The organism is Thalassospira sp. A3_1 (genome assembly GCF_017744215.1).
Lineage (GTDB): Bacteria > Pseudomonadota > Alphaproteobacteria > Rhodospirillales > Thalassospiraceae > Thalassospira > Thalassospira lucentensis_A.
Window position 1 is genome coordinate 57304 of sequence record NZ_JAGHQQ010000003.1, and the last position, 660519, is coordinate 717822.

606 protein-coding genes, 9 tRNA genes, 4 pseudogenes and 1 riboswitch (1 of these 620 only partly in view) are annotated in these 660519 nt (G+C 54.0%); of the genes and pseudogenes, 329 read left to right on the forward strand and 290 right to left on the reverse strand.

What is annotated here, in order from left to right:
• On the forward strand, nucleotides 1–434 hold the end of the coding sequence (locus J7395_RS13720; protein WP_085643553.1) for a LysR family transcriptional regulator. Its footprint begins 484 nt before the window's first position; only the last 434 of its 918 coding nucleotides appear in the window; the start codon falls outside the window, past its left edge; the stop codon is at nucleotides 432–434.
• Nucleotides 435–442: 8 nt separating this feature from the next.
• Here J7395_RS13720 and J7395_RS13725 read toward each other — a convergent pair whose 3' ends face one another.
• From J7395_RS13725 to J7395_RS13735, 3 genes are read right to left on the reverse strand one after another with little or no spacing between them, the layout of a single operon-like run.
• The gene (locus J7395_RS13725) at nucleotides 443–1222 is read right to left on the reverse strand and encodes a siderophore-interacting protein (protein WP_062953058.1); all 780 of its coding nucleotides are present in this window, start codon (nucleotides 1220–1222) and stop codon (nucleotides 443–445) included.
• Nucleotides 1223–1240: 18 nt separating this feature from the next.
• Nucleotides 1241–1711 (reverse strand): MarR family winged helix-turn-helix transcriptional regulator, encoded by a 471-nt coding sequence (locus J7395_RS13730; protein ID WP_062953059.1) that lies wholly within the window; start codon nucleotides 1709–1711, stop codon nucleotides 1241–1243.
• 45 nt (nucleotides 1712–1756) lie between these two features.
• Entirely contained in the window at nucleotides 1757–3178 is a 1422-nt protein-coding gene (locus J7395_RS13735; RefSeq protein ID WP_209221886.1) for an MFS transporter, read from the reverse strand.
• A gap of 251 nt (nucleotides 3179–3429) precedes the next feature.
• On the opposite strand from J7395_RS13735, the gene J7395_RS13740 reads away from it, so the two are divergent.
• Both J7395_RS13740 and J7395_RS13745 read left to right on the forward strand, forming a co-directional pair.
• The gene (locus J7395_RS13740; RefSeq protein ID WP_209221887.1) at nucleotides 3430–3621 is read left to right on the forward strand and encodes a hypothetical protein; all 192 of its coding nucleotides are present in this window, start codon (nucleotides 3430–3432) and stop codon (nucleotides 3619–3621) included.
• A gap of 230 nt (nucleotides 3622–3851) precedes the next feature.
• Nucleotides 3852–5567 (forward strand): reverse transcriptase family protein, encoded by a 1716-nt coding sequence (locus J7395_RS13745; protein ID WP_062953062.1) that lies wholly within the window; start codon nucleotides 3852–3854, stop codon nucleotides 5565–5567.
• 6 nt (nucleotides 5568–5573) lie between these two features.
• On the opposite strand, the gene J7395_RS13750 is transcribed toward J7395_RS13745, so the two are convergent.
• Entirely contained in the window at nucleotides 5574–6788 is a 1215-nt protein-coding gene (locus tag J7395_RS13750; protein ID WP_209221888.1) for a TIGR03862 family flavoprotein, read from the reverse strand.
• Between the two features lie 560 nt (nucleotides 6789–7348).
• On the opposite strand from J7395_RS13750, the gene J7395_RS13755 reads away from it, so the two are divergent.
• The 4 genes from J7395_RS13755 (at nucleotide 7349) to J7395_RS13770 (ending at nucleotide 10678) form a co-directional block, all read left to right on the forward strand.
• The gene (locus J7395_RS13755) at nucleotides 7349–8410 is read left to right on the forward strand and encodes an ABC transporter substrate-binding protein (RefSeq protein WP_247742183.1); all 1062 of its coding nucleotides are present in this window, start codon (nucleotides 7349–7351) and stop codon (nucleotides 8408–8410) included.
• Nucleotides 8411–8484: 74 nt separating this feature from the next.
• Nucleotides 8485–9258, forward strand: coding sequence for an ABC transporter ATP-binding protein (locus tag J7395_RS13760; protein WP_062953066.1), 774 nt, complete (start codon nucleotides 8485–8487; stop codon nucleotides 9256–9258).
• A complete protein-coding gene (locus tag J7395_RS13765) occupies nucleotides 9248–10081 on the forward strand; it encodes an ABC transporter permease (RefSeq protein ID WP_209221889.1) in 834 nt (277 codons plus the stop codon). Before J7395_RS13760 ends, J7395_RS13765 begins: the two co-directional genes overlap by 11 nt.
• A gap of 141 nt (nucleotides 10082–10222) precedes the next feature.
• On the forward strand, nucleotides 10223–10678 hold the full coding sequence (locus J7395_RS13770; RefSeq protein ID WP_062953068.1) for a host attachment protein: 456 nt from the start codon (nucleotides 10223–10225) through the stop codon (nucleotides 10676–10678).
• 35 nt (nucleotides 10679–10713) lie between these two features.
• Here the strand turns inward: J7395_RS13770 and J7395_RS13775 are convergent, their stop codons facing one another.
• From J7395_RS13775 to pcaQ, 5 genes are all read right to left on the reverse strand, one after another.
• Entirely contained in the window at nucleotides 10714–11634 is a 921-nt protein-coding gene (locus J7395_RS13775) for a helix-turn-helix domain-containing protein (RefSeq protein WP_062961400.1), read from the reverse strand.
• 102 nt (nucleotides 11635–11736) lie between these two features.
• Nucleotides 11737–13128, reverse strand: a complete 1392-nt coding sequence (locus tag J7395_RS13780; protein WP_062953070.1) for a TRAP transporter large permease — start codon at nucleotides 13126–13128, stop codon at nucleotides 11737–11739.
• Nucleotides 13121–13624, reverse strand: a complete 504-nt coding sequence (locus tag J7395_RS13785) for a TRAP transporter small permease (protein ID WP_062953071.1) — start codon at nucleotides 13622–13624, stop codon at nucleotides 13121–13123. Before J7395_RS13785 ends, J7395_RS13780 begins: the two co-directional genes overlap by 8 nt.
• 83 nt (nucleotides 13625–13707) lie before the next feature.
• Complete coding sequence (locus J7395_RS13790; RefSeq protein WP_062953072.1) at nucleotides 13708–14742, reverse strand: TRAP transporter substrate-binding protein; 1035 nt, start codon at nucleotides 14740–14742, stop codon at nucleotides 13708–13710.
• Between the two features lie 233 nt (nucleotides 14743–14975).
• Nucleotides 14976–15917, reverse strand: a complete 942-nt coding sequence (gene pcaQ, locus J7395_RS13795; RefSeq protein ID WP_062953073.1) for a pca operon transcription factor PcaQ — start codon at nucleotides 15915–15917, stop codon at nucleotides 14976–14978.
• Between the two features lie 130 nt (nucleotides 15918–16047).
• Here pcaQ and pcaD point away from each other — a divergent pair, with 130 nt between their 5' ends.
• The 8 genes from pcaD (at nucleotide 16048) to J7395_RS13835 (ending at nucleotide 23003) form a co-directional block, all read left to right on the forward strand.
• Complete coding sequence (gene pcaD, locus J7395_RS13800) at nucleotides 16048–16848, forward strand: 3-oxoadipate enol-lactonase (protein ID WP_209221890.1); 801 nt, start codon at nucleotides 16048–16050, stop codon at nucleotides 16846–16848.
• On the forward strand, nucleotides 16841–17233 hold the full coding sequence (gene pcaC, locus J7395_RS13805; RefSeq protein WP_037991466.1) for a 4-carboxymuconolactone decarboxylase: 393 nt from the start codon (nucleotides 16841–16843) through the stop codon (nucleotides 17231–17233). The genes pcaD and pcaC overlap by 8 nt, the downstream gene beginning before the upstream one ends.
• A 5-nt stretch (nucleotides 17234–17238) precedes the next feature.
• Nucleotides 17239–17940, forward strand: a complete 702-nt coding sequence (pcaH, locus tag J7395_RS13810) for a protocatechuate 3,4-dioxygenase subunit beta (protein WP_062961402.1) — start codon at nucleotides 17239–17241, stop codon at nucleotides 17938–17940.
• Between the two features lie 3 nt (nucleotides 17941–17943).
• Nucleotides 17944–18531, forward strand: a complete 588-nt coding sequence (gene pcaG / locus J7395_RS13815; protein WP_209221891.1) for a protocatechuate 3,4-dioxygenase subunit alpha — start codon at nucleotides 17944–17946, stop codon at nucleotides 18529–18531.
• 131 nt (nucleotides 18532–18662) lie between these two features.
• On the forward strand, nucleotides 18663–19517 hold the full coding sequence (locus J7395_RS13820) for a CoA transferase subunit A (protein WP_209221892.1): 855 nt from the start codon (nucleotides 18663–18665) through the stop codon (nucleotides 19515–19517).
• 14 nt (nucleotides 19518–19531) lie between these two features.
• Nucleotides 19532–20305 carry a CoA-transferase subunit beta gene (locus tag J7395_RS13825; RefSeq protein WP_062953078.1) on the forward strand — a complete coding sequence of 258 codons (774 nt, stop codon included), beginning with the start codon at nucleotides 19532–19534 and terminating at the stop codon, nucleotides 20303–20305.
• Between the two features lie 11 nt (nucleotides 20306–20316).
• Entirely contained in the window at nucleotides 20317–21522 is a 1206-nt protein-coding gene (pcaF, locus tag J7395_RS13830; RefSeq protein ID WP_209221893.1) for a 3-oxoadipyl-CoA thiolase, read from the forward strand.
• Between the two features lie 140 nt (nucleotides 21523–21662).
• Entirely contained in the window at nucleotides 21663–23003 is a 1341-nt protein-coding gene (locus J7395_RS13835) for a 3-carboxy-cis,cis-muconate cycloisomerase (RefSeq protein ID WP_209221894.1), read from the forward strand.
• Between the two features lie 47 nt (nucleotides 23004–23050).
• On the opposite strand, the gene J7395_RS13840 is transcribed toward J7395_RS13835, so the two are convergent.
• Together J7395_RS13840 and J7395_RS13845 are read right to left on the reverse strand one after the other, a co-directional pair.
• Nucleotides 23051–23548 (reverse strand): GNAT family N-acetyltransferase, encoded by a 498-nt coding sequence (locus J7395_RS13840; protein WP_209221895.1) that lies wholly within the window; start codon nucleotides 23546–23548, stop codon nucleotides 23051–23053.
• A complete protein-coding gene (locus J7395_RS13845; protein ID WP_209221896.1) occupies nucleotides 23530–24252 on the reverse strand; it encodes a TenA family protein in 723 nt (240 codons plus the stop codon). Before J7395_RS13845 ends, J7395_RS13840 begins: the two co-directional genes overlap by 19 nt.
• 195 nt (nucleotides 24253–24447) lie before the next feature.
• Here J7395_RS13845 and J7395_RS13850 point away from each other — a divergent pair, with 195 nt between their 5' ends.
• The 3 genes from J7395_RS13850 to J7395_RS13860 all read left to right on the forward strand — a co-directional run bounded on the left by J7395_RS13850 (nucleotide 24448) and on the right by J7395_RS13860 (nucleotide 26440).
• Nucleotides 24448–24687 (forward strand): DUF2892 domain-containing protein, encoded by a 240-nt coding sequence (locus tag J7395_RS13850; RefSeq protein ID WP_062953082.1) that lies wholly within the window; start codon nucleotides 24448–24450, stop codon nucleotides 24685–24687.
• A gap of 126 nt (nucleotides 24688–24813) precedes the next feature.
• On the forward strand, nucleotides 24814–25227 hold the full coding sequence (locus J7395_RS13855; RefSeq protein ID WP_209221897.1) for a TIGR01244 family sulfur transferase: 414 nt from the start codon (nucleotides 24814–24816) through the stop codon (nucleotides 25225–25227).
• 100 nt (nucleotides 25228–25327) lie between these two features.
• Nucleotides 25328–26440 (forward strand): GNAT family N-acetyltransferase/peptidase C39 family protein, encoded by a 1113-nt coding sequence (locus J7395_RS13860; protein WP_209221898.1) that lies wholly within the window; start codon nucleotides 25328–25330, stop codon nucleotides 26438–26440.
• Nucleotides 26441–26471: 31 nt separating this feature from the next.
• Here the strand turns inward: J7395_RS13860 and J7395_RS13865 are convergent, their stop codons facing one another.
• Nucleotides 26472–28445 carry a GNAT family N-acetyltransferase gene (locus J7395_RS13865; RefSeq protein WP_247742184.1) on the reverse strand — a complete coding sequence of 658 codons (1974 nt, stop codon included), beginning with the start codon at nucleotides 28443–28445 and terminating at the stop codon, nucleotides 26472–26474.
• A 278-nt stretch (nucleotides 28446–28723) separates the two neighbouring features.
• On the opposite strand from J7395_RS13865, the gene J7395_RS13870 reads away from it, so the two are divergent.
• Together J7395_RS13870 and J7395_RS13875 are read left to right on the forward strand one after the other, a co-directional pair.
• Complete coding sequence (locus J7395_RS13870; RefSeq protein ID WP_209221899.1) at nucleotides 28724–30718, forward strand: autotransporter assembly complex family protein; 1995 nt, start codon at nucleotides 28724–28726, stop codon at nucleotides 30716–30718.
• Nucleotides 30715–35133, forward strand: coding sequence for a translocation/assembly module TamB domain-containing protein (locus J7395_RS13875; RefSeq protein WP_209221900.1), 4419 nt, complete (start codon nucleotides 30715–30717; stop codon nucleotides 35131–35133). The genes J7395_RS13870 and J7395_RS13875 overlap by 4 nt, the downstream gene beginning before the upstream one ends.
• On the opposite strand, the gene J7395_RS13880 is transcribed toward J7395_RS13875, so the two are convergent.
• Nucleotides 35127–36077: a sugar kinase gene (locus tag J7395_RS13880; RefSeq protein ID WP_209221901.1), complete on the reverse strand. Its 951-nt coding sequence runs from the start codon at nucleotides 36075–36077 to the stop codon at nucleotides 35127–35129. The genes J7395_RS13875 and J7395_RS13880 overlap by 7 nt on opposite strands.
• Nucleotides 36078–36105: 28 nt before the next feature.
• The gene (locus tag J7395_RS13885; protein WP_209221902.1) at nucleotides 36106–36990 is read right to left on the reverse strand and encodes a MurR/RpiR family transcriptional regulator; all 885 of its coding nucleotides are present in this window, start codon (nucleotides 36988–36990) and stop codon (nucleotides 36106–36108) included.
• Nucleotides 36991–37365: 375 nt separating this feature from the next.
• On the opposite strand from J7395_RS13885, the gene J7395_RS13890 reads away from it, so the two are divergent.
• From J7395_RS13890 to J7395_RS13910, 5 genes are all read left to right on the forward strand, one after another.
• The gene (locus J7395_RS13890; protein ID WP_062953090.1) at nucleotides 37366–37887 is read left to right on the forward strand and encodes a TRAP transporter small permease; all 522 of its coding nucleotides are present in this window, start codon (nucleotides 37366–37368) and stop codon (nucleotides 37885–37887) included.
• Complete coding sequence (locus tag J7395_RS13895; protein ID WP_209221903.1) at nucleotides 37884–39164, forward strand: TRAP transporter large permease; 1281 nt, start codon at nucleotides 37884–37886, stop codon at nucleotides 39162–39164. Before J7395_RS13890 ends, J7395_RS13895 begins: the two co-directional genes overlap by 4 nt.
• Before the next feature lie 95 nt (nucleotides 39165–39259).
• Nucleotides 39260–40315: a DctP family TRAP transporter solute-binding subunit gene (locus J7395_RS13900; protein WP_170954019.1), complete on the forward strand. Its 1056-nt coding sequence runs from the start codon at nucleotides 39260–39262 to the stop codon at nucleotides 40313–40315.
• A gap of 90 nt (nucleotides 40316–40405) precedes the next feature.
• Nucleotides 40406–41875: a M81 family metallopeptidase gene (locus tag J7395_RS13905; RefSeq protein WP_209221904.1), complete on the forward strand. Its 1470-nt coding sequence runs from the start codon at nucleotides 40406–40408 to the stop codon at nucleotides 41873–41875.
• A gap of 38 nt (nucleotides 41876–41913) precedes the next feature.
• Nucleotides 41914–42984: a D-TA family PLP-dependent enzyme gene (locus tag J7395_RS13910; RefSeq protein WP_209221905.1), complete on the forward strand. Its 1071-nt coding sequence runs from the start codon at nucleotides 41914–41916 to the stop codon at nucleotides 42982–42984.
• Nucleotides 42985–42993: 9 nt separating this feature from the next.
• Here J7395_RS13910 and J7395_RS13915 read toward each other — a convergent pair whose 3' ends face one another.
• The gene (locus J7395_RS13915) at nucleotides 42994–43488 is read right to left on the reverse strand and encodes a hypothetical protein (protein WP_209221906.1); all 495 of its coding nucleotides are present in this window, start codon (nucleotides 43486–43488) and stop codon (nucleotides 42994–42996) included.
• Between the two features lie 215 nt (nucleotides 43489–43703).
• Between J7395_RS13915 and J7395_RS13920 the strand changes: the two genes are divergently transcribed.
• The 3 genes from J7395_RS13920 to J7395_RS13930 all read left to right on the forward strand — a co-directional run bounded on the left by J7395_RS13920 (nucleotide 43704) and on the right by J7395_RS13930 (nucleotide 46151).
• On the forward strand, nucleotides 43704–44555 hold the full coding sequence (locus J7395_RS13920; RefSeq protein ID WP_062953094.1) for an alpha/beta hydrolase: 852 nt from the start codon (nucleotides 43704–43706) through the stop codon (nucleotides 44553–44555).
• Nucleotides 44556–44703: 148 nt separating this feature from the next.
• Nucleotides 44704–45654: an ornithine cyclodeaminase family protein gene (locus tag J7395_RS13925; protein WP_097050132.1), complete on the forward strand. Its 951-nt coding sequence runs from the start codon at nucleotides 44704–44706 to the stop codon at nucleotides 45652–45654.
• Entirely contained in the window at nucleotides 45651–46151 is a 501-nt protein-coding gene (locus J7395_RS13930) for a thioesterase family protein (protein WP_209221907.1), read from the forward strand. The genes J7395_RS13925 and J7395_RS13930 overlap by 4 nt, the downstream gene beginning before the upstream one ends.
• 55 nt (nucleotides 46152–46206) lie before the next feature.
• On the opposite strand, the gene J7395_RS13935 is transcribed toward J7395_RS13930, so the two are convergent.
• Nucleotides 46207–46716: a GNAT family N-acetyltransferase gene (locus J7395_RS13935; RefSeq protein WP_209221908.1), complete on the reverse strand. Its 510-nt coding sequence runs from the start codon at nucleotides 46714–46716 to the stop codon at nucleotides 46207–46209.
• A 101-nt stretch (nucleotides 46717–46817) separates the two neighbouring features.
• On the opposite strand from J7395_RS13935, the gene J7395_RS13940 reads away from it, so the two are divergent.
• On the forward strand, nucleotides 46818–48056 hold the full coding sequence (locus tag J7395_RS13940; protein ID WP_209221909.1) for a bifunctional alpha/beta hydrolase/OsmC family protein: 1239 nt from the start codon (nucleotides 46818–46820) through the stop codon (nucleotides 48054–48056).
• Between the two features lie 86 nt (nucleotides 48057–48142).
• Here the strand turns inward: J7395_RS13940 and J7395_RS13945 are convergent, their stop codons facing one another.
• The 10 genes from J7395_RS13945 to J7395_RS13990 form a co-directional block, all read right to left on the reverse strand.
• Nucleotides 48143–48490, reverse strand: coding sequence for a RidA family protein (locus J7395_RS13945; RefSeq protein WP_062953099.1), 348 nt, complete (start codon nucleotides 48488–48490; stop codon nucleotides 48143–48145).
• Between the two features lie 41 nt (nucleotides 48491–48531).
• On the reverse strand, nucleotides 48532–49827 hold the full coding sequence (locus tag J7395_RS13950; protein ID WP_209221910.1) for an ArgE/DapE family deacylase: 1296 nt from the start codon (nucleotides 49825–49827) through the stop codon (nucleotides 48532–48534).
• Between the two features lie 22 nt (nucleotides 49828–49849).
• Nucleotides 49850–50992: an FAD-binding oxidoreductase gene (locus J7395_RS13955; RefSeq protein ID WP_209221911.1), complete on the reverse strand. Its 1143-nt coding sequence runs from the start codon at nucleotides 50990–50992 to the stop codon at nucleotides 49850–49852.
• Nucleotides 50989–52032, reverse strand: coding sequence for a histone deacetylase family protein (locus J7395_RS13960; RefSeq protein ID WP_114116149.1), 1044 nt, complete (start codon nucleotides 52030–52032; stop codon nucleotides 50989–50991). Before J7395_RS13960 ends, J7395_RS13955 begins: the two co-directional genes overlap by 4 nt.
• Before the next feature lie 55 nt (nucleotides 52033–52087).
• Nucleotides 52088–53017 (reverse strand): 3-keto-5-aminohexanoate cleavage protein, encoded by a 930-nt coding sequence (locus tag J7395_RS13965; protein ID WP_209221912.1) that lies wholly within the window; start codon nucleotides 53015–53017, stop codon nucleotides 52088–52090.
• Complete coding sequence (locus J7395_RS13970) at nucleotides 53014–54390, reverse strand: aspartate aminotransferase family protein (RefSeq protein WP_209221913.1); 1377 nt, start codon at nucleotides 54388–54390, stop codon at nucleotides 53014–53016. Before J7395_RS13970 ends, J7395_RS13965 begins: the two co-directional genes overlap by 4 nt.
• A gap of 23 nt (nucleotides 54391–54413) precedes the next feature.
• Nucleotides 54414–55511 (reverse strand): ABC transporter ATP-binding protein, encoded by a 1098-nt coding sequence (locus J7395_RS13975; RefSeq protein WP_209221914.1) that lies wholly within the window; start codon nucleotides 55509–55511, stop codon nucleotides 54414–54416.
• Between the two features lie 91 nt (nucleotides 55512–55602).
• On the reverse strand, nucleotides 55603–56757 hold the full coding sequence (locus tag J7395_RS13980; protein WP_062953104.1) for an extracellular solute-binding protein: 1155 nt from the start codon (nucleotides 56755–56757) through the stop codon (nucleotides 55603–55605).
• 107 nt (nucleotides 56758–56864) lie between these two features.
• Nucleotides 56865–57674, reverse strand: a complete 810-nt coding sequence (locus J7395_RS13985) for an ABC transporter permease (RefSeq protein WP_062961424.1) — start codon at nucleotides 57672–57674, stop codon at nucleotides 56865–56867.
• A 10-nt stretch (nucleotides 57675–57684) separates the two neighbouring features.
• Entirely contained in the window at nucleotides 57685–58557 is an 873-nt protein-coding gene (locus J7395_RS13990; protein ID WP_209221915.1) for an ABC transporter permease, read from the reverse strand.
• Between the two features lie 152 nt (nucleotides 58558–58709).
• Between J7395_RS13990 and J7395_RS13995 the strand changes: the two genes are divergently transcribed.
• Together J7395_RS13995 and J7395_RS14000 are read left to right on the forward strand one after the other, a co-directional pair.
• Nucleotides 58710–59654, forward strand: coding sequence for a LysR family transcriptional regulator (locus tag J7395_RS13995; protein ID WP_247742185.1), 945 nt, complete (start codon nucleotides 58710–58712; stop codon nucleotides 59652–59654).
• Nucleotides 59655–59857: 203 nt separating this feature from the next.
• Entirely contained in the window at nucleotides 59858–60544 is a 687-nt protein-coding gene (locus J7395_RS14000; RefSeq protein WP_209221917.1) for an FCD domain-containing protein, read from the forward strand.
• Here J7395_RS14000 and aroQ read toward each other — a convergent pair.
• From aroQ to J7395_RS14020, 4 genes are all read right to left on the reverse strand, one after another.
• On the reverse strand, nucleotides 60541–60993 hold the full coding sequence (aroQ, locus tag J7395_RS14005) for a type II 3-dehydroquinate dehydratase (RefSeq protein WP_209221918.1): 453 nt from the start codon (nucleotides 60991–60993) through the stop codon (nucleotides 60541–60543). The two genes, J7395_RS14000 and aroQ, sit on opposite strands and share 4 nt — an antisense overlap.
• Nucleotides 60994–61003: 10 nt before the next feature.
• On the reverse strand, nucleotides 61004–62305 hold the full coding sequence (locus J7395_RS14010; protein ID WP_209221919.1) for a TRAP transporter large permease: 1302 nt from the start codon (nucleotides 62303–62305) through the stop codon (nucleotides 61004–61006).
• Nucleotides 62302–62850, reverse strand: a complete 549-nt coding sequence (locus J7395_RS14015; protein ID WP_209221920.1) for a TRAP transporter small permease subunit — start codon at nucleotides 62848–62850, stop codon at nucleotides 62302–62304. Before J7395_RS14015 ends, J7395_RS14010 begins: the two co-directional genes overlap by 4 nt.
• 80 nt (nucleotides 62851–62930) lie before the next feature.
• Nucleotides 62931–63932, reverse strand: coding sequence for a sialic acid TRAP transporter substrate-binding protein SiaP (locus J7395_RS14020; RefSeq protein ID WP_209221921.1), 1002 nt, complete (start codon nucleotides 63930–63932; stop codon nucleotides 62931–62933).
• 272 nt (nucleotides 63933–64204) lie between these two features.
• On the opposite strand from J7395_RS14020, the gene moaD reads away from it, so the two are divergent.
• Nucleotides 64205–64456: a molybdopterin converting factor subunit 1 gene (gene moaD, locus J7395_RS14025; RefSeq protein WP_209221922.1), complete on the forward strand. Its 252-nt coding sequence runs from the start codon at nucleotides 64205–64207 to the stop codon at nucleotides 64454–64456.
• Nucleotides 64457–64518: 62 nt separating this feature from the next.
• On the opposite strand, the gene choV is transcribed toward moaD, so the two are convergent.
• The 3 genes from choV to J7395_RS14040 form a co-directional block, all read right to left on the reverse strand.
• Nucleotides 64519–65715 (reverse strand): choline ABC transporter ATP-binding protein, encoded by a 1197-nt coding sequence (choV, locus tag J7395_RS14030; RefSeq protein WP_114110080.1) that lies wholly within the window; start codon nucleotides 65713–65715, stop codon nucleotides 64519–64521.
• 2 nt (nucleotides 65716–65717) lie between these two features.
• Nucleotides 65718–66566: a choline ABC transporter permease subunit gene (choW, locus tag J7395_RS14035; protein ID WP_062953115.1), complete on the reverse strand. Its 849-nt coding sequence runs from the start codon at nucleotides 66564–66566 to the stop codon at nucleotides 65718–65720.
• A gap of 92 nt (nucleotides 66567–66658) precedes the next feature.
• The gene (locus tag J7395_RS14040; protein WP_062953116.1) at nucleotides 66659–67618 is read right to left on the reverse strand and encodes a choline ABC transporter substrate-binding protein; all 960 of its coding nucleotides are present in this window, start codon (nucleotides 67616–67618) and stop codon (nucleotides 66659–66661) included.
• A 378-nt stretch (nucleotides 67619–67996) separates the two neighbouring features.
• On the opposite strand from J7395_RS14040, the gene betI reads away from it, so the two are divergent.
• The 5 genes from betI (at nucleotide 67997) to J7395_RS14065 (ending at nucleotide 75051) form a co-directional block, all read left to right on the forward strand.
• Nucleotides 67997–68587 (forward strand): transcriptional regulator BetI, encoded by a 591-nt coding sequence (gene betI, locus J7395_RS14045; protein ID WP_062953117.1) that lies wholly within the window; start codon nucleotides 67997–67999, stop codon nucleotides 68585–68587.
• Between the two features lie 62 nt (nucleotides 68588–68649).
• On the forward strand, nucleotides 68650–70107 hold the full coding sequence (gene betB / locus J7395_RS14050; RefSeq protein ID WP_209221923.1) for a betaine-aldehyde dehydrogenase: 1458 nt from the start codon (nucleotides 68650–68652) through the stop codon (nucleotides 70105–70107).
• Between the two features lie 56 nt (nucleotides 70108–70163).
• Nucleotides 70164–71849, forward strand: coding sequence for a choline dehydrogenase (gene betA / locus J7395_RS14055; protein WP_209221924.1), 1686 nt, complete (start codon nucleotides 70164–70166; stop codon nucleotides 71847–71849).
• A 121-nt stretch (nucleotides 71850–71970) separates the two neighbouring features.
• The gene (locus J7395_RS14060; RefSeq protein WP_209221925.1) at nucleotides 71971–73560 is read left to right on the forward strand and encodes an L-serine ammonia-lyase, iron-sulfur-dependent, subunit alpha; all 1590 of its coding nucleotides are present in this window, start codon (nucleotides 71971–71973) and stop codon (nucleotides 73558–73560) included.
• Between the two features lie 177 nt (nucleotides 73561–73737).
• The gene (locus J7395_RS14065) at nucleotides 73738–75051 is read left to right on the forward strand and encodes an FAD-binding oxidoreductase (RefSeq protein WP_209221926.1); all 1314 of its coding nucleotides are present in this window, start codon (nucleotides 73738–73740) and stop codon (nucleotides 75049–75051) included.
• A gap of 5 nt (nucleotides 75052–75056) precedes the next feature.
• Here J7395_RS14065 and J7395_RS14070 read toward each other — a convergent pair whose 3' ends face one another.
• The 4 genes from J7395_RS14070 to J7395_RS14085 form a co-directional block, all read right to left on the reverse strand.
• Nucleotides 75057–75728 (reverse strand): cysteine hydrolase, encoded by a 672-nt coding sequence (locus J7395_RS14070; protein WP_209221927.1) that lies wholly within the window; start codon nucleotides 75726–75728, stop codon nucleotides 75057–75059.
• Between the two features lie 236 nt (nucleotides 75729–75964).
• On the reverse strand, nucleotides 75965–76447 hold the full coding sequence (locus tag J7395_RS14075; protein WP_209221928.1) for a group III truncated hemoglobin: 483 nt from the start codon (nucleotides 76445–76447) through the stop codon (nucleotides 75965–75967).
• An 83-nt stretch (nucleotides 76448–76530) separates the two neighbouring features.
• A complete protein-coding gene (locus J7395_RS14080) occupies nucleotides 76531–77880 on the reverse strand; it encodes an FAD-dependent oxidoreductase (protein WP_209221929.1) in 1350 nt (449 codons plus the stop codon).
• Between the two features lie 116 nt (nucleotides 77881–77996).
• Nucleotides 77997–79367, reverse strand: a complete 1371-nt coding sequence (locus J7395_RS14085) for an aspartate aminotransferase family protein (protein ID WP_209221930.1) — start codon at nucleotides 79365–79367, stop codon at nucleotides 77997–77999.
• A gap of 302 nt (nucleotides 79368–79669) precedes the next feature.
• Between J7395_RS14085 and J7395_RS14090 the strand changes: the two genes are divergently transcribed.
• The 7 genes from J7395_RS14090 to pgi all read left to right on the forward strand — a co-directional run bounded on the left by J7395_RS14090 (nucleotide 79670) and on the right by pgi (nucleotide 87839).
• Complete coding sequence (locus tag J7395_RS14090) at nucleotides 79670–81052, forward strand: glutamine synthetase family protein (RefSeq protein WP_114110090.1); 1383 nt, start codon at nucleotides 79670–79672, stop codon at nucleotides 81050–81052.
• 54 nt (nucleotides 81053–81106) lie between these two features.
• A complete protein-coding gene (locus J7395_RS14095) occupies nucleotides 81107–81655 on the forward strand; it encodes a cupin domain-containing protein (RefSeq protein ID WP_062953127.1) in 549 nt (182 codons plus the stop codon).
• Nucleotides 81656–81724: 69 nt separating this feature from the next.
• Complete coding sequence (locus J7395_RS14100) at nucleotides 81725–83230, forward strand: aldehyde dehydrogenase (protein ID WP_209221931.1); 1506 nt, start codon at nucleotides 81725–81727, stop codon at nucleotides 83228–83230.
• A 27-nt stretch (nucleotides 83231–83257) separates the two neighbouring features.
• Nucleotides 83258–84229 carry an agmatinase gene (gene speB / locus J7395_RS14105; RefSeq protein ID WP_209221932.1) on the forward strand — a complete coding sequence of 324 codons (972 nt, stop codon included), beginning with the start codon at nucleotides 83258–83260 and terminating at the stop codon, nucleotides 84227–84229.
• A gap of 113 nt (nucleotides 84230–84342) precedes the next feature.
• Nucleotides 84343–84927, forward strand: a complete 585-nt coding sequence (locus J7395_RS14110; RefSeq protein ID WP_114110093.1) for a dual specificity protein phosphatase family protein — start codon at nucleotides 84343–84345, stop codon at nucleotides 84925–84927.
• Nucleotides 84928–85079: 152 nt separating this feature from the next.
• Nucleotides 85080–86039 (forward strand): PfkB family carbohydrate kinase, encoded by a 960-nt coding sequence (locus J7395_RS14115; RefSeq protein ID WP_209221933.1) that lies wholly within the window; start codon nucleotides 85080–85082, stop codon nucleotides 86037–86039.
• A gap of 153 nt (nucleotides 86040–86192) precedes the next feature.
• Nucleotides 86193–87839 (forward strand): glucose-6-phosphate isomerase, encoded by a 1647-nt coding sequence (pgi, locus tag J7395_RS14120; protein WP_209221934.1) that lies wholly within the window; start codon nucleotides 86193–86195, stop codon nucleotides 87837–87839.
• Here the strand turns inward: pgi and J7395_RS14125 are convergent.
• Nucleotides 87819–88043: a DUF2256 domain-containing protein gene (locus J7395_RS14125; RefSeq protein ID WP_209221935.1), complete on the reverse strand. Its 225-nt coding sequence runs from the start codon at nucleotides 88041–88043 to the stop codon at nucleotides 87819–87821. The two genes, pgi and J7395_RS14125, sit on opposite strands and share 21 nt — an antisense overlap.
• 4 nt (nucleotides 88044–88047) lie before the next feature.
• On the reverse strand, nucleotides 88048–89073 hold the full coding sequence (locus J7395_RS14130; RefSeq protein ID WP_209221936.1) for an FAD-dependent oxidoreductase: 1026 nt from the start codon (nucleotides 89071–89073) through the stop codon (nucleotides 88048–88050).
• 173 nt (nucleotides 89074–89246) lie between these two features.
• Between J7395_RS14130 and J7395_RS14135 the strand changes: the two genes are divergently transcribed.
• The 3 genes from J7395_RS14135 to J7395_RS14145 all read left to right on the forward strand — a co-directional run bounded on the left by J7395_RS14135 (nucleotide 89247) and on the right by J7395_RS14145 (nucleotide 93272).
• Nucleotides 89247–90845 (forward strand): choice-of-anchor I family protein, encoded by a 1599-nt coding sequence (locus J7395_RS14135; RefSeq protein WP_231858348.1) that lies wholly within the window; start codon nucleotides 89247–89249, stop codon nucleotides 90843–90845.
• Between the two features lie 199 nt (nucleotides 90846–91044).
• A complete protein-coding gene (locus tag J7395_RS14140; RefSeq protein WP_309471120.1) occupies nucleotides 91045–91752 on the forward strand; it encodes a response regulator in 708 nt (235 codons plus the stop codon).
• Nucleotides 91753–91763: 11 nt separating this feature from the next.
• Nucleotides 91764–93272, forward strand: coding sequence for an ATP-binding protein (locus tag J7395_RS14145; RefSeq protein ID WP_209221937.1), 1509 nt, complete (start codon nucleotides 91764–91766; stop codon nucleotides 93270–93272).
• A 113-nt stretch (nucleotides 93273–93385) separates the two neighbouring features.
• Here the strand turns inward: J7395_RS14145 and ugpC (J7395_RS14150) are convergent, their stop codons facing one another.
• The 4 genes from ugpC (J7395_RS14150) to J7395_RS14165 all read right to left on the reverse strand — a co-directional run bounded on the left by ugpC (J7395_RS14150) (nucleotide 93386) and on the right by J7395_RS14165 (nucleotide 97653).
• Nucleotides 93386–94498, reverse strand: coding sequence for a sn-glycerol-3-phosphate ABC transporter ATP-binding protein UgpC (gene ugpC, locus J7395_RS14150; RefSeq protein WP_209221938.1), 1113 nt, complete (start codon nucleotides 94496–94498; stop codon nucleotides 93386–93388).
• A 4-nt stretch (nucleotides 94499–94502) separates the two neighbouring features.
• Entirely contained in the window at nucleotides 94503–95390 is an 888-nt protein-coding gene (locus J7395_RS14155; protein WP_062961448.1) for a carbohydrate ABC transporter permease, read from the reverse strand.
• Nucleotides 95383–96291 (reverse strand): sugar ABC transporter permease, encoded by a 909-nt coding sequence (locus J7395_RS14160; RefSeq protein WP_007089386.1) that lies wholly within the window; start codon nucleotides 96289–96291, stop codon nucleotides 95383–95385. Before J7395_RS14160 ends, J7395_RS14155 begins: the two co-directional genes overlap by 8 nt.
• Nucleotides 96292–96390: 99 nt before the next feature.
• The gene (locus tag J7395_RS14165) at nucleotides 96391–97653 is read right to left on the reverse strand and encodes an ABC transporter substrate-binding protein (protein WP_062961449.1); all 1263 of its coding nucleotides are present in this window, start codon (nucleotides 97651–97653) and stop codon (nucleotides 96391–96393) included.
• Nucleotides 97654–98197: 544 nt separating this feature from the next.
• Here J7395_RS14165 and J7395_RS14170 point away from each other — a divergent pair.
• On the forward strand, nucleotides 98198–98995 hold the full coding sequence (locus J7395_RS14170) for a prephenate dehydrogenase (RefSeq protein WP_209221939.1): 798 nt from the start codon (nucleotides 98198–98200) through the stop codon (nucleotides 98993–98995).
• 278 nt (nucleotides 98996–99273) lie between these two features.
• Nucleotides 99274–99438, forward strand: a complete 165-nt coding sequence (locus J7395_RS14175; protein WP_007089389.1) for a DUF1127 domain-containing protein — start codon at nucleotides 99274–99276, stop codon at nucleotides 99436–99438.
• 121 nt (nucleotides 99439–99559) lie between these two features.
• On the opposite strand, the gene J7395_RS21090 is transcribed toward J7395_RS14175, so the two are convergent.
• Both J7395_RS21090 and J7395_RS21095 read right to left on the reverse strand, forming a co-directional pair.
• The gene (locus J7395_RS21090) at nucleotides 99560–100360 is read right to left on the reverse strand and encodes a hypothetical protein (RefSeq protein WP_348541230.1); all 801 of its coding nucleotides are present in this window, start codon (nucleotides 100358–100360) and stop codon (nucleotides 99560–99562) included.
• Between the two features lie 59 nt (nucleotides 100361–100419).
• Nucleotides 100420–101109: pseudogene (locus J7395_RS21095) on the reverse strand (cryptochrome/photolyase family protein).
• Nucleotides 101110–101389: 280 nt separating this feature from the next.
• Here J7395_RS21095 and bfr (J7395_RS14185) point away from each other — a divergent pair.
• The 5 genes from bfr (J7395_RS14185) (at nucleotide 101390) to J7395_RS14205 (ending at nucleotide 105930) form a co-directional block, all read left to right on the forward strand.
• Nucleotides 101390–101866 (forward strand): bacterioferritin, encoded by a 477-nt coding sequence (bfr, locus tag J7395_RS14185; RefSeq protein WP_062948534.1) that lies wholly within the window; start codon nucleotides 101390–101392, stop codon nucleotides 101864–101866.
• A 20-nt stretch (nucleotides 101867–101886) separates the two neighbouring features.
• On the forward strand, nucleotides 101887–102378 hold the full coding sequence (gene bfr, locus J7395_RS14190) for a bacterioferritin (protein ID WP_062948536.1): 492 nt from the start codon (nucleotides 101887–101889) through the stop codon (nucleotides 102376–102378).
• A gap of 177 nt (nucleotides 102379–102555) precedes the next feature.
• The gene (locus J7395_RS14195; RefSeq protein ID WP_209221940.1) at nucleotides 102556–105036 is read left to right on the forward strand and encodes a heavy metal translocating P-type ATPase; all 2481 of its coding nucleotides are present in this window, start codon (nucleotides 102556–102558) and stop codon (nucleotides 105034–105036) included.
• Nucleotides 105037–105038: 2 nt separating this feature from the next.
• On the forward strand, nucleotides 105039–105422 hold the full coding sequence (gene cueR, locus J7395_RS14200) for a Cu(I)-responsive transcriptional regulator (RefSeq protein ID WP_062948538.1): 384 nt from the start codon (nucleotides 105039–105041) through the stop codon (nucleotides 105420–105422).
• A 31-nt stretch (nucleotides 105423–105453) separates the two neighbouring features.
• Nucleotides 105454–105930, forward strand: coding sequence for a cytochrome c (locus tag J7395_RS14205; protein ID WP_209221941.1), 477 nt, complete (start codon nucleotides 105454–105456; stop codon nucleotides 105928–105930).
• A 61-nt stretch (nucleotides 105931–105991) separates the two neighbouring features.
• Here the strand turns inward: J7395_RS14205 and J7395_RS14210 are convergent, their stop codons facing one another.
• Both J7395_RS14210 and J7395_RS14215 read right to left on the reverse strand, forming a co-directional pair.
• Nucleotides 105992–107104, reverse strand: a complete 1113-nt coding sequence (locus tag J7395_RS14210) for a PAS domain-containing sensor histidine kinase (protein ID WP_097050165.1) — start codon at nucleotides 107102–107104, stop codon at nucleotides 105992–105994.
• A gap of 39 nt (nucleotides 107105–107143) precedes the next feature.
• Nucleotides 107144–108394 (reverse strand): D-amino acid dehydrogenase, encoded by a 1251-nt coding sequence (locus tag J7395_RS14215; RefSeq protein ID WP_209221942.1) that lies wholly within the window; start codon nucleotides 108392–108394, stop codon nucleotides 107144–107146.
• Nucleotides 108395–108553: 159 nt separating this feature from the next.
• On the opposite strand from J7395_RS14215, the gene J7395_RS14220 reads away from it, so the two are divergent.
• The 10 genes from J7395_RS14220 to J7395_RS14265 all read left to right on the forward strand — a co-directional run bounded on the left by J7395_RS14220 (nucleotide 108554) and on the right by J7395_RS14265 (nucleotide 119842).
• On the forward strand, nucleotides 108554–110011 hold the full coding sequence (locus tag J7395_RS14220; protein WP_209222544.1) for an NAD(P)H-hydrate dehydratase: 1458 nt from the start codon (nucleotides 108554–108556) through the stop codon (nucleotides 110009–110011).
• Nucleotides 110012–110219: 208 nt separating this feature from the next.
• Nucleotides 110220–111650, forward strand: a complete 1431-nt coding sequence (locus tag J7395_RS14225) for a malonyl-CoA decarboxylase (protein ID WP_209221943.1) — start codon at nucleotides 110220–110222, stop codon at nucleotides 111648–111650.
• Between the two features lie 168 nt (nucleotides 111651–111818).
• A tRNA-Leu gene (locus tag J7395_RS14230) sits at nucleotides 111819–111903 on the forward strand.
• Nucleotides 111904–112017: 114 nt separating this feature from the next.
• Nucleotides 112018–113475: a trigger factor gene (gene tig / locus J7395_RS14235; protein ID WP_062948546.1), complete on the forward strand. Its 1458-nt coding sequence runs from the start codon at nucleotides 112018–112020 to the stop codon at nucleotides 113473–113475.
• 46 nt (nucleotides 113476–113521) lie between these two features.
• Nucleotides 113522–114151 (forward strand): ATP-dependent Clp endopeptidase proteolytic subunit ClpP, encoded by a 630-nt coding sequence (clpP, locus tag J7395_RS14240; RefSeq protein ID WP_062948548.1) that lies wholly within the window; start codon nucleotides 113522–113524, stop codon nucleotides 114149–114151.
• Between the two features lie 303 nt (nucleotides 114152–114454).
• On the forward strand, nucleotides 114455–115720 hold the full coding sequence (gene clpX / locus J7395_RS14245; RefSeq protein ID WP_062948550.1) for an ATP-dependent Clp protease ATP-binding subunit ClpX: 1266 nt from the start codon (nucleotides 114455–114457) through the stop codon (nucleotides 115718–115720).
• A 130-nt stretch (nucleotides 115721–115850) separates the two neighbouring features.
• The gene (lon, locus tag J7395_RS14250; RefSeq protein WP_062948552.1) at nucleotides 115851–118262 is read left to right on the forward strand and encodes an endopeptidase La; all 2412 of its coding nucleotides are present in this window, start codon (nucleotides 115851–115853) and stop codon (nucleotides 118260–118262) included.
• Between the two features lie 262 nt (nucleotides 118263–118524).
• On the forward strand, nucleotides 118525–118797 hold the full coding sequence (locus tag J7395_RS14255; RefSeq protein ID WP_007089403.1) for an HU family DNA-binding protein: 273 nt from the start codon (nucleotides 118525–118527) through the stop codon (nucleotides 118795–118797).
• Between the two features lie 110 nt (nucleotides 118798–118907).
• Nucleotides 118908–118984: transfer RNA gene (locus J7395_RS14260), tRNA-Val, on the forward strand.
• Nucleotides 118985–119269: 285 nt separating this feature from the next.
• Nucleotides 119270–119842: a hypothetical protein gene (locus J7395_RS14265; protein WP_348541231.1), complete on the forward strand. Its 573-nt coding sequence runs from the start codon at nucleotides 119270–119272 to the stop codon at nucleotides 119840–119842.
• A 1326-nt stretch (nucleotides 119843–121168) separates the two neighbouring features.
• Here the strand turns inward: J7395_RS14265 and fliG are convergent.
• Entirely contained in the window at nucleotides 121169–122188 is a 1020-nt protein-coding gene (gene fliG, locus J7395_RS14270) for a flagellar motor switch protein FliG (RefSeq protein WP_062948556.1), read from the reverse strand.
• A gap of 314 nt (nucleotides 122189–122502) precedes the next feature.
• Here fliG and J7395_RS14275 point away from each other — a divergent pair.
• From J7395_RS14275 to J7395_RS14475, 41 genes are all read left to right on the forward strand, one after another.
• Nucleotides 122503–122579, forward strand: a tRNA-Asp gene (locus J7395_RS14275).
• 287 nt (nucleotides 122580–122866) lie between these two features.
• Nucleotides 122867–123232, forward strand: coding sequence for an NADH-quinone oxidoreductase subunit A (locus tag J7395_RS14280; protein ID WP_007089406.1), 366 nt, complete (start codon nucleotides 122867–122869; stop codon nucleotides 123230–123232).
• Entirely contained in the window at nucleotides 123223–123765 is a 543-nt protein-coding gene (locus J7395_RS14285) for an NADH-quinone oxidoreductase subunit B (RefSeq protein WP_007089407.1), read from the forward strand. The genes J7395_RS14280 and J7395_RS14285 overlap by 10 nt, the downstream gene beginning before the upstream one ends.
• A gap of 19 nt (nucleotides 123766–123784) precedes the next feature.
• Entirely contained in the window at nucleotides 123785–124414 is a 630-nt protein-coding gene (locus J7395_RS14290) for an NADH-quinone oxidoreductase subunit C (RefSeq protein ID WP_062948558.1), read from the forward strand.
• Complete coding sequence (locus J7395_RS14295) at nucleotides 124414–125592, forward strand: NADH-quinone oxidoreductase subunit D (protein WP_062948560.1); 1179 nt, start codon at nucleotides 124414–124416, stop codon at nucleotides 125590–125592. Before J7395_RS14290 ends, J7395_RS14295 begins: the two co-directional genes overlap by 1 nt.
• Nucleotides 125589–126251, forward strand: coding sequence for an NADH-quinone oxidoreductase subunit NuoE (gene nuoE, locus J7395_RS14300; protein ID WP_062948562.1), 663 nt, complete (start codon nucleotides 125589–125591; stop codon nucleotides 126249–126251). Before J7395_RS14295 ends, nuoE begins: the two co-directional genes overlap by 4 nt.
• A gap of 1 nt (nucleotide 126252) precedes the next feature.
• Entirely contained in the window at nucleotides 126253–127533 is a 1281-nt protein-coding gene (nuoF, locus tag J7395_RS14305) for an NADH-quinone oxidoreductase subunit NuoF (RefSeq protein ID WP_062948564.1), read from the forward strand.
• A gap of 27 nt (nucleotides 127534–127560) precedes the next feature.
• Nucleotides 127561–129621: an NADH-quinone oxidoreductase subunit NuoG gene (nuoG, locus tag J7395_RS14310; RefSeq protein ID WP_097050171.1), complete on the forward strand. Its 2061-nt coding sequence runs from the start codon at nucleotides 127561–127563 to the stop codon at nucleotides 129619–129621.
• An 87-nt stretch (nucleotides 129622–129708) separates the two neighbouring features.
• Nucleotides 129709–130722 carry an NADH-quinone oxidoreductase subunit NuoH gene (gene nuoH / locus J7395_RS14315; RefSeq protein ID WP_062948568.1) on the forward strand — a complete coding sequence of 338 codons (1014 nt, stop codon included), beginning with the start codon at nucleotides 129709–129711 and terminating at the stop codon, nucleotides 130720–130722.
• A 31-nt stretch (nucleotides 130723–130753) separates the two neighbouring features.
• Complete coding sequence (gene nuoI, locus J7395_RS14320; RefSeq protein WP_062948570.1) at nucleotides 130754–131242, forward strand: NADH-quinone oxidoreductase subunit NuoI; 489 nt, start codon at nucleotides 130754–130756, stop codon at nucleotides 131240–131242.
• A gap of 82 nt (nucleotides 131243–131324) precedes the next feature.
• Complete coding sequence (locus J7395_RS14325) at nucleotides 131325–131933, forward strand: NADH-quinone oxidoreductase subunit J (protein ID WP_062948572.1); 609 nt, start codon at nucleotides 131325–131327, stop codon at nucleotides 131931–131933.
• Entirely contained in the window at nucleotides 131933–132241 is a 309-nt protein-coding gene (nuoK, locus tag J7395_RS14330) for an NADH-quinone oxidoreductase subunit NuoK (protein ID WP_007089416.1), read from the forward strand. Before J7395_RS14325 ends, nuoK begins: the two co-directional genes overlap by 1 nt.
• A 7-nt stretch (nucleotides 132242–132248) precedes the next feature.
• The gene (nuoL, locus tag J7395_RS14335) at nucleotides 132249–134258 is read left to right on the forward strand and encodes an NADH-quinone oxidoreductase subunit L (RefSeq protein ID WP_062948574.1); all 2010 of its coding nucleotides are present in this window, start codon (nucleotides 132249–132251) and stop codon (nucleotides 134256–134258) included.
• 6 nt (nucleotides 134259–134264) lie between these two features.
• The gene (locus tag J7395_RS14340; RefSeq protein WP_062948576.1) at nucleotides 134265–135782 is read left to right on the forward strand and encodes an NADH-quinone oxidoreductase subunit M; all 1518 of its coding nucleotides are present in this window, start codon (nucleotides 134265–134267) and stop codon (nucleotides 135780–135782) included.
• An 11-nt stretch (nucleotides 135783–135793) separates the two neighbouring features.
• Nucleotides 135794–137233 carry an NADH-quinone oxidoreductase subunit NuoN gene (gene nuoN, locus J7395_RS14345; RefSeq protein WP_247742188.1) on the forward strand — a complete coding sequence of 480 codons (1440 nt, stop codon included), beginning with the start codon at nucleotides 135794–135796 and terminating at the stop codon, nucleotides 137231–137233.
• A gap of 2 nt (nucleotides 137234–137235) precedes the next feature.
• Nucleotides 137236–137994 carry a biotin--[acetyl-CoA-carboxylase] ligase gene (locus J7395_RS14350; RefSeq protein WP_209221945.1) on the forward strand — a complete coding sequence of 253 codons (759 nt, stop codon included), beginning with the start codon at nucleotides 137236–137238 and terminating at the stop codon, nucleotides 137992–137994.
• 35 nt (nucleotides 137995–138029) lie between these two features.
• Complete coding sequence (locus J7395_RS14355; RefSeq protein ID WP_097050174.1) at nucleotides 138030–138812, forward strand: type III pantothenate kinase; 783 nt, start codon at nucleotides 138030–138032, stop codon at nucleotides 138810–138812.
• Nucleotides 138813–138897: 85 nt separating this feature from the next.
• On the forward strand, nucleotides 138898–140574 hold the full coding sequence (locus tag J7395_RS14360) for a ribonuclease J (protein WP_170954023.1): 1677 nt from the start codon (nucleotides 138898–138900) through the stop codon (nucleotides 140572–140574).
• Between the two features lie 102 nt (nucleotides 140575–140676).
• Nucleotides 140677–141081, forward strand: a complete 405-nt coding sequence (gene mce / locus J7395_RS14365; protein ID WP_062948584.1) for a methylmalonyl-CoA epimerase — start codon at nucleotides 140677–140679, stop codon at nucleotides 141079–141081.
• A 54-nt stretch (nucleotides 141082–141135) separates the two neighbouring features.
• Nucleotides 141136–141375 carry a DUF1467 family protein gene (locus J7395_RS14370; RefSeq protein ID WP_062948587.1) on the forward strand — a complete coding sequence of 80 codons (240 nt, stop codon included), beginning with the start codon at nucleotides 141136–141138 and terminating at the stop codon, nucleotides 141373–141375.
• A 425-nt stretch (nucleotides 141376–141800) separates the two neighbouring features.
• Nucleotides 141801–142352 carry a hypothetical protein gene (locus J7395_RS14375; protein ID WP_247742189.1) on the forward strand — a complete coding sequence of 184 codons (552 nt, stop codon included), beginning with the start codon at nucleotides 141801–141803 and terminating at the stop codon, nucleotides 142350–142352.
• 175 nt (nucleotides 142353–142527) lie between these two features.
• Nucleotides 142528–143847 carry a proline--tRNA ligase gene (gene proS / locus J7395_RS14380; protein ID WP_062949337.1) on the forward strand — a complete coding sequence of 440 codons (1320 nt, stop codon included), beginning with the start codon at nucleotides 142528–142530 and terminating at the stop codon, nucleotides 143845–143847.
• 88 nt (nucleotides 143848–143935) lie between these two features.
• A complete protein-coding gene (locus J7395_RS14385; RefSeq protein ID WP_209221946.1) occupies nucleotides 143936–145186 on the forward strand; it encodes a lipoprotein-releasing ABC transporter permease subunit in 1251 nt (416 codons plus the stop codon).
• Nucleotides 145179–145913, forward strand: coding sequence for an ABC transporter ATP-binding protein (locus J7395_RS14390; RefSeq protein WP_062948593.1), 735 nt, complete (start codon nucleotides 145179–145181; stop codon nucleotides 145911–145913). The genes J7395_RS14385 and J7395_RS14390 overlap by 8 nt, the downstream gene beginning before the upstream one ends.
• Nucleotides 145914–146012: 99 nt before the next feature.
• Nucleotides 146013–149498: a DNA polymerase III subunit alpha gene (dnaE, locus tag J7395_RS14395; RefSeq protein WP_209221947.1), complete on the forward strand. Its 3486-nt coding sequence runs from the start codon at nucleotides 146013–146015 to the stop codon at nucleotides 149496–149498.
• Between the two features lie 235 nt (nucleotides 149499–149733).
• A complete protein-coding gene (gene rpsB, locus J7395_RS14400) occupies nucleotides 149734–150516 on the forward strand; it encodes a 30S ribosomal protein S2 (protein WP_062948597.1) in 783 nt (260 codons plus the stop codon).
• An 85-nt stretch (nucleotides 150517–150601) separates the two neighbouring features.
• A complete protein-coding gene (gene tsf / locus J7395_RS14405) occupies nucleotides 150602–151525 on the forward strand; it encodes a translation elongation factor Ts (protein ID WP_062948598.1) in 924 nt (307 codons plus the stop codon).
• 166 nt (nucleotides 151526–151691) lie between these two features.
• Nucleotides 151692–152423: a UMP kinase gene (gene pyrH, locus J7395_RS14410; RefSeq protein ID WP_062948600.1), complete on the forward strand. Its 732-nt coding sequence runs from the start codon at nucleotides 151692–151694 to the stop codon at nucleotides 152421–152423.
• A 2-nt stretch (nucleotides 152424–152425) separates the two neighbouring features.
• Entirely contained in the window at nucleotides 152426–152989 is a 564-nt protein-coding gene (gene frr / locus J7395_RS14415) for a ribosome recycling factor (protein ID WP_062948601.1), read from the forward strand.
• Nucleotides 152990–152991: 2 nt separating this feature from the next.
• A complete protein-coding gene (locus J7395_RS14420; RefSeq protein ID WP_062961466.1) occupies nucleotides 152992–153732 on the forward strand; it encodes an isoprenyl transferase in 741 nt (246 codons plus the stop codon).
• Nucleotides 153719–154537, forward strand: a complete 819-nt coding sequence (locus J7395_RS14425; protein WP_348541232.1) for a phosphatidate cytidylyltransferase — start codon at nucleotides 153719–153721, stop codon at nucleotides 154535–154537. Before J7395_RS14420 ends, J7395_RS14425 begins: the two co-directional genes overlap by 14 nt.
• A 42-nt stretch (nucleotides 154538–154579) precedes the next feature.
• The gene (locus J7395_RS14430) at nucleotides 154580–155743 is read left to right on the forward strand and encodes a 1-deoxy-D-xylulose-5-phosphate reductoisomerase (RefSeq protein WP_209221949.1); all 1164 of its coding nucleotides are present in this window, start codon (nucleotides 154580–154582) and stop codon (nucleotides 155741–155743) included.
• A 43-nt stretch (nucleotides 155744–155786) separates the two neighbouring features.
• Complete coding sequence (gene rseP / locus J7395_RS14435) at nucleotides 155787–156890, forward strand: RIP metalloprotease RseP (protein ID WP_209221950.1); 1104 nt, start codon at nucleotides 155787–155789, stop codon at nucleotides 156888–156890.
• A 26-nt stretch (nucleotides 156891–156916) separates the two neighbouring features.
• Nucleotides 156917–159211, forward strand: coding sequence for an outer membrane protein assembly factor BamA (gene bamA, locus J7395_RS14440; RefSeq protein WP_231858132.1), 2295 nt, complete (start codon nucleotides 156917–156919; stop codon nucleotides 159209–159211).
• On the forward strand, nucleotides 159211–159795 hold the full coding sequence (locus J7395_RS14445) for an OmpH family outer membrane protein (protein WP_062948613.1): 585 nt from the start codon (nucleotides 159211–159213) through the stop codon (nucleotides 159793–159795). Before bamA ends, J7395_RS14445 begins: the two co-directional genes overlap by 1 nt.
• The gene (lpxD, locus tag J7395_RS14450; protein ID WP_209221951.1) at nucleotides 159795–160814 is read left to right on the forward strand and encodes a UDP-3-O-(3-hydroxymyristoyl)glucosamine N-acyltransferase; all 1020 of its coding nucleotides are present in this window, start codon (nucleotides 159795–159797) and stop codon (nucleotides 160812–160814) included. Before J7395_RS14445 ends, lpxD begins: the two co-directional genes overlap by 1 nt.
• 11 nt (nucleotides 160815–160825) lie before the next feature.
• A complete protein-coding gene (gene fabZ / locus J7395_RS14455) occupies nucleotides 160826–161275 on the forward strand; it encodes a 3-hydroxyacyl-ACP dehydratase FabZ (RefSeq protein ID WP_007089442.1) in 450 nt (149 codons plus the stop codon).
• 2 nt (nucleotides 161276–161277) lie between these two features.
• On the forward strand, nucleotides 161278–162081 hold the full coding sequence (gene lpxA / locus J7395_RS14460) for an acyl-ACP--UDP-N-acetylglucosamine O-acyltransferase (RefSeq protein ID WP_062948617.1): 804 nt from the start codon (nucleotides 161278–161280) through the stop codon (nucleotides 162079–162081).
• Nucleotides 162062–162919, forward strand: a complete 858-nt coding sequence (lpxI, locus tag J7395_RS14465) for a UDP-2,3-diacylglucosamine diphosphatase LpxI (protein WP_209221952.1) — start codon at nucleotides 162062–162064, stop codon at nucleotides 162917–162919. The genes lpxA and lpxI overlap by 20 nt, the downstream gene beginning before the upstream one ends.
• Nucleotides 162912–164108, forward strand: coding sequence for a lipid-A-disaccharide synthase (lpxB, locus tag J7395_RS14470; protein WP_209221953.1), 1197 nt, complete (start codon nucleotides 162912–162914; stop codon nucleotides 164106–164108). Before lpxI ends, lpxB begins: the two co-directional genes overlap by 8 nt.
• A gap of 47 nt (nucleotides 164109–164155) precedes the next feature.
• Nucleotides 164156–164596 (forward strand): VOC family protein, encoded by a 441-nt coding sequence (locus J7395_RS14475; RefSeq protein WP_062948623.1) that lies wholly within the window; start codon nucleotides 164156–164158, stop codon nucleotides 164594–164596.
• A 75-nt stretch (nucleotides 164597–164671) separates the two neighbouring features.
• Here the strand turns inward: J7395_RS14475 and J7395_RS14480 are convergent, their stop codons facing one another.
• A complete protein-coding gene (locus J7395_RS14480) occupies nucleotides 164672–165979 on the reverse strand; it encodes a citrate synthase (protein WP_062948625.1) in 1308 nt (435 codons plus the stop codon).
• Nucleotides 165980–166089: 110 nt separating this feature from the next.
• Nucleotides 166090–167499 (reverse strand): glutamate--tRNA ligase, encoded by a 1410-nt coding sequence (gene gltX, locus J7395_RS14485; protein ID WP_062948626.1) that lies wholly within the window; start codon nucleotides 167497–167499, stop codon nucleotides 166090–166092.
• Nucleotides 167500–167757: 258 nt separating this feature from the next.
• On the opposite strand from gltX, the gene J7395_RS14490 reads away from it, so the two are divergent.
• Nucleotides 167758–169758: a ComEC/Rec2 family competence protein gene (locus J7395_RS14490; protein WP_247742229.1), complete on the forward strand. Its 2001-nt coding sequence runs from the start codon at nucleotides 167758–167760 to the stop codon at nucleotides 169756–169758.
• Between the two features lie 56 nt (nucleotides 169759–169814).
• Here the strand turns inward: J7395_RS14490 and lexA are convergent, their stop codons facing one another.
• Nucleotides 169815–170522, reverse strand: a complete 708-nt coding sequence (gene lexA / locus J7395_RS14495; protein WP_209221955.1) for a transcriptional repressor LexA — start codon at nucleotides 170520–170522, stop codon at nucleotides 169815–169817.
• 147 nt (nucleotides 170523–170669) lie between these two features.
• Nucleotides 170670–171149 carry a cyclic pyranopterin monophosphate synthase MoaC gene (moaC, locus tag J7395_RS14500; RefSeq protein WP_209221957.1) on the reverse strand — a complete coding sequence of 160 codons (480 nt, stop codon included), beginning with the start codon at nucleotides 171147–171149 and terminating at the stop codon, nucleotides 170670–170672.
• Nucleotides 171150–171231: 82 nt separating this feature from the next.
• Here moaC and J7395_RS14505 point away from each other — a divergent pair, with 82 nt between their 5' ends.
• Complete coding sequence (locus J7395_RS14505) at nucleotides 171232–171777, forward strand: hypothetical protein (RefSeq protein ID WP_209221959.1); 546 nt, start codon at nucleotides 171232–171234, stop codon at nucleotides 171775–171777.
• Nucleotides 171778–171807: 30 nt separating this feature from the next.
• Here the strand turns inward: J7395_RS14505 and trpC are convergent, their stop codons facing one another.
• The 3 genes from trpC to J7395_RS14520 are packed head-to-tail and all read right to left on the reverse strand — an operon-like array spanning nucleotide 171808 to nucleotide 174242.
• Nucleotides 171808–172605, reverse strand: a complete 798-nt coding sequence (gene trpC / locus J7395_RS14510; RefSeq protein WP_209221961.1) for an indole-3-glycerol phosphate synthase TrpC — start codon at nucleotides 172603–172605, stop codon at nucleotides 171808–171810.
• Nucleotides 172602–173636, reverse strand: a complete 1035-nt coding sequence (gene trpD, locus J7395_RS14515) for an anthranilate phosphoribosyltransferase (RefSeq protein WP_097050189.1) — start codon at nucleotides 173634–173636, stop codon at nucleotides 172602–172604. Before trpD ends, trpC begins: the two co-directional genes overlap by 4 nt.
• 33 nt (nucleotides 173637–173669) lie before the next feature.
• Nucleotides 173670–174242 carry an aminodeoxychorismate/anthranilate synthase component II gene (locus J7395_RS14520; RefSeq protein ID WP_209221983.1) on the reverse strand — a complete coding sequence of 191 codons (573 nt, stop codon included), beginning with the start codon at nucleotides 174240–174242 and terminating at the stop codon, nucleotides 173670–173672.
• A 229-nt stretch (nucleotides 174243–174471) separates the two neighbouring features.
• Between J7395_RS14520 and J7395_RS14525 the strand changes: the two genes are divergently transcribed.
• The gene (locus J7395_RS14525) at nucleotides 174472–175647 is read left to right on the forward strand and encodes a divergent polysaccharide deacetylase family protein (RefSeq protein WP_209221985.1); all 1176 of its coding nucleotides are present in this window, start codon (nucleotides 174472–174474) and stop codon (nucleotides 175645–175647) included.
• Nucleotides 175648–175720: 73 nt separating this feature from the next.
• Here J7395_RS14525 and trpE read toward each other — a convergent pair whose 3' ends face one another.
• Together trpE and J7395_RS14535 are read right to left on the reverse strand one after the other, a co-directional pair.
• On the reverse strand, nucleotides 175721–177217 hold the full coding sequence (gene trpE / locus J7395_RS14530) for an anthranilate synthase component I (protein ID WP_062948645.1): 1497 nt from the start codon (nucleotides 177215–177217) through the stop codon (nucleotides 175721–175723).
• A gap of 102 nt (nucleotides 177218–177319) precedes the next feature.
• Complete coding sequence (locus J7395_RS14535; RefSeq protein ID WP_209221987.1) at nucleotides 177320–179212, reverse strand: SurA N-terminal domain-containing protein; 1893 nt, start codon at nucleotides 179210–179212, stop codon at nucleotides 177320–177322.
• Nucleotides 179213–179537: 325 nt separating this feature from the next.
• Between J7395_RS14535 and tpiA the strand changes: the two genes are divergently transcribed.
• From tpiA to J7395_RS14595, 12 genes are all read left to right on the forward strand, one after another.
• A complete protein-coding gene (tpiA, locus tag J7395_RS14540) occupies nucleotides 179538–180293 on the forward strand; it encodes a triose-phosphate isomerase (RefSeq protein ID WP_209221989.1) in 756 nt (251 codons plus the stop codon).
• Between the two features lie 97 nt (nucleotides 180294–180390).
• Nucleotides 180391–180723: a preprotein translocase subunit SecG gene (secG, locus tag J7395_RS14545; RefSeq protein WP_062948651.1), complete on the forward strand. Its 333-nt coding sequence runs from the start codon at nucleotides 180391–180393 to the stop codon at nucleotides 180721–180723.
• Nucleotides 180724–180847: 124 nt separating this feature from the next.
• On the forward strand, nucleotides 180848–182476 hold the full coding sequence (locus J7395_RS14550) for a CTP synthase (protein ID WP_062948653.1): 1629 nt from the start codon (nucleotides 180848–180850) through the stop codon (nucleotides 182474–182476).
• Nucleotides 182477–182504: 28 nt separating this feature from the next.
• Nucleotides 182505–183362 (forward strand): 3-deoxy-8-phosphooctulonate synthase, encoded by an 858-nt coding sequence (gene kdsA / locus J7395_RS14555; RefSeq protein WP_062949341.1) that lies wholly within the window; start codon nucleotides 182505–182507, stop codon nucleotides 183360–183362.
• A gap of 104 nt (nucleotides 183363–183466) precedes the next feature.
• Nucleotides 183467–184738 (forward strand): phosphopyruvate hydratase, encoded by a 1272-nt coding sequence (gene eno / locus J7395_RS14560; protein ID WP_062948655.1) that lies wholly within the window; start codon nucleotides 183467–183469, stop codon nucleotides 184736–184738.
• Nucleotides 184739–185026: 288 nt separating this feature from the next.
• The gene (locus J7395_RS14565) at nucleotides 185027–185377 is read left to right on the forward strand and encodes a septum formation initiator family protein (protein ID WP_231858133.1); all 351 of its coding nucleotides are present in this window, start codon (nucleotides 185027–185029) and stop codon (nucleotides 185375–185377) included.
• 543 nt (nucleotides 185378–185920) lie between these two features.
• Nucleotides 185921–186934 (forward strand): pyruvate dehydrogenase (acetyl-transferring) E1 component subunit alpha, encoded by a 1014-nt coding sequence (gene pdhA / locus J7395_RS14570; protein WP_062948658.1) that lies wholly within the window; start codon nucleotides 185921–185923, stop codon nucleotides 186932–186934.
• A 53-nt stretch (nucleotides 186935–186987) separates the two neighbouring features.
• The gene (locus tag J7395_RS14575) at nucleotides 186988–188421 is read left to right on the forward strand and encodes a pyruvate dehydrogenase complex E1 component subunit beta (protein ID WP_114110123.1); all 1434 of its coding nucleotides are present in this window, start codon (nucleotides 186988–186990) and stop codon (nucleotides 188419–188421) included.
• Nucleotides 188422–188484: 63 nt separating this feature from the next.
• Nucleotides 188485–189801 carry a pyruvate dehydrogenase complex dihydrolipoamide acetyltransferase gene (locus J7395_RS14580; protein WP_209221991.1) on the forward strand — a complete coding sequence of 439 codons (1317 nt, stop codon included), beginning with the start codon at nucleotides 188485–188487 and terminating at the stop codon, nucleotides 189799–189801.
• A 95-nt stretch (nucleotides 189802–189896) separates the two neighbouring features.
• Nucleotides 189897–191294 (forward strand): dihydrolipoyl dehydrogenase, encoded by a 1398-nt coding sequence (lpdA, locus tag J7395_RS14585; RefSeq protein WP_062948664.1) that lies wholly within the window; start codon nucleotides 189897–189899, stop codon nucleotides 191292–191294.
• A 118-nt stretch (nucleotides 191295–191412) separates the two neighbouring features.
• Entirely contained in the window at nucleotides 191413–192408 is a 996-nt protein-coding gene (lipA, locus tag J7395_RS14590) for a lipoyl synthase (protein ID WP_062948666.1), read from the forward strand.
• A gap of 46 nt (nucleotides 192409–192454) precedes the next feature.
• Nucleotides 192455–192916: a type II toxin-antitoxin system RatA family toxin gene (locus J7395_RS14595; protein WP_062948668.1), complete on the forward strand. Its 462-nt coding sequence runs from the start codon at nucleotides 192455–192457 to the stop codon at nucleotides 192914–192916.
• Nucleotides 192917–192924: 8 nt separating this feature from the next.
• Here J7395_RS14595 and J7395_RS14600 read toward each other — a convergent pair whose 3' ends face one another.
• Nucleotides 192925–193461, reverse strand: coding sequence for a CinA family protein (locus J7395_RS14600; protein WP_209221993.1), 537 nt, complete (start codon nucleotides 193459–193461; stop codon nucleotides 192925–192927).
• A 5-nt stretch (nucleotides 193462–193466) separates the two neighbouring features.
• Nucleotides 193467–193949, reverse strand: coding sequence for a phosphatidylglycerophosphatase A (locus J7395_RS14605; RefSeq protein ID WP_062961487.1), 483 nt, complete (start codon nucleotides 193947–193949; stop codon nucleotides 193467–193469).
• 226 nt (nucleotides 193950–194175) lie between these two features.
• Here J7395_RS14605 and J7395_RS14610 point away from each other — a divergent pair, with 226 nt between their 5' ends.
• Together J7395_RS14610 and J7395_RS14615 are read left to right on the forward strand one after the other, a co-directional pair.
• A complete protein-coding gene (locus J7395_RS14610; protein ID WP_209221995.1) occupies nucleotides 194176–195522 on the forward strand; it encodes a M23 family metallopeptidase in 1347 nt (448 codons plus the stop codon).
• Nucleotides 195482–195940, forward strand: a complete 459-nt coding sequence (locus J7395_RS14615; protein ID WP_062948676.1) for a polymer-forming cytoskeletal protein — start codon at nucleotides 195482–195484, stop codon at nucleotides 195938–195940. The genes J7395_RS14610 and J7395_RS14615 overlap by 41 nt, the downstream gene beginning before the upstream one ends.
• A gap of 108 nt (nucleotides 195941–196048) precedes the next feature.
• On the opposite strand, the gene J7395_RS14620 is transcribed toward J7395_RS14615, so the two are convergent.
• Nucleotides 196049–196747 carry a haloacid dehalogenase type II gene (locus tag J7395_RS14620; protein ID WP_062961490.1) on the reverse strand — a complete coding sequence of 233 codons (699 nt, stop codon included), beginning with the start codon at nucleotides 196745–196747 and terminating at the stop codon, nucleotides 196049–196051.
• A 106-nt stretch (nucleotides 196748–196853) separates the two neighbouring features.
• A complete protein-coding gene (locus J7395_RS14625; RefSeq protein ID WP_209221997.1) occupies nucleotides 196854–198896 on the reverse strand; it encodes a lytic transglycosylase domain-containing protein in 2043 nt (680 codons plus the stop codon).
• A 209-nt stretch (nucleotides 198897–199105) separates the two neighbouring features.
• Here J7395_RS14625 and dapA point away from each other — a divergent pair, with 209 nt between their 5' ends.
• From dapA to J7395_RS14645, 4 genes are all read left to right on the forward strand, one after another.
• Nucleotides 199106–199984 (forward strand): 4-hydroxy-tetrahydrodipicolinate synthase, encoded by an 879-nt coding sequence (gene dapA / locus J7395_RS14630; protein WP_062948682.1) that lies wholly within the window; start codon nucleotides 199106–199108, stop codon nucleotides 199982–199984.
• A 30-nt stretch (nucleotides 199985–200014) separates the two neighbouring features.
• Nucleotides 200015–200491 carry an SsrA-binding protein SmpB gene (gene smpB, locus J7395_RS14635; protein WP_007089481.1) on the forward strand — a complete coding sequence of 159 codons (477 nt, stop codon included), beginning with the start codon at nucleotides 200015–200017 and terminating at the stop codon, nucleotides 200489–200491.
• Nucleotides 200492–200610: 119 nt separating this feature from the next.
• Nucleotides 200611–201270: a sulfite oxidase-like oxidoreductase gene (locus J7395_RS14640; protein ID WP_209221999.1), complete on the forward strand. Its 660-nt coding sequence runs from the start codon at nucleotides 200611–200613 to the stop codon at nucleotides 201268–201270.
• An 88-nt stretch (nucleotides 201271–201358) separates the two neighbouring features.
• Nucleotides 201359–201859, forward strand: coding sequence for a glutathione peroxidase (locus J7395_RS14645; RefSeq protein WP_247742191.1), 501 nt, complete (start codon nucleotides 201359–201361; stop codon nucleotides 201857–201859).
• 12 nt (nucleotides 201860–201871) lie between these two features.
• Here J7395_RS14645 and recQ read toward each other — a convergent pair whose 3' ends face one another.
• The 3 genes from recQ to J7395_RS14660 all read right to left on the reverse strand — a co-directional run bounded on the left by recQ (nucleotide 201872) and on the right by J7395_RS14660 (nucleotide 205042).
• Nucleotides 201872–203680 carry a DNA helicase RecQ gene (gene recQ, locus J7395_RS14650; protein ID WP_209222550.1) on the reverse strand — a complete coding sequence of 603 codons (1809 nt, stop codon included), beginning with the start codon at nucleotides 203678–203680 and terminating at the stop codon, nucleotides 201872–201874.
• Nucleotides 203681–203723: 43 nt separating this feature from the next.
• Complete coding sequence (locus J7395_RS14655; RefSeq protein ID WP_097050202.1) at nucleotides 203724–204365, reverse strand: uracil-DNA glycosylase; 642 nt, start codon at nucleotides 204363–204365, stop codon at nucleotides 203724–203726.
• Nucleotides 204366–204433: 68 nt separating this feature from the next.
• Nucleotides 204434–205042, reverse strand: coding sequence for an NYN domain-containing protein (locus tag J7395_RS14660; RefSeq protein ID WP_062948692.1), 609 nt, complete (start codon nucleotides 205040–205042; stop codon nucleotides 204434–204436).
• Between the two features lie 192 nt (nucleotides 205043–205234).
• Between J7395_RS14660 and folK the strand changes: the two genes are divergently transcribed.
• The 15 genes from folK to J7395_RS14735 all read left to right on the forward strand — a co-directional run bounded on the left by folK (nucleotide 205235) and on the right by J7395_RS14735 (nucleotide 218644).
• Nucleotides 205235–205762 (forward strand): 2-amino-4-hydroxy-6-hydroxymethyldihydropteridine diphosphokinase, encoded by a 528-nt coding sequence (gene folK / locus J7395_RS14665; RefSeq protein WP_209222003.1) that lies wholly within the window; start codon nucleotides 205235–205237, stop codon nucleotides 205760–205762.
• A gap of 117 nt (nucleotides 205763–205879) precedes the next feature.
• A complete protein-coding gene (gene rpoZ / locus J7395_RS14670; RefSeq protein ID WP_062948696.1) occupies nucleotides 205880–206218 on the forward strand; it encodes a DNA-directed RNA polymerase subunit omega in 339 nt (112 codons plus the stop codon).
• Nucleotides 206219–206360: 142 nt separating this feature from the next.
• Entirely contained in the window at nucleotides 206361–208502 is a 2142-nt protein-coding gene (locus J7395_RS14675) for a bifunctional (p)ppGpp synthetase/guanosine-3',5'-bis(diphosphate) 3'-pyrophosphohydrolase (RefSeq protein ID WP_062948698.1), read from the forward strand.
• A gap of 131 nt (nucleotides 208503–208633) precedes the next feature.
• Complete coding sequence (locus tag J7395_RS14680; protein WP_062948700.1) at nucleotides 208634–209344, forward strand: DUF2062 domain-containing protein; 711 nt, start codon at nucleotides 208634–208636, stop codon at nucleotides 209342–209344.
• The gene (locus J7395_RS14685) at nucleotides 209341–210090 is read left to right on the forward strand and encodes a pyridoxine 5'-phosphate synthase (protein WP_209222005.1); all 750 of its coding nucleotides are present in this window, start codon (nucleotides 209341–209343) and stop codon (nucleotides 210088–210090) included. Before J7395_RS14680 ends, J7395_RS14685 begins: the two co-directional genes overlap by 4 nt.
• Nucleotides 210087–210482 carry a holo-ACP synthase gene (acpS, locus tag J7395_RS14690; RefSeq protein WP_209222007.1) on the forward strand — a complete coding sequence of 132 codons (396 nt, stop codon included), beginning with the start codon at nucleotides 210087–210089 and terminating at the stop codon, nucleotides 210480–210482. Before J7395_RS14685 ends, acpS begins: the two co-directional genes overlap by 4 nt.
• 30 nt (nucleotides 210483–210512) lie before the next feature.
• Entirely contained in the window at nucleotides 210513–211259 is a 747-nt protein-coding gene (gene lepB / locus J7395_RS14695) for a signal peptidase I (RefSeq protein ID WP_062948706.1), read from the forward strand.
• The gene (gene rnc / locus J7395_RS14700; RefSeq protein WP_062948708.1) at nucleotides 211259–211942 is read left to right on the forward strand and encodes a ribonuclease III; all 684 of its coding nucleotides are present in this window, start codon (nucleotides 211259–211261) and stop codon (nucleotides 211940–211942) included. The genes lepB and rnc overlap by 1 nt, the downstream gene beginning before the upstream one ends.
• Nucleotides 211935–212873: a GTPase Era gene (era, locus tag J7395_RS14705; protein ID WP_062961496.1), complete on the forward strand. Its 939-nt coding sequence runs from the start codon at nucleotides 211935–211937 to the stop codon at nucleotides 212871–212873. Before rnc ends, era begins: the two co-directional genes overlap by 8 nt.
• A gap of 50 nt (nucleotides 212874–212923) precedes the next feature.
• Nucleotides 212924–213154 carry a hypothetical protein gene (locus J7395_RS14710; protein WP_247742192.1) on the forward strand — a complete coding sequence of 77 codons (231 nt, stop codon included), beginning with the start codon at nucleotides 212924–212926 and terminating at the stop codon, nucleotides 213152–213154.
• Nucleotides 213154–213321: a hypothetical protein gene (locus J7395_RS14715; protein WP_209222009.1), complete on the forward strand. Its 168-nt coding sequence runs from the start codon at nucleotides 213154–213156 to the stop codon at nucleotides 213319–213321. Before J7395_RS14710 ends, J7395_RS14715 begins: the two co-directional genes overlap by 1 nt.
• A 9-nt stretch (nucleotides 213322–213330) precedes the next feature.
• Entirely contained in the window at nucleotides 213331–214080 is a 750-nt protein-coding gene (gene recO, locus J7395_RS14720; RefSeq protein ID WP_209222011.1) for a DNA repair protein RecO, read from the forward strand.
• Between the two features lie 145 nt (nucleotides 214081–214225).
• Nucleotides 214226–216469, forward strand: coding sequence for a DNA topoisomerase IV subunit A (gene parC, locus J7395_RS14725; protein ID WP_209222013.1), 2244 nt, complete (start codon nucleotides 214226–214228; stop codon nucleotides 216467–216469).
• Between the two features lie 253 nt (nucleotides 216470–216722).
• The gene (locus tag J7395_RS14730) at nucleotides 216723–217268 is read left to right on the forward strand and encodes a TRAP transporter small permease subunit (protein ID WP_062948718.1); all 546 of its coding nucleotides are present in this window, start codon (nucleotides 216723–216725) and stop codon (nucleotides 217266–217268) included.
• Nucleotides 217268–218644, forward strand: a complete 1377-nt coding sequence (locus J7395_RS14735; RefSeq protein ID WP_209222015.1) for a TRAP transporter large permease subunit — start codon at nucleotides 217268–217270, stop codon at nucleotides 218642–218644. The genes J7395_RS14730 and J7395_RS14735 overlap by 1 nt, the downstream gene beginning before the upstream one ends.
• A 128-nt stretch (nucleotides 218645–218772) precedes the next feature.
• Here J7395_RS14735 and J7395_RS14740 read toward each other — a convergent pair whose 3' ends face one another.
• From J7395_RS14740 to motA, 4 genes are all read right to left on the reverse strand, one after another.
• The gene (locus J7395_RS14740) at nucleotides 218773–219867 is read right to left on the reverse strand and encodes a TRAP transporter substrate-binding protein (protein ID WP_062948722.1); all 1095 of its coding nucleotides are present in this window, start codon (nucleotides 219865–219867) and stop codon (nucleotides 218773–218775) included.
• A gap of 167 nt (nucleotides 219868–220034) precedes the next feature.
• Nucleotides 220035–220775 carry an arginyltransferase gene (locus J7395_RS14745; protein WP_209222017.1) on the reverse strand — a complete coding sequence of 247 codons (741 nt, stop codon included), beginning with the start codon at nucleotides 220773–220775 and terminating at the stop codon, nucleotides 220035–220037.
• 110 nt (nucleotides 220776–220885) lie between these two features.
• On the reverse strand, nucleotides 220886–221860 hold the full coding sequence (locus J7395_RS14750) for a flagellar motor protein MotB (protein ID WP_209222019.1): 975 nt from the start codon (nucleotides 221858–221860) through the stop codon (nucleotides 220886–220888).
• 50 nt (nucleotides 221861–221910) lie between these two features.
• Entirely contained in the window at nucleotides 221911–222765 is an 855-nt protein-coding gene (motA, locus tag J7395_RS14755; RefSeq protein ID WP_062948727.1) for a flagellar motor stator protein MotA, read from the reverse strand.
• Between the two features lie 251 nt (nucleotides 222766–223016).
• Between motA and J7395_RS14760 the strand changes: the two genes are divergently transcribed.
• Nucleotides 223017–223499: a flavin reductase family protein gene (locus J7395_RS14760; protein WP_085643263.1), complete on the forward strand. Its 483-nt coding sequence runs from the start codon at nucleotides 223017–223019 to the stop codon at nucleotides 223497–223499.
• Between the two features lie 38 nt (nucleotides 223500–223537).
• On the opposite strand, the gene J7395_RS14765 is transcribed toward J7395_RS14760, so the two are convergent.
• Both J7395_RS14765 and J7395_RS14770 read right to left on the reverse strand, forming a co-directional pair.
• Complete coding sequence (locus tag J7395_RS14765; protein ID WP_197467430.1) at nucleotides 223538–224758, reverse strand: threonine ammonia-lyase; 1221 nt, start codon at nucleotides 224756–224758, stop codon at nucleotides 223538–223540.
• 341 nt (nucleotides 224759–225099) lie between these two features.
• The gene (locus J7395_RS14770) at nucleotides 225100–226587 is read right to left on the reverse strand and encodes an aldehyde dehydrogenase family protein (protein ID WP_209222020.1); all 1488 of its coding nucleotides are present in this window, start codon (nucleotides 226585–226587) and stop codon (nucleotides 225100–225102) included.
• A 232-nt stretch (nucleotides 226588–226819) separates the two neighbouring features.
• On the opposite strand from J7395_RS14770, the gene J7395_RS14775 reads away from it, so the two are divergent.
• Both J7395_RS14775 and J7395_RS14780 read left to right on the forward strand, forming a co-directional pair.
• Complete coding sequence (locus J7395_RS14775) at nucleotides 226820–227986, forward strand: type III PLP-dependent enzyme (RefSeq protein ID WP_209222023.1); 1167 nt, start codon at nucleotides 226820–226822, stop codon at nucleotides 227984–227986.
• A gap of 126 nt (nucleotides 227987–228112) precedes the next feature.
• Nucleotides 228113–229627: a malonyl-CoA synthase gene (locus tag J7395_RS14780; RefSeq protein ID WP_209222025.1), complete on the forward strand. Its 1515-nt coding sequence runs from the start codon at nucleotides 228113–228115 to the stop codon at nucleotides 229625–229627.
• Nucleotides 229628–229743: 116 nt separating this feature from the next.
• On the opposite strand, the gene J7395_RS14785 is transcribed toward J7395_RS14780, so the two are convergent.
• Nucleotides 229744–229902 (reverse strand): DUF1127 domain-containing protein, encoded by a 159-nt coding sequence (locus J7395_RS14785; RefSeq protein ID WP_082242478.1) that lies wholly within the window; start codon nucleotides 229900–229902, stop codon nucleotides 229744–229746.
• 485 nt (nucleotides 229903–230387) lie between these two features.
• On the opposite strand from J7395_RS14785, the gene J7395_RS14790 reads away from it, so the two are divergent.
• On the forward strand, nucleotides 230388–231365 hold the full coding sequence (locus tag J7395_RS14790) for an HAD hydrolase-like protein (RefSeq protein ID WP_209222027.1): 978 nt from the start codon (nucleotides 230388–230390) through the stop codon (nucleotides 231363–231365).
• Between the two features lie 979 nt (nucleotides 231366–232344).
• Here J7395_RS14790 and hemB read toward each other — a convergent pair.
• The 4 genes from hemB to J7395_RS14810 form a co-directional block, all read right to left on the reverse strand.
• A complete protein-coding gene (hemB, locus tag J7395_RS14795; RefSeq protein WP_209222029.1) occupies nucleotides 232345–233346 on the reverse strand; it encodes a porphobilinogen synthase in 1002 nt (333 codons plus the stop codon).
• 79 nt (nucleotides 233347–233425) lie between these two features.
• Nucleotides 233426–234604, reverse strand: a complete 1179-nt coding sequence (locus J7395_RS14800) for an MFS transporter (protein ID WP_209222031.1) — start codon at nucleotides 234602–234604, stop codon at nucleotides 233426–233428.
• 17 nt (nucleotides 234605–234621) lie between these two features.
• Nucleotides 234622–235383: a DeoR/GlpR family DNA-binding transcription regulator gene (locus J7395_RS14805; RefSeq protein ID WP_114120934.1), complete on the reverse strand. Its 762-nt coding sequence runs from the start codon at nucleotides 235381–235383 to the stop codon at nucleotides 234622–234624.
• 121 nt (nucleotides 235384–235504) lie between these two features.
• On the reverse strand, nucleotides 235505–236794 hold the full coding sequence (locus J7395_RS14810) for a PLP-dependent transferase (RefSeq protein WP_209222033.1): 1290 nt from the start codon (nucleotides 236792–236794) through the stop codon (nucleotides 235505–235507).
• A 223-nt stretch (nucleotides 236795–237017) separates the two neighbouring features.
• On the opposite strand from J7395_RS14810, the gene J7395_RS14815 reads away from it, so the two are divergent.
• From J7395_RS14815 to J7395_RS14855, 9 genes are all read left to right on the forward strand, one after another.
• A complete protein-coding gene (locus J7395_RS14815; RefSeq protein WP_209222035.1) occupies nucleotides 237018–238157 on the forward strand; it encodes an isobutyryl-CoA dehydrogenase in 1140 nt (379 codons plus the stop codon).
• Between the two features lie 3 nt (nucleotides 238158–238160).
• Nucleotides 238161–239261 (forward strand): enoyl-CoA hydratase/isomerase family protein, encoded by a 1101-nt coding sequence (locus J7395_RS14820; RefSeq protein ID WP_209222037.1) that lies wholly within the window; start codon nucleotides 238161–238163, stop codon nucleotides 239259–239261.
• 66 nt (nucleotides 239262–239327) lie between these two features.
• Entirely contained in the window at nucleotides 239328–240218 is an 891-nt protein-coding gene (gene mmsB, locus J7395_RS14825) for a 3-hydroxyisobutyrate dehydrogenase (protein ID WP_209222046.1), read from the forward strand.
• Between the two features lie 685 nt (nucleotides 240219–240903).
• Complete coding sequence (locus J7395_RS14830; RefSeq protein ID WP_062948757.1) at nucleotides 240904–241827, forward strand: branched-chain amino acid ABC transporter permease; 924 nt, start codon at nucleotides 240904–240906, stop codon at nucleotides 241825–241827.
• Entirely contained in the window at nucleotides 241827–243347 is a 1521-nt protein-coding gene (livM, locus tag J7395_RS14835) for a high-affinity branched-chain amino acid ABC transporter permease LivM (RefSeq protein WP_062958494.1), read from the forward strand. Before J7395_RS14830 ends, livM begins: the two co-directional genes overlap by 1 nt.
• Nucleotides 243344–244195 (forward strand): ABC transporter ATP-binding protein, encoded by an 852-nt coding sequence (locus tag J7395_RS14840; protein WP_062948761.1) that lies wholly within the window; start codon nucleotides 243344–243346, stop codon nucleotides 244193–244195. Before livM ends, J7395_RS14840 begins: the two co-directional genes overlap by 4 nt.
• 23 nt (nucleotides 244196–244218) lie before the next feature.
• On the forward strand, nucleotides 244219–244929 hold the full coding sequence (locus J7395_RS14845) for an ABC transporter ATP-binding protein (protein ID WP_007089524.1): 711 nt from the start codon (nucleotides 244219–244221) through the stop codon (nucleotides 244927–244929).
• A gap of 10 nt (nucleotides 244930–244939) precedes the next feature.
• Complete coding sequence (locus tag J7395_RS14850) at nucleotides 244940–245293, forward strand: DUF6867 family protein (RefSeq protein WP_062948763.1); 354 nt, start codon at nucleotides 244940–244942, stop codon at nucleotides 245291–245293.
• Nucleotides 245294–245502: 209 nt separating this feature from the next.
• Nucleotides 245503–246609: a branched-chain amino acid ABC transporter substrate-binding protein gene (locus tag J7395_RS14855; RefSeq protein ID WP_062948765.1), complete on the forward strand. Its 1107-nt coding sequence runs from the start codon at nucleotides 245503–245505 to the stop codon at nucleotides 246607–246609.
• Between the two features lie 126 nt (nucleotides 246610–246735).
• Here J7395_RS14855 and J7395_RS14860 read toward each other — a convergent pair whose 3' ends face one another.
• Nucleotides 246736–247155, reverse strand: coding sequence for a MucR family transcriptional regulator (locus tag J7395_RS14860; RefSeq protein WP_062948767.1), 420 nt, complete (start codon nucleotides 247153–247155; stop codon nucleotides 246736–246738).
• 463 nt (nucleotides 247156–247618) lie between these two features.
• On the opposite strand from J7395_RS14860, the gene rpiB reads away from it, so the two are divergent.
• From rpiB to thiL, 9 genes are all read left to right on the forward strand, one after another.
• Nucleotides 247619–248065: a ribose 5-phosphate isomerase B gene (gene rpiB / locus J7395_RS14865; protein ID WP_062948769.1), complete on the forward strand. Its 447-nt coding sequence runs from the start codon at nucleotides 247619–247621 to the stop codon at nucleotides 248063–248065.
• Between the two features lie 86 nt (nucleotides 248066–248151).
• On the forward strand, nucleotides 248152–249426 hold the full coding sequence (glyA, locus tag J7395_RS14870) for a serine hydroxymethyltransferase (protein WP_062958496.1): 1275 nt from the start codon (nucleotides 248152–248154) through the stop codon (nucleotides 249424–249426).
• A gap of 24 nt (nucleotides 249427–249450) precedes the next feature.
• Nucleotides 249451–249924 (forward strand): transcriptional regulator NrdR, encoded by a 474-nt coding sequence (gene nrdR, locus J7395_RS14875; RefSeq protein WP_062948773.1) that lies wholly within the window; start codon nucleotides 249451–249453, stop codon nucleotides 249922–249924.
• On the forward strand, nucleotides 249924–251045 hold the full coding sequence (ribD, locus tag J7395_RS14880) for a bifunctional diaminohydroxyphosphoribosylaminopyrimidine deaminase/5-amino-6-(5-phosphoribosylamino)uracil reductase RibD (RefSeq protein WP_209222048.1): 1122 nt from the start codon (nucleotides 249924–249926) through the stop codon (nucleotides 251043–251045). The genes nrdR and ribD overlap by 1 nt, the downstream gene beginning before the upstream one ends.
• Nucleotides 251046–251049: 4 nt before the next feature.
• Nucleotides 251050–251637, forward strand: coding sequence for a riboflavin synthase (locus tag J7395_RS14885; protein WP_209222050.1), 588 nt, complete (start codon nucleotides 251050–251052; stop codon nucleotides 251635–251637).
• A gap of 6 nt (nucleotides 251638–251643) precedes the next feature.
• Nucleotides 251644–252798, forward strand: coding sequence for a 3,4-dihydroxy-2-butanone-4-phosphate synthase (gene ribB / locus J7395_RS14890; protein ID WP_062958499.1), 1155 nt, complete (start codon nucleotides 251644–251646; stop codon nucleotides 252796–252798).
• Nucleotides 252799–252801: 3 nt separating this feature from the next.
• Nucleotides 252802–253266, forward strand: a complete 465-nt coding sequence (gene ribH / locus J7395_RS14895) for a 6,7-dimethyl-8-ribityllumazine synthase (protein WP_062948783.1) — start codon at nucleotides 252802–252804, stop codon at nucleotides 253264–253266.
• A complete protein-coding gene (nusB, locus tag J7395_RS14900; protein WP_209222052.1) occupies nucleotides 253266–253763 on the forward strand; it encodes a transcription antitermination factor NusB in 498 nt (165 codons plus the stop codon). The genes ribH and nusB overlap by 1 nt, the downstream gene beginning before the upstream one ends.
• Nucleotides 253705–254742 carry a thiamine-phosphate kinase gene (gene thiL / locus J7395_RS14905; RefSeq protein ID WP_247742193.1) on the forward strand — a complete coding sequence of 346 codons (1038 nt, stop codon included), beginning with the start codon at nucleotides 253705–253707 and terminating at the stop codon, nucleotides 254740–254742. The genes nusB and thiL overlap by 59 nt, the downstream gene beginning before the upstream one ends.
• A gap of 6 nt (nucleotides 254743–254748) precedes the next feature.
• Here thiL and bamE read toward each other — a convergent pair whose 3' ends face one another.
• On the reverse strand, nucleotides 254749–255198 hold the full coding sequence (gene bamE / locus J7395_RS14910) for an outer membrane protein assembly factor BamE (protein ID WP_062948789.1): 450 nt from the start codon (nucleotides 255196–255198) through the stop codon (nucleotides 254749–254751).
• A 163-nt stretch (nucleotides 255199–255361) separates the two neighbouring features.
• Here bamE and J7395_RS14915 point away from each other — a divergent pair, with 163 nt between their 5' ends.
• The 9 genes from J7395_RS14915 (at nucleotide 255362) to J7395_RS14955 (ending at nucleotide 261499) form a co-directional block, all read left to right on the forward strand.
• A complete protein-coding gene (locus J7395_RS14915; protein ID WP_209222054.1) occupies nucleotides 255362–255913 on the forward strand; it encodes a ubiquinol-cytochrome C chaperone family protein in 552 nt (183 codons plus the stop codon).
• A gap of 12 nt (nucleotides 255914–255925) precedes the next feature.
• On the forward strand, nucleotides 255926–256501 hold the full coding sequence (locus J7395_RS14920; RefSeq protein WP_209222056.1) for a YceD family protein: 576 nt from the start codon (nucleotides 255926–255928) through the stop codon (nucleotides 256499–256501).
• A gap of 262 nt (nucleotides 256502–256763) precedes the next feature.
• Complete coding sequence (gene plsX, locus J7395_RS14925) at nucleotides 256764–257840, forward strand: phosphate acyltransferase PlsX (protein WP_062948797.1); 1077 nt, start codon at nucleotides 256764–256766, stop codon at nucleotides 257838–257840.
• 43 nt (nucleotides 257841–257883) lie between these two features.
• The gene (locus J7395_RS14930) at nucleotides 257884–258855 is read left to right on the forward strand and encodes a beta-ketoacyl-ACP synthase III (RefSeq protein WP_114121953.1); all 972 of its coding nucleotides are present in this window, start codon (nucleotides 257884–257886) and stop codon (nucleotides 258853–258855) included.
• Nucleotides 258856–259010: 155 nt separating this feature from the next.
• Nucleotides 259011–259301, forward strand: a complete 291-nt coding sequence (locus J7395_RS14935) for an integration host factor subunit alpha (protein ID WP_007089542.1) — start codon at nucleotides 259011–259013, stop codon at nucleotides 259299–259301.
• A gap of 11 nt (nucleotides 259302–259312) precedes the next feature.
• On the forward strand, nucleotides 259313–259792 hold the full coding sequence (locus J7395_RS14940) for a MerR family transcriptional regulator (RefSeq protein ID WP_114121954.1): 480 nt from the start codon (nucleotides 259313–259315) through the stop codon (nucleotides 259790–259792).
• Between the two features lie 66 nt (nucleotides 259793–259858).
• Nucleotides 259859–259935, forward strand: a tRNA-Pro gene (locus tag J7395_RS14945).
• Nucleotides 259936–260515: 580 nt separating this feature from the next.
• The gene (cutA, locus tag J7395_RS14950; RefSeq protein WP_231858137.1) at nucleotides 260516–260875 is read left to right on the forward strand and encodes a divalent-cation tolerance protein CutA; all 360 of its coding nucleotides are present in this window, start codon (nucleotides 260516–260518) and stop codon (nucleotides 260873–260875) included.
• A 60-nt stretch (nucleotides 260876–260935) separates the two neighbouring features.
• Nucleotides 260936–261499, forward strand: a complete 564-nt coding sequence (locus J7395_RS14955) for a septation protein A (protein WP_062948808.1) — start codon at nucleotides 260936–260938, stop codon at nucleotides 261497–261499.
• 71 nt (nucleotides 261500–261570) lie between these two features.
• Here the strand turns inward: J7395_RS14955 and J7395_RS14960 are convergent, their stop codons facing one another.
• Nucleotides 261571–262767, reverse strand: coding sequence for a bifunctional 2-C-methyl-D-erythritol 4-phosphate cytidylyltransferase/2-C-methyl-D-erythritol 2,4-cyclodiphosphate synthase (locus J7395_RS14960; protein ID WP_209222058.1), 1197 nt, complete (start codon nucleotides 262765–262767; stop codon nucleotides 261571–261573).
• 117 nt (nucleotides 262768–262884) lie between these two features.
• Here J7395_RS14960 and ccsA point away from each other — a divergent pair, with 117 nt between their 5' ends.
• The 11 genes from ccsA (at nucleotide 262885) to J7395_RS15015 (ending at nucleotide 275880) form a co-directional block, all read left to right on the forward strand.
• Entirely contained in the window at nucleotides 262885–263691 is an 807-nt protein-coding gene (ccsA, locus tag J7395_RS14965) for a cytochrome c biogenesis protein CcsA (protein ID WP_209222069.1), read from the forward strand.
• A gap of 95 nt (nucleotides 263692–263786) precedes the next feature.
• Nucleotides 263787–264791, forward strand: coding sequence for a tRNA dihydrouridine synthase DusB (dusB, locus tag J7395_RS14970; protein WP_209222071.1), 1005 nt, complete (start codon nucleotides 263787–263789; stop codon nucleotides 264789–264791).
• Between the two features lie 43 nt (nucleotides 264792–264834).
• A complete protein-coding gene (locus J7395_RS14975; protein WP_062948816.1) occupies nucleotides 264835–265980 on the forward strand; it encodes an ATP-binding protein in 1146 nt (381 codons plus the stop codon).
• A complete protein-coding gene (gene ntrC / locus J7395_RS14980; RefSeq protein WP_062958509.1) occupies nucleotides 265977–267425 on the forward strand; it encodes a nitrogen regulation protein NR(I) in 1449 nt (482 codons plus the stop codon). The genes J7395_RS14975 and ntrC overlap by 4 nt, the downstream gene beginning before the upstream one ends.
• Nucleotides 267422–269695 (forward strand): PAS domain-containing sensor histidine kinase, encoded by a 2274-nt coding sequence (locus J7395_RS14985; protein WP_209222073.1) that lies wholly within the window; start codon nucleotides 267422–267424, stop codon nucleotides 269693–269695. The genes ntrC and J7395_RS14985 overlap by 4 nt, the downstream gene beginning before the upstream one ends.
• Nucleotides 269696–269746: 51 nt before the next feature.
• On the forward strand, nucleotides 269747–271129 hold the full coding sequence (locus J7395_RS14990; protein ID WP_062948820.1) for a sigma-54 dependent transcriptional regulator: 1383 nt from the start codon (nucleotides 269747–269749) through the stop codon (nucleotides 271127–271129).
• A gap of 42 nt (nucleotides 271130–271171) precedes the next feature.
• A complete protein-coding gene (gene trkA / locus J7395_RS14995; protein ID WP_062948822.1) occupies nucleotides 271172–272551 on the forward strand; it encodes a Trk system potassium transporter TrkA in 1380 nt (459 codons plus the stop codon).
• A 65-nt stretch (nucleotides 272552–272616) separates the two neighbouring features.
• A complete protein-coding gene (locus tag J7395_RS15000) occupies nucleotides 272617–273303 on the forward strand; it encodes an HAD family hydrolase (protein WP_209222075.1) in 687 nt (228 codons plus the stop codon).
• Between the two features lie 120 nt (nucleotides 273304–273423).
• Nucleotides 273424–273678, forward strand: a complete 255-nt coding sequence (gene hfq / locus J7395_RS15005) for an RNA chaperone Hfq (protein ID WP_062948826.1) — start codon at nucleotides 273424–273426, stop codon at nucleotides 273676–273678.
• 7 nt (nucleotides 273679–273685) lie between these two features.
• Nucleotides 273686–275017: a GTPase HflX gene (gene hflX, locus J7395_RS15010; protein ID WP_247742194.1), complete on the forward strand. Its 1332-nt coding sequence runs from the start codon at nucleotides 273686–273688 to the stop codon at nucleotides 275015–275017.
• 56 nt (nucleotides 275018–275073) lie between these two features.
• On the forward strand, nucleotides 275074–275880 hold the full coding sequence (locus J7395_RS15015; RefSeq protein WP_209222080.1) for an inositol monophosphatase: 807 nt from the start codon (nucleotides 275074–275076) through the stop codon (nucleotides 275878–275880).
• Nucleotides 275881–275897: 17 nt separating this feature from the next.
• Here J7395_RS15015 and mazG read toward each other — a convergent pair whose 3' ends face one another.
• The 5 genes from mazG to ectA form a co-directional block, all read right to left on the reverse strand.
• On the reverse strand, nucleotides 275898–276722 hold the full coding sequence (mazG, locus tag J7395_RS15020; protein WP_209222081.1) for a nucleoside triphosphate pyrophosphohydrolase: 825 nt from the start codon (nucleotides 276720–276722) through the stop codon (nucleotides 275898–275900).
• Nucleotides 276723–276870: 148 nt separating this feature from the next.
• A complete protein-coding gene (locus J7395_RS15025) occupies nucleotides 276871–278370 on the reverse strand; it encodes an aspartate kinase (protein WP_097050239.1) in 1500 nt (499 codons plus the stop codon).
• A gap of 85 nt (nucleotides 278371–278455) precedes the next feature.
• The gene (locus J7395_RS15030; RefSeq protein ID WP_062948834.1) at nucleotides 278456–278857 is read right to left on the reverse strand and encodes an ectoine synthase; all 402 of its coding nucleotides are present in this window, start codon (nucleotides 278855–278857) and stop codon (nucleotides 278456–278458) included.
• Nucleotides 278858–278923: 66 nt separating this feature from the next.
• Entirely contained in the window at nucleotides 278924–280207 is a 1284-nt protein-coding gene (gene ectB / locus J7395_RS15035; protein WP_062948836.1) for a diaminobutyrate--2-oxoglutarate transaminase, read from the reverse strand.
• 114 nt (nucleotides 280208–280321) lie between these two features.
• On the reverse strand, nucleotides 280322–280870 hold the full coding sequence (gene ectA, locus J7395_RS15040) for a diaminobutyrate acetyltransferase (RefSeq protein WP_062948838.1): 549 nt from the start codon (nucleotides 280868–280870) through the stop codon (nucleotides 280322–280324).
• A 319-nt stretch (nucleotides 280871–281189) separates the two neighbouring features.
• On the opposite strand from ectA, the gene J7395_RS15045 reads away from it, so the two are divergent.
• Nucleotides 281190–281684 (forward strand): MarR family transcriptional regulator, encoded by a 495-nt coding sequence (locus J7395_RS15045; protein ID WP_209222083.1) that lies wholly within the window; start codon nucleotides 281190–281192, stop codon nucleotides 281682–281684.
• A 454-nt stretch (nucleotides 281685–282138) separates the two neighbouring features.
• Here the strand turns inward: J7395_RS15045 and J7395_RS15050 are convergent, their stop codons facing one another.
• The 3 genes from J7395_RS15050 to J7395_RS15060 all read right to left on the reverse strand — a co-directional run bounded on the left by J7395_RS15050 (nucleotide 282139) and on the right by J7395_RS15060 (nucleotide 284235).
• The gene (locus J7395_RS15050; RefSeq protein ID WP_209222085.1) at nucleotides 282139–283014 is read right to left on the reverse strand and encodes a hypothetical protein; all 876 of its coding nucleotides are present in this window, start codon (nucleotides 283012–283014) and stop codon (nucleotides 282139–282141) included.
• A gap of 112 nt (nucleotides 283015–283126) precedes the next feature.
• Complete coding sequence (locus tag J7395_RS15055; RefSeq protein WP_209222087.1) at nucleotides 283127–283558, reverse strand: type II toxin-antitoxin system HicB family antitoxin; 432 nt, start codon at nucleotides 283556–283558, stop codon at nucleotides 283127–283129.
• A gap of 158 nt (nucleotides 283559–283716) precedes the next feature.
• A complete protein-coding gene (locus J7395_RS15060; RefSeq protein WP_209222095.1) occupies nucleotides 283717–284235 on the reverse strand; it encodes a hypothetical protein in 519 nt (172 codons plus the stop codon).
• Nucleotides 284236–284370: 135 nt separating this feature from the next.
• Between J7395_RS15060 and qatA the strand changes: the two genes are divergently transcribed.
• Entirely contained in the window at nucleotides 284371–286323 is a 1953-nt protein-coding gene (gene qatA / locus J7395_RS15065; RefSeq protein ID WP_209222097.1) for a Qat anti-phage system ATPase QatA, read from the forward strand.
• 172 nt (nucleotides 286324–286495) lie between these two features.
• Here qatA and J7395_RS15070 read toward each other — a convergent pair whose 3' ends face one another.
• The 9 genes and pseudogenes from J7395_RS15070 to sul1 form a co-directional block, all read right to left on the reverse strand.
• Nucleotides 286496–287470: an AAA family ATPase gene (locus J7395_RS15070; RefSeq protein ID WP_114099726.1), complete on the reverse strand. Its 975-nt coding sequence runs from the start codon at nucleotides 287468–287470 to the stop codon at nucleotides 286496–286498.
• 12 nt (nucleotides 287471–287482) lie between these two features.
• Entirely contained in the window at nucleotides 287483–289099 is a 1617-nt protein-coding gene (locus J7395_RS15075) for a DDE-type integrase/transposase/recombinase (protein WP_114099735.1), read from the reverse strand.
• Nucleotides 289100–289109: 10 nt separating this feature from the next.
• Nucleotides 289110–289697 carry a recombinase family protein gene (locus tag J7395_RS15080; protein WP_114099727.1) on the reverse strand — a complete coding sequence of 196 codons (588 nt, stop codon included), beginning with the start codon at nucleotides 289695–289697 and terminating at the stop codon, nucleotides 289110–289112.
• A gap of 234 nt (nucleotides 289698–289931) precedes the next feature.
• Nucleotides 289932–291224: a chromate efflux transporter gene (chrA, locus tag J7395_RS15085; protein WP_114099728.1), complete on the reverse strand. Its 1293-nt coding sequence runs from the start codon at nucleotides 291222–291224 to the stop codon at nucleotides 289932–289934.
• A 3-nt stretch (nucleotides 291225–291227) separates the two neighbouring features.
• The gene (locus J7395_RS15090; protein ID WP_114099729.1) at nucleotides 291228–292046 is read right to left on the reverse strand and encodes a sulfurtransferase/chromate resistance protein; all 819 of its coding nucleotides are present in this window, start codon (nucleotides 292044–292046) and stop codon (nucleotides 291228–291230) included.
• Between the two features lie 285 nt (nucleotides 292047–292331).
• Nucleotides 292332–292643, reverse strand: a pseudogene (locus tag J7395_RS15095) (MerR family DNA-binding protein); the annotation flags it as partial.
• Nucleotides 292644–292681: 38 nt separating this feature from the next.
• Nucleotides 292682–293446 carry an IS6-like element IS6100 family transposase gene (locus tag J7395_RS15100; protein WP_001389365.1) on the reverse strand — a complete coding sequence of 255 codons (765 nt, stop codon included), beginning with the start codon at nucleotides 293444–293446 and terminating at the stop codon, nucleotides 292682–292684.
• A 506-nt stretch (nucleotides 293447–293952) separates the two neighbouring features.
• On the reverse strand, nucleotides 293953–294453 hold the full coding sequence (locus tag J7395_RS15105; protein WP_000376623.1) for a GNAT family N-acetyltransferase: 501 nt from the start codon (nucleotides 294451–294453) through the stop codon (nucleotides 293953–293955).
• A gap of 127 nt (nucleotides 294454–294580) precedes the next feature.
• Nucleotides 294581–295432 (reverse strand): sulfonamide-resistant dihydropteroate synthase Sul1, encoded by an 852-nt coding sequence (gene sul1 / locus J7395_RS15110; protein ID WP_000946487.1) that lies wholly within the window; start codon nucleotides 295430–295432, stop codon nucleotides 294581–294583.
• A 101-nt stretch (nucleotides 295433–295533) separates the two neighbouring features.
• Here sul1 and intI1 point away from each other — a divergent pair.
• From intI1 to qatD, 6 genes and pseudogenes are all read left to right on the forward strand, one after another.
• Nucleotides 295534–296292 (forward strand): annotated as a pseudogene (intI1, locus tag J7395_RS15115) (class 1 integron integrase IntI1); the annotation flags it as partial.
• 124 nt (nucleotides 296293–296416) lie between these two features.
• A complete protein-coding gene (locus tag J7395_RS15120) occupies nucleotides 296417–296977 on the forward strand; it encodes a recombinase family protein (RefSeq protein ID WP_003055107.1) in 561 nt (186 codons plus the stop codon).
• A gap of 2 nt (nucleotides 296978–296979) precedes the next feature.
• Nucleotides 296980–299949 (forward strand): Tn3 family transposase, encoded by a 2970-nt coding sequence (locus J7395_RS15125; protein ID WP_026383935.1) that lies wholly within the window; start codon nucleotides 296980–296982, stop codon nucleotides 299947–299949.
• 497 nt (nucleotides 299950–300446) lie between these two features.
• Nucleotides 300447–301136: a Qat anti-phage system associated protein QatB gene (qatB, locus tag J7395_RS15130; RefSeq protein ID WP_348541239.1), complete on the forward strand. Its 690-nt coding sequence runs from the start codon at nucleotides 300447–300449 to the stop codon at nucleotides 301134–301136.
• Nucleotides 301133–302503, forward strand: a complete 1371-nt coding sequence (gene qatC / locus J7395_RS15135; protein WP_209222102.1) for a Qat anti-phage system QueC-like protein QatC — start codon at nucleotides 301133–301135, stop codon at nucleotides 302501–302503. Before qatB ends, qatC begins: the two co-directional genes overlap by 4 nt.
• 1 nt (nucleotide 302504) lies before the next feature.
• A complete protein-coding gene (gene qatD / locus J7395_RS15140; RefSeq protein ID WP_209222104.1) occupies nucleotides 302505–303263 on the forward strand; it encodes a Qat anti-phage system TatD family nuclease QatD in 759 nt (252 codons plus the stop codon).
• A gap of 495 nt (nucleotides 303264–303758) precedes the next feature.
• Here the strand turns inward: qatD and J7395_RS15145 are convergent, their stop codons facing one another.
• From J7395_RS15145 to J7395_RS15195, 11 genes are all read right to left on the reverse strand, one after another.
• Entirely contained in the window at nucleotides 303759–306134 is a 2376-nt protein-coding gene (locus tag J7395_RS15145; RefSeq protein WP_209222106.1) for a hypothetical protein, read from the reverse strand.
• Nucleotides 306103–307608 carry a site-specific integrase gene (locus J7395_RS15150; protein WP_209222108.1) on the reverse strand — a complete coding sequence of 502 codons (1506 nt, stop codon included), beginning with the start codon at nucleotides 307606–307608 and terminating at the stop codon, nucleotides 306103–306105. The genes J7395_RS15145 and J7395_RS15150 overlap by 32 nt, the downstream gene beginning before the upstream one ends.
• Nucleotides 307595–308785 carry a tyrosine-type recombinase/integrase gene (locus J7395_RS15155; RefSeq protein WP_209222110.1) on the reverse strand — a complete coding sequence of 397 codons (1191 nt, stop codon included), beginning with the start codon at nucleotides 308783–308785 and terminating at the stop codon, nucleotides 307595–307597. The genes J7395_RS15150 and J7395_RS15155 overlap by 14 nt, the downstream gene beginning before the upstream one ends.
• A gap of 302 nt (nucleotides 308786–309087) precedes the next feature.
• Nucleotides 309088–309861: an MBL fold metallo-hydrolase gene (locus tag J7395_RS15160; RefSeq protein ID WP_209222112.1), complete on the reverse strand. Its 774-nt coding sequence runs from the start codon at nucleotides 309859–309861 to the stop codon at nucleotides 309088–309090.
• A complete protein-coding gene (locus tag J7395_RS15165; protein WP_209222114.1) occupies nucleotides 309861–310676 on the reverse strand; it encodes a TatD family hydrolase in 816 nt (271 codons plus the stop codon). Before J7395_RS15165 ends, J7395_RS15160 begins: the two co-directional genes overlap by 1 nt.
• On the reverse strand, nucleotides 310673–312238 hold the full coding sequence (gene metG / locus J7395_RS15170; RefSeq protein WP_209222116.1) for a methionine--tRNA ligase: 1566 nt from the start codon (nucleotides 312236–312238) through the stop codon (nucleotides 310673–310675). The genes J7395_RS15165 and metG overlap by 4 nt, the downstream gene beginning before the upstream one ends.
• An 86-nt stretch (nucleotides 312239–312324) precedes the next feature.
• The gene (locus tag J7395_RS15175) at nucleotides 312325–313428 is read right to left on the reverse strand and encodes a DNA polymerase III subunit delta' (protein ID WP_209222118.1); all 1104 of its coding nucleotides are present in this window, start codon (nucleotides 313426–313428) and stop codon (nucleotides 312325–312327) included.
• 3 nt (nucleotides 313429–313431) lie between these two features.
• Nucleotides 313432–314088, reverse strand: coding sequence for a dTMP kinase (tmk, locus tag J7395_RS15180; protein WP_209222120.1), 657 nt, complete (start codon nucleotides 314086–314088; stop codon nucleotides 313432–313434).
• Entirely contained in the window at nucleotides 314085–315257 is a 1173-nt protein-coding gene (locus J7395_RS15185) for a D-alanyl-D-alanine carboxypeptidase family protein (protein WP_209222122.1), read from the reverse strand. The genes tmk and J7395_RS15185 overlap by 4 nt, the downstream gene beginning before the upstream one ends.
• A 147-nt stretch (nucleotides 315258–315404) precedes the next feature.
• Entirely contained in the window at nucleotides 315405–316472 is a 1068-nt protein-coding gene (locus tag J7395_RS15190) for a septal ring lytic transglycosylase RlpA family protein (RefSeq protein WP_209222124.1), read from the reverse strand.
• Nucleotides 316473–316521: 49 nt separating this feature from the next.
• Nucleotides 316522–317802, reverse strand: coding sequence for a lytic murein transglycosylase (locus J7395_RS15195; protein ID WP_348541234.1), 1281 nt, complete (start codon nucleotides 317800–317802; stop codon nucleotides 316522–316524).
• Here J7395_RS15195 and J7395_RS15200 point away from each other — a divergent pair.
• The 10 genes from J7395_RS15200 to J7395_RS15245 all read left to right on the forward strand — a co-directional run bounded on the left by J7395_RS15200 (nucleotide 317775) and on the right by J7395_RS15245 (nucleotide 327802).
• Nucleotides 317775–317864: transfer RNA gene (locus J7395_RS15200), tRNA-Ser, on the forward strand. The genes J7395_RS15195 and J7395_RS15200 overlap by 28 nt on opposite strands.
• Before the next feature lie 218 nt (nucleotides 317865–318082).
• Nucleotides 318083–320026 carry a methyl-accepting chemotaxis protein gene (locus tag J7395_RS15205; RefSeq protein ID WP_209222126.1) on the forward strand — a complete coding sequence of 648 codons (1944 nt, stop codon included), beginning with the start codon at nucleotides 318083–318085 and terminating at the stop codon, nucleotides 320024–320026.
• A 429-nt stretch (nucleotides 320027–320455) separates the two neighbouring features.
• Nucleotides 320456–321217 (forward strand): ATP-binding cassette domain-containing protein, encoded by a 762-nt coding sequence (locus J7395_RS15210; RefSeq protein ID WP_348541240.1) that lies wholly within the window; start codon nucleotides 320456–320458, stop codon nucleotides 321215–321217.
• Nucleotides 321218–321301: 84 nt separating this feature from the next.
• Nucleotides 321302–322099, forward strand: coding sequence for a lysine/arginine/ornithine ABC transporter substrate-binding protein (locus J7395_RS15215; RefSeq protein ID WP_062948861.1), 798 nt, complete (start codon nucleotides 321302–321304; stop codon nucleotides 322097–322099).
• Nucleotides 322100–322186: 87 nt separating this feature from the next.
• A complete protein-coding gene (locus J7395_RS15220; protein WP_062948862.1) occupies nucleotides 322187–322879 on the forward strand; it encodes an ABC transporter permease in 693 nt (230 codons plus the stop codon).
• Nucleotides 322880–322882: 3 nt separating this feature from the next.
• Nucleotides 322883–323629 (forward strand): ABC transporter permease subunit, encoded by a 747-nt coding sequence (locus tag J7395_RS15225; protein ID WP_181850080.1) that lies wholly within the window; start codon nucleotides 322883–322885, stop codon nucleotides 323627–323629.
• 140 nt (nucleotides 323630–323769) lie between these two features.
• On the forward strand, nucleotides 323770–324909 hold the full coding sequence (locus tag J7395_RS15230) for a succinylglutamate desuccinylase/aspartoacylase family protein (RefSeq protein WP_209222128.1): 1140 nt from the start codon (nucleotides 323770–323772) through the stop codon (nucleotides 324907–324909).
• A gap of 88 nt (nucleotides 324910–324997) precedes the next feature.
• Nucleotides 324998–325831 (forward strand): deoxyribose-phosphate aldolase, encoded by an 834-nt coding sequence (gene deoC, locus J7395_RS15235; RefSeq protein ID WP_209222130.1) that lies wholly within the window; start codon nucleotides 324998–325000, stop codon nucleotides 325829–325831.
• Between the two features lie 57 nt (nucleotides 325832–325888).
• Nucleotides 325889–327112, forward strand: a complete 1224-nt coding sequence (locus tag J7395_RS15240; protein WP_209222132.1) for a phosphopentomutase — start codon at nucleotides 325889–325891, stop codon at nucleotides 327110–327112.
• 3 nt (nucleotides 327113–327115) lie between these two features.
• Nucleotides 327116–327802, forward strand: coding sequence for a DsbA family oxidoreductase (locus J7395_RS15245; protein WP_209222133.1), 687 nt, complete (start codon nucleotides 327116–327118; stop codon nucleotides 327800–327802).
• Nucleotides 327803–327858: 56 nt separating this feature from the next.
• Here the strand turns inward: J7395_RS15245 and mfd are convergent, their stop codons facing one another.
• Both mfd and J7395_RS15255 read right to left on the reverse strand, forming a co-directional pair.
• Complete coding sequence (mfd, locus tag J7395_RS15250) at nucleotides 327859–331356, reverse strand: transcription-repair coupling factor (RefSeq protein ID WP_209222135.1); 3498 nt, start codon at nucleotides 331354–331356, stop codon at nucleotides 327859–327861.
• A 4-nt stretch (nucleotides 331357–331360) separates the two neighbouring features.
• The gene (locus J7395_RS15255) at nucleotides 331361–331636 is read right to left on the reverse strand and encodes a succinate dehydrogenase assembly factor 2 (protein ID WP_209222137.1); all 276 of its coding nucleotides are present in this window, start codon (nucleotides 331634–331636) and stop codon (nucleotides 331361–331363) included.
• Between the two features lie 233 nt (nucleotides 331637–331869).
• Here J7395_RS15255 and recG point away from each other — a divergent pair, with 233 nt between their 5' ends.
• Nucleotides 331870–333957: an ATP-dependent DNA helicase RecG gene (gene recG, locus J7395_RS15260; protein ID WP_209222139.1), complete on the forward strand. Its 2088-nt coding sequence runs from the start codon at nucleotides 331870–331872 to the stop codon at nucleotides 333955–333957.
• 58 nt (nucleotides 333958–334015) lie between these two features.
• Here the strand turns inward: recG and J7395_RS15265 are convergent, their stop codons facing one another.
• The gene (locus tag J7395_RS15265; protein WP_097050255.1) at nucleotides 334016–334864 is read right to left on the reverse strand and encodes a DUF502 domain-containing protein; all 849 of its coding nucleotides are present in this window, start codon (nucleotides 334862–334864) and stop codon (nucleotides 334016–334018) included.
• 202 nt (nucleotides 334865–335066) lie between these two features.
• On the opposite strand from J7395_RS15265, the gene J7395_RS15270 reads away from it, so the two are divergent.
• Entirely contained in the window at nucleotides 335067–335333 is a 267-nt protein-coding gene (locus tag J7395_RS15270) for a hypothetical protein (RefSeq protein ID WP_209222141.1), read from the forward strand.
• On the forward strand, nucleotides 335323–335766 hold the full coding sequence (locus J7395_RS15275) for an NUDIX hydrolase (RefSeq protein WP_209222143.1): 444 nt from the start codon (nucleotides 335323–335325) through the stop codon (nucleotides 335764–335766). Before J7395_RS15270 ends, J7395_RS15275 begins: the two co-directional genes overlap by 11 nt.
• 96 nt (nucleotides 335767–335862) lie before the next feature.
• Here the strand turns inward: J7395_RS15275 and rpoH (J7395_RS15280) are convergent, their stop codons facing one another.
• Nucleotides 335863–336732, reverse strand: a complete 870-nt coding sequence (rpoH, locus tag J7395_RS15280) for an RNA polymerase sigma factor RpoH (RefSeq protein ID WP_037992565.1) — start codon at nucleotides 336730–336732, stop codon at nucleotides 335863–335865.
• A 624-nt stretch (nucleotides 336733–337356) separates the two neighbouring features.
• On the opposite strand from rpoH (J7395_RS15280), the gene J7395_RS15285 reads away from it, so the two are divergent.
• Entirely contained in the window at nucleotides 337357–337866 is a 510-nt protein-coding gene (locus J7395_RS15285) for a YchJ family protein (RefSeq protein ID WP_247742195.1), read from the forward strand.
• Here J7395_RS15285 and J7395_RS15290 read toward each other — a convergent pair.
• The 17 genes from J7395_RS15290 to J7395_RS15370 form a co-directional block, all read right to left on the reverse strand.
• Nucleotides 337863–338282 (reverse strand): NUDIX domain-containing protein, encoded by a 420-nt coding sequence (locus tag J7395_RS15290; RefSeq protein WP_231858141.1) that lies wholly within the window; start codon nucleotides 338280–338282, stop codon nucleotides 337863–337865. The two genes, J7395_RS15285 and J7395_RS15290, sit on opposite strands and share 4 nt — an antisense overlap.
• Nucleotides 338283–338385: 103 nt before the next feature.
• Complete coding sequence (locus tag J7395_RS15295; protein ID WP_209222145.1) at nucleotides 338386–339258, reverse strand: hypothetical protein; 873 nt, start codon at nucleotides 339256–339258, stop codon at nucleotides 338386–338388.
• A gap of 144 nt (nucleotides 339259–339402) precedes the next feature.
• Nucleotides 339403–339927, reverse strand: a complete 525-nt coding sequence (gene ssb, locus J7395_RS15300; protein ID WP_209222154.1) for a single-stranded DNA-binding protein — start codon at nucleotides 339925–339927, stop codon at nucleotides 339403–339405.
• Between the two features lie 59 nt (nucleotides 339928–339986).
• The gene (locus J7395_RS15305) at nucleotides 339987–340460 is read right to left on the reverse strand and encodes a GAF domain-containing protein (protein ID WP_062948890.1); all 474 of its coding nucleotides are present in this window, start codon (nucleotides 340458–340460) and stop codon (nucleotides 339987–339989) included.
• A 168-nt stretch (nucleotides 340461–340628) separates the two neighbouring features.
• Nucleotides 340629–341699: a sn-glycerol-3-phosphate import ATP-binding protein UgpC gene (locus J7395_RS15310; protein WP_097050259.1), complete on the reverse strand. Its 1071-nt coding sequence runs from the start codon at nucleotides 341697–341699 to the stop codon at nucleotides 340629–340631.
• 63 nt (nucleotides 341700–341762) lie between these two features.
• On the reverse strand, nucleotides 341763–342617 hold the full coding sequence (ugpE, locus tag J7395_RS15315; RefSeq protein ID WP_062948894.1) for a sn-glycerol-3-phosphate ABC transporter permease UgpE: 855 nt from the start codon (nucleotides 342615–342617) through the stop codon (nucleotides 341763–341765).
• An 11-nt stretch (nucleotides 342618–342628) separates the two neighbouring features.
• Nucleotides 342629–343507, reverse strand: coding sequence for an ABC transporter permease subunit (locus tag J7395_RS15320; protein WP_062948896.1), 879 nt, complete (start codon nucleotides 343505–343507; stop codon nucleotides 342629–342631).
• 80 nt (nucleotides 343508–343587) lie between these two features.
• Nucleotides 343588–344886, reverse strand: a complete 1299-nt coding sequence (locus J7395_RS15325) for an extracellular solute-binding protein (protein WP_062959931.1) — start codon at nucleotides 344884–344886, stop codon at nucleotides 343588–343590.
• Between the two features lie 445 nt (nucleotides 344887–345331).
• Nucleotides 345332–346192: an ABC transporter permease gene (locus tag J7395_RS15330; protein WP_062948900.1), complete on the reverse strand. Its 861-nt coding sequence runs from the start codon at nucleotides 346190–346192 to the stop codon at nucleotides 345332–345334.
• Between the two features lie 12 nt (nucleotides 346193–346204).
• A complete protein-coding gene (locus J7395_RS15335) occupies nucleotides 346205–347086 on the reverse strand; it encodes an ABC transporter permease (protein ID WP_209222156.1) in 882 nt (293 codons plus the stop codon).
• Nucleotides 347083–348195: an ABC transporter ATP-binding protein gene (locus J7395_RS15340; RefSeq protein ID WP_209222157.1), complete on the reverse strand. Its 1113-nt coding sequence runs from the start codon at nucleotides 348193–348195 to the stop codon at nucleotides 347083–347085. The genes J7395_RS15335 and J7395_RS15340 overlap by 4 nt, the downstream gene beginning before the upstream one ends.
• Nucleotides 348196–348329: 134 nt before the next feature.
• Nucleotides 348330–349418 (reverse strand): extracellular solute-binding protein, encoded by a 1089-nt coding sequence (locus tag J7395_RS15345; RefSeq protein ID WP_114110188.1) that lies wholly within the window; start codon nucleotides 349416–349418, stop codon nucleotides 348330–348332.
• A 306-nt stretch (nucleotides 349419–349724) separates the two neighbouring features.
• Nucleotides 349725–350843, reverse strand: a complete 1119-nt coding sequence (gene ugpC / locus J7395_RS15350; RefSeq protein WP_209222159.1) for a sn-glycerol-3-phosphate ABC transporter ATP-binding protein UgpC — start codon at nucleotides 350841–350843, stop codon at nucleotides 349725–349727.
• Between the two features lie 27 nt (nucleotides 350844–350870).
• A complete protein-coding gene (locus J7395_RS15355) occupies nucleotides 350871–351719 on the reverse strand; it encodes a carbohydrate ABC transporter permease (RefSeq protein WP_247742196.1) in 849 nt (282 codons plus the stop codon).
• 15 nt (nucleotides 351720–351734) lie between these two features.
• Nucleotides 351735–352673 (reverse strand): sugar ABC transporter permease, encoded by a 939-nt coding sequence (locus tag J7395_RS15360; RefSeq protein WP_097050265.1) that lies wholly within the window; start codon nucleotides 352671–352673, stop codon nucleotides 351735–351737.
• 188 nt (nucleotides 352674–352861) lie between these two features.
• Nucleotides 352862–354124, reverse strand: coding sequence for an ABC transporter substrate-binding protein (locus J7395_RS15365; protein ID WP_209222161.1), 1263 nt, complete (start codon nucleotides 354122–354124; stop codon nucleotides 352862–352864).
• Nucleotides 354125–354171: 47 nt separating this feature from the next.
• Complete coding sequence (locus J7395_RS15370; protein ID WP_209222162.1) at nucleotides 354172–355059, reverse strand: N-acetylmuramic acid 6-phosphate etherase; 888 nt, start codon at nucleotides 355057–355059, stop codon at nucleotides 354172–354174.
• 265 nt (nucleotides 355060–355324) lie between these two features.
• Here J7395_RS15370 and J7395_RS15375 point away from each other — a divergent pair, with 265 nt between their 5' ends.
• The 7 genes from J7395_RS15375 (at nucleotide 355325) to uvrA (ending at nucleotide 364434) form a co-directional block, all read left to right on the forward strand.
• Complete coding sequence (locus J7395_RS15375) at nucleotides 355325–356215, forward strand: BadF/BadG/BcrA/BcrD ATPase family protein (protein WP_209222164.1); 891 nt, start codon at nucleotides 355325–355327, stop codon at nucleotides 356213–356215.
• Nucleotides 356212–356973 (forward strand): GntR family transcriptional regulator, encoded by a 762-nt coding sequence (locus tag J7395_RS15380; RefSeq protein ID WP_062948914.1) that lies wholly within the window; start codon nucleotides 356212–356214, stop codon nucleotides 356971–356973. The genes J7395_RS15375 and J7395_RS15380 overlap by 4 nt, the downstream gene beginning before the upstream one ends.
• A gap of 50 nt (nucleotides 356974–357023) precedes the next feature.
• Nucleotides 357024–358067, forward strand: a complete 1044-nt coding sequence (locus tag J7395_RS15385) for an SIS domain-containing protein (protein WP_209222165.1) — start codon at nucleotides 357024–357026, stop codon at nucleotides 358065–358067.
• Nucleotides 358067–359203, forward strand: a complete 1137-nt coding sequence (gene nagA, locus J7395_RS15390; protein ID WP_209222167.1) for an N-acetylglucosamine-6-phosphate deacetylase — start codon at nucleotides 358067–358069, stop codon at nucleotides 359201–359203. Before J7395_RS15385 ends, nagA begins: the two co-directional genes overlap by 1 nt.
• A gap of 43 nt (nucleotides 359204–359246) precedes the next feature.
• Nucleotides 359247–360314 carry a Gfo/Idh/MocA family oxidoreductase gene (locus J7395_RS15395; protein WP_209222169.1) on the forward strand — a complete coding sequence of 356 codons (1068 nt, stop codon included), beginning with the start codon at nucleotides 359247–359249 and terminating at the stop codon, nucleotides 360312–360314.
• A gap of 20 nt (nucleotides 360315–360334) precedes the next feature.
• Nucleotides 360335–361414: a class II fructose-bisphosphate aldolase gene (gene fbaA, locus J7395_RS15400; protein WP_209222171.1), complete on the forward strand. Its 1080-nt coding sequence runs from the start codon at nucleotides 360335–360337 to the stop codon at nucleotides 361412–361414.
• A 191-nt stretch (nucleotides 361415–361605) separates the two neighbouring features.
• A complete protein-coding gene (gene uvrA, locus J7395_RS15405; protein ID WP_209222173.1) occupies nucleotides 361606–364434 on the forward strand; it encodes an excinuclease ABC subunit UvrA in 2829 nt (942 codons plus the stop codon).
• A 23-nt stretch (nucleotides 364435–364457) separates the two neighbouring features.
• Here uvrA and J7395_RS15410 read toward each other — a convergent pair whose 3' ends face one another.
• Nucleotides 364458–365432: a hypothetical protein gene (locus J7395_RS15410; RefSeq protein ID WP_247742197.1), complete on the reverse strand. Its 975-nt coding sequence runs from the start codon at nucleotides 365430–365432 to the stop codon at nucleotides 364458–364460.
• Between the two features lie 185 nt (nucleotides 365433–365617).
• Between J7395_RS15410 and trmFO the strand changes: the two genes are divergently transcribed.
• On the forward strand, nucleotides 365618–366964 hold the full coding sequence (trmFO, locus tag J7395_RS15415; protein ID WP_209222177.1) for a methylenetetrahydrofolate--tRNA-(uracil(54)-C(5))-methyltransferase (FADH(2)-oxidizing) TrmFO: 1347 nt from the start codon (nucleotides 365618–365620) through the stop codon (nucleotides 366962–366964).
• A gap of 39 nt (nucleotides 366965–367003) precedes the next feature.
• On the opposite strand, the gene J7395_RS15420 is transcribed toward trmFO, so the two are convergent.
• From J7395_RS15420 to J7395_RS15430, 3 genes are all read right to left on the reverse strand, one after another.
• Nucleotides 367004–367570 carry a hypothetical protein gene (locus tag J7395_RS15420; protein ID WP_062960031.1) on the reverse strand — a complete coding sequence of 189 codons (567 nt, stop codon included), beginning with the start codon at nucleotides 367568–367570 and terminating at the stop codon, nucleotides 367004–367006.
• Nucleotides 367571–367714: 144 nt separating this feature from the next.
• The gene (locus J7395_RS15425; protein ID WP_209222179.1) at nucleotides 367715–368560 is read right to left on the reverse strand and encodes a phytoene/squalene synthase family protein; all 846 of its coding nucleotides are present in this window, start codon (nucleotides 368558–368560) and stop codon (nucleotides 367715–367717) included.
• A gap of 6 nt (nucleotides 368561–368566) precedes the next feature.
• Nucleotides 368567–369757 carry a mechanosensitive ion channel family protein gene (locus J7395_RS15430; protein WP_209222181.1) on the reverse strand — a complete coding sequence of 397 codons (1191 nt, stop codon included), beginning with the start codon at nucleotides 369755–369757 and terminating at the stop codon, nucleotides 368567–368569.
• A gap of 111 nt (nucleotides 369758–369868) precedes the next feature.
• Between J7395_RS15430 and J7395_RS15435 the strand changes: the two genes are divergently transcribed.
• The gene (locus tag J7395_RS15435; protein ID WP_209222183.1) at nucleotides 369869–371227 is read left to right on the forward strand and encodes an NAD(P)-binding protein; all 1359 of its coding nucleotides are present in this window, start codon (nucleotides 369869–369871) and stop codon (nucleotides 371225–371227) included.
• A 15-nt stretch (nucleotides 371228–371242) separates the two neighbouring features.
• Here J7395_RS15435 and J7395_RS15440 read toward each other — a convergent pair whose 3' ends face one another.
• The 5 genes from J7395_RS15440 to yajC form a co-directional block, all read right to left on the reverse strand.
• Nucleotides 371243–371623, reverse strand: a complete 381-nt coding sequence (locus tag J7395_RS15440; RefSeq protein WP_209222185.1) for an Mth938-like domain-containing protein — start codon at nucleotides 371621–371623, stop codon at nucleotides 371243–371245.
• A 47-nt stretch (nucleotides 371624–371670) separates the two neighbouring features.
• The gene (locus tag J7395_RS15445) at nucleotides 371671–372573 is read right to left on the reverse strand and encodes a DMT family transporter (protein ID WP_348541235.1); all 903 of its coding nucleotides are present in this window, start codon (nucleotides 372571–372573) and stop codon (nucleotides 371671–371673) included.
• Nucleotides 372574–372708: 135 nt separating this feature from the next.
• Nucleotides 372709–373638, reverse strand: a complete 930-nt coding sequence (secF, locus tag J7395_RS15450; protein WP_062959951.1) for a protein translocase subunit SecF — start codon at nucleotides 373636–373638, stop codon at nucleotides 372709–372711.
• 19 nt (nucleotides 373639–373657) lie between these two features.
• The gene (gene secD / locus J7395_RS15455; protein ID WP_062959952.1) at nucleotides 373658–375232 is read right to left on the reverse strand and encodes a protein translocase subunit SecD; all 1575 of its coding nucleotides are present in this window, start codon (nucleotides 375230–375232) and stop codon (nucleotides 373658–373660) included.
• Nucleotides 375233–375367: 135 nt separating this feature from the next.
• A complete protein-coding gene (gene yajC / locus J7395_RS15460) occupies nucleotides 375368–375748 on the reverse strand; it encodes a preprotein translocase subunit YajC (RefSeq protein WP_062948940.1) in 381 nt (126 codons plus the stop codon).
• A 236-nt stretch (nucleotides 375749–375984) separates the two neighbouring features.
• Here yajC and J7395_RS15465 point away from each other — a divergent pair, with 236 nt between their 5' ends.
• The gene (locus tag J7395_RS15465; RefSeq protein ID WP_114110203.1) at nucleotides 375985–376848 is read left to right on the forward strand and encodes an ATP-binding protein; all 864 of its coding nucleotides are present in this window, start codon (nucleotides 375985–375987) and stop codon (nucleotides 376846–376848) included.
• A 68-nt stretch (nucleotides 376849–376916) separates the two neighbouring features.
• On the opposite strand, the gene J7395_RS15470 is transcribed toward J7395_RS15465, so the two are convergent.
• From J7395_RS15470 to argS, 14 genes are all read right to left on the reverse strand, one after another.
• The gene (locus J7395_RS15470) at nucleotides 376917–377915 is read right to left on the reverse strand and encodes a peptidoglycan DD-metalloendopeptidase family protein (protein WP_247742199.1); all 999 of its coding nucleotides are present in this window, start codon (nucleotides 377913–377915) and stop codon (nucleotides 376917–376919) included.
• A 144-nt stretch (nucleotides 377916–378059) separates the two neighbouring features.
• Entirely contained in the window at nucleotides 378060–378713 is a 654-nt protein-coding gene (locus J7395_RS15475) for a protein-L-isoaspartate(D-aspartate) O-methyltransferase (protein WP_062948946.1), read from the reverse strand.
• Entirely contained in the window at nucleotides 378710–379477 is a 768-nt protein-coding gene (gene surE / locus J7395_RS15480) for a 5'/3'-nucleotidase SurE (RefSeq protein ID WP_114110204.1), read from the reverse strand. The genes J7395_RS15475 and surE overlap by 4 nt, the downstream gene beginning before the upstream one ends.
• A 9-nt stretch (nucleotides 379478–379486) precedes the next feature.
• Entirely contained in the window at nucleotides 379487–380764 is a 1278-nt protein-coding gene (gene serS / locus J7395_RS15485) for a serine--tRNA ligase (RefSeq protein WP_209222187.1), read from the reverse strand.
• Between the two features lie 112 nt (nucleotides 380765–380876).
• Nucleotides 380877–381869 carry a twin-arginine translocase subunit TatC gene (gene tatC / locus J7395_RS15490; RefSeq protein ID WP_348541241.1) on the reverse strand — a complete coding sequence of 331 codons (993 nt, stop codon included), beginning with the start codon at nucleotides 381867–381869 and terminating at the stop codon, nucleotides 380877–380879.
• Between the two features lie 2 nt (nucleotides 381870–381871).
• Nucleotides 381872–382273 carry a Sec-independent protein translocase protein TatB gene (tatB, locus tag J7395_RS15495; RefSeq protein WP_209222190.1) on the reverse strand — a complete coding sequence of 134 codons (402 nt, stop codon included), beginning with the start codon at nucleotides 382271–382273 and terminating at the stop codon, nucleotides 381872–381874.
• A 35-nt stretch (nucleotides 382274–382308) separates the two neighbouring features.
• Nucleotides 382309–382539 carry a twin-arginine translocase TatA/TatE family subunit gene (gene tatA / locus J7395_RS15500; RefSeq protein WP_007089633.1) on the reverse strand — a complete coding sequence of 77 codons (231 nt, stop codon included), beginning with the start codon at nucleotides 382537–382539 and terminating at the stop codon, nucleotides 382309–382311.
• A gap of 166 nt (nucleotides 382540–382705) precedes the next feature.
• The gene (locus J7395_RS15505; protein WP_247742200.1) at nucleotides 382706–383731 is read right to left on the reverse strand and encodes an ABC transporter ATP-binding protein; all 1026 of its coding nucleotides are present in this window, start codon (nucleotides 383729–383731) and stop codon (nucleotides 382706–382708) included.
• 153 nt (nucleotides 383732–383884) lie between these two features.
• The gene (scpB, locus tag J7395_RS15510; protein WP_062948958.1) at nucleotides 383885–384655 is read right to left on the reverse strand and encodes an SMC-Scp complex subunit ScpB; all 771 of its coding nucleotides are present in this window, start codon (nucleotides 384653–384655) and stop codon (nucleotides 383885–383887) included.
• The gene (locus tag J7395_RS15515) at nucleotides 384645–385553 is read right to left on the reverse strand and encodes a ScpA family protein (protein ID WP_062948960.1); all 909 of its coding nucleotides are present in this window, start codon (nucleotides 385551–385553) and stop codon (nucleotides 384645–384647) included. Before J7395_RS15515 ends, scpB begins: the two co-directional genes overlap by 11 nt.
• 26 nt (nucleotides 385554–385579) lie before the next feature.
• Complete coding sequence (locus J7395_RS15520; RefSeq protein WP_209222194.1) at nucleotides 385580–386263, reverse strand: site-2 protease family protein; 684 nt, start codon at nucleotides 386261–386263, stop codon at nucleotides 385580–385582.
• Between the two features lie 20 nt (nucleotides 386264–386283).
• Nucleotides 386284–387345: a beta-N-acetylhexosaminidase gene (gene nagZ / locus J7395_RS15525; RefSeq protein ID WP_209222197.1), complete on the reverse strand. Its 1062-nt coding sequence runs from the start codon at nucleotides 387343–387345 to the stop codon at nucleotides 386284–386286.
• Nucleotides 387332–388177 carry an SPOR domain-containing protein gene (locus tag J7395_RS15530; RefSeq protein WP_209222198.1) on the reverse strand — a complete coding sequence of 282 codons (846 nt, stop codon included), beginning with the start codon at nucleotides 388175–388177 and terminating at the stop codon, nucleotides 387332–387334. Before J7395_RS15530 ends, nagZ begins: the two co-directional genes overlap by 14 nt.
• Nucleotides 388178–388182: 5 nt before the next feature.
• Nucleotides 388183–389934, reverse strand: coding sequence for an arginine--tRNA ligase (gene argS, locus J7395_RS15535; protein WP_209222200.1), 1752 nt, complete (start codon nucleotides 389932–389934; stop codon nucleotides 388183–388185).
• Nucleotides 389935–390203: 269 nt separating this feature from the next.
• Here argS and erpA point away from each other — a divergent pair, with 269 nt between their 5' ends.
• Together erpA and xth are read left to right on the forward strand one after the other, a co-directional pair.
• The gene (gene erpA / locus J7395_RS15540; RefSeq protein ID WP_062948968.1) at nucleotides 390204–390545 is read left to right on the forward strand and encodes an iron-sulfur cluster insertion protein ErpA; all 342 of its coding nucleotides are present in this window, start codon (nucleotides 390204–390206) and stop codon (nucleotides 390543–390545) included.
• A 103-nt stretch (nucleotides 390546–390648) separates the two neighbouring features.
• A complete protein-coding gene (gene xth / locus J7395_RS15545; protein ID WP_209222202.1) occupies nucleotides 390649–391428 on the forward strand; it encodes an exodeoxyribonuclease III in 780 nt (259 codons plus the stop codon).
• Nucleotides 391429–391591: 163 nt separating this feature from the next.
• Here xth and ribB (J7395_RS15550) read toward each other — a convergent pair whose 3' ends face one another.
• The 11 genes from ribB (J7395_RS15550) to J7395_RS15600 form a co-directional block, all read right to left on the reverse strand.
• Nucleotides 391592–392260 carry a 3,4-dihydroxy-2-butanone-4-phosphate synthase gene (ribB, locus tag J7395_RS15550; RefSeq protein WP_209222204.1) on the reverse strand — a complete coding sequence of 223 codons (669 nt, stop codon included), beginning with the start codon at nucleotides 392258–392260 and terminating at the stop codon, nucleotides 391592–391594.
• 119 nt (nucleotides 392261–392379) lie between these two features.
• Nucleotides 392380–392530: riboswitch (FMN riboswitch) on the reverse strand.
• 132 nt (nucleotides 392531–392662) lie between these two features.
• The gene (locus tag J7395_RS15555; protein ID WP_209222206.1) at nucleotides 392663–393940 is read right to left on the reverse strand and encodes an EAL domain-containing protein; all 1278 of its coding nucleotides are present in this window, start codon (nucleotides 393938–393940) and stop codon (nucleotides 392663–392665) included.
• 57 nt (nucleotides 393941–393997) lie between these two features.
• On the reverse strand, nucleotides 393998–394861 hold the full coding sequence (locus tag J7395_RS15560) for an aminotransferase class IV (protein ID WP_247742201.1): 864 nt from the start codon (nucleotides 394859–394861) through the stop codon (nucleotides 393998–394000).
• Nucleotides 394861–395454, reverse strand: a complete 594-nt coding sequence (locus tag J7395_RS15565; RefSeq protein WP_209222215.1) for an aminodeoxychorismate/anthranilate synthase component II — start codon at nucleotides 395452–395454, stop codon at nucleotides 394861–394863. The genes J7395_RS15560 and J7395_RS15565 overlap by 1 nt, the downstream gene beginning before the upstream one ends.
• A gap of 104 nt (nucleotides 395455–395558) precedes the next feature.
• The gene (locus J7395_RS15570) at nucleotides 395559–395882 is read right to left on the reverse strand and encodes a putative quinol monooxygenase (protein ID WP_209222224.1); all 324 of its coding nucleotides are present in this window, start codon (nucleotides 395880–395882) and stop codon (nucleotides 395559–395561) included.
• A gap of 256 nt (nucleotides 395883–396138) precedes the next feature.
• On the reverse strand, nucleotides 396139–397545 hold the full coding sequence (pabB, locus tag J7395_RS15575; RefSeq protein ID WP_209222226.1) for an aminodeoxychorismate synthase component I: 1407 nt from the start codon (nucleotides 397543–397545) through the stop codon (nucleotides 396139–396141).
• A gap of 190 nt (nucleotides 397546–397735) precedes the next feature.
• Nucleotides 397736–400402: a valine--tRNA ligase gene (locus J7395_RS15580; protein WP_209222234.1), complete on the reverse strand. Its 2667-nt coding sequence runs from the start codon at nucleotides 400400–400402 to the stop codon at nucleotides 397736–397738.
• An 89-nt stretch (nucleotides 400403–400491) separates the two neighbouring features.
• Nucleotides 400492–401100 carry a DUF2497 domain-containing protein gene (locus J7395_RS15585; RefSeq protein WP_062948979.1) on the reverse strand — a complete coding sequence of 203 codons (609 nt, stop codon included), beginning with the start codon at nucleotides 401098–401100 and terminating at the stop codon, nucleotides 400492–400494.
• Between the two features lie 113 nt (nucleotides 401101–401213).
• The gene (locus tag J7395_RS15590) at nucleotides 401214–402566 is read right to left on the reverse strand and encodes a TolC family outer membrane protein (RefSeq protein ID WP_209222236.1); all 1353 of its coding nucleotides are present in this window, start codon (nucleotides 402564–402566) and stop codon (nucleotides 401214–401216) included.
• A gap of 143 nt (nucleotides 402567–402709) precedes the next feature.
• Nucleotides 402710–403033 carry a rhodanese-like domain-containing protein gene (locus J7395_RS15595; RefSeq protein ID WP_209222238.1) on the reverse strand — a complete coding sequence of 108 codons (324 nt, stop codon included), beginning with the start codon at nucleotides 403031–403033 and terminating at the stop codon, nucleotides 402710–402712.
• 86 nt (nucleotides 403034–403119) lie between these two features.
• Nucleotides 403120–403773, reverse strand: a complete 654-nt coding sequence (locus J7395_RS15600; RefSeq protein WP_209222240.1) for a protein-L-isoaspartate O-methyltransferase — start codon at nucleotides 403771–403773, stop codon at nucleotides 403120–403122.
• 295 nt (nucleotides 403774–404068) lie between these two features.
• Here J7395_RS15600 and J7395_RS15605 point away from each other — a divergent pair.
• The 5 genes from J7395_RS15605 to J7395_RS15625 all read left to right on the forward strand — a co-directional run bounded on the left by J7395_RS15605 (nucleotide 404069) and on the right by J7395_RS15625 (nucleotide 405898).
• Nucleotides 404069–404142: transfer RNA gene (locus J7395_RS15605), tRNA-Cys, on the forward strand.
• A gap of 4 nt (nucleotides 404143–404146) precedes the next feature.
• A tRNA-Asn gene (locus J7395_RS15610) sits at nucleotides 404147–404222 on the forward strand.
• Nucleotides 404223–404328: 106 nt separating this feature from the next.
• Nucleotides 404329–405252 carry an aldo/keto reductase gene (locus J7395_RS15615; RefSeq protein WP_209222242.1) on the forward strand — a complete coding sequence of 308 codons (924 nt, stop codon included), beginning with the start codon at nucleotides 404329–404331 and terminating at the stop codon, nucleotides 405250–405252.
• A 169-nt stretch (nucleotides 405253–405421) separates the two neighbouring features.
• Nucleotides 405422–405497 (forward strand) — tRNA-Asn (locus tag J7395_RS15620).
• A gap of 83 nt (nucleotides 405498–405580) precedes the next feature.
• The gene (locus J7395_RS15625; protein ID WP_062948989.1) at nucleotides 405581–405898 is read left to right on the forward strand and encodes a hypothetical protein; all 318 of its coding nucleotides are present in this window, start codon (nucleotides 405581–405583) and stop codon (nucleotides 405896–405898) included.
• A 3-nt stretch (nucleotides 405899–405901) separates the two neighbouring features.
• On the opposite strand, the gene J7395_RS15630 is transcribed toward J7395_RS15625, so the two are convergent.
• Nucleotides 405902–406537: a PQQ-binding-like beta-propeller repeat protein gene (locus J7395_RS15630; protein ID WP_209222244.1), complete on the reverse strand. Its 636-nt coding sequence runs from the start codon at nucleotides 406535–406537 to the stop codon at nucleotides 405902–405904.
• Nucleotides 406538–406583: 46 nt separating this feature from the next.
• Nucleotides 406584–407822: a helix-turn-helix domain-containing protein gene (locus tag J7395_RS15635; protein WP_247742202.1), complete on the reverse strand. Its 1239-nt coding sequence runs from the start codon at nucleotides 407820–407822 to the stop codon at nucleotides 406584–406586.
• 97 nt (nucleotides 407823–407919) lie between these two features.
• Here J7395_RS15635 and J7395_RS15640 point away from each other — a divergent pair, with 97 nt between their 5' ends.
• Together J7395_RS15640 and J7395_RS15645 are read left to right on the forward strand one after the other, a co-directional pair.
• Nucleotides 407920–408735, forward strand: a complete 816-nt coding sequence (locus J7395_RS15640) for a DUF899 domain-containing protein (protein ID WP_247742203.1) — start codon at nucleotides 407920–407922, stop codon at nucleotides 408733–408735.
• A 541-nt stretch (nucleotides 408736–409276) separates the two neighbouring features.
• Nucleotides 409277–411967 (forward strand): bifunctional acetate--CoA ligase family protein/GNAT family N-acetyltransferase, encoded by a 2691-nt coding sequence (locus tag J7395_RS15645; protein ID WP_209222246.1) that lies wholly within the window; start codon nucleotides 409277–409279, stop codon nucleotides 411965–411967.
• 74 nt (nucleotides 411968–412041) lie between these two features.
• Here J7395_RS15645 and J7395_RS15650 read toward each other — a convergent pair whose 3' ends face one another.
• The gene (locus J7395_RS15650; protein ID WP_209222248.1) at nucleotides 412042–412479 is read right to left on the reverse strand and encodes a MerR family DNA-binding transcriptional regulator; all 438 of its coding nucleotides are present in this window, start codon (nucleotides 412477–412479) and stop codon (nucleotides 412042–412044) included.
• A 142-nt stretch (nucleotides 412480–412621) separates the two neighbouring features.
• Nucleotides 412622–414103 (reverse strand): right-handed parallel beta-helix repeat-containing protein, encoded by a 1482-nt coding sequence (locus J7395_RS15655; protein WP_209222250.1) that lies wholly within the window; start codon nucleotides 414101–414103, stop codon nucleotides 412622–412624.
• A gap of 112 nt (nucleotides 414104–414215) precedes the next feature.
• Here J7395_RS15655 and J7395_RS15660 point away from each other — a divergent pair, with 112 nt between their 5' ends.
• From J7395_RS15660 to J7395_RS15695, 8 genes are all read left to right on the forward strand, one after another.
• On the forward strand, nucleotides 414216–414659 hold the full coding sequence (locus tag J7395_RS15660) for a hypothetical protein (protein WP_209222252.1): 444 nt from the start codon (nucleotides 414216–414218) through the stop codon (nucleotides 414657–414659).
• A gap of 115 nt (nucleotides 414660–414774) precedes the next feature.
• Nucleotides 414775–417342 (forward strand): protein translocase subunit SecD, encoded by a 2568-nt coding sequence (secD, locus tag J7395_RS15665; protein ID WP_209222268.1) that lies wholly within the window; start codon nucleotides 414775–414777, stop codon nucleotides 417340–417342.
• A gap of 166 nt (nucleotides 417343–417508) precedes the next feature.
• Nucleotides 417509–418294, forward strand: a complete 786-nt coding sequence (locus J7395_RS15670; protein WP_209222270.1) for a DUF4198 domain-containing protein — start codon at nucleotides 417509–417511, stop codon at nucleotides 418292–418294.
• A 208-nt stretch (nucleotides 418295–418502) separates the two neighbouring features.
• Nucleotides 418503–419126: a cobalt transporter CbiM gene (cbiM, locus tag J7395_RS15675; RefSeq protein WP_209222272.1), complete on the forward strand. Its 624-nt coding sequence runs from the start codon at nucleotides 418503–418505 to the stop codon at nucleotides 419124–419126.
• 3 nt (nucleotides 419127–419129) lie between these two features.
• Nucleotides 419130–419798, forward strand: coding sequence for a hypothetical protein (locus J7395_RS15680; protein WP_209222274.1), 669 nt, complete (start codon nucleotides 419130–419132; stop codon nucleotides 419796–419798).
• Entirely contained in the window at nucleotides 419795–420571 is a 777-nt protein-coding gene (cbiQ, locus tag J7395_RS15685) for a cobalt ECF transporter T component CbiQ (RefSeq protein WP_097050311.1), read from the forward strand. Before J7395_RS15680 ends, cbiQ begins: the two co-directional genes overlap by 4 nt.
• Nucleotides 420553–421212 carry an ABC transporter ATP-binding protein gene (locus J7395_RS15690; RefSeq protein ID WP_209222276.1) on the forward strand — a complete coding sequence of 220 codons (660 nt, stop codon included), beginning with the start codon at nucleotides 420553–420555 and terminating at the stop codon, nucleotides 421210–421212. Before cbiQ ends, J7395_RS15690 begins: the two co-directional genes overlap by 19 nt.
• A gap of 59 nt (nucleotides 421213–421271) precedes the next feature.
• Nucleotides 421272–421814 carry a DUF924 family protein gene (locus tag J7395_RS15695; RefSeq protein ID WP_209222278.1) on the forward strand — a complete coding sequence of 181 codons (543 nt, stop codon included), beginning with the start codon at nucleotides 421272–421274 and terminating at the stop codon, nucleotides 421812–421814.
• A 68-nt stretch (nucleotides 421815–421882) separates the two neighbouring features.
• Here J7395_RS15695 and J7395_RS15700 read toward each other — a convergent pair whose 3' ends face one another.
• A complete protein-coding gene (locus J7395_RS15700) occupies nucleotides 421883–422947 on the reverse strand; it encodes a glycosyl transferase family protein (RefSeq protein WP_062949015.1) in 1065 nt (354 codons plus the stop codon).
• Nucleotides 422948–422968: 21 nt separating this feature from the next.
• Complete coding sequence (gene yaaA, locus J7395_RS15705) at nucleotides 422969–423742, reverse strand: peroxide stress protein YaaA (protein WP_085644805.1); 774 nt, start codon at nucleotides 423740–423742, stop codon at nucleotides 422969–422971.
• A 197-nt stretch (nucleotides 423743–423939) separates the two neighbouring features.
• On the opposite strand from yaaA, the gene J7395_RS15710 reads away from it, so the two are divergent.
• A complete protein-coding gene (locus tag J7395_RS15710; RefSeq protein WP_062949019.1) occupies nucleotides 423940–424260 on the forward strand; it encodes a peptidylprolyl isomerase in 321 nt (106 codons plus the stop codon).
• A gap of 79 nt (nucleotides 424261–424339) precedes the next feature.
• Here the strand turns inward: J7395_RS15710 and J7395_RS15715 are convergent, their stop codons facing one another.
• The 3 genes from J7395_RS15715 to J7395_RS15725 form a co-directional block, all read right to left on the reverse strand.
• Entirely contained in the window at nucleotides 424340–424690 is a 351-nt protein-coding gene (locus J7395_RS15715) for a DUF1491 family protein (protein ID WP_062959991.1), read from the reverse strand.
• The gene (locus J7395_RS15720) at nucleotides 424690–425484 is read right to left on the reverse strand and encodes a peptidoglycan DD-metalloendopeptidase family protein (RefSeq protein ID WP_209222280.1); all 795 of its coding nucleotides are present in this window, start codon (nucleotides 425482–425484) and stop codon (nucleotides 424690–424692) included. The genes J7395_RS15715 and J7395_RS15720 overlap by 1 nt, the downstream gene beginning before the upstream one ends.
• An 88-nt stretch (nucleotides 425485–425572) precedes the next feature.
• Nucleotides 425573–426058 (reverse strand): hypothetical protein, encoded by a 486-nt coding sequence (locus J7395_RS15725; RefSeq protein ID WP_062949025.1) that lies wholly within the window; start codon nucleotides 426056–426058, stop codon nucleotides 425573–425575.
• Nucleotides 426059–426274: 216 nt separating this feature from the next.
• On the opposite strand from J7395_RS15725, the gene J7395_RS15730 reads away from it, so the two are divergent.
• On the forward strand, nucleotides 426275–426952 hold the full coding sequence (locus tag J7395_RS15730; RefSeq protein WP_062949376.1) for a DUF599 domain-containing protein: 678 nt from the start codon (nucleotides 426275–426277) through the stop codon (nucleotides 426950–426952).
• A 50-nt stretch (nucleotides 426953–427002) separates the two neighbouring features.
• Here the strand turns inward: J7395_RS15730 and J7395_RS15735 are convergent, their stop codons facing one another.
• Nucleotides 427003–428190, reverse strand: a complete 1188-nt coding sequence (locus J7395_RS15735; protein ID WP_209222282.1) for an MFS transporter — start codon at nucleotides 428188–428190, stop codon at nucleotides 427003–427005.
• A 385-nt stretch (nucleotides 428191–428575) separates the two neighbouring features.
• Here J7395_RS15735 and thrS point away from each other — a divergent pair, with 385 nt between their 5' ends.
• The 7 genes from thrS to J7395_RS15770 all read left to right on the forward strand — a co-directional run bounded on the left by thrS (nucleotide 428576) and on the right by J7395_RS15770 (nucleotide 436011).
• Nucleotides 428576–430513: a threonine--tRNA ligase gene (gene thrS / locus J7395_RS15740; protein WP_209222284.1), complete on the forward strand. Its 1938-nt coding sequence runs from the start codon at nucleotides 428576–428578 to the stop codon at nucleotides 430511–430513.
• A 237-nt stretch (nucleotides 430514–430750) separates the two neighbouring features.
• Complete coding sequence (locus J7395_RS15745) at nucleotides 430751–431212, forward strand: tetratricopeptide repeat protein (protein ID WP_209222286.1); 462 nt, start codon at nucleotides 430751–430753, stop codon at nucleotides 431210–431212.
• A 112-nt stretch (nucleotides 431213–431324) separates the two neighbouring features.
• A complete protein-coding gene (locus J7395_RS15750; RefSeq protein WP_247742204.1) occupies nucleotides 431325–431711 on the forward strand; it encodes a hypothetical protein in 387 nt (128 codons plus the stop codon).
• A gap of 169 nt (nucleotides 431712–431880) precedes the next feature.
• The gene (locus J7395_RS15755; RefSeq protein WP_209222288.1) at nucleotides 431881–433212 is read left to right on the forward strand and encodes an SPOR domain-containing protein; all 1332 of its coding nucleotides are present in this window, start codon (nucleotides 431881–431883) and stop codon (nucleotides 433210–433212) included.
• 213 nt (nucleotides 433213–433425) lie between these two features.
• Complete coding sequence (locus J7395_RS15760) at nucleotides 433426–433650, forward strand: hypothetical protein (protein ID WP_209222290.1); 225 nt, start codon at nucleotides 433426–433428, stop codon at nucleotides 433648–433650.
• A gap of 109 nt (nucleotides 433651–433759) precedes the next feature.
• Complete coding sequence (gene msrA, locus J7395_RS15765; protein WP_209222292.1) at nucleotides 433760–434404, forward strand: peptide-methionine (S)-S-oxide reductase MsrA; 645 nt, start codon at nucleotides 433760–433762, stop codon at nucleotides 434402–434404.
• 119 nt (nucleotides 434405–434523) lie between these two features.
• On the forward strand, nucleotides 434524–436011 hold the full coding sequence (locus J7395_RS15770) for a sensor domain-containing diguanylate cyclase (protein WP_209222294.1): 1488 nt from the start codon (nucleotides 434524–434526) through the stop codon (nucleotides 436009–436011).
• A gap of 5 nt (nucleotides 436012–436016) precedes the next feature.
• Here J7395_RS15770 and J7395_RS15775 read toward each other — a convergent pair whose 3' ends face one another.
• The 5 genes from J7395_RS15775 to moaB form a co-directional block, all read right to left on the reverse strand.
• Nucleotides 436017–436778, reverse strand: coding sequence for an IclR family transcriptional regulator C-terminal domain-containing protein (locus tag J7395_RS15775; protein WP_062949041.1), 762 nt, complete (start codon nucleotides 436776–436778; stop codon nucleotides 436017–436019).
• A gap of 71 nt (nucleotides 436779–436849) precedes the next feature.
• Nucleotides 436850–437656: a hypothetical protein gene (locus tag J7395_RS15780; protein ID WP_209222296.1), complete on the reverse strand. Its 807-nt coding sequence runs from the start codon at nucleotides 437654–437656 to the stop codon at nucleotides 436850–436852.
• 204 nt (nucleotides 437657–437860) lie between these two features.
• A complete protein-coding gene (locus tag J7395_RS21015) occupies nucleotides 437861–438922 on the reverse strand; it encodes a methyl-accepting chemotaxis protein (RefSeq protein ID WP_209222298.1) in 1062 nt (353 codons plus the stop codon).
• A gap of 233 nt (nucleotides 438923–439155) precedes the next feature.
• Complete coding sequence (locus tag J7395_RS15790; RefSeq protein WP_209222299.1) at nucleotides 439156–439926, reverse strand: sulfite exporter TauE/SafE family protein; 771 nt, start codon at nucleotides 439924–439926, stop codon at nucleotides 439156–439158.
• Between the two features lie 52 nt (nucleotides 439927–439978).
• Nucleotides 439979–440509, reverse strand: coding sequence for a molybdenum cofactor biosynthesis protein B (gene moaB, locus J7395_RS15795; protein ID WP_209222302.1), 531 nt, complete (start codon nucleotides 440507–440509; stop codon nucleotides 439979–439981).
• A gap of 416 nt (nucleotides 440510–440925) precedes the next feature.
• On the opposite strand from moaB, the gene J7395_RS15800 reads away from it, so the two are divergent.
• The 6 genes from J7395_RS15800 to J7395_RS15825 all read left to right on the forward strand — a co-directional run bounded on the left by J7395_RS15800 (nucleotide 440926) and on the right by J7395_RS15825 (nucleotide 448625).
• Nucleotides 440926–442878 (forward strand): acetoacetate--CoA ligase, encoded by a 1953-nt coding sequence (locus J7395_RS15800; protein ID WP_209222304.1) that lies wholly within the window; start codon nucleotides 440926–440928, stop codon nucleotides 442876–442878.
• A 534-nt stretch (nucleotides 442879–443412) separates the two neighbouring features.
• Complete coding sequence (locus tag J7395_RS15805; RefSeq protein WP_082824660.1) at nucleotides 443413–444432, forward strand: amino acid ABC transporter substrate-binding protein; 1020 nt, start codon at nucleotides 443413–443415, stop codon at nucleotides 444430–444432.
• Nucleotides 444433–444548: 116 nt separating this feature from the next.
• On the forward strand, nucleotides 444549–445745 hold the full coding sequence (locus J7395_RS15810) for an amino acid ABC transporter permease (protein ID WP_062949050.1): 1197 nt from the start codon (nucleotides 444549–444551) through the stop codon (nucleotides 445743–445745).
• Between the two features lies 1 nt (nucleotide 445746).
• The gene (locus J7395_RS15815) at nucleotides 445747–446850 is read left to right on the forward strand and encodes an amino acid ABC transporter permease (protein ID WP_062949052.1); all 1104 of its coding nucleotides are present in this window, start codon (nucleotides 445747–445749) and stop codon (nucleotides 446848–446850) included.
• A 17-nt stretch (nucleotides 446851–446867) separates the two neighbouring features.
• A complete protein-coding gene (locus tag J7395_RS15820; protein WP_062949054.1) occupies nucleotides 446868–447656 on the forward strand; it encodes an amino acid ABC transporter ATP-binding protein in 789 nt (262 codons plus the stop codon).
• 144 nt (nucleotides 447657–447800) lie between these two features.
• Nucleotides 447801–448625: an ATP-binding cassette domain-containing protein gene (locus J7395_RS15825; RefSeq protein WP_209222306.1), complete on the forward strand. Its 825-nt coding sequence runs from the start codon at nucleotides 447801–447803 to the stop codon at nucleotides 448623–448625.
• 13 nt (nucleotides 448626–448638) lie between these two features.
• On the opposite strand, the gene J7395_RS15830 is transcribed toward J7395_RS15825, so the two are convergent.
• Both J7395_RS15830 and J7395_RS15835 read right to left on the reverse strand, forming a co-directional pair.
• Nucleotides 448639–449403, reverse strand: a complete 765-nt coding sequence (locus tag J7395_RS15830; RefSeq protein WP_062949058.1) for a DeoR/GlpR family DNA-binding transcription regulator — start codon at nucleotides 449401–449403, stop codon at nucleotides 448639–448641.
• Nucleotides 449404–449536: 133 nt separating this feature from the next.
• A complete protein-coding gene (locus J7395_RS15835; RefSeq protein ID WP_209222309.1) occupies nucleotides 449537–450451 on the reverse strand; it encodes a LysR family transcriptional regulator in 915 nt (304 codons plus the stop codon).
• Nucleotides 450452–450747: 296 nt separating this feature from the next.
• Between J7395_RS15835 and J7395_RS15840 the strand changes: the two genes are divergently transcribed.
• From J7395_RS15840 to J7395_RS15865, 6 genes are read left to right on the forward strand one after another with little or no spacing between them, the layout of a single operon-like run.
• The gene (locus J7395_RS15840; protein WP_097050330.1) at nucleotides 450748–451956 is read left to right on the forward strand and encodes an ABC transporter substrate-binding protein; all 1209 of its coding nucleotides are present in this window, start codon (nucleotides 450748–450750) and stop codon (nucleotides 451954–451956) included.
• A 4-nt stretch (nucleotides 451957–451960) separates the two neighbouring features.
• Complete coding sequence (locus J7395_RS15845) at nucleotides 451961–452764, forward strand: ABC transporter ATP-binding protein (protein WP_209222311.1); 804 nt, start codon at nucleotides 451961–451963, stop codon at nucleotides 452762–452764.
• Nucleotides 452757–453467, forward strand: a complete 711-nt coding sequence (locus J7395_RS15850) for an ABC transporter ATP-binding protein (RefSeq protein WP_209222313.1) — start codon at nucleotides 452757–452759, stop codon at nucleotides 453465–453467. Before J7395_RS15845 ends, J7395_RS15850 begins: the two co-directional genes overlap by 8 nt.
• A gap of 4 nt (nucleotides 453468–453471) precedes the next feature.
• Nucleotides 453472–454359 (forward strand): branched-chain amino acid ABC transporter permease, encoded by an 888-nt coding sequence (locus J7395_RS15855; protein ID WP_114110287.1) that lies wholly within the window; start codon nucleotides 453472–453474, stop codon nucleotides 454357–454359.
• 1 nt (nucleotide 454360) lies between these two features.
• Nucleotides 454361–455344, forward strand: coding sequence for a branched-chain amino acid ABC transporter permease (locus J7395_RS15860; protein ID WP_247742205.1), 984 nt, complete (start codon nucleotides 454361–454363; stop codon nucleotides 455342–455344).
• A gap of 9 nt (nucleotides 455345–455353) precedes the next feature.
• Entirely contained in the window at nucleotides 455354–456958 is a 1605-nt protein-coding gene (locus J7395_RS15865) for a GMC family oxidoreductase N-terminal domain-containing protein (protein ID WP_209222317.1), read from the forward strand.
• 67 nt (nucleotides 456959–457025) lie between these two features.
• Here J7395_RS15865 and deoA read toward each other — a convergent pair whose 3' ends face one another.
• From deoA to J7395_RS15905, 8 genes are read right to left on the reverse strand one after another with little or no spacing between them, the layout of a single operon-like run.
• The gene (deoA, locus tag J7395_RS15870) at nucleotides 457026–458366 is read right to left on the reverse strand and encodes a thymidine phosphorylase (protein WP_209222318.1); all 1341 of its coding nucleotides are present in this window, start codon (nucleotides 458364–458366) and stop codon (nucleotides 457026–457028) included.
• A 58-nt stretch (nucleotides 458367–458424) separates the two neighbouring features.
• Nucleotides 458425–459231, reverse strand: coding sequence for a purine-nucleoside phosphorylase (locus J7395_RS15875; RefSeq protein WP_209222320.1), 807 nt, complete (start codon nucleotides 459229–459231; stop codon nucleotides 458425–458427).
• Nucleotides 459228–459647: a cytidine deaminase gene (cdd, locus tag J7395_RS15880; protein WP_062960015.1), complete on the reverse strand. Its 420-nt coding sequence runs from the start codon at nucleotides 459645–459647 to the stop codon at nucleotides 459228–459230. Before cdd ends, J7395_RS15875 begins: the two co-directional genes overlap by 4 nt.
• A gap of 27 nt (nucleotides 459648–459674) precedes the next feature.
• Complete coding sequence (locus tag J7395_RS15885; RefSeq protein WP_209222322.1) at nucleotides 459675–460685, reverse strand: BMP family ABC transporter substrate-binding protein; 1011 nt, start codon at nucleotides 460683–460685, stop codon at nucleotides 459675–459677.
• 51 nt (nucleotides 460686–460736) lie between these two features.
• Nucleotides 460737–461708 carry an ABC transporter permease gene (locus tag J7395_RS15890; RefSeq protein WP_062949078.1) on the reverse strand — a complete coding sequence of 324 codons (972 nt, stop codon included), beginning with the start codon at nucleotides 461706–461708 and terminating at the stop codon, nucleotides 460737–460739.
• Entirely contained in the window at nucleotides 461708–462826 is a 1119-nt protein-coding gene (locus J7395_RS15895; RefSeq protein WP_209222324.1) for an ABC transporter permease, read from the reverse strand. The genes J7395_RS15890 and J7395_RS15895 overlap by 1 nt, the downstream gene beginning before the upstream one ends.
• Nucleotides 462823–464397, reverse strand: coding sequence for an ABC transporter ATP-binding protein (locus J7395_RS15900; protein WP_209222326.1), 1575 nt, complete (start codon nucleotides 464395–464397; stop codon nucleotides 462823–462825). Before J7395_RS15900 ends, J7395_RS15895 begins: the two co-directional genes overlap by 4 nt.
• Nucleotides 464398–464446: 49 nt before the next feature.
• Nucleotides 464447–465442: a BMP family ABC transporter substrate-binding protein gene (locus tag J7395_RS15905; RefSeq protein ID WP_097050339.1), complete on the reverse strand. Its 996-nt coding sequence runs from the start codon at nucleotides 465440–465442 to the stop codon at nucleotides 464447–464449.
• Between the two features lie 599 nt (nucleotides 465443–466041).
• Between J7395_RS15905 and J7395_RS15910 the strand changes: the two genes are divergently transcribed.
• Nucleotides 466042–467634 (forward strand): bifunctional metallophosphatase/5'-nucleotidase, encoded by a 1593-nt coding sequence (locus J7395_RS15910; RefSeq protein ID WP_209222328.1) that lies wholly within the window; start codon nucleotides 466042–466044, stop codon nucleotides 467632–467634.
• Between the two features lie 146 nt (nucleotides 467635–467780).
• A complete protein-coding gene (locus J7395_RS15915) occupies nucleotides 467781–468731 on the forward strand; it encodes a carbohydrate kinase family protein (protein ID WP_209222330.1) in 951 nt (316 codons plus the stop codon).
• Here the strand turns inward: J7395_RS15915 and J7395_RS15920 are convergent.
• The 7 genes from J7395_RS15920 to J7395_RS15950 form a co-directional block, all read right to left on the reverse strand.
• Nucleotides 468728–469585 carry a type 1 glutamine amidotransferase gene (locus J7395_RS15920; RefSeq protein WP_209222332.1) on the reverse strand — a complete coding sequence of 286 codons (858 nt, stop codon included), beginning with the start codon at nucleotides 469583–469585 and terminating at the stop codon, nucleotides 468728–468730. The two genes, J7395_RS15915 and J7395_RS15920, sit on opposite strands and share 4 nt — an antisense overlap.
• A gap of 46 nt (nucleotides 469586–469631) precedes the next feature.
• A complete protein-coding gene (locus J7395_RS15925) occupies nucleotides 469632–470801 on the reverse strand; it encodes an iron-containing alcohol dehydrogenase (protein ID WP_209222334.1) in 1170 nt (389 codons plus the stop codon).
• Between the two features lie 29 nt (nucleotides 470802–470830).
• The gene (locus J7395_RS15930) at nucleotides 470831–472222 is read right to left on the reverse strand and encodes an aldehyde dehydrogenase family protein (protein WP_209222336.1); all 1392 of its coding nucleotides are present in this window, start codon (nucleotides 472220–472222) and stop codon (nucleotides 470831–470833) included.
• Nucleotides 472223–472306: 84 nt separating this feature from the next.
• Complete coding sequence (locus tag J7395_RS15935) at nucleotides 472307–473674, reverse strand: glutamine synthetase family protein (RefSeq protein ID WP_209222338.1); 1368 nt, start codon at nucleotides 473672–473674, stop codon at nucleotides 472307–472309.
• A 261-nt stretch (nucleotides 473675–473935) separates the two neighbouring features.
• Nucleotides 473936–474988, reverse strand: a complete 1053-nt coding sequence (locus J7395_RS15940) for a twin-arginine translocation signal domain-containing protein (protein ID WP_114110301.1) — start codon at nucleotides 474986–474988, stop codon at nucleotides 473936–473938.
• Between the two features lie 169 nt (nucleotides 474989–475157).
• Nucleotides 475158–476483 (reverse strand): TRAP transporter large permease subunit, encoded by a 1326-nt coding sequence (locus J7395_RS15945; RefSeq protein WP_062960024.1) that lies wholly within the window; start codon nucleotides 476481–476483, stop codon nucleotides 475158–475160.
• Entirely contained in the window at nucleotides 476480–476989 is a 510-nt protein-coding gene (locus J7395_RS15950) for a TRAP transporter small permease subunit (protein ID WP_062960025.1), read from the reverse strand. The genes J7395_RS15945 and J7395_RS15950 overlap by 4 nt, the downstream gene beginning before the upstream one ends.
• Nucleotides 476990–477491: 502 nt before the next feature.
• On the opposite strand from J7395_RS15950, the gene J7395_RS15955 reads away from it, so the two are divergent.
• Together J7395_RS15955 and J7395_RS15960 are read left to right on the forward strand one after the other, a co-directional pair.
• A complete protein-coding gene (locus J7395_RS15955; protein WP_209222340.1) occupies nucleotides 477492–478376 on the forward strand; it encodes a MurR/RpiR family transcriptional regulator in 885 nt (294 codons plus the stop codon).
• A 93-nt stretch (nucleotides 478377–478469) separates the two neighbouring features.
• Nucleotides 478470–478712: an Lrp/AsnC ligand binding domain-containing protein gene (locus J7395_RS15960; RefSeq protein WP_007089884.1), complete on the forward strand. Its 243-nt coding sequence runs from the start codon at nucleotides 478470–478472 to the stop codon at nucleotides 478710–478712.
• Between the two features lie 77 nt (nucleotides 478713–478789).
• On the opposite strand, the gene J7395_RS15965 is transcribed toward J7395_RS15960, so the two are convergent.
• The 3 genes from J7395_RS15965 to J7395_RS15975 all read right to left on the reverse strand — a co-directional run bounded on the left by J7395_RS15965 (nucleotide 478790) and on the right by J7395_RS15975 (nucleotide 479654).
• Nucleotides 478790–479269 carry a hypothetical protein gene (locus J7395_RS15965; RefSeq protein ID WP_209222342.1) on the reverse strand — a complete coding sequence of 160 codons (480 nt, stop codon included), beginning with the start codon at nucleotides 479267–479269 and terminating at the stop codon, nucleotides 478790–478792.
• A gap of 148 nt (nucleotides 479270–479417) precedes the next feature.
• Nucleotides 479418–479510 (reverse strand) — tRNA-Ser (locus J7395_RS15970).
• Nucleotides 479511–479654 (reverse strand): hypothetical protein, encoded by a 144-nt coding sequence (locus J7395_RS15975; RefSeq protein WP_156484562.1) that lies wholly within the window; start codon nucleotides 479652–479654, stop codon nucleotides 479511–479513. It abuts the tRNA gene before it with no gap.
• Between the two features lie 143 nt (nucleotides 479655–479797).
• Between J7395_RS15975 and J7395_RS15980 the strand changes: the two genes are divergently transcribed.
• Nucleotides 479798–480019, forward strand: coding sequence for a hypothetical protein (locus J7395_RS15980; protein WP_062949104.1), 222 nt, complete (start codon nucleotides 479798–479800; stop codon nucleotides 480017–480019).
• Between the two features lie 143 nt (nucleotides 480020–480162).
• On the opposite strand, the gene J7395_RS15985 is transcribed toward J7395_RS15980, so the two are convergent.
• From J7395_RS15985 to J7395_RS16015, 7 genes are all read right to left on the reverse strand, one after another.
• A complete protein-coding gene (locus J7395_RS15985) occupies nucleotides 480163–481338 on the reverse strand; it encodes an MFS transporter (RefSeq protein ID WP_209222345.1) in 1176 nt (391 codons plus the stop codon).
• Nucleotides 481339–481390: 52 nt separating this feature from the next.
• Complete coding sequence (locus tag J7395_RS15990) at nucleotides 481391–482422, reverse strand: GlxA family transcriptional regulator (protein WP_209222347.1); 1032 nt, start codon at nucleotides 482420–482422, stop codon at nucleotides 481391–481393.
• A 163-nt stretch (nucleotides 482423–482585) separates the two neighbouring features.
• Entirely contained in the window at nucleotides 482586–484274 is a 1689-nt protein-coding gene (locus J7395_RS15995; RefSeq protein WP_209222349.1) for a hypothetical protein, read from the reverse strand.
• Between the two features lie 279 nt (nucleotides 484275–484553).
• Entirely contained in the window at nucleotides 484554–485156 is a 603-nt protein-coding gene (locus J7395_RS16000) for a PqiC family protein (RefSeq protein ID WP_170954030.1), read from the reverse strand.
• A 14-nt stretch (nucleotides 485157–485170) separates the two neighbouring features.
• Nucleotides 485171–486856, reverse strand: a complete 1686-nt coding sequence (locus J7395_RS16005) for an MlaD family protein (RefSeq protein ID WP_097050352.1) — start codon at nucleotides 486854–486856, stop codon at nucleotides 485171–485173.
• A complete protein-coding gene (locus J7395_RS16010) occupies nucleotides 486853–488139 on the reverse strand; it encodes a paraquat-inducible protein A (protein ID WP_209222351.1) in 1287 nt (428 codons plus the stop codon). The genes J7395_RS16005 and J7395_RS16010 overlap by 4 nt, the downstream gene beginning before the upstream one ends.
• A 150-nt stretch (nucleotides 488140–488289) precedes the next feature.
• Entirely contained in the window at nucleotides 488290–489189 is a 900-nt protein-coding gene (locus J7395_RS16015) for a LysR family transcriptional regulator ArgP (protein ID WP_097050354.1), read from the reverse strand.
• 320 nt (nucleotides 489190–489509) lie between these two features.
• Between J7395_RS16015 and J7395_RS16020 the strand changes: the two genes are divergently transcribed.
• On the forward strand, nucleotides 489510–490136 hold the full coding sequence (locus J7395_RS16020; RefSeq protein ID WP_209222352.1) for a LysE/ArgO family amino acid transporter: 627 nt from the start codon (nucleotides 489510–489512) through the stop codon (nucleotides 490134–490136).
• Nucleotides 490137–490196: 60 nt separating this feature from the next.
• On the opposite strand, the gene J7395_RS16025 is transcribed toward J7395_RS16020, so the two are convergent.
• Both J7395_RS16025 and J7395_RS16030 read right to left on the reverse strand, forming a co-directional pair.
• Complete coding sequence (locus J7395_RS16025; RefSeq protein ID WP_007089895.1) at nucleotides 490197–490775, reverse strand: thymidine kinase; 579 nt, start codon at nucleotides 490773–490775, stop codon at nucleotides 490197–490199.
• A 78-nt stretch (nucleotides 490776–490853) separates the two neighbouring features.
• The gene (locus tag J7395_RS16030; RefSeq protein ID WP_209222354.1) at nucleotides 490854–491765 is read right to left on the reverse strand and encodes a LysR family transcriptional regulator; all 912 of its coding nucleotides are present in this window, start codon (nucleotides 491763–491765) and stop codon (nucleotides 490854–490856) included.
• Between the two features lie 110 nt (nucleotides 491766–491875).
• Between J7395_RS16030 and J7395_RS16035 the strand changes: the two genes are divergently transcribed.
• Together J7395_RS16035 and J7395_RS16040 are read left to right on the forward strand one after the other, a co-directional pair.
• Nucleotides 491876–492556 (forward strand): type 1 glutamine amidotransferase domain-containing protein, encoded by a 681-nt coding sequence (locus tag J7395_RS16035; RefSeq protein WP_209222356.1) that lies wholly within the window; start codon nucleotides 491876–491878, stop codon nucleotides 492554–492556.
• A 70-nt stretch (nucleotides 492557–492626) separates the two neighbouring features.
• The gene (locus tag J7395_RS16040; RefSeq protein WP_209222358.1) at nucleotides 492627–492827 is read left to right on the forward strand and encodes a heavy metal-associated domain-containing protein; all 201 of its coding nucleotides are present in this window, start codon (nucleotides 492627–492629) and stop codon (nucleotides 492825–492827) included.
• A gap of 64 nt (nucleotides 492828–492891) precedes the next feature.
• Here J7395_RS16040 and J7395_RS16045 read toward each other — a convergent pair whose 3' ends face one another.
• A complete protein-coding gene (locus tag J7395_RS16045; RefSeq protein ID WP_209222360.1) occupies nucleotides 492892–494097 on the reverse strand; it encodes an MFS transporter in 1206 nt (401 codons plus the stop codon).
• A 135-nt stretch (nucleotides 494098–494232) separates the two neighbouring features.
• Here J7395_RS16045 and J7395_RS16050 point away from each other — a divergent pair, with 135 nt between their 5' ends.
• Nucleotides 494233–494991 carry a helix-turn-helix transcriptional regulator gene (locus J7395_RS16050; RefSeq protein ID WP_209222362.1) on the forward strand — a complete coding sequence of 253 codons (759 nt, stop codon included), beginning with the start codon at nucleotides 494233–494235 and terminating at the stop codon, nucleotides 494989–494991.
• Nucleotides 494992–495062: 71 nt separating this feature from the next.
• Here the strand turns inward: J7395_RS16050 and gatB are convergent, their stop codons facing one another.
• The 3 genes from gatB to gatC are packed head-to-tail and all read right to left on the reverse strand — an operon-like array spanning nucleotide 495063 to nucleotide 498289.
• Nucleotides 495063–496517 carry an Asp-tRNA(Asn)/Glu-tRNA(Gln) amidotransferase subunit GatB gene (gatB, locus tag J7395_RS16055; protein WP_209222364.1) on the reverse strand — a complete coding sequence of 485 codons (1455 nt, stop codon included), beginning with the start codon at nucleotides 496515–496517 and terminating at the stop codon, nucleotides 495063–495065.
• A gap of 3 nt (nucleotides 496518–496520) precedes the next feature.
• Complete coding sequence (gene gatA / locus J7395_RS16060) at nucleotides 496521–497999, reverse strand: Asp-tRNA(Asn)/Glu-tRNA(Gln) amidotransferase subunit GatA (RefSeq protein WP_209222366.1); 1479 nt, start codon at nucleotides 497997–497999, stop codon at nucleotides 496521–496523.
• Entirely contained in the window at nucleotides 497999–498289 is a 291-nt protein-coding gene (gatC, locus tag J7395_RS16065; protein ID WP_007089905.1) for an Asp-tRNA(Asn)/Glu-tRNA(Gln) amidotransferase subunit GatC, read from the reverse strand. The genes gatA and gatC overlap by 1 nt, the downstream gene beginning before the upstream one ends.
• A gap of 282 nt (nucleotides 498290–498571) precedes the next feature.
• Between gatC and ruvX the strand changes: the two genes are divergently transcribed.
• On the forward strand, nucleotides 498572–499099 hold the full coding sequence (gene ruvX / locus J7395_RS16070) for a Holliday junction resolvase RuvX (protein ID WP_062949140.1): 528 nt from the start codon (nucleotides 498572–498574) through the stop codon (nucleotides 499097–499099).
• 57 nt (nucleotides 499100–499156) lie between these two features.
• Here ruvX and J7395_RS16075 read toward each other — a convergent pair whose 3' ends face one another.
• The gene (locus tag J7395_RS16075) at nucleotides 499157–499984 is read right to left on the reverse strand and encodes a VOC family protein (RefSeq protein WP_209222368.1); all 828 of its coding nucleotides are present in this window, start codon (nucleotides 499982–499984) and stop codon (nucleotides 499157–499159) included.
• Between the two features lie 251 nt (nucleotides 499985–500235).
• Between J7395_RS16075 and J7395_RS16080 the strand changes: the two genes are divergently transcribed.
• The 7 genes from J7395_RS16080 to rnr all read left to right on the forward strand — a co-directional run bounded on the left by J7395_RS16080 (nucleotide 500236) and on the right by rnr (nucleotide 510870).
• Complete coding sequence (locus J7395_RS16080; protein WP_209222370.1) at nucleotides 500236–501159, forward strand: AEC family transporter; 924 nt, start codon at nucleotides 500236–500238, stop codon at nucleotides 501157–501159.
• Nucleotides 501160–501299: 140 nt separating this feature from the next.
• On the forward strand, nucleotides 501300–502259 hold the full coding sequence (locus J7395_RS16085; protein ID WP_209222571.1) for an aspartate carbamoyltransferase catalytic subunit: 960 nt from the start codon (nucleotides 501300–501302) through the stop codon (nucleotides 502257–502259).
• Nucleotides 502256–503593: a dihydroorotase gene (gene pyrC / locus J7395_RS16090; RefSeq protein ID WP_209222372.1), complete on the forward strand. Its 1338-nt coding sequence runs from the start codon at nucleotides 502256–502258 to the stop codon at nucleotides 503591–503593. Before J7395_RS16085 ends, pyrC begins: the two co-directional genes overlap by 4 nt.
• Before the next feature lie 2 nt (nucleotides 503594–503595).
• Nucleotides 503596–504243: a glycerol-3-phosphate 1-O-acyltransferase PlsY gene (plsY, locus tag J7395_RS16095; RefSeq protein ID WP_170954087.1), complete on the forward strand. Its 648-nt coding sequence runs from the start codon at nucleotides 503596–503598 to the stop codon at nucleotides 504241–504243.
• A gap of 17 nt (nucleotides 504244–504260) precedes the next feature.
• Nucleotides 504261–505574, forward strand: coding sequence for a DNA-processing protein DprA (gene dprA, locus J7395_RS16100; protein ID WP_247742206.1), 1314 nt, complete (start codon nucleotides 504261–504263; stop codon nucleotides 505572–505574).
• Between the two features lie 166 nt (nucleotides 505575–505740).
• Complete coding sequence (gene topA / locus J7395_RS16105; RefSeq protein WP_209222374.1) at nucleotides 505741–508392, forward strand: type I DNA topoisomerase; 2652 nt, start codon at nucleotides 505741–505743, stop codon at nucleotides 508390–508392.
• A gap of 48 nt (nucleotides 508393–508440) precedes the next feature.
• The gene (gene rnr, locus J7395_RS16110) at nucleotides 508441–510870 is read left to right on the forward strand and encodes a ribonuclease R (protein ID WP_209222376.1); all 2430 of its coding nucleotides are present in this window, start codon (nucleotides 508441–508443) and stop codon (nucleotides 510868–510870) included.
• A gap of 53 nt (nucleotides 510871–510923) precedes the next feature.
• On the opposite strand, the gene J7395_RS16115 is transcribed toward rnr, so the two are convergent.
• On the reverse strand, nucleotides 510924–511706 hold the full coding sequence (locus J7395_RS16115) for an Hpt domain-containing protein (RefSeq protein WP_097050370.1): 783 nt from the start codon (nucleotides 511704–511706) through the stop codon (nucleotides 510924–510926).
• A 137-nt stretch (nucleotides 511707–511843) separates the two neighbouring features.
• Here J7395_RS16115 and J7395_RS16120 point away from each other — a divergent pair, with 137 nt between their 5' ends.
• From J7395_RS16120 to rpmG, 3 genes are all read left to right on the forward strand, one after another.
• Nucleotides 511844–512281, forward strand: coding sequence for a DUF983 domain-containing protein (locus J7395_RS16120; protein WP_062959734.1), 438 nt, complete (start codon nucleotides 511844–511846; stop codon nucleotides 512279–512281).
• A gap of 74 nt (nucleotides 512282–512355) precedes the next feature.
• Nucleotides 512356–513972, forward strand: a complete 1617-nt coding sequence (locus tag J7395_RS16125; RefSeq protein ID WP_247742207.1) for a S41 family peptidase — start codon at nucleotides 512356–512358, stop codon at nucleotides 513970–513972.
• 94 nt (nucleotides 513973–514066) lie between these two features.
• Entirely contained in the window at nucleotides 514067–514234 is a 168-nt protein-coding gene (gene rpmG, locus J7395_RS16130) for a 50S ribosomal protein L33 (RefSeq protein WP_007089918.1), read from the forward strand.
• 97 nt (nucleotides 514235–514331) lie between these two features.
• On the opposite strand, the gene J7395_RS16135 is transcribed toward rpmG, so the two are convergent.
• Together J7395_RS16135 and J7395_RS16140 are read right to left on the reverse strand one after the other, a co-directional pair.
• The gene (locus tag J7395_RS16135) at nucleotides 514332–514709 is read right to left on the reverse strand and encodes a DUF423 domain-containing protein (protein ID WP_209222378.1); all 378 of its coding nucleotides are present in this window, start codon (nucleotides 514707–514709) and stop codon (nucleotides 514332–514334) included.
• Between the two features lie 268 nt (nucleotides 514710–514977).
• On the reverse strand, nucleotides 514978–515658 hold the full coding sequence (locus tag J7395_RS16140; protein WP_062949157.1) for a Crp/Fnr family transcriptional regulator: 681 nt from the start codon (nucleotides 515656–515658) through the stop codon (nucleotides 514978–514980).
• A 267-nt stretch (nucleotides 515659–515925) separates the two neighbouring features.
• On the opposite strand from J7395_RS16140, the gene J7395_RS16145 reads away from it, so the two are divergent.
• Together J7395_RS16145 and ggt are read left to right on the forward strand one after the other, a co-directional pair.
• The gene (locus J7395_RS16145) at nucleotides 515926–516762 is read left to right on the forward strand and encodes an alpha/beta hydrolase (RefSeq protein WP_209222380.1); all 837 of its coding nucleotides are present in this window, start codon (nucleotides 515926–515928) and stop codon (nucleotides 516760–516762) included.
• 149 nt (nucleotides 516763–516911) lie between these two features.
• Nucleotides 516912–518687 carry a gamma-glutamyltransferase gene (gene ggt / locus J7395_RS16150; RefSeq protein ID WP_247742208.1) on the forward strand — a complete coding sequence of 592 codons (1776 nt, stop codon included), beginning with the start codon at nucleotides 516912–516914 and terminating at the stop codon, nucleotides 518685–518687.
• 90 nt (nucleotides 518688–518777) lie between these two features.
• Here ggt and J7395_RS16155 read toward each other — a convergent pair whose 3' ends face one another.
• Together J7395_RS16155 and J7395_RS16160 are read right to left on the reverse strand one after the other, a co-directional pair.
• Nucleotides 518778–519446, reverse strand: a complete 669-nt coding sequence (locus J7395_RS16155) for an HAD family phosphatase (protein WP_247742209.1) — start codon at nucleotides 519444–519446, stop codon at nucleotides 518778–518780.
• Between the two features lie 23 nt (nucleotides 519447–519469).
• A complete protein-coding gene (locus J7395_RS16160) occupies nucleotides 519470–519823 on the reverse strand; it encodes an ArsC/Spx/MgsR family protein (RefSeq protein WP_062959772.1) in 354 nt (117 codons plus the stop codon).
• A gap of 142 nt (nucleotides 519824–519965) precedes the next feature.
• Between J7395_RS16160 and dusA the strand changes: the two genes are divergently transcribed.
• From dusA to J7395_RS16185, 5 genes are all read left to right on the forward strand, one after another.
• The gene (gene dusA / locus J7395_RS16165) at nucleotides 519966–520961 is read left to right on the forward strand and encodes a tRNA dihydrouridine(20/20a) synthase DusA (RefSeq protein WP_209222384.1); all 996 of its coding nucleotides are present in this window, start codon (nucleotides 519966–519968) and stop codon (nucleotides 520959–520961) included.
• A complete protein-coding gene (gene mnmC / locus J7395_RS16170) occupies nucleotides 520958–522991 on the forward strand; it encodes a bifunctional tRNA (5-methylaminomethyl-2-thiouridine)(34)-methyltransferase MnmD/FAD-dependent 5-carboxymethylaminomethyl-2-thiouridine(34) oxidoreductase MnmC (protein ID WP_209222386.1) in 2034 nt (677 codons plus the stop codon). Before dusA ends, mnmC begins: the two co-directional genes overlap by 4 nt.
• On the forward strand, nucleotides 522988–524184 hold the full coding sequence (locus J7395_RS16175; RefSeq protein ID WP_209222388.1) for an MFS transporter: 1197 nt from the start codon (nucleotides 522988–522990) through the stop codon (nucleotides 524182–524184). Before mnmC ends, J7395_RS16175 begins: the two co-directional genes overlap by 4 nt.
• Nucleotides 524185–524209: 25 nt before the next feature.
• Nucleotides 524210–525067 (forward strand): class I SAM-dependent methyltransferase, encoded by an 858-nt coding sequence (locus J7395_RS16180; protein WP_209222390.1) that lies wholly within the window; start codon nucleotides 524210–524212, stop codon nucleotides 525065–525067.
• Nucleotides 525068–525186: 119 nt separating this feature from the next.
• Complete coding sequence (locus J7395_RS16185; protein ID WP_209222392.1) at nucleotides 525187–526368, forward strand: MFS transporter; 1182 nt, start codon at nucleotides 525187–525189, stop codon at nucleotides 526366–526368.
• 51 nt (nucleotides 526369–526419) lie between these two features.
• On the opposite strand, the gene J7395_RS16190 is transcribed toward J7395_RS16185, so the two are convergent.
• From J7395_RS16190 to J7395_RS16270, 17 genes are all read right to left on the reverse strand, one after another.
• Nucleotides 526420–527589, reverse strand: a complete 1170-nt coding sequence (locus J7395_RS16190; protein WP_097050379.1) for an ABC transporter permease — start codon at nucleotides 527587–527589, stop codon at nucleotides 526420–526422.
• Nucleotides 527586–528584 (reverse strand): ABC transporter permease, encoded by a 999-nt coding sequence (locus J7395_RS16195; RefSeq protein ID WP_062949171.1) that lies wholly within the window; start codon nucleotides 528582–528584, stop codon nucleotides 527586–527588. Before J7395_RS16195 ends, J7395_RS16190 begins: the two co-directional genes overlap by 4 nt.
• Before the next feature lie 76 nt (nucleotides 528585–528660).
• Nucleotides 528661–530610, reverse strand: coding sequence for an ABC transporter substrate-binding protein (locus J7395_RS16200; protein WP_209222394.1), 1950 nt, complete (start codon nucleotides 530608–530610; stop codon nucleotides 528661–528663).
• Nucleotides 530607–532532 (reverse strand): ABC transporter ATP-binding protein, encoded by a 1926-nt coding sequence (locus J7395_RS16205; protein ID WP_062949175.1) that lies wholly within the window; start codon nucleotides 532530–532532, stop codon nucleotides 530607–530609. The genes J7395_RS16200 and J7395_RS16205 overlap by 4 nt, the downstream gene beginning before the upstream one ends.
• Complete coding sequence (locus J7395_RS16210) at nucleotides 532529–533143, reverse strand: hypothetical protein (RefSeq protein WP_062959724.1); 615 nt, start codon at nucleotides 533141–533143, stop codon at nucleotides 532529–532531. Before J7395_RS16210 ends, J7395_RS16205 begins: the two co-directional genes overlap by 4 nt.
• Nucleotides 533134–533892, reverse strand: a complete 759-nt coding sequence (locus tag J7395_RS16215; RefSeq protein WP_062949179.1) for a polysaccharide deacetylase family protein — start codon at nucleotides 533890–533892, stop codon at nucleotides 533134–533136. The genes J7395_RS16210 and J7395_RS16215 overlap by 10 nt, the downstream gene beginning before the upstream one ends.
• Complete coding sequence (locus J7395_RS16220) at nucleotides 533889–535016, reverse strand: glycosyltransferase (protein ID WP_209222396.1); 1128 nt, start codon at nucleotides 535014–535016, stop codon at nucleotides 533889–533891. The genes J7395_RS16215 and J7395_RS16220 overlap by 4 nt, the downstream gene beginning before the upstream one ends.
• Nucleotides 535013–535618: a histidine phosphatase family protein gene (locus tag J7395_RS16225; protein ID WP_209222398.1), complete on the reverse strand. Its 606-nt coding sequence runs from the start codon at nucleotides 535616–535618 to the stop codon at nucleotides 535013–535015. Before J7395_RS16225 ends, J7395_RS16220 begins: the two co-directional genes overlap by 4 nt.
• Nucleotides 535615–536763 (reverse strand): glycosyltransferase family 4 protein, encoded by a 1149-nt coding sequence (locus J7395_RS21100; protein ID WP_114121371.1) that lies wholly within the window; start codon nucleotides 536761–536763, stop codon nucleotides 535615–535617. The genes J7395_RS16225 and J7395_RS21100 overlap by 4 nt, the downstream gene beginning before the upstream one ends.
• A 12-nt stretch (nucleotides 536764–536775) precedes the next feature.
• On the reverse strand, nucleotides 536776–538044 hold the full coding sequence (locus tag J7395_RS16235) for a glycosyltransferase family 4 protein (RefSeq protein WP_209222400.1): 1269 nt from the start codon (nucleotides 538042–538044) through the stop codon (nucleotides 536776–536778).
• Nucleotides 538045–538065: 21 nt separating this feature from the next.
• Nucleotides 538066–539268, reverse strand: coding sequence for a glycosyltransferase (locus tag J7395_RS16240; protein WP_062959718.1), 1203 nt, complete (start codon nucleotides 539266–539268; stop codon nucleotides 538066–538068).
• A gap of 126 nt (nucleotides 539269–539394) precedes the next feature.
• A complete protein-coding gene (locus J7395_RS16245) occupies nucleotides 539395–540975 on the reverse strand; it encodes an MBL fold metallo-hydrolase (protein WP_114110341.1) in 1581 nt (526 codons plus the stop codon).
• A gap of 77 nt (nucleotides 540976–541052) precedes the next feature.
• Nucleotides 541053–542357 carry a gephyrin-like molybdotransferase Glp gene (gene glp / locus J7395_RS16250; RefSeq protein WP_209222402.1) on the reverse strand — a complete coding sequence of 435 codons (1305 nt, stop codon included), beginning with the start codon at nucleotides 542355–542357 and terminating at the stop codon, nucleotides 541053–541055.
• A 63-nt stretch (nucleotides 542358–542420) separates the two neighbouring features.
• Nucleotides 542421–544190 (reverse strand): iron ABC transporter permease, encoded by a 1770-nt coding sequence (locus tag J7395_RS16255; protein WP_209222404.1) that lies wholly within the window; start codon nucleotides 544188–544190, stop codon nucleotides 542421–542423.
• 12 nt (nucleotides 544191–544202) lie between these two features.
• Complete coding sequence (locus J7395_RS16260) at nucleotides 544203–545228, reverse strand: Fe(3+) ABC transporter substrate-binding protein (RefSeq protein ID WP_348541237.1); 1026 nt, start codon at nucleotides 545226–545228, stop codon at nucleotides 544203–544205.
• 224 nt (nucleotides 545229–545452) lie between these two features.
• The gene (locus J7395_RS16265; RefSeq protein WP_209222406.1) at nucleotides 545453–546469 is read right to left on the reverse strand and encodes a Fe(3+) ABC transporter substrate-binding protein; all 1017 of its coding nucleotides are present in this window, start codon (nucleotides 546467–546469) and stop codon (nucleotides 545453–545455) included.
• Between the two features lie 193 nt (nucleotides 546470–546662).
• Entirely contained in the window at nucleotides 546663–547496 is an 834-nt protein-coding gene (locus J7395_RS16270; RefSeq protein ID WP_209222411.1) for a 3'-5' exonuclease, read from the reverse strand.
• 355 nt (nucleotides 547497–547851) lie between these two features.
• Here J7395_RS16270 and J7395_RS16275 point away from each other — a divergent pair, with 355 nt between their 5' ends.
• Entirely contained in the window at nucleotides 547852–548883 is a 1032-nt protein-coding gene (locus J7395_RS16275; protein WP_209222414.1) for an ABC transporter substrate-binding protein, read from the forward strand.
• A 118-nt stretch (nucleotides 548884–549001) separates the two neighbouring features.
• On the opposite strand, the gene J7395_RS16280 is transcribed toward J7395_RS16275, so the two are convergent.
• Nucleotides 549002–549496 carry a MarR family transcriptional regulator gene (locus J7395_RS16280; protein ID WP_062959713.1) on the reverse strand — a complete coding sequence of 165 codons (495 nt, stop codon included), beginning with the start codon at nucleotides 549494–549496 and terminating at the stop codon, nucleotides 549002–549004.
• 239 nt (nucleotides 549497–549735) lie between these two features.
• Here J7395_RS16280 and proV point away from each other — a divergent pair, with 239 nt between their 5' ends.
• The 6 genes from proV to J7395_RS16310 all read left to right on the forward strand — a co-directional run bounded on the left by proV (nucleotide 549736) and on the right by J7395_RS16310 (nucleotide 556432).
• Nucleotides 549736–550941 carry a glycine betaine/L-proline ABC transporter ATP-binding protein ProV gene (gene proV / locus J7395_RS16285; protein ID WP_114110349.1) on the forward strand — a complete coding sequence of 402 codons (1206 nt, stop codon included), beginning with the start codon at nucleotides 549736–549738 and terminating at the stop codon, nucleotides 550939–550941.
• Nucleotides 550934–552037, forward strand: a complete 1104-nt coding sequence (proW, locus tag J7395_RS16290) for a glycine betaine/L-proline ABC transporter permease ProW (RefSeq protein ID WP_062949204.1) — start codon at nucleotides 550934–550936, stop codon at nucleotides 552035–552037. The genes proV and proW overlap by 8 nt, the downstream gene beginning before the upstream one ends.
• Nucleotides 552038–552100: 63 nt before the next feature.
• On the forward strand, nucleotides 552101–553117 hold the full coding sequence (gene proX / locus J7395_RS16295; protein WP_114110351.1) for a glycine betaine/L-proline ABC transporter substrate-binding protein ProX: 1017 nt from the start codon (nucleotides 552101–552103) through the stop codon (nucleotides 553115–553117).
• Nucleotides 553118–553321: 204 nt separating this feature from the next.
• On the forward strand, nucleotides 553322–554188 hold the full coding sequence (locus J7395_RS16300) for a proline/glycine betaine ABC transporter permease (protein ID WP_062959712.1): 867 nt from the start codon (nucleotides 553322–553324) through the stop codon (nucleotides 554186–554188).
• Nucleotides 554185–555204 (forward strand): glycine betaine/L-proline ABC transporter ATP-binding protein, encoded by a 1020-nt coding sequence (locus J7395_RS16305; protein WP_209222416.1) that lies wholly within the window; start codon nucleotides 554185–554187, stop codon nucleotides 555202–555204. The genes J7395_RS16300 and J7395_RS16305 overlap by 4 nt, the downstream gene beginning before the upstream one ends.
• A gap of 157 nt (nucleotides 555205–555361) precedes the next feature.
• Nucleotides 555362–556432 (forward strand): HD domain-containing phosphohydrolase, encoded by a 1071-nt coding sequence (locus J7395_RS16310; RefSeq protein WP_209222418.1) that lies wholly within the window; start codon nucleotides 555362–555364, stop codon nucleotides 556430–556432.
• On the opposite strand, the gene rfbC is transcribed toward J7395_RS16310, so the two are convergent.
• From rfbC to J7395_RS16390, 16 genes are all read right to left on the reverse strand, one after another.
• Complete coding sequence (rfbC, locus tag J7395_RS16315) at nucleotides 556408–557031, reverse strand: dTDP-4-dehydrorhamnose 3,5-epimerase (RefSeq protein ID WP_114121457.1); 624 nt, start codon at nucleotides 557029–557031, stop codon at nucleotides 556408–556410. The two genes, J7395_RS16310 and rfbC, sit on opposite strands and share 25 nt — an antisense overlap.
• An 11-nt stretch (nucleotides 557032–557042) precedes the next feature.
• Nucleotides 557043–558233 carry a hypothetical protein gene (locus J7395_RS16320; protein WP_209222421.1) on the reverse strand — a complete coding sequence of 397 codons (1191 nt, stop codon included), beginning with the start codon at nucleotides 558231–558233 and terminating at the stop codon, nucleotides 557043–557045.
• 82 nt (nucleotides 558234–558315) lie between these two features.
• Nucleotides 558316–559521 carry a polysaccharide pyruvyl transferase family protein gene (locus J7395_RS16325; protein WP_247742210.1) on the reverse strand — a complete coding sequence of 402 codons (1206 nt, stop codon included), beginning with the start codon at nucleotides 559519–559521 and terminating at the stop codon, nucleotides 558316–558318.
• A gap of 95 nt (nucleotides 559522–559616) precedes the next feature.
• A complete protein-coding gene (gene galE, locus J7395_RS16330) occupies nucleotides 559617–560615 on the reverse strand; it encodes a UDP-glucose 4-epimerase GalE (protein WP_062959708.1) in 999 nt (332 codons plus the stop codon).
• Nucleotides 560616–560714: 99 nt separating this feature from the next.
• On the reverse strand, nucleotides 560715–561905 hold the full coding sequence (locus tag J7395_RS16335) for a polysaccharide pyruvyl transferase family protein (protein WP_114110357.1): 1191 nt from the start codon (nucleotides 561903–561905) through the stop codon (nucleotides 560715–560717).
• 36 nt (nucleotides 561906–561941) lie between these two features.
• Nucleotides 561942–563264: a glycosyltransferase family 4 protein gene (locus J7395_RS16340; protein ID WP_209222423.1), complete on the reverse strand. Its 1323-nt coding sequence runs from the start codon at nucleotides 563262–563264 to the stop codon at nucleotides 561942–561944.
• Nucleotides 563251–565443 carry a hypothetical protein gene (locus tag J7395_RS16345; protein ID WP_209222425.1) on the reverse strand — a complete coding sequence of 731 codons (2193 nt, stop codon included), beginning with the start codon at nucleotides 565441–565443 and terminating at the stop codon, nucleotides 563251–563253. Before J7395_RS16345 ends, J7395_RS16340 begins: the two co-directional genes overlap by 14 nt.
• Nucleotides 565436–566407 carry a glucose-1-phosphate thymidylyltransferase RfbA gene (gene rfbA / locus J7395_RS16350; RefSeq protein ID WP_209222427.1) on the reverse strand — a complete coding sequence of 324 codons (972 nt, stop codon included), beginning with the start codon at nucleotides 566405–566407 and terminating at the stop codon, nucleotides 565436–565438. Before rfbA ends, J7395_RS16345 begins: the two co-directional genes overlap by 8 nt.
• Nucleotides 566404–567333 (reverse strand): dTDP-4-dehydrorhamnose reductase, encoded by a 930-nt coding sequence (gene rfbD, locus J7395_RS16355; protein ID WP_209222429.1) that lies wholly within the window; start codon nucleotides 567331–567333, stop codon nucleotides 566404–566406. The genes rfbA and rfbD overlap by 4 nt, the downstream gene beginning before the upstream one ends.
• A gap of 11 nt (nucleotides 567334–567344) precedes the next feature.
• On the reverse strand, nucleotides 567345–568130 hold the full coding sequence (locus J7395_RS16360) for a hypothetical protein (RefSeq protein ID WP_114110359.1): 786 nt from the start codon (nucleotides 568128–568130) through the stop codon (nucleotides 567345–567347).
• Between the two features lie 21 nt (nucleotides 568131–568151).
• Nucleotides 568152–569414: a glycosyltransferase family 4 protein gene (locus J7395_RS16365; protein ID WP_209222431.1), complete on the reverse strand. Its 1263-nt coding sequence runs from the start codon at nucleotides 569412–569414 to the stop codon at nucleotides 568152–568154.
• Complete coding sequence (locus J7395_RS16370) at nucleotides 569411–570256, reverse strand: class I SAM-dependent methyltransferase (RefSeq protein WP_209222433.1); 846 nt, start codon at nucleotides 570254–570256, stop codon at nucleotides 569411–569413. The genes J7395_RS16365 and J7395_RS16370 overlap by 4 nt, the downstream gene beginning before the upstream one ends.
• Nucleotides 570253–572505: a glycosyltransferase gene (locus J7395_RS16375; protein ID WP_209222435.1), complete on the reverse strand. Its 2253-nt coding sequence runs from the start codon at nucleotides 572503–572505 to the stop codon at nucleotides 570253–570255. Before J7395_RS16375 ends, J7395_RS16370 begins: the two co-directional genes overlap by 4 nt.
• Before the next feature lie 69 nt (nucleotides 572506–572574).
• Nucleotides 572575–573369 carry a calcium-binding protein gene (locus tag J7395_RS16380; protein WP_062959699.1) on the reverse strand — a complete coding sequence of 265 codons (795 nt, stop codon included), beginning with the start codon at nucleotides 573367–573369 and terminating at the stop codon, nucleotides 572575–572577.
• Between the two features lie 331 nt (nucleotides 573370–573700).
• Nucleotides 573701–575083, reverse strand: coding sequence for an HlyD family type I secretion periplasmic adaptor subunit (locus J7395_RS16385; RefSeq protein ID WP_062949233.1), 1383 nt, complete (start codon nucleotides 575081–575083; stop codon nucleotides 573701–573703).
• Nucleotides 575080–576870 (reverse strand): type I secretion system permease/ATPase, encoded by a 1791-nt coding sequence (locus J7395_RS16390; protein ID WP_209222437.1) that lies wholly within the window; start codon nucleotides 576868–576870, stop codon nucleotides 575080–575082. Before J7395_RS16390 ends, J7395_RS16385 begins: the two co-directional genes overlap by 4 nt.
• 326 nt (nucleotides 576871–577196) lie before the next feature.
• Between J7395_RS16390 and J7395_RS16395 the strand changes: the two genes are divergently transcribed.
• Both J7395_RS16395 and J7395_RS16400 read left to right on the forward strand, forming a co-directional pair.
• Nucleotides 577197–577697, forward strand: coding sequence for a winged helix DNA-binding protein (locus J7395_RS16395; RefSeq protein ID WP_062949235.1), 501 nt, complete (start codon nucleotides 577197–577199; stop codon nucleotides 577695–577697).
• Nucleotides 577694–578887 carry a glycosyltransferase gene (locus J7395_RS16400; RefSeq protein WP_209222439.1) on the forward strand — a complete coding sequence of 398 codons (1194 nt, stop codon included), beginning with the start codon at nucleotides 577694–577696 and terminating at the stop codon, nucleotides 578885–578887. The genes J7395_RS16395 and J7395_RS16400 overlap by 4 nt, the downstream gene beginning before the upstream one ends.
• Here the strand turns inward: J7395_RS16400 and J7395_RS16405 are convergent, their stop codons facing one another.
• Nucleotides 578888–579340 (reverse strand): M67 family metallopeptidase, encoded by a 453-nt coding sequence (locus J7395_RS16405; protein ID WP_209222441.1) that lies wholly within the window; start codon nucleotides 579338–579340, stop codon nucleotides 578888–578890.
• Nucleotides 579341–579363: 23 nt separating this feature from the next.
• Complete coding sequence (locus J7395_RS16410; RefSeq protein ID WP_209222443.1) at nucleotides 579364–579729, reverse strand: hypothetical protein; 366 nt, start codon at nucleotides 579727–579729, stop codon at nucleotides 579364–579366.
• A gap of 212 nt (nucleotides 579730–579941) precedes the next feature.
• On the opposite strand from J7395_RS16410, the gene J7395_RS16415 reads away from it, so the two are divergent.
• Nucleotides 579942–580937 (forward strand): RluA family pseudouridine synthase, encoded by a 996-nt coding sequence (locus J7395_RS16415; protein WP_247742212.1) that lies wholly within the window; start codon nucleotides 579942–579944, stop codon nucleotides 580935–580937.
• Nucleotides 580938–581048: 111 nt separating this feature from the next.
• On the forward strand, nucleotides 581049–581915 hold the full coding sequence (gene rpoH / locus J7395_RS16420) for an RNA polymerase sigma factor RpoH (RefSeq protein ID WP_062949245.1): 867 nt from the start codon (nucleotides 581049–581051) through the stop codon (nucleotides 581913–581915).
• A 92-nt stretch (nucleotides 581916–582007) separates the two neighbouring features.
• On the opposite strand, the gene J7395_RS16425 is transcribed toward rpoH (J7395_RS16420), so the two are convergent.
• The 10 genes from J7395_RS16425 to J7395_RS16470 form a co-directional block, all read right to left on the reverse strand.
• Nucleotides 582008–582481 carry a hypothetical protein gene (locus tag J7395_RS16425; RefSeq protein WP_062949247.1) on the reverse strand — a complete coding sequence of 158 codons (474 nt, stop codon included), beginning with the start codon at nucleotides 582479–582481 and terminating at the stop codon, nucleotides 582008–582010.
• Nucleotides 582482–582490: 9 nt separating this feature from the next.
• Nucleotides 582491–584599 carry a protein kinase family protein gene (locus J7395_RS16430; RefSeq protein WP_247742213.1) on the reverse strand — a complete coding sequence of 703 codons (2109 nt, stop codon included), beginning with the start codon at nucleotides 584597–584599 and terminating at the stop codon, nucleotides 582491–582493.
• 241 nt (nucleotides 584600–584840) lie between these two features.
• Nucleotides 584841–586136, reverse strand: a complete 1296-nt coding sequence (locus J7395_RS16435) for an adenylosuccinate synthase (protein WP_062959693.1) — start codon at nucleotides 586134–586136, stop codon at nucleotides 584841–584843.
• A gap of 36 nt (nucleotides 586137–586172) precedes the next feature.
• Nucleotides 586173–587339 (reverse strand): ATP phosphoribosyltransferase regulatory subunit, encoded by a 1167-nt coding sequence (locus J7395_RS16440; protein WP_209222447.1) that lies wholly within the window; start codon nucleotides 587337–587339, stop codon nucleotides 586173–586175.
• Nucleotides 587340–587482: 143 nt separating this feature from the next.
• Nucleotides 587483–588688, reverse strand: a complete 1206-nt coding sequence (locus J7395_RS16445) for a phosphoserine transaminase (RefSeq protein WP_209222449.1) — start codon at nucleotides 588686–588688, stop codon at nucleotides 587483–587485.
• 161 nt (nucleotides 588689–588849) lie between these two features.
• Nucleotides 588850–590721: an SLC13 family permease gene (locus tag J7395_RS16450; RefSeq protein WP_062949257.1), complete on the reverse strand. Its 1872-nt coding sequence runs from the start codon at nucleotides 590719–590721 to the stop codon at nucleotides 588850–588852.
• Between the two features lie 279 nt (nucleotides 590722–591000).
• The gene (locus tag J7395_RS16455) at nucleotides 591001–591828 is read right to left on the reverse strand and encodes a PhzF family phenazine biosynthesis protein (RefSeq protein ID WP_114110368.1); all 828 of its coding nucleotides are present in this window, start codon (nucleotides 591826–591828) and stop codon (nucleotides 591001–591003) included.
• A gap of 48 nt (nucleotides 591829–591876) precedes the next feature.
• Nucleotides 591877–593310, reverse strand: a complete 1434-nt coding sequence (locus J7395_RS16460; RefSeq protein ID WP_209222450.1) for a pyridoxal-dependent decarboxylase — start codon at nucleotides 593308–593310, stop codon at nucleotides 591877–591879.
• Nucleotides 593307–594275, reverse strand: a complete 969-nt coding sequence (locus tag J7395_RS16465; RefSeq protein ID WP_209222452.1) for a threonine dehydratase — start codon at nucleotides 594273–594275, stop codon at nucleotides 593307–593309. The genes J7395_RS16460 and J7395_RS16465 overlap by 4 nt, the downstream gene beginning before the upstream one ends.
• Before the next feature lie 116 nt (nucleotides 594276–594391).
• The gene (locus J7395_RS16470) at nucleotides 594392–594616 is read right to left on the reverse strand and encodes a DUF1127 domain-containing protein (protein WP_231858158.1); all 225 of its coding nucleotides are present in this window, start codon (nucleotides 594614–594616) and stop codon (nucleotides 594392–594394) included.
• Between the two features lie 139 nt (nucleotides 594617–594755).
• Between J7395_RS16470 and J7395_RS16475 the strand changes: the two genes are divergently transcribed.
• A complete protein-coding gene (locus tag J7395_RS16475) occupies nucleotides 594756–596198 on the forward strand; it encodes a PLP-dependent aminotransferase family protein (protein WP_209222454.1) in 1443 nt (480 codons plus the stop codon).
• Nucleotides 596199–596212: 14 nt separating this feature from the next.
• On the opposite strand, the gene J7395_RS16480 is transcribed toward J7395_RS16475, so the two are convergent.
• The gene (locus J7395_RS16480; protein WP_209222456.1) at nucleotides 596213–597097 is read right to left on the reverse strand and encodes a hypothetical protein; all 885 of its coding nucleotides are present in this window, start codon (nucleotides 597095–597097) and stop codon (nucleotides 596213–596215) included.
• A gap of 229 nt (nucleotides 597098–597326) precedes the next feature.
• Between J7395_RS16480 and J7395_RS16485 the strand changes: the two genes are divergently transcribed.
• Both J7395_RS16485 and J7395_RS16490 read left to right on the forward strand, forming a co-directional pair.
• Nucleotides 597327–599711: an AAA family ATPase gene (locus tag J7395_RS16485; protein WP_082832742.1), complete on the forward strand. Its 2385-nt coding sequence runs from the start codon at nucleotides 597327–597329 to the stop codon at nucleotides 599709–599711.
• Nucleotides 599712–600512: an SPOR domain-containing protein gene (locus J7395_RS16490; RefSeq protein WP_209222458.1), complete on the forward strand. Its 801-nt coding sequence runs from the start codon at nucleotides 599712–599714 to the stop codon at nucleotides 600510–600512.
• Nucleotides 600513–600527: 15 nt separating this feature from the next.
• On the opposite strand, the gene J7395_RS16495 is transcribed toward J7395_RS16490, so the two are convergent.
• A complete protein-coding gene (locus J7395_RS16495) occupies nucleotides 600528–600839 on the reverse strand; it encodes a DUF5818 domain-containing protein (protein WP_062949273.1) in 312 nt (103 codons plus the stop codon).
• Nucleotides 600840–600987: 148 nt separating this feature from the next.
• Between J7395_RS16495 and J7395_RS16500 the strand changes: the two genes are divergently transcribed.
• The 4 genes from J7395_RS16500 (at nucleotide 600988) to J7395_RS16515 (ending at nucleotide 606797) form a co-directional block, all read left to right on the forward strand.
• Nucleotides 600988–601674, forward strand: coding sequence for a GGDEF domain-containing protein (locus tag J7395_RS16500; protein WP_062949275.1), 687 nt, complete (start codon nucleotides 600988–600990; stop codon nucleotides 601672–601674).
• Between the two features lie 184 nt (nucleotides 601675–601858).
• Nucleotides 601859–603694 carry an EAL domain-containing protein gene (locus J7395_RS16505; protein ID WP_247742214.1) on the forward strand — a complete coding sequence of 612 codons (1836 nt, stop codon included), beginning with the start codon at nucleotides 601859–601861 and terminating at the stop codon, nucleotides 603692–603694.
• Complete coding sequence (locus tag J7395_RS16510; RefSeq protein WP_097050425.1) at nucleotides 603691–605430, forward strand: sensor domain-containing diguanylate cyclase; 1740 nt, start codon at nucleotides 603691–603693, stop codon at nucleotides 605428–605430. The genes J7395_RS16505 and J7395_RS16510 overlap by 4 nt, the downstream gene beginning before the upstream one ends.
• Nucleotides 605427–606797 carry a DUF2336 domain-containing protein gene (locus J7395_RS16515; protein WP_209222460.1) on the forward strand — a complete coding sequence of 457 codons (1371 nt, stop codon included), beginning with the start codon at nucleotides 605427–605429 and terminating at the stop codon, nucleotides 606795–606797. Before J7395_RS16510 ends, J7395_RS16515 begins: the two co-directional genes overlap by 4 nt.
• Here the strand turns inward: J7395_RS16515 and J7395_RS16520 are convergent, their stop codons facing one another.
• Nucleotides 606798–607304: a GNAT family N-acetyltransferase gene (locus J7395_RS16520; protein WP_247742215.1), complete on the reverse strand. Its 507-nt coding sequence runs from the start codon at nucleotides 607302–607304 to the stop codon at nucleotides 606798–606800. It abuts the gene before it with no gap.
• A gap of 45 nt (nucleotides 607305–607349) precedes the next feature.
• Nucleotides 607350–607604, reverse strand: a complete 255-nt coding sequence (locus J7395_RS16525; RefSeq protein WP_062949283.1) for a sulfurtransferase TusA family protein — start codon at nucleotides 607602–607604, stop codon at nucleotides 607350–607352.
• A 118-nt stretch (nucleotides 607605–607722) separates the two neighbouring features.
• On the opposite strand from J7395_RS16525, the gene J7395_RS16530 reads away from it, so the two are divergent.
• From J7395_RS16530 to J7395_RS16540, 3 genes are all read left to right on the forward strand, one after another.
• Nucleotides 607723–608646, forward strand: a complete 924-nt coding sequence (locus tag J7395_RS16530; RefSeq protein WP_062949285.1) for a sulfite exporter TauE/SafE family protein — start codon at nucleotides 607723–607725, stop codon at nucleotides 608644–608646.
• Nucleotides 608646–609404, forward strand: coding sequence for a TIGR02186 family protein (locus J7395_RS16535; RefSeq protein ID WP_209222464.1), 759 nt, complete (start codon nucleotides 608646–608648; stop codon nucleotides 609402–609404). The genes J7395_RS16530 and J7395_RS16535 overlap by 1 nt, the downstream gene beginning before the upstream one ends.
• 239 nt (nucleotides 609405–609643) lie before the next feature.
• Complete coding sequence (locus J7395_RS16540; protein WP_062949289.1) at nucleotides 609644–610150, forward strand: universal stress protein; 507 nt, start codon at nucleotides 609644–609646, stop codon at nucleotides 610148–610150.
• Between the two features lie 79 nt (nucleotides 610151–610229).
• Here J7395_RS16540 and J7395_RS16545 read toward each other — a convergent pair whose 3' ends face one another.
• Entirely contained in the window at nucleotides 610230–612641 is a 2412-nt protein-coding gene (locus J7395_RS16545; protein ID WP_062959677.1) for a tetratricopeptide repeat protein, read from the reverse strand.
• Between the two features lie 187 nt (nucleotides 612642–612828).
• Nucleotides 612829–613911 (reverse strand): saccharopine dehydrogenase C-terminal domain-containing protein, encoded by a 1083-nt coding sequence (locus tag J7395_RS16550; protein ID WP_209222466.1) that lies wholly within the window; start codon nucleotides 613909–613911, stop codon nucleotides 612829–612831.
• Between the two features lie 177 nt (nucleotides 613912–614088).
• Between J7395_RS16550 and J7395_RS16555 the strand changes: the two genes are divergently transcribed.
• From J7395_RS16555 to J7395_RS16565, 3 genes are all read left to right on the forward strand, one after another.
• Nucleotides 614089–614526, forward strand: a complete 438-nt coding sequence (locus J7395_RS16555; RefSeq protein ID WP_062959675.1) for an Lrp/AsnC family transcriptional regulator — start codon at nucleotides 614089–614091, stop codon at nucleotides 614524–614526.
• 45 nt (nucleotides 614527–614571) lie between these two features.
• Nucleotides 614572–616416, forward strand: a complete 1845-nt coding sequence (locus tag J7395_RS16560; RefSeq protein ID WP_209222468.1) for an adenylate/guanylate cyclase domain-containing protein — start codon at nucleotides 614572–614574, stop codon at nucleotides 616414–616416.
• Between the two features lie 97 nt (nucleotides 616417–616513).
• On the forward strand, nucleotides 616514–618352 hold the full coding sequence (locus J7395_RS16565; protein WP_209222470.1) for an adenylate/guanylate cyclase domain-containing protein: 1839 nt from the start codon (nucleotides 616514–616516) through the stop codon (nucleotides 618350–618352).
• Nucleotides 618353–618444: 92 nt separating this feature from the next.
• On the opposite strand, the gene ykgO is transcribed toward J7395_RS16565, so the two are convergent.
• The gene (gene ykgO, locus J7395_RS16570; protein WP_007090004.1) at nucleotides 618445–618570 is read right to left on the reverse strand and encodes a type B 50S ribosomal protein L36; all 126 of its coding nucleotides are present in this window, start codon (nucleotides 618568–618570) and stop codon (nucleotides 618445–618447) included.
• A gap of 150 nt (nucleotides 618571–618720) precedes the next feature.
• Entirely contained in the window at nucleotides 618721–619767 is a 1047-nt protein-coding gene (locus tag J7395_RS16575) for a methyltransferase domain-containing protein (protein ID WP_209222472.1), read from the reverse strand.
• 185 nt (nucleotides 619768–619952) lie between these two features.
• Here J7395_RS16575 and J7395_RS16580 point away from each other — a divergent pair, with 185 nt between their 5' ends.
• Nucleotides 619953–621311 carry a DnaJ domain-containing protein gene (locus tag J7395_RS16580; protein ID WP_209222474.1) on the forward strand — a complete coding sequence of 453 codons (1359 nt, stop codon included), beginning with the start codon at nucleotides 619953–619955 and terminating at the stop codon, nucleotides 621309–621311.
• A 55-nt stretch (nucleotides 621312–621366) separates the two neighbouring features.
• On the opposite strand, the gene J7395_RS16585 is transcribed toward J7395_RS16580, so the two are convergent.
• The 3 genes from J7395_RS16585 to J7395_RS16595 form a co-directional block, all read right to left on the reverse strand.
• Nucleotides 621367–622827 carry an aminoacyl-histidine dipeptidase gene (locus tag J7395_RS16585; protein WP_209222476.1) on the reverse strand — a complete coding sequence of 487 codons (1461 nt, stop codon included), beginning with the start codon at nucleotides 622825–622827 and terminating at the stop codon, nucleotides 621367–621369.
• A gap of 146 nt (nucleotides 622828–622973) precedes the next feature.
• Nucleotides 622974–623483, reverse strand: a complete 510-nt coding sequence (locus J7395_RS16590) for a GNAT family N-acetyltransferase (protein WP_209222478.1) — start codon at nucleotides 623481–623483, stop codon at nucleotides 622974–622976.
• A gap of 47 nt (nucleotides 623484–623530) precedes the next feature.
• The gene (locus tag J7395_RS16595; RefSeq protein WP_062949313.1) at nucleotides 623531–625165 is read right to left on the reverse strand and encodes a diguanylate cyclase; all 1635 of its coding nucleotides are present in this window, start codon (nucleotides 625163–625165) and stop codon (nucleotides 623531–623533) included.
• Nucleotides 625166–625472: 307 nt separating this feature from the next.
• On the opposite strand from J7395_RS16595, the gene J7395_RS16600 reads away from it, so the two are divergent.
• On the forward strand, nucleotides 625473–626105 hold the full coding sequence (locus J7395_RS16600) for an NUDIX domain-containing protein (protein WP_209222480.1): 633 nt from the start codon (nucleotides 625473–625475) through the stop codon (nucleotides 626103–626105).
• Nucleotides 626106–626235: 130 nt separating this feature from the next.
• Complete coding sequence (locus J7395_RS16605) at nucleotides 626236–627234, forward strand: cysteine synthase A (protein WP_114110381.1); 999 nt, start codon at nucleotides 626236–626238, stop codon at nucleotides 627232–627234.
• Between the two features lie 63 nt (nucleotides 627235–627297).
• On the opposite strand, the gene J7395_RS16610 is transcribed toward J7395_RS16605, so the two are convergent.
• Nucleotides 627298–628578: an MFS transporter gene (locus J7395_RS16610; protein ID WP_209222482.1), complete on the reverse strand. Its 1281-nt coding sequence runs from the start codon at nucleotides 628576–628578 to the stop codon at nucleotides 627298–627300.
• Nucleotides 628579–628687: 109 nt separating this feature from the next.
• On the opposite strand from J7395_RS16610, the gene J7395_RS16615 reads away from it, so the two are divergent.
• On the forward strand, nucleotides 628688–629605 hold the full coding sequence (locus J7395_RS16615) for a LysR family transcriptional regulator (RefSeq protein WP_209222484.1): 918 nt from the start codon (nucleotides 628688–628690) through the stop codon (nucleotides 629603–629605).
• A 3-nt stretch (nucleotides 629606–629608) separates the two neighbouring features.
• Here J7395_RS16615 and J7395_RS16620 read toward each other — a convergent pair whose 3' ends face one another.
• The gene (locus tag J7395_RS16620; RefSeq protein WP_209222486.1) at nucleotides 629609–630118 is read right to left on the reverse strand and encodes an AAA family ATPase; all 510 of its coding nucleotides are present in this window, start codon (nucleotides 630116–630118) and stop codon (nucleotides 629609–629611) included.
• A gap of 135 nt (nucleotides 630119–630253) precedes the next feature.
• Here J7395_RS16620 and J7395_RS16625 point away from each other — a divergent pair, with 135 nt between their 5' ends.
• The 3 genes from J7395_RS16625 (at nucleotide 630254) to J7395_RS16635 (ending at nucleotide 633229) form a co-directional block, all read left to right on the forward strand.
• On the forward strand, nucleotides 630254–631270 hold the full coding sequence (locus tag J7395_RS16625; RefSeq protein WP_062949321.1) for an LLM class flavin-dependent oxidoreductase: 1017 nt from the start codon (nucleotides 630254–630256) through the stop codon (nucleotides 631268–631270).
• 200 nt (nucleotides 631271–631470) lie between these two features.
• Entirely contained in the window at nucleotides 631471–633039 is a 1569-nt protein-coding gene (locus J7395_RS16630) for an L-lactate permease (RefSeq protein WP_209222488.1), read from the forward strand.
• A gap of 4 nt (nucleotides 633040–633043) precedes the next feature.
• Nucleotides 633044–633229 carry a hypothetical protein gene (locus J7395_RS16635; protein ID WP_062949325.1) on the forward strand — a complete coding sequence of 62 codons (186 nt, stop codon included), beginning with the start codon at nucleotides 633044–633046 and terminating at the stop codon, nucleotides 633227–633229.
• 3 nt (nucleotides 633230–633232) lie between these two features.
• Here J7395_RS16635 and J7395_RS16640 read toward each other — a convergent pair whose 3' ends face one another.
• From J7395_RS16640 to J7395_RS16650, 3 genes are all read right to left on the reverse strand, one after another.
• Entirely contained in the window at nucleotides 633233–634426 is a 1194-nt protein-coding gene (locus J7395_RS16640; RefSeq protein ID WP_209222490.1) for an MFS transporter, read from the reverse strand.
• Nucleotides 634423–634950, reverse strand: a complete 528-nt coding sequence (locus J7395_RS16645; RefSeq protein WP_209222492.1) for a TetR/AcrR family transcriptional regulator — start codon at nucleotides 634948–634950, stop codon at nucleotides 634423–634425. Before J7395_RS16645 ends, J7395_RS16640 begins: the two co-directional genes overlap by 4 nt.
• Before the next feature lie 114 nt (nucleotides 634951–635064).
• The gene (locus tag J7395_RS16650) at nucleotides 635065–635697 is read right to left on the reverse strand and encodes a LysE family translocator (RefSeq protein ID WP_062959661.1); all 633 of its coding nucleotides are present in this window, start codon (nucleotides 635695–635697) and stop codon (nucleotides 635065–635067) included.
• A 290-nt stretch (nucleotides 635698–635987) separates the two neighbouring features.
• Here J7395_RS16650 and J7395_RS16655 point away from each other — a divergent pair, with 290 nt between their 5' ends.
• Nucleotides 635988–636422, forward strand: a complete 435-nt coding sequence (locus tag J7395_RS16655; protein WP_209222495.1) for a hypothetical protein — start codon at nucleotides 635988–635990, stop codon at nucleotides 636420–636422.
• 523 nt (nucleotides 636423–636945) lie between these two features.
• Here J7395_RS16655 and rfbB read toward each other — a convergent pair.
• A complete protein-coding gene (gene rfbB / locus J7395_RS16665; protein WP_209222583.1) occupies nucleotides 636946–638001 on the reverse strand; it encodes a dTDP-glucose 4,6-dehydratase in 1056 nt (351 codons plus the stop codon).
• A 363-nt stretch (nucleotides 638002–638364) separates the two neighbouring features.
• Between rfbB and J7395_RS21020 the strand changes: the two genes are divergently transcribed.
• The 3 genes from J7395_RS21020 to J7395_RS16675 all read left to right on the forward strand — a co-directional run bounded on the left by J7395_RS21020 (nucleotide 638365) and on the right by J7395_RS16675 (nucleotide 641285).
• Nucleotides 638365–638712 (forward strand): inverse autotransporter beta domain-containing protein, encoded by a 348-nt coding sequence (locus tag J7395_RS21020; RefSeq protein ID WP_280634660.1) that lies wholly within the window; start codon nucleotides 638365–638367, stop codon nucleotides 638710–638712.
• Nucleotides 638709–639989, forward strand: a complete 1281-nt coding sequence (locus tag J7395_RS16670; RefSeq protein ID WP_348541238.1) for a right-handed parallel beta-helix repeat-containing protein — start codon at nucleotides 638709–638711, stop codon at nucleotides 639987–639989. The genes J7395_RS21020 and J7395_RS16670 overlap by 4 nt, the downstream gene beginning before the upstream one ends.
• Before the next feature lie 132 nt (nucleotides 639990–640121).
• Complete coding sequence (locus tag J7395_RS16675; protein ID WP_247742217.1) at nucleotides 640122–641285, forward strand: PA0069 family radical SAM protein; 1164 nt, start codon at nucleotides 640122–640124, stop codon at nucleotides 641283–641285.
• An 80-nt stretch (nucleotides 641286–641365) separates the two neighbouring features.
• Here the strand turns inward: J7395_RS16675 and J7395_RS16680 are convergent, their stop codons facing one another.
• Both J7395_RS16680 and J7395_RS16685 read right to left on the reverse strand, forming a co-directional pair.
• The gene (locus J7395_RS16680; RefSeq protein WP_209222499.1) at nucleotides 641366–641644 is read right to left on the reverse strand and encodes a tyrosyl-tRNA synthetase; all 279 of its coding nucleotides are present in this window, start codon (nucleotides 641642–641644) and stop codon (nucleotides 641366–641368) included.
• A gap of 297 nt (nucleotides 641645–641941) precedes the next feature.
• Nucleotides 641942–642796: a helix-turn-helix transcriptional regulator gene (locus tag J7395_RS16685; protein WP_209222501.1), complete on the reverse strand. Its 855-nt coding sequence runs from the start codon at nucleotides 642794–642796 to the stop codon at nucleotides 641942–641944.
• Nucleotides 642797–642898: 102 nt separating this feature from the next.
• On the opposite strand from J7395_RS16685, the gene J7395_RS16690 reads away from it, so the two are divergent.
• Nucleotides 642899–643300, forward strand: coding sequence for a nuclear transport factor 2 family protein (locus J7395_RS16690; protein WP_209222503.1), 402 nt, complete (start codon nucleotides 642899–642901; stop codon nucleotides 643298–643300).
• A 103-nt stretch (nucleotides 643301–643403) separates the two neighbouring features.
• Here the strand turns inward: J7395_RS16690 and J7395_RS16695 are convergent, their stop codons facing one another.
• Both J7395_RS16695 and J7395_RS16700 read right to left on the reverse strand, forming a co-directional pair.
• Complete coding sequence (locus J7395_RS16695) at nucleotides 643404–643922, reverse strand: hypothetical protein (protein WP_062951870.1); 519 nt, start codon at nucleotides 643920–643922, stop codon at nucleotides 643404–643406.
• An 82-nt stretch (nucleotides 643923–644004) separates the two neighbouring features.
• Complete coding sequence (locus J7395_RS16700) at nucleotides 644005–644784, reverse strand: hypothetical protein (RefSeq protein ID WP_209222505.1); 780 nt, start codon at nucleotides 644782–644784, stop codon at nucleotides 644005–644007.
• A gap of 282 nt (nucleotides 644785–645066) precedes the next feature.
• On the opposite strand from J7395_RS16700, the gene J7395_RS16705 reads away from it, so the two are divergent.
• From J7395_RS16705 to rpmF, 5 genes are all read left to right on the forward strand, one after another.
• Nucleotides 645067–645777, forward strand: a complete 711-nt coding sequence (locus J7395_RS16705; protein WP_209222507.1) for an alanyl-tRNA editing protein — start codon at nucleotides 645067–645069, stop codon at nucleotides 645775–645777.
• 169 nt (nucleotides 645778–645946) lie between these two features.
• Entirely contained in the window at nucleotides 645947–646804 is an 858-nt protein-coding gene (locus J7395_RS16710; protein ID WP_209222509.1) for a sulfurtransferase, read from the forward strand.
• A 24-nt stretch (nucleotides 646805–646828) separates the two neighbouring features.
• Nucleotides 646829–647380 (forward strand): GNAT family N-acetyltransferase, encoded by a 552-nt coding sequence (locus J7395_RS16715; protein WP_209222511.1) that lies wholly within the window; start codon nucleotides 646829–646831, stop codon nucleotides 647378–647380.
• Entirely contained in the window at nucleotides 647377–648051 is a 675-nt protein-coding gene (locus J7395_RS16720; RefSeq protein ID WP_209222513.1) for a GNAT family N-acetyltransferase, read from the forward strand. The genes J7395_RS16715 and J7395_RS16720 overlap by 4 nt, the downstream gene beginning before the upstream one ends.
• 41 nt (nucleotides 648052–648092) lie before the next feature.
• Nucleotides 648093–648272 carry a 50S ribosomal protein L32 gene (gene rpmF / locus J7395_RS16725; protein ID WP_062951864.1) on the forward strand — a complete coding sequence of 60 codons (180 nt, stop codon included), beginning with the start codon at nucleotides 648093–648095 and terminating at the stop codon, nucleotides 648270–648272.
• 127 nt (nucleotides 648273–648399) lie between these two features.
• Here rpmF and J7395_RS16730 read toward each other — a convergent pair whose 3' ends face one another.
• On the reverse strand, nucleotides 648400–649356 hold the full coding sequence (locus J7395_RS16730) for a threonine/serine dehydratase (RefSeq protein WP_062951863.1): 957 nt from the start codon (nucleotides 649354–649356) through the stop codon (nucleotides 648400–648402).
• A gap of 235 nt (nucleotides 649357–649591) precedes the next feature.
• On the opposite strand from J7395_RS16730, the gene metC reads away from it, so the two are divergent.
• Nucleotides 649592–650776, forward strand: coding sequence for a cystathionine beta-lyase (metC, locus tag J7395_RS16735; protein WP_209222515.1), 1185 nt, complete (start codon nucleotides 649592–649594; stop codon nucleotides 650774–650776).
• 23 nt (nucleotides 650777–650799) lie between these two features.
• Here the strand turns inward: metC and J7395_RS16740 are convergent, their stop codons facing one another.
• The 6 genes from J7395_RS16740 to J7395_RS16765 all read right to left on the reverse strand — a co-directional run bounded on the left by J7395_RS16740 (nucleotide 650800) and on the right by J7395_RS16765 (nucleotide 654621).
• Nucleotides 650800–651150, reverse strand: a complete 351-nt coding sequence (locus J7395_RS16740) for a type II toxin-antitoxin system HicB family antitoxin (RefSeq protein ID WP_114123869.1) — start codon at nucleotides 651148–651150, stop codon at nucleotides 650800–650802.
• A complete protein-coding gene (locus tag J7395_RS16745; RefSeq protein ID WP_244205018.1) occupies nucleotides 651147–651377 on the reverse strand; it encodes a type II toxin-antitoxin system HicA family toxin in 231 nt (76 codons plus the stop codon). The genes J7395_RS16740 and J7395_RS16745 overlap by 4 nt, the downstream gene beginning before the upstream one ends.
• A 78-nt stretch (nucleotides 651378–651455) precedes the next feature.
• Complete coding sequence (locus tag J7395_RS16750) at nucleotides 651456–652457, reverse strand: homoserine dehydrogenase (RefSeq protein ID WP_209222517.1); 1002 nt, start codon at nucleotides 652455–652457, stop codon at nucleotides 651456–651458.
• A gap of 58 nt (nucleotides 652458–652515) precedes the next feature.
• Nucleotides 652516–653319 carry a metal ABC transporter permease gene (locus J7395_RS16755; RefSeq protein WP_231886955.1) on the reverse strand — a complete coding sequence of 268 codons (804 nt, stop codon included), beginning with the start codon at nucleotides 653317–653319 and terminating at the stop codon, nucleotides 652516–652518.
• Nucleotides 653316–654164 carry a zinc ABC transporter ATP-binding protein ZnuC gene (znuC, locus tag J7395_RS16760; RefSeq protein ID WP_209222519.1) on the reverse strand — a complete coding sequence of 283 codons (849 nt, stop codon included), beginning with the start codon at nucleotides 654162–654164 and terminating at the stop codon, nucleotides 653316–653318. Before znuC ends, J7395_RS16755 begins: the two co-directional genes overlap by 4 nt.
• On the reverse strand, nucleotides 654145–654621 hold the full coding sequence (locus J7395_RS16765; RefSeq protein ID WP_062959647.1) for a Fur family transcriptional regulator: 477 nt from the start codon (nucleotides 654619–654621) through the stop codon (nucleotides 654145–654147). The genes znuC and J7395_RS16765 overlap by 20 nt, the downstream gene beginning before the upstream one ends.
• A 134-nt stretch (nucleotides 654622–654755) precedes the next feature.
• Between J7395_RS16765 and hisI the strand changes: the two genes are divergently transcribed.
• The 7 genes from hisI (at nucleotide 654756) to J7395_RS16800 (ending at nucleotide 660255) form a co-directional block, all read left to right on the forward strand.
• Nucleotides 654756–655166 carry a phosphoribosyl-AMP cyclohydrolase gene (gene hisI / locus J7395_RS16770; protein ID WP_209222521.1) on the forward strand — a complete coding sequence of 137 codons (411 nt, stop codon included), beginning with the start codon at nucleotides 654756–654758 and terminating at the stop codon, nucleotides 655164–655166.
• A 9-nt stretch (nucleotides 655167–655175) separates the two neighbouring features.
• Entirely contained in the window at nucleotides 655176–656300 is a 1125-nt protein-coding gene (locus J7395_RS16775; RefSeq protein WP_209222523.1) for a GTP-binding protein, read from the forward strand.
• Between the two features lie 570 nt (nucleotides 656301–656870).
• Nucleotides 656871–657701 (forward strand): aldo/keto reductase, encoded by an 831-nt coding sequence (locus tag J7395_RS16780; protein WP_062959644.1) that lies wholly within the window; start codon nucleotides 656871–656873, stop codon nucleotides 657699–657701.
• A gap of 254 nt (nucleotides 657702–657955) precedes the next feature.
• Entirely contained in the window at nucleotides 657956–658594 is a 639-nt protein-coding gene (locus J7395_RS16785; protein WP_209222525.1) for a YitT family protein, read from the forward strand.
• A gap of 155 nt (nucleotides 658595–658749) precedes the next feature.
• Nucleotides 658750–659508 (forward strand): hypothetical protein, encoded by a 759-nt coding sequence (locus J7395_RS16790; RefSeq protein ID WP_209222527.1) that lies wholly within the window; start codon nucleotides 658750–658752, stop codon nucleotides 659506–659508.
• Nucleotides 659509–659613: 105 nt separating this feature from the next.
• Nucleotides 659614–659802: a type II toxin-antitoxin system HicA family toxin gene (locus J7395_RS16795; protein ID WP_209222529.1), complete on the forward strand. Its 189-nt coding sequence runs from the start codon at nucleotides 659614–659616 to the stop codon at nucleotides 659800–659802.
• A gap of 84 nt (nucleotides 659803–659886) precedes the next feature.
• The gene (locus tag J7395_RS16800; RefSeq protein WP_209222531.1) at nucleotides 659887–660255 is read left to right on the forward strand and encodes a type II toxin-antitoxin system HicB family antitoxin; all 369 of its coding nucleotides are present in this window, start codon (nucleotides 659887–659889) and stop codon (nucleotides 660253–660255) included.
• Nucleotides 660256–660392: 137 nt separating this feature from the next.
• On the opposite strand, the pseudogene J7395_RS16805 reads toward J7395_RS16800, so the two are convergent.
• Nucleotides 660393–660519, reverse strand: a pseudogene (locus tag J7395_RS16805) (IS481 family transposase); the annotation flags it as partial.

Here is a 660519-nt window from a genome sequence, read left to right on the forward strand (position 1 = left end):
CGGATATCCATCAACTTGCCGTGGCGTCGCCCGATTATCTGGCGCGATATGGGGTGCCGCAAACACCAGCCGATTTGCACGGGCATAAATGCATCAACTGGCGCAAACCGGGGCGCAGGAAGCTTTATAACTGGGAATTTTGCGTTGACGGGCGATGGATCAGCGTTGCGGTTGATGGGCCACTGATCGTGTCGCATCGCGATACGGCGTTAAAGGCAGCGGCACAGGGGGTGGGGATTGCGTTTGCCTATTGGTCGTCGCGCTGGATGCAGCCGATGATCGATGACGGGTCGCTTGTGCCGGTTCTGGAAGAATTTTCACCGCCCTTTCCGGGCTGGTATCTTTATTATCCGAAGCAGCGGGCGACACCGCCCGCTGTTCGTGCCTTGATCGATTTTCTGCGTCACTGCCATCAGGAAGGCCGCGACGCATAGCCCGCATGTCAGGCGGCCTGCGCGTCCTCGGCCTTGATGACCTTGTGGTTGTCTTCGTTCAGGCCAAGTTTCCAGTAGCTTGAGATATAAAGATCATCCTTGCCAAGCCCCCGATCATTGCGGAAATGATCGCGCAGCATTTTCATCGCGGTAAATTCACATGCGGCCCAGACCGACGGGCGGCCATCGGCCCAGGGCAGTTTTTTCACGACATCGGGCAGGGCATTGGCATTTTCGCCCGGATGCGGGTTGATCACCCATTCGATGGTGACGTTTTCGGGCTTTTGCAAATCCTGCATGTCGGCCTCGGACGCGATTTCGATCACGGCGTAACCGCGCGCATCGGATGACAGCGTTTCCAGATTGACCGAAATGGCGGGCAGGGCCGTCATATCGCCGACAATCAGGAACCAGTCGGCGGTCGGATCAACCAGCTTTTTCGGGCCGGGGCCCCCGATGGTGATCAGATCGCCGGGTTTGCAATTGACCGCCCAGTTCGAGGCCGGGCCGCCGTGATCGTTATCATCGGAACCATCGCCATGCATGACGAAATCGATATCGATCTCGCGGCCCTGATCGGTGATGCGGTCATGGCGCACGGTATAGGTCCGGCGCAGAACGCGGTCCTTTTCATCGCCGTCAATCGGGAAGATCAGTTTGACATAGGCGCTTTCCTGATCGTCGGGGAAGGATGCGATGCCGTCACCGCCCAGGGTCACGCGCAGCATGTTGGGCGTGACATAGGTTTTGCGGATCACGGTCAGATCGCGGGGTGCTGGTCTGTTCATTCCAAGCTCCTGTAGGGATTATCTGTTTTCAGATTCCAGATTGTCGGCCATCAGGCTGGCAATTTCGTTGAAATCCGTGATTTGTTTCTGGCTTAAACCGGTGGCCATGCGCGTGCGGATTTTGGCTTCTACGGCACGATATTCTTCCATCAGCGCATCGCCCTTTGGCGTCAAATGCAGGGTCTGGCTTCGCCCGTCTTCGGGATGGGGGCGGCGTTCGATCAATCCGTTTTCTTCGAGTTCCTTGATAAGCCGCGTGATGCGGCCCTTGTCCTGCCCGGTGCGGGTGGCGATTTGCTGTGCCGTGACGCCGGGGCTTTTGATGATCCATTTCAGCGTGCGCATCTGCGAGATTGGCAAGGGCATATCGGCATCCTGCAAACCTTCACGCATCGCACGCTTGAAGGCATGGACCAGCCGGTGAAGGGTTTCGCCGGGGACATGCGCATTTGCGGGGTTGGTTTCTGGCGTTTCCATTGGCTTACTCATCGATATGTTTCTGTCTTGCCGGTGCGCAAGGTGTTGCGGGGTTTGTCATGACTGCTTGGCGACGGCATCCGCACCATGCGGGGCGATGATGCCGGTGCGGATGGCATATTTGCGGCCCTCGCAAATGGCGGCCGAGATCAGGGCAAAGCCCGCCGCAACCCCCATGATCGCGGTCAGATCAAACGCGCCACCCGTGCCGATCAGGATGGCGGCAAGGGCGGCCCCAACCGATTGCCCGGTCAGACGGGCGGTGGCCAGCATGCCGCCGGCACCGCCGCTTCGATCCCGTGGGACGCTTGTCATCATCAGGCGGTTGTTGGGTGACTGGAACAGGCCAAAGCCAACGCCGCAGATCATCAGACAGGCAATGATCGCAAGGGCGGTATGGGGACTTCCGGCCGGGATCAGGGTGACGGCAAACAGGCCGATGGCAAAAATCCCCATGCCGATGCCGGTCAGATGGATCGGTGAATATCGATCAGCCAGCCGCCCGGCGATGGGGGCGATGATGGCGGTGGCGACGGGCCATGGCGTCATCAGAAGGCCGGTATCAACCGCGCTATAATGCAGCACGTCATGGAAATAGAACGGGAGTGCGACAAAGGCGATGAATTGCGCGCAAAAGCCGGCAATCGATGACCCGATGGAGCAGGCAAAGACCGGACGGGCCAGCAGATCAAGCGGCAGCATCGGCCGTTCGCGCGAAAATTGCCGACGCACAAGGAAGAAACCGGCGGTGATTGCTATCACGAACTGGCCGGCGATCAGCGTCGGGTGGCTTTGGGTGCCGACATTGCCAAGGGCCGAAATCAGCCCGCCGAATGCCAGCACGTTCAGAAACGCGCTTATATAGTCAAACCGGGTGCGGGTCGGTTTGGTATAGGGCAGGGCGAATGTGCCGAGGCCGATTGCCACGATTGATATCGGGATATTGATCAGAAACAGCCAGTGCCATGTCGTCACCGCCAGAATGGCCGAGGCGATGGTCGGCCCGGCGGCAGCCGAGATTGACACAACCATGGCAATCAGCCCGATGGCGCGGCCAAGCTTTGCCTGCGGGACGCTGTGGCGCATGAGGGCTGCGTTGATGCTCATCAGCGCCGCACCACCCAATCCCTGCAACACGCGGGCGAATGTCAGGAATTCGATATTGGGGGAATAGGCGCAAAGCGCGGACGCAATGCCGAAAATCACCATCCCGGCCAGATAGACCTTGCGAAAGCCAATCGCCTCGCCAAGGGCGGACAGGGGCAGCAGGGCGACGACAACCGCCAATTGATAGGCGGTGATGACCCAGATGGCGTGCGCCGGGCTGACATTCTGATCCTGCGCGATGGCGGGCAGGGCGACATTCATGATCGACCCGTCAAGCACGGCCATCATGACGGTCAATAACACGGCGATCATGGCGAAGGACCGCTGGGGCTGCGGCAATCCGTCGGCGTGGATGGTTTTGGATATCTTCATGTGGGGCAACATTCCGAAAACAAAGCGTGCGCTGGCAAGAGGCGGCGCGAGGAGCGGGCAAGCAGGGCAAAATGCCACCCGATATCGCGGTTGCGGGCACGGCTATATGGTTGACTTTATCAACCAATATAAAATGTGGTTGATTTTGTCAACTTGTTTTCGGGGCTGTCCTTCTAGTGCTGTCCTTAGGGGTAGTGTTCGAAGGTATATTAGGGGTGTATCATTCGGGATGATTAAGGGAGGGCAGATTGATGAAAATGATGATGGTTCTGGGGATCAGTGCGCTGTTTGCGATGGGGGCCGCGCCGGTGCCGACATATGCCGCACAGGGTTCAATCGCGTTTGATCCGGCGGTTGAACATGGCGGCGGCTGCCGCAAAAGCTCCCCGCCGGGGCAGTGTTGCCATATGGATAACAGGGTGGGGTCGGTGCATTGTCATTGAGTGTTGCTTTAAAGTAGGGCCAAAATTACACCATTTTTCTTGAATTGATAAATTGATAATCTCTGTTAAAAAGTAATCGGGACAGTATTTTTGAACAAGGTTTAAGGTGCGAGTCGCATCTGCTGTTAAAGTACCACTTTCTTAGGTGTTCGGTACTGTCCCAACCGCTCAATTTCCATGGGGATACTGATATTAAATACGATTTAACGTCGGTTTCTCAAAGAAATCAGTTGGAGAGGTTTATTGGTGTTAAGTCTGATTTGTTAGACTTAGTGCTGGATTTTGATTCTGAAAGTAGCAATTCATTTTCTGAGCAGAACAGCCGAATTTATATGCTGTCCATGCCGCTATTTATTTGCCACAAAATACCTAAGAAGAATCCAAATCGAGGAGAAAGGGTCGTCTGGGAAGCCTTGATGGATTTAAGGGACGTTTACAAAAGCTTTTCGCGAAAGCTTGATATTTTTTTCCAGAAACAGATTGAAACTTATCCACATTCTTGTTCTTACGGGTATTTGGGAGGCCGAAATACACGTGGAAATGCCGAGAAACATGTTGGGAAAAAGTACTTATTGAATGCCGATCTGTGCAATTTTTTTGATAGTATCAGTGCGGATAAAGTAAGACTTTTATTTGTTTCTTGTGGGGTTGACGAAAAAATTTCTCAAATTCTCTCTCGATTTCTCACTATTTCATCTCGTTTACCAATGGGGTTGTCTACCAGTCCTGTCATAGCCAACGTGCTTGCGCACAAAATGGATTGTGAATTGTCGGATCTGGCGGAAAAGTTCAATTGTCAGTATTCAAGATATGTTGATGATTTAACATTCTCTAGTGATGAGATTTTGCCGGAGATAAGTCATATCGAAGAAATAGTTGCTAGGCATAATTTTAGTTTGGCACACGAGAAGATAAAGTTCTCCAAATCTGGTCAAGCTCATTACGTAACTGGGTTAAGTGTTTCAGATACGGAGGCCCCGCATGTTCCAAGAAAGATAAAGAAAGACCTTCGAAAATCACTATACTACATGGATAAATTTGGAATTTATGATCATTTTGGTCGTTTAGGAATTCATGAGCACGAGAATGTTCAAAGAGAAGTAAACCGAATTGATGGGCTTGTGCATTATGTGAGCTATCATGAGCCTAGAAAATCTTTCGAAATTAATGCTATATGGCAAAAAATTCTCCGAGATAGTGGTTTTCGACCATATTTTTCAGCGCATAAGCAAGAATACGAAGTGTTCAACATTATCATTGATGAAGCTGAATTTTCACACAATGGAACTAATTACTTAGCGCTTGCCGCATCGGTGACGAATAAACAACGTGAAATTGACAATTCAATTTTCGAGATTTTAGATAATTTTCTATCAAATCCATGGTCTGATGGTAAAGTTGACTTAATTAAAGAGCGTGGTCTTCATTATGTCGATTGCACCGAGGACTTAAAGAAGGAATTTATTCAGTGCCTTCAGATACTTCCTTTTAATGGGTATATATCTATTAACGCAGTTGGCGAGAGTAATTATCGAGATAGATATATTGAAAATTTTAAGAATATTATCATGAGAAATTATTATAAAATAGATAGGTCAATTGTTTTTGTATCAATAGAGAGAAATAGCAAAATAAGTAATGACGATATTTATGGTGTTGTTGATTATGTTAATAGTTATCATTTAAATGATAAACGAGTTATTCTTCCTAAGGGAAATGTTTCGTTTGTTGGGAAAGAGTGCTTGGGGGTTTCTGTTCCAGATTTTTTGCTTGGATGTTTTGCTGGATATATAAAGGATAACCAGACTGTGAGCGGAGGTGCTAAATCACGTAAATTCCTCCAATTCGAAATGTTGCGTGACAAAATTAAGGTTGTATCCGATTTGACGACCAACCAGCATTTCACTCGAAGGAACCCATTCTCCAAATCTAAGCTAAAAATTTAATTTAGCTTAGAATACGAAACACCCACTCAACAAATACCCCCCCGTCGGTGCTTCCCAATCGACCATCTCGCCCAGGCAATAGGTGCCGGGGCGTTTTTTGAGTTGGAAGGTGTCGTCGAGTTCTTCCCATGCGACACCGCCCGCCGTGCTGATGGCTTCGTCAATCGGGCGGGGTTTGGTGATTTTAAGCGGTAGGGCCTTGATCGCGGTGGCGAGTTTGGCGGGGTCGTTCAGGGTTTCCCGCGGGGTGACTTCGAAAACGAGGGCGGTTTTGGTGGCGTCCAGACCGAGTGTTTTGCGCAGGTGATTGCCAAGCGAGTTTTTGCCGCGGGGTTTGTTTAAGCGCGTGGTGACGTCGGCCAGGTCGCGGTCGGGCGTCAGGTCGAGTGTCACGGTGGCATCGCCGGTTTCAAGCCATTGATCGCGAAGCGGGGCCGAGATGGCATAGACCGCACTGCCTTCTATCCCGGTTCTGGAAATCACGAATTCGCCGCGCACGGTTTGCGGACCGGATTTGGTTTCGACCGTCAGGGTCACGGCCTTGACCGGCGAGCCCGCGCATTTTTCGATCAGATGGTCGGTCCAGGCGACGTCAAAGCCGCAATTGGCCGGTTTGAACGGATTGCATCTGATCCCGGCATTTGTAAGGATTTCCATCCATTTGCCATCTGATCCCAGCCGTTTCCAGCTTCCGCCGCCCAATGCCAGAACGGTGATATCGGCCTTGGCGGTCACTTCGCCGTCCGGGGTTTTGAAAACGGCATTCTGGTTTTCATCCCAGCCGGTCCAGTAATGGCGGTAATGGATTTTGCAGCCCAAACCATCCAGACGACGCAGCCATGCGCGCAAAAGCGGGCTTGCCTTCATCGCGGTCGGAAAGACGCGGCCAGATGACCCGACAAAGGTTTCGATACCAAGCCCTGCACACCAGTCGCGGATTTCGCTGGGGCCGAATTTGCGCAAGTGCGGTTCAAGTCGCGCCCGCGAGGTGCCATAGCGCGACAAAAACGTTTCGAAGTCTTCGGCATGGGTGATGTTCAGCCCGGATTTCCCCGCCATCAGGAATTTGCGCCCGGCACTTGGCATGCCTTCATAGATCGTGACGGCATGACCGGACCCGGCGAGGCGTTCGGCCGCCATCAGTCCCGCCGGACCGGCACCAATGATCATCGCGGTTTTACCGTTTGGTTTTGGGGCTGGGGTATCCGGGTTTGATGACATGCGGGGCCTTTGAGTGCGGGGGTTGTGTCTGGCGGTTTTAGCCGGTTTGGCGGGGGATGGCAATTTGCGGGATTACTGGCGGCGGCGTGGGAGCGGGTGGCACGATGGACTCCCGCGTTCGCGGGAGTGACGGTAGAGGGGCGAGGCGACGGTAAAGGGGCGGGGCGACGGTAAAGGGGGCGAGGCGGGGTAGGCTCCGTGGGCGTGCCGATAGAGGGAACGTTACCATCCCCGTCATGCCCGCGAAGGCGGGCATCCAGTCAGCGGTTCCGGGTTTCTCCGATTTCGGTGATGGAGGTTGCGGGCCGATGGGTTCCCGCTTTCGCGGGAACGACGGTAGAGGGGTGCTAGAAAGATGGGAGAGCGTGGTACGGCAATGTCGGGAGACCCGCGCAAATTCGACCTTGGCGGAAATAGGGTTCGCTGTGACTTGCGCATTAAGGGTGAAATCGACCCTTTTGGCGGAAAAATGCGGCAAAGATTGGCAATTTGTCGATAAATCGGCTAACAAAATTCCGAAGGTTATAATGCATTCAAAAAAATGATCCTGTGGAGGAAACATGCTTTCGATTAGGGGAATGGCGGGCGCGGCACGGCTGGCGCGTGGATCGGTTGCGGCACTGGCAATGGGGGCAACTGCCCTTGTGGCGTTTGGCGCACAGGCTAATGAGAAGGTCGATATTGCGGCACTGGCGTTTGTTTCAAGCGCGCCGTTATTTATTGCCAAGGAAAAGGGATACCTTGCCGACGAGGGCCTTGATGCCGAGATTTCGATCTTTCAGGCGGCCCAGCCGGTGGCGGTTGCGATTGCATCGGGCGATGCCGATTTTGGCGTGACGGCCTTTACGGGCGGGTTCTTTAACCTTGCGGCCAAGGGCGCGCTTAAGGTTATTGGCGCGCAGTTGCATGAAGATCCGGGTTATGACGGATCGGCCATTCTGGCATCCAATGCGGCGTTTGAGGCCGGTCTGACATCGGTTGATAAATTGCCCGGTCATAGCTTTGCGCTGTCGCAGGTCGGATCAAGTTTCCATTACATGATCGGCAATGTCGCCGAGAAGGCCGGGTTTGACCCGGAAAGCGTGTCGCTTAAACCGTTGCAGTCGGTTCCCAACATGATTGGCGCGCTTAAAAGCGGGCAGGTCGATAGCATGATCATCGTGCCGCATATCGCAAAGCCGCTGGCCAATGCGGGGGCAGCACACATTATCGGCTGGGTGAAGGATTACGTGCCTTATCAGGTGGGTGGTCTGTTTACATCGACCGAGAATGTCGAGGAAAACCGCGAGATGGTCGAGAAGTTCGTACGCGCCTATCAGAAGGGTGTGGCGGATTACCGCGCAGCCCTTCTGGCGACCGATGCGGATGGCAAGCTTGTGGAAAGCGATACCACGCAGGAAATCCTCGGGATCGTGCATAAATATGTCTATGCCAACGATCCGGCGGACAAGGCCTATCCGAAAATCCGCAATGGCGCGATGTTCATCACCGAGGAAGCCAGACTTGACGTTGCCGATGTGAAGGCGCAGGTGAAATGGTATCAGGATCGCGGCTTTGTTTCCGCCGATGCCGATCCGGCGAAATTCATCGATACCAGCTTCATCCCGGCCTTGACCGAGTAAGGCGATATTTTCCGACCGGGCCATCTTCTGGCCCGGTCGTTTCATTTGTAGATTTCAGATAAACGGATTGTGCCATGCGGCTGCAAATCAAGGGCATTTGCCATTCATATGATCAGGTCGAGGCGCTCCGCGATATCGATTTCGGGATCGAACCGGGCGAGGTCGTCGCCCTGATCGGGCCGTCGGGCTGCGGCAAATCGACATTATTGTCGATTATTGGCGGGTTGTTGGCCCCGACACGCGGCGAGATTCTGATTTGTGATAAGGCGACGCCCGAAGGATGCCTTAACCCGCTGACCTATGTGTTTCAGGATTTCGCGCTTTTGCCGTGGCGGACGGTGGCGGGCAATATCAGCCTTGTGCTTGAAGATCACGGATTATCCAAGGCGGACCGCGATGCGCGGGTGGCAGAGGTTCTGGAGCAGACCAATCTTTGGGATTTCCGTGATGCGTACCCGAAGCAGCTTTCGGGCGGGATGAAGCAGCGTGTGGGGATTGCGCGTGCATTGGCCGTACGCCCGGCGGTTTTGCTGATGGACGAGCCGTTATCGGCGCTTGATGCGCAGACGCGGATTTTGTTGCTGGATGAATTTGCCGCGTTATTTGCGCGGACCGGCATGACGGCGGTTTATGTGACGCATAACCTGAACGAAGCCGTGCGACTGGCCAACCGGGTGGTGGCATTGCGCCGTCGCCCCGGCACGATCAAGGAAATCCATACAATCGATATTCCGATAGCAGAGCGGCGCGAAGGCATGCCGGAGCTGATCGCGCATGAGAGCGCGCTTTGGAACCTGATCCGGGATGAGGCGATTGCGGCCGATAAGGAGCTTGAAAATGTCGCATGATATCAGCGAAGTCCGGGCAGAACCCCAAGGTGCGGCGTCACCGGCAAGCCATGTGCGGTTTCGCGCCACGGGCTTTAACCCGAAGGCCAATCCGGTTGCGGCGTGGGGATTTTTTGTGGCCGTGATTGCGCTTTGGCAATTGGGATCAAGTACCGGTGTGATCAGCGAGCTTGCGATGCCAAGCCCGGTTGCGGTGGCCAAGGCGCTTTGGCAATTGATCGTCACGGGTGATCTTTGGCTGCATCTTGGCGCGTCGTTGCAGCGGCTTGTCGGTGGCTGGATCATGGGGACGGTGGCCGGGCTTTTTGTCGGTTTTCTGGTGGGGATGTTCAGCTGGGCGCGCTCGCCCGGCGTGGCGTTTGTATCGGCCCTTTTCCCGATCCCGAAAATTGCGCTTCTGCCGCTTTTCATCATCTGGTTTGGCATTGGTGAACCATCGAAATTTGCCACCATTGCCTTTGGCGTGTTTTTCCCGACCGTGATCAATACATTCGGTGGGGTGGACAATGTGCAGCGCAACCTGATCCGCATGGGGCAAAGCTTTGATCTGCCGATGTGGTCGGTGATCCGCAAGATCATCCTGCCCGGGGCGTTGCCGACCATCCTGTCGGGGTTCCGTATTTCATCGTCGATCGCGATCATCCTTTTGATTGCCGCCGAAATGATCGGGGCGCAATACGGCATCGGGGCGTTGATCCTGGCAGCCGGGAACCTGTATCAGACCGATCAGCTGATTGCCGGTGTGGTGGTTTTATCGCTTCTGGGCTTGTGTGTTTCATGGCTTCTGGGAAGGCTGGATCGCTGGTTGCTGGGCTGGCGATAAGCCATCCCTGATATCAAAGGCCGGTTCGGACATGCGGACCGGCCTTTTTGTTCTGTGGCCTGATGTTGAAAACGACTTTTATGGAACCTTGATCGGGTGGGGGACGTTCCGGGGACAGTCGCAACAGAAAGGCAGGTTAATATGCATAAAAACCAATGGATACTTGTTGCCGACGGCGGTCGCGCCCATGTGGTGGCCGTCACGTTTGATGCCGAAGGGCGGCATCTGGAAACGGTCACGGAAATGCAGGCCGATAACAGGTCCAGCCGGGAAATCGCCAGTGACAAACCGGGACGCGGTTTTAACAATCCCGGCGGCAATCAGCAGCGCCACGCCATGCCACCATCGACCGACCCGCATGAACATGCGCAGATGGAATTTGTTGATGATGTCGTCAATTACCTGACCGACAAGCGCAAGCATGGCAAGTTCGACAATCTGATCGTGATTGCCCCGCCCAAGGTGATGGGCGAGGTGCGTAATAAAATGCCCAAACCCTTGGCCGAGGCGCTTGATGGGGAAATCGTCAAGGACCTGACCAAGATACCGCTTGATGACTTGCCCAAGCATCTGAGCGGGACGGGTGGCTGGCTTTAACCCGTAATCCTTAAACGCCATATCAAGGCCGGGTGTTATCGATGGTCCTGTCGGAATTGCATCGGTGACATCGCGGCCTTTTTGGCGAAAAAGCGCGAAAAATATCCGGCATCGCGAAAACCCAGTTCATCGGCGATCTGCTGAACCGCGATGTCGGTATAGATCAGGGTGCGTTTGGCCTCCAGGATCAGGCGGTGATGGACGACTTCGATGGCGGTCATGCCATAGATGTCCTTGGCAATGCGGTTGAGCTGTGTCGTGGTGATGCCGATTTCGCGTGCGTAGAATTCCAGCGGTTTGTGCTGCTTGTAGAAGGTTTCGATCAGCGACTGGAATTTGCGGAACTTGGCAGTTTTCTGTTCCTTGCGGCTTAGGCGCGCCGGATCGCCGGACGGGGCATCACGCCCGATCCCCAGCAAAAGCAGACCCAATATGTTGCGCAGCGCATATAACCGCCCGGTATTATGTCCGTAATATTCCGCGACCAGTTGGCGGATCAGGAAATCGGTGGGGCCTGGCTGATCGGCGGTTCCCGATCCATCGACACAAAGTGGCCGGTCGAGGCGCGCAAGCAGTTTGGGCGCGGGGGAAAGGATTTCCTGCAAATGGTAATCGGTCAGTGAAATAACCCAGCCATCGATATCGGGACTGAAGCGAAAGCCGTGAACGGTGCCGGGCGGCATGGTGAGGATCTGCCCGACCTGCATGGTGAATTGCCGGTCGTCAAATTCGATCCCGGCATGGCCGCGTGTGATGTAAAGCAGCTGAAACAGATTGGCGTGACGGTGCGGCTGAATGTGCAGGTCATGCAGTTTCGATCGCGACGGGATGCTCTCGAGATGGAAGAATTCCGGTTCGGAAATGGCAATCTGTTCGGCAGTTCCGGGCGCGGTTTCGCCGGTTTCACCGTAAAGCTTGTAGACCGGAATGCTGTTGCGGGTTGCGACCATGATCATGTGCTGCTGTTTGCTTTGGTACAGTCTAGCGGTTTTCGGGTTTGACCAAAAGAAAAGCCCGCCAGATCGGGCGGGCTTTTCGGAAGCTTATGATGCGCGTTGCTAACCGCCGAGCAATGTCGGGACAAACAGTGTCAGCACCGGCACAAAGATCAGCAGCAGAATGCGCAGGATTTCCGCGGCAAAGAAAGGCATGACACCGCGGAAGGTCTGGCTCATGGGGACGCCATCGGCAAGGGCGTTGATGATGAACACATTCAATCCCACCGGTGGCGTTATCAATCCAAGCTCCACGACAATCAGGGCCAGAATACCGAACCAGATTTTCAGGTCCTCGGCCCCCATGCCGTATGCTGCGGATGCCGCCGTTGCCCAGTCCCCGCCATTGATATCGACCAAGGCCGGCCAGAAGAACGGGATGACCACCACGATCATCGACAGGCTTTCCATGAAGCAGCCCAGAACGATCAGGGCGAGCAGCATCAGAACCATGATCAGCCAGGGATCAAGGCCGCTGGTGGCGGCGGCTTCGGCCATATAGGCCGGAAGGTTGGCACGGCTGAAGAAACCCTTGAGGATTTCGGCACCCAGAAGGATGAAGAAGATCATCGAGGTGGTGACAGCCGTATCGCGCAGCGACTGTTTCAGACCGGAAAATGTCAGGCCACCCTTGCCGCGCAGGCGCATATAGGCGCCGTAAACCAGAATGGCAAAGACACCCACACCGGCCGCCGGGGTCGGCGTGAACAGACCGGCCCCAAGACCGAGAATGATCGAGCCGAAAATCACCATGACCGGGATCAGGCGCAGCAATGCCTCGCGGCGTTCGGCCGGTTCCATCGGTTCGGGGATGGGGGCGAGGCTTGGGTTCAGGCGGACCTGAATGGCAATCACCCCCATAAAGAACGCAACCGCGATCAGGCCGGGAATGATGGCCGCCTGGAACATCTGGATGATCGATGCCTCGACCGTGACGGCATAGATCACAAGTGCAACCGATGGCGGGATCAGAATGCCAAGCGTGCCGCCCGCGGCAAGGGTGCCGGTGGCAAGGCGCGGCGAATAATTAAGACGGCGCAATTCGGGCAGGGCGACCTTGCCCATGGTGGATGCGGTCGCAAGCGATGATCCGCAAACCGCCCCAAACCCGGCGCAGGCGCCGATGGCAGCCATGGCAACACCACCCCGGAAACGACCAAGAATGGCGTTTACGCCCTGAAACAGATCGCGTGACAGATTGGCCTGACTGGCGAGATAGCCCATCAGGACGAAAAGCGGCACGACTGACAGCTCATAGTTCGAGACAATCCCGTAAAACAGGGATTTGAACTGTTGCAGATAGGGTTCAAAGCGCAGGAACGGGAAGAACAGGCTGAGCACATAGTTGCCGCCAATTCCGACACCGATCATGGCAAGGCCGACAGGAACACGCAGTGCGAGAATAAAGAACAGCACGACGAGACCGCCAAGGCCGATTAATTCGCGTTCAGACATTGGCCGGGGCCTCGCTTTCGAAAATCTGGCTTGCGGCAATCAGCGCCCACAGGAACATCGATACGATGCCCGGCACATAGAACGGCCAGATCGGCCAACCCAGAATTGCCGACAGGGTATTGTCGCTGCGCACTTCGATCAGGCCGTGGATCATCATATAGCCAAGGAACAGGGCCAGAAGCGTCATCAGGACGCCCGAGATGATATCCACGCCGCGCGCGAACCATTGGGGAAACATTTTGATAAAGACATCGACGGCGACATGGCCGTAGCGGGTCTGGCAATAGGGGAAGAACATCAGGGCTGCCGAGCTGACAATCATACTGACGAAGTCTTCATAGCCGATAATTGCCGGGAAATTGGCACCAAACAGGCGCGCAATCTTGTCCAGGCCGAATGCGGTAACGTTCACGATCGTGACCACGGCAATCAGCAGGGCCAAAAAACCGCCAGCCACGGCAAACCAGGATGCGGCCTTATTCAGCACGTGTTTCATGTGTCATACAATCTTGCGGGAATGAGGGGTCACGTAAATATATGATACGTGACCCCGTCAGATTTGCCAGTAACTTGAAAAGATTACTGTTTGGTATTGGCGAGAACGGCGGCTTTGGCCTTTTCGACCAGTGCGGCACCGTCGATGCCGTTCGATTTTGCTTCTTCGATCCAGCGATCAACAACCGATGCGGATGCATCGTCGAAGGTTGCTTTTTCTTCGGGCGTCAGTTCAACAACCTGACCTTTGCCATCGTTGATCATTTTCTTGCCGACTTCTTCGACATTGTTGAAAACGTCACCGATCTGGGCGGCAAAATCGCGACCGGAGTTACGGTCGATGATTTCTTTCAGATCGTCCGGCAGGCTGTCGTAACGATCCTTGTTCATGGCGAACAGGAAGACCGAGGTGCCGAAGCGGGAATTAACGCCCTGGCCTTCGACCGAGTAGGAAACCAGTTCAGCCAGTTTGAGCGGCGGGACGACTTCGAACGGTACAAGGCCGCCGTCAACCACGCCAAGCGACATTGCCTGCGGCAGGGCCGGGACCGGCATGCCAACCGGTTCTGCGCCCCAGGATTCAATCACCCAGGAACCGGTACGGGTCGGTGTACGCAGTTTGAGGCCTTTGACATCGGCAACGGTGCGGACTTCTTTTTCGGTCAGGTGGATGGCCTGACCGGCATGGACGTGAACGGCCAGCGGATGAATGTCTTTAAGGTCCGGTGCCATGTCTTCCATCATGTCCCAGATCGCGAGGTTGGTCGCGCGTGCATCCCCCAGATGGACACCCGGAAGTTCGAAAACTTCGGTGTGCGGGAAGACGCCCGGGGTGTAACCCGGCAGGGTCCAGACAATGTCGGCCACACCGTCACGGACCTGACGATACAGTTCCGGCGGGTTGCCGCCCAGCGACATGGACGGGAAGATTTCAAATTTGATACGGCCGTTTGATTCTTCTTCGATCTTTTTCGCCCACGGTTCCATCATCTGGGCCTGGGCCGGTGCTTTCGGGCCCAGGAAGTGATGGATCGTCAGGGTTACTTCCTGTGCATGTGCGCCGAACGACACCATGGTCGCGACGGCGGCACCTGCCAGCAATTTTGTAATGTGTTTCATTCTTCCTCCTTTTAACGTCCCCTGGCGTAGCCAAACGCCATCAAACGTCTCAGCCATGATGCGTTTTTTTTATCTGCGAAGTTTTCCAGAAGTTTTTTCTTGTTGTTTTTATTGTTCTTTTTGTTTGGATGGTTGCCGTTTATGCACAGCTGCCATGCCAATTTGTAATCAATCTAATCGTCCCCGCATGGTTATGTATAATGATATTGGCGCACATTTTCATAACCAAATGATTATGTATCGTGTCGGGAATGGGTCGAATGATGCCGGGTGGCTTCTTCGCGGACGGCATTGATCAGCATTTCGACCGGCGGGGATACCGGACTGTCGATGCGGGTGGTCAGACCCACCGGGCCAAAGGTATCGCTGGTATCAATCGGCAGTTCGACAAGATGGCCTTCGGCAATGTCGGATGCCACAGCCCCGTTCGAGATGATCCAGATCGCATCGGTTTCGCGGGTAAAGGCACGGCCAAAGGATGTTGAAACGGTTTCGATCCGGTCGGGCAGGGCACCGATGCCATGTGCGATCAGCATTTTATCGACGGTCGGGTGAATGATCGCCTGTTTGGGTGGCACCAGAACGGTAAATTCGCGGATGCGGGTGATGTCGGGGTTTTTATCGGCCAGCAACGGATGACCGGGGCGTGCGACCAGCGAGATATGTTCCGAATATAAATGTATGAAGGACAGACCCGACATCTGATCGGGTTCGGCCAGACGACCAACCACCAGATCAAGTTCGCCGACGCGCAATTGCCCCATCAGCATCACGTTTGGCCCGGCGACGACCTTGACCGTTGTATCGGGGCTTAGCGCCTTGAACCGGCGGATGGCGTTTGGCATGACGCTGGCGGCGACGGTTGGCAATACACCAAGATTGATCGAAAGTCCGCCCTGCATGCGGACCTGGCTGATGCTGTCGACACCCTGACGCAGGGCGGTGACACTGGCACCGGCATAACGCAGGAACACCTTGCCGAAATCGGTCAGTGTGACGCCGCGTTTGGAGCGGTCGAACAGACGGGCATCAAGATGTTCTTCGAGCTCGCGAATGGTTTTGGAAACGGCCGGCTGGGTGATGGATAATGTGTCGGCGGCCTTGACGACGCTGCGCTGGCGCGCGACCTCCAGAAAGCAGGTCAGATGGCGGAATTTAATGCGTTGATCAAGCATGCGTACCATTCCAGAAATCAAATCTTGCAAGTTTATATAATTGTATAGTTATGCAATTAACGCAAATCCTCATTTTACATAACCAAAACTGCCTGCCAGATTATGGGTAACAAGTCAGGGTGGAAATAACATGAGTTTACAAGTCGCCCCGATCAACGGGACACATATCCATTATTGCCAGACCGGCCCGAAAGACGGCCCGGCTTTGATGTTTTCAAATTCGCTGGGTACGGATCTTCGTATCTGGAACGATGTTGTTACGGCCTTTGCCGACCGGTTCAACGTCATAACCTATGACAAGCGCGGACATGGTTTATCGGGCATTGGCGGGGCGGATTATAATATCGACCTGCACGCCAATGATCTGATCGGGCTTCTGGATTATCTGGGCGTCAATGACGTCATTATTTGCGGTTTGTCGGTCGGTGGACTGATTGCGCAGAAGGTCACGGAACTGGTGCCCGCCCGCGTTCGCGGCCTGATCCTGTGTGATACCGCGCCGAAACTTGGCGATGCTGATGGCTGGAACATGCGCATCAATGCCATCAGGGAAGGTGGCATCGAGGTTCTTGGCGATGCCATCATCGAACGCTGGTTATCGCCGACATATCGCCGTGAACGGCCGGTTGAAACCGCGATGTATCGCGACATGCTGGTGCGCACCACGGTCGAGGGTTATGTCGGAACGTGCGTTGCCCTTCGGGATGGTGACCTGCGCGATGCGGCGACCCGGATTTCGGTGCCGGTCCTTTGTGTTTGTGGATCGGACGATCTGGCGACACCGCCCGATGTGGTGCGCGACATGGCCGGGATGATCCCCGGTGCCCAATTCGAACTTATAAACGGGGTCGGGCATTTGCCGTGCCTTGAAACCCCTGAATTGCTTTCCCGGTTGATCGACCGATTTATCAAGGAGAAGAACCTTGTCTGAGAACCGGTATGAAGTCGGTATGAAAACCCGCCGTTCCGTTCTGGGCGATGCCCATGTGGATCGTGCATCGGCGAATGTCACGGAAATCGATGCCGGTTTTCAGCGTTACATCACCGAGAATGTCTGGAATGGTGTCTGGACCAGCGATGCGTTCACCAAACGCGAACGCAGCATTGTGACTATCGCGCTTCTGGCCGGGCTTGGCCATGAAGAAGAACTGGCGATGCATATCCGTGCGACGCTGAATACCGGTGCCACACGGGAAGATATCCGTGAAGTTCTGATGCATGTTGCGGTCTATGCCGGTGTTCCCACCGCCAATACGGCATTTCGCATTGCCAAACAAACCTATGCCGAGATCGATGCGGCCGCCAAGGGAGAGTAAACGCCATGTCCACCTTTAAACCGCGCGACTGGGGTTCCCACGCCCCCTTTATCGCACCCGGTTACAAGTCCACCATCCTGCGCGGCCCGACGCAGGCACCGCTTGCGATCAAATCAGGATTGAGCGAGGGCACCGGCCCGCGTTTTGCCCCGGCATCGGTGCGCAAGCTTGACTTCGATCTGACCAAGAACGGCATCACCAATGGTGAACCGCTGGGCGAACGTATTGTGGTGCATGGCAAGGTCATGGATACCGATGGCCGCCCGCAGCCCGACATTCTTGTTGAAGTCTGGCAGGCCAATGCGGCGGGGCGTTATGTGCACAAGGTGGATCAGCATGACGCGCCGCTTGACCCGAATTTCCGTGGGTCGGGCCGGTGCATGACGGATGCCAATGGCAATTATGTTTTCTATACGATCAAGCCGGGGGCCTATCCGTGGGGCAACCATTTCAATGCATGGCGTCCGAACCATATCCATCTGTCGCTGTTCGGGCCGGGCTTTGCCACGCGCCTTGTGACCCAGATGTATTTCCCGGGTGATCCGTTGCTGGAGCTTGATCCGATTTTCCTTGAAACCCAGGATGCAAGCGCCCGTGAACGCCTGATTTCCAAATTTTCAATCGAGAAAACCGAGGAAGGCTTCGCCCTTGGTTATCAGTTTGACATCGTCCTTCGCGGACGTAATGCCACCCCGATGGAGGACTAAGTCATGTCTTATGGTGAAACTCCTTCGCAGACGGTTGGCCCTTATTTCGCCTATGGCCTGACGGCCGGGCAGTATGGTTATGATTTTACCGATATCGCAGACACAACCATCGCCGGACCGGACGCGGATGGCGAACATATCCGCATCACCGGCCGTGTTCTTGATGGCAATGGCGATGTCGTCAATGACGCGATGATCGAAATCTGGCAGGCCGATGCCAACGGCGCCTATACCGAAAATCCGGTTGATGTTGCATCATCGGGTTTCCGGGGCCTTGGCCGTTGCGGTACCGGCACGGACGCGCAGAACCGCTTTTATTTTGACACCGTCAAACCGGGTGTCGTTGCCGATGGCACGGCCCCGTTTGTCAATGTCATCGTGTTCATGCGCGGCATGCTGGTTCATGCCTTTACCCGTTTCTATTTCGATGACGAGGCGGCACTTAACGCCAAGGACGATATCCTGCAATCGGTTCCCGCCGATCGCCGTGACACGCTGATTGCCAAGCGTGTCGAAACCCGTACCGGGGTTGAATACCGGATCGACATTCATATGCAGGGGGACGCGGAAACCGTGTTCTTCGACGTGTAAGTCGCTTCGGTCTGGATGGCTGTGTTCGCTGCTTTGGGGAAAGCCGGTGGTCACAGCCATCCAAATCATTCCAACGCATCCGGCTGAGATATGCCGCGTTTTATTGTTCTGGTTACCACAGGAGTTTTACCGTGGTTGCACGTTTCATGTCGCTTAAAGAGGCTGTCGCATCCTGCATCAAGGATGGCGATACCGTCTCGATGGAAGGTTTCACACATCTGATCCCGCATGCCGCCGGGCACGAGGTCATTCGTCAGGGGATCAGGGATCTGACCCTGATCCGGATGACGCCCGATATGATCTATGATCAGCTGATCGGGGCCGGTTGTGCAAAGAAACTGGTGTTTTCGTGGGGCGGGAACCCCGGTGTCGGGTCGCTGCACCGATTGCGCGATGCGGTTCAGGAAGGCTGGCCGCACAAGCTTGAGATCGAGGAACACAGCCACGCGGCAATGGCCAATGCCTATGACGCGGGGGCGGCGGGTCTGCCCTGTGCGGTGTTCAAGGGATATCGCGGGGCGGAATTGCCGCGCGTGAACAAGAACATCAAATTCATCGAATGCCCGTTCACTGGTGAACGTCTGGCAGCCGTTCCGGCCATTCGCCCGGATGTTGCGGTGGTTCATGCCCAGAAAGCCAACAAGAAGGGCGATGTCCTGTTTGAAGGTATTGTCGGGGTTCAGAAAGAAGCCGTTCTGGCCGCGAAAAAGTCGATCATCACGGTCGAGGAGATCGTCGATAACTTTGATGATGTTCCCTACAATGCCGTGATGCTGCCGAACTGGGCGGTGACCGCGATTGTCGAGGTGCCGGGGGGTGCACATCCGTCTTATGCCCAGGGTTATTACAAGCGTGACAACGCGTTTTACAAGGCGTGGGACAAGATCGCCAATGATCGCGACAGTTTCACCGCGTGGATCGATGAGCATGTCATGAAGGGCGGCCCCGAAGATTTCGCCGCCAAGCGCGCAGCGAACAAAGGGTAAGCGGAGGAAAGATTATGGTTGACTATACCCCTACCGAAATGATGACGGTTTCTGCCTCGCGCGCACTCAAGAATGACGATGTGTGCTTTGTCGGCATCGGCATGCCGTCGGCAGCGTGCAACCTTGCACGTTTGACCCATGCGCCGGAACTGACCCTTATTTATGAAAGCGGCACGATTGGTACGAAGCCAGACGTATTGCCGTTGTCCATCGGGGATGGCGAACTTTGCGAAACGGCCGTCAATACCGTGCCGGTGCCGGAAATGTTCCGTTACTGGTTGCAGGGCGGCAAGATTTCCGTCGGCTTCCTTGGTGCGGCACAGCTTGATAAATATGGCAACATCAACACCACCGTGATCGGCGATTATGACGATCCCAAAGTCCGCCTGCCGGGCGGTGGCGGGGCGCCGGAAATCGCGACGAGCTGTGGCGAGGTGTTTCTGGTGATGAAACAAAGCAAGCGCGGCTTTGTTGAGAAGATTGATTTCGTGACCTCGCTTGGTCATGGCAAGGGCGGTGATGACCGTGCATCTTATGGTGTGGATACCAAAGGCCCGTCGCGCTTGATTACCGATCTTTGCATCATGGAACCGCATCCGGTTGGCAAGCATTTCATCGTGACATCGATCCATCCGGGCGTGACGCGCGAAGATATTATCGAAAACACCGGCTGGGCTGTTGAATTTGCGGATGAAGTCGCCGAAACTCCGGTGCCCGACGCGCACGAGCTTCAGGTCCTGCGTGACCTGCATGCCCGCACCGCCAAGGCCCATGAAGGCCAGCAGTAAGGACTTTGAATATGGCTGATGCTTATATCTGCGATTTTATCCGCACCCCGATTGGCCGTTTTGGCGGCAGTCTTTCGTCGGTTCGTGCGGACGACCTTGGTGCCATTCCGCTGAAGGCGTTAATCGAACGCAATCCGAATATCGATTTTGGCGATGTCGATGACGTGATTTTCGGATGTGCCAACCAGGCCGGTGAAGACAATCGCAACGTGGCGCGCATGTCGTCGCTTCTGGCCGGGGTGCCGGAAAATGTTACCGGCACGACGGTCAACCGTCTGTGCGGATCGGGTATGGACGCGATCATCATGGCCGCACGCGCGATCAAATCAGGCGAAGCCGATCTGATGATTGCGGGCGGTGTCGAAAGCATGTCGCGTGCGCCGTTTGTGATGCCAAAGGCGGAAACCGCCTTTTCGCGCAATGCGGAAATCTATGACACCACGATTGGCTGGCGTTTCATCAATCCGGTGATGAAAAAGCAGTACGGCGTTGATTCCATGCCGGAAACCGGTGAAAACGTCGCCGAGGATTTCAAGATCAGCCGTGCTGATCAGGATGCCTTTGCCGCCCGGTCGCAGGATAAGGCGGTGGCCGCACAGGAAAACGGCAATCTGGCCGCGGAAATCACGCCGGTCACCATTCCGCAGCGTAAGGCCAACCCGATCATCGTTGACAAGGACGAACATCCGCGTCCGGGCACGACAGCCGAAAAGCTTGGCAAACTGCCGACCCCGTTCCGCGAAGGCGGTTCGGTGACGGCGGGCAATGCATCGGGCGTGAATGACGGTGCGGCAGCATTGATCATTGCATCGGAGGCAGCGGTCAAGAAATACGGCCTGAAACCGATTGCCAGGGTGCTTGGCGGTGCGACGGCGGGGGTCCCGCCACGCATCATGGGCTTTGGCCCGGCACCGGCCAGCAAGAAGCTTCTGGCGCGTCTTGGTCTTACCGCCGATCAGCTTGACGTGATCGAATTGAACGAGGCCTTTGCCTCGCAGGGGCTGGCGACATTGCGCGATCTTGGCATTGCCGATGATGATGCGCGTGTGAACCCGAATGGCGGGGCGATTGCCCTTGGTCATCCGCTTGGCATGTCGGGCGCACGTATCACCGGGACGGCTGCGATGCAGCTGAAACGTACTGGCGGTAAATATGCGCTGGCGACGATGTGCATTGGCGTCGGGCAGGGTATTGCCATTGTGCTTGAAGCGGTCTGATTGATCGTTTGATTTCAAAAGGGCCCCCTGTGCCGTTGAAGAACGGGCAGGGGCTTCTTTTTGTGTTGTTGACCGAACGCAGTCGCGGCGCGACACTAACGACCTGAAATAACACCTGTTTAAACGGTGGACCAAACCAGATGACAATTTCGCCCTTTGATTCTGCGATGCTTGGCAATCTGTTTGCCGATGCGGAAATTGCCGCGCTTTTTACCGATGATGCGCAGATCGCATCGATGGTGCTGTTTGAGGCGGCATTGGCATCGGCCGAAGCACGCGCAGGCGTGATCCCGGAAGCAAGTGCGAACCGTATTGCCGATGTCTGCCGCGAATTTCGCCCCGATCCCGCGACATTCGCGGTGGGAACGGCAAGTGCCGGTGTGCCGGTGCCGGCATTGGTCAAGGCGCTTAAGGTCGAGATCGGCGGGGATGATGCGCGTTATGTCCATTTTGGCGCGACCAGTCAGGATGTGTTTGATACGGGGCTGGTGTTACGGCTTCGTGATGCGGTGGCGATTATCCGCCGCCGGACGCGCAAGCTGATCAAGGCATTGATTGCGCAGGCCGAAGCCCACCGGGCGACGGTCATGATCGGACGGACCCGTTCACAGCAGGCCGTGCCGACCACATTCGGACTTAAAGCCGCCGGATGGCTGGTGCCACTCGTGCGGATTGATCAGCGGATTGATACGTTATGTTCCGATCTGTTCCGGTTAAGCTTTGGCGGGGCAGCGGGGACGCTGGCATCCATCGGGGATAAGGCGATCGAGGTTGAACGCAATCTGGCCGATGAACTTGAACTGCCCCCAACCGATATGCCGTGGCACAGCCAGCGCGATGTTCTGGTCGATTTTGCCGCACAGCTAACCGCGCTGAGCGGTGCGCTTGGCAAGATGGGGCAGGATTTGGTGTTGCTGGCGCAATCCGAAATTGCCGAAGTCCAGCCGGGCAAGGGCGGCGGATCATCGACCATGCCGCATAAATCCAATCCGGTGCAGGCCGAAATGCTGATCACATTGGCGCGGTTCAATGCCGGGCAGCTTGGCACATTTGCGCAAAGCCAGATCCATGAACATGAACGATCCGGGGCAAGCTGGTTGCTGGAATGGCTGACTTTGCCGCAGATGATCATGGCGACGGCGGCGGGATTGGCGCAGGCGGTTGATATGGTGCCGACCCTTAAGATCAATGCTGATCGGATGGCGGCCAATCTTGAACTGTCACGCGGTGCGATGCTGGCGGAGGCCGCGACCTTTGCGCTTGCCGAGCATCTTGGGCGTGACGGAGCAGACAAGCTGGTGAAAGACGCGTTATCGCGATCTGCCGCCAATCAAAGCAATCTGTTTGATGAATTGCCAAAACTTACCGATGTCGGGATCGACTGGGCCAAGCTGCGCGATCCGGGGCATTATATCGGGCAGGCCGATGCCTTTGTCGAGCGGGTGGTGACAACCGCCCGTCGGGCGATCAAGGACAGTTGATATGAAAAGGCGGTCGGGAAATGACCGCCTTTTGATTTTGCCCGCGATCAGGTCACAGGACGCAGGCGTTTTTCAACGGCATAGTTATGGATCGGAACCCCGGCGACTTCAAAATCGCGGCGTTCAACCACGTGAAAGCCCTGTTTTAACAGGAAGCCCTTGGCGAGTTCGCTGGCTTCGGAATAGAGCTTTGCGATGTTGCGGTCACGTGCCGCTTTTTCGAGGGCGTCATAAAGTATCCTGACCGCACCGGTACCGGCAAGTTCGGGCAGGGCATACAGAAAATGGAGATGCCCGTCGGCTTCGAGATCGCAAAAGGCGACGGCCCGGTCGTTTGCATCCACCGCAATCAGGCGCAGGCGACCATCATCCATCAGTTCGGCAAACCGTTCTGCGGTTGGGGCGAGAGACGCCCAGATGCCGACCTGATCAGGGTTATAGGCACGTGATCCCAATTCCGTGACGGAACGGGTGTAAATTTCGGTCAGCACCGTTGCATCGGTTGCGCGATACGGGCGGATGGTGATCAATTCTGTGAACCCCATGCCGCGTCAAAGAACCGGACTTCAAGTTCGGTTGCCTTGCGGAAACAGGAAAGACAGTTTGCGCGGGCCGTGTCATCGAGTGTCGGTCCGGTTTTATCGAGCTGATCATTCAGAAAGGCGACGACGCTTTCGAAATAGGTCCCGATATGCAGATCAAGCCATTCGGCGTACCAGAATTCTTTGGGGTGGCTTTCGATTTCATTGTGAACCCGATCCGCCCAGCCAAGATAGGTGCCTTCGGCCACGGCGAGGACCGCCAGCATGCTGGCGTAGTCGTTGCTTTCCATGGCGGTGCGCATCAGGTCCTTGAAGTCACGCGTGGCGTCCCAGTCGGGCATTTCGCAGCGTTCCTGTTCGGTGACGCCAAGCGCATCAAGTGAGCGTTCGAAATAGGTGTTTTCCGGTCCGGTCAGAAGGGCGAGAAACTGGCAGGCCGGAATCCGGTCCGGCAGCGTTGGCGCACGTGATACGGCACCGGCCAGAAGGGCAACAAACCGGTCGATAAAACGGTGGTCCTGAATCAGATAGTTTTTGAGATTGCGGTCGGGAACCGCGGCCTTGCCCCAGGCATCGGTAAAGGGATGGTGGGTGACCTTGTGCCAATCATCGGCAACACACGCCTTTAGCCATTGGGAAAAAGTGCCGCCCGGATTTTGATCGTGCCAGATCGGCCAATCGGCAACGGATGCGAATTTATCGGTCATGACGGGGCCCTTTTCCTGCAAATCAAACAAGGGCGTAGCACGCGTTTTCACGGCCTGCAACCGGATCATGTGCCGCATTCCTTGCGATAGATCAGTTTTAACACAAATAAATGATAAAATTACATTTGTTAATTATAATATTATATATTATCAGGGTGATATTGATCCCGTGGTTTTCAGAAACAGGAGTTCCCGATGAAATCCAATGTCGGAAAAATTGATCGCGCCTTGCGTGTTATTCTTGGCGTGGTTCTGATTGCGCTGCCGTTTGTTGTTGCGACGGAGACCGGTCCGTTTGCAGCACTTGGCGGATTTGGCTGGGTGGCGATGATTGCCGGTGCAATCATGATCCTGACTGGTGGGATGCGGTTTTGCCCGCTGTATCGCATTCTGGGTATCCGGACATGCCCGATTGATACAAAATCCGCCAGATAATCGACTTTTATGACGTCGGGGAGTTGTCAGCCGACGGATATAGTGGCATCCGTAATCCTGGTATTCCGCTTTTACGTTCCAAGCGCATAAGCGGTCCTTGTGACCCAGGAAAACGGACCCGCAACGATGAAACGCCTGAATGATGAACTGACCGTCTCGCCGCAGATGCCCCTTGATGCTGTTAATGATATCGCCGGGGCCGGTTTCAAGACCATTGTCTGTAATCGCCCGGACAACGAGGACCCCGGTCAGCCATCATTCGCAGAAGTCGAGGCAAAGGCAAAAAGCCTTGGTCTTGCCGCCGTGTTTCTTCCGGTTGCAAGCGGCAATGTTTCGGATACCGATGCCGATGCCTTTGCCAAGGTTCTGAGCGAAGCTGAAAAACCGGTATTCGCGTATTGCCGTAGTGGCACGCGCTGCACGATCCTTTGGTCGCTTGCCAGTGCTGGCAATTTGCCGGTTGAAGACATTGTCAAAACGGCTGCGGGGGCGGGATATGATATGTCGCCTCTGGCACCCCGGATTGCCGCGCGCAGCTAACCTGCCGAAAATGCACTTCCGGTTTCATCCGTTTCATGGCGAAATGGGTGAAACCGCCTTGATCCATGGGATCGGCAAGTATTGATGCTTCGGGTGCCTTTTGACCAAACTTGACCTTCGTATCGCAACAGATGGGGACCTTGATGCCCTGTGCGAGATCGAAAACAGTTCATTTGATATTGACCGTTTGTCACGCCGCGCTTTCAAGCGTTTCCTTGGCAGCGAGACGGCGCGCCTTTGTGTTGCCGAACGCGATGGCGCGGTTGTGGGCTATGCCCTGGTGATTTTCCGATCCAACGTTGCGATGGCACGGCTTTATTCCATGGCGGTTCTGGAGAGGCATCGCGGGCAGGGGATCGGCCGGGCACTTCTGACCCGGGCCGAGGAACTCAGCCTTGATTTCGGGGCCCCGATCCTGCGGCTTGAGGTCAATCCGGATAACGAAACGGCGATTGGATTGTTCAAGGCGGCGGGATATCGCGAATTTGCCCTTTATCCTGATTATTATCCCGATCATTCCGACGCGCTGCGTATGGAACGTGTTCTGGTGCCGCAATCCCTGCGTCGGCCATCGCCGATCCATTTTTATCACCAGACCATGCCATTTACCTGTGGCCCGGCGGCATTGATGATGGCGATGAATGCGCTTGATCCCAATGTCGAAATGGATCGCAATCAGGAAATTGCGCTTTGGCGTGAGGCAACGACCGTTTTCATGACATCGGGGCATGGCGGGTGCGGGCCGCTTGGCCTTGGACTGGCGGCGCATAAACGCGGTTTTGATGTCGAGGTTTTAAGCAGCCGCGACGGGCCGCTTTTTGTTGATACGGTGCGTAAACCCAAAAACCGCGAAGTCGTGGAACTGGTGCATTATGATTTCGCCCGGCAGGCGCGCGAGGCCGGTATTCCGGTAACCACCGGGCCGTTCAGCATTGCCGAGATCGAAGAACGGTCAAAACAGGGCAAGATCGCGCTTGTCCTGATCAGCCAGTATCGGATTTACGGCGATAAAATCCCGCACTGGGTTGTGGTTTCGGGATTTGATGACCGGTATGTCTATGTCACCGATCCGGATATTGGCGAAGACCACGAACCGTTCAGCGGCAGCGATTGCGTATCGACACCGATCCTGCGCAACGAGTTTGACCTTATGGTGCGTTATGGCCGCGACAAGCTTCAGGCGGCAGTCTTCATTGAAAAAAGGGCCGGATAAACCGGCCCTTTGTCATTTTGAATGGAATGCGTCACGGACGCGCGATCTTGCCCAGAAGGTGGGCGATGATCCGGCGATACAGGTCCATGCCGAGCACGACATCCTCGACCCCGCCATCGATGTTGGGGTTGTCGTTGACTTCGATCACCATCGGGCTGTGCGGGGTTTCTTTCATATCCACACCATAAAGACCATCGCCCATCAGGCGGGCCGCAGCCAAGGCTGTGGAAACGATATCAGCCGGGGCATCTTCGACGGCGACGGTTTCAAAGCCGCCTTCCTCGAACGATTTGCCGTCATCTTCGTGTTTGACGATCTGCCAGTGGCCCGGCGCCATGAAATAGCGGCTGGCAAAGAGTGGCTCGCCCCCCAGAACGCCAATGCGCCAGTCAAAGGTGGTTTCGACATATTCCTGAATGACGAGAAGTTCGGAATTCTTGAACATCTCGGTCGCGACTTCGGCCAGATGTTCGGGTGATTTCACCTTGCGCACCCCGCGCGAGAAGCAGCCATCGGGTACCTTAAGCACCGATGGGAAGCTGAATTGCTGGCCGATTTCGGCAATGCGGCGTTTATCGAAAATCATGCTGCGCGGGGCCGGAATACGGTGCGTACGCAGCAATTCGGCAAGGTAAACCTTGTTCGTGCAGCGCAGGATCGAGTCCGGATCGTCAATCACCGGAATGCCTTCCTTGCGCGCCCGTTTGGCAAAGCGATAGGTGTGATGATCAAGGGCGGTGGTTTCGCGGATCAGCAGCGCATCAAATTCCGACAGGTGATGGAAATCCTTGGCCGTGATCAGTTCGGCCTTGGCGCCAAGGTCGGATGCGGCCTGAATGAACAGGGCCAGTGCATCGCTATCGGATGGCGGCAGGACCGCATCGGGATCATGCAGGATCGCTACCAGTGCGCTTGGCGGGTTGCCACCAGCCGCCGGTTTGCGCACGCGACCGCGCAGATAAGCACGGATGGCGCTTTCAAAAGCGGGCAGGTCTTCAGCACCCAGTTGGCTTAGTGCCGGGGCTTCGATTTCGCGCAGGATTTTCTTGTCCGACGGGTTCAGATGCAGACGCAGGATCGGACAGCGGAACTGATCAAAGGCGCGCTGGGCGATATCACGGAAGCGTTTATCGACGGTGCGGCCAAAGAATACGTCGATCTTGGTCGGGTGATCGCCCGGTTTTGCCAATGCTTCGACGATTTGCGGGCTCATTTCCGCACGCGCGGTTTTTTGCAGCCGTTTCCAGTTCAGATCGAGAAGGACGTCGGCTTCGGGGATTACGCGTTCGCTGCGTGCGGCGGCAAGCAAGCTGCAATAATAACCCCGCGACAGATATTCATAGGACTGGCACAGGTTGATGACACGCCGGTTTCGCACCCCGTGATCAAGCGCAAGATATTCACGCACCCGCATGATGCGCGCACCGGGCACCTGAAACGGCAGGTCTTTCAAACGGTCGACAAGGATCAGCGGCGCACCGGTTGCGACCGCTGGCGACCGTTCAGTCGGGATGTCATACAGATCATGTTGCAGGCGAATGCCATCGGCACCGTCTTCGTAATAGCCGGGCAGGTCGGCAATCTGCTGATAGCCGTGGCGGTCATAAAGATTGCGGGCATTGCTGTTTTCAACGCGCACTTCAAGGCGGATACGGACACATCCGGCATCCATCGCAAGGTTTTCAAGACCGGCCAGAAGTTGCGTGCCCAGACCCTTGCCGCGCCAGTTATCGGAAATCGCCAGCGAATAAATGCGCGCGGTCGTCGTGTTGGCGCGCAGCAAAAGCAGACCGTAGCCGACAATGTCGGGTTTGCCGCTTTCGCCAGCATCGGCGACTAGAAGACGGGCGGATGCCTGGCGCAGGAAGCGCGAAAAGCCGGACCGCGAAATCGCGTCGCTTGTAAAGCTGCCGCTTTCAAGGGCGCAAAGACCATCCAGATCAGAACGGGTGGCGTTGCGGATGATGACGGGCAGGGGCGGGGTTGAAGTCACGTTTGGAGTCAATGGGTGGCCTCCGGCTTTTGGGTGGCAACAGCAAACAGATTGCTTTCAACTTCGAGTAAGCGGAACAGTTTTTTCTGACAAGTGCGATTACCGATCACAGCCATGCCATTTTTTCATGCTGTTTGATCGTTGGTGCATTCGACCTGCGTATAGAATGAAAATATGGTAGACGCTTGGCAAGTGCCTTAAAACAATAAACGGATCGGCCTGTGCGATGAATGCGGCCGGACGTTACATAAGTCTATCGGGACCGAGTGAAGATATTGGGGACGTCGTTGGTGAATACGGATAAACGCTACAACCGCAAATCCAGTTTGCGCGGCATTGGTGTTGTGTCTGTTTTGCTGATGGGAACGGCGCTTTCGGCCTGTTCGGGAGATAATGTTTTATCCGAATTTGGTTTCGGACAGGACAGCGACAGTGCCGCACAGGACGCCTTGGGTGTGAAAATCCCCTATGAAGTCCAGATCGAAGGTATCGACCCGCAGGAAGAAAAACTGTTAGCTGCGTTGCGCGATGTCAGCACGTCGATCCGGCTGCAATCCCGCCCGACGCCATCGCTTGCCGGGCTTGAGCGCCGTGCCGAGGATGATGTGGAACGGTTTGAAACCGTTTTGCGGTCATTCGGGTTCTATGACGGACAGGTATCGTTCAATATCCGCAAAACCGAACCCGATGATCAGAATACACCGGACGGTGAAAATGGCGGGGAGGGCGATGACATTGTCAGTGCGGCAAGCGAACCGGCAGCCGGCGCGCCGGACAGTGCGGAACAACCCGATCCGGTTGATCTGGTTTATCAGATTGATGTCAATCAGCCCTATCTTCTGTCGGAAGTGAAACTGGTTATTGTCCGCCCGGATCATACGACGCGCCGCGAAGCCACGGATGAGGAACTGGAACGTACCAATCTGCATCTTGGGCAGCGTGCCGCTGCCGACCCGATCATACTGGCCGAGCAATATGCGGTTGATTTCATGCGAGATCGCGGTTTCCCGCTGGTGGAAGCGGGCAAGCGCAAGGTCATTGCCAATACGGCGGAAAAAACCATTTCCGTGACGTACGAGCTGGTCACCGGGCCGGAAGCCAATTTTGGCAAGGTCAGTGTCAAAGGAGCCGAGACCGTTGATGAGGATTTCATCGCCGGTTATCGTAGCTGGAAACCGGGGCAGAAATATTCCCCAGAAGAAGTCCGGACAACGCGCCGTGATCTGGCGCAATCGAACCTGTTTGACAGCGTGATTGTCAAGCCGGTCGGACCGGTCGCCGAAAATGGTGAAATCCCCGTCGAGATCGAAGTGCGCGAACGCAAGCATCGTACAATCGGTGGCGGGGTTGATTTTTCAACCGCCGACGGACCGGGAGCGAATGCGTTCTGGGAAAACCGCAACCTGTTCGGGGCGGGGGAACGGCTCAGACTTGGTATCGAAGGATCGGGACAAAGCCAAGGGCTTGAGGCAACATTCCGCAAGCCGCAATTCCTTAAGCGTCGTCAGGCGCTTGTGGCGGATGGATCGGCCAAGAATTACAGCACGGATGCCTATGACGGCGAACTTGTCGAAACCTTTGTCGGGGTTGAACGCAAGATTGGTGATTACTGGTCTGTCACGCTGGGCCCGACGGCGGAATATTCCGATCTGACCGGGGCTGATTCGCCCAACGAGCAATTCTATCTGGGTGGTTTGCGGGGTATTTTGCGGCGTGACAGCACGGATAACCCGCTTGATCCGACCGAAGGCAACCGGCTTGAATTCAACGTGTCGCCCTATACCAGTCTGAGCGGCCCGAGCGCACAATTCACATCCGTTTCATTGAATGGATCGCAATATTTCGCCTTTGACGAAGAAGGCGATTATGTCCTTGCAGGGCGGGGGCGTGCCGGGATGATCATTGGTGAAGACAGATCGGATCTTCCGGCCAACAAACGGTTCTATTCCGGTGGCGGTGGATCGGTTCGCGGTTACGAATATCAGAAAGTCGGGCCACTTGACGAAGATGGCGATCCGCTTGGCGGGCGTTCGGTTCTTGAGGCCGGGCTGGAATTCCGGGCACGGGTTACGGAAAGCTTTGGCATCGTGCCATTTGTCGAAGGCGGTAATGTTTTTGAGGCAAGCGACCCCGAAGACCTTGATCTGCTTTGGGCGGCGGGGCTTGGTTTCCGGTATTACACGGCTGTCGGCCCCTTGCGCTTTGACTTCGCCGTGCCGCTTGATAAGCGTGACAATGTTGACGACGATTTCCAGATTTATCTTAGCCTTGGACAAGCATTTTGACGTTGCCTGACGATCCCAAACCATCCGGAACCACCAAACGCGGAAAGGTTGCCAAATGGGCGCGACGTGGCGCGATTGCGTTTGCGTGCCTATTGCTGCTGATGATTGCGGTTATCGGCATTGCGGGAACCGGGCCTGTATTGCGTGCGGTAACGCCGTGGCTGAATACTACGGTGGCAGAGGCGATAGAGGGCGATTTCGAGCTGGGCCGGATCGAGGGCAGCCTTTGGACGGGACTTTCGCTTGACCGGTTGTCGATGTCGATGCCGTCAAATGGCTTGGCTGTGGAGGTCAGCCAGTTCGGGTTTGACTGGTCGCCGCGGGCACTTTTGGGCGGGACGCTTCGGATTGATCGGGTTGAAAGTGCCGCGATTGACGTCGTTTTGCCCGATATGTCCGGAACCGAAGATGCCGCCGAGGAAGAAGAAACCGCGTCGGGCGGCTTTGCGCCACCACTTGCCATTGAACTTGGCAAGCTGGCGCTTGGCAATGTGCGTATTTCCGACCCGGCCAGCGGCAAAAGTTTTGAATATGGTCTAAGCGCCAGTGCGGCAATTCGCGAAAACCTTGAAGCGGCCTTGTCGCTTGATCTGCAACCGCTTGATGACAGCATCGACCATTTGAAGGCCGATATTGATTTTGACGGCGATGAACAGCGGTTGAAAGCCGACATTGACGGCAAGCTTGATCGTGCAGGGCTGGTCATGACCCTTGCCGGGCTGGCACCCGAAGATGCGCCAAATGTCACGATCAGCCTTAAGGGCGATGGCCCGGCGACAGGCTGGAAAGGGCGGATCGAACTTGCGGCAAGTGATCTGATGACGCTTGGTGGTGATTTGGGGCTTCGGCTGGATCAGAGCCGGATCGGGTTTGACCTTGATGGTGTTCTGGCAACGCAGGGCGACCTTGCCGGACAGCTTCCCGAACCGTTGCGGGGCGATGTCGATTTGGGGATTGGCGGGCAGTTTGATGCGGATGCCAGTATTCTGTCGATCACGCGCGGCGATATCGCGAAATCCGGATTTGCGACGATTGCAGCCACGACGGAAATCAATTTTGATGACAGCACGGTTCTGGCCGATTTGAGCGGTGATATCGATCCGGCGGTATCGGGCCTGATCGAGGATAGCGTGACATGGGGCGGGCTTGATTTGACCGCGCATGCCGAAGGGCCGCTTGAATTGCCCGATGTGACCGTGATGCTGCGTGGGGATCAGGTCGCAACACCGGTATCAACCATCGGAACATTGGCCCTTGATGCCGATCTGCGCGGTGATGAAGACGGGTTTTCTGTTCAAAGCCGGATCGATGTTTCGGGCAATAAATGGCAGGATGCCGATCTTGGCGCGATGCTGGGCAAGACGCAGCAGGTTGCCCTTGATGCGGAAATCGCACCGGATTTCAGCAAGTTTGCCCTTGGCAAAATCAATATCACGACGCCGGGTATTTCGGTTAACGGCAAGACCGATATCAATGACGTGATGGCGGTGACGGATGGCGAATTGATTGCCGATATCCGTGACCTTGCGATTTTTGCACCGATTTCCGGTCTTGATCTGAGCGGGACGGGGCAGGTCGCGGTCCGCGATATTGAATGGTCGATGGAGCAGGGCGGTAAAGCCGATATTGCGATCAAGACAGACCAAACCGGGTTTGGCATTGCCGATCTTGACCGCATTGTCGGTCTGAGTCCCACCATTGATGGCAAGCTTGCAGTCAGTGATGCATTTGATCTGTCGATCACACTTGATCAGATTGCCACCGCGATGGTTTCTGGTCCGGCGCAAATCGATATTTCAAATGAATTCAGATATTTGTCAGTAAAATCTGATGTTTTGGTTCAATCTGGTGTGGTGCCGCCCGATATTGGTGTTTCCATCGCCCCGGCGACGCTTGCGATCAATCTTGACGGGGATATCGCGGCACCGGCGGGAACGATCAAGCTTGCGACACCATCGGTTTTGGCTGGTGGGCAGAAGTTTGAAAAGCTTGATCTTGAGACGGTAATGCGCTGGTCCGATCAGGCGGTATTGTCGCTGATCAACAAGGCCGGGTTTGGTTTGATGGGGCGCAATTACGATCTGGCGGCAGATGTGGTTTTGCCCGCCGATGGTTTGCGGGTGGATAATATTGCCCTGACGGGTGAACGGCTTGAACTGGTCGGTAGCTTGATGTTGCCAGATTATGCCGTGCCGATGCGTGGCAAGCTTTCGGTGCGTAAACTCGATGCCGTGATGCTGGCTGATTTCGGGGCGCCGGTGACGAATGGTGCGTTAACGGCGGATGTGGCGTTTGTACCGAAATCGGGTCAGCAACAGATTGATGTGAATGCCAACCTGAAAGGCATTCGGCTTGCCGCCGAAGAAGGTGCGGAGCAACCTGCGATCGAGGATGTCGTTCTGGCGGGATCGATCCTGAACGCGTTTGAAAAGCCCGGCTTTGATTTGGCCCTGAACGGGCGTGATATTCGCTTTGTGCCGCTTGCCATTGATCAGTTGCAGACCGAGGTTAGCGGCGACCTTTCGGCCATCGGGATTGCGATGAATGCAAACGGGCAGCTTCGCGATACCATTCCGGTCAAGCTTGATAGCAATATGGAACTTGGTCTTTCAGACGGGATCAATGTTCGTGCCGATCAGCTTGATATCAGTATCGGTAGCCAGAACATCGCCCTTCGCGAGCCGCTGTTATTTACCCAGACCGAAAACGGACAGCAGAAACTTGACGCGGCATTGAATGTCGGTGCCGGGCAGGTAACCGCAAAACTTGATCATCGGCCAAAGCGCAATTTTGCCGCCAATGCGCGAATTGCGGACCTCGTTCTGGGGCCGTGGGGGGAGATGTTCGGGTTAAGCGGGCTGGATGGTACAATGAATGTGACCGCCGATATATCCGAAGCGTCCGGGCAAATGCCGATTGCGACCGTCAAGGGCGGAATTGAAAACATCACGACGGCGGCTGTAAAGGATATGGCGCCGTTTGGGATGGTGCTTGATCTGGCGTTGCAGGACGGTCAGTTTGACGGCAATGCCACCCTTGGCAATGAAGAGGCACAGATTGTCGAGGCGCGTGGTACCGTGCCTTTGGGTGTTTCCATCCTCAAACAGGATTTCACACTGGACCCCGATGCGCCGATTGATGCACAGGTCAAGGTGGACGGCGAAATTGCACAATTCTGGCCTTATGTCCCGGCACCTGATCATGTGATGTCCGGGCATCTCAAACTGGATGTGGTTGCCAAGGGAACGCTTGGTGCGCTTGACTGGAATGGCGATATCGCCCTGTCTGATGGGGCATATGAGCATCTGGAATATGGCACGCTGTTGAAGCAGATTACGGTCAATGGTGACTTTGATCAGAACGGTTTGCGGGTGCCGGAAATTACGGCAACGGATGGCGGGAATGGCCGGATCAGTGGCTCGGCCGAGGTGACACTGGATGACGATCCGGTGGTCAGTTACAAGGCGGAGCTTAAGATTGATAACGCAGCCCTGTCGCGCAAGGATGAGCTGCAATTCTGGGCGGATGTGAACACATCTGTCACCGGGACTGAAAAAACCGCCGATATCAAAAGCAATGTAACGCTTCGCCGTGGTGAAGTGGACCTGACACTTGCGCTGCCGGCGTCGGTTTCGACCCTTGATGTCGAGAATATCGAGGACGCCAAGCAGCGCGAGGAAGAAGAGGAAAAGAAAAAAGCGGCATCGGGTTTTGTTGGTAATCTTGACGTGACGGTTGATATTCCGGGGCGTTTGTTTGTGCGCGGGCGGGGGCTTGATTCCGAATGGGGTGGCAAGCTTGATATCAGCGGGACAACCGCAGAGCCGATCATTGTCGGGCAGTTGCAGGCGTTGCGCGGGCAGCTGGATATCATTGGCAAGACATTCGTGATCAAGGATTCCAAAATCACGTTTTCAGGTGCAACACCGCCCGATCCATTGTTGGACATTGAAGGCGTCTATACCACCGATGACCTGACGGTGACGGCCGGTTTCCAGGGACCGGCAAGCGATCCGGAACTGGTTCTGACATCCAACCCGTCCCTGCCGGAGGACGAAATCCTGTCGCAGGTGCTGTTTGGCAAATCGCAGGGAAGCCTGAGTGCGATTGAGGCTGTCCAGCTTGCCAGTGCGGTGAACGAGCTTTCGGGCGGGGGCGGCGGACTTGATATCGTCGGTTCGGTACGTCGCTTTATCGGGGCGGATGTTTTGCAGGTGGGCGGCGGTGAAGATGGCCCGAACGTCAAGGTGGGTAAATACCTGACGGACGGGGTCTATGTCGGCACCAAGACCGGCACGACCCCGGGGTCAAGCGGGGTCGAGGTCGAGATTGAATTGACGCCAAATATCAGCGTGACCAGCGAAACCACCGAAATCGACAGCAAAGCCGGTGTTCAGTTCCGGCTGGATTACTGATCAAGTTTGATATCGCTGATATCAACAAGCGCGCCGCGCCGTGAAATCACGCGACCAGCGACCTTTTGCGCAACGGCAATGGCGGCAGGCACATTGCGCCCGGCATTGCGGGCGGCAAGGTATGATCCGTTAAAGGAATCCCCGGCCGACGTCGTATCGATGATATCGGTGACCTTGGGCGGCGTTACGGTGCCGCTTTCGCCGTCCCTGATCGAATAAAAGGTCGGTTCACCACCGCATTTGACGACAACCTCGTCCGCGCCCAGCGAATGCCAGCGTTTGGCGGTGGCAGAGGGCGTTGCGTCGCCAAACAGCGCGCTGTCGTCGTCAAATGTCGGCAGGACGGTGTGGCAATGGGGGGCAATCGCCAGATAGGTTGCCATTGCATCGTCCTGATCGGCCCAAAGGCGCGGACGATGATTGGTGTCAAAGCAGACTTTGCCACCCTGTTTGGCAAAATCCCTGGCAATGCTGATCAGGGTCTGGCGGTCTTTATCAGACAGGATTGCCAGTGTGATCCCCGAAAGATACAGGCAATCGAACCCGCCAAGCGCATCGCGTAACACGGTATCGTGACCGCCCTGAAGCATCTGTTTGGCGGCGGCATTATTGCGCCAGTAGGAAAAGCTGCGTTCCCCGGTTTCATCGGTCTGGATGGCATAAAGACCGGGAAGGGCGCCATCAATCCGTCGAACCAGTGTCGTGTCGATATTGTCGTTCTGCCAGGCGGCAATCATCGCGTCGCTATAGGGATCCGTACCCAGTGCCGTGATGTAGGAAACATCTGTATCAGGCGTTGCAAGCAGGCGGCTGGTGCGTGCCATATAGGTCGCACCATTAAGCGTATCACCGGCAAAGCCGAGATTGGCTGCGCCAAAAATGCTGCCAGGGGATGTTCCGGCAAGCTCGATCATGCATTCGCCGATAAAGGCAGTACGGGTCATTGGGGCCTCGATGGGGATGGTGGCGTGATTAGTCGCCGATAGGCTGGCGGCCGGTCGGCGGATTGAGAGTCAGCAAAGATGACCTGATCCGGCGAAGTTTTTCAAGTGTTCGGTCCGGCGTGCGCCGGGCAACCGCGGTGGCAATGATATCGATGGTTGCCAGAAAAACATGCCGGGTGGCCGTTGGCTTATAAATATCAGGGTTTTCAGGCATATCAATGCCAATCACAAGGTCGCTTTCGGCGGCAAGCGGACTTTGCGGGTGGGTCATGGAGATGACCTTTGCGCCATATTGGCGGGCAATGGCGGCACTGTGGATCAGTTCGGTCGGTCGGCCGCTGGTGGAGATGGCAAAAAGAACATCTTCCTCGCCAAAGGTCGATGCCAGCATGCGCTGAAGGTAGCCATCACTTTGGGCCTGTGCGGGAATGCCAAGGCGGAAAAAACGGTTGGCGGCATCAAAGGCAACCGTCGTGGAGCCGCCGCCGACCCCCATGAAGGCGATCTGGCGGGCATTGGCCAGAATATCGGCGGCCTTGTCGATTTCGGTGCTTGAAAGCTGTTCGCGCAGCAAGCGTAGATTATCGACGATCACGCCCAGCACGTGATTGGAAAGCACGTCGGCGGCGGTTGTATCGTCGGCAAGGTCCTCAGGCGCCAGATATTGCATGCTGACCGCAAGGTTCTGTGCCAGCCGTATTTTGAAATCGCGAAATCCGTCACAGCCAAGGGTCCGGCAAAACCGGATCACGGTCGGTTCGCTGACGCCAACGTTTTGCGCAAGATCGGAAAGGGCGATGGTGGTGACGTCCTGCAGGTGATCCTGAACGTAGTCGGCAACCCGCTGTTCACGTGCGGGAAAGGTACCGGCCTTTCGACGCAGGAGGCTGATGATATCGACAGTAGGTTGCATGCGAGCGTTCCGATCATTCTCGAATATGAGGTGCTGTTGTCGGCACCCCGCTGATAAATATCACTTTTTGGTTTGCTGGCGATAGCTTCGATCTTGGTCCCGAGATTATCCATCCTGCCGGATTTAACCGTAAAGCGGGTAGGGCGTTGATTGCCGAATTGTTTGATCGCTGTTGTTGTCTTCCGGTGGTTTGGGATGGGTAGCCCAAACAATATAGGTAAAAATGTAGTTTAACTACCTATAATGTCGTTGTTCGCGGATCATTCGTGGTGATATTTGCAATTATGACTCAAAAATACGTAGACAAGCTACAAAAATATCCTCAGGATGTAGAAAAATTACATAAAACATTCATCAGCGGAGAGATTAAGTAAGATGGCGCTGCGCCGTGTTGAAACCACAGCCGCAATGATCAGCCGGTCGCTAAACTGGGTGGTCGAACGTGTGATTGCCGTCCTGATGCTGGCCCTTGTGCTGGATGTCTGGCTGGGCGTAATTGATCGTTACATTTTCCACTGGCAACTGCCCTGGCCCGAAGAACTTGCGCGCTACCTGATGATCTGGGCGGCACTTTTGGCGGTGTCGGCCGGGATTGCCCGGCGCGAACATATCGGCATAGGGATGTTTATCCTTAACACGCCGATGCCCGTGCAGCGCACGGTTCTGTTCTGTGTCGATCTGATTGCGCTATGTGCATTTCTGTATCTGGCGATTTACGGCTTTGATTTTGCCGCGGGCGGTATGCGCCGTCAGGCGATGATCTTTGGCATGACGCTGGCACTGCCTTATGCCGCGGTGCCGGTTGCATCCCTTCTTGCTGCCATTCAGTTATTGCTGGTCGCGCTTCGCGATCAGGGCCGCTTCGTTCCCATTGATCTGGCGGAGGGCGCAGAATGATCGTCGGTATTACTTTTGTCGTTCTGATGGTTCTGGGCATGCCGATCGGCTTTGCGCTGGGCGTTGCCGGGGTTATTGGCCTTTATGACATGGGCGGGGGCATGTTCCTTGTTCAGGGGCCCAGCAAGGTCTTTAACGGTCTGAACGTATTCCCGTTTCTTGCCATGCCGTTCTTTATTCTGGCTGGCGAGATCATGAACCATATCGGGATTACCAGCCGCCTTGTGCTGTTTGCGCAGGCGCTGGTTGGGCATTTTCGTGGTGGGTTGGCGCACACCAATATGCTGGCATCGGTTTTCTTTGCCGGACTGACCGGGGCGGCGACCGCCGATGCGGCGGCCTTTGGCAAGACACTTGTGCCGGCCATGGTCGAACGGGGGTATCGCCGGGATTATGCCTGTGCGGTGACCGCAGCCGGGTCAATCATCGGCCCGACCATTCCACCGTCGGGATTGATGGTTGTTTATGGATCGTTGATGGGGGTTTCCATTGGCGGGCTGTTTGCCGCCGGTATCCTGCCGGGCTTGATGATCTGTCTGATCTGCATGACGGTGATTGCGGTAACGGCACGGTCCAAGAACCTGCCGAAAAATGAACGCCGTGCATCGCTTCTGGAAATCTGGAAGATTTTCAAATCATCGATCACGGCCCTGATCATGCCATTGATCATTCTGGGCGGTATTCTGGGCGGGATTGTTACCCCGACCGAGGCGGCATCGGTCGCCGTGGCCTATGCGCTGTTTATCGGTATTTTTATTTACCGTGCGCTGACCTTTGCCGATTTCTTCAAGATGCTGATCCGTACAGCCCGGGTGACGGGGGTGATTTTCATCATCATTGCCTTTGCGTCGATCCTTGGCTGGTGGCTGAGCTTCAACCGCATTCCGCAGGAAGTCGCGAGCCTTGTTCTGGGGCTGTCGTCTGATCCCTATATGGTCATTTTCATGATCGTCGCCCTGTTGCTGATGATCGGGATGGTCATGGATATCAATGCAATCCTGATCATTCTGGCCCCGGTTCTGGTACCGCTGACTGTCCAGATCGGAATGGACCCGATCCATGCCGGGATCATCTTTGTTCTTGCGCTTAACATTTCCCTGATGACGCCGCCCGTGGGTGCGTGCCTGTTCGTGCTGTCGTCAGTCACAGGTGAAAAGCTTGAAAAAATTGCCGCCCAGCTTTGGCCGTTCCTTTTGGCGGAACTGGGTGTGCTGTTCCTGTTTGCCTTCTGGTCCGATCTTGCACTCGCGATCCCGCGATTGCTTGGTTTCAGGTAACCGGCGGCAATGAAACGCCCCGGTCAGGTCCGGACCGGGGCACCGAAAGGTGACAAGCGGACAGAAATAAAAGGCCTTAATCAAGGAGAGGTAGAATGAAAACGATGAAACGTTTGGGGGCTTTTGCCCTTGCGACGGCCATGCTGGCTAGCACGACGTCTTTGGCCTATGCAGAGCCCAAGGTTCTGAAATTTGCCCATGACAACAAAATGGACCCGTTTGAAAACCCGGCGCATGCCTGCACCGCTGTTTTCGCCAACATTGTCGAAGCCGACACCAATGGCGAGATCAAGGTTGAGGTTTATCCGTCCAACCAGCTTGGTTCGGCCGCAGAACATGTGCAGATGGTCCGCGATGGTCTTATTCAGGCGACCCTGACCTCGACCGGGGCGATTGCATCCTATTATCCGCGTATCGATGTTCTGAACCTCGCATTCGCGTTCGACAGCAACGCATCGACCTATGACGTGTTTGATGGTCCGTTCGGTCAGAAACTGGCAAGCGACATCGAAAACACCCTTGGCGATGTCAAGGTTCTTGGTTTCCCGGATACCGGCGGGTTCTTTGCCGTGACCAACTCCAAGCATCCGATTGCGACGCTGGACGATTTCAAGGGCATTCGTGTTCGCACCATGTCGCTGCCGTCGCATCAGAAAATCATGCAGGCACTGGGTGCCGAAGCCTATCCGATGGCGTGGGGCGAAGTTTATGCCGGTCTTCAGACCGGTGTGATCGATGGTCAGATGAACCCGGTTCCGACCGTGACCTTTGCCAAGTTTAACGAAGTGCAGGGGTATCTGACCCTGACCAATCACCTGTTCTCGCCTTACACCTTCATGCTGTCGAAAGCATTCTGGGATGATCTGACTGCCGATCAGCAGAAAATCATCCGTTATGCCGCGCAGTCCTGCGTTGTTGCCAGCCGTGGTGTATCGCGCGTGATCGAGGCATCTGATCGTGGTCTTGCCGGTTTGACCGACAAAATGGAAATCACGGCACTGAGCGCAGAAGAGCGTCAGAAGCTTAAAGACGTGACCCAACCGGTCGTGGTCAAACACGTTCAGGAATCCCTGGGCACGGAAGGCGTTGAACTTCTCGAACTGTTCCAGACGGAAGTCGATAAAGCCAACGCCCACCGCTACATGGAATAATCCATGCGCGTGCGGGTGGTGCTTCACCCGCACGCTTTTTTCTTTTGCACATAAAATATGATGATTACAAAGAACAAAAAGGATGGGGTCATGAGGATTTTTTGCGCCTCTATTGCGACCGAAACCAACACATTCTCGCCGTTGCGCACCGATTTTTCCGATTTCAAGGAAAGCTTCTATGCACCGCCCGGACAGCATCCGGTGACCCCGACACTGTGCAGTGCCGTCTTTACCGAGGCGCGTGTGCGGGCCGCAAAGGAAGGCTGGGACCTGATCGAGGGGACTGCCACCTGGGCCGAGCCGGGAGGATTGGTCAATCGGGAAACCTATGAACAGTTGCGTGACGAGGTTCTGGGCCAGTTGCGTGCAGCGATGCCGGTTGATGCGGTTATTCTGGGCCTGCATGGGGCGATGGTGGCGCAAGGATATCTGGATTGCGAAGGTGATCTGATTTCGCGTATCCGCGCAATCGTTGGCCCCGACGTAATTATCGGTACCAGTTTTGATCCGCACAGTCATCTGACGGAGCTGCGTGTTTCCAACGCCGATATCATCGTCGCGTTCAAGGAATTTCCTCATACCGATTTTGTTGAAACCGGTCGTGCGGTTGTTGATCTTGTATTGCGCACATTGCGCGGCGAGATCAAGCCGATCAAGGCGGTATTTGACTGCCACATGATCGAAGTTCTGCCGACATCGCGGGAGCCGATGCGATCCTTTATTGATCGCGCCAAAGCCCTTGAAGGAACGGATGGAGTCCTGTCGGTATCTTTCATTCACGGCTTTATGGCAGGTGATGTTCCTGATCTTGGTGCAAAGGTGATTGTGACCACCGACAATGATCCCACCAAGGCACATGGTATTGCCCAGCTTTTGGGGCAGGAGCTTTTCGGGTTCCGCGGGGTGACCAGACCCAGTTTCCTGACGCCTGATGCTGCTCTTGATCAGGCATTGGCAAGCGAAGCCAAACCCATCGTTTTGACCGATGTCTGGGATAATCCGGGTGGCGGTGTTCCGGGTGACAGCACGATTTTGTTGCGTGCGGCGATGGAACGCGGGCTTCGTGATTTTGCGGTTGGCACCATCTGGGACCCGATGGCGGTCCGGATTTGCATATCGGCCGGCGAGGGCGCAACATTGCCGTTACGCTTTGGCGGAAAAACCGGTGCGCATGCCGGGGCACCGATTGATGCCGAAGTACGCGTCAAAAAGATCCGCCGTGAGTCATGGCAGTATTTTGGTGACAGCATCGTACCGTTGGGCGATTGCGCGGTGATCGAGCTTCCGGGTGGGGGCGAGGTGATCCTGAATTCCAACAGATCGCAAAGCTTCGACCCCAGCCTGTTTTCGAATATGGGAATTGATCCGTCTTCGAAAAAATATCTGTTTATCAAATCGACCAATCACTTCTACGATGCGTTCGCCAAGATCGCGGGCGAGATCATTTATGTCGATGTCCACGGACCTTATCCGTCCGATCCGAAAACCAACGGATATCGCCATTTGACCCGTCCGCTTTGGCCGATTGTTGATGACCCGTTTGCGGCCATCGCAAGCTGATTGCTGCCACCACCAGATTTGATAAGGACGCTGCCCCGATGACCGGAATGCCCCAATATCCCGAACTTGATACGCCCTGCGCGGTTGTTGATCTTGATACTGTCGACCGGAATATCGAAAGTTATCAGGCTTATTGCGACAAACAGGGGATCGGGCTGCGCCCGCATATCAAAACCCACAAAATCCCGGCCTTCGCCGCCCAGCAGATGAAGGCCGGTGCACTCGGGATCACCTGCCAGAAAATCGGCGAGGCCGAAGTGATGGCAGATGCCGGTCTGGATGATATTCTTCTGACCTATAACGTATTGGGTGAACGCAAACTGGCCCGTCTGCGGGCCTTGTTTGACCGTATCAAAAGCCTGCGCGTGGTGGCCGATAATGCGGTTGTGGTTGAGGGATTGTCCAAGGCCTTTGCCGATAGTGCTAATCCGCTTGAAATCCTGATCGAGTGCGATACCGGCGGCGGGCGATGCGGGGTGCAAAATCCGGCTGAAGCCGTTGAATTGGCAAAGAAAATCAAATCATTGCCGGGGATCAGTTTTGCCGGGCTCATGACCTATCCGGCGACCGGCGGTGGTGCCAGGGTTGAGGCATTTTTTACCACGGCCATGAAGGAACTGGATGCGATTGGTATTGAATGCCCGGTGCGCAGTTCCGGCGGGACACCCGATATGTGGCTGGCCCACGAAGTACCGTCCGTGACCGAACATCGCATCGGAACTTACATCTATAATGACCGGTCCCTGATGGCGCGTGGTGTTTGCAAGGAAGATGATTGCGCGCTTCGGGTGTTGACCGAAATCGTATCCTTGCCAACCCCGGGCCGGGCGATCATTGATGCCGGGTCAAAGGTCCTGACGTCTGATCTTCTGGGCCTTGAAGGATATGGCTATGTCGTCGGGTACCCCGATGTCGCGGTCAAATCGCTTTCGGAAGAGCATGGCATTCTGCATTTTGATCCGGCGACACAGCCGTTCGAGATTGGCCAGCGGATTGAAATCATCCCGAACCATGTCTGCGTTGTCAGTAACATGCTTGATCAGGTGCATCTGGTGCGCGATGGCGACATTGAAACGGTTGATGTTGCTGCGCGTGGTTGCGTGCTTTAAGGCCGGTTCCTATGCCGGATCGTGGTTGGGCAGATAGCCGGTGAAACCGGTAATCAGCCATTTTCCGTCAGACTGTTTTTCGCAGTAATAATGGGTTTTCCAAAGCAGACGGTCGGTTGATCCGTCTGCTTTTTTTATCGTGCCGTTGAAATGTTTGCGCACCAGTGCACGATTGCCGGTGATATCGATTTTCGAAAGGTCGGTGGCCCGGAAAACCGCGTCAAACAGGTCTTCGGCATAGTTGATTTCCTGTGCTGCTATCGCCTGACGCAGCCATTCGTCACGATAGGCTACCAGATCGGGAAACATCATTTTCCAGTCATCCGGATCGTCGGATTTGCAGGCATCGATGGCGTAAAAGCCGTCTGCCTTGAAGTCGTCTTCGACCATGGACCAGTCGGCCGCGACAAAGGCCGCGATGTCGCGTGGCACCAGCATTTCCCAAATCTGGTTGCGATCCGCATCATCGGCGGGGAACGGGCTTTGGAATGTGCGGTTGCTCATGGTCTATCCGACTGATTTTAAAATTGATTTTCGATATTCTGCCATTGACGTGCCCGCAGTGCAATTACGACACAGTGTTTGGCGGCGGAAATTATGCCCTTGTGTTATGTCCTTGCGTGAAGCATTTGCAAAAACCGGAAAAATAAAGAAAGATTATCGGACAGGCTTGATCTACCGATAATAATTCCGGTCCGGGCAGAGCAAACGAGGTTCAGATGAGTTGGGGTGGTTTTACCCTTGCCGAACTTGAATGGCAGTATAATCCGCGCGAAACCGTGCCGGAATATATGACCTGTTTTGATCGTTTTGTGCGTCTGTCCGATGACACGCGTGCCAGTGTCCGCCACATTACCGATATCCGCTATGGTGGCGGGCCAAAGGAAACCATGGACGTTTACCCGGCGGCCGAGCCAGACGCACCGGTGCATGTGTTTTTCCACGGTGGTTATTGGCGAAGCCAGGACAAAAAAGATTATGCGTTTGTTGCCCGCGATCTGAATGCCGCGGGCTTTACTGTCATTTGCCCGAATTACGATCTTTGTCCGGACGTCACGGTTGCCGAAATTACCCTGCAGGCGGTCCGTTGCATGACTTTCATTTATCAGAATGTCGGCGATTTTAACGGGGACCGCGACCGTATCAGCATTTCCGGTCATTCGGCAGGCGGGCAGATTGTCGCACGCCTTGCGGCGCATCATTGGGAAGATACCCTTGATGATGCCAATCCGTTTTGTGCGATTGTTCCGGTTTCGGGGGTTTTTGATCTGGAACCGATCCGTTTTACCAGCATCAATGACGATGTGCGGCTTAATGCTGCGACGGCGGCTGATAATTCACCGATGCTTGATGCTATCCCGCATGACGTCAAAATGATGGTTGTGGTCGGGAGTAACGAAAGCCCGGAGTTTGTTCGCCAAAGTGATGCCTATGCTGCCTATTGCGGGCGCGAGGGGTTGAAGGTCCCGGTCTATAAGGCATGGGGTGCGAACCATTTTACGGTGCTTGAAGAGCTTTACCTTGGGACCGGTTCGCTGTTTGGGCATCTGAAACGCTTTTTGCAGCGTTAATAGGCCAACAGGCCAGATGTGGCGGGCAGATTATTCACCAGAAACAAAGTGAAAAACAGCGTGCGATCCTGTGACGCATGTCCTTTGACGTGGTATAAGATATCCACGCTACCACGCTGAAATCGAAAATAAATTTACAGGAAGGCCCATGCGTTTCATCTCTGCTGAAGAAATCGATAAATTCGTCTCGCCCCGCGATCTGGTTGAGGCGCTCCGCAAAGGATTTTCCGAGGGCTGTGAAGCTCCGTTGCGAAGCCACTTCAACATGGAACGCAGCAATGAGGATGACGCGACGTTTCTGATCATGCCTGCCTGGCAAAAGGATGGCGCGGCCGGGGTCAAGGTTGCGGCCGTGGTGCCGGGCAATTCGGCGCGTAACCTGCCTGCGGTTTCGGGGACTTATATCCTGCTTGATGCCGTGACCGGTCAGCCATCGGCCGTGATTGACGGCACGAAATTGACCACACGCCGCACGGCGGCGGCATCGGCATTGGCGGCAGATTACCTTGCACGCAAGGACGCCTGCGAAATGGTCATGGTCGGGTCCGGGGCAATGGCACCCAATCTGATTAATGCGCATGCCTCGGTTCGTCCGATCAAAAAGGTCACGATCTGGAACCGCAATGGCGACAAGGCCCGCGCATTAGCCGCCGAAACCGCCACCCTTGGGTTTGAGGCGGTGGGCACGGATGATTTGGAAACGGCCTGCAAGAGTGCCGATCTGATTTCATGCGCGACACTTTCGACCGAGCCGCTGGTGCGCGGTGAATGGCTTCGTGAGGGGACGCATGTCGATCTGGTGGGGGCGTTCAAGCCGACCATGCGCGAAACCGATGATGCCCTGATGCAGAAATGTCGGATTTATGTTGATAGTTTTGAAGGAGCAGCGGCTGAAGGCGGCGACGTGGTGCAGCCGCTAAATGCCGGATCGATTTCAAAATCCGATATTCTGGGCGATCTGTTTGGCCTGACGCGTGGTGAGGTCAAGGGACGCCAAACCGATGCAGAATGCACCGTTTTCAAATCCGTTGGCCATTCGCTGGAAGATTTCGTTGCGGCGGTTGCGGTTGTCGATGCCGTCGGGAAGGCTGGCAAATGATCAGTACCGATCTTTTCGCCCCGGAGATGTTGGAATGCTATCGCGGGACGGTGCCGCAGTACTGGATCGATTTTAACGGGCATGTGAATGTCGGTTATTACGTGGTTGGTTTTGATCTGGGATCAGTGGCGTTTCTGGACGCGGTCGGGATGGGGCGGACATATCCCGAGCGGCGCGGATTTTCGACCTTTGCGCTTGAAATGCACATTACCTATGACCGGGAAATTCATCTGAATGATCCGTTCGTGATCCATACGCAAATCCTTGATTGCGATCACAAACGCATTCACATGTATCATGAATTGCGCCACGGGACCGAAGGGTGGCTTTCGGCGACCAATGAAATCATCACGATGCATATCGATATGAAAACACGGCGGTCGGCACCATTTCCCGATGATGTTCAAAAGATGCTTGATCTGATCCGTGATGCGCATCGCGATTTGCCGGTGCCAGGCGGGGTCGGGCGCAAGATCGGTATTCGTCGTGCAGGATGATGATAGTCGTCCCTGAAACGATCAAACCCGCATCCGGTGATGCGGGTTTTTGCATTCAGGCGACCTTTACAAACAGCTTGCAGATTTCGCCGCTGTTATTGACGTCCTGATCGCGTTCATAGGTCAGGCCAAGTTTGGTCAGAAGTTTTAGCGATACGGTATTGTCCGGCAGGGTATAGCCAAAGATCCGCTCAAACCCGAGGGTGTCGTAACCATAGTCGATCAGGGCGTTGCTGACTTCAAACGCATAGCCCATGCCCTGACGGCTCTCGGTAATGGCATAGCCGATATCGGGCGCATCAAGCGTATCGCGTTTGACAAAGCCGCATAGACCGATCGCCATATGCGTTGCCTTTTCGATCACAATGTAAGAACCGAAACCGTGTTTCAGATAACTGCTGAGAAGCCGTTCATCGATATAGTCACGTGCGGCATCAAGATCCCGAATATTGCGATCCCCGATAAACCGGATCCAGCCCGGTTCGTTCAGCAGTTGCAGGATAAAGGGGGCATCATCATGGGTCGCATGACGGACAAGCATTCTTTTGGTTTCCAGTATTGTCATACTGTATTACCCTTGGTTTCGTGGTGGCGGATACGCATGCTAACGCAGAACGTGTGTAAACAAATAACGAATTCGCGAAACACCGACGGCGGAGGTCCGATATGGCTGTAAGGCCAATTAAGCTTAGCTTTGAAGGTGCACTTGGTGCGCAGCTTTCGGCACGGTTGGATTTGCCAACGGGGCCGGTTCGGGCCTATGCGCTGTTTGCGCATTGCTTTACATGCAGCAAGGACCTGACGGCGGCGCGCAAGATCGCGCAATCGCTGACCATGCAGGGGATTGGGGTTTTGCGGTTCGATTTTACCGGGCTTGGCGGATCGGGCGGTGATTTTGCATCAACCAATTTCACATCCAATCTGGATGACCTGAAACGCGCGGCTGATTTCCTGCGGCATGAATTTGCCGCCCCCCGCTTGCTGATCGGGCATTCGTTGGGCGGCGCGGCGGTTTTGGCCGTTGCCGATAGCGTGCCCGAGGCAACCGCGGTTGCAACGATTGGTGCACCCGCAGATGTCGAGCATGTGACCCATAATTTCGCCGGTTACCTTGAAGATATCGAACGCGACGGGCAGGCCGAAGTTTCATTAAGCGGTCGACCCTTTGTGATCAAGAAGCATTTCATTGATGATCTGCGCGCCCATGATATCGGAAAATCGGTCGGCAAACTGCACAAGGCGTTGCTGGTGCTGCATGCGCCGATGGATCAGACGGTGGGCATTGAAAATGCGGCGCGGATTTTTGATGCCGCCAAGCATCCGAAAAGCTTTGTGTCGCTTGATAGTGCCGACCATTTGTTGCGTGATCCCGACGATGCGACCTATGCCGCGGAAGTGATCAGTGCATGGGCGCGGCGGTATATCACCGACGAAGAACCGGCCAATGAAGAGGTGCCCGATGGGGCGGTGGTTGTCCGTGAAACCGGGCTTGGCAAGTTTCAGGCGATGGTTCTGGCCGGGCATCACAGAATGCTGGCCGATGAACCCGAAGGTGTTGGCGGGTTTGACAGTGGACCGTCACCTTATGATTTTCTGGCGGCCGCCCTTGGGTCATGTACGGTGATGACCATGCGTATGTATGCCGATCAGAAACAGATTCCGGTCGATGGCATTCGGGTTGAAGTCCGGCATGATAAAATCCATGCGACGGATTGCATGGAATGCGGGGCGGAATTCGAACAGAAGGGCGGCAAGATCGACCGTTTCGAACGGATCATTACCCTGCATGGCGATTTTACCGAGGAAATCCGCGAAAAACTGATCGCGATTGCCAATAAATGCCCGGTGCATCGCACATTGGAAGCCAAGTCGCTGATCGTGACCCGTGATGAGCGGGATCGTTAAAGCCGGTCTTCCTTGACGCAAAGTGCAAACAAAAACGCCCGGCGCAATCGGCCGGGCGTTTTGTATTCGGGGCGGAAGTGACCGGATTACGGTTTTGCCGCGACCACGATGAATTCAACCAGATAGTCCGGGGTGGCAAGTTTGGCTTCGCCGCATGCACGTGCCGGGGTGTGACCCTGCGGGACCCATGCGTCCCAGATTTCATTCATTTTGGCGAAGTCAGCCATATCGGCCAGCCAGATGGTGGTCGACAGGATGTTTTCCTTTGACGCGCCGCATTCGGCCAGAAGCGCATCAACCTTGGCAAGGCATTCCTTGGTCTGGTTGGTAACGTCGCTGCCCGGTTCGCCAACCTGACCGGCAAGATAGATGGTGTCGCCATGGACAACGGCCTGGCTCATGCGCGGGCCGGTGTGAAAACGCTGAATGCTCATCAAAGTCTCCTGATATCAAATATGTTCGGGTTTTGGTTGGTTTATGCGGCGTGATTATCACGTTTGGTAACGCCGCACCAGTCGGCAATGAACAGGGCAAGGACCTCGGTGACTTCCATCATGCTGGAAATCGAGACCCGTTCGTCAATGCCATGAATTCGTTCGGCTTTCGGGCCATAGCAGGTGGCCGGGATATTGCCGTAAATCTGGAAGAACCGCGCATCCGTTGTCGCGGTGGAGGCATAATTTTTGATCGCATTGCCGGTGACTTCGTGGTGAATGTTACCGATCATCGTCATCATCGGATGGCTTTCGTCCATCACGCATCCCTCGGCCTGAAAACCGCGATAGGTTATCTTGAATTCTGCCCCCTTGCAGGCCGGGTGATTTTCCATCGCACTTTGTGCAACCGCCTCGATGGTTTCGCGGACCTTGGATAATTCCATACCGGGATAGAACCCGACACGGATATCGGCCGAACAGACCGGCGGTACGGTCGATGCCCATTCACCACCTTCGATCTTGCCCAGATTGAAATTCACCGGATGGGTATGCGCGTCATAGGCCGCATGACGGTGGGTGGGGTGGTTCCAGATGTCTTCGACTTCTTTCAGGGTTTCGAAAAAGCCAAAGGCCGCCTCGATCGCGTTGCTTCCGGCCGAGGTATCAAGAACATGCGCCGGACTTCCGGTGACATGAAGCTGAAACCACATCACGCCAAGCTGGGCGGTCATCAGCGTCTGATTGAACGGTTCGGGAATGATTGCACAATCGGCGCGATACCCGGCATGCAAGCAGGCCAGGGCCCCGTTGCCGGTGCATTCTTCTTCGACAACCGATTGCAGGATCACCGGGGCAGCGGGCTCAAGGCCCAGATCATGAAGGGCTGCCACGGCATGGCAATAGGCAATGATGCCGGCCTTCATATCGCCAGCCCCGCGGCCATAAAGCCAGTCGCGTTCGACATAGGGATCAAACGGTCCACGTCGCCATTGCGCCACCGGCCCGGTCGGTACGACATCGATATGCCCGTTCAAAATCAGGCTGCGTCCGGTGTGATGTTTTGGTTTATGAATGCCGACGATATTTTCCCGTCCGCCATATTCTGTCGTAACTGGCGGGGAAAATCCCGGTAAGTCCCGTAATTCGTCAATATTGATCTCAACCCGTTCGACCATAAGCCCCATATCGGCAAAACGATCCGCAACCCATTTCTGGGCCGATGTTTCATTGCCCAGAAGGCTGTCATGGCGAACCAGTGCGCACAGATCATCAATCGCACGATCACGGCGATTGGCAACGCTACGTCGCAGTTCATTGCGATCAAAATGGGTCATGGCACGATTTCCGTATTCTTCCTTACGCGGTTCGGGCAAGGCCGGGGCGGGTGGCGGCAAGGGCACCTTCGGTCACGCCAAGTTTCACCATCCGGTCCGGAACGCCATCGCCACAAATCAGGCTGGCGGCATATTCGCCCATGGCCGGGGCGGTTTGAATGCCATAGCCGCCCTGACCGGCAAGCCAGTAAAAGCCATCCGCATTCGGGTCGAATGCCGATACCGGATCGCCATCGGCAAAGAAGCTGCGCAGGCCAGCCCATGCTTCGCCGGGGCGATTAACCTTAAGCGTGGTTGCCGTCATCAGGCGATCAATTGTGATGGCGATATCGAGTTCTTCGGGCTGGACATCATGGGGAACCGTCGGTGTCGCATCGGATGGCGATACCAGAAGGCGCCCGGCGTCTTCCTTGAAATACAGGCCTTCGCCCACGTCTGACACCATGTGCCAGCCATGCGCATTGACATCAGATGGCAGATCAACCATCACCGCCGTGCGGCGTTTGGGGGTGATGCCCAGCGGTGTTACATCCGCCAGTTTTGCGATTTCATCGGCCCATGCACCGGATGCGTTAACGAGGATTTGTGCCTCATAGGTTTCGCCGCCCGCCGTGACCTGCCAACCAGCTGTGGGTTTTGCAATTGCGGTGACATCGGCCTTGACCACCAGATCACCACCAAGCTTTTTGAAATGGCGGATGAAGCCCCAATGCAGCGCATGAACATCAATATCCATGGCATCAGTTTCAAGGGCACCGCACGCGATGAGATCGGTATTAAGGATCGGGATCAGTTTTTTGATGTCATCTGCTGTCAGAGGGACAACATTCGCGCCATTTGCGCAGCCTTCGGTCAGAAGTTCGTCAATCGCGCCTTCATTGCCGTGGGCGGCGGTCAGGATCACACCACGCGGGGTCAGGATCGGATTTTCGGTGAAACCTTCGGGCGGGTTCAGGAAAAATTCCCGGCTGGCCGTCGACATTTTGCGGATGATCTGCGGGCCATAGGTTTCGCTGTATAGTGCGGCTGACCGGCCGGTGCTGTGATAGCCGGGCTGATCTTCGCGTTCGAGAACTGTGACGGACCTGCCGCGTTTGGCCAAAAAATAGGCTGCTGACATGCCGGCAATACCGCCGCCAATGATCAGGATATCGGATGTTTTCATTTGGGGCTCCCAGCGGTGGTGGCGTCAAAGGCGCTGATAAACTGAAAAAGGTTTTCAGCCAGTGTGTTACTGACATAACCACCTTCCTGCACTAGCACGGTTGGCAGTTTGAGGCTGCCAATTTTTTCACCGATTTTGGCAAATCCGCCGGGTGTCACGGCAAGTCCGCCAAACGGATCATCCGATGATGCATCCAGACCCAGTGCAATGACAACTGCATCGGCGCTGAAATGATCGATCATGGCAAGCGCGCGATCAAGGGCTGCCAGAAACGCATCATCACCGCTGCCAAGGGGCAGGGGATAATTATGGTTGAAACCAAGCCCTGCATCCTGTCCGCGTTCTTCGGCATGGCCCCAGAAAAACGGATAGAAATCGCGTGGATCGGCATGGATCGACAGCGTCATGACATCATCACGGGCATAGAAAATATGCTGCGTGCCGTTACCATGATGCAGATCGACATCAAGGATCGCAACCCGGTCATATTTGGCGCGCAGTTCCTGTGCGGCAATCGCACTGTTGTTCAGGTAACAGAAACCACCAGCAATATCGCGGCTGGCATGGTGGCCGGGCGGGCGGCACAGGGCATAGGCCGATTGGGCATTTTCATCTCGGACACGGCGGGTGGCGGCAATCGCAGTTTGCGCACTGGCATAGGCCGATTGCCAGGTGGTTGCCGATATCGGGCAGGATGTATCGCCCATATGAAAACCGGCCTTGCCCGCCGGGGATCTTGGATAGGGGCCAAGCCGGTCAAACGGATGAATGCCGGGTACCACCAGATCAGAACCACCAACAGCCTTCCATTCGGCATGGATGGTTTGCAGGAATTTCAGATATTCGGGCGCATGAATGGCGGCAATCGGACCCATGCCGAAATCATCAGGGGTGCGCAAATCAAGGCCAAGCCGTTTGACGGCCGTGGTCAGGATTTCCGCCCGTTCGGGGACTTCGGGGATTGGCCGTGCTTCGCCTGCGACCATGAAGGTCTGGCCGTGATGGCGAAGCTGATCGGCTGAGAAATAGGCATGCATCATGGGCGCCGCCTTTCGTTGGCTTTGCGTCGTGGTGTTGGTGGCAGTCTGTTATTTCCTAAAAGGCGACCTGATCGTCACCTTTCAGGCCCAGCATGGTGCGGGCTTCGTCCGGAGTTGCGATTTCAAGGGATAACCCGTCGAGAACTTCACGGATTTTGCGAACTTGTGATGCGTTGTCCGGAGCCAGTTCGCCCTTGCGCAGATACAGGTTATCTTCAAGCCCGACCCGGACATGACCGCCCATGGTGGCCGACATCGTGGCAAGCGGCATCTGATGACGACCGGCACCCAGAACCGAAAACTGGTACTGATCGCCAAAAAGTTTGTCGGCGGTGCGTTTCAGATGGGCAAGGTTATCGGGATCAGCACCAATGCCCCCCAGAACGCCCAGAACGAACTGAATGAAAATCGGACCCTTGATCAGGCCGCGATCAACAAAATGGGCCAGCGTATAAAGATGCCCGACGTCATAGCATTCAAATTCAAACCTTGTGCCATTGGCATCACCCAGATCGGCCAGAATGGTTTCGATATCGGCAAAGGTGTTTTTGAATACGAAATCACGACTGTCTTCGAGAAATTTCGGTTCCCAGTCGTGTTTCCAGTCGCTGCGTCCGGCAAGGGCCGGGAACAGGCCAAAATTCATCGTACCCATATTCAGCGACGCCATTTCGGGCGCGGCCTGCTTTGCCGCACGAATACGGTCCTTGACCGTCATGGTCATGCCGCCGCCGGTCGAAATGTTGATCACCGCATCGGTAGCTGATTTGATGCGTGGCAGGAATTGGTCGAAAACAGCCGGTTCCGGGCTTGGAAAGCCGGTTTCGGGATCGCGGGCATGCAGATGCAGGATGGCTGCCCCGGCATTTGCCGCCGCAATTGCCTGATCGGCAATCTGGACGGGGGTGATTGGCAGATTCGGGCTCATGGACGGGGTGTGAACCGATCCGGTGATTGCGCAGGTGATGATGACTTTCCGGCTCATGCGAAGGCTCCGGCACGGGTGAGTTCGTCCTGAAGGTCGCCAAGGGCGGCGCGCAACGGAATGAGGATGTCGTCAAACTGATCTGGCTTGATCGTCATGGGCGGGCAGACCATCACATGATCACCGCGATAACCGCCGCGGGTGCGGCGCCAGTAAATGATCAGGCCCTTGTCATAGGCAATGTCGACCAGTCGGGCAGCCGCAAGATGTTTGGGATCAATCGGTTCCATGGTTTCGCGGTCTTTGACCAGTTCGACCGCAAGAAGCAACCCAAGCCCGCGCAAATCGCCGATGATCGGAAATTCATCGGCAAGTTTACCAAGTTCGGCCTTTAATGCCGCCCCGCTTTGGGTCGCATTTTCCAGAAGGTTATCTTCGTCGATAACATCAAGAACCGCGTTGCCCGCCGCACAGGCCATCGGATTGCCGGCATAGGTGTAACCGTGAATGAAACCACCATGATCAAGAACCGGTCCGACAATACGATCTGGTGCGATCATCGCCCCCAGCGGGGCATAACCGGCAGCCAATCCCTTTGATACGGCCAGAATATCAGGCGTGATGCCCCAATGTTCGGCAGCGAAATATTTGCCGGTGCGTCCGGCACCCGTCATGACCTCGTCATAGATCAGAAGAATGCCGTATTGATCGCAGATTTCGCGAATGCGGGCATAGTAACTGTCGGGAGCGACCAATGCGCCGGTCGCAGCCCCGCCAACCGGTTCCATAATAAAGCCAAGAACGGTTTCCGGACCCTGTTTGAGTATTTCGGCCTCTAGCATGTTGGCGTATTTCAGGCCGCGTTCATGATCACTCAGATCATCGCGATCCAGATAGCAGGTCGGAGCCGGGATTTTGGGTTGATCGACCATCATCGGGGCAAAGGGTGCATGCATTGGCGTATAGCCGGTGATGGCAAGCGCACCAAGGGTTGAACCGTGATAGCTGGGGAAACGCGAAATGATCTTGGTCCGCTGAGCTTGCCCCTTCGCCAGAGCATATTGCCGGGCAAGCTTGATGCAGCTTTCGACGGCTTCGGACCCGCCGGAGACAAAGAATACCCGTTCAAGATCGCCCGGTGCGCGTTCGGCCAGGCGGAATGCCAGATTTTCGGCCGCGTCATTTTCAAAATGCAGACGATAGGCGAAACTGGCTTTTTCAAGCTGCGCATTCATTGCGGCAATCACGCGCGGGTCGCTATGGCCGATATTGCTGACCATCGCACCGCTGGAGGCGTCGATATAGCGTTTGCCATCGACATCCCACATATAGACGCCCTTGGCATGGTCGATCAGCGGCCGACGCGAACGGCTTTGATAAAACAGGCGGGATTCCCGGTTGTGGCCGGTTTTGTTGGGGGTATCATGCGTCACTTCGGGTGGCACTCCAGATCCGGTCAGTCGTGATGACCGGGCAACAACACACAATTTCGGGCGGCAATGTGCATGAACACATCGGCACCTTCGTGATGGGGGCGGGCATCAATCGGGTTGATCACCTGCCAGTCACGACCATTGGCCGTGACGAAATAGCGGGCCTGCTGCCCCAGATAGTCGACCGTTTTGATCCTGCCGGGGATGGCGATCACACCGTCCGTGGCACCGTTCTGATCCGACAGGCCGATTTTTTCAGCGCGGATAACGGCGCGAACGTCTTTTGAACCATTCGCTTTGGCAGTCTGTTCGGATGTCGTCAGCAATGTTTCCCCGCTTTGCAGGGCGACATTGGTGAAGGCCGCATCCGGTGCGCCAAGGGCGGCAGGAATGATATTGGAATGCCCAAGGAAGTCGGCAACAAAGGCCGATGCGGGATTGTTATAGACGTCTTCTGGCGCGCCTTCCTGTTCGACGACACCGTTATTCATCACCACCAGCTTGTCGGACATGGCAAGGGCTTCGGACTGATCGTGGGTCACGAAAACGGTGGCGATGCCCAGTTCGCGCTGGATGCGTTTCAGTTCGACCCGCATTTCTTCGCGCAGGTTGGCGTCAAGGGCGGATAGGGGTTCGTCCAGCAACAGCACATCGGGTTCGATCACGATGGCGCGCGCAAGTGCAATACGCTGCTGCTGTCCGCCGGAAAGCTGATTGGGATACCTGTCGGCGACATGAGGCAGTTGCACGAGATCAAGGGCACGATTGACCTTGTCGCGGATGTCGTATTTGGACACTTTGCGGTATTTCAGGCCAAAGGCGATATTGTCGTAAATCGATTTATGCGGGAACAGGGCGTAGTTCTGAAACACCAGTCCCAGATTGCGTTTGTGGATCGGCAGGGCATTAACCCGTTTGCCACGGATCAGCAAATCACCCTCGGTAATGTCGGTCAGTCCGGCAATCATGCGAAGTGTCGTGGTCTTGCCGCAACCCGACGGACCCAGAAAGGTCACGAAACTGTTGTCAGGCACGGTCAGATCCATGCGCTGCACGGCGGTAAATTCGCCGTAACGCTTGACGACATTTTGCAGTTCGACCGCATTTTCGATGTCAGCCATCACAAATAACCCTGTCAGAAAAAGGCGGTGGTGCCCCGGTCGCCAGTTTGAAACCAGCGACCGGGGATCCGGTTTATGCGATCAGTCCGGCCTAGTAGCCGCGCTGAACCCGCGAGAAGGTTTTCGACCAGTCGGCTTCGTTTTCGTTCCAGTAGGCCGGATCAAAGAAGCTGAGTTCCTTGAGCGTGCCGGATGGATCAAACGCGGGCAGGGTCGGGATGACTTTACCGAGTTCGACTTTCTGCGGATCAAGAGCAGGCGGATAGCTTTGGCCTTCGGCAACCGCAATCGCGACTTCGGGTTCGAGCATGAAGTTCAGAAGTTCTTCACAGGCGGCCATCGGGCTTCCGCGCAGAACGAACAGGCATTCCTGCCAGCCAAGACCGCCTTTCGGGTCGTGATAGCCGATATCGTGGCCCTGATCCTGCAATGCCTTGATGCGGCCGGACCAGCCTTCGGTGACATAGATTTCTTCTTCGGCCAGAAGGCTCATCAGTTCGGCCCCTGAGCTCCAGTATTTCAGGGCGAGATCACGATGGGCACGGATCATATCCCAGACGGCGTCGATATCCTTGATCGCATTCGGGTCCTGATCGGATTGCAGGGCACCGTACCAGACGCGGGTTTTCCATTCGCCCCAGCCGCCGATCTTGCCTTTGTAAGCTTCATCGACCATCAGCTTGGCACCTTTGGCCTTGGCTTCATCGTCGCTGATATATTTGCGGTTATAGGCAATGCCGGTGGTGCCGTAATCATACGGGACTGCCGAAATGGTGCCGCCGGTGATTTTGCGCAGCGGTTCGATCAGGCCGGGAATGACGTTTTTGAGGTTCGGAATATTGGCTTCGTTCAGTTCGGACGTCAGTTCCAGACCATGATAGCGGGCATAGTCAAACACACCCGACAGGTGGGCAAGGTTGAACTCGCCCGGTTGGCCTGCCTTGACGCGGGCGATATATTCATCCGCCCCGCCAAAGGTGCCTGATACGACCTTGATACCGGTTTTCTCGGTATAGGGGGCGAATGCATATTTTTCGAATGCCTCGGATACCACGCCACCCCAGCCGTCAAAGCGGACCTGTTCTGGTGTTGCGGCAAGGGCGTTGCGGGCCAGCATGCCCATCGGGCCACCGGTAATCCCGGCGGTGACACCCGCAGCCCCCAGAACGGTCAGGAAAGTGCGACGGTTGATGTCGCCGTCTTTAAGGCGGGTGAGCAGGCGTTCATAGCGTTTCGTCTCGTCCATTTAGGCCTCCTGATAAAGGTTTTTATCCGTTTTCTTGTCGGTCTTGTGGTCTTCTTTTTGGGTCTTGTTGTTGGTTTTGGCGGTTTCCCGCGGTATCTGGTTGTGCGTTATGCGGTTGTTTTCTGTGCCCGTATTTTTTGCGCCGATGCAACACGCGCGATTGCGGTCGCAATCAGCGGCAAGGCAATGGTGAAAATCACCATCACTGCCCCCAGTGCATTGATTTCCGGGCTGATGGAATTGCGCAGCATGGCAAAAATCTGGGTCGGAACGGTTTCAACCCCGCCCGGTTTCCAGAACAGGGTGCCGGTGATGTCGTCAAACGAGATGGTGAAGGAAAATAGCATCCCGGCCATGACAGCCGGCATCATCAGCGGCAGGGTGATTTCAAAAAAAGTCTGGATCGGAGTTGCGCCAAGGCTCATGGCGGCTTCTTCGACGTCGCGCCGGATTGATACAAGGCGCGCCTGAACCACCAGAACCACGAAGGGCAGGGTAAATACGACATGTCCCATCAAAAGCAGGCCAAAGCTTTTGGGCATGGAGAGGAATTGCAGAAACAGCAAAAGAGCCACAGCCAGGACGACTTCGGGTATCAGGATTGGGGCAACCAGAAGCGTCGAGATTGAGCGCTTCCCCGGAAAATCGTACCTGACCATGGCAAGGGCTGCGAGCGTGCCCAGTGTCGTTGAAATGGCACTGGTCAGCGCGCCGAGTATCAGGGACGTTTTGAATGCCCGTACAATCGCATCATTGTTCCACAATGCTTCGAACCAGCGCATGGAAAAGCCTTCGATCGGGAAGGCGCCGAACTGGTTGGCATTGAAGGCCAGCAGAATGACAACCGCGACCGGCGCAAAAAGAAACAGATAAACAAGGATGGTTGCGATACGGATCAGGGACCAGCCGGACATCATTACATTCCCCCTATTTGAAGCTTTTGGCGATCTGATCGACGCCAAGATAACGGGTGTAAATGACAACCAGCGCACCCAGAAGCGCCAGCAGGACAAGCGAAAGGGCGGACCCCAGCGGCCAGTTAAGCTGGGTCACGATGGCCTCGAACACGAGATTGGCAAACATTGCGTCGCGCGGCCCGCCCAGAACGATCGGGGTGATATAGGTGCCTGCGGCCAGCACGAAACATAACAGGGATCCGGCAGCAAGACCGGGGAAGGACAGCGGCAGGGTGACTTCGCGGAAGGCCTGCCAGCCGGTGCAGCCAAGGCTTTGAGCGGCCTCGGTAAGGTTTTTGTCGATACCATCCAGACTGACATAGACATTCAGGATCATGAAGGGCAGCAGATAATGCACAAGGCCCAGAACAACCGTGGTCTGGTTATAAAGCATCTGTATCGGTTCATCGATGATGCCAAGCGACAGCATCAATGTATTGAGCGCGCCCGACGTGCCAAGGATGTTGATCCACGACATGGTGCGGATGATGTAGCTGATCCAGAAGGGCAGCATCAGCATCAAAAGCAGGAAAGTCTTTGATTTCATCGGGGTGTTGGCAACGAAATAGGCCGGGATATAGCCAATCAGTGCGCAGATCACCGTGGTGTAAAAGGCAATGGCAAAGGTCTGAAACAGAATGTCGCGGTAAAACCGGTCGCCAAGCACTTCGACCCAGTTATCGAGATAAAACCCAACCTGATCGGCACCGGTTGCGGTGCGCAGCCAGAATGAATAAACCACGATGAACATCATCGGGATGATCAATAACAGCGATATCGTCGCCAGTGACGGCGATAGCAGGACCCAGGGCGTTCTGCGTGCCCCGGCTACATCTGCGGCCATTTTTGCCTCCCGTTATTGTGCTCTGGCAATTGCCTGCCATGCGCGGTTATCTGGCCGTGAATGAATATGTCTGACCATTTCACCCCAGACTTGCACATAGCACAAATAGATAAGTAGAATGGATCGCATAGCCAATTGCTATGGGTGGAGAAATGAGCGACCTTTTAAAGCGGCAATTCGACTGGAACCTGTTGCATACCTTTACGGTGATTGTCGAAGAAAGGTCGATCACCGGGGCGGCCAACCGGCTGCTTTTGCGCCAGCCCAGTGTCAGCAATGCGCTTAAACGGCTTGAAGATCAGATCGGTGCGCGCCTGATTGATCGTGATCGTGGACGGTTTGAGGTCACAGAACAGGGATTGGCGCTTTATCATGAATGCCGCGAGATTTGCGGGGCGATTGGCCGACTTTCCGATGTGATGTCGGACAGTGGCAATCAGCTAAGCGGGCATTTGCATTTGTGGCTGGCAAGCCATGTGGTGTTTCCGCCGCTTGACGATGCGCTGTTTGAGTTCAACCGCGAACATCCTGAAGTGACCTATGAAATCAATGTTGCGACTTCGGCGCATGTCACAAGCCAGGTTTTATCCCAACAGGCAAGTTTCGGCATCTGTCTTGTGAATGAACAGCATCCCAGACTGGAATATCGCAAACTGTATCGCGAACATTTCGGGTTCTTTTGCGGACCGACACATCATTTATTTGGCCGGGAAAACCTGACGCTTGCCGATCTGCGTAGCGAAGCATTCGTGTCGTTTTCCACCGATCAGCTTTCCGATGCGCTGGCCCCGGTTGCGGTGTTGCGTGCGCGCGAAGGCATGAAAGGCAAGGTGATCGCCACCAGCCCGCATCTGGAAGAAGTGCGCCGCCTGATCAATGCCGGGCTCGGCATTGGTCCGTTACCGATCCACGTCGTGCAAAACGCGATGGAACGCGGACAGTTATGGCGCCTGCCACCCTATGATGCGCCACCCGCAATTGATATCTATCTGGTGACCAATCCGCGCATGTCGCTTGGCCGGGCGGAGCGGTTCTTCATTGATAACCTGACCGGGCGGCTGGGCAGTGCGCCGGATGGTTATTTTGTTTATCCGTAAGGATTTCAACAATATGACCAAACGGGATTTATGTCAGGCTTTATGCTGAAAAATGCCTCTTGATACTTTCAGGCTCATTTCCTGAAATACTACGAATTTTGCCAAATGATCTTTATTTCCCTATTTTATCTGGTATTTTAAAAAATATCAGTCCCAAAGCCTGTTGTGACCAGATTGCCACCCTTTCAGAGATCAAGCCAAAGATGAAACACAAGTCCTTATTCCTGCCTTCTGATAACGAAACCGTTGGTGACATTGCCTTTCGCAATATCCGGTCAGATATCATCCGAGGGCGGTTGAAGCCGGGGCAGAAGTTGCGTCTTGATCAACTAAAATCGCATTATGGTGTTGCTGTTTCGACCTTGCGCGAAATCCTCAGCCGGCTGGCGGCAGAGAACTTTGTTGTTGCAGAAGGGCAGCGGGGGTTTGAAGTCACCGGTATTTCCGAAGCTGGTCTTCGCGATATCGCAGCCTTGCGTCTGCTGCTGGAAACGCATGCCTTGCGGCAATCAATCGCAACGGGGGATCTGCAGTGGGAGGCACGAGTTGTTTCATCCCACTACATGCTCAAAGTGGTGGAAACCAAGCTGATTGAGGGTGACATGAACCAGGTTGAGCAATGGGTGCAGCAGGATTGGGAATTTCATCATGCGACCATTTCTGCCTGTGCGTCGCCCGCGATGATGGCGGCACATTCAACCGCTTTCGACCGTTTCCTGCGTTATCACATGCTGGTTCTTGATTTTCGTGGGAAACCGGCGGCCGAAGAACATGCCCGCCTGCGCGATCTGGTGATCGCGCGCGATGCCGAGGGTGCGGTTGCCTTGCTTACCAGCCATGTGGAAAGCGGGCTGAACCACGTGCTCGGCACCGGCAAAATCCCGGCCTAGCCCGCGACAGTCTGCGTTTCGCTGATCATTTCTTTCAAGACTTGTACCGCAGTTGGATAACCGCGTGCGCCCAAACCGGCGATGACCGACGTAACAACACCGGATATCAGTGAATGGTGATACATCGGTTCACGCCGGTGAATGTTGGAAATGTGCAGTTCAATGGCCGGGGCGGAAAACATTTTCAACGCGTCCATGATTGCCATTGAAGTAAAGGTATATGCGGCCGGATTGATGATCAGCCCTGCCGCATTATCCGTGGCTTCGTGAACCCATTCGATCAACTGCGTTTCTGAATTGCTTTGCCGGAATTCCACCGCGGTATCGCCAGCCGCAGAACGGCACATTGCCTCGATATCTGCCAGTGTGGTGCGGCCATAAATTTCGGGTTCGCGCCTGCCCAGACGGTTCAGGTTTGGTCCGTTAAGAATATAGATGGGTTTTGACATGGGGGATCTCTTAACCTTTGTAGCCAAAAAGTCTGGGCAGCCAGAGTGCGATATCGGGCACCAGTGTGAATAACAGCAACGCAAAAAGCATTGCGATAAGGAAGGGCAGTATTTCGCGTACGATTTCGCGCAATGGGCGTTCGGAAATGGCGGTCATGACGAATAACAGCAGGCCATAGGGCGGTGTGATCAGGCCCAGCATGATATTGATGACGCACACGACGCCGAAATGAACCAGATCAATACCCAGCGCATTCGCGGTGGGAATGAATACAGGCACAATCACCAGAAGGATTGTCGTGCCTTCCAGCAGGCATCCCAGTACCAGCAGGATCAGGTTGACCATCAACAGGAAGGTCAATGGCGACAGATCGAACCCGCCCAGCCAGACATTAAGCGCAGAGGGGATGTTTTCGACAGTCACGACATAGTTGAATACCAGTGCCCCTGCGATCAGCATACCGATCGAGGTGGTGGTGCGTGCGCTTGACAGCAGTGAAGAATAAAGATCACTCAGGCTGAGGCTGCGATACAGGAAAGCCGAAATCAGCAGGGCATAAAGGGCGGCGATTGCGGCCGCCTCGGTCGGGGTGGTCACGCCACCATAAATACCCCCCAGAAGGACAACCGGCATCATCAGTGCCGGAAATGCATTCAGGGTAACCTTTGGCAGTTCACGTAAAGGCACAGGGGTTTCGACCGGAAAGTTCCGGCGATATGCGGATGAAAAAATATATCCGGCCTGAAACAGGCCCATAATAAGGCCCGGCACCACACCCGCCAGAAACAGATAACCGATTGATGCATCAGAAACGAGCGAATAGACAACCATCGGGATTGAAGGCGGGATGATCGGGCCAATCACGGACGAAGCAGCGGTAAGTGCCGCGGCAAATGCTGGTGGGTATTTGCCATCCTTGGTCATCATGCGTTGCATCAGCTTGCCCGTGCCGGCGGCATCGGCAAGTGCGGAGCCCGACATACCTGCAAAAATGATGCTTTGGACGACATTCACCAGCGCAAGACCGCCGGGAAAGCGACCGACAACAGCGTTGCAGAAACTCAGCAGCCTTAACGTCATGGAGCCGGAATTCATCAACTCGGCGGCAAGGATGAACAGCGGAACGGCGAGAAGGATGTAGCTTGAAAACATTCCGTTCAGGAGCTGCTCGGATGCGGTGCCCATATCCAGACCGGAAAGCAGCAAATACAGAATGGATGATGCAATCATTGCATGTCCAATCGGCAAGCCCAGCAGGCTGAGAAATATGATTGAGATGATGCAAATAGTGAAGGGATCAGCAAGGCTCATGGGCGGGTATCCGTTTCGGAATGTTCTATGGTTTCATGAGCTTCTTCGGGAAGGGTTTCATGTTGTCCGCCTTTGCCCCGAATTGCAGCAATTAGTATCCACAGGTAACGCACGATCACGGCCACCGCGAAGATCACATAAATCGAAAAAAGCCAGTCAAACCGGATGTCGAGATACGATGACTTCTGAATTTTCATGAAAGTCACGAAATCCCAGGTTGCGGGCAGGGATATGCCATAAAGAAACAGGAGTGCGAGGGCCGTAACAATGATCATCCCGCGGCGAACTTTCGGACCTACTGTGCTGTAAAGAATGTCAAAACGGATTTCATCGCGTTCGCGCACAACAAAGGCCGCCCCCCACAGAACGATCCAGAGCCACATGATAATGGTTAGTTCGGATGCGCCGCCGATGGGAAAGTTCAGCAGATAGCGGAATGCCACCTGCACGATGAAGGCACCGAACATCACCGCCAGCATCAGTGCTGCGATATTTTCGGCCCGACGGTGCAGCCATAGGCCGACCTGTCTGATCCTGTCCGTCATGTATCGTAATTTCCGGTCCGGGGCGTGCGGGAATTAGATCCCGCACGCTTTGGTTTCGTTCAAATCACAGGCTGGCGATATTAAAGCGCGTTGATGCGCTCAAGCATTCCTTCCGGCCAGTCTTTCGAAAGTTCGGATTCAAGATACATCTTTTGGGCATGGGCACGGAATGCATCAACGTCAGGGGTATAAATCTCAAGCCCCTGTTCCTTGAAGAAATCAGACAGTTCCTTTTCCTTCTTCAGGTGTTGTTCCTGGCTCCAGTTGATTGCCTCATCGGCGGCTTTCTGGAAGGCTTCCTGTTCCTCGGCACTCATGCCGTCCCAAATCTTGGCCGAGACGACCAGAAGATCGTACCCGACAAGATGGGACGTCATCGCGATCTGGCTCATGACTTCATAAAATTTCATGTTCTGAACGTTCGGCAGGGGGTTGTCCTGACCGTCGATCGCCCCGGTTTGCAAGCCGGTATAAACTTCTGCATAAGCCATCGGTGTCGGGTTGGCGCCAAGGGCCGTTCCCAAGAACTGCCATGCATCACCACCTGGCATGCGAAGTTTGACGCCTGCCATATCTTCGGGGGTGTTGATTTTCTTGTCGATGCGCAGACCGACCTGACGGGTGCCGAAATAGGTCGGGCCCAGAATGTGGATGCCAAGCTGTTCTTCGGCCATCGTTTTCATCTCGGTCCCGGCGTCACTTGCGAAAAATTTCCGCAGGTGATCGGCGTCACGGAACAGATAGGCGGAACTGAGGATCGAGAAGGCGGGAATCTGGGTGGCAATATCCTGCGGTGCGACGTTGCCCATTTCAAGGTTTCCGCGCTGGATAGCAAGGATTTCGGTGGTCTGTTTAAACAGGTTGCCACCGTAATAAAGTTCGAACTCGTACTTGTCGCCCAGCGCCCCGGCGAGTTGCTTCATCATGTCGGCACGGATGTCTTGTTCCGAAAAGACAGCGGAGAAACGCAGTTTGGTCGCCTCGGCAGCCAACGCCACATTTCCCAATCCGATCATAGCAACAGTACCGAGTGCAGCAAGCCCCGTAGCAATAGCTTTTCTGCGGGTGATGGTCCGTGTCATGTGTAGTCTCCCTAGATACGTGAATTGTAAGTTACTATTATTTTTGTATGGTGATTTTAATTATATACGTTAAAAATTGACTTTCTGCAAGTTTGATAGGCCCGCCGATCAGGGATGTGATTGACATGCCATGCGACCGAGATTGGCAAAGGCTATGCTTGTGGCGCAGGATTGCTTTAGAATCTCTGGGGAAATAGGATCTGCGCTTGCGCTATATCCTTGTTTGCGCAAGCATGCGGCCAAACATGGATTTCAAGCAAACGGGATAGAAGATGAAGCTGGTTTATTTTTCCTGGGTCAAAGACCGTATCGGCATGGCCGAGGAAGATATTGAACTGCCGGAAAATGTGAAAACCGTTGCCGACCTTCTGGCGTGGATGCCGGGCAGGGGGGCGAATTACGCAGATGCGCTGGCCGATCCGGCGATTATCCGGGTGGCAGTTGATCAGGAATATGCGCAAGGCGATCGCGATGTACGCGGTGCGACTGAAATCGCGCTGTTTCCGCCGGTAACCGGCGGATAAAACGATAAGTTCAATAGTATTATTAAAAAAGGCGCCCGGTTTGTGGGGCGCCTTTTTGATGATCAGTCTGCGACGGTCGCTGTCTGCGTCAGGCTTTCAAAGAATTCCTTGCGACCCAGTGTGCCGGAAATGCGTCCCTCGCGGGTTAGCAGAACCGGGTTTTGGGTGATGCTTCGCATTTCGATCAGATCCTTGAGAAGCACGGTGTCATCGGCAACGAAGATGACCGAATTGTCGGTCGCATCAAGATCAGTCGGCAATTCACCGGTATAGTTGATCAGTCGCAGCTCGCCCCGTTTGCCATTGTGGGCGGCCTTGATGATCCCGTCCTGAAGCGTGATGCGGATATCTTCGTCCTCTACAGGAAGTTCGCCGGAATCGTTACGCTGGTCCCTGTCAACACGATGCATGATAGCGCGACCGCGCAGGATATTGACCGGGTTCATATGGGCAACAAAATCGGCGACATATCCGTTGGCCGGACGCAGGGCGATGTCTTCGGGCGTGCCATGCTGCACGACATAGCCGCCTTCCATGATGGCAATCGAATTGCCCAGTTTCATGGCCTCGTCCAGATCATGACTGACAAACAGGATGGTTTTATTAAGCTTTTCCTGAAGATCAAGAAGCTCGTCCTGCAGGCGGTTACGGATCAGCGGATCAAGGGCCGAAAACGGTTCGTCCATCAGAAGGATCGGTGCATCGGTGGCAAAGGCGCGCGCAAGGCCGACACGCTGCTGCATGCCGCCTGAAAGTTCGTGGGCATATTTACCCGCCCACTGATCCAGCCCGACAAGGGCCAGCTTTTCACGCACGATTTCACGGCGCTCCTTCGGTCCCATGCCGTCAAGCTCAAGGCCAAAGCCGACATTGTCTTCGACGGTGCGCCACGGGAACAGACCGAATTGCTGGAACACCATCGCAACGCATTTGCGCCTGAGGTCGCGTAGCGTATTGGCATCACAGCTGGTGACATCGACCATCCAGTCACCATCGTGCACCCGAAGCGATCCGCGTGAAACGCGGTTAAGCCCGTTGACACAGCGCAGCAACGAGGATTTACCCGAACCCGAAAGCCCCATCAGGACGCAGATTTCACCCTGCGGGACATCAAAGCTGACATTGGCAACACCAAGGATATTGCCGGTTTCCTTGGCTATTTCGTCACGGTTTTTACCGGCGTCAAGGAGGGCGAGCGATTCAGCCTGCTTGTCCCCGAAAATGACGTCGATATTATCAAATTCAACAGCATTGCTCATGATTACTGCCCCGTATTTTCAGATTTGTCGCGGCGGCAGATGCGGTCCAGCACAATGGCAAGGATCACAATTGCAAGGCCTGCCTCGAACCCTTGGGCGATGTTGACCGTGTTAAGGGCACGAACAACCGGCTTTCCAAGGCCATCGGCCCCGACAAGGGCGGCAATCACCACCATTGAAAGTGAGAGCATGATGCATTGGGTCAGGCCTGCCATGATCGATGGCATGGCAGATGGCAGTTCGACCTTGAACAGCAATTGCCGTGGCGTGCAGCCAAAGCTTTTGCCCGCTTCGATCAGTGCCTTGGGCGTGCTGGCGATACCAAGATGCGTCAACCGCACTGGGGCGGCGATGGCAAAGATCACGGTCGAAATCAGACCGGGAACCACGCCAAGACCAAACAGGATCAGGGTCGGGATCAGATAGACAAAGGTCGGGATCGTTTGCATCAGGTCAAGAACCGGACGCAAGGCCTGATAAAGCCAGGGACGATGCGCGGATGCCACGCCAAGCGGAACCCCGATCACCATGCAGAACAGCGTCGCATAGATCACGAGTGCGAGCGTTTCCATGGTGGCTTCCCAATAGCCAAGATTGACGATCAGAAGCAGGGAAAGGACGGTAAAGGCCGTCAGTTTCCATGATCTGTGTAACCATGCAGCCAGTACACCAAACAGCGCGATAATCAGAAACGGTGGTAACCAGACCAGCAATTCGACTGTGTTTTCGATAATGAATTCAAGAACGTCCGAGATGGTGTAAAACACGAAGTCGGCATGCTCGTTAAGCGCATCCATCAGGGATGCAATCCACCGTCCCAGCGGAATTTTAGTTTCCGTGAGCCATTCCATTGGATTTTTCCATTATTTGAACAAAGAAAATGTGCCGATACGCTGCCCTTGATGGGGGCAACGTACCGGCATTATGAATTCGAAGCTGGACCCTAGAGACCGAGTTCATCTTTGAGCGCTGCCTTGGCATCGCCACCGTCAAAGGTGGTGACGCCATCAAGCCAGGCCATCGCGGCATCCGGATTGGCTTTGAGCCATGCGGTTGCCGCTTTTTCCGGATCGGTGCCCTCGTTCAGGATGGCATCCATGATCTGGTTTTCCATATCGAGGCTGAATTTCAGGTTGGTGACGAATTTACCGGCATTCGGGCATTCGTCAGTGTAACCGGCGCGCACGTTGGTATGAACCGTGGCCCCGCCGAAATTCGGGCCAAATACGTCATCGCCACCATCAAGATAGGCCATGTCATATTTGGCATTCATCGGGTGTGGTTCCCAGCCAAGGAAAACAATGAATTTGTCACGTGCCGATTTGCGTTTGACTTCGGCCAGCATGCCCTGTTCGGAAGACTCAACAAGTTCAAAGCCTTTGAGGCCGAACTGATCATTGTCGATCATGTCCTGGATCAGGCGGTTGCCATCATTGCCCGGTTCGATACCGTAGATTTCGCCATCAAGATCGTCCTTGAATTTGGCGATGTCGGCGAAATCCTTGAGGCCTGCGTCATAGGCATTTTTCGAAACGGCGAGGGTATATTTCGCACCTTCTAGGTTGGCACCGGTACTGACGACGGTCTTCTTTTCCAGATAGGGCGCAATGTCTGCTGCCATGGTCGGCATCCAGTTGCCAAGGAAGACATCAACATCCCCGTTGGCAAGGCTGGTGTAAGTGACAGGAACGGAAAGAAGTTCGGTTTCAGCGTCATAGCCAATGGCTTCAAGGATAACCGATGCGGTTGCCGTGGTCGCGGTGATGTCGGTCCAGCCAACATCCGAGAAAGTTACGGTCTTGCAGGCATCGCTATCAGCCGCCTGTGCACCGGCCGCCCCCAGAAGGGTGGTGGCAATGACAGTGGTGCCAAGAAGACGGCCGATGGTGGAACGTGTGGTCATGTTTATGGTTCTCCCTTGTGTGGACCTAGCGGTTACTGATGGTGGCAATAACGCCGCCATCAGACTTTCGGTTCCGGAGGCCAGACGCATGTGAAGCGATGCGCATTTGACACCGCGAACATTCGTCCAAAACCATGTGATCGGGTCCCCTGAACCCGGTCACATAGACCGGAATAATCATAAAAACAGCCGTAAAGCCGCGCAACCAAGGCACTTTCCCTGAGAGCGTCGCGCCGCAAAAGACGGCGTTTTTTATTGATTGATTGTTCAATTAAAATACAGCATATTCCCCCAAGGTCAATTGCGAAGGGCGAAAAAGTCGCATTTGCGTCACCAGACAGGCCTAAGTCCTTCGGATCGCTTAGAATTGGATTAGTAATGCCCAAGGTTGGAATGCAGCCTGTACGCCGCAGGCAACTGATCGATGCCACGATCGAGACCATTCACCGCTTTGGTTTTGCCGATGCCACGATCAGTCGGATTGCCGGGGCGGCGGGGATGTCGTCGGGGATTATTTCGCACTATTTCGGCGGTAAGAATGCGCTTCTGGAAGCAACGATGCGGTTTTTGATGCAGGAATTGCGCAGCGATTTCCTGGACCGTGTCGCCAAGGCAAAAACACCCCACGAACGCCTTGAAGCGATTGTTGATACCAACTTCAACGAAGAACAATTCACGCCGCAGGTGATTGGTGCGTGGTTGTCTTTCTGGTCGCAGGTGCCGTTTTCCGATCCGCTGCGCCGATTGAATGCGGTCTATTTCAAGCGACTGGCATCTAACTTACGCCATGAGTTGCGCCGCCTGACAACCGATCAGCGGGCCGAAGAAATTGCTGCGGTGACTGCTGCCATGATCGATGGCATCTGGGTGCGATCCGGTTTGACGCCGGGACGAGCCAATGTCGCCGTGGCGCGCAAGATGGTGCTGGATACCATGCACCTGCATCTGGCGAGTTCGCCCGCGCGCTAGTCAAGAAACATACACCTACAAAAGGGCTGCCCGATTCCGGTGTGGCCTGCAGGAGTTTCGACATGAGCCTTTATCAGATCCAGAACTTTATCAATGGGAAGAAAGTTGCCGGTTCAGGGGCGGAAATGGTCACGCTGAACCCCGCAACCAACGCGGTACTCGCCAAAGGTAAGGAAAGCACCGCGGCCGATGTCGATGCCGCAGTGAAGGCCGCGCGTGCCGGGTTTGAAATATGGAAAAACACGCCTGCGGCCGAACGGGCGCGGGTTCTGTTCAAGGCGGCCCAAATCCTGCGTGATCGTAATGATGAACTGGCACTGGTCGAAACCCGTGATACGGGCCGTGCCATTCAGGAAACCGAAATCGTGGATGTGATTTCCGGTGTCGAGTGTCTTGAATATTTTGCCGGTGTGGCCGGAAGCCTATCGGGCGAGCATATCGATCTTGGCGGCAATTTTGCCTATACGCGGCGTGAGGCGGTTGGTGTTTGCGGAGCAATTGGCGCGTGGAATTATCCGATCCAGATTGCCTGCTGGAAAGCCGCACCGGCATTGGCGTGCGGGAATGCGGTTGTTTACAAACCGTCCGAAGTCACGCCGCTTTCAGCGATTGCGGTGGCTGAGGCGTTGCAGGAGGCGGGGCTTCCCGATGGGGTTTACAACGTCGTCCAAGGCGCGCGTACCTGTGGTGCTGCGCTGGTTGAACATCCGGGCGTCGATAAGGTTTCCCTGACCGGTTCGGCTGAAACCGGTGCCAAGGTTGCCGCGGTTGCCGCGGGCGGCATGAAGGCCGTCACCATGGAGCTTGGTGGCAAATCGCCGATGATCGTGTTCGAGGATGCCGATCTGGATAACGCAGTATCGGGCGCGCAGATGGCGAATTTCTATTCATCCGGGCAGATTTGTTCGAACGGCACGCGCGTTTTCGTCCATGAAAGCGTTGCCGATGCCTTCATCGAAAAGCTGATTGCACGGAGCAAGCACCTTGTTCTTGGTGATCCGGAAAAACCGGAAACCCAGGTTGGTCCGATTGTGACCAAGGCGCAGTTTGAAAAGATCATGTCCTATATCGAGGCAGGCAAGGGCGAGGGCGCGAAATGCGTTCTTGGCGGTTATGCGGTGACCGAAAACATGCCCGAAGGTGGGCTGTTTGTTGCTCCGACCATTTTTACCAACTGTACCGATGACATGGCCATCGTGCGTGAGGAAATCTTTGGGCCGGTGATGTCGGTCCTGACCTTCAGGGATGAAGACGAAGTCATCAAACGTGCCAATGATACCCAGTATGGGTTGGCCGCTGGCGTGTTTACCCGCGATCTTTCGCGCGGGCACCGGGTTGTTGCCCGGCTTGATGCGGGAACCTGCTGGATCAATACCTATAATATCACGCCGATTGAAATGCCGTTTGGCGGGGTCAAGAAATCCGGGGTGGGCCGCGAAAATGGCCGGGCCGCGATTGAGCATTATACCCGGATCAAATCCGTCTATGTCGAAACCGGTGACGTCGAGGCGCCTTATTGATCACGGTTCCGAACTGTGAATGGCTGCCTGCAACCTGTTGAAGATAAGGAAAAAGCATGAATACGCCGACCACCAAGGAAAAGTACGATTACGTTATTGTCGGTTCCGGTTCCGCCGGTGCCGTTCTGGCCAGCCGTCTGACCGAGGACCCGGAAGTCAAGGTTCTGGTGGTAGAGGCAGGACCGGTAGATCATTGGTGGGATTGGCGTATTCATATGCCAACGGCATTGTCTTATCCGATGCAGTCGGAAACCTATAACTGGGCATACTGGACGACGCCGCAGGCGAACCTGAACAACCGCCGGATGGAAACGCCGCGCGGGCGTGTTTTCGGCGGTTCCAGTTCGATCAACGGCATGGCCTATGTCCGTGGTCACGCGCTTGATTACAATCGCTGGGCGGAACAGGATGCGGCGTTAAAAGAATGGGATTATGCGCGGTGCCTGCCGTATTTCCGCAAGGCCGATACGCGCAACGAAGACACCAATGGTGACGAATATCATGGCGGGGACGGCCCGCTGCATGTGACCACGGGGGCTTGCAAAAACCCGCTGCACAAGGCGTGGATCAAGGCCGGGCAGGAAGCGGGTTATGAGTTTACCCCCGATCAGAATGGCTATCGCCAGGAAGGTCTGGGGACGATGGATATGACGGTTTACAAGGGGCGTCGCTGGTCAACCGCGCGGGCCTATTTGCATCCGGCAATGAAACGTCCGAACCTGACTGTTTATGACAAGGCATTGGCGCAGCGCGTTGTTTTTGATGGCAAACGTGCCGTCGGACTTGATTTCACTCATCGTGGCGAACTCAAACGCGCGACGGTCGAGCGCGAGGTGATTATTTCGGCAGGATCGATCAATTCGCCAAAGCTTTTGATGTTGTCTGGAGTTGGTCCGGCAGCACATCTGCGCGAACACGGGATTGATGTGGTTGCCGATATCCCCGGTGTTGGTGAAAACCTTCAGGACCATCTGGAACTTTATGTCCAGATGGAATGCACCCAGCCGATCAGTCTGAACAGCAAGCTTGATCCTTGGAACAAATTCAAGATCGGGTTGGAATGGTATCTTTTCAAAACCGGGCTTGGTGCGACCAACCATTTCGAGGCCGGTGGGTTTATCCGGTCAAAAGCGGGTGTTCAGCATCCTGACCTTCAATATCATTTCATGCCGGCTGCGATTAACTATAACGGGTCGAAAGCCGCGGAAAAGGATGGTTTCCAAGCGCATGTCGGTCCGATGCGGTCCAAGTCACGCGGGACAGTCCGGTTGGCATCAAGCGATCCGGCAAAGCGCCCGATTGTTGATCCCAACTATATGAGCCATCCGGAAGATTGGGAAGAAATGCGCGCATCCGTGCGTCTGACCCGTGAGATTTTCGCACAGGATGCCTTCAAGGACCTGCGCGGTATTGAAATTTCGCCGGGCAGGGACATCCAGACCGATGATGAAATCAATGCATGGGTCGCCGATCACGCCGAAAGTGCCTATCACCCGTCCTGTTCGTGCAAGATGGGCAGTGACGACATGGCTGTGGTGGATGAAAAAACGCGCGTGCATGGTATCGAAGGCCTGCGGGTCGTAGACAGTTCGATCATGCCGACAATCGCATCGGGCAATTTGAATGCCCCGACCATCATGATCGGGGAAAAGGCCGCAGATATCATTCGCGGACGCGATCCGTTGCCTCCATCAAATGCGCCATATTTCGTCCATCCTGAATGGGAAACCAAACAGCGTTGATTTCGATTATCCCCGGTCTTTGATCTTTCAGGACCGGGGATTTTTGTTTCGGCATTGCTTTCGTCCATCTGGCGGGTGATCATCGGGAAAATCATATGCAATTTTCCCGGATTGCCCCACCATGCAAGAAATCAGCCTGCTTAATTCCGTGATCGGCCCCGTCATGCGCGGTCCGTCCAGTTCCCATTGCGCAGCGCCTTATATGATGGCGAAGGTCGCACGCGAGTTGTCATGCAGCAATGGCGAGGTCTTGAAACAGGTCATTGTCCGGTTTGATCCACGCGGGTCATTCGCGCCGGTATATCAGGCCCAAAGCTCGGACGAGAATTTTGCTGCCGGTTTTGCGGGCGCGGCACTGACGGATGCAGATTATCGCGACATTTTGCCGCGTGTGATGCGCGGCGAGGGATTTCTGTTTAGCGTTGAAATCATTGAACTTGAAAACAACAACCATCCCAACCGTGTTGATCTTGAATTAACCGTAACCGACCGGAATGGCACGGAACGCATCGATCTTTATGCCGGTGCATCGGTTGGCGGCGGGATGTATTACATCGATGGGATGAATGGTGAACCGGTCTTTCTGACCGGCAAAACCGCAAGCGTGTTTGTCTGGGGCTCAGATATCGGCGCGCGGTCGGATGATATTGCCGCCGGGCTTGTTGAGAATGGCAACAGGTTGCTCGGCATATCGGTCGACCCGGATCATGACCGCTGCGAAATTGCGTTGCAGGCCTTGCCCGATACAAAGCTGATAGCCTCTTTGCGTGATCAAGACGGTATCAAAGACGTTCGTTTCGCTGCGGCCTCGCAATATCCGGTGTGTGCGACTGACGATCTGTTTTCGACCAGCGATGCGGTGATTTCCGTGGCCGAACAGCAGGGCGGATCGCTTGCCGAGGCGGGACTTGTTCTGGAATCCAGGCGTCTTGGACTGTCACGTGATGCAACGCGCGAACTTTTCCGCGAACGGTGTGAACTGATGTTGCGCGTGGTGGCCGAAGGGTTCGATGCCAAGCCCGAAGACAATGTGATGCGGTTTTTAACCCTTCGCGCACGCAAGGTTCGCGATGCCAATCTGCCCGCCGGGCTTGGCGGGGCGGTTTTGCAGGATGCGATTGCAGGCGCGCTTTCGGCGATGGAACGGGATTCCAATCGTGGACTGGTTTGTGCCGCACCAACCGCGGGCAGTGCAGGTGTGGTTCCGGGGACGCTGTATGGGTTGATCCGACATGGCATTGATCTGGAAGGGGCGACCGATGCGTTGCAGGTGATGGCGCTGGTGGGGGCCGTGTTTGCGGCGCGCGGAACCTTTGCCGCAGAATGCGGCGGCTGTTCGGTGGAAACGGGCGCATCGGCGGCGATGGCAGCGGCTGGCGTCGCGCAGGCATTTGGCGGAACACCTGTGCAATGTTTTGACGCGGCAAGCATGTGTTTGATGAATACGCTGGGCCTTGTGTGTGACCCGGTGGGCGGGGATGTTGAAATTCCGTGCCATGCGCGTAATGTCGCCGGGGTGTCGCACGCCTTTTCATCGGCAATGGCGGTTCTGGCCGGGTTTGATGCCGTGTTGGGATATGACGAACTGGTTGATCAGACGGTTAAAATCGGGGCGATGATGCATCCGGATTTACGTTGCACGGCACGTGGTGGATGTGCAGCCACCAAAACCGCCCTTAGGATGGTTGAGGCGGTAACGCAGGCGCGCTGAATGACCCATATAAACCGGTTTTTGCGCAATCCTTTGTTCTGCATGTTGCCTGTTTTTGCATAATCGGTGAAAAGCATGCGCAAAGGCCGATTTTAGCCAGTTTTCCCTTGATGGTCCGGCCAATTCCGGCACCATTAGGGGATAATAAATCACAAGACAAAAATTCCGAGGCGCCGTGTGTTTACCCCGAACTTCCTGACCGCAAATGACAAATCTGGCGCATATCCGCCATCCTACTACGCGGCGACGGCGAACAAGATCGCACCCTTTGCCGAATTGGACGGGGATAAGGCTTGTGATGTCGTTGTTGTGGGCGGCGGGTTTACCGGTTTGTCATCGGCACTTCATCTGGCAGAACGCGGATACAGTGTTGTGTTACTTGAAGCGCACCGGGTTGGTTGGGGCGCATCAGGACGCAATGGCGGGCAGGTCGGTTCGGGGCAGCGCCGCGAGCAGGACGACCTTGAAAAAATGGTCGGCCGCGAAGACGCCAGAAAGCTTTGGGACATTGCCGAACAATCCAAGGACATTGTCAAAAGCCTGATCACCAAGCATGACATCAAATGTGACTGGAAACCGGGCATTCTGCATGCTGATCATCGCGAACGATTTGTTGCAGGCACGCACGAATATGCCGAAAAGCTCCGAACCGAATACGGTTATGAAGCCATTCGTGCCGTTGACCGGGATGAAATCCGCAACATGCTGGGGTCGGAATTTTATCATGGCGGGTCGCTTGATATGGAGGCAGGGCACCTTCATCCGCTGAACTTCGCGCTTGGACTTGCGGATGCGGCACGTGCTGCCGGGGCAAATATCTACGAGAACGCGACTGTCACCAGCTATGACAATGGTGAAAAGGTCGTTGTCACAACAGCGGGCGGGCACCGTGTGACAGCCGACATGATGGTGCTGGGCTGCAACGGGTATCTTGACGGGCTCGAAGACCGGGTTGCCAGACGGGTGATGCCGATCAACAACTTCGTTATCGCGACCGAGCCATTGGGCGATGATCTGGCGCGGGAATTGATCCGCGATGATGTTGCCGTTGCGGATTCAAAATTCGTGATCAATTATTATCGTCTGTCGGCCGATAAACGCATGCTGTTTGGCGGCGGGGAGACATATAGCTATCACTTCCCCAAGGATATCAAATCCTTTGTCGCGCCCCATATGCTGGAAGTTTATCCGCAGCTTAAAGACGTTAAAATCGATTATGGCTGGGGCGGGACGCTTGCGATTACGATGAACCGTATGCCGTTCTTCCGCAAGGTCGAGGACCGGGTATTCACCGCGACCGGGTATTCAGGGCACGGGGTTGCGATGGCGACACTGGCCGGGCAGATCATGGCCGATGCGGTATCGGGCACGATGGAACGGTTTGATGTGATGTCGAATATCAGCATTCCAAGCTTCCCGGGCGGGAAGGCATTGCGCTATCCATTCCTGGTGCTTGCCATGACCTGGTATTCAATCCGCGACAGGCTGTAAAGTTTTCAGGATGCTTCGGCTGATGCTTGTGCGCTGCCGCTCGTCACGCCACTGGCGGCAAGGCGGGCCTTGGTCTTCTGCCAGATGGCTGGATTGACAGTCAAAATACCTGCGTCGGTAAATGATACGTCATATCCGCGATTAATGGCTGCCTGCATCGTTGCTTTGACGCAGTAATTGCCATCCAGACCGACGATTTGAAGTCTGCCGACTTTCTGGCGTTCCAGAACGCGTTCGAGTTCCGGTGCGGTAAAGGCATCGGCACGCGCCTTGGTGATATCGTGGTCGATATCACCGTTCAGGCGGGAATCAAGATCAAGGCCAGCTGATTTCGGGCTGCCGCGCCCCTTGTTCAACAGCTTTACCAGAAGATTGATGTACCAGCCCTTGAATATCTGACGAACCGAGATCACCGGCTGGCCGGTTTCGTTGGCAATTTGAACAAGTTCGTTGATCGCGGAAATCGTTTTTTCGACCAGGGCCGGGTCATAGGCATTTTTGCCCGTGGCCAGCGTAAAATCTTCTTGCAGATCAATGATGACAAGGGCGCTGTTGGGGCGTTGCGAAAAGTCTATTTTCTTGCCCTTTGTCGGGCTCAGGTGACGCTTGTGGCCATAAATCGTATAGGTGGTCAGGGCTAGAATGATGACTGCTCCGATGCCAATCCAAAGCCACATATCGTCTTTCTCCGCTCTCGTCCGTCGTACTTTGCAATCGGTCTGGCACATAGCAATCTTGCAGGGCTGCCAATATAAGCCCTTTGATTTGCCAGTTCAGTGCGCGTGAAGATTGCCCCCGTCTAATAATAACACGCAACAATATTTTGTTCGGAGCAGGACAATGTTGTCAACATGTCGGTCTTAAGAAAGCTGACAAAAAGTTTTGCAATGTGCTGATTGCTATGAATTCTGGCCTATTTCGGGGACCATGCCGAAACCGGATCGTAACGTTCGCCTTTACCCAGAATGATGCCGTTATGCGCGGCTATCCCGATTTCGAAACTTGATGCAATCCGAAGGGCGCGTTCCATGAAATGGCGCGCGGCGGCTGTTTCACAGTATTCTGAAAGTGTTTCGGCAAACAATTCCAGCCAGCGATCAAAATGGTTCCGGTCGATCCTGAGCGTCAGGTGCTTTTGCATTGGGCGGCCGTCATAGGCACCACTGGCAAGTGCCACAGATGCCCAGAACATGCACATCCGTTCCAGATGGTGATCCCAATCCGTAATTTTCTCCGCAAATACCGGACCCAGCATCGCGTCATCGCGCACCTTTGCGTAAAAGCCATGCACGATATTTTTGATCATGTTGTGATCGATGCCGGTTTCCTCGCGGATTTTACGGGTCGCGATTTCGCGGCGTTCTTTGATTTCGGCAAGGGTCGGTTGATCTGACATGGTCGTCTCGTGCTCGATAAGGATTGATCCGGGCAATAGCGCAAAGGCCGGGGCCGCGACATGACATAGGTCAGTTTGCCCGATTACGCAAACTCGTCACGCAAACCATAATATCGATAGGCGAGGCTGCGGCCAATCCGGCGGAACCGCGCCAGCGGGAAACGATCGGGCGGTGTACCCATGATCGCGCCGATGTCATCCGGGCCCTTGATACCAAGCATTTGCTGACCCAGCATTTTCCCGGCCAGACTTCCAAGTGCGACGCCATTGCCATGCCATGCAAGCCCCGTCCAGACATCCCGATGCCCCGGAACCCGTCCCACATAGGGGCGGAACGACTGCGACAGACAGGCAAGCCCGTTCCAGTGATGGGTGATTTCAACATCCTGCCATGCCGGGAACATCCGGTGGAAATGCGACAATAGGTGCCGTTTTGCGGCATCAAAGGCCGTCGGGGTTGCCGTGATGCCGCCACGACCACCAAACATGAAGCGATTGTCGGGAAGTTTGCGGAAATAGTGCAGCAGAATGCGGCTATCAAATGCCATCAGGTCGCTGGTCCAGCCTTGGGCGGCCAGTTCATTATCGGACATCGGACGAGTGACAAGGATACCGGAAAACACCGGCATCAATCGCCCGCCGATCCAGTCGGGCAGGTTTTCGGCACTGTAGCCGTTGGTGGCGACGACGACCTTGTTCGCCGAAATTCGCACATTTTTGCAGGTCAGGATGTAACCGTCTCCTGTGTCTTGAAGGTCTTCAATGGTCGCCTGTTCGAATATCCGAACACCTTTGGTCGCGCACATGCGGTGCAACCCGGCAAGATATTTTAATGGATGTAGTCCAAAGCCCTGTTTGACATGCAATCCGGCATGGGTTTCCCGTGCATGAAGGCCGCGTTCACGAAGCTGATCCTTCGTCAGGAATTCGGTTTCGATACCGGTAAAATGGGCATTTTCGGCGGCCTCTTCGCGCAATTCTTTCACGCGGTTGGCCTTGTGTGCGAGTATGACTTCGCCGTCCGAATGACGATCCGCATCAACATCCCACTCTTCAAGCCGTGATGCGACAAGGTCGACTGCAGTACGTTGAAGCTTGGCAAAATGGCGGGTTTGTTCATCACCAAACTGTTTGGCAAGCTGGGCATAGCTTTTGCCGCTTCCGCCCATGCAGCAAAACCCGCCATTGCGCCCCGATGCGCCCCAACCAGAACGCCCGGCATCAAACACGGCAACATCAACACCATTTTCGGCCAGTTCCAACGCAGCCGACAGCCCGGTATAGCCGCCACCGATGATCGCGACATCGGCCGTGATCGTGCCATCCTCGGGGAGGTGATCGCAGTCGGGCAGGGGGCCGGCACTGGCAGCCCAGAAGCTTTGGGGCATGCTATTGGTTTGATAGGCCGCAGGTTGATAAAGGCGTTTAAGCATGGCGGACTCATTTAGAGGTGGCGCGTCTAAGCGGTGTTCTGGGGGGAAATGATAAACACCCGGCGGATGATATATCGCGCCGGGTGTTTGTGTAATGTCTTGAGTTAAATCAGAACTTACATTTTTCCGATTTTTTTGGCTGTCGCATCAAAGGCCGCACGGGCTCGTTTGACCAGTTCATCAACTTCGCCGTGCGTGATGCAAAGCGGAGGCGATGCCACCATGCGATCACCGCAGGCCCGCATGATAACGCCATTTTCCACACAGGCATCACGGCAGATGGTGCCGACCGTGCCCGGTTTATCGAACGGTTTGCGCGTTGCCTTGTTTTCTACCAGCGGAATACCGGCAATCAGGCCGACGGTTTCAACCGCACCGACCAGCGGATGATCGGCTAGGGTTTTGAGCTTTTCGGCAAAATACGGACCGATATCATCGCGAACGCGTTCAACCAGTTTTTCATCACGAATGATGCGGATGTTTTCCAATGCCACGGCTGCTGCTGCCGGGTGTCCGGAATAGGTAAATCCGTGGGTGAACTCGCCGCACTCATTGATCAGGACATCAGCAACTCGTTCGCCCACCATGACAGCCGAAATCGGAAGGTAACCTGACGACATGCCCTTTGCCATCGGCATCAGGTCCGGCTTGATATCGAACGTGTCCGACCCAAACCAGTTACCAGTGCGGCCAAAGCCGCAAATGACCTCGTCAGCAATCAAGAGGATATCGTATTTTTTGCAGATGCGTTGAATTTCCGGCCAGTAGGTTGACGGCGGAATGATCACGCCACCGGCCCCCTGGATGGGTTCACCAATGAAGGCACCGACGCGATCAGCACCGAGTTGTTCGATTTTTTCTTCAAGCTTGCTCGCCGCAATCAACCCGAATTCTTCGGGGGTATGATCGCCGCCTTCACCGTACCAGTATGGCTGATCGATATGGGCGACATCGGGCAAAAGCGGCCCGCCCTGAGAATGCATGCCCGCCATGCCGCCAAGCGACGCCCCGGCAATGGTCGAGCCGTGATAGGCGTTTTTGCGGCTGATGATAAAGGTGCGTTCCGGCTGACCTTTAAGCTTCCAGTACTGGCGGACCATGCGAACGACCGTGTCGTTCGCTTCCGAGCCGGAATTGGCATAAAAGACATGGTTTAACCCGTCCGGCGTGATTTCGGCGAGAACCTTTGAAAGCTCGATCGCAGGCGTGTTCGCGCACTGGAAGAAGTTGTTGTAGTAGGGCAGTTCAAGCATCTGATTATAGGCGGCGTCGGCAAGTTCCTTGCGGCCATAGCCGACATTGACGCACCAAAGGCCTGCCATGCCATCCAGATATTGTTTGCCGTGCGAATCTTCGATGAAAACGCCTTTGGCGCGTGTAATCACGCGTGTGCCGCGGCTGTTTAGATCCGCTGTATCGGTAAACGGATGAATATGGTGCTGCTGATCGATATCCTGCCAATAGGCGGTTTTGTCGAAATTATTCATAACGTCTCCTGACAGCGATACTTGCCTGTTTTGTGCGATATGTTGAACATCTCGGATAAGTGTTCGTTTTTTTGAACACCTTTGCAAGGGGAAATTTTATGAAACAAATTTGTCGTCCTGGAGCCAAATTTGATATGGGCTGGTTGTTTCAAACCATTCTTAATATCCATGGCAACCGCGTCAGGGATTTATTTTGCACTGCATTATTTGCACGATATATCGAACGAGGGGCTTGACCGCAATCATTGGGCGGGGCACGATGAAAAAGTGAAATAAATAGGCTTTTCTGGGAGTATTAGACGATGAACAAGTCGTTCGTCGAAGACAGTAGGGCGGAAGCTCAACGATTCTTTGAAGCAAATCCGGATATCGAACTTGTCGAATTACTTATTCCTGACGTGAATGGGGTGTTCCGGGGCAAGCGAATCAGCAAGCAGAAGTTTCTCAAAAGCTTCCATGAAGGCATCAATATGCCGGGTTCCGTGTGCTTGGTGGATATCACCGGCGACAACCCCGAAGGTACCGGCCTGCTTTGGTCCAGTGGTGATCAGGACAATATTGCCAAGCCAATCCCGGGAACCCTGCATGCGGTTCCGTATGGTGAACTGCCGTTGGCCCAGGTCATGATGAGCCTGTATAATCTGGACGGTACAAAATTCTTTGCCGATCCGCGCAACGTTCTGCAGGCGGTTGTTGACCGTCTGGCAGCGGATGGTTTCTATCCAACCGTGGCGCTGGAACTTGAATTCTATCTTGCCGATCAGAATGAACAAACCGCTGCGCCGTTGCCGCCTGCACCGCTTGGCGGCGGGATCGCATCGGACGGTGTTCAGGTCTATGGCCTTCAGCAGATCGAGGATTTCGAAAAAGTCCTTCATGACGCGGTTGCCGAGCTGAACCGGCAGGGCATTCCGGCCGATACAATTGTTGCCGAAGCAGGCCCCGGCCAGTTCGAGATCAATCTGGGGCATGTGAATGACCCGATGCAGGCGGCTGATCACGCCATGCAGCTTAAGCGCGTTGTCAAAGGCATTGCCTGGGATCACGGCGTGACCGCAACATTCATGGCCAAGCCGTATTCCGATCAGGCGGGCAACGGATTGCACGTCCATGTGTCGTTGCGTGACAAGGAAGGCAAGAACGTCCTTTCGCCCAAGGGGGACGAGGATGTTTCCGACCTGCTGTTGCACGCGATTGGCGGTTTGCAGGCGTCAATGTTTGAAAGCATGGCGATTTTTGCGCCCAACCCGAATTCCTATCGCCGGTTCCAGAACAAGGCCTATGCGCCGATGTCTCCGAACTGGGGGCTCAATAACCGTACCGTGGCACTTCGCATTCCGGCAGGCGGCCCGGAAGCGGCCCGCATCGAACATCGTGTGTCGGGCGCGGATGCCAACCCGTATCTGGTTTTGGCCTGTGTTTTGGCAGGCATGCATTACGGCATGAAGAACAAGCTTGATCCGGGTGATCCGATTGTCGGCAACGGCTATGAGCAGCATGGCGGGCGGATCGTGCCGCGCAGCATGATTTCGGCACTCGACCGTTTTGTCGAAGGTGACATCGTCAAGGAGTATCTGGGCGAGCGGTTTGTCGAGGTTTTCGATATCTGCCGACGTTCCGAATATGACGAATTCTTTTCCGAGGTCACGCCGCTTGAATACCGTTGGTATCTTGACGCGGTATAACGCCACTTTTGCAAAATGGTCGCCGACAAGAGCGACCGACAGGGAAGAGACCGGATGTCACAAAAGGTTGGGGATCGCCTGAAAGCTGTGCGTACCATGTACGGGTTGTCCCAGCGTGAACTGGCGCGTCGCGCCGGTGTCACCAACAGCACGATCTCGACGATTGAACAGAACCGGGTCAGCCCGTCGGTTGACAGTTTGGCCAAGGTTCTGGCGGGTATCCCCATGAGCCTGATCAACTTCTTTACGATTGATCTGGAAAACGGCGAGGAGATTTTCTTTCGCAAGGAAGATCTTGTCGAACTTTCCGATGGCACCATGTCGATGCGTCTTGTCGGCGCGACCCGCAAGGACCGCAATTTGCGCGTCCTTCATGAAATTTATCCGCCCGGCGGTGACACCGGCGACAATCTGATCGTCCAGAAGGGCGAGGAAGCCGGTGTTGTTGTCCGTGGCAAGCTTGAAGTTACAGTGGGCGAACGTGTTCGTGTTCTGGGACCCGGGGATGCATATTATTTCAATGCCGAAATCCCGCACCGGTTCCGAAATGCTGGTGACACGGAATGCGAAGTCGTCAGTGCCGCAACACCGCCGTCATACTGATTGCACAATCGTCATGTTTGAATATCGCGCGGAACAAACAGAACGCGCGACCCGTCAGGAGGATATCCGATGACAAACCAGTTGAATTTCGAACAGCTGAGCGCACAGGCAGCCAGCCTGACGATCCGTAACAAGGCCTTTATCAATGGGGCTTATGTCGATGCGGCATCGGGCAAAACGTTTGATTGCATCAGCCCGCGCGACGGCAGGGTTTTGACCAAGGTGGCCGAATGCGATGTTGAAGACGTCAATCGCGCGGTGCAGTCCGCGCGTGCGGTCTTTGAAAAAGGTAGCTGGTCGGAAGCATCGCCGGGCAAGCGCAAGGCCGTGATGATGAAGTTTGCCGATCTGATGGAAAAGCATGCTGCCGAACTGGCGCTGCTTGAAAGTCTTGATATGGGCAAACCGATCAGCCTTGCGGCGGGTGATGACATCCCATTGTCCTATAAATGCATCCGCTGGTACGCCGAGGCGATTGATAAGATTTATGACGAAATTTCACCGGGCGAGGCACGCGCAATTGGCATGATCACGCGTGAACCGCTGGGCGTGGTTGCCGCGGTGGTGCCATGGAACTTCCCGTTGATGATGGCGGTCTGGAAGCTTGGCCCGGCATTGGCGATGGGCAATTCGATCATTCTTAAACCTGCCGAACAGTCGCCACTGACCGCGATCCGTGTTGGGGAGCTGGCGGTCGAGGCGGGCATTCCGGCTGGTGTTCTGAACGTTCTGCCGGGCTTTGGCCCGACGGCGGGCAAGGCACTTGGCCTGCATCCGGATGTCGATTGCGTGACTTTTACCGGTTCGGGCGAGGTCGGGAAACTGTTCCTGCAATATTCCGGTCAGTCGAACATGAAACGCGTCTGGCTGGAATGCGGTGGCAAAAGCCCCAATATCGTTCTGGCCGATTGCCCCGATATGGACGCGGCAGCAGAAGCCGCAGCAGGCGGCATTTTCTATAACCAGGGCGAAGTTTGCACAGCCGGTTCGCGCCTGATTGTCGAAGAAAGCATCAAGGATGAGTTCATCGAGAAAGTGGTAGCAGCAGGCCGCAAAATGCAGCCGGGTGACCCCCTGGACCCAAACAGTCAGATGGGCGCGATTGTCGATGAAAATCAGATGAACCGCGTTCTGGGCTATATCGAGAAGGGGGCGGCAGAGGGTGCAAAACTTTGCACAGGTGGCAAACGCGCACGTACCGAGTCCGGTGGATATTATGTCGAGCCGACCGTTTTTGACGCGGTCAAAAACGACATGACAATCGCCAAGGAAGAAATCTTTGGCCCGGTTTTGTCGGTGATTTCGGTCAAGGATTGGAAAGAGGCTGTTCAGACGGCGAATGATACGCCATATGGACTTGCTGCGGCAGTTTGGACGCGCGATATCAACAAGGCCCATCTGGCGGCTAAAAAGCTGCGTGCGGGTCTTGTCTGGGTCAATTGCTGGGACGGTGGATCCATCACCATGCCGTTTGGCGGTTACAAGCAATCGGGCACCGGTCGTGACCGTTCGCTGCATGCGATGGACAAATATTGTGAAATCAAGTCGACCTGGATTGCACTAGGCGACGCCTGAGGTTCGGAAAGGACAAGGGGACGAATTATGAGCAGTACCGGGGTTATTGATACCAAAGGCGGCGACAACGCTTTTACTGCGAAATCCGTGCATCAGAATACCAGTGAGCCGATGTATTCCGGTGCGCTGTCATTCATGCGCCGCAAATATACCCGTGATCTTACGGGCATTGATGTTGCGGTTACGGGCATCCCCTATGATCTTGCAACGTCAAGCCGCCCCGGTACGCGCCTTGGCCCGCAGGGGGTGCGCCGTGCGTCGGTAAATCTTGCATGGGCACCGCATTTCCCGTCCGGGCGCGATATCTTTGGCGAACTGGCCGTGATTGATTACGGCGATATGGTGATTGATCCCGGTTATCCGCATAAGATCCCGGAAATGATCGAGGATCATGCACGCGATATCGTCAGTTCGGGTGCTAAAATGCTGACGATCGGTGGTGATCATTTCATCAGCTATCCGATCCTGAAAGCCCATGCCGAGAAATACGGCAAGGGAATTTCGCTGATCCAGTTCGATGCCCATTCCGATACATGGGAAGATGACGGTGATCGTATCGATCACGGCACCATGTTCTGGCATGCGGCAAAGAACGGTATTGTTGATCCATCCAAATCGATCCAGGTCGGCATCCGCACGCATAATGAATCGACCCACGGATACAACATCCTTTACGGGCCGGATGTGCAGGCGATGTCGATTGATCAGATCGTTGCCAAAATCAAGGATGTGGTCGGCGACAATCACGCCTATATCACCTTTGATATCGACGGGCTTGATCCGTGCTATGCCCCTGGCACCGGCACACCGGTTTTGGGCGGCTTGACCAGCCATCAGGCGGTTTCGATCCTGCGCGGTCTTGCGGGCGGTATCAACCTGATAGGGTCGGATGTGGTCGAAGTTTCCCCGCCTTATGACGTTTCAGATATTACATCGCTTGCCGGTGCGACGATTGCGTGGGAAATGCTGAACATCCATGCTGTAAACCGAAAGCCATAATTGCGCGCGCAGAAAGAATTCAAAAAGGGCCGGTTATTTTAACAATACCGGCCCTTTGCTTTTTGGGGCTGCTGTGATGTTATTGCGCTTAATCAGTGTATTGGAGGAAAGATATGAAACCGGTTTCAATTTCGCTTTTGACGATTTGTGGCATTGATGAACTGCCAACCCATCAGACCCGATCGGTTTCGCATGTGCTTTCCGTTCTTGATCCGGAACGTCCGGACCCGGACGCCTTTGCGGCATATGCGCCGCATGAACGTACCATTCTGCGCTTCCACGATATTATCGAGGAACTCCCGGGCCAGATGGCGCCGACATCAGCCCATGTTGAAGAGGTTCTTGCCTTTGGCGAGGGGCTTAAAAACACGGTAGATGCCCGTAAGGACGGTCACTTGCTGGTGCATTGCCATATGGGCGTGTCGCGCTCAACAGCCGCTATGCTTACCCTGATGGCGCAGACCCAGCCCGACGTGGCCGAAGACGAACTGTTTGCCGCTCTTCGTGCCATTCGTCCGATTGCATGGCCAAATTCGCGCATGATCGCCTTTGCCGATGATCTGCTTGGGCGGGATGGCAGGCTGGTATCCGCCCTTAACCGGCATTATCGCTATCAGCTTGAACATGACGATCATTTCGATGAATGGATGACATCGCTTGGTCGAGCGCGTGAAGTGGCACTTGGAAAAGCGGCCTGAAGTTGCAGTGTTACGCCCGGAAATCAGCCACTTTGTGATCAAAGTGGCTTTTCCTTTGCCTGTCGAATTGAATCGATTTAAAAACGTCGCGTCCCACAGCAAATGATAATGCCCGCAATCCCGTTGCCGGGTGACATAAACGGAGAAACGCTATGAGCGCAAAAGCAGTTTGCCTTGGGGAATTGCTGATCGATTTTGTTCCGACCGTAACCGGTACCGGCCTTGCCGATGCACCGGCATTTGCCAAGGCCGCAGGTGGTGCGCCGGGCAATGTGGCTGTGGGATTGCAGCGGCTTGGCATTGAAACGGGTTTTATCGGCAAGCTTGGCGATGATGCCTTCGGCCATTTTCTGGTCGATACGCTCAAAGCTGACAATGTCGATACATCGGGCATCGTCCTGACCAAGGAAGCCCTGACAGGGCTTGCCTTTGTTTCGCTGCGGGCTGATGGCGAACGTGAATTTTCCTTCTATCGCAGTCCGTCTGCCGACATGCTGCTGTCCCCGTCGGATCTGGATGAGGATATGCTTAAAGGATGCGCGTTGTTTCACTATGGCACGCTTTGCATGATCGATGACGATCCGCGTGCGGCGACGCTTGCGGCGATTGACATTGCGCGCAAAAACGGTGCGATCATTTCATGTGACCCCAACCTTCGCCTGCCGCTTTGGCCCAGTGCGGATGCCGCGCGTGATATGCTGCGTCTTGCGATCACCAAGGCGGATGTTGTGAAAATTTCCGACGACGAAGTCGCCTTTATCACCGGCAAGGACGATCTTGAGGATGGCGTGCGTGAATTATGGTGCGATCACTGGAAATTGATGATCGTGACGTCGGGCCCGAAAGGCAGCCGGTTCTTTACCCCTGATTTCGAAGGTTCAGCCAAGCCGTTCAAGGTCACGGCGGTTGACGCGACCGGGGCAGGGGACGGGTTTACCGCAGGCTTCCTGTCACGTTTGCTCAAAGATCCGGAATTGCTGAAATCTGCGGCAAAGGTCGAAGCCGCCTGTCGCTTTGCCAATGCGGTTGGGGCCCTTACCGCAACCAAACGCGGTGCGATTGCAGCCCTTCCGACCGAGGCACAGGTTTCGGAATTCCTTTCCGCGAACTGATTGGCCGGATAATATTCATGCGATGGCAATCCTGTTCCCGCCGGATTGCCATCAAAATGTCCCACAAACTGTCCCACAAATGGTCGTATCGGCGTGTTAGTGTTTTGACATGACGCCGATATTGTTTGCTATCTGTTTGAAGCCGAGGGTGGAATGTCCACAGAAAATCTGACGACCTGCTGGGAAAAGCTTGATCGACTGGGCGCAGAAGTTTCCAAGAACCTGAATTTGCGCAAAGCCTTTGCCGATGATCCGGCACGGTTCGACCGTTTCCACGTTACACAGGATGATCTGTTTATCGATTATTCGAAAAACCTGATCACCGATGATGTGATGGCTGCGCTGTGCGAATTGGCGGAAACAGCCAATGTCGAAAGCTGGCGAGAACGGATGTTTGCCGGTGACCGGATCAATGTCACCGAAAATCGCGCTGTTCTTCATACAGCCCTTCGCAATCTGGATGGCAATCCGGTGATGGTTGACGGCAAGGACGTTATGCCCGACATCAAGGAAGTCCTTGTACGTATGAAACGCTTTGCCGCGCGCGTGCATACCGGCGACTGGAAAGGCCATACCGGCAAGGCGATCACCGATGTCGTCAATATCGGGATTGGCGGTTCCGATCTTGGGCCGGTCATGGTGAACGAGGCACTTCGTCCGTATCATATCGACGGTATTCGCTGCCATTTCGTTTCCAACGTCGATGGTGCGCATATCGTTGATACACTGAAAAACCTTGATGCGGAAACGACGCTTTTCATCATTGCATCCAAAACCTTCACCACCGACGAAACCCTGACAAATGCCTATTCGGCCCGTGACTGGCTGGTTGGTTTGCTGAAAGATGAAGGTGCAGTTGCCAAGCATTTTGTCGCGGTGTCAACTGCCTTGGACAAGGTTGCAGAATTCGGCATTGATACTGACAACGCGTTTGGTTTCTGGGACTGGGTCGGTGGGCGATACAGCCTTTGGTCGGCTATCGGATTGCCGATCATTCTTGCGGTCGGGTACGGGAAATTCGAAGAATTGCTGCGTGGCGCACAGGTGATGGATAACCATTTCCGTTCAGCTCCGCTTGACCGGAATATTCCGGTAACGCTGGCGTTGATCGGGGTCTGGTATCGCAATGTTCTGGGGGCTTCCAGTCAGGCGATCCTGCCTTATGACCAGCATCTTTCGCGCCTGCCGGCTTATTTGCAGCAGGCCGATATGGAAAGTAACGGCAAATCCGTTACCCGCGATGGCAAGCCGATCTATTATGAAACCGGTCCGATCATCTGGGGCGAACCCGGCACCAATGGCCAGCACGCCTTTTATCAGTTGATCCATCAGGGTACAGAACTGATCCCGGTTGATTTCATCGTTGCGGCGAATGCCTTGCACCCGTTATCGAACCACCATGACAAACTGGTCGCAAACTGCTTTGCGCAGGCCGAAGCCCTGATGCGCGGCAAGACAGAGGCGGAAGTCCGCGATGAACTTGCCGGTGGCAATCTGTCCCCGGCCGAGATTGATGTTCTGGCCCCGCAAAAGGTCTTTGCCGGGAACAAGCCCAGCACCATGATCCTCTATAAGCAGCTTGATCCCTTTACGCTGGGGCGTCTGGTCGCAATGTATGAACATAAAATCTTTGTTCAGGGCATCATCTGGAACGTCAATTCCTATGACCAGTGGGGGGTTGAACTTGGCAAGCAGCTTGCCAAGGAATTGCTGCCGATGGTGCAGGGGAATGAAACAGCCGATGCGCGTGATGCTTCAACGGCGGGGCTGATCAATCAGTTACACGCACTTCGCGGTTAAGTCGATCCGAAGGGTGGTGTCAGTCTGTCTGATGCCGCCCTTGTTATGTACGCGATGATCCCGGCAGCGGGCAGAACAATATTTGACATCATCCCAACAATCGCGCCATTTACGTCGCCATGCGAAGGGCCGGTTACAGGTCATGCAAACCTTGTTCGGCAGGTTCGCCTTTTCAGGTCGTTTACCGTTGGCATTTCGGGCCATCCGATCACCCGATTAGAGCTTCGATCATGGCGTGTGCGGCGCATTTTCCGCTGCGCCATGCCGCTTCTACCCTTGCCCCCAGGCACCAGTCACCCGCGGCAATTATGCGTCCGTTTATTCCGGCCAAATGGCTTCGACCAAGTGGCGTTATAGTCCGGGCATATCGCCAGCGATGGGCGTCTATTGAAATCACATCGGGAAGTCTGGCACCACTTGCCGCGCGCAGTTTATCGAGCAATCGGGACGCGATGCGTTCCTTGTCCTCTTCAAGGTTGTCGCGGGACCATTTAGGACTGGCATGCAAAACCCAAAGGTCGGGGGATGGCTTGTGGATCAGATGACGGTGATCGCCACTGCGCGCCGCCCAGCTTATCGCCGGATCAGGATGGATCATCGCGTCAAATGCCGTTGGCAACGGTTTGGCAAAAGCGATCATCACAGCCCAGCATGGGGCCATTTCAACATCGGCAATCGGATCAAATCGTGCGGCAAGCGGTTGCAGCAATTCTGCCGATTGCGGCGCTGGCGCGGTAACGATCACACCGTCAAACGGGCCGAATTCACCATCCAAATCGTCATGCAGGACAAAATTGCGCGGTCCGGCGGTTTCGATACGGGTAATGCGGTGTTGCTTGCAGATTTCAAACGGTGCCAGAAGCGGGGTGATCAGTTTGTTCATCTGCGGTGCGCCCTGATACCAGATATCTTTGGCGGCATTGCCGTCTGTGATTGATTGCGACGGCATATCCAGGTGCGCCAAAGCTCCGCGATGCAGGTTCGGGTTCCAGTTATGGGCCGCTTTCCGGTTTTCTGCCTGATGAAGGAATGCCCTGAAATCAGGATGAAGGGCAGTGACATATTGGGCGCCGTGATTGAAATTGCCAAATTCGGTGCGCCGTGTCGCCAGACGTCCGCCCGTGCCGCGGCTTTTTTCAAAGACCGTTACATTAGCGCCGACCTGGTGAAGCGTGGCTGCTGCCTTTAAACCGGCCATTCCTGCACCGATAATGGCGATCTTGATTGCGGCCATTTTGCTGTTTCTGCCTTAAAATTTTCAACCTTTGATGTCTTACGCTGGCCGATGGCGTTTGGAGCATCTTGCAGTGCCCGATATTTATGAAACTGTCACCTTGTCGTCATCAAACTGTTACGCGTTATCAGCAGGTTATCTGCCACGATTAAACCGAACATCAGGGGGAATTTATGCGTTATTCTTTAATGGCGACTGTAGCGATGTCTGTGCTTCTCGGGGCTTGTGGTACGGCGTCTCATTCGAGCAACATGGCCATGACGGTCGATACGGCCTCGCCGGCGGCCAAACCGCTTTCGATTGTGCCGATGGGTGAATATCGCACCGGTCTTTTTGACGAAGGTGCGGCTGAAATCCCGGCTTATGATCCGGCAAGCAAGCGCATTTTCGTCGTGAATGGCGGTGAAAAGGCAATCGATATTCTTGATATGTCGAACCCGGACAAACTTGCCAAACTTGGCTCGATCAAACTTGCAACCTGGGGTAAGGCAGCAAACAGCGTTGCCATCCATGGCAACATCGTTGCCGCCGCGGTCGAGAATGACGACAAACAGGCACCGGGCAAGGCCGTCTTCTTCGACACCAATGGTGATTTCATTGCTGCGGTAACTGTCGGCGCGTTGCCAGACATGATCAAGTTTACCCCGGATGGAAAATACGTTTTGGTTGCGAACGAAGGGGAGCCGAACGACGCATTCGACAATGATCCCGAAGGCAGCATTTCGATTATTCCGGTGTCCGGAAATCTTGCCGATCTGTCGGATGCCGATGTGCGGAATATTTCCTTCGCATTCCTGAACGGGACGGACCTGCCATATGGCATGCGCACGTCAAACCCGGGCACTTCGAGCGTGGCACAGGATATCGAACCGGAATATATCGCCGTCTCGAAAGATAGCAAAACGGCCTATGTTTCGCTTCAGGAAAACAACGCGGTGGCGATCATCGACATTGAGACCGCAAATGTTATCCGGGTTGCCGGACTTGGCTTCAAGGATCATTCGGTCAACGCGTTTGATGCCAGCGACAAGGACGGCGAAATCAACATTCGCACTTGGCCGGTCATGGGCATGTATATGCCAGATACGATTGATACGATCGAAATCGGCGGCAAAACCTGGGTCCTGACGGCAAATGAAGGGGATTCTCGCGATTACGACGGTTACAGCGAAGAAACCCGCGTTGGCAAACTGACCCTTGATCCGGTCGCATTCCCGAATGCTAGCTCCTTGCAGAAGGACGAAAACCTTGGACGTCTGAAAACGACTACGGCGCAGGGGGATACTGATGGTGATGGTGATTTCGACGTGATCTATAGCTATGGCGCGCGTTCGTTCTCTGTCCTTGATGCCGATGGTAATATGGTCTTTGACAGTGGTGACAAGTTTGAACAGTACATGGCCGCGAATTACGGCAATGTGTTCAATGCATCTGACACCGAGAACTACAGCCGTGATGATCGTTCTGATGATAAGGGACCGGAACCCGAAGGTCTGGCAACCGGTTACGTCAATGGTACGCCTTATGCTTTCATCGGTCTGGAACGCCAGGGCGGGTTTATGGTCTATGACCTGACAAATCCGACCAATCCGCAATTCGTGACCTATCATTCAGATCGCCGTTTTTCCGGTAATCCGGAAGCAGGTACCGCGGGTGAACTTGCACCGGAAGGCATGCTGTTTGTTGATCCAAAAGATAGCCCGACGGGCAACGCCATGCTGATCGTAGCAAGTGAAGTATCGGGCAGCACGAAAGTTTATGACCTGAAATAGGTTGTATAAGTCTCTGCGTGCAAAGGATTTGTAGATCAAAAGCCGGGGATTCTCTCCCCGGCTTTTTCATTTATCCCGTCCGTTTGGTAAAATGGTTCAATACTGCAACGATATGAACTAAACTCCGCGCCACGGTCCGGTTACGGACCTGTCGACCGAAGGGAGGCGGAGACTGAGTACGCGACGTGAACCCCATATTCTGGTTGTCGATGACGATCAGGAAATCCAGAAGCTCCTGAAAAAATTCCTGCTCCAGCACGGGTTTCGTATCACCACCGTTTCCGACGGGGCGGAGATGCATCGTGCGCTTCGCGACTGGAATATTGATCTGGTGATCCTTGATATCATGTTACCCGGCGAGGATGGTTTTGCGCTGTGCCGGGATGTGCGCCGCAATTCCAAGGTACCGATTGTCATGCTGACCGCGGTGGGCGAGGATACGGACCGTATTCTTGGTCTGGAACTGGGTGCTGATGATTATCTGACCAAGCCGTTCAATCCGCGCGAATTGCTGGCACGTATTCGTGCCGTGTTCCGCCGTTTTGAAACCGGCACCGTGACACAGGTCCATCACGAAGAAACCAAGACCCAGAAAATCCTGTTTGCCGACTGGACGCTCGACATTGGATCACGCGAATTGCGTGATCTGGATGATGTTGCGGTGCATTTGTCGACCGGGGAATTTTCGCTTTTACTGGCACTGGTAAAGCATAACAAGCGTGCGCTTTCGCGCGAACAGCTTGTCGATATCGTACGCGGTCAAAGCTCGATCCCCTTTGATCGCAGTATCGATATCCAGATCAGCCGCCTGCGCCGGAAAATTGAAAAAGATGCCAAAAATCCCAAACTGATCAAAACAGTGCGCGGGATCGGCTATCAGTTCTGCGCCGATACGAGGACCGTCTAGGAATTCGATCCATGACAGATCAGATTGGTGCGTTTTCCGAATATATGCGGCGGTTCAAGCCCCGCACGCTGGGCGGACGCATCTTTATGATCATGATGGTCGGTGGTGTCATCATTGCCGGGATCAGTTCAATCGCATCGAAATACATTATCGAACGAAGCGAACGGATCAGCCGTGCCTATACGCTGGGCTTTACCATTCGCGAACTGATCCTGATCGCCGAAAGCCCGGAATTACAGGGAAATATCGTTGATATAGCAGCGCGTGACGGGCTTTCTGTCCGTGTTCTACCACCTGACGACATCGGTACAATTCTTCTGTTTTCGCGCCCGGCACAGCATATCGCAATGCCTGCGCGTCTGGCCGATACAGGCTGGCCAACATCGGTAAAGGTCCATTTTCGTCGTGGTCGCCTTGGTTCCGAACAGCGTGACCTGATTGAAGCGGCTGAAAATCCCAGCCTGTTTTTTGCCGGTCTATCGCGCGAAATAGCACGTCAGGGGTTAGAAGCCCGTATCGAGATCATGTTGCCATCAGGTATGCGGATGCTGCTTAGCCATTCGGTGCTGTGGTCGGATTATGCATCGCCATCCATGGTTTTTCTGATTTTTCTGGTCGGGGTTATCGCGGTGTTGGCGGTATTCGCTGCCTTGGCCGACCTTCTGGCCGGGCCTTTCAAAAATCTGACCGAGGCGATCATTCGTCAGGGCGACGAAGTCGAAGGCCCCCCGGTCGAGGAACGCGGCCCGACCGAGGCAAGATCAATGGCCGCGGCCTATAACGGATTACGCGAACGGATTTCACGCATGCTGGGGGATAGAACCCGCATGCTGGCCGCGATTTCACACGATTTGCGCACGCCTAGTACGCGCCTGCGGCTGCGTGCGGAATTTATCGATAATGATGAACTGCGCGAAACCGTATTGCGTGACCTTGATGAAATGGACGGGCTTTTGAATGATGCGCTCGATTTCCTTGGTGACTGGATTCACAAGGAAGAAGAGCGGACGGTTGATTTCACATCGGTTCTCGAAGCGATTTGCGACGATTACGCTGATCTTGGTCGACCTGTCAGTTTTGAGGGGCCTCAGCCGCTTCGGTTCAGTTCGGTGCATACGGTTTTTGGGGGCGGGGATGAAGCGCATTCATTTGGCGACAAGCGCAGCATTCGTCTGACCTGTCGGCCGGGAACCTTGAAACGTGCCTTCACCAATCTGATCGAAAATGCCCTGAAATATGGTTATCGCGCCTATGTCAGTCTTGATGCAACAGCCGATACGGTGCTGATTTCCGTTCGGGACGAAGGGCCGGGCATTGCCGAGGAACATCAGGAAAATGTTTTTTTGCCATTCTTCCGTGTCGAGGGCTCGCGCGCGCGTACCACCGGCGGCAGCGGCCTTGGCCTGTCGATTGTGAAAACGGTTATAGATGCCCATGACGGTACGGTACGGCTACGCAATTTGCCCAGACGCGGGCTTGAGGTCACGATTGCATTGCCACGGCGCGTTGCCAAAACCTGATACCAAAAAGGCCCGGAAACATCCGGGCCTTTTTGGTATCAGGGAGATCAAGGTGATACGATACCCCAAAGAGAAGAACGGCGGGTGGCCCCCAGAACCACCCGCCGATCAGATCAGATCCGAAGTTCCGTTACCGGATCAAACAGACTGATCTGAGACATGTCGGCCGAGAATGTCATGATCTCGCCCGGTTGCGGTGCCCGGTCTGGCCGGACGCGCGCAACGATTTCCTTTCCGCCGATTTCGACAACCGTCATGGTGTCGGCACCGGTCGGCTCAATGACTTCGACCTTACAGTCGAAATTGACATATTGGCTGCCCGGTTGGTCGGAGCCGGTACGCTTGTGCGTAAGGCCTTCCGGACGGATGCCAAAAACGACATCTTTGCCGACATAGCTCTGATAGCTCTCCGGTGCATCTTTCAGCGGCAGAATGATCGGGTCGTTATCGCGTTTGATCGATACGGCCAGATTGCCATTGTCATTGATCAGGGTTGCATTGATGAAGTTCATCGAAGGCGAACCGATGAAGCCGGCAACAAAAATGTTGTTCGGGCGTTCGTAGATATTCTGCGGCGTATCGAACTGCTGCAGGATGCCATCTTTCATGACCGCAATGCGCGAGGCAAGGGTCATGGCTTCGATCTGGTCGTGGGTCACGTAAACGATGGTGGCACCCAGACGCTGATGCAGTTTTTTGATCTCGGTACGCATATCGACGCGCAGCTTGGCATCAAGGTTCGAGAGCGGTTCGTCGAACAGGAAGATGTCCGGATCACGAACCAGCGCACGGCCCATTGCAACGCGCTGGCGCTGACCACCCGAAAGCTGGGATGGCTTGCGGTCCAGCAGGGCTTCGATCTGCAGCAGTTTGGCAACATCGGCAACGGCCTTGTCACGTTCTGCCGCCGAAACACCACGGATCTCAAGACCGAAGGTGATGTTCTTGCGAACGGTCATATTTGGGTAAAGCGCGTAGGACTGGAACACCATCGCGATGTTGCGGTCCTTGGGATGCACGTCGTTGATCACGCGATCACCGATGCGGATTTCCCCGTCGCTGGAACCTTCAAGACCTGCAATCAGGTTCAGAAGGGTGGATTTGCCGCAACCCGACGGGCCGACCAGAACCAGGAACTCGCCGTCTTCAATAGCAATATTGATTTCTTTGAGAACCTCGACAGGACCGAAGGCCTTGCGAACTTTATCAAGGGTGAGTGATGCCATTTGCTTATCCCTTCACCGAACCGGCGGTCAGGCCGCGGACGAAGTATTTTCCGGCCAGAACATAAACAAGCAGGGTCGGCAGGCCGGTCAGCAGGGCTGTGGCCATATCGACATTGTACTGTTTCACGCCGGTCGTGGTGTTGACGATATTGTTGAGTGCGACAGTCATCGGTGCATTGTCGCCCGAGGCGAAGGACGCACCGAAAAGGAAGTCATTCCAGATTTGGGTGAACTGCCAGATAACCGACACCACGATGATCGGGGTCGAGATCGGCAGAATGATACGCCAGAAAATGGTGAAGAATCCTGCGCCATCGATGGTTGCGGCTTTCACCAGTTCATCCGGGATCGAAACATAATAGTTCCGGAAGAACAGTGTGGTGAAGCACAGACCGTATACGACATGCACGAGAACAAGGCCCGTGGTCGAACTTGCAAGACCAAGCGATCCCAGAACCTGTGACATCGGCAGCAGAACGACCTGGAACGGAATGAAGCAGCCAAACAGCAGCAGGGCAAAGACGATATTCGCACCTTTGAAGCGCCATTTGGTCAGCGCATAGCCGTTGATCGCACCAAGGAAGGTCGAGATCAGGACCGCAGGAACCGCCATTTTGACAGAGTTCCAGAAGTAAATTTTGATCCCCGAACATTCAACGCCCACACAGGCCTCGTTCCACGCATAGGTCCATGCATCGAAGGTCACGACACGCGGCAGCGAAATGAGCGAGCCTTCCCGGATTTCGCTAAGCGATTTCAACGAGGTCGAAATCATCACGAAAAGCGGGAACAGATAGTAGGCGGCGAACAGGATCAGAACGAGATAAAGCAAGCCGCGCAGTATGGTATGTTTCCAGCCTGCGTCGTGGCTGTAATGCTGAATATCAGCCATTTTTCTTGCCTCCGCGCAGTTCGGAATAAAGATATGGCACAATGATTGCCATTACGGTCGCCAGCATCATCATGGCACTTGCGGCACCCACGCCCAGCTGGTTGCGCTGGAAGGCCATCGTGTACATGAAGGTGGCCGGAAGATCGGATGAATAGCCGGGGCCGCCGCCGGTAAGTGCAATGACAAGGTCGAAGCTTTTAACGGCCAGATGGGCCAGAACGACAATGGCACTCAGGAAAACGGGGCGGATCGACGGAATGATAATGCCGAAATAGATGCGGGGCAGGCTGGCACCATCCATATAGGCTGCGCGAATTATGTCCTGATCGACGCCGCGCAATGCCGCAAGGAACATTGCCATAACAAAGCCCGATGCCTGCCAGACGGCTGCGATCACGACGGTATAGATCGCCATGTCCGAATTGACCAGCCAGTCGAATTTGAAGCTGGTCCAGCCAAGGTCATGCATCATGCTTTCCAGACCAAGGCCCGGATTGAGAAGCCATTTCCAGACGGTGCCGGTCACGATAAATGACAGGGCCATCGGATAAAGGAAAATCGTGCGAAGTACGCCTTCGGCGCGAATGCGCTGATCCAGAAGGACTGCAAGCAGGCAGCCAAGAAACAGGCAGATAACGATAAAGAGACCGCCGAAAATCAGCAGATTCTCGATGGCAACATGCCAGCGTTCCATTTGCCAGAGGCGTTCGTATTGCCGCAGACCAGCCCAATCCCAGACCGGAAGCATGCGCGATTTCGAAAACGCCATATAGCCTGTCCACAGGATGAACCCGTAGACAAAAAACAGGGACGCAGCAAAGGACGGTGCAACAACGATCTTCGAAAGATGGCGTTGGATGCTGGCCGTCAGGTTGCTTTCGGTGCTTGAAGAAGCCCCCATACCCTTTGCCTCAAACAATTAAAGTAGCGGGAATCCGGCCCCGGAAATTTCCGGGGCCGGCGCGTTGTCAGTCAATGTGACTGCACAGGTCAGATGAGATTAGTCTTTGGCCAGTTCAACTGCTTCGACAAGACGCTCGACGGCTTCGTCGGACGACATATCGGAGTTGAAGTGGGCGGTCACGACGTCAACGATCGCACCCGAAAGGTGACCGCGAAGCGCCATACCGTGTGCCATGGACGGCAGGAAGCCACCAGCATCCTGTGCTGCCAGAAGGTCAGCTTCGGATTTCTTTGCGCAATCGTCGAATTTGTCGAGTGCTACGCCAAGACGTGCCGGAATCGAACCCTTGAGAAGGTTGAAGGTTTCCTGGAATTTTTCACCAACGATCAGTTCTGCAAGCAGTTTCTGACCTTCGACCTTGTCATCGCCGGAAACATTGAACATCGCGAAGCTGTCAACGTTGAACAGGTAACCGTGTTCAGACGGGGTTGCCGAGCAGATGAAGTCTTTGCCCGGGACTTTACCCGCTGCAAGGAATTCGCCTTTTGCCCAGTCACCCATGATCTGCATGGCGGCATCGCCATTCATGACCATTGCAGTTGCAAGGTTCCAGTCACGGCCCGGGAAGTCGGCATCGACATAACCGCGGATTTTGCGCATCTGGTCGAACACGGCTTTCATCGTGTCGGATTTCAGCGCGTCCTCGTCGAGATCAACCAGAGCCTGCTGGTAGAATTCCGGACCGCCAAGACCAAGAACGACGGTTTCAAAGACGGTTGCGTCCTGCCATGGCTGGCCACCATGGGCGACTGGCGTGATGCCAGCAGCTTTCAGCTTGTCAGCAAGGGCGTTGAATTCGTCCCAGGTTTTCGGTGCTTCGGTGGCGCCAACTTTGGCCAGCAATTCCGGGTTTGCCCAGATCCAGTCAACACGGTGAATGTTTACCGGAACGGCAACATAGTCGCCTTCATACTTCATGACGCTCTGAATTGCCGGCGGGATCACCTTGTCCCAGCCTTCAGCTTCGGCAACGTCATTGAGATCAGCGAGTGCACCCTGTTCGGCCCAATCCTGGATCGCCGGGCCTTTAAGCTGAACGGCAGCCGGGGCATCGCCGGACAGAACGCGCGAACGCAGCACGGTCATGGCTGCGTCACCGCCGCCACCGGCAACCGGGCTATCAACCCATTTGCCACCATGTGCTTCGAAATCTTCTTTAAGGGCAGCGACGGCTTTGGCCTCACCGCCTGAAGTCCACCAATGAAGGACTTCGGCAGTCGGTTCGGCATGTGCAAAGCTTGCAGTCGCGAGAGCAGAGAACGCCACACCGGTGGCGAGAATGGTTTTGCGCAGATTCATTTAAGGTTTCCTCCCTGGCTTTAAACCAATTGCAGCGACAACATGCTGCCAAGGGGGACCCTTTGCACTCACAAAACTGTAACAGGGCGTTTCCAGAATGCGAACTGAAACAAACTGTTACAAAAATAGCATTATATCTTTGGATTATATTGCACAGCAGCAAAGATGATTAGCGTATTTCGCCGCAAGACAGTTATTCCAGTGATGCACAATTCGATCAAATGTGCTCGAATTTGTAACAGTCATAGATGAAAACGGGCAGGTTTAAATTAATACGGGACCTTTAGGCTGGCCGTCATATACGGGGCAGGAAGAGCCTGGCATCAAATGGATGCCGCTTGAATTGCTGCCATCAAGATGCCTTGACATCAAATGGTTTGGCACTATTAATCGCAATCATGAAAAACGTTATTTGCCTGTTTGCTGATTTCTATTACGGCCCTGCCACATAAGGCGGGAGCGTTTTTCTATGTTCAACCGCTGCGTCGTCGGCGGTTGATTTTAAAAGGCAGGCACCGGCATCGCGGCTCTTTGGAGACAGACGATGCCTTTTTTATTTCCAGCTCATCCGACGATAGGGATTTTGGGGTTCGGCGCCTTTGGGCGTTTGACGGCGCTTCATCTGGCGGATCATTTTCCGATTTTGGTGCATGATGTTAATCCTGATGCGGTCTCGGCATGTGCGTCGGTAGCAACGCCCGGAAACATTCGGGCGGCTGACATTATAAACGTGGCGAAGTGCGATATCGTCATTTTGGCTGTCCCGGTTACAGAAATGAGGGCGGTGATCGCACAGATTTCATCGCATTTGCGTGCGGGGGCGATTGTTCTGGATGTAGGGTCCGTGAAAATGGAACCGGTGCGGGCAATGCTTGAAGGGCTTCCCGATCATGTGGATATTATCGGAACCCATCCCCTGTTCGGTCCGCAAAGTGCCCGGGACGGTATTGCCGGGCTCAAGATCGCGATATGTCCTGTTAGGGGGCGCAGATTCCGCCGAATTGCGGCGTTCCTGCGTCACGTTCTTCGGCTTAAGGTGTTTGTAGTTACACCCGATGAGCATGACCGCGAGGCCGCTATCGTGCAGGGGGTGACACACCTGATTGCCAAGGTTCTGGTCCGGATGGATCCATTGCCCGCGCGCATGACAACGGCAAGCTTTGATTTGCTCGTAAAGGCGACCGAAATGGTGCGCTACGATGCGCCCGGCGTTTTCTGGGCGATTGAAAATGCGAACCCTTATGCCGGTGCCGTGCGGGAGCAGTTCTTTGAATTGGCGATGGGCGTGCGTGACCAACTTGCCGGTGGTAAATGTGCTGTTGTCGCGGTAACGGCGGAATGAGCGGTACGAACATGATTGACTATGTTGCGTCGCCGTATGCCCGATGCACGCTGAAATATATGATTTATTTCAATTTTTCTTTTGATCGGGGCTATAGTGTCACAATTGAACCCATTCAATTGTGACATTTTGGAATAGATGATATGCAATCTTTGGCGGTTGAGACATATGTCACTTGGGAGCATATTGCATTGCAGAAAGTGAAGTGATGAACGCGCCAACCAAAAGCGGAAGACCCGCAGGCAAGCGTTCTTGTTCTTAACCCAAGGAGGTTCAACATGTTCCTGTCCAGTATTCTCGTTGCTGTTCGCCGTTGGGCCTATGCACGCTCTGTCGCGAACGAACTCTACAATCTCGACAAACGTGATCTGGATGATGTCGGGATTTCCCACTGGCAGATCAAAGACGTAGCGCGCAAAGCTGCTCGTGACGCGATCGCTTAAGCCAGACTGAATTTCGACAGCGCCAGTTTGTAGGCAACTGTGTAAGCAGAAGCCGGACAATTCGTCCGGCTTTTTGTTTGTCTGGCTTTTGATCTGGCCGCTGTTTTGTCGGCAAGCTGGTTTACCACAGGCTCCCCTGACGTGATGGCTTTGGGGTTTTTCCGCAATCCATCTGTTTCAGGAAACTTTCGGCCTGTTGTATCAATGCTGTTTTACTGTTCCCATTCATGCGTGACCAGTTGCGATAAGGCATACCAAGGCGCGGATTATTGCCAAGTTTTTCGGCGTTACGATCCAGAAAGTGCCAGTAAAGCGCGTTAAAGGGACATGCATCGGGGCCTGTGTTCTTATTGGGGTTGTACTGGCAATCCGAACAGTAATCGGACATCCGGTTGATGTATTTCCCACTGGCGGCGTAGGGCTTGGACGCCATTTTCCCGCCGTCAGCATAAAGTGCCATGCCATAGGTGTTGGGAAGTTCGACCCATTCAAATGCGTCGATATAAACGGCCAGATACCATTCACAGACTTCCTTCGGATCAAGTCCGGATAAAAGCGCAAAGTTGCCAATCACCATCAGTCGCTGAATGTGATGAGCATAGGCATTATCAAGTGTTTCGGCGATGGCGTGATGCAGGCAGTTCATCGCAATGTCAGCATTCCAGAAAAAGGCGGGCAGAGGGCGCCTAGCATCGAAATAGCTGCTTTTTCCATAGTCCCGCCCCATGTGCCAGTAAAGCCCACGCACATATTCACGCCAGCCGAGTATCTGACGAATAAAGCCTTCGGTGGCGTTGATCGGCACTTTACCGTTGCGATAGGCATCTTCGGCGGCACGGCATACTTCATCGGGAAGCAAAAGGCCCACATTGATATAGCCGCTTAGAAGAGCGTGATAAACAGTGCTGCTTTTTACCGTCATCGCATCCTGATAGTCACCAAATAGCGGCAATCGATGTTCGATAAAGTGATCTAGGGCTTTTAGTGCATCCTGTCGGGTGACCGCCCAGCCGAAACGTTCATGCTTCCCACAGGCGTTCGGGAAATCTTGTGCAACGTGCTCCAGTAATGTCTGTGTGATCGCGTCTGGTTTGAAAGTGAGGGGGCTTGGTGGTCTTTTATCGTCGGGAAGACGTTTGCGATTATCGTGATCAAAATTCCACTGATCGCCGGCCGGTTTTCCGTCCTGTTCCATCAATATGCCGGTCGTACGTCGCAGTTGCCGATAGAAATACTCCATACGGAGTTCCTTGCGGTTCTCGGCAAATTCGACAAATGCCGAAAGCGGGGCAAAGAAACGATCATCAGCACGAACATCAAGCGTGATATCAAATGTACGGGTCCATTTTGCGACCTCGCCAAATATTCGCCATTCACCTGGCTCCGTAATGATCACCTGTTTCACCGGGTGATGTTTCAACGCCAGTTTCAGGGCATCGGTAAAGCTGCATAACAAACCTCGAAACCCTTTTCGCGCAAATCTTGGGCGAAATGGCGCATGGCAGACAGAATGAAAACGATCTTTTGCCGATGATGCGGAACATAGGTCGCCTCATCACGAGGTTCTGCCATCACAATCACATCCTGCGCCGGATTGGCATCCCGCAGGCTTGAAAGAGTGGTGGAAAGCTGGTCGCCAAGAACAAAGCGAATGGTTTTACAGGCAAGCATTTCCAAGGTGGCTCCGACGGCATGAAGCTGGATCACGACTCGTACGAAGGATTTCGCCCCGAAGATCGGAAAAAAGATCAAAATCAGACGGCAAAGCGCTAACCGATTTTCATTCGCAGGACTAAACACGCGAATGATTTTTACTTGTATGCCGTGAATTGAGAATTAGCGTAAAAATCGGCTAAATTATTGATAATGGTAATCAAAGGCGTGGTTTTCCCTTGAAAAGGGGGATGGTCGATCCCACTATTTGAACAGCCCAATCATCAGGAGTGCCACCATGAAGGGTGATCCCAAGATCATCGGTTATCTTAATCGCGTGCTGACCAATCAGTTGACGGCGATTAACCAGTATTTCCTGCATGCCCGTATGCTTCGCGACTGGGGCGTGGAAGAAATGGGCGAGTACGAATACAAGCTTTCGATCAAGGAAATGAAACGTGCCGATGACACCATCGAGCGCATTCTGTTCCTTGAAGGACTGCCCAACCTCCAGAATTTGAACAAGCTTATGATCGGCGAGAATGTCGAGGAAATCGTTTCCTGCGATATGAAGTTCGAACTGGCAAGCCTTCCGCTTCTGCGCGAGGCGATCACCGCCTGCGAAAAAGCCGAAGATTTCGTAACCCGCGATCTGCTGGTCAAATTCCTTGAAGATCAGGAAGAACATGTCGACTGGCTGGAAACAGAGCAGTGGCAGATCGAAAATGTCGGTATGCAGAATTACATTCAAAGCCGTTCTGGCGACGGCGACTAATACAGCAGGAGCTTAACGCCATGAAGGGTAACAAGAAGGTTATCGACGCGCTGAACAAACAGCTTACGGCTGAATTGTCTGCTGCAGACCAGTACAACACCCACGCCGAGATGTATCTCGATTGGGGCTTGCATGCGCTTTATACCCGGATGCACCATGAAAAGGATGAGGAACTCGAACATGCAAAACGCCTGATCGAGCGTATCCTATTCCTTGAAGGCGTGCCCGATACCGCGTCGCGCAGCCCGATCAAGATCGGCAAAACCGTGCCCGAGATGATGAAAAATGATCTTGAGCACGAATATCATGTGATCGATCTTCTGAAAAAGGCGATCAAACTTGCCGAGAAGGAAGAGGATTACCAGACGCGCAATATGCTGACCACGCTGCTTGATGACAGCGAAGAGGATCACGCATATTGGCTGGAACAGCAAATCCGCCTGATCGATATGATGGGCCTGCCGAACTATATCCAGTTCCGCGCTGTGGGCGAGCCAAACCCGCACGCCTAAGGTCGATACTTGCCATCAAAAGAACCCCGGCATTGTCCGGGGTTTTTCTTTTTTATCCGATGTTTGGTGATGAATTGATAATGCAAAATCAATTCGCCAGTTTCCGCTTGACCTTCCAGTTGCTGGAATCTCTATGGTCGCCCATATCAAGTTATTGACCATGGAATGGTGACCAGAATGGACAGGCGATCAGAAGCCGATATTTCCGAAAACGATGGCAACGGTGCGCCCGGTGCGGTGAAAGCCCTACGTGAGGGATTGAAAGACGAAGTTACCCTGCGGATCGGTGGTATGAACTGCGCATCCTGTGCCGGGCGGATTGAGAAGGCACTTGGTAAGTTGCCCGGTGTGTCGTCCGAGGTGAACCTTGCGCTGAATTCTGCACATATCGCCTTTGATCGTGATCAGACATCTGTGGGGAAACTGGCCGACACCATTCGTTCCGCAGGATATTCCGTGGCGGATGAAAGCCGGTCCTTTGATATTGATGGCATGACCTGTGCCAACTGCGCGCTTCGTGTGGAAAAGGCATTGGGCAAATTGCCCGGCGTTACCGAAGCCAGCGTCAATTTCGCGCTGGAACGTGCCGATATCCGTGCCTTACCCGGGCAGGTGGGTGATGAGGATGTCATTGCCGCGGTTGAAAAGGCTGGCTATCACGCGGTTTCACGCAACAAGTCCAACCCAATTGACGGGCAGCAGGATTCGGATAAAACCGGTTTCGATAAATCGCTTCTGTGGTTGGGCGCATCAATCGTCCTGACAGCGCCACTGGTTGCCCAGATGATCTGGATGTATCTGGGTGTCGATTTTCATTTGAACCCGTGGGTCGAACTGGCCCTTGCGACGCCCGTGCAGTTCCTGATCGGGTGGCGGTTCTATCGCGGTGCATGGATGGCGTTGCGCAATGGCAGCGCCAATATGGACGTGCTGGTCGCCCTTGGTACATCGGCTGCCTATTTCCTTAGCCTGTATAACATGCTGGTGGCCGGTCATGGCGGGCAGACGCATCTTTATTTCGAAGCATCGGCTGCGATCATCACCCTGATCCTTGCGGGCAAGATTATGGAAGAGCGCGCCAAACGTGGTGCGTCGGCCGCCATTCGAGAACTGATGGCATTGCGTCCTCGTCGGGCCCGCAAACTTGATCATGCCAAGGGTGAAATTGAAATCGATATCGCCGAGCTTGTTATCGGGGATATCGTCCGGGTGTTGCCTGGCGAACGGGTCCCCGTCGATGGCAAGGTTTCAGCCGGTGAAAGTGAGCTGGATGAAAGCCTTATCACGGGTGAAACGCGCCCCGTGGCGCGTGTGCCCGGCGATACGGTTGTCGGTGGTGCGGTCAATGGCACCGGACGGTTGGATATTGAAGTGACGGCAATCGGCGAAGATACAACTCTGTCGCGGATCATTCGGCTGGTTGAACAGGCGCAAACCGGAAAGGCACCGGTTCAGAAACTGGTCGACAAGGTTTCCGGGATTTTTGTGCCGGTGGTTATTGTGATTGCCCTGGTTACCTTTGGCGGGTGGCTGTTTTTCGGTGCAGGTATTGAGGCATCGATTGTTGCCGCGGTTTCGGTTCTGGTCATTGCGTGCCCCTGCGCATTGGGGCTTGCAACGCCAACCGCACTGGTGGCCGGGACGGGGGCAGCTGCCAAAAGCGGTATTCTGATCCGCAACTTTGATGCATTGGAACAGGCGCATAACGTCGATACCGTTATTTTTGATAAAACCGGCACCCTGACCGAAGGTACACCGACGGTACGCGATATCATTCCCGCAGAAGGAACAGATAAAACCGAACTGCTGCGTATGGTCGCATCTGTTCAGGCCGCGAGTGAACATCCGCTGGCACGTGCCGTTGTCGATACGGCACGGAAACAGGGCGTCAAAGTTCCCGATATCACCGACTTTAGCAGCAAAACGGGTGCCGGTGTTCAGGCAATGGTCGAGGGCCACAAAGTCGTGATCGGGAGCGAGGCAATGCTTGCCGATCTTGATATTGCTTTGCCGGAGGGCGGACTTGCCCGGCAAATTACCGATCACGAAGGTCGGGGCCAGACTGTTATTCTGGCGGCGATTGATGGCCGTTTTGCCGGGTTCATCACACTCGAAGACCGTATCCGTGCCTCTGCAAAGCAGGCGATTTCCCATCTGAAAGCGCGCGGGATCACCAGCATTATGCTGTCTGGCGATAGCGAAGATGTCGCTGCCTATGTCGCGGGTCAGCTTGGACTGGAACAAGGGCGCGGTCGCATTCGCCCGCAGGACAAGGCGCGCGAGGTCGAAAAACTTCGCAAAAACGGTCGCCATGTCGCGATGGTTGGTGACGGCATCAATGATGCACCTGCATTGGCAGCGGCCGATGTCGGCATTGCCATGGGTGGTGGGACAGATGTTGCCATGGAAACGGCGGGTATCACCCTGATGCGATCCGATCCGGTACTGGTCGCCGGTGCGATTGATGTATCGATCTCGACCCGGCGCAAGATCGCACAAAACCTGTTCTGGGCTTTTGCCTATAACGTAATCGGCGTTCCTTTGGCGGCGTTCGGTATCCTTAGCCCGGCGATTGCAGGGGCTGCGATGGCGCTAAGCTCGGTCTCGGTTGTCAGCAACTCGTTGTTGCTGCGCCGATGGAAAGTACGCGGAGAATAATCATGAACATTTCCGATGCATCACGCGATAGCGGTCTTCCGGCAAAAACCATCCGTTATTACGAGGATATAGGCCTGATAAAACCGGGCCGTCTGGAAAACGGATATCGCGATTACAGCGACGAGGACCTGCACAAACTGCGTTTTCTGCAGCGCGCCCGTGGCCTAGGTTTTTCGGTCGAGGATTGTCGGGTTTTACTCTCGCTTTACGAGGATCGGAATCGGGCCTCGGCGGATGTGAAACAGATTGCCAAAACGCATCTGATCGAGATTGAACGCAAGATCGCGGAACTGCAAAGCCTGCAAAAGACATTGGCGCATCTGGTTGACGCATGCCAAGGCGATCACCGGCCACATTGCCCCATCATCAATGATCTGGCTGGATAGCCTGTTCAGCATGAAAGAAGGAAGAAGTTCGGTGAAAAAGAAGTCGATTTTCGCCATCGGCGGAGCTCTATCTGCAATCTTCGTGATTGGTTTGGTCGTTTATGGCAACAGCCAGACAGAAGATGCTAAACAGGTACGTTTGCTGCCTGATGATTTGCAATTGGTGGCAATGGGCAAGAAAATCTACGACGTCAATTGTGCGTCCTGCCACGGACGCGATTTCAAAGGCGAGGCAAACTGGCGTGAACGGCGCGATGACGGGTTGTTGCCGGCACCACCCCATGACGAAACCGGTCATACGTGGCATCATCCGGATGACTTGCTGTTTGCATTGACCAAGTATGGTCCGGCAAAGATGATCGGCGATGGCTATCAATCGGCAATGCCGGGGTTCGAAAATGTTTTGACCGACGAGGAAATCATTGCGTCGCTGTCTTATATCAAAAGCCGCTGGCCTGAAGAAATCCGGTTGCGTCATGATCAGATCAACCAGTCGGCCACGCAGTAATGCCAACAAAACAAAAGGCCCGGCGATAACAGCCGAGCCCTTCTGATTTCTACCGGTAAATTCAAACGCGGGGCAGGGTGATCCGCACCGTCGTGCCCTTGCCAAGGTCGCTTTCGATGCTCAGCCGACCGCCATGCAATTCGACCAGAAGTTTAGCCAGCGGCAGGCCAAGACCCGTACCGGCACTTTCCTTGACCCCCGAAGGATGCAATTGCGAAAAACGGGCCAGTGCGCGGGGAATGTCATTCGGGCTCATACCGACACCATTGTCCTGCACCGCAAAGCAGATTTCGTCATCCAGTACCGTCAATGTCAGCGAAATCTGGCCCTTGTCGGGGGTGAACTTGGCCGCATTACTCAGGATATTGATCAGGATTTGTTTCAGTTTCAGCCGGTCGCATGGCATCACCAGCGGTTTTTCTGGCAAATTCAGGGTCAGTTTATGATGCCGTTTCTTGATATCGTCGCGAACAAGCTTTGCTGCTTCCTGCGTCACGGAACCGATGTCATCCTCGGCCAGTTGCAGCGCCATCGAACCGTTTGACAGTTTGGAAACATCAAGAACATTGTTCACGAGTTCCAGAAGGTGGGTTCCGGCCTCGTGAACGTCTCGTCCGCAATCGCGATAGCTTTCGGAAAGCTCGCCCAGAACACCCTGCGCGATCAGTTCGGAGTTCCCGATGATAGCGTTAAGCGGGGTGCGCAATTCATGCCCCATATTCGCTATGAAGTCCGATTTCGACGCATTGGCATCTGACCGGTCGCGATTCTGTTCCATCAAGGTGCGTTCTGCCTGTTGTTGCCGGTCATTTTCCAGAAGCGTCATCAGGACCGCTGTGCAGGTTTCGCTTTCACGGAAATATTCCAACGGAGCAATGGAGAGATCGCACATATGGCTTTCGTTGCTGGCATTGACCAGCACGATATCCCCGCGCCACGTACGGCCTGATGCGAACACGTCGTCGATGTCATTGAGAAGTCCGGCAGACAGGAAGCCCGCCTTGCGCCCGATCATGCGGTCGCGGGCAACGCCGATCAGATTTGCCATGGCGTCGTTGCATTGCAGAACCTTGCCACTACGTTCGCAAATTACTGCGGCATAGGGCAGTGCATTCAAAACAACCTGATCTGCCAATGGCGCGGTTTCAGCGTCAATCGGGGAGTCTGTGGTCATGTCGGCCCCTGGTCCCATCGTTATCCAGTAATCAATCGTTTAAAAACGGTCGATGCCCAGTCCGAGAAGCGAGATGTCAGGTGTGCGACCGTCGATCAGATCGGCAACCGCCTTTCCAGAACCACAACTCATGGTCCACCCCAATGTCCCGTGCCCCGTATTAAGATACAGATTATCATATTTGGTATCACTAATAACAGGGGCAGAATCCGGGGTTACGGGACGAAGTCCCGACCAGAACTCGATTGTCGACCGATCCCCGGAATTTGGAAACAATTCGAAAGCCTTATCGGCAATCATCTTTTGGCGTCGTTCCGACATTCTGAGGTTGTAGCCGTCCAGTTCCGCTGTCCCCGCAGCCCGAAGCCGGTTTCCAAGCCGCGAATAGACCATCTTTACACTGTCGTCGATCAGGGCCACCTGCGGGGCGCCGTTATATCCCGTGGTATCAATGCTGATCGAATATCCCTTGCATGGGTAAACCGGCAAATGGATGCCAAGGGGCTTTAAAAGAAGCGGACTGTAACTGCCAAGACATATAAGATAGCGATCACCGGAAATATCGCCCTGATCCGTGACGACGGCGGTAATGCGGCCCTGTTCCTGTTTCAGTCCGGTGATAATGGTGTCGAGTTTGAATACTGCACCCCGTTGACGGCACCGGTCCGCCAGAAGTTCGGTAAATTTGCGTGCATCGCCGCTTTCATCGTCGGGCGTAAAACTGCCACCGATGATTTTGGCATTGCTGTCGCGCAATGCCGGTTCGATTTCAAGGCATTCCTCGGCACTGACCATATGGCGGTTCAGGCCGAATTCCTGCATCTGGCGTGTTGCCTTTTCAACCGTTGCCAGCTCGTTCTCGTTGCGGCAAACGTGAAGGATACCCTGTTCAAGGTGATCATATTCAAGGCCAAGAGTACTGCGCAGGTCTTTCAGGCAGGCGCGGCTGTATGTCGCGACGCGCAATGCCTTTTCAAGGTTCTCGCGGGCCCGTTTGTCAGTGCAATTGCGCAGGAAACGCAGGCCCCATGAAAACAATTGCGGGTCCCAACGCATCCGGAACAGAAGCGGCGCTTCTTCGCGGCCAAGCCATTTCAGAATTTGTGCAGGAGTATGTTCATTTGCCCAGGGGGTAGCGTGGCAGGCGGAAATCTGCCCGCCATTGGCAAAGCTTGTTTCCTGTCCGGCGGCGTGCTGTCGATCAATGACCGTAACCTGATGGCCGTTTTCCAAAAGATACCAGGCCGCCGTCGTCCCGATGACTCCAGCGCCCATCACGACAACATGCATGCCGGAAAAGCCTCGTTGCAGATCGTTAAGTACGCGTTAGTCTCTGACTCGCGATTGCGTTTGCAATATACTGATCAGGAAAACAAATAGCTACCGGTGTCTGTTCGATTTTCGGATGATCGGGCAACTACCCCAAAGTACCGAATGTGACAGGTGAAAATGTTCGAAATCCTGACCACCGAACAGATGTATGAAGCCGACCGCAAAACCATCGACGCCGGAACGGCTGGCGATGTTCTGATGGAAAATGCCGGTGCGGCCGTTGTTGCAGAAATCGTATCGCGCTGGACGCCGCGTTCCGTAACGGTGCTATGTGGTCCGGGCAATAACGGTGGCGACGGATTTGTTGTTGCCCGTCTGCTGCGTCATGCCGGTTGGTCGGTGCGGTTAGGATTACTGTGTGAAGCTGAAAAGCTTACCGGCGATGCCGCATTGAATGCCGGGCGTTGGGACGGTGCGGTCGAGAGGCTTTCGCCCGCATTGCTGGTCGGGGCTGACCTGATTGTTGATTGCCTGTTTGGCGCCGGGCTCGCCCGATCAATCGAAGGTGAACTTGCCGAACTGGTTTGTGCCGTAAATGCCTGTGGCGTGCCGGTTATCGCCGTTGATGTGCCAAGTGGTGTTGATGGTAACTGCGGTGAAGTGCGCGGTGTATCGATCAAGGCGGATGTGACCGTGACATTCTGTCGTCCAAAACCGGGGCATTATTTATTGCCCGGTCGCGTTTTGTGCGGGCAGGTAATTGTGCGTGATATCGGTATAACCGATCAGACCATCCGCGATATACGCCCGTCTTTGATGCGGAACGAGCCCGGTATCTGGCGGGCGGGAATACATTGGCCAGGTGTTGACGGGCACAAATATCATCGTGGTCATCTGCTGGTGGTGGGGGGGGCATCCATGACCGGGGCAGGGCGACTGGTAGCACGTGCGGCGCGGCGCGCCGGGGCAGGGTTGCTTACGGTTGTTGCTGATCCTTCGGCGCTTCCGGTCTATGCGGCTGACAGCCCGGGCATCATGACGGCCCCGATTGCCAGTCTGGACGACCTTTTAAAGGATTGCCGCCACAATGCGCTGATCATCGGGCCGGGATTTGGTGTCGGCGATGAAACATGCAGTCGTATCATTCCGCTGCTGCATTATTGTCGGTGCACGGTTCTGGACGCCGATGCGCTGACAAGCTTTGCCGAACAACCAAGTACGTTGTTTTTCGCCATTCAGGGGCCCACGGTCCTGACGCCGCACGAAGGTGAATTTGCTCGTCTGTTTCCTGATATCGAAGGCGATAAGCTAAGTCGTGCGCGTGCCGCAGCCAAGCGAAGCGGGGCAACTGTCCTGATCAAAGGGGCGGATACGGTAATTGCCGCACCCGATGGCCGGGCAGCAATCAATGCGATTGATGCGCCGTGGCTGGCAACGGCCGGATCGGGTGATGTGCTTGCGGGGATTATTGGCGGACTGATGGCACAGGGCATGGAAATGTTCGATGCCGCCTGCATGGGGGCGTGGCTTCATGCCCGCGCCGGGGTCGATCTTGGCCCGGGGCTGATTGCCGAAGATATCCCGGAACATCTGCCGGTTTTGCTGGGCGAACTTTGGCACGCATTGCCTAAATGATTTAACAGATCGAACACAAATGGTCTGTGTTCCTGTCATTAAGATGGGATTGGATCGACTGCTGGCGGAATGTCGCCGCGATCACAATATCAATGGCAGTGGATATCGCCCGAAACGGGCTGGAAACAAAATAATGTGAAACGCCAAGGCTGTTGCAAATGCGCGGTGGTTCTGCAGGGAGCCGACACAACAGGTTTTGGAGAATGGGATGTCGCAGACCTTTCTGGATCGAACGCTTGATAACCTGCGTTCTGCATGGCGCGAATTGCGCGACAGCACGGTCGCACGCGGGCTTGGCTTTGACGAAAACGAGAACCGCAAGGAAAGATGGCGCAACCAGATAGAGGCCTGTCTGGCACGGCGCGGTGGCGCGGTTTCGGCACGTGCGCGGGCGGCGACTTTGGGGCATGACTTTTTGCGCCTTGATGAAGCCGGAAAAAAGGAATTCCTGCACCTTCTGATCACCGAATTTGATGTCGATCGGGATCGGGTTGCCGATGTTGTTTCCGATTGGACGGCGGCGGACGATGTTGCCGAGCGTGCCTTGCTGGAAGCAGAATTGCGTACAGCATTGGTACCGCCATTCCGGTCATTGCTGAAAGAATTCAATTCATTACCCCAAGGTGTTAAATTTCTGGTCGATCTTCGCGCGGATCTTTTGCGATGGCGCCGCGAGGCGCCAGGGCTTGGCATTTTGGAGCGCGATCTGAAAACATTGCTGGCGGGATGGTTTGACATCGGATTCCTTGAGCTGTCGCGAATCACCTGGAATTCGCCCGCCGCACTGCTTGAAAAACTGATTGCTTATGAAGCGGTTCACGCGATCAAAAGCTGGGATGACCTGAAGGGGCGTCTGGCATCGGATCGTCGTTGCTTTGCGTTTTTCCATCCCGGTATGCCAGATGAACCGCTGATTTTTGTCGAGGTTGCATTGGTCAACGGGATTGCAGGCAGTGTCGACGATCTGATCAACCGGGACGAAGATGCGGCCGATCCCCGGCATGCCGATACGGCAATATTTTATTCGATCTCGAACGCGCAGGCCGGTCTGGCCGGTATCAGTTTTGGCGATTTCCTGATCAAGCGGGTGGTTGCAGAATTGCAGCGTGACCTGCCGAACCTTAAACAGTTCAGTACCCTGTCTCCGATTCCGGGATTCCGGTCCTGGGTGCAAAAACAGGTCGACGCACGCCATCGTGGCGAAGTGACCGGTTTGCCCGCAATTGCGGGGCCCAGTGTAACAGCCAAGTCGAATAGGGGACTTCCTGTCCATATCGAAGCGGTAATTACCGACTGCGAAGATCTGTTTGAACCGCAACCATCTGCGGAGCGGCCTGAGCAGGTAAGCCCGGAAACGCGCGAGGCACTGGAGCAGTTGTGTTGCTGGTATCTTCTGAATGCCCGGCGTCCTGATAGCGGGACGGCCTTTGATCCTGTTGCGCATTTTCATCTGACCAACGGCGCGCGCGTGGAGAGGTTGAACTGGCTTGGCAATGGAAACGAAGCTGGTTGGCAGCAGTCTTTTGGCATGATGGTCAACTATCTTTACGATCTTGCCGATATCGAAAAGAACCATGAAAGCTATGTCGGGCAGGGTAGAATAGCCGCATCGGGGGCTGTAAAGCGCCTTGCGCGATAGTTTTTTGTACCTTCAAAAAGCGTTGTGAAACGCAGAAATCCTGCCTGTCGGACATTAAATACAGGCCTGAATGCATCTGGCTAAAAGGCGATGCTTGCATGAGGTGATCGAAGTTTGTATTAAGGCGCACCCACACCGGTACTTCCGGTGTGTTTGGTATGCTTGTGTGCGGGCGTGGCGGAACTGGTAGACGCGCTGGATTTAGGTTCCAGTGGAGCAATCCGTGGGGGTTCGAGTCCCTTCGCCCGTACCATAAGCTGACCATAAATTAAGACCAGGATGCATATTCGTTTAGTCATATTGACTTTCTGACGTCCGGACTGCGTCGCGTAACGGACATTATTCGAACCAAGCAAAAGAGTTATCTATGCAGGTTACTGAAACCAAAAACGAAGGCCTGGCGCGCGAGTTCAAAGTCGTTGTGCCCGCCGCTCAGATCGAAGAAAAAGTCGTCGCCAAACTCGACGAGATCAAAGACCAGGTTCGCCTTCCGGGCTTCCGTCCGGGCAAAGTACCGGCGAAACTGCTGCGCCAGCGCTATGGCCAGGCCGTCATGGGTGAAGTTCTCGAAGCCGCTGTAAATGAAAACACCGGCAAGGTTCTTAACGATAATGACCTGCGCCCGGCCGTTCAGCCGAAAATCGAAGTGACCTCGTTTGACGAAGGCAAGGATCTTGAGTTCGCCATTGCTGTCGAAGTCATCCCGGCCATCGAACCGATGGACTTCAAAAAGCTGAAGCTGACCCGCGAAGTCGTTGAACTTGACGATGCGAAAGTCAACGAAACGCTTGACCGTATTGCAGCAGCGCAGGGCACCACCGAGCCGCTCGCACGCAAGCGCAAGTCGAAAGCCGGTGACGTTGTCGTCATCGACTTCCTTGGCAAAATCGGTGGCGAAGCTTTCGAAGGCGGTAAAGCCGAAGATTACGAACTCGAACTTGGTTCGGGCTCGTTCATCGAAGGTTTCGAAGACCAGCTGACCGGTGTTAATGCTGGTGACGAAGTTGTCGTCAAGGTGAAATTCCCGGAAGCCTACGGTGCGGCTGAACTTGCAGGCAAAGATGCCGAGTTCGACGTAACCGTCAAGGAAATCAAGGAAAAGAAACCGGCTGCTCTTGATGATGAACTCGCCAAGAAACTCGGCCAGGAAAGCTTTGACGCACTTAAAGACGCAATTCGCAAGGATTACGGTCGCGAGTACGAATCGGTTGCCCGTCAGAAACTGAAACGCCAGTTGCTTGACGCACTTGCTGAAAACCACAGCTTCGAACTGCCGACCAGCCTGGTCGAGAACGAGCTGGAAGGCATCATCGGCCAGATCAAACAGGCGCGTGAAGCCGGTCAGGAAGATGACGAAACCAAAGGCAAGTCCGAAGAAGAACTGACCGCCGAGTTCCGCGAGATCGCAGAACGCCGCGTTCTTCTTGGTCTTCTGCTGGCAGAAGTTGGCCGTAAAAACGAAATCCAGGTTACCCAGGAAGACGTAAACAAGGTCCTCGTTGCCGAAGCCCAGAAATATCCGGGCCAGGAACAGCAGGTTATTGAATTCTATAAAAATAACCCGCAGGCCTTGCAGGCGCTTCAGGGCCCTGTATATGAAGACAAGGTCGTGGATTTCATCGTCGAACTCGCCAAGGTAGAAGACAAGACCGTTTCGGTCGAAGACCTTCTGAAACCGGAAGAGGAAGACGAAGCTCCGAAGAAGAAATCGGCTGCCAAGAAGGCACCGGCTAAAAAAGCTGCAGACAAAGAGGCTCCGGCCAAGAAAGCTGCTGCCAAGAAGCCGGCCGCCAAGAAAAAGGCCGATAAATCGGAAGAGAAGTAATCCGTCCGACATATCGGTTTAGGATGCAGCAAGGAGATTGCAGTCGATGATTGAAGCACAGATGAACTCGCTCGTGCCGATGGTGGTTGAACAGACCAGCCGTGGTGAACGGGCCTATGACATCTTTTCCCGTCTTCTCAAGGAGCGGATCGTCTTCATCAACGGCCAGGTACATGACGGCATGTCGTCACTGATCTGCGCGCAGTTGCTGCATCTCGAATCGGAAAACCCGGACAAGGATATCTCGCTTTACATCAACTCCCCGGGCGGGGTTGTGACGTCGGGTCTGGCGATCTATGACACCATGCAATACATCCGTTGCGATGTTTCCACGGTGTGCATGGGGCAGGCGGCTTCCATGGGGTCGCTGTTGCTGATGGCCGGTGCAAAGGGCAAGCGTTACTGCCTGCCGAACGCGCGCGTCATGATTCACCAGCCGTCCGGCGGGTTCCAGGGGCAGGCATCGGATATCGAAATCCATGCCCGCGAAATTCTGGCGTTGCGTCAGCGTCTTAACGAGATCTATGTCGAGCATACCGGCCGTGATCTCAAGACGATTGAAGACGCGATGGAGCGTGATAACTTCCTGACCCCGGATCAGGCCAAGGAATTCGGCCTGATTGACGAGGTGGTTACGTCGCGTCCGAAACCGGATTCTGATGCGAAAAAAGATTGATCGTTCCATAACGATCCGATGAAAACGCCCCGGTGTTTTGCCGGGGCGTTTTTTTTATGGCTTGCGCACATTCATCCTCTGGTCATAGACAGGAGGTATAAGTAGGTTCTGTGACATTGTTTGGAACATGCGAAATTCCATAACGTTCAGGTGATAATGGACAGGGGTTTCGCATCCTTGGGTGCGGTCCCATATCAAACATGTGGCCATATGGCCGATAAGCGCAGATTAAACGTTGAGATCGGTATCGTTTACCGGCTAACATGGCGATAAAAGATAACGTCAAACGTAATTGGGGTTTGTATGAGCAAATCGAATAGCGGGGACTCCAAGAACACTCTGTATTGTTCTTTCTGTGGAAAGAGCCAGCACGAGGTTCGCAAGCTCATCGCCGGTCCAACCGTGTTCATCTGTGATGAATGCGTAGAGCTTTGCATGGACATCATCCGCGAAGAGCACAAAACCCATCTCGTCAAATCGGCTGACGGGGTGCCTTCTCCGCAAGAGATTTGCAAGGTTCTTGACGATTATGTGATCGGTCAGGGCCATGCGAAGAAAGTTCTCTCTGTCGCGGTTCACAACCACTACAAACGCCTGCATCACGCCAGCAAGAACGAGGATATCGAACTTGCCAAGTCGAACATCATGCTGGTTGGTCCGACCGGCTGTGGTAAGACGCTTCTGGCGCAGACGCTTGCGCGCATCCTTGATGTGCCGTTCACCATGGCAGACGCCACGACCCTTACCGAGGCAGGTTATGTCGGCGAGGATGTCGAAAACATCATCCTTAAGCTGCTTCAGGCGGCTGATTACAATGTCGAACGTGCGCAGCGCGGCATCGTCTATATCGACGAAGTCGACAAGATTTCGCGCAAGTCCGACAACCCGTCGATCACGCGTGACGTGTCGGGCGAAGGTGTGCAGCAGGCCCTTCTGAAGATTATGGAAGGGACGGTTGCATCGGTTCCGCCGCAGGGCGGTCGTAAACACCCGCAGCAGGAATTCCTGCAGGTCGACACTACCAACATCCTGTTCATCGTTGGCGGTGCCTTCGCTGGCCTGGACAAGGTGATTTCGCAGCGTGGCAAGGGCAGTGCGATCGGTTTCGGCGCGGATGTCCGTAGCCCCGAAGACCGTCGTACCGGCGAAGTCCTGCGTGAAGTCGAACCCGAAGACCTTCTGAAATTCGGTCTTATTCCGGAATTCATCGGTCGTCTGCCGGTTCTGGCAACGCTTGAAGACCTCGACGAGGATGCGCTGGTCAAGATTCTGACCGAGCCGAAAAATGCGCTTATCAAGCAGTATCAGCGTCTGTTCGATATGGAAGACGTGAAACTGACCTTCCAGCCTGATGCGCTGGTGGCGATCGCCAAAAAAGCGATCGAGCGTAAAACCGGTGCGCGTGGACTGCGTTCGATCATGGAGGGCATCCTGCTTGATACCATGTTCGATCTGCCGACCCTTGAAAGCGTCGAGGAAATCGTGATCAACCGTGACGTCGTCGAAGGAAAGGCAAAACCGTTGCTGATCCATGCCGAACGACGTGAAGGTGTCGAGCACAGTGCCTGACTTCTGATCCCGCACCGGCATCCTATTGCGGTGCGGGAATTTCAGATTATCTTTTGAATGTTCGCGTTACTGGCGGGGCCTATGGCAGGACCCCAGCAACGTTTTGGCTCAGAATAGGGAATAGAACATAATGGTTGAATTGGCGCGTGGCGAAATTTACCCGGTACTGCCGTTGCGCGACATCGTAGTGTTTCCGCATATGATTGTTCCGCTGTTTGTCGGACGCGAAAAATCAGTGCGCGCACTTGAAGATGTGATGCGCGAAGACAAGCAGATTCTGCTTGTTACTCAAAAAGATGCGGGTCTTGATGACCCGTCTGTCGACGATCTGTATGAAATCGGGACTGTCGCGACTGTCTTGCAGCTTCTGAAGCTGCCGGACGGGACGGTCAAGGTGCTTGTCGAAGGTGGCAAGCGTGCGGAGATTTCTGGTTTCGTCGACAATCCCGAATTTTTCCAGGCTTATGCCGCTGTTCGCGAGGAAGCGGACGAGGATGACAGCGAGCTTGAAGCGCTTGCGCGTTCCGTCGTGACCCAGTTCGAACAGTATATCAAGCTTAACAAGAAGATACCGCCGGAAGTTCTGGTATCGGTTAATCAGATCGAAGAGCCCGCGAAGCTTGCCGATACGGTGGCGTCGCATCTGTCGCTCAAGATTTCCGAGAAACAGGAACTTCTGGAAACGACCCTTGTCGGGGACCGTCTGGAACGCATTTTCGGTTTCATGGAATCGGAAATCGGCGTCCTGCAGGTCGAGAAAAAGATCCGCAACCGCGTCAAGCGCCAGATGGAGAAAACCCAGCGCGAGTACTATCTGAACGAGCAGCTTAAAGCCATTCAGAAAGAACTGGGCGAGGGCGAAGACGGCAAGGATGAAGCTTCTGAAATCGAAGAGAAGCTGAACAAGGCCAAGATGCCGAAGGAAGCCAAGGAAAAGGCCCAGGCCGAGCTTAAGAAGCTGCGCAATATGAGCCCGATGTCCGCCGAGGCCACCGTGGTGCGCAACTATCTTGACTGGATGGTATCGATTCCGTGGAACAAGCGTTCGCGTGTTTCGCTTGATCTGAAAAAGGCCAAGAAGGTGCTCGACAAGGAGCATTACGGTCTTGAGCAGGTCAAGGAACGCATCCTTGAATATCTTGCGGTTCAGGCGCGTATCAAAAAAGTCAAAGGCCCGATTCTGTGCCTTGTCGGTCCTCCGGGTGTTGGAAAAACCTCGCTTGGGAAATCGATGGCCAATGCGACCGGTCGCACATTCGTGCGCATGTCGCTTGGCGGGGTGCGTGACGAGTCCGAAATTCGCGGTCATCGCCGGACCTATATCGGTTCCATGCCGGGTAAAATCATCCAGGGCATGAAAAAGGCGAAATATTCCAACCCGCTTTTCCTTCTCGACGAGATTGAGAAAATGGGTTCGGATTTCCGCGGCGATCCGGCTTCGGCATTGCTTGAAGTTCTTGATCCGGAACAGAATTCGACCTTTAACGACCACTATCTAGAAGTCGATTACGATCTTTCGGATGTGATGTTCGTTACGACCGCCAACAGCCTGCGCATGCAGCAGCCGTTGCTCGATCGTATGGAGATCATCCGGATTTCGGGCTACACCGAGGATGAAAAGGTTGAAATCGCCAAGCGCCACCTGATCCCGAAACAGGTCAAGGAGAGCGGCCTGCGTAAGGGCGAGTGGAGCATTTCGGACGACGCGCTTCGCGATCTGATCCGTTACTACACCCGTGAAGCCGGTGTGCGTAGCCTTGAGCGTGAGCTGGCGAAGCTTGCGCGAAAGGCAACCAAGCGCATCATGCTTGAGAACCTGAAAACGGTTCGCGTGACCCCGCGGACGCTTGGCAAATATGCCGGCATTCGCAAGTTCCGTTATGGCGAAACCGAAGGTGAAGATCAGGTCGGTGTTGTTACCGGTTTGGCTTATACCGAATTCGGCGGCGATCTGTTGCAGATTGAATCGGTTACCGTACCGGGCAAGGGCAACATGAAAACCACCGGTAAACTCGGTGAAGTCATGACAGAATCGATCCAGGCGGCCACGTCGTTTGTGCGTTCGCGCGCCACCCAGTTCGGCATCAAGCCGACCCTGTTCCAGAAACGTGACATTCACGTTCACGTTCCGGAAGGGGCGACGCCAAAAGACGGTCCGTCGGCCGGTGTCGGCATGGTGACGTCGGTGGTTTCGGTTCTGACTGGCAATCCAGTTCGCAAGGATGTCGCGATGACAGGCGAAATCACGCTTCGCGGCCGTGTGCTTGCGATTGGTGGTTTGAAAGAAAAGCTTCTTGCGGCATTGCGCGGCGGTGTCAAAACCGTCCTGATCCCGCAGGAAAATGAAAAGGATCTGGAAGACATTCCGGACAACGTCAAACGCGGCATGGAAATCATTCCGGTTTCCCATGTTGACGAGGTTCTCAGCCACGCGCTGGTCAATCCGCTGGTTCCCATCGAGTGGGAAGAAGAGGTGGATGACGTCGCTGTCAAATCCAAGGACGGCGAAGAATCGGAAGTCGGTGGTGTTACCACTCACTGATAAGCGGAAAAAACGTTCGAAAACCGGGGGGATGGCAGCGCCATCCCCCCTTTTCTGTGGATAACTTTGGCCAAGAATCGGCATTGATCCACAGCGTCAGGGCTGTAAAGACGAAAAAAATCAAAAAAACGTTCGAAACCGCAGAAAACTGCGTCTCTCGCATTGACGGGAACTTGGCGACCTGCTTACACTGCCCATGCAACAGGTTTGGGGCAAACCAAATTTCCTCATAACTCCGAACGTCCAATAAGGGGGCCAGGAAGTGAATAAAAACGATCTCGTTGGAAGTGTAGCTGCTAAAGCCGATCTGTCCAAAGCGGACGCTGCTAAAGCCGTTGACGCTGTTTTCGATTCCATTACCGAATCTCTCAAAGGCGGTGACGAAGTTCGTCTCGTCGGTTTCGGTACCTTCGCTGTCGCTGCTCGCGCTGCTTCAAAAGGTCGCAACCCGCGCACCGGTGAAGAAATCGACATTCCGGCATCGAAACAGCCGAAATTCAAGGCTGGCAAAGGTCTTAAGGACGCCGTCAACTAAGTTTGACGAAGTTCTGAAAAAAAATGCCGGTGACGAGCGTCACCGGCATTGCTTTTTCAAAAAAGCATGTTATGTTCCGCCCGCTTCCGCAAAACGGGGCATCAAAATACGGGTGATTAGCTCAGCTGGTTAGAGCATCTCGTTTACACCGAGAGGGTCGGGAGTTCGAATCTCTCATCACCCACCATTCTTGCAAAAGTCGGCCTCGCGCCGGCTTTTTGCATTTCCGGGCCATGCCATTTTCTTTTTGCGAATCAGCGCATTATCGCAGTGCACCGCGAATCGTCGATCAGAATCGAAACGCCATGCAACGGTTGACGCCATAGCGCCCGACAGGCAAGCTTGATCAAGCAACACCAGTCAGGATGACGCCGCGATGACCATAATCTTCGAAATCCCGTTTTCCGCGCTAGTGGCGTCGTTGCGAAGAGTTGCTGTCCATCGGGGTCAATTGATCGCGCGGGGGGCTCTGGTGGCGATTATAGCGCCCCTGATGCTGGTTGGCTGTTATCTGCCCGACGACTTCACCATTGATCTTAATGTCGAGCAGAATGGCGATTACCGGTTCAGCTATCGCGGGTTGCTGGTGCAGCCGACCATTACCGAGGCCCTTCTGAACGAAGAAATTGATGCCGATGAAGAAAAAGTGCGCGTCGACAAGGTGCTTGCCGATCTGAAACGCGATTCCGGTGTCAAGCAACTGACCTATCAGGGCAAGGGCATATTCAACATTGTTTATGAGCGACGCAGCAACATCATGCGCGACAAAAGCTTTGTGTTTGTCCGGCGCAATTCGCGAATCCTTGAAATGTTTTTCCGCGCGGAATCGAACACCGTTGAAATACGCGGCGGCTTCGTGCCCGACCAGTATGAAGAACGCCTGACCGCACTTGGCTATCAGATGACCGGCAAGATCGAGTTGCGCACCACGGCAGGCATCCGCAGCCATAACGCCGCCGAATTTGTCAAAACCGCCGGTCAGAACAGGCTGCGCTGGGAAATCAAATCGATCACCGATCCGGTGCCGAATGTGATCATCGGATAGGGAGCCGGGCCGGGAAAGCTGGCAGGCTGATCTGGCTTAAAAGATCGGGAATTTTCATTGATCAGGATGCGGCAGGCTACATTTCCCGATGGTGCTGTTATCCTGGATAATTTTGATGAACGCATATGCACACTACAGGGGCTTTGAATTCTGTCTTTGTCGATGGCATTCAATTTTGTTCTTGATTTGTTCTTTGTTTGGTGGTAAGGATATCTCGTCAACTTGATAATTGCGCCCGCATCGCGGGCAAAAGGGGCCGGGATCTTTGGATTTCCGGCCCTTTTTGCGTTTCGCAAAGCCCCGGAGCAATGCCGTCACAGGATGTTTGCCATGCAAACGGAACGGATGGCGCATGTGTTGTTGGCAAAGGAAAGAGGGCCATGATTGTGAATGTCGATGATTTCGATGATGAGGGGCCGTGAGGCCGTGCGGGCGCAGGTTGAGGCGCCACACGAGCGGGGCAGGCGGGAATGCCTGTCAGATCCCGCATAACGACCCCGGTGGCATGAAGGTTTCATGCGGCGGGGTATCCGGACTGTCATGTGAGCGGAGGACGATTAATTCACGGCGCGGTGCCAGCCGTCTTGTCAGGCATCCATAACAGGGGCGATCCGCCTGAAACGGCCAAAAGTCATTACGGGAGAGGTGCGTCAATCGCACAAAAAAGGGGGCGATAATCCGCCGTCCCGATTTGTGGCGCGATTGGCCGGGACCCAGACCGGATGGCGAGACCGCGAGCCATCAAACGAGGACCGCGAACCCGAGACGACCAAAAGTCATTACGGAAGTGGTTTGTCCGTCTCGCAAAAAGAGTGGGGCGACAAGCTGCCATTCCGGTTTGGGGCATGGTGGGTTGACGGTCGGACTGGATGTCGAGGGCATCGGGAGGTGCTTGGGGCAGCATTGGATCTGCGGGCCACTGGTCCTTGATCCATCCTCGGAAAGGGGGCAGACGCTTTGTGGCATGGATCGACAGTCATCATTCGGAATTCCCCGGAAATCAATGAACGAACGGGGCGACGGAAACTGGCGCGACAAGCTGCTGGGGGCAACAAGGGTAGTAGGCTGCCGACCATCCACTTAGAGGATGATCTGGACCTATGCGGCAGGCTCCTTGGCGGGCAGGGCGGTCATCATTCGGGGTTTCCGACCTCCGACAGGTGTTTGGGGCTGCGGGGTGTTTGGGGCATCGCGGGAAGGGGCAGTCAGTCTGAGGTGGCTAAAGGGCGTTGCCGGACTGGGGGGCTGGGGGGGCTGTGTGCGCAAAAAGAAAGGGACGGCGATGTGCCGTCCCGTTTTCGTTGGGGATCGGAAGCGGATGCGGGGTCAGTAGACCATTTCGTCTTCGCCGCCGCCTTCGGAGATGACGATCTGGCCTTGGGCGGCGAGTTCCTTGGCGAGCTGGACGATCATCATCTGGGATTCCTCGACATCCGACAGGCGGACAGGGCCCAGTGCGTCCATGTCTTCGCGCATCATCTTGCCGGCACGTTCGGACATGTTCTTGAAGAACAGATCGCGCATCGCATCGGTCGAGCCTTTGAGGGCCAGTGCGAGTTTGTCCTTTTCGACCTGACGCAGCAGGGTCTGAACGCCGTTGTTGTCGAGACGGGCAAGGTCTTCGAAGGTGAACATGAGGGCCTTGATCTTTTCCGCAGAGTCGCGGTTGCGTTCCTCGAGTGCGGTGAGGAAGCGGTCCTGGCTCTGGCGATCCAGACTGTTGAAGATATCGGCCATCAGTTCGTGGTTGTCGCCGCGCGAGCCGCGCGCAAGGTTCGACATGAATTCGGTGCGGAGTGTCTTCTCGATATTGTCGAGGACCTCTTTCTGCACGGCCTCCATGCGCAGCATACGCATGATGACCTCCATCGAGAAGTTTTCCGGCAATAGCGACAATACAGCGGCCGAGTGGGATGATTTCAGTTTCGAGAGCACCACGCCAACGGTCTGCGGGTATTCGTTTTTGAGGTAGTTGGCGAGAACCGCCTCGTTCACGTTGTTCAGCTTGTCCCACATGGTGCGGCCGGCGGGGCCGCGAATCTCTTCCATGATGCCGTTGACACGATCTTCGGGGAGGACCTTGGACAGCAGGCGTTCGGTCGTATCGAACGAACCGACCAGCGAGCCGGTCGACGAAAGCTGGTCTGCAAATTCCACAAACAGACGTTCGACGATATTGGAGCTGATGGTGCCAAGGCCCGACATGGTCTGGGAAATCTCTTTGATTTCCTCGTCATCCATCATGCTGAACATTTTGGTGGCGTGTTCTTCACCAAGTGCCAGCATCAGAATCGCGGCTTTTTCCGGGCCTGCAAGCGACCTGTATTCTTCTTTTACGCGCCCCACTGGTGGTCTTCTCCGTCACTGCGTTCATTCGCCGGGTTTGTTCACCCGGGCGAACATGCCTGTTTCTAGCGGCAAAGAATATAATCTATTTATCAACAATTCTATAAAAGCTAAGCGCAGGATGCAAAGGTAACTGACGAAACCGTCCGTGGAAGTGATTGGAAAAGCGTTATTTGTCCAAAAGCCGGGGCCTGTGATGTGTTTCACAGGGTGATGATCTCCGGCGCAATTGACGAGATGGTTGAAAACGCTGGTATCAGCTTGACTTGGCATAGGTGCTGGTCTAACAAAGGCGCGCCAATAGCTGGTCATTTGGGGGCGTAGCTCAGTTGGTTAGAGCGCCGGCCTGTCACGCCGGAGGCCGCGGGTTCAAGTCCCGTCGCTCCCGCCATGATCACGCATCTGTTGTCTTTGTTCGGACGTTTCGTCCTTTCCGCGATCGCCTTTTCACGTGCAGCGCATGTTGCTTCGCAAGAAACGGACTTGATCATGACGTTACGCGACCCGATATCGGAGAGCAGAGAATGGCAAAAAGATTAGGAAGTTTCCGGCCTTAGGTGGTGTTAAAACCGCTTACGGGGCTGGAACTTGTGCGGTGCATACGTTATGGTGCGCCGGTATAGGCCAGGTGGGGACCTGGTCGGGTCAAAAGAGGCCTGTTCTTGAGAGGTCAGAGAGATGCAAGAGCTTCTTTCGGAATATCTTCCGATCCTGATTTTCATCGGGATCGCCGTCGGTCTCTCGGCGGTTATCGTCATCGCGTCGCTGGTTCTGGCCAAGCAGGCTCCTGATGTTGAAAAACTGTCCGCATATGAATGCGGGTTTGCGCCGTTTGAAGACGCGCGCATCAAGTTTGATGTCCGGTTCTATCTGGTCGCCATCTTGTTCATCATTTTCGATCTCGAAGTTGCGTTCCTGTTCCCGTGGGCTGTGACCCTTGGCGACATCGGCACCTTCGGTTTCTTTTCTATGGTGATCTTCCTGGCTGTGCTGACGGTCGGATTTGTCTATGAATGGAAGAAGGGAGCATTGGAATGGGAGTGAGCACCAATACAGGCGCCCCCCTGGCACCCGGTCAGGATCAGGATACCCTGCTTAAAGGCGTGTTCGACGAGATGAATGACAAGGGCTTTGTCCTTGCCAATCTCGACAAGCTGGCAAGCTGGGCAAGCACCGGTTCGCTGTGGCCGATGACATTCGGTCTGGCCTGCTGTGCCGTGGAAATGATGCATGCCGCCGCGTCGCGTTACGACCTTGACCGTTACGGTCTTGTGTTCCGTCCGAGCCCGCGTCAGTCCGACGTGATGATCGTTGCCGGCACGCTTACCAACAAGATGGCTCCGGCACTGCGCAAGGTTTACGACCAGATGGCCGAACCGCGCTGGGTGATCTCGATGGGATCATGTGCGAATGGTGGCGGATATTATCACTATTCCTATTCGGTGGTGCGCGGTTGTGATCGCGTTGTTCCGGTGGACGTATATGTTCCCGGGTGCCCGCCGACAGCCGAAGCGCTGATTTACGGCGTGATGCAGTTGCAAAAGAAAATCCGCCGTACCGGTGTCCTGACACGCTGATCCTTAATAGGGGGCTTGCATGAGCGAAGTGCTCAGCGATAACAGCGCCGCGCTGAAAGATCTTAAAGATCTAGTGGTGTCCCAGTTTGCCGACAAGGTTCTGGAAACCCAGTACCGTTATGGCGAGCTGTCCATCGTGGTCAAACGCGATGCTATTCTTAAAGTTCTGACATTCCTTCGCGATGATGCGGGCTGCCTGTTCAAGCAGCTTGTCGACATTTGCGGGGTTGATTATCCCGAACGCGCCGAGCGTTTCGACGTCGTGTATCACCTGCTGTCGCTCAAGCATAACCTGCGTGTGCGTGTGAAGGTCCGTACCGACGAAGATACCCCGGTGCCCAGTGCCGTTCCCGTTTACAGCGCCGCCAACTGGTTCGAGCGCGAGACATGGGATCTGTTCGGCATCTTCTTTGACAATCACCCGGACCCGCGCCGTATCCTGACGGATTATGGCTTTGAGGGTCATCCGCTTCGCAAGGATTTCCCGCTGACCGGTTATGTCGAGGTTCGCTATGACGACGAGCAGAAGCGCGTTGTCTACGAGCCGGTGAAACTGGTTCAGGATTTCCGTAACTTCGATTTCGAAAGCCCGTGGGAAGGCATCCAGCATGTTCTTCCCGGCGATGAAAAGGCGGAGGGCAAGGCCTGATGTCGGAACAAAAAATCAAAAACATGACCATGAACTTCGGCCCGCAGCACCCTGCGGCGCACGGCGTTCTGCGTCTGGTTCTTGAAATGGATGGCGAGGTTATCGAACGCGCCGATCCGCATATCGGCCTTCTGCACCGCGGTACGGAAAAGCTGATCGAATATAAGACCTATATTCAGGCGACCCCGTATTTCGACCGTCTCGACTATGTCGCGCCGATGAACCAGGAACATGCCTATTGCCTGGCGATTGAGAAGCTGATGGGTGTCGAGGTGCCGAAACGCGCCCAGTATATCCGCGTTCTTTATGCGGAAATGGGTCGTATCCTGAACCATCTTCTGAACCTGACGGCCTTTGCGCTTGACGTTGGTGCGATGACCCCGCTGCTGTGGGGCTTCGAGGAACGTGAAAAGCTCATGGAATTCTATGAGCGCGCCTGCGGTGCACGTCTTCATGCCAACTATTTCCGTCCGGGCGGCGTTGCAGCCGATCTTCCGGCCGGGTTGCTGGCCGATATTGATGCCTGGTGTGATCAGTTCCCGAAATTCGTCAACGATTTCGACCGCATCCTGACCGGCAACCGTATCTTCAAACAGCGTACTGTTGATATCGGGATTGTTTCGCCCGAGGAGGCCCTTGATTGGGGCTTTACCGGGCCGAACATCCGCGCATCGGGCATGGCGTGGGATCTGCGTAAATCGCAGCCCTATGACTCGTACGAAGATTTCGATTTCGACATTCCGATCGGCAAGACCGGCGACTGCTATGATCGCTTCCTGGTGCGTTTCGAAGAAATGAACCAGTCGCTCAAGATCATGAAGCAGGCCATCAAGGAAATGCCGGATGGTGCTGTTATCGTTGAAAATAACAAGGTGGCGCCGCCGTCGCGTTCAGAAATGAAACGCTCGATGGAAGCCCTGATCCATCACTTCAAACTCTTTACCGAAGGGTTCCACGTTCCGGCTGGCGAATGCTATGCCGCGGTCGAGGCACCGAAGGGCGAGTTTGGCGTGTATCTCATTTCGGATGGCTCGAACCGTCCGTATCGCTGCAAAATTCGCGCACCCGGGTTCCCGCACCTTCAGGGCATCGACTTCATGTCCAAGGGCCACATGCTGGCCGATGTCGTTGCCAATATCGGGTCGCTTGATATCGTGTTCGGTGAGATTGACCGATGAGCCATTTGAGAAGACCAGCTCCGAGAGAGCTTCAGCCTGTCAGCTTTGCGTTTTCCCCGGAAAACATGGAGCGGGCAAACAAGATTATCGCCAAGTATCCGGAAGGCCGCCAGCAGAGCGCGGTCATGCCGCTGCTTGATCTGGCACAGCGTCAGACCGAAGGTAACTGGGTTCCGACTGTCGCAATGGATTACATTGCCGACATGCTCGATATGCCGGCCATTCGTGTCTACGAGGTGGCGACCTTCTATACGATGTATAACCTTGCCCCGGTCGGCAAGAACTTCATCCAGGTCTGCACCACGACGCCTTGCTGGTTGCGCGGTTCGGCGGATGTCGTTGATACCTGCAAGAAGGAACTGGGCATCGGAATCGGTGAAACCACCGAAGACGGTCAGTTTACCCTGATCGAGGTTGAATGCCTTGGCGCGTGCGTTAATGCACCGATGATGCAGATTAACGACGATTATTACGAAGACCTGACTGCCGATAGCACCAAGTCGATCCTTGATGCCCTGAAAAAGGGTGAAAAGCCGAAAGCCGGTCCGCAGATCGGTCGTCGCGGCTGCGAGCCGATCGATGGTCCCAAGGTTCTGAAGGCATTCTGTGGCTGTGGCGCTGCCGATCAGTCTGCTGATGCAAGCGAAGGGGAGGCCTGAGATGCTGCAGGATAAGGATCGTATATTTACCAACCTGTACGGTTTTCAGGACTTCGGTCTTAAAGCGGCACAGGCGCGTGGCAACTGGGACGGCACCAAGGCCCTGATTGAAAAAGGGCGCGACTGGATCATCAACGAGATGAAGGCATCCGGTCTGCGTGGTCGTGGGGGCGCTGGCTTCCCGACCGGCCTGAAATGGTCGTTCATGCCCAAGGAATCCGATGGTCGTCCGAGCTATCTTGTGGTGAATGCCGACGAGGGCGAGCCGGGCACCTGTAAAGACCGCGAGATCATGCGCAATGATCCGCATACCCTGATTGAAGGCTGCCTTCTGGCCAGCTTCGCGATGAATGCCCATGCCGGATATATCTATATCCGCGGCGAGTTCTATCACGAGGCATCAAACCTTCAGCGTGCGATTGACGAAGCCTATGAAGCCGGTCTGCTTGGCAAGAATGCCTGCGGTTCGGGCTGGGATTACGACCTTTATCTGCATCTTGGTGCAGGGGCGTATATCTGTGGCGAGGAAACCGCGCTGATCGAAAGCCTTGAGGGCAAGAAAGGCCAGCCGCGTCTGAAGCCGCCATTCCCGGCCAATGCCGGTCTGTATGGCTGCCCGACCACGGTGAACAACGTCGAATCGATTGCTGTGGTGCCGGAAATCCTGCGCCGTGGCGGTGCATGGTTCACCGGTTTTGGTCGTGAAAACAACCACGGTACCAAGCTGTTTGCGATTTCCGGCCATGTCGAGAAGCCCTGCACGGTCGAGGAAGCCATGAGCATCCCGCTGCGCGAGCTGATCGACAAGCATTGCGGCGGTGTTCGTGGCGGCTGGGACAATCTTCTGGCGGTTATTCCGGGCGGTTCGTCCGTTCCGCTGATGACCAAAGACATTTGCGACAATGTGCTGATGGATTTCGATGCCCTGCGTGAAGTGGGATCGGGTCTTGGTACGGCGGCGGTGATCGTGATGGATAAGTCCACCGACATCGTTTACGCCATCGCGCGTCTGTCGGAATTCTACCAGCATGAAAGCTGTGGCCAGTGCACACCGTGCCGTGAAGGCACGGGCTGGATGGCGCGCATCATGGCGCGCATGGTCCGGGGACAGGCCACGCTTGATGAAATTGACCTGCTGTGGGATGTGACCAAACAGGTCGAAGGCCACACCATTTGTGCGCTTGGCGATGCAGCCGCATGGCCAATCCAGGGTCTGATCCGTCACTTCCGTCCCGAAATGGAACGGCGGATCAAGGAATATCGCGCACGGATCGCGGCCTGAGAGGGGCCTGTTGAGAGGGATTGAGACATGCCGAAACTGACAGTTGACGGTATTGAAGTTGAAGTAGAAGCCGGGGCGACAGTCCTTCAGGCCTGTGAAGAGGCCGGGAAGGAGATTCCGCGTTTCTGCTATCACGAACGCCTGTCAATCGCCGGCAACTGCCGTATGTGTCTGGTCGAGATGGAACGTGCACCGAAGCCGGTCGCGTCCTGCGCCATGCCTGCGGCAGATGGAATGGTGATCAAGACGGATTCCGATCTGGTCAAGAAAGCACGCAATGGCGTGATGGAATTCCTGCTGATCAACCATCCGCTGGATTGCCCGATCTGTGACCAGGGCGGTGAATGTGACCTTCAGGACCAGGCAATGGCCTATGGTTTTGATGCGTCGCGCTATGCCGAGAAAAAGCGTGCGGTGAAGGACAAGGAACTGGGCCCGATCGTCAAAACGATCATGACCCGTTGCATTCACTGCACCCGTTGCGTCCGTTTTTCCGAGGAAGTCGCAGGTGTCGGCACCATGGGTGCTGTTTACCGTGGCGAGGATACCGAGGTCGGACCGTATATCGAAGCATCGATCAATTCCGAACTTTCGGGGAACCTGGTCGATCTTTGCCCGGTTGGTGCGCTGACGTCCAAGCCCTATGCGTTTACCGCGCGTCCGTGGGAATTGAAAAAGACAGACAGCATCGACGTTATGGATGCGGTTGGATCAAACATCCGTATCGATTCCCGCAGTGCCGAAGTCATGCGCGTTCTGCCGCGTACCAATGACGACGTGAACGAGGAATGGATTTCGGACAAAACCCGTTATGCGATTGACGGCCTGAAACGCCAGCGTCTGGATCGTCCGTATGTGCGTGTCGATGGCAAGCTGAAAGCAGCAAGCTGGGAAGAGGCCTTTGCCGCGATCAAGGCAAAGGTTTCCGGGCTTGATGGCAAGAAGATTGCAGCGATTGCCGGTGATACGGTCGATTGTGAATCGATGACGGCCCTTAAGGATCTGATGGGGACCCTTGGGTCGCCGAACCTTGATTGCCGTCAGGACGGTTCGAAAATCGGCGGCCCGCGTGCCTCTTATATCTTTAACACCACGATTGCCGGGATCGACGAAGCCGATGCCTGCCTGATCGTTGGGGCGAATGTCCGCGCAGAAGCACCGATCATCAATTCCCGCCTGCGCAAGCGCTGGCGTGCGACGGCCGGTGACTTCAAGGTTGGCATCATCGGCGAAAGCTGGGACCCGACCTATAAGCACGACTATCTTGGTGCCGGTGCGGAAACGCTTTCCGCGGTTCTCGATGGCAAGAACGATTTCGCCAAGGTTCTGAAAGCTGCCGAAAAGCCGATGATCATCGTTGGCATGGGCGCGCTTAACCGTGACGACAGCGATGCGGTTCTGGCGACCGTCCGGGCGATTGCCGACAAATACGGCATGGTTTCGGGCGAATGGAACGGTTTTAACGTCCTGCACACCGCCGCATCGCGCGTTGGTGGCCTTGATCTGGGCTTTGTTCCGGGCGAGGGCGGTCTTGCGACTAACGACATCCTTGATGCCGCGGCAAAAGGCGATGTCGAGGTTGTTTACCTTCTGGGTGCCGATGAAATCGACATGTCGAAACTTGAGAAGGCCTTTGTGGTCTATCAGGGGGCGATGGGCGATGCCGGTGCACAGGCAGCAGACGTGATCCTTCCGGGTGCTGCCTATACCGAAAAGAATGGTACCTACGTCAATACCGAAGGCCGCGCCCAGCAGGGCTGGCGCGCTGTTTTCCCGGTTGGCGACGCCAAGGAAGACTGGGCGATTGTTCGTGCGCTTTCGGGTGCACTTGGCCAGGCGCTTCCGTATGACAGCATTGAAGCCGTGCGTTCGCGCATGGTTGAACTCAGCCCGACTTTCACCTCGCTGAATGCTGTTACCAAGGCAGAGTGGGCCGATTTCGGCAAGAAAGGCGATATGAAGCCAGACAGCTTTACCTCGCCGGTTCGCAATTTCTATATGACCGACCCGATCAGCCGTGCATCGGTGACGATGGCCAAATGTACAGAGGCCTTTGTCAAGGATGCGGCTGCCGAGAAGGTTGCCTGAGTTTGGGGGGCGGCGATGACATCGTCGCCCGTCCCGCAAGGGGGTGTCCCAATTCAGGGACGAAACGCAAAAGATACGGTTTGACCGATGGAACTTCTTTGGGACGGATATATTGAACCGCTGGTCTGGATCGTCGCCAAGATTTTGGCGATTGTTGTCCCGCTGCTGGTTGCTGTCGCCTATCTGACCTATGCCGAGCGCAAGGTCATCGGTGCGATGCAGTTGCGCAAGGGCCCGAACGTTGTGGGGCCGTTTGGTCTTCTGCAGCCGCTGGCCGATGGTCTGAAACTGTTTCTGAAAGAAACAATCGTTCCGACCAGTGCCAACAAGGGCGTGTTTATCATCGCCCCGATGCTGACTTTCATTCTGGCGATCATTGCCTGGGCGGTTATTCCGTTCGACGAGGGCATGGTACTGGCGGATCTGAATGTCGGCATTCTGTACCTGTTCGCGATTTCATCGCTGGGTGTTTACGGCATCGTGATGGCCGGTTGGGCATCGAACTCCAAATACGCCTTCCTTGGTGCGCTGCGTTCCGGCGCTCAGATGGTTTCGTATGAGATTTCGATTGGCCTGATCATCATTTCCGTTCTGCTGACCACCGGGTCCCTGAACCTGAGCGACATCGTTCGCGGCCAGGGCGGCGGTATCTGGGAATGGAACTTCATCTATCACCTGCCGATGTTTGTGGTCTTCATCGTGTCGATCCTGGCCGAAACGAACCGCGCGCCGTTTGACCTTCCGGAAGCGGAAGCCGAGCTGGTGTCGGGTTATAACGTCGATTATTCGGCAATGACCTTTGCGCTGTTCTTCCTGGGTGAATACGCGAACATGATCCTGATGAGCGGTCTTTGCGCCGTTCTGTTCCTGGGGGGCTGGACCGCGCCGCTGCCGGTTCTTGATTTCATCCCGGGGCCGATCTGGTTCATCCTGAAGATCTGCTTCGTTCTGTTCATATTCCTCTGGGTGCGTGCGACATTCCCGCGTTACCGCTATGACCAGCTTATGCGTCTGGGTTGGAAAGTCTTCCTGCCGCTGTCATTTGCCTGGGTCATGCTGGTCGCCACGTTCCTGGTTGCTTTTGACAAGGTCCCGGCCTGATCGCCGCGCATCGGAAAGAGAGAGGTAAACGATGTCATTTATTGATCGGACGGCCCGGAGCTTCCTGCTGGTGGAACTCGTTTCCGGCATGGCGCTCACCCTGAAATACATGTTCAAGCCGAAGGTGACGCTGAACTATCCGTATGAAAAGGGTCCGCTGAGCCCGCGTTTCCGTGGCGAACATGCGCTGCGTCGCTATCCCAACGGGGAAGAGCGTTGCATCGCGTGCAAACTTTGCGAGGCGATCTGTCCCGCGCAGGCCATCACCATCGAGGTTGAGCCGCGCACCGACGGTTCGCGTCGTACGACGCGCTACGATATCGATATGACGAAATGCATCTATTGTGGTTTCTGCGAGGAAGCCTGCCCGGTGGATGCCATCGTCGAAGGTCCGAACTTCGAGTTCGCAACCGAAAACCGCGAGGAGCTTCTCTATGACAAGGACAAGCTTCTTGAAAATGGCGAGCGTTGGGAAGCCGAGCTTGCTGCACGATTGGAGGCAGACGCACCTTATCGGTAAGTGTCGCGTCTGATCGTTAAAGAGAGAGTTCATGGGCCGCTGTCTGCCATTGGGGCGGGGCGGCTCGCCAAGGGGGTACCTTATGGTCGTACAGGCTTTGGCTTTTTACCTGTTTGCTACTGTCGCGGTTCTGTCCGCGACTGCGGTTGTGACCGTTCGCAACCCGGTGCATTCGGTACTGCTGCTGATTTTGACATTTTTTAACGCAGCCGGGCTTTTCGTCCTGCTGGGTGCTGAGTTTCTCGCCATGCTGCTCGTCGTCGTCTATGTCGGCGCGGTCGCGGTTCTGTTCCTGTTCGTCGTCATGATGCTCGACATCAACTTTGTCGAGATGCGTCAGGGTTTCCTCAACTATCTGCCGATCGGGGTTCTGATCGCGCTGGTGCTGTTTGTGGAACTGGCCTTTGTCGGCGCGGGCTGGGCACTGTCTGATGACAAGGTTGCGGTTCTGGCGCATCCGACGCCCGCCGGACTGACCAATGTCGAGGCGCTTGGCCAACTGATCTACACCGATTACGCATACATCTTCCAGGCTGCCGGTCTGGTGCTGCTTGTTGCGATGATTGGCGCAATTGTCCTGACGCTGCGTACCCGTGAAGGTGTCCGCCGTCAGAAAATCTCCGAGCAGGTCAAACGCGATCGCGCTGACACGCTTGAAGTCAAAAAAGTTCCGGTCGGTAGGGGGATCTGATGGAAATCGGTCTTGCACATTATTTGACCGTCGCGGCGATCCTTTTCACACTCGGGATCTTTGGCATCTTCATGAACCGCAAGAACGTCATCATCATCATGATGTCGATCGAGCTGATGCTGCTGGCAGTCAATATCAACCTTGTCGCGTTCTCGTCGTTCCTTGGCGATCTCGTCGGACAGGTCTTCACCATCTTCGTCCTGACCGTTGCCGCCGCCGAGGCAGCGATCGGTCTTGCGATCCTGGTGGTCTATTTCCGTAACCGCGGCACGATTGCGGTTGAAGACATCAACATGATGAAGGGGTAAGGCAGATATGTATCCTCTGATTGTATTCCTGCCCCTGATCGCTGCCACGATCGCAGGCATCATCACGCTGGCCGGCGCCATGTCGTCCACGTCCGATGCCGGTCACGGTCATGACAGCCACGGCCATCATCATCACGGTGTTTCGACGTCTGACCGCATCTCCCAGCTGATTACGGTTGGCGGTGTGGTGACGGCCTTCATCATTTCGATTTTCGCCTTTGTCGATGTTGCCCTTGGCGGCAACCCGATCACGGTTCAGCTGTTTACCTGGATTTCTTCGGGGAACTTCACAGCCGAATGGGCGCTTCGTTTTGATACGCTGACCTGTGTCATGCTGATCGTTGTGACCGGTGTGTCGTCGATGGTTCATATCTATTCCATCGGTTACATGTCGCACGATCCCGACAAGCCGCGTTTCATGGCGTATCTGTCGCTGTTTACCTTTGCCATGCTGATGCTGGTGACCGCAGACAACCTGATCCAGCTGTTCTTTGGCTGGGAAGGGGTGGGGCTTGCGTCCTATCTTCTGATCGGTTTCTGGTATTCCAAGCCGTCGGCATCGGCGGCTGCGATCAAGGCGTTCATCGTCAACCGTGTTGGTGACTTTGGTTTTGCGCTTGGTATCTTTGCGGTTTACGTCCTGTTCGACAGCGTTCAGTTCGACGTGATCTTTGGCAATGCCGAAGAAGTTGCCGGAACGACCCTTCTGTTCCTTGGTCATGAGTTTTCGGCGCTTGAGATCACCTGTTTCCTGCTGTTCATCGGTGCGATGGGCAAATCGGCACAGCTTGGCCTGCATACGTGGTTGCCTGATGCGATGGAGGGCCCGACGCCGGTTTCCGCACTTATCCACGCGGCAACCATGGTGACGGCCGGTGTGTTCATGGTCGCGCGCCTGTCGCCGATCTTTGAATATGCCGAAACCACCCTTGCCATCGTCACGGTTGTCGGCGCATCGACCGCGTTCTTTGCCGCGACGATTGGTTGCGTTCAGAACGACATCAAGCGCGTGATCGCCTATTCGACCTGTTCGCAGCTTGGCTATATGTTCTTTGCCTGCGGCGTGTCGGCCTATTCGGCGGGCGTGTTCCACCTGATGACGCATGGTTTCTTCAAGGCGCTTCTGTTCCTTGGTGCCGGTTCGGTGATCCATGCGATGTCGGACGAGCAGGACATGCGCAAGATGGGCGGCATCTACAAGATGGTTCCGCTGACCTTTGCGGTGATGATGGTTGGTACGCTTGCGATTACCGGTTTCCCGGGGCTTGCGGGCTTCTATTCCAAGGACCTTGTCATCGAAAGCGCGTTTGCGGCACATACCGCAGTCGGGACCTATGCCTTCTGGGCCGGTATCCTGGCGGCACTGATGACGTCGTTCTATAGCTGGCGCCTGATCTTCATGACCTTCTTTGGCACCCCGCGTGCGGACGAGCGGACCATGGCCCATGTCCATGAAAGCCCGGCTGTCATGACGCTGCCGCTTCTGTTCCTGACCATCGGCGCGATCTTTGCCGGCTGGTTCGCCAAGGACTGGTTCGGTGGTGGTGACTATGAAGAAATGCTGGCGTTCTGGAATGGCGCGATCTTCATGGCCGAAGGTCATCAGGCCCTTGAACATGCACACCATGTTCCGGGCTGGGTCAAGCTGGCACCGTTTGTTGCCATGGTATCGGGCTTTGTCATCGCCCTTGTGATGTACAAGCTGGTGCCGTCGCTGCCGCGTCAGTTGGCCAATACCTTCAACGGTCTGTACCGCTTCGCACTGAACAAATGGTACTTCGACGAGCTTTACGACAAGATTTTCGTCAAGCCAGCCTTCTATCTTGGCTATGGCTTCTGGAAATCGGGCGATGGTGCGCTGATCGACGGTGTCGGTCCGGATGGTGTCGCCGCAGCATGCCGTAACATTGCACGTCGTGTCAGCGCCCTTCAGAGCGGTTTCGTCTATCACTATGCGTTTGCGATGCTGATCGGTATTGCCGCCTTGGTGTCTTACACAATTTGGAAGATGGGTTAACGGGCGATGAGCGATTATCCAATTCTTTCGATCGTCACCTTTTTGCCGCTGATCGGCGCACTGTTTGTGCTGCTGATCCGCGGGGAAGAGGCGAATGTCGCCCGCAACTCCCGTTGGGTTGCCCTTTGGACGTCGGGCTTTACCTTTGCCGCATCGTTGATGCTGTGGGTGAATTTCGATAGCACCACGGCCGATTTCCAGTTCGTTGAAAAAGCCGACTGGATGCCGGGCCTGAATATTTCCTATCACATGGGCGTGGATGGCATTTCGATGCTGTTCGTGCTTCTGGCGACCTTCCTGACGCCGATCTGCATTCTGTCGGCATGGGAAGCAATCCAGAAACGCGTGAAGGAATACATGATCGCGTTCCTGATCCTGGAAACGATGATGGTCGGTATGTTCAGCGCGCTTGACGGTCTGCTGTTCTATCTGTTCTTCGAAGGCGTTCTGATCCCGATGTTCATCATCATCGGTGTCTGGGGCGGTCAGCGTCGTGTTTATGCAGCCTTCAAGCTGTTTCTTTACACGCTGCTGGGGTCCGTTCTGATGCTGGTCGCGCTGCTTGCGATGTATTTCGATGCAGGCACGACCGACATCCCGACACTGATGGCGCATGGTTTCAGCTATAACATGCAGCTTTGGCTGTGGCTGGCGTTCTTTGCATCCTTTGCCGTCAAGGTACCGATGTGGCCGGTTCACACCTGGTTGCCCGATGCCCACGTTGAGGCACCGACTGCCGGTTCGGTGATCCTGGCGGGTGTTCTTCTGAAAATGGGGGGGTACGGTTTCCTTCGGTTCTCGTTGCCGATGATGCCGCTGGCGTCTGAAACCTTTGCCCCGCTGGTGTTCACGCTGTCGATTGTGGCGATCATCTATACGTCGCTGGTCGCGCTTGCACAGCAGGACATGAAAAAGCTGATTGCCTATTCGTCGGTTGCCCATATGGGTATCGTCACCATCGGTGCCTTCACCTTTAACCAGCATGGCATCGAAGGTTCGATCTTCCAGATGCTGAGCCACGGTGTGGTTTCCGGTGCATTGTTCCTGTGTGTTGGTGTGGTTTATGACCGCATGCATACCCGCGAGATCGATGCCTATGGTGGCCTTGTGCACCGTATGCCGGGTTATGCCGTTATCTTCATGTTCTTTACGATGGCGTCTGTCGGTCTTCCGGGGACGGGTGGTTTCGTTGGCGAAATCCTGGCATTGCTGGGCGCGTTCGAAGCCAATACCTGGGTGGCATTCTTTGCCGCGACCGGTCTGATCCTTGGTGCGGCTTATGCGCTGTATCTTTATCGCCGCATCGTGTTCGGGGCCCTTACCAAGGAAAATCTTAAATCGATCCTTGATATGAGCCCGCGTGAATGGCTGATCTTCGCACCGCTGGTGATCATCGTTCTGTGGATGGGGGTCTATCCGGTCTCCTTCCTCGACATCATGCATGTTTCGGTTGAAAACCTCGTCAACCAGGTCGAAACGGCGCAGGCTGCCGCAGCTCAGGCTGCGCAGCTAGCGGCGAATTGAGGGGAATGAACATGGGAGTTTCTATGCTCAACCTCGGGGCGGCATTGCCCGAAATCTTTATGGCCGTTTCGGCCCTTGCCCTTCTGATGCTTGGCGTGTTTGCCGGTAAGGACAAGGCTTTCCGCACCGTTTCATGGCTTGCGGTTGCAGCCCAGATCATCGCCCTTGTGCTGGTGGTTCTGGGTGACGGCGGGGTGGCGTTCTATGGCCAGTTCACGGCAGATGCCTTTGCCAAATTCACCAAGGTGATGATCCTGATCGGTTCGTCGATTGGTATCGTGATGGCGATGAATTACGCCGAACGCGAAAACATGTCGCGGTTCGAATTCCCGATCCTGATCCTGCTTGCCACACTTGGCATGATGGCGATGGTATCGGCGACCGACATGCTGTCGCTGTATCTTGGCCTTGAGCTTCAGTCGCTCGCACTTTACGTGATTGCGGCGATCCGCCGCGACACCGTTCGCGCCACGGAATCGGGCCTGAAATACTTCGTTCTGGGGTCGATTGCGTCGGGTATGCTGCTGTATGGCATGTCGATGGTTTATGGCTTTACCGGTTCGACCAACTTTGCCGTTCTTGGCGATGTGATCAGTGCTGGCGGCCTTTCGGTCGGGACACTGGTTGGTCTGGCCTTCATGTTTGCCGGTCTGTGCTTCAAGGTTTCCGCGGTTCCGTTCCATATGTGGACCCCGGACGTCTATGAGGGCGCACCGACCCCGGTGACGGCGTTCTTTGCCGTCGCGCCGAAGATTGCCGGTCTGGCACTGTTCGTTCGCGTTGCGGTTGGCCCGTTTGCGGGGGTTGTCGAAGACTGGCAGCAGATCATCGTTCTGGTGTCGATCCTGTCGATGGCATGGGGGTCGTTCGCGGCGCTCCGTCAGGACAATATCAAACGTCTGATGGCCTATTCATCCATCGGTCACGTCGGTTTCGCACTTGTCGGTCTTGCGGCCGGGACGTCCGAAGGTGTTGCGGGTATTCTGGTTTATCTGGGTATTTACCTTGTCATGAACCTTGGCACCTTTGCCGTGATCCTTTCGATGCGTCGCAATGACCGCATGGTCGAGGAAATCACCGATCTTGCCGGTCTGGCCAAGACCAAGCCGCTGATGGCTGCCGTTACCGCGATCCTGATGTTCTCGATGGCTGGTATTCCGCCGCTTGCAGGGTTCTTTGGCAAGTTTTACGTGTTCAAGGCAGCGGTTGACGCCGGTCTTGTGACACTGGCGGTGATCGGTCTGGTGACCTCGGTCGTCAGTGCCTATTACTATCTGCGGATCATCAAGGTGATGTATTTCGACGAGCCGGTCGAAGCGTTCGACAAGAACGGCACCGAGATGAATGTGATCATGGCGGTTGCGACGGTCATTCTTCTGGCTTTCGTTTTCTTCCCGAACCCGTTGATGGATAGTGCCGGCGTTGCCGCGACGGCCTTGCTCGGGCAGTAAGGATGACCAAGCCGACGATCCGGCTTCCGGAAGGTTTTTACCTTCATGAACTGGAAGTGATCGACAGCACCAATGAAGAGGCGAAACGCCTTGCTGATAAGGGCGCCCATAGTGGCGCCCTTATTTGGGCCCGCCAACAGACATCGGGCAGGGGACGGCGCGGCCGCGCATGGTCATCCCCGGTTGGCAATCTTTATTCTTCCCTTTTGCTGCGTCCTGATTGTCCGCTTTTTGAAGCGGCCAAACTGACATTCCTGATTGCGGTCGCAATGGCCGAGGCGATTGAGCTGGTCAGTGGCAACCGGGTCAGACCGGATTGCAAATGGCCCAATGACCTGATGGTCAATGGCCGCAAGATTTCGGGTATTCTGCTGGAAAGTGCATCGAACAACGGTTCGGAAACCGATTATCTGGTGATCGGGGCCGGGGTGAATGTTGCATTTTATCCCGATGATGCCGAACGTCCGGCGACGTCGCTTTCAGCCCTTGGCGCGCCGGTATCGGTGGGGGAACTTCTTTCGGCCTATGTCGCGCGGGTGGCAAGCTGGCTGCCGGTTTGGGAAGCGCAGGGGTTTGCCCCGGTGCGCGAGGCGTGGCTGACACGCGCATACGGTATCGGCGAGCCGGTGATTGCGCGCCTGACCGAAAGAACGCTTGAGGGCACGTTTGTCGGGCTTGATGATGATGGATCGCTTGTTCTAAGAGAAGCAGGCGGAACCGAGCATCGCGTCGGGGCTGGCGAAGTGTTCTTTAAAGCATAAATAAACACAGGACGATAACGGGGAGACGAAACATCATGTTGCTGGCGATTGATGCCGGGAATACCAACATCGTTTTCGCGGTGTTTGACGGCGATACGATCAAGGGGCAGTGGCGCTGTTCAACGACGGTTGAGCGCACGGCGGATGAACTTGGCGTATGGCTGCATCATCTGTTTACCCTGTCGGATGTGCCAAAAGACGCGATTACGGGCGCGATCATCGCGACCGTGGTTCCGGCGGCCGAATTCAGCCTTAAAACCCTGTGCCGGCGTTATTTCAATGTCGAGCCGATGGTGGTCGGCGATCCGGCGGTTGATCTGGATATGAAGATCATCATGGACCGCCCGAGCGAAGTTGGTGCCGACCGGCTGGTCAATGCGGTTGCAGCCCACAAGCTTTTTGGCGGGCCGCTTGTGGTGCTTGATTTCGGGACGGCAACCACGTTTGACGTGATTGATGAAGAAGGCAATTACCTTGGCGGTGTGATTGCACCGGGGGTGAACCTTTCGATCAAGGCGCTGCATATGGCGGCGGCCCAGTTGCCGATGGTGGCGATCGAGGCACCGCGCAACGTGATTGGCAAGAATACGGTAGAGGCGATGCAGTCCGGGGTTTACTGGGGCTATGTCGCGATGATTGAGGGACTTCTGGCGCGCATTCGCAAGCAGCAGGGCATCGATCATATGAAGGTTGTCGCGACAGGCGGGCTGGCACCGCTGTTTACCAAGGCGGTTGACGAGATCGAACATCTGCATGGCGATCTGACGATGCTGGGGCTTTTGATGATTTATCGCCGCAACAGCGCAAAATCGAACTAGACTGTTAACCGACATTGACTGTGAAGTGACGCGGGTACGCCCCGTGATCGTATTTCTCACCGCTGAAAGACAAGGGTGATCATCCGTGGATTTGTATTTGCCGAAAGACGAATTGCTGTTTGTGCCGCTGGGGGGATCTGGCGAAATTGGCATGAACCTCAATTTGTACGGATATGACGATCAGTGGCTGATGGTCGATATGGGCGTTTCCTTTGGCGAGGAAGGATTGCCCGGTGTCGATGTTGTCATGCCCGATCCGTCCTTTATCGAGGAACGCAAAGACAAACTTCTTGGCCTTGTTCTGACGCATGCGCATGAGGATCACCTTGGCGCGGTGCCGTATCTTTGGCCGCGGCTGAAATGCCCGATCTATGCCACCCCGTTTGCCGCCGAATTCCTGAAAGCCAAACTGGCGGAAACCGATTTTGCCGATCAGGTGCCGATCCATGTGATCGAGCTTGGCGGGCGGTTCAAAAAAGGGCCGTTTGACATCGAATTCGTCACCATGACCCATTCGATCCTGGAACCCAACGCGCTTGCGATCCGCACCCCCAAGGGCCTTGTGGTGCATACCGGCGACTGGAAATTTGACCCCGATCCCCAGATTGGCGAGGCATCCGACGTCAAGAAGCTTGAGGCGCTTGGCGATGAAGGGGTCATGGCGCTGATTTGTGATTCAACCAATGTCTTTTCCGAAGGCCAGACCGGATCGGAAGGCGAGGTTGCCAAGAACCTGTCAAAACTTTTTGCCGAAACGCCACAGGGCCGGATTGCGGTTGCGTGTTTTGCCACCAATGTCGCGCGGTTGCAGTCAATTGTTGAAGCAGCACATGAAAACAACCGCTGTGTCGGGCTTGCCGGACGGTCATTGAACCGTGTGACCGAGGCCGCACGCGCGGTTGGCTATCTGACGTCGTATCCGAACCTTTTGACCGATGAAGACGCGATGGAGGTCCCCAAGGATCAGGTCTTGCTGATCTGTACCGGGTCGCAGGGCGAACCGCGTGCGGCGATGTCGCGCATTGCCAAGGGGGATCATCCGACCGTGCAGCTTGATCCTGGCGATACGGTTGTGTTTTCCGCACGCGAAATTCCGGGCAATGAAAAATCCATCGGTTATATCCAGAACCTTCTGATCCGGCGCGGCATCCGCGTGATTACCGCGCGCGATGAACCGATCCATGTATCGGGCCATCCGGGCAGGCAGGATCTGGCGCGGATGTATCAGCTTACACGTCCGAAAATCCTTGTGCCGGTACACGGAGAAACCCGCCATCTGTGCGAACAGGCAGCGCTTGGCGCGGAATGCCAGATCCCTGAACAGGTGATCCCGCATGACGGGACGGTCATTCGCCTGTCGCCGGGCAGTGCGCATGTGATTGGTGTTGCCGAAAGCGGCGTGCTTTGCCTTGATGGCGGGCGGTTGCTGAAACGGGATTCCGATACCATCCGCAACCGCAATCGCATCGTCTGGAACGGTGTGATGTTTGTGACCGTGGTGCTGAACCAGTTTGGCGAGATGGTCGGTGAACCGATGATCACGGCACCCAGCCTGTTTGACGAGGACGGCGATGATGTCCGCCTTGATCATTTTGCCGCCGAGATTGGCAACCGGGTCGATCAGCTTGACGATGACGAGGTGCTTGACGATGCGGCGGTGATCCTTGCGATCCGGCAGGCATTGCGCCGCCCGGTGCGACAGCGGCTGGGCAAGCGGCCATTGATCGAGGTGCATCTGGTTCGCGTCAACGAGAAGAACTAGGCAGTCTGGGGCGTGGCATACGACCAAAAGGGCAGTTGTCTTTGTCGTGATGCGCGTCCTAGATTGGCGGTGATCGGGCAGATCACATTGCAGGAGTAGAACATGATTGGACGGCTGAACCATGTGGCGATTGCGGTGCCGGACCTTGAGGAAGGTATCCGGCTTTATCGTGATGTCCTGGGCGCGAAGGTTTCCGAACCGCAGGACGAGCCTGATCATGGGGTGACTGTGGTTTTTGTCGAACTGCCCAACACCAAGATCGAATTGCTTTACCCGCTGGGCGAGGGATCGCCCATTCAGGGGTTCCTTGATAAAAACACATCGGGCGGCATTCATCATGTCTGCTATGAGGTCGAGGATATTCTGGCGGCGCGCGATCAGCTTTTGAAAAATGGTGCGCGCGTGCTGGGCACCGGGGAGCCCAAAACCGGTGCGCATGGTAAGCCGGTTCTGTTCCTGCATCCCAAGGATTTCAACGGGACGCTTGTTGAGCTTGAACAGGTTTAAGTTTCTTTCCCGCCGTATCGGCCCTTATTCCCGCAACCACGAAAAGAGTGCAGCATGAACTGGTTTTCCGCGATCCTTGTTTACATCGTGATCTGGTGGCTGGTGCTGTTCATGGTGTTGCCGGTCGGCGTGAAGCGCGAGGAAAATGTCCAGCCCGGCCACGATAGCGGCGCACCGCAAAAGCCGCATATGTGGAAGAAGGTTTTGGCGACCAGCCTGATTTCGGCAATTTTGTGGGTGGTGGCGTATTTCGTGATCACCAGTGGCATGATCGAAGTTCGTCCGCCGCAATGAGTTTTGGCGCAGGCCGGTAAAAACAAACCCCGCACATTTGCTGCGGGGTTTTTGTTTGCAGGGCTGCACAAAAATCACGGGAAAGGGAAGGCGGGCCGGGATGCGGACAAAAAAAAGCAAGATCACAAGGATCTTGCCAAGATGCTATTTTTATAGCTGTTTTCCCGTAATCTTTTTTTGCTTCCTCCTAAGACCTGGGCACTTGGCACAGGTTTTATTTCGACGTCGCGCCTGCTTCTTGTATGCTCATTGGCAACAAAGCCTCCCGCAATTTTATGAGCGGCTGCGATACGTCTTCCGCAACGATCTTGCGCCGTTAGCGGAGGATCAAAAAGCCACATATTTCACTTTTGTGCAAGATGTTTTGACCAATATTCACAGATGATTCGATGCTGCACCGCACATAAATAGGATGGACCGGCGATATGAAGAATTTTGTAACGACCCGCTCTATGAAAATCGGGATTTATCCTGTGAATTTCATGGTTTCGATGTTTGTTGCTGGCGTGATCATGACCGGTGCGGGTGGCGTTCTGGCGCAAAGCGACTCCCCCTTGCCGGGACCAGCGGCAGGTGAAAATGCCGTACCGGACGCAGCAGGTGCTGCGAGTGCCGAGAAGGCGAAGCCAACCATCACGGTCACGCGGTCGGCCTGCCGGGAACTGGTCAGCCATGTGCCGGATGACGATGTGGCCTATAAGCCCGGTGTCGATGTTTATGGCCGCAAGGTCGCCCCGGCCGATCTGGATGGCGGCAGCCAGATACTGAATTCGCTGCCCAAGGAAATCGAATTTCCGGTGACGATTGATTTCTTTGAATATGCGGGGATTTCCGTGCCGGACGGGATCAGTGGCGAGTCCAATATCGGCAAGATTACCTATCGCAACGGGCGGGTTTATTTCAATGACACGCCGCTTGGCAACGAGGCGGGGCAGGATGAACTGGCGGCTGCGTGCCGGGCGGCGGGCTTCCGGTAAGGTTGTACCTGAAAAAGCCTGTGTGTTTTCGCAAACCTGCCACGATTGGGCGCTAGATCACGTCTTGCCGATATAAAGCAAGTTCCGGCTTGCGTTTCGGGCTGTGCTGTCGCATTTTCCGGGCAAGGTCTTTTGTATACCTGATATTTTCAGCTTTGATCATCACGAGGCATTGATGCGTCTTTCCCAGTTCTTTCTGCCGACTCTCAAGGAAACGCCGGCAGAAGCACAGATCGCTTCCCATCGACTGATGCTGCGTGCCGGTATGGTGCGCCAGCTTTCGGCGGGGATTTATTCCTGGCTGCCGCTTGGCTATCGCGTGCTTAAAAAGATCGAGCAGATCGTGCGCGAAGAGCAGGACGCGATTGGCTGCAACGAATTGCTGATGCCGACCATCCAGCCGGCCGAACTTTGGCAGGAAAGCGGACGGTACGAGGATTACGGCCTTGAAATGCTGCGCATCACCGACCGTCATGACCGCAAAATGCTGTTTGGTCCGACCAACGAGGAAGTGATCACCGATATCTTCCGCAAGGATGTCCGGTCCTATAAGCAGCTTCCGCAGATGCTGTATCACATTCAGTGGAAATTCCGCGACGAGATCCGCCCGCGCTTTGGCGTGATGCGTGGTCGCGAATTCCTGATGAAGGATGCGTATTCGTTCGATGTCGATTACGAAAGTTCGCGGCACGCCTATAACAAGATGTTTCTGGCCTATTGCCGGACCTTTACGCGCCTTGGCGTGAAGGCGATCCCGATGGTGGCCGATACTGGCCCGATTGGCGGCGATCTTAGCCATGAATTCATCATTCTGGCCGAAACCGGCGAAAGCGAAGTGTTCTGCGACAAGAAGTGGCTGGACAAGGATCTGACGGGCAAGGGTGTTGATCTGAATGATCGCACCGGGCTTGAAAACTGGGTCCAGACGACGCTTGAAGATTACGCTGCGACCGAAGACAAGCATGATCCGGCCAATAGCCCGATTTCCGGTGACGACATGATCGCGACGCGCGGGATCGAAGTCGGCCATATCTTCCATTTCGGTGCGAAATATTCCGAACCGATGGGGGCCACCATCCTTGGCCCGGACGGCAAGGAAGTGCCGGTCCAGATGGGATCATACGGCATTGGCGTTTCGCGCCTTGTCGGCGCATTGATCGAGGCATCGCACGACGAGAACGGCATCATCTGGCCGGAATCGGTTGCGCCCTACAAGGTTGGCCTGATCAACCTGCGCACTGGTGATGATGAATGTGACGCGGCCTGCGAAGACGTTTATGCCAAGCTGCATAACGCCGGGATCGAAGTGCTTTATGATGACCGCGACATCCGCGCGGGTGGCAAATTTGCCGATATGGACCTGATCGGTCTGCCTTGGCAGATCGTGATTGGCCCGAAAGGCCTTAAAGCCGGTGTGGTCGAGCTTAAAAACCGCAAATCCGGCGAGCGGACAGAAGTCACGCTTGAAGCCGCACTTAACCAGATCGGCGCCTGATAACGATTTTGCAAACGGGGCAGCCTTGGCTGCCCCGTCCTGATTTCCGGAATTCTTTCCGATACGCTTCCACGAGGATCATTTGCGCATGTTCAGTCCGTTCGAACGTCTGGTGGCTTTCCGCTACCTGCGTCCCCGTCGGCAAGAAGGCTTTGTTTCCGTCATCGCCATCTTTTCGCTGCTTGGCATCATGCTGGGCGTTGCGACCCTGATTATCGTCATGTCGGTCATGAACGGGTTCCGGGCCGAATTGCTCGGACGTATTCTGGGACTGAACGGGCATATATCGGTTTATGCGCAAAGTCCGGATGGTCTGCCCAATTATGATGCGATTGAAAAGAAGATCGCGGAAACCGGCAATGTCACGCTTGTGACCCCGGTGGTCGAGGGGCAGGTGATGGCATCGAACAATGGCCGCGCATCCGGTGCCATCGTGCGCGGTGTGCGGGCGTCTGACCTTGCCAAACGTCCGACGATTGCGGACAATATCGTTTTTGGATCGCTGGACGATTTCAAGGGCGAGGATACCGTGATCATGGGCGCACGCCTTGCCATGAAGCTTGGTGTCGGGGTGGGTGACAATGTCAATCTGATCTCGCCCAAGGGCAATGTGACGGCGTTCGGTTCCGTACCGCGTGTGCGGGCCTATAAGGTTGTCGGGCTGTTTGATATCGGCATGTATGAATATGACAGCGGCTTTATCTTCATGCCGCTGGATGCCGCCCAGATTTATTTCCGCCTGCCGGAAAAGATCAGCCATTTTGAAGTGATGCTTGAAGACCCGTCGCGTCTGTCGTCCAGCATGAATGATCTGCTGTCGAACCTGTCGGGGGAACATCTGCGGCTGGTGAATTGGCAGCAATCAAATTCCAGCTTCTTCAATGCGTTACAGGTTGAACGTAATGTAATGTTCCTGATCCTGACGCTGATTATTCTGGTGGCGGCATTCAATATCATTTCGGGCATGGTGATGCTGGTGAAGGACAAGGGGCGCGATATCGCGATCCTGCGCACGATGGGGGCGACCCGGTCATCGGTGATGCGCATCTTCTTCCTGGCCGGGGCATCCATCGGGGTTGTCGGTACGTTAAGCGGCCTGATCCTTGGCGTTCTGTTCTGCCTGAATATCGAAAATATCCGCCAGTTCATCCAGAGCCTGACCGGGGCGGACCTGTTTAATGCGGAAATCTATTTCCTGTCGCAGCTTCCGGCTGACATGGATGTCAGCGAAGTGGTTCTGGTCTGTGTGATGTCCCTGACCCTGTCGTTCCTGGCGACGGTTTATCCGGCATGGCGTGCATCGCGCCTCGATCCGGTGGAGGCGCTGCGTTATGAGTGATATGGTCAAGAAAACCGCGCAGGAACGTGCACAGAAAGTCGTCTTGCGGCTTGAAAAGATTGATCGCGTCTTCAATCAGGGCCCCGATCAGCTTGAAATCCTGAAATCCGTTGATCTTGAAATCCATCAGGGAGAGATCGTCGCCCTTGTCGGGCCGTCGGGGGCGGGTAAATCGACCCTGCTTCAGATTGCCGGCCTGCTTGAAAAGCCTGATCGTGGCATGGTTTCGATTGGTGGGAAACGCAGCACGGACCTTTCCGATCTGGCGCGCACCGAAATGCGCCGCAAGCATATCGGGTTCGTTTATCAGTATCATCATCTGCTGCCGGAATTTTCAGCGATTGAAAACGTCGTGATTCCGCAGATGATCAATGGCCTGAAACGGCCGGATGCGACTGAACGCGGGCTTGAACTGCTGCGCTGTCTTGGACTTGAAAAACGGGCCGAACATCGCCCGGCGCGGCTTTCGGGCGGGGAACAGCAGCGGGTGGCAATTGCGCGTGCGCTTGCCAATGTGCCCGATGTGCTGTTTGCCGACGAGCCGACCGGCAACCTTGACCCGCATACTGCCGAAACCGTGTTCGGGATGTTGATGACGCTGGTGCGTGAAACCGGTCTGGCGTCGCTGATTGCGACCCATAACCCGGAACTGGCGCGCCAGATGGACCGGGTTGTGACCCTGCGTGACGGGCATCTGGTCGAACTTGATCCCGATACCCTTTCGTAATTCGTCGAAGTTCTTTAAGTTAGCAGAGCACCGCGCCCCGGAGTGATTCGGGGTGGCGGTTTTCCTGCCTTTGCCATTCTTGTTCCGGGGTTTTCTGAAATGGAAAACGGTTTCGTCCATCTTCGTGTTCACACCAACTACTCGCTTGCCGAAGGTGCCATCACGACGAAGGAACTGGCAAAGATGTGCGAGGCGGATGGTCAGCCCGCGGTTGCGATGACCGATAGCGATAATATGTTCGGCGCGCTTGATTTTTCCGGTGTGATGAGCGGGGCGGGCGTGCAGCCGATCCTTGGCGTACAGATCGGTGTTGAACGGTTTGGCGACCAGCCGGTTGTTGGCAGGATTTCGCGTGAACCCAACCCGGACAAGCTGGTTCTGATCGCAAAGAATGAGCGGGGGTATTTCAACCTTCTGAAAATCGTTTCGCGGGCACACATGACCAGCGAAGCAGGCAGCGAGCCCAAGGCGCTTTATGATCATATCGAACAATACAGTTCCGACATCATCTGCCTGACTGGCGGGCCGACCGGGCCGCTGGCACGGTTGATTGCCGAGGGGCAGCTTGAGGCGGCTACCGAATGCCTGAACAAGCTTTCGGGGATATTTGGCAACCGGCTTTATATCGAACTGCAGCGCCACGGCGAGCCGGTCGAGGAAAAGGTTGAGCCGGGTCTGATCAAGCTGGCCTATGATCACAATATCCCGCTGGTCGCGACCAATGACTGCTTTTTCCCCAAGGCGGAAATGTATGAAGCCCACGATGTGTTTATCTGCATCGGGCAGGGTGCGGTTGTCGGGCAGGAAGACCGTTGGCGCCTGACACCGGAGCACCGGTTCAAGACTGCCGCCGAGATGCGCGAGCTTTTTGCCGACATTCCCGAGGCCTGTGACAACACGTTGACGATTGCCAAGCGGTGTTCATGGCATGTCGAGAAAATTGATCCGATCCTGCCGCCGTTTGATTGCGGCGAAGGCCGTACCGAGGTCGACGAACTGCGTCATATGTCCGAGGAGGGCCTTAAGGGCCGCCTTGCGAAATATGTCTTTACCGAAGATATGACGGATGCGCAGAAGGAAGAAATCGCCAAACCCTATTGGGAGCGCCTTGAATACGAGCTTGGCATCATCAATCAGATGGGATTCCCGGGTTACTTCCTGATCGTTGCGGACTTTATCCAGTGGGCCAAGGATCATGAAATCCCGGTTGGACCGGGCCGTGGTTCGGGTGCGGGGTCGCTTGTTGCCTATGCCCTGCTGATTACCGATCTTGATCCGCTGCATTTTTCGTTGCTGTTTGAACGCTTCCTGAACCCGGAACGCGTATCCATGCCTGACTTCGATGTCGATTTCTGTCAGGACCGGCGCGGCGAGGTGATTGAATATGTGCAGCAGAAATACGGCCATGACCGTGTGGCGCAGATCATCACATTCGGTAAATTACAGGCCAAGGCTGCGGTGCGTGACGTTGGCCGTGTTCTGAGCATCCCGTATGGCTATGTCGACAAAATCTGCAAGATGATTCCGGGGGACCCGGCCAAGCCGATCCCGCTTAAGGAAGCCATCGACATGGAGCCGGATCTGCGCCGGATTGCGCGCGAAGACCCGGATATTGACCGGCTGCTGTCCATCGCAATGCAGATCGAGGGGCTTTATCGCAACTCGTCGACACACGCCGCAGGGGTGGTGATCGGCGACCGTGACCTTGATGAGCTTGTGCCGCTTTATCGTGATCCGCGATCCGATATGCCAGTGACCCAGTTCAACATGAAATATGTTGAAAATGCCGGTCTGGTGAAGTTCGACTTCCTCGGTTTGAAAACCCTGACGGTGATTATCGAGGCTGTCAATCTGATGCGGCTTCGCAAAGACGTCCCACAAGACTTTGATATCAGTGCCATTCCCCTTGATGATCGGGTGGCGTTCAAGCTGCTTTCGGCGGCCGAGACGGTCGGTGTGTTCCAGCTTGAATCGCAGGGCATGCAGGACGTTCTGCGCGGCCTGAAGCCCGATACGATCGAAGATATTATCGCTGTGGTGGCGCTGTATCGTCCGGGCCCGATGGACAATATCCCGCACTACATCGCGCGTAAGCATGGTCAGGAAGAACCTGATTACATGCACCCGATGTTGCAGCCGATCCTCGAAGAAACCTATGGCATCATGATCTATCAGGAACAGGTCATGCAGCTTGCCCAGACGATGTCGGGCTATTCGCTTGGCGGTGCGGACCTGTTGCGGCGTGCGATGGGTAAAAAGATCGCCGAGGAAATGGAAAAGCAGCGGTCGCTGTTTGTTGACGGGGCGGAAAAGAACGGGGTGCCGCGCGGGCAGGCATCCGACATCTTTGATCAGGTTGCCAAGTTCGCATCCTATGGCTTTAACAAATCGCACGCGGCGGCCTATGCGCTGGTGGCGTATCAGACGGCGTATCTTAAGGCGAATTATCCGGTCGAGTTCATGGCCGCGTTGATGACGCTTGATATGCACAACACCGAAAAGCTGGCGATTTTCAAACAGGAAGCCGAACGGCTTGGCATCGAAATCCTGCCGCCCTGCATCAATAATTCGCAAGTGGCGTTTTCGGTCGAAAATTATGATGGGGTTCGCAAAATCCGTTATGCACTGGCAGCGGTGCGTAACGTTGGTGATGCCGCGATGGAAAGCCTTGTTGCGGAGCGCGAGGCCAATGGTCCGTTCAAGGACCTGACCGATTTCGCATCGCGCATCGATAGCCGGGCGGTAAACAAGCGGTTGCTTGAAAACCTTGTGCGGGCAGGGGCACTTGATTGCCTGACGACGAACCGCAAGGTGATGTTCGAGCATGTCGACCGCGTGATGGCGGTTTCCCAGCGCGAAATGCAGGCGCGCAACAATGACCAGATTTCGATGTTTGGCGAGGATACCGGCTTTGGCAAGGATGCCATCCGGTTGCCCGATGAACGCGACTGGGTGCCGATGGAAAAACTGACCGAGGAATTTTCGGCCATCGGTTTTTATCTTTCGGCCCATCCGCTGGATACCTTTGGCAAAAGTCTACAGCGGATCGGCATTGCGCCGATCAAGGAACTTCCGGCCCGCATGCGGGCCCAGAACAAGGGATCGATCAAGCTTGCCGGGACGCTGATCAATGCGCGTGAAATGATTTCCAAGAAAAACGGATCGAAATTCGCGTTTGTGATGTTTTCCGATCCCACCGGCAGTTTCGAGGTCGCGTTCTGGGCCGAGGCATGGGCGGCTTACAAGGAAATCATCAATGCCGGACGACCGGTATTGCTGGTGGTGGCAGCCGAAATGCGCGAGGGGCAGCTTCGCATCCAGGGGCAGAAGGTCGAAGACCTTGAACATGCGGTTTCAGGGGCTGCCGAGGGTATCCGCATTCGACTGAACCGGCCTGATCCGGTGGCGGAAATCCGCGAACTGCTTGAAAAATCGGGGAAAGGGCGCGGTCTGGTCAGTCTTTCGACGGTGTGTGCCGATGGCCGTATTGCCGAGGTCGAGCTTGAAGATACCTATAAGGTCGGGCCGTCCCTTATCGGGGCGGTCGGGGCCATTCCGGGTGTCGAACTGGCCGAGGAAATCTGATTGGTGCGGGCAGGCGGAAATTGTGATCGGGCTTCGGGTTCACTTTCCGGCGGTTTGAGCGTACTTTAAGGCTTGCATTCTTTGCAGGAGGGGGCTAAAACCCGCCCCGAACATCGCACGCGGGAGCGTGGCGAATAATGCTTTATGCAGAAATTCGTCCATCCGGTGTTTCACGCAAGCTGGCGTGAAATTCCCTTCCGCGGAGGTATTAACCGGAAAAAGGTAGGAATTTATCATGGCTTTGCCAACCTTTACCATGCGTCAGCTGATGGAAGCTGGCGTCCACTTTGGTCACCACACCCGCCGCTGGAACCCGAAGATGAAGCAGTTCATCTTTGGTGCACGCAATGACATTCACATCCTGAATCTTCAGGAAACCGTTCCGATGCTGCATCGTGCGATGCAGGCCGTTCGTGACGTCACCGCAGGTGGTGGTCGCGTTCTGTTCGTCGGTACCAAGCGTCAGGCATCCCCGGTCATCGCGGAAGCTGCAAAGCGTTGCGGTCAGTACTATGTGAACCATCGTTGGCTCGGCGGTATGCTGACCAACTGGAACACCGTTTCCAACTCGATCAAACGCCTGAAAGAACAGGACGAGATCCTGTCTGCCGGTGCAGAAGGTCTGACCAAAAAAGAAATCCTGAACCTGACCCGTTCGCGCGACAAGCTTGAGCGCGCGCTTGGCGGTATCAAGGACATGGGTGGTCTTCCCGACATCATCGTCGTGGTCGACACCAACAAGGAAGCACTTGCTGTTCACGAAGCCAAGAACCTGAACATTCCGGTTGTTGCAATTCTGGACTCCAACTCGGATCCGGCAAACGTTGCTTACCCGATCCCGGGCAACGACGATGCGATCCGTGCGATCCAGCTTTATTGCGACCTGTTCGTTGGCGCGGTTCTGGACGGTATCCAGCAGGAAATGACTGCTTCTGGCGCGGATCTCGGTGAATCCGAAGAAGTTCCGGCTGAAGCCGCTGCTGTTGAAGAAGCCGCTCAGGAAGCAGCTTCCGCATAAGTTTCATTTTGTACCTGATGAAACGGCGGCTAGCATGCCGCCGTTTCTTTAGGTGTTCACTGATCGCGTAATAGGGGCTTTAAAAATGGCTATTACCGCTGCTCTGGTTAAAGAGCTTCGCGAAACCACCGGCGCTGGCATGATGGATTGCAAAAAGGCGCTGTCCGAAACCGAAGGTAACCTTGAAGCTGCCGTTGACTGGCTTCGTACCAAAGGTCTTGCTGCTGCTGCCAAGAAAGCCGGTCGTGTTGCCGCCGAAGGTCTGGTGGGTGTTGCTGTTAACGGTACTTCCGGTGCCGTTGTCGAACTCAACTCCGAAACCGACTTCGTTTCGCGTAACGAAGACTTCCAGAAATTCGTCGCAGAAATCGCAAACCAGGCCGTTTCGGCCAATGGCGATATCGATGCGCTGAAAGCAACCCCGTTCCCGGGTACTTCGCGTAACGTCGAAGAACAGGTTACCCACATGATCGCCACCATCGGCGAAAACATGAACCTGCGTCGTTCGGCTGGTATCTCGGTCGAGAAGGGTGCTGTTGCGTCCTACATCCATTCCGCGATTGCGCCGAACCTCGGCAAGATCGGCGTTCTGGTTGCACTCGAATCCGAAGCTGATGCGAGCGTTCTTGAAGGCCTTGGCAAACAGATCGCAATGCACATTGCAGCAACCAACCCGGCTTCGGCCACGGTTGACGATCTGGATCCGGAACTGGTCGAGCGCGAGAAAGCCGTTCTGACCGAACAGGCTAAAGAATCGGGCCGTCCGGCTGAAATCATCGAAAAGATGATTGATGGCCGTATCCGTAAATATTACGAGCAGGTCGTTCTGGTCGAGCAGACCTTCGTGATTGACGGCGAAAGCAAAGTCAAAGACGTGATCGCAAATGCCGCAAAAGACGCTGGCAAACCGATCACCCTTAAAGGATTTGTCCGCTTCGAACTCGGTGAAGGCATCGAGAAAGAAGAAAAAGACTTTGCTGCAGAAGTTGCTGAGCAGCTGAAGAAATAAACATCTGATCGAAATGGTGCGTCGTGTGTCATTTCGTGTATGATCCCAGACCGGCGAGGTCGGCAGCGCATAATCGCCCTGTTACTCGCCGGTCTTTTTATATCTGAATTTTGCTGAACCGGGTTTCGGGACAGTTTGAAATATCGGCAGTAAGAGGCAATCCAACATGGCAGAAAACGGCCAACTGAAATTTCGTCGCGTCCTTCTGAAACTTTCGGGCGAGGGGCTTCTGGGAAAACAGCAATACGGGATTGATCCCGAGACGGTTGACCGGATCGCAAGCGAAATCAAAGCCGTTCATGACATGGGTGCCGAGGTTTGCATGGTGATTGGCGGGGGGAACATCTTCCGCGGGGTCAAGGGCGCATCCCAGGGCATGGAGCGTGCCACGGCTGATTATATGGGCATGCTGGCCACCATCATGAATGCCCTTGCGGTTCAGAACGCGCTTGAGCGCCACGGGGTCCAGACCCGCGTGCAGTCCGCCATTCCGATGTCATCGGTTTGTGAGCCCTATATCCGCCGTCGCGCGGTACGCCATATGGAAAAGGGCCGGGTGGTGATTTTTGCCGCCGGTACGGGCAACCCGTTCTTTACAACCGATACGGCAGCGGCACTTCGCGCGGTTGAAATGGGCTGCGACGCGTTGCTTAAGGGGACGCAGGTTGACGGGGTTTACACCGCCGATCCGAAAGTTGACCCGACGGCGGAACGCTATGATTCGCTGACCTATATGGAAGTTCTTGCCAAAGATTTGCGTGTTATGGATGCATCGGCTATTTCATTGGCACGCGAAAATGATATTCCGGTTATTGTATTTTCTTTGCATAATCCGGGCGCATTTGCCGACGTGGTTTGTGCAAATGGTACGTTTACGATTATTTCGAATGGAGACTGAAGGTGTCTGACGTTGCTGGCCTGAAAAAAGACCTTGCCCGCCGTATGGAAGGGGCTGTCGAAGTTTTGCACAAGGAATTCACCGGGCTTCGGACCGGGCGGGCCAGTGCAAACCTTCTTGAACCGGTCATGGTTGAAGCCTACGGCGTACCGACCCCGCTTAACCAGGTTGCGTCCGTCAGTGTTCCGGAATCGCGTATGCTTTCGGTTCAGGTCTGGGACAAATCGATGGTTAAATCGGTCGAAAAAGCGATCCGTGATTCAGGTCTTGGCCTGAACCCGGCGGCTGATGGTACGCTTGTTCGCGTGCCGATCCCGGCATTGAACGAGGAACGCCGTGCGGAACTGTCCAAGGTTGCCGGCAAATATGCCGAGCAGGCCCGTATTTCTGTTCGTAACGTCCGTCGTGACGGCATCGACCAGATCAAGAAATGGGAAAAGGACAGCGTGATCTCGAAAGATGACCTCCATAACGAGGAAAAAGAGATCCAGAAGCTGACCGACAAGGTCATTGGCGAGATCGACGAAGCGCTCGCCCATAAAGAACAGGAAATCATGCAAGTCTAATCATGACGGTGCTGGCATCTCAACCCAACCCTTCAGATTTGCAGGTTGTGCCGCGTCATGTTGCCATCATCATGGATGGCAACGGGCGCTGGGCGAAGCTGCGTGGCAAGCCCCGTACGATGGGACATCGTTCGGGGGTAGACGCCGTGCGTCGCACGGTTGAAGCCGCGGCAGAAATCGGTATCGAGTATCTGACCCTTTACGGATTTTCGACCGAAAACTGGAAGCGTCCGGAAAGTGAAGTCAGCGACCTGATGGGCTTGTTGCGGCTGTTCATCAAACGCGAACTGGCAACCCTGCACAAAAACGGTGTCCGTATCCGGATCATCGGGGACCGCACACGTTTTGATGACGATATTCGTGTTCTTCTGGCCAATGCCGAGGAACGCACGCAGGGCAATACCCGTTTGAACCTGACCATTGCGCTGAGTTATGGTGCACGGGCGGAAATCACCGATGCGGTACGGCTGATTGCGCAGAAGGTTGCGGCCGGGGAAATCCGGCCTGATGCCATCGACGAAAACATGGTCGAGGCGCATCTGACGACGGTTGGAATGCCCGATCCGGATCTGCTGATCCGGACCAGCGGCGAACAGCGCATCAGCAATTTCCTGCTTTGGCAGTCGGCCTATACGGAGTTCGTGTTCGATCAGGTTCTTTGGCCCGATTTCGGACGTGAACATCTTGAAAAAGCGATAGAAAACTTTGCCGGACGGGAGCGGCGTTTTGGTGCAGTCATCTGAAGCCCGACGCCAGGAAGATACAAATTCAGGATTGAAGCCACGGGTTATTTCCGCATTGGTCATGACCCCGATCGCCGTTGCGGCAGTGTGGTTCGGTTCCCCGTATTTCGAGTTTCTCGTATTGCTGTTTTCGATTGGCATGATGTGGGAATGGACGCGGATGTGCGTTCCCGGTCATGTCAATTCGATTTCGATTGTTGCGGGTGTGGCGCTTGCGGTTGCCATGCTTTTGCTGACAACCGGGGAATATCCGTTTGTTCTGCTGTCGATATTCGTCAGTGCGGCAACAGCGGCACTGCGCCCGGGCAAAGACCGGTTTCTGGCGGCGTTTGGCATCGTTTATATATCGTGTGCGGCACTGGCGGCACAGTGGCTGCGCAGCATGCATGGTGATGGCCTGTTGCTGATCATGTGGCTGTTCTTTCTGGTGTGGGCGACGGATACTGGGGCCTATGCCTTTGGCAAGGCGATTGGTGGTCCGAAACTGGCCCCGCGTTTCAGCCCCAAGAAAACCTGGGCTGGCCTGATTGGTGGCATGCTGTGTGCGATGGTGATCGGGGGGCTGATCACCTATTTCAGCAGCAATCAAATCCCGGTGTCCATTGTTCTGGCAAGTGCGGTTCTGGCGATTGTTGCGCAGGTAGGCGACCTTGGAGAATCAGCGCTTAAACGTCATTTCAAGGTCAAGGACAGCAGCCACCTTATTCCGGGGCATGGCGGGTTGCTTGACCGTGCCGACGGGATGTTGTCGGTTTTTCCTGTCGCGTTTGTTATTGTGTATTTCATTGGATTGTCGTTGCGCTAGGGCCTGGACCCTGGAGGCAGAAATCCGCGAAGCTGGTGTTTGATGACAATTAAGAAATCAGTCTGCGTGCTTGGCGTGACCGGATCGGTTGGCAGCAGCACGGTAGATATCCTGAAAGCACATGCAGACAAATATGCCGTGGACGCCATTACCGCCCATCGAAATGTGCCGGCGCTGGCAAAGGCCGCCATCGAACTTGGGGCAGCCATGGCGGTTATTGCCGATGAAAGCCTTTATGAAGATCTGAAATCGGCGTTGTCGGGCACCAATATTCTGGTGGCGGCCGGTGATGACGCGTTGGTTGAGGCCGCATCGCGCCCGTCCGATATCGTTATTGCCGCGATTATCGGTGCGGCGGGGCTCAGGGCGACGCTGGCGGCCATTCGCCGCGGGGCAAGGGTTGGACTTGCCAACAAGGAAACGCTGGTTTGTGCCGGTGATCTGATGATGGCGGAAGTCGCGAAATACAATGCGACTCTGATCCCTGTCGATTCCGAACACAGTGCTATTTTCCAGGTGCTGGAGCAAAAGTCGGTCGACAAGGTTGACCGTATTCTTCTGACAGCATCAGGGGGGCCGTTCCGGGAATGGTCGCTTGAGGAAATGAAATCGGTTTCGCCCAAGCAGGCGCTGGCCCACCCCAACTGGGACATGGGGGCGAAGATTTCGATTGATTCGGCAACCATGATGAACAAGGGCCTTGAACTGATCGAGGCATGCCGTCTGTTCCCCGTGCCTGAAGAACGCATCGAGGTGGTGGTGCATCCGCAATCCGTCGTGCACAGCATGGTGGAATATTCTGACGGATCTGTGCTTGCCCAGCTTGGCTCGCCCGATATGCGAACCCCGATTGCCTATGCGCTTTCATGGCCCGAAAGAATACGGGTTGATGTAGCGCGTCTTGATTTTGCCACGATCGGGCAGTTGAACTTTACCTCGCCGGATCTGAAACGGTTTCCAGCCCTGCGTCTGGCGCGTGAAGCGTTGCGGGCGGGGGGCACGGTGCCGACTGTTCTGAATGCTGCAAACGAGATTGCCGTTGGTGCATTTCTGGGCGGAAAGCTTACCTTCCTGCAAATTGCCGAAACGGTCGAGCGCATGATGAACAGGATTGCCGCATCGCCGTTACGCGATCTCGACCAGATGTTTGATCTTGATGATATGATTCGTCGTGAAACGCTGGTCATGATCAAAACCGGTCTTTGAGTGCCAAAAATGCGGGGTTCGCCCCGAAAAAGGAACGTCTTCTATGGAAACCCTTCTTGCCTTTCTATTTGTTCTTTCGGTTTTGGTGTTTGTCCATGAATACGGGCATTACTGGGTCGCGATCCGGAATGGCGTGAAGGTTGAAGCGTTTTCAATCGGATTCGGGCCAGAGCTTTTTGGCTGGTACGATAAAAAGGGTACGCGCTGGAAAGTCAGCCTGCTGCCGCTTGGCGGGTATGTCAAAATGTTTGGCGACATGAACCCGGCAAGTGCCGGGCAGCGTGACGACCTTGACGACGAAGAACGCAAACATGCGTTTCATCACAAGGGACTGGCAGCGCGTGCGGCGATAGTTTTTGCCGGTCCGCTGGCCAATTTTCTGTTCGCCATCATTGTTTTTACCGTTCTTTTTGCCGCAGTCGGTCAGCAGCGCGCCCTGCCGGTGGTGGGCGAGGTTGTTGACGGCAGCCCGGCGGCGATTGCGGAATTGCAATCCCAGGACCGGATCAGCGCGATCAACGGGCAGCCTATTGACTGGTTCAGCGAACTTTCGGATGTGATCCGGGCCAATGCCGGTACGCCGGTTTCGCTTTCGGTTCTGCGTGACGGGCAGGAAATCGAGGTTCAGGTAACACCCGAGGCCGTGACATCGGGCGAAGGTGATGATGTTGAGAGTTTCGGCCGACTTGGTGTGACCGCCGGTGCCTTTGAGACCCAGCGCGAGGGGATTATCGACGCGACCGGCAAGGCGTTTTCATCGACATGGAACCTGATCGCGCAGACGATGTCGGCATTGGGTGAAATGATTTCGGGCGAACGTGACAGTTCCGAGCTTGGCGGCCCGATCCGGATCGCACAGATGTCGGGCGAGGTTGCCGAGGGTGGCATTGGCCCGCTTCTGTTCTTTATGGCGTATCTTTCGATCAGCCTTGGGTTGATTAACCTGATGCCTGTTCCGGTTCTTGATGGTGGTCATCTGGTGTTTTATGCCATCGAGGCGGTTCGCGGTAAGCCCTTGGGCGCAAAAGCACAAGAATATGGTTTCCGTCTCGGGGCAGGTTTGGTATTCAGCTTAATCATCTTTGCAACTTGGAACGACCTGACGCAATTGGGCGTCTGGAATTTCTTCAAAGGCCTGGCAGGCTGATGATATACGGCATCAGGGGGTTGAATTTGCTGCGTAATGTGAAAGCGGCTGCTTTGGCGGCAGTCTTGCTTGGTGGAACCGCGCCAACCATAATTCCGATGGTGGCCTATGCCCAGGGAAGCAGCGTTATCCGCGAAATCCGGGTGGACGGCAACAACCGTATCGAAGCCGCGACGGTTAACGCGTATCTGTCGGTAAAAGAAGGCGATCCCTATGATCCGCAAAGAATCAACGAATCGCTGAAGTCGTTGTTTTCGACCGGACTTTTTGCCGATGTTTCCATCGGTTTCGAGCAGGGGGTGCTGAAGGTCAATGTCGTTGAAAACCCGATCATCAACCGGATTGCCTTTGAAGGTAACGAGCGCCTGAAGGATGATGCGCTTGGGGCGGAGCTTCAGCTGCGTCCGCGCGTTGTTTACACCCGCACCAAGGTGCAGGCTGATGTTCAGCGTATTCTTGATCTGTATCGCCGTTCCGGCCGGTTTGCCGCGACGGTCGAGCCCAAAGTCATCCAGCTTGAACAGAACCGTGTCGATCTTGTCTTTGAAATTGACGAGGGCGAAGCGACCGGTGTTCGCAAGATCAACTTTGTCGGCAACAAGGCGTTTGATGATGGTGAATTGTCCGAAGTTGTCCGGACAACCGAGAGTGCCTGGTGGAAAATCCTGACGGCGGATGACAATTACGATCCGGATCGCGTCACGTTTGACCGTGAATTGCTGCGCCGTTTCTATCTTTCAGCCGGTTATGCCGATTTCCAGGTTCTGTCGTCGGTTGCCGAACTGACCCCGGATCGTTCGGACTTCTTCATCACCTATACCGTCAGTGAAGGCCAGCGTTACCGGTTTGGCGATATCAATGTTGTATCGCAGATCGACAAGATCGATCCGGCGACATTGATGCCGCTGATCGAGATTGAAAAAGGCGACTGGTATAATGCCGACCTTGTCGATGACGCCATTGATGCGCTGACCACCAGCATCGGTGACCAGGGTTATGCGTTTATCGATATTCGCCCGAATGTCGAACGCGATCGCGAGACCGGTGTCATCAACATCACCTTTACGATTGCCGAAGGGCCGAAGGTTTATGTCGAGCGCATCGATGTGGTCGGCAACGTCCGTACCCTTGATGAGGTTGTCCGTCGCGAATTCCGCCTTGTCGAAGGCGACGCATTCAGCAGTTCGAAACTGAAACGTTCTCGCCAGCGTGTTGAAAACCTGAACTTCTTCAAGACGGTTGATGTGAAAACGCTTCCGGGCAGTGCACCGGATCAGACGGTTCTTGAGGTCGATGTTGAAGAAAAGTCGACCGGCGAGTTTTCCATCGGTGCCGGTTACGGTACGGATGACGGGGCGTTTGGTCAGGCCGGTATACGTGAACGCAACCTGCTGGGTAAAGGGCAGGACTTGCGTCTTGGCTTTACTCTTGGCTCCTCAAGCCAGCAGATCGATCTGTCCTTTACCGAGCCTTACTTCCTTGATCGCGATGTGAGTGCCGGTTTCGACATCTATCGCCGTGAAGAAGACAACCAGGACGAAAGTTCGTATGACGAGAAGCAAACCGGTATCGGTCTGCGTTCCGGTTTCCGTTATTCTGAAGCATTGTCCCAGTCGGTGCGTTACGGGTTCGAAGTTAACGAATATTCGGACATTGATAGCGATGCATCGCGTCTGCTGCGAGAAGAAGATCCTGAATTTTCCGAGTCAACGATTGGCCAGACACTGACATACGATCAGCGTGATAGCACAATTTCACCGAAGGAAGGCTACTTCATGCAGCTTTCCAACGATTTCGCCGGTCTTGGTGGATCGGAAACCTATCTTCGTACGCGTGTGAATGGCGGGTATTACTATCCGCTGGATCGTGAAAAAGAATGGGTGCTGTCGACCAAGGGATCTACCGGTTATATCTTTGGTATTGGCGATGACACGCGCATTTCGCAGCGCTTCTTTACTGGTGGTTCGAACCTTCGCGGTTTTGAATCTGCCGGTGTGGGCCCGCGCGATATTGCAACAACCGATGCGGTCGGTGGCAAATTCTTCTATACTGGTACGGTGCAGATGGACTTCCCGTTAGGATTGCCATCCGAATTTGCCCTGACTGGTCGTGTGTTCAGTGATTTCGGTTCTTCTGAAGGGGTTGATGGGGCAAGGCCCGGCGAGATTTATGATGAGGGGTCGCTTAGGGCATCTGTTGGTATTGGGGTAGGCTGGGAATCGCCGTTTGGCCCGATTGGTGTTGACCTTTCGCAGGCTGTTCTCAAAGAAGATTACGACAAAGAGGAAGTGTTCCGATTGAACTTCGGGACCAGATTCTGATGAAAATGATGAAATCTATCCAGACTGCCATTGCCGCAATTGCCATGACATTTGCGGTCGGTGCCATGACTGTCGCCTCGGCCCAGGAAAATACCGGGGCGGAGGACACGACTGCTGTTGTGATGATCGTCGATTTTGAAGGCATTATGCGCGAAGCATCTGCCATGCAGGACATGACCAAGCAGATCAAAACGCGTCAGGAAGCTTATCAGCAGGAAATCGAAAAGCGTCAGCAGGCCCTGCGCAAGGAAGAACAGGAAATCGCCCAACAGAGAACCCTTCTGTCTGCTGATGTCATTCAGCAGAAACAGAAAGAATTTCAGCAGAAAGTGGCTGATTTCCAGAAGTTTGCCCAGGGACGCAACCGCATCCTTGACGAGGCGCTTAATTCATCGCGGGTGAAGTTCCAGAAAACGCTGATCGAAGTGATTGCCGATGTTGCCGAGCAGCGCAAGGCAACACTGGTTTTGCATAAAAGCCAGGTCATTTTGCATGCCAATGCCATGGATGCTTCCAAGGAGGTGTTTGACCGCGTGAACAAGGCAATGCCGACCCTTAGCGTCGAGTTCAAGGAAGCGTCCTGATGGCGGATGCCCGGTTTTTTAAACGCAAGGGACCTTTCAGCGTTCAGGAAATTGCCGATCTGACCGGTGCGGAACTGGTGAATGCACCCGATCCGTCGCGCCGTTTTGACGATGTATCGCCGCTTCAGAATGCCGATGCGTCGATCCTGAGCTTTTTCGACAATCGCAAATATCTTGATGCCTTTGTCAGCAGTTCAGCAGGCGGGTGTTTTGTCCGGCCGGAATTTGTTGATCGTGCGCCGGCTGATATGGTGCTGTTTACGACGAGCGATCCGTACCGGGCATATGCCAAGGCCGCAACGGCCTATTATCCGTTTGACGAGGCGAATGGCGTTGTTTCACCGCATGCCGTTGTTGCCGATACCGCTAGGATTGGAAAAGGTGTCCAGATCGACGCCGGTGCTGTGATCGGCGAAAATTGCGAGATCGGTGATGGCTGTATCATCGCCAGCAATGCGGTGATCGGTGAAGGTGTCGTGATTGGGGCCGGAAGCAAGATCGGTGCCGGGGCGACGATCAGCCATTGTCTGATCGGCAATCTGTGTCTGATTTATCCTGGTGTTCGCATTGGACAGGACGGTTTCGGCTTTGCCATGGGGCCGCAGGGGCATCTTAAAGTGCCGCAGCTTGGCCGTGTCGTGATTGGCAATGATGTCGAGATCGGGGCCAATTCGACAATCGACCGGGGGGCCGGGCCCGACACGGTGATTGGCAATGGTTGCCGTATCGACAACCTTGTCCAGATCGGCCATAACGTCGAACTTGGCATGGGATGTGTCATCGTGTCCCAGGTCGGGATTTCGGGATCGACCAAGCTTGGCAACTTTGTTGTTGCTGCGGGTCAGGCCGGGATTACAGGCCATCTTGAGATTGGTGACGGCGCAAAGATTGCAGCGCAGTCTGGTGTCATGAAAAATATCGGTGCGGGCGAGACCGTTGGCGGAAGCCCCGCTGTGCCGGTAATGGAATATCATAAACAGACCGTGGCCCTGTCACGGTTAATACGGAAAAAGAAATAAGGGCAATACCTATGACCGAACTGGTAAGTGTTGATATTCAGCGCATTCTGGAAATGATTCCGCATCGTTATCCATTCCTGCTTATTGACAAGGTTGTTGATATTGCCGTCGACGATTCAGCCGTTGGCATCAAGAATGTAACGATGAACGAGCCGCAATTTACCGGCCATTTCCCGGAACAGCCGATCATGCCCGGTGTTTTGATCATCGAAAGCATGGCACAGACGGCGGCCATCCTTGTTGTCCAGACCCTTGGCGAGGATGCCGAAGGCAAACTGGTTTATTTCATGAGCATCGACAATGCACGGTTCCGCAAGCCGGTCGTACCGGGTGACGTCATGCATATTCATGTGAAGAAAAAACAGAGCCGTGGTCCGGTCTGGAAATTCGAAAGTGAAGTTCGCGTCAACGATCAGGTCGTTGCAGAGGCTACCATCGCCGCGATGATCCGGGGCAACTGATAATGTCAAAAGTGCATCCAACCGCCATTGTCGAAGACGGCGCCCAGATTGGCCAGGATGTAGAAATCGGGCCATACTGTGTTGTCGGTCCGCAGGCGGTTCTGGGTGATCGCGTCAAGCTGCACAGCCATGTCGTGATCGCCGGAATTACGTCAATCGGCGAAGACAGTATGGTCTTTCCGTTTGCGTCGGTTGGTCATGCGCCGCAGGATTTGAAATTCAAAAACGAACCGTCGCGTTTGATCATCGGCAAACGCAACAAGATCCGCGAAGGGGCGACCCTTAATCCCGGCACCGAAGGCGGCGGGATGGAAACGACGATCGGCGATGACTGCCTGTTTATGGCGGGCGCGCATGTCGGCCATGATTGCCATATCGGCAATCATTGCATTCTGGTCAATAATGGGACGCTTGCTGGCCATGTTGTGGTCGAGGATTTTGCGATTGTCGGCGGCCTTTCGGCAGTGCACCAGTTTGTCCGTATTGGCAGACATGCCATGATTGGCGGCATGACCGGGGTTGAAAGCGACATAATTCCTTATGGTTCCGTGATCGGCAACCGTGCCTATCTTTCGGGGCTTAACCTTGTCGGGTTGAAGCGCCGCGGGTTTGATCGCGAAACCATCCATGCACTTCGCAAGGCGTATCGTCTTTTGTTCGCACAGGAAGGCACGCTTGCCGAGCGGGTCGAAGAAGTCGCCAAGGATTTCGAGAATGTCGGCCCGGTCATGGAAATCATCAGCTTCCTGAAAGCGGAAAGCATGCGATCCGTATGTACGCCGAAATATGACAGCTCCGCAGGATAACCCCGCAGCAAAGCTTGGTATCATTGCCGGTGGTGGTGCGCTTCCCGCCCGTTTGGCTGCTGCCGCGACAGCAGCCGGGCGGGATGTTTTTATCGTGAAGCTTGATGCCCATGCCGATGATCCTGCACTTGACGACTATCCCCATACGTCGCTTCGCATCGGGGCAGCGGCCAAAATCCTAGATCGTCTGAAATCCGAAGAATGCCGTGATGTCGTGCTTGCCGGAAAGGTGGCGCGCCCGTCATTTGCATCGATCCGGCCCGATTGGCGGGCCGCGAAATTGCTGATGAAAGTCGGCATGAAGTCGCTTGGCGATGACGGGTTGCTGCGTCTGGTTGCCGGGGAACTTGAACGGGACGGGTTCCGTCTGGTCGGCGCGCACGAGATTTTGGGTGATCTGGCCGTCGAGGACGGCATTCTTGGCAAGGTAAAGCCCGATGATCAGGCCGTTTCGGATGCGCAGCACGGCTTGAATGTCGCCCGGATTCTGGGGGCGGCTGATGTCGGGCAGGGCTGTGTGGTGCAGCAAGGGCTTGTTCTGGCACTTGAAGCCATCGAAGGCACGGATGAGATGATCCGCCGGTCTGCCGATTACCGTCGCGAGGGTGTCGGCGGTGTTCTGGTGAAGTCGGCAAAACCGCAGCAGGACAGGCGCCTTGATCTGCCAGCGATTGGTGTTTCGACCGTGGAAAACGCACACAATGCCGGATTACGCGGCATTGCGTTGCTCGCCGGTGGTACGATGATTATTGACCGCAAAAAAACCGTGAAACGTGCCGACGAACTTGGATTATTCATTATCGGGCTTTCAGTGCAGGAACCGGCACAGAATGACTAGGTCGGAAATCCTACAGAGCCCGAAAATCATGCTGGTTGCGGGCGAGGCATCCGGGGATCAGCTTGGTGGCCGGTTGATGGCCGCGATCAGGGCGCGCCTTCCCGAAACCCGTTTCATTGGTGTAGGCGGACCGCGCATGACGGGCGAGGGGCTGGATAGCCTGTTTCCGATGGACGAGATGTCGGTCATGGGCCTTGCCGAGGTCCTGCCGCATATCCCGCATTTGCTGAAACGTATCCGCCAGACGGCGGAATATGCCATTGAGCAGCAGCCTGATGTGGTCATCACTATCGATGCCCCGGATTTCAGTTTTCGCGTTGGCAAGAAGCTGAAAGGAAAGGGCATTTCGATGGTGCACTATGTGGCGCCATCGGTCTGGGCATGGCGACCGGGACGGGCGAAGAAAATTGCGGGTTTCCTTGATCACCTGTTGGCGTTGCTGCCGTTCGAGCCACCCTATTTCGAGCGGGTCGGGCTCCCGACCACCTTTATCGGCCATTCCGCGGTCGAGGAACGCCATGGCAGCGATGCCGCGCGGTTCCGGGATCAGCACAGCATCGCGCCAGACTGCAAGATACTGACGGTTCTTCCGGGCAGTCGCAATTCGGAAGTCACCCGCCTATTGCCGGTTTTCCGTGAAGTATGCGAACGGCTGGCCGGGGATTTTCCCGATACCCGTATCGTTGTGCCAACGGTGAGCAAGGTCGCGCAGATCGTAGGTGATGCCGTTTCTGACTGGCCGTTGCAACCGATTGTTGTTACCGGGGATCAGGACAGGCGCGATGCGTTTGCCGCGTCCCATGCGGCGCTGGCGGCATCAGGGACGGTGTCGCTTGAACTGGCGATCACCGGTGTGCCGCATGTGATCGGCTATAAGTTAAGTCCGATTACGGCATGGATTGCGCGGCGACTGTTGCGGATTGATACAGTGACCATCGTCAATTTGGTACTGGGAAGGAAGCTTGTGCCAGAATTCCTGCAACAGGATTGCACGCCGGACCGAATTATCCCGGTTCTGAAATCGCTGATGGCAGAGGGTGCAGGCCGGACCACGCAACTGGACGGGTTTGATGCGGCCACAACCATGCTTGGCTTTGGTGATCGGCCACCAAGCGAGAAGGCCGCGGATGTCATCATTGAAATCATAGAGAAAAATTCATCGGCCAAGGCTGGCATTAGCGGGCAATAACGCATAGTTTGGCTTCATTGACCCAATGAATGACGGAGCCATTTCCAATGCGTTATTTGCACACCATGGTGCGTGTCGAGGATGTTGATGCATCCATGCGTTTCTATTGCGATCTGCTTGGCATGAAGGAAACCCGGCGCATTGAAAGCGAGAAGGGGCGTTTCACCCTGATTTATCTTGCGCCGCCTGCCGACGAAGCCAGTGCGAAGGCCAACAAGGCCCCGGAACTTGAACTGACCTATAACTGGGACCCGGAAAGCTATTCCGGCGGGCGCAATTTCGGCCATCTTGCCTATGAGGTCGATGACATTTATGCGCTTTGCCAGAAGCTGATGGATGCCGGTGTCACCATCAACCGCCCGCCGCGCGATGGTCATATGGCGTTTGTCCGTTCGCCGGACGGGATTTCGATTGAATTCCTGCAAAAGGGCGAAAGCCTTGCTCCGGCGGAGCCTTGGGCCAGCATGGAAAATACCGGTTCCTGGTAATGCTGTAACCGGTTGATCAAAAAGCAAAAAGGCCCGGAAAATTCCGGGCCTTTTCTATGTCGGTATTGGCGCAGATTAGCGCTTGTTGACCGGAACGAACGGACGTTCGGAAACACCGGTGAACAGCTGGCGCGGACGGCCGATTTTCTGCGACGGATCTTCGATCATTTCTTTCCACTGGGCAATCCAGCCGACGGTACGGGCAACGGCGAACAGCACGGTGAACATGCTGACCGGAATCCCCATCGCCTTGAAGATGATGCCCGAATAGAAATCGACGTTCGGATAGAGTTTCTTCTCGATGAAGTACTCGTCTTCACGTGCGATGCGTTCGAGTTCCTGTGCAACGTCAAGCAGCGGATCCTGTACGTTGAGTTCTTTGAGAACTTCGTGGCAGGTTTCCTGCATGACCTTGGCGCGCGGATCGTAGTTTTTGTAAACGCGGTGACCAAAGCCCATCAGACGGAACGGATCGTTCTTGTCTTTTGCCTTGTTGACGAATTCCGGAATGTTTTTCACATCGCCGATTTCGTTCAGCATTTTAAGAACGGCTTCGTTCGCACCGCCATGTGCCGGACCCCAGAGGGAGGCAATACCGGCAGCGATACATGCAAACGGATTTGCACCCGAAGAACCGGCCAGACGAACGGTCGAGGTCGATGCGTTCTGTTCGTGGTCGGCATGAAGGATCAGGATACGATCCATTGCGCGTGCAAGGACCGGATTGACTTCATATTCTTCGCACGGGTTGCCGAACATCATCTGCAGGAAGTTTTCTGCATAGCCGAGTTTGTTGTTCGGGTAACGGAACGGCTGACCGATCGAGTATTTGTAGGCCATCGCAGCGATGGTCGGCATTTTCGCGATCAGGCGATAGGCCGAGATTAGACGCTGGTTCGGATCGTTGATGTCGGTGCTGTCATGATAGAAAGCAGACATCGCGCCAACCACACCGCACATGATGGCCATCGGGTGGGCGTCGCGGCGGAAACCGTTATAGAAGTTGCGCATCTGTTCATGCACCATGGTGTGCATGGTGATGTCATTTTCAAATTGCGCCTTGTCTTTTGCGTTCGGCAGATCGCCGTAAATCAGCAAATAGCAAACTTCGAGGAAATCGGATTGTTCGGCAAGTTCGTCAATGGCATAGCCGCGGTGACGCAGAATGCCGACGTCGCCGTCAATATAGGTCAGCTCGGACTGGCAGGAGCCGGTCGAGGTGAAACCCGGGTCATAGGTGAAATATCCGGTATCGGCGTAGAGTTTCCGAATGTCGATTACAGACGGACCAACGCTACCCTCGATCACCGGCAATTCGATCGACTTGCCGGTGGCATTGTCGGTCAGTGTCACGGTGTGGGAAGTCTTGGAATTCTGAGCCATGACTATTTTTCCTTCCCTGTTTGAACGAACACGGTTTTCAAGTTGTGTGCAGCATAGTGCTGCGGCGCACAAAGCGCAAATTCAGTGTTTAAGTTTTTTATTCTACGCCGTTATTTAGCATCGAATTTGCGGATGCGTTTCAGCGTTTGGGATTTGCCAAGCACAATCATTACTTCGAAGATGCCAGGCGATGAGTTGGAACCGGTGAGCACGGCCCGCAAGGGCTGCGCGACTTTGCCGAGCTTCTGATCGAGTTTTTCGGCAATGTTGCGAACGCTTGCGTCAACGTTCTCTTCGGTCCAGTTTTCAAGCGCGTCGAGTTCCTTTGCCAGTTCGGCAAACAGGCCTTCGGGGGCGCTATCAATCAGGGACTGAGCTTTCTCGTTAAACGACGTGACGCCGTCTGTAACATAGAAGGCCGAAGAGTCGGCGAGCTCGATGAGTGTCTTGGCTCTTTCTTTAAGCCCTGACATGCCTTTGATCAAGATTTCTTTTTGCGCTGCGTCAATTGCATCGACGCCAATCTGTTTTGCGATCAGCGGTGCAATGTCGTTTGCAAGGCGGGTATCATCTGCCTGACGCAGATAAACGCCATTCAGGTTGGTAAGCTTGGCGAAGTCGAAACGGGCCGCACCCTTGCCAACATCTTTGATGTCAAACCATTCGATGGCCTGATCCTGGGAAATGATTTCCTCGTCACCGTGACCCCAGCCAAGACGCAGCAGGTAGTTGTTTACGGCTTCGGGCAGGAAGCCCATTTCATCGCGATAGGCGTCAACACCGAGCGCACCATGACGTTTGGACAGCTTGGCGCCATCCGGCCCGTGGATCAACGGAATATGGGCGAATGTCGGGACATCCCAACCCATGGCGTCATAAAGTGCTTTCTGGCGGAATGCGTTGGTCAGGTGGTCATCACCGCGGATCACATGGGTAATACCCATGTCGTGGTCATCCACCACGACCGACAGCATATAGGTCGGTGTGCCATCGCCACGCAGAATGACGTAATCGTCAAGCTGATCATTGGCAACGCGAACATCACCCTGCACCTGATCGGAAATTACGGCATCGCCTTCCTGCGGTGCCTTGAGGCGCACGACGGGCTTGACGCCAGCCGGGGCTTCGGAGGCATCGCGGTCGCGCCAGGTACCGTCATATTTCATCGGGCGGCCTTCGGCGCGCGCCTTTTCGCGCATTTCCTGAAGTTCTTCCTGCGAGCAATAGCAATAATAGGCTTTGCCGGCCTTGATCAGTTCATGGGCGACTTCGGCATGGCGGTCGCGACGGGCGAACTGGAAGGTCGGTTCTTCGTCTGCGGTCAGGCCAAGCCAGTTCAGCCCGTCAAAAATGGCTTCGACGGCTTCGGGGGTTGAACGTTCCCGGTCAGTGTCTTCGATACGCAGCAGGAATTTGCCGCCGGTGTGTTTGGCGTAAAGCCAGTTATAAAGGGCGGTGCGTGCGCCGCCGATATGCAGAAACCCGGTCGGAGACGGGGCAAAACGGGTAACAACCGTCATTCACTCTATCCGTTGGCTGGATGTTGTTGCTTGTCGTAATGACTTTTGGCGTGCACGCTATAACACATATGCGGCGGTGTTGCACCACAGCCGATGATAGATAGAAACTGTGTGCCGGGCAGGCTATTGTACATTCGTCGAATAAGTCGCAATGGAATTAATAAAAATCAATATGTTGCGGGATTAATTTCGCAAACTGGATTGTTGTTGGCCGCGCGCAGAAATTCCTGGATCCTGTGTGCGGTTATATTCTTCGGGTTGGGATGCGGGACGTATTTTTCACTTCCAGCGCGTTTGACAGTCGAGCAAACCGGGCTTGCAGTGATTCTTTTGCTGTCGGGATTGTGGATTTCGCGGCGCTGGATTTTGCCATTCTTCGGCATTTGGCTAATGACCGGCTTTTGCAGCGGGCTGCTGATCGCGTCCATCCATCTTGAAATGGCACCATCCGGGCTTCTGACCAAGACGCTTTACATGACAGAGATCGAGGGCGACATCACGCTTCTGGAGCCGCGCGGCGGGCGGATGCGCATGACCGTGGCGCCGATCCGGATCGCGGGGCTTGAGGACAGGGCATTTGACTGGAAGGTGCGATTGAGCCTGCCGGGTGGGGACGGGCTTGCAGTCGGGGACCGGATTGCTGCCAAGGCGCGTTTGTTTCCGTTGCGTGCGGCGTCCGTGCCGGGGGATCCGGATTTTTCACGCGGTTTGTATCTGGACGGGATCGGGGCAACCGGTTTTGTTTTTGGCCATCAATACCGTGTGGTGACGGCGGCGGATGCGGGTTTTCTGCAACCGTTATCGGAACGGATCGAATATTTGCGTCTTGCGATCATGGAGGAAATCGATCGCGTTCTTGGGTGGCCTGAATCCGGAATTGCCAAGGCGCTGATCGTTGGCGAACGCGGTGATGTCGGCGAAGAGACGGCGGATGATCTGCGCAAATCGGGGCTTGCACATCTGTTGGCGATTTCCGGTCTGCATATGGGGCTTTTAAGCGGGACGGTGTTCTTTTTCCTGCGGTTTGGCCTGGCGGCAATTCCCGCCATTGCTTTACGGTTTCCAATCAAGAAATGGGCGGCCATCGGGGCGATGGTGTCCGCCGTGATTTATCTTGGCCTGTCAGGGGCCAGTGTGCCGACACAGCGGGCCTTTATCACCCTGACGATTGTCTGGGCGGCGTTGTTGCTGGACCGGCGGGCGATATCGCTTCGACTGGTGGCGATTGCGGCGCTTGTTGTTTTGATATTGCGACCCGATGCGGTGCTGGGGCCAAGCTTTCAGCTTTCCTTTGCCGCGGTATCGGTGCTGGTGGCATTTTACGATGGGCCGGGCAGGCGATGGTTTGAGGCGTCCGGCGACCGGTCATGGGCCTTCCGGCTTTGGCTGTTTTTTGCCGGGTTGGTGGTGACCGGGTTGCTGGTAACCGCAGTGACCGCCCCGATCATCGGGTTTCATTTCGGGCGGATTTCGATGATCGGGATCGTGTCTAACCTGATTGCCATTCCGGTTATGGCGTTTTGGGTGATGCCTTTGATTGTGGCGACGCTTGTTCTGATGCCGTTCGGGGCCGGGGCATTGCCCTTGTGGTTGATGAAACCCGGTTTGACCCTGCTGATTGAAACGGCCTCTCTTGCTGCCGATCAGGCGTGGGGGCTTTGGCATGTCGAGCAGTTCAGTGCCATATTTGCCATCGGTATCATGATGGCGATTGCCTGGTGGCTGGTCTGGCGGGGGAACGCGATTGCCCGGTTGGCTGTCATTCCGCTATGCTTGGCGATGATGGCGCAAATCCTGTATCGCCCGGCGGATATTCTGGTTTCCGGGGATCAGGAAAGCTGGGCCATCCGGGACCGGGAGCAAAACAGGCTTATCCTGCCCGAAGGCATATCGGATTTTCAGCAATCGGTCTGGATGGCGCGGTTTGGCATTGCTGATCATGATGCCGATCAGATTATCGAGAAATGCGATGCCACGGTTTGTTCTGCGAGTGTCGGGGGACAGCGGGTGATTGTTGCCAATGATTTTGCCAATCCGTTCTATGCGTGCCGCCATGCCGATATGATCATCAGCCTGAAACGCGATATGCCGCGTGATATCTGCGCGCATGATGTGACGGTCATTGATGATGACATGCTGTGGTGGAAGGGCGGTGTATCGGTTTCCCTGCGACCGGGGGCTGCCTCGGTGATTGAAACCGTACGGGAAACGTCCGGCACCTGGCCGTGGATTATTATCGGGGGCAGAGTGGTCAAATAAAAACGCCGCCAGGCAAGGCCGACGGCGTTTTAGGTATCTCGGTATTTTTCTGCTGATCAGTATTGGCGCAGCAGACCTATCAGGCGTCCCTGAATACGGACACGTTCCGGCGACAGCGCACGCGTTTCATAACGCGCATTGGCCGGTTCCAGCAGAACTTCGCCGCGACCGCGTTTTAGACGTTTCAGGGTGGCTTCAGCGTCGTCAACCAATGCGACAACAATGGTGCCGTCATTGGCCTGCTCACACCGCTGGATCAGAACCGTATCGCCATCAAGAATGCCGGCGTCAATCATCGAATCACCGGAAACCTCAAGCGCATAGTGATCGCCGGTCCCCAAAAGGGCGGCAGGAACCTGCACCATTGTGGTCTGATCGCGAAGGGCTTCGATCGGGGTACCGGCCGCGATCCGGCCAAACAGCGGCAGGGAGACGGATTCACCAGAGTCCGAGAAGGCTGATGGCACGGTTGCCGGCCGGTGGGCGGCCTTTCGCGCGGTTGCGATGGATGTCACATTGGCGGGTGTTTCAGCCGCGTCATCATCGTTATTATCGGGAAGACGCAGGACTTCAAGTGCACGGGCCCGATGAGCGAGGCGGCGGATAAAGCCGCGTTCCTCAAGCCCGGTAATCAGGCGATGAATGCCGGATTTGGATTTCAGGTTCAGGGCTTCTTTCATCTCGTCAAAGGAGGGCGAGATGCCATGATCGCGAAGGTAATTATCGATATAGACCAGCAATTCGTATTGCTTGCGCGTCAGCATGATTTTTCCCGAACCAGTAATAAGAACAAACCGAATACATGAATGTTCTACTTTGGTTCTTGCCGTTCGTCAAGCACCACAAGCCAAAAAATCGCTGTTTAAGGGCATTCTTTCGGTCAAGAAACGATATTCCGGTACTTTCGGGGGTCAGTCGGCGGTGAAAAGACCCGATTTTCCGCCTTCCTTATGGACGACGCGGATATCGGTAATCCGCATGGTCTTGTCGACGGCCTTGCACATGTCAAATACGGTCAGTGCAGTAATGGAAACGGCGGCCAGGGCTTCCATTTCGACGCCGGTTTTGCCTGTGGTCTTGCAGGTTGCAACGATATCGACCGCATCGGTATCGGTTGCCAGTTCCAAGGTGACTTCGACCGAGGTCAGGGGTAGGGGATGGCATAGCGGTATCAGGTCGGGGGTTTTCTTGGCCCCCATGATCCCGGCAAGCTGGGCGATGCCAAGAACGTCGCCCTTTTTATGGCCGCGTTCGGCAATCAGCCGGGCCGTTTCCGCCGACATCAGGACACGGCCCTTTGCGATGGCGATGCGCGCGGTATCGGTCTTGGCCGAAATATCGACCATGACGGCATTACCAGCGGCGTCGATATGCGAAAGTTTGTCTGCCATGATGCTACCTTGTTGATCTTAAAGTTGTATGTTAGTCCGAAAATACACTTAAATATTTTATATTCATAAGATGGTCAGGCCGATGAACAAATACATGAAATTGCTTTTTGGGGGAACTTTTGTCCTGCTTCAGGCCTGTGGAATTCAGCATACGCCCGAGAGGATTCTTGAGGAAGATGACGTCGCACGTATCCGTGAGATTGGTATAAATTACCTTGAGAAGGAAGCCCAGGATCCAACATACCTGCCACCAGGCTATGCGAAACTTGGTCGCGAGGAAGTCGAGGCTGCGCTCGTTGATAAAGCCTTCACGTTTGTAAATCCGTTTAGCGGGTGGCAATTCCGGGCGGAACTAACCTCTGAAAACAAAGTACTGATCCGTGGATGGGGGGCTAAGTCGTGGTCAGGTGAGGCTTATTGGGAGCCGTTTAGTGCAGGTGACTATCAGGACCGAGATAAGTTATGCCTGACGTCGACTTTCTGTTTTGTCTTTTCGCGATTTGACGACCTTGAAGGCAACGACATGCTGGGCGCACGCGTGCACCCAAAGGGGCAAGGCATGTTGGCAATAAACCATCGTTATTGGGTGTTTACGCATATTGATCCGATAAATGGCCCGGCCAAGTGAAAGATCAATCAGCCGGACCGGTTACCGTTTCTAAGCCGCGAGGCCAAGGATATTACGGGTGGCGGCGGTGACGTCGTCCTGACGCATCAAGCTTTCGCCGATCAGGAAGCATTGCGCGCCGACCTTTGCCATGCGGTCGAGGTCATCACGTGTGAACAGGCCGCTTTCGGCGACCAGAATCCGGCTGTCATCAACCATGCCAGCGAGTTCTTCGGTCGTGGTCAGGGAGACTTCCAGCGTTTTCAGGTTGCGGTTGTTAACGCCAAGCAGCTTTGATTTCAGTTTCAGGGCACGTTCGAGTTCCGGTGCGTTGTGCACCTCGATCAGGACATCCATGCCAAGGCTATGTGCGGCGTCTTCAAGCTCGGCCGCCTGGGCATCTTCAAGGGCTGCCATGATCAGAAGGATGCAATCGGCACCCAACGCCCGGGCTTCGGTCACCTGATAGGGATCAAGCATGAAATCCTTGCGCAGGACCGGCAGATCAACCGCGCTACGCGCCGCGATCAGATAGCTGTCATCGCCCTGGAAGTAGGGGATGTCGGTCAGAACCGACAGGCAGCTTGCGCCGCCAGCCTTATAGGCCTGTGCCAGAACGGGCGGATTGAAATCCGGTCGGATCAGGCCTTTGGACGGGGAGGCCTTTTTAATTTCGGCAATCAGGCCGTAACGACCGTCCGCAACCGATGTTTCAAGCGCCTTAATGAAGCCGCGCGGGGCGGATTGCGATTTGGCGGCTGCTTCGAGGTCGGCAAGCGATTTGCGCGCCTTGCAGGCAGCGATATGATCACGTTTGTCGTTACAGATGCGTTCAAGTACGTCGCTCACGCTGCGGTCCCCTGATTGGAAATGCTGACAAGCGCCTGCAGGGTTTCTGCGGCCTTGCCGGAATCGATGGCAACCCGTGCCTTTGCGATGCCATCGGCAAGATCGGTTGCGATGTCGGTAACCACAAGTGCGGCTGCGGCATTCAGCAGAACGATATCGCGATAGGCACTTTTTTTACCGGCAAGAAGATCAAGAATAGCCTGCGCATTGGTTTGAGCATCGCCCCCTTTAAGCGCATCAAGGGTGACGATTTCAAGACCGTAATCTTCGGGATTGATTTCGAAGGTCGTGACCTTGCCGTTTTTGACTTCGGCGACAAAAGTCGGGCCGGTCGTCGAAATTTCGTCAAGGCCACTATGACCATAGACAACCCACGCATGTTCCGAACCCAGACGATTCAGCACATTGGCAATCGGTTCGACCCATTCACGGGCGAAAACGCCCATGACCTGACGTTTGGTTTTGGCCGGGTTGGCCAGCGGACCGAGCAGGTTAAAGATCGTGCGCGTGCCCATTTCAACGCGGGTCGGCATCACGTGACGCACCGCCGAGTGATGGCGCGTTGCCATCATGAAGCACAGATTGATTTCCTTTAGCGCCTTTTCGAGAAGCGCCATATCGGCATCAAGATTGACGCCAAGCGCCAGCAGGACATCGGCCGATCCGGATTTTGATGATGCCGCGCGGTTGCCGTGCTTGGCAACGATGGCACCGCAGGCCGCCGCAACGATTGCCGCCCCCGTGGAGATATTGAAGGTGCCGCTGCCATCGCCACCGGTGCCGCAGGTATCAACCGCATTGGGCGGGGCGACAATGCCGGTCGCCTTGGATCGCATAACGCGCGCCGCCCCGGTGATTTCATCGACCGTTTCGCCGCGCAGCCGCAGTGCCATAAGGAAAGCCCCCATCTGAGACGGCGTTGCCTGACCGGACATCAGAACGTCGAAGGCCTGTTCGGCCTGTTCCTCGTTCAGTTTTTCGCCATTTGCGACTTTGGCCAGGATCGGCTTCAGGTCATATTCAGTCGACATACGGGTTTCCTCGGTTAGCGGTCCGGTGCGGTTTCATGCGCCGGGGAAGTCTATAAAATTCTTCAAAAGGGCATGGCCGTGTTCGGATGCGATGCTTTCGGGGTGGAACTGGACCCCGTGGATCTGATGCTGTTTGTGACGCAGCCCCATGATCAGACCATCCCTGTTTTCCGCCGTGATTTCAAGGCAATCAGGCAACGTATCGCGATCCACAACCAATGAATGGTAACGTGTGGCTTCAAACGGACTTGGCAGGCCGTTGAAAACGCTTTTGCCTTCGTGTGCCATTGCATCGGTCTTGCCATGCATGCATTCCGGCGCACGAACGACATTGCCGCCGAAGGCCTGACCGATGGCCTGATGACCAAGACAAACGCCAAGCAGTTTGACCTTGCCTGCCGATGCCGTGATCAGGTCAAGACAGATACCCGCACGATCCGGATCACATGGACCGGGCGAGATCACGATGCCTTCGGGCTTTAAAGCCAGCGCATCATCGACGGAAATTTCGTCATTGCGGCGTACTTCGACCTCGGGGCCGAGTTCGCGCAGATAGTGCCACAAATTGAATGTGAAGCTGTCGTAATTATCGATGAGGAGATACATCGTGGCGCCGGGCTGTAAATATCAGATCGCGCAGAGAATAAACGGCATTACCGCTACGTCAAGCGATTGCAAAAACCATTTTTCCAGCCTTTGTTGGGGCCTTTGGTTGTGGCTTTAACAGGGTGCTAACCGGATCGGGTATAAAAGCTTCCGAACACAAGCCGACATAATCGGTATATAATCACCATATGGGTAACACGACCCAGCAAACGAGACTGGAGACCAGAGCGTGGCACGCCGGGCACAACCCGCCAAAAAGAAAAAAGCGGCACCGCGAAAAAGAGGCCGTGGCAAGGCTGCACCGAAGAAGAAATCGGGCGGCATCGGCCGTCTGATGCTGGGCGGTGCAATTGTTGCGGGGACCATTTCTGCGTTTATTGCCGCAGGCAGCATGCTTGAGCTTGATCGCGCGTCGCGTGATCTTGGTGAACGCGTGACGAAAGCCGAACCCGAATATACGCCCGAACCGGCCCCTGTGCCGGAAAGCCGCAATTATGATTTCAGCGAAAGCAACGGTAATCGCGACCGGACCGGATATATGGTCGGTGAACGGACACCGGGCGAAAACCCCGCACCGGTGACCGAACCGGAAAAGACACCGGAAACGCGATCACCTGATCCTGTCGTGCCGCCGAATACAGGTAGCATCGGGGGCTCTGAATATAATGACGGGCCGCCGCCATGGCAGAAATTTGCAGCCCTTAGCCCTGAAACGGGAACCGCCCCGGTTATTGCGATTGTAATCGATGATGCGGGTCTTGATCAGCCGCGTACTGCACGCACCACCGAATTGCCGGGGCCGGTGACGATTTCCTATTTGCCGTATGCGCGTGACCTTCAGCGTCAGGTGCGGGATGCGCGGGCACGTGGTCATGAAGTCATGCTTCATATGCCGATGGAGCCGTCTTCTGCGTCTGTTGATCCGGGGCCACATGCCTTGCTGGCCAGCTATGACCGGGAAAAGATCCTTCACGAGATGACATGGATGCTTGACCAGTTTGACGGTTATGTCGGGGTGAACAACCATATGGGCAGCAAGTTCACATCCGACCCGGAACGCATGCAGGTGGTGATGGAGGTGATGAAAGCACGCGGGCTTTTGTTCCTGGATTCCAAAACCAGTGCGAAGTCGGTCGGATTTTCGATGGCGCGCCAGTATGATGTTCCGGCGCTTGAACGGGACGTGTTCATTGACGACGCCGATGATGCCACAAAGATCGCTGAAATGCTGGCACGGATCGAAAAGGTTGCTGCCAATCAGGGATTTGCGATTGCGATTGGCCATCCGCGCGACCTGACGCTGGAAGCCCTGCACAAATGGATTCCCGCCATTCAGGCGAAGGGATTTGTTCTGGTGCCGGTGACTGACATCCTGCGGCGAACAAGCCCGAGTGCGACAGGTTGATCACCGCCTGCCTGATCATCGAAAAGGCCCGCAATAATGCGGGCCTTTTTTGTTGGGTCGGGCATGCGCGACATCAGGCGAAGCGATGGGCTTCGCGGGCGGCGGCCATGAGCGCGCCTGCCTTGTTCTGGCATTCCTTGTGTTCAAGTTCCGGTTTGCTGTCGACGACGATCCCGGCGCCTGCCTGAATGTGGATCTGTTCGTCCTTGATAACGGCAGTACGAAGCGCGATGCAGGTATCCATCGATCCATCGGCCGAGATATAGCCGATACAGCCGGCATAAATGCCGCGCCGGACCGATTCCAGTTCATCAATGATTTCCATGGCGCGGACTTTGGGTGCGCCCGAAACCGTCCCGGCAGGGAAACCGGCCTTGAGCGCGTCCATCGCGTCATATTTTTCGTCGATCTGACCGACGACGTTGGAGACGATATGCATGACATGGGAATAATATTCGATGGTTTCGCGGTCGGTGACGCGCACGGTACCGGGCTTCGACACACGACCAACATCGTTACGCCCGAGGTCAAGCAGCATCAGATGTTCCGAACGTTCCTTGGGATCATCAAGCAGGTCCTGGGCCATGACCTTGTCGTCTTCGGGCGTGTGACCGCGCCGACGCGTTCCAGCAATCGGGCGAATGGTGACTTCGCCGTCGCGCAGACGCACAAGGATTTCCGGGCTGGCACCGACAACCTGAAACCCGCCGATATCCAGATAGAACATGAAGGGCGACGGATTGATCCGGCGAAGGGCACGGTAAAACGCGAAAGGCGGCAGATGATAGGGCAGCGTGTAACGCTGTGACAGGACGACCTGAAAGATATCGCCCGCACGGATATATTCCTTGGCCTGATCGACCATTTTATGGAAACCGGCTTCGTCGACGCTGACCTTTGGATCGGGCAGGGTAGCGGGAACCGATTTGGACCGGCGATCCAGAAACAGGTTGCGCTGGAACTGCTGTACGACATCGTTCAGGCGCGCGCAGGCAAGATCATAGGCCGCATCGGCATCAATCCCGTTTTCGGGGCGGACCGGTGTTACCACGGTGACGGTATCAGCGATGGTATCGAAGCTTGCCGTCACCGTCGGGCGGATAAAGATGCCGTCGGGGACGCCCAGTTCATCCGGATTGCTGTCGGGCAGCTTTTCCATCAGACGGACCGTGTCATAGCCCATATAGCCGACAAGACCGGCACTCATGGGGGGCAGGTTGTCGGGCAGGGCGATGTGGCTTTCGGCGATCAGCTTTTTCAGGCTTTCAAGCGGAGCATCGGGTTCGGCTTCGAACGCGTCGGCATCGGCAAGGGCGCGACGGTTCAGTTCGGCCTTCTGGCCAAAGCACCGCCAGATCAGGTCGGGGCGCAGGCCAAGGAATGAATAGCGTCCACGAACGGCACCACCTTCGACAGATTCAAGCAGATAGGTATTGGGCATGCCTTCGGCGATCTTGAGAAACGCCGAGACCGGTGTATCAAGATCCGCCGTAAGTGAGGTCCAAAGAACCTGTGAAATGCCATTATTGTAGTTCTGCTTGAAACTGTTGAAATCCGGTTTGATTTCCATGGTCTGTCCAATTTGGGTCGATTTGGGTGGGCGATGTCGGATAGGGCGGAGTTTAACGAAAAAGGGCGGCCCGATGAAAGGCCGCCCCATTCCGGATCGGGATCAGTTTGCCGCGGTTTGCGGATAAAGACCATTGATCACGCTGTTATTGACGCTGACCGAAATCTCGTCCTGCAGATAATCGAGATACTGCGCAAGAATGTCTTCGTTCAGGGCCTGTTTCAGTTCGGTCACCACCGGGTCTGCATCGCCTTCGGCAATGGTGGCGGCCTTGATCTCGTCAAGTTTCAGAACCAGAACATTTTCACCGGACTGAATTGCCTTTGCCTTGCCTTCGTCAAGGGTGAAGAGGGCAGCTGCAACAGCCGGGCTGACACCGTCTTCAAGGCCCTGGCCGGTACGTTTGGTCAGACCGCTTTCTGTGATTTCGGCATTCTCGCTGGTTGCGAGTGATGCGATATCGGCATTCTGGTCATTGATCGATGCGGCAAGCTGATCAGCTTTTTCAAGCATCAGGCGATTGCGTTCATCGGTTTTCCATGCGGTGACAACGTCGTCACGAACTTCTTCGAACGGACGCAGCGCGGCAGGGGTTACTTCGTCAACGCGCGCGACGTAACGAACGCCGGTCGAGGTTTCTTCAAGGAAGCTGTCCTCGCCCTTGTCGAGTTCGAAAATCATGGCGTTGATTTCAGCGCTGTCGGCGATGTCGGCATCAAGGCCTTCGCCACGAACAACATCGTTCAGCTTATAGGTCTTTGCGCCAACCGCGTTTGCGGCTTCTTCAAGCGGGGTACCAGCCCCCAGTTCATCGTCCAGTCTGGCAGCAAGGTCATAGATTGCGTCTTCTGCCTTGAATTGCTTGACGCCTTCTTCGACATCGTCGCGAACCTGATCAAGGGTTTCGGTCCGTTCCGGCGTAATGGCGGTTACGCGAATGATGTGCCAGCCAAGGGCGGTTTCGACCGGTTCGGAAAACGCGCCTTCTTCAAGACCAAAGGTCGCATCGCGCAGATCGGGCAGGATATTGTCGGCGGTGAATTCGCCAAGCTTCACAATCGACGGGTCCATGCCGGCATCCTCGGTGGCGACCGTCATGAAATCGGCACCGTTCTGAAGGGCCTTGTAGGCCTCCTGTGCGCTTTCCTTTTCATTTGGAGCAAACAGGATCTGTTCGACCACGCGTTTTTCCGGTGTCTGGAATTCCGGCAGGCGATGGTTGTATGCCTCGTTGATTTCGTCGTCGGTGACATCCATGTTCGCCGCGAGATCGGCCGCCGAAAGGGTGACCAGAGTCACATTGCGGCGTTCGGGAGCGGTGAATTGCGGAGCATTTTCTTCGTGATATTTACGAAGGGCTGCGTCGTCGGGCGTTTCGATATTGTCGAACTGCGATGCATTCAGGGCAAAGAAGCTGCCGCTGCGCTGTTCGTTGCGATAGGCGGCAATCTGCTGCGCCATGATGTCTGGTGCATTGACGGCACCGGCAAGGCTTCCGACAACCTGCTGGCCCATCATGTCACCACGCACGCCTTCGATGAATTCCGGTTCGGTATATCCGCTGGAATACAGCGCCTGAAGGAAACGTTCGCGGTCAAACTGGCCGGTGGTTTCGTTCTGGAAGCCGGGAGACGCAAAAATCGTATCGCGGACTTTTTCGTTGCTGATGCCAATTCCCATTTCCTTGGCGTTTTCACGCAGGATTTTCTGGGAGACCAGATTTTGAACCGTATTGTTCAAAAGGCCCATCTGGATGGCTTGCTGACGGTCGAAATTGGGACCGAAAACGCTGCGCATATTCTGGATGCTGCGCTGGAAGGCGCGATCCAGTTCGGCGGGACTGATGTTTTGGCTGCCGATTTCAGCAACCTGGCGTGAGGTACCAAGGTTGAGCATCGACGCATTCAGGCCCCATCCGACGAAGCTGATTGCGATCACACCAAGAATGATCTTGGCGAAGATTGATTTCGAAAAAGAGCGAATGCCAGCAAGCATATGATAAGCCTAACAATTCGTGGTTTGGTGCCAATGACAATGCAGGTGACATTGCATCGGCAGCGTTTCTTTTGTGTGCCAGGATATTATAAAATCCCGTCGCAATTGCCGCGCATCTTAATGGCGAGAGGTAAGGGCGGCAACATCCGATTGCATTGACCATGCCCGAAGTTCGGTTGACAGTGTTTTCCGGGGCTTGGCCGGGCCAAAGTCGCGTGTTAAAACCCGCGTCGAGCCGTGTTTGTAACAATACGTGTCGGATCGGTTCCCACATGGTAAAGCCATACCGATCCACAACCCGTCGCAGCAAGAGGTAGATAAACATATGTCACAGCGCCGTCCCCTGATCGCCGGAAACTGGAAAATGAACTGCCTGCGTACCGACGGGCTTGCACTTGCGCGGGGACTGTCTGATCGCGCGAAAGCCAAGGGTGATCTGGCATGTGATATTCTGGTCTGTCCGCCGGCAACCCTGATTTCGGATGTTGCCGGTGTGACGAATGGCAGCGCGGTCAGGGTTGGCGGACAGGATTGCCATGTTGCCGTTTCGGGCGCACATACCGGCGATATCGCCGCACCTATGCTGGCCGATATCGGCGCAAGTTATGTTCTTGTCGGGCATTCGGAACGTCGCGCGGATCACGGCGAAAGTTCGACCGTGATCCGTCAGAAAACAATGGCGGCCCATGATGCCGGCCTGATTGCGGTTGTCTGTGTCGGCGAAACCGAGCAGGAGCGCGACCTTGGAGCGACACTTGCGGTGGTCAATGGCCAGATTGCGGTTTCGGTTCCCGATGATGCGACGCCGGAAAATACCGTGATTGCCTATGAGCCTGTCTGGGCAATTGGCACCGGTCGCACGGCAAGCGTTGATGAAGTTGCCGAAGTTCATGCTGCAATTCGTGCAGAGCTGACGGCACGATTTGACGATGGCGACAAGTTCAGAATTCTGTATGGTGGGTCGGTAAAGCCGTCCAATGCGGCTGAATTGCTGGCTGTACCTGATGTTGATGGTGCATTGGTTGGCGGGGCGAGCCTCAAGGTTGACGATTTTTGGCAAATTATTGAAAGTTGCGCCTAGCCAACCGTCATAAAACACGTTAAATACGCATCAAATTTTTGCCCGATCCGGCCATAATCATGTTCGGATCGGAAGTTAGGACAAGAGTTTCGAGACCATGCAAACTGTCATTCTGGTAATTCACCTTCTTCTTGCGCTTGGCATGATTGCCGTCATTCTCGTACAGCGCAGCGAGGGCGGTGGGCTTGGTATCGGCGGAAGCGGCGGTGGCGGCGGCGGTAACTTCGGCGTCATGAGCTCGCGCAGCGCAGCAAACCTTCTTACACGTACCACCGCGATTCTTGCCGGGGCATTCATGATCACAAGCCTCGCCCTGGCATTGTTGTCCAACACTCATACCCGGCCGACATCCATATTGGACCAGGCACCGGCCCCGGCAGCTGAACAACAGCCCGCCGAGGATACCGGACCGGCGGCTCCGACCCGCTAAAAAATTAACCGACGACCAGAGGCGGCAAACTTGCCGCCTCAATTTTTGATTGTTGTATTCCCCGGTTCGTGATGCACTGAGCGGCATCGAACTGCGGCGTTTTGCTTTGAGATGAGGCAAAGACATGACCCGTTATATCTTTATCACCGGTGGCGTTGTTTCCTCGCTGGGCAAGGGCCTGGCGTCTGCTGCTTTGGGTGCCTCGCTTCAGGCACGTGGTTTCACTGTTCGCCTGCGCAAGCTTGATCCGTATATCAACGTCGATCCGGGCACCATGAGCCCGTATCAGCATGGCGAATGCTATGTGACCGAGGACGGGGCCGAGACCGACCTTGATCTTGGTCACTATGAACGTTTTACCGGCGTTTCATCGCGTCGTTCCGACAACGTGACCACCGGTCGCATCTATTCCAGCGTGATCGCACGTGAACGTCGCGGGGATTATCTGGGCGGGACCGTTCAGGTGATTCCGCACATCACGGATGCCATCAAGGAATTCGTCCAGTCCGATGCGACCGAGGATTTTGTCCTTGTCGAGATCGGCGGTACGGTTGGCGATATCGAAAGCCTGCCTTTCCTAGAGGCGATCCGCCAGATGGGCAACGAGCTTGGCGATGGCCGCACGCTGTTCATGCATCTGACGCTCGTGCCGTATATTTCATCGGCGGGCGAGCTTAAGACCAAACCGACCCAGCATTCCGTCAAGGAACTGCAAAGTGTCGGTATCCAGCCTGATATCCTGTTGTGCCGTTGTGACCGTGAAATCCCGGTCAATGAGCGCCGCAAGATCGCGCGTTTCTGTAACGTCCGCGAAGCGGCCGTTATTCCGGCCTATGACGTTGACAACATCTATCAGGTGCCGATCAGCTACCACCAGTATGGTCTTGATAACGAAGTGCTTCATCACTTCGGCCTGCAGGCACAGGACCCGGATCTGCGTCCGTGGGAAGAAATCTGCAACATCATCCGTAACCCGGAAGGTGAGGTCACCATCGGGATCGTTGGCAAATACATTCAGCTGCCCGATGCCTATAAGTCGCTTACCGAAGCACTGACCCATGGCGGTATCGCCAACAAGGTCCGTGTCAAACTGGAATGGATTGCGTCTGACGCGCTTGAAAAAGAAGGCGATGTTAGCGAAATCCTGTCCAAACTGGATGCGATCCTGGTGCCGGGCGGATTTGGCGAGCGTGGCACGGAAGGCAAGATTGCCGCTGCGCGCTATGCACGGGAAAACAAGGTACCGTATTTCGGCATCTGCTTTGGCATGCAGATGGCGGTTCTTGAGGCTGCACGCAATCTTGCGGGTCTCAAGGATGCATCGTCATCGGAATTCGGTCCGACGAAAACCCCGCTTGTCGGTCTGATGACCGAATGGGCCAAAGACGGCGGTTCTGTCGAGCGTCGTTCGGATGAGGATGATCTTGGCGGCACCATGCGCCTTGGCAATTACGAGTGCAAACTGGTTGACGGTTCGCGTGCACGCGACATCTATGGCAGTGAGACCGTTCTTGAGCGCCATCGTCATCGTTATGAAGTTAACGTAAACTTCATGGGGCAGCTTGAGGAAAAAGGTCTTAAATTCTCGGGCCTGTCGCCGGATGGTCGTTTGCCGGAAATCGTCGAATACCCGAATCACCCGTGGTTCATCGGGGTTCAGTTCCACCCGGAACTGCGTTCGCGTCCGCTTGATCCGCATCCGCTGTTTGTGTCCTATATCAAGGCCGCCAAAGAGCGCAGCCGTCTGGTTTGATCAAACAGCCTGAATGAAAGACTGCAAAATGACGGAAATCAAAACTGTCAAAGTCGGCAAAATCGAATTCGCCAATGACAAGCCTTTTGCCTTGCTGGCAGGGCCGTGCGCGATCGAAAGCCGTCAGCATGCACTGGAAATGTCCGCAGCCCTGAAGGAATTGTCCGAAGGGATGGGGATCGGGCTTGTTTACAAAAGCTCGTTTGACAAGGCGAACCGCACCAGCAGCACATCTAGGCGTGGGGTTGGTCTGGTCGAAGGGCTCGACATTCTGGCCGAGGTCAAGGAAAAGACCGGCCTTCCGATTGTTACCGACGTTCACCTGCCAGATCAGTGTGCCGCGGTTGCCGAGGTTGCCGACATCCTTCAGATTCCGGCATTCCTGTGCCGTCAGGCCGATCTTTTGCAGGCAGCGGGTAAAACCGGACGTGCCGTCAATGTCAAAAAGGGCCAGTTCCTGGCACCCTGGGACATGGCCAATGTTGCCAACAACATAGCATCGACCGGCAATGAAAACATCATGCTTTGTGATCGTGGGACCAGCTTTGGCTATAACACGCTGGTAACCGATTTCCGCGGACTTCCCACCATGGCCCGTCAGGGCTATCCGGTCGTATTTGATGCGACCCATTCTGTTCAGCAACCGGGTGGGCAGGGGACAACGTCGGGCGGTCAGCGCGAATTTGCGCCGGTATTGGCGCGTGCGGCTGTATCCGTCGGTGTTGCAGCCCTGTTTATCGAAACCCACGATAACCCGGATGCGGCCATCAGCGATGGCCCGAACCAGATTCCGTTAAACAAGCTTCCCGAAGTTCTGTCGGTTTTGATGGAGCTGGACAAAGTGGCAAAAGCCAATCCGGTTCGTCTGGACATGTTTAACGATTGATATGCAAATGCCGCCATCAGAGATGATGGCGGCATTTCTTTTATGCTGTAACCAAAGTACCCCGCAGGGGTGCAGATAATCTCAGTGAGGAGAATGTTTCCGTCATGACCGCTATTATTGATATCCGCGGCCGCGAAATCCTCGATAGCCGTGGCAACCCGACTGTCGAAGTTGATGTAACCCTGGAAAGTGGCGCCTTTGGTCGTGCAGCCGTTCCGTCGGGTGCATCCACCGGTGCGCATGAAGCCGTCGAGCTGCGTGACAAGGAAGATCGTTATCTTGGCAAGGGCGTGACCAAAGCGGTTGCCGCCGTCAATGGCGAGATTTTCGAAGCCCTGGCCGGTATGGACGCCGAAGACCAGGTCGAAGTCGACAGTGTCATGATCGATCTTGATGGGACGCCGAACAAGGGCCGCCTTGGCGCGAATGCTATTCTTGGTGTGTCGCTGGCGGTTGCAAAGGCGGCTGCAGAAGAAGCGGGCCTTCCGCTTTATCGTTATGTTGGTGGTGCTTTTGCCCGCACCCTGCCGGTGCCGATGATGAACATCATCAATGGCGGCGAGCATGCCGACAACGCGATTGACGTTCAGGAATTCATGGTGATGCCGGTTTCGGCAGAAACCGGTTCGGATGCGATCCGCATGGGTGCGGAAATCTTCCATAACCTGAAAAAGGCCCTGTCGGCCGATGGTCTGAGCACGTCGGTTGGTGATGAAGGTGGTTTTGCCCCGAATATCGGGTCGAGCGAAGAAGCCATCAGCTACATCATGAAATCGATCGAAGCAGCCGGTTATCGCCCGGAAGAAGACGTTGTTCTTGCCCTTGATGCGGCATCGACCGAATTCTACAAAGGCGGCAAATACGTTCTGGCCGGCGAAAACAAGACCCTTGATGCCGACGGCATGGTCAAATACTGGGCCGATCTGGTCAGCAAGTATCCGATTTTCTCGATCGAAGACGGCATGTCTGAAGATGACTGGGACGGCTGGGCAGCCTTGACGTCGGAAATCGGCAACAAGGTCCAGCTGGTTGGCGACGATCTGTTCGTGACCAATCCGAAACGTCTTGCCGATGGCATCAAGAAGGGCGTTGGCAACTCCATCCTTGTGAAGGTTAACCAGATCGGTTCGCTGACCGAAACGCTTGAAGCCGTCGAAATGGCGCACCGTGCCGGCTATACTGCCGTCATGTCGCACCGTTCGGGCGAGACCGAAGATTCAACCATTGCCGATCTGGCGGTTGCAACCAATTGCGGCCAGATCAAAACCGGTTCGCTGTCGCGTTCTGATCGTCTGGCGAAATACAACCAGCTGATCCGCATCGAAGAGATGCTGGGAACCGGCGCCTATTATCCGGGCCGCTCCATCCTGAAATAAGGGTTGAAAACTGGGTTGATACTGAAAGCCGTCCTGCAATGGCAGGGCGGCTTTTTGTTGTTCAGGATCAGCTAATTGAGCGTAGTGACAGCATAATAGCGCCGCTGTTTTAAGCTTATTTTTACTCTGTTGTGATTAGCTTTAAGCGTAATTTTGCGGGGATTTTTATTGCGGCGATATTTATGCCTTTGTGATCAAAGGGAAATAACGCACGCAGTTTTTCCATTCCGGGTTCGGAATGGTAGGTTTCCTGTTGATTCTTTTCTCGCACGCACGGGGCAGGGGTAAATGTCGTCAACATCACCGGTTATTCGCCGACTTGGTCAGGCAATTGCACCGGTTATTGCATTTACCATCATGGTTTATTTCATCTTCCACAGTGTGGAAGGGAACCGTGGATTGCTGGCTTACTGGTCGATGCAGGACCGCGTTGCCGAGATTGCCAAAGTACGCGATGAAATCACGGAAAAACGAAAGCATCTGGAACAGCGCGTTATCGCGATGCGCCCCAAGCATCTTGATCCGGATCTTCTGGATGAGCGGGCACGTGCGATGCTGAATGCGGCGCATCCGGATGATCTGATTATCTTCCATCACAATGGTTATCCTGCGGACGATACCATCGCTGCCAGCCAGTAAGCGGCAACAGGGCAGGCGGTTTAGAATCCGGTTTCATTTTTGCAGACAAAGCAGTCGGCGCTAAATGTCATGGCGTCGGCTTTTGGCTTTGTCATTGCCCGTATTCGCGTCGAAATTGTTTCTGGCAAAATTTTCTGTTCCCGTTATGACGTTGTTTCAACTGCCTTTTGGTTCAGTATTGTCTTTTGGTAGCTTGAGATAAAACAGATACAACCCCCTGTGTCTTCTGGCGGTTGCGAAATAAACGTGTCGGATCTGTGATATTCTTTTCAGGAAAGCATAGCATTTGTGACCTGCTGGAATGAACGGGGATGAAGCCGGTTCCTCAAGTCACTGGAAATGCTGAAATTATGTATACCTGCCAAAAATCATGAATTAACCAATATCAGGTTTATTTGTGATTGTGCGTTGCAAAACAACAGTTTAATGGTGGTTAGATTGCTTGCCTCTGCACGTGGTTTTAGGTAGTCATTTCGGTGGTCCAGTACCGAATTAAGCACTCATACATGATGCTTAAGCGATAGCCATCCACCGGGAGGAAACATGGCGACCACACCAAAACGCAAACGCGGCACGACGCGCGCCGACAATCAGGCGAGCAGTGACGATCTCCTCAAATATTACCGTGAAATGCTGCTGATCCGTCGCTTTGAAGAAAAAGCCGGTCAGCTTTATGGCATGGGTCTTATCGGTGGCTTCTGCCATCTTTATATCGGGCAGGAAGCTGTCGTTGTCGGCATGCAGGCTGCTGTAACCGGTGATGATGGTGTTATCACCAGTTATCGTGACCACGGCCACATGCTGGCATGTGGCATGGACCCGGCGGGTGTCATGGCAGAGCTGACCGGCCGGGAAGGCGGTTATTCCCGCGGCAAGGGCGGCTCGATGCACATGTTCTCCAAGGAAAAGAATTTCTATGGCGGCCACGGCATCGTTGGTGGTCAGGTGCCGCTTGGTACCGGTATTGCCTTTAACTACAAATATCGCGGCCAGGATCGCGTTTGCCTGACCTATCTTGGTGACGGTGCCGTCAACCAGGGGCAGGTCTATGAGTCATTCAACATGGCGGCACTCTGGAAGCTTCCGGTGGTCTATTGCATCGAGAACAATCAGTACGCCATGGGCACCTCGGCACAGCGTCACTCGGCGAGCCCCGATCTGTACCAGCGCGGTGCGGCTTATGGCATTCCGGGTGAACAGGTTGACGGGATGGATGTTCTTGCGGTCAAGGAAGCCGGCGAACGCGCCGTGGCGCATTGCCGCGAAGGCAAGGGTCCGTACATCCTTGAGCTCAAGACATATCGCTATCGCGGTCATTCCATGTCTGACCCGGCGAAATATCGTACCAAGGACGAGCTCGACAAAATGCGCAAAGAGCACGATCCGATCGATATGGTCAAAAAGCTGCTGATCGATGGCAATATCATCGACGAGGCAGGTCTTAAGGACATCGATAAGGACGTGAAAGCGGAAGTCGCCAAAGCGGCTGAGTTCGCGCAAAACAGCCCGGAACCGGATGTTTCCGAGCTGTTCACAGATATTCTGATCGACGCGTGATCGCGAAATCCGCGAACCGCTTTTGACCGATATTTCCCGGGAGAGAGGGAACAATGCCGATTGAAGTTTTGATGCCGGCCCTGTCGCCGACCATGACAGAAGGCACTCTTGCCAAATGGACCGTCAAGGAAGGCGATACTGTCGCGTCCGGTGACGTGATTGCAGAAATTGAAACCGACAAGGCCACGATGGAAGTCGAGGCCGTTGACGAGGGAACCATTGGCAAGATCGTGATCGCCGAAGGGACCGAGAACGTCGCGGTGAATGCTGTCATCGCCTATATCCTCGAAGAAGACGAGGATGCTTCTGCCCTTGATAATGTTTCGGCATCTTCTGCGCCGAAAGCCGAAGCCGCACCGGCCGAAGCCAAGGAAGAAGAAAAGGCACCGGCCAGCAGCGCAAATGCGGCACCGGTTGCTGCCAGCGGTGCTATTGAGCGGGCCGAACAGGACCCGCGCGCCATGAGCGTTATGAACGCGACGCAGGACGAGAAAACTTATACCTCGTTCAAGACGCAGACCGTTCGTGAAGCCCTGCGTGATGCGATGGCCGAAGAAATGCGCACGGATGAAAACGTCTATGTCATGGGCGAAGAAGTCGCGCAGTATCAGGGGGCTTATAAAGTCACCCAGGGTCTGCTTGACGAATTCGGTGACAGACGCGTCGTCGATACCCCGATCACCGAATACGGTTTCACGGGGATGGCAACGGGTGCGGCCTTCATGGGTCTGAAGCCGGTTGTCGAATTCATGACTTTCAACTTCGCCATGCAGGCGATTGACCACATCATCAACTCGGCGGCCAAGACGCTTTACATGTCTGGCGGCCAGCTTGGTTGCCCGATCGTCTTCCGTGGCCCGAACGGTGCGGCAGCACGCGTTGGTGCGCAGCACTCGCAGTGCTATGCATCCTGGTATGCACATTGCCCGGGTCTTAAAGTGATCGCACCGTGGTCGGCTGCCGATGCGAAGGGTCTGCTTAAGGCCGCCATCCGCGACCCGAACCCGGTTGTCTTCCTTGAAAACGAAATTCTTTACGGGCAGAGCTTCGAAGTGCCTGATGATGATGATTTCGTTCTGCCGATTGGCCAGGCAAAGATCGAACGCGAAGGTACCGATGTGACCATCGTTGCCTTCTCGATCATGGTCGGCAAGGCACTGAAAGCGGCCGAGCAACTGGCAGAACAGGGCATTTCGGCCGAGGTGATCAACCTGCGAACCATTCGTCCGCTGGATGTGAACACCATCGTTCGTTCGGTCATGAAAACCAATCGTATCGTCACCTGTGAAGAAGGCTGGCACTTTGCCGGTATCGGTGCCGAGATCGCATCGGTCATCATGGAACATGCGTTCGATTATCTGGATGCGCCGGTTGCGCGCGTTACCGGTGAAGATGTTCCGATGCCATATGCTGCCAACCTCGAAGTACTTGCACTTCCGCAGGAGCAACACATCGTCGATGCGGCCAAGGCCGTTTGCTATCGCTAAGTAAAACGGACAGGGGCAGGGCGCGGCAAACCCGCGCCGCCCCGTTACCGGGAGATTGCGTTCATGCCTGTTAAAATATTGATGCCGGCGCTGTCGCCGACCATGACCGAAGGCACCTTGGCGAAATGGCTTGTCAAGGAAGGCGACACCGTTGAATCGGGTGACGTCATTGCTGAAATCGAAACCGATAAAGCCACGATGGAAGTTGAAGCCGTCGACGAAGGCAAAATCGGCAAAATCCTTGTTTCCGAAGGCAGCGAGGGCGTTGCCGTGAACGAGGTCATCGCCCTTCTTCTTGAAGAAGGCGAAGATGCAAGTGCGCTTGATGGTGCGGATACGTCTGCGGCCTCTACTGGCGGTGCGGCACCGGCCGCGGAAGCGCCGAAACAGGAAGAAAAGTCGAAATCTGATGCCGCCCCGGCCAAAGGTCAGGCACCTGCCGCACCGGTTTCCGGTGGGGATCGTGTCAAGGCAAGCCCGCTTGCGCGTCGTATTGCGGCGAACGAAGGCGTTGATCTTGGCAAGGTAGAGGGCTCCGGCCCGCGCGGTCGCGTTGTCAAACGCGATGTCGAGGCTGTGATGTCGTCCAAACCGGCAGATAAAGCTGCTGCTTCGGCGCCCGCTGCCGATAAACCGGCGGCAGCCCCGCAGGCACCGGCGGCGTCTGGCTGGAACCCGGATCTGACCGGCCTTCCGGAATACGAAGAAATCCCGAACAGCTCGATGCGCAAGGTTATTGCCCGTCGCCTGACCCAGTCCAAACAGCAGGTGCCGCATTTCTACCTTACGGTCGATTGCGAACTCGACAATCTGCTCGCGACCCGCAAGCAGCTTAACGAGAAAGCCGGCGAGGGCGTTAAGGTATCGGTCAACGATTTCGTCATTCGTGCCGCATCCATTGCGCTGAAACGCGTACCGGCGGCCAATGCGGTCTGGACCGACGCAGCCATCCTGCAGTGCAAGCAGCAGGACATTTCGGTTGCTGTTGCCATCGATGGCGGCCTGATCACCCCGGTTATCCGCAATGCGGGTGGCAAGGGGCTTGCCGAAATCTCGACCGAGATGAAGGCACTGGCTGGCAAGGCACGCGAAGGCAAGCTGAAACCGGAAGAATTCCAGGGCGGGACATTCTCTGTCTCCAACCTTGGCATGTTCGGTATCAAAGAATTCTCCGCCATCATCAACCCGCCGCAGGGCTGCATTCTGGCCGTCGGTGCCGGTGAACAGCGCGCGGTCGTCAAGGACGGCGCACTGGCAATCGCCACCGTCATGAGCTGCACGCTTTCGGTCGACCACCGTGTGGTCGATGGTGCGGTCGGTGCTGAATTCATGGCTGAATTCAAAAAGCTGATCGAAGATCCGCTGAGCATGTTGCTCTGAGGTTCGGAAATTGCGCGGGGACTTTAAACAGTCCCCGCAAGCATTTGAATTTCAAGACCTGTAACCGGTAACGGGCAGGCGAAGGAGATCTTACGATGGCGGATAACAATTTTGACGTAATCGTTATTGGCGCGGGTCCCGGTGGCTATGTCACGGCCATTCGTGCTGCACAGCTCGGCCTGAAAACCGCGGTTGTAGAACGCGAACATCTCGGCGGTATCTGTCTGAACTGGGGGTGCATCCCGACCAAGGCCCTGCTGCGTTCGGCAGAAGTCTATCGCAACATGCAGCATGCCAAGTCATTCGGTCTGTCGTGCGAGAAGCCGTCTTTTGATATTGATGCGGTCATTCAGCGTTCGCGTGGTGTTTCAAAGCAGCTTTCGGGTGGTGTCGGCCATCTTCTGAAGAAGAACAAGGTCACCGTGATCAACGGCGAAGCCAAATTCGACGGTCCGAAAAAGATCAATGTCGAAGGCAAGGATGCCGGTACCTATACCGCAAAGAATTATATCATTGCGACCGGTGCGCGGGCGCGGTCCCTGCCGGGCCTTGAGGCCGATGGCAAGGTGGTCTGGGACTACAAAAAGGCGATGACGCCCGACAAGATGCCCAAAAGCCTTGTGGTTGTCGGTTCAGGCGCGATCGGTATCGAATTTGCCAGCTTCTATCACACCATGGGTGCGGATGTGACGGTGGTCGAGATCATGTCGCAGATCATGCCGGTCGAAGACAAGGAAGTCGCCGCCCTTGCGCAGAAGATGATGACCAAGGACGGGATGAAAATCCTGACCGAGGCCAAGGTCGCGAACCTTAAACGCAATGCGGACAATGTTGTCGTCACGATTGAAACCAAAGACGGCAAGAAACAGGAACTGACTGTTGATCGGGTGATTTCCGCGGTTGGTGTGATCGGCAATACCGAAAATCTTGGCCTTGAAACCACCAAGGTGAAGGTTGATCGCAATGTGATCGGCACGGATGAATATTCCGCAACCGCAGAGCCGGGCATCTATGCCATTGGCGACGTTGCTGGCCCGCCGATGCTGGCACACAAGGCAGAACATGAAGGTGTGATCTGCGTTGAAAAGATTGCCGGTGTCAAAGGCGTTCATCCGCTTGATCCGCGCAAGATCCCGGGTTGCACCTATTGCCATCCGCAGGTGGCAAGTGTCGGCCTGACCGAAGCCAAGGCCAAGGAAGCCGGTTACGACGTCAAGGTCGGTAAATTCCCGTTCATCGGAAATGGCAAGGCGGTTGCACTGGGCGAGGCCGAAGGTCTGGTCAAAACCGTTTTTGATGCCAAGACCGGTGAATTGCTTGGCGCGCACATGGTTGGTGCGGAAGTGACCGAGCTTATTCAGGGCTTTGTCGTGGCCATGGGTCTTGAAACGACGGAAGAAGATCTGATGCATACGGTGTTCCCGCATCCGACCCTGTCGGAAATGATGCATGAGTCGGTCCTTGACGCCTATGGGCGTGCGATCCACTTCTAGAATATTGCGTCGTACCGGGTGAACATGCCCGGTATGACCGTTTTGGACGATTGTCGGTTTGACAAATGCGTGACGTGGCGGCACATTGCCGCCCGTCCAATCCTTCGGAGGTAACTCTATGTCGACGGCGCGCAACGAAGCCCAAGCACTTCGTCACCCGGAAAAGCAGAAACGCCCGGATCGTCCATCCGGACGCAAGCCGGAATGGATTCGCGTCAAGGCGCCAACCTCGAAAGGGTATCAGGAAACGCGCGAACTTGCGCGTGGCCTTAATCTGCATACCGTCTGCGAAGAAGCAGCCTGCCCGAATATCGGCGAATGCTGGCAGAAGAAACATGCATCCTTCATGATCATGGGGGATACCTGCACGCGTGCCTGTTCGTTCTGCAACGTCAAGACCGGGATGCCCGGTGCTCTTGACCCGTTCGAGCCGGAAAACCTTGCGATGGCGGTTGCCGACATGGCGCTTAAGCATGTCGTGATCACCTCGGTTGACCGTGACGATCTTGCCGATGGCGGGGCAGCGCATTTTGCCCGCGTGATCGAAGCGATCCGTCATAAATCGCCGGAAACGACCATTGAAATTCTGACGCCGGACTTCCGCGATAAACCCGGTGCGGTTGAAATTGTGGCCCGTGCACGGCCGGACGTTTTCAACCATAACCTTGAAACCGTTCCCAGGCTTTATACCTCGATCCGTCCGGGCGCGCGTTATTACCAGTCGCTGCGTATTCTCGATCGCGTCAAACAGATTGATCCGACGATCTTTACGAAATCCGGCCTGATGGTTGGTTTTGGTGAGGAACGCCATGAACTGGCTCAGGTCATGGATGATCTGCGCGTTGCCGATGTCGATTTCCTGACGATTGGCCAGTATTTGCAGCCAACCCTGAAGCACGAGCCGGTCAACCGCTTTGTGACCCCGGACGAGTTCAAGGATTATGCATCCATGGCACGCGGCAAAGGGTTCCTGATGGTGTCGGCAACCCCGTTGACACGTTCCAGCTATCACGCGGACCGCGACTTTGAAGAGTTGCGTAAGGCACGCGAAAGAAAGCTTGCTGCGGCGGATGAAGCCAAAGCCAGAATGCAGGCAAACGCTGCGGCACAATAAGTGCGCCACATTTCAGACGATACACGCGACGACAAAGGAGATCAGGGTGCCGACGCATGCGGAGCGCAGGAAACTGCCCTATACGCCGGAACAGCTGTTTGACCTCGTCGCGGATATCGATTCCTATTCGGAATTCCTGCCATGGTGTGTGGCATCGCGTGTGCGCAAGCGTAACGGGGATGTTTTGCATGCCGATCTGGTGATCGGTTTCAAAATGTTTCGCGAGAAATACACATCAAAAGTCACCCTGCAGCGCCCGGATCGGGTCGACGTCGAATATCTGCAGGGACCGTTCAAATACCTTAACAATCACTGGGTGTTTGAACCGGCAGAAGATGGTGGCACGTGGCTCGACTTCTTTGTCGATTTCGAATTCCGTTCTGCCCTGTTGCAGAAGATGATCGGGGTTGTGTTCAACGAGGCCGTCAAACTGATGGTCGGTGCATTTGAAACCCGCGCCCATCAGGTTTATGGCGAGCCGAACAGCTCGACACCGTCCGGTTCGTAATTTCATGGTCACGTGTCGGGAATTGACTTTCCGGTACGGACCTGTTTCGATTTGCCAGCCATTTCGAAAAGCATGTCATAGGCTTCGAGGATCGTTGCCTTGCGCACCGCATGCCGGTCACCATCATAAATCCGGCGACGATGCAGGGCAGGGCGATCGTTCCCCGCACAGGCAAGATGGACAAGTCCGACCGGTTTTTCTTCCGATCCACCGCCCGGCCCGGCGATGCCGGTAACAGCAATCGCCATGGTCGCCAATGGTGCGCGGGCCAGAGCACCTTCGGCCATTGCGATGGCGACCGGTTCCGATACCGCGCCATGCTTGTCCAGAAGTTCCTGCGCAACGCCAATCAGACCGTGCTTGGCTTCGTTCGAATAGGTCACAAAGCCGCAATCAACCACCGACGAACTTCCATCAACCGCGGTTAAACCACCGGCAATCAAACCACCGGTGCAGGATTCTGCGGTTGCGATCATTTCGCCTTTTGCCCTGCAAAGGGTAATCAGCTTTGCCGCCTCAGAAAGTATGTCCGGTTCGATTTGCATGAGGGTCAAACTCCCGCGAAGTAGCGAATGCCGATCAGTATGATCATGCCAAAAACACCGGCAAGGATGTCATCAAGCATGATACCAAAACCGCCACTGATCCGGCGGTCAATCCAGCGGATCGGCCAGGGTTTCAGAATGTCGAAAATCCTGAACATGACAAAAGCCGCGGCAAGCCAGGCAAGATCGGCAAACCCGTTACCCAGGGGTACAACAAGAATGCAAAGCCATTGCCCCGCAACCTCGTCGATAACAATTTCGCCAGGATCGTGAACACCGATCATTTCGCTGTATTTATGCGCAATCGGAATCCCGGCGACAAAGACGATGACAATCCCGGCCAAAAGGGCAGGATATCCCAAAAGGACGGCAATGGCCCAGCCAACGGGAACCGCGGCGAGTGATCCCATCGTGCCGGGGGCCTTGGTGGTTCGTCCGCTGTAAAACCATGTCGCGGCACAGGTCAGCATGAATTGGGATAAACGCATGTTTTGAACGCTGGTGATTGTATCGGAAGACCATTGAGTAACATATTGATGTGCAAAGCAGATGAATTTTTTGCCTTTAAGGATGTGTTAACGTGCTTGCCTGTCTTCGCGCTAACAGGTAGCGTAAAGAAAATAGATATTCAGCCGGGGTCTGAAAAAAAACTGGTTGTGCGTCGATTTCATATCGAACGGGCAATTTTGGGCAAATAGGGGTTAGACACTGAATATGTCGGCGTTGGAACGCGCGCGTCGCCTGTTGGAAAAATGGTTTCCGGATCGGCAGATACTTATCCGATCCAATGATTCCGTTTCCCAGCTACGTCTCGGTAAATACGCTCAGCTAATGCTGGCATCAATCGGGGTGATTGCGATCACATGGTCGGTCGGGGTATCGGGTTATTCCTGGTATCTTGACCAGCGGCTTGCCGCGCGCGAAGAACAGCTGTTTCGCAGTGAGCTTTCCTACAACCAACTGATCGCTCGGGTGACGGAGAGTCAGCGCCGTTTTGGCGAGATCACGTCACAAATGGAAGATACCCATCGCAATCTTCTGTCGATGGCTGAAAAGAATTTGATGCTGCAGGCGCGGGTTCAGGATTACACCTCGAAGCTGGCTGTCAGTGAAAAGGAAAAGGTCCGGATTTCCGCGTTGCGGACATCAATGGATAACCAGATGAACGCGCTGCAGACCCAGATTGACGGTATTACCAACCGCAATCTTGCCCTGCGCGATGAACTGGAAACGGTTGAAACGGTTATGTCACGTGTGATGCGTGAACGTGATCAGGCCATGCAGCGTTCGAAAAAACTGCAATCGGAACTTGGTGAAGCACGTCAGCGTATTGCCGATCTGCACACCATCCAGAAGCAGGCGATGCAGCGCGTGGCGGAAACCGCAGACAGCACCATTCTGGAACTGGAATCTGTTCTTGAGATGACCGGTCTTACGGTTGACGAGGTCATAACACCGCCGATGAAGCCGCAGGCGCCGGGAAGTGCCGAAGTTGTCGGTGGTGTTGGCGGACCGTTCGTGGCGTTCGAGCCCGAGCATCCCGAGGACGAACAGTTTGTAAATGCCGCACTTGCCGTCGGGGATCGTATGGATCAGCTGGTAAGTCTGCATGACCGAATTAAAAGAACCCCGTTGGGGGAGCCTGCGGATTCCTATTACCTTTCCAGTCCTTTTGGGAAGCGCAAGGACCCGATCAACGGCAAATGGGCTTTTCATTCCGGTGTTGATCTTGCCGGGCCCATGAAGACACCAATCCACGCGACGGCCCCCGGAAAGGTGGTGTTCGCCGGATGGAGCGGAAAATACGGGAAGATGGTTGAAATTGACCATGGTGACGGCCTTCGAACCCGTTTCGGACATCTATACAAGGTCCTCGTCAAGAAGGGCGACGAAGTGAATTTAAAGGGCAAAATCGCATTGATGGGAAGTACTGGCCGCAGTACCGGAAGCCACGTGCACTATGAAGTTCTGGTTCACGACAAGCCGGTAGACCCCATCAAGTTCATTGAGGCGGGACATTATGTTTTCAAAAACGAGCAAGACACAGCAGGGAACGAATAGTTCCCATAATTCGGCTTCCGAGAAAAAAGGCGGCCTGTCGATTATCAATTCCGACCTTCGGGTTACTGGCGACCTGATTTCTGAATCTGACGTTCAGGTCGACGGGTTTGTGAATGGCGACATTCGCACGCGCAATCTTACTATCGGCCAGCATGGCGAAGTGCGCGGCGAGATCGTTGCCGAAAAAGTCCGCATATGCGGTTCCGTCACCGGCCAGGTTCGCGCCCGTGATGTTTCATTGGCAGAAACAGCCCGTATGCTGGGTGATATTCTTCATGAAAGCCTGTCGATTGAGCCGGGCGCCCATATTGAAGGCCATTGCCGTCGTATTGAAGGTGCCGTTGAAGAGGGCGGTCTTACCGTCATTCAGGCAGGCCAGATCGTTGCGGCGAACGTGAAAAAAGAACACAAACAATAAACATCGCTGCTGGTGATCTTTCACCGATGCCAGCAAAAAGAAAAACCCGGAAAAGCGATATGCCGCTTTTCCGGGTTTTCTTTATCCGACCTGATTATGTCCGGGGGCTTATGCTTTCTCCGGTTGTGCGACCAGTGGCAACAATTCGTCCAACCCTTTTAGAACCACGTCTGCGCTATGCGACAGGCGTTCCATCGGTTGCTGTGTGCGGTTGATCCATGCCGTCCGGAAGCCGAAATGCCCGGCACCGGCAATATCCCAGCCGTTCGATGACTGGAACGATATTTCAGCTGGGGAAAGTTCCAGCTGATCGACGGCAAGCTGATAAACATCGGGGTGCGGTTTGTAGGTTTTAAGGTCGTCGACACAAATGATCTGATCAAACAGTGCCAGAATACCGGACGATTTGGCCGCCGATATCAGCATATGTTTGGCTCCATTTGACAGAATCGCCAGTTTATGACCCTGCGATTTAAGCGTCTTCAGTGTTTCGACGACTTCGGGGAATGTATCAAGCGACAGATAGGTTTCCATCAGCTTTGCCCGAAGGGCAGGGTCTTTTTTACCGATTGCCGCCATGGCGTAATCAAGGGCGTCGCCCGTGACGCTCCAGAAATCGGTGAAGTCACCCATCAGACTGCGCAACCACGTATATTCAAGCTGCTTTTGGCGCCAGATGCTTGATAGCCGGTCTGCTTCATCGCCAATCGTTCCCTTGAACCGGTTCACTGCCGATCCAACGTCGAAAAGGGTACCATAGGCATCGAAAACGAATGCGCGGCAGGACGTAAGTGCATTTTCTGACATTTTCTCTGGCCTCATCTGTCGGACAGGGTTCGATCAAATATGGTGTTATCTTTACCAAACCGCAAACGTCAAGTTAACGCCGTTCTATGCGGCCGGCTCCACAAGATCATTGGGAATCTGATGGTGCTTCTTCCTGTTGACCCATGGCGATTTCATCACGTGCGAAGCGGCGGCGATAGACATAGGTGCCTTCCATAACCCGCTGAACGTAATTGCGTGTTTCGCTATAGGGAATCATTTCAATCCAGTCGACGGGATCAACATCTGCATCCCGCGGATCACCATATTCGGCAATCCACTGACGAACGCGGCTTGGACCAGCATTATAGCTGGCGATGGTCAGGATTTCCTCGCCATCCCAACGGTCCAGCAGGCGTGTCAGATATTCCCGCCCGAGCGAGATGTTAAATCCCGGGTCACTTGTCAGGCGTGATGTTTCGTAATCCAGTTTAAGATCCTTGGCCATGCGTTCTGCGGTTGCCGGCATCAACTGCATCAGGCCCCGTGCTCCGGCAGACGATACGGCTTCGGGGTTAAACAGGCTTTCCTGACGCATGATTGCATGAACCAGTGCCGGGTCGGGATTATGACCAAGGGGCACCTGTTCATGAACGGGGTAGGCAGCGTCAAGATAGCCGCTGCCAGTGCGGATGCTGCGCTTGGCGGCGATAATCGCAAGGTCGGCACGCCCGTATTCGCGCGCAAGATCGGTTGCCATTGCAAGATACTCGGGTTCGTCATGCGCATAGACAAGTGCCATGACAAACGGGCGAATGATATTGCCAAGCCCCATCTCGCCGAGCTTGCGGGTTACCTGTGTCAGTTCCTGTGATTCGAAATCGGCACGTTGCTGTTCTGTCGGGATCGGTTGTTCGACAGAGTAGCTTGGTTTGACGCCCAATGCGTCAATTGCCAGCTGACCATAGAAAGTATGGGCATGGTCGGCGGCAAGTTTGTACCATTCGCGCGCCTTGTCCTTGTCACCAATCGCATCATTGGCGCGACCCGCCCAATAGGCACCGCGCGCCTGGCTGATCGGGTATTGCACCACGTCATACAGGTTCTGGAAATGGGTCAGGGCAATGCGCGCATCGCCCAGGAATTCCAGCGCGATCCAGCCGGCAAACCATTCGGCTTCGGCAATATCACCGGCATCGCTTTGGCCATGGTTGGCAACCAGACGATAGGCATCGGTAATGTGGCCTTTCTGAAGCGCACGACGGGCCAGAATGGCCTTTTCGATCCACCAGTATTGCGGGCGGATCGATATATAGGCGAGGTCATTGGCCTGCGAGAGCAGCAAATCACGTGCTTCCTGATCGCGGTCCTTGATCCGGCGCCAGCGAACGCGTTCATAGATGAGGCCCGGATCGTTCTGATATTTCTTTGGGACACGGTTGATTGCGCCGTCAACACCGGGGTCGAGCGACCGCAGGGCTGCACGTGCCTTGGCCAGCAAAAGATAATCCTTGCTGACATATTTTTCAGTGCGGCTCGCCGGTCCAAGACGGCCTTCCCATAGAAGACGGTCAAGACGCTGCTGATGGGTTTCCTGATCAATATATTTGCCGTAACGATCCAGAAAACGTTTTTCCTGACCGGTTCCGAAATTCTCGTGTACCCAACTGTTGCGGATCAAAGTGGTCGCAGCGTCGGTTTCGCCAGACGCGAGAAGGGCCTTTATCTGCCGGGTGGCACCATCTGCCGTAACCGGCGCAGACCGCTTGAACCATGCCAGCACCACATCGTTGGGTACGGCATCTGTCATGGCTTCTTCGGCGCGCTGACGCAGAAGAGACTGACTGGGCCATTTCGGGTTGGCATCAATGAAATTTGTGATTTCTTCGAAGCTGCGACCGGAATTCGGGCTGATCAGCCACATCCATTCACTGGCTTTTTGCAGCAGCGGGTCATCAAAGTTCGGAAGAAGTTTTTCGAATGTTTTTGTGCGGCCGTCTTCCAGCGCATCAAGAAACACATTAAGCCGCGCACGGCTGACAGATGAGAATGCCGGTGACGGCGGCAGTTCTGTCAGAATGTTTTCATCCTGACCTGCTGCATATGCCTTATCGCCAATCGGCGCCAGAAAAGTGATTACACCGAGTGCCAATGCGCAGATCGAAACACCACGGAAAGACGCATGCGCCATTTAAATTTCCCCTTTTGCCTTGCGGCAGGTAATGCGCTCCAGACACCCTTATTATGGCAGTGAAACAGCCAATTGCCAATCGGTCGTGAGAGGAAAGAGTAACCTTGATCAAACAAGGCGCGCTTTAATGTATACAGACGCTTGCGGGATGCCTTAACAGCCGCTATTTTCGCGTCGCTTTCAATCCACGATAAGATTTGGAGATATCGATGTTTAAGGGTTCGATTACCGCTTTGATTACACCGTTCACACAGGATGGTGCAATCGATGAGAAAGCGTTCCAGTCGTTTGTGGATTGGCAGCTTAAACAGGGCACGACCGGTGTTGTGCCGGTCGGAACCACAGGTGAATCGCCGACTTTGAGCCATGCGGAACACCACCGCGTTGTTGAACTGGCACTTGAAGTTGCCAAGGGCCGCGGCCCGGTTATTGCCGGAACCGGTTCAAATTCGACCGCCGAAGCGATTTCGCTGACCCGCCATGCCCAGAATGCCGGGGCGGATGCGGCACTTGTGGTGACGCCTTATTATAACAAGCCCGGTCAGCGCGGTCTTTATGCGCATTACAAGGCGATCCATGACGCGACCGACATTCCGATCGTGATCTACAACATTCCGGGCCGCTCGGTCGTGGACATGTCTGTTGATACGATGGCGCAGCTTTCGAAGCTGCCGCGTATCGTCGGGGTAAAAGACGCGACCAGCGATCTGGAACGTCCGGCATTGACGCGTTTGGCGGCAGGGGCGGATTTCTGCCAGCTATCGGGCGAAGATGGCACCATCGTTCCGTTCCTGGCACAGGGTGGTCATGGCTGTATTTCGGTCACGTCCAACATCGCACCGAAGCTTTGCGCGGAATTGCATACCGCATGGGCGGCCGGGAACATCGCCAAGGTTCAGGAGTTGAATTATCGACTTCTGCCGGTTCACAAGGCGATGTTCTGCGAAACCAGCCCGGGGCCGGTCAAATACGCAGCCGAGCTTCTTGGCCTTTGCGGCAGCCACATGCGTTTGCCGATGGTCGAGATTACCGAAGAATCCAAGCAGCGTGTCGAAACCGCGCTGCGCAATGCCGGAATTTTGTCCTAAGGGATTAATTTCGGCCTACAAGTTGTTGTAATGGCACCGAAAAAAGAAGACAGCAATAACAAGGTCGTCGCGCAAAACAGGCGGGCCCGTTTCGATTTTTTCCTGACGGAAACTTTTGAAGCCGGGGTCGCCCTGCGCGGGACCGAGGTCAAATCGCTTCGTGACGGCAAGGGGAACATTCAGGAATCCTATGCCGAAGAAAAGAACGGCGAGATCTGGCTGATTAATGCCTATATCCCGGAATATCAAAGCAAGATGCCGTTCGGCCATGAAGAACGCCGACCGCGCAAACTGCTTTTGCATAAACGTGAAATCACGAAAATGAGCGACGCCCTGAACAAAAAGGGGTTCACCCTTGTTCCGGTAAAGCTTTATTTCAATGACCGCGGCATCGCCAAGCTTGAACTGGCGATTGCAGAAGGCAAGAAAAAGGCTGACAAGCGCGAAGCGGTCAAGGAACGTGACTGGCAGCGTGACAAGGCCCGGATCATGCGGGATTTCGGATAATAGTCCTGCCTCGCAAGCATGTGTATTGCTTGCCAATGGCGATAGAATGCATAAATGGCGCAGACATGGTGAACATGACTGCGCCATTTTTCGTATGATGTGGTCAGGGAGGATGATGAATGGCTGATGGTTTCAGTGGCAAGATCAAGGAAAAGCTGATCGAAGCGAAACAGAAATGGGCGGAAAACGGCCGTCTTTTGACGGGGCAGGCCGATCATGCCCATGAAAATCGCCTGCCACCCGGCCAGCGCGAGGTCAAAGACTGGCCGGTGCTTGATCTTGGCATCACGCCGCATGTCGGAACGGATGACTTTCGCCTAACGATTGACGGCGAGGTTGAAAACCCGGTTACGCTTGATTTCGGCCAGTTACTTGATCTGCCGCCCTTTATCGCCAAGAACGATATTCATTGTGTTACCAGTTGGTCGCGTTACGACAATCACTGGCAGGGTGTGTCTGCCTTGTCGCTTGCCGATCTGGTAAAACCGACATCAGATGCCCGTCATGTACTTTTCACCGCCCACGACGGTTATACGACCAATGTGCGGATTGATCAGTTTCTCGATGATGATGTTTTACTTGCCCATCATTGGGAAGATGCGCCACTGACCGAGGAACATGGCGGCCCGGTTCGCGTGATCATCCCCAAGCTGTATTTCTGGAAAAGTGCCAAATGGGTGAAGCAGATAACATTTTCCAAAACCGACAAACCTGGATTTTGGGAAGTACGTGGCTATCACAATAATGCCGATCCATGGACGGAAGAGCGATATGGCTAGGAAAACCGGAACTTTAGGAAACCAAATGCGGATTTTGTTGAAGACCGGTTTGTACGGCTTCATTTGCCTGATGATTGGAAACTCTGCCATGGCCAGCGATAAAGCGATGAATGCTCACGATTTTTCATTCCCATCAATTGACGGGGGCGAAATCAATCTTGCGGATTATCGCGGCAAGGCGGTTCTGGTCGTCAATACGGCGTCGATGTGTGGTTACACCCCGCAATATACCGGGCTTCAGGCGCTATGGTCGGACTATCGGGCGGATGGATTGGTTGTTCTGGGTGTTCCATCGGGTGATTTTGGCGGGCAGGAATATGCCGATGACAGTGAAATCAAGGATTTCTGCACCGTCAATTTTGATGTCGATTTCCCGATGACCACCAAACAGTCGGTTCGTGGAGACGATGCGCATCCGTTCTTTAAATGGGCGGAGGCGGAACTTGGCAGCGATCAGGCCCCGAAATGGAACTTCCACAAATATCTGGTCGATCCGAACGGCAATCTGGTTGCCAGTTTTGCCACCCGGATCAAGCCGGAAGATGATGCGGTTGTGAGCGCAATCAAGGAAGCACTGGCTGGGGCTTGATGCCGGTCCGGATCAGCGCCGTCCATCCATGACATCAAGGAAAACAAGACCATACTGGTCCAGTTTCTTGACGCCGACACCATTGATCGATGCCATATCCTGCAATGTGCGCGGTTTGAACCGCACCATTTCCCAAAGCGTTCTGTCACTGAAAATGACATAGGGCGGGACATTCTGGCTGCTGGCAAGTTCGCGGCGCAGGTTGCGCAGGCGTTCCCACAGATCGCGGTCTTCCTCGCTCTCGAACTCGGTATCGAAATCACGCAGCCGCTTGGTCATGGCACGTTTGCTTTCGCCCGGATCCTTGCGCATTTCAACGATTTTCTCGCCGCGCAGGACAGGACGGGATTCCTCGGTCAGGTAAACACCACCATGGCCTTCGACATCAACCTGAAGATAGCCCATCGCAAGCAATTGGCGGAAAACAGATCGCCATTGCGGCTGGGAAACATCCTTGCCGATACCATAGACGGAAAGATCGTCATGATTGTTCTGACGTATTTTCTCGGTTTTACGTCCCATCAGGACTTCGATGATGTGGGCCGGACCGAACCGCTGTCCGGTACGATAGACCGCTGAGAGTGCCTTGCGGGATGCATCGGTTGCGTCCCAGGTATCAACCGGCTCAAGACAGGTATCGCAATTGCCGCAGGGTTTTGCGTCTTCCTCACCGAAATAGGACAAAATGACCTGGCGACGGCATTTTGTGGTTTCGGCAAGGCCGACCAAGGCGTCAAGCTTGCGGCTTTCAATGCGCTTCTGACTGTCAGGTGCATCAGATGATGCCAGCATGGAGCGGATGGAAACGATATCGGACAGATCGTAATTCATCCATGCATTGGCCGGAAGGCCATCTCGGCCCGCACGGCCGGTTTCCTGATAATAGGCTTCCATGCTTTTGGGCAGGTTCAGATGGGCGACAAAGCGGACATTCGGCTTGTCGATCCCCATGCCAAAGGCAACTGTTGCGCAAATGATCAGGCCGTCTTCGCGCAGGAACCTGTCCTGATGAAGCTGTCTTGTTTCCTGTGTCAGTCCGGCGTGATAGGGCAAGGCGGGGCGCCCGTTATCGGTCAGCCATTGGGCAACGTCTTCTGTCTTGCGGCGAGACAGGCAATAGACGATGCCGGCATCTTCGGGATGTTCCCGGTTCAGGAACGACAGAAGGCGCTGTTTTGAATTGCCCTTTGTTTCGATCCGGTAGGTGATATTGGGTCGGTCAAAACCGGTCAGAAAACATTGCGCATTCGTCAGATGCAGGTTTTCGGCAATGTCCTTGCGGGTCGGGGTATCTGCCGTTGCGGTCAGGGCAACACGCGGCACATGCGGGAAACGCGTTGGCAGCAGATCAAGCCTGCGATATTCCGGCCGGAAATCATGCCCCCACTGCGAAACGCAATGGGCTTCGTCAATCGCGAACAGTGATATGCTGATCCGGTCAAGAAGGTTGAGAAAACGATCCGTCGCAAACCGTTCAGGTGCCACGTAAAGCAGATCAATATCGCCATCAACCGCACGGGTTTCTATTTCGCGTGCAGCTTCGGGCGTAAGTGTTGAATTTATAAAGGCCGCCTTGACGCCAAGCTGGCTTAGCGCGTCGACCTGATCCTTCATCAGCGCAATCAGTGGTGACACAACAACGGCGGTTCCGGGCCGACACAGGGCGGGAATCTGATAACACAGGGATTTGCCACCACCCGTTGGCATCAGAACCAGTGCATCGTTGCCGGCAATCACATGGTCGATGATTTCGGCCTGCTGGCCACGGAAACTGTCATAGCCGAATACTTCGCGCAGAACGTCAATCGGCAGACGTTGCATGGGTCGGTCGAGCAGGTCGGGTAGTGGTGCTGTATCAGGCAATTTAACGGTCCAGATGTGCGCGGATATCGGCAAAGACGTTTTCAAACATCTCCGGCGTCAGGCGATAGGTCTGGGTGTTGTAGCGCGAACAGTGATAGCTATCAAACAGTGTGATGCCATTTTCCATTTGATGGGATGCACCATGACCGAATTTCAGGGATGAAAGCTTCAGGCCAAAGGTGCGCAACATGGCCTGATGGGCAACCTGTCCAAGGCACAGAATGGCCGAAAGGTTTTTCATCGCGCCAAATTCGCTGATCAGGAAGGGACGGCAGGTATTGGCTTCGGGGCCTGTCGGCTTGTTTTCCGGCGGCACGCATTTGACGGCATTGGTGATCCGGCAATCAATCAGTTCAAGTCCGTCATCCGGACGTTTTGCATAGGTGCCCTTGGCAAAACCGAATTTCCTGAGTGTGTCATAAAGAAGATCACCGGCGTAATCGCCGGTAAACGGGCGACCGGTTGCATTCGCCCCCTTTAAGCCCGGGGCAAGTCCAACGACGAGCAGGCGGGCATCAATGGGCCCGAACGGGCGGACCGGACCGTTATAGAAATCGGGAAATTTTGCCTGATTGGCACGACGAAAATCAACAAGGCGCGGGCAAAGTTGGCAGTCCCTGTCGGGTTGAAGGTAGGTGGTCATGGCGTGTCCGACAGTTTGCCGGGCGCAATTTGCTCTGCGCCCGGTCATTTGATCAACAAAAGAGGAGATTAATCGAAATCAATTTCATCAAGATCGGGATGTTGCGGGTGATCGTCAAAATCCGGATGGTCATCTTCGCGACGTTGCTGAACCTTGCGGGCGATTGTGCCTTCCAGTTCGGTCAGCTCGATAAAGTTGTCGGCCTGACGACGCAGTTCGTCGGCAACCATCGGGGGATTCGATTTGACGGTCGATACAACGGTAACGCGAACACCTTTGCGCTGAACCGCGTCGACAAGACGGCGGAAATCGCCATCGCCCGAGAAAATGACAACATGATCAAGATGCTGGGCCATTTCCATGACATCGATCGCAAGCTCGATATCCATGTTGCCCTTGATTTTCCGGCGACCGGCGGCATCGGTGAATTCCTTGGTCGGTTTGGTGACCATGGTGTAGCCATTATAGTCAAGCCAGTCGACCAGCGGACGGATGGGGGAGTATTCCTGATCTTCGATCAGCGCGGTGTAGTAGAAGGCACGGATCAGTTGACCCTTTTGTGCAAAAAGATCCAGCAAGCGTTTGTAATCTATGTCGAAACCAAGTGCTCTGGCCGCGGCATAAAGGTTCGAGCCGTCAATGAACAGCCCGATGCGTTCCTGCGGGTAAAAAATCATCTGAAAATTCCTCAAACATAGCTTTTTAATAATGCCGTTTCCGAAATTCGGGAAACGCCGACTTTTTTTACCGTGCAACTGCACACAAAGAAAGGGCGAAAATATCGTGGACACAACGGGATCGCTTCCGTAGTTATGCGCCAGCATCCCCGCAAATGATGTGCAACAGCCCGTTTCGTGAGCAAGCCGACCATGAACAACGATACTGCCCGTAATGACAAGGTGATCCTGATCGCCTTTGGCGCCAATCTTCCTACCGAGGAATATGGGGCGCCTGCCGATACATTGAAAGCGGCCCTTAAACGATTGGCGGAGGATGGCGACATTTCTGTGGCAAATGTATCCCCGTTCTACGAGACCGCCCCGGTTCCCGTGTCGGATCAGCCCTGGTATGTCAATGGTGTCGCCCGGCTTGAAACCGGTTTGAGCGCGCATGATCTTCTGGCGCGTTTACACAAGGTTGAGGCCGAGTTTGGCCGCGTTCGGCGCGAAAGAAACGAGGCGCGTGCCATCGATCTTGATCTGATTGCCTATGGTGATGATCTGGTGATCGAGCAGGGGGGTATTCAGGTGCCCCATCCACGCATGCATCAACGGGCGTTCGTTCTGCTGCCGCTTCGCGATATCGTTCCGAACTGGCAGCATCCGCAGCTTTGTCAGTCGATAGATGATTTGATCGGGGCACTTCCGGCGGATCAGGAAATTCGCAAACAATCCTGATATGCGTAAAGAACCGCTAAAAACCTTCCCATCCGGACGGCTTCGCTGTTGCAACAATCCAAATGCGACGCTATAAAGTCCGGTCTGGACACCCCAAAAGTATTTCTGGAGACATTTATGGCGCGCGTTACCGTCGAAGATTGCGTTGAAAAGATTCCGAACCGCTTCGAGCTCGTGATGCTGGCAGCTCAGCGTGCACGCAACATCTCGGCCGGTGCCGAACTGACCATTGATCGTGACAACGACAAGAACCCGGTTGTTGCCCTGCGCGAAATTGCAGAACAGACCGTTGATTATGACGATCTGCGCAATGGCATGGTTTCCGGCTTGCAGCGGCATGTGGAATCCGATGAGCCTGAAGAAGCCGAAGACGATTTTGGTCCGAAGCTGATGGCAGAGGCAATTGAAGATGCTTCGGTTGGCGTGACCATCCCGTCCGCTGACGAAGACGAATAAGGTCAAGTAACCTTGTTCTGAGACAGCTTTCAAAAGAAAAGCCACGGTGATTATCTTCCGTGGCTTTTTTTTATCCAAATCGTACTATCTTATGAAGGGGTATGGATTTAGCCCCGTCAGACGAATACGGAGAAGCCACTGAATGATGCGCCAATACGAACTTGTGGAACGGGTTAAGGCCTATGATCCGGATGCATGCGAAACGTCGCTGAACCGGGCATATGTCTATGCTACCCAAAAACACGGTTCACAGAAGCGCGCCAATGGGGACCCGTATTTTTCCCATCCGATCGAAGTCGCCGGTATTCTGACGAACTACAAACTTGATTGCGACACGATCATCACGGCACTGTTGCACGACACCATCGAAGACACCGACGCAACACCGCAGGAAATTACCAAGCTGTTTGGCAGCAACATCATGAAGCTGGTCGATGGTGTGACCAAGCTGACCCAGATCGAGCTTAAATCTGCCGACTCAAAGCAGGCAGAGAATTTCCGCAAACTGTTGCTGGCAATGTCCGAGGACATCCGGGTTCTGCTGGTAAAGCTTGCCGACCGTTTGCATAACATGCGCACGCTGCATTACATCCCGAAACCGGAGAAGCGGGTGCGGATTGCCGCCGAAACGCTCGAGATTTATGCGCCGCTTGCCGAACGCATCGGTATGCATGACATCAAGGAAGAACTTGAAGACCTTGCCTTCCAGCATATCAATCAGGAAGCACGTGATTCGATCCGTGCCCGCCTGGAGTTCCTGCGCGAGAAGGACGACAATGTCGTCAACCGCATTGTCAGCGAGCTGAAAGAAGTCATCAGCCGTCAGGGGCTGTCGGTCGATATTTACGGGCGTGAAAAGCGTCCTTATTCGATCTGGCAGAAGATGCAGCGCAAGAACATCACCTTTGGTGAACTGTCCGATATCATGGCGTTCCGTGTTCTGGTCGAGGACATGCCGCAATGCTACGAGGTTCTTGGCTATCTGCATGCCAACTACAAGGTCGTGCCGGGCCGGTTCAAGGATTACATATCGACCCCCAAGCCGAACGGCTACCGATCCATTCATACCACCGTACTTGGCCCGGAAAATCATCGCATCGAGGTGCAGATACGCACCCGGCAGATGCACGAGGTCAACGAAAACGGTGTGGCTGCACACTGGGCCTATAAACAGGGCAGCGGGGATGAAAACAAGGAAGGCGTTCAGTATCGCTGGCTGCGCGATCTGCTTGATATCCTTGAACATGCCTCAGAACCCGAAGAATTCCTTGAACATACCAAGCTTGCGATGTTCCAGGATCAGGTGTTCTGTTTCAGCCCGAAAGGCGATGTGATTGCATTGCCGGCTGGTGCCACGCCTGTCGACTTTGCCTATATGATCCATACCCATATTGGCGACACCTGTGTCGGGGCAAAAGTGAACGGCGCGATGGTACCGTTGCGCACGACCCTGAATAATGGTGATCAGGTCGAAATCGTAACCTCGAAGGCGCAGACACCGAATCCCACATGGGAACGGTTTGTAGCGACCGGCAAGGCGCGCGCGCGTATCCGCCGTTTCATCCGCCAGCAGCAGGAAGACCAGTACAAGGATCTGGGAAAGGCCATTCTGCAAAAGGCCTTCCGGCAGGAAGGTTACGATTATTCCGACAAGGCAATCGATGGTGTCCTGAAGATCTTCAAACTGCCAAGTGTCGATACGCTTCTGGCGTCAGTCGGGGCAGGGCACCATACGGGCCGCGAGATTGTTCATGCGGTTTTCCCGGGCACGAAAGATGTCGAAACCGCGCGCAAGGTCGTGCCGCTGGAACGTGCGCGCAACCGCAAACATGACCACGCCATTCCGCTTAAGGGGCTGATCCCGGGCATGGCTGTTCACTATGCCGGGTGCTGCCATCCGCTTCCGGGGGACCGGATTGTCGGCATCGTTACGACCGGCAAGGGTGTCACGATCCATACAATTGATTGCGATACGCTTGAAACCTTTACCGAGCAGCCGGAACGCTGGCTTGACGTTGGCTGGGACAATGATGGCGAGCCGGAACATTTCATCGGGCGCCTTGGTCTGACTGTCGGGCATGAGCAGGGGGCGCTGAGTTCAATTACCAGCGTGATTGCCAAGAACCACGGCAACATCACCAACCTTCGCTTTACCAACCGCACGCAGGATTTCTTTGAAATGCTGATCGATATTGACGTGGTTGACGTCAAACATCTGACCAACATCATCGCGGCATTGCGCGCGACACCTGTGGTCAACACCGTTGAGCGTGCACGCGGATGAAACAGGATTGTGAAGGAGTTCGCCTTTTGGGCAAATCGGGCGCAAAATCCTTGCCAAGCGGGCGCCTAACACTTACGCATATGCCACACCTGTTTTACGCCTGTCCCGTTTGGCCTATGAATTGATCCTGCATGTTCCGGCGCCGTATCAAACCGACATCCTTTGAACGCATAAGAAATGTGCTCTGGCCGCGCGGAGGCTGGCGCAGATCGTCGCGATATTTCGCCCATCGGGTGGCACGACTGCCGGGAACGCCCTACAGCATCGCTTCGGGGTTTGCCATCGGGGCCGCGGTATCCTTTACCCCTTTCATCGGCTTTCACTTTGTTCTGTCGGCGCTGTTCAGCATACTGACACGAAGCAATCTGGTTGCGTCTTTACTTGGAACCATCGTCGGCAATCCCTGGACATTTCCGTTCATCTGGTTGTGGCTTTATACGTGCGGCAACTGGATTCTTGGAACGAACCTTGCGACCGATACTGTCCATTTCAATATGGCGGTGCTCTGGGACTTTGTGGTCATGGGGCTGAACTATATCGGTGGGGGACTGATTTTCGGTCACTGGGATACGGCCGATCAGGCTGCCCTGGCGCGGCTTTGGGAAAGTATCGTCGACATCATCTGGCCGATGATGGTCGGTTGCGTTCCCACTTCACTTGTCGTCTGGATGCTGTTTTACTTCCCTGTACGCCGGGCCGTCGTCATCTATCGTCACAACCGCATCCTGCGCCGGATGAAAACATCCGAACGTCATGGGCTTGGCCCGATGCTTGAAAGTGCGAAAAAGAAAATCGGAACGGCTGCGGCCCACGCCACCAAAAAGCAGGACGAAAAGCAATGAGCGCGAAATTAAGGCTGGGTGTGAATATCGACCATGTTGCCACGATCCGCAATGCGCGTGGCGGTGTGCATCCCGACCCGGTAAGGGCGGCAATCTTGGCCGCAAAAGCCGGTGCTGATGGTATTACCGCCCATCTGCGTGAAGATCGTCGCCATATTTCAGATAATGATATCAAACGCTTGCGCGCCGAAATTGATCTTCCGCTGAATTTCGAAATGGCCGCGACGGATGAAATGCTGGCGATTGCTGTTGCGGCAAAACCGCATGCCGCCTGCATCGTTCCGGAAAAACGCGAAGAACGCACGACCGAAGGCGGTCTGGATGCTGCAGGCGGACATAATCACCTGCATAAATATGTTTCGGAACTTGGGGCCGCAGGGATTCGTGTTTCGCTGTTTATCGAGGCATCAAAGGCGCAGCTTGATGCGGCCAAACATCTTGGCGCGCCCGTTGTTGAAATCCACACCGGTGCCTATTGCGATAAAACGGGCGAGGCACGGGCGCACGAGCTGGAACGTATTCGGGATGCCGTTCGTTATGGTGCCAGTATCGGGCTTGAAGTTCATGCCGGACATGGTCTTAGCTTTGATACGGTTTCACCTGTCGCGGCGATGCCGGAAATTGTCGAGCTTAATATCGGCCATTTCCTGATTGGCGAGGCGGTGTTTACCGGCCTTGAACACAGCATTGCAGAAATGCGTCGATTGATGGATCTGGCACGCCAGGAAAGTGACAACGCACAATGATTATTGGCATTGGCACCGATCTGTGTGATATCCGGCGGATTGAAACAGCGCTGGATCGTCATGGCGAACGTTTCATGAAGCGCGTTTTCACCGATATCGAGATCGCACGTGCCGTGCGCCGCCCGCACAGGACGGCATCATCACTGGCGATGGCATTTGCGGCAAAGGAAGCATGTTCCAAGGCATTGGGAACAGGTTTTCGTCGTGGTGTGTATCACAGCACCATGGGGGTTGTGCATCAGCCCAGTGGCAAGCCTGACATGGTGTTGATTGACGGCGCGCTGAAAAGACTTGAAGAATTGACGCCAACAGGAAAAGTTGCATCAGTTTATGTAACGCTGACAGACGAATACCCATTGGCGAATGCGGTCGTGGTAATTTCGGCCGATTGATTGGTAAAAAATGATTGGTTTAGATACTGAATGGAAAAGCTAGTGCAAAAGAAGAAAACGGGTGGACTTCTGGACACCTTGAAAACCGTTTTCTGGGCCATTGTGATCGCGCTTCTGGTTCGGACATTCGCCTTCGAACCGTTTAATATTCCATCTGGTTCGATGATCCCGACCTTGCTGGTTGGCGACTATCTGTTCGTGTCGAAATTTTCCTATGGATATTCAAAGCACAGCCTGCCATTTAGCGTGCCGCTGATTCCCGGGCGTATCATGTCGTCCGAACCGGAACGCGGCGATGTTGTTGTTTTCAAACTGCCTGCCGATCCGTCGCAGGATTACATCAAACGTGTTATCGGTCTGCCGGGTGATACGGTTCAGGTCACCAATGGTCGTTTGCTGATTAACGGCAAAACCGTCGAACGTGACCGGATCGAGGATTACATCCTGACCGATGGCAGCGGGCAGGCGATTGCCGTTCCGCAATATATCGAAACACTTCCGAACGGTAAGGTTCACCGCATCCTTGAAATCTTTGGCGATCAGGGGCCGAGTGATAACACCGAACCCTTTACCGTCCCCGAAGGGCATTTCTTCATGATGGGTGACAACCGCGACAATTCGGCAGACAGCCGGGCCTTCCCGTCGCGGTTCCGGTTCGTTCCGATCGAAAACCTCGTGGGACGTGCGGAATTCCTGTTCTATTCCAAAGACAGTTCGCAGCCGATTTATGACTTGGGCAGCATCCGGTTTGACCGGTTGTTCCAGGGAGTTAACTAATGGCCGAAACTGCGCCATTGATTGCTGAAATTGATCACGAATTTGCGCAACCCGATCTGCTTCGGGTTGCGTTGACGCATCGCAGTGCCGCCAAAGGCAAGGATGCGTTAAGTGGTGGCAATGAACGGCTGGAATTTCTTGGCGACCGTGTCCTTGGGCTTGTTGTTGCCGAAATGCTATACACGCGGTTTGGTCGCGAACGCGAGGGCGCGATGGCCAAGCGTTTTGTTGCGCTTGTCCGTCGTGAAACGCTTGCCAGGCTGGCGCAGCAGATCGGCCTTGGCAATCACATTCAAATGGCAAAAGGGGAACGTGCCGCTGGTGCAGACACCAATCCCGCCATTTTATCTGATTGCATGGAAGCAGTGATTGCCGCACTCTATCTTGACGGCGGGCTGGAGCCTGCGAGAGTGTTTATTGAACGGCTTTGGCTGCCGCTTCTCGATGAAGCGCCCAAGCCGCCGCAGGATGCGAAAACCCGTTTGCAGGAACTGTTGCAGGGACGCGGAAAACCATTGCCGAAATATGAAATGGTCGGTCGTCAGGGCCCAGCACATGCACCTGTCTTTACCATCGAACTAAGCACCGGAGACGGTGAAAGCGTAAAGGCCGAGGGCAAATCGAAACGCGAGGCGGAACAACTGGCCGCTCAATTGATGTTGGATACACTGAACCATGAATGAGGTTCCCACGCCTGTGAACGAAGACAGATTACCTTATCAGCAGCGGTGCGGATTTGTCGCACTGGTCGGTGCGCCAAACGCCGGTAAATCAACCCTTCTGAACCAGCTTGTCGGTACGAAGGTATCGATTGTGTCCCCCAAGGTGCAGACGACACGGACGCGCGTGCGCGGAATCGTCATGACCGAGGACGCACAGCTTGTTTTCATTGATACGCCGGGTATCTTTGCACCGAAACGCCGTCTGGACCGGGCGATGGTCAAAGCCGCGTGGAACGGCGCGGACGATGCCGATCTGGTTGTGCTTGTCATTGATGCCGGGGCAGGTATCACCGAAGAAGTCCGCGCGATCATCGACCAGCTAAAGACACAGAACCGCAAGGCCATTCTTGCGATGAACAAGGTCGATAAGGTCGCCGACAAGGAAAAGCTTCTGCGCCTGTCGCAGGAATTCTTCGCCGAGGAAGTTTTCACCGATGTCTTCATGATTTCGGCAAAGAAAGGTTCCGGCACACAGGATCTGGTGAATTTCCTGGCTGCGAAAATGCCTGATGGGCCCTGGATGTTCCCGGAAGACGACGTTTCGGATATGCCGTTGCGTTTGCTGGCGGCCGAGATCACGCGCGAAAAGCTTTATTATCAGCTACAGCAGGAATTGCCGTATTCGGCAACTGTCGAAACCGAGCTGTGGGAAGAGCGCAAGGACGGATCGGTCAAGCTGGAGCAGACGATTTTCGTGGAACGCGAGGGCCAGAAAGCCATCATCCTCGGCAAAGGTGGCAAGCGCATCAAGGCACTTGGCAGTGATGCCCGCAAGGAGCTGGAAGCCATTTTTGAACGTCGCGTTCATCTGTTCCTGTTCGTCAAGGTCCGGGAAAACTGGGGCGATGACCCCAACCGCTTTGCAATGTGGGGACTTGATCCCAACGCTTGAGGCATGTCCGGCAAGCGAGACGCGATTGTAGCCAGCCAACGGGTTTGGATATGGAAAACGGATCTATCTGGGGAATAGTGTTGATTGTCGTTGGCGCCGTTGCCGCGATGATCGTTGCGCGTGTTGCCCGCCGGCCATTCCGTTATCGGCACGACGGCAAACATATCGAGCGCGAGAAATCATTCCTTTCGCGCCCGGTTAATCTTCTGGCTTTGCTGGCGGCTGTTGCGACATTCGTTCTTGGATTGCTTTGGCGTTTGAATGGAAATGGACCGTCGTAATGACCAGGCACCACAATGATCCGATTGATGATGCAATTGATGAAGTTGAAAACAGAAACACATTGAAACGTATTGTTTTTGTTGTTGCGTTGATCTGCCTTGCATCCAGTCTTGCCGGTCTTTTCTTTCTTGTTACCCGTCTGATCCTGCCACGCGGCTTTTTCTAGAGGTGCAGGATGGATTGGCGTGATGATGCAATCGTCCTGTCCACACGCAAGCTCGGCGAAAATTCGGTACGTCTTTCGGTTCTGACGCGCGACTACGGCCGATATGCCGGTATGGTACGCGGGGCGACCAGCAAATCCATGCGCGGCACGCTTGAGCCGGGGAACGAGGTCCGGGTGGGATGGTCGGCCAGACTGGCTGAACATCTGGGGCAGTTTCGCTGTGAATTGACGGGCGCGCATGTTGCCGATCTTCTGCTCTCTCCCGGGCCGTTGATGGCGTTGAGTTCGGCCTGTGCCATGCTTGAAGTCACTTTGCCTGAACGCGAAGCACATGCCGCATTATATCACGGCACGGTCGCATTGCTTGCGGCCCTTAAGACAGAGCAATGGCTGGCATCCTATATCCGGTGGGAAGTTGGTTTGCTTGACGAGCTTGGATATGGGTTAAGCCTTGATCGTTGTGCGGCAACCGATGTCACGGATGATCTGTGTTTTGTTTCCCCCAAAAGTGGCCGCGCCGTTTCCGAGGCCGCAGGCACGGCCTATCGTGACCGTCTGTTGCCATTACCAGCGTTTCTGGCCGGTGGGCGGGCGTCTCAAAGCAGCCGGGAACAAGGGTTGAATGAACAATTCCGACAGGGGATCAAACTGACCGGATTTTTCATTCATCGCGATATTTTCGAGGCAAAAGGTGTAAAGCCCGTTGCAGCCCGCGACAGATTGGTAAGCCATATCTGGCGATCAGCAGACACGGATTAAAAATAAATACCGTACTTTGATGCGGACTTGTGTTGACCAGAACCATACCCACCGTAGTATGTTGCCAAAATGGTGATTGAGCGCCGGATAACGGACTGAATTGCCGAATTGATTGCAACCTGCCAAACAACAAGAAAAATCGTTCATGAGCACCAAGACTTCCGATCCGGCCAATGCCGGCCAAATCAGGGAAACGCGCCTTGCGGACGCGTTGAGCGAACGTTATCTCGCTTATGCCATGTCGACGATCATGTCGCGCTCTCTTCCCGATGTGCGCGATGGTCTGAAACCCGTGCATCGGCGTCTGCTCTATGCCATGCGCCAGCTAAAGCTTGATCCGGCGCAGGGTTTCAAGAAATGCGCCCGTGTTGTCGGTGACGTGATCGGTAAATATCACCCGCATGGTGATCAGTCGGTCTATGACGCGCTTGTCCGTTTGGCGCAGGATTTTGCCGTTCGCTATCCGCTGGTCGACGGGCAGGGGAACTTTGGCAACATTGACGGCGATAACGCAGCGGCAATGCGTTATACCGAGGCCCGCATGACCGCGGTTGCCGCGGCGCTGATGAACGGCCTTGATGAAGATGCGGTTGACTTCCGGCCGACATATGACGGCGAAGATCACGAGCCGATTGTCATGCCGGCAGCGTTTCCGAACCTGCTTGCCAATGGTGCCGCCGGGATCGCGGTTGGTATGGCAACCAACATTCCGCCGCACAATGTTGGCGATCTTTGCGCAGGTCTGATCAAGCTGATCGATAATCCCGATACGTCGATTGCGGAACTGGTGCGGTGCGTGCCGGGGCCGGATTTCCCGACGGGTGGTGTTCTGGTCGAGCCGCGCGAAAACATTCTTGAGGCCTATGCCACCGGGCGCGGTTCATTCCGTCTGCGCGCCAAATGGGAAGTCGAGAAACTCAGTCACGGACTGTTCCAGGTCGTTGTGACGGAAATTCCCTATCAGGTTCAGAAAGCCAAACTGGTCGAGCGTATTGCAGACCTTATGGTCCTGAAAAAGCTTCCGCTTCTGGCTGATGTGCGCGATGAGTCGACCGACCTGATCCGTCTGGTGTTTGAGCCGCGGACCCGTGCGGTCGAGCCGGAACATCTGATGGAGATGCTGTTCAAGAATACCGAACTGGAAATCCGGTTTGGTCTGAACATGAACGTTTTGGACGGGGACAATACGCCGCGCGTGATGAACCTGCGCGAAGTGCTGCGTGCGTTTCTGGCGCATCGGCAGGATGTTCTTATCCGTCGTTCCAACCACCGACTGGCCAAGATCAATCATCGCCTTGAAGTTCTTGATGGTTATCTTGTTGCCTATCTGAACCTGGACGAGGTGATCCGGATCATTCGGTTCGAGGATGAGCCGAAGGTTTCCTTGATGACGACCTTCAATCTCACCGAAGTTCAGGCGGATGCAATTCTTAATATGCGTCTGCGGTCGTTGCGCAAGCTCGAAGAGATGGAAATCAAAAACGAGCATGCCAAACTGACCGAAGAGAAAGAAGGCCTCGAAGCGCTTCTTGCCAGCGAAACGCTGCGTTGGGAAAAAATCCGCGACGAAGTCGAGGAAATGCGCGAGAAATTCGGCAAGAAGACGGCCCTTGGCAAGCGTCGTACCGAAATCGGTGATGCGCCGGAAGAAATCGAAGTCCCCCTTGAAGCCTTGATCGAACGTGAGCCGATCATGGTGATCTGTTCGAAAATGGGATGGATCAGAGCCCTTAAAGGGCATACCGCCGATACCAGTGATCTGAAGTTCAAGGATGGTGACGAGGGCCGCTTTGCCCTTAAAGCCTTCACCACTGACAAGCTTCTGATCATGAGCACCGAAGGCCGTTGTTACACGATGTCATGTGACAAGCTTCCGGGCGGGCGTGGCCATGGTGAGCCGATCCGGCTGACAATTGATCTGCCGCAGGAACATGACATTGTCGCAATGGTCATCCATAAGCCTGGCCGGAACCTGCTTGTTGCAAGCTCGGCCGGTCGTGGTTTCCAGGTGGCAGAGGCCGACGTGGTTGCCCAGACCAAGAACGGCAAGCAGATTTTGAACCTTGGCAAGGATGAAGAGGCTAAAATCTGCCTGCCGGTCGATCAGGATCATGTCGCTGTATTGGGCGAAAACCGCAAGCTTCTGATCTATCCGGTGGCCGAGGTGCCAGAAATGACCCGCGGGCGCGGGGTCATCCTGCAGAAATATCGTCAGGGTGGCTTGGCAGACCTTATTCTGTTCAATCTTGAAGAAGGTCTGAGCTGGACAATGGGTGGCAGTGAAGGCCGCACACGTACGGTTACCGAACTTGACGAATGGATTGGCAAGCGTGCCGGTGCCGGTCGTATGCCGCCGACCGGTTTCCCGCGATCAAACAAGTTCGAGTAACACATTCGCTTGATCTGATAGCCGAGAGAATAAAGGGATAAGGGCAGGGATGGCCTTATCCCTTTCTCGTTTTCGGGCACATGTTTGGCTATGTTCTCAGAAAAAGTGGCTTGTTTTTATTCCATATTCCGGAATGGCGCTCAAACAGGCAAAATATATAGCGTTTTGGGGCGTAAATATGTAACTTCGCAACCTGATTGGCAGGGAGCCCGCAAAATCCCTGTGATTTCCAAAAGGGCGTGGGAGTGAAAACGTGAATTTTCTAGGGAGTTTCGTCCGTTTTATCGACGGTCTGAATGACTGGATCGGACGTGGCGTGGCCTGGCTGATAATCCCGATGGTGGTGATCACATTTCTGGTCGCGACACTGCGTTACGGGTTTTCCATTGGCTGGGTTTCGATGCAGGAAAGCTATATGTGGCTGCACGGCATCGTCTTCATGGTGGGAGCCGGTTATACATTGCTGCATGGTGGCCACGTCCGGGTTGATGTGTTCTATCGGCCGGCTTCGGCACGCTATAAGGCCTGGGTTGACCTTTTCGGTTCCCTGCTGCTGCTGCTGCCGGTGATCATCATGGTGTATATCTATAGTTACCCCTATGTGATGACCAGCTGGCATCGCCTTGAAGGATCGCACGAAACCGGCGGCCTGCCAGGGCTGTTCCTTTATAAATCGGTTATTCTCGTTTTCTGCGTCCTGATTGCTTTGCAGGGATTATCCCTTGCTGCGCGCAGCATTCTCGTGCTGGCCGGACATAAAGAATTTGAAATCAAAGAAGAAGAGCACGAGGGCGTTTGATGTCGGGGGAAATTCTTAGCCTTGTAATGTTCGCAGTAGCCTGCGGCGTTCTTCTTCTCGGTTTTCCGGTCGCATTTTCCCTGGCGGGGACGGGGCTTGTCTTTGCGCTGATCGGCAACTCGATGGGCGTGTTTGACATGCCGCTTCTGGGCTCTTTGCCGTCGCGCTATTTCGGTGTGATGACCAACGAGCTTTATGTTGCGATCCCGCTTTTCGTTTTCATGGGCGTCATGCTTGAACGTGCCCGAATTGCAGAAAAGCTGCTGACGACCATGGGGCTTCTGTTTGGCACCATGCGGGCGGGGCTTGGCATTTCGGTCGTGCTGGTGGGGATGCTGCTGGCGGCGTCAACCGGGATTGTCGGTGCAACCGTTGTAACGATGGGGCTTCTCAGCCTTCCGGCGATGCAAAAGGCCGGATACAGTCCGCGTCTTTCGACCGGGGTAATCTGTGCATCCGGTACATTGGGGCAGATCATACCGCCGTCGATCGTGCTGGTTTTGCTCGGTGATATCCTGCAGGGCGCTTACGCAGAAGCACAACGTTCGCTGGGCAATTGGGCGCCGGAACCGGTTTCGGTTATCGACCTGTTTGCCGGTGCATTCATTCCCGGCATGCTTCTGGTCGGGCTTTATATCTGCTGGATCATCATTCAGGCGTTTATTGATCCGAAATCGGCGCCTCCGCTGGTCACCGACAAACGTCCGGAAGGTCTTTGGGGCGAAGTTCTTCGTGCGCTGATACCCCCGGGATTGCTGATTGTCGCCGTGCTTGGCTCGATCCTTACCGGTATTGCAACCCCGACGGAATCTGCGGCCTTTGGTGGCGTTGGTGCCGTCATTCTTGCGGCTTTCTACAAACGCCTGTCATGGGATGTTCTGCGCCACGTGACGCGCCAGACCGTCCAGATCAGCGCGATGGTGTTCGTAATCCTGCTGGGTGCTTCGGTATTCTCGCTGGTCTTCCGTGGCCTTGGCGGGGATCACCTTGTCGAAGAACTGCTGCATAACCTTCCGGGTGGTGTTTTCAGCGCCATGCTGGTTGTCATGCTGCTGATGTTTGTCATGGGATTCTTCCTCGATTTCATTGAAATCGTGTTTGTGGTTGTGCCAATCGTTGGCCCGATCCTGCTCAAGATGGATATCGATCCGGTCTGGCTTGGCGTGATGATTGCCATCAACCTGCAGACCAGCTTCCTGACACCGCCATTCGGGTTTGCCCTGTTCTATCTGCGTGGGGTGGCTCCGGCTGCGATCAAGACCTGGGACATCTATCGCGGGATTGTCCCGTTCGTTCTGATCCAGGTTCTTGGACTTGGCCTTGTGGCCGCATTTCCGGCCCTGGCAACCTGGTTGCCGGACGTGTTGTTCAAGTAGCAACCGTTTAAGTCACAAGGTAAAAGGCGCCCATTACGGGTGCCTTTTCTTTGCTGTTTTTTCCGTTATACGGATAAAAAAAAGGGTCGGCATTTGCCGACCCCTTTGTGCTTTCAATCGCTGAAAACCTAGTATTTGAATGGCAGAATACGTGCCTGGGCGAAAGCCGATTCCGAGAATTTCGACCAGCCAATCGATTGGGTACGGAACGCGATCAGGCTTTCAAAGACTTCCTGCGACAGCGGGTTTGAAGCAACGAGGTCACGCAGAACCGTGCCCGACAATGCGCCAAGGTTTGTCAGAATGTCGTCCGAGAACGGGCGAACATCGACATTATGCTTGTCGCGCAGGGTCTGGAGTGCCTGATTGTTGCGTGCGGTGAATTCCGACAGAACCATCTGGTTCACGGCACGGTTGGCCTGCTCGACAATTGCCTTCAGGTCATCCGGAAGGCTGTTCCAAGCGTCCAGGTTGATGAAGTTGTCAAGAACGGTTGCTGGTTCATGCCAGCCCGGATAGTAGTAGAACTTGGCTGATTTATAGAGACCAAATGCCAGGTCGTTATACGGGCCGACCCATTCGGTCGCGTCAATCGCACCGGACTGAAGTGCCGGGGGAATTTCGCCACCCGGAAGGTTCACAACGTTACCACCAGCAGCTTTGACAACTTCGCCACCAAGGCCCGGAATACGCATTTTCAGACCTTTATAGTCATCAATCGTATTCATTTCCTTGTTGAACCAGCCGCCCATCTGGGTGCCGGTATTCCCCGACGGGAAGAATTTGCAGTTCAGTTCGGAATAGACTTTATCAGCAAGTTCCTGACCGCCACCCCACTGGAACCAGGCATTCTGTTCCTGGGCGTTCAGTCCAAACGGCATGGCTGCAATATACTGGGTGGCGTCAACTTTACCTTTCCAGTAGTAGGGCGCGCCATGGCCCATTTCGACAGTGCCGTTACCAACGGCATCAATGGCCTCAAAAGCGGGAACAATCTCGCCCGCGCCAAAAACGGTCACATTCATGCGGCCGTTTGATGCCTTGTTGATGTATTCAGCCAGAAGGTTAGCCCCGGTCCCCAGACCCGGGAAGTTTTTTGGCCAGGTGGTGACCATACGCCATTCACGGACTTCCTGTGCGATAGCCGGTTTGGCAAAGGTAGACGCGACCGCTGCGGTCGCACCGGCTACTGCGGCGCCGGAGAGAAATTGGCGACGTTTCATAGATTACAGCCTCCCAAAGATGCAAGCTCATGATTTATTTTACTCAAAGCCGTCATGCGACTTTGGGCAAAGCTTATATGCGTCTGGAGAATGTGGCAACCGGGGATCGAGTAGGTAGGCACTACTTTAGTCTAAGTGTTTCGGGTCGGGTATTTTACCGGCAGATGTCAGTCATCTGAAACGTTCGACGAAGGGATTTTCACCCATTTCCCGCCGCGAAAACCTTCAAGAGGCTGAAAGCGCATCTTGTAGGACATTTTGCGGCATTCCCCGATCCAGTATCCCAGATAAACATGTGGCAATTCAAGAATCTGGCACTCGTTTATGAGATCAAGGATGATAAAGGTTCCAAGCCCGCGGCGCTGTTCGCGCGGATCAAAAAAGCTGTAAACAGCCGATAACCCATCAGAAAGATTGTCAACCAGGGCAACGGCAATCAGGCTGCGGTCGGGGCGTCTGTATTCGAAAATTGACGTATCAACGGTGCTGTCTTCGATCATTGCCCGGTAGTCGCGGGCATCCATTCTTGCCATGTCGCCATTGCCATGGCGGGCATCCTGATATTCGCTGAAAAGCTGAAACTGTTCCTGTGTTGCGGCTGGCGGCAAAATCGTGCGGGTCAGGTCGCTATTTTTTGCGACAATCCGGCGGAATGATTTTGTCTTGCAAAAGTCGGCCGAACGTACGCGCACCGGAACGCACGCATCACATTCGCTGCAGGCCGGTAAATAGGCGATGGAATGACTGCGACGGAACCCCGACCGTGAAAGCAGATCATGAATGTTGTTCGCTTCCGGCCCCCGTAATTCTGTGACCAGCTTGCGCTCGAACCGGCCAGCCAGATACGGGCAGGGCATCGGAGCCGTCATGAAGTAATGTTGGGTCAGTCGTCTTTGATTGACGGTCATTTATCGCGTTTGCCCGGGTTCAAGAGGGTCTTCTGATAATATGAGATTAGGTATAAATCATGACGGTTTAAAGGGCGAACCCGGTGATTGTTCGAATTCGCCAGAAAGTTTTAACGGTTTGTCGGCACCGAGAAGCTCGGACGGCGATTTGTCGGCGAACCATTCCCGGACGGAGGTGTCGGACTTTCCGCATCCGATCCGGTTTCCGGGGACGGGGAGCCTGATGTGCCCGAAGCAGGCGTCTGATCGTCAAGCGCCGGGCGTTCACCGGTTCCGCGAAGAAGTGTAATGCTGATACGGCGGTTGCGTTCGTTTTCCGGTGTTTCCGGGATCAGCGGGTCGGTATCGGCAAGGCCCGCAACCTTGGCAAAGCGCCCCGTTGCAAGGCCCTGTGTTTCGAGTTCTCGACGGGTCGCCAATGCACGATCCGAAGACAGTTCCCAGTTGCTGTAGCCGGTGACTGTCGTGAAGGGCACAGCATCCGTGTGGCCTTCGATCGAAATATCCTGCGGCATGCCTTTGATTGCTTCGACAACCTTTGAAAGCAAAAGCTTGGTATGTTCGGCCATGACAGCACTGCCGCTTGGGAACATTGCAGTACCGTCTTCGTCCAAAATCTGGATGCGAAGTCCTTCGTCGGTTTCTTCGATCCGGATATTTTTTGCCAGTTCCTGCAAATCGGGCGAGCTTTCAATTGCCTTGCGCAATTGTTCTTCGGCTTCCTTGAATTCCTTGTCTTCCTGTTCGGCAAGGCGTTGTTCGGCGATTTCTTCCGGGGTTTTTACCGGCGGGATATCCATGCTTACTGTTGGCGCGCCCATTTCAGAGCGCAAAGATCCCTGTTCGGCAAGGCTTTGTCCGCCAAGAATCCCGCCGGAACCGGACTCGCTTTGTGAAATGGTTTCCGGGGTGAAGTAGTTCGAGATACCCTGAAGCTGTTCCTCGGTTGCGCTGCTAAGCAGCCAAAGCAATAAAAAGAACGCCATCATTGCCGTCACAAAATCGGCATAGGCAACTTTCCACGAGCCGCCATGATGGCCGCCGTGTCCGCCTTTTTTGACTTTCTTTATGACGATATCAGGCATTCTTTGCGCGGATCCCGGTTATCAATAACGCTTGAAGATTGTTTTTCTTATTAGGCCGTTGGCGCATTCTGCAAGGCATCGTCCAGCTCTTTGAAGCTGGGACGAATGTCATGAGGAAGCGTTTTTCGGGCAAACTCGACCGAAACCTGCGGGGCATATCCCTGCATATGACCAATCAGGGCAGCTTTCATGCAACTGTAGAATTTTGCATCCTGATCAAGTGTCTTTTTGATGATGGCAGATGTCGGGCCAACGAAACCATATGATGCCAAAATACCAAGGAAGGTCCCGACAAGTGCCGCACCGATCAGGCCACCCAGAACTTCCGGGGGCTCGGTGACCGAGCCCATGGTCACGATCACACCAAGAACGGCTGCAACAATCCCGAGACCGGGAAGGGCATCACCTACCGTCTGGATGGCATCAGGAACCATGTGCTCTTCTTCATGATGAACTTCGAGTTCCTGATCAATAACGGCTTCCAGCTCGTAGGCGTTGGTTGTTCCCAGCGTTAACAGGCGCAAATAATCGCACAGGAATTCCACGGCATGGTGGTCATGCATGACGCCCGGAAAGTTGCCAAACAGGCTTGAACTTTCGGGATTCTCGACATGGCTTTCAAGGGCAAGGTCGCCCTTCGATTTGGCAAGCCGGAATACGGCATAAAGGCAAATCAGCAATTCAAGATAAGCCGCTTTTTTCTTCGGCCCTTTTAGTGCCCGGATCGTATAAGCGATGGATTTTTTAAGGATGCTTAGCGGGTTGGCAATCAGAAACGTACCGAAAGCCGCGCCGAAAATGATCAGAACCTCAAGCGGCTGAACAAGTACGCCAAACTCACCATGCGGAAGATAACCACCCAGGACGGCACCGATTACGATAACGTAACCAATAATCAGAAACATTATGTATTCCCCGCTACCCCATAAATTTTCACAAGTAACTCATCCTGAAACGGCTCGGCGAAATTCGCATTGGCTGATTTTGGGATACGATACCTGCAACTATATGATCCATATTAACTTTTAATCTTATTAATATAGCGTTTAAAACGCTGTCGCGTGGGGTTTGACAGCACAAGTTTTTCCCGCCATTTTCCCTGATCCTGTACGCAGGTCATGTCTAATAGGTTTTATCAGCAAGAGCATTCTTCAATATGTCATTTTCATCGCGCGATTTTCGGGACTGTCTGGGGCAATTTGCAACCGGTGTTGCTGTTGTTACGGCACGGGCGAACAATGGCGCAAAAGCAGGCATTACGATCAATTCGTTTGCGTCGGTGTCACTTGATCCGGCGCTGGTCCTGTTTTCGGTAGATCAGCGCGCAGCCACACATTCATTGTTTGCAGGTGAATGTGACCGTTTTTGCATCAATATCCTTAATCGGGATCAACGCGACCTGTCTGATCTGTTTTCATCACCGGTTCAGGACCGCTGGGAAGACCTTGTTTTTGAAGATGATTGTCATGGTGTGCCAAAGCTGATCGGTAATCTTGCGACATTTTCCTGCAAGCGACATGCAATTCACGATGGCGGGGATCACAGCATAATTGTCGGGCATGTGCAGGATATTTCGATGGGGAATACCGGCGATCCGCTTCTTTATTATGGTGGCCGCTACCACTCCCTCGGGGAATGATCAAAGGGCCAACGACGCTGTCGCTGGCCCCGATGTTTTCAATCAAGTGATGTGTTGCCCAGAAGGCGACTGCCAAATCCGGCACCCGTCAGTTTTTCGATGACCTGTTCCGCGTGGGTGGTGTCTCTGACTTCGAGCACCATGTCGACATCGGTTTGCTTTGCCGGCACATCATAGAAGTGACGCTGATGGTACACTTCAATGATGTTGGCTTCGGCGTCACCGATCAGCGCGCTGATGGTTGCAAGTGCGCCCGGCACATCCGGGATTTCGATACGCACACGGACAAGGCGACCTTCGCGCGCCATGCCGCGCATCAGAACCTGCGCCAGAAGGCGTGTATCGATGTTGCCGCCACTGACAATCATGCAGACCTTCTTGCCCTTGAAACGGTCATGATGGTCAAGCAGGGCCGCAAGAGGGGCCGCACCGGCACCTTCGACAACGGTCTTCTCGATCTCGATCAGCATCTGAATGGCGCGCTCGATCGAGCTTTCCTCGACCAGCAGCACATCATCAAGCTTTTCCTTGCAGATTTCGAGGGTAAGGCCGCCGGGCTGCTTGACGGCAATGCCTTCGGCAATCGTCACACCACCCCCGGAAAGCGGCAGGCCTTTGATGCCTTCATACATGGAAGGATAAAGCTTGGTCTCGACACCGATCACCTCGATATCAGGACGTCGGGCCTTGATGGCCGTGACAATACCGGCCGCAAGGCCGCCGCCGCCGATTGGCACGATAATGGTGTCGATGTCCGCACCATCATTGAGGATTTCAAGTCCAACAGTGCCTTGACCGGCAATGATATGCGGATCATCAAACGGATGAACAAAGGTCAGGCCGCGTTCTTCCTGAATTTTCGATGCGGCTTCAAGGCTTTCGGCAAAAACACTGCCTTTAAGGACAACTTCCGCCCCGTGTGAACGGGTGTGATGCACCTTGGTAAAGGGTGTATTTTTCGGCATGACAATGGTTGCCGGGATGCCAAGGCGTTTGGCGTTATAGGCGACCCCCTGTGCATGGTTGCCTGCCGATACGGCAATCACACCTTTCGCGCGTTCTTCAGGCGTCAGGCTGGCAAGTTTGACATAGGCGCCGCGTTCCTTGAAGGAAGCGGTGTATTGCAGGTTTTCAAGTTTCAGATGAACTTCTGCCTCGCAAATTCTTGAAAGTGTTTGCGATTTCACCAATGGCGTTTTGCTGACGATGCCTTCGAGCAAGCCGGATGCGCGTACGATGTCGTGATAGGAAACGGTCATTTCCATACTCCTGCGGCCAGCCGCACTTTACGTGATGTGCTGGCATTTTATCATGTGTGGGCAAAATTCGGATGTTTAACCAAGCCTGTCATCCGCGGATGACAGGGATCACATTCGCAGGGCGGAAATCCCGATAATCATGGCCATCGCACCGGCACGAAGCGTCGGACGGGGATGCGATGCGAGGATGTCAAGGCAAGCAGACATAGCCATGTTCTTTCGGGTTATGGATCGTTAATCGTGACGCAGCTTTGCGGATTAGGCGCGCAAGGTCAAGTTTGCAAACAAAAAAGCCGGGTTGCAAATGTTGCAACCCGGCCGGTTTGGGAACGCAGGCAGGGTTATTCCATGTTCATGATGATGGTTTTCTTGTGCGTGAAATGTTCAAGCATGCTTTCAAGCGATGCTTCCTTGCCAAGACCTGAAAGCTTGACGCCGCCATATGACAGGTTTGGCTGCACGACAAGGTTCTGGTTGACCTGAACAAAGCCCGCTTCAAGCCGCTTGGTTGCCGTCAGTGCGGTTTTAAGGTCCTTGGTCCAGACAGTTGCGGCAAGGCCAAAGTCGCTGTCATTGGCAAGCTCGATCGCCTCGTCAAAGGTTTTGAACCTGAACACGCAGGCAACAGGGCCAAAGATTTCCTCGCGGGCAATCCGGGCATCGGGTTTGACATTGGTAAAGACGACCGGACGGACGAACATGCCATCGGCAAGTGCCGGATCGGTCGGAAGGGCGCTGAGTTCATTTTTGGTGGCACCTTCTTCCTCGCCGATCTCGATATAACCGCACACCTTGTCGCGCTGTTTGCGATTGATGATGGTGCCGATATCGGTTTCCTCGTCCAGCGGATCACCCATTTTAAGGGTGTTGACCTTGGCCAGAAGGCGGCTGACAAACTCGTCATGCAGGCTTTCATGAACCAGAATGCGCGACGACGCCGTGCAGCTCTGGCCCTGACGGGTAAAGCGCATGCCGCCAATGGCCCCTGCGATGGCCTTGTCCAGATCGGCGTCACCCATCACGATCATCGGGGATTTGCCGCCCAGTTCCAGTGTAACCGGGATCAGTTTTTCGGCCGCCGCGCGGTAGACCGTGCGACCGGTTTCGACCGATCCGGTGAAGGAAACCTTTTTGACATCCTTGTGCGCAACTAGCGGGCCGCCGCATCCGGGACCAAAGCCGGAAAGGATATTCAAAACGCCCTTTGGCAGAATCTGCTGCATGATCTGGCAGACACGAAGCACGGTAAAGGGTGTGTCTTCAGCCGATTTAACGACAACGGTATTGCCCGCTACCAAGGCCGGGGCAACCTTGATCGCCATCAGGAGCAGCGGCACGTTCCAGGGAATGATCGCACCGACAACGCCAACCGGTTCACGTGTTGTCAGGGTCATCATGTTCGGGTTGAACGGTATGGTTTCGCCCTTCAGTTCCGAAGCAAGGCCGCCGAAGAACGTGAACATGTCAGCAAGAACCGATGCCTCGACGCGGCTCTCGGTACGCAAGGCCTTGCCTGATTCAAGGGCGACCAGACGGCCGAGTTCTTCAACATGCTGGGTCAGGATACGTCCGCATTCGGCCACCAATTTGCCGCGTTCGCGGGCAGGGCGGTTGGCCCAATCCTTCTGGGCCTTCTTTGCCACCGAAACCGCGAAATCGACGTCATCGGCATCACCTTCGGCAGCCTGCGCAATGACCTTGCCGGTTGCCGGGTTCAGGACGTCGAAATTTCTGCCATTTTTGGCAGGCACAAGTTCCCCGTCGATCAGGTGACGACGATCAAGTTCCTTGACCAGTTTATGGGGATCAAGCACGGGTTCGATAGACATTTCAGGCTCCCTGTCATATAGCTGCGCGCCCGTTTTCTGACTGTGCAGCGAAATAAGTGGTTATTCGGTATTGTTTTACCAATTTATCGATCCGATACCGGAAAGGCAAGGTCATTTCACCATCTTAGGCATGACAGTCAGGGGCAGGGTTGATAGGGTTATTTAAAAGCGGGTCGCATGCCGGTTTCGAAATGCACCACAGCTACAATTCTGTAAGGACAAGGGGATACCCATGCCGCGCCATTTTGACACGACGTTTGATGTTGTCCGTGAACTCAAGCCATCTTATCCGGTTTATTGCCTGCGCCCCGACATCCTGCGTGAATCGGCCAAACGGTTTGTCGATATGTTTCCCGGCAATGTCCTTTATGCGGTCAAGTGCAATCCGCATCCGGAAATCATGCGCTACCTGCATGAAGGCGGTGTTCGCCATTTCGATACCGCATCGCCCGAGGAAATTGCCCTTGTCCGTCGCCAGTTTCCGGGAATGAACGTCTATTTCATGCACCCTGTCAAAAGCCGGGATGCCATTCGCAGTGCGCACCGTGTTTTCGGCGTGAAGCATTACGTGATCGATACCGAGGATGAACTTGAAAAAGTCCGCGCCGAAACCGACGGCGAGACCGATCTGGTCATTCATGTTCGCCTGGCAACCCCGCCGGCAGGGGCGGCCTATAACCTTTCGGCAAAATTCGGTGCGCGTCCGATGACGGCATCGGAACTTTTGAAAAAGGTCGATGGATACGGCTATAGTGCCGGGCTTTGTTTCCATGTCGGTTCGCAATGCACGACGCCGAACGGGTATCGCATTGCTGTTGAACTGATCCGGCAGGTTGTCGACTTTTCCGGGGTCAAAGTTCGTTATATCGATGTTGGCGGCGGGTTCCCCGGCCAATATATGAACCAGCGCGCACCGGGGCTTGAGGTCTTCATGGAGGAAATCAAGGACTGCATCCGCTGGCTTGGCCTGCCCGATACCACCTTCATGTGCGAACCGGGCCGGGCACTGGTGTCGAGTGGCGTGTCGCTGATCACGCAGGTACATCTGCGCAAGGAAGACCAGCTATTCATCAATGACGGTGTGTATGGCAGCCTTTCCGAAGCTGTTACCGGGCAGTTGCGTTTCCCGGTGCGACCGATGCGAATTGGCGGCGACTTCAACGAAACCGACACCCTCGATTTCACGATCTATGGCCCGACCTGCGACAATATGGATGTGCTTCCGGCAACGGTAACCCTGCCTGCCGACATCCGCGAAGGGGACTGGATCGAATTTGGGCATATCGGTGCTTACAGCAACGCACTCGCCACCCATTTCAACGGTTTTTACCCGGAATTGCTGGTAACGGTTGGCGAAACATTCCCGTTTATTGATGGTGAATTTCCGCAGGTTGGCTAACCAAAACCGACCATAGCGGTAAAACAGTACTTGTTTGCGGATATTCTTGTGTGCACTATGCTGCCCGTTATAACACCGGGCAGCATGAATGCCCGGCACAAGATCCGAAAACAGGGAAGATACGCCGTGACCAACAGCCTTTTCATGCGCATACAAAGCCGATTTCCATCCGATCTGTCCAAGGTCCTGATCGAAACGGCAGAGGGCACAACATACAGTTACGGTGATGCCGATGCGGCGTCCGCACGTATTGCCGGGCTTTTGACCGCACTTGGTGCCAAAAAAGGTGATCGCGTCGCGGTTCAGGTCGATAAGTCCCCCGAAGCCCTGTTCCTTTATCTGGGCTGTATCCGCGCAGGTCTGGTCTATCTGCCGCTGAATACCGCGTATCAGGCTGGCGAACTTGCCTATTTCATGGGGAACGCAGCACCGGTCATTTTTGTCTGCCAGCCGCATCGCGAAGATGAGGTAACGGCAATTGCCAACGCACAGCGCGTTGAAAAGGTTTTGACACTTGGCACATCGGGCGAGGGGACGCTGATCAGTCAGGCAGCGGATTTTCCCGCCGAATTTGATCCGGTTGCCTGTGCTGATGATGAACTTGCCGCCATTCTTTATACCTCTGGCACGACGGGCAAGCCAAAGGGCGCAATGATGACCCAGACCAATTTGTGGTCAAATGCCGCGACCCTGGAAAAGCTTTGGGGCTTTGGCCCGGACGACGTTCTTCTGCACGCGCTTCCGATTTTCCATACGCATGGGCTTTTCATTGCGTGTCATTGCGTGATGCTGTCGGGATCGAAAATGTTCTTCCTGCCGAAGTTTGATCGCGATCAGGTCATGGCGCTGCTTCCGCGAAGTACTGTCATGATGGGCGTGCCGACATTTTATGTCCGGCTGTTATCTGGTGACGATTTCAATTCCGATGTGACATCGGGTATGCGGCTGTTCATTTCAGGATCGGCACCCCTGTTGCCCGAAACATTTGTCGCCTTCAGGGAGCGGACCGGCAAGGCGCTGCTGGAACGTTACGGCATGACTGAAATGGGAATGGCAACGTCCAACCCGTTAAATGGCGAGCGGATCGTGCATACGGTCGGTCCGGCCCTGCCGGATGTGGAAGTCCGGGTCTGTGATGAAAAGGGTAACGTGCTTGGAACCGACGAGATCGGCGTTCTGGAAGCACGCGGGCCGAACGTTTTTGCCGGATACTGGCAAATGCCGGAAAAGACGGCCGAGGAATTCCGCGAAGACGGGTTCTTCATTACCGGTGACATCGCGAAAATCGATGCCAAGGGATATGTCCATATCGTTGGTCGCGCCAAGGATCTTGTGATTTCCGGCGGGTTTAATGTTTACCCCAAAGAAATCGAAACGGTCATCGACAAGATGGATGGTGTTGTCGAAAGTGCCGTGATCGGTGTCGCGCATCCGGATTTCGGCGAAGCGGTTGTCGCCGTCATTGTGCGGGGCAGCGATAAACTGTCCGAAGACGATGTGGTGAATGCGATCAAGGGACAGCTTGCCAATTTCAAAGTGCCCAAGCGCGTTTTCTTCGCGTCCGAACTTCCGCGTAATGCGATGGGAAAAGTACAGAAGAATATCCTGCGAGAGGATTATAGCGCGGTATTTGCCAACTAGAACGGGGCGCTACAACGGGGCGAGAGACAGCTTGCCCCGTCAGCACATTATCCCGAAAACAGGAAAAGCCCCGGCAATCAATGCCGGGGCTTTTCTTTGGACGGCTACGGTCTGGCTTAGCGACCGAAAGCAACGCGATGTGCGACATCGTCAATCATGTCACGGTTCAGGCCGATATCTGCCAGCTCACGTGCATCAAGTTTACGGAGCGCAGTCTGGGTCTGGTACTGAACACGAAGGGCGCGCAGGAAAGCAAAAATCTTGGTTACGATCATTTCATCACCTATTTCAAACCGGCCAATTTCAAATTGGCGCTGTCATTCAGATAACCGGCATGTGCTCACCGAAGATATTCCATCAAGGAATAGTTAACTGGTTTGACGTGTCGGTCTGCTTAATATGTACCGAATGATCATCTGCATTTTTTCGCATCAACCAGTCGATACATCGTTTTTATTTCGTGAATGCAAACTACGCCCGGTTGATTGTGAAATCCAATGCGTTTTTTGCATGGCTGGCGACTGGAAAGCGCAGAAAGTCATGTTTTTGCAACGAAAACGCTTAAATAACGTCATAATACAGATTTGCTTCGTTGTTTATTGCTATGTTTTCAGCGCATAGCTAATTAAATTACCAATCGCTTTCCAATTGAGGGCGGAACCGCTACAACAGCAATCGCGATTTTCATATGAACATATCCGGATTGACGTTTTCAGACCAATCCATGGATGGCTTTCTATCGGACAGGAGACACGGACAGATGAGTATCAACCGCCCGAAGCTCAGCTTTGAGCAGGCAATTGCAGCTTATCTGCAATATGCTCCGCGTTTGCCGCAGGTTGATCCGGCATCTGTTCCCGCGAAAACGCAGTATGTCGGGAACCTTCTGGAAATCGCGGATCAATTTGATCTGATCGTGTTTGATGCTTTCGGTGTGCTCAATAGCGGGCCGCAAGCCATTCCCGGCGCGGTCGAAACCGTGGCAACCCTTCAGAAATCGGGAAAGAAACTTGCCGTTGTCACCAATGATGCATCGAGTTCAGCCGAGGCAATCCTCGCACGGCATCGTGGGCGCGGGTTTGATTTCAACACGACAAACCTGATCAGCAGCCAGCAATTCGTCGCCCCGATGATGGAAACCTACAGGGATCTGTCCCATTGGGGAGCCATGGCACCGGTTCACTGGCCATTTGATATCCTGCCGGGCAGGGTGGAACCGCTTGGTGCGGATCGCGCGCTTTATGATGCGGTTGACGGTTTTGTTCTTATTGATTCTGAAAACTGGTCCGATATCCAGCAGAATCATCTGGAAGAAAGCCTTGCGGCCAATCCGCGCCCCATTCTGGTCGGCAATCCCGATATCTGCGCACCGATGGGGGCATTTCTGTCAGTTGAGTCCGGATATTTCGCCCATAAGGCAGCGGATCGTTGCAACGTAATACCGGATTGCGTTGGCAAACCCTATGGCCACGTGTTTGATGAAGTCCTGCGTCGTCACCCGGATATCAGTCGGGACCGTGTTCTGATGGTGGGTGATACGATCCATACCGATGTGCTGGGTGGACTGGCGGCAGGCATCAAGACACTTCTGGTGCATCAGGGTGGGTTCCTTGACGGCCAGGACGATATCGAAAGCCTGTTTGAAAAGTCGGGTCTGCGTCCGCATTTCTGTGCGCGCGCGATTGGTCATGGCATTGACGTGTCAGGCGCCAAAAGCGAAGCCTGCTGCGCCCGATAATGGATAAAACGCCCCGGTAAAAAAAGGCCCGCTGACAGGGCACTTCCGACCTGATCGTCATTCCCGCAACGGCGGGAATCCAGCCTCTTTCAACAGGGCATGGATTCCGGGTCTGCCCTTCGCTTCGCCCGGAATGACGATTTTGATCAACCGACAAACCAATCCAGTCAATCCCACAAGCCGCCATCGATGACCGACCTTTCGGTACGTCCGAACGAACCATCGGCCCCGCCACCAATCCAATCCAGCCCGTGAACCCTGCTGCCCTCTGCATCGCCAAACGCCACCGACCGGGTAGGCCGGACGGGGCTGGGCTGGACAGAACTGGATTGCACCAGACCGACCACGCCCCAGTCCCTGCTGCCCCGAACAAACGCCGCGGGCTCTCGATGGACACTGCAAGCGCACCTCGCCCCAAGGACGAAGGCGTTGTCGCAGGGCAGACACAAATCCCGCCATTGATGACCAGCCTTTCGGCATCTCCGAATGATCCATCGGCCCCATCGTCAAGCCAACCAATTCAGCCAGCCGATCCAGTGCAGACGCAATTCGGGCCTGCTGATCCTCGGCATTGCCAGACTTCACCGACCGGTTGGGGCGCGGCGGGATGGGCTGACCTCAGCCCGGCTCTCGCTGCCCCGAACAAACACCCTTGCCCCAAGGGCACATCTCTCCCGTCATGATAAACCATAGTTTTCGTAAATTTCCTGCTGCCTCACGGCCCGGACGCACCGCCGCCGTAATGACTTTTCCTGCCCCTGTGGCGATACCGCCACCGTCCTTTCAGACGATCAGATCGCTGCTCCATCATCATCCCATTCCTGTCTTTGCCGCCCGAAACGCAAAAAACCCGCAAAAGCGAATCACGCTTTGCGGGTTTTGTCTCCGGACCCATTTGTCCTGTTGACTTTATCTTTATGACACAACAAAAAGAACAAATCAAGAACTTTTTGCGGAAAAGCGGAAAAAAGTTCCCTTGTTAAATGGCCTCGGCAACGTCAATTGCACTGTATGTCAGAATTCCTGACGCGCCGGCACGCTTGAAACAGGACAGCGTTTCAATGGCGCAGCCAAGGTAATCAAGCCAGCCATTCTGGGCCGCAGCACGCAGCATGGCGTATTCACCCGATACCTGATAGGCGAAAACAGGGACGCCAAATTCTTCACGCACCCGATACAGAACATCAAGATATGGCAGGCCCGGTTTCACGATGACGGAGTCTGCGCCTTCTTCCAGATCATAGGCCACTTCGCGCATCGCTTCGCTGCTATTGGCGGGGTCAAGCTGGTATGTTTTCTTGTCCGCCCTGCCTAGGGCCGAAGCCGATCCGATTGCATCGCGGAACGGGCCATAGAAGGACGATGCGTACTTTGCCGCATAGGCCATGATCTGGACCTTTTTAAGCCCTTCGGATTCCAGAACATCACGAATGGCACCGATACGGCCATCCATCATGTCGGACGGGGCGACGACATCGCATCCGGCCTGTGCCTGAACCAGTGCCTGGCGCACAAGGGCCTCGGTCGTTTCGTCATTAAGGATTTCACCGTTAATCACGATCCCGTCCTGACCATCCGCATTGAACGGATCAAGGGCAACGTCGGTGATGACACCAAGATTGGGGCAGGCGTCTTTGATCGCCTTTGTCGCGCGGCAAACCACGTTGTCGGGATTATATGCTTCGCGCGCGTCCTTGGTTTTGAGGCTGGCATCAATATACGGGAAAAGCGCAAGGGCAGGGATGCCAAGCTTTTCGGCATGTTTTGCCGTTTCAACAAGCACGTCAACGCTTTGTCGTTCGACACCGGGCATCGACGGGATCGGTGTCCGTTCATTTTTGCCGTCAATCACAAATACCGGCAGGATCAGATCATGTGCGGTCAATCGGGTTTCCGCCACCATGCGACGCGACCAGTCGCTCATGCGGGTACGGCGAAGGCGGGTGCGCGGGAAAGTGCCATAGGTGACTGTTTTGGCCATGATCTGTTCTCTTGTCAGTGGGGCGGCATTCTGAATTCAGAAATGAGGTGACAATTTATGGGACAGAATTGACGGCGGATCAACTATTGCTGGCGCGATAAAGGCGTTTACGCATGGTCAGCATATAAACCGGTATGATCAAGGCCAGAAAACTTGCTGTCAGGACAAAAGCCGTAACCAGTCCAAGCTGTTGACCAATCGCCCCAATAACCGGTGGCCCGGCCATCAGGGCGGTGTAACCGGTTGCCGCAATGGTTGAAACGACGGCACCGCCGCTTCTGCCACTTGCCTCCGCCGCCGCAGAAATCAGAAGCGGCAGGATGACAGCCAACCCAATCCCGGCGATGGCACACCCGACCCAGGCAACGACGTAATGTGGCGCAAGTGCCAGAACAAACAGGCCAAAAGACGCACATGCCGAACTGGACAGCAGGATTTGCGGGCGGCCAAATTTCGTAACCAGCCAGTCCCCCGAAAGGCGCGTGATGGCCATGGTCGCCGAATAGCAGGCAAAACCCACGGCGGCCATCGTCGGACCGGAATTGAGTTCCGTATTCATCAGAACCGTCGCCCAGTCGGTAATCACGCCTTCGCCAAACTGGCCGATGAAGGCACAGGCCCCAAATGGCAGCAGGGTCAGAAACATCGCGCGCTGTTTGGCAGATGATCCTTCATGCGTTGGGGCGGGATGGGGAACGGCTGCATCAGGCAGCAATTGACGCTGAAGGATCAGATGCAAAATCAGAAATAGGGTCAGCATGACGGGAAGGTGCCATTCAACCGGCAAGGGCAGGGCAAACCAGGCCGCAGTCGTTCCGGCACCGGCAAAGCCTCCAAGGCTCCAGAAACCGTGCAGGCCGGACATGACGCTGCGTTTTTTGGCCCGCTCAACATTCAGGCCATTGGCATTCATCGATATATCAAGGAACGCGCCAAAAAAGCCAAGTGCGAACATGGCAATCGCAATCGACATGAAGCTTGGCATGAAGACGGGAATGCCCACGGCAATGAAATAAGCCACCCCGGAATAGCGTGCGACGCGTTCGCTGCCAAATTTGTCCGAAAGCCGACCGGCAACTGGCATGACGGCAAGCACACCAACCGCGGCAGCCAGCAAGATGGCGCCAAGGTCATCATGACCAAAGCCAAGGCGTTCCTGCACCAGCGGAATATGCGGGACCCAGCTTGAAAAGGCGGCACCATGCAAAAAGAAAATGGCACGGATCCGGTTGTGGGCAATCTGGTTGGAGATAGGCATTTGGGGCTCGGCCTCCGTCAGGCGAGGATCACATTGATCCCGCGTTCGGTATAGTTGTTCAGATATCCGCTCGACAGCTTCCTGCCCGTGACCAGATGCGAAATCGCATCAAGGTCACAGACCCTGAATGGCAAGCTGGTTTCGAGTTTGTCTGCAGTCGTGACAGCAATCGCTTCGGCAGATTGTGCCAGCATGGCCGCCTTGGTGGCGCGTTCTTCGGCTGTGCTGGTGGTCAAACCCAGTTCAGGGTGAAGGGCGCAGGTGCCCAGCAGTACAAGATCGGCATTATAGTTGCGTATTTCATCAATGGCCGTCGGTCCGCAGATCGCCAGATCACGTTTCAGAACCATCCCGCCAATCATGATGATATTCGCATTCGGATGATTGGCCAGTTCAACGGCAATCAGGGGATTGACCGTGATCACGGTGCCGGAAAATGTCGGTTTCAGGTTCCTAGCGACTTCATAGATGGTTGTACCACTATCAAAAAAGACCACGCCATGATCCGGAACAAGGTCATGGGCGACCTTGCGCGCGATTTCGGAGCGTTCCGGCTTTAAATCCTGTGCCCGGTCATGAAACCCTTCGCGGGCAGTACTTGGTAACGTAGCGCCCCCGTGAATACGTCTGAGACTTCCGGCATCTTCCATCTGGCGCAGGTCGCGTCGAATGGTGTCCAATGATGCATGAAAAAGAGCAGACAGGTCATGAATATGAACTGTGCCCTGGCTGTGAAGCAGTTTTTCGATTTCACGCTGGCGCGAATTGACACTCGACATCGATTTGCCTGTTTTGCCTGTTTTGCCGATAATGCGCGTTTACCTTTGATCGGAAAAATGGTCAATAAAAAAACCGGCCCCGTGTAAACAGGACCGGTTTCAAATTCAACGATGTGATGGCTCAGGCTTTATCGAGTGCCTGTTTCAGATCGGCAAGAATGTCATCGATATGTTCGATGCCAATCGACAGGCGGACATAACCGTCCGTCACGCCAGATGAAATACGATCCTGTTCGGAAAGCTGGCTGTGCGTGGTTGTCGCCGGATGAATGGCAAGCGATCTGGTGTCGCCGATATTGGCGACATGATAAAACAGGCCAAGGCTGTTGATGAATTTCTCGCCAGCTTCCTTGCCGCCCGCAAGCTCAAACCCCATCAGCGATCCATATCCGCCCTTAAGATAGGTATCGGCACGGCGGCGGCTTTCACCATCCTGTTTGCCGGGATAGATCACCTTGGTGACCTTTGGATGTGCGGACAGGAAATCGGCGACCTTGGCGCTGTTTTCGCAATGGCGTTCCATACGCAGCGGCAATGTTTCCATGCCCTGAATGGTCTGGAACGAGTTGAATGGCGAGGCGGCCGCACCAACATCACGCAGCAATGTGCAACGCAGCTTGATCGCATAGGCTACCGGGCCAATCGGTTTGACGGCCTGCGTCCAGACCGCACCGTGATAGCTGGGGTCCGGTTCGTTCAGCAACGGGAAGCGTTTTGCATGTTTTTCCCAGTCAAACTTGCCTGAATCGACGACAATCCCGCCGACAGACGTACCGTGGCCAGCGACAAATTTGGTGGTCGAATACATGACAATAGTTGCACCATGATCGATAGGGCGGCACAGCACCGGCGCGGCAGTATTGTCCATAATCAACGGAACACCCAGCTCGTCACCAATATCGGCCACCTCGCGGATGGGGAAAACATGGAGCTTGGGATTCGGCAGGGTTTCGGCGTAATAGGCGCGCGTTTTGTCATCTGTCAGGCGTCGGAAGTTTTCCGGGTCGGATGGATCGGCAAAGCGTACTTCGATTCCCATCTGTTTGAACGTATTGGCAAACAGGTTCCATGTACCGCCATACAAATCCGTCGAACTGACGATATTGTCGCCAGCCTGGGCGATGTTAAGCACGGAAAAAGTTGATGCCGCCTGACCGGAGCCGACGGCAACCGCCGCGGCACCGCCCTCAAGGGCTGTAATGCGCTGTTCCAGCACATCATTGGTCGGGTTCATCAGGCGGGTGTAAATATTGCCAAGCTCCTTGAGGGCAAAGAGATCGGCTGCGTGTTGTGTATCGCGGAACTGGTAGCTGGTCGTTTGATATAACGGTACCGCAACCGAGCCGGTGGCCGGGTCAGCACGATATCCTGCATGTAAAACGATGGTTTCCGGTTTGGATGATCCTGTCATGTCGTTTCCCCTGATTATAGGTTGTATTGATTTCGCGGAAGTAACGCATATTCACACCATGGCGACAAGAAGATGGATGAAAAATCCGCAAATGACGGAATAAGAAAGCCCGATCAGAATACATTCACATAATTCGGTACTGTTATACCGAATGAATTGACAAAGAACCGAATTCACGTTTACGTAAAGGGAAAATACCAAAACATTCAGAGGCGGCGATCCAATGGAATTCAACCTGTCTGAAGACCAGCAGGCATTTGCACAGGCAGCCCGCGATTTCGCGCAAAACGAAATGGCACCCTATGCGGGCGAGTGGGATGCAAAACACATTTTCCCCGAAGAAACCCTTCGCAAGGCGGCTGAACTTGGCTTTGCCGCCATATATACGCGCGAAGATGTCGGGGGGTCGGGCCTTGGCCGCCTGGATGCCGCGGTGATTTTCGAAGAACTGGCAAGCGCATGTCCGTCAACGGCAGCCTATATCTCGATCCACAACATGGCGTGCTGGATGATTGACCGTTTCGGGAATGAAGATCAGCGCCAGAAATATCTTCCGACACTTGTCACCATGGAACATTTCGCCAGTTATTGCCTGACAGAGCCGGGGGCAGGATCGGATGCAGGGGCACTTCGCACCCGTGCTGTTCGCGAAGGAGATCACTATATCCTGAATGGCGAAAAGGCATTTATTTCGGGCGGATCGCGCAGTGATGTTTATATCGTCATGGCGCGAACCGGTGATGACAGTCCGAAGGGCATTTCGACCTTTATCATCCCGAAGGATGCCGAAGGCCTGTCATTTGGCAAGCTGGAAGAAAAAATGGGCTGGAACAGCCAGCCGACATCCGCCGTCATTTTCAGCAACTGCAAAGTTCCGGTCGAAAACCGGTTGGGCGACGAAGGCGAGGGCTTCAAATTCGCCATGATGGGGCTTGATGGCGGACGGCTTAATATCTCGGCCTGTTCTATTGGCGGCGCACGTGCCGCGATGGATCATGCGCGCGATCACATGAGGGTCCGCAAGCAGTTTGGCAAGACACTCGATCAGTTTCAGGCATTGCAGTTCAAATATGCTGACATGGTGACCGAGCTTGAGGCGGCCCGGTTGATGTTGCACAAAGCAGCCTGGAAACTGGACAACAAGGCACCGGATGCAACACAGTTTTGCGCAATGGCGAAACGTTTCGGAACGGATATCGGGTTCAGGGTCTGTAATGAAGCGCTGCAGCTTCACGGTGGATATGGCTATATCCGCGAATATCCGATTGAGAGACTTCTGCGCGATCTTCGGGTTCACCAGATTCTGGAAGGCACCAACGAAATCATGCGCCTGATCATCTCACGTGCCGCGTTAAAGGATTGATTTATGAGCAGCGAAAACGCGACAAGTCCATCGCATGGCAATGAGGCATCCGTTGTTTTCTCGAAAGACGGGGCCATCGGTCATATCCTGTTAAACCGGCCCAAGGCATTGAATGCGCTTGATCTGCCGATGGTTGATGCGATCACAGCCAAACTTCGTGAATGGGAAAACGATGCGACGGTTGTTGCAATCGTGATCGAAGGGGCAGGTGAAAAGGCCTTTTGTGCCGGTGGCGACATTCGCGGACTTTATGACGCGCGAAAACGTGATGACGATGCGCTGCTTGATGCTTTCTATCGGCGGGAATACTACCTGAATAATTACATTGCCACATATCCCAAGCCTTATATTGCCTTGATGAATGGCATTACGATGGGCGGGGGCGTCGGGGTTTCGGTGCATGGGCATTTCCGGGTGGTGACGGAACGCACATTGTTCGCAATGCCGGAAACCGGGATCGGGTTTTTCCCCGATGTCGGGGGCGGATATTTTCTGTCCCGCTGCCCGGGGCAGATCGGCCTCTATCTTGGTTTGACGGGGGCCCGGATAAAGGCCGCAGATTGCCTTTATGCCGACTTGGCAACCCATAATGTAAATAGCGAAAATATTACCGCGCTGAAGTCGGATCTGTCGGCCATAGAAGGCGGGAATGATCCGTTTGTTGCGGTGAAGAAAGTTCTGGATGATCATCATGTAAAAGGTGAAGAGGGGCTTCTGAATACCCTACGCACCGAGATCGACAAGCTGTTTGGTGCCGATACGGTGGCAGATATTTTTGCCGCACTTGATGCGTCTTCGACTGATTTTGCCAAAGAAACGGCCAAAATACTGCGAAGCAAATCGCCAATTGCTGTTTGCGTGACGTTCGAACAGATCCGTCAGGGACGCGACATGACGCTGGAGCAGGATCTGGCGATGGAATTCCGTTTGTCACAGCGCACCGTTCGTATGCCCGATCTGTTCGAAGGGGTTCGTGCGGTGATTGTTGACAAGGATCACAGTCCGAAATGGCAACACGCCGATATTGGTCAGGTCGATCCGCGCGATGTGGCGGCATATTTTGACCTTTTACCTGAAGATAAAGAGTTGAAGTTGCAGTTCTGACTGGTTCTGTAACTGATAGAAATCAAAATAGAATCTCGATCATCGAGAAATCAGAGGAGACTCCAAATGGCGAAAATCGGTTTCATCGGTCTGGGAAATATGGGTGGGCCGATGGCGGCCAACCTGATCAAGGCCGGACACGCGCTGAAGGTTTTTGATTTGTCCGAAGCCGCGGTAAGCAAGGCGGTTACAGAAGGTGCAACCAAGGCATCAACGGTTGCCGACGCTGCAAAGGATGTCGAATTCGTTGTCACGGTTCTTCCTGCTGGCAAACACGTGCTATCGGTTTATGACGGGCCAGATGGCGTGATTGCCAATGCCAAGGCGGGCACTCTTTTGATTGATAGCTCCACCATCGAAGTTGATGCTGCGCGCAAAGCGGCCGAGCTGGCGAAGGCCAAAGGTCTTGGTGCCGTTGACGCGCCGATCTCTGGTGGGGTTGCAGGGGCGACCGCCGGAACTCTGACATTCATGGTCGGCGGCGATGATGGTGATTTTGATCGCGCGAAGCCGGTTCTTGAAGGAATGGGCAGCAATATCATTCACGCAGGCACCAGCGGGGCCGGGCAGGCGGCAAAGATTTGTAACAACATGGTGCTTGGCGTTAGCATGATTGCGGTATCCGAAGCCTTCATGCTTGCCAAGCGTCTGGGACTGGATGCGCAGAAGCTGTTTGATATTTCGTCAAAAGCATCCGGTCAGTGCTGGTCCCTGACGAGTTACTGCCCCGTGCCGGGGCCGGTTCCTACGTCGCCGGCAAATCGCGATTATCAGCCGGGATTTGCTGTGGACATGATGCTCAAAGACCTGAAGCTTGCACAGCAGGCTGCGGCATCGTCTGGTGCGACAACACCAATGGGGGCGTTGGCCGAAAGCCTGTATGCGCTTTATTCAAATAGCGGGAATGGCGGGATGGATTTCTCGGCGATTGTTAAAATGCTGGATGGCGACAAGTAACGTTACGGCATTATGAGGTATGGTATGCAGGCCCGGTATTTGCCGGGCCTGTTTTTTTATGAATACCGTGGCCCGCATTAGTGGTAGATTTGTGCTGGCTAGCGGTCAAGGCACCGATACAGAAATTCCCGGATTGACGAATGACAACAAGAAACAATGCCCCGCGTGAAATCTATTTCGAATTGAGACAGGTTGGAAACTATCTGCGGTGTACGGCAATTGACGGAAAAACGGGAATCGAGGTGACAGTTGCCGGTCCGGTTTCGAGGAATCCGGAGCAACTCAAGCGCGTCGCAGTACAAAAACTTGAATACGTCCTCAATAAGGGATAAAGTATACAATATAAAGAGCGATGCATTCGGTGGCGTTGGTGTTTTATTCTAAGAATGAAATACGATTTGGTGTTTTTGACCAATTTATCAAAGCCGCTTGCAGCCTTCGACCTCATGTGTCTAAGGTTTGCACTCTAATCGCGCTTTTGGATAATGAACCACAATAAGAATGGTCGTGTCCAAAAGCTAGAACCGGGGAAAACCCGATAACAAAAAGACGGAGGCTTCGGAGGTTTGCTAGGGGGCAATGGGGAGACTTGGTCTCATCCAATCAATACAGCTGTATCTTGTTTTGCACCTTCAGCCAGTCGGTCGAAGACCTCGTTTGTCTGTGCCAAATCTAAGGTTGTGCAATGGATTGGGCTTATTTCTTACAACAATTGATCAACGGTCTGACGCTGGGAGCCATCTACGGTTTGATCGCCATCGGCTATACGATGGTTTACGGCATCATCGGTATGATCAACTTCGCGCACGGCGAAATCTATATGCTGGGCGCGTTTCATTCCCTGATCACGTTCCTGATCTGTCAGGCAGCAGGGATTAGCGGTATACTTCCGCTTACACTTCTTTTGATGCTGTTTGTGTCAATGGTACTCACCTCTATCTACGGGTGGGGCGTTGAACGGATTGCATACAGGCCGCTGCGCGGATCATTCCGTCTTGCAGCGCTGATTTCGGCCATCGGCATGTCGATCTTCCTGCAGAACTTCGTTCAGATTTCGCAGGGGGCCCGCGTGAAGCCGATGCAGCCACTGATCGAGGGTGGCATCACCCTGATGGAAAGCCCGAATTTCAACGTTCAGCTCAGCTATATGCAGATCGTCATCATTGTTCTGACCTTCGTGCTAATGGTTGTATTCTCGACGCTGATTGCGAAAACCTCGCTCGGTCGCGCCCAGCGCGCCTGTGAGCAGGATCGCACGATGGCAGGCCTTCTTGGTGTCAACGTTGATCGTACGATCTCCACGACCTTCGTCATGGGTGCAGCCCTTGCAGCGGTCGCTGGCATGATGGTGACCCTGTATTACGGCGTGATCGACTTCTATATCGGCTTCCTTGCCGGTGTTAAGGCCTTCACTGCAGCCGTTCTGGGCGGGATCGGCTCACTTCCGGGCGCGATGCTTGGCGGTTTGCTGATTGGTTTGATCGAAGCGTTCTGGTCGGGCTATCTCACAATCGAATACAAGGACGTTGCAACGTTCGGTATTCTGGTTCTTGTGCTGATTTTCCGTCCGTGGGGTCTGCTTGGTAAGCCGGAGGTCGAGAAAGTCTGATGTCCGCTCTTATCACTTCTTCACGGATTTCCGGTGCAGAGATTGTTAAGGAACTTGCGTTCTTTGCTGTCATTGCACTGCTGATGTCGGTCATGATCCTGGGTGTTGAGACAGTTGACCGTCCAACCGGACTTGAACTGGCCGTTCGCTGGGATCTTGTGATCACCGCGATCATATCGACCATCATTGGCCGACTGGCGTTGATCATTCGCCGCGAAAATATTTCGCGTGTCGGACAGGCTGTCCTGATTACTGTGGCAGCTGTCGCAGTCTTCGAAATGTTTGTCCGCTTCCGCGATATGGATGACCGCTGGGCTTCTCCTGTTTTCATTGATATGGCGTTTAGCAGTGTAACCAGTATCGTTCTGGCCATTGCGTTTATCGCCATCGTCTTTGCAATCGCCTATTTCAGCATGAAAAAGGCAACTGCCGAAGAGGAAGAAAGCGGATCAAAGCTGTCCGCCAAAATCCAGTTGGCTTACCGGACCAACACCAAAAAGATCGGGGCGCTGGGGATTGTATTCTTCATCATCTTCCCGTTCCTGTTTGGTGAAAACCGTTCCGCGATCGATCTTGCAACCCTTGTCATGATCTACATCATGCTGGGTTGGGGCTTGAACATCGTGGTTGGTCTGGCGGGGCTGCTTGACCTTGGCTACGTTGCGTTCTATGCGGTTGGTGCCTATTCCTACGCACTTCTGTCGCAGCATTTTGATCTCAGCTTCTGGCTTTGCCTGCCATTGGCCGGCATTTTCGCCGCAAGCTTCGGGATCATCCTGGGCTTCCCTGTGCTGCGACTGCGCGGGGACTATCTTGCGATTGTTACCCTTGGCTTTGGCGAGATCATCCGTGTTGTCCTGATCAACTGGTATGATCTCACCGGGGGGCCAGACGGCATTTCTTCGATCGAACGGCCGAGTTTCTTTGGGTTCGCCGAGTTTGATCGACGCCTGCCGGAAGGGGTGATGGGCTTCAACGAATTGTTCGGTCTGGACTATTCGACGATGCATCGCCTGATTTTCCTGTATTATCTGATCCTTGTGCTGGCACTGGTGACTGCGTTTGTCACCGTACGACTGCGCAAACTGCCGATCGGTCGTGCATGGGAGGCGTTGCGTGAGGATGAAATCGCCTGCCGTTCGCTGGGTATCAACCCGACAAACACCAAGCTGTCAGCATTTGCCATCGGCGCAATGTTTGGCGGTTTTGCCGGTGCGTTCTTTGCCACCCGTCAAGGCTTCATCAGCCCGGAAAGCTTTACCTTCCTCGAATCTGCCGTGATCCTTGCCATCGTTGTTCTGGGTGGTATGGGCAGTCAGATCGGGGTGGTTCTTGCCGCGATTGTGATGATTGGTTTCCCGGAAATGTTCCGTGAACTGGCCGAATATCGCATGCTGATTTTCGGGGCTGGTATGGTTGCCATCATGTTGTGGCGTCCACGCGGTCTTCTGTCTTTCCGTGACCCGACCATTCTGCTGAATATGAGCAAGAAAGAAAAAGTTGCCGGAGAAGTCAAATGACCGACAACGTACAGCTTGAAGTCGAACATCTCACCATGCGCTTTGGCGGTCTGGTCGCCATTGATGATCTTTCGTTCACCGCAAGAAAGCGCGAGATTACGGCAATTATCGGCCCGAACGGAGCAGGGAAAACCACAGTTTTCAACTGTCTTACCGGGTTCTATGTTCCGACCGAGGGACGTCTGACGCTTTACGCCAATGACGGACCGCGCTTGTTGGAGCGTATGGAAGGTTTCCGTATTCCGCGCAACAACGGCGTTGCACGTACTTTCCAGAATATTCGTCTGTTTACGGGCATGACCGTTCTGGAAAACCTGATTGTCGCGCAGCATAACCAGCTTATGGAGGCATCCGCCTTTTCGCTGGCGGGGCTTTTCAATCTCGGTCGCTATACCAGTGCCGAGAAAGAAGCACTTGAGACAGCCAAGTTCTGGCTTAACAAGGTTGGCCTGTACGAGCAGGCTGACTGGAATGCCGGTAACCTGCCTTATGGTTCCCAGCGTCGTCTCGAGATTGCGCGTGCGATGTGCGTCAATCCTTCCTTGCTGTGTCTCGACGAGCCGGCAGCGGGTCTGAACCCTCGTGAGTCCGCGGAGCTCAACGTTCTGTTGCAAAGCATCCGTGACGATCAGGGGATCGGCCTTTTGCTGATCGAACATGACATGAGCGTCGTCATGAAGATTTCCGATCATGTGATCGTGCTTGATTACGGTAAAAAGATTGCTGACGGCAATCCTGACGAAGTCAAAAACGATCCGGCTGTTATTCGTGCTTACCTCGGCGAGGAAGAAGACGATGAACTGCCGCCGGAAGTCGCTGCCGACCTTCATCTTGATCCGAATGCGTAGCGAGGGAGCAGGTCGATATGTCCATGCTGAAGATTGAAGGTGTTCACACCTTCTATGGCAATATCGAAGCCCTCAAGGGCATTGATATGGAAGTCAACGAAGGCGAGATCGTCACATTGATCGGTGCCAATGGTGCCGGCAAGACAACCTTGCTTATGACATGCTGCGGATCACCGCAGGCGTCCAAGGGGCGTATTCTGTTCGAAGGTCAGGATATCAGTCGCATGCCAACGCATGAGATTTGCCGTCTTGGCATTCAGCAGTCACCCGAAGGGCGCCGGATTTTCCCGCGCATGTCTGTTTATGAAAACCTGCAGATGGGGGCAAGCACCCAGGATCCGAAATATTTCGAAGAGGATCTGGAAATGGTGTTTGATCTGTTCCCGCGTCTGAAGGAACGCATTAACCAGCGTGCTGGCACGATGTCCGGCGGCGAACAGCAGATGCTGGCAATTGGCCGTGCCCTTATGGGACGTCCTCGTCTGCTTTTACTGGACGAACCGTCACTCGGGATTGCGCCGCTTGTCGTGAAACAGATTTTCGAGACGATCAAGAAGATCAATCGCGAGAAGAAAGTAACGGTTTTCCTGGTCGAGCAGAATGCGTTTCACGCACTCAAACTTGCCCATCGCGGTTACGTGATGGTCAACGGCAACATCACTCTCTCGGGTACTGGTGCAGAACTTCTGGCAAATCCGGAAGTTCGGGCAGCTTATCTCGAGGGTGGTCACTAGGAGGACGGATATGGAAGCGATTACAGGTACCAGCATTGGTGTCACGATCGGAATGACCGTCATCCTGATGGGGTTCTGCGCGTTCATGACAGGGCAGGCGATTGCCAACACGTGGCGACCGTTTTACCAGCTTTACCCCTACGCGTTATTGCTGGGGGCAACTGACCGCTTCATGACCTTTGCTCTCTTCGAAGGCGAGTTGCTTTCGTTTTCAGGGTATATCTTCGATACGGTTATCCTGTTTGTGATCATGGCGGCTGCCTTCCGTGTTACACGGGTCAACAAGATGCTGTCACAGTATCCGTGGCTTTACGAGCGTATGGGACCGTTCGGTTTCCGTGCACGCGAAGGAGCAGACGTCTGAACTTTTCGATGGTGACGGCGAACCGTCACCATCGCATTGCTAAATTATTGGCAATGCAGTGTTTAGTACTATTGCACACCAATTCTGGGGTGTTAAAGTACAGGGAGCCGAAACCGGTAATCGACAAAAAAACGAGCCGGTTTAGGGTCCGAAAAAGATGGTTCTGTCATGGTGACGGGACCAACCTTTGGAACAGGGAGACTTCTCTTATGTCGAAAACCAAGCTCGGCCTTCTGGCAACTGCTTCCGCGCTTGTCCTCTCGATGGGTGCAGCAAAAGCAGACATCGTTATCGCGACCGTTGGTCCGATGACCGGCCCGTACGCCGCCTTTGGCGAACAGATGACTCAGGGTGCCCAGAAAGCGGTTGCAGACCTCAATGCTGCCGGTGGCGTTAACGGCGAAAAAGTCGTTCTCGAAATCGGCGATGACGCTTGCGATCCGAAACAGGCTGTTGCTGTTGCAAACCAGCTCGTCAGCAAGGGTGTTGCCCTTGTCGCTGGTCACTTCTGCTCGGGCTCATCGATCCCGGCTTCTGAAGTTTACTTCGAAGAAGGCATCGTGCAGATTTCCCCGGCTTCGACCAACCCGCAGCTGACCGAACGTGACATGGACAACGTTTTCCGTGTTTGCGGTCGTGATGATCAGCAGGGCGAAGTTGCAGGCAAATACCTTGCTGAAAACTATGGCGACAAGAAAATCGCCATCGTTCATGACAAACAGGCTTATTCCAAAGGTCTTGCTGACGAGACCAAGAAAAACCTGAACGCTGCTGGCGTTGAAGAAGTCATGTACGAAGCCATCACCCCGGGCGAGAAAGATTACTCGGCTCTGGTGACCAAGCTGAAATCCGAAGGCGTTGATGTCCTTTACTACGGCGGTTATCACACCGAACTTGGTCTGATCGTTCGTCAGATGCGCAGCCAGGGTCTTGAGACTGTTGCGATTTCGGGTGATGCTCTTAACTCGCTCGAATATTGGTCGATCACTGGCGATGCCGGTGCGGGCACGCTTTTCACCGCCGGTCCGGCGCTTGAAAAAGACCCGCGCAACGCTGAACTCGTAAAATACTTCGAAGGTCAGGGTTACAAGCCGGAAGGTTACACCCTTTACACCTATGGTGCGGTTCAGGCTTGGGCACAGGCAGTTGAAAAAGCCGGTACCACCGACTCTGAAGCTGTTATCGAAGCTCTGCACAGCGGCGATGCATTCGACACCGTTCTTGGTTCAATTTCCTTCGATGCCAAGGGCGATGTTGCTGCACCGGGTTACGTCTTCTATGAATGGAAAGACGGTGGTTACGATTACGCCAACTAATCAGATATTCTGATCGGCAGAAAGCCCGGCATTATGCCGGGCTTTTTTGTTGCTTGCCGGATAGAAGAAAAGCGTCTTCAGATAATCCCGAAGACGCTTTTTCTTTAAGATCAAAAGGGCAGGCGTTTACTTTGCCTTGCGACCCAGACCGATTTTCTTGGCAAACTGCGAACGCTGTTTGGCATAGTTCGGCGCAACCATCGGATAATCTGACGGCAGGCCCCATTTCGCCCGGTATTCTTCCGGGGTCAAGTTATAGGTTGTCCGAAGATGGCGCTTGAGCATTTTGAGCTTTTTGCCGTCTTCAAGGCAAATGATGTAATCATCGCCAATCGATTTGCGGATTGGAACAGCCGGTTTCAACGGCTCTTCTTCTTCAACGGTTTCGACTTCACGCAAATCGTCAAGCGAATTGAAAATCGTCGAAATCAATTCGGGAATCTGTGCAGATGCAATTGCATTGTTGCTGACATAAGCAGAAACGATATCAACAGTCATCTGTAGCAGTTCGTCGCGGTCCAGAACGCTGTTTTCAGCATCGGTCATCTTGAAATAATTCCTTCGTCATTACGAATAGACAATGCTTTTTGCATTATTTCGAAGATATAGTCAAACAAGACTGTTATTCAATATGTCAATTCTACTTAAATTTTATAAACAGGATAAAACTAGGATGGGTGGCAAAGAAGTCGCATCTGAGATCAAAAAAATAGACAATTCGGTTTGATTTGAACGAAGGATGCATGTTTTGTTACATCGATTTTGATCTGGAGTGTGTAGGGCTCTATATATCAAGGTATATATATCATTATTTTTCTTTAATTGACCTGTTTCTAACGTAACTGGTGTGAACATCTTTCCTTAAGTGTAGTAACCTTGTCGGGTTAACACTCAAAAGTTGTCCATCTAAAACTTTAAGCACAAAGGCCGCTGTCCGTTGGCAGTTACGAAGCTATGTGCTAAAAGGCGCTCCAAATTACTGTTTGACGTATTCACCAAGGGCTCGCATATGACAGCCAAGACCATTGCCATCGCTGCCGATCACGGTGGTGTTGAACTCAAATCCCAAATCATCAAATCGCTTGCCGATAATGGCTGGGAAGTGATTGATCTCGGTACTGACGGATCGGCATCGGTCGATTATCCGGATTATGCGCAGGCAGTTGCAAAATCGATTATCAATGGCGATGCGGCGAGCGGCATCCTTGTTTGCGGCTCCGGGATTGGCATGAGCATTGCTGCCAACCGTTATCCGCAAATCCGCGCCGCTTTGGTGCATGACCGACTGTCAGCCGAACTGTGCCGTCAACACAACAACGCCAATGTTCTGTGCCTTGGCGCGCGCCTGCTTGGCGATGCGACGGCACTCGATTGCGTCAACGCATTCGTAACGACTGAATTTGAAGGCGGTCGACACGGACGTCGTGTCGAAAAACTGTCGTCACTTCCTGATTGATTTCTTTCGCCACCTGGCAATAACCCGGTACGGGTTTCGAACTTTGCTGCGTTCGGTCCCGCCACATTGTATCGAGAGGCCCCATAATGTCGTTTAAAGGCTTTTTCTCTACCAGCTTGTCAGAAGCAGATCCGGCCCTGTTCAAATCAGTAACTGACGAACTGGATCGTCAGCAGAACCAGATCGAAATGATCGCCTCCGAGAATATTGTCTCCAAGGCCGTGATCGAGGCACAGGGAACGGTTCTGACCAACAAATATGCCGAAGGTTACCCTTCACGCCGTTACTATGGTGGCTGCGAGTTTGTTGACGTTGCCGAAGAACTTGCAATCAATCGTGCCAAAGAACTGTTCGGTTGCGAATTCGTCAACGTTCAGCCGCATTCGGGCGCACAGGCAAACGGTGCTGTCATGCTGGCGCTTTGCAAACCGGGTGATACCATTCTCGGCATGTCACTTGATGCAGGTGGCCATCTGACCCATGGCGCACGTCCTGCGCTTTCGGGGAAATGGTTCAATGCCATTCAGTATGGCGTACGTGAAGACGACCTGACCCTTGATTATGATCAGGTTGAAGCCCTTGCAGTCGAACATAAACCGACCCTGATCATCGCTGGTGGCTCGGCTATTCCGCGCCAGATTGATTTCAAGCGTTTCCGCGAAATTGCGGACAAGGTTGGTGCGCTGCTGATGGTTGATATGGCGCATTTTGCTGGCCTGGTTGCCGGTGGTGTTCATCCGAGCCCGCTTCCTTATGCAGACGTTGTCACCACCACCACGCATAAAACCCTTCGCGGTCCGCGCGGCGGCATGATCCTGTCGAACAATGTTGAAATTGGCAAAAAGATCAATTCGGCGGTCTTCCCCGGCCTGCAGGGTGGCCCGTTGATGCATGTCATCGCGGCCAAGGCAGTTGCTTTTGGCGAAGCATTGCGTCCGGAATTCAAGGAATACGCCCAGCAGGTTGTCGACAATGCCAAGGCCTTGGCCGAAGTTCTGGTAAAGCGCGGTTTCGATATCGTAACCGGCGGCACCGATACGCACCTGATGCTGGTCGACCTGCGTCCCAAGGGGCTTAAGGGCAATAACGCGGAAGTCGCACTTGAGCGCGCAGGGATCACCTGCAACAAGAACGGCATCCCGTTTGACACCGAAAAGCCTACCATTACCTCGGGCGTTCGTTTGGGTACGCCAGCAGGTACCACGCGCGGCTTTGGTGTTGAGGAATTCAAGCAGATCGGTGAATTGATCGGTGATGTGCTTGACGCCCTTGTCGATAATCCTGATGGCAATGCCCAGGTCGAGAATGCTGTTCGCACCAAGGTCGAAGACCTTTGCAAACGCTTCCCGATCTATGCCTGATCCTTTCAGGAGCGAGTAAAAACAATGCGTTGCCCGTTCTGTGGCCATACAGACACCCAGGTCAAGGACTCCCGTCCGACCGAGGAACATCACGCCATTCGCCGGCGCCGGTTTTGCCCAGCCTGTGGATCGCGTTTCACGACGTTTGAACGTGTTCAGCTCCGTGAATTGATGGTGGTGAAAAAGGACGGGCAACGCGAATTGTTTGATCGTGACAAGCTTGCGCGATCAATCTTTCTTGCCTGCCGCAAACGTCCGATTGAGGACGAGCGTGTCGAAAAGGCGCTGAACGGTATTCAGCGTCGTCTCGAAAGCAGTGGTGAAAGCGACATTTCAACCGACACGATCGGTGAAATGGTGATGGGGGCGTTGATCGCACTCGATCAGGTTGCTTATGTCCGGTATGCTTCGGTGTATAAAAACTTCCGTGAAGCCCGAGACTTCGAACAGTTCGTGGAAAACATGCATGATGGGGAAGAAGGGGCGGACGCAGAGTAATGACAACTCCCGCGTTTTCGGATGATGACCGGCATTTCATGCGGGTCGCTCTAAGCCTGTCAAAACGCGGTCTGGGAAATGTCTGGCCCAACCCGTCCGTCGGGTGTGTCCTGGTTTCACGCCAGGGAACGATTGTCGGGCGCGGCTTCACCAAGCCGGGTGGAAGGCCCCATGCGGAACGTGTTGCTCTGGATGAGGCTGCAGAAAAGGCCCGCAACGCGACGGCCTATGTCACCCTTGAACCCTGCAGCCATTTCGGCGTATCGCCCCCCTGTGCCGCAGGCCTGATTGAGGCCGGTGTTAAACGCGTTGTCAGTGCGCTTGAAGACCCGGATAATCGTGTATCCGGGCGAGGCCACGATATGTTGCGTGATGCGGGCATTATTGTTGATGTCGGACTTTATGGTGACGAAGCGCGTCGTATTAATTCCGGTTTTCTGTCGCGCATTCTGTCCGGGCGTCCGACGGTGACGCTAAAACTTGCATCGACCATGGATGGTCGATCAGCTACAAAATCAGGCGAAAGCAAATGGATAACCGGTAGTGCGGCGCGCGAGCTGGGGCATCTTTTGCGTGCCAATCATGACGCGATCCTTGTCGGTGCGAATACCGTATTGACGGATAACCCGACCCTGACATGCCGTATCGCCGGGCGCTACGAACAATCACCTCTTCGCATCATTCTGGATCGCAAAGGCGAGGTGCCACTGTCGGCTGACATGGTGACAAGTGCCCATAATGTTCCTACCTGGGTCGTGACAACGGATGCACTTTTGCGCGAAGTTTCTGAAAAATTTACAGAAACCGGTGTGAAAGTACTTTCTGCCAGATGCGAAAATGATCATTTCGACCTAAATGACGTGATGAAACGTTTGGGCGAACTGGGGTTGACCCGTGTGCTGGTCGAAAGTGGCGGCATTCTTGCGGCCAGTCTGGTGCAGGATAATCTCGTTGATCGGATTGTCCACTTCAGCGCACCATCCATTATAGGGGCGGATGGGAAGGCAATGATCGCGAATCTTGGTTTTGATCGCCTGTCAGATATATCGATGTTCCAGCGCGTTTCTATTCGCGCAGCAGGCAAGGATATCGTGACAAACTATGAGAAAATAACGGATTAATTGAATGTTCACAGGCATCATCACGGATATAGGTACCGTTCGCAAAATTGAAAAGCGCGGCGATACACGTTTTGAGTTCACGACAGGTTTTGATACTTCCAAAATCGTTCTGGGTGCATCAATTTCCTGCAATGGCGCCTGTATGACCGTGATTGAAACCGGGGCGGACTGGTTTGCCATCGAAGCATCTGCCGAAAGTCTGAGCAAAACGACGATGGGCGACCTTGGCGTCGGATCACGGGTCAATCTGGAACAGGCAACCCGGGTTGGGGACGAGTTGGGCGGCCACATTGTTTCGGGGCATGTCGACGGCGTTGCAATCCTTACGAAACGCCTTTCGGAAGGTGATTCCCTGCGTCTGACATTCGAGGTTCCCGAGGTTTTTGCGAAATATATTGCGTCAAAGGGCTCTGTAACGCTTGAAGGTGTTTCTTTGACGGTCAATGAGGTTGACGAAAACACTTTTGGTATCAATCTGATACCCCATACCCAGACACATACGACGCTGGGATCGAAGCAGCCGGGTGACCGGATCAATTTCGAGATAGACATGCTGGCGCGTTATGTCGCGCGCATGCTGGGGAAGGATTGAATAGCCATGCCACATCGCCACCTTTCGCCGATTGAAGATGTTATTGAAGAAGCCCGTAACGGCCGGATGTTCATCCTTGTCGACGACGAGGATCGCGAGAACGAGGGAGATCTGGTTATTCCCGCGCAAATGGCGACACCCGATGCCGTGAACTTCATGGCAACTCATGGCCGTGGGCTTATTTGTCTGACGCTTGAATCCGAACGGTGCGATCATCTTGGCCTGCCTTTGATGAGCGCGCGAAACGGTACACGACATGAAACGGCATTCACCGTTTCGATAGAGGCGGCAACCGGCGTCACAACAGGGATATCCGCCCCGGACAGAGCCAGAACAATTTCTGTAGCGATCGATCCAAAATCAACGGCGGATGATATCGTAACCCCAGGGCACATCTTTCCGCTTCGTGCGCGTCCGGGTGGGGTTCTGGTCCGTGCCGGCCATACCGAGGCATCGGTTGATATTTCCCGGCTGGCGGGGCTCAATCCGTCTGGTGTCATCTGCGAGATCATGAGCGAAAGCGGCGAAATGGCGCGTTTGCCAGAACTCGTTGAATTTGCCCAAAAGCATAATTTGAAAATTGCGCAGATTGCCGATTTGATCCGCTATCGACGGAAGCACGAAAAGGTCGTTCAGCGCAAGGCGACAACCAAAATCAATTCGCTGCATGGTGGCGAGTTTGAGCTTAATCTTTATGTAAACAATATCACCTATGCGGAACATATCGCGCTTGTTAAAGGCGATATTTCTGATGGTGCACCAGTCCTTACACGCGTCCATGCCCTGAATGTTCTTGAAGATGTACTTGGCGACCGGCAGGGAAGCCACGGTGGTGAATTGCAGGCCGCAATGCGCCAGATCGGTGAGGAGGGACGCGGTGTGATCGTTCTGATCCGTGAACCGCGACCCAATACGCTTTCATCATCGATTGCAAAACTGATCGAACGGCACGGTGGCGATGGCGAGGCACTTCGTCAGGAAATCGCGAAAACCGCTGGCGACTCTGATTTGCGCGATTATGGTGTGGGGGCGCAAATCTTGCTGGATTTGGGTATTCACGACATGATTTTGCTTTCAAACACCAAAAGACACATCGTAGGACTTGACGGGTTCGGTCTAAATCTGGTTGATCAGCGTCCGCTTGTCGTCTCGGAGGAATAAAACATGAGTAACGGTCCGCACATCCTGATCGTTGATGCGCCTTATTACACCCACATCGTCGAAGATCTGGTCAAAGGGGCTGCGTCGACTCTGGAAGCTGGTGGTGCGACTTGGGACCGGCTTTCTGTTTCCGGTGCCTTCGAAGTTCCGATAGCAATTCGCTATGCCGTACAGTCGATGGCTGACCTTGCAACGGGCCCTCGGTATGATGGCTATCTTGCTCTCGGGTGTGTTATCCGCGGTGAAACCACGCATTACGATCACATCTGCGAAGAAGCCAACCGTGCCTTGATGCAGCTTTGCCTTGATTATCGTCTGGCGATCGGCAATGGCATCCTGACTGTTGAAAATGAAGCCCAGGCACTTGCACGTGCCAAGGCCGATCAGAAGAATAAAGGGGGCGAGGCCGCCCGCGCCGTTCTTCGTATGATCGAAGTTCAAAACCACTTTGGAATACATCACAAGTAATGACCGATAAACCCAAGGCTTCAGCCGCCCAACGACGCAGTGCCGCGCGTTTTGCTGCCATTCAGGCGCTTTATCAGGCCGAGCTTTCACAGCTTTCGGCCGGTGACGTCGTGCGTGAATACTCCGACTTCCGCCTTGATGGCGAAGGTGTTCGCGACCTTGACGAGCCGAATGACAACCTTATTGACCCGGATCGCGTTTTTTTTGCCGATCTGGTTCAGGGGGTCACCGCACGTACCGTCGACATTGACGGATTGATCGATTCAGCTTTGGAAAAAGGCTGGACCACCAAGCGTCTTGAAACCGTTTTGCGCAGTATCCTAAGGGCGGGAACCTACGAGTTGATGATGCGTGAAGACGTTCCGATGCGTGTCGTCATCACCGAATACGTGGATGCGGCCCATTCGTTCTTTGACGAAACCGAGCCGAAGCTGGTGAATGCTGTTCTTGACCGGATCGGCAAAACGCTTCGTGCAGGTGAAACCGGACAGCAATAATATGGCAGGGCGGTCAGGAGAGTTTGATCTGATCGCGCGTCATTTTGCGCCAATCGCGCAAAAGTCAAAAGCCGCATTGTCTCTTATGGACGATGCGGCTGTTTTGTCCGTGCCCGATGGGCAGGAACTGGTGATAACGGTTGATGCTCTTGTTGCCGATGTCCATTTCCGAAGCCAGGACGACCCGGCCGATATTGCGCGCAAGGTAATGCGTGTTAACCTGTCTGATATTGCCGCAATGGGGGCATCCCCATTGGGCGTCGTATTGACAGCAGGATATAACCGGGATTTGTCCGAAGATTGGATCGCGGAATTTGCGAACGGTTTGGGACAAGATTGCGATGCCTTCAACGCACCACTTCTGGGCGGCGATACCGTTGGCACACCTGGTCCTACATTCTTTAGCCTGACAGCATTTGGTGCGGTACCGATAGGTAGGGCGCTCCGCCGTAATGCGGCCAAACCTGGTGATCTGATTGCGGTCACGGGTACCTTGGGGGATGGCGCACTTGGCTTGAAGGTTCTGCAGGGCGATTTAAGCAGCCTTGATCACGAAGATGCCGCGTTTCTGACATCGCGATACTGGGTGCCTCAGCCACGTTTGGAAATCGGTCGAAAATGCGTAGCTGCCAACCGACGGTATGCCGCTATGGATATTTCAGACGGACTGGCGGGGGACTGCCGAAAAATTTGCGCCGCATCCAATGTCGGTATGACCTTTGATCAAGAACGGATTCCACTTTCAAAGGCCGCCCGAAATGCGGTGCAGAATGATCCCGCACTTTGGAATGCGGTATTTTGTGGCGGTGATGATTACGAACTTCTGATTTGTGCAGATCCCAATGAAATCAAAAGACTGGGTGATGATGTTGCAATTGTTGGTGAAGTCACAAATCGAAGCGGGCAGGTTGATCTGATTGGTATGGATAAAAAAATGGCCGAACTCGCAAAGGGCGGGTTCGACCATTTTGGATACTAAGCGGACTTATTTCGTTTCGCTGAAGCGACCAAGGTTGCCAAACAACTGCTGCAGGATTGTGATTTCCTTGCCTGCAGTTGGCGTGATCCGGTCGGTAGGAATGACCGGCTTTCCGTCTTCAAGGTCATATTCGCTAAGAATATCAACCCGGTTTGCGGCATCAAAACTGATCAGAACGACTTTCTGTTCGACAACATCCGGTTCGAGAAAGGCAATTGTTTCTGTCCTGCGCGAAATATAAAGCCAAACATTTTCATCGAATGCCGCAACGCTGGATGGTGATCCCAAAAGGTCGGTGACATCACCCTTGGTCGATTCCCCGATCACGATCTGTTCGAGTGCTTCCGGTTCGGGGGCATTGCCGCGCGTCGCAATACGCGGGCTGCAGGCAGAAACGACTGCCATTGCCAGTCCGGCCAGCATCAGAAGGGAAATGCGTGTTGTTCTTTTATGCATGGAACTCACCAGAGCGATCCGCTAGTTGAAATCAATAAGGAATTGCCTTGAGTTTCAGCGCTGGGCGCATGATATTGCCGGGCAATGGTGGGGCAGTATCGCCCCGGGAAATTTACGGCATTCTGCGTGCCATGGCTGGAATGTCAACGAAGGAGTGTTGCTGTTGTTCGGCTGGTTGAAGAAAAAAGACCGCAAACAAAGTGCAGCCTTTGCGCTTTACACCAGGATGGTCGAGCAGGCGCGAAACCCTGTATTCTATACACGTCTTGGCGTTGCTGACACGATGGAAGGCCGGTTTGACCTGATTCTGGTGCATGCGTTCGTTCTGTTTCGACGTCTGAAAAAAGACAATGAAAGCCGGGAACTGGCACAGGAAATATTTGACGTGATGTTTTCCGACCTCGATCAGAATATGCGTGAGATGGGAATTGGTGACGTCGGAATCCTTAAACGCATCCGGAAAATGTCGGAGTCCTATCACGGTCGCATCGTCGCCTACGAGGAAGGCGTGCAAACTGGCGCCATAGAACTTGCAGCCGCCCTTAACCGCAATCTGTACGCAGATAATGACGCAAGCGACGCACAATTGATGGCCATGGTTGGCTATATCAATGATGCCCTTGCAAATCTTGATCGTCAGAAAACCGAAGAATTACACAACGGCGTCATTCATTTTCCGGCCGTGCCGGAGATCGCTGTTGCACAAACCGAATAGAAAGAGGCCCAAATGCCTGAGCAAATCGCACCTGAGTTTTCCCGTATCGTCAACACTGACGAACAGGTCGGGAAAAAGAACAAAATCGAGATTGAAGCGAACGAAAAAGAGTGTGCTGCACTTGCTGAACGCTTCGAACTGATTGCGATCAACAGTTTGAAGGCGACCCTGACAATCACGACGGCAGGCAACGGCGAAGTCACCCTGCGTGGTCCAATGCATGCCGATATTATTCAGCGTTGTGTCGCAACCCTGGAACCGGTTCCCGAGATTGTCGAAGACGAGGTGGAAGTTCTGTTTTCGCCGCATATTTCCGAAGATGATCTTCCGTCGAATCCCGATGATCTGGATGATCTTTCCGAAGAGGAACTTATGGCTCTTCTTGATCAGCCAGAGCCATTGGTTGATGGCAAAATTGATGTTGGCGAAGTCGTTTCGCAGTTTCTTGCCGTGGCTATGGGCCCTTACCCCCGCAAGGATGGTGCAAAAGTCGCCGACGTGGTCAAATCCGAGGATGACGAAGAAGAGCGTCCGAACCCGTTTGCCAAACTTGCGGGCCTTAAGGAACAGCTCGAGAAGAAAAACTAAATTACCATTCTGGTTGCGTGTTTCGTCATGTAAGATATCGCTGAAATGCCGGTCGTTACCGGCATTTCACGCTTTTGAGCGAAAATACGGACCGAAAGCAGAACGGGACTGGCTTTGGGCTGCATATCGGCTTTACCTTGTATCTGGCTGAGAATTCCGGTAATTACGGGCGTTCCGGCATGCCGAAGACAAGTTTCGCCGATTGGCAAGCCTGCCGGTAGATTCCGGTTCAGATGTTTTAGAACAACCATAAGAGAATACATTGCCTGAACAGGTCTGCATATCACTTGACGCGATGGGAGGAGACCACGCGCCCGAGATGGTCGTGGCGGGTGCAGAAATTGCCCTGAAGCGGTTGCCTCATCTTAAATTTTTGATGTTTGGGGATGAAGCGCGGATCAAACCGCTGCTCGCCAAATATCCGGGTCTTGAGGCCGTCACTGAAGTTCGTCACGCCTCGCAAGAGGTGACAATGGATGACAAGCCGTCAGTTGCCTTGCGGCAGCGGCGGGATTCCAGTATGCGGCTGGCCATCAATGCCGTCAAAGAGGGCGATGCACAGGGTGTCGTATCTGCTGGCAATACCGGCGCACTGATGGCAATGGCAAAATTTGTCCTTAAAACGGTTCGTGGCATCGATCGCCCGGCCATCGCGACCTATATGCCAACCCAACGTGGCGAAACCGTCATGCTCGATCTTGGTGCCAACATCGAATGCGATGAAAACAACCTGGTGCAGTTCGCGCTGATGGGCGAGGTTTTCGCACGCATCCTGTTTGGCATTGAAAAGCCGTCTGTCGGTCTGCTCAATGTCGGGATTGAAGAACTCAAAGGTAATGAGTCTGTCAAAAAAGCCGCGGCCATACTTCGCGAAATCGATCTTCCGATCCGTTTCGAAGGGTTTGTCGAAGGTGATGATCTGGCCAAAGGTACGGTGGATGTGATCGTTACTGATGGTTTCACCGGTAACGTTGCACTTAAAACCGCCGAAGGAACTGCACGTTTGCTGGTGCATTTTCTGCGCGAAACTTTCAAAAGCTCATTCTGGGCGAAGGTTGGCTATCTGTTGGCTCGTCGCTCATTGCAGCGTTTCCGTGAACGGATGGATCCGCGCCGTTACAATGGTGCGATGCTGCTTGGCCTGAACGGGATTGCGGTGAAGAGCCACGGTGGCACCGATGCGCTGGGATTCTCGAATGCCATTGGCGTTTGCCATGACCTCATCGCCAACCGGCTAAATGAAACAATCAAGGGCGAACTTGCTGCCTTCGAAGAAGCAATATCCAAAGCGCCTATCGATGAGGAAACCATCGCCCTCGCAGCTGGCCAGGCCGACTGATACTGTCCCAACTATTCCCACTAAAACTGGCGGTTCTTAAATCATGACTGTTCGTTCTCGCATTATTGGTTGCGGATCATATCTTCCTTCGAATGTTGTAACCAATGATGAGCTGGCAAAGCGCGTCGATACGTCTGATGAGTGGATCGTTGCCAGGACTGGAATACGCCAGCGCCACGTAGCTGCGGAGGGTGAAACTACCAGTGATCTGGCGGTTGCGGCTGCCACGCGCGCTATGGAGCATGCGGGTGTAACTGCAGCCGATATCGACATGATCATTGTTGCGACGGCAACACCCGATAATACTTTCCCGGCCACGGCCACAAAGGTTCAGCATCGTCTTGGTGTTGTCGGTTTTGCGTTTGATGTTCAGGCGGTCTGCTCGGGCTTTGTCTATGCACTGACCACCGCCGATATGTATATTCGCAACGGTCAGGCAAAAACTGTTCTTGTGATCGGGGCCGAGACATTTTCTCGCATTCTTGATTGGGAAGACCGCCGTACATGCGTTTTGTTCGGTGATGGGGCTGGCGCAGTTGTTCTTCAGGCTGTCGAAGGGCAGGGAACGATCAAGGATCAGGGTATTCTTGCAAGTCGGCTGCATTCGGATGGCAGCAAATACGAACTTCTTTATGTTAATGGCGGCCCGTCTTCAACGCAGACCGTGGGGTATCTTCAGATGGAAGGCAAAGAAGTCTTCCGTCATGCTGTGACCAATCTTGCTGGTGTTATTCGTGAAGTTCTTGCTGATACAGGGCTGGAAGCATCGGATATTGACTGGCTGGTCCCGCATCAGGCGAACCGTCGCATTCTGGATAGCACCGCCAAAAAGTTCGGTATTTCCGAAGATAAAGTGGTGATCACAGTTGATCGTCACGCAAACACATCAGCAGCGTCGATTCCCCTGGCACTGGCAGAAGCGGTTCATGATGGACGTATTCAGCGCGGTGACATTGTTATTCTGGAAGCAATGGGCGGCGGCTTTACCTGGGGTGCAGCACTCGTGCGATGGTAAAGCAGAAATTTCCCTGCAATATCCCTTAAAAACAAAGCATTTGCTTAAAAAGCACAACATTCTGCCTTAAAGCAATGTATCCTGTTGATATTGACTGATTTCGCTACCAGATATAGCCTTGTGTATAAAGTCCCGTTTTAAGGAGGCGGACAGTTATGTCGGAAGCTACGATTACCCGCGCGGATCTCGCCGAAGCCGTTTATCAGGAAGTCGGTTTGTCGCGTAACGAGTCCGCCCAGTTGCTGGAAACGGTACTCGATGAAATTTCTTCTGCACTGATCAAAGACGAAGTCGTCAAGATTTCCTCCTTTGGCAGTTTCTCTGTCCGTCAGAAAGGGCAGCGCATCGGTCGTAACCCCAAAACGGGCGAAGAAGTACCGATCCTGCCACGCAAGGTACTTGTGTTCCGGCCGTCGCAGGTGCTGAAAGCACGCATTAACGCTTAAGAACCGAACTCATGAAAAATCACTTGGGGGCTGTGGCGGATAACCGCCGCACAGCAAAGTCTGACTCTGCGTTTCGTACAATTAGCGAAGCAGCAAAAGAACTGGGCCTGCAGCAGCATGTCCTGCGTTTTTGGGAATCCAAGTTTCCCCAGATCAAGCCGATGAAACGTGCGGGCGGGCGTCGTTACTACCGCCCGGAAGACTTGGTGTTACTGGCAGATATCCGTTCTTTGCTCCATGATCAGGGATATACGATCAAGGGCGTGCAAAAGCTGCTGGATCAGCACAAAGGAAAGTTGCCTTCCGAAATTGCAGTTGCTTCTTTGACGGAAACCGCTGATCTCGCTTCGGATCAAATACAACCTCCTGTCGCAGTGTCTGGCAACGTAACCGCATCCGATAAAATTGCTCTGACGAACCTTTTGGGTGAATTGGAAGACCTGCAGGGCATCCTTAAGTCGGCCTTGGGGCAGGCGGAAAAAAATACGTAAAAACCATTTGCGTCTTTGGGCTTGCGCGGCTATTTATCGAGCCGCGCCAAACGGCGCATTTACGGTCGGAGCGTGGCGCAGCCTGGTAGCGCACCTGCATGGGGTGCAGGGGGTCGGAGGTTCGAATCCTCTCGCTCCGACCAATTTAATCTCTCTCAAAATTTGATTTGAACCCTGTTGTCCTGTCGAGGCTACAGCGTAAATCGCGCAAGCATGTCCAAGACGTCATTATCACCAAATCGGAACAGAATTATTTCGCCTGAGCTTGGATAAACACCGGTCAATGCGGTAATGTTCACCTGATGGGTGATCAACAGGGCATTGCTGTGTTTGGGAAGTGCGCGAAGTCGGTCAATGATTTGATCTATTATGCCCTGTTATCTGTAACGGAGGTAGCAACCCGACGGCCTTCATCCGTCAGTTTGCAGATCAGCCAATCCGGTTTTATCGGGTTATCGAACCATGGTGCAGCCCATCCGTGATCGATGCAGCTTTTGACCGTTTTTTCACTAATCTGTTTGCCGTTGGTATCAAAAAGCGGCAGCTTTCCGCCAGGCTGGCTTAGGCCGCGGCGCAACCAATCGAGTTGTACCTGTGTCGGTTTCACCTGCTTTTTCCCCGTCATAGCGCCTTTGGACAGGATGTCGTGCCCGGTTGGCGTAATGTAATGACCAAGCTATATATTGCAGTTAAGTGTGACGGATAATCAACCGGGGAGCAATCATGATGACGAACGATCCCTTCGAGCAGAGCGATATGGTGTTTCTTTACGTGACGGTGCCAGATATGGAAGTCGCACGCGTGATCGCAGGTGGTGCCGTCCGAGAGCGATTTGCGGCCTGTGCAAACATTTTACCGCAAATGGTCGCGGTCTATGAATGGGACGACGACATTGAGGAAGAAAATGAAATGATCGTCATTTTGAAAACGAGGTCTTCGGTGGCGAAGGACCTTGCCGGCTGGATCGCCGATCACCATCCATACGAGGTTCCTTGTATCCTTGAGATTCCCCTTGGCAGAGGAAACGCCCCGTATGTGAATTGGTTGCGAAATCAGGTTAATAAAGCAAAAGCCCCGAAGTGATTGCATAGGGAACACTTGGCCCCTAGGATGGCCGAAATTTTACATATTACGAAGTGACCAATGAACCAGCTTGCAAAATTGGCCCTTGAAATGGGGCCGCTCATTCTCTTTTTCGCTGTAAATGCAACAACCAATCTAATGACTGCTACCGCAGTTTTTGTGGCTGCTACTGTTGTATCGCTGATCACTTCGTTCCTGGTTGCCAGAACGATTCCCGTAATGCCGTTGATTGGCGGGGTTTTTGTGATCGTGTTTGGCGGATTGACCCTTTATCTGGACAACGATCTGTTCATCAAAATCAAACCGACCATCGTTAATTTGCTTTTTGCGGCAATTCTGTTTGGTGGTTTGATGGCAGGAAAATTGTTTTTGAAGCTGGTTCTGGAAAGCGCGTTCAAGGCGACCGACGAAGGTTGGCGCATCCTGACCTGGCGTTGGAGCATATTCTTTATTGTCCTCGCCGTGATCAATGAAATCGTCTGGCGTAATTTCTCGACCGATACCTGGGTCGCCTTCAAAGTCTGGGGCATCATGCCTTTGACGATGGTATTCGGCATGGCACAGGTCCCGATATTGATGAAACATCAGTTGCCGGAAGAAGAGGGCGGCTCACCCGCAGCGTAATCAGCTCAAGCTTAACGAACAAATATAAGGCCGTGACACAAGTCCCGGCCTTTCACTTCATTTGTATTCGACTATTCGACTGGCAAGGCGATACTTACGACTGCCTGAGCCGCTATACCTTCCTCGCGACCAGTGAAACCGAGACGCTCTGTCGTGGTCGCTTTGACATTGACCCGATCAACATCAATCCCCAGTATTTCCGAAACCTTTTCCCGCATGACCTTGGTATGAGGTCCGATCTTTGGGCGTTCGCAAATCAGCGTGATATCCGCGTTGATGATGCGGCCACCTCGTTCGCGGATAAGTTTGACCGCATGATAAACAAACTGGTCGGATGCCGCACCTTTCCATTTCATGTCGGATGGTGGGAAATGCTGACCGATATCACCGGCACCAATCGCTCCAAGCAATGCATCTGTAAGGGTGTGCAATCCGACATCTGCATCGGAATGACCATCAAGACGTGCGGTGTGAGGCACAGATACCCCACACAAAATACAATGATCGCCCGGCGCAAAGCGATGAACATCAAAACCTGTGCCAACCCGAAACTCTTCGCGGATCATTTTCTTATTTTCTTTCTTTAAATTAGAACCAGTGTACAACCGGCCATGCGCAAGATCCATATCGTCAGGGCGCGTAATTTTATCGTTTGCAATATCACCCTCGACACAGATTACATCAAGGCCAAGCTGCTCGAGAAGGGCCGCATCGTCGGTGAACTCCAATCCCTCAAATTGCTTGTGCGCTTTAAGAATTGTTGCAAAATGGAAGCCCTGTGGTGTTTGGGCGCGATGAAGTTGTGCGCGCGGAATTGTCTTTTCAATAAAGCCGGAATGACCTGTTTGTTTTATGGTATCCAGAACGGGCAGGGTCGGAATTGCACCGGAATGTTCTGACAGCGCATTAACGACACGCAAGATAACGTCGTCGGAAATCCCGGGTCTTGCCGCATCATGTATGAGAACATAGTCCGGGTTTTCATCTTCCAGCGATCGCAATCCGTTCAGAACGGACTGTTGTCTTGTCAGGCCTCCGGTGATCGGTTCCGGCAGTGATAAACCGTTCATGGCGTCATCATAGCGATCCCGATGGTCCGGATTATAAATCACCCGGATCATTTCAAGCGGCACAAGCTTTGCAAAACTCTCGATACAGTGCCGCAACAATGGCTTTCCACCAAGCAAATGATATTGTTTTGGTATCGGGTCGCCAAATCTGCTACCGCTGCCTGCAGCAACGATGACAACTGCGATTTTTTTGGTCATAAACGTTCATGCCGTGACTTGTCTGAATTGCGCCGCAGGCTATCTTTCTGCGACGCCTTTGCCAAGTCGCCATTTGTCCGACCTTATGACGTAAACAGCTTCAGTCCGGATCCGAACATGCTCGCTGCCGTTCTTCACATTTTGTGCCTGTTGCCGTTGACCACGCAAATCATGCGGCGTGATCCTCAACGTGATGTCTGGCTGTTTACCTCGATTTGCATAGCGGCTTTGGGCACCGTTGTGGTTCTTGGATTAACCGGCGAAGAAGTGCAATCGCGCGGCTTTACAGCGGCTTTGCATTGGTCCGAGCTCTCGGTAATCCTGATTTTTGGCGGGCTTGTTATTTGCAAAGGGCCGAAACAGATATGGCGCCTTGCCGGTTATATCGGGGGATATCTTTTACTGTTTGGTGGAATTGCCGGGTTTTTCAATGTGTTCGAGCCGGTTTTCGATCCATCAGTATCAGAGCCGGTTCTTTATTCCGGTTGGCTATGGGTGCATATCGGAACGTCTCTGGTGACCTATGCACTCGTTACTTTGGCGGCAATAGCGGCAATGGCATATATCGTTCAGGAAAATGCCCTGAAGAACAGGCGGCCCAATCGCTGGAGCCGCCGCCTGCCGCCTTTGCGTGACAGTGAATATACGCTGGTTGGTTTTCTTAAATGGTCTGCTTGGGTTCTTGTTGTTGGCATTTTCACCGGTTTTGCACTACGTCAGGTCGAAGATCAGTCGCTTTTCTATCTTGATCACAAAATGCTTTTGACCCTGCTTGGCTTCGCTGTGATTTGCGCTCTGATCTTCATTCATGAAAAATCCACCTTGCGGGGCCGAATGGCAGTGCGATTTGTTCTTGGGGCGTGGCTTCTGCTTACGCTGGCATTCCCTGGAGTGCGATTTGTCAGTGGATATCTGATCGGTTGATCCGGGCCTATATATTCGACAATTCGCTTAGAGTTGTTGCAACGCGGCGCCAGTTTCATTAATCTGCCCAAGTTTTAGGCAATCGGATTTTCTTCATGTCTTTGCAGATCGGTTCTGTAACCGTGCCAGAGAATGTCATTCTGGCACCGATGTCAGGTGTGACTGACCTTCCTTTCCGGCAACAGGTGCGCCAGTTTGGCGGCCACCTTGTTGTGTCGGAAATGATTGCATCTGATGCCATGACACGCATTCAGCGCCATCAGAAAGAAGTGCGCAAGATGCACGGTGATTGTGCAGCCGAGAGCCCGCTTTCCGTTCAGCTTGCCGGGACCGAACCCGATGAAATGGCTTTGGCCGCAAAGATGAATGAAGATCGCGGTGCGATGATCATCGATATTAATATGGGCTGTCCGGCAAAAAAAGTCACAAAGGGTTATGCCGGTTCGGCCCTGATGCGCGATGAAAAGCTTGCTGCGGATATCATAAAGGCAACCGTTGACGCTGTTTCCGTGCCTGTGACGCTCAAGATGCGTTTGGGGTGGGATGACGATAATCGTAATGCGCCGCGGCTGGCGAAAATTGCCGAGGAACTTGGCATTGCGATGTTGACCATTCATGGGCGCACGCGTTGTCAGTTTTACAAGGGTGATGCTGATTGGGGTGCAATTGGGCTGGTCAAACAGGCCGTATCGATCCCGGTCATTGGCAATGGCGATGTCAACAGAGAAGAAGACGCAGCAGAACTTCTGAAACGTTCTGGTGCTGACGGTGTCATGGTAGGACGCGGCGCACAAGGTCGACCGTGGTTTTTGGCGCAGGTTTCACATTACCTGAAAACAGGCACCAAACTGGCTGCACCGTCGCTTGATGTGCAGATGGAAACCATTCTGCGTCACTATGATGCGATGATTGATCATCACGGGCAGCAAGGCGTGCGGATCGCCAGAAAGCATCTGGCTTGGTATTGCAACAGCTTGCGTAATGCGACGGAATTTCGCCGTGTTATTAACCAGTTAAGTGATCCATCTGAAGTCAGGAGTCAAATCAGGGCTTTCTATGAGCCACTGATTGAGAATACCGAAAACCAGGCTGCTGCCTGAGAATAACAAGAACTAAATAGCTATTTTATCGGGGAAACTTTGAATGAGACTTGGATTTGGCAAAGGGAACGGGGTAGATCCGACTGGCGTGCTTAATGCAATTGCCAGTGCGGTTATCGTTTCTGATCGGGATGGCAAAATCCGCTTCGTCAATCAGGCGACGGAACAGCTGTTCAATACCAGCGCCGCCGTCCTCTGCCGCAGCAATCTCAAGGATTTCATTCCAGGTGACAGCCCGGTTTTTTCTCTTATCACTCAGGCAATTGACGAAGCGACCCTGGTGGCTGATCATAATCTTCTGATCGAAAGCCCGAAAATTGGCAAACACACAGTAAACCTGACCGTGGGTTCGATGCCAGATGAACCCGACTGCGCCGTTTTGACGTTCGAGCCGCGCTCTATCGCGCAAAAGATTGATAATCAGCTGTTGAGCCGGAACTCAGCCCGCTCGGTAAGTGCAATGGCGGCAATCCTTGCGCACGAGATCAAAAACCCGCTTTCAGGTATCCGTGGTGCGGCGCAATTGCTTGAGCAGACCTCAAACGAGGACGACAGGGTCCTGACGCGTCTAATCTGTGACGAGGCAGACCGTATTGTCGACCTTGTTGATCGTATGGAAATCTTTTCTGATAAACCGATGGAACGCGGTGCAGTCAATATCCATACTGTGCTTGAACATGTCCGCAGGCTTGCAGAAAACGGCTTTGGCAAACATCTGGCATTCGAAGAAATCTATGATCCGTCGCTGCCACCGGTTTTCGGGAATAGGGACCAGCTTATTCAGGTATTTTTGAACCTTTTGAAGAATGCGGGCGAAGCGGTTGATCATGATAGCGGTCATATTGTGATATCGACCCGCTATCAGCACGGTGTCCGCCTTGCTGTTGCGGGCGGTGATGCGCGTGTGCATTTGCCGTTGGTCGTGTCTGTACGTGACAACGGACCAGGTATTGCACCCGACATGCGCGAAAGCCTGTTTGACCCGTTCGTAACAACAAAACCAACCGGCTCAGGATTGGGGTTGGCCTTGGTGGCCAAGATTATCAATGACCACGGTGGTGTGATTGAGGTTAAAGATGCACCGGGGGGCGGTGCCGAATTCCAGATCATGCTGCCAATCTATAACCGCACGCTGGCTGAAGATGTCGGTGCGGGCAATATAATCAAGAACAAGGAAGAAACCGTATGAGCCCGAGCCCGGCCAGAATTCTTGTTGCTGATGACGACCGTGCAATCCGTACTGTTCTGACACAGGCATTGTCGCGTCAGGGCCATGAGGTGCGAAGCACCGGTCACGGACGGACCTTGTGGGACTGGATCGCTGACGGGGATGGCGATCTGGTAATCACAGACGTGATGATGCCGGACGAAAACGGGCTCGACATGGTTCCGCGTATCCGCAAACTGCGTCCGGACTTGCGTGTGATCGTCATGAGCGCGCAAAACACTCTGATGACAGCGGTAAAAGCAGCCCAGAGAGGGGCTTTTGAGTATCTTCCAAAACCGTTTGATTTGAATGAGTTGATAAGCATCGTTGATCGGGCACTCGAAACGCCACAGGCTGATGAGAATGCCAAATCCTCTGATGATGAAGGGGATGATCGTCTGCCTCTGATCGGTCGATCATCGGCGATGCAGGAAATTTATCGTGCTCTCGCCCGTCTGATGAACACCGACCTTACCGTCATGGTGACAGGAGAAAGTGGCACCGGTAAAGAGTTGGTAGCCCGTGCGCTGCACGAATATGGCGGACGTCGCCACGGCCCGTTCGTTGCCATCAACATGGCGGCAATTCCGCGCGAGCTTATCGAAAGTGAGCTTTTCGGCCATGAAAAAGGGGCCTTTACCGGAGCTAACGAGCGCAAGGTAGGCCGGTTTGAGCAGGCTGAGGGTGGAACGCTATTTCTTGATGAAATAGGTGACATGCCGCTTGAGGCACAGACCCGATTACTGCGTGTTTTGCAGGAAGGCGAATATACCCGTGTTGGCGGGCGCACACCGATCCGTGTGAATGTCCGCATCGTCGCTGCAACCCACAGGGATCTGCGCAAGCTGATCCGCGAAGGCACCTTCCGCGAAGATTTGTTCTATCGTCTTAATGTCGTTCCAATCCGGCTACCGTCATTGCGTGAACGGCTGGAAGACATTCCCGAGTTGGTCAATCACTTCCTCATGCAGGCCAGTGAAGAGGGGTTGCCGCGCAAGACACTTTCAGCCGAGGCCATGGCACGCTTAAAAGCCCATCGATGGCCTGGAAATATACGCGAACTGGAAAATATGGTTCGCCGTTTGACTGCGCTCTATTCGCATGACGTGATTGGCGTCGATGTTATCGAAACGGAGTTTTCGGAAAACAGCATCAGTGAAGCCGCACCGGTCGGGGAACCGCAGTCTCTAGCGGAATCGATCGAACGTCATGTTCGTGAATACTATGACGCCCATGACGAAGACCTTCCTTCAAGCGGCCTGTATGATCGTATATTGCGCGAAATGGAACGTCCGTTGCTGACTGTTACACTGGAAGCTACCCGTGGTAATCAGGTGAAGGCGGCTGAGGTTCTGGGACTTAACCGGAATACATTGCGCAAGAAAATCCGCGATCTGGGACTGGAAGTCGTCAGGGGCGCAAAATGACCGAAACCGGACGACCCGTCACCAGTCGTCTGATGCGTTCAGGGTTTGTCAGATTTCTGGGTCGATTAAGCCAGTCGCGCAAGTTTGCGATTGGTCTGGTCTGTGCCGGGCTTATATCGGTTCTGGCGACCTATCTTGCCATGACTGGTACTGCTCCGCTGCGGCCGGAACCACGTCTGATCATCCTGCTGTTAAACATTGATCTTATTCTTGTTTTGGCGCTTGCCACACTGGTTGCGCGCAAGCTCGTTCAGATTTGGGCGGAACGACGGCGTGGTACGGCCGGTGCCAAGCTTCACACAAGAATGGTTCTACTGTTCTCGTTGGTGGCGGTGACCCCGGCCATTATCGTTGCTATTTTTTCCGCATTGTTTCTGCATTTCGGTATTCAGGGATGGTTCAGTGATCGTATCAGAACTGCCGTCGAAGAAAGCATGGTCATTGCAGAGGCATACCTGAAAGAACATCAGGAGCTTATCCGGGCCGATGTTCTGGCAACGGCCAATGACCTTCAACGTCTTGGCGTCAATTTTGCGACAGACAGAGAGCGCATCAACCGGATACTGACGGCTCAGGCCGATGCCCGTGGATTGCCGGAAGCCGTGATAATTGACGGAAGCGGCGCCGTACTTGCGCAATCCGACTACAGTTTTTCCTATGATCCGGTCCTGTCACCAATTCCACAGGAAGTCTATGATCGGGCGCGAAACAACGATGTTGTTCTGCTTTTGGGGAATACGGACAACCGTATTCGCGCCATGGCGCATCTCGACAGTTTTATTGACGGGTATCTTCTGGTCGGCCGGTTTGTTGATCCCAATGTTCTTGAACGTATCGACAAGGCAAGAAAGGCAGTAACTGCCTACGAAAACCTTGAAGGTGAACGGTCCGGGATTGTCATCACCTTCGTGATGATTTTCGTGCTGATTGCCGTTGTCTTGCTTCTGGCCGCAGTGACTTTGGGTCTTATGGTTGCAACACGCTTGGTCGAACCGATTTCCCAATTGATTGTGGGGGCAGAAAAGGTCCGTGACGGCGATTTGACCTTCCGTGTTCCGCTTGCAGGCCAGGAAGACGAACTTGAAGCACTAACCCGTGCTTTCAACCGCATGACATCCCAGCTTGATACGCAGCGTACCGAACTGGTCGCGGCCAATCGACTGAATGACGAGCGCCGTCGGTTTACCGAGGCAATTCTGGGTGGTGTGACTGCCGGGGTGATCGGGCTTGACGCAGAATGCCACATCAATCTGCCAAACCGCAGTGCTTCCGACCTTATGGGGATTGATCTTGACGGGGCTATCGGGCAGTCCATCTGCGAGGTAATCCCGGAATTCTCCGAACTTTTCGACGATCTGCACAAGGAAGGTGATCGAAGCAAATCGCGGCAGATTGAAATCCGACGGGATGGTTTGGCCCTGATGCTTTTGGCGCGGGTAACGGTCGAGCGCGCGGAGGACCGGTCTATTTTCGGTTATGTTGTGACTTTTGACGATGTAACGGAACTTCAGACCGCGCAGCGTATGGCTGCCTGGGCCGACGTTGCGCGTCGCATCGCGCACGAAATCAAAAACCCGCTGACACCGATACAATTATCGGCAGAGCGTTTAAAGCGTCGATATCTCAAGGAAATTGAAAGCGATACCGAAGTGTTTAAAACCTGTACCGACACGATTATTCGTCAAGTCGGAGACATCGGACGTATGGTCGACGAATTCTCAAGTTTTGCGAGAATGCCATCACCGAAGATGAAATCTGAAAAGATTGTTGATCTGGTCAAAAGTGCGGTATTCCTTCAAAAGCAGGCCTACAATAAAATAACGTATGATTTCGATCCGAAAGCAGGCCGTGATATTGAAGTTTCATGCGATGCTCGACAGGTCAATCAGTGCCTAACCAATACCCTTAAAAATGCCGCTGAGGCGATTGACGGACGTGAAGGGGGCGAAAGCGAATTGCCGCCGGGCCGTATTGAAATTTCTGTGACACGCTCTGATGAACATCAACGCATCTACGTTACGGTCTCGGATAATGGCAAAGGTTTGCCGGTTGAAAATCGTGAAAGACTAACCGAACCCTACGTAACAACGCGGTCAAAAGGTACAGGTCTGGGGCTTGCAATCGTCAAGAAAATCATGGAAGACCATGGCGGAGAGCTTATACTTGCTGACGGTGTTGAAAGCGGAGCAACGGTTACACTGGCCTTTCCAGTCGCAGGTAAGCATATAACTGCAGAAGAAACTGCAAATAGCACCTCTTTGAACAACTGATCCTGTTGTTTCATCAGCAATAATTTTAGATACGGGCATATTGGTCACGACATGGCGCACGATATTCTGATCGTCGATGATGAAGAAGATATCCGGGCACTGATCGCCGGAATCCTCGAAGACGAAGGGCACAAAACCCGCCAGGCAGGTTCAAGCCAGGAAGCGTTGTCAGAGGTTGCCGCACGGCGGCCGAGTCTGGTGATTCTTGATATCTGGATGGACGAAAGCGATCACGATGGTATCGAGACTCTGAAACTGATCAAGCGTGAACATAGTGAAGTGCCTGTCGTCATGATTTCGGGACATGGCAACATCGAAACGGCACTGGAAGCGTCACGTAACGGTGCATATGATTTCATTGAGAAGCCATTCAATACGGATCGACTGTTGCTGGTCGTCGAACGCGCAATCGACGATGCCCGCCTGCGCCGGGAGAACCGCGAACTGACCATGCGGGCAGGGGGAGACACCGAACTGGTTGGTTGTTCTTCTGTCATTAATGGATTGCGCCAGGCGATTGACCGTGTGGCCCGCACCGGAAGCCGAATTTTGATTTCGGGCCCGGCGGGTTCGGGAAAGGAAGTCGTTGCGCGTCTGATCCACAAAAATTCTGCCCGTGCCGAAGCACCTTTTGTTGTTTTGAATTGCGCGAATATTTCGCCCGATACAATGGAAGAATCACTGTTTGGTGCCGTCGCTGCGGCCAATCGGGAAGCACGTACAGGTGTGCTGGAACTCGCACATGGTGGAACCTTGCTGCTTGATGAAGTGGCAGATATGCCATTGGAAACGCAGGGTAAAATCGTTCGCGTTCTGCAGGAGCAGACATTCGAGCGTGTCGGTGGTTCTGTCCCCGTTAGCGTGGATGTACGCGTTATTGCAACAACTGCGCGAGATCTGGAAGAAAGGATTGCGGAGCAGCGGTTTCGCCAGGACTTGTACTATCGTCTGAATGTCGTGCCGTTGCAGGTTCCGTCCCTGCAGCAGCGTCGTGACGATATCCCTGACCTCGCAGAATGGTTTCTTGTACGCTATGCAGAGGCAACCGGGCTCCCAAAACGCAAGCTTTCCGCCGAAGCACTCGCCGCATTGCATTCATACGACTGGCCTGGGAATGTTCGTCAATTGCGCAACGTAATCGAACGCCTGATGATTATGGCACCAGATGACAGTACGGATGTCATCAGTGGCAAAATGCTGCCATCGGAGTTGTTTGAAGATGTTCCGGTATCTTTGAATTTTGATAAAACCAGTGAAATCATGGCATTGCCTCTACGCGAAGCCCGCGAGATGTTCGAAAAGGAATATCTTCAAACGCAGGTGGAACGTTTTGGCGGGAATATTTCCAAAACTGCAAGCTTTGTCGGTATGGAACGCTCTGCCTTGCATCGAAAACTCAAAAGTCTGGGCGTGAATGGGGAGCGTGCGGAATAATCCGCCATCGCGATCCGGAGCTTTTGAACGGGAGACGAAACAATGAAGGTCATCATTTGCGGCGCCGGGCAGGTGGGCTTCCACATTGCCAAATATCTTGCTGCAGAAAACAATGATGTGACAGTTATCGATCAGTCGGAAGAACTTGTTCGCAAGATTTCCGATACGTTGGAAGTCAAAGGCATCATTGGCTTTGGATCGCATCCTGACGTTTTACAGCAAGCTGGCGCCGATGAAGCTGACATGCTGATCGCTGTGACCTTTGCCGATGAAGTCAACATGACGGCTTGTCAGGTTGCCCATTCCTTGTTCAATGTACCGACAAAAATTGCCCGAATTCGCAGTCAGACCTATCTGCAACCGGAATGGGCCAGCTTGTTCGGCCGTGAAAAGCTGCCGATTGATGTGGTCATTTCGCCGGAAATGGAAGTGGCCCGTGCTGTCGCACGTCGTTTGCGCGCGCCGGGCGCCTTTGACATGATCCCGTTTGCGGATGACAAGGTCAAAATTCTTGGGCTGAGGTGTAATGAAGATTGCCCGGTGATCAATACGCCGCTTCGGCAATTACACCAGCTTTTCCCTGATTTGAATATTTCGATCCTTGGGATGATCCGCAATGACAAGCCGGTTTATCCCAAGGGAGATGATCAGATGCTGGCCGGCGACCTAGTTTATCTGGCGGTTTCCAGTGATCAGGTGGACCGTGCGATGTCGGCCTTTGGTCACGAGGACCCTGAAGCACGACGCATCGTTATTTTCGGGGGCGGGAACATTGCCCTGTTCCTTGCAGAAGAAATCAATCAAAATTTCCCGGGGGTGACCACCCGCCTGATTGAGGCCGACCCGGAGCGAGCCCGTTTCGTTGCGCAGAAATTACCGAAGAAAAGCGTGGTTCTGCGCGGTGATGTGCTTGATCCGGAACTGCTGGAAGAAGCAAATGTCGGAAACGCAGAAGCCGTTGTGGCACTGACCAACGATGATGAAACCAATATTCTGTCGTCACTTCTGGCGAAGCGATACGGCTGCCCGCGTGCACTGACCCTGATCAACAAAAGCACTTATACGTCGCTGGTGTCGGAACTTGGCGTTGACGTTGTTATCAGCCCGCGGATGACAACAGTTTCGACCATTTTGCATCATGTACGACGTGGTCGAATTCGTGCTGTACACAGTCTTTCCGAGGGATTTGGCGAGGTTCTGGAAGCCGAAGCACTCGAGACGGCGCCAATTGTAGGCAAGGCCATCAAGGATATCGCCATGCCCGCAGGCGTGGTTTTTGGGGCCATCCTCCGAGATGATGAAGTGGTTATGCCACGTGCAAACACTGTAATTGAGGCCAATGACCGGATTGTCGTCTTTGCTGGTTCGGAACAGATCAAAAAAGTCGAGAAAATGTTCGCTGTTCGACTTGAATATTTCTAAAAAAACAGCGGTGAGGAAAACATTCCTTGCACGAATGAAACCGACTTTGATGCGCGGATATTTCTATGTCAGATAAAATGCTTCTTCCGCCTAAGGCGGTTATTTTTGATTGGGACAACACGCTTGTTGATAGCTGGGAAACCATTCAGGCAGCGCTTAATCTGACATTTGATGATTTTGGCAAAGAACGTTGGAATTTGGTAGAGACCAAAACGCGTGTAGCACGCTCGTTGCGCGACAGCTTTCCAACCTTGTTTGGAGATGATCGCTGGGAGGAAGCCAAAGACAGGTTCTATGCCCATTTCAAGGCAATTCATCTTGAAACCCTGACCCCGCTGACGGGGGCCTATGATCTGTTAATGACACTTCGTGAACAGGGGGCTTATCTCGGGGTGGTTAGCAACAAGAACGGAAATTTCCTGCGTTCCGAAGTTGCCCATCTTGAGTGGGGCCATTTTTTTGGTGGCGTTGTCGGTGCGACAGATGCCCAAAATGACAAACCGGCGGCTGATCCAGTACATCTGGCCATGGGCGACTCTGCTGCGGCGCAATATGAGAATCTGTGGTTTGTTGGTGATAGTGTGGTCGATATTCAGTGTGCGCGGAATGTCGGTGCGACGGCGATATTGATCGGAGACGAAATTACCGGTCACGGGGATGCCACGAATTCCGCGACTCTTAGCCCAGATTGGCATTTCCCCGATTGCGAAGCGCTTGTAAGGCTTGTAAAAAGCTTTGCGAAAGTCTTATAGTTCAGTCAGGTCATAAAAATGGGGCCGGAGCCGTAACAGACAGAAAAGTCATCGGTTCTGCATTTTCCTTGACCACCCGAAACGATAAAAACGCTCATAAAAGAAGGCTAGGTCTAACCAATGGCGGAAAAATCACAAAATGTTCAGGACGTATTCCTGAATTATTGCCGTAAAAACAAAACGCCGGTTACCGTGTTTCTGGTCAACGGAGTCAAATTGCAGGGCATCATTACCTGGTTTGACAATTTCTCGGTTTTGCTGCGGCGCGATGCTCACACCCAGCTCGTTTACAAACATGCGATTTCGACAGTAATGCCGACGACGCCGATTAAACTGTTTGATCCGAGCCAGCCTGCGGACGAAGAAAATAGCTGACGAATCTTTGACTGCGGGGGCTAAAGGCGAAAATGACAGCCCCCGGGTCCTCGTTTTCCATCCGGAACTTAAACGTGCGGATCAGGCTGGATCCTGGCGCGACGCGTCGTCGCGACTGGAAGAAGCCGTCAGCCTGACCGGCGCACTGGATTTTGATGTAGTGGGCGCAGATGTTGTGCCCATTGCGAAAACACGACCGGCAACCCTGTTCGGGACTGGTGTGGTCGAGCGTCTGGGCAATCAGATCAAAGCCGAAGAAGCCGACATTGTTATGATCAATGGTCAGCTTTCCCCGATCCAGCAGCGTAATCTGGAGCGTGAATGGAAATGCAAGGTCATCGACCGGACGGGCCTTATCCTCGAAATCTTTGCCGACCGTGCGCGCACCCGCGAGGGGCGATTGCAGGTTCAACTGGCGTTGCTAAGCTATCAGAAGTCTCGTCTGGTTCGGACATGGACACACCTTGAACGTCAGCGCGGCGGTCGTGGCTTCCTTGCCGGTCCGGGGGAACGGCAGATCGAAATCGACCGTCGATTGATTGGAGACAAGCTCGCAAAGCTCCGCCGCGAACTGGAAGAAGTCAAACGGACGCGTGAACTTCACCGCGAAGCGCGCCGTCGGGTCCCTTATCCGATTGTGGCGCTTGTCGGGTACACCAACGCAGGAAAATCAACACTGTTCAATCAGTTAACGGTGTCTGATGTTTTTGCCGAAGACATGTTGTTTGCAACGCTTGATCCGACCATGCGTGGGTTGGAGTTACCAAGCGGTCGAAAGGTCATTCTATCTGATACCGTGGGGTTCGTTTCGGACCTGCCTCATGATCTTGTGGCCGCATTCCGCGCGACGCTTGAAGAAGTTCTTGAAGCCGATCTGATCGTGCATGTTCGCGACGCGTCCTCGCACGAAGCGGAGGCCCAAAAGCTTGATGTTCTTGAAGTTCTTAAAGCATTGGGACTGCAAAAAGCGATTGATGGCGAAGAACTGGTAGAAGCGCTGAATAAATGCGATCAGCTTGAAGGCGAAGACCTGACAGCGGTACAGGAATATTCATCGAGAAACGCCAACACAATCGCGATTTCCGCGATCAAAGGCACGAACTGCGATGCCTTGCTGGCATTGATCGAGGATCGTCTAACCGAGGATATGCCGATTTTCGAAGTGCTTGTTCCTTATTCGGACGGAAAGGCACTGGCACGGCTGTATGAGCAAGGAGAAGTCCTGAAGCGTCTGGATGGCGAGGATGGTATTTCGGTGCAGGTTCGCATTGATGATAGTCGCGTCGGGCGTTTTGAAGACTGGTGTGCAAAATCCGGGTTCGATCCTCACCTCGTATAGGTAGGATCGGATCCCAATTTAAAACTGGAAAGGAACAAAGCGTGCGAAGCGTCGATATGGATAAGATTACCGAAATTATCCGCGAAGTATCGGCCGAGGAAATAGTACCACGCTTTGGCCAGTTGGAAGAAAGCGATATCGATACCAAGAGTCATGCCATGGACCTGGTGACAATCGCCGATACGGAGGCAGAACGGGTTCTGACAAGACGTTTTTGCGACCTTTTGCCTGGCAGTGTTGCGCTGGGTGAAGAGGCGGCCCACGCCGATCCAAAATTACCAGAACGTGTATTTTCAAATGATGCACCGGTCTGGATCATCGACCCTGTCGACGGGACCAAGAATTTTGCACATCATCGTCAGCCGTTTCGGTGCATGGTTGCCCTTTATCATGGCGATGAAACCGTCGCTGCCTGGATCATTGATCCAATTGAAGGATCGGCAACAGTCGCGGAGAAAGGGGCAGGGACGCTCCATAACGGCACCCCTGTGCATGTTCGCTCAAACATTCAAGTGGCAAAAGATGCCAAGGGTTTCCTGATCTCGTTTGCCCGTGACCGTATCCGCAGGCATTACGGACATCTCGATTTCTTTGACGAGGTTGCCCACTATTCTTGCTGTGGGGCCGAATATCAGGAAATTGCCCAAGGGCTTTTTGACTTCTGTGCCTATCGCAACCTGAAACCGTGGGATCATGCCCCCGGAACCTTGCTGGTGCGTGAGGCGGGTGGTGTTGCCAAATATATCACCGCAGCAGGATCAGATGAATATCACGCCAATGGCAATGCACCTGGGTTACTATGTGCATCATCGCCGGAACTTTGGGCAGAAATGAACGAGATTCTGCTACCTTTGTTCGGATAACATCGCCTTTTTATCCTTCAGCCGTTATTGTGCTCTGCCTTTTTAGCCTCATTCCATAGCGCATCCATTTCTTCCAGATCGGATTGACTTGCACTTCGCCCATCACGGGCCAATTCGTTTTCGATGAAATGAAAACGGCGTGTGAATTTGTGGTTTGCGCGACGCAACGCGACTTCCGGGTCAACGCCCAGCTTGCGTGCCAGATTTGCCATAACAAACAGCATATCGCCAAGTTCGTCTTCAATTCGGTCGTGATTGGGGTTTTCGGTCAGTTCCGCCTGCAGCTCGCCGATTTCTTCGTGCAGCTTGTCAAAAACCTCGTCTGGAGAGGGCCAGTCAAATCCGACGCGCGCGGCCCGTTTTGTAAGCTTCTCGGCTCGCATCAGTGCGGGCAGGGCGCTTGCTACACCATCAAGAGCACTATGGCGTTCATACCCTCTCGTCTCGGCCTTTTCTGCGCGCTCTGCGGCCTTGATCTTTTCCCAAGTCTGATTGACGCCATCGGTGGTTTTGGCGTCACCATCACCAAACACATGCGGATGACGGACAATCATCTTTGATACAATGCTGTTTGCAACATCTTCGAAAGTGAAATGGCCTTCTTCAGATGCCATTTGCGAATGAAAGACGACTTGCAGCAGCAGGTCGCCGAGTTCTTCGCGTAATTCGTTCATATCATTCTGGGCTATCGCATCAGCGACTTCATAGGCTTCCTCAATAGTGTAAGGGGCAATGGTCGCAAAGTTTTGCTCCAGATCCCAGGGACAACCTCCATCCGGGTCACGCAACCTTGCCATGACATCCAGTAATGCATTGATTGCCTTGCTATTATGATCGGTCATATTTCTTTTGTCCCGGTGTCATTGGCATGTGATTGGTGTTCTGTCCTAACGTGCCTGATCCTGTCTGGCAAGCTGCCCGATATAGCAAAACAAAACCCGCCAGCAGATACGCTGGCGGGTTTTGCTATTTGATAGAGAATGAACGTAATCAGGCAGCAGCAAGCTCTTCGGCTTTGTCGGAGCTTTTATCGTCAGATTTGCTTTTCTTGCCTTCGATAAGGCCGCGATGCAGTGCCTTGATTGCCTTGTTGAAGTCGCCTTCGGCAACCACGAACTGCAGGTCGACCCTGCGGCTGGGATAATGGCTTGCCACAAGTTCGATACCGTCTGCATCCAGAATGCTAACCGCACGGGCAAACAGGCCGGGTTGATCAATGTTCGCACCAATTACGGAAACAATCGCCACCTTACGTGTCTTTACACTGGCTTCGGGTTGTTTCGCCTCGATCTCGTCGACACAGCGACGGATTTGTTTGAGCGGGGCTGACACATAATGCGTAATCGTATTTGCATTAAGGTTTTTGGTGACAGTTGGAACCCTGAAGCGCTTCAGAACGCTTAGAATGGTCTCTTCACCACCAGCAACACCAACCATGTCCTGATTGAAAACCTCAATCTCGAATGCCGTTGGCACACCGGTCACGATTTCCACACGGCTGTCATCCGGATCCCAATGATCGTCAATAACGGTCCCCGGATGCTCCGGTTCAAACGTATTGGCGATCCGCAGCGGAATGTCATTCTGACGCAGTCCCTTGGCTGCACGCGGATGAATGGCCTCCATCCCCATATTTGACAGTTGATCGGCGACGTCATAACTGGTGCGACCAATCGGACGCACGGCATCCTCGCCGACGATACGTGGATCCGCACTCGACAGGTGGAATTCCTTGTGAATGATTGCTTCGCGCGCCTGCGTCAGGCATGCGATACGCGAGAATGTCACTTCACTATAGCCACGGCCATAAATGCTCATCAGACCTTCGCTGCACTGGGCATATCCTGTAGCAATCGGAAGCTGCTTGGAAATATCGATATCGGAAAATACCTTTTCGATACGACCGTCAAGCGTTGATGCTTCCGGCTCACGCCAGCCGGAAAGGTCGGCAAAGACCGCGTTCACCCCCTTGGCACGGAGCAGCAGCATTGTATTGTGCGCGCTATGTGATTCACCGATCGCGCTCAGCATCTCACGTACCGTCAGCAAGTGCTTTTCAAGCTTGAAATGCCCAAAACTGCAAAGGCGATGCAAATCCATCAGGCAACTGCGTGTGCCCTCGATACGTTCCTGAACAAAGGCGTTGGCCAATTTGAGTTCAGGCGCATCACCAAAGATTTCTTCGTTAATCGCACACATCTTCTCAGAAACCTTGGTCAGGGCATCACCCCATGCCCAATCGGTTTCAGAGCCCGCATAAAGTTGATAAACGCCAGCTTCGCCGGTTTTCTTGTTTTCCAGCAGCATGTCAGTAAAACCGCCATAAGCCGAAACCACAAAAACGCGGTTATAAAGTTCGCTGTCGCTGCGATTGCCGACAAGGATATTGTCCATCACGGCACTGACCTGCGACATCGACGTTCCGCCGATCTTGTGAACGCTATGCCCAGCGTCCGTTTTTGCGGCAGTCTTTTTCTGGGCTGAAAGCATGGTGCCTCCTTTGGGGGCGTTTCCTTGAAAATCTACGTCGTCAGAGCTTGGGGCGAACCGTGATGGCCGCCCCAAGTTCAAAGCCCTAGCTGGCAAGTGCGTCACCATCAAGCGGATAGACGCCGTTCTCATCATGCGTCTCACGCCCGTTAAGTGGTGGATTGAATGCGCAGGCTACAACCATATCCTCAGTACCGCCGCGCAAGTAATGACGGTCGTGTTTATCAAGAATGTAAACAGTGCCCGGTACAATCTTGTATTTCTTGCCATCTGCTATGGTTTCAACTTCACCATTGCCCGAAATGCAATAGACCGTCTCGAAATGATTCGCATAGCAAATCTCGGTTTCTGTGCCGGCATAAATCGTGGTGATATGGAACGAGAAACCCATCCCATCATCGGCAAGTGAGAGGCGGGTACTCTCCCAGTTTTCGGCAACAACCCGGCGCCCTGATGCTTCACATTCTTTCAGTGTACGAACAATCATATTTAACTCTTTGATTTAATTTCAGTTACGGGGCAGGGCAACGCCAATGCGTTGCCCTAGCCAAAATCATTCGGCAGCAGCTTTTGCCGAAGAAATTTCCTTGCCCATTGCTTTGGCTGTCGCCATTTCAAGAATGTCCAGACCATGGGCCAGATCGTCCTTCGAAATAATCAGCGGCACAAGGCATTTGACAACCTCGTCTTCCGGGCCACTGGTTTCAATGACCAGATTGTGCGCGAAACATTCTTTAGTAACTTTGGATGCGAGTTCACCGCTTTCAAAGCAGATGCCCTGCATCAATCCACGACCTTTGCGATAGATTTTGCCATCACCATAACGGTCGGCAATCTGTTCAAGACGCTTGCCAAGGAAATCAGCCTTGTCGCGAACATCATTAGCGAACTTGTCGTCCGACCAAAAATGATCAAGAGCCGCGGCCGCCGTTACGAAGGCATGGTTATTACCTCGGAACGTGCCGTTATGTTCACCCGGATGCCAGACATCGTATTCTGGCTTGATCAGAACGACAGCCAGCGGCAAGCCATAAGCCGAGAGAGATTTCGACAACGTCACCATGTCCGGCTTGATCCCGGCTGGCTCAAAGCTGAAGAAAGTCCCGGTGCGACCGCAACCAGCCTGAATGTCATCAACGATCAGCAGGATGTCGTGCTTCCGGCAAACCTGTTCCAGTTTCTGTAGCCAACCGAAATCTGCTGCATTCAAACCGCCTTCACCCTGAACGGTTTCAACGATGATGGCAGCGGGCAGGGCGATGCCACTGGAATTGTCACCAAGTACGCGGTCCAGATACTCGGTCGTGTCGGCACCGTCGCCCATATAGCCATCGAATGGTACGGCAACCGCATTGTCAAGTGACACACCGGCGGCACCACGGTGGTGTTCATTGCCGGTAATGGCTAATGCACCGAGTGTCACGCCGTGGAAACCATTGGTGAACGAAATTACGGTTTCACGTCCTTTCACGCGGCGGGCAAGCTTAAGAGCCGCTTCAACTGCATTCGTACCAGTGGGCCCCGTAAACTGGATTTTGTAATCCATGTTTCTCGGCTTCAGCACTTTGCTTTCCATTGCTTCGAGAAAAGCTGCCTTGGCCTTGGTATGCATATCCAATCCGTGGGTAATGCCGTTCGACTTGATATAGTCGATCAGTTTTTCCTGCAGCACAGGATGATTGTGACCATAATTCAGACTACCGGCACCAGCCAGAAAATCGAGATAACGCTTGCCGTCAGTATCGGTCAGCCAAGCACCTTCAGCCTTTTCAAAGGTTACGGGGAAGGAGCGCGCATAGCTCTGAACTTCCGATTCAAGACGATCAAATACAGTCATAATTCCCTCTTTTTGATTGGGAAAATAAAAAATGGTTCTGTCATGCCAAACGTCCGGTCAAGCCGGTTGTTCCAATTAAATGGCATCAGAATTCAGAAAAGTACGGGCGGATAATCAGGCCGCGACGCGTGCAACATCTGCGCGTTCGAACGGGCCGATCTGCCACAGTATTTCACTGGCGGCAGCACCGTCGAAATGTGTTTCACGTTCGAACAGAACCTTGCGCTTGACCTCGGTTTCGAGTTCACGTGCAACAGAACGGAAAACACCCTGTGACGGCGCATTGGACGACGTGATTGTCGTCTGCAGCTCGGTCACATTATGACAGATCGGGCGGTCCAGAATTTCGAGGATCATGGATTTCGCCAGTTTTAAACCGCGCGCCTTGGGCGATACGGCAACCTGCCAAATAAACAGGCGTTCAGGATTTTCCGGTACAATGTAGCCGGAAACGAAACCCGCAGGTTGACCGTCAAGTTCGGCGATCACGCAGGTGTCGGCAAAGTGCGAACACTGCAGGAGGTTGCAATAAACTGAATTTTCATCCAGTGGCTTGCATTCCGCGATCAGCTCATTGACTGCGGCACCGTCTACGGCCTTGGGTTTCCGGATCGTGAGATTGGCTTTGTGGCCGCGATTGCCGCTTGTGGTGGCAATTTTCATCGGTCTATCTGCCTCATTATTTCGATATGCGATCTTTCATGTCGCGAGAAATATATAGAATATCGATGGAAAAACGTCAACATGTCAACGGTGACGAAACCATGAAAAATTATAATACATTGATTTTATTGCAGAAAAATTTTATTTTCACGCACAGCATTTAATCCATAAACCAAAACATGGTCAGCTTTTAATTTAGCGAAATCCGATTAAATTATACTTAGAACATCTATGGAAATAGAGCGGAAAACGTTGCAGGCCACCGGTTTGACCGCTATTACTTCAGTGAAATCAAAACAACAAATATCGGAACTGCAGCATGGATAAGTTGCACGAAGCGCTCATTTCAATTCGTCGGATTCTGCGTGCCAGCGACATTCACGCAAAAAAGCTGGGCAAGGTCACGGGGCTCAAGACATCGCAACTGATTGTTCTGCAATCCCTGGAAGAATTCGGTGAGATGACTGTTGGGGAAATCGCCGGCAAGGTCAATCTTGCCCAAGCATCGGCTACGGCATTGGTTGACAAGCTTCAGGCCATGAATTTGGTGAGGCGCGCGCGAGGGGACACGGACAAGCGCAAGGTATTTGTTCAACTGACTGACCATGGTCGCAATGTCCTTGATCGCGCGCCTATGGCACTGCATGACCGGTTTTCTGATAAATTCAAGGCGCTGGAGGAATGGGAGCAAAGCTTTCTAATCGCAGCACTCCAGCGTGTTTCCGGGATGATGGATGCCAGCGGTTATGATGCCGCACCATTGCTGGATCATGAGGTAATTGTAGAGAAGGTGGCTGAGCCCCCAAGAACCTAAAAATTATGATCAAAAACTTGATGATTATGCCACAAGGCCATGAAATAACGAAAAATTCCTGCATTATGAAAGTGTTTCCAAAGGGCCCAGATGCCAACAGTGTATTAATGGCGTGCGGTATGCTTGCTGCCATTTCCTCCGGAGATTTATCATGGCGGGTCGCCGCCAGTGCAACCGAGAAGCCAAGGCTTGCTTCGTGCTCCCGTGAATCCGGACATACTGTCGTGCGCTGATCAATATAAGTTTCGATACGCGTCACTATGACCGAAGCTGGAATTCGAATAACATACTGGAATTAAATAACAAATAATTTGTCAAAGTGGCTCACCCAATTCTCTGTTGCATTTTTTAAGACTGATTATTTACCGAGAATCAAATAGCTACCGGATTGATTTTATATAATTGCAACTTTAGAAAAATTGCTACAGATAAAGATGCTAGTTGCGTTTTGGCACTAAGGCCAATCAGCCAATTCAAGGTCACAAAGGATAATTCCCAAGCACTGAACTGCTAGTTCCGAATCTTGCTGTCGAACTGGGCGTACATCTCTCTTCTGACGCTCAACAGGCTTCGCTCTAGCGTGGAGGCGAGCCACTATTTTTGCAGCAGAGGCGGCAATAATGTATCCGTCACTTTCAAGCTTGCTAGTGAGCTTTCCTAGATCCTGAGCTGACTCTTTTGTTGCCTTGTAGTAGGCAAGCAATACTTGCGCGATGGCCTCTCGCGTCCGATCCACGATTGACACCGGTGATGATTTGTATACGTCGTCAGCTAATTGATTAAGCGTTTCATTTACCGCTTTGATGTGATTAGAACTAATCTGATCAGGCTGTAAAACGGGTAAAATATTGAAGCGAGAACTGGCCTTGAGGGTGACTAAATCTTCTCCTGTATGAATTGCTTCAATATCAACAACATTCCACATTGTGAAACGATCATCTTTTCCTAGAATGATCTGGGGACGGCGAGATATTTCAGAAAAATATCGGTTCCAGATTGGATATCCATAGTAGGTATCAAGCTCCTTATTAATTCGTCCGTCTCTTGTTCTTCTCAGCTCGCCTGTAGCAGTGGGATGTGGCTGTACAAACCATTGCTCTGGTTGTTTTGTTCCAGCGAAGTAAAAGCGACCACGCCTTATACGAGAGACGGGATCGAAGGTGTCTTCGCGGAAGTAACATTCTGCGCGCTGTGTATTCTCAAACGTCAATTCATCGCCAGGATATATGAAGATAGCGTGCGAGAGAGGCGGCGTAGGCCAAGCCCCGTATCCGTTAAGAGCTTTCCCCTCATAGATGAGTCCGGAGTTTCTATCGATCCCGATGTTCAACTTTTCCCTCCAGAGCTTACTGGGATAAAATCAATGCAATACTTTGATAAAAATTTGGTTGGAATTTTCCATCGTGCAGCGAGTAACGTTTATAATGATCTATCATATAACTTTATTCTTGTTTCCAAGGGATAAGGTCTTCAGGATCAACATTAAGTGCGAAAGATATTCTTGTATATTGCTCCTCTGTCATCTTAGCCACGCCAGATTCAATGTTGATAATTAAGTTCTCCGAAATACCTGTGGCTTCAGATAATTTGGGAACTGTAAAATTGTGAAAGTCTCTGTAAACAGAAACAGGGTTTTCTCCGCTCATCAAACGTTCAACAGTCTCAATCGGATACCGAGTACCGTCATCATTTTCCATGGCTTCTTTCAAAGCCAGATAATCATCCACACTTTCACGGAATTCTTTCTCAATTTCAACCTCCGAAACTCCGGAGAAGTGAACGACATCTTTTGCAAGTCCTTTCACCTCTCCGTGATACATTCCGTCATCTTCATAGAATTTGTATGTTCCTATGTATCCGCGATATTCGAACATTTTCAGTCTCCTATAATTTAAATTATATTGATTTTATTAAAATTGAACAAAAACAAGCAAGAAAATAGGTATCAAAGACAAACTTGAGATTTATAAAATAGCGAATAATTACAATACATTCGAAGGATGATCAGTCCAAATACCAATCTTAATTTGACTTAGTCCATACTCTTGGGAGTATTTCCTGCTTTGCCTGCCCAAGTTAGTACTTTTCTTAATATGGAGTTGGCAACTTGGAAATTTCCCAACTGGCCTGCCAGTCGATACTCCCACTTTATGCCGTGGAACAGATTGTTGCGAAAACGAAGAACGACAATAAGCAATGTCAAAATTTGATCTTGGCAGGGCCGATTTTGCCCAGAAAGAACAAGCTCGACTAAATCAGGATAATCATTCTTACGAAGGCGAAGATGAGCAAAGTGGTGAGTGGGTTCGCCATCCAGAAAGTATCTATTTTTCATGTAGTCTAGTTCCGTCAAAAACCAATTATCGTGCGGAATAGTTTCGACGGTTAGCCGTTTGATCAAGTCATCAATAGCCGATGCGGAACCTCTACAATTTAATAGTTGCGCCTCAAAATATCCCCATAGCAGCACAAACTCTGAAATTGTTTCAATTTCTTCTATAGTTAGATCCGAGAACCCTGGCACATGATCTGCCAACCACGCATTTCGCATTTTTAGCTACCCTTACGAGTAAGTATGAGCAAAGAGTGATCTTGAGTATAAAATATGAAGCCCTAATACACTTAAAGCAATATAGTCAGATTCATTGCTCTAAACTAAAAAAAACTCCTCAGGAGATCCTTAACCATGATTGTCGCAGACAACGAGACATCTGTAGATCTTCTTTATTATGAAGTTTATGCCCAGACAGTTGCACGGCTCATCAAAGAAAACGATGGCAAAGCATTAACAGTTGGGATCCATGGCGATTGGGGAGCGGGAAAGTCTAGTGTCTTAATGATGGTCGACAAGTGCTTCTCTGGTGATGATGATGTATTATGTGTACGTTTCAACGGCTGGCTATTTCAAGGTTACGAAGATGCAAAAGCAGTACTGATCGAAACCATTGTTGAAGAGCTTCTCAAAAATCGGTCATCCCTCGATAAAGTAGTTGATAAAGCCAAAGATGTCTTAAGGCGCGTTAACTGGATGAAACTGGCTCGTCAAACTGGGCAACTGGGATTTACATTGGCGACAGGAATTCCACATCCAGATACAATAAGTGGATTATTAGACTCTGCTTCGAGCTTAATTGGAAAAAAGGTTGATAGCCTAAAACAGAACGACTTGGATGCTATTGCTGGCCAAGCACAAGAGCTAATTAAAGCCCCCCAAGGGAAAACGGCCCCAGAGCAGATGCACGCCTTCCGAGAAGAGTTCGAGGCATTGCTAGACTGCGCAAAAATCAAAAAACTAATAGTTCTAGTAGATGACTTAGATAGGTGCCTACCAGCTACAGCGATTGAAACACTTGAGGCTATTCGTCTCTTTTTGTTCGTACCAAACTCAATCTTCGTTATAGCCGCAGATGAAGGGATGATTGAGTACGCAGTACGGCAGCATTTTCCCGATCTTCCTGCTACGTCCGGACCAACAACCTATGCCCGAAACTATCTTGAAAAGCTGATACAGGTACCGTTCCGGTTACCCGCTCTCGGATATTCCGAAACCAGAATCTACATTACATTGCTAATCGTAATGGTGAGATGTGGAGAGCAGTCGGAATTGTTTGCGGATGTCTCGCGAATTGCGAAGGCTGCACTGCAAAAACCATGGCAGGCGTCCGGTTTAGAACGAAAAACTATTATAGACGAGATAGGAAAAGTTCCCGAACCACTCGAGATAGCGCTGGAACTGGCACAAACGATTACACCAATCCTTACAGATGGATCTCGCGGCAACCCGCGTCAAGTGAAACGTTTCATCAATACAATGATGTTGCGCCTCGCGATTGCAGAGGAAAGAGGGTTTGGAGATAATTTGAAATCTGCGGTGCTGGCAAAAATAATGCTCGCAGAGCGTTTTTCTCCGGAGATCTATGACCGCATAGCTCAAGGTGTCGCTCACGATGGAACCTTTGCTGAACTTGTGCAGCTAGAGGATGCGGTCCGAACCACACATTCTGTGAAGCCTGCCAAAGCCAAGAAGGATGGAAAAAGCTCTACAGGTAATAACGCAGAAGATGCTCCAGTCTTTCCAGAATGGCCAAATATTGAATGGGCGAAGAAGTGGGCGAAAATTGATCCCGCTATAGGAGAATACGATTTGCGGCCATACGTGTTCGTCACAAAAGACCGCCGTAGTGGATTTGGGGCCATCAACACACTTGGTCACTTGGATACGTTGAAGTCTCGACTATTAGGGACTGATCTCGTGGTCAGGCAAGCTGCCAATGAGATTTCTTTGCTTGATGCAGCTGAGGCCGAACAACTGTTTGATATCGTTAGAGGGGAAATTTCTGCAGCAGAGGATCTCAATGCAAAACCACGTGGAGCTTCTGGATTGGCCGCTCTTTGCCAGTCCCATAAGTTTCTTCAACCCACATTGGTCAACTTTCTAAAAAACTTACCAGTTTCGAAATTAGGACCATGGGTGGTTTCCGGTTGGAATAGTTCGATTACGGATGAGGAAGCTCGAAGTAACTTCAGGTTACTGGTAGATTCTTGGGCAATACAAGAAGACAACAAAGCTCTTAAAGCTGCAGCAACCTCGATGAAGACGCTTCAGGCGAACAGCAAGCCGCGCAAGGGAATCAGCTAATTGTAGAGACTTGCACTTATAATTCTCCCAACTCGCACTTATCGGGCTTTTTCGGATCAGATTAAGTGATTTTATCACGGGTGCCAAAATCAAATTAACTGAGAATGAGATCAGATTACCTGCCATCAGATCGCAATCATCGCTGTGAAATCACATTATGTGCCACTGAAGGTCATATTGGCAATCCGGCCTGTCGCATCATCTGCCCCAGTTCCTGGGTTCGTTCGGAATCCAGATGTCCTTTCAGGAATTTGCGCATTTCCGGAAGCCGGGTATCGAATTGCTCCGCAAGTGTCTTGGCGTTGTATCCAAGCCGTGCCAGTCGGGCATCCAGATCGTCATATCCGATCGCAATTGTTTCTTCGACAATCTCCCGCGTGACAGGCTTGGCGCCAAGCTTGTAGGCTTCGGTGAAAGCGCGTGTCAGATGTTCGGTAAACTGAAGCGGTGTTGACAGGCGTTCCACCATCAGATCCAGCGCATCGTCCGCAATAATGTCTCCCTGCCTGGTGTTTTTGGTCCGGCACTGCTTCAGCAGCCAGTCGAGATATTTGCGACTGTCATCCCCCAGTCCCTGAAACATGATCTTGGTGGTTCTGTGACCGATCTCTTCCATTGTCGCCTTGTTCAGATCATTCCGCAAGCGGGGATGGCCAACCAGAACGACAGACAGAACCCCGTCACCTGCCTGGACAATTTCCATCAGGCGCTTGAGGCCTGTCAGCGTGTTTCCATGCAAGTCATGAGCTTCATCGATGAACAGAACGACGGTTTTTCTCATTTTCCTGATGAGGTCCTGAAGCTTGCGCTCCCGCTTTTCGGGCTGTGTCGGCACTTTGACATCTGCATCGCCCGAGACATCGAGAAAGATGGCGGTCAGAAGGGCTGGCAAAACAACACGCGGTTTGTCGATCGACAGGCTGCGCGCCACCAGAATATCCTTGCTTGCGGCCAATTCAGCCTGAAGCCGGTTTAACATCATGGTTTTTCCGACACCGACAGATCCTGTAATGGCAACCAGCCTCCCGGCCAGAATGGCCGCCCGCAGGTCGGCCATCATCTGGCGGTGCCATTCCGTTTCGAAAAAACCGGCCAGCGCCCAGTCCTTCTCGATGCCATAAAATGCCCTGACATCCGCTGTTAGCATGACAGCCTCCTATTATGTTTTGGGGTTCTTACCGAACCGTGTTTTGATTGCCGTAGCAATTTCACGTTTGTTTATCGTGGTGGTGACAAGCTCCTCGATGAATTCAAGATCTTCGGCACTCAACCGCGCCAGCGGTTTCTCCAACAAATCCGCAATGCCGCGACGCGCATCGAGGGTGCTGGCATAACTGAACTGGTGCCACGGGTCTGGATCTTCAAACTTTGCTTCAACGAGGGGGATAATCTCCGCGCTGGCAAATGCCTGTTCCGGCCCGGCCAGGGCCGAACGCGGTACCGATATTCTGGCAGCCAAGTCTGCTACCTTGTCGGCACGCTTCTCGCGGGGCGATTTGGCCTGTTTGCGATACCGATGCAATGGGATTGGTCCGCCGACAGGGCGATATGGGCCATAGCGTTTGCTGCCGAACTCGACAAATAGTTCCTGATCGAACAATCCCCACCACAATAAAACTTCTTCACCCGCCAGATCCGGGTCCACCTCGTAATAGGCGCCCTTCAGATGAATGCGGGCATCCGCTGCAACCGTTCGGCGTTCCGGTTCCCGGGCAAAGGCGCAATACCGTTCCCAGGAACACATTTCGCGCAGGCCTTGCTCGGGCAAGTTTGAACACCAGTCTTCCGCCCGGCTATGGGCTTCATGGCGATGCGGTTTGTCATTGTAGCGGTTGATAAAGTTCAACAACCAGCTATTGGCTTCGGCCTCTGTTTTGGGACGATGAAAGTGATACAGGGTTTCATGAGCTTCCTTGACGGTCAGGAACGGACGTTCAACCTTGCCCTTGGATCGCGCCGTAACCCGTCGACCGTCAGAGCCACGAGGCATGTGAGTACGCCAATCAACGCCAAGATGTCCCATGACGGTCTGGAACACGATGCTTTTGGCAACCGGTCCATTGTCGAGATACAGCCCTGCCGGTCTGCCCTGAAGTGTGGTGCCTTCTTTGGGTGCCATGGCGTTGAACAGGAACCGCAAGGCAGATTCCGCATCCTCACCATACACACAGCGATATTCCTGATAGGCAACACCACTACGATCATCCACCACGCTATAAAGCATCAGGGTTGGTGCGCCCCGTCCGGGTTCGATCCATTCCGGCTGGTCGAGTTGCTTCAGATCGGACGGGCTCATGTCGAAATGCCAGAGTTCGTTGGAATATCTGGCCTGAAACCGGACGGCGGCCGGGCCGCGTATAATCCGGGGATGATCATATCCCCAGTTCCGAAGCCACCGGTTCAGGGTAGATGCCGCCAGCGTTCCTTTAGGGGCTTGCACATAACCTTCGGGCGTCTCAACACCGTGATCCTCAAGCAACCGGATGGCTTCATTCGTCGACAACTTGTGACCTTTGCCATTCTCTGTTCTGATTTTCAGGGCGGCTACGATCTCGCAATAGCGTTCCATCTCTGCCTGCGATATTGCGCGGGGCACACCGCGATCAGAACGTTGCAAGCCTTTCGGGCGTTGCAAGTCTCGTAACTGGCGATAGACCGACGATATACTGAGGCCATATAACCCGGCAGTCCGTGCAACAGCGCTGGCCCGACCGGGGTCTCGCACGGGCAGAGAAGACAATCTGGTCCGAAGCGCCAGAAGTGCCTCGGCCGGTATGCGTGCGGCCCTACCTTTCATTGTCGGCCTCGCCATCAATGCTATCTGCAAATTCCGCGACATAGGTATAGACGGTTGCCCGCGACACACCCATCAGATCGCAGATCTCTTTAATACTGTGCTGTCTTGATCGATACAGGTTTGCGACGTGACGGCGCTTGTCTTTCGTCAGTGCTTTTCGACGGCCGCCTTTACGGCCGCGCGATCTTGCGGCTTCCAGGCCGGCCTTCGTTCGCTCCCGGATCAGGTTCCGCTCGAATTCGGCAAGGGCGGCAAAAATATGAAAGACCAGCTTGCCGCCGCTGGTGGTCGTATCAATCGCTTCGGTAATTGATCGCAGACCGATTTGTCGCTCTGCCAACATCTCGGCATGCGCAATCAATTCCTTCAGGGACCGTCCAAGGCGATCCAGACGCCAGACAACCAGCACATCGCCCTGACGTAATTCTTCGAAGGTGCGATCAAGCCCGGGACGATCAGTTTTGGCGCCGCTCACCTTGTCCCGAAAAATGCGCTCACAACCAGCTTCCCGCAAAGCGTCATTTTGCAGGTCAAGATTTTGATCGTCGGTCGAAACCCGTGCATAGCCGATACGCATGGCGCACCGTCCGGAAAGCCGTTTTTGAGGCGCAGAATATTACGTTGATTTCAAGACGGGGTATACAGACAAATTAACAGTTTTCAATCGGAGATCGGCGTTCGGGCTTTCACCTGTCTGGAAAACGTTCCCTTTCTGGATGCAGCGTACAAGGTATGCTGTCCTGCCCGGACCGCACTACGGGAATGGCACGTTACAAAGGCGATCCGAGTTTTCATGTTCTTCGGGCAGGTCTCAGAGGAACAGCTTCAAACCAGCTCCAAGAAACGACGCAACCAACAGAATCCTGATGATACCCCAGTGCAACCGGAAGGCCAGGAAGCTGCTGAGGAGGAACAGGGTTACGGCGAGCCATTCGATGGTTGCAAGGTCCGGCCGCCAAAGCGTTATGGGTCCCAGCTTCTGCCGGTTCACGCCAGAGAACAGGACATGCAGTGCAAACCAGATCGAAAGATTTAGGATGACACCCACGACGGCGGCGGTGATTGCCTTAAGGGCACCTTTCAGTCGTGGTTGGTTCGATATCCATTCGATGTAAGGTGCACCAACGAGTATCCAGAGAAAGCACGGGGCGAAGGTCACCCAAAGCGCCACTACGGCAGCACTCAGGCCAAGCAGAAGTCCACCGTCCTTGAAGCCGGCGAGAAACCCGACGAATTGCGTGACCAGGATTAGCGGGCCAGGTGTCGTTTCCGCCAACCCAAGGGCGTCGACCATTTCACCTGCGGTTAGCCAGCCGAATTGGACAACGACATCTTGTGCCATGTAGGCGAGAACAGCATAAGCACCGCCGAAGGTCACGACAGCGAGCATGGAAAAAAAGCTGCCGACCTCGACCAGGATGCCGGGCGCACCCGACCATCCGAGGGCAAGCAGTGGCAGTAGCCAGATCGCCAACCATGTTGCGATCGTAAGGCTCGTCTTACCCACCGACACGTGCGCCATGTCCACAGCCTTCCGATCCATGTCCACGGTTCTCATGAACCAGCCGCACAGGCCCGCCATTAGGACGATCAGCGGATAGGGGATCGACAAGAAGAATATCCCGACAAACGCCAACGCCGCAATCAGCCAATGCACACGCTGTGAAAGTGCCTTTTTCGCGACCCGCAACAATGCCTCGACCACGATCACCAGAACGGCAGCCTTGATTCCGTAAAACAGTGCCTCCACAAGCGGTACATCGCCAAAGATGCTGTAGATCGTCGCCAGCAACATGATCACGGCGGCACCAGGCAAGACGAACAGCAGCCCGGCGATCAAGCCGCCGAACGTGCCATGCAGCCGCCACCCGGCATAGGTAGCCAACTGCATCGCCTCGGGGCCGGGTAAGAGCATGCAAACGCTCAGCGCATTCAGGAATTGCTGCTCAGAGAGCCAACTGCGGTCTTCAACGACCTCCTTATGCATGAGCGAGATCTGGGCGGCGGGACCGCCAAACGATAGGATGCCGATCTTCCACCAAACCCGTGTTGCTTCCGCAAGCGTCGGGGTTTCGTCCCTCAGGACGTTACTGGAACCACTCATGACCTACGCCTTCTTCAACGCGGCGGGCCAGTCATGCCCTTCATCCGTGGCATCGCGTGCCCACCGATAGAATGCGTCGTAGAGCATCATGCCAGCTTCGAGCTGTTCCAGGTCGTCGCGATACATTCGAGATAGGCCTAGTGAGGCAGCAAGAAGTCCCGCTGCTTCAGGTGCCAGATCATGCCTGTTGGTGTCGGCACCACGCACGATCACGGCCAATCCCTCAAGCGCACTATGGCTGATGCCGAACTCTTCAATCATCGTGTCGAACGTGCATTTTTCGCCGCGATGGCTCCAGAATACGTTTTCAACGTCGAAGGGCGTCGCATTGAAACGTTCTGCGACGTTGAGGACCTGCGATGCGGCGACAAACAGTATTTGGGCATTCGGATCGACAAACCGGCGAATAAGCCAGGGACAAGCAATCCTGTCGATCTTTGGCCTGTGACGCGTTACCCAGACCGAGCATCCGCTGGCATCAGACGGTGGAAGTTTTTCCGCAAGAACCATCGGAAGCCCGGCATCTTTCCAGGCGAATTGCCCACCTTCGAGGATTTCCGCCTTCGCGCCGACTGATCGCAACAATGCGGCGGCACCTTGGCTAATCTTCAGGCCTTTCTGGCAGTAGACGACGACCGAACGGCCCGCGAGATCATCGGCAAGGTCACGCACATCGAGAAATGGTTGACGCATCGCGCTAGGGATCAGGTGCGGGTCCGCATCGAAGTCTTCGTCAATGCGTACATCAAGCAGTACGGGACAATCGGGTGTCCCCACCAAGCGGGCCAAGGTCGATACGGGTATTTCATTGTATGACGCCATAAAGCATCCTCCATGAACAGGTTGGATGGATGCAAGATTGGGCTGGCGCCTCACGGGGTTCTTGCGGACCCCCGGAACCGCTTTTTTAAACCCGGTTTTCCGCGCCGTCAAGCTCCAGAGCAGACATTAGCCGCATCGCAGAACAAATGGAAAAAGGGCTCCTTCAAGACCCACGCTACGCAAGTCACGAATGGCCGCTGTTTCTCACGACAGTCTTATGCAGATGTAGCTGGGGTCGTCTCAGAAAACGGAAAATAAAGCACGCTAAGGCGTAACTACCCTCGGCTACACCGCGTCGGCACCACGCGGCTCTTTCTCCCCTTGCAGCGAAGCAATCAGCGGGCAAGAAACGTTCCCTTGCCGCGCATGGCAGGCGAACACAAGTTCGGATAGCACGGTTTCCATGCGCGCCAGGTCGGTCATTTTTTCGCGCACGTCCTGAAGCTTGTGCTCGGCCAGGCTGCTGGCTTCCTCGCAGTGGGTGCCGTCATCCAGCCTCAGCAGCTCTGCGATCTCGTCGAGGCTGAATCCGAGCCGCTGGGCTGATTTCACGAAGCGCACCCGCGTCACATCCGCCTCGCGGCTCTGTTGCAAAGATTGGCGGCAGTCAGAGGTAGGCTGTCGCTCTGCGCCGATCAGGCGGCTGCTGCGAAATGGTGGTTGAGCATGCCCATGGCCTCCGTCAGCGCCGAGGGCCCAATGCCAAAAGCTCTCTCCACAAGGCGCACCTCGCCCCTGATGCCGGGCTGCAGGCACCAGGGGCGAGCCTGTCCTTTGCGCAGGGCTCGCATGACTTCGAATCCCTTGATCGTGGCATAGGCCGTGGGGATCGATTTGAAACCGCGCACCGGCTTGATCAGTATCTTGAGCTTTCCGTGATCGGCCTCGATCACGTTATTGAGATACTTCACCTGCCGGTGGGCCGTCTCCCGGTCCAGCTTTCCTTCGCGCTTCAATTCGGTGATCGCTGCACCATAGCTCGGCGCTTTGTCGGTATTGAGCGTGGCAGGCTTTTCCCAGTGCTTCAGGCCTCGCAGGGCCTTGCCCAGGAACCGCTTCGCTGCCTTGGCGCTGCGGGTCGGCGACAGGTAGAAATCGATCGTGTCGCCCCGCTTGTCGACTGCCCGGTACAGGTAGGTCCACTTGCCCCGCACCTTGACGTAGGTTTCATCCAGGCGCCAGCTCGGATCAAAGCCACGCCGCCAGAACCAGCGCAGCCGCTTCTCCATCTCCGGGGCGTAGCACTGGACCCAGCGATAGATCGTCGTATGGTCGACCGAAATGCCGCGTTCCGCCAGCATTTCCTCAAGGTCGCGATAGCTGATCGGATAGCGACAATACCAGCGCACCGCCCACAGGATCACATCACCCTGGAAATGGCGCCACTTGAAATCCGTCATCGTTCCGTCCGTCCAATCTCCGCCAAGCATGCTCAAGCTTCACGATTTTTGCAACAGAGCCCACACGAGTATTGAGCATAGTCGAGATTGGTGCAGATCACTTCTGATATTGAACTGTCAGGAGCTGGCTGCACAACAGCCATTACGCCCAATCAACTGGTGCAGTCGTCTTCTGAAAATGACATTTGGTATCTCTCATAAACGGATGTTTTTGAGAGAACTATCTTCGGCCTTCACACGCACGAAAGGCGGCGAAGCTCCGCCGTTAATCCGTCCGCCGGAGATCTCGCCCAGGCAGGCTGAAGGCCGAGCAAGCCTGACAGGCCCGAAAAGCCCGGCACGGGCGTCGGCGGCGATGACGGCGGCGGCATTATCCAGGGTTGATGATGGAAGTGGAGGATATCGACAACCTCTCGCGCAACCAAGACATCGCGGTCGGACTGCAAGTGATCTTGAAGCCACGGGCCCGTCCCACCCCGACATGGACCTCGATGCCCGAACGGACGTTAGATTTCGAGTTCTAGGCGTTCTGCGATGAAGGTTGGATCCCAGCCGGGATTGAAAGTGTCGACGTGGGTGAATCCGAGCCGCTCGTATAGGCCACGCAGGTTCGGGTGGCAGTCGAGCCGCAGCTTGGCGCACCCCTGCGTTCGCGCGGCATGGCGGCAAGCCTCGATCAGCGCGGAGCTGACACCCCGGCCCGCATGTGTCCGTCGCACCGCGAGCTTGTGCAGATATGCGGCCTCCCCCTTGAGGGCGTCGGGCCAGAACTCGGGATCCTCGGCCGACAAGGTGCAACAGCCGACGATGCCGTCGCTGCAACTCGCGACTAGGAGCTCGGATCTCAGGACGAAGGTCTCCGCGAATGTCCGGTCGATCCGCGCGACGTCCCAGGCGGGCGTTCCCTTGGCGGACATCCACGCCGCAGCGTCGTGCATCAGCCGCACAACCTCGTCGATATCACCCGAGCAGGCGACCCGAACGTTCGGAGGCTCCTCGCTGTCCATTCGCTCCCCTGGCGCGGTATGAACCGCCGCCTCATAGTGCAGTTTGATCCTGACGAGCCCAGCATGTCTGCGCCCACCTTCGCGGAACCTGACCAGGGTCCGCTAGCGGGCGGCCGGAAGGTGAATGCTAGGCATGATCTAACCCTCGGTCTCTGGCGTCGCGACTGCGAAATTTCGCGAGGGTTTCCGAGAAGGTGATTGCGCTTCGCAGATCTCCAGGCGCGTGGGTGCGGACGTAGTCAGCGCCATTGCCGATCGCGTGAAGTTCCGCCGCAAGGCTCGCTGGACCCAGATCCTTTACAGGAAGGCCAACGGTGGCGCCCAAGAAGGATTTCCGCGACACCGAGACCAATAGCGGAAGCCCCAACGCCGACTTCAGCTTTTGAAGGTTCGACAGCACGTGCAGCGATGTTTCCGGTGCGGGGCTCAAGAAAAATCCCATCCCCGGATCGAGGATGAGCCGGTCGGCAGCGACCCCGCTCCGTCGCAAGGCGGAAACCCGCGCCTCGAAGAACCGCACAATCTCGTCGAGCGCGTCTTCGGGTCGAAGGTGACCGGTGCGGGTGGCGATGCCATCCCGCTGCGCTGAGTGCATAACCACCAGCCTGCAGTCCGCCTCAGCAATATCGGGATAGAGCGCAGGGTCAGGAAATCCTTGGATATCGTTCAGGTAGCCCACGCCGCGCTTGAGCGCATAGCGCTGGGTTTCCGGTTGGAAGCTGTCGATTGAAACACGGTGCATCTGATCGGACAGGGCGTCTAAGAGCGGCGCAATACGTCTGATCTCATCGGCCGGCGATACAGGCCTCGCGTCCGGATGGCTGGCGGCCGGTCCGACATCCACGACGTCTGATCCGACTCGCAGCATTTCGATCGCCGCGGTGACAGCGCCGGCGGGGTCTAGCCGCCGGCTCTCATCGAAGAAGGAGTCCTCGGTGAGATTCAGAATGCCGAACACCGTCACCCTGCTGCGTAACATCGTTGCTGCTCCATAACATCAAACATCGACCCACGGCGTAACGCGCTTGCTGCTTGGATGCCCGAGGCATAGACTGTACAAAAAAACAGTCATAACAAGCCATGAAAACCGCCACTGCGCCGTTACCACCGCTGCGTTCGGTCAAGGTTCTGGACCAGTTGCGTGAGCGCATACGCTACTTGCATTACAGTTTACGAACCGAACAGGCTTATGTCCACTGGGTTCGTGCCTTCATCCGTTTCCACGGTGTGCGTCACCCGGCAACCTTGGGCAGCAGCGAAGTCGAGGCATTTCTGTCCTGGCTGGCGAACGAGCGCAAGGTTTCGGTCTCCACGCATCGTCAGGCATTGGCGGCCTTGCTGTTCTTCTACGGCAAGGTGCTGTGCACGGATCTGCCCTGGCTTCAGGAGATCGGAAGACCTCGGCCGTCGCGGCGCTTGCCGGTGGTGCTGACCCCGGATGAAGTGGTTCGCATCCTCGGTTTTCTGGAAGGCGAGCATCGTTTGTTCGCCCAGCTTCTGTATGGAACGGGCATGCGGATCAGTGAGGGTTTGCAACTGCGGGTCAAGGATCTGGATTTCGATCACGGCACGATCATCGTGCGGGAGGGCAAGGGCTCCAAGGATCGGGCCTTGATGTTACCCGAGAGCTTGGCACCCAGCCTGCGCGAGCAGCTGTCGCGTGCACGGGCATGGTGGCTGAAGGACCAGGCCGAGGGCCGCAGCGGCGTTGCGCTTCCCGACGCCCTTGAGCGGAAGTATCCGCGCGCCGGGCATTCCTGGCCGTGGTTCTGGGTTTTTGCGCAGCACACGCATTCGACCGATCCACGGAGCGGTGTCGTGCGTCGCCATCACATGTATACCCTATCCTGATGTCAGGAGAAGCCACCCAGCAACGTCAGAATAGAGTTAACTTTTGTGTTTCTTGACACCTGCGGCGAAAGGTCATAGATTTCTTCCTGACACTTTCGTATTTGGAGGTATCTTGCAGGGTCAACGCATCGGCTACGTCCGGGTCAGCAGCTTCGACCAGAACCCGGAGCGGCAACTGGAGCATGTCGAAGTCGGCAGGGTGTTCACCGACAAGGCGTCGGGCAAGGACACCCAGCGGCCCGAGCTTGATTCGCTGCTGGCCTTCGTGCGCGAAGGCGACACCGTGGTGGTTCACAGCATGGATCGCTTGGCGCGCAACCTCGATGACTTGCGCCGCCTCGTACAAAAGCTGACCAAGCGCGGCGTGCGCATCGAGTTCGTCAAGGAAAGCCTGACCTTCACCGGCGAGGATTCACCGATGGCGAACCTGATGCTGTCGGTCATGGGGGCATTCGCCGAATTCGAGCGGGCCTTGATCCGTGAGCGGCAGCGCGAAGGCATCGCGCTCGCTAAGCAACGCGGAGCCTACCGAGGCCGAAAGAAGTCTCTGAGCGGTGAACAGATTGCTGAACTGAAACGGCGCGTCACGGCGGGCGAGCAAAAAGCGAAGCTGGCCCGTGAATTTGGTGTCAGCCGGGAGACCCTGTATCAATACTTGAAATTGGATCAATAAATATGCCTCGTCGTTCCATACTGTCCGCCGCCGAGCGGGAAAGCCTGTTGGCGTTGCCGGACACCAAGGACGACCTAATTCGACATTACACGTTCAGCGATACCGATCTCTCCATCATCCGCCAGCGGCGCGGGCCTGCGAATCGCTTGGGCTTTGCCGTGCAGCTCTGCTACCTGCGCTTTCCCGGAATCTTCCTTGGTGTCGATCAGGCGCCGTCTTTGCCCCTACTGAAACTGGTCGCCGACCAGCTCAAGGTCGGCGTCGAAAGCTGGGACGACTACGGGCAGCGGGAGCAGACCCGGCGCGAGCACCTGGTCGAGCTGCAAACGGTGTTTGGCTTCCAGCCGTTCACCATGAGCCACTACCGGCAGGCCGTGCACACGCTGACCGACCTGGCCATGCAAACCGACAAAGGCATCGTGCTGGCTAGCACCTTGGTTGAGCATCTGCGGCGACAGTCGATCATCCTGCCCGCGCTCAACGCCATCGAGCGCGCTAGCGCCGAGGCCATCACTCGCGCCAACCGGCGCATCTATGACGCCTTGGCCGAACCACTGTCGGACACGCATCGCCGCCGCCTCGACGATCTGCTCAGGCGCCGGGACAACGGCAAGACGACCTGGCTGGCCTGGCTGCGCCAGTCGCCGGTTAAACCGAACTCGCGGCACATGCTGGAACACATCGAACGCCTCAAGGCGTGGCAGGCGCTCGATCTGCCTTCCGGTATCGAGCGGTCGGTGCACCAGAACCGCCTGCTCAAGATCGCCCGTGAGGGTGGCCAGATGACGCCCGCCGACTTAGCCAAGTTCGAGCCGCAACGGCGCTACGCCACCCTCGTGGCGCTGGCCATCGAGGGCATGGCCACGGTCACCGACGAAATCATCGACTTGCACGACCGCATCCTGGGCAAGCTGTTCAACGCCGCCAAAAACAAGCATCAGCAGCAGTTTCAGGCATCCGGCAAGGCGATCAACGCCAAGGTGCGGCTGTTCGGGCGCATCGGCCAGGCGCTGATCGAGGCCAAGCAAGCTGGCCGCGATCCGTTCGCCGCCATCGAGGCCGTCATGTCCTGGGATGCCTTCGCCGAAAGCGTCACCGAGGCGCAGAAGCTCGCTCAGCCCGATGACTTCGATTTCCTGCACCGCATCGGCGAAAGTTACGCCACCTTGCGCCGCTACGCGCCGGAATTCCTTGCCGTGCTCAAGCTGCGGGCCGCACCCGCCGCCAAGAACGTGCTCGATGCCATCGAGGTACTGCGTGGCATGAACACCGACAACGCCCGCAAAGTGCCTGCCGATGCCCCGACCGACTTCATCAAGCCGCGCTGGCAGAAGCTGGTGATGACTGACGCGGGTATCGACCGGCGCTACTACGAGCTGTGCGCGCTGTCCGAGCTGAAGAACTCGCTGCGCTCGGGCGACATCTGGGTGCAGGGATCGCGCCAGTTCAAGGACTTCGAGGACTACCTGGTGCCGCCCGCGAAGTTCGCCAGCCTCAAGCAGTCCAGCGCATTGCCGCTGGCCGTGGCCACCGACTGCGACCAGTACCTGCACGACCGCCTGACGCTGCTTGAAGCGCAGCTTGCCACGGTCAACCGCATGGCAGCGGCCAACGACCTGCCGAATGCGATCATCACCGAGTCGGGCCTGAAGATCACGCCGCTGGATGCGGCGGTACCCGACACCGCGCAGGCGCTGATCGACCAGACAGCCATGATCCTGCCACACGTCAAGATCACCGAACTGCTGCTCGAAGTCGATGAGTGGACGGGCTTCACCCGCCACTTCACGCACCTGAAATCGGGCGATCTGGCCAAGGACAAAAATCTGCTGTTGACCACCATCCTGGCCGACGCGATCAACCTGGGCCTGACCAAGATGGCCGAGTCCTGCCCCGGCACGACCTACGCCAAGCTCGCCTGGCTACAAGCCTGGCATACCCGCGACGAAACCTATTCGACAGCGCTGGCCGAGTTGGTGAACGCCCAATTCCGGCATCCCTTCGCCGAACACTGGGGCGACGGCACCACGTCATCGTCGGACGGCCAGAACTTCCGAACCGGGAGCAAGGCCGAGAGTACCGGTCACATCAACCCGAAATATGGCAGCAGCCCTGGGCGAACCTTCTACACCCATATATCCGACCAGTACGCGCCGTTCCACACCAAGGTGGTCAATGTCGGCGTGCGCGACTCGACCTATGTACTTGACGGCCTGCTGTACCACGAGTCCGACCTGCGCATCGAGGAACACTACACCGACACGGCAGGCTTCACCGATCACGTCTTTGCCCTGATGCATCTCCTGGGCTTCCGCTTTGCGCCGCGCATCCGTGACCTGGGCGACACCAAGCTGTTCATCCCCAAGGGGGATACCGCCTATGACGCGCTCAAACCGATGATTAGCAGCGACAGGCTGAACATCAAGGCTATTCGTGCCCACTGGGATGAAATTCTGCGGCTGGCGACCTCGATCAAGCAGGGCACGGTGACAGCCTCGCTGATGCTTCGGAAACTCGGCAGCTATCCGCGCCAGAACGGCTTAGCCATCGCCCTGCGCGAGCTGGGGCGCATCGAACGCACGCTGTTCATCCTGGACTGGTTGCAAAGCGTGGAGCTGCGCCGCCGCGTCCACGCTGGACTGAACAAGGGCGAAGCGCGCAACGCGCTGGCCCGCGCCGTATTCTTCAACCGTCTGGGCGAAATCCGCGACCGCAGCTTCGAGCAGCAGCGCTACCGGGCCAGCGGCCTCAACCTGGTGACGGCGGCCGTCGTGTTGTGGAACACGGTCTATCTGGAGCGCGCAGCACATGCGTTGCGTGGCAACGGGCATGCTGTCGATGACGCGCTATTGCAATACCTGTCGCCGCTCGGCTGGGAACACATCAACCTGACCGGCGATTACCTCTGGCGCAGCAGCGCCAAGATCGGCGCGGGCAAGTTCAGGCCGCTACGACCGTTGCAACCGGCTTAGCGTGCTTTATTTTCCGTTTTCTGAGGCGACCCCTAGCTTGCCGAAAGCCTATCAAAACATGTGCTTTCAGATGTCAGCGCGGCATAATCCGGAACTCGGCATTATTTCTAATTTTATGTGTCAATTCAAATTGGTAATGTGAGCGTTAGTGGCAGATAATGTGATTTCACGGTGATGATTGCGGTCTGGTGGCAAATAATCTGATCACATTCGCAGTTAATGTGAGTTTGGCTCTGGCGATAAAATCACTTAATCTGAGCCGGAAAAGCGCGATAAGTGCAAGTTTGACGGATTATAAGTGCAATCCTCTATAGCTAATGGGAACATCAGGAAGTTTTAGTGGATCTAAACAGGGTTTAATACCTTCGTGGGTAGATGACATTGACGATGTTAACGATCCGACGTCTCCTGAATCTCCAGACAATGTACCTGGAGATCCCCTAAGTCCTTCGCTAGATGGGGTGCCAGATGGCACGATCAACCGACCATATCCTGCGATGCCTGTTCCAAAGATTGGTGCTGAACTAGGCCCTGCTAGAGGAAATATAACGCGAGGGACAAGAGGTCGTGACGCAGAATCCCTGAGGCGAGGGGCGGGACGCTATGTTACAGCCAGCGGAGGGGCTGCTGGGGCCGCTCGGAGAATGTCTACATCCAGGCGAGTTGCCGCGGGTATTGTGCAAGTCGCACAGGCATTCAATGCCGGCGGAGCAGCCAACGTTTTGCAAACCTTCAATTTGCAAGGGCTCGCAGGCGCGACGATAACCGAAGTTTTTGTGGCTTTGACTGACGTACTATGCCCCGCTGGGGGAACTATTGACGAAGCAATCGCTCGAGACGCTATGTTAGAGACAGTTGTCGATCTACTAGAGAGTGGCGTTACAGACTTTGACGATCTTACTCCAGAGCAACTGCAAGAATTCTTCATCGGAGTGGTGGGAAGATCTATCGAAGATAAAATTTGGAATGAGCTTGGCACAAATAGCTTCGGGCGCGCTGAGGATATTGAGACGATTGAGAGAGCTGAAGCCAACCTGCACGATTTTGTTGATGGTTGTGTTCGTGACCAATTTGATAATGGTAACACATCGCTCTCGGATATTGGGGCTGATGAGATTGATGGCTTCGTTTCAGGGCTTTACACAGCTGCATTCGAAATGATGAGAATACTCGGAGAGAGCGAATGAAAAGGCTAAGTCTGATAGGCCGCTTAGGTCAAAACGATAACGACACTGTTGATGTTGTGCAGACGGACTCTGTTAAATTCGAGCTCAATCTTATGGAAGGCAATGCCTTCCTAGGCTTCGGAGTAGGTCGTGCTATCAAACATCTTGAGAGTATTGCCGTAATCCCCTCGGAAATTGCAATAGATTTAGTCATTTTAGCCTGCCACGTGACTGCCGCCGATACGAGATTTTCCAGAGTGGAGTGTTCTCAAGATGGTTGGACTAGAGAAATAGACCTGTATATCCCTGTCTTCGATGCTCACAAGTGGGATCCTGTTAGGAAGCCTTTGGCGGAAATACTGAGGTTTTTGACCGGAGATCGGTGGCGACTGTTTTTCAGAAGTCGATATGATGCAAAGTTGAAGTTTGCCCCTGTAAACGATGATCTGTTGGAGCCAGCATACAATCAGGTTTCTCTCTTTTCAGGTGGTCTCGATAGCTTGATTGGAGCTGTCGATATGCTTGCCGAAGGTGCAAAGACACTATTTGTCAGCCACTACTGGGATGGTGAAACTGCATCGGCACAGTCTACTCTGTTGTCGGCGCTGCAAGAAAAATATGAAAACGTAGATTTTGCCTCTCTTCGAGTGCATCTGGGTTTTGACAAAAATCATCTCCAAACAGGTATGTCGGAGTCAACCCAGCGGGGGCGGTCATTTCTGTTTTATTCGCTGGCCGCGTTGGCGGCATCTGGTCTCGGTTCCAAAACGGACGTTTTCATACCGGAGAACGGTTTGATTGCTCTTAACGTACCTTTAACTCCGCTGCGATTTGGTGCTCTTAGTACAAGAACGGCGCACCCACATTTTATCTATGGCCTCAATTGTGTTCTCAACGAGTTGTCTCTCGGTGTCAAACTAAGCAATCCGTACGAGTTTCGAACCAAGGGAGAGATGGTGCGGAATTGCAAAGATCTAAATTTTCTAAAGCAAGTGATTGGTCAGTCTATGTCTTGCTCATCACCGGCGAAAGCACGTTACAAAAGGTTGTCGCCACGACATTGTGGCGGTTGCGTTCCTTGCCTAATTCGAAGAGCAGCGATTGAATCGGGGTTGGGAGTAGGGGCCGATGATACTGAATACACGCTTGACCAATTACATGGTGCTACCGTGTCATCTGACAGAGCGGATGGCGAACATGTCCGGGCTTTCCAGTTGATGACTCAACGACTGTCCAAATCACCCAAAAGTGCGAGTATTCTCATTCACAAGCCAGGGCCCTTACATACTTCGGCAGAATGTTTGAAAAAATACACAGGGGTCTTTACAAGGGGAATTGCTGAGGTCAACGCTTTGCTCAGTGACGTGGAAAGTAAACCGAGACCTTAAAATGCAACCGGAATATGTCGATTTTCATTGTCATTTAGACCTGTATCCAAACTTCGAGGCAGCAATTAAGCAATGTGATCGTACGAGAACTGCCACTCTTGCTGTGACCACAACCCCCAAGGCTTTCTCTAGGAACAAGCGCTTGGCGGACAAAAGTAAATTCGTGCGTGCGGCACTAGGCCTGCATCCGCAGCTTGTGGCCACTAGATCGAATGAATTAATGCTGTTTAGTCAGCTTCTTGATCAAACTCGTTACGTCGGCGAAATTGGTCTGGATGCCAGTAAACAACACTACGGATCTTTCAACATTCAAAAAGAGATATTCAAAGAAATCCTACTTTTATGCGCACAGGCTGGCGGAAAAATTCTATCGATCCACAGTGTACGGAGCTCTACGCATGTTCTGAAGGCACTCGCGGATTATTTTCCCAAAGATAGAGGAACTGCTGTACTGCATTGGTTTACTGGTTCTAAGAAGGAAGTTGAACGAGCAGTTGAATTGGGCTGTTATTTTTCAGTGAACCAAGCCATGTTGGCTACACCAACCGGGAAGCGAGCTGTTAGCTCTATTCCTCTTAATCGACTTCTGACTGAGACGGATGGCCCGTTTGTTATGGATGGAATGGATGTTGTCCGTCCTGGTCATGTGCAGCCTGCTTTGATGACTTTGGCAGAGTTACTAAACTTACAAGAAGATGACCTCCGTTTCAAAGTGATCCAAAACTTGAAAACTATGCTAACGCATCCAATGGTTGGATGAGTGCATTTTACTGAGGATCCTTATGTTTTTGTGAATAGGTTATTTTGACTTGTTGCCGCACAACATGTAGCGCTTGGTCATATCTTTTGAAGCACTCTTGCCAAGCCTTTATCCCACCGTATTCCCCGACTACGAGCAACATCGCACGATGTGAAGCCGTGAGAATTTCGTTGTGCTCAGCTAATGTGTTTATAGTCTGTTTTGCGACTTTAAGCTCGTTTTCTAACTCTCTAATTTTCACTCGATCACTATTTTTTTTCCGCTTTTCCTCCTGTTGGCGAGAGTATTTTAGGAGTAAGTTCCTCCTAGCCGGTATCCGAGTGATATCGGATGCATTCATTACCAGCCTTTCTCTGACGCAAGAACGCGCGCTGAGGTCAATGTCTTCTGACAGCATCCTCTGAAGTCCGTTTTCAAATACCCGGATTTTGTCCTCAGATAGTACCATTGTGGTCTCTACATGGGGTTAAGGTTGGATTGAAGGCGCAAGCTAACTCAATCAAGAATAGACTTTTTAGTGTTGGACAAGTTTTGATAGCGATCTTTACCTTCCGGAAAAACTTTACCGTCCGGCTTGGTCTCTAAAGCGGCTTGCACAGCCCCTAGTCGCTGAGAAGCATGCGAAAGTTGATTTTGCCAGCCAAAAGGCCGCTTGCTATCAGGCTGTTCCTGTAATTTTTTAATCCAACCAGCAAGATGATCGCGGAGGTCTAGAAGCCTCTTTTGTTCTGATGGGTTGTTAGTACGTGCCAGGTGACGACAGTGGTTAAAGCATTCTAGGTGGTTGGGGCAAGTGTCTACGGTGAATGCGTTTAAACACACGCCGTAGGGCGTTACATGAAAGCCATCCGCTTCACTTTGAAGATATTGGATAGCTGCGCCAATTCCTTCGGTTGCTTCCACCTGCCGGAATTCGTCAACAATTGGACCTGCCACTGTCCCTGTTTTTACCAACTGATAGATCGTTTGTCCTCGTTCGCTAAGTTGGGATAAAATCTCATCTTCAACAGCAATGTTATTGAGGTCTTCGGCCAGGCTTCTGTGATCATAAGCTGCTGCATGGCGGACATCTTTTCTGAACCTTTTTGAGATAACTGTATCTGCAACATTCAAGCGCAGAAGTTCCGTGCTTTGCAGATGACGAAACGAATGGGTTCTAAGAAACAACTGCTTTGCAATCTGTGGTCGATACCTTGCGAAGATACTTTCGTTTGCTGTTCCATCTAACATCCGCATTATGTCGTGTGTCGACGCCTTACCCACTGAGTAGTACCGGTTTAGGTCGGCGATGCCCCCTTGTCGACTTTCAGACTGGGCATATACAGGAAGTAGAAACAGGTTTTGATAAGGGAAGTGTAACTTGCCGTTTTGCAATTTAGCGTGGAGCGTATCCGGTTTCTTTTTTAGCCGAAATTCGTTCAAAAACGCTTCAATTTGAGACACCTTAAAATATACGTCTTTCCAACGTATCTTTCCCTCAATTTTTCTTCCCTCACAATCGAATGCGTCTACGTACTTCTTCCACTGATGATGGAAAGATCGTATTTGAGGAGATAAAGCACACTTGTTATCTTCAATATCTCGAACTTGAGTTTGATAAACTTTATCCAAAACAATGGGTGAGTATTCTTTTCTGTATTCTTCTAAAAAATTCGATGCTAATCGGCGTCTAGTTATTGCGATATTACCAGTCACTCGAGCGTACGCTTCATAGCTTGGTATATACTTCACTCCTGCGAGTTCCGGAAAAAGAACCCTCTGGTTAGTTTGCTGTTTTAGCCTAACTCGCATCGGTAATGTCACGCGCAACGTGCTCGCAATAATTTCCTCAACGATCTCCGAAAACATTGGAGGGACGTGTTGAGTGTTTTCCGTCAGAACTAGCGAGGATTTTCTGTGCTGTGCGACGTTTTTCTCAGAGAAATACCTTAGCGTTAAAGAAGTAGATATTCCGTGCTCTGTTGCTGCTGGGTTGCCATCTTTCGTAGCGTAAGACCGCTTACGGAGACAATCTGCCGGCAACATTACTACTTCCCCAATCCGGAGACCGGTTATGATACAAAGTTGTATTATGCGAAACCGAATGAAGTCAGAGATCGTTTTCGGTTGCTCTGTGAATACAATGTCAACTAGCTCCCAGAACGCTTGTTTATCAGGTAGACGGTCGGGGGACTTACGATCGCTCAGTTTTGTTCTGACTAATTCGGTGCGTCGGAAGGTTCTTTCTGACGAGCGTCTCGCATCAACATTCCTCTGTTGTGATTGGTATGTACTAAAAGGTCGGCAATACTGAGATAGAGGCATTGAAACAGGTAAGTGCATTCCATCAAAGAACAGTCTTACGACCATTTCCATATTGAGGGCAGTTTTTCCGGACTTCCCGATTAATAGAGATACATTGTACGCTTTTCGGATGTCTTCTGGTGAGACCTCCCAAGGTGCGTTCGGGAAACAACACACTCCCAATATACGAACGATCTTTAGTATATTTACGTTGACGTGAGGGAGCTTATTTTTCCGTACAAGAAGTGTATGCAGTGCAATAGCTTTGTATAGGTCCCACCATTCTTCAGTAAGAAAAAGCCTTGAGGGAAGTGTATGAGTAAGATTCGCGGCACAAATTTTCCTAAGTGCTTGCTCGGCGCTAGGAGGAATCCGAGCGGTAGATAACCAAAAAATTGGCGGTTCAGGTGCAGAAATGATCCTTGATAGGTTCCATCTCAGTGCTTTCGGCACCTTTCCGTCTTCATTAAGGGGGAGGTTCCAAGACAACTGATTATCTTTGGCAAAGGTACGCCCTTGTTCTATTAGCGAGTTGTATTCCGCTTTTCCCATTAGCTTATTCTCGTGCTTTGACGCTTGAAAGTTCATTCAGGGTTCTCTGAATTGCGTCGAGCGTTTCTTGTAGTTGAAGAAATGCGGGTGATGCGTTTCTCAGTCTGTCTGCATCATAAAAGCTGCGAGCAACTTGCCGAAGATCGTTGAGAGCGTTGCGGTGTATTTGCTGTTCGTCTATGGCGATAAAGTGCCTGCAATTGTAGCAAGAGAAGATTGGGTTGAACTTGCAGTTAGGTTGCCCCACTGAACATTTTCCGATCCCGGTTATTGGTATGCCATGAGGCATTCCGCTTATTATTTTTTCCTCAGATGTTCGCTCTAGTACTTGTCGAGAGAGAGTTCTGGTAAGTGCAACTTGATGAACAGTGGAATATATCGGCGAGATTGAAAGCGCCCGATTAATGAGCTCTGCTTGATTGGCGGACGTATCGTAATACACAGAGCCTGCGTTCAATGTGGAGTGGCCTAAAAATTCTGCGACAGAAACAGCAGAAGCCCCAGAATCTACCAAGCGTTGGCTAGCTGTATGTCGAAAATCGCCAGGCGCATAGACATTGCCACACAGCGCACGCGTCATCGTTCGCACAATTTCTGTAACTTCTCTTGGTGTTAAGCCGAAAAACTTTGCAGGGGTAGGTGGCGCATGTTTTCGATATGCAACAAATAAATCGCACCACTCCCGCTTTATACGTCGGACTATCTTGGAACTTACTTTCCTTTGTTTTGTTAGCGGGAAAGCGACATGCAGTGCCCCTGTTTCGAAAACACGTATATCGCTTGCTGATATTCTTGCAATTTGCCCTGGGCGCAATCCGTACTGGAAGCATAGGCTAAGAATACAATAGTCTCTGATGACGTTGATCGAGAGCTTGTTCGTGTTTGGTTTGTTGCGCAATAGTTGCGAGGCGGAATCAAGTCTATTAGCAAATACACGTTGATCGAGTACCGGGATAAAGCATTCACCTGATCTAATTCGTTTGTATAGGTCTCGGTGCGGCGTCGGTAGTGCAGATATGATTTGAGCATATGAGGGATGCCATTCTGCGAAGCGTCGTCGGCAAAGAAAACGTAAGAAGCTTTTAATCGCGGTTGAGTCCGATTTTCCTAGAAGGGTTGGTAGGACTTTAGATGCCCAAAAACGGGGAAGTTGGTCGGGATTAATCTTCACCAACTGGTCGAATATATTAGTGTCAGTACCGAGGCACCATGACCTGAGCTCTCCCACATACGTTTTCATTGCGTTGCAGCGACGACCAGTTAAAAGCCCGTCCACAACCCAGTGCTTTAGAGCATTATTCGTTCCGGCCACAGCCCATGAAAAATCAATATACTCATCTTGACCATCAATACGAACATGCCAGTAATCACTCGACTTTAAGTCATTAATAGATCTGTATTGTTCATGGAAATCGTCAAAATATCTAATAAGTGATGGAAGAGGGGGCCACTGGACGGTATCAAGGTTGAACCCATCCCGTGAGTTTTCCTTTGGTTCAGCAGACGTCATAGTCGTGCTCTCCCGTGCTTGCTGTGAGTCCTTGAATGAAATTGTCGAAATTCTCTGTCCAGATTTGCTGATGTGAGCTTTCAAAATATGCTCGCGCATACAAACGCGGCATTTGAGAGTTTGGAGCCCAGCCAAAGAACACTCGCAACTTTTCAACGGCATTATCGAGAGAAAAGCCTTGCTCTACATATGTTCGAATTCGATACACGGCTGCGGTGTGGCGCAATGAGTGGGGTGAAAGAGTAACAGAATGATGTTTATACAGAGTTGCCTGAGCAGCATTTGAGAGAGACCGTCTTGCACAGGAAAACACGCTGTTAACTCTTGCCGATGATAACGGACGTCCGTTTCTGGATATCAGTAATTGCGGGTATTTAGATGACGGCCGAAAGTTACGGGTATAGGTGTCGAATATGGTTAGGAGTTCGCGACTAACAGGAATGTCTCGCTGTGAAAATGCCGTTTTTAATGCAGGTTTAGAATGTCTTGGGTCGTTATCTTGTGATTGACGGTTAAACGTTGTTAGCCACGCGATCTCTTGTACACCAGTGCTCGTACGTACTTTCTCGTGTTTGATGCAATCTGCATCCAATAGGAGCGCTTCTCCTCGACGTAATCCGAGAGAAAGATAAAGGTGAAAGAGCAACCAGTTTCGCCATTGCTGGTCTGCTGATTTGAAAGGGTTTTCATTGGAGCGAGGTGCAAAGATTGCCGCTAGTTCGCACAAGACCGTTGCAGGTATGACCCGAATAACTACAGGCGGATGAAATTGCGCCGTTACAGTGAGTTGGTCATAAAGTTGCAATCGATGCTGAAGCCGGAGGAGTAGGGTTGTTAAAGATGGCGCTGAAGTATTTGGAGTGAGATATTCGAGTAACGTGAAGAGAAACTCTTTACATACGCGCCAAATATCCGCAGGTCCGGCAGGAGATCGCCCGATCGCGTAATGCTGACGACGTAACCTCTGCAGAAACCCGCTCAGAATCCGTTCGATTTGGTCAAATTCTAGGTTGGTTATAGCTCTATCTAAGGAACCCGTTCCGTACAGCTCGTCAGAATATTCGTAAAGTCGACCTAGATTTTTACAGTAACGTTGTCGCGTGCTGTGTGCTAACCGCGTCTTGAAGGTGTCAAGCCAGACGGTGCTCCAAAAACGCGGAACACCATGGTCGTCCAATACTATTGAGGTCCGCAGATTGGCAGGTAAGAGTTGAGTCGTGCGCATTTAACTCAAGCCCGATAATTGTTTCGGCAGATATCAAAGCAACGTTAACCGAAGAACCCCATATGTGAGTCTAGCTTCGCTACGCTGCGCAAGCCTCACATATGGGGTTCTTCCAGCGATTGTCGACCAAAACGCAACACATTTGAATAAGTCACTTTTGTCATAATATATATTATAGAACTTAACGGTATGCGAAATACCGCCCTCTGTGGGATCAGATTGCCCGTTATTGTCCGTTTCAGATTTCCTAGCCTTCAGTCCACATTTATAATGAGACCATCATATGCAGGCTCGACATGATCGGGCGTATCGCGCATTGCCTCATCATAATCAAACAGAATGCTCATGTGGGTGAAGTAAGTCTGTTTGGGTTTGAATTCCGCAACCCATTCCAACACCTTCTCTAGATGAGCATGCGTGGCATGTGGTTTATGACGCAGGCAATCAACGACCCAGACATCTAGCCCGTAAAGATTTTCTAGTGATTCTTCCGGGAAATCGACCACATCCGTTGAATAGGCAAAATTACCAACCTTGAAACCCAGCGTCTCGCCATAACCGTGATCCTGACGGAAAACGGTTATTGGGACCCCTGCGGCTTCGAATGCCCCGGATATGACATGCGGGACCAAGACTGGCTTATAGTAGAAGTCAATGCCATCGGCCAAAGGTTCAAACACATAGGCAAAACGATGGTCAATGTCCGAAATGGTTTCGGCTGCCGCATAGATATCCAGTGGACGATGCATAGCGACATTGATCCAGCGAAGTTCGTCTATGCCATGCACGTGGTCGGCATGTGCATGGGTGAACAGCACTGCATCGATATGGTTGATATCATGGCGCAATGCCTGTTCGCGAAAATCCGGCGTAACGTCGACAAGTATATTTTTGCCCGCCTGCTCAATCAGGATCGAGCTTCTCAGACGCCGGTTCCTCGGATTTTCCGGATTGCACTTTCCCCAACCCAAGCCAACGGATGGGACACCGTTTGATGATCCGCAGCCCAGAATGGTGATTTTCGTCACTATACGCCTGCCTCCGGCGACAGAAGATGCTTCCGGTCCGCCTTGGTAAACAGAGCAAAGAAATTATCCGTGGTCGCACGGGCTATTTCATCCGGGCTGACACACTTGATTTGGGCCAGTTTTGCGGCTGTATGGGCAACATAACTTGGTTCGTTTGGTTTGCCGCGCTTGGGAACCGGAGCGAGATACGGTGCATCAGTTTCCACCAGCAAACGATCAAGTGGTATGTCTACGATCGCTGCCTGAATTTCCCGGGCCGAATTGAAGGTTATAATACCCGAGCAGGAAATATAAAAACCGATCTTAAGCGCTCGTTGCGCCAGTGCTGCCGAGCTCGAGAAACAGTGAATGACGCCGGTAAACGGCCCCTTTTCATATTCGTCCTCGAGAATATCCATGGTGTCGTCATCTGCATCACGCGTATGAACGATCAGTGGCAGACCGGTTTCGCGGCAGGCAGCGATATGTGCTCGAAAGCTTTCACGCTGCGCGTCCCGCGGGGCGTTGTCATAGTAATAGTCCAGACCGCTTTCACCGATACCGATGATTTTCGGGTCAGATGCCATTTCGATCAGGCGATCAGGCGATGAGAGCCCCTCCTCGCCGGCTTCATGCGGATGAACGCCGATCGTGCAATAAATATGGTCTGCTTTGGAGGCAACCGCGCGAACATTTTCAAATGTCGACAGCTTTACGCCGATACTGACCATCATGCCAACGCCAGCCTTTCGGGCACGCGCGATCATGCCCGAAAGGTCTTCGGAAAACTGGGGATAGTCCAGATGGCAGTGGCTGTCGACGAGCGCGACATTCATGCCTTCTCTCCTTCGTCCTCGGTTTCGACATAGCGCGGGAATACGCCTTCCGGCTTTGGCAAACCGGTCCCTGCGACCAAGGCGTGGTCTGCGCCAAGCTGTTCAAATCCGCGCTGATCGATCGGCAGAACAAGCTGATCAAGGATTTTTGCAGCAGATGCCGGCATCAGCGGCTGTACCAGGATACCGACATGGCGAATGACTTCGGCCAGGACATACAGAACCGTTTCCATTCGTGCCGGATCTGTTTTTTTCAGGCCCCAGGGGGCCATTTCATCAACATACCGGTTCGCATCGCCAACCAGTTCCCAGATCGCTTCGATGCCTTTGTGGAATGCCTGTGCGTCAAATAGCGGACGCACGGTATCAAGCATGCCATATGCCTTGCCCAGAATGGCCTGATCGGCATCGGTGAACGTGCCGGCGGTCGGCACCGAAGCGTTGCAGTTTTTGTGGATCATCGAAAGAACGCGCTGGCACATATTGCCAAGATCATTGGCCAGTTCGCTGTTCATGCGGTTTACCATCGACCGATGAGAGAAATCACCATCGTTGCCAAACGGGACTTCGCGCAGCAGGAAATAACGTGTCTGATCCAGCCCGTAGCGATCCGTCAGATCATAGGGATCAATGACGTTCCCCAGTGATTTCGATATTTTCTGCCCCTCATTGGTCCACCAGCCGTGCGCAAAAACACGTTTGGGCGGTGCAATGTCGGCCGCCAAAAGGAATGCAGGCCAGTAAACCGCATGGAAACGCAGGATATCCTTGCCAACCATGTGCAGATCGGCAGGCCAGAACTTTTCAAGCTTGGCCGGGTCCACATCCGGATAACCGATAGCAGTCAGATAGTTGGTCAATGCATCAAGCCAGACATACATGACATGGTCTTCATCACCTGGTACCGGCACCCCCCATTTGAAGCTGGTCCGCGATACTGACAGATCATGCATGCCACCTTTCACGAAGCTGATCACTTCATTGCGACGTGACTGCGGGGCGATAAAATCGGGATTGTCGTCATAGAATTTCAGCAGACGATCACCCCAGGCAGACAGCTTGAAGAAATAGCTCGGCTCGGAAACCCACTCTACGGGGGCACCGGTCGGCGCAACTTTCTCGCCGTCTTTTTCAATCAGCTCTTTTTCACCGTAAAACGCCTCATCGCGAACGGAATACCAGCCGTCGTAAGAGCCAAGATAAATCTCGCCCTTTTCAAGTAATGTATTCCAAAGCGCCTGACAGGCTTTTTTGTGGCGTTCTTCGGTCGTGCGAATGAAATCATCATTCGAGTAATTCATATGCACGGCAAGATCGCGGAAATTCTGCGAAACCTGATCGGTAAAGGTTTGCGGATCAATGCCCTTGGCCGCGGCCGATTTATCAACCTTCTGACCATGTTCATCAGTGCCGGTCAGGAACATCACGTCATAACCGTCCAGGCGCTTGAAGCGGGCCAGCACGTCGCATGCCAGCGTAGTATAGGCATGACCTATATGCGGCTTGTCATTGACGTAATAGATCGGTGTTGTGATGTAATAGGGCTGTTTGTGCCCGGTCATGATCGCAAATCCTTCGCGCAAGTCGTGAAACAAAACGGCCCGAAATGGGCCGTTATGGTCATAATTTCGGTTGATTGGTGCTCGTTTCAGTTCCGCATGGTTTCTTCAAGCATGAAGAATGCATTCAGCAAAGCCTGTTTGCGATCAAGATGCAATCCACGCGTGGCACTCATCAATTCGCTGATCTTTTCCCACACCTCAATCCATTGATCAAGCGGTTGCGCAGCAGCCATGCGTTGCATGGCGGGCAATTCACCTTCAATGACTTCGCGCGGTGCCTGCCCCGTTGCGGCAAATCGGATCAGACGCCCCAACCACCAGTGCAGAAGATCGGTTACCGTGGCAAAGGCAGCATCACGATCAGCCGGAGAAAACCGCTCGGCGAATTTATGTTGTGCCAGCACGTCTGCATCTGGCAATGCGGCCAAAAGACGAACCATTTCGGTATAAAGTTCAAGCCCGCCAACATCATGCAGTTGCAGAGCCCGTCCGATGCTGCCCTCAGCCAAACCGGCCAAGGCATCACGATCCCCCAGATCAATATCCGGACAATAACTGCCCAGCAATTCAACGACCTGATGATCCTCAAGCACGCCAAGGTTCATACGGCGGCACCGCGACCGGATGGTCGGCAACAGCCTGCCGGGTTGATGGGCGATCAGGATCATCATTGCATTGGCAGGCGGTTCTTCCAGAACTTTCAGAATTGCGTTGGCAGCATTACGGTTCAGCTCGTCGGCTGCATCAACAATCACGATACGCCAACCACCCTCTGCGGCGGTTTTTGACATGAAACTCCCGACCGTCCGGACGCTATCGACTGTAATTTCACCCTGAAGGCGTTTTTTCTTTTCGTCATATTGGCGCTCAATAACTTTGAGATCACCGTGCCCGCCGCCTGCAATACGACGAAAAACCGGATTTTCCGGATCGATATGCAGACCTCTCGGGCCATCGCCAAACAGCCCGCCCCCCTGATCGCCACCACCAGAAAGAACAAAACGCGCCATACGGTAGGCCAAAGTTGCCTTCCCGACACCGCGCGGCCCGCACAGCAGCCACGCATGGTGCATGCGTTTGCTATTCCAGGCATCCAGGACCGTTTGTTCCGCGTCGATATGGCCAACAAAATGGGCATTGCGCCGAGGTACCGGAAACGCCCCCTCTTCTTCTTGTTCTTCAACGGCCATCGATCAAATCCCCCGTCCGGATAATCTGGCTGAAACAACCGAAATCATCCGTTCGCAAACCAGATCAATGTCACCGTTTGCATCGACAATTTCGCACCGTTCCGGGTTTTTCCGGGCAATTTCGATGAAACCGTTTCGAAGCCGTTGATGGAATTCCGTTCCCATACGCTCGAAACGGTCTTCTGCTGCACTGATATTGGCAAACCGCGCCCCTGCCCGTTCCAAACCAACCTCTACCGGAAGATCGAAAATCAGGGTCAGATCAGGTTTGAAACCGTCAATCGCGATTTGCCAAAGATTGCGGATATACTCTGCGCCAAGACCATGCCCAAATCCCTGATATGCAACCGAAGAATCAGCAAAGCGGTCACACAAAACAACCTTACCCTCTGCAAGAGCCGGGCGGATGGTCCGTTCCACGTGATCTCGGCGCGACGCAAACATCAACAGGGCTTCGGTCACTGCGTCCCAGCGTCCGGGGTCACCGGTCAATAACAGGTTTCTGATTTCTTCCGCACCGGGGGAGCCGCCAGGTTCGCGCGTGACGACAACCTCGCGTCCGCGCTGACGAAACCAGCTTTCAAGTCGGCGTATCTGGGTTGTCTTGCCGCTACCTTCACCACCTTCAAAGCTGATGAACAAACCTGGCACCGAACTCAACCGTTCGCTCCCCACAGCAGATATTTGATTGCCGCACCGATGCGTCCGATAAAACCAAGACGATCAACCTCGGTTGCGGCGTAAAGCGGGAATTCATGTGGTTCGTTACCGGGAAGTTCAACCTTCAGCGTTGCGACTTGCTGCCCTGCGGTAATCGGTGCCGGGATCGGGCCTTCATAAACGACCGAAACTTTCATATCGTCACGGTTCGTGCGGGGCAGCGTCAACAGGATATCCTGATCAGTGACCAGATCGACTTTGGTTTCTGACCCCAGCCAGACATTCGCGCTGCTGACGACTTCGCCTGCATCAAACAGGTCATAATTGTCAAACTCGCGGAATCCCCAATCCAGCAGTTTTTGTGACTCTGTTCTGCGTTCGCGCACAGAACCAAGACCGTTAACGACAAGAATAAGACGACGCCCATCGCGTTCCGCAGTTGCCGTCAATCCATAGCCTGCTGTTTCTGTATGACCGGTTTTCATACCATCAACGCCGGCACTGGTACCCAGCAAAGGGTTTCTGTTCGGTTGGCGGATCCCGTTATAGGTGAATTCCTTCACCGCATAGAGTTTATAAAGTTCGGGAAAGTTCTTAATGGTATCATGGGCCAGGATTGCCAGATCATGCACCGTAACAAGATGCCCTTCGTCCGGCCAGCCAGTCGCATTTTTGAAAACAGACTTCGTCATACCGATCTTGCGCGCTTCAGCGGTCATTTCCTCGGCAAATGCCTCTTCGGTACCAGCAAGCCCTTCTGCAACAACGATAGCAGAATCATTCCCAGACTGAACAATAATACCATGCAGCAGGTCATTGACCGAAACGTCGGAATTCACTTCGACGAACATTTTCGATCCACCTTTGCGCCATGCTTTTTCACTGACGTGGAATGTATCGTCAAGCGATACGCTGCCGCTTTTGATCCGCTCGAACAACAAGTGAACCGTCATCATTTTGGTCATCGACGCAGGTTCAGTTAAAACATCCCCATTCTTGTCGAGCAGAACAGTGCCGGTGTCATAATCCATCAAATAAGCTTCGCGCGCGGTCGTCTCAAGCGCGTGCACGCTGGTCAGGGACATCGCCATGGCAGAACCAAATATCGCGGCCCCGGCCACTACCCGGTTCAGTTTCGTTTTGAACGGAATTGGCGGCATCAAACTCATAACGTCCTAACCTTGTTCTTTAAATTAACTGTCATACCGCCCTGTTTTTCGGCGGGATAAGATCGGTCTCTATGTCGCAAATCCGGCAAAATTGTGCAACCGCTTCAACTTTTCTGCAAAATCCGAACTATCGTGACCAGATAAACCCTAGCAACCGGAAACACTGTTTTGCAAAGCGCCGTCAGCACATTCCACAACGACTTTTGCGCCATTCTGTCCTGTGGCGATTACCCGTTCGAGCAGAATGTCCGCTTCGGGAACGGTGTTTAATGGTCCAAGTCGAACGCGATAAAAGGTTGTCCCCTTGACATCGACCGGCTCTATCTTGCTTGGGGCCATGTCATATAACCGGTTCCGGAGGTTAAGTGCATTGTCGTAAACCGAAAATGCGCCTGCCTGCACATAGATCGAAGACGGCGAAACCGGCTCCACACGAACAACCGCACTTTCTTCCACCGTGCCATCAAGAGGCGTTTGCGAAACAGCCTGTGATGCCCCACCTTCTGTCGGCGGGGTTAGTTTGATGGTCGATTTAGTGGGTTCTCCGCTGTCGGTAATTGGCCCGTCATTATCCAGACTAACGGTTTCGACCGTATCACGCGGTGCCGCGGAAACCGTTTGCTGCTCGGCAACAGTCACAGCCGGGGCAGCTTTTCCTTGGGCTATGGCCGCGATCTGGCGGCTTTCATCTTCGATGACTTCAACCAGGACTTTGGCTGTGCCTTTCTGCTCGAAACCAAGCAACTGAGCGGCACGACGGGACATATCAATGATTCGACTGTGCGCAAACGGACCCCGATCATTGATGCGCACCTTAAGCGAACGTCCGTTTTCAAGGTTGGTCACACGCACCACACTTGGCATTGGAAGTGTACGGTGGGCTGCAGATACCTCGTACTGATCAAAGATTTCGCCATTCGCGGTCTTCTTGCCATGGAATTTCGGGCCGTACCAAGAAGCAATACCGGTTTCCTTGTATTCATAGTCAGCAGCGGGATAATACCACTGCCCGGCAATCTCGTAAGGATTACCGACCTTATAGGTACCAACCTGTACCGGCTGCTGCTGTTGTGCACCGCCAATACGTTTAACTCCATGGACAGCAAGCTGCGTTTCGGCGCAACCGGCCAATAAAACGGTAATGGCAAGTGCACCAGCAGCCCAACGCCCTTTGTTCCAGCCCTGCATAAACGCCTTGCGCACGTTTTTCGGCATTCAGTTGTTCCCGTCCAGATAGTGAACCGCGTATGATCGGCTAAAGCAATTAACGACCGGCGATCGCATCAGCAAGTGTACCAACTGCAATTGCAAAATAGGTCGACCGGTTCCAATGCATTATGGTGTGAAAATTGTTATAAACCATATAAGCAGGTCCGGCACCGTCATTTACGATGACAATTGACGCATCCATGTCGGCAGCAGGAAGACTGGACCCATCCGGCATACGAACACCAAGTTTCTGCCATTCACTGATCGGTTTGCGAATTTCGCGTCCAGTAACTGATTTATCAAGGTCAGAAGGAATACTGACTTTGCGGCCCCACCGTTCGTCGGCTTTCCAGCCAACCGTTGATAGATAGTTCGCGGCAGATGCGAAAACATCTTCTTTAGCTCCCCAAAGGTCAATCTTTCCGTCTTCGTTTCCGTCACGGGCATAGTTCAGGAAAGTGGAAGGCATAAATTGCGCCTGTCCCATGGCCCCGGCCCAAGAGCCTTCCATTTTTTCAGGCGCGATATGGCCTGCGTCAATAATCTTGAGCGCATTGATCAATTCCGTGCGGAAATACTCTGCCCGACGGCCTTCAAAGGCAAGGGTTGCAAGCGAATCAACGACAGAATATCCGCCAGTATGACGCCCAAAACCGGTTTCAATGCCCCAAAATGCGGCCAGGTAATGTCCCGGAACACCGTATTTTTTGGCAGCGGCATCAATAATTGCACGGTTTTCGGCATATTTACGCCGACCTTCATCTATACGTGACTGCGGCACAACCCGTTGCAGATACTGCTCGAATGTCAGTTTGAACTCTGGTTGGCTGCGATCATACTCAATCACTTTCGGAATTGGTTGCGTATTGGCAAAGGCAACATCCAGTGTCGACTGGGAAATGCCCTTTGATGCCGCATCTTTTTTGAAATCAGCCAGCCATGCATCAAAGCCTTCTGTCGTAAAGGCTGGCAACTCGTCCGTATTGGTCTGGGCGAAAGCTGGTGAAACCGTCACGAGCATGCCGATAATTGAAGCCACAGTACCGATGGTCCGATAATTCATTTTGCTCGCCTCGTGCCGGTTTGGTTTGACGTTCCCGGTTAATGCTTGACCAGGCTGATATACTCGTTTTGAGTTCAGTATATTGCTGATACCGCCCCACACGTTAAGACTTGTTAAATGTCTGGCACGAACCTTCGCGTAATTTGGGTACGCAAGAAACTTTGCAAAGCAGAAACTGACATATTGACAGGTGCAGCCCGGCAATTTATTGAGGGCGCGCAGGACGATAAACGCCACCACAATGCGGAGAGATGGCAGAGTGGTTGAATGCACCGGTCTTGAAAACCGGCGTGCCTTTACGGGTACCCAGGGTTCGAATCCCTGTCTCTCCGCCACCTCCCTGATCAGTTGTCGAATGTTGAACCACGCCAAGACAAGTGTTTGTCATGGTGCTTACTTGCACGTCTAAACCGGTTCAGCTCAATCACACAATTCAGCCAGATAAATTTACACACCTTTTATCAATATTTCGGGCACTTAAGTGCTCTTGTAACCGGATTACATGATGCCAACCTGATACAAACAGGGCGAGCGTATCACCGGAGAAAACCTGATGTCACTGAACATTGGCAGCCGTATTCTTTTGGCTGCGGCATTGATTGTTGTGACCACATTTGTGGCATTCATTCTGTATTTCGACCTTCAACAAAAATCTGCGATTCAGGCGTCACTTCAATCCAAACTGGTTGAAACGGGTTCTCTGGCAACAACCGGGATCGCAAATTGGATTGATGGCCGGAAGTTGCTTGTAGAAAGCCTAGGGCAAAATATTGCGCAGAAAAATGACAGTGACAGTGTGAAGTATCTGGTCAGTCGCCCTTCCCTCGCTGATACATTCATGTTCTCGTATTTTGGTAGCGCATCGGGCGAGATGCTGATGTTTCCCCCGGATGAATTGCCTGCCGATTACGATCCGCGCAAACGACCATGGTATGCGGACGCGGTTGCCGCTGGTGGCAGCACGCTAACAGAGCCATACACCGATGCATCAACCGGAAAACTGATTGTTACAGCAACCACACCGGTTTCTTCTGATGGGAAAATTCTCGGTGTCGTTGGTGGTGATCTTGACATCACCACCCTGGGAGAGCTGGTGCGCAGCGTTGATCTGGGCGGGATCGGATATGGGTTTCTGGTCAATGATCAGGGAACCATCCTGATCCATCCGGATGCCAATTTCACGCTTAAGCCGATGGCGGAAGCCTTTCCGCAGAGCACCCCGACTGTTCGAGAAGGTATGGATGACGTCCTGAATGGCACTGGTGATCAAATTTTCACTTTCTTCAAGGTCGAAGGCCTGCCCGCTGTAAGCTGGTATCTTGGTTTTGCCATCGATCGCGACCTTGCTTATGTATCACTTACAAATTTCCGACAGACATCGATTATCACCGCTATTGTTGCGGTTCTTGCGATAATGGGACTTATGGGCGTTCTGGTACGCCAATGGGTGTCCAGGCCAGTTCTGAGCATGACAGATGCCATGACGCGCCTTGCAAATGGGGATCGCAGTGTTGAAGTCCCCGGAACTGAACTTAAGGATGAAATCGGTTCAATGGCTGCTGCCGTCGTTGTGTTCAAGGATAATGCAATCGAGATGGAGCGCCTCGCCAAAGAGAATGAGGAATCGACAAAGAGGTTGGCCGAGGAACGCAGGCGTGCACTCAATCAAATGGCGGACAGCTTTGAAAAAAATGTCCTTTCTATTGTTGAAACTGTCGCACATGCGTCTGAGCAAACCCAGCACGTTGCCAAACAGCTGACGGCGAGCGCAGAAGAATCCAATGCGCGGGCATCCGCTGTTTCCGAGGCCGCAGCCCAGACGACCGAAAGCGTTCAAACGGTTGCAGCCGCGACCGAAGAGCTATCAGCCGCGATCAGAGAAATAGGTGCGCAAGTTACGCAGTCCATCCAGGTTGCAAGCATGGCGGTTGAAGGCGTGAATAACACCAGCCAGACCGTCACGGAGCTTGCCGATGCAGCAGAACGGATTGGAAAGGTTGTCGGTTTAATTCAGGATATTGCTGGGCAGACAAACCTCTTGGCTCTGAACGCCACCATCGAAGCTGCGCGTGCCGGAGATGCCGGCAAAGGATTTGCCGTGGTAGCAGGCGAAGTGAAATCCCTTGCCAATCAGACAGACAAGGCAACCGGCGACATTCAGACTCAGGTCGATGGCATTCAATCTTCGTCTACCCGCTCCGTAACGGAAATCAGCGATATCACCACAACAATCGAACGGATTAACGAGTTCTGCAATGCGATAGCAGCCGCTGTCGAGCAACAGGGAGCTGCAACGCAGGAAATTGCGGATAGTGTGCAACGCGCCGCTTCGGGAACGCAGGATGTGTCCCGGAATGTATCAGCCGTTTCCGATGCTTCAACCATGGTCAGCGACGAAGCCCGCGCTCTTTTGCAGTCGTCAAATGAAATGCAGGCTTTGGCCGGAAAGCTTCGCCAGGAAGTGATTGGCTTCCTCAAAACAGTTCGCGATAATTGAGCCGGAGCAACAATCAAAGCCCGCTTCGTATATTGATCACGGTGCGGGCCTTTTGCTTACTCTCCGATTGCTGCAAAAATGGTCGAAAACTAAAATGCCACGTTCAGGTGCAAAAATTTGCGCCAAGACCAAGTGTGATTCGGCACTCTCGGAAATGTTGGGAATTTTTATTGCGTAAAAACACTTAGGACAGCAGTATATTTGCTAAGGTTTCCCAACCCCGGCCAAATATAATGCGGAGAGGGCTGTTTTCTTCATATAACTGCAAAAAATCAGTAGAATTACAGTGCCCGGAAAGGCAATTATTCAGGGGAAGAATGTGATTCGGATTGTCCAAAGGGGTGAAGCATCGATTTGGTGCGGATCGGGCAGGCCCGAAACAACAAGAACTTTCAACAGGGGACTCTTTATCTCGATATGAGCACAAACATACCCGCCCTAAAGGTCGAAGGGATGTTCAAAAGCTTTGGGGAGCATGAAGTCCTCAAAGGTATTGATCTGACCGCGAATACCGGTGACGTTATTTCGATCATCGGTTCATCCGGTTCTGGCAAAAGTACCTTTTTGCGCTGCATCAACCTTCTTGAAACACCGAATTCAGGCACCGTGCATGTTCATGGCGAACTGATCAAGATGCGCGGCCTGAAAGATGGAAGTCAGGAACCGGCCGACAAAAAACAGCTTCAACGCATTCGCACCAAACTGGCCATGGTATTTCAAAGCTTCAATCTTTGGAGCCACCTGACCATTCTGGAAAATGTGATCGAAGCGCCGGTGCATGTTCTTGGCATTCCGAAAAAAGAAGCCATCGAACGTGCCGATGCTCTGCTTCACAAAGTGGGCATGTATGAACGCCGCGACTATTATCCCGGCCACATTTCCGGCGGGCAGCAGCAACGCGCCGCAATTGCCCGCGCTTTGGCAATCGAGCCTGAAGTTCTGCTGTTTGACGAGCCGACGTCCGCGCTTGATCCTGAACTTGTAGGGGAAGTTCTTCGGGTCATGACCGACCTTGCCGAAGAAGGCCGTACGATGCTGGTCGTTACGCACGAGATGGGGTTTGCCAAAGGGGTATCGAGCCACGTCATGTTCCTCCATCAGGGACTGGTGGAAGAGTTTGGAGAGCCGAAAGAGGTATTCGAAAATCCAAAATCAGAACGTATGAAGCAATTCCTTCAGCGTGATTTCTGATCTGGAAGGGCTGGTTCCGCGAAAGAACCGACCGACAAGGACAGTGTCGATACGGCCTGTTCTCAACAACAAGGGAGACTATGAATGAAAAACTGGATCAAGGTTGCGACCGCAGCAGCCGTAGGTGTAGCACTGAGTGCATCGGCAGCAAGTGCAGCCTGGGAAAAGGTCGTTATTGCGACCGAAGGTGCATATCCTCCGTTCAACTATGTCGACAAGGATGGCAAACTGCAGGGGTTTGACGTCGATTTCGCGGTAAAACTTTGTGAGACGGCTGGCATCGAATGTGAAATCGTAGCCCAGGACTGGGACGGGATCATTCCGGGTCTGCTGGCAAAAAAATATGATGCGATTATCGCCCAGATGTCGATCACCGAAGAGCGTAAACGCTCCATCGACTTCACCAATTACTACAGCACCACGCCGGCGGTATTCGTTGGTAAGGAAGGAATGTCTGTGGAGGCATGGAAAGATGGCGCGGTTGTTGAAGACGCGCTTGACGGTCTCGTGATCGGCGTTCAGCGCTCGACCACTCACTCTGCTTTCCTCGAAGACAATTTCCCGAACGCCGAAATTCGTATGTATGACACGCAGGACAACGCTCTGCTTGATCTTACCGCTGGCCGCATTGATGCAACACTGGCCGATTCCGGTGTTCTCGTTGAATGGGTCAAGTCCGATGAGGGCAAAGGCTATGCTTTCGTGTCGGAAACATTTGCACCTAAAGAATTCTTTGGCGAAGGGGCCGGGATCGGCATTCGCAAAGAAGATCAGGACCTGAAAGAAATCCTGAACAAGGCACTGGCCGAAATGCTTGCCAATGGTTCGTATCAGGAAATCAACAAAAAATATTTCGAAGAAATCAACCTGCACCCGAATTGATCGGAAGGCAGTTTAGGGCGGCACCAGTGTGCCGCCCTTCCCTTATTGCCCGACGTTGATGTGGCATGAAGGTTTGCAGGAGATACCATGTTTGATTTATACGGCCGCGGTTGGCAGATGCTTGAAGGTGGACTTGTGACAGTCCAGCTTTGCCTGACCGTGCTGCCATTCATGATTATTCTCGGTTTGCTGGGCGCTTCGGCAAAATTGTCGCGTTACCGGAGCTTGCGGATAATCGGGGAAAGCTACACCGTTATTATCCGCGGTATTCCCGAACTTTTGGTTATTTTATTGATCTATTTTGGCGGCACGATTGCCGTGCAGAACCTTGCCGAACTTATTGGCGGTGAAGCTGTTCGTGTTGATATCCCGGCATTCTGGTCGGGCGTGGCGGCACTTGCTCTTGTTCAGGGTGCATTCGCCTCCGAAGTGTTTCGCGCAGCCATGCAATCCATTCCGGTTGGCCAGATTGAAGCAGCAACCGCTTGCGGCATGACACCAGCGCAAATATTCCTTCGTATCAAGTTACCACAACTCTGGCGGTTCGCCCTGCCCGGGCTTAATAACCTGTTTCAGGTTCTGATCAAGGATACGGCCCTGATTTCAGTCGTCGGTGTCGAGGAAATCCTGCGTAAAGCAGCGGTTGGTGCAGGAACAGAAAAAGCGCCCTTTACATTTTATCTGGTTGCAATGGCGATGTTCCTGGCTTTTACCACTGTATCGCTGTTCGTCTTCAACCGACTGGAAAAGCGGGCTTCCCGCGGCATTGCGAGGGCGTAATCGATGTTTGAAGATCTGATATACGTCCTGACCAAATATGATAGCTGGCTGTGGCAGGGTTTCCTTCTGACACTGCAATTGTTGGCGGTTTCTGTTGTATTTGGCACACTGATTGCTATCCCGCTTGCCGTCGCCCGTGTTTCAAAGCTTATTTGGGTTCAGGCCCTGCCCTTTGCGTTTATCTATGTGTTTCGCGGTACGCCGCTAATCGCACAGCTGTTCATGATGTATTACGGTTGTGGGCAACTTATCGCCAGCATTGAAGGCATACAGGATCATTGGTCGTGGACCTATCTGCGTGATCCCTACTGGTACTGCCTGCTAACATTCGTCCTGAATACGGCGGCCTACATGGCCGAGATCATGCGTGGTGGTATCCAGAATGTTCCGAATGGCGAGATTGAAGCTGCACGCGCGTGTGGCATGCGGCCTGCCACCATTTATCGCCGGATCATCTTCCCGCGTATGTGGCAGATCATCTGGCCTGCCTATACCAACGATGTGATTTTTACGCTTAAGGCAACGTCACTGGCATCGACGGTCACCATGATGGAATTGACCGGTGCCGCCCGCAAAATTGTTGCGCGTACCGCATTGCCATATGAAGCCTTCATTTCGGCAGGCGTGATCTATCTGATTATCGTTTATGTCCTGACCTTTGGCTTCAAGGGTGTTGAAAAATACCTGCGCCGGAACGAAAACCGGAAAGAAAACAAATCCACCATTGCGAAAGCCGGTGGACATATCTGATTTCCAGTCAAGTCCCGGGCTGTTCGATGTCGAGAAACCATAGACATTGATCGTTCGGGACATGAGTATTTCTGGCAACTGCCTCACCTGTTGTTGCCAGAGTCGCTTCTAACGCCGCCACCAACTCCCACAGGAATATCATGCAACAGGAACGCATTGAACTGCTTCGCCCGCAAATGGGTACTGCCCGCGCGCTTACCGTCCGTCGCTACGGCACCCCCGGCAAAGGACCGAAAGCTTATCTTCAGGCAGCACTACATGCCGATGAACTGCCCGGAGTTATCGCCCTGCACCATTTGGAAACTCTTCTGAAAACGGCCGAAGAAAACAACCAGATCAAGGGGGAAATCGTTGTTGTACCATTCGCCAACCCGATCGGTTTCACCCAATATGTTGACATGAAGCCGCTTGGTCGCTTTGAAATGCGCACCGGCCAGAACTTCAACCGGCACTATCCTGACCTGTGCAAGGAACTTGTTGCTGCAGTTGATGGGAAACTTGGTCAGGATCCCGATGCCAACGTCGAATGTGTGCGTGCCGCACTTCGCCGACTGATCAAAGAGCATCGCGTTAATGCCGGGCCCTTGACCGACCTTGAGGATTTGCGTCTGACGCTGGCGGAACTCGCAATTGATGCAGACTATGTTCTTGACCTGCATTGCGACTGGGAAGCTGCAATGCACCTTTACACGAGCGATTCCAGTTGGCCGGACGCAGCAGACCTTTCTGCCCAAATCGGTGCGGAAGCATGTCTGATTGCCGAAGAAAGCGGTGCGAACCCGTTCGACGAAGCTTTCAGCCGCCCGTGGGTCGAACTGCGTCGTGTCTATGGTGACATGTTCCCTATCCCGATGGCAACGCTCTCAACAACAATTGAATTGCGCGGCGAACAGGATGTTTATGATCATCTTGCCAGTCAGGATGCCAAGAACCTGTTTGCCTTTCTGCAACGTCGCGGTGTTATCGGGGGCGATCCCGGTCCCCTGCCCGAGGCAAAATGCACAGCAACGCCACTTGCCGGCGTTGATCGCGTAACGGCAACCCATGGCGGGATGATCGTTTTTTCCGTTGATGCCGGCGTGCATGTCAAGGCAGGTCAGGAACTGGGTTATGTTCTTGATTGCGAAACCGGTGACAAAACACCGTTTTCCAGCCGCACGGATGGTTTCATGTATGCCCGCGTTGGTGGGCGCCTTGTGGTGCCGGGTGGTTTGCTGTGCTCGGTGGCCGGGGCAGACGTTCTGCCAGGGCGTGAAGGACTTCTGCTGACCGCCCGTTGACCTTCTTTAGAGGACGCGATAGCAAGAGTTCGGTATAATTCATGCCGATCTCAACACTTCGCGTCCTGCGCGTTTTAAGGATACCGACATGTTCGACCCGAATTCTGTTTCAGAAGTCATTACAGCTGCCAAAGCTGCCGCAAAAAGCGATGCGGATACCGCGCGTCTGGCCATTTCTGTTCTTGATCTGACCAGTCTGAATGACGATGACACGGTCGAAAAGATCGAAGCACTGTGTGATCGCGCACAAAGCCCAGCAGGCAATACTGCCGCTGTTTGCGTTTACGCCCCTTTCGTCGAAACCGCATGGCGGGCACTGGGACAAAGCGGCGTTAAAACCGCAACCGTAGTCAATTTCCCAGCTGGTGGTACCAATGCGCAGCGTGTCGGCGACGAAACCGCTGACGCAGTTGCCAAGGGTGCGGACGAGGTTGATCTGGTTCTGCCTTACAAAGCTTTTCTTGCCGGGGATATTCAGACCGTCATTGATGTGATTGAGGCAACCCGCATGGCTTGCGGCCCGATGACGACGATGAAGGTTATCCTTGAAAGTGGCGAGTTTGACGATCTTTCAAAGGTTTATGACGCAGCCCGCCTTGCGATCAAGCATGGTGCGAATTTCGTCAAAACATCGACCGGGAAGGCGCCGGTTGGCGCAACGCCCGAGGCCGCGGTGGCAATGATCACAGCCATCCGCGACGCCCGCGAGGAAGATGGCCTTGCCTGCGGTTTCAAGGCATCTGGCGGTGTCAAAACGACCGATGACGCAGCACTCTTTCTTGCCATTGCGGACGAGATCATGGGTGAAGGCTGGGCAGAGCCTGCAACGTTTCGCTTTGGTGCAAGCGGCGTCCTGACAGCCTTGTTAGAAACTTGCGGTATTGATCAGGCATCGGTACCCAGGACGACTGGCAACTACTGAGAATAATGACTATCTGCCAATCAGCACGAATGGCAGATATAGCTGAAGGATTACGGAATGGCGCGCGCCATCATCATTGTTGCAGACAGTTTCGGTATCGGTGCAGCCCCGGATGCGGCCAAGTTCGGTGATCAGGGATCGGACACCTTGGGTCATATTGCAGAAAACTGCGCCAAGGGGCTGGCAGACAATGATATTCGTAAAGGTTCCCTGAACATTCCAAACATGACGGCACTGGGCCTTGGCGAAGCTTCCAGGGATGCAACCGGGCGTGTTCCGCCGGGGCTTGAGCATGGGGGTGCGATCATCGGGGCCTATGGCCACGCCAAAGAACTGTCCCGCGGCAAGGATACGCCAAGCGGACATTGGGAAATCGCCGGTGTTCCTGTTGATTTTGACTGGGGCTATTTTCCGCTTGAAGTCCCGACCTTCCCCAAGGAATTAACCGATGCCCTGATCGAACAGGCAAAACTGCCCGGCATTCTGGGCAATTGTCATGCGTCTGGCACGACGATCATTGCCGAGCTTGGTGAAGAACACATCAAAACCGGCATGCCGATTTGCTATACTTCGGCCGATAGCGTGTTTCAGATTGCCGCCCACGAAGAGCATTTCGGCCTGGATCGATTGTACGAGGTTTGCGAGATCGCCTTTAAACTGGTTGCGCCTTACAATATTGGCCGTGTTATCGCACGCCCGTTTGTGGGTAGCAGCCCTGCTGATTTCAAACGAACGGCGAACCGCCGCGACATTGCCATTCCGCCGCATAAACCAACCCTGCTGGATAAATTTAGCGAGGCTGGCGGGACGGTCATATCGGTGGGTAAAATTGCAGATATCTATGCGCAGCGCGGTATTTCAAAAAAGGTCAAGGCATCGGGCAATATGGCCCTTTTTGACGCCATGATGACCGAAATTGATCTGGCCCCTGATAACAGCATCGTTTTCACCAATCTGGTCGATTTTGATATGGAATTTGGCCATCGTCGTGATGTACCCGGCTATGCCAACGCACTTGAAGAATTCGATGCGCGTATTCCCGAACTGCGTGCGGCACTGAAACCCGGTGATCTGGTCATCGTTACTGCCGATCACGGCTGTGACCCGACATGGCGCGGCAATGACCACACACGTGAGTTCGTGCCGATTATGGCGTTTGGTCCTGCCATTCAACCCGGTCCGATTGGCATGCGCGACAGTTTCGCCGATATCGGGCAAACCATTGCAGACCATCTTGGTATTGCGCCACTTGCGGCGGGTACTTCTTTCCTGAATGGATAAAACATGAATTGGCAACTTGGACATAGCGAAGCATCGATGGCGGCGATCCGGATTGAGGCGATCATCGATACGGTATGTCCCTGGTGCTATATAGGCAAAAAGCGGCTGGAAAAGGCGCTCGCGCGCGAGCAGTTGGACCACATGCCGATTACCTGGCGTCCATTCCTGTTAAACCCCGATATGCCAACTGGTGGCATTGACCGGAAATTGTATCTTTCAGCCAAATTCGGTGGCACTGAAAGTGCAACCCGTGTCTACAAGGCGATCGAAGCTGCAGGGGCAGCCGTTGGGATCGACTTCAATTTTGATGCCATTCGCCTGACACCGGACTCAACAGATTCCCATCGTCTGATTTATAAGGTTTGTGCCGAACGTCCCGCCGTCGGCAACGATCTTGTTGAAGACCTGTTCACCGCTTACTTCCTTGATGGACGCGATATTGGCGATCATGACATTCTGTCCGAAATTGCCGTCTCCCATGGCGAGGACAGAAACGAAATCCTTGATTATCTTGGTGGTGATATGGATCGTGAATTCGTATCGCAGGAAAACCGTGTCGCCCATCAAATGGGGGTAACCGGTGTGCCCTGCTTCCTGTTTAATAGCCGCCATGCTCTGTCCGGGGCACAGGAACCCGATATCCTGCAACGTATGATCCGTCTGGCGCGCCAGGAAGAAACACCCGTCTGATATGCGCCTCATTCGGAAAGAAAAAGGCAGGTACCGTTTCCGGACCCGCCTTTTATTTATGCCTTTGCCGCAATATCGGCCAGACGACGCATCAGACGCTTCAAACCCTCCAGACGGTCTGTCGGACCATCCCAACCAGCGGCATAGACGATCTTGTGATCCGGACGCAAACGTGCCACGCCAACCTGTTGCTGGATAAAACCAATCAGACCGGCCGGGTTCGGAAATTCGTTATTGCGTAGCGTGATCAACGCGCCTTTCGGACCGGCATCAAGTTTTTCGATATTCGACGTCCGGCACCACTGCTTGATCGTAACCACATCCAAAAGGTTTTCGACCTCTTTTGGCAGCTTGCCAAAGCGGTCAATCATCTCGGCGGCGAACTGATCGACTTCCTCGCGTGAACGCAATTCCGAGATGCGACGATACAGACCAAGTCGCACGCCAAGATCAGGCACATAGCGATCCGGTATCAGGACCGGCATCCCGACATTGATCTGCGGGACGAAGGATGTCGCATCATCGGCTTCGATCTCGCCCTTGGCTTCTGCCACGGCTTCTTCGATCATTTGCTGATAAAGTTCGATCCCTACTTCCTTGATATGGCCGGATTGTTCCTCGCCAAGCAAGTTCCCTGCCCCACGAATGTCAAGGTCATGGCTGGCAAGATTGAAACCGGCACCAAGACTGTCAAGCGTCTGCATGACCTCAAGTCGTTTCAGCGCCGTTGCGGTGAGTTTCTTGCCATTCGGCAACGTCAGATAGGCATATGCACGCTGTTTTGATCGACCGATACGCCCGCGCAACTGATAAAGCTGTGCCAGCCCGAACATGTCAGCACGATGGATGATCATGGTATTGGCGTTCGGAACATCGATGCCGGACTCAATGATGTTGGTCGCAAGCAACAAATCAAATTTGCGATCGGTGAAATCGGTCATCACCTGTTCAAGGTCACGAGGCCCCATTTGGCCATGTGCAACGTCAAACTTGATTTCAGGCACAAGTGTTTCAAGTTCCTTGGCAATCCGTCCAAGTTCATTGACCCGCGGACACACATAGAAGATTTGTCCCCCACGGTGACGTTCACGCAGGATCGCTTCGCGCACGACTACCGGGTCATAAGGCGTGATATAGGTCCGAACAGCTAGGCGATCGACCGGCGGTGTTGCAATAATCGAAAGTTCTTTAACTCCGGTCAGCGCAAGCTGCAATGTGCGCGGGATCGGCGTCGCCGTTAGCGTCAGAACGTGAACATCGGTTTTAAGCTCTTTCAGGCGTTCCTTGTGCTTTACGCCAAAATGCTGCTCTTCATCGATAATCAGAAGCCCAAGGTCCTTGAACTTTACACCGTTACCCAAAAGTGCGTGCGTACCGCATACGATATCGACATGTCCGCTTTCAAGGTTGTCCTTGACCAGTTTGGCGTTCTTGCCGGTTACCAGACGCGACAGTTGTTCAACCCGTACCGGAAGCCCGTCAAAGCGCTGCCTGAAGGTCAGGTAATGCTGCCTGCACAACAAAGTGGTCGGGGCTACAATCGCAACCTGCTTGCCGGACATCACTGCGGCAAAGGCAGCACGCAGGGCAACCTCTGTCTTACCAAAACCGACATCACCACATACAAGACGATCCATAGGTTTGCCCGCCGCGAGATCGTCCAGCGTATCACGAATGGCACGCGCCTGATCCTCGGTCTCGGCAAACGGGAAACTTGCGCAGAACTCGTCATAACTACCTTCGGGGGCGGTCAAGGCCGCCCCTTTGCGCAGGTGGCGTTCGGCGGCAACCTTGATCAGCTTACCAGCCATATCACGGATACGTTCGCGCAGCTTGGCTTTGCGGGCTTGCCATGCAACACCGCCAAGCTTGTCAAGAATCGACGATCCCTCGTCCGAGCCATATCGCGACAGAACTTCGATATTCTCGACCGGAACAAAAAGCTTGTCCCCGCCGTCATACTCCAGTTCCAGACAATCGTGTGGCGCACCGCCCGCCGTAACGGTCCGAAGACCGAGATAGCGGCCGATCCCGTGATCAAGATGAACGACGAGGTCACCCTCTGAAATCTCGGATGCTTCACGTAGGAAGTTTTCGGCCTTGCGACGGCGTCCGCCCGGGCGGCTCATGCGGTCGCCCAGAATATCCTGTTCCGATAGTATCCAAAGGCCTTCGCGGCGGAAACCATGCTCTAGGTCAAGAATAACAATGGCGAGCTGTTCCGGTGTCAGATCATCGGTGATGTCTTCCCAGCATTCCGCGGTTACAACCTTGGCAACACCATGTTCGCGCAAGACGGAAACCATACGGTCACGTGATCCGTCAGAATAAGCCGCAATAACAACCTGCTGATTTTTCCCACGCTGGACAGAAATGAAATCGCGTAACTCGTCATAAAGGTTGGTATCGGCGCGTGCCCGCACATCACCAAAATCACGTCCCGGTCGTGCGCCCATATCAAAAACGGCACGCTCAGGACTTTCTTCCTCGTAATAGGGTGAAAGCTCAAGAACCGTGCGATCATTCAGCATCCGGTCAAATTCGGCCTGATCCAGATAAAGCCGTTCGGGTGGAACAGGTTTGTAAACATTGTCCCCCGAAAGCCCGCCGCCCTTTATGTTCAGGCGCGCCTGATAATAATCGTCAATCATCTCAAGGCGGTTTTCGATAACCTCGCCATATTGATGATCAAAACTGACCATTACATCCGGCAGATAGGCAAAAACAGTGTCCATACCGTCGTGGAATAGCGGCAGCCAATGTTCCATGCCACCATATTTCAAGCCGTTACTGATCGACTCATAAAGTGGATCAGCTTGCGATACGACACCAAAAAGTTCGCGATATCCACTGCGGAACCGGGAAATGCTGTCCTGATCGAGGAACACTTCGCCAACGGGCAAAAGGGCGATTTCATTGATCCGTCCGACAGTACGCTGCGTTTCAACGTCAAATCGGCGAATACTTTCGATTTCGTCCCCAAAGAAATCAAGCCGCACGGGCTCTTTCATGCCGGGTGCAAAAATATCAACAATATCACCGCGAACCGCGTAATCACCTGGCTCCATAACCTGTTCGGCACGGTTATAGCCCATCCGGTCGAAATATCCGGTCAGATCGGCGCGCGAATGTTCCTGTCCTGACTTAAAGGTCAGTTTGCCATCGCGCATGACGTCGACCCGCGGAACCCGCTGCATGATCGCGGCCGCCGTTGCCAACACAATACGCCCCTGCCCGCTGGCCGGTTCGATATCCTCGGCCAATGTCGTCAATGTTTCAACACGGCGTGCCGTTACCTCGGCAATCGGCGAAACCCGGTCATAGGGCAAGCAATCCCATGCAGGCAGAGTCAAGACTTCGACCTCGCCTGCAAAGAAAGCAAGTGCCTCCGCAAGCTGGGCCATGCGTTTATCATCGCGCACGACATGCAGGATTGTTGAGTTGTTTACCGATGCATCCAGCAATTCGCGCAGCAACAAAGCGTCGGCACCCTCTGGCACGCCACACAGCCGTTTGCGACCTTTAGTCGAAATAATTTCTTTTAATTTGCTCAATGTTTTAACGTGCGTTGCTCAGTTCCTGAATCATGTGCAGCACGTCGGTATCGTATTCTTCCGGTGCCGGTTCTTTACCCGTTGCCCATTTAAAGAAATCGGCATCGGGAACGTCATTCATCAGTGTTTCAAAACGTTCGAGTTGCGCCTCTGACAGGGTCGTGAGGTGTACATCCATGAACCGACCGATCAGGATATCGTTCTCCTTGGTGCCGCGATGGCCGCCGCGAAACAGCAACTTCTTGCGTCGTACTTCAAGTTCTTTGCTGTCAATACTCACGTTCGATCTCCTGTCTTTTCTGGTCCCATGCCTTGGCACAAAACCAAAGGCACAGATTGTCTTTTGTGGCATGGTTTGTACGGTAAATTCACCGATTGGTCCATGCTGTCATCCATCCAATTTGCATTGGCTCGTGACTTGTCGGTTGTCGCACGATAATTTTGTTGTATACCCAGCACGTAAACCGATTTGTTCTATTAACGTTCTCATCTGAAAACTCAACGAAAACTGTCATGCGTCCGGAAATTTTATTCCCGCTTTTTGCTGAAATCGACAGCCTGCCCGGTATTGGTCCGCGCCTGAAGCCTTTGCTCGCGCGGTTGATTGGTGGTGAGCATGTTGTCGATTTGCTCTGGCATCTGCCATCCGGGCTGATTGACCGGCGTTTTTCACCGCCGCTAACAGAAACAATTGACGGGTCGATTGTTACGCTTGATGTCTGGGTCGAACGCCATGACGCTCCGCCGAACCGCCGCCGTCCATATCGGGTAATTTGCAAAACCCAGAGTGGCCCGGTGGTTTTGGCATTTTTCAATGCGCGCGCCAAATACCTGAATGAAGTTTTACCAACAGGTGAAAAACGAATTGTATCGGGCAAAATTGATCACTATCGGGGCGAATATCAGATCACCCATCCTGACCGGATCGGGACCGAGGCCGAGCGCGAGGAAATTCAGACGGTCGAGCCTGTTTATCCGATGTCTGCCGGTGTTACAGGTAAAACACTAACCAAATCGACCCGGGCAGCCCTTACAATGGTGCCAGAACTGCCGGAATGGCATGATCCCGCTTTACAGGCACGCCACAAATGGCCGAACCTGAAATCCGCCCTATATCAGGTTCATAATCCTGAAAATGAGCGTGATCTGTCACCTGACCACCCTGCCCGCAAGCGACTTGCCTATGATGAGTTGCTGGCAAATCAGCTTGCCCTTGCGCTTATCCGGGCCAAAATGCGAAAGCTGGGCGGAATGTCGACAAAGGGTGATGGGCGTTTGCGCAAGGCCCTTGAAGCAGAACTGCCCTTTGCCATGACGGGTGCGCAGCAACGCGCCCTGCAAGACATTTACGAAGATATGGGCAGTAACGGACGCATGTTGCGCCTGCTTCAGGGGGATGTTGGTTCGGGGAAAACGGTTGTCGCGCTGATGGCCATGCTGAACGCAATCGAAACCGGTCGTCAGGCCGCATTAATGGCGCCGACAGAAATACTTGCCCGTCAGCATTTTGAAACCATTGCCCCGCTTCTGGAAAAAATCGGTGTAAACTGCACAATCCTGACCGGGCGCGATAAGGGCAAAAGTCGCAAGACAGCACTCGAGGGCTTTGCCAATGGAACTTTTCAGGTTGCTGTTGGTACGCATGCGCTGTTCCAGGAAGACGTGCAGTTCCAAGACCTAGCCTTTGCCGTTGTCGATGAACAGCATCGATTTGGCGTACATCAACGCCTTATGCTGGCTGGCAAGGGACAGGCAGTCGATGTTCTGGTCATGACCGCAACACCGATCCCCAGAACTCTGACCCTGACAGCGTTCGGGGATATGGAAGTATCGCGGCTGGATGAAAAACCGCCGGGACGAAAGCCGGTTGATACTCGTGTTCTACCTGCGGACAAGGTTGACGATGTCATATCAGGCATCGGTCGCGCCATGCGCACCGGGACCAAAATCTACTGGGTTTGCCCCTTGGTCGAGGATTCCGAAGTCCTCGATTTGCAGGCTGCAGAAGAACGGTATCGCATTCTGGTCGACCTGTTTGGCGAAAGCCGTGTCGGACTTGTCCACGGTAAAATGAAAGCCAAGGACAAGGATGCCGTGATGGAGCGCTTCGCCCACGGTGATCTGTCTATTCTTGTCGCGACAACGGTGATTGAAGTTGGAGTGAACGTGCCCGACGCAACAATCATGGTCATCGAACACGCCGAACGGTTTGGTCTGGCACAACTTCATCAGTTGCGTGGGCGGATCGGGCGCGGAGACGCGGCATCAACCTGCCTGCTGCTGTATGGTTCACCTTTAGGCGAGATTTCCAAAGCCCGTCTCAAGATCATGCGCGAGACAGAAGACGGTTTTATCATTGCCGAGGAAGATCTTCGCTTGCGTGGTGCGGGCGAAGTTCTGGGCACCCGGCAAAGCGGATTGCAAGCCTATCGCCTTGCCAGTCTGGAAATGCACGGTGATCTTCTGGCAATCGCCCGCGATGACGCCCGCCTGATTGTCGAACTTGATCCTGACCTGCAAAAGCCACGCGGAAAAGCATTACGGTTGTTGTTGTATCTTTTCGAACGCGACGAAGCCGTTCGTTATTTCCGATCAGGATAAAAACAAAGGGCGCTTGCAAATTGCAGCGCCCTTTTCATTCTATAGATTTCAAGCCGCTTCAAGCGTCTTCGCGGCTCTTGTCATCTGCATTTTCGTTTCCCGGTTCCGGGTGCTTGGAAACCAGAACCGGTGTATTTTCTTTTTCGCGTAGAACATCAAGGTCTTCGTATGTTTTGGCTGACACGACCGGTTTGGCTTGTGCCTCTGCCGAGCGGCGATCCGGTGGTGTTACAATCCCGCCGGACATAACCATTTTAATCGCTTCCTCGACCGTCATATCCAAGATTACGATATCCTTGCGCGGCACGAACAGAAGGAAACCTGATGTCGGGTTCGGTGTCGTCGGAAGAAAGATATTAATCACAGTATCTTCCGTCAGGTTTTGCACTTCACCTTTGGTTTGGCCTGTAATGAAGCCGATTGCCCACATGCCACGACGTGGGTATTCAAGCAAAACCGCTTGTCTGAATGCATTGGACTGATTGGCAAGAACCGTTTCAAGGATTTGCTTTACCGCTCCATAGATACTGCGAACCGCAGGGATGCGCGCCAGAATGCGTTCATAAAGCTTGATCAGGGCACGACCGGCAAAGTTGGTGGTGAACCAGCCGACGACCGTGATGAAAATCAAGATCACCAAAAGGCCAAATCCCGGGATACCATATTCCTGATAGCCTTCGGGCAGGTAATAGACCGGGTTATAATGTCCCGGGATCAGCGGCATGACCTTGCTGTCAACGAATTCGATAAACCACCATGCCAGTCCGAATGTAATGACAAGCGGAGCGCTAACGAGAACACCGGTCAGAAAATAGGCACGCACACGGGCGAAAAGCCCCGGGCTTGGCAGTGCATGACCGGAACTTTCATTGTCCGTTTCATGCTGGTCGTCACGATTGGCGGTCATTGATCACCTGTGAAGATGGGTCGCATTACATGGCACTGCCTGTAATACATGTTTGCATTCACCATTTGTCAGTAGGAATATGGCAATGCTGCGACTATTGATCAGGGGTAACTCCCCTTCCCTGAAGTGATAGCAGCATTCAAGTTTGCGGCGCAACCAAACAAACCGGGTGACACCAAACCGCCATCGTATAGGAGTTGTTTTGCAGGTCTGGATTGTTGAATACATATATGATGACAATGGCTCTGTTGGCATACGAACCGCCAAAGTTACGGCTCCTGATTATGAGACTGCCCGGCATTTTGCTCTGGGGGATGCACCAAGCGTCGATTTTGTCATGTCGCTACGTCCGGAGTCCGATGATCAGTTTCTCGGGCGACCGGCTATCCGGGCCCGTGAAATGACAGGCCAGGTCGTCCATGATGTTGTCGATCCTGACGAAGACATCGAAGAAGACAATGACATCTGATACCGACAAACGCGACTATCTGACACGGCCCATCATTGGCATTGGTGCTGTTGTATGGCACGGCGATAATGTTCTTTTGATCCAGCGCGGCAAGGCGCCAAACAAAGGCAGTTGGAGCATTCCGGGCGGTGCGCAGGAACTTGGGGAAACATTGCGTGAAGCGGTTCATCGCGAAGTTTTTGAAGAAACTGGAATCACGATTTCCGAACCGATCCTGATTGATACCGTCGATCTGATAACACCCGATAAAAACGGTCAGGTGCAATATCACTACACCCTGATCGACTTTGTCGCAGAAGCATTGGAAGCAGATTTAAAAGCCGGTGGTGACGCCGCGAATGCCCGGTGGGTATCACCGACAGAACTTGGCAATTATCAGCTTTGGGATAAAACCCGCGATATGATCAATCGATCCCGCACTTTGCGCTCATGACTCGACCATGATCCCATCGTGAAACAGATCACATTGCCATAAAGAAAAAGGCGACATCCTGTGATGCCGCCTTCTCTGTTTGTGTTCGGAGTCTGGTTATGCCGCAGCATGCTGCGTCAGAACAGATTCCTGAATTTTCTTGAACGCGCGTGCCTCAAGCTGACGCACACGTTCACGACTTACACCGAACCGTTCGCCGAGCTTTTCAAGCGTGATCGGATCGTCGCTCAGAAAACGGGCTTCGATAATTTCACGCTCGCGCTCCGGCAATTCACCCATTGCGCTTTTCAGCATGTCGTTATGCAGAACACGTTCCTCGGCGTCGGCCACAATGCTTTCCGGGCTGGGTGCATCGGATGACAGGGTATCAAGATACTCCATGCCTTCGTCTTTTGGCATCGGCGTATTCAGCGAGAAATCACGCGCCGCGAGGCGACGATTCATTTCCAACGCTTCCTTGCCGGTTACACCAAGCTTTTCTGCAACCGCATCGGCCTGCTCGGGGGACAGTTCACCATTATCATAAATGTTGAGCTGCTTTTTGGCTTTACGCAGGCTGAAGAACAGCTTTTTCTGTGCGGCCATCGTGCCGAGTTTCACCATAGACCAGCTGTGCAGGATATATTCGGTCACAGCCGCTTTGATCCACCACATTGCATAGGTCGAAAGACGGAAACCGCGCTCCGGGTCAAACTTCTGAACAGCACGCATCAGGCCGGTATTACCCTCTGCCACCAGATCAGCCATCGGCAAGCCATAGCCGCGATATCCAAAGGCAATTTTCGCAACAAGACGCAGGTGACTTGTGACCAGCTTGTGAGCTGCATCGGTGTCATCATGCTCATGATAGCGGCGTGCAAGCATATATTCTTCGTCTACGCTGAGCATCGGGAACTTCCAGACCTGTCTCAGGTAACCAGAGAATCCGTCATCCTGCGGTACAGCAGGTAATTTAATCGTGCTCATATCATGTCCTCCAGAGAGGTTTACGCATCACGCCTGACAATTCTTCCTACGAATTCAAACAGACTCTAGATGACGTGCAAACACTGTCAGTTGTGAACTTAATCACTCGGACGACCGGCAGTCATTTTGGGAAATGGTTCCGTCCGGTCGCAATTTCATCCCATAGGCCCTATGGGAGAGGACAGCAGACGCAAAGATAACTCATATTCATCGTGTCTCTTCCTTCCTCGAAGCAAATCGACAATTTACATGTCCGCCATTAGGCCGGAACACTATCCGGCGGTGCCATTGGGCCCCCACCCGCAAAAGTTAATATATCTAAACCCGAGTAAATTCGTCAAGATAAACCTGACCGGATTTCAGTTATATTTAACTTTCAATATCAGCATTTTACATAATTTACCCGATAAATCCAGTCGGATATTATCAATGCTGACAATCTCACGCTAGGATCGATATGCGGCAAAAAAAAGGCACGCTGTATTGTTTTTCACAGAGTTTTTGCGCTTTAGATAAAGTCTCGCTTATTCGCGTGTCCTGCGCGAAACCTGTTGCCATTCCCCCTGCATCAACCCTAGACCATTTTGACCGGCAACAGCATACATGACCAAAGGACAGCTATAGATGAACATGGCGAAAACAGACGCAATATCCCCCTGTCCATGTGGTGCCCCCAAAATCTTTGGCAAATGCTGCGATGAACTCCTGTCTGGAAAGCGCAAAGCTGCAACAGCAGAGCAATTGATGCGGTCTCGGTATAGTGCTTTTGTCACTCGCGATGCCGATCACCTGCTGGCGACCCTTGCTCCGGAAAAGGCATCCGGATTTGATCCTGAGCAGATCAAGGCAGATAACAATGAATGGCTAGGCCTGGAAATTATTGCCACACACAAAGGTGGCATCCTCGATCAGCACGGGATGGTCGAATTTATTGCCCGATTTCATGACAACGGGCGGGATCACGCGCTACATGAAATATCCCGGTTCGAACGGCGTAATGGTAACTGGTTGTATATCGATGGTGAATTTCCCGAAACATCGCCCGGCAATATCACGGCCAGCCCAACAAATACCGGTCGAAATGATCCCTGCCCGTGTGGCTCTGGGAAGAAATACAAAAAATGCTGCGGCTAGGATGACGCTTGTTCGCCCATAACACCGATCTCAAGGGCCCAGCGATGAAACGGACGGATTAGTTGTTGATAGGCTTCGTCATAGGTCAACCAGATTAATTCATGATCTGGTTCAACCGGAGGCCCCAAACGTTCGGTAAATTTGCACAGGAAAAACACACCGCGTTTTAGTCGAAATCGACCCTTGGCAAAGTTATTGACGTATTGTGACGCAATACCAAGGCGATTATGGATATCGATCTTGTAACCGGATTCTTCATAGGCTTCGCGATGCAATGCATCGCGTTCACTTTCTCCGCGCTCCACCCCACCACCAATAAGCACCAGCCCCTTTGGGGTACGCGCAACGGCAACTTCGCCCGCATCGTTCAGGATGACGGCATAGACACAGTCTTGCACGATATAATTTCTACCCATGTCAGGGTTGCCAAAGATCGGTCCAACCAAATTGATGTTCCTGGATTGCGGCCTTGCAAATATGTTCAAATGAACACTTCAGATGTTTGAAGTTACGACAATTTCAAATTGTCCGTGCCTGATCAAGCAGCAATTGACACCGAACTGCATCCAGACGCAATTCTGTGCGGCGAGCATCCGAGAAGTACTTTTTAAGGTCATCATTTGATACCGGTATTTCAAGACCACCGAACTCGGACGACAGACGTTTGACATGGTGTTCAGGCAATATCCGATCACGAAACCTGCCCTTGTTCAGGAACTTCTCGGCCAATGCAAAATCAAGCTGCATATTCCGATACAGGATGGTCTGGTAATTTGCGTGTATCTGCAAGTTTCCCTCGGCCGAAACGAACAGGATCGGGAACATGACGGCAAGCTCCGGTAAGTGCCGGTTCGGATATACCTGACCGTTCCAGTACTTTTCCGCCAAGCTGCCGTAAATATCGTAATCAGAAATCGAATGGAATCTGGCTTTGCCAAGTGGAAGAATTTCCACCTTTGGCTTGGTGATCGTTACAGTATCGTTGGAAACATCGACATAAAGATCTCCGAACTGGAATGCGTTCTGAAAATATTCGTGGCGCAGATTGCCCCAGACCCTTTTGGCAATCCCCCCCTGCAGACAGAAATCGCGCAACGCCGCAAGTCCTGCTGTCTTTGGTGATCGGAGTTCATGTTCCAGCAGGTCTTTGACCCCCTTGGTTATCTCGTAACAATAACCTTTCGGATAAATCCCCTTTTGTGGATGGTTCGCCGGGTCGAATTCCTGATCGAACTGCAGTCTCAGACGCAGCATGTCGTCATAAAGTTCCTTTAAACGGGGCAGCAGGTACTTTTTCGTCAGTTTGACCTGTTTGAAGTTCGTCGGCAGGATTTGTTCCTCGTCTGCCTGACGCTTAATGAATTCAAGACTTAGCTTGCCGCTGGATATCATTTTATATGCAACTTCTCGCCAATCACGATCCGGAACACTAACACAGACCTAAAAAACCTAGTGTTGCTTAGCGTTTAAACAAAGATGCCCCCGGACAAAAGCATGTTCGGAGGCATCAATGAAATCTTGTAATCAAATATTTTCTTAGAATGGAATCTCGTCATCAAGATCCGGTGCACCAGCCGGTGCCGAACCGCTACCCGAGGAGGATCCGCTGTTACCCCAGCCAGCATCGGAACCGCCGCCGTATCCACCACCGTTATCTGCACCGTATCCGCCGTCCGATCCGGAACCACCACCCATTCCGCCGCCTTCGCCGCGGTTATCCAGCATGGTCAGGTTCGAGTTAAAGCCTTCAAGAACGATCTCGGTGGTGTAGTTGTCCTTGCCATCCTGTCCCTGCCATTTGCGGGTGCGGAGCTGGCCTTCGATGTAAAGCTTGCTGCCTTTTTTCACAAAGCGCTCGACAACGTCGGCAAGGCCTTCGTTGAAGACGACAATACGATGCCATTCGGTGCGCTCGCGGCGCTCGCCCGACTGACGGTCACGCCATTGTTCCGACGTCGCAATGCTGAAATTGGCAATCTTTTTGCCCGCCTGGGTGAAACGGATTTCAGGGTCGCGGCCGAGGTTCCCGACGAGAATGACTTTATTGACACTGCCAGCCATGGGTTATCTTCCAAAGTTTGTGTTGTCCGCCGTTTCGTATGTACGAAACTGGTGAGTTATCATTGCGCAAAAATGCGCTGCATTAAAGTTTCAAGTGCGACGCGATCAGTCTCGTCGAACGAGCCGATGTCGACACTATCGACGTCAAGCACCGCAATCAACTGTCCTTGCGTATTCAGAACCGGCACCACGATTTCTGAGTTCGACCGGCTGTCACAGGCAATATGCCCGGGAAAGGCATGAACATCTTCAACAAGCTGGGTTTCAAGCGTCGCAGCAGCCATACCGCAGACACCACGGCCAAACGGAATGCGCAGGCAGCCCAAAGTTCCCTGATACGGCCCAACGACCAGTTCATTTTCTTTTTCCGGATCAACGATATAGAAGCCTGTCCAGAAATAATAGTCGAACTTTTGCGCCAGAATGCAGCTAACCGTTGCCATCAGGGCTGTGACGTTTTTTTCGCCCTCGGTGATGCTGATCAGTTCTTTTTCGGCCTCCAGATAAAGAGCCTGTTTCTGTTCGGCGTTCACGTGATGCTCCTGCGTTTATAAGCGCCTAGGAACTACCTGTTTGCCCGTATGGAGACAAGAACAAAATCACCCTTTCCAAACAAGTGTGATCTTATAAAAGAGCCCCGGCGCAATAAATGCACCGGGGCCGCTGCAGACCGTCTTGCGACGGACCAGGGAACCCGAAAATCAAAGGCGTTTACCACTGTCCTTGTCGAACAGGTGAACCAGATTTGCACTGGTTGCCAGCGACAATTCCTGTCCTTTCTCAAACTGATGTGTGCCTTGCATACGCAAAGTCACATTTTCATTCTTCTTGCCGAACTCAAGATATATCAAGGTTTCCGCCCCCAGTGACTCGATCATGCGAACCCGGGCTTTCAATGCACCGCTACCATCGGCCTTAAGCGTGAAATGTTCCGGGCGCACACCAACGACAAGATCGCGGCCTGCGTCAATTACGTGGTCGAGATCAATCTTACTGCCATCGCCCAGAACAACATGGCTTTTGTCATCCGCAACCTTACCATCAAGGAAGTTCATTGATGGTGATCCGATGAAGCTTGCAACGAACAGGCTGGCAGGCTTTTCATAGATTTCAATCGGCGTACCGATCTGTTCGGCGATACCGGCATTCATGACAATCAGGCGATCTGCCAATGTCATGGCTTCAACCTGATCATGAGTCACATAAACAGATGTAATACCAAGGCGTTGCTGAAGGTTCTTGATTTCAAGTCGCATATCAACACGCAATTTGGCATCAAGGTTGGACAACGGTTCGTCAAACAAAAAGACTTTGGGTTCACGCACGATCGCGCGGCCCATCGCAACGCGCTGGCGCTGTCCACCTGAAAGCTGCTGTGGTTTACGTTCCAGATAATCGTCAAGTTGCAAAATCTTCGCGGCATCACGAACGCGGGTGTCAATCTCGACTTTGCTGTATCCGCGGTTCTTGAGCCCATAAGCCATGTTAGCGTAATTGGTCATATGCGGATAAAGCGCATAGTTTTGAAACACCATGGCGATATCACGATCAGCAGGTGCGACATTGTTCACCACCCGGTCGTCAATCTTGATCTCGCCGCTTGAAATGCCTTCAAGCCCGGCTATCATGCGCAAAAGTGTCGATTTTCCGCAGCCGGACGGGCCCACCAGAACGGTGAATTCCCCGTCACCAATTTCTAGATCAATACCATGCAGGGCCTTAAAGCCGTTGGCGTAGGTTTTTTCAGCCCGATTAAGGGTAACAGTTGCCATTTTTGTATCCTGTATGCGGATCTGTGTATTTTAAATCACTGACATCAAATAGATTGATCGAGCCTATTTTTCGGTTTCGACCAGACCTTTGACGAACATGCGCTGGAAAATTACCACCACCAGTACTGGCGGAATGGTCGCCATGATTGTCAGTGCGAATGCCTTGGGGAATTGCGGTATCTGCCCGCCTTCATAGAGCGAGTTGTAAACCTGCTTGATCCCGATCACGATGGTATAAAGCTGATCATCGGTCGTCATCAGCAACGGCCAGAGATACTGGTTCCAGCCAACAACGAACATGATGATGAAAATCGCTGCGATCATGGTGACCGAAAGTGGTACCAGAATATCGATGAAAAACCGTAACGGCCCTGCCCCATCCAAACGTGCGGCTTCGAGCAATTCATCGGGCACCGACCGATAAAACTGCCGGAAGAAGAATGTGCCGGTTGCCGAAGCAATCAAAGGCAGAATCAAGCCCGTATAGGTATTAAGCAAACCAAGATTAGCGACGACTTCGTAAGACGGTACGATACGGACCTCAAGCGGCAGTAAAAGCGTCGCGAAAATGACCCAAAATAGTGGCACCGCCAGTCTGAACCGGAAATAGACAATCGCATAGGCCGCCATCATTGAAATGATAACCTTGCCAATTGCAAAACCAAGCCCGAGAACCATGCTGTTAAACAACATTTCAAGTGCGGTTACCCGCCCCTTGGTTGCGGCGCTGTCAAACAGGATTGCCCCGTAATTCTCAATGAAATGCCCACCAAACCAGAACTGCAAACCATGCTGGAAAAGATATTCGCGAGTATGAGTTGAAGACACCAATGCAATCCAGACAGGCAGGATCATAAACAACGATCCAATGATCAGGATCAGGTGATTGGTGATTGTACGCCACTTTGACTGATACACGACGCGTCCCCCTAATAGTGCACTTTGCGTTCGATAAAGCGGAACTGGAACACGGTAAGCACACTTACCATAATCATCAGCAATACCGATTGCGCCGAACTGCCGCCCATATCCGCACCAAGGAACCCGTCAACATATACCTTGTAAACAAGGGTCGCGGTTGAACCGCCGGGCGATCCTTTGGTCGAAACGTCAATGATCCCGAATGTCTCGAAGAACGCGTAAGTCAGATTAATGACCATAAGGAAGAAAGTCGTCGGCGCCAGAAGCGGAAATGTAATTGTCCAGAAACGGCGTTCGGCACTTTTACAATCCAGTGTAGCCGCTTCGGTTACCGATTTCGGAATCCCTTGCAAGCCCGAAAGGAAGAAGATGAAATTTACACTGACCTGTTTCCAGACCGCAATCAGCGTCACAACAAAGGCGGCATCGCCGGCATTCTGGATGTGGTTGAATTCGAAACCGAAACTGTTGAACAGCTTGTAAAGGTCGCCCATCAGCGGATTGAACAACATATTGCCCAGCAAGCCGGCCACAGGCGGCGCAACGGCGTACCCCCACATCAAAAGCGTCTTGTATGACTTGGCTCCGCGAATAACTTCATCGGCGCGAACCGCTAGAAACAGTGAAATCGCAATGGAAATAAAGGCCACAAGGAAGGAAAAGACTGCGGTGAATATCGCAGACTGAAGCCAAGCCCCACTGGCAAGTACATCTTCGAAATTTCGGAACCATACAAACTGGGAAGACAGGCCGAATGCGTCTTCAAGCAGAAAAGACTGATAAACGGCCTGGGCCGCGGGCCACAGGAAAAATATCGCAATAATCAGAATTTGTGGTGCGATAAAAAAATAAGGAACCGGGCTATGCCCGAATTGTACGCGTTTCATTGATGACGCAACCCCAAGACTGGTCCAGGAATCGAAAAACAGGGCGGCTGTTTAAAGCCGCCCTGTCAGCGAGATGCTGATTAGTTCGAATAGGTGTCGTTGAAGCGTTTCAGCAACGCATTGCCTTCTTCCTCAATCGCGGCAAAGGCCTGATCAATGGTTGCTTCACCATTCATCATCTTGTCGACTTCGCGATAGATAACCTCACGGATCTGGACATAGAAACCAAGACGGTAACCCTTGGTCCACTCGCCACCTTCTTCAGACAGCTGCTGGATGCCTACTTCAGCGTCCGGGCTTTCCTTGTAATAGCCATCTTTCTTGGCCAGCTCGTAAGCAGCGGTCGTGATAGGAACGTAGCCAGTTTCCTTGTGCCAGTAATACTGGGTTTCCGGCTTTGTCAGGAATTCGAAGAACTTGGCAACGCCTTTATATTCTTCATCCGAGTGACCGGAAAAAGCGAACAGCGACCCACCACCGATAAAGGTGGATTTTGGCGCATCACCAACGCCTTCCCAATATGGGAGGGTCGAGGTACCGAATTCAAACTGTGCAGATTTTTTCAAACCACCGAACGAGCCGGACGAACCGATCCACATTGCGGCTTTCTGCTGCAGGAAGGCATCCTGGTTTGCACCCCATGCACGGCCATAATAGCCAAAGTAACCGGCATCTTTCCACTCTTTGACGTGCTGCCAGTGATCTTTCAGCGCATCGTTGTTATAGAGCAGCTTCACATCGGTGCTGTCGTAACCGTTATTAGCAGTTGCCATCTGCAGGTTATGACGGGACATGAAGTTCTCGAAGAAAATCCAAGGGCTGTGCGATTCAGCAAGACCTTCATAGCCTGCTTCTTTCAACTTTGGCGCTACCTCTTCAAATTCCTGCCAGGTTTTCGGAACTTCGACACCGGCTTTGGCAAGTGCATCCTTGTTGAAATACAAAAGCGGGGTCGAACTGTTGAACGGCATGCCGATCATCTTGTCGTTCGAGTCAGCATAGAAATAGCGGACACCCGGGATATAATCATTGATGTCGAAGCCAACACCATATTTCTGCAGCAAATCGGCAACCGGATAGGTCGCACCCTTTGCGTTAATGATGGTTGCAGCACCGGCATCAAAAATCTGGATGATATGCGGCTGGTTTTTCGCGCGGAACGCCGCGATACCGGCAGTCATCGTATCTTCGTAGCCACCTTTATTGATGGCAACAACCTTGTATTCGTCCTGGCTGGCATTGAAGTCGGCTGCAATCTGGTCAACAACACCCCCAAGTGCGCCATCCATTGCGTGCCACCATGTGATTTCGGTTGCGGCATTGGCGGTGCTGCCAAGGGCAAACACTGCTGCTGCAGCCATCAGGGTTTTGCGAAACATGATCTTCTATCTCCCAAATAAAAACTTGTCCGCACCAAAGCCGCCTGTTGTCCGGCTTGATACAACGCATTTGTTTTCATTCGAGGGGGACGTTTCCTCAAGTGACAGTTTTCGGAAATTTACTTTTGATGCGCGAAATGACCGATAAAACTGCCGTTTTTTAGTTTTTAGTGTGCATTCGACCCCTTCAAATGTTCATATGAACATCGCATAAATCGAACACCTTGCAAAGGTTTTCAATTATTGAAACCGACCTTGATTCTCGCTGATTCCATTCATTCGATGCTTTTCAAGCATTTCAGCCGTTTTCATAATTATTTCGATGTCGTGCATCTGTAATATTCTGGTGCAGAGATTTGGCTTTGATGAGCAAAACGGGCAGCCTTTCGACTGCCCGTTCAATGTTCATTCGCGAACACGGCTTCATGCTGTCGCCTTGCCCGGCTTACGAGGTATTCTTGTCTCGCTGAACAAAGACTGAAAGCAATGCCAAACCGCCGGAAACAATCATCAGCAACAGCGAAAGCGCATTCAGTACCGGCGTTGATCCCTGTTTGAGCCGGTCAAACATGGCAATGGTCAAAGGTGCATCCGAGCCGACAAGCATCAATGTTGTATTGAAATTTTCAAACGACATCAGGAATGCAACGATCCCTGCCCCGACCAAAGCCGGTTTCAGGAATGGAATGGTAATCGTCCAAAGCGCAGCCTGCCGTGTTGCCCCCAGATTGAGGGCGGCTTCTTCCAGGCTGATATCAAATTTCCGAAGACGTGCGGATATCACCAGTGTGGTTATCGTGGTGATGAAAGCAAATTGGCCAATAATCACCAAAAACAATCCCGGGCGCAGGAAATCAAGATCCCACCCAATCGTTTCTTCAACACCATTTGCAATGGCATTGGAAAAAACGAGGATGGATATGCCCAGAATGACCCCCGGAATAACCAGCGGCGACAATGCAACGACATAAAGAAGGTTTTTACCGGGAAACTGAGCACGCTCAAACAGGAACGCATTACAGGTTCCGACCGTAACCGAAAGCAATGTCACACAAAGTGCGACAAACGCGGAAACCCCGACGCTTTCAAGCAATTTGCTATCATTGAAAATGCCTATATATGGCCCCTCGCTGCCAAAGAACCATTTTAGCGTGGCACCTTCCCACGGCATGGATGGAAACAGGCTGTCGTTAAAGGCAAACACGCCGACAACAATCAGCGGCGCACTGAGATAGATGAAAAACAGTGCGATATACCCGGTATAGATGCCCTTATAGAAACGCGGCTGGGGAATACTTGGAATCATGATAACGCCTCCTCAGCTCACGGTTTCTGAAAGCGTCTGGCGACTAAGTTTCAGGCCGATCCAGACAATCAGGGATGAGAGAACCAGCAACAGGAACCCGAATGCCGATCCGGATTCCCAGTTAAACCGGGTGATGAACTGGGTATAAATCTGTTCCGTGAACCAAAGGCTATCTTTGCCGCCCAAAAGGTTGGGCGTCAGGTAGTTACCAAGTGTCAGCATGAAAACAACTATGCAACCGGACGCAATACCGGGCATGGCATGCGGAATGACAATATCGCGGGTTACGGTAAAGGCATTGCCGCCAAGGTCGTATCCAGCTTCGATCAGGCTGTCGTCAAGGCTATCAAGTACCGACACCAGCGGCACAACCATGAACAGCATTGATGTATAAACAAGCCCCACCATGATGGTCGCATCATTGTAAAGCATCTCGACCGGGCCATCCGCGATCCCGGTCCATTGCAGGAAATTGCTGATCACGCCGCTTTCGCGTAGGAGGATCATCCAACCAAAGGTACGCACCAGCTCCGATACCCAGAACGGGATCAGGCATAGAAGGAACAAAACGTTCCTGCCTTTGCCCCGCATGACCTTGGCAATGTAATAAGAAACCGGAAAACCGATGATCAGGGTCAGTGCTGTCGCCATAAGCGACATCACCGCGGTACGGACATAGGTATTCCAGTAAAGCGGTTCGACGAAAAACTCGATATAGTTGATCAGGCTAAATTCGTACTTGCCGTATGAAATCCGTTCACGCAACGACACTAGAAGCAGATCCACATGCGGCAGGATCACAAGCAGGAACAGCCAAAGCAACAAGGGCATGGCAAGCAGCAAAGTACCAAATCGCATCGCCCCTGCCTTGCCGGTTGACGCGGAGGTAGTCATGCTGCGGTCCCCAGTTTTTCAGGCGCGGCAAAACAGCGTGTTTGTTCCGCAGCCCACGTCAGATTGACAGTATCGCCCACTTTCAGATTGGCGAATGCGCCGGTTTGTGGCAAGGCCACCGTCATTTCGTGCCCGGTTGCGCTATCGCGAACCTGCACACTGCTGGCGGCACCGTTAAACAGAACATTCTCAACCTTTGCTCCGATGGCATTATCGGTTTTGCCTTGCCCGTCAATTGCAATGGCCTCGGGACGAACAAATACATCAACCGTTTGGCCCTCGCTCAATTCAGGATGAACCGTACAGGATGCGACAACAGAACCACCGGTCGGCAGATTGATCATAATCTGATCGTCTTGTGTCGTGCCGACCGTTCCTTTCCAACGATTGCTTTCGCCAACAAAGCCGGCGACAAAAGCCGTCTGCGGATTGTAATAAAGGTCCTGCGGTGCGCCGACCTGCTCAAATCGGCCGGCATTCATGACCGCCACCTGATCGGACATCACCAATGCTTCGGACTGATCATGCGTGATGTAAACGAATGTCGTGCCGATCTCATGCTGCAATTGCTTGAGTTCGACCTTCATATGCTCTCGCAATTTAAGGTCCAGAGCACCGAGTGGCTCGTCAAGAAGCAGCACCGCCGGTTCCAGAACAAGACAGCGTGCGATCGCAATACGCTGTTTCTGGCCGCCTGAAAGTTGACTGATCTGTTTGGGACCTGAGTCCGGCAGTCCGACACGTGCCAGCGTATCATTGACCTTCTTCTCGATTGTCGATCGGTCAACACCGCGACGTTTCAAGCCATATGCCACGTTTTCCGCAACATTCATCATCGGAAAAAGTGCCAGATGCTGGAAAACCATATTCACAGGCCGACGGTTTGGCGAGACACCCAGCACCGATGAACCATTAATCAGAATGTCACCGGATGTAGGTGCCTGAAAACCGGCCAGCATGCGCAATAGCGTTGTTTTACCGCAACCGCTGGGACCCAGAATGGAAAAGAAAGACCCTTTGGGGATCGCGAGTGAAATGGAATCTACCGCGGTAAAAGCATCAAATTTTTTGACCACGTCGCGACATTCAAGGTCGAATTGATCTACCATGGGAGCCTGCATGAAATGAATTGCCGATGTCCGCCTGAAACCGGTCATCGCAGAAAGGAAAAAAATGCAATGTCCCCGGCATCTTCTGCCGGGGACAATATCATCCGATCCAAACAGGATCAGAACATCTTGGCTTAGGACTGTGCTGCTTTCACACGGTCAAGCGTTTTGCCTTCAAGGGTTTCCAAACCTGCAGGAACTGTCGGATACCATTTAATATTATCAAGGGCTTCGGCCGGGAAGCTGCTCTGGAACTGTGCCTTCAGCTTGTCATCGGCAAACTCGTCTGCACCTTTCGATGCGGTAAAGTTACCGGCACTTGCCGTAATTTTCGCAGCAATTTCAGGTTGCATAACGAAATTGATCCACTTGTAAGCGGCATCTTCGTTTTCGGATTTGCGCGGCAGCACGAAGGTATCGATCCAGCCCAGCGCACCAGATGCCGGGGCAACAAACGTGATATCGGCGTTGTCGTTATTGAGCTTCCAGCCACCGGTATCCCATGCCATTGCAGCAACCACTTCGCCCGAACGCACAAGGTTCAGAAGCGCATCGCCCCCTTCCCAGTAGGTTTTGACGTTCGGTTTGCATTCGACCAGTTTCTTTTCAACAGCATCAAGAATTTCCTGATACTTCGCTTCGTCGCCATAAGCCGCGAACGGGTCCATCCCCATTGCAAAGGCAAATCCGATCAGTGTCGGACGTTTCAGGCGATAGGAAACCTTGCCAGAAATGTCGGCATTGCAAAGATCGGTATAATCCTTGACGTCACCAGCCTTGGAAGTGTCAACGATCAGGCCGCTGGTGCCCCAGACATGCGGAACACCATAAACCTCGCCCTCAAGCGTGGTGTTTTTCTTGGTTGCTTCAAGCATCGACGGAATGAATTTGGCGGCATCAATCTTGGAAAGGTCGATCGGCTTATAAATGCCGTATTCAAGCTGTGCACCTGAAATGCGGTCCTGTGACGGCTGGGCGAGATCAAAACCGCCACCACCCGTTGCACGCAACTTGGAAATCATGTCTTCGTTGTTCGAAAGCGTGACTTCAACGTCGATGCCCGTCTCTTTTTCAAACATCTCGACGACGTCATCAGGTGCATACCCACCCCAGGTCAGCAACCGAAGTTCTTCGGCCTGTGCGGTTTGGCCAAGCATCACCATTCCGGCAAGGGCGGTAAGCCCAAGCAGAGAACCGCGCAGTGCGCCATGCTTTTTCGACATTATTTTACCTCTCTGTTGACGTGACGGCACTTCCCCTGTCCGGCGTCAATGTATTCTGTGACATTGCAAACGTTCCGGGACCGCACCAGTATCGCAAGAAACTTTGTTGAAACGAAAGCAAAATCGATCATTTTGCATTCTTTTGAACAATTCATTTCAATTCTCGCTGTGAAACCAGACTTTCCGCAAGTTAAACTTCTGCAACAATTTTTCCGGGTTTCAGCACTGAAAGGTATCTGTTTGCGAATAAAAAAGGGGCCGCCAAACCGGCAGCCCCTTCATATCTAAACATCTGGAAGCTAAGCCCTATTCATCGGCACTATATTCCGCTGGGCATTGAAGCTTGTCATAGGCCTTTCCGTTGGCATCAAACAGATGAGAAGCCCCGGCTTCGGCTGCTGCACTGATAATTTCGCCAATTTTAATACGGCTGTGGCCAGGCGCGCGAACTGTGAAGCGATCCCCGTTCGCCAGCTTAAGGTACAGATAGGTAGAGTCGCCGAGCTTCTCGACAACATCGACCTCGCCGGAAATCGACAAATCCCCCTGCTCACCCGGTGAAAGATGCTCCGGCCGGACCCCCAGTTCGACATCCTTGCCGACATCACCTGCAGGCACGTCAAACGGCAGAACAGCCTTGGCGCCTCCCGGCACGGTAACGGTTACCTTGCCCTGTTCGACGGCATCAATATGAACCGTTGTGAAATTCATTGCAGGCGATCCGATAAAACCGGCAACAAAGCGTGTTTGCGGATGATGATAAAGTTGCATCGGCGATCCGACCTGCTCGACATTGCCGGCATTCATCACAACGATCTTGTCGGCCAGCGTCATCGCTTCGACCTGATCATGCGTGACATAGACAATCGTCGACTTCAGTTCCTGATGCAGCTTGGCAATCTCGATGCGGGTCTGCACACGCAATGCAGCATCAAGGTTCGATAGCGGTTCGTCAAACAGGAATACTTTCGGTTGGCGAACAATCGCGCGGCCGATCGCCACGCGCTGGCGCTGTCCACCCGACAATTCAGACGGACGGCGATCCAGAAGCTGGTCCAGTTGCAGAATGCGGGCGGCCTCGCGCACGCGCTGATCAATTGCGGCCTTGTCGTGATTGGCCAGTTTCAGGCCAAACGCCATGTTCTTGTAAACCGTCATATGCGGATAAAGCGCATAGGACTGGAACACCATGGCAATCCCGCGGTCGCGCGGGCTTTTGGTATTCACGACGTCCCCACCGATCATCAGATCACCACCGGTGATGTCTTCCAGACCGGCGATAATGCGAAGCAACGTCGATTTTCCGCAACCCGACGGTCCCACAAAGACGACAAACTCGCCGTCCTTAACATCCAGATCGATGCCATGCAGCACATCAACAGCGCCATAGCTTTTGCGTATCTGGTCAAGTTTCAAATCAGCCATTTAAGTAAGCTCCTGTCACACCAATACTCATTTCACCGCGCCAGATGTCAGGCCGCGAATGAGTTGTCGGGAGAAAATCAGATAAAGGATCAGGATCGGAATGATCGCGAGGCTCAACGATGCCAGAACCGCGTTCCAGTCGGTCACATACTGTCCAATGAATTGCTGGATCCCCAGCGTGATGGTTTGCTTGCCATCACCCGGCGCCAGGATCAGCGGGAACCAAAGGTCATTCCAGATCGGGATCATGGTAAATACCGCGACCGTTGCCACGGCCGGCCGGATCAGCGGCAGGATAACCGCAAAGAAAATCTTGAATTCACCAACCCCGTCGCAACGGGCGGCTTCTTTCAAATCCTTGGGTATCTGATGCATGAATTCGGTCAGGATAAAGATCGCCAACGGCAATCCCTGCGCGACATAGACAAGGATAAGTGCTGTCAGCGTATTGATCAGGCCCAATTCAACAATCAGGTTCAGGATCGAAACCGAGCCCAACCGGATCGGCACCATGATGCCAACCGCCAGATAAAGCGCAAGCCAGGTATTGCCGGGAAACTTGTATTCCGAAAGCGCCCAGGCCGCCATGGAAGCAAGCAGCAGAACAATAACGATGGTAACGACCGTGACGGTGAAGCTGTTAAAGAAAAACAGCTCGAAATTTGATCTCGCCAGAACCTTGGTGAAGCCTTCAAGGCTGAAGGTTTCAGCGTTCGGCAGGCTCATCGGGGCGCTAAAAATCCCCTTGCGGGATTTGAAGGCGTTGATGATCACGAGAAAGATCGGATACAGCGCCACCAGCGTGTAGGTCAGCAGGATCGCATGCACGATCACGGCACGCGACATGTCTTCACGACGGATATTTTTAGTCACCATGATCTTGCCGCCTCCTTACAGCTGGTAGCGCGCCAGACGGCGCTGCACGGCGAACAGATAGAAAAGAACACCGGCAAGAATGATCAGAAACATCAGCGAGGCAACAGTGGCACCAAGGCTTGGATCGCCAAGCTGCAACTGGTAGCCAAAGAATGTGCGATAGAACAGCGTACCCATGATGTCGGTCGAGAAATTCGGTCCCGCCAACGCACCCTTTACAGCATAAATCAGATCGAACGCATTGAAATTACCAACAAATGTCAGGATCGATACCATCGCAACCGTCGGCAGAACCAGCGGCAGCTTAATATGCAGGAACACCTCGAAATGGGTTGCGCCGTCGACAATTGCCGCGTCGACAAGATCGTCGGGGATCGCCAGAAGTGCCGCATAAATCAGCATCAGCGGAATACCGACCCACTGCCAGACCGAGATAAAGGAAAGCGTTATCAGGGCCGAACCTTCCTTGCCAAGCCACGGACCAAACAGCGATTTCAGGCCGAAAATATCAAGGATATCGACGCCAACACCCCATACAGGGCTCAGGATCAGTTGCCAGATGAAACCGACAATCACCACCGACAGCATGGTCGGCATGATCATCATCGTGCGATAGGTGTTGCGGAACCTCAGTTGCGGCAGGCTCAAAATGCCTGCAAGCGCGATCCCGATCGGGTTCTGAACCAGCATGTGAACCGCAAAGAATTTCATATTGTTCCAGAAACTGTTCCAAAACGTCGCAGACCAGTCCGGATCGCCCAGAATGGTTCGATAGTTATCGAAACCGACAAAGGCCATTTCCCCGCCGTTTGGCGTGGCATAAAAACTGAGGCGAATGGAATCGATCAGCGGATAGATCATGAACAATGTGTAGATGATCGTCGCTGGTGCCAGAAAGGCAAACACAGGCAGTTTTGCCTTGCGCCAATCGGTCATGGGCCCGGAATGCGCCATACCTTATCCTGTCTTTCTGAGATTAAGCGTACGGGGAACGCGTCCCCGGTCGAAAGCGTTCATCTGAGCGCCTGATTGCAGTCCTGTCCGCCCCGTTTGTCAATCGGCGTGATGTTCGAAACTGCAAGATACCCGGTAGATACAAGGATGGCAGGCGCAAGAAGTCACCTGCCATCTGTAGTCAGGTCTTACTGATGCGGCGCATACCACTTCGCAAGCCCGGCTTCGGCGGATTTGCCGGCTTCTTCCGGAGTAACAGTTCCGTTGATAACCTGTGCGGAAATATTCCACAGTTCGTTTTCAAGGTTCGGCGTGCCACGCGACAAAATCTGATACGAGTTACGAATGGTTGATTCGCATTTCTGACGCCAGCTCACGAACTCGTTGGCAACCGGATCGGTGATTTCGACCTTGTGGTTCGACAACGAGAAGAAGCCCGGAAGCGCGTTGGAGTAAAGCGACGCAAATTCCGAACCGGTCATCCATTCGAGGAAGACTTTTGCTTCGGCGGCATTCGGCGATTTAGCATTCAAGCCCAGCGCGATATCGGTGTGGTCGCTGATATAGCAGGTGTCCGAACCTTCTGCCGGAGGCGGCGGAAATGCGCCGAACTCAAATTCGGCCTGGCTGTTAAACAGCGAAATATCCCAGGAACCGGCCGGATAGACAGCCGCACGGCCAAGCGAGAACAGGTTCTGCGCATCCGGATAGGAAATGGCCTCATAGCCGTCCGGGAGGTAGTTTGCCCAGCTTGCCAGTTCGGTAAAGGTGTCAACATACGGCTTATCGGTGAATTTCTGGCTGCCGTCGATCAGGGCTTTGCGGCCCTCTTCGCCCTTCCAGTAATTCGGACCAATGTTCTGGAAGCCCATGGTGGCGGCTTCCCACTGATCGGCAGTCCCCATTGCCATCGGGATATAGCTACCTTCTTCCTTGATTTTATCAAGGGCAGCATAGAATTCTTCGCGAGTCTTCGGCACTTCTACACCGGCTGCCTCAAAGGCTTCCTTGTTATAGATGAAGCCGTGAATAACCGATGCCATCGGCAGGCAGAAAGTGACAGAACCGTCATCCGTCTGCCATGCGGATTTCGCAACATCAGAGAAATTGTCCATGCCTGCGATATCGTCAAGCGGTGCAAGATTGCCCTGCTTGTAAAGCTCAAGCGACGCATCGAACGGACGGCACGTGATCAGATCGCCAGCCGTGCCGCCAGCGAATTTCGCATTGATCAGCGCGTTGTAATCGGTCGGCGGGGTCGGCGAGAAAGTCACCTTAATTTCCGGATGTTCCTTGTTAAAGGCCGGAATAATCTGATCATTCCAGATATCGATATCGTCGTTACGCCAGCTCTCGATCACGAGTTCGCCAGCAGATGCCATCAACGGAACCAGGGCGACACTTGCCGCCAGAGCCGCTGCCAGGCCTTTTGCAAACACTTTATTCGACATTTATGCCTCCTCTGATCAATGTCGGTGGACTACTATCTCTGCAGATGTCAGTCCTTATACTCAAGCGCTGCCCGGAGATTTCCGTTAAACATCGCAAGAATTTCTTTGGCTTTCGCGGCCTCGTGCCCTTTGGCAATCAGGACCGCGATGCGGATATCAAACTGTGCTTTTTCAAGGGCGCTTTCGGCCTTCTGCCCATCACAACCGGCAATATGGCTGGTAATGCGGATCGCGCGACCATGTAACTTGATGTTTTCGGCACGCATGCCGACCATCAGGTTGTCGAAAAGACGCCCAAGCTTGTTCATGACAAGCGATGAAAGGATATTGATGGCGGCCTTCTGCGCGGTCCCTGCCCCCATGCGGGTTGAACCAGCAATAACTTCGGGCGCACTATCAAGAAAGATACCGCACGCTGCCGCGGTCAAAAGTTTGCCATCGGGGTTGTTGCAAAGACCAACTGTATAAGCACCGCGCTTGCGCGCCAGTTCAACCGCGTACAATGTATAAGGCGTCGAGCCGCTGGCGGCGACGGCAATAACCGCGTCACCTTCACTTATGCAATGTCGGGTAATCTCGTCTTCGGCCGCTTTGGTATCGTCTTCGGCGGAATTGAATACGCCCGGCTCGCTTTGCAAGCCACCGGCCAACATGACGATGGTCATGTCTTCAGGCCAGCCAAACGTTCCACCAAGTTCCTTGGCATCCTGCCATGCCACCGTGCCGGAAGTTCCGGCACCAACATAAACGAGACGCCCGCCGCCCCCCAGGCGACCTGCTATCCCGTTTGCGGCTGTCGCCAGATCCGTCAGGACCGGCCCTAGCGATGCGACCGCGCGCATCTGGCCTTCCCACAAAGCCATAAGGAAATCGGCGTCGGACCACTGATCCAACCCGGCAAAGCGCATATCAAATTCTTCGGTGCGTGATGCCATTTTCCAATCTCCCTCCACCAATTAAATACCATTATGATACCAGCAAGGCAAGGCACTTCCTGCACACACCCCGAAATTTACATAGCTTCACCTCATATTTTACTTATTTTCAAATAGATGAAAGGCATTTTCAATTTATTACTGTGGCATCGGCTTCATCAGCATAATGCCAAAATGGGACCAGAAACAACATTAGTGGATTTATATTGGTATTGCTTTTTAAGATACCACTCTGCTATGATCCCATCAGTTAGGGATGGTCGGAATGCAAAACGCACAAAAAGAAAAGCTTTACCTTGGCATTGATGGTGGCGGCACGCGCTGCCGCGCACGCATTGTAAATGATGCAGGCGCCATACTTGGTGAAGCCGTGCGAGGTGGTGCGAATACCCGCCTTGGAATCGATCATGTCTTTGGCGAAATCATTGCTGCAGCAACCATGGCACTCGAACAAGCCGGGCTTTCGGATCGTCGCCTTTCGGATTTGCATGCCGGCCTTGGACTGGCCGGATTACCGTTAGAGCGCGAACGCAAACTTGCCGAATCCTATGCTCACCCGTTTGCCAGTGTTTGTTTTGCGACCGATGCCTATACCGCGTGTCTTGGCGCACATGATGGCGCAGACGGTGCTATTCTGATAGTCGGAACCGGCACCTGTGGCCAAGCGATTGTTGCCGGTCGCGAACTGGCGCTTGCCGGTTGGGGGTTTGAAATTTCCGATATCGGAAGCGGTGCCCGTATTGGGAGAACAGCCATCGAAACCGCCCTGCTCGCCCACGAGGATTTAGCTCCGTCATCCGAACTGACACGCACCATCATGTTGCATTTCCATAACAGTCCCGAAGAAATCGTTGCCTTCGCCGAGAAGGCCCGACCAGCGGATTATGGCGCATTTTGCCCGATGGTTTTCGATGCCGACAGCCATGGTGACACCATTGCTGCCGGCATTATCAATGTCGCCGTAACCGCCAATCGCAACATCCTGCACAAGCTTCAGGAATTTGGGGCAAAACGGCTGAGTTTGATGGGGGGGCTTGCCGAACAAATGGCAAAACGCATGCCCGATGATATCCGGTTCGATCTGGTTCCGGCGCAAAACGATGCCCTGCATGGGGCAATCCTGATGGCCAGGAAACATCAAAAGGTGCACGCATGATCAGTACAGCCGACGTCATTGCAAGCCTGCGTGCCCGAGACATCGAAAATATCGGTCATGGCCCGCTTTATCGCCGCCTGCAGACGGCCATCAAGGCCGTTATTGATGATGGTATCCTGAAAGTAGACGATGCGCTGCCAAGTGAACGCGACCTAGCCAATGAACTTGGCATTTCACGCGTTACCGTTCGCAATTCGATGCGGGCCCTTGTCGAGGAAGGCGTCCTTGTCCAGCGTCATGGCGCAGGAACCTTTGTTGCCCCACGTGTTGAACAGGCATTGTCACGCCTGACCTCCTTCACCGAGGACATGATCACACGCGGCATGAACCCGGGGGCAGTCTGGATTGAAAAGACCCTTGGTCATGCGTCGCCCGAAGAAGCTATGGCGTTAAACCTGTCGCCCGGCACCGAAGTAACCCGGCTACGGCGCCTGCGTACAGCCAATGAAAAACCAATGGCACTTGAATATGCGGTCGTGCCAAGGGCTTTTCTGCCAAGCCCCGATGAAGTCGAAAAGTCGCTTTATGATGCGCTGGCAAAATACGGCAAAAAGCCGGAACGCGCGCTTCAGCGTCTACGAGCCGAATTGTTTGACGGGGAAACCGCCAAAATCCTTGGCGTGCCCGATGGCAGTGCCGCCCTTTATATCGAACGGCGTTCCTTCCTTGCCAACGGCACACCGGTCGAATTCACCCGTTCCTATTATCGCGGCGACAGTTACGACTTTATTGCCGAAATGCAGGTCGACGCACGCTGACAATTATCTCGTCTTGCGCCACCTCAAAAAGCTTTAAGGAAACCACGGATATGAGCACACGCTGGACTCCAAAAACCCAGATGGGCCGCGAACTGGCCGAAGCCCCGGCCGTCGTTGCCAAGCAGCTTGATCACAACAAGGCTGCAATTGATGCTCTGGTTTCTGATCTGCGCGCCAATCCGCCGAAATTCGTCGTGACCTGCGGACGCGGCAGTTCCGACCACGCAACGCTTTATGCAAAATACCTGATCGAAAGCCAGCTTGGCATTCCCGTGGTATCAGCGGCCCCGTCTATTGTTTCGATTTATAACCGGTCGATTGCCAGCAAGGACGCCCTGTTCATTGCCGTATCCCAATCGGGCAAAAGTCCTGATCTGGTTAAAAATGCCGTGGCCGCCCGTGATGCCGGTGCCCGCACGGTTGCATTGGTCAATGTGACCGATTCCCCGTTGGCCGATACGGTCGATCACGTCATTCCGCTGATAGCAGGCCCTGAAACCAGTGTTGCCGCGACCAAATCCTATATCGCAACATTGTCTGCCATCGCACAGATCGTTGGCGGATGGACGCAGGATCCGGCATTCAACAAGGCACTTGTCACCTTGCCCGCATCACTTGAAAAGGCGCTTGGCAAGGATTGGCTTGATGCTGCCGATGCGATTGCAAAATCAGACGGTCTTTATGTGATCGGTCGCGGCCCTGCTTTTGCCATTGCACAGGAAGCTGCCCTTAAATTCAAGGAAACCAGCGGCCTGCACGCCGAAGCTTTTAGCGCGGCCGAGGTCAAACACGGCCCGATGGCACTGGTGACCAAGGATTTTCCGTTGCTTGTCTTTTCCCAACAGGATGCGTCGCGCGAAAGTGTCGAGGGTTTCCTCGAAGAAATGCGGGCGAAAACCGATAACCTGTTTGCGGCCGAAACCGGCCATGCCGATGTCAAAGGTCATCTTCCGGTGGTCGAGGATATCCACCCGCTTCTGGCCCCCATCGCGATGATCCAGACATTCTATACGCTGGCAGAACATGTTGCTCTGGAACGTGGTTGCAATCCTGATGCGCCGCCACACCTGTCCAAAGTCACGGAGACGCACTGATGACCGATTTTGCCATTACCAATGCACGTATCTTTGACGGTACAGATTTCCATCACCGCAAAGCTGTCATTATTCGGAACGGTAAGGTCAATGCGATTGTCGAAAGCCGTGATATCCCTGAAAACATCAACGTGATTGATGCGAAAGATCAGACACTTGCACCAGGCCTTATCGATGTTCAGGTCAATGGCGGCGGCGGTGTATTGCTGAATGACGAACCGAATGTCGACGGCATTCGCGCGATCATGGCAGGTCATCGCAAATATGGCACAACGGCCATGCTACCGACCCTGATCACCGATCACCGCGACAAAATGGAATCCGCGATTAAGGCCGTCACCGATGCAATCAATCAGAACATTCCAGGTATTGTCGGCATTCATCTTGAAGGTCCGTATCTGAATGCCGAGCGCAAAGGTGTGCATGACGCCAGTATCATCCGCCCGATGGAAGATGACGCGATTGACCTTCTGACCCGCCTGCCCAATGGCCGCGTTCTGGTGACCATGGCTCCGGAAAAGGCCGCCAAAGGCACAATTAAAAAGCTGGCCGATCGTGGCGTTCTGGTTTGCGCCGGTCATACTGCGGGCACTTATAGCCACATGCAGGCTGCCATTGCCGAAGGCATGCGGGGCTTCACGCATTTGTTTAATGCCATGAGCCCGATGACCCACCGTGAACCCGGTGTTGCCGGTGCAGCGATGGCCGATGACAACACTTGGTGCGGCCTGATTGCTGATGGCTATCACGTGCATCCAGCAGTACTGAAAGTTGCCATTCACGCCAAGGCAAAAGGCAAGATCATGCTGGTAACCGATGCCATGCCAACCGTTGGGGCAGATGAAAAATGCTTTATTCTGGGCGGCGAGGAAATCATTGCCACCGATGGTCGCTGCGCATTGGCTGACGGTACATTGGCTGGATCAGACCTCGATATGATCGCCGCGGTTAAAAACTGCGTTGAAATGGTCGGCATTGATCTTGGTGAAGCCCTTCGCATGGCATCCCTGTATCCGGCCGCATTCCTGAAACTTGATGACGTCATGGGGCGCATCGCACCGGGCTATCAGGCCGATATGATCCTGTTTGATGATGACTACAACGTCACGCGCAGTTGGATCAAGGGCGCAGAATAATCTCAGCATAACAAAGCATTAAAAACTTATCAGGAGGCACAGCATGAAGCCGGTTCGTATCCTTGTCGTCGGTCTTGGCAATATGGGATTATCGCATGCAAAGGCCTATCATGCGCTTGACGGCTACGAAATTGTCGGACTTTGTGCACGCTCCGAAATCCCGGCAGAAAACCTTCCGGATGGCTTTGCTGCCTACCCGCAATTTACCGATTTTCACACTGTGCTGGCACAAACAAAACCTGATGCGGTTTCGATCAATACCTATACCGAAACCCATGCTGATTTTGCCATCGCCGCATTCGAGGCCGGGGCGCATGTCTTCATTGAAAAGCCATTGGCAGCGACCGCCGAAGATGCCAAACGTGTAGTAAATGCCGCCAAAAAGTATGATCGGAAGCTGGTGATTGGCTATATCCTTCGCCATCATCCGTCTTGGGCAAAATTCGTTGAAGTTGCAAAGACACTTGGCAAGCCGCTGGTCATGCGCATGAACCTGAACCAGCAAAGCAGCGGCGCCTTTTGGGAAACCCACAAACGGTTGCTTAACAGTGTTTCCCCGATTGTTGATTGCGGCGTGCATTATCTGGATATGATGTGCCTGATGACCGGCGCGAAACCGGTATCGGTCAGTGCCATCGGCGTACGTCTGTCTGACGAAGTTGCACCAGAAATGTATAACTATGGCCAATTGCAGGTGCGCTTTGATGACGGATCGGTTGGCTGGTACGAGGCCGGTTGGGGCCCGATGATCAGCGAAACCGCCTTTTTCGTCAAAGATGTGATCGGACCCAAGGGTTGCGTTTCCATCACCGACGTTGAAGAGAAAGGTGCCGGTTCGGCTGATATCGACACTCATACAAAGACGAATGCCTTAAAGCTTCACCATGCTGCCACAGATGCTGCCGGAAAATTTACACAATCTGACGAAATCATCCGCACAGACAACGAGCCCGATCATGACGGCCTGTGTCTGCGTGAACAGCAATTTTTCCTAAAGTCTATAACGGAAAACCTTGACCTTACGCAGCATATGGAAGATGCATTGGGCTCCTTACGGATCGCCCTCGCTGCGGATCAGTCGGTACGCACGGGGGAAACAATAATACTCTGACCCCCAGGAGGAGTACCCACATGCCTTCCGTTAAACCCGGTGTTGTTACCGGTTCTGCCTACCGTGATCTTGTCGCTGCCTGCAAGCAGGACGGTTACGCCCTTCCCGCCGTCAATATCACATCGTCCAGCACGATGAATGCAGCCCTTGAAGCCGCTGCAAATGCCGGTTCTGACATCATCATTCAGCTTTCGAATGGCGGTGCACAGTTCTTTGCCGGCAAGGGCATCAAGGACGCTGCAGCAGCCCGTGTCGTGGGCGCTGTATCGGCAGCACGTCATGCCCAGCTGATGGCTGAGTATTATGGTGTTGCTGTCGTCATGCATACCGATCACGCAAACCGGAAATTCGTTCCGTGGGTCGATGAAATGCTGAAATGGAGCGAAAAGGCCTATGCCGAAACCGGCAAGGCGCTTTACAGCTCCCACATGCTGGACCTGTCCGAGGAATCGCTCGAAGACAACCTGTCGACTTGCGAAGAATTCCTCAAACGCATGGCCAAAATCGAAATGAGCCTGGAAATTGAACTTGGCGTGACCGGCGGTGAAGAAGACGGCATCGGCCATGATCTTGACACCAGTGTCGAGGAAATCGATCCGCGTCTTTATACCCGTCCCGAAGAAGTCGAAGAAGCATATCGCCGTCTTGCTCCGCTTGGCCATTTCTCGGTCGCGGCGGCATTCGGCAACGTTCATGGCGTTTACAAACCGGGTAACGTAAAACTTCGTCCGGAAATCCTTCTGGAATCCCAGAAATACGTTTCGGAAAAGCATAATCTTGGCGACCGTCCGCTGGACTTCGTGTTCCATGGCGGTTCGGGTTCGGAAAAAGAAAAAATCGAAGAAGCAGTCGGCTATGGCGTCTTTAAGATGAATATCGATACCGATACCCAGTTCGCCTATTCGCGCCCGGTTGGTGAATATGTCGAAGCCAACGCACGTGCGTTCAAGTATCAGGTCGATCCGGATACCGATCAGCCCTACAAAAAACAGTACGATCCGCGCGTCTGGGTCCGCGAAGCCGAACTTTCGATGGCAGCCCGCCTCGAAGAAGCTTTCAAGGATCTTGGGGCAACCGGTCGTTCGGTTACTAAAGGCTGATCGTTCAGGATTGCAAAAGCCAGATTAACCCGCCGGTTTGTCCGGCGGGTTTTTTCTTGCATTGTCTTGCGCTACGACAAAAACAAACTACTCCTGACAGATACTGACAGGAACTGTCAGGGGTGCGCTTGCGTATCAGGTTTGGCTCCTCTATACCTTTTCCCGAACATTACAGGAACAAAAGGCCCGACATGCTGACGAAAATTTCGGTTCGCGGTGCGAAAGAACATAACCTGCAAAATATCGATGTTGAACTGCCCCGCGATTCTCTGGTGGTGATCACCGGTCTGTCTGGGTCGGGTAAAAGTTCGCTGGCGTTCGATACGATTTATGCCGAAGGACAGCGTCGTTATGTCGAAAGCCTGTCAGCATATGCGCGCCAGTTCCTTGAACTGATGCAGAAGCCCGATGTTGAATATATCGACGGCTTGTCTCCTGCCATTTCCATCGAACAGAAAACCACATCGCGCAACCCGCGTTCGACCGTGGGAACGGTTACCGAGATTTATGATTATATGCGTCTTCTTTGGGCGCGCGTCGGCATTCCCTATTCCCCGGCAACCGGTCTTCCGATTGTCAGTCAGACCGTATCACAGATGGTTGACCGCGTTATGGAAATGCCCGAAGGCACGCGACTTTATCTGTTGGCACCGTTTGTCCGTGGCCGCAAAGGGGAATACAAAAAGGAACTACGCGATTTGCGCACGCGTGGTTTCCAGCGCGTCAAGATCGATGGCGAAATGTATGACATCGACGAAGCGCCGGAGCTGAACAAAAAACTCAAACACGACATTTCGGTGGTCGTGGACCGCCTGATCGTCAAGGACGGGATTGCAACCCGACTTGCAGACAGCTTTGAAACTGCCCTTGAACTGACAGATGGTATCGTCCTGACCGAAGATGCCAAAACCGGCGAAACAACCGTGTTCTCGGCAAAATTCGCCTGCCCGGTTTCCGGGTTCACGATTGAGGAAATCGAACCGCGCCTGTTCTCGTTCAACAATCCGTTTGGCGCCTGCCCGGCCTGTGATGGTCTTGGCACCCAGATGGAATTCGACCCGGAACTGGTCGTTCCCGACGAAGGCAAAAGCCTTGATGATGGCGCTGTTGCGCCTTGGGCCAGCACCACGTCGAAATATTATTTGCAAACGTTGCGCGCAGTTGCCAAGCATTTCGGCTTCAAAACCAATGTCGCATGGGAAAAGCTTACGAAAACAGCACAGGACATCATCCTGTATGGTTCGGGTGATGAAGACGTCACGGTGACCTATGATGACGGTTCGCGCAGCTACAAGGTATCGCGCCCGTTCGAAGGTGTCATTCCCAACATGTCGCGCCGCTGGCGCGAAACCGATAGCCAGTGGGCACGCGACGAACTGTCGAAATACCAGACGGTTTCAAGCTGTCCGACCTGCGAAGGTCATCGCCTGAAACCCGAAGCGCTGGCCGTAAAGATCGATAAATGCACGATTTCGGAAATTACCGACCTTTCGATTGGCAAGGCTGCCGACTGGTTCCAGGCGCTTGAAGGCAAACTGAATGAAAAAGAAACCGAAATCGCGCGACGTATCCTGCGTGAAATCAATGATCGCCTGCGATTCCTGCGCGATGTCGGGCTGGATTATCTGTCGATGTCACGCACATCTGGCACCCTCTCGGGCGGCGAAAGCCAGCGTATCAGACTGGCGTCGCAGATCGGGTCGGGCCTGACCGGTGTCCTTTATGTTCTGGATGAACCATCCATCGGCCTGCATCAGCGCGACAATGATCGGTTGCTTGATACCCTGAAACGTCTTCGCGATCTGGGTAATACCGTCTTGGTTGTCGAACATGACGAAGACGCCATTCGTGCCGCCGATTATGTCGTCGATATGGGTCCGGGTGCCGGGATCCATGGCGGACGGATTGTTGCCGAAGGAACCCCTGAACAGATCCAGCAAAACCCAAATAGCCTGACCGGCAAGTATCTTGTCGGGGTCGAACAGATCGCCGTTCCCAAGGAACGTCGCAAAGGCAATGGTAAGTCGATTGCGATCAAGGGGGCACGCGCCAACAACCTGCAAAATGTTGACGCCGAGTTCCCGCTTGGCAAATTTATCTGCGTTACCGGTGTTTCAGGCGGCGGCAAGTCCAGCCTTGTTATTGAGACGCTGTATAAGGCGCTAGCCAAACGGATGCACAATGCGCGCAATCATCCCGGTGCGCATGACACCATTACCGGCATCGAACATATCGATAAAATCATCGATATCGATCAAAGCCCGATTGGCAGAACCCCGCGTTCCAACCCCGTGACCTATACCGGGGCCTTTACACCGATCCGTGACTGGTTTGCGCAATTACCCGAAGCCAAAACGCGCGGTTACAAGCCCGGGCGTTTCTCGTTCAACGTCAAGGGCGGACGGTGTGAAGCCTGTCAGGGCGATGGTGTGATCAAGATCGAAATGCACTTCCTACCCGACGTTTACGTCACCTGTGATCAGTGCAAGGGCAAACGATATAACCGTGAAACGCTGGAAATATCTTTTAAAGGCAAATCGATATCTGACATTCTTGACATGACAGTTGAAGAAGGTGCCGATTTCTTCAAGGCAGTTCCGTCCATTCGCGACAAGATGGAAACTCTGAAACAGGTGGGGTTGAGCTACATCCATCTAGGTCAGCAGGCAACAACACTTTCAGGCGGCGAGGCACAGCGCGTAAAGCTGGCCAAGGAGCTGTCAAAACGCGCAACAGGCCGCACACTTTATATCCTTGACGAACCAACCACGGGCCTTCACTTCCACGACATTCGCAAGCTTTTGGAAGTGCTGCACACTATTGTCGATCAGGGTAACACTGTGGTTGTGATCGAACATAACCTTGATGTCATCAAAACCGCTGACTGGATTATTGATATCGGTCCCGAAGGTGGCGATGGTGGCGGAAAGCTGGTTGGTTCCGGCACGCCCGAGGCTATTATGGCTAACGAGGAAAGCTATACCGGCAAATACCTTAAACGTCATCTTGGCCTGAAATAGTGCAGTAAAACGAAGCGGGCACCCTAACCCGCTTCGACCCGATCCTCGACCCGTTTGACCAGTGCCGAACTCAACCGTTCGCTAAAACCTGACAGGAAGGCCAGCACCAGCACGATGGAAATCTGCTGTCCGGCACCGGGGATCGTTCCGATCTGGTCCATGTCGGAAATATTGTGCAACTGATCCAGCGGGATCGGCAGAATACCGGCACGCAGTGCCAGTAATACGATCAGCGCAAAACAAAAACCAAGGCAGGGTCGAAACAGGAAATTGAAGAAAACCGACGCCGGTTCCATTTCCGCCCAGTCGACATCCTTACCCAACCGCATCATCATGCTGACCAGCGCCCCTATCGCGCCGAAACTGCCGACAAAAAACAAAAGGTCATAGCTGAACCCGAACAGCTTACCATTCCCGGTACTAACAACCTGGTCTGCCTGCAAAAACAGCATCACCGAAACGACAAGCAATATCGGTGACAGGGCAAGTGCGATTGCGGCCACACGCATTGATCGGAAAAATGCTCGCTGTGTGCTGTCCAGATGATCGCGCCCGCCAGAAAGGTCGGAAAGGTAGCCATGGACAAACCCGTCACGTCCCTGATTGAGCGCCAGCAACATGACAATGGCATCTGATGTTTTGCGCATCTGCGCATCGTCATCAAGCCCCTCATCCCTGCGCCACCAGCGTAGAAAAGACCGCATGACAAGCGAGGCCCGCCATCCCTGCCTTGTGGCGACAACGTAATCAATCATGTTCTCGACATCAGCGCTGCCAAACTTGTTGGCGCCGATATCGCCAAACGGAAAGGCGATCCGTCCGATTGCCGCAGCAGAACTGTTTCGGTTCGCACCATCTTTGTTTGGCGCACTATTCCCGCCATCGGCATCAGGAATGCAGTCAGTCGTCATCGTCTGTCGGGATCGCCGGATCGGAACAAGTCCCATCACGGGGCAATGGGCCGGATCGTAACCATAGGGTCGATGCGGATAGCTCATGATGCCGTCCTTGTGATGGATGTGTATGGGATCAAGGACGCAGTAGCGGACAATTTGTGAATAATTTGTCGCCGCATGGGTGATATGAGACAGCGAAGTGGTGCAATTCACTTGAAATCAAACCATCAGCACCGCTATGTGTGTGCCAGAAAGTTTACCCCCGTTTTACTGAGGAGTTCGCAACCGTGAGCACGGTCAAACCCGTTCATATCATCGGCGCCGGTCTTGCCGGGAGCGAAGCCGCCTGGCAGTTGGCCGAGGCCGGTATTCCGGTCATCTTGCATGAAATGCGGCCGACCCGCCCAACCGACGCCCATCACACCGACAAATGTGCCGAACTGGTTTGTTCCAACTCGTTTCGGTCTGACGACAGGGAATATAACGCGGTCGGCCTGATCCATGATGAAATGCGCCGTGCCGGATCGCTGATCATTCGCTGTGCCGATGCGCACAAGGTCCCCGCTGGTGCAGCCCTTGCGGTTGACCGCGAAGGTTTCTCGCAGGCAGTTACTGATGCACTGATGAACCATCCGTTGGTCACCATGGAACGCGGCGAAGTTGATGGCCTGCCGCCGGTCGAATGGGAAAGCACGATCATTGCAACCGGCCCGCTGACCTCAAGCGCAATGGCCGAAGACATTCGCAAGGTAACCGGCGAGGAAAGCCTTGCCTTCTTCGATGCGATTGCCCCGATCGTCTATAAGGAAAGCATCGATTTTTCCAAGGCATGGTTCCAGTCGCGTTATGACAAGGGCGATGGCAAGGACTATATCAATTGCCCGATGAATGAAGAGCAATACAACGCCTTCATCGATGCCCTGATCGATGGCGATAAAACCGAATTCAAAGAATGGGAGAAAGACACCCCCTATTTTGATGGTTGTCTACCGATTGAAGTTATGGCCGAGCGCGGTCGTGAAACACTTCGCCATGGCCCGATGAAGCCTGTCGGCCTGACAAACCCGCATGATCCTACCCGCAAACCACGCGCTATCGTACAACTGCGCCAGGACAATGCGTTGGGCACGCTCTACAACATGGTCGGTTTCCAGACGAAACTGAAATATGGCGCACAGGCCGATGTGTTCCGCATGATCCCGGGGCTTGAAAATGCGGAATTCGCCCGTCTTGGCGGCATTCATCGCAACACCTTCCTGAACTCGCCTCGCCTGTTGGACGGTACGCTCCGCCTGAAGGCGCGTAACGACATCCGTTTTGCCGGGCAAATTACCGGTTGCGAGGGTTATGTGGAAAGTGCCGCTGTCGGTTTGATGGTTGGCCGTTTTGCTACGGCAGAAAAGCAAGGAAAATCCATCCCAACCCCACCCTTGGCAACCGCGATGGGTGCGCTTTTGAACCATATCACCGGCGGTGCAGATGAAAGCACCTTCCAGCCGATGAATGTCAATTTCGGGCTTTTCCCGGAACTTGAACTGACCAAACGGGTAAAGGGCCGTGATCGCAAAAAACTTTATAGCGACCGCGCCATTCCGCTGTTTGACGAATGGCTTGCCGATATCAACGCTGCATAAAAAAACAAGGCCGCATCATCCGATGCGGCCTTTATCGATTTAGTACTTGCTCTGGCGTTTGAGCTTGCCGGTAACATCGCGGATCGGTTCCCCATCTCGGAACCGTTTGAACACCAAATCCATGTCGCCATTTTCATCAAGACTGCGTTCATAGACCTGCATTTCGTAACCACCGTCATCGGTAATGTAAAGCGCATGCACGGTCAGGGTTTTGTCAACGATACGCGCCCAGACAAACGGTTCACCCTGCAAAGGATCATTGGGTACACGTTTGCCAAACAGGCCTGATCGCATTGCGCTGCCGTAAATGTCCGGGCGATCGGTGGCATAAAACTCGATGCTAAGCGATACGTTTTTTTCACGACCATCTGCCTTGTGGATCACAGTTGACCAATCGATGGTAAATCCGCGGCCGGTTTCCGTAATCTTAACATCGAGATCGCGCGCTTTAAGCTCTTCCTCGGCATTATAGATCGACGTTCCGTGATAATCGCCGACAAACGGCCCAATACTTCCGGCATGGCACGGGGCTGGAACGACAAGCCACACGATCAAAAGCACACCAAACAGCCCCAAAGCTTTCATCGGTGCATGCAAATTCATCATGTTCGACCTCGTTATGTTCATGTCCGTAGCCCCGTTTGAGGCCAATAGGCCACAGGCTCAAGCAACGCTACCACAGACCTTACGAAAATATTGTATCCATTACATCTATTTAGATGAGATTTTGCCAATATCTAGGGCACGAAATCAGTATCGATGCAGCATGGCCTTCACGGTCAGCCGGAAACTTGCCGGACGGGCAAGACCAAACTCGGCACAGAAGGGATCAAAACCGGCCTTTACGAGCTTGCGCAAATAACCATCCGCCAGAACCACCGGCAATGCCGCGGCTAACGCATTTGACGGCAGTTTTTTTCGAAACTTCCGGGCTTCGGCAATCCGGTATTGCGCCAAATCGGCGATTTCACGTATCAATGATTTGACAGCGTCGGTTTTGCGAAACTCAAAAATATCCCCCTGCCCGACACCATATTGTTCCATTCGGTCCTGCGGAAGATAAATCCGTTTCGCCCGCCCATGGAAAACCATTGCACGCAAAATCCCGACCAAACCATAAGCATTCCCGGAAAGTCGCGCCGCATGCCTTGCATCGTGATCAGTTACACCAAGCAGCTCGGCGGCCATAACGGCAAGATGCCCGGAAGTCTGGTCAATATAGTGATCCAGCTCCGCCTGATTTGCCGGTGCCTTGTCGGCAAGGTCAAATTCACGTGCCGCAATCAGTATCTCCAGATCGCGTGGTTCAATCTGTCCGGACTGGATCAGAACCGACAGCGGCTCGACAACCTCGTGTTTACGAATTTTGCCCTGCTCGATCTCCGCCAGTGTATCACGCCACCATTGTAGCCGAATGTGTCCCAACATGGTTTCGCTAACCATTTCACGGGTTTTGGACACTTCCTGATTAAAAGCGTAAAGCGTAAAAAGACCTTCACGTTTTTCCGGGGCAGCAAATAGCGAGCATAAAAAACGGTCTTTGTCATTCCGGCGAACATAATCGGCGCAATAGGAAAGCTTTGGCGTATCAGTCATCGCGCATCATCCGATTTGTCGCGTTGTTTTGGCACGGTCATTATTGGCTTTGTTTGCCATGTCTTCAGGCATTTTTTCCGGCAGGGTTTCGACATAAAGCGACTGCGACGGGAAGGCAAACGCGGCGTCGTTATCCTCGACAATACGCTTGAATGCAATGATATGGCGATTGCGAATATCACGCCATTTCACCCAGTCAGTGGTGGTTGTAAAGTAATACAGATCGATATTGATCGAACTTGCCCCGAAATCGGATAAATGCACCATCTGCGCAACATTGGTTTGTGCGACGTCATCATCATTTTTCAGAAATGAACGGATATCCTCGACAATCTTTTCGATCTGATCGGCCGTGGTACGGTATTCGACACCGATCACCATTTTGATCCGGCGATGGGTCATTCGTGACCAATTGATCACCGGGGAATCGACAATCTGCGCATTCGGCATGGTCACCAACGCCTTGGCAAAAGTACGCACCTTGGTCGCGCGAAGACCGACAACCTCAACGGTCCCTTCGAAATGAGGCGTTTCGATCCAGTCTCCGCGTTTGTAAAGATTATCGGCAAGAATGGTTAGCCCGCCGAAAATATTGGCGACCGAATCCTTGGCAGCCAGCGCCACAGCCATCCCGGCAAGACCAAGACCGCCCAGAAACGCCGAAACATCAATGCCCCAGTTTTCCAGCAGGACAACAACACCGATCACAACGATCAACGTTTTGACCGCCCGGATAAAGAACTGGCGCAAATCGTCGCCAAGACCGCCACCAAAACGACCTGCCAGATTGTTGAACGACATGGCAAGCGGCTCTATCGATCTGAACAACGCCCAGAAAATCGAAAAAGTCGCAAATATACCGTTCAATTCAAACAGAACGGCATCAACATTTTTCGGCAGGTCAAGGATTTCGACGGCAAAATACACACCGCCCAGAATAACCAGAAGCTGAACCGGGGCTTCGAAAGCATCCAGAACATGGGCAGCGGTGCTGTGTTTGCGCTGATGAGCCAGCTTCCGCAGCCCACCAATTACTCCGTGAGCCAGAACACGTTTCAGAACCAGTACGAATAGCAGGACAACACCAGCAACAACATATCTGCCGATTTCGCCGCCGCCCAGCATATCGACCCAATTGGTCATATGGTCAATGACTTCGCTGTTCAGGCTGTCAATCTCGGTTGTAATTTCATCCATGACTTCACGTGTAATCTGCTGTTAAGGTTTCCGTTCAAACAATGACTTAACGGTTACCGCTACGGATTGTTTCTTGCGGCCCCTGTATAACAACTAAAACAGGACAGGCATATGGCATCCTTTGCTGCACCAAGACTTCATGTCATTGGAGCCGGACTGGCCGGGTCAGCACTTGCAACTCAGATGGCGCAGGATGGTGTATCCGTAACGCTTTACGATTCCGGCGAACCATTTGCCAGTCGCTGGACACGCGGGATGAAAACCGCCCCCGAGGACCATAAGGTTGCCGAACCCGAAATTTTCTATGATCCAGAAGATCTGGTTCGGCATTTTTTCACCCAGTGGCCGGAAATACCGCGAAAACTGATAAGACCGGCGCATGCGGTTATCGGTCTTAAACATCCCAGACGCAGCCCGACCATCATTGACCTTGATCATGGTATTGCTGCAGCTTTGATAGCACGCAGACCAACAATCTTTGCCCGGTTGTTCACGGCCTGGAATTTATGGTTTTCACGCTATGCCAGCGAAGACCGGCGTGTCCGTCAACATGTCAGAATTGCCGCAGATACCATCGAGAACCAACAGACACCAAGAGCGACCTATCATCAGGATGCACTTGCGACGTTGGCCGAAGTCCTGTTTTCGATGCCAGCACATAATTGCTCGGCCTCGTTGCTGGGGCGTGTCTTGCTGCCAACTTTGCGGGAAATGCAGCGCCATAATGCGAGTCATGCCTTCGCGGCTATTGATCCGATCATTCTGAATGATATTGCGCTGCCTGCCCTGCGTGATCATTTTATCGCTGCCGGTGGCGACATCATCAGTGGCATGGAACTTGGTGATATCGACAGTACGGCGGATTTCGCGACCGACCTGTTTTTCGGTGATGAACAGATTGAAGTTCGTCCACAGGATGCTGTGGTACTTGCCCTTCATCCACGACCGCTTTGCGATGCAGTGCCGGATATCGGCATGCCACCTGCCCCGGCTCATCGGCGAACATTTGTCTTTCAGGCCAGTAAAAGCTTTGCCGAACCATGTTGCGTTCTAGCTGACGATGATCTGGTGCGCGCGATCTATTGCAATCGGCGTCACATACAGGTCAGCATGAACAGCAGTCTGATCCTGCCAAGTGACGGAACAGCGGATCAGTTGGCAGCAACCATCTGGCAACGCGTCACGGAATTATGTGACCAGCACTTAAATCTTGATCTGTCCCAGCGCACAAAAATCGAAAGCAACGGCGAGTGCCCGGCATTCAGTTATGTCGATTGTGAAGCACCGTTTCCGGAACTCAGCCCCGGCGTCGCAGCCCTTCGCCACCGGTTGGCTCCCCCTTGGCGAAACCTGTTCTTATGTGGTGATGCCTTTCCGCCTGACTATCCGCCCGGACCGGCTGCTGTTATTGCCAGTGTAAGGACGGTACGCGCACAGTTGCACGAATATATGAAACTGCGCGACTTGTAGCAGGATTGGTGAGGATCAAACTGCAATTAGCGCCGCAGCAACGCGGCGGGCTTCCGATACCAGCACGTTATAGGTTCGGCACGCAGCCCCCGTATCCATAGGCTCAATTACGATACCATACTTGCGCAATGCAATACGCCATTCAGTCGGCAGCGGTTTCATGCCACTTCCCATGCCCAACAGCAAAATATCGATCTCGTCTGATGCATCAATGACACGCTTGAAGGCATCGACATCAAGCTGATCAATACTTGCATAAGGCCAGGAATAGACATTCTTGGGAAACAGCAAAACCGACCCGGTGACAGTTTCCTCACCAAACCGAAACAGGCCATCACCATAGCTGGTAACGATTTTTCGGCCCTCGGCGACCAGCGGACTTACTTCCAAAGACATATTATTCCCTTTTGACGTAACCTAGAATTTTCTTCGGGTTAGCTGTGTTACAGCGCAGTCGCATCTGCATTTACTTTTTTAAAAATAAACAACCCGGAAAGAACAACGATGCTACACCCGATCAACATCGGTATGTCGAGTTCCTCGCCGAACAGGAATACTCCCAAGGCAAGACCGAACAAAAGCCTTGTATATCTGAACGGTGTAACCGATGAAACATCGCCGCTGCGCATTGCCTTCATCAGGGCGGCATAGGCAAAAATTCCCATCATGACCGCCCCCGCGAAATAGAAAAGGCTTTGACCATCCGGTGTCGTGAAAGCTTTTCCATCCCAAACAGAAAATACGATACCAGCTATGATGACGGCGATAAAACCGTAGAGTCCAAGAATGGCTGTTCCAATTGATATCGGCGCTGCACGACTGGCAAGATCACGCCCGGCAAATCCGATTGTCCCGATTACAGCAAACATCGACAACGCAGAAAAACCATCCGCGCTTGGACGAAGAATGATAAGGACACCGATCAAGCCGATAAAGATCGCCAGCCATCTTCGCCACCCAACCTTTTCCCCGAATATGACCGCCGCACCAAGAACCACGATAAGCGGTGTCGCCTGCAAAATGGCCGTGGTCGAAGAAAGAGGGGTAAGTGCAAGGGCAAGCACATAAAACAGACGCCCGACAACCTCAAACACGATACGTATGCACATCGGGCGCGAAAGAACGGCAGGGTCCAGCAAACGCTTGTTCTGCACCTTGGCGATAATTGCAAACAGAACGGCACCGCCAATACCAAACAGGATCAATACCTGACCGACAGGATGCGATCCAGAAACAGCCTTTACAAATGCATCTTCGACGGCGAAAGCCGCCATTGCCGTCATCATCCAGAGGCTACCAAGCACATTTGCACGATTACCATTAGTCGCGTCGACGTTTTGCGCCACAGGCTGGAACCAGTTTTCAAAAGGGTTATTCAGCCTGCAAAGGTCTCGCTTGCCTTATTGGGCCAAAAGAAAAGGCCGGGTTGTTTTTGCACAAACCCAGCCTTTTTGTAAATGTCTCTCAGCAGATCGGAGCGATCAGGCACCCGCTTCCTGAGTTTCTTCGCCTTCCGGGATCTTGCGGCGCAGACGCAGCACCATCAGCAATGGCGATGCTACGCAGATTGACGAATAAGTCCCGATCACAATACCGAAAATCAACGCCATCGTGAAACCGCGAATCGCTTCACCACCGAACACAAACAACGCGATCAGCGCCAGCAAAGTGGTAAACGAGGTCATAGTGGTACGCGACAGGGTCGAATTGATCGAAAGATCCAGCAGATCGGGAATGTCCATCTTGCGAAACTTGCGGAGATATTCACGAATACGGTCAAACACAACGACCGTATCGTTGATCGAATAACCCGCAACAGTCAGAACCGCCGCCAAGGTTGCCAGATCAAACTGAACCCCGGTGATGACAAAGAACCCGATCGTGATCAGAACGTCATGCAGAAGCGCCACAACCGACGCTACGGCAAACTGCCATTCGAATCGGAACCAGATATAAATCATGATCAGCAGCAGCGATATGGCAACCGAATAGACCCCGGCTTCCTTGAGCTCGTCACCGACTTTCGGCCCAACCAGTTCACTGCGACGAATGGTAACATCATCACCAAGCGCCTTGGTTACTGTGGCAAGCGCAGCCATCTGGGCCTGTTCATCACCGTCCTGACGCTGCAACTGGATAAGAACATCATCGGGCTCACCGAATTCCTGGATAGAAACATCGCCAAGACCAAGCGAACCAAGATTGTCACGTAGCGCGCCAATATCGGCCGGACCGTCGGTTTTGATCTCAACCAGAATGCCACCCCGGAAATCAATCCCGAAATTCAGCCCCTTGGTCAAAAACAAACCAACAGATACCAGCACCATGGCCAGCGAAACGATATAGAAAATTTTCCGGAACTTGAGGAACGGGACGTTCACGTCGTCCGGAACAAGATGCAATGGTTTCATATTCTTCCTGCTCCCTTCCTCAAATTACCAGTTCCGTCGGGCGACGGCGTTTAACCCAGACCGCAATCAACAGTCGGGTCACCCAGATTGCCGAGAACATCGACGTGACAATGCCAATCGCAAGTGTCACGGCAAATCCCTTGATAGGACCGGAACCAAAGCTGAACAGCACAAGCGCTGCAATCAGCGTGGTCAGGTTGGCATCAAGAATTGTCGACATCGCACTCCGATAACCGGCATCAATCGCATTGATAATGGTGCGGCCATTGTTACGTTCCTCGCGGATACGTTCAAAAATCAGCACGTTCGCGTCAACCGCCATACCAACCGTCAGAACAATACCGGCAATACCCGGCAGGGTCAGGGTCGCCTGCAAGACCGACATCACCGCCAGCACAAGGATCAGGTTGATCAAGAGCGCGATATCCGCATAGACCCCGAACCGGCCATAACTGATCACCATAAAGGCAACGACGAAGACCAGACCAAGGATCGCTGCAATTTCACCGGCTTCGACCGAATCCTGCCCAAGGCCCGGACCAACAGAACGTTCTTCAAGTATCTGCATCGGTGCCGGCAATGCACCAGCACGCAGCAGCAGCGAAAGATCGTTGGCTTCCTGGACACTGAACTGGCCGGTAATGATACCGTTGCCACCAAGGATCGGCTCGTTGATCCGCGGTGCCGAAATCACCTCGCCGTCAAGAATAATGGCCAGTCGACGACCGGCATTTTTTGACGTCATATCGCCAAAACGTGCCCCACCGGCGGCATCAAAGCGGAACGAAACAACCGGTCGGCCTTCGTTGAAGGTCGGCTGCGAATCAACGAGGTTGTCCCCCGAGACAACGACACGGCGATCAATAAGATATTCGTTGATACCGGCAGCCCGGTCACCCGCATCGGCCGATGGCAGGATCATCGTTCCCGGCGGCAGGCCCGTGGCACGCGCCTCGGACGCGGTCTTTTCCTCGTTCACAAGGTGGAAGTTCATCTTTGCGGTGCGGCCAAGGATCGCACGCAAACGCGACGGATCGTCAAGACCAGGAACCTGAACCACAATGCGGTCTTCACCCTGACGCTGGATCGACGGTTCGGTCGTGCCCAGTTCGTCCACACGACGGCGAACAACTTCAAGCGATTGGCTGATTGCGCGATCAACAAGCTCTTTACGGGCTTGATCGGTATAAGAAACGATAATGTTGTTCCCCTCGCCGCTCATTACGGTATCGGGTTCGACATTACGGATCAGATCGCGGGCTTTTTCAACCTCGTCGGCGTTGACCACGGTGACCTCTGCCCCGTTCAGGCCAGCATCCCGCGGACGGTAACGAATGCGTTCCTCGCGCAGGGTTGACCGGATCGTATCGCCAAGTGCCTCATAGCGCTCGCGAATGACGCTGTTGATATCAACTTCAAGCAGCATGTGCGAGCCACCACGCAAATCCAGACCAAGATTGATCTGTTTACCCGGCAGATAGCTTGCATCCGTCGCGAATGTGCCCTTTGGCAGGAAATTCGGTGCGGCGTATATAACGCCCAAAGCACACACCAGAAGAACCAGTGCTGCTTTCCATTTCGTAAAATAAAGCATGTGTCCTTTAACCAGATTTGTCTGGAAAACCTAGGTCTGGTTCTATCGAACATCGGGTGCTGTTCGCCCCGCAGGCCACCGGCTGGAAACAAGAAGGCGGAGCATTTTGCCCCGCCTTGCAAGTCATCAAAGAGATCAGTCTTTTTTGGTCTCTTCAGCTTCTTTTGCGTCGTCTTCGTCTTTGTCGTCGCCTTTGGCTGGCTCGGTTTTCGACAGAACGGTCGAAACCATGCCGCGTGCAACCTTGACCTTAACGCCTTCGGCGATCTCGACCGAAAGCTCGTCATCGCCAATAACCTTGGCAACGGTACCGATCAGACCACCCGCAGTGACAATCTTGTCACCACGACGAACAGCAGCGAGCATCGCTTTATGCTCTTTCTGTTTTTTCTGCTGCGGACGAATAAGCAGGAAATAAAAAACGACAAAAATCAGGATCAGCGGCAGGAAGCTGGTAAGCATATCTGCACCACCTGCGCCACCAGCGGCCTGCGCATAAGCCGGCGAAATCAACATTAGGAACTCCTAATCCCATACAACAAAACAAATCAACTGCCGGAATATAACGGCGTGCTACGTCAACGCAAGGAAGAACAGGATTTTTATCGGTTTAATCCCGTATTCTGTGGTTCTGTTCACGTCAATGAAAGCAAGCTACATCATATGGCACTGTTATTGCCAGTTCGCCTTGTGATAGCGTTTTGCATGCATATGCCGCCACCACGACAAAAAGAAATATTCAAGAGGCTTTGATGACCAACGATTTCGATAATCTTTTGCCTGCCCTGGAACGCATTGCCGATGCACTGGAACGCATGGCCCCACCCGCGCGCAAATCCAACGATCTGTCGGCTGCCGATGCTTTTGTCTGGCAGGCAGAAATCGGTTATTTGCAACCGGTCCGAAATGTGAACCGCATTGAAATCGGTCTTTTGCAGGGAATCGAACAGCAAAAGGCGATTCTTTATAACAATACCAAACGGTTCGCCGATGGCCTTCCGGCCAACAATGCCCTGCTTTGGGGCGCGCGTGGCACAGGTAAAAGTTCGATCGTCAAAGCAATGCATGCCAGGATCAATGCCGAACGGGCCGGTGCACTGGCGCTGGTCGAAATCCATCGTGAAGACATCCCGACCCTACCCCATCTTTTGCATATTCTGGAGGAAAGCGGGCGCAAGACAGTTCTGTTTTGCGACGATCTTTCATTCGATATGCAGGATGAATCCTACAAATCCCTGAAAGCAGTTCTTGAAGGTGGAATTGAGGGTCGCCCCAACAATGTGATTTTCTATGCGACCTCGAACCGCCGCCATCTGATGGCACGCGATATGATCGAAAATGAACGCTCAACCGCGATCAATCCCTCTGAGGCCGTCGAGGAAAAAGTATCTCTTTCGGACCGTTTCGGCCTGTGGCTTGGGTTCCACAACATCTCGCAAGATGTCTATTTCGAGATTATCGAAGGTTACGCCAAGGAGTTCGGACTGGATATGCCGGTTGAAGAATTGCGTGCACGCGCCAAGGAATGGACGGTTACACGTGGCAGCCGTTCGGGTCGCGTGGCATGGCAGTTCATTCAGGAAATTGCTGGTGAAATGGGCAAAAGGCTTGGCTGAGTATATTGTCTGACCTAAGCGCACCTAGGAAAAGAAACGTCCGGACTGCATGGTTCCGGGCGTTTCTTTTACCGTGATACCATTATCTGTGGCAGATATTTCATCGGGTCGGCGGATTTGCGTCCGCGCCGGATTTCAAAATGCAGTTGCGGCTGATTGACTGCCCCCGTACTGCCGACACTTGAAATCTTTTGACCGCGTTCAACCATATCCCCGCGCGCCACCATCGGGTTTTCTGTGTGCGCATAGGCCGTCACATAATCATCGGCGTGCTTGATAAGGATCAAATTGCCAAATCCGCGCAGTTCGTTGCCGACATAGGTGACAACACCATTATCTGCTGCAAGTATCGGTGTACCGCGATCCGCCTTGATATTGATCCCGTCATTGTAAAGTCCGCCCGCGCTGGCACCGTATTTCAGCACGATATCCCCGTGCACCGGCCAGACAAATCCTTTGCGGTTTTCAGGTTCGGCAATAACCACATTCTTACGAACCGCACTGCCCTGTCCAGCGACCGGCGTTGTTGTTGGCATTTCACGTGTATCGGTTTTCCACGTATTAACCGATGCATAACGCTGTTCGGCGCGTGCGGCAAAGTCCTGTGGCTTAAGTCCTGGTGTCGGAATGCTGCCACCATTGTTCGGGCTCACGCGGGCCATCTGCACCGTTGTCGAGCGTTCCGGTGCAACGGTTGGTTCTGGCGTCCCTATTGGCACGCTGACAACTTCGCGCTTTCCGCCAATCGTAACCGCCTTGCTCGGCGCCGAACTTGCCGTCCCTGACGATGAACGGCTGGCAACTACGGTCTGGCTGTTGCTGTCATAGGATGGATCCCAAGGCGGCAGGACAAGACGCTGCCCCGGATATATCACATAGGGCTGTTCAAGCTTGTTGCGCGCGGTAAACCGACCAAAATCGGTACGGTAACGGCTGGCAAGTGCAGAAACAGTATCGCCCGGCTCGACGGTAATGACCCGTTCGCCGTTATTGAGTTTCGGCATACTGTACGGACTGTATGTCGCACCGTCGCCGTAAACCACCGGCACAGGGACGGAATTCAGCAAACAGCCCCCGAGCACCGTCGTTGTCCCACAGACAAACGCCAGCGTCCGTATTCTTCGAACTGCCTGTTTGACACTATTTTCCATCATGCAAAGGATTGTCTGCGATCAGCCGTTAACAATCCGTAAGCAGATGCAATAATCGGCTCAGAATTCTTCGGTGCCCGGCAACATCGGCACAAACCGTACTGGCATTAGTTCGGTCACATCAATCCCTGTAGGGGTGCGCAGAACACGTAGCAACAACTGGGTGTGGGATACCTCACCGACCGGCACGACCATGATCCCGCCAATCGCCAACTGATCGACCAAAACCGGTGGTACGTCCTGGGCTGCGGCCGTAACGATAATACGATCAAACGGCGCCTGTGCCTTCCAGCCAAGCCCGCCATCGCCATGCAGCGTCGAAATCGTATGCAGGCCAAGCTCGCGGAATTTGTCTTCGGCCTCACGCAGGAGCGGCTTGTGACGTTCAAGTGTATAAACCCGGCGCGCCAGCTTGGCGAGGATCGCCGCCTGATATCCCGACCCTGTTCCGACCTCAAGCACCTTCATGCGATCGTTAAGCTCAAGCGCCTGCGTCATCAGGGCAACGATATAGGGCTGAGAAATCGTCTGCCCCTTGCTGATCGGAAGGGCGACATTTTCCCATGCACGGCTGACAAACGGCTCGGCCACAAAAATTTCGCGCGGAATACTGGCCAAAGCACGTAAAACGCTTTCGTCATGGATCCCGTCATTGCGCAGGATCGCAAGCAGATTTTCGATTTCGGCTTCTCGGGCAATGACAGGCTCGTTCACGGAAATGCCTTTGTCAGTTTTGCATGCGTCTCGTAATGGGTAAAATCGAGACTGATCGGAGTTACCGAAATATCGCCCCTCTCGATGACCCGCAAGTCCGCATTTTCATCCTTGGGCAATTCCGACTTGATCGCTCCGATCCAATAATAAGGCTCGCCACGCGGATCAAGGCGCTCGGCAATATGATCGCCAATCTTGCGCTGCCCCTGTCTGGAAACCTCGATCCGGGCTCCGCCTTTGCGTTCGGTTTCCGGGAAATTCACATTAATCAAGACCCCCTTGGGCCAGGTCGTGTGAATAAGGGTTTCAGCCACTGACAAAAGGTGCTTTTCAGCCACCGACCAGTCGATCAGATTGCCCGAGAAATATTGCGAAAACGCAATCGCCGGCACATTCAGCAAGGTTGCTTCCATCGCAGCAGCGACGGTCCCGGAATAGGTCACATCCTCGCCAAGGTTACCGCCTCGGTTGATTCCCGATAAAACAATATCAGGCGGACTGTCGCGCATGATCTGCTGCAGAGCAAGCAGAACGCAATCAGTCGGTGTCCCGTCGACTGAAAAATGCCGCTCGTCACGTTTTCGGATCCGTAACGGATGACGCAGGGTAAGCGAATGTCCTGCCCCACTTTGCTCGGTTGTTGGTGCAACAACCCAGACATCGTCGGAAAGCGAACAGGCAAGCTTTTCCAGCAGCCTGATCCCCGGCGCATCAATCCCGTCATCATTGCTGATCAGGATGCGGGCATTTTTCAGATCGACCATATCGGTCCCCTATCCGCGCGGAGAAATAACCTCGACACCGCCCATATAAGGCCTCAATGCGTCAGGAACGCGGATCGAGCCATCAGCCTGCTGATAGTTTTCCATCACCGCAATCAGGCAACGGCCAACAGCAAGTCCCGACCCGTTCAGGGTGTGAACAAAGCTGGTTTTCTTGTCACCTGCTGCACGATAACGTGCATTCATGCGGCGTGCCTGGAAATCACCTGTGTTCGAGCAGGACGAAATCTCGCGATATTTGCCCTGACCCGGAAGCCAGACCTCGATATCAAAGGTCTTGCGCGAGGCAAAACCGATATCCCCCGAACACAGAACCACCGTCCGGTATGGAAGCCCAAGACGTTCCAGAACCGTTTCCGCACAGCGGGTTTTACGGTCAAGTTCCTCGTTAGATTTCTCGGCGGCCACAACCGACACCATTTCAACCTTTGAAAACTGGTGCTGGCGGATCATGCCGCGCGTATCACGCCCCGCCGAACCGGCTTCCGACCGAAAACACTGGGTCAGTGCGGTATAACGCAGCGGCAATGCAGCTTCGTCGATAATCTCGCCCGCCACCTGATTGGTAAGCGTTACTTCGGATGTCGGGATCAGCCACATATCATTGGTGGTTCTAAACGAATCCTCGGCAAATTTCGGTAGCTGACCGGTGCCAAACATCGCATCGTCACGCACCAGCATCGGCGTGATGGTTTCTTCATAGCCATGTTCGTTCACATGAAGGTCCAACATGAACTGGCCAAGTGCACGTTCAAGTTTGGCAAGACCACCACGCAGAATAACGAAACGCGATCCCGAGAGTTTGGCTGCGGTTTCAAAATCCATCATGCCAAGCTTTTCGCCAATATCGAAATGCTCAAGCGGCTGAAAGTCAAAACTGTCGGGCGTTCCCCATTTGCGCACTTCAACATTGTCATCTTCGTTTTCGCCTGCGGGTACGTCGGCATCCATAACGTTTGGCAGCGACGACAGCAAAAGATCAAGCTGCTCGTTAAGGCCCGCCTGCCCGTCCTCGGCATCCCTGATCCGGTCTTTGAGCGTGCCCATCTCGGCCATCAGATCGTCGGCATTGCCGCCACTTTGGCGCAGTTTGCCGATTTCACCGGAAATGGATTTGCGGCGCGCCAGCATTTCCTGATGTTCGGTCATCAGACGACGACGGTCTGCATCGATATCGATCAGACGCTGGGCGGTCATTTCGACCTTGCGCGCAGTCATCGCCGCGTCAAAGGCCTCGGGATTGTCACGAATCCATTTAATGTCGTGCATGAAACGGCACCTTATTCTTCAACTATTCGGGCAATTATTCGGGCTTTTATACGACGGGGTGGACGCTTGGTCCACCCCGTCAGATCGGTCTTTCGAGAACCGCATAATTCAATCAGCGCGCACTGTTGAAATCATCCTCGTCATCGTCGCCTTTCACAGAGCCCGAGGATCGGGATGACGAAGGCGTACCAGACTTTGACGCAGAACCGGAAAGAGCCTTGAAGTCGCTCTTGTCGTCCGGTTTTCCGTCGCCATAATCTGCGGCCGCAGCAGCCGAACCCTGGGAATCGACGTCGTCTTTGCTGCTTTCAGTATCTTCTTCGTCACCGTCAAGCTCGGCGTCTTCTTCCTTTTCGCGCTTTGCTCGTTTACGTTCCGATATCCGTGCCATCACGATGGAAATTTCGTACAGGATGATAATCGGAATAGCCAAACCAACCTGAGAAATCAGATCCGGTGGCGTCAGGACCGCAGCAAAAACGAACGCGATCACAACCGCATATTTCCGCCGCTTGGCAAGTGATTCTGCGGTCACGATCCCGGCACGCGCCATCAGGGTCAGCAACACCGGCAACTGGAAACACAGGCCAAAAGCGAAAATCAGCTTCATAACAAGCGAAAGATATTCGCCAACCTTTGCTTCAAGCTGAATGGCAAGCCCCGCTGCCCCGCCCGCACTTTCAAAGCTGAGGAAGAATTTCCAGGCCAGCGGCATGATCAGGTAATAAACCAGCGCCCCGCCAGCCAAGAACAGTATCGGCGTTGCAAACAGGAACGGCATGAATGCCGAACGTTCATTCTTGTAAAGTCCCGGTGCGACAAATGCCCATAACTGCCCAAGAAATACTGGTGCCGAAACAAAGCAGGCCGCAAAAAACGAGACCTTCACATAAGTGAAGAATACCTCGGTTAACGCGGTATAGATCATGCGCCGGTCCGGCCCCATAACGTCGGCCAAAGGCCGGACAAGGAAGCCGTAAATATCCTCGACGAAGTAATAGCAAATACCGAAAGTGATAAAGAGAGCCAGAACCGCCCAGGTCAGACGATTCCGAAGCTCGATCAGGTGCTCCATAATGGGCATCTGCTTGTCATGCGACTGCATGTTCACGCCTGGCTCTCCGGATGATCAGTCTTCTTATCCGCAGCAGCAGGTTTCGTCGATGCAGCGGCATCGGGCTTCGGCGCTGTGGTATTGGTTTCCGTTTTGCTATCGGTCTTGCCTGCCGGTTTATCCGCCGGTTTGGGGGCGGCTTTCGGTTCGGCAATCTTGTTTTCAATGAAGTCCGATGTGCTCGAACGCGCATCCGTGACCTGCTTGCGCAGATCATCAAGTTCGGCTTCACGAATCAGATTATCAATGCCGCCCTGAAATTCGCGCGCCATACCGCGTACTTTCTTCCAGTACCCGGCAAGCTTGTACAGCACATGGGGCAAATCCTTGGGGCCGACGACGAACAACGCGACGACGGCCACAAGTGCCATTTCGGTCCAGCCGATATCAAACATGGAACACGCCTATCTGAAGGAAATCCGACAGACGATCAGGATTTCACGGAATCCTTGTCTTTGCTTTCGGCAGAAACCGAAGCAGACGTGTTGTTTTCGATGGTTTTGGCCGAAGCAGCGCTGTCTTCGTCTTTTTCGTTGATGCCTGCTTTGAAGCTCTTGATCCCTTTACCCATGTCACCCATGACTTTCGGCAGCTTGCCGGCACCAAAGATGATTAGGACAATCGCCAGAATCAGAACGATTTGCCAAACGCCGATACCCATAACTTCTATCTCCAAAGATCCTATCTGCCATACGGCGATAATGCCCGGATAATGGCAGAAAGCCCCCCACTGTGCAATGCAACGATTGTGAATATACCGCGCACTGCTACGAATCTGTAAGTTTGTTTCTTAGTCTCATCATGCCGATTTCACGTTTGAAACCAGCCTAATTCATAGGAAACACAAAGGTCATGTCAGGATCAAGCGTAATAGCGACTGAACCCTGATTTACTAACGAAAGTCTACGAGGCACACGGGCATGAACATGGCCGCCTTCATGCAAAGATAAATGCATCAGGCTTATTTCGCCAAGCGAACGCACCGCATCGACACGGGCCAAAACGTCATGCCCATTCATCGCCTCGCCAACATGCAACCCTTCAGGCCGGACAAGCACTTCGACCTTGGTGCCATCGGCAAATGCATCATGGGACACTTTGCCAAGCGGCGTTGCAATAACACCGCTTTGCACTGTTCCGGAAAAACGGTTCACCTCGCCAAAGAAGGACGCAACAAAACGGTTCTGCGGACTGAAATAAAGGTTTTCGGGTGTGCCATCCTGCATCACCTGCCCTTCATTCATCACGATGATTCGATCCGCCATATACATCGCTTCTTCGGGATCATGGGTCACCATGATCGTCGCGATCCCGGCATTTTTCAAAACATGCAATGTGGTATCGCGCAGTTCTGCACGGCGCGCAACGTCGAGCCCCGAAAACGGTTCATCCAGAAGCATCACACGCGGGGTCGGCGCCAGTGCCCGGGCAAGGGCAATGCGCTGCTGCTGCCCACCAGACAATTCATGCGGATAGGCATTGTAATAGTCGGCCATGCCAACCTGCCGAAGCGCGCGTTCGACCGCCTCTTTGCGTTCCACATCATTTTGGGATCGCAGGCCGAACCCGATATTCTTTGCAACGCTTAAATGCGGAAACAGGGCGTAATCCTGAAACACCATGCCAACACCGCGCTTCTCCGGCTCAAGATATTCACCCGGTCGCGCGACCAGCTGGTCATTGATGGAAACGCTACCCTGCTGAAGCTTTTCCAGTCCGGCCGCAATGCGCAAAGCCGTTGTCTTGCCGCAGCCCGACGGCCCCAGAAGGCAAACGAGTTCACCTGGAGCAACATCAAAATTGATATCTTTGAGAACCTGGGTGCTGCCAAAATCATGGCTTACATTTGACATTCTCAAGCCGTCTGGCATCAGATCTCTCTTTATTCTCTTGCCGGGAAACCCTGCAAATAAGTTGCAAAATCTTTCCCAGATTTAATCCTACCGAACAGTGCATGCAAGAAGCCGGATCAAAGAAGCTTGATAAAAGATGGCCAAAGAGCCTCTTTAACGGTTCTCTGCGTCGTATTCTTCTTCCAGATTGGGATTGTCGCTATAGATGGTTTCATCGAGATCGGCCAGATTGCGGGTCGTAAGGGCTTCCTCGACAACAGCATCCGTGACCTCGCCATCGTCAACCAGATCGGGCAATGCTTCCTCGTCGGAACTGGCCCCATACCGCCCCATACCCGGACGGCTATCAAGCAATCCTGCGGCCTTCAAATCAGCAAGCCCCGGCAGATCGTCGCGATGTTCAAGCCCGAAGTGATCAAGAAAATCATCCGTCGTTGCCCAAAGAACCGGACGTCCCGGCACGCGTTTACGCCCGCGTGGCCGTATCCATTTCGCTTCCAGCAGGATATCAAGCGTCCCCTTGGACAGGGCAACACCCCGGATTTCTTCAATCTCGGAACGCGTGACCGGTTCGTGATAGGCAATGATCGCCAGCGTTTCCAGCGTCGCACGCGTCATCTTCTTGGCTTTTTCGACCTCGATATGCAGATCACCCGCAAGGTCGGCCGCTGTGCGAAACGCCCATTTCTCGCCAACGCGGTTCAAATTTATTCCGCGTTCTGAATAATTTGCCTGTAATTCTTTGAGCAAAACGGAAACATCCGAACCTTCGGGCAAACGCGCGGCAAGAACCCGTTCACTGACCGGTTCGGCAGATGCAAACAGCACAGCTTCAACAATTCGAAGATGCTGAAAATCGATTTGCGGACCATGTTCGATACCGTCGATTTCAAACTGCGGGTCGGTTACTGTCTCAGTCGCCATTATTATCCATCCCTGCCCCGGATTTGACTCCGAGCTTGTCCATATCGCTGTAATCGCCGGATGTGATGTCCAATTCGGGATCGCGTCTTTTTTGCGGTGATCTCAACATGATCGGGCCAAATACCTGCTCCTGCGAGATTTCCAACTCGCCATCGCGGCACATTTCAAGGCTGGCGACAAAATGCGCTGCCAATGCTGACCGTGCCTTTAACGGCGTACCAAGTCCGTGGGGCATAAATTCCAAAAGCTTGGTCCAGGTTGGCACCACGCGACGCCCGAACAAATCACGCAACCGCCGAATCGCATCATCCATGGCATAAAGATCAAATGCCTCGATCTCCAATGTCTTGGATTCAGATGTCAGCATAATCTGCGCATAGGCTTTCAACAGGTCATAAAGCGACGCATCGTAAACCGACGCCGTCGTGACCCGGACTTCTTCCGGATCACCGCGACCAAAGAAATCCCGACCCAGATTGGGCCGCTCCAGCAGTTTTTCACCGGCCGCTTTCATCGCTTCCAGACGTTTCAGCTGAAACGCCAGAAGTTCGGCCATTTCCTCGGCACTAAGTTCTTCCTCGTCGCTGTCCTGTTTTGGTAGCAGCAGTCGCGATTTCAGATATGCCAACCAAGCGGCCATCACCAGATAGTCCGCAGCCAGTTCCAGCCGCAATTCACGCGCGGTATTGATGAAATTCAGATACTGTTCGGCCAGTTCAAGGATCGAAATCCGGATGATATCGACCTTCTGATCACGTGCCAGCTCCAGCAAAAGGTCAAGCGGCCCCTCAAACCCGTCCAGATCCAGCATAAGGCGTTCGGCAAGGCTTGGCCCATCATCAACGGGCGCCTGGTCAAATATCTCATCCGGAATATCGAGCTCGAACTGTTTGGCCATAATCCCCCCGGACCGTCTGCCTGTTATCAGGCAAAAATACCGGCCAGAAAATCAACAAGTGCCGATGCCGGTTCAATCACCAGCCAATGGAAAATCGGCAGATCGACGCCAAGAAGCCCCGTGACATAAGGCAGTAGGAAAATCAGCGCGATCAAAAGGATCATGCCGGTTTTTTCCATACGCGCCAAGACCCGCGCGATGGGTATCGGCGATATCGCCGTCAAAACGCGCCCACCATCCAGCGGCGGGATTGGCAGCATGTTAAACACCGCAAGGATGCAGTTCAGCCAGATCGACTGCTGCAATGTTGTTGCCAGCCAGTCATTAACCGCCGGTGAAAAGGACGGCAGCCCGACCAGCAATAGGATCGATACAATCGCCAGCAAAACATTGGTTGCCGGTCCTGCAATCGCAACTCCGATCACGCCAAGACGCTGTGGATGCAGACGATGGAACGCAACCGGCACCGGCTTGGCATAGCCAAACAGGAACGGTGCACCGGTCAATAACAGCAAACCGGGGATCAGAACCGTCCCCACCGGATCAATGTGGCGGATCGGGTTCAGGCTAAGCCGACCGGCGCGCTGTGCCGTATCGTCACCAAACAGCTTGGCGGCAAAGCCGTGTGCCGCCTCGTGCAGCGTCACTGCCAGTAATACGGGCAAAACCCACGTGGACGCGGAAATGATAATCTCGATAATGTCGTTCACGTATTGAGCTTCCTCTGCGCTTAAACCTCGGCCGACCAGACCGGTGACAACAACTCATCCAGTCGGGCCTGCCAGTCGGCAATCTGCGCCGAAGATGGCTGCGCAACGTTAAAACCGGCAATCTGATTGCTCAGCAATTGCGAACGTGTCAGCGCCTCGCCGGCAAGTTTCGGAGCCATCGAGACGACTTCTTCCATTTCCGTGCGTTTGCCATTGCAATGAAGCGCGATATCACAGCCTGCGGCAAGGCATTCATGGGTCCGGCTGGCAATCGAACCACCAAGGGCTTCCATCGACAGATCATCACTGATCAGAAGATTTTCAAACCCGATATCACCGCGGACAATTTCGGAAATGACCTTGGCCGATACGGTGCCCGGACGCTGATCATCTATCGCGGTAAACAGCAAATGCGCAGACATCGCCGCGACCACATCCTTCATCTGACGGAAGGGTTCGAAATCAAGGCAGCTCAGTTCTTCGCGGGATGCCGTCACGATCGGCAAATCCTTATGGCTGTCAACCGACGCGCGGCCATGGCCAGGAATATGCTTGATGACCGGCGCGATGCCGCCGTCAAACAATCCGGCTGCAACCGCGCTTGCCAGCGGTACAATCTGTTCGACCCTCGCCCCATAGGAACGATCGCCAACCACGTCACTCATGCCAGGAAAACGGATATCAAGCACCGGTGCACAGGTGATATTAAACCCGGCATCACGCAGGTCGACGGCCATCAGGCGCGCATTGATATAGGCGGCTTCACGTGCATCTTCAGGTGCGGTTTCAAATAATTGGCCAAACACACCGGCCGCCGGAATTTTGCGCCAGTGCGGCGGTTTCAGACGCATGACGCGTCCGCCTTCCTGATCAACGAAAATCGGCACATTGATATTGCCGACAACCTCGCGCAGTTGATTGTTCAGTGCCCTGACCTGCTTCTGATCCTTGATATTACGAGCAAACAGGATAAAGCCATAAGGATCGGCTTCGCGAAAAAAGCCCTTCTCCCAATTGCTTAACTCTGTACCTTCAACACCAAGAATACAGGCGCGCGGTTTTCTTACCTCAAGGCCGGACAATCAGGCACCCCACATTGCGTTGTTTTAATTTACCACAAAGCGTTTCAGCCGCAGCAGCATCTGACAGCGGACCGGCCTGCAGCCGATAAAACACGCCCTTGTCACCAAGGTCTGCACGTTTCAGATACATCTGAAGACTACCAATCAAGTCCTTGTTTTTCGACGATAATCTTTTCCATTCCGCTTCGGCACCTGATGTATCGCGAACCGACGCTAATTGAATGCGGAAATCCTGTTCCGATACGCTGCCTGTACTGGAGACATCCGGTTGGGCGTCCTGCTCTCTGGCTTTGGCGGCGGCAATCGCCTTTTCTGCGTCACTTGGGGCAGCTGTCGTCATCCCGGCCGGTGCTGTCGCAGCCGCATTATCATCCCCATTCGAACCATTTGACACGGCACCGGCAACAATTTCTGCCTCTGGCGTCTGTTCGATCACGGCGGGGGCTTCAGCACTATCAAGGGATGGCATGACATCGGGGGCCTTCGGCATATCCGGCAATTCCTGAAGAACGACCTGATCCTCGGGCTGGCTACTGTCTAGCTGCTCGTAAATTGTCGTATCCCGGTGCGGAACTTCCATTCCGCCGGGATCATCAGGCCGCAACTTGATCGGTAGCGGATCGGGCAAAAGGATCGGCAACTTGCCTTCTTCCTGTGCCGGTTGCCCCTGATTATAGAACCAGTAACCCGCACCACCCAAACCACCAACAACAATCACAAGACCAAGAACGATGGTTCCAACCCCTTTTGCCAAGCCCCCACCAGGGGCTTTTCTGCCTGCCTCCTGGTGACGTTGCTCCGCACGAAGGCCGAAACCCTGTTCTTCGTTCATCGTGATTACATCTCCTCGACCGGGGCAACGCCCAGTACATCAAGCCCCGACGCAATCACCAGTGCGGCGGCACGGATCATAGCAAGGCGCGCCTGCGTCACCGCAAGATCATCGGCAACGATAAAGCGCAGTGCCGTGTTATCGCGCCCCTTGTTCCATAATGCATGGAATTCGGCAGCAATTTCGCTCAGGAAGAATGCGATACGGTGCGGTTCGTGAGCGACGGCAGCCTGTTCAACGATACGCGGCCATTCCGCCATTCGACGCACCAGCATCTTTTCGTCTTCCGACGCCAAGGCCGACAGATCAGCCCCGACCAGCGCCGGATCCGAGAAATCCTGATTTGGGAACGCTTCACGCGCCTGACGGAACACCGAATTGACACGTGCATGGGCATATTGAACGTAAAAGACCGGGTTGTCCTTGGACTGTTCGGTGACCTTGGCGAAATCGAAATCAAGTGTCGCGTCGTTTTTACGTGTCAGCATGATGAAACGCACTACATCCTTGCCGACGCGCTCGACAACATCACGCAGGGTCACAAATGTCCCGGCACGTTTTGACATTTTGACCGGCTCACCATTGTCAAACAGGCTGACCAATTGGCACAGCTTGACATCAAGGTCGCCCTCGCCGCCCGTAATCGCCTTGGTCGCTGCCTTCATGCGTTTGACGTAACCGCCATGATCGGCACCGAAAATATCGATCATGTGGTTAAAACCACGTTCGTATTTATCGAAGTGATAGGCAATGTCAGACGCGAAATAGGTCCAACTGCCATCCGACTTTTTCAGCGGGCGATCAACATCATCGCCAAATTCGGTCGCCCGGAACAGGGTCTGCGGGCGCGGCTCCCAATCATCGGGGGTTTTGCCTTTTGGCGGTTCCAGAACGCCGACATAAATGTCGCCCTTCTTCTCAAGATGTTCGAACGCGGCCTGTACCTTGCCTGCGGCAACCAGTCCTGCTTCGGACGTAAAGACATCATGATCAACGCCCAGAAGACGCAAGTCTTCCTTGATCAGTGCCATCATCTCGACAATGGCAAAACCGCGGAATTCTTCCAACCAGTCTGCTTCAGGGGCATCGACCCATTTATCACCATCACGGGCCGCAAGCTTTTTGCCCGGCGCGACCAGATAATCACCCGGATAAAGACCTGCCGGGATTTCATCGATGGTTTCGCCAAGCGCTTCGCGGTAACGCAGATGCAGGGAACGCGCCAGAACATCAACCTGTGCACCCGCATCGTTGATGTAATATTCCTTAGTCACATCATAACCGGCCTTGGCCAGAAGATTTGCCAGAACATCACCGACAACCGCCCCACGACAATGGCCGACATGCATCGGACCGGTCGGGTTGGCCGACACATATTCGACATTCATCTTGGTGTTTGCACCAAGATTGCTGTTGCCATAGGTATTGCCGTTTTCAAGCACTTCAATGATCTGAGACAGCCAGAAATCATCGGCCATGCGCAGATTGATGAAACCGGGTCCGGCGATCTCGACCTGTTCGATATGGTCAAGCGAGCCGAGCTTTTCAGCAAGCTTTTCGGCCAAATCACGCGGCTTCATTCCCGCAGCCTTGGAAAGCAGCATCGCGGCATTGGTCGCGGCATCGCCATGTGCGGCATCACGCGGCGGCTCGACCGTGATACGTGCTGTATCGCTGCCAGCAGGCAGAACGCCGTCTTTTTCAAGGGCGAGAATCTGGTTCTCGATGTCGCTTTTCAACAGGCTGAAAACATTCATCACTTTTGGTCTTTGCAAATTTCGTTCATGGTCCATCACGACCATTTTGATGTGGCTGTTTTGGGACATTTCGCATCAAAACGCAAGCAACCGCTTGGTTGCCCTGATCACAGGTTTTGACATTTCTGCCATGCACGCTAAATAGAGCCTTAAGGAACACGATCAGGCTGTGCTAAAGTTGGCACCATGATCGTCAATATACCCGTTGGGTTGCCCGTGGATGGTCCGCTAAATGGAATATCGCGGGATAGCACATCAAGGAGTGTCGAATGACGGAAACTGCCCGGCAGGTCCAGATGACAGAAAGTGCGGCAAAACGCATCCAGGAACTGATTGCCAGCGACGGCAAGTCGGACATGATGTTGCGCCTTCAGGTCTCGGGCGGCGGATGCAGCGGTTTTCAGTATGAATTCTCGCTCGATTCCGACAAGACCGAAGAAGACCACATTTTCGAAAACCACGGTGCGAAAATGGTGATTGATGACGTGTCGCTCGACCTGCTCGGCGGCGCGGAAATCGACTTTGTTCGCGAACTGGTCGGTGCGGCCTTTCGTGTGAATAATCCGAACGCAACGTCATCATGCGGTTGCGGATCCAGTTTCTCGATTTGATCCGCATCGGAAAAACGATTTATAAAACGGGGTTCGTGTTTTACGAACCCCGTTTTTGCTTGCGCATAAAGCCGCAAAATTCATCCCGAACACCGAGGCCCTTATGAAAATCGCCACCTGGAACGTCAACTCGATCAAGGCCCGTCTGCCCAACATCCTTGAATGGCTTGGTGACGCAAAGCCCGATGTTGTCCTGCTTCAGGAAACAAAAACCGTCGATGAAGGTTTCCCGGCCATGGAAATCGAGGATCTCGGCTATAACATCGCCCTTCATGGCCAGAAAACCTATAACGGGGTCGCGATCCTATCAAAGTTCCCCATTGAGGATATTGAACGTGGCCTTCCGGGCAATGATGGTGACGAACAGGCCCGCTATATCGAAGCCGTTATAGCCGCTCATCGCCCGATTCGCGTGGCTTCGATTTATGTCCCGATGGGAAGCGAGGTCGGATCGGAGAAATTCGAATACAAACTGAATTTCCTGGACCGCCTGATCAAACGCTTTGAGAAAATCCGCGAAAGTGGTGATGCGGCGGTCATGGGCGGCGATTACAATATCGCGCCCGATGATTCTGATGTTTACGATCCGATCAAACTGCATGAAACCGTTCTCTGCTCAACCGTAGAGCGTAATAAGCTGCGGACCATGATGAATATGGGCTACACCGATGCCTTCCGGACCTTCAATCCGCAGGGGCATCAATATAGCTGGTGGGATTATCGCGCCGGGGCATGGAACAAGGATAACGGCCTTCGAATTGATCACCTGCTGCTGACCCCGGCGGCGGCCGACCGTCTTAGCGCATCGGATATTGATCGCGACCCACGCGCCAAGGAAAAGGCATCGGATCATACCCCGGTCTGGTGCATGATCGACGAATGATTCGAAAATCCGAATCAACCGGGATTTGATAGCGAATATGAAATGTAAAGGGCAGCAGGACTATCTGCTGCCCTCTTTGATTTATAATCGGATTGGCTACTTTGAACGCAAATGGCCGAAAATCCGGTCGCCTCTGCGTTTACAAAGCCACGACCGCTTTTCCCTATTCTGCGGCCTGCTGCAGAACACCGCGATAGGCAACGATATCCTCAATGCTGATCACGACGATGTCGTGCTGTTGCGCATAGGCAATCAGTTCTGGCAAACGTGCCATCGTGCCATCCGGATTGGTCACCTCACAAAGCACGCCAGCCGGTTTGAAACCCGCCAGACGCATCAGATCAACCGTACCCTCGGTATGACCACGACGTTCCAGGACGCCACCTGCACGCGCACGCAACGGGAAAACATGTCCCGGACGAGCCAAATCATCCGGTTTTGCCCCATCGGCAATCGCAGTTTTGACCGTGGTCACGCGATCAGCAGCCGAAACACCGGTGGTAACACCGACCTTGGCCTCAATCGAAACGGTAAAGCCGGTTCCCATGCTCGATGTGTTGTTGGCAACCATCGGCGACAGATCAAGTGCCGTTGCCATTTCATCTGTCAGGCATAGGCAGACGATCCCGCTGCAATCGCGGATCAGCATCGCCATCTGTTCATTGGTCAGATTTTCTGCGGAAAAAATAAGATCGCCTTCGTTTTCGCGATCTTCATCATCGACGACCAGAACCCCCTTGCCATTGCGCAAATCCGAAAGCGCACGTTCCATACGCGTAATCGGGTTGCCAAAGATCGAAAGTTCCGGTTCCTGATGAACACTCTGATTCATAACGGTTCTCCGTTTAAGGAGCTTACGAATCAAGGCATCAAAAGAAAGGCCTGAACGTACGTCAACGCCGCACGTCAGTCATAGGCAGACGACAACGGGTTCCCCCGTTATCCGTCACGCTTTATCCTCTCCCATCCGGACTGTTACCGTCGGCTCCGGAGTTACACCGGATCTGCTGACCCCGCCAAATTGCTTTGGCAGGCGCTCGCGGGCTTTCCTGAAATCAGAATTACCGCCGGTCAGGAATTTCACCCTGCCCTGAGAATAAGCGCCGTGTTTCAACGACATGCCTGATCATCTTTGATCAGGCATCCGCACTTTAGAAAATGAAAAGATAGTTGTCAAACCTGTTAACGCAACATTCCAGGAAACACTTTGTTGCCGGCAAAAGATTTGCGCACGTCAAATCTCTGCCAGGATTTTTCCGGCCTTGAAATGAAAATCACACCCGTTTTTGCGTAATTCGCGCGGCGCCCATTGGCAAACCGCACATTTGCGGTCTGACGTTGTACCCCGCGATTTGCATTCCTTGTTAAGATACTTGCCCAGAAGCGCATCAATGTAACTGCCCTGGAAGGCATCCACACCAAGGCTTCGGCCCATACGCAATGCCGTACGGCTGTCGCACCTGGTCAGGATCAGATTGCGATCTGCAAAAATGGACGCAAACTCGCGCAGACGGTCTGTTGCCTCCGCCCGTTTCGATCCTATGATGTTTTGATCCCATATGACTTTGATAAAATCGACATTGATCTTGCGCGGGGAAAGGAATTCGAGTGATGGCAGGGTAATGCGATCAAGTCCGACCCGGACCCCCGCAGAATGCAACAATTTGCAGGCATCTTCAAATTCCCACCAATCAGCAATCGCGTTTTCAAGTGATATCTCGATCGACAGGTTTTCGGCGAACCGGCTGTCCTCCGACCCAAGAAACTCGGCAAAGCGATCGCTGAATATCGTCTGCACCATCATATTCAGATGCAAGGTATCTGGTAGCATCTGCGGCGCCAGACCTTTGGTGATATCCATCACCTTTTCGTCAAGAACCCGCGATAGAATTTCGACTTCACCAGGGCCCTCAAGCAGAAAACTGGCCAGATGATGCTGGCGCAGATAATCCAGCGAACAATATAGCTCATGACCAAGAATTTCGCGGCGACTGTCATGGAACTCGAGGATCGCCTGACGACGACAGGAGTCAAAAACCGCTTCCTCCGTGACCGCCCCGCGCAGCATTTCAGCCATGTCAAAACGTTGCAGGTTTTCGTTTGCGAAATGGTTTTCTTCGGGCAGATCAAGCAGATTGTAAAGGGTATTACGATCCTCTGGCCAGCGCAATTCATGCCAAAGTTTAACGGGCAAATCACCCAGCCCCTGACGACTGATAACATCCTTTAGCGTTTCGTTAACACTGGTGATGAATGTATCAACATCGCCGAACGCTTTGACCAACCTGATAAAAACGACCATCCCGTTTTCAAGGCGGTATTCCTGTGTCTTTTCTGGAAGATGATGGAATGCGTCGCGTGAAATATCCTGATAGTCCTGCGGCTCAAGGCGTAAGGATACCGGAATATCAAGAAGACCAACAATCGGCCTTTTACCGTTCGCCGCATATTTGCGAAGGCTTTCGACAAACCTTGCGAGGCTGAGTTCAGATTTTGTTGAAGACGCGGTCATATGCATTCCCGTCCAAAGGCGTGGGGGATGAACATGCCTTATTGAAGTTAATTTTAGCTAAACATCTATACCAAGGCATAGGGATTTTTCGATATCCCCTGCCAATTGCATAAGAATATCTGTTTTGATCAGATCAGACTTGATCGCAACGTCATCAATCGACCGAACAAATCGTATTCCTTGCAAGGCATTACAGACAAAAACTGATTCCATGGATGACAGTTCATTTGGAAGAATAGATGTCTCATGCAGAACAACGCCAAGACCGTTACACCAATCAATGACGAATTGCCGGGCCAGTCCGGGAAGAATACCACTATCGGCAGGTGGCGTGTAAAATGCACCATCGCGAACACCGAACAGATTGGCAATTGTCGTTTCCGCAACAGAACCGTCGACCGAAAGGACAATTGCCTCTTCCGCACCGCAAGCAGCAGCTTCACGACGTGCGGCAATATTATCCATATAATTCAGGCTTTTGATCCGGTTTGCAACGGACCACGGATTGCGCCGCACCTGTTTTGATGTCGCTAGGACCAAACCGTTATCGTGTGCCGGCCTAGAAAATGGGGCCGCCGTCATCAAAACTGTTGGATGGCATTCCACGGGCGGCAACAAGCCGCGCGGACCGCTACCTCGCGTAACGGTCAGGCGAATAACGGCACCTTCCCCGTCAATTTCAGCACAAAGTAGACGAACAGCATCCGCGATCTCGGAAATATTTGGCAGCAGATCCGGGGCAAGCCCGATTAATTCCGCGTGGCTTTCAAGGCGTTCATGATGTCGGTCAAGCCATGCGACCCCGCCCCTGTGTGACCGCATGGTCTCAAAAAAACCATCCCCCAACAGCAACCCGCGATCCGTAACCGCAATATGCGCATCCGCCTGATCAATGATATTGCCGTTAAGCCAGACTTTCATCACGACGCAACCTTTCGCTGAACGGCTGCCCCGGCAATAGTTAGAAAGTTCGCTAGCAGATCATGCCCCTGCTCGGTAAGGACGGCTTCCGGATGGAACTGAACGCCAAAGATCGGCAAGTCCCGATGGGCAAAGGCCATTATTTCGCCGTTTGGACCTGTGGCGGTCTGCACCAAAGAGCCATCCACCGGCAGATCAACAATCAGCGAATGGTACCGCGTCACCGTCAACGGGGATTTGATGCCGTTGAAAAGTGCCGATCCATCATGTGTAATCGCCGATGTCATCCCGTGAACCGGACGGTTAGCACGCTTGACGGTGCCGCCAAACACTTGCGCGATGGATTGATGCCCCAAACAGACGCCCAGCATCGGATACTCGCCCGCCAACGCAGTAATCAGATCAATACTGTTTCCCGCCTGATCCGGGCCGCAGGGACCGGGGGAAAAGACAACAGCATCCGGGTTCAACCGGCGAACTTCCTCAACGTCAATCCGGTCATTGCGCACGACTTCAACCTGCTGGCCAAGTTCCACGAAATAGCGCGCCAGATTGAAAACAAAGGAATCGTAGTTGTCAATCAACAGGATCATTTCGATCCAATCCACCTATAATGATGTTCAAAGCATTGTTTAAGCGTGGTAATCTTACATCTCATCGGGATTAATTCTATATATCCCGCAGCGGGTTATCTGCGTTAGGCAAAAGGAACGAATGGGATCCGCTGACGATGGGCAGCCAGAGCAACCAGTTCATTAACAACGTCCAGGAAGTGAGGTGCATTGTTATGCGCTTCCCATCCGGCCTCGTCGACATAGAGCTCATAAACAAAGAATGACAAGGGATCAGTTGGAGAACGATATGGCACAAAGAATTTCACACCTTCTTCCGCCATTGTCGGTTCAATCAGCCCCCGTAGAATCTCGGCTATGGCATCACCCTTACCTTCTTTGGCCACGATATTGATGGCAACAGCAAACCCATGATTGAGGTTTGAGGCAGCGGAATTAGTGTACGGCATATTATCTTCCCCCTGATTGCTAGAATATAAAGGCCTGTAAACACGAAAACGTTCCGAGAATACGCTGGCTAATACAGCACTTTTTACCGTGCAGACGAACCATCGCCGGAGTTGGAAACCGGTATAAGTATTCTCGTCCGGCCTGATTTGTTCTCATTATGTTCTTAATTATGTCTAGCAGCAACCTCATTGTGACCGCGGCCGCAATCCTCCTGACAGAGGAGTAAAAATGGCGAAAACCTAGCTTAGGTTTGGTTCAGTGAGATTTTAATCCATCGGGATTAATCCCCAGCGCTTCGAAAATCTTGGCAGCCTTGACCAGCGTTTCATCATATTCCCCAGCCGGGATACTATCGGCAACGATACCGCCACCGACATTGAATGCCATTCGCACTTGGTTCACGCAAATACTGCGGATCGCAATGTTGGTATCCATACTGCCATCAAAGCCAATGAAGCCGATTGCCCCGCAATAGGCGCCGCGTGTTGATCCTTCAAGTTCGGTGATGATTTCCATCGCACGGATTTTCGGTGCCCCCGTGATAGATCCACCCGGGAAGCATGCGGCCAGCAAATCCACGGCAGTCTTGCCATCCTGCAATTCACCGGTGACGGTCGAAACCAGATGATGGACGTTGGCATAGCTTTCAAGCATGCAAATCTGTGGCGTTTCAACTGTGTGCGGCCTGCAGACTTTTGATAAGTCATTACGCAAAAGATCAACAATCATAATGTTTTCTGCACGATCCTTTGCAGATAACATTAATTCCTGTGCCAGTTCAGCATCTTCGACAGGCATGTTGCCACGTGGTCGGGTACCCTTGATCGGTCTGGTTTCAACATGGCCGTTGGTGACCTTCAGAAACCGTTCTGGCGAGTTTGACAAAACCGCGACCTCGCCAAAATTCAGGAAAGCCCCGAAAGGTGCCGGGCTGGCAAGACTTAGACGACGATAAAGGTCAAACCGTTTCGGGACAGCATCATGGGCATATTCGGCCCGGAAGCTTTGCGACAGATTGGCCTGAAAAATATCTCCGGCATGAATGTAGTCGACAACGGTCTGAACTGCCTTTTCGTAGCCGGTGCAGTCAAAGTTTGATTGCCACGGCATTATATCGGGCACATGCGGTGCATCGGGAATCTCGCCCATGGGGCGTGCCAAACGCAGGTATTTGCGAATCAATTCCATGCGATCCGCAGCGCGATTTTCCCGTGCCTGCGCGGATGTTTCGGGAATTCCTGTCGAAATAAGCCACATGCGGCGATCAAGCTGATCAAATGCGATGACCAGATCATAAATACCAACCGCCATATCGGGCATATTGAGCCAGTCTTGCGGGGCTTCGGGAAGCGATTCGAGCTGTTGCGCAAGCTCATATCCGAAATAACCGACAGCCCCGCCTTGAAACGGCGGCAAATCCGGAGCTGCTTCCATACGATACCGCGCCATCAGATCGGCAAAAACCGCGAAGGGATCACCGGGAACAGGAAAACCGTCAAGCACCACCTGCCCGTTCTTGGCCGTCAGTTTATGGAGCGGAGATGCAACGACATAAGCAAAGCGGTCCCGGTCACCAGAATCAAGAAAATGACTGTCTGCGAACCCGGCAAAAGCGCCATAAGCGTCAAGCGGTTCGATATAGGGGCATTCTTCAATCAGCATTTTACGGTTTCGACCTGTGGTCCGGACAATTTCGCATCGGATCGTGGAGTGACGGGGTGGTCGCCAATTTATGCGATTCTGGCATTCTGGCGAGGATGAATTTCAAAAATCGGTCAAAGATATTGATCCGGGCAATGCAAAAGGGCCAATCCGATGGACTGGCCCTTTGACGTAATGACATCAACCGGAATTACATTGCCGCGATGCGGGCGTGTGCTTCCTGCAGTTTGGTAAGGGTATCGCGGGCATCTTCAAGCTTGGCTTTTTCGGTCGCGACAATATGTTCAGGTGCGCGGCTCACAAAACTTTCGTTGGAAAGCTTGCCTTCCTGCCCCTTGATATATTTGGTTTTGCCGTCGATTTCCTTTTCAAGGCGGGATTTTTCAGCCGCAACATCAATGAAATCGGCAACCGAAACAAATACGGTCACACCATCAACAACGGTCTGGATTGCCCCTTTGGCTATGGTTTCGACATCGCCCTGCCCCTTGAATTCAACCGCGGCCAAACGTGCCAGACGTTTAACCTGAGCTTCCTGTGCAGTCACCGCAGCCTTCATGGCATCAGACGCATCGACCAGATAGATCGGTACTTCGGCCGCAGGCGGTACGTTCATTTCAGAACGAACACCACGGATGTTACCGATCAGCCGGATGGCAAGATCGATTTCATCTTCGGCGACCCGGTCGATCAGCGCATCGTCGAATTTCGGATAAGCCTGCGACATCAGAAGTGTTGCACGATTGTCGGCAGACTTTTCCCAAAGTTCTTCTGTGATGTAAGGCATGACCGGATGCAGGATCAGAAGAATCTGATCCAGAACCCATGCAGTCACCGCGCGAATTTCGGCCTTTGCTTCTTCGTCCTGGCCCATCAGAACCGGCTTTGCCAGTTCCAGATACCAGTCGCAGAAAGTCCCCCAAACGAACTGATACGCACCGTTTGCGGCATCATTGAAACGATAGCTTTCGATACCCAAAGCAACGGTTTTGGCAGCCTCGGCAGTTTTGCCAACAATCCAGCGTGCCAGTGTCGAATTGACATTGGCAGGAGTGAAACCGTCAACCGGTTTGCATTCGTTCATTTCCGCAAAGCGGGCCGCATTCCAAAGCTTGGTCGCAAAGTTCCGGTACCCTTCGACGCGGGACGCGGCAAGTTTGATATCGCGCCCCTGTGCAGCCAGTGCCGTCAGGGTCAGACGCAGAGCATCACAGCCATATTCGTCAATGAGCTCCAGTGGATCAATCACGTTACCCTTGGATTTCGACATCTTCTGACCGTGTTCATCACGGACCAGTGCATGGATATAGACATCCTTGAACGGAACTTTACCGTCCATGAAATGCATGCCCATCATGATCATGCGGGCAACCCAGAAGAAGATGATGTCAAAACCGGTAACCAGCACATCGCCCGGATAGTATTTGTTCAGCTCCGGGGTTTTATCCGGCCAGCCAAGGGTCGAGAACGGCCACAATGCCGACGAGAACCATGTATCAAGAACGTCGGTTTCCTGGGTCAGTTCAACATCCTTGCCGAAATGCGCCTTGGCAGCAGCCAGAGCTTCTTCTTCGGTTTCCTCGACAAAGATTTCACCGTCCGGACCGAACCATGCCGGAATGCGATGGCCCCACCACAGCTGGCGCGAAATGCACCAAGGCTGAATGTTGCGCATCCATTCAAAATAAGTGTTCTCCCAGCTCTTGGGCACAAACTTGATACGGCCGTCTTCAACTGCCTCGGTCGCCGGTTTGGCAAGAACTTCAGCATTCACGAACCACTGATCGGTCAGGTAAGGCTCGATCACGACGTTTGAACGGTCGCCATACGGAACCATGTGAACGGTATCCTCGATCTTCTCCAGAAGACCGAGCTCTTCCATTTTGGCAACGATCAGTTCGCGTGCCTTGAAACGATCAAGACCACGATATTCATTTGGCGCTTCATCATTGATGCGCGCATGGTCATCCATGATGTTGATCTTTTCGAGATCATTGCGCTTGCCAACTTCAAAGTCGTTGAAATCATGTGCCGGGGTGATTTTAACCGCACCCGACCCTTTTTCAGGATCGGCATATTCATCGGCAACGATTCTGATGCGGCGACCGACGATCGGCAGAATGCAATATTGCCCGATCAGGTCCTTGTAACGTTCATCATCCGGATGAACCGCAACACCGGTATCGCCCAGCATGGTTTCCGGGCGGGTGGTGGCAACAGTGATGAACTGGCCTTCTTTGCCCTCGATCGGATATTTAAAGTGCCAATAGTGGCCTTTGACTTCTTTCTGAACGACTTCAAGATCGGAAATCGCGGTCAGAAGTTTTGGATCCCAGTTGACCAGACGCTTGTCGCGATAGATCAGGCCCTGTTTGTGCAGGGTCACGAACACCTTGCGCACGGCAGCCGAGAGGCCATCATCCATGGTGAAACGTTCACGCGGCCAATCCGGCGATGCGCCCAAACGACGAAGCTGGTTGGTGATGGTCCCACCTGACTTTTCTTTCCATTCCCAGACTTTTTCGACGAACTTTTCGCGGCCAAGGTCATGGCGCGTGACGTTCTGTTCGCCCAGCTGGCGCTCAACAACCATCTGCGTTGCGATACCCGCGTGGTCAGTACCGGGCTGCCACAGGGTGTCTTTGCCCGACATCCGGTTATAGCGCACCAGGATATCCTGCAGCGTAAAGGTCAGCGCATGCCCCATATGGAGGCTGCCGGTCACGTTGGGCGGCGGCATCATAATGACATAGGGATTGGCATTCGATGCCGGATCGGCAGCAAACGCCCCCGATTTTTCCCATTTATCGTAAAGTCTGCCTTCAACGTCGGCCGGGCTGTATGTCTTCTCCAACATGGTCTTTTGATCCGCTGCGGGTTTTATCACTGTACAAAGAAAAAGCGGCGCACCGTTGGCGCGCCGCTGTAAATCATATTTCGGCTCGCCTACAGGTCTTCGGCGCGGTTCACGATCCGCTCGATTTCCTTTTTCACAAGGCGTTCGATCATATAGGGAAGGTTTTCGTCAAGCCATTCCTTAAGTAACGGGCGCAACATATCACGCACCAGATCTTCAAGCGTGATATGGCCCGCATTAAGGCCGAGAGCAACAGCGCGTTTCTTTGCAACGGCTTGCGCCAAATCCGAGATGGTTCCGGTTGCCGTGTTTTCGGTAACACGCGAAATCAGCGGCTCGTCATCTTCGTCGTCCTCATAAACCGCTGGCATTGCCGGTTCGGGTTCATCGAAGTCATCAATCGGGTCTGGTTCGGGCTCTTCGAATTCGTCTTCTTCCGGGGTTTCGTCGAAATCGAGCATATCGTCGAGTTCGAGCTCTTCCTCGGGTTCGTCAAGTTCGAGTTCTTCGGGTTCTTCGTCGAATTCAAGTTCTTCGGGCTCTTCGTCAAGTTCGAGCTCGTCGATCTCTTCTTCTATTTCCGGTTCGGGCTCTGGTTCAGGTTCCGGCATCGGTTCTGGTTCAGGAGCGGCCTGTTTCTTGTCGTCATCCCCTTCATCAGCAAGAATCTTGCGGATGGACTGGAGGATGTCCTCCATTGAAGGTTCTTGTTGCCCGTCACTCATTTTTTAACTTCCGCACTAGATTTCATTACCGAACCGCCCTTCTCCCCAAGGTCTAACAGGGCCCGAGGGCCCTGCCAGTATTCAGGTCAGTCCGTTCCCCACCACTGATCCTTGACTTTATTGTAGTTGGATTCAGTGTCATAAATTTCGACCGGAAGGCCGAGAACCTGCGCATTCAAGGCGCCCATCGCTGCCTTGACCTGGAATTCGGCAACCGCGGCATCACGGCGCGAACCAACAAGGTTAACGCGTGCCTGCAGCAATTCCTGTTCCTGGTCAAGAACATCAAGAACGGTACGCGAACCGACAGATGCTTCGCGCTGAACACCATCAAGGGCGACTTCGGCTGAAGCGACCTGTGCCTGCTGGGACTCGATGCTGGCACGTGCTGTCACAAGGGTTTCCCAAGAGCTGGTGGCGTTCTCAATCACCGCACGACGTGCTTCGTCGACCTGAACACGGGCCTGACCAGCAGTCTGTTTCGCGGCACGAACCGATGAATAAACCGCGCCCTGCTGATAAAGAGGCACAGTGACCTGAGCGAGGACTTCGGCGCTATCAGCAGTCAAATCCTCCTGCGAGGATTCGTAAGCACGCTGAACACCGGCGGTCAAATTGACTTCCGGATACAGCGAGCCTTCGCTCAGGCGAATGTCGGATTTTGCCGCGTCTTCGGTATATTGGGCCTGAACCACGTCCGGATGCTGTTCCTGGGCAATAGCCAGAACATCCGTAACACTGGTCGGCAAACCAGACAGCGGGTTCGGAATTTCAAGATTATCGGGCTTGTTCCCGACCAGTCGCTCGTACTGCGCGCGGGTATTTGCAAGGTTTCCCTGAGCCGAAATCAGATCGGCCTTGGAACCGGCAAGACGGGCTTCGGCCTGTGAAACGTCGGTACGGGTCACTTCACCAACCGAAAAACGGTCACGCGTTGCTTCAAGCTGACGTTCCAGAACGCGAACGTTGTTCTGGTTCAATTCGACAACTGCTGTGTCACGCAGAACGTTGAAATAAGCAGTCGCCACCTGCAGCAACACATCCTGTTCAGAAGAACGAAGGGCTGCACGTGCCGCACGGATACGCGATTCCGCTCGATCAGTTTCAGCAACGGTACGACCACCACGATACAGTGGCTGAACAACTTCTGCGCCAACAGTATAAGGCGTCAGACTGTTGTCGGTTTCAGTACCATTTTGATCAGTATCCAAGTCCCGGAAGCCAGCTTCGCCCGAAAGCGAAACGTTCGGGCGCCAGTTTGACAGCGCCTGCGAGACTTCTTCATCCGTTGCACGGAGCGCCGCACGGCCGGATTCCAGCGTCGGGTTGCTCTGATATGCCTTGATCAAAGCTTCTTCAAGGCTCTCTGCAGAAGCCCCATTGGCAGTGATGCCACCGGTGGCCAGAATACTGCAGGTCAGCAAGAACCGTTTTAACATTTATCTACCCTTGTAAGATCCTACACCAAGTCCCGACCCCGGCGCAGTTTCGCATATGGTAACGACGGAACGAAAATTTTCCAAGAAAAGAGGCAGTTGTTTGAGAAAAAATAAAATTGCCGCCTTTTCCCACCGTCAAATCATCAATCGTAACGTGTCATATCCGGGTCAATTTCCAACGCCCAGACATCTATACCGCCCGCAACATTAAAAACATCTTTAAATCCGCGATCCTCAAGCAACATCGCGGCATGGCGACTGCGAACACCATGATGGCAAAGAAGTGCTACCGGCTTTTCCGGGTCAAGTTCCCCTGCCCGGCCAGCCAGTTTGCCAAGAGGAATATGGATCGCGCCCGTAATTGCGCAAATCTCTAATTCCCAATCTTCGCGGACATCGACCAGTAATAGCGGATTGGTTCCGTCAAGGCTCGCTGCCAGCTCACTGCATCGGATATCGCACACCATTTGCCTGCCTTGGTTTCCTGATAGGTTGTTCGGCTGGTTTAGATAAAATTTTGCCCGGAGATATCCCCGGGCAAAACAAAGTCATATCAGAATACGAAGCTTTCCGCCGGCTCGAACCCTGGAAGATAGGGGATGTTCGCATCGAACAGATCACGATGCCCGATAACACCGTTTTCGCGTTCATAAAGACGTGCGACGCCAACCTTGCCCGGTGCACGGACCACAACCAGCAAACGACCACCTTCGGACAACTGACCAAGAATATTGGCCGGAACCTCGGCAACCGCACCGTCAAAGACAATAACGTTATAAGGTGACTGCTTGGCATAGCCGTCGGCCAGCTGTCCTTCGACGACGATGACATTGTCATAGCTGTGAGCCTGGAAGGTCTTTTCGGAAATCGATGCCATTTCCTTGTCGCTTTCGACCGCAACCACGGTTTCGGCAACACGTGACAGAACCGCCCCCGTATAGCCATATCCCGCACCGATCACCAGGGCGACGTCGCTCCGTAAGATTTCGGCAGACTGCATCAGGCGTGCAATTACCATCGGCTCCATCGCATACCGGCCATTTCCGACAGGAATATCTTCATCGACATAGGCAATGCCACGTTTGCCTTCCGGCAGGAACAGTTCGCGTGGAACCTCCTCCATCGCAGCGATGACCAAGGGATCGGTGACCTTGTTGGTCCGAACCTGATTTTCCACCATGTTACGGCGCGCGATTTGGTAATCCATGTTTATCTGACCTGAAAATTCTCGCGAGAAAAAGCCTGCAACCGGTCTTTGTCCCCAAAACCACGTCACAGATGTTGCCCTGTTTATAGTCAGCACATGGGCAACTGACAACAACGGATCAAGAAGATCGGAGCAATTATTCGCTAAAACATGTTGAAAACATATCCAGAATGGATTTACCCGGGCGCAAATTGTTTGTTGGCGATCCCCCGGTCTGCATTCTGTTCAAAAATGTAAAATTGGGTGCTTGACGGCCTGTGTTCGATAGGGCTATACACCGGCCAGCCAACGCTAAGGCGCGATGGCGGAGTGGTTACGCAGAGGACTGCAAATCCTTGCACGCCGGTTCGATTCCGGCTCGCGCCTCCACTAATCCGGCATAGCTCAGTTGGTAGAGCAAATGACTGTTAATCATTGGGTCGCAGGTTCGAGTCCTGCTGCCGGAGCCACAAACCCCTGGAACTCTGTTCCGGGGGTTTTTGCTTTTGTGCCCTGCCCCGCAAATTGCTACCAATGACGCAACCAGTCGCAATGAATTTCCGGAAGGACCGATAGATGTCATCTCCTGTCTCGCGCCGCCAAATGGCCAAGGATCTGAGTTTCTCGCAACTGGCGTGGGGGGCATGGCGTCTGCGCAACAGCGCGGATATCAGGAATACCGGAGATATTCTGGAACTGGTCCACGCCTGCCTTGATGCTGGAATTACGACATTTGACCATGCCGATGTTTATGGTGGTTACGGATGCGAGGTCTATTTCGGCGAGGCATTGGCAAAAGCGCCGGAATTGCGCCGCAAAATGGAAATCATCACCAAATGTGGAGTGGCACTGGTCAAGGATACGCGGCCAGATCACCGGATCAATCACTACAACACGACCAAGGCCCATATCCTGCAATCGGTTGAAAATTCACTGCGCAATCTGGCAACCAATCATATCGACATGCTTTTGATCCACCGCCCCGATCCCCTGATGATCGCAGACGAGATTGCCGAAGCCTTCAACGAACTTCGCAGGGCGGGAAAAGTACGCCATTTCGGTGTTTCAAACTTCACTCCGTCACAATTCAATCTTTTGCAAAGCCGCCTTGATGTGCCGCTTGCCACGAATCAGGTCGAATGTTCGGTGCTAGAACTTGCTGCGATCTTTGATGGCACATTCGATCAGATGCAACAAAACCGCATTCACCCGATGATCTGGTCGCCACTGGGCGGCGCACGCCTGTTTAACACCGAAAACGACGTGGCAGCCAAACGTCTGCGCCCCGTTCTTGAAAGAATGCGCGACAAATACGCCCTGCCCGGCATTGCCGAAGTAGCGATAGCCTGGTTGCTTCACCTGCCCTGTCAGCCGGTGCCAGTACTTGGCACCATGAAAGCCCATCGCATTGCAGACGCGACACTGTCTTGCAGCACTCAGTTTGACCGTCAGGACTGGTTTGAAATTCTGGTCGCCGCACAAGGTCATCCGGTCCCGTAAGCATTTAAAGGTACAGGAAACCTGTATTCAATAAACCGGAAAGCGACGGATATCCCGGTACAGTTAAAAAAGACAAATTTCGGGTCATTTTTTCACAAAAAGGTCTTGCGGGAACAAAGCCGTTTTATTATACCCCTGCCACGCGCTTCGAACGGAGCGTCAACCCTGATCCGGCATAGCTCAGTTGGTAGAGCAAATGACTGTTAATCATTGGGTCGCAGGTTCGAGTCCTGCTGCCGGAGCCAATTAAAAAGGGACCGAACAACTTGTTCGGTCCCTTTTTCTTTTGATATTGTTACACCTGCCCCAGAAATCGGACTGATCAACCATGAAAACAGCCAAAATCGAATTGAAGCAAGTGAAGCTTGGCACGCTTGCCGGTGCAACGGATGGCTGGATGATCATCGGTGAAGATGACGTCATCCATGGCCTTGTGCACCGGATCGATGGTGATCTGTATACGATTTCATCTACGACAGATGAACGTATTCAGGCATTTGGCTGGTGCCCGATGTTTGACAGTCTCGCCCATGTTCAAAACGACCTTGAAATTGCGCTGGCGATGCAAAGTGCCCACGAGGTCGAGGAATGGATAGAACAGTCCGATCGTTTTGATGACGAAGGCAACCACGGGCATCTTCACTGACGATTATGGCCGTGCCGGACGCCCGACGACCCGAACCTTGCCGCTGGGACCACCACCACAGAAGAAACGCGCGATACCGTCGCTTTCCAAACCGGATACACCAACACCGGCTGGCATTGTCAACCGATCCAGAACCATGCCGGTTTGCGGGTTAATCCGGCGAACGTCGCTTTCATCACCTTCCCATGTTCCGTGCCACAGCTCGTTATCGATCCAGGTAACACCGGTGACAAAACGATCTGATTCAATCGTGCGTAGGACTTCGCCCGTTTGCGGATCGACCTGATGGATTTTCCGGTTGCGATGCTGCCCTACCCAAAGACTGCCTTCTGCCCAGGCCATGCCGGAATTGCCACCTTCGGGTGCCGGAATGGAATCCAGAACATGGCCGCTTTCCGGATCGATTTTGTAAATGCGATCCTCGGCGATCTGGAAAATGTGACTACCGTTAAAGGCCGTACCAGCATCGGCAGCGGCTTCAATCATGCGTATCGGGGTTCCGTTGTCGGGATCAATTGCATGGATCGTTTCACCAGCAGCAATCCACACATGGCGTCCATCATATGTTACCCCATGCACCTTATCGATACCCGGGAAAGGCCCATATTCGGCAAGAATCTCAGCTTTTCGATCAGTCATTTTCAAGCCCTTTCTATGATTGTGTTTCGCTTACACAAGACACAGCCTAGTCAACGGGAAGTCGGCCAGGGAGTAACAATGTTGTCGTGAAACCGGGCGGTGGAGGTGACGTCCATCGCCGTGCGCGTCCGCGGCCAATTGCACGAACTTTGCCAGCACGCGCCAATTCTTCAAGCGCCCTTTGCACGGTCCGTGCACTGGTATCAAGCACGATCGCCAATGCCGAACTCGACCATGCTTCGCCATCAGCCAAAAGCGCAAGAATGTTCGCGTTATTATCCTCCATCGGAGGAAGCAGAACCATTACCGACTGATCTTTTCCGACAGATTTAGGCTTCAGGATGAAGCCGGAATCGGTTGCCGTAATATTTGCGAAAACCTGGATCAGTTTGCGCAACCGACCGATTTCGACCCGCAATCGGGCACGATGCGTTTCATCGACATAACGGGCACCAAATACCCCGGATAAAAGAGAATCTCTGGGGACATCTTTGGGCCAGCTTTCGCCAAGAATACGTAGAAGGTTGAAAAGCACCGGCCGGGTTGAAAGCGAAATTGCTACCTGCCCCTGGCGAACGCCATACCGGCACGCATCAATAACAAGCATGTCCGATGCCATCAGGTCTTCGACTTCCTGCAGGATGACAAGCCGCTCCTCGCCCTTTGCGATCAGCCGCGCTGCCGGTGCATTCAAAGTTACATATGCTTTTTCGATTTCCGCGATCAGGACCGGCAGTTTTGCCGTCTGCGCCAAATGATTTGCCCGTTCAAGGGCCGCGCGGGCCACCCCCGCCTGAAGACGCCGCACAGCAATCCCAAAAAGGATCATTTCATGAGAAATCTGCAAAATCGGCGGCAAAATGTCCGGATTGATTTCGCTGAGCATTTGTTCGGCCTGTTCAAACTGTCCTGTCAGTAAAACATGCCTGATTTCAAGCTGCCTTGCATGCGCGGCATTCACATGATCACCACGCTGTTCAAGTATCCGGCGGGCGCTATCAAGGGCCTTTTCGGCCCATCCCAGATCACGAGACACCAGTGCAATTTCAGCTTCGGCAACAACGCAACGCGCACGTACCAAAGGTTCCGATGCACCAAAACCGCGTGCGGCCCGTTTCAGAAGTGCCCTGGCACGATCGAAATCCTCCAACTGGGCCAAGGCAATACCGCGCAGTGCCAGTGCCGGCGGATCATCCCGCAGACCGACGCATTTTAACGCGCCAAGCGGATCACCGGCTGACAAGGCTCGTGCGGCAGCTGTGATCAGGGAATCCATTATGACCATTCAGGCATCCCAAATTGCGTCACGTTTGTTACTCCCCGGTTGAACGGCCCTTCGCCTAACCTTTGCCTATCGTCAACCGAAAGATAGGAAAACAGCAATGACGAATGCCAAAATGATTTCCAAACCTAACACGGAAAACCTGCGTATCGTCAGCCGCAATGAATGGCTTTCCGAACGCAAGGCACTTCTCGTTCGCGAGAAGGAACTAACCCGTCTTGGCGACGAGATCGCTGAAGCACGCCGCGAACTGCCATATGTCCGTATCGATAAAAACTACGTGTTCGATACGATTGATGGAAAACGTTCTCTTGCTGATCTGTTTGACGGTCGCAGCCAGCTACTTGTCCAGCATTTCATGTTCGGACCCGATTGGGAGCAAGGCTGCCCGAGCTGTTCGTTCATGGCAGATCATATGGACGGTATAACGGTCCATATGGCGCAGCGCGATGTCACTTTCACCGCCGTTTCACGTGCGCCGCTTGCAAATATTGAACGGTTTCGCGCACGCATGGGCTGGAAATTCAGCTGGGTTTCCTCGCATGAAAGTGAATTCAACTATAATTTCCATGTCAGCTTCACCTCGGAAGAAACAGCCAAAGGTGAAATTCACTACAACTACGGCAAATGGCCACATGCCTTCGAAGAATGGCCGGGGCTGAGTGCCTTCATCAAAAACGACTGCGGCGAGGTTTTTCATACCTATTCGACCTATGGCCGCGGGGTCGACGCCATGATGGGCACATACAGACTGCTTGATCTTATGCCCAAGGGGCGGGACGAAAAAGATGTCCCGAACAAAATGGAATGGGTGCGGCACCATGACCTGTATGAAATGGCAGCAATGAAAACCGAAACTGAAACCGGTTCGGTCGAAGGCCTGTTTGACAGCGTCAAGAAAACCGCATGCCACTAGGCCCATCAGGCAAGAGATACAAAATGGGCAAAGAGCATCGCCAAGGGAGATATATTGGCGGCATGGCTTCGAAGGATGGTGGATATACCGCCATCCTCCGGATAGCTCGGCTGCTTCCATTTGCCGCATCCCCGGCCTTTGCGCTCATGGCGCTTGTCACCGGCATACCTAATGCCAGCAGGACGGATATAATTTGCCTGACGACGGACGATACATCGTACTTTAACGACATGGTTGTGATGTATTTGCTCATGAGCTTTTTTCACCTGCCACCGTGGCTGAAGGCCCTATCCGGTGGCACGCAGCATCGGTCGGGAAACACAAGATCGTTTCGATAGGAACAGGATGTGACACTCCTGTAAAATCTTCGGGTCATCAGTGCTTTATTGACTCATAACAAATCAATATACTTGTCACCGTAATACGATCTCGCACGTGCACACATGCCATCCGCCGGGTGGTTTGATGCCAAACCAATTTTATCCGGGCCGCGGTCCTGTCAACAGGACGCGCAGCCAAAAGGCAAAGCGGGAATTCGGTGATGAGTACCATTAATCTCGACCATCTTTTCAAACCCAAGTCCGTCGCAGTCATTGGCGCGTCCAACCGGCCCCATTCCGTGGGTCAGGTGATCATGCGCAATCTGCTCGCAGGCGGGTTTGACGGCCCGATCATGCCGGTTAATCCGCGCAGCCAGTCGATTGGCGGTGTTCTGGCCTACCCAGATGTTGAAAGCCTGCCGGTCGTTCCCGAACTTGCCGTGATCTGCGTCCCACCCAAGGCCGTTATTCCGACCATGGAATGCCTTTCTGCCAAGGGATGCATGGCAGCCATTGTCCTGACGGCTGGCCTTGGCGCCGAGAAGCATGACGAAACCCGCAGCATCAAACAGGCAATGCTTGAGATTGCCGCGCGCAACAAGATGCGCCTGCTTGGTCCGAACTGCCTTGGCCTGATGGTGCCGGGTATCGGGGTTAACGCCAGTTTCAGCCATCAAAGCATCGGCAGTGGCAAAATCGCGTTTGTGTCGCAGTCCGGGGCACTTTGTACCGCAGTTCTCGACTGGGCGGCGGCACGCGGCATCGGTTTTTCACACTTTATATCGCTTGGTGAATGCGACGATGTCGATTTCGGTGATGTGATCGATTATCTGGGTTCCGATCCCAACACGCGCGCTATCATGCTGTACATCGAATCCATTCAGGAACGTCGCGGCTTTATTTCCGCCGCCCGCGCCGCATCGCGCAACAAACCGATCCTGTGTATCAAGTCGGGCCGCTTTGCCGAAGGTGCCGCCGCTGCTGCTTCACATACCGGCGCGCTGGCGGGTGCCGATGACGTGTTTGATGCAGCTATCAAACGTGCCGGTGTTCTGCGCGTTTACACGGTCACGGAAATGTTTTCGGCCGCCGAGACACTTTCTCGCATGCGTCCGTTCCGGGGCGATAAGCTTGGCATTATTACCAATGGGGGTGGCATTGGCGTTCTGGCGGTTGATGCCCTGATTGAACGGCACGGCCAACTGGCCAAACTCGAAGACAGCACCATTGATGCGCTTAGCAGTGTTTTGCCCTCAACCTGGTCACATGCGAACCCCGTCGATATTATCGGGGATGCCCCGGGCGAAAGATATGCAAAGTCGATTGATGCGGTTCTGAAAGATCCTAATATCGACAGCCTTCTGGTCATGCATGCGCCGACCGCCATCACAGACCCGGTTGAAGTTGCCCAAGGCGTAATTAATGCCATCAAGGACAGCCGCAAGAACATCCTGACAAACTGGGTTGGCGAGGCAACGGTCGCCAAGGCCCGTAACCTGTTTTATGCCGCCGGGATTCCGACCTATCGTACACCAGAAAACGCGGTCGCGGCCTTCCAGCATATGGTGAATTACCGCAAATTGCAGGAAGTCCTGATGGAAACACCACCATCAGTTCCGCAGGACTTTACGCCGGAAACGGTCAAGGCACGCCAGATCATCCATACTGCCATCCATTCGGGGCGCGATATGCTGACCGAGCCGGAAGCAAAGGCGGTTCTGGAATGCTATGGCATCAATACAGTCAAAACCGTAGCCGCAGAATCAGTTGATGACGCCGTCGAGACGGCGGATGCCATCGGCTATCCGGTCGCGCTTAAAATCCTCTCGGATGATATCAGCCACAAATCCGATGTTGGCGGTGTTGTTCTGAATATCGACAGTGACGAGGAACTGCGCGCTGCTGGCAACAAAATGCTGCGCACCGTCAAACAGAAATTCCCGAATGCCCGGGTGCGTGGCTTTACCGTTCAGGAAATGATCAAGCGTGCAGGTGCGCGTGAATTGATCGTTGGCATGACCACCGATCCGATTTTTGGCCCGGTGATCCTGTTTGGTCATGGCGGGGTCGAGGTCGAAGTGGTCCGAGACCGGGCCATGGCCCTGCCGCCATTGAACATGAAGCTGGCACGCGAACTTGTTGAAGGTACGCGCATCTATAATCTGCTGCGCGGCTATCGCGATGTACCGCCGGTCAACCTCGAACAGCTTTACGTCACGCTGGTGCGGTTGTCGCAGTTGGTCGTGCATCTTGGCGAAGTCCTTGAACTCGACATGAACCCGCTTCTGATTGATCAGACCGGCGTGATTGCGCTGGATGCCCGCATCAAGGTAACACCGAAAGTGGTTAGCGATGACCAGCGTCTGGCGATCCATCCCTATCCGCGTCATCTGAAACAGGAACTGATCCTGGATGACGGAACGAAATATCTGCTGCGCCCAATCAAACCCGAGGACGAACCGAAGCACTATGAATTCATGTCGAAACTGACACCCGAAGATATCCATTTCCGGTTCTTTGGATCCGTTCGTGAATTGCCGCATTCGGAAATGGCCCGCCAGACACAGCTTGATTACGACCGAGACATGGCCTTCCTTGCCATCGTGCCAAATGGTCCAGAAGAAGGAGAAATCCACGGTATTGTTCAGGTCGTGATCGATCCCAATAATGAACATGCCGAATATGCGATTATGGTGCGCTCGGACATCAAGGGTCGTGGCCTTGGCCGTGTGCTGATGGAAAAGATGATCGAATATTGCCGCCAGAAAGGAACAGGGACCTTTATCGGGCAGGTTTTACCAGATAACCGCCGGATGCTGACGCTTTGTGAAAAACTGGGATTCTCGCGCAAATATCTTGCCGACGAGGAAGTATTCGAGGTCACCTTGCCATTGCAACGCGACGTTGCCTAATATCGGCTTGATCCATCATGAAAAAGCCCGGTCATATTGGCCGGGCTTTTGTCTAATTCGATAGTGTCAGCAAGTCACACGGTTTCAGGCATCAGTTTGGCTTTGATATATGCCAATGCCTTTTCCGGGTCGATCCCCTTTTCGCGCAACGCATCGGCAGCTTCGCTTTCAATTTTACGAAGTTCGCCCAAGGTTGTCTGAACGTCTTCAAGCTGCTGTTCCAGTTCGGAAATGCGACGACGCCCAACCAGCATCAGATGCGCCAGCTGATCGGCCCCCGACCGTTCGGCGTCGTATAGATCAATATATTCCTTGATGTCTTCAAGCGAGAAACCAAGGCGCTTGCCACGCAGCACCAGCATAAGGCGCGCACGATCCCGGTAATTGTATACGCGCGTGGCACCCGCCCGCTGTGGCGACAGCAGGCTTTTGGTTTCATAAAACCGGATGGCACGTGGCGTGATGTCGAACTCTTCGGCAAGCTCGGTAATGCTGTACAGCTTATCGTTCATGTTTTTTCTTATTGAATGAATGCAATAACGCAGCATCGCAACAACGGGACTTACAAGTCAATATATTTACGCTTACGTCACCTCGCGGCAAGCCATACCCAATATTACGACAACGTCGCCAGATCACCTAATCCCCTGCGTTTTAATTGTTTTCGTCGATCCTGGCTCGGACATATGCCAAATCAACCGGCACGTAGTCCGGCCCGGCAACCAACCTTTTGCCAGTTAATGCCCCTGGCCAGCTTTTGGGATCGGATTTCCAGACAGTGCCGTCTGGCATTGGAACTTCAAGTGCATCGTCATATCCTTCGGCATGGTCTGGAACCAGTTCCAGATCACCGCAAATGCCCGCCTTGAATATCGGCCCCAAAGCCGGACGCGGATTACAAAGCACGCCGGACCAAGCATCGAATATCGCCGGATAGGTCGCATGATTGCATAAATCACCGGAAAACATCACGCTGCGATCTTCTCCAAGATCAAGTTCATCGGTCGGACCAAACAATGTCTGATCTACTGACATCAGATTGACCGGCAATGTCGCCGGATCGGCATAACCTATGGCATTGCGACGGTTCTGCCACATTCTGGTCGCGCCCTTTTTAACGTATTTCTGGCGTAGGAAGAAGCTGTTGTGGAAGCATTCAAATGGCAGGTTTGGCTGCGCATGGCTTGCCTTGCCTAATTTGAAAACGGCACCACCATTATTTTCGTCACCTTCCGGCCCCGGGCGGCTGTCGAACCAGCCGCGGTTGCCGAAATAATACCAATACCCGCCGGCCAGATTATCCTGCGAAAACAGTTTGTGGCAGTTATAGAACTGGTTATAGGCCACCCACCAGCCAACAGCGGTTGCTTCGGGTTCGACCGGGTTATCGCGCACAAAACTGAACCGGTTATTGATTATCCGGACATTGCGATTAAAACTGCCGATAGGCTTTTGCATATTAGCCGCGGATACATCCATTCGAATGGCGTTATAGCAATGTCGAATATCATTCCCACGGATCAGAATATCGCCCGCAATGTCATCCGCACCAAAGAATGCACCGTTAAGATATCGATATGGGGCTTCCTTGCCCGGCGTGATTTCACCATCATGGATCATCGCCCAGTCAAGGTAACGCCAGATCACGTCATCCTGAATCCAGTCGCAATTTTCGATGGTGATGCGTGATGCATTCTCGCCCGTTGCATAAAAGGCATATGTTCCACCACGGATTTGCATGTTTTTGAATGTCAGATCGTTGCTGTCGCGGATATAAACGGCACTGGGCCATGCGCGTTCGATACGGATATTATCAAGGCGGATATGGCGCTTTCCGATGATGCGAAACGCCGCATATCTGGCACATCCAGGATCGGTTGCCGAGACTTCCGGATCGGGCGGACGACGACCGTCCAGTATCGCACCATATTCACCGCGAATGATGATTGGCTGATCTTCAAGCCCGCTGATCGGAATATCGACTGGCTCGGGCAGGAAATAGTTTCCCGGCATCAAACGGATCAGATCACCAGGCGCACAATTGGCAACCGCATTATGAAGTGTCGCGGTTTCCCGCCAGGCAGAATCCACCCAATGACGCCCGCCATCCGGCGTGACATAAACCATCCTGAGCATTCCGTATTCCTCTTGTTTACCTCGGACTCTCCGACAAGATTTTTATTTTCGGGCTTGTTTTTTTTGGTCGTCACGCCATATCTGGCGCTGTTTCATCGCGTGCCGGACCATCATGCCGCAACCAGTCAGCCAAGCCGCAGAGGCAACAGATCATTCCGAGCGCAACCAGTCCCTGCCGGGTCTGTTGCGCCATGTTGCATTTTGCCTGATCGCTTGCGCGCTTGTTCTGTTTGGTGGTGGAACCTCAATCACCGCCAAGCCGCTTTCCGATGGGGTGACTTTCCCCTATCCGTTTAACACCGTCAATCACGATAGCGGTCCGTCGCAAGCAGTCCTTCCGGTGGCGCCAGATCGTGCCATCGCAGGCAATCGCCAGACCCCGGACGATGTACCGTCCCATCAGCCAACCCTCCCCGATGATGCCGCAGTTGTGCCGTCGGTCACACCGCATGCCGCCGCGCAATGGGCGATCCTAATCTTTGTGGCGGGTACGATCACGACACATAGCGCAGAAACTCTTCCGGTTTCTCCGCGTGCTCCGCCCTTTCGGGCCTGATTTCCGTTAATTAAAACTGCGGCCAGATCAGCGCCGTGTTTCCAGAAATATCAGGTGACAGCACCGCCGGGCATCAAACTGGCCCGGCTCGAATGCTGTGCGGAGTTAATTTTTCATGCGTACATCAAGATGGCGTGTGGTTGTCTATGCCCTTGTCCTTCTGACAGGATTCCTGACAGCCCTGCCTAACCTTTTCAATCCGGCCCAGCTTGCCAACTGGCCAGCCTTTTTACCCACCCGACAGGTTGCCCTTGGGCTTGACCTCAAAGGCGGATCGCACCTTGTTCTGGAAATCGATACCGCAGCAATGATTGCCGAACGGCTTGAAATCGCGCGTGACGATGTGACAACGGCCCTCCGCAAGGCCCATATTGCGACTGATAACATTCAGATCAGCAAAGATCAGGTGATTGTAACCCTGCCTGACGCCAAGGATCACGACGCTGCCCTTGATGCCCTAAAAGACCTTACCAATGCGCAAGTTGATACACCGCGACACGGATCGACAGCGGAATTTGTCATTACAACACCGCGCGATAACAGCATTTATATAGCACTTAGCGAACAAGGCATTCGCAATCGGGTTGACGCCAGCGCCCAGCAAAGCCTAGAGATCATTCGAAGCCGGATCGATCAGATCGGTGTGTCCGAACCCACTATCCAACGGATTGGCAGTGATCGTGTCCTGGTGCAGTTACCGGGCATTCAGGACCCGTCTCAGGTCAGAAAACTTCTGGGAAGCACGGCAAAGCTTGGCTTCTATATGTTGGCCGACCGTAACGGCACAGACAGGCGCGACAGTAGTATCCTTACATTGAAAGACAAGGACGGCCAAAGCTATTACCTGCATCGTACTCCGGCCCTTTCGGGCGATCATCTTACAGATGCACATGCCGGTTTTGATCCGCAAAGCCATCAGCCGGTTGTCAATTTCCGGTTTGATACGGCCGGTGCGGCAAAGTTCGCCGATATCACACGTGCCAATGTCGGAAAACCCTTTGCCATTGTTCTTGATAACGAAGTCCTGAGTGCGCCGGTTATCCGGGAGGCAATAACCGGTGGCTCAGGCCAGATCAGCGGCAGCTTTACGGTCGGCGAAACGACGACACTGTCAGCCCTATTGCGTGCGGGCTCCCTTCCCGCCCCAATGACCGTAATCGAAGAACGAACTGTGGGCCCTGACCTTGGAGCCGATGCAATCGAAATGGGCCTTTATACCGGATTGATCGGGTTGGCTCTGGTAACCGGATTGATGTTTTTCCTTTATGGCCGCTGGGGTCTTATTGCCAATCTGGCATTGGGTCTGAACGTCATGCTGACATTCGGTGCCCTTGGTCTTATGGGTGCGACACTTACCCTTCCCGGTATTGCCGGGATTGTTCTGGGGATCGGGCTAGCCGTGGATGCCAACGTTCTGATCAACGAACGTATCCGTGAGGAGACCAAACGAGGGCTTTCGGCCTTCATGGCGCTCGATTCCGGGTTTAAGCGTGCCTATGCCACGATTGTGGATTCAAACATCACAACCCTTATGGCCACTGCTCTTTTGTTTGAGTTCGGATCAGGCCCGGTGCGCGGCTTTGCCATTACGATGGGTCTTGGCATTCTGATTTCCATGTTTACCGCGGTTGCCGTTGTTCGGGTCATCATGACCGAAATCGTCTGGCGCACACGGATGAAAAAGCTCGTTATTGAACCGCTTTGGCGTTTCATGCCCGAAAAAACCAGCATTTCCTTCATGCGGGCACGTTTTTTTGGCATCGGTATGTCGCTTTTGCTGTCAGCCATTTCAATCGGGTTGTTCTTCAAACCCGGTCTTGATTACGGCGTTGATTTCAAGGGCGGTATTCAGATCGAAGTTGCAGGAGGCAATCTGGATGACGGCAGCAGTCCCCTTGACCTTGGAACCTTGCGACAGGGACTTTCAACATTGGGGCTTGGCGATGTCAGCCTTCAGGATATCGGCAAGGATGGCCATATCCTGATCCGGGTTGAACGTCAGCCGGGCGGCGAACAGGCACAAACCGCAGTTGTCGAAACCGTCAAGAAAGCAGTTCAATCCATTGATCCGGCAGCGGATTTTAAACGCACCGAAGTCGTTGGCCCCAAAGTCAGCGGTGAACTCGCTCAGTCCGGTGTCAGTGCCGTCATCTTCGCAAGCCTCGCAATGCTGGGCTATATCTGGTGGCGGTTCGAATGGCCGTTTGCCGTTGGCGCGATTGTTACATTGGTCCTTGATGTGACCAAAACAATCGGCTTTTTCGCGGTTATGGGACTCGACTTCAATCTGACCGCCATTGCCGCCCTGCTGACCCTGATCGGCTATTCGGTCAATGACAAGGTGGTGGTTTATGACCGGATGCGCGAAAATCTACGGCTTTATCGAAAGATGCCGATGCGTGAAATCATCGATATGTCGATCAATCAGTCGCTTGCCCGTTGCCTTTTCACGTCTCTTACAACCCTGTTTGCGATGGTGCCAATGGCAATCTGGGGCGGGTCTGCTGTTGAAAGCTTTGCCGTTCCGATGGTGTTCGGTGTTGTGATCGCCACGACATCATCGATCTATATCGCGGCACCAATCCTGCTGTTCCTTGACACATGGCGACAGAAACAACGCCAGAAGCATGTTGGACTGGCATCAGCAACCGATGACAAACCACTGATTGAGGCATCCAACTAACAATGTCATCTGACCATATCGAAACCGGCCCTCCTCGCCGGTTTCGATACACTTTAGGAAATCATACGTTTTAAAATATTTTATGAAATATTTCATTTCAATGGATTGACCCGGCAAATCGGTCGCCATAGGCTACGGCATCATTTCAGCATCACAGGACAGAAAGATGTCGTTTCCTTTTCGGTTTATCACGACCATGGGTTTTTCATTTGGGTTGCTGATCAGTGCACAACATGATGCGCAGGCCCACTTCCAGAAGATGATCCCGTCAACCAATGTGGTGACACAGGAAACCGGGCGCGATGTTGACGTCGATCTGACCTTTACCCATCCAATGACAAACGGCCCGGCAATGGAAATGGCCCGCCCGGTTCAATTTGGCATTCAAACCAACGGCAAGAAAACAGACCTTGGCGACAGTCTGGTGGCAAAGACGGTCGATGACAAAGCGGCCTTTGACGCAACAATCAGCATTGATCGCCCCGGCGGATATGCCCTTTATGTCGAACCGGTTCCTTATTTCGAACCGTCCGAGGGCAAATACATCATCCAATACACCAAAACGATCATTGATGCGTTTGGTGCAGGCGAAGAATGGAATCAGATGGTCGGCTTCCCGGTCGAAATAGAGCCCCTGACGCGCCCCTATGGCATCTGGACCGGCAATGTCTTTAGTGGGATCGTTCGACACAATGGTGAACCGGTACCGTTTGCCGAGGTCGAGATTGAATATGCTAATGATGGCAGTATCACGCTGCCGAACGACAGTTTTTCAACACAGGTCATCAAGGCCGATGGCAATGGTGTTTTCACCTATGCCATGCCACGTGACGGTTGGTGGGCGTTTGCCGCCCTGATCGAAGATGGCACGATGGCCGCCCCCGGATCGAACGATCAGGTTCCGGTCGAACGCGGCGGTGTCATCTGGGTCAAAACCAACGCGATGGACTGATGCTACCGACCAGACGCACAGCATCGTCATACTTATTTATAAAAAATATGAAACCTGCTTGACTTCGCGACAGCGAAATCGCTACGCTTTTCAGGCAGGTTTCATCGCCTGTCTGCCCCACCGGAATAAAATCAATGCGCCGTTCCATCCGTTTGCACGCCCGCCTGCAAGCCGATGGGTTGCAAATACGCTTTACAGGGATTTGACCATGCACATCGTCGACGGAGCCCTATCGAGTGAAGTCGTTGTCACTGGTGCGGTTTTGGCTGTTGCCGGCATCGGCTACGGGCTTCGCAAAATCGATATTGATGCGATGCCCCGCGTGGCGATGATGAGTGCCGTCTTCTTCGTTGCCTCCCTGATCCATGTTCCCGTCGGGCCAAGCAGTGCGCATCTGATTGTCAATGGTTTGGCTGGCTTGATGCTGGGCTGGTCCGTTTTCCCGGCGATATTCATCGGACTGTTGTTGCAGGCAGTTTTCTTTGGTTTCGGCGGCATTACGGTTCTGGGTGTCAATACAGTCAATATAGCCCTGCCCGCCGTTTTGATGTGGTGGCTGGTTTCACCGTTTCTGGCACGTGCCGAAGGCAAATTGGTCCTGCTGGCGGGTTTTGTTGCCGGGTCCGGTGCTATTGCCCTTTCAAGCATGATGGTCGGCCTGTCACTTGCCGCCAGCGGACAGGAATTTGTTCCGACGGCAAAGCTTGTCGTCATGAGCCACATCCCGGTTATGGTGGTTGAAGGTATCCTCACCGCAGCAGCCGTTCATCTCGTCAAGAAAGTCCGTCCGGTCATGCTGGCCCCCGCCGGTTCGCTTCGAAGCGTTGCCTGATAGATGCCCCGATTTCCCGCTTTATATGCAATTGCAGTTCTGATCGGCACGCTGTTCACATCCGTCAATGCACAGGCACACAGCCTGCACGTTTTTGCGATGGGAAACGGTGACGTCATCGACGGCTATGCCTATTTCGGGGGGGGCGCCCGGCCGCAAGATGCAGAAATCCAACTTCTCGATGATACAGGCCGCGTTGTCTTTGCCGGAAAGACAGATGATCAGGGCGAATTCAAACTTCGCGTCAGTCACCGGCAGGATTATGTCATCGAAGCCAATTCCGGTGATGGCCATATCGCCAGCTTCAAAATCAATGGTGATGAGCTTTCCGATCAATTGCCGTCAGGTAATGAAGACATTAATATCGATGTCAGCCAGATTGACACGGCCTCGTCCGTCCAAAGCAAAAAAACACGCCCGTCATCGACAACCATTGCCAGGGCCACTTCTGACGCGATAGTCACCCTTTCACGGGACGAGTTGGACAGCCTGATTGACGCTGCTGTATCCCGCCATGTCCGGCCCCTGCGCGAGCAGTTGGTTGCCTATGAGGACAAGGTCCGATTTTCCGACCTTCTGGGTGGCATCGGTGTCATCGTCGGAATATTCGGGGCCTTTGCTTGGTTTCAGGCCGTAAAATCACGCCCCCGTCAGCAGAATAAAAAACCATGATCGGGGCGACAAATGTCCTTGTACCGTCACGATCCAGTTCGATTCTGTCGCGAATTGATCCACGATTTCGTTTACTTGCTGCTCTCGCGCTCATCATAACTGCGGTCAGTTTTTCAAGCTGGCAACCATTGGCAATGCTGGTTCTGATCGCTGCCATCATTACCGGCTTTGCCAAACCCGACTGGCCCAGAACGCTTAAAATGGTTTTGGCCATGGATGGCTTTATCCTTGTGATGCTGATCATGTTGCCCTTTACCGTTCCCGGTCAGGTGATGTTCACCTTTTGGGATTTTGACGCCAGTTATCAGGGGTTGTTTCAGGCCATCCTGATCGCGCTTAAGGCAAATGCGGCGATCCTTGTTCTGATTGCACTGGTGGGCGGAATGGATGCAATCCTTCTGGGGCGGGGTTTGCAGGGAATTTACATTCCGGCAAAGCTGGTGACGCTTTTCATGTTCACCGTTCGCTATATCGATCTTTTGCGGCGGGAATATCTGCGCCTGCGTCTTGCCATGCGGGCACGCGCCTTTGTCGCGCGCAACAATCGCCATAGCTGGCGCAGTTTTGGGTATTTACTGGGGATGCTGCTGGTACGCGGCCATGATCGTTCGGAACGCATTCTTTGGGCGATGAAATGTCGTGCGTATCACGGTCATATGCATTTCGGCTCCTTGCCCCGGTTAAGCCCGCAGGATTATCTGTTTGCGGCGGCGACCATTCTTCTCATCGGTACTTTGATCGGGCTGGAGGTCGCATGTCCGGCGCTGAGCTGATCACTGTCAAAAACCTGCATTTCACCTTTTCCTCCGGGCGCAAGGTATTGAATGGTGTCAACCTGTCCCTGCACACTGGTGAAAGACTGGCACTGCTGGGCGCTAATGGTGCTGGCAAAAGCAGCCTGCTGCATTGTCTGATGGGTTTGGTCCCGGTGGAGAACGGCGAGATCGCCATTCTTGGGTCAAGATGCGAAACAGAAGCCGAATTCCGCGCCGTCCGCGGCAGGATCGGATTGCTGTTTCAGGATTCCGATGATCAGCTTTTCTGCCCGACAGTTCTTGAAGACGTGATGTTTGGCCCGCTCAACCTTGGTCAATCACGTGAAGATGCTCGAAAAATTGCTCTGCAAACGCTATCAGATCTGGGGCTGGACGGATTTGAAAACCGGATCACCTATCAGCTTTCCGGTGGTGAAAAGCGACTGGTGGCGCTTGCGACCGTGCTAGCGATGTCGCCCGAAATTCTGCTGCTTGACGAACCAACCAACGGGCTTGATGCCGATGTCGAAAAACGTCTGATCGAAATTCTGCGGTCCCTGCCGCAGGCAATGCTGATCATTTCACATGATCGGCTGTTTCTTGATCAGGTCGCGACGCGTTCAGTCCGCCTTCAGGACGGCGTCATATCCCAAGCCTGACTTGCTGGCGCCTACATGCTCGCCTATGCTGCGCCAACATCAAAAAACGGGAAGCCCTCATGAAACCTGAATCCATCCTCGTTTTCTGGCTCAAGGAACTAGAACCCAAACAATGGTTTGAAAAAGATATCACGCTTGATCGTCATATCACTGAACGCTTTGCCGATTTTCATGCTGCCGCGGCAGCCGGGGAGCTATATGGCTGGCGAAAAACCGCACATGGCCGACTGGCAGAAATCATCATTCTGGATCAGTTTTCACGCAATATCTATCGCGACAAACCCGGTGCGTTTGCCTGCGATACGATGGCACTTGTTCTGGCCCAGGAAGCCGTTGCCCAGGGGTTTGACATGAAATTAACCAAACCCGCCGAAAAATGCTTTCTCTATATGCCTTATATGCATTCGGAATCAGAAGCGATCCACGAAGTTGCACTAAAGCTGTTTGACCAGCCGGGTCTGGAAAACAATCACGACTATGAAATCAGGCACAAACAGATCATTGATCGTTTTGGGCGTTACCCCCATCGCAATGCAATCCTTGGCCGGGAATCCACTCTCGAAGAAACAGCGTTCCTGAAGGAACCGAATTCTTCGTTCTGAACATCAAAAAGGGGATGGCGTTGACCATCCCCTTTTGTGTTTTGATTTTCACCTGCAGGCCGTCACGGTTACCCGATCTTGCGATCACGCTTCTCCCACCAGCCTTCGACCAATGCCTCAGCCTCGTCCATGTAGTCGGCTTTACCGGCTAGGAACGCACCCATTGCTGCACTGCCTTTGATGCGCGCGATGGCAGCACTGTCTTCGACCTCGCCACGCCAGACGGCCAGAAAATGCTGCAAGGTCACCGGGCTGTTATCTTCGTCGTCCTTTTCGGTCCGCGACAGAAGAGCGGGCCAGCGAACATCACTAAGCTCGCCATTATCAAGCATACGCAGATCAACATGCTTGAACGGTGTACGTTCCGCCTCGCCGCCACCGCCCTTGATTACACCAATACGCGGCAATTCCAGAAGCTTGCCGGTTTCCCGGTGGACATCAAGAAACGCCGGATGGAATACACCGAGAAACGCCGCACGCGCCTGCAACGGGTTAAGCAGACGCAGCAAGGTGTTGACCGGGCTGCGCAGGCCGAGCAACGGCCGCAAACCAATCAATTCCTGAAGTTTCGGGTGAATATGGCGCAACGGCAAATAGGCAAAGCCCTTGGATGCGATATCGGAACGTGCTTCATCTGCAGACATTGCCAGCGGCAGCTTCAGGGCCTTGACTGCGGCCTCAGTACCGACGCCGTTGGTCAGATGCGAGTTATAACCATGCATCAGAACCGGTATGCCATTGCGCGACAGCAACATCGCCGACAGCACGAACCACGGCAAGCCACGCGAACGCCCTGCTGCATAGGATGGCCAATCCAGCATAGGATGACATTTTTCCGGCACCAGGCTTTCGTCATCAAGTTCAAGACGGGCAGCCTTGCGCACGGCTTCGATCATGCCAGCCAGTTCATCGGGCGTTTCCGCCCGATAACGCAGCATCAAAAGAAACGCGCCCAACTGGATCGGCTCAACCTCGTCACGCAGGATCATTGAAAAGGCGTCAAATGCCTCTTCACGCGTCAGGCTGCGTGAACGCCCCGGCCCACGGAAAAAGGTCCGCAGATATCCGGAAAACGGATGAGATTCCGGCAGATGATTGTCATCTTCAAGCTGCTCGAGATGATCGTCGGTCATACGATCGCACCTGTTCTGTTATCAGTCATGTTCGCGTGTAAAGACCCACTCGTTATCATTCGACTGGTCTTTTTGATAGCGATAACCCTCCACATCGAACGATTTAAGGTCTTCGGGCTTTTCCAGACGATTGTCGATCATGTAGCGCGCCATTGTGCCACGTGCACGTTTGGCCGAGAAGCCAATGACCTTGCCAACACCGGCTTTGACTTCCTTGAAGACCGGCGTGATCACCGGACCGTCAAGTACATCCTTTTTCACCGACTTGAAATATTCATGCGACGCCAGATTGATCAGGCTGCGGTTCTTGTGATCAGCGGTGATCGCATTGAGCTGTTTGGCAATCTTGTCCCCCCAGAAGGCATAAAGATCCTTGCCGCGCGGGTTCGAAAGCCGCGTTCCCATTTCAAGACGGTAGGGCTGCATCAAATCACGCGGCTTTAAAAGCCCGTAAAGGCCCGAAAGCATCCGAAAATGGTTTTCAGCCCAATCGATATCCTTTTGGCCCATCGTGTCAGCATCAAGTCCGACATAGGTATCACCACGGAACGCGTAAATTGCCGGTTTGGCGTTTGTGCGATCAAAAGGACGTGAAAAATGGGCAAACCGCTGATAGTTCAGATCAGCTAGATTTTCGCTGATGCCCATCAGCTTCATCAGGTCGCTGCGACTTTTTTTACGCGCAACTTCAACAAGTTCTTCGGTGTCGTCGAGAAATTGCGGTTCTGAAACGACCATTTCAGGTGCATCGGTTTCGAAATCAAGTTTCTTTGCCGGAGAAACAACAGCAAGCATTAAAACGCCTCTTCTCTTTCATCTCTGATCATTTTGTCGTAACAAGCCACAAGGCATGGAGAAAGTCTAGGGCCCAAGCCCATGTACACGTGAATATACGCCTGCACATCGGTTTGGACCCTTTGCCTTCTCCATAAACTTCTAATCTTGCAGAAAATCCGCGGTGTGCAAGCCGCCCGCGGAAGAAAGGACGAGTTATGAGTGAACAAGTTCGCGCATCGCACATTCTTCTGATGTATGCCGGTTCGGCACGCTCCAGTGCAACCCGCACCAAGGAAGAAGCGCTTACCGAAATCAACGCACTCAAAGACCAGATTGCCAATGGTGCCGACTTCGCTGAAGTCGCCAAAACAAACTCTGACTGCCCGTCTGGTCAGCAGGGTGGCGATCTTGGCTTCTTTGGCCGCGGCATGATGGTTCCGGAATTTGATGCGGCTGCCTTCAACATGGAAGTCGGCACCACGTCCGACGTGGTTGAAACCGATTTCGGTTACCACCTGCTGCAGCGTACCGCCTGATTAGCGTTCGCTGGAAAAATAAAGGGCCTGCAATTATTTGCGGGCCCTTTTTGATTTTGTACTTACGAATTTTGATCCATCAGAAATCAACCAGCGGCGCATCCAGTTCGTATTCGCCCTTGTGATCCTCCACCTCAAGCACCCAGACATCGCGATCAAATTTCACCTGCTTGCGCCAGTATTCGTCACAGGTAAATTCCGTTTCGCGCCCGCCATCCGGTCCCCCTGCCACCTGCATCCAGCCCATATCGCCATCAAGTGTCGTGACACGCGAATAGACATAGCATCCGGCCGCAAAACGATTGAGCTTCAGCAGAACCGCACCGGCATCTTCATTGCCCTTGTGCGCGACCATTGCCGTAATCAGCTTTGACTGACAGATGGCAATCTGCCCGCGCACCCAGATACCAGCCTTAAGTCGCGGCTGCATTACTGGCCACTCCGGTTTGCGGTCACATTTTCCGGCATTTGCAGGATCAGGTTGGCATTGGGACAGATACTTTCCCAGATACCCCATTCCGATGGCTTGGCCGCCCCGAAATAATCGCCCTTTTTGTCCAGCATATCGAAAATGATCTGGAAATGCAGATGCGGGATCCAGTCACCATTGATCGGGAAATCACCAAAGGTGCACAGCAGATGGTCTTTTTCGACCGGCTGGCCGACATACAATCCGTCAAGCGACTCACGGCTGAGGTGACCATACAACGTGTAAAAAGTCACACCCGGTTCCGGATTGTGTTCAAGGATGATGGTCGGTCCGTAATCAAGGTGAAGATTGTTGTCATTAAAGCTGTGCACGACGCCATCAAGCGGGACATAGACAGGCGTTCCCGCCGGGGCGAACAGATCAATCCCCAGATGCTGGCTTCGGGCCTCGCCATCATTTTTGAACTGTTCCGATTGATAGCATATCCGGTCTTCGCGATAACGCCCGATACCGACCGGCGCATTGGCATCGGCCATCTGCCGCCACATGATTTCGGTCTGCCGGGCCGGATCGCTGGTGCCGCCAATCACGACATCCCCGTTACGTGAAAAGTCATAGACGATTTTCGGACAGCTTTTCAGATCGCAATCCATGATCGCGGCAAAATCGGCCTGATGGTCAATGATCCACTGCCGAAGACGCGGCGCATCTTCCATCGGTTCCTGCCCGTTTGCGTGGCGATCGATATAGGATTGAAACCGCGCAGATGCGCTGTCTACGGTGGTTATGGTCACAGCGGTGGCTCCGACAAAGAAAAAGGCAGGATGAAAACATCCTGCCTTTGCCTACATGATATTTCGCCACAAGAGCAAGCACCAAGACTTACCAGTTGGTGACTTCGTACTCGCACGCGACATCGTCATCATCGGTATCGGTCAGTGCCACCGTCAGGCGACGCATCTGCGGATTAAAGCGTTTAACGAAGTTCAAAAGCACCAGCGCTTCTTCCGAAAGTTCGCCGGCATCTTCATCGTCTTCGTCAAGTTCGCAAAGCTCGACCAGTTCAAGGAACAGGGCCGCCAGCGCACGTTTGACATCTTCGCCGCCTTTAAGGCCGCCGGTCAGTTCGCCAAGCGGGCCCAGATCCACATCAAGCTTGCGAAGCGTCTTGCTCATCTGGTCGATGGCATCTTCGTCCAGAACCATCTCGGCCGCGATCATATGCGTGCCGACTTCGTTGATGTTCAGGAAGCCGATAAATTCGAACAAATCGTCCTTGTTACGGCCTTCGGCCAGAAGCTGTTCGGTATGCGCTTCGAATTCTTCGAAGTCTATGTCTTCGCCAAGATCGTTTTCGAGGTCGCTCATGTCGCTCTCCAGTGAAAATTTGCGCCGCTCATACTCTGTATCGGTGAAAAACACAACCCGCACCGGGTCATCAGAGATCAGACATGCATGGATCACAGATCGGAATGGATACAGGAAACATTAAAGCCGATTGCGAACAAACATGTATCCTCAGTAGGATGGCATCACCAATCAATGTGTTTTATGGCCGAAACGATTTCAAAGACGGATCACATTATGCCCGAATTTACGTTACTCGACATCGCCGCTGTCAGTTGGGCATTCATCTGGTGGGTGGGCTATACCATATTCGCCGATGCAAGTTCGCGACGACGCAATTCGATTTCGGCCCATATGGCGCGCAATCGCCATCGCTGGATGGAACAGATGCTTCAACGCAATCTGCGTATGGTCGATACCTCCATCGCGGGCAACCTGATCACTGGTATCAGCTTTTTTTCCTCGACCACCATTCTGGTGCTGATTGGTCTGATCGCACTTCTTGGCTACACCGAAAAGGCAATCCAAACGGTATCCGCCCTGCCCTTTGCCGTTGAAACCACGGCGGCAGTCTGGGAATGCAAGGTCGTTCTGCTGGTTCTGATCTTTATCTACGCCTTCTTCAAATTCACATGGGCGTTTCGCCTGTCGAACTATTGTTCGATCCTGATTGGTGCAGCCCCGGACCCGAGCGCACCGGATGCGGCAAAGGCCGCCGCCCGGGCATCGCGCATGAGCATGATGTCGGCCCATAACTTCAATCGTGGCATTCGTGCATATTTCTTTGCGCTATCAGCGCTTGCCTGGTTCTATCACCCGGTCGCCTTTATCATCGGGGCCGCATGGGTTACGCTGGTTCTTTACAATCGCGAATTCCGATCCCATGCACTTGATATTCTCGCAGGGCATCACTGAAACGAAAAAGGCCGCATCAAGCGGCCTTTTTGTTTACAGTCCTCTTATCATCAGGCGTGCTGGCGACGGTGACGCAATGCATAACCGGCAAGAACCAGCATCACCAATCCAACCGGCAGTGCAGCAGAATACAGCAAGGTTGCCCAACCGGCCCCAGCATAGATCGAACCGGCGGACAATGACGCAACAGCAACCGTCCCGAACACGACAAATTCGTTGATCGCCTGCACGCGGGCCTGCTCGGCCGGACGATAGTTTTCCGTAAGGAACGTGGTGGCACCGACAAACATAAAGTTCCATCCGACCCCAAGCAGCACAAGAGATGGCCAGAAGTTGCCGATCAGGTCCTCGCCCGCCAGACCGAATGCCAGACAGATCAGATTGAGCACGGCACCGACCTGAATGATGGTAAGCGCGCCAAAACGGCGGATCAGGTTGCCGGTAAAGAAGCCGGGCGCATACATGCCCACCACATGCCACTGAATGATGAACGCGGCATCGCCAAATTCGTAATTGCAATCAAGGATCGCAAGCGGTGTTGCGGTCATAACAAAGCTCATGACCGCATAACCAAGCGCCCCCGCAATCATTGCGATGATCACTGCAGGTTGTCCTATCACCATTTTAAGCGGGCGCGCAGGTTCATCATGCTTAGTGCCGCGCATATCCGGCAAGCGCAACTGGCCAATTGCAAGAACCAGCAGAAATTGCAATCCGATCAGAGCCATGAAAGTCCCCAGGAACGGAACCGTTTCGAACCAGTTGCGTGCAAAACTTGCCAGATTTGGTCCGACAAAAGCGGCAGCAAGCCCGCCCAGCATGGTCAGTGAAATTGCCCGCGAACGGAACTCTGGCGGGGCGGCCTCTGCGGCAGCGAAACGATATTGCATGGCGATGGCATTGGCAGACCCGATACAGGCACAAGCCACACACAAAAGCCAGAAACTGCCAAAATAAACCGTCCCCATGCCGGAAACAGCACCCAGCATCCCGATCACCGATCCGATCCAAAACCCAACCCGCCGACCGAACTTGTTCATCATCAACGCGGACGGGGCGGTCGTTGCCATCATCGCGATCATGGTGAAGGCAACAGGCAATGTTGACAGTGACTTGTCCGGCGCCAGCGAATAACCGATCACGGCGGCAACGGTAAACAGCAGCGACATCGCACTTGCTGACAACGCAACGCATAAACTTAAAAACAGAATGTTTCGACGCACTTCGGGGCTGGACATGCGGGGCTTACCTTATGAGGCTTTGGCGTGGTGGCGCCGTTTCAATCTGGTATTTTGGCAAAGTACAAGAACAAGGAACTGCTGTAAAATCTTAACCGGGTTACGGCTTGCCCTGCTCTTTTTTGATGCTATATTGGCTTCTCAATTAACGGGATAGCATCAATGCACGGCATGGCCGACAAGAAATTGATGGAATGCACAATCACTGCACGTCTTTTTGGCGTCGCGGTTTTTTGCGCTGCTTCCCCAGTCGCTTTTTTCAAAGAGCGAACTTGACCTCATCCTGAAATTCCTTTTCTTGTGCCTAAAGCCCGCGTAAACATGCGGGTTTGAAAAATGCGCACATGACATTTATGCCCGCAGATAAAGCAGAGTTGAGCCAGACATGATTGCCCTCACCCTTCCGGACGGCGCCGTACGCGAATTTGACGGTCCTGTATCGGGTTTCGATGTTGCCAAAAGCATCAGTCCCTCGCTGGCAAAGAAATCCTTTGCCATCATCGTTAACGGCGAATTGCGCGACCTGTCGCGCGAAATCGACACTGATGCCGCCATCGAAATCGTGACCAAGGGGCACAAGGAAGTTCTGCCGCTGATCCGGCATGACTGCGCCCATGTCATGGCCGAAGCGGTTCAGGAATTGTACCCGGACACGCAGGTCACAATTGGCCCATCCATCGAAAACGGTTTCTATTACGACTTCGCCCGCAAGACGCCCTTTACGCCAGACGATCTGATCAAGATCGAAAAGCAGATGCACAAGATCATCGAACGTAACGAGAAAATCGAACGCGAAGTATGGGATCGTAACGAGGCTATCAAGTTCTTCCTCGAAAAGGGTGAAGACTACAAAGCCGAGATCATCCGAGATCTGCCAGAAACCGAAACGATCACCTGCTATCGCCAGGGCAATTTCATTGACCTGTGCCGTGGCCCGCATGCCCCGTCGACCGGCAAGATTGGCAAGGCCTTCAAACTGATGAAGGTTGCAGGTGCTTATTGGCGTGGCAACTCGGATAACGAGATGCTGCAGCGTATCTATGGCACCTGCTGGGAAACGCAGGAAGACCTTGATGCCTACCTACACATGCTTGAAGAAGCCGAAAAGCGTGACCATCGTCGCCTTGGTCGCGAAATGGACCTCTTCCACATGCAGGAAGAAGCCCAAGGTTCGGTTTTCTGGCACGACAAAGGCCTGAAACTGTATCGCAAGGTCGAAACCTATATCCGTGAACGTCTTGATGCCGAAGGCTATCAGGAAGTCCGCACGCCGCAGCTTGTCGACCGTATCCTTTGGGAAAAATCCGGCCACTGGGAAAAGTTCCGCGAGAACATGTTCACCACGACCCCGGATGAAGACGATCCCGAAAAAGTTCTGGCTCTCAAGCCGATGAACTGCCCGTGCCACGTGCAGATTTTCCGTATGGGCAGTAAATCCTATCGTGACCTGCCGCTGCGTATGGCGGAGTTCGGCTGTTGCCATCGTAACGAGCCATCCGGCGGGCTGCATGGTATTATGCGAGTGCGCCAGTTCATTCAGGATGACGCGCATATCTTCTGTACCGAAGACCAGATTGTCTCGGAAACCAAGATTTTCTGTGATCTTCTGAAATCGGTTTACAAGGATTTCGGGTTTACCGACATCCTCGTCAAATTCTCGGACCGCCCGGAAGTCCGTGCCGGTTCCGATGAAATCTGGGACAAGGCCGAAACAGCCCTTCGCGAAGCTGCTGAAGAAGCCGGTCTGACGCTTGAAATCAACCCGGGTGAAGGCGCGTTTTACGGGCCGAAGCTTGAGTTCGTTCTGCGTGATGCGATTGGCCGTGACTGGCAGTGTGGAACTCTTCAGGCCGACTTCGTCCTGCCGGAACGTCTTGATGCGTCCTATATGGGTGAAGACGGTGAAAAGCATCGTCCGGTCATGCTGCACCGTGCGATCCTTGGCTCGCTTGAACGCTTCATCGGCATTCTGATCGAAAACTATGCCGGTCGCCTGCCGCTTTGGCTGTCGCCTGTTCATGCGGTGATCTGCTCGATCACCAACGAAGCAGATAGCTACGCGGAAGAAGTGAAAAAAACACTTCAAGCCAAAGGCTTGAACGTTGAACTTGACCTTCGCAACGAAAAGATCAGCTACAAGGTTCGCGAACACAGCCATGCGAAAATCCCACTGATCCTCGCCCTTGGCAAACGCGAGGCAGAGGAAAAAACAGCATCGGTCCGTCGCCTTGGTTTCCAGCATCAGAAAACCATGGGGATCGACGAACTGGCTGAAGCCATGGCAACCGAAATCCGTGATCGCGTGATTGAGGCCGACTTCTGATTGACTGATCGACGCTAAAACAGCAAAGGCCCGCAATGTTTACTGCGGGCCTTTTTTGTTTCCCGAAACCACAGATTTCACCGACACTCCCCGGGTCTTCATATATTTCAGTATTTTCCGATTTAACGCTTTCACCAACTCGTGACTGCACTTAATGCAAAGTTGTGCTAAATCCGAAACTGAAACCGCGTCCCCAACGTATCTGATGCATGTGTTTTCTTGAAAAAGGTAGCGACAATGAATTCCAAAGGTAAAATCCGTCATTTTGTTGCATCGCTGGCGATGACGCTTGCATTGGGCACCGTATCCTCCGCGGCCTTGGCAATGGGTAGCGGCAGCAGTTGGGGCAGTGACACTCCCGATTTGTCGGAAGTCGTTAAAATGATTGATTCGGGCAAATACGACACAGCAATTGCAAGCCTTGAAGGCATGCTCGAAGATGATCCGAAAAATGCCGATCTTCTGAATTACCTTGCTTATAGCCAGCGCAAGTCAGGCGACTATGATAGCGCAGCCCAAAACTACGAACGTGCCCTGATGATCAACCCGGAACACAAGGGTGCATTGGAATATCAGGGAGAACTTTTCCTCCAGACCGGAAAACCGGATATGGCGCGCGAAAACCTTGCCCGACTGGAAAAAGTTTGTGGCATGGATTGCGATGAATACAAAGAACTCGCCACCAAAATCTCGCAATAAGTTTATCCGGCAAAAAACCTTAAAAAACTATTCGTTCGGATAGCTTTGCAATAAGCGCATTTGTCGCCATGTATTACCCCTGTTTGGGTAATACATGGAACTGGGCTTGGTCATGTCTGACGCTGTCATGCGTAAAAGTTATACTGTAGTTGTTGTACGCAGCACCGGACAGCAAATGGATTTGGAAACGCTTTCGGATTATCAAAGCGCAATCAATTCCGCAAAAAATGCATTAACCAACAACAACAATACCGAAGTCCGTGTCGTCGAAAGCAAATATGACGACGCTACAAAGCGCGATAAGAAGCAGGTCGTGAAAATCCTTACCCGTCAGGAAAGTGGTGCAGGTAATGGCGGAACGGCAAAATCACGTTCAAAGAACTCCGGCGTCAGCCACGACGTTGCCAACCAGTTTAGTAAGGGCATCGTCAATATCGTCCTTGCAATTACGGTTCTGGTTCTCCTTGCCGGGATTATCGTTCCATTAATGAACCGCTGATATCCTGATTACACAGCTAATCCTGTCTAAAAAAAGATACCCCGCCAAAACGCGGGGCTAAATCGATCATCTGTTTTCGCTGACTGCTTGACAGTATGCCGCCCGATTGCAAAATTGGTGACGTCCATGCATTGGACCTCCGGGGGCTCAAAGGGAAATCAGGTGCCAATTGATCAATAAAAGCGCCAAGTCTGTCATCTCGTCACGCTGGAAATATGGCTGCCTGACGATGGCCCTGTATACTCCCCTGCTTTCCGGATGCTCGTCAGACGATATGATGTCGTTATTTGGTGATGATGACGCATCAAACCAGATCAAGATAAGCGATACCAACCGTCCGTCAGAAACCGCAATGACAGCCGGGATTGACAGTGCAGCCTGCGGCCTGTTCTTTGACGGCTCTTCAAAAGACACTGCATCCCTCCTGCCTCAGGTTGACAGCACAGAAGATCCGATAGCACTTCAGGGCAAACCGGCAGATGATCTCCGCCATGCAATGGCACTTGACCTGGAAGGGAAGCACGCGAAGGCACGTCGTCTTTATCTCTGGCTGACGGCGGCTGACCCGTATGCCTCGATCGCGATCAATTGCGGTAACGGCATCATGCTGAGCGGCACGATCACAAGTCTTGCACAAAAGCGCATCAAGGCAATGGACGCCGCCAATCCGGCTCTTGCCCGATCACGCGAGATTGACACGGTCGTCGCCTCGGCCATTGTTGCGCCCGGGCCAGAACTTCCCGACCCACCGACAGTGCAAAGAAATCGTGACTTCTACAAAAATACCATTGCCGTCAATGTACAGCCTGAAGATTCGACAACAGCTCCCCCCGCGATGCGAATGGATGTGAGTAGTAATACCGCACGCCTCACATCTGTTGATCGCTCTGCCAAACAAATAGCTGCCCCATCTGCTTCAATGGCGGCCTCCAGGGGGACAACCACAACCGTCACAACGGCTTCAGCAACGACACCGGGCATCATCAAGGGGGATGCAGTTACCCCAAGCGCGTCAAACAAGGCGCTGCTGTCGACAACGCGCCCGGTTGAAAGTGGCTCGCTGGAACTCGCCGACGAAGCAGCTGCCACCAATAACAATCTGATCGAAGTTCCGATGGTGGATGCGACGTCAACAGCCGCAACCAGTAGTACACCAGCGACAATGCAACCAGAACCCGACACAAAATCAGTCCCGCCATCCTCTGCCCCCAAAGCGGAACCAATGCAACCTGCCCCGGTACTGAATTCTTACTATACAGTGCAATTGGCAGCGTATCGGTCCCGCGAAATGGCAGAATCACGCTGGCTGAAATTTGAAACCATGGGCGACGGTATTCTTCAGGGGGCAAGCCACGAGGTGCAAAGCATTGCGATTGAAGGTCAAGGGCTGTTTTTCCGTCTGATGACCGGTCAATATGCCAGCCAGTCCGAGGCACAGTCTGCCTGCAACGGCCTGAAACGGGCGGGGATTGATTGCCTTATCAGGCACATAACGCCCTGATCCCAGCCTGAACTGTTTGCTTACGACCCGGACTTGTTTCCGGGAGATGTCCCGATACCTGACGACTTATCCGACCATTGACCGAATGAACGATGCCGGTGAAGAGCTTCGGGTCGCGTCTTACGACCTTGTCGACGAAGAAAACCCGGCAGTCGTGCGATAATCGCCTCGATTTTGCTGTTGTGTCGGTAATATCGCCATCGCAGGTATTGAATGAAACGTCTGGTACGCTTTGATCCGGCAGCCAGCATCGGTATGCCGATTGCAATGAAAACCATTCCAAAAAATGGCGGGGGCAATGGCAGAAACACACATCCGATGAACAGGCTGATCCCGCCGCCGATCATTAACATGGTCGATTTCAAATGTCGCGAGCGTCTCAAATCGGCGGTATCCGGGGCTGATGGCTTTGGCAAACACAATTATCGCGCCCGTTAAAGCTGCCGCCAAAAGAATGTTCAAAGACAATTTACCGTGAAGGCGATTGCCAAAGTGATGATCTGGGTTAAATTGCAGGTCAGCCCATCAACACAAGTCAGGTTTTGACATGTTCTCTTCGACCTCCCCTGAAAAAATCACGATCCCGTCTGCCGAAACGGCCCTGCCCGGCCGCGCCGAGAAATTGCAGGTAGCTGACCGTCATGTGGTTACAGGTAATCCGATGACCGGTCCGTTTCCCGATAATCTTGAAACGGCTGTATTTGGTATGGGCTGCTTCTGGGGGGCCGAACGCCTTTTCTGGAAACAGGACGGCGTCTATACCACAGCCGCAGGTTATGCTGGCGGTTACACTGAAAACCCGACCTATCGCGAGGTTTGCAGCGGCATGACCGGTCATGCGGAAGTTGTTCTGGTGGTCTATGATCCGGCTGTTATCTCGTATCAGACACTACTGCGTCTGTTCTGGGAGAACCACGACCCGACCCAGGGCATGCGTCAGGGTAATGACATCGGCACCCAGTACCGGTCCGTAATTTACAACCTGAATGACAAGCAGAAGATGGCTGCCGAAGAATCTCGCACTCAATATCTGAATGCTCTTAGAGCTGCAGGGCGCGATGTAATCACAACCGAAATTCAGACTGCGCCGACCTTCTACTACGCCGAAGATTTTCATCAGCAATATCTGCACAAAAACCCGGACGGCTATTGTGGCCTGGGTGGAACTGGCGTGTCCTGCCCTGGAATGTGAACCCGCAAACATTATATCAGCCTGTGCAAAAACCGTCACAGAATGATGAAAAGCCTGACGAATTCTGACAAAACGTGTGTCTTGTTGAGTTCTTTTCTTGAAGGTATAAGCTTTCCCTGATGTCAGGGGGGAAAGCTATACTCGGGAAGATCAAACATATTCGGCCCCATAGCCGCTATCTGGTCGCTCTGCTTCTGTTCTGGGTTGCACTCGGACTTTGGCTGGGAGTCTTTGCTCCTTATTTTCTCGAACTGGAACCCGGTTACAATGCTTCACTGACCTTGCTGGGTGAGATCATCCTGATGGGTGGCGGCATATTTATCATTGTCGCAATCACCTGGCTTTGGTCCCGTTACCGGACAATGCGCGACAATCTGTACGCCCACCTGCCCGGCCTGGTATTTGGCATTACCCCGCAAGGCAAGATCGAATTTGCATCAGATCTTGGACTGAAATGGCTGGGCATTGACGAAAGAGCTGGAAGTTCACACCACCGTATTCAGGATGTTCTATCTGCCAACGACGACTTGGCTGATCTGCGTGAACGCGCACTACTTACAGACGGGCAAATTGTCGAAGCCGAAATTGCGGTATTTACCGTTGCCGAACAGAGACGCTGGCTTCGCATTCAGTGCCGGACCATGCCACCTCATACACCCGACAGCATGATCGAATGCATTGCCTGGGACATTACCGAACTGGTTCGGGAACGCACGCTACGGACCGAAAGCGAGCAACGCCTTGAACAGATGGCCAATCTGTCGAGTGAAGGTTTGTTTTTGCATGATGCCGGCAAGTGCGTTGATGCCAATATTGCGGCCGAACGGATGTTTGGCCACTCGCGTGACGAGTTACTGCTGATGAGCGCAGTGGACATTATCGCCGAAAGCAGCCTGCAAATGGTTATCGACAACATTCAATCCGGGTACGATAAACCTTACGAGGCGACAGCCAAGCGTAAAGACGGAACGCTTTTTCCCTGCGAAATCAACGGGCGCAATGTTGTGATTGATGGCGTCAAACTGCGCCTGACCAGTTTTCGCGATATATCCGAACGCAAGATTGCCGAAGACCTTGTGCGCTATCAGGCCACACACGATGCCCTGACCGACCTTCCAAACCGGTATCTGTTTGTCGACCGGCTTGAATATGCCATCAAGCTCGCGAAACGCCGCAAGGAGCGTTTCGCGCTAATGTATGTAGATCTGGATGGTTTCAAACAGCTAAACGATATGCACGGTCACGTCATCGGGGACAAGGTTCTGGTGGAGGTGGCACAAAGGCTTCGTCACAGCTTACGCGAAGTCGATACCGTCGCCCGGATTGGTGGCGACGAATTCACGGTTATTCTTCCCGGTACGGAAACACTCGATGATGCTGAAATCGTTGCACGCAAAGTTTTGCAATCACTGACAAGCTCACCGATCAACATTTCAAGCCAGAAACAGACATACGAAGCATCGGCATCAATCGGAATTGCCCTTTACCCCGAACATGCCGACAATTTCGATGACATGATTTCTGTTGCCGACAAGGCAATGTATCAAGCGAAAAAAAGCGGCAAAGACCAGTTCAGATTTGCCGCACCAGTCACATCACAGACCTGATCGTATCATACCGGCTTGCCGCCATATTCGCGGCTGAGATCGGCACAAACCCGACGCACTTTCAGGCCGAACTGCTCTATCCGGTCATTAGGGATGCGCGCGGCGGGTCCTGAAAGGGAGAGCGCTGCAATTGGCAATCCGGTTTCATCGCGCACGACACCGGCAACACACCGCAAACCGACGGCATGCTCTTCATCATCAAGCGCGTATCCACGCTGCCTTGATCTATCCAGATCGGTTTTCAAGGTATCTTCGCTGATCAGGGTACGCTCGGTGATTTTAGGCAAGCCGTGCTGCGTAATGACAGCAGTTACTTCCTCTTCCGGCAGGAACGCCAGCAACGCCTTGCCAACTCCCGAACAATGCATAAGTGCGCGCCGTCCCGGCGTGACCAATGCACGCATCATCTTGCGACACTCGACCTGCGACAGGAAAATGACTTCCCCGCCATCGGCGACGGCAAGATTAACCGTTTCTCCGCTGTCTTCCATCAACGCCCGCATATAGGGACGCGCAATCTGGCTGAGATTGCGGTTTTTGGTAAATGCATTGCCAACGCTGAATGCCTGTACCCCGATTGACCAGAGTGTTCGTTCACCGTCAAAAGTCACATAACGTTCGTGCTGCATCGTTGTCAGCAAGCGATGGACGGTTGAAGGCGGCAAATGCACCTGATGAGCGATTTCGGTCAAAGTCATTCCATACTCACTGTCTGCAAGTGTGTTCAGAATGCTGATCGCCCTTACCAATGACTGAACCTGCTGCATGCAGATCATCCTTCCGGTCGAAGGCTTTGATGCCTTGGGAACTGATATATCGTAATGTTATGGGATTGGCGTCATGCACGCACGGACTTTTCACGCATCCAGACCAAAGTGGAATATGCGATTAGATAGATCGTCGCAACGGCGAAAGACAGGAGCGTCCCGATATTGATCCCCCAAAGCGGATAGGTCACCGTCACCGCCAGAATATAAATCCAAAGCGCCCCCATTCCCCTTGGAAAGTTGCGGATTACGGTATGAAGGGGACCGGTGCCATAAGACACATGCAGGATCAGCATCATCGGATAAAGTGTTACAGGGAAACCGGAAAACAGCCCAGCCCATTTGGGACCGATCCAGGCGGCTATGCCACTGATACCAAGAACAATCAGCGATGCCAGAATAGCACGGAATAAAACCACACGCCTTGTCAGCCGCACCCGGTTAAGGATCCGGACATTCTCTATGCCGCGAAACAGTATCAAGGCCAGCACCATCGCAACCAGCAAGGTAACCGCGCCGGAAAGACGGGTAAACGCAATCTGCTGACAAATCCAGGATACAAACATGAATGCGCCAAAGGCTGCAAACGAGCTTATCGGCAACTGAATAATCAGCCTCCGGTCGACCAGTAACCGAGAGGTCATATAATACGCGTAAAGGAAGGCGAGTGTCGCAATCAATCCAGGCAGGGCATAAACCGCACTTTCCGAGGCAAAGGCCATTCCCTGTTCCAGCCCGATGAAATACAGCAAGATCGCCGTTCCAAGCGGATAACCTGAGAGGACGCCTGCGGCACGCGGGCCTGCCCGTTCCGCAAGGATTGATAATCCCAGCACAACAGAAATGGATACTGCAAGCTTGGCAAACAGTAACGTCACAAGAACCTCCCAAATCTTATTTTAACAATTCATCGATGAATTGTCGTAATATTATATTTACCGCTATCTCCTTTTTCGTGACGGTGCAAGCCTGAACCAATTTCAGGGGCCCAAACAGTCAAGCTAATCGGCAACGAAAAAGCGGGCCCCGAAGGTGCCCGCTTTTGTTCTGTTTTTGCCGACCGGCACGATATCAATAATCTGCTAGGAAGCCACAGCAAGTTTCGGTGCCGGTTTATCTGCGGCCTTTGACCCATTCCGTGATTGCTGGACAATCACCCCGCGCCAACCGAGCCCCTGATAGGTTTCATAACCCGGCGTCAACGCATAGGCAACAAGCGTCCCATCCGCCAAAAGATAAGAGCCGCGCTTTGGGTTTTTGACCTCCAGCTTCATCTGTTCAGACAAGACACCCTGACCATCCGAAGCTGCAATGATGCGATTTTTTGAATCAATAAGCATCACACGCGTGCGTGCGCGCTCTTCATCATTGAAATTCAATGCTCCGACAACCATCGGAGCCTGATTTTCCCAATCGAAGAACACACCCATAACACCGATAACCTCGCCTTTGGCTTGGCCGCCTCGTCTTACGGCGGTGGCATAGGTCGCCGTAGCAGCGTTATCCAGCAATTCATTACGTGCGATATCTGCAACCGCATATTCACCGCCGTCCCGGCACCGCATGGCATCGCGAAACCAAGGCATTTGACTTATATCCGTCCCGACAAGGCGATATTTATCAGGACGACCATTGGCGATAATGCGGCCATTACAATCGGCAACCCACAAATCAAGATAAACAGTATAAGAATCTAGGATTATTTCCAGACGCTGTGATGTCTGCGCACTGACATCCGCATTTCCGGAATTCTCGCAGACATCGACAACGGCAGCGTCGGTTGCCCACCAACGAACATCGCAGGATCGCTCGAACAAATTACGATCCATAAGCTCGACAATATATCGCGACAGATCCGAGAACCGATCACCGCGTGCTGTCTGAGCAGTACGCTCAAGATCAAGTGCCAGCCTGTCGAACATCTGCTCAAGCTCTTCGGTGATTACGGTAACCCGCTGCGAAATTTCTTTTACCTCGTTGGCCACAACGCCAAATCCACGCCCGACTTCCCCCGCACGGGCAGCTTCGATCAGCGCATTCAGCGCCAGCGTTCGTGTCGCCCGGGTTACTCCTTTGATTTCCGTAATCTTCTCGTTGGCAAGCTGCGACATGTCTGTTGCCACCTGCAAAATTCGTTCGGGCATTCCTGCAAGCTCCACTTGTGAAATTCGGTTTCACCCTGTGCTGATGCTTTTTTTTTACGCATCATTCTTATGCGTGCAATTTATATGCAATTCATGCGCAATTGGTTAATGAAAAAATGCTTACATAAAAGGATTACTATCATTTTTCGGTCAGACCAAGCCAAACGAAAAAGGACGGGATAATTCCCGCCCCTAAAATCAACTTTTGATAAAATCACGCCCGGAACAACAGATCAAACACTCACGAAATGCAATACGGCATCAAACAACAGCTTCAGACCGGTCACAAACAGTAATGTATAACACACCCGGTAAAACAGCTTTGCATTCACCTTATCGTGCGCCCAAAGCCCAAGCCAGGTTCCGAACAGCGCCACAGGTACAAGAACCAGCGCGGTGCCAAGATTGGCACCGCCAAATTGCCCGAGATACCAGTACGGGATCAGCTTCACGTAATTGACAACGATAAAGAACATGACAGTCGTGCCGACAAAAACCGTCTTGTCCATTCGCTGAGGTAACAGGAAAACAGAAACCGGCGGGCCACCAGCATGCGCGACAAAGCTTGTAAAACCGGCAATGGCCCCCCAGAACGATCCCTTTCCCCAATTGGCAGGTCCGGATTCATCACCACGTTTCTTTCCGCGAAACCAGTGATCAAGCGTAAATCCGATGGCAATCAGGGCAATGATCAACTTCACGGCATATTCATTCAGATAACTGAACGATAATGTGCCGATCAGAATACCGAGGAGTGCGGCCGGAATCAGGATCATCATGTTGCGGCGATCCCAGTTCTTCCGGTAGGCCCAGACATTCGCAACATCCATCAGACACAGTATCGGCAGCATGATTGCCGCCGCAGCCTGTGGCGACAGTGCCAATGCCATCAGGGGCACCGCCATCACACCAAGCCCGCCACCAAACCCGCTTTTTGACACACCGGCAATCAAAACCGCCGGAATCCCGACAAGATAGAAGAAGGGATCGGTGATAATTTCCATGAAATCGTCCTAAGGGAAGCTGATCGTCTCTGATACCGGTCAGACCAACGAATTACTTTTCGGTCAAACGCGGCATCAGTTCGACGAAATTGCACGGGCGGTGACGAATATCGAGCTGATAAAACAAAATATCATCCCAGGCATCCTTGCAGGCCCCATTTGATCCCGGCAGCGCGAACATATAGGTCCCGCCTGAAACTCCGGCAGTAGCCCGCGACTGAACCGTTGATGTGCCGATCTTGGCATAAGAAAGCCAGCGAAACAGTTCGCCAAATCCCGGTATTTCCTTGTCATAAACCTTCTGATGCGCCTCTGTCGTTACATCGCGCCCGGTAACGCCGGTGCCGCCTGTGCTGATGATTACGTCAATTTCCGGATCATCACACCATTGCCTGAACTGCGCGACGATCACATCAAAGTCGTCCTTCACAATAGCACGCGCAGCAACCTTGTGGCCTTTGACCTCTATCCGGTCGACAAGGATTTGGCCGGATGTATCGTTTTCCAGCGTTCTGGTATCGCTCACCGTCAGAACGGCAATATTTACAGGCACAAAAGTGCGGCTTTCGTCGATTCTGGACATGGCAATAACTCCGGATGGTGGCATCATTGGCGACAGAGTAATCTGCATATCGACAAGCGCAAGCCGTTTCAGGATACCGCATCGCACAACGCCATCCGATCGCATCACAATCGAACAAAATTTCGAAATTATCGGTTATTTAATTACCATATTTCATGAAATCTGACGGCGCATGCACCTTCTTGAAAACAAGAAACAATCAAAAAATAACCATTATTTTCAATAAACTATATGGCCATATCGGCACACAAGAGCAGGATAGACTGCAAGATTATTCATGCTTCGCGTCACCTGCCCCATGACTTTTCTTGCCGTGCAACATAATTCCCCGTAAAAAAGTGGTAGGGAGATACCGATTTCACACTGAAAAATAGTCGGTAGTTGCAATAAAACAGGCAGGAAACAAAGGATCCATCATGAGCGATTTGCTTTGGCAGCCCAGTCCGACCCGCGTTGAAAATGCCAACGTTACCCGTTTTCGCAACTGGGTGAACGAAAAGCACAGCTTGAAACTGGATAGCTTCCACGCGCTCTATGACTGGTCTGTTACCCGCAAGGAAGATTTTTGGCCTGCAATTATCGATTATGCAGGCCTGAAAGCCGAAAGCTGGGGCGACACGGTACTTGTCGATGGCGACAAAATGCCCGGCGCCAAGTTCTTCCCCGATGCACGTCTGAACTTTGCCGAAAACCTGCTGGTGCGCGATGACCATACCGACGCGCTTGTGTTCTGGGGCGAAGACAAGGTCAAAACCCGGATTTCGTGGTGCGATCTGAATATTGCGGTATCGAAATTCTCGCAGGCACTGCGCGCCGAAGGAATTACCAAAGGCGACCGCGTCTGCGGATACATGCCCAATATGATCGAAACCGTTATCGCCATGCTCGGTACGGCGGCAATCGGTGCGACATGGTCCTCTGCCTCCCCCGACTTCGGTGTTCAGGGCGTCGTTGACAGGTTTGGCCAGATCGAACCCAAACTCATGATTACGGTCGATGGCTACCACTATAACGGCAAAAGCCACGACATTCGCGAAAAGGTCCGCGATGTAATTGACCGAATCCCTTCGATCCAGAAGGTTGTGATTGTCAAATATGCCTTTGACGGCACCAACACGACCGGCATTCGCGGCGGCATTTCCTGTGATGATTTCCTAGCCCCTTTCAGCGCGGAAAAAATCGCATTTGAACAGGTCGAATTCAATCATCCTCTTTATGTGATGTTTTCTTCCGGTACGACCGGCAAGCCGAAATGCATCGTGCATGGCGCAGGCGGCACCCTCCTTAAACAGGTGTCGGAACATGTCTTGCACTGCGATGTGGCTCCGGGTGATCGGGTATTCTATTTCACCACATGCGGCTGGATGATGTGGAACTGGTTGATGGGCGGCCTCGCAGCCGGTGCAACATTGCTGCTTTATGATGGATCGCCCTTCTACCCCAGTGGCAATATCCTGTTTGACTATGCGGACGCCGAAGGCATGACCCTTTTCGGGACATCGGCCAAATATATAGATGCATTGGCCAAGGCCGAGCTCAAACCGCGCGAAACCCATAATCTGTCGACCGTGCGTGCCATGACATCAACCGGGTCGCCATTGGCACCTGAAAGCTTCGATTATGTCTATCGCGACATAAAGCCGGACATCCATCTGGCATCGATCTCGGGGGGCACAGATATTCTCGGATGTTTCGTCCTTGCCTGTCCGGTCTTACCGGTGAAGCGCGGCATCATCCAGACCCGCGCCCTGGGCCTTGCCGTTGATGTTTTTGACGATGACGGCAAATCAATCCGGAACGAAAAGGGCGAACTGGTCTGTACTGCCCCCTTCCCGTCCATGCCGATCGGATTTTGGAACGATCCTGATGGTTCGCGTTACAAAGATGCCTACTTCAACCGCTTCGATAACATCTGGTGTCACGGCGATTATGTCGAACTTGATGACGATGGCGGTATGGTTATCTATGGCAGATCCGATGCAACGCTGAACCCTGGTGGTGTTCGTATCGGCACGGCCGAAATTTATCGTCAGGTCGAAAAGCTGCCCGAAATCCAAGAATCCATCGTCATCGGCCAGGAATGGGATAACGATGTCCGGGTCGTTCTTTTCGTTGTGCTGCGCGAAAAATATCAGCTCGACGAACTTCTGATCGACCGTATACGCAAACAGATCAGGAACAACTGCACCCCGCGGCATGTCCCGGCAAAGATCATTGCAGTGGCAGACATCCCGCGCACCAAGTCGGGAAAAATCACCGAACTGGCCGTGCGCGATGTTGTTCATGGCCGTCCAGTAAAGAACCAGGAAGCGCTTGCAAACCCCACTGCACTTGAACTTTTCTCCAATTTGCCGGAACTGCGCAGCTAGCAGAAACCTGCGGAATGACACAGCAAAACCCCGTCGTGCACACGACGGGGTTTTCATTTTTGCGAAAGATTAATCAGAACTGCAACGTGTCATGATCAGGGCCAGGCCGACATCAGAAGTCGATTCCGCGTCGCAACAGAGTTTATTTTTTGAGCAACAGTTAACTTTGTTCAAAAATTGCTCATTTAATTGCTGACAACAAAAAAATTTTGAGATTTGTTTGTTTTTGGAACCTGACCATTCGAACAGGTTTTTAACCTTTTGAAATATGGCGACTTTTGGGAGCCGACGAAGGGTGTAGTCGCTCAAACAATGTTTACCAGCGCAGTACCAAAGCATGGAAATCACGCGAATCTGATGAACAAGCCCCCAGCGTGAAATTTTTCAGACTTGACACATAGCAGCCGAAAATTTCTTAATTTGGAGGTCCGATAAAAAAACAGGACAGTAGGATATGCTGCTCTGGCATATCCAGGGTGGCATAAAAGTTACCAAAGCCATAAAGAATGCTTTGCTAATGAGGGAGCTCATCTAATGAAAATCAAGACGATCCTGGCCGCTGGCGCAATGTCTGTTGCCGCCATCGCCGCGAACAATGCCCAGGCGGGCGCTGTACTTGACGGCATCAAGGCTAAAGGTTTCGTTCAGTGTGGCGTGAACACCGGTCTTCCGGGTTTCTCCGCTGCCAATGCCGAAGGTAAATGGGAAGGTATCGACGTTGACGTTTGCCGTGGCATTGCTGCTGCACTTCTGGGCGACGCCAACAAGGTTCAGTACACCCCGTTGACCGCTGCACAGCGTTTCACCGCGCTTCAGTCCGGCGAAATCGACATCCTTTCGCGTAACACCACGGCGACCCTGACGCGCGACGTCAAGCTTGGTCTGACCTTCCTTGGTATCAACTACTATGATGGTCAGGGCTTCCTGATTCCGAAAGCTCTGGGCGTATCCAGCGCGACGGAACTCGACGGCGCAACCGTTTGCGTCGAACCGGGCACCACCACCGAACTCAACCTGGCCGATTACTTCCGCGCCAAAGGCATGAGCTTCGAGCCGGTCGTTATCGAAAACATCAACGAAGCAACTGCTGCCTTCTTCTCTGGTCGTTGCGACGTTTACACCACTGACGCATCGGGCCTTGCCTCGATCCGTACCACCATGGCACCGAACCCGGACGACTATGTGATTCTTCCGGAAATCATTTCCAAAGAACCGCTTGGTCCGGCTGTTGCACAGGGTGACGAACAGTGGGCAGACATCGGTCGCTGGGCTCTTGCAGCCATGATTGAAGCCGAAGAATACGGCGTCACCAGCGCGAATGTCGACGAAATGAAGAGCAGCACCAATCCGGGTATCCAGCGTCTTCTGGGTGTCTCCCCGGGCATGGGCGAAGCTCTTGGTCTTGACGAAGAGTGGGCATACCGCATCATCAAGCAGGTCGGTAACTATGGCGAAAGCTACGAGAAAAACGTTACCGCGAAACTGGGTGTCGAGCGCGGCCTGAACGCTCTCTGGACCGATGGTGGTCTGCAATATGCTTGGCCGGTTCGCTAATATTTAGCGTAGGCTGAAAAGCACCTAACGAAGCTCCGCCCCACTGCCTGAACGCATGGGCGGAGCTTTTCGTTAAGGCACATATATATTGGATACAATCTACACCTGAGGGTCAGATGAGTAAGACTCAAAATGCCCCGGGGGGTGTTCGTTCCAAGACCGTCGTCGATTACCTGAATGACGAGAACGTTCGCGCAATACTATACCAAATCATTGCGATCGGACTTGTCTGTTTGGCGGGCTGGTATCTGGTTTCCAATACGCTGGTAAACCTGGAACGACAAAACATCTCAACCGGTTATGGCTTCCTTGATCTCGAAGCTTCGTTCGAAATCAGTGAAAGCATGGTCCAGTACAGTGCACAAAGCAGTTATGCAACGGCACTGTTGGTTGGCCTTCTGAACACCGTAAAGGTGTCTTTGCTCGGAATTATTCTGTGTACCATTATCGGTACAATTTTCGGGATCGCACGCCTGTCATCGAACTGGATCGTTCGAAAACTGGCAACTGTTTACGTGGAAACTTTCCGTAACATCCCGGTCCTGTTGCAGCTTTTCTTCTGGTATGCAGTTATTCCGAACGCGTTCCCGCATCCGCGCGACGCCTTCGAACCACTGCCCGGTGTCCTTTTGACATCGCGCGGCATGTATATGCCGGTTCCGGTTGCCGACAACGCCTATACCCTGATGGGGATTGCTGCGATCATCGCTGTCGTTGCGATCTTCTTCATCAAGAAATGGGCAAAAAAGCGCCAGGATGAAACTGGCCAGCCATTCCCGATATTCCTTGTTGGAACGGGTATTTTTGTCGGCCTGGTCTTTATCGCCTATCTGATCGGTGGTGCACCGACGGATATGGATATGCCTGAACTCAAAGGCTTCAACATTCGTGGCGGTTATAATATCTCGCCGGAATTCCTTGCGGTTCTGATTGGCCTCACGGTTTACACATCAACCTATGTTGCCGAAGTCGTACGTTCCGGTATTCAGGCCGTCCCGCATGGCCAGTGGGAAGCAGCCGACAGCCTTGGCATTAAACGTTCGGTTGCCCTTCGCAAGGTGATCCTGCCGCAATCCATGCGCGTCGCCATTCCGCCACTGACTAACCAGTATCTGAACCTGACCAAAAACAGCTCGCTTGCCGTCGCTGTCGGTTATCCGGATCTGGTGTCGGTATCAAACACGACCATGAACCAGACCGGTCAGGCGATCGAAGCAATTTCGATCTTTATGTCGATCTATCTTGGTCTGTCCTTGTTGACCTCGCTCTTTATGAACTGGTTCAACAAGAAAATGGCACTGGTGGAGAGGTAAGATGGCAGATAACGCAAAATTACCTCCGCTTCCCACAGGTACTTTTTCTGCCCGTGCCGTTGCATGGTCAAAAAAGAACCTGTTTGACGGCTGGTTCAACACCCTCCTGACACTGGGCTCGATTGCCTTTCTGGTTTGGCTTATTCCGCCACTCGTGAACTGGGCAATCGTCAATGCCACGCTCGAACCGACGATTGAAGGCTGTGCCGAAGTCACCGGTGCGTGTTGGGGCTTCGTTAACGCCAACTTGCGCCTCATTCTGTTCGGAACCTACCCGTACGATGAACAATGGCGCCCCCTTCTTGCGATGATCGTCCTGATGGGCATCATCTGCTTTAGCCTTGGCGGGGTTAAATATCCGTCCCTCCGCAAGGCGATCATCCCGATGTGGGTGATCGGGGTTCCGATCATTGCCATCCTGATGTGGGGTGGCGTGCTTGGTCTGACCTATGTCCAGAACAGCTATTGGGGTGGTCTTCCGCTGACCCTGATACTGTCGGCGATCGGCATCATTTTTGCCTTCCCTCTGGGTTTGCTTCTGGCGTTGGGCCGTCAGTCAACAATGCCGGCGATCAAGACGATCTCGGTTGTCTATATCGAGGTGATCCGTGGCGTACCGCTGATTACGGTTCTGTTCATGGCATCAGTGATGTTTCCCCTGTTCCTTCCGGACGGTGTGACCATCGACAAGCTGTTGCGTGCGCAGATCGGTATCATCCTGTTCACTGCGGCCTATCTTGCCGAAGTGTTCCGTGGCGGTCTGCAGGCTGTTCCGCGTGGCCAGTTTGAAGCCGGCGACAGCCTTGGCCTGTCCTATTGGCAGTCCATGCGTCTGATCATCCTGCCGCAGGCTTTGCGTCTGGTGATCCCGCCAACCGTCAACAGCTTCATTTCGATGCTTAAGGATACAACGCTGGTGGTCATCATCGGTCTGTTCGACTTCCTTGGCACCGTCAAGCTGGCACTGCGCAGCGACCCGGCATGGACGAAATACTACGTCGAGGGTTATGCCTTCGCCTCGGCAATTTTCTTCCTGATCTGTTTCTCTATGGCCAAATATTCAGCCTATCTTGAAAAAGAGCTCCGCAAGGGCGAGCAGCGGTAAGGAGAGAGGAAAAAACAATGACAGCTACAGAAGCACAAACCACCAATGGCGTTGTCCCTCCTCCGTCGAACGAGGAAGTGATTACCGTCAGCAAAGCCAACAAATGGTACGGCAACTTCCATGTTCTCAAGGATATCGATCTGCATGTCCGCAAGGGCGAGCGTATCGTTATCTGTGGTCCGTCCGGCTCAGGCAAATCGACCCTGATCCGTACGCTCAACCGTCTTGAGACCTATCAGAGCGGTGAAATCACCGTCGATGGTATTCTGCTTGGCGACGATGTTAAAAACATTGAAGCCGTTCGCCGCGAAGTCTGCATGGTGTTCCAGCACTTTAACCTTTTCCCGCACATGACCGTGCTGGAAAACCTGACGCTGGCACCAATCTGGGTTCGCAAGATGCCCAAGAAAGAAGCTATCGATCTGGCGATGCATTATCTGCAGCGCGTTCGGATTGCCGAACAAGCCCACAAATTCCCGGGCCAGCTTTCCGGTGGTCAGCAGCAGCGTGTGGCAATTGCCCGCTCGCTCTGCATGCAACCGAAAATCATGCTGTTCGATGAACCGACCTCGGCACTCGACCCGGAAATGGTCAAGGAAGTGCTCGACGTTATGGTCGAACTCGCCAAAGAAGGCATGACCATGCTTTGCGTCACCCATGAAATGGGCTTCGCCAAAGAGGTCGCCGACCGCGTCGTGTTCATGGATGCTGGTGAAATCGTTGAAATGGCAGGTCCACAGGAATTCTTTGCGAACCCCAAAAGCGAACGGACCAAGCTGTTCCTCAGCCAGATCCTGTCGCATTAATCAAAACGCATTGCGGATTTCCGCTTATGACGTACCGGAAACGGCCCCAAACGGGGCCGTTTTCTTTTTAGTAAATTTCGGACTTGCCCCCTGCCCGTCAAATGCCGAAGATCGGCGGGCAAACAGCAATGGATAAACATCTTCATGACCACGCCTTCCGCACCTGCATCCACTGACACGACATTGAGTTTCATCACGGTCCAGTCCCTGACCAAAAAGTTCGGCCCCAACACCGCACTTGATGATGTCAGCCTGTCGCTTGGCAAAGGGGAAACCATGGCGGTCATCGGACCGTCGGCTGCGGGCAAAAGCGTGTTGATGAAATGCATCGTCGGCCTTCACGGCGCGGATGGCGGCAAAATCATGCTGGGTGGCGATGATGTCAGCCAGACCAACTCCCCGGCCCGCAAACAATGGGCAGAACGGATCGGTATGCTGTTTCAGCAGAACGCCCTGTTTGACAGCATGAAGGTTTGGGAAAATATCTGTTTCCGTCAGATCGAGCGCGGGACACTGACACGCAAGGCCGCGAAAGACCATGCCATCGAATTGCTCGGCCATGTCGGCCTGTCCGAAGACAGTGCCTTTCTGTCGCCTGGTGATCTGTCTGGCGGCATGCAGAAACGTGTTGGCATTGCACGCGCCATTTCAACCGACCCGGAAATCCTGCTGCTTGACAACCCTACCGCAGGCCTTGATCCGGTTCTGTCAAACCATATCGAACTCATGATCAGCAAGATCGCAACCCAGCGCGGCACTACTGTCATAACCATCACCAATGACATGCATATTGCACGCACGCGGTACGCAAACCTCGTGATGATGCATGGCGGCAAAGTTTACTGGTCTGGTCCAACCACTGAGATTGACGCTGCTCATAATGAGCACCTGACCCAGATGCTCAATGGGTCGTCACAGGGTCCGATTACCATGCGGATGGGCAAGCGTGGCGAACATATGGTCGCCTGATCGCAGATACCAGTCAGTTCGCGGTATAAACCGACACATCTGCTTCGCGGATCACATCGGCCCAGACCGGGCCGGGATGACGGTCGGTGAACAGGGCATCAATTTCCGAAAGATGTCCCAGACGGACCATTGCGCGGCGTCCGAATTTGGACGCGTCCGTACACAAAAACGTCTGGCGCGCATTGGAAATGATCGCGCGTGCGACCCGGACTTCACGATAATCGAAATCCATCAGGCTGCCGTCTTCGTCAACGCCCGAAATCCCGACAATCGCGTAATCCACCTTGAACTGATTGATAAAGTCGATGGTCGCCTCGCCGATCACGCCAAAATCGCGCTGGCGAACAACACCACCTGCGATGATCACCTCAAACCCCGGATTGGCGGCGCAAATCTGCGCAACATGCAGGTTGTTGGTGATGATTTTCAGGCTCTTGTGGGACGACAATGCGCGCGCAACCTCTTCGTTAGTCGTCCCGATATTGATGAAGATCGATGCCCCTTCGGGAATATGCTGTGCCACCAGCTTGGCGATTTCGCGCTTGCTGCCAAGGTTAAGAACCTGACGGTCTGTATAGGCTGTGTTTTCTGTGGTCGAAAGGCTGGCCGCCCCGCCATGATAACGCGCAACAAGCCCCTCCTCGGCCATCTCGTTGATATCGCGTCGAATGGTTTGGGGGGTAACGGCAAAATGATCGGCCAATGTATCAATCGTCATGAAACTGTTCGCCGCGACCAGTTCAAGGATCTCGCGACGCCGCCGATCAAGCTTGCCCATATTATTTCCTTCCGCCCTGAATTTTCGTCTTTGATTGTTAATTTTCGTTATCGATCAAAATGACGTTATTGGCAACAAGATGCAAGCCTTGTCATGCAACATCGTCTGACCGCATTTCCTGTCAATCCAGTGCTTAAACAAATTGCTTTGGAAACCCGTTAAACCAGTCTCTGGCAGCGGAGGTTTCCCGACGAATAAATTCTATCAACGGTCGGATACGTGTCGCGTCTATCATGTCATTATGACAAACAAGCCAGTAATCGCGGTGAATTGGAACAATCCTGGGCATCACGGCGACCAGATCATCAAACATTGCCCCCATATAATAAGGCAGCACACATAACCCGTAACCGGCACGGCAGGCTTTGAGCTGCGCAAAAACACTGGATGTCTGATAAGACGGCCTCAATCCCGGAATAATTTCACCTAGATAGTTGAGTTCCGGGGTAAAAATCATGTCTTCGATATAACCGATAAATGGATGCCCCGAGAGGTCCACGCGCTGTTTGATAGCCCGGTTGCGGGCAAGATAGTCACGCGATGCATAGACATAAAGGATGTAACTGGAAATTTTTTCGAAGTGATAGGAACCGGCCTTTGGCGTACTGAGCGAAACCGAGACATCCGCCTCGCGCCGCGATAACGAAACGATCTGCTGTATATTGACCATCTCGATGGTCAGGTTCGGATATTGACTGGCAAAATGAGGCAGCTTTTCTGCGATGAAAAAATTGCCATAACCTTCAGGAACACTTAGCCGGATCACCCCGCTGAGCGGTAATGCACCATCCCCGACCACACTAAGCATTTTGTCCGCTTCAAGCGCCATTGCCTGGGCTGGCTCCATCAGCCTTTGCCCCATCGGCGTCAATGTATAACCTGTCGGACTGCGCTGAAACAATTTTGCCCCGATCCCCTGTTCAAGCCTCTCAATCCGTCGTGCAACCGTCACATGGCTGGTTCTCAATCGCCGTGCCGCAGAGGAAAGCTTGCCTTCCTGAGCGACGGCAAGGAAATACTGTAAATCATCCCAAGGGAACTGGCGCATCCAACTTCCTGTTCATTTTTGTACAAGCATTGTCCAAAATTATATATTTGACCGGGTTTTGGTCAATGTTAGCGTAAGTCATGGTCCTGAATACAAGAATAGAATCAGAAATGAATCGTTCTTTTTCAGATACTTAGTCGGAAAAATCACAAAGCCGATTAAAATAACAAAAATGTGCAATCAAGGCACACTTCAATCATCCGGTCTGTAACAACGGTTAATAAGCGGCCCGGAAGCGTCGTCTGGTTTGCCCGCAGGCACACCGGAAAACATAGTTCCATCAGGGAGGAACCTAGATGAAGAAGATTGCAATTGCATCTGTTGCGATAATGGCTGCCGCTGCAGCATTGCCCGCACATGCCGAAATCTCCGATGACGTTGTCAAAATTGGTATCCTGAACGATCAATCCGGTGTCTATGCCGATTTTGGTGGCACCTGGTCCTTTGAAGCCGCCAAAATGGCCGTCGAGGATTTTGGCGGCACCGTTCTTGACAAGAAGATCGAAGTCATTACCGCCGACCATCAGAACAAACCCGATGTTGCCGCCAACATTGCGCGTCAGTGGTATGATCAGGATCAAGTCGATACGATCATGGAACTGACAACCTCATCGGTCGCTCTGGCGGTACAGGGCATTTCCAAGGAAAAGAAAAAAATCGATATCGTAACCGGTGCGGCCACCACGGCCCTGACCGGTGAACAATGTTCACCCTATGGCTTCCACTGGGCGTATGATACCCATGCACTGGCAGTCGGCACCGGCGGTGCATTGGTGAATAATGGCGGCGATAGCTGGTTTTTCCTGACGGCTGACTATGCTTTCGGTTATTCGCTGGAAGAGCAAACCGGCAACTTCGTCAAGGAAAACGGTGGCTCGGTAGTCGGTGCGGTTAGACATCCTTTGGCAACGACTGACTATTCCTCGTTCCTGCTGCAGGCGCAGGCATCCGGCGCAAAAGTCATTGGCCTTGCCAACGCCGGTCTCGATACCGCCAATGCCATCAAACAGGCTTCGGAATTCGGCATCGTTCAGAGTGGCCAGCGTCTTGCGGCACTGCTCTTTACCCTTGCTGAAGTACATGGTTTGGGCGCAGAGGCCGCACAGGGGCTGTCACTGACCGAAGGGTTCTATTGGGATCGCAACGATGAAACCCGCGAATTCGGTAAACGTTTCTTTGATCGCACCGGGCGTATGCCCAACATGATCCAGGCTGGCACCTACTCCGCAGTCCTGCAGTACCTCAAAGCGGTAAAGGAAACCGGGACGGACGAAACCGAAGCCGTCGCGAAAGCCCTGCATGAAATGCCGGTTAATGACGTTTTTGCCAAAAACGGCAAAGTCGGTGCAAATGGCCGCATGATCTATGACATGTACCTGATGGAAGTCAAAGCTCCTGACCAGATGACCGGTGACTGGGATTACTACAACGTTCTTGATACCGTCCCCGGCGACAAAGCTTTCATCGATCCGGCGAAAAGCGGCTGCTCATTGGCGTCGAACTAAGAACATGACGGCGACCGGAACTCACGCAAATCCGGGTAACCATCAAAACGAGACAAAGGCACGGGTGGTTCTTACCGCCCGTGACCTTCGTCGCGATTTTGGCGGGTTCACCGCGGTCAATAACGTCAATCTTGACGTTCATCACGCCAAAGTGCATGCGCTGATCGGCCCGAATGGCGCAGGCAAAACCACCGTTTTCAATCTTCTGACCAAATTCCTGCAACCGACCAGCGGGAAGATCACCCTGCTGGATCATGATATTACCAAAACAGCACCTGCCCGCGTGGCACGTATGGGTCTGGTACGATCATTCCAGATTTCCGCAATTTTTCCGCACCTGACGGTTCTGGAAAATATTCGCGTCGCGTTGCAACGTCCGGGCAATCTGGCGATCCAGTTCTGGCAACCGCTTGGCAAACTTGACGTTCTGAATGATCGCGCAATGGAACTTCTGGAATCTGTCGGCCTTCAGAATGAATATGACAGTCAGGCTGCTGATCTTTCCTATGGCCGCAAACGTGTGCTGGAAATCGCGACAACACTGGCACTCGACCCCAAAGTTCTGTTGCTGGACGAACCAATGGCGGGCATGGGGGGCGAAGATGTCGGTATGGTTGCTGAACTCATTCGCGAAGTTGCCAAAACCCGCGCGGTCCTGATGGTTGAACATAACCTCAATGTTGTCGCCGATCTGTGCGATCACATCACCGTTCTGCAACGCGGCGAAATTCTGGCGGAAGGCAATTACGCCACCGTCAGCAACGATGAACGCGTCAAGGTCGCCTATATGGGAACGGATCATGACTGACAGAAAACCACTTCTTTCAGTACAGGGCCTGAATGCCTGGTACGATGAAAGCCATATCCTGCATGGTGTGAACCTTAAGGTTTGCGAAGGTGAAACGGTTACCATCCTTGGCCGTAACGGCATGGGTAAGACCACGACCTTGCGCTCAATCATGGGCATTTTGCGCAAACGCTCCGGCACAATCGAATTTGACGGCAAGGACCTTATGAACCGGCCGCTGCATCATACTGCACGTGCCGGGATCGGGTTTGTTCCCGAAGAACGCGGGATTTTCGCAACCCTCAGCGTCGAGGAAAACCTCACGCTACCGCCTGTCGTTTCACCGAACGGCATGTCCGTTGCTGAAATTTATGATCTGTTTCCCAACCTTTTGGAACGACGCAACAGTCAGGGAACCAAATTGTCCGGAGGCGAGCAGCAGATGCTTGCCATGGCTCGCATGCTGCGTACCGGGGTCAAGATGTTATTGCTAGACGAACCGACCGAAGGCCTTGCTCCGGTCATCGTCCAGCGTATCGGCGAGGTTCTGCAGACCCTGAAACAGCGAGGCATGACCATTCTTCTTGTTGAACAGAATTTCCGGTTTGCCAGCAAAATTGCCGACAGGTTCTACATCATGGATCACGGCGTGGTGACAGAAGGTTTCGACGTGGCGGAACTGCCCGCCAGAATGGACACCTTGCACGAAGTTCTGGGGGTATAGCGCCGTGACTATGATATTTGGAATTCCGATCCAGGCGTTTCTCGGCCAACTTCTGATCGGTCTGATCAACGGATCCTTCTACGCAATGCTTAGCCTAGGTCTGGCGATCATTTTCGGCCTTCTTCGCGTGATCAACTTCGCACATGGCGCCCAATACATGATGGGAGCCTTTGTCGGCTTCCTGCTTCTGTCATGGATTGGAGTAAATTACTGGCTGGCATTGCTGGTAGCACCGGTCATTGTCGGCATTACCGGCGTTGTAATCGAACGCTTTGCCTTGCGTCGCCTTTATAACCTGGATCATCTGTACGGGCTTCTGTTCACCTTTGGCCTTGCCCTGGTGATCGAAGGCGGCTTCCGGTATTTTTACGGTACTTCCGGTCAACCCTATGCCACCCCCGCCCTGCTTTCCGGCGGGGTTAATCTTGGCTTTATGTATTTGCCGATTTATCGCGGCTGGGTGGTAGTGGCATCGCTGATTGTCTGTATCGGCACATGGCTTCTTATCGAAAAGACCAAACTCGGCGCCTATTTGCGGGCAGCAACCGAAAATCCAACGCTTGTCCAGTCGTTTGGCATCAATGTGCCGTTCCTGCTGACTCTGACATATGGGCTTGGTGCCGGTCTGGCTGCACTGGCCGGGATCATGGCCGCACCGATTTATCAGGTCAGCCCGTTGATGGGATCGAACCTGATCATTGTGGTGTTCGCCATCGTGGTTGTCGGCGGGATGGGATCGATTATGGGGGCGATTGTCACGGGCTATATGCTTGGCATCCTAGAAGGGTTGACCAAGGTCTTTTACCCCGAAGCGTCAAATATCGTGATTTTCGTAATCATGGCTATCGTTCTTTTGGTCCGGCCTGCGGGTCTGTTTGGTCGGGATGCGTGATATGACAGAAATAACAATGACATCGGAAACCCGCCAATCGGCGCATCGGATACAGCTTGCCCTGCTCGCTGTATTGATCATCGGCCTTGTGATTGCACCCTTCGTCCTTTATCCGGTTTTCCTGATGAAGGTCCTATGTTTTGCCCTGTTCGCCAGTGCCTTCAATCTGCTTTTGGGCTTCACGGGCCTGCTGTCGTTCGGCCACGCAGCCTTTTTCGGCGGGGCGGCCTATTTCACTGCTCACGCAGTTAAAGAATGGGGATTCTCCCCCGAAGCCGGTATCCTTCTTGGCGTTTTGGGTGCCGCCTTCATGGGGCTGATCATCGGATTTTTCGCCATCCGGCGCCAGGGCATCTATTTTGCGATGATTACACTCGCCCTGTCACAGATGTTCTTTTTCTTCTGCCTGCAATCGGAATTCACCAAAGGTGAAGATGGCTTGCAAGGTGTACCGCGCGGATATCTGCTTGGCTTTATCGACCTGAACCAGCCATTAAATATGTATTTCTTTGTTCTGGCAGTCTTTGTGATTGGGGTGTTCATGGTCTGGAGGATTGTGCACTCCCCGTTTGGCATGATCCTGCGATCCATTCGGGAAAATGAAAACCGGGCAATTTCACTGGGCTACTCGGTCAATCTGTACAAGCTTGCCGCCTTTGTCATGTCGGCGGCTTTGGCCGGTCTTGCAGGCGGGCTCAAGGCGCTGGTGTTCCAGTTTGCCACCCTTACCGATGTGGCATGGCAAATGTCAGGCGAAGTCATCCTGATGACCCTGCTTGGCGGGATCGGAACGATCTTCGGCCCGATCTTCGGTGCGGCTTTTGTCGTGACCGTGCAGAACTATCTGTCAACCACCGGCTTCCCGGTAACGGTGCTGACCGGCCTCATCTTCATTGTCTGTGTGCTGGTGTTCCGCCGTGGCATTGTCGGCGAGTTCAACGCGTCACGCCTCGCTGCCAAGCTGGGCCTTCGGTCCAGAAACTAGGGAAGCAGCATGACCACGCAACAATTCGACTATATCATCGTCGGCGCAGGATCGGCTGGCTGCACCCTTGCAAACCGCCTTTCCGAAATTGAAAATGCCACCGTCCTTCTGTTGGAGGCCGGTGGCAAAGATACCAATCCATGGATCCATATTCCGGTCGGCTATCTTTATTGCATCGGCAATCCAAATGTCGATTGGTGCTTTAAAACCGAGGCCGAAGAAGGTCTGAATGGCCGGTCATTGGGGTATCCCCGTGGCAAGGTCCTGGGGGGATGTTCGTCGATCAACGGCATGATTTATATGCGTGGTCAGGCCGCCGACTATGACCAATGGCGTCAATCGGGATGTGACGGTTGGGGCTGGGACGACGTGCTGCCGCATTTCAAAAAATCCGAAGATTACTATCTTGGCTCCGATGACATGCACGGATCAGGTGGTGAGTGGCGGGTTGAACAGGCACGCGTGCGCTGGGAAATCCTTGATGCGTTTCAGGACGCCGCCGAACAGGCTGGCATCCCGAAGGTCGCGGACTTCAACCGCGGCAATAACGAGGGGTCCAGCTATTTTGCGGTTAACCAGAAACGCGGCATTCGCTGGAACACTTCAAAGGCATTTCTGAAGCCTGCCCTGTCGCGAAAAAACCTGGAACTGCGGACTCATGCGCAGGTTCGGCGTCTGATCATTGAAAACGGTCGCGTCACCAGTGTTGAATATGACCGCAATGGCGTGATTAAAACCGTCTCGGCACGTCGTGAAATCATTCTGTCGGCCGGTGCCATCGGCTCGCCCCATATTCTGGAACTATCCGGCATCGGTCGGGGCGATGTCCTGCAAAAACATGGCATCCAGACTATCTATGAAAGCACGCAGGTCGGTGAAAACCTGCAAGATCACCTTCAATTGCGCTGCGCATTCAAGGTCAGCGGAATCCGCACCCTGAACGAACAGGCCAGCAGCCTTGTCGGAAAGGCCGGGATCGCCCTAGAATACCTGTTCAATCAATCAGGGCCGATGTCGATGGCCCCCAGCCAGCTTGGCATCTTCACCAAATCGGATGCATCATTCGAAACGGCGAACCTGCAGTATCATGTGCAGCCGCTGTCACTTGAAAAGTTCGGTGACCCTGTCCATCCCTTCCCGGCCTTTACGGCAAGCGTCTGTAACCTGCGGCCGCAAAGTCGCGGTAGCATCCATCTGAAATCACCCGATTTCCGCAACCAACCGGCCATTGCGCCCAATTATCTGAGCGCGGATGCCGATAAAAAGGTTGCTGCCGACTCAATCCGGCTGACCCGCAAAATTGCCAATCAGCCCGCCCTTGCCCCGTATCGGCCCGAAGAATTCAAACCCGGCCCGTCATACGAGACAGAGGAGGATCTGGTCAAAGCCGCAGGCAATATCGGTACGACGATTTTCCACCCTGTGGGCACATGTCGCATGGGCGCGGACCCGGCATCGGTGGTTGATCCACAATTACGGCTGCGTGGGCTTGACGGGCTTCGGATTGCGGATGCCTCGATCATGCCCACCATCACATCGGGCAATACCAATTCACCAACCATCATGATTGCAGAAAAGGCCGCCGCCATGATTATGGCAAGCGTACGCTACTAGCCACAAAAACCAGACAAAAAGGCCGGGAAGTCACCCTACCCGGCCTTTTGCATTCTCAGTTGTGTGATCACCCTTTGGTGCGAGCAACGATCCGTTCGCGTACCGCCGCGGCGGAACCGGTTCTGGCGACTTCGCCATCGCCAATTACGATTGCCTCGCGCAACAGCGCCGTCGCCTCGCCAAGCTGTGCCTGATCACGGATATGAGCGATACAAAGCGGCGTTTCGGCCGAAACGGCCTGCCCGACCTTGATGAAATCGGTAAAGCCGACAGCAAAGTCGATCTTCTGATCGGCACGCGTCCGGCCACCTTTCAACGCAACCAGCGCCAGACCAACCTTGCGCGCATCCATCGATACAACGCGCCCGGTCTTCGCCGCGCTGACGGGCTCGATCATCGGAGCTACTTCAAGATGGGCCGATGTGTTTTCGATAAAATCGGCTGGACCGCCAAGGGCCGATACCATTTTGCCAAATACTTCGGCTGCCTTGCCCGACGTCAGGGCGTCACTGGCTTTTTGCAAACCATCGGCAACATCACTGGCAACACCGGTCAGCGACAGCATTTCGGCTGCCAACGCCATCGTGACATCATAAACACGCTGTTCCTGATGCTTGCCGGTCAGGAAATCAACCGCTTCATGCATTTCAAGCGCGTTGCCGACCGTATCGCCCAGAACCTGTTCCATATCGGTCAAAAGGGCCGTTGTCGGCACACCATTGCGGGTTGCGACTTCGGTGATGCTTTCGGCCAGTTCGCGCGCACGATCATATTCATTCATGAAGGCACCCGATCCGAATTTGACATCCATCACCAGCGCATCCAGACCTGCCGCCAGCTTTTTCGACAGGATCGATGCCGTGATCAACGGAATGCTTTCAACCGTCGCGGTGACGTCGCGAATACCATAAAAACGCTTGTCCGCAGGGGCAAGATCGGCGGTCTGTCCGATGATGGCGCAGCCGACTTCGCGCGTGACCTTGGCAAATTCATCCAGGGTCGGTGCGGTCCGATAGCCCGGAATGGAATCAAATTTGTCCAGCGTCCCGCCTGTATGACCAAGGCCACGTCCCGAAATCATCGGAACAAAAGCACCGCACGCACCAACAATCGGCCCCAGCATCAGGCTGACCTTGTCGCCAACCCCACCAGTCGAATGCTTGTCGACAATCGGCCCGTCAAGACCAAGCGCCTTCCAATCAAGTACGGTCCCGGAATCACGCATATTGCGCGTCAGCGCCGCGCGCTCATCCATGGTCATGCCGTTAAAGAAAACCGCCATGGCAAGGGCTGCAACCTGCCCCTCGCTGATGCTTTCATCGGCAATGCCCTTTACGAAAAAGGCGATTTCGGCGTCTGTCAGAACTTCGCCTTCACGTTTACGGCGAATGATTTCCTGCGGCAGCATATGCTGTCTCCTGCGCGCTTATTATTAAATTACGTTTTCAAACTCGTTTGAAACAGGCTCATGCATCACTTGAAAAATAACGCAGCAGGATCTTGATTAAATTGGCAGATCCTTCTTTTGCCATTTCCAGAGTCTGTTCATGACTAAGGGCGGTCGGGCTCATACCCGCGGCCAGATTGGTGATATTTGAAACTGCTGCCACCCGGAATCCCAGACGGCGGGCAAGAATGTTTTCCGGTACGGTCGACATGCCCACCGCATCCACCCCCAGAACCTTAAGCGCACGAATTTCGGCCGGTGTTTCAAAACTTGGCCCGGTGCACCAGCAATAAGTGCCTTCAAACAGGTTAATGCCAAGCTCTGCCGCAGTATTTTTCAAACCCGATCCGATTTCCGGATCATACGGCACATCCATACCGACAAACCGGTCATCACCATGATATCCAATTAACGGATTGGGCCCGAACAGGCTGATATGATCCGTAATCAGCATCAGGTTCCCCGGTGATGCCTCGGGGATTAGCGAGCCCGCCGCATTGGTCAGGATAAGTCGGTCTGCACCCAATTCACGCAATGTCTCAAGCGGCTCGCTCATCAAATCCGAACGGCCATGTTCATAATAATGCGCCCGGCCCTGCATGACGGCAACGGAAACGTCCCCGATACGGCCCAGAACCAGTTGTCCGCCATGGCCCACTACCGTCGGCTTGGGAAAGCCCGGCAGTTCTGCATAGGAAATCCTGATCGCATCACTGACCGCGTCAATAACGCCCCCCAGCCCACTGCCAAGAACAAGGGCTACCTCGGCCTTAAAACCCGGTGCCTTGGCGGCAATGATTTCCAATGCGGCTTTGACGTTGCTCATTTCAAATTCTCCGGCCCGAAGGAATGGGGAATAAGTTCTTCCCGTGTCAGGGTCAAAAGCGTTTTGCCAGCATCATTGATGATATAAATCGTCGCATCCGATCCGGTGAATTCCCGGATTTTCTGGCGACACCCACCACAAGGCGTACAGGCAACATCCCCCAGCCCAACAACGACGATTTCGTCAAACTTGGTTTCACCCGACAGAACCATTGCCGAAATTGCCCCGGCTTCGGCACACACACCTTCGGGATAGGCCGCATTTTCAACATTGCATCCAGCAATGATCTGTCCGCGTCCCGTCCGAAGGGCTGCTCCAACGTGGAATTTCGAATATGGCGCATATGCCCTGTCACGCGCGGCAAGTGCCGCATCAATCAAATCGCGCGGGGCGTCGGTTATAGTTTGCGATGTCATGTGTCTTGATCCTGTTTTTCCTGCCGCTTATCGCGGGCAGGTTCCATCTTGCATATAGTCGTGAACCGCGATCCTGCCGTTGATGATGTCATTGCGCGCCGCATCTGCCGCATCCTTCATCGCAGACGTGATCAGGTCCCTGTTAAAATCGTCAAGCGCCCAGTCGATCCCACCTTCGGCAAGGCCAAGACTGCGAATACCGGGCTTCCAGTCATCCTTGCGCGCCGCCTCGAATGCCTCGAACACCGCAACATCGACATGTTTGACCATCGATGTCAGAACCGATCCCGGATGCAACCCGTTCTGGTTTGCATCCGATCCAATCCCAAGCTTTCCGGCATCCGCAGTCGCCTGCAAAACACCAATTCCCGTGCCACCGGCCAGTTGCAAGACAACATCTGCGCCAAGACCGATCTGTGTGGTCGCCAGTTCGGCACCACGGACCGGATCATTCCACGCAGCACCGGTCGTTCCCGTCATGCTTTCCAGCACCTTGATGCCCGAAACCGCCTGCAACGCACCCAGGGCATAGCCACAGGTCATTCGGCGAATCAACGGAATATCCATGCCGCCAACAACACCAATCGTTCCCGACTTCGATGCCATGGCCGCAAGCATCCCGACAAGATACGTGCCTTCATGTTCACGAAACACAACCGACTGCACATTAGGTTGATCAACAACCATATCGACAATGGTAAAACGGGTATCGGGAAATTCCGGCGCAACTTTGGCAAGCGACGTCGCCTGCTGAAACCCGATCACAACAATCGGGTCACGTCCCTCGCGGGCAAAATTCCGGATAGCCTGTTCGCTTTGCGTGTCATTACGCAATTCGAACTCGCGATAATCAATGCCGATTTCCTGTTTGAAACGCTCCGCCCCTTCAAAAGCCGACTGATTAAACGAACCGTCAAACTTGCCACCGGTTGAATAAACAACTGCTGGCGTAATTTCGGCGGCCTCCGCGGCAAAAACCGTGGCAGGCAGCGAAACAGCCAGAACGGCAATGATGGAAAAGACCTGTTTGCAATTCATCACAGCCTCGTTTGCCAGATATGCCGGATCGGGAAGTTGACCGCAATGCGATCAGCGTTCCTTCACATACGGACGACCAAGCGATTTGGGCGGAATGGCGCGGCCAATAAAGCCCGCCAACAGGATCACCGTCAAAACATAGGGTAGTGCCTGCACCAGTTGCACCGGCACCTCGCCGATGCCCGGCAGGATAACACCCTGCATACGGGTTGCTGCAGCATCAAGGAAACCAAACAGCAAACAGGCAAACAATGCCGGGAAAGGTCGCCATTTGCCAAACACCATGGCTGCGAGCGCGATATAGCCCTTTCCTGCTGTCATATCCTGAAGGAAGGACGCACCCTGCGCGGTCGAAAGATACGCGCCCGACATGCCGACAAGAATACCACTGCACATCACCGCACGATAACGCATGGCGACAACGCCTATACCTGCGGTATCAACCGCCCCCGGATTTTCACCAACCGCACGCAGACGCAAACCGAAACGGGTGCGATACATCACCCACCACGCTGCCGGAACTGCAAGGAACGCGACATAAACAAGAATGTTATGACCGCTCAGCAATTCCGAATAAATTGATCCGAGAACCGGAACATCGGCAACGGCATCCGCACCGGGCAAGGTAATCGGTTGGAACCGCGATTCATGATCAAGCGACGGCGTCTTGCCGCCTTGCGCAAACAGCGCAATCCCGACAAGTGCCGTCAGACCGGACATCAGGATATTGATCGCCATGCCTGATACAACCTGATTGCCTTTATGCGTGATGCAGGCAAAACCATGCAGCAGCGAAAGGCAGATCGTGGTTCCGATTGCCGCCAGCAACCCGACCCACGGATTTCCGACATAGTAAGCCACGGCAGCAGCCGAAAACGCCCCGCCCAGCATCATGCCTTCAAGTGCCAGGTTGATCGTGCCGGATCGCTCCGAAAACATCCCGGCCAGTGCGGCAAGAATAAGCGGGGTCGATGTCCGAAGCGTCGCATCCAGAAGCAGGATAACCAGTTCAAAATTATCCATTATGCGGCCTCCTGCGCACGGCGGCGCAAATGCCACGCTGTATAAATCCGGGTCACACGCGGACGGAACATATGTTCCATCGCACCGGTAAACAGGATCACAAGCCCCTGAATAACCACGACCATATCGTTCGAAATCGTCGGGATTTCAAAACTTAGCTCCGCCCCGCCCTGATAGAGCATTCCAAACAGCAATGCCGCCAGGAAAATACCAAACGGGTGATTGCGCCCCATCAGGGCAACCGCGATCCCGACAAAGCCGTAACCGGCCGTAAAATCAATCAGCAGCCGGTGCTGAACCCCCATCACTTCGTTAAGCGCCATGAAGGCCGAAAGCGCGCCTGAAATCATCATCGCCATGATGATGTAACGCCCCGGCTCGATCCCGGCATAGGTCGCGGCAACCGCATTGGCACCCACGGTGCGGATCGCATAACCCCATCTTGTATGCCAGATGAACAGCCACACCAGAACACTGCAGACAAGCGCGTAAACGAATGAGAGGTTCAGCGGACTGCTTGCCATTTCCAGACCAAGGCCTGCGGCGATGTCATGAATGAACGGCAAACGCAGATGTTCGGCAATCTGTTCGCTTTCCGGGGTCATGGACCCTTGCGGGCGCAGAACATTGACCAGCAGATAAACCATCAGCGAAGACGCAATGAAGTTGAACATGATCGTGGTGATCACGACATGCGACCCGCGACGTGCCTGTAAATAGGCCGGGATATAGGCCCAGGCCGCACCGAAAATTGCCGCCGCCAGAATGGCAACAATCAGCATTATCGGGAATGGCAGGAAAACAAGGTAAAGGGCGGCCAGAATAACGCCAAGACCACCAACATAGGCCTGCCCCTCGGCACCGATATTGAACAGCCCGCAATGGAATGCAACGGCAAAGGCCAGACCGGTAAAGATGAAGTTGGTGGTGTAATAAAGCGTATAACCCCACGCCTCTTCATAACCGAACGCACCATAAAGCAGAATTTCAACAACTTGTGTTGGGCTTTCACCAATCGCCAGAACCACAAGCCCCGAAACGACCAGTGCCAGCAGAAGGTTGAGCAGCGGCAACGCACCAACATCAATCCAGCGCGGCAGTTGAACAGTATCACTCATGCGTGGCCCTCCGCGGCTTTGGCTTCATGTGGGTCAACCCCGGCCATCATCAGGCCAAGAACCCGTTCATTTGCTTCGGCAGCAGAAACTTCACCGATGATGGAACCATCACACATCACCAGTATGCGGTCGGCAAGAGACATGATTTCGTCCAGTTCGACGGATACCAGCAAGACTGCTTTGCCGGCATCGCGCATCGCAACAATACGTTTGTGAATGAATTCGATGGCGCCGATATCGACACCACGCGTCGGCTGACCAACCAGAAGAAGTTCCGGATCGCGCATAATTTCACGCGCCAGAACCAGCTTCTGCTGGTTGCCGCCGGAAAAATTGGCCGCTTTCAAATCAGGATCATTTGGCCGCACGTCGAATTCCGACATCATATGTTCGGTCGCATCGGAAATCGCATGCCAGTTCAGGAACATGCCTTTCTGATAGGCTGCATCATCTTCATAACCGAGAATAGCGGCTTCCTTGGCCGAAAATGACGTCACCATCGCCATGCGATGGCGATCCTCAGGCACATGGGCCACACCGCGTTTACGCAGTTCGGCGGCATCAACACCGCGACCGGGTGTCACATCCTGCCCGTTCAACAGGACCTGTCCCTCGCTTACAGCACGTATCCCGCCAAGCGCTTCAAGAAGTTCGCTCTGCCCGTTGCCGGAAACCCCGGCAATGCCGACGATTTCACCAGCACGAACCGTAAAGCTGGCATTCTTGACCTTGCGCACACCCTGCGATGTTTCAACGCACAGATTATCGACCTCAAGAACCGTCGCCGCCGGTGCGGCCTCACTCTTTTCAAGGCGCAAAAGCACCTTGCGGCCGACCATCAGTTCGGAAAGTTCTTCGGGGCTGGTTTCAGCCGTTTTGCGATGGGCCACCATTTCACCCTGGCGCATCACGGAAACATTATCCGTTGCCGCCATGATTTCACGCAGTTTATGCGTGATCAGAACAACCGTCTTGCCCTGCTGCTTCAGGGTTTCCAGAATGCGGAACAGATGATCCGCTTCCTGCGGGGTCAAAACGCCCGTCGGTTCATCCAAAATAAGAATTTCGGCCCCGCGATAAAGGGCCTTCAGAATTTCAACGCGCTGCTGCAAACCAACAGACAGGTCGCCAACAATGGCATCTGGATTAACGTCGAGCGAATATTCACGCTCCAGACGTTTAAGCTCCTCGCGGGCCTTGTCTACGCCCTCGCGCAGGATTGCTCCCCCCTCGACACCCAGAATAACGTTTTCTAGCACCGTGAACGGTTCAACCAGCATGAAATGCTGATGGACCATGCCGATCCCGACCGCAATGGCATCTTCGGATCCCTTGATATCGCAAAGTTTGCCATCGACATGGATGGTGCCCCCGTCGGCCTGATAAAAGCCGTACAGGATACTCATCAGGGTCGATTTGCCCGCACCGTTTTCCCCGACGATGCCGTGAATCGTACCCTTTTCAACTTTCAGATCGATTGATTTATTCGCGTGTACCGCACCGAACCGCTTGTCTATACCGCGCAGTTCAATAGCGGGTTGCACGGCACCGGTCTCCCCGGCGCCGTGCATTTGATGCATCGTATCCGACACTACAAATCCCCGGTTTGTTCGTCCTGCCTTACATCGGGCAGGCGCTGTCGCTCATGTAATCATGGACTTCAAGGTTGCCGGAAATGATTTCTTCCTTGGCCTTGGCAACAGCCGCTTTCATGTCGTCGGTGATGAGTTTCTCGTTGTTCTCGTCAAGCGCCCAGTCAACGCCGCCTTCTGCAAGGCCAAGAACCGTTACGCCCGGTTCCCATGTGTCGTTGGCAGCAGCGTCGAACGCTTCGTAAACAGCAACGTCAACACGCTTGAGCATCGAGGTCAGAACCGAACCCGGATGCAGGGCATTCTGGTTGGAGTCAACACCGATACCAAGCTTTCCGGCATCCGCTGCCGCCTGCAGAACACCGACGCCGGTGCCGCCAGCCGCGTGATAGACAACGTCCGCCCCACGGTCGAATTGCGATTTTGCAAGTTCGCCACCTTTAACCGGGTCATTCCATGCCGCACCGGTGGTGCCGGTCATATTCTGGAATACTTCGGCATCGGCATTGGCGTGTTTAACGCCCTGCGCATAACCACAGGCAAATTTGCGGATCAGCGGAATATCCATGCCACCGATGAAGCCAACCTTGCCGGTTTTTGATGCCATCGCTGCCAAAACACCAACCAGGAACGAACCTTCATGTTCCTTGAATACCACCGACTGAACGTTCGGCAGGTCAACAACCATGTCAACGATTGTGAACTTGATATCAGGGAATTCGGTTGCAACTTTCTCAAGGGCTGATGCCTGCGAGAAGCCGATTGCAACAATCGGGTTCATGCCGCGGCGTGCGAAGTTGCGCATGGCCTGTTCGCGCTGCGAATCGTTCTGGATTTCGAAATCGCGATACTCGGTCCCGGTGTCGGCCTTGTATTTCTCGGCACCGTTATATGCGCCCTGGTTAAACGAACGGTCAAAACGGCCGCCCAGATCGTAAACGACTGCCGGTTTGATTTCTGCTGCGCTCGCTACACCTGCATAGCATGCAACAGCCGCGACCATGGAGGTCAGAAGCTTTTTCATTCCGATGCCCTTCTATTGCTTGATTCTCTTTTATATCCCGCCAGTGCCCTTAACCGGCAGGACTCCCTCATCGAAAAAGTGTTTCATGCAGCAGCGCCGCTTTTTGCCCCGGATGCCGGTATGCTTTTGTGCGTCTCTGCTGCAGAACGCCTATGGTAACTACAAAATACAGTGCTCTGTAAATAGCAGAGCACTGACCATTGACACAAAACCTGTCCATTCGGTCAGAATTCATTCTACCCCAGCTTGCCTTTTTACCGTCTATCTGCGGGGTTTCCCTTAGTTTTTCACGCATTAGAAAACGCTGACATTTCAATCGCTGCCGATACTATTTCTCGAAGAATTTCATAATACCGCCGCGCGCCATTTCTGTACTCCTGCCTGTTGCGCCGAAAACAAAGGCGTCCGATTCTGCATTGCAATGAAAATTCGCCTTATCCGTCTCCCTGATGCGGATCGACAATTTAACCGCCACGTCATCAACCGGGCGTACCCCCACCAGAATTTTAATGCTAGGATCGCGTGCGTTCAGGGATTTGACTTTTCATGCCATCCCGGGTCGAGGGATCCCGGTGGAATGGCCTGTTCGGAGATAACAAATGAAACGTAAAATTGCCGGGCTGCTTTCGGCCTGTACGATGCTGACTTTCGGTGCCGGTTCGGCCCTTGCGGATTACGATTTGCGCATCCTGCATACCAACGACGTTCATGACCGCGTTGAATCGGTTACCAAATACAACAACAGCTGCAGTGTCGAAGACGAAACCGAAGGCAAATGCTTTGGCGGTTATGCCCGTCTTGCAACCGCCATTCGCGATAATCGCGCCATGGGCGGCAATGTTATTGTCGTGGATGCGGGCGACCAGTTTCAGGGATCGCTGTATTATTCGACCTACAAGGGTGAACTTCTGGCAGAGTTGATGAATCTGGTCGATTATGATGCCATGGCAGTTGGCAACCACGAATTCGATGACGGCCCTGAAGTCCTTGCCGATTTCATCAAGGCAAGCACCACCCCGATCCTCTCAGCAAACATTGAAACCTCTGTTGCCGGACTGAACGAACTAATCAAACCCGAAACCATCATGACGGTGGGAGGTGAACGGATCGGTATCATCGGCCTTACCACACCCGAAACGGCCGAAATTTCAAGTTCTGGCCCTGATGTCGTCTTCAACGACCTTGCAAGCTCTTTACAGACTTCGGTGGATCGCCTGCGAGCGCAGGGTATCAACAAGATCGTTGCATTGAATCATTCCGGTTCCTACGCAGATTTCGACATCGTTGGCAAAGTCAGCGGTGTTGACGTCATCGTTGGCGGCCACGATCATTTGCTGTTTTCAAACATTGTTGAGAACGCTTCACATCCCTATCCGGTGGTGATGAACGGTGGGGATGGTGATCCTGTTCTGATCGTTCAGGCCTATGCATACACCCGTTATCTTGGCGATCTGACTGTTACCTTTGATGACAATGGCAAAGCCATCGCCTGGAGCGGCGAGCCGATTTCGCTTGATGCATCCTTTACCCCCGCCGAAGACATCACGGCCGTCATTGACACCAAACGAGATGCCGTTGATGCCGTCCGCACTATCGAAGTCGGCAGCTTCACGACCGCCGCCGATGGATCGCGCGAAACCTGTCGGGCGATGGAATGCGCCATGGGCTCGCTTGTTGCCGATGCGATGTTGTGGAAAGCTGGCGAAGGCCATCAGATCGCCATCCAGAATGGCGGCGGTATCCGTGCCAGCATTGACGAAGGCACCGTGACAATGGGCGAAGTCCTGACGGTTCTGCCGTTCCAGAACGCCCTGGCAACCTTCAAACTGACCGGTGCCGATATCGTGGCGTCCCTTGAACATGGCGTTTCTCTGGTGTCCGAGGGCAAAGGTCAGTTCCCGCAGGTTTCCGGCCTGAAATTCGATCTGGACCTTAACGCACCGGTCGGGTCACGCATATCCAACGTCATGGTCAATGAAGGCGGTACTTTCGTCCCGATTGATCCGGCCAAAACATATGGCGTTGTATCGAACGACTTCATGCGCAATGGCGGGGATGGCTATGCCCTGTTCCGCGACAACGCAACTGATGTCTATGATTTCGGTCCGAACCTTGAACAGGCTGTTGCGGAATATATCGGCATGAATTCACCGATGACCCCGGCAACCAGTGACCGTATCATGATTAAATAAGCCTGAACCAAAGGGTTTGACTAAAGGGCGATGCACGACGAGTTGGTGCATCGCCCTTCTTGTTTTGCTTGCGTTGCGTTGGCCCTGCGGCTTATGACTTCGCACCTGTCGCCAACGACCCATTCAATAAGAAACAGAGCATCATCTTGATCAACCCGGCCAGCAATATCCTTTGCCTTGGTGCAGCCCATTTTGACCGAACACTGCAATGCACGGAAACATTCGTGCCTGCGGCGTCAAACCCTGTGCGGACCCTGCATCGCAAACCGGGTGGTGTCAGTCGCAATATCGCGGTTCACCTGCGGTTGCTGGGATGTAATGTCGGCATGCTGGGTGCGGTCGGCGACGATGGCGACGGCGATCAGATCATCCGCTCCTTATCGGAAATCGGTATCGATACACGGCAAATCCGCAAAATCCCCGGCGGCCATACCGCGGGTTACACTGCCATTCTTGACGAAACCGGTGAACTGGCCCTTGGCCTGATGGATGCCGAAGTCTATGACCGCCTGACATGCGACCTTCTGGCTGATCAACTGGCAAATATTCAAAACTGGCCCTGGTGGCTGGTCGATGCCAATCTGCCGACCGAAACGCTGACCTGGCTGGCCAACCAGAAAGGTACATCGCGTTTTTGTGCCGCGACCGTATCCCCGTCAAAATCGGCCCGTTTCAAGCCGCTTCTGGACAAACTTGATGTCCTGATTGCCAACCGCGCTGAAGCAAAAGTCCTGTCAGGTATTGAAATCAACGACAACGATGACGCGGTAAACGCGATCAAATCCCTGCGTGATCATGGTATTCCCCATATTGTCGTCACACTGGGTGCCAAGGGTGTCATATCCGCCGATGACCGTGAAATTGCGTTCTGGCGTCCCTTGCCCACCAAGGTTGTTGACGTCAATGGTGCCGGTGATGCGTTTTATTCAGGCTTTCTGTCGGCTTTCAGCAAACCGGAAACCAGCTTTGACGCCGCGATTGGCACCGGCCTTGCCATGGCAAGTCTGACGGCGGAAACCCACGGCACAACTGTCTGGAACCTTGATAGCAAAACGGTTCAGGAACGTGCGTTAAACGCCTACAAAGAAACGATCTAGCTGCGAATTTTACCGACTGAATATCTCAGCCAGTTGCCCAGTTCGATCAATCGGCGTTCATAGCGCAACGCATCATTATCAATGCCATATTGCCATGCCAGATCGCGTCGGCCCGGGTCGTGATGCAACGTCATCCAGTTTGCCGCCATTGTCTCAAGCACGCCCTGATCGGCAAACAATCCAGCATCAATCAACCGTTGCCCATACCGCCGGAAAATCGCGGCAAGTTCAGCCAGCGTATATTCGGGATGGTATTGCACGCCCCAGAATTTCAGACCGTCATATTCCATCACCAATGCCTGAATATGGCTGTGTTCGTTCCCCGCAAGGATTACCGCCCCCTTTGGCGGAACCGATACTTCGTCCATATGCACGGTCAGTGCCGAAAAACAAATCGATTTCCCGCGATACATCGGATGCGCAACCCCTGCCCGATTCAGGCGGATCATGCGGCCCACGCCGATCTCGCGTCCATTGGGCGATGCACGCACTTCGCCGCCAAACGCACGGGCAACAATCTGCATGCCCCAGCAACTGCCAAATACCGGCACACCGGATTCAACCGTCGCCCTGGCCAATGGTAATTGGTTTAAAACGGCATCTTCATCGATATAGGCATTAAGCGCCGAACCGGTCCAAGCGATGCCGTCAAAATCGCCAAGCTTCACACCGTCGGGAAGACAGTCCGGCCCATCATCTGCAGGCCGGACAATCGTAACATCAAGTTCAGGATCAAGGCGTCGCAGGGCCGTTTCATATCCCTCGCCCGATGGCGATCCCCCCAGTGAACGGTTCAATTCATTCACTTCGTGGCGATTGCCATCGACAATCAGGATTTTTCTGACGTTTTCCATGATAACACCCTGATCCCGTTATTGTTCTGGTTATCGTTTCTTGAACTTAGCCAAGTTCGCCGACACAGGCCCGACGGAAGATTTCGGCATAATCAGCCACCGAGAGTTCAATCGGGTTGCCTCCATCGGACGGATCACCCTTGGCTTTGGCCGCGACTTCGTCGGCACGGTTCACGTCGACACCGATTTCCGCCAGCGTATTGACGATGCCAAGACGGATACGGAACGCCAGAACCCATTCAAACAGGGTATCAAAGCCCGGTGCAGCAAGGCCCAGCAAACGACAAATCGTTTCACAATTGCCTTCAATCGCGCGGCGGTTGGCACGCATGACATACGGCAGAAGGATTGCGTTGGTCAGGCCATGGTGGGTATCAAAAATCGCCCCGATCGGATGAGCCAGTGCATGAACACCGCCAAGTCCCTTCTGGAAGGCTGTTGCCCCCATCGACGCTGCCGAAAGCATATCAGCGCGCGCCTCAATATCCTTGCCATCGTCATAGGCACGCGGCAGGGCATCAGCAATCAAACGCATACCTTCAAGGGCCACACCATCCGCCATCGGATGATAACCCGGCGCACAATGGGCTTCGAAACAATGCACAAACGCATCGACACCGGTCGCGGCCGTCACATGCGGCGGCAGGCCAATGGTCAGTTCCGGATCGGAAATCACGATGGCTGGTAACATCTTCGGATGGAAGATGATTTTCTTTTCGTGCGTATCTTCCTTGCTGATCACGCTGGCACGACCGACTTCGGAACCAGTCCCCGATGTAGTCGGAACGGCAACAATCGGCGCGATACCGGCCGGATCGGCACGGGTCCACCAGTCACCGATATCTTCGAAATCCCACATCGGACGGGTCTGCCCCGCCATCAAGGCAACTGCCTTGGCCGCATCAAGGCCCGAACCGCCACCAAAGGCAATCACACCGTCATGACCGCCTGCACGGTAGACCGCCAGACCGTCTTCAACGTTTTTGCCTGTCGGATTGCCTTTCACACCAGCAAACAGCCCTGTCGGAAGTCCTGCGGCTTCGTTTGCGGCAATCGCATCGCGCACCATCGGCAGGTCTTTGAGCCCCTCGTCGGTGATCAACAACGGCTTCTTCATGCCGGTTGCCTTGCAGGCATCTGCCAGTTCTGAAATACGGCCCGGACCAAAACGCACGGAGGTCGGGAAGTTCCAGTTTCCAACAATCTTCTTGGTCATCTCTGTATCCTTTGCGCGCAAACGCGACGTTAAATCTTGGTCCGCAGGTGGAAGCTTTTCGGCCGGGTCAGTGATTCGTAACCCAGTTTCGAAAGCGTGCATCCACGTCCCGAATTTTTCACCCCCGTCCAGGCCAGTGCCGGATCAAGGTAATCTGCACGGTTCATGAAAACCGTTCCGGTCTGAAGCCGATCACCAATCGAAAGGGCGGCATCCTCATCCGCCGTCCAGACCGATGCCGTCAGGCCGAATTCACTGTCATTCATCAGGGCAATGGCTTCCTCGTCGGACGTCACCTTCATGACGCCGACCACCGGGCCAAAGCTTTCCTCGCTCATGACGCGCATCGAATGATCGACATTGATCAAAACCTGCGGCGCCAGATACGGGGTGCCTTCCTTGTTGGCAGCAAATTTCGACGGATCGATCAATGCCTTTGCCCCGTCGCGGATGGCATCGGCAATCTGGCCACGCACAAAGGCCGCCGATGACGCCCGCACCATAGGGCCAAGGTTAGTTTCCGTATCAACCGGACTGCCAAGGCGGTATTGCGACACAAGGTCGGCTGCCTTTTCGACAAAAGCATCAAATACGCTTTCATGGGCGTAAATACGTTCAATCCCGCAGCACGACTGCCCGCTGTTAAAGAACGCACCATCAATGACGTTTTCCACCGCATGATCGATATTGACGTCCGAGCGCAGATAGGCCGGGTCCTTGCCGCCAAGCTCCATACCTGTCGCGATGAACTTACCACCCACCGCTTTCTGGACCGCGTGACCGCCTGGAACCGAACCGGTGAAATTGACGAAATCAACACGGATATCGCCCATCAGTTTTTCCGCATCCGCATGGCTCAGATGAAGATACTGGAACAATCCCTTGGGCAGACCGGCGACTTCAAAGGCCTCGGCAAAGCGTTCCGCGCAAAGTGGGGTCTGGTGCGAATGTTTCAGCACCACCGCATTCCCTGCCATAAGGGCCGGAACAACGCCATTCACGGCCGTCAGATACGGGAAGTTCCACGGTGCGATGATCGCAACAACGCCCAATGGTTCACGGCGGATGAAACGGTTAAAACCGGCCTTCTCGCCCGGATTGTAATCGCCAATCGCCTCTGGGGCGATATCGATCATGTAATCCGCGCGTTCCTTGAAACCGTTGATCTCGCCACCAGCCTGCGAAATCGGGCGGCCCATCTGCCAACTGATTTCAGCCGCGATTTCATCCTTTTTCGCGACAAAGGCGGCAACCGCCTTGCGCAGGATTTCCTGACGGGTTGCGACCGGCACAGTTCGCCATTCGGCCTGTGCGGCGCGGGCAACATCAAGTGCCTTGTTGATCTCGGCAGCACTGGCAAGCGGACGCTCGACATAAACGGATCCATCAACGGGCGAGATGGTGCGTAAACTCTCAGACATAATGCCTCACAATTGGAGAATGAGTTAGGGCGCTAGGGTGTGTGATCGGGCGCGAAGCGACGATGCGTCGCCGCGTGCAACAGATCAAATGATTTCGAAGTAACGCTGCATTTCCCAGTCGGTAATCGCCTTGCGGAATTCGCGTTCTTCCCATTCCCGCGATTGGGCGTAATGGGTCACGAATTCTTCACCAAACAGCGATTTTGCCGCCTCGGATTTGCGCAAACGTCCGGCTGCCTCGTAAAGCGTTGCGGGCAGGCTCGTATCTTCGGGGAATTCCTGCGCATAGGCGTTGCCGACGACCATTTCGCCCGGCTCCACCTTGTTTTCAATGCCCCAAAGTCCCGAACCGATGGCAGCCGAAAGCGCGATATAGGGGTTAATGTCCGCCGCAGCAATGCGATATTCAATGCGTTGCGACTTCGCACTCCCCGGAATGACGCGAAGCGCCGTGGTCCGGTTTTCAACACCCCATGTTGCCGTCGTCGGTGCCCAGAAACCCGGGATCAGTCGCGAATAACTGTTTACCGTACAGGCCACCATCGACAGAAGTTCCGGCATAAGTTTCTGCTGCCCGCCAAGGAACCAGCGCATTTCATCGGACATGTTGTGCGGTTTATTGGCGTCATAAAATGCCGCCCGGCCATCCTTGCCCTTGATCGAAACATGCATATGCCCCGACTGCCCCGGCCAATCGGGCGACCATTTCGCCATAAAGGTCGCCATCCATCCGGCACGCTGGGCCAGAACCTTGGTAAAGGTCTTGAACAATGCGGCTTTATCCGCTGCCCTTAATGCATCGTCATGACCGATGGCGGCTTCAAGCACACCTGGGCCAGTTTCGGTATGAAGTCCCTCGATCGGGAAATCCATGCTTTCGCCCAGTTCAAGCAGGTCATGATAGAATTCCGAATGCACGGAATTACGCAGCATCGAATAACCGTAAAAACCCGGCGTGATGTTCTTAAGATTGCGATAATTCTTCTCGCGCACAGAATGCGGATCTTCCTCGAACAGGAAAAACTCGAACTCGCAAGCAGCCGACACGTCATATCCCATGGCATCGGCTTTTTCGAGAACACGGCGCAATGTCCCACGCGGACAAACAGTTTCCGCTCGTCCCTCGAACTCGCCAAGGAACAGGACGGTATCGTCTTCCATCGGCAATTCGCGGCAACTTTCCGGGATCACGCGCACCGGTGCATCCGGATATGCCGTGTGCCAGCCAGTAAACTCGGACTTGTCATAAAGCTGGTCATTTGAATCCCAGCCCAGAACCACATCACAAAAGGCAAAACCGGAATCGAGTGCCGACAGGAATTTGTCGCGATGCATGTATTTGCCGCGCATGATTCCGTCGACGTCGAAAATACCGATTTTGACGAATTTGATGTCTCGTTCCTTAATCAGTTTTCGTGCGTCATCGGCGGTTTTGACATCCTTCGCCTGCATCGGCGGCCTCCTGTGATTTGGGCTTTGTTATTGTGTCGGATTGACCGGTTCCTGCCCGTTTATATTTCGTGTCTTGTGACGTCTTGGTCTGTAATGTAAATTACAACATTGAACATTTAAACAAATATTTTGCCATTTTGTATTATTCGTTACATGGACAAAACTCGCATAAATACAAAAGAATACCGGTTTACAGGGCAGCAGGTACCCAATGAAACATCTGCTGCCCTGCCCAATCAAAATTGACCGTTCCCGACGGGCTTAGCTGTAACGATACGGCTTGCCGGCTTTTTCCATCACCGCAGCATACTGCTTGAAGATATCCACGACTCTGGCGCAACGCGGGCTAGTCTGTGCAATCTCGTCCCAGAATTTATGTGCTTCGGCTTCAACCGTCGCCCATTCCGCATCCGGGATCGAGGTCAGCTTCATCTTCGTGCCTTGGGTACGAAGTTTGGCTTCACCACCCCAGTACCAATGCTGGCGATAATAGTGCGAGCTGTCCATGCACAGCTTGAACAGAACTTTCAGATGTTCCGGAAGTTCGTTCCAGCGTTCTTCATTGGCGAAGAACGAACCACACCATGCACCGGAAATGTTGTTGGTTAGGAAATAGTTGGTCACATCGGCCCAACCGACCGTGTAATCCTCGGTGATGCCCGACCATGCTATTCCGTCAAGCTCGCCGGTCTGAACGGCAACCTCGATGTCTTCCCACGGCAGGGTGACCGGAACAACGCCAAAGCGCGACAGGAATTTACCCGCCGTCGGGAAGGTAAAGACACGCTTGCCTTTAAGGTCTTCCAGACTGTTGATTGGATCAACCGTTGCAAAATGGCACGGGTCCCACGAACCGGCCGAAAGCCATTTGACACCTTCGACTTCGCTATATGCTTCGTCCCAGATTTCGTTCAGGCCGTATTCTTCAAACAGGACCGGAACGTCAAGGCTGTAACGGGTCGCGAACGGAAAATAGCCGCCAAAGACCGAAATATCCACCGGAGCCGCAATCGAGTCATCATCGGACTGAACCGCGTCAATGGTGCCGCGCTGCATGGCACGGAACAGCTCGCCGGTCGGAACCAGCTGATCGGCATAGTAAAGTTCGATTTCCATTTCGCCATTGGCGACCTTGTTAAAGGCATCAATCGCCGGCTTGATCACATGCTCGCCCAGTGCCGGACCGGCATAGGTCTGCAAACGCCAGGTGATCTTGGCATTCTGCGCCTTGACATAAGGTGCGGCAAACGCCGTGGTACCGGCTACTGCGGTTGCAACACCGGCTTTTTTCATAAAGTCGCGTCTCGTCGTCATTGTATCATCTCCCTGATCGATGAAGTTCGTTAACGCATTAATTAACTGCCCTGCCCGCCTTACGGGTCTGGCAGCGCCTCCTCTTGTTGGAAATTTAAACCTCCCCTGAATTAATTTTGTTTTGAACGGCGGGGCCTTCTGCGACCCCGCCGGTATCGGGTTCATTTGCTTACCGCGCGTAATGCCATTCCGGCAGCCACAGCGCGATCTGCGGGAACGCCATCACGATGCCAAGCGCCATCGCCATGATGATCACAAACGGTGTGATGGATTTATAGATGTCCTTTAATGTCACCTCTGGCGGGGCCATGGCACGCATCAGGAACAGATTGTAACCAAACGGCGGTGTCATATAAGCGATCTGACAGGTGATGGTATAAAGCACGCCATACCAGACCAGATCAAAACCAAGTGCACCAACCAGCGGCACATAAAGCGGTGCGACGATCACCAGCATCGCGGTGTCGTCAAGGAACATGCCCATCAGGATGAAGGAAATCTGCATCATGATCAGGATCTGCCACGGGCCAAGCCCCATCTGATCGACAAAGAAGCTTTCAATCGCCCGGACCGCACCCAGGCCGTCAAAAACGGCACCAAAGGCAAGGGCCGCCAGAATGATCCACATGAACATGCAGCTGATCGAGAGCGTCTTGCGCAGGGTTTCTTCCATGACAACGCGGGTCAGGCGGCGCTTGAACAAGGCGGCAAGGGTCGCGGCAAGCGCTCCCACGGCTGAACTTTCAACAAGCGACGTAATCCCCATCAGGAACAGACCGGTCATCGAGAAGAAGATGAACAGCGGAACGATCCCGGCTTTCAGCAAGCCGACCTTCTCGCCCCATGTGATTTCCGCGCGTTCTTCCTTGCTTAATGCCGGGCCCATACTGGGCTGCAGCCAGCAGCGAATGGCAATATAGATGATGAACATGCCCGCCATCAGCAGCCCGGGGAACACCCCCGCCAGCCAAAGCTGCCCGACCGGCTGACGCGCGATCATGCCATACAGCACCAGAACCACACTTGGCGGCACCAGAATGCCAAGCGAACTGCCCGCCTGGATCACGCCGGTCACCATGACCTTGTCATAGCCGCGCCGCAAAAGTTCCGGCAACGCAATGCTGGCCCCGATCGCCATGCCCGCAACACTCAGCCCGTTCATGGCCGAAACCGCCACCATCAAAACAATCGTCCCGATGGCAAGACCACCGCGCACCGGCCCCATCCAGACATGAAACATCCGGTAAAGATCATCGGCCAGACCGGATTCCGAAAGCATATAGCCCATATAGACAAACAGCGGCAGCGTCAGAAGCGGATACCACTTCATCAGCTTCATCGCGGCACTGAACGCCATTTCAGAACCGCCATCCCCCCACATGCCAAGGGCGAAAACAACGGCAACAAAACCAATGGCACCAAAAACCCGTTTCCCGGTCAGAAGCATCAGCATCATCGTGGAAAACATCAGAAGAGCGATCATTTCATAACTCATGAAAGGCTCTCCCCGCGGGCGGCTGCCACATCTTTAAAAAAGGTCGCAATGGCCTGCAGCAACATCATGAATACGCCAAAGGTCATGATCGCCTTGATCGGCGACATCGGCGGCGACCAGGCTGAATAACTGGTTTCGCCATACTCGAACGCATAGGAAGTGGATGAAACGCCGCCATACAACAGAAACGCCAGATAGAAGATCAGAAACAGGATCGTGATCGCATCAAGCCCGGCCTGTTTGCGCGGCGACAAGGCGCCATACAGCAAATCCATCCGAACGTGCGAGTCCAGCTGCATGGAATATCCCCCGCCCAGCAGGAAATACGACACCATCAGGAACTGCGCTGTTTCCAGCGTCCAAAGGGCCGGAAATTCCATCAGCTTGGTCGCAGCGGAATACAAAAGCACCGCAAGCATCGCAAAGATCAGATACATCGCAAACCGGCCGATGATGCGGTTCACACAATCGACCCATCTGACGTAGGTCTTGATAAATTCAGGCATCTAACGCCACCCCAACATCTCCCTGTTTTATCGGTCGCAACAGCGGTTGGTCTGCCATCTGCAAATATGATCCCCTCCGTTCGCATCCGAAGGACACGAACGGTGATCTGAAATGCCTTACCGCCAGAAAAAACCCGGCAGGTTCGACATCGTCACCAAATCTGGATGGAAGTATCCGCAGCCCTGACAACCCATATTGCATCCCCTTGTCTGCACCACCTTTTACAAGGCCGTACCGTGTGATGAACCGCCTCCCGGGCGACCGACTTTTGCCAAGCCGTTGAATTGTTGCACCGCTTTTCGCGGCACGGGTTTTATCCCTTCTGTAACGAACGTTACATGATTTCAATTTTGATAACAAGAATATCAAATATTGTAAAATTCGTTACAATCATTGTATTTGTAGGTCAGACAAGGTAAACCGCGCCCGAACAATGCATAAGCGCAATTTGCGGATGTTTGGCCATTCCGTGCGAATGGCATAACCGGGGAAATATCGCCTTTGGATGCGAAGCAGCAGGCAACGAAACCGACAGTCGCCGAACAGATCACGCAAAAAGCCGATACACTGACCGCATCGGAACGCAAGCTGGCGCAGGCCCTGCTTGGCAACTATCCAATGGCCGGGCTTGAAACCGTGGCGACCTTTGCCGAACGGTGTGGCGTTTCCGCCCCGACGGTGCTGCGCTTTGCCAGCAAGATCGGCTTTGACAGCTATCCCGATATGCAGGCGCGCCTGCGCGGTGAACTCGAAGCCCGCCTGCAATCGCCCCTAACCCGAAGCAGCCTGCCCCGTTCGCGCAATCATTCCGGCCATCCAATGGGCGAATTGCTTCATGAAATGACTGAGGCCACCATCAGCAACATCCGCACAAGCCTTGCCAATATCAATCCGGCCGAACTGCAAAGCTCCATCGAACTGATCGGTGATTGCAAAGGATCGGTTTATCTGCTGGGCGGGCGGTTTACATCCGCCCTTGCGGTTTATGCCTATGAACATCTGCGCACCATGCGAAGCCATGTTCGGCGCGTCTCGGGCCAAAGTGCCAAATGGGCCGAAGACCTTCTGGATATCGGCAAACGTGATGTTCTGCTGGTTTTTGATGTCCGACGTTATCAGGCCGATGTCATTGCCTTTGCCGAAGCCGCGGCGAAACAGGACGCCAAAATCATTCTTTTCACGGACCAGTGGCTCAGCCCGATTGCGCAATTCGCCCGGCATGTCTTTCCGGTCCGCATCGAAACCGGAACGACTTGGGATAGCTCGGCTGCCAGCATGGTGATGCTTGAAACCCTGCTTGAAGGGGTTGGTCAACATAACCCCGAACAGGTGCGTGCCCGCATCAAGCATCTGGAAATACTGCGCCGTCCGCCGCAATCGTCATGAAGGCGCACTTTCGGCTCAGTAATGATTGAAACCACCGCCGCACCGCGATAGCTTGGGGCATAATTTTTATCCCCAAATACCGGAGCCGCACCGATGCACCCCTTTTTCATTTTCGTGAAATGCGATCTGGGCAAAGCCTATGACGTTGCCACAGCACTGGTCGAGGAAATCGAAGGTGTATCGGAAGTCTATTCGATCTCGGGCCCGTTCGAACTGCTGGTGAAGGTCTATATCGAAGACGGTCAGGATATCGGGCGCTATGTGAACGAAAAAATCCATCTGCTGCCCCATATCAAGGATACGCAAACGATCATCACCTTCAACGCCTTCACCTGATCATAAGACCGCAGGCGCAAACAAAAAACGCGGAGAGATTTTCACCGCGTTTTTCTTTATCCATAGCGCATCCGATACTAGTTGCGCACAACGTCGCGGATCACATCAAGGATGATGTCGGTCCCCTTTTCAATAAGGACCACATCACTGCCGACAATCTGGCGAATGGCATCCGAACGATAAGGCAGGCGTGACCGCAAATCGGCCGGAAGGTCGCGCTTGGCAATCCCCGGGGGCAAGGTACCGCCGCGCTCAAGCTTCATGGCAATACCCGGAGGCAACCCGTTTTTACCCTTGCCGTTGTCCTTGTTCTTGCCGCCCTTACCGCGATCATCACCAGCAATATTCTGATCTACCGCATCCAGAACATCAAGAATGATGCGCCGTTCCTGTTCGCTGAACCCGTTCGATTGCGCAATTTCGGCCCGCGGTGCTACCTGCATCGGGGTTGGCTTGGCAGCTGCCGCCGTAACGCTCAGAACCGTCACCGCCAGCATAGTAGAACCAACAATCAGCAGCGGTTTGGCAATGGATTTAAACTCACCAACATATGTCATCGCAACCTCTTCGGGTTATTGAGCTGATCCATGATAGATGAGGCCTAGGATCACCTTTGGCGATCCCGCCTGTTACGATAACGTTTGAAATGATTGTTTTATTCCCGACCAAAAAGAAAAAAGCACCCTTTTGGGGTGCCTTGATCAATGGCGGACAAGGAGGGATTCGAACCCTCGATGGGGCTTTTGACCCCATACTCCCTTAGCAGGGGAGCGCCTTCAGCCACTCGGCCACTTGCCCTTATCTCTTTGGTGTTCCGTGCGGAACGACGCCTTTCTTAAACATCGCATCAGCCCATGTCAATGCTGGAAACAGGCGTCCTGCCCGTTTTCTTTTATCAAAACCGTTGAATGAAACCACCAGCTTTTTGAAGGGCTTTGCCATTGCCTTTTCCGGTTGAGGACCAAAAGAGTCTCCAAACCATCATATTGCTTTCATCTCAGCGAAAAACTTGGCTGTCATAAGAGCAATGTAAGCTTCTTTTTCCCGTTTGAGCCCGTTCGAGACAGAAAGCAGGTTAAAGCATCATGCGTACCGTTTATCAGAGCACGGATGACCTTGGTCATACCCTTCGCGCCCTGAAACTCAGCAAGGAAGGCCACAACAATCCGGTCTATCTTGGCCTTGTAATTCACGATCGCGAAGTCCTGTTTCGCACCCGTGAAAATTCATCACGCGAATTTGTTCTGCAGAAGATCAAGGAATTCGTCGCGGCCAACAGCCCGACATTAAACGCCCAACCGGCCTGATGGCCGGTTTTTTATTGCCCGGATCGCGGCCGGTTCATCCCGCCCGCCATACCACGCGAAACGAGATCGCGCCGGGGCGAAACTCCCCGTTCGCCCTGCAACTCGAACCGCCGGTCCATGGACCGGCGGTTTCTTTATCTGGCTTATGCCCGCTGCGTCACCGCCTGCCGCCCGCCAAGCCACATCAGGATCATCGCCATCACCAGTACAGGCAAAACACCGAAATTAATGATGTTCCAACCCGCCCCGGCTATCAGCGCACCTGCCACAAGCGATGCCACCGTCCCGGTAATGCTGTTGCCAAGTTCCATCAGGCTTTGCGCATGGCCGCGTTCCGATGCGTCATGCCCCTCGCCCAAAAGCGTCGTCCCCGCCAGCAGCATCAGATTCCAGCCAATCCCAAGCAGGAACGAACTGATCAGGAATGCCGAAAAACTGATCCCCGATACAGCAAAGGCGACACTGAACACGAGTGCGATCGCGCCAACCAGCGCCATCAAACGCGCGCCAAACCGGTCAATCATCGGTCCGGCGACAAAGGCCGGTAAAAACATGCCGATAATGTGCCAACGAATGACATTCGCCGCCGTATCAACATCAAACCCGCAAAACTTCATCGCAAGCGGTGTTGCCGTCATAACAAGGATCATGATGCCATGCCCTGCGGCACTGACTGCAATCGCCCCGCGCAGCCTTGGCCGTTTCAGAAGTTCCAGCATAACCGCCCCGCCCGTCTTGGTTTTTGCCGGAACCCCGCCATCCCGCAACATCAACATGATCAACGCCGCCAATGCCGCCAGCCCGGCGAGTGCCAGATACGATCCGGTAAAGGGGATCGCGACCATATTGCGGGTATGACTGGCAATTTCCGGCGCAATCAGGGCCGCAAGAACGCCGCCGCCCACCACAAGCGCAGCCGCCCGGCCCTTCTGATCATCACGCACCGCTTCTAGTGCAGCATAACGGTAATACATCGCCGATGCCTGATAGCCACCAATCAGCAATGTACCGAGACACACCAGACTGAACTCTGCCTGATAAACACCACCCGCCACCACGGCACCGCCAAGCACACCGCTGACCGCGCCCAGAAACAATCCGGTCCGCCTGCCATAACGCTGCATGATCATCGCCAGCGGATGCACACAGGCAAGGTTGCCCAGCAACAATAACGCCAGCGGCAGGGTCGCCAGCTCCGGCACAGGGGCCAGATCAATCCCGATCAGGGATGTAAGGGTGATCCCGATCAGCGAGCAGGACCAATAAAGCGCCTGGGCAATAAACAGCAGACGCACCGATCCATTGGTCAGTAACAACATGTTGCCAACTCCAATAAAAACAGATGATTACGAAAATATCTTCGCCGTTCGCCTAAACCGGAACGGCCATCGGCCTTCGTCCGAAACGGTCGGCATATTCCTGCGGACTGACCGACAGATGGCGTTGAAAGGCCCGGCGCAGGGTTTCAGGATGCCCAAAGCCGCACAGCCGCGCTGCGCGCGTCACGGTCATCGCATCATCCTGCAAAAGGGCACGTGCGGCTTCAATCCGGACCCGTTCAACATAACGTGCCGGTGTCATGCCAAGATCGCGGGTGAAAACACGTGAAAATGTCCGGGCCGACATCCCCGCACGATTTGCCAGAACCTCCAGCGACAAATCACCGTCCAAGTGGCCCGGTATCCATTCCAGCAGCCCGGCAAGCTGCGCGGTCGCCCCAATGGCAGGCGTCAGATAGGCCGAAAACTGCGCCTGCCCGCCCGGTCGTTTTAAAAACATCACCAGCCGTCGCGCCACGGCAAGGGCAATCGCCCGGCCGTGGTCCGCCTCGACCAATGCCAGCGCCAGATCAATGCCCGCCGTTACTCCGGCGGATGTAAAGATATGCGGATCACCGTCCATACCGGTCGCGTCATAGCTATGCAGTCGATCCTCGATCACATTGACCTTCGGGAAATGCGCGCGCATCTCGTCGCAGCGTGACCAATGCGTGGTGGCCATCCTGTTGTCCAGAAGCCCCGCCTCGGCCAGGATCAGCGCACCGGAACAAACCGAGCCAAGTCGCTCGACGTGGCATTCTGCCCGCGCCAGCCATTCCAGAATATCCTGGCGCTGGCGCAACCGGTTCACACCATCGCCACCAGCAATCAGGACAGTATCGGTTTCATCCAGATCAAGGTCCCGCCAATCCAGATCGGCATAAAGCCTGAACCCGCCTGATGTCAGCACCGGCCCGGCCGCATCGGCAATCACCAGCAACTCATAGGCCCGTTCGCGCCCCTGCCGTTCCAGTTCGGCATTGGCTGAGGCAAAAACCTGCAACGGCCCGACAACGTCAAGGCTCATGACATCGTCAAAGGCAAGGCAGGCGACGGTTTTCGTGCTGGTTGTGCTGTCTGGCATGGCAATCCCCGTTCATTAGGAATACAGCATGCCTCAGGTTATTGTTGGCAACAATGACAAACACCCCACGAATCTTGCCACAACATCTGTTGCCACAATCTTCGCGGGGTGTGCCTCTTCGCAGTTTTACTGCGTCTCCCCACCAAACTCTGGATCGGCCGCCCTAAAAACCGCTTCGCTGCAAAAGGGCATAGAAATCACGTATCGTGCCTTCCTTGGCCGTCATATCCTTGATGTCATCAACAAGCTTGTCGGTAAAATTCGGCTGTTTCAGATAGCCGACGACCCTTTTTCGGGCCATGGATGCCGATTTCCCCTCAATCAGAACACCACTCGAACAGAATTGCACCAGCATATAGGCACGCTTGCGCAGATGAAGCGACGGATTGTCGATCCGCTCGATCACCTTTTCACGCACCAGATAATCCGCCAGCCCCTCGTCAAGCTTGTCGCCAATGCGCTGTTTCTGTTCGTCGGAAAGTTTCGATGCCTGAAGCGCATCATTCATCACGGTGACCGTCGCCATCTTGTCACGTGGTTTGGCATCACTGTCGCAAAATGCGCGCAATGCCCGCATATCCTTGACCGTATCCATCAGCATATCGAAAACTTCGTCCCCGAAATCTTCGACAATCCCGGAATTCATAACTGCCAGCAGCCAGGCCATCTTGCGGCAATTCGGCCCCATGCGACCGTTGATTTCCGCCACCCCGTCAATCATGGCACGCGGACCACCAACATTGCGAAGACGCGCGCCGCGCTCGGCCAGGGCCGATACCATCGGCGCCCCGTAAACAACGCCCTTCTCACTCACCAACCGGTCCAGAATACCGACCAGCGGATCAGGATCGCTTTCATGACGGGTCAGACTGTTCGCACTGCGCAACTCGCGAACGATATAATCAAACAGGACTTCCTGCGACGTTGCCAGCAAGCCCGAACCAAACAGCGGGTTCAGCAATTCAAGAATATCATCGGCTGAACCGCGATTGCCACGCGCCCGCCCCAACGCCAGATCGATATGCAGGATTACGGCATCGCCAAAGCTGCGCGAACTGCCAAGCAATTCTTTCAACGCCACTGGCGATCCCAGAATGTCGGCAATAACATCGTCAAGCAGCTTGCGCGCGGCCTCATCTTTCTCGTCACCCTTGACCTTCAACGCCAGGTCAAGCTTGCCAACCCAGTTGCGGCTTGACGACAACACCCGCGTCAACGCGACCATGGTCAGAAAGTCGGTATCCTCCGCAAGGTTCAGACGGCGAATTTCATCACGGACTTCGGAAATGGTGGCATCTTCAAATGCCGGAAGGTCGACCTTTTCGACCTCGCGCGCACGCGCGGCCAACTGCTCGATCGCACCATGCAGCTTGTTCATGGCCTCGATATGGTCGCCATCGGTCGCCTTGGCATGAATGCCGGCCACCTTGTCGACCGCAGTCGGCATCAATGTATCATGAAACATCAACTTGCGCAGATTCTGGTAATTATACATTACCTCGCAAGGGGTCAGGATTTCCTGTTCGAAATATTTGCGTAGCAAACGATTGATCGTTGCACGGCTTTCCGACTGCAAAAGGTCGTTATCGGAATCACAAAGCGGTGCGTCCTCAATCGCCGAGACACGCACATCCTTGTCGTCGTCTTCGCCTGCACCCTGCTTTTCCAGAAGAACTTTTTCGATATGTCGACCGTCGGCGCGTTCCCAATCACGAACAACCCTAACGGCGGAGACCTTGGTCTTTAAAAGCTTTTCAGCCTCGTTAACCGCCTCTTTTTCGACATCAAAGGTCGAATGAATGATCCAGCGTTCCCCACGCTGAACCCTTACTTCAAAGGTCGTATCCGACATAACGCGCACTGGCTCCCTAACTTCCTGTATGGGGGCGGCATTTGCATGCCCTTACTCAGTCAGGCGCGTGTCCCATCATTTTTATATTTATACTTCTTTATAAGGCAATTCTGTTTCTGAAAACAATAGGGCGAATTCGAACTTTTCAAATGTTATCGGAAATCGTGGTATTCCAGTAAAACAGCTACCATTCTGGATGCATCAAAAAACAATCATACAACCGAAAATACACATACCTTGGTATGACCGGCTATACCAAACCTATCCTTGCGGCAAATTTCAGCGATAAGACCGGGCAATGGAATCGCTCAGTCGCGCCAAAAGATCACTCATGGCAGCAACGGTTGCCTCGGTGGTTGTGTCTTTCGGAACCACGGTGTCAGTAAACCGTTCGGATACGGCAACTTCGCCGGAATTGAAATTGACGATTTTCCAGCGTGCCGCCATCTGCACGGAACCGTCCGGTTGGCGTTCAAACTGCCCAAGATCCACCACGATCTGCCAGACAACCCCGTCCCGTGAATTCCACGGGAATGTCTCGATCCGCTGCGGGCTCAGTCGATGATCCAGATTTTCTACCAGGACACGCTGAATGTTTTCATCCAGTGGCTCGGCCCAGCGATCAAACTGATTGATCACCAACCGGTTATCGCTGCTGCGTGTTACGATCTGGCTGCGATCCAGATGACTTGGGATAGTGATAGGGCCAACGCCGACCACCGCCGTTCTGGCCGCCCCCGACGGCGCAGAAACATCATCCGGGGACAACAGGAAATAACGTTCCTGAACCGGTGTGCTGCATGCCGCCAGAACTCCCAGCGATGCTACAAACATTCCCGCCATCACACGATTGCGAATTTTTGCCATTGCTTTCGGTTTCATCTGCAATTCCTGCATCATTCTTCCTCCCGGCGGCCCGGTTTGCCCAGGATCAGGGCATTCGGATTTTGTTCAAGGAATTCGGCAAGATCACGCAACGACCGAGCTGCTGCCGACAATTCCTTCATGGTTTCCTCGAAATTATAGCGGACCGGCGAACTGGGCGAGGTCACATCACGCACCCCGCCAAGCGCAACCTGCGCGGTTTCCAGTGCTTTCTGGGTTGCCGGCAATACGCTGGTATCAAGGTTCGTCACAAGCTGGTTCACCCCGGCAGCAGCCTGTTTCAGGCTATCCATTCCTTCGATGATTGCCGGTGATGTAACGATATTCTCCATTCCCTCGACAGTTCCCAGCAGGCGAATACCGATTTCCTCAATCGGGAATGTCTCGACCTTTTCAAGCAGCGAGGACAACGAATTGCTGATCTCGTCTATTTTCTGCGGTAATGTCGGCAGTTCGGGAATTCTCGCCTGCCCGTCACCCAGATACCGGGCAGGTGTCACCGGATACATGCCAAGATCGACAAACAGTTGACCGGTGATAAAGCTTCCGGTTTTCAGACGCGCCCGCAAGCCGCGCTCGACCAGAATATCCATGATCTGTGCATAGTCGGTATTTTCGGGATTCTGCCCACCAACCATCTGTACCCGTTCCGGTTCCAGCGTGACTTCGACCGGCACCCGGAATGACTGGTTCGGCACAACATATTCCAGATTGACGCTGTTGACCGTACCCACACGGATGCCATTGAATTCCACCGGTGCCCCCGGCGTCAGCCCGCGAACGGATGAATCGAAATACAGCATGTATTTCTGGGTGATGCCATGTGCCAGAATTTCCGCCTGTTTGCGATTATCATTAAGCCGGAAAACCGTATCGGATTTCGCTGTTTCGGAATTAAGGCTTTCTTCCGGCGTATAGAAATTGATCCCGCCAGCCAACACTGAGCGCACCGATTGTGCACGCACCGAAAAACCTTCCGCATTCAGATCAAGGCTGATGCCGCTTGAATTCCAGAACCGCGTATCGCGCTTGACCAATGCATCAAACGGCTTGCGAATATAGATTGGGATAGACACCTTTTCGGCGGCGGAATCCAAGTTGGTATCAAGGACCTCGCCAACCTCGACCCCGCGCAGCAGAACCGGGGTTCCCGACGCGACTGAACCGAGCTCCTCCGCCATCAGGATAAAGCGTGTGCCATCCGTACCATCGGGCACATATTCCGGTTCTTCCGATCCGGTAAATTCGCGCGCTTCCTTGCCCGATTTATCGGGTACAACTTCGATATAGGCGCCTGAAACAATGGTTTGCAGGCCGGAAATACCCTGTGCAGAAACACGCGGGCGCACCACCCAGAATTTGGTGTTCTCAGTCAGATAGGGCTCGAAATCCGATGTCATGCGCAGGGTCAGCACGACATGGTCAAAATCCTTGCTCAGATTGATTTCGGTCACCTGCCCGACATCGACATCACGATACCGCACCGCGGTTTTGCCCGCAGTCAGTCCTTCGGCCGATTCAAATGTTACGGTGATTTCCGGGCCCTTGGCCGACGCTTCGCGCCATAACAGCCAGCCGCCAATGATCAACGCGACAATCGGCACGATCCAGATAACCGGCAGGTTCTGAAATGCCTTTTTCACCTCGGGCCTGCCCGGCTGCCCCTGATCGGCATTCCGGCTGGTGTCGTCCGTCATGATGACATCCCCTGTTCCTTTTGCATTCCCGCCCGATCCCAGATCAGCCGTGGATCAAACGCCATCGCCGACAGCATGGTCAAAATAACCACGGCACAGAAGGCCACGGCACCAAATCCCGGTGCAACGGTTGCAATGTTACCCAATTTCACAAGTGCTGCCAGTATCGAAACCATGAACACATCAACCATCGACCATCGGCCGATCAGTTCCGTGATCCGGTAGACCAGCGTCCGCTGCCGAAGCGGCCCGCTCAATCCCAACCCTGTTGCAACATAAACCCACCCCAACAGCACGATTTTCAGGATCGGCACCACGATGCTGGCCGTAAAAACAACAATCGCAATCGGCCATTCACCCGATTGCATCAAAACCGCCACCCCCGACAGGATGGTATCGGATTCTGCACGTCCCAGATATGTGATCGTCATGATCGGGAAAATATTGGCCGGGATATAAAGCACCATCGCCGCCACCAGAAGCGCCCACGCCCGCGACAGGCCTCCTGCCTTGCGATGATGCAGATGCGTCCCGCATCGTGGACATTTCCCGCCGGTTTCCCGTACAGCACTATCGGTTACGACAAACGTGCATGTTTCGCAGGTCATCCAGCCAGTTGCCTTTGTCTGCCCGGCATTGGCACGCAGCTCTTCCAGATCCTCAAGCGTCGCATAACGCAAATTTTCCGGCGCCAGTCGCCGCCAGATGGTCCTTGGATCCAGCGTCGTACTCATCAGCAATGTCGCCGGGATCAGCAGACAAACCGCATAAAAGGCAGGCCCGGCAATGACATCTGCAAAATCCGTCAGCTTGGTCAGCGCGACCAGAAGTCCGATCAGGAACACATCCAGCATCGACCAGGGCCGGATCACCGCCAGAACCCGCCAGACTGCCCGCAGGCCCGGCACGACAAAGCCGAAATAAAGCGGTGCAAGAACATAGATATACGCCCCGATCAGCATCAGCGGGGCCGCAATTGATGTTAACGCGACCATAAAGGCCAGAAACGGAAAACCTTCCTGCCAGAAGGTTGCAACCCCGCTCAGCAGCGTGTTGCTTTCGGTGCGCCCTTCCATGGCAAAGGTCAGGATCGGAAATGAATTGGCAATCAGAAACAGGACAAGTGCGGTAATGGCGAAGGCCAGCGGCCGTTCCACAGTGCCCTTCTGCGCCTGATACAAGGGCGACCCGCAGCGCACGCACCGCGCCACAAAGCCCGGCGGGATGTCGTCTTCAACATGCAGGTAATCGCAATGTTCACAGGCAACAAGGCGATGCGACATTCAATCTTCCTGTTTCCATAAGGCGTTAGCGCACAGTCTGGAAGTCATGTGAGTAAGCGGCAGAATTCATCCCCTGTCAAATCTGATTGGCAAATCGGATCGGCCTTATGCCATATGGCGAAAACCGAAAATAAACGCGATCCCAACCCTTTAGTTCCCGATTTGGGGCAAATAATGGCGCGCTTCACCCAGAACGATCTCATTGACCTGCGACAGCAATCCGCTTTGCATATTCCAGTGATGCCAATAAAGCGGCCGTTCGATTACATGCGGGCATGGCTGCACCAACCGTCCGCTCTGTAAACCTTCCGCCGCCTGATGCTCCTCAACCACGGCATAGGCGATACCCTGCTCGGCCACGGTAACGAAACCTTGTGAACTTGGCACCGTGTGGGCCGGAAATTCCCCTGGCACCAATCCGAAATACCTGTTTAAGAACTGGTTTTGCAATTCGTCATGGCGCGAAAAATTCACCGCCGGACAGGATCGCAACGCATCCGCCGTCACCCCATTGGCAAAATACCGGTCCCGGAATTCCGGTGCCACCACCATGATATAGCGCATCGCCCCCAATGGCCGCACCCGGCATCCCTGTATCGGATCAGGCCGTAAACTGACCGCGCCCAGCACGGTGCCAGCCTGAAGTGCCTCGTGATTAAGGGCCTCGTCATCGACCGTCAGATGCACCAGCAGGTCAAGCTCGTGAAATAACCTTTTGGGAACTTTGACAAACCAGGTAGCCAGACTGTCGGCATTGACCGCAATCGCGATCTGGCCGAAACGGCTGACCGAATGCAGCTTTGGCAGTTCATCATATAATTCCTGCTCAAGCAGGCTAACCCGCTGATAATGCTGCAACAGCCGCTTGCCCGCATCGGTCGCGGCAATCGGTTTGGACCGGATGATCAATGGCTGCCCCAACCGGTCTTCCAGCAACTTGACCCGCTGGGATATCGCCGACTGCGTCAGGCCAAGATCACGCGCCGCCTTCTCAAAACTGCCATGCCGGATCACCTCGGCACTGGCCTGCAACAGCTTGTAATCGATCATTTTATTATCCCAACTTCATCCACCAGCCACACACATATTCATCAATGGATCACCTGCCACCAATAATGCATCACGGATACGAAGCAGACTCGCCTGCCACCAAGGATGGACCGCCCCATCAGAACTGCCACCTGTCGTCACAACTAACTACTGTGATGCCTAAAAAAGCTTCCGAACCGCACGATACCGGGGCTGGCCATACGTTGCCGCGCGCATTCCATTCATAAAATTTTCTAATACTACATCATTATAATTCTATTTTCTTATTTCTCAAAACTGCTATCCCTGCCGCATCGACAGCGATTTTGCGGGATGAAAAAATGCTTCTGATCTTTGCGACCGGATTTGGCCTTGGCGGCGGATTGATCATTGCGATTGGGGCGCAGAATGCCTTTGTGTTGGGGCAAGGATTGCGCCGAAACCATCCGGCAATGGTCGCGTTCATCTGTGCGCTGTGTGATGCCGTCCTGATTGCGGCCGGGGTTGCGGGGCTGGGGACACTGGTTGCCACCTACCCGATCCTGACCAAAGCTGCGGCATGGGGCGGTGCAACCTTTCTGATCTGGTACGGGTTTGGCGCGCTAAGACGCGTATTTGAAACCGAAACCCTGTCAGAAAGCGATGTCAGGCAGGCGGGCTGGAAGGCGGTTCTATCGACCACACTGGCCGTAACCCTTTTGAACCCGCATGTCTATCTTGATACCGTTGTCATGCTGGGCGGGATTGGCGGGCAGTTCCCCGCCGAGGAACGGCTGACCTTTGCGCTTGGCGCGATGAGTGCGAGCTTTGTCTGGTTCTTTGCCATCGCCCTTGGCGCGGCGTGGCTGGCGCCCTATGTCGCACGGCCAATTACCTGGAAAATCATTGATGGTGCGACTTGTGCAGTGATGTGGCTGGTGGCTTACAAGCTGATCGCACCGGAAATCGCGTCCCTGATTTATTCCTGATTAAAAATGAATAATCGATGTGATTAAACATTTTTTGTGAAGAATAGAGATTCGGGCGGCTTATTTGCCCATCGCTTCCTTGAAATGCTGACGGCAGACCGAGACATATCGATCATTGCCGCCGATTTCGACCTGGGCCCCCTCGCGCACGGTATTGCCGTTTTCATCAACGCGCAGAACCATCCCGGCCTTGCGTCCGCAATGGCAGATTGTCTTAAGCTCGCTTAGTTTGTCGGCCCAGGCCAGAAGCCATTTCGAGCCTTCGAAAAGCTGCCCCTGAAAATCGGTACGGATGCCGTAACACAGCACCGGAACGCCAAGCTTGTCGGCGACATCGGAAAGCTGCCAGACCTGATCCTTGGTCAGAAACTGCGCCTCGTCCACCAGCACGCAATCAATCCGGCCTTCATCAAGCTTTTCCCCTATCAGGGCGCACAGGTCGGTATTGCCGTCAAACAAGACGGCCGGGGCTTCAAGGCCAATGCGCGATGCGATCTTGCCAACACCAAAACGATCATCAAACGCCACGGTTAGCAGAAGCGTCTGCATGCCGCGTTCCTGATAGTTGAAGCTTGATTGCAGAAGTGTCGTCGACTTGCCCGCATTCATCGACGAATAATAAAAGAACAGCTTGGCCATGGTTCCCCCTGAAGAGCGTTATTGGGGAATAGCCGATCAATCAGGATTGATCAATATGACAACAGCAGCCAAAACCGGTTATCCGCCATTGCGGCCCATATCGATGTCGCGCAATTCGCGACGCATGAAATCAAGCAGCGACTGGATTTTCGCACTGCGCGTCACACCAGCCGGAAACACGGCGAAAACTTCAAGATCGGGCAGTTTGCAGTTCGGCAATACATGCACCAGATCATCGCGCGCGATTTCATCGGCAATATCGCAAAACGGCACAACCGCAAGCCCGTGCCCGCCGCGCAGGAATTGCAGGCGGGCGGTTGCATTATCAACCCGAACACTGCCCGAGACCCGAATGGATTTTTCCTGATCATCGCAGGTCAGACGCAGGGTTTCGGGAACTCGGCTATACATCACCCAGTCATGATCAGCGAGCTGTTCGGGGGTTTCGGGCAGCCCTGCACGCGCAACATACACCGCCGACGCCGCAATGATCCGGTGGGTCTGATAGAGCTTGAAACTTTTAAGGTCTGAGCTTTTGAGGGGCCCGGACCGGATTCCGATATCAATCCCGCGCCCGATCAGATCGACAACCTCGTCAGACAGATGAACATCAATCGCCACCCCCGGATAGGTCTGGCGAAACCGGTCAAGGATCGGCACGATCCGAAGTGTGCCCAGATGGACCGATGAGGTGATCGATATCTTGCCGACCGGCTCGTCACGCATGACTTCGACCCGCTTGCGGGCGGCCTCGGCCTCCAGCGCAATCGTCCGGCAACTGTCGTAATAACGCGTTCCGGCATCGGTCAGGCTGAAATTACGCGTGCTGCGCCGAAGCAGCGGCACGCCAAGTTTGGCTTCAAGCTGCCGGATCTGATGGGATACCGCAGCACGGCTCAGCCCCATCTTGCGCGCCGCGGCAGAAAACCCGCCATCCTCGACCACACGGGCGAAAATCATCATTGCCCGAACTTCATCCAGTGCCGACATTTCATACGCTCATTTAATTTGACAATCTGTCCAATTCTTCGACCTTTCGCAAATTAGATCAGCATCCTATCCTTGGTGCAAATCCTATTCACATATCGAGGACCAAAACGATGCGTATTCTGATGATTGTGACGTCCCACGACAAAATGGGCGATACCGGCCACAAAACCGGTATCTGGCTGGAAGAACTTGCCGCGCCCTATTTCCGGTTCCGCGATGCCGGTGCCGATATCACGCTGGCATCCCCCAAGGGCGGTCAGCCGCCGCTTGATCCCAATAGCCAGGTTCCCGATGCCCTGACCGAAGCGACCAAACGGTTTGAAGGTGATGCCGATGCCCAGAAGGCATTCGCCAACACCGTGAAACTTGATGGTCTGAAAGCCGATGATTACGAGGCGCTGTTTTATCCTGGCGGTCACGGGCCGCTTTGGGATCTGGCGATTGATGCCAAATCCATCGCCCTGATCGAGGCATTTGTCGCACAGGACAAACCGGTTGCCGCCGTCTGCCACGGCCCGGCTGCGTTCGTTAATGCCAAAACCAAAGACGGCAAGCCGCTGGTGTCGGGCAAAAAAGTCACCGGTTTCACCAATGACGAAGAAAAGGCAGTCGGCCTTGAAAAAGTCGTGCCGCTTCTGATCGAGGATGAATTCACCAAACAGGGCGGTCTTTATGAACGCGGTGAGATGTGGGCATCCCATGCGGTTGTCGATGGCAAACTGGTGACCGGCCAGAACCCGGCATCAAGCGATGCGGCCGCCGACGCGGTCGTCAGATTGCTGGGTAAATAATCGCTTGACCTTCCAGCGACTGGAAGCCCCATAGACGGATCATCCAATCCAAACTGACGGAGCCACCGGAATGCTGAAACTGAAAGTCGATGAAATGAGCTGCGGCCATTGCGCTGCCACTGTTACCAAAGCCGTCGAAGGCGTTTCGGGCGTTGAAAAAGCCGATATAGACCTTGCCAAGGGCGAAGTAACCGTGACCGGCAATCCCGATGTCGCAGCCCTGATTGCCGCCATTGACGATGCCGGTTACCCGGCCCGTGAAGTGGCGTGATCCATCAACATATCCATGACAAAGGCCGCCCGATGGGCGGCCTTTGTCATTTCGATTTGCCGTATCACGCAGTATGGCCATGTTCGATATCTGGCAGGAAAATCGCAAGGAAGCCGATGGCTGGCAACCATGCACAAAGCTGATAGACCAGCCCCAGCCCGAAATGATCGGCCATGACACCAAGAATGGCCGCACCAATCCCGCCAAGCCCGAAGGCAAGACCAAAGAACAAGCCGGAAATCATACCAATGCGCCCCGGCACAAGTTCCTGCGCATAGACCACAATCGCCGAAAATGCCGATGACAGGATCAGACCGATGGCAATCGAGAGCATCACGGTCGCCCCCAATCCAACATAAGGCAGGATCAGTGCAAAGGGCAGTGCCCCAAGGATCGATCCCCAGATGACCTTTTTGCGGCCAACCCGGTCGCCGACCGATCCGCCGATCAGAGTCCCCGCCGCGACCGAAGCCAGGAAGATGAACAGATAAATCTGGGCGTCGCCTTCTGACAGCGGGAATTTTTCCATGAGGTAAAACACGTAATAACTGGTGAAGCTGGCAAGATAGAACCATTTTGACAGCATCAGACAGAACAGAACCGCCAAGCCGCCAATTACCTGGCGTCGGGCCGGAAGATTTGCCGACAGATGAACAAGACGTGGTCGACGCACGGCATGGCCGTTACGTTTATACCAACGCCCGAGCAGCGTCAGAATCACAACACCGGCCAATGCGGCAAAGGCAAACCATGCCAAACTGGCCTGCCCGTGCGGCAAAACGACTGCCACCACCAGCAACGGCCCGATGGCCGAACCGACATTGCCCCCCACCTGAAACAGCGACTGCGCAAAGCCATGCGCCCCGCCCGATGCCAACCGCGCCAGACGCGAGGATTCCGGGTGAAAGATCGACGATCCCACGCCCAGCATCGCACTGCCCATAAGCAGCATCGCAAAACTGGTTGCCGAGGACAGCACCAGAAGCCCCGCCATCGACATCCCCATACCGAACGGCAAGGAATAAGGTTGCGGCCGACGGTCGGTGAAATGGCCGATAAAGGGCTGTAACAGCGATGCCGTCACCTGATAGGTCAGGGTCAATAGACCAAGCTGCGCAAAGGATAGGTCAAAGCCGCCCCTGAACACCGGATAAGCCGCAACAAAAAGCGACTGGATCATATCGTTCAGCAAATGACAGAAACTGGCCGCGCCCAGAACCGGCAAAATGGTTCGGGTCACCTGCGGACGGTTAAGAACGGCTTCGTTCATCGGGGACCTCCTTGAAATGACATTAAACGAAAACCTTGGTGCGTTGATCGTCATTATAAAAATTGCAAAACGGCCCACCACCCCGTTAGGGTCAATTTATTACGAGAGTGGGCCAATCAGCGCAGGCAGGCATTGATGTCATCTTTTCGCGAAGTTCCAAGACCGATCATCGCATTGGGGACGGATTATCCCGATGGTCATGTGATTGCCGCCCACCGCCATGATCGCGATCAGTTGCTGTATGGCATGACCGGAGCTTTGATGGCATCAACCCCGCAAGGCGCATGGATGATGCCGCCACAGCGCGGCATGCTGATCCCGGCCGGGGTGATCCACGAAGTCCGCCTGTTTGGCGATGTCAAAATGCGGTCGCTGTATCTGCGCCCGGACCGGCTTGGTGCGACGGACAATCAGTGCAAGGTGGTCGGAATTTCATCGCTGATGCGTCATTTGCTGATCGAAGCCATTGCCGTCCCGCCAGAATATGACATGGCAGGTCGTGATGGTGCATTGATGGCGCTGATTGAACATGAAATCAAACGGTTGCCGGTCCTGCCTCTGTCGCTTCCGTTGCCGGAACAGGCGACATTGCGGGATAAATGCCGGGCGTTTCTGGCATCTCCGACCCCGCATGAAACCATTGATGACTGGTGCGATCACCTAGGCATGAGCCGCCGAAGTTTTACCCGGCAGTTTCGCAAGGAGACCGGGTCAAGCTTTGTCGAATGGCGTCAACAGGCCTGCATCCTTGCCGCCCTGCCAAGGCTGGCGGCAGGCGAAGCGGTTACGACGATTGCGATGGACCTTGGCTATGACAATCCCGCCGCGTTCAGCAATATGTTCAAACGCATCCTTGGCGCATCACCGAGAGATTACCAGACAAAGGATGTTTAAGCCCCGATAATGAAAAGCCGCCCGTTTCAGATCGAAACGGGCGGCTTTTGGACATCTTCTGATGATTGAAATCAGCCGAGGATTTTGTCGCGGAGCATCTGGTTGACCATGCCCGGGTTGGCTTTGCCGCCCGTGGATTTCATGACCTGGCCAACGAACCAGCCCAGCATGCGATCCTTGCCGTCGCGGATTTCCTGAACCTTGTCCGGGTTGGCCGCAATGACTTCGTCAATCGCGGTTTCAATCGCACCGGTATCGGTGATCTGCTTCAGACCTTTTTCTTCGACGATCTTTTCCGGGTCATTTCCGGTTTCGATCATGATTTCAAAGACGTCCTTGGCAATACGGCCCGAAATGGTGTCGTCCGAAATCAGGTCCAGAAGCTTGCCGAGATTTTCGGCCGTAACCGGGCTTTCGGTGACAGGAACTTCCAGCTTGTTGAGCGCACCAAACAGGTTGGTGATCACCCAGTTCGCGGCAAGTTTGCCATCACGGCCCTTGGCAACGACTTCGTAATAGGCGGCCTTTTCCTGATCGGCAACGAGAACACCGGCATCATAAGCCGACAGTCCGTTTTCGCGCATGAAGCGGGCTTTTTTCTCGTCCGGGAGTTCTGGCAGGGTCTTTTCGATTTCGGAAACGAATGCCAGATCGAATACCAGCGGCAGCAAATCCGGATCCGGGAAATAGCGGTAATCATGTGCCATTTCCTTGGACCGCATCGAACGGGTTTCACCCAGACGCGGATCATAAAGACGGGTTTCTTGAACGATTTCGCCACCGGCTTCGATGACTTCGACCTGACGTTTTGCTTCGATCTCGATCGCCTGCATCACATAACGGATGGAGTTGACGTTCTTGATTTCGCAACGCGTGCCGAATTCAGCGCCCGGACGACGGACCGAAACGTTGGCATCGCAACGCATCGAGCCTTCGTTCATGTTACCATCGCACGTGCCAAGGTAACGTACGATCGCGCGCAGCTTGGTCAGGTATGCACCGGCTTCTTCCGGGGTGCGTATATCAGGCTTGGATACGATTTCCATAAGGGCAACGCCCGAACGGTTCAAATCGATATGGGAATATTTCGGGTCCTGATCGTGCATCGATTTACCAGCATCCTGTTCAAGATGCAGGCGTTCAATGCCAACCGACTTGGTCGAGCCATCAGGCATATCGAGGATGATGGTCCCCTCGCCGACGATCGGTTTGTCGAACTGCGAAATCTGATAGCCCTGCGGCAGATCGGCATAGAAGTAGTTCTTGCGTGCAAAGACGCTTTCAAGATTGATCTTGGCTTTAAGGCCAAGCCCGGTCTTGACGGCCTGCCGCACGCATTCCTCGTTGATGACCGGCAACATGCCAGGCATGGCCGCGTCAACGAGGCTGACATTGGTGTTCGGTTCGTTACCGAATGTGGTCGATGCACCGGAAAACAGCTTGGATTTGGAAACCACCTGACAGTGGACTTCCAGACCGACAACGATTTCCCAAGGGCCGGTTGAACCTTCGATGATATAGGTCATGGATCAGCCCTCCTGCCCGGCCGGTTTCGCGGTAAAGTTGGCGGCAGTTTCAAGCACGCCACCGACACGCAGAACGGTTTCTTCGTCAAACGGTTTACCAATCAGCTGCAGACCAAGCGGCAGACCTTCGGAAGACAGGCCCGTCGGCAGCGACAGGCCCGGAAGACCCGCAAGGCTTGCCGGAACGGTAAAGACGTCGTTCAGATACATTTTGACCGGATCGTCTTCGTTTTCGCCAATCGCAAAGGCCGCCGACGGTGCGGTCGGTGCCAGAATGGCATCAACGGTGCCGAATGCGGTCGCGAAATCCTCGTAAATGCGACGACGGACCTTGAGCGCCTTGTTGTAATAGGCGTCATAGTAACCAGCCGACAGCACATAGGTGCCGATCATGATGCGGCGCTGGACTTCCTTGCCGAAACCGGCAGCACGGGACTTCATATACATGTCGTCCAAGCTGTCGCCTTCGTCCATGACGCGCTGGCCGTAACGCAGGCCGTCATAGCGCGCAAGGTTCGAGGATGCCTCGGCCGGGGCGACGATATAATAGGTGCCAAGCGCGTATTTGGTGTGCGGCAGGGTCACATCGACCACTTCGGCACCCGCATCGCGCAGCATCGCAATACCGTTATCCCACAGCTTGTTGATTTCTTCGGGCATGTTATCGACGCGGTATTCTTTCGGAATACCGATTTTCATGCCGCGAATATCCCCCGTCAGGGCGGCTTCGAAATCAGGAACCGCAACCGGGGCGGATGTGCTGTCCTTGGCATCGTGTCCGGCCATTGCACCAAGCATGATCGCAGCGTCACGAACGGTTTTGGTCATCGGACCAGCCTGATCAAGCGAGCTTGCAAAGGCGACAATGCCCCAGCGCGAGCAACGGCCATAGGTCGGCTTCAGGCCGACAATACCGCAATAGGAAGCCGGTTGACGGATCGAGCCACCGGTATCAGTACCGGTTGCCGCCAGCGCCATGCCCGCGGCAACGGCAGCAGCCGAACCACCAGACGAGCCCCCCGGAACCAGATCCTTGCCATCCTTGCCCTTCCACGGGTTGATGACATTGCCATAATAGGACGACGTATTGGACGACCCCATGGCAAATTCATCAAGGTTGGCCTTGCCCAGCATCACCGCGCCGTTATTGAACAGATTGGTGGTGACGGTGGATTCATATTCCGGTTTGAAACCTTCGAGGATGTGCGATGCTGCGGTCGTCTGGACACCTTCGGTGCAGAACAGATCCTTGATCGCAATCGGCAGGCCTTCCATTTTACCCGCATCGCCCTTGGCGCGCTTGGCATCCGAAGCCTTGGCCATGTCGATGGCCTTGTCCGGGGTTTCGGTGATGTAAGCATTCAGATTACGGTGCGCTTCCATCGATTTGATGTGGGCTTCGGTCAATTCGACCGACGTGTAATCGCCCTTTGCCAGCCCGTCGCGGGCCTCGGCAAGCGTCAGATTTGTCAGATCAGTCATTATTCAACCACCTTCGGCACAACAAAACAGCCAGCATCGGTCATCGGTGCGTTTGACAGCACTTTTTGCTGGATATTGCCATCGGTGACTTCGTCCTTGCGCATCGGCAGGGTCAGATCGGCAACCGACGTCAGGGGATCACAACCCTCGACATCCACTTCTTGCAGTTCCTCGACGAAATCGAGGATACGGGTCAAATCTCCCGCCAGTTCGCCAAGCCCTTCTTCGGACACGTTGATACGCGACAGAAAGGCGATCCTGCGAACTGTTTCCTTATCCAAAGACGACATGGATGAAAGTCTCTCTTAAGGAATGACAAAACACCCGGCAAGCAGCCAGCCTGCCGGAACTTGAAATTACAGCGCGGAAACTAGCACCCCGCTGCCCCCGCCGCAAGGGCCGGAGACAGCCAATTTCGGCAACTTTTCCAACAGCTGGGAAAGTTGCCACCTGATCATGGCGGACATCGGGGGCAAAGCCATGCTTTCACCGACGTTTCAGGCATGTCAGTATTGCGTTTCGCCGGTTGAAATGCGCTGGCGTTTTTCGGGCAACGCACCTATAAGGGCGCCATGATTTGCAATGACACACAGGAATTGCTGCGGTTTTTGACACCGGCAGCACGCGTTTTGGGGCTGGATCTCGGCACCAAGACCATTGGCGTGGCCCTTTCGGATGTCGGGCTACAGATCGCGTCCCCCTATTCGCTGATTTCGCGCAAGAAATTCACGCGGGATATTGCCGAACTTTCGGCGATCATCACCAAACAGAATGTCGGTGGTATCATCATCGGTTTTCCGCGTGAGCTTGACGGCACGATCGGCAAGGCCTGCCACCGGGTTTATGCCTTTGTCGACGAAATGCAGAATTATATCGATCTGCCGATCCTGCTTTGGGATGAACGTCTTTCGACCAACGCGGTTGAACGCATCCTGATCGAGGATGTCGACATGACCCGCAAACGCCGTGCGGAAGTTGTCGATAAAACGGCTGCGGCCTATATCCTCCAGGGTGCGCTTGATAACCTTAATCTTCACACCGATCCGTATGAAAATCCGGACGATGACGATGAGGACGAAATCGGCGACGAAGACGCCTGATTTTTCGCCCGATCAAACCGGGCCATTTCAAGATTTCCGATAAGGCCGTCTGATATGTCAGGCGGCTTTTTCTTTGGCCTTGAAGACAATCAGGGTCCCGAAGAATTTGGATGGCGGCAGGATCAGCCGCCCCTTCTTATGAATTGCCCCCATGGATTGGGCGGCCTCGGCGATGGCATCAATCCGGTCAACGATGATTTCGTACCCGGCAAATCCGTCGGTCGGGAAAAGCGGATCATCAATGCCAAAACGGGTGACCATTTCATCGCTGTGAAGGGCTTCGACAATCTTGTTGGTGCCTATTTCGGCGACAAAATCCGATACCGCGTCGGCCGCCCAATGCATCAGGAACACCTTGCCAACCGCATAGGCCCCGTTGGCATGCGTCTGATATTCCGGATAATAGAAATTCTGCGGCGGGTGGCGATGCTGGCAAACGAATGTTACGGCGTGACGCAGCAACGGGTGATTGGCAAAGGCAAGCGAGAATGCCACATCGGTCAGAGAACCATCCGGGCGGGTGGCTTCGCGTTCGAACTTGAAGACACGCGGAACGGCGGCACCGGCGGCAATGAAAGCCTCCCGGTCTTTTTCCGCATCGCGTGATTGCAGCGCCAGCATCGACATGCCTTCACGCTGACGCAGATAATCGCGATTATAAATCGGGAAGGAAAACGGTGCTGCGAGATCGGTTTCGGCGATTTTTTCCGGCTCGATCACGGTAAGCAATTCGATATACATGCCATCAAGCTGGATCAGGGCGTTGCCGGTGCCAAACGGATGATTGGCGCGCGGGGTGACGGTAAAGCCCAGCTTGCGATAGGCATCACAGGCCGCATCAAGATCATTGACACATAAAACCAGATGATCGATTGAGCGGCTCATGGGCATTCCCCTGATTGCATTCCTGTTTGCAGTGCTAACAGCGCAGGAATTTCTTTCAATTGATAAATCAGTGCGTTGCACGCATTATCTGACCCATGCTCATTATCACAGGATGGACATGCAATGAAACAAACAGTCTTGTCGATACAATGTCAGACAGGACCGTCGCAATGCAAACCATCACATCAAATCACATAACAACCGATTAATAACCGGCCCATCGTGCCGCAAGATATTTTCGAAAGCGCCCCATGTTAGCCATCCTGTCCGCCCTGATCCCGACCTTTGCCCTGATCGTGCTTGGTTTCATCCTACGGCAACGCAAATTCCTGCCTGATGCGTTCTGGCCTGGGGCGGAAAAGCTGACCTATTATGTGACATTCCCGGCATTGCTGTTTTCCAATACTGCGCAGGCCGATCTGGGGAGTCTGCCGCTGGCGGGGATTGCGACTGCGATGCTGGGCACGGTTTTCATCTGCACCGTTCTTATCCTGATCACCAAACCGGTTCTGAAAGTCAGCAACCCGGCCTTTTCATCGCTGTTTCAGGGAGCGATCCGACCCAATACCTATATCGGGCTTGCGGTTGCCGCCGCCCTTCTGGGCGAAGCCGGATTGACGGTGACCGCCCTTTGCGTTGCCTTGGTCGTGCCGACGGTCAATGTGCTGTCGGTTCTGGCCTGCGCGCATTGGGGGGATAATGAACGCACACCCGGTGCGGTGTCGCTTTTGCGCGATGTTCTGCGCAATCCGTTGCTGATGGCGTGTGTTTTGGGCATCGCGATCAATATGACGGGATTTGGCCTGCCGCCAGTGATCGGGCCGTTTCTGGAAGTTCTGGGGCGTGCGGCATTGCCAATCGGGCTTCTGGCGGTTGGTGCGGGGCTTGATCTTTCGGCGGCACGACGTGCCGGGGGGCCGGTCGGGTTTTCGACACTGGGCAAACTCGTCATCAGCCCGGCGATTGCAGCGGGGCTGTGTCTTTTGCTCGGCCTGCCGCCGGTGGAACTGGCGGCAGTTGTGCTTTATGCAGGGCTCCCCTGTTCGGCCAGTGCGTTTGTACTGGCCCGCCTGATGGGCGGTGACGCACCGATGATGGCCAGCATCATTACGGTTCACACGCTTGTCGCGATTATCACCATACCGATCCTTGCGGTTTTGCTGCATGTAGTCTGATGTAAACCAGGTGAAATACTGACCATCCGGTCAGCTTTTTGGGGCAATATTTTAACTTTCCGTGACAGGGGCAATTGGGTATGCTCCGCGCGAAATTCTGCCCATACCATTTAAGGAATATGTGCAACGCCATGAGTGTCATGGGACCAGCGGCGGATCACTATCCGCACCCTCACCTCCTCGGTATCGAAGGTCTTACCCCGGGGGAAATCACCCTTATTCTTGATCGTGCCCAGCATTATGCGGAAAAGAACCGCACCGCAGACAAGACCAGCAACATTCTTGCCGGGGCCACGGTCGTCAATCTGTTCTATGAAAACTCGACCCGAACGCTGACATCGTTCGAACTGGCTGCCAAGCGGCTCGGCGCGATGGTGATCAACATGACGGTCGGCACCAGTTCGGTCAAAAAGGGTGAAACCCTGATTGATACCGCGATGACGCTCAATGCGATGAACCCGGATGCACTTGTGGTCCGCCATGGCGACAGCGGTGCGGTCAAGCTTCTGAGCGAGAAGGTCAATTGCGCGGTACTCAATGCCGGGGATGGCCGCCACGAGCACCCGACACAGGCATTGCTTGATGCGCTGACCATTCGCCGTCACAAGGGCCGCCTGCATCGGCTTAACGTTGCGATCTGCGGCGATATCGCGCATTCGCGCGTCGCCCGATCCAACATCCTGCTGCTCAATACCATGGGATCGCGCGTGCGCCTTGTCGCCCCCCCGACCCTGATCCCGTCAAAGATCGACCGGATGGGGGTCGAGATTTTCCATGACATGGAAAAAGGCCTCAAGGATTGCGACATCGTCATGATGCTGCGCCTTCAGCTGGAACGCATGGAAGGAAGCTTTATCCCGTCCGTCCGCGAATATTTCCATTTCCACGGCCTTGATCGCGCCAAGCTTGCCAATGCCAAGCCCGATGCACTGATCATGCATCCTGGCCCGATGAACCGCGGCGTCGAAATCGACAGTGAAGTCGCCGACGACGTTGAACGATCCGTCATCCGCGAACAGGTTGAAATGGGGGTTGCGGTGCGCATGGCCGCCCTTGAATTGCTGGTCCAGAACCACAGACAGCTTGGAGGCCAGGCATGACCCCCGCCATTCGCGTAAAGGGCACGGGCCGCAAGGCCATCATCAATGCACGCCTGCTTGACCCGGCCGCACAAACCGACAGCACGGGCGGCATCCTGATTGAAAACAGCAAGATCATTGATTGCGGCGCAAAGGTCACGCGCGACAATCTTCCCAAGGATTGCGAGATTGTTGATGCTGCGGGTGCGTGCTTGGCGCCCGGACTTGTTGATATGCGCGCACAATTGCGCGATCCGGGTTTCGAACATCAGGAAACCATTGAAACCGCCGGTCGTTCGGCGGCGGCTGGCGGGATCACCACGATCATCGCCCTGCCCAACACCGATCCGGTGATTGACGATGTTGCAGGGGTTGAATTTATCGCACGTCGCGCCCGCAAGGTTGGCCTGGCCAAGGTTTTTGCCTATGGCGCAGTATCAAAGGGCATCGAAGGTGGCGAAATTACCGAGATGGGCCTTTTGCATCAGGCCGGTGCCGTAGCGTTTTGCGATGGCGTAAAAACCATCGCCAGTGCGCGGTTGCTGCGGCAGGCATTGTCCTATTCGACCTTCTTTGACGGCATGATCGTCCAGCATCCCGAGGAGCCGGAACTTTCCAAGGGTGCGGCAATGAATAGCGGCGAACTTGCCACCCGTCTTGGCCTTAGCGGTGTATCGCCACTTGCCGAAGTCATGCAGATCGAACGCGATTTGCGGCTGGTTGAAATGACGGGCGGACGTTTGCATTTTGCCCATATCTCGACAGGAGAATCGGTCGAGATAATCCGCAAGGCCAAGAAACGCGGCCTTAAGGTCACGTGCGATACCGCACCTTTCTATTTCGCACTTAATGAAAATGCGGTTTCGGATTACCGAACCTTTGCCAAGCTATCGCCGCCGCTTCGGTCCGAAGATGACCGACAAGCGATTGTGGCGGGCCTTGCCGATGGCACGATTGACGCCATCGCATCGGACCATAATCCGCAGGATGTTGACTCCAAACGCTTGCCTTTTGCACAGGCCGCCGCCGGTGGCGTTGGCTTTGAAACGCTTCTGCCGATCACGCTTGAGCTTTATCACAACGGGCATATGTCGATGCTGGATGTGATTACCAAGCTGACAACCGCCCCTGCGGGACTGGTGCGCATCAAGGGTGCCGGCACGCTTGAAATCGGGACGGCTGCCGATCTGGTGCTGTTTGATCCGGATCGCCCGTGGAAGATCGATCCCTATCAGTTCGAGTCAAAATCGAAAAACTCGCCATTTGACGGCCGCCTGACCCAAGGCCGTGTCCTTCGCACCATCATTGATGGTCGCGAGGTCTTTGCCGATCCCTCTGTCGCGGAAGGCGCGTGAATATGGAACTTGATGCCACTTACAAGGCAACCCTGATGTCGCTCCAGATTGCAACTGTTTGCGGATATCTGCTGGGCTCGATCCCGTTTGGCCTTGTTCTGACGCGGATGGCCGGACTTGGCGATATCCGCAAGATCGGATCAGGCAATATCGGTGCGACCAACGTGCTGCGTACCGGGAACAAGTTTCTGGCGTTCCTGACCCTTGTCGGTGATGTCGGTAAAGGTGCAGCGGCAGCCCTGCTTTTTACCCACTTCGTCAGTGCCGAAGCCGGTATTTTTGCCGGTGGCGCCGCGGTTATCGGGCATATGTTCCCCGTCTGGCTGCGTTTCAAGGGCGGTAAAGGTGTTGCCACCACCCTTGGCACCCTTGTCGCGGTAAACTGGATCATGGGGCTTGTCGCGGCAGCGACGTGGCTTGTCATGGCGCTGATTTTCCGCATTTCGTCGCTTTCGGCGCTTATCGCGATGATCGCCGCCCCGATTGCGGCCTTCCTGATCGCCAATGATCCCGGTGCCGGATGGCTTGCGATCTTCCTTGCCGTGATTGTCTGGGGTGCTCATCACAGCAATATCCGCCGCCTGATCAAAGGCGAGGAACCCAAAATCGGCCAGAAGAAAAAAGAAGCCGCGGCTGCCAGCGAAGAATAGGCCGCAATTCGAATAGCTTGACGAAACAACGCCCGGATGATCACAATCCGGGCGTTATGGTTTCAGACACACAACAACCCATACGATTAGCGCAATCCGAACGCCTCGCACGCATGCGACTGGCGCGCAGTGCCAATGTCGGACCGGTCACGTTCCGCAAGCTGATCGAGCGGTTCGGATCAGCACGCAACGCAATTGACGCCCTGCCCGATATTATCGCACGCACCGGGGGCAAGCGGCAGATTGTTCTGGCGACGCGTGAAGACACGATTGCCGAAATTGATCAGGCGCGGGCCTGCGATGCCAAGCCGGTGATTATCGGCGATCCTGAATATCCGGCGATGCTGGCCGCGATCGAGGATGCCCCACCCTATTTTTATGCACTCGGACGCGTTGAACTTTTAACCAGACCAACCATCGGGATCGTCGGAGCCCGTAATGCATCGGCCAATGGATGCGGGTTTGCCCGGCGTTTATCAGCCGCCCTGTGCGAGGCAGGATATGTCGTGGCATCGGGTATGGCGCGCGGGATTGATGGCGCAGTTCACGATGCCTGCCTGCAGGTCGCAAATACAGTTGGTGGCACCGTTGCGGTTCTGGGCGGCGGTGTTGATGTGGTTTATCCGCGGGAACATGCCGATCTCTATCGCAAGCTTTGTGAAAATGGCTGTGTGATTTCGGAAATGCCGCCGGGATTAAATCCGCAGGCACGGCATTTTCCACGGCGCAACCGGATCATTTCCGGACTTTCGCATGGCATCGTCGTGGTCGAGGCCGGGCGCAATTCGGGATCGCTGATCACCGCGCGTTTTGCCGGTGAACAGGGTCGCGATGTTTTTGCCGTTCCGGGCAGTCCGACCGATCCCCGCGCAGCAGGTCCCAACAGCCTGATCCGGGATGGTGCAATTCTGTGCGACTCCGTTGACGTGATTTTGGATGCCTTGCGTGTTTCGCTGCAAAACAACCATCTGCGTGAAGGAATTCATCATTTTGCCATCGACAGCCGTGCGACAATCGTAAACGGCCAGTCAGATGATTTCATCGACATCACCAAATCCATCGAACGCGATGCCAGAACCGGCACCATTGATGACAGCTCTGAAAGCGTTGATAACCAAGAAGAAACCGGGGTAAATGACCGATCACGAAATGAGGGGCGCGGAACAGAAGATGTTCTCGAGCTATTGTCGACCAGCCCGCTACTGATTGATCAGCTTATCCGGGCATCGGGCATGCCTGCCGATGTGATTTCGACCATGCTGATTGAGCTTGAGCTTGCAGGAAGGGTTGAACGTCACCCCGGAAATAGGGTATCGCGTATCGCCGAATGAGTGTCGCAGACTTCCGTGCTGCGACAATATTGTTGTGATTTGCCGCAATTTGCGCAATCTGATCTGAAAGACGGTCACACTATATATAAGTGTCGGACATTCGGATCATTCGCAGCACGACATACATTATCGCCCCAGGGCGCAAGAACCGGACACGAAAAACGTAATGAATCTTGTCATCGTCGAATCCCCGGCCAAAGCCAAGACGATCAATAAATATCTCGGTGACGATTACAAGGTGCTGGCCTCTTTTGGTCACATCCGCGATCTTCCGTCAAAAGATGGATCGGTTGATCCCGACAACGATTTTTCGATGGTCTGGGAAACCGACGGCCGTTCGGAAAAACAGATCCGCGAGATCGCATCGGCTGCACGCGATGCCGACACCATCTATCTCGCGACTGACCCGGATCGCGAAGGGGAAGCGATTTCGTGGCATATTCTGGAAGTTCTGGAACAGAAAAAGCTTTTGCGCGGTCGCGACGTTCATCGTGTCGTGTTTCACGAGATCACCAAAAAGGCCGTAACGGACGCGATTGCCAATCCACGCGAGCTTAATCAGGAACTGGTCGATGCCTATCTGGCGCGCCGTGCCCTTGATTATCTGGTGGGCTTTAATCTGTCGCCTGTCCTGTGGCGCAAATTACCCGGTTCGCGGTCTGCAGGTCGCGTGCAGTCCGTCGCCCTTCGTCTGATCTGCGAACGCGAGATCGAGATCGAAGCATTCCGCCCCGACGAATACTGGTCACTCGAAGCCGGTTTCAAGGTACCTGAGGGCAACTTTACCGCGCGCCTGACCCATCTGAACGGTGAGAAGCTGGACAAGCTGGCACTGGGCAACGAGGGTGCGGCAACGATTGCCAAGGAAAAGGTCGAAAGCCGCAGCTATACGGTTTCAAAGGTCGAACGCAAGGACGTCAAACGCCGTCCGCAGCCGCCTTTCACCACATCGACCCTGCAGCAGGAAGCATCGCGCAAGCTTGGTTTTGGTGCAAAACGCACCATGCAACTTGCGCAGCGCCTTTATGAAGGGGTTGATATCGGTGGCGAGACGGTTGGTCTGATCACCTATATGCGTACCGACGCCGTGGTTCTTTCTGGCGAGGCACTGGCCGCAGCACGCCGCCTGATTTCCAAGGATTACGGCGAAAGTTACCTGCCGCCAAGCGCACGCAGCTTTGCCAACAAGGCCAAGAACGCACAGGAAGCCCACGAGGCCATCCGCCCGACCGACCTGTTCCGTCGTCCCGATCAGGTTGCCCGTCATCTTGATAAGGATCAGTTGAACCTTTATACCCTGATCTGGAAACGTACCGTCGCCTGCCAGATGGAAGACGCCAAATTCGATCAGGTTGCGGTTGATCTGTCATCGAATGACAATCACGTGGTTCTGCGTGCCAATGGTTCGGTCGTCAAGTTCGACGGTTTCCTGAAACTATATCAGGAAGGCAAGGATGACGAGACCGAGGACGAAAATGATCGCCGTCTGCCGCCGTTAAAAGAAGGCCAGAAGCCTGATCTTGGCAAAGTCAGTATCGACCAGCATTTCACCCAGCCCCCGCCCCGCTATACCGAGGCAAGCCTGGTCAAGAAGATGGAAGAGCTGGGCATTGGCCGTCCGTCGACCTATGCGTCGATCATTTCGGTGTTGCAGGATCGCGATTATGTGACGCTGGACAAGCGCCGCTTTGTCGCACAGGATCGCGGCCGTCTGGTCACGGCGTTCCTGTCGAAATTCTTTGAACGTTATGTGCAGTACAACTTTACGGCCGATCTGGAAAACCAGCTTGATGACGTTTCAAACGGCAGCCTTGCCTGGCGCGATGTCCTGAACCAGTTCTGGGCCGCATTCAAGGGCAATGTCGACGAAGCCAAGGAACTGAAAATCACCGATGTGCTTGATGCGCTTCAGGTGATGCTTGAAAATTACCTGTTCCCGGCACGCGAAGATGGTACAGACCCGCATAAATGCCCGAAATGTGCCGATGGCACGCTGAGCCTCAAGCTCGGCAAATTCGGTGCGTTCCTCGGCTGTTCGAATTATCCGGAATGCAACTTTACCCGTCCGCTGGTTGCCAATGAAAATGGCGGTGATTCCGAACTTGATGCCGGGCCCAAGGTGCTTGGCATCGATAAGGAAACCGGCAAGGAAATCACCCTGCGCAAAGGCCCGTATGGCGTTTATGTGCAACTGGGTGAAGAAGAGGAAGTCGAAGGCAAGAACGGCAAACCCAAAAAGGTCAAGCCGAAGCGGACATCCCTTCCAAAAGGGCTGGAGCCATCGGTTGTCGATCTGACCAAGGCGGAAGAATTGCTGACATTGCCACGTCTGGTCGGCGTATTCCCCGACACCGGCGAGGAAATCAAGGCCAATGTTGGTCGGTTTGGCCCCTATGTTCAGGCAGGCAGCATCTTTGCGTCGCTTAAGGCCGAGGATGACGTTCTGACGGTTGGTGAAAACCGTGCGATTGCGCTGATTGCAGACAAACGCGAAAAGGCCGGCAAAGAAATCGGCAAACATCCGGATGACGGCGAGCCGATATTCCTGGCTGATGGCCGTTGGGGGCCGTTTGTCAAACACAAGAAAACCAATGCTAACCTGCCGCGTGACACAAACAAGGAAGATGTCACGCTGGAAATGGCCATTGCGGCGCTGAAGGAAAAGGAAGCCAAATCGGGCAAACCGGCCAAGGCAACCAAAGCCGCCGCAAAGAAGACAACAACAAAAAAGGTGGCAGCGAAGAAACCGGCGGCCAAAAAGACCGCTGCAAAGAAACCCGCAGCCAAGAAAACAACGAAGAAAGAGGCGGCGAACTAATCGCCGCCTTCCTTTTCTTGACGATACAATTGAAAGGACGCCGCGAAGTTGGCGAACGACACAGAAAATAAAACCCCGTTCCCGACACGGGAACAGATCATGGAATTCATCGATATGAGCCCCACCCCGGTGGGCAAGCGCGAAATTGCACGCGCCTTTAACATCAAGGGTGCTGCGAAGATCGAGCTTAAAAAGATCCTGAAGGATCTGAAAATCGGTGGTGACGTGGTCAAGGGCCGCAGACGATTTGACAAACCCGACCGCCTGCCGCCTGTCGAGGTACTGGAAATCACCGGCATTGATGACGAAGGCGAAGTGATTGCCCGTCCTAATGTCTGGAAGGAAGATTATGAACCGCCGGTAATTTACGTGAAAATGATCCGGCGCGGCGGACCAAGCGCACCGGGCATTGGCGACAAGATCCTTGCCAAGCTGCGCTATACCGGCAAGCAGACCTATGAAGCCAGCATAATGCGGGTTCTGGGCAGTGGCCCGCAACGTGTTCTGGGCATTTTCCGCCCGAATGAACGCGAAGGCCGGGTTGTCCCCACCGACCGCAAGGATGCGGGCGAGATTGCCGTGCCGCTGGATGATCATCCCGATCTTGAAGGCGGGGCGCTGGTTCTGACGGAAATTCTGCCGGGCAAGCATTTCGGCCTGCGCAAGGGCCGGATTACCGAGGTCCTTGGCAATATCAACGAACCGAAATCGATCAGTCTGGTATCGATCCATGCGCGCGGTATTCCGTTTGAATTCCCGCCGGAAGTCGAATTGCAGGCGCGTGAGTCCAAGGCGACGCCAATGGGCAAGCGCACCGATCTGCGCGATATTCCGCTGGTGACGATTGACGGGGCCGATGCGCGCGACTTTGACGATGCCGTCTGGGCCGAACCTGATCCTGATCCGGAGAATGAAGGTGGCTGGCACATCATGGTCGCGATTGCCGATGTGTCCTGGTACGTGCGCCCGCATGACGCGCTCGACCGTGAAGCGGTAAAGCGCGGCAACAGTTGCTATTTCCCGGACCGGGTTGTGCCAATGTTGCCGTTTGAACTGTCCAACGGCTGGTGTTCGCTGGTTCCGCACGAAGACCGCGGCTGTATGGCCGTCGAGATGTGGCTGAACAAGCATGGGACCAAACTGCGGCACAAATTCTGTCGCGGGATGATGCGATCAGCAGCGCGCCTGACCTATGATCAGGTTCAGCGCGCGATGGATGGTTATCCTGACGACACCACCGGCCCGTTGCTTGACACCATTATCAAGCCGCTTTACGGCGCGTATGAAGCATTTCTTGAAGCGCGCAAAGGACGTGGTGTTCTGGAACTTGACCTTCCGGAACGCAAGATCGAGCTGAATGACAAGGGCCAGATTATTGCCATTGCCCCGCGGGCACGTTTTGACAGCCACAAGCTGATCGAGGAATTCATGGTCGCAGCCAATGTCTGTGCGGCCGAGGAACTTGAACGGATCAAGCAGCCCTGCATGTATCGTATTCACGATGCCCCGAGCGAGGAAAAGCTTGAGGCGCTTCATGAATTCCTTGAGGGTGCTGGTTACAAGCTGAACAAGGGGGCGGTCCTGCGCCCGCGTGATTTCAACCGCATCCTTGAACAGGCCAAGGACACCCCCGAGGCCGAGCTAATCAATACGGTTGTGCTGCGCAGCCAGTCGCAGGCGATGTATAGCCCGGACAATATCGGGCACTTTGGTCTCGCGCTTAAGAAATACGCCCATTTTACTTCCCCGATCCGGCGTTATGCCGATCTTCTGGTGCATCGTGCCCTGATCGCGGGCCTGAAACTTGGCGAAGGCGGATTGCCGCCCGAAGATGGCGAACGGTTTGAACAGATCGGCGAAGACATTTCCGGCACCGAACGCCGGGCAGCAATGGCCGAACGCGATGCGGTTGATCGTTATGTTGCGGCCTATATGGCCGACAAGGTCGGTGCGGAATTCCCCGGTCGTGTTTCGGGAGTCACGCATTTTGGCCTGTTCGTGTCGCTCAACGAGACCGGCGCGGATGGTTTGATCCCGATATCCACACTGCCTGATGATTATTATGTGCATGATGCCATCGGTCATGCGCTGGTCGGGCAAAATCGCGGCAAGACATTCCGTCTGGGTGATGATGTCGTTGTCCGCATTGCCGAGGCAGACGCGGCAACAGGGTCGCTTGCGCTTCGTCTTGCGGGACATGCCGATATTACCGACCGTGATCTGATCGAGCGGCCACGCGGGCGCGGAAAACGCCGCGGCAGCCCGGGTGACCGCAACCATCGCCATGGGACAAAACCGGGATTTCGTGCCAATCCAAAGGATAAAAGCGGCGCATCTGGTGGTGGCCCTCGCAGTGGAAAACCGGGTGGCAAGCCTGGTACCAAGGCCGCAAGCAAAAAGAAAACCACACCGAAAAAACAGCGCAAGCTGGTGGCATCAAGCCGGGTCGCACGAAACACGACCAAACGCGATAGTTAAACAAAAAGGGCGACCACGATGGTCGCCCTTTTCATTGATATCGGATTTATCAATCAGCCCAGCGTTTCGATGAACTTCGCCAGATGTTCCGCCGTTTGCTTGCCCCGGTTGGAAATGATCGCGACATTTGACGGCAGCCCTTCGAGATCAGGGTGGGATGCATCGAAGCTGGTCAAAAGGCCAAGTGCCTTGCCTTTCAATGTTTTCATAGCGGCAAGAGCACGGATCAGTTCGATACCGCTCAAACCATCAAGGACCGCGGCAGTGATGATTGCATCCGGGCGCGATTGAACGACAGTTTGAAACGCCTCGACTGCGGTGCGTGCGGTAATGGTCCGGAAGCCTTTTTCACGCAATTCACGTTGCAGGAAATGGGCCTGCACCGTGGTTGCGGTAACGATCAGGACTTCCTTATCGTGCGCTGCCGGTGTGTCTGCGGCCGCGCCTTCGTCATCCTTTTTGGCACTTCGCGTCGGAAGTGACCGGAGGATGCGGGTTTCTTCCTCCGCCGGGGGATTGGTACCGCTTTCGATGATTTCGCGGATCCATGTCGTGAAATCGACAAGAGACGCGGCTTCGAGATCGTCGATCTCGGTCAGTTCGGCGATATAGTCTTCCATGCGATGTGCAATCGCACCTACCAGCGGGAAACCGAATGAACCGGCAAGTCCTTTGACAGTGTGCGCCTCACGCCTTAGTTCGGCAATGCCAACATCCGCTTTGTCCATGCCACCGGCGACACGATCAATGGTTGTTTCAATACGATCGGTGCGTTCAAGGGTGTCTTCAATGAAATCCTGTTTCAGTCGGGCGACGATATCGTCTGCATTCCCCATCTGGGCGCTCCTGTACCGGGTCGAAGACATCAGTATCAAAGGATCGTCATTATAACGGTTTTCAGCACAGTTTTCAGCCATGCCGGAAAAGCACTTGCCCGATCACTTCAACTTCATGATGATAGCGAACCGTTTCAATGCCCCTTTTTTCCGGCCTGATCAAGGGGCTGGATCAAGAAACAGGAACGAATGCCACCATGCAGCCAGAATATAGCGAACAAAGCAGCGGATCGCGCCTGCTGACCGGTCTTAGCCGCGGATTTCGGCGCAAATGCCCCAATTGCGGGCATGGCTTTGCCTTTGGCGGGTACCTGAAACTGCGCGATGAATGTGATTGCTGCGCACATCCGATCGGCGAATATCGCTGTGATGACGCCCCGCCCTATTTCACGATTTTCATTGTCGGTCATATCGTTGTTGGTGGTGCGCTTTCGATGGAGCAATCCATGCAGCCGTCAATCGCACTGCAATTGTCTGTCTGGCTTCCAACAACCGTCTTGCTCTGCCTTGCCTTCCTGCCCTTCATCAAGGGGGCGGTGCTTGGCACCCAATGGGCGATGAAGATCAAGGGATAGTCATTGTCGACTGCGCGCCATTCGCAGTAGAATGACTTTTACGTTGAGCTATCTCCTTTCGGATTGAGCACATTTTGGCATTAGCCACACGAGATATCGGTCCTGTCCTCTACCGCCCGGCGTCGCGCCCGATCATGCGCGTTGCGGGAAGGGTTGGTATTTGCCTTTTGCTGGCGGGCTGTGCCACCCAGCGTGGTGACGCGATCATTTCAAATGATGATCAGCAAACCCGCGATGTAATGTCGCAGGCGATCGAACTGGTGGCGACACGCTATATTGATCCTGTGGGACGCGAACAGATTGTTGTCAATGCGCTGGACGGACTCTCGGCAATTGATCCGAATATCCGTATCGGCATGACGCCGGACGAGATTATCCTTGGCTATAATGGCAAAACTGTTCGCAACCTTGCCCTGCCCGACGCCGACAGCGAAGAACAGGACACGCTTTTATGGACCGAACTGACCCTTAAGGGTGTTGGTATTTACCGGGTTTATTCGCCCGATTTGCGGCATGCGGATGCGCTTTCGGTACAATCGGCACTGGTCAGCGGATCGATCAAGAACCTTGACCGTTACAGCCGTTATGAGGGACCCAATCAGGCCGAAACGGCACGGACACGTCGCGATGGCTATATCGGGGTCGGTGTGCGGCTGATTGGCGGCGATGGCTATCCGGTGATCAAAAAGGTGCACGAAGACAGCCCGGCGGCCAAGGCAGGACTGGATATTGGTGACCAGCTGATTTCTGTGAACGGGGTCAACCTTTATAACCGCACGGCGACCTATGCCAGCGACCTTCTGCATGGCGAGGAAGGCACGCGCGTTACAATCGAAATCAATGGTGCCGACAGTCAGGTCATCACCCCCATTGAAATCATGCGCGAACGGGTGATCAGCCGGACCGTATTTACCGAAATTCGCGATAATGTCCTGATTGCCCGGATTGCCAGCTTTAACAGCGCGACCGCACAGTCCCTTGGCGATGAAATCCTCAAGGCTGACCTTTTCCCCGGTGGCTTGCGCGGCGTAATCCTTGACCTTCGCGGTAATCGCGGCGGGCTTTTACAGCAGGGGGTCGAGGTTGCCGATCTGTTTATCGCAGGGGGCCCGATCGCCAATACGCGGTCACGCGTGATGGCTGCACGGCATATCTTCAAGGCAAATCCCGAAGACCTGACCCGCGGGGCGCCGCTGGTTGTGCTGATTGATGGCAGGACGGCGTCCTCGGCCGAACTGGTGGCGGCGGCCCTTCAGGATCGCAACAGGGCGGTCCTGATCGGTTCGACAAGCTTTGGCAAGGGGTCGGTTCAGGCGATCAATGATCTGTCGAATAAAGGCACGCTGACCTTTACCTGGTCGCAGATGACAGCTCCGTCGGGTTATACGTTCGATCGCATTGGACTTTTCCCGGCGATCTGCACGACAGCCAGCGGAATTGCCCCGAATGTCCAGATCAGATCCGCCCTTGCCCATCGCGATGATATGGTTGCCATCATGACCAAATGGCGCAAGCTTGATTATCAGAATGAAAAAGCGCGACAGGACCTTCGAAATGTATGTCCGGCCCGTCAGGGCATTGATGAAAACGACATTGATATCGCTCTTGAATTGATCAAAAACCTTCCGGGTTACAAGGATCTGGCTCAATTACCGATCAATGAAATTGCCGATACCTTTGCCTCGCAATAAAAATGGCATTCTTTTTGCCAAAATGGCTTGACACCCGGCGCATAACCTTTATGTTCCGCGGCCTGAGATACACCTGAACACAGGAAGCTGAGATATGGCGAAGCCCGCTTCGATCCTCGTAAAGTTGGTAAGCACCGCTGATACCGGTTACTTCTATGTCGTTAAGAAGAATCCGCGGAATACCACCGAGAAATTCTCGTTTCGCAAGTACGACCCGGTCGTGCGCAAGCACGTCGAGTTCAAAGAAGCGAAAATGAAGTAATCTTTCAGCTAACGCTGACTGGATTATCGGAATTAAAAAAAGACGTGACCTTCGGGTCGCGTCTTTTTTATTGCCTGATCGGATCGAATGAATCGCGTCAGGCAGAAAACCGTTTCCACCCTGCCCCGGCCAGCATCAGCCAACCGGTTATGAATGACAGCCCGCCAATCGGGGCGATCATGCCAAAGGTGCTGATCCCGGCAAAGGCGATGACGTAAAGCGCCCCGCAAAAGAACAGAATGCCCGCCAGCATTGCATAAGCAGCCCAGCGCAGAAGCCGTTCATCGGGCACCTGATGGGCAAGAGCCGCGATGGCAGTCAAACCCACGGCATGCACCAGTTGATAATGCGCACCGGTTTCGACAAGCTCGCGCGCACGGTTCATTTCCTCGCCCGCCATGCCGTGGGATGCAAATGCACCCAGCCCAACCGCGATTGCCCCGTTCAACCCCGCCATAACAACAGATAACCGCATGAAGTTGTTTTCCGATTTCATGATGCTTTGCACTGGCGACACTTTATCGCCCCGCAGACAACCACGCCATGATCAAACACAAAAAAAATGGCCGTACAAAAATGTACGGCCAGTAAACTCTCTTGGGGGAGATGTGCCGGACCAATTAAATGCCCGTCACCCTGTTTTTCTATCCTGAATAATCAATCGGCTCTGTGACATTCGTCACAATTTGTGAAACATTTTCAATTTTCTGCCGATAATTCATAACTTTGCCCTCAATTTTGATCTAATGGATCGATTCACTGAGGAATTCTTCAAGACGCTGTACATTGGGCACATACAGACCCAACTCGACTTTGGCGATCAAACCATTTCGGGCAAGCGTTCCCATGACACGGGCAACGGTCTCGCGAGATGTGCTGACCCTGCTGGCAATTTCTGAATGGACGGGCACAGGACTTAACATCGCGGATCCGTCTTCTGCGATCTCGATCTGCGAGCAACGCAGGATTTCCGCAACAACCCGTTCATTTGCACCAAGTGTGCTGACGTCGACAATGCGTCGGGTCGATGTTCTGACGATCCTTGCCAGTTCCCTGATGACACTCCAGGCAACAGAAGGATGGTTTTTGACGATTTTTTCGAAATTGGCGGGGCTTACAATCGCGACATCCGTATTTGTAACAGCCAGGACACAGGCTGAACGCGGCTCGCCGTCTATTGCCGAAAGTTGCCCGACACAACCGCCTGCCCCGATTTCTTCCAGCGTGATCTCGCGACCGGATAAAGAATAATTCACAATTCGGACCTTACCCGACAAAATCAGATAAACATCCGAACTGTCGGATTCGGGTTCAATAATCTGCGCCCCAGCCGAAAATGTTTTCCGGTTGATGTGCCGCTCGACATCTGCGAGTGCGACCTGATCAAGCCCCGCAAGAATACCGACCACCGATAATTCTACCATCTACCCCAGCTTTTCTATGCTTTCGCTATCATTTTCGCGTCAATGCTATGGTCAGACTTAACGCCATGCACTGCTTTTGAATGCTGTCCCGTAAAGATCATATGCAAAGCAGACAACACTGACAATCATCCGCGACCAAGTCCCAAGGCAATTTACAATACAATTGTATGACTATACAGCATCCAAAAGAATGCTGCGGATGCGAAGTCCGGATTTTCATGTTACGTTATAGTGATCCCCACACAGTTCGCATGCAGGAGGCCTGCCATGAGTCCCGAATTGGAGATTTTTCGCCGCAGCCCAAGCGACAAACCCAAATGCAAAACGCCGATCGTTTTCGTCCATGGTGCATTTACAGGCGCATGGTGCTGGAACGAACATTTTCTAACCTGGTTTGCCGATCAGGGGTTTGAAACCATTTCATTTTCGCTGCGTGGCCATGGTGGCAGCGGCGGGCGCGAGCTGCGCAGCCTGGCATCGATTGACGATTATGTGGAAGACCTCGAAACGGTTGTCGATACGCTAGGCCAGAAGCCGATCCTGATCGGTCATTCGATGGGCGGCTACATCATTCAGAAATATCTTGAAAAGCATAAGGCAACCGCCGCTGTCCTGATGGCATCTGTCCCGCCCGAGGGACTTCTTGCCAGTAACACCATGATGGCAATGGCACAGCCCGATCTTTATCTTCAGATGTTCTGGCTTCAGGCCATCGGCCCCCACACCCTGCTGCGTGATCGGCTGGGACGCGCCATGCTGTCACCCGATATTGCCGAAGACGAAGGCATGATCTATTTCGGCCGGCTTGAAACCGAAAGCCACCGGGCACTTATGGACATGATGGGGGGCAATCCGGTGTTTCTGTCGCAAACCGATCTGCCGCCGATGCTGGCAATTGGGGCACGCAATGATGAAATCATTCAAAGCGAGCTGGTCAATCACACCGCCCGACGTCTTGGGGCGGATTGCGTGCTGCTTGATAATATCGCACACGCGATGATGCTGGATGCGAATTGGGAAAAGGCCGCAAGCAGCATTGTCGAATGGCTTGAAAAGCACGTGATCGAAAAACAGGGCAATACGACAAAGAAGTCTGCGGCCTGATTGATCGTAAAAACGAAATACAGGTTTAGAGGCAGGATGTTAGCGCATCCTGCCTTTTGTTTTTTGAGCACCGCGGAACTGTTTGCTTTCCAAGCTCCGCAATTTCTGGAAGCATGACATTACAAAACCACAACAAAAAGGTTGGTGACATGGTACGTATGACAGGATGCTTCCGGCTCAAAACATCAATCGTCACATTCGGGATCACGGCCCTTCTTGCCCTGCCAGCAACGGCGCAGCAGGCAACAGATGCCGTCGCCCCGGAAAGTTCGACGATGCGGATCGGATTGCGCAGTTCGATACAATCAGAAAACTGGATGGTCAGTGCAGCCAACCCGCTGGCGGTCGAGGCCGGTGCCAATGTTTTACGACGCGGCGGCAATGCAATCGACGCCATGGTCGCCGTCCAAACCATGCTGGGACTGGTCGAACCGCAATCATCGGGTCTGGGTGGCGGTGCGTTTCTGGTTTATTACGATGCGCGCAGTGGCAAGCTGACAACGATTGACGGTCGTGAAACCGCGCCGATGGCAGCAACCCCGACCCTGTTTCAGGATGCAAACGGCCAACCGATGGAATTCTATGATGCCGTTGTCGGCGGCCGTTCCGTTGGGACACCGGGGACTCCTGCATTGCTGAAAACCGTCCATGAGAAATGGGGACAGCTTGAGTGGCCGACATTGCTTTCCCCAGCCATTGAACGTGCTGAAATCGGCTTTAACGTTTCGCAACGTCTTGCCGCACTGATTGCCGAAGATCGTGAAAAGCTTTCGCGTGATGATACGGCGAAGGGATATTTCTTTGATGCCAGTGGGGAGCCCCTTGAAGAAGGTGCCCTTCTGAAAAACCCGGAATATGCCAATACTCTTAAGAGTTTGGCGCAAAATGGTACGGACGGGTTTTATTTTGGCCCCATCGCCAATGACATCGTGACCAAGGTTCAGGGTACAAGCTGGAACCCTGGCGTTCTATCGTTGAAAGACCTTGCCAACTATACGGTCAAGGAACGCGATCCGGTTTGCAGCGATTATCGCGGGTACGAAATCTGTGGCATGGGACCACCGTCATCCGGGGCTTTGACCGTCGGGCAGATTCTGGGCCTGCTCGAGCCGTTTGATATTGGGGGCCTTGGCGCGGAATCGCCGGAAAGCTGGCGCCTGATCGGCGATGCATCACGACTGGCATTTGCCGACCGTGGGCGTTACATGGCCGACATCGATTTTGTGCCGATGCCGTTGACCGGATTGCTGGACAAAGAATATCTGGCGCAAAGATCGAAACTTCTGGAAAGCAACCAGGCGCTGGAAAGGGTCGAACCGGGTATGCCCGCATTCAGCCATGCCATGCGGCTTGCCGATGATGAATCAATCGAATTCCCCAGCACCAGCCATTTTTCCATTGTCGATGCGATGGGGAATGCGGTGTCGATGACAACCACGATTGAAAACGGCTTTGGGTCACGCCTGATGGTTCGGGGCTTCATGTTAAATAACGAACTGACTGATTTCTCGTTTGCCACCCACAGCGACGGCGTTCCGATTGCCAACCGGCTGGAACCCGGCAAGCGGCCAAGATCTTCAATGGCACCGACGATTGTGATGCAGGACGGCAAACCGGTGATCGTTACCGGATCGCCTGGTGGATCACGGATTATCGGTTATGTCGCGCAATCGTTGATCGCGCTTATCGACTGGAAAAAAAGCCCGCAGGGTGCAGTCAGCATGCCTCATCTGGTCAACCGTTTCGGGACTTATGACATTGAAGCCGGGACAACAGCCGAAAGGCTTGCCCCTGCCCTTGAAGCCCTTGGCTATGAGACCAGCATCAAGGATCTGAATTCCGGACTGCATATTATTCAGATCACCGATCAGGGATTAATCGGCGGCGCTGACCCACGGCGCGAAGGGATTGTAATCGGAGAGTAAGAGAAACCTTACCAACCGCATATTGTAAGAATTTTTCTGACCGGACAATAGACGGGCGGTCCTGATCACAGTGCCGCCCGATACCTCCAATTAGCGTAACCAGCTTGCCAGCATATCGCGCAGATCCAGATGGTTTTCAGCGGTGTAATGCGCCCCAGCATCGCGAAGCGCGTCACCCGGAGTCAGGTCAACCAGACCAATTGTTGTCGCCCCCGAAGCCACACCGGCGCGAACGCCACTGATGCTGTCATCGATCACAACGCATTGGGTAATATCGACACCGATTTTTTCGGCTGCCAGCAGATAAACATCCGGTGCGGGTTTGGCATGTGCAACGTCATGGGCGGAGCAGATCCGCCCGCGAAAACGATTCAGCAATCCGACCTTGCCAAGTGACACATCCATCTTGTCATGCGGACCGTTGCTACCAACTGCCATCGGGATGGCATTGCGGTCCAGAAGGTCAAGAACCGCACCAAGATCGGCGTATGGCTTCAGGTCTTTTTCAAATGATTTGAAGGTTCTGGCATAACATTCCTTAATCCAGCCGTCAGGAAGCGTAACACCAAAAGATTCTGCCATTTTGGGGGCAACGGCCGCCAGCGTACCACCGATAAAGAATTCGTGACTTTGCGCCGGGGTCATGTCACAGCCATATTCGCACAGCAGATCGGTCAGGACCCTGTTGGCAAGATTTTCGGTATCGACCAGCACACCATCGCAATCAAAGATCACGCCGCGCACAACCGGTTTCGTCATGATAGCATCCATCATTTCCCTGCTCATGCTCCTGCCAGTTCGGACCAGCGCCCTTCGTCATAGGCCACGGTTCGGGTTGTACCGAAATCGACAACCGGACGTTTGATCACGGTCGGATTGGCAGCAAGGATTTCGGCCGCAGCCGCATCGTCATTTTCAAGCACTGCCTTGTCGTCATCAGAAAGATTGCGATAGCTTGGACCGCGTTTATTGATCAGGGTCTTGCCGCCGACTTCGGCAAGCCAGCCTTCGATGGTTCTGGCATCAATTCCGTCAACGCGGAAATCATGGAACTTGTGTTCAAATCCCTTGGCGTCGAACCATTTCAGGGATTTTTTAACTGTGTCGCAGTTTTTGATGCCATAGACGGTGATCATGAATTCTTCCTGTATTTCGCAATGCGCGATGCAGCCATGCATCGCCGAATGAGTTTTGACCCTAAATCCCGGAACATATATAAAGACCGCGCCCGGAAAACGGCAACCCCAATCAGATATGCAGGATCAGGAACAACTCGGTATGACTGTCAATCGGCGTATTTCCGTCGCCCCGATGATGGATTGGACGGATAGGCATGATCGCTATTTCTTGCGACAGATCAGTCGGCATACGTTGCTTTATACCGAAATGGTCACCACGGGGGCGATCATTCATGGCGGCGCAGACCGGCATTTGCGTTATGACGCGGTCGAACATCCCGTTGCCCTGCAGCTTGGCGGCAGCAACCCCGATGATCTGGCGCGCGCCTGCGAGATTGCCAATGATTATGCCTATGACGAGATCAACCTGAATTGCGGGTGCCCGTCGGACCGCGTGCAGAACGGTGCCTTTGGTGCCTGTCTGATGGCGACACCCAATGTGGTGGCAAATTGCGTCAAGGCGATGATTGGCGCCAGCGACGCGCCGGTAACGGTCAAAAACCGTATCGGCATCGATGATCAGGAAGATTACCCGTCACTGAAACGATTTGTCGAAACCGTGGCCGATGCCGGGTGCAAGACATTCATCGTGCACGCCCGCAAGGCGTGGCTGAACGGGCTCAGCCCCAAGCAAAACCGCGAAGTTCCACCACTTAAATATGAACTGGTTTACCAGTTGAAACAGGAATTGCCGGAACTTGAAATCCTGATCAATGGCGGCATCAGGACGCTGGACGAAACCGAAGAGCACCTTAAACAGGTTGATGGTGTGATGATCGGGCGGGAAGCCTATCAGAACCCCTATGTTCTTTCGGATGTCGACCGTCGTTTTTATGGCGATGACACCCCGACCCCAAGCCGCCATCAGGTGGTCGAGGCAATGCTGCCCTATATTGACGAACATCTGAAATCGGACAATGGGACACTTGGCCATGTGACGCGGCATATGCTGGGACTGTTTCAGCATATGCGCGGTGCCAAACAATGGCGCCGGTATCTAAGCGAGAATGCCCATCGCAAGGGTGCGGGTGTTGATACCGTGCGCGAGGCACTGGCACTTGTATCCGAAGAAGATGCCGAGGCACTGTCTGCATGAGCGCAGATGAACCATCCGGCGATAACGCCGAAATAGCCGACGGCATTATCTGGCGCGACGGGAACGTCCCCTATTCCCCGCAATTTGGTGATATTTATTACAATCCGAAAAACGGATTGGCCGAAACGCAATATGTGTTTGTTGCGGGCAATAAACTGCCCGAGGCTTGGCAAAACCGCGAGAATTTCACGATTGGCGAAACCGGCTTTGGCACAGGCCTGAATTTTCTTGCCGCGTGGGATTGCTGGCAAAAGGACCCGGCGCGGTCCAGACGGCTTCATTTCGTATCAGTCGAGAAATTCCCGCTGACGCGTGATGCGATGGCACGCGCACATCAGAACTGGCCGGAATTGGCCGATATTTCAAGGCAACTGGTCGCGCAATGGCCGACCGGAACTATGTTGCCCGGTGTACATCGTTTTGGATCGGATGATGGTTCGGTCACGCTGACACTTCTGATCGGGGATGCGATTGACTGTTACCGTGATTATCACGGAACAATCGATTGCTGGTTCCTTGATGGTTTTGCGCCGTCGCGCAATCCCGATATGTGGCGGCCGGAATTGTTCAATGCTCTTGCCGCGGCATCAAGTCATGATGGAGCGACCCTTGCGACATTCAGTGCGGCACGCATCGTGCGCGACGGGCTGGAACAGGCCGGGTTCGAGATCAGCAAGCGCAAGGGATATGCCTATAAGCGCGATATGATCACGGCCAGACTTGCGCCGAAGGATGCACCTGATCAGGACACCAGCGGCAAAGGGATTGATGAGAATCCCTGGTTTGTTTTGCCAAAGACAACCGGCAAAAAACATATCGCCGTCATTGGCGGCGGCATGGCAGGTGCAGCCTGTGCGCACGCCCTGCACAATCGCGGATGTGCGGTGACGCTTTTTGAAAAATCGGATCATTTGGCCGACGCTGCATCCGGCAACCCGATCGGGATGCTTGAACCCTACCTTACCGTCGATGACGCAATCACCGGGCGGTTTTACGAAGCGGGTTTTCGCTATAGCCAGCGATTGGTAAGGGCACTTGCAGAATCCGGACATATCGAAGCCGGTTTCTGTGGCGTGCTTGATCTGATATCGGGCCCGCGTGATGAAGAACGTCAGGAAGGACTGATCAATAGACTGGGGCAAAGTCCAGATCTGGTCCGTTTGCTTGATCGCGAAGCAGCCAGTGCCATCTTTGGCCTGCCGCTGCCGCATGGCGGGTTGTTTTATCCGGATGCGGGCTGGGTCAATCCGCCGTCACTGGTGTCGTACCTTGCGCGCGGGATTGAATGCCATACGCGGGCCAATATCGTCGGCATTTTTGACGATGGCGACGGCAAAGTCGTGAAATCCGCCGATGATCGTGAATTTGGCCCGTTTGATGCCATCATCATCGCAGGTGCCACCGAAACCGGCGCATTTGACCAAACCGGCTGGCTTGCGGATTACCTTCGTCCGGTACGTGGGCAGATCAGTTATTTTGACGAAGGCGTGCTTCAGGACTGTTACGGGGATCATCCGATCCGTTGTGTGTTAAGTCACAAGGGATACCTGACCCCGGCGCGAAATGGCACTCATGTGTTTGGCGCGACATTCGGGCGTGACGATAGCCAGACGGATTTACGCGAAGACGATCATGCCTTCAATGTCGGGCAACTGGGCAAGGTATTGCCAAAGCTTGCCGATGTGCTTGATCCGGCGGCACTGGCTGGCCGGGCGGCAGTCCGGACCACAACCCCGGATCATTTGCCCGTAGTTGGTCCTGCACCGGACTATGGTGCCTATCTTCTGGCTTATGCCGATATAGACAAAGGGAAAAAGGCGGCACGATATGTCGATGCGACTTACCACAAAGACGTGTATATCTGTACCGGATTTGGCGCACGCGGGCTGATTGCGGCTCCGCTCGCCGCCGAAATAATTGCCAGCGAGATATGCAATATGCCCTTGCCCCTTGAAAAGTCCCTGATGGATGCGCTCCATCCTGCGCGGTTCATCGTGCGTGGTCTTAAACGGCGGCAGATCACGGCATGATCAACAAGCCCATCCTTCCGTCATTTGACGACCCGCGCATGAAAACCGCAACGATCCTTGCGCTGTTTTTCGTGGGGCTTTTCCTTATTCAGGGTGTGTTTCTGCCCTATTGGCCGGTCTGGCTCAAAAGCCAGGGATTATCGGCAGGCGAAATCGGCATTCTGCTGTCCCTGCCCAACTGGGTTCGGGTTTTTGCCGACCCATTGATTGCACAACGCGCGGACCGTACGGGCAACCGTAAAACGCCGATGCTCTGGCTGGCGGGGATTTATGTCGTTACGGTTCTTGCCTTCCCGGTATCAAGCAATTTCTGGTGGCTGGCAGGATTGTCAGTGATCATCGGCTTTACCTTTGCGCCTTTATTGCCGCTGGGTACGACGATTACAGTGCATGAATGCAAGGCCAAGGAACTTGATTACGGGCGGGTGCGGCTTTGGGGGTCGCTTGCGTTTATCGGGGCCTCTTATGGCGCGGGATGGGTGCTGGACGGGACATCGACCGCCTGGATTGTCTGGCTGCTGTTCATTGCCGGGATTATCAATTTTGCCATCGTCACCCGTATGCCCGATCCGCAAACCGACCGACCGTTGCGGTCCGGATCATCAATTATCTATCTGCTGCGCAAACCGGTATTCCTGATTTATCTGGGCTGCATCGGTTTTGCGCAAGGATCGCACGGCACCTATTACAGCTTTGCCTCTGTCCATTGGGAAAATGTCGGGTATACCCACGATGTGATCGGGGCGTTCTGGTCCATTGGGGTGATTGCCGAAATCGCTCTTTTTGCCTTTGCCGGGAAATATGTCCGGGGGCGGCATCCGGGAATCCTGTTTGCCATTGGGGCGACATCCGGCGCTTTGCGCTGGACAGTTCTGGGCATGACCGACAATTTCTGGCTGATTGTTCTGGTGCAGCCATTGCACGCCATGACATTTGGTATTACCCATCTGGCGGCTGTCAGCTTTATTGCCCGTGCGGTGCCATCGCAATTGGCGACGTCGGCGCAAAGTCTGATGGCGACATTGTCGATGGGTGTTTTTCTTGGCAGTGCGATCTGGGCGTCCGGTCCGCTTTATGATCATTTCGGGTCTCATGCCTATTACGCCATGAGCGGACTTTCGATTGTTGCGTTCTTCTTTGCGCTTTGGCTGATCCGGCGCTGGCGCGGCGAAGACAACACGTTTTGTGACTGACCGGGGTGCCCCGGGGGGAAATCTGATGAGCAATCTTCCGCTTTCACGGAAATGGCGCCGTTTGAAACTGGGGCTTAAGACGCTTCTGACAGCGTCGCCTGCCGGTTATTTCATTCCGTATCGCTATGCCGCAGAAACGGCCAATGCCGTTGGTCGACCGCATTACCCGGCCATCGATGCGATGATGGATCAGGCCGCACCGACCATGAAGGCATGGCTTACAAAGGCCGCCAAATATCAGGATGCGTTTGCCAGTTTCGGCAATGCCACCCCGCCCGACCCGCGCTGGCAACAAAGCTGGTTCCCGCGGCTGGACGGGATGATGGCTTATGTGCTGACGCGTGAATTTCGCCCGGAACGGATTATTGAAATCGGATCGGGTCATTCGACGCGATTTTATTATCGCGCCATTCTGGATGGTGAACTTGAAACCCTCTTTCACGCGATAGATCCGGCACCACGTGCCGATATCGCAGCCCTTCCGATCACGGTTGAACGGACCATCGTGCAAAAAGCCGATCCGACCGTGTTCAGGTCATTGTCGGGTGCGGATATTCTTTCGATTGATTCAAGCCATATCCTGATGCCCGGAACGGATGTTGATCTGCTGTTTTCAACGGTCATACCGTCATTGCCTAGCGGGACGATCATTCATATTCATGACATCACCCTGCCCGATGATTACCCGGAAATCTGGCAATGGCGCGGATATAACGAACAGCAGGGCGTCGCGGCGTTGCTTGCCGGGAACGGGTTTGAAATCCTGTGGTCCAGTGCCTATGCCACCACACGCCTGAAGGATCTTGTGAGCAAGTCGATTGCCAATGGCATTCACCTTCCGGAAGGTGCGCATGAGACCAGTTTATGGTTGCGCAAAAAGTAATTCCGACCAGATAAGATCAAGCCAAGCCGTAATTTACAGAAAAAACGGGGCGCCAAGCCCCGCCTGCCCACCGAGAAAACGTCCTTCCACCCGACCCGAGGTTAATCAGGATTAAGTCGATGTCGCGAACAGATGCTCCGGGTCTTGGCCGGGGACTGACCTTTGTCATGGCGATCGCTGCCGGTCTTGCCGTTGCCAATATCTATTATAATCAGCCGATGCTTGGCATCATCATGGCGGAATTCGGCCAAAGCGGCACAGCGGCCCTAATCCCGACGGCAACGCAGTTGGGATACGCCATCGGCCTGTTTTTGCTGGTGCCACTTGGCGATTTGTTTGACCGGCGCAAACTGATCGTCCTGCAGTTTCTTCTACTGGCCCTTGTGCTTGTGATCGAGGGGTCCGCACCGACAGATTACATACTGTTTGCCTCGTCGGTCCTGCTGGGTGCCTGCTCGACTGTGGCCCAGCAGATCATCCCCTATGCGACCGCCCTGACTCCGCCCGAAAGCCGCGGCAAAACCATCGGAACGGTTATGGCAGGCCTGCTTTGCGGTATTCTTTTAAGCCGCACGCTGGCGGGGTTTGTCTCAACACATCTTGGCTGGCGCGAAATGTTCTGGCTTGCTGCCCCGGTGGCGGTTCTTGCTGCGATCCTGATGGCGGTGATGTTGCCAAAGGACAAGGCACGCACATCCATCGGCTATGGCGAAGCCCTTTTATCCGTGCTGTTCCTGTGCAAGCAACAGCCGGCCCTTCGCCGTGCGACATTGACGCAGGCTGCCCTGTTCGGATCATTTTCGGCCTTCTGGACCATATTAGCACTGCATCTTCAGGAACCCGATTATCAGCTGGGGGCAGATATCGCCGGGCTGTTTGGTGTTCTTGGGGCGATTGGCGTTCTGGCAGCGCCCCTTTCGGGTCGGCTGGCGGATCGATATGGCCCGTCACGCGTCATTGCCGCAGGTGTCATCATTTGTGTGATTTCGTGGCTGGCATTCGGGCTTTGGACGGCGCTGGCCGGGCTAATCCTTGGCGTGATCATTCTGGATTTCGGCGTGCAAAGCGCAATGATTTCCAACCAGCATGTGATTTTCGGTCTGGTCCCCGAGGCGCGTAGCCGGATCAATACCGTTTATATGACCGGCATGTTCCTTGGCGGATCATTCGGCTCGGCCGGAGCCACTTACGCCTGGGGGCTGGGTGGCTGGCCCGCTGTTTGCGGCTTTGGGCTGGCACTTTCGCTGATTGCGATGGTGCCTTCCATGGCCCAACTGCGATCAAAACAGGTTCCGCGTTAAAACAAAACAGCCCGCCACACACTGGCGGGCTGTTTGCATTTCGCAGAAAGATCAATTCTTGTAGGGATCAGCCGCATCACGCAGGCCATCACCAAGGAAGTTGAACGCCAGAACGACGATCACGACCGGTACGACTGGCAACATCAGCCAAGGATAAACCGCAACGGCGTTGATGTTCTGCGCCTCGTTCAATAGCACGCCCCAACTGGTGACAGGTGCGCGAAGACCTAGGCCAAGGAAACTGAGTGCTGTTTCGCCAAGGATCATGTTAGGGATCGAAAGGGTTACCGATGCGATCAGGTGGCTGGCAAAGTTCGGCAGCAGATGGCGGGCGATGATGCGTTTGGGTTTTGCCCCCATCAGGCGTGCGGCAAGGGCATAGTCTTCTTCGCGCAGTGCCAGAAGTTTTGATCGCACCGCACGGGCCAGTCCTGTCCAGTCGATCAGGCCCAGAATGATCGTGATCCCGAAATAGATCAGAATGGGGCTCCATGTTACCGGCAAGGCCGCCGATAGCGCCATCCATAACGGGATTTCGGGCATGGAACGGATGACTTCGATCAGACGCTGCGCGGTTGCATCGACCCAGCCGCCGTAATACCCCGCCGCCCCGCCAATCAGAATACCGAGAATGAAACTGACCGCGATACCAACCAGACCGATGGTCAGCGACACGCGTGCGCCGTAAATCATCCGTGACAGCATATCGCGCCCCAGCCGATCCGTGCCCAACAGGAACAGGGTTCCGTCCTCGGCCGGGCACATCACATGAAAATCGGCTTCAAACAGGCCCCAGAATTCATAGGGATCACCAGAGCAGAAGAAGCGGATTTTTTCGACGCGGCTGTCGCTTGGCGTATAGATCGGTTTCAGCGTTTCCATATCAATCGAAAAATCGGTGCCGTAGGTAAAGGGTCCGACAAATTTCCCGTCATGAAACAGATGAATCGCCTGTGGCTGGTGATGGATATATTCCGAGTTCCGCGTTTCCTGCGCATAGGGCGCGAGTATTTCAACGATGAAAACGGACGCATACATGATCGCCAGAATGATCAGCGAAACATAAGCCAGCCGATGACGTTTAAGCCTCCACCAGATCAGCTGCCACTGTGACGCAAGATAGTATTTTTCCTGCGCGGGTGTCAGTTCCTCGCGATCCCAGGGATCAAAAGGCGCGGTATCAATGAAATGCTCGTTACGTTTATCGTCGCTGCGGCTCATTGTGATACCCCTCCCTGCAGGCGAATTCGGGGATCAAGCCAGGCAAGAAGCAGATCAGATACAAACATGCCGACCACAGTCAGAAGCGCCAGAAACATCAGGAATGATCCTGCCAGATACATGTCCTGACTTTGCAGGGCGGCAAGCAACATCGGCCCGGTGGTCGGCAGCGACATCACAACAGATACCAGCACAGAGCCCGAGACAACCTGCGGCAGGATATTGCCAATGTCGGCGATGAACGGGTTCAGGGCCATGCGCAGCGGATACTTGAACAGAACCCGCGCTGGCGACAGGCCCTTGGCGTGGGCGGTAACGACATATTGCTTGCCCAGTTCATCAAGCAAGTTGGCACGCAGACGCCGGATCATCGACGCCGTTCCCGACGTACCAATCACCAGAACCGGTGCCCAAAGATGTTCGGCGACCGACATGACCTTGGCAAAGGACCAGCCCTGATTGATGAATTCCGGGTCCATCAACCCACCGATAGAGGTTCCGAAAACCACGTTGGCGTAATAAAGCAGAATCAGCGCAAACAGGAAGTTCGGCATGGCAAGACCAAGAAAGCCGAGCAAGGTAAAGCCATAATCGCCCCAGCTATATTGACGGGTGGCCGAATAGATTCCGATCGGGAAGCTGACGATATAGATGAACAGAACCGTGCTGAAATTCAGAACGACCGAAAGCCAAAGGCGATCCCCGACCACCTCGGTGACCGGAAGATTATATTCGAAGGAAAAACCAAGATCGCCATGCAGTAATCCCCAGGCCCAATCGAAATATTGCTGCCAGATCGGCTGATCAAGGCCGTATTGCTGTTTGAGGAAAGCAATCTTGGCCGGATCGACCGCCTCGCCCTGCGCCTGCAATTCATTCAGATAGGTGGACAGGAAGTCGCCCGGCGGCAATTGAATGATGATGAACACCAGCACGCTGATAAAAAACAGCGTGGGCATCATGACAAAAAGCCGTCTTGCCAAGAAAGTCAGCATCGGCGGTTAAGCTCCCCCTGACGCATCGCCCGGTTTCCCTGCCCGGAATGATGCGTTCGATTTCAGACCACTGCGATCAACGGTCCCACCAGAATGTATCGGGACGGTAAATTCCAAAGAAGGCGCCCGGTTCCCAACTGTGAATGCCTTTCTCTGGCACATTCCGCAAATCATTGCGGACCACAACCGGCTGCGGCACATTACCAATCAGACCAATCGAAAACATGTTTTCCGCATTAATATCAAGAATGCCTTGCCAAGCCTCCTTGCGGGCAGCGTCATTGCCCTTCACCCATTTGCCGTAAAGTTCCATGAGTTCCTTTGCAGCAGGTAAATCCGGTGCCTCGCCTGCCTCGCCATTAGTCTGGAAATACTGCCCCCATTTCGGCCATTGCAGGCTATCCTGCTGGATCGGAACGAACTCGGCCGGAACGGTTGCAGGCGTAGCAAGGCCGCTATCGACACCATTGAAAATCGACATGACGGTCTCACCGCTATACGCACGATTACGGAGAACTTCGCGCTGCAATCCCTTGACGAACAGTTTCACACCAATCTGTTTCCAGCTGTCACTGATCAGTTCCAGCATGTCATCATGTTCAGGATTTTCCCCCATGGTTTCGACGATGATTTCAAGCGGACGGCCATCGGGCATCAAACGGATACCGTCATCATTGCGCTTGGTCAGGCCAACTTCATCAAGCAGCGCATTGGCTTTCTTCACATCAAACTTAATGTAGCTTTCGCGATATTCCGGCTTGAAAAGCGGGCTTTTGGGAAGGACCGTATTGTTGGTTGGTGTCGCCAGACCAAAGAACATCACCCGGTTGATCTCGGTTCTGTTAATGGCAAGCGACAGTGCCCGACGAAAACGCACATCACGCAGCAATTTCCTCCAGACCGGGTCGGAGCAGGTCAGGTTCGGGTAAAGTGCGGCATAGGCACCGTAACCAACATCCCAAAGATTAACCTTGAAGTTTTGCTGAGGCTCGGACTGTTTGAGGAAGGTATAATCCTGCAGCGACAGAATGCGGCTTTGCAGGTCGACCTCGCCCGCACCAACCTTGGCCGGAACCAACTTGGCGTTGGAGATGTTGAAGATCATCCGATCGATATAGGGCAACTGATTGCCGTCGGGATCAACGCGATGGTAATACGGATTACGTTCAAAGATGAAGCGGTCAGACGGTTCTTCGGTCCGGATCAGCCATGGCTCCAGCGATGGACGTTCAATATTTTCAAGCCTGTAGGGGCGGTCCTTGTCAGTATGTAGCACCGCCCAGCTGCGCAAACCACGTTCTTTGACAATCGCATCAAGTTCGGCTGCATCACGGTAATTTTCGTGAAACTGTTTGAGGTAATGCGCCGGACGATAAATGAAAGGCGGACGCGTTGCCGCCAGCTCCGTCAGGAAGAACGGATTGGGCTGGGACCAACTGTAACGAACGGTATATTCGTCCAGAACCTCGAATGTTGCCGGTTCATCGCCTACGAACAGGAAGCGGGGCGGACCAACGGGAAACAGTTCATCATTATTGACGATATCTTCCCAGAAATAGCGGAAGTCCTCGGCCGTGAAGGGCTCACCGTCAGACCATTTGTGGCCTTTGCGAATATGCAGGGTAAATTCATTGCCCGCATCGTTAACATCCAGACTTTCAAGAATGTCAGGCTTCAGATTGAGATCTTCGTCATAGCCGATCAGGCGGGTATACGCATATACCACCGCCATGCGAATATCGCGTGAACGCCCCATGATGGTAACCAGATCACCACCATATTTACCGATTTCCTTGTTTTCGGCGGTAAAGTCGATGACTTTGGGATGTTCGGGCAGGCGTTCCGCCATCGGTGGCAGTTCACCTTTTGATACGGCATCCTTGAAATACGGGATTTCAGCCTGTGCCGGGCTGCCAAGCGATATTATTCCAGCCAGCATCATCGCCCCAAGGCCAGTGCGTGCAAGTTTATTGCGTGACCTGTTGAACCAGCCCGCAGAGAACGCAGGAACATTAATCGGGTTCATATGGCGATCTCCTGATAATCGGCACGTGCGGCACGGACAAAATGATCTTCGGCAAACTGGACCATACGGGGATCCGACTGCGCATCAATGGTAAAGGGTGCCGGCCAGCGGCGCGGATCTGAAGCCTTGCCATCGACGATCTTGGTGAAATCCAGAAGATGATCAAGATCGGCAAATGGCACGGCATTAAGCAATGCCTGGGTATAGGGATGAACGGGGTTTCTGAACAACTGTTCGCGCGGTGCCGACTCAACAATCCGCCCAGCGCACATCACCGCAATCCGGTCCGCGATATAATCAACCACTGCCAGGTTGTGCGAAATAAACATGTATGTCAGTTTAAGTTCACGCTGCAAATCCTTTAGAAGGTTCAGGATTTGCGCCTGAACAGACACATCAAGTGCAGATGTCGGTTCATCAAAAATCAAAAGGTCCGGCTTAAGTGAAAGGGCGCGCGCGATGCCAATGCGCTGCCGCTGCCCACCGGAAAAACTGTGCGGATAGCGGTTCAGGAACCGTGGATCAAGCCCCACCAGTTCCATCAGTTCCAGCACCATTTTCTTGCGATAGGATGTGTCACCGATACCATGAATGATCATCGGTTCCGTGATGATATCCTGCACGGTCATGCGCGGATTAAGCGAGCCGAACGGGTCCTGAAACACAAACTGGATACGCTTTCGATACGGATTGAGCTGATCTTCGTTCAAACCGGTCAATTCGGTCATCTGACCGCTTTCACCGCGAAACAGGATTGAACCGCTATCAGGTGCCATCGCCCGCATGATCAATTTGGAAAGAGTGGTTTTACCGCAGCCGCTTTCCCCAACCAGACCAACACATTCGCCGCGATTGATCGTCAGCGATACATCAGCAACAGCGGCAATTTCCTGTTCCTCGGCCTTGAACCAGTTGCCCTTGCGGACGGCAAAGCTTTTATAAAGGTGACGGACGGCCAAAACCGGTTCGCTCGCCATTGCCGGATGCAATGCCAGAGACGGTGGAACATCCCCCTCGCCCGAAGAATCCTTGTCCCCGCAGAAAGTCAGCAGACTATCGACTTTGGGCTTGATTTCGCGCAACGGGCGCAGGCGTTCATCGGGCCCCATATCGAAATGCGGGACGGCAGAGAGTAGCGACTGGGTATAGAGGTGTCCCGGATTGACAAAAACATCATGCGTCAAACCGCTTTCCACAACCCGACCGTCATAAACCACCACCATTCGGTCTGCCATATTGGCGACCACACCAAGATCATGGGTAATCAGCAGAACAGACATTTGCAGTTCCGACTGCATATCCTTGATCAGGCGAAGTGTCTGGGCCTGTATCGTCACGTCAAGTGCAGTTGTCGGTTCATCCGCAACCAGCAGGGCCGGACGACATACCATCGCCATGGCAATCATCGCACGCTGGCGTAAACCACCAGACAGTTCGAACGGATATGTCTTTAACGACCTTTTCGGATTGGGAAACCCGACAAGTTCCAGCATTTCGCGGGCAAGCTCCTTGGCCTCGCCCGTCCCGACCTTGCGATGAAGGCGGACTGCCTCGCAAATCTGATCACCAATGGTATGAAGCGGCGAAAGGGAACTCATCGGTTCCTGAAAAATCATCGAAATACGGCCACCACGAATGGAGCGCATTTCAGCACCCGAGCGATCCAGCATTGCGATGTCGACCCGTGTACCGGGCTTTTTCGGATCCGCGAACACAATTGATCCGTTGGTAATCTGTGCCGATTTGGGTAGCAATCCCATAATTGCCTGGGAAATGGTGGTTTTTCCCGATCCGGACTCCCCGACAAGAGCCACGGTTTCCTGCGCACCAATGCGAAAGCTTACATTTTCGACCGCCTTGACCCGCATATGGGGCAAAACGAATTCGACTTTCAAGTCACGGATACGCAGTATATCGGTCATCTTCCCTCGCCAATGCCGCCTGCCCGACTTGATGCGGCTGCCTGGACCATTGTTTCGGCCTCATCCATGCGCATCAGATTGGTTCTTGTTATGTCGTCGACCAGTAACTGGTTATCTTTGGCCCAATCCCGGGCAATTTCAAGCAGATCATCAAAACCGTCCAATGTTGATTCTGTGACGATTTTTGCATCCCCTGCCTGCAGGGTAAGTTCAAACCATCCCTTTTTGCCATCGCGACGGGTAGAGAAATAACGCAACCGGAATTTGGAAAGTTCCGACCAGGCGAACGCCGTACCGCCACGCAAGTTGCTGATTCGGATACCATATTCCGAGACATAAATCTTTGATTGAAACCTTAGTAAGGTGCGGACGAAATAGACAACAAACAGCAATGCAAGCCCCGCGGCAGTCCACTGAATGATCGGCAACATTTCAGGGATCAGTGCGATAACACCGCAAATCAGCAAGCCAGCCACCGATTTTGCCATATCCGGTGCCATGAGTCTTGGCGGATACCCCATGATCTGTACATCACGATCACGCACGCCAGCTGGTTTGACCGGATCGGCTGTTTCAACACCGCCAGTCTCTTCAATCGGACTTATTGCCATGGGAAAACTCCGGGAATTCGCAACCATTTGAGCGCCGCATGCTCAAACGAAAACAGGTTTTCAAGAAATCTTGTCGTTGCATCGTCATGAACCAGATGATGGGTCAGAAGCCCCGTGGCTTCCGCGTCATCCACCACACCATTCCGACGTGCTGACAAATGGGAAATCATCGCATTGATGCATTGATCTTCGCCCGCAAAACCGCGCGTTCCGCGCCAGTCAATCACGTCGACATGCGTATTGACCATCAGAAGCCCCGGAACGGGATAGGCATCTGATCGCGCGTTAAACGTGCTGATACCGCGCAGGCCAAGTGATGGCAAAGCCCTCATAACGTCATCGGCGATGCGGTTCCATGGCGGCACCATGACGGGCAGGAAACGGTTGCCAAACTGTGATGACAGGACGTCAAACCCACCGCGAATATCGGTGACAACCGCACCGATATCACGAACATCGTCCAGTTCCTGCTTTTTGCGACCTGCAGGCATATGGTTGGTATGCGACCAGCCGTGTTGCAACACCCGGGTATCAAGTGTTTCTGCCAGACGCAGAACAAGATCGTGTTCAAGATCAGCCGGGATCACGGCAAGAGCCAAAGGAACCCCATGATCCTGTTCGAAGGCAAGAAGGGTTTCGAGGGCTGGCGTAACTGCAACCGCGTCGTCGTCGCGCCACCACATCGTGGCAATCCGTTCTTCGGACTGCCACAGATCCAGCTCTGCGCGAAGTTGATCCCAGGTGCTCATGCCTTCCCTCTTATTCTTTCTGCGAGTTTAGCCGCAGTTATCCCTGCCCCGTCCAGAGATATATCTAATTTAACAGGATTCTTCGCCCGATCTATTTGATTTGCCAATGATTGTGGATTCAAATCGTCGGGATCAAGCAACGACAGTACGTTCTTTCCCGCCAAAATAGCAGCACGTTCAGCCTGTTCGCTTTCACCGCCATCGGCGAATGGAACCATGACCGATGCGGTTTCCGTCGCCAGAACATCCATCAAGGTATTATAGCCTGCCTGCGAGACGGAAACACAGGCATGTGCCATGCGTTCACGGAAATCCGGCAAAAAACGATGCAAGTTTATCCCTGTCGGCAGGTTTTCCTCAAGGCGCTGGAATGCTTCACGCGGGAAATGCGGCCCGGCCACGATATCCCAAGGCTGATCGGTAAAGCGGCTGGATAGTGAACGCGCGGCAATTGCAGCCTCAATCAATGCAGTTCCGACCGCGCCACCACCGGCAGAAACAAGAACACCCTTTCTTTTGCCTGCCGCAAAATCGGCTTTGGGTGCGACATAGCCGGTATACTCGATCAAATCGGCGATATCATTGGCAAACGGGAAGCTGCGACCGAAATCAAAAAGCGCCGGATCGCCATGAACCAGCACACGGTCAAAATGGCTGCGCGCGATATCGCGCATCCAAGCTTCTTTCGAACGATCGGATTTGCGCACCAGAAGATCACGAACGGAACAGATACGGGGAATCCCCGCCTGCCCGACCTTGTCGAGTAACGGCAACAATTCAAACCGGAAGGCCCGACGGCCAAACGGGAACATTTCGACCATTAAAAGCTTGGGCGCAACGACATTGAACGCATCAAACAGAGCCTGCTTTCGCTGTTGCTTCCATGCCTCATCAACCGGGTTGCCGACTTCATCGATCAATCCGGAAAAACCGCTATCTGCGGTTCGGCAAGGGGGAAGCTGGATCACATTATCGCTGCCAAAATCCAATGAGGCATCCGGGATACCTCCGGTGACAACAGTTGTTGTCATGCCAAGCCTGCCAAGTTCCGCATTGATCAGGGCAACGCGTCGGACATGGCCGATGCCAAGCAGATGCTGAACATAGATCAGAATGTCGCTCATGTGGTTGTTCCGTCCCGTTCAAGCAGCGGACAATTCAGATCAACGATGCCAAGCCCGTCATCGGAAGACCAGGAAAAGACATGAACGGCTTTCCAATCGAGTTTGTCCGGGCTTTTTCCCATCATATTCCAACCGCATGCCGCAGCATAAACTGCACGAATGATGCCCTTATGTGTCACGACACCAAAATTACCGTCACGATTGCTAGCCAATGCGGCCTCAACTCGGGAAAGGACATCGCGCGGGCTTTCCCCTCCATCCGGACGAAAGTCCCAGCCGCGATCTTCATTTTCCTGTATTTGCGCACCAAGATCACGGCGCAGATCAGATAGCTTTTTCCCTTCCCAATCACCCCAGTTCATCTCGATCCAATGCTCATCGGGTGAAACACCGTCAATCGCCAGTGCGTCTGCTGTTTGGATTGTCCGGATCAACGGACTGACCCGCCATGGAACAGCACACCATTTTTGGGGCAACTGAAGGCTGCGATATTCGTCAACAGTTTCGGGAAGCAGAGGAATATCGCTTTGGCCCTGAATACGTCTTTCTGCATTCCACGCGGTAACGCCATGCCGTAACAGGGCAAAATGAAAGCTGCTCATCCCTGTTTCCGTTTCCCGTGACTTTCCACCACATCATGCAGGACATTACCAAGCTCTTTGGCCGCAGCGGTTATTGTATGCATCTGTTCTGCTTTCTGCGAGGCGAATTGCCCCATATCGCGCAAGGCACTGTATCGGTCTGATGCCAGGCACTCGGCAAGTTTGCCTGCGAACGCATCAATATCGCCAACCGGTACCAACCATCCAGTTTTGCCATCCGCAACAATACCCGAAACACCACCACAGTCGCCCGCCAGAACAGGCAATGCTGCCGCCTGTGCCTCGAGGAGCGCCATACCATAGGCCTCGTTGATCGCTGGCCAGACGAACATGTCAGATCGCGCAAGAATGATACGCGTGTGATCGGTATCGCAAAGACCGGCGAAATCAAGCTGATCGGGGCTGATTGCGTGCCGTTCAAAAGCCGCTTCAACGTCGACGCGGGCCGGACCGTCGCCGATTACGGTCAGATGCCAGTTTATCACATTGTGCGCATTGAGCCTGCCAAGTGCGGCTGCCAGCAACTCGTAAGATTTCAGCTTATCGCCCGGCCGCATCATTGCGGTTGTCACCAACTGAACCGGTTTATCGGGATCGATTTCACCGCGATCGGCAGCATGCCAGTTTTCGGTATGAGTAAAGGGTGCGAGATAATGCAACCGGTCCTGAGCACATATCGGCGCCAGACATTCCATATCCGCCTGATTTAGGGAGAATACCGAACTGGCACATCGCAGGGCATGTTCAACGGCTGCGTGGCTTTGCGCCCAGGGGCCGTTTGCACGTTTAGGGGCGAAGGATGCCTCGGCTACGACATAAGGGATATCCAGCGCTTTCGCGATCACCGGGCCAATCCAGTCCGGGGCCTTGTAATAAAGATGGTAGGTAAACCAGATGTCGGGGCGTTTGCGTTTGCCGTTCTGATATTGCCGCAATAGCCGCGCGACCAGCTTTGATGCCAGTTCGGCGATTTGCGCCTGACGCAGGATATTGCCATCGCCAACCCGGCTGCGCAGGCGCGATGCGATATCAACTTTATGTCCGGCTTGCGCTAGCGCTTCACACAGAAGGCGCGCCATCAGGCGATCCCCGGATGGTATCGGATGATCAATCGGCTTTAACGGTGCATAAAAGGCGATCTGCACGTTTGCCGTCCCCTACTCCGCTGCCGGTTGTTGCGCGGCAGTTCTGGCTACCGGTGCATCAACACCAAAGCGATATGCCAGTTCCTTCATGCCGGTATAGAATGAGAAATCCCGTCGAACGATTTCGTTGCCCTTGCGCCCCATCTGATCGCGCAACGCCGGATTGGCAATCAATTCAGCCATTGCCAAGGACAATGATTTGGGATCACGTTCGGGAACAAGTTTGCCGTTAAGGCCATCGGTAATCAGTTCCGGAATGGCTGAAATTGCCGTTGAAACCGCCGCCAGACCGCAAAGCTGTGCTTCCATCAGGACATTGGGCAATCCGTCACGATCACCATCCTGTTCCACCCGGCTTGCCAGAACGAACAGATCGGCGGACTGACAGCCCGCAATCACTTCTTTCTGGTCACGCGGCCCCTGCCAGTCACAATGATCTGAAATTCCAAGATCGGTCGCGAGCGATTTGTATTTATCGCCATTGCCACCACCAATATGAACAAACCGCCAATGCAGATCCTTGGGTAAATCGGCAAGTGCACGCAGAAGATCGTCATAACCCTTTTTCCCTACCAGCCGACCAACCGACAGAATCGTTACCGGATGTTCGGAATCCCGGCCGTCACGGGGCATCCGGTCCGGCAAATCTTCCGGGAAACGGGAAAAATCAAGGCCGTGATAAAGCAAATTCACCTTGGCCGGATCATCGGCCAGCTTTTGCAGATGGTCGACATTGGCCTTCGTGCAGGTCACCAGCCAATCCATATCGGCCAGCTTTTCACGCATGTCCCAATCTTCGCTGGTGTAGATATCCTTGGCATGTGCAGAACAACACCACGGAAGACCGCGCATCATCGCTGTATATCGCGCAACCGATGCCGGGGTATGCAGGAAATGGGCATAGATGCGCGTGATATCGTCCGGCAGCTCCGCCGCCATTACCAATGCTTGCGCAAAACGACGGGCGCGGTTCGGTGTGCGATCCCGGCGATAGTCCTGCCACCAGATATTTCTTGCCCGACGATATCCCGGCATTTTGCGGGCCTTTAGCCAGCCGCGAAACACGCGCATCGGTTCCTGATAGACATATTCCGGCAGGTAATCAATTTCAGCCGTGATCCTTTCGTGGACCGGGTGGCGTTTTTTATCGGTCGGATGACGCAGTGATACAATACGATAAGGAATACCTGCTTGCTGAATACCGAGGATTTCCTGGGCAATAAAGGTTTCCGACAATCGTGGATATCCTTTCACCACGATTGCAAGCTTGTCGCATGTCATCTGTTGTTATCCCGGAAAATCTTACTCGGCAGCAAGCTGCGGCGGCAGCCAGCGTTCAACCTGATCGCCAACACTATCAAGGCCACCCATCAGGTTTGGTACGGTTACATGTGACGGCTTTGGCTGATCAATCAGACCACGAAGGGCTTCGGCCATCTGCATCGGCGGACGCCCGCCATCTTCGGTCAGCATTTTGACCAGACCAAGTTTTTCGGCAGCCGACGCGCGAACATATTGTTCAAGCCGCGGCACGGTTCGCGGCACAATGATTGCCGGTTTGTCAAAGGACAGGATTTCACAAAACGTGTTGTATCCACCCATTGCGATCACACCTGCGGACCGATCCATCAGCATTTCAACATTGGCATCGAAGGTAATGACCGAAAGCTTGTCGATCTTTTCCGCGCGTTCCATGAACGCCTGCTGGTCATTTGGTGCCATGAACGGCCCCAGCACGACAAGCGAAGGAACAGGAATATCAGGATCGGCCTCATAGGCACTGATCACCCAATCAACCAGATTAACCCCGTCCCCGCCACCACCGGTCGTGACGAGATAATAGGGTTCCTCAAGACCAAGCGCGCCATGTTCCGGGGTCGGTTTGCGCGTCGCGGTACGCGGTAAATATCCGGTATAGGTCATTTTTTCTTCGACACCCGGCGGCAGATCAATGCCTTCAAGCGGATTGCAAATGTCTTTGAGGCCATAGACCCAGATTTCGTCGTAAAGGTCGGCCAGAGCCGGAACGCATTTTTTGCGATCCCATTCTTCACGCAGATTGACCGGGTCATCCATCACGTCGCGCAAGCCCATGACAAGGCGCGTGCGACGGTGGCGCAACATCTGAAGTGTCGATTCAACTTCACCGCGCAAGCCAAGCGGTTCCTTGTCGACGATGAACAGATCGGGATTAAACACATCGGCGGTATGCTGAATAATGGATTCACGCATCGCCAGAGTCTGATCGACGTCGATATTCAGATTAAGCGATGTGTATTCACCATTCGAGAGCTTGATCACGCCCGGAATACGCACAAAATCGACTCGTGAACGGAATTCGAAACTGCCGATGATCGGCGATCCGGAAAGGATCAGCACAGACACATCGTCCCGACGTGAAACAAGCGCATGCGCAATGGTCCGGCAGCGGCGCAAATGGCCCAAACCGAATGTATCGTGGCTATAGATCAGAACACGATAGCCGGTATTCCCCACGATCGACATATATCCGCCCGCTCTCGTAGTGTCCCTCGATACCTTCTCAACCCGATATAGGGTGACACGATATCGCCCGTTGGCAAGCATTTCCGTATTTTACGGTATTTCCAACCTGCCATCGGGCTATTGCTCTCATGCCGATGCGATATCTTGCAAGACTTTTTCGAGCAGGGCTTCGCGTTTTTCGTTGCTGTCGAGTGCGCGAAGTTTTTCAGAAAGTTCTGTAACACTATGGGCATAGCGGTTGTGCCAGTCATCACGGGACATCTCGCCAACAGGCAGGCGCGGTTTGAATTCGGCCTGTTTTGCCTGCCCGCGTTTGAGCGTCACGGTGTCATCAAGCATCGGGAGTGCGATTTTGCTTTCTTCGATCCCGTTATTGATCATGGCCTGTTGCAAAGCGGCGCGCGCCCCGTCTTCGCCGTGGGTCAGGAAAATGCGCCGCGATATCGGCATCCTTTCCTTTGTCCAGCGCAGCAGCATGTCCTGATCGGCGTGTCCGGAATAGATATCAAGCGTCCTGATCCGGGCGTGCACATCGACTTCATCACCATGAATGCGGACATGCTTTGCCCCGCCCTGCAGCACACGGCCCAACGACCCGGCAGCCTGAAAACCGACCATCAGCACCGTGCATTCCGGCCGCCACAGGTTGTTTTTCAAATGATAGCGAATGCGCCCGGCATCGCACATGCCACTTGCCGACAAAATGATCGCGCCGCTTCTTACCCGTGCCAACTGCATGCTTGCCTCAACATCGGGCACCATATGAAAATTGGGATGGGCAAGGGCACGTGCATCATCATGGGAGAGATGTTTGGCAAAAACCTCGGTCGCGCGCTGGGCCAGCGGGCTATCGACAAAAACATCCGCCTTGGGAAGTTTTCCACGATTAAACAGGGTCGCCAGATCGACAAGCAGTTCCTGTGTACGAGCCACCGCGAAACTCGGGATTACAAGATTACCGCCGGCCTGAATGGCTTGGCGAACCTCGACAGCCAGCATTTCGCGGCGCTCTGCGTCGCTGACTTCGGGGCGATTGCGATCCCCATAGGTGGATTCAACAAACAGATAATCGATGTTTTTCGGCCCCTCGGGAGCATCGTTAAACACCGCCTCACCCGTACCGATATCGCCGGAAAACAGCAGTCGCAGGGTACGTGGCTCACCGTCTGGGGCCTCATCATCCACTTCGATTTCTATCGAAGCGGATCCCAAAAGATGCCCGGCATCCCAGTAGCGCGCCCGTAAGCCCGGCAGAACTTCACGCCATTCATGATAGTCGACGGGTTGCAACCGTTTGAGAGTCTTTTCCGCATCTTCACGGGTATAGATCGGGGTGACTTCCGGTCGGCCGCGCCGAACATTGCGGCGGTTAAGGCGTTCGACCTCGGTTTCCTGAATGTAACCGGAATCAGGCAGCATATAGGTCAGTAGGTCGCAGGTCGGTTCCGTCGCATAAATCGGCCCGTTAAAACCTGCCTTTACCAGTTTGGGAAGTAAGCCGGAATGATCGATATGCGCATGGGTCAAAAGCACGCCACGAATGTCAGCAGCCTTGAACGGGAAAGCCCCATAGTTCAGTTCGCGAACTGTCTTGCTGCCCTGAAACATGCCGCAATCGACAACGATGTCGCCACTGTCGGTGCGTAGTAGATAACATGAACCGGTGACACCACCCGCAGCCCCGCAAAAAGTCACTGATACAGTCATCCGCTTTCCACCCCTGTTCCGTTGTTTTGTTAAACATCACCGGAAAAGGATGCAAATTCCATGATCTGGATCAGTTTTTAAAATGCCTGCAAACCACCGAATGGCAGATAGAGTACCTGATCACCCTTTCTGACCTGCCCGCAATCCTCGGCGATTTCGATCAGGCCTTCGGCCCACACCATCGAGGATAACATGCCGGAACTCGCCGAATGGTAAGGCATGGCAACCCATTGCCCATCGTCATCCTGCACCAGACGGGCGCGCAGCCATTCGCGGCGCCCCGTACCACGGTTGAAGTCAAACCCTGCAATGGCCGGCAATCGCAGGGGCGCACAAACGTCGTCCGATGCCCCCATCATATGAGAAAGAAGCGGCATGGCATAAAGCAGCCCGGAAACCATCACCGAAACCGGATTTCCCGGCAAGCCGATAACAACACAATCCCCAATACGACCGCGCATCAAAGGTTTGCCAGGTTTGATTGCCAGCTTCCATGCCTGAATTTCACCAAGACTATCGACAACAGGCTTCAACAAATCCGCCTTACCAACAGATACCCCACCCGATGTCATGATGACATCATGTGTTTGGGCAGCCCCCTTTAAGGCGGTTTTCAACACATCAAAATCATCAGCCAGAAGGCCAAGATCAGTAACCATGCACCCGCAAGCGCGCAGCATGCCGATCATGGCAAACCGGTTAGAATCGTAAACGCCGCCGGGCGGCAGCGGATCTCCGGGCTTTGCCAGTTCATCCCCGGTCGAGAAAACGGCAACCGACAAGGGCTTAGACACCAGCACTGACTGATACCCCTGCCCGGCGGCAACCGCGATATCCTGCGGGCGCAAGCGTTTACCGGCTGGCAGGATAACCGCACCAGTCTCAACATCTTCGCCGCGACGACGGATATGTTGATGCTGGCGGGTCTGTGCGACCACATCCTGCGAAACGGTCAAAAGCGTTTCATCGGCATTCGCCGTGACATTTTCCTGAATGATGATGCAATCTGCGCCCTCAGGAATGGCAGCCCCCGTCGCGATGCGGATTGCCTGCCCGCGCGGGATTTTCCCCGTAAACGGCTGCCCCGCCAGCGACACACCGCCGACAGTGATTTGCACATCCACTTTACCGACAAGTTCCTGCAGGTCGGCATGATAGAATGCATATCCATCCATTGCCGAGTTATCCGCAGACGGGACGTCGACCCTGGCAACGATATCCTTGCGCAGGATCGCCCCATAACAATCAGTAATAGGAGCCTCAATTACCGGTGCACGAACAGCGACTTCGTCAAATGCAATACGCAGCGCATCTTCAAGCCGCGTCAGTCCCGGTTGGTGGCAAATATCTGAATTGGCAGGATTATTTTGTGACGTGGTCATCAGCAGCCTGTCGAACTTAACGGGATCATATAGCGGCGATAGTGATCCGGCGGAACGGGAACGTCAATGGCGCGACGACGCGCCATCATGCCCCGGGCGGGATCGCGAAATCGCCCGACTTAACATAATCACCGGAACGACACCGACAATGACGATGGTCAATGCACCAAGAGCTGCCTGTTCGATCATTTCATCCTTGGCGAACTGATAGACATGCGTCGCCAGTGTTTCGAAATTGAACGGCCGAAGGATCAGCGTCGCCGGGAGTTCCTTCATCGCGTCCACAAAGACGAGAACCGCCGCTGCCAGAATCCCGCCGCGCACCATCGGAAAATGAATGCGCTTCAATGTTCCCCAAGGGCTTTCGCCCAATGTGCGGGCCGCGTCATCCATGCTTGGTCGGACCTTGCCAAGCGCAGCCTCAATAGAGCCATAGGAAACCGCCATAAAACGCACAGCATAGGCAAAAACAATGGCAAAGACCGTCCCGCTCAGAAGCAGGCCGGTAGATATGCCAAACGTTTCGCGCATCATGGCATCAACCGCATTATCAAACCGCGCAAACGGGATCAGAACCCCGATCGCCAGAACCGCCCCGGGCACGGCATAACCAACCGATGCCATGCGAATGCAGAACCGCAGAAGAGGTTGCGGGAAAAGACGCAAAGCATAGCCAAGGAACACAGCACAACCAACCGCAACAAAGGTTGCAAGACCCGATACCAACAAACTATTGCCAGCAAATTCAAAGAAATCGGCGGTCCAGCTTTGATCAAAATAGCCAACGGAATAATAGACCAACACCAATGATGGGATCACAAAACCCAGGACAATCGGCAGGATGCAGACAGACAGCGCAAAAAATTTGGCGACCGGACCAAGCTCATAACCCGGTAATTCCTGAAAGCGGTTGGTCGTATCGTGGAAACGCTGGCGACGGCGCGAATAACGTTCAGCGACGATCAGGACAATCACTACCGCCAGCATGGTCAGCGCGATCTGGGCAGCTCCGCCGGCATTTCCCATACCGAGCCAGACATTAAAAATACCGGCCGTCAGGGTATGGACAGCAAAGAAATCGATGGTCCCGAAATCATTCAAGGTTTCCATCAGCGCAATGACGACACCAACCACGATAGCCGGACGCGCCAAAGGCAAGGCAACCGTTACGAACGAGTTCCAGGCCGAACGCCCGAGAACACGTGCAGCTTCGAGAACACAGACCGACTGTGCCAAAAAGGCCGCCCGGGCCAGCATGTAAACATAGGGATACAGCGTCAGGCTAAGCACCAGTATCGCACCACCCTTGGTCCGGATATCAGGAAACCAGTAATCACGCGCGGTTTGCCAGCCGAAAATCTCGCGCAGAAGGCGCTGCAACGGACCGGCATATTCCAGAAGATCGGTGTAGACATAGGCAACAATGTAGGCCGGAACTGCCATCGGAAGCAGCATCGCCCATTCAAAGAACCGTTTGCCCGGCAGGCGACACATGGTTACGACCCATGCCGCCGAAACACCGATCAACGTCACGCCAATACCAACCCCCAGCATCAGGATACCGGTATTTTTAAGGTATCGTGGCAACATGGTCGAAGCCAGATGCGGCCAGATGTTCTCCGTCGGGAACAACGCCAGATAAACAACCGCAATCAACGGTGTTGCGACAAGAAGTGCGATAATAAACGCCCCGGCCAGCCAAAGACCTGATTGGCCGCGCGGCAGCCAGCGCATGGAGGTTCCAAGCGAACGTTCGCGCAACGGATCAAGCGTCTCGGTTACGGCAGAAGGCCGGATATCGCGATCGTCTTCGGTCTGGCAGGAATTGTTCACGCGAGTTGCGCCCTATTCGTTAAAGCCGACTTCGTCGATCAGACGAATGGCCGCACCACGGTTATTGGCAACTTCGTTAAGCGGCAGGGTATCGGATTTGAAGGTGCCCCAGGAACGAACCATTTCCGACCAAGCCACCCCCGGCTTGACCGGATATTCAAAGTTCACGTCTGCATACATGTGCTGCGCCTCGTCCCCGGACAGGAATTCGACCAGCTTGATCGCATTTTCCTTGTTCGGCGCATTCTTGATCAGGGCCACACCCGAAATATTCACATGCGTGCCGCGGTCTCCCTGATTGGGGAAAACAATCCGGACATCCTTGGCAGCATCGGCTTTGTTTGGATCATCAAGCATCTTGCCGTAATAATAGGAATTGCCGATTGCCAGATCGCAAACGCCTTGGGATACTGCCTCGATCTGATCGATATCCGCCCCTTGCGGTTTGCGCGCAAGGTTGTCCTTCAGTCCCTGAAGCCAGGTTTTTGTATATTCCTCGCCATGATGGGCAATCATAGAGGCAACCAGTGCGATATTGTAGACATGCATCCCGGAACGCACGCAAATACGTCCCTTCCATTCCGGATCGGCAAGTTCTTCGTATGTCGCAATGGCGTCGGGCTTCACACGGTCAAGCGACGTATAAAGGACACGCGCACGGGTGGTCAGGCCGACCCACAGGTGATCCTGATCACGAAACTGTTCGGGGATATTGGCATCAATCATATCGCTTTGAAGCGGTGTCGCGATATCGGCATCAACGGCGTCCTGAATACGACCAATATCAACAGTAAGCAAAAGGTCGGCCGGACTGTTACGGCCTTCATGCTTAATGCGTTCAACCAGACCGCTTTGGGAAAACAGTGTGTTGACCCGAATGCCGGTTTCCTTGGTGAATTGTTCGAACATTGGTTCGATCAGGAAAGGCTGTCGCAGCGAATAGACATTAACTTCCTCGGCAGCATTCGCATGAAATGCCGTCAATCCGACCACCGCGCCCATCATGCCAAAGACCTTGTTGCGCAGTGAAGTCATCATGAATCTCCTGAAATGGTCGCAAAGGGTGAAGGCAAGTAAGAATGATTTGTACTCGCTGCCCGGGAAATTAAAGGGCAGCCGCCCTGTTTTGCAAGAGCGAATAGAACATAACCGCCTTGTCGGCCTCCTGCCTCTGCACGGAGCCGGACCCGTTTTGCCAACAAAAAAAGGGACGGTAATGGTTACCGCCCCTTTCCGGAATTATTCGAAAAACGAAAATTCAGTTATTCGTCGTAGCCGACCTGATCAACCATGCGAACCGCATCGGCACGCAGACGGGCGATTTCGGCCAGCGGAAGCTCGTCAGCCTTGAAGGTGCCCCACGACTTTACATAGTCGGACCATTCAACACCCGGCTTGACCGGATATTCATAGTTCACTTCGGCGTAGATTTTCTGCGCTTCGTCATCCGAAAGGAATTCCATCAGCTTGACAGCGTTTTCCTTGTTCGGTGCACCCTTGATCAGGGTCATGCCGGAAATGTTCATCGACATGCCGCGACCATCCTGATTCGGGAAAACGATGTTTACCGATTCAGCCCATGCACGCTGTTCCGGATCATCAAGCATCTTGCCATAGTAATAGGTATTGGCGATGGCAACATCGCATTCGCCTTCCTTGATCGCCTTGACCTGACCGCGATCATTGCCCTGTGGCTTACGTGCAAGGTTTGCTTTCAGGCCCTCGAGCCACGTTTTGGCTTCTTCGGCACCATGATGGGCAATCATCGAGGAAATCAGGGCAACGTTATAGTCATGCGAGCCTGGACGAGTGCAAACGCGACCCTTCCATTTCGGATCAGCAAGATCTTCGTAGGTGGTGATTTCACCTTCAGCGACACGATCCTTGGAGGCATAAAGCGCACGACCACGCTGGGTCAGGGCAAACCACTGATCGTTTTCATCGCGCAGATGGGCCGGAATGTTGGTTTCGAGGACATCACTGTCGACGGCCTCTGTAACACCCGCATCAACGGCTTCCTGAATTCGGCTGATATCGACCGTCATCAGAACATCGGCCGGGCTATTGGCCCCTTCCTGCTTGATGCGTTCAACAAGACCTTTTTCGGCGAAGATCACATTGACCTTAACGCCAGTTTCCTTGGTGAAGCTTTCAAACAGCGGTTCTACAAGAAAAGGCTGACGCAAGGAATAAACGTTAACTTCCTGTGCCGACGCAGCCGTAGCAGCAACGGTGGCGGCTCCCAACACCGTACCGCAAATAATCTTTCTGATGTCCATGTGAACGTTCCCCGTTGAAATCCATGAAATCCGCATGCATCTGCAAATCAGTTGCAAACGCAAAGATGCAATTAAGCGCCCTGCGCCACGATTTCAACTGAGATCGTCCTAATTCAACCCAGCGATGTGATGCATTTCACATATAGAAATATCGGCCCATTCCCAAAGATTGTAGCAATCCGGAAAATGCAACCTAAAGCAAGTTGAACGAACCCTTACTTGCGCCTTTCCAAGCATCAAGGAATTCCTGATAGGCTAGAATATCGCCTGCGCGTTCTTCAAGCCATGCAACGGTCAGATTGATAGCATGATTATAGCCGTCATGGTCGCTTAGACCAGTGTGAAGCACATAGCGCAGATAAAGAAGATAGGTGTTCAGGACATCGGTTTCGCAATAACGACGAATGCCTTCGATTTCGCCATTGTCATACATGTCCGAGACCTTGCTGCCATCAACGCCGGTCTTGCCGGGAAGATCAAGGGCGGCACAGACCTCGTTCATTTTGGTTCTTGCAGATGCCCCATAGTCGGAAAGAACTTCGGCAAGATCACAATGCCAGTTCGGCGCATAGCGCGATGTATAATTTTCCCATTTATTCGCCGACTGATGTAGCCAGCGCGCAGACACACCATGCTTCATCGCGCGATACTTCAAAACCGGCAGATCGAACCCGCGTCCATTGAAGCTGACCAGCCTGGGATACAGCTTGCCGCAATAGGCAAAGAAGCCGTTCACGAGATCCTTTTCCTCGCTGGTCAGATCGCCACCGGAACGCAGTTCTTCAATCTCGTAGGTTTCCAGATTGCCATCGCGTTGTATCGTCGCACGCAGGAAGCTGATGGCAACGACCTTGTGAAACGGCTGGCGCGGGAAGCCGTTCCGGCCATCGGTGATATCAAGGTGATATTTTTCAAGCATTTCACGCCCAGTCACTGGATCAGGTGCGGTTTCACCGGTCAGTTGCGGCAAGACATCGATATCGGGAACGGTTTCGATATCAAAAACAAACAGACTGTCATGTGTCATGGTGCCCCCCGGCAGAAATGCGTTTCGCGCAGCATAAACATGCTTGGCAGAAGTTTCACGAACTTCCGGGCAAAATTCATCCTCGCAATCACATCCGCACTGACATCTCCTGACACGGCTGTCAGGAGATGCAGTTTAGACTTCAAATCATTATGGCACATCACAAGTCCGGCAAATGTCGGCAAGCAGGGTTGCGTCACCTTTGACCCCAAGGTTAAACTTCACCCCACCTGTATCAGGGGCAAAGTCCAGTCAGGGGATCGAGCACACAACCACTGGTGACATGGCGGCTCAACCGCCGGACATTGCATTTGATGCGCTTCCGGACCGTAGAAGATAGTCAAAGGGAAAAGTGATGAACATCCTGCCTACCGGAGCCGCAATGCTTATGGCCGCTGGCCTCGCATTCTCTACCTACACAAGCGCACAGGCACAGGATGCCAGTTGCGAGATCGACCGCCCGGTGATGTTCGCCGGACTGAATTATGACAGCGCGCTTTTCCATAACGCGGTTGCGCGCTTCATCATTGAAAAGGGCTACGGATGCAAAACCGACGCCCTGCCCGGTGACGTCATTCCGCTTTTGACCGGTGCGGGCAAAGGCGACATCGATGTCGTCATGGAAATCTGGCGCGACAACGTCGCTGACGCATGGAAAAAGGCCGAAGCCGCCGGAAATGTAACTCAGATAGGTGTGAATTTCGATGACGCCGTCGAAGGCTGGTTCGTGCCGCGTTACGTTATCGAAGGTGACAAGGAACGCGGGATCGAGCCGATGGCACCGGATCTGAAATCCGTCGATGACCTGCCGAAATATGCCGATCTGTTCGAAGATTCCGAAGAACCGGGTAAGGGCCGTTTTTATAACTGCCCGGCAGGCTGGGTGTGCGAAAAGGTCAATTCGGGGAAACTCGCGGCCTATGGCCTGAATGACAGTTTCACCAACTTCCGACCGGGCACCGGTGCCGCACTTTCCGCGGCAATCGCGTCCGCACACAAGCGCGGTGAACCGGCACTTTATTATTACTGGGGACCGACTTGGGTGATGGGTCTTTATGACAGCTATCGCCTTGAAGAACCTGCATATGATCAGGCGATTTTCGACAAGCTGAAAACGGATGAAAATCCGACAAAGGCCACAGCCTATCCGGAAAGCACGGTCACAGTCGGGGTGAATACGGAATTCATGAAATCAGCCCCCAAACTGATCGAATTCCTGACACATTATGAAACCAGCAACGCCATGGTTTCGGAAATGCTGGCCTATATGCAGGAAAACGGTGAAAAACCCGAAGATGCGGCCCTTTATTTCCTGAAAGAAAAGCCGGGCGTGTGGAAAGCATGGGTGCCGGAGAAAGTCGCAGAACGGGTTGAAGCTGCGCTTTAACGACACGGGTAGCAACACCTGATCGCTGTGCGATCTTTTAGATATCGATCACAGGGCAGATTTCGATCTGCCCTTTTTACTGCCTGTTTGCTACCGGTTCCGGGGGCCGTCTTGTCACCTAGTTCACGGAAAACCGATCCAATCCGGTCGGCGGTCTGGGGTCGACTTCTTCGGTATCCATCAGGCGGGCCACGTGCTGCAGTGATGCGAGAATACGGCTGCGTTCGTTCTGATCGAGTCTTTCATAACGCTGCATGAATTCACCATCCATCAGCGGTGGCGTATCACTTAGAACCGCAAGTCCTTTGTCAGTCAAACGGCTGTTGACCACCCGTTTATCATCGGCATTTCGGGCACGCTCGATAAAACCGCGTCCTTCCAGCCGGTTCAGGATCGTCGTTACGGTCGCCTGACTCAGCGATACATGACGGGAGATCTCCTTGACGGTCACTGCACCAAGTTCCTCGATCGCCAGAAGCACGACGAGTTGCGGAACCGTAAGACCACAAACCTTCATCACATGTTTTGAGTGCAGATCGGTTGCACGAATGATCTGCCGCAGAGCAACCAAAACATCAAGAAACTCGCGTCTTTTCTGCTGATCCGAGATCATGTGCGCAATCCTCTCTGTCATATTATCCGCCCAACTTAGCGCCATTATAATTTGACATCAAATGTTTTGATCTGTAACTATCAGGTTACAGAATGTGACGAAATTGGGGGAGCAGGCGCGATCCGGCGCAACGATCACACCTGTCTCGACATGACATTTTCAATGGATGGCATCGCGCGGTTTCCGGAACCCGGGATACACGCCGCCTGTTGTCCGATAACAACAAATGACAAGGGCCAATGACCGATAAAATCGTTGTAAAGGACCTTTATAAAGTCTTTGGCGACCGTCCCGATCAAGCCATGCAGATGATCAATGACGGGATCGACAAAGCCGAAATTTTTGACAAAACCGGACAAACCGTTGGCGTTTGTGGTGCCAGCTTCACTGTTCGGGAAGGCGAGATTTTTGTTGTCATGGGGCTTTCGGGCTCCGGTAAATCGACGCTGGTTCGACTGTTAAACCGCCTGATTGAGCCGACGTCTGGCCAGGTGCTTTATGACGGCGCAGATATAGCAGCCATGAGCGACGAGGAACTGCGTGAACTGCGCCGCAGGGATATGTCCATGGTATTCCAGTCCTTTGCCCTGATGCCCCATATGAGCGTCGTCGACAACGCGGCCTTTGGTCTTGAGCTGGCCGGAGTTGCCGAGGAAGAACGCCATCAGCGCGCCCTGAACGCGCTTGATCAGGTGGGACTGAAAGCACAGGCGAATTCATACCCCGACGAGCTTTCAGGCGGCATGCAGCAGCGCGTTGGCCTTGCCCGCGCTCTTGCCAATGATCCGTCCGTCATGTTGATGGATGAAGCGTTTTCCGCCCTTGATCCACTGATCCGAACCGAAATGCAGGACGAGCTTCTGACCCTGCAACGCGAACACAAGCGCACCATCATCTTTATCTCGCACGATCTGGATGAAGCGATGCGCATCGGTGACCGGATCGCAATCATGGAAGGCGGCATTGTCGTACAGGTCGGAACGCCAGAGGAAATCCTCAACAATCCGGCCAATGACTATGTCAAATCCTTCTTCCGTGGTGTTGACGTATCAACAATTCTGACGGCCAAGGATATCGTCGTCAAACGGCAGGTTACCGTTATCGAACGCGAAGGCGTTGGTCTTAAAACAGCCCTGAACCGCCTGCGCAACGAAGATCGCGAATATGGTTACATTGTCGGCGACAAGCTTGATTTCCACGGGATTATTTCCGTCGACAGCGTCGATAAAGCAATCAAATCAGGGGCTGACAAACTTTCCGCAGCGTTCCTGCCGGATATCAACGCGGTTGCCCATGACACACAGCTTTCCGATCTGATCGGAACCGTAGCCCATACACCTTGTGGCGTACCGGTCATTAATGAAAACGGCAAATATCTGGGCGTAATCAACAGGGCCAATCTTTTGGCGACTCTCGACCGCGAAGGAGATGGCGCAAATGGCTGACAACAGCAATCCATGGGGTGCCGCCACCGATAACGGCGCTGCAGACGCAGCAAAAGACGCAACCACATCGGGGGCTGCCGATGCTGCCCAGAGTGGTGCCTCCAACCCGTGGGGTAGCGGTGCCTCTGATACGGCAGGCGACTGGCTTTCCAATGCCGCCCCTGCCCCGGAACAGCATTTCGACATCCTGCATCCGTTTCAGGATGCGGTGATCCCGCTTGATATCTGGGTCAATCAGGGATTGGAATGGATTGTCGATAATTTCCGTAGCGTCTTTCAGGCGATCCGCTGGCCGATTGATGCGGTTTTGTCCGGTGTCGAGGCCGGTTTACAGGCAACGCCGGCAATTATCGTCATTGTCATCCTGTCGCTGATTGCGTGGCAGGTTGCGGGCCGTCGCCTTGCCATCGGAACGCTGATTTCGATGATTGCCGTCGGCCTGATCGGCGCATGGTCGGAAGCCATGGTGACCCTGTCGCTTGTGATCACGTCGGTTCTGTTCTGCGTGGTGATCGGCCTGCCGACCGGTATCTGGCTTGCCCGCAACGAGCGGGCATCAAATACCGCTCGCCCGATCCTTGATGCGATGCAGACGACACCGGCATTCGTTTACCTTGTCCCGATCGTGATGCTGTTTGGTATCGGCAATGTGCCGGGCGTGGTCGTGACGATCATCTTTGCCCTGCCGCCTCTGATCCGCCTGACCATCCTTGGTATCCGTCAGGTGCCCGGCGATCTGGTGGAAGCTGCACGTTCCTTTGGCGCCAGCCCGAAACAGCTTCTGTTCCGTGTCCAGCTTCCGCTCGCCATGCCGACAATCATGGCCGGCGTGAACCAGACCCTGATGCTGGCCCTTTCGATGGTGGTGATCGCATCGATGATCGCGGTTGGTGGCCTTGGCCAGATGGTTTTGCGCGGCATTGGTCGCCTTGACATGGGCCTCGCCACGGTTGGCGGTGTCGGGATCGTGCTTCTGGCGATCGTGCTGGACCGCATGACGCAGGCCCTTGGTCAGGATAGCCGCAGCAAGGGCACCCGTCACTGGTACGAGAGCGGCCCGGCCGCACTTATCCGTTCCCTTATGGGCAAGAAATAGCCGGCACGCCGGTTTGAAAACAAGGGCAGAAAACTGCCCCAATCAACCAACAAGGAGAAGCTAATGACGATCCTGAAGAAACTTTCCACCGGTGCCGCGATTGCGGTGACCAGCTCGTTTCTGATCAGCGGTGCTGCATTCGCCGACGATATGAAACCGGGTGAAGGCGTTGAAGTCCAGCCGCTTAAAAGCTCGATTGCCGAAGAAACATTCCAGACCGTTCTGGTGATGAAGGCACTTGAAGAGCTTGGCTACGACGTCAAGGACATCCAGGAAATCGAATATGCGGCTGGTCACGTTGCCATTGGCAATGGCGATGCAACCTTTTTGGCCGATCACTGGAACCCGCTGCATGCCGATTTCTACAAGGCAGCCGGCGGTGACGAAAAAATCTATCGCGAAGGTGTTTATTCACCGGGTGCGTTGCAGGGTTACCTGATCGACAAGAAAACCGCTGATGAACACAACATCACCAATATCAGCCAGCTGTCTGATCCGGAAATTGCCAAGATTTTCGACAATAACGGTGACGGCAAAGCCGATCTTGCCGGCTGCAACCCGGGTTGGGGCTGTGAAGGTGTGATCGAACATCACCTTGATGCCTATGACCTGCGTGACACGGTAGCCCACAATCAGGGTTCCTATTCGGCCATCATCGCCGATACCATTACCCGTTACAAAGCTGGCGAGCCGATCCTGTATTACACCTGGACCCCGTATTGGGTTTCGGGCGTTCTGGTCCCGGGCAAGGACGTGACCTGGCTGCAGGTTCCGTTCTCATCCCTTCCGGGTGAAAACAAGGATGCCGACACCGCCCTTCCGGACGGTTCGAACTATGGCTTCCAGGTGAACAACCAGCAGATCATCGCCAACAAGGCATGGGCCGAAGAAAACCCGGCCGCGGCGAAGCTGTTTGCCATTATGGAACTGTCGGCCAACGATATCTCGGCCCAGAACCTTCGTATGCGCGATGGTGAAAAGTCGGCCGAAGACATCAACCGTCATGCCGATGCCTGGATCAAGGCAAATCAGGCAAAATTCGATGGCTGGCTTGAAGAAGCGCGCAAAGCTGCGATGTGATCGTCTCGAAGATCACGAAATGTGCATTCGATGACGAATGGAACACCCCGCACCCTCGGTGCGGGGTGTTTTCTTTTCGGTACCATTACACAAAACTGTCAGGAGATGTCAGGCACCCAAGCATTTAATCGTGCGTTGGCGGGATCATATTGCTAGGCTCCTACGTTCATTGGTTTTCTGAACACAACCGGCCGGACGCGCACGATGTTTCCAGAACAATTGAATGTGCCCTTGGGCAAATGGGTCAATCGCTTTGTCGACTGGCTGGTGGTGAATTATGGCGACGCGTTCGAAGCGTTTGCCGACAGCCTGCTGACAGTACTGGTCTGGCTGGAACAGATCCTGCGCGGCACTCCCTGGTGGATCGTTGTGATTGCCATCGCCGTGATCGGGTTTCATGCCAGTCGCAACTGGAAAATTGCCGCAGGGCTTGCGATTGCGATGGTCGCCATCGGGTCACTGGGGCTTTGGGATAAGGCGATGCAGACCCTTGCCCTGATGATCGTTGCCACGGCCCTTTCCGTTATCATCGGTGTTCCGGTCGGAATTGCCATGGCAATGTCAAACCGCCTGCGCGCTGTGATGCTGCCGATCCTTGATACCATGCAGACGATGCCGAGTTTTGTGTATCTCATCCCTGCCCTGATGCTGTTTGGGCTGGGAAAGGTTCCGGCAATCCTTGCCACCTTGATTTACGCAGCCCCGCCGGTCATTCGACTAACCGATCTTGGCATCAGACTTGTTGATCCCGAGGTACTTGAAGCATCCCGGTCATTCGGGGCCAATCGCAGGCAAATTCTGTGGAAAGTACAGCTTCCCCTTGCGCTGCCCAATATCATGGCCGGGATCAATCAGACGACGATGATGGCGATTTCGATGGTGGTGATTGCATCCATGATCGGCGCGCGTGGACTTGGCGAGCAGGTACTGATGGGCATCCAGCGCCTTGATGTCGGTGCGGGCACGGAAGCAGGCATAGCGATAGTGCTTTTGGCGGTTGTGTTTGACCGGATCGGTCAGGCCTATGGCAAGCGATCACATCGCAGCCACAAGGCGGAGGGAAAATCATGAGCTATATCGAAATCCGCAATATTTTCAAAATCTTCGGCCCCGATCCAGAAAAGTCGCTAAAGCTTGCACGAGACGGTGCAGACAAGGATGAAATACTTGCCCAAACCGGCCATACGGTCGGGCTGCATGATGTGTCTCTTTCTATAGAACGCGGTGAAACATTTGTGGTTATGGGACTTTCGGGGTCTGGAAAGTCAACTCTGATCCGCCATCTTAACCGGCTGATTGACCCGACATCCGGCGAAGTACTTTTTGACGGCACCGATATCCTTGCCATGAGCATCAATGAGCTGAATGCGTTCCGGCGAAAGCGGCTTGGTATGGTGTTTCAACGCTTTGGCCTTCTGCCACATCGCAGTGTGATGGATAATGTCGGCTATGGCCTTGAAATTCAGGATGTGGACCGCAACACGCGCGAGAATGCGGCACGCAACTGGATCGAACGGGTCGGTCTGGCCGGATACGAGGACAAGTTTCCCGATCAGTTATCAGGCGGGATGCAGCAGCGCGTCGGCCTTGCCCGCGCACTGACCACGGACCCCGAAGTTCTTTTGATGGACGAGGCATTTTCCGCTCTTGATCCCCTTATCCGCAATGACATGCAGGATGAACTGATGAAGCTTCAGGGAGAGCTTCACAAAACCATCGTGTTTATTACCCATGATCTGGACGAGGCACTTAAACTGGGCGACCGGATTGCGATCCTGAAAGATGGCAAACTGATCCAGATCGGTCGACCGGAAGAAATCATCATGCGTCCCGCTGATGATTATGTCCGCGCCTTTACCCGTGATGTGAACAGATCGCGTGTGTTGCGCGCCAAAACATTGATGCAACCGTTGGTCAATGGCGGTGAAGTTAATGCAAGCTGGCCCGAGATTACCGGTGATATGCGCCTTGAAGATATTCTGCCTGTGGCGCTGGCAACAGGCGGATCAATGGCGGTGATCAATGGCAAAAAGGAACCAATCGGGATATTAAGCAAGGAACAGGTGATAGCTGCGCTGGCAGCATAATTTTGTAATTAGTGGCTTATAATTGCTTGATAAAATTCTTATATTCAAACGAATATCAAAGATAAAATCAGGCGGAAACCACTGTTATGGCCACAAATTGAACACCGGCACCCCCAACATACTGCATGTCGTTTGCGAAAGAGATCGCACTGATTTGATGCCGGCATCCCTGCTTGGCTTCGACATCCGCACATCATCGATGGCAGATAAAATTCCACTGGATGCCGATACCATCTTACTTGATGTCGACCTTGGCAACGGTGAAAACATCGCCAAGCTTGCGGCATTCCGCAAGGCTGCCCCTGCCCGGTGCAAACAGATTTTCGCGATTACAAAAGGCAACCTACAGGAAGAATTGCAGGCAACTACCCTTGGCGCACGCAAGACAATCCACAGACCGGTAGGCGATGCCGGACTGGCAAAGATCATCGAAGACATTCGTGAAACGGCGGGGATACTCACCCCGACAGCCAGCAAGGCCGTCAACGGGGCCGCAAAAACACTTGAAAATACCTTCGCCCGGTTTACCACCAACAAACCGGTTGATCTTGGCGAGGTTGCGGCAACCGGCGAAGAAATCGCCAAGACCATTAGCAATATTGGCGTTAATGAATGGCTATCCACTGTACGGGCCTATCACCATACGACATTTCAGCACATTCTGATCGTAACCGGATTGGCCTGCGCATTTGCGACCAATATGGGGATGCGCAAGGCAGATATTGAAAAACTGACGACCGCAGGACTGCTGCATGATATCGGGAAGGTGGATATACCTGCGTCAATCCTTGATAAACCGGGCAAGCTGACAGCAGAAGAGTTTGATGTCATCCGCACCCATCCGGGGGCAGGATATAAATTTCTGGCCCGGCAGGACGGCATTGCCGAAGATGTTCTGGATGCCATCCTGCATCATCACGAATTTCTGAATGGCAGCGGGTATCCTGACGGTCTGGCAGGTGACCAAATTCGCGATCTGACGCGTATTCTGACCATCTGTGACATTATGGGCGCTCTGCTGGAACGTCGCACCTACAAGGAACCCTTTACCGTCGCGGAATCACTGGCAATTCTTTTACAAATGGCCAATGACGGCAAACTGGAAATGGTTCTGGTCCATGCCTTGGGCAGGACACTGGAAAAGAATGTCAATTCCATTCAGCAAACGCCGGATGAAAGCCTGATTGCCCTGGCACCGCTTTATCAGTCGCCCGTCGAAGCCCGATAACGCCCTATATCATGCACCATCGCCCGGTGCGCCTCCGCAGCCCGAGCAACATCTATCGAAAACAGCTCGACCAGTGCTGGTTGATCTTTGTCCTTTTCCGATAATACCGGCTGTTGCCCGTACAGTTCCCAGTCAATGTGAAGATCAGGGTCATTCCAGGCGATCCCGCGATCATGCTCGGGACTGTAATAATCCGATACCTTGTAAATCACGGTCGTATTGGGACGCATCGTGCGAAAACCATGCGCAAATCCTGGCGGAATCCATAGCTGATACCAGTTTTCTTCGGACAGTTCGATCTTGATATGCTGACCGAATGTCTGTGAATGCGGGCGCAGATCAACAGCGATATCCATGATCGCCCCGGTGGTCACGCGCACCAGTTTCCCTTGCGCGCGCGGTTCGGATTGATAATGCAAGCCCCGAATGGTGTTGATCGGTTTGCTGATCGACTGGTTTTCCTGCACCAATGTCACATCGCCAATTGCCGCACGAAATTCATCCTCGCGAAAGGTCTCGGCAAATGTCCCGCGCGGATCACGATGACGGTTCGGCACAAATAGCACCGGCCCGTCAATATCAAAGCGATCAAATTCCATGGCCTTGTCCTTTACTTCGTAATGGAAACGGGGAACCGCACCAATTGCCGTGGCACCCGCCACTTTCCGTTATGGGGCTTTGGGATCAGACGGACGAAAACGAGGCTGGCCTCGTCATCGATGGTGCTGAAAAGCCGATCCTGGCTGTCTTCGTCAATCATGGTGGCATAGGCGGCAAACGGGTCCCCCGGCCCGGCATCGGGATCAAGATCCTCATCAAGCAGAAACTTCGGCTCCGACCAGTTTTTCATATCCGGCGATGTCGAATAAAACATGCCGTGCCGATCCGTGCCGTCCTTGTTGCGCTGACGGTGCTGATAGATCGCGATGAAGGTATTTGTACCTTCATGCCTTACAAACCCGCGGATCGACGTAATTCCCTTGGGGCCGACGCGCGCGCAATCGGTTTGCTGTACCTGCCATCCCTGATCGGTCAGGTTTGCGGCCTCAACAAAGTCATTACCGTCCCATACCTGCCAGCTTGACGGATCATTGGCAGGTGCTCGCACCAGACAATTGCGCGAGTTTTTCCATTCCTCCTCGCGACGCCAGACAATCGCATACAGATAATTCTGCCAATTGATGATGTTGGTGACCGTCACATAGCTTGGTGCACGCTTCCGATCATCCCGATACGGTTCCGGCGGCGGGAAAGGTGCATGATGGGGCGGCTGACCAAGATAATCGAACGTTTTCCCACCATCGGTCGATTTCAGCGTCACCAATCCATTGATCCAGCAATCGATCCGCTTTGTCCGTCCCTTGCAGGGCATTTCGTGACGATACGGCATGAAACTGGCACTGCCGAGTGCGTAAACATTTCTTCCATCTTTGGTGTAAATTGCATGGATCCAGGTGCGATCATCCAAAAGATCGGGCTGCGCTTTCCCGGCGGCCATGAACCGGCTGTCACAATCGGGTTTCAGACTGTCAAAGCCATAACCAACAAAAGCACGGTTTTGGAAATTTGGCGCAAACAGGATCATGCGCCCCCTGTCATCACGAAATGCGCGCGCGGGCGCATCAGGCAAATGATGCGAATCACATCCCGCAACATCGCTATCAAAAATGGTCTTTTCCGGCCCGGTGACTTTAATTTCCAGCGCCGCAGAATTCGGTGATGAAAATGCAAGGATGCCGCCGCCTGACAGCACTGTTGCAATCAGGATCGTCGCGTAGCGGATATGCGATCTGTTTAACACTTATCCATCCATAGCCGTTCAAAATGAAAAGAAAACCGGGCATGACCGGAACTAGGAAACCGGCCATGCCCGAGCAGCATGGTTACGCCGCCTCAACCACGTAAGGGGTCGGGGTAGTGCCGAGGCGATGTGCCATGCCGTTTTCTTCGAGGAAGATTTTCAGTTCGCCAAACCGCATCTGGTAGGTTTCCTCGAAATGGCCGAAATCTGCCTGATCCCATGCTTCTTCGAAGGAAAATTTGTCGATATAGCGACCGTCGACATGCGGAATACCAAGCGTTTTGACAAACTCACGGGTCCGCGTGTCATAGGTGATGTAAAGGGCTGGCACTTCATTGGCGAGCGCCAGAAGATTGCCGTGCAAACGGAACCCGGTCACAGCATCAAGATGCCGCTCGGCTTCCTCGAAATCGGCCACCGTCTCGAATACTGCGAGTGACGATTTATAAATTTGCAATAACGGATCCGTTTCACCGTATAACCAGCCTTCTGTAATGAGCTGATTGACGGCCTTTGACATCACTTCATCCGCATTGGCAATCTGGTTGCAGCGCGCATAGAAGATCGCCTTTTCTTCCAGCTCGCCGGCACAAAGAAGTTCGGTTTGATATCGTTCGGCGAGTGTCCGAATCAGATATCGTTGAAACATGACGCATCTGGGTGTTTTGCGCCGCAGGGTAAAGCCAAGTTTTTTGATATCGGTCGACTTGAGACGCGGCAGCGTCAGTTTCGGTTTGCAGTGTCGAAATGCCGTCGGGCATCCAAAAATACGGACATTTTTGATCCCGATCGAATTCAACGCTTTTTTTGAAAGATGACCGCGCACGCCAAGAGTGGTTGAACGATGCGAAACGACCTGCAAAAAGCGCTTGGTCGATTCATTGACATATTCTTCCGAATTATCAGGGGTCTGCACACCAATCCCGAATGCGATAACCGGAACATTGGTCTGTTCCAGGACACGTGTGATCGGATCCCATTGACCGTTGGTATGAATATAGTTCGATCCGCGCAAAAAGATGTAGTCGAGCTGATTGATATTCTCGACCTGAGCCGGTGTCAGGTCGCCGCTAGCCGGGGCATAAATGGGTTGCAGTTCAGCATAATCGAGAATTCGCAGGGACGAATCATAGACAAAGCAATCACCGATATTGCTGAAATGCCGCGTTGACTTTTCGGGGGAACCGAAATTATGCGTTACCACTCCTACATTCTCGACAACTCTGCCTGCCGGCATGAGAACGCCGATACGAGGTTTCTGGCCAGTTGAGGGGATATTCTGGCTCATGTCTGGTACTCCTGCTGTGGCGGTTCGGGCCGTTTTCGATCCTTCTGAACCGCTTGCTCGTAATGAACGTTTCCTCCCTTTCTGGCGCGTGGGTGTTATGCGGCGTCAACCACCTGACGGGTTTTAAGGCTCTCTTCCCAATCAAGGGCGTGGCGCACAATCATCTCAAGATCATCATGTTTCGGCTCCCAGCCGAGCTTCTCGCGAACACGATCCGCACCCGCAATCAAGGCAGCCGGATCACCCGGGCGACGTTCAGCCAGTTTGACGGGGAAATCGACACCCGATACTTCCTTGACCGCTGAAATCACTTCCTTGACTGAAAAACCACGACCATAGCCGCAATTCATCACGTCGCTTTCACCGCCATTTTCCAGATATTCCAATGCAAGCACATGCGCATTGGCAAGATCTGAAACATGGATGTAATCGCGGATGCAGGTGCCATCCGGGGTCTCGTAATCTTCGCCATAGATTTCCAGATGCGAACGGACACCTGTTGCCGCCTGGCTGGCGATTTTGATCAGGTGGGTTGCCTTGCGTGATGTCTGCCCTGCCCGTCCTTTGGGATCGGCACCGGCAACATTGAAATAGCGCAACGCGACATAGTTCATGTCATGGGCAACAGATGCATCGGCCAGCATCTTTTCCGTCATCATTTTCGACGTGCCATAAGGCGAAATCGGTTTTGACGGGAAATCTTCAAGGATTGGGGTTTTGGCGGGTTCACCGTAAACACCCGCAGTCGAGGAGAAGATGAAATGCCGGATGCCTGCATCAACGGCGACCTGTGCCAGAGCTCGGGAATTCACCGTGTTGTTATAGTAATAATCAAGCGGATAAACCACCGATTCCGGCACGATGATCGATCCCGCAAAATGCATGATTGCCGTGACGTCGTGATCCGCAACAAGCTTGCGAACCAGTTCATAATCACCGCAGTCACCTTCGACAAAGGCAGCCCCGGCCGGAACGGCCCAACGATGCCCCTGACTGAGATTATCGAGGACGACGACCTTTCGCCCGGCATCCAGAAGTGCAAGCGCTGCGTGGCTACCGATATAACCTGCGCCACCCGTTACAAGTACAGTCATTGCCGCGTCTCCTTGTTATCGCTGTCCTTTTTCGGACATGCTTGTGGTGGCACAGTCATCCCGCCCGATACCGGTGCGGGATGACTGCACCGGGTTTGATCAGGCGACCTTGCGCTCGGGCTGAGCGTCTCGGGTCATTACATCGACCATTTTGTGGTCGATATTGTTTTCCGTCAGGAACGTTGCCATCTCGCGATAGGTCTGGAACCAGGCGCGATTGAATTTATCGAACAAATCCTGATTCCAGTAATCCTCGAGCACGAACTCCTTCTTCGAGAACACGTCATAGGACGGGATCTGATAGGTTTCGGCAAATTCGACTGTACGGCTGTCATAAGTGAAATAGATTGACGGAACACCGTTCGACAGCGCCATCAGATTGCCGTGCAGGCGATAACCCAGAACACAGTCTTTCTGACGTACAAGGTTTTCGTAATCAGCAACCACGTCGGAATAGAACATCTTGGAGCGATACAGGCGTTCCATCTCGTCATCCATGTACCACTTGCCGACATTCGGATTGCCACGCAGCTCGGCAATGGCCTGTTCTTTCTGTTCGTCGGTGCCAAAGACCAGTTTCTTTTCTTCAGGTTCGCCCTGTGCCATCAGTGTGACATTATCGAACCGGTGCGCGAGGTCCTTGACCAGATCACGGTGGAAGGTCAGATAACGTTCGATATTCTGTGCATAGGACGACGAAACTTCGCGGCGAAGCGTGATACCGACATTCTTGACCGTGTCGAGTTCCGGCAGCTTGATACGCATATTCGGATTGTTCGAACGGAAAGCAGTCGGGCAACCGACAATACGCACATTCCGAATGCCGATATCCCACAGAACCTGCGCGGTATAGGCACCACGCACACCGATGGATGTCGTCGAATCAGCCATCATATGCAGAACGGTTTTTGTCTGTTCGGACAGATTGATCTTGCCTTTGACCGGGGCCTGAGCGCCCAAGCCGAAACCGAGCACCGGCAGGCGTAAACGTTCAAGTACCTCAATGGTGTTGCGCCAGTCCATCTGGGAATGGATGTAATTCGACCCGCGCAGGAAGACATAGTCATATTCCTCGCGCAGTTTGTCGATCTGGGCCATATCCGGGTTGGCAATCTCGACAACGCCAAGCTTTTCAAAATTCATCAGTTTCAGCGACGAATCATATACGAACGCATCGCCAATATTGTGATAGTGATCGATATAGCGTTGAATCTGCTGATAATTGTACCAACGGACGCTGTCGTGGTCGTAGACTTCGCCCGATGGAATCATTACGAGAACGCGCGCCATAGTGTTTCTCCTTGGCTAGGTGACTTCTGATTATCGTTATGCCGTGCTGGCGACGGAGTGCTGCGACACAGGAGTCACAGACATCGGGCGGGTCTCGAGAACCTCCCGGTACTGCGCGAGATGTTGCTCGGCGCAATCGATATAGGTCGGCGGGCGTGGAATTCCCTCGCGCATCCGATCCCAGATTTTGTTGTCGGTAAGAGCATCGACAAGACGGTCAGCAAGGTCTTCGGCACTGCCAACACGGAAATGCAGACCATTAACACCGTCGGTGATTTTTTCAGCCATGCCACCGATATTCGAACAGATCATCGGCCGCCCGTGGAAGAAGGCTTCCTGGATGACGATCGGGGAATTTTCCCACCAGATCGACGGAATGATCGTCCAGTCGGCAAGCTCCATCAGTTTGGGCATTTCGCTGTTCTGATAGGCGCCATAGAACCGGACACGTTCACCGGCCTTCTCGATCAGGTCGTGAACTTTTTCCTGATATTCAACGGGTTGCCGCTCAAGGTTACCACCAAAGATCATCATACGGGCATCATCACCCCAGATGTCGTCAGGTACGCGACCCACCGCATCAAGCAGGATGTCCGCCCCCTTGAACATGGTCAGTTGTCCGAAAAATGCGAACCGTGACCTGCGCGGCTGCGCCTTGGATAATGGGCGTGTATTTGCCGCTTCCTTCACGTCCAAGCCGTTTTCAATCACCGACATCTTGTCACGATCCAGCCCCCAGTCGACAAACCGGTCGGCGAGAAAATCACTGGGCGAAACGTAATGGTCGGCCAGATTAAGCATCGCCTTGATGAACCGTTCCCGACGCAGGAAGGACGCCGGCGAGATATTCTGGAAACAGCCGTTGCATTCAATCGGGCTGGCCCGGTTGCAAAGCTTCGTGCCACCGCTTTTGACCATCTGCCCATGGTTGTGGCAGATCGTCAGGAATTCGTGGAAGGTAAAGAAGATCGCCGCATCGGGCATGGCTTCTCGGATCGCATAGATCGTTTCAAGACCAAGGCCAAGATAGTGATGGAAATGCACCACATCGGGCTCGTAATCACGTACGAACCGCAGCAAATCGCGGTCTATTTCATCGGTATTCCCGTTCGACAGCAGAAAATGATCGTAATTTTCAGCGTGATACAGGATTTCGTTATCTTTCTGGCGCAGGCTCATCAGTGCTGACGCACCATGGCGCGGCACCGGATGACCGACACGGGCCAGATAGAAACTTTCCACCCCGTCCAGTTCGTTCAAACCTTTATGCAGGTTGTAGGAGGCCACTTCGGCCCCGCCCAGCGACATGCTGGGATGTCCGTGCGAAATAATGAGGACACGCAGGTCAGTCGACGGCATGATTGTGGCTCCGCAAATTTGAGACGACCAATGACCAGCGGCGATCGAACGCCCAGCGGTCAAGACGATGCGAAAGTTCCTCCCAGGCGGGTGCGCTTGTTATTGATTGTTCGCTCCCCAGGACTTCGATTTCAGGAATCCACCATGAGGCAGTTCCGCCCATGCGCAGCTTCAGAGCGAGATCGAGCCCCTTCTCCGACGGACCGATATAGCCACGGGTAAAGCCGTTGATGTCTTCAAAAGCCTTGCGTGGCATGATGCAGCATTCCGGAGTTCCGGCGCTGACTTCCGTCGGTTCGGCATCAGACAGAACCGCACGCGGATAGCCGACATACCGATCCGACAGATACTGCCCGTCGACATCGCCTTCGATCCATGTACCTGCCCAACGGACAGAGTCATCTTCAAACAGGATCGTCGGGCAGACGACGCATTTACTGCCCCGCTTGCGATAAGCCGCAAGTAAAGGTTCGAACCATCCCGTGTCGTGCGGCAGAATATGGGCGGAAACAAGAGCAATCGTCTCGGAATTGGTTGAAGCAACCCCGACTTCAAGCGCGTCGCAGAAATCTTCGACACCCTCGGCAAATACGATGCGGACATTAAGCTTGTAAAAGGCTGCCAGTCGCATCATGTCGCTTCCGACCTGATCAAAGCTTTCAGCAGGTCCGGCAATCACAATCGGCAGATGACGCGTGACTTCATCAAGCCCCAGCAAGGCAATTGTCACACCGATATCGCTAATCGTATCGTCAACACCAACTATCAGGGTAACCGGCGCATCTTCATCGAAATTGCCGATATCATGAGTATCAATGGCGAACGGGCTTTGCGCCGTCATATTCTGCAACATCGGGCCAAACTGACGTTCGATACTGTTTGAAGCAGTAACCGAACGCGGGTCAAGGGACGGCAAAACACGCGACAAAGCCTGTCGTGCCGATGCGCGGGTCGGATTTAGCGGACAATAGGCGGGAAACGCATCAGATATGGCCAGTTCCAGATAAACCGGCTGATCGGATGCCGGGGTATCTTCCAGCGGACAGAACACCAGAAAACCATGACTGTTACGTGCCGGGTTAAGCCCCGAGAACATCGGATCATTGACAAAGGCATTGGTGACGTCAGGACGTGATTGGCGGGTCCATCGATCATCAATGCGAACCGCTTCACCACCAACGCGCAACATGACGGTTTCAACCGCGCGGTCAGGATCCAGCATCCAGCCGGAAACCAGAATGCCACTGCCTTCGATTACCAGCGAAAAATCAATCCCGATACGTACAGGCCGATCCAGTTCAGAAACAGTATCGCGTCCGTCAAATCGATGGGCTGCCATACGGATCTGTTCAAGAATATTATCGGGTGCCTTTACCCGATCCAGAACAGAACGAATATGTGCAGGTACGTCTGGCAATGCGACCAATACGCGTTGCTGATAAACCTCGATCGAAAACCAGCCATCACGACCACGGAAATAAACGCGTTGCAGCTTGTTTGGATTGATTCGGGTATCGCCGACCATAAGCCCTGTAACGCCCGTGGCATGTTCGCCAAGATCATCACGCACGAACTCGGCACTCGTTAGCTCGGCCAGAACCGGGCCTTCGTCAATTGCAATAACGCGGGTACGCCCGGTAGGGAAGTTGCTGGACCAGCCCTGTATGTAAATGTCGCCCTCTTCCAAACCGCCAAGAACTTCGATAAAACCGTTACTGCGTGCAGCAATTCGAACAAGAGCCGCCACAGTGCGCAGACGTTTCTTGTTAGGATTGCCCGCCAGAAGGGCTTCAATAACGCCATCGATCACGGTGGCAAATGCCGCCCCGGATTGTTCGGCCACGGCAGACAGAATGGATTCAAGTCCCTGCGACCGGCTTTCAATCCGGTACTCTCCGGGTTGTCCCGGTGCCTTGAACAGGGCCGTTTTCAAGCGGCGCTGCGAGACATTCTGCATCGGCAGAAGTGCAACAAACCCATAAGCAGCTTCAGGCGGGCCATCGGCACGGCGCCAGCTGATGATCGATGCCTGAACCTTGGCATCGGATTGACCGTTCAGGAATACATCGATTGTCGCCGGCATCGCAGCACCGACACCAGCCATAAGCGCAAGCCCGTCATCGACCAAAGCAGCCACAACGGTCCTGCCGTCCAGCGGCATTCCAGACGGTTCAGTCATGCCCTGCCCTCCTTGTTATTTCTTGTGGTTGTGAATTGAAAAACAGCTCGGCCCGATCCGACGACAACACCATTCCAAATGATGGTGGCGAAACATCCGGACTATTGGCCATATCGTTGAGATAGCGGCCATAATCGCTTGCAGCACTGAAACCGGCACTGCGGGTCAAGGCATCACGGTCAATCCAGCCCAAACGCCACGCTGTCTCTTCCGGGCTTCCGATTTTAAGCCCCTGACGTTCTTCAACCGAATAAACGAACTGTGCCGCCTGAAGCAGGCTTGCAGGTGTCCCCGTATCAAGCCAGGCGCAGCCGCGACCAAGCATTTCAACGGTCAGTTCACGGTCTTCGAGATAGCTGCGGTTAAGGTCGGTAATTTCGAGCTCGCCACGTGCGGATGGCACAAGATCTGCAACACGGTCAGGCGCAGTCGCGTCAAAGAAATAAAGCCCCGTCACCGCCAGATTGGATGGCGGGTTCGACGGCTTTTCGATGATATCAAGTGGCTGACCATCCGGATCAAATGCCATCACGCCATAGCGTTCCGGATCACGAACGGCATGAACAAACACCGTTGCACCGGTGTGACGTTTGGCTGCGCCACGCAGTCGCTCACCCAGGCCGTCACCGTGGAACAGATTATCACCAAGGATCAACGCACAGGGTTCACCATTGAGGAATTCTCGTCCGATCAACAGGGCTTCGGCAATACCGTTTGGTGCGTCCTGTTCGGCGTAGGTCAGATTGATACCAAACTGTTTACCATCCCCGAGCAATCCCGCGAACGCATCGGTTTGGCCCTTGGCTGTTATGATCAGTATGTCCCTTATGCCCGCCAGCATAAGGGTGCTGAGCGGATAAAAAACCATCGGCTTATCCCAAACCGGCAACAACTGTTTGCTGGTTGCATGGGTAATCGGCCACAAGCGCGAACCGATCCCGCCAGCAAGAATGATGCCCTTCATGCAACCCTCCTGCCGTGAATACCGGCATGTTGAATGGTGTGGGAAATGCCGTCCTGCCAATGCTGGCAAGGCAGACCCAGGATTTCTTCGATTTTCTGGCAATCAAGAACCGCGTAAACAGGGCGCGGCGCAATATCGGCCAGTTCTGAGGCGCTGCTTGCGGCGATGAGGCTCACATCGGCTTCAAGTTCATCGGCAATGACATGCGCAATCTCGAACGGGCTTGCCGATCCCTTGCCCGCGGCGTGATAAATCCCGCCCGGTACATCGTCGCCATCAAGCACGGCCTTGCAAATCGCGGCGATCTGACCGGCAAGCGCGTATGCCGATGTTGGCGATCCGAACCGGTCGGCGATTGCTCTGACCCGTTCCCCATTGGCAAGCTTGCGTGCAAAGGCATGAACAAAACTTGGTCGTCCGTTGCCGTGCAACCAAGCCGTTCGGAGCACGATGGTCGATGGTGCGGCCATCAAGGCAGCACGTTCGCCCGCGCACTTGGTTGCGCCATACCAATTGATCGGATTGGGTTCGTCATCTTCGTGATAAGCACGGCCTTCCTGACCGGAAAACACGAAGTCGGTCGAAATCTGGATCAGGCGAATGTCCAGTTTACTTGCAATTTCCGCAAGGGTCGAAGGCACTTCGGCATTGATCAGGCGTGCCTCGCTGCGATGGGTTTCTGCGGCATCGACGTCGGTAAAGGCCGCCGCATTAACGATCAGTACCGGTGGTTTCGTCGCCAGAAGCTTTGCGATCCCATTCAGGTTCCCCATGTCGATTTCAGATCGCATCGGGCTCCAGAACGGGATACCAAGTTCGCGCAGATGCGCTTTGCATTCCTGGCCAAGACGACCGGAACCGCCCAGCAACAACACATAACGTCGTGCAGTAAGTTCGGACAAAACGGAATGGGTGATGACTGCCATAATGCCCTGCCTCACCACACCATCGCGCCGATGGAAATCCCGACGGTCACACCGATCAGGCAAGCCAAAACCAAAAGCGGTGTTTTCAGGTCGTTCCGATGCTGCTCGGTAAGTGCGGAAAGCCGTTCGTCGAAGCCGCCAAGTGACTTGTCAAAACGGACAAGGAAAACTTCGAGTTCCTCGACACGGCTGTTCAATTCTTCCTGCCCGGTACGAACCAGTTTCACACCGGCTTCGATCCCGTCATCGGCAGATGCCAGCTCATCCATACGTCTGGATGCATCGACAAGACGCTTGGCCGCTTCGCGCTGACCATTTTGCAAGATGTGCTGGGCTGCCAGCAACCGGTCAAGCCGATCCAAAATCTTGCTAAGGGGTGCATTAACCGCTGATTGCGCCTGCTGTTCGCTTTGCGACGGAATACGCAATTCGATCTGATCACCGGTTTCCGGTGTAATCGCAAAAACGGTAACATTTTCAACGCTGGCTAACGCTGCTTCGGGTAGCTCTGCCTCGAACGCATGGGCACCATCGCCAATACCGTTACGGCGAAGATCAACACGCTCGTTTTCGGCTTTCACGCGCAGCAGGGTATGCCCGTTCAGACGCACGATAACCTCAATGCGCGCATCCGGACGTTCCGGGGACCACACCCAGCCAAACAGACGTTCGCGGTCAATCGCGTCAACGCGGCCCTCGATGGTCGGGATAGCCTGCTCGACATCGGCCTTTGCCGCGTCATTGGCAACCGGTTTTGCAGACGTCGTCTCTGTCAGGTCTTTCTGGGCAATCGCCATGAATGCCTCCTTTTATCTGTGTCAGGCCGCGACGAAATCGGGACGGATCATCTTGCGAAACAGCATGAGGTGCTTTTGCGCGACGTCGTCGATGGCGGCCGGCGGGCGCACATGGCCCGACAGCTTTTTCCAGAGTTTCGGATTGGTGGCGCAGTCCTTCATCACACGGGCCAAATCGGCCGGATCATCGGCACGCACATGAATGCCGTCATGCCCGTCACGGACCATTTCAGCCATGCCACCGATGCCGCTTGTGATGACGGGACGGCCATGCTGGAATGCTTCCTGAATGACCAGCGGGGCATTTTCCCACCAGATTGACGGCACAACGACCCAGTCGACCCGTGACATCAGTTCCGGAATATCAGCCCGTTCATAGGCCCCCATCCGGTGTATTTTCGAACCGGCCACCTCGAAAAGACCGTCGATCTTTTCATTGAAAGCAACCGTCTGAAACGGTGCAGCACCATGAACGCGCAGTTCGAAATCGACATCATCGGCGGCCAGTTTCTGACTGGCTTCAAGTAGCACATCCGCACCTTTCCAGGGGTTCAGGTTGCCGAAGTAACCGAATACATTGGGCATACCCGTGCCCATATCGCGTTTCGGCGCAGCAGGAACCGACGGACGGCCATTGTGCATGACCTCGATCTTTTCAGGATTGATACCCCAATCGATGTAACGGTCACGCAGGAACGCACTGGGCGCCAGGAACCGGTCGACAACACGCAGATGATTGCGCAGATTGACCGACCGCATCGAAAAACGATCCGGTGCAATGCCATCCAGTCCACAACGTTTGCCGAGACGATCCGCTTCCAGATAACGCTGCCGCGTGCCGCGATGGATCATCAGTCCGTCATTGGGACAGATCGGATAATAGTCGTGCAACGTCATCACGATCTGGCAATGCGGCAGGACACGCCGGATCAGCATCGGCAGTTCGATGCCCCAAAGAACCAGATGATGGATATGCACCACATCCGGATCCCACGTTTTCAGAAGCTCGGTGAAATTCGGCGCGACGGCATACAGGTCCGTTTGCGACATGTTGAACCGGTCAAAATGCCCGGCCCAGAACAGCATTTCATCGCCAGCATCATTAATCGCCTGAAAGCTGGTCCCCGGACGGCGTTCACGGTGGATATCGTTGGTCGCACCGACGAAAATAGCTTCGCACCCTGCCCGCTTATAGGCATTGAAAAGATCGTGGGCGAAAATCTCGGTCCCGCCGGGATGCAGGTCGGGATGATTATGTGCCAGAACCATGATACGGGGGTTCATGCGTTCCTCCGCGGTTTTTCAGCAATCAGGAAGTCCTGGTAATGGTTGGACTGATCGCCATGCCAGGTACCGAAACTTTTTGTCATCAGACTAAATCCGGCGGCGCGCATCGCACCGTCGATAAAGCCATCGTCAAAGCCCACAGCCGCCATCGGGTTTTCACCCTTGAGGTGCCAGCATGGCTGGTTTTCAAGTTTTTCCAGACTGGTCAAACGCGGGTCGCAACCGGGCTTTGACAGCTCTTCCGGATCACGGATGACAAATGCTGTTAAAAACAGCTTTCCGCCCGGGCGCAGCACGCGAAACACCTCGGCGCAATAGGTTTCGATTTCTTCAGGCGGCAAGTGGGTTGCCACCGAGATCATTGCCGTGAAATCGAATGCACCGTCCTGAAAAGGCAACCGCATGCCACGCCCGCCGATGGATCCTTCGGGATTGTACAGCGCGTTTTTGACATCCTGTACCTGGAAGCCAAAGTTGGAATAACCTGGCGAGATGGTTCGTTTGCACCACTCGATACCGTTCGCAACCGGATCAATGCCCTCGTAAATCGCCTTGTCCGCATCAAGATACTGGGTCAAAGGCACCGCCATCCGGCCAATACCGCACCCGATATCAAGCACATCGTGATCGGGCATCAACCCTGCACGGCGTACAAAATGCCCAAGGAATTCGGCACCGATGGCACGATAGTCGCCATCGCCGACAAAAACGGCTTCCTCAGGCGGCACCGGCAGAAAACGATTGGCGATGATCTGCTGGCAAAGCCAGTCAAGATGCTGTTCGCCTTTGGCGTCCAGTACCGGTTCATCATGATTGGAAAATGCCAGAACCTGGCTCATGCCGCCTCTCCCTGGTCGTCATCATCCGAAACGCGGTTTTGCGGCCGGTTCTGCGGAACATCGTTTTCATGAAAATCTTCGAGCATGTCGCGCCAACGCGAGGCATGAAGCCACGCATTGTATTGCGTCGCCACGCCGAGCATGTAATCGGTGTGGGTTGAAATCGACTTGCGCTCGAAATGATAAAGGCTGGCGTCGGGGACATATTTGATGTCGAAATCGGCCTTGCGGATCTTAAGGCACAGATCGCTGTCCTCGTAATCGCCGATCACGTAATCCTCGGTAAAGCCACCGACGTCATCGAATGCACCGCGATGCAGCAACATGCAGGCCCCGGTAATTCCCGGAACGGAACGTTCGATATTGGCATCAGGGAACTGATCCGGAAGCCCCTTGTAGAAATGATGATTAAGCCACTGCCCGCGTTCATTTTTGGCAAAATACATTCCCGCGTGCTGCAACGAACCGTCTTCAAACAAAAGCTTCGGCCCCACTGCGGCAACTTCCTGCGGACCACCCATTTTCGATGCGAGCAATTCCAGCCAGCCGATCTGATGGGGAATGACATCGGAATTGAGCATTGCAATCAGGTCCGCACGGGCATGTTCCGCCCCGGAATTGCAGGCACGCGCATAACCACCGTTACGACTCATAACCACCAGACGCATCGGCACGTCGTAAAGCAGATGCAAACCGCGCAGAAGATGTTCGCATTCCTCCGCCTGTTCCGGGGAATCAAGCACATAGATCACGTCGCAATATTGCGAAATCCAAGGGTCACAGGCAAAGGCACCAACCTGCGCACGCAGGAAATCCAGGACCCGATACAGTGGCACGACAATGGAAACCGCCGGCTCCTTGCGCGGTTCACCGAACTCGATGGTCCGGTCAATCTTGGCTGCTGCCAGCAACTTCTGCTGCAAATCACCAATGACCGGTGAGAGGCAGTTTTCAATAATCTCGTCGGTCAGATGTTGCGGCGGGACCGCACGCAGGATGCGGGCCCGTGCCTCGGCCGGATCAATCGGCTGTGCTGTCGGCACCATCAGATGACGGCTGCCAGATGTCAGCCGCATCAAACTGCGCGGCTGCAGGATCGGCACCTGACTTTGGATTTCGCGATAAAATCCGACGAAACCGGTTGCCGAAACGGTACGATCATCATCCATGACATTACCGGCATAACGGTAGAAACCCTCGCCGAATGGATGTGCCGTTCCCTTGCTGTCAAGAATATCGATCCCGGCAATCATTTCAGCCGGATCACGATACCAACCGCCAATCAGGGTGCCGCGTGCCGTGGTTACGGCAAGGTCGACCTCGCCGCTCGGCAATCCGCCGCCACCGGTTACCCGCTGGCTTGAAAGCGGACACCGCAACTGGAATTCAAGGGCGGCCTTGCGGGCCTTGGTGTCGCCACGAGCCATCGCGCCGATGATATATTCGCGCAGATCGGCATCGGATTTGCCGCGCGCCAGCCACCATCGCGACAACGAGGGCAAAACTGGCGTCGCCGCCAGATGGCGAATGGCCAGCGCGCGTCCGCCGGTCACGACGAGATAGGCACCGTTCTCGGTGCCGTCGCGATCAGCGATCATGTAGGTCTGTTTCTTGCCCTGCGGACCTTCGCTGCTTTCATGCGGCGGAAGCGCCAGGCGGCGGAAACCAAAGGAGGAAACGATGTAAACGGCTTCGATTTCGCCAAATGCCACCGGCAGCCCGGCCGAGATCAGGATTTGCTGATCGGACAGCTTCGCGACCGCTTTGGCGCGTTGGGGCGTATCGACAATTTCGGAAACGAGCTTATTGAGGAATATGGTGTAACTTTTGCTGCGGCGGGTGCGGAACATGCTGGCCCATGCACCAAGCAACGCAGACATCAGCGACAATCGCCCTGATGGCGTAACATCTTCCAGCAGCATGCCTGCGCTGGCGAATTCAAAATCACCATCCGGATCAATTGTAATTTCATCTTTGCGGCCAAGGGTCCCTGCTTCAGCCAGAAATGAAACAGGTGCATCTTTGGGTCTGCGGATAACACGCAGCAGGCGGGTTCCTCCGCCGCCAAGAGGCAGACGCAATGTGGCTTGCGGCGAAATTGCTTTGCCTTCGGTAGTTTCAAGCTTGGGCACCGCCCACAAACGGGTCGGCATATCCCATATAAGAAGCAATGTTTCAGGGTTAAGCAGGCAAACTTCCGGCGCGTCACCGGTCGTCCGCACAGCTTCGGACGAGGCAAATTCGAGCATGGCGATTTTCACTTCACAAGAAGTTCAGGGTGACGCCCGCAACATAAGTTGCGGACGCCATCATTCGGATTACTGGACGCTGAAGAAGCTGTCCGGATTGTCCTGGACGTCTTCTGCATCGACATTGTTGAGGGTGATGGAATCCCCATTGCCAAGGTCGATAACAGTGTTGGCGCCATCCTGCGTTGCACGCGCAGCAACATCGTCGGCACTTTCGATGCCGGTGTCGTTGATGTTGTTGCTGATGGAAAGCATGTCTTCGCCAACCGTGAAGTCGAGTACGACGTCGTTACCGCCGCCACCGGTGAAGACAAAGGTATCGCTACCCGAGCCACCGATCATCAGATCGTCACCGGCACCACCGTCAAGGACATCGTCCCCTGCGCCGCCGAGCATAAGATCATTGCCTGCGCCGCCCTGGAGAACATCGTCACCAGAACCGCCCAACATCTGATCATTGCCTTCGCCGCCAAGCATGATGTCATCACCGGATCCACCGATCACGAGATCATCGCCTGCGCCGCCATCGAGGACATCATTGTCCGAACCGCCAAGCATGGTGTCGTCATCGGCACCACCTGACAGAACATCTTCACCGGAGCCACCCATCATCAGGTCGCTGCCGGAATCCCCCATCAGTACATCGTTACCCGATCCACCGAACAGGATGTCGCTACCTTCGCCACCAATGGCAACGTCGTTGCCTGCGCCACCGAACAGGACGTCATCGCCCTCTTCGCCGAACAGAACATCATCATTACCTTGTCCGAAGATTGTATCGTCACCGCCACGTCCAAAAATCACGTCGCTGAAACGAGACCCTAGAAGCGCATCATCAAAGGCGCCGCCTTCGAGAGTTGCCATGTAATCCTCCTTCGTGTCCCAACATTATTGACATCGCGGGGGTTATCCCCTCACGAGAGGTTGGCCGTTCCCTCAAGGCGCTAGAGGCCCCCTGAGATCGGCCACACAGCAACCCTATATTCTTTTCTTTTATCTTAGGAAGATATTCTCGTGTTTTTATTGTGTCAATATTATGGATTAAGGCATGAATTACATTATAATTCCTGAATTATTTCACAAGTATTCATTTTTTATTTGATTTATATTTAGTTTTATTTTTGAACAATACTTGAAAAGAAAAAGCCGCAGACGTTTCAATCTGCGGCTTTCGCGCCTGCAGCATTTCTGAAAATCAGTCCTCGCGGAACGCTTTGCTCATGCTTTCGGTGATCGGATCTACCAGATAGTCAATCGCCTTTCTGGGCGATTTCAGGATCAGAATATCTGCTGGCATACCCGGTCGAATTTCAATGTCATCGCGTTCTGCCAATGCACCAGGGTCAATTGCGGCCCGAACGATGTAATAGGAAGAATCGCGCTGCTCATCGACCGTCTGGTCTGCTGCAACATATTTAACCTCGCCATCAAGTGGCGCCAGGCGACGCTGACTATATGCCGTCAGTTTGATCTGGGCCTTTGACCCGACATGAACCGAATCAATATCCTGGCGATTGATCATCGCCTCGATCAAAAGCGGCTCGTCTTCGGGGATAATATCCATGATCGGCTCTGCCGGACTGATCACACCGCCCGGTGTGCGGACCTGAATATTGGCAACAGTTCCGGCCTGCGGTGCCTTGACCTCCAACCGGTTCAGGACATCTTCACTGGCACGAAGACGCTGGCTGACATCGTTCAATGCCAGTTGGGCTTCCTGAATTTCAGTTGCTATGTCGCTTTGCCATTCCATTTCAATCGACGCAAGATTGATTTCAGCTTCGGCTTTTTGCTGTTCTGCTGCGGCTTTTTGCGCTTTGAACTCGCCCATATCGCCGACAAGATCTGACCAGTTATTCTCGATTTCGACCAACTGGGTACGCGTTGCGAATCCCTTCTCGGCCAACTGGCGAATGCCTTGCAATTGCTCGGCAACCAGCTTTTCCTGCCGGGTGCGGGCATTGATCTGGGAATCAAGCGCACGGGCCTCGGCGTCAAACTGTTCTATCTGTTTGGCCTGAGCATTCCGTTTGGCTTCATAAACCTCGTTACGCTTGCCAAACAGACGCTTTTCATCCTGCAAGATGTCATCAACATATTCCTGTTTCGCATCCATCAATTGCTGCGGAAAGTTGATTTGGTCGCGACCTTCCTGCTCCGCACGAAGGCGTGCAAGTTTTGCAAGAAGTCCATATCTTTCGCCGCGCAACTGCCCGAGTTCGGACTCGCTTCGCGTCCCGTCAAGCAGCATCAAAACCTGGCCCTGCTTTACGCGTTCCCCTTCCTCGACCAGCAGCTTTTTCAAAATGCCGCCCTCGAAATGGTTCACGACCTTTTTGCGGGAATCCACGATTACCGAGCCTGACGCAACCGCAGCGCTATCAAGTTCAGCTGTAAAAGCCCAGGAAAAGAAACCGCCAAACCCAACAGCGATCACAATAATACCTGCCATGATCGGCTTGCGCAGACTTTGGCGAGACGCCGTCCTCTCTTCATCAAGCACCTGATACCATGCAGGTTGCGGATCTTCCGGGATCATGACCTCGCCACGATCATCGACATTGATTACACGGTTCATGCCGCACCCCCGTTTTGCTGATTGCGTTTGATCGACGGCAGGCTTTTGATGTCATTGTCATCCTGCGTCATCGAACGGATCACATCGGTGCGTTCACCAAACTGCTTGACCCGACCATCCTGCATGACAAGCAGCTTGTGGGCGTATTGCATGATGCTTTGGCGGTGCGCGATCAGCACCACCATCGCCCCCGCATCCGCAGCCTGACGTACCGCCCGGATCAGAGACGCCTCGCCTTCGGCATCAAGATTGGCATTAGGTTCATCCAGTACCAGAAGACGGGGCCAGCCATACAATGCACGTGCAAGCGCGATGCGCTGCTGCTGCCCGCCGGACAATGTATGCCGCCCGGCCCCGATCGGCGTGTCATAGCCCAACGGCAAACGACCGATCATTTCATGAACGCCAGCCGCACGGGCTGCATCAATCACCTTGCGCGGATTTGCCTCGCGCATGCGACCGATGTTTTCACGGATGGTTCCGTTCAGAAGTGACACGGATTGAGGAAGATAACCGACCATGTTGCCAAACGATCCGCGTTCCCAAAGATAGGTACTGTGCCCATCAAGAAACACACCGCCTGCCGTCGGCTTTGCAGCCCCCACCAGAACACGTGACAGGGTTGATTTGCCCGCTGCGGATGGCCCGACCACCCCAAGAATTTCGCCGGGATTAAGGTCGAAATTCACACCGCGCAAAACCGGAACATTCGATCCCGGCACCGCATAAACCAGATTGTCGACAACAAGCGGGCCTTCGGAACGCGGCGTTGGTTCTATCTCACGCTCGGACTGACGTTCTTCAAGGATATTTCGAATACGCTTCCATGACGACAGGGCTGAAACCCAAGCCCGCCAATCGCGGGTGACATTATCGAACGGCAACAGAAGACGCCCCATAATGACCGTACCGCCAATCATCGCGCCAGGTGTTGTTTCACCCTGAATGACAAGATATGCACCCATCGCCAGCACACAAATCTGCATGCCGAAACGGGCAGAACGCGAGACAGAATACATCCCCTTGCTACGGGCATTACCGATATCAAGCAGCTCGCTGGCATGGATTTGCGATTGACGCCAACGCATCGCAAGAGCTGGCAACATACCCATCGCCTCGATGGCTTCGGCGTTTGATACGGTTGACCCGATATCGCCGATATTGCGCAGATTGGCATCAGAACCCTCCTTGGTGATCTGGCGTACCAGCAAATCCCCCAACAGGCTAAGCCCGATCAGGATCAGCACCGCCACAAGGCCGGCAATCCCGTAATACGGATGCAGGGCAAACATCACACCAAGGAAAATGGGCGACCAGATCGCTTCAAGCGGTGCACCAATGGTATTGCCATTGATAAAATTACGCAGATCGGACAGGTCGCGCAGAACCTGCGTCCCCTGTACCGACCCTTTTTCAAGCGCGACGCTCATTGCTGCCGAAATCGCAGGCAAGTTCAGGCGACGCAGTAATGATTTGGCCATTTCCTGAAAGATCAGGGCCCGAATGAAATCAAGGATGCCGTATAGAATGATAGCGCCGACCGCAATTGCCAGCAGCAATTTCAGCGTATCGGTGCTTTGACTGTTGATGACGCGATCATGCACCTGAAGCATGAAAAGCGGCACGGTCAGTTGCAGAACATTGATAAAGCCGCTCAGGACCCCGGCCCATCCAAGGCCACGAACAAAAGTGTATCTTGCCTCGCGGATGACGGACTTCGCATCCAGCGACGGTCTGATAGCTTTGCTTTCTGCGGTTTTTGGCGTGTTTTTACGACCAAAATGCATTGATTTTCATCCAATCAGCCAAAAGTCATAGTTTTTCCGCAATCTAATCACATAGTTGCGATGCCATGATGATCTACAATAAAATCAAATATGTCGATCTCATGTTCATGATCTGACAATGTAAAAACAGAATAAGACGAAGTAATTTAAAAATAAAAATACTTTCAAATTACTTCGAAATTACGAGCAAACTGAGGGAAGAATTGGGCGTGCGGAAAAACCGTTCAAGAGCAACGTCCTGTTATCTTCCCCACACGAAAGGCCTGCCACGGTCGAAAGACCATGGCATCAACTCTCGCTTGGGACCAGATAACGGATCAAACAACATGACCGTCACTCATCTTGAACTAGCAAACACCGTCGAGCGTATTTATCGGCGTTTTGCTGATCTGCTTCGTGTAGATCTTATTCGACTCGGCAAAGATGACATCAGCCCCGCACAAGTTGCGTTGCTGTTTACCATCGGAGACGATGAACTTTCGGTCCGGGATCTTCTTGATCGCGGCCATTACATGGGATCGAATGCATCCTATAATCTGAAGCAATTGGCTGAATCGGGCTATGTCGAACGCCATGTGATGGCCCGTGACCGACGGTCTGCCAGAATCAAACTTACCCGCAAGGGGCATGAACTGTGTGAATCCCTCCATGAATTCCACGAGGAATATCACAACGCACTGACCAATGACCTGCAAGACCAGCAGGAAATGGAAACAGCACTTCGCACCTTGCGGCGCCTGGAGGAATTCTGGACACAGACCCTCCGCTATGGCGGTGTGCCGGTAACAAGCGCCGTCATGACACAGGAGCTTCGCAGTCGCCGATGAAAATTGTCTTTGTCCACCGCCATGGACCGGGACAATTTGTTCACTTGGCCTGTCATCTGGCAAATGCCGGATGGCAGGTTTCCTTCCTTTGCGAAGCAATGAACGTTCAACTTCCCGGCATTCGTGTCCTGCGTCAGCGGGCTACCTCGCCCCCTCCAGCTACCCCGTTCCCGCAATATCACCATCAAATCGGCATGCAGGCCGCCACAACACTCGATTCACTCGTCGCACAGGAGGGTCCACCCGATATTGTTTATGGGCATATTGGCTGGGGCGGCATGATGTTTGCGCGGGATGTCCTGCGCAAGACACCACTGATCGGCTATTGCGAACATTACTATCATGCCGAGGGGCGTGATGTCGGTTTCGATCCGACCGAAACGGTTACATTGGCCAAGCGAACCCAGCTTCGGTTGCGCAACAATGCGCAGCTTTCAAGTCTGGAAACCATTGATGCCGGGATCAGCCCAACGGCTTGGCAAAAAGCTGCCTTCCCGCAAAGCTTCCACAACAAGATCGGGATTTGCCATGATGGTATTGATATCCATCGCTGCCGCCCGGATGAAAAAGCAGAACTGATCCTGCCCGATGGCCGCGTTGTCCGGCAGGGTGATCCGGTAATCACCTATGTCGCGCGCGACCTTGAACCCTATCGCGGGTTCCCGCAGTTCATGCGTGCTGCGGCAAAACTGTCCCGTCAAAACCCGGAGGTTACTTTTATCGTCGCGGGTGGTGACGGCATCAGTTATGGATCCCCCCGCAGTGACGGAAAGAAATGGCGTGACGCCATGATGTCAGAAACCGGCATGGATCCGTCCCGAATTGCCTTTCTTGGGCAAATTCCGCATGACCAGCTGATCCGCTTGTTCCAGATCAGTTCGGCCCATGTCTATCTGACATATCCGTTTGTTTTGTCATGGTCAGTCCTTGAAGCCATGGCATGCGGAACACCTGTAATCGCATCGGATACCGGACCGTGCCGGGATATCATTCGTCATGGAAAGAACGGATTGATGTGCGGTTTTTGGGACGAGGATCAGCTTGCCACAACAATGGCGGAAGCTTTGGCACACCCTGAACGTCTTCGCGAAATCCGCAAGCTTTCGCGCCTTACGATCACACGAAACTTTGCCTTGCACCAATGCCTTGAAAGACAGACCGGTCTGATCGAACGGATGGCAAAGCGGTGATCAGGTTTCGGAAATCTCGCAACGCATGAAATGGCGCAGGCCTGCATCGCCGGAATGTTCAGGCATCCGGCGATATAACCCGTATCCGGCAAGGCCCGTTTTATCGGTGGCGATGATCAGCCACAGGAAACCGGCTTCCTCGGCACGTGACAGATCTGTTTTCGACGGCTGCCAATCGCCATTAGGGTGCGAGTGATAGCAACCGGCAATCACCTCACCGCGATTACGGACCGAACGATGCGTTGTAATCAGGATTTGCGGATCGATTTCAAATGTCGTTAAGGGATCCGCAGCAATATTGCTCGAAACAACAAATCGGCTAATCGTGGTCGGATCGTCTGCGTTTGCAACCAAAAGGCCGCAGCATTCCTCAGGCCAGGCATTGACTGCCAAGGCCGAAACCTCGTCACGCAGACTTTCTGGCAACGTCACAACATACCCGGATCCGGTCATCGAACCACCTTGCAGAAAACGGTCTATTGCGGCTCCACCAGCAGGATTTGCCCAAGGATCGTGCCATCCCGCAAGGATACAACGACCAGACGGCTTCCCTGACGACCCTCGAGGCGGACGGTTGCCTCGCTTCCCTGCCGGGAAAAATCGACCAGCGTTTCACCCGGCGCCAGATCGATATTGATCGTTCCGAACGGTGCCAATTGCGCAACCGGTTTCGGATCGAGACCGGACGATGCGTCAACCTGCCCGGCAACCGGTACAGACGGCGTTGCGTCATCGGTTACAATGCCACCATCTTCCTGACGCGATACCCCATAAACCACAAGTGCGACGCCCGCGACGATCAGCACTCCCATAAAAGCGACCAGAATCTTGATAACGCGCATCACATTTCCGATTGATAAGTTGATCAACAGCCTGATCTTGCACCACGCTGCTATTACAGCATGCAGAACAAGACAACATTGAAGGCCATACCGACAAGAAACACCAATTGCAAGTTTGCAAAGCGGGATTGCATTTCATCGTCAAGCGATTAAAACCGCCCTGCAACAGATATCACCGGCCCGAATGGCCCCGAACAACAGCAGATGTGAATATGGATAGCGGCCCGAACGCGGAACATCTTGAATATATCGCCCTGCCTTCGGATGAAGGTGCGCGGCTCGATAAGGTTCTGGCAACCGCATGGCCCGAGCAATCACGTTCACGCATCAAAAGCCTGATCGAGGATGGACATCTGATGCTGAATGGCAATCCGGTTGCCAAAATGTCGTACAAGGTCAAATCGGGTGATCAGTTTGCGCTCAAAATTCCACCTGCTGTTGCGGCCGATCCCGTAGCCGAAAAGATCGCGCTTGATATCCTGTACGAGGACGACGATCTGCTGGTAATCAACAAACCGGCCGGGATGGTGGTGCACCCCGCAGCGGGCAATGAAAGCGGTACACTGGTCAATGCATTGCTGGCCCATTGCGGTGACAGCCTTTCGGGCATTGGCGGCGTAAAGCGCCCGGGCATCGTGCATCGGCTCGACAAAGACACCAGCGGCGCTATGGTGATTGCCAAGAACGACGCAACCCATAGGGCACTTTCGACCCTGTTTTCCGAGGACAAGGAAAATATCGAACGCGCCTATATCGCCGTGGTCTGGGGTGTCCCCCGCCAGCGCGAGGGCATAATAGAAGGCAATATTGGCAGAAGCCCACGCAACCGTAAAAAGATGGCGGTGCTGCGAAATGGCGGAAAACCGGCCCTCACCCGGTACAAAGTTTTGGCAAAACGTGACGACTCGTTGGCTTCACTCGTCGAATGCCGCCTTGCAACGGGTAGAACACATCAAATTCGCGTCCATATGACCCATCTCGGTCACTCACTTATTTGTGATCCTGTCTATGGTAGAAGCAAACTTACCCAGAAGTTCAACTCGCGGGTGCACGAGGTTCTGAACAGCTTTGAGAAACAGGCGCTACATGCCAGAACACTGGGATTTTTGCACCCAAAAACAGGCGATTACGTCCTTACCAAAGCCCCCCTTCCGGAAGACTTACAAGAACTCATCACCTGCCTAAGCCTACCCATTGGGATAGTTTGACCTAACCTTTTTGGTCGAAAATCTATTGACGCCTTCTAATACCCACGTATACCCTGTCTAAGGTGCTAGGGGATAAACCGCACCTTATACGAAGCGTAACGGGAGGCTTCAATGAAACAGGGAAATGCACTTCCAATCATCTCCCAAGATGGTCTGACAGTCTATTTGCAGCGCATCCGCCGTTACCCCATGCTTACACCTGAACAGGAAACGACGTTTGCGTGTGAATACCGTGACAATGATGATGCAACTGCCGCAGAAAAGCTGATTACCAGCCATTTGCGACTGGTTGCCAAGATAGCCATGAGCTATCGCGGTTATGGACTTCCGATAAACGAATTGATCTCCGAAGGCAATGTAGGCCTGCTTCAATCGGTCAAGCGCTTTGACCCGGACAAAGGGTTCCGCCTTGCGACTTACGCAATGTGGTGGATCCGCGCCGCAATACAGGAATACATCCTGCATTCCTGGTCGCTGGTGAAAATGGGCACGACCGCCGCCCAGAAAAAGCTTTTCTTTAATCTGCGGAAACTCAAAAGCCAGATGCAGGCAATTGATGAAGGCGATCTGCTACCGGAGCAGGTGGAACTGATCGCGACAAAGCTGAACGTTTCCGAAGATGACGTGATCATGATGAACCGCCGCCTCGCCGGACCGGATCATTCTCTGAATGCGCCGGTACGCATTGACGGCGACGGCGAATGGGTCGACTGGATCGAAAGCGAAGACGAAGATCAGGAAACCCTGTATGGCAAGCGCGAGGAATTCCTTCAAAGGATGAACCTGCTGAAAAGTGCGATGTCGCATCTTAACGCGCGCGAACGCGACATTCTCACCCAACGTCGCCTTCTGGACTCTCCGGTGACACTCGAAAATCTCAGCGTGGCATATGGCATTTCTCGTGAACGCATTCGCCAGATAGAAGTACGTGCCTTTGAAAAAGTGCGCAAATCGATCCACACCGATTTGCCGATGTGAGTCCCAACCTTACCCTCGTCAATGAATGTGACTGCGGCGGACAAATTGTCCGCCGCTTTTTTGTGTTTAAGATATATCATTCAATGAACCGGTCACTTCCCGGACCGATCAATTTCCTTGATCAGGCTGTCACCCCAAGTCTTGATTAATCCGCGCTGTTTCTTGCGCAACTCGGAAACCCGACGCTGGGCCGACAGGTTCAGAACATTGGCAACAATCGGTGGCATCGCCAGATACAAAAGCCAGCCAAGACCGGCTGCGCCATACATGATCGACAAGGCAACGGGCTGGAAAATTTCCTGCGTTGCAACACCAACGGTTTGCGCCCCCTGTTGCCAGATTTCCATGATATAGGGCGCAACCCCTGAAAAATTCAGACCGAAAATGCAGCGCGACATGGTCCGTCCCTGGCTGCGATCAAACATGAACGCGACCATAGAAGGCAAAAGCCCGACCGCCAAAGTAATGAATGTCGGCAGGGCTACCATGAACAAAAGCACGGCGGATGCCACCACCGACAAACCGGAAAAGGCACTTTTCTTTTTACTGCCAGACTGTCTTGCCATCCCCGTCCCCTACCAGATATGCATCAGAAACAGTGCCGACACCGTCAGCAATGCAATCATGGTCGACGCAAAAGCTGCCGCCTGCTGACCGACTTTTTCTGCCAGTTCAAGCCGTGCGGGACCTGATGATTCAAGATCAAAGACCTCGCTTTCCGCTTCGGAATATTCCTCGACCGCGGTGATGAATTCGGTCTGGTCCTTTCTGCGTTCCTGTTCGTCATTGATCAGGTTGTAAAGTTCAACCAGATTGCCGCGTTTGGCCAGTTTCGGGATTTCGTGTTCGACCCGCTCCCGTCTGGCTTTGCTGTGAAATACCTTGACCGCGGGCTCCATCAAACGTGCGACCCAATGAGACAGGTTCTGGAGGTTATCGGGGCCATGCCGCCATTGAACAAGTGCCAGCATACTGATAATCGCACGACTGTATTCAACTTCATCAGAAGGATTCTGCAGCGCAAGAAGCTGTGCCTCGACATCATCCTCAAGGCGGGTCGCGATAAAGGCCGCGATATGTCGGTCCACTGGCCAGCTATCGTCAGGCAAATCTGCGGCAGCTTTTTCCAATGCTGGTAAAAGCTGCGTTATATCGACAACATAATCTTTCTCGATCATCGGGCTCAGGCAGTGCTGATTGCGCACGATGGCATAAAGGCACCGCTCATAGCCATAACCGGCACTTTGCTGCTGGATATAGTATCGCAGGTTTTTGTACGCCTGCTGCAGCTTCTGAATTTCCGGGCTGTACCCGCCCTGACGGCCAAACCAGAAGGACGGAATATCGCGGACCACAACATCGGCAAAACGCTGCGGCCCACGACCGTGCTGAACATCATAGGACAGCATGCTGCCCAGACCATCAACCATCGCAGAAAAGCCCTTGAACCGGATTGCTCCGGATGGATCAAGGATGATGATTGATTTGGCAACCAGGATATCCTCGGCCGCGCGCTTATCCGCACCAGCCCACTGCAATTGCCGTATCGCTTCGGACATGTGTTTGGCGCGGTCATTATCCGCAAGCCCGCGACGCAACCATATTTCAACAGTACCATCGCGAAGCGGTGCAAGCGAGTTGACCCAGTTCTTTGCAATCCCCTGCGCAAGTGATCGCGCAGTATAATAATCCTTGCCCGCCAGGTTCTGGGATCGGGCTGCTCTTCGCTCGGTATTTGACTGGACCGGTTTTGCCCGACGGCCATCGATCCAGGCATTCAGTTCGGCAAATCCCCATCTTTCTTCAGTGTCATCACATAAAAGTCCACGCACTGGTTCAATCAATGCCAGTGGCAGTTTTTCATTCATGACCACTGCCTGGAACGACCCCTTGGACAGTTTAACGTCGATAATGTCCTGTTCGCGCAGCTTTTGAAGCGGCGTATGCCCAATACCAAGAGCGGCAATCGTCATGCCCAGAGCATAAAGATCGTCAAGCAGCGTTCCCAACCCGCGACCGGCAGGGTCGGCAGTCATTCGGGATATGGTTTCGTAAACCAGTGGCTGATTGAAACCGGCAGGGGCAGCACAACAATCCCCAACGACAACCTTCTCAGCCATCGGATCGCCAAAGAAAAGATTGTCTGCACGAATATTCCGATGCGTCAGCCCTTTGTCGGCCACAGCCTGCAACACATGCATCAACGGTTCGATAACAACTTTGGCAAAATCGTGCTCGTCTATCTTTCTCTGTTTTTCGCCCGGCACCAAAACACGACCGCCTGCTGGCTTTTCATAGAAAAGCACCATTGTCTTGCGGTCCAATAGCGGCCAGTGGGCAATTTCATGGTCCAGAAGATCAATCTGGCCACCAATGTGTACCCCCGTCAGAAACCTGATCAGGTCTTGACGCGTTGGAACAGTCGGGTCTGTGACAAGTGCGAATGCACCACCCTCTTCGCGGCGCAGATTATCCGCGGCATAGGCCTTGCAATTACCCATATCGTATTCAGGAAGCCGAAGATCCGAAAACACACGGAAATTGCCAATTTCCACACTTCGTCCGCCACCGCCACTGGCAGCGGGTTCCTCTCCGCCCAAGCCTGGTGCCTGCGCCCGGGAATCCTTTTTCTCCCCGGCGCCATCCTGTTCGTCAGCGCCGTCGGAAACATCCTGTTTCTGCATTTCCGCTTCTTGTGCCATGAGCCCCGGTTTTTCTTTGTTGGAGGAAACACGTTCAAAGCCCCTACCTGTAAAGCTGTTTTGTCGTGTCCTCTAGTCCCCTGAAACGATACTGCCGATAACAAAACGGAGCAAGCCGTTATCCGCGCTGCACACAAGGACCAAATAGGCCAAATCATTCACCTGAAACGAAAAAAGCCACCGGAAGACCCGGTGGCTTTTGCATTTTCATTCAAACACGCGATCAGGCGCTGAACGGGTCGTGAACCAGAATGGTGTCATCACGTTCCGGGCTGGTCGACAGCAACGCAACCGGTGCCTCGATCAGTTCTTCGATCCGGCGAACATATTTGATCGCCGCGGCAGGAAGATCGGCCCAGCTACGCGCACCCATCGTGGTTTCCGACCAACCTTCAATGGTTTCATAAACCGGTTTGGCTTTGGCCTGAAGACGCTGGTTCGCCGGAAGATGGTCATAGATTTTGCCATCAATGTCATAGCCGGTGCAGATCTTGATTTCCTTGAACCCGTCAAGAACGTCAAGCTTGGTCAGTGCAATACCGGTAATACCGTTAACCTTGACCGACTGACGGACAAGGGCCGCATCAAACCAGCCGCAACGACGTTTACGCCCGGTAACCACTCCAAATTCATGCCCGCGTTCGCCAAGACGATCGCCATCAGCATCAAACAGTTCGGACGGGAACGGACCTTCGCCGACACGGGTGGTGTAAGCCTTGGTAATCCCCAGAACATAACCGACCCCCGACGGGCCCATACCCGAACCAGCCGCTGCCTGTCCCGAAACCGTGTTGGAAGAGGTCACGAACGGGTACGTACCATGGTCGATATCGAGCATCGTGCCCTGCGCACCTTCAAACAGGATACGCTGACCGGCTTCCTTGAACTGGTTCAGCGACTTCCAGACAGTGTCCGAGAATGGCAGGATTTTCGGTGCGATTTCCTTAAGCTGCGCCAACAGTTCCGCACCATCGACTTCCGGCTGGCCCAAACCGCGCAAAAGCGCGTTGTGGTGGGTCAGAAGGTTTTCGACCTTGGCTTCCAGAAGTTCAACATCGGCCAAATCGCCAACGCGGATCGCACGGCGACCAACGCGGTCTTCATATGCCGGGCCGATCCCGCGACCGGTGGTACCGATCTTGTTGTTGCCGGTTGCCGCGGCTTCGCGTGCCTTGTCCAGATTGCCGTGCAACGGCAGAATAAGACAGGCATTTTCTGCAACGCGCAGGTTTTCCGGCGTGATTTCAACGCCCTGCCCTTTAAGGCGGTCAATCTCGGTCAGAAGCGCCCACGGATCAACGACAACGCCGTTGCCAATAACCGACAGCTTGTTCTTGCGAACGATACCCGACGGCAGAAGGCTCAGCTTATAGGTGGTTCCGTCGATCACCAAAGTATGACCGGCGTTATGACCGCCCTGGAAACGCACAACGACGTCTGCCCGTTCGGACAGCCAGTCGACGATCTTGCCTTTCCCCTCGTCCCCCCATTGGGAACCGATCACGGCAACATTGGTCATCGCAAAACTCCTTGCGCGATAAGAAATGGTTCTGGGTTACACACCCAGCGGCACAATCTGGCCGCCAAGATAAATAAAACTGCATCCCATGCGACGTGCTTCCTTGCACGCCGCATCTTCTGTTTTGGCTTCGGCCGCACCTTCAAGTGCTGCCACGGTATAATGGCCGTCTTTGCGCAATTTGCGCGCTTCGCGCTGTGGCGTGCCCAACGGCAGATACACACGTTCGACCGGCTTCACATCGGCAAGACCGCGCAAAATCGTATCCATGAAAAGCGACATGCCGGTTGCGGCTTCGCCGCCCGAACCGCCGGCACGATAACGACCACCGCGCCCCAGCTCACCGCGTACATGCTTGGCAAACAGGGTAAAGCTGACACCGGTCTGATAGCGGAAACCGGCCATTTCAACCGGATCGATGGTCAGGGCTGCATCAAGATCGGATGCCAGAATGCGTTCGGCAACCTCGATCAAACGGTGCAATTCTTCGGATGCGCCCAGCGGCAATTCAAGTTTTCTAAGCTTCGGCAATGCCGCCTGCGCCGGACCGGCCGCCTCAAGCAGGGCAACAAGCACATCGGTTACATTGCCACTAACCGCTTTGACCGCGGCAACATCGCGATGTTCAAGGGCCGCGATCAGCGTTTCGCGATCATCGGGCGCGACGCCAAACGCATCAAACAGGCGTACCGGCAGGGTCGGCAAATTCAGATCAACCGAAACATCGGGCAGACCGACATGCTCCAGCGCCTCAAGCGCCAGCAACACAATCTCGGTATCCGCTGCGGCACTGGACACGCCAATAAGTTCCGCCCCGACCTGGGCAAACTGGCGTTCCGGGCGCAACTGTGTGCCCTTGATGCGCAATACATCACCAGAATAGGAAAGGCGCAGCGGACGTGGCGCATCCCCCAGACGGGTCGCGGCAATGCGGCCGACCTGCGGGGTCATATCGGAACGAACCCCCATCATCCGGTGCGACACCGGATCCATAAGGCGGAACGTTTGGGTGGCAAGTTCGGGAGCAGCACCTTCCAGAAGGCTTTCTTCGAATTCGACCAGCGGCGTCTTGACCCGGTCATAGCCCGCATGTGCGAAACTGCTCATCAGCTTTTCGCGGATGTCAGCTTCCCGTGCGGCGGTTCCAGGCAGAACATCCTGAAGGCCGGCGGGCAAAAGAGCTTTCCTGGCAAGTTCGGTCATTATGTGTGCTTTCCGGACAAGGCGCGCAAAATCGGTTCAGGTCGTGCCTGATCTATATATCCGGTAGCGGTTACTACCGCTTTGTGCCGGACAGGGCAACGGGAAAACCCCCGAAGACGCAAATAATACTTACGAAATGCCGTTCAGCCAGCCTGAATTTCAGCTTTGACCGTCGCATAGGCCCAGTCGAGCCAAGACAGCAACGCTTTGACATCACTGGGTTCCACAGTCGCACCGCCCCAAATCCGAAGCCCCGGAGGCGCATCACGATAGCCATTGATATCCATCGCGATTTCTTCGGCTTCAAGGATTTGCGAAATGCGTTTTGGCAATGCTGCCTGCTTTTCCGCCGGCAACGACAATGCCCACGGATCAACAATCTTGATGCACATTGATGTATTGGATGCTGTTTCCGGCTTTTCCGACAAATCAGCCGCCCAGTCACTTTTGGCGAGCCACTCATCAAGATAGGCGCGATTCTGGCGGGTACGTTTCAGCAAACCTTCAAGACCGCCGATGTCTTCGGCCCATTTCAGGGCATCAATGGCATCTTCGACCACCAGCATCGACGGGGTATTGATGGTCTCCCCGCGGAAAATGCCATCAATCAGCTTTCCGCCCTTGGTCATGCGGAAGATTTTCGGCATTGGCCAGGCCGGATTGTGGTTTTCAAGGCGCTCAACCGCACGTGGGCTCAGGATAATAATTCCATGGCCACCTTCACCGCCCAGAACCTTCTGCCAGCTATAGGTGACAACATCCAGCTTGTCCCATGGCAGTTCCATCGCAAAAATCGCCGAGGTCGCATCGCAAATTGTCAAACCTTTGCGGTCCGATGCGATCCAGTCGCCATTGGGCACCCGAACGCCTGCGGTCGTTCCATTCCATGTGAAAACGACATCCCGGTCAAAATCAACGGCGCCAAGATCGGGCAGTTTGCCGTAATCGGCTTCCATGACACGAACATCTGGCAGGTTAAGCTGTTTCAGGACATCGGTCACCCAAAGCGAACCGAAACTTTCCCATGCCAGCATATCAACGCCGCGCGGCCCCAAAAGCGACCACATCGCCATTTCCACCGCACCGGTATCGGATGCGGGAACAACGCCAAGCAGATAATCATCAGGCAGGTTCAGGATCGCGCGCGAACGGTCAATGACCTCTTCCATGCGCTCCTTGCCAAACTTGGAACGATGCGACCGGCCAAGAACACGGGTATCAAGTGCATCCGCCGACCAGCCCGGACGTTTTTTACATGGACCCGACGAAAAATTCGGGCTTTCGGGGCGCTGGTTTGGTTTGGCAAAGGCATCAGTGGAATTGGCGGTTACATTGGCGTTCTGGGCCATCGGCATATTCCTGAGATAATCGAACGATGCAGGCGCATAATTCTTCGTCAAAATCGGAGCCCGATCCTATTGCGACACGCGCAAAAGTCAAACGCCTTTGGCGCGTCATAACTGCCCGTATTTGCATGACAGATCAGCCGATTTCTCATCCGAAATCCGGATCAGAACGGGATGTCGTAATACCACGGGGCAAACAGACTGAACACCAGCCACAAGATGATGATCAATGGTGTCCCGGCCCGCAGGAAGTCGACAAATCGATAGTGCCCCGGCCCCATCACCAGAAGGTTGGTCTGATATCCGACCGGCGATGCAAACGAACAGTTCGCCGCCATCACCACCGCAATAGCAAAGATATGCGGCTCCACCCCAAGGTTTTGGGCCATGCCGATCCCGATGGGTGTGAACAGAACAGCACAGGCATTGTTCGACAGAACGTTAGTAAAGAGCGCCACGATCAGGAAGAACAATGACAGGATGATCGGCGCCGGAGCCCCGCGCGTTGCCGCCAACAACTGATCAGCTACGAATTCGGCCCCGCCGGTTAGCTGTAAGGCATTGCCAAGGGCAAGAGCAGCCGCCACCAGCAGCACGATCTTTCGATCAATTGCACGCGATGCTTGACGCAGATTAAGCGCCCCGGATGCGATCATCAGTGCCGCACCGATAAAACTTGAAACCATGATCGGCACAAGGCCGGTCGCGGCAACCGCAATCACGCCAAGGAAAATGGTCGCGGCACGGCGCGCATGGAACGGGCGCGGCAAAGTACGCGTCGACCATTCCAGCAAAACCACATCGCGAATGGTACGAAGAGCTTCAACATCCTCGGACCTTCCCTGCACCAGAAGAACGTCACCGGCTTCAAGGCGTATTTCGGTCATCTGCGTGCGGATCATGCGCGAACGGCGCTGGATACCAAGAACAAGGCATTTGTACTGATATCGGAAACCGATCTGTTCAAGGTTGAACCCGATCAGGCGCGAACCCGGCGGCAGCATCACTTCGGCCAGAAGCTGCGTCGACTTTTGCGGAATCTCCTCGCCGCCTTCGTGAACGGCGGCGGCTTCCGCATGCAAAAGCCCCGGGTCTTTTTGAAGCGCCTCGGTCAGGGCCTTGCGCGTGGCGGCAACGACAAGAACGTCACCTGCCTGGATTTCCATGTCCTCTTCAAACGGCGGCAGGTCGGCATGTTCGCGCCGGACGATCATCTGGATCGTGATGTTGGGCAGGTTCTTAAAGAAACCCGCAACCGGGCGGCTGCCGATCATCTGCGATGCCGGACCAACCGTAATCTGGGCGATAAACTGTTTTCCGCTGCTGTCGGGGTTGGCAAGCTTGCTACGCATCGATGCCAATGCTGGCAAAAGACGCGGCGCAATAAACAGGACGTAAATAAACCCGGACAGGGCAAGCACGCTTCCAATCACGGTGAATTCGAAGAATTCAAGCGCAGGCATGCCAAGTTCGATCAAGGAGCTTGATACCAGAAGGTTGGTCGAAGACCCGATCAGGGTCGTCATACCGCCCAGAATCGCAACATAAGAAAGCGGGATCATCAAAGCACTTGGTGAACGCTGGATACGTTCAGCCAGTGCCTGAATGATCGGTATGAAGATAACGACAACCGGGGTGTTGTTCAGGAATGCCGACATCAGCATCACAACAAACAGACCGATAAAAATCGCCACGGATGCGTTCTTGCCACCATGTTCGGTAATCAGACCGGCGATATAGCTGACCCCACCGGTCAAAACCATGCCCTGCCCAACAACAAGCAAGGATAACACGGTCAACAAGGCGGGGTTGGCAAACCCCGACATCAACGCGCCAGCATCCAGAAGGTTGTTGCCCTCGGCATCGGGCAGTGGGAAGAAATTGAAGAACAACAGCAATATGGCAATCAGCGCCATGCTGGTCAGTTCGAGCGATATGCGCTCCAGCCCGTACAGAACCAGCGATCCGGCGACCAGTGCCAGAACCACCCACATCTGTAATGGCGTCGCAGAACTGGCGACAACACTATCGATCACGATCTATCTTCCCCTGCAACAGCGCTTTGATACGGGGTTGTGGCAGACAATTTTGAAGGTCTGTCCATTCCCCGAAAGTCGTATTTTGTCCTTACTTAGACGAAAGCCCCTGCAAGAGGTCAATAAAAATCAAACGTGTGATCGCGGCCCTGCGCGATAGTGGGTAGATCAGCCAGCCACGTAAGGTCATAGAAAACCAGCGACTTTCCATAAAAATGGCGGGCAGTGTTGTGCCCTGCCCGCCATTGCAATGATCGCTTTTCGACAGTCTGTCCGACGTCAATCAGGCAAATAAATCTCGCCCTTAAGATACAAAAGCGCATTGCCCTTCAGATGGACACGATCACCATCAATCGTACAATCAACAATCCCGCCGCGCTTGGACGCCTGATAGCCGACAACATTGGATTTCCCGTTGCGTTCCGCCCAATACGGCGAGACAACGCAATGCATGTAGCCGGTGACCGGGTCCTCATCGATGCCAAGGGCGGGCAGGAAATACCGCGATACCATATCGATGCCCGGCTGATCGCCCGGTGCGGTAACGATCACACCGCGTTCGGCGAGTTTTCCCAATGCTGACATATCGGGGGTCATGTTCCGCACCACCGATGCATCATCATAGACCACGACAAAATCCGTATCCCGGCTGGCAACCCGGAATGTTCCTGTCGGCCTTGCGTCGGATATGGCGGCAAGGACGTGCACCGGAACATCGTCAGGAGCAATCGATTGCTTGGGGAAATTAAGCACAATCGCATCACCATCACGGCGCGCAGTCAGAATTCCGCTAGCACTTTGCAGGCGAATCAAATCACCGCTAAAGCCCAGCATATTGAAAATGACAAACGCACTTGCCAGCGTCGCATGTCCGCAAAGCGGCACTTCGACCGTTGGTGTGAACCATCGGATATGAAAATCAGCTCCGTCATTCTTTGCCGGATCAAGCTTCACCACGAAGGCTGTTTCCGACAGATTGTTTTCCAAGGCGATATTCTGCATTACCGCATCAGACAGCCAACTATCAAGCGGCACGACCGCCGCCGGATTACCGGCAAACATCCGGTCTGCGAACGCGTCAATCTGGTAAATCGGAAGTGTGGTCATAAGTCGTCTATCCTGAATGATCTCTACATATGTCGAAAAACAACGCTGTTACAGGACACTGTCAATTGCGTTTCTTACAATCTCCATATCGTGATCCTGCATGCGCCAGTTGCTGAACGCAGCACGGAACCCGAACCGGCCACCATAAATCGTTGGCGTCATAAACAGTTTGCCGGTCGCATTGATTCGCGACAGCAAGGCGCGATTGTCATCATCGCTTCCCGGACCGGTAAACATGGTCACGTTAAGTTTGGGTTCGCTCAGCAATTCAAGCCGTTCATGACCGCGCACCCACTGCGCCAGATCAGCAGCCTGATCACAATTCGCCCGAACAATCCCGGCAAATCCGTCGCGACCATAGGCCACCATCGCCAACCAAAGCGGCAAGGCCCGGAACCGGCGGGAGTTTTCCACCCCGCGATTGATATACATATTACCGACCGCCTCGGTCTGCAGATAAGGCGCAAATGCCCGGCAGCAGGTTTCAAGTACACGGATATGCCGGGTCAGGAAAATTCCGCAATCATAGGGAACATTCAACCATTTATGACCGTCGGACGTGATGGAATCCGCACGGTCAAGCCCCGCCAGCAAATCGGCACGACGATCATCCAGGGCAGCAAACATGCCAAACGCCGCATCCACATGCAGCCACGCCCCAAACGCCGCACACAAATCTGCAATAGCGACCAGATTGTCGAAATCGGTGGCGTTCACCGTTCCGGCAGATGCAATGACCATCTTGGCCTTGGCCGTACTTGCCGCAAGCTTCGCCTTAAGATCGGCAATATCGGTTTCTTCGGTCTCGGGTTGGGTCGCAACCTTGGTAAAGCTGTTACGACCGATACCGGTGACCGATAAATCCTTGATCATGCTGGCATGCGGGCTCGCCGCAAAGATTTCAAAACTCGGAAGAACACCGGCCCCATCTGCGTCAACATCAACACCGATCTGCTGGCCGCACCACTGGCGACCGGCAACAAGCCCCAAAAGGTTCGATACCGTCGCCCCGGTGGTCAAAACACCGTCAAACCGCCCCTTGGGCAAACCGGCCAAGTCGCACAGCCAACTGATCACCTGTTCCTCGACCGCCGCCGTAACACTGCCTTCCGGTCCGGTGGCGTTCTGGTCAACCGCAGCGGTCAGCCAGTCACCGGCAAGGGCAGCGGGTGTGGTTCCACCGGTCACAAAGCCAAGATAACGGGGACCGATTGATGCGGCGAGCAGCGGCAGAATTTCTTCCTTCGCTGCCCGCAACGCATCAAGCGTACCGCGACCCTGCCCCGGCATCGGGCGCGAGGGATCAAAGGCAGAAAAGTCGCGGCAGGTTACATCCATGTCATCGGCACCCTGAACAAACGCGCGTGCCATATCGCTGGTTGCGGCCAGAATCTGGTCAAGCTGTTCAAGATCGTCAAACATCAGATGACGCGCCGTTGGTGCAGTGGGGCTGCTTTCGGCACGATTTAAGGGGCGGCTCATTGGGTATCTCCGTTCAGGATACGGGCATAGTCGGCCCGATCAATATTGGCACCGCTCAGAATGACAGCCGACTTCTTGCCGATATTGCGTTCACGATCCGCAATGACTGCCGCAAGCGAAACGGCTCCGGCCCCTTCGGCAAGGGTGTGGCAGGAACTGAAATAAAGGCGCATCGCATCACGGATTTGATCGTCACTTACGGCGACGATATCGGATGCACCGGTTTTGATGATTTCAAACGCAGCCGGATCAGGACTGCGACAAGCAACACCATCTGCAAACGTATTCGCCGTTGGCGTTGTAATTACCTTGCCCGCCCGGAAGGATTGCAGGACGGCATCTGCACCCTCCGCGACAACACCGATAATTTCGGTATCAAGGCCCAGTGCGTCGCGCACCGTAATCAACGAACAGATCCCTGATCCCATGCCAATCGGCACATAAATCCGGTCAAGCTTTTTGACCGCGTCAAACAGTTCCAGCCCATATGATGCAACACCACGCACAAGTTCCGGGTGGAATGGCGGCACCATGACCAGATCCTCGGCCACCGCATGTTGGGCGGCATATTCGGCCGCGTCCTGAAAGTCATCGCCATGCTCGATGACCTCGGCCCCCCAGGCCCGCATCGCTGCGTTCTTTTCAACCGAATTGCCATGCGGGACGATAATGGTTGCCGAAATACCCGACTGACTGGCCGCATGCGCAAGACTTTGCCCATGATTGCCGCGTGTGGCACTTATGATACCGCGCGATACGCCAAGCGAGGTTTTCAGATAACGGCAAAATGTCAGCCCGCCGCGAATTTTGAACGCCCCAAGGCGTGTATGGTTTTCATGTTTCACATACAGGGACAATCCCGTCGCCCGATCCAGCAACGGCCAGCGAATAGTCGGCGTCGGCGCCACATATTCATGGACATAAGCCGCAGCCTCGCGAAGTTCGTTTACCGTAAACAACGACATTGTCACCCTTTAGGATAGTTTATGAGTACAATCGAATGTGAATTATTGGTACAATTCCAGACAAGGTTCGAACGGAGGCACGAGGGAGCGTGAACCTCCGTTCGGCGCAACTTCACCTAGCTGCGCGGGGGGAACCCTATCCAGAACGGCCTTGACAATTCACGATCCAGATCAGACCGCGTCATTCCGACATCTTTCAAAAGATGATCGTCAAGTTGCTCTAACATTCTGCGATTGCGTGCACTTTCTTGCCATACGCGAACACGTTCCAACACGGAGACAGCGATGCCGGCAACAGCAGAACGCCAGGTAGTCGCCTTGACGGCGCCTTTGGTGTTCATCTGTGCATTTCCTTTGATATTGATTTCGGAAAACCGGATTGTATCGTTACAATTTACCATCACTTCCTCCTGTCGATTAATTGTACCGATCTCGTTTTGTCATTGACATTGTCACCGTGTCAATTTAAACATTGTCACCATGACAATATGGCATCCAAACATTGAGGGCGGCAGCGGTCCTGTTTATCGGCAAATCGCACACGCCATCCGCAGCGCGGTTAATGACGGGTCACTCAAACCCGGCGACCGCCTTCCCACCCATCGCGATCTCGCCTATCACCTTGGCGTCACCGTCGGCACAATCACCCGATCCTATCGCGAGGCGGAAAGACTGGGGCTTGTCGCGGGCGAAGTCGGGCGCGGCACATATGTGCTGGGCGGATTGCAAAGCGAACTGGATATGGCGGCAACGGTCCCTGCACCGGGCCATTTCAGCAACAATATCGGCGCGATGACCCGGGAAACGGCAAATGACGACGCCGAGGATATCGGCCCGGTCAACTTCCGGATGAATTGCCCCCTGCCCCCGCGTGAAGACCATATTCGCAATGTCCTGATCGACGTTGCCAAATGCACGCCGTTAAATGACATGATCACCTACAAGTCGGAATATGGCATGCCGGGCCACCGGCGTGCTCTCGCTTCGATGGCAGGTGCCCTTGGACTGGATGACAATCCCGAACGCGTCCTGCCAACCGCAGGCGTTCAACACGGCATGACGGTTTCATTGCTGGCAACCGTACGACCAGGTGATCTGGTCCTGTGCGAGGAATTGACCTATCCGAACCTGCGCAGCCTGGCCAATCTTCTGCAATTCCGCCTGCGCGGTGTTTCTATGGACGAAGAAGGCATTATTCCCGAAGCACTGGAAAATCTGTGCCGCACGCAAAGCCCGCGCGCGATCTATCTGATGCCGACACTGCATAATCCGCTTTGCAGCACCATGAGCCAGAAGCGCCGCATGGAAATCGCCGAACTGCTGCGCAAATACGATCTGCTTTTGATTGAAGACGGAATTTATCATTTCCTCAATCCCGACGCCCCACCCCCGCTGTCATGCTTTGCGCCTGAACGCAGCATCTATCTGGACGGCGTATCCAAAAGCATCGGTGGCGGCCTTCGGGTCGGTTATATCCATGCGCCGGGCGAAATGATCGCCAAACTTGCCAGCGCCATCCGATCCACCTGCTGGATGGTGTCAGCCATCAATCTTGAACTGGTTTCACGGCTGATCGAGGATGGCAGTCTTAAACGATACGAAGCCTGGCATCGCGAAGAAGCCGCAAGACGTCTTTCGATCATTCTTGGCACACTCAAGGGATATGACGTGCGGTTCCATCCCACCAATTATCATATCTGGCTCGGCCTGCCTGATCATATTGATCCCGGCGAACTGGTGATGAATGCGGCCAACAACGGTGTTCTTTTGACCGCGGCACAACAGTTTTCCGTTGGGCACCCGCCACGCGGGCTACGACTTTGTTTTGGCGCGGAAAAATCGACCGAACGGCTACGTGAAGGCGTTCAGATTGTCGAACGGCTTCTGCAAACCAGCGAATTTGGCAATACGGTCGTAATGTAGGCCAGATCAGGTAATCAATACCACAGATCAGGGTTTTCAAGCGGGACCCGGTTGCTCAGGTTTGGTTTTTCGAGACGGAATATCTTGCGATTTGCAAGATTTGCCCGCCGGATCAGATCGCCGTGATATTCCATGAACAATTTATCGAAACTGCCATCGGCGATCATTTCGCGCAGGCCAAGTTCGATACGTTCGGCCAGCTTCGGTTTTGTCGGTGTCACGAAAAAATACACTGGCAACGGTACATGAAGAGCCAGTCCGGTTTCGATATACATGTCAGGATATTTGTCTGACATGGTGTCGAGCTCAAAGAATATTTCGTTGATGCCCCGACTGAATGTCTGAAAACGGCGCAAGCTGAACATATCAAACATTGTTTCGTAATCGTGCCCGGTTACAACATCAAACCCCGCATTTTCAAGGATCAGGGTAGTCGACCATTGTGCACCTGATCCGGTCGAAAACCGTCTGAGATCGTCAAGTGTTTCAACCTTGTCCATCAAAGGCTGGAGTTCGCGGTTTATGAAAAACAACCGGTACCCCTGAAGTCCTTTGCGAAGCGGAATGTAAATCGGGATCAGATCGGTTTCCCAATTCGGTCGTGGGACTTCAGCCATGACATGCAAATACCGACCTTCTTCAAGAAGAACCTTGCTTCTGTCGCGCGAAACGGTGGCAAAGGCCTGCGTAATGCGCACATCGCCGTATCGATCCGCTGTCCGGTTAAGGGCCTCGGCCAAAAGTCGTTGTGGATAAACATGATTTTCTGCCGCTTCTGGCGGAGGGCGATAGGTAATGACGGTTTCCTGTGCGCCGGAAATGCCAATTCCTCCGCCAATCGAGGCAAGCAGATACAAACCAAAGATTGTACCGCTTCGAATGCGAGACAAATGCCCCATGCCGTCCCCGATTCCCCTTCAAAGCTTTTTTGAGTTTATTACTCAATCAATGGGGATAGCTGTTCGTAACGTCAAGGTCGACAGAAGGATGATCCATCCCTGCCAGTCATCTGCAAATGCAAAATCAGCAAGCTGCACTTGACCGGCCTATCGCGTTGCTTCCAAGATAAGATTTCGTGATCGGCGCGCCTGTCTGATCACATCCTTTTGGGCAGCAGAAAGACAGCAAATGCCAGTTTCCCGCCTCGACGCTGATGATTGTGGTTTCCCACATTTCCGGATTCGCAGCCCACACAAAGACCAGTCACCTGAAATTTTCGATTTTTCATCACATTACCGCGCCGCAGAAGCATTGAAGTTCGGTCTTTCGATGTCCGAACCGGGCTTTAACATCTTTGTTCTGGGCCTTGATCGTGCTGGTCGCATGACCGCAACGCTCGATTATCTGAAGAAATCGATGGAAGAACGCCCGGCCCCACAGGATTGGGTATATCTGAACAACTTTTCGCGTACCAATCGCCCGCGTCCCTATGCCCTTCCCGCCGGTGAAGGCCGCAAGCTGGCCGATGCGATGGAAACGCTGGTATCGCACCTGCGCGAGGCATTTGCATCCGCCTTCAACGCCCCGGCTCATCTGACCGAAACCCAGACACAGACGGAAGAAGCCCGCACCCAACTGCGCGAAAAGTTTGATGCACTGCGTGAATATGCCCGCGAACGTGGTCTTGACGTTCAGGAAAACGAAAAAGGCGTAATGATCGTCGCGCTGAACGAAGAAGGCGAGCCGGTTTCTCTTGACGAAATCCCCAAGGAACGTCGTGCCGAAGCCGAAGACGCATTTGAAGAAGTCGCCGAAGAAGCCCGCAAGACGCTGCTTTCGACCCGCGATCTTGAAGAACAGATCGCCGATACGCTTGATGCGCTTCGCCGCGGGGCAGCCAAAGTTGTTCTGAAACCGCGTATTCGCAAAATTCGCGACAAGTTCACATCGCCGGGCATGAAGGCCTGGTTCGAGGCACTTGAAAAAGACATTCTGGATAATATTGACGCGTTCGAAGAAGCCAGCGACCAACCCGCCATCGACAGCGGCGATGGCAAAATGCCCGAAACCGTCGATGACCGTTACGCGGTCAATCTTCTGATCGACCATTCGCGCGACAAGCATCCTGATGTCGTTCTGGAACCAAGCCCAAGCTATGATAACCTATTTGGTCAAATCCAGTACCGCCCGGTGGCCGGTGGCATGCACCCGCATTTCAGTCTGATCAAGCCAGGTGCCCTGCATCGCGCCAATGGTGGCGTTCTTGTTTTGCGTGCGGAATCGCTGGTCGAGCATGAAGACAGTTGGGCGTTTCTTAAGGCAGCCCTCCGCGATGGCGAAATCCGCATTGAGGAAACCCATAAATCCGGCCCGCCAACCGCAGGCGCGCCTGAACCGCGCCCGATCCCGCTTGACGTCAAGGTCGTGATCGTCGGCGCCCCGAAATATTACTATACCTTCTTCTCGCTGGATGTTGATTTCCGCAACCATTTCCGGGTCAAGGCTGATATCGACGCCGATATGCCCGCAGCGGGTCGCAATATTTCGATTTATACCGGGTTACTGCGCGAGTCTGCCCTGGCGCGTACCGGTATCCCGCTTGATAACGGTGCAATCCGTCAATTGCTGGGTCAGGCGGCACGCTGGGCGGGGGAACGTGACAAGCTGACAGCCCAGATCGAACGGGTCGAAGATGTTGCAATCGAAGCAGGCGCACTGGCCAAGACCGACAAGCGCGGCAGCATCCGGGCTGCCGACGTCCGGCGCGCCATCGAAGAACGCCGCCACCGCAACAGCCGCCTTGAAGACCGGTCCCATGAAAGGGTTCAACGACGTGAAATCCTGATCGACAGCTATGGTGCGGTTGTCGGGCAAGTCAACGCCCTGACGGTTCTGGATTATGGCGATCATGCCTTTGGCCTGCCAGCACGTGTTTCGGCACGGTCCTATGTCGGCAGTCTCGGGGTTTTGAACATCGAACGCATGGTCGACATGTCCGGCCCCCTGCAACAGAAATCGGTCATGACCATCGAAGGGTTCCTGAAGTCCCGCTTTGCGCAGGAATTCCCGCTCTCCTTTGCCTGCAACGTCACGTTCGAACAGAACTATGGCGGGATCGAAGGTGACTCTGCCTCCATGGCAGAGCTTTGCGCGATCATCTCGGCAATCTCGAACATCCCCATGCGCCAGAATATCGGTGTCACCGGATCAATGAACCAGTTCGGACAGGCCCAGCCGGTCGGCGGTATTTCGCACAAGATCGAAGGGTTCTATCGCATTTGCGCCGATCAGGGCTTTACCGGCGATCAGGGGGTGATCATCCCGCTGGCCAATGCGGAAAATGTCGTGCTGCGCGAAGAAGTCGTTCAGGCAATCCGCCAGGGCAAGTTCAATATCTGGACGGTCGAACACATTAACGATGCCATTGAACTGCTGGCAGGCAAACCGTGCGGCGACCATCCCGAAGGCCAATACACTGCCGACAGTGTGTATGGCAAGGCAATGGAACGACTGCGCCAGAATGATCGCATCCTGCGTGAACGCCATGCTTTTCCGGCATGGACGGAGCAGTAAATGACGAAAGCGGCAATGCCCCCTGCTCGCAACCTTTGCTGGTTCGACATGACCGGCACAGCAACAAGGTGCATTGCCGCAGGTCTTTTTCTGATCATGACGATGGACAATGTTCGTGCGCAGTATATCGGCAATGTAAGCGACAGAGCTGCCCCCGCAACCGAAGAAATCAAATCAGGTCTGGACGCCATTCCCACTGATATCCCGGTTCATGCCAGCAGCCCTTCCCCCATCAATCAGCCCTTCAGCCTTTTACCCGGCACCATCCGAACCGAACCGGTTTTGCTTGAAGATACCGAACGGCCAAGCCTTGCCGAACAATATCGAATGGAAAGGCAGGGCTTCAAACGTGCGCCGTCACAGGCAACCGTTGTGAAACGCGCTCCTGAAACCAGTCTTGCGCCAACTGCTGCCCTGCAACCGGCATCCGCCAAAACGGTTTCGGCTGCAAACACACCCCAGCCCGCGATACCCGCAACAATGCCCGAAAGCGGCCCATCCCAAACTGCGGCAATAACGGACTCAGGCACATTTCCGACCGCAACGGATAATGCATTTGCGATTCAGCTGGGCGCATTTCACGACACCATCAGCGCACAGACCTATTGGGCAAGCTTCATGATCCGCTATCCGGATTTGGCAAAATCCCATCAACGCAGTCTTTCGACGGCGGATCTAGGCGCCAAGGGTATCTTTCACCGGCTTCGCCTTGGCGGCTTTGCCGATATGACCAGCGCCGAAACAAAATGCCGCCAGCTTTTGGCTGACGGCACGGATTGCTTTGCAACGCTGGATCAATAGAGTCGGGAATTGGCTCTAGTTTGACTCACCACCTAACAACACAATCTTGTCGACGATCAGTGTTTCGGCTTCGGTACAGGTGGTCATCAATGCGCCATGACCGGTCACACGGACCTTGTCACCGGGACGGAATCGGGTTGCCTTGTTTGCCAATGCATAAAGCGTTCCGTCATCAGCACGGAATGTAACGCATTCCCGGCCATTATCGGTGATTTCCCCGGTCAGGGTCATATTTTCTTTCTGAAATGCCGAGCATGCCGACAGCAGCATTCCCGCGGCCAGGATCGCAGCAAACTTGCCAGAAACGGCGCCTATTCCGGTTTTCATTATGGTTCTCCTGTGCTCGTGCGGTTTCTTATCGTCACAAAACCTTATGTCCCTCGTTAAGGATGTTGTAACGCACTGGATTTTAAAAAGGATCCTGCAAACGTTTTACGCGTTTCAATTCGCATTGTCATTGATAACAAGATCAAAGATGAACAACTCGCATCTGGAACTTTTGAAACAACTGGCTGAAGAATTTCAACCGCGCACGGACGTCAATACCCGTGCCACCGTTGAAACCGAAAGCACAGATGCGTTTGCAACACTTGTCGATCTTGCACGTGACATGCAAAACCGCCTTGATCAGCAGCAGAACCGTATCCGCCAGCTTGAACAAATGGTCGAGACCGACGAACTGACCGGTCTTTACAATCGCCGCGGCTTCCTTCGCCGCACCCGCGAGGCAATGGCACGCGCCGCCCGCTACAAAGAAAGCGGGCTTCTGGTGATTGCCGATCTGGACGGCTTCAAGATGATCAATGATCATCATGGTCATGCGGCGGGCGATGCCATTCTGCGCCATTTTGGCCAAAACCTTCGCACGCACACACGTGCCGACGATTTTGTCGCCCGGTTTGGCGGGGACGAGTTTGCCATCCTGATGGTTGGCAGCAACCCCGATGTCGCCGAACCCCGGATCAGAGATCTTGAAAAAGCCACCTTACGCTTCCCCCTGATCTGGCAGGGTACGGCTCTTCCGATCAGGGCCAGCTTCGGTTATACGATTTATCACGCCAACAGCGATGTCACCGACCTTTTGAAACAGGCCGATGATGCGATGTATGCCAACAAGCATGCAAAACGCGCCCTTCCCCAAAACAGTCATAACGCCGCCTGAACACACTTATCGGGCCTAAAACCATCCCACCAAATTCCCATATCGGATATCGGCAGGCATTTTTTGTTTATTAAATGCTTTTCCTTCATATTGCCCCTCAAGATCGCTATTTATAAAAAACGGGGAAAATGACTTCGGAGCATATCCGAAGCGTTTTTGGGGGCAGGCTGGTGATGGTTCTCTTATGACAGACAATATTGGCTACTCAGCAGAAACGAACGACAGGGATCTTCTGGCTGCCATGGCCTTCTGCTGGGCGGACATGTTGCTTGAAGTCGACGAGAACGGATATATCCTGTTTGTGGCCGGTGCGACCGAAAGCCTTCTGGGCTGTCCACCGGAACGGTTGATTGGCGAAGCACTTGATAAACTGGTTATCCGTTCGGAACGGCCCCTTTTGCGGGCCTATCTTCATGCCACTTCCGGGATCAAGCGCCTTGAGGAGCTCGACCTCGATTTCCAGTTGATCGAGGATGACGACACCGCCCTTGGCAACCCGGTTCCCCTGTCACTGAGCGGCTATATGATTTCCGAACCGATCGGACGCTATTTCATTGCCGCCCGTCATCGAGCAATCCGCCCGCGTGCGCGATCCGGGATTGACCGGCTGATCCTGCAAAACACGCTGTCCTCGGCAAATTCCTCATCCGGCAAAACCGAACAGCATTCCGAAACAATGGCGCGCGTGGCATCAAGCCATAGCGAGGCCCTTGTTGTGCTTGAAAACCTTGCCGCCCTTCGCAGTCAGGCAGAAACCGACGCCACCAACGAACTGGCTCGGTTGATCGGGATCGGAATTGGTTCCCGCAGGAACACTGAAGACTTTGACACCAATAGCAACCATCTGGTTGACGAGCCGATGATCGAACTGGAACGGCGGATTGTCGCTTATGCAAGTGCCCTGCGCGCCGATCTCGACGATCCCGATTGCAGCGACGCGGAAAATACCGTTGATCCTTTCAAAAACCTGAACCTTGCCACCGGTAGTTCGGGCACTTCGGGTGGCTCAACATTGTCCACCAACGATCTGTTTGGACGTGATTACGATCTTGCCAGCGGTTTTCATCGCCTGACACAAAATGTCCGCCAGCCAATGGCGGGCGGGGAAAAGGAAACCAACCTGACACGCGCTGTGGCCTATGCGCTTAACCGCCTGCAACATCGCAGCGATGCGAATACGGATGTGTCGGCCGAACGGCTCTCGGCCAGCCTGCCCCATCTGATTCAGGAAACCCTGAAATCGGTCCGCGCATTTCGCGAAATTGTTCAGAACGGCTCATTTGCCGTGGCACTGCAACCGATCGTGCATCTTGGCAGCCTTGAAATGCACCATTACGAGGCGCTGGCACGCTTCCACGATGGCAGCAGCGCACTTGCCGTTGATCAGATCATCCATTTTGCCGAAGGTACCGGCCTGATTACCGAGTTCGATCTGGCGATGTGCCAGAAAGTACTTGATCATGTAACGCTTGAACCGGAACTTGTAACTCATTCTGTAGCGGTTAATTTGTCAGGCCATTCACTGGAACAGCAGGATTTCCTGCCGGCATTGGAACAAATTCTTGATCGTTACGACATTGACCCGGCAAAAATCATGTTCGAGGTAACCGAAACATCGCGCATTCGTGGCCTTCGGGACGTGAATGACGGTTTGCAACGGCTACGTGCACGCGGGCACCTTGTCTGTCTAGATGATTTCGGTGCCGGGGCCGCCAATTTCGAATATCTGAGCGCCCTTGACGTCGACATCATCAAATTTGATGGCGGTGCAATGCGCACGGCTTTGGCCAAACCCAAAGGCCGCGCCTTTATCAAAGCCACAGCCCTGCTTTGCCGCGATCTTGGCATCCATACCATTGCAGAAATGATCTATGATCAGGCCAGCTTTGAACTGGTTCGTGATCTGGGCATTGATTTCGGTCAGGGCTATCATCTTGGCGCACCGGTAACGCTTGCAAGTGTGAACACCGGATCATCAAGTAACGCGAAGACCGCCAACGCGACCGGAGGCGGGCAATGAAACAGCATCACAAGGATGCCGACAAGGAAATGTCCGCATATAACGATATGACATCCGATCAGGGTTTCATTCTTGATCCGCAGACCATGGCCGATGCCGAGGCACCCGTCATGGTCATGGACAAGAACGGCACCCCCCTGTTTGCCAATAAAAATGCCCGAAGCTTCGCCGAAGGCATTCGTGACGGTCTGTTTCCGGAAATAAACAAGCTGGTTTTACGCGCCATCACAACGCCGGGCGGGGTTGTCGAACTCCTGACATTCGAGGTACAGCGCGGTACGGCAACGCTTGAACTGACGGCATTGCCGATGGCAGATGACCGGGTTCTGCTTTTACCGCGCGACGTAAGTATGGATCGCAATCTGCGCGATGCGCTGATTGACTCGCGTCAGCGCTATCGCGACATCGTCGAGGTATCATCCGCCTTTGCGTGGGAAACCGACGATACCGGCAATTTCATTTTTGTCTCGCCGCGTGGTGCTCTGGGTTACAAGGCCGATGAACTTGTTGGTCGCTCGCCACTTGATTTCCTTTTGGATACAGCGGACCAGGACAGCGAAATTGTGTTTCGCAGCCAGAAGGCCGTTCGCGATGTACCGATCTGGCTCAGACGGGCCAATGGCAATGCTGCCTGCCTCGCCGTTTCATCGACTCCGGTTTACACACGTGACGGTCGCTGGACCGGTACGCGCGGCCTTGCCCATGACATCACCGAACAGCGCCGGCGCGAAAGCGAAGTCGCCACGGCACGAAACCGCGACCGGTTGATGACCTATATTGTGCGCACCATGCGCGATGAAATCGACCCGACCCTTGTGCTTAAAGGTGCGGCAGATGCCAGCGCCCGCGCTCTGGCCTGCGCTGGCTGCGCCATTTTTCGTCGCAACGAGGAAACCGACAAGATTGAGGTGGTCGCATGTCATGGCCCCGAAGACCTTGACCCGATTGCCAAACAGGCATTGAACCAGCTTGGCAACACCGATGAGGTGTTTGAAGCCGAAATCGAGAATTATCGCGTTCTGGCCCAGCGTTGCCATTATCATCAACAGGTGAATGGCGCGGTTATATTTATCTTCAATGCCGATCATCCAGCACCTAACGAGGGCGAACGCGCCATCATGTCCGAAGTATCGGACCAGATCGGGATCGCGATTGAACAGGCAGCCCAACATGACCGGATCGTTACCCTGTCGCGAACCGATGGTCTTACCGGGCTTTTGAACCGGCGTGCCTTCTTCGACGAATTGGGTCGCCGCCACGCCCGCCTTGTGCATGATGACATGCCTGCGGCCCTGATGTATGTCGACATGGACAATTTCAAGCTGGTTAATGACGTCCATGGTCATCAGACCGGGGATCAGGCCATTCTGGCGCTGGCCCGCATCCTTTTAGACAACACCCGCCCGATTGATCTTGTCGCGCGCCTTGGCGGCGATGAATTCGTGGTCTGGCTCGACGGGGCGGATATGGCAACCGCATCGCAACGCGCGCGCATCCTGCTTGACAAGAGCGCCACCTTGTCGTCGTTTTCCGGTAGCAAGGATCGTCCGCTTGGTATTTCGGTGGGCATTGCCGTGCGTGATGCCGGCTCGAAAGAACCGCTTGAACAGCTTGTGCTTCGTGCCGATCAGACCATGTATCAGGTCAAAAAACACGGCAAAGGCAGTTTCGGTATCGCCGCCCCTCCCGGATCGAACGGTCCGGCAAGAATAGAAGATCAGGAGACGCCCCTATGAAGGGTTTTTTGCAGCGGGTCTTCACCAAACGTCGGGAAACCCCGATCACGTATGATGAAGCCAAAGACATGGCCGCCAGCCCGGATGCGAATGTTCGCGGCGTGCTGGCGCAACGTCATGATACCAAACCGGAAATTCTGTATTACCTTGCAAGTGATGCAGATTCCCAGGTGCGGCGCCATATTGCAGCAAACCATGCCACTCCTGTGCAAGCCGACGTCCTGCTAACCGATGACAAGGACGACAGCGTTCGTGGAAGCCTTGCCGAAAAGATTGCAAATCTTTCTGCCGGACTGACACCGAATGAAACCGATAAGCTGCGCCGGATGACCTATGAAGCGCTGGACAAGCTTGCCCGCGATCAGGCCGTCCATGTCCGCCAGGTCATTTCGGAAACGCTCAAGGATATCGCCAACGCGCCACAGCCGATCATCCAGCAGCTGGCGCGCGATACCGAAAGTGTCGTCTGCGGACCGGTCCTGCAATATTCGCCGGTTCTGACGGAAACCGATCTTCTGGAAATCATCGAGGGCAGTTCGGGAAGGGGATCGCTTAGCTTTATCTCGCGTCGTCGCAATGTTGGTGAAAAACTTGCCGATGCGATTGCCGCCAGCAGCGACAAGGATGCGATTTCGCATCTTCTGGGCAACAAGTCGGCACAGATCCGCGAAGAAACCCTTGATCAGCTTATTGATCGTGCGCCGGATTATCCGGAATGGCACAAGCCATTGGTTGAACGCCCGCAACTGCCACCAACGGCAGCAGGTAAACTGGCACGTTTTGTCGCTGAAAACCTGATCGGCGTGCTGGAACGGCGCAAGGATCTGAAAAAGGAACAGCTCGACGCGGTGCGCGAAGTCGTCAATCGACGCATTTCATCTGGCGAGTTCGACAAACGCGAAGATGCACCGGTTGAAACCCGCAAGGCCAAGCAGAAGCAGGCAGAACAGAAAGCGACGGCCAAGTCCGGTGGTGCCGAGGCCGCAGCGACGAGCGAGGAAGAAGAATCTTCTTATGAAAAGGCATTGGCCCTGCATAGCAAAGGCAAACTGACCGATAAGGAAGTTGCCAAGGCGTTGGCAGCCAACGATGTCAAGTTTGCGCGTGCGGCCCTTGCAGTGCTTGCCGGTATTCCGCCAGAAGCCGTAACCAAAGTCCTTAACACCCATTCGGCCAAAGGTGTCGTATCGCTGGCATGGAAGGCCGGACTTCCGGCCGAACTGGCAGTAAAGATTCAGGTCAAGCTTGGGCATGTCCCGCCCGGGCAGACGCTTAATCCGCGTGGCAACGACTATCCGCTGAGCGAAGAAGACATGAAATGGCAGCTTGAATTCTTTACCGGCATGGCAACGGTCGGGCTGCGCTGATCAGTGCAGCGGATCCTGCCTGCTATCGGGCGAGCGCAGCATTGAAATATGGGCGATACCATCTTCATAGAAGGCTTCGCCGAACTGCATGAAGCCCAGTGCCTCGTAAAAGTTTTTGAGATAAAGCTGGGCATTCAGGAAAATCCCCCTGCCCGCAAAGGTATCGTGGCAGGACGCGATGGCCTGCAACATCAGTTTACGGCCGATACCCTGGCCACGCAAATCGGGGCTGGCAACGACACGGCCGATCGCCGGATGCTGTCCCTGTGCGGAATGATCTGGATCGATACCCGGTGCCACAATGCGCGCAGCGGCAACAACCTTGCCGTCCAGCAATCCCAGAACATGCTGACAAAGCGGATCAAGCCCGTCGATCTCGGGGAAAATGCATTCCTGTTCGATGATGAAAATCTGTTGCCGCAATCGCAACAGGTCATGAACCTGAAGCGGTGTCATCTCGTCAAAGGCGCAATGCACCCACTGCAGGGTCGAGGATGAGGCAGACATGGCGGCAACTTTCATTTCCGGACGTGATGGACGCGCTTGTTCTGGTTATTTCGCGGCCAGATGCTCGATATGATAGATAAACACATCATTTTCCTGTGTCGATGACAACAGGCGGTTGCCGGTCATTTCGCAAAAGGATTTCATATCTGCAACCGATCCCGGATCGGTCGCCAAAACCTTAAGCACACCGCCTGCAGGCACATCGCGCAATGCCTTTTTTGCCTTCAGCACCGGCATCGGACAAATCAATCCACGGGCATCAAGAACAAGGTCAAAGGGATCTTCTGGTGTAAGCGACATGAAAAACCTTACAAAAAATCGGATTATCCCGGCCAATCAGTGAATTGGCGATTGTTGCATTTGCACAATATGTTAGACTGATTTCTCAGAATCAATCAAACGCTGATGCCCGCCTGCGATGCAAATCTATTTGCCTATTGCCGAGATGTCGGTAAACATTTTTCTGATACTGGGGCTAGGCGGCGGCGTCGGATTTTTGTCCGGGTTGTTCGGTGTTGGCGGCGGATTTTTGATCACGCCGCTTTTGATTTTCTATGGTATCCCCCCTGCTGTATCGGTTGCAACTGCTGCGAACCAGATTGTCGCATCTTCGGTTTCTGGCGTTTTTGCCCATTGGCGACGCGGTAACGTCGACCTGAAAATGGGCCTTGTCCTTCTGGCGGGTGGTATAGCCGGGTCCACAATTGGCGTCTGGGTTTTTGCATGGTTACGTTCCCTCGGACAAATTGATCTCGTCATTTCGCTTTGCTATGTGATCTTTTTGGGGATCATCGGCGGCATGATGCTGATCGAGGCATCGCGTGCCATTTTCCGCACCCGGCGCCGCGGCGGGCCATTCCGTCGCACCAAGAAACACCAGCACAGCTTTGTCCATGGCCTGCCCCTTAAAATGCGGTTTTACCGCTCCGGGCTTTATATCAGCGCCTTGCTGCCGCTTCTTGTCGGCTTCTTTGTCGGGCTTCTGACCGCTCTGATGGGCGTCGGCGGTGGCTTTGTGATGGTTCCCGCGATGATTTATATCCTTGGCATGCCGACCAGTGTGGTTATCGGGACATCGCTGTTCCAGATCATTTTCGTGACTGCCAACGTTACTTTCCTGCAATCCATTCAGACGCAAACCGTTGATGTTGCCCTTGCCATCCTGCTGTTGATCGGCGGCGTCATCGGGGCACAATTCGGCGCACAATTCGGATCGCGTCTTAAGGCGGAACATTTACGGGCAATGCTGGGGCTTCTGGTTCTTTCGGTTTGCCTGAAACTTCTGTTCGATCTCGTGATCACGCCGACCGAACTTTATTCCATCGCGCCGGAGAATTTGTAATGCACAAATCGGGCGCGATCATCCGCACACTGCTTGCCACCATGGCGGTGCTTGCCGTGGCCGGACAGGACCGGGCACGCGCCGATGCGCTGGTTGTCGATCTTTCCAACCATCTTGTTGCCATCACCACCGGCTTCACCGGAACCGACGTGCTTTTGTTTGGCGCGGTGCAAAGCGAAGGCGATGTTATCGTCACGGTCAGGGGGCCCGATCAGGATATGGTCGTGCGGCGCAAGGAACGCAAAGTCGGCATCTGGGTCAACAGCGAAAGTGCCACTTTCCGCAATGTGCCTGCCTATTATGCCAGCGCGTCGAACCGGCCGATGGAAATCATCGCCAATTCACAGCTTTACAATGATTACCGTATCGGGGTTGAACATCAGCGCTTTGTGACCGAAATCGATGACAAGGATCGCAACAGCAGCGATTACCGCGATGCCCTGTTGCGAAACATGCGTGCAGCGGGCCTTTTCAACCAGCGACCGGCAAAAATCAGCTTCCTGTCCAATCAGCTGTTTCGAACCGACATCCATTTTCCGGCCAACACTCCGACCGGTACATACACCATCAATGTCTATCTGATCCGGGACGGTCGCATTGCCAGCGTCAAGACAACGCCGCTGGTCGTATCCAAAACCGGCGTCAGCGCCGAAGTTTATGACTTCGCACATCGCTATTCCGCGCTTTACGGTATCATCGCCGTGATCATTGCCGTCGCCGCCGGATGGATAGCAAGCGTCGTGTTCCGCAAAAGGTAATCTGGCCTTCAATCGTTGATTGAACGATTGCGAAGCGTCCTTGTCCGGGCAGCGATTTCGCACATGCATCATCATGTTCTGCAGTTGCGTAAAGATAATTTCTTTGTCGGGATGCTTGAAAAATAACTTGGAAACGGTCCTTAAGTTACGGCAAACTTTGCTGATCCGGTGTGACAGCGCCTCGCCCCGCAAGTTGGCGCAACACATTCGGAACCCGTTTTCATTCAGGGCAGGACGACATGAATTCATTTGATGCCGACCGAGAACTGCGCGCTGCCACCACGGATCGCACGTTCCTTGTTGTGGTCGACGACAGTGACGAAATGACCAAGGCACTTCGATATGCCTGCCGCCGTGCACAGCATACCGGCGGGCGCGTCGCATTGCTAAGCGTGATCCAGCCAGCCGAATTTCAGCACTGGATGGCTGTTGGCGATCTGATGCAGGAAGAAGCACGCGAAGACGCCGAAAACCGTATCAACGAACTTGCGGCCTATGTGCATGAACAAACCGGCTCCATGCCGCTTCTGTTCATCCGCGAGGGTCGCCTCAAGGACGAACTACTCAAGGTTCTGGACGAAGAAGAGCAGATTTCCATTCTGGTTCTGGCAGCCGGCACCAACAGTGACGGCCCCGGCCCGCTGATCACGGCACTAACCAATCGGGATGTGGTCGGTCAGTTGCGCCTGCCATTGACCATCGTCCCCGCCGCCCTGTCAGAAGCCGATATCGACGCGCTGAGCTGATCAAAACACGCATAAGACACACGAAAGCCGGGCAGTTACCCGGCTTTTTGCATTTTTGCAATCTGGTATGCTACCCGGCTTACGCCGTGCGATCTTCAAGGAAGTTCATGTAAGAATCAAAGGAAGACCGCTGCCCGAACAGGACGTGAGCGCGGTTGCGGATGGCCTGTGAAACAACCGAACGCCGTCGTTTATCCATCGCCAGCGTCAGCGCGGTTTCAACATAGTCGGCTGAATGATAGGCAACACAATCAAACACCGATATCTGGCGATAACAGGTATGGCTACGCCGCGATCGCGCCCCCTTGCCCGGCAGGGTCACAAGCGGCACACCAAGGCCAAGACAATCAAATGCCAGCATCGCATCATTCCATGCCGGGCTTTCAAGAACGACATCCACCGCACAAAGCAGGGAATGAAGATCGGCACGGCTGTGAACCGAAACAAACCGCATACGTCCGGCAACATCGGCATAATTGACCGCAAAACGCCGCCCCCATGCCGCGTCCCAGCTATCACGTTCGGGTGCGATCAACAGAAGTTCAGCGGTTTCATCAAGACGCAGGATTTCAGCAATCAGCGGATCAAAATCAGCCGTCAGAACATCAAGCGGCTGCGGACAAAGATACGTATTCCGGTCCTGATCAATGCGCCAGCGGCGCTGCAGATCGCCCGGCGACAGCTTAATTTCATCTGGCCTTGTCGCATTGACAAACAATCCGGGCAGACGGATCAATTCCTCGCTAAAGCGGGTTTCACCGCCCGCCGTTTCCCAATCCTCGGCAATCAGGTGACAGTCAATGTTTGAAAGCCCCGTCGTCGCGGCAATTCCGCCACCGGCGATCTGCAACGGTGCCAGCCGCCAGCTTGCCAGCAACATGGTATAGGCATCGGCCTGCGGATCGACATAATGCAAAACATCAAGGTCAAGGCCCGCAATCACCCGGGCCGAATGCAACGGATCAAGCGGCAATGGCACCACCAGATCGGCCTCGGCATCTATGCGGGCGGTTATGTCATCCTCGCCCAGTGGCGGACGGATCACCGTGATATCAAACCGGTCGCGGTCAATCGCACGGACCAGCCCCGCAATCCATCGACCAATACCGTTATCGCGCATATTGGCCGATACAACGCCAAGCCGGACCTTGCCGCCCTTTGGTCGGGCCCGCGCCGCGACATGGGGCACGTCATAACCAGAAACCAGCCGTTCCCAATAATGACCAACCGCGCGCAATTGCGCATCGCCTTCGGGGCGAAGCGCCGCACGCCATACCGGCGGGAACCGTGTCAGGGTGATCGGATCAATCAGGTCGCTTTGGCCAAGATCAAGTTCGAGATCGTCATCATCAAGCGTATCGTCGAGAAGATCACGAACGACCTCATCATTCTGTGCCGCCAGATCGGCAGGAACCGGGGCAAAAAGCAGCCGACGGGCCGTTCTGAACAGCGCCGTATTGTCCCCAATGGCAATCTTGCGATCTATTGCGTTTTGCAGAACCGATTGGGCGGATGCCGCATCGCCTTCTTCTGCCAGCTCGACCGCCAGCCGGAAGACGGCATCATCACCACCTCCCGCACCAATCGCGGCACCAAACCGTTCCACGGCTTCGCTATGGCGTCCGGCAAGGCTTAATGCCTCGCCCATCATCAAAAGAAGTTCGGGGTCTTCTGGATTTGCGCGCAAAAGTGCTTCCAACGCGCCAATGGCCTCGGTCCCCTGCCCGGTCCTCAAATACAGCAGTGCCAGCGTGCGCCGCGCCCCCGCATCCTGCGGATCAAGTGCCAAAACCTGGCGCAGGCAATGCAGCGCACCAGCGAACTGGCCCAGTCGGAAAAGCGCATCGCCATAGGCCGTCAGGGCGCGCTGATGCCCCGGTTGAAGTTCAAGGGCACGCAAAAGCGGCTCGGATGCGGAAACCGTCCGTCCCTGATCCAGCCTGATCTGCCCCATCAAAACCAGCGCATTGACGATATCGTCACGCAGTTTCAGTGCGGTTGTGCAGGATGCCTCTGCGCCTGCGATATCACCCATGGCATATTGGCAGGCACCAAGGTTGGCATGGATTTCGGCAACATCCGGTGCCAGTCGAAGGGCCAGCATGTAGTTTTCATGCGCCAGTTCAAGTTCATCAAGCTGGCGATAGGTATTGGCGATATTGCAATAAAGCGCCGGGGAATCCGGGCATAGGCGAATCGCGCGCTTGAAGGCTCCGACGGCCTCGCGCAGCTTGCCGACCGCTTTCAGGGCCTGCGCATGGTCATGCTGGATTTCGGCGTTATTGGCGTCGGCTATTGCAGCGCGGCCCATACGTTCGGCTGCGATATCACCATTACCCTGTTTCATGGCAACCAGACCGGCCAGATGCATGGCTTCTGCCGCCTGCGGATAGGCAAGCGTCATCTTGCGGCAGGCGCTTTCAGCCTCCGCCAGTTGACCCGTTTCAAACAGGTCGATTGCAAACCGGAACATCTCGCCAAGTTCAGACAAGGATCGTATCGCCACCCGAGAGTTTGTTTAATCGGTCACCATAGTGACCAAGCGTTAACAAACCACGTCTTTGCCACAAAATATGGGTCGTGACTATGGCAAGGACGCACAAAAAACCACCCGGCCTGACAAGACCGGGTGGCAAAGTTCATCACTATGCCAAAAAGCATGATGCGGGGGTTATAAATCAGCCCTCGTGGCTGAAGTAACGACCGAAGCGGTTGGCAAGAAAATCATCAAGTGCGACCTGCTCCTGCCGGATATATCCCTTGCCCGCAAGCGTACCGGTCAGAACCATATCCATGACGGCACAAAGCCCCGCCGATGTCGTAATCTGGATCGCAGACCAGTTCCTGCCACCGATGGCCGTGCCATGAACCTTGCGGATGAAGTTTTCCTCGCAAAGTTCGCCGTCGCGGGTGCCGATGGCATCGGCAAAGATCACAATCACGTCCTGGCTTGTGATCGGCAGCGACTTTTCAAAGATTTCCTTCATCAGATCGGGACGTTTGCCAAGCCCAAGGTCTTCGATCAGGATTTTCAGGATTTCCTGATGTCCCGGGTAACGCACGGTCTTGTAATCAAGGTTCTCGACCTTGCCTTCCAGCATGTCACAAAGCGCACCTACCCCGCCCGAGGTATTGAAAGCCTCGTATTCCGTGCCATCAATTGTGAAACGCTCATATCCTTCCAGCGGCAGAACTTCTATTCTCTTGCCTTTGTGGATGGCTTCGCACGGGTTCAGATATTCGTTGATCAAACCATCTGTCGACCATGTCAGGTTATATTTCAAACGGTTGGTCGGATTTTGCGGCAGGGCACCAACCCGAAGACGCAGGTTCTGAACGCTGTCAAACCGCTTGAACAGATCATGGGCTGCAATCGAAATAAAACCCGGTGCCAGACCACATTGCGGCACAAACGCGCCATCGGCATCCTTGGCAATATCGCGGATCGCACGAGTGGTTTCGACATCCTCGGTGACGTCGAAATAGGATGCGCCGACCGCCCGCGCCACACGCGCAATCGCAACATTAAGGTAAAACGGACAGGTCGACAGGATGGCATCATGGCCTTTGGCAACTTCCGTCAATGCGACCTCGTCGGTGACATCGACCTTTACCAGCATTGCCGCATCATCCTTGGCACAAATTTCAAGCATATGCCCGTTGGAATCCGCCAGTGTCACCGCATAAGCGCCACTTTCATTCAACATGACTGCGGCAATGCGACCGATTTTACCCGCCCCAAGGATCAGAACTTTTTTCATTTCAGCAAACTCCCATTTTGACGTCTGAGACCGCATGTGATGCGTTGCCCCGCCTGATTACGGCCCTGATAACGTTATTGTTATGCTGTCTTGATGGTCTTCCGCTGGACTGCCGGTTACAACCCGGCGATACTGTCATTTCCAATGATTTATCCGTTAAAATGACGGGCAATTCCGATGAAACGTAACCTTGATGAAATTGACCGCCGCCTGATCGCCCGGTTACAGCAAAATGCCCGGACCCCGATTGCAGCACTTGCCCGTGATGTCGATCTGTCGCGCAGTGCAGTTCAGGAACGTCTTGAGCGCCTTGAAAAGGCAAAAATCATAACGGGATACACCGTACAGCTTGGCGAGGAAGCCAGATCGCTTCTGCTTGCCGAAGTCATGATACAGGTCGAACAGAAACAATCCGCCGGGGTTGTTGGTGCGCTTCAGAGAATCACCCACTGCATTCGCTGCCTTGCGATTTCTGGCGAATATGACCTGATCGCGGAAATAGCCGCCGATACATCCGAGGAACTTGATACCGTTCTTGACCAAATCGGTGCCCTGCCCGGAATTAAACGCACGGCAAGCTCAATCATCCTTTCCACAAAATTTGATAGACGATAGACTGCCTTCGGGTTGGGGGACCTTTGTTCGGGAATTTTCAAAAAATTGGCTGAAAAACGCAGATATTCCGTTCTGACTGTTCTGCTTGCCGGGTTTTCTGTCACCAGCATTCTTGGTGTCGGTATTGCGCTTTATGTCGGACTTGGCGCGGCCTATCAAAACACCCGCAACCTTTGGGTCATGCTAAGCGATCTGGACCTGACATCGGTCCAGCGCACCATGCATGAACGGATGGAAAATGTGGGCAAACGGGCCATATGGGTCGCCGATCAGGTCGCCAGTGGTGCCCTTGATCCAAGCTTTCAATACGGCTGGAACAATGCGATGCGCGCACTTTCGGCATCCCAAATGGATGTGATGGCCTATGGGCTAATCACGGGGGATCGCCAGTTCATCGGTTATGACCCCGAAGACATGCGCGAAATCCGCCGCACCCTGCCCGTTGATGACGTGCTTTTCTCGGAACTGGCGCATTTGCGCGGGCCAACCGTCAATCACACCAGCTTCCCGCGATGGGATCCCTACTTCAAACAGACGGTTATTGCCGACTGGATTCCCCTGTTTGCCGACGGGCGTTATCTTGGCACTTTCATTCAGTATCTGTCGCTTTCAAACCTGTCGAACAGCCTGATCCGCGGGCGCGAAGACCTGCCGGGTGTGCCTTTCGTCCTGATTGCCGGAAACCGTGTGATGGCCCACCCACGACTTCGCGAATGGGGAGATAGCACCGCATCGGCACTCGTAAATGGTGCTGATATCGCGCGCAGCCCGATCCCCTTGCCGACGATCAATGATATTGGCGACCCTGTACTGGCAAATATCGGAAAATCCGAATCCATCGATATCGACAATGAAAGCAAACAACGCCCCGAAACCAGCAATCTTCGTCTTTCCGGCCTTGATCTTGACGGCCGTTATTCAATGATCGTCACGAAACAGATGATGGATACGCCTTTCTCTCCGATCATCATTGGCCTGCATTTCGAAGAAGAACTGTTCGATGACGAATGGAACCGGCTTGTTCTGGCATCTGTGATGGGGGGTGCGGTCCTGCTGCTGTCGATTATCGTTGCGGTAATCATTGCGCGTCACTTTACCAAACCGATCCGGCGCTTTGCCGCTGCTGCCCGGGCGTTTGAGGAAGACGGCATCGAAAACCACGATTTCCCTGACCTGAAAGGCAGCCGCATTCGCGAATATGATGATGCGGCCCGATCCTTCAATCACATGATCAAGGCCGTGCATGATCGCGAACGGATCAGCAGCCTGTTTGGTAAATTCCTGCCGGCATCGATTGCCCGCAAACTTCTGGCATCGGGAACCGATTCCGGGGTCCTCCCGCCCCAGCAGTGCGAGGCAACGGTCCTGTTTGTCGATATCGAGAGCTTTACAACCCTGTGCGAAGAACTCGAACCGCAACAGATCATTTCGATGCTGAACGCCTATTTCGACTGCGCAACCGGTATTATCGAAGAACATGGCGGGATCATCACCCAGTTCCAGGGGGATGCCATTCTTGCAGTGTTTAACGCCTTTGACGAATTGCACGACCATGCCGATGCCGCACTTGATTCGGCCATTGCCATCCAGCATGCCGTTGAAACCCGCCAGTTTGACGGGCTTTCCATTCATTGCCGTTGCGGCGTCAATACCGGGCGCATGATCGCCGGGAATGTCGGTGCCAGTGCCCGCCTGTCCTTTACCGTGCACGGGGATGCCGTTAACACCGCATCCCGGCTTGAACGTGAAAACAAGGAACTGGGCACCCGCATCCTGCTCTCAGACAGCACACGCGACCTGCTTTCCAATCCGGAACGGGTGGTCAAAGCCGGTCAAATTCAATTGCGTGGCCGCCATACTCAAACCCAGCTTTACACCTGCCGTCGCTAAAACACGCGATATTCTTTCCATCGTGATCAATCATCAGTAAGCTTTGCCGACAACCCGGCAACACAAGCCGGGTCTTCGGGGGCATACGGGGAATGTGATGACTGAACGCAGGGGGCGTTTTTCAATACTTGGCGTATTGCTGGGTGCATTTTTCATTACCAGCGTACTGGGTGTTGGGCTCGCACTTCATCTTGGTCTTGATACGGCCTATGACAATACCCGCAATCTCTGGATTACGATGACACATGCCGATCTGGAAGACGCGCAAGACGCCATGCGCGACCGGATCAAACGCATGCAACGCCGCAATATATGGGTTGCACGCGAAGTGGCGCACGGCGATCTGTCACCGGATAATGTTGCCATATGGGATAATACCCTGGCCGCCCTTGTCACCAATGAACGTGACGTCACAGCCATCGGGCTTTTGACCCCTGATGGCCATTTCCGGGGCTATGATCCAAAGACGGACAAACCTCTTTCCGGCAAGGCCGACCCCGAAGAAGACATCATCGCCCGATCCCTGATCGCCTATGGCCCGGGCCAAAGCATCACGCAGTTTCCGCGCTGGAACAGTCTGGTCAATCAGGTCGTGATCAGCGAAATGATCCCCCTGTTTCAGGAAGGGCTATATGTCGGCTCACTTGTGCAGCTTGTTTCGCTTGGCGATTTTTCACATGACCTGAAAACCGACCCGACCGAGGCCGGACGCACCCCCTTTGTCATCGTCAACGACCATGTCATTGCCCATCCGTCCCTGTCGGACTGGCATCAGTTGCACCCGCCCAAGAACACGGGAACCGATGATGTTCTTGGCGTCCTGCCCCGTGTGGATGATCTTGCCGATCCGGTTCTTGCAAATATGGGCCAGTGGCAGGCATTTGATTTTGACGATGTCCCGTCACCGGGCGGAACCAACGGGTCACGGGCATCGTCACTGGAAACCGAAAACGGCTATCACGTTATCATCACCCGAAAATTTGAAGAATCGGCAGGCCTTCCTGTCCTGATGGGCATGCATTTTGATCCAGCCGTTTTCACCCGCGAATGGGACCGCCTGCAACTGGCAACACTGATCGGAACGGCAATCATGGTTCTTGCCGTCATTCTGGCGATCCTGATCGCGCATTATTTCACACGACCGCTTAAACGGTTTTCGGCCGCCACACGGCAACTTGAAACCGGCATTCTTGATGATCTGCCGGTCCTGCCTGGCAGTCACATCATCGAATTCAACGATGCGTCGCGATCCTTCAACAATATGGCAATTACCCTGCGCGACCGGGAACGCATCGGGCGGCTGTTTGGTAAATTCCTGCCTGTTGCCATTGCTCAACAATTGCTGGCGTCTGATGATGACACTGGCAATGTGCAATCGCACCAGTGCGAGGCATCAATCCTGTTTGTCGATCTGGTCGGCTTTACAACACTTAGCGAAAAGATCGCCCCGCAGCGGATCGTAACGATCCTGAATGCCTATTTCGCGAAGGCCACCGCGATCATCGAAGAAAACGGCGGCATCATTACCCAGTTCCAGGGCGATGCCATCCTTGCCGTGTTCAACGCCTTTGACGAGGTGCCCGGTCACGCCGATGCGGCGGTGCGAACGGCAGTCGCCCTGCAAACGCTGGTTCATAAAGAACTGTTTGACGGCGAAGAACTGCGCTGTCGCTGCGGGATCAATACCGGCCTTCTGGTGGCGGGTAATGTCGGGGCGCCGGACCGTCTGACATTCACCGTACACGGCGATGCGGTCAACAGTGCCGCCCGGCTGGAAGCCAAGAACAAGGAACTGGGCACGCGCATCCTGATCGCAAGCACCACATTCGAACAGCTTTCAGACCCGGCCCAGGCCCGCCTTGCCGATGAAATCCTGCTGCGCGGGCGCAGTGAAACCACCGCTGTCTATACCATTCCGATTGACGGCATTGATTAGGAAACCGGTCGGCACACCACAAAACACAAAACGCCGCATTGGATGAACCGATGCGGCGTTTTGTAAAACCTGTGAGAACAAGGTACCGGGAATTAACCCTGGCGCGCCTTGAAACGCGGGTTCTTTTTATTGATCACGTATACGCGGCCACGGCGGCGCACGATACGGCAGCCTTTTTCCCGCAGCTTCGCGGATTTCAATGAGTTCCGGATCTTCATAATAGTAAACCTTAGAAACTTGGCCCCTTCGAGGAAGCCGGAAAATAGAAGTACACCCTGCCCCTGTCAACACCTAAAACAGGTTGCAGCGACAGAATTCCAGACAAAGTCCATTCATTCGTCGCCAACAGCAGACATCAAACCGGTCGATCACCTGATCGTTGCGTAGAACCGATAAAATGCCAGCGTTCCGTTTTCAAGCATTTTTACGCGATTCATCCACATTTCCATCTCCGGCACCAGATATGCCAGAACATCCGGGTCCAACCCGCTATTCTGGATATCGGCAAGCATCGCCATCCAGGCTACCTTGATCTGCTTTACATGGACATCTGACTCGTCCTTGGCGATGCGAATGTCGAATTTCAGCTTGCCCAGCGCATTCTTGTAATGGTCCGCCGTCCAGGGGTAAGGCCGGAAATCCTCGTGCCTTGCCCATTCGGCAATGGCATCTTCGTGCCCTTCGGATGTCAGAACATAGTCTGTCAGCAATATCTGGCCGTGATCGCGCAACGTTTCCGCCAGCGACACCAGCAGAACATCCTTGTTTTCAATGTGGAAGAGGTCCCCAAACGAATAGACCACGTTAAAATAGGCTTTGCGCAATTCCGGATTAGACGGGTCGAATGCCTGCACGGGGACCTTTTTCTGAACACCGGCCTGAACGGATCGCTCCATGCCCAGCAACGCCAATTCACCATCACGTTCATAGGCTGTGACCCAGACCCCCAGCTTATCGGCAAGCAACCGCGCCACCCCGCCAAGCTTCGCACCGATTTCAAGGCAGCTCATGGTTTCGTCAAGCGCAAGCGGCTTTGCCAGTTCCAGTGCATAATCATGGCCACCGGGGATCATGATCCCGCGATCAAACAGCTTGGCATAAAGCTTGACCCGTTCTGGCGGCCAGCGACCAATTTCATCATCAAGGTCAAGCTCGCCCAGTTCCGGCTCGACCGGCCTCGCAAGAAACAGGCGCATTCTGTGAAGCCACGCCCGGTAATCATCGATTTCTTTTTGCAAAAGATAATATTCGACCGGGTTGTCATAACCCTGCCAACGGGCGCGAAGCTTTGTCGCAAGGCTAAGCCTGTGGCCATCAGGCATCACAAATTCGGGCATATCACCACCGTAACCACCACCGTGGTCAAGGACATCGCCGTCATGGTCGGCATTGCGTTGCCAGAATTTAAGTTTCAAGGCAGATACTCGCTAAGCGGTTCGCGGTGGACGGATCAATTCTTGCAAAATATGGCAAATACGCAAAAGTGACAACGTGTTAAGATTTCAATCATATGATCCCGACGTCGACACGAATATAAATTGAACATGTTTTACCTGTCCGGCTTCGGGACAATATTTATGTGCAGGATGCCTTTTCACGAATGAGCCAGGATCACCTCGGGATCTATTATCGCCTGCTTAAAATTGCGCCGGGTGCCAGCGCAAAAGAGATCAAGCTTGCCTATCGCAAACTGGCGTTTGAATTTCATCCTGATCGAAACACAGATATCGATGCCGAAGAAAAATTCAAGGACATCACCGAAGCCTATGAAATCCTGATCGGCATACGCAAGGCTCCCCCAAATGCGCCTCGCAACGGTAAAAACAGCACAGGCGAAACGGCAGGCAAACAGCAAAACGGCCCCTATGGTCCGCAGGCTGCCGGGGCAAAAAATGCCAGTTCGCAACGCACCCGACAGGGATTTGCCGGTACCGGTCGCAAGGCCGAAACCAGCCGCGAAAGCGAAGAAGACAGGTTTGCACGTGCCAACGAGGCCTATCGCCAGCAGCAGGAACGCAACGCGGCGCGCAAATCAAACATCCATCCGGGGGCCAAACGCCATGCAAAAAACCGCACGACCCCGGATCAGGCCGGATTTGTACGCTGTGCGGTCACCGAAGTCGTATCAGCCCAACCCCGTCAGGTGGAATTCACCATTGTTCGCGGTTTTCTGAATTCCCTGAAAATCGAAAAGATCACCGCCAACCTCGCCCCGAAGGGGGCAAAGCGCATGGCACTCAAAGCCAGTTTCAAAACATGGCTGCGGGGTTTCTGGGGCTGGCGCAGTTTCATCCCGGCATGGCGGGCCATTATTGGTAATATGCGGGGTGGCACCCTGCCCCCGGAAGGCAATGCAAAACTTCTGTTCACACAGGCCACCGCTTTCGAACGCAGCGGCAACAAGCCGCTTGCACGTGCCGTCCTGTTACAGGCCAATGATTTCATCGGCACCAACCGGTCAGTGCTGGCCGAACAGATTCGCGCCAATCTGCGGCGTCTGGATGACGGCAAACCGCTTCGCCGGGTACGCAGCGAATGGAAACAGGCCGGGATGCTCGATGCCCTTTTACATCTAAGCCCGCTATTTGTTGCCATTTTCTGTCTGCTGGTGGCGTTTGGGCCGGGACAGGGCTTTGTCAGTCACGACATTCCAAAACTTGTCTCCGAAAAGACCAGCGAACTGACGCGCAAAGTCGAACAAATCATCGGCGAGGAACGCGATCCCTATTACATCGACCGTGATCTTCTGAACATGCGCGAAGGTCCCGGTATCGAATATCCGGTCATGCGGCGTCTGGCACGCTTTGAAACCGTCTATGTCGACGGACCAAGCGAGGATTTCTGGATCGAGATTGAAACCGCCCTTGGCGAGACCGGTTTTGTCAATCTGGATGCGCTGGTACCCGGAAGCGGCGCAAAGGCACGCGACGAGTGGTGTGCCACAAACAGTTGCGACTGACCGCAGATACGATCAGTCGCAACAGGCATTCATTGAATATCGAGGACTAAAACGATCAGTTTTTGACCGGAATCGCCTTCAGCGCCGCCAGAAGATAATCCCAGAAACGCAGGACACTTGGCACATGGACGCACTCGTCCGGGCTATGTGCGCGTTTAATGGTCGGGCCGAATGAAACCATATCCCAATGCGGATATTTCGACCCCAATACACCACATTCCAGACCGGCATGAATGACCCGGATTTCAGGATCCTTGCCAAACATGTCGCGATGAACCGCTTTCATCATATTGACGACTTCGCTGTCCGCATTCGGCTTCCAACCCGGATAGGCATCACCCCACTTCACCGTGGCCCCGATATTTTCAAACACCGATGTTGCAACCTCGCGAAGGGCATCACGTGCCGAATTGATCGAACTGCGCGCCGAAAGGGTCACATCCGCCTTGCCATCGGCCAGTTTGACAATCGCCAGATTGATCGACGTTTCGACCACACCTTCAACACTGGTGCTCATGGCGTGCACACCGTTCGGTGCTCCGACAACCGCATTATTGAAACGTTTGGAGTCCGTCGCACTCATCGCCTTTGCGGGCACTTCGGCATCTTTGGCTGCAATGGCAAAGTTCGGCTCGATCACGCCGATCTCGTCTTTGACCGCGGCAGCAAAGGCACTCAGTGCACCATCAAAGGCCGATGCCTTGTCAGACGGCAAAACGACCGTTGCAAAGGATTCCCGCGGGATCGCGTTACGCGCCGTACCGGCATTGATGGTCACAATCCGCGCACCAAAATCACGAATGACAGTGCGCAGGAAACGCGCCATCAGCTTGTTGGCATTCCCAAGTCCAAGGATGATATCGATCCCCGAATGCCCGCCCTTAAGACCGGTCAGGGCAATTTCACGTGCAACCTGTCCGCTTTCAACCGCTTCGGGGATATAGGCAAAACTCGCGACCAGATCGCCACCACCGGCACAGCCCACGCAAAGCTCGTATTCGTCCTCGGTATCAAGGTTCAGAAGGATTTCGCCCTTAAGTCGGCCGGGCTCCAGGTTCATCGCACCGGTCAGCCCCCGTTCTTCATCAACCGTGAACAGCAGTTCCAGCGGACCGTGTTCAAGACCTTCTTCGGTCATGAAGCCCATCATTGCCGCCGCACCGATCCCGTTATCAGCACCAAGGGTGGTGTTATCCGCCGTGATCCATTCGCCATTCATCAGCATGTGGATCGGATCGGTATCGAAATTGTGGGTCGAACCACTATTGGCCTGCGTCACCATATCAACATGGGCCTGAAGGATCGCCATCTTGCGATTCTCGAATCCCGGTTTCGCCGGAATGGAAATAACAAGGTTGCTGCCGCTGTCGCGGAAATGCTCAAAACCCTTGGCATCAGCCATCTTTTCCAGAAGCTGCAAAACGGCTTCTTCCTTGGTCGACGGGCGCGGGGTGTCGCAAAGTTTCTGGAAGTTCTCCCAGATTGCGACCGGGGCAATTTTGCTGATTTCATTCACGGTGGCGCTCTCCTGTATCGTTTATTTGCCGCGTATGTGACGGGCATTTCGCGGGTGCTCCTGCTGCTTAACGCATCGGCGGATCAATTTCCAGATCATCTAAGGGATTTTACGCAAACTCCCTTCCGGATTGGTGGCTGCGCTAACTAGTCGATCCCGATCCTCTTGCTCCGCCGTTCAAGCAACAACACATCGCGCCATTTCCCCTGCATCGGCCCATATCCCATACGTCCGAACCCGGTACGGCGGCACAGGACTTCGAACCCGTGCTTTCGATGCAGGGCAACACTTCCGGTATTTTCGGGAAATATTCCGGCTTCCAGTGACCAGAAACCGTTTTGTTCAGAACCTTCGATCAATGCCTGCATCAAACGGCTTCCGATCCCCTGCCCCTGACATTGCGGATCGACATAAACCGATACCTCGGCAACACCGGCAAAGGCACACCGGCCCGAAACGGCGGATAACCCGGCCCAGCCGGTGACCTGCCCGGCATCGTCAAGCGCGACATAGCGGCATTTCGTCAAATGCCCGCCGTCCCAGTCGGCCCATGTTCCGCCATGTTGCTGAAAGGATGCATGACCGGATTTAAGCGCCCGGTCATAGATATCGACAACCGCGTTTCCATCCATCGCCTGCATATCGCGAATGTTCATTTTTCGCCTGCCATTTTATGCAAAGCGATACGGTAATTCAGTCCGGATCAACTGTCGATATCGTCATCAAAGGTCAGGAATTTGATACAGTCACGACCGGCTTCCTTGGCCGCATACATCGCCCGGTCTGCCGTCAGCATCGCCTGCTCCAGCTCGACAAACTGCCCGCGCAATTCCCCGCCAACGGTGACACCAAAACTTGCCGTGATGGTAACGTTCTCATCACCGCTGTTACCAACCGGTATTTCGATTGCACGGATCATTGTTGCCAGCCGTTCGGCGATCCGTTTGGTCACTGCTGCTGTTGCCGACGGCAACAGAACGGCAAATTCCTCGCCCCCCAGACGCACGACAAGATCATCATCGCGAAGCGCCTGGCGCAGGGTTACTGCAATTTTTTCAAGAACCCGGTCACCGACCGAATGCCCATAGGTGTCATTGACATATTTGAAATAATCAACATCCAGAACCACCAATCCGAACTGCCAGACCTTGCCCTTCAATTGCCGGATTTCGCGCAGTCGGCTGACTGCTGATTCAAATCCGCGCCGGTTCAATGCCCCGGTCAGCGGATCGGTCGACGCCAGCGCATCAAGATGCTGTTCCTTGCGTTTATGGCTGGAAATATCCAGTGCGGACACCATCACGCCGCCATCTTCCATCAGGTTCATGCGGATATCGGCATGGCAACCGGATGGTGTTTTGACACTTTCATTGTTGGCGTGCCCGTGGCCGCTTTTGATCATGGCGTCATACATCTCACGCAGGATCGTGATATCAAAGACGGGCGCATCATCGCTGTTACCCTGTTCTGTACCGAACAGACGGGCAAATTCGCGGTTGTAATTCACAACATTCTGACGGATATCAAGCATTGCAACGGCTGACGGCACCATGCGGATGACTTCGGTCACGGCTTCTTCAAGACCGGCCTTCGTGCGCATCAGGGCTTCGTTCATTTCGACTTCTTCGCGCACATCATGTGCGGTCGTCAAAATAGCCGGGCGACCATCATGCCACAGGATGCGTTCATCGGTCAGATCCCGCCAGACGATATTGCCGTTATCGAGAACATCGCGCACACGATGGCGTTCGCCTTCGCGTTCGCCATGCAGAATATCGGCAACATGCTTTAAGGCGCGTTCGCGATCCGCTTCGGGAATAAATCGCAATATGTTGGGCTTTTCCATGAATGCACTGGCATTTTCCGCCCCCATCAGGCGCGCAAAGGCATCATTGACATAAAGCGCTGTCATGTCGCGATGGACCATCACACCGATAAAGGACCGGCCCAGCATATGATCGACCTGCATCGCGGTCGTGCCGTTATCAATCAGCTGCGCTGTTGTCAGCACAGCGTTTTCATCGGCCCATTCAACGGTTTCGTCGCTGATCTCCATCCAGACCGGCGTGCCATCGGTACGAAGGTTATAAACCTTTTTCCAGCCATGGAACCCGGTGGCTTTTTGGAATTCCGCCACCAGCTTGGCCGCTTCGTAATGGAAACTTGGCGGGATATATTGCCGAAGGTCAGGCTCCGACATGAAATCCTTCACATCCTTGCGACCAAGCATTTTCGCGTAGGCATCATTGACATACACAGCGGTCAAATCCCTGTGCACGACAACTCCCACCCGCGACCGCCCGTAAAGACGCGCGATTTCTGTCGGTTCGAATCGCATCAAAGCCCCATCATCCCCGCCAATGCGATCTAACGCGCCATCTATCCTGTTTGGTGGCGTTTATTCCGCGCGCTAATTGATCAAATGCTATACTATATTAACAATAATTAAAATACGGCACGGTCGCTTTCACCCTTGCGAATAGTTGCATTGCAATATTAAGGGGTCCTTCTGCGTGCGATGCCATAACTTCTTTCGCCAATTGCGAATTTCCGCTGCCCTCTTCTCTTCACAAAGCTGTTGTGAAACCATGGGATATATGTTGTCGACGGAATAGAAATTCCAGAACCATGACCGGGCAAAATTGATGCAACAGCAAAATAATTACGAAATTATCCGTCACAGACGCGGCTGGGATGGCCATTTCAAACTCGATGTCTATGAACTCCGCCACAAGTTGTTTAACGGTGGCCAAAGTGCCGTTTTACAACGCGAAGTCCTTGAACGCGGGCATGCCGTCGCGGTCCTGCCCTATGACCCGGTACGCGATGAAGTTGTTTTGATCGAACAATTCCGCCCCGGTGCCATTTCGGTCCATCAGCGTTTCCCTGAAATGCCGCTTTGGCTGACGGAAATTGTCGCTGGCATCGTCGAGGATGGCGAGGAAATGCAGGATGTCGCGCACCGCGAAACCATGGAAGAATCCGGTTGTTCGGTCATCGGCGACCTTGAACTGATTTCGCGCTATTATGTCACCCCCGGCTGTTCGAGCGAGACGGTGACAATGTATTATGGCCGGGTTGATGCGTCCAAAGCGGGCGGCCTGCACGGCTTGGAAGAAGAAGGCGAAGACATCCGCGTTTATACGGTATCGTCCGAGGAATGCTTTGCCATGTTGCGTGACGGACAACTCTGCAATGCAACGGCGACGATTGCCGTTCAGTGGCTAATACTCAATCGCGACCGTATTCGCAGGGAAGCCGGGGTTTCGGGCGTGTGAACGTGTTTGCCGGATACCAGTTAATTAACACACAAATTTAGTGGTAATTTTTAATCAATCTTGACTTTTGTGTATAAAAGACCCAATCAACAGGTAACAAAACACATTCTAACCACGCTTGGAGTCTGTCATGGACATTCGCAATGGCACCATTGAAGCCATTGGCCGCACCCCGCTTGTGAAACTCAGAAAGGTTTCCGAGCTAACGGGCTGCACCATTCTGGGCAAGGCGGAATATGCCAATCCGGGCGGATCGGTCAAAGACCGTGCTGCCCTTGCCATCATTCGTGACGCGGAAAAACGCGGCCTTCTGAAGCCGGGCGGCGTGATTGTCGAAGGAACGGCTGGCAATACCGGCATCGGTCTTGCCGTTGTTGGCAACGCACTTGGCTATCGCACCGTGATCGTCATTCCCGAAACGCAAAGCCAGGAAAAGAAAGACCTGCTGCGTTTGCTTGGTGCCGACCTTCGCGAAGTCCCCGCCGTCCCCTATCGCGATCAGAACAACTATGTTCACGTTTCGCGCCGTCTGGCCGAAGAACTGGCAAAGACCGAACCGAACGGCGCTATCTGGGCCAACCAGTTCGATAACGTCGCCAACCGTCAGGGCCATATCGACACCACCGGCCCCGAAATCTGGGAACAGACCGATGGCAAGATTGATGGCTTTATATGTGCGGTCGGTACCGGCGGGACGCTTGCCGGTGTGTCGATGGCGCTTAAGGATCGCAACAAGGACATTCAGATCGGCCTTGCCGATCCGATGGGGGCTGCCCTTTACAGCCACTACAAGTTTGGCGAACTGAAATCCGAAGGAAGCTCGATCTCCGAAGGGATCGGTCAGGGACGGATTACCGCCAACCTCGAAGGCATCGATATCGATCACCCGTTCCAGATTTCAGATGATGAAATGCTGCCGATCGTCTTTGACCTGCTCAAGGAAGAAGGGCTTTGCATGGGCGGTTCGACCGGGATCAACATCGCCGGTGCGGTCCGCCTGGCCCGTGAACTCGGCCCGGGCAAAACCATCGTCACCATCCTGTGCGACCTTGGCACCCGCTATCAAAGCAAGCTGTGGAACCCGACCTTTCTCAAGGAAAAAGGTCTGCCAAGCCCCGATTGGCTCTAAGCCCGACTGCGACAACCAGCAAACAAAAACCCCCGCCATCTGGCGGGGGTTTCTTTTTGTGTGTCAGGCAACAGCCTCAGCCCGTCTTGCGGCCTGCCAAAGGTAAGTTCCGCAAATCGCCGCACCAATCAGAAGTGCGCCAGCAAATGCCGCCACCGCATCCCATCCACCATGTGACCAGAACCAGCCGCCAACCGATCCCATGATGCTAGACCCCAGATAATAGGCCAGCAGATAAAGCGACGACGCATGTCCCTTGGACTGTTTCGCCATCCGCCCGACCCAGCCACTTGCCACCGAATGGGCAACAAAGAACCCGCTGGTCAATACCATGATGCCGCCGATCATGCCCCAAAGACTGGAAAGTAGTGTCAGGGCAACCCCAGCACCTGCAATCAGGATCCCCGCCAGCAAAACCGGGCCCCGGCCGATCCGGTCGGACATGGCACCGGCAATGGAAGACGTCACCATCCCGCAAAGATAAACCACAAAAATCAGACTGATCTGCCCCTGGCTCAGGTCATAGGGGGCCGCGGATAAACGGAACCCGGCATAATTATAGACCGTCACAAAACAGCCCATTGCAAATGCCCCGATCAGGAACACGAATGGCAGACCTGGATGGCGCAGATGTCCCTCCCATGCCCTGACATGATAGGACAATTGAAAGCCGGGGCGGCGCACGAAATTGCGCGATGCAGGCAACAGGATGACAAACCCAAGGGCCGCCAGCAAACCAAGCGCTCCCATCGCACCAAGTGCGAGATGCCAGCCAAACATATCAGTCAGAATACCGATCACCACACGCCCGCTCATACCGCCAAGGGCGGTCCCGCTGATGTAAATTCCCATCGTGGTGCCAAGGCCGCGCGGATGCATTTCCTCGGCCAGATACGCCATCGCAACCGCCGGAACCCCGCCCAAAATCAGGCCTTCAAGCGCACGCACCACCAAGAACGCATGCCAGTCGGAAAGCAACGGCGCAATCAGGTTCAAAAGCGACGCGCCGCACATTGATGCAAACATCAACTGCTTGCGCCCGAACGCCTCGGATACCGCCCCGGCAAGCAGGATGGCAAAGGCAAGAAACCCGGTCGTCAGCGACAGCGCAAGCGAACTGGATGCCGGGCTGACGGCAAAATCCCGCGCCAGTTCCGGTAAAAGCGGCTGCACGCAGTAAATCAGCGAAAAGGTCGCATACCCTGCCAGAAACAGCGCCAGACTGATCCGGCGAAATTCCGGCGATCCCGGTTCGGTATAAACCGGCTCGGCCCCGGCGGTCGCTGGCTTGATATCATCATTGGCAGCCTGCGCTGCGGGGCTTTTCGCCCGGTGGGCACTCATATTCCGGCCTCGTTTTGAAGAATTCTGATCTGACCGAAAGGATTGCAGCTTTCCCGATATCCGTCCAATATATGTCACAGTCATTTTCGATATGTTTTGGAGATACCGGGTGGAACTGCGCCATATTCGATATTTTCTTGAAGTTGCCCGCGAAGGGAACTTTACCCGTGCCGCAGCCCGCATCGGCATCGGTCAGCCGCCGCTAAGCCAGCAGATCCGCGATCTTGAAACCGAAATCGGCACCCAGTTGTTTCACCGCGTCCCGCATGGCGCGGAATTGACCGAGGCTGGAATTGCCTTTCGCGATATCGTACAGCATTTCCCCGAACTGGCCGAACGCGCCATCCGCGCCGCACAGCGCGCCGGTCGCGGTGAAATCGGCTCGATCCGGGTAGGCTTTACCGCATCCGCCGCGTTTAGCCCCAGCGTCCCACGCGTTTTCCGTGATTTCCGCCGGTCCTATCCGGGTGTTGAAATGACGCTGGAAGAAAACAATTCCGCCCGCCTTTTGAATGCGCTTATGGATGAACAGCTTGATGCCGTCTTCCTGCGCCAGGGTGCTGCCAACAGCGATGACATCAAACTGCACCGCCTGACATCCGAACCGATGCTGATCGTGCTTCCGGCGGGCCATCCGGCGGCCCGGCATGAAACGGTGGCGCTTGAAACCCTGCGTGATGATGCCCTGATCCTGACCCCGCGACAGGTCGGACCAACCCATTTCGATATCGTCGTTGCCGCCTGCCGTGCCGCCGGGTTTGAACCGGTCATGGGGCAAAGCGCGCCGCAATTGGGATCGGTGATCAACTTTGTCGCCGCCGAACTGGGCTTCTCGCTGGTCCCCGCCGCCATGGCACAATTGCAGGTCAATGGGGTCGTCTATCGCAAGGTCGCGGGGGATGTCCCGATGGCGCATCTGGCGCTGGCCTATCGCAGCAACGATATCTCGACCGTGCTACGCAACTTCGTTGGCCGCACGCTGAACACGCATCGCGCAGAAGATCAGGAAAATGACACAAATGATTGAATATTATTTGTTTTTATTGACGACCTTACAGATCGCATCAACAGCCTGATCGACCGTCATCTTTGCCGTATCGATAATCAGATCAACCCCGTCCCACCGCTCGTAATGACGGCCAAGGACCTTGTCCCAGTCGGGCTGATGCAGGTTTTCAATATCGCAGGGCCGGGTTTCGACACGGTGACGATGCTCCGCCGGATCGGAACAGATCAGTTCAATCTGCACATACGGTTTCCCGGCGCGCTCTGCTGCCAGTCGCCATTCGCTTCGGGTTTCTTCAACCGAATTGACCGCATCGCCGATCACCGTCAGGCCCAGCTTAAGGTTATCGGTCGCCTGCCGGTTGGCAACCATATAGCCGACCGGGCCGATATCATCATCGGGCGGCACCCCGGCATCAAGGACCGCCTGCTCTATCGTGTCGATCCGAAGATGCACCGCACCGATTTTTTGCGCCAGTGCGCGTGCAATGGATGTCTTGCCAACACCGGGCAAACCGCCAAAAATGATCAGCATATTCTATCCTTTCTCCGGTCCTGACCCTAAAACCGACACTCCCGCACTGGCAAGCACCTGATTTTGGGCTAGATTAACCCCAACACTGAAATCCGGCGCGCCGTTTTCGGCCTGCGCCCAACTGGGATTATGCCTATGCCCCGTTTTTCCGTTCTTGATCTTTGCCCCGTTAACGAGGGCGAACATCCGCGCGATGCCTTGCGCAATACGCTTGAACTCGCCCAGCATGCCGAAAATCTCGGCTTTCATCGTTACTGGCTGGCCGAACATCACAACATGCCCGGCATCGCCAGTGCCGCAACGTCGGTCGTCATATCCCATGTCGCGGCGGGCACCAAAACCATCCGGGTTGGCTCGGGCGGCGTGATGCTGCCCAACCATGCGCCATTGGTGATTGCCGAACAGTTCGGCACCCTTGATGCGCTGTATCCCGGCCGTATCGATCTTGGCATCGGGCGCGCACCGGGAACCGACCAACGCACCGCCGCCGCCCTTCGCCGCGACATGCACGGGACCGAGGAACGCTTTATCCAGGACGTGCTCCAGGTTCAGCAATTCCTTGCCCCGCTTGAAGGCAACCCGCCAATCCGGGCCGTTCCGGGTTATGGCTCCGAAGTTCCGATGTGGCTTCTGGGCAGCAGCCTGTTTTCCGCTGATCTGGCCGCCCGTCTTGGCCTGCCCTTTGCCTTTGCGTCACACTTTGCGCCCGATATGCTGATGGATGCGCTGTCGCTGTATCGTCACCGGTTCGAGCCCAGCAAACAGCTTGATAAACCCTATGCGATTGCCGCGATGGGCTTCTTTGCCGCCGATACCGACGAGGAAGGCGAATTTATTGCCACCTCCATGCAGCAGCAATTCCTGAATTTGCGGCGTGGTTCGCCGGGTCAGTTGCCCAAACCGGTCAAATCGATGGATGACATCTGGAACCGGGTGGAAAAGGCCGGTGTCGATCATGCCATGCGCTGCGCCGCAATCGGCTCGCGCGATACCGCACGCAAAAAACTGCGCGATTTCATCTATATGACCAAGGCCGATGAAATCATGGTCACCGCCAATATCTTTGATCACGCGGCACGGCTGAAATCATTCTCGATTGCGGCCGAACTCCGTGATGAGCTTGACGCCGAACAGGCCGAAAAAATCGCATGAAACTGCGCCTGAAACAATTCATCAGGTAATTATCGGGCCCGATCCATGCTGATCGGGCCCGTTCTTGTATTTCATCATATGAAATGCATCCGCACTGACCCCAACTGTTTTCTTGCGCTTGCAGATGCGCTGGGACAAGATGTCGACCCGGTTGAAAATCAACCGCAACACATTGTTCCAAAAGGTTTTGGCTCGCCCCCATGACAGACTTCCTTCTGGCTGCCCTGCCAATCGCCACCATTCTGTTTCTGATGATCAAGGCAAACTGGGGCGCGGCACGCGCCGGTGCGGCCGCATGGTTCGTCACCGTTGCCATCGCCATGATCGCGTTTGGTGCCCCGACCGATATGCTGATCATCGCGCAGGCCAAGGGCGTCATGCTGGCGCTTTATATCCTTTATATCGTCTGGGCCGCCCTGATCCTTTATTTCGCGGCCGAAGAAGCCGGGGCCATCAAAACCATCGGACGGGCCATCCGCCAGCTAACCGACGACCGCCCGCTGCAATTGCTGATCCTTGGTTATGTGTTTGCCACCTTCCTGCAGGGCGTTGCCGGGTTCGGGGTGCCGATTGCGGTGATCGCACCGCTTTTGCTCGGCATGGGGTTCTCGCCCGTCATCGCGGTTGCCGCCCCGATGATCGGCCATAGCTGGTCGGTGCTGTTTGGCAATATGGCAACCTCGTTCGAGGCCCTGATCGGCGTTACCGGCATTCCCGGTACCGAGCTCACGCATTATTCCGCCATTCTGCTTGGCCTGTCGGGCTTTACCTGCGGGGCGGCGGTTCTGTGGCTTGATGGCGGTTTTCGCACCGTGCGTCGCCGGATCGTGCCGCTGGTGCTGATTGCCGGTGTCATGGGTGTTGTTCAATATCTGATGGCGAATTACGGCGTCTGGACTTTGGGCGGGCTGACTGCCGGGATTGCCGGGCTTGTCACCTCGATCATCGTCACCCGGTTCTGGAAACCCCATCCCGATGACGTTGCCGAAACCACCGAAGACGACCATCATCACATGCCTTTGATCGAGGCACTGACCCCTTACCTCGTTTTCATGGTGATTGTCGGCATCGCAACCTTCATCCCCCCGGTCGAGGACTTCCTGTCCGGCCTTCGCCTGACCTTCGATTTCCCGGCGGTTTCAACCGATCTTGGCTGGAATATCGATGCCGAAAGCGCCAAGCCGATTGCCATTTTCGGCCATCCCGGCGCGTTGCTGCTGTATACCGCCGCCATCAGCTTTGCCTTTTTCAAAATCCGCGGGCGCTATGACAACGGCATCGCCAGACGCATCTGGCAACGCACGGTCAAAAGCGGCCTTCCGACCAGCATCGGCATGGTGCCGGTCATCGGCCTTGCCATTATCATGGATCACTCGGGCATGACCTATGCCCTGGCCGAAGGCGGTGCTGCGCTGTTCTCCGGCGCCTTTGCCATCGCCTATCCGGTGGTGGCACCAGCCATCGGCGCCCTGGGGGCCTTCATGACCGGCAGCACCAATAATTCCAACGTGGTCTTCGGCATGTTCCAGCGCCACACCGCCGAACTTTCGGGCATTTCCACCGCCCTTGTTCTGGCCGCACAGGCAACCGGCGCATCGCTTGGCAGCATGCTGGCCCCGTCAAAAATCCTGGTCGGCTGTTCGACCGTCGGGCTTTCGGGCAAGGAAGGGCCGGTTTTATCGGTCGTGCTGAAAACCGGTGTCCTTCTGACCGCCCTTTGCGGCTTCATGGCGCTGGGCCTGTTGCTGATTGCGATGATCGGGGGTTAAGACCATGAAAAACAAACTGTTCAATCCGGTCTTTCTGTTTCTGGCGTCCCTGATCCTGCCGCTGGTCGCGTTTGAAGCCCTGATCAACGAAGATGCCGCCCTTTCCGGCATCCTGTCTGGCATACCTGTGGGCGGCATTCTGTTTGGCCTGTTTGCGGCCATCATGGCCCTGATCGTCATCAAGAAATAGCTGCTAGCCGGTGGGGGTTGCCCGCCGGATTTCAGGATCGACGGCAACCCGTTTTTTGCGTGTTCTCATTGTCCCGGCCAGAAGGCCAAGACAGGCAAAAATAACCACTGCACTATCTGGCCCCATGTGGTCCAGCAGTAACCCGAAAACCGGTGCGCCAGCCGTCTGACCAATGGCAATGGTTAAAAAACCGATCATCAGGCCAGTGGCGGGCCGATCCCGAAGTGCCCGTACACCCCACACCAGATACACCCCCGTTAACGTGACATAGGCCCCGCCAAACAAAACCCCGCCTGCGAACGTTACGGCCATAAACGTGCCTGTTCCCGCGGTAAGAATACCGGCCGCCATCAGTGCCAGAAAAGCCCAGTGCACCCGGTTGATCCCGAACCGGGCCACAAATGCCCCTGCCCATGCACCGGCAATACCACCGATCCCGATGGCAACCCACAATGCACCGCTGCCGCTTTCCCCCAGATCAAGCTGCATCCGTGCAAGCTGCCCGCCAAATGACCAGATTGCCGTGCTTGCCGCCCCCATCAGAAAGGCCGCGCAAATCAGTCTGGCGACATCCCCTTTCAGGGACGGCATTCCACCTTTGGCCTGTGTGGCCGCGGCCTTTGTCCCGCGCGGAATTGTCCGTATAAGGGCAATCGTCAGGATAATGGCGGCACCGGCAAAGACGGCAAAGACAAGCCGCCATTGGCCACCAATCATTAACGCAATCGGCCACGATAACATCACGCCAACACTGGTCCCGGCATTGATCACGGTATTGGTCATATCCTGCCGGTCACGTCGCACTGCCACCGCAACAGCCGCAGCCATCGGCGGCGATGCCAGACCGGTACTGGCGCCGGCAATCATAACCGCCACCGCCAGCCAGACCACATCCGGCGCGACGGCAATCCCGGCCATGCCAATCGCTGCAACACATGCCGCCGCCGTCGCAACCACACGGGGGCCATGGCGTTCGGTCGCAATCGCAGAAATAATAATGAACAGGCAATAGCCCAAAAATGACCCGCCGGAAATCACGCCGGAAACAGTCGGGCCAAGTGACAATTCCGCATCGATTTGCGGCAACAGAAGCCCAAAGGCAAATCTGGCAAAACCATAACAAATGGCAATCAGCGCAAAGCCGACAAGACCAATCTGAACCGCCGGGCTGACGGCAGGTTTGAAATCGGGCTTCATGAACGCGCCTGTGTAACAAGAATGGCCGCCGCCTTGCGTGCGGCACTTATGGCATCCATCCCGCGATAAACCGCGGCGGCCACGGCCCCTTCAAACAAAACCAAAATCTGTTCTGTCAGCTCCCCGTGATCCCCGGCCCCCAGATCACCTTGGACGATTTCGGCAATTTTGGCTCTGGTTGCGTCTTTGTGCGTCAGGACAACATTGGCAATTTCCGGGATGTCACCCCCGGTTTCACCGTAGCTTCGCAAAAACAGGCATCCACGCCCGCCTTCATCACGTGTCCATTGTCCCAGCACGTCAAAGATTTCATCAACGGTCTGCACATCAAGGCGTTCCATAAAACGCCGTTCGCGCGCGCCAAGCACCAGCGCCATAAGCGCTGTCTTGCTGCCGACATGTTTGTAAAGTGTGCGACTGGAAAGACCCGCTTCCTGCGTCAGCCGATCCATGCCGGTTGCGCTAAAGCCATTGCGATCAAAAAGCCGCTCGGCCGTAGCAATAAGGTTTGTCTTGATATCCATGGGTAAAGTGTAAAACGATCGTTTTACACTGTCAACACAAGCAGCCCCTGCCGGTTTTCCCTGCAAGACACCCCGACACGGCAACCCGACACGATTTCAGCGCATGAAACGCCGTTAAGGCCGGAACATCGCAAGCTTGATGCCAAACGCAATAAACACGCTGCCGGTCACGGCTTTTAAGGCGCGCTGGAACGATCCATTGCGTGCCATCCCGGTCAGGCGCGACAACAGAATGATCATGGTCGAAAACCAGATGATATTGATGCTGGCATGCACACAAACCAGCATGAAGGCCGATGTAATCGCGCCCTCGCCGACCGGAATGAATTGCGGAAATGCCGCAAGATAGAAAATCGATACCTTGGGATTAAGCGCATTGGTCAGGAACCCTTCGCCATACGCCACCAGAAGCGTCCTGCGGCGTTTGGCCGGCGCAACTTCGGCAACGGTTTTAACCCCTCGCCATGCCTCGCGTAGCGCCTTGAACCCGACCCAGCAAAGATATGCCGCACCGGCAATCTTCACCATCATGAACAGTTGCGCCGACTGCACCAGGATCACCGAGATCCCCAAAATCGACAATGTGCCATGCAGGTAAAAGGCAGTGACGAAACCGGCAACATTGGCAAAGCCTGCCGCGCGGCCGGATGTCGGAACGGTTTTGGCAATCAGAACGCCATTGGGGCCCGGCGACATCACAAGAAGGGCGGTAACAAGTGTGAAGCTGATAAACTGTGCCCAATCCATCAGGGTGGCTCCTTAAAAGAGGGTGGCCACGAAACTATAGATGGATTGTGAAAGCCGGCAAGCGCGCGATTGTACCGATACATCTTCTGGATTTTATCCCCACTGACAATCAGACCCGCCACATTTTCAAAACCCTTGCAGATCGTCCGTGCCCTATGCCTGCACACATCGGCCACACCAGTCCAAATTGCGCTTGAATGTTCCCGATACGTTCCTTACAGTAAGTAAATAAAACTTCATATAAACGATTTCCAATCAATTTTTCAAAACACACCATGACGAGGACACACATGACGGCTCCATTAGATAAGATAATCAATTGGATTAAGGATTTACCCCCAACTCAACAACTCGATGTTGTGTTTCTCATTTCACCAATGCCTGGGTTAAATATCGACATTCACAGCGATCAAATGGTCAATGAGTTTATGGATCAAATTTCACAACTAAGGGCCAGTAAACTAAGGGAAATGGCGCTGGTTTTTTGCTTAAAAACACTGATTGAGAACAATATTATCTCGAAGAGAGCATCGGCAGAAAGCTGGAAAGAAATCAAGTTCATGCTAAATCATCTAGCAGAAGAGAAAGATAACGACACGTTCGCTAAAATGGCCACAAGAAAAGAATTTGAAGGTGCGCAGTGGGTTAATAGCTGCATGAAATGGAAAAAAATGGCGGCGGAAAACCTTAGCCCAGCAGACATTGAACATTATTATTTCCTCTGAAAACACGCCGAGAACCAATAATAATGTTTTAAAAATGTTAGAACCACTAAAGAAATACTTTGAATACTCACATCCGAAACACGAAGAAAATCGGATGGAATGATTCGAATTTTGATCTATTGTTGCTTGCCCCGTGCGGGCAAAAAGGGCGCGGGGCCATCTCCAACATTGATGGCCGTTTTGAACGGCATATCCACTAGGCCGTTGATGATGGCTGGATCAATCAGCTTCTGGAAGACGAGCCACGTGCATCAAACCTACTCTTGGCATTGATGGTGCGCGCACTGTCATTACCCGCAATCAAAGTCCCGATGTCGGAACGGTTTTGGCAATCAGAACGCCATTGGGGCCCGGCGACATCACCAGAAGGGCGGTGACAAGTGTGAAGCTGATAAACTGTGCCCAATCCATCAGGGTGGCTCCTTAAAAGGGGGTGGCCACGAAACTATAGATGGATTGTAAAAACCGGCAAGCGCGCGATTGTACCGATACATCGCCCCTTATCCCGGCCAGCAGGGCGAAATCAGCCCTGCCCCAGCCGTTGCAGATCATATTCATGATCAAGGATCGCCTGCCACCAGTCGCGATTGTCGATATACCATTGCACCGTCTCGCGCAGGCCCGATGCGATATCATGCGTCGCCTTCCAGCCAAGCTCGGTCTCGATCTTCGTCGCATCAATCGCATAACGATGATCATGCCCCGGACGATCGGTGACGAATTCAACAATATCGTCAAATTTCGTGATCGGCACATCCTCGGCCAGTTCACATACCAGATCGAATATCTGGCGCACCATATCGATATTGCGCGCCTCGTTCCGCCCGCCGACATTATAGGTTTCCCCGACCCGGCCCTGCTCGACAATCATCGCCAGCGCACGGGCATGATCATCAACATGCAGCCAGTCGCGGATATTGCGGCCATCGCCATAAACCGGCAACTTCCTGCCACGCAGGGCATTGATGGTCATCAGCGGAATGAATTTTTCCGGAAACTGGAACGGACCATAATTGTTCGAACAATTGCTGATCACCACCGGCAGGCCATAGGTATGGCACCACGCCCGCACCAGATGATCCGATGATGCCTTGCTTGCGGCATAGGGGGAATTGGGCCGATACGGACTTTGTTCGGTAAACAGCCCATCATCGGGGCCAAGCGATCCGTAAACCTCGTCGGTCGATATGTGATGGAACCGGAACCGTTCCCGATCATCCGGCGAAAGGCCGCGCCAGTAAACGGCCACCGCTTCAAGCAAGTGATAGGTCCCGACAACATTGGTGTTGATAAACGTCCCCGGCCCGTCAATCGACCGGTCCACATGGCTTTCCGCCGCCAGATGCATGACCGCATCCGGGCCGAAATCATGAAGGGCCGCCGCAACCGCAAGCGGATCGGCAATGTCGGCCTTGATGAATTGATAATTCGGCAGATGATCGATGGTATCAAGACTGCTCAGATCGCTGGCATAGGTCAGTTTGTCAAGGTTAAGCACTTCCCAGCCACGTTCAAGAACCAGATAACGACACAGGGCTGATCCGATAAATCCCGCCCCGCCAGTCACCATGACGCGCATCACTAACACCTTTATCCTGTTGGTCTTTTTCTTACCCGACAGAAAAACACCTAAAAATGGCCCCGAAATGGCAATTGAAGTGGCAATCAAAAAGGCAATTTAAAAGGTCGATGAAAAGACGGGCTCAATAGTCCTCTTTTACGCGCCTCACCCTGTTTTCTATCCATAAAGCGCAGTGGTTATCCAATTTGCGCAGGAAAATATCGCATCCCTGCCATTGCTGTGGCGACCCATGCACAAATCCCCTAATCCTCGGACTTGCATTTCATGAACTGGCTTAACTGCCGGCCCTGACTGATGCGCGATATGCCAGCGATTTTCCCTGTCGCGCAGAAGCCAGATCAAAATGATTGAAGACAAAAAATGAAAAAATATGCGGTTGGATTTGTCTGTAGCTGCGTCGTCGCTTTTGCGCCTTCCGCGCATGCTCAGGACGCGGAAGGCGGCAACAAATGGGGGCCGCATATCGACCTGGAAGGCAAGGCCGGCACCGACCGCAACCTTGGCGAAACCGATCTGTTCATTCCGCTGTGGCAGGATGACGATACCCTGACCTTTGCCAATATCCGCGCACGGATGGATGATGCCAACAGTCACGAAGGCAATTTCGGTGTCGGCATTCGCCAGATGCTTGATAGCGGCTGGAATATTGGCGGCTATGGCTATTTTGATCGCCGCACAGCGCGTATGACAACAAATTCAATCAGGTGACTTTCGGGGCCGAAGCGCTCTCGCTTGACTGGGATTTTCGCGCCAATGCCTATATGCCGGTCGGCAAGACAAGCTATATCGAAGACAGCCTGAGTACGGTGGATTTTTCCGGCACCACGATCATGTACCGTCAGGGCGAAGAACGCGCCCTTCGCGGTTTTGATGCCGAAATCGGCTGGCGCGCACCATTGTTTGAAGCCACAGCACCACAACAATTGCGCCTTTACGCAGGCGGCTATCGCTTTACCGACGACGATGTGGACACGGTGCAGGGACCTCGCGGGCGGCTTGACCTGACCTTTGATGAAATACCGTTCTTGTGGGAAGGCTCGCGCTTTTCGCTGGGGGCTGAAGTCCAGCATGACGATCCGCGCGGCACACAAAGCTTTGCCAGCTTCCGCCTGCGCATCCCGCTTCAGGATTTTGGCGACAATCCCAAACCGCGCCTGAACGCTATCGAACGCCGCATGACCGATCCGATCATACGCGACATTGATATCGTCAGTCAGGCCGGGCAATTCACCACGGCAGAGGAAATAACAAGCACGGCCAACGGCAACACCATCACGCTTGTCAGCAGCGCAACAACAGCAAGTGCCGACCTCGCCACGACCATCTCATCCGCCGGTGCCAATTCGACCGTGATCCTGAATGGCAGTTTTGCCAACGTGAACAGCCGCCTTGATGTTCAAAACGGCCAAACCATCATGGGAACGGGCAATCTTGATGTTAAAACACCTTCCGGTCGTACTCTGACCATCACCACACCGGGTGCCAGCCTGAGCGGCCAAGGCGGCACTCCGCCCGGCTTTGGCAGTCCAAGCCATATTTTCAACATGGCCGACAATAGTCGCCTTGTTGGCGTTACTGTCTCAACCACCTCCGCGGGTGCGACCACAGCAGTGCGGATCAACGGCGTGAATAACGTCGAAATCATCAATAGCACATTGACCAGCAACGCTACGGGCAACACGTCCTTTGGCATACAGGTTATCGGAAACGCACAAAACACCGTCATTCGCGGTAATACGATCACAGCCACCAGTAACGATACCTTTGCCTATGCCCTGTCAGTCATCGGATCAGACAACCTCGTCTTCGAGAACAACACACTCAATGCCAGCGGGGCGGCAACCAACCACCTGATCTTCTTTAACCTGAACAATACGAATCTCTCCGGCTCCGGGAACAGCGGCAATGTAAGTACATGCAATGTCGGTGGCGGGACAAACACCGGCTCCATCAGTTTCACGACAGCAACGCCGACCTGCCCGTAATCAGGAAAGCTGTTGATAGCCAGATGATGTCAAATCAACGGCCTGCCGCTGTCCGCGTTGACATCGGTGCGGGCAACCTGGGCACTGCGTATTTCGCTTGAATGTTCCTATTTTGTTCTATATTTTGAACATATGCGAAACATCATCGAACCGACATCCGATCACATCGAAACCGCCCAACCGGGCGAAGGATGGAGCCATCCGGATTTTGATCCGGGTCTGCTGCCCGCGCGCCGACAAAAAGGCCGCGGGGCGGTATCGAACATTGATGGCCGATTTGAACGCCATATCCATCAGGCGGTCGATGATGGCTGGATGACCAGCCTGATGGAAGATCAGGACGCGCCGCGCATCCGCACCACCCTTGGCATTGATGGCGCGCGCAGCGTGATCACCAAAAATCAAAGCCCGGATGTGCCGTTTGACCGTTCGATCAATCCTTATCGTGGCTGTGAACATGGCTGCATCTATTGCTTTGCCAGACCAACACACGCCTATCTCGGCCTGTCGCCGGGGTTGGATTTTGAAACAAAGCTGTTCTGGAAGCCCGACGCCCCAGCACTTTTGCGTAAACAGCTCGCCGCCAGAAGCTACATGCCCGCCCCGATTGTCATTGGCACCAGCACCGATCCCTATCAGCCGGTTGAACGTGAAAAGCAACTGACCCGATCCATCATCAAGGTGCTTGGCGATTGCCACCATCCTTTTTCGATTATCACCAAAGGCGCACTGGTCACCCGCGACATTGACCTGATCGCGCCAATGGCCGCAAAAAACCGTGCGTCGGTCGCGGTATCGGTTACAAGCCTTGATCACAGATTATCCAACCTTCTTGAACCGCGTGCCTCCGCCCCGCACCGTCGACTTGATGCCATTCGCAAACTTGCCGATGCCGGTATCCCGGTCACGGTCCTGTGTGCGCCGATCATTCCCGGCCTCAATGACATGGAAATCGAAAATCTGGTCACGGCGGTGCGTGATGCCGGGGCAACATCCGTATCCCACATCGTTGTCCGCCTGCCGCTTGAAATCGCCGATCTGTTCGAAGAATGGCTCGAAGCCAATTATCCGGACCGCAAGGCAAAGGTCATGTCGCTGATCCGTCAGATGCGCGACGGCGAACGCTATCAATCCGAATTTGGCACCCGCATGCGCGGCACCGGCCCGATTGCCGATCTGATTGCCAGACGGTTTGATGCCGCACGCAAAAAACACGGCATGACCGGTCGGTCGCTCAACCTTGATTGCAGCGGCTTTGTCCGCCCGAACGCGAACGGGCAGATGTCGCTGTTCTGAGATCACCAGCAACATCGCCCCCTCGCCCCCAAGCCCTGCTCGCGCGACCGGCGGGCACCAAGCCGATCACTCCGCCCCGATCACTCCGCACGACGGATCAGCATCGTCCTTTGGCCACCAACGGTAAGGCGCAAGACTTCGCCATCATCAAACGCGTAACTCAGGATATGATGATCGGGATCAATAATCTGTCTGTTCTCGATCATGACCGCACCACTTGCGACCAGCTCGCTCGCCGCCGTAATGGTATCGGCAAAACCCGCCATCAGAATAAGCGGCACCACCCCGATCCCGTCTTTCAGGGCATTGGGCGTGAAATCAAGTGTCGGCATGCGATCAGCAAGGGAGATATGGGTCATTTTCCGGTTTCCTTGTTGGTGGGGCCACCTCGGGCAAACCGGTTTATGGAAAAAACAAAGGCCGCCCTGGGGCAGCCGGTCTTGGTTTAATTTACAAACACATCAACAGGCGCCGCGCTATGTGCACGACGTAAAATAGGCGTTCTGATGTGTAACAATGTTTTCCATCTTTAAATCATTACGTACCTTATGCCGTCAGGTCAAGCCTGATTGCAGCGGCCTTGATCGCCCCGCCACTGATGGCCAGATGAAATTGCCATAAGCCGTGTTACCGACAGGCCCGATCTGGAAATCCCCTTACTGTCCGTCGGGTGCAAAATAGCGTGCAGGCGTTACGCCATAGGTTTTGCGAAATGCTGCAATAAACGCGCTGATATTCTCGTATCCCAGATCGAGTGCGACTGTCGTTACCGATAATCCGCCCGCCAACATCTCAAGGGCCGCAAGCATGCGCGCCCGCGTCCGCCACTGACCAAAACCAAAGCCTGTTTCCCGTAACATGCGTCGCCCCAATGTGCGGCACGGAATTCCGGCCCAGTCGGCCCATTGCGTCATCGACCTGCCATCAGAAAGATCAGCCATCAAGGCTTGCGCCAGACGCACCAGACGAAGATCCTTTGGCATCGGCAATCCTAGTGTTTCCTTTGGGGTTGCCGCAATTTCATCAAGGATAATCCGGGCTATGCGTGCCTCGGCATCCGATTGCGGCCCATCGCCCCAACCCGCAGCACGGCGAATGGCCGCCATCAACAGCTCGCTGGTACGCAACGCCCTTGGGTAATCTGGCAACCCGGCACAAAGGTGGGGACCGACATAAACGCTCCATCCGCGAAACGGCCCGTGCGAAACCAGTCCGTGCTCCATTCCCGGCGGCACCCAGAATGCATTGATAGCAGGGACCACCCATTTACCATGATCGGTCGAGATACTCAGCAATCCTGAAACCGCTCCGATCAACTGCCCCTGCGGATGGGAATGCGCACCGGTTTCCCGTGGAATTGGGGTTTCGCGCATCACAACCCGAACGGCCAGGCGGGTTTCGCTGCCTGACACAACGTCACCCTCAACGCCCTCCTGTGCACTCCCCGCATGTGATGACGCAGGCTTTTTCAGCGTCGCCAGAACATCTGGATCGATCAAAAAGTCAGACATGGCCAAAACACCGTATTGATTGGCTTCGATGGGTTAGATTGGCCATATTTCATCACCTATCGTCAAGGTGGCTTGAACCTCTTCAATCAATGGAACAGCACCATGACACATGACGAAACACGCATCTTTCTCGAAAACCTGTTTTGGTTATTGCTCGACCCCGAACGCCCGGCAGAGGATCTGTTGCATCTATTCACATCGGATTATGTTCAGATTGCCGATGGCAAAACACTTGATTTGCAGGATTTCCTCGCACATGCCCGCACACTGAAATCAATCCTGAAATCCGCGCATGTGCGGTTTGAAAAGATCATCACGTCAAATAACAGCATCGCCGACATCCATATCGTCGATGCCATCAAAAAAGATGGATCAACAATGACATGCAAGGTTCTGACTTTTTACGAAATGCGGGACGGCAAGATTTCCCGGATTGAGGAACTGTCGCATTTGATTGCTGGTGCCAAAGAAGACAGCGATCTGGCCTCGCGGATTGCCCACTGAAATCATCGCCTAAAAAAGCCAAGGGCAGCATCAAAATCATGACACGAAAAACGGAGGTGACCTCTTGATCACCTCCGCCTGAAAACCTGCTTTAATGTGCAGCTTAAACCAGTCGATAACGCACGTGGGGGGCCGGACGGGCAATAATTGAAGGATCAATTTCCTGCCCGTCCACGCCTTCCTCCGCGCCTGTATATTCTGTCAAATCCTTGCTTTGGGCGTCGGTGTCGTTCATCGCCATCATGCGCGCGCTTTCGAAAAAGCGAAGACCGCGCTTTTCAAGAACATAAAGCGTTTCCGCACCCCAAGGCCCCGACCAGACCAAACCCGAAAGCGTTTCCATTTCGCGTTCGATCCGGGTCGGCGAAATCGGCCGGCCAAGGCATGTGGTCAGCAAAAAGGAAAGTTCGGCTGCCGTCACGCCGTCTTCGCAGCATTCCTCGGCCAGAACCGCCATCACCGCCATGGTCACAACCCGAAGAGAAACCTTGCCGGTTTCAATCCCCGGAAAGCGGCTTTGCTGCAGGGTGACGATATCACTGGCAATGCGATCAACGCCCCCACGGATCACATATCGGCCACGCCAGACCCTGCAGCTTGTCCGTACTTCCCATTCCCGCATTTTGTCCCCGCCTGTTTTTGTCCCACGTCGAGAATGATACATTATCAATACATTACGTCAACCACTTTATCGACTTTTTGTATCATTTAATACAGGCATCACGAAACCACTGATATCCGGTCCCGGTGGCGGCAAATCCCCCATCCCCGTCCACCGGTTCGATATAGCCCCGCGTGATTGCGCTATGAAAATCACGGCCGAAATTCTTTGGCATGCGCAGATGTTCCTGCCGCCGTAATAGCCGCCGGATATCGTCACGCGTCACAAAGCTGCGCCCGTCGCGGTAATGCAGCCAGATCGCGGCAATCAGGATCGTTTCGGCAAAACCACGTGGCTGCAGCCGGGCAATCAGATCGCCCAGATTACCAATATATCCAATCAGGAAATTCGCCGAATCAATCGCATCCGCAGCACCTTCGCCAACCAGACCGGCCCCACCGAAATCGCGCCCAACGGCCTGCCCGGCCACCTGCCCCGGTACGTTTTCCGGTCCAGATGCAGCCTCGCCAGCAATAGCCGACCGGGCCGGCGAAAGAACTGGACCGGATCGATCCGACCGCGCCGTTACAGGGAATTGCCCGCCAGCAGGCATTTCCCACGAAGAGCCTTCAGGCCCGAATAACGAAGATGGCGCAGACGGAGATAATGCCGCAGGTGACATGGAAGAGGACGAGGCAGCCGACATCGAAGCCCCCGAAGAAGAAGCTGCCACACGATCAACCGCCCCCGCCCGCAAACCGGTCGGAGAACCAAACAGGGCCGCCATCACCAAAGGCAGGCGCGCAGGCGGGATCGCACATTCGAGATCCACCGGCCCGAAATCACCTTCGCCCGTCAGTTTGACATGAATAACAGCAGCCAAGTTTCTTTCACCCCCAATTTGGGCCAAGGGGATACCATACATATCGTATCATTATCAACATTAATTCCGAAAATATGTATCAATTTATACACAATCTGAATTCACAAAAATCCCTCGACAAACCAAGCCTTCCGGCAGCACCATGATTTCACTGCAAGATTTCAGACCGGACCGCCACCGCGATGCTGCCCAGCCCCACCAAAGGCACATCTGCCGCCTCCCCGATTTAGGCGGCAAACTGACGGTCACGCGATCTGATCGCCACCAAGTATGGAGGAGTCTGTGACCCGCCTTTTGTTTCGTGAAGACGCCTATCGCCGGAACTGCGACGCCAAAGTCATCTCGATCTCGGACCGCGGCATTGAACTGGACCAGACCGTGTTCTACGCCACCGCCGGCGGCCAGACCGGCGATGTCGGGATTTTCAAAACCGCTGATGGCCGTGAAATGCCGGTCGCAACCACGATCAAGGACCGCGACAGCGGCAAAATCCTGCATATCATCGCCGGGGGTCACGACCTGCCAGCAATCGGCGATATCATCACGGCCGAACTGGATTGGGAAACCCGCCATCGCCTGATGCGGTTTCACACCTGCCTGCATTTGCTGTGCGCGATTGTCGAAGGCGACGTCACCGGCGGCAATATCGCCGCCCACAAGGCGCGGCTTGACTTCAACCTGCCCGACGAAGCGCCTGACAAGGATGAACTGACCGCTCGGCTAAACGAACTGATCGCAAGCAATGCCGAGGTTTATGACGGTGAAATCAGCATTGCCGAGCTTAAAGCCAACCCGGAACTGGTCCGCACCATGTCGGTGCAACCACCAATGGACGGCAACAGCATCCGCACCGTCACGATCGAGGGGATCGATTATCAGCCCTGCGGCGGAACGCATGTCAAAAGGACAGCCGAAATCGGCAGGGTTCTGGTTGCCAAGATCGAAAAGAAAGGCCGCCAGAACCGCCGCATCAATATCGTCTTTGATGAATGAATTCCCCGGAAACGCGCAATCGGCATATCCACAAATCAAGTCGGGATATTGCCATGCGCTTTCAGGACGGATAGAAATTAAAACAAGAAACATTTGAGTTTGAAGATACAGATCTGCGGAAACGCCCCGGATCGCGCAATACCCACCATTGCAAACCGGAGTCTCTTTGATGACCAACCCAACTTCCGACGCACTGGTTTCCACCCAGTGGCTTGCGGATCACCTTGATGCACCCGACGTTCGCGTCGTCGATGCAAGCTGGTACATGCCCGCCCAGAACAAAAATGCGCGCGAGATTTATAACGCGCAGCACATTCCGGGCGCGGTATTCTTCGATATCGACGAAATCGCTGCTGATGATAGTGCACCGCTTCCCCACATGATGCCCGACGCGATCAAGTTTTCGGCCAAGGTCCGCAAGCTTGGCCTTGGCGATGGTGTCCGCATCGTGGTTTACGGCCAGACGGGATCGGCCCTTGCCGCCTGCCGGGCATGGTGGATGCTGCGCCATTTCGGGCATCACGATGTTGCCGTGCTCGATGGCGGCCTGCCGAAATGGCTTGCCGAAAACCGCCCGGTGACCGATGCACCAACCCCGCCGCGCGAACGCCATTTCACCGCGCGCGCCAACAGCTTCCTGCTGCGCGAATATGATCAGGTGCTGGCAAACGTCAAAAGCAAACGCGAACAACTGGTCGATGCCCGCGCAACCGAACGCTTCACGGGTGATGCCGACGAACCGTGGGGAAAAGCTGGCCACGTGCCGGGTTCCTATAACCTGCCGTTTGACAGGCTCCTGAATGCTGACGGCACCTTCAGGGACGCCGATGCCATTCGCACCGCCTTCCATGATGCCGGTGTCAATCTTGATAAATCGGTTGTCACAACCTGCGGCTCGGGCGTGACCGCCTGCGTGCTTGCCCTTGGTGCCTATATCGCCGGGAAAAAGGAAGTCGCGGTCTATGACGGTTCCTGGGCCGAATGGGCCAGCACCGAAGGAAGCCCGGTCGACAAAGGCCCGGCATAACGCCGTCCATCAACAGATATGAAAATGCCCGGTTCCCTCACCCTGTCCCAAACCGATGCCGCCACGAACAAAGCGGCAGGCAAAAGTGACAGAAAGGAAGAACCGGGCTTTTTTCTTGAAAGACTGCAATCACCGACCACCCACGACATCGCCGCCATCGGCACCCTTTGGCAGAGATCCGGGCTGACCGGACCGGGCCACGATGCCGGTCGTGATCTCGCCACATGCCTGAATTCCGGGCGCGGCAGCGTGATTTTGGCACGATCGGCAAAAGACGCTACAATCATCGGCACTGTCATGGCCGGTCATGACGGTGAAAGCGGCTGGGTTCACTATCTTGCTGTGGCCAACGATGCCCGCGGCACCGGCCTTGGGTCGGGCCTTCTGGCGCTGGCCGAGGATATCCTTGCCGCCACCGGCCTTGTTGTAAACAAGGTCACCGTCACAGACCCGGCAGTGCGTGATTTTTATCGCAAGCTCGGTTATGAAATTATCGAAACCGTCCCGCGAACCAATGCGCAAACATCTGAAATCGGTAACGATTTTGTGGTTATGCGAAAAAGGCTGAAGTCATGAGTGCATCCAATCCGCGCAAGCTGGAAGTCGTCGTCACCTTCCTTGAAATGCTTGATCCGCCAGATCGCCCTGCGGCAATCATCCCACCGGGCAAGGTCGCCATCGTGCGCGCCGAAAACCCCACCCTGTCCTTTTATCGCTACCTTTATAATACGGTCGGCGAGCCCTGGCTGTGGTGGTTGCGCCGCCTGATGGGCGATGAAGAACTTGCCGAAATCCTCGCCAAGCCCGAAACCCACGTTTACGTGCTTTATGTCGCAGGCGTCCCGGCCGGTTTTGCCGAACTGGACCTGACCGATCTTGAAGAAAACGGCGTGATCGACCTGCATTATATGGGCCTGATCCCCGATTTCATCGGCAAGGGGTATGGCAAATACCTTCTGAACTGGGCGATTGACACGGCCTGGGGCCTTAAACCGCAACGCATAACAGTCAATACATGTTCGCTGGATCATCCAACTGCTTTGGGGGCTTACCAGAAGGCAGGCTTTGGTGTATACGACCAGCGAACAGATATTGTTGACGATCCGCGTGATACCGGCCTGATCCCGCATATCGACCATCATGTTGATCATGATGCCGGTCCGGGCAACGGCAAAAATGCCGACAGGTCGCAGGAAAATGAAAATTCCGGCACTTTGATCGTTGACTTTCCCGAGCGCGCACGTTAACAAGCGCGCCTGAGTTTACCCAAGCCAGAGGATGATGACCCATGGCAGTGCCAAAGAAAAAAGTGACCAAGTCCCGTCAGGGCATGCGTCGCTCGCATGACAAGCTCGCCAAGGGCTCGTACCGCGAAGACAAAGAAACCGGCGAACTGCATCGCCCGCACCACATTGACCTGAACACCGGTATGTACCGTGGTCGTCAGGTGGTCGAGCCGAAGATGTAATTCCGCACCGGAGAGCTTTGGCTCTTTGGCGGTTTGCGACGCTACAAGTTTCCGCGCCATCCGTTTTTCGGATGGCGTTTGGTTTAAAAAAGGACGAAGCCCCGCGGCTTCGTCCTTTTTTATTTGATCACGCCATCCCGTCCGAACCCGTACCGCAAATCACAATCCCGATCTTGCCCGGATTATCGACACCCAGCCGGTCGGTCAGAACCGCGGCAATCCCGGCCGCCGCCGAAAGCTCGACCGCAATTCCCAATTCCCGCCAAAGCCAGCGTGCCGCATCGCGCATTTCATCATCGCTGACCAGAACGATCCGGTCGACATTCCTGCCAATCAGATCAACATTCAATGCCGATGACTGACGCGGTGCCAGACTGGTTGCTGCCGTATTCACACTTGGCAATGTCGCGACCTCGTTATGCTTGATGCTCTCGAACAAGGTCGGGGCGCCTGTCGGCTCAACCCCGATCACCCGGATCGATGGTCGCAAAAGCTTGGCCGCTGTCGCCACACCGGAAATAAGCCCGCCCCCGCCAATCGCCACCACCAGCGTATCAAGGTCGGCCTGCTGTTCAAGCATCTCAAGCGCAATCGTGCCCTGCCCTGCAATCACCTTCGGATCGGCAAAGGGATGGATATAGGCCATGCCGCTTTCACGTGCATGATCCATGGCTGCCCGGTTGGCATCGTCCCAGACCGCACCGGTCAATGCGACGTCAACACCCTGCTTGCGCAGCTTTTCGACCTTGGGCTTTGGCGTATTGGTCGGCAAAAAGATTTTGACCGGCACGCCCAGCACACGGGCCGCATTGATCACCCCCATGCCATGATTGCCGCCCGATGCGGTACAAAGCCCCACCGCGCGTTTGTCTTCATCAAGGGCCAGGGCGGCATTCATCGCACCGCGCGCCTTGAACGAGCCCGATACCTGCATGTTTTCAAGCTTCAGATACAGGTCCGGGATGCGATCCCGGTCGGGGAAAACCGATCTGTCGCTATAAATACCGGCGGCAAATACCGGCGTCAGGCGCATGTGATCGGAAATGGCGCGACGCGCGGCACGAAAATCCTGAAGTTCGAGCACGGGGCCTCCTGCAAGTCGGACTTGGTTGGACGGGTTATGTCTGTTGTAACGCGGCCCGGAACCGGACGCGAGGCATAAGGACTGAAATATCTCAAAATGGCGATTTCACAACTCTTTGCGGTGAAAAAACCTTGAACCCGGTGACATGAAATGCTTTGAGTTATGGAACAAATTCAAGGCCCCCCGAGCGTCGTCGCGTCGTCAACTCCGGCGCATCCAAGGAGAAAAGCCACCCATGTCAGGTAACCGCCCCCAAAAGCCCGCGACAAAACTGGTCCATGCCGGTCGCCGATCCAGTGAATATCACGGCGTGGTCAACCCGCCGGTTCTGCATGCCTCGACCATTCTGTTTGAAACCCTGGCCGACCTTGAAAAGGCCGGGGCATCCGCACCGGGCAAGGTGACTTACGGGCGGCACGGCACCCCGACACGCTTCCTGCTTGAAGAAGCGGTTGCCGAACTTGAAGGCGGCTTTGGCACCCTGTGCGTATCGTCCGGTGTGGCGGCGATCACCAATGCGATCCTGGCCTTTGTCAAACCGGGCGACCATATTCTGGTCACCGACAGCACCTATTACCCGACGCGCAATCTGTGCAACACGTTTCTGAAACGCTTTGGCGTTGAAACCGAATATTACGACCCCGCCATCGGCGGCGATATCGCGGGCCTGATCCGCGACAATACCGCGCTCGTCTGGTGCGAAAGCCCGGGCTCCCTGACCTTCGAAATGCAGGATATCCCGGCGATTTCGGCCGCAGCACGCGCACGTGGGGTCAAGGTCTTGCTTGATAACACCTGGGCATCGCCGATGCTGTGCCGCCCGTTCGAAATGGGGGTTGATGTATCGGTACAGGCCGGCACGAAATACATCGTCGGCCATTCCGATGTCATGCTGGGCACGATTACCACCGCGACCGAAGAAGACCTGCTGACCATCAAGAAACAGATCATCATCTCGGGCGATGCGGTTGGTCCAGATGATTGCTATCTGGCGCAACGTGGCCTCCGCACCCTTGGCGTGCGCCTGCGACAGCATCATGAAAGCGGCCTCAAGGTCGCCCAATGGCTGCAAACCCGCCCAGAGGTCAAACGTGTCCTGCATCCGGCCCTACCCGACGATCCGGGCCATGCGATCTGGAAACGCGACTTCATCGGAGCAAGCGGCCTGTTTTCCTTTATCCTGAAACCGGTCACAAAGCCGCAGCTTGCCAATATGGTCGACAATATGGACCTGTTTGGCATGGGATTTAGCTGGGGCGGCTTCGAAAGCCTGATCCTGCCATCTGATCCCAAAAACATCCGCACCGCGACCAAATGGGACGAAGACGGCCAACTGATCCGCCTTCATATCGGCCTTGAAGACACCGACGACCTGATCGCCGATCTGGAAGCCGGGTTTGCGCGGCTTGAAATGGCCTGAGGTTTCTCAGCCCGGAACGAATATCAGGCGGTCGAAGGCTCCTTGCGTTTGACCGCCTTTTCGATGATTTCCTCGCTCCACTGGTTAAGGCTTTTGCCCGCCAGCTCTGCAGCAATCGCTGCCTTCCGGTGAATATCGGGACTGACCCGCAGCATCATCTTGCCGGAATAAGGTTTTTGCGGCGTCTTGCCCGTCTTGGCACAGGTCTCAAGATAGTCGTCTACCGCCTCGTAAAAGGCTTCCTTCAAATCCGCAACCGTATCGGCATGAAATCCGACACGGTCCCGAATACCGGCAATATGGCCGACGAAAATCTCGTCATCGGAATCGAATTCGACGCGCGCCATATAACCTTTGTAAGTCATTGCATTCATGGCGTTACTCCTGTGCGGATCAGAAAATCACGCGCATCGCGCACCTGATACCGCTTGGCTTCTTTGGCCGGATGCGGTCGATGGAAAGTGGCGATTTCACCATCCTTTTCAAACCGGACCCGCGATCCGCTGCCTTCAATCACATTTGCACCGGTGGCTTTCAGCAAAGCCTCGATTGCCCGCCATTCAATACTGGCGGATACCGGATTGGTAAAAACTGCAATCAAGGTCTTTCTGTGCTTGCCCTGCATGCTATCATTATATGATAGCAAAATCGAAAACCGCAATCATAATGTGATATCAGATCAGGCCACTCTGGCTTTCAGGATATGTTCGAAATCCTTCAGGGCTGCGGCCGCCGTCGCCAGCGGCTCTTCACCGCACCCGATGGCGATTGTCTCGCCCATTGCATCGGTGGTGATCCGGATTGCCTTGTTCTTGCCGCTGACCTGCGCCAGGGGATCCGAATTGGGATAGGCCCTGACACCGACACGCGCAGAAATCGTCCCGTCATCCGCGCAATCCAGACGGCCGACAAGCTTCGGAACAAGCCCCTCCGCCCGCCACGCATCAATCCGGTCTGCGGTCACGCCGTGAATGCCCTCGACAACAAGGTCATCCATCACAAGCTCCGCCCCCAGACCGAAATTGGCAAGAAGCAACAGCTTGCATGCCGTGTCCCAGCCTTCGGTATCGTTGCGCGTATCTGCCTCGGCAAAGCCGCCTTTTTGCGCCTCTTTCAGCGCTGCGTCAAAGCCGACACCTTTCGAAACCATCGCATCCAGCAGGAAATTGGTCGTGGCATTCAAAATGCCCTCGACGCTTAAAACACGGCACCCGGTCAGACTATGTTCCACAAGATCAATGGTCGGCAGGGCCGCGGCACTTGCGCCGCTCAGCTTTAAAATCGCCCCCGATGCCTTTGCCAGATCGCGCAATTCCCGTCCGCTATGGACCAGCGCGCCCTTGGAAATCACAATCGTGTCCCGCCCGGACGACAAGGCCGAATGAATATAGGCAAGCCCCGGACCGCCCGTGCGGAAATCACTGGGACCGGCTTCAATCAGGACATCTGCCCCGGACGTGCTGATAAAGTCCGGCCCGCTCAGGTCCGGCTCCAGCGCATCAAACTGATCGGCATCAAGCCCATTTGCATCAAACAGGCCCGAACGCGATCCGCACACCGCCACCAGACGAACATCCGTATCGTAAACGCTGCGGTAATGCTCCCGCCGTGCTAAAAGCAGGTTGGCCGTGGCGCGGCCAACGCCCCCAAAACCCGCAATCGCAACCCTGATCACCCGCATATTGTCCGTCCCTGTTTCATTTAAAACTGCGCGCAATCCAAACATTACCGATACCGGATCATCCCCGCAAACGGCGAATCACGGGGGATGCCATCCCGACCAGCAGGAACAACCCCGCCGCCGAAATCACGATGCTTGGCCCGGCCGGGCTATCGACATGCCATGAAAGACTGATCCCGGCCATGACGGACGCCGCGCCAAACAGGGCCGCACCAATCGCCATCTGCTCGGGCGTTCTGGCAAAAAACCGCGCACTCGCCGCCGGCACGATCAAAAGGGCCGTGATCAGAAGAACCCCGACAATCTTGATCGCCATGCCGATCACAAGCGCCATCAGCAGCATGAAAACCAGACGCAGCCGTTCGACCGGAATGCTTTCCGCTGCGGCAATTTCCGGGCTGACGGTAAGCGCCAACAAAGGCCGCCACATCCAGACCAGCACCAGAAGCGCCAATCCACCGCCCAGCCCCAAAAGCCAGATATCGGCAACATTGACCGCCAGAATATCCCCAAACAGATAGGCCATCAGGTCAACCGCAATCCCCTGCACAAAGGCAAGGGCGACCATGCCAAGGGCAAGCGTCGAATGCGCCAGCATCCCCAGAACCGTATCGCTACCAAGGCGGCTCTGGCGTTGTCCGATGGCAAGGATCAGGGCGGCGGCAAGGCAGGTGGCGATCATCCCGATCCGGACATCCACCCCCATCAAAAGCCCCAACGCCACACCCAGCAACGCCGAATGCGCCAGCGTATCGCCAAAAAACGCCATCCGTCGCCAGACGATAAACGCCCCGAACGGCCCGCAGACAAACGCCAGCAAAATCCCGCCGATCACCGCACGGGTCAGAAAATCATCCATCATTGCGGCCGCCATATCCGATCTTTTTCGTCGATTTCTTCATGATGATGATGTCCATGCGCGCATCCCGGCCCGTGAACATGGCCATGATGATGATCATGGCCATCCCCGCCATCGACAACATGCCCGGCAAGGTCATGTTCGTGATCATGCGCATGGGTATAAATGCCAATCGCATCCGCCGCCCGATCCCCAAACAGGGATCTGTATTCAGGATGCTGGCGCACGGTTTCGGGGATTCCCGAACAACAGACATGCCGGTTAAAGCACACCACCTGATCGGTCTTTGCCATCACCAGATGCAGATCATGCGATATCATCAGAACCGCACAATTAAGCTCGGCCCGGATATCATCAATCAGGCGGTAAAGCTCTGCCTGCCCGGTCACGTCAACCCCCTGGGTCGGTTCGTCCAGCACCAGCAAATCCGGGCGCAACAACAATGTCCGCGCCAGCATCACGCGCTGCGTCTCGCCGCCTGAAAGGCTGCTCATCTGACTATCGATCACATGGCTGGCACCGACCTGTTCCAGAACCTTCTGGCAATCCGCCCGCGATGCCGAACGGGTCAGTGTCAGGAACCGCTTCACCGTCATCGGCAAAACCTGATCAATCGCAAGCTTTTGCGGCACATAGCCAATACGAAGGCCCGGCTTGCGGATCACCTCGCCCTGATCGGCGCTCTGAAGCCCCAGAAGGGTTTTGACCAGTGTTGATTTACCCGCCCCGTTTGGGCCGATCAGGGTCATGATCTCGCCCGCATTGATCGAAAGCGTCACGTTATCAAGCACCCGTTCATTGCCAAAGGACAGGATCAGTCCCCGTCCTTCAATGAGTGGTGCAGTCATGGCAAAGGCCTTTGATTTCAACAGTGGTGGCTTCGATTTTAAATCCGACCTGCTTGGCCGCCTTGCGAACCGCGATGCTTACATCTTCATCCACCGTTTCGGCAACCCGGCCACATCTGGTGCAAATGAAATACTGCCCCAGATGATCGCAATCAGGCTGATCACAACCGAAATAGGCATTCAGTGACTCAATACGATGCACCAGCCCAAGATCGGTCAGGAATTCCAGCGCCCGATACACGGTCGGCGGCTGAACCCGCTGTCCTTCGGCCTGCAGCGAATCAAGCAGCTCATAGGCGGTAACCGCCGTGTGCGATTGCCAGATCAGGCTGAACACCTTGCGGCGCATGTCGGTAAAACGCGCATTTTCCGCCTCGCAGACTTTCTCTGCCTGCGCGATTGCGCTATCGATACATCTGTCGTGATCGTGGCCCTTTTGCGGGAATAGATCGGTCATGTCGCACATCCGATGTCACGCCAGGGCAAATGCAGAAATCTGCAAAAAGCCGTGGCACAGGGTGATATGTTATAATATATCATTTCTTGACGTGACTGCCGCAAAAAGTCAACAACCATCGACCGGAGCCTTCGATGACCGAGACCACAATCGCCGCCAATTCAAAGATTGCCGACAAACTGAAATTCAATGAAAGCGGCCTGATCCCGGCAATCGCCCAGCAGCATGACAGCGGCGAGGTTCTGATGATGGCCTGGATGAACCGCGATGCGGTGATCGAAACGCTTGAAACCGGTCGGGTCTGCTATTACTCGCGCTCGCGCGGCAAGCTCTGGCGCAAGGGTGAAAGCTCCGGCCAGCTACAGAAACTGATCGATTTCCGCTATGACTGCGATCAGGACACCGTGCTGGTACAGGTCGATCAGCTTGGCGTTGCCTGCCACACGGGACGTCGCAACTGTTTCTATTTCGCCGCCCGCGATGGCGAGGAAGTGGTGATTTCCCAACCCGAAGTCGCCGTCGAAGACCTTTACGGCAAAAAGTAAGCATCAGATATGGCGATTTCCGACGAACAGCTTGACCGCGTTGCCACCACCGTCATCACCGGCTTCCTTGGCAGTGGCAAGACAACCCTTCTCAATGCCCTTCTGGCTCACGACGGCATGGATAAAACCGCCGTTCTGATCAATGAATTTGGCGAAATCGGCCTTGATCACCTTCTGGTCCGCGAGGTGTCCGAGGATGTCGTACTGCTGAATTCCGGCTGCATCTGCTGTTCGGTGCGCGGTGATCTGATTTCGGGTTTGCGCGATCTGTTTGTCAAACGCACACGCGGCGAGGTACCGGAATTTGACCGGGTCATCATCGAAACCACCGGCTTGGCCGATCCCGCCCCGATCCTGCATACCCTGATGACCGATCCACTGCTGACCGCCAAATTCCGCCTTGATAGCGTGGTCACCACCGTCGATGCCCTGCATGGCGCGGGGCAGCTTGATGACCATCCCGAAAGTGTAAAGCAATCCGCCGTTGCCGACCGCATCCTGATCACCAAATCCGATCTGGCCGATGCCAAAACGCTGGCATCCCTTGAAGCCCGCCTGCGGCATCTGAACCCCGCCGCGCCGATCCATGCCGTCACCATGGGTGATATTGATCCGGCCAAGCTGTTCAATGCCGGGCTGTATGACCCGACGACCAAAAGCATGGATGTGCAGAAATGGCTGCGTGACGAGGCGTATGAACAGCACGGCGACGACCCTCACGATCATGGTCACGGGCATGATCACGCGCATGACCACCACGGCCATGATCACCACCACCAAGCCCATGCGCAAGACGTCAACCGGCATGACGACCATATCCGGTCCTTCTGCATCACCTTTGACGAACCGCTGCATTGGGATGCGTTTGTCACCTGGGCGGAAATCTTCACCCAGATGCGCGGCGAAAGCCTTCTGCGCGTCAAGGGCATCCTGAACCTTGTGGGCGAAACCAACCCGGTCGCGATCCATGCCGTGCAGCATATTTTCCATCCACCGGCCACCCTGCCCGCATGGCCGGACGATGATCGCCGATCAAAAATCGTGTTTATCACCAAGGATCTTGGGCCGCAGGTGATCCGGGAATCGCTTCATCACCTGAATGCCGCCGTCTCGGAAACCGCCGAAAAATCCTGATTGTTTTTGGCATTTGAGCCACATCAAGGCCCCCAACCCGAAATTGGATCAGATTGGGTCTTGGCTTGATACAGCCTCACTCCAGGGTGCGGCCTCGTTAATCTGATCGAAATGGTCGCCCGGATTTGTGCGGATGCGCGAAGCGAAATCGCAGGAAGATATATATCTTTCAAGATTTTGCGACAAAGCAGCCCGTGCAAATCCGGACGATCCGAAGGACAACCGTTATAATTGCGAGCTCCTGCGTCAAATCCCTTGACCGGGGGTGCGTCCCGCTCTGCGGGCTTTTCCTTGTATCTCGCAATTATAACGGTTGCCATTACGGTCAGATTAACGAGTCCGCACCCTCAGTCCTGAACTTCGGGCGATCCCATTCTTGGTGATCGCCCTTTTTCTTGCCGTTTTTCAACGGCATTCTATCCCCTCGCCAAACCGAAGGAGAGCACCAATCATCCAACCGTACAGGTTGCGATGCCGCTGCACTGCACTAAATTTGGCACAAACAGCGACTTATCTTTGTGACAGCTCTCAAAACAATCAAACAAATCAAATCGAAGGGGGTAGAACATCATGATTTTCCGGAACTGGCAGGGTACGAAAATCCCCGCACTTGGCTTTGGGACATACGAGCTCGATAACGCGGCCGCCGAACATATGGTCGCCGAAGCCGCCAAAATCGGCTATCGCCATTTCGATACTGCCCAGATGTATCATAACGAGGAAGGGGTCGGCCGCGGCCTGAAGTCATCGGGTCTTGCGCGCGATGATTACTTCCTCACGACCAAAATCTGGCCCGATAAATTTCAAAGCGGCGATCTGCAAACCTCCGTGGTCGAAAGCCTGCGCAAGCTTGACCTTGACCATGTCGATCTGCTGCTGCTCCATTGGCCAAATGATGAAATCCCGCTGCGCGAAACCATCGCGGCATTGAACGAGGTCAAAAACCTCGGCATGACGCGCCTGATCGGGATTTCCAATTTCCCGACCGCCCTGATCGAACGCGCCGTCGGCCACAGCGACGCGCCCCTTGCGGTCAATCAGGTCGAATATCACCCCTATCTTGACCAGTCCAAGGTGCTTGAATGCGTGCGCAGCCATGACATGCTGCTGACCGCCTATTGCCCGCTGGCACGTGCCAAGGTGATGAATGACGAAACGCTGGTCGCCATCGCCAAATCCTATGGCAAATCCCCGGCACAGGTCACCCTGCGCTGGCTGCTGCAACAGGATGGCGTCATGGCGATCCCGAAATCCGGCTCGCCCAAAAACGCCAGGGCCAATTTCGATATCTTTGATTTCGAGCTGTCGGACGCCGACATGGCCGACATCCACGAACTGGCCAAACCAGACGGCCGCCTGATCGATCCGGAATTTGCCCCGGAATGGGATCGCGCCGCCTGAGAAGCAGCGGCACCGCCCACCACCGCCCACTACCAGCCACCACCGTCATTCCCGCGAAGGCGGAAATCAGACAGCGGCACAAACCACGCACAAAACCATCAAGACCGGCCCCCAGCAGGCCGGTCTTTTGCGTTAAATCCCCCCGCCCCGCCAAAAACCGCCGAATTCCCCCCTCTCGCCAGCCCCGGCTTGTTTCGCACATGCGAAAAGCGTAATTTGACAGTCTTTTCAATCCTTGGGCCCGTGATCGCTTCATGACCAGCACCACAACCAACACCGCCGAAACCACCAAACCCGATCTCGGCCATCGCCTGTACGAGGATGTGCTGGCCCTTCTGCTCGGCACCATGGTCGTGTCGCTCGGTGTGATGCTCTATAGCGAAAGCGTGCTGGTCACCGGCAGCACGGCGGGCGCGGCCCTTCTGATCGAACATGCCACCGGCATCGGTTTTGGCGTGATCTTCTTTGCGATCAATCTGCCGTTTTACTGGCTGGCCTTCAAACGCATGGGGCTTGCTTTCACGATCAAGACCTTCATCGCGGTCGGGCTTGTCTCGGTGTTTTCAAAGCTGATGCCGATGTGGATCGATTTCTCGATGCTCAACCCGATCTTCGCCGCCATCGCCGGCGGCGCATTGATGGGCATCGGCCTTCTGATGCTGTTTCGCCATCGGGCGGGGCTCGGCGGGATCAATATCCTCGCCCTGTACCTGCAGGAACATCTCGGCATCCGCGCGGGTTATTTCCAGCTCGCCGTCGATCTGGTCATCCTCGCCTGCGCCTTCCTGACCCTGCCGTTTGACAAGGTCCTGCTCTCGATCCTCGGTGCCGTCGTGCTCAACATGATCATCGCACTCAATCATCGTCCGGGCCGCTACCTCGCTGCGCGGTAATGAAAAAAGCCTGTCAGAAAAATCTGTTATTGATTTTTCTCTAACCGGTTTTTTATGCCAGTTCTGGAAGAGAGGCCGTTTTCTTTTGACGAGAAAACAACCTCAGGCGCATGATATTCTCCACTTTGCAACCCTGAGAAAACACAATAGCTCAAATGGCACAAGATATCGATAAGAAGACCGATGGACCGCGCACAAGCACAATTCATAAAACGATAGTGGTCGTCATAGTTATGATGTTCGCAACGGTTGTCTTGATGGCAATATTGGGGATGCAAATCGAGGAAATCTGTACCCCCGTCCCGCTCGGCTTTCCTGCATGCCGTCAACTTGTCGGTCTGGAGTGGGAGACACTTGCAACCGGCGTTATGAGCCTGATGGCCGGTCTTATGGTCGTTTTTTCCTCCCACGGTCAAGTTCGTGCAACCCGCCAAACTGGTGCCGCCGCTTTGCTACAGGCAAAGATGCACCGCGCCGATGATCTCAACGCCCCGCTGCAACTTGCACGGGATGCCGTCGATGATTGCTATCACTGGCTGAACGCCGCCATCAATCATCTTCACGGAATGCAGGAACAGGCGGAAATCGGCATCACTGATGTTCAGCAGCTTGATGAGGCCACGGGCCGGGCGTACACAAACTTGGCAAACCGGGCGGATCACATTAAAAGCATTTGCAGCGAGCATAAAACCACGGTCCTGAGTTATGAAGTATATTCGCAACTGGAGTTGGTTGCCAATCTCATGCACCTGCCCGTCGATGATCCGCTCGACGCCCCCCAAGGCTCTCAATATGAGCAATACAGACGAACACGCGAACTGTTTCGTATAGCACGAACCAGAACCGCCGCTGCGCGAACAGCAATCGACCATCAGATTTCTGAAAATCTTGTCCGTTGCGGCGTTGAGGACTGAAATCACCTAACGCGGCCCAATTACATGCGCATAATGCGCATAAAAAAATTGACAAACCCCTCCTATATGCGCATTATGCGCACATCGGCAGATGGAAAGGAGGCTATGGGCAGCAAAGAAATACTCAAAAAGCTTCAAAGCGATGGTTGGGAAATTGTCCGAACAAAAGGAAGCCACCATCAGTTGAGACATCCCGAGAAATCGGGAACAGTGACGGTCCCGCATCCGAAGCGGGAATTGCCAACGGGCACCGTTAGAAGCATCGAAAGGCAATCCGGTGTGAAGCTGCTTTAAGCGGCTTCCACCAACCACACAAAGATTACCGCAAACGAAAAGAAAAACTGTTATCGGGCAGGTAATAGACAGTTGAGGAATGGAATGAAACAGACCTACTGGGGTTTGGTGCACAAGGATCCGGGGTCGAACTACGGGATATCCTTTCCGGATTTCCCGGGGTGCGTGAGTGCAGCAGACACAATGACACAATTGGTGGAAATGGGCACAGAGGCCGTTAACTTCCACATTGAAGGCATGCATGAAGATGGCGAGGAAATCCCCGCCCCTTCGCCGGTCGTCGGCCTTGAAGACGACGCCATCGGGATTGTTGCGATCACGGCAACCATTCCCGGAAAGAAACGACGGATTAACCTGACATTGGACGCCAATCTGATCGACCTGATCGAGGCGAAACACGGCAAGCGTGCGGTTTCCGGCTTCCTCGAAGAAGCCGCCAGACGCGCTCTTTAAACCAGATACCTTTCCACTGTCGATAATCTGGCCCGTAGCCCTGACCGGCTGCGGGCCTGTTTCGTTCCAGTCCCGCCCCTCAAGGGTGATTGACCAAACCAGAACCATCTGGAACATGCCTTTTCCCCATGAGGCAACTAGATGTGGAACCTCAATAGGTTGTCCCGGTTTAGGCCGAGACGACTGATAGGAGTCTTGTCTTTTATCCCGCCGTGCGGTCTGTGCCAATTGTAGAGATGGACCCAGAGGGGCAGGTTTTTTGCG

What these genes read in the sequence shown, in the direction of transcription:
- J7395_RS13725 (WP_062953058.1), bottom strand. Translation starts at nt 1,222, where the DNA reads ATGAACAGACCAGCACCCCGCGATCTGACCGTGATCCGCAAAACCTAT.
- J7395_RS13730 (WP_062953059.1), bottom strand. Translation starts at nt 1,711, where the DNA reads ATGAGTAAGCCAATGGAAACGCCAGAAACCAACCCCGCAAATGCGCAT.
- J7395_RS13735 (WP_209221886.1), bottom strand. Translation starts at nt 3,178, where the DNA reads ATGAAGATATCCAAAACCATCCACGCCGACGGATTGCCGCAGCCCCAG.
- J7395_RS13740 (WP_209221887.1), top strand. Translation starts at nt 3,430, where the DNA reads ATGAAAATGATGATGGTTCTGGGGATCAGTGCGCTGTTTGCGATGGGG.
- J7395_RS13750 (WP_209221888.1), bottom strand. Translation starts at nt 6,788, where the DNA reads ATGTCATCAAACCCGGATACCCCAGCCCCAAAACCAAACGGTAAAACC.
- J7395_RS13755 (WP_247742183.1), top strand. Translation starts at nt 7,349, where the DNA reads ATGCTTTCGATTAGGGGAATGGCGGGCGCGGCACGGCTGGCGCGTGGA.
- J7395_RS13760 (WP_062953066.1), top strand. Translation starts at nt 8,485, where the DNA reads ATGCGGCTGCAAATCAAGGGCATTTGCCATTCATATGATCAGGTCGAG.
- J7395_RS13765 (WP_209221889.1), top strand. Translation starts at nt 9,248, where the DNA reads ATGTCGCATGATATCAGCGAAGTCCGGGCAGAACCCCAAGGTGCGGCG.
- J7395_RS13770 (WP_062953068.1), top strand. Translation starts at nt 10,223, where the DNA reads ATGCATAAAAACCAATGGATACTTGTTGCCGACGGCGGTCGCGCCCAT.
- J7395_RS13775 (WP_062961400.1), bottom strand. Translation starts at nt 11,634, where the DNA reads ATGATCATGGTCGCAACCCGCAACAGCATTCCGGTCTACAAGCTTTAC.
- J7395_RS13780 (WP_062953070.1), bottom strand. Translation starts at nt 13,128, where the DNA reads ATGTCTGAACGCGAATTAATCGGCCTTGGCGGTCTCGTCGTGCTGTTC.
- J7395_RS13785 (WP_062953071.1), bottom strand. Translation starts at nt 13,624, where the DNA reads ATGAAACACGTGCTGAATAAGGCCGCATCCTGGTTTGCCGTGGCTGGC.
- J7395_RS13790 (WP_062953072.1), bottom strand. Translation starts at nt 14,742, where the DNA reads ATGAAACACATTACAAAATTGCTGGCAGGTGCCGCCGTCGCGACCATG.
- pcaQ (WP_062953073.1), bottom strand. Translation starts at nt 15,917, where the DNA reads ATGCTTGATCAACGCATTAAATTCCGCCATCTGACCTGCTTTCTGGAG.
- pcaD (WP_209221890.1), top strand. Translation starts at nt 16,048, where the DNA reads ATGAGTTTACAAGTCGCCCCGATCAACGGGACACATATCCATTATTGC.
- pcaH (WP_062961402.1), top strand. Translation starts at nt 17,239, where the DNA reads ATGTCCACCTTTAAACCGCGCGACTGGGGTTCCCACGCCCCCTTTATC.
- pcaG (WP_209221891.1), top strand. Translation starts at nt 17,944, where the DNA reads ATGTCTTATGGTGAAACTCCTTCGCAGACGGTTGGCCCTTATTTCGCC.
- J7395_RS13825 (WP_062953078.1), top strand. Translation starts at nt 19,532, where the DNA reads ATGGTTGACTATACCCCTACCGAAATGATGACGGTTTCTGCCTCGCGC.
- pcaF (WP_209221893.1), top strand. Translation starts at nt 20,317, where the DNA reads ATGGCTGATGCTTATATCTGCGATTTTATCCGCACCCCGATTGGCCGT.
- J7395_RS13835 (WP_209221894.1), top strand. Translation starts at nt 21,663, where the DNA reads ATGACAATTTCGCCCTTTGATTCTGCGATGCTTGGCAATCTGTTTGCC.
- J7395_RS13840 (WP_209221895.1), bottom strand. Translation starts at nt 23,548, where the DNA reads ATGGGGTTCACAGAATTGATCACCATCCGCCCGTATCGCGCAACCGAT.
- J7395_RS13845 (WP_209221896.1), bottom strand. Translation starts at nt 24,252, where the DNA reads ATGACCGATAAATTCGCATCCGTTGCCGATTGGCCGATCTGGCACGAT.
- J7395_RS13850 (WP_062953082.1), top strand. Translation starts at nt 24,448, where the DNA reads ATGAAATCCAATGTCGGAAAAATTGATCGCGCCTTGCGTGTTATTCTT.
- J7395_RS13855 (WP_209221897.1), top strand. Translation starts at nt 24,814, where the DNA reads ATGAAACGCCTGAATGATGAACTGACCGTCTCGCCGCAGATGCCCCTT.
- J7395_RS13880 (WP_209221901.1), bottom strand. Translation starts at nt 36,077, where the DNA reads ATGACCCGTACTGCCTTTATCGGCGAATGCATGATCGAGCTTGCCGGA.
- J7395_RS13885 (WP_209221902.1), bottom strand. Translation starts at nt 36,990, where the DNA reads ATGCAACCTACTGTCGATATCATCAGCCTCCTGCGTCGAAAGGCCGGT.
- J7395_RS13890 (WP_062953090.1), top strand. Translation starts at nt 37,366, where the DNA reads ATGGCGCTGCGCCGTGTTGAAACCACAGCCGCAATGATCAGCCGGTCG.
- J7395_RS13895 (WP_209221903.1), top strand. Translation starts at nt 37,884, where the DNA reads ATGATCGTCGGTATTACTTTTGTCGTTCTGATGGTTCTGGGCATGCCG.
- J7395_RS13900 (WP_170954019.1), top strand. Translation starts at nt 39,260, where the DNA reads ATGAAAACGATGAAACGTTTGGGGGCTTTTGCCCTTGCGACGGCCATG.
- J7395_RS13905 (WP_209221904.1), top strand. Translation starts at nt 40,406, where the DNA reads ATGAGGATTTTTTGCGCCTCTATTGCGACCGAAACCAACACATTCTCG.
- J7395_RS13910 (WP_209221905.1), top strand. Translation starts at nt 41,914, where the DNA reads ATGACCGGAATGCCCCAATATCCCGAACTTGATACGCCCTGCGCGGTT.
- J7395_RS13915 (WP_209221906.1), bottom strand. Translation starts at nt 43,488, where the DNA reads ATGAGCAACCGCACATTCCAAAGCCCGTTCCCCGCCGATGATGCGGAT.
- J7395_RS13920 (WP_062953094.1), top strand. Translation starts at nt 43,704, where the DNA reads ATGAGTTGGGGTGGTTTTACCCTTGCCGAACTTGAATGGCAGTATAAT.
- J7395_RS13925 (WP_097050132.1), top strand. Translation starts at nt 44,704, where the DNA reads ATGCGTTTCATCTCTGCTGAAGAAATCGATAAATTCGTCTCGCCCCGC.
- J7395_RS13930 (WP_209221907.1), top strand. Translation starts at nt 45,651, where the DNA reads ATGATCAGTACCGATCTTTTCGCCCCGGAGATGTTGGAATGCTATCGC.
- J7395_RS13935 (WP_209221908.1), bottom strand. Translation starts at nt 46,716, where the DNA reads ATGACAATACTGGAAACCAAAAGAATGCTTGTCCGTCATGCGACCCAT.
- J7395_RS13940 (WP_209221909.1), top strand. Translation starts at nt 46,818, where the DNA reads ATGGCTGTAAGGCCAATTAAGCTTAGCTTTGAAGGTGCACTTGGTGCG.
- J7395_RS13945 (WP_062953099.1), bottom strand. Translation starts at nt 48,490, where the DNA reads ATGAGCATTCAGCGTTTTCACACCGGCCCGCGCATGAGCCAGGCCGTT.
- J7395_RS13950 (WP_209221910.1), bottom strand. Translation starts at nt 49,827, where the DNA reads ATGACCCATTTTGATCGCAATGAACTGCGACGTAGCGTTGCCAATCGC.
- J7395_RS13955 (WP_209221911.1), bottom strand. Translation starts at nt 50,992, where the DNA reads ATGAAAACATCCGATATCCTGATCATTGGCGGCGGTATTGCCGGCATG.
- J7395_RS13960 (WP_114116149.1), bottom strand. Translation starts at nt 52,032, where the DNA reads ATGATGCATGCCTATTTCTCAGCCGATCAGCTTCGCCATCACGGCCAG.
- J7395_RS13965 (WP_209221912.1), bottom strand. Translation starts at nt 53,017, where the DNA reads ATGAGCCGGAAAGTCATCATCACCTGCGCAATCACCGGATCGGTTCAC.
- J7395_RS13975 (WP_209221914.1), bottom strand. Translation starts at nt 55,511, where the DNA reads ATGGCTGACATCGAAAATGCGGTCGAACTGCAAAATGTCGTCAAGCGT.
- J7395_RS13980 (WP_062953104.1), bottom strand. Translation starts at nt 56,757, where the DNA reads ATGGACGAGACGAAACGCTATGAACGCCTGCTCACCCGCCTTAAAGAC.
- J7395_RS13985 (WP_062961424.1), bottom strand. Translation starts at nt 57,674, where the DNA reads ATGATGTCCGGCTGGTCCCTGATCCGTATCGCAACCATCCTTGTTTAT.
- J7395_RS13990 (WP_209221915.1), bottom strand. Translation starts at nt 58,557, where the DNA reads ATGGCCGCAGATGTAGCCGGGGCACGCAGAACGCCCTGGGTCCTGCTA.
- J7395_RS13995 (WP_247742185.1), top strand. Translation starts at nt 58,710, where the DNA reads ATGAGCGACCTTTTAAAGCGGCAATTCGACTGGAACCTGTTGCATACC.
- J7395_RS14000 (WP_209221917.1), top strand. Translation starts at nt 59,858, where the DNA reads ATGAAACACAAGTCCTTATTCCTGCCTTCTGATAACGAAACCGTTGGT.
- aroQ (WP_209221918.1), bottom strand. Translation starts at nt 60,993, where the DNA reads ATGTCAAAACCCATCTATATTCTTAACGGACCAAACCTGAACCGTCTG.
- J7395_RS14010 (WP_209221919.1), bottom strand. Translation starts at nt 62,305, where the DNA reads ATGAGCCTTGCTGATCCCTTCACTATTTGCATCATCTCAATCATATTT.
- J7395_RS14015 (WP_209221920.1), bottom strand. Translation starts at nt 62,850, where the DNA reads ATGACGGACAGGATCAGACAGGTCGGCCTATGGCTGCACCGTCGGGCC.
- J7395_RS14020 (WP_209221921.1), bottom strand. Translation starts at nt 63,932, where the DNA reads ATGACACGGACCATCACCCGCAGAAAAGCTATTGCTACGGGGCTTGCT.
- moaD (WP_209221922.1), top strand. Translation starts at nt 64,205, where the DNA reads ATGAAGCTGGTTTATTTTTCCTGGGTCAAAGACCGTATCGGCATGGCC.
- choV (WP_114110080.1), bottom strand. Translation starts at nt 65,715, where the DNA reads ATGAGCAATGCTGTTGAATTTGATAATATCGACGTCATTTTCGGGGAC.
- choW (WP_062953115.1), bottom strand. Translation starts at nt 66,566, where the DNA reads ATGGAATGGCTCACGGAAACTAAAATTCCGCTGGGACGGTGGATTGCA.
- J7395_RS14040 (WP_062953116.1), bottom strand. Translation starts at nt 67,618, where the DNA reads ATGACCACACGTTCCACCATCGGCCGTCTTCTTGGCACCACTGTCATT.
- betI (WP_062953117.1), top strand. Translation starts at nt 67,997, where the DNA reads ATGCCCAAGGTTGGAATGCAGCCTGTACGCCGCAGGCAACTGATCGAT.
- betB (WP_209221923.1), top strand. Translation starts at nt 68,650, where the DNA reads ATGAGCCTTTATCAGATCCAGAACTTTATCAATGGGAAGAAAGTTGCC.
- betA (WP_209221924.1), top strand. Translation starts at nt 70,164, where the DNA reads ATGAATACGCCGACCACCAAGGAAAAGTACGATTACGTTATTGTCGGT.
- J7395_RS14060 (WP_209221925.1), top strand. Translation starts at nt 71,971, where the DNA reads ATGCAAGAAATCAGCCTGCTTAATTCCGTGATCGGCCCCGTCATGCGC.
- J7395_RS14070 (WP_209221927.1), bottom strand. Translation starts at nt 75,728, where the DNA reads ATGTGGCTTTGGATTGGCATCGGAGCAGTCATCATTCTAGCCCTGACC.
- J7395_RS14075 (WP_209221928.1), bottom strand. Translation starts at nt 76,447, where the DNA reads ATGTCAGATCAACCGACCCTTGCCGAAATCAAAGAACGCCGCGAAATC.
- J7395_RS14080 (WP_209221929.1), bottom strand. Translation starts at nt 77,880, where the DNA reads ATGCTTAAACGCCTTTATCAACCTGCGGCCTATCAAACCAATAGCATG.
- J7395_RS14085 (WP_209221930.1), bottom strand. Translation starts at nt 79,367, where the DNA reads ATGAATAATTTCGACAAAACCGCCTATTGGCAGGATATCGATCAGCAG.
- J7395_RS14090 (WP_114110090.1), top strand. Translation starts at nt 79,670, where the DNA reads ATGAACAAGTCGTTCGTCGAAGACAGTAGGGCGGAAGCTCAACGATTC.
- J7395_RS14095 (WP_062953127.1), top strand. Translation starts at nt 81,107, where the DNA reads ATGTCACAAAAGGTTGGGGATCGCCTGAAAGCTGTGCGTACCATGTAC.
- J7395_RS14100 (WP_209221931.1), top strand. Translation starts at nt 81,725, where the DNA reads ATGACAAACCAGTTGAATTTCGAACAGCTGAGCGCACAGGCAGCCAGC.
- speB (WP_209221932.1), top strand. Translation starts at nt 83,258, where the DNA reads ATGAGCAGTACCGGGGTTATTGATACCAAAGGCGGCGACAACGCTTTT.
- J7395_RS14110 (WP_114110093.1), top strand. Translation starts at nt 84,343, where the DNA reads ATGAAACCGGTTTCAATTTCGCTTTTGACGATTTGTGGCATTGATGAA.
- J7395_RS14115 (WP_209221933.1), top strand. Translation starts at nt 85,080, where the DNA reads ATGAGCGCAAAAGCAGTTTGCCTTGGGGAATTGCTGATCGATTTTGTT.
- pgi (WP_209221934.1), top strand. Translation starts at nt 86,193, where the DNA reads ATGTCCACAGAAAATCTGACGACCTGCTGGGAAAAGCTTGATCGACTG.
- J7395_RS14125 (WP_209221935.1), bottom strand. Translation starts at nt 88,043, where the DNA reads ATGGCCCGAAATGCCAACGGTAAACGACCTGAAAAGGCGAACCTGCCG.
- J7395_RS14130 (WP_209221936.1), bottom strand. Translation starts at nt 89,073, where the DNA reads ATGGCCGCAATCAAGATCGCCATTATCGGTGCAGGAATGGCCGGTTTA.
- J7395_RS14135 (WP_231858348.1), top strand. Translation starts at nt 89,247, where the DNA reads ATGCGTTATTCTTTAATGGCGACTGTAGCGATGTCTGTGCTTCTCGGG.
- J7395_RS14145 (WP_209221937.1), top strand. Translation starts at nt 91,764, where the DNA reads ATGACAGATCAGATTGGTGCGTTTTCCGAATATATGCGGCGGTTCAAG.
- ugpC (WP_209221938.1), bottom strand. Translation starts at nt 94,498, where the DNA reads ATGGCATCACTCACCCTTGATAAAGTTCGCAAGGCCTTCGGTCCTGTC.
- J7395_RS14155 (WP_062961448.1), bottom strand. Translation starts at nt 95,390, where the DNA reads ATGGCTGATATTCAGCATTACAGCCACGACGCAGGCTGGAAACATACC.
- J7395_RS14160 (WP_007089386.1), bottom strand. Translation starts at nt 96,291, where the DNA reads ATGGGGGCTTCTTCAAGCACCGAAAGCAACCTGACGGCCAGCATCCAA.
- J7395_RS14165 (WP_062961449.1), bottom strand. Translation starts at nt 97,653, where the DNA reads ATGAATCTGCGCAAAACCATTCTCGCCACCGGTGTGGCGTTCTCTGCT.
- J7395_RS14170 (WP_209221939.1), top strand. Translation starts at nt 98,198, where the DNA reads ATGCCTTTTTTATTTCCAGCTCATCCGACGATAGGGATTTTGGGGTTC.
- J7395_RS14175 (WP_007089389.1), top strand. Translation starts at nt 99,274, where the DNA reads ATGTTCCTGTCCAGTATTCTCGTTGCTGTTCGCCGTTGGGCCTATGCA.
- J7395_RS21090 (WP_348541230.1), bottom strand. Translation starts at nt 100,360, where the DNA reads ATGACGGTAAAAAGCAGCACTGTTTATCACGCTCTTCTAAGCGGCTAT.
- bfr (WP_062948534.1), top strand. Translation starts at nt 101,390, where the DNA reads ATGAAGGGTGATCCCAAGATCATCGGTTATCTTAATCGCGTGCTGACC.
- bfr (WP_062948536.1), top strand. Translation starts at nt 101,887, where the DNA reads ATGAAGGGTAACAAGAAGGTTATCGACGCGCTGAACAAACAGCTTACG.
- J7395_RS14195 (WP_209221940.1), top strand. Translation starts at nt 102,556, where the DNA reads ATGGACAGGCGATCAGAAGCCGATATTTCCGAAAACGATGGCAACGGT.
- cueR (WP_062948538.1), top strand. Translation starts at nt 105,039, where the DNA reads ATGAACATTTCCGATGCATCACGCGATAGCGGTCTTCCGGCAAAAACC.
- J7395_RS14210 (WP_097050165.1), bottom strand. Translation starts at nt 107,104, where the DNA reads ATGACCACAGACTCCCCGATTGACGCTGAAACCGCGCCATTGGCAGAT.
- J7395_RS14215 (WP_209221942.1), bottom strand. Translation starts at nt 108,394, where the DNA reads ATGCATGTTGTCGTGATGGGCGCTGGAGTCATCGGGACGACGGCGGCC.
- J7395_RS14220 (WP_209222544.1), top strand. Translation starts at nt 108,554, where the DNA reads ATGTTCGAAATCCTGACCACCGAACAGATGTATGAAGCCGACCGCAAA.
- J7395_RS14225 (WP_209221943.1), top strand. Translation starts at nt 110,220, where the DNA reads ATGTCGCAGACCTTTCTGGATCGAACGCTTGATAACCTGCGTTCTGCA.
- tig (WP_062948546.1), top strand. Translation starts at nt 112,018, where the DNA reads ATGCAGGTTACTGAAACCAAAAACGAAGGCCTGGCGCGCGAGTTCAAA.
- clpP (WP_062948548.1), top strand. Translation starts at nt 113,522, where the DNA reads ATGATTGAAGCACAGATGAACTCGCTCGTGCCGATGGTGGTTGAACAG.
- clpX (WP_062948550.1), top strand. Translation starts at nt 114,455, where the DNA reads ATGAGCAAATCGAATAGCGGGGACTCCAAGAACACTCTGTATTGTTCT.
- lon (WP_062948552.1), top strand. Translation starts at nt 115,851, where the DNA reads ATGGTTGAATTGGCGCGTGGCGAAATTTACCCGGTACTGCCGTTGCGC.
- J7395_RS14280 (WP_007089406.1), top strand. Translation starts at nt 122,867, where the DNA reads ATGCAAGAGCTTCTTTCGGAATATCTTCCGATCCTGATTTTCATCGGG.
- J7395_RS14285 (WP_007089407.1), top strand. Translation starts at nt 123,223, where the DNA reads ATGGGAGTGAGCACCAATACAGGCGCCCCCCTGGCACCCGGTCAGGAT.
- J7395_RS14290 (WP_062948558.1), top strand. Translation starts at nt 123,785, where the DNA reads ATGAGCGAAGTGCTCAGCGATAACAGCGCCGCGCTGAAAGATCTTAAA.
- J7395_RS14295 (WP_062948560.1), top strand. Translation starts at nt 124,414, where the DNA reads ATGTCGGAACAAAAAATCAAAAACATGACCATGAACTTCGGCCCGCAG.
- nuoE (WP_062948562.1), top strand. Translation starts at nt 125,589, where the DNA reads ATGAGCCATTTGAGAAGACCAGCTCCGAGAGAGCTTCAGCCTGTCAGC.
- nuoF (WP_062948564.1), top strand. Translation starts at nt 126,253, where the DNA reads ATGCTGCAGGATAAGGATCGTATATTTACCAACCTGTACGGTTTTCAG.
- nuoG (WP_097050171.1), top strand. Translation starts at nt 127,561, where the DNA reads ATGCCGAAACTGACAGTTGACGGTATTGAAGTTGAAGTAGAAGCCGGG.
- nuoH (WP_062948568.1), top strand. Translation starts at nt 129,709, where the DNA reads ATGGAACTTCTTTGGGACGGATATATTGAACCGCTGGTCTGGATCGTC.
- nuoI (WP_062948570.1), top strand. Translation starts at nt 130,754, where the DNA reads ATGTCATTTATTGATCGGACGGCCCGGAGCTTCCTGCTGGTGGAACTC.
- J7395_RS14325 (WP_062948572.1), top strand. Translation starts at nt 131,325, where the DNA reads ATGGTCGTACAGGCTTTGGCTTTTTACCTGTTTGCTACTGTCGCGGTT.
- nuoK (WP_007089416.1), top strand. Translation starts at nt 131,933, where the DNA reads ATGGAAATCGGTCTTGCACATTATTTGACCGTCGCGGCGATCCTTTTC.
- nuoL (WP_062948574.1), top strand. Translation starts at nt 132,249, where the DNA reads ATGTATCCTCTGATTGTATTCCTGCCCCTGATCGCTGCCACGATCGCA.
- J7395_RS14340 (WP_062948576.1), top strand. Translation starts at nt 134,265, where the DNA reads ATGAGCGATTATCCAATTCTTTCGATCGTCACCTTTTTGCCGCTGATC.
- nuoN (WP_247742188.1), top strand. Translation starts at nt 135,794, where the DNA reads ATGGGAGTTTCTATGCTCAACCTCGGGGCGGCATTGCCCGAAATCTTT.
- J7395_RS14350 (WP_209221945.1), top strand. Translation starts at nt 137,236, where the DNA reads ATGACCAAGCCGACGATCCGGCTTCCGGAAGGTTTTTACCTTCATGAA.
- J7395_RS14355 (WP_097050174.1), top strand. Translation starts at nt 138,030, where the DNA reads ATGTTGCTGGCGATTGATGCCGGGAATACCAACATCGTTTTCGCGGTG.
- mce (WP_062948584.1), top strand. Translation starts at nt 140,677, where the DNA reads ATGATTGGACGGCTGAACCATGTGGCGATTGCGGTGCCGGACCTTGAG.
- J7395_RS14370 (WP_062948587.1), top strand. Translation starts at nt 141,136, where the DNA reads ATGAACTGGTTTTCCGCGATCCTTGTTTACATCGTGATCTGGTGGCTG.
- J7395_RS14375 (WP_247742189.1), top strand. Translation starts at nt 141,801, where the DNA reads ATGAAGAATTTTGTAACGACCCGCTCTATGAAAATCGGGATTTATCCT.
- proS (WP_062949337.1), top strand. Translation starts at nt 142,528, where the DNA reads ATGCGTCTTTCCCAGTTCTTTCTGCCGACTCTCAAGGAAACGCCGGCA.
- J7395_RS14385 (WP_209221946.1), top strand. Translation starts at nt 143,936, where the DNA reads ATGTTCAGTCCGTTCGAACGTCTGGTGGCTTTCCGCTACCTGCGTCCC.
- J7395_RS14390 (WP_062948593.1), top strand. Translation starts at nt 145,179, where the DNA reads ATGAGTGATATGGTCAAGAAAACCGCGCAGGAACGTGCACAGAAAGTC.
- dnaE (WP_209221947.1), top strand. Translation starts at nt 146,013, where the DNA reads ATGGAAAACGGTTTCGTCCATCTTCGTGTTCACACCAACTACTCGCTT.
- rpsB (WP_062948597.1), top strand. Translation starts at nt 149,734, where the DNA reads ATGGCTTTGCCAACCTTTACCATGCGTCAGCTGATGGAAGCTGGCGTC.
- tsf (WP_062948598.1), top strand. Translation starts at nt 150,602, where the DNA reads ATGGCTATTACCGCTGCTCTGGTTAAAGAGCTTCGCGAAACCACCGGC.
- pyrH (WP_062948600.1), top strand. Translation starts at nt 151,692, where the DNA reads ATGGCAGAAAACGGCCAACTGAAATTTCGTCGCGTCCTTCTGAAACTT.
- J7395_RS14420 (WP_062961466.1), top strand. Translation starts at nt 152,992, where the DNA reads ATGACGGTGCTGGCATCTCAACCCAACCCTTCAGATTTGCAGGTTGTG.
- J7395_RS14430 (WP_209221949.1), top strand. Translation starts at nt 154,580, where the DNA reads ATGACAATTAAGAAATCAGTCTGCGTGCTTGGCGTGACCGGATCGGTT.
- rseP (WP_209221950.1), top strand. Translation starts at nt 155,787, where the DNA reads ATGGAAACCCTTCTTGCCTTTCTATTTGTTCTTTCGGTTTTGGTGTTT.
- J7395_RS14445 (WP_062948613.1), top strand. Translation starts at nt 159,211, where the DNA reads ATGAAAATGATGAAATCTATCCAGACTGCCATTGCCGCAATTGCCATG.
- lpxD (WP_209221951.1), top strand. Translation starts at nt 159,795, where the DNA reads ATGGCGGATGCCCGGTTTTTTAAACGCAAGGGACCTTTCAGCGTTCAG.
- fabZ (WP_007089442.1), top strand. Translation starts at nt 160,826, where the DNA reads ATGACCGAACTGGTAAGTGTTGATATTCAGCGCATTCTGGAAATGATT.
- lpxA (WP_062948617.1), top strand. Translation starts at nt 161,278, where the DNA reads ATGTCAAAAGTGCATCCAACCGCCATTGTCGAAGACGGCGCCCAGATT.
- lpxI (WP_209221952.1), top strand. Translation starts at nt 162,062, where the DNA reads ATGACAGCTCCGCAGGATAACCCCGCAGCAAAGCTTGGTATCATTGCC.
- lpxB (WP_209221953.1), top strand. Translation starts at nt 162,912, where the DNA reads ATGACTAGGTCGGAAATCCTACAGAGCCCGAAAATCATGCTGGTTGCG.
- J7395_RS14475 (WP_062948623.1), top strand. Translation starts at nt 164,156, where the DNA reads ATGCGTTATTTGCACACCATGGTGCGTGTCGAGGATGTTGATGCATCC.
- J7395_RS14480 (WP_062948625.1), bottom strand. Translation starts at nt 165,979, where the DNA reads ATGGCTCAGAATTCCAAGACTTCCCACACCGTGACACTGACCGACAAT.
- gltX (WP_062948626.1), bottom strand. Translation starts at nt 167,499, where the DNA reads ATGACGGTTGTTACCCGTTTTGCCCCGTCTCCGACCGGGTTTCTGCAT.
- lexA (WP_209221955.1), bottom strand. Translation starts at nt 170,522, where the DNA reads ATGCTGACGCGCAAGCAATACGAATTGCTGGTCTATATCGATAATTAC.
- moaC (WP_209221957.1), bottom strand. Translation starts at nt 171,149, where the DNA reads ATGGCAGACAAACTTTCGCATATCGACGCCGCTGGTAATGCCGTCATG.
- J7395_RS14505 (WP_209221959.1), top strand. Translation starts at nt 171,232, where the DNA reads ATGAACAAATACATGAAATTGCTTTTTGGGGGAACTTTTGTCCTGCTT.
- trpD (WP_097050189.1), bottom strand. Translation starts at nt 173,636, where the DNA reads ATGTCGACTGAATATGACCTGAAGCCGATCCTGGCCAAAGTCGCAAAT.
- J7395_RS14520 (WP_209221983.1), bottom strand. Translation starts at nt 174,242, where the DNA reads ATGTATCTCCTCATCGATAATTACGACAGCTTCACATTCAATTTGTGG.
- trpE (WP_062948645.1), bottom strand. Translation starts at nt 177,217, where the DNA reads ATGGAAATCAAACCGGATTTCAACAGTTTCAAGCAGAACTACAATAAT.
- J7395_RS14535 (WP_209221987.1), bottom strand. Translation starts at nt 179,212, where the DNA reads ATGCTTGCTGGCATTCGCTCTTTTTCGAAATCAATCTTCGCCAAGATC.
- tpiA (WP_209221989.1), top strand. Translation starts at nt 179,538, where the DNA reads ATGTCACAGCGCCGTCCCCTGATCGCCGGAAACTGGAAAATGAACTGC.
- secG (WP_062948651.1), top strand. Translation starts at nt 180,391, where the DNA reads ATGCAAACTGTCATTCTGGTAATTCACCTTCTTCTTGCGCTTGGCATG.
- J7395_RS14550 (WP_062948653.1), top strand. Translation starts at nt 180,848, where the DNA reads ATGACCCGTTATATCTTTATCACCGGTGGCGTTGTTTCCTCGCTGGGC.
- kdsA (WP_062949341.1), top strand. Translation starts at nt 182,505, where the DNA reads ATGACGGAAATCAAAACTGTCAAAGTCGGCAAAATCGAATTCGCCAAT.
- eno (WP_062948655.1), top strand. Translation starts at nt 183,467, where the DNA reads ATGACCGCTATTATTGATATCCGCGGCCGCGAAATCCTCGATAGCCGT.
- J7395_RS14565 (WP_231858133.1), top strand. Translation starts at nt 185,027, where the DNA reads ATGTCGTCAACATCACCGGTTATTCGCCGACTTGGTCAGGCAATTGCA.
- pdhA (WP_062948658.1), top strand. Translation starts at nt 185,921, where the DNA reads ATGGCGACCACACCAAAACGCAAACGCGGCACGACGCGCGCCGACAAT.
- J7395_RS14575 (WP_114110123.1), top strand. Translation starts at nt 186,988, where the DNA reads ATGCCGATTGAAGTTTTGATGCCGGCCCTGTCGCCGACCATGACAGAA.
- J7395_RS14580 (WP_209221991.1), top strand. Translation starts at nt 188,485, where the DNA reads ATGCCTGTTAAAATATTGATGCCGGCGCTGTCGCCGACCATGACCGAA.
- lpdA (WP_062948664.1), top strand. Translation starts at nt 189,897, where the DNA reads ATGGCGGATAACAATTTTGACGTAATCGTTATTGGCGCGGGTCCCGGT.
- lipA (WP_062948666.1), top strand. Translation starts at nt 191,413, where the DNA reads ATGTCGACGGCGCGCAACGAAGCCCAAGCACTTCGTCACCCGGAAAAG.
- J7395_RS14600 (WP_209221993.1), bottom strand. Translation starts at nt 193,461, where the DNA reads ATGCAAATCGAACCGGACATACTTTCTGAGGCGGCAAAGCTGATTACC.
- J7395_RS14605 (WP_062961487.1), bottom strand. Translation starts at nt 193,949, where the DNA reads ATGCGTTTATCCCAATTCATGCTGACCTGTGCCGCGACATGGTTTTAC.
- J7395_RS14610 (WP_209221995.1), top strand. Translation starts at nt 194,176, where the DNA reads ATGTCGGCGTTGGAACGCGCGCGTCGCCTGTTGGAAAAATGGTTTCCG.
- J7395_RS14615 (WP_062948676.1), top strand. Translation starts at nt 195,482, where the DNA reads ATGTTTTCAAAAACGAGCAAGACACAGCAGGGAACGAATAGTTCCCAT.
- J7395_RS14620 (WP_062961490.1), bottom strand. Translation starts at nt 196,747, where the DNA reads ATGTCAGAAAATGCACTTACGTCCTGCCGCGCATTCGTTTTCGATGCC.
- J7395_RS14625 (WP_209221997.1), bottom strand. Translation starts at nt 198,896, where the DNA reads ATGGCGCATGCGTCTTTCCGTGGTGTTTCGATCTGCGCATTGGCACTC.
- dapA (WP_062948682.1), top strand. Translation starts at nt 199,106, where the DNA reads ATGTTTAAGGGTTCGATTACCGCTTTGATTACACCGTTCACACAGGAT.
- smpB (WP_007089481.1), top strand. Translation starts at nt 200,015, where the DNA reads ATGGCACCGAAAAAAGAAGACAGCAATAACAAGGTCGTCGCGCAAAAC.
- J7395_RS14640 (WP_209221999.1), top strand. Translation starts at nt 200,611, where the DNA reads ATGGCTGATGGTTTCAGTGGCAAGATCAAGGAAAAGCTGATCGAAGCG.
- J7395_RS14645 (WP_247742191.1), top strand. Translation starts at nt 201,359, where the DNA reads ATGGCCAGCGATAAAGCGATGAATGCTCACGATTTTTCATTCCCATCA.
- recQ (WP_209222550.1), bottom strand. Translation starts at nt 203,680, where the DNA reads ATGCAACGTCTGCCGATTGACGTTCTGCGCGAAGTATTCGGCTATGAC.
- J7395_RS14655 (WP_097050202.1), bottom strand. Translation starts at nt 204,365, where the DNA reads ATGACCACCTACCTTCAACCCGACAGGGACTGCCAACTTTGCCCGCGC.
- J7395_RS14660 (WP_062948692.1), bottom strand. Translation starts at nt 205,042, where the DNA reads ATGATTTTTTACCCGCAGGAACGCATCGGGCTGTTCATTGACGGCTCG.
- folK (WP_209222003.1), top strand. Translation starts at nt 205,235, where the DNA reads ATGAACAACGATACTGCCCGTAATGACAAGGTGATCCTGATCGCCTTT.
- rpoZ (WP_062948696.1), top strand. Translation starts at nt 205,880, where the DNA reads ATGGCGCGCGTTACCGTCGAAGATTGCGTTGAAAAGATTCCGAACCGC.
- J7395_RS14675 (WP_062948698.1), top strand. Translation starts at nt 206,361, where the DNA reads ATGATGCGCCAATACGAACTTGTGGAACGGGTTAAGGCCTATGATCCG.
- J7395_RS14680 (WP_062948700.1), top strand. Translation starts at nt 208,634, where the DNA reads ATGTTCCGGCGCCGTATCAAACCGACATCCTTTGAACGCATAAGAAAT.
- J7395_RS14685 (WP_209222005.1), top strand. Translation starts at nt 209,341, where the DNA reads ATGAGCGCGAAATTAAGGCTGGGTGTGAATATCGACCATGTTGCCACG.
- acpS (WP_209222007.1), top strand. Translation starts at nt 210,087, where the DNA reads ATGATTATTGGCATTGGCACCGATCTGTGTGATATCCGGCGGATTGAA.
- lepB (WP_062948706.1), top strand. Translation starts at nt 210,513, where the DNA reads ATGGAAAAGCTAGTGCAAAAGAAGAAAACGGGTGGACTTCTGGACACC.
- rnc (WP_062948708.1), top strand. Translation starts at nt 211,259, where the DNA reads ATGGCCGAAACTGCGCCATTGATTGCTGAAATTGATCACGAATTTGCG.
- era (WP_062961496.1), top strand. Translation starts at nt 211,935, where the DNA reads ATGAATGAGGTTCCCACGCCTGTGAACGAAGACAGATTACCTTATCAG.
- J7395_RS14710 (WP_247742192.1), top strand. Translation starts at nt 212,924, where the DNA reads ATGGAAAACGGATCTATCTGGGGAATAGTGTTGATTGTCGTTGGCGCC.
- J7395_RS14715 (WP_209222009.1), top strand. Translation starts at nt 213,154, where the DNA reads ATGACCAGGCACCACAATGATCCGATTGATGATGCAATTGATGAAGTT.
- recO (WP_209222011.1), top strand. Translation starts at nt 213,331, where the DNA reads ATGGATTGGCGTGATGATGCAATCGTCCTGTCCACACGCAAGCTCGGC.
- parC (WP_209222013.1), top strand. Translation starts at nt 214,226, where the DNA reads ATGAGCACCAAGACTTCCGATCCGGCCAATGCCGGCCAAATCAGGGAA.
- J7395_RS14735 (WP_209222015.1), top strand. Translation starts at nt 217,268, where the DNA reads ATGTCGGGGGAAATTCTTAGCCTTGTAATGTTCGCAGTAGCCTGCGGC.
- J7395_RS14740 (WP_062948722.1), bottom strand. Translation starts at nt 219,867, where the DNA reads ATGAAACGTCGCCAATTTCTCTCCGGCGCCGCAGTAGCCGGTGCGACC.
- J7395_RS14745 (WP_209222017.1), bottom strand. Translation starts at nt 220,775, where the DNA reads ATGACCGTCAATCAAAGACGACTGACCCAACATTACTTCATGACGGCT.
- J7395_RS14750 (WP_209222019.1), bottom strand. Translation starts at nt 221,860, where the DNA reads ATGCCTGATATCGTCATAAAGAAAGTCAAAAAAGGCGGACACGGCGGC.
- motA (WP_062948727.1), bottom strand. Translation starts at nt 222,765, where the DNA reads ATGTTTCTGATTATTGGTTACGTTATCGTAATCGGTGCCGTCCTGGGT.
- J7395_RS14760 (WP_085643263.1), top strand. Translation starts at nt 223,017, where the DNA reads ATGTCATTTTCATCGCGCGATTTTCGGGACTGTCTGGGGCAATTTGCA.
- J7395_RS14765 (WP_197467430.1), bottom strand. Translation starts at nt 224,758, where the DNA reads ATGACCGTTTCCTATCACGACATCGTACGCGCATCCGGCTTGCTCGAA.
- J7395_RS14770 (WP_209222020.1), bottom strand. Translation starts at nt 226,587, where the DNA reads ATGTCTATCGAACCCGTGCTTGATCCCCATAAACTGGTCAAGGAACTT.
- J7395_RS14775 (WP_209222023.1), top strand. Translation starts at nt 226,820, where the DNA reads ATGCCGCGCCATTTTGACACGACGTTTGATGTTGTCCGTGAACTCAAG.
- J7395_RS14785 (WP_082242478.1), bottom strand. Translation starts at nt 229,902, where the DNA reads ATGATCGTAACCAAGATTTTTGCTTTCCTGCGCGCCCTTCGTGTTCAG.
- J7395_RS14790 (WP_209222027.1), top strand. Translation starts at nt 230,388, where the DNA reads ATGAGTATCAACCGCCCGAAGCTCAGCTTTGAGCAGGCAATTGCAGCT.
- hemB (WP_209222029.1), bottom strand. Translation starts at nt 233,346, where the DNA reads ATGGCCAAAACAGTCACCTATGGCACTTTCCCGCGCACCCGCCTTCGC.
- J7395_RS14800 (WP_209222031.1), bottom strand. Translation starts at nt 234,604, where the DNA reads ATGCCTATCTCCAACCAGATTGCCCACAACCGGATCCGTGCCATTTTC.
- J7395_RS14805 (WP_114120934.1), bottom strand. Translation starts at nt 235,383, where the DNA reads ATGTCGAGTGTCAATTCGCGCCAGCGTGAAATCGAAAAACTGCTTCAC.
- J7395_RS14810 (WP_209222033.1), bottom strand. Translation starts at nt 236,794, where the DNA reads ATGACAGGATCATCCAAACCGGAAACCATCGTTTTACATGCAGGATAT.
- J7395_RS14815 (WP_209222035.1), top strand. Translation starts at nt 237,018, where the DNA reads ATGGAATTCAACCTGTCTGAAGACCAGCAGGCATTTGCACAGGCAGCC.
- J7395_RS14820 (WP_209222037.1), top strand. Translation starts at nt 238,161, where the DNA reads ATGAGCAGCGAAAACGCGACAAGTCCATCGCATGGCAATGAGGCATCC.
- mmsB (WP_209222046.1), top strand. Translation starts at nt 239,328, where the DNA reads ATGGCGAAAATCGGTTTCATCGGTCTGGGAAATATGGGTGGGCCGATG.
- J7395_RS14830 (WP_062948757.1), top strand. Translation starts at nt 240,904, where the DNA reads ATGGATTGGGCTTATTTCTTACAACAATTGATCAACGGTCTGACGCTG.
- livM (WP_062958494.1), top strand. Translation starts at nt 241,827, where the DNA reads ATGTCCGCTCTTATCACTTCTTCACGGATTTCCGGTGCAGAGATTGTT.
- J7395_RS14840 (WP_062948761.1), top strand. Translation starts at nt 243,344, where the DNA reads ATGACCGACAACGTACAGCTTGAAGTCGAACATCTCACCATGCGCTTT.
- J7395_RS14845 (WP_007089524.1), top strand. Translation starts at nt 244,219, where the DNA reads ATGCTGAAGATTGAAGGTGTTCACACCTTCTATGGCAATATCGAAGCC.
- J7395_RS14850 (WP_062948763.1), top strand. Translation starts at nt 244,940, where the DNA reads ATGGAAGCGATTACAGGTACCAGCATTGGTGTCACGATCGGAATGACC.
- J7395_RS14855 (WP_062948765.1), top strand. Translation starts at nt 245,503, where the DNA reads ATGTCGAAAACCAAGCTCGGCCTTCTGGCAACTGCTTCCGCGCTTGTC.
- J7395_RS14860 (WP_062948767.1), bottom strand. Translation starts at nt 247,155, where the DNA reads ATGACCGATGCTGAAAACAGCGTTCTGGACCGCGACGAACTGCTACAG.
- rpiB (WP_062948769.1), top strand. Translation starts at nt 247,619, where the DNA reads ATGACAGCCAAGACCATTGCCATCGCTGCCGATCACGGTGGTGTTGAA.
- glyA (WP_062958496.1), top strand. Translation starts at nt 248,152, where the DNA reads ATGTCGTTTAAAGGCTTTTTCTCTACCAGCTTGTCAGAAGCAGATCCG.
- nrdR (WP_062948773.1), top strand. Translation starts at nt 249,451, where the DNA reads ATGCGTTGCCCGTTCTGTGGCCATACAGACACCCAGGTCAAGGACTCC.
- ribD (WP_209222048.1), top strand. Translation starts at nt 249,924, where the DNA reads ATGACAACTCCCGCGTTTTCGGATGATGACCGGCATTTCATGCGGGTC.
- J7395_RS14885 (WP_209222050.1), top strand. Translation starts at nt 251,050, where the DNA reads ATGTTCACAGGCATCATCACGGATATAGGTACCGTTCGCAAAATTGAA.
- ribB (WP_062958499.1), top strand. Translation starts at nt 251,644, where the DNA reads ATGCCACATCGCCACCTTTCGCCGATTGAAGATGTTATTGAAGAAGCC.
- ribH (WP_062948783.1), top strand. Translation starts at nt 252,802, where the DNA reads ATGAGTAACGGTCCGCACATCCTGATCGTTGATGCGCCTTATTACACC.
- nusB (WP_209222052.1), top strand. Translation starts at nt 253,266, where the DNA reads ATGACCGATAAACCCAAGGCTTCAGCCGCCCAACGACGCAGTGCCGCG.
- thiL (WP_247742193.1), top strand. Translation starts at nt 253,705, where the DNA reads ATGCTGTTCTTGACCGGATCGGCAAAACGCTTCGTGCAGGTGAAACCG.
- bamE (WP_062948789.1), bottom strand. Translation starts at nt 255,198, where the DNA reads ATGCATAAAAGAACAACACGCATTTCCCTTCTGATGCTGGCCGGACTG.
- J7395_RS14920 (WP_209222056.1), top strand. Translation starts at nt 255,926, where the DNA reads ATGCCTGAGCAAATCGCACCTGAGTTTTCCCGTATCGTCAACACTGAC.
- J7395_RS14930 (WP_114121953.1), top strand. Translation starts at nt 257,884, where the DNA reads ATGACTGTTCGTTCTCGCATTATTGGTTGCGGATCATATCTTCCTTCG.
- J7395_RS14935 (WP_007089542.1), top strand. Translation starts at nt 259,011, where the DNA reads ATGTCGGAAGCTACGATTACCCGCGCGGATCTCGCCGAAGCCGTTTAT.
- J7395_RS14940 (WP_114121954.1), top strand. Translation starts at nt 259,313, where the DNA reads ATGAAAAATCACTTGGGGGCTGTGGCGGATAACCGCCGCACAGCAAAG.
- cutA (WP_231858137.1), top strand. Translation starts at nt 260,516, where the DNA reads ATGATGACGAACGATCCCTTCGAGCAGAGCGATATGGTGTTTCTTTAC.
- J7395_RS14955 (WP_062948808.1), top strand. Translation starts at nt 260,936, where the DNA reads ATGAACCAGCTTGCAAAATTGGCCCTTGAAATGGGGCCGCTCATTCTC.
- J7395_RS14960 (WP_209222058.1), bottom strand. Translation starts at nt 262,767, where the DNA reads ATGACCAAAAAAATCGCAGTTGTCATCGTTGCTGCAGGCAGCGGTAGC.
- ccsA (WP_209222069.1), top strand. Translation starts at nt 262,885, where the DNA reads ATGCTCGCTGCCGTTCTTCACATTTTGTGCCTGTTGCCGTTGACCACG.
- dusB (WP_209222071.1), top strand. Translation starts at nt 263,787, where the DNA reads ATGTCTTTGCAGATCGGTTCTGTAACCGTGCCAGAGAATGTCATTCTG.
- J7395_RS14975 (WP_062948816.1), top strand. Translation starts at nt 264,835, where the DNA reads ATGAGACTTGGATTTGGCAAAGGGAACGGGGTAGATCCGACTGGCGTG.
- ntrC (WP_062958509.1), top strand. Translation starts at nt 265,977, where the DNA reads ATGAGCCCGAGCCCGGCCAGAATTCTTGTTGCTGATGACGACCGTGCA.
- J7395_RS14985 (WP_209222073.1), top strand. Translation starts at nt 267,422, where the DNA reads ATGACCGAAACCGGACGACCCGTCACCAGTCGTCTGATGCGTTCAGGG.
- J7395_RS14990 (WP_062948820.1), top strand. Translation starts at nt 269,747, where the DNA reads ATGGCGCACGATATTCTGATCGTCGATGATGAAGAAGATATCCGGGCA.
- trkA (WP_062948822.1), top strand. Translation starts at nt 271,172, where the DNA reads ATGAAGGTCATCATTTGCGGCGCCGGGCAGGTGGGCTTCCACATTGCC.
- J7395_RS15000 (WP_209222075.1), top strand. Translation starts at nt 272,617, where the DNA reads ATGTCAGATAAAATGCTTCTTCCGCCTAAGGCGGTTATTTTTGATTGG.
- hfq (WP_062948826.1), top strand. Translation starts at nt 273,424, where the DNA reads ATGGCGGAAAAATCACAAAATGTTCAGGACGTATTCCTGAATTATTGC.
- J7395_RS15015 (WP_209222080.1), top strand. Translation starts at nt 275,074, where the DNA reads ATGGATAAGATTACCGAAATTATCCGCGAAGTATCGGCCGAGGAAATA.
- mazG (WP_209222081.1), bottom strand. Translation starts at nt 276,722, where the DNA reads ATGACCGATCATAATAGCAAGGCAATCAATGCATTACTGGATGTCATG.
- J7395_RS15025 (WP_097050239.1), bottom strand. Translation starts at nt 278,370, where the DNA reads ATGCTTTCAGCCCAGAAAAAGACTGCCGCAAAAACGGACGCTGGGCAT.
- J7395_RS15030 (WP_062948834.1), bottom strand. Translation starts at nt 278,857, where the DNA reads ATGATTGTTCGTACACTGAAAGAATGTGAAGCATCAGGGCGCCGGGTT.
- ectB (WP_062948836.1), bottom strand. Translation starts at nt 280,207, where the DNA reads ATGACTGTATTTGATCGTCTTGAATCGGAAGTTCAGAGCTATGCGCGC.
- ectA (WP_062948838.1), bottom strand. Translation starts at nt 280,870, where the DNA reads ATGAAAATTGCCACCACAAGCGGCAATCGCGGCCACAAAGCCAATCTC.
- J7395_RS15045 (WP_209222083.1), top strand. Translation starts at nt 281,190, where the DNA reads ATGGATAAGTTGCACGAAGCGCTCATTTCAATTCGTCGGATTCTGCGT.
- J7395_RS15055 (WP_209222087.1), bottom strand. Translation starts at nt 283,558, where the DNA reads ATGTTCGAATATCGCGGATACATAGGAACATACAAATTCTATGAAGAT.
- J7395_RS15060 (WP_209222095.1), bottom strand. Translation starts at nt 284,235, where the DNA reads ATGCGAAATGCGTGGTTGGCAGATCATGTGCCAGGGTTCTCGGATCTA.
- qatA (WP_209222097.1), top strand. Translation starts at nt 284,371, where the DNA reads ATGATTGTCGCAGACAACGAGACATCTGTAGATCTTCTTTATTATGAA.
- J7395_RS15070 (WP_114099726.1), bottom strand. Translation starts at nt 287,470, where the DNA reads ATGCTAACAGCGGATGTCAGGGCATTTTATGGCATCGAGAAGGACTGG.
- J7395_RS15080 (WP_114099727.1), bottom strand. Translation starts at nt 289,697, where the DNA reads ATGCGTATCGGCTATGCACGGGTTTCGACCGACGATCAAAATCTTGAC.
- chrA (WP_114099728.1), bottom strand. Translation starts at nt 291,224, where the DNA reads ATGAGTGGTTCCAGTAACGTCCTGAGGGACGAAACCCCGACGCTTGCG.
- J7395_RS15090 (WP_114099729.1), bottom strand. Translation starts at nt 292,046, where the DNA reads ATGGCGTCATACAATGAAATACCCGTATCGACCTTGGCCCGCTTGGTG.
- J7395_RS15100 (WP_001389365.1), bottom strand. Translation starts at nt 293,446, where the DNA reads ATGACGGATTTCAAGTGGCGCCATTTCCAGGGTGATGTGATCCTGTGG.
- J7395_RS15105 (WP_000376623.1), bottom strand. Translation starts at nt 294,453, where the DNA reads ATGGACAGCGAGGAGCCTCCGAACGTTCGGGTCGCCTGCTCGGGTGAT.
- sul1 (WP_000946487.1), bottom strand. Translation starts at nt 295,432, where the DNA reads ATGTTACGCAGCAGGGTGACGGTGTTCGGCATTCTGAATCTCACCGAG.
- J7395_RS15125 (WP_026383935.1), top strand. Translation starts at nt 296,980, where the DNA reads ATGCCTCGTCGTTCCATACTGTCCGCCGCCGAGCGGGAAAGCCTGTTG.
- qatB (WP_348541239.1), top strand. Translation starts at nt 300,447, where the DNA reads ATGCCTGTTCCAAAGATTGGTGCTGAACTAGGCCCTGCTAGAGGAAAT.
- qatC (WP_209222102.1), top strand. Translation starts at nt 301,133, where the DNA reads ATGAAAAGGCTAAGTCTGATAGGCCGCTTAGGTCAAAACGATAACGAC.
- qatD (WP_209222104.1), top strand. Translation starts at nt 302,505, where the DNA reads ATGCAACCGGAATATGTCGATTTTCATTGTCATTTAGACCTGTATCCA.
- J7395_RS15145 (WP_209222106.1), bottom strand. Translation starts at nt 306,134, where the DNA reads ATGAACTTTCAAGCGTCAAAGCACGAGAATAAGCTAATGGGAAAAGCG.
- J7395_RS15150 (WP_209222108.1), bottom strand. Translation starts at nt 307,608, where the DNA reads ATGACGTCTGCTGAACCAAAGGAAAACTCACGGGATGGGTTCAACCTT.
- J7395_RS15165 (WP_209222114.1), bottom strand. Translation starts at nt 310,676, where the DNA reads ATGAATGTCGCGCTCGTCGACAGCCACTGCCATCTGGACTATCCCCAG.
- metG (WP_209222116.1), bottom strand. Translation starts at nt 312,238, where the DNA reads ATGACCGGGCACAAACAGCCCTATTACATCACAACACCGATCTATTAC.
- J7395_RS15175 (WP_209222118.1), bottom strand. Translation starts at nt 313,428, where the DNA reads ATGGCCGTTGAAGAACAAGAAGAAGAGGGGGCGTTTCCGGTACCTCGG.
- J7395_RS15185 (WP_209222122.1), bottom strand. Translation starts at nt 315,257, where the DNA reads ATGAGTTTGATGCCGCCAATTCCGTTCAAAACGAAACTGAACCGGGTA.
- J7395_RS15190 (WP_209222124.1), bottom strand. Translation starts at nt 316,472, where the DNA reads ATGCCGAAAAACGTGCGCAAGGCGTTTATGCAGGGCTGGAACAAAGGG.
- J7395_RS15205 (WP_209222126.1), top strand. Translation starts at nt 318,083, where the DNA reads ATGTCACTGAACATTGGCAGCCGTATTCTTTTGGCTGCGGCATTGATT.
- J7395_RS15215 (WP_062948861.1), top strand. Translation starts at nt 321,302, where the DNA reads ATGAAAAACTGGATCAAGGTTGCGACCGCAGCAGCCGTAGGTGTAGCA.
- J7395_RS15220 (WP_062948862.1), top strand. Translation starts at nt 322,187, where the DNA reads ATGTTTGATTTATACGGCCGCGGTTGGCAGATGCTTGAAGGTGGACTT.
- J7395_RS15225 (WP_181850080.1), top strand. Translation starts at nt 322,883, where the DNA reads ATGTTTGAAGATCTGATATACGTCCTGACCAAATATGATAGCTGGCTG.
- J7395_RS15230 (WP_209222128.1), top strand. Translation starts at nt 323,770, where the DNA reads ATGCAACAGGAACGCATTGAACTGCTTCGCCCGCAAATGGGTACTGCC.
- deoC (WP_209222130.1), top strand. Translation starts at nt 324,998, where the DNA reads ATGTTCGACCCGAATTCTGTTTCAGAAGTCATTACAGCTGCCAAAGCT.
- J7395_RS15240 (WP_209222132.1), top strand. Translation starts at nt 325,889, where the DNA reads ATGGCGCGCGCCATCATCATTGTTGCAGACAGTTTCGGTATCGGTGCA.
- J7395_RS15245 (WP_209222133.1), top strand. Translation starts at nt 327,116, where the DNA reads ATGAATTGGCAACTTGGACATAGCGAAGCATCGATGGCGGCGATCCGG.
- recG (WP_209222139.1), top strand. Translation starts at nt 331,870, where the DNA reads ATGCGTCCGGAAATTTTATTCCCGCTTTTTGCTGAAATCGACAGCCTG.
- J7395_RS15265 (WP_097050255.1), bottom strand. Translation starts at nt 334,864, where the DNA reads ATGACCGCCAATCGTGACGACCAGCATGAAACGGACAATGAAAGTTCC.
- J7395_RS15275 (WP_209222143.1), top strand. Translation starts at nt 335,323, where the DNA reads ATGACATCTGATACCGACAAACGCGACTATCTGACACGGCCCATCATT.
- rpoH (WP_037992565.1), bottom strand. Translation starts at nt 336,732, where the DNA reads ATGAGCACGATTAAATTACCTGCTGTACCGCAGGATGACGGATTCTCT.
- J7395_RS15285 (WP_247742195.1), top strand. Translation starts at nt 337,357, where the DNA reads ATGAACATGGCGAAAACAGACGCAATATCCCCCTGTCCATGTGGTGCC.
- J7395_RS15290 (WP_231858141.1), bottom strand. Translation starts at nt 338,282, where the DNA reads ATGGGTAGAAATTATATCGTGCAAGACTGTGTCTATGCCGTCATCCTG.
- J7395_RS15295 (WP_209222145.1), bottom strand. Translation starts at nt 339,258, where the DNA reads ATGATATCCAGCGGCAAGCTAAGTCTTGAATTCATTAAGCGTCAGGCA.
- ssb (WP_209222154.1), bottom strand. Translation starts at nt 339,927, where the DNA reads ATGGCTGGCAGTGTCAATAAAGTCATTCTCGTCGGGAACCTCGGCCGC.
- J7395_RS15310 (WP_097050259.1), bottom strand. Translation starts at nt 341,699, where the DNA reads ATGGCAACTGTTACCCTTAATCGGGCTGAAAAAACCTACGCCAACGGC.
- J7395_RS15320 (WP_062948896.1), bottom strand. Translation starts at nt 343,507, where the DNA reads ATGAAACGCGTACAATTCGGGCATAGCCCGGTTCCTTATTTTTTTATC.
- J7395_RS15325 (WP_062959931.1), bottom strand. Translation starts at nt 344,886, where the DNA reads ATGTTTCGCAAAACCCTGATGGCTGCAGCAGCAGTGTTTGCCCTTGGC.
- J7395_RS15330 (WP_062948900.1), bottom strand. Translation starts at nt 346,192, where the DNA reads ATGATTCCAAGTATTCCCCAGCCGCGTTTCTATAAGGGCATCTATACC.
- J7395_RS15335 (WP_209222156.1), bottom strand. Translation starts at nt 347,086, where the DNA reads ATGACTACCTCCGCGTCAACCGGCAAGGCAGGGGCGATGCGATTTGGT.
- J7395_RS15340 (WP_209222157.1), bottom strand. Translation starts at nt 348,195, where the DNA reads ATGGTAGATCAATTCGACCTTGAATGTCGCGACGTGGTCAAAAAATTT.
- J7395_RS15345 (WP_114110188.1), bottom strand. Translation starts at nt 349,418, where the DNA reads ATGTCGAAAAAGCATGGCGCACTGCGCGGTTCTCTGCTTGGGCTTACC.
- ugpC (WP_209222159.1), bottom strand. Translation starts at nt 350,843, where the DNA reads ATGGCTGATTTGAAACTTGACCAGATACGCAAAAGCTATGGCGCTGTT.
- J7395_RS15355 (WP_247742196.1), bottom strand. Translation starts at nt 351,719, where the DNA reads ATGGTGACTAAAAATATCCGTCGTGAAGACATGTCGCGTGCCGTGATC.
- J7395_RS15360 (WP_097050265.1), bottom strand. Translation starts at nt 352,673, where the DNA reads ATGGCGCATTCCGGGCCCATGACCGATTGGCGCAAGGCAAAACTGCCT.
- J7395_RS15365 (WP_209222161.1), bottom strand. Translation starts at nt 354,124, where the DNA reads ATGTCGAATAAAGTGTTTGCAAAAGGCCTGGCAGCGGCTCTGGCGGCA.
- J7395_RS15370 (WP_209222162.1), bottom strand. Translation starts at nt 355,059, where the DNA reads ATGGCATCACGCACCGAAGAATTTGATATGCGCTTTGCCGGGTTGGAT.
- J7395_RS15375 (WP_209222164.1), top strand. Translation starts at nt 355,325, where the DNA reads ATGCAAAACGCACAAAAAGAAAAGCTTTACCTTGGCATTGATGGTGGC.
- J7395_RS15380 (WP_062948914.1), top strand. Translation starts at nt 356,212, where the DNA reads ATGATCAGTACAGCCGACGTCATTGCAAGCCTGCGTGCCCGAGACATC.
- J7395_RS15385 (WP_209222165.1), top strand. Translation starts at nt 357,024, where the DNA reads ATGAGCACACGCTGGACTCCAAAAACCCAGATGGGCCGCGAACTGGCC.
- nagA (WP_209222167.1), top strand. Translation starts at nt 358,067, where the DNA reads ATGACCGATTTTGCCATTACCAATGCACGTATCTTTGACGGTACAGAT.
- J7395_RS15395 (WP_209222169.1), top strand. Translation starts at nt 359,247, where the DNA reads ATGAAGCCGGTTCGTATCCTTGTCGTCGGTCTTGGCAATATGGGATTA.
- fbaA (WP_209222171.1), top strand. Translation starts at nt 360,335, where the DNA reads ATGCCTTCCGTTAAACCCGGTGTTGTTACCGGTTCTGCCTACCGTGAT.
- uvrA (WP_209222173.1), top strand. Translation starts at nt 361,606, where the DNA reads ATGCTGACGAAAATTTCGGTTCGCGGTGCGAAAGAACATAACCTGCAA.
- J7395_RS15410 (WP_247742197.1), bottom strand. Translation starts at nt 365,432, where the DNA reads ATGAGCTATCCGCATCGACCCTATGGTTACGATCCGGCCCATTGCCCC.
- J7395_RS15420 (WP_062960031.1), bottom strand. Translation starts at nt 367,570, where the DNA reads ATGATGAATTTGCATGCACCGATGAAAGCTTTGGGGCTGTTTGGTGTG.
- J7395_RS15425 (WP_209222179.1), bottom strand. Translation starts at nt 368,560, where the DNA reads ATGACTGATACGCCAAAGCTTTCCTATTGCGCCGATTATGTTCGCCGG.
- J7395_RS15430 (WP_209222181.1), bottom strand. Translation starts at nt 369,757, where the DNA reads ATGGATGAAATTACAACCGAGATTGACAGCCTGAACAGCGAAGTCATT.
- J7395_RS15435 (WP_209222183.1), top strand. Translation starts at nt 369,869, where the DNA reads ATGGCATCCTTTGCTGCACCAAGACTTCATGTCATTGGAGCCGGACTG.
- J7395_RS15440 (WP_209222185.1), bottom strand. Translation starts at nt 371,623, where the DNA reads ATGTCTTTGGAAGTAAGTCCGCTGGTCGCCGAGGGCCGAAAAATCGTT.
- secF (WP_062959951.1), bottom strand. Translation starts at nt 373,638, where the DNA reads ATGAAACCATTGCATCTTGTTCCGGACGACGTGAACGTCCCGTTCCTC.
- secD (WP_062959952.1), bottom strand. Translation starts at nt 375,232, where the DNA reads ATGCTTTATTTTACGAAATGGAAAGCAGCACTGGTTCTTCTGGTGTGT.
- yajC (WP_062948940.1), bottom strand. Translation starts at nt 375,748, where the DNA reads ATGTTGATTTCGCCGGCTTATGCGCAGGCCGCTGGTGGCGCAGGTGGT.
- J7395_RS15465 (WP_114110203.1), top strand. Translation starts at nt 375,985, where the DNA reads ATGACCAACGATTTCGATAATCTTTTGCCTGCCCTGGAACGCATTGCC.
- surE (WP_114110204.1), bottom strand. Translation starts at nt 379,477, where the DNA reads ATGGTCGATCTGAAAAATGCCCGCATCCTGATCAGCAATGATGACGGG.
- serS (WP_209222187.1), bottom strand. Translation starts at nt 380,764, where the DNA reads ATGCACGACATTAAATGGATTCGTGACAATCCCGAGGCCTTTGACGCG.
- tatC (WP_348541241.1), bottom strand. Translation starts at nt 381,869, where the DNA reads ATGCAGTCGCATGACAAGCAGATGCCCATTATGGAGCACCTGATCGAG.
- tatB (WP_209222190.1), bottom strand. Translation starts at nt 382,273, where the DNA reads ATGTTTGATATCGGCTGGACCGAAATGGCACTTGTGGCCGTCGTCGCG.
- tatA (WP_007089633.1), bottom strand. Translation starts at nt 382,539, where the DNA reads ATGGGTATCGGCGTTTGGCAAATCGTTCTGATTCTGGCGATTGTCCTA.
- J7395_RS15505 (WP_247742200.1), bottom strand. Translation starts at nt 383,731, where the DNA reads ATGTCAAATGTAAGCCATGATTTTGGCAGCACCCAGGTTCTCAAAGAT.
- scpB (WP_062948958.1), bottom strand. Translation starts at nt 384,655, where the DNA reads ATGGCGACTGAGACAGTAACCGACCCGCAGTTTGAAATCGACGGTATC.
- J7395_RS15515 (WP_062948960.1), bottom strand. Translation starts at nt 385,553, where the DNA reads ATGGCCAAACAGTTCGAGCTCGATATTCCGGATGAGATATTTGACCAG.
- J7395_RS15530 (WP_209222198.1), bottom strand. Translation starts at nt 388,177, where the DNA reads ATGAACGAAGAACAGGGTTTCGGCCTTCGTGCGGAGCAACGTCACCAG.
- argS (WP_209222200.1), bottom strand. Translation starts at nt 389,934, where the DNA reads ATGAATGTTTTCAGCCTGTTGAAAAGCGACATCGAGAACCAGATTCTC.
- erpA (WP_062948968.1), top strand. Translation starts at nt 390,204, where the DNA reads ATGACGGAAACTGCCCGGCAGGTCCAGATGACAGAAAGTGCGGCAAAA.
- xth (WP_209222202.1), top strand. Translation starts at nt 390,649, where the DNA reads ATGAAAATCGCCACCTGGAACGTCAACTCGATCAAGGCCCGTCTGCCC.
- ribB (WP_209222204.1), bottom strand. Translation starts at nt 392,260, where the DNA reads ATGAATCAGAGTGTTCATCAGGAACCGGAACTTTCGATCTTTGGCAAC.
- J7395_RS15555 (WP_209222206.1), bottom strand. Translation starts at nt 393,940, where the DNA reads ATGACCGCGTCTTCAACAAAATCTGAACTCAGCCTCGCAAGGTTTGTC.
- J7395_RS15560 (WP_247742201.1), bottom strand. Translation starts at nt 394,861, where the DNA reads ATGAAAGTCTGGCTTAACGGCAATATCATTGATCAGGCGGATGCGCAT.
- J7395_RS15565 (WP_209222215.1), bottom strand. Translation starts at nt 395,454, where the DNA reads ATGATCCTGTTGATTGACAACTACGATTCCTTTGTTTTCAATCTGGCG.
- J7395_RS15570 (WP_209222224.1), bottom strand. Translation starts at nt 395,882, where the DNA reads ATGCCGTACACTAATTCCGCTGCCTCAAACCTCAATCATGGGTTTGCT.
- pabB (WP_209222226.1), bottom strand. Translation starts at nt 397,545, where the DNA reads ATGCTGATTGAAGAATGCCCCTATATCGAACCGCTTGACGCTTATGGC.
- J7395_RS15580 (WP_209222234.1), bottom strand. Translation starts at nt 400,402, where the DNA reads ATGTTGGAGAAGACATACAGCCCGGCCGACGTTGAAGGCAGACTTTAC.
- J7395_RS15585 (WP_062948979.1), bottom strand. Translation starts at nt 401,100, where the DNA reads ATGGAGGACATCCTCCAGTCCATCCGCAAGATTCTTGCTGATGAAGGG.
- J7395_RS15590 (WP_209222236.1), bottom strand. Translation starts at nt 402,566, where the DNA reads ATGTTAAAACGGTTCTTGCTGACCTGCAGTATTCTGGCCACCGGTGGC.
- J7395_RS15595 (WP_209222238.1), bottom strand. Translation starts at nt 403,033, where the DNA reads ATGGTGTGCGATATCCGATGCAGTGAGCTGGCAGCGAGCCTTGACGGA.
- J7395_RS15600 (WP_209222240.1), bottom strand. Translation starts at nt 403,773, where the DNA reads ATGGATTACCAAATCGCGCGCCGTAACATGGTGGAAAATCAGGTTCGG.
- J7395_RS15615 (WP_209222242.1), top strand. Translation starts at nt 404,329, where the DNA reads ATGTCATCTCCTGTCTCGCGCCGCCAAATGGCCAAGGATCTGAGTTTC.
- J7395_RS15625 (WP_062948989.1), top strand. Translation starts at nt 405,581, where the DNA reads ATGAAAACAGCCAAAATCGAATTGAAGCAAGTGAAGCTTGGCACGCTT.
- J7395_RS15630 (WP_209222244.1), bottom strand. Translation starts at nt 406,537, where the DNA reads ATGACTGATCGAAAAGCTGAGATTCTTGCCGAATATGGGCCTTTCCCG.
- J7395_RS15635 (WP_247742202.1), bottom strand. Translation starts at nt 407,822, where the DNA reads ATGGTCATAATGGATTCCCTGATCACAGCTGCCGCACGAGCCTTGTCA.
- J7395_RS15640 (WP_247742203.1), top strand. Translation starts at nt 407,920, where the DNA reads ATGACGAATGCCAAAATGATTTCCAAACCTAACACGGAAAACCTGCGT.
- J7395_RS15645 (WP_209222246.1), top strand. Translation starts at nt 409,277, where the DNA reads ATGAGTACCATTAATCTCGACCATCTTTTCAAACCCAAGTCCGTCGCA.
- J7395_RS15650 (WP_209222248.1), bottom strand. Translation starts at nt 412,479, where the DNA reads ATGAACGATAAGCTGTACAGCATTACCGAGCTTGCCGAAGAGTTCGAC.
- J7395_RS15655 (WP_209222250.1), bottom strand. Translation starts at nt 414,103, where the DNA reads ATGCTCAGGATGGTTTATGTCACGCCGGATGGCGGGCGTCATTGGGTG.
- J7395_RS15660 (WP_209222252.1), top strand. Translation starts at nt 414,216, where the DNA reads ATGCCGCAACCAGTCAGCCAAGCCGCAGAGGCAACAGATCATTCCGAG.
- secD (WP_209222268.1), top strand. Translation starts at nt 414,775, where the DNA reads ATGCGTACATCAAGATGGCGTGTGGTTGTCTATGCCCTTGTCCTTCTG.
- J7395_RS15670 (WP_209222270.1), top strand. Translation starts at nt 417,509, where the DNA reads ATGTCGTTTCCTTTTCGGTTTATCACGACCATGGGTTTTTCATTTGGG.
- cbiM (WP_209222272.1), top strand. Translation starts at nt 418,503, where the DNA reads ATGCACATCGTCGACGGAGCCCTATCGAGTGAAGTCGTTGTCACTGGT.
- J7395_RS15680 (WP_209222274.1), top strand. Translation starts at nt 419,130, where the DNA reads ATGCCCCGATTTCCCGCTTTATATGCAATTGCAGTTCTGATCGGCACG.
- cbiQ (WP_097050311.1), top strand. Translation starts at nt 419,795, where the DNA reads ATGATCGGGGCGACAAATGTCCTTGTACCGTCACGATCCAGTTCGATT.
- J7395_RS15690 (WP_209222276.1), top strand. Translation starts at nt 420,553, where the DNA reads ATGTCCGGCGCTGAGCTGATCACTGTCAAAAACCTGCATTTCACCTTT.
- J7395_RS15695 (WP_209222278.1), top strand. Translation starts at nt 421,272, where the DNA reads ATGAAACCTGAATCCATCCTCGTTTTCTGGCTCAAGGAACTAGAACCC.
- J7395_RS15700 (WP_062949015.1), bottom strand. Translation starts at nt 422,947, where the DNA reads ATGACCGACGATCATCTCGAGCAGCTTGAAGATGACAATCATCTGCCG.
- yaaA (WP_085644805.1), bottom strand. Translation starts at nt 423,742, where the DNA reads ATGCTTGCTGTTGTTTCTCCGGCAAAGAAACTTGATTTCGAAACCGAT.
- J7395_RS15710 (WP_062949019.1), top strand. Translation starts at nt 423,940, where the DNA reads ATGAGTGAACAAGTTCGCGCATCGCACATTCTTCTGATGTATGCCGGT.
- J7395_RS15715 (WP_062959991.1), bottom strand. Translation starts at nt 424,690, where the DNA reads ATGCAGCCGCGACTTAAGGCTGGTATCTGGGTGCGCGGGCAGATTGCC.
- J7395_RS15725 (WP_062949025.1), bottom strand. Translation starts at nt 426,058, where the DNA reads ATGAGCGACCTCGAAAACGATCTTGGCGAAGACATAGACTTCGAAGAA.
- J7395_RS15730 (WP_062949376.1), top strand. Translation starts at nt 426,275, where the DNA reads ATGCCCGAATTTACGTTACTCGACATCGCCGCTGTCAGTTGGGCATTC.
- J7395_RS15735 (WP_209222282.1), bottom strand. Translation starts at nt 428,190, where the DNA reads ATGTCCAGCCCCGAAGTGCGTCGAAACATTCTGTTTTTAAGTTTATGC.
- thrS (WP_209222284.1), top strand. Translation starts at nt 428,576, where the DNA reads ATGATTGCCCTCACCCTTCCGGACGGCGCCGTACGCGAATTTGACGGT.
- J7395_RS15745 (WP_209222286.1), top strand. Translation starts at nt 430,751, where the DNA reads ATGAATTCCAAAGGTAAAATCCGTCATTTTGTTGCATCGCTGGCGATG.
- J7395_RS15750 (WP_247742204.1), top strand. Translation starts at nt 431,325, where the DNA reads ATGTCTGACGCTGTCATGCGTAAAAGTTATACTGTAGTTGTTGTACGC.
- J7395_RS15760 (WP_209222290.1), top strand. Translation starts at nt 433,426, where the DNA reads ATGAAACGTCTGGTACGCTTTGATCCGGCAGCCAGCATCGGTATGCCG.
- msrA (WP_209222292.1), top strand. Translation starts at nt 433,760, where the DNA reads ATGTTCTCTTCGACCTCCCCTGAAAAAATCACGATCCCGTCTGCCGAA.
- J7395_RS15770 (WP_209222294.1), top strand. Translation starts at nt 434,524, where the DNA reads ATGTCAGGGGGGAAAGCTATACTCGGGAAGATCAAACATATTCGGCCC.
- J7395_RS15775 (WP_062949041.1), bottom strand. Translation starts at nt 436,778, where the DNA reads ATGCAGCAGGTTCAGTCATTGGTAAGGGCGATCAGCATTCTGAACACA.
- J7395_RS21015 (WP_209222298.1), bottom strand. Translation starts at nt 438,922, where the DNA reads ATGCCCGAACGAATTTTGCAGGTGGCAACAGACATGTCGCAGCTTGCC.
- J7395_RS15790 (WP_209222299.1), bottom strand. Translation starts at nt 439,926, where the DNA reads ATGGAAATTATCACCGATCCCTTCTTCTATCTTGTCGGGATTCCGGCG.
- moaB (WP_209222302.1), bottom strand. Translation starts at nt 440,509, where the DNA reads ATGTCCAGAATCGACGAAAGCCGCACTTTTGTGCCTGTAAATATTGCC.
- J7395_RS15800 (WP_209222304.1), top strand. Translation starts at nt 440,926, where the DNA reads ATGAGCGATTTGCTTTGGCAGCCCAGTCCGACCCGCGTTGAAAATGCC.
- J7395_RS15805 (WP_082824660.1), top strand. Translation starts at nt 443,413, where the DNA reads ATGAAAATCAAGACGATCCTGGCCGCTGGCGCAATGTCTGTTGCCGCC.
- J7395_RS15810 (WP_062949050.1), top strand. Translation starts at nt 444,549, where the DNA reads ATGAGTAAGACTCAAAATGCCCCGGGGGGTGTTCGTTCCAAGACCGTC.
- J7395_RS15815 (WP_062949052.1), top strand. Translation starts at nt 445,747, where the DNA reads ATGGCAGATAACGCAAAATTACCTCCGCTTCCCACAGGTACTTTTTCT.
- J7395_RS15820 (WP_062949054.1), top strand. Translation starts at nt 446,868, where the DNA reads ATGACAGCTACAGAAGCACAAACCACCAATGGCGTTGTCCCTCCTCCG.
- J7395_RS15825 (WP_209222306.1), top strand. Translation starts at nt 447,801, where the DNA reads ATGACCACGCCTTCCGCACCTGCATCCACTGACACGACATTGAGTTTC.
- J7395_RS15830 (WP_062949058.1), bottom strand. Translation starts at nt 449,403, where the DNA reads ATGGGCAAGCTTGATCGGCGGCGTCGCGAGATCCTTGAACTGGTCGCG.
- J7395_RS15835 (WP_209222309.1), bottom strand. Translation starts at nt 450,451, where the DNA reads ATGCGCCAGTTCCCTTGGGATGATTTACAGTATTTCCTTGCCGTCGCT.
- J7395_RS15840 (WP_097050330.1), top strand. Translation starts at nt 450,748, where the DNA reads ATGAAGAAGATTGCAATTGCATCTGTTGCGATAATGGCTGCCGCTGCA.
- J7395_RS15845 (WP_209222311.1), top strand. Translation starts at nt 451,961, where the DNA reads ATGACGGCGACCGGAACTCACGCAAATCCGGGTAACCATCAAAACGAG.
- J7395_RS15850 (WP_209222313.1), top strand. Translation starts at nt 452,757, where the DNA reads ATGACTGACAGAAAACCACTTCTTTCAGTACAGGGCCTGAATGCCTGG.
- J7395_RS15860 (WP_247742205.1), top strand. Translation starts at nt 454,361, where the DNA reads ATGACAGAAATAACAATGACATCGGAAACCCGCCAATCGGCGCATCGG.
- J7395_RS15865 (WP_209222317.1), top strand. Translation starts at nt 455,354, where the DNA reads ATGACCACGCAACAATTCGACTATATCATCGTCGGCGCAGGATCGGCT.
- deoA (WP_209222318.1), bottom strand. Translation starts at nt 458,366, where the DNA reads ATGCTGCCGCAGGAAATCATTCGCCGTAAACGTGAAGGCGAAGTTCTG.
- J7395_RS15875 (WP_209222320.1), bottom strand. Translation starts at nt 459,231, where the DNA reads ATGAGCAACGTCAAAGCCGCATTGGAAATCATTGCCGCCAAGGCACCG.
- cdd (WP_062960015.1), bottom strand. Translation starts at nt 459,647, where the DNA reads ATGACATCGCAAACTATAACCGACGCCCCGCGCGATTTGATTGATGCG.
- J7395_RS15885 (WP_209222322.1), bottom strand. Translation starts at nt 460,685, where the DNA reads ATGAATTGCAAACAGGTCTTTTCCATCATTGCCGTTCTGGCTGTTTCG.
- J7395_RS15890 (WP_062949078.1), bottom strand. Translation starts at nt 461,708, where the DNA reads ATGGATAATTTTGAACTGGTTATCCTGCTTCTGGATGCGACGCTTCGG.
- J7395_RS15895 (WP_209222324.1), bottom strand. Translation starts at nt 462,826, where the DNA reads ATGAGTGATACTGTTCAACTGCCGCGCTGGATTGATGTTGGTGCGTTG.
- J7395_RS15900 (WP_209222326.1), bottom strand. Translation starts at nt 464,397, where the DNA reads ATGCACGGCGCCGGGGAGACCGGTGCCGTGCAACCCGCTATTGAACTG.
- J7395_RS15905 (WP_097050339.1), bottom strand. Translation starts at nt 465,442, where the DNA reads ATGAAAAAGCTTCTGACCTCCATGGTCGCGGCTGTTGCATGCTATGCA.
- J7395_RS15910 (WP_209222328.1), top strand. Translation starts at nt 466,042, where the DNA reads ATGAAACGTAAAATTGCCGGGCTGCTTTCGGCCTGTACGATGCTGACT.
- J7395_RS15920 (WP_209222332.1), bottom strand. Translation starts at nt 469,585, where the DNA reads ATGGAAAACGTCAGAAAAATCCTGATTGTCGATGGCAATCGCCACGAA.
- J7395_RS15925 (WP_209222334.1), bottom strand. Translation starts at nt 470,801, where the DNA reads ATGACCAAGAAGATTGTTGGAAACTGGAACTTCCCGACCTCCGTGCGT.
- J7395_RS15930 (WP_209222336.1), bottom strand. Translation starts at nt 472,222, where the DNA reads ATGTCTGAGAGTTTACGCACCATCTCGCCCGTTGATGGATCCGTTTAT.
- J7395_RS15935 (WP_209222338.1), bottom strand. Translation starts at nt 473,674, where the DNA reads ATGCAGGCGAAGGATGTCAAAACCGCCGATGACGCACGAAAACTGATT.
- J7395_RS15940 (WP_114110301.1), bottom strand. Translation starts at nt 474,988, where the DNA reads ATGACGACGAGACGCGACTTTATGAAAAAAGCCGGTGTTGCAACCGCA.
- J7395_RS15945 (WP_062960024.1), bottom strand. Translation starts at nt 476,483, where the DNA reads ATGAGTTATGAAATGATCGCTCTTCTGATGTTTTCCACGATGATGCTG.
- J7395_RS15950 (WP_062960025.1), bottom strand. Translation starts at nt 476,989, where the DNA reads ATGCCTGAATTTATCAAGACCTACGTCAGATGGGTCGATTGTGTGAAC.
- J7395_RS15960 (WP_007089884.1), top strand. Translation starts at nt 478,470, where the DNA reads ATGCACCCCTTTTTCATTTTCGTGAAATGCGATCTGGGCAAAGCCTAT.
- J7395_RS15965 (WP_209222342.1), bottom strand. Translation starts at nt 479,269, where the DNA reads ATGACATATGTTGGTGAGTTTAAATCCATTGCCAAACCGCTGCTGATT.
- J7395_RS15975 (WP_156484562.1), bottom strand. Translation starts at nt 479,654, where the DNA reads ATGGCAAAGCCCTTCAAAAAGCTGGTGGTTTCATTCAACGGTTTTGAT.
- J7395_RS15980 (WP_062949104.1), top strand. Translation starts at nt 479,798, where the DNA reads ATGCGTACCGTTTATCAGAGCACGGATGACCTTGGTCATACCCTTCGC.
- J7395_RS15985 (WP_209222345.1), bottom strand. Translation starts at nt 481,338, where the DNA reads ATGTTGTTACTGACCAATGGATCGGTGCGTCTGCTGTTTATTGCCCAG.
- J7395_RS15990 (WP_209222347.1), bottom strand. Translation starts at nt 482,422, where the DNA reads ATGCCAGACAGCACAACCAGCACGAAAACCGTCGCCTGCCTTGCCTTT.
- J7395_RS15995 (WP_209222349.1), bottom strand. Translation starts at nt 484,274, where the DNA reads ATGTCGGATACGACCTTTGAAGTAAGGGTTCAGCGTGGGGAACGCTGG.
- J7395_RS16000 (WP_170954030.1), bottom strand. Translation starts at nt 485,156, where the DNA reads ATGAAACCGAAAGCAATGGCAAAAATTCGCAATCGTGTGATGGCGGGA.
- J7395_RS16005 (WP_097050352.1), bottom strand. Translation starts at nt 486,856, where the DNA reads ATGACGGACGACACCAGCCGGAATGCCGATCAGGGGCAGCCGGGCAGG.
- J7395_RS16010 (WP_209222351.1), bottom strand. Translation starts at nt 488,139, where the DNA reads ATGTCGCATCGCCTTGTTGCCTGTGAACATTGCGATTACCTGCATGTT.
- J7395_RS16015 (WP_097050354.1), bottom strand. Translation starts at nt 489,189, where the DNA reads ATGATCGATTACAAGCTGTTGCAGGCCAGTGCCGAGGTGATCCGGCAT.
- J7395_RS16020 (WP_209222352.1), top strand. Translation starts at nt 489,510, where the DNA reads ATGCTTCTGATCTTTGCGACCGGATTTGGCCTTGGCGGCGGATTGATC.
- J7395_RS16025 (WP_007089895.1), bottom strand. Translation starts at nt 490,775, where the DNA reads ATGGCCAAGCTGTTCTTTTATTATTCGTCGATGAATGCGGGCAAGTCG.
- J7395_RS16030 (WP_209222354.1), bottom strand. Translation starts at nt 491,765, where the DNA reads ATGTCGGCACTGGATGAAGTTCGGGCAATGATGATTTTCGCCCGTGTG.
- J7395_RS16035 (WP_209222356.1), top strand. Translation starts at nt 491,876, where the DNA reads ATGCGTATTCTGATGATTGTGACGTCCCACGACAAAATGGGCGATACC.
- J7395_RS16040 (WP_209222358.1), top strand. Translation starts at nt 492,627, where the DNA reads ATGCTGAAACTGAAAGTCGATGAAATGAGCTGCGGCCATTGCGCTGCC.
- J7395_RS16045 (WP_209222360.1), bottom strand. Translation starts at nt 494,097, where the DNA reads ATGAACGAAGCCGTTCTTAACCGTCCGCAGGTGACCCGAACCATTTTG.
- J7395_RS16050 (WP_209222362.1), top strand. Translation starts at nt 494,233, where the DNA reads ATGTCATCTTTTCGCGAAGTTCCAAGACCGATCATCGCATTGGGGACG.
- gatB (WP_209222364.1), bottom strand. Translation starts at nt 496,517, where the DNA reads ATGACCTATATCATCGAAGGTTCAACCGGCCCTTGGGAAATCGTTGTC.
- gatA (WP_209222366.1), bottom strand. Translation starts at nt 497,999, where the DNA reads ATGACTGATCTGACAAATCTGACGCTTGCCGAGGCCCGCGACGGGCTG.
- gatC (WP_007089905.1), bottom strand. Translation starts at nt 498,289, where the DNA reads ATGTCGTCTTTGGATAAGGAAACAGTTCGCAGGATCGCCTTTCTGTCG.
- ruvX (WP_062949140.1), top strand. Translation starts at nt 498,572, where the DNA reads ATGATTTGCAATGACACACAGGAATTGCTGCGGTTTTTGACACCGGCA.
- J7395_RS16075 (WP_209222368.1), bottom strand. Translation starts at nt 499,984, where the DNA reads ATGAGCCGCTCAATCGATCATCTGGTTTTATGTGTCAATGATCTTGAT.
- J7395_RS16080 (WP_209222370.1), top strand. Translation starts at nt 500,236, where the DNA reads ATGTTAGCCATCCTGTCCGCCCTGATCCCGACCTTTGCCCTGATCGTG.
- J7395_RS16085 (WP_209222571.1), top strand. Translation starts at nt 501,300, where the DNA reads ATGGGACCAGCGGCGGATCACTATCCGCACCCTCACCTCCTCGGTATC.
- pyrC (WP_209222372.1), top strand. Translation starts at nt 502,256, where the DNA reads ATGACCCCCGCCATTCGCGTAAAGGGCACGGGCCGCAAGGCCATCATC.
- plsY (WP_170954087.1), top strand. Translation starts at nt 503,596, where the DNA reads ATGGAACTTGATGCCACTTACAAGGCAACCCTGATGTCGCTCCAGATT.
- topA (WP_209222374.1), top strand. Translation starts at nt 505,741, where the DNA reads ATGAATCTTGTCATCGTCGAATCCCCGGCCAAAGCCAAGACGATCAAT.
- J7395_RS16115 (WP_097050370.1), bottom strand. Translation starts at nt 511,706, where the DNA reads ATGGGGAATGCAGACGATATCGTCGCCCGACTGAAACAGGATTTCATT.
- J7395_RS16120 (WP_062959734.1), top strand. Translation starts at nt 511,844, where the DNA reads ATGCCCCTTTTTTCCGGCCTGATCAAGGGGCTGGATCAAGAAACAGGA.
- rpmG (WP_007089918.1), top strand. Translation starts at nt 514,067, where the DNA reads ATGGCGAAGCCCGCTTCGATCCTCGTAAAGTTGGTAAGCACCGCTGAT.
- J7395_RS16135 (WP_209222378.1), bottom strand. Translation starts at nt 514,709, where the DNA reads ATGCGGTTATCTGTTGTTATGGCGGGGTTGAACGGGGCAATCGCGGTT.
- J7395_RS16140 (WP_062949157.1), bottom strand. Translation starts at nt 515,658, where the DNA reads ATGGTAGAATTATCGGTGGTCGGTATTCTTGCGGGGCTTGATCAGGTC.
- J7395_RS16145 (WP_209222380.1), top strand. Translation starts at nt 515,926, where the DNA reads ATGAGTCCCGAATTGGAGATTTTTCGCCGCAGCCCAAGCGACAAACCC.
- ggt (WP_247742208.1), top strand. Translation starts at nt 516,912, where the DNA reads ATGGTACGTATGACAGGATGCTTCCGGCTCAAAACATCAATCGTCACA.
- J7395_RS16155 (WP_247742209.1), bottom strand. Translation starts at nt 519,446, where the DNA reads ATGACGAAACCGGTTGTGCGCGGCGTGATCTTTGATTGCGATGGTGTG.
- J7395_RS16160 (WP_062959772.1), bottom strand. Translation starts at nt 519,823, where the DNA reads ATGATCACCGTCTATGGCATCAAAAACTGCGACACAGTTAAAAAATCC.
- dusA (WP_209222384.1), top strand. Translation starts at nt 519,966, where the DNA reads ATGACTGTCAATCGGCGTATTTCCGTCGCCCCGATGATGGATTGGACG.
- mnmC (WP_209222386.1), top strand. Translation starts at nt 520,958, where the DNA reads ATGAGCGCAGATGAACCATCCGGCGATAACGCCGAAATAGCCGACGGC.
- J7395_RS16175 (WP_209222388.1), top strand. Translation starts at nt 522,988, where the DNA reads ATGATCAACAAGCCCATCCTTCCGTCATTTGACGACCCGCGCATGAAA.
- J7395_RS16180 (WP_209222390.1), top strand. Translation starts at nt 524,210, where the DNA reads ATGAGCAATCTTCCGCTTTCACGGAAATGGCGCCGTTTGAAACTGGGG.
- J7395_RS16185 (WP_209222392.1), top strand. Translation starts at nt 525,187, where the DNA reads ATGTCGCGAACAGATGCTCCGGGTCTTGGCCGGGGACTGACCTTTGTC.
- J7395_RS16190 (WP_097050379.1), bottom strand. Translation starts at nt 527,589, where the DNA reads ATGAGCCGCAGCGACGATAAACGTAACGAGCATTTCATTGATACCGCG.
- J7395_RS16195 (WP_062949171.1), bottom strand. Translation starts at nt 528,584, where the DNA reads ATGCTGACTTTCTTGGCAAGACGGCTTTTTGTCATGATGCCCACGCTG.
- J7395_RS16200 (WP_209222394.1), bottom strand. Translation starts at nt 530,610, where the DNA reads ATGAACCCGATTAATGTTCCTGCGTTCTCTGCGGGCTGGTTCAACAGG.
- J7395_RS16205 (WP_062949175.1), bottom strand. Translation starts at nt 532,532, where the DNA reads ATGACCGATATACTGCGTATCCGTGACTTGAAAGTCGAATTCGTTTTG.
- J7395_RS16210 (WP_062959724.1), bottom strand. Translation starts at nt 533,143, where the DNA reads ATGGCAATAAGTCCGATTGAAGAGACTGGCGGTGTTGAAACAGCCGAT.
- J7395_RS16215 (WP_062949179.1), bottom strand. Translation starts at nt 533,892, where the DNA reads ATGAGCACCTGGGATCAACTTCGCGCAGAGCTGGATCTGTGGCAGTCC.
- J7395_RS16220 (WP_209222396.1), bottom strand. Translation starts at nt 535,016, where the DNA reads ATGAGCGACATTCTGATCTATGTTCAGCATCTGCTTGGCATCGGCCAT.
- J7395_RS16225 (WP_209222398.1), bottom strand. Translation starts at nt 535,618, where the DNA reads ATGAGCAGCTTTCATTTTGCCCTGTTACGGCATGGCGTTACCGCGTGG.
- J7395_RS16235 (WP_209222400.1), bottom strand. Translation starts at nt 538,044, where the DNA reads ATGACATGCGACAAGCTTGCAATCGTGGTGAAAGGATATCCACGATTG.
- J7395_RS16240 (WP_062959718.1), bottom strand. Translation starts at nt 539,268, where the DNA reads ATGTCGATCGTGGGGAATACCGGCTATCGTGTTCTGATCTATAGCCAC.
- J7395_RS16245 (WP_114110341.1), bottom strand. Translation starts at nt 540,975, where the DNA reads ATGACTGTATCAGTGACTTTTTGCGGGGCTGCGGGTGGTGTCACCGGT.
- glp (WP_209222402.1), bottom strand. Translation starts at nt 542,357, where the DNA reads ATGACCACGTCACAAAATAATCCTGCCAATTCAGATATTTGCCACCAA.
- J7395_RS16260 (WP_348541237.1), bottom strand. Translation starts at nt 545,228, where the DNA reads ATGATGACTTCACTGCGCAACAAGGTCTTTGGCATGATGGGCGCGGTG.
- J7395_RS16265 (WP_209222406.1), bottom strand. Translation starts at nt 546,469, where the DNA reads ATGGACATCAGAAAGATTATTTGCGGTACGGTGTTGGGAGCCGCCACC.
- J7395_RS16270 (WP_209222411.1), bottom strand. Translation starts at nt 547,496, where the DNA reads ATGACACATGACAGTCTGTTTGTTTTTGATATCGAAACCGTTCCCGAT.
- J7395_RS16275 (WP_209222414.1), top strand. Translation starts at nt 547,852, where the DNA reads ATGAACATCCTGCCTACCGGAGCCGCAATGCTTATGGCCGCTGGCCTC.
- J7395_RS16280 (WP_062959713.1), bottom strand. Translation starts at nt 549,496, where the DNA reads ATGATCTCGGATCAGCAGAAAAGACGCGAGTTTCTTGATGTTTTGGTT.
- proV (WP_114110349.1), top strand. Translation starts at nt 549,736, where the DNA reads ATGACCGATAAAATCGTTGTAAAGGACCTTTATAAAGTCTTTGGCGAC.
- proW (WP_062949204.1), top strand. Translation starts at nt 550,934, where the DNA reads ATGGCTGACAACAGCAATCCATGGGGTGCCGCCACCGATAACGGCGCT.
- proX (WP_114110351.1), top strand. Translation starts at nt 552,101, where the DNA reads ATGACGATCCTGAAGAAACTTTCCACCGGTGCCGCGATTGCGGTGACC.
- J7395_RS16300 (WP_062959712.1), top strand. Translation starts at nt 553,322, where the DNA reads ATGTTTCCAGAACAATTGAATGTGCCCTTGGGCAAATGGGTCAATCGC.
- J7395_RS16305 (WP_209222416.1), top strand. Translation starts at nt 554,185, where the DNA reads ATGAGCTATATCGAAATCCGCAATATTTTCAAAATCTTCGGCCCCGAT.
- J7395_RS16310 (WP_209222418.1), top strand. Translation starts at nt 555,362, where the DNA reads ATGCCGGCATCCCTGCTTGGCTTCGACATCCGCACATCATCGATGGCA.
- rfbC (WP_114121457.1), bottom strand. Translation starts at nt 557,031, where the DNA reads ATGGAATTTGATCGCTTTGATATTGACGGGCCGGTGCTATTTGTGCCG.
- J7395_RS16325 (WP_247742210.1), bottom strand. Translation starts at nt 559,521, where the DNA reads ATGAGCCAGAATATCCCCTCAACTGGCCAGAAACCTCGTATCGGCGTT.
- galE (WP_062959708.1), bottom strand. Translation starts at nt 560,615, where the DNA reads ATGACTGTACTTGTAACGGGTGGCGCAGGTTATATCGGTAGCCACGCA.
- J7395_RS16335 (WP_114110357.1), bottom strand. Translation starts at nt 561,905, where the DNA reads ATGGCGCGCGTTCTCGTAATGATTCCATCGGGCGAAGTCTACGACCAC.
- J7395_RS16340 (WP_209222423.1), bottom strand. Translation starts at nt 563,264, where the DNA reads ATGCCGTCGACTGACCTGCGTGTCCTCATTATTTCGCACGGACATCCC.
- J7395_RS16345 (WP_209222425.1), bottom strand. Translation starts at nt 565,443, where the DNA reads ATGACTGAACCGTCTGGAATGCCGCTGGACGGCAGGACCGTTGTGGCT.
- rfbA (WP_209222427.1), bottom strand. Translation starts at nt 566,407, where the DNA reads ATGAAGGGCATCATTCTTGCTGGCGGGATCGGTTCGCGCTTGTGGCCG.
- rfbD (WP_209222429.1), bottom strand. Translation starts at nt 567,333, where the DNA reads ATGGCAGTCATCACCCATTCCGTTTTGTCCGAACTTACTGCACGACGT.
- J7395_RS16360 (WP_114110359.1), bottom strand. Translation starts at nt 568,130, where the DNA reads ATGGCGATTGCCCAGAAAGACCTGACAGAGACGACGTCTGCAAAACCG.
- J7395_RS16365 (WP_209222431.1), bottom strand. Translation starts at nt 569,414, where the DNA reads ATGAACCCCCGTATCATGGTTCTGGCACATAATCATCCCGACCTGCAT.
- J7395_RS16370 (WP_209222433.1), bottom strand. Translation starts at nt 570,256, where the DNA reads ATGAGCCAGGTTCTGGCATTTTCCAATCATGATGAACCGGTACTGGAC.
- J7395_RS16375 (WP_209222435.1), bottom strand. Translation starts at nt 572,505, where the DNA reads ATGCTCGAATTTGCCTCGTCCGAAGCTGTGCGGACGACCGGTGACGCG.
- J7395_RS16380 (WP_062959699.1), bottom strand. Translation starts at nt 573,369, where the DNA reads ATGGCAACTCTCGAAGGCGGCGCCTTTGATGATGCGCTTCTAGGGTCT.
- J7395_RS16385 (WP_062949233.1), bottom strand. Translation starts at nt 575,083, where the DNA reads ATGAACCGTGTAATCAATGTCGATGATCGTGGCGAGGTCATGATCCCG.
- J7395_RS16390 (WP_209222437.1), bottom strand. Translation starts at nt 576,870, where the DNA reads ATGCATTTTGGTCGTAAAAACACGCCAAAAACCGCAGAAAGCAAAGCT.
- J7395_RS16395 (WP_062949235.1), top strand. Translation starts at nt 577,197, where the DNA reads ATGACCGTCACTCATCTTGAACTAGCAAACACCGTCGAGCGTATTTAT.
- J7395_RS16400 (WP_209222439.1), top strand. Translation starts at nt 577,694, where the DNA reads ATGAAAATTGTCTTTGTCCACCGCCATGGACCGGGACAATTTGTTCAC.
- J7395_RS16405 (WP_209222441.1), bottom strand. Translation starts at nt 579,340, where the DNA reads ATGACCGGATCCGGGTATGTTGTGACGTTGCCAGAAAGTCTGCGTGAC.
- J7395_RS16410 (WP_209222443.1), bottom strand. Translation starts at nt 579,729, where the DNA reads ATGCGCGTTATCAAGATTCTGGTCGCTTTTATGGGAGTGCTGATCGTC.
- J7395_RS16415 (WP_247742212.1), top strand. Translation starts at nt 579,942, where the DNA reads ATGGATAGCGGCCCGAACGCGGAACATCTTGAATATATCGCCCTGCCT.
- rpoH (WP_062949245.1), top strand. Translation starts at nt 581,049, where the DNA reads ATGAAACAGGGAAATGCACTTCCAATCATCTCCCAAGATGGTCTGACA.
- J7395_RS16425 (WP_062949247.1), bottom strand. Translation starts at nt 582,481, where the DNA reads ATGGCAAGACAGTCTGGCAGTAAAAAGAAAAGTGCCTTTTCCGGTTTG.
- J7395_RS16430 (WP_247742213.1), bottom strand. Translation starts at nt 584,599, where the DNA reads ATGCAGAAACAGGATGTTTCCGACGGCGCTGACGAACAGGATGGCGCC.
- J7395_RS16435 (WP_062959693.1), bottom strand. Translation starts at nt 586,136, where the DNA reads ATGACCAATGTTGCCGTGATCGGTTCCCAATGGGGGGACGAGGGGAAA.
- J7395_RS16440 (WP_209222447.1), bottom strand. Translation starts at nt 587,339, where the DNA reads ATGACCGAACTTGCCAGGAAAGCTCTTTTGCCCGCCGGCCTTCAGGAT.
- J7395_RS16445 (WP_209222449.1), bottom strand. Translation starts at nt 588,688, where the DNA reads ATGGCCCAGAACGCCAATGTAACCGCCAATTCCACTGATGCCTTTGCC.
- J7395_RS16455 (WP_114110368.1), bottom strand. Translation starts at nt 591,828, where the DNA reads ATGACCACACTTCCGATTTACCAGATTGACGCGTTCGCAGACCGGATG.
- J7395_RS16460 (WP_209222450.1), bottom strand. Translation starts at nt 593,310, where the DNA reads ATGAGCCGCCCCTTAAATCGTGCCGAAAGCAGCCCCACTGCACCAACG.
- J7395_RS16465 (WP_209222452.1), bottom strand. Translation starts at nt 594,275, where the DNA reads ATGTCGTTGTTTACGGTAAACGAACTTCGCGAGGCTGCGGCTTATGTC.
- J7395_RS16470 (WP_231858158.1), bottom strand. Translation starts at nt 594,616, where the DNA reads ATGAACACCAAAGGCGCCGTCAAGGCGACTACCTGGCGTTCTGCTGTT.
- J7395_RS16475 (WP_209222454.1), top strand. Translation starts at nt 594,756, where the DNA reads ATGACAATATGGCATCCAAACATTGAGGGCGGCAGCGGTCCTGTTTAT.
- J7395_RS16480 (WP_209222456.1), bottom strand. Translation starts at nt 597,097, where the DNA reads ATGGGGCATTTGTCTCGCATTCGAAGCGGTACAATCTTTGGTTTGTAT.
- J7395_RS16485 (WP_082832742.1), top strand. Translation starts at nt 597,327, where the DNA reads ATGCCAGTTTCCCGCCTCGACGCTGATGATTGTGGTTTCCCACATTTC.
- J7395_RS16490 (WP_209222458.1), top strand. Translation starts at nt 599,712, where the DNA reads ATGACGAAAGCGGCAATGCCCCCTGCTCGCAACCTTTGCTGGTTCGAC.
- J7395_RS16495 (WP_062949273.1), bottom strand. Translation starts at nt 600,839, where the DNA reads ATGAAAACCGGAATAGGCGCCGTTTCTGGCAAGTTTGCTGCGATCCTG.
- J7395_RS16500 (WP_062949275.1), top strand. Translation starts at nt 600,988, where the DNA reads ATGAACAACTCGCATCTGGAACTTTTGAAACAACTGGCTGAAGAATTT.
- J7395_RS16505 (WP_247742214.1), top strand. Translation starts at nt 601,859, where the DNA reads ATGACAGACAATATTGGCTACTCAGCAGAAACGAACGACAGGGATCTT.
- J7395_RS16510 (WP_097050425.1), top strand. Translation starts at nt 603,691, where the DNA reads ATGAAACAGCATCACAAGGATGCCGACAAGGAAATGTCCGCATATAAC.
- J7395_RS16515 (WP_209222460.1), top strand. Translation starts at nt 605,427, where the DNA reads ATGAAGGGTTTTTTGCAGCGGGTCTTCACCAAACGTCGGGAAACCCCG.
- J7395_RS16520 (WP_247742215.1), bottom strand. Translation starts at nt 607,304, where the DNA reads ATGTCTGCCTCATCCTCGACCCTGCAGTGGGTGCATTGCGCCTTTGAC.
- J7395_RS16525 (WP_062949283.1), bottom strand. Translation starts at nt 607,604, where the DNA reads ATGTCGCTTACACCAGAAGATCCCTTTGACCTTGTTCTTGATGCCCGT.
- J7395_RS16530 (WP_062949285.1), top strand. Translation starts at nt 607,723, where the DNA reads ATGCAAATCTATTTGCCTATTGCCGAGATGTCGGTAAACATTTTTCTG.
- J7395_RS16535 (WP_209222464.1), top strand. Translation starts at nt 608,646, where the DNA reads ATGCACAAATCGGGCGCGATCATCCGCACACTGCTTGCCACCATGGCG.
- J7395_RS16540 (WP_062949289.1), top strand. Translation starts at nt 609,644, where the DNA reads ATGAATTCATTTGATGCCGACCGAGAACTGCGCGCTGCCACCACGGAT.
- J7395_RS16550 (WP_209222466.1), bottom strand. Translation starts at nt 613,911, where the DNA reads ATGAAAAAAGTTCTGATCCTTGGGGCGGGTAAAATCGGTCGCATTGCC.
- J7395_RS16555 (WP_062959675.1), top strand. Translation starts at nt 614,089, where the DNA reads ATGAAACGTAACCTTGATGAAATTGACCGCCGCCTGATCGCCCGGTTA.
- J7395_RS16565 (WP_209222470.1), top strand. Translation starts at nt 616,514, where the DNA reads ATGACTGAACGCAGGGGGCGTTTTTCAATACTTGGCGTATTGCTGGGT.
- ykgO (WP_007090004.1), bottom strand. Translation starts at nt 618,570, where the DNA reads ATGAAGATCCGGAACTCATTGAAATCCGCGAAGCTGCGGGAAAAAGGC.
- J7395_RS16580 (WP_209222474.1), top strand. Translation starts at nt 619,953, where the DNA reads ATGAGCCAGGATCACCTCGGGATCTATTATCGCCTGCTTAAAATTGCG.
- J7395_RS16590 (WP_209222478.1), bottom strand. Translation starts at nt 623,483, where the DNA reads ATGAACATTCGCGATATGCAGGCGATGGATGGAAACGCGGTTGTCGAT.
- J7395_RS16595 (WP_062949313.1), bottom strand. Translation starts at nt 625,165, where the DNA reads ATGCGATTCGAACCGACAGAAATCGCGCGTCTTTACGGGCGGTCGCGG.
- J7395_RS16600 (WP_209222480.1), top strand. Translation starts at nt 625,473, where the DNA reads ATGCAACAGCAAAATAATTACGAAATTATCCGTCACAGACGCGGCTGG.
- J7395_RS16605 (WP_114110381.1), top strand. Translation starts at nt 626,236, where the DNA reads ATGGACATTCGCAATGGCACCATTGAAGCCATTGGCCGCACCCCGCTT.
- J7395_RS16610 (WP_209222482.1), bottom strand. Translation starts at nt 628,578, where the DNA reads ATGAGTGCCCACCGGGCGAAAAGCCCCGCAGCGCAGGCTGCCAATGAT.
- J7395_RS16620 (WP_209222486.1), bottom strand. Translation starts at nt 630,118, where the DNA reads ATGCTGATCATTTTTGGCGGTTTGCCCGGTGTTGGCAAGACATCCATT.
- J7395_RS16625 (WP_062949321.1), top strand. Translation starts at nt 630,254, where the DNA reads ATGCCCCGTTTTTCCGTTCTTGATCTTTGCCCCGTTAACGAGGGCGAA.
- J7395_RS16630 (WP_209222488.1), top strand. Translation starts at nt 631,471, where the DNA reads ATGACAGACTTCCTTCTGGCTGCCCTGCCAATCGCCACCATTCTGTTT.
- J7395_RS16635 (WP_062949325.1), top strand. Translation starts at nt 633,044, where the DNA reads ATGAAAAACAAACTGTTCAATCCGGTCTTTCTGTTTCTGGCGTCCCTG.
- J7395_RS16640 (WP_209222490.1), bottom strand. Translation starts at nt 634,426, where the DNA reads ATGAAGCCCGATTTCAAACCTGCCGTCAGCCCGGCGGTTCAGATTGGT.
- J7395_RS16645 (WP_209222492.1), bottom strand. Translation starts at nt 634,950, where the DNA reads ATGGATATCAAGACAAACCTTATTGCTACGGCCGAGCGGCTTTTTGAT.
- J7395_RS16650 (WP_062959661.1), bottom strand. Translation starts at nt 635,697, where the DNA reads ATGGATTGGGCACAGTTTATCAGCTTCACACTTGTTACCGCCCTTCTT.
- J7395_RS16655 (WP_209222495.1), top strand. Translation starts at nt 635,988, where the DNA reads ATGACGGCTCCATTAGATAAGATAATCAATTGGATTAAGGATTTACCC.
- rfbB (WP_209222583.1), bottom strand. Translation starts at nt 638,001, where the DNA reads ATGCGCGTCATGGTGACTGGCGGGGCGGGATTTATCGGATCAGCCCTG.
- J7395_RS21020 (WP_280634660.1), top strand. Translation starts at nt 638,365, where the DNA reads ATGAAAAAATATGCGGTTGGATTTGTCTGTAGCTGCGTCGTCGCTTTT.
- J7395_RS16675 (WP_247742217.1), top strand. Translation starts at nt 640,122, where the DNA reads ATGCGAAACATCATCGAACCGACATCCGATCACATCGAAACCGCCCAA.
- J7395_RS16680 (WP_209222499.1), bottom strand. Translation starts at nt 641,644, where the DNA reads ATGACCCATATCTCCCTTGCTGATCGCATGCCGACACTTGATTTCACG.
- J7395_RS16685 (WP_209222501.1), bottom strand. Translation starts at nt 642,796, where the DNA reads ATGTCTGACTTTTTGATCGATCCAGATGTTCTGGCGACGCTGAAAAAG.
- J7395_RS16690 (WP_209222503.1), top strand. Translation starts at nt 642,899, where the DNA reads ATGACACATGACGAAACACGCATCTTTCTCGAAAACCTGTTTTGGTTA.
- J7395_RS16695 (WP_062951870.1), bottom strand. Translation starts at nt 643,922, where the DNA reads ATGCGGGAATGGGAAGTACGGACAAGCTGCAGGGTCTGGCGTGGCCGA.
- J7395_RS16710 (WP_209222509.1), top strand. Translation starts at nt 645,947, where the DNA reads ATGACCAACCCAACTTCCGACGCACTGGTTTCCACCCAGTGGCTTGCG.
- J7395_RS16715 (WP_209222511.1), top strand. Translation starts at nt 646,829, where the DNA reads ATGCCCGGTTCCCTCACCCTGTCCCAAACCGATGCCGCCACGAACAAA.
- J7395_RS16720 (WP_209222513.1), top strand. Translation starts at nt 647,377, where the DNA reads ATGAGTGCATCCAATCCGCGCAAGCTGGAAGTCGTCGTCACCTTCCTT.
- rpmF (WP_062951864.1), top strand. Translation starts at nt 648,093, where the DNA reads ATGGCAGTGCCAAAGAAAAAAGTGACCAAGTCCCGTCAGGGCATGCGT.
- metC (WP_209222515.1), top strand. Translation starts at nt 649,592, where the DNA reads ATGTCAGGTAACCGCCCCCAAAAGCCCGCGACAAAACTGGTCCATGCC.
- J7395_RS16740 (WP_114123869.1), bottom strand. Translation starts at nt 651,150, where the DNA reads ATGAATGCAATGACTTACAAAGGTTATATGGCGCGCGTCGAATTCGAT.
- J7395_RS16750 (WP_209222517.1), bottom strand. Translation starts at nt 652,457, where the DNA reads ATGCGGGTGATCAGGGTTGCGATTGCGGGTTTTGGGGGCGTTGGCCGC.
- J7395_RS16755 (WP_231886955.1), bottom strand. Translation starts at nt 653,319, where the DNA reads ATGATGGATGATTTTCTGACCCGTGCGGTGATCGGCGGGATTTTGCTG.
- znuC (WP_209222519.1), bottom strand. Translation starts at nt 654,164, where the DNA reads ATGACTGCACCACTCATTGAAGGACGGGGACTGATCCTGTCCTTTGGC.
- J7395_RS16765 (WP_062959647.1), bottom strand. Translation starts at nt 654,621, where the DNA reads ATGACCGATCTATTCCCGCAAAAGGGCCACGATCACGACAGATGTATC.
- hisI (WP_209222521.1), top strand. Translation starts at nt 654,756, where the DNA reads ATGACCGAGACCACAATCGCCGCCAATTCAAAGATTGCCGACAAACTG.
- J7395_RS16775 (WP_209222523.1), top strand. Translation starts at nt 655,176, where the DNA reads ATGGCGATTTCCGACGAACAGCTTGACCGCGTTGCCACCACCGTCATC.
- J7395_RS16780 (WP_062959644.1), top strand. Translation starts at nt 656,871, where the DNA reads ATGATTTTCCGGAACTGGCAGGGTACGAAAATCCCCGCACTTGGCTTT.
- J7395_RS16785 (WP_209222525.1), top strand. Translation starts at nt 657,956, where the DNA reads ATGACCAGCACCACAACCAACACCGCCGAAACCACCAAACCCGATCTC.
- J7395_RS16790 (WP_209222527.1), top strand. Translation starts at nt 658,750, where the DNA reads ATGGCACAAGATATCGATAAGAAGACCGATGGACCGCGCACAAGCACA.
- J7395_RS16795 (WP_209222529.1), top strand. Translation starts at nt 659,614, where the DNA reads ATGGGCAGCAAAGAAATACTCAAAAAGCTTCAAAGCGATGGTTGGGAA.
- J7395_RS16800 (WP_209222531.1), top strand. Translation starts at nt 659,887, where the DNA reads ATGAAACAGACCTACTGGGGTTTGGTGCACAAGGATCCGGGGTCGAAC.